The 904,164-nt window shown below is 65.5% G+C and carries 815 protein-coding genes, 12 tRNA genes, 2 other RNA genes, 7 pseudogenes and 1 riboswitch (2 of these 837 only partly in view); of the genes and pseudogenes, 438 read left to right on the plus strand and 398 right to left on the minus strand.

From position 1 onward, the window contains the following. The 11 genes from cmoA to rpmH all read right to left on the minus strand — a co-directional run. A protein-coding gene (gene cmoA / locus SR882_RS00835; protein ID WP_322521465.1) for a carboxy-S-adenosyl-L-methionine synthase CmoA crosses the window boundary here: on the minus strand, positions 1-688 show its 5' portion. It extends 107 nt beyond the left edge of the window; only the first 688 of its 795 coding nucleotides appear in the window; its start codon is at positions 686-688; its stop codon lies beyond the left edge, outside the window. 79 nt (positions 689-767) lie between these two features. After that, the gene (gene mnmH / locus SR882_RS00840) at positions 768-1,907 is read right to left on the minus strand and encodes a tRNA 2-selenouridine(34) synthase MnmH (protein ID WP_322521466.1); all 1,140 of its coding nucleotides are present in this window, start codon (positions 1,905-1,907) and stop codon (positions 768-770) included. Next, positions 1,904-2,971, minus strand: coding sequence for a selenide, water dikinase SelD (gene selD / locus SR882_RS00845; protein WP_322521467.1), 1,068 nt, complete (start codon positions 2,969-2,971; stop codon positions 1,904-1,906). The genes mnmH and selD overlap by 4 nt, the downstream gene beginning before the upstream one ends. A 109-nt stretch (positions 2,972-3,080) precedes the next feature. Next, positions 3,081-3,875 carry an EAL domain-containing protein gene (locus tag SR882_RS00850; RefSeq protein ID WP_322521468.1) on the minus strand — a complete coding sequence of 265 codons (795 nt, stop codon included), beginning with the start codon at positions 3,873-3,875 and terminating at the stop codon, positions 3,081-3,083. Between the two features lie 57 nt (positions 3,876-3,932). After that, complete coding sequence (locus tag SR882_RS00855) at positions 3,933-4,478, minus strand: GNAT family N-acetyltransferase (RefSeq protein ID WP_322521469.1); 546 nt, start codon at positions 4,476-4,478, stop codon at positions 3,933-3,935. Positions 4,479-4,505: 27 nt separating this feature from the next. Then, entirely contained in the window at positions 4,506-5,060 is a 555-nt protein-coding gene (locus tag SR882_RS00860; protein ID WP_322521470.1) for a PAS domain-containing protein, read from the minus strand. Between the two features lie 132 nt (positions 5,061-5,192). Beyond that, positions 5,193-6,539, minus strand: a complete 1,347-nt coding sequence (gene mnmE / locus SR882_RS00865; RefSeq protein ID WP_322521471.1) for a tRNA uridine-5-carboxymethylaminomethyl(34) synthesis GTPase MnmE — start codon at positions 6,537-6,539, stop codon at positions 5,193-5,195. Positions 6,540-6,611: 72 nt separating this feature from the next. Further along, positions 6,612-8,330, minus strand: coding sequence for a membrane protein insertase YidC (gene yidC, locus SR882_RS00870; protein WP_322521472.1), 1,719 nt, complete (start codon positions 8,328-8,330; stop codon positions 6,612-6,614). Positions 8,331-8,339: 9 nt separating this feature from the next. Further along, entirely contained in the window at positions 8,340-8,663 is a 324-nt protein-coding gene (gene yidD / locus SR882_RS00875; RefSeq protein ID WP_407653325.1) for a membrane protein insertion efficiency factor YidD, read from the minus strand. After that, positions 8,648-9,067 (minus strand): ribonuclease P protein component, encoded by a 420-nt coding sequence (rnpA, locus tag SR882_RS00880; protein ID WP_322521473.1) that lies wholly within the window; start codon positions 9,065-9,067, stop codon positions 8,648-8,650. The genes yidD and rnpA overlap by 16 nt, the downstream gene beginning before the upstream one ends. Positions 9,068-9,072: 5 nt before the next feature. Further along, a complete protein-coding gene (gene rpmH, locus SR882_RS00885; protein ID WP_058574926.1) occupies positions 9,073-9,207 on the minus strand; it encodes a 50S ribosomal protein L34 in 135 nt (44 codons plus the stop codon). Positions 9,208-9,716: 509 nt separating this feature from the next. Here rpmH and dnaA point away from each other — a divergent pair. The 7 genes from dnaA (at position 9,717) to xth (ending at position 18,959) form a co-directional block, all read left to right on the plus strand. Beyond that, positions 9,717-11,126, plus strand: a complete 1,410-nt coding sequence (dnaA, locus tag SR882_RS00890) for a chromosomal replication initiator protein DnaA (protein WP_322521474.1) — start codon at positions 9,717-9,719, stop codon at positions 11,124-11,126. A gap of 286 nt (positions 11,127-11,412) precedes the next feature. Then, the gene (dnaN, locus tag SR882_RS00895; RefSeq protein WP_322521475.1) at positions 11,413-12,522 is read left to right on the plus strand and encodes a DNA polymerase III subunit beta; all 1,110 of its coding nucleotides are present in this window, start codon (positions 11,413-11,415) and stop codon (positions 12,520-12,522) included. A gap of 10 nt (positions 12,523-12,532) precedes the next feature. Next, positions 12,533-13,603 (plus strand): DNA replication/repair protein RecF, encoded by a 1,071-nt coding sequence (gene recF, locus SR882_RS00900; RefSeq protein WP_322521476.1) that lies wholly within the window; start codon positions 12,533-12,535, stop codon positions 13,601-13,603. Between the two features lie 467 nt (positions 13,604-14,070). After that, positions 14,071-16,482 (plus strand): DNA topoisomerase (ATP-hydrolyzing) subunit B, encoded by a 2,412-nt coding sequence (gene gyrB / locus SR882_RS00905; RefSeq protein ID WP_322521477.1) that lies wholly within the window; start codon positions 14,071-14,073, stop codon positions 16,480-16,482. 54 nt (positions 16,483-16,536) lie between these two features. Then, positions 16,537-17,109 carry a LemA family protein gene (locus SR882_RS00910; RefSeq protein ID WP_322521478.1) on the plus strand — a complete coding sequence of 191 codons (573 nt, stop codon included), beginning with the start codon at positions 16,537-16,539 and terminating at the stop codon, positions 17,107-17,109. A 34-nt stretch (positions 17,110-17,143) separates the two neighbouring features. Then, entirely contained in the window at positions 17,144-18,091 is a 948-nt protein-coding gene (locus SR882_RS00915) for a GIDE domain-containing protein (RefSeq protein ID WP_322521479.1), read from the plus strand. A gap of 76 nt (positions 18,092-18,167) precedes the next feature. Next, a complete protein-coding gene (gene xth, locus SR882_RS00920; protein ID WP_322521480.1) occupies positions 18,168-18,959 on the plus strand; it encodes an exodeoxyribonuclease III in 792 nt (263 codons plus the stop codon). Between the two features lie 26 nt (positions 18,960-18,985). Here the strand turns inward: xth and glnE are convergent, their stop codons facing one another. Together glnE and SR882_RS00930 are read right to left on the minus strand one after the other, a co-directional pair. After that, on the minus strand, positions 18,986-21,859 hold the full coding sequence (glnE, locus tag SR882_RS00925; protein ID WP_322521481.1) for a bifunctional [glutamate--ammonia ligase]-adenylyl-L-tyrosine phosphorylase/[glutamate--ammonia-ligase] adenylyltransferase: 2,874 nt from the start codon (positions 21,857-21,859) through the stop codon (positions 18,986-18,988). Between the two features lie 161 nt (positions 21,860-22,020). Continuing rightward, positions 22,021-22,497, minus strand: coding sequence for a DsrE family protein (locus SR882_RS00930; protein WP_322521482.1), 477 nt, complete (start codon positions 22,495-22,497; stop codon positions 22,021-22,023). A 411-nt stretch (positions 22,498-22,908) separates the two neighbouring features. Here SR882_RS00930 and SR882_RS00935 point away from each other — a divergent pair, with 411 nt between their 5' ends. Beyond that, positions 22,909-23,766 (plus strand): metallophosphoesterase, encoded by an 858-nt coding sequence (locus SR882_RS00935; protein ID WP_322521483.1) that lies wholly within the window; start codon positions 22,909-22,911, stop codon positions 23,764-23,766. Positions 23,767-23,771: 5 nt separating this feature from the next. Further along, complete coding sequence (locus SR882_RS00940; protein WP_322521484.1) at positions 23,772-23,954, plus strand: hypothetical protein; 183 nt, start codon at positions 23,772-23,774, stop codon at positions 23,952-23,954. A gap of 78 nt (positions 23,955-24,032) precedes the next feature. Here SR882_RS00940 and purH read toward each other — a convergent pair whose 3' ends face one another. Together purH and SR882_RS00950 are read right to left on the minus strand one after the other, a co-directional pair. After that, positions 24,033-25,595 carry a bifunctional phosphoribosylaminoimidazolecarboxamide formyltransferase/IMP cyclohydrolase gene (purH, locus tag SR882_RS00945; protein ID WP_322521485.1) on the minus strand — a complete coding sequence of 521 codons (1,563 nt, stop codon included), beginning with the start codon at positions 25,593-25,595 and terminating at the stop codon, positions 24,033-24,035. Between the two features lie 117 nt (positions 25,596-25,712). After that, a complete protein-coding gene (locus SR882_RS00950) occupies positions 25,713-26,570 on the minus strand; it encodes an NAD(P)-dependent oxidoreductase (protein WP_322521486.1) in 858 nt (285 codons plus the stop codon). A gap of 284 nt (positions 26,571-26,854) precedes the next feature. Here SR882_RS00950 and dgt point away from each other — a divergent pair, with 284 nt between their 5' ends. Together dgt and yfbR are read left to right on the plus strand one after the other, a co-directional pair. Then, complete coding sequence (gene dgt, locus SR882_RS00955; RefSeq protein WP_322521487.1) at positions 26,855-28,297, plus strand: dGTP triphosphohydrolase; 1,443 nt, start codon at positions 26,855-26,857, stop codon at positions 28,295-28,297. Positions 28,298-28,343: 46 nt separating this feature from the next. After that, positions 28,344-28,970: a 5'-deoxynucleotidase gene (yfbR, locus tag SR882_RS00960; RefSeq protein WP_322521488.1), complete on the plus strand. Its 627-nt coding sequence runs from the start codon at positions 28,344-28,346 to the stop codon at positions 28,968-28,970. A 43-nt stretch (positions 28,971-29,013) separates the two neighbouring features. Here the strand turns inward: yfbR and SR882_RS00965 are convergent, their stop codons facing one another. The 3 genes from SR882_RS00965 to trxB form a co-directional block, all read right to left on the minus strand. Next, on the minus strand, positions 29,014-29,913 hold the full coding sequence (locus SR882_RS00965; RefSeq protein ID WP_322521489.1) for a hypothetical protein: 900 nt from the start codon (positions 29,911-29,913) through the stop codon (positions 29,014-29,016). Beyond that, entirely contained in the window at positions 29,913-30,269 is a 357-nt protein-coding gene (locus SR882_RS00970) for a hypothetical protein (protein WP_322521490.1), read from the minus strand. The genes SR882_RS00965 and SR882_RS00970 overlap by 1 nt, the downstream gene beginning before the upstream one ends. Before the next feature lie 73 nt (positions 30,270-30,342). Next, positions 30,343-31,302, minus strand: a complete 960-nt coding sequence (gene trxB, locus SR882_RS00975; protein WP_322521491.1) for a thioredoxin-disulfide reductase — start codon at positions 31,300-31,302, stop codon at positions 30,343-30,345. 209 nt (positions 31,303-31,511) lie between these two features. On the opposite strand from trxB, the gene hemH reads away from it, so the two are divergent. From hemH to SR882_RS01020, 9 genes are all read left to right on the plus strand, one after another. Beyond that, a complete protein-coding gene (gene hemH / locus SR882_RS00980; protein ID WP_322521492.1) occupies positions 31,512-32,624 on the plus strand; it encodes a ferrochelatase in 1,113 nt (370 codons plus the stop codon). A 12-nt stretch (positions 32,625-32,636) separates the two neighbouring features. Then, positions 32,637-33,413 (plus strand): competence/damage-inducible protein A, encoded by a 777-nt coding sequence (locus tag SR882_RS00985; RefSeq protein WP_322521493.1) that lies wholly within the window; start codon positions 32,637-32,639, stop codon positions 33,411-33,413. Positions 33,414-33,660: 247 nt separating this feature from the next. Further along, on the plus strand, positions 33,661-35,067 hold the full coding sequence (locus SR882_RS00990; protein WP_322521494.1) for a DegQ family serine endoprotease: 1,407 nt from the start codon (positions 33,661-33,663) through the stop codon (positions 35,065-35,067). A 185-nt stretch (positions 35,068-35,252) separates the two neighbouring features. After that, on the plus strand, positions 35,253-36,020 hold the full coding sequence (locus SR882_RS00995; RefSeq protein WP_322522370.1) for an exodeoxyribonuclease III: 768 nt from the start codon (positions 35,253-35,255) through the stop codon (positions 36,018-36,020). Positions 36,021-36,115: 95 nt separating this feature from the next. After that, the gene (locus SR882_RS01000) at positions 36,116-36,574 is read left to right on the plus strand and encodes an outer membrane lipoprotein (protein WP_322521495.1); all 459 of its coding nucleotides are present in this window, start codon (positions 36,116-36,118) and stop codon (positions 36,572-36,574) included. Between the two features lie 33 nt (positions 36,575-36,607). Then, positions 36,608-37,240 (plus strand): guanylate kinase, encoded by a 633-nt coding sequence (gene gmk / locus SR882_RS01005; protein ID WP_322521496.1) that lies wholly within the window; start codon positions 36,608-36,610, stop codon positions 37,238-37,240. A gap of 117 nt (positions 37,241-37,357) precedes the next feature. Next, positions 37,358-37,684: a DNA-directed RNA polymerase subunit omega gene (gene rpoZ, locus SR882_RS01010; protein WP_322521497.1), complete on the plus strand. Its 327-nt coding sequence runs from the start codon at positions 37,358-37,360 to the stop codon at positions 37,682-37,684. A gap of 25 nt (positions 37,685-37,709) precedes the next feature. After that, a complete protein-coding gene (locus SR882_RS01015) occupies positions 37,710-39,890 on the plus strand; it encodes a RelA/SpoT family protein (RefSeq protein WP_322521498.1) in 2,181 nt (726 codons plus the stop codon). A gap of 17 nt (positions 39,891-39,907) precedes the next feature. After that, entirely contained in the window at positions 39,908-40,297 is a 390-nt protein-coding gene (locus SR882_RS01020) for a RidA family protein (RefSeq protein ID WP_322521499.1), read from the plus strand. Here the strand turns inward: SR882_RS01020 and SR882_RS01025 are convergent, their stop codons facing one another. The 9 genes from SR882_RS01025 to SR882_RS01065 form a co-directional block, all read right to left on the minus strand. Then, on the minus strand, positions 40,298-41,323 hold the full coding sequence (locus SR882_RS01025; protein WP_322521500.1) for a DUF2157 domain-containing protein: 1,026 nt from the start codon (positions 41,321-41,323) through the stop codon (positions 40,298-40,300). It lies immediately after the preceding gene. Positions 41,324-41,403: 80 nt separating this feature from the next. Next, the gene (locus SR882_RS01030; protein ID WP_322521501.1) at positions 41,404-42,135 is read right to left on the minus strand and encodes a DUF481 domain-containing protein; all 732 of its coding nucleotides are present in this window, start codon (positions 42,133-42,135) and stop codon (positions 41,404-41,406) included. A 212-nt stretch (positions 42,136-42,347) separates the two neighbouring features. Then, a complete protein-coding gene (locus SR882_RS01035) occupies positions 42,348-42,656 on the minus strand; it encodes a BolA family protein (protein ID WP_322521502.1) in 309 nt (102 codons plus the stop codon). A gap of 128 nt (positions 42,657-42,784) precedes the next feature. Continuing rightward, positions 42,785-44,803 carry a putative bifunctional diguanylate cyclase/phosphodiesterase gene (locus SR882_RS01040; RefSeq protein WP_322521503.1) on the minus strand — a complete coding sequence of 673 codons (2,019 nt, stop codon included), beginning with the start codon at positions 44,801-44,803 and terminating at the stop codon, positions 42,785-42,787. Continuing rightward, positions 44,800-46,107 (minus strand): PfkB family carbohydrate kinase, encoded by a 1,308-nt coding sequence (locus SR882_RS01045; RefSeq protein ID WP_322521504.1) that lies wholly within the window; start codon positions 46,105-46,107, stop codon positions 44,800-44,802. Before SR882_RS01045 ends, SR882_RS01040 begins: the two co-directional genes overlap by 4 nt. A 39-nt stretch (positions 46,108-46,146) precedes the next feature. Beyond that, positions 46,147-46,713, minus strand: a complete 567-nt coding sequence (locus SR882_RS01050) for a metallophosphoesterase family protein (RefSeq protein ID WP_322521505.1) — start codon at positions 46,711-46,713, stop codon at positions 46,147-46,149. Next, positions 46,679-47,881 (minus strand): SO_0444 family Cu/Zn efflux transporter, encoded by a 1,203-nt coding sequence (locus tag SR882_RS01055; RefSeq protein ID WP_322521506.1) that lies wholly within the window; start codon positions 47,879-47,881, stop codon positions 46,679-46,681. Before SR882_RS01055 ends, SR882_RS01050 begins: the two co-directional genes overlap by 35 nt. 81 nt (positions 47,882-47,962) lie before the next feature. Next, the gene (locus tag SR882_RS01060; protein ID WP_322521507.1) at positions 47,963-48,679 is read right to left on the minus strand and encodes a LytR/AlgR family response regulator transcription factor; all 717 of its coding nucleotides are present in this window, start codon (positions 48,677-48,679) and stop codon (positions 47,963-47,965) included. Beyond that, positions 48,676-49,779 (minus strand): sensor histidine kinase, encoded by a 1,104-nt coding sequence (locus tag SR882_RS01065; RefSeq protein ID WP_322521508.1) that lies wholly within the window; start codon positions 49,777-49,779, stop codon positions 48,676-48,678. The genes SR882_RS01060 and SR882_RS01065 overlap by 4 nt, the downstream gene beginning before the upstream one ends. Positions 49,780-49,989: 210 nt before the next feature. Between SR882_RS01065 and argH the strand changes: the two genes are divergently transcribed. After that, positions 49,990-51,402 carry an argininosuccinate lyase gene (argH, locus tag SR882_RS01070; protein ID WP_322521509.1) on the plus strand — a complete coding sequence of 471 codons (1,413 nt, stop codon included), beginning with the start codon at positions 49,990-49,992 and terminating at the stop codon, positions 51,400-51,402. Between the two features lie 23 nt (positions 51,403-51,425). On the opposite strand, the gene SR882_RS01075 is transcribed toward argH, so the two are convergent. From SR882_RS01075 to SR882_RS01090, 4 genes are all read right to left on the minus strand, one after another. Beyond that, on the minus strand, positions 51,426-51,716 hold the full coding sequence (locus SR882_RS01075) for a type II toxin-antitoxin system RelE/ParE family toxin (RefSeq protein ID WP_322521510.1): 291 nt from the start codon (positions 51,714-51,716) through the stop codon (positions 51,426-51,428). Further along, the gene (locus SR882_RS01080) at positions 51,713-51,937 is read right to left on the minus strand and encodes an addiction module protein (RefSeq protein WP_322521511.1); all 225 of its coding nucleotides are present in this window, start codon (positions 51,935-51,937) and stop codon (positions 51,713-51,715) included. Before SR882_RS01080 ends, SR882_RS01075 begins: the two co-directional genes overlap by 4 nt. Positions 51,938-52,204: 267 nt before the next feature. Further along, entirely contained in the window at positions 52,205-52,465 is a 261-nt protein-coding gene (locus SR882_RS01085) for a hypothetical protein (protein ID WP_322521512.1), read from the minus strand. Positions 52,466-52,554: 89 nt separating this feature from the next. Continuing rightward, the gene (locus SR882_RS01090; RefSeq protein ID WP_322521513.1) at positions 52,555-53,193 is read right to left on the minus strand and encodes an alpha/beta hydrolase; all 639 of its coding nucleotides are present in this window, start codon (positions 53,191-53,193) and stop codon (positions 52,555-52,557) included. Between the two features lie 140 nt (positions 53,194-53,333). Here SR882_RS01090 and pdxH point away from each other — a divergent pair, with 140 nt between their 5' ends. Then, positions 53,334-53,981: a pyridoxamine 5'-phosphate oxidase gene (gene pdxH, locus SR882_RS01095; protein ID WP_322521514.1), complete on the plus strand. Its 648-nt coding sequence runs from the start codon at positions 53,334-53,336 to the stop codon at positions 53,979-53,981. After that, positions 53,978-54,700 (plus strand): uracil-DNA glycosylase, encoded by a 723-nt coding sequence (locus SR882_RS01100; protein WP_322521515.1) that lies wholly within the window; start codon positions 53,978-53,980, stop codon positions 54,698-54,700. Before pdxH ends, SR882_RS01100 begins: the two co-directional genes overlap by 4 nt. 216 nt (positions 54,701-54,916) lie before the next feature. On the opposite strand, the gene radC is transcribed toward SR882_RS01100, so the two are convergent. From radC to SR882_RS01125, 5 genes are all read right to left on the minus strand, one after another. Further along, complete coding sequence (gene radC, locus SR882_RS01105) at positions 54,917-55,588, minus strand: RadC family protein (RefSeq protein WP_322521516.1); 672 nt, start codon at positions 55,586-55,588, stop codon at positions 54,917-54,919. Between the two features lie 45 nt (positions 55,589-55,633). After that, positions 55,634-56,485, minus strand: a complete 852-nt coding sequence (locus SR882_RS01110) for an HvfC family RiPP maturation protein (RefSeq protein ID WP_322521517.1) — start codon at positions 56,483-56,485, stop codon at positions 55,634-55,636. Positions 56,486-56,543: 58 nt separating this feature from the next. Then, positions 56,544-57,401, minus strand: a complete 858-nt coding sequence (locus SR882_RS01115; RefSeq protein WP_322521518.1) for an HvfB family MNIO-type RiPP peptide maturase — start codon at positions 57,399-57,401, stop codon at positions 56,544-56,546. Between the two features lie 142 nt (positions 57,402-57,543). Then, positions 57,544-57,789, minus strand: a complete 246-nt coding sequence (locus SR882_RS01120; protein ID WP_322521519.1) for a hypothetical protein — start codon at positions 57,787-57,789, stop codon at positions 57,544-57,546. Positions 57,790-58,008: 219 nt separating this feature from the next. Further along, on the minus strand, positions 58,009-58,614 hold the full coding sequence (locus tag SR882_RS01125; protein ID WP_322521520.1) for a thioredoxin family protein: 606 nt from the start codon (positions 58,612-58,614) through the stop codon (positions 58,009-58,011). Between the two features lie 187 nt (positions 58,615-58,801). Here SR882_RS01125 and hemC point away from each other — a divergent pair, with 187 nt between their 5' ends. Genes hemC through ubiD form a run of 5 tightly spaced genes read left to right on the plus strand, consistent with a single transcriptional unit; the run spans position 58,802 to position 65,070 of the window. Beyond that, positions 58,802-59,770 carry a hydroxymethylbilane synthase gene (gene hemC, locus SR882_RS01130; RefSeq protein ID WP_322521521.1) on the plus strand — a complete coding sequence of 323 codons (969 nt, stop codon included), beginning with the start codon at positions 58,802-58,804 and terminating at the stop codon, positions 59,768-59,770. Between the two features lie 4 nt (positions 59,771-59,774). Next, complete coding sequence (locus tag SR882_RS01135) at positions 59,775-60,584, plus strand: uroporphyrinogen-III synthase (RefSeq protein ID WP_322521522.1); 810 nt, start codon at positions 59,775-59,777, stop codon at positions 60,582-60,584. 55 nt (positions 60,585-60,639) lie between these two features. Next, positions 60,640-62,190 carry a uroporphyrinogen-III C-methyltransferase gene (locus SR882_RS01140; protein ID WP_322521523.1) on the plus strand — a complete coding sequence of 517 codons (1,551 nt, stop codon included), beginning with the start codon at positions 60,640-60,642 and terminating at the stop codon, positions 62,188-62,190. After that, the gene (locus SR882_RS01145) at positions 62,187-63,509 is read left to right on the plus strand and encodes a heme biosynthesis HemY N-terminal domain-containing protein (RefSeq protein WP_322521524.1); all 1,323 of its coding nucleotides are present in this window, start codon (positions 62,187-62,189) and stop codon (positions 63,507-63,509) included. The genes SR882_RS01140 and SR882_RS01145 overlap by 4 nt, the downstream gene beginning before the upstream one ends. Beyond that, positions 63,499-65,070: a 4-hydroxy-3-polyprenylbenzoate decarboxylase gene (gene ubiD, locus SR882_RS01150; protein ID WP_322521525.1), complete on the plus strand. Its 1,572-nt coding sequence runs from the start codon at positions 63,499-63,501 to the stop codon at positions 65,068-65,070. Before SR882_RS01145 ends, ubiD begins: the two co-directional genes overlap by 11 nt. Positions 65,071-65,134: 64 nt before the next feature. Here the strand turns inward: ubiD and SR882_RS01155 are convergent, their stop codons facing one another. From SR882_RS01155 to SR882_RS01185, 7 genes are all read right to left on the minus strand, one after another. After that, positions 65,135-66,547 (minus strand): GGDEF domain-containing protein, encoded by a 1,413-nt coding sequence (locus tag SR882_RS01155; protein ID WP_322521526.1) that lies wholly within the window; start codon positions 66,545-66,547, stop codon positions 65,135-65,137. A 118-nt stretch (positions 66,548-66,665) separates the two neighbouring features. Beyond that, on the minus strand, positions 66,666-67,505 hold the full coding sequence (locus tag SR882_RS01160) for an endonuclease/exonuclease/phosphatase family protein (protein WP_322521527.1): 840 nt from the start codon (positions 67,503-67,505) through the stop codon (positions 66,666-66,668). After that, positions 67,502-69,169 (minus strand): acetolactate synthase large subunit, encoded by a 1,668-nt coding sequence (locus SR882_RS01165; RefSeq protein WP_322521528.1) that lies wholly within the window; start codon positions 69,167-69,169, stop codon positions 67,502-67,504. Before SR882_RS01165 ends, SR882_RS01160 begins: the two co-directional genes overlap by 4 nt. Next, entirely contained in the window at positions 69,153-69,785 is a 633-nt protein-coding gene (locus tag SR882_RS01170; RefSeq protein WP_322521529.1) for a thiol:disulfide interchange protein DsbA/DsbL, read from the minus strand. The genes SR882_RS01165 and SR882_RS01170 overlap by 17 nt, the downstream gene beginning before the upstream one ends. Before the next feature lie 134 nt (positions 69,786-69,919). Continuing rightward, complete coding sequence (gene ccsB / locus SR882_RS01175; protein WP_322521530.1) at positions 69,920-71,128, minus strand: c-type cytochrome biogenesis protein CcsB; 1,209 nt, start codon at positions 71,126-71,128, stop codon at positions 69,920-69,922. 32 nt (positions 71,129-71,160) lie between these two features. After that, the gene (locus SR882_RS01180) at positions 71,161-73,242 is read right to left on the minus strand and encodes a cytochrome c biogenesis protein ResB (RefSeq protein WP_322521531.1); all 2,082 of its coding nucleotides are present in this window, start codon (positions 73,240-73,242) and stop codon (positions 71,161-71,163) included. 140 nt (positions 73,243-73,382) lie between these two features. Continuing rightward, positions 73,383-74,018: a c-type cytochrome gene (locus SR882_RS01185; RefSeq protein WP_322521532.1), complete on the minus strand. Its 636-nt coding sequence runs from the start codon at positions 74,016-74,018 to the stop codon at positions 73,383-73,385. 247 nt (positions 74,019-74,265) lie between these two features. Here SR882_RS01185 and yihA point away from each other — a divergent pair, with 247 nt between their 5' ends. After that, complete coding sequence (gene yihA / locus SR882_RS01190) at positions 74,266-74,901, plus strand: ribosome biogenesis GTP-binding protein YihA/YsxC (protein WP_322521533.1); 636 nt, start codon at positions 74,266-74,268, stop codon at positions 74,899-74,901. A 4-nt stretch (positions 74,902-74,905) separates the two neighbouring features. Here yihA and SR882_RS01195 read toward each other — a convergent pair whose 3' ends face one another. From SR882_RS01195 to SR882_RS01210, 4 genes are all read right to left on the minus strand, one after another. Continuing rightward, on the minus strand, positions 74,906-75,640 hold the full coding sequence (locus tag SR882_RS01195; protein ID WP_322521534.1) for an endonuclease/exonuclease/phosphatase family protein: 735 nt from the start codon (positions 75,638-75,640) through the stop codon (positions 74,906-74,908). Beyond that, positions 75,637-77,787, minus strand: coding sequence for a VTT domain-containing protein (locus SR882_RS01200; RefSeq protein ID WP_322521535.1), 2,151 nt, complete (start codon positions 77,785-77,787; stop codon positions 75,637-75,639). Before SR882_RS01200 ends, SR882_RS01195 begins: the two co-directional genes overlap by 4 nt. 81 nt (positions 77,788-77,868) lie before the next feature. Beyond that, positions 77,869-78,465 (minus strand): DUF6064 family protein, encoded by a 597-nt coding sequence (locus tag SR882_RS01205; protein WP_322521536.1) that lies wholly within the window; start codon positions 78,463-78,465, stop codon positions 77,869-77,871. Between the two features lie 44 nt (positions 78,466-78,509). Beyond that, positions 78,510-79,364, minus strand: coding sequence for an aldo/keto reductase (locus tag SR882_RS01210; RefSeq protein ID WP_407653358.1), 855 nt, complete (start codon positions 79,362-79,364; stop codon positions 78,510-78,512). A 351-nt stretch (positions 79,365-79,715) separates the two neighbouring features. On the opposite strand from SR882_RS01210, the gene SR882_RS01215 reads away from it, so the two are divergent. The 3 genes from SR882_RS01215 to SR882_RS01225 all read left to right on the plus strand — a co-directional run bounded on the left by SR882_RS01215 (position 79,716) and on the right by SR882_RS01225 (position 84,303). Beyond that, a complete protein-coding gene (locus SR882_RS01215; RefSeq protein ID WP_322521538.1) occupies positions 79,716-81,425 on the plus strand; it encodes a diguanylate cyclase in 1,710 nt (569 codons plus the stop codon). A gap of 225 nt (positions 81,426-81,650) precedes the next feature. After that, complete coding sequence (locus SR882_RS01220) at positions 81,651-83,624, plus strand: diguanylate cyclase (protein ID WP_322521539.1); 1,974 nt, start codon at positions 81,651-81,653, stop codon at positions 83,622-83,624. Then, positions 83,506-84,303, plus strand: a complete 798-nt coding sequence (locus SR882_RS01225; protein ID WP_322521540.1) for an EAL domain-containing protein — start codon at positions 83,506-83,508, stop codon at positions 84,301-84,303. Before SR882_RS01220 ends, SR882_RS01225 begins: the two co-directional genes overlap by 119 nt. Here SR882_RS01225 and SR882_RS01230 read toward each other — a convergent pair. From SR882_RS01230 to SR882_RS01255, 6 genes are all read right to left on the minus strand, one after another. Then, positions 84,278-85,204, minus strand: coding sequence for a LysR family transcriptional regulator (locus SR882_RS01230; protein ID WP_322521541.1), 927 nt, complete (start codon positions 85,202-85,204; stop codon positions 84,278-84,280). The genes SR882_RS01225 and SR882_RS01230 overlap by 26 nt on opposite strands. 347 nt (positions 85,205-85,551) lie before the next feature. Next, positions 85,552-86,916, minus strand: a complete 1,365-nt coding sequence (gorA, locus tag SR882_RS01235; protein WP_322521542.1) for a glutathione-disulfide reductase — start codon at positions 86,914-86,916, stop codon at positions 85,552-85,554. A 184-nt stretch (positions 86,917-87,100) separates the two neighbouring features. Further along, positions 87,101-87,841 (minus strand): glutathione peroxidase, encoded by a 741-nt coding sequence (locus tag SR882_RS01240; protein WP_322521543.1) that lies wholly within the window; start codon positions 87,839-87,841, stop codon positions 87,101-87,103. A gap of 306 nt (positions 87,842-88,147) precedes the next feature. Continuing rightward, positions 88,148-89,437, minus strand: coding sequence for a diaminopimelate decarboxylase (gene lysA / locus SR882_RS01245; protein ID WP_322521544.1), 1,290 nt, complete (start codon positions 89,435-89,437; stop codon positions 88,148-88,150). A gap of 14 nt (positions 89,438-89,451) precedes the next feature. Continuing rightward, a complete protein-coding gene (gene lptM / locus SR882_RS11290) occupies positions 89,452-89,628 on the minus strand; it encodes an LPS translocon maturation chaperone LptM (protein ID WP_407653328.1) in 177 nt (58 codons plus the stop codon). 83 nt (positions 89,629-89,711) lie between these two features. Further along, entirely contained in the window at positions 89,712-91,043 is a 1,332-nt protein-coding gene (locus SR882_RS01255; protein WP_322521545.1) for an RsmB/NOP family class I SAM-dependent RNA methyltransferase, read from the minus strand. Between the two features lie 371 nt (positions 91,044-91,414). On the opposite strand from SR882_RS01255, the gene SR882_RS01260 reads away from it, so the two are divergent. From SR882_RS01260 to secF, 6 genes are all read left to right on the plus strand, one after another. Next, the gene (locus tag SR882_RS01260; RefSeq protein ID WP_322521546.1) at positions 91,415-92,242 is read left to right on the plus strand and encodes an alpha/beta fold hydrolase; all 828 of its coding nucleotides are present in this window, start codon (positions 91,415-91,417) and stop codon (positions 92,240-92,242) included. A 923-nt stretch (positions 92,243-93,165) separates the two neighbouring features. Continuing rightward, positions 93,166-94,245: a tRNA preQ1(34) S-adenosylmethionine ribosyltransferase-isomerase QueA gene (queA, locus tag SR882_RS01265; RefSeq protein ID WP_322521547.1), complete on the plus strand. Its 1,080-nt coding sequence runs from the start codon at positions 93,166-93,168 to the stop codon at positions 94,243-94,245. Further along, positions 94,242-95,387, plus strand: a complete 1,146-nt coding sequence (gene tgt, locus SR882_RS01270; protein WP_322521548.1) for a tRNA guanosine(34) transglycosylase Tgt — start codon at positions 94,242-94,244, stop codon at positions 95,385-95,387. Before queA ends, tgt begins: the two co-directional genes overlap by 4 nt. Before the next feature lie 96 nt (positions 95,388-95,483). Next, a complete protein-coding gene (yajC, locus tag SR882_RS01275; RefSeq protein WP_322521549.1) occupies positions 95,484-95,819 on the plus strand; it encodes a preprotein translocase subunit YajC in 336 nt (111 codons plus the stop codon). A 125-nt stretch (positions 95,820-95,944) separates the two neighbouring features. Further along, the gene (secD, locus tag SR882_RS01280) at positions 95,945-97,810 is read left to right on the plus strand and encodes a protein translocase subunit SecD (protein ID WP_322521550.1); all 1,866 of its coding nucleotides are present in this window, start codon (positions 95,945-95,947) and stop codon (positions 97,808-97,810) included. Positions 97,811-97,850: 40 nt separating this feature from the next. Continuing rightward, positions 97,851-98,795, plus strand: a complete 945-nt coding sequence (secF, locus tag SR882_RS01285) for a protein translocase subunit SecF (RefSeq protein WP_322521551.1) — start codon at positions 97,851-97,853, stop codon at positions 98,793-98,795. Positions 98,796-98,908: 113 nt separating this feature from the next. Here the strand turns inward: secF and SR882_RS01290 are convergent, their stop codons facing one another. Further along, complete coding sequence (locus SR882_RS01290; RefSeq protein WP_322521552.1) at positions 98,909-99,736, minus strand: inositol monophosphatase family protein; 828 nt, start codon at positions 99,734-99,736, stop codon at positions 98,909-98,911. A 175-nt stretch (positions 99,737-99,911) separates the two neighbouring features. Here SR882_RS01290 and SR882_RS01295 point away from each other — a divergent pair, with 175 nt between their 5' ends. From SR882_RS01295 to der, 12 genes are all read left to right on the plus strand, one after another. Continuing rightward, positions 99,912-100,742, plus strand: a complete 831-nt coding sequence (locus SR882_RS01295; RefSeq protein ID WP_322521553.1) for an RNA methyltransferase — start codon at positions 99,912-99,914, stop codon at positions 100,740-100,742. A gap of 23 nt (positions 100,743-100,765) precedes the next feature. After that, entirely contained in the window at positions 100,766-101,578 is an 813-nt protein-coding gene (gene cysE, locus SR882_RS01300; protein WP_322521554.1) for a serine O-acetyltransferase, read from the plus strand. A 125-nt stretch (positions 101,579-101,703) separates the two neighbouring features. Beyond that, positions 101,704-102,204, plus strand: coding sequence for an Rrf2 family transcriptional regulator (locus SR882_RS01305; protein WP_322521555.1), 501 nt, complete (start codon positions 101,704-101,706; stop codon positions 102,202-102,204). 456 nt (positions 102,205-102,660) lie between these two features. Beyond that, positions 102,661-103,086: a nucleoside-diphosphate kinase gene (ndk, locus tag SR882_RS01310; RefSeq protein WP_322521556.1), complete on the plus strand. Its 426-nt coding sequence runs from the start codon at positions 102,661-102,663 to the stop codon at positions 103,084-103,086. A 41-nt stretch (positions 103,087-103,127) separates the two neighbouring features. Then, positions 103,128-104,258, plus strand: a complete 1,131-nt coding sequence (gene rlmN, locus SR882_RS01315; RefSeq protein ID WP_322521557.1) for a 23S rRNA (adenine(2503)-C(2))-methyltransferase RlmN — start codon at positions 103,128-103,130, stop codon at positions 104,256-104,258. Continuing rightward, positions 104,255-105,037, plus strand: a complete 783-nt coding sequence (gene pilW / locus SR882_RS01320) for a type IV pilus biogenesis/stability protein PilW (RefSeq protein WP_322521558.1) — start codon at positions 104,255-104,257, stop codon at positions 105,035-105,037. The genes rlmN and pilW overlap by 4 nt, the downstream gene beginning before the upstream one ends. Continuing rightward, positions 105,034-106,089 (plus strand): helix-turn-helix domain-containing protein, encoded by a 1,056-nt coding sequence (locus SR882_RS01325; RefSeq protein ID WP_322521559.1) that lies wholly within the window; start codon positions 105,034-105,036, stop codon positions 106,087-106,089. Before pilW ends, SR882_RS01325 begins: the two co-directional genes overlap by 4 nt. Then, positions 106,086-107,207 carry a flavodoxin-dependent (E)-4-hydroxy-3-methylbut-2-enyl-diphosphate synthase gene (gene ispG, locus SR882_RS01330; protein ID WP_322521560.1) on the plus strand — a complete coding sequence of 374 codons (1,122 nt, stop codon included), beginning with the start codon at positions 106,086-106,088 and terminating at the stop codon, positions 107,205-107,207. Before SR882_RS01325 ends, ispG begins: the two co-directional genes overlap by 4 nt. A 13-nt stretch (positions 107,208-107,220) precedes the next feature. Continuing rightward, a complete protein-coding gene (gene hisS, locus SR882_RS01335) occupies positions 107,221-108,471 on the plus strand; it encodes a histidine--tRNA ligase (protein ID WP_322521561.1) in 1,251 nt (416 codons plus the stop codon). An 18-nt stretch (positions 108,472-108,489) separates the two neighbouring features. Beyond that, the gene (locus tag SR882_RS01340) at positions 108,490-109,113 is read left to right on the plus strand and encodes a YfgM family protein (RefSeq protein WP_322521562.1); all 624 of its coding nucleotides are present in this window, start codon (positions 108,490-108,492) and stop codon (positions 109,111-109,113) included. Beyond that, positions 109,110-110,261 carry an outer membrane protein assembly factor BamB gene (gene bamB, locus SR882_RS01345; RefSeq protein WP_322521563.1) on the plus strand — a complete coding sequence of 384 codons (1,152 nt, stop codon included), beginning with the start codon at positions 109,110-109,112 and terminating at the stop codon, positions 110,259-110,261. The genes SR882_RS01340 and bamB overlap by 4 nt, the downstream gene beginning before the upstream one ends. A 36-nt stretch (positions 110,262-110,297) precedes the next feature. Next, positions 110,298-111,716 (plus strand): ribosome biogenesis GTPase Der, encoded by a 1,419-nt coding sequence (gene der, locus SR882_RS01350; RefSeq protein WP_322521564.1) that lies wholly within the window; start codon positions 110,298-110,300, stop codon positions 111,714-111,716. A 197-nt stretch (positions 111,717-111,913) separates the two neighbouring features. Here the strand turns inward: der and cysZ are convergent, their stop codons facing one another. From cysZ to queF, 3 genes are read right to left on the minus strand one after another with little or no spacing between them, the layout of a single operon-like run. Continuing rightward, complete coding sequence (cysZ, locus tag SR882_RS01355; protein WP_322521565.1) at positions 111,914-112,669, minus strand: sulfate transporter CysZ; 756 nt, start codon at positions 112,667-112,669, stop codon at positions 111,914-111,916. Next, positions 112,666-113,937, minus strand: a complete 1,272-nt coding sequence (locus tag SR882_RS01360; RefSeq protein ID WP_322521566.1) for an FGGY-family carbohydrate kinase — start codon at positions 113,935-113,937, stop codon at positions 112,666-112,668. The genes cysZ and SR882_RS01360 overlap by 4 nt, the downstream gene beginning before the upstream one ends. Before the next feature lie 4 nt (positions 113,938-113,941). Beyond that, positions 113,942-114,331: a preQ(1) synthase gene (gene queF, locus SR882_RS01365; RefSeq protein WP_322521567.1), complete on the minus strand. Its 390-nt coding sequence runs from the start codon at positions 114,329-114,331 to the stop codon at positions 113,942-113,944. A gap of 127 nt (positions 114,332-114,458) precedes the next feature. Between queF and SR882_RS01370 the strand changes: the two genes are divergently transcribed. The 7 genes from SR882_RS01370 to SR882_RS01400 all read left to right on the plus strand — a co-directional run bounded on the left by SR882_RS01370 (position 114,459) and on the right by SR882_RS01400 (position 125,309). After that, positions 114,459-117,932: an AAA family ATPase gene (locus tag SR882_RS01370; RefSeq protein WP_322521568.1), complete on the plus strand. Its 3,474-nt coding sequence runs from the start codon at positions 114,459-114,461 to the stop codon at positions 117,930-117,932. Between the two features lie 145 nt (positions 117,933-118,077). After that, on the plus strand, positions 118,078-119,160 hold the full coding sequence (locus SR882_RS01375; RefSeq protein WP_322521569.1) for a cell division protein ZipA: 1,083 nt from the start codon (positions 118,078-118,080) through the stop codon (positions 119,158-119,160). A gap of 10 nt (positions 119,161-119,170) precedes the next feature. After that, positions 119,171-121,426, plus strand: a complete 2,256-nt coding sequence (gene ligA, locus SR882_RS01380; RefSeq protein WP_322521570.1) for an NAD-dependent DNA ligase LigA — start codon at positions 119,171-119,173, stop codon at positions 121,424-121,426. A 164-nt stretch (positions 121,427-121,590) separates the two neighbouring features. Then, positions 121,591-122,736, plus strand: a complete 1,146-nt coding sequence (locus tag SR882_RS01385) for a glycosyltransferase family 4 protein (protein ID WP_322521571.1) — start codon at positions 121,591-121,593, stop codon at positions 122,734-122,736. Continuing rightward, complete coding sequence (locus SR882_RS01390; protein WP_322521572.1) at positions 122,733-123,296, plus strand: phosphatase PAP2 family protein; 564 nt, start codon at positions 122,733-122,735, stop codon at positions 123,294-123,296. The genes SR882_RS01385 and SR882_RS01390 overlap by 4 nt, the downstream gene beginning before the upstream one ends. 331 nt (positions 123,297-123,627) lie before the next feature. Next, the gene (locus SR882_RS01395; protein ID WP_322521573.1) at positions 123,628-123,981 is read left to right on the plus strand and encodes a c-type cytochrome; all 354 of its coding nucleotides are present in this window, start codon (positions 123,628-123,630) and stop codon (positions 123,979-123,981) included. A 38-nt stretch (positions 123,982-124,019) separates the two neighbouring features. Further along, complete coding sequence (locus SR882_RS01400; RefSeq protein WP_322521574.1) at positions 124,020-125,309, plus strand: FCSD flavin-binding domain-containing protein; 1,290 nt, start codon at positions 124,020-124,022, stop codon at positions 125,307-125,309. Between the two features lie 296 nt (positions 125,310-125,605). Here SR882_RS01400 and SR882_RS01405 read toward each other — a convergent pair whose 3' ends face one another. Next, positions 125,606-126,427, minus strand: coding sequence for an inositol monophosphatase family protein (locus tag SR882_RS01405; protein ID WP_322521575.1), 822 nt, complete (start codon positions 126,425-126,427; stop codon positions 125,606-125,608). A gap of 219 nt (positions 126,428-126,646) precedes the next feature. Here SR882_RS01405 and SR882_RS01410 point away from each other — a divergent pair, with 219 nt between their 5' ends. The 11 genes from SR882_RS01410 (at position 126,647) to ispH (ending at position 139,402) form a co-directional block, all read left to right on the plus strand. Further along, the gene (locus SR882_RS01410; protein WP_322521576.1) at positions 126,647-127,243 is read left to right on the plus strand and encodes a GspH/FimT family pseudopilin; all 597 of its coding nucleotides are present in this window, start codon (positions 126,647-126,649) and stop codon (positions 127,241-127,243) included. Then, on the plus strand, positions 127,215-127,688 hold the full coding sequence (pilV, locus tag SR882_RS01415) for a type IV pilus modification protein PilV (protein ID WP_322521577.1): 474 nt from the start codon (positions 127,215-127,217) through the stop codon (positions 127,686-127,688). Before SR882_RS01410 ends, pilV begins: the two co-directional genes overlap by 29 nt. Before the next feature lie 8 nt (positions 127,689-127,696). Further along, on the plus strand, positions 127,697-128,749 hold the full coding sequence (locus SR882_RS01420) for a PilW family protein (protein WP_322521578.1): 1,053 nt from the start codon (positions 127,697-127,699) through the stop codon (positions 128,747-128,749). A gap of 3 nt (positions 128,750-128,752) precedes the next feature. Continuing rightward, entirely contained in the window at positions 128,753-129,379 is a 627-nt protein-coding gene (locus tag SR882_RS01425) for a pilus assembly PilX family protein (RefSeq protein WP_322521579.1), read from the plus strand. Positions 129,380-129,390: 11 nt separating this feature from the next. Then, positions 129,391-132,963: a pilus assembly protein gene (locus tag SR882_RS01430; protein WP_322521580.1), complete on the plus strand. Its 3,573-nt coding sequence runs from the start codon at positions 129,391-129,393 to the stop codon at positions 132,961-132,963. Between the two features lie 16 nt (positions 132,964-132,979). Then, a complete protein-coding gene (locus tag SR882_RS01435) occupies positions 132,980-133,453 on the plus strand; it encodes a type IV pilin protein (RefSeq protein WP_322521581.1) in 474 nt (157 codons plus the stop codon). Positions 133,454-133,546: 93 nt separating this feature from the next. After that, positions 133,547-134,167: a GspH/FimT family pseudopilin gene (locus SR882_RS01440; RefSeq protein WP_322521582.1), complete on the plus strand. Its 621-nt coding sequence runs from the start codon at positions 133,547-133,549 to the stop codon at positions 134,165-134,167. A 114-nt stretch (positions 134,168-134,281) separates the two neighbouring features. Beyond that, entirely contained in the window at positions 134,282-137,113 is a 2,832-nt protein-coding gene (gene ileS / locus SR882_RS01445; RefSeq protein WP_322521583.1) for an isoleucine--tRNA ligase, read from the plus strand. Between the two features lie 363 nt (positions 137,114-137,476). Then, positions 137,477-137,974: a signal peptidase II gene (lspA, locus tag SR882_RS01450; RefSeq protein ID WP_322521584.1), complete on the plus strand. Its 498-nt coding sequence runs from the start codon at positions 137,477-137,479 to the stop codon at positions 137,972-137,974. Beyond that, positions 137,967-138,467: an FKBP-type peptidyl-prolyl cis-trans isomerase gene (locus SR882_RS01455; protein ID WP_322521585.1), complete on the plus strand. Its 501-nt coding sequence runs from the start codon at positions 137,967-137,969 to the stop codon at positions 138,465-138,467. Before lspA ends, SR882_RS01455 begins: the two co-directional genes overlap by 8 nt. Next, positions 138,464-139,402, plus strand: a complete 939-nt coding sequence (gene ispH, locus SR882_RS01460; RefSeq protein WP_322521586.1) for a 4-hydroxy-3-methylbut-2-enyl diphosphate reductase — start codon at positions 138,464-138,466, stop codon at positions 139,400-139,402. Before SR882_RS01455 ends, ispH begins: the two co-directional genes overlap by 4 nt. Positions 139,403-139,480: 78 nt before the next feature. On the opposite strand, the gene SR882_RS01465 is transcribed toward ispH, so the two are convergent. From SR882_RS01465 to SR882_RS01475, 3 genes are all read right to left on the minus strand, one after another. Beyond that, the gene (locus SR882_RS01465; protein WP_322521587.1) at positions 139,481-139,678 is read right to left on the minus strand and encodes a DUF3817 domain-containing protein; all 198 of its coding nucleotides are present in this window, start codon (positions 139,676-139,678) and stop codon (positions 139,481-139,483) included. A gap of 234 nt (positions 139,679-139,912) precedes the next feature. After that, positions 139,913-140,062 carry a DUF3817 domain-containing protein gene (locus SR882_RS01470; RefSeq protein WP_322521588.1) on the minus strand — a complete coding sequence of 50 codons (150 nt, stop codon included), beginning with the start codon at positions 140,060-140,062 and terminating at the stop codon, positions 139,913-139,915. Between the two features lie 53 nt (positions 140,063-140,115). After that, complete coding sequence (locus tag SR882_RS01475) at positions 140,116-140,454, minus strand: metalloregulator ArsR/SmtB family transcription factor (protein WP_322521589.1); 339 nt, start codon at positions 140,452-140,454, stop codon at positions 140,116-140,118. Between the two features lie 150 nt (positions 140,455-140,604). Here SR882_RS01475 and SR882_RS01480 point away from each other — a divergent pair, with 150 nt between their 5' ends. Then, positions 140,605-140,838, plus strand: coding sequence for a CsbD family protein (locus SR882_RS01480; RefSeq protein ID WP_322521590.1), 234 nt, complete (start codon positions 140,605-140,607; stop codon positions 140,836-140,838). 108 nt (positions 140,839-140,946) lie between these two features. Here the strand turns inward: SR882_RS01480 and glnA are convergent, their stop codons facing one another. The 9 genes from glnA to SR882_RS01525 all read right to left on the minus strand — a co-directional run bounded on the left by glnA (position 140,947) and on the right by SR882_RS01525 (position 150,599). Beyond that, positions 140,947-142,338, minus strand: a complete 1,392-nt coding sequence (gene glnA, locus SR882_RS01485; RefSeq protein WP_407653359.1) for a glutamate--ammonia ligase — start codon at positions 142,336-142,338, stop codon at positions 140,947-140,949. Between the two features lie 358 nt (positions 142,339-142,696). Then, positions 142,697-143,020: a hypothetical protein gene (locus SR882_RS01490; RefSeq protein ID WP_322521592.1), complete on the minus strand. Its 324-nt coding sequence runs from the start codon at positions 143,018-143,020 to the stop codon at positions 142,697-142,699. A 366-nt stretch (positions 143,021-143,386) separates the two neighbouring features. Beyond that, entirely contained in the window at positions 143,387-144,085 is a 699-nt protein-coding gene (locus tag SR882_RS01495) for an SDR family oxidoreductase (RefSeq protein ID WP_322521593.1), read from the minus strand. Between the two features lie 37 nt (positions 144,086-144,122). After that, complete coding sequence (locus SR882_RS01500; RefSeq protein WP_322521594.1) at positions 144,123-144,896, minus strand: hypothetical protein; 774 nt, start codon at positions 144,894-144,896, stop codon at positions 144,123-144,125. Between the two features lie 61 nt (positions 144,897-144,957). Continuing rightward, complete coding sequence (locus tag SR882_RS01505) at positions 144,958-145,731, minus strand: metal ABC transporter permease (RefSeq protein WP_322521595.1); 774 nt, start codon at positions 145,729-145,731, stop codon at positions 144,958-144,960. Position 145,732: 1 nt separating this feature from the next. Further along, positions 145,733-146,296: an ATP-binding cassette domain-containing protein gene (locus SR882_RS01510; protein WP_322521596.1), complete on the minus strand. Its 564-nt coding sequence runs from the start codon at positions 146,294-146,296 to the stop codon at positions 145,733-145,735. Beyond that, positions 146,296-147,174 (minus strand): metal ABC transporter substrate-binding protein, encoded by an 879-nt coding sequence (locus SR882_RS01515; RefSeq protein WP_322521597.1) that lies wholly within the window; start codon positions 147,172-147,174, stop codon positions 146,296-146,298. The genes SR882_RS01510 and SR882_RS01515 overlap by 1 nt, the downstream gene beginning before the upstream one ends. 11 nt (positions 147,175-147,185) lie before the next feature. Beyond that, positions 147,186-148,463 (minus strand): porin, encoded by a 1,278-nt coding sequence (locus SR882_RS01520; RefSeq protein WP_322521598.1) that lies wholly within the window; start codon positions 148,461-148,463, stop codon positions 147,186-147,188. A gap of 78 nt (positions 148,464-148,541) precedes the next feature. Then, a complete protein-coding gene (locus SR882_RS01525) occupies positions 148,542-150,599 on the minus strand; it encodes a TonB-dependent receptor (protein WP_322521599.1) in 2,058 nt (685 codons plus the stop codon). A gap of 172 nt (positions 150,600-150,771) precedes the next feature. Here SR882_RS01525 and SR882_RS01530 point away from each other — a divergent pair, with 172 nt between their 5' ends. Continuing rightward, entirely contained in the window at positions 150,772-152,406 is a 1,635-nt protein-coding gene (locus tag SR882_RS01530; RefSeq protein ID WP_322521600.1) for a methyl-accepting chemotaxis protein, read from the plus strand. Between the two features lie 121 nt (positions 152,407-152,527). Here the strand turns inward: SR882_RS01530 and gpmI are convergent, their stop codons facing one another. From gpmI to hisB, 10 genes are all read right to left on the minus strand, one after another. Beyond that, entirely contained in the window at positions 152,528-154,063 is a 1,536-nt protein-coding gene (gpmI, locus tag SR882_RS01535) for a 2,3-bisphosphoglycerate-independent phosphoglycerate mutase (protein WP_322521601.1), read from the minus strand. Positions 154,064-154,214: 151 nt separating this feature from the next. Next, the gene (gene tatC / locus SR882_RS01540) at positions 154,215-155,363 is read right to left on the minus strand and encodes a twin-arginine translocase subunit TatC (RefSeq protein WP_322521602.1); all 1,149 of its coding nucleotides are present in this window, start codon (positions 155,361-155,363) and stop codon (positions 154,215-154,217) included. Continuing rightward, the gene (tatB, locus tag SR882_RS01545; protein WP_322521603.1) at positions 155,332-155,892 is read right to left on the minus strand and encodes a Sec-independent protein translocase protein TatB; all 561 of its coding nucleotides are present in this window, start codon (positions 155,890-155,892) and stop codon (positions 155,332-155,334) included. The genes tatC and tatB overlap by 32 nt, the downstream gene beginning before the upstream one ends. Before the next feature lie 26 nt (positions 155,893-155,918). Further along, positions 155,919-156,209: a Sec-independent protein translocase subunit TatA gene (tatA, locus tag SR882_RS01550; protein WP_322521604.1), complete on the minus strand. Its 291-nt coding sequence runs from the start codon at positions 156,207-156,209 to the stop codon at positions 155,919-155,921. 26 nt (positions 156,210-156,235) lie between these two features. After that, positions 156,236-156,577 (minus strand): phosphoribosyl-ATP diphosphatase, encoded by a 342-nt coding sequence (locus SR882_RS01555; RefSeq protein WP_322521605.1) that lies wholly within the window; start codon positions 156,575-156,577, stop codon positions 156,236-156,238. After that, positions 156,564-156,992 carry a phosphoribosyl-AMP cyclohydrolase gene (gene hisI, locus SR882_RS01560; protein WP_322521606.1) on the minus strand — a complete coding sequence of 143 codons (429 nt, stop codon included), beginning with the start codon at positions 156,990-156,992 and terminating at the stop codon, positions 156,564-156,566. Before hisI ends, SR882_RS01555 begins: the two co-directional genes overlap by 14 nt. A 98-nt stretch (positions 156,993-157,090) precedes the next feature. After that, positions 157,091-157,864, minus strand: coding sequence for an imidazole glycerol phosphate synthase subunit HisF (gene hisF, locus SR882_RS01565; RefSeq protein WP_322521607.1), 774 nt, complete (start codon positions 157,862-157,864; stop codon positions 157,091-157,093). A gap of 3 nt (positions 157,865-157,867) precedes the next feature. Next, positions 157,868-158,623 (minus strand): 1-(5-phosphoribosyl)-5-[(5-phosphoribosylamino)methylideneamino]imidazole-4-carboxamide isomerase, encoded by a 756-nt coding sequence (gene hisA, locus SR882_RS01570; RefSeq protein ID WP_322521608.1) that lies wholly within the window; start codon positions 158,621-158,623, stop codon positions 157,868-157,870. A gap of 44 nt (positions 158,624-158,667) precedes the next feature. Beyond that, a complete protein-coding gene (gene hisH, locus SR882_RS01575; RefSeq protein WP_322521609.1) occupies positions 158,668-159,300 on the minus strand; it encodes an imidazole glycerol phosphate synthase subunit HisH in 633 nt (210 codons plus the stop codon). Further along, positions 159,300-159,893, minus strand: coding sequence for an imidazoleglycerol-phosphate dehydratase HisB (gene hisB, locus SR882_RS01580; RefSeq protein WP_322521610.1), 594 nt, complete (start codon positions 159,891-159,893; stop codon positions 159,300-159,302). Before hisB ends, hisH begins: the two co-directional genes overlap by 1 nt. Positions 159,894-160,131: 238 nt before the next feature. Between hisB and SR882_RS01585 the strand changes: the two genes are divergently transcribed. The 4 genes from SR882_RS01585 to SR882_RS01600 all read left to right on the plus strand — a co-directional run bounded on the left by SR882_RS01585 (position 160,132) and on the right by SR882_RS01600 (position 163,121). Continuing rightward, positions 160,132-160,207 (plus strand) — tRNA-Phe (locus tag SR882_RS01585). 89 nt (positions 160,208-160,296) lie between these two features. Next, on the plus strand, positions 160,297-161,376 hold the full coding sequence (gene dinB / locus SR882_RS01590; RefSeq protein ID WP_322521611.1) for a DNA polymerase IV: 1,080 nt from the start codon (positions 160,297-160,299) through the stop codon (positions 161,374-161,376). Between the two features lie 52 nt (positions 161,377-161,428). Then, positions 161,429-162,175 (plus strand): ZIP family metal transporter, encoded by a 747-nt coding sequence (locus SR882_RS01595; protein ID WP_322521612.1) that lies wholly within the window; start codon positions 161,429-161,431, stop codon positions 162,173-162,175. A 187-nt stretch (positions 162,176-162,362) separates the two neighbouring features. Continuing rightward, positions 162,363-163,121 carry a tetratricopeptide repeat protein gene (locus SR882_RS01600; protein ID WP_322521613.1) on the plus strand — a complete coding sequence of 253 codons (759 nt, stop codon included), beginning with the start codon at positions 162,363-162,365 and terminating at the stop codon, positions 163,119-163,121. Positions 163,122-163,216: 95 nt separating this feature from the next. Here the strand turns inward: SR882_RS01600 and cls are convergent, their stop codons facing one another. Together cls and SR882_RS01610 are read right to left on the minus strand one after the other, a co-directional pair. Beyond that, positions 163,217-164,659 (minus strand): cardiolipin synthase, encoded by a 1,443-nt coding sequence (cls, locus tag SR882_RS01605; protein ID WP_322521614.1) that lies wholly within the window; start codon positions 164,657-164,659, stop codon positions 163,217-163,219. Next, positions 164,659-165,519, minus strand: a complete 861-nt coding sequence (locus SR882_RS01610) for an SDR family NAD(P)-dependent oxidoreductase (RefSeq protein WP_322521615.1) — start codon at positions 165,517-165,519, stop codon at positions 164,659-164,661. The genes cls and SR882_RS01610 overlap by 1 nt, the downstream gene beginning before the upstream one ends. A gap of 108 nt (positions 165,520-165,627) precedes the next feature. On the opposite strand from SR882_RS01610, the gene SR882_RS01615 reads away from it, so the two are divergent. The 12 genes from SR882_RS01615 (at position 165,628) to SR882_RS01670 (ending at position 176,676) form a co-directional block, all read left to right on the plus strand. Continuing rightward, entirely contained in the window at positions 165,628-166,296 is a 669-nt protein-coding gene (locus SR882_RS01615; RefSeq protein ID WP_322521616.1) for a Bax inhibitor-1/YccA family protein, read from the plus strand. Positions 166,297-166,443: 147 nt separating this feature from the next. Then, entirely contained in the window at positions 166,444-166,632 is a 189-nt protein-coding gene (locus SR882_RS01620) for a hypothetical protein (RefSeq protein ID WP_322521617.1), read from the plus strand. A gap of 149 nt (positions 166,633-166,781) precedes the next feature. Next, positions 166,782-168,791 carry a methyl-accepting chemotaxis protein gene (locus SR882_RS01625; protein ID WP_322521618.1) on the plus strand — a complete coding sequence of 670 codons (2,010 nt, stop codon included), beginning with the start codon at positions 166,782-166,784 and terminating at the stop codon, positions 168,789-168,791. 332 nt (positions 168,792-169,123) lie between these two features. Next, on the plus strand, positions 169,124-169,600 hold the full coding sequence (locus tag SR882_RS01630) for a DUF3429 domain-containing protein (protein ID WP_322521619.1): 477 nt from the start codon (positions 169,124-169,126) through the stop codon (positions 169,598-169,600). Further along, positions 169,597-170,331, plus strand: coding sequence for a DUF502 domain-containing protein (locus SR882_RS01635; protein ID WP_322521620.1), 735 nt, complete (start codon positions 169,597-169,599; stop codon positions 170,329-170,331). Before SR882_RS01630 ends, SR882_RS01635 begins: the two co-directional genes overlap by 4 nt. Before the next feature lie 83 nt (positions 170,332-170,414). Further along, positions 170,415-172,217, plus strand: a complete 1,803-nt coding sequence (aspS, locus tag SR882_RS01640; protein WP_322522371.1) for an aspartate--tRNA ligase — start codon at positions 170,415-170,417, stop codon at positions 172,215-172,217. A gap of 104 nt (positions 172,218-172,321) precedes the next feature. Next, positions 172,322-173,428 carry a quinolinate synthase NadA gene (nadA, locus tag SR882_RS01645; RefSeq protein WP_322521621.1) on the plus strand — a complete coding sequence of 369 codons (1,107 nt, stop codon included), beginning with the start codon at positions 172,322-172,324 and terminating at the stop codon, positions 173,426-173,428. Positions 173,429-173,665: 237 nt separating this feature from the next. Next, entirely contained in the window at positions 173,666-174,109 is a 444-nt protein-coding gene (locus SR882_RS01650) for a DsrE family protein (RefSeq protein WP_322521622.1), read from the plus strand. A gap of 254 nt (positions 174,110-174,363) precedes the next feature. Then, positions 174,364-176,235 (plus strand): cation:proton antiporter, encoded by a 1,872-nt coding sequence (locus tag SR882_RS01655; protein ID WP_322521623.1) that lies wholly within the window; start codon positions 174,364-174,366, stop codon positions 176,233-176,235. 198 nt (positions 176,236-176,433) lie between these two features. Further along, positions 176,434-176,509 (plus strand) — tRNA-Gly (locus SR882_RS01660). A gap of 2 nt (positions 176,510-176,511) precedes the next feature. Then, a tRNA-Val gene (locus SR882_RS01665) sits at positions 176,512-176,587 on the plus strand. 12 nt (positions 176,588-176,599) lie between these two features. Further along, a tRNA-Asp gene (locus SR882_RS01670) sits at positions 176,600-176,676 on the plus strand. 99 nt (positions 176,677-176,775) lie between these two features. On the opposite strand, the gene SR882_RS01675 is transcribed toward SR882_RS01670, so the two are convergent. After that, on the minus strand, positions 176,776-177,534 hold the full coding sequence (locus tag SR882_RS01675; protein WP_322521624.1) for a spermidine synthase: 759 nt from the start codon (positions 177,532-177,534) through the stop codon (positions 176,776-176,778). A gap of 123 nt (positions 177,535-177,657) precedes the next feature. Here SR882_RS01675 and SR882_RS01680 point away from each other — a divergent pair, with 123 nt between their 5' ends. After that, positions 177,658-178,686 (plus strand): hypothetical protein, encoded by a 1,029-nt coding sequence (locus tag SR882_RS01680; RefSeq protein WP_322521625.1) that lies wholly within the window; start codon positions 177,658-177,660, stop codon positions 178,684-178,686. A 69-nt stretch (positions 178,687-178,755) separates the two neighbouring features. On the opposite strand, the gene SR882_RS01685 is transcribed toward SR882_RS01680, so the two are convergent. From SR882_RS01685 to gshA, 9 genes are all read right to left on the minus strand, one after another. Then, positions 178,756-179,001, minus strand: coding sequence for a DUF1244 domain-containing protein (locus SR882_RS01685; protein ID WP_322522372.1), 246 nt, complete (start codon positions 178,999-179,001; stop codon positions 178,756-178,758). Between the two features lie 76 nt (positions 179,002-179,077). Further along, positions 179,078-179,302 (minus strand): BolA/IbaG family iron-sulfur metabolism protein, encoded by a 225-nt coding sequence (locus SR882_RS01690; protein ID WP_158611835.1) that lies wholly within the window; start codon positions 179,300-179,302, stop codon positions 179,078-179,080. Between the two features lie 26 nt (positions 179,303-179,328). Beyond that, on the minus strand, positions 179,329-180,477 hold the full coding sequence (locus SR882_RS01695) for a ribonuclease D (RefSeq protein ID WP_322521626.1): 1,149 nt from the start codon (positions 180,475-180,477) through the stop codon (positions 179,329-179,331). Between the two features lie 43 nt (positions 180,478-180,520). Continuing rightward, a complete protein-coding gene (locus tag SR882_RS01700) occupies positions 180,521-181,114 on the minus strand; it encodes a peptidylprolyl isomerase (RefSeq protein WP_407653360.1) in 594 nt (197 codons plus the stop codon). After that, positions 181,107-181,523: an RNA polymerase-binding protein DksA gene (gene dksA / locus SR882_RS01705; RefSeq protein WP_136866804.1), complete on the minus strand. Its 417-nt coding sequence runs from the start codon at positions 181,521-181,523 to the stop codon at positions 181,107-181,109. Before dksA ends, SR882_RS01700 begins: the two co-directional genes overlap by 8 nt. A 218-nt stretch (positions 181,524-181,741) precedes the next feature. Beyond that, positions 181,742-182,536, minus strand: coding sequence for an energy transducer TonB (locus SR882_RS01710; protein ID WP_322521628.1), 795 nt, complete (start codon positions 182,534-182,536; stop codon positions 181,742-181,744). Positions 182,537-182,562: 26 nt separating this feature from the next. Then, complete coding sequence (locus tag SR882_RS01715; RefSeq protein ID WP_322521629.1) at positions 182,563-183,627, minus strand: FAD:protein FMN transferase; 1,065 nt, start codon at positions 183,625-183,627, stop codon at positions 182,563-182,565. Further along, a complete protein-coding gene (gene gshB, locus SR882_RS01720) occupies positions 183,624-184,568 on the minus strand; it encodes a glutathione synthase (protein ID WP_322521630.1) in 945 nt (314 codons plus the stop codon). The genes SR882_RS01715 and gshB overlap by 4 nt, the downstream gene beginning before the upstream one ends. 25 nt (positions 184,569-184,593) lie before the next feature. Then, entirely contained in the window at positions 184,594-185,961 is a 1,368-nt protein-coding gene (gene gshA, locus SR882_RS01725) for a glutamate--cysteine ligase (RefSeq protein ID WP_322521631.1), read from the minus strand. A gap of 195 nt (positions 185,962-186,156) precedes the next feature. On the opposite strand from gshA, the gene SR882_RS01730 reads away from it, so the two are divergent. The 6 genes from SR882_RS01730 (at position 186,157) to SR882_RS01755 (ending at position 196,955) form a co-directional block, all read left to right on the plus strand. Beyond that, on the plus strand, positions 186,157-186,588 hold the full coding sequence (locus tag SR882_RS01730; protein WP_322521632.1) for a response regulator: 432 nt from the start codon (positions 186,157-186,159) through the stop codon (positions 186,586-186,588). A gap of 79 nt (positions 186,589-186,667) precedes the next feature. Then, positions 186,668-187,030, plus strand: coding sequence for a response regulator (locus SR882_RS01735; protein ID WP_322521633.1), 363 nt, complete (start codon positions 186,668-186,670; stop codon positions 187,028-187,030). Positions 187,031-187,034: 4 nt separating this feature from the next. Next, the gene (locus tag SR882_RS01740) at positions 187,035-187,583 is read left to right on the plus strand and encodes a chemotaxis protein CheW (protein WP_322521634.1); all 549 of its coding nucleotides are present in this window, start codon (positions 187,035-187,037) and stop codon (positions 187,581-187,583) included. Positions 187,584-187,656: 73 nt separating this feature from the next. After that, on the plus strand, positions 187,657-189,747 hold the full coding sequence (locus SR882_RS01745; protein ID WP_322521635.1) for a methyl-accepting chemotaxis protein: 2,091 nt from the start codon (positions 187,657-187,659) through the stop codon (positions 189,745-189,747). A gap of 94 nt (positions 189,748-189,841) precedes the next feature. After that, positions 189,842-196,423 (plus strand): hybrid sensor histidine kinase/response regulator, encoded by a 6,582-nt coding sequence (locus SR882_RS01750; protein ID WP_322521636.1) that lies wholly within the window; start codon positions 189,842-189,844, stop codon positions 196,421-196,423. A gap of 16 nt (positions 196,424-196,439) precedes the next feature. After that, the gene (locus SR882_RS01755; RefSeq protein ID WP_322521637.1) at positions 196,440-196,955 is read left to right on the plus strand and encodes a chemotaxis protein CheW; all 516 of its coding nucleotides are present in this window, start codon (positions 196,440-196,442) and stop codon (positions 196,953-196,955) included. A 103-nt stretch (positions 196,956-197,058) separates the two neighbouring features. Here SR882_RS01755 and SR882_RS01760 read toward each other — a convergent pair whose 3' ends face one another. Together SR882_RS01760 and SR882_RS01765 are read right to left on the minus strand one after the other, a co-directional pair. After that, on the minus strand, positions 197,059-197,673 hold the full coding sequence (locus SR882_RS01760; RefSeq protein ID WP_322521638.1) for a hypothetical protein: 615 nt from the start codon (positions 197,671-197,673) through the stop codon (positions 197,059-197,061). A gap of 39 nt (positions 197,674-197,712) precedes the next feature. Beyond that, positions 197,713-199,563, minus strand: a complete 1,851-nt coding sequence (locus SR882_RS01765) for a TonB-dependent receptor domain-containing protein (protein ID WP_322521639.1) — start codon at positions 199,561-199,563, stop codon at positions 197,713-197,715. Between the two features lie 38 nt (positions 199,564-199,601). After that, positions 199,602-199,827: riboswitch (cobalamin riboswitch) on the minus strand. 159 nt (positions 199,828-199,986) lie between these two features. Here SR882_RS01765 and nudE point away from each other — a divergent pair. Continuing rightward, a complete protein-coding gene (nudE, locus tag SR882_RS01770; protein WP_322521640.1) occupies positions 199,987-200,556 on the plus strand; it encodes an ADP compounds hydrolase NudE in 570 nt (189 codons plus the stop codon). Further along, positions 200,553-201,413: a 3'(2'),5'-bisphosphate nucleotidase CysQ gene (cysQ, locus tag SR882_RS01775; RefSeq protein WP_322521641.1), complete on the plus strand. Its 861-nt coding sequence runs from the start codon at positions 200,553-200,555 to the stop codon at positions 201,411-201,413. Before nudE ends, cysQ begins: the two co-directional genes overlap by 4 nt. Before the next feature lie 91 nt (positions 201,414-201,504). On the opposite strand, the gene SR882_RS01780 is transcribed toward cysQ, so the two are convergent. The 3 genes from SR882_RS01780 to hrpA form a co-directional block, all read right to left on the minus strand. Next, the gene (locus SR882_RS01780; RefSeq protein ID WP_322521642.1) at positions 201,505-201,801 is read right to left on the minus strand and encodes a YcgL domain-containing protein; all 297 of its coding nucleotides are present in this window, start codon (positions 201,799-201,801) and stop codon (positions 201,505-201,507) included. Positions 201,802-201,895: 94 nt separating this feature from the next. Next, complete coding sequence (locus SR882_RS01785) at positions 201,896-202,519, minus strand: DUF4124 domain-containing protein (RefSeq protein ID WP_322521643.1); 624 nt, start codon at positions 202,517-202,519, stop codon at positions 201,896-201,898. Between the two features lie 76 nt (positions 202,520-202,595). Then, positions 202,596-206,723 (minus strand): ATP-dependent RNA helicase HrpA, encoded by a 4,128-nt coding sequence (gene hrpA, locus SR882_RS01790; RefSeq protein ID WP_322521644.1) that lies wholly within the window; start codon positions 206,721-206,723, stop codon positions 202,596-202,598. An 85-nt stretch (positions 206,724-206,808) separates the two neighbouring features. Between hrpA and SR882_RS01795 the strand changes: the two genes are divergently transcribed. Beyond that, the gene (locus tag SR882_RS01795) at positions 206,809-207,504 is read left to right on the plus strand and encodes a sulfite exporter TauE/SafE family protein (protein ID WP_322521645.1); all 696 of its coding nucleotides are present in this window, start codon (positions 206,809-206,811) and stop codon (positions 207,502-207,504) included. 30 nt (positions 207,505-207,534) lie between these two features. On the opposite strand, the gene SR882_RS01800 is transcribed toward SR882_RS01795, so the two are convergent. The 4 genes from SR882_RS01800 to SR882_RS01815 form a co-directional block, all read right to left on the minus strand. Then, positions 207,535-207,813, minus strand: a complete 279-nt coding sequence (locus tag SR882_RS01800) for an acylphosphatase (protein ID WP_322521646.1) — start codon at positions 207,811-207,813, stop codon at positions 207,535-207,537. A 23-nt stretch (positions 207,814-207,836) separates the two neighbouring features. After that, positions 207,837-208,883 carry a hypothetical protein gene (locus tag SR882_RS01805; RefSeq protein WP_322521647.1) on the minus strand — a complete coding sequence of 349 codons (1,047 nt, stop codon included), beginning with the start codon at positions 208,881-208,883 and terminating at the stop codon, positions 207,837-207,839. A 144-nt stretch (positions 208,884-209,027) separates the two neighbouring features. Further along, positions 209,028-209,243, minus strand: coding sequence for a YgaP family membrane protein (locus SR882_RS01810; RefSeq protein WP_322521648.1), 216 nt, complete (start codon positions 209,241-209,243; stop codon positions 209,028-209,030). A gap of 50 nt (positions 209,244-209,293) precedes the next feature. Then, positions 209,294-209,608 carry a hypothetical protein gene (locus tag SR882_RS01815; protein ID WP_322521649.1) on the minus strand — a complete coding sequence of 105 codons (315 nt, stop codon included), beginning with the start codon at positions 209,606-209,608 and terminating at the stop codon, positions 209,294-209,296. Between the two features lie 357 nt (positions 209,609-209,965). Between SR882_RS01815 and SR882_RS01820 the strand changes: the two genes are divergently transcribed. The 10 genes from SR882_RS01820 (at position 209,966) to SR882_RS01865 (ending at position 221,852) form a co-directional block, all read left to right on the plus strand. Continuing rightward, entirely contained in the window at positions 209,966-211,213 is a 1,248-nt protein-coding gene (locus tag SR882_RS01820) for a lipoprotein-releasing ABC transporter permease subunit (RefSeq protein WP_322521650.1), read from the plus strand. A 51-nt stretch (positions 211,214-211,264) separates the two neighbouring features. After that, positions 211,265-211,966, plus strand: a complete 702-nt coding sequence (lolD, locus tag SR882_RS01825; RefSeq protein ID WP_322521651.1) for a lipoprotein-releasing ABC transporter ATP-binding protein LolD — start codon at positions 211,265-211,267, stop codon at positions 211,964-211,966. 156 nt (positions 211,967-212,122) lie between these two features. Beyond that, positions 212,123-212,620, plus strand: coding sequence for a (2Fe-2S)-binding protein (locus tag SR882_RS01830; RefSeq protein ID WP_322521652.1), 498 nt, complete (start codon positions 212,123-212,125; stop codon positions 212,618-212,620). Next, the gene (locus tag SR882_RS01835) at positions 212,617-214,764 is read left to right on the plus strand and encodes a xanthine dehydrogenase family protein molybdopterin-binding subunit (protein WP_322521653.1); all 2,148 of its coding nucleotides are present in this window, start codon (positions 212,617-212,619) and stop codon (positions 214,762-214,764) included. The genes SR882_RS01830 and SR882_RS01835 overlap by 4 nt, the downstream gene beginning before the upstream one ends. Then, positions 214,761-215,783 carry an XdhC family protein gene (locus tag SR882_RS01840; RefSeq protein ID WP_322521654.1) on the plus strand — a complete coding sequence of 341 codons (1,023 nt, stop codon included), beginning with the start codon at positions 214,761-214,763 and terminating at the stop codon, positions 215,781-215,783. Before SR882_RS01835 ends, SR882_RS01840 begins: the two co-directional genes overlap by 4 nt. Beyond that, on the plus strand, positions 215,773-216,351 hold the full coding sequence (locus tag SR882_RS01845) for a nucleotidyltransferase family protein (RefSeq protein WP_322521655.1): 579 nt from the start codon (positions 215,773-215,775) through the stop codon (positions 216,349-216,351). The genes SR882_RS01840 and SR882_RS01845 overlap by 11 nt, the downstream gene beginning before the upstream one ends. A 132-nt stretch (positions 216,352-216,483) precedes the next feature. Then, a complete protein-coding gene (locus SR882_RS01850) occupies positions 216,484-217,986 on the plus strand; it encodes a glycoside hydrolase 100 family protein (protein WP_322521656.1) in 1,503 nt (500 codons plus the stop codon). Next, on the plus strand, positions 217,979-220,177 hold the full coding sequence (locus tag SR882_RS01855; RefSeq protein WP_322521657.1) for an HAD family hydrolase: 2,199 nt from the start codon (positions 217,979-217,981) through the stop codon (positions 220,175-220,177). Before SR882_RS01850 ends, SR882_RS01855 begins: the two co-directional genes overlap by 8 nt. Continuing rightward, the gene (locus SR882_RS01860) at positions 220,174-221,067 is read left to right on the plus strand and encodes an HAD-IIB family hydrolase (protein ID WP_322521658.1); all 894 of its coding nucleotides are present in this window, start codon (positions 220,174-220,176) and stop codon (positions 221,065-221,067) included. Before SR882_RS01855 ends, SR882_RS01860 begins: the two co-directional genes overlap by 4 nt. Beyond that, entirely contained in the window at positions 221,064-221,852 is a 789-nt protein-coding gene (locus tag SR882_RS01865) for a M90 family metallopeptidase (RefSeq protein WP_322521659.1), read from the plus strand. The genes SR882_RS01860 and SR882_RS01865 overlap by 4 nt, the downstream gene beginning before the upstream one ends. A 46-nt stretch (positions 221,853-221,898) precedes the next feature. Here the strand turns inward: SR882_RS01865 and SR882_RS01870 are convergent, their stop codons facing one another. Continuing rightward, on the minus strand, positions 221,899-223,158 hold the full coding sequence (locus SR882_RS01870; protein ID WP_322521660.1) for an MFS transporter: 1,260 nt from the start codon (positions 223,156-223,158) through the stop codon (positions 221,899-221,901). 25 nt (positions 223,159-223,183) lie between these two features. Further along, complete coding sequence (locus SR882_RS01875; RefSeq protein ID WP_322521661.1) at positions 223,184-225,118, minus strand: TonB-dependent receptor domain-containing protein; 1,935 nt, start codon at positions 225,116-225,118, stop codon at positions 223,184-223,186. Positions 225,119-225,463: 345 nt separating this feature from the next. On the opposite strand from SR882_RS01875, the gene SR882_RS01880 reads away from it, so the two are divergent. From SR882_RS01880 to SR882_RS01915, 9 genes and pseudogenes are all read left to right on the plus strand, one after another. After that, positions 225,464-226,639 (plus strand): isochorismate synthase, encoded by a 1,176-nt coding sequence (locus tag SR882_RS01880; RefSeq protein ID WP_322521662.1) that lies wholly within the window; start codon positions 225,464-225,466, stop codon positions 226,637-226,639. Positions 226,640-226,649: 10 nt separating this feature from the next. Next, positions 226,650-228,302 carry a (2,3-dihydroxybenzoyl)adenylate synthase gene (locus tag SR882_RS01885; RefSeq protein WP_322521663.1) on the plus strand — a complete coding sequence of 551 codons (1,653 nt, stop codon included), beginning with the start codon at positions 226,650-226,652 and terminating at the stop codon, positions 228,300-228,302. A 62-nt stretch (positions 228,303-228,364) separates the two neighbouring features. Then, a complete protein-coding gene (locus SR882_RS01890) occupies positions 228,365-229,252 on the plus strand; it encodes an isochorismatase family protein (protein WP_322521664.1) in 888 nt (295 codons plus the stop codon). Then, complete coding sequence (gene dhbA / locus SR882_RS01895) at positions 229,245-230,045, plus strand: 2,3-dihydro-2,3-dihydroxybenzoate dehydrogenase (RefSeq protein WP_322521665.1); 801 nt, start codon at positions 229,245-229,247, stop codon at positions 230,043-230,045. The genes SR882_RS01890 and dhbA overlap by 8 nt, the downstream gene beginning before the upstream one ends. 34 nt (positions 230,046-230,079) lie before the next feature. Continuing rightward, the gene (locus SR882_RS01900) at positions 230,080-234,111 is read left to right on the plus strand and encodes an amino acid adenylation domain-containing protein (RefSeq protein WP_322521666.1); all 4,032 of its coding nucleotides are present in this window, start codon (positions 230,080-230,082) and stop codon (positions 234,109-234,111) included. After that, the gene (locus SR882_RS01905; protein WP_322521667.1) at positions 234,108-235,175 is read left to right on the plus strand and encodes a hypothetical protein; all 1,068 of its coding nucleotides are present in this window, start codon (positions 234,108-234,110) and stop codon (positions 235,173-235,175) included. The genes SR882_RS01900 and SR882_RS01905 overlap by 4 nt, the downstream gene beginning before the upstream one ends. A 200-nt stretch (positions 235,176-235,375) precedes the next feature. Then, a pseudogene (locus SR882_RS11295) lies at positions 235,376-235,522 on the plus strand (phosphopantetheinyl transferase); the annotation flags it as partial. Positions 235,523-235,600: 78 nt separating this feature from the next. Next, positions 235,601-236,020, plus strand: a complete 420-nt coding sequence (locus SR882_RS01910) for a 4'-phosphopantetheinyl transferase family protein (RefSeq protein WP_322521668.1) — start codon at positions 235,601-235,603, stop codon at positions 236,018-236,020. Positions 236,021-236,080: 60 nt separating this feature from the next. Continuing rightward, positions 236,081-236,581 (plus strand): bacterioferritin, encoded by a 501-nt coding sequence (locus SR882_RS01915; RefSeq protein ID WP_322521669.1) that lies wholly within the window; start codon positions 236,081-236,083, stop codon positions 236,579-236,581. An 87-nt stretch (positions 236,582-236,668) separates the two neighbouring features. On the opposite strand, the gene SR882_RS01920 is transcribed toward SR882_RS01915, so the two are convergent. The 6 genes from SR882_RS01920 to SR882_RS01945 all read right to left on the minus strand — a co-directional run bounded on the left by SR882_RS01920 (position 236,669) and on the right by SR882_RS01945 (position 241,473). Next, entirely contained in the window at positions 236,669-236,962 is a 294-nt protein-coding gene (locus SR882_RS01920; protein ID WP_322521670.1) for a DUF2218 domain-containing protein, read from the minus strand. Then, positions 236,959-237,774: an ABC transporter ATP-binding protein gene (locus SR882_RS01925; protein WP_322521671.1), complete on the minus strand. Its 816-nt coding sequence runs from the start codon at positions 237,772-237,774 to the stop codon at positions 236,959-236,961. The genes SR882_RS01920 and SR882_RS01925 overlap by 4 nt, the downstream gene beginning before the upstream one ends. Beyond that, complete coding sequence (locus SR882_RS01930) at positions 237,771-238,850, minus strand: FecCD family ABC transporter permease (protein ID WP_322521672.1); 1,080 nt, start codon at positions 238,848-238,850, stop codon at positions 237,771-237,773. Before SR882_RS01930 ends, SR882_RS01925 begins: the two co-directional genes overlap by 4 nt. Then, entirely contained in the window at positions 238,847-239,992 is a 1,146-nt protein-coding gene (locus SR882_RS01935) for an ABC transporter substrate-binding protein (RefSeq protein WP_322521673.1), read from the minus strand. Before SR882_RS01935 ends, SR882_RS01930 begins: the two co-directional genes overlap by 4 nt. A 130-nt stretch (positions 239,993-240,122) precedes the next feature. Next, entirely contained in the window at positions 240,123-240,725 is a 603-nt protein-coding gene (locus SR882_RS01940; RefSeq protein WP_322521674.1) for an esterase/lipase family protein, read from the minus strand. A gap of 43 nt (positions 240,726-240,768) precedes the next feature. Further along, positions 240,769-241,473 (minus strand): VIT1/CCC1 transporter family protein, encoded by a 705-nt coding sequence (locus tag SR882_RS01945; protein ID WP_322521675.1) that lies wholly within the window; start codon positions 241,471-241,473, stop codon positions 240,769-240,771. Between the two features lie 185 nt (positions 241,474-241,658). Here SR882_RS01945 and SR882_RS01950 point away from each other — a divergent pair, with 185 nt between their 5' ends. Both SR882_RS01950 and SR882_RS01955 read left to right on the plus strand, forming a co-directional pair. Continuing rightward, on the plus strand, positions 241,659-243,587 hold the full coding sequence (locus tag SR882_RS01950; RefSeq protein ID WP_322521676.1) for a RelA/SpoT family protein: 1,929 nt from the start codon (positions 241,659-241,661) through the stop codon (positions 243,585-243,587). Positions 243,588-243,624: 37 nt separating this feature from the next. Then, entirely contained in the window at positions 243,625-244,815 is a 1,191-nt protein-coding gene (locus SR882_RS01955) for a glycosyltransferase (protein WP_322521677.1), read from the plus strand. A gap of 60 nt (positions 244,816-244,875) precedes the next feature. On the opposite strand, the gene SR882_RS01960 is transcribed toward SR882_RS01955, so the two are convergent. From SR882_RS01960 to SR882_RS01980, 5 genes are read right to left on the minus strand one after another with little or no spacing between them, the layout of a single operon-like run. After that, a complete protein-coding gene (locus SR882_RS01960) occupies positions 244,876-245,112 on the minus strand; it encodes a thioredoxin family protein (protein WP_322521678.1) in 237 nt (78 codons plus the stop codon). A gap of 12 nt (positions 245,113-245,124) precedes the next feature. Next, on the minus strand, positions 245,125-245,457 hold the full coding sequence (locus tag SR882_RS01965) for a hypothetical protein (protein ID WP_322521679.1): 333 nt from the start codon (positions 245,455-245,457) through the stop codon (positions 245,125-245,127). Between the two features lie 10 nt (positions 245,458-245,467). Beyond that, a complete protein-coding gene (locus SR882_RS01970) occupies positions 245,468-246,424 on the minus strand; it encodes a permease (RefSeq protein WP_322521680.1) in 957 nt (318 codons plus the stop codon). A gap of 3 nt (positions 246,425-246,427) precedes the next feature. Next, positions 246,428-247,381, minus strand: coding sequence for an MBL fold metallo-hydrolase (locus SR882_RS01975; protein ID WP_322521681.1), 954 nt, complete (start codon positions 247,379-247,381; stop codon positions 246,428-246,430). A 25-nt stretch (positions 247,382-247,406) separates the two neighbouring features. Continuing rightward, entirely contained in the window at positions 247,407-247,754 is a 348-nt protein-coding gene (locus tag SR882_RS01980) for a metalloregulator ArsR/SmtB family transcription factor (RefSeq protein ID WP_322521682.1), read from the minus strand. A gap of 95 nt (positions 247,755-247,849) precedes the next feature. Here SR882_RS01980 and SR882_RS01985 point away from each other — a divergent pair, with 95 nt between their 5' ends. Beyond that, entirely contained in the window at positions 247,850-248,284 is a 435-nt protein-coding gene (locus SR882_RS01985; protein WP_322521683.1) for an arsenate reductase ArsC, read from the plus strand. A 35-nt stretch (positions 248,285-248,319) separates the two neighbouring features. Here SR882_RS01985 and modC read toward each other — a convergent pair whose 3' ends face one another. The 7 genes from modC to SR882_RS02020 all read right to left on the minus strand — a co-directional run bounded on the left by modC (position 248,320) and on the right by SR882_RS02020 (position 255,396). Further along, positions 248,320-249,414, minus strand: a complete 1,095-nt coding sequence (modC, locus tag SR882_RS01990) for a molybdenum ABC transporter ATP-binding protein (RefSeq protein ID WP_322521684.1) — start codon at positions 249,412-249,414, stop codon at positions 248,320-248,322. A 10-nt stretch (positions 249,415-249,424) separates the two neighbouring features. Beyond that, a complete protein-coding gene (gene modB / locus SR882_RS01995; protein WP_322521685.1) occupies positions 249,425-250,117 on the minus strand; it encodes a molybdate ABC transporter permease subunit in 693 nt (230 codons plus the stop codon). Between the two features lie 114 nt (positions 250,118-250,231). Continuing rightward, the gene (modA, locus tag SR882_RS02000) at positions 250,232-251,008 is read right to left on the minus strand and encodes a molybdate ABC transporter substrate-binding protein (RefSeq protein WP_322521686.1); all 777 of its coding nucleotides are present in this window, start codon (positions 251,006-251,008) and stop codon (positions 250,232-250,234) included. Positions 251,009-251,083: 75 nt separating this feature from the next. Beyond that, positions 251,084-251,887 carry a TOBE domain-containing protein gene (locus SR882_RS02005; RefSeq protein ID WP_322521687.1) on the minus strand — a complete coding sequence of 268 codons (804 nt, stop codon included), beginning with the start codon at positions 251,885-251,887 and terminating at the stop codon, positions 251,084-251,086. Between the two features lie 76 nt (positions 251,888-251,963). Continuing rightward, the gene (locus SR882_RS02010; RefSeq protein ID WP_322521688.1) at positions 251,964-252,581 is read right to left on the minus strand and encodes a DUF1826 domain-containing protein; all 618 of its coding nucleotides are present in this window, start codon (positions 252,579-252,581) and stop codon (positions 251,964-251,966) included. Then, positions 252,578-253,804, minus strand: a complete 1,227-nt coding sequence (locus SR882_RS02015; RefSeq protein WP_322521689.1) for a GTP-binding protein — start codon at positions 253,802-253,804, stop codon at positions 252,578-252,580. Before SR882_RS02015 ends, SR882_RS02010 begins: the two co-directional genes overlap by 4 nt. Positions 253,805-253,944: 140 nt before the next feature. Next, a complete protein-coding gene (locus SR882_RS02020) occupies positions 253,945-255,396 on the minus strand; it encodes a cryptochrome/photolyase family protein (protein WP_322521690.1) in 1,452 nt (483 codons plus the stop codon). A gap of 42 nt (positions 255,397-255,438) precedes the next feature. Between SR882_RS02020 and SR882_RS02025 the strand changes: the two genes are divergently transcribed. From SR882_RS02025 to pstB, 6 genes are all read left to right on the plus strand, one after another. Then, positions 255,439-256,569, plus strand: a complete 1,131-nt coding sequence (locus SR882_RS02025; RefSeq protein WP_322522373.1) for an efflux RND transporter periplasmic adaptor subunit — start codon at positions 255,439-255,441, stop codon at positions 256,567-256,569. Then, on the plus strand, positions 256,566-259,646 hold the full coding sequence (locus SR882_RS02030; protein WP_322521691.1) for an efflux RND transporter permease subunit: 3,081 nt from the start codon (positions 256,566-256,568) through the stop codon (positions 259,644-259,646). The genes SR882_RS02025 and SR882_RS02030 overlap by 4 nt, the downstream gene beginning before the upstream one ends. A 371-nt stretch (positions 259,647-260,017) precedes the next feature. Then, on the plus strand, positions 260,018-261,034 hold the full coding sequence (locus tag SR882_RS02035) for a PstS family phosphate ABC transporter substrate-binding protein (RefSeq protein WP_322521692.1): 1,017 nt from the start codon (positions 260,018-260,020) through the stop codon (positions 261,032-261,034). 226 nt (positions 261,035-261,260) lie between these two features. Beyond that, complete coding sequence (pstC, locus tag SR882_RS02040) at positions 261,261-262,520, plus strand: phosphate ABC transporter permease subunit PstC (RefSeq protein WP_322521693.1); 1,260 nt, start codon at positions 261,261-261,263, stop codon at positions 262,518-262,520. Between the two features lie 25 nt (positions 262,521-262,545). Further along, positions 262,546-263,712, plus strand: a complete 1,167-nt coding sequence (pstA, locus tag SR882_RS02045; protein WP_322521694.1) for a phosphate ABC transporter permease PstA — start codon at positions 262,546-262,548, stop codon at positions 263,710-263,712. A gap of 64 nt (positions 263,713-263,776) precedes the next feature. Further along, positions 263,777-264,592 (plus strand): phosphate ABC transporter ATP-binding protein PstB, encoded by an 816-nt coding sequence (pstB, locus tag SR882_RS02050; protein ID WP_322521695.1) that lies wholly within the window; start codon positions 263,777-263,779, stop codon positions 264,590-264,592. 189 nt (positions 264,593-264,781) lie between these two features. On the opposite strand, the gene SR882_RS02055 is transcribed toward pstB, so the two are convergent. Beyond that, positions 264,782-265,786 carry a class 1 fructose-bisphosphatase gene (locus tag SR882_RS02055; RefSeq protein ID WP_322521696.1) on the minus strand — a complete coding sequence of 335 codons (1,005 nt, stop codon included), beginning with the start codon at positions 265,784-265,786 and terminating at the stop codon, positions 264,782-264,784. A gap of 283 nt (positions 265,787-266,069) precedes the next feature. Between SR882_RS02055 and SR882_RS02060 the strand changes: the two genes are divergently transcribed. After that, positions 266,070-266,777 (plus strand): flagellar brake protein, encoded by a 708-nt coding sequence (locus tag SR882_RS02060; protein WP_322521697.1) that lies wholly within the window; start codon positions 266,070-266,072, stop codon positions 266,775-266,777. A gap of 26 nt (positions 266,778-266,803) precedes the next feature. On the opposite strand, the gene SR882_RS02065 is transcribed toward SR882_RS02060, so the two are convergent. The 3 genes from SR882_RS02065 to SR882_RS02075 all read right to left on the minus strand — a co-directional run bounded on the left by SR882_RS02065 (position 266,804) and on the right by SR882_RS02075 (position 267,867). Further along, positions 266,804-267,109, minus strand: a complete 306-nt coding sequence (locus SR882_RS02065) for an isoamylase early set domain-containing protein (RefSeq protein ID WP_322521698.1) — start codon at positions 267,107-267,109, stop codon at positions 266,804-266,806. Positions 267,110-267,279: 170 nt separating this feature from the next. After that, entirely contained in the window at positions 267,280-267,636 is a 357-nt protein-coding gene (locus tag SR882_RS02070; protein WP_322521699.1) for a hypothetical protein, read from the minus strand. A gap of 3 nt (positions 267,637-267,639) precedes the next feature. Then, positions 267,640-267,867, minus strand: coding sequence for a MoaD/ThiS family protein (locus SR882_RS02075; RefSeq protein ID WP_322521700.1), 228 nt, complete (start codon positions 267,865-267,867; stop codon positions 267,640-267,642). Positions 267,868-268,070: 203 nt separating this feature from the next. On the opposite strand from SR882_RS02075, the gene SR882_RS02080 reads away from it, so the two are divergent. From SR882_RS02080 to SR882_RS02090, 3 genes are all read left to right on the plus strand, one after another. Further along, on the plus strand, positions 268,071-270,482 hold the full coding sequence (locus SR882_RS02080; protein ID WP_322521701.1) for an AsmA family protein: 2,412 nt from the start codon (positions 268,071-268,073) through the stop codon (positions 270,480-270,482). Between the two features lie 52 nt (positions 270,483-270,534). Further along, positions 270,535-271,578 (plus strand): A/G-specific adenine glycosylase, encoded by a 1,044-nt coding sequence (gene mutY, locus SR882_RS02085; protein ID WP_322521702.1) that lies wholly within the window; start codon positions 270,535-270,537, stop codon positions 271,576-271,578. A 189-nt stretch (positions 271,579-271,767) separates the two neighbouring features. Continuing rightward, entirely contained in the window at positions 271,768-272,049 is a 282-nt protein-coding gene (locus SR882_RS02090) for an oxidative damage protection protein (RefSeq protein ID WP_322521703.1), read from the plus strand. A 110-nt stretch (positions 272,050-272,159) separates the two neighbouring features. Here SR882_RS02090 and SR882_RS02095 read toward each other — a convergent pair whose 3' ends face one another. Continuing rightward, positions 272,160-272,891, minus strand: a complete 732-nt coding sequence (locus SR882_RS02095; protein ID WP_322521704.1) for an HAD-IA family hydrolase — start codon at positions 272,889-272,891, stop codon at positions 272,160-272,162. A 115-nt stretch (positions 272,892-273,006) separates the two neighbouring features. Between SR882_RS02095 and thiS the strand changes: the two genes are divergently transcribed. From thiS to SR882_RS02110, 3 genes are read left to right on the plus strand one after another with little or no spacing between them, the layout of a single operon-like run. Then, a complete protein-coding gene (thiS, locus tag SR882_RS02100) occupies positions 273,007-273,222 on the plus strand; it encodes a sulfur carrier protein ThiS (protein WP_322521705.1) in 216 nt (71 codons plus the stop codon). Positions 273,223-273,224: 2 nt separating this feature from the next. Next, positions 273,225-274,922: a gamma-glutamyltransferase gene (gene ggt / locus SR882_RS02105; protein WP_407653332.1), complete on the plus strand. Its 1,698-nt coding sequence runs from the start codon at positions 273,225-273,227 to the stop codon at positions 274,920-274,922. Beyond that, positions 274,919-275,419: a chorismate--pyruvate lyase family protein gene (locus SR882_RS02110; RefSeq protein ID WP_322521706.1), complete on the plus strand. Its 501-nt coding sequence runs from the start codon at positions 274,919-274,921 to the stop codon at positions 275,417-275,419. Before ggt ends, SR882_RS02110 begins: the two co-directional genes overlap by 4 nt. A gap of 248 nt (positions 275,420-275,667) precedes the next feature. Here SR882_RS02110 and SR882_RS02115 read toward each other — a convergent pair whose 3' ends face one another. After that, positions 275,668-276,330, minus strand: a complete 663-nt coding sequence (locus tag SR882_RS02115; RefSeq protein WP_322521707.1) for an FAD-binding oxidoreductase — start codon at positions 276,328-276,330, stop codon at positions 275,668-275,670. Positions 276,331-276,672: 342 nt separating this feature from the next. Between SR882_RS02115 and rpe the strand changes: the two genes are divergently transcribed. The 4 genes from rpe to SR882_RS02135 all read left to right on the plus strand — a co-directional run bounded on the left by rpe (position 276,673) and on the right by SR882_RS02135 (position 280,154). Further along, positions 276,673-277,365 carry a ribulose-phosphate 3-epimerase gene (rpe, locus tag SR882_RS02120; protein WP_322521708.1) on the plus strand — a complete coding sequence of 231 codons (693 nt, stop codon included), beginning with the start codon at positions 276,673-276,675 and terminating at the stop codon, positions 277,363-277,365. Then, positions 277,365-278,039: a phosphoglycolate phosphatase gene (locus SR882_RS02125; protein WP_322521709.1), complete on the plus strand. Its 675-nt coding sequence runs from the start codon at positions 277,365-277,367 to the stop codon at positions 278,037-278,039. Before rpe ends, SR882_RS02125 begins: the two co-directional genes overlap by 1 nt. Positions 278,040-278,151: 112 nt before the next feature. After that, positions 278,152-279,666: an anthranilate synthase component I gene (gene trpE, locus SR882_RS02130; RefSeq protein ID WP_322521710.1), complete on the plus strand. Its 1,515-nt coding sequence runs from the start codon at positions 278,152-278,154 to the stop codon at positions 279,664-279,666. Positions 279,667-279,719: 53 nt separating this feature from the next. Beyond that, positions 279,720-280,154 (plus strand): hypothetical protein, encoded by a 435-nt coding sequence (locus tag SR882_RS02135; protein ID WP_322521711.1) that lies wholly within the window; start codon positions 279,720-279,722, stop codon positions 280,152-280,154. A 1,099-nt stretch (positions 280,155-281,253) separates the two neighbouring features. Here the strand turns inward: SR882_RS02135 and SR882_RS02140 are convergent. The 3 genes from SR882_RS02140 to SR882_RS02150 all read right to left on the minus strand — a co-directional run bounded on the left by SR882_RS02140 (position 281,254) and on the right by SR882_RS02150 (position 284,106). Further along, the gene (locus SR882_RS02140; protein ID WP_322521712.1) at positions 281,254-282,315 is read right to left on the minus strand and encodes a mechanosensitive ion channel family protein; all 1,062 of its coding nucleotides are present in this window, start codon (positions 282,313-282,315) and stop codon (positions 281,254-281,256) included. Between the two features lie 248 nt (positions 282,316-282,563). Then, on the minus strand, positions 282,564-283,190 hold the full coding sequence (locus SR882_RS02145) for a hypothetical protein (RefSeq protein ID WP_322521713.1): 627 nt from the start codon (positions 283,188-283,190) through the stop codon (positions 282,564-282,566). Between the two features lie 280 nt (positions 283,191-283,470). After that, positions 283,471-284,106 (minus strand): GGDEF domain-containing protein, encoded by a 636-nt coding sequence (locus SR882_RS02150; protein ID WP_322521714.1) that lies wholly within the window; start codon positions 284,104-284,106, stop codon positions 283,471-283,473. A 464-nt stretch (positions 284,107-284,570) separates the two neighbouring features. On the opposite strand from SR882_RS02150, the gene SR882_RS02155 reads away from it, so the two are divergent. The 5 genes from SR882_RS02155 (at position 284,571) to mgtE (ending at position 290,782) form a co-directional block, all read left to right on the plus strand. Continuing rightward, entirely contained in the window at positions 284,571-284,825 is a 255-nt protein-coding gene (locus tag SR882_RS02155) for a DUF4282 domain-containing protein (protein ID WP_322521715.1), read from the plus strand. A gap of 257 nt (positions 284,826-285,082) precedes the next feature. After that, the gene (locus SR882_RS02160; protein ID WP_322521716.1) at positions 285,083-286,546 is read left to right on the plus strand and encodes a TrkH family potassium uptake protein; all 1,464 of its coding nucleotides are present in this window, start codon (positions 285,083-285,085) and stop codon (positions 286,544-286,546) included. Beyond that, complete coding sequence (locus SR882_RS02165) at positions 286,543-287,286, plus strand: potassium channel family protein (RefSeq protein ID WP_322521717.1); 744 nt, start codon at positions 286,543-286,545, stop codon at positions 287,284-287,286. The genes SR882_RS02160 and SR882_RS02165 overlap by 4 nt, the downstream gene beginning before the upstream one ends. A 36-nt stretch (positions 287,287-287,322) precedes the next feature. Beyond that, a complete protein-coding gene (gene rlmM / locus SR882_RS02170; RefSeq protein WP_322521718.1) occupies positions 287,323-288,450 on the plus strand; it encodes a 23S rRNA (cytidine(2498)-2'-O)-methyltransferase RlmM in 1,128 nt (375 codons plus the stop codon). Between the two features lie 952 nt (positions 288,451-289,402). Further along, positions 289,403-290,782, plus strand: coding sequence for a magnesium transporter (gene mgtE, locus SR882_RS02175; protein WP_322521719.1), 1,380 nt, complete (start codon positions 289,403-289,405; stop codon positions 290,780-290,782). 12 nt (positions 290,783-290,794) lie between these two features. On the opposite strand, the gene SR882_RS02180 is transcribed toward mgtE, so the two are convergent. Then, positions 290,795-292,030 (minus strand): GGDEF domain-containing protein, encoded by a 1,236-nt coding sequence (locus SR882_RS02180; RefSeq protein ID WP_322521720.1) that lies wholly within the window; start codon positions 292,028-292,030, stop codon positions 290,795-290,797. Between the two features lie 40 nt (positions 292,031-292,070). Continuing rightward, positions 292,071-293,579, minus strand: a complete 1,509-nt coding sequence (pap, locus tag SR882_RS02185; RefSeq protein ID WP_322521721.1) for a polyphosphate:AMP phosphotransferase — start codon at positions 293,577-293,579, stop codon at positions 292,071-292,073. 116 nt (positions 293,580-293,695) lie between these two features. Between pap and SR882_RS02190 the strand changes: the two genes are divergently transcribed. Then, positions 293,696-296,056: a DUF255 domain-containing protein gene (locus SR882_RS02190; RefSeq protein ID WP_322521722.1), complete on the plus strand. Its 2,361-nt coding sequence runs from the start codon at positions 293,696-293,698 to the stop codon at positions 296,054-296,056. Positions 296,057-296,381: 325 nt separating this feature from the next. Here the strand turns inward: SR882_RS02190 and bioB are convergent, their stop codons facing one another. Together bioB and SR882_RS02200 are read right to left on the minus strand one after the other, a co-directional pair. Continuing rightward, the gene (gene bioB, locus SR882_RS02195; RefSeq protein ID WP_322521723.1) at positions 296,382-297,380 is read right to left on the minus strand and encodes a biotin synthase BioB; all 999 of its coding nucleotides are present in this window, start codon (positions 297,378-297,380) and stop codon (positions 296,382-296,384) included. Positions 297,381-297,385: 5 nt separating this feature from the next. Next, positions 297,386-297,817 (minus strand): hypothetical protein, encoded by a 432-nt coding sequence (locus SR882_RS02200; RefSeq protein WP_322521724.1) that lies wholly within the window; start codon positions 297,815-297,817, stop codon positions 297,386-297,388. Positions 297,818-297,859: 42 nt separating this feature from the next. On the opposite strand from SR882_RS02200, the gene SR882_RS02205 reads away from it, so the two are divergent. From SR882_RS02205 to SR882_RS02215, 3 genes are all read left to right on the plus strand, one after another. Continuing rightward, positions 297,860-298,576, plus strand: coding sequence for a ComF family protein (locus tag SR882_RS02205; RefSeq protein ID WP_322521725.1), 717 nt, complete (start codon positions 297,860-297,862; stop codon positions 298,574-298,576). Between the two features lie 235 nt (positions 298,577-298,811). Continuing rightward, positions 298,812-299,060: a type B 50S ribosomal protein L31 gene (locus SR882_RS02210; protein ID WP_322521726.1), complete on the plus strand. Its 249-nt coding sequence runs from the start codon at positions 298,812-298,814 to the stop codon at positions 299,058-299,060. 7 nt (positions 299,061-299,067) lie between these two features. After that, a complete protein-coding gene (locus SR882_RS02215; RefSeq protein WP_322521727.1) occupies positions 299,068-299,952 on the plus strand; it encodes a thermonuclease family protein in 885 nt (294 codons plus the stop codon). A 266-nt stretch (positions 299,953-300,218) separates the two neighbouring features. Here the strand turns inward: SR882_RS02215 and hemF are convergent, their stop codons facing one another. The 6 genes from hemF to SR882_RS02245 form a co-directional block, all read right to left on the minus strand. Continuing rightward, complete coding sequence (gene hemF, locus SR882_RS02220; RefSeq protein WP_322521728.1) at positions 300,219-301,175, minus strand: oxygen-dependent coproporphyrinogen oxidase; 957 nt, start codon at positions 301,173-301,175, stop codon at positions 300,219-300,221. A 1-nt stretch (position 301,176) separates the two neighbouring features. Then, positions 301,177-301,737, minus strand: a complete 561-nt coding sequence (locus tag SR882_RS02225; protein WP_322521729.1) for an L-threonylcarbamoyladenylate synthase — start codon at positions 301,735-301,737, stop codon at positions 301,177-301,179. Further along, a complete protein-coding gene (locus SR882_RS02230) occupies positions 301,734-304,238 on the minus strand; it encodes a DNA topoisomerase I (protein ID WP_322521730.1) in 2,505 nt (834 codons plus the stop codon). Before SR882_RS02230 ends, SR882_RS02225 begins: the two co-directional genes overlap by 4 nt. A gap of 16 nt (positions 304,239-304,254) precedes the next feature. Next, complete coding sequence (locus tag SR882_RS02235; protein ID WP_322521731.1) at positions 304,255-304,728, minus strand: DUF494 family protein; 474 nt, start codon at positions 304,726-304,728, stop codon at positions 304,255-304,257. Between the two features lie 86 nt (positions 304,729-304,814). Next, entirely contained in the window at positions 304,815-305,900 is a 1,086-nt protein-coding gene (dprA, locus tag SR882_RS02240) for a DNA-processing protein DprA (RefSeq protein WP_322521732.1), read from the minus strand. Between the two features lie 102 nt (positions 305,901-306,002). Then, positions 306,003-307,196 (minus strand): LysM peptidoglycan-binding domain-containing protein, encoded by a 1,194-nt coding sequence (locus SR882_RS02245; protein ID WP_322521733.1) that lies wholly within the window; start codon positions 307,194-307,196, stop codon positions 306,003-306,005. A gap of 225 nt (positions 307,197-307,421) precedes the next feature. Here SR882_RS02245 and def point away from each other — a divergent pair, with 225 nt between their 5' ends. The 9 genes from def to SR882_RS02290 all read left to right on the plus strand — a co-directional run bounded on the left by def (position 307,422) and on the right by SR882_RS02290 (position 318,684). After that, positions 307,422-307,928: a peptide deformylase gene (gene def / locus SR882_RS02250; RefSeq protein WP_322521734.1), complete on the plus strand. Its 507-nt coding sequence runs from the start codon at positions 307,422-307,424 to the stop codon at positions 307,926-307,928. Then, positions 307,925-308,878: a methionyl-tRNA formyltransferase gene (fmt, locus tag SR882_RS02255; RefSeq protein WP_322521735.1), complete on the plus strand. Its 954-nt coding sequence runs from the start codon at positions 307,925-307,927 to the stop codon at positions 308,876-308,878. The genes def and fmt overlap by 4 nt, the downstream gene beginning before the upstream one ends. Then, positions 308,868-310,280: a 16S rRNA (cytosine(967)-C(5))-methyltransferase RsmB gene (gene rsmB / locus SR882_RS02260; protein WP_322521736.1), complete on the plus strand. Its 1,413-nt coding sequence runs from the start codon at positions 308,868-308,870 to the stop codon at positions 310,278-310,280. Before fmt ends, rsmB begins: the two co-directional genes overlap by 11 nt. A gap of 11 nt (positions 310,281-310,291) precedes the next feature. Then, complete coding sequence (locus SR882_RS02265; protein WP_322521737.1) at positions 310,292-310,855, plus strand: DUF4390 domain-containing protein; 564 nt, start codon at positions 310,292-310,294, stop codon at positions 310,853-310,855. After that, entirely contained in the window at positions 310,852-313,233 is a 2,382-nt protein-coding gene (locus tag SR882_RS02270; protein ID WP_322521738.1) for a sensor histidine kinase, read from the plus strand. Before SR882_RS02265 ends, SR882_RS02270 begins: the two co-directional genes overlap by 4 nt. A gap of 3 nt (positions 313,234-313,236) precedes the next feature. After that, positions 313,237-314,637 carry a sigma-54-dependent transcriptional regulator gene (locus tag SR882_RS02275; protein ID WP_322521739.1) on the plus strand — a complete coding sequence of 467 codons (1,401 nt, stop codon included), beginning with the start codon at positions 313,237-313,239 and terminating at the stop codon, positions 314,635-314,637. Further along, on the plus strand, positions 314,634-316,010 hold the full coding sequence (gene trkA / locus SR882_RS02280) for a Trk system potassium transporter TrkA (RefSeq protein ID WP_322521740.1): 1,377 nt from the start codon (positions 314,634-314,636) through the stop codon (positions 316,008-316,010). Before SR882_RS02275 ends, trkA begins: the two co-directional genes overlap by 4 nt. Positions 316,011-316,297: 287 nt before the next feature. Further along, positions 316,298-317,749 (plus strand): potassium transporter TrkG, encoded by a 1,452-nt coding sequence (locus SR882_RS02285; protein WP_322521741.1) that lies wholly within the window; start codon positions 316,298-316,300, stop codon positions 317,747-317,749. Further along, positions 317,746-318,684, plus strand: a complete 939-nt coding sequence (locus tag SR882_RS02290) for an LpxL/LpxP family acyltransferase (protein WP_322521742.1) — start codon at positions 317,746-317,748, stop codon at positions 318,682-318,684. The genes SR882_RS02285 and SR882_RS02290 overlap by 4 nt, the downstream gene beginning before the upstream one ends. Positions 318,685-318,701: 17 nt before the next feature. Here the strand turns inward: SR882_RS02290 and SR882_RS02295 are convergent, their stop codons facing one another. The 3 genes from SR882_RS02295 to SR882_RS02305 form a co-directional block, all read right to left on the minus strand. Continuing rightward, positions 318,702-319,640 (minus strand): lysophospholipid acyltransferase family protein, encoded by a 939-nt coding sequence (locus tag SR882_RS02295; protein WP_322521743.1) that lies wholly within the window; start codon positions 319,638-319,640, stop codon positions 318,702-318,704. After that, the gene (locus tag SR882_RS02300) at positions 319,637-320,398 is read right to left on the minus strand and encodes a tRNA 2-thiocytidine biosynthesis TtcA family protein (protein WP_322522375.1); all 762 of its coding nucleotides are present in this window, start codon (positions 320,396-320,398) and stop codon (positions 319,637-319,639) included. The genes SR882_RS02295 and SR882_RS02300 overlap by 4 nt, the downstream gene beginning before the upstream one ends. A 187-nt stretch (positions 320,399-320,585) precedes the next feature. Next, positions 320,586-320,846, minus strand: coding sequence for a hypothetical protein (locus SR882_RS02305; RefSeq protein WP_322521744.1), 261 nt, complete (start codon positions 320,844-320,846; stop codon positions 320,586-320,588). Positions 320,847-321,076: 230 nt separating this feature from the next. On the opposite strand from SR882_RS02305, the gene pip reads away from it, so the two are divergent. Next, positions 321,077-322,027: a prolyl aminopeptidase gene (gene pip / locus SR882_RS02310; RefSeq protein ID WP_322521745.1), complete on the plus strand. Its 951-nt coding sequence runs from the start codon at positions 321,077-321,079 to the stop codon at positions 322,025-322,027. Further along, a complete protein-coding gene (dtd, locus tag SR882_RS02315; protein ID WP_322521746.1) occupies positions 322,024-322,476 on the plus strand; it encodes a D-aminoacyl-tRNA deacylase in 453 nt (150 codons plus the stop codon). The genes pip and dtd overlap by 4 nt, the downstream gene beginning before the upstream one ends. A 102-nt stretch (positions 322,477-322,578) precedes the next feature. On the opposite strand, the gene soxZ is transcribed toward dtd, so the two are convergent. From soxZ to SR882_RS02335, 4 genes are all read right to left on the minus strand, one after another. Continuing rightward, a complete protein-coding gene (gene soxZ, locus SR882_RS02320) occupies positions 322,579-322,884 on the minus strand; it encodes a thiosulfate oxidation carrier complex protein SoxZ (protein ID WP_322521747.1) in 306 nt (101 codons plus the stop codon). Between the two features lie 57 nt (positions 322,885-322,941). Next, on the minus strand, positions 322,942-323,412 hold the full coding sequence (gene soxY, locus SR882_RS02325; protein WP_322521748.1) for a thiosulfate oxidation carrier protein SoxY: 471 nt from the start codon (positions 323,410-323,412) through the stop codon (positions 322,942-322,944). A gap of 190 nt (positions 323,413-323,602) precedes the next feature. Further along, positions 323,603-324,958 (minus strand): sigma-54-dependent transcriptional regulator, encoded by a 1,356-nt coding sequence (locus tag SR882_RS02330; RefSeq protein WP_322521749.1) that lies wholly within the window; start codon positions 324,956-324,958, stop codon positions 323,603-323,605. Further along, the gene (locus tag SR882_RS02335) at positions 324,955-326,967 is read right to left on the minus strand and encodes a sensor histidine kinase (protein WP_322521750.1); all 2,013 of its coding nucleotides are present in this window, start codon (positions 326,965-326,967) and stop codon (positions 324,955-324,957) included. The genes SR882_RS02330 and SR882_RS02335 overlap by 4 nt, the downstream gene beginning before the upstream one ends. On the opposite strand from SR882_RS02335, the gene bioF reads away from it, so the two are divergent. Both bioF and SR882_RS02345 read left to right on the plus strand, forming a co-directional pair. Then, complete coding sequence (bioF, locus tag SR882_RS02340) at positions 326,948-328,195, plus strand: 8-amino-7-oxononanoate synthase (protein ID WP_322521751.1); 1,248 nt, start codon at positions 326,948-326,950, stop codon at positions 328,193-328,195. The two genes, SR882_RS02335 and bioF, sit on opposite strands and share 20 nt — an antisense overlap. Before the next feature lie 190 nt (positions 328,196-328,385). Beyond that, the gene (locus SR882_RS02345) at positions 328,386-329,039 is read left to right on the plus strand and encodes an OmpA family protein (RefSeq protein WP_322521752.1); all 654 of its coding nucleotides are present in this window, start codon (positions 328,386-328,388) and stop codon (positions 329,037-329,039) included. A 35-nt stretch (positions 329,040-329,074) separates the two neighbouring features. On the opposite strand, the gene SR882_RS02350 is transcribed toward SR882_RS02345, so the two are convergent. Continuing rightward, on the minus strand, positions 329,075-329,587 hold the full coding sequence (locus tag SR882_RS02350; RefSeq protein WP_322521753.1) for a DUF192 domain-containing protein: 513 nt from the start codon (positions 329,585-329,587) through the stop codon (positions 329,075-329,077). 107 nt (positions 329,588-329,694) lie between these two features. Between SR882_RS02350 and SR882_RS02355 the strand changes: the two genes are divergently transcribed. The 4 genes from SR882_RS02355 (at position 329,695) to SR882_RS02370 (ending at position 333,885) form a co-directional block, all read left to right on the plus strand. Then, entirely contained in the window at positions 329,695-330,969 is a 1,275-nt protein-coding gene (locus SR882_RS02355; RefSeq protein ID WP_322521754.1) for a malic enzyme-like NAD(P)-binding protein, read from the plus strand. After that, the gene (locus SR882_RS02360; protein ID WP_322521755.1) at positions 330,966-331,883 is read left to right on the plus strand and encodes a 5'-3' exonuclease; all 918 of its coding nucleotides are present in this window, start codon (positions 330,966-330,968) and stop codon (positions 331,881-331,883) included. Before SR882_RS02355 ends, SR882_RS02360 begins: the two co-directional genes overlap by 4 nt. A gap of 12 nt (positions 331,884-331,895) precedes the next feature. Next, entirely contained in the window at positions 331,896-332,441 is a 546-nt protein-coding gene (locus SR882_RS02365) for a pseudouridine synthase (RefSeq protein WP_322521756.1), read from the plus strand. A 232-nt stretch (positions 332,442-332,673) separates the two neighbouring features. Further along, positions 332,674-333,885, plus strand: a complete 1,212-nt coding sequence (locus SR882_RS02370; RefSeq protein ID WP_322521757.1) for a hypothetical protein — start codon at positions 332,674-332,676, stop codon at positions 333,883-333,885. A gap of 67 nt (positions 333,886-333,952) precedes the next feature. Here SR882_RS02370 and SR882_RS02375 read toward each other — a convergent pair whose 3' ends face one another. From SR882_RS02375 to SR882_RS02400, 6 genes are read right to left on the minus strand one after another with little or no spacing between them, the layout of a single operon-like run. Beyond that, on the minus strand, positions 333,953-334,516 hold the full coding sequence (locus tag SR882_RS02375; protein WP_322521758.1) for a chalcone isomerase family protein: 564 nt from the start codon (positions 334,514-334,516) through the stop codon (positions 333,953-333,955). After that, positions 334,513-335,067, minus strand: a complete 555-nt coding sequence (locus SR882_RS02380) for a DUF3833 domain-containing protein (protein WP_322521759.1) — start codon at positions 335,065-335,067, stop codon at positions 334,513-334,515. Before SR882_RS02380 ends, SR882_RS02375 begins: the two co-directional genes overlap by 4 nt. Next, positions 335,064-336,374 carry an MFS transporter gene (locus SR882_RS02385; RefSeq protein WP_322521760.1) on the minus strand — a complete coding sequence of 437 codons (1,311 nt, stop codon included), beginning with the start codon at positions 336,372-336,374 and terminating at the stop codon, positions 335,064-335,066. The genes SR882_RS02380 and SR882_RS02385 overlap by 4 nt, the downstream gene beginning before the upstream one ends. Then, positions 336,371-337,621: a cyclopropane-fatty-acyl-phospholipid synthase family protein gene (locus tag SR882_RS02390; RefSeq protein WP_322521761.1), complete on the minus strand. Its 1,251-nt coding sequence runs from the start codon at positions 337,619-337,621 to the stop codon at positions 336,371-336,373. Before SR882_RS02390 ends, SR882_RS02385 begins: the two co-directional genes overlap by 4 nt. Continuing rightward, positions 337,594-338,394 (minus strand): DUF1365 domain-containing protein, encoded by an 801-nt coding sequence (locus SR882_RS02395; RefSeq protein ID WP_322521762.1) that lies wholly within the window; start codon positions 338,392-338,394, stop codon positions 337,594-337,596. Before SR882_RS02395 ends, SR882_RS02390 begins: the two co-directional genes overlap by 28 nt. Then, positions 338,391-339,722: an NAD(P)/FAD-dependent oxidoreductase gene (locus SR882_RS02400; protein WP_322521763.1), complete on the minus strand. Its 1,332-nt coding sequence runs from the start codon at positions 339,720-339,722 to the stop codon at positions 338,391-338,393. The genes SR882_RS02395 and SR882_RS02400 overlap by 4 nt, the downstream gene beginning before the upstream one ends. A gap of 268 nt (positions 339,723-339,990) precedes the next feature. On the opposite strand from SR882_RS02400, the gene SR882_RS02405 reads away from it, so the two are divergent. From SR882_RS02405 to SR882_RS02415, 3 genes are all read left to right on the plus strand, one after another. Then, entirely contained in the window at positions 339,991-340,149 is a 159-nt protein-coding gene (locus SR882_RS02405) for a DUF2256 domain-containing protein (protein ID WP_322522376.1), read from the plus strand. Then, positions 340,142-341,740, plus strand: coding sequence for a cryptochrome/photolyase family protein (locus SR882_RS02410; RefSeq protein ID WP_322521764.1), 1,599 nt, complete (start codon positions 340,142-340,144; stop codon positions 341,738-341,740). Before SR882_RS02405 ends, SR882_RS02410 begins: the two co-directional genes overlap by 8 nt. A gap of 197 nt (positions 341,741-341,937) precedes the next feature. Continuing rightward, positions 341,938-343,824: a sensor domain-containing diguanylate cyclase gene (locus SR882_RS02415; protein ID WP_322521765.1), complete on the plus strand. Its 1,887-nt coding sequence runs from the start codon at positions 341,938-341,940 to the stop codon at positions 343,822-343,824. 88 nt (positions 343,825-343,912) lie between these two features. Here the strand turns inward: SR882_RS02415 and SR882_RS02420 are convergent, their stop codons facing one another. The 5 genes from SR882_RS02420 to ygfZ form a co-directional block, all read right to left on the minus strand. Beyond that, on the minus strand, positions 343,913-344,806 hold the full coding sequence (locus SR882_RS02420) for a phosphoribulokinase (RefSeq protein WP_322521766.1): 894 nt from the start codon (positions 344,804-344,806) through the stop codon (positions 343,913-343,915). A 213-nt stretch (positions 344,807-345,019) separates the two neighbouring features. Then, positions 345,020-345,301: a YrhK family protein gene (locus SR882_RS02425; RefSeq protein ID WP_322521767.1), complete on the minus strand. Its 282-nt coding sequence runs from the start codon at positions 345,299-345,301 to the stop codon at positions 345,020-345,022. Positions 345,302-345,303: 2 nt separating this feature from the next. Then, complete coding sequence (gene trmB / locus SR882_RS02430; RefSeq protein ID WP_322521768.1) at positions 345,304-346,005, minus strand: tRNA (guanosine(46)-N7)-methyltransferase TrmB; 702 nt, start codon at positions 346,003-346,005, stop codon at positions 345,304-345,306. 4 nt (positions 346,006-346,009) lie between these two features. Next, positions 346,010-346,822 carry a thiazole synthase gene (locus SR882_RS02435; protein WP_322521769.1) on the minus strand — a complete coding sequence of 271 codons (813 nt, stop codon included), beginning with the start codon at positions 346,820-346,822 and terminating at the stop codon, positions 346,010-346,012. Positions 346,823-346,860: 38 nt separating this feature from the next. Beyond that, positions 346,861-347,919, minus strand: a complete 1,059-nt coding sequence (gene ygfZ, locus SR882_RS02440; protein WP_322521770.1) for a CAF17-like 4Fe-4S cluster assembly/insertion protein YgfZ — start codon at positions 347,917-347,919, stop codon at positions 346,861-346,863. Between the two features lie 91 nt (positions 347,920-348,010). On the opposite strand from ygfZ, the gene SR882_RS02445 reads away from it, so the two are divergent. Next, a complete protein-coding gene (locus SR882_RS02445; RefSeq protein WP_322521771.1) occupies positions 348,011-348,472 on the plus strand; it encodes a hypothetical protein in 462 nt (153 codons plus the stop codon). Positions 348,473-348,499: 27 nt separating this feature from the next. On the opposite strand, the gene coaE is transcribed toward SR882_RS02445, so the two are convergent. From coaE to SR882_RS02475, 6 genes are all read right to left on the minus strand, one after another. Continuing rightward, a complete protein-coding gene (gene coaE / locus SR882_RS02450) occupies positions 348,500-349,177 on the minus strand; it encodes a dephospho-CoA kinase (protein ID WP_322521772.1) in 678 nt (225 codons plus the stop codon). Between the two features lie 7 nt (positions 349,178-349,184). Beyond that, the gene (locus SR882_RS02455) at positions 349,185-350,069 is read right to left on the minus strand and encodes a prepilin peptidase (protein WP_322521773.1); all 885 of its coding nucleotides are present in this window, start codon (positions 350,067-350,069) and stop codon (positions 349,185-349,187) included. Between the two features lie 71 nt (positions 350,070-350,140). Beyond that, positions 350,141-351,373 carry a type II secretion system F family protein gene (locus SR882_RS02460; RefSeq protein ID WP_322521774.1) on the minus strand — a complete coding sequence of 411 codons (1,233 nt, stop codon included), beginning with the start codon at positions 351,371-351,373 and terminating at the stop codon, positions 350,141-350,143. 28 nt (positions 351,374-351,401) lie between these two features. Then, a complete protein-coding gene (gene pilB, locus SR882_RS02465; protein WP_322521775.1) occupies positions 351,402-353,099 on the minus strand; it encodes a type IV-A pilus assembly ATPase PilB in 1,698 nt (565 codons plus the stop codon). A gap of 106 nt (positions 353,100-353,205) precedes the next feature. Next, positions 353,206-353,655 (minus strand): PAS domain-containing protein, encoded by a 450-nt coding sequence (locus SR882_RS02470; RefSeq protein ID WP_322521776.1) that lies wholly within the window; start codon positions 353,653-353,655, stop codon positions 353,206-353,208. 87 nt (positions 353,656-353,742) lie between these two features. Beyond that, positions 353,743-354,048: a hypothetical protein gene (locus SR882_RS02475; protein ID WP_322522419.1), complete on the minus strand. Its 306-nt coding sequence runs from the start codon at positions 354,046-354,048 to the stop codon at positions 353,743-353,745. Positions 354,049-354,326: 278 nt separating this feature from the next. Between SR882_RS02475 and SR882_RS02480 the strand changes: the two genes are divergently transcribed. Beyond that, entirely contained in the window at positions 354,327-354,557 is a 231-nt protein-coding gene (locus SR882_RS02480) for a hypothetical protein (RefSeq protein ID WP_322522420.1), read from the plus strand. On the opposite strand, the pseudogene SR882_RS02485 reads toward SR882_RS02480, so the two are convergent. After that, positions 354,524-354,760: pseudogene (locus SR882_RS02485) on the minus strand (MerR family transcriptional regulator); the annotation flags it as partial. The gene SR882_RS02480 and the pseudogene SR882_RS02485 overlap by 34 nt on opposite strands. Positions 354,761-354,871: 111 nt before the next feature. Between SR882_RS02485 and SR882_RS02490 the strand changes: the two are divergent. Then, a complete protein-coding gene (locus SR882_RS02490; RefSeq protein ID WP_322521777.1) occupies positions 354,872-355,660 on the plus strand; it encodes an SDR family NAD(P)-dependent oxidoreductase in 789 nt (262 codons plus the stop codon). After that, entirely contained in the window at positions 355,657-356,118 is a 462-nt protein-coding gene (locus tag SR882_RS02495) for a nuclear transport factor 2 family protein (RefSeq protein ID WP_322521778.1), read from the plus strand. The genes SR882_RS02490 and SR882_RS02495 overlap by 4 nt, the downstream gene beginning before the upstream one ends. Here the strand turns inward: SR882_RS02495 and SR882_RS02500 are convergent. The 9 genes from SR882_RS02500 to SR882_RS02540 form a co-directional block, all read right to left on the minus strand. Then, positions 356,078-357,463 (minus strand): MFS transporter, encoded by a 1,386-nt coding sequence (locus SR882_RS02500; RefSeq protein WP_322521779.1) that lies wholly within the window; start codon positions 357,461-357,463, stop codon positions 356,078-356,080. The genes SR882_RS02495 and SR882_RS02500 overlap by 41 nt on opposite strands. 36 nt (positions 357,464-357,499) lie before the next feature. Further along, positions 357,500-358,336 (minus strand): symmetrical bis(5'-nucleosyl)-tetraphosphatase, encoded by an 837-nt coding sequence (locus SR882_RS02505; RefSeq protein ID WP_322521780.1) that lies wholly within the window; start codon positions 358,334-358,336, stop codon positions 357,500-357,502. Between the two features lie 103 nt (positions 358,337-358,439). Then, the gene (gene apaG, locus SR882_RS02510; RefSeq protein ID WP_322521781.1) at positions 358,440-358,841 is read right to left on the minus strand and encodes a Co2+/Mg2+ efflux protein ApaG; all 402 of its coding nucleotides are present in this window, start codon (positions 358,839-358,841) and stop codon (positions 358,440-358,442) included. Then, positions 358,838-359,560: a 6-phosphogluconolactonase gene (gene pgl, locus SR882_RS02515; RefSeq protein ID WP_322521782.1), complete on the minus strand. Its 723-nt coding sequence runs from the start codon at positions 359,558-359,560 to the stop codon at positions 358,838-358,840. The genes apaG and pgl overlap by 4 nt, the downstream gene beginning before the upstream one ends. Before the next feature lie 81 nt (positions 359,561-359,641). Beyond that, on the minus strand, positions 359,642-360,475 hold the full coding sequence (gene rsmA, locus SR882_RS02520; RefSeq protein WP_322521783.1) for a 16S rRNA (adenine(1518)-N(6)/adenine(1519)-N(6))-dimethyltransferase RsmA: 834 nt from the start codon (positions 360,473-360,475) through the stop codon (positions 359,642-359,644). A gap of 2 nt (positions 360,476-360,477) precedes the next feature. Beyond that, positions 360,478-361,452 carry a 4-hydroxythreonine-4-phosphate dehydrogenase PdxA gene (gene pdxA, locus SR882_RS02525; protein ID WP_407653334.1) on the minus strand — a complete coding sequence of 325 codons (975 nt, stop codon included), beginning with the start codon at positions 361,450-361,452 and terminating at the stop codon, positions 360,478-360,480. Next, a complete protein-coding gene (locus SR882_RS02530; protein WP_322521785.1) occupies positions 361,433-362,863 on the minus strand; it encodes a peptidylprolyl isomerase in 1,431 nt (476 codons plus the stop codon). The genes pdxA and SR882_RS02530 overlap by 20 nt, the downstream gene beginning before the upstream one ends. Before the next feature lie 160 nt (positions 362,864-363,023). Further along, the gene (locus SR882_RS02535; RefSeq protein ID WP_322521786.1) at positions 363,024-365,348 is read right to left on the minus strand and encodes an LPS-assembly protein LptD; all 2,325 of its coding nucleotides are present in this window, start codon (positions 365,346-365,348) and stop codon (positions 363,024-363,026) included. 9 nt (positions 365,349-365,357) lie between these two features. Further along, the gene (locus SR882_RS02540) at positions 365,358-366,023 is read right to left on the minus strand and encodes an adenylate kinase (RefSeq protein ID WP_322521787.1); all 666 of its coding nucleotides are present in this window, start codon (positions 366,021-366,023) and stop codon (positions 365,358-365,360) included. A 186-nt stretch (positions 366,024-366,209) separates the two neighbouring features. On the opposite strand from SR882_RS02540, the gene ppa reads away from it, so the two are divergent. From ppa to SR882_RS02600, 12 genes are all read left to right on the plus strand, one after another. Then, a complete protein-coding gene (gene ppa / locus SR882_RS02545) occupies positions 366,210-366,740 on the plus strand; it encodes an inorganic diphosphatase (RefSeq protein ID WP_322521788.1) in 531 nt (176 codons plus the stop codon). A 156-nt stretch (positions 366,741-366,896) separates the two neighbouring features. Then, positions 366,897-368,735, plus strand: a complete 1,839-nt coding sequence (gene mrdA, locus SR882_RS02550; protein WP_322521789.1) for a penicillin-binding protein 2 — start codon at positions 366,897-366,899, stop codon at positions 368,733-368,735. A gap of 3 nt (positions 368,736-368,738) precedes the next feature. After that, positions 368,739-369,878 (plus strand): rod shape-determining protein RodA, encoded by a 1,140-nt coding sequence (rodA, locus tag SR882_RS02555; protein ID WP_322521790.1) that lies wholly within the window; start codon positions 368,739-368,741, stop codon positions 369,876-369,878. After that, on the plus strand, positions 369,878-370,891 hold the full coding sequence (mltB, locus tag SR882_RS02560) for a lytic murein transglycosylase B (protein ID WP_322521791.1): 1,014 nt from the start codon (positions 369,878-369,880) through the stop codon (positions 370,889-370,891). The genes rodA and mltB overlap by 1 nt, the downstream gene beginning before the upstream one ends. Positions 370,892-370,901: 10 nt before the next feature. After that, positions 370,902-371,744 carry a septal ring lytic transglycosylase RlpA family protein gene (locus SR882_RS02565; RefSeq protein WP_322521792.1) on the plus strand — a complete coding sequence of 281 codons (843 nt, stop codon included), beginning with the start codon at positions 370,902-370,904 and terminating at the stop codon, positions 371,742-371,744. After that, positions 371,741-372,913, plus strand: coding sequence for a D-alanyl-D-alanine carboxypeptidase family protein (locus SR882_RS02570; protein WP_322521793.1), 1,173 nt, complete (start codon positions 371,741-371,743; stop codon positions 372,911-372,913). The genes SR882_RS02565 and SR882_RS02570 overlap by 4 nt, the downstream gene beginning before the upstream one ends. Continuing rightward, entirely contained in the window at positions 372,913-373,785 is an 873-nt protein-coding gene (locus SR882_RS02575) for an aminotransferase class IV (RefSeq protein ID WP_322521794.1), read from the plus strand. Before SR882_RS02570 ends, SR882_RS02575 begins: the two co-directional genes overlap by 1 nt. Next, a complete protein-coding gene (locus SR882_RS02580; protein ID WP_322521795.1) occupies positions 373,782-374,159 on the plus strand; it encodes a YbeD family protein in 378 nt (125 codons plus the stop codon). Before SR882_RS02575 ends, SR882_RS02580 begins: the two co-directional genes overlap by 4 nt. 166 nt (positions 374,160-374,325) lie before the next feature. Beyond that, positions 374,326-374,946, plus strand: a complete 621-nt coding sequence (gene lipB / locus SR882_RS02585) for a lipoyl(octanoyl) transferase LipB (RefSeq protein WP_322521796.1) — start codon at positions 374,326-374,328, stop codon at positions 374,944-374,946. Positions 374,947-375,091: 145 nt separating this feature from the next. Continuing rightward, positions 375,092-376,069 carry a lipoyl synthase gene (lipA, locus tag SR882_RS02590; RefSeq protein WP_322521797.1) on the plus strand — a complete coding sequence of 326 codons (978 nt, stop codon included), beginning with the start codon at positions 375,092-375,094 and terminating at the stop codon, positions 376,067-376,069. A gap of 447 nt (positions 376,070-376,516) precedes the next feature. Continuing rightward, a complete protein-coding gene (locus SR882_RS02595) occupies positions 376,517-377,617 on the plus strand; it encodes a porin (protein ID WP_322521798.1) in 1,101 nt (366 codons plus the stop codon). Between the two features lie 285 nt (positions 377,618-377,902). After that, a complete protein-coding gene (locus tag SR882_RS02600; RefSeq protein WP_322521799.1) occupies positions 377,903-379,012 on the plus strand; it encodes a porin in 1,110 nt (369 codons plus the stop codon). A gap of 212 nt (positions 379,013-379,224) precedes the next feature. Here SR882_RS02600 and SR882_RS02605 read toward each other — a convergent pair whose 3' ends face one another. The 4 genes from SR882_RS02605 to xerD all read right to left on the minus strand — a co-directional run bounded on the left by SR882_RS02605 (position 379,225) and on the right by xerD (position 384,188). Continuing rightward, positions 379,225-380,127 (minus strand): NAD-dependent epimerase/dehydratase family protein, encoded by a 903-nt coding sequence (locus SR882_RS02605; protein ID WP_322521800.1) that lies wholly within the window; start codon positions 380,125-380,127, stop codon positions 379,225-379,227. Positions 380,128-380,305: 178 nt separating this feature from the next. After that, positions 380,306-381,946: a methyl-accepting chemotaxis protein gene (locus SR882_RS02610; protein WP_322521801.1), complete on the minus strand. Its 1,641-nt coding sequence runs from the start codon at positions 381,944-381,946 to the stop codon at positions 380,306-380,308. A 388-nt stretch (positions 381,947-382,334) separates the two neighbouring features. After that, entirely contained in the window at positions 382,335-383,102 is a 768-nt protein-coding gene (locus SR882_RS02615; RefSeq protein WP_322521802.1) for a DsbC family protein, read from the minus strand. A 180-nt stretch (positions 383,103-383,282) separates the two neighbouring features. After that, entirely contained in the window at positions 383,283-384,188 is a 906-nt protein-coding gene (gene xerD / locus SR882_RS02620; protein ID WP_322521803.1) for a site-specific tyrosine recombinase XerD, read from the minus strand. A gap of 644 nt (positions 384,189-384,832) precedes the next feature. Here xerD and acs point away from each other — a divergent pair. Beyond that, a complete protein-coding gene (gene acs, locus SR882_RS02625) occupies positions 384,833-386,794 on the plus strand; it encodes an acetate--CoA ligase (protein WP_322521804.1) in 1,962 nt (653 codons plus the stop codon). Positions 386,795-387,088: 294 nt separating this feature from the next. Here acs and ubiB read toward each other — a convergent pair whose 3' ends face one another. From ubiB to SR882_RS02640, 3 genes are read right to left on the minus strand one after another with little or no spacing between them, the layout of a single operon-like run. Then, a complete protein-coding gene (gene ubiB / locus SR882_RS02630; protein WP_322521805.1) occupies positions 387,089-388,747 on the minus strand; it encodes a ubiquinone biosynthesis regulatory protein kinase UbiB in 1,659 nt (552 codons plus the stop codon). Beyond that, positions 388,747-389,388, minus strand: a complete 642-nt coding sequence (locus tag SR882_RS02635) for a ubiquinone biosynthesis accessory factor UbiJ (protein ID WP_322521806.1) — start codon at positions 389,386-389,388, stop codon at positions 388,747-388,749. Before SR882_RS02635 ends, ubiB begins: the two co-directional genes overlap by 1 nt. 25 nt (positions 389,389-389,413) lie before the next feature. After that, positions 389,414-390,529 (minus strand): phospholipase A, encoded by a 1,116-nt coding sequence (locus tag SR882_RS02640; protein ID WP_322521807.1) that lies wholly within the window; start codon positions 390,527-390,529, stop codon positions 389,414-389,416. 264 nt (positions 390,530-390,793) lie between these two features. Here SR882_RS02640 and SR882_RS02645 point away from each other — a divergent pair, with 264 nt between their 5' ends. From SR882_RS02645 to SR882_RS02675, 7 genes are all read left to right on the plus strand, one after another. Continuing rightward, positions 390,794-391,759: a CHAD domain-containing protein gene (locus tag SR882_RS02645; protein WP_322521808.1), complete on the plus strand. Its 966-nt coding sequence runs from the start codon at positions 390,794-390,796 to the stop codon at positions 391,757-391,759. Positions 391,760-391,796: 37 nt separating this feature from the next. Continuing rightward, positions 391,797-391,872, plus strand: a tRNA-Thr gene (locus tag SR882_RS02650). 129 nt (positions 391,873-392,001) lie between these two features. Beyond that, positions 392,002-392,363, plus strand: a transfer-messenger RNA (tmRNA) gene (ssrA, locus tag SR882_RS02655). Positions 392,364-392,529: 166 nt separating this feature from the next. Beyond that, positions 392,530-395,424 carry an EAL domain-containing protein gene (locus tag SR882_RS02660; protein ID WP_322521809.1) on the plus strand — a complete coding sequence of 965 codons (2,895 nt, stop codon included), beginning with the start codon at positions 392,530-392,532 and terminating at the stop codon, positions 395,422-395,424. 94 nt (positions 395,425-395,518) lie between these two features. Beyond that, positions 395,519-396,823, plus strand: a complete 1,305-nt coding sequence (locus tag SR882_RS02665) for a Glu/Leu/Phe/Val family dehydrogenase (RefSeq protein WP_322521810.1) — start codon at positions 395,519-395,521, stop codon at positions 396,821-396,823. A gap of 75 nt (positions 396,824-396,898) precedes the next feature. After that, complete coding sequence (gene uvrD / locus SR882_RS02670; protein ID WP_322521811.1) at positions 396,899-399,103, plus strand: DNA helicase II; 2,205 nt, start codon at positions 396,899-396,901, stop codon at positions 399,101-399,103. A gap of 127 nt (positions 399,104-399,230) precedes the next feature. Further along, positions 399,231-400,355 (plus strand): TRAP transporter substrate-binding protein, encoded by a 1,125-nt coding sequence (locus SR882_RS02675; protein ID WP_322521812.1) that lies wholly within the window; start codon positions 399,231-399,233, stop codon positions 400,353-400,355. Between the two features lies 1 nt (position 400,356). On the opposite strand, the gene SR882_RS02680 is transcribed toward SR882_RS02675, so the two are convergent. Continuing rightward, a complete protein-coding gene (locus SR882_RS02680) occupies positions 400,357-401,028 on the minus strand; it encodes a metal-dependent transcriptional regulator (RefSeq protein ID WP_125199441.1) in 672 nt (223 codons plus the stop codon). A gap of 140 nt (positions 401,029-401,168) precedes the next feature. Between SR882_RS02680 and SR882_RS02685 the strand changes: the two genes are divergently transcribed. Next, the gene (locus tag SR882_RS02685) at positions 401,169-402,140 is read left to right on the plus strand and encodes a metal ABC transporter substrate-binding protein (RefSeq protein WP_322521813.1); all 972 of its coding nucleotides are present in this window, start codon (positions 401,169-401,171) and stop codon (positions 402,138-402,140) included. A 52-nt stretch (positions 402,141-402,192) separates the two neighbouring features. Here the strand turns inward: SR882_RS02685 and SR882_RS02690 are convergent, their stop codons facing one another. Further along, positions 402,193-402,723, minus strand: a complete 531-nt coding sequence (locus tag SR882_RS02690) for a gamma carbonic anhydrase family protein (protein ID WP_322521814.1) — start codon at positions 402,721-402,723, stop codon at positions 402,193-402,195. A gap of 151 nt (positions 402,724-402,874) precedes the next feature. On the opposite strand from SR882_RS02690, the gene ubiA reads away from it, so the two are divergent. Together ubiA and SR882_RS02700 are read left to right on the plus strand one after the other, a co-directional pair. Beyond that, the gene (gene ubiA / locus SR882_RS02695; protein ID WP_407653335.1) at positions 402,875-403,735 is read left to right on the plus strand and encodes a 4-hydroxybenzoate octaprenyltransferase; all 861 of its coding nucleotides are present in this window, start codon (positions 402,875-402,877) and stop codon (positions 403,733-403,735) included. Between the two features lie 101 nt (positions 403,736-403,836). Then, positions 403,837-404,337, plus strand: coding sequence for a DsrE family protein (locus tag SR882_RS02700; RefSeq protein ID WP_322521815.1), 501 nt, complete (start codon positions 403,837-403,839; stop codon positions 404,335-404,337). 74 nt (positions 404,338-404,411) lie between these two features. On the opposite strand, the gene SR882_RS02705 is transcribed toward SR882_RS02700, so the two are convergent. Then, a complete protein-coding gene (locus tag SR882_RS02705) occupies positions 404,412-406,046 on the minus strand; it encodes a methyl-accepting chemotaxis protein (RefSeq protein WP_322521816.1) in 1,635 nt (544 codons plus the stop codon). A 256-nt stretch (positions 406,047-406,302) separates the two neighbouring features. Here SR882_RS02705 and SR882_RS02710 point away from each other — a divergent pair, with 256 nt between their 5' ends. Together SR882_RS02710 and SR882_RS02715 are read left to right on the plus strand one after the other, a co-directional pair. After that, a complete protein-coding gene (locus SR882_RS02710; RefSeq protein WP_322521817.1) occupies positions 406,303-406,659 on the plus strand; it encodes a hypothetical protein in 357 nt (118 codons plus the stop codon). 77 nt (positions 406,660-406,736) lie between these two features. Beyond that, positions 406,737-408,533, plus strand: a complete 1,797-nt coding sequence (locus tag SR882_RS02715; protein ID WP_322521818.1) for a diguanylate cyclase domain-containing protein — start codon at positions 406,737-406,739, stop codon at positions 408,531-408,533. An 84-nt stretch (positions 408,534-408,617) separates the two neighbouring features. Here SR882_RS02715 and SR882_RS02720 read toward each other — a convergent pair whose 3' ends face one another. From SR882_RS02720 to SR882_RS02750, 7 genes are all read right to left on the minus strand, one after another. Then, positions 408,618-410,102 (minus strand): sensor domain-containing diguanylate cyclase, encoded by a 1,485-nt coding sequence (locus SR882_RS02720; protein WP_322521819.1) that lies wholly within the window; start codon positions 410,100-410,102, stop codon positions 408,618-408,620. Between the two features lie 38 nt (positions 410,103-410,140). Further along, the gene (locus tag SR882_RS02725; protein WP_322521820.1) at positions 410,141-414,349 is read right to left on the minus strand and encodes an EAL domain-containing protein; all 4,209 of its coding nucleotides are present in this window, start codon (positions 414,347-414,349) and stop codon (positions 410,141-410,143) included. 147 nt (positions 414,350-414,496) lie between these two features. Beyond that, positions 414,497-415,378 (minus strand): amidohydrolase family protein, encoded by an 882-nt coding sequence (locus tag SR882_RS02730; RefSeq protein ID WP_322521821.1) that lies wholly within the window; start codon positions 415,376-415,378, stop codon positions 414,497-414,499. Continuing rightward, complete coding sequence (locus SR882_RS02735; protein ID WP_322521822.1) at positions 415,356-416,435, minus strand: ABC transporter ATP-binding protein; 1,080 nt, start codon at positions 416,433-416,435, stop codon at positions 415,356-415,358. The genes SR882_RS02730 and SR882_RS02735 overlap by 23 nt, the downstream gene beginning before the upstream one ends. A gap of 27 nt (positions 416,436-416,462) precedes the next feature. Beyond that, complete coding sequence (locus SR882_RS02740) at positions 416,463-418,184, minus strand: ABC transporter permease (protein ID WP_407653336.1); 1,722 nt, start codon at positions 418,182-418,184, stop codon at positions 416,463-416,465. Continuing rightward, positions 418,175-419,236 carry a Fe(3+) ABC transporter substrate-binding protein gene (locus SR882_RS02745; RefSeq protein WP_322521824.1) on the minus strand — a complete coding sequence of 354 codons (1,062 nt, stop codon included), beginning with the start codon at positions 419,234-419,236 and terminating at the stop codon, positions 418,175-418,177. The genes SR882_RS02740 and SR882_RS02745 overlap by 10 nt, the downstream gene beginning before the upstream one ends. A gap of 216 nt (positions 419,237-419,452) precedes the next feature. Beyond that, on the minus strand, positions 419,453-420,394 hold the full coding sequence (locus SR882_RS02750) for a LysR family transcriptional regulator (RefSeq protein ID WP_322521825.1): 942 nt from the start codon (positions 420,392-420,394) through the stop codon (positions 419,453-419,455). 119 nt (positions 420,395-420,513) lie between these two features. Between SR882_RS02750 and SR882_RS02755 the strand changes: the two genes are divergently transcribed. The 7 genes from SR882_RS02755 (at position 420,514) to SR882_RS02785 (ending at position 429,410) form a co-directional block, all read left to right on the plus strand. Next, positions 420,514-421,068: a cytochrome b gene (locus SR882_RS02755; protein ID WP_322521826.1), complete on the plus strand. Its 555-nt coding sequence runs from the start codon at positions 420,514-420,516 to the stop codon at positions 421,066-421,068. A gap of 33 nt (positions 421,069-421,101) precedes the next feature. After that, positions 421,102-421,689: a YceI family protein gene (locus SR882_RS02760; RefSeq protein WP_322521827.1), complete on the plus strand. Its 588-nt coding sequence runs from the start codon at positions 421,102-421,104 to the stop codon at positions 421,687-421,689. A 569-nt stretch (positions 421,690-422,258) separates the two neighbouring features. Beyond that, complete coding sequence (locus tag SR882_RS02765) at positions 422,259-423,098, plus strand: hypothetical protein (protein ID WP_322521828.1); 840 nt, start codon at positions 422,259-422,261, stop codon at positions 423,096-423,098. Between the two features lie 89 nt (positions 423,099-423,187). Next, positions 423,188-424,678, plus strand: a complete 1,491-nt coding sequence (locus tag SR882_RS02770) for a hypothetical protein (protein WP_322521829.1) — start codon at positions 423,188-423,190, stop codon at positions 424,676-424,678. Between the two features lie 95 nt (positions 424,679-424,773). After that, positions 424,774-425,936 (plus strand): IS3 family transposase gene (locus SR882_RS02775; protein ID WP_407653337.1). Its coding sequence is split into 2 segments (ribosomal slippage): positions 424,774-425,038 and positions 425,038-425,936, totalling 1,164 coding nucleotides; the frame shifts between segments, so codons are not numbered across the junction. Between the two features lie 1,095 nt (positions 425,937-427,031). Beyond that, positions 427,032-428,126 carry an ADP-ribosylglycohydrolase family protein gene (locus SR882_RS02780; RefSeq protein ID WP_322521830.1) on the plus strand — a complete coding sequence of 365 codons (1,095 nt, stop codon included), beginning with the start codon at positions 427,032-427,034 and terminating at the stop codon, positions 428,124-428,126. 396 nt (positions 428,127-428,522) lie between these two features. After that, positions 428,523-429,410: a mechanosensitive ion channel family protein gene (locus SR882_RS02785; RefSeq protein WP_322521831.1), complete on the plus strand. Its 888-nt coding sequence runs from the start codon at positions 428,523-428,525 to the stop codon at positions 429,408-429,410. A 980-nt stretch (positions 429,411-430,390) separates the two neighbouring features. Here the strand turns inward: SR882_RS02785 and SR882_RS02790 are convergent. From SR882_RS02790 to SR882_RS02810, 5 genes are all read right to left on the minus strand, one after another. Continuing rightward, a complete protein-coding gene (locus SR882_RS02790) occupies positions 430,391-432,625 on the minus strand; it encodes a TonB-dependent receptor family protein (RefSeq protein WP_322521832.1) in 2,235 nt (744 codons plus the stop codon). A gap of 113 nt (positions 432,626-432,738) precedes the next feature. Beyond that, the gene (gene hemP, locus SR882_RS02795) at positions 432,739-432,930 is read right to left on the minus strand and encodes a hemin uptake protein HemP (RefSeq protein WP_322521833.1); all 192 of its coding nucleotides are present in this window, start codon (positions 432,928-432,930) and stop codon (positions 432,739-432,741) included. Then, positions 432,927-433,340, minus strand: coding sequence for an ExbD/TolR family protein (locus SR882_RS02800; protein WP_322521834.1), 414 nt, complete (start codon positions 433,338-433,340; stop codon positions 432,927-432,929). Before SR882_RS02800 ends, hemP begins: the two co-directional genes overlap by 4 nt. A 3-nt stretch (positions 433,341-433,343) precedes the next feature. Continuing rightward, the gene (locus SR882_RS02805; protein ID WP_322521835.1) at positions 433,344-434,084 is read right to left on the minus strand and encodes a MotA/TolQ/ExbB proton channel family protein; all 741 of its coding nucleotides are present in this window, start codon (positions 434,082-434,084) and stop codon (positions 433,344-433,346) included. 113 nt (positions 434,085-434,197) lie between these two features. Then, complete coding sequence (locus SR882_RS02810) at positions 434,198-434,617, minus strand: energy transducer TonB (RefSeq protein WP_322521836.1); 420 nt, start codon at positions 434,615-434,617, stop codon at positions 434,198-434,200. 670 nt (positions 434,618-435,287) lie between these two features. Here SR882_RS02810 and SR882_RS02815 point away from each other — a divergent pair. From SR882_RS02815 to SR882_RS02825, 3 genes are all read left to right on the plus strand, one after another. Next, positions 435,288-436,262: a calcium/sodium antiporter gene (locus SR882_RS02815; RefSeq protein ID WP_322521837.1), complete on the plus strand. Its 975-nt coding sequence runs from the start codon at positions 435,288-435,290 to the stop codon at positions 436,260-436,262. A gap of 1 nt (position 436,263) precedes the next feature. Then, on the plus strand, positions 436,264-436,938 hold the full coding sequence (locus tag SR882_RS02820) for a class I SAM-dependent methyltransferase (protein ID WP_322521838.1): 675 nt from the start codon (positions 436,264-436,266) through the stop codon (positions 436,936-436,938). Positions 436,939-437,106: 168 nt separating this feature from the next. After that, positions 437,107-438,153 (plus strand): zinc-binding alcohol dehydrogenase family protein, encoded by a 1,047-nt coding sequence (locus SR882_RS02825; RefSeq protein WP_322521839.1) that lies wholly within the window; start codon positions 437,107-437,109, stop codon positions 438,151-438,153. A gap of 179 nt (positions 438,154-438,332) precedes the next feature. Here SR882_RS02825 and SR882_RS02830 read toward each other — a convergent pair whose 3' ends face one another. From SR882_RS02830 to pilM, 14 genes are all read right to left on the minus strand, one after another. Next, positions 438,333-439,472, minus strand: a complete 1,140-nt coding sequence (locus SR882_RS02830) for a glycerate kinase (RefSeq protein ID WP_407653362.1) — start codon at positions 439,470-439,472, stop codon at positions 438,333-438,335. 4 nt (positions 439,473-439,476) lie between these two features. After that, entirely contained in the window at positions 439,477-440,841 is a 1,365-nt protein-coding gene (locus SR882_RS02835) for a GntP family permease (protein WP_322521841.1), read from the minus strand. 343 nt (positions 440,842-441,184) lie between these two features. Continuing rightward, positions 441,185-441,261, minus strand: a tRNA-Ile gene (locus tag SR882_RS02840). A gap of 54 nt (positions 441,262-441,315) precedes the next feature. Continuing rightward, entirely contained in the window at positions 441,316-443,127 is a 1,812-nt protein-coding gene (gene rpoD, locus SR882_RS02845; protein ID WP_322521842.1) for an RNA polymerase sigma factor RpoD, read from the minus strand. A gap of 250 nt (positions 443,128-443,377) precedes the next feature. Then, positions 443,378-444,997, minus strand: coding sequence for a DNA primase (dnaG, locus tag SR882_RS02850; protein WP_322521843.1), 1,620 nt, complete (start codon positions 444,995-444,997; stop codon positions 443,378-443,380). 102 nt (positions 444,998-445,099) lie between these two features. Then, positions 445,100-449,563, minus strand: coding sequence for a glutamate synthase large subunit (gene gltB, locus SR882_RS02855; RefSeq protein WP_322521844.1), 4,464 nt, complete (start codon positions 449,561-449,563; stop codon positions 445,100-445,102). 301 nt (positions 449,564-449,864) lie between these two features. Then, on the minus strand, positions 449,865-451,328 hold the full coding sequence (locus tag SR882_RS02860; protein WP_322521845.1) for an SPOR domain-containing protein: 1,464 nt from the start codon (positions 451,326-451,328) through the stop codon (positions 449,865-449,867). Positions 451,329-451,369: 41 nt separating this feature from the next. After that, on the minus strand, positions 451,370-452,488 hold the full coding sequence (aroB, locus tag SR882_RS02865) for a 3-dehydroquinate synthase (protein WP_322521846.1): 1,119 nt from the start codon (positions 452,486-452,488) through the stop codon (positions 451,370-451,372). A 70-nt stretch (positions 452,489-452,558) separates the two neighbouring features. Beyond that, positions 452,559-453,098, minus strand: a complete 540-nt coding sequence (gene aroK, locus SR882_RS02870) for a shikimate kinase AroK (protein ID WP_322521847.1) — start codon at positions 453,096-453,098, stop codon at positions 452,559-452,561. A gap of 76 nt (positions 453,099-453,174) precedes the next feature. After that, positions 453,175-455,385 carry a type IV pilus secretin PilQ gene (gene pilQ / locus SR882_RS02875; RefSeq protein WP_322521848.1) on the minus strand — a complete coding sequence of 737 codons (2,211 nt, stop codon included), beginning with the start codon at positions 455,383-455,385 and terminating at the stop codon, positions 453,175-453,177. A gap of 3 nt (positions 455,386-455,388) precedes the next feature. Then, positions 455,389-455,937: a pilus assembly protein PilP gene (locus SR882_RS02880; RefSeq protein WP_322521849.1), complete on the minus strand. Its 549-nt coding sequence runs from the start codon at positions 455,935-455,937 to the stop codon at positions 455,389-455,391. Then, positions 455,934-456,557: a type IV pilus inner membrane component PilO gene (locus SR882_RS02885; RefSeq protein ID WP_322521850.1), complete on the minus strand. Its 624-nt coding sequence runs from the start codon at positions 456,555-456,557 to the stop codon at positions 455,934-455,936. The genes SR882_RS02880 and SR882_RS02885 overlap by 4 nt, the downstream gene beginning before the upstream one ends. A gap of 3 nt (positions 456,558-456,560) precedes the next feature. Further along, positions 456,561-457,148: a PilN domain-containing protein gene (locus SR882_RS02890; RefSeq protein ID WP_322521851.1), complete on the minus strand. Its 588-nt coding sequence runs from the start codon at positions 457,146-457,148 to the stop codon at positions 456,561-456,563. Then, on the minus strand, positions 457,148-458,242 hold the full coding sequence (gene pilM, locus SR882_RS02895) for a type IV pilus assembly protein PilM (RefSeq protein WP_322521852.1): 1,095 nt from the start codon (positions 458,240-458,242) through the stop codon (positions 457,148-457,150). Before pilM ends, SR882_RS02890 begins: the two co-directional genes overlap by 1 nt. Before the next feature lie 284 nt (positions 458,243-458,526). Between pilM and SR882_RS02900 the strand changes: the two genes are divergently transcribed. Together SR882_RS02900 and SR882_RS02905 are read left to right on the plus strand one after the other, a co-directional pair. Next, a complete protein-coding gene (locus SR882_RS02900) occupies positions 458,527-460,767 on the plus strand; it encodes a penicillin-binding protein 1A (protein WP_322521853.1) in 2,241 nt (746 codons plus the stop codon). Between the two features lie 56 nt (positions 460,768-460,823). Beyond that, complete coding sequence (locus SR882_RS02905; protein WP_322521854.1) at positions 460,824-461,426, plus strand: hypothetical protein; 603 nt, start codon at positions 460,824-460,826, stop codon at positions 461,424-461,426. 120 nt (positions 461,427-461,546) lie between these two features. Here the strand turns inward: SR882_RS02905 and hemE are convergent, their stop codons facing one another. The 4 genes from hemE to rpsU all read right to left on the minus strand — a co-directional run bounded on the left by hemE (position 461,547) and on the right by rpsU (position 464,808). After that, a complete protein-coding gene (hemE, locus tag SR882_RS02910; RefSeq protein WP_322521855.1) occupies positions 461,547-462,611 on the minus strand; it encodes a uroporphyrinogen decarboxylase in 1,065 nt (354 codons plus the stop codon). 5 nt (positions 462,612-462,616) lie between these two features. Beyond that, positions 462,617-464,026, minus strand: a complete 1,410-nt coding sequence (locus tag SR882_RS02915; protein ID WP_322521856.1) for an FAD-dependent oxidoreductase — start codon at positions 464,024-464,026, stop codon at positions 462,617-462,619. A 91-nt stretch (positions 464,027-464,117) separates the two neighbouring features. After that, positions 464,118-464,567 carry a GatB/YqeY domain-containing protein gene (locus SR882_RS02920; protein ID WP_322521857.1) on the minus strand — a complete coding sequence of 150 codons (450 nt, stop codon included), beginning with the start codon at positions 464,565-464,567 and terminating at the stop codon, positions 464,118-464,120. 25 nt (positions 464,568-464,592) lie between these two features. Next, positions 464,593-464,808, minus strand: coding sequence for a 30S ribosomal protein S21 (gene rpsU / locus SR882_RS02925; protein WP_125199564.1), 216 nt, complete (start codon positions 464,806-464,808; stop codon positions 464,593-464,595). A gap of 169 nt (positions 464,809-464,977) precedes the next feature. Here rpsU and tsaD point away from each other — a divergent pair, with 169 nt between their 5' ends. After that, positions 464,978-466,021, plus strand: coding sequence for a tRNA (adenosine(37)-N6)-threonylcarbamoyltransferase complex transferase subunit TsaD (tsaD, locus tag SR882_RS02930; RefSeq protein WP_322521858.1), 1,044 nt, complete (start codon positions 464,978-464,980; stop codon positions 466,019-466,021). Here the strand turns inward: tsaD and plsY are convergent. Continuing rightward, on the minus strand, positions 466,011-466,676 hold the full coding sequence (gene plsY / locus SR882_RS02935) for a glycerol-3-phosphate 1-O-acyltransferase PlsY (protein WP_322521859.1): 666 nt from the start codon (positions 466,674-466,676) through the stop codon (positions 466,011-466,013). The genes tsaD and plsY overlap by 11 nt on opposite strands. 77 nt (positions 466,677-466,753) lie before the next feature. Here plsY and SR882_RS02940 point away from each other — a divergent pair, with 77 nt between their 5' ends. The 9 genes from SR882_RS02940 (at position 466,754) to SR882_RS02980 (ending at position 477,072) form a co-directional block, all read left to right on the plus strand. Beyond that, entirely contained in the window at positions 466,754-467,446 is a 693-nt protein-coding gene (locus SR882_RS02940) for an alpha/beta fold hydrolase (RefSeq protein WP_322521860.1), read from the plus strand. A 103-nt stretch (positions 467,447-467,549) separates the two neighbouring features. Then, positions 467,550-468,398: a malonyl-ACP O-methyltransferase BioC gene (bioC, locus tag SR882_RS02945; protein ID WP_322521861.1), complete on the plus strand. Its 849-nt coding sequence runs from the start codon at positions 467,550-467,552 to the stop codon at positions 468,396-468,398. Positions 468,399-468,647: 249 nt separating this feature from the next. After that, positions 468,648-470,105, plus strand: a complete 1,458-nt coding sequence (ccoN, locus tag SR882_RS02950; protein ID WP_322521862.1) for a cytochrome-c oxidase, cbb3-type subunit I — start codon at positions 468,648-468,650, stop codon at positions 470,103-470,105. Positions 470,106-470,123: 18 nt separating this feature from the next. Next, positions 470,124-470,858, plus strand: a complete 735-nt coding sequence (gene ccoO / locus SR882_RS02955) for a cytochrome-c oxidase, cbb3-type subunit II (protein WP_322521863.1) — start codon at positions 470,124-470,126, stop codon at positions 470,856-470,858. Between the two features lie 63 nt (positions 470,859-470,921). After that, entirely contained in the window at positions 470,922-471,119 is a 198-nt protein-coding gene (locus SR882_RS02960) for a cbb3-type cytochrome oxidase subunit 3 (RefSeq protein ID WP_322521864.1), read from the plus strand. Beyond that, complete coding sequence (ccoP, locus tag SR882_RS02965) at positions 471,100-472,020, plus strand: cytochrome-c oxidase, cbb3-type subunit III (protein WP_322521865.1); 921 nt, start codon at positions 471,100-471,102, stop codon at positions 472,018-472,020. The genes SR882_RS02960 and ccoP overlap by 20 nt, the downstream gene beginning before the upstream one ends. A gap of 247 nt (positions 472,021-472,267) precedes the next feature. Next, complete coding sequence (gene ccoG, locus SR882_RS02970; protein WP_322521866.1) at positions 472,268-473,692, plus strand: cytochrome c oxidase accessory protein CcoG; 1,425 nt, start codon at positions 472,268-472,270, stop codon at positions 473,690-473,692. A 73-nt stretch (positions 473,693-473,765) separates the two neighbouring features. Beyond that, positions 473,766-474,566 carry a FixH family protein gene (locus SR882_RS02975; RefSeq protein WP_322521867.1) on the plus strand — a complete coding sequence of 267 codons (801 nt, stop codon included), beginning with the start codon at positions 473,766-473,768 and terminating at the stop codon, positions 474,564-474,566. 34 nt (positions 474,567-474,600) lie between these two features. Next, positions 474,601-477,072 (plus strand): heavy metal translocating P-type ATPase, encoded by a 2,472-nt coding sequence (locus SR882_RS02980; protein WP_322521868.1) that lies wholly within the window; start codon positions 474,601-474,603, stop codon positions 477,070-477,072. A gap of 27 nt (positions 477,073-477,099) precedes the next feature. On the opposite strand, the gene SR882_RS02985 is transcribed toward SR882_RS02980, so the two are convergent. Then, positions 477,100-477,588, minus strand: coding sequence for a Crp/Fnr family transcriptional regulator (locus tag SR882_RS02985; RefSeq protein WP_322521869.1), 489 nt, complete (start codon positions 477,586-477,588; stop codon positions 477,100-477,102). A gap of 297 nt (positions 477,589-477,885) precedes the next feature. On the opposite strand from SR882_RS02985, the gene glyA reads away from it, so the two are divergent. The 9 genes from glyA to SR882_RS03030 all read left to right on the plus strand — a co-directional run bounded on the left by glyA (position 477,886) and on the right by SR882_RS03030 (position 485,251). Then, positions 477,886-479,148, plus strand: coding sequence for a serine hydroxymethyltransferase (gene glyA / locus SR882_RS02990; protein WP_322521870.1), 1,263 nt, complete (start codon positions 477,886-477,888; stop codon positions 479,146-479,148). A 21-nt stretch (positions 479,149-479,169) separates the two neighbouring features. After that, complete coding sequence (nrdR, locus tag SR882_RS02995; RefSeq protein ID WP_125199577.1) at positions 479,170-479,670, plus strand: transcriptional regulator NrdR; 501 nt, start codon at positions 479,170-479,172, stop codon at positions 479,668-479,670. 37 nt (positions 479,671-479,707) lie between these two features. Further along, positions 479,708-480,799, plus strand: a complete 1,092-nt coding sequence (ribD, locus tag SR882_RS03000) for a bifunctional diaminohydroxyphosphoribosylaminopyrimidine deaminase/5-amino-6-(5-phosphoribosylamino)uracil reductase RibD (RefSeq protein WP_322521871.1) — start codon at positions 479,708-479,710, stop codon at positions 480,797-480,799. A 23-nt stretch (positions 480,800-480,822) separates the two neighbouring features. After that, on the plus strand, positions 480,823-481,464 hold the full coding sequence (locus SR882_RS03005) for a riboflavin synthase (RefSeq protein WP_322521872.1): 642 nt from the start codon (positions 480,823-480,825) through the stop codon (positions 481,462-481,464). Positions 481,465-481,555: 91 nt separating this feature from the next. Then, a complete protein-coding gene (gene ribB / locus SR882_RS03010) occupies positions 481,556-482,668 on the plus strand; it encodes a 3,4-dihydroxy-2-butanone-4-phosphate synthase (protein WP_322521873.1) in 1,113 nt (370 codons plus the stop codon). Between the two features lie 24 nt (positions 482,669-482,692). Beyond that, positions 482,693-483,175, plus strand: coding sequence for a 6,7-dimethyl-8-ribityllumazine synthase (gene ribH, locus SR882_RS03015; protein WP_322521874.1), 483 nt, complete (start codon positions 482,693-482,695; stop codon positions 483,173-483,175). A gap of 6 nt (positions 483,176-483,181) precedes the next feature. Next, entirely contained in the window at positions 483,182-483,715 is a 534-nt protein-coding gene (nusB, locus tag SR882_RS03020) for a transcription antitermination factor NusB (RefSeq protein WP_322521875.1), read from the plus strand. A gap of 43 nt (positions 483,716-483,758) precedes the next feature. After that, positions 483,759-484,727: a thiamine-phosphate kinase gene (gene thiL, locus SR882_RS03025; RefSeq protein WP_322521876.1), complete on the plus strand. Its 969-nt coding sequence runs from the start codon at positions 483,759-483,761 to the stop codon at positions 484,725-484,727. Continuing rightward, positions 484,724-485,251, plus strand: coding sequence for a phosphatidylglycerophosphatase A family protein (locus SR882_RS03030; protein ID WP_322521877.1), 528 nt, complete (start codon positions 484,724-484,726; stop codon positions 485,249-485,251). The genes thiL and SR882_RS03030 overlap by 4 nt, the downstream gene beginning before the upstream one ends. A gap of 9 nt (positions 485,252-485,260) precedes the next feature. Here SR882_RS03030 and moaB read toward each other — a convergent pair whose 3' ends face one another. The 4 genes from moaB to SR882_RS03050 are packed head-to-tail and all read right to left on the minus strand — an operon-like array spanning position 485,261 to position 487,768. Next, positions 485,261-485,782, minus strand: a complete 522-nt coding sequence (gene moaB / locus SR882_RS03035) for a molybdenum cofactor biosynthesis protein B (RefSeq protein ID WP_322521878.1) — start codon at positions 485,780-485,782, stop codon at positions 485,261-485,263. Next, positions 485,779-486,057, minus strand: a complete 279-nt coding sequence (locus SR882_RS03040) for a DUF3565 domain-containing protein (RefSeq protein WP_322521879.1) — start codon at positions 486,055-486,057, stop codon at positions 485,779-485,781. The genes moaB and SR882_RS03040 overlap by 4 nt, the downstream gene beginning before the upstream one ends. Continuing rightward, positions 486,036-487,433 (minus strand): 30S ribosomal protein S12 methylthiotransferase RimO, encoded by a 1,398-nt coding sequence (gene rimO / locus SR882_RS03045; protein WP_322521880.1) that lies wholly within the window; start codon positions 487,431-487,433, stop codon positions 486,036-486,038. Before rimO ends, SR882_RS03040 begins: the two co-directional genes overlap by 22 nt. Continuing rightward, the gene (locus SR882_RS03050; RefSeq protein ID WP_322521881.1) at positions 487,430-487,768 is read right to left on the minus strand and encodes a DUF3579 domain-containing protein; all 339 of its coding nucleotides are present in this window, start codon (positions 487,766-487,768) and stop codon (positions 487,430-487,432) included. Before SR882_RS03050 ends, rimO begins: the two co-directional genes overlap by 4 nt. 264 nt (positions 487,769-488,032) lie before the next feature. Between SR882_RS03050 and SR882_RS03055 the strand changes: the two genes are divergently transcribed. Continuing rightward, positions 488,033-488,599 carry an asparaginase domain-containing protein gene (locus SR882_RS03055; RefSeq protein WP_322521882.1) on the plus strand — a complete coding sequence of 189 codons (567 nt, stop codon included), beginning with the start codon at positions 488,033-488,035 and terminating at the stop codon, positions 488,597-488,599. 63 nt (positions 488,600-488,662) lie between these two features. On the opposite strand, the gene soxB is transcribed toward SR882_RS03055, so the two are convergent. From soxB to SR882_RS03075, 4 genes are all read right to left on the minus strand, one after another. Beyond that, positions 488,663-490,468, minus strand: a complete 1,806-nt coding sequence (gene soxB / locus SR882_RS03060) for a thiosulfohydrolase SoxB (protein WP_322521883.1) — start codon at positions 490,466-490,468, stop codon at positions 488,663-488,665. 329 nt (positions 490,469-490,797) lie between these two features. Continuing rightward, the gene (soxA, locus tag SR882_RS03065) at positions 490,798-491,658 is read right to left on the minus strand and encodes a sulfur oxidation c-type cytochrome SoxA (protein WP_322521884.1); all 861 of its coding nucleotides are present in this window, start codon (positions 491,656-491,658) and stop codon (positions 490,798-490,800) included. Between the two features lie 56 nt (positions 491,659-491,714). Then, entirely contained in the window at positions 491,715-492,098 is a 384-nt protein-coding gene (gene soxX / locus SR882_RS03070) for a sulfur oxidation c-type cytochrome SoxX (RefSeq protein WP_322521885.1), read from the minus strand. A gap of 329 nt (positions 492,099-492,427) precedes the next feature. Beyond that, complete coding sequence (locus SR882_RS03075) at positions 492,428-493,828, minus strand: M48 family metalloprotease (RefSeq protein ID WP_322521886.1); 1,401 nt, start codon at positions 493,826-493,828, stop codon at positions 492,428-492,430. Positions 493,829-494,160: 332 nt separating this feature from the next. On the opposite strand from SR882_RS03075, the gene SR882_RS03080 reads away from it, so the two are divergent. The 11 genes from SR882_RS03080 to SR882_RS03130 all read left to right on the plus strand — a co-directional run bounded on the left by SR882_RS03080 (position 494,161) and on the right by SR882_RS03130 (position 504,920). Further along, positions 494,161-494,481, plus strand: a complete 321-nt coding sequence (locus tag SR882_RS03080; protein ID WP_322521887.1) for a rhodanese-like domain-containing protein — start codon at positions 494,161-494,163, stop codon at positions 494,479-494,481. Between the two features lie 68 nt (positions 494,482-494,549). Further along, positions 494,550-494,786 carry a sulfurtransferase TusA family protein gene (locus tag SR882_RS03085; RefSeq protein WP_322521888.1) on the plus strand — a complete coding sequence of 79 codons (237 nt, stop codon included), beginning with the start codon at positions 494,550-494,552 and terminating at the stop codon, positions 494,784-494,786. Positions 494,787-494,982: 196 nt separating this feature from the next. Next, on the plus strand, positions 494,983-495,930 hold the full coding sequence (locus SR882_RS03090) for a hypothetical protein (protein WP_322521889.1): 948 nt from the start codon (positions 494,983-494,985) through the stop codon (positions 495,928-495,930). 391 nt (positions 495,931-496,321) lie between these two features. After that, the gene (locus SR882_RS03095; protein ID WP_322521890.1) at positions 496,322-498,022 is read left to right on the plus strand and encodes an acetolactate synthase 3 large subunit; all 1,701 of its coding nucleotides are present in this window, start codon (positions 496,322-496,324) and stop codon (positions 498,020-498,022) included. Between the two features lie 12 nt (positions 498,023-498,034). After that, on the plus strand, positions 498,035-498,535 hold the full coding sequence (gene ilvN / locus SR882_RS03100) for an acetolactate synthase small subunit (protein ID WP_322521891.1): 501 nt from the start codon (positions 498,035-498,037) through the stop codon (positions 498,533-498,535). Between the two features lie 55 nt (positions 498,536-498,590). Beyond that, the gene (gene ilvC, locus SR882_RS03105; RefSeq protein WP_250075936.1) at positions 498,591-499,607 is read left to right on the plus strand and encodes a ketol-acid reductoisomerase; all 1,017 of its coding nucleotides are present in this window, start codon (positions 498,591-498,593) and stop codon (positions 499,605-499,607) included. Between the two features lie 42 nt (positions 499,608-499,649). After that, positions 499,650-500,429, plus strand: coding sequence for a CDP-diacylglycerol--serine O-phosphatidyltransferase (pssA, locus tag SR882_RS03110; protein ID WP_322521892.1), 780 nt, complete (start codon positions 499,650-499,652; stop codon positions 500,427-500,429). Positions 500,430-500,673: 244 nt separating this feature from the next. Next, positions 500,674-502,221 carry a 2-isopropylmalate synthase gene (locus tag SR882_RS03115; RefSeq protein ID WP_322521893.1) on the plus strand — a complete coding sequence of 516 codons (1,548 nt, stop codon included), beginning with the start codon at positions 500,674-500,676 and terminating at the stop codon, positions 502,219-502,221. A 19-nt stretch (positions 502,222-502,240) separates the two neighbouring features. Continuing rightward, entirely contained in the window at positions 502,241-502,789 is a 549-nt protein-coding gene (locus tag SR882_RS03120; RefSeq protein WP_322521894.1) for a hypothetical protein, read from the plus strand. 17 nt (positions 502,790-502,806) lie between these two features. Further along, positions 502,807-503,253: a ribosomal protein S18-alanine N-acetyltransferase gene (rimI, locus tag SR882_RS03125; RefSeq protein WP_322521895.1), complete on the plus strand. Its 447-nt coding sequence runs from the start codon at positions 502,807-502,809 to the stop codon at positions 503,251-503,253. Between the two features lie 65 nt (positions 503,254-503,318). Continuing rightward, positions 503,319-504,920: a peptide chain release factor 3 gene (locus SR882_RS03130; protein WP_322521896.1), complete on the plus strand. Its 1,602-nt coding sequence runs from the start codon at positions 503,319-503,321 to the stop codon at positions 504,918-504,920. A 48-nt stretch (positions 504,921-504,968) separates the two neighbouring features. On the opposite strand, the gene SR882_RS03135 is transcribed toward SR882_RS03130, so the two are convergent. Then, positions 504,969-505,676: a hypothetical protein gene (locus SR882_RS03135; protein ID WP_322521897.1), complete on the minus strand. Its 708-nt coding sequence runs from the start codon at positions 505,674-505,676 to the stop codon at positions 504,969-504,971. 293 nt (positions 505,677-505,969) lie between these two features. On the opposite strand from SR882_RS03135, the gene SR882_RS03140 reads away from it, so the two are divergent. Next, entirely contained in the window at positions 505,970-506,755 is a 786-nt protein-coding gene (locus SR882_RS03140; RefSeq protein ID WP_322521898.1) for a rhodanese-like domain-containing protein, read from the plus strand. A gap of 45 nt (positions 506,756-506,800) precedes the next feature. Here SR882_RS03140 and gluQRS read toward each other — a convergent pair whose 3' ends face one another. Beyond that, positions 506,801-507,730: a tRNA glutamyl-Q(34) synthetase GluQRS gene (gluQRS, locus tag SR882_RS03145; RefSeq protein WP_322521899.1), complete on the minus strand. Its 930-nt coding sequence runs from the start codon at positions 507,728-507,730 to the stop codon at positions 506,801-506,803. Positions 507,731-507,899: 169 nt separating this feature from the next. On the opposite strand from gluQRS, the gene SR882_RS03150 reads away from it, so the two are divergent. The 3 genes from SR882_RS03150 to SR882_RS03160 all read left to right on the plus strand — a co-directional run bounded on the left by SR882_RS03150 (position 507,900) and on the right by SR882_RS03160 (position 512,310). Then, on the plus strand, positions 507,900-509,921 hold the full coding sequence (locus SR882_RS03150; RefSeq protein WP_322521900.1) for a lytic transglycosylase domain-containing protein: 2,022 nt from the start codon (positions 507,900-507,902) through the stop codon (positions 509,919-509,921). 94 nt (positions 509,922-510,015) lie between these two features. After that, the gene (sbcB, locus tag SR882_RS03155) at positions 510,016-511,566 is read left to right on the plus strand and encodes an exodeoxyribonuclease I (RefSeq protein WP_322521901.1); all 1,551 of its coding nucleotides are present in this window, start codon (positions 510,016-510,018) and stop codon (positions 511,564-511,566) included. Between the two features lie 105 nt (positions 511,567-511,671). Beyond that, the gene (locus SR882_RS03160) at positions 511,672-512,310 is read left to right on the plus strand and encodes a CBS domain-containing protein (RefSeq protein ID WP_322521902.1); all 639 of its coding nucleotides are present in this window, start codon (positions 511,672-511,674) and stop codon (positions 512,308-512,310) included. A 14-nt stretch (positions 512,311-512,324) separates the two neighbouring features. Here SR882_RS03160 and SR882_RS03165 read toward each other — a convergent pair whose 3' ends face one another. Then, entirely contained in the window at positions 512,325-512,753 is a 429-nt protein-coding gene (locus SR882_RS03165) for a CZB domain-containing protein (protein ID WP_322521903.1), read from the minus strand. Positions 512,754-513,158: 405 nt separating this feature from the next. Continuing rightward, positions 513,159-513,914 carry an HAD family hydrolase gene (locus SR882_RS03170; RefSeq protein WP_322521904.1) on the minus strand — a complete coding sequence of 252 codons (756 nt, stop codon included), beginning with the start codon at positions 513,912-513,914 and terminating at the stop codon, positions 513,159-513,161. Positions 513,915-513,990: 76 nt separating this feature from the next. On the opposite strand from SR882_RS03170, the gene SR882_RS03175 reads away from it, so the two are divergent. Next, positions 513,991-514,797 (plus strand): BPSS1780 family membrane protein, encoded by an 807-nt coding sequence (locus SR882_RS03175; protein WP_322521905.1) that lies wholly within the window; start codon positions 513,991-513,993, stop codon positions 514,795-514,797. 116 nt (positions 514,798-514,913) lie between these two features. Here the strand turns inward: SR882_RS03175 and SR882_RS03180 are convergent, their stop codons facing one another. The 4 genes from SR882_RS03180 to wrbA form a co-directional block, all read right to left on the minus strand. Then, complete coding sequence (locus SR882_RS03180) at positions 514,914-515,396, minus strand: FKBP-type peptidyl-prolyl cis-trans isomerase (protein ID WP_322521906.1); 483 nt, start codon at positions 515,394-515,396, stop codon at positions 514,914-514,916. Positions 515,397-515,498: 102 nt separating this feature from the next. Beyond that, positions 515,499-516,320: a UTP--glucose-1-phosphate uridylyltransferase GalU gene (galU, locus tag SR882_RS03185; RefSeq protein ID WP_322521907.1), complete on the minus strand. Its 822-nt coding sequence runs from the start codon at positions 516,318-516,320 to the stop codon at positions 515,499-515,501. 2 nt (positions 516,321-516,322) lie between these two features. Further along, positions 516,323-516,790, minus strand: coding sequence for a DUF2069 domain-containing protein (locus tag SR882_RS03190; protein ID WP_322521908.1), 468 nt, complete (start codon positions 516,788-516,790; stop codon positions 516,323-516,325). Continuing rightward, positions 516,790-517,350 (minus strand): NAD(P)H:quinone oxidoreductase, encoded by a 561-nt coding sequence (gene wrbA / locus SR882_RS03195; RefSeq protein ID WP_322521909.1) that lies wholly within the window; start codon positions 517,348-517,350, stop codon positions 516,790-516,792. Before wrbA ends, SR882_RS03190 begins: the two co-directional genes overlap by 1 nt. 209 nt (positions 517,351-517,559) lie before the next feature. Here wrbA and SR882_RS03200 point away from each other — a divergent pair, with 209 nt between their 5' ends. Genes SR882_RS03200 through SR882_RS03210 form a run of 3 tightly spaced genes read left to right on the plus strand, consistent with a single transcriptional unit; the run spans position 517,560 to position 520,432 of the window. Continuing rightward, positions 517,560-518,162, plus strand: a complete 603-nt coding sequence (locus SR882_RS03200; protein ID WP_322521910.1) for a thioredoxin family protein — start codon at positions 517,560-517,562, stop codon at positions 518,160-518,162. Positions 518,163-518,213: 51 nt separating this feature from the next. Further along, the gene (locus tag SR882_RS03205) at positions 518,214-519,647 is read left to right on the plus strand and encodes a TolC family protein (protein ID WP_322521911.1); all 1,434 of its coding nucleotides are present in this window, start codon (positions 518,214-518,216) and stop codon (positions 519,645-519,647) included. Next, positions 519,644-520,432, plus strand: a complete 789-nt coding sequence (locus SR882_RS03210; protein WP_322521912.1) for an efflux RND transporter periplasmic adaptor subunit — start codon at positions 519,644-519,646, stop codon at positions 520,430-520,432. The genes SR882_RS03205 and SR882_RS03210 overlap by 4 nt, the downstream gene beginning before the upstream one ends. 85 nt (positions 520,433-520,517) lie before the next feature. Here SR882_RS03210 and SR882_RS03215 read toward each other — a convergent pair whose 3' ends face one another. After that, positions 520,518-522,224 (minus strand): proline--tRNA ligase, encoded by a 1,707-nt coding sequence (locus SR882_RS03215; protein WP_322521913.1) that lies wholly within the window; start codon positions 522,222-522,224, stop codon positions 520,518-520,520. A 178-nt stretch (positions 522,225-522,402) separates the two neighbouring features. Continuing rightward, positions 522,403-522,849 carry a DUF4124 domain-containing protein gene (locus SR882_RS03220; protein ID WP_322521914.1) on the minus strand — a complete coding sequence of 149 codons (447 nt, stop codon included), beginning with the start codon at positions 522,847-522,849 and terminating at the stop codon, positions 522,403-522,405. Positions 522,850-523,171: 322 nt separating this feature from the next. On the opposite strand from SR882_RS03220, the gene SR882_RS03225 reads away from it, so the two are divergent. Then, entirely contained in the window at positions 523,172-524,125 is a 954-nt protein-coding gene (locus SR882_RS03225; protein WP_322521915.1) for a LysR family transcriptional regulator, read from the plus strand. Between the two features lie 547 nt (positions 524,126-524,672). Here SR882_RS03225 and SR882_RS03230 read toward each other — a convergent pair. The 3 genes from SR882_RS03230 to SR882_RS03240 form a co-directional block, all read right to left on the minus strand. Next, positions 524,673-525,242: a DUF302 domain-containing protein gene (locus SR882_RS03230; RefSeq protein ID WP_322521916.1), complete on the minus strand. Its 570-nt coding sequence runs from the start codon at positions 525,240-525,242 to the stop codon at positions 524,673-524,675. A gap of 228 nt (positions 525,243-525,470) precedes the next feature. Further along, positions 525,471-526,895: a PhoH family protein gene (locus tag SR882_RS03235; protein ID WP_322521917.1), complete on the minus strand. Its 1,425-nt coding sequence runs from the start codon at positions 526,893-526,895 to the stop codon at positions 525,471-525,473. Positions 526,896-526,945: 50 nt separating this feature from the next. Next, positions 526,946-527,440, minus strand: coding sequence for a peroxiredoxin (locus SR882_RS03240; protein WP_322521918.1), 495 nt, complete (start codon positions 527,438-527,440; stop codon positions 526,946-526,948). 272 nt (positions 527,441-527,712) lie between these two features. Between SR882_RS03240 and dapA the strand changes: the two genes are divergently transcribed. Together dapA and bamC are read left to right on the plus strand one after the other, a co-directional pair. After that, positions 527,713-528,609 carry a 4-hydroxy-tetrahydrodipicolinate synthase gene (gene dapA, locus SR882_RS03245; protein ID WP_322521919.1) on the plus strand — a complete coding sequence of 299 codons (897 nt, stop codon included), beginning with the start codon at positions 527,713-527,715 and terminating at the stop codon, positions 528,607-528,609. Positions 528,610-528,664: 55 nt separating this feature from the next. Then, positions 528,665-529,780: an outer membrane protein assembly factor BamC gene (gene bamC / locus SR882_RS03250; protein ID WP_322521920.1), complete on the plus strand. Its 1,116-nt coding sequence runs from the start codon at positions 528,665-528,667 to the stop codon at positions 529,778-529,780. A gap of 114 nt (positions 529,781-529,894) precedes the next feature. On the opposite strand, the gene folE2 is transcribed toward bamC, so the two are convergent. The 12 genes from folE2 to SR882_RS03310 all read right to left on the minus strand — a co-directional run bounded on the left by folE2 (position 529,895) and on the right by SR882_RS03310 (position 542,894). Next, positions 529,895-530,683, minus strand: a complete 789-nt coding sequence (gene folE2, locus SR882_RS03255) for a GTP cyclohydrolase FolE2 (protein WP_322521921.1) — start codon at positions 530,681-530,683, stop codon at positions 529,895-529,897. A gap of 358 nt (positions 530,684-531,041) precedes the next feature. After that, the gene (gene queD / locus SR882_RS03260) at positions 531,042-531,443 is read right to left on the minus strand and encodes a 6-carboxytetrahydropterin synthase QueD (protein ID WP_322521922.1); all 402 of its coding nucleotides are present in this window, start codon (positions 531,441-531,443) and stop codon (positions 531,042-531,044) included. After that, a complete protein-coding gene (dxs, locus tag SR882_RS03265; protein WP_322521923.1) occupies positions 531,440-533,365 on the minus strand; it encodes a 1-deoxy-D-xylulose-5-phosphate synthase in 1,926 nt (641 codons plus the stop codon). The genes queD and dxs overlap by 4 nt, the downstream gene beginning before the upstream one ends. Next, positions 533,365-534,339, minus strand: coding sequence for a polyprenyl synthetase family protein (locus SR882_RS03270; RefSeq protein ID WP_322521924.1), 975 nt, complete (start codon positions 534,337-534,339; stop codon positions 533,365-533,367). Before SR882_RS03270 ends, dxs begins: the two co-directional genes overlap by 1 nt. Before the next feature lie 5 nt (positions 534,340-534,344). After that, on the minus strand, positions 534,345-534,614 hold the full coding sequence (locus SR882_RS03275; RefSeq protein ID WP_322521925.1) for an exodeoxyribonuclease VII small subunit: 270 nt from the start codon (positions 534,612-534,614) through the stop codon (positions 534,345-534,347). An 81-nt stretch (positions 534,615-534,695) separates the two neighbouring features. Continuing rightward, the gene (gene radA / locus SR882_RS03280) at positions 534,696-536,078 is read right to left on the minus strand and encodes a DNA repair protein RadA (RefSeq protein WP_322521926.1); all 1,383 of its coding nucleotides are present in this window, start codon (positions 536,076-536,078) and stop codon (positions 534,696-534,698) included. 6 nt (positions 536,079-536,084) lie between these two features. After that, a complete protein-coding gene (locus SR882_RS03285; protein WP_322521927.1) occupies positions 536,085-537,359 on the minus strand; it encodes an HlyC/CorC family transporter in 1,275 nt (424 codons plus the stop codon). A 169-nt stretch (positions 537,360-537,528) separates the two neighbouring features. After that, the gene (locus SR882_RS03290; protein ID WP_322521928.1) at positions 537,529-538,350 is read right to left on the minus strand and encodes a cytochrome C assembly family protein; all 822 of its coding nucleotides are present in this window, start codon (positions 538,348-538,350) and stop codon (positions 537,529-537,531) included. Between the two features lie 103 nt (positions 538,351-538,453). Continuing rightward, complete coding sequence (locus tag SR882_RS03295; protein ID WP_322521929.1) at positions 538,454-539,857, minus strand: FAD-binding oxidoreductase; 1,404 nt, start codon at positions 539,855-539,857, stop codon at positions 538,454-538,456. Positions 539,858-539,862: 5 nt separating this feature from the next. Beyond that, positions 539,863-540,426 (minus strand): SIS domain-containing protein, encoded by a 564-nt coding sequence (locus tag SR882_RS03300; RefSeq protein WP_322521930.1) that lies wholly within the window; start codon positions 540,424-540,426, stop codon positions 539,863-539,865. Between the two features lie 81 nt (positions 540,427-540,507). Next, on the minus strand, positions 540,508-540,951 hold the full coding sequence (locus tag SR882_RS03305; RefSeq protein WP_322521931.1) for a YraN family protein: 444 nt from the start codon (positions 540,949-540,951) through the stop codon (positions 540,508-540,510). A gap of 5 nt (positions 540,952-540,956) precedes the next feature. Further along, positions 540,957-542,894 carry a penicillin-binding protein activator gene (locus SR882_RS03310; protein WP_322521932.1) on the minus strand — a complete coding sequence of 646 codons (1,938 nt, stop codon included), beginning with the start codon at positions 542,892-542,894 and terminating at the stop codon, positions 540,957-540,959. A gap of 142 nt (positions 542,895-543,036) precedes the next feature. Between SR882_RS03310 and rsmI the strand changes: the two genes are divergently transcribed. From rsmI to SR882_RS03420, 22 genes are all read left to right on the plus strand, one after another. Further along, positions 543,037-543,936, plus strand: coding sequence for a 16S rRNA (cytidine(1402)-2'-O)-methyltransferase (gene rsmI / locus SR882_RS03315; RefSeq protein ID WP_322521933.1), 900 nt, complete (start codon positions 543,037-543,039; stop codon positions 543,934-543,936). Positions 543,937-544,100: 164 nt separating this feature from the next. After that, on the plus strand, positions 544,101-545,057 hold the full coding sequence (locus SR882_RS03320; RefSeq protein ID WP_322521934.1) for a GGDEF domain-containing protein: 957 nt from the start codon (positions 544,101-544,103) through the stop codon (positions 545,055-545,057). Positions 545,058-545,186: 129 nt separating this feature from the next. Next, a complete protein-coding gene (locus tag SR882_RS03325; protein WP_322521935.1) occupies positions 545,187-545,708 on the plus strand; it encodes a flagellar basal body-associated FliL family protein in 522 nt (173 codons plus the stop codon). A 45-nt stretch (positions 545,709-545,753) separates the two neighbouring features. Next, a complete protein-coding gene (fliM, locus tag SR882_RS03330; RefSeq protein WP_322521936.1) occupies positions 545,754-546,806 on the plus strand; it encodes a flagellar motor switch protein FliM in 1,053 nt (350 codons plus the stop codon). Next, positions 546,799-547,215, plus strand: a complete 417-nt coding sequence (gene fliN / locus SR882_RS03335) for a flagellar motor switch protein FliN (RefSeq protein WP_322521937.1) — start codon at positions 546,799-546,801, stop codon at positions 547,213-547,215. Before fliM ends, fliN begins: the two co-directional genes overlap by 8 nt. After that, positions 547,215-547,661 (plus strand): flagellar biosynthetic protein FliO, encoded by a 447-nt coding sequence (gene fliO, locus SR882_RS03340; RefSeq protein WP_322521938.1) that lies wholly within the window; start codon positions 547,215-547,217, stop codon positions 547,659-547,661. Before fliN ends, fliO begins: the two co-directional genes overlap by 1 nt. Continuing rightward, on the plus strand, positions 547,651-548,421 hold the full coding sequence (gene fliP, locus SR882_RS03345) for a flagellar type III secretion system pore protein FliP (protein ID WP_407653340.1): 771 nt from the start codon (positions 547,651-547,653) through the stop codon (positions 548,419-548,421). Before fliO ends, fliP begins: the two co-directional genes overlap by 11 nt. A 3-nt stretch (positions 548,422-548,424) precedes the next feature. Further along, positions 548,425-548,694: a flagellar biosynthesis protein FliQ gene (fliQ, locus tag SR882_RS03350; RefSeq protein ID WP_322521939.1), complete on the plus strand. Its 270-nt coding sequence runs from the start codon at positions 548,425-548,427 to the stop codon at positions 548,692-548,694. A gap of 10 nt (positions 548,695-548,704) precedes the next feature. Next, positions 548,705-549,475, plus strand: coding sequence for a flagellar biosynthetic protein FliR (gene fliR, locus SR882_RS03355; protein WP_322521940.1), 771 nt, complete (start codon positions 548,705-548,707; stop codon positions 549,473-549,475). A gap of 4 nt (positions 549,476-549,479) precedes the next feature. Continuing rightward, positions 549,480-550,619, plus strand: a complete 1,140-nt coding sequence (gene flhB / locus SR882_RS03360) for a flagellar biosynthesis protein FlhB (RefSeq protein WP_322521941.1) — start codon at positions 549,480-549,482, stop codon at positions 550,617-550,619. A 150-nt stretch (positions 550,620-550,769) separates the two neighbouring features. Then, positions 550,770-552,800, plus strand: coding sequence for a flagellar biosynthesis protein FlhA (gene flhA / locus SR882_RS03365; protein ID WP_322522380.1), 2,031 nt, complete (start codon positions 550,770-550,772; stop codon positions 552,798-552,800). Between the two features lie 43 nt (positions 552,801-552,843). Beyond that, the gene (gene flhF / locus SR882_RS03370; RefSeq protein WP_322521942.1) at positions 552,844-554,373 is read left to right on the plus strand and encodes a flagellar biosynthesis protein FlhF; all 1,530 of its coding nucleotides are present in this window, start codon (positions 552,844-552,846) and stop codon (positions 554,371-554,373) included. A 2-nt stretch (positions 554,374-554,375) separates the two neighbouring features. Beyond that, entirely contained in the window at positions 554,376-555,263 is an 888-nt protein-coding gene (locus SR882_RS03375) for a MinD/ParA family protein (protein ID WP_322521943.1), read from the plus strand. After that, positions 555,260-555,982, plus strand: coding sequence for an RNA polymerase sigma factor FliA (locus SR882_RS03380; protein WP_322521944.1), 723 nt, complete (start codon positions 555,260-555,262; stop codon positions 555,980-555,982). The genes SR882_RS03375 and SR882_RS03380 overlap by 4 nt, the downstream gene beginning before the upstream one ends. Before the next feature lie 113 nt (positions 555,983-556,095). After that, positions 556,096-556,482 carry a chemotaxis response regulator CheY gene (gene cheY, locus SR882_RS03385; RefSeq protein ID WP_125198810.1) on the plus strand — a complete coding sequence of 129 codons (387 nt, stop codon included), beginning with the start codon at positions 556,096-556,098 and terminating at the stop codon, positions 556,480-556,482. Positions 556,483-556,491: 9 nt separating this feature from the next. Beyond that, complete coding sequence (locus SR882_RS03390; protein ID WP_322521945.1) at positions 556,492-557,262, plus strand: protein phosphatase CheZ; 771 nt, start codon at positions 556,492-556,494, stop codon at positions 557,260-557,262. 94 nt (positions 557,263-557,356) lie between these two features. Continuing rightward, the gene (locus SR882_RS03395; protein WP_322521946.1) at positions 557,357-559,468 is read left to right on the plus strand and encodes a chemotaxis protein CheA; all 2,112 of its coding nucleotides are present in this window, start codon (positions 557,357-557,359) and stop codon (positions 559,466-559,468) included. Positions 559,469-559,471: 3 nt separating this feature from the next. Beyond that, entirely contained in the window at positions 559,472-560,548 is a 1,077-nt protein-coding gene (locus SR882_RS03400; RefSeq protein WP_322521947.1) for a protein-glutamate methylesterase/protein-glutamine glutaminase, read from the plus strand. Then, the gene (locus SR882_RS03405; protein ID WP_322521948.1) at positions 560,545-561,381 is read left to right on the plus strand and encodes a ParA family protein; all 837 of its coding nucleotides are present in this window, start codon (positions 560,545-560,547) and stop codon (positions 561,379-561,381) included. Before SR882_RS03400 ends, SR882_RS03405 begins: the two co-directional genes overlap by 4 nt. After that, a complete protein-coding gene (locus SR882_RS03410) occupies positions 561,381-562,271 on the plus strand; it encodes a chemotaxis protein CheW (protein ID WP_322521949.1) in 891 nt (296 codons plus the stop codon). Before SR882_RS03405 ends, SR882_RS03410 begins: the two co-directional genes overlap by 1 nt. A gap of 28 nt (positions 562,272-562,299) precedes the next feature. Then, the gene (locus SR882_RS03415) at positions 562,300-562,806 is read left to right on the plus strand and encodes a chemotaxis protein CheW (RefSeq protein WP_322521950.1); all 507 of its coding nucleotides are present in this window, start codon (positions 562,300-562,302) and stop codon (positions 562,804-562,806) included. Continuing rightward, positions 562,803-563,237, plus strand: coding sequence for a DUF2802 domain-containing protein (locus tag SR882_RS03420; RefSeq protein WP_322521951.1), 435 nt, complete (start codon positions 562,803-562,805; stop codon positions 563,235-563,237). Before SR882_RS03415 ends, SR882_RS03420 begins: the two co-directional genes overlap by 4 nt. Before the next feature lie 96 nt (positions 563,238-563,333). Here SR882_RS03420 and aroE read toward each other — a convergent pair whose 3' ends face one another. The 5 genes from aroE to rpiA form a co-directional block, all read right to left on the minus strand. Continuing rightward, positions 563,334-564,206, minus strand: coding sequence for a shikimate dehydrogenase (gene aroE / locus SR882_RS03425; protein ID WP_322521952.1), 873 nt, complete (start codon positions 564,204-564,206; stop codon positions 563,334-563,336). Positions 564,207-564,217: 11 nt separating this feature from the next. Continuing rightward, positions 564,218-565,198: an alpha-L-glutamate ligase-like protein gene (locus tag SR882_RS03430; protein ID WP_322521953.1), complete on the minus strand. Its 981-nt coding sequence runs from the start codon at positions 565,196-565,198 to the stop codon at positions 564,218-564,220. Beyond that, positions 565,198-566,757, minus strand: a complete 1,560-nt coding sequence (locus SR882_RS03435) for a UUP1 family membrane protein (protein ID WP_322521954.1) — start codon at positions 566,755-566,757, stop codon at positions 565,198-565,200. The genes SR882_RS03430 and SR882_RS03435 overlap by 1 nt, the downstream gene beginning before the upstream one ends. A gap of 103 nt (positions 566,758-566,860) precedes the next feature. Continuing rightward, complete coding sequence (locus tag SR882_RS03440; RefSeq protein ID WP_322521955.1) at positions 566,861-567,376, minus strand: ATP-dependent zinc protease family protein; 516 nt, start codon at positions 567,374-567,376, stop codon at positions 566,861-566,863. A gap of 31 nt (positions 567,377-567,407) precedes the next feature. Continuing rightward, entirely contained in the window at positions 567,408-568,073 is a 666-nt protein-coding gene (gene rpiA, locus SR882_RS03445) for a ribose-5-phosphate isomerase RpiA (protein WP_322521956.1), read from the minus strand. 167 nt (positions 568,074-568,240) lie between these two features. Here rpiA and ilvA point away from each other — a divergent pair, with 167 nt between their 5' ends. The 4 genes from ilvA to SR882_RS03465 all read left to right on the plus strand — a co-directional run bounded on the left by ilvA (position 568,241) and on the right by SR882_RS03465 (position 572,171). Further along, a complete protein-coding gene (ilvA, locus tag SR882_RS03450) occupies positions 568,241-569,764 on the plus strand; it encodes a threonine ammonia-lyase, biosynthetic (RefSeq protein ID WP_407653342.1) in 1,524 nt (507 codons plus the stop codon). A gap of 291 nt (positions 569,765-570,055) precedes the next feature. Next, positions 570,056-570,679, plus strand: a complete 624-nt coding sequence (locus SR882_RS03455) for a hypothetical protein (protein WP_322521957.1) — start codon at positions 570,056-570,058, stop codon at positions 570,677-570,679. Between the two features lie 279 nt (positions 570,680-570,958). Further along, positions 570,959-571,555: a hypothetical protein gene (locus SR882_RS03460; protein WP_322521958.1), complete on the plus strand. Its 597-nt coding sequence runs from the start codon at positions 570,959-570,961 to the stop codon at positions 571,553-571,555. A gap of 37 nt (positions 571,556-571,592) precedes the next feature. Further along, positions 571,593-572,171 (plus strand): hypothetical protein, encoded by a 579-nt coding sequence (locus tag SR882_RS03465; RefSeq protein WP_322521959.1) that lies wholly within the window; start codon positions 571,593-571,595, stop codon positions 572,169-572,171. A gap of 370 nt (positions 572,172-572,541) precedes the next feature. Here the strand turns inward: SR882_RS03465 and SR882_RS03470 are convergent, their stop codons facing one another. The 5 genes from SR882_RS03470 to SR882_RS03490 all read right to left on the minus strand — a co-directional run bounded on the left by SR882_RS03470 (position 572,542) and on the right by SR882_RS03490 (position 574,500). Then, positions 572,542-573,003 (minus strand): EVE domain-containing protein, encoded by a 462-nt coding sequence (locus tag SR882_RS03470; protein ID WP_322521960.1) that lies wholly within the window; start codon positions 573,001-573,003, stop codon positions 572,542-572,544. Further along, the gene (locus SR882_RS03475) at positions 572,988-573,641 is read right to left on the minus strand and encodes a 5-formyltetrahydrofolate cyclo-ligase (RefSeq protein WP_322521961.1); all 654 of its coding nucleotides are present in this window, start codon (positions 573,639-573,641) and stop codon (positions 572,988-572,990) included. Before SR882_RS03475 ends, SR882_RS03470 begins: the two co-directional genes overlap by 16 nt. A gap of 72 nt (positions 573,642-573,713) precedes the next feature. Next, positions 573,714-573,911, minus strand: a non-coding RNA gene (ssrS, locus tag SR882_RS03480) — 6S RNA. 70 nt (positions 573,912-573,981) lie between these two features. Further along, positions 573,982-574,278, minus strand: coding sequence for a cell division protein ZapA (locus SR882_RS03485; protein ID WP_322521962.1), 297 nt, complete (start codon positions 574,276-574,278; stop codon positions 573,982-573,984). Between the two features lie 3 nt (positions 574,279-574,281). Beyond that, positions 574,282-574,500: a hypothetical protein gene (locus tag SR882_RS03490; protein WP_322521963.1), complete on the minus strand. Its 219-nt coding sequence runs from the start codon at positions 574,498-574,500 to the stop codon at positions 574,282-574,284. Positions 574,501-574,723: 223 nt separating this feature from the next. On the opposite strand from SR882_RS03490, the gene SR882_RS03495 reads away from it, so the two are divergent. From SR882_RS03495 to SR882_RS03515, 5 genes are read left to right on the plus strand one after another with little or no spacing between them, the layout of a single operon-like run. After that, entirely contained in the window at positions 574,724-575,272 is a 549-nt protein-coding gene (locus SR882_RS03495; protein WP_322521964.1) for a UPF0149 family protein, read from the plus strand. A 47-nt stretch (positions 575,273-575,319) separates the two neighbouring features. Then, positions 575,320-576,672, plus strand: a complete 1,353-nt coding sequence (locus SR882_RS03500; RefSeq protein ID WP_322521965.1) for an aminopeptidase P N-terminal domain-containing protein — start codon at positions 575,320-575,322, stop codon at positions 576,670-576,672. A 32-nt stretch (positions 576,673-576,704) separates the two neighbouring features. Next, the gene (locus SR882_RS03505) at positions 576,705-577,928 is read left to right on the plus strand and encodes an FAD-dependent monooxygenase (RefSeq protein ID WP_322521966.1); all 1,224 of its coding nucleotides are present in this window, start codon (positions 576,705-576,707) and stop codon (positions 577,926-577,928) included. Beyond that, positions 577,928-579,118, plus strand: a complete 1,191-nt coding sequence (locus tag SR882_RS03510; RefSeq protein ID WP_322521967.1) for an FAD-dependent oxidoreductase — start codon at positions 577,928-577,930, stop codon at positions 579,116-579,118. The genes SR882_RS03505 and SR882_RS03510 overlap by 1 nt, the downstream gene beginning before the upstream one ends. Continuing rightward, on the plus strand, positions 579,108-580,007 hold the full coding sequence (locus SR882_RS03515) for a potassium channel family protein (protein WP_322521968.1): 900 nt from the start codon (positions 579,108-579,110) through the stop codon (positions 580,005-580,007). Before SR882_RS03510 ends, SR882_RS03515 begins: the two co-directional genes overlap by 11 nt. A gap of 8 nt (positions 580,008-580,015) precedes the next feature. On the opposite strand, the gene prmA is transcribed toward SR882_RS03515, so the two are convergent. From prmA to cutA, 6 genes are all read right to left on the minus strand, one after another. Beyond that, a complete protein-coding gene (prmA, locus tag SR882_RS03520) occupies positions 580,016-580,915 on the minus strand; it encodes a 50S ribosomal protein L11 methyltransferase (protein WP_322521969.1) in 900 nt (299 codons plus the stop codon). A gap of 145 nt (positions 580,916-581,060) precedes the next feature. Beyond that, entirely contained in the window at positions 581,061-582,404 is a 1,344-nt protein-coding gene (gene accC, locus SR882_RS03525; protein WP_322521970.1) for an acetyl-CoA carboxylase biotin carboxylase subunit, read from the minus strand. A 58-nt stretch (positions 582,405-582,462) separates the two neighbouring features. Then, a complete protein-coding gene (gene accB / locus SR882_RS03530; protein ID WP_322521971.1) occupies positions 582,463-582,915 on the minus strand; it encodes an acetyl-CoA carboxylase biotin carboxyl carrier protein in 453 nt (150 codons plus the stop codon). Positions 582,916-582,945: 30 nt separating this feature from the next. Next, positions 582,946-583,395 (minus strand): type II 3-dehydroquinate dehydratase, encoded by a 450-nt coding sequence (gene aroQ / locus SR882_RS03535; protein WP_322521972.1) that lies wholly within the window; start codon positions 583,393-583,395, stop codon positions 582,946-582,948. A 228-nt stretch (positions 583,396-583,623) separates the two neighbouring features. Continuing rightward, positions 583,624-585,987 (minus strand): protein-disulfide reductase DsbD, encoded by a 2,364-nt coding sequence (gene dsbD, locus SR882_RS03540; protein WP_322521973.1) that lies wholly within the window; start codon positions 585,985-585,987, stop codon positions 583,624-583,626. Next, positions 585,966-586,301 carry a divalent-cation tolerance protein CutA gene (cutA, locus tag SR882_RS03545; RefSeq protein WP_322521974.1) on the minus strand — a complete coding sequence of 112 codons (336 nt, stop codon included), beginning with the start codon at positions 586,299-586,301 and terminating at the stop codon, positions 585,966-585,968. The genes dsbD and cutA overlap by 22 nt, the downstream gene beginning before the upstream one ends. Before the next feature lie 271 nt (positions 586,302-586,572). Between cutA and SR882_RS03550 the strand changes: the two genes are divergently transcribed. Beyond that, positions 586,573-587,073 carry an FxsA family protein gene (locus SR882_RS03550; protein WP_322521975.1) on the plus strand — a complete coding sequence of 167 codons (501 nt, stop codon included), beginning with the start codon at positions 586,573-586,575 and terminating at the stop codon, positions 587,071-587,073. A gap of 98 nt (positions 587,074-587,171) precedes the next feature. Here SR882_RS03550 and hemG read toward each other — a convergent pair whose 3' ends face one another. Then, complete coding sequence (hemG, locus tag SR882_RS03555; RefSeq protein WP_322521976.1) at positions 587,172-588,593, minus strand: protoporphyrinogen oxidase; 1,422 nt, start codon at positions 588,591-588,593, stop codon at positions 587,172-587,174. A gap of 125 nt (positions 588,594-588,718) precedes the next feature. Between hemG and SR882_RS03560 the strand changes: the two genes are divergently transcribed. Beyond that, entirely contained in the window at positions 588,719-589,729 is a 1,011-nt protein-coding gene (locus SR882_RS03560) for a complex I NDUFA9 subunit family protein (protein ID WP_322521977.1), read from the plus strand. An 80-nt stretch (positions 589,730-589,809) separates the two neighbouring features. Next, a complete protein-coding gene (locus tag SR882_RS03565; RefSeq protein WP_322521978.1) occupies positions 589,810-590,352 on the plus strand; it encodes a TIGR00645 family protein in 543 nt (180 codons plus the stop codon). A gap of 82 nt (positions 590,353-590,434) precedes the next feature. On the opposite strand, the gene SR882_RS03570 is transcribed toward SR882_RS03565, so the two are convergent. Both SR882_RS03570 and SR882_RS03575 read right to left on the minus strand, forming a co-directional pair. After that, on the minus strand, positions 590,435-591,079 hold the full coding sequence (locus SR882_RS03570; RefSeq protein ID WP_322521979.1) for a DUF1109 domain-containing protein: 645 nt from the start codon (positions 591,077-591,079) through the stop codon (positions 590,435-590,437). Continuing rightward, positions 591,076-591,618 (minus strand): sigma-70 family RNA polymerase sigma factor, encoded by a 543-nt coding sequence (locus tag SR882_RS03575; protein WP_322521980.1) that lies wholly within the window; start codon positions 591,616-591,618, stop codon positions 591,076-591,078. Before SR882_RS03575 ends, SR882_RS03570 begins: the two co-directional genes overlap by 4 nt. A 205-nt stretch (positions 591,619-591,823) precedes the next feature. On the opposite strand from SR882_RS03575, the gene SR882_RS03580 reads away from it, so the two are divergent. From SR882_RS03580 to SR882_RS03590, 3 genes are all read left to right on the plus strand, one after another. Continuing rightward, entirely contained in the window at positions 591,824-592,465 is a 642-nt protein-coding gene (locus SR882_RS03580; RefSeq protein WP_322521981.1) for a cytochrome b/b6 domain-containing protein, read from the plus strand. A 13-nt stretch (positions 592,466-592,478) separates the two neighbouring features. Next, positions 592,479-593,228, plus strand: coding sequence for a molybdopterin-dependent oxidoreductase (locus tag SR882_RS03585; RefSeq protein ID WP_322521982.1), 750 nt, complete (start codon positions 592,479-592,481; stop codon positions 593,226-593,228). A gap of 74 nt (positions 593,229-593,302) precedes the next feature. Continuing rightward, entirely contained in the window at positions 593,303-593,641 is a 339-nt protein-coding gene (locus SR882_RS03590; RefSeq protein WP_322521983.1) for a hypothetical protein, read from the plus strand. A 152-nt stretch (positions 593,642-593,793) separates the two neighbouring features. On the opposite strand, the gene groL is transcribed toward SR882_RS03590, so the two are convergent. Together groL and SR882_RS03600 are read right to left on the minus strand one after the other, a co-directional pair. After that, positions 593,794-595,437 (minus strand): chaperonin GroEL, encoded by a 1,644-nt coding sequence (groL, locus tag SR882_RS03595; protein ID WP_322521984.1) that lies wholly within the window; start codon positions 595,435-595,437, stop codon positions 593,794-593,796. A gap of 63 nt (positions 595,438-595,500) precedes the next feature. After that, positions 595,501-595,791 (minus strand): co-chaperone GroES, encoded by a 291-nt coding sequence (locus SR882_RS03600; RefSeq protein ID WP_322521985.1) that lies wholly within the window; start codon positions 595,789-595,791, stop codon positions 595,501-595,503. Positions 595,792-596,102: 311 nt separating this feature from the next. Here SR882_RS03600 and icd point away from each other — a divergent pair, with 311 nt between their 5' ends. The 5 genes from icd (at position 596,103) to SR882_RS03625 (ending at position 599,694) form a co-directional block, all read left to right on the plus strand. Continuing rightward, a complete protein-coding gene (icd, locus tag SR882_RS03605) occupies positions 596,103-597,359 on the plus strand; it encodes an NADP-dependent isocitrate dehydrogenase (protein WP_322521986.1) in 1,257 nt (418 codons plus the stop codon). Between the two features lie 114 nt (positions 597,360-597,473). Then, on the plus strand, positions 597,474-597,662 hold the full coding sequence (locus tag SR882_RS03610) for a CPXCG motif-containing cysteine-rich protein (protein ID WP_125198844.1): 189 nt from the start codon (positions 597,474-597,476) through the stop codon (positions 597,660-597,662). Positions 597,663-597,726: 64 nt separating this feature from the next. Then, positions 597,727-597,803: transfer RNA gene (locus SR882_RS03615), tRNA-Arg, on the plus strand. Positions 597,804-598,048: 245 nt separating this feature from the next. Continuing rightward, positions 598,049-598,849, plus strand: coding sequence for a HipA family kinase (locus tag SR882_RS03620; protein ID WP_322521987.1), 801 nt, complete (start codon positions 598,049-598,051; stop codon positions 598,847-598,849). After that, a complete protein-coding gene (locus SR882_RS03625; RefSeq protein WP_322521988.1) occupies positions 598,849-599,694 on the plus strand; it encodes a DUF3037 domain-containing protein in 846 nt (281 codons plus the stop codon). Before SR882_RS03620 ends, SR882_RS03625 begins: the two co-directional genes overlap by 1 nt. A 350-nt stretch (positions 599,695-600,044) precedes the next feature. On the opposite strand, the gene SR882_RS03630 is transcribed toward SR882_RS03625, so the two are convergent. Both SR882_RS03630 and ilvD read right to left on the minus strand, forming a co-directional pair. Continuing rightward, the gene (locus tag SR882_RS03630) at positions 600,045-600,485 is read right to left on the minus strand and encodes a YtoQ family protein (RefSeq protein ID WP_322521989.1); all 441 of its coding nucleotides are present in this window, start codon (positions 600,483-600,485) and stop codon (positions 600,045-600,047) included. 24 nt (positions 600,486-600,509) lie between these two features. Next, entirely contained in the window at positions 600,510-602,198 is a 1,689-nt protein-coding gene (gene ilvD / locus SR882_RS03635; protein WP_322521990.1) for a dihydroxy-acid dehydratase, read from the minus strand. Positions 602,199-602,411: 213 nt separating this feature from the next. Between ilvD and SR882_RS03640 the strand changes: the two genes are divergently transcribed. Continuing rightward, positions 602,412-603,749, plus strand: a complete 1,338-nt coding sequence (locus SR882_RS03640; RefSeq protein WP_322521991.1) for a DUF2254 domain-containing protein — start codon at positions 602,412-602,414, stop codon at positions 603,747-603,749. 145 nt (positions 603,750-603,894) lie between these two features. On the opposite strand, the gene SR882_RS03645 is transcribed toward SR882_RS03640, so the two are convergent. Beyond that, on the minus strand, positions 603,895-604,437 hold the full coding sequence (locus SR882_RS03645; RefSeq protein WP_322521992.1) for a type 1 glutamine amidotransferase domain-containing protein: 543 nt from the start codon (positions 604,435-604,437) through the stop codon (positions 603,895-603,897). Positions 604,438-604,609: 172 nt separating this feature from the next. Here SR882_RS03645 and SR882_RS03650 point away from each other — a divergent pair, with 172 nt between their 5' ends. Continuing rightward, positions 604,610-605,614, plus strand: a complete 1,005-nt coding sequence (locus SR882_RS03650; RefSeq protein ID WP_322521993.1) for an alpha/beta fold hydrolase — start codon at positions 604,610-604,612, stop codon at positions 605,612-605,614. 3 nt (positions 605,615-605,617) lie between these two features. On the opposite strand, the gene SR882_RS03655 is transcribed toward SR882_RS03650, so the two are convergent. Both SR882_RS03655 and SR882_RS03660 read right to left on the minus strand, forming a co-directional pair. Beyond that, positions 605,618-605,773, minus strand: a complete 156-nt coding sequence (locus SR882_RS03655; RefSeq protein ID WP_322521994.1) for an entericidin A/B family lipoprotein — start codon at positions 605,771-605,773, stop codon at positions 605,618-605,620. Positions 605,774-605,933: 160 nt separating this feature from the next. Further along, positions 605,934-606,086, minus strand: coding sequence for an entericidin A/B family lipoprotein (locus tag SR882_RS03660; protein WP_322521995.1), 153 nt, complete (start codon positions 606,084-606,086; stop codon positions 605,934-605,936). 115 nt (positions 606,087-606,201) lie between these two features. On the opposite strand from SR882_RS03660, the gene SR882_RS03665 reads away from it, so the two are divergent. Both SR882_RS03665 and SR882_RS03670 read left to right on the plus strand, forming a co-directional pair. Next, positions 606,202-607,404: a cation:proton antiporter gene (locus SR882_RS03665; protein WP_322521996.1), complete on the plus strand. Its 1,203-nt coding sequence runs from the start codon at positions 606,202-606,204 to the stop codon at positions 607,402-607,404. After that, the gene (locus tag SR882_RS03670) at positions 607,401-607,841 is read left to right on the plus strand and encodes a CBS domain-containing protein (RefSeq protein WP_322521997.1); all 441 of its coding nucleotides are present in this window, start codon (positions 607,401-607,403) and stop codon (positions 607,839-607,841) included. The genes SR882_RS03665 and SR882_RS03670 overlap by 4 nt, the downstream gene beginning before the upstream one ends. Before the next feature lie 205 nt (positions 607,842-608,046). On the opposite strand, the gene SR882_RS03675 is transcribed toward SR882_RS03670, so the two are convergent. The 4 genes from SR882_RS03675 to SR882_RS03690 all read right to left on the minus strand — a co-directional run bounded on the left by SR882_RS03675 (position 608,047) and on the right by SR882_RS03690 (position 610,685). Further along, a complete protein-coding gene (locus tag SR882_RS03675; RefSeq protein WP_322521998.1) occupies positions 608,047-608,505 on the minus strand; it encodes an ATP-dependent zinc protease family protein in 459 nt (152 codons plus the stop codon). Between the two features lie 22 nt (positions 608,506-608,527). Further along, positions 608,528-609,559, minus strand: coding sequence for a succinylglutamate desuccinylase/aspartoacylase family protein (locus SR882_RS03680; RefSeq protein WP_322521999.1), 1,032 nt, complete (start codon positions 609,557-609,559; stop codon positions 608,528-608,530). Between the two features lie 4 nt (positions 609,560-609,563). Then, positions 609,564-610,484 (minus strand): 30S ribosomal protein S6--L-glutamate ligase, encoded by a 921-nt coding sequence (gene rimK, locus SR882_RS03685; RefSeq protein ID WP_322522000.1) that lies wholly within the window; start codon positions 610,482-610,484, stop codon positions 609,564-609,566. Between the two features lie 114 nt (positions 610,485-610,598). Continuing rightward, positions 610,599-610,685: transfer RNA gene (locus tag SR882_RS03690), tRNA-Leu, on the minus strand. 413 nt (positions 610,686-611,098) lie between these two features. Here SR882_RS03690 and SR882_RS03695 point away from each other — a divergent pair. Genes SR882_RS03695 through hda form a run of 3 tightly spaced genes read left to right on the plus strand, consistent with a single transcriptional unit; the run spans position 611,099 to position 615,845 of the window. After that, positions 611,099-614,029, plus strand: coding sequence for an insulinase family protein (locus tag SR882_RS03695; protein WP_322522001.1), 2,931 nt, complete (start codon positions 611,099-611,101; stop codon positions 614,027-614,029). 14 nt (positions 614,030-614,043) lie between these two features. Continuing rightward, the gene (locus SR882_RS03700; protein ID WP_322522002.1) at positions 614,044-615,144 is read left to right on the plus strand and encodes an AI-2E family transporter; all 1,101 of its coding nucleotides are present in this window, start codon (positions 614,044-614,046) and stop codon (positions 615,142-615,144) included. Positions 615,145-615,149: 5 nt separating this feature from the next. Then, entirely contained in the window at positions 615,150-615,845 is a 696-nt protein-coding gene (gene hda, locus SR882_RS03705; RefSeq protein ID WP_322522003.1) for a DnaA regulatory inactivator Hda, read from the plus strand. A gap of 14 nt (positions 615,846-615,859) precedes the next feature. Here hda and smpB read toward each other — a convergent pair whose 3' ends face one another. Beyond that, a complete protein-coding gene (gene smpB / locus SR882_RS03710; protein WP_322522004.1) occupies positions 615,860-616,339 on the minus strand; it encodes an SsrA-binding protein SmpB in 480 nt (159 codons plus the stop codon). Positions 616,340-616,503: 164 nt separating this feature from the next. On the opposite strand from smpB, the gene SR882_RS03715 reads away from it, so the two are divergent. The 3 genes from SR882_RS03715 to SR882_RS03725 all read left to right on the plus strand — a co-directional run bounded on the left by SR882_RS03715 (position 616,504) and on the right by SR882_RS03725 (position 618,779). Beyond that, positions 616,504-617,865 (plus strand): sodium-dependent transporter, encoded by a 1,362-nt coding sequence (locus SR882_RS03715; RefSeq protein ID WP_322522005.1) that lies wholly within the window; start codon positions 616,504-616,506, stop codon positions 617,863-617,865. A 78-nt stretch (positions 617,866-617,943) separates the two neighbouring features. After that, complete coding sequence (locus tag SR882_RS03720) at positions 617,944-618,408, plus strand: type II toxin-antitoxin system RatA family toxin (RefSeq protein ID WP_322522006.1); 465 nt, start codon at positions 617,944-617,946, stop codon at positions 618,406-618,408. Then, complete coding sequence (locus SR882_RS03725; protein WP_322522007.1) at positions 618,405-618,779, plus strand: RnfH family protein; 375 nt, start codon at positions 618,405-618,407, stop codon at positions 618,777-618,779. The genes SR882_RS03720 and SR882_RS03725 overlap by 4 nt, the downstream gene beginning before the upstream one ends. Before the next feature lie 72 nt (positions 618,780-618,851). Here the strand turns inward: SR882_RS03725 and SR882_RS03730 are convergent, their stop codons facing one another. Continuing rightward, entirely contained in the window at positions 618,852-619,373 is a 522-nt protein-coding gene (locus tag SR882_RS03730) for an outer membrane protein assembly factor BamE (protein ID WP_322522008.1), read from the minus strand. Positions 619,374-619,564: 191 nt separating this feature from the next. Between SR882_RS03730 and fur the strand changes: the two genes are divergently transcribed. Beyond that, positions 619,565-619,981, plus strand: a complete 417-nt coding sequence (fur, locus tag SR882_RS03735) for a ferric iron uptake transcriptional regulator (RefSeq protein WP_322522009.1) — start codon at positions 619,565-619,567, stop codon at positions 619,979-619,981. Between the two features lie 93 nt (positions 619,982-620,074). Here fur and recN read toward each other — a convergent pair whose 3' ends face one another. The 3 genes from recN to SR882_RS03750 form a co-directional block, all read right to left on the minus strand. Further along, positions 620,075-621,763 (minus strand): DNA repair protein RecN, encoded by a 1,689-nt coding sequence (recN, locus tag SR882_RS03740; protein WP_322522010.1) that lies wholly within the window; start codon positions 621,761-621,763, stop codon positions 620,075-620,077. A gap of 75 nt (positions 621,764-621,838) precedes the next feature. Next, positions 621,839-622,756 (minus strand): NAD(+)/NADH kinase, encoded by a 918-nt coding sequence (locus SR882_RS03745; protein ID WP_322522011.1) that lies wholly within the window; start codon positions 622,754-622,756, stop codon positions 621,839-621,841. Positions 622,757-622,784: 28 nt separating this feature from the next. Then, positions 622,785-623,111: a DMT family transporter gene (locus tag SR882_RS03750; protein ID WP_322522012.1), complete on the minus strand. Its 327-nt coding sequence runs from the start codon at positions 623,109-623,111 to the stop codon at positions 622,785-622,787. Between the two features lie 499 nt (positions 623,112-623,610). On the opposite strand from SR882_RS03750, the gene hrcA reads away from it, so the two are divergent. The 12 genes from hrcA (at position 623,611) to SR882_RS03810 (ending at position 639,144) form a co-directional block, all read left to right on the plus strand. Beyond that, positions 623,611-624,660, plus strand: a complete 1,050-nt coding sequence (gene hrcA / locus SR882_RS03755; protein WP_322522013.1) for a heat-inducible transcriptional repressor HrcA — start codon at positions 623,611-623,613, stop codon at positions 624,658-624,660. Positions 624,661-624,819: 159 nt separating this feature from the next. Continuing rightward, on the plus strand, positions 624,820-625,383 hold the full coding sequence (gene grpE / locus SR882_RS03760; protein ID WP_322522014.1) for a nucleotide exchange factor GrpE: 564 nt from the start codon (positions 624,820-624,822) through the stop codon (positions 625,381-625,383). 149 nt (positions 625,384-625,532) lie between these two features. Beyond that, positions 625,533-627,458, plus strand: coding sequence for a molecular chaperone DnaK (gene dnaK / locus SR882_RS03765; protein ID WP_322522015.1), 1,926 nt, complete (start codon positions 625,533-625,535; stop codon positions 627,456-627,458). A gap of 190 nt (positions 627,459-627,648) precedes the next feature. Continuing rightward, complete coding sequence (gene dnaJ, locus SR882_RS03770; protein WP_322522016.1) at positions 627,649-628,797, plus strand: molecular chaperone DnaJ; 1,149 nt, start codon at positions 627,649-627,651, stop codon at positions 628,795-628,797. A gap of 236 nt (positions 628,798-629,033) precedes the next feature. Next, complete coding sequence (locus SR882_RS03775; protein ID WP_322522017.1) at positions 629,034-629,618, plus strand: ribosome maturation factor RimP; 585 nt, start codon at positions 629,034-629,036, stop codon at positions 629,616-629,618. Positions 629,619-629,636: 18 nt separating this feature from the next. Beyond that, positions 629,637-631,130, plus strand: a complete 1,494-nt coding sequence (gene nusA / locus SR882_RS03780; RefSeq protein WP_322522018.1) for a transcription termination factor NusA — start codon at positions 629,637-629,639, stop codon at positions 631,128-631,130. An 89-nt stretch (positions 631,131-631,219) separates the two neighbouring features. Continuing rightward, complete coding sequence (gene infB / locus SR882_RS03785) at positions 631,220-633,847, plus strand: translation initiation factor IF-2 (RefSeq protein ID WP_322522019.1); 2,628 nt, start codon at positions 631,220-631,222, stop codon at positions 633,845-633,847. A 10-nt stretch (positions 633,848-633,857) separates the two neighbouring features. After that, complete coding sequence (rbfA, locus tag SR882_RS03790; protein ID WP_322522020.1) at positions 633,858-634,292, plus strand: 30S ribosome-binding factor RbfA; 435 nt, start codon at positions 633,858-633,860, stop codon at positions 634,290-634,292. Positions 634,293-634,310: 18 nt separating this feature from the next. Then, positions 634,311-635,234: a tRNA pseudouridine(55) synthase TruB gene (gene truB / locus SR882_RS03795; RefSeq protein WP_322522021.1), complete on the plus strand. Its 924-nt coding sequence runs from the start codon at positions 634,311-634,313 to the stop codon at positions 635,232-635,234. 109 nt (positions 635,235-635,343) lie between these two features. Further along, positions 635,344-635,613: a 30S ribosomal protein S15 gene (gene rpsO, locus SR882_RS03800; RefSeq protein ID WP_125198320.1), complete on the plus strand. Its 270-nt coding sequence runs from the start codon at positions 635,344-635,346 to the stop codon at positions 635,611-635,613. Positions 635,614-635,711: 98 nt separating this feature from the next. Then, a complete protein-coding gene (gene pnp / locus SR882_RS03805) occupies positions 635,712-637,796 on the plus strand; it encodes a polyribonucleotide nucleotidyltransferase (RefSeq protein WP_322522022.1) in 2,085 nt (694 codons plus the stop codon). A 76-nt stretch (positions 637,797-637,872) separates the two neighbouring features. After that, positions 637,873-639,144 carry an EAL and HDOD domain-containing protein gene (locus SR882_RS03810; protein ID WP_322522023.1) on the plus strand — a complete coding sequence of 424 codons (1,272 nt, stop codon included), beginning with the start codon at positions 637,873-637,875 and terminating at the stop codon, positions 639,142-639,144. Between the two features lie 100 nt (positions 639,145-639,244). On the opposite strand, the gene SR882_RS03815 is transcribed toward SR882_RS03810, so the two are convergent. The 4 genes from SR882_RS03815 to SR882_RS03830 form a co-directional block, all read right to left on the minus strand. After that, the gene (locus SR882_RS03815; RefSeq protein WP_322522024.1) at positions 639,245-639,733 is read right to left on the minus strand and encodes a Crp/Fnr family transcriptional regulator; all 489 of its coding nucleotides are present in this window, start codon (positions 639,731-639,733) and stop codon (positions 639,245-639,247) included. A gap of 41 nt (positions 639,734-639,774) precedes the next feature. Then, a complete protein-coding gene (locus SR882_RS03820) occupies positions 639,775-640,827 on the minus strand; it encodes a peptidylprolyl isomerase (RefSeq protein WP_322522025.1) in 1,053 nt (350 codons plus the stop codon). A 74-nt stretch (positions 640,828-640,901) separates the two neighbouring features. Continuing rightward, positions 640,902-641,207, minus strand: a complete 306-nt coding sequence (locus SR882_RS03825) for a YciI family protein (protein ID WP_322522026.1) — start codon at positions 641,205-641,207, stop codon at positions 640,902-640,904. Positions 641,208-641,241: 34 nt separating this feature from the next. After that, positions 641,242-641,820: a septation protein A gene (locus SR882_RS03830; RefSeq protein ID WP_322522027.1), complete on the minus strand. Its 579-nt coding sequence runs from the start codon at positions 641,818-641,820 to the stop codon at positions 641,242-641,244. 185 nt (positions 641,821-642,005) lie between these two features. Between SR882_RS03830 and SR882_RS03835 the strand changes: the two genes are divergently transcribed. The 7 genes from SR882_RS03835 (at position 642,006) to SR882_RS03865 (ending at position 647,708) form a co-directional block, all read left to right on the plus strand. Then, entirely contained in the window at positions 642,006-642,623 is a 618-nt protein-coding gene (locus SR882_RS03835) for an L-threonylcarbamoyladenylate synthase (RefSeq protein ID WP_322522382.1), read from the plus strand. A 7-nt stretch (positions 642,624-642,630) separates the two neighbouring features. Continuing rightward, positions 642,631-643,287 carry a site-2 protease family protein gene (locus SR882_RS03840; RefSeq protein ID WP_322522028.1) on the plus strand — a complete coding sequence of 219 codons (657 nt, stop codon included), beginning with the start codon at positions 642,631-642,633 and terminating at the stop codon, positions 643,285-643,287. Further along, positions 643,277-644,137 (plus strand): segregation and condensation protein A, encoded by an 861-nt coding sequence (locus SR882_RS03845; protein WP_322522029.1) that lies wholly within the window; start codon positions 643,277-643,279, stop codon positions 644,135-644,137. Before SR882_RS03840 ends, SR882_RS03845 begins: the two co-directional genes overlap by 11 nt. Next, positions 644,134-644,742, plus strand: a complete 609-nt coding sequence (scpB, locus tag SR882_RS03850; RefSeq protein WP_322522030.1) for an SMC-Scp complex subunit ScpB — start codon at positions 644,134-644,136, stop codon at positions 644,740-644,742. The genes SR882_RS03845 and scpB overlap by 4 nt, the downstream gene beginning before the upstream one ends. Before the next feature lie 51 nt (positions 644,743-644,793). Next, complete coding sequence (locus SR882_RS03855) at positions 644,794-645,759, plus strand: bifunctional enoyl-CoA hydratase/phosphate acetyltransferase (protein ID WP_322522031.1); 966 nt, start codon at positions 644,794-644,796, stop codon at positions 645,757-645,759. Between the two features lie 134 nt (positions 645,760-645,893). Continuing rightward, entirely contained in the window at positions 645,894-647,549 is a 1,656-nt protein-coding gene (pgm, locus tag SR882_RS03860; protein ID WP_322522032.1) for a phosphoglucomutase (alpha-D-glucose-1,6-bisphosphate-dependent), read from the plus strand. Positions 647,550-647,631: 82 nt separating this feature from the next. Then, positions 647,632-647,708 (plus strand) — tRNA-Arg (locus SR882_RS03865). An 87-nt stretch (positions 647,709-647,795) separates the two neighbouring features. Here SR882_RS03865 and SR882_RS03870 read toward each other — a convergent pair. Both SR882_RS03870 and SR882_RS03875 read right to left on the minus strand, forming a co-directional pair. After that, positions 647,796-651,809: a bifunctional diguanylate cyclase/phosphodiesterase gene (locus tag SR882_RS03870; RefSeq protein ID WP_322522033.1), complete on the minus strand. Its 4,014-nt coding sequence runs from the start codon at positions 651,807-651,809 to the stop codon at positions 647,796-647,798. Positions 651,810-652,073: 264 nt separating this feature from the next. Beyond that, positions 652,074-652,529 (minus strand): methyltransferase family protein, encoded by a 456-nt coding sequence (locus SR882_RS03875; RefSeq protein WP_322522034.1) that lies wholly within the window; start codon positions 652,527-652,529, stop codon positions 652,074-652,076. A 365-nt stretch (positions 652,530-652,894) separates the two neighbouring features. Here SR882_RS03875 and ovoA point away from each other — a divergent pair, with 365 nt between their 5' ends. Beyond that, positions 652,895-655,039 carry a 5-histidylcysteine sulfoxide synthase gene (ovoA, locus tag SR882_RS03880; protein ID WP_322522035.1) on the plus strand — a complete coding sequence of 715 codons (2,145 nt, stop codon included), beginning with the start codon at positions 652,895-652,897 and terminating at the stop codon, positions 655,037-655,039. A gap of 31 nt (positions 655,040-655,070) precedes the next feature. Continuing rightward, a complete protein-coding gene (locus tag SR882_RS03885) occupies positions 655,071-656,282 on the plus strand; it encodes a MalY/PatB family protein (RefSeq protein ID WP_322522036.1) in 1,212 nt (403 codons plus the stop codon). On the opposite strand, the gene SR882_RS03890 is transcribed toward SR882_RS03885, so the two are convergent. Then, a complete protein-coding gene (locus SR882_RS03890) occupies positions 656,276-656,899 on the minus strand; it encodes a hypothetical protein (RefSeq protein WP_322522037.1) in 624 nt (207 codons plus the stop codon). The two genes, SR882_RS03885 and SR882_RS03890, sit on opposite strands and share 7 nt — an antisense overlap. Further along, complete coding sequence (locus SR882_RS03895) at positions 656,899-657,132, minus strand: DUF2789 domain-containing protein (RefSeq protein WP_322522038.1); 234 nt, start codon at positions 657,130-657,132, stop codon at positions 656,899-656,901. Before SR882_RS03895 ends, SR882_RS03890 begins: the two co-directional genes overlap by 1 nt. 143 nt (positions 657,133-657,275) lie before the next feature. Here SR882_RS03895 and sohB point away from each other — a divergent pair, with 143 nt between their 5' ends. Continuing rightward, positions 657,276-658,349, plus strand: a complete 1,074-nt coding sequence (gene sohB, locus SR882_RS03900) for a protease SohB (protein WP_322522039.1) — start codon at positions 657,276-657,278, stop codon at positions 658,347-658,349. 32 nt (positions 658,350-658,381) lie between these two features. Here the strand turns inward: sohB and SR882_RS03905 are convergent, their stop codons facing one another. The 5 genes from SR882_RS03905 to SR882_RS03925 form a co-directional block, all read right to left on the minus strand. Next, positions 658,382-660,640, minus strand: a complete 2,259-nt coding sequence (locus SR882_RS03905; RefSeq protein WP_322522040.1) for a glycosyltransferase — start codon at positions 660,638-660,640, stop codon at positions 658,382-658,384. Beyond that, positions 660,637-661,713, minus strand: a complete 1,077-nt coding sequence (locus SR882_RS03910; RefSeq protein ID WP_322522041.1) for a lysylphosphatidylglycerol synthase transmembrane domain-containing protein — start codon at positions 661,711-661,713, stop codon at positions 660,637-660,639. The genes SR882_RS03905 and SR882_RS03910 overlap by 4 nt, the downstream gene beginning before the upstream one ends. Before the next feature lie 98 nt (positions 661,714-661,811). Beyond that, a tRNA-Cys gene (locus SR882_RS03915) sits at positions 661,812-661,885 on the minus strand. A 6-nt stretch (positions 661,886-661,891) separates the two neighbouring features. Continuing rightward, positions 661,892-661,967: transfer RNA gene (locus tag SR882_RS03920), tRNA-Gly, on the minus strand. A 97-nt stretch (positions 661,968-662,064) separates the two neighbouring features. Further along, positions 662,065-662,472 (minus strand): DUF1249 domain-containing protein, encoded by a 408-nt coding sequence (locus tag SR882_RS03925; RefSeq protein WP_322522042.1) that lies wholly within the window; start codon positions 662,470-662,472, stop codon positions 662,065-662,067. Between SR882_RS03925 and SR882_RS03930 the strand changes: the two genes are divergently transcribed. Both SR882_RS03930 and SR882_RS03935 read left to right on the plus strand, forming a co-directional pair. Continuing rightward, positions 662,471-663,166 carry a lytic transglycosylase domain-containing protein gene (locus tag SR882_RS03930; RefSeq protein ID WP_322522043.1) on the plus strand — a complete coding sequence of 232 codons (696 nt, stop codon included), beginning with the start codon at positions 662,471-662,473 and terminating at the stop codon, positions 663,164-663,166. The genes SR882_RS03925 and SR882_RS03930 overlap by 2 nt on opposite strands. Positions 663,167-663,170: 4 nt before the next feature. After that, a complete protein-coding gene (locus SR882_RS03935; protein ID WP_322522044.1) occupies positions 663,171-663,677 on the plus strand; it encodes a hypothetical protein in 507 nt (168 codons plus the stop codon). A gap of 2 nt (positions 663,678-663,679) precedes the next feature. On the opposite strand, the gene dusA is transcribed toward SR882_RS03935, so the two are convergent. The 3 genes from dusA to SR882_RS03950 form a co-directional block, all read right to left on the minus strand. Then, entirely contained in the window at positions 663,680-664,687 is a 1,008-nt protein-coding gene (gene dusA / locus SR882_RS03940; protein WP_322522045.1) for a tRNA dihydrouridine(20/20a) synthase DusA, read from the minus strand. Positions 664,688-664,740: 53 nt separating this feature from the next. Further along, a complete protein-coding gene (locus SR882_RS03945; protein WP_322522046.1) occupies positions 664,741-665,469 on the minus strand; it encodes a sulfite exporter TauE/SafE family protein in 729 nt (242 codons plus the stop codon). 89 nt (positions 665,470-665,558) lie between these two features. Beyond that, positions 665,559-665,774 carry a YjfB family protein gene (locus SR882_RS03950; RefSeq protein ID WP_322522047.1) on the minus strand — a complete coding sequence of 72 codons (216 nt, stop codon included), beginning with the start codon at positions 665,772-665,774 and terminating at the stop codon, positions 665,559-665,561. 233 nt (positions 665,775-666,007) lie between these two features. Between SR882_RS03950 and SR882_RS03955 the strand changes: the two genes are divergently transcribed. Further along, positions 666,008-667,630, plus strand: coding sequence for a methyl-accepting chemotaxis protein (locus SR882_RS03955; protein ID WP_322522048.1), 1,623 nt, complete (start codon positions 666,008-666,010; stop codon positions 667,628-667,630). A 103-nt stretch (positions 667,631-667,733) separates the two neighbouring features. On the opposite strand, the gene SR882_RS03960 is transcribed toward SR882_RS03955, so the two are convergent. Beyond that, positions 667,734-668,762, minus strand: coding sequence for a cation diffusion facilitator family transporter (locus SR882_RS03960; protein ID WP_322522049.1), 1,029 nt, complete (start codon positions 668,760-668,762; stop codon positions 667,734-667,736). 255 nt (positions 668,763-669,017) lie between these two features. Here SR882_RS03960 and SR882_RS03965 point away from each other — a divergent pair, with 255 nt between their 5' ends. The 4 genes from SR882_RS03965 to SR882_RS03980 all read left to right on the plus strand — a co-directional run bounded on the left by SR882_RS03965 (position 669,018) and on the right by SR882_RS03980 (position 672,488). Next, complete coding sequence (locus SR882_RS03965; RefSeq protein WP_322522050.1) at positions 669,018-670,355, plus strand: YcjX family protein; 1,338 nt, start codon at positions 669,018-669,020, stop codon at positions 670,353-670,355. A gap of 61 nt (positions 670,356-670,416) precedes the next feature. Beyond that, positions 670,417-671,403 (plus strand): DUF697 domain-containing protein, encoded by a 987-nt coding sequence (locus SR882_RS03970; RefSeq protein WP_322522051.1) that lies wholly within the window; start codon positions 670,417-670,419, stop codon positions 671,401-671,403. Between the two features lie 27 nt (positions 671,404-671,430). Further along, on the plus strand, positions 671,431-671,868 hold the full coding sequence (locus tag SR882_RS03975) for a VOC family protein (RefSeq protein ID WP_322522052.1): 438 nt from the start codon (positions 671,431-671,433) through the stop codon (positions 671,866-671,868). 5 nt (positions 671,869-671,873) lie between these two features. Continuing rightward, positions 671,874-672,488 (plus strand): DUF2238 domain-containing protein, encoded by a 615-nt coding sequence (locus tag SR882_RS03980; protein ID WP_322522053.1) that lies wholly within the window; start codon positions 671,874-671,876, stop codon positions 672,486-672,488. A gap of 18 nt (positions 672,489-672,506) precedes the next feature. On the opposite strand, the gene SR882_RS03985 is transcribed toward SR882_RS03980, so the two are convergent. Continuing rightward, complete coding sequence (locus SR882_RS03985; protein WP_322522054.1) at positions 672,507-673,427, minus strand: sensor domain-containing diguanylate cyclase; 921 nt, start codon at positions 673,425-673,427, stop codon at positions 672,507-672,509. A gap of 218 nt (positions 673,428-673,645) precedes the next feature. Beyond that, the gene (hemB, locus tag SR882_RS03990; RefSeq protein ID WP_322522055.1) at positions 673,646-674,644 is read right to left on the minus strand and encodes a porphobilinogen synthase; all 999 of its coding nucleotides are present in this window, start codon (positions 674,642-674,644) and stop codon (positions 673,646-673,648) included. Between the two features lie 104 nt (positions 674,645-674,748). Between hemB and SR882_RS03995 the strand changes: the two genes are divergently transcribed. The 9 genes from SR882_RS03995 to ccoS all read left to right on the plus strand — a co-directional run bounded on the left by SR882_RS03995 (position 674,749) and on the right by ccoS (position 684,246). Further along, positions 674,749-675,168 carry a hypothetical protein gene (locus SR882_RS03995; protein WP_322522056.1) on the plus strand — a complete coding sequence of 140 codons (420 nt, stop codon included), beginning with the start codon at positions 674,749-674,751 and terminating at the stop codon, positions 675,166-675,168. A 169-nt stretch (positions 675,169-675,337) separates the two neighbouring features. Continuing rightward, positions 675,338-675,889, plus strand: a complete 552-nt coding sequence (locus SR882_RS04000) for a DsrE family protein (protein WP_322522057.1) — start codon at positions 675,338-675,340, stop codon at positions 675,887-675,889. Between the two features lie 112 nt (positions 675,890-676,001). Continuing rightward, on the plus strand, positions 676,002-676,619 hold the full coding sequence (locus SR882_RS04005) for a pyridoxamine 5'-phosphate oxidase family protein (RefSeq protein ID WP_322522058.1): 618 nt from the start codon (positions 676,002-676,004) through the stop codon (positions 676,617-676,619). A gap of 198 nt (positions 676,620-676,817) precedes the next feature. Beyond that, positions 676,818-678,257, plus strand: coding sequence for a prephenate-dependent tRNA uridine(34) hydroxylase TrhP (trhP, locus tag SR882_RS04010; protein ID WP_322522059.1), 1,440 nt, complete (start codon positions 676,818-676,820; stop codon positions 678,255-678,257). 4 nt (positions 678,258-678,261) lie between these two features. Continuing rightward, the gene (gene lptF, locus SR882_RS04015; RefSeq protein ID WP_322522060.1) at positions 678,262-679,353 is read left to right on the plus strand and encodes an LPS export ABC transporter permease LptF; all 1,092 of its coding nucleotides are present in this window, start codon (positions 678,262-678,264) and stop codon (positions 679,351-679,353) included. Further along, a complete protein-coding gene (gene lptG, locus SR882_RS04020; protein WP_322522061.1) occupies positions 679,340-680,437 on the plus strand; it encodes an LPS export ABC transporter permease LptG in 1,098 nt (365 codons plus the stop codon). Before lptF ends, lptG begins: the two co-directional genes overlap by 14 nt. 39 nt (positions 680,438-680,476) lie before the next feature. After that, a complete protein-coding gene (parC, locus tag SR882_RS04025; RefSeq protein WP_322522062.1) occupies positions 680,477-682,711 on the plus strand; it encodes a DNA topoisomerase IV subunit A in 2,235 nt (744 codons plus the stop codon). 208 nt (positions 682,712-682,919) lie between these two features. Beyond that, positions 682,920-683,834: a protease HtpX gene (htpX, locus tag SR882_RS04030; RefSeq protein ID WP_322522063.1), complete on the plus strand. Its 915-nt coding sequence runs from the start codon at positions 682,920-682,922 to the stop codon at positions 683,832-683,834. A gap of 157 nt (positions 683,835-683,991) precedes the next feature. Further along, on the plus strand, positions 683,992-684,246 hold the full coding sequence (gene ccoS / locus SR882_RS04035) for a cbb3-type cytochrome oxidase assembly protein CcoS (RefSeq protein ID WP_322522064.1): 255 nt from the start codon (positions 683,992-683,994) through the stop codon (positions 684,244-684,246). 264 nt (positions 684,247-684,510) lie between these two features. Here the strand turns inward: ccoS and rpoH are convergent, their stop codons facing one another. From rpoH to ftsY, 4 genes are all read right to left on the minus strand, one after another. After that, entirely contained in the window at positions 684,511-685,395 is an 885-nt protein-coding gene (gene rpoH, locus SR882_RS04040) for an RNA polymerase sigma factor RpoH (RefSeq protein WP_322522065.1), read from the minus strand. A gap of 156 nt (positions 685,396-685,551) precedes the next feature. After that, positions 685,552-686,514 carry a cell division protein FtsX gene (locus SR882_RS04045; protein WP_322522066.1) on the minus strand — a complete coding sequence of 321 codons (963 nt, stop codon included), beginning with the start codon at positions 686,512-686,514 and terminating at the stop codon, positions 685,552-685,554. After that, positions 686,511-687,182 carry a cell division ATP-binding protein FtsE gene (locus SR882_RS04050; RefSeq protein ID WP_322522067.1) on the minus strand — a complete coding sequence of 224 codons (672 nt, stop codon included), beginning with the start codon at positions 687,180-687,182 and terminating at the stop codon, positions 686,511-686,513. The genes SR882_RS04045 and SR882_RS04050 overlap by 4 nt, the downstream gene beginning before the upstream one ends. 298 nt (positions 687,183-687,480) lie before the next feature. Continuing rightward, positions 687,481-688,722: a signal recognition particle-docking protein FtsY gene (gene ftsY, locus SR882_RS04055; RefSeq protein WP_322522068.1), complete on the minus strand. Its 1,242-nt coding sequence runs from the start codon at positions 688,720-688,722 to the stop codon at positions 687,481-687,483. Positions 688,723-688,876: 154 nt separating this feature from the next. On the opposite strand from ftsY, the gene rsmD reads away from it, so the two are divergent. Further along, positions 688,877-689,482, plus strand: coding sequence for a 16S rRNA (guanine(966)-N(2))-methyltransferase RsmD (gene rsmD, locus SR882_RS04060; RefSeq protein WP_322522069.1), 606 nt, complete (start codon positions 688,877-688,879; stop codon positions 689,480-689,482). Between the two features lie 4 nt (positions 689,483-689,486). On the opposite strand, the gene flgN is transcribed toward rsmD, so the two are convergent. The 3 genes from flgN to flgA all read right to left on the minus strand — a co-directional run bounded on the left by flgN (position 689,487) and on the right by flgA (position 691,407). Then, positions 689,487-689,984, minus strand: coding sequence for a flagellar export chaperone FlgN (flgN, locus tag SR882_RS04065; protein WP_322522070.1), 498 nt, complete (start codon positions 689,982-689,984; stop codon positions 689,487-689,489). 157 nt (positions 689,985-690,141) lie between these two features. Beyond that, positions 690,142-690,459, minus strand: coding sequence for a flagellar biosynthesis anti-sigma factor FlgM (gene flgM, locus SR882_RS04070; RefSeq protein ID WP_322522071.1), 318 nt, complete (start codon positions 690,457-690,459; stop codon positions 690,142-690,144). A gap of 183 nt (positions 690,460-690,642) precedes the next feature. Next, a complete protein-coding gene (gene flgA / locus SR882_RS04075) occupies positions 690,643-691,407 on the minus strand; it encodes a flagellar basal body P-ring formation chaperone FlgA (RefSeq protein WP_322522072.1) in 765 nt (254 codons plus the stop codon). A gap of 322 nt (positions 691,408-691,729) precedes the next feature. Here flgA and SR882_RS04080 point away from each other — a divergent pair, with 322 nt between their 5' ends. The 24 genes from SR882_RS04080 to SR882_RS04195 all read left to right on the plus strand — a co-directional run bounded on the left by SR882_RS04080 (position 691,730) and on the right by SR882_RS04195 (position 714,154). Further along, positions 691,730-692,689 carry a chemotaxis protein gene (locus SR882_RS04080; protein WP_322522073.1) on the plus strand — a complete coding sequence of 320 codons (960 nt, stop codon included), beginning with the start codon at positions 691,730-691,732 and terminating at the stop codon, positions 692,687-692,689. A gap of 8 nt (positions 692,690-692,697) precedes the next feature. Then, positions 692,698-693,501 carry a CheR family methyltransferase gene (locus SR882_RS04085; protein ID WP_322522074.1) on the plus strand — a complete coding sequence of 268 codons (804 nt, stop codon included), beginning with the start codon at positions 692,698-692,700 and terminating at the stop codon, positions 693,499-693,501. 93 nt (positions 693,502-693,594) lie between these two features. Continuing rightward, on the plus strand, positions 693,595-694,008 hold the full coding sequence (flgB, locus tag SR882_RS04090) for a flagellar basal body rod protein FlgB (protein ID WP_322522075.1): 414 nt from the start codon (positions 693,595-693,597) through the stop codon (positions 694,006-694,008). A gap of 52 nt (positions 694,009-694,060) precedes the next feature. Further along, entirely contained in the window at positions 694,061-694,468 is a 408-nt protein-coding gene (flgC, locus tag SR882_RS04095) for a flagellar basal body rod protein FlgC (protein WP_407653344.1), read from the plus strand. A gap of 39 nt (positions 694,469-694,507) precedes the next feature. Beyond that, a complete protein-coding gene (locus SR882_RS04100; protein ID WP_322522076.1) occupies positions 694,508-695,209 on the plus strand; it encodes a flagellar hook assembly protein FlgD in 702 nt (233 codons plus the stop codon). Between the two features lie 15 nt (positions 695,210-695,224). Further along, positions 695,225-696,475 (plus strand): flagellar hook protein FlgE, encoded by a 1,251-nt coding sequence (flgE, locus tag SR882_RS04105; protein ID WP_322522077.1) that lies wholly within the window; start codon positions 695,225-695,227, stop codon positions 696,473-696,475. A gap of 177 nt (positions 696,476-696,652) precedes the next feature. Beyond that, a complete protein-coding gene (gene flgF / locus SR882_RS04110; protein WP_322522078.1) occupies positions 696,653-697,396 on the plus strand; it encodes a flagellar basal-body rod protein FlgF in 744 nt (247 codons plus the stop codon). 21 nt (positions 697,397-697,417) lie between these two features. Beyond that, entirely contained in the window at positions 697,418-698,206 is a 789-nt protein-coding gene (flgG, locus tag SR882_RS04115; protein WP_322522079.1) for a flagellar basal-body rod protein FlgG, read from the plus strand. 25 nt (positions 698,207-698,231) lie between these two features. After that, positions 698,232-698,924 carry a flagellar basal body L-ring protein FlgH gene (gene flgH / locus SR882_RS04120; protein ID WP_322522080.1) on the plus strand — a complete coding sequence of 231 codons (693 nt, stop codon included), beginning with the start codon at positions 698,232-698,234 and terminating at the stop codon, positions 698,922-698,924. Between the two features lie 11 nt (positions 698,925-698,935). Beyond that, positions 698,936-700,069: a flagellar basal body P-ring protein FlgI gene (locus SR882_RS04125; RefSeq protein WP_407653345.1), complete on the plus strand. Its 1,134-nt coding sequence runs from the start codon at positions 698,936-698,938 to the stop codon at positions 700,067-700,069. A gap of 9 nt (positions 700,070-700,078) precedes the next feature. Next, on the plus strand, positions 700,079-701,119 hold the full coding sequence (gene flgJ, locus SR882_RS04130) for a flagellar assembly peptidoglycan hydrolase FlgJ (protein WP_322522081.1): 1,041 nt from the start codon (positions 700,079-700,081) through the stop codon (positions 701,117-701,119). A 74-nt stretch (positions 701,120-701,193) separates the two neighbouring features. After that, positions 701,194-702,879 (plus strand): flagellar hook-associated protein FlgK, encoded by a 1,686-nt coding sequence (gene flgK / locus SR882_RS04135; RefSeq protein WP_322522082.1) that lies wholly within the window; start codon positions 701,194-701,196, stop codon positions 702,877-702,879. A 21-nt stretch (positions 702,880-702,900) separates the two neighbouring features. Further along, positions 702,901-703,794, plus strand: a complete 894-nt coding sequence (gene flgL / locus SR882_RS04140; RefSeq protein ID WP_322522083.1) for a flagellar hook-associated protein FlgL — start codon at positions 702,901-702,903, stop codon at positions 703,792-703,794. A gap of 252 nt (positions 703,795-704,046) precedes the next feature. Then, complete coding sequence (gene fabD / locus SR882_RS04145) at positions 704,047-704,973, plus strand: ACP S-malonyltransferase (protein ID WP_407653363.1); 927 nt, start codon at positions 704,047-704,049, stop codon at positions 704,971-704,973. A gap of 55 nt (positions 704,974-705,028) precedes the next feature. Continuing rightward, positions 705,029-705,787, plus strand: coding sequence for a 3-oxoacyl-ACP reductase FabG (fabG, locus tag SR882_RS04150; protein WP_322522085.1), 759 nt, complete (start codon positions 705,029-705,031; stop codon positions 705,785-705,787). 149 nt (positions 705,788-705,936) lie between these two features. Then, positions 705,937-706,176, plus strand: a complete 240-nt coding sequence (acpP, locus tag SR882_RS04155) for an acyl carrier protein (protein ID WP_058575544.1) — start codon at positions 705,937-705,939, stop codon at positions 706,174-706,176. A gap of 205 nt (positions 706,177-706,381) precedes the next feature. Next, positions 706,382-707,629, plus strand: a complete 1,248-nt coding sequence (gene fabF / locus SR882_RS04160) for a beta-ketoacyl-ACP synthase II (protein WP_322522086.1) — start codon at positions 706,382-706,384, stop codon at positions 707,627-707,629. Between the two features lie 102 nt (positions 707,630-707,731). Continuing rightward, complete coding sequence (locus tag SR882_RS04165; RefSeq protein ID WP_322522087.1) at positions 707,732-709,186, plus strand: chorismate-binding protein; 1,455 nt, start codon at positions 707,732-707,734, stop codon at positions 709,184-709,186. Then, a complete protein-coding gene (locus tag SR882_RS04170; protein ID WP_322522088.1) occupies positions 709,183-710,100 on the plus strand; it encodes an aminotransferase class IV in 918 nt (305 codons plus the stop codon). The genes SR882_RS04165 and SR882_RS04170 overlap by 4 nt, the downstream gene beginning before the upstream one ends. 9 nt (positions 710,101-710,109) lie before the next feature. Further along, entirely contained in the window at positions 710,110-711,135 is a 1,026-nt protein-coding gene (gene mltG / locus SR882_RS04175) for an endolytic transglycosylase MltG (protein ID WP_322522089.1), read from the plus strand. After that, positions 711,132-711,770 carry a dTMP kinase gene (gene tmk / locus SR882_RS04180; protein WP_322522090.1) on the plus strand — a complete coding sequence of 213 codons (639 nt, stop codon included), beginning with the start codon at positions 711,132-711,134 and terminating at the stop codon, positions 711,768-711,770. Before mltG ends, tmk begins: the two co-directional genes overlap by 4 nt. Continuing rightward, positions 711,760-712,809, plus strand: coding sequence for a hypothetical protein (locus SR882_RS04185; RefSeq protein WP_322522091.1), 1,050 nt, complete (start codon positions 711,760-711,762; stop codon positions 712,807-712,809). Before tmk ends, SR882_RS04185 begins: the two co-directional genes overlap by 11 nt. 113 nt (positions 712,810-712,922) lie before the next feature. Then, on the plus strand, positions 712,923-713,276 hold the full coding sequence (locus tag SR882_RS04190) for a PilZ domain-containing protein (protein ID WP_322522092.1): 354 nt from the start codon (positions 712,923-712,925) through the stop codon (positions 713,274-713,276). Positions 713,277-713,329: 53 nt separating this feature from the next. Continuing rightward, on the plus strand, positions 713,330-714,154 hold the full coding sequence (locus SR882_RS04195) for a TatD family hydrolase (protein WP_322522093.1): 825 nt from the start codon (positions 713,330-713,332) through the stop codon (positions 714,152-714,154). Between the two features lie 78 nt (positions 714,155-714,232). Here SR882_RS04195 and SR882_RS04200 read toward each other — a convergent pair whose 3' ends face one another. Together SR882_RS04200 and gloB are read right to left on the minus strand one after the other, a co-directional pair. Then, on the minus strand, positions 714,233-715,783 hold the full coding sequence (locus tag SR882_RS04200) for a lytic transglycosylase (RefSeq protein ID WP_322522094.1): 1,551 nt from the start codon (positions 715,781-715,783) through the stop codon (positions 714,233-714,235). Positions 715,784-715,817: 34 nt separating this feature from the next. After that, on the minus strand, positions 715,818-716,627 hold the full coding sequence (gloB, locus tag SR882_RS04205; protein WP_322522095.1) for a hydroxyacylglutathione hydrolase: 810 nt from the start codon (positions 716,625-716,627) through the stop codon (positions 715,818-715,820). 94 nt (positions 716,628-716,721) lie between these two features. Between gloB and SR882_RS04210 the strand changes: the two genes are divergently transcribed. The 3 genes from SR882_RS04210 (at position 716,722) to SR882_RS04220 (ending at position 720,400) form a co-directional block, all read left to right on the plus strand. Continuing rightward, entirely contained in the window at positions 716,722-719,196 is a 2,475-nt protein-coding gene (locus SR882_RS04210; protein ID WP_322522096.1) for a DNA internalization-related competence protein ComEC/Rec2, read from the plus strand. 241 nt (positions 719,197-719,437) lie between these two features. Next, positions 719,438-719,878, plus strand: coding sequence for a hypothetical protein (locus SR882_RS04215; RefSeq protein WP_322522097.1), 441 nt, complete (start codon positions 719,438-719,440; stop codon positions 719,876-719,878). A 180-nt stretch (positions 719,879-720,058) separates the two neighbouring features. Further along, positions 720,059-720,400 (plus strand): DUF2853 family protein, encoded by a 342-nt coding sequence (locus SR882_RS04220; RefSeq protein ID WP_322522098.1) that lies wholly within the window; start codon positions 720,059-720,061, stop codon positions 720,398-720,400. Between the two features lie 102 nt (positions 720,401-720,502). Here SR882_RS04220 and SR882_RS04225 read toward each other — a convergent pair whose 3' ends face one another. The 4 genes from SR882_RS04225 to SR882_RS04240 form a co-directional block, all read right to left on the minus strand. Next, the gene (locus SR882_RS04225) at positions 720,503-720,913 is read right to left on the minus strand and encodes an ectoine synthase (RefSeq protein WP_125198400.1); all 411 of its coding nucleotides are present in this window, start codon (positions 720,911-720,913) and stop codon (positions 720,503-720,505) included. A gap of 62 nt (positions 720,914-720,975) precedes the next feature. After that, positions 720,976-722,250: a diaminobutyrate--2-oxoglutarate transaminase gene (ectB, locus tag SR882_RS04230; protein WP_322522099.1), complete on the minus strand. Its 1,275-nt coding sequence runs from the start codon at positions 722,248-722,250 to the stop codon at positions 720,976-720,978. 93 nt (positions 722,251-722,343) lie between these two features. Then, positions 722,344-722,817 carry a diaminobutyrate acetyltransferase gene (gene ectA / locus SR882_RS04235; RefSeq protein ID WP_322522100.1) on the minus strand — a complete coding sequence of 158 codons (474 nt, stop codon included), beginning with the start codon at positions 722,815-722,817 and terminating at the stop codon, positions 722,344-722,346. A 305-nt stretch (positions 722,818-723,122) separates the two neighbouring features. Next, the gene (locus SR882_RS04240) at positions 723,123-723,635 is read right to left on the minus strand and encodes an RrF2 family transcriptional regulator (protein ID WP_322522101.1); all 513 of its coding nucleotides are present in this window, start codon (positions 723,633-723,635) and stop codon (positions 723,123-723,125) included. 104 nt (positions 723,636-723,739) lie between these two features. Between SR882_RS04240 and SR882_RS04245 the strand changes: the two genes are divergently transcribed. Continuing rightward, positions 723,740-724,144 carry a hemerythrin domain-containing protein gene (locus tag SR882_RS04245; protein WP_322522102.1) on the plus strand — a complete coding sequence of 135 codons (405 nt, stop codon included), beginning with the start codon at positions 723,740-723,742 and terminating at the stop codon, positions 724,142-724,144. Beyond that, positions 724,141-725,331 carry an NnrS family protein gene (locus SR882_RS04250; protein WP_322522103.1) on the plus strand — a complete coding sequence of 397 codons (1,191 nt, stop codon included), beginning with the start codon at positions 724,141-724,143 and terminating at the stop codon, positions 725,329-725,331. Before SR882_RS04245 ends, SR882_RS04250 begins: the two co-directional genes overlap by 4 nt. A 235-nt stretch (positions 725,332-725,566) precedes the next feature. Here the strand turns inward: SR882_RS04250 and hemN are convergent, their stop codons facing one another. After that, the gene (hemN, locus tag SR882_RS04255; RefSeq protein WP_322522104.1) at positions 725,567-726,952 is read right to left on the minus strand and encodes an oxygen-independent coproporphyrinogen III oxidase; all 1,386 of its coding nucleotides are present in this window, start codon (positions 726,950-726,952) and stop codon (positions 725,567-725,569) included. Positions 726,953-727,164: 212 nt separating this feature from the next. Here hemN and SR882_RS04260 point away from each other — a divergent pair, with 212 nt between their 5' ends. The 3 genes from SR882_RS04260 (at position 727,165) to SR882_RS04270 (ending at position 729,625) form a co-directional block, all read left to right on the plus strand. Then, positions 727,165-727,773 (plus strand): trimeric intracellular cation channel family protein, encoded by a 609-nt coding sequence (locus SR882_RS04260; protein WP_322522105.1) that lies wholly within the window; start codon positions 727,165-727,167, stop codon positions 727,771-727,773. Between the two features lie 65 nt (positions 727,774-727,838). Beyond that, the gene (locus SR882_RS04265; protein WP_322522385.1) at positions 727,839-728,792 is read left to right on the plus strand and encodes an ABC transporter ATP-binding protein; all 954 of its coding nucleotides are present in this window, start codon (positions 727,839-727,841) and stop codon (positions 728,790-728,792) included. A gap of 59 nt (positions 728,793-728,851) precedes the next feature. Further along, entirely contained in the window at positions 728,852-729,625 is a 774-nt protein-coding gene (locus SR882_RS04270; RefSeq protein WP_322522386.1) for an ABC transporter permease, read from the plus strand. Positions 729,626-729,813: 188 nt separating this feature from the next. Here SR882_RS04270 and SR882_RS04275 read toward each other — a convergent pair whose 3' ends face one another. Both SR882_RS04275 and SR882_RS04280 read right to left on the minus strand, forming a co-directional pair. Then, positions 729,814-730,824 (minus strand): autotransporter outer membrane beta-barrel domain-containing protein, encoded by a 1,011-nt coding sequence (locus SR882_RS04275; protein ID WP_322522106.1) that lies wholly within the window; start codon positions 730,822-730,824, stop codon positions 729,814-729,816. Between the two features lie 16 nt (positions 730,825-730,840). Continuing rightward, positions 730,841-731,242 carry a hypothetical protein gene (locus SR882_RS04280; RefSeq protein WP_322522107.1) on the minus strand — a complete coding sequence of 134 codons (402 nt, stop codon included), beginning with the start codon at positions 731,240-731,242 and terminating at the stop codon, positions 730,841-730,843. A 252-nt stretch (positions 731,243-731,494) separates the two neighbouring features. Here SR882_RS04280 and SR882_RS04285 point away from each other — a divergent pair, with 252 nt between their 5' ends. Further along, on the plus strand, positions 731,495-732,286 hold the full coding sequence (locus SR882_RS04285) for a helix-turn-helix transcriptional regulator (protein WP_322522108.1): 792 nt from the start codon (positions 731,495-731,497) through the stop codon (positions 732,284-732,286). Positions 732,287-732,437: 151 nt separating this feature from the next. Here SR882_RS04285 and SR882_RS04290 read toward each other — a convergent pair whose 3' ends face one another. The 3 genes from SR882_RS04290 to msrA are packed head-to-tail and all read right to left on the minus strand — an operon-like array spanning position 732,438 to position 733,489. Then, positions 732,438-732,797: a DUF488 domain-containing protein gene (locus SR882_RS04290; RefSeq protein ID WP_322522109.1), complete on the minus strand. Its 360-nt coding sequence runs from the start codon at positions 732,795-732,797 to the stop codon at positions 732,438-732,440. A gap of 18 nt (positions 732,798-732,815) precedes the next feature. After that, positions 732,816-732,998, minus strand: coding sequence for a PLDc N-terminal domain-containing protein (locus SR882_RS04295; protein ID WP_322522110.1), 183 nt, complete (start codon positions 732,996-732,998; stop codon positions 732,816-732,818). Positions 732,999-733,018: 20 nt separating this feature from the next. Beyond that, entirely contained in the window at positions 733,019-733,489 is a 471-nt protein-coding gene (gene msrA / locus SR882_RS04300; RefSeq protein ID WP_322522111.1) for a peptide-methionine (S)-S-oxide reductase MsrA, read from the minus strand. Positions 733,490-733,715: 226 nt separating this feature from the next. Here msrA and SR882_RS04305 point away from each other — a divergent pair, with 226 nt between their 5' ends. Further along, complete coding sequence (locus SR882_RS04305; protein ID WP_407653365.1) at positions 733,716-734,375, plus strand: endonuclease III domain-containing protein; 660 nt, start codon at positions 733,716-733,718, stop codon at positions 734,373-734,375. Positions 734,376-734,540: 165 nt separating this feature from the next. Here SR882_RS04305 and glgP read toward each other — a convergent pair whose 3' ends face one another. Next, positions 734,541-737,096 carry an alpha-glucan family phosphorylase gene (gene glgP, locus SR882_RS04310; protein ID WP_322522113.1) on the minus strand — a complete coding sequence of 852 codons (2,556 nt, stop codon included), beginning with the start codon at positions 737,094-737,096 and terminating at the stop codon, positions 734,541-734,543. A 348-nt stretch (positions 737,097-737,444) separates the two neighbouring features. Here glgP and SR882_RS04315 point away from each other — a divergent pair, with 348 nt between their 5' ends. From SR882_RS04315 to SR882_RS04335, 5 genes are all read left to right on the plus strand, one after another. Then, the gene (locus tag SR882_RS04315) at positions 737,445-738,287 is read left to right on the plus strand and encodes a flagellin N-terminal helical domain-containing protein (RefSeq protein WP_322522114.1); all 843 of its coding nucleotides are present in this window, start codon (positions 737,445-737,447) and stop codon (positions 738,285-738,287) included. 152 nt (positions 738,288-738,439) lie between these two features. Further along, the gene (locus SR882_RS04320) at positions 738,440-738,910 is read left to right on the plus strand and encodes a flagellar protein FlaG (protein WP_322522115.1); all 471 of its coding nucleotides are present in this window, start codon (positions 738,440-738,442) and stop codon (positions 738,908-738,910) included. A 14-nt stretch (positions 738,911-738,924) separates the two neighbouring features. After that, positions 738,925-740,313 (plus strand): flagellar filament capping protein FliD, encoded by a 1,389-nt coding sequence (fliD, locus tag SR882_RS04325; RefSeq protein WP_322522116.1) that lies wholly within the window; start codon positions 738,925-738,927, stop codon positions 740,311-740,313. Between the two features lie 139 nt (positions 740,314-740,452). After that, the gene (gene fliS, locus SR882_RS04330; protein ID WP_322522117.1) at positions 740,453-740,857 is read left to right on the plus strand and encodes a flagellar export chaperone FliS; all 405 of its coding nucleotides are present in this window, start codon (positions 740,453-740,455) and stop codon (positions 740,855-740,857) included. Between the two features lie 69 nt (positions 740,858-740,926). Continuing rightward, positions 740,927-741,280, plus strand: coding sequence for a hypothetical protein (locus SR882_RS04335; protein ID WP_322522118.1), 354 nt, complete (start codon positions 740,927-740,929; stop codon positions 741,278-741,280). A gap of 73 nt (positions 741,281-741,353) precedes the next feature. On the opposite strand, the gene SR882_RS04340 is transcribed toward SR882_RS04335, so the two are convergent. Further along, positions 741,354-743,933, minus strand: coding sequence for a 6-hydroxymethylpterin diphosphokinase MptE-like protein (locus SR882_RS04340; protein ID WP_322522119.1), 2,580 nt, complete (start codon positions 743,931-743,933; stop codon positions 741,354-741,356). 115 nt (positions 743,934-744,048) lie between these two features. Here SR882_RS04340 and pseB point away from each other — a divergent pair, with 115 nt between their 5' ends. The 4 genes from pseB to SR882_RS04360 all read left to right on the plus strand — a co-directional run bounded on the left by pseB (position 744,049) and on the right by SR882_RS04360 (position 747,926). Then, positions 744,049-745,050 carry a UDP-N-acetylglucosamine 4,6-dehydratase (inverting) gene (gene pseB / locus SR882_RS04345; protein ID WP_322522120.1) on the plus strand — a complete coding sequence of 334 codons (1,002 nt, stop codon included), beginning with the start codon at positions 744,049-744,051 and terminating at the stop codon, positions 745,048-745,050. Continuing rightward, a complete protein-coding gene (gene pseC / locus SR882_RS04350; protein ID WP_322522121.1) occupies positions 745,047-746,195 on the plus strand; it encodes a UDP-4-amino-4,6-dideoxy-N-acetyl-beta-L-altrosamine transaminase in 1,149 nt (382 codons plus the stop codon). The genes pseB and pseC overlap by 4 nt, the downstream gene beginning before the upstream one ends. Continuing rightward, positions 746,192-746,899, plus strand: coding sequence for a pseudaminic acid cytidylyltransferase (gene pseF / locus SR882_RS04355; RefSeq protein ID WP_322522122.1), 708 nt, complete (start codon positions 746,192-746,194; stop codon positions 746,897-746,899). The genes pseC and pseF overlap by 4 nt, the downstream gene beginning before the upstream one ends. Positions 746,900-747,071: 172 nt before the next feature. Then, positions 747,072-747,926: a hypothetical protein gene (locus SR882_RS04360; RefSeq protein ID WP_322522123.1), complete on the plus strand. Its 855-nt coding sequence runs from the start codon at positions 747,072-747,074 to the stop codon at positions 747,924-747,926. Here the strand turns inward: SR882_RS04360 and SR882_RS04365 are convergent. The 8 genes from SR882_RS04365 to prmB all read right to left on the minus strand — a co-directional run bounded on the left by SR882_RS04365 (position 747,908) and on the right by prmB (position 757,457). After that, entirely contained in the window at positions 747,908-748,966 is a 1,059-nt protein-coding gene (locus SR882_RS04365; protein ID WP_322522124.1) for an ATP-grasp domain-containing protein, read from the minus strand. The two genes, SR882_RS04360 and SR882_RS04365, sit on opposite strands and share 19 nt — an antisense overlap. A gap of 140 nt (positions 748,967-749,106) precedes the next feature. Beyond that, positions 749,107-750,588 (minus strand): phosphosulfolactate synthase, encoded by a 1,482-nt coding sequence (locus SR882_RS04370; protein WP_322522125.1) that lies wholly within the window; start codon positions 750,586-750,588, stop codon positions 749,107-749,109. Between the two features lie 14 nt (positions 750,589-750,602). Then, a complete protein-coding gene (gene pseI, locus SR882_RS04375) occupies positions 750,603-751,646 on the minus strand; it encodes a pseudaminic acid synthase (RefSeq protein ID WP_322522126.1) in 1,044 nt (347 codons plus the stop codon). Between the two features lie 17 nt (positions 751,647-751,663). After that, complete coding sequence (locus tag SR882_RS04380) at positions 751,664-752,563, minus strand: class I SAM-dependent methyltransferase (RefSeq protein ID WP_322522127.1); 900 nt, start codon at positions 752,561-752,563, stop codon at positions 751,664-751,666. Positions 752,564-752,599: 36 nt separating this feature from the next. After that, a complete protein-coding gene (locus SR882_RS04385; RefSeq protein WP_322522128.1) occupies positions 752,600-753,388 on the minus strand; it encodes a Rossmann-fold NAD(P)-binding domain-containing protein in 789 nt (262 codons plus the stop codon). Positions 753,389-753,410: 22 nt separating this feature from the next. Beyond that, entirely contained in the window at positions 753,411-754,613 is a 1,203-nt protein-coding gene (locus SR882_RS04390; protein ID WP_322522129.1) for a cupin domain-containing protein, read from the minus strand. A gap of 395 nt (positions 754,614-755,008) precedes the next feature. After that, positions 755,009-756,286, minus strand: coding sequence for an NAD(P)/FAD-dependent oxidoreductase (locus SR882_RS04395; RefSeq protein WP_322522130.1), 1,278 nt, complete (start codon positions 756,284-756,286; stop codon positions 755,009-755,011). 217 nt (positions 756,287-756,503) lie between these two features. Next, the gene (gene prmB / locus SR882_RS04400; RefSeq protein WP_322522131.1) at positions 756,504-757,457 is read right to left on the minus strand and encodes a 50S ribosomal protein L3 N(5)-glutamine methyltransferase; all 954 of its coding nucleotides are present in this window, start codon (positions 757,455-757,457) and stop codon (positions 756,504-756,506) included. 125 nt (positions 757,458-757,582) lie between these two features. On the opposite strand from prmB, the gene asd reads away from it, so the two are divergent. After that, positions 757,583-758,497, plus strand: a complete 915-nt coding sequence (gene asd / locus SR882_RS04405; protein WP_322522132.1) for an archaetidylserine decarboxylase — start codon at positions 757,583-757,585, stop codon at positions 758,495-758,497. A 152-nt stretch (positions 758,498-758,649) separates the two neighbouring features. On the opposite strand, the gene SR882_RS04410 is transcribed toward asd, so the two are convergent. Together SR882_RS04410 and efp are read right to left on the minus strand one after the other, a co-directional pair. Then, positions 758,650-759,639, minus strand: a complete 990-nt coding sequence (locus tag SR882_RS04410) for an EF-P lysine aminoacylase GenX (RefSeq protein ID WP_322522133.1) — start codon at positions 759,637-759,639, stop codon at positions 758,650-758,652. 11 nt (positions 759,640-759,650) lie between these two features. Further along, positions 759,651-760,220, minus strand: a complete 570-nt coding sequence (efp, locus tag SR882_RS04415) for an elongation factor P (RefSeq protein ID WP_322522134.1) — start codon at positions 760,218-760,220, stop codon at positions 759,651-759,653. 32 nt (positions 760,221-760,252) lie between these two features. Between efp and epmB the strand changes: the two genes are divergently transcribed. The 5 genes from epmB (at position 760,253) to SR882_RS04440 (ending at position 766,789) form a co-directional block, all read left to right on the plus strand. Further along, positions 760,253-761,185, plus strand: coding sequence for an EF-P beta-lysylation protein EpmB (gene epmB / locus SR882_RS04420; protein ID WP_322522135.1), 933 nt, complete (start codon positions 760,253-760,255; stop codon positions 761,183-761,185). A gap of 139 nt (positions 761,186-761,324) precedes the next feature. Then, complete coding sequence (locus tag SR882_RS04425) at positions 761,325-762,968, plus strand: hypothetical protein (RefSeq protein WP_322522136.1); 1,644 nt, start codon at positions 761,325-761,327, stop codon at positions 762,966-762,968. Next, positions 762,965-765,061, plus strand: coding sequence for an EAL domain-containing response regulator (locus SR882_RS04430; RefSeq protein ID WP_322522137.1), 2,097 nt, complete (start codon positions 762,965-762,967; stop codon positions 765,059-765,061). The genes SR882_RS04425 and SR882_RS04430 overlap by 4 nt, the downstream gene beginning before the upstream one ends. A gap of 103 nt (positions 765,062-765,164) precedes the next feature. Beyond that, positions 765,165-765,611: a dihydroneopterin aldolase gene (gene folB / locus SR882_RS04435; RefSeq protein WP_322522138.1), complete on the plus strand. Its 447-nt coding sequence runs from the start codon at positions 765,165-765,167 to the stop codon at positions 765,609-765,611. Continuing rightward, positions 765,608-766,789: a class I SAM-dependent methyltransferase gene (locus SR882_RS04440; protein ID WP_322522139.1), complete on the plus strand. Its 1,182-nt coding sequence runs from the start codon at positions 765,608-765,610 to the stop codon at positions 766,787-766,789. Before folB ends, SR882_RS04440 begins: the two co-directional genes overlap by 4 nt. A 12-nt stretch (positions 766,790-766,801) precedes the next feature. Here SR882_RS04440 and SR882_RS04445 read toward each other — a convergent pair whose 3' ends face one another. Then, positions 766,802-767,581: an SDR family NAD(P)-dependent oxidoreductase gene (locus SR882_RS04445; RefSeq protein ID WP_322522140.1), complete on the minus strand. Its 780-nt coding sequence runs from the start codon at positions 767,579-767,581 to the stop codon at positions 766,802-766,804. Between the two features lie 69 nt (positions 767,582-767,650). Then, positions 767,651-768,526, minus strand: coding sequence for a phytoene/squalene synthase family protein (locus SR882_RS04450; protein WP_322522141.1), 876 nt, complete (start codon positions 768,524-768,526; stop codon positions 767,651-767,653). A gap of 152 nt (positions 768,527-768,678) precedes the next feature. Here SR882_RS04450 and SR882_RS04455 point away from each other — a divergent pair, with 152 nt between their 5' ends. Further along, on the plus strand, positions 768,679-769,860 hold the full coding sequence (locus SR882_RS04455; protein WP_322522142.1) for a methyl-accepting chemotaxis protein: 1,182 nt from the start codon (positions 768,679-768,681) through the stop codon (positions 769,858-769,860). 18 nt (positions 769,861-769,878) lie between these two features. Here SR882_RS04455 and SR882_RS04460 read toward each other — a convergent pair whose 3' ends face one another. From SR882_RS04460 to SR882_RS04475, 4 genes are read right to left on the minus strand one after another with little or no spacing between them, the layout of a single operon-like run. Continuing rightward, positions 769,879-770,460, minus strand: coding sequence for a hypothetical protein (locus SR882_RS04460; RefSeq protein WP_322522143.1), 582 nt, complete (start codon positions 770,458-770,460; stop codon positions 769,879-769,881). Continuing rightward, a complete protein-coding gene (locus SR882_RS04465) occupies positions 770,457-771,155 on the minus strand; it encodes an HAD-IA family hydrolase (RefSeq protein WP_322522144.1) in 699 nt (232 codons plus the stop codon). Before SR882_RS04465 ends, SR882_RS04460 begins: the two co-directional genes overlap by 4 nt. After that, positions 771,155-771,883: a bifunctional 2-polyprenyl-6-hydroxyphenol methylase/3-demethylubiquinol 3-O-methyltransferase UbiG gene (ubiG, locus tag SR882_RS04470; protein WP_322522145.1), complete on the minus strand. Its 729-nt coding sequence runs from the start codon at positions 771,881-771,883 to the stop codon at positions 771,155-771,157. Before ubiG ends, SR882_RS04465 begins: the two co-directional genes overlap by 1 nt. Before the next feature lie 29 nt (positions 771,884-771,912). Further along, positions 771,913-773,259: a TRZ/ATZ family hydrolase gene (locus SR882_RS04475; RefSeq protein ID WP_322522146.1), complete on the minus strand. Its 1,347-nt coding sequence runs from the start codon at positions 773,257-773,259 to the stop codon at positions 771,913-771,915. 565 nt (positions 773,260-773,824) lie between these two features. Between SR882_RS04475 and SR882_RS04480 the strand changes: the two genes are divergently transcribed. From SR882_RS04480 to SR882_RS04500, 5 genes are all read left to right on the plus strand, one after another. After that, positions 773,825-775,003, plus strand: coding sequence for an aspartate aminotransferase family protein (locus tag SR882_RS04480; RefSeq protein WP_322522147.1), 1,179 nt, complete (start codon positions 773,825-773,827; stop codon positions 775,001-775,003). A 65-nt stretch (positions 775,004-775,068) separates the two neighbouring features. Next, positions 775,069-775,989, plus strand: a complete 921-nt coding sequence (gene argF / locus SR882_RS04485; protein ID WP_322522148.1) for an ornithine carbamoyltransferase — start codon at positions 775,069-775,071, stop codon at positions 775,987-775,989. Positions 775,990-776,040: 51 nt separating this feature from the next. Further along, entirely contained in the window at positions 776,041-776,943 is a 903-nt protein-coding gene (locus tag SR882_RS04490; RefSeq protein ID WP_322522149.1) for a sensor domain-containing diguanylate cyclase, read from the plus strand. Between the two features lie 78 nt (positions 776,944-777,021). After that, on the plus strand, positions 777,022-778,368 hold the full coding sequence (argA, locus tag SR882_RS04495) for an amino-acid N-acetyltransferase (protein ID WP_322522150.1): 1,347 nt from the start codon (positions 777,022-777,024) through the stop codon (positions 778,366-778,368). Continuing rightward, positions 778,359-779,171, plus strand: coding sequence for a class I SAM-dependent methyltransferase (locus SR882_RS04500; protein ID WP_322522151.1), 813 nt, complete (start codon positions 778,359-778,361; stop codon positions 779,169-779,171). The genes argA and SR882_RS04500 overlap by 10 nt, the downstream gene beginning before the upstream one ends. 39 nt (positions 779,172-779,210) lie before the next feature. Here SR882_RS04500 and SR882_RS04505 read toward each other — a convergent pair whose 3' ends face one another. Next, the gene (locus SR882_RS04505; RefSeq protein ID WP_322522152.1) at positions 779,211-779,654 is read right to left on the minus strand and encodes a hemerythrin domain-containing protein; all 444 of its coding nucleotides are present in this window, start codon (positions 779,652-779,654) and stop codon (positions 779,211-779,213) included. A gap of 247 nt (positions 779,655-779,901) precedes the next feature. Between SR882_RS04505 and SR882_RS04510 the strand changes: the two genes are divergently transcribed. The 3 genes from SR882_RS04510 (at position 779,902) to SR882_RS04520 (ending at position 781,989) form a co-directional block, all read left to right on the plus strand. Further along, the gene (locus tag SR882_RS04510) at positions 779,902-780,714 is read left to right on the plus strand and encodes a substrate-binding periplasmic protein (RefSeq protein WP_322522153.1); all 813 of its coding nucleotides are present in this window, start codon (positions 779,902-779,904) and stop codon (positions 780,712-780,714) included. Then, positions 780,711-781,649 carry a cation diffusion facilitator family transporter gene (locus tag SR882_RS04515; protein WP_322522154.1) on the plus strand — a complete coding sequence of 313 codons (939 nt, stop codon included), beginning with the start codon at positions 780,711-780,713 and terminating at the stop codon, positions 781,647-781,649. Before SR882_RS04510 ends, SR882_RS04515 begins: the two co-directional genes overlap by 4 nt. Positions 781,650-781,734: 85 nt before the next feature. Then, complete coding sequence (locus SR882_RS04520) at positions 781,735-781,989, plus strand: DUF7218 family protein (protein WP_322522155.1); 255 nt, start codon at positions 781,735-781,737, stop codon at positions 781,987-781,989. 126 nt (positions 781,990-782,115) lie between these two features. Here SR882_RS04520 and SR882_RS04525 read toward each other — a convergent pair whose 3' ends face one another. Together SR882_RS04525 and SR882_RS04530 are read right to left on the minus strand one after the other, a co-directional pair. Beyond that, on the minus strand, positions 782,116-784,155 hold the full coding sequence (locus SR882_RS04525; RefSeq protein WP_322522156.1) for a hypothetical protein: 2,040 nt from the start codon (positions 784,153-784,155) through the stop codon (positions 782,116-782,118). Between the two features lie 303 nt (positions 784,156-784,458). Continuing rightward, complete coding sequence (locus tag SR882_RS04530; protein WP_322522157.1) at positions 784,459-785,682, minus strand: ATP-grasp domain-containing protein; 1,224 nt, start codon at positions 785,680-785,682, stop codon at positions 784,459-784,461. A 262-nt stretch (positions 785,683-785,944) separates the two neighbouring features. On the opposite strand from SR882_RS04530, the gene SR882_RS04535 reads away from it, so the two are divergent. From SR882_RS04535 to rssA, 3 genes are all read left to right on the plus strand, one after another. Next, positions 785,945-786,439, plus strand: a complete 495-nt coding sequence (locus SR882_RS04535; RefSeq protein WP_322522158.1) for a DUF4174 domain-containing protein — start codon at positions 785,945-785,947, stop codon at positions 786,437-786,439. A 356-nt stretch (positions 786,440-786,795) separates the two neighbouring features. After that, positions 786,796-787,308 carry a DsrE family protein gene (locus SR882_RS04540; protein WP_407653347.1) on the plus strand — a complete coding sequence of 171 codons (513 nt, stop codon included), beginning with the start codon at positions 786,796-786,798 and terminating at the stop codon, positions 787,306-787,308. Between the two features lie 80 nt (positions 787,309-787,388). Continuing rightward, entirely contained in the window at positions 787,389-788,330 is a 942-nt protein-coding gene (rssA, locus tag SR882_RS04545; RefSeq protein ID WP_322522159.1) for a patatin-like phospholipase RssA, read from the plus strand. A gap of 59 nt (positions 788,331-788,389) precedes the next feature. Here rssA and SR882_RS04550 read toward each other — a convergent pair whose 3' ends face one another. Both SR882_RS04550 and SR882_RS04555 read right to left on the minus strand, forming a co-directional pair. Beyond that, complete coding sequence (locus tag SR882_RS04550) at positions 788,390-788,953, minus strand: DUF2058 family protein (RefSeq protein WP_322522160.1); 564 nt, start codon at positions 788,951-788,953, stop codon at positions 788,390-788,392. Between the two features lie 52 nt (positions 788,954-789,005). Then, complete coding sequence (locus SR882_RS04555) at positions 789,006-790,889, minus strand: pyruvate kinase (RefSeq protein WP_322522161.1); 1,884 nt, start codon at positions 790,887-790,889, stop codon at positions 789,006-789,008. A gap of 326 nt (positions 790,890-791,215) precedes the next feature. Here SR882_RS04555 and SR882_RS04560 point away from each other — a divergent pair, with 326 nt between their 5' ends. The 6 genes from SR882_RS04560 to SR882_RS04585 all read left to right on the plus strand — a co-directional run bounded on the left by SR882_RS04560 (position 791,216) and on the right by SR882_RS04585 (position 795,163). Then, positions 791,216-792,583 (plus strand): DEAD/DEAH box helicase, encoded by a 1,368-nt coding sequence (locus tag SR882_RS04560; RefSeq protein WP_322522162.1) that lies wholly within the window; start codon positions 791,216-791,218, stop codon positions 792,581-792,583. Between the two features lie 203 nt (positions 792,584-792,786). Next, positions 792,787-793,266, plus strand: coding sequence for a DsrE family protein (locus tag SR882_RS04565; RefSeq protein ID WP_322522163.1), 480 nt, complete (start codon positions 792,787-792,789; stop codon positions 793,264-793,266). 195 nt (positions 793,267-793,461) lie between these two features. Continuing rightward, complete coding sequence (locus SR882_RS04570; RefSeq protein ID WP_322522164.1) at positions 793,462-793,713, plus strand: hypothetical protein; 252 nt, start codon at positions 793,462-793,464, stop codon at positions 793,711-793,713. A gap of 263 nt (positions 793,714-793,976) precedes the next feature. Continuing rightward, entirely contained in the window at positions 793,977-794,444 is a 468-nt protein-coding gene (locus SR882_RS04575) for a DsrE family protein (protein ID WP_322522165.1), read from the plus strand. Between the two features lie 162 nt (positions 794,445-794,606). Beyond that, positions 794,607-794,864, plus strand: coding sequence for a type II toxin-antitoxin system Phd/YefM family antitoxin (locus SR882_RS04580; protein WP_322522166.1), 258 nt, complete (start codon positions 794,607-794,609; stop codon positions 794,862-794,864). After that, positions 794,852-795,163, plus strand: a complete 312-nt coding sequence (locus SR882_RS04585; protein WP_322522167.1) for a type II toxin-antitoxin system RelE/ParE family toxin — start codon at positions 794,852-794,854, stop codon at positions 795,161-795,163. The genes SR882_RS04580 and SR882_RS04585 overlap by 13 nt, the downstream gene beginning before the upstream one ends. Positions 795,164-795,253: 90 nt before the next feature. On the opposite strand, the pseudogene SR882_RS04590 reads toward SR882_RS04585, so the two are convergent. Beyond that, positions 795,254-795,343, minus strand: a pseudogene (locus tag SR882_RS04590) (CbbQ/NirQ/NorQ domain-containing protein); the annotation flags it as partial. Positions 795,344-795,568: 225 nt separating this feature from the next. On the opposite strand from SR882_RS04590, the gene SR882_RS04595 reads away from it, so the two are divergent. Further along, positions 795,569-795,922, plus strand: a complete 354-nt coding sequence (locus SR882_RS04595; RefSeq protein WP_322522168.1) for a hypothetical protein — start codon at positions 795,569-795,571, stop codon at positions 795,920-795,922. A gap of 84 nt (positions 795,923-796,006) precedes the next feature. Here SR882_RS04595 and SR882_RS04600 read toward each other — a convergent pair. Continuing rightward, positions 796,007-796,189: pseudogene (locus tag SR882_RS04600) on the minus strand (CbbQ/NirQ/NorQ domain-containing protein); the annotation flags it as partial. Between the two features lie 153 nt (positions 796,190-796,342). Here SR882_RS04600 and SR882_RS04605 point away from each other — a divergent pair. The 5 genes from SR882_RS04605 (at position 796,343) to SR882_RS04625 (ending at position 799,354) form a co-directional block, all read left to right on the plus strand. Further along, on the plus strand, positions 796,343-796,630 hold the full coding sequence (locus SR882_RS04605) for a hypothetical protein (RefSeq protein ID WP_322522169.1): 288 nt from the start codon (positions 796,343-796,345) through the stop codon (positions 796,628-796,630). Further along, complete coding sequence (locus SR882_RS04610) at positions 796,623-797,738, plus strand: FAD-dependent oxidoreductase (RefSeq protein WP_322522170.1); 1,116 nt, start codon at positions 796,623-796,625, stop codon at positions 797,736-797,738. The genes SR882_RS04605 and SR882_RS04610 overlap by 8 nt, the downstream gene beginning before the upstream one ends. 87 nt (positions 797,739-797,825) lie before the next feature. Then, the gene (locus tag SR882_RS04615; RefSeq protein ID WP_322522171.1) at positions 797,826-798,281 is read left to right on the plus strand and encodes a hypothetical protein; all 456 of its coding nucleotides are present in this window, start codon (positions 797,826-797,828) and stop codon (positions 798,279-798,281) included. 239 nt (positions 798,282-798,520) lie between these two features. After that, on the plus strand, positions 798,521-798,877 hold the full coding sequence (locus tag SR882_RS04620; protein WP_322522172.1) for a hypothetical protein: 357 nt from the start codon (positions 798,521-798,523) through the stop codon (positions 798,875-798,877). A 135-nt stretch (positions 798,878-799,012) separates the two neighbouring features. Continuing rightward, a complete protein-coding gene (locus SR882_RS04625) occupies positions 799,013-799,354 on the plus strand; it encodes a hypothetical protein (protein ID WP_322522173.1) in 342 nt (113 codons plus the stop codon). A 157-nt stretch (positions 799,355-799,511) separates the two neighbouring features. On the opposite strand, the gene SR882_RS04630 is transcribed toward SR882_RS04625, so the two are convergent. The 19 genes and pseudogenes from SR882_RS04630 to SR882_RS04720 form a co-directional block, all read right to left on the minus strand. Then, complete coding sequence (locus SR882_RS04630) at positions 799,512-800,357, minus strand: CbbQ/NirQ/NorQ/GpvN family protein (protein WP_322522174.1); 846 nt, start codon at positions 800,355-800,357, stop codon at positions 799,512-799,514. 60 nt (positions 800,358-800,417) lie between these two features. Beyond that, entirely contained in the window at positions 800,418-800,744 is a 327-nt protein-coding gene (locus SR882_RS04635) for a P-II family nitrogen regulator (RefSeq protein ID WP_322522175.1), read from the minus strand. Further along, the gene (locus SR882_RS04640; protein WP_322522176.1) at positions 800,741-803,881 is read right to left on the minus strand and encodes a DUF2309 domain-containing protein; all 3,141 of its coding nucleotides are present in this window, start codon (positions 803,879-803,881) and stop codon (positions 800,741-800,743) included. The genes SR882_RS04635 and SR882_RS04640 overlap by 4 nt, the downstream gene beginning before the upstream one ends. Positions 803,882-803,885: 4 nt before the next feature. Then, positions 803,886-804,632, minus strand: coding sequence for a hypothetical protein (locus tag SR882_RS04645; protein ID WP_322522177.1), 747 nt, complete (start codon positions 804,630-804,632; stop codon positions 803,886-803,888). A gap of 1 nt (position 804,633) precedes the next feature. Next, positions 804,634-806,316, minus strand: coding sequence for an NADH-quinone oxidoreductase subunit 5 family protein (locus SR882_RS04650; RefSeq protein WP_322522178.1), 1,683 nt, complete (start codon positions 806,314-806,316; stop codon positions 804,634-804,636). Positions 806,317-806,437: 121 nt separating this feature from the next. After that, complete coding sequence (locus SR882_RS04655) at positions 806,438-808,789, minus strand: nitric oxide reductase activation protein NorD (RefSeq protein WP_322522179.1); 2,352 nt, start codon at positions 808,787-808,789, stop codon at positions 806,438-806,440. Between the two features lie 80 nt (positions 808,790-808,869). Continuing rightward, a complete protein-coding gene (locus tag SR882_RS04660) occupies positions 808,870-809,247 on the minus strand; it encodes a hypothetical protein (RefSeq protein WP_322522180.1) in 378 nt (125 codons plus the stop codon). Next, the gene (gene parA / locus SR882_RS04665) at positions 809,244-809,882 is read right to left on the minus strand and encodes a ParA family partition ATPase (RefSeq protein ID WP_322522181.1); all 639 of its coding nucleotides are present in this window, start codon (positions 809,880-809,882) and stop codon (positions 809,244-809,246) included. Before parA ends, SR882_RS04660 begins: the two co-directional genes overlap by 4 nt. 35 nt (positions 809,883-809,917) lie before the next feature. Continuing rightward, on the minus strand, positions 809,918-810,196 hold the full coding sequence (locus tag SR882_RS04670) for a 4a-hydroxytetrahydrobiopterin dehydratase (protein WP_158611738.1): 279 nt from the start codon (positions 810,194-810,196) through the stop codon (positions 809,918-809,920). A gap of 28 nt (positions 810,197-810,224) precedes the next feature. Beyond that, the gene (locus SR882_RS04675) at positions 810,225-810,635 is read right to left on the minus strand and encodes a ferritin-like domain-containing protein (RefSeq protein WP_322522182.1); all 411 of its coding nucleotides are present in this window, start codon (positions 810,633-810,635) and stop codon (positions 810,225-810,227) included. A gap of 39 nt (positions 810,636-810,674) precedes the next feature. Next, on the minus strand, positions 810,675-811,004 hold the full coding sequence (locus SR882_RS04680) for a BMC domain-containing protein (RefSeq protein WP_125198463.1): 330 nt from the start codon (positions 811,002-811,004) through the stop codon (positions 810,675-810,677). Between the two features lie 139 nt (positions 811,005-811,143). Then, a complete protein-coding gene (locus SR882_RS04685; RefSeq protein ID WP_136865891.1) occupies positions 811,144-811,440 on the minus strand; it encodes a BMC domain-containing protein in 297 nt (98 codons plus the stop codon). Positions 811,441-811,509: 69 nt separating this feature from the next. After that, positions 811,510-811,806, minus strand: coding sequence for a BMC domain-containing protein (locus SR882_RS04690; RefSeq protein WP_058575618.1), 297 nt, complete (start codon positions 811,804-811,806; stop codon positions 811,510-811,512). Between the two features lie 54 nt (positions 811,807-811,860). Further along, positions 811,861-812,100 (minus strand): annotated as a pseudogene (locus tag SR882_RS04695) (carboxysome peptide B); the annotation flags it as partial. A 1-nt stretch (position 812,101) separates the two neighbouring features. Beyond that, positions 812,102-812,353 (minus strand): carboxysome peptide A, encoded by a 252-nt coding sequence (locus SR882_RS04700; protein ID WP_058575620.1) that lies wholly within the window; start codon positions 812,351-812,353, stop codon positions 812,102-812,104. Then, positions 812,350-813,912, minus strand: coding sequence for a carboxysome shell carbonic anhydrase (locus SR882_RS04705; protein ID WP_322522183.1), 1,563 nt, complete (start codon positions 813,910-813,912; stop codon positions 812,350-812,352). Before SR882_RS04705 ends, SR882_RS04700 begins: the two co-directional genes overlap by 4 nt. 21 nt (positions 813,913-813,933) lie before the next feature. Then, positions 813,934-816,714 (minus strand): CsoS2 family carboxysome shell protein, encoded by a 2,781-nt coding sequence (locus tag SR882_RS04710; RefSeq protein ID WP_322522184.1) that lies wholly within the window; start codon positions 816,712-816,714, stop codon positions 813,934-813,936. 63 nt (positions 816,715-816,777) lie between these two features. Next, positions 816,778-817,110, minus strand: a complete 333-nt coding sequence (locus tag SR882_RS04715; RefSeq protein ID WP_322522185.1) for a ribulose bisphosphate carboxylase small subunit — start codon at positions 817,108-817,110, stop codon at positions 816,778-816,780. Positions 817,111-817,153: 43 nt separating this feature from the next. After that, entirely contained in the window at positions 817,154-818,575 is a 1,422-nt protein-coding gene (locus tag SR882_RS04720; protein WP_322522186.1) for a form I ribulose bisphosphate carboxylase large subunit, read from the minus strand. A 155-nt stretch (positions 818,576-818,730) separates the two neighbouring features. Between SR882_RS04720 and SR882_RS04725 the strand changes: the two genes are divergently transcribed. Then, positions 818,731-819,648 (plus strand): LysR family transcriptional regulator, encoded by a 918-nt coding sequence (locus tag SR882_RS04725; RefSeq protein ID WP_322522187.1) that lies wholly within the window; start codon positions 818,731-818,733, stop codon positions 819,646-819,648. A gap of 2 nt (positions 819,649-819,650) precedes the next feature. Here the strand turns inward: SR882_RS04725 and SR882_RS04730 are convergent, their stop codons facing one another. The 4 genes from SR882_RS04730 to lgt form a co-directional block, all read right to left on the minus strand. Then, complete coding sequence (locus tag SR882_RS04730; protein WP_322522188.1) at positions 819,651-820,109, minus strand: hypothetical protein; 459 nt, start codon at positions 820,107-820,109, stop codon at positions 819,651-819,653. 115 nt (positions 820,110-820,224) lie between these two features. Continuing rightward, a complete protein-coding gene (gene folA / locus SR882_RS04735; RefSeq protein ID WP_322522189.1) occupies positions 820,225-820,728 on the minus strand; it encodes a type 3 dihydrofolate reductase in 504 nt (167 codons plus the stop codon). 110 nt (positions 820,729-820,838) lie between these two features. Further along, complete coding sequence (locus SR882_RS04740; protein ID WP_322522190.1) at positions 820,839-821,633, minus strand: thymidylate synthase; 795 nt, start codon at positions 821,631-821,633, stop codon at positions 820,839-820,841. Beyond that, the gene (gene lgt / locus SR882_RS04745) at positions 821,630-822,451 is read right to left on the minus strand and encodes a prolipoprotein diacylglyceryl transferase (protein ID WP_322522191.1); all 822 of its coding nucleotides are present in this window, start codon (positions 822,449-822,451) and stop codon (positions 821,630-821,632) included. The genes SR882_RS04740 and lgt overlap by 4 nt, the downstream gene beginning before the upstream one ends. Before the next feature lie 86 nt (positions 822,452-822,537). On the opposite strand from lgt, the gene SR882_RS04750 reads away from it, so the two are divergent. Together SR882_RS04750 and SR882_RS04755 are read left to right on the plus strand one after the other, a co-directional pair. Then, a complete protein-coding gene (locus tag SR882_RS04750) occupies positions 822,538-824,589 on the plus strand; it encodes a thioredoxin domain-containing protein (RefSeq protein WP_322522192.1) in 2,052 nt (683 codons plus the stop codon). Between the two features lie 126 nt (positions 824,590-824,715). Continuing rightward, on the plus strand, positions 824,716-825,513 hold the full coding sequence (locus tag SR882_RS04755) for a GNAT family N-acetyltransferase (RefSeq protein WP_322522193.1): 798 nt from the start codon (positions 824,716-824,718) through the stop codon (positions 825,511-825,513). A 304-nt stretch (positions 825,514-825,817) separates the two neighbouring features. Here SR882_RS04755 and SR882_RS04760 read toward each other — a convergent pair. The 6 genes and pseudogenes from SR882_RS04760 to rpmI form a co-directional block, all read right to left on the minus strand. Beyond that, positions 825,818-826,082, minus strand: a pseudogene (locus SR882_RS04760) (MerR family transcriptional regulator); the annotation flags it as partial. Next, the gene (locus SR882_RS04765) at positions 826,060-826,362 is read right to left on the minus strand and encodes an integration host factor subunit alpha (RefSeq protein WP_125198477.1); all 303 of its coding nucleotides are present in this window, start codon (positions 826,360-826,362) and stop codon (positions 826,060-826,062) included. The gene SR882_RS04765 and the pseudogene SR882_RS04760, both read right to left, overlap by 23 nt. 23 nt (positions 826,363-826,385) lie before the next feature. Further along, positions 826,386-828,761, minus strand: coding sequence for a phenylalanine--tRNA ligase subunit beta (gene pheT / locus SR882_RS04770; protein ID WP_322522194.1), 2,376 nt, complete (start codon positions 828,759-828,761; stop codon positions 826,386-826,388). A gap of 104 nt (positions 828,762-828,865) precedes the next feature. Continuing rightward, the gene (pheS, locus tag SR882_RS04775; protein ID WP_407653350.1) at positions 828,866-829,888 is read right to left on the minus strand and encodes a phenylalanine--tRNA ligase subunit alpha; all 1,023 of its coding nucleotides are present in this window, start codon (positions 829,886-829,888) and stop codon (positions 828,866-828,868) included. Between the two features lie 193 nt (positions 829,889-830,081). Further along, positions 830,082-830,441: a 50S ribosomal protein L20 gene (rplT, locus tag SR882_RS04780; RefSeq protein WP_125198479.1), complete on the minus strand. Its 360-nt coding sequence runs from the start codon at positions 830,439-830,441 to the stop codon at positions 830,082-830,084. An 11-nt stretch (positions 830,442-830,452) separates the two neighbouring features. Then, positions 830,453-830,653 (minus strand): 50S ribosomal protein L35, encoded by a 201-nt coding sequence (rpmI, locus tag SR882_RS04785; RefSeq protein ID WP_125198480.1) that lies wholly within the window; start codon positions 830,651-830,653, stop codon positions 830,453-830,455. A gap of 364 nt (positions 830,654-831,017) precedes the next feature. Here rpmI and SR882_RS04790 point away from each other — a divergent pair, with 364 nt between their 5' ends. Then, complete coding sequence (locus SR882_RS04790) at positions 831,018-832,175, plus strand: histone deacetylase family protein (RefSeq protein ID WP_322522195.1); 1,158 nt, start codon at positions 831,018-831,020, stop codon at positions 832,173-832,175. A 106-nt stretch (positions 832,176-832,281) separates the two neighbouring features. On the opposite strand, the gene infC is transcribed toward SR882_RS04790, so the two are convergent. Both infC and thrS read right to left on the minus strand, forming a co-directional pair. Beyond that, positions 832,282-832,845: a translation initiation factor IF-3 gene (gene infC, locus SR882_RS04795; protein ID WP_456152242.1), complete on the minus strand. Its 564-nt coding sequence runs from the start codon at positions 832,843-832,845 to the stop codon at positions 832,282-832,284. Positions 832,846-833,244: 399 nt separating this feature from the next. Next, positions 833,245-835,152 carry a threonine--tRNA ligase gene (gene thrS / locus SR882_RS04800; protein ID WP_322522196.1) on the minus strand — a complete coding sequence of 636 codons (1,908 nt, stop codon included), beginning with the start codon at positions 835,150-835,152 and terminating at the stop codon, positions 833,245-833,247. An 840-nt stretch (positions 835,153-835,992) separates the two neighbouring features. On the opposite strand from thrS, the gene SR882_RS04805 reads away from it, so the two are divergent. The 5 genes from SR882_RS04805 (at position 835,993) to SR882_RS04825 (ending at position 842,224) form a co-directional block, all read left to right on the plus strand. Beyond that, on the plus strand, positions 835,993-837,411 hold the full coding sequence (locus tag SR882_RS04805; RefSeq protein ID WP_322522197.1) for a TolC family outer membrane protein: 1,419 nt from the start codon (positions 835,993-835,995) through the stop codon (positions 837,409-837,411). A 150-nt stretch (positions 837,412-837,561) separates the two neighbouring features. Beyond that, a complete protein-coding gene (locus SR882_RS04810; RefSeq protein ID WP_322522198.1) occupies positions 837,562-839,775 on the plus strand; it encodes a type I secretion system permease/ATPase in 2,214 nt (737 codons plus the stop codon). Continuing rightward, the gene (locus tag SR882_RS04815) at positions 839,772-841,187 is read left to right on the plus strand and encodes an HlyD family type I secretion periplasmic adaptor subunit (protein ID WP_322522199.1); all 1,416 of its coding nucleotides are present in this window, start codon (positions 839,772-839,774) and stop codon (positions 841,185-841,187) included. Before SR882_RS04810 ends, SR882_RS04815 begins: the two co-directional genes overlap by 4 nt. A 77-nt stretch (positions 841,188-841,264) precedes the next feature. Beyond that, entirely contained in the window at positions 841,265-841,840 is a 576-nt protein-coding gene (locus tag SR882_RS04820; RefSeq protein WP_322522200.1) for a response regulator transcription factor, read from the plus strand. 18 nt (positions 841,841-841,858) lie between these two features. Then, positions 841,859-842,224 (plus strand): tryptophan synthase subunit beta like protein, encoded by a 366-nt coding sequence (locus SR882_RS04825; RefSeq protein ID WP_322522201.1) that lies wholly within the window; start codon positions 841,859-841,861, stop codon positions 842,222-842,224. Between the two features lie 96 nt (positions 842,225-842,320). Here the strand turns inward: SR882_RS04825 and SR882_RS04830 are convergent, their stop codons facing one another. The 7 genes from SR882_RS04830 to SR882_RS04860 form a co-directional block, all read right to left on the minus strand. Then, entirely contained in the window at positions 842,321-844,249 is a 1,929-nt protein-coding gene (locus SR882_RS04830) for a bifunctional diguanylate cyclase/phosphodiesterase (RefSeq protein ID WP_322522202.1), read from the minus strand. A gap of 7 nt (positions 844,250-844,256) precedes the next feature. Continuing rightward, positions 844,257-844,979: a transglutaminase-like cysteine peptidase gene (locus SR882_RS04835; protein WP_322522203.1), complete on the minus strand. Its 723-nt coding sequence runs from the start codon at positions 844,977-844,979 to the stop codon at positions 844,257-844,259. A gap of 209 nt (positions 844,980-845,188) precedes the next feature. Beyond that, on the minus strand, positions 845,189-849,676 hold the full coding sequence (locus SR882_RS04840) for an Ig-like domain-containing protein (protein WP_322522204.1): 4,488 nt from the start codon (positions 849,674-849,676) through the stop codon (positions 845,189-845,191). Next, on the minus strand, positions 849,583-850,050 hold the full coding sequence (locus tag SR882_RS04845; RefSeq protein WP_322522205.1) for a retention module-containing protein: 468 nt from the start codon (positions 850,048-850,050) through the stop codon (positions 849,583-849,585). Before SR882_RS04845 ends, SR882_RS04840 begins: the two co-directional genes overlap by 94 nt. Before the next feature lie 146 nt (positions 850,051-850,196). After that, positions 850,197-852,935 (minus strand): response regulator, encoded by a 2,739-nt coding sequence (locus tag SR882_RS04850; RefSeq protein WP_322522206.1) that lies wholly within the window; start codon positions 852,933-852,935, stop codon positions 850,197-850,199. A 599-nt stretch (positions 852,936-853,534) separates the two neighbouring features. After that, positions 853,535-853,966, minus strand: coding sequence for a DUF3429 domain-containing protein (locus tag SR882_RS04855; RefSeq protein ID WP_322522207.1), 432 nt, complete (start codon positions 853,964-853,966; stop codon positions 853,535-853,537). Positions 853,967-854,104: 138 nt separating this feature from the next. Further along, positions 854,105-854,181, minus strand: a tRNA-Val gene (locus SR882_RS04860). A 1,220-nt stretch (positions 854,182-855,401) separates the two neighbouring features. Between SR882_RS04860 and SR882_RS04865 the strand changes: the two genes are divergently transcribed. From SR882_RS04865 to SR882_RS04895, 7 genes are all read left to right on the plus strand, one after another. Beyond that, positions 855,402-856,139, plus strand: coding sequence for a transposase (locus SR882_RS04865; protein ID WP_322522208.1), 738 nt, complete (start codon positions 855,402-855,404; stop codon positions 856,137-856,139). 295 nt (positions 856,140-856,434) lie between these two features. Beyond that, positions 856,435-857,013, plus strand: a complete 579-nt coding sequence (locus SR882_RS04870; RefSeq protein WP_322522209.1) for a hypothetical protein — start codon at positions 856,435-856,437, stop codon at positions 857,011-857,013. Then, a complete protein-coding gene (locus SR882_RS04875) occupies positions 857,010-866,543 on the plus strand; it encodes a calcium-binding protein (protein WP_322522210.1) in 9,534 nt (3,177 codons plus the stop codon). The genes SR882_RS04870 and SR882_RS04875 overlap by 4 nt, the downstream gene beginning before the upstream one ends. An 85-nt stretch (positions 866,544-866,628) precedes the next feature. Continuing rightward, a complete protein-coding gene (locus SR882_RS04880; protein ID WP_322522211.1) occupies positions 866,629-868,764 on the plus strand; it encodes a type I secretion system permease/ATPase in 2,136 nt (711 codons plus the stop codon). Between the two features lie 5 nt (positions 868,765-868,769). Then, positions 868,770-870,194 carry an HlyD family type I secretion periplasmic adaptor subunit gene (locus SR882_RS04885; protein ID WP_322522212.1) on the plus strand — a complete coding sequence of 475 codons (1,425 nt, stop codon included), beginning with the start codon at positions 868,770-868,772 and terminating at the stop codon, positions 870,192-870,194. Positions 870,195-870,424: 230 nt separating this feature from the next. Beyond that, positions 870,425-871,687 carry a hypothetical protein gene (locus SR882_RS04890; RefSeq protein WP_322522213.1) on the plus strand — a complete coding sequence of 421 codons (1,263 nt, stop codon included), beginning with the start codon at positions 870,425-870,427 and terminating at the stop codon, positions 871,685-871,687. An 18-nt stretch (positions 871,688-871,705) separates the two neighbouring features. Beyond that, on the plus strand, positions 871,706-872,548 hold the full coding sequence (locus SR882_RS04895; RefSeq protein ID WP_322522214.1) for a hypothetical protein: 843 nt from the start codon (positions 871,706-871,708) through the stop codon (positions 872,546-872,548). 501 nt (positions 872,549-873,049) lie between these two features. On the opposite strand, the gene SR882_RS04900 is transcribed toward SR882_RS04895, so the two are convergent. Beyond that, on the minus strand, positions 873,050-873,382 hold the full coding sequence (locus tag SR882_RS04900; protein WP_322522215.1) for a hypothetical protein: 333 nt from the start codon (positions 873,380-873,382) through the stop codon (positions 873,050-873,052). Here SR882_RS04900 and SR882_RS04905 point away from each other — a divergent pair. Continuing rightward, positions 873,365-873,955, plus strand: coding sequence for a hypothetical protein (locus tag SR882_RS04905; protein ID WP_322522216.1), 591 nt, complete (start codon positions 873,365-873,367; stop codon positions 873,953-873,955). The two genes, SR882_RS04900 and SR882_RS04905, sit on opposite strands and share 18 nt — an antisense overlap. 237 nt (positions 873,956-874,192) lie before the next feature. Here the strand turns inward: SR882_RS04905 and SR882_RS04910 are convergent. From SR882_RS04910 to SR882_RS04925, 4 genes and pseudogenes are all read right to left on the minus strand, one after another. Next, positions 874,193-875,788, minus strand: a pseudogene (locus tag SR882_RS04910) (protein adenylyltransferase SelO family protein); the annotation flags it as partial. Between the two features lie 133 nt (positions 875,789-875,921). Beyond that, positions 875,922-876,245, minus strand: a complete 324-nt coding sequence (locus SR882_RS04915; RefSeq protein ID WP_322522218.1) for a rhodanese-like domain-containing protein — start codon at positions 876,243-876,245, stop codon at positions 875,922-875,924. A 467-nt stretch (positions 876,246-876,712) separates the two neighbouring features. Continuing rightward, complete coding sequence (gene fdxA / locus SR882_RS04920) at positions 876,713-877,033, minus strand: ferredoxin FdxA (RefSeq protein ID WP_322522219.1); 321 nt, start codon at positions 877,031-877,033, stop codon at positions 876,713-876,715. A 372-nt stretch (positions 877,034-877,405) separates the two neighbouring features. Further along, a complete protein-coding gene (locus SR882_RS04925; protein ID WP_322522220.1) occupies positions 877,406-878,338 on the minus strand; it encodes a homocysteine S-methyltransferase family protein in 933 nt (310 codons plus the stop codon). A gap of 500 nt (positions 878,339-878,838) precedes the next feature. Here SR882_RS04925 and SR882_RS04930 point away from each other — a divergent pair, with 500 nt between their 5' ends. Beyond that, positions 878,839-880,530 carry a hypothetical protein gene (locus tag SR882_RS04930; RefSeq protein ID WP_322522221.1) on the plus strand — a complete coding sequence of 564 codons (1,692 nt, stop codon included), beginning with the start codon at positions 878,839-878,841 and terminating at the stop codon, positions 880,528-880,530. Between the two features lie 349 nt (positions 880,531-880,879). On the opposite strand, the gene SR882_RS04935 is transcribed toward SR882_RS04930, so the two are convergent. The 3 genes from SR882_RS04935 to SR882_RS04945 form a co-directional block, all read right to left on the minus strand. Next, the gene (locus SR882_RS04935; RefSeq protein ID WP_322522222.1) at positions 880,880-881,764 is read right to left on the minus strand and encodes an alpha/beta hydrolase; all 885 of its coding nucleotides are present in this window, start codon (positions 881,762-881,764) and stop codon (positions 880,880-880,882) included. A 437-nt stretch (positions 881,765-882,201) separates the two neighbouring features. Beyond that, positions 882,202-882,522, minus strand: coding sequence for a hypothetical protein (locus tag SR882_RS04940; protein ID WP_322522223.1), 321 nt, complete (start codon positions 882,520-882,522; stop codon positions 882,202-882,204). Positions 882,523-882,760: 238 nt separating this feature from the next. Then, a complete protein-coding gene (locus SR882_RS04945) occupies positions 882,761-886,819 on the minus strand; it encodes a PAS domain S-box protein (RefSeq protein ID WP_322522224.1) in 4,059 nt (1,352 codons plus the stop codon). Between the two features lie 357 nt (positions 886,820-887,176). Here SR882_RS04945 and SR882_RS04950 point away from each other — a divergent pair, with 357 nt between their 5' ends. Further along, complete coding sequence (locus tag SR882_RS04950) at positions 887,177-887,557, plus strand: SpoIIAA family protein (RefSeq protein ID WP_322522225.1); 381 nt, start codon at positions 887,177-887,179, stop codon at positions 887,555-887,557. Positions 887,558-887,762: 205 nt separating this feature from the next. Here SR882_RS04950 and SR882_RS04955 read toward each other — a convergent pair whose 3' ends face one another. Then, positions 887,763-888,251 (minus strand): Mut7-C RNAse domain-containing protein, encoded by a 489-nt coding sequence (locus SR882_RS04955; protein WP_322522226.1) that lies wholly within the window; start codon positions 888,249-888,251, stop codon positions 887,763-887,765. 47 nt (positions 888,252-888,298) lie between these two features. Beyond that, positions 888,299-889,756, minus strand: coding sequence for an AsmA family protein (locus SR882_RS04960; RefSeq protein ID WP_322522227.1), 1,458 nt, complete (start codon positions 889,754-889,756; stop codon positions 888,299-888,301). Positions 889,757-889,985: 229 nt separating this feature from the next. Between SR882_RS04960 and fhuF the strand changes: the two genes are divergently transcribed. From fhuF to fhuB, 4 genes are read left to right on the plus strand one after another with little or no spacing between them, the layout of a single operon-like run. Then, the gene (fhuF, locus tag SR882_RS04965) at positions 889,986-890,780 is read left to right on the plus strand and encodes a siderophore-iron reductase FhuF (protein WP_322522228.1); all 795 of its coding nucleotides are present in this window, start codon (positions 889,986-889,988) and stop codon (positions 890,778-890,780) included. After that, entirely contained in the window at positions 890,780-891,547 is a 768-nt protein-coding gene (locus SR882_RS04970) for an ABC transporter ATP-binding protein (RefSeq protein WP_322522229.1), read from the plus strand. Before fhuF ends, SR882_RS04970 begins: the two co-directional genes overlap by 1 nt. A 48-nt stretch (positions 891,548-891,595) precedes the next feature. Continuing rightward, a complete protein-coding gene (locus tag SR882_RS04975) occupies positions 891,596-892,438 on the plus strand; it encodes an iron-siderophore ABC transporter substrate-binding protein (RefSeq protein ID WP_322522230.1) in 843 nt (280 codons plus the stop codon). After that, the gene (fhuB, locus tag SR882_RS04980) at positions 892,428-894,413 is read left to right on the plus strand and encodes a Fe(3+)-hydroxamate ABC transporter permease FhuB (RefSeq protein WP_322522231.1); all 1,986 of its coding nucleotides are present in this window, start codon (positions 892,428-892,430) and stop codon (positions 894,411-894,413) included. Before SR882_RS04975 ends, fhuB begins: the two co-directional genes overlap by 11 nt. 430 nt (positions 894,414-894,843) lie before the next feature. Here fhuB and SR882_RS04985 read toward each other — a convergent pair whose 3' ends face one another. Both SR882_RS04985 and SR882_RS04990 read right to left on the minus strand, forming a co-directional pair. Further along, the gene (locus SR882_RS04985; protein WP_322522232.1) at positions 894,844-897,030 is read right to left on the minus strand and encodes a TonB-dependent siderophore receptor; all 2,187 of its coding nucleotides are present in this window, start codon (positions 897,028-897,030) and stop codon (positions 894,844-894,846) included. A gap of 599 nt (positions 897,031-897,629) precedes the next feature. Further along, positions 897,630-900,518, minus strand: a complete 2,889-nt coding sequence (locus tag SR882_RS04990; protein WP_322522233.1) for a bifunctional diguanylate cyclase/phosphodiesterase — start codon at positions 900,516-900,518, stop codon at positions 897,630-897,632. Positions 900,519-900,843: 325 nt separating this feature from the next. Between SR882_RS04990 and SR882_RS04995 the strand changes: the two genes are divergently transcribed. From SR882_RS04995 to SR882_RS05005, 3 genes are all read left to right on the plus strand, one after another. Then, a complete protein-coding gene (locus tag SR882_RS04995; RefSeq protein ID WP_322522234.1) occupies positions 900,844-901,110 on the plus strand; it encodes a DksA/TraR family C4-type zinc finger protein in 267 nt (88 codons plus the stop codon). A 240-nt stretch (positions 901,111-901,350) separates the two neighbouring features. Next, the gene (locus SR882_RS05000; protein WP_322522235.1) at positions 901,351-903,210 is read left to right on the plus strand and encodes a PAS domain S-box protein; all 1,860 of its coding nucleotides are present in this window, start codon (positions 901,351-901,353) and stop codon (positions 903,208-903,210) included. Between the two features lie 75 nt (positions 903,211-903,285). After that, on the plus strand, positions 903,286-904,164 hold the 5' portion of the coding sequence (locus SR882_RS05005) for an LLM class flavin-dependent oxidoreductase (protein WP_322522236.1). 129 nt of this gene lie beyond the right edge of the window; only the first 879 of its 1,008 coding nucleotides appear in the window; the start codon lies at positions 903,286-903,288; its stop codon lies off the right edge, out of view.

The raw sequence follows: 904,164 nt of genomic DNA on the forward strand, positions 1-904,164 counted from the left end.
GCTCCTCGTGATTGACGACGGTCTCGGTGAGCAGCACGTTTTCCAATGCCTGGCGCTTGCCGGCAATCTCCAGCTCGGAGTAGCCATTGGCACGCTTGAAGTCATGGTGAAGCTCGGTCATCAGCCCCTCGGCGCCGGGATCGGGCTCATGAACCTTTTCGGCCAGCACCAGCACGCCATCCGGCAACAGGCCATCGTGGAGGCGAGCGATCACGGCATCACGCCGCGCCGGCTCGACGAACTGCAGCGTGTAGGCGAGCACCATCATCGAGGCGCGTTCGGGTCTCACCTCGGCAAGATCGGCGCAGACCAGATCGGTGCGATAGGGCGAGTGAAACGCGGCCAGCTGCGCCCGGGCGCGCTCGAGCATCGCCTCGGAGTTGTCCACGCCGATCAGCTCGACACCCGCCGGCGGGGCATCCATCCCGGCCAGTGCCGAGCGGATCGAGAGCGTCATCGCCCCCAGCGAGCAGCCCAGGTCGTAGACCCGCGAGTGGGCCTGCACATGGCGTCGGGCAATCGCCGCCACCAGCTCGAGATTGAAACGATAGCCCGGCACGGAGCGCGAGATCATGTCCGGAAACACCGCCGCCACCGAGGCATCGAAACGAAACGCCGCCGGTGGTTGCGGGTCGCGGTAGAGATCGTCTCGACCGCTCGGCACGGGTTGTTGGGGTGATTCCGACATGGCGGGTTCGACCTTCCGAGGGGGCGGAAAGTCTACCGCGGCGACGTGAAGACGGACAGACTCACCACCCTCTGGCGGATCAGATCGGCCGTTGCGGCCGCAATCCTCGCGCGATCAGTTCCTCGGCCACCGCCTCGGGCGGGCCGCTGAAGGCGATCCGGTCACGCTTGTTGGCCAGCTGGTAGTCGTACATGGGGTCGTAGTACTCGACCAGCATCACGCGAATCAGGTCGCGCAGGCCCTGCACGTCGTCCCGCCCATACCAGGCATCGAGGGCTTCCTCGGCCATGCCGCGCACCTTGGCGTGACGCACGCCCCCGAGTCGCTTGGCGACCCGGTCGATCGCCCCCAGGATATGCTCGCGCACCTGCGCGCTGGCGCCGGAGGCGTCGGTGGCCAGCACGCGACGATAGCCCGCCTCGAGATCGATGATGTAGTCCTTGAGGCTCTGCTCGACCCGCTCGTCCAGGGGGCGCTCGATCACCACCAGCGGCGAGACGCGCATGCGCTCGAACAGGGTCGGCGGCACCAGCCGCGCACCGACCATCTTGCCCTCGTCCTCCACCAGGATCGGTTCGTCCGGGGATCGTTGTCGCAGGCGCAGCAGATCGATGGCGACCTGGTTCTCGAAATCGATCGGCATGGGTTGCGGCTCCGGCTCACGGCCGAACGCCGAACCCTTGTGCCGCGCTCGGCCCTCGAGATCCAGGTGGCGCTCGAACCGGGTCAGGAACGGCGTCTTTCCCACACCGGTGCGCCCACCCAGCATGATCAGCGGCGCGTCGACCGCCTGGGTTTCCAGGGCGTCAAGCAGAAAGCGGCGCATCGCCTTGTAGCCACCGGCGACCCGCGGATACGTGATCCCCGCCTCGTCGAACAGCATCTGCTGGGTCAGTCGCGAACGCAGCCCGCCACGGAAGCAGTAGAGCAGGCCATCGGGATGGGCCGCGGCAAACGCCTGCCACTCGGCCACCCGTCGGGCCTTTTCCTGTGCATCGACCAACTCGTAGCCCAGTGCGATCGCCGCGTCCTGACCGGCTTCCTTGTAACGAATACCGACCTGGTGCCGCTCCTCGTCAGTGAGCAGCGGACGATTTTTCGCCCCGGGGAACGCCCCCTGGGCGAATTCCACCGGTGCACGCACATCCAGCAACGGTCGGTCATCGAGAAAGACCGAGGCCATATCGGTCACGAGCGGCAGATCGACTCGCCCGCTCACACCGAGCCGTCCTCGTGGAAGACCACTCGCGGGCCTTCGTTTTCTTCGAGCAGACGCCCGATCGGCGAGGCATGCAGGCCCGCCTCGCTCAGCAGCGCGGCGACCGTGTCGACGGCCTCGGGACGCACCGACACCAGCAAGCCCCCTGAGGTCTGCGGATCACAGACAATCGCGCGGGCGAACTCGCTCATCTGACCCAGATCGCGTCCGTAGCTGGCGAAATTGCGCCCGGTACCACCCGGCATCTGGCCGGCGGCGATGTAGTCGGCGACCGCCTCGATCAGCGGCAGCGATGCCACGTCGATCTCGGCGCGCAGCCGGCTGCCGCGCACCAGCTCGAGCAAATGCCCGCCCAACCCGAAGCCGGTGACATCGGTCATGGCGGTGACCGACTCGATCGCCGCCAATTCCCGACCGATCTGGTTCAGGCGCGTCATGCTCTGCGGGGCAAAATCGACATGGGCGGCATCAAGCACGCCGTTTTTCTGCGCCGTGGTCAGCACGCCGACCCCCAGCGGTTTGGTCAGGAAGAGGTGGTCACCGGCCTGCGCGGTGTCGTTGCGCTTGAGCCGATCAAGTTCGACGCGACCGGTCACGGCCAGGCCGAAGATCGGCTCGGGGGCATCGATCGAGTGCCCGCCGGCCAGCGTGATGCCGGCCTCGTGACAGGCGCTGCGTCCGCCGTCGATCACCGCCGCCGCGATCTTCGGCCCCAGCTTGTCAATCGGCCAGCCGAGAATGGCAATGGCCAGCAGGGGTTGGCCGCCCATGGCGTAGATGTCGCTGATGGCATTGGTCGCCGCGATCCGCCCGAAGGTGAACGGGTCGTCGACGATCGGCATGAAGAAATCGGTGGTCGAGATCACCGCGCTGCCGTCGCCCAGATCGAAGACGGCGGCATCGTCACGCGAGTCGTTGCCCACCAGCAGGCGGGCATCGGGCTGGATCGGGGTCAGGCTCGAGACCAGCATGTCGTCGAGCAGGGCCGGGGAGATCTTGCAGCCGCAACCCGCGCCGTGGCTGTACTGGGTCAATCGGATATTGGGAGCGTTGTCTGAGGACATGGAATCATCGGTGGACTGTGTTCAGCCGCTATCGCGCGGTGGATCATCACCGCCCCTTCGACTCGCCACATCACCGCGGCGTGGGATCGATGGACGGAGGTGGGCGAAATCAGGGCATCTCGGGGATCGGGAGCGTCTCGAAGCCGGGCTTGGCAAACCAGTATCCCTGGAAGCGGTTGAGCCCCATCGCGCGCAGCGCTTCGTATTCTGCGCGCGTCTCCACCCCTTCGGCAATCAGCTCGATCCCCATTTCCTCGCACATCATCGTCGTCGAGCGGATCACCGCCTGTTTGCTGCGGTGTGTATCGACGTCGCGCACCAGGTTGAGGTCGATCTTGACCAGGTCGGGCTCCAGCTCGATCAGGTGGTTCAAGCCGGCGAACCCCTCACCGTAGTCATCGATCGCGCGCATCAGGCCACGCTCGCGGTACTCGTCGAAGATCGCCCGCAGGTGGCTGCGGTCCGTGATGCGTTCGGCCTCGGTGACCTCGAAGATCAATCGCTTCGGGTCAAAGTCATAGATGGCGGCCGCCTCCATGGTGGCCCGGATACAGGCGGCCGGTTTGTAGACGGCATTGGGCATGAAGTTGATACTCAGGTTCGCCTGTATGCCCAACTCCGAGGCCAGGCGGATCGCGGTCACGCGCGCGGCCTGATCGAAGTAATAAAGGTTTGTCTCGTTGACCTGGGAAAGCACGCTGCCGGCCGATTCGCCGTTGGGACCCCGCACCAGCGCCTCGTAGGCGTAGACCTCGTTCCGATCGATATCGACGATCGGCTGAAAGGCCATCGAGAAGGAAAAACCCAGTTTATCCGCGGCCTCGGCCAAGCAATCGCGGCAGGTCACCTGCCGTACCCCGTCGGGGAACACCTGCAGGTCGTTGAGTTCGGTCACTTGCGGCATCGACAACCTCCCGGGCACTGGCAAGCAATGGCCCGCCGAAGCGGCGGCGCCAGTCGGTCAGTCTAGCAAAAGCCCGAGAATTCCCGTGCGGGACATGAGGTAATCGTCCATGACGAACCCCCCTCCGATCGGCTGGCAATCGCTGCCCGACACGACAAAACCGGTCCGCTGGTAGGCGCGTATGGCGGGGTGGTTGTGACGATTGACCCGTAACCGGACGCGGTCGAGACCCTCGCCGGCCATCTGTCGACAGCTGGCATCGATCAGCCACCGACCCAGCCCCGTGCCATGAAAGCCCGGATGCAGATACAGCTTGTCCAGGAATGCCGCCGGCGCCTCGTGCCGCCAGGCCGAAAAGCCGATCGGCACACCGGCGATACGCAGTAGCGAAAAGCGGCTGCCGGTCTGCTGTGCCTCGCGCAGTGCCGACAGGGCGTAACCGCGGCCGAGCATATAGTGGACCTGTGCGCTGCCAATAATGGGCGGGTAACACCGCCACCAGATGCATTCGGCCAACGCGGCAACACAGGCCAGCTCGTCGGGGCCTGCCGGATCAAGCGACAGCCGGTTTCGTACCACAGGTTGGCGCGCGGGCAACGACATCCGGCTCTCCGCAAAATCAGGCTCGGGTCAGGCCCGGGAAGACAGCACCATTTGCGGCAGACTGGCATAGCCGTGCCGACGAACGAAGCGGTTCATTACCTCGATCGCCGGGGCAAAGCGTCGCTCGTCGGCGTCATCGCGGCGCTGTTCGGCGGCGCGCATGTCGGCAAACAGCCGCTCCCACTCCGGCACCAAGTCCGCACGCGGCAGGAAGCGGGCCGAGGTGTACCCCTGCGTCTGGCCATCGCGCACAATCGGCGCCACACGGGTGAGCACCCAGTAATGATCGCCGTTCTTGCAGCGATTCTTGACGATGCCGAAGAATTCCGCGCCGGCCTGAATGGTCTGCCACATCAGGTAATAGACGGTATCGGGCATGTCCGGATGACGCAGGATATTGTGCGGCTGGCCGATCAGCTCGTCGACCGCGAATCCGGAAATCTCGGCGAGCGATCGACTCGCCTGGGTGATGATGCCGTTGCAGTCGGTCTTGGACTGCAAGGCCCGGTGGGTCCCCAAACCGACCACCCGACCGGTAACCGGCCGAATGTCGATCGGCGGCTGATACTCCATCGACAGCATGGCGGCGCTCCTCTACCCGCAGGGAGATCGGCGGCAAACCGATTCCCAAGAAAATTCGATCGGGTATTAAAGCGCGCGGCGTCCGGCCCTTCAACCAAGCGCCACGCTGGGGCTAGCCGGGGCCAGGCGGGGCTACTTGCCGATGCAGAAGCTGCCGAAGATCTCGCCCAGGAGGTCGTCGGCGGTATACCGGCCGGTAATCGCCTCCATCGAGGTCTGCGCGCGGCGCAGCGACTCGGCGGCCAGTTCGCCCGCGCCCAGGGCCAGCGAATCTCCGGCCTCGGCGAGGCTTTCCCTCGCGCGCTCCAGCGCCTCGAGGTGGCGACGGCGCGCGATGAACGGGTCCTCGGTCCGATCGGACACGCCGGCCAGTTGCCGCAGCTCGCGACGCAGTGCATCCACGCCCGCCCCGGTTCGAGCGCTCAACCGCAGGGTTCCATGCTCGACTGCCTCGGACGGCGACTGGTCGGTCAGGTCGACCTTGTTGACCACGGTCAGCAGTAGCTTGTCCGGCAGGCGGGCCAGCGTTGCCTCGTCCTCGGGCGATCGACCGCGCGCGCCGTCGATCAGGTGCAGGATCAGATCGGCGCGCTCGATCTCCTCCCAGGCCCGGCGAATACCTTCCTGCTCGATCGGATCACGGCTCTCGCGCAGACCGGCCGTATCGATCACGTGCAGCGGCAGGCCGTCGAGCATGATCTCGGCACGCAACACATCACGGGTAGTGCCGGCAATCTCGGTGACGATCGCGCGCGACTCGCCGGCCAGCTGGTTGAGCAGGCTCGACTTGCCCGCATTGGGCTGGCCGACGATCACGAGTTGCAAACCCTCGCGCAGACGCACGCCCTCGCCGGTGCGCCCCAGCAGGTCGGCCAGCTCCTCGCGCAGGTCGGCCAGCTGGTCACGCAGGCGCGTGTCGGAAAGAAAGTCGATCTCCTCTTCGGGGAAATCGAGCGCCGCCTCGATGTACATCCGCAGGTGAATCAAATGCTCGACGAAGGCATCCACGCGGCGCGAGAACGCCCCGGTCAACGACCGACGCGCGGCGGTGGCGGCCTGCGTGGAACCGGCCTCGATCAGATCGGCGACCGCCTCGGCCTGCGCCAGATCCATGCGGCCATTGAGGAAGGCCCGTTCGGTGAACTCACCGGGACGGGCCATGCGCGCACCGCAGGCAATCATCGCCGCCACGGCGGCATCCAGCAGCACCGGATTGCCGTGCCCCTGCCACTCGACCACATCCTCGCCGGTGTAGGAATGCGGTCCCGGGAAATACAGCAGGATGCCGTCGTCCAGCACCTCGTCGCTCTCCGGCCGGCTCAGGGTGACGTAGTGGGCATGGCGGGGCCGGGGCTCGAGGCCGCTCAGGCGCCGGACGATAGCAAGCGCCTCGGGTCCGGACAGCCGAACCACGCCGACGCCGGCCCGCCCGGCGGCGGTCGCCACCGCGCAGATCGTATCGACCGGTATCGCGCTCACGGGACTATCCGCTTACGGTCGACGGGGGAGCGATGTTTCACGGGAAACATCATGGGGAAACATCGCCACCGATCAGCTCGACCCCTTCTGGGCCGCCATCTGCTTTTCCACCCGGCGGGTAATGATCGCTTGCTGGACGATCGAAAGCAGGTTGTTGACGAACCAGTAGAGCACCAGACCCGCCGGGAAGAAGGCGAAGAAGACCGTGAAGACCACCGGCAGCCACTGGAAGATCTTCTTCTGCATCGGATCGACCGGCGCCGGGTTGAGCTTCTGCTGCAGGAACATCGAGGCACCCATCAGCAGCGGCAGGATGAAGTACGGGTCCTTCTGGGTGAGGTCGTTGATCCACAGGATCCACGGCGCCTGGCGCAGTTCCACGGACTCGACCAGCACCCAGTAGAGCGCGATGAATACCGGGATCTGGATCAGGATCGGCAGGCAGCCGCCCAGCGGATTGATCTTCTCCTTCTGGTAGAGCTTCATCATCTCCTGGGAGAGACGCTGCTTGTCGTCGCCGAAGCGCTCCTTCAGGGCCTGCATCTTCGGCGTGACCGCCCGCATGCGAGCCATCGACCGGTAGCTGATCGCCGAGGGCCACAGGAACAACAGCTTGATCACCAGGGTGACCATGACGATCGCCCAGCCCCAGTTGCCGACCCAGTCATGGAACAGGTCGAGCAACCAGAAGATCGGCTCGGAAATGACGGTGAGGATGCCGAAGTCGACTGCCAGGTGCATGCCGGTAGCCAGCGGCTCGAGCTTCGACTGGATCTTCGGCCCGACGTAGAGAATCGACTCGAGCGTCTCGCTCGACTGCGGTGCCACCGTGGTGGTCGGTGACATCAGGCCCAGGCTGTAAACGGTAAAGCCGTCCTTCTGGCTACGCAGGGTGTAGTACTGGTTCACCTGCTCGGGGTTCGACGGCACCCACGCGCTCATGAAGTAGTGCTGGATGATGCCGGCCCAACCGTCCTGCAGATCCTTCTGCAGCTTGATCTTGGCCATCTCGTCGAATTCGATCTTCTCGTAGTTGAGTCGATCGCCGCCACCAGGAGGCGTGCCCGCATAGACGCCGCCGGTGTAGGTGTACATCAGCTGCATGCCGGGGGTGGAACCCGAGCGGGTGAGCTGACGGTATTGCTGACCACGCCACTCGGCGTCGGTGGTGTTCTCCACCGTGTAGCGCAGATCGACGGCATACGAGCCGCGCTTGAACAGGTAGGTCTTGGTGACCCGGATGCCGTCCTCTTCCCAGGTCATCGGCACCTCGAGCACGGACTCGCCGTCGGCAAGCCGGTACGCGGGCTGCTCTACCTGGAAGGAGGCGTGGTGATCCGGCGCCGGGGCGTTTTTTGCACCGATCAAGCCGGACTGGGCAATGTAGGTAAAGCCGCTGCTGTCCTGCAGCAGACGCACCGGCTCATCCGGCCGGTCGAGTTCGACGGGATACTCCAGCAGGTCGGCCTGGCGGATCACGCCGCCGTTCGGATCGATCTCCAACGACAACACGTCGGTCTCAACCCGGATTCGATCCGCTGCCGCACCCGAGCCGGCGCCCGCCCCGTCGCCGGCTGCGGCAGGCACATCGCCCCCCGTGGACGCTGCGGACGGCCCGCCGGACGTCGGCAGGTCGTCGGCCGGACGGTCACTTGCCCCCGCCTGCTGTTCGGTCGTCTGGGTAACGTTGCTGCGCTCGGCCGGCGACGTGTTGTCTTCCAACCAGGCCTGCCAGAGCAGGATCAGGACGAAGCCCAGGGCGATGATCAAGATCAGGCGGCGTTGTTCCATGGGAGTCTTTCAGTCTCGCGATTGAACGGCATGGGGCCCGTGTGGGGCATCGGCTCGATGGCTATCGGCTCGGGAAGCGTCGGATTCGGTGTTGCAGCGGGGGCAGCTGGGGGCCGACGAGGTGCCGGGCACCGGATCGATGCCCCCGGCGCAAAAGGGATGGCAGCGCCCCAGTCGACGCAGGGTCAGCCAACCGCCCTTGAGTGCGCCGTGTTGTGACAGGGCCTCGACGGCGTACTCGGAACAGGTCGGGTAGAAACGACAGGACGGCGGCAGCATGGGGCTGATCAGCAGGCGATAGCCCTTGACCAGTCCGATCAGGACGCGGCGCATTTCCGACTCGCCTTGTTCAGTGCCTGGCGCATCTGGCGGTGCAATTCGGGCATGGACAGCTTGTCGACCCCCGACTTGGCCAGCACGACGACGTCCATGCCGGGCAACTCGGCGCGGCTCAGACGAAAATGTTCGCGAGCGACGCGCTTGACCCGATTGCGCTCGTGGGCAAGTCGCACCCGCTTGCGGCTGACGGCCAGCCCCAGGCGAGGTTCGCCTTCCGGATTGGCGCGCAGGGCCAGCATCAGGTTGGACGTGTGCACCCGGCCGCCGTCACGCATGACGCGCTGGTAGTCCCGTCCGGAAAGCAGACGGGCCGAACGCGGAAACCGGCCGCCACGAATGACGGCCGGTTCCGTGCTGTCGGCCCCGGCGATCAGGACCTCGGGCGCTGCGTCAGTCATCTGCCTCAGGCAGACAGACGCTTGCGGCCCTTGGCGCGACGGGCGTTGATGATGGCGCGGCCGCCACGGGTCTTCATGCGGGCACGAAAGCCGTGGGTCCGCTTGCGGCGCAGATTGCTCGGCTGAAAGGTTCTTTTCATGACGACGTCCCAGTATTGATCAGGTCGATGAGGTGGTCGGAAAGACCGGTCTCGCCGGTCGGTTCGGGTCGAATTGATCGACCGTATCCGCTTGAAAAAGGGGCCGAATACTCTGACAGACCGGGGGCCGCTGTCAAGGGCGGCGTGGCATGAGCCCGGAAAACACCGCCCCGGGACCCCGCAACCCGGGCAAAAACCACCTGTCGGCCGTCTGTGTTCCGGCGGTGGCGCGCCTGCCGGATATCTTGTGGATAAGATGTCGATGGGCCGGGGGTGGATGTTATCATCCGCCCCTTGTCCAAGGCATCGATACACGAAACACCCCGGCCCTCGGGCTGCCGGCTTTTCGGCGATCAGGGCAGCGATTCGACCGCGGGCTGATTGCCTGTCGGGAAGCGGAACGCCCCAAGGTGAACAAGCCGGAAAGCGCGCCAGACGGACTCTGACGTGGTCTTCATTCGTGTAAAGAGCCCCAGCCGACCCCGAACCGGTGGAGAACGACCGTCGTCATGCAGCATTTCCCGATGTGGCAACAATGCATCGATCGTCTGGCCCAGGAGTTGCCGAACGATCAGCTGACCATGTGGATATTCCCGTTGCAGGCCGAGCAGGTCAGTGACGAGCAATGGCTGCTGTGGGCGCCCAATCGCTTTGCCTTCGACTGGGTTAATCAGAAATTGCTCGAGCGCATTCGCGTGCATGCCCGCGAGATTTCCGGCCAGCCCGAACTCGACGTCTCGTTGCGCATCGGCGAGGCGGGGCGCAGCCATGCCAAGCCATCGACGCCCCCAAGCACGCCACCGAGCCCCCGTCCGTCACCCGCGGTCTCCCGGCCGGCCGAGCCCAGTCCGATGGAACCCGAGCCGGTCGAGCCGGGGGACACCGCGGACGCAGGCTTCTCGCACAATCTCAATCGCGGCTTTACCTTCGAGACGTTCGTCCAGGGCAAGTCGAACCAGCTTGCCTGCGCGGCCTCCCAGCAGGTCGCCGCCAATGCCGGGGCCAGCTACAACCCCTTGCTGATCTACGGTGGCGTGGGCCTGGGCAAGACCCACCTGATGCACGCGGTAGGCAACCAGATCATCGAGCAGCAGGGCGATCGGCGCGTGATCTACCTGCACAGCGAACGTTACGTGCAGGAGATGATCACCGCGATTCGCAATAACAATACCGAGCAGTTCAAGAACTTCTACCGCGGTATTGACGCGCTGCTGATCGACGATATCCAGTTCTTCGCCACCAAGCCGCGCAGCCAGGAAGAGTTCTTCCACACCTTCAACGCGCTGATCGAACAGGGCAAGCAGATCGTGATGACCTGCGATCGCTACCCCAAGGAAATCGAGGGACTGGAGGAACGCTTGAAGTCGCGTTTCGGCTGGGGCCTGACCGTGGCGGTCGAGCCGCCCGACATGGAGACGCGCGTCGCGATCCTGCACAGCAAGGCCGAACAGTCGGGTATCGATCTCGATTCGGACGTCGCCTTCTTCATCGCCCGACGCATCCAGGCGAATATCCGCGAACTCGAGGGCGCCCTGCGCCGGGTGATCGTCACAACCCAGTTCTCCAAGCGACCGATCACCATCGAGTCGACCAAGGATGCGCTCAAGGACATGATCTCGGCGCACGCCAAGATGATCACCCTGGACAACATTCAGCGCACGGTCGCCAAGTACTACAACGTCAAGATCCAGGAACTCACCGGCGCCCGACGCACCCGCTCGATCGCCCGACCACGGCAGCTCGCCATGGCACTGGCCAAGGAATTGACCAACCACTCCCTGCCCGAGATCGGCGAATCGTTCGGCGGCCGCGATCACACCACGGTGCTGCACGCGGTACGCAAGATCGAGGAGCTTCGGGAGTCCGACAGCAAGATCAACGATGACTACAACCTGCTGCGACACACGCTGAATGTGTAATCGACGCCGATCCGGAAGACAACTGGGGACAGCTGGGGACAAGCCACGCACATCAAGGGGACAGGCACTGGGGAACGTGTGGATGAATCCGCGAATAACGAGTTTTCCACAAACCGTCCCATTTCATGCACAGGCCGTCCCATGGCATTGAGCCAACCTGTTAAGTGCGAGAAGCTACTGATCGAACTCGGCTTTTCGCACTTATCCCAAGGAAAGTGCTTACATCACATTCATCATCATCAACAGAATAAAAACATCTGTTATTGATTTAGAGGAACCGCTCACCATGCAACTGACCGTCAGTCGACCGGACCTGCTCGATGCCATCAACCGGGTAATCGGAGGCGTCGAGAAACGCCAAACGATGCCGATCCTGGGCAACCTGCTGCTGGAAGTGGATGCCGATCGGCTCAAGCTCACCGGCACCGATCTCGAGATTCAGCTGGAGAGCGAATGTCCCGTCGACGCCCCGCAGCCGGGTCGGACGACCGTCAACGCACGCAAGCTCCACGACATCATTCGAGCGATCCCCGCCGAATCGCAGATCGTCATCCGCCAGGAGGAGGGTTTCGTCATCGTTCAGGCCGGCCACAGCGTGTTTCGACTCGCCTGCCTGCCCGCCGACGAATACCCGCGCATGGAAGCAACCACCGAGGAGCATCGCCTGGTACTGGGACAGGATCGGCTTCGCGCCATGCTCGACAAGACGCAGTTCTCGATGGCCCAGCAGGACGTGCGCTATTTCCTCAACGGCCTGCTGTTCGAAGTCAGCCCGGAACGGATTCGTTGCGTGGCCACCGACGGGCATCGGCTGGCGCTCGCCGAGACCGACAGTCAGCAATCGATCGAAGAGACCCTGCGCATCATCGTGCCGCGCAAGATGGTGATGGAACTGATGCGGGCGCTCGACCGCGACGATGATTCCCCGGTCGAACTGCTGGTCAGCACCCAACAGATCGAACTCAAGCTCGCCCAGCAACGCATGGTCAGCAAACTGATCGACGGACGATTTCCGGATTACGACCGGGTCATCCCGAAGAACAACAGCAAGCAGGTTCACGTCGATCGCGAGACTCTCAAGCAGGTCCTCCAGCGCGCGTCCGTACTGAACACCGACCGATTCGCCGGCGCGCATTACCACCTGCAATCCGATCGACTGGCGATCGAGGCGATCAACAGCGACCAGGAATCCTCACGCGAGGAGATTCCGGTGCACTACCAGGGCGACGACCTGAAGATCGCCTTCAATATCAGTTACATGCTGGCTATTCTCTCGCACGTCGATGACATGCAGGTGCGCATGGATTTCGAGACACCCGAATCCAGCGCCCTGATCCTGCCCACCGACGAAGACGCCATCCGGACTCGCTACGTCCTCATGCCGATGAAGATCTAAGCGGCTTGACGTGACGCGACTGGCGACACTGCACGTCGAGCGGTTCCGCAACCTCGAACCGCTCGACCTCGAGCCGGCGGCCGGCATCAACCTGATCAGCGGGGCCAACGGCGCCGGCAAGACCAGCCTGCTCGAGGCGATTCATACTTTGAGCCTGGGTCGTTCCTTTCGCGGCAACAACGCCAGCGAACTGATTCGACACGGTGCCGACGATCTCCTGTTGCGTGCCGACGTCCGGACCCAGTCCGGACACACCGCACATCGGCTCGCGTTGCAACGCGATCGGCGCAGCATGACCCTGCGGGTCGACCACGAGAACGTCGCCCGGTTGAGCGAACTGGCCCGGCTGTTGCCGGTGTTGGCCCTCCACCCGCAATCGGATGACCTGGTGCTCGGTTCGCCCGATTACCGACGCCGTTTCCTCGACCGCGTCGGGTTCTATGCCCAACCGGATTTCCACGGCATTCACCACGATTTCCAGCGCGCGCTCAAACAGCGCAATGCCCTGCTGCGCCGGGGTCGCCGTGAACCGGCCTGGGATCAGCTCTACCTCGAAACCGCTCGACGACTCGAGATGGCTCGACGCAGCGTGCTCGCCGATCTCAACCAGCGGATCACCGCCCTGTTGGCGCAGATGCTGCCGGACAGCTCGCTCGCCCTGCGCTACCTGCCCGGCTACCGCCAGGATCTGGATCTCGAGCAAGCCCTGCATCAGGGGGCCGAGCGCGAACGCGATCAGCAGGCCAGCCTGTTCGGCCCCCACCGCGCCGATCTCAAGATCGCGCTGGATGATCACGAGGCCCGCCAGGTCGCCTCCCGTGGCCAGATCAAGATGCTGGTGGTGCTGCTGCATCTGGCGGTGCTCGATCTCTGGGCCGAGGTGCGGGGTGAACCCGCGGTGGTGCTGTTCGACGACCTGGCCTCCGAGCTCGATGCCGACAACCGCCGCCGGGTACTCGACTATCTCGGCGCCAGCGGTCACCAGGCATTTGTCAGCGTGATCGCCGCCAATGCCATCGATGACGAGGGCGATATCCAGGCGCGCTTTGCCGTCTCGGGAGGGCAGGTCACGCCCGGTTGAGTCGTATCGCGCCCCCATTGGCAGGCCGATCACCAGTCGGGTCCGAGGTTGGGCGGGAAAATGGTATGATCACTGAGGAAGGTCTGCACGAATAACCAACGCCTCTGCGGGTCGCCAGGCGTCCAGATGCAAGGCGCAGTGCGCCGCCCAATGGCCATCGTCATTGGCAAGCGCTGCAACACCGCAGATGGGCGCCTGGCGTCCCGCCCTGCGGGGCTTGCCGGCTTGCCCGACCTCGGTGTTACCGATCCTTGAAGGGCAATGAGCCCGCCTTCGAATCGGCGCCTTGAGGGCGAACAAGCCGGTAAGCCAGAGGGGTTGGCTATTCGTGCAGACCTTCCCTAAGTTTTGAGACACCGTCGGAACGATCGGGACGGGTTGGCCAGCCGGCCGATCTCCCGGTGGACCGGTCCGGTTCGGCAAGCGCCGCCAACCGGGCCGCTGCGACAGGAAGGGACAAGAGCTACATGAGCGCCGATAACATTTACGACTCCAGCAGCATCAAGGTCCTCAAGGGACTCGACGCGGTGCGCAAGCGCCCCGGGATGTACATCGGCGACACCGACGACGGCACCGGTCTGCACCACATGGTGTTCGAGGTGGTCGACAACGCGGTGGACGAATCGCTGGCCGGCCACTGCTCGAAAATCGAGGTGACCATCCACGCCGATGGCTCGGTGTCGGTCACCGACGATGGTCGCGGCATCCCCACGGAGCTGCACGAGGAGGAAGGTCGCTCGGCCGCCGAGGTCATCATGACGGTGCTGCACGCCGGCGGTAAGTTCGACCAGAACAGCTACAAGGTGTCCGGCGGCCTGCACGGCGTGGGCATCTCGGTGGTCAACGCGCTCTCCGACCGGCTGGATCTCACCATCTGGCGCCAGGGCCGCCGCTGGGTCCAGGAATACCACCTGGGCGAGCCGCAGTATCCGCTCAAGGACGCCGGTTCCACCGAGCGCTCCGGCACCCAGATCCGTTTCCTGCCCAGCCAGGCGATCTTCACCGACGTCACGTTCCACTACGACATCCTGGCCAAGCGGCTGCGCGAGCTGTCGTTCCTCAACTCCGGGGTGCACATCTCGCTCTCCGAGGAGCAGAGCGGCCGTTCGGACACGTTCTACTACGAAGGCGGCATCCGCGCGTTCGTCGAGCACCTGAACACCGGCAAGACACCGATCCACAAGAACGTGATCTACCTCACCGGCGATCGCGACGATGTCGGCATCGAGCTGGCACTGCAGTGGAATGATGCCTACCAGGAAAATCTGTTCTGCTACACGAACAACATCCCGCAGCGCGACGGCGGCACGCACCTGACGGGTTTCCGCACCGCGCTGACCCGCACGCTCAACGACTACATGGATCGCAACGGGATCCTCAAGAAGGCCAAGGTCAACACCACCGGTGAGGACTGGCGCGAGGGCCTGGTGGCGGTGATCTCGGTCAAGGTGCCCGACCCGAAATTCTCCTCGCAGACCAAGGAAAAGCTGGTCTCCTCCGAGGTGAAGACCGCGGTCGAGTCGATGACCGCCGAGCATCTGGCTGACTTCCTCGAGGAAAATCCCCAGGACGCCGAGGCGATCACCTCGAAGATCATCGAGGCGGCGCGGGCCCGCGAGGCGGCCCGTCGTGCCCGCGAGATGACCCGCCGCAAGGGCGCGCTCGACATCGCCGGCCTGCCGGGCAAGCTGGCCGACTGCCAGGAGAAGGACCCGGCACTCTCCGAACTGTACCTGGTGGAGGGCGACTCTGCCGGCGGCTCGGCCAAGCAGGGCCGTGATCGGCGCACGCAGGCGATCCTGCCGCTCAAGGGCAAGATCCTCAACGTCGAGAAGGCCCGTTTCGACAAGATGCTCTCCTCGGTCGAGGTCGGCACGCTGATTACCGCGCTGGGTTGCGGTATCGGTCGGGAGGACTTCAACCCGGACAAGCTGCGCTATCACCGCATCATCATCATGACCGACGCGGACGTCGACGGCAGTCACATCCGCACGTTGCTGCTGACCTTCTTCTATCGCCAGATGCGCGAGCTGGTCGAGCGCGGCCACGTCTATATCGCGCAGCCGCCGCTGTACAAGGTCAAGAAGGGCAAGCAGGAGCAGTACCTCAAGGACGATCTGGCCCTGAACCAGTACCTGTTGCAGCAGGCCGTCGACGGCGCCCGCCTGGAATTGGGGGAGAACACCCCGCCGATCTCCGGGCCGGGGCTCGAGTCGCTGGCGCGTGAATACCTGTCGGCCCAGGCGATGATCGAACGCATGGCCAACCGTTTCGACCTCAACGCGCTCAAGGCCCTGATGCAGATCGGGCGTCTCGACCCGGCGATGATGGACGACGAGTCGCGCCTGGCCGGCTGGCTGGGGCATTTCAACGGCATGCTCAATGCCATCGCCGATGCCGGGGTGGAATACGGCGTGGCGATGGAGGAAGGCGACCACGGCCACGTGTTCCGTATCGAGCGCAGTCAGCATGGTGTTTCACATGAAACCACCATCCCGGCCGCCTTCTTCAGTGGCAACGAGTACCGCCTGCTGGCCGACCTGGGCGAGCGGCTCGACGGGTTGATCACCGAGGGCGCCGAGGTGGTTCGTGGCGAGCGTCGCCAACCCATCGAGCGGTTCGAACAGGCGATTGACTGGCTGATGACCGAGGGGCGGCGTGGCCTGGCGGTACAGCGTTACAAGGGTCTGGGCGAGATGAACCCGGATCAACTGTGGGAAACCACGATGAACCCGGATACCCGCCGCCTGCTGCAGGTACGGATCGAGGATGCCGTCGCCGCCGACTCGGTCTTCACGGTGCTGATGGGTGACCTGGTCGAACCGCGTCGTGATTTCATCGAGAAATTCGCGCTGTCGGCATCCAATATCGACGTGTAACCGAAGCAACTGAATCCCCCGTTGTGGCGGGGTAGCCACGGAGGCGACCGAACCATGGGCATCGCGCTGTCGATCATTGTTTTCCTGCTGGTGCTGATCCTGATCTGGGGGATCATCATCTACAACGGTCTGGTGCGACTGAAGCACAACGTCTCGCAGTCCTGGTCGAACATCGACGTGCTGCTGCGTCAGCGTCACGACGAGTTGCCCAAGCTGGTCGAAACCGCCCGGCAGTACATGCACTACGAGCGCGATACCCTCGAGCGGGTGATGGAGGCGCGCGCGGCGGTCAATGACGCCCAGCAGCGCGGTGATGTCGGGGCGCTGGGTGGCGCCGAGCAGAGCCTGCGCCTCGGTCTGGGTAATCTGTTCGCGGTGGCCGAGGCCTACCCCGAACTCAAGGCCAACGAGACCTTCCAGCATCTGCAGCAGCGCATCAGTGGACTGGAGAACGAGATCGCCGATCGGCGCGAGTTCTACAACGCCGCGGTCAACACCAACAATATCCGCATCGAACAGTTCCCGGATGTCCTGATCGCCCAGTTGTTCCGCTTCCGTGCCTTCCGGCTGCTGGAGTTCGATCGCAAGACCACCGAAGACGTCGACGTGAAGGCCCTGTTCAACTGATCCCGGCCGTCACGCGCCGTCTGGTAGCCGCTCGATGCAGGACGCCATCTCCGATTGGTTGATCGGTCTCGACCCGGGCTTCTACCTCGTGCTCTGGGCGGGGTTGCTGATCCTGCTGCTGGTCTGCCTGTTCGTCGGGTTTCGCACCCTCGCCCGTGCGCGGATCATCGCGCACACCCCCACCGCCAAGCTCCGCTCGGCCGCCCAGGGCTTCAACGAGATCGAGGGTACCGGGAGGGTGATCGACGACCATCCCCTCTACTCGCCGCTGACCTTCACCCCGTGTTTGTGGTTCGACATGAAGATCGAGCGGCTCGAGTCCAGCGGCAAGAATCGCAACTGGGTGACCGTCGAGCGACGGGCCAGCGACGCCCTGTTGCGGATCGACGACGGCACCGGCGAGGCGTTCGTCGATCCGGACCACGCCCGGGTGATCCCGCATTCCAGTCGACGCTGGCGCGAGCGTGCCTCGGCCACCGACTGGTCATCGACCTCCTCACTCGGTTTCGGCGGCAAACCGTATCGCTACACCGAACGCCTGCTGCTCCCCGAGCATCCCCTGTACGTGCTTGGCTGGCTCGAAACCCGTGGCCACCGCAATGATGGTGTATCGGAGCGGGACGTGATCGAACGGCGTCGTCGCGAACTGCTGCAGGAGTGGAAACACGACCCGGCGGCCCGGGAACGCTTCGATCTGGATGGCGATGGCGAGATCTCGCCGCGCGAATGGGATTGGGCCATGCGCCTGGCCCGGGCGCAGGCCCGAAAGGAGCTCAGCGAGGCCGATGGCTCCCGGGTCTCGGGCAGCAATACCGTCCATCTCCTGCACCGGCCACGCGGCGGTGAGCCGTTCATCATTTCCGGGCTGCCGCAGGAAAGCCTGATACGCCGGAAGACCCACAAGGCCGGCGCCTTCATCAGCGCGGCGCTGCTGCTGTTCGTGATCTGGCTGGTCGCCCAGGGGATTCGAGCGCCGTTTTGACGACCCGCAGGTCGCCCGGATTCTGCGAGAATGACCCCAGGATTTCGTCCAAGGTTTTCGCCCGAGGCAGACGCGCATGAACATCGCCAGTTGGAACGTCAATTCCCTCAAGGTCCGCCGGCCGCAGGTGCTGGACTGGCTGGCCGACCAGCCCGCCACCCTGCTCGGCTTGCAGGAGCTAAAGCAGCTCGACGAGGCCATCGATCGCGAGACGATCGAGGTGGCGGGCTATCGCGTGATTGCCAACGGCCAGAAGACCTACAACGGGGTGGCGTGGCTGTATCCCTCCCACTGGCCGGAACCGACCGACGTGGTCACCGATATCCCCGGCTTCGAGGACCCGCAGCGGCGCGTGATTGCCGCGACCTTCGGCGACCTGCGGGTGATCAACCTGTACGTGGTCAATGGCGAGGCGGTCGGTTCCGAGAAATATACCTACAAGCTTTCCTGGCTGGAGGCCCTGACCCGTTGGCTGGCCGAGGAGGCGGGCCGTTATGCCAAACGCGTGGTGGTCGGGGATTTCAACATTGCCCCAACGGATGCCGACGTCCATGACCCCGAGGCCTGGCGGGAACGCATCCTCTGCAGCACCCCCGAGCGCGATGCGCTCGACCGCATTCAAGAGACCGGCTTGATCGACGCCTTCCGCCTGTTCGATCAGCCGGAGAACACCTTTTCCTGGTGGGACTATCGGCAGGCGAATTTCCGTCGCAATCGCGGCCTTAGGATCGACCTGATCCTGATCAGTGAAGCCTTGCGCGATCAGGCCCGTGCCTGCCAAATCGACGTCGAGCCGCGCCGCTGGGAGCGCCCGTCGGATCATGCGCCGGTGGTGCTCGAGCTCGACCACGGCGCGCCCGGCAGCTGATCTTGGCCCGGTCGGCCTAGTCCGGGCTAGTCAGGGTTATCCCCGTCGGCCCCCGGTGGCAGGCAACCGATCAAGGCCTGCCATTGATCGATCACGATCTGTCGTTCGTCCTCGTACGCCTGCGCCTCGACCACCGAGCGGCTGCCCATCAGGGCTTGGTGATGGCCGGCGTCCCGCAAGGTTCGGTAGGCCTGGATCAGCGCCTCACTGGCCTCGACGTCAATCAACCCGGCGTTTCTGAGCGAGTTGAGCTGCCGGATGTTGTCCGTGAACTCGAGGATGTCCGGGTGTTCGGCGGCATGGCGGAGCAACAGGTACTGCACCAGGAATTCGATGTCGGTGATGCCGCCGACGTCGCGCTTGAGATGGAACAGCCCGACGGGTGTGGGCGTCTGGTTTACCCGCATCTTGCGACGCATGTTCACCACGGCTTCGCGCAGTTGGGCCGGATCCCGGCTCTGGGTCAGTGTCTGACGCCGAATCTCGGCGAAGGTCTCGCCTACCGAGTTGGTCCCGGCGACGAAACGCGCGCGGCACATGGCCTGCACTTCCCACACCCAGGCGTGTTCGGCCTGGTACTGGGAAAAGGCATTCACCGACGAGACCAGCAGACCGCCGACCCCGTCGGGGCGCAGGCGCGTATCGACCTCGTAGAGCACACCGGCGGGTGTGCGGATGCTGAGGGTATGAATGATCTTCTGGGCTAGCCGGGCGAAATAGAGGCTGTTGTCGATTGAACGATCCCCGTCGGTGACCGCCTCGCGATCGGTGGAATCGTGCAGGAAGACCACGTCGAGATCCGAGCCGTAACCGAGTTCGATCCCGCCGAGCTTGCCGTAGCCGATGATGGCGAGCCCCGGCGTGAATGCCTCGCCGGCGTCGTTGACCGCGCCGGGCTTGCCGTGGCGTGCCTCGATCTGCTCCCGCGCGCGCTGGTGAACCGCCTCGAGGATCACCTCGGCGATCCAGGTGAGCTGGTCGGATACCCGCATGACCGGCAGGGCGCCGACCACGTCCGCGGCGGCCACCCGCAGCGTCGCCAGCTGCTTGAAACGGCGCAGTTCGTCGAGGCTGCGTTCCTCGTCGTGCGGACACTTGCCCAGCAGCTCGTCCAGTTCTTTTGCCAATTCGCTCTTGTTGGGCGGGGCATACAGGGTTTCGGGATCGATCAGCTCATCGAGAAGAATCGGGTGCTGCGTCAGCAACGAGGCAATCCACGGACTGCCGTGGACCAGCCGCACCAGTTGCCGGCGGGCCTGGGGCTGTTCGATCAGCAACGCGACGTAGACCGAGCGACGCAGGATGGCCGTGAGCAGGTCGAGCATGCGATCGAGGATGGCGACCTGCCCCTGGTAGGTGCTGATGTCACGCAGCAGATCGGGCATCAGTTCGTCGAGGCGCTGGGCCACGGTGCCGCTGATCGCTGGCGCCTGGGTGTCGCGCCACGACGAGAGATGGCGCTCCAGAGCGGCGGCCTGTTCGAAGCCGTGACGTTCGAGGATGGCCACGCGATCGGCGACATCACCCAGTCCGTTCCAGACCTGTTCCAGTGGCTCCTCGCTTTCGTCGCCGTCGCTGGGCAGACGCAACACCTCGGAGAAATGCCCGTGGATGCGATCACGGTGCTGGTCGAGGGCGTACAGGAACGAACCCCAGTCGTCGAATCCCATCGCGATCGCCAGGCGCAATTGATCGAACTTGTTGTCCGGCAGGGTCTGCGTCTGATGGTCGTAAAGCATCTGCAGGCGGTTCTCGGCGCGACGCAGGAAATCGTAGCCGACGGTGAGATCGGCGACGGTATCCGCTTCCAGTTCGCCCATCTCCGCGAGGATGGCGAGCACCGGGATCAGGCGACGTGCCTGCAGTTCTGGCTCGCGGCCGCCGCGCAGCAACTGGAACAGCTGGCCGATGAACTCGATCTCGCGGATGCCGCCGGGACCGAGCTTGATGTTGTTGTGCATGGCGGCATCGGTCATCTCGCGTTCGATCATGCGCTTCATCTCGCGCAGTTGGCTGAACGCGCCGAAGTCGAGGTAACGGCGGAAGACAAACGGCCGCAGCATGTCCATCAGTTCGCGGCCCGCCTCCTGGTCGCCGGCAATCACGCGTGCCTTGATCCAGGCATAGCGTTCCCACTCGCGCCCCCGCGTGGCGTAGTAGAGCTCCAATCCGTCGAAGCTCATCGCCAGTGGTCCCTCGTCGCCGTTGGGTCGCAGACGCATGTCGACCCGGAAGACGAAGCCGTGGCCGGTCTTCTCGTCGAGTGAGCGGATCAGCCGCTGGCCCAGCCGGATGAAGTACTCCGCGTTGCTGATCGCCTTGTGGCCATCAGTCTCGCCTTCCTCGGCGTAGGCGAAGATCAGGTCGATGTCCGAGGAATAGTTGAGCTCGTCGCCGCCGAGCTTGCCCATGCCGATCACGACCATGCCGATCGGCTCGCCGTTCGGCCCGCGGGGCTGGCCGAAGCGGGCCTGCAGGTGGTGTTCGTGGTAGGCCAGCGCCTCGGCGACGCAGAAGTCGGCGAGCTTCGACAGCGACCGCAGGGTGGCGTCGGTGTCATCGATGCCGTTGAGATCGCGCCAGGCGATCAGGATCATCTCGCGCCGACGCAGGCGTCGCAGCTCACGCCCGAAGGCCGCGGGTTCCAGCGCCCGGCGCTCATCGAGCGAGCCGCTGAGCCGTTCGAAACGGGTCTCGAGTCCGTCGCCCAGGAAGCCGTCGCTGCATCCGTCGAGCACGTAAGCGAGGATGCCGGGTTCGGCGGCCAGGCTTTGCTGGATGAACGGGCTGCAGCGCAGCACATGGTCGAGCTGGGCGCGTTGCGCGGGGGTCGGTGAGGCGGCCTGGTCCAGTTGATCAAGCAGCGTCTGTTCGGGGGTGATTTCGTCGAGGTCGGACACGGGGATCGGCCTGTCGGTTGATGAGGGATGGCTCGATCATACGCCTTGCCGTTGCTTCGGTGCAGGATGGCGGAGCCATGGCTGGGGCCATGTTCGAGCGGGCACAAAAAAGCCCCGGCCCTCGAAAGGGTACCGGGGCGCCTTGCGCGAGAGGTCCTGCCTTACGGACGAACCAGCACGTAACCGGCGTCGACCAGGTCGAGGATGCGGGCAATGCCGGCCTCGACCGGCTGGGCGGCCGAGTTCATCTCGGGCTCCTTGCCCAGCTTGCGCGTCGCGCCGGCAATCGAGTTCTTGCAGGCGGAAAAGCGCACGCCTTGATCGGCGAGTGACTGGATGCGCTCGGCGTGATGGTTGTTGGCAAACAGCATGCTGATGCCGGGACCGAAGGCAACCACTTCCACGTCGATCTGGTCCGGGCCACCACGCGCCTTGAGGACGTTGTTGGCGACGTTGAGTACCAGGTTCTGGCGTTGCAGATCGCTTTCGGTGATCTGCAGGACCAGGTGTTCCTGGGCCAACGTACTACCGCCGACCTGCTTGATCTTTTCCATATCGGCGGCATGCACGGCACTGCCGAAGGAAAACGCTGCGAGCAGCATCAGCCACGCGGCCGGGAACAGGGAACGAACTTTCATGAAAATCCTCCTTGAGTGGTTTTCGTGGTTTTCTAATTGTCACGGGTGTGAATTGCATCCCGTCGATCAGCATACGCCCGAGCAAACGGAATCGCAGCCCTTTAGTCGGTTAATTATCAAATGGGGTATCAACGAATCTTGGGGCAAAATCGATCGCGAGGTGGGCTTTTTTGCGATGCGGCACGCAGCCCAAGGTCCCGTTGGCCAAGCTGTTGACCTGACGCTATTTTTTAGCGAACATATCGATTATTCGATCGGTGGGCTCTCTGCCTGCCCCGTCCCCGCGTGGCTGCGACGTTGCCCAGCTCGTTGCCGATTTGTGTCCGGACGGACCGTCGACCCAATCCAATCTTCATGGCATGCCAGACGACCCGTCGCATGCCGTGGCGCAGGCGTTGTTGCTCAGATTACATGACGTTATTCAAACAGCTTTTGAAGAACCCGCGGGGTCGGGATTTCATCGTCGGCGATCTGCACGGCAGTCGGCCGCTGCTGGAAAAGATCCTCGCCAAGCACGACTTTTCCCCCGAGCGGGATCGTGTCATTGCCGTGGGGGATCTGATCGATTTCGGCGAGGATTCGCTGGGCACGCTGCGCCTGCTGGGCGAGCCCTGGTTTTTCTCGGTGGCCGGCAACCACGAGCGGGTGATCGCCAATCATCGCGACGCGCTCGCCGAACGATGCCTGACCAAGAGCCAGCGCGCCGACCTCAAGGCGATGGGCTCGGCTTGGCTACTGGAGCCCTACGACAAGCTCAACGACGACAAGTGGGACGACCTGATCACCGAGGTGATGAACCTGATCAGCCAGATGCCGTTGATGATCCAGGTCGGCAATGGACCGGCGGCCGTCGGGGTGGTGCACGCCGAGTTGCCGCTATGGGACTGGGACCAGAACATCGCCCGGCTCGAGCGGGTCAAGAAGCTCAGCTACTGGGGCTCGGCAAAGGCCGATCCGCAGCTCGACACGATGCTCTGGGGGCGCTCGCAGGTCCACGAGGTGCTTGACGGACGCCGCCCGGAACGCAGCGTGCGCGGTATCGACTGGGTCATCGCCGGGCACACGATTACCGGCCAGCCGGTGCGTGACGGCAATCGCCTCTGGATCGATTGCGGCGCCTGGGACGAACGCCCCGGTCGGGGACTGACGCTGGTCGAGGTGGGTGACACCCTGGCCGTGAGCGCGCACTACCACGATCCCAGTGTGCGGACCCACCGGTTCGTGCGCCGCGGGCATCACTTCCATTCCGTGATTGACGCGACCGGCTGATCCCCATGTCTGATCTCGATCGTTTTTCTCTGACGGACCTGCGTCGCCTGATCGACGTGGCGCGCGCGGAACTCGACCGCCGCGACAGCGAACCGGTTGACGAACAGACGGCGCTCAAGTCGCTGGAGTTGGAGCTCAAGCGACATCATCGGCGCAAGAACGAGGATCGCTTCGACCCCTTTGCCTGATCCCACGACGGAACCGATCCCCATGAAAAAGGCCCTTCAATCGAAGGGCCTTTTCGTGTCCGGACCGCCAAGCCGTGCTCAGTGGCGGAAGTGGCGCATGCCGGTGAACACCATCGCGATGCCGTGCTCGTCGGCCGCGTCGATCACCTCCTGATCGCGCATCGAGCCGCCCGGCTGAATCACCGCCTTGATGCCCGCCGTGGCGGCGGCGTCGATGCCGTCGCGGAACGGGAAGAAGGCATCCGAGGCCATCACCGAACCCTCGACCGGCAGACCGGCGTCGGCGGCCTTGATGCCGGCAATGCGGGCCGAGTAGACGCGGCTCATCTGTCCGGCACCCACGCCGATGGTCTGCTGGCCGCTGGCATAGACGATCGCGTTCGACTTGACGAACTTGCCCACCTGCCAGGCGAACAGCAGGTCGCGGATCTCGTCCTCGTCCGGCGCGCGCTTGGTGACGATCTTCAGGTCATTCGCGCCGACCACGCCGTGGTCGAAGTCTTGTACCAGCAGGCCGCCGCCGATGCGCTTGAAGTCCATGCCCGGCGCAGGCTTGACCGACCAGTCGTCGATTGCCAGCGCACGGACGTTGGGCTTGGCGGCGAGTTCGGAAGCCGCCTCGGTACCGATCTCGGGGGCGATGATCACCTCGACGAACTGGCGCTCGACAATGCTGCGCGCGGTGTGCGCATCCAGCGGCCGGTTGAAGGCGATAATGCCGCCGAAGGCCGAGGTCGGGTCGGTCGCGAAGGCGCGGTCGTAGGCGGTGGTGATGTCGTCGCCGGTGGCCACGCCGCAGGGGTTGGCGTGCTTGACGATCACGCAGGCGGGGCGATCGAACTGCTTGACGCACTCGAGCGCGGCATCGGCATCGGCGAGGTTGTTGAAGGACAATGGCTTGCCCTGGACGATCCGAGCGCGGGCCAGTGTGCCCGGGGCGGCGTCCGGCTCGACGTAGAAGGCCGCGTTCTGATGCGGGTTCTCGCCGTAGCGCAGGTCCATCGACTTGTTCAGGGGCAGGTGCCAGGTGGGCGCGAACTCGCTGTCCTCGAACTGGCGGCCGAGGTAGTCGGCGATCATGCCGTCGTACTGGGCGGTGTGGCTGAAGGCCGCCGAGGCCAGGCGCTGGCGCGTGGCCATCGAGACGCCGTCGCCGTTGATCTCCTCGAGCACCGTCTCGTAGTCGGCCGGGTTGACCACGATGGCCACGTCGTTGTGGTTCTTGGCCGCCGCGCGGACCATCGCCGGGCCGCCGATGTCGATGTTCTCGATCGCCGTGGGCAGGTCGCAGTCGGGGTCGGCCACGGTGCGGGCGAACGGGTAGAGATTGACCACCACGAGATCGATCGGGGTGATGCCGTGAGTGGCCATCACCTCGTCGTCGGTGCCGCGACGGCCGAGGATGCCGCCGTGGATCAGCGGGTTGAGCGTCTTGACCCGCCCGGCCATGATCTCCGGGAACCCGGTGACGTCACTGACCTCGCGGACGGGTATGTCGTTCTCGCGCAGCAGGCGGGCGGTGCCGCCGGTGGATAGCAGTTCCACGCCGGCGGCGTGAAGACCCTGGGCCAGGCCCAGGATCCCGGTCTTGTCGGAAACGCTCAGCAGGGCGCGGCGCGGCTTGACGGCATGATGGCTCATGGGGATATCCGTGTTCTCAGCGATGGGTTCGACGCACAAACCGCCCCCAGGGAGATTCCCCGGGGTGGTGCGCAAACCGCGCATTGTACCCGCTTGGTCTGGAGGTGTTTAGGGCGATCAGTGTGCCGTGTCGTGGCGGACGATGTTCTCGTAGAGGGAGGAGTAATCGTGGTTGCCGTGGCCGGCGTAGATGCCTTCCTCGAGCACGTGCTGCAGGCCGATCAGCAGGTGGGTGTCGATGTCCTGTCCGGCGGCGCTTTGCGTGAACAGGCGGATGTCCTTGAGCAGGTGCTTGAGCGGGAAATTGGCCTTGTCGAATGAGTGATCGAGCATGTTGCCGAGCTTCTTGTCGAAGGTCGGCGCGTAGAGGGCCGATTCGCGCAGGGTCGCCATGAACCGGTCGACGTCGACCCCTTCGCGCTGGACCAGCCCGAGGCTCATCGAGAAGGCGGCGGTCAGTGAGCCGATCAGCTGATTGAAGGCGAGCTTGGCGGCGGCGCCACTGCGCACCGCCCCGAAATGGGTCGGCGTGCCCAGCGCCCGCAGGAGCGAGTCGAGGCGTTCGATCAGCGCCTCGGAGCCACCCAGCAGCAACTGCAGGGTGCCGCTTTGCGCCTGCGGGATGGAACCGAGCACGGGGGCCTCGAGGTAGTCGCCGCCGAGCGCCTCGACCCGCCGCGCGATTTCGGCGGATTCCGACGGGGCGATGGTCGAGCTGTTGATCACGACGTGGTCACGGATGCCGGCCTCGCCCAACTGGTCGATCACCTCGCGGCAGGCGGCGTAGTCGCTGACCATCATCCAAAGAACCTCCGTCCGATCGGCAAGATCGGTCAGGCTTGCGGCGACGGGGATGTCCTCGATCTCGCGTGGGTGGCGGTTAAAGCCGGTCACCGCCCAGCCAGCCTGTGCGAGACGGCGGGCCATGGCGGTTCCCATCAGCCCCAGGCCGATCACTCCGATCGTGGTGTTCATGAAGGTGCCCTCTCCGATGTTCTGTCCTGCGGACGTTCTATCGCCACAATCGCGCGGGGCACGTTCCGTCGTCTGGTGGATTGCGGCGGGTATAGGGTTATGCTTGCGCCAGCGGTCGTTCGTTTCCCTGTCGCCACTGGTGGAATAGCGAGCCTGCGGGGCCTTTTTTCGTGTCGTTATCGGCCCGTTTCGGCTTTAGGAGGCTAGCAGAACCCGGTGCTGATTTCCGGGACCGACGACCCTGTGTTCCGACCATTCCCTGGCCACTCCTTCAAGGAATCGTGATGAGGCAGGATCTCGACAGCCACTGGCGCCGCTGGCTCAACCCCGACCGCCGCCGTCCTCGCAGCGGGCAGGGCAACCTCCTGCCGACCGCGCCGGCACAAACGCGCACGGCGATCGAACGCGACTACGACCGGGTGCTGTTTTCCACCCCGGTACGACGTATGGCCGACAAGACGCAGGTCTTCCCGCTGGACCGATCCGACAGCGTGCGTACCCGGCTGACCCATTCCCACGAGGTGGCCAACTTGGCCCGCTCGGTGGGTATCGATCTCGTTTTCCACCACGGCGTGGCCGCGGGCTTGCCCGAGGCGCTGCGCGATATCCCCGCCCTGCTCGCCACCATCGGCCTCGCCCATGATCTCGGCAATCCGCCGTTCGGTCACCAGGGCGAGGACGCGATCGCGCGCTGGTTCGAGATCAATCGCGGCGACGTGCTGGATGCCGAACCGACGTTGAGCCCGGCGATGAAGCAGGATTTCCTGCGTTTCGAGGGCAACGCCCAGACCCTGCGCCTGCTGACCAAACTGCAGCTGATCAACGACGATTACGGCCTGAATCTGACGGTGGCGAGCCTGGCCGCGTTGGTGAAATACCCGGCGGCCAGTGACGAGATCGACCGGTCGCGCGTCACCCACAAGAAACATGGCTACTTCCAGTCCGAGCGGGCGCTGATGGACGAGGTCTGGGCGGGTACGGGGCTGGCCCCCGGGCAGCGCCACCCGCTGACCTGGATCATGGAGGCCTGCGACGACATCGCCTACTCCGTGCTGGATGCCGAGGACGCGGTCAAGAAGGGCCTGTTGTCGTTTTCCGATACCATCGCCTTCCTGCGCCACGAGGCACCGGACGACCCGGTGGTCAGCGCGGTCTGTGACGCGGCGGCCGCCGAGCACAAGGCCTACCGCCAGGAGCGGCTATCGCCCGACGAGCTCAACGACATCTCGATGCAGACCTTCCGCATCCGTGCGATCGGCGCGCTGATGGAGGCGATTGGCGAGGTGTTCATCGACTCCCTGCCGGCGATGGCCGAGGGGCGTTTCGAGCGCGAACTGGTGGATGCCTCGCGCGGCGGGCGCCTACTGGCCGCCCTGAAGGCCTGCAACTGGCAGCACGCCTACCGGCACAAGTCGGTGCTGCGCGTCGAGCTGACCGGCCTGAGGGTGATCCATGGCCTGATGGACGCCTTCTGGTACGCGATCACCCGCCGCGAGGACCCCGACGACCCGGCCAGCCAGCGGTCCACGCCGCTAGCCGGGTATATCTACCAGCGCATCTCGGAGAATTACCGGCGGGTGTTCGAGTCGCCGGGCAACCCGATGCCGATCCGCTATCGCGAGGCGCAACTGCTGACCGACATGATCTCCGGGATGACCGACAGCTTTGCTGTCAGCCTGTTCGAGGAATTCCGCGAGGTGGGTTTCCGCCCGACCACGCAGGCCTGAGACCGCCACCCATCTTTCCATCAAGACGCCCGTTATCAGGAGCCCGATGAGCGATTCCGAGCAAAGCCCCGAGAAGAGCCCCGAGAAAAGCCACTTCTTCGCCTATCTCTCGCGGATGAAGTACATCTACCGTTGGGGATTGATGCGCAACACGCGCAGCGAGAACGTCCAGGAACACAGCCTGCAGGTGGCGATGATCGCCCACGCGCTGGCGGTGATCGGCAACCAGGAGTTCGGCGAGGACAACGACGTCGGCCGGGTGGTCAGCGTCGCGCTCTATCACGATGCCTCGGAGATCATCACCGGCGACCTGCCCACCCCGGTGAAGTACTTCCGCGAAGACATCCGCGATTCCTACAAGGCCCTCGAGGCGCATGCCGAGCGCAAGATCATCGGCCTGCTGCCCGAATCCTTGCAGGAGTCGTTTGCCGAGGTGATCGAGAGCGCGCGGATCGAGCCGGACGTGCTGCGCCTGGTCAAGGCCGCCGATTCGCTATCGGCCTACCTCAAGTGCATCGAGGAGCGAGCCGCGGGCAACCAGGAATTCCGCCGCGCCGAGGAGTTCCTGCACGGCAAGCTCGACGAGATGACCGACCTGCCGGCCGTGGCCTTCTTCCGGCAGCAATTCGTCGATGCCTTCGAGTTGACCCTCGACGACCTGAGCCACGACTGACCCGACGCGATAGCGGGTCACCCAGGTCCGTAGGCTGGCGCGATCAGCTCGAGTGGGCAGTCGATTCGCGCTCGTCCGACTCGCTGGCGGCGTCCGCCGTCTCGTCGGCGTAGAAGGTCCGCCGCGAGATCTGGCAGAAGGCGCCCTGGCGCTTGATGAAGTGGATCGAGCCGGCGACCACCAGCCCGCCGATTACCAGTAGCAACAGGCTGCTCTGCACGTAGCCGAGCGTCACGATCGCCACGCCCACCAGGCCGACGTGGCGCGCCTGGATGCGCAGCAGGTCCTCGTGCGGCTGCGACAGGGCCGCCAGGGCCGCCCACTCGATCGCCAGCACGATCAGCAGCACCAGCGGCGCCGTGGCGACCTTGGGATAGGCGATCGCGATCACGCCCAGCACGCCGATGATGGCCAGTACCGCCCATTGGGCGAGCCGCTGGTTGCGTGAGCCCCGGTTGGAAGCGCGCAGCGTGCCCTTGAGGCGCAGCCAGTGGATCAGCCCGGTAATGCCGGTCCAGACCCCGATGAAGATACCCAGCACGGCCGCCAGGCGCAGATCCCAGGCGCCGACGTAGCGGGTGGTCTGCTCCCAGCCGATCACGCCCAGCAGGCTGATGGTGATACCGCTGCCAATCAGCACGATCGCCGCGCCGCGCACCAGGTCGATCAGGCGGGTATCGTGATCGCGACTGGCCCGATACCACGGCGCGGCGGCCACCCCGAAGGCCAGCGCGGCGATCGCGAGCCATGCCTTCCAGCCCATGCCGGGCAGGTCGCCGGCCGCCCCGGGGAAGAGCGCGCCGGCAAGCACGATCAGGATCGCCAACGGCAGGGCCCACATCCAGACCCGCCGGCGTCCCGGGTGGGTCAGTGCCGACAGCGTGATCAGCACCAGACCGAGCGCGAACCAGCCGGCGTTGTCGATCATCAGTCCGATGCCCATCACGACACCTCCTTGCTGGCCCGTTCATGGGCGAACTGCTGTTCGCGGTCCTCCTCGTCGAGCAGGTCCTGTTCGTCCGGCTCATCCGCCGGTTCGGCATGCACCTCCTGGCGCAACAGCAGGAATGCCGTCGCCGCCGACTGGGCGCCGAAGAACACCGCGATGGTCGACAGCACCAGCTCGAGCGCACTCTGCGAGGTCAGCAGCGCGCTGACGGCCGCGACCACCAGGAACCCGGCCAGCGTGGTCACGATCAGCAGGCCACGGCCGCAATGTTCCCGTTCGGCCCGCAGTGCGCCGGTCAGGCCAAGCGCCAGCGCCAGTAGCACCACGTAGGCGGCGATGGTTGGATCCATGTCGGTGTTCCTTCGGTCGTGGTCGTGATGGCCGATCGTCCGATCGGCCGAATGAAGCGATGGTCAGTCGGGATCAGTCGTCCAGCTTTTCCAGGAACGCCTTGGCGTCGAGGGCGGCCATGCAGCCGGTGCCCGCCGAGGTGATCGCCTGGCGGTAGACGTGGTCCATGACGTCACCGGCGGCGAACACGCCGTCGACCGAGGTCGCGGTGGCGTTGCCGTTGGTGCCGCTCTTGACGCTGATATAGCCGCCCGGCATGTCGAGCTGGCCCTCGAAGATGCCGGTGTTGGGCGAGTGGCCAATGGCGATGAACACGCCGGAGAGCTCGAGATCGGTGGTCTCGCCGTCCTTGTTCTTGATGCGCAGGCCGTTGACGCCCATCTGGTCGCCGAGCACCTCGTCGACCTCGTGATCCCAGTGGATCTCGACGTTGCCGTCCTCGGCCTTCTTCATCAGCCGGTCGATCAGGATGTCCTCGGCGCGGAAGCGGTCACGGCGATGCACCACGTGGACCTTGGCGGCGATATTGGCGAGATACAGCGCCTCCTCGACCGCGGTGTTGCCGCCGCCGACCACGGCGACCGTCTGGTTCTTGTAGAAGAAGCCGTCGCAGGTCGCGCAGGCCGACACGCCCTTGCCACGGAAGGCCTGCTCGGACTCGATGCCGAGATAGCGGGCCGAGGCGCCGGTGGCGATGATCAGGGCATCGCAGGTGTAGGTGCCCTGGTCGCCGGTAAGCGTGAACGGACGCTCGTCGAGCTTGGTGGTGTGGATGTGATCGAAGAGGATCTCGGTGTCGAATTTCTCGGCGTGCGCCTTCATGCGATCCATCAGTGCCGGGCCGGTCAGATCGTCGGGATCACCCGGCCAGTTCTCCACCTCGGTGGTGGTGGTCAGCTGACCGCCCATCTCCATGCCGGTGATCAGCACCGGGTCAAGGTTGGCCCGGGCCGCGTAGACCGCGGCGCTGTAGCCGGCGGGGCCGGAACCGAGGATGAGCAGTTTGCTGTGGCGGGTGTTGCTGTCGGCCATGGTGTGGGAGCGCTCCTGAAATGATTGATTGTGATGCGTCGCCGAGGGGTAACGGCGGCGCCCGGATCGGTGAGCGACCACGCGATCCGGCAATAGGTGACTCGTTTGCCTAGAATGACCCGGTATTCGGGTTCGGCGACGTCTTGCGAGGTGTCAGCCGGGCACGACCAGACTGTAGGATACTCGTCGAAAATTGTTGAGGCCATCGAATGAATTACCAAGGTGAACCGGACTACAAGCACGGCAGTGCGGAACGACTGGGGGTGCTGCTGCTGAATCTCGGTACGCCGGATGCGCCGGAGGCGCCGGCGCTGCGCCGTTACCTGGCGCAGTTCCTCTCCGATCCGCGCGTGATCGAGCTGCCCAAGTGGAAGTGGTGGCCGATCCTGCACGGCATCGTGCTGCGCACCCGCCCGGCGAAGTCCGCCGAGGCCTATCGCTCGGTCTGGGATCACCATGGCGAAGGCTCGCCGCTGCTGACGATCGCACGAGCGCAGCAGAAAGGCCTGCAGGAACGCTTGAGCGAGCAGATGGCCGGCCCGGTGACCGTGGCGCTCGGGATGCGCTACGGCAACCCGTCGGTGCCCTCGGCCCTGCACGAGCTGCGCGAAGCGGGCGCTCGCCGCGTGGTCGTGTTGCCGCTCTACCCGCAGTACGCCGGGGCGACCACCGCCTCGACCTTGGATGCGGTGTTCGACGAGTTCATGCACTGGCGCTGGGTGCCCGAGCTGCGCACCATCAACCAGTACCACCGCGACCCGGGGTACCTCGACGCGCTGGCCGCGAGCATCCAGGAACACATCGACGAGCACGGCAAGCCCGACAAGCTGATCATGAGCTACCACGGCGAGCCCAAGCGCTACCTGCTCAATGGCGACCCGTACCACTGCCACTGCTACGTCACCTCGCGCCTGGTCGCCGAGCGTCTCGGCCTGTCCGAGGACGACTACATGGTCACCTTCCAGTCGCGCTTCGGCCCCGAGGAATGGCTCAAGCCCTACACCGACGAGACCTTGAAGGCCTTGCCCGGCCAGGGCGTCAAGCACATCGCGGTGATTTGCCCGGGCTTCTCCGCCGACTGCCTGGAGACCATCGAGGAGATTGGCGACGAGAACCGCGAGTATTTCGAAGAGGCCGGTGGTGAGACCTACCACTACATCCCGGCACTCAACGACCGGGGCGACCACCTCGATGCGCTGGCCCGTCTGGTCCGTCAGCACACCCAGGGCTGGGTCGAGCACAGCGAGTTCGATGCCGTCGAGGACCAGCGCGAGCGCGACCGCGTTCACGCGAATGCCCTGAAGATTGGCGCGAAACAGTAGGGTGCGGTCTGCATGACCGAGGGTCTTGGCAACGGAGCGCTCGCCGGCATCGGCGTGGTGGTGATCGGCGACGAGATCCTCTCCGGTCGCCGGCAGGACCGCCATCTCGCGGCCGTGACCGAGCGTCTGGCGGCACGCGGCCTGGTGGTCGACTGGGCCCAGTTCCTGCCCGACCGCGAGGTCACGATTGTCGACTTGCTGCGACGCAGCCGGGCCGATGGCGCGACCGTGCTCTGCTTCGGCGGAATCGGCGCGACGCCGGATGACCTCACCCGGGGCTGTGCAGCGAACGCCTTCGGGCGGCCACTGGTTCGCCATCCGGAGGCCGCCGCGCTGATCGAATCGCAGTTCGGCCAGGCGGCCTATCCCAAGCGCATCCTGATGGCCGACCTGCCGGAGGGCGCGGAACTGGTGCCCAACCCGGTCAATCGGGTGCCGGGCTTTGCCCTCGAGCGGCATTTCTTCCTGCCCGGCTTCCCGGAGATGGCCCACGCGATGCTCGATCACATCCTCGCCGGCCCGCTGGCCGATCTGGCGGATGCGGGCTACGTGGAGCATTCCCTGTGGCTGGTGGATACCCCGGAGAGCGAGCTGGTCGACCTGATGGAGGCCTTCTGCGCGGCCCACCCGGCGTTGCGTTTGTTCAGTCTGCCGGTGCTCTCGACCGAACGGCGGTTGCTGGAGTTGGGCTTCAAGGGCGAGCGCAGGGAGGTCGATCGGGCCATGACCGCGCTGGGTGCTGCCTTGCATGAACGCGCAATTACGGTGCATGCGCAGCGCCCCGAATGAGGCCGATTCGCCCCTAGCCGGGCAATGAGCCTGCCTTGGGCACGGCGTCTTGATTGCGCACAAACCCGTGAGCCAGAGGCGCCATCGAATCGTGTCGAGTTTCCCTGGGGGGATTGAACTCCATGCGGCCAGCCCTATCTCATCGGTCTGGCCCTTCTCGTTTGGCCGTTTGCTTTGGCCCTTTGCTTTGGCTCGGGGCTTGGCTGTTACCTTTCGCATGATTCCGAACCGGAATAGGAGTTGGTCGATGAAGGCATTCGTGACAACCCGCCCAGCCGCCGCGCTGCTCGCGGTCGCATTCGCCGCGACGATGTTGTTGGCCTCGCCTGCCCAGGCGCAGTACCCCGATTTCGCCAAACTGGCGAAGGACAACGCCCCGGCGGTGGTCAATATCAACACCGTCACCAAGGGGAAGCCGTCCGGTCGTTCGGGGCAGCCGCCGCAGATGCCGAACCTGCCGCCCGGCCCGCTGGGCGACATGTTCCGCGATTTCTTCGAGCAGATGCCGCAGCAGCCGATGCCGCGCTCGCGCCCGGCCCAATCACTGGGCTCGGGTTTCATCATCAGCGAGGACGGCTACGTCATCACCAACGCCCACGTGGTCGGTGGGGCCGACGAGATCAGCGTTCGGCTGAACAACCAGAAGGAGTACCGCGCCGAGTTGATCGGCGAGGATCGCCGTACCGATATCGCCCTGCTGAAGATCGATGCCGAGGATCTGCCCGCCGTGACCATCGGTGATTCCGACGAGGTCGACGTGGGCGAATGGGTGCTGGCCATCGGCGCGCCGTTCGGGCTGGATCATTCGGCCACCCACGGCATCGTCTCGGCGATCGGCCGTGACCTCCCCAACGAGACCTACGTGCCGTTCATCCAGACGGACGCGCCGGTCAACCCGGGCAACTCCGGTGGCCCGCTGATCAACGCCGATGGCGAGGTGATCGGCGTCAACTCGCAGATCTACACCAACTCGGGCGGTTACATGGGGATCTCGTTCGCCATCCCCGTGAACGTCGCCATGAACGTCGCCGAACAACTCAAGGACACCGGCGAGGTGCGTCGCGGCTACCTGGGCGTGATCATCCAGCCGGTCACCGACGAACTGGCCCGCTCGTTCGGTCTGGACGACACCCGCGGCGCCCTGGTCGCCCAGGTCCAGCCGGACACCCCGGCGGCCGAGGCGGGGCTCGAGTCCGGTGACATCATCACCGAATTCAACGGCAAGCCGGTCAAGCGTTCCGGCCAGCTGCCGCGCCTGGTGGGCGCCGCTCCGGTGGGCGAACCGGCCGAAGTGACCGTCATTCGCGACGGCGAGGAAATGCAGTTCGAGGTCGTGCTTTCCGAGCTGGATGCCTCGGCCGCGGCCGGCGGCAGCGCCCTGTCGTCGTACGGATTGGCGGTCGCGCCGTTGGCAAAGGGCGATCGTGGCAGCCTCGGGGTGCGTTACGGCATCGAGATCGAATCGGTCGGCGGCGAGTCGCCGTTTGCCGGGGCGCTCGAGCCGGGTGATGTGCTGCTGGAGGTCAATCGCCGCCCGATGCGCAGCGAGCAGGACCTGGTCGAGGCGCTGTCCACGGCACCGGACAACCGCCCGGTCGCCATTCGCCTGCTGCGCCGCGGGCAACCGTTGTTCCTGGCGGTCGATCTGGACTGAGCGGGCGACCGCTGCCGGAGGAACTTTTCCCCGGCGAGCCGCTCTCATTCAGTGGCTCCTCATGGATGAACCGCTGCCCCGACCCGATGGTCGGGGTTTTTTTGTTGCGTCGACCGTGGCGGCCCTGAATACGCGGCGGTTGGCGACGAGTCATCTTGCTAGAATCCACCCATTTGGGCGAACCGATGCGGGTAATCAGTTTCAACGCCAACGGCATTCGTGCCGCGGCGCGCAAGGGATTCTTCGACTGGCTGGCGACGGCCGATGCCGACCTCGTCTGCATCCAGGAGACCAAGGCCCAGGCCTGGCAGCTGGAAAAGGATCCGACCTTCTGGCCCGAGGGCTACCACTGCCGCTACGTCGATGCCGAGCGCAAGGGCTACAGCGGGGTGGCGATCTACAGCCGAATCCAGCCGGAGGCCGAGATCACGGCAATGGGGCTGGCGGAGTTCGATGCCGAGGGCCGCTACTGCGCCTTCGATCTGGGCGATCTGACCGTTGCTTCTCTGTACCTGCCGTCGGGATCGGCCGGCGATCATCGTCAGGCCTCCAAGGACCGCTTTCTCGAGGCGTTCCTGCCCATGTTGCAGCAGTACCGAGAGCAGGAGCGGTCACTGATCCTCTGTGGCGACTGGAATATCGCCCACCGCGAGATCGACCTGAAGAACTGGCGCGCCAATCGCAACAAGTCCGGATTCCTGCCCTACGAACGGGCGTGGCTCGACCGGGTGTTCGATGACCTGGGCTTCGTCGATGCCCATCGGACCCTCAAGCCCGACGTCGCGGAATACACCTGGTGGTCGAACCGGGCGAATGCCTGGAACAACAACGTCGGCTGGCGGATCGACTACCAGATCGTCACCCCGGATCTCAGCGGCCGGCTGGCGGACGTGCAGGTCTATCGAGACGAGAAGTTCTCCGATCACGCCCCCCTGATCATCGATTACCGCTGATCGATCCCGCGATGGCGGAACCCTCGGGTGCGACGGCAATCTGACTTATACTTTTCTTAGGGTTCCCTTGGGGAAAACCGTTGCGGAGGTTCCACATGAAACATCTCATCACCGTCGTCCTGGCCGTGGCCGGCCTGGCCTTTCTCTCCGGCTGCGCCAGCAGCCTCTCGAGTGATGCCTACTCGCGCGATTCGGCCCGCCAGATGCAGACCGTCTACTACGGCACGGTCCAGAGCATCCGCACGGTGCAGATCGAGGGCACCAAGACGCCCATCGGCACCGGCGCGGGCGCGATTACCGGCGGCATCCTGGGTAACCAGGTCGGCGGTGGCACGGGGCGTGCGCTGGCGACCGTCGGTGGCGCGCTGCTGGGCGGGGTGGCCGGTTCGGCCGCCGAGGAAGGCATCACCCGGCAGACGGGTTACGAGATCAGCGTCCGACTCGACAATGGTCGAACCGTCAGCATCGTGCAGGCCGCCGATGTATCCTTCCAGCCCGGCGAGCGCGTGCGGGTGATCGAGGCGCGTGACGGCACCACCCGCGTGACTCGCTGAGCGACGACGAACGAATAACGAGACGGAGAGACGATGACGGCAACGCCGCGTGGACAGCTATTCGTGATTTCGGCGCCCTCCGGGGCGGGCAAGACCAGCCTGATCAAGGCGTTGCGTGAGCGTCGGCCCGAGCTGGCGCTGTCGGTCTCGCACACCACCCGTCCGCGGCGCGACGGCGAGGTCAACGGCGAGCACTATCACTTCGTCGACATCTCGCAGTTCGAGGTCATGCTGGCCCAGGAGGCCTTCGTCGAGCACGCCAAGGTGTTCGACAACTACTACGGCACCAGCAAGGCGGCGATCAGCGAGGAGCTTGAGCGCGGCCGCGACCTGATCCTCGAGATCGACTGGCAGGGCGCGGCGCAGGTGAAGAAACTGTTCCCCGAGGCCATCTTCATCTTCATCCTGCCGCCCAGCAGCGCCGAGTTGGAGGCCCGCCTGCGCAATCGCGCCTCGGACGACGACGAAGTGATCGCTCGGCGCCTGGCGGAGGCCCGCCGCGAAATGCGCGAGTGCCACTGGTACGACTATCTGGTGATCAACGATGACTTCGAGCAGGCGCTCGATGAGCTCGACGCGCTGTTCACCGCCGCCCGGCTTGAGACCGACCGACAGCACGAACGGCAGCCCGAGCTGATCGCCGATTTGCTGGGCGAGGCCGACTGACCGTAAACTAGTGCCCAGAAACGTCTTTTCGGTCGAGAAGACACCCAACCGCGATACGGCCCGGTCGTCCCCAGGACGGCCGGGCCGTCCAACCTGTATACCGAGGCTAAGACACCAATGGCACGCGTAACCGTAGAAGATTGCCTGGAAAAGATTCCCAACCGTTTCGAGCTGGTGCTGACCGCCGCGAAGCGCGCCCGCCAGATCGAGCACGGCGCCGAGCCGCTGGTGCCGATGGGCAAGGAAAAGCCCACCGTCATCGCCCTGCGCGAGCTGGGCGAGGGCAAGATCGATCGCGCCCGGATCGACGAGATCGAGAAGCAGATCACGCTGTCTCGCTCCGAGATCACCGAGCAGGAGATCCGCGCCGAGCTGGCCCAGTTTGCCGACGAAAGCGCCGAGGGCGCCCGTCCGGCGACGCCGCCGACCAGCGACGAGGCCTGAGCCCCAGGGCCGGGTCGGGGCACCGATGGAGAGCGGACAGACAGGGACGCCGGTCGTCGCCACGACGGCCGAGTCGCACCTGACTGACGTCTTCTTCGCCCCGCTGGCCCAGCACCTGGCCGAGTATCTCGACCAGGCGGACATCGCCCGGATTCGCACCGCGTTCGAGTTCGGCGCCCAGGCGCACGCCGGTCAGACCCGCAAGAGCGGCGAACCCTACATCAGCCACCCGATCGCGGTGGCGCACATCCTCGCGGACCTGCGCATGGACGAGGCCACCATGGTCGCGGCCATCCTGCATGACGTCGTCGAGGACACCGACATCGTCCACGACGAAATCGTCGCCCAGTTCGGCGAGGAAGTCGCCCACCTGGTCGATGGCGTCTCCAAGCTCGCCCAGATCCGCTTCAAGTCGAAGGCCGAGGCGCAGGCGGCGAACTTCCGCAAGATGATGATGGCGATGGTCGAGGACGTACGCGTCATCCTGATCAAGCTCGCCGACCGGTTGCACAACATGCGCACGCTCGGCGTGATGCGCCCGGACAAGCGCCGACGCATCGCGCGCGAGACGCTCGACATCTACACCCCGATCGCCAACCGCCTCGGTCTGAATGCCATCCGGCACGAGCTCGAGGACCTGGGCTTCGCCTCGCTCCACCCGTTGCGTCACCGCATCCTCAGCGAGGCGGTACGCCGCGCGCGCGGCAACCGCAAGGAGATCGTCGCCGGCATACAGGAGCGGTTCGAGCAACGCTTCTCCCACGAGGGCTTGGTCGCCGACAGTCTGGCGCGTGAGAAGCGGCCCTACTCCATCTACCGCAAGATGCAATCCAAGCACCTCTCTTTCAAGGAGGTGTTCGACGTCTTCGCGGTGCGCGTACTGGTGGACACGGTCGACGACTGCTACCGCGCGCTGGGGATCGTGCACAACCTTTACAAGCCACTGCCGGGGCGCTTCAAGGACTACATCGCGATCCCCAAGGCGAATGGCTACCAGTCGCTGCACACTATCCTATTCGGTCCGCACGGCATTCCGCTCGAGGTGCAGATCCGCACCCACGAGATGCACCAGTTCGCCGAGTCCGGCATCGCCGCCCACTGGCTGTACAAGACCCAGGGCGACCGCGGTTCGGTCACCCAGACCCGGGCGCGCGAGTGGTTGCGCGACCTGCTGGAAATCCAGCAGAAGGCCGGCAACCCGCAGGAATTCCTCGAGTCGGTCAAGGTCGACCTGTTCCCCGACGAGGTCTACGTCTTCACCCCGATGGGTGAGATCATCGAGTTGCCGCGGCGGGCCACGGCGGTCGACTTTGCCTACGCGATCCACACCGACGTCGGCAATACCTGCGTGGCCTGCAAGATCGACCGGCGTTTCGCGCCGCTGTCGACGCCGCTGGAGTCCGGCCAGACCGTCGAGGTGATCACCGCCCCGGGGGCAGTGCCCAACCCCAGCTGGCTGTCGTTCGTGGTCACGGCCCGCGCCCGGGCGAACATTCGCGCCTACCTCAAGCACCTGCAGGATGCCGAGGCGATCCGCCTGGGCCACCGATTGCTCACGAAGGCAATGACGGCCGAGGGCTGCGACATCGAAGAGCTCGACGAGCCACGCATCGACAAGATCCTGCGTGAATACCACCAGGAGAGCTTCAACGACCTGTTGCGCGAAATCGGTCTGGGCAATCGCATGGCCCCGCTGGTGGTGCGGCTGCTCAAGGCGGAGGCCGGCAAGCTCGATCCGAACGAGATCCTGGGTGACGGGGGCAACCAGGCGCCGGTCATCATCAGCGGCACCGAGGGGCTGGTGGTCAGTTTCGCCGGCTGCTGTCATCCGGTGCCCGGTGATGCCGTGGTCGGCTTTCTGTCGACCGGGCGCGGCATCGTCGTCCATCGCCAGGGCTGCTCGAATGCCAGCGATGCCGGCGAACACCCCGAACGCTGGCTGGCCGTGGAGTGGGAGGCGCAGCCTACCGGCGAATACCAGTCGCAGATCAGCATCCAGGCCAACAATGTGCGCGGGGGGCTGGCACGTATCGCCGCGGCGGTGTCGGATGCCGGCTCGGACATCGATGACGTGCGCTTCGACGATCGCGACGTGAACCTCACCATCATCGATATCACCGTACGTGTCACCGACCGGATCCATCTGGCCCGGGTGATGCGCTCGATCAAGCAATTGCGTGACGTGGTGCGCGTCTCGCGCCACTGACCTTTCACGGAGAGACCATGAGCCGACGCGAAATCATCCACACCGACGACGCCCCGGCCGCGATCGGCCCCTATTCCCAGGCCGTGCGTGCCGGCGATACCGTTTACCTCTCCGGGCAGATCGCCCTGGACCCGGCCAGCATGACGCTGGTCGAGGGTGGCATCGAGGCGCAGACCCGGCGCGTGTTCGACAACCTCACCGCCGTCTGCCGCGCGGCCGGTGGCGAGCTTGCGGACGTGGTCAAGCTGCAGATCTACCTGCCGGACCTGTCGCACTTCGAGACCGTCAACGGCATCATGAAGGAATACCTGAGCGAACCGTTCCCGGCTCGCGCGGCGCTGGGGGTACGCGCCCTGCCCAAGGGCGCCGAGGTGGAAATCGACGGGGTGATGGTCCTCCCCGACTGATTACTCGATCTCCTCGAGCAGCCGCCGCAGCCGTGCCGGCAGCCAGCCGCGCAGGGTGGCGGTGATCCCTGCCTCGTGGCGTTGCCAGAGCACCCCGCCAAAGATGATCCCCAGTCCGGTGAAGGCGAGGATCGCCGGGAAGGCAAGCGTGTCTTCGAACAGCCTCGCCAGGTGGCCCAGGTAGGCGGCCACGCCGAAGGCACCGAACACGGCAAGGGTTCGCCGGCGCAGCGCCGCACCGATCCCGATCAGCCCCAGGTGGACCAGCAGGTAGGCCAGCGCGCCCAGCTCGCTGTCCGAGTCCATGGCAGTCAGCCCGCCGGAAAACGCCGCCACCCCCGCCAGGTAGAGCCAGAAGGCCCAGTCGGGCCGCCGCCCGCCGCGCAACTCGATGCCGAACGCAAGCACCAGCATGGCCGCGCCGGAAAGCACCGAGACCAGCTTGCGCATCTCCCAGCGTTCCTCCCACGTGTCGAACAGGAACGGCACCAGGTCCATCTGCAGGTACCAGAGCGTGCATGCCACCAGGAAGACGAGGAACGGCAGACGGTAGCGCCACAGGGCGACGGCCGCGACGGCCAGCGTGGCGAGCTCCATGAAGATCCAGCGCCAGTCGATCCAGCGATGGTAGTCCGTCACTGTGAAGGGCCCGCTCCACACGCCCAGGATCTGCTGGATGCTGAAGACGACGATGGGCGTCATCGAGATGGCGAAGGTGAGGGTTACCCCGGCGGGAATCATCAGCCCCTGGTCGAGGAATCGGCGCGTCAGCCCCAGCCCGAGCAGGGCAAAGCCGCCGGCGAGCACCAGCATCGGCCAGCCGGACCAGGCATCCCAGGCCTGGCCGATGAACAGTCCCAGCGCGGCCATGGCGACAAAGCCGCCCAGGTAGTAGAGGATGTGTGCCGCACGGAAACGCGGCCCGCTTTCCTGCTGGCCGAGGTACGTCCAGAGCGCCTCGGCGGTTTCCGGTTCCAGTACGCCGTCTTCGGCGGCCCGCATCAGGTCCCTGCGGTGAACATCCATATTCCTTCCTTTCGCTACCGATCACGTCGTCCCGACCTGATCATACCCCGGACTGGTCGACCGGCTTCGGTCCGTGCCCCCTAGCGGAAGTCGTAGACCAGGTTGATCGAGGTGTAGGTATCGGTCTTCTCGGTGCCCGCCGGCACATCGGTGTTGTGCAGGATCGTGTAGGACAGCTTCATCGCCAGCGTCTCGGTGAGCGAGGAAGACAGGCCGGTGACCGACTCGATCTCGGTGTTGTCCTGGCCGGCGAGCACCGTGACGTCCTGGTTGAACTTGGCGTAGTCGGAGAAGCGGTACTCGAAGCCGCTCGAGAGGCGGGCGATGGCGTTGGTCTCGCGCTCGCCGGCCTCGGTCTCGGCGATGCGCATACCCGGACCGATCTCGGCGTCCCAGGAGCCACGCTCGGAGATCCACAGCTTGCGGCCGTAACCGGCGGCGACGCTGGTCTGGTACTTGTAGCCGGAGAATTCGTCGTGGGTGCCGCGCAGTACGCCGAACAGGTAGTCGCGTTCGGTCAGCGCATAGTTGCTTTCGAACTCCCCCAGCGTCCGGTTGGCCGTGTCCTCGCCGTCTTCGCTGGACTGGAGGGTCTCGAGGCGGAACCGGTGGGTCCAGGGGCCGGTCACGTAGCCCAGCTTGAGCTTGCCGTTGATGGTGGAGGATTCGGTGTTGCCGGTGGTCATCGAGGCGCCCAGCTCGGCCGAGCCGGTCCAGCCGTTGTCGGTCTCGCCGTCAGCGGCCGTGACCGGCTGGATGGTGAGCGGGGCCAGGGCCAGCGGCGTGGCCAGCAGCAGGTGACGGGTCTTCATGGGAAACTCCTGGTGAATTGGAACGGATGCGATCAGGTCGTCAACGTCGTGCCCCAGACACAAAAATGCCCCGAGTCGGGGGCATGGGCATGACGACAATTGGCGGGGAGCCTAGTCGGTCGATTCACCGTTGTAAACGAAACCGACGGTTTTCGTCGGGTTACGTTCGGGCCCGCTGCGGGCGTCCATTCCACGCAAAAACGCGGTCCCGGTCAGTGGCCTCCGCCCTGGCAGGCCGGCGAGGCCGGGGCGTCCTGGCGCTCCTGCCACTCGGCGGGGCTGTACGTGTGCAGGGCCAGGGCGTGCAGGCCCTGCTCGAAGGCCGGCTTGAGCGGGTTCTGCGCCAGTCGGTGGCGGCGGATCAGGGGCAGGCCGTCGAATTGCTCGCTGACTACCACCACGCGGAAGTGGCTCTCGACGCGGTCGCCGGCGTGCTGCGTCGACTCGTCGGTGATCTCGAGATAACTCGGCTCGAGCGTATCGCGCAGGGTCTGCTCGATCCATTGTGCACGTGTCGTCATGGGGTCGGGCCTCTTGGCAAAAGGGGTGTTCAGGGGAAAGGTCGGCGCGAAGCCGGCGCCGCTCCGGCCGGTCGAGTCGACCGTGGCTGAGGCGCACGCAGCGGTATCCGATTCGGGCCGGCCGGCGCTTACAGCAGTCGCACGCCCAGCAAGGGGCGGATGGCCTCGGCGACCGTCGGGCGACCGATCAGGTAACCCTGGAAGGAGTGGCAGCCAAGCGCGTCCAGCAGATCGCGCTGATCGGCGGTTTCCACCCCTTCGGCGATGATCTCGAGCGACAGGGCGTTGCCCATGGCGATGATCGCCCGGACGATCTCCAGATCGTTGCGGTCGCCGAGGATGTCGCGCACGAAACCCTGGTCGATCTTCAGCCGGTCGAACGAGAACCGCTTGAGGTAGCTCAGCGAGGAATAGCCGGTGCCGAAGTCGTCCAGCGCCAGCTTCACGCCCAGTTCGCGCACCGCATCCAGCATCGTTGCCGCCTGTTCAGGGTCATGGACCAGCGCGGTTTCGGTGAGTTCCAGTTCCAGTCGCTCCGGGGGCAGGCCGGATACCTCCAGGGCGCGGGCGACGCGCTCGGCAAAGCAGCGGGCGTGCAACTGAACGCTGGAGACATTCACCGAGACGGTGATCGCCTCGCCGGTCTCGCGGCCCCATTCGGCGGCCTGGCAGGCCGATTCGGTCATCACCCAGCCACCGACCTCGACGATCAGTCCGGATTGCTCCAGGAAGGGGATGAAGTCCTGCGGGCCGCACTGTAATTGCGGATCGGGGGCGTCCCAGCGCAGCAGGGCCTCCACGCCCGTGACGGCCAGGCCGAGGGCGTCCTGCTGGATCTGGTAGACGAGATGGAAACGCTCGTTTTCCAGGCTGTCGCGCAGGGCGCCCAGCATCTCCGAGCGCCAGATCTGTCGCTCCGAGAGCTGTGGACTGAACACCGCCACGGGCTCGCGTTCGTTCTTCTTCGCCTCGAACATGGCCGCATCCGCCTGGGTAAGCAGCTGGGCGATGTGGCGGCTGTGGGACGGCCAGTAGGCAATGCCGGTACTGGCGGTCAGGATCAGGTTGGTGGTCTCGAGCTCGAAGGAGTGACGCACCAGCTCGCGCAGCGCCCCGCCCAGCACCTCGGGGCCATCGCTGGGTTCGACGTCGCCGGCGAGGATGGCGAACTCGTCGCCGGCGAGCCGCGCGACCAGCCAGTCCTGCTGGGCACCCAGGTCGCGCAGTCGGTCGGCCATCTGGCGGATCACCCGATCGCCCTCTTCGTGCCCGTGGCAGTCGTTGATGCTGCGGAAACGGTCGAGGTCGAGCACCGCGACCGCCGCGTGACGGTTCTCGCGGCCCAGTTCGTCGAGACGGCGCTGGGCTTCGATCTGGAAGAAGCGACGGTTGTAGAGATGGGTCAGTTCGTCGTGGATGGCCAGGTCTTCGTATTCGGCCTGGGCGCGCAGCTGGGCGGTGATGTTGCGCGCGATCACGATCATGGCATGCCGCTGGCCGTCGGCGTCGAAGACCGGTTGCTTGATCGTGTCGAAGACCTGTTCCTCGCCTTCCGGCGATTTGATCACTTCGCTCTCGCGATGGAGTTCATTGGCCTTCCAGGCGCGCTCGTCGGATTGGCGGCAGAAGTAGAAGGCATCCCGGAAGGCCGGTTCGGTCAGCTCGGCTAATGAGTCGTCGCCCTGCCCCCACCAGGGCAGGCCCTCGAGGCGGAACAGGTCGAGCGCCGCCTGGTTGGCCAGCAGCCAGCGCCCCTGGCCGTCCTTGATCTGGATCACGTCTGGACTGGCGTCGATCAGCAGGCGGACCAGGCGCTCGGTCTCGGCCAGTGCCGATTCGGCGCGCTTCTCACCGGTGACGTCCTGCAGCAGGTGCAGTTCACGTGGGGTGGCGGCGGGATCGGGATGCGATCCCAGGTGAAGGTGGCGATAGATGCGGTGGTCCGCATCCTCCCTGGTCGGATGACTGAACAGCCGAGGAGAGGTGTCACCCTCGCGGTCGTCGAACATGCCCTCGAGCTTGCTGCTGGCCGGCATCGCGCGCGCCGCCCGATTGATCAGGCACAGCCGGCCGTCGGCATCCCGGCCCACCAGCGGGTCCGGCAATGCCTCGAGCCAATGCGAGATATCGTGTTGGCGATCCATCATCCCCGATCCTTCATCCCATTGGGCTTCTCAGCAAGCGCCCCCGAGGGCGTTTCTCGTTCATCTCGCCGAGTTGCACGATCGGCCAGGTAGAGGCGGTTGCCGATCTGTTCCAGATCGACGGGTTCGAGCCGTTGCCCTTCGCAGGGACCGGCGGTGCACAGGCCATCGTCGAGACGGAAATAGGCCTGATGCACGTTGCATCGCAGCTGTCGCTCACCCTCGCGGGTTTCGAGAAAATCGTGCCGATCGCGCGACAGCGGCGAGCCGTTGTGCGGACAGACATTGCGCCAGGCACAGACCCGTTCGCCCTCGCGGACCACGATCAGTGGTGCCGGTCCGCCGGACGACTCGCGCCCCTGCGGCCAGATGCCCAGGGCGTCGACCGGCTCGAGGTCATCAAGCCGGCAAAGCAGGTCCGGGTCGGCGGCCGGGTCGTCGGGTCCCAGCCCGGCCAGTCCGGCCTGGGACAGCTTGCGCTCGGCCAGTCGCACGGCGAATTCCAGCGACTCCAGCGACCCCATGCCGCGTGCGCGGGCGTGGATGAATCCGGCGATCAACGTGTCGCCGGCGGCGATGCTGTCAATGATCGTATCGACCGGTTGGGCCGGAACATGAGCGGGCTCGTCCTCGTCGGGGCGTGACAGCCAGGCCCCGCCGCTGCCCCAACCGAGCACCAGGATCGCCTGCGGCGCCCAGCCACGGGCCTCGCGCAGGAAGGCCGCCGGCTGATCGAAGCCGCGGCCGCGCGCGAAGGCGGCGGAGAAGAAGATGATGTCCGGGAACGACCAGAGCTGGTCGAGCGCCGGGCGATCCTTCTCCACCTCCAGCGAGATGGGTTGGTCGGTGACCCGTGCCCGGACCAGCGCGAGCATGGCGGCGGTCTCGTCGCAGGCGCGCGCCTCGAAATGCAGCCAGTCGTATTGGCTTGGGTCGAGGGCCATGAACGCGCCCAGGTCGAATTCCGGCAGATCGCGGTAGTGCACGATCGTGCGGCTGCCGGTGGCGCGGTTGACGGTGATGTAGGACGTCGGCGCGTGGCCGTCCACCCGGCGCGCGTGGCGGGTCTCCAGGCCGTATCGATCCATCAGGTCACTGATGCGCCGCCCGTCAGCATCCTCGGCCAGCACCCCGGCGAAATCACAGGGATGGCCGAACTGACGCAGCACTCGCAGGCTGTTGGCGACATTGCCGCCCAGCTCGACCCGCTGGGACAGTGCGCGCTGCTCGCTGTCCTCGGCCGGGTAGTGATCAAGCTCGTTGATGATGTCCAGCGTGGCAATCCCCACGCCCAGCACGTTCGCCATGAATCGAGAGTTTCCCTTGGTGACGATTCCCGGAGGAGTCTACGTGTCCCGGCCGCGCTTGGGGAGAGTCATGACCTCGACCCACCACTCGTCCGCGGTGGCGGTCAGACGCAGAAAGCCGATGCCGCCGAAGGCCCGCTGGCGCCCGGCGGCGCCCGGATTGAGGATCCAGGGGGTCGTGTCGGTGTCGATCACGCGGCGATGGGTGTGGCCGTAGACGATCGCGCGCGCCTCGGGATGGCGGCCTCGCAGTCGCTCGTGGCGGCGCCTGGCGGGGTTGACGCGATGCCCGTGCTCGACCACCAGCAGCCCGCCGGGCAGGGTCAGGTACGCCTGTTCGGGCAGGGTGTCGAGCAGCGCCTCGGTTCCTTCCGGCCACTGGTCGGGGGTGTCGTTGTTGCCGCGCACGACCACCACGTGGCCGCTGGTCGGCGTGAGCTGGCGCAGTTCGCCGGGATCGAGCAGGTCGCCGGCATGGACGATCACGTCCACTTCGGCCAGCAGCGGCAACAGGGCACGCTCGAGCGTGCCGTGCGTGTCGCTGATCAGGCCGACCGTGACCCGGTCGCGGTCACCGAGATCCATCCCGGTCTTGTGAACACCCACAGGCTCCCTCCCCTGATCCGTGGCCTGGCACCCGCCGGGCCGGCCGGCGGCGCCAGTAGGCGTGAATGGTGACGGAGGCGAGCACCGCCAGCGCGGCCAGCCCGATCCCGTTCGCGTCCATGGCATGGTCGGCCGCCGCGCCGCTCGGCAGGCTCCAGTCGAACACGCCCCACAACAGATCCAGGCTGATCCCGGCGACCAGGGCGCAGGCGATCACGGTCACGAGGTACACCCCGATCAGGCGATTGCCGAAATGCTTTCTCAGTATGCCGAGCGTGCCGATATTGGTCGCCGGTCCGGCCAGCAGGAACACCAGCGCCGCCCCCGGCGACATGCCGGCGACCAGCAGGCCGGCGGCGATCGGGGTGGAGGCGGTCGCGCAGACGTACATCGGGATGCCGATCACCGCCATCAGGGCATAGCTGCCCACCAGCCCCCAGGCGTTGTCGAAAAAGCCCTCCGGGATCAGCACCACCGCGGTGGCGGCGATGGCCAGGCCAAAGACCATCCACGGCACGATGTCGATCAGCACCTGGCCGAAGGCATAGGAAAAACCACCGGCGAGGCGCTCGCGGGTACCCGGCGCCGCGGCGTCCGTCGTCGTTGGGCTGCCGCAGCAGGCGTTCGACGTGGATTCGCCCTCGTCGCAATGGCCGGTGCTCGACGGGTTGGAGTCACAGCAGGCGGCGGTGGGTTTGCTCTCCTCTCCACCACAGCAGTCGGTGGCGACCGAGTCGTTTGTCGCGGCTGACTCGGGCGTCATTGACCCGGCCAGCCGGCCGCTGATCAGCCCGGTGACGATCGCGCCGATGATCGCCGCGATCGGGCGGGCGATGGCATAGACCGGCCCGAGCAGCCCATAGCTGACGCTGATCGAGTCCGGCCCGGTCTCCGGTGTCGCGACCAGGAAGGCCATCGACGGCCCGCGCCCGGCACCGGCGTCCTTCAGCCCCAGCACCGCCGGCACCACGCCGCAGGAACACAGCGGCAGCGGCGCGCCGATCAGCGAGGCCCGGACGATCGCGCCGGTCGACTCACCCGAGAGGTATTTGACGATTGCCAGCTGGTCGGAGAATGCCTTGATCAGCGCGGCGATCACCAACCCCAGCAGCAGCCAGGGGGCGGCCTCCAGCGTCAGGAACCACAGCTCGTTGAACCATTGCATCATCGCGGCATACCTCGTGGGCCTTGCGGGGCCGTGTCACTCCCCGACAGGTGGTCCACAAGTGTCGCACAAATGAAACAGGGCTCAGTCGCCCAGGACCTCGCGCACCGAGCGCCAGGCGCGTCGGCTGATCATCAGCGGCTCGTCGAGGTGATGCACATGGCAACGATGCTGGCCGTCGTGATGGCTGACCGAGTGGATCTGCGCGGCGTTGACCAGGCTGTTGCGGTGCAGGCGTAACAACTGGCCGTCGAAGCGTTCCTCGAGCTCGTTGAGGCTCGGCTCGATCCAGGCCTCGCGGCGCCGGCCATCCGCCGGGTCGAGTAGGTAGAGATGAGTGGCCTTGTCCTCGGCCATCGCCGCGACCACGTGTTCGGGCCCCAGCCGCAGTTCCTCGCGGCCAAGGCGCACGGTCAGGGTCGGTCGCCGGGTCTGCTGGCAGCGATTGGGCCGGCCGGCGCGCTCGACGGCCGCGCTCAGGGCCGCCGGCTCGATCGGCTTGAGCAGATACCCGGCCGGGGCGGTCTCGCTGGCGGGCAGGGCATGGTCGGCATGGGCGGTGGTGAAGACGATCGCCGGCGGCAGGTCGGCCTCGCGCAGGCGATGGGCCAGCTGGATGCCGTTCTCGCCGGGCATCTCGATGTCGAGAAACACCAGATCGGGCACCTGGCGCATGGCCGCGCACGCCTCGTCGGCGTTGCCGGCCTCGCCGACCACCTCGATGCCGCCGAGCCGGCCGAGCAGTCGGCGCAGCCGAGCGCGGGCCAGCGGCTCGTCGTCGACGATCAGGGCGCGCATCATGTCGCCGTCCCCTTGCCCGTCCGCGGGATCACCAGCTTGACCCGAAAGCGCCCGTCGACCGGTCCGGCACGCAACGAGGCCGCCTCGCCGAACATCAGCGCGAGTCGGTCGCGGATGTTCGCCAGTGCCATGCCGTTGCCCTCGCTATGATCACGGCCATGGCGATCGGGGCCGGCCACCCGGTCGTTCTCGATCACGAGACTGATCGACTTGCCCCCTGCCTGGCACTCGACCCGAATCGGGCCGGGGGCGGCCTGGCGCTCGACACTGTGGCGCACGGCATTCTCCACCAGCGGTTGGAGGGTGAGCACCGGCAACTGGGCCTCGGGTAGCGGATCGGGCAGTTGCCAGTCGACGTGCAGGCGTTCGCCCAGCCGCCAGCGCTCGATCTCGAGATAGCGCTGCGCCAGCTCGAGTTCCTCGGCCAGCGAGCTGGACGACTCCGCCGCCAGGGCCGCGCGGAAGACGCGCGAGAGATCCAGCACCGCCTGCTCGGCCGCCTCCGGGCGGTCATGGACCAGCTCGGCCACCGTGTTGAGGCTGTTGAACAGGAAGTGCGGCCGGATGCGGGCGTGCAGCGCCGACAGCCGCGCCTCGGCGGCGGCGTTGATCTGGCGGGCATTGCCCAGGTGCAGCGAGAACACCCAGATGCCGATCAATCCCACCAGCAAGGCGATGGCGAGGTTGTGCAGCAGGAACTGGCCGGCGGTTTCCTGCGGGCGCCAGCCGATCGACTGCAGGGCCCCGAAGGCGGCCGCGCTGGTCACGGCCGTGACCGTCAACAGCAGCAACACGATGACGCCCAATAGCAGCGCCAGCGGCGCGCGATCCAGCCAGCGCCGCGTGGCGCAGAGCAGGGCCACCGTCACCAGCGCGATCCAGGTCACCAGCCACAGCGTGGTGCCGAAGCGTGCCCAGCGTTCCGGCCCCACCCCGGGCACCAGGGTCAGCAGCAGCGAGAGCGCCGCGCCCATCGCCAGGGTGATCAGGATCACCCGCGCGGTGCAGAAGGCCGGCAGGGCGGCGGGCAGCAGCGCGCGGTCGCCGACATTGTCCCGGCGGGTCGGACCTTGGTCTGGATTGGATGATGAGGGCTGCAAGCGGCGACTCCTTTCGCGTCGGTGGCCTGACGGGGTCTATCTTGCCTCAGGAGCCGTGTCACGAATAGGAACGTCGCTGCCGAGAAGCGGGTTCGCTGCGGTTCGAATCGCGCGTCAGGCGCCAGCGGGTGGCTGCGATATACTCGCGCCATTCCGAAGGCGGCCCCGCGTGGCCGATTCGACGCGAAACCGTATTCCCCGAGGACAACCATGACCGATCGCGACGACAAGCCAGCCGCCAAGCTCTGGGGCGGCCGTTTTTCCGAGCCCACCGACGCCTTTGTCGAGGCCTTCACCGCCTCGATCGGCTTCGACCAGCGCCTCTACGACGAGGACATCACCGGCTCGATCGCCCATGCCCGCATGCTCGCCCGCGTCGGGGTAATTACCGAGGACGAGGCCAAGAAGATCGTCCGCGGGCTCGAGGACATCCGCGGCGACATCGAGCGCGGCGACCTGTTCTGGTCGGTGGAGCTCGAGGACGTCCACATGAACATCGAGGCGCGCCTGATCGACCGCATCGGCGACGTCGGCAAGAAGCTGCATACCGGCCGCTCGCGTAACGACCAGGTCGCCACCGACATTCGCCTGTTCATGCGCCGGGCGGTCGACGCGATCATCGAGGAGGCCAACCGCCTGCGCCGCGGGCTGACGGACCTGGCCGAGGCCGAGGCCGACACCGTCATGCCCGGCTTTACCCACCTGCAGGTCGCCCAGCCGGTCAGCTTCGGCCATCACCTGCTCGCCTGGCACGACATGCTCGAGCGCGACGTCGAGCGCCTGATCGACACCCGCAAGCGCATCAACATCATGCCGCTGGGCTCGGCCGCGCTCGCCGGCACCTCCTACCCGCTCGACCGCGACTGGGTGGCCAACGAGCTCGGCTTCGACGGCATCAGCGAGAACTCGCTCGACGCCGTTTCCGATCGCGACTTCCAGATCGAATTCCTCTCGGCGGCCTCCATCCTGATGATGCACCTGTCGCGCATGAGTGAGGAGCTGGTGCTGTGGACCTCGGCGCAGTTCAACTTCATCGAGCTGCCCGACCGCTTCTGCACCGGCAGCTCGATCATGCCGCAGAAGAAGAACCCCGACGTCCCCGAGCTGGTGCGCGGCAAGACCGGCCGCGTCTACGGCAGCCTGTTCTCCCTGCTCACCTTGATGAAGAGCCAGCCGCTGGCCTACAACAAGGACAACCAGGAGGACAAGGAGCCCATCTTCGACACCGTCGACACCCTGATGGGCTCGCTGCGCGCCTTCGCCGACATGATTCCGGCCATCCAGCCCAACCGCGAGCGCATGCGCGAGGCCGCCCGCCAGGGCTTCTCCACCGCCACGGACCTGGCCGACTATCTCGTCCGCCAGGGCGTGGCCTTCCGCGATGCCCACGAGATCGTCGGCAAGGCCGTGCGCCAGGCCACCGACAAGGGCTGCGATCTGGCCGACCTGTCACTGGTCGAGCTGCAGGCGCTCTCGGGTCACATCGGCGAGGACGTCTTCGACGTGCTCACCGTCGAGGGCTCCATGGCCGCCCGCGACCTGCCGGGCGGCACCGCACCCAAGCGCGTCCGCGCCCGGGCCGTGGCGGCACGGGCGGCGCTGGATGCGTTCAAGATCGCCTGAGCCCATGCTGTCCCGGCAAGGGGTTAGCGGCGTTCTTTCCAATAGCCGGGCTGGCGGTGCAGGTGCATGACCGCCAGTACCAGCAGTTCATCCGCGTCGTGGACGTAGAGGACGCCATACGGGAATCGTCTTGCCAACGTTCGTCTGACGGTCTCGTCGAGGCGTGGCCATGCGTGCGGGTACTCGACGGCACGCTGGACCGCCGAGTGAATTTCGAGGGCGAAATCCTGACCGAGTCCCGGCTCGAGCGATTCGTAGTGCATTGCCGCGTGTTCGAGTTCTTCCGCGGCGGCCGGGTGAAAGGCAACCCTCATCCCCGCAGGCGATCCGAGAGGTTGCGGAACACGTCATCGCTGGCAATCGGGGTGGCAGAGCCGGACCGGATTTCTGCCAGCCGTTTGCGGGCCTCTGCCGCCCACTGATCATCCAGTTCGGTCTTGGGCTGGTTCAGGCTTCTGAGCAGGGAGTCGACTAGCAAGGCGCGTTCCTCCACCGGAAGGGATGTCGCCTCGTCGAGCAGTTGTTTGGTGTCCATCGGTTGCCTCCGGTCTTGCGCTTTGGGTGAGTATGCCTCATCGGGGAGGACACCTTCGAGGTGCTCAGCCTCGAGGCCCCCATCGCCGTCCGGGTCCTGCCGGGCGGCACCGCGACCAAGCGGGTCCGGGGCGGTGGCGGCGCTGGATGCGTTCAATATCGTCTGAAAATGACTGTTTTTTCAGTGTTGAACGCAGTGATTGTTGGTGGTTTCTTCGAGGGGCGGCGATCTAAACTTCCTGAGTTGGTTTCGGCCTGTGAAACTCATCTAAGCGTCGTTTTTTTTGCCGATGGTCCCGATCACGAAAAACAGCGACCCGCAGAGTTCGATCACAAACCAACCGACGATTGGGAAAGCGAGAGGGACCCCGGAAATAGCGCCCACTTCAGCGATAAATAGATAGAAGATTGTTGCGACGAGTAACGAGAACGTCAGCAACATTCTGCCAAAGATCACGATGGCTTTGCCGAAAGCGGCGAGTGTGGATCCGCGGGTGTCCAGTTTCTCTGCGAAAATGAATTTCAACATAAGGCTACTCCTTGCCTCGTTCTTTGGATTGTGTCCATGCATTCAAGGGCCTAGGTGTGTTGGTCAATTCCCTACGACATCTGGTCCAATTAACGTGCTCCTTGTTTGTTCAAATAATCGTTTAACCACTCTGTGATGTCCTGCAGTTCTTCCGGCAAGATGCCGTGCTCCACCGGATAGTGCTGCTCGGTCACATTCGAGAGCCCGCAGTCCTGCAGGAACGCATTGACCATTCCGGCGGCGCGCACCGGGATCAGGTTGTCGTGCTCGCCGTGGCCGATGAACACCGCCGGGTCGCGGCCGTCGGTGGGTCGGACGATCTGCTCGGGGGCGGGCAGCCAGGTGGATAGCATCACGGCGGCCAGCGGCGGTCGCGGCAGGGTCAGCATCAGGCGGTTGGCGAGCACGCCGCCCTGCGAGAAGCCGCCGAGGATGTAGGGATCGTCGCCGACCGTGTCCTGGACCTGCTGCTGCAGGTCGGCGGTGATGCCGGCGAGGCTGTCGCGGTCGGCCTCGATGCCGCCGTTGTCGGCGATCAGGTCGAACCAGCTGGGCATGGGCAGCCCGCCGTTGAGCGACACCGGCGAGACCGGCGCGTCCGGGCGGTGGACCTGCCAGTGGTGGTCGGTCAGCGCCACGCGCTCGGTGATCAGGTCGCTGATCGGCGCAAGGTCATCGCCGTCGGCGCCGAGGCCGTGGAACAGGAACAGGTGCAGCGGTCGGCTCATTGTCCTTCGTCCTTTCTGAAAGCATGTGGTTCGTCCAATCGGTCCCGGGCCTGACCCGCTGAGCCGTTGGCGAACCGTGCAGAGGTTCCCTATAGTCTCGCACGGTAAACATTGACCTTCAGCGACCTTCGGGAGTACCCATGGCGGGCGAATTCGATCACCGTGCCGACCGGCGCGACTACCTTCACGGCGAGCTGGATCGCCACGACCTGGCCGTCGACCCGGTCGACCAGCTGGCCAGTTGGTTGATCGCCGCGCGCGAGGCGGGCAACTTTGATCCCACCGCGATGTGCGTCTCCACCGTCGATGCCGAGGGCTGGCCGTCGGCGCGCTACGTGCTCCTCAAGCACTTCGACGCCCGCGGCCTGTGTTTCTACACCGACACCCGCAGCCGCAAGGGCCAGGAGCTCGATGCCAACCCGCGCGCCGCGATCACCTTCTTCTGGCCGGAGGTCGACCGCCAGGTGCGCGTCGCCGGCACCGTCGAGCGATTGTCCGACGAAGACAACGAGGCCTACTTTCGCCAGCGCCCGCGCGGCTCGCGGCTGGCGGCGATCACCTCCACCCAGAGCGCGCCGATCGAGTCGCGCGTTGCGCTGGAGGCGCGCTTCGAGGAAATGGCCGAGCGCTACCCGGAAGGCGAGGTACCACGCAATCCCGCCTGGGGCGGCTACCGCGTGGTGCCGCGCGAGTGGGAGTTCTGGCAGGGCCGAGCATCGCGGCTGCACGATCGCTTCGCCTACGTGCGGGATGGTGACAACTGGGCCATCGAACGGTTGATGCCGTGACGGAAGCGGCCCTCGAACGCGTCCAGATGGAGCCGGCGTGGCGCGAGGCGCTCGCCCCGGTGCTGCTCGATACGCCCATGCAGCAACTGCGCGAGCGGCTCATCGAGCAGGGGAAGAACGGCACCGTTATCCACCCCAAGCCCGACGAGTGGTTCCGCGCCTTCAATCACACCCCGCTCGAGCAGGTGCGGGTGGTCATCCTCGGCCAGGACCCCTACCCCACGCCGGGGCACGCCAACGGGCTGTGCTTTTCCGTGCGCCCGGACGTGCGCCCGCTGCCGAAGTCGCTCTTGAACATCTTCAAGGAGCTGGACACCGATCTCGGCATCCAGAACAGCAACGGCGATCTCACTCACTGGGCCGACCAGGGCGTGCTGCTGCTCAACGCCGTGCTCACCGTCGCCTCCGGTCAGCCGGCCTCGCACCAAGGCATGGGCTGGGAGGCGCTGACCGAGCGGGCCATCCGCGTGCTCGCCGAACAGCCGCGACCGATCGTGTTCGTCTTCTGGGGCGCGCAGGCGCAGAAGAAGGCCGCTCACGTTCACCGCCCCGAGCACCTGGTGATCAAGAGCCCGCACCCCTCGCCGCTGTCCGCCTATCGCGGTTTCTTCGGCTCCAAGCCCTTCTCGCGTATCAACGCCTTTCTCGAGTCCCACGATCTGGTGCCGATCGACTGGCGTACGGGCGTGGAGCCCGCCCCGGCGTCGCACGGCAACTGACCCACGCCAGAATCGCCCCATTGTGGGAGCGACCCTCGGTCGCGAATCGCGCGGGACGCGCGAGTACCGGGATCGGTTTGCCCCCGCGTTTAATCGGGACGGCCGCTGTTGCGGCCTTCGCGAGCTGGGCTCGCTCCTACAATGGGATGTCGTAGGAGCGCCTTCAGGCGCGATGGGATCGGGTGCCGCCTTGGGGTTTCGCGGCTAAAGCCGCTCCTACAGTAGGCCCCGTTCGGCCATCGATATGCAGGGGCGGCCCACCACCACGTGATCCAGCAGGCGCACGTCGATGAGATTCAGCGCCTCGCGTAGGCGTTCCGTGATGCGCCGGTCGGCGCTGCTGGGTTCGGCCACGCCGGAAGGGTGGTTGTGGGCGAGGATCACCGCGGCGGCGTTGTGGCGCATCACGGCGCGGACCACCTCGCGCGGATGGACGGCGGCCTGGTCGATGGTGCCGAAGAACAGGCGTTCGAAGGCGAGCACCCGGTGGCGGTTGTCGAGATACAGTGCGCCGAAGACCTCCTGCGTTTCGCCGTCGAGCTCGGCCTGCAGGAAACGGAATACCGCCTGCGGGCTGGCGATGTCCGGTCCGACGCGCAGTTCCTCGGCGAAGTGACGCCGGGCGAGTTCAAGGACGGCCTGCAGTTGGCAGAACTTGGCGTCCCCCAGCCCGCGGGCCTGTCCGAACTCGCTGCGTGAGGCATTGAGCAGGGCGCTGATCGAGCCGAAGTGCGAGAGCAGATCGCGGGCGAGATCGACCGCCGAGCGGCCAGTGACCCCGGTGCGCAGGAAGATCGCCAGCAGTTCGGCGTCGGAGAGGCTCGCCGGCCCACGGGCCAGCAGGCGTTCGCGTGGCCGCTCGGTGGTCGGCCAGTCGGTGATGGGCATGTGACTCCCTCCCTGGAATCGTCATGACAGATGAAGTGCGTTGGCTCAGTTGGGCAGGCGTGCCCCCAGCAGGATGCCTTGTGCCCGCCATTTTTCCAGCTGTTCGGCGGCAAAGCCCAGCAGCTCGTCGACCGGGCGACCAAAGGCCTCGGCCAGTGCGGCGACGACCTCCTCGCCGGTCTGTCCCTCTTTCTCGGTCAGGGCGAGCAGTAGTTGGGCGCTGCCGGGCGTGAGATTGAGCGCGTATGGCGCGCCGTGCTCGTCGCGGTGCAGGGCGAGGTGGTGCATGCCCGCCGGCGGGATCTCGGGCGTCTCCCCGGCCTCGAGCTTCGCGGCGAGGCGGTCGACCGGGTAGGCGGTCACCATCAGCCGGACCAGCGAGGAGACCACGGGGCGGCCGGCGAGCAGGTCGCCGGCCGGATCGAGGTCGGCCGGGGCGGGATCGGCGTCCTCGGCCATCAGGTCGAAGCGCGTCAGCTCGTAGGCCGCCAGTTCGCGCTGCCAGTCGGCCAGCCCGGGGTCTTCCTGCAGGAAATCGACGAACTCGGCCGGCAGGTCGCGCAGGATCGGCGAGTGCGCCGGGTGGTCACGGAAGAACGGTCGGGTCAGTCCCTGCCAGTCGTCATCATCGAGGCTCGCGCGCAGCGCCGGGAAGGCGTTTTCCAGCGTGCCGTCGATGTTGTTGAAGAACAGCTTGGCGTACCAGGCCATCCGCTCGGGCTTGCTGCCCGGGGGCGGCGGGTTGGCGTCCGGGTCGCGCACGTGGGCCGTGAATGCCTCCTGTATGGCGCGGAAATCCTGTGAAGGGTTCCTCGACAAACCTACTGCGCCGTCCGATTGCGGCGTCGCGTGCTCGTTCGTTCCTCGCCTATCTGCCCGATATGTCTCGTCGCTCACTGCGCGTCTCCTTGCACTCGGACGTGCTCGCGACGGTTTTCGAGGAACACGTGCATTTTTAGGCGGCCCGGCTGCCCAAGGCGCGTTCGGCGGCGCGGCGGATCTGCGCGACCTCGCCCATCAGCTCCTCGAGCGGCGGGATGTCGAAGTCGCGCTCCAGCAGCGTCGGCACCGGCCCGACGTGGCGGTAGGTGTGCTCGAGCAGGTCCCACACCGGGGCGCTGACCGGCGCGCCGTGGCTGTCGATGATCAGGTCTTCTTCGACCTGATGGTGGCCGGCGACGTGCAGGTAGCGCACCCGCTCGGCCGGCATGGCGTCGATGAAGGCGTAGGGGTCGTAGCCGTGGTTGACGCTGTTGACGAACACGTTGTTCACGTCTAGCAGCAGGTCGCAGTCCGAGCGCTCGAGGATCGACAGGATGAACGCCTGTTCGTCCATGGTGGATTCCACCGGCGAGTAGTAGGAGACGTTCTCCAGCACCAGCCGGCGGCCGAGGCGCTGCTGGACCGTGTCGATGCGCGCGACCACATGGTCGATCGCCTCCTCGGTGAAGGGGATCGGCATCAGGTCGTAGAGGTGCGCGTTGTCCGAGCAGAACGACAGATGCTCGCTGTAGAGCGCCGGTTGGTACTCGTCGAGGAACTCACCCACGGCGTCGACGAAGTCGAGGTCGAGTTCGGCCGGGCCGCCGATCGACAGCGACAGGCCGTGGGTGTAGAGCGGGTAGTCCTGCAAGAGCGCCTTGAAGCGTTCCTTGACCGGCCCGCCGAAGCGCAGCCAGTTCTCGGGGGCGACCTCGAGAAAGTCGACGTCGGGGCGCTGTTCCTCGATCTCGCGCATGAGCGGGCCGCGGCGCAGGCCGATACCGACTGGAACGTGCTGCGTGACGTTGGGGCTGGCGGACTGGGGGCTCATGGCAGGCCTCCCGGAATGCTGGGTGGCCGACGGCGGCAAGCCGTCGGCCGGGGGTGTTGGTGGGCCGCCAACAGGTAGCCGGCGGCCTTCAATTCAGTCGGGGCGACGGCGCGAGTGGGTCGGCGCCCCGTCAGAACGCGACTCAGGACTTGTCTTTGTCGTCGCCCTTGTCGTCATCGCCCTTCTCCTCGTCCATGCTGCTGCCGCACTTGCCGGCACCGCAGGCCATCTCGGCGGTCTGGAAGGTGCCCGCGTGGGTGGACTCGGAGGCGAACGGGTTGCCGTTGCCCGCGGCCATGGCCGAGGAACCGGCGATGGCGGTGGCCAGGGCGGTCGAGCCGATCAGCAGGTGCTTCTTGGTCTGGCTTTTCTTGGATTGGGCTTTCATCTCGTCAGATCCTCTCGTTGGGGTTCCCGCGGCACTGCCGCGTTGACGTGGTGGCGACCCGATGGGCGCCGACTTTCTGATCATCGCTAACCTTAGACCGTAAAACCAGAGCAAGTTGCTGTGATTTGTTAGCCCCGTCAACTGGTTGTCCGCCCACGGGTTTCCCCGCGGAAGGCTGGTGCCGTCGCCAGGCTCGTCCTGGTATCACTCGCCCTGGTGTCACTCGGCCTTGAGGTCACGGCGCGGCTGGTCGATGCCGTCGGTGCAGACCTCGAGGGTCGGATCCTCGATGCAGCGCTCAGCAGCGCGCAGGCGTTGGTCGAGATACTGCGGGTAGAAGTCCGGCACGGTCACGCCCTTGAGTTCGTCGACCACCTGCTTGCCGCCGGGGGCGAAGTAGATCACCTCGGGGACCAGCTGCACGCCCTGAAACCGGGCGAATTCCACCGGCGTGTAGGAGGTGCCCTGCCAGAGGATCTCCGGCTCGGCCGAGTCGATCTCCACCCGGCGGATGATCAGGCGACCCTTGTAGTCGGGGTCGGCGGCCATCGTCTGCAGGAACTCGTCGTCGACCGTCCGGCAGTAGCTGCAGTAGGTGGCGTGGAAGAACATGAGCATGGGGATCTGCTGCGCCTGCATATAGGCCAGATCCGCCTCGACGTTCTCCAGGTCGCTCATCAGCGGCACTTCGGTGCGCTCGGTGCCGGTCGCCGGTTCGTCGGCCTGCCCGGGCGGCGTGGCCATGCCCATGAGCAGCAGGCCGGCCAGAGGTGCCAGCGTGGCCAAGCCGATGCGACGGAGTGGAATGGGGTGTGTTGCGAGCAAGGTTTCTCTCCCGACTGGGCCAGTGGCCGCTTTGGTTCCGGATTGTATGCGTTTTCGACAATGTCTTGTCGGACGGGTTCCCCGTTGGTCCGTGTCCGACTAACGCATCCGGGTTACCATGGCGCCTGTTTATCGACGGGCTGGGCTGCGTGTCCGTACCGTCCGGTTGCCAGAATGAGGATGACAGATGAGCAAGGCATTTTCCGAGGGCCGCGTGCTGCGGATCGCCACCCGAGCCAGCCTGCTGGCGCTTTGGCAGGCGGAATTCGTGTCCGCCGAGCTGAAAAAGCGCAACCCGGGGCTTGAGGTCGAGCTGGTGAAGATGACCACCCGCGGTGACCAGCTGCTCGACAGCCCGCTGTCGAAGATCGGCGGCAAGGCGCTGTTCGTCAAGGAACTCGAGGTCGCCATGCTCGAGGATCGCGCCGACATCGCCGTGCACTCGATGAAGGACGTGCCGATGCAGTTCCCGGATGGCCTGGAGCTGATCGCCATCCTCGAGGGCGACGACCCGCACGACGCCTTCGTCTCCAACAAGTACGGCAACCTCGACCAGATGCCGGCAGGCTCCGTGGTCGGCACCTCCAGCCTGCGCCGCGAGACCCAGGTGCGCGAGCGCTTCCCGGACCTCGAGGTCAAGACCCTGCGAGGCAATATCCACACCCGCCTGCGCAAGCTCGACGACGGTGAGTACGACGCGATCATCCTGGCCGCCTCGGGCCTCAAGCGCGCCGAGCTGGCCGATCGCATCACGCATCGCCTTTCGGCCGAGGAGTCGCTGCCGGCGATGGGCCAGGGCGCGCTGGGCATCGAGGCACGCAGCGACGATGCGGCGGTGCACGCGCTGATCGACCCGCTGATCGACACGGATACCACCACCCGCGTGACCGCCGAGCGGGCATTCAACACCCGTCTCAATGGCGGTTGCCAGGTGCCGATCGGTGGCCATGCCCTGTTGGTCGAGGACGACCAGCTGTGGCTGCGCGGCCTGGTGGGTCGCCCCGACGGCTCGGAGACCCTGCGCGACGAGATCACGGGGCCGCGCGACCAGGCCGAGGCACTGGGCATCGAGTTGGCCGAGCGCGTGCTGCGCGATGGCGCCGACAAGATCCTCGCCGAGGTGGGTATCGAGACCGAGGCGCCCGATCAGGGCTGATTCGGTGACCGACCGCGACCTGCCGCCGATCCGCGAGGTCGTGCTGACGCGACCGGCCGGCAGCAATGCCGGCCTGCGCGAGGCGCTGATCGCGGCCCGACCCCTCGGGCTGCCCGAGCCGACCCTGATCACGCAGCCGCTGCTGGCCATCCAGCCACTGCGCGATGGCGGCGAGTTGCCTGCCGCGTTGTCGGCGATGGATTCCGGGGATCTCGTGGTCTTCGTCAGCCCGCGTGCCGTGGAGCTGGCCGATGCCGTTCGCCCGCTGGTCGACTGGCCGGCGCGCGAATTCGCCGCCGTGGGGGCGGCCACTGGCCGGGCGCTGGCAGGCGCCGGGCGACCCGCCACCTTCCTGCCCAATTCCTCCGAGGACAGCGAGGGGCTGCTCGAGTGTCTGCGTGATGTGCCCATGAGCGGCCGGCGCGTGTGGATCATTCGCGGCGAGACCGGCCGGGAACTGCTGGCCGAGGCCCTGGCCGCCCGGGGTGCCGAGCCACGGTTCGTCGCCGTCTACCGGCGCGCCTGTCCCGAGCCGCGGCCGCCCGTTCCGGCCGGCCCGGCCTGCCTCTGGATCATCACCGCCCCGCAGGCCCTCGACTGTTTCGCCCGACTGGCCGGCGAGACGGATGGCAGCGAGTCCGGGCTGCTAGACTCCAACCTGCTGGTCATCAATGAGCGCGCGCACGACCGGGCGCGGGCAGTGGGCGTTCGCGGGCCGATCCTTCTGGCCGGCGGACCGGGCGCCGAGACACTGGCCCGCGCGGCGTGGGAGGTGATTGCCGGCCGGCAATCATCGTCGTCGCCACGGCACTGACCGGGGGCGCGCGCCCGACCGCTTTTATCCGATCGCATCCATACTGGGGATGAGCATGGACAAGAAAGACCACGACAAGCAGGCCGAGGAGACCAAGGCCGGGACATCGGCCCAGGCAGGCAAGGCCTCGGATCCGTCGGCCGCATCGACATCGGCCGACAAGACCCAAGCTGATAATGGCCAGGCGGATAAGGGCCAGGCGGATAAGGGCCAGGCCGCCAAGGGCGGTGCGGGCAAGCCTGCCGCCAAGGCCGGTCAGAAAGCGGACGGCAAGCCCGGCGCCGCGACCCGCGCGGACAAGCAGTCGTCGGCAAGAGACGCCTCGGATGCGAAGGCGGCCGACAACAAGCCGTCGGGCAATCCGGGTGCCAAATCCGCTGGCGAGACTTCCGCCAGTTCGAGTGCGCCGGGTTCCGCCACCAATGCCAAGGGCGGAGACGTCAAGGGCGGTGGCGACAAGAACACCGGCGCCAAGACCGCGGCCCCGGTATCGCCGGCCCGCCCGCCCCGCCGGTCGGCCACGCCCTGGCTGGTCATCGGCATGCTGATCCTGTTCGCGCTGGCCGCGGTGGGCGGCTGGCAGTTGTGGCAGCTCCAGCAGTCCCAGCAGCAGGCCTTGGCGTCTCAGGCGGGCGAGCGTGAGTCGCTGGGTCAGGAGCTGACTCAGGAAATTGGGCGCCTCGATGAGCAACTGGGGCAGACGCGCTCGAGCGTTGCGGCGCTGGAAGATCGTGGCGAGGCGATCCGCCAGGAGGTCGAGTCCGGCCTGCAGGCCCAGCAGGACGAACTGGCCGAACGGCAGGATCATCTTGATGCCCGCATCGCCCGCATCGACGACCGGCTCTCGCGCGGCGAGATTGCCTGGAAGACCGCGGAGGTCGGCTTCTTGCTGACGCGCGCCCAGGAACGTCTGACCATCGCGCGTGATCCCGACGGGGCGATGCTGGCCCTGCGGTTGGCCGATCAGCGCGTTGCCGCCCTGTCCCGCCCGCACTGGTTGCCGTTGCGTTCGGCGATCAGTGACGCCATTGCCGAAATCGAGGCGGCCGGCGAGGGTGACCGCGTCGGTCAGGCACTGGCGCTGCGGCGGCTGACCGACCGCGTCGAGGACTGGCCGCTGGCCGACGAGGCCGGCGGTGACACGACCGCCGCGGCCGAGCCGGAGACCTCGAACCAGGCACCACTGCCGGCAGATGCGGCCTGGTACGAGAAGGCCTGGGCCGCGACCAGCGGCTGGGTCGCCGGGCAGGTCACCGTGACCCGGTCGGATACACCCACTCGATTGCGCGAACGCGTGGCCACGGACCGCGAGATGCGCCTGTGGCTGACCGCCGTGCGGGAATCCCTGCTCTCGCGCGATCACGATGCACTCTCGACCACGATCGACGAGGCGCGCGACTGGCTCGAGTCGCATTACGCCACCGACGCCGACGGGCCGGCCAAGGCCCTCCAGTCGCTCAAGCGCACGCAAGAGCGTTTCGCCAGCCGCGAATTCCCGTCGATCGACGCGGTGCTCGATGCCTGGGAGCGGGCCAACGCCCGCGAAAAGGTGCGGGCCGAGTCGCAGAACGCGCCCGCTGAGACCGACGAGGAGGATCCGTCATGAAGCGTCTGATCGTCTGGATCGTCCTGCTGGCGGCGGCCGTGGCCGCGGCCATCTATTTCCTCCCGGGAGCCGGCGCGGCGATGATCGAATTCGCGGGGTGGCGCATCGAGACCACCGCCGTCGGCCTGGTGTTGATCGTGCTGGCCATGCTGATCGGCCTGCAGCTGATCTGGCGGTTGATCGCCGGGTTGGTGCACCTGCCGGCGCGCTTCGGCCGTCGCTCGGCCGAGCAGCGCCGACGGGCCGCCGACGAGAAGCTCCTGCGTGCCTGGGCCGAACGCCAGCGCCGCCAGACCGAGCTGGCGCAACGCTACGCCCTGGCCGGGGTGGAGGACGGCAGCCTGCCGCCCATGCACTTCCAGGTGGCGATCGATGCCCTGCTCGATGGGCTCGATCCCTCGCGCCAGGGGGCGGCCCCGCGCGGCCGGGCGGAGACCCGCGAGGAGATCGGTGACCTGTTCGAGACGGTCGGTCGTCGCTTTCCCAAGTTCGCCGAGTTCCTGCGCCTGCATATCGTCCAGCGGCTGATTGCGCTCAACGAGATCGAGTGGGCGCAGGCAATGGTCGAACCGCTGGTCGACACCCATCCGCGCGACGAGGCCATCCTGCTGATCCGGGCGCAGTTGCTCGAAATGGCCGGTGAGTACGACGCGCTGGCGCGGTTGCTGCCGACCCTGCGGCGGATCAAGGACAAGCGCCTGACCGCCGATGAGCTCTTGCGGATCGAACGCGTGGTGCTGCTCGGCCGGATCGAGGCCGCGTCACGGGCGCGTGATCTCGATGGCCTGTCGCGACTCTGGGCCGAGGCCGGCCGCAACGTGGTCGACAGCCCGGCCGTGACTATCGCCTACGCCGAGGCGCTGGCCCGAGGGGGCGCGGAAACGGCGGCCGCCCGGGTGCTGGAAAAGCGCCTGGGTCGCGCGCTGGAGGCACAGACACTGCACGCCTGGGCCGAACTGCGCCACGAGGACCCGGCCGAGGCTCGCAAGCGCCTGCTCAAGCTGGTGCCGGATGACTGGAGCGAACCGGCCAATGCGCCGGACGTCGGGCGTGCGCGCGAGCGCGCCGCGTTTGCCTACGCCATGGCGCGCCTGGCGCTGGCCGAGTCCGATCCCACGTCGGCACAGCTGTGGGTGGGGCGCCTGGGCCCGCTCGACCAGGAACTCCGTTATCTGGCCGTCGCCGCGCGCGTGCATGCTCGCCTGCGCGACAGCAGCGAGGCGGCCTTGCTCTACGAGCGCGCCCTGGCCCGGGCCGGTCTGGAAACGGCCGCCGCCCCGCAACCGGTGAAACCGGCCGCGACTGACGATGGCCGCTGATCGGGCGGCCAAGCCGTCCAAAGGGGCGCTGGCCGACCTGCGGCTTTTCCTCGACCAACTCGAACGCCAGGGCGAACTGGTCCGGATCACCGAGCCGGTCGACCCGGACCAGGAGATGACCGTGCTGGCTGACCGCGTGCTGCGGTCCGGCGGCCCGGCGTTGCTGATCGAGAACCCGGTCGGCTTCGACACGCCGGTGCTGCTCAACCTGTTCGGCACCCCCGAGCGCGTGGCGCAGGGGATGGGCGGGCAGACGCTGGCCGACCTGCGCGAGATCGGTCGGCTGTTGGCCTTCCTCAAGGAACCCGATCCGCCGGCCGGGCTCAAGGAGGCCTGGAAGAGCCTGCCGATCTTCAAGAAGGTGCTCGACATGGCGCCGCGGCGGGTGAAGAAGGCACCGGTCCAGGAGGTGGTGATCGAGGCCGATGACGTCGATCTGGCGCAGTGGCCGATCCAGACCTGTTGGCCGGACGATGCCGCGCCGCTGATCACCTGGGGACTGACCACCACGCGCGGCCGGCCGCGCAAGGGCGGTGGGATGGAGTCGGATCCCGAGGATGCCGCGGCTTGTGGGCGCGAGCGCCTGAACATGGGGATCTATCGCCAGCAGGTGATCGGTCGCAACCGGGTGATCATGCGCTGGCTGGCCCATCGCGGCGGCGCGCTGGACTTCGCGAACTGGCAGGAAACGCATCCCGGCGAACCGTTTCCCATTGCCGTGACGTTGGGCGCCGACCCGGCCACCATCCTGGGCGCGGTCACCCCGGTGCCCGACACGCTCTCCGAATACGCCTTCGCCGGCCTGCTGCGTGGCGAGCGCACCCGGCTGGTGGAGTGCCTGTCGCATGACCTACTGGTGCCGGCGAATGCCGAGATGGTGCTCGAGGGGTTCATCCACCCCGACGACATGGCGGTCGAGGGCCCGTACGGGGATCACACCGGCTACTACAACGAGACCGAATCCTTCCCGGTGATGACCATCGAGCGCATCACCCATCGCAAGAATCCGATCTACCACAGCACCCACACCGGCCGCCCGCCGGACGAGCCCGCCATCCTCGGCGTGGCGCTCAACGAGGTGTTCGTGCCGCTGATCCAGAAGCCCTTCCCGGAGATCGTCGACTTTTATCTGCCGCCGGAGGGCTGTTCGTATCGGATGGCGGTGGTGTCGATGAAAAAGCAGTACCCGGGGCATGCCAAGCGCGTGATGATGGGGGTCTGGAGCTTTCTGCGCCAGTTCATGTACACCAAGTTCGTGATCGTGGTCGACGACGATGTCGATCCGCGTTCCTGGGAGGACGTGATCTGGGCGATGACCACCCGGATGGACCCGGTGCGTGACACCCACCTGGTGGAGAATACCCCCATCGATTACCTGGACTTTGCCTCGCCCGTCTCCGGGCTGGGCGGCAAGATGGGGCTGGACGCGACCAGCAAGTGGCCGGGGGAGACCGACCGCGAGTGGGGCCGGCCGATCCGCGCCGACCGCGAGGCCGAGGCGGCGATGGCCTCGGTGTTCGAGGCGGTGATGGCGAAGGCCAAGGCCGCGCGCAACGACTGAGTGCAGCGCCCCGCCCCGGCACATGGTCGCGGGTGCGTGGTCACGGGCACGTGGCCACGGAGGATCAGTCCGGCGTGTCGCCCGCGAGCACGCAGCGGTTGCGGCCCTGTTCCTTGGCCTGGTAGAGCGCGGCGTCGGCACGGGTGAAGACCGTCTCCATCTCCTCGCCAGTCGCGAACTCGGCCAGCCCGCAGGAGGCGGTCACGCCGATTTCCTTGCCCCGATAACGCAGCTTGGTGCCTGCCAGTTTCTCGCGGATGCGCTCGACCACCTTGAGGGCATCCGGGCCCGAGGCGGCCGGCAGCAACATGATGAATTCCTCGCCGCCGAAGCGCGCGATCATGTCGACGTCACGGATCAGGTTCATGAAGGTCTTGCCGACGATGATCAGGGTCTTGTCGCCCGCCTGGTGGCCCAGCTGATCGTTGATTTCCTTGAAGTGATCAAGATCCCAGATCGCCAGCGTCAGCGGGGCGTCGTCGCGGCGCATGCGCGCCATTTCGAGGCGCACCCGGTGATCGAAGGCCAGGCGGTTGGGCAGTCCGGTGAGGTTGTCGCGGAACAGTTTCGCCTCGCTCTGCTTGAGCTGTTCCTCGAGCATGCGGGTCTGGTCCTCGAGCCGTGCCAGCCGCTGGCGTAGCTGCTCGTTGTCCACCTCGACGTCTTCCTGGCGGCGGTCTTCGCCCTGTTGAAAGGCCTGTACTTGCTGGCGGATCCGGTTGATACGGTCGCGCACGGCGAGCTTGAGGCCGTCGAGGTCGTCGGCCGATTCCACCTGGGCGTGGATGTCATCGACCTGTTGGCGGAGCGAGTCGTCGAGCTTGAGTCGGGCGTCCCGCTGCACGCTCAGGTCGTCGCTCTGCGCCTGGCTGAACTGGTCGATGTCGGCCAGCGCCTCGGTGACCTGCTCGAGAAAGCGGGTGAGTTCGCTCTTCTCCTTCTCGATGGTCTGACGCATGTCGTTGATCAGTGTGGCACTGCGGTCGATCAGGATGCTGGGCAGGGTGCGGTCGTTGGGATCGTCGATGGCGGCGATCAAGCGGGCGCGCCGGCCCTCCAGCGCATCGACGAAGGCGATGCGGTCGAGCAGCAGGGGCAGCACCTCGCGCACGTGGGAGGCGGAGCCGTTGTGTGTGCCGTGGCTGGCCGGGGTGGCCTCCGGCTGCGGCGTTTCGTCGGGCTGGCTGGCCTCGAGCTCACGGATCCGCCGTGCCAGGTCTTCGAGCTCGCCCTTGAGGCGGCCCACCTCGAAGGCATGCTCGTCCTGCTTGCGGGCCTTGTCGCGGATGCGGGCGGCGGCGTCGGCCAGCTCCGGGTAGGCCTTGTCGACCGCGAACAGCACCCGGGAGAGGGTGAGCTTGAGCAGGCCACCCAGTTCCTGGTCGTGGTCCTCGAGCCGGCCAACCTCGCCCAGCAATTGTTCGTAGCGCTCGCGGTAGTCGTCCTGTTCCGTCGACGCGGTGGGTGCCTCGGCCATCGTTGCGTTCTCTCCCTAGGAAAACTCTGCACGGTTCGATGAGGTTGTCTGCGGACAAACCCACGAGCCAGAGAGGCCATCGAACCGTGCAGAGTTTCCCAACAATGTAGTCCGAAGACTAGTCCGGTTTGTGCGGCAATGGTAGCGCGATGCTCATCGCCACCGGGATGTGGTCCGACCCGCCGATCGGGCGGGCCTCGGTGCCGCGGATATCCAGCGACTGGCTCACCGCGATGTGATCGATCGCCCGTTGCGGCTGCCAGCGCGGGTAGGTGAGCGGGGGGCGCTTGGGTAGCTTCAGGCCGTTTTGTATGCACCAGTGCTGCATGCCGGGGTCGTCCGGTTCGCAGTTGAAATCGGCCATCACCACCACGTAGCCCGGGACATCGGCCAGCTCGCCCAGCTGGTCGAACTGCATTTGGCGGGCGCGACGGCTCAGGGCCAGGTGGGTGTCGATCACGCGCAGCGGGTGGCCGTCCCAGCGAAAGTCCGCCACCAGTGCCCCGCGACCCGGCATGCGACCGGGCAGCGGGCACTGGGTGATGTCCCGTGGCTGGATGCGGCTGATCAGGCCCAGCGCGTGTTTGCCGAACTGGCCCAGGTCGCGGTTGACGCGTACCGCCCAGTGCGAGAGTTCGGCCAGTTCGGCCAGGTGCTCGGCCTGATTGAGGAAACGGCTGCGGATCGAGCCGGCATCCGCCTCCTGCAGGCCGATGATGTCGAAGTGCGACAGGGTCGGGGCAATGGCCGCCAGGCTGCGGGCGCGGTCGGCACTGGGCAGCAGGTGTTTCCAGCCGCCGGTGACATAGTCGCGATAGCGATGGGTGGCGATGCCGACCTGGATGTTGTGCGACAGCAGACGAAGCGGTTGATGGCCCCGCACGGCGGTGAAATCGTCGGGTCCGCCAGTGGCCGTGCTGCAGCTCAGGCCGCGTTGGCTGGCTGCCCGGCGGGTCATCCGCCCACCAGTGTCTCGCCGAGTCGCCGGGTGAGCTGCTCGTTCTCGCGGTAGTCCACGGGCACGTCGATCACGCAGACGGACTGGCTTGCCATCGCCTCCTTGAGGATCGGCAACAGCCCGTCACCGGATTCCACCCGATAGCCCTTCGCGCCGAAGCTCTCGGCCAACTGAACGAAGTCCGGGTTGCCGAAGTGCACGCCCGTGCTGCGCCCGAAGCCGCGGCGCTGCTTCATGTCGATCAGCCCGTAGCCGCCGTCGTTCCAGATCAGCACGATGATCGGCGTGTTGCAGCGCACCGCCGTCTCCAGCTCCTGCACGTTCATCAGAAAGCCCGCATCGCCCGTGGCGGCGACGATGTGCCGCTCCGGGTAGAGCAGCTTGGCGGCGATCGCGCCGGGCAGGGCGATGCCCATGCTGGCAAAGCCGTTGGAGATGATGCAGCTGTTGGGCTGTTCGGAGCGGTACATGCGCGCCAGCCACATCTTGTGGGCGCCGACGTCGGAGATGACGATGTCGCGGCTGGAGAGGGCCGTGCGCAGGTCCCAGATCAGCTTCTGCGGCTTGATCGGCAGGCAGTCGTCGTCGGCATGCCGGTTCATGTCCTCGATCAGCGCCTCGCGCAGGTTGCGGAAGGCGGGCCCGTCGCGCGGGATGGTCAGCTCACCGAGACGGTTCATGGCGGTGTTGATGTCGCCGACGATGCTGGTCGCTACCGGGTAGTAGGCGTCCACCTCCGCGGCCTCGGTGTCCACGTGAATGATGTGACGGTCACGGGTGGGGTGCCAGAGCTGGGGGTGGTACTCGACCAGGTCGTAGCCAATGCAGACGATCACGTCGGCCTGGTCGAAGCCCACGTTGACGTAGTCCTTCGACTGCAGGCCCACCGACCCCAGCGCCATCGGGTGGCGGAAGGGGATCACGCCCTTGGCCATGAAGGTGTTGGCCACCGGGATATTGAGCCGTTCGGCGAGGGTGGCGAGAGCTTCGCTGGCCTCGGCGCGGACCACGCCGTGACCGGCGAGGATGATCGGATGGTGCGCCTCGCTCAGCAACCGGGCCGCCTGTTTGAGGCTCGATTCACACGGTTCGCTCGCCCCGTTGGCAGTCACTGGCAGCGGCGCGGCGTAACCCGATTCCACCGGCATGGCGGCGACGTCCTCGGGCAGCTCGATGAAGCTTGCCCCGCCCTTGCCGGCCTCGGCGAACTTGGTCGCCCGCCGAATGGTCTCGGGGATGGCGGATGGGGTGACGATCCGCGAGGCATAGCGGGTGATCGGCTCGAACATCCGCACCAGGTCGAGCACCTGGTGCGATTCCTTGTGCAAGCGGTCGATACCGGCCTGCCCGGCGATCGCGATCAGCGGGGCGTGGTCCATGTTGGCATCGGCCACGCCGGTGACCAGATTCGTCGCGCCGGGCCCGAGCGTGGAAAAGCACACGCCCGGCTTGCCGGTGAGTCGACCGACGAGATCGGCCATGAACGCCGCGCCCTGTTCATGGCGCGTGACGATCAGCTCGATCGACGACTCGTTGAGCGCATCGACGAAATCGAGGTTCTCCTCCCCCGGGATGCCGAAGACGTACTTGACGCCCTCGTTCTCCAGGCAGCGCAGCAGCAGTTGGGCGCCGGTAGCCACGGGGCGATCAGTTGCGTTCGTCACGAATCTGTTCGATCAGGGTATCGACCACTCGGAGCATCTCGACGTTACCGCCGGCCAGTCGACCCGTGACGAGGTAGCGGCCATCGACCAGCAGGGCCGGCACGCCCTGCACGGCGGCATCCTGGGCGATCTGCCCCGTCTGGCGGATGGCGTTCTGGGTGCCGAAGCCATTGAAGGCCTCGAGGAACGCCTCGCGGTCGACGCCCTGCTTGGCGTAGAAGTCGGCGATCGAATCGGCATCGGTCAGGCGCGTGCCTTCCTCGTGGATGGCGTGGAACACCTGGGCGTGCGTGTCATCGACCACGCCCAGCTGGTCGGCGGCATAGAACGCACGCGTCAGCGGCACCCAGTGCTGGCCGAGTGCCAGGGCGCGGCGCTCGAAGACCACGTCCTCGTCCAGCTCCTCGATCCACGGCTCGAGTTCGCTCTCGAGGTAGTAGCAGTGCGGGCAGCCATACCAGAAGAACTCCTGGACCAGGACCTTGCCTTCCGGCGAGCTGACATCGGTCTGCACTGCTTTGTAGCCCGGTTCCGCGGCCATCGCGGGGGCGGCCAGTGCCAGGGCGGTGGCGGCCAGCAGCGCGGCGAAGAATGACGTGAGGCGGTTGACGAGCATGGAGTGTCTCCGTGATTCGATCAGGTGAGGCGTTCAGTGACAGCTCGAAGTCGAGCGGGCCTAAACGAAGTATGGGGCAAGCCCGCTGTCCTTGCAGCCGGCCGCCCCATATCGGTTCATTCAATCCGGGCGGGTCAGAGTTCGCCGTAGGAGTGCAGCCCGGAGAGGAACATGTTCACGCCCAGGAAGGCGAAGCTGGTGATGAACAGGCCGCCGATGCTCCACCAGGCCATGACCGGACCACGCCAACCCTTGGTCAGGCGCATGTGCAGCCAGGCGGCGTAGTTCAGCCAGACGATCAGTGCCCAGGTCTCCTTCGGGTCCCAGCTCCAGTAACCGCCCCAGGCCTCGGCGGCCCACATGGCGCCGAGGATGGTAGCGATGGTGAAGAAGGCGAAGCCCAGCGCGATGGCCTTGTACTGGATATCGTCCATCACGGCCAGCGACGGCAGGCGGTCATTTGGGCCGTCACCGCCCATCTTGTCCTTGATCAGATAGGCGATGCCCACCATCGCGGCGATGGCGAAGGTGCCGTAACCGATGAAGTTGGCCGGCACGTGGATCTTCATCCACCAACTGTTGAGCGCGGGCACCAGCGGGGCGATGACCTCGGCATCACGTGTGAATTGGTACCAGAGCAGGAAGCCCAGCGCGACGCCGACGATCAGCATCACGAAGCCGCCCAGGCTGCGGTTGTTGTAGCGCTTCTCGTAATAGAGATACAGCAGCGCGGTGACCACGGCGAAGACGATGAACACCTCGTAGAGGTTGCTCACCGGGATGTGGCCGTAGTCGAGGTTGATCAGGTAGCCCTCGCGCCAACGGGAGAAAAAGCCGATGAAGCCCATGGCCACACCGCTCCAGACCAGGGCGCTGCCGACCTTCAGGCCGTACGCCGAACGGGTCAGCGTGCTGATGAAGTAGGTGGGGATGGAGAGGAAGAACAGCGCCACCATCCACATGGTGGCGGCCTGGCTGGAGAGCAGGAACTTGAACAGGAAGGTCGATTCCTGGAACTCGGCCAGCGCGGCCCGTCCAATCGCGCCGTCGGCGCCCAGGATGTTGTATCGCCACAGGGCGAACAGCGAGACCGCGGCGACCACGGCGGTGAGCCAGCGGGTCGCCGGCCAGATCCAACCCAAAAAGCCCAGGCCGAGGGCAGCGCCGAATAGCGTCCCGGTGGCGTAAAAATCGAGCGAGGCGCTGTACTGGGCGTAGCCGATGCCGGCGCCGACTAGCATGGCGATGGCCCACAGGGCGTCGATCAGACCGAAGCTACGCCGTTGGGGTAGCTCGGAGCTGGGTTGATAGCCGTTGACCATCTGTTCGTTGGGGACAGACATGGGCGATTTCTCCTGCGCGGATTGTCTTGCCGTCATTCCGGCCGGCCGGGCTTATCCGGGTCGGACGGTGGGTTTTTATGCTCGTTTGACTCGGTCTGCCGCTGAAGTTCATCGCTGAACTGGGCAAACGCCTGGTCGAAGTCGATATTCTTGCGGGCATCCGTGCCGGCGACCACGACACGGTGGTGCGCCGAATCGCCATCATCGTTCACCCCGGCCGGTTTGATCAACACCCACAGTCGGCGGTAGTGGATGTAGAACAGCATGAAGATGCCCAAGGTCAGCATCAGCGAGCCCAGGTACACCCAGAACATGCCCGGGGCGCGGGTTATTTCCAGCCCGGTCGACTGGATGTGGTTGAAGCCGGTGGGCGCGACGAAGATCGGCGAGCCGTAATTGGGGATAACCGTGACCACGTCGAGCGCGTTCTCGAAGAATTCCGCATCCTGGTCGGTGAACTCCTCGATCCCCTGTGCCTGCAGTGTTTCCATGTAGGCACGCATCAGCACCGATTGCACCACGCGGAACGAGGATTCGCGGGCCTGGTCGGCCATCTCCGGCGGCATGTCGCGCTCGGCGAGCTGGCGGTCGACCTGCTCACCCAGGGCGGAAAAGCCCTGCTCGACGAAGGTCTCGACCATGTCGGCGATCGAGCGGGCCGCGGCACTCTGGGCCGCGCCCCCCTGTCCACCCTGCGGGGTCTGCGCGACCAGGTCGGCGGCGATGCGGGTGATCTCGTCGCTATCCTTCAATGTCGCGTAGAAGGCCATGAAGGTGTCGAGCGAGCCGTTGCGATCGGCCGGGATGAACAGGAACTGCTGTTGGGCACCCACCTCGGGGGTCACGCCGCTGAGGAAGTACCGGGTGCCGTCGAAATCGACCGGCTGGAAGTAGTTCTCGTACTCGATCGCCTGACCGGCGGCGTCGCGCACGCGGAAGGTGACCGACGGGCCGAAGTTGGTGTTTTCCGTGTTGCCGTCCGGACCTTCGGTGGGATTGACGTTGAACAGCGAGAAGTCGCGGAACTCGAGGGTGTATTTCTCGCCGTTGAACTCGAAGGTGCGTTCCTGGTTGACCTTGCCCTCGAGCGCCTGCTTGGTGCCGGCGTCGCCGAACAGCTGCCAGGCGTTGAACTCGAGCTCGGTGCCGCCATCGCCGAAGCTCGACTGGAAGATGTTGTAGCCCTGGTACTTGAGCGGGTGGTTGACCCGGATCGTCTCCTCGATCACCTCACCGGTGTCCTTGTCGGTGAGCTTGAGGTTCGAGTTGAAGGACTTGGGCATGCCGGTGTCGTAGAACTCGACGAAGAAGTCCTCGACCTCGATCTTGAACGGCAGGTTCTGAACCACGTAGCCGTCTTTCAGGCCGATGAAGGCGACATCGCCCCACTTGCCCTCGGGGATGTTCACCGAACCGCGAAAGCCGGCCAGTGACCCCGGCGGCAGGTGAGATTCCTGGGGCACCTGGCTGACCGGCAGGTCACGGGTCTCCACCTCGACCACGCCCACCATGTTGAGCGCCTTGAGATACATCTTACTGTCGATCAGGCCGCCGACCAGGATCACCACCATCCCCAGGTGGGTGAGCACGTAGCCGATGCGGTTCATGCCGCCCTTGCGCGCGGCCACCAGGGTTTCGCCGTCGCGTTCCTTGACCCGCGCCTTGTAGCCCAATTGCTGGAACAGCCCCTGGGTACGCTCGACGATGGTCGCGGCGGGCAGGTCGCTCTCGTACTGGCGGGAATGGGCGAAGGCTCGCAGCGACTTCTCCTGCGCGTTTAGCTTGAAGCTCTTGATGTCGCGCAGAAAGCCCGGGGTGTTGCGGGTCAGGCAGGCGCTGGTCGAGGCGAGCAGGAACAGCAGGATGAGGACGAACCAGCCGGCCGAGTAGACATCGTTGAGCTTCAAGGTCATGAAGACCTCGTACCAGAACGGGCCGAACTCGATCAGGTAGTCGTTGAACGGCTGGTTCTGCTGCAGCACGGTGCCGATCACCGAGGCGATCGCGAGGATCGAGAGCAGCGCGATCGCCAGGTTCATCGAGGTCAGCCAGGTGAACAGGCGCGAGCTCAAGCTGCGGCGGCGTTTGCGGGCGGTTTGGGCCTGGGAGGTCATCGGCTAGCCTTCGCGGGGATCGGGTAGGTTCATGGCGGCTGTCGGCATCGGGGTGCGTTCGCCAGCCGGTTCAGACGCCGCGGCGCCGACCGGGTTCCCTGACAAGCGGAGCCCCGGGTGGTGCGCTGACATGTTGGCGCTCAGTCGAGGCTGGCAATGTGCGCGGCCAGGGCGTCGATTTCCGCGTCGGAGAGCTCGGCGGCCAGCGGGATCATCAGTTCGGCCTGACCATGGGCGCGCGTGCCGCTGCGGTAGTCCTTGAGCGACTGGGCGACGTAGCCCGCGCTCAGGCCGCGCAGGGCCGGAAAGCCGGCCGGCTGGTTGCCATGGCCTTCGCTGTGGTGGCAGGCGGCACAGGCGGCGACGTTGTCGCGACCGTGATGGTACAGGTCCGCGCCCAATGCCGAACCTTCGTCGGCCGGGCTGGCCACCTTGCGCTCCTGGGCGGCGTAGTAGGCGGCGATATCCTGGATCTGCTGGTCGCTCAGACCGGCGGCCTGTCCGGCCATGATGGCGTTCTCGCGCTTGCCGTCACGATAGGCGGTCAGCTGCGAGGCAAGGTACGTTGCCGGCTGGCCGGCAAGCGACGGGAAGGCCGGGTTGTTGCTGTTGCCCTTGGCGCCGTGACAGGCGGCGCAGGACTGGGCCGCCTCGCGGCCGGCCTTGATCGAGCCGGCCTCGCTGGCATGGGCGGCGCCGGCGAGAAAGGAGAGCCCCATCAGCATGCCGGCGGCGAAACGGCCGCGACGCGGCATCGGGTGAACTGCTGTCATCATCGCTAACAATCTCGTTGTGGTTCGCGTTGGGCCGGCCCTGGCCGTTCAGTCTTTTTAGCGCCCCGATTATAGGAACTTGGCCGAGTATTTCACTGCGACATTGCCGACTCGACACCGGGGCCCGTAAAAACGACCCGTAATCAAACCGCATAAGTCACTCGCTTGCAACCTCGCGGCGTGGCAGGATGCCTGCATCCGGACCTGGGTCCGTTTGCCCCCTTTTTTCTTCAATGCCTGGTTGAACCGCATGACCGACGCCACTCGACATCAGCGCCGCCTGTTCGACGCCGCCTCCTTTATTAAGAGTGCGCCGCGCCTGGCCGATATCGGCGAGGACATCGGTGCCGAGGTCGCCTTCGCCGGGCGTTCGAATGCCGGCAAGTCCACCGCGCTCAATGCCCTGGTCGGGCAGAAGGCGCTGGCGCGCACCTCGCGCACCCCGGGGCGCACCCAGATGATCAACCTGTTCGGCCTGGGCGGCGAGACGGAAGGGGCCAGGCGCCGGCTGGTCGACCTGCCCGGCTACGGCTACGCCAAGGTGCCCGAGCGGGTGCGCCGCACCTGGGGCGAGGCGATGGCGCAGTACTTCGCCGAGCGCCAGTCGCTGGTCGGTGTGGTGGTGATCATGGACATTCGTCATCCGCTCAAGGCGCTCGACCAGCAGATGCTCGATTACGCGGTGGCGCGCGGCCTGCCGGTGCTCGCCCTGCTGACCAAGGCCGACAAGCTCAGCTTCGGCCAGGCCAAGCAGACCGTCGCACGGCTGGCGCGCGAGCACCCCCTGCCCGATTGCCAGTGGATGGCCTTCTCCGGCACCAAGGGCACCCATGTGCGTGAGGTCCGCGACGTGATCAGCGAGTGGCTGGATCGCGCCCCGGACTGAGTGATCAGCGCGTCTCGACGGTCAGATCGGCGACCAGCGGCAGGTGATCGGAGATGCGCGGCACGATCGGGTCGCGGATTGCCTTGAGGGCGTGGGCGTGCACCGGCCCGCGCAGCCAGATCTGATCGAGCGGCAGCAGTGGCCGACCGGCCGGGAAGGTGCGTCGCGCCGGCAGGCGGGTCAGCTCGCGGTGGAGTGCCCGCAGGCTCCTGGCCCGCGGCAGCCATTCATTGAAATCGCCGGCCAACAGCAGCGGCGCATCGGTCGGTAGCCCGGCGAGCGCCTCGGCCAACCGTCGTCCCTGCTCGCGACGCTCGACCAGCCCCAGCCCGAGGTGCACCACCCAGCAGTGCAGCGTCCTTTCGGGCAATTGGATGCGCGCCCGCAGGGCCTGGCGCGGTTCGCGATCGACGTGCGAGAGCTCCAGCGGGGTCTCGGGATGAATCGGCCAGCGCGAGGCGATCAGGTTGCCAAACCCGGTCACCTCGCCCGGGCGGTGCAGGCAGCCGCGCTCGTGGGTGGGGGCGAACAGCCAGTGCGGCAGGATCGGTTCGATTGCCCGCAGCAGACGGTCGTCGGCCGGCTCGGCGGCGAGGTTCGCCTCCTGTAACGCGACCACGTCCGGTGCGAGCAGGCGCAACACCCGCGCGGTGCGTTCCGGGGTGTAGCGGCCGCGATGGTCGATGCAGCTGTGGATGTTCCAGGTCACGACACGCAGCCGACGCCCGGTGTCCGTCATGATGCCCCCGAGGCCTGCTCGCGCAGGGCCAGCCAGCGTGACAGCCCCCAGCCGATGCCGATGAACACCGTGGTGATCAGTGCCAGCAGGCCGATGGTGGCCGGCGAGGGCTCGAGCAGCGTGCGCAGCAACTGGTCGGAGAAAATCGTCAGCGCCACGGTGCCGGGCACGAGTCCAGCCAGGCTGCCGACCAGAAAGTCGCGAAAACGAATGCGGGTGGCACCGGCAACCAGGTTGACCACCGCGAACGGGGCCAGCGGCACCAGGCGCAACGAGAACACGGTCAGGATGCCGCGGCGGGCCAGCGTGCGAGAGAGTCGATCCAGGCGCTTGCCCGCCAGGCGACGCAGCGCCTCGCTGCCAAGGAAATGGCCCGCGAGAAAGCCGGTCAGCGCCGCGATCACCAGCGCGCCGTAGGCCAGCCCAAAACCCGCCCAGGCGCCGAACAGCAACCCGGCGGCCACCACCACCGGCGTGGCCGGTATGCCCAGCAGCAGGCCGGCGATGGCCAGGCCGAGAAAGAGCCAGGTGCCACCGGGCGTGTCGCGCAGATCGGCCAATTGACCGAGCAGCTCCCCCGGGGCCAGCGCCTCGCCCAACGGGGTGAACTTGAGCGCCCCGGCGATCACCACCAGCAGCGCGATCAGCACCGCAAAACCCGCCGCCTTGCGTCGCACGGGGCGGCGCGCCTTCTTCTCGATGAACATGTCGATCAGTTCCTCCGGCGGGCGGGCTCGTTCGGGGTCGATGACGGCGGCGTCCGGCACCTGGCGGTCGATGGCCGGGTCGAGGGTGACGGTCAACGGTTCGAGCCAACGATCCCCGCCCGAGCGGTTGAGCGCGTCGATCGCCCCGGCGACCGAGCCCTGCTCGGCCTCGGCCGCCGCGACCGCCGCCGGCGTGGTGCCGAGATGCTCGGCCAGCAGCTCACGACGCATGGCGGCGATCGCCGCACGGCTCTCTTCGCGATCGCCGAGCAGGGAGAGGTTCAATTCGCTGTCGAAACCCATCGAGCGATTCGAGGTATTGGCCGAGCCGAGGTTGATCTCGCGGTTATCGCCGATGACGAGCTTGGAGTGCAGGCTCACCATGGCGGGCTCCAGCTCGGCCACGGCCGGATAGTAGAGCCGCAGGCGGCCGTGCCGGTCGGCGTCGCGCAGGCGTTTGATCAGGCGGGCGCGCAGCACGTCCATGGTCAGCCGTTCCAGCCAGCCGTCCTTCTCCCGCGGCAGCAGCAGGATCACCTCGGGGCCGTGCTCGGCCTGCAGCCGTTCCACCAGGGCCTCGCCGATCCGGTGGCTGGTGAAATACTGGTTTTCGATATAGATGCAGTGGCGCGCCTCGGCGATCAGCCGGCACAGCCGGGTCTCGATCTCGCGCACCTCGGTCTGGTTGCGCCAGGCGGGCAGGGTGCGTGCAATGCCTACCTGGGCGTCGTTCAGGGCGACGGCGACGTGCTCGGTCGGCCAGGGTGGCGCGTGGTCGATCTTGCCGGGCGGGGCGAGGCGTTCCCCGGTGGCCCGCTGCCAGCGCTCGCGTGCCAGCTCGCCAAGATCGCGGCAGATCGGTCCGGTCAATGCGAACGCCAGATCGTGGAACGGCGGGTAGGCATTGCCATCCGGATCGCGGCGCAGCGGGTCGTCGGCGGCGTGGGCGCGCCGGTCCCAGCGCCATTTGGACGGGTCGAAGCCGCCGACCAGCGCGGCCTGGTCGTCGATGACCAGCATTTTCTGGTGCTGCGAGGCGCCCAGCGGGTGTTCGTCGTCGAATTGCACCTTCAGACGTGGGTGGCGGGCCATCGGGCGGGAGAACAGCGGCAGCCATTCGCGCTCGAAGGCGTAGATCATGGCGAAGTCCCAGGGGAGCAGATGGATCGTCAGCGCCGGGTTGCGCTCTAAGGCCTGGTGCAGCACGGCGGTCAGGTGACACGGGGCCTGCTCCGCCTCGCAGGGGCGATGCATGTCCACCCGGCTGTCGACGTCCCAGCACAGGATGATCGCCTGGTGACGGGCCTGGGCCAGCATCCCGGCAAACGCCGGGAACCAGTGCTCGCCATCGACGACCAGGCCCAGCCGATCGGCCTGGCCGGTACGCCAGAAGCCCTCAGGTGCCGAAGCCGTCTCGTCGTTGCTATCGCTGGTCGTCATGCAGGCGTTCGCGCCTCCGGTGCGGGTGTGGGATAGATCGTAGTTCAAACGGGCCGGGTCGCCCGGTGGCGGCCGTGATCGTCAGGCGGTCAGCAGCGCCCACCAGGACAGTGCCGAGATCGAGAGCCAGGCCAGCGGCAGGGCGAGCAGTATCCCCCGCCGGGACAGGCGGGCCATCAGCAACAGGCCGATGGTGGCAATGGCCGTGGGATCGGGGGCGACGGCAAAGAGTTCCGTTCCCACCGGCGGCCGCCCAGTCGCCAGCCAGGCGAGCGGGTGCAGCACCAGCCCCCAGAGGGCAAGCCCCAGCCCCAGCCAGTGACGTATCCGGCGGGGGCGTCCGAGGGCGAGCCCGGGCCCGATGGTGGCCAGGATCAGCAGCATGACGGTCTGAGCCACGAACAGGGCGGCAAACCAGGGCGCGGCCAGGTTGATCTCGGCATACAGGCCGAAAAAGCGCCACGCCACCCAGCCCCAGGCGGTGGCGAGCAGCCCGGCCGCCAGCCGGTGAGCGAGGCCGCCCCGAGAACCGGCCAGCACCAGCATCGCCACGGTCAGGGCGGCGAGCAGCAGATGGCCGGGCCAGACGGCCTCATTCACCCGTTCGAACAGCCGGGCATAGGTGGCCGGCGAGAACATCAGCAGATCGCTGAGACGGTAGCTGAGCCACGTTTGCATTGTCGGGTCCATTACCGATTCCATTGTCGATTCTATCGCCTGGATCAAAGCCCCCGAACGTGGTCGGCCATCCGCCGGCGCAGCGGCTCGTCGGGCAGCGGGCCGCGCAGCGCGGTCATGTTCTCCCGCATGTGGTCGACCCGGCTGGTGGCTGGTATCGCGCAGGTGACCGCGGGGTGGGCGATCAGGAACTTGAGCAGGTAGTCGGCCCAGTTGGTTAGGCCGGCCTCGGCGGCCCAGCCGGGGAATGGTTGGCGCTTGACCCGGTCGATCAGGCGCCCGCCCTGGAAGGGTCGGTTGGCGATAAAGCCGATGCCGTGCTCCTCGGCCAGTGGCAGCAGGCGCCGTTCGGCCTCGCGGTTGGCCAGGCTGTAGCTGGCCTGGACGAAATCGATCGGCCAGTCGCGCATGATCCGTTCGATATCGGCGTGTCGGCGGCCATGGGAGGTCGTGATGCCGACATGGCGGATCCGCCCGGCCTCGCGCATCTCGAGCAGGTGCTCCAGGTGGGCCTCCCAGGCGACCAGGTTGTGTACCTGCATCAGGTCCATCCGATCGATGCCCCAGCGACGCTCCGACTGGGCGACCTGCTCGGCGGTGGCATTCCCGTCCGGGGTCCAGACCTTGGAGGCGGCGAATAGCGACGGCGGTCCGCCGATTTCGTCGAGTGCGTGACCGACCACCGCCTCGGACGAGCCGTACATGGGCGAGGAGTCGATCATCTCGCCGCCTGCCTCGAAAAAGGCCCGCAGGACGTCGGTGCGCTGGGCCCGCGCCTCGGGATCGGACCCGACGTTGAAGGTGATCCACGTGCCCATGCCGATGGCTGCCACGGACGCGCCGCTGGCGGGTACACGGCGTCGGATCGGCGAGTTTTCGGCCCAGGCCTTCCGTGGCATCGCGATGGGGGTGCCGGCCACGAGCAACCCCGCGGCAGCGGCCTGGAGCAGACGTCGGCGGGTCGGTTGTTGGGGATCGGGCACGACTGGCTTCCTCGTGGTGAGACGGGCGTCGAGGGCATCTCGGCACGGACGGGTAGTGTCTCGGCGGGGAGGCCGCGGGTCCATTTTCCGGCAGCCGGCGGCTTGTGCCCGGGGTCGGGTGGTCCGCCGAGACTCGATCGGATGCCTGCAACCTTTCCTTCAAGATAGTGTGCCGTTGCTGGTCTCGCCAGCCACGCGGCACTAGACTCGATGGCAGTAATCAGACGGGCGGGTCGTTGACCGGGCTCGAGGGGGCATCAAGGAAGCATGCAGCACCGAATCACCCTCCTCCTGTTGCTGGCGGTGGCGCTGGCATCGGCCCTGACGGCATCCAGCGTTGCGTGGTTGGCAAATCACCAGCTGGCCGAGGAAGGCCAGGCGCGGATGGCGTACCTGCACAGCCAGTTGCGCGAACGCTTCCATGCATTCGACCTCTTGCTGGCCGAGGAAGAGGTCGAACTGGACGAGCGCCTGGAGGATCGGCTGCCGCGCATCGATGCGGCCCTCCGGGCCTGGTCGGCCGACCCGTTGTCGACCTCGGCCGAGGACCTGGGTCGGCTGGCCCAGCGGTTTGGTGTCGAACACCTCTACGTCATCGACAGCGATGGCGTGGTGGTGGCGACCAACTACGCACCTGACCTGGGCCTGGATCTCTCCCGTGCCGGCGAGGGCATGCGTCGCATGCTGTTCCGGCTGCGTGGCAGCGGGGAGGTGTTCTCCGATCGATTCAATATTTCCGTGGCGACCGGCAGGCTGCGCAAGTACGCCTATTTCGGGCCGGCCGATGCCGCGTATGTCCTCGAGGCGTCACTCGACCTGCATGCCTATATCGCGGCTCGCCACAGCGAGCGCTACCTCGACTACCTCTTCAACGGGTTGTTCCGGGTGCCCACGCAGATGAACAGTCAGGTGGTGTCGCTGGATACCTTCCTTGCCAATGGGTTCGGGGCGTGGTCCCTGGGCGGGACGGGCGAGACATTGCCGCCCGACGTGGTCGAGGCATTCGAGACCACCGATCGGGACGTGTTCATCCAACGGCAGGGTGATCTGACGCGGCGCTATGAACGTTACACCCGTGTGGGGGCATCGGGCGGCGAGACCGAGGACCTCGTCACCCGCGTCGTCTATGACGACAGTGCCCAGCGTCGCCTGCTGCAGTCCACCGTGTTGCTTGCCGGGGTCGCGGTGCTGGTGTTCGGTGCCCTGGCATTTTGGACCAGCCGCTGGTTGTTTTCTCGCCACCTGATCCGCCCCGTCAACCGCATTGCCGAAGGCTTGGCGGGATTGGCGCGCGGGCGGTTCGGAACCCTTGAGCCCACCGGCGTGCGCGAGCTCGATGTGATCACGCGAGGCATCAACCAGTTGCAGGGTCGCATCACGCGGCGTGAACAGGCGTTGAGAGAAGCCAACGAGCATCTGGAGGCCCGGGTCCGGGCGCGCACGGCCGAGCTTGAGCAGGCCAACCGGGAATTGCAGACGCTGGCCACATGCGATGGATTGACCGGGCTGGCCAACCGGCGTCACTTTCTCGGCGAGGCCGAGCGTGCCTGGCGGCGCGCTCAGCGGACGGGTGAACCGCTGGCCATTGCCGTACTCGATCTCGATCTGTTCAAGGATACCAACGATCGTTATGGCCACGCGGCCGGTGATGCCGTGCTTTGCGCCCTGGCGGCCTGCCTGGGTCGGACCCTGCGCGAGACGGATCTGGCCGGACGCCTGGGTGGAGAGGAATTCGGACTGTTGTTGGTCGATACGGACCTTGACGGCGCGCAGACCCTGTTGGAGCGGCTTCGCGAGCGTATCGCCTCCACGCCGGTGGGCTTTGAGGGGCGGTCGTTGTCCCTGAGTGCGAGTATCGGTGTGGCGCGTTGCCGGCAGGCGGATCGGGGCATTGCCGAGGCGCTCTCCAGGGCGGACCGTGCCCTGTACGTGGCGAAGCGGGAGGGCCGCAATCGGGTGCGAGTCGACCGGGGTTGAGGCAAGGCGCGAGCGGCGTACAGGCAGGGTATTGAAAACAGAATATTCAAATATTTGATAATGCTGATCATGATTCTGATTTCAGCCGCTGCTTTGACGACGATATGCTGATTCGCCAATAATGACCACACGGGTTTTGTGGTCTTGTCGCGGTGGACCACGCAGTGCACTTCATCAACAGCCGAGCGGTTGGCGGCTTTCTCGACCAGGGATGGGCAAAAGCCGATGGGGAACAACGGGCGAGTCTCGGGGAGAACGGCGGCAGGCCCTCTCGGGCGGCTGATCGGCTGGTTTCGATCCCTGCGTGCGCTGATGCTGGTCGTGGCGCTGGTCGTCTCGGTGGTGGTCACCGCCGCGGTCTACCTGGCCACCGAGGCGGTCTTCACCCAGGCGGTGCAGCGTGCCAGCGTGCAGAACGCGCGGGTGCTGGCCGACGGCACCTTCAATGCCATGTACCAAATCATGCGCCAAGGCTGGACGCGTGATCAGCTCAACGAGTTTCTCGATTCCCTTAACCAGCGGGCCGATCCCGGCGCGGTGATCAATGTTTATCGCGGGTCACGAGTCAACGAGCTGTTCGGACGCCTCGAGCAGCCCGCCCCGGACAAGACCGCCATGGCCGCCTTCGAGAAGCGTCGCACCCATGTCGACGCCGGTGCGGAAATGGTGCGTTATGACCGCCCGCTGATTGCCAATGCCGAATGCCTGCAGTGCCATGTCAACGCCAAGGCCGGCGATGTCCTCGGCGTGCTGTCGATCCGACAGCCGATCGGGCCGATGATCGAGCAGGCCCATGATGATCTGGTCGATCGGCTGATGCTGATCGTGCCGGCCCCGTTGCTGGCGGCCTTGCTGATCGCCGGGCTGCTCAGCTGGCGGCTGGGGCGGTCGGTCAAGCGGCTCAACCGCTCGATCGAACAGGTCAACCGGGTCGAGGATCTGGCCGACCTGCGTTTCGCCGGCGCCTCGACCGGCTTTACCGAGTTCGACGACGTGCTCTCCCGCGTCGATGCGCTGACCGACAAGGTTCGCGACGTAGCGATCGACCGCAACCTGCTGGAGTTCGAGATCGGCCTGCTGGAGCATTTCGTCATCACCTCGGACGTGGTGCGCGACTGGCGCCGTTACGTGCGCGACCTGCTCGAGGAGATCAACCAACAGTTCACCGTGCACGGCGTGTTCACCGCCTTCTCGATCGCCGATCGGCCCATCGGCGTGGACGTGTTCTGGCACGGCGAGGTCGACGAGGTGGTCGCCGCCCGCCTCGACCGCGAGGTCAGTCGACGCGTGGGCGACGGTTTCGGCAACCAGTCGCTCGACATCACGCCGCGTCAGCACCCCGGCCGGGAGGGGGCGCCGGTGACCGATGCCGGTCGTCTCGACCTGCACACCAAGACCCTGTCGATGGACCTGCCACCGATGCGGGGCATGGTGGGGTTGATCGTGCCGATGGGCGAGGCGCGCGTGCCGGTGAAGAAGCTGGTGATCGAGTCGATCCTCTCGACCCTGATCAACGTGGTCGGTTCGGTGCGCGCGATCGAGCGCCACACCGAGGATCTCGAGTACTTTGCCACCCGCGACCCGCTCACCCGCCTGTACAACCAGCGCATGTTCTGGTCGCTGCTCGACTACGAGATCGGCCGTGCCCAGCGCCACGAGTACCGCTTCGGCCTGATGGTGATCGACCTGGACGACTTCAAGCGGGTCAACGATCGCTATGGCCACGGCTTCGGTGATGACTACCTGCGTCGCGTCGCCGACCTGTTGACCACCAGCCTGCGCGACGGGGACATCGTCGCGCGATACGGCGGCGACGAGTTTGTCGCCATCCTGCCCGATGCCGACGACGCGACCGCCGAGCAGGTGGCCGACCGCCGAGCAGGTGGCCGACCGCCTGCTCGGCCGGGCCCAGCAGGCGGTGGTCGCCGCCCCCGACGGCGAATCGCTGGTGCTGTCGCTGTCGATCGGCCTGGCGGTCGGGCCCGTGGATGCGGCGGACCCGGCTTCGGCGCAGGCGCTGTTCTCGCTGGCCGACCAGGCGATGTATCGCGCCAAGGCCGCCGGCAAGAACCGGCTGGCGGTGGCCAATCGCGACGAAGTCCGGGCCGTCCAGCAGGCCGGCGGCACGACCCACGAGGCGATCACCACCATCGACCCGGCCACCGTGTCGGTGGTCTACCAGCCGATTCTCCTGGCTGATGGCAGAGAGGTCGGTGCCGAGGTGTTCGCCCGCACGCGAGTGGGTGACCGGCTGGTGCCGGCGGCCGAATTCGTGCGCGCCCTGGGGCGTGATCAGTTGGTCGACGGGGTGGACCAGCAGGTGGTCGAGCGCGCGCTGGGCGATCCGGTGATGGCCGGGTTTGCCGGGCAGCTGTTCTTCAATATCGCGCCCACCAGCCTGATGGAGGCCCGTTTCATCGACCGGTTGCTCGCCGCCATCGAGGCCTCGCCGCTCGAGGCGTCGCAGGTGGTGATCGAGATCAGCGAAAGCCCGCTGGCCGGCGAGATCGGGGCCTTGGTGGGGCCCTTGGCCGACCTGCGCGCCGCCGGGGTGGGCTTGGCGATCGATCATGCCGGCTCCGGCCGCGAGACGCTGAGCTACCTGCGCCGCTTCGATGTCGACTACGTCAAGATCGAGGCCGACTGGCTGTGCGACCGCAAGGTCAGCCGACGCGATCGGGCCTTTATCGATGGCCTGCTGACCATCGCCGAGACCCTCGGCGTGACCGTGATTGCGCACAACGTCGAGACCGATGCCCAGGTGGGGCTGATTCGCGGGCTGGCGATCGACCGGATGCAGGGGTATCGCTTCGCGCGCGAGAGCCCCGCCCCGCCCGTGGTGCGAGAGGCGGTCAGCGGCCGGGATGGGCGAGCCTGATGTCGCCCAGCCGTTCGCCGGCCTGCTCCCGGGCCAGCCGCAGGAAGGCGTCCATGTAGGCCAGCCGATGTTCGTCGCGGCGCACGGCCAGGTGCATGGTCGCCGACAGGCCGTCGCCCAGCGGGCGGGCCGTGACGATTCCCCGGGTGAGTTCGTCGCTGATGGCCCATTTCGGCAGGGCCGCCACGCCGTGGCCACTGGCCACCCACTGGGCGATCATCGCGGTGAGCTCCGAGCGGCGTGACCCGGCTGGCTCGACGCCAGCCGGATCGAGAAAACGCCGGTAGATATCGAGCCGATCGCGCTCGACCGGATAACCGATCACCGTCTGGTCGGCCAGCATCTCGGGCGTGATGCGTGCCTCGGCGGCCAGCGGGTGGCCGGGGGCGAGTGCCAGCACCACCGGGTAATGGAACAGCGGCTCGAAGTGCAGCTCGGGGTCGTCGACCGGATCGGAGCTGATCACCCCGTCGAGCCGACCGCGACGCAACGCATCGATGGCATCGAAGCTGAACGACATCGACAGGTCGGTCTCGATCGACGGCCACTGGGCGCGGTAACGCTCGAGCGTGGGGATCAGCCAGGTGAAGCAGGAGTGGCATTCCAGCGCGAGGAACAGCCGCCCGGTCGCTCCGCCGGCAATCTGGCGCAGGTCGCGGTCGAGCCGATCCACCTCGGGCAGCACGGTGTCGGCCGCGGCCAGCAGGCGCCGGCCGGCCTCGGTCAGCCGCATGGGGCGCGAGCTGCGCGAGAACAGCGGCGTCTCGTAGTAGGACTCCAGCGCACGGATCTGGTGCGACAGTGCCGACTGCGTCAGGTGCAGGCGCTCGGCCGCCGCGGCCAGCGAGCCGGTCTGCTCGATGGCGCGGATGGTCTTCAGGTGTCGCAGTTCCAGGAACATGGTATTTCCTCCTGGGACTCTCTGCTTGAGATCTGATCCCGCTCTGCGCGCCTGGAGTCGGGCAGATGCAAGGCGTCCGTCCGACGTGGAAGGAGCTTACCTTTCCGAGGACGGCAACGCAGCAGGTGTCCGGCTCCAGGCGCGCCCTTCGGGGCCTTGCGGGTCGCCCGTGCTGGGCGTTGCGATGTCTTGACGTGGCCGCCGGCACGCTGGCGGCCACGCGCCTTCATCACGAACGACTCGCAAGGCCAGAGCGGCATCAGATCTCAAGTAGAGAGTCCTGTAAAAAAGGCCGACCGGGATGTCCCGCGCCGGCCGTCTGGGTCTCGGGTGCGTGCCGGTCGCGGTCAGTCGCGCGGGCTCTTGAGCGTGACCAGCTCCTCGGCCGAGGTCGGGTGCAGGGCGACGGTGTCGTCGAACTGCCCCTTGGTCAGGCCGGCCTTCACCGCGACGGCGAAGCCCTGCAACATCTCGTCAGCACCGTCGCCGACCAGGTGCAGCCCGGCGACACGCTCTTCCTTGCCGACGCAGACCAGCTTCATCGCCGTCTTGAAGCCGTGCGAGGAGAGCGCGTAACGCATCGGCGTGAAGGTGGTCTCGTAGATGGTCACCTGCTTCTTGCCGTAACGCTCGACCGCCTGCGGTTCGGTCAGGCCGACCGTGCCCAGGGCCGGGTGGGCGAAGACCACGGTCGGGATGGTCTCGTACTCGAGGTGGGCGTCGTTCTGGCCGTCGAACAGGCGATCGGACAGGCGCCGCCCGGCGGCGATGGCCACCGGGGTGAGCGGGTACTTGCCGATGATGTCGCCGATGGCGTAGATGCCCTCGACATTGGTGTTCTGGTAGGCATCGACCGGGATCATGCCGTTCTTCTCCACCGCGACGCCGGCCTGGTCCAGCCCAATGTTATCGGTGTTCGGCTTGCGGCCCACCGCCCAGATCACCTGGTTGAACGGACCGAGCTGCTCGCCGTCCGCACCGTGGATGATCGTGCCCTTGTCGGTCTTCTCGAGCTTGGACACCTTGTACGGCAGGTGGGTCTCGATGCCCATCTGGTGGAGGTTCTCGGTGGCCGTCTCGCGGATCAGCGGGTCGAACGGTGCGAGCACCGTGTCGAGCATGTCGAGCAGGGTCACCTGGCTACCCAGCGAGCGCAGCACACCGGCGAGCTCCACGCCGATGTAGCCACCACCGATCACGGCGGTCTTCTGCGGCAGCTCGTCGAGCTCGAAGAAGCCGTCCGAGGTGATGCCGTGCTCGGCGCCCGTCACCGGCGGGACCAGCGGGCGGCCGCCGGTGGAGATCACGATGTGATCGGCGGTGTAGGTGGTGCCGTCGACATCGACCTGGTTATCACCGGCCAGGCGGCCGTAGCCCTCGATCACCTCGAGCTTGAGGTCCTTGGCGTAGCCGTTCCAGAAATTCGTGATGCCGGCGATGAACTCGCGGCGCTTTTTCACCAGCGTGCCGAAGTCCACTGCGCCCGGCGCCTCGGGGAAGCCCCAGTCGACGGCGTCCGCCCGGTCGTGGGCGAGGTTGGCGGCGTACCACATGACCTTCTTCGGCACGCAGCCGACGTTGACGCACGTGCCGCCGAGCGCGGTGGGCTCGACCACGGCGACGCGCTTGCCGTGCTGGGAGGCCCGCTCGGCGACCGCCAGGCCACCGGAGCCGCCGCCGAGGACGATCATGTCGAAATGCTTGCCACTCATGGATGCCTCCAGAAAGGGGTGTCGGAAAAAGGGGGCGGGCGTCGCGACGCGCAGGTCGTCGCCCGTCCTGTCGTGAATGCGGCTTTCGTCTGCCGGGCCGGGCCGGGCGTGGAGCGGCGCGGCGTGGCAGGCGAAAGCCGGCCCGGGTCGTCCGGGCCGGTGGTCAAGTCGAATCAGGCGACGATCAGTAGCCGTTCTGCTTGAGCCAGGTCTCGACTTCCTCGCTGCCGCCGATCTTCTGACCGTCGATGTAGACCTGCGGGACGGTCTCAGTCTGGGCGACGGCGCGCACGGCGCGCAGGTTGACGTCGTCACCGACGATGATCTCGTCGAACTCCAGCTCCGCGTCGTGCAGCATGCCCTTGGCACGTGCACAGAACGGGCAGCCCTTGCGCGAGAACATCATGATCGAGTGCGGCTTCTTGGCGTTCGGTGCCAGCCAGTCGAGCATGGTGTCGGCATCTGAGACCTCGTAGGGGTCGCCCGGCTTCTCCGGCTCGATGAACATCTTCTCGATGGTGCCGTCCTTGACCAGCATGGAGTAGCGCCAGGAGCGCTTGCCAAAGCCCAGGTCGTCCTTGTCGACCAGCAGGCCCATGCCCTCGGTGAAGTCGCCGTTGCCATCCGGCAGGAAGCGGATGCGGTCGGCGTCCTGGTCCTCGGCCCACTCGTTCATGACGAAGGCATCGTTGACCGAGATGCAAATGATCTCGTCGACGCCGTGCTTCTTGAATACCGGTGCGAGCTCGTTGAAGCGCGGCACGTGGCTCGAGGAGCAGGTAGGCGTGAACGCGCCCGGCAGCGAGAACACAGCGACGGTCTTGCCCTTGAAGATCTCGTCGGTGGTCACGTTGAGCCAGTCATGGTTCTGACGGGTGCGGAAGGTGACGTTGGGTACCTTCTGGCCTTCACGATTCTCCAGCATGCAAAAGTCTCCTATTTGTCTGAGGATGAAAACTCGGGGACGAAAAAACCGGACCGGATCCGCGGCGGTTCCCGCTGGCATCCCGGTGCACGGCAAGATATGGGGACAAAACCCGTTAATCCAATGCCGGCAAACGCATCGCCCGACATGTGTCGCGGGCATGATCCGTCGGCATTGCTTTGAATGGGGCTCAGCTTAGTCGAGTGGTTCGATCGGTGGAAATTGAATTTCCCGATCTTTTTAATAGCGAAAAACTATCAATTGGTCGTCGACCAGTGATTGCCGACAACGGGAGGGGCTGATCGCTCAGTCGGCGGCGGGGAGCTGCTCGAGGGCCCAGAGGGAATCGAGCGGTTCGCGCCGGCGGATTTCGTGGATGGCGCGACCGTCGACCAGCACCTCGGCCGCGCGCGGTCGGGTGTTGTAGTTCGAGGCCATGGAAAAGCCGTAGGCGCCCGCGCCCAGCACGGCGAGCAGATCGCCGGCGGCGAGATCCAGCGGGCGCTCGTGGCCGAGGAAGTCGCCGGTCTCGCAGATCGGGCCGACGATCTCCCAGGTGCCCGGGTGGCGTTCGCCATCTCCCTGGCCGGCCGGGACGATCGCCATGTCGCTGCCGTACAGCGCCGGGCGCATCAGGTCGTTCATGGCCGCGTCGACGATGGCGAACGACTTGTGCTCGCCGGGCTTGAGGTACTCGACGCGGGTGAGCAGGGCGCCGGCCGGCCCGGCGATGAAGCGGCCCGGTTCGATCCAGATCGGTAGCTCGCGGGCCAGCGGATCGGCATCGACCACCGAGCGGATGGCCTCGATCCAGTCGGCGGCCGCCGGCGGGGTCTCGTCGGTGTAGCGGATGCCGAGTCCGCCGCCGAGATCGAGGTGCTTGAGCTCGATGCCGCGCTCGGCCAGGCGATGGGCGAGCTTCATCACCCGCTCGGCGGCATCGCGAAACGGGCTGACGTCGGTCAGTTGCGAGCCGATGTGGCAGTCGATGCCCGTGACCTCGAGCGCTGGATGCGCGTGTGCCCACTCGTAGAGCGGCAGCGCCTCGTCGATCGCGATGCCGAACTTGTTGTCCTTGAGCCCGGTGGAGATATAGGGGTGCGTGCGGGCATCGACGTCCGGGTTGACGCGCAAGGAGATCGGCGCGGATTGCTGCATTTCGGCCGCAATGTCGGCTATTTGTTGCAATTCGGCCTCGGACTCGACGTTCAGGCAGCCGATGCCGGCCTCGAGCGCGCCGCGGATTTCGTCGGCCGACTTGCCCACGCCGGAAAAGACCGTCTTGCCCGGGTCGCCGCCGGCGGCCATCACCCGGGCCAGTTCGCCGTAGGAGACGATGTCGAAGCCGGCCCCCAGACGCGCGAGCACGTTGAGGATGCCGATGTTGCTGTTGGCCTTGACCGCGTAGCAGATGCGGTGGGCCCGCTCGCCGAAGGCGGCGGTCAGGGCGTTGAAGGCCGACTCGATCGCCGCACGCGAGTAGACGTAGGTGGGCGAGTCGAAACGCTCGACGATCTCGGCGGCGCTCACCTGCTCGATCTGGAGGTCACCGGCGTCGTTGCGGGAGAAGAAGGGGGGCAGTTCGCTCTGGGGCACGTCGAGGCTCCGGGTCAGTCCTGATCGGTAGTGGTGGCGTTGCGGTCGGCGCCGTCGTCGGTCGCGGTCGTTGGCGCGTCGTCGGGGAGGTAGAGCGGGCCCTTCTGGCCGCAGCCGGCCAGCAGCGTGGCCAAGAGAAGGCCGGCGCCGAGGTGGCGGGCCAGCGTCGGGATCGATGAGGCGCGTTGCATGCGGACTCCGGGGCCGTTGAAGGCCGTTTTTACAGCGTGTTGGGGTTCGATGAATGGCCCCGATTATGCCTGAAGATGTGCCTTCAGGCCGTCGGTCGGTCACCGGGTGCCTGCAGGCAGGCAATGAAAAAGCCGTCACAGCCATGGCGGTCGGGGCGCAGCCGAACCCACCCGTCGGGCGTCACCGCGTCGTCCGGCAGGCCCTCGAGTGTGGGCCGTGTCGCGGTCCAGCTGGGGTGGCGGGCGAGGAAGGCCTCGACGATGGCCTCGTTCTCGGCCGGCCACAGGCTGCAGGTGGCGTAGACCAGCCGTCCGCCGGGGCGCGTGGCCTGGCTTCCCCGTTCGAGCAGCTGGCATTGCGTCTCGGCAAGCCCGTCCCAGTCGATGGCGGCCCCGCGCAGTTCCGGGTGACGCCGCCAGGTGCCCGAGCCGCTGCAGGGGGCGTCGATCAGCACCCGGTCAAAGCCGGCAAGGTCCGCGGGCAATGCTTGGGTGGCATCGAGTGCGCGTAGCTCGAGGGTCGTGTCGCCATGACGCTGGGTGCGTGTGCGCAGCCGATCGAGGCGTTCGGGGTGAAGGTCGCAGGCGGTCAGGCGCAGCTGGCCGCGGGCCTCGTCGAGCAGCCCAAGGCTCTTGCCGCCGGCCCCGGCGCAGAGATCCAGGACCCGCTCGCCCGGTTGGGCCTGCAGGGCGCGCACCACCCATTGGCTGCCGGCGTCCTGGACCTCGAACCCACCGGCCTCGAACGCGGGTAGGCGGGTCAGGCGCGCCGGTCGCTCGAGACGCACGCCCAGCGGCAGCCCGGCGATCCCCCTGGCCTCGATCTCCGCCCCGGCCAGCTCGTCGATCAGCGCGTCGCGATCGCCGTGGCGTGGGTTGGCATGCAGGTCGACGGGTGCACGGGCATCCAGCGCCCGGGCCAGCGTCTCGGGGGCGTCGGGCTGCCAGGCTTGCCATTGCGCGGCGGCGGCCGGGTCCAGGTTGAAGCGAACGGTCCAGGGCAGCGAGGCGAACCGCCCGGCGCGGCGTCGGGCCAAGGAGGCGGCGGCTTCGGGTGTCAGCCCGGCCACCTCGGCGAGCACCGGGTCGAGTGCGTCGGCCAGCGACAGGGCGGCAGCAACCCGCGCGGCCATGCTCGCTGCGCTGTCGTCGAGCAGCCAGTCGAGCACCTGGCGCTGGCGCAGCACGAACAGGGTCAGTTCGCGCACCCGCTCGCGGTCCCGGCGGCCCATCTTGCGTCGTGCGGCCAGTTCGCGTTGCAGGCTGCGGTCGGCGGGCAGGCCCTGTTCGGTGATCCGCTCGAGCAAGTCGGCGGCCAGCAGCAGCTGGGCCGGGAAGGTGCGCCCGCGGGGCAGATCGGGGGCGGGCCAGTCGTCGCCGGGGGTCGGGCTTCGGGGCTGGGTCGGGTCGCTCATGGGCTGCTCGGCGGTCGGTTAGGCTGGCGTTTGGTAGTATCTCACGATCTCGCATGCCCCCGATTGGGGTGCCGATTCCACCAAGGAAGGTCTGCATGAATCCGATACCGCTCTGCGAGCCTTGAGTCGGGCAGATGCAAGGCGATCGTCCGCTGTGTAAGAGTTGTTCTCTTTCCAAGGGCGACAACGCAGCAGGTGCTCGACTCAAGGCTCGCCCTGCGGGGCTCGGCGAGTCGCCCGTGCTCGTCGTTGTGTCGTCTTGGCGTGGCCAACGCACGCCGGCGCCGACGCGCCTTGATCACGAATGACTCGCCGGGCCAGAGTGGCATCGGATTCATGCAGACCTTCCTCAACAGAGACATGTCATTTCAATGAGCACGCAAGCAAACGCGGCAAATGCGACGGTCGACCTGCACTTCGAGGAGCGTGGCGGCGGCCTGCCGGTGATCATCATGCACGGGTTGTTCGGGTCGCTCTCCAACTGGCGCGGCATCGCCCAGTCGTTGAGCGCGAACTACCGCGTCATCAATGTCGATCTGCGCAACCATGGTCGTTCACCCCACGCCCCGGGGCTTTCCTACGAGGCGATGGCCAACGACATCCTGGCGGTGATGGATCGGCTCGGGGTCGAGCGCGCCCACCTGATCGGCCACTCGCTGGGCGGCAAGCTCGGCATGGTGCTGGCCGACCGCCACCCCGAGCGGGTCGCCCGGCTGGCCGTGGTCGATATCGCGCCGAAGTGGTATCCGCCCTGGCACAAGGATGTCTTCGCCGCGCTGGATGCCGTCGATCTCGAGACGCTCGAGTCGCGGGAGCAGGCGCGCCAGCAGATGGCCGCGCACGTGTTCGAGCCCGAGGTGCGGTCCTTCCTCGCGGCCAACCTCGAGCAGGTCGACGGCCGGTGGCGCTGGCGCTTCAACCTGCCCGAGCTCAAGGCGGCCTACGAGCAGACGTCCGACATGCCGACGCTGTCGGGCTTCTATCTCGGGCCGGCCCTGTTCATCCGCGGGGCCCAGTCGGCGTATATCGAGGCGGGCGACGAAGAGCGCATCGGCCGTGATTTTCCGCAAAGCTGCATCGTCACCCTGGAGCAGGCGCGCCATTGGCCGCACATCGAGGACACCGCCGGGTTCCTTGACGCCGTCACCCGCTTTTTCGCCCACGGCTGCCACGATTTCCCGGAGCAACCGATCGGTTGATCGGCCCGTGTAGGAAAATTCCTACAAAAGAAATCGAAAATTCCTACGAAACTTTCGGCGATTTCGTCTATCCAGCCGGCGTCAGAGCGCGCATCATGCACCCGTGCTTGGATGCACAGGGCAGGAAGCCCACCCGGCCAGGAGGCCGAGGGATCGTACGGCGGACAGGGAGTCCGCGCAGGAAGCACCGGCAGAGGATCTGCCAGTTCGGGAGGTCGGGTTCGCCCGACGCGTGCACGGCGCTTATCTAAGGAAGCGCACCGTAAACAACCGGACCTCGGGACAGAGTCCAGGTTTTTTGCGGGCAGCCAGGAAGGCCGCGGCGCGTTCGGCACGGAAGCCGGGACCGAATCAAGGATCTAGCCAAGCACCCAGGACGGGTGCTGCCACGGACGGCAAGGGACGATTCCGCGCAGGATGCGCGTTCGATGCAGGATGGCATCGCTGAAAAAAACGGTGGTAGACGCCGGCAACAACAAGAACCCGCAGGAACGGTCAGCGGCGAGACAAGAATCAACAGGATCGGCAACGGATACTGCCCTTGTCTTAAGGAAAAGCACTCGCCACACCGGACCCAGGGATTGGGACCCAAGACTCCGCGCAGGGACAACGCGCCGGATCCATGCCGCAGGGCAGGATCGTTTCCCGGCCAGGAAGGCCCTCCTCCTTTTTCCGTCATCGACGACCCAAGACGACCCAGGACCACCCTCTGAGTGATTCAGATTCGGGTGTTTTTTGCGTGTGCGTATCCGTTCCCCCGCCGGTCATCCGCCGTGGTGAGTCGCGCCGTGGTTCGTTGGTATCGCCGGCTGCCCTGTGCCCGCTGACAGCCTGCCCGGCGATCGGTTGGTCGGGCGCGCCGATGGTCGTGCTCGATGTTCCCGGTGGTCTGTCCCCGCGCGGCGGGGTAGACTGCGCCCGCCATGAAGCTCGACGCCTTCGATTACCACCTGCCTCCCGAACGGATCGCCGCCCGCCCGGCCGAGCCGCGCGAATCGGCGCGCCTGCTGGTGTTGCCGGCGGTTGGGGAATTGGCCCATCGCCATATTGGCGATCTTCCCGACCTGATCGCGCCGGGTGACCTCCTGATCCTGAACGATACCCGCGTGATTCCGGCCCGTGCGTTCGGGCACAAGGCCTCCGGCGGCAAGGTGGAATTCCTGCTCGAGCGCCTGCTCGATACCGACCGGGCCCTGTGTCATCTGCGCAGCAGTCGCTCGCCGCGGATCGGCGCCGAACTGATCATGGAAGGCGGTGCTCGACTCGAAGTGATCGGTCGTGACGGGGCGTTGTTCGAGGTGAAGCGGCTCGCCTCCAGCCCCGCGGACGGCATGCTGGGCTGGCTGGAGGCGCATGGTCATATGCCCCTGCCGACCTACATCGAGCGCGCGGACGACGACCAGGATCGCCACGATTACCAGACGGTGTTCGCCCGCCGCGAGGGGGCGGTCGCTGCCCCCACCGCCGGGCTGCATCTGACCGAGGCGCTGCTCGAGCGCCTGCGCGACCAGGGTGTCGAGACGGCCTTCGTTACCCTGCACGTGGGCGCCGGCACCTTCCAGCCAGTGCGCAGCGAGACCATCGAGGCCCACGAGATGCATCGCGAGTGGACCGAGGTGCCGCCGGCCACGGTCGAGGCGGTCGCGGCGGCGCATCGCCGTGGCAACCGCGTGATCGCGATCGGCACCACCGCGGTCCGGGCGATCGAGACGGCCGCTCGTGCGCACCCCGGGCACGCCGCCCGCGGCGAGATCGGCCCGTTTGTCGGCGACACCCAGCTTTTTCTCTATCCCGGCCAGCCGCTGCACGTCATCGACGCGATGCTGACTAACTTCCATCTGCCGCGCTCGACGCTGCTGATGCTGGTCTCGGCGTTCGCGGGGCGCGAGCGGGTTTTGGACGCCTATCACGAGGCCATCGAGCACGGCTACCGTTTCTATTCCTTTGGTGATGCGATGTTCATCGAGACGAATGCCGCCGTCGAGGGCGCACAGACCGCATGAAATTCGAACTGCATGACTGCACCCGCGCCAAGACCGATGCGGACCGCCTGGCCGGCCCGCGTCGGGGCCAGATCCGCTTCGCCCGTGGCGTGATCGACACGCCGGCGTTCATGCCGGTGGGCACCTACGGCACCGTCAAGGCGGTCACCCCGGAGGAGCTGACCGACCTGGGCGCGCAGATCGTGCTGGGCAACACCTTTCACCTGATGCTGCGCCCGGGCACGGACATCATTCGGCTGCACGGTGATCTGCACGACTTCATGCACTGGGAGCGTCCGATCCTGACCGACTCGGGCGGCTTTCAGGTGTTCTCGCTCGCCGAGATGCGCAAGATCACCGAAGAGGGGGTGCGTTTTGCCTCGCCGGTCAATGGGGACCAGGTGATGCTCACCCCCGAATCCTCGATGCAGGTCCAGCACGAGCTGGGTTCGGACATCCAGATGATCTTCGACGAGTGCACGCCCTACCCGGCCACGCTCGAGGTGGCCGGTGCCTCGATGCGCCTATCGTTGCGCTGGGCGGCGCGCTCGAAGGCGGCCTTCGAAGCCCTCAAGCCGGCGGACTCGGACCGGGCCCTGTTCGGCATCGTCCAGGGCGGCATGCACGAGCCCCTGCGTCGCGAGTCGGCCGCCGGCCTGGTCGACCTGGGCTTTGATGGCTATGCCGTCGGCGGTCTGTCGGTGGGCGAGCCGCTGGCAGAGCGCAATGCCGTGCTCGAGTTCACCCTGCCCGAATTGCCCGCCGATCGGCCGCGCTACCTGATGGGGGTGGGCAAGCCCGAGGACCTGGTCGAGTCGGTCGCCCGCGGCGTGGACATGTTCGATTGCGTCATGCCCACGCGCAACGCGCGCAATGGCCACCTGTTCACGCGTTACGGCGACGTGCGCCTGAAGAACGCCCGCTACGCCACTGACATCCGGCCGCTCGACGAGGATTGCGACTGCTACACCTGCCGGCATTACTCGCGCGCCTACCTCAAGCACCTGCACCGGGCGCGCGAGGTGCTGGGGGCGCGGTTGTGCACCATCCACAACCTGCATTACTACCAGGTGCTGATGGCCGAAATGCGCGCGGCGATCGAGGCGGATGCCTTCGAGACCTTCCGGGCCCGCTTCTACGCCGAGCGCGATCGCGGTGTCTGAACGGCGCGTAGCAATGCAAACCGCGGGGCTTGTGGCATACTCCGGCGTTGTCTTGCAAACCACCTAAAACACCACGAAATCGGAGCGACCCCCACGATGTTCTTTATCAGCGATGCCATGGCCCAGGCGGAAGGGGCCGGTGAGCCGAGCCTGCTGGCGACCTTCCTGCCGCTGCTGCTCATCTTCGCCGTCATGTACTTCCTGCTGATCCGTCCGCAGATCAAGCGTCAGAAGGAGCACAAGAAGCTGGTCGAGGCGATCGAGAAGGGCGACGAGATCGCGACCTCCGGCGGTCTGCTTGGCCGCGTCGTCAACGTCGGCGACACGTTGCTGGTACTGGAAATCGCCGACGGCACCACGGTGGTCGTGCAGCGATTCGCCGTCAGCACGGTGATGCCCAAGGGCACCATCAAGGACGCCCGCGAGGCCTGATCCTCGCCATTCCCCAGGGCTCGCTACGGCGGGCCCTCTCGTTTTATCCGCCCGCCGGCCAGGGATGCGTGTCGGTGGGCCGCGTCCCGGCCCACGGGGCGCCTTTCCTCGCGAAGGCCTAGAAGATGAACCGCTATCCCCTGTGGAAGAATCTGATCGTCGTCGTTGTCGTGCTGGTGGGGTTGTTCTACGCCCTGCCGAACTTCTTCGGCGAAGAGCCGGCCCTGCAGATCTCCAAGCGTGACGGCACCATGGAGCAGGCCGCCCTGTCCGAGGCACAGAGCGCGCTGCGCGCCGCGGGCATCGAGTACAGCCGTGCCGATTTGCAGGACGACTCCGGTCTGATCCGCTTCAACTCCACGGACGATCAGCTCGAGGCGGTCGACGTGGTGCGTGCCGCCCTCGGCGGTGACTACCCGGTTGCCCTCAACCTGGCCCCGGCCGCGCCGACCTGGCTGACCGATCTCGGCGCCTTGCCGATGTATCTGGGCCTGGACCTGCGTGGTGGTGTCCACTTTCTGATGCAGGTGGACATGGGCGCGGCGATCAAGACGGCGCTGGAGCGTCGTGTCGACGGCATGCGTGCCGACCTGCGCGGCGAGCGTCTGCGGTATGTCTCCGCCGAGGTCACCGACGAGCAGCGTATCCAGGTGCGTTTCCGTGATGCCGGGTCCCGTGACCAGGCCATCGAGCAGCTGGCCGGCGACTACGAAGACCTCGAGTTCGATTCGGCCGAGATCGAGGGCGAGCCGTACCTGACGGCGACGATGACCGAGGAGGGCGTCGAGACCGAACGCCGCGCCGCCCTCGAGCAGAACATCACCACCCTGCGCAACCGCGTCAACGAACTGGGCGTGGCCGAGCCGCTGATCCAGCAGCAGGGCGATGACCGCATCGTGGTCGAGCTGCCGGGTATCCAGGACACCGTGCGCGCCAAGGAAATCCTCGGCGCGACCGCCACCCTGGAATTCCGCCTGGTCCACGGCTCGCCGGCCGACTGGGTCGATGCCGACGAGTCCGGCAGCATCCCGCCGCAGGCGCGTCTCTACCAGCGACGCGATGGCGGCCCGGTGCTCCTCAAGCGCCAGGTGATCGTCACCGGTGATCGGGTCACCGGGGCGTCGTCGGGCTTTGATCAGGATTCCGGCTCGCCGGCGGTGTTCGTCAACCTCGACAGCCAGGGCGCGCGGCGCATGGCCGACATCACGGGCGACAACATCGGCCAGCAGATGGGCGTGGTGTTCATCGAGAACCGCATCGACACCAAGGTCGACGAAGACGGCAATCTCAGCGAGGAGAAGAAGCTGGTCGAAGAGGTGATCAACGTCGCCACCATTCGTGACCAGCTGGCCAACCGCTTCCAGATCACCGGGCTCGACTCGTCGCAGGAGGCGCGCAACCTGTCGCTGCTGCTGCGCGCCGGCGCCCTGCGCGCGCCGATGGATATCGTCGAGGAGCGCACCGTCGGTCCGAGCCTGGGTGCCGAGAACATCCAGGCCGGCGTGAACGCCGCCATTCTCGGCTTCGTGCTGGTGGCGATCTTCATGATGATCTACTACCGCGTCTTCGGCGTGATCGCCGTGGTCGCGCTGGTGACCAACCTGGTCCTGATCGTCGCGGTGCTCTCGATGCTGCAGGCAACGCTGACCCTGCCGGGCATTGCCGGCATCGTGCTGACCGTGGGCATGGCGGTGGATGCCAACGTGTTGATCTTCGAGCGCATTCGCGAAGAGCTCAGGAACGGCATGACGCCGCACGCGGCGATGAAGGCCGGTTACGAGCGTGCCTTTGCCACCATCCTGGATGCGAACATCACCACCCTGCTGGCGGCCCTCGCCCTGTTTGCCTTCGGCACCGGGCCGGTCAAGGGCTTTGCCGTGACGCTGTCGATCGGCATCCTCGCCTCGGTGTTCACCGCGGTGATGCTGTCGCGCGCCCTGGCCAACCTGGTCTACGGTCGCCAGGCGCGCCTGAAGGGACTTTCCATCTGAGCCGGCCAGGTGCCGGCAATCGAATCAGACGAGTGACACCATGAACGTATTTCCAGCCGACGCGCGATTCGACTTCTTCGGCAAGCGCTACTTCGCCTACGCCCTGTCGGCGATCCTGCTGCTGGTCGCGGTGGGTTCGCTGGCGACCAAGGGGCTCAACCTGGGCCTGGACTTCACCGGCGGGGTGGTCGTCGAGCTGGGCTACCCCGGCGGGGCGGACATCGAGGCGGTGCGCGACACGCTCGATGCCCAGGGTTTCGATCAAGCGGTCGCGCAGCTGTTTGGCTCATCGGAGTCGGTGCTGGTGCGGTTGCCGCCGACGGGGGAAAGCCAGTCGCGGCTCGCCGACCAGGTGCTGACCGCGCTGCAGTCGGAGTCGGATGACGTCACCATGCGCCGGGTCGAGTATGTCGGCCCGGCGGTGGGCAAGGAGTTGTTCAACGCCGGTGGGCTGGCCTTGCTGGTCGTGCTGGCCGGCATCCTGGTCTATGTGGGCTTTCGTTTCCAGGTGCGCCTGGCGGGCGGGGCGATCCTCGCCCTGGCGCACGATCTGGTGGTGGTGCTGGGTATCGTCAGTCTGGTGGGGCTTCGCTTCGACCTGACCGTGCTGGCCGCCTTCCTCGCGCTGGCCGGCTACTCGATCAACGACACCATCGTGGTGTTCGACCGCATCCGCGAGAACTTCCAGAAGATGCGCAAGGGCACCGAGAAGGAGGTGATGAACGCCTCGGTCAACCAGACCATGTCGCGCACGGTGATCACCTCGGGTACCACCTTCCTCACCGCGCTGGCGCTGTTCGTCTTCGGGGGCGAGGCGCTCTACGGCTTTTCTCTGACGCTGTTGCTCGGGATCGCGATCGGTACGTTCTCCTCGATCTACGTCGCCTCGGCCGTGTCGCTGGACATGGGCCTCAAGCGCCAGGACCTGCTCAAGCTGGATGACCGCGAGCGGCTCAAGCAGGCCGAGGACAGCAACATCCCCTGAGGGCCTTCCTTTCCCGCACGGGGTTGGCCGGCACGGTTCGACTGCCCGGCCCAAACGGAAAAGCCCGCAGTCGATGCGGGCTTTTTCGTGTCTGCGGGATCGGCGCCTTGGCGTTAGTCGCCGGACTCGGGCCGCGAGACCGAGCGCCAGGCCGCCTCGCCCTTGCTGATCGCCTGCAGCATGGCGTGGACCAGCTTGGGGTTGGCGCAGATGACATTGCCACTGCCCAGGTAGTCGTCGCCACCCTGGTTGTCGATCACCACGCCACCGGCCTCGCGGACCAGCAGGACGCCGGCGGCCATGTCCCAGGGCTTGAGGCCGAATTCCCAGAAGCCGTCGAAACGGCCGGCGGCCACGTAGGCCAGATCCAGCGCGGCCGACCCGGGGCGGCGGATGCCGGCGATCGGGCCGTGCAGCGCCCGCAGGGTCGCGATGTATCGTTCGAGGTTCTGGTCGTCACGGAACGGGATGCCGGTACCCAGCAACGCGCCATCCAGCCCCTTGCGCGGAGCGACGCGGATGCGGCGGTTGTCGAGGAAGGCCCCGCCGCCGCGCTCGGCGGTGAACAGCTCCTGGTTGACCGGGTTGTAGATCACCCCCAGTTCCAGTCGCCCCTGGCGTTCCAGCGCGATGGATACCGCGTAGTGGCCGATGCCGTGCAGGAAGTTGGTGGTGCCGTCGAGCGGGTCGATGATCCAGCGGAACTCGGCGCCGTCCTGCCCGGCGGCGCCGGACTCCTCCGCGAGGATGCCGTGGTCGGGGTAGGCGCGCAGCAGTGTGTCGATGATCGCCGTCTCGGCCTGATGGTCGACCTCGGTGACGAAGTCGTTGCGCTTTTTCGACTCGATGGTGAGATCGTTGACGCGATCGCGGCTGCGGGAGATGACACTGCCGGCGGCGCGGGCGGCGCGCACGGCGATATTGAGCATGGGGTGCGGCATAATGGTCTTGGTCGGCTCGACGAGCGAATGGTGGATGACGGGCCGCGGCAGGCGGTTTGATCGCTGCCAGAGGCGCGTCCGGGCCGGTCGATCGGACCGTGATGCCCGGTCGGGGCGCTGATGCGCCCCGTTCCTCGGATCCGGAATTATACGCGTAAACGCCCCTATGTCAGCCATGCCGCAATTGTCCCCTTCCGTCAGCTCCCCATCCTCCGCCGAGGGTTCCGCTCAGGCCCTTGCGCGGATCGAGATCGTGCTCTGCCAGACGTCGATGGCGGAGAACATCGGTGCCGCGGCCCGGGCGATGAAGACCATGGGCCTCTCGCGACTCGTGCTGGTCGCGCCCCGAGTCAGCCGGGCGGCGATCGACGACAAGGCCCGGGCGGTGGCGACGCACGCCGCCGACCTGCTCGATGCCGCTCGCGTGGTCGATTCGGTCGACGAGGCCGTGGCCGATTCGGTGGCCGTGTGGGCGACCACCGCGCGGACGCGCAGCCTGGCCCTGCCGTTGCTCGACGGACGGGCGGCGGCGGCCGAGGTGATGCGGCAGGTCGGTTCACTGCCGGCGGAATCGACCGGCCGGATCAGCATCCTGTTCGGCGCCGAACGCACCGGCCTGACCAACGAGGAGCTGGGCGTGGCCGATCACCTGCTGGCCCTGCATGCCAATCCAGACTACCCGGTGCTCAACCTCGCCCAGGCGGTCCAATTGGTGGCCTACGAGTTGTTCCACGCCTCGCGCCAGCCGCAACCGCTGGAGGCCGGCGGCGAACCGCCGGCCCGCAAGGCCGAGCTTGCTACACTCTGCGCTCGTCTCGAGGCCGCGCTGGCGGCGCGCGACTATTTCCCCGGCAGCGGGGCGGCGGAGACGGAGCAGCACGCCCGGCGCCTGATGCAGCGCCTGCGCGTGATGCTCAACCGGGCCGAGCCGCGTCGGGACGAGCTGCAGATCCTGCAGGGCATGCTGACCGCGCTATCCCGAGGGCGGCGCGACGGGGCGGATTGATCGATAGATTGCGGAGCAAGTGCATGGGTTGGTGGAAAACGATTCTCGATGACGTCGACAGCGTGTTCGACCGCGATCCGGCGGCACGCAGCCGTTGGGAGATCGCGCTGACCTATCCGGGTCTGCACGCCGTCTGGTGGCATCGCGTTGCCCATGCGCTCTGGCGGCGCAACTGGCGCCTGCTGGCGCGGTTGATCTCGAATGTCAGCCGCTGGCTGACCGGGATCGAGATCCACCCCGGTGCCGAGATCGGCCATCGATTCTTCATCGACCACGGCATGGGAGTGGTGATCGGCGAGACTGCCGAGATCGGCAATGACTGCACCCTGTATCACGGCGTCACGCTGGGCGGCACCACCTGGCGCGAGGGCAAGCGTCACCCCACGCTCGGCGACGGCGTGGTGGTCGGGGCCGGGGCGAAGATCCTCGGCCCGATCACCCTCGGCGAGGGGGTGCGCGTCGGGTCGAACGCCGTTGTGCTCCGTGATGCCCCCGACGGGGCGACCCTGGTGGGCATCCCGGCGCGGATGGTCGAGCAGCGCGCCGAGCAGAACGAGACCAAGCGACGTGTTGCCCAGCGGCTCGGGTTCGATGCCTACGGCGTGGCCCGCGACATGCCCGACCCGGTGGCGACCGTGGTCGATCGCCTGCTGGATCACGTTCAGACGGTCGACGGTCAGCTTGACGAGATGGCCGACGCCCTGCGTTCGCTGGGGGTGGATGTCTCCCGACCGAGTCGTCCCAGCCTGGATGGTTGTCACCTCGACGAGGAAGACGGGGCGGTCAATTGCGGTCGCGACCAGCCGGTCGAGCAGGCCCCGGACCGGCGGGACTGACCCGGTCGGCCCCGCCCATATACAGCGCGGTGTCGCCGGACTATGATGGGGCGACTATCCCCGAGAATCCCGCTCGGGATTGACCCGTTTTGGCGGCCGCGATAGCGGCTGCCGGGAGGTTTGCAATGAGGCTGACGACCAAGGGCCGCTACGCCGTGACGGCCATGCTGGACCTGGCCATCCATGACCGCGGCCAACCGACGGCACTGGCCGACATCGCGGAACGACAGTCATTGTCGCTCTCCTACCTTGAGCAGTTGTTTGCCCAGTTGCGTCGCGGGCAGCTGGTGAGCAGCGTGCGCGGCCCGGGCGGTGGCTACCAGCTGGCGCGTGAGCCGGCGCGGATCAATATCGCCGAGATCGTCCACGCGGTCGACGAGGTGGTCGATGTCACCCGCTGCGGTGGACGCGGCAACTGCCAGGGAGGTGGCAAGTGCCTGGCTCATGACCTGTGGATGGGGCTGTCGGCCCAGATCCAGGGGTTCCTCGAGTCCATTTCGCTGGCCGACGTGGTGGAGCAGCCCGACGTGCTCGACGTCTCCGCTCGCCAGGACGATCAGCTGCAACAGACGCGCGACGAGCGGTCCGAGGCCGTCGCTGCCGGCATGCGGGGCGTCGGTCCCTGATCCGAGCTCCCTGCTCGATCGCCAACGCGAACAGTCTCCACGCGGTTCGCGTGGATTGTTTTCCGGTGAATCGTCGGAACCTCTGCACGAATAGCCAACGCCTCTGCGGGTCGCCAGGTACCCAGATGCAAGGCGTAGCGCGCCGCCCAATGGCCGGAGTCATTGGCAAGCGCTGCAACACCGCAGATGGGTGCCTGGCGGCCCGCCCTCCGGGGCTTGCCGGCTTGCCCGCCCTCGGTGTTGCCGATTCTCGGCGGGCAACGAGCCCGACTTCGAATCGACGCCTTGATGGCGAACAAGCCGGTAAGCCAGAGGCATTGGCTATTCGTGCAGAGGTTCCTTAAACTATCGCGCTTTGCTGTCGCTCATCCCCGGTGAGCGACAGCTTCCTGTTTCCGTTTTCTTTTTCACGTTTCACCGGGGCGGAATGATCCCGCCCGATCAGGAGATAACTTCATGGCCGTAGAACGCACCCTTTCGATCATCAAGCCCGACGCCGTTGCCAAGAACGTGATCGGTCAGATCATCTCGCGTTTCGAGGACGCCGGTCTGTCGGTGGTCGGTGCGCGCATGATGCAGCTGACCCGCGAGCAGGCCGAGGGCTTCTACGCGGTCCACAAGGAGCGTCCGTTCTTCGGTGAGCTGGTCGGTTTCATGATCTCCGGCCCGGTCTTCGTCCAGGTACTCGAGGGCGAGGACGCCATCGCCAAGAACCGTGACCTGATGGGCGCGACCAATCCGAAGGAAGCCGAGCCGGGCACCATCCGCGCCGACTTCGCCGAGTCGATCGACGCCAACGCGGCCCACGGTTCGGACAGCGCCGAGAACGCGCGCACCGAGATCGATTTCTTCTTCAAGCCCGACGAGTTGACCAGCCGCTAAGACCGCTGGCACCTTTTCGGGTCGACATACGGGTGGCCTGAATGACTTCGACCGACGAACGCATCAATCTGCTGGGACTGGCGCCCAGCCGCCTGCGTGCCTGGTTTGCGGAGATGGGCGAGAAGCCCTTCCGTGCCAACCAGGTGCTCAAGTGGGTGCACCAGCGTCGGGTCGAGGACTTCGACGCAATGACCGATCTCGCCAAGAGCCTGCGCGAAAAGCTCAAGGAGATCGCCTGCATCCAGGCCCCCGAGATCCTGCTCGACCAGGAATCGAAGGACGGGACGCGCAAGTTTCTCGTCGATACGGGCGGCGGCAACTCCGTGGAGATGGTCTACATCCCCGAAGACGACCGCGCGACCCTCTGCATTTCCTCGCAGGTGGGCTGTTCGCTCACCTGTACCTTCTGCTCGACCGGCCGGCAGGGCTTCAACCGCAACCTGTCGACCGCCGAGATCGTCGGCCAGCTCTGGTTGGCCGAGCGGTTGGTCGAGCGTCGCCTGCCGACCGGCAAGGCGATCAGCAACGTGGTCTTCATGGGCATGGGCGAGCCGCTCTTGAACGAGCAGGCAGTGGTCGACGCCGCCGAGCTGATGCTCGACGACCACGCCTACGGCCTGTCCAAGCGTCGAGTGACCATCTCGACCTCCGGCATCGTGCCGGCGATCGATCGGCTGGGCGAGCGGTTGCCGATTTCGCTCGCCATTTCGCTGCACGCGCCCAACGACGCGCTGCGCAACGAGTTGGTGCCGATCAACGAGAAGTACCCGCTCGACGAGCTAATGGCGGCCTGCGACCGCTACGCCGAGGTGGTGCCGCATGGCGCGATCATCTACGAGTACGTGATGATCCAGGGCGTCAACGACACGCCCGAGCATGCCGATGAGCTGATCGCGTTGCTCGGCCCGCGCAAGGAGGCGGTCAAGATCAACCTGATCCCGTTCAACCCCTTCGAGGGTTCCGGCTACGAGCGTTCCTCGCGCAACCGCATCGAGCGGTTCCGGGCACGACTCAAGGCGGTGGGCATCAATACCGTGCCGCGCAAGACGCGCGGTGACGATATCGATGCCGCCTGCGGCCAGCTTGCCGGCAAGGTCGCCGACAAGTCCCGCCGCAAGGATCGCCTGGCGCAGATGGGCCTGGGCCAGGGTGTGGTGGAGGTGACTCGATGAGCCATCGCCTGCTGACGCTTTGCGCCGTGATCCTGCTCGGCCTGAGCGGCTGCGCCACCACCGGCCTGCCGGGTGGCGACAGCGGTTCGATCGAGCGCCACGTCGGCGAAAATACCCAGGCCGCCGAGATCAATACCGAACTGGCCGCCGGCTACATGCGCAAGGGCGAGCTCAAGATCGCCATGGAAAAGATTCGACGCGCGATCCGGCTCGATAGCGGCTATGCCCCGGCGCATCACGTCCACGCCATCCTGCTGCAGCGTCTGGGCGAGGAAGAGAAGGCGGGCGATGCCTTTGCCCGAGCCGTGCGGCTCGACGGCGACAACTCGGATCTGGCGAACAACTACGGCGGCTTCCTGTGCTCCCAGGGCGACTACGAACGCGCTCAGGCGATGTTCCGTCGCGCCTACGACGATCCCCTGTACGAGACCCCGGAATTCGCCCTGGTCAACTCCGGGCGCTGCTACCAGCAGGCCGGCGAACAGTCCCAGGCACTGGCCCAGTTCCGCCGGGCGCTGGACGAAGGCGCCCGTCAGCCGGGTGCCCTGCTGGGTGTCGCGCAGGCATTGCTGGAAACCGGCGAGGCGGCCGAGGCGGCCGAGGCGATGCGGCGATACGAATCGCGTCACCGGCACACCCCGGGGTCGCTGGGCGTCGCGATCGCGATCGACCGTGCGGTGGGTGACGAACAGGCATTGAAGAACCACCGCCTGATCCTGCGCGGCCGATTCCCGGACTCGCCGGAGGCCCAGGCACTGGAACAGGGAGGCAGTCGATGAGCGAGCAGGAGCGGCGTGAGCCAGCGGTCGGAGCAACGGCCCACGAGCCGGATGAGGCGATCACCCTTGGGCAGGAGATCGCCGGCCCCAGCGTCGGCGAACGGATTCGGCGCGGACGCGAAGCCGCCGGTCTGAGCGCCGCGGATCTCGCCCAGCCGCTCAACCTCGATCTGAAGGTGATCGAGTGTATCGAGCGCGACGAGCTCGATGCCGTACCGGGGCGCCCTTACATCCTCGCCTATCTGCGCACCTGGGCCGGGCAACTGGGGCTCGACGGCGATGAGCTGATCGCCCAGTACAACGCCCAGCGCGCCCCGGACAACGGGACGGTGCAGGGTGGCATTCACCCGACGCTGGACGTCATGGAGCCCCGTGGCGGTGGCGTTGGCCGTCGCTTGCTGGGATGGTTGGGCATCCTGATCGTCATCGCGATCGTGGTGCTCGCCCTCTCGCGTCTCGATGCCGATCGCGTGCAGTCCTGGTGGACCGATCTGCGCGGCGAGACGGCCGAGTCGTCGACCGACACGGGCCCGGCGTCGGTGACCGAGGACGACTCGGCCGGCGAGCGTCCGGCCATCGACGGGGCCCTCGACGAGCCCCCGGCGCCGCCGACCGAGGCGCCTTCGCCGACCGAGAGCGTCTCGCTGGCGCTGCCCGGCGAGCGCCTGGCGGCGATCGGCGCTGCGATTGAAGGGCGTGAGCCCGCCGAGGACGAGTCCGGCCAATCCGCCGGCCAATCCGCTGGCGAGGCCGACAACGAACCCGATGCCGATGAATCGGCGGCCCCTGCCGCCGACAAGCCGCCGGCCCTGCTGCTGCGCGCCACCAGCGCCGACAGCTGGGTCGAGGTGCGCGACGGCAACGGCGAGCGACTGATGTACGACGTGCTGGCCGCCGGCGAGGAACGCGCGTTTGCCGAGGCAAACGGGCCGTTCTCGCTGGTGCTGGGGCAGCCCGAGGGGATCGAGGTCGAATACCAGGGCAAGCCGGTGGATCTGGGTGAGCCGAGCGGGGACACCGGCGTGCTGCGAACCACCGTGGGGAATTCATGAGCTTTCAACCGGTTCCGGTGACGCGTCGCCTGTCCCGTCGGATCCAGGTCGGGTCCGTGGGCGTGGGGGGCGATGCGCCCATCTCTGTCCAGTCGATGACCAACACCGACACCTGCGATGTCGAGGCGACGGTCGCCCAGATCGAGCGCCTTGCCGCCGCCGGCGCCGACCTCGTGCGTGTCTCCGTGCCCAACATGGATGCCGCCGAGGCCTTCGGCAAGATCAAGCAGCGGGTCTCCATCCCGCTGATCACCGACATCCACTTCGACTACCGCATCGCCCTGCGCGTCGCGGACCTGGGCGCCGACTGCCTGCGCATCAACCCCGGCAACATCGGTCGCGAGGACCGCGTGCGCCAGGTGATCGACTCGGCGCGCGACCACGGCATCCCGCTGCGCATCGGCGTCAACGCCGGCTCGCTGGAGAAGGACCTGCAGCAAAAGTACGGCGAACCGACCCCGGACGCGCTGGTCGAGTCCGCCTTGCGGCACATCGATATCCTCGACCGGCTCGACTACCCCGAGTTCAAGGTCTCGCTGAAGGCCTCCGACGTCTGGATGACGCTGGGTGCCTACCGCAAGCTCGCTGACCAGATCGAGCAGCCGCTGCATCTGGGGATCACCGAGGCGGGTGGTCCGCGCGCCGGCGCGGTCAAGTCCGCCGTAGGTCTGGGCATGCTGTTGGCCGAGGGGATCGGTGACACCCTGCGCGTCTCGCTGGCCGCCGACCCGGTCGAAGAGGTCAAGGTCGGCTGGGATATCTTGAAGTCGCTGAAACTTCGCAGCCGCGGCGTCAACCTGATTGCCTGCCCGTCCTGTGCCCGTCAGGAGTTCGACGTGATCAAGACCGTCAACGCCCTGGAAGAGCGTATCGAGGACATCGACCTGCCCATGGATGTCGCCGTGATCGGCTGCGTGGTCAACGGGCCCGGCGAGGCCCGCGAGGCATCCATCGGCCTGACCGGCGGTCAGCCCAATCTGCTGTACGTCGACGGCAAGCCGTCGCGCAAGCTGTCCGAAGAAGAGCTGGTCGACCAGATCGAACAAACCATCCGCGAGCGCGTCGCCCGGGATAAGGCCGCCCATGAGGCCGCCCACGATTCCGGCGACGAGCGATAACCCCGATTCCACGATGAGCAAGACGCCCAAGAGCATCCGGGGCATGCACGACGTGCTGCCCGACGACACGCCCGCCTGGCAACGCCTGGAAACCGCCCTGCGCGACACCGCCGCGGCATTCGGTTACGAAGAGATCCGCATGCCGATCGTCGAGCAGACGGCGCTGTTTGCGCGGTCGATCGGCGAGGTGACCGATATCGTCGAGAAGGAGATGTACACCTTCGACGACCGCAACGGCGATTCGCTCACCCTCCGCCCCGAGGGCACGGCCGGCTGCGTGCGGGCCTGCCTGCAGCACGGCATCATCCACAACCAGCAGCGTCGGCTGTGGTACACCGGGCCGATGTTCCGCCACGAGCGCCCGCAGAAGGGGCGCTACCGCCAGTTCCACCAGTTCGGCGTCGAGACCTTCGGCGTGGCCGGCCCGGAGCTGGAGGTCGAGCTGATCCAGATGGCCGCCTCGCTGTGGGCGCGCCTCGGCATCGAGGACGTGCGCCTGGAGATCAATACCCTCGGCCAGCCCGAGGCACGCGCCCGGCACCGCGAGGTGCTGATCGAGTATCTGGAGGGCCACGCCGACCAGCTCGACGAGGAAGCGCGCCGGCGCCTGCACGAGAACCCGCTCCGGGTGCTCGACAGCAAGAACCCTGACATCCAGCCGATCCTCGAGGCCGCACCGAAGCTGGCCGACTACCTCGACGAGGAGTCGGCCGCCGACTTCGCCAAGACCTGCGGGCTGCTCGATGCGCTGGGGGTTCCCTACCGGATCAACCCGCGGCTGGTGCGCGGGCTGGACTACTACAACAAGCTGGTGTTCGAGTGGGTCACCGAGTCGCTCGGCGCCCAGGGCACCATCTGTGCCGGCGGTCGTTACGACGGGCTGGTCGAACAGCTCGGCGGCCGGGCCACGCCGGCAGCCGGGTTCGCGATCGGTATCGAGCGATTGCTGTCGCTGGCCGAGACGCCGACGGACGCCGGTCGTGCCGACCTCTACGTCATCGTGCCGGAAGCGGCCCGCCAGGGGGCGGGGCTGCGGCTTGCCGACCGTCTGCGCCGCACCTTGGTCGGCCGACGGGTGCAGTGTAATCTCGACGGCGGCAGCCTCAAGGCACAGTTCAAGCGCGCGGATCGCAGTGGTGCCGCCACCGCGCTGATCGTCGAGGACGAGGCCGGCGAGCAGGTCTCGGTCAAGCCGTTGCGCGGCGAAGGCGAGCAGCAGACCGTCGCCGTGGACGCCCTCGATACCCTCTTGGCCACTAACTAACGCATTTCGGGAACCCCTATGGTCGCCTCAGACGAAGAACAGATTGAACGCATCCGCGATTGGTGGTCGGAGAACGGCAAGACGGTGATTGCCGGCGTCGTGCTCGGCATTGCCGGCCTGGTCGGCTGGCAGGGCTGGCAGGGCTGGCAGGACAACCGGATCGCCTCGGCGTCCGCGGCCTTTGCCAATCTCGAGCAGATGGCGGCCCGCGGCGAAGGCGACGTGGTCGAGCGCGCGCGCGAGGTCGCCACCAGCCACGATGGCACCAACTACACCCCGCTGGCCTGGCTGATCGGTGCCGGTGCCGCCGTCGAGAGCAACGACCTCGAAACGGCCACGTCCTACCTCGAAAAGGCACGCGAGAGCGCCGAACGGGTCCAGCTGGTCGCGACGGTCGACCTGCGACTGGCCCGCGTACTCTGGGCACAGGGCGAACATGATGCCGCGCTCGAGCGACTGGCCAATCCGCCGGCCGGCTTTGACGGCCTGTTTGCCGAACTGCGCGGCGACATCCTTGCCGAACGCGGCGACCTGGTCGCCGCGCGCCAGGCCTACGAAACCGCCATCGAATCCGATGCCGCCAACGGCCTGCTGCAGATGAAGCTCGACAGCCTGCCGGCCGGCGCCGAGGAGAAATCATGATCAACACGCACTCGACCCGTTGGACGCTGCCGCTGGTTGCGGGCCTGGCCGTCGCACTCGCCGGCTGCTCGGCACCGCGCGAACTGGTCAAGCCCACGCCGCTGCAGGAGATCGACAACCAGCAACCGCCCCAGGTTGCCTGGAGCGGTTCCTCCGGCGGTGATCAGGAAAATCATCTGACCGCCATCGCCCCGGTCGAGGACGACGGGCGCGTCTTCGTTGCCGGCCCCGAGGGTGACGTGCTTGCCTACGATCTCGAGTCGGGCAAGCGACTGTGGTCGGTCGATCTCGAGGCCGACCTGAGTGTCGGCGGCGGCGCCGGTGAAGGGATTGTCGTCTTCGGTAGCGAGGACGGTCGCGTCTTCGCCCTGGCGGCCGACAGTGGCGAGCGTCGCTGGGATGTCTCGATCCGCAGTTCGGTGGATGCCGCACCCTCGGTCGGCTTCGGTGATGTGGCCGTGCGCGGCCGCGATGGCACGCTGGCCGTGCTGAATGCCGAGACCGGCGAGATGCGCTGGCGCCAGTCGAAAAACCCGCCGGCCCTGACCCTGCAGGGACAGGGGCGCGTGCTGATGTTCCCCGATGCCCTGGCTGCCGGTTTCGACGACGGCACGATTGCCGTCTTCGCCCGCGAGGATGGCCGCGAGCTGTGGAGCCAGGCCGTGGCGCTGCCGACCGGCCGGACCGACGTCGACCGCATGGTGGATGTCGACGCCACGCCGGTGTTCGCCGATGGCGTCTTCTATGCCGCGACGTACCAGGGCAAGCTGGTTGCCCTGGCCGCCCAGGGCGGTCGCGAGCTGTGGTCACGCGACTTCTCCAACACCAACAACATCGCGGCCGGTGGTCGCGCGCTCTACCTGAGCGATGCCGACGGCGTGATCTGGGCCATCGACCGGCGCAGCGGCGATGCGCTCTGGCGCCAATCGGATCTCAAGCACCGCGGCTTGACCGGCCCGGCCCTGATCAATGGCTACCTGGTCGTGGGGGATCGCGAGGGCTACGTGCACGTGCTCTCGACCACCAGCGGCGCGTTGGTCGGCCGGGCCGACTGGGGCGATCCGCTGATCGACCCGATCCAGCAGGTCGACGGTCAGGGCCTGGCCGTCACCCGCGACGGCGAACTGCGGGCGTTCACGCTTGACTAATTCTGGCAACAGCCACCCCACGAGTCCTTTGACGCGATGAAACCCGTAATCGCCCTGGTCGGCCGCCCCAACGTGGGCAAGTCGACCCTTTTCAACCAGCTCACTCGCAGCCGTGATGCGCTGGTGGCCGATTTCGCCGGCCTGACCCGCGATCGTCAGTACGGTGCGGCCCATCACGAGGAACGTGACTGGCTGGTGATCGACACCGGCGGGCTGACCGGCGAGCGGGGCGGCATCGAGGCCCTGATGGAGGATCAGGCCTGGCTGGCCGTCGAGGAGGCCGATCTGATCGCCTTCCTCGTCGATGGTCGGGCCGGGCTGACCGCCGCCGACGAGCAAATCGCCGCGGAATTGCGCCGCGCCGGCAAGCCGGTGCTGCTGGTGGTCAACAAGACCGACGGCGTCGATGAGCACGAGGTCCAGGCCGAGTTCTGGGCGCTGGGCATGGGTGAGCCGGAATACATCGCCGCTTCGCACGGACGTGGCATCGGCGGGCTATGGGAGCGGCTAGAGACCATGCTGCCGCCGGAGTTCGCCGAGGAACCGGCCGAGGAGCCCGAGGGGCGAGGCATTACCGTCGCCCTGGTCGGGCGTCCCAACGTGGGCAAGTCCACCCTGACCAACCGGTTGCTGGGTGAATCGCGCGTGCTTGCCTTTGACGAGCCGGGGACCACCCGCGACTCGATCAAGATCCCCTTCGAGCGCGACGACAAGCCCTACACGCTGATCGACACCGCCGGGGTGCGGCGCAAGTCGCGCGTCGGCGAGGCGATCGAGAAGTTCAGCATCGTCAAGACGTTGCAGGCGATCGACGCTGCCAATGTCGTGATCCTGGTGCTCGATGCGCACACCGGCATTACCGAGCAGGACCAGCATTTGCTGGGCTTCATCAATGAGCGTGGCCGCGCGCTGGTGATCGCGGTCAACAAGTGGGACGGGCTGGAGTCTGACGTGCGTGAGCGCGTCGCCTCGGAGATCGAACGCAAGCTCGGCTTTATCAACTACGCCGAGATCCATCGCATTTCCGCCCTGCACGGCACCGGCGTGGGTCACCTGTTCGAGAGCGTGGATCAGGCCTATGAAGCCGCCATGCGCTCGATCTCGACCAACGCGCTGACCCGCACCCTGGGGGCCGCCGTCGAGCAGCACCAGCCGCCGCTGGTACACGGCCGGCGCATCCGCCTGCGCTATGCCCACCAGGGCGGCAGCAACCCGCCGATCATCGTCATTCACGGCAAGCAGACCAAGCGCCTGCCGGGGCATTACCACCGTTATCTGGAATCCTACTTCCGCCGCGAACACGATCTGATGGGCACCCCGATCCGGATCGAATTCCGCACCGATTCGAACCCCTACGAGGGCAAGGTCGACCGGCGCACGCCGCTGCAAAAGGTCAAGCAGAAGAAGGCCGAGGCGCGCCGACGCTCGTCGGGTCGCGAGCCGCGTAAGGGCTGAATTCGTCTGGTTGGGAGGGATGCCAGCCCGTGGGCGAGACACGCGCCTGCGGCGCGTTTCGCTTGCCAGGCAAGCTCCCACAGTGGGGCGTCGCAAGTGCCCCATTGTGGGAGCGCGCCCCGCGCGCGAAGGCCGCCCCAGCGGCCGTCCCGGTCAGCAACCATGTCCCCCGACGTGACACGTTGAGCTTCCAGCTCTTAACTCTCTCGCCTGACCGCCTTCCCCTCAAATCCTTCCACCCACATCCGGGTCGCCCCGCACACCCCCACCGGCATGGCGAGGAAATTCGCCACCGGCACCATGGTCATCAGCGTCATCAGACTGCCAAAGCCGAGCGTCAGCGCCGGGCGTTGGCGCAGGCATCGTCGCTGCTCGCGGAATGACAGCCCGTGATTGCCGGCCGGGTTGTCGATGTATTCCAGGCTCATCATCCAGGCCGAGAAAATGAACCAGGCGAACGGCGCGATCAGGTTCAGGCCGGGGATGAACCACAGGATCACCAGCGGGATCGCCCAGGCCGCGAGATAGAGCAATCGTCCCACCTCGCTGGCGATCGCGCCGACCGCGTCGGCAATCAGGCCCTGGTCATCCTCGGGCGGTGAACGGCCGGTCAGGTGGGCCTCGACCCTCGCGGCGAGCACGGCGTTGAATGGCGCCGCGATCAGATTGGCGACCAGCGTGAAGGTGAAGAAGGTCACCAGCAGCAGCCCGAGTACCACGATGGGCATCAGCAGCCAGTAGAGGAAATCGAGCCACTCGGGCAGCAGGCCCTCGACCCAGTCGCCGGCACTGCTGACCAGCAGCCAGCCCGCCAGGCCGAACAGCAGCGTATTGATGAAAAGCGGGATCAGGGTGAAGCGGCGCAGCCCCGGTTGCCACATCAGTCGCAGACCGGCCAGCCAGTAGCCCAGCCCGCCCATTTCGCGCGCCGCTCGCGTCAGTGGTTGATTCATTCGCTTGCTCCGTCGGCTCGAGTGGCCCGTTGTGCCAGGCGCGCCGCGCCCACCGCCGCCTCGGTGTGTTCGGCCGTCTGCACCGGCACGCCCAGGGCCCTTGCGCGGATGCGGGAGAACACCGGGTTGTGCGCCCCGCCGCCGGAGGACAGCACCCGCCGCACGGCGGTGCCGCCCAGCGCGGCGAACCGTCGATAGCCCAGCGCCTCGATGCGTGCGATGCCGCGCAGCATCCCGCCGAGAAACGCGGCGGGGTCGTCCGGCCGCGGCGTCAGACGCGGGGACATGTCGGGCGCGACCACCGGAAATCGTTCGCCGCGCCCGGCCAGCGGCCAGTAACCCAGGGTGTCGGGTGCCGTCGGGTCGATCGATTCGCTCAGGCTGGCCAGTTCCTCGCTGTCGAAGAAGGCGGCCAGTACCCGTCCGCCGGTGTTGGACGCACCGGAGACGGCGAATCGGTCACCGAAACGATGGCTGTACACCCCGCTGGCCGCGTCGCTGACCGGGGTGGCACTGATCAGTTTCAGCGCCAGCGTCGAGCCCAGGCTGGTCACGCCGTCGCCCTCGGCGGTCGCGCCGCTGGCCCAGAGGGCCGCCATCGAATCGGTGGTGCCGGCGGCCACGATGGTGGTCTCCGGCAGGTTCCAGTGTCGGGCCAGGTCGGGCGTGATGGGGGCGACGGCCGTGCCGGGGCGGTGTACCTCGGGCAGCTGGTCGCCGAACCGATCGAGCAGGGCGGCAGGCCATTGTTCGGTCACCGCACCGAAACCCCACTTGAGCGCGTTGTTGCTGTCGCTGACATGCCGGCCGGTCAGGCGGGTGACGAACCAGTCGGCCTGGCTGACCGGTCGCCCGGCCCGGCCGCGTTTTTCGGCGAGGAATCGCCAACGGGCCAGTGCCGACAGCTGGGCGTCGGGGTCGAGGTCCAGCCGGCGCAGGGCAACGAGCGACTCATCCCCCCGCGGGTCGTCGTACATCAGGGCCGGTCCTTGTGGTCGGCCGTCGGTATCGATGGTCAGCACCGTGCCCGAGGTGCCGGCGAAGGCCAGCGAGTCGACCTCGGTCAGCCCTCCCGTCTCGCCCAGCCGGCACATCAGGCCATCGAATGCCGCCCACCAGAGGGCCGGGTCCTGTTCATGGCCATGGTCGACCGCCGGCACCGGCCAGTCGGCCTTTTCCAGCCACAGGCACTCACCGTCCGCCCCGAGGGCCGCAACGCGCAGCCCCGAGGTGCCTACGTCGATGCCCAGATGGCGTGCCGCCGACATGCGATCAGGGCAACTCGACTTTCGGCGCCGGTTCCCAGCCGTCCTGGCGGTGCTCGACCACCACGTTGGTCCAGATGCCGCCGCGCACGTTCCAGCGGCCGGTCAGACGCAGGAAGCGCGGATTGATCGCGGCGACGATGTCGTCGGCGATGCGGTTGGTCATCGCCTCGTGAAAGCCGCCTTCCTCGCGGAACGACCACATGTACATCTTCAGTGACTTCAGCTCGACGCACAGCTGATCCGGCACGAAGTCGATCAGGATGGTGGCAAAGTCCGGCTGGCCGGTCTTGGGGCACAGGCAGGTGAACTCGGGCACCTCCATGTGAATGGTATAGTCGCGTTCCGGATGCGGGTTGGGGAAGGTTTCGAGTGTCTTGCTGGGTTGCGTCGACATAAATGACTGTCCTGTTGCGGCAATATGGCAATCGCCGGTTGAGCGGGGGGGCTGATTATAAGGGTCGACGCGCCGGCTTGCAGTCCGCGTTGCCGGCCGGCCGCTCGTCGTCCGCGGGAGGCTGCCAATGCGCCTGACCCGCCTGTACCTCGCCGGCTTCAAGTCCTTCGCCTCGCCTACCGAGATCCGCCTGCCGGCCAATACGCTGGCCATCGTCGGCCCCAACGGCTGCGGCAAGTCCAACCTGATCGACGCCCTGCGCTGGGTGATGGGCGAATCCTCCGCCCGTCACCTGCGCGGCCAGGCCCTCGACGACCTGATCTTCGCCGGCAGCGGCGAGCGGGCCGCGGCCAGCCGCGCCGTGGTCGAGCTGACCCTCGACAACCGCGAGCGCCGCATCCACGGCCCCTTCGCCGCCTACAACGAGCTGACCGTCCGGCGCAGCCTCGACCGCGACGGCCAGTCCCGCTACGAGATCAACAACACGCGCGTGCGTCGCCGCGACGTGGTCGACCTGTTTCTCGGCACCGGCGTGGGCGCACGCTCCTATTCGGTGATCGAGCAGGGCCAGGTCAACCGCATTGTCGACGCCAAGCCCGACGAGCTGCGCGGCTACCTCGAGGAGGCCGCCGGCATCTCGGTCTACCGCGAGCGCCGTCGCGAGACGGCCAACCGCATCGGTCACACCGAGGAAAACCTGTCGCGGCTGAACGACATCGCCGCCGAACTCGAGCGCCAGGAGGCCACGCTGGCCCGCCAGGCGCGTGCCGCGCGCCGTTACCGCGAACTGTCGGCGGTGCGTCGTCGCCGCCAGGTCGAGGCGGCGGCCGTCGCGCTGATCGAGGCCCGCGAGGAGCGTCAGCGCCTCGATCGGATCGTCGCCGACACCGGCGAGGCCGAGGCGGCCTGCGAGACGCGCCTTTCCGCCGCCGAGGCGGCTCAGGACGAGGCCGAGCGCGCCCTGCTGGCCGCCGGCGAGCGGCTGGCCGAGCTGTCGGCCGAGAAGTACCGGCTGGCCAACGACCTCAATGCCGTCACCACCCGCCAGGCCGAGCTCGACGCCCGGCTCGAGGGACTCGAGCGCCAAGGGCACCACGACCGGGAGACCGCCGAGCGCCGCGAGGCCGAACGCCGCGACGCCGAGTCCCGTCGTGAGCGCCTGATCGCCGAACAGCGCGACACCCGCGCCTCCCTCGATGATCTGGCCGCGGCCCACGAGCGCGCCCGCGATGGTCGTGCCAGCGCCGAAGCCGAGCTCGACTCGCTGCGCCGCGAGGCGATGGCCTCCGCCGAGGCGCGTATCGGCCCCCAGCGTGAGCAGGCGCGACTCGGCGAGCGGCTCGATGCCGTGGCGCGCGAATGCCGACGACTCGAATCCGCGCCGGCCGCCGCCGAGCTGGCCCGGGCGCGTGAAGAGCTGGTGGACCTGGAGCGCGAACGCCGTCAGCGTGCCGACGAGGTCACCGCGGTCGAGACGGCCCTCGAGGGGGTCGAACGCGACCATGACGAGGCGTTGGCGGCCGTCGAGGCCAGCGAGGCCGTCCTGCAGGACCACGAGGAGGCCCGCCGACGAGCGCGCCACGTGCATGACGGGCTCACCGCCGAGCAGCAGGCACTCGATCGATTGCTTGCCGCGCATACCCGCAACGAGCCCGATGAAACCACGGGGCCGCGGCTGGTCGAGCGGCTGGTCGAGGCCGATATCCGCGAGCCCTGGGTGGGTCACGCCCTGGGTGAGGCGCTCGAGGCCGAGCTGGTCGATGACCTCGATGCGATGGTGGCCGCCGAGATCGATCGATTCAACGACACGGAGGGCGCCGGCGGCTGGTGGCTGGAGGCGCAGGCGGATACGGAGGCCGACTGGCTCGCCGAGCGCGTGCGCGACTTTCCCGGCCGGCCGGTCGAGGACCTGGACGCCGCCCTGGACCGTCGTCCGTCGCTTGCGCCGGGCGAGTTCCTGATTACCCCGGCCGGCTGGTGGGTCGGGCGCCACTGGGTGGGGCGCAGCGGCAATGCCGGCGCCGCGACCCACCTGGCCCACCTGGCCCGTCACCGCGAGCTCGAGGCGGCGATCAGCGAGGCCGAGGCCGAGTTGGCACAGACCGAGACGGCACTGGGCGAAAGCCGGAGTCGATTCGAGGCCGAGCGCAAGGCCCTCGAGGCCACGCGCCAGGAGCGCGACAAGCAGGCGCGGGCGCTCGAGTCGGCGCGCCTGGCCGACCGCCACCTCGACGAACGGTTGGAGCGCCTGGCGCAGACCGTGGAGACACTCGAGGCCCGCGCGCGCGACGAATCCGAGGAACTGGAGGTTGCCCGCCGGGAGCAGGTGCGCCTGGAGGCCGAACGCGAGGCGGCGGCCGAGGCGGTAGCGCAGGCCGATCAGCGCCGCAACGAGGCCGTCGAGCGACAGGAGTCGGCCCGCGAGGCCCTGGAAGCCGCCCGCGAGACCGCCCGCGTGGCCGCCGACCGCTTTCATCGTGCCCGTCGCGAGATCGAGCAGCGCGACGAGAGTATCGCGCGCCTTGGCGACGAGATTCGGCGGCTGGACCACGAGCGCGAGGCGATCGCCCGCCGCCTGGACGAGCAGGCCCACGAGCGCGAGCGGGCCCAGGCCGAGCGCGAGGGGCTGGTCGCCGAGCGGCGCCGTCAGGAGCAACGCCTCGCCGAGGCGGAGACGGCCGAGGAGCGGGCGCGCGACGATCAGCGGGCGGCCACCGAGGCCCAGGCCGCGGCGCGCCAGGCGGTGGTCGAGGTGCGTGGCGAGCGCGACGCGGCCCGGGCGAAGAGCGAACAGGCCCGTATTGATCGCGCCCAGGGCGAGACCCGCGAACAGCATGCCCGCGCCCGTCTGGCGGAGGCCCGCGACCAGCTGGCCGACGACGAGGACGAACCCCAGGCCGAGGCCATCGAGGCGTTGGCAGGCGAGCCGGGCGTGGCCGAGCGACTGGCCGCCGAACTGACCGATCTCGAAGCCCAGATCCGCCGGCTGGGGGCCGTCAATCTCTCCGCGATCGAGGATCACCGCGAGGTTGAGGCCCGCCGCGAGGAGCTGGCCGGCCAGATCGAGGACGTCGAATCGGCGCTGGCGCAACTGGCCGAGGCGATCGAGACCATGGACCGTCAGACCCGCGAGCGCTTTCGCGAGACCTATCACGCGGTCAACCAGCGACTGGGGCCACGCTTCGAGGCGCTGTTCGGTGGCGGCGAGGCCCGGCTCGAGCTGACCGGTGACGATCCGCTCGATGCCGGCGTGGCCCTGATGGCCCGTCCGCCCGGCAAGCGCATCAGTCACCTGTCACTGCTGTCGGGGGGTGAGCGGGCGCTGACGGCCACCGCCCTGATCTTCGCGATCTTCGAGCTCAACCCCGCGCCGTTCTGCATTCTCGACGAGGTCGACGCGCCGCTGGACGAGGCTAACGTCGGGCGCTTCTGTGCTATGGTTTCGGCCATGTCGGACCGGGTGCAGTTCATGTACATCACCCACAACAAGACCACCATGGCGAGCGCCTCGGCGCTGGTCGGCGTGACCATGCGCGAGGCCGGCATGTCGCGCATCGTCTCCGTCGACATCGACGCCGCGGTGGGCCTGATCGAGACCTGATCCGGATGTTCCCAACAATTGTCGCGAGCGGAGCCGTGAGTCACCAGATCTATCGAACCGACGAGTTGGCCTCCCCTTTGGGCTTGGCTGGCACGAGTCTCGGCGTGAATGGGTGCCTGGCATCGGGTTTCGGGGAGTAGACGGTATGGAATGGTTGCGCTGGATTGTTCTGCTGGTGGGGCTGCTGGTGATCGGCGGCATCATCTGGATGTATCGTCGGCACCGCAGCGAGCAGGCGGTTGACCTTGGCGGAGGCCAGCCTCATCGCGGTGACTACCACGACCCGATCGATGCCAGCGTCGGCGCGAGCGTGGATGCCGAAGGCGCCGAACGCGCCCGCGGCGAGCGTCGCGAGCCGCAGCTGGAACTGGGCGAGGAGCGTGGCGATGAGGGCTGGTCGCGGCCCGACGCGGAAGGCTTCATCGATGGCGCCTCCGCGGGACGGGTGGTGTGGCGTGCGCCGGATGCCGACGACGAGCCCCAGCGCCCGTCGCCGACGAGCTCGCGGGACGAACCCGCCCTCGAGCCAGAGCCGGATTGGAGCGAGCCGGCGCCCGAACCAGCGGCCCGCGAGGAGCCGCCGGTGGAGGAGGACGCCCCGGCCCGAGACGAATCCACCGCCCGCCCCCAGCCCGGCTTTTCCAGCTTGTTCACCCGGCAGGGGCAGACTAGCCAGGGACAGACGACCCAGGGACAGACGACTCGGGGCGCCGAGCCGCAGGCGTCGTTCGACCAACCCGCCGTGCCGGCTTCGGCCCATGGCTCGGGCGATGCCGAGCCCGTTGCGGACGCAGAACCCGCGGCGGATAGCGATGCGTCGGCCAGCGGCGCGGTCATCTCGATGATGATCGTTGACCGGGAGCAGGCGGCGATGCCGCCCGAACGGGTGCGCCGCGCCATCGAGGAATCCGGGTTCGAATTCGGCGAGTTCGCGATCTACCACTTCCAGGATCTCGACGGGGCCGACTGGTTCTCGCTGATGAATGCCGTCTCCCCGGGCCAGTTCAACCCCGACGACCTCTCCTCCTTCGAGACCCCGGCGCTGGCGCTGTTCATGCAGCTGCCGGTTCGCGGCGGCGCCGATCCGTCGCTGGTGTTCGAGCGCATGCACCAGGTAGCCACCTCGCTGGCCGACTCGCTGGGCGCCATGCTGATCGACGACCGTCGCGAGCCGCTCGACAGCGAGTCGATTGATCGGTATCGCGAACTGATCGATCAGCACGGCTGAGTCACCGCATATGAGTGAAGGTGACGATCGCAAGCGCCTGGCGGCACTGCGCGCCGAGATCAACCAGCACAACTTCCGCTACTACGTCCTCGACCGGCCCACCGTGCCGGATGCCGAGTACGACGCGCTGATGCGCGAGCTCGAGGCAATCGAGGCCAAGCACCCCGACTGGATCACCCCCGACTCGCCCACCCAGACGGTGGGTGCCCCGCCCAGCCACGCCTTCGAGGCGGTCGAGCATCGCGTGCCGATGCTGTCGCTCGACAACGCCTTCGATGCCGACGAGTTCGCCGCCTTCGACCGGCGCGTACGCGAGCGGCTCGGACGCGACCGGCCGGTGTCCTATCTGGCCGAGCCCAAGTTCGACGGCCTGGCGATCAGCCTGACCTACGAAGGCGGCGTGCTCGCCCAGGCCGCCACCCGCGGCGATGGCCGTCGCGGCGAGGACGTCACCGACAATGTCCGCACCATCGAGAGCGTGCCCTTCCGGATCGACCTGCCGGCGGACAGCCGGATCGAGATCCGCGGCGAGGTGGTGATGACCCACGCATCGTTCGCCGAGATCAACCGGCGGGCCGAACGCCGTGGCGAGAAGGTGTTCGCCAATCCGCGCAACGCCGCGGCCGGTTCGCTGCGGCAGAAGGACCCGAAGGTCACCGCCAGCCGCCCGCTGCATTTCTTCGCCTATGGCATCGGGGCAGCCGAGGGCATCGAGGCGCCCGAGACCCAGTCGGGCTGGCTTGACTGGCTCGAGCGGCTGGGGTTTGCGGTCGCGGAGCATCGTGATCGGGTCGAGGGACTCGATGCGGCGCGGGCCTTCCACGAGTCGCTGGGCGACCAGCGCGCGGGGCTGGCCTTCGACATCGATGGCGTGGTCTACAAGGTGGACTCGCTGGCGGACCAGGAACGTCTGGGTTTCGTGGCCCGTGCGCCGCGCTGGGCGATCGCGTGGAAGTTCCCTGCCGAGGAAAAGATCACCCAGCTGCGCGACGTGGAATTCCAGGTCGGGCGCACCGGCGCGCTCACCCCGGTCGCGCGGGTCGAGCCGGTGTCTGTCGGCGGGGTGACCGTCGCCAACATCACCCTGCACAACATGGATGAGATCGAGCGCAAGGACGTGCGCATCGGTGATTGGGTGCGCGTGCGCCGTGCCGGCGACGTGATCCCCGAGATCATCGAGGTGCTCCCGGAAAAACGCCCCGACGATGCCCGCAAGATCGAGTTGCCCGCGCGCTGCCCGGAATGCGGGTCGGAGGTGCTGCGTGACGAGGAGCAGGCGGTCGCCCGCTGCACCGGGGGGCTGTTCTGTCCCGCGCAACGACGCGAGGCGATCCGTCACTTCGCCAGTCGCAAGGCAATGGACATCGATGGGCTGGGCGAGAAGTGGATCACCCTGTTCCTCGAGCGCGAGATGGTCGATCACGTTGACGACCTGTTTCATTTGGACCGCGACGAGCTGGTCGCCCTGCCACGCATGGGGGCCAAGTCGGCGGACAATCTGCTCGAGTCGCTGGAGAAGGCCAAGGAAACGACGCTGGATCGATTCCTGTTTGCCCTCGGCATTCCGCTGGTCGGTAGCGAGACTGCGGCTGAGCTGGCGACGCACTTCCGGTCCCTTGACGCGTTGCGCCGAGCGACGTTCGAGGATTTCATCCAGCAGAAGGGGGTGACCGGCATCGGCCCCAAGCGGGCCGAGACCCTGCAGGCGTGGCTGGCAAGGCAGCCGTCGGATCGAACCACCGCGCTTGGCGAGGCGTTCGATCAGGACAGGCCGGCGGGCGTGGATGAAAAGACCCTGGCGCGCCTGCAGGAGGCGTTCCCCACGCTGGCCGACATGCTTCGCGCCGCCGAGCATGACCAACTCCAGAACGAGACCGTCACCAAGGTGCCGGGCATCGGGCCGGAGATCGCGACATCGATCGTGGCGTTCTTCAAGCAGGATCACAACAACGAGGTGATCGACGGGCTGCTCGAGGCGGGCATCCACTGGCCGACGCCAGACGCCCCCGCCGAGAACGCGCCGCTGGCCGACAAGACCTTCGTGATCACCGGCACCCTGCCGGACATGACCCGCGACGAGGCCTCGGCTCGACTGGCCGCGCTGGGTGCCAAGGTGACCAGCTCGGTGTCGAAGAAGACCACCGCCCTGGTCGCGGGCGAGGCCGGCGGCAGCAAGCTTGCCAAGGCGGAAAAGCTCGGCGTGCCCGTGCTCGGCGCCGAGGCCTTCGCCCGTCTGCTGGAAGACCCCGCCACCGCACCAGGCTGATCGGCACCTGCTTCTTGCCCGCCGCTGGGCTCTGCTGTCTGGCCTCCAGCCTCTTTGTCCCCGTCGCCAAATCGTCAACGCGCTGACACGCTACTGTCATCCATTCGGCCTAGCGTGCTGATTCGTGGGGCACTTCCGTCCCACGATCAGATTCGAGGTGCTGATTGGATATCCGAGTGGTGACGGAAACCTTCCCGCCCGATATCAACGGGGTGGCGACCACGCTGGGTTGTCTGGTCGCGGGGCTACGTGACCGTGGCCACCGGGTGGTGGTCACCTGTCCGGCGGCCGGGGCTCCCCGCGATCTGGGTGAGGGCGACGAGGTGCGCGGGCTGGCGCTGCCGTTCTACCGTGAGGTCCGTTTCGGCCTGCCGCGGCGGCGCGCGTTTCTCGCCGAGTGGCGCGAAGACCCGCCGGATGTGGTGCACATTGCCACCGAGGGGCCGCTGGGTGCCTCGGCGCTCGCCGCCGCCCGCACGCTCGATCTGCCGGTCACCACCTCGCTACACACCAACTTTCATGCCTATGCGCGTGCCTATCGGCTGGGCTGGTTGGCCACCCCGGTGGTGCGATACCTGCGCCGGTTTCACAACCGCTCGGCGAATACCTTCATCCCCACGGCAAAGCAGGCCGCCGAGCTTGAGGCCTGCGGCTTCGAGCGGTTGATGGTGCTGGGGCGGGGTGTCGATACCGAGCGGTTCACCCCGGATCGACGTGACCCGGAACTACGTGCCTCCTGGGGGGCGGACGACCGTACGCCCGTGCTACTGCATGTCGGCCGGTTGGCCGCCGAGAAGAATCTCGGCCTCCTGGCGCAGAGCTGGGCGCGGGCCCAGGAGATCAACTCGGGCACACGGCTGGTGATCGTCGGCGACGGGCCCGAGCGGGGACGGCTCGAGCGGCAGCTGCCGGGTGCGATCTTCGCCGGGGCGCTGCGCGGTGAGGCGCTGGCCCGTTATTACGCCTCGGCCGACGCCTTCCTGTTCCCCAGCCTGACCGAGACCTTCGGCATCGTCGTGCTCGAGGCCATGGCCAGCGGTCTGGATTGCCTGGCCTTCGATTACGCCGCCGGCCGCCAGCTGATCGAGCCGGGCGTGAACGGCCTGTTGGCTCCATTCGGCGACTCGGTGGCCTTTCTCGACCGGGTTCCGGATCTCCTGACGTCCGCATCGGGTCGGCGCCGTGAACGAGCCGTCGAAACCGGTCGACAGCACAGCTGGGAGGCCATTGTCGACGGCTTCGAGCAGAACCTGCTCGAGGTCGCCGAACGTTCGATGCCGCAAGTGTCGTCCCGGGAGGGCTTGGCGTGATCCCGTTGCGTGCCGGCTCGCCCGCGGCCGAGCGATGCGCACGCGTCCTCCAGGCCTATCTGGGGTGGGAGGCGCTGGTGACCGAGCGCTGCAACCGCGCGCATCGGTTGCGTGTATTGCGCGCGCTGTTCGCGACCGCCTCGCGGCTGGGCGACGGGATTGGCTGGTACGTGCTCGCGCTGCTGATGCTCGTGCTGCACGGGGCGTCGGCGGTGGTGCCGATGGCGCTGATGATCGCCTCGGGTGGGGTGGGCGTGCTGATCTACCTGACGATCAAGCGTCGCACCGCCCGCCTGCGTCCACTCAATCGCAACCAGCGGTTGGAAATCAGTGTCGCGCCGCTTGACCAGTACAGCTTCCCATCCGGCCACACCTTGCATGCGGTCAACTTCGGCATTCAGTTGGTGGCCTTCCAGCCCGCGCTGTTTTGGCTCGTCCTGCCGTTCGCCCTGTTGGTGGCCAGTTCGCGCATGGTGCTTGGGCTGCACTATCTCTCCGATGTGCTCGTGGGTGCGGCGATCGGCTTGCTGCTGGCCAGCCTCACTCTGTCATTGCTCTGATTCCTCGTTTCCGTGGCAGTGCGGCGAGGTCGGCCATCCTGGTGCGGTTGCTTGCCGCGCATCGAATATAGAAAAAACAAAAAACGTAAGTTGCTCATCCGTCGGCTTGCCGATTCATGATGCCATGTAGGCATAAAAACAATCAATAAACGCGCAATAGGCTGAAAACTGGCCTTTTGTTCGATGCCGGTTGCTTGGCTATTCGATATGGCCACAAAAATGGCCTATATAAGCATTGCAAGGCTGGAAAGCCCGAAGGTATGGTTGCAAGGCTTGGGCAGGGACAGCTCGTGCTTGTCCGGGCGGCAAGACACATTTAGGAGGATTGGGGATGTCAACGAATCGAGAAGCGGCCGCGAGCCGCCGACTACCCGCCAGGACCCTCGCGGCCGTCGGGCTTGGCCTGACGCTGTTCGCCGGCGTAACGACGGCCGGCGATCAAGCGGGGGCGATGGAAATGAGCAACGGATCGATCATCGGTTCCACCTGCATGGGCTGTCACGGCTTCCAGGGCAAGGGCTCGGGGAACATCCCGCGCCTGGCTGGTCTGCCGAAAGAGGTGATTGCCGGGAAGATGCTGGCGTACAAGTCGGATGGTCAGGAAGGCACGGTCATGAACCGCATTGCCAAGGGGTATTCCGACGAGGAGATTCAGGCGGTGTCTGAATTCTTCGCCAACCAGTAACGCCCCTGCAGGCGCAAGGAACACGAGAGGTAACCGCAATGAGTCTTTCCCGACGCGGATTTCTAAAATTGAGCATGGCGATGGCCGGCGTGGGCGCAGCGACCGGCCTGGCCGGCTGCCAGAACAGTGCCAGCACGAACGGTGGTGCCAAGCGCGTGGTGGTCATCGGCGGCGGCTTTGGCGGCGCGACCGCGGCCAAGTACGTCAAGCTGTTCGACCCGTCCGTCGATGTCACCATGATCGACGGCCAGTCCAGCCACACCACCTGCCCGTTCTCCAACCTGGTCATCGGTGGTCTCAAGGACATCGACGAGATCACCCATGACTTCACGGCGCTGGAGAAGCGTGGCGTGAACGTGGTCAAGGGCTGGGTCACCGGCATCGATGCCGAGGCCCGCACGGTCACCCTGAAGGACGGCAGTAGCTACGAGTACGATCGCCTGGTCGTCTCGCCGGGCATCGACTTCAATTACGATGCGATCGAGGGCTACACCGAGGAAGTGGCCAACACGACGATGCCGCATGCCTGGCAGGCCGGCGAGCAGACGCTGTTGCTGCGAAAGCAGCTCGAGGAAATGGAAGACGGCGGCACGTTCATCATGGCCGCGCCGCCCAATCCGTTCCGTTGCCCGCCGGGACCGTACGAGCGCGCCGCCCTGATCGCCAACTACTTCAAGGAAAACAAGCCCAACTCGAAGATCCTGATCCTCGATCCAAAGACCGGCTTCTCCAAGGAGCCGCTGTTCCGCGAGGGCTGGACGGCCAACTACGGCAACATGATCGAGTGGATCGGCGGCGACTTCGGTGGCGGCGTGACCAAGGTCGATCCCGACACCATGACGGTCACGGCCGGCGGTACCGAGTACCAGGGCGACGTCATCAACGTCATCCCGCCGCAGAAGGCCGGCTGGATCGCTCACCAGGCCGGGCTGGCGGACGATTCCGGCTGGTGCCCGATCAACACCGGCACCTACGAGTCGACCATGAAGCCCGGCGTTCACGTCGTGGGGGATGCCTGCATCGGCTCGCCACTGCCCAAGTCCGGTTTCGCGGCCAACTCGCAGGCCAAGAACTGTGCGGCGGCCATCGTGGCGATGTTCCACAACGAGAATCCGCCGGAGCCGAGCTGGGTGAACACCTGCTACAGCCTGGTCGCCCCGGACTACGGCATCTCCGTGGCTGCCGTCTACGCGGTCGAGGACGGCAAGACCGTCTCCGTCGACGGCGCCGGCGGCGTCTCGCCCCTGGGTGGCAAGAACGCCGAGAAGGAAGCCGGCTACGCCCGCGACTGGTACGCCTCGATCACCGAGGACATCTGGGGCAGTTGATCCCGGCAGGGCCGCCCGTCGGGGCGGTCGAACGAAAAAGGCCTGTCATCGCGAGGTGACAGGCCTTTTGCTCGTCTGGGGCTCAGGAAATTGTGGGGGCGTCCAGCGACAGTCCCCGTTCGTAGCCCGATGCACGCGCCATTGGCGCGTTTCGCTTGCAAGGCAAGCTCCCACAATGAGGCGGGGTCCAGCGCTTGCGGCTACCCCACTGTGGGAGCGCGCCCCGCGCGCAAAGGCCGCACCAGCGGCCGTCCCGGTTTGCCCCGCTCCCGTCTCGTCCCCGGATCGCCAAGCTCTCAGCTCTCGGCTTTCAGCTCTTCCAGCCAATCCTCCAGCAACTCCACATGCGTCGCCGCCACCGCTGACCGCGGCAGCGGCTCGAGCGGCCGGTCGAGGTAATCGATCTCGCCCTCCAGATCGGCGGATGCCCCGCCCGCCTCGTGCAGGATCAGCTGGCCAGCGGCATAGTCCCAAAGTTTCTGCTTGCCATGCACGTACACCTGCACGCGATGCGCTGCCACCCAGCACCAGTCCAACGCCACCGACCCGATCGAACGCTGCGAGGCGTAGGGCGGGTCGCAGGCCAGGTGCGCAGCCACGGTGCGCGGCAGTCGCTTGAAATCCACCGTCGCCAGACAGCTTTTCAACGGTTGTTTCGGCTCGTTGGCAAGCGACAAGGTTTCCCCGTTCAGCCAACTCCCCTCGCCGCGGACGGCGTGGAAGCACTCGTCCCGGCTGGGGTCATAGACCACGCCGAACTGGGCCTTGCCACCGACCAGCAGGGCCACGGTGACCGAGAACACCGGGAAGCCCAGGCGAAAATTGCTGGTGCCGTCGAGCGGATCGACCACCCACGTCGGTCGCCCGTCCAGGCACTCGCGCCAGGCGGCCTCCTGCTCGGCGGCCGACATCTCTTCGCCGAGAAAGCCATGCGCCGGGAACCGTTTGGCCAGCCCCACCTGCAGGTCCAGCTGCATGGCGTGATCGGTGGTGGTGACCCAGCTGCCGTCGCTTTTGCGATCGGCTGCTTGTGTGCCTCCGTCGAGCAGGTGCTGGCTGGCGGTTTTTTGGACGAGTTGGATTACCGACGAATGGTCGGCGGGTCTGAGCGGGGGCATCGTGGAAACCTCGTGTCGAATCAAGGGGGCGATTGTCCAGTGACCCTTTCACCCGAAGGTATTGAGCCACCGATTGGCCGGGGCGCTGAGTCGGTATTCTACGTGACTCGCATCACGCCTCGACCGTTCGTCGGTCCACCTCGGCCTTTCGTCATGTGACCGCTGGCAACGGTAGATCCGGCATGATTGGATCCATGTGTGAAAAAGGAATCGAACCGCATGACACGAATACGCGCTCCGCAACGACTGGTGAGTCGATCGTCCGGCTTCAGCTTGATCGAGTTGATGGTCACGATCGCCGTGGCCGCCGTGCTTCTGACGATCGCGATCCCGAGTTTTCGGAACCTGATTCTTTCAAACGAGTTGACCACGATCAGTAACGAATGGGTGGCCGCGGTCAATTACGCACGATCCGAGGCGATCAAGCGCGGCGGGCCAGCAGTCGTCTGCGGGGCTAACGCCAATGAGGGGGGCGCGAACGATCTCAGCAACGGCTGTGCCGGCACGTTGGGCGAGGTGCGTGCCCGGCCGGCCGGCTCAGCAACTGATCGTGTCGTGGTTCGTGCCGAGATTACGAATGAAGTACCGGACGGCGTCACGGTGGGCTCGACGCAGAGCGTGCGTTTCGGTGGTGACGGTGTTGGGCGGTTGCCGACCGGTACCGCGCCGCACACCGGCCTGATCGTTGATGTTTCAACCCCTGACCTTGACGCGGGGAACCATCGCTGTGTCTACCTGACCACCGGTACCACCCTGACCTCCTGCACCGTCACCGGAGCATGCCCGAATGCCGAGCCTGACCCCTGCAATCCGTAGCGCCGCCCGTCAATCCGGCGTCGGCTTGATCGAGATTTTGATCGCGGTACTGATCCTGTCCGTCGGTTTTCTCGGGATGGCTGCGCTCCAATCGAAAGCGCTGAGCAACAACAACAGCGCCATGGCGAGAAGCATGGGTACGATCGCGAGCTATTCCATTCTCGATGCCATGCGTATCGATCCGGACGGAGTCGAGGCAGGCAATTATGAGGGTGCCGACGTTGAGGTGCCGGCCAATGGTAATTGCGCTGTTGGCGGTGGCGACTTGGCTGGGGTGAACTTGCAGAATTGGTGTCAGGAATTGGCCGAGCTGGTCGGCCCCGGCACTACCGGCACGATAACCGCGTTGGGTGGTGGTAATTACCGGATCACGATTGAGTTCGACGACAGTCGTGCGACTGGCGGGGAAGACGCGGAAACCCTCGTGACACAGGCCAAATTATGAACCATGACATGATTATTTCCCGTGATTCCAGGCGCGGTCAATTCCCAGGCAGTGGGCGGCGTCTGGGAGGCTTTACCCTGGTCGAATTGATGATTGCCCTGGTGCTGGGCCTCCTGGTGATTGCCGGTGTGGGGAGCGTCTTCATTGCGAACAAGGACGCCTACCGAACGAATGAAGCGCTCTCCCAGGTTCAGGACGCGTCGCGTACCGCATTTGAGTTTGTCGCTCGTGATGTGCGCGAAGCGGGCTCGAATCCTTGTGGTGCGGCGAACGTTGCCAGTGTGCTCGACTCGCCGTCGAGCGACTGGCTGGATTGGAGTCAACCGTTTCGGGGCTTCGACGATGTGACCGACATCGACGGACTCCCCGGCGCGGGCGAAATTGGCGAGCCTGTCGACGAGCATGCGCTCCGGCTGGGCAAGGCGGAAGATTCGGGGATAGCGCTAGAGGCGGTGACCGGGCCGCGCGCCAACATCACGCTCGAGTCGGCAACCAGCCAGATTTCCGATGGCGATATTCTCATGGTCTGCGACGCCGACAAGGCGACGATCTTTCAGACCACGAATTACAACTCGAACAATACGACGCTCGTGCACAACACGGGCGGATCCTACACCCCGGGCAACCTCACCAAGTGTCTCAATCATCCGGTCCCCCAACTGGTTAGTGGCGGGAATTGCACGACTCTCAGTCCGACGTCCTACCTCGTCGTTCCGACCAACACGGTCTGGTACATCGGGACGAACGCGGCCGGCACGAGATCGCTTTTCCGCTCGCGGAATTTCCAGAGTACGGCCCCGGTGCCGGAAGAAATGGTCCGAGGAGTCGAGGGGATGGAGATCGAGTATCACCGCAGTGGTGAGGACGTCTTTGAAACCGCGACGCAGGTTGATGCTGTGGGTGGCGGTTGGGAGCAGGTTGATGCTGCAAGGATCACCTTGACCGTTCGTAGCCGTGGCCTGAACCCGAGTGATCCCGATTTCGGGTCCAGTACCGATCGAGAGCGCTTGCAACGCGATTTCTCCACAACGATCGCGATTCGAAACCGCTTGGGTGGATGAGCAATGATTGTGCAGAGAACAGACCGACTCACCCGCAAGACATCGTCCAGGCAGCGAGGTGTGGCATTGGTGATAGCGCTCGTGTTGCTGATCGCCGTCACCCTGGTTGGTCTGGCGGGTATCCGTGGGACGACGCTTCAGGAGAAGATGTCGAGTAACAGTTTTGATCGAGAAACGGCCTTCCAGGCAGCCGAGGCGGCGATGGAAGTCGCTGCGACGCGCCTCACCTCGGACTTGGTTACCTTCGAGACCGCGGTTAACACCTATGCCGAGCTGGATTGCACCAATCGTCTCTGTGCAATCAATCCGGGGCAGGATGTGCCCGCTGCCGCTTGGTTCGACGTGACCGACGGGGTGGGCGATACCAATTTCTCCGCGCGGGATTCCGCTATCCGTCCGCAGTTTGTCGTTCAGGATATGGGTAGTTGTGCCACCGGTGTGGGTGGCGGGAATTTCGTCGGCACGACCGACCAGAACGAAGCCGGCGGTGGCGCGGGCACGTATTTCAACGACACCGGCCAGTGCTTCCGTATCACGGCCCGGGCCATTGACCCGGCGCTGGAGATCGACGGCGCTGACGTCAACGCAGACCGTGCGCAGGTCATTTTGCAAGCGACCTATCGATTGTGAGAGGTGAATCCATGAATATCCTGTCCTGGCTGTCAGTCGTCTCTCGCCGCGGCCCGTTGGGCTTCTTGCTCGGCCTCTCGTTATCGGTCATGACTGGCGTATCGGCGGCCGCGGTCGACGTCGACCAGAGCCCGTTGATCGTCAGTGAGCCTCTGCCTCCCAATATCGTGCTGCTGCATGACGACTCCGGGTCAATGGCTCGGAATTACATGCCGGATGGGTTGTCGAGTGCTGAGTCGGTCAGCCAAGACCCTGCGGAGAATGGGGTTTATTACGACCCTGATGCCAGATACCCGGCTCCGCCCACGGCCGCGGGCGGCGCTTATCCTGATATTGATTCGTTTCCGTGGGCCCCTACGGATGTGTTCGCCTCCGCATCCGTTGCAAACGTCGAAAGCTACACCAGTCGATTTGATTATTGGACCTGGGTTAACTATTCAGGCGATTGCCCAAACTCTACTGATGAGAGTGGGCGTCATGAGGGTTATTGCTATAGGAGTGACCGGCCGGGATCAATTGAGGATGAGTTTGCTTTTCGAGATCCCGACAACGGTCTCTATTATTATTACGGAGGTGGCTGGCGTCAGGTCTTCACCTACCGAGTTAATGGTGACTCCTATTACGTGACGGGCTCCTGTGATCGTATGCCTGCCGACGAGGGGTCGCGCTGCTCCGACTCCGCGGCCGACAAGCAAAATGTGGCCAACTGGTTCACTTACTACCGTACGCGTGAATTGGCGGCTAAAAGTGGAATTATGTCGGCCTTTGGTGCTCTGGATCCATCGTTCCGGTTTGGTTTCGGTGCGATTAACGATTCAAACTCGGGCGATTTGGGCTCAGGCCAGTTTTCTTATTATATGAGGGTAAAAGAGGTCGAGCCATTCGGTGACGGTGCCAGTGGCACACAGAGAGCGCGGTTCTGGAATTGGCTTGAAGGTGTCGGCGCGAATGGAGGGACGCCTTTAAGGCGGGCACTGGATACGGCCGGTCGCTACTACCAGACCTCGCAGCCCTGGGCTGAAGACGGTGAGGAGTATTCCTGCCGACAGTCTTACTCGATCCTGGTTTCTGATGGGTATTGGAGTGGTTCTCGGCCATCCAATCGAATGAATCGGTCCGATAATACTTCGACGGATAACTACGACGCCGTTGATCCATTCGTTGGTGGGAACGACGACGATGGGAATGCGACGCTGGCGGACGTGGCGAACTACTATTGGAAAACCGACCTGCGAGACAATACGAACGATTCCGGCCAGGATAACCGCGTTCCGGCCACGCCCAACGACCCGGCGACGTGGCAGCACATGACCACCTTTACCGTTGGTCTTGGCTTGAGTGTGACGGGGTTGGGCGCCACGCAGTCGGAATTGTTCGATTGGGCGCGCAATGGCGATCAGGACGCCATCGATAGCTGGAGTGGTTGGCCGACTCCCGGTGATGGCGGTGGCCAGGGCGAGCCCGAGAACGTCAGCGACATGCTCCACGCGGCTATCAACGGTCATGGTGACTTCTTCTCCGCGCGCAATCCGCAGGAATTCGCCGCCGGCCTGCGAGCCGCGCTTGCGGCTATCGATAGCCAGCGATCCGCCGGCGGGAGTCAGACGGTCTCGAATCTGCAGTCGGGCGAGACATTGGTCGATGGCTCTCGCGCGTACTCCGCAACGTATTTCACGAGTCAGTGGACCGGTGAGTTGACGGCGCGGGGCTACAACGAGGATACCGAACAGTTTGATCAGGTCTTGTGGAACGGTGCGGGCGGAATACCGGCGCACGGGAGTCGAAACATCTGGACCACGGTCGATGGGCAAGGTAGTACGCCGACCGCTTCCGCTAAGTTCTTGGCAGGGCAACTTGATAATGATCAGGTTGATGCGCTGATTAACAATGTTGGCAATGGCATCGCGGTCGATGAAGCGACAATCGTCAATTACCTCCGTGGTGACCGGACCGAAGAGGGCAATGACCTTAGGCAACGGATCAACCTGCTTGGCGACATTGTGACCTCGACCCCCGTTTCGATCGGCACGCCTGATCCGGGTGTGTTCGGTGACAGCCAGTTTGACGGCATTGACGAATATCAGGCTTTCGTCACCGCGCAGGCGGATCGCGACACGTTGGTGTATATCGCGGCGAATGACGGGATGTTGCACGCCTTCGATGCCGAAACGGGCGAGGAGGTGTTTGCCTTTATCCCGGGGTCGGTGTTGAGTCAGACGGGCGAAGCCGCACTCAGCCGATTGGCTAATCCCGAGTACGGGATTGTGGATCCCGTTGATGGCGATCAACCGGTCCCCCACCAGTATTTCCATGATGGCGAGATGACCACGCAGAACGTGTATCTCGATGGCGAATGGAAAACGGTTCTGGTGGGAACGACCGGCCGCGGTCAGTCACGAACCGTATATGCCCTCGACATCACCGACCCGTCGGTGTTGACGGACTCCGATTCTGCCGGCGATGCGATTCTGTGGGAGCGATCGGCTGGTGATGGCGAATCGAACGATGATTACATTGGCATGGCCCTGGGGCGCCCGACGATCTCCCTGGTGCAGGGTAATGGCAGCAACACCGAGTGGGTTGTGCATGTGGGTAACGGTCCCAACAGTGAATCGGATCAAGCGGCCTTGTTGCAGTTCGACCTCGAGGACGGTGATCTAACCGTCTATGACGCAGGAAGCGCGACGAACAATGGCCTGGCTGCCCCGTACGTGATCCAGACCGATGCTATTGACGGCTTGAGTGACTACGCCTTTGCCGGTGACCTGCAGGGGAATCTCTGGCAGTTCCCGTTGAGCGCCAGCGGCGGTACGGCCGAGCGTATTTTCGTGGCCGAGGATGATGACGGCAACGCCCAGCCCATTTCGGCACGCATGCTGGCGGCGAAGAACGCCAGCGACGGCACGATTTGGGCGTTCTTCGGCACGGGGAGATTCCTGTCCCGCGATGACATCACGGACACAAGCGTGCAGACCTGGTACGGCTTGCGCGTGATGGGACCGGATGGCGGTCCGGCCATCGTTGACGACACGACGGGGCGCAATGATCTGCAAGAACGCACGATCGTGGCCGAGGAGACAGTAGGAGGCAACGTTGGACGAGCGACCAGCACCGGGTCGGCAGCCGATCTGGCTGCGGACGACGATGCCGGCTGGTACATGGACCTGGTGTCGCCGGTTGAAGGTGAAGAGGGCGAACGCATCGTCTACACCACGCAGTTGATTGCCGGGCGTCTGGTGGTCAATACCCTCATCCCGAAAGCCGATGACCCCTGTGACACCTTGCCTGCCGGTGCGCTGATGATTGTCGAACCATTCAGCGGAGCAAACCCGAATACGCGTCTACTTGATGTGAATGGTGATGGCGTGATTGGTGACGATGAGCTGTCTTCCGGCGGCGTCTACTTCAACGGCATTCGGTTCGATGTAGGGCTTGCGGGTGCCTTGACGGCGGCCAAAGACAGTGATGGCAATCTGAAGCTGCTGGGTGGCGATCTTGCTGGCGACGATGTGAATCTGGAGATGTCTGGCGGAGCGAGCGGCACGATGCAGCGGCTGAATTGGCGTGAGCTTTACATTGACTGAGTGCACCGGAGGAACAATGAGCAAGGAATCGACCGTCTGGAATAGTCGCCCGGTGGCTTCTCAAAAGACGATTCGGGGCTTCACCCTGATCGAGCTGATGATCGTCGTGGCGATCATCGGCATCATCGCGGCGATCGCCTACCCGTCCTACATCGATTCGGTGGTCAAGACGAAGCGCGCCGCGGCGGCGGCCTGTCTTTCGGAGCAGGCCAATTACATGGAGCGGTTCTATACCACCAACCTTCGCTACGATCAGGATCAGGACGGTAACGACAACCCGCTTGATGACGGCTCGCTAACGCTGGAATGTATGAGTAATCAGCAGACTGGGGGCGATTACACCTACACGGTCGGGAATCTCACGCGTTCGACCTACACGCTCACCGCGACGCCGCAAGAGCCGCAGTTAAGCCGGGATGACTGCGGTGCGTTGACGCTCGACCAGGCGGGCACGCGTGGCGCGGCCGATGACGTGGATGTCTGCTGGTAGGTCGTGAAGATCAAGTAAGTCATGCGCAGTTGATATCGACGATTGGGCCGGCCAAGGATGGTGGGCCTTAATTGAACACAAGGAGGTGTGCTCATGCTCAAGGAAGAGCGTGCGACCCCGACGGGGGTCGCTTTGCCTGTTTGCCGGCTGGCTGCCTGTCGCACCAATGAGGGCGGTTTCTCCCTGATCGAGTTGATGATCGCCGTCGCCCTGACGGCGATCCTGCTGTCGATCGCCATCCCTGCGTTCTCCTCGATGATGGCCCAGAACCAGTTGGCGGCGGCGACCAATGCCGCGCGTGGGGCATTGATGGCCGCGAGGCAGTCGGCAGTCACCAAGGGGCGGCCCGTCTCGCTCTGTGCCGGAACGCCCGATTCGGGATGCTCGGGCGACTGGTCGGCTGGTGAATGGGTGGTCTTCGACGACGCCGATCACAGCGGCGATATCGATGCCGACGAGCGGGTCGTGCGTCATGGTCGGGTGCCAGCCTTGGGTGACACGGTGCGTCTGGATGCCAACGGCCCGTTGCGAACGGCGTTGGTGTATGTGCCGATGGGACATGCCGAGCGTGTCAGCGGCGCGTTCGGTGCCGGGCGCCTGCGCGTGTGCGCCGCGACCGATCTGGCGCCCAATGCCCGCGAACTGGTGATTTCGGCGAGTGGCCGAGTTCGGCTGCAATCGGTCGATTTCGACGGGGCGTGTCCCGAGCTGTGAGCCGTCGAACGGCCGGCTTGTCGACGCGTAGCGTAAGTGAGCGACGGCAAGGGCTTGCCTGTTACAATCGGCAGTTTGCAGTCTTCCGGCGAACTGAACCGACGTGGCCCAACCGTGACCGATTACAAATCGACGCTCAACCTTCCCAAGACCGACTTCCCGATGCGCGGCAATCTGCCCAAGCGCGAGCCCGAGCGGCTGGCGCAGTGGCAGGAGCGTGACCTCTACCGCGCGGTACGCGAGCATGCCGCCGGACGGCCCAAATTCGTGCTGCACGACGGGCCGCCGTATGCCAACGGTGATATCCACATCGGGCATGCGGTCAACAAGATCCTCAAGGACGTGATCAACAAAACGCGCCTGCTCGAGGGCTTCGACACGCCCTACGTGCCCGGCTGGGACTGTCACGGCCTGCCGATTGAGCTGGTGGTCGAGCGCGAGCATGGCAAGCCGGGCGTCAAGCTCGACGAGCGCGCCTTCCGCCAGGCCTGCCGCGACTACGCGGCCAGCCAGATCGAGCGTCAGAAACAGGACTTCATCCGCCTGGGCGTGATGGGCGATTGGGATAATCCCTATCGGTCGATGGACTTCGCCTTCGAGGCGGACACGCTGCGTGCGCTGGCGGGCATCATCGAGCGCGGCCACCTGCATCGCGGCGAGAAGCCGGTGCACTGGTGCGTCGACTGCGGTTCGGCCCTGGCCGAGGCCGAGGTGGAATACCAGGACAAGACCTCACACCAGATCGACGTGGCCTTTGCCGTCACCGCCCCCGCGGCGATCAACCGTGCCTTCGGCGTGGAAGACGACGCCCCGGTCGACCTGGTCATCTGGACCACCACCCCCTGGACGCTGCCGGCCAACCAGGCTGTGGCGGTCAACGCCGAACTGACCTACCAGTTGATCGAGATCGACGGCCGTCGTGTCGTGCTGGCCGAAGGTTTGGCCGAGGATGCGCTGGCGCGCATGGGCGCCGAGTCGTCGCGCGTGCTGGGCGAATGCGTCGGCTCGGCACTGGAAGGCCAGGAGCTGGTCCATCCGTTCCTCGAGCGGCGCGTGCCAGTGATCGTCGGCGAGCACGTCACGCTGGATGCCGGTACCGGCCTGGTGCACACCGCCCCGGCGCACGGCGAGGAGGACTTCGCGGTCGGCAAGCGCTATCACCTGCCCGTCGACAACCCGGTCGACGGCGAGGGGCGTTTTTTCGCCGACACGCCGTTGGTCGGCGGCATGGATCTCAAGGCCGGCGGCAAGGCGATCCTCGCGCGGCTCGAGGCCGACGGTCGCCTGCTGGCGCACGCGAAGTTCGAGCACAGCTACCCGCACTGCTGGCGGCACAAGACTCCGCTGATCTTCCGCGCCACGCACCAGTGGTTCATCTCGATGACCCAGCAGCACCTGCGCGCGGATGCCATCAAGGCGCTGGAAACGGTCGAGTTCACCCCGGACTGGGGGCGGGCGCGCATCGAGGGCATGGTGGAGAACCGCCCGGACTGGTGCATCTCGCGACAGCGCTTCTGGGGCGTGCCGATCGCGCTGTTCGCCCACAAGCAGACCGGGCACGCCCACCCGGATTCCGCCGAGCTGATGCGGAAGGTCGCCGAACAGGTCGAACGGCACGGCGTCGACTGGTGGTTCGACCTGGACGCCGCCGAGCTGATTGGCGCGGACGCGGCCGAGTACGAGAAGGTTGTCGATACCCTCGACGTCTGGTTTGACTCGGGCGTGACCCACTGGGCCGTGCTCGACCGGCGGGAGGAGCTCACTTGGCCTGCAGACCTGTACCTGGAGGGCTCCGATCAGCACCGTGGCTGGTTCCAATCCTCCCTGCTGACCGCCACCGCCCTGCGCGAGCAGGCGCCCTATCGCGGCGTGCTCACCCACGGCTTCACCGTCGATGCCAAGGGGCGGAAGATGTCCAAGTCGCTGGGCAACGTGATTGCGCCGCAGAAGGTGATCGACAAGATGGGCGCCGATCCGCTGCGCCTGTGGGTGGCCTCCACGGATTATTCCGGTGAGATGACCGTCAGTGACGAGATCCTGCAGCGCACTGCCGATGCCTATCGCCGCATCCGCAATACCGCGCGTTTCCTGCTCTCCAACATCGATGGCTTCGACCCCGACCGGGATGCCGTCGCCGATGACGAGCTGCTGGCGCTGGACGCCTGGCTGGTCGACCGGGCCGCGCAATTCAACCGCGAGGTGCGCGCGGGCTTCGAGGCCTACCAGTTCCACCAGATGGTGGCGCGCATCCACCACTTCTGCTCGATCGAGCTGGGCGCGTTCTATCTCGACATCGTCAAGGATCGCATCTACACCGGCCAGACCGATGCCCCCATGCGTCGCTCGGCGCAGACCGCCATGTGGCGCACGGTCGAGGCGCTGACCCGCTGGATCGCCCCGGTGCTGTCGTTCACCGCCGAGGAGCTCTGGGAACACCTGCCGGCGCTTGGTGGTGGCCGGGAAGAGAGCGTGTTCATGGCCGCCCACGTGGACGACCTGGCGCCGCTGCTGGCCGACGGCCGCGACGGGGTGGGCCAGCGTGGTTTCTGGGAGGACGTGATCGCCATCCGTGATGCGGTCAACCGCCATGCCGAGGCGGCGCGCAACGACAAGCGCATCAAGGCGAACCTCTCGGCCAACGTCGAGATCTGGGCCGATGACGCCGTTGCGGGTCGCCTGGCGGCGCTGGGTGACGAGCTGCGCTTCTTGCTCATCGTCTCCGAGGCCACCGTTCGTCCGCTTGGCGACAAGCCGGTGGACGTCGAGGTCGAGACCATCGAGGGCGTGGGCGAACTGGCCGTGCGCATTGCCCCGGCCGAGGCGGAGAAGTGTGAACGCTGCTGGCACTTCCGCCCAGACGTGGGCACGCACGCTGCACACCCCACCCTCTGCGGGCGCTGCATCGAGAACATCGAGGGCGACGGGGAAACCCGCCGGTTTGTCTGAGCATTCCATGAGCACGCCTTCACCCAACAGCCTCGTCGTAGGAGCGGCTTTAGCCGCGATGCGACGCCGTGGCCCCTTTGGCGTTTCGCGCCTGAAGGCGCTCCTACGGTACGGGCACCGTGGATCGCGGAGTTGTACTCCGCGTCGGCGAGTGCAACTCGCCGGTCCAAAAGCGGCGGATGTGGCAAAAATATCGCGCCTGAAGGCGCTCCTACGGTTATCGATGGATGAGGTGCGAGCTTGCCTTGCAAGCGAAACGCGCCGGGAGGGGCGTGTCCGGTCCTCGGACTGCTGCCACGCTCTAACGGGCACGGCGGCTGACGCCGCCTTCGCGAGCGAGGCTCGCTCCCACGGGGCCATGTCATGAGCATCGACAAGGCGAACCTGCGCTGGCTGTGGCTGTCTCTTGGGGTGCTGGTCGGCGACCAGCTGACCAAGTGGGCGGCGCTTGTGGGGCTGACATACGCGCGTCCGGTGGAGGTCCTGCCGTTTTTCGATCTCACCCTGCTGTACAACACCGGGGCGGCGTTTTCGTTTCTCGCCGACCACGATGGCTGGCAGCGCTGGTTCTTCGTCTTTCTGGCGGTGGTGATCACCGTGGCGCTGCTCGCCTGGCTGGCCTTCGTCGCCATCCGCGACGGGCGCATCAAGGCGGGCATCACGTTGTTGATCGGCGGGGCGCTGGGCAATGTCATCGACCGGGTGCTCTACGGTCACGTGGTCGACTTCCTCGATTTCCACGTCGCCGGCTGGCACTGGCCGGCCTTCAATATCGCCGATGCGGCCATTACCATCGGCGTGGCACTGATCATCTGGGCCGAGCTGCGGCCTGCCGACCGAGAGACTGCATCCGATGAGTGACGCCGACACGTCCAATCTGCCGACCATCGGCAAGGACTCCGAGGTGACGATCCACTACGAGATTCGGTTGCCGGACGACCGGGTGGTGGATAGCAGCTTCGATGACGAGCCACTGACCGTCACGCTGGGGAGCGGGGCCTTCGAGCCGCGCCTCGAGGAGGCGCTGGTGGGCCTGCCGCTGGGCGAGTACACCCGCATCCTGCTCACCCCGCAGTACGCCTTCGGTCAGCCGGACGCGAGCAACGTCCATACCATGCCGCGCGGCCGGTTCCCGGAAGACATGAACCTCGAGCCCCAGCTGGTGGTCGAGTTCGACCTGCCCAACGGCGAGTCGGTGCCGGGCACCGTCACGGCCCTCACCGAGGATGCCGTGACGGTGGATTTCAATCACCCGCTCGCCGGGCAGAACATCCAGTTGATCGTCAAGGTGCTGGCCATCGACGGCACGCCGGCACCGGCCGACTCACCCGCCCTGCAGGGGGATGCGCCATGAAGATCCAGCTCGCCAATCCGCGCGGTTTCTGCGCCGGCGTCGACCGGGCGGTGGAAATCGTCGACCGGGCGCTCGATTCCTTCGGCGCGCCCATCTACGTGCGCCACGAGATCGTCCATAACCGCTACATCGTCGACAACCTGCGCGACAAGGGGGCGATCTTCATCGAGGACCTGGCCGACGTGCCCGACGGCGCTACCCTGATCTTCTCCGCCCACGGCGTCTCGAAGGCCATCCAGGATACCGCCGCCGAGCGCGGCCTGACCGTGTTCGATGCGACCTGCCCGCTGGTGACCAAGGTCCACATGGAGGTCGCCCGCCACGCCCGGGCGGGGCGCGACGTGGTGCTGATCGGTCACGAGGGGCATCCCGAGGTCGAGGGCACCATGGGGCACTTCGATCCGGCATTCGGTGGGCAGATCCACCTGGTCGAGAAGATCGCGGATGTGGAGCATTTGCAGGTCGACAACCCCAAGGGGTTGGCCTGGGCGACCCAGACCACGCTATCGGTCGACGAGACCCGTGCGATCATCGGCGCACTGCAGGCGCGCTTTTCCCAGATCGAGGGGCCGCGCAAGGACGACATCTGCTACGCCACGCAGAACCGTCAGGACGCCGTGCGCGAGCTGGCCGAAAGCTGCGACATGGTGCTGGTGGTGGGCTCGAAGACCAGCTCGAACTCCAATCGCCTGCGTGAGCTGGCCGAGCAGTCCGGCACGCCCGCGCACCTGATCGACGCGGCGGCCGACATCGACCCGGCCTGGTTCGACGATTGCAGCCGGGTGGGCGTGACCGCCGGGGCATCGGCCCCCGAGATCCTTGTCCAGCAGGTGCTCGAGCGCCTCAAGCTCGAGTGCAAGGCCACGCTTGAAGAGCGCGAGCCCGCGGTGGTCGAGAACATGGTCTTCCCCATTCCCGTCGAGCTGCGCAAGTAGGCCCAGGGAACTCGGCGCCACGTGTTGAGATCGGCCTGTCGTCCCGCGGCAGGCCGTTTTGCGTTACACGCGCCTCGCTCAGGCCTCAGCCTGCAGGCGGCGACGCACCAGCCGGTGCGACACCAGTCCCCCGAAGGGGATCAGCGCCGCGATCGCGACCACCGCCCCGTGGTGGAGCGGCAGCAGACGGCGCGTGAGCGTGATGGCCAGCACGGCCATCGTCCACAGGAAAAGCACCCCGTGCACCGGCCCCACGGCGCTGACGGCCTCCGGCATGTCGGCTAGGGAAGGTCTGCACGAATCCGATGCCACTCTGGCTTGGCGAGTCGTTCGTGATCAAGGCGCGATGTCGCCGGCGTGCGGGTGGCCCCGTCAAGACATCGCAACGCGGAACACGGGCGACTCGCCAAGCCCCGCCGGGCGCGCCTTGAGCCGGGCATCTGCTGCGTTGTCGTCCTTGGAAAGAGAATGACTCTTCCGCGGCGGACGAACGCCTTGCGCCTGCCCGGCTCAAGGCACGCAGAGCGGTATCGGATTCGTGCAGACCTTCCCTGGATACTTCAGCGGCATGGCGATCACGACCAGGGCGATCAACGAGCCGCCCTCGAGCAGCGTCATCCAGCCGAGGTGGCGGAGCGCGGGGTTGGTCTGGTTGGTCATGCGGGGTTTCTTGTTGATTTGAAGGCGGCCCAGGTTATCTCAAAACGGGCCGGCTAGCCTCGTGACGGTCGGCCGACCATCGCCTGCAGGCGGCCGAGATCCTCGACGAAGGTGTCGCCGCTCGCGTTCCCCTCGAAGGTCGCCTTCAACACGGCACGGGCCCAGGCGGGCAGATCCTCGGCGGCCCGGTAAAACACCCAGGTGCCATCGCGCCGCACGTCAGTGATCCCGGCATCGCGCAGGTGGGCCAGATGCCTGGAGATCTTCGGCTGGCTCAATGCCAGTGCCTCGGTCAGCTCACAGACACACAACTCACCTTCTCGCAGCAGCAGCATCAGGCAGCGCAGGCGGGTGGTGTCGCCAAGGGCGCGAAAAAGGGCCTCGGGTGGCATGGCAGTCTCTCTGTTCTCAAATGTCATCGAAAGCGATAATGATTAATTTTGCTCATTGTAACGCCGGCTCAGTGTTGCGTTGCATTCAGGTCGGCAGGGCGTCGGTGATTGCCTACAATGAAGAGGGCAAAACCGCACAGGAGTTCCGTAATGAAGTGGGATCACATCGCAGGCAACTGGCGCTCGTTCATCGGGCATGCCGAGGAATACTGGGGCAAGATCACGGGCGATGAGTTCGCGGTGCTCGAGGGCAAGAAGGACGAACTGATCGGCAAGATCCAGGCCCGCTACGGCGTCAGCGAGCAACAGGCGCGCGATCAGGTCCAGGAGTTTCAGAAGCGGATGAAGGAGGAGTTGGGCCCCGGCGGTCTGCCCAAGAAGTAACGCGCGGGCCTTGGCTGGCCTGTTTGATCGCCACGCATAAAAAACGCCCCGCAGTGCGGGGCGTTTGTGTTTCTGGGGCCGGGCAGCCGCCCGGCCGGCTACCGGCGCTTACACGCTGTAGTACATGTCGAACTCGACCGGGTGCGTGGTCATCCGCAGCAGCTGGACTTCCTCGCCCTTGAGCTCGATGTAGGCGTCGATCAGGTCGTCGGAAAAGACGTCGCCACGGGTCAGGAACTCGCGGTCCTCGTCGAGTGCCTTGAGCGCCTCGTCCAGGGAGAAGGCCACCTCGGGGATGTTCTTCTCTTCTTCCGGCGGCAGGTCGTAGAGGTTCTTGCTTGCCGCTTCACCCGGGTGGATCTTGTTCTGGATGCCGTCGATGCCGGCCATCAGCATCGCCGCGAACGCGAGGTACGGGTTGGCGGTGGAATCCGGGAAGCGCAGCTCGACGCGACGCGCCTTCGGGTTGGAGACGAACGGGATCCGGATGGACGCCGAGCGGTTGCGGCTGGAGTAGGCCAGCTTGACCGGTGCCTCGAAGCCCGGGACCAGGCGCTTGTAGCTGTTGGTCGACGGGTTGCAGAAGGCGTTCAGGGCGCGGGCGTGCTTGATGATGCCGCCGATGTAGTAGAGCGCCATCTCGGAGAGGCCCGCGTAGCCGTCACCGGAGAACAGGTTCTTGCCGTCCCGGGTCATCGACTGGTGGACGTGCATGCCGGAACCGTTGTCACCGACGATCGGCTTGGGCATGAAGGTGGCGGTCTTGCCGTAGGCGTGCGCGACGTTGTGGATCACGTACTTGAGGTCCTGGACCTCATCGGCCTTCTTCACCAGCGTGTTGAACGCGACACCGATCTCGCACTGGCCGGCGGTGGCGACTTCGTGGTGATGGACTTCGACGTTCTGGCCCATTTCCTCGAGCACCAGGCACATCGCCTGACGGATGTCGTGCAGGGAGTCGACCGGCGGGACCGGGAAGTAGCCGCCCTTGACGCCCGGACGGTGACCCATGTTGCCGTCCTCGTAGACGCGCTCGGCGTTCCAGGCGGCTTCCTTAGAGTCGATCTTGACGAACGAGCCGGACATGTCCGAGCCCCAGCGCACGTCGTCGAGGATGAAGAATTCGTTTTCCGGGCCGAACAGCGCGGCGTCGGCCAGGCCGGAGGACTGGATGTAGGCCTCGGCGCGACGAGCGACCGAACGCGGGTCACGGTTGTAGCCCTGCATGGTGTCCGGCTCGATGATGTCGCAAACGACGATCAGGGTCGGTTCTTCGGAGAACGGATCGATGTTGGCGGATTCCGGGTCCGGCATCAGGATCATGTCCGAGGCGTTGATGCCCTTCCAGCCGGCGATCGACGAGCCGTCGAACATCACGCCGTCCTCGAAGGTTTCCTCGTCGATGTGGCCGGCCGGGTAGGTGACGTGCTGCTGCTTGCCCAGCGTGTCGGTGAAGCGGAAGTCGACGAACTTGACGCCGTTTTCTTCCATCATGGTCATGACTTTATTGGTCGCGTTGGACATGTAATCCTCCGGTGAACGATGTATCTCGAATGCGGCGGGCGTGAGATCGCGCGGCATGCTGCCGACATGATCCGCTGATGCCCGACTTGGTGCAAGAAAAGCAGAAACCGTGCCTGTTTGTTGCTAACCAGTTGCTGCTTGGGCGGGCGGCCAAGATGGGCGATTGTCGGATGACCCGAGTGTGCCTAAGTGACTGTAATCACGCGGGGCATGTCGGAGCCGGCGGGTAAGGTGGCCGCCTTCATATCGGGGATCGTCACGGCTGCCGCGCTGGCTGCGCGACTCCATACGCACCAAAATGATGCGCATGGCTTCCCTTTAGCACCATATTGGGTCAACAGCGCGGCGATTGGGCGGCCGGCAGGCTGTCGAGCACCGGGATGGGGTGATGCGCTGCCAACGGGTAGTAGGGGCAATCCACCGCCAGACAGGCCATGCCGTGCCGGCATTCCTGGGCACAGGCGAGCAGCGCCAGTTGTCGGCACAGTGCGGCCTGGCCCGCCGGCCGGCGGTCGAACAGATCGGCGATCGACAGCTTGCCTTCGGCGATGAAGCGGTCGAGATCGGCGTAGCGAAATCGGGCGATCTCCCGGTCCCCTTCGGGCGAGGTGACCACGATCTGGTCGACCTCTTCCCCACAGTGGTGCAACAGCTGCATGGCGACCTCCCGGCTGGCTTGCGTGGACCGGGCGCGCTCCGTTAACGGCGGGCGCCCGCAATGGCTACGGAATGATAACGATTCCGGTTTGCGACAACAAGCGCGAGGCGGGTGATTGCGTCAGTACATGCCCCGAGGAAACCCCGTACGAATGCCCCGCGCCGCCGATGGGCGCCTGGTAACCCGTTCCGGGGCGCGAAATGCGATCGCGGGTTTGCCCGCAGGCTGCAAAATCGCCCCTCGGCGGGCCCGAGTGACACAGATGGGCCCGACCTGAGGCGCGGCGCCTCGATCGCGAACAGACGCCCGGGCCAGAGGCGCTATCGAATCGCACAGACGTTGCTTGCGACGTTGGCCGAGATGCCGTTACCAGGGAATGGTCGTGCCATCGATGTCGATGAACCGCCCGCGGTCGGCCTCGGTCAGGTCGGCCATGTTGCGACGCAGTCCCTCGGCACTCTGGGCGGTGGTGATTTCGGCGTTGGGGCCGCCCATGTCGGTCAGCACCCAGCCCGGGTGCAGGGCCACCACGTTGATGCCGCGGGCCTCGAGGTCGATCGAGGCGCTCTTGATCACCGCGTTGACCGCCGCCTTGCTCGAGCGGTAGATGTAGCCGCCGCCCGAGCCGTTGTCGCCCATCGAGCCGACCTTGCTCGAGAGGATGCCGATCTTCTTTTCTTCGCTGCGGGCTATCTGCTCGGCGAAGGCCTGCATGATCAGCATCGGCGCGATGCTGTTGATGCGGAAGACCTCCAGCCACGCCTCGACGTCGTGGACGTTGCCGAAGGCCACGCCGCGCGGGCCGTAGACGCCGGCGTTGTTGATCAGCCAGTCGATCGACTCCTCGGCGAGTTGGTCGGACAGCGCCCGGATGGCCTCGGCATCGGCCACGTCCAGGGCATGCAACTGCAGGGTGTCCGGGTGGGCGAAGGTCAGCGCCTTGAGTTCGGCCGATTCCTCCGGGTCACGCGCCGTGGCATGCACCCGCCAGCCGTCCTCGAGCAGCTGGCGGGTCAGTTCCAGGCCGATGCCTCGATTGGTGCCGGTGATCAGGGCGGTCTTCATCGGGAAATCTCCTCTCGGTTGTCGGGGTCTGCGATGTTCATTCGGCCAGCCGGAACACCAGCTGGCCCTCCTCGACCTGGACGGTCTCCACCCCCTCGGCCAGCGCCTGCCAGAAGCCCGGCTCGCCGCCGAATTCCGCGACCAGGTCGACGCCCTTGAGCCCGCCGATCCAGCTGTTCGGCAGCGGCACGCCCCACAGGCTCACGCCCGTGACGATGACGGCCAGCCTCGAGCCGTCCAGTGTTGGGACCTGTAGTACCTCGGCGCCCGCATACAGGCGCAGCGTCTGCCCGCCCATGAACGGGAAGTCCGGCGGCAGCGGCACCAGCAGCTTGACGCTGACCAGGTCCTCGGACAGGTCGATCGCCAGGCGGCGGGCCATCTCCGGGTCGCGGGCGATGATGGCGTTGAGCTCGCGTTCGTCGAACTGCACCTCGCGCGGGGCGTCCTTCTCGCGGTAGGCCTCGGGTTTCAGCCGACCTTGGTCATCGAACTCTTCCGGGCTGGCGGCAAAACGGTCATTACCGTACGGCGGCGCCGGACGGTCGGTTTGAACGCCGATGGCGGTGAGCTTGGCGTCGAGCGCTTGTTGCTCGTCGGCGCTGAGTTCCACCGGCTCGAACTGGTCCGGGAAGAGGAAATAGCGGACGGCCAGTGCCCCGAGCGCCAGGGTGACGACCATCGTGACGATGATGATCAGGCTCACGCCCAGGCAACCGATGCCGCGGCGGGGCGTCTCGGCGCGCGGGGTGGTTTCGTCGGTTGACGAAGGGGGGGTGGAGGGATTCTGGTTCTGGTTTTCGTCTGTCACCGGCGGCGTTCCTCCTGGGTTGCCGCTCGGGAACCCGCCCCGGCGGCCAAGCCTTAGGAGGTTAGCACGCGCGGCGGGCGAGCAGCCGGGTCGCGGTGGTCAGCACCAGCAGGATGGCGACCAGCATTGGTGCGAACGGTTGGTCGAGCGCCAGCGCGGCCGTGAAGGCAATCAGGTAGCCGAGCACACCCAGCCCGATGGTCCAGGCGACGGCCCGCCGCCAGTGGCCCGCGACGTGGAACCCCGCCCAGGCGGGCAGGAAGACCAGGGCGAAGGTGGCCATCAGGCCAATCGAGAGGGTGCCGGCCGCCAGTGCCGCGGCAATCACCGTGTCGATCAGCAGGCCGGCGCGTCGCCGCTGGGTGCGCTCGGCCCCCGAGGTGGGTGGCAACAGGCGCAGCGCCAGTTCATGGCGCTCGATCCGGCCGCGCAGCCCTAGCACGATGGCGGTCAGCACCAACGCGGCGACGAGTTCGACCACCCCGGTGAAGTAGAGCTGCCCTTCGACCAGCTGGCGGGCCAGGGTCTCGCCCATGGGGGAATTGGCCGCTACCAGCAGCACGAGGGCCCAGCCGGCGAGAATCAACCAGGCGTAGGCCGAATGACCCGAGGCAGGCAAGTGGCGACCGAGCATCCCCGCGATGGCCAGCCCCACGGCCCCGGCCAGCGCCGGCAGGGCCAGTGCCAGGGCGAGGACCGCCCCGGCCCCGGCTAGGTGGGCAACGGCAAGCGCGGCGAGCCATTCGTCGCGCAGCCGCAGCCAGAGCCCGGTCAGGGGCAACAGCACGGCGAGCGCCAGGCCGGTCAGGAAGGGCAGGGTGAACAGTTCGGTCATCTCAGGCGGGCCTCATCTCGACCTGACGGGGCACGCGGGAGACCAGGTCCGCGTCATGGCTGACGATCAGCAGGCAGCGATCGGGAGGGCGGTGGTCGAGGAGTTCGAACAGCGTCCGACGGCCGCGGCGGTCGAGGTTGTTGCTGGGCTCGTCGAGCAGGACGAGGTCTGCCGGGGCGGTCAGTCCGGCCCAGACACGCAGTAACTGGCGTTGGCCGCCCGAAAGCTGGTCGAGGCGCCGTGGCAGCCAGCCTGACAGTGGTGCCGGCGGTCGCGGGTCGGCCTCGGCCAGGGCCAGAAAGTCGTGGCCGTTGACGGGCAGGTCCCGGTCGGGGCGGGCGATCTGCTCGACCAGCCGAATGCGGCTCCCGGCCGGGAGGCGGCATTCGCCCGACAGAAGCGGCGCGCGGCCGGTGATCGCCGCGAGCAGGGTGGACTTGCCCACGCCGTTGGGCCCGGTCAGTGCCAGGGCTTCGCCGTCGTCCAGTGCGAGGCTCACCGGCCCGATGCGCGGTGAACGCCTGCCGGGCGGTGCCGTGACCAGATCGATCAGCTCGAGTCGCATCAGGTCGAGGGCCGGGCCAGTGCGGCCACCCAGGCGTCGATCAGCTCGATCCAGGCATCGAGGGTCGGTGCGTCGGGCTCGGTGTAGAGCTGTTCCACCGGCCAGTCGAGCTGGTTGGCGAGCTTGGCCGGACCGCGCTCGGAATAGTAGGGGGCGTGGATGATCACCCCGTCCGTACCGGCCAGGGAATCGGCGAGCCCGCCGATGTGGCGCGCGGTCGGCGGCACGCCCGGGGTGGGCTCGAGGTAGCCCAGCGTGGGCAGATCGAGCCAGTCCATGAGATAGCGGGTGTCCGCGTGGTGGAACACCGCGCCGGGCGCCTTCTCCACGCGTGCCTGCCACTGGGGCATCCGGTTCTCGATGCGCGTGATCGCGGTCGCGGCGTTCTCACGATAGGCCGACGCGCCGGCCGGGTCGATGTCGGCCAGCCGTTCGGCCAGCGCCGGCAGCACGGCCCGCATGGCGCGTGGGTCGAGGTTGAAGTGCGGATTGCCCGAGGCGTGCACATGCCCGGCCCCGGTTTCGCCCACGTCGAGCAGATCGACATGTTCGGCGGCCTCGAAGTGTCCCGGTTGGCCAGGTTGGATGTCGCGGTTGGCGGATCGCTTGACCGCGACCGGCAGCCAGCCGGCCTCCAGTTGCGCGCCCACCGAGACCACCAGATCGGCCCGACGCAGGTCGCGCATCATCGAGGGTTTTGCCTGCAGGAAGTGCGCGTCGCGATCCGGCGGGGCGAGCACCGTCAGCGCGATGCGCTCGCCGCCCACGGCGGAGGCCAGCGCCCCCATGCTGTTGGTAGTGGCTACGATGCGCAGGTCCGCGGCCTGGAGTGTGACTGGCGACAGAAGCGCCAGCGTGATCAGCAATCGTTTCAGCATTGTTCGAGTCCTCAGAAGCTGTGTGCGCCGTGCGCGCCCAGGCTCATCTGGTATTGCAGGTAGAACTGGGTGTAATCCTCGCGGTGGTCGTCGAAGGCGCCGCTGACCTGGGCGACCTGGGCGCGGATACGGCTGGTCTCGCTCAAGTGCCAGGTGGCCGCGGCGGTCCACCGTTCGCTCTCGTCGTAGTCGGCATTGACGGCCGGACGCGGACCGCGCTTTTCGTTGGTAAATCCGACGGCATCGTAGCGCAAGCCGACGTCCCAGCGCGGCGCGATGCCGTAGGTGGCCTGGACATAGAGGCCGTCCTCGGTGAAATCGCGTGCCTCGCCGATCACGCCGGGGTTGCCCTCGTGGTGGGCGACCTCGAGGTTCTTCTCGACCCACAGGTATTCGGCCGAGACGCGCCAGTCGCCCTTCCCGTAGCCCTGACCGGAATCGTACTTGTACACGGCATCCAGGCCCCAGAGGCGCGCGTCGCCGTCGAGGGCGTGCTCGTCCGGTTCGTCGTGGTGGTGCATTTCCTGGTGGCTGCGGAAGAAGGCTGCCGAGGCACCCAGCTGCAGGGCATGGTCGTGGCCGAGATCGGGTGACCACTTGGCGAAGGCGGTCCACAGGCGCGGGGCCTTGTCGCGTTCCGGCAAATGCTCGCCGTGTTCGGCCTCGGTGCCCAGCCGCTCGTTGTTGTCGCCCTGGAAGGCCTCGATGCCGAACAGGGTGTAGTGGTCCCAGGCCGGCAGCCAGGTCAGCTGCAGGCCGGTATCCGACAAACCATGAGTGCCCAGGAGGGTGCGGTAGGCGAGGTTCTGGTCGACGAAATCCCAGCTATGCGGGTGCTTTTCGTTGGTGTAACCGATACCCGAATAGAACTTACCGGCCTTGATTCGAAGCCCGCCCGGCAAGCCGGTGCTGGCGACATAGGCCTCTTCCAGCTCCACGTCGCCCTCGTCGGAGATGGCGACATTCAGTCGGGCGTCGAAGAGCGCGTCGATACCGCCGCTGAGCACCACCTCGGTGTGGCGCAGGTTGAAACCCTGTTCCAGGCCATGCTCATGGCCTTCGTGCTCGTGCTCGTCATCATGGCCATGCGCGGCGAAGATGCCGGCGGTCTCGCCGAGCATTGCATCACCGCTGCCGTCGAGGCTGTCATCGTAGTAGACGCCGTCGAGGATGACGGAAAGCTGCGGGTTCATGGGCAGGGACGGCTCCTCCGCCATGGTCGGTGCGACCCCCAGCAGGGCGGCGGCGCCGAGGAGAGTGGAGACGGGGAGTCGTTTGTGATTCTTCATTTTCTTTCTCGTTAAGGTGCGTGAGTGGTTGGTTTGAACAGTTTGGCTCTGGCTGCGCAAGTCGTGCCCTGGGGGCGGTCAGAAAGCGAGGTCGGCCCGTAGTCGTACGTTTCGACCCATGCCCAGTGCGTAGCCCTTGTAGGTATCCAGGAAGTCGCGGTAGGTCTCGTCGAGGAGGTTGTCGACTTGCAGTGTCAGGCGGAGCTCGGTCTTGCGCTGAAAGGGAACACTTACGCCCGCGCCCAGCGACACCAGCGTGTAATCGTCGGTCGAGGCCGTGCCGAAGGAGTTGTTGTCGAACTGGGCGAAAGGCTCGTAGGGGCCTGCGGCATCCTTCTCGAAGTGGTGGCTCACGCCCAGGCGGACGTGCCAGTCGCGGAAGGTCTCGCCCCCGCCATGATCGAATGCGAGACCGGCGCGCAGGCTGTCGGCCGGCATCAGCGGCAGGTCCCCGCCGTCGTCGAGTTCGCCGCGGACCGCATCGAAGCCGCCGTCGAGCGTCCAGTGTCGGGCAAATTGCCATTGGCCGGCTAGCTCGATGCCTTGCAGCTTGGCGTCGTCCTGGCGTGCCGCGTAGACAGGCAGGGGGCCTTGCGTCGTGCCGGTGTTCGCAAGATAGATGTAGTCATTAATGCGGTTCTGATACACCGTGGCCGACCATTCGACTTGTTCGCCTTGCCATGTCACGCCAAGGTCCGCATTCAGCGACGTCTCTTCCGTCAGAGACGGGTCGCCCTGCTGTACGGCGGCAACCCCGCCATGGACGCCGTCGGCGAACAGCTCGAAGATCGACGGGGCGCGGAAGCCCCGGCCGAGGTTGGCCTTGACCGTCCAGCGGTCGTCGATCGCCCAGGCAAGGCCGGCCGAGCCGGTGGCGACGGTGTAGTCGCGTTCGCGGGTGTCGATCGAGTCGAAGGCGGCGGAGCGCTCGGCGGACTGAGTGATCTGGTCGACACGCGCGCCAAGTTGGAGCGTGACGGGACCCATGTCACGTTGCTCGAAGGCATAGATGGCCCATTCCTCGCGCTCCGCGTCCGGGGTCAGGCCGCCTGAGCGCAGATCCTGATCGACGTCGGCGCGTTCGACGCCCACCTCGCCGCGCCAGCCGGCCCATTCCGGATGCTCCACGCCGAGACGCACCGTACGCCGGTCCCGCCGGATATCCAGATCGGGTCCTTGCGCGTCGAGCGCGTCGTAATCGCCACCCGTCAGTGCCTGGCGGACGTTCTCCTGCCAGTGGATCCGGGACTTGAGCAGCCAGTCGCCCGCCAGCGCGTATTCGCCCCTGATGGCCCAATCTCGGTTTTCGAGGTTCTGGCCCACCGGGTTGCCGTCGGGCAGCAAGAAGTTTTGCTGGCTGCGCCAGTCGGTGTAACTGACTTCCACCTCCCCCTGCTCCCCGGTGTAGCCGAAGGCGATGCGGCCATTGCGGTTCTCGTAGTCGGTATGGTCGAGTCGACCGGTGAACTTGGGATCGCCAGCCTGGCCGGTTTCGGCGAAGCTCGACGCACTGGGGGTTTCCATGTCGCCGGCATCACGCCAGTTGCCCGTGATTGCGAGACCGAATCCACCTTTTGCCGCGCGGATTTCCCCACCCAGGAGCTTTTCATCGTTGTTGCTGGCAAAGCCGGAGGTGAGCCGCCCCGAAACGTCGGAACCTCCCGGTGCGACCGGGAGCTCCGGCGAGATCATGTTGACCACCCCGCCCAAGGCGTCGGAGCCGTACAGGACACTCATCGGCCCGCGTACGACTTCAATGCGATCGGCGAGTAGCGGGTCGACATTGGCCGGGTGGCGCACGCCGTATTGCTGGTAATCCTGTGCGACGCCGTCGTTGAGCACCCGGATGCGATTGCCGGAGAGCCCGCGGATCACGGGATTGCCGATCTGGCCACCCGTGGCGATGGTCGCGACACCGGGGATGTCGTCAAGCGTCGCGCCGAGTGAAAGTGACTCTGCCTGGCGTTTTTCGTCACCGCCGAGTACATCGACAGATGACGGGGCATCCTCGGCCTCGGTGGCGAACGGCGTGGCAGTAATGGTGATCATGCCCAGGCGATCAGTGGCGAGAACGGCGGGGCTGTGGGTGCCGAGCAGGCTGCTGATCAGGATGGCAAGCTTGGTGCGGCGTGACATAAAGGCTCCTGTTGAGTCGTGTCTCGTGAGGGGACAAGGCCCGTGAGGTGTCGTGGCTTATTGGAACGTTATAATATAACACTCCGTCAAGTGGTTGCCACCCTGGGCTGTCATGGGCCTGCAACCTGAATCCGATACGTTGCCCATCTTTTTTGCAGAGAGACGAGTGACGATGGCGCGTTTGAACTGGGGGATTACGCAACGACTGTGGCTGGGTTTCGGTGCTTTGCTGGCCCTGCTGATCACGATCGCTGCGGTTTCGGTGATCCAGTCACGAGACCTCTCTCATGTGGTTCAGCGCCTGAGCGTCGAGGTGGTCGAGCGGGTCCAGCTTTCCCAGACGCTGGTCAGCGAGGTGGAGACCTTCCAGACCGCGCAGAAGAGCGGCCTGCTGGCCCGCGCCACTCTGCGCATCCCGCAGTCGAGGGACTATTTCGATCGCGCCGAACAGGCGGCGGCACGGATCGAGGAGCAGATGGCCGCGATGGATGCGGGCTTGAGCGATCGCGAACGAGGCCTGATCGACTCGTTCCGTAAGCCCTGGCAGCAATATCTCGAGGTGCACAAGGTCGTGCGCGAGAAGGCCTCGCAGGGCCAGATCGAGCCGGCCCTGGGCTTGCTGGAAAACGAGGGGGCGCCGCGACTGGACGAGGCCCGAGCCGCGCTCGCCCGCCTGACCGACTTCCTGCGCGAGGACCTGGCTGCCCAGCGTCAGTCGGTCGCCGAGCGCATGCAGCGCGACCAGCTGATCCTGATCGGCATCGTCGTCCTTTCCCTGCTGATCGGCGGTCTCCTCGCCCTGACGACGGCACGTTATCTGCGCGGTAGTCTCGACCGCGTGCTGAACGTGGCCGCGCGGGTGGTCGACGGCGATCTCACCGCGCGCACGGGCCTGACGCGCGATGACGAAATCAGTGCCATGGGTCAGGCGCTCGACGGCACCTGTCGCCAGTTCGAGGAGGTCGTCGGCCAGGTGTCCGGTGTGGCCCGCTCGATGAAGGAGCGCTCGTCGTCCCTGAGTCAGGCGGGCGAGCGGGTGGTTGACGGCATGCACCGGCAGGAAACGGCGACCGAGCGGGCCAATGACCTGATGGGCCGCAATCTCGCCGAGGTCGAGGGAGTGGTGGGGCATTCCGACCGCGCGGCACGCTACGCCGAGGAGGTGGATCGGCTTTCCAGCGGCGGCCTGCAACGGGTGGAGGCCACGTTGACGGCCTTGAAGGAGCTGACCGACCGCCTCAACCAGGCCGGCGCGATCATCCATCAGCTCGACGAACACGGTGGCGAGATCGGCTCGGTGGTCGACATGATCCGCACGGTCAGCGAGCAGACCAACCTGCTGGCACTCAATGCTGCCATCGAGGCGGCTCGGGCGGGCGAGCACGGTCGCGGTTTCGCCGTGGTCGCCGACGAGGTGCGTACCCTGTCGATGCGCACCCGCGAGTCGACCGATCGCATCGCCGAGATGATCGGGGCGCTGAAGACCACCATGCATCAGGCCGCCGAGTTGATGGCCGATTCCGGCGAATATGCCGCCCGCACCCTGCAGGAGGCCGAGCAGGCCGGCGGGCAGCTCAAGGAGATCGACCAGGCGGTCAGCAAGATCCGCGACATGAACGGCCGGATCGCGGCCGCGGCACAGTCGCAACGCGGCGAGGCGCAGGAACTGGGATCGGCCCTGCAGGAGATCGCCGTGCTCGCCGGCGAGGCGATCGAGATCAGTCGCGAGAACGAGCGCATGGGGAGCGCCATGCGCGAGCAGTCCGACGATCTGGGTGCGCTGGTGGGGCGCTTCCGTCTCTCCTGACCCCTTTTGATCCAGCGGGCGATCCTGCGGACCGCCTGACGACGGCATGCGAATGCAAGAAGGCCGCGCGACCGGTTTCCGGTCAGCGCGGCCTTCCTTTGTTCGGTGTTGGCCTGGTGGCTCAGCTGCTGGGCTTGTCCAGCAGCAGCGAGCGCTTCATCTTCTTCGGCAGCGGCAGGCCCATCAGCTCGAGCACGGTCGCGGCGATATTGGCAATGCCGCCGCCGGTACGCAGGCGCACCGGGGTCTGGTCGATGACGATGCAGGGCACCGGGTAGGTGGTGTGCTGGGTGTGCGGGTCGCCGGTGACCGGATCGACCATCTCGTCGCAGTTGCCGTGGTCGGCGGTGAGGATGATCGAGTAGCCTTGTTCGCTGGCGGCATCGACCAGCCGGCCGACCTCCAGGTCGACCGTTTCCATGGCCTTGATCACCGAGTCACGCACGGCGGTGTGGCCGACCATGTCGCCATTGGCGAAGTTGACCAGCACGAAGCCGTATTGATCGGCGCGGACCGCGTCGATGGCGGCATCCGCCACCTCGCGCGCGCTCATTTCTGGCTGCAGGTCGTAGGTGGCCACCTTCGGTGACGGCACCATCACCCGGTCCTCGCCGGCGAAGGTTTCTTCCTTGCCACCGTTGAAGAAGAACGTCACGTGGGCGTACTTCTCGGTCTCGGCACAGTGGAACTGCTTGATACCGGCCTGGCTGATCGCCTCGGCGAGCACGTTCTTGGGCCGTTCGGGCGGGAAGCCGATCGGCGAGAGAAAGCGCGGGTCGTATTCGGTCAGGCAGGTGACCACGATCGGCTGGTAGTCGCCGCGATCGAAACCGGAAAACTCGGCCTGACCCAGCGCTTCGGTCAGCTGACGCGGCCGGTCGTTACGGAAGTTGAAGAAGATCATCGAGTCATCGGCGGTCAGCGGCTCGAAGCCATCGAGCACCGCCGGCCGGATGAACTCGTCGTGTTGTTCAGCCGCGTAGGAGGCGGCCAACGCCTCGCGCGCATCGGCAAAGCGCGGGCCGTCGCCCCGGACGATGGCGTTGAAGGCCTCCTCGGTGCGCTCCCAGCGCTGGTCCCGGTCCATCGCGTAGTAGCGGCCGCTGATGGTGGCGATCGCCCCGTTGGCGTCCTTGAGCTTGGGTTCGATCTGGTCGAGGTAGGTCAGGGCCGACTTCGGCGCCGTGTCGCGGCCGTCGGTAATCATGTGGATCAGCGGGCGGGCGCCGATCTTCTTCGCCATCTTGATCAGCGCCAGCAGGTGGCGGACGTGGCTGTGCACGCCGCCATCGGAAACCAGGCCGATCAGGTGGATCGGGCGGTCGGCATCGGCGGCCTTCTGCATCGCCTGGTTGATGGCGGCATTCTCGTAGAAGCTGCCGTCCTTGATCGCATCATCGATGCGCACCAGATCCTGGCGGTTGATCGCGCCGCAGCCCAGGGTCAGGTGACCCACTTCGGAGTTGCCCATCTGGCCGTCAGGCAGGCCGCAGGCCCGCCCGGATGCCTCGATCACCGTGTGCGGGTGGTGGGCGTACAACTCGTCGAGCCTGGGCGTGTCGGCCAGGCTCACGGCGTTGTGCTTGCGGCTCGGGTTGACGCCGACGCCGTCCATGATCACAAGCAGGACGGGGCGTCGCGGGGCGATATTGGACATGGGCTTGCGTTCCTTTTCGTGTTTCGGTTGGAGTCACCGGAACGAATCGGGTGGCGCGTGCCGTCATCCGCCCGGCGGGGGCAGCGAGCCATCCGTTTCATTCTGGGTCGGGCGGGCGAGAGGCCCGCCCGGTCGACGAGGTCGACCGGTATCAGCGCCGGTCGTGGCGTTCGTCGTCGTTTGCGTCGGGCGTTTCGTCTCGACGGGTATCCGAGTCCTTTTGCCCGCGTTCGGATTCGGACGCGCTGGGCGCCTCGTCATCCTGGGCCACGTTCCGGGACTCGCTCTGAGACTCGTGGCGGCGCGCCTCGGCCTCGATTGCCTCGAGTGATTGCTGCTCGCGCTCGATCTCCTCGAAGGCGCGATCAAAGTCGAAATCGTCGTCCTTCTCGGTTTCAAAGGCCCGGCCGGTGCCGGTGCCGCTGGCGGCCGCGCTGCCGCTGCCCGTGCCGCGGCTCGGGCCGCCGGCGGGTGAGTCGCCGCCCGTGCCGCCGCCTGGCGGGGTGCCGTCGGGCTCGGGCTCGTCGTCGGTAGGCAGCACGGGGCCGCCCTGGCGCTTGAGCAGGACGCGGCCGATGACGATCCCCAGTTCGTAGAGGAACCAGACCGGGATCGCCATCATGAACTGCGAGAGGATGTCGGGCGGGGTGAAGATCGCGCCGAGGATAAACGCGACCAGGATCGCGTAGCGGCGCTTTTCCGCCAGTTGATCGGGCGTGACCACGCCGATCAGGATCAACAGCACGGTCGCCACCGGCACTTCGAAGACGAAGCCGAAGGCGAAGAACATCGTGATGACGAAGCTCAGGTACTCGTTGATGTCGGGTGCGAAGCTGACCTCTGCCGGTCCGGTGCCGGAGAGAAAGCCGAAGACGACCGGGAAGACCGCAAAGTAGGCGAAGGCCGCGCCCAGGTAGAACAGGACGGTGCTGGAGAACACCAGCGGGATCACCATCTTGCGCTCATGCTGGTACAGGCCCGGGGCGATGAAGGCCCAGAGCTGGTAGAGCAGGAACGGGATCGCCACGAACAGGGCCGTGAAGCCGGCCAGCTTGAGCGGGATGAAGAAGGTCGAAGCGACCTGCACCGCGATCATGGTGGCGCCTTCGGGCAGGAACTGCGACAGCGGTTCCGAGAGAATGCGGAACAGGTCGTTGCGGAACGGGAACAGCGCCAGGAACAGGACGAAGACCACGGCCACCGACTTGATCAGCCGGTTGCGCAGTTCGACCAGGTGCGAGACGAAACCCGCCAGACCGGAGGGTTCGTCAGTTGTCGCGTCCGCGTTCCGTTGGCTCATCTTGGTCTTTTGCCGTCGATTCCTGGGTCGTGGCCGGCTCGGCCGGGGCATCGGCCTCGGCCGATTCGAATGGGCGACGGAAGGTCTCGCCGGTTTCCGATTCCAGCCGGCTCAGCTCGTCCTCGAAGTCGTCTTCCTCGCCCGGGGCGCGGCCGCTTTCATCCAGGGCCGCCAGCCGCCTGGCCGAGTCCTGACGAGCCTTTTCGCCGGCTGCCGAGTCGCGCATGGTCTGTTCGGCGTCCGACAGGGCACCCTTGACGCTCTTCTCGGTGCCCGAGAGGTCGTCGCGAGTCTCTTCGACCATCGCTCGCAACTTGCTGATCTCGGATTCCTGCGAGTTCAGCAGCTGCTTCATGTCCTGCATGTTGAACTCGCTGTCCATCTCGGCCTTGGCGTTGGCGACGAACTTGCGGACCTTGTAGGTCCACTCGCCCGCCTTGCGCGCCACGCCGGGCAGCCGCTCGGGGCCGATGACCACCAGGGCCACGACCAGCACGAGAGACACTTCCCAGAAGCTGAAACCGAACACGGATCAATACCGACGCGCGCTTGGGATCAGCTGTCCTTGCGCTCGGTCGACTTCTCGGCGGCCTTTTCCTTGCCCGCCTCGATGGTCTCGCTCTCGATCACCCGGTTGGCGTTGGGCTGCTCGCCCTCCTTGTGCTCCAGGTTTTCGCTGCGCTTCTGCTCTTCCTCGTCCTTTTCCGACTCGTCCTTCACGGCGGATTTGAAGCCCTTGATCGCGCTACCGAGATCGGTGCCGAGGTTCTTCAGACGCTTGGTGCCGAACAGAAGCAGCACGATGGCGAGAATGATCAGCCAGTGCCAGATGCTAAAAGTACCCATGATCGCGATCTCCTACTGATGTCCTGTCAATCTTGTGCGCGCCGTGCCTTTTCTTCAAGGCCCGACAGTCCGAATCGGCGTTCGAGCTCGTCGAGCACGTCCGCCGGGGTTAGGTTGGCATCGGCCAGCAGTACCAGGCTGTGGAACCACAGGTCGGCCATCTCGTTGATCAATTCGTCGCGATCGTCGCCTACCGCGGCAAGCGCGACCTCGACCCCTTCCTCGCCCACCTTCTGGGCGATCTTCGCTCGTCCCTTCTGGTACAGGCTGGCGACATAGGAGCTGCCCGCCTCCGCGCCCTTGCGTTGTTCGAGCAGGGCCGCGAGTTGTTCCAGCACCTCGGTCGAGCGGTGGTCAGCCGTTGCCATAGATCGCTCTCGGGGATTTCTTCACCTCGTCGGTCGCTTGCCAGCGGCCGCCCTCGAGACGGCGGTAGAAGCAGGACTCGCGGCCGGTGTGGCAGGCGATCCCGCCGTGCTGTTCGATCGCCAGCAACAGCACGTCGCCGTCGCAGTCGAGCCGGATCTCGCGCACCGTTTGTGTGTGGCCGCTCTGCTCGCCCTTGTGCCAGAGTTTCTGGCGCGAGCGCGAGAAGTACACCGCCTCGCCCAGCTCGACGGTCTTCTCGACCGCCTCGCGGTTCATCCACGCGAACATCAGCACCCGGCCGGTCGCGGCGTCCTGCGCGATGGCCGGCACCAAGCCCTGCTCGTCGAAGGCGATCGTCTCGATCCAGTCGCGCGACTCGCGGAATGCCGGGGGTGTTGCCTGAGATTCGGTCACTGTTGGTGTCGTCGTTCAGCGGTGGGCGGGCCGGGGGCCGGCGCCGGAGTATATCAGGGATGGCGAAAAAACCGTCAGAGCCGACGGCTCAATCCTGGTCAGTCGCGAACCTCGATGCCGGCCTCGGCCATGACGGCCTTGGCCTCGGCGATACTGTGGGTGCCGAAGTGAAAGATACTCGCGGCAAGCACGGCATCGGCGTGACCTTCGGTGATGCCCTCGACCAGGTGCTCGAGGTTGCCGACGCCGCCGGAGGCGATCACCGGGATCGGTACGGTATCGCTGATCGCGCGGGTCAGCGCCAGGTCGAAGCCCTGCTGCATGCCGTCGCGGTCCATGCTGGTGACCAACAGTTCACCGGCGCCCAGCTCGGCCATGTACCTGGCCCAGCGGATCGCGTCCAGGCCGGTCGGCTTGCGCCCGCCGTGGGTGAAGATTTCCCACCGCGGCGGCTCGTCCTCGCCGGAGACGCGCCGGGCGTCGATGGCTACCACGATGCACTGCGAGCCCACCGCGTCGGCCATTTCCTTGATCCGCTCGGGATGGCGCACCGCGGCGGTATTGATCGAGACCTTGTCGGCGCCGGCGTGCAGCAGGCGACGCACGTCGGCCAGCGTGCGGATGCCGCCGCCGACGGTCAGCGGGATGAACACCTCGGCGGCGACCGCCTCGACCACGTGCTGCATGGTCTCGCGGCCCTCGTGGGAGGCGGAGATGTCGAGGAAGGTCAGTTCGTCCGCGCCGGCCTGGTTGTAGCGGCGCGCCGCCTCGACCGGGTCACCGGCATCGCGCAGGCCTTCGAACTGCACTCCCTTGACCACGCGGCCTTCCGCCACGTCCAGGCAGGGAATGATGCGCTTGGCGAGGCCCATGGCTTACTCGGAGAACGGCGGGATGCCCGCGCGATCGTCGATGCGCTTCTGCGCTTCCCGCAGGTCGATGCTGCCTTCGTAGAGGGCCCGGCCGATGATCGCACCGGAGACGCCGTCATCGGCGGCATCGATCAGCAGGTCGATGTCGCTCATGTCGGTCACGCCGCCCGAGGCAATGATGGGGATGCGTACCGACTTGGCCAGATCGCGGGTGGCCTCGATGTTGGCGCCCTGCATCATGCCGTCGCGCGAGATGTCGGTGAACACGATCGCGGCCACACCATCCTGCTCGAAGCGCTGAGCCATGTCGTGGATGTCGTGGTGGGACAGCTTCGACCAGCCGTCGATGGCCACCTTGCCGTCCCGGGCGTCCAGGCCAATGATGATGTGCCCGGGAAAGGCCAGGCAGACATCCTCGACGAAGTGCGGCTCGGAGACGGCCTTGGTGCCGATGATCACGTAGTCCACACCCAGTTCGAGGTACTGCTCGATGGTCGCCTCGTCGCGGATGCCGCCGCCGACCTGGATCGGCAGGTCCGGGTAAGCCTCGCAGATGGCCTTGATGACCTCGCGGTTCTTGGGGCTGCCGGCAAAGGCGCCGTCGAGGTCAACCAGGTGCAGGCGACGTGCGCCGGCCTCCACCCAGCGACCGGCCACGGCGACCGGGTCGTCGGAAAAGACGGTGTCATCCTCCATGCGTCCCTGGCGCAGGCGTACGCATTTGCCTTCCTTCAGATCGATGGCGGGGATCAAGAGCATTGGTCTGGCGTCCTCGATGTGCGCTTGGTTCGGAATGGGCAGACTTAGGGTCTCGCGCCTTTCCAGCGGGTGAAATTGGCCAGCAGCTTGAGGCCGTCTTCGGCACTCTTCTCCGGGTGGGCCTGGATGGCGAAAACGTAATCGTCGGCCAGCGCGGCGCAGTAGGTCAGGCCGTAGTCGGCGGTCGCCACCGTATGCGCCGGGTTGCTCGGCTCACAGTAGTAGCTGTGCACGAAGTAGAAGCGGGCGTCCTGGCGGATGCCGTCAAGCAACGGATGATCCTGTGTCTGATGCAGCTGGTTCCAGCCCATCTGCGGCACCTTGAGCGCCTCGTCTTCGGGGCGAAAGCGCCTGACCTGTCCCGGGAACCAACCCATCAGGTCGACGCCCTCGTTTTCCTCGGAGCGGTCGAGCAGCACCTGCATGCCCATGCAGATGCCGAGAAACGGTCGGGTCCGCGCCGCCTCGCGCAGGGCCTCGGGCAGGTTGCGTTCACGCAGCTTGGCCATGCACTGGGCCGCGGCACCCTGGCCAGGGAAAACTACCTTCTCGGACTCAAGGATCGCCTCGGGGGCATCGGTCAGCACCACGTGGGCGCCGTCCGGGGCGACGTGCTCGATGGCCTTGACCACCGAGCGCAGGTTGCCCATGCCGTAGTCGACGACGGCGATCTGCATTACAACGAACCCTTGGTCGACGGAACGACGTCTGCCTGGCGTTCATCGGCGCTCAATGCCATGCGCAGTGCCCGGCCGAAGGCCTTGAACATGGTCTCGGCTTGGTGGTGCGCGTTGCGCCCGCGCAGGTTGTCGACATGAAGCGTGGCGTTGGCGTGGTTGACGAAGCCGCGGAAGAATTCCTCGACCAGCTCGGTCTCGAAGCGGCCGATCAGCGCGCGGGTGAAGTCGCAGTGGAACTCCAGTCCCGGGCGTCCAGAGAGATCGATCACCACCCGCGAGAGGGCTTCGTCCAGCGGCACGTAGGCGTGGCCGTAACGGTAAATGCCGCGCTTGTCGCCGACCGCCTGAGCCACCGCCTGGCCGAGCACGATGCCACAGTCCTCGACCGTGTGGTGGTCGTCGATCTCGGTGTCGCCGTCGCAGGTCAGCGTGATGTCGATCAGCCCGTGGCGGGCGATCTGGTCGAGCATGTGTTCGAAGAACGGGACGCCGGTCTCCAGGCGGGCCTTGCCCTCGCCGTCGAGGTTGATCTCGAGGGAGATGCGGGTCTCGTTGGTCTCGCGGCGGATCTGCGCGGTGCGTGCGGCCATGTTGGGTTCGCGTCTCGGGCGGTTGAGATTGGGTTTAACGGGAAGCGTTCCCGAACTGGGAGCATACAATGCCCGCCGCGGCGCGTCAGCCTCTGGGCGGAAAACGACTGGGGTCGTTGGTTTTCAGTCCGCTCCCGACGGGGTTGACCGCGCGTCGATTTTACCGTTAAATGCGCAGCCTCGTCGCCCGGCGACGGCGCCTGATGCGCTCCGGCCGCCGGGAAAGACAGGCCGACATGGCCAGATAGCTCAGTTGGTAGAGCAGGGGATTGAAAATCCCCGTGTCGGGGGTTCGATTCCCTCTCTGGCCACCACGATTCCCGAAACCCCCGATCCCCCGGATCGGGGGTTTTTCGTTTCGAGACGGCGTTATGCTGTTCGTTCGTCGTGCCGGAGGCTTTGCGTGCGCAAGATCATTCATGTCGACATGGACGCCTTCTATGCCTCGGTCGAGCAGCGTGATCGGCCCGAGTTGCGCGGCCGGCCCGTGGTGGTCGGTGGCGATCCGGCCGGGCGCGGCGTCGTTGCGGCGGCGAGCTACGAGGCACGGCGGTTCGGTATTCATTCGGCGATGCCGGCCGCCCGCGCTGCCCGCGCCTGCCCCGATTTGGTTTTCCTGCGCCCCCGATTCGATGTCTATCGCGCGGTTTCCCGCCAGATCCATGCGGTGTTTCGCCGCTACACCGATTGGATCGAGCCGCTGTCCCTGGACGAGGCGTATCTCGATGTGACCGACAGCCCGACCTGTCGCGGTTCGGCGACCCTGATGGCCGGCGAGATCAAGGCGGCGATCCGCGAGACCACCGGGCTGATCGCCTCGGCGGGCGTGTCCTACAACAAGTTTCTCGCCAAGCTCGCCTCGGACGTGGACAAGCCCGATGGCCTTTACCTGATCGACCCCGAGGCCGCACCGGCATTCATCGAAACGCTGCCAGTGGGCGATTTCCACGGTGTCGGTCCGGCGACCGAGCGGCGCATGAAGGCGCACGGCATTTACACCGGCGGCGATCTGCGACGACACGAACTCCACGAGCTGGTCGAGTGGTTCGGCAAGGCGGGGCGGCATTACTATCAGATCGCTCGCGGTATCGACGAACGCCCGGTTCAGAGCCGGCGCGAGCGCAAGTCGCTCGGTCACGAGACCACCTACGCGAGCGATCTGAACGACCGCGTCGAGGTCGAGGCGGCCCTGCCCCCGCTGGTCGAGCGGGTCGCACGCGATCTGGCGGGGCGCGAGCTTGTCGCCCGCACGGTCACGCTGAAGGTGAAGTACGCGGATTTCACCCAGATCACCCGCCGGCGGACCTTCACGCGGCCGTTGTCGTCGGCGGGGGAGTTGCTGGGCGCGTTGCCGGGGCTGCTCGATGACACCGAGGCCGGTCGCCGGCCGATTCGGCTGCTGGGTGTGACCTGTTCGGGGCTCGAGGCCCGAAAGAGTCTGCCGTTGGGCGAGCTCGATCTCGGTTGGTCACCGGCGGGCTGATCGGGGTGGTAGCGTCTACAGTCTCTTCCGGTCACTCAACCCGGATTATCCGATGACATTTGAAGTCAGCCTGCTGACCGTCTTTATCGCCGCCTTGATCACGGCGCTGACCACCGGGCTGGGCGCGATTCCGCTCGCCTTCGCTCGGCACGTGAACGAGCGCTGGCTGGCGGTGGGCGCCGCCCTGGCCGCCGGCCTGATGCTGGCGGCCAGCCACAGCCTGGTCGCCGAGGGCAGCGCGATCGGTTCCTGGCGCGTGTTGCTGGGGATGGCATCGGGCCTGGTCCTGGTCGTGCTCGCCGATCGCTGGCTCGATCGACATGACACCCCGGATGTCAGTGATCTGCACGGGGCGGATGCCAAAAAGGCCCTGATGATCGTCGGGGTGATGACCATCCATTCCTTCGCCGAAGGGGTGGGCGTCGGGGTCTCGTATGGCGGCGGCGAGGACCTGGGCCTGTTCATCACGGCGGCGATTGCCGTGCACAACATTCCGGAAGGGCTGGCCATCGCCCTGGTGCTGGTGCCGCGCGGCGTGCCGGTCTGGCAGGCCGCCGGCTGGGCGATCTTCTCCAGCCTGCCCCAGCCTCTGATGGCGATCCCCGCCTACCTGTTCGTCACCGCCTTCGAGCCCTTTCTGCCGATGGGGCTGGGTCTGGCCGCCGGGGCGATGATCTGGATGGTGTTCGCCGAGTTGTTGCCCGATGCCAATCGCGGGCTGACGGCCTCTTCCGTGGGCACGGTGGTGGTGCTGTCGTTCATGGCGATGTTCGCCTTTCAACTGGCGATCGCCCACTGAGTGGTTGAGCCGACCGTCAGGCTGCCAAAGGGGCGTTTCATCAGTGCGTGCGGATGCGCGAATATGCGAATCCGGGGATATTTTTTCCTTCGAAATCAGTCACTCGGCGTGCTATTTTGTAATTGAATTTCCGCAATTTCAGGGGCATGCTTGTCCCCTGAATCGGAGCAGAGCGAGGGCAGGGATCATGAAACGCATCAATACATTTGGCGCCGGCCGCGTGGCGCGGGCGCTGGCATTCTCGCTGGCAGCCGGCGGGTTGGCCCTGTCGGTGTCGGCGCAGGCGGCCGACCTGCCGGCGGCGGTGGCGCAGGATCTCTACGAAAACGGCGGTGTCGAGCACTGGCTGCCCAAGGCCGAGAAGGGCGACATCTTCGCCCAGTACGTCCTGGGCCACATGTACTGCAACGGCAAGATGGTCGAGAAGAACTACGAGCTCGGCCTGCGCTGGTACCGGGCGGCGGCCGATGCCGGTTTCGCCCCCAGCCAGCTGGCGGTCGGAACCATGTACTTCCAGGGCCAGGGTGTCGACCGGGACCGTGCCAAGGCACTCGACTGGTTTGCCCGGGCTGCCGAGGAAGGTTACGCGCGAGCCCAGAGCAACCTGGCTGCGCTCTACTTGGGCGAAGAGGGCGTCGAGCCGAACTACGAAAAGGCCTTGCACTGGTATGGCGAAGCGGCGGCCCAGGGACACACCGTGGCCCGTTACAACCTCGGCATGATGTACGCCCACGGGCTGGGTCTGGATGAGCCCGACTACGTCGCGGCCTACGGCCTGCTCAGCCCGCTGGTGGAGAACGGTCACCGGGCGGCAGACGAGTTGATGAAATCGTTCCTCGGCGAAATGGATGACGAGGAGTTGGTCGCCGCGCGTGAGCTGTCGAAGGAGTTGCGGGCGCAGGACCGGATGTTGGTTGCCCTTGATCAACGGGCGGCCAGCCGCTGAGCATCCCGCCAACCGACGGGTAAAGAGCTTGATTGAACGGCGCCTTCGGGCGCCGTTTTCGTTTGCACCGACGGGATTCCGTGGTGCCGGCTGATTCAGAGCAGGGGCGAGGTCAGCCGGGCGAGGTTCTGCGCCAGGACGCGGCCGCGGCCGCGTTCGTCCCATTGCTCGCGGCTGAGCCGCGGGCAGGCGCGTCGGTAGGTCTCGATCTGGTCGGCCAATCGGGCGGCCGTTTCGCTGGAGTAGCACAGCAGGCCCAGTTCGGCGTTGATCAGTGAGGAGCGCACGTCGAGATTGGCGCTGCCGACCAGGGAGAGCCGGCCGTCGCAGAGGGTGATCTTGCTGTGCAGCAGGCGGGTGGGATGACGCCGGATGTTCACCCCGGCCTCGAGCAGCTCGTCGAAATAGGATTCCTGCGCCAGTTGTACCAGCGGGTGATCGAGCGATTCGGGCAGGATCAGCTCGCAATGCACCCCTCGGCGGGCGGCGGCCTTGAGTGCATCGAGGGTCGACTCGTCGGGGACGAAATACGGCGTGACGATCTCGACCCGCTCGGTGGCGGCATGCAACAGGCCCAGTAGCAGTCGCTGCAGCAGTGGCTCGGGGTATTCGGGGCCACTGGGCAGGCCGACGCAAGATTCGTGTCCGGCGGTGACCGGTGCCGGGAAATAGCGCTCGGTGTCCAGCAGCAGGCCCGTTTCCAGGTACCAGTCGCCGGCGAAGATGGCCTGCAGCTCCAGCACCACCGGCCCCTCGATGCGCAGCATCAGATCCTCGTAGGACTGCCCGCGGCCGAATTCCGGGCGCACCAGGTTCATTGAACCGGCGTAACCCACCTGCCCGTCGATCACCACCAGCTTGCGGTGGTTGCGCAGGTCGAAGCGGGCCGACTTGCGTGGCAGTTTCGAGCGCGGGAACGCCCGGCCGACCGCGATGCCGCGGCGGGCGAGTCGCCGCAGATGCCGCATGTTTTCCTTGGAGCCGAAGTCGTCGACGATCAGCCGGACCGTCACGCCCCGCGCCGCCGCGCGTTGCATGGCATCGAACACCGGGCGGGTGGCCCGGTCGATCGCGGCGATGTAGAAGGTCAGGTGGACATGGTCCTGTGCCGCATCGATCTCGCGTACCAGCTCGGCGGCGAAGGCGTCCATCGAATCGATCAGGCCGATGCGGTTGCCGTCGAACAGCGGGAACTGGCGCCAGCGACGCACCATCTGATCGACCGCAGCAAACCGCGCCGGCAGGTTGCCGCTGCCCTGAGGTTCCGCTCGGGCGAGCCGGTCGGTGATCGGGCGCAGGATGTGCGTCAGATGGGCGATCTTCTCGGCGCGATCGCGGGAAATCCGTGGGCGGCCCACCAGCAGATACATCACCAGTCCGACGATCGGCAGGAAAAAGAGCAGCAGCAGCCAGGCCGTTGCGGCGGCGGGTGGTCGGCGCAACGGCACGATGAACAGGGCGGCCAGCCGGATCGTCCACTCGATCAGGACGTAGAGTTGCGCTACGGGTGAGTCGAGCAGCGAGCCGAGCGCGTTCATCAGCGCTTGCCGCCACCCGAGGCGCGCATCAGCACCCGATCCATGGCCCTTGTCGTCAACAGGCGCTTGAGCACGGCGAACAGGTAGGTCGGCACGGTCACCGGATAACGCGCCTTCGGCCGGCGCGATTCGATCGCGTGGATCACGCGGCGGACCACGGCCTCGGGCGGCAGGGTGAACGGCGCGGCCGGCCCGGGGGTCTTCAGGCGTTCCAGCTGACGTTCGTAGGCCTCGTGGTGCACCGAGTGTTGCCAGTCGATATTCGCCTCGAAGGCCCGCTGGGCATTGGCGCGGAAACGCGAGGTAATGGGGCCGGGCTCGATCAGCGCGACATCGATGCCGCTGCCGGCCAGTTCCAGGCGCAGGGTGTCGCTGATGCCCTCGAGCGCGAACTTCGAGGCCACATACGCGCCGCGAAACGCCAGGGCGCTGACCCCCAGCACGGAGCTGTTCTGCACGATGCGGCCAAACCCGGCCGCCCGCATCGACGGGATGACCTGGTTGGTCAGTTCCACCGTGCCGAGCAGGTTGGTCTCGAGTTGCGCACGCAGGGTGTCGCGGCTCAAGTCCTCGACGGCGCCCGGCTGACCGTAGGCGCCGTTGTTGAACAGCGCCTCGATCGGACCGCCGGCCGCCTCGACCGCCGCCGCCAGCCCCGCGTGGATCGATGCCGTGTCATCCAGGTCCAGGTGGACGGCCGGGATGTGGGGATGCGGCCAGTTGGCCAGATCGGCCGGGTTGCGCAGGCTGGCGACCACGTGGTGCCCTCGCTCGGCGAGCCTCTCGGCGGCGCGTCGCCCGATCCCGGACGAACAGCCGGTGATCAGGACACGACGGGGGTGAGTGGCGAGGTTGGACACGAGGCGGCTCCTTGGAATCAGGTCGGGCGATTGCGCCTGAGTTCACAGCACTTATACTCCGGGATCAACTTCCGAATCACATGAATACCAGAGACGAGGTGAGGTTGCATGGCATTCGAGAATCAGGCCACCGTTCAGACGGGGGTCTCCCAGCTCGAGACCTACAAGGTCATTCGCAACACCTACATGATGCTGTCGCTGACGCTGCTGTTCTCGGCGCTGATGGCGACGGTATCCCTGCTGGCCGGCGTGCCGGGCTGGACCTCGCTGCTCACCCTGGGTGGCGCGCTGGCGCTGGTGTGGTTCGTCCTGCCGCGTACCGCGCATTCGGCCGCCGGGCTGGGGGTGGTCTTCGCCATCACCGGCCTGCTGGGTTTCGGGCTGGGCCCGATGCTGAGCCACTACCTCGCCTTGCCCAACGGCGGGCAGATCGTGATGACCGCGCTGGGCGGCACCGGTGCGATCTTCCTGGGCCTGTCGGGGTATGCGCTGGTCTCGCGCCGTGACTTCTCCTTCATGGGCGGTTTTCTGGTGGTCGGCCTGGTCGTGGTGCTCGCCGCCATGCTGGGTAACATCTTCCTCGAGATCCCGGCGCTGTCCATGGCGATCTCCGCGGCGGTCGTGCTCCTGATGAGCGGCTTTATCCTCTACGACACCGGTCGGATGGTGAACGGTGGCGAGGACAACTACCTGCTGTTGACCGTCAGTCTGTACCTGAACATCTTCAACCTGTTCGTGCACCTGCTCAGCCTGCTGGGGATGAACCAGAACGACTGACGCGAGGGGCGCTTGCCCGACCCGGCTTGCCAGGCCGGGTCATGTGCTTTGGTCAGCAGACCGGACCCCTTGCCTCGCGCAAGGGGTCTTCTTGTATGTGATCACCTGAATGTGGGCCCATTTGCCTGGGCCGAAGGGAGTGACGTGATGGATCTCTGGATGAAGATCGGCATGGCCGTCCTGCTGGGCGCGGTGCTGCTGTTCCTGTTGCCGCGGATCAAGCCGATGATGGCGGCCAGCCGCAAGGGCTCGCGCGAGGAGTGGCTGGGAGTGGCATTGATCCTGCTTGCCGTGGCCGGGTTCGTGGCGTTCCTGATGAGCGTCGTCGGTAACTGACGGGATGTTGGCGTTGGTCAGCGAATGTCTGCGCGAAAAACAGGCGCGGGCATCAAGTTTTTGTCCCGCGGGTCGATAACAACGTTTACCCACAAGAATCGCGCGGGAATCAGCCCGTCCTGATATAGGAATGAGGGCAGGAGGAGCAGATGCAAGGTTGGTTGAGTCGTTTCAGTTTGTCGCAGAAGAACCTGCTCGGGTTCGCGTTGATACTGGCCCTGATGGTCGCCATAGCCGTGCTCACCATGGTGAACATGAACAAGGTGGCCCACGAGGTCGAGGAAGTGGTCGAGCGCGGTCAGCCCGCGGCCTTTGCCGCCGACACGATCCGCATCCAGGTCGAGCGGGGGGTCGGTGCGCTGGGTTTCTACCTGCAGAGCCAGCGTGACGAGGATCTCGCCCGCTTCCGTGATGCCCTGGAAAAGGTTGAGGCGGCGCGGGCCGAACTGGCGCGCTACCGCGACAACGCGGGCGGCAAGCTCGACGAGCAACTCGACCGATTTACCGCGACGGCCGAGAAGATCATCGCCATTTCCGGCGACGAGGCGGCCAACAACCCGGGCATGCAGTACGCCAACGTCCATGCCAACCCGCTGCAACGCGAGATATCGGGCCTGCTCGGCCAGCTGCTCAACGCCGAGGAAAACGCCGATGCCAGTCGCTACTCCCGCCGCCGACTGGTGATGGATCTGGCGCGCCTGCAGGCGGATTGGGGCAACGTGGTCGCCGGCTTGCGCGGCTTCATTTCCTTCCGCTCTCCGGCCCTGCGCGAGAACTTCAACCTCTACGCCAACCAGGCCCTCGAGCGCTCCCAGAAGATCGCCGACGAGTACGACTACCTGCTCACCTTCGAGCAGCTTGATTCCGTCGAGCAGCTCAACGAGAAGTTGCCGCAGTTCATCGAGGCGGCCAACCGCGCCTTTGACATCCATGCCTCCGAGAAGTGGCGCATGGACGCCTATCTGGTGCGGACCGAATTGACGCCGGTGTTCAAGGAGATCGAGGAGAGTGTCGAGTCGATTGTCCAGCGCGAGCGTGGCGAGATCGCGGAGCGTTCCAAGAGCCTGATGGCGGCACTGGAGTCGACCAGCAACTGGCAGATCGGCTCGGTGGTCGCGGGGATGTTCGTGGTCGGCCTGCTGGCCTGGCTGTCGGTGTTGACCATCTCCCGGCCGTTGCAGCACATCGCCAACCGGATGCGCGACATCGCCGAAGGCGACGGTGATCTGACCCAGCGGCTGCCGGCCGAGGGCAACGACGAGATCGCCCAGGTGGGCGCGGCCTTCAACACCTTCGCCGACACCGCCCAGAACCTGGTGCGCGAGGTGGCTCGCTCGTCGTCGGCCATGTCCGATGCCTCGGAAAGCCTCGAGCGTGCCTCGCGGCGCGGTCGTGAAGGCGCCAAGCGCGAAGAGGCGGCGATCGATTCGCTGATGACCGGCATGGGCCAGACCCTGGAGGCGGCCGAAGAGGTCGCCCGCGGCGCCGAGGAGGCCAGCTCGGCCGTGCAGCAGGCCAATCGCCAGCTCCATGACGGTCTGGGTCAGGTCAACGGCAGTGCCCGCAACGCCGAGGAACTCGATGAGGTGCTGACCCGTGCCGAGGGCATCGTGGCCAATCTCTCCGAGCAGTCGCAGTCGATCGGCAAGGTGCTGGATGTCATCGGCTCGATCGCCGAGCAGACCAACCTGCTGGCGCTGAATGCGGCCATCGAGGCGGCGCGTGCCGGCGAGCAGGGTCGCGGCTTCGCCGTGGTCGCCGAGGAGGTGCGCTCGCTGGCCAACCGCACCCAGGATTCGACCCGTGAAATCACCGACATCATCGCCCGGCTGCGCGAAGGGGCCGGCGAGGCGGTCGACGCAATGACCTCCGGGCGCGAGGTGAGCAACAAGAGCCTCGAGGCCGTCACCCAGGCCGACCGCATGCTCAACGAGATCGCCTCGGCCTTCGAGCGGCTCGAGGACATGAGCACGCGCATCGCCGCGGCCGCCGAGGAGCAGACCGCGGTGTCCGGCGAGATGAAGACCAGCATCGAGCACATGAGCGAGACCACCAGCGAAAACGCTCAGGCCGCTCAGGAAACCGCCGAGGCCGGCGAATCGGTGGCGCGCTATGCGCACGAGCTGTCGCGCCAGGTGAGCAAGTTCAACACGGGTTGACCCGACCCGTGCCTGAGAGCCATCCATCGCCCGGGGCTTCCCGGGCGATGTCGTTTCTGGATGGTTGTTCCGGCGAGGGCTTGGTCCAGGGAAACTCTGCGCGATTCGATGGCATCTCTGGCAAGCCCCGTCCGGGCGGGGCGCCAAGGCCCCATCTGCGGCGTTGCAGCCCTTGAGAAGGGCGGCGGCCCTTCACGGCGGACTGCGCCTTGCATCTGGACCCTTGGCGATCCCGCAGAGACGCTATCGAACCGTGCAGAGTTTCCCTAGAATGATGGCAGGTTCATCGCGCCGACCGGCGTAAGCACGGCCCCGGGGCAAAGGAGATCGGAATGCGTACCACCGCCTACCTGCTCGCGCTCGGCTTGCTGATCCCGTTCTGGGCCCTGGCGGCCCTGGCGTGGCTGGGCACGCCGGCCTGGTCGGCCCATGCACTCGATGCCTTGTCCGCCTACGCGGCGGTGATGCTGGGCTTTCTGGGCGCGATCCACTGGGGCGTGGTACTGGCGACCACGCCCGCCGAGCGCGCGTTGCTGGTCGGTGATGCGCGTCATCGCCTGGCCTGGGGGGCGTTGCTGGTGCTGGTGGCCTGGGTGGCGGCGATGCTGCCCTGGGCGGTGCTCTCGCTCTCGCTGTTGTTCCTGCTGCTGATCGTTTCCTGGCAGATCGACCGCCACTGGCTCGACAGCCTGCCGGTGGGGTGGTCGTACCAGCGGTTGCGGCAATTGTTCACGCTGCTCGCCGCCCTGGCGTTGCTGGCGGCGATTGCCTCGTGGCTGCGGCCATTGCTTCCCGTGGCGGGCGCATGAGCGAGCAGCCGCAGCCGCCGGACGAGGAGGGCAAGCCCGGCAAGGGCGGGCGCTTTCTCACCCTGCGCCGCTGGCTGATCGCCGGCATTCTGGTCTGGGCGCCGCTGGCGGTCACCTTCTGGGTGGTCAACGCCCTGATCTCGTTCATGGACAAGAGCATCGTCCTGCTGCCGCCGTCGTATCGCCCGGAAGCGGTGCTTGGGTTCGAGCTGCCGGGGATGGGGGCGTTCTTCGCCGTGGTGATCGTGCTGCTGACCGGTGCCCTGGTGGCCAATATCCTCGGTCGCAGCCTGATTCACGCCTGGGAACGGCTGCTCAACCGTATTCCGCTGGTGCGCAGCATCTACTCGGCGGTCAAACAGGTGATCGAGACCTTTGTCTCGCAGGACTCGCGCTCGTTTCGCGAGGTGGTGCTGGTCGAATACCCGCGCCGCAACGCCTGGTCGATCGCGTTCGTCTCGGGTGAGCCGATCGGCGAGGTGCAGGACCGCATCGAGGAACATTTGGTGACGCTGTTCGTGCCCACCGCGCCCAACCCCACCTCGGGGTTCGTGATCATGGTGCCGCGCTCGGAGTTGGTCGAATTGAACATGACAGTCGAGGAAGGCTTTCGCATGGTGGTGTCGCTGGGCGTGGTCCTTCCGCCGCGTCGCGATGCCGATGGGCGTGTGCTCGATACCGCGCCGCCCGAGCCGTACCTTGGTCGGGCGGATTCACGCGACGAGGGTTGAGCCCGCCGGTCGCGCTCGAAAAATCCCGCGGCTGGCGCTACCATAGCGGGCTTTTCACCATGACGGATTTGATGACGATGCCGATGCGGACACATACCTGCGGACAAGTCGACCAGGCGCTGCTCGACCAGGAAATCGAGCTGGTCGGGTGGGTCAACCGGCGCCGTGACCACGGTGGCGTGATCTTCGTCGACCTGCGCGACCGGGATGGCCTGGTGCAGGTGGTGTTCGATCCGGACGACCCCGAGATGTTCGGTGTTGCCGAAACGCTGCGCAACGAGTTCGTCATCCAGGTGCGTGGCCGGGTGCGTAATCGCCCCGAGGGCACCGAGAACCCCAATATCCGCTCGGGCCAGATCGAGGTGCTTGGCCTCGCCCTGACCGTGCTCAACCGCGCCGAGCCGCTGCCGTTCCAGCTCGACGACGAGCGCGTCTCCGAGGACGTGCGCCTGCGCTACCGCTATCTCGACCTGCGTCGCCCGGAAATGCTCGATCGCCTGCGCCTGCGTCACCGGGTGACCAGCGCCATGCGCCGCTACCTTGACGATGCCGGCTTCATCGACGTCGAGACGCCGGTGCTCACCAAGGCCACCCCGGAGGGGGCGCGCGACTACCTGGTGCCCTCGCGTACCCACCCGGGCGAGTTCTTTGCCCTGCCGCAGTCGCCGCAGCTGTTCAAGCAATTGCTGATGGTCTCGGGGCTCGAGCGTTACTACCAGATCGTCAAGTGCTTCCGCGACGAGGACCTGCGCGCGGACCGTCAGCCGGAGTTCACCCAGCTCGACCTGGAGATGAGCTTCGCCGACGAGGAGACGGTCATGAACCTGATCGAGGAGATGATGCGTCATCTCTTCATCGAGGCGGTCGAGGTTGCGCTGCCCGATCCGCTGCCGCGCCTGACCTGGGCCGATGCCATGCGTCGCTTCGGCTCCGACAAGCCTGACCTGCGTATCCCGCTGGAACTGGTCGACGTGGCCGATCTGGTCAAGGACGTCGACTTCAAGGTCTTCTCCGGTCCGGCCAACGACCCGCGTGGTCGCGTCGCCGCGTTGCATGTCCCGCAAGGCGGCAAGATGCCGCGCAGCCAGATCGACGACTACACCAAGTACGTCTCGATCTTTGGCGCCAAGGGCCTGGCCTACGTCAAGGTCAACGACGCGGCCGCCGGTCGCGAGGGCCTGCAGTCGCCGATCCTCAAGTTCCTCACCGACGAGGCGATCGCCGGCATCATGGAGCGCACCGGCGCGGCCGACGGCGACCTGATCTTCTTCGGCGCCGACAAGACCAAGATCGTCAACGAGGCGTTGGGCGCCCTGCGCGTGCGTCTCGGTCACGATCTCGACCTGGTCGAACACGGTTACAAGGCGCTGTGGGTGGTCGACTTCCCGATGTTCGAGTACGACGAGAAGGACGGCCGCAACTACGCCTTGCACCACCCGTTCACCGCGCCCCACCCGGATGATGTCGACCAGCTCGAATCCGATCCGGAGAACGTGCGCTCGCGCGCCTACGACTTCGTGCTCAACGGCTACGAGCTGGGCGGCGGCTCGGTGCGTATCCACGACCCGGCCCTGCAGCAGCGGGTGTTCGCGCAGCTCGGCATCGACGAGGCCGAGGCGCAGGACAAGTTCGGTTTCCTGCTCGACGCGCTCAAGTACGGCGCGCCGCCGATGGCCGGGGTGGCCTTCGGCCTGGATCGGATCGCGATGCTGATGAGCGGCGCGACCTCGATCCGCGACGTGATCGCCTTCCCGAAGACCCAGTCGGCGGCCTGTCTGCTCACCGATGCCCCGAGCGAGGTCGACCCGGCCGCCCTGCGTGATCTGTCGATTCGCTTGCGTCTGCCGCCCAAGGAAAGCAAGGAAAACCAGGACGACAAGGGCTGAGTCCCTCGCTTGCAAACGGCGGTGTCGTCCATACTCATGGGTGACATCGCCTTTTTCGTTGGCCGCCGGCTTCGACCGGTGAGCCGCCCTTCCCGGGAGGCCGTATGACCGCGAATGCCCAATCCGATCGCGCCGCGCGCGAGATCCCCGTCGCTCTTGAGCCCGAGATCGCCCGCATCGCGCTGGCCTCCAAGCCGGCGGCCCCGGTGACCGCCGAGGAGCGTGAGGCCCTGCGTGCCGAGATCAAGGAGCTGCTGGCCGAGCAGAACGCCGTGCTGGTGGTGCATTACTACGTCGACGAGGACCTGCAGATCCTGGCGGACGAAACCGGCGGCCGGGTGTCCGATTCGCTCGACATGGCCGCCTTTGGTGCCGAGCACGAGGCGCAGACGCTGGTGGTCTGCGGGGTGCGCTTCATGGGCGAGACCGCCAAGATCCTCAGCCCGGAAAAGCGCGTGCTGATGCCCGAGTTGCACGCCGAGTGCTCGCTGGATCTGGGCTGCCCGCCCGAGGAATTCACCGCGTTCTGTGACGCGCATCCGGACCGCACGGTGGTGGTCTACGCCAACACCTCGGCCGAGGTGAAGGCGCGCGCCGACTGGGTGGTCACCAGCTCGAACGCCCTCGAGATCGTCACGCACCTCAAGGAGCGCGGCGAGAAGATCCTCTGGGCCCCGGACAAGCACCTGGGGCGCTATATTCGCGACCAGACCGGCGCGGACATGCTGCTCTGGGAAGGTTCCTGCGTGGTCCACGACGAGTTCCGCGCCGACGCGCTCGCCGAGCTCAAGGAAAAGCACCCCGGGGCGGCCATCCTGGTGCACCCGGAATCGCCCGAGGCGGTGGTCGAGATGGCCGACCGGGTCGGCTCGACCTCGCAGCTGATCAAGGCGGCCACCGAGCTGCCCAACGAGACCCTGATCGTGGCGACCGACCGCGGCATCTTCCACAAGATGGCCGAGGCTGCACCGGGCAAGACCCTGATCGAGGCGCCCACCGGCGGTCGCTCGGCGACCTGCGTTTCCTGTGCCCACTGCCCGTGGATGGCGATGAACGGCCTGGTCAGCGTGCGCGATGCCCTCAAGCACCCCGAAGGTCACGAGATCACCGTCGACCCGGCGATCCGCGTCAAGGCGGTCGAGTCGATCCAGCGCATGCTCGACTTCTCCCGGCAAAAGGGCCTCGTCACGCGGGGGAACAACGACGCCTGACGCCGGCTTCCTCGCTGCCCGGAAAGGCCCGTCCCGCGACGGGCCTTTTGCGTCTCAGGGATGCCTTTTCTTATGCATTCCTTCGTATCTGGTTGTTTTCTTAAGAAAATGGTTGCGAATATTCGCAACTGCTTTGATTTGTAATTGTGCTCGTCGAATAAAAATTTTCGACTTCCACGCTCAGGTATTCGGGGCGTACGGTGAGTTCACTGGTTTTGGACACGAAGGAGGAAAACCATGAAAAAACTGTTCACCATGCTCGCCCTGATCATCGCCGCGCCGCTGGCCCTGCAGGCCAATAGCGCCATGGCGGAGACCGAGAAGACCAAGCAGGTGGTCTATCACTTCAACAAGGCCGACATGAACACCATCAAGGCCGGGCTGCGTAATGCGACCAACCACGTCAACTCTCCTTCCGGTCCCGAGACCGAGATCGAGGTCGTGGTGCACGGTGGCGGCATTGCCATGATGACCGGGGCCAAGAAGGACCCGCAGCTCGCCGCGGCCATCGACAATCTCAAGGCCAATGGCGTCGAGTTCAAGGTCTGCGCGAACACTCTTCGAGGGCGTGACCTGGAAGTAAGCGATCTGTACTACACCGACGAGTCGGATATCGTCGCGTCGGGCGTGGCTTATCTGGCCGACCAGCAGATGAAAGGCTGGGCCTATATCCATCCGTAAGCCGTTCGTTACGTCCGTCGCGCCGGCCGTGGCGCGACGGGCAACCGACCATTGCAGCAGCCCGGGTTAGCCCCGGGTTTTTTTGTGGTTGGTCGTTCGCGACGGGGGTGTGTGATCCGTTACCTACGAGTCGTGCTGAACGTGGTAGGTCGGGTCTGTGTTCTCGCCGAAAGGCTCCGATGTCGCCCATGGGGGATTCGTCCACCGGGGCGAATAGCGTCTATCATGCGGGCTGGTTCCCAACGAGCGGCTTGATGCACGACACGATTCTTCTTTCCCTGACCGCCATCGTGGTGCTGGGCATCGCCGCCCAGTGGCTCGCTTGGCGAGTGAAGGTGCCGGCGATCCTGTTCCTTTTGCTGATCGGTATCACGCTCGGACCAGCCTTTGACCTGCTCAACCCCGACGAGTTGTTCGGTGACCTGCTGTTCCCGATCGTGTCGTTGGCCGTCGGCGTGATCCTGTTCGAGGGCAGCCTGACCCTGCGGTTTCGGGAAATACAGGGCGTCTCCTCCACCATCGTCCGCATGGTCTCGCTGGGGGCGGTGATTTCCTGGGGGGTGGCGGCCACCGCGGCGCACTGGTTTGTCGGGCTGGGCTGGCCGATCGCCTTCCTGTTCGGCGCGCTGGTGGTGGTGACGGGGCCGACGGTGATCGCGCCGCTGCTGCGCATCGTTCGTCCCAGCCCGCGGGTCAGCAAGATCCTGCGTTGGGAGGCGATCATCATTGATCCGATCGGTGCCTTGCTCGCCGTGCTCGTCTACGAATTCATCGTTACCCAGTCGCAGACTGGGGCGGCGGGCCTCGGTGGGGTGGTGCTGCCGTTCCTGGAGCTGGTCGGGCTGGGCATCGTGCTGGGTGTCGCGGGTGGCTGGCTGCTCGGCCAGTTGCTGGCGCGTCATGCCCTGCCGGACTACCTGATCAACGTGACCGTGCTGGCCGCCGTGTTGGCTGTCTTCACCGCCTCCAACGTGCTCGCCGAGGAATCCGGGTTGCTGGCGGTGACCGTGATGGGCATCTGGCTGGCCAACATGCGCGGCGTGCCGCTCGACGACATCCTGCATTTCAAGGAAACCCTGAGCATCCTGTTCATCTCCGGGTTGTTCATCCTGCTGGCGGCCCGCATCGATCCGGCCACCCTGAGTCAGGTGGGCTTCGGGGCGTTGCTGGTGCTCGCCGCGATCGTGTTCGTCGCCCAGCCGCTGAAGGTCTGGTTGTCGGCGATCGGCAGCGGGTTGAATTGGCGCGAGAAGACCATGATCGCCTGGATCGGGCCGCGCGGTATCGTCGCCGCGGCCGTCTCGGGCCTGTTTGCGCTCAAGCTGGTCGAACAGGGACTCGAGGGCGCCGAGGTGATCGTGCCGCTGACCTTCATCATTATCGTCGGCACCGTGGTGCTGGCCTCGCTGACCGCCCGTCCGCTGGCAAGGGCCCTGGATATCGCGCTGCCCGAGGATCACGGTGTGCTGATCGTTGGCGCCAATCGCGTCACGCGCGAGATCGCCAAGGTGCTGAAAAAACATGGCTTTCGCGTGGTGATGGCCGATGGCAACTACAGCGAGATCCGCCAGGCGCGCATGGACGGGCTGGAGACCTATTACGGCAACCCCGTCTCCGAGGCGGCCGACCGCAAGCTGGACCTGGTCGGTATCGGCCAGATGTTCGCCATGTCGGCGCAGTCGGAAGTCAACAATCTCGCGGCGGTGCGCTATCGCCACGAGTTCGGTCAGTCGAACGTCTTCGTGCTGCAGACCCCGCAGGAGGTGGCCGGGTCGGACAACCAGCGGATCACCACCCAGTTCAATGCCCGCGGCCTGTTCCGCGAGGACGTGTCGTTGGGACACCTGTTTCGCCTGGTGGAGGCCGGTGCCGAGCTGTTCAGCACCCGCCTGACCGAGAACTTCGGCTACAGCGAATACCTCGCCCATTACGAGGGGCGCGGTGAGTTGCTGTTCGGCATCACGCCCAACGGCAACCTGCGGCCCCTGAGTGACGAACTCAGCCAGCGGCCGGGGCCGGGCTGGGTCCTGATCGGGCTGTACGAGCCATCCGCCGACGCCGATCGGCCTGCTCCTCGCGAAGGGGCGGCTGCGCCGTCTGGTGGTGGGGAGCGTCTGCCGGGTTGATGTCAGCGGTTCTTTGCCTCCGGTCACGCCATCCTTGGGAGCGGATTTGTTGCCTGTGATCAATGGGATGGCTGATCCGGTGACCGGGGGGATGAAATTTTTTCGTCATCCGCGCCCCCAGGGGGTTGCGTCACGAATCCGGGTTTGTATAATGCGCGCTCTAGCAAACGCGGTCGAGCGATCGGTCGCGAGAGATGCGCGGGAATAGCTCAGCTGGTAGAGCACAACCTTGCCAAGGTTGGGGTCGCCGGTTCGAATCCGGTTTCCCGCTCCATCGGGTGGTTAGCTCAGTTGGTAGAGCGGAGCCCTTACAAGGCTTAGGTCGGGAGTTCGAGCCTCTCACCACCCACCATCATCTCTATAAGCAGCGGTAGTTCAGTTGGTTAGAATACCGGCCTGTCACGCCGGGGGTCGCGGGTTCGAGTCCCGTCCGCTGCGCCACATCCCGAAAGGCCCGCCTTCCATGGCGGGCCTTTCTTCGTCTGGACCCGGGCAATCGTTGCCCGGAGCCTGTCCCCTCGTGCTGCTCGTGATCGTCGGCTATCGACGCTGACCCCGGAGGGGTTGCAGCCATTGCCATGCCTGCGCCTGGGCGCGGCGCAGTGGCGCGCTTTCCTGGGTGAGCCGCCGCAGGCCGTTCTCCAGATCGCCGGGCTGCCAGGCCTCCCGCCGGTAGGTCATCACGGTGTTGAGTTTGTCCGGCACGTGGGCGACCAGGGCGTCCGGGTGGAAATGGGCCGAGAGTTGCCGATGGGCCTCGACCACCGCCGGCATGTGATTGCGCCACAGGTTGAGGCAGATGATGCCGCCGGGGGCGATCGCCGCGTTAAGGCGGGCGACCGTTTCATCCGGCAGGCGGATCATGCCGTCCTGGTCGAACAGGTCGATCAGCACGACATCCAGGGGCGCCGTCGGCTCCCAGTCCGGCGAGCTGACGTCGGCAAACCGCAGGTCCAGCCGGGGGTGGTCGAGGTCCAGCCCGAAGTGACGTGCGGCAATGGGACCGAGGGCGGGGCGCAGATCGACGGCGTGGATGCTAGACTCGGTATGTTCGAGAAGAAACTTCGCCAGGACGCCGCCCCCAAACCCCAGCAGCCCGATACGGGCGGGGTGCGGATGCAGCGCCAGCGGCAGCATCATGGCCCGGTAGTAGGCGAAGCAGAGTTGCTCCGGCTGCTCCGGGCGCCACGCCGACTGCGCGGTGGGATTGCCGAACTGGAGCGCGACCTCGCCGCCCTGCTCGATCACCTCGATGGGGCCGTGGGCGTCGTTCATTCGTTCGAGCACCTGGGGCTTCATGCGGTGGTCTCTTGATTCGTTGCGGGGTGAACGCGGCGAGAGGCCGCTGGTCTCTCGGTGACCCAAAGCGTGACCCAAGGCGGCCTGGCGTGCTTGGAAAACAGGTATTTCGAGGTAACGATAATGTGGATCTCCCTTTCAGCGGGGCGGACGATTGGCATGGGCGTGCCCGCCATTATCGGTGAGTGGCTGCGTGAGCGAATCACCCAACCGGTCACCCGGCGTATGGCGCGTGTGACCGGCCTCACCGCCGGGGGTGTGGCGCTGCTGCTCTTCGCCGGCTTGGCATCTGCCGCGAGTTTCGAGGTGGGCGAGAAGGTGTTCGTGCCCATGTTCGAACCCAATCCTGAGCTCGACGGGTACGCCGAGGGCTTTGTGGAGCAGGTGCATGATGATGGCACCCTGACCCTGCGGATCAACAAGGTCCAGACCGGCAAGGGCAAGACGCTGAGCGGCACCTGCCACCCCTCGGGTGGCACCCCCCTTTCCGGGGCGGCAATCGTCTCCGACGACCCCGAGAACCTGGTGGTCGAGCAGCGTCTCCCGGCCGATGAGGTGATGACCTATCGGCGTGGCAGCCAGCTCTATCTCAAGCGTGAGAACCTGAGTATCGCCTATCTCAAGTACCTCGGCAGCGGCATGGGCATGACGCCGGACCGGTTCGACGTGGCCATCCGTCGCGCCGAGGAGGTAGGCCTGCCGCGCATGGTGGCGGCGATGGAGGTCGGCAAGATGCAGGTCGAATCGACCCAGGGCCGGGGATTTCCGGTGCCGGCATCGCGCGCCCTGCAAAAGGCGGCGCCGATGCTCGACGAGGTCGCGGCAAAGCTCGAGGCCTATCCCGAGTCGGTCGAGAGGGCCGCGCGCATGCTGGGCGGCACCACGCCCGAGCACCGGGATGACCCGTTGGCGGCGGTGATCGTGCGCCTGCACGAGCTCCTCGACGAGCAGCTGGGCGAGCTTGCACAGCAGAGCGGTGATCCGCGCGAGGTGTCCGGATTCAGTGTCGACGAGTTGCTGGCCATCTACACCGGCTGGTTCCGGGTGATCACCGCCAATGACACCCAGCCGTTTCAGAATGCCGGGGTCGACTTCTACCGCGAGCGGGCCGCCAAGGCGCTGGGCAATGGCGAGTGGCCGGCACTCATGTAAGCGGGCTGCCCGTCGAGTCACAAAAACGCCCGGGCCATGTTGGTCCGGGCGTCTTTCGTTGGGTCCGCCTTATTTCTGGTAGCGGGCCTTCCACTCCTCGTAGGGCATGCCGTAGACGTGTTCGCGCGCCTCGGCATCCGCCAGGTCGATGCCTTGTTTCTCGGCCTCCTCGCGCAGCCAGCGAGACAGGCAGTTGCGGCAGAAGCCGGCCAGGTTCATCAGGTCGATGTTCTGCACGTCGGTGCGTTCCTGCAGATGGGCCACCAGCCGGCGGAAGGCGGCGGCCTCGAGCTGATCACGGTTGCTGGAGTCGATGGCCATGAGGTTCCCTCGCGTAACGGTTCAATTCACTGGGGGCGACTCACGTCGAATGGCGCAAGTCGGGATCGAATCAGCTGTCGGGCGTGCGCGTGTCGTAGGTGACGGCATGCAGCTCGCCCGAATCAAGCGACGGCTTGAGAATGCGATTGAGGATCTGGTGCTGCTGCAGCAGGGATTTGCCGACAAAGGCGCTGCTGGTCACGGCGATGCGGAAATTGCAGCCTTCACCGTCCGGACGTACGCGGGCGTCGGGCAGTTCGGCCTGGATCAGCTCGATGATCTCGTTGTCGGTCATCTGCGGAAAGTCCTCCGGGTCGTGGTTCAGTCGGGTGCCTGCAGGATTGGGGCGAGCAGTTGGGCGCGCCAGCCCTGCGTGAGCCTTGATGGCCGATCCGGATTGGCCAGCTGTTGTCTGAGTTCGGCGCTGGTGGCCAGCCGCGAAGGGCTGATGGCCTGCTCCTCGGCGAGGGCGACCAGCTTCGACTGCCGGGATTTTACCAGTTCGCGCTGCGCTGGCGGCATCGCCGGCGGACGCGACAGCCGCGGCCAGTCGGCGCAATCGCCACCCAGGGCGGCGGCAATCTCCTGTCCTAACTTGTCTTGGGCGCTCGAGTCCCGGCCAAACGGGGATCGCGCACGAGCGATCTGGTCGGTGATCGCCGCCGCGCTCGGCGCTTGCTCGGCCTTGGCGGCCTGCCGCGCGATGGCGTGGGCCAAGTCCAGCATGGCCTGATCGCCCCATACCCAGCGGCGTGGCCGGTCCTGTTCGCGCGCCAGTCGTTCCCGCCAGGCCGCAAGGACCTGCAGCACCGCCAGGCCGGCCCGGTTAAGGGTCTGGACGCCGCGGATCTTTTGCCAGCGCTGCTCGTCGGAGGGGGTGAAGCGGGCCGGGTCGCATTGCCGTGCCATTTCTTCGGTCATCCAGTCGCGGCGCCCGGTCTCGTCCAGCCGTTGTTCGAGTCGCGGGTAGAGGGCGTGGAGCTGGGCGACGTCCTGCACGGCGTAGTTCAGCTGTGTCTCACTCAGGGGGCGGGCGAGCCAGTCGCTGCGTGTCTCGCCCTTGTCCAGGCGGGTGCCGAGCAGGGCCTCGGTGAGGGCGGCGTAACTCAATTGGCCGCCGATGCCGAGCAGTTCGGCGGCGACCTGGGTGTCGAACACCTGCGGCGGCAGTCGCCCGGCGGCCGTGAGGATCAGATCGAGGTCCTGGTCGCCGGCGTGCAGGACCACCGGTGTGTCACGCACGACCAACTCATGCCAGAAAGGGGTGAGGTCAAGCCCGGCGATCGGGTCGACCAGCCAGACGGTATCGGTGGTGGCGATCTGCAGCAGGGCGAGCTGGGGAAAGTAGGTGCGCTCGCGGACGAACTCGGTGTCCAGCGGCAGGTAGTGGGCCATGTTCATGGCCTCGATCAGCGCGGCGAGCTCCTCGGGGCGGGTGACGAAACGGACCTGGGGGTGCTCGTGGTTCATGCGCCCGTCGACGTGGTCTGGCGGCGGGATTGAAGCACGCCGGTTATTCGGCCGGCTCGACGATGTCCGCCGACTCGATCCGCACGGTCTCGCGGGGCACGTCCTGACGGAACGGACCCGCTGCGCCGGTCGGGATGGCGGCGATCGCCTCGACGGTGTCCAGCCCCTCGATCACGCGGCCGAACACGGCGTAGCCGGGCTTGCCAGTCGCGCGGTCGAGGAAGTCGTTGTCGGCGAGATTGATGAAGAACTGCGAAGTGGCCGAATCCGGGTCGTTGGTGCGCGCCATCGACAGCGTGCCGCGCCGATTCTTCAGGCCGTTGTCGGCCTCGTTCTCGATCGGTGCCCGAGTGGCCTTGCGTTCGAAGTCGGCGGTATAGCCGCCAACCTGGACGACGAAGCCCGGGATCACGCGGTGGAAGATGGTGTCCGCATAGAAGCCGTCACGGACATAGGCGAGGAAGTTGTCGACCGTGGCCGGGGCCTGTTCGTCGAACAGCTCGACGAGGATGGCCCCGTGGCTGGTATTCAGCCGCACCTGGGTGTCGGCGGCTGCCGGCAGGGCGGCGAGTGCCAGCGCGGCGGCCAAGGCGATGGCCAGGGCGGTGGCCGCGAGACGGCGGCCGGCATCAATCATCGCGCTGGACACGCTCGAGGCGTTCGTGGCGCTCCTGGGCCTCGATCGTCAGGGTGGCGATCGGGCGGGCCTCCAGGCGCTTGAGGCCGATTTCGTCACCGGTCTCCTCGCAGAAGCCGTAATCGCCATCGTTGATGCGCTTGAGCGCCTTGTCGATCTTGTTGATCAGCTTGCGATAGCGATCGCGGGTGCGCAGCTCGAGCGCGGCGTCGGATTCCAGCGTGGCGCGGTCGTTGATGTCCGGCTCCTGCCAGTTTTCTTCGCGCAGGTGATTGATGGTCGAGTCCGACTCGGTCATCAACTGGTCGCGCCAGGTCAGGAGCTTTTGCCGGAAATACTCCAGCTGCATCGGGTTCATGTATTCCTCGTCTTCCGAGGGCTTGTAACCTTCCGGGAGTTCAACTGCCATGTTTATCCACCACTTCTGCCCGAGCAGACGCTGAAATTGAATGTGAAAGCGCCGAATGACGACTCGCGGGACGGGTCCTTTCAGGGGGAACCCGGAATATTGTGCGATCTCGCGGATCGCGCCGCTGCCAGCCTCGTCCTCCGGTCCATGGCCGAGAACGGGCGACGGGCAAGTATAGGGGCGGTGCCCGGTGAGCGCAACGCCCGCCGGATGGCGAATCAAGGGCTTGTCGCCTCGTCGAGCAGGCGTCGGTCGCTGGTGAACACCCAGGTGCGGGTTATCACCAGCCGGTCGTGCCGGGCGGCCAGTTCGTCGGGGAACGTCGGGTAGGGGGCGGCCGCCTGCAGGAGGTTGCGGGCGGCGTTGTCGAGGATCGGGTTGCCGGACGACCGGCGAATGGCGAGGTTGAGTACGTGACCTCCCTTGCCGATAGTCACCTCGAGGATCACCTGCCCCGAGAGGTTCTGCTGCACCAGGGCGTCGGGGTAATGTTGATTGCCGTATGCCTCGACCTGGCGCTTCCAGCGTGCGAGATAGCGTCCGGCCGGTCCGCCTTGCGTGCGGCTGGTGGCGTAACCGGTGCGCAGGGCGGCATTGACCTGCTCGTAGAGTTGGTCGATCTGGTCCTGGGTGGAGAGGTGGCGCGGCGTGTCGCTCGCCGCCCAGGCGCCTTCCTGCTGCGGGCCCTGTCCGTCCTCCTTGAGGGTATCGGTCGGACTGTCCGGACCACGCTGTCCGGCGAGCATCGGGTCGGCCGGCAACTCCCGGTTGAGGGTGTCGGTTTCACGACCGGCATCGACGTTGCGTTCGGCCTGGGGGGCGTCAAGGGTGATCTCGATGACCGGGCGCTGTTCCACTTCGGGGCGGGTGATTTCGAGCAGTAGCAGGCCCACGTGGGCCAGCACGGCAAGCCCGATCGCGATCGGCAAAACCCAAGACGAGCCCAGCGCGGGCGTCGCGGCAAGCCCGTCGGGGCGGCGGTGGCGTTCTCGTGTCGTTCCCTTGGTTGGCATCCCTGCGCTTCCCGGGTGGTTCGGTGTTAGGGCGTGTGCCAGTCGATCGCGCGCCCCGCGGGCGTGGTCGACATGGCCGACTGCATGCCGGCATCACGCCACGGCCTGCCATTCTCGGTTACCAGCAGGATGCCGTCGAGCCCCAGATGCCGGGCAAATTGCTCGGCCTCCGCGGGTGAGAGCAGCATCAGCGCGGTGGCGGCCCCATCGGCGATTACGGGGTCGCGGCCCAGCACCGTGGTGCCGCTGTTGTGGCGCGTTGGACGGGCGGTCAGCGGATCGATGATGTGGCCGAAGCGCTTGCCCCGATAGCGCAGGCGACGCTCGTAGCTGCCCGAACTGCACAGGGCATGTGGCCCCGACACGCGCACGCCGCCGAGTGTCTCACGGCCGCGCGGATCGCCCCTGGGGTCACGAATGCCCAGCTGCCAGTCCCGCCGGCCGGCCTGGCCCAGGGTGTAGAGATCGCCGCCGGAGTCGAGCAGGCAATCGGTGATCCCGGCGGTTTTGAGGGCATCGAGCACCTGTTCGGCGGCGAAGCCCTCGGCCAGGGCGTTGAAGTCGAACTGGACCCTCGGGTTGGTGGTGATCACGCGTTCATCGTCGATCCGCACGTCGTCGAGCGAGGGCGCATCGGCCAGCCAGGCGTCCAGCACGGACTCGGCGGGTGGCGTGATCGGCGTGTCGCCGGCGTCCCGATGAAAGCCCCACAGGGCGATCAGCCCGCCGATGCTGGGGTCGAAGCGTCCATGGCTGGCCTCGAACAGGGGGCGGGCGGCCCGGATCAGCGCGCGTACCTCGGCGCTGGCAGCAGCCTCGCCGTGTTCGGCCAGCTGGCGGTTGAGGCGGGTCAGTTCGCTGTCGCGCCAGGGGTGCAGGCGACGGTAGAGCGGCTCGACGATGCCCTGGGCGGCATTAACGGCGGCATTGACCTGCTCGGTGGGGGTGTCGGCGAAGCGCAGGGTCCAGACCTGGCCGAAGACCGTAAAGCCCGCCTGGGTGAAGGTCGGTTCGCCGGCGCAGCCGGGCAGGCTTGCCAGCGGCAGGCCGGCCAGCCCGCCGAGCAGCGCGCGCCGGCGCCGGTCGATCATCGTCCGATTCGGTTGGCGAGCCGGTCGAGCATCCGTCCGGTCACGTCCTGCCCGGTGGCCGCGCTGATCTCGCGGGCGCAGGTGGGGCTGGTGACGTTGACCTCGGTCAGCCAGTCGCCGATCACGTCCAGGCCGACGAACCAGTAGCCGCGTTCGGCCAGCCACGGGCCGACGGTCGCGGCGATCTCGCGGTCGCGTTCGCGTAGCGGCACCACCTCGCCGCGGCCGCCGGCGGCCAGATTGGCGCGGAAGCTCTTCTCGCCCGGCACCCGCAGCAGGGCATGGTCGACCGGCTCGCCGTCGATCAGCAGCACGCGGCGGTCGCCGGTGCGTATCTCGGGCAGGTAGCGCTGCGCCATCACCAGCTCGGTCTGATCGCGGGTCATCACCTCGAGGATCACCTGGGTGTTCTCGTCGTCCGCGTGGATCTTGAATATCGAACTGCCGCCCATGGCATCGAGCGGCTTGACCACGATCTCGCCCTGCTGGGCGATAAAGGCCTTGAACTGGTCGATCGAGCGGCTGACCAGGGTTGGCGGGCAAAGGGCGGGGAAATGCTGCGCGAGCAGTTTTTCGTTGGCCGCCCGGACGGCGTCCGGACGGTTGGCGACCACGACGCCAGCCTGTTCGGCCAGTGACAGCAGGCCGGTGATGTAGTGGTAGTCCAGGTCGATCGGCGGGTCCTGGCGTTGCAGGATGATGTCGAAGTCGGTCAACGCATGGACGGCGCGCTCGCCCAGCGTGTAGAAATCCGTGTCGCGATCGACCACCGTGATTGGGACGGCCTGCGCTTGTGGCATGCCGTCGGCGAAGAACAGCCAGTCCGGCTCGATGTACCAGCAGTCCCAGTCGCGGGTCTGGGCGCTCAGGAGGAAGGCGAACGAGGTGTCCTTCCAGGGCTTGATCCGTTCGATCGGATCCATGACGACGGCGATGCGCATGGGGCGGCTCCGGTTGCGGTTCGGATCAGTCGGCGGCCGGGCCGTTGCCCGGGCCGTTGCCTGGGCCGTCGCTCGCGCCGCCGATCAGATCGCCCTGCTCGCGCGCGGCGGCGAGCAGCGCCAGCCGGGCGACCACGCCGTAGCAGTACAGCCGGTTCTGGTCGCTGTCGGGCGAGGCATCCGGGGCCGGCGTGACGCAGGACTGGGTGAAGGGCAGCGGCACGAATTCCGCGCCGGGGGAGTTGAGGTTCTCGCTCTGTCCCTTCTTGGTGTGGACCCGATAGAAGCCGCCGACCACGTGGCGGTCGATCATGTAGAGCACCGGCTCGGCGACGTGTCCGCTCGAACCCAGCCGCTCGAAGCTGTAGATGCCCTCCTGGATCAGGACGCGGTTGATGTTGCGGCCGTCCTTGGAGGCCGCCATGCGCGTGCGCTGCTTGCGGTTGAGCCCGGTCACGTCGTCCGTCGACTGGGCCATCATCACACCCATGCCGTAGGTGCCTGCATCCGCCTTGATCACGACGAAGGGTTTTTCCTTGATCTCGAGTTCGTCGTACTTCTTCTGGATGGCGGCGAGCATCTCGCTGACCTTTTCCTGCAGGCAGCTCTCGCCCTCGCGCTTCATGAAGTCGATCTGGCCGCAGTCGAGGATCATCGGCGCGAGGTGCCACGGATCCAGATCGATCAGGCCGGCCAGTTCATTGGCCAGTGCCTGGTAATGACTGAAATGGTTGAACTTGGAGCGGTGCCACCAACCGAGCGCCGTGGGGGGGACCACGGTCTGTTCGATGTCCTCGAGAATCTCTTCGCGCCCACCGGACAGGTCGTTGTTGAGCACGATGGTGCAGGGCGAGAAGCCGTCCACCTCGATCCGGCGACCTTCGCGGTGGATCGGGTGCTGGGTCAAGGTGCGGCCGGAGGGCAGATCGAAGTGTGCCGGCTCGTCCAGCGCATCAAGCGAGCCGATGCGCGTCTCGAAGCCGGCCAGCTCGAACAGCTCGGCCATGGTGGCCAGCGATTCGAGGTAGAACTGGTTGCGCGTGTGGCGTTCCGGGATGATCAGCATGCCGCGCGCGTCGGGGCAGGCGTGCTCAACCGCCGACTGGATCGCCTGCACCACCAGCGGGTCGAAGCTGTGGTTGAGGTTGTTGAAGCCGGCCGGGAACAGGTTGGTGTCGACCGGGCCGAGCTTGTATCCGGCGTTGCGCAGGTCGACCGAGGCGTAGAACGGGGCCGGCGTCTTGCGCCACTGCTCGCGGAACCAGGTCTCGATCTGACGGCGGTTCTCGATGATGTGCGATTCGATCATCAGCAGCGGGCCGCAGTAGCTCGCTTCGAGTTCGGGGGTCGAGTCCTGGGTGTCCAGTTGCAGGGCGGAATGGTTGTTTGTCATCGACTTGTCGTCACGGTATTCGCAGGGGTGGGGTGCGGGCCGGTACGTGGCCGCGCTTTCGTGCCCACAGTGTAAACGATGGCTGGCGCGCTTGTTCCTTCGCCGGGTAGCCGTCAAGGCGTTTGCCAAAGGCCGGCGCGTTGGTTACATTCGGCCGACGCAAGGCAAGAATCGGCCAGCAGCAAGGACGAAGACATGGAAGCGACAGAGAATCACGCCGGCCTCGACGGCTTGAGGGTCATGGTGGTCGACGATAGCAAGACCATCCGACGGACAGCAGACAGCATCCTCAGCAAGGCGGGCTGCGAAGTGGAAAGCGCGATCGACGGATTCGACGCCCTGGCCCGCATCGGCGCGTTCGATCCGGACGTGGTCATCATCGACATCCTCATGCCGCGTCTCGACGGCTACCAGACCACGGCGCTGATCAAGAACAACGATCGCTTCGGCGAGACGCCCATCATCCTGCTGTCCAGCAAGGACAGCATCTTCGACAAGGCGCGTGGCCGCATTGTCGGTGCCTCCGATTATCTCACCAAGCCCTTCAATAGCGACGAGATTCTCGCCGCGGTCGAGCGTTTCGCGGAAGGTCGCCCCGTGGCCGACGAAGGCGCGATGGCGGACTGAGAATGGCGTGGCAAGCGGGGTCCGATTCCGGACGCCGACAGCATCGTATTGAACCGGATTTTTCTAGAGGAACAGGGTAGTGGCTCACATCGTTGTCATTGATGACTCGCCGACCGAGGTGTACGTGCTCCAGCAGATTCTCGAGCGTCACGGACACCAGGTTTCCGTCGCCAACAGTGGCGAAGAGGGCACCGAACTGGTGCGCCAGGTTCGCCCCGACGCGGTGCTCATGGACGTGGTGATGCCGGGCATGAACGGCTTTCAAGCCACCCGCACCCTCAACAAGGACAGCGAGACGAGCGCGATCCCGGTGATTATCGTCACCACCAAGGACCAGCAGACCGATCGCATCTGGGGCATGCGCCAGGGCGCCAAGGAGTACCTGGTCAAGCCGGTCAAGGAAGCCGACCTGATCGCCGTGCTCAAGAGCGTGCTCGGCTGACGTCATGCAGCGCACAGAGGACGTGTTCGACTATCTCGGCTGGATTAACCGGCAGGTCGATGAGCATGCCGTCGGCCTGCCGAGCAGCGACGACCATGTCAGGACCTGGCAGGGCATCCTGTTTGCCGTCGACGGTCGGCGGATGCTCGTCGCCTTGGATGAGGTGCGGGCAATCGTCGCCCCGCCCCGCATGGTGACGCTCCCTGGTGCGCGTCCCTGGGTGTCTGGTCTGGCCAATCTGCGCGGCGAGTTGACCGGGGTCTTCGATCTGGCCCGTTTCTGGTTTGATGTCACCACCCCGGTGTCCCGCCACAGCGTGGTCTTTCTCGCCAAGCATGCCCAGGCCTCGTCGGCCTTCCTGGTGGAGCGTTCCTACGGAATCCGCCAGGTTGCCTACGGCGACGAGCGCCCCTTGAGCGATTCCGAACACCACCGCGAGCTTGCTTCCCTGCCGGGCTTCCACCAGGAAGTGCGACTCAACGAGGAGTGGCTGCCGGTGCTCGAGTTCCGGTCGCTGCTGGAACACGACCAGTTTCTCAATGCCGTCGCATGACGTCGGCTTCGGGCGGATGCCCGGATATAACTAGACAATGACGATGAATTCCATTCAGGAGTAAGTGGCAACTATGAGTCTTGGCGCACGGATGGGCGGCATCAGCCGTAAGATACTGATCCTCGTGGTTCTGGCGGTTCTGGCCCTGGTCGCGACCGTGGTCGTGTTCATTTTCGCGGCCCAACGCGAGCAGGAATTCCTCGACCGTCGCCTTGCCGGCGCCGAATTGGAGCGCTCCTCGCAGGAGATCACCATTGAGGTGTTGCGCGCCATCCGCGGCAACCCCGGGGCCTTCGACCGGGTCCAGTCGATCCGAGCCGAGTTCACCGACAGCCTCGCGGCCCTCAAGGGCAACGACCCCGAGCGCCCGCAACTGGCGGTGCCCGGCAACCGCCAGGACCTGCTTGGCACGGTCGACAACCAGTGGAGCGCCTACAACGACTCATTGAGCAAGGTGCTCGAGGGCCGCGAGGCCATCCTCAGCGTCGGCGAGCAGTCGGCGCAGATCGAGGAGATCCTGCCGGACCTGACCGCGGCCTCGGACGAGGTCGTGCAGACGCTGGTTGCCAACGAAGCGCCCAGTCACCTCATCTATCTCGGCACCCGCCAGCTGATGTTCATCGAGCGCATCGGCACTACGCTCGACGAGATCACCGGCGGCGGCGAGCAGGCGGTCAACGCCTCGGAACGCTTCGGCCGCGACGTGGCCCTGTTCGGTGGCGTGCTCAATGGCCTGTTGAACGGTAACCGCATGGCGCCGCGCGTCAACAACACCGAGGTCCGTGACGGGCTGCGCGAGGTGGGCGTGCTGTTCGCCACGGTCAACCAACTGGTGTCCGCGGTCCTCGAGCAGGCGCCGCAACTGCTCGCCGCCAACCAGGCTGCACGTGAGATCGACCGCATGTCGGGCGATTTCACCGGCAGCACCTCGGAGCTGGCCCGCACGCTGGCCGCCGACCAGAACCAGGCCTCGCAGTTCCTCTACCTCGGCTACGCCAGCGGCGCGATCGGCCTGCTGCTGCTCGTCTGGCTGGGCGTGACCCTGGTGCAGGAATCCCGTCGGGCGCTGAACGAGACCGCGGCGGCCAACCAGCGCAACCAGGCGGCGATCCTGCGTCTGCTCGACGAGATGATGACACTCGCCGACGGTGATCTGACCGCGCACACCACCGTGACCGAGGACATCACCGGTGCGATCGCGGACTCGGTCAACTACACCATCGACGCCCTGCGTGACCTGGTCGGGACCATCAACGACACCTCGGTGCGCGTCGCCGAGGCGGTACGCGCCTCGCAGGACAGCTCGCGGGCGCTTGCCAACAAGTCACGCGGCCAGGCCGAGCGAATTACCGAGATCTCCGATGCGATCGCGCAGATGTCCGACGAGATCGAGCGGGTTTCGGTCAGCGCGCAGGAGTCGGCGCAGATCGCGGAGTCCTCGGTGAACGTGGCCCACCGCGGGGGCGATGCGGTGCGCCAGACCATCAAGGGCATGAACCAGACCCGCGAGCAGATCCAGGAAACCTCCAAGCGCCTCAAGCGTTTGGGCGAGTCCTCGCAGGAGATCGGTGACATCGTCGGCCTGATCACCGATATCGCCGACCAGACCAACATCCTGGCCCTCAACGCGGCAATCCAGGCGGCGATGGCCGGTGAGGCCGGTCGCGGTTTTGCTGTGGTCGCCGACGAGGTTCAGCGACTGGCCGAGCGCGTCAGTGACGCGACGCGCCAGATCGAGCTGCTGGTCAACACCATCCAGACCGACACCTCCGAGGCCATGCTTGCCATGGAGCAGACCACCTCGAACGTCGTCGACGGCGCGACGCTCGCCGAGAACGCCGGCAAGGCGCTGTCCGAGATCGAAAGCGTCTCGCTGAAGCTCTCTCAACAGATCAACGACATCACCTCGGTGGCCCAGAAGGAGGCCTCGGTGGCGACCGAGCTGCGTGAGGCGGTCAACCGGATTCGTCAGGACACGCAGCAGACGGCAGAAAACGCGACCCAGGCCGCCGACGAGATCGGTGAGCTGGGCTCGCTCTCGCAGGAGCTCAACCGCTCCGTGGCCGGTTTCACCATGCCCGAGCGGGACGAACCGACGGTCGCGATGCCGATCGAGGAGCGCTCGGCAGGGGAATGGGACGAACCGGCCGAAAAGCGGGCCTGATCGCAGCAGCGTCCATGGCGCCCAACCCCGGAGACGGGCGCCTGTTCGTCGGAGATTCCAGCAGGCGGGAAGCCGAAAGGTGGTGTAACTGAAGATGCGGACTGAAAGGAAAGTCGATGCGATCGTGTTCGACTGGCTCCGTGAGGGGTTGGAGGAGCGTCTCGCCGAGCTCTTGAGGGCACTGGAGCAGTTGTCCGAGGGCCAGAACGTGACCGAGCATGTCTTCGACGCCACCCAGGCGTTGCAGACCATCGACCGTGTCTTCTCCATGGTCGATATCCAGTTGGTGCGCGTGCTGGTGCGCACTCAGATGGCCGCCCTCGAGCCGCTCGAAGAGCCGTCCGACGACGAGACGGCCATTTCCGCGCAGATCGAGTCGGCAGCCCTGCTGCAGGCGCTGCTGGATCGCATGGCGGCCGGTGCGGAAATCGCGCCGGCAAGCCTGCTGCCGATGGTCAACCGCCTGCGAGGGACCCTCAAGCAACCCCCGCTTGAAGCCCGTGAGCTGGCCGCGCGCGCCTTCCTGTTGCAGGCCGAGCACGAACTGGGCAAGCGCCCGCACCGCGAAAAAGGCGTGGACGAGGAAGCCGAGCTCCGGCCGCTGTTGCGCCGGATGGAGCGTGAAGTGCTCGCCGTCATGCGGGACGACTGGTCCGTCCTGCCGGGGTTGCGGGATCTGTCCATGCAGATCATCGCCCACGAACCCAGTCGCAGCGCGATCATCGCCATTCGCGTGGTGGGTGAGTTGCTGCGTCTGACCGAATCTGACCCCGATCGTTACGCACCGGTGCTCAAGCGAGCGGTCGGGCGGGTCCTGCAGCTGTTCCGCTTGCAGCTTCAGGCGCGCAGCGAGTCGGTGATCAACCATGCCGGCCTGGACCTGGGCGCCTCGGTGTTGCTCTCCATGCTGGAGCGGGTCGACGATGACGAGCCGATCTGCCGCGATCGTGCCGGCGATTGGCGCCAGCAACTCGATCGCGCCGATGTGCCGGCGCGGTTCGTCGGTCTGGATGCCCAGGCACTCGAGGCGGTCCGGCAGGCGCTCGAGGAAGAGTTGCTTGCCACCCAGGACGTGCTCGACCTGTTCGTCCGCGGCAAGCGTGATGATCTCGAGCCGCTGGGTCGAATCCTGAACAAGTTCGAACAGATGAGCGGGGTGCTCGCCACGCTGGGCTACGCCGCGGCGGCCCAGGCGCTGGCAGACGGCCGCGAGCGCTTGCAGGCGGTTACGCGAGGTGCCGAGCTCCTCGATGACGAGATGCTCATGGATCTCGCCGGCACGGTCATGCTGGTCGAGCAGGTGATTGACGGCATCCCGCGCAGCATGGCCGACGGCGACCGAGCCGAGGCCCTGCACGACCAGACCGTCGCCAGCTCGATCGGTGCGATCGCCAGTGCGGCGTTCGAATCCCTGAGCGAGGCTCGCGAGAAGATCAATGCCGGCCTCGCCGGGCAGGGTGATGGCGAAGCGCCGTCTGACGACCCGTTTGCCCAGGCGGCCGATCGGCTGACCGGCATCGGCGAAGTGCTTCGCCTGTCCGGCCGCGATGCCGCGACCCCGCTGGTCATGGCGTTGGCCCGCTGGAGTCGTGCACAGACCTTTGGTGAGCCGGTCGGCGATGAACATGCCCTGTCCGCCCTGAGCGAGATCTTCGCGGCGCTCGAGTTCTATCTCGAGAACCTGCGTGATTTCAGCAAGGAGATCGCCCGTTTCCTCGAGGCACCCAAGCGGCGAATCGACGACCTCCTGGGCGATGCCGACGAGCGACAGGACGTCGCGGCATCGGCCGAGGGCGCTGCGAGCGAATCGCTATCCTCTGACGCGGAGGCGGCCGAGTCCGACTCGACAGCCGAGGAATTGCCCGCCGCACCGGTCGACGACAGTCTCGCCACTCCGGACGAATTGATCGCATTCTGGCAAGTCGAGGAGGAAGAGCTCGCCGCGGATGCGCCCGGTGCCGAACGCGAAGCGCCTGCCGCCGATGTCGAGCCGGTCGAGGCCGAAAACCCTGACCAAGCGAGTGGCGAGGATCTGGAAGACGCACTCGACTTTGCGCTCGACGAGGGCGAGGAAGAGCAGCGTGTTGCGCCGTCGTCCTCGGACGATCTGCCCGACCTGCCCGGCGAGGTTGCGCAATACCCGCAAGCCGCGGAAAGCCCGGCCGACCTCGATGCCCTGAGCCTCACGGCAGATGAACCGACGGCGGGGGACGAGACGGCGTCCCGACCCGAGACGTCCGAGGACGAGTCCGACGAGACGGCGCTGGGCTCTCTGCCACGGGACGAGTCGTCGACCACCACCGAGGCCGAAGGCGAGACACCGGTCGAATTGGACGAAGGTCCAAGTGTCGCATCGGAGGACCCCGAGGCGGCGCAAGCCGCGGATCAGCCGGGGGGCGATGTGGAGGCGCTGACGTTCCCCGAGGCAACAGAGGAAGACTCGGCGGCCCTCGAGTCGGCCCTTGATTTCGGCCTGGCCGACGATCAGGACGAGTTGCGTGTCGATCAGCAACCGCCGGGGCAACGCGAGTCGGCTGACGACGAGGGGCCGTCCGTCGACCTTCCCGATCAGCCGGTGGCCGCCCCCGAAGAGGCGGGCTTGTCCACCGACGAGCGGGCCCTCGCCGAGACCGAGACCGAAGGCGACCACGGTGAACCGTCGCCCAGCGACACCTCGGCCAGCAATACGGAGTCTGCTGACGACGAGACGGCAGCCCTGTCGTTCGGCGAGACGGAAGAGCCGTCGTCCCGGGAACTGGAATCGGCGCTCGATTTCGGGCTCGCCGACGACCAGGATGACCAGCGGACCGCTTCGGCGGCATCGGCCGATGACGAGATGGCGGTCGACCTTCCCGATCAGCCCGTTGAGGCCCCGGAACTGCCCGAGGCAGAAGCCGTCGACACGTCGGCGGACGAGCCCGAAGCGAGTCTGGACACCGAAGCCGTCATCGAGCCGGACGACGACCCGATGATGGCGGAGATGCGCGAGGTCTTCGCCGAGGAAATGGCCGAGACGGTGCCCGATATGGGTGAGGCGGCCGATGCCTGGCGCAACCGGGAGGATGTCGAGGCGCTGATCACCCTGCGCCGCGGTTTCCACACCATCAAGGGCAGTGGCCGGATGGTCGGGCTGGAGACCATCGGCGAGTGGGCCTGGGCCTGGGAGCGACTGCTCAATCAGGTGATCGATGGCAAGCTCGACGGCGATGAGGCCACTCGACAGGGGGCGCTCGATGCCGTTGCCCTCATGCAGGCGGTACTGCCCGATCTCGAGGCCGGACAGGCCACTCCCGAGTCTCACTGGTCCGAATCGCGCCGGCTGGCCGAGCGTCTCGAATCCGGCGAGTCCATTGAGATGGACCGGTCGTCCGGTCAGGCCGTGGTCGACTCCCCGGCGGACGACGAGGCCACCGCCTCAGACGGGCCGGTCGAATCGGACGAGGTGTCATCGGACGAGGAGTCGACTGAAGCCCAGGCGGCCACGCCGGTGATCGATGATCCGGTGCTGCGAGAGATCTTCGATCAGGAGATCGGCGGCTACATCGACGAATTGCATCGCGAGATCAAGGCCGCGCGCGAACACGGCGTCGGTCTCGCCTGCGACAACGACCTGGTGCGTCTGCTGCATACCACGCTCGGCTCGGCGCGCACCGCCGGTGTGGACATCATTGCCTCCCTGGCTCGCTACCTGGAAGACTGGACCCGCGTACTTGCCGAGCATCAGGAGCGTCTGGGCGGTGAGGAGCTGGCCCTGTTCGCCGAGGGGGCCGATGCCATCGAGGCATTGCGTCGCTGGGCGGTCGACCCGAGTCTCGAGCAGCCCGATACCCGGGACCTGGAGCAGCGCCTGGATATCCAGTTGCAGCAGGTGCTGGCCGAGTATGGCGAGGTTGCCGAAAGCGCCGAGGCCCGCGATTCGCGCCAGGCAGAAGAGCCCGAACCGCCGCTGACTGTCGAGGATTCCGGCGCCGAGTCCGACGACGTCACGTCGACTGACGACGTGGCCCATGGCGAAGAGGTTCCCGGCCCCTCGGCCGATGAGTCATCGAGTGACGAGGTGTCCGACGAGGAGTTGCCGGTCGATGAAGCGGCCAGGGACGACCTCGAGACGGACGATGTCGAGACAGGTCAGGCCGAAGAGCTGCGAACCGAAGCGGATGATTCGTCCGACGCGTCGGGCGGTGACGACGAGGCGGTGGATGAATACGCCGACATCGAGCATCGTCCGGACGATGATCCGGCGGAGCAGGACGAGGACATCCTGCAGATCTTCCTCGACGAGGCCGACGAGCTGCTCGAGCAGGCCGATGCCTATCTGGCCCACTGGCGGGTCCACCCGCACGATCTCGAATCGATCCGCCTGCTGCACCGCAACCTGCACACCCTCAAGGGCGGTGCCCGCATGGCCGGCCTGCTCAACCTCGGGGACGTGGCACACCATCTCGAGGGGCGCCTGGATTTGGCCCGGCGCGAGGAATCCACGGATAACGAGTCCCTGGTGGCGCTCGTCCAGCACAGTTACGACGTCATCGCCGGTCTGCTCGACCGGGTGCGCAGCCAGCAGCCGATCCCTCAGCAACGCGAGCTGATCGGTTGGATTCGCGATCCGGAGGGTGCGCGTCGGTTCGCCGAACGCAACCAGGGCGCTGACGTGGCCCGTCCCGACGCGGCCGGCGGGCCGCATCGGGCATCGCCAGCGCCGGCCGAGGCCGCCGCCGAGCCGTCGCCGGGAGCGCCGGTGTCCTCGCCCACCGAATCCGCCGAGGCCGGTGGCGGCCTTGGGCAGGAGGGGGGTGCCGAGCGGCGCGACGAGCAGGTGCGTGTCGCCGCGGGCAGCATCGATGCCATGGTCAATCAGATCGGCGAGTCGGTATTGCTGCAGTCGCGCATCGACCGGCAGGTCAACGGTTTCGAGCGCCAGCTGTTCGAGCTTCAGCAGACCGTCACCCGCCTGCGCAGCCAGTTGCGCCGGCTGGAGATCGAGACCGAGACACAGATCAAGGCCGACCTGATGGAAGAGGCCGGGGTCACCGAAGAGCAGTTCGATCCGCTCGAATTCGATCGTTTCACGCAGGTGCAGGAACTGTCGCGCGGCATCATGGAGTCGCTCGGGGACGTCGCGAATATCGAGGAGAGCCTCAGTTCGCTCACCGAGCAGTCGCAACTGTTGTTGCTGCAGCAGTCCCGTCTGGGGCGGAAGATGCAGGACGGTGTGCTTGCCATGCGCCTGGTTCGTTTCAATGACGTCGCCGGGCGCCTGCGGCGCATCGTGCGTCAGGTCGGCGACGAGATGGGGCGTCAGGCCGAGCTGGTGATCGAGAACGGCGATGCCGAGGTCGACCGGGTCACCCTGATGGCCATGCTGCCGTCGCTGGAGCACATGCTGCGCAACTCCATCGCCCACGGCATCGAGTCGCCCGAAGAGCGGCGCGCCGCCCATAAGCCGCCGGTGGGTCGCCTGGCGCTCAATATCGACAGCGGGGGCGGCAATATCACCGTCAGCCTGCGTGATGATGGCCGCGGGCTTGACCTGGATGCCATTCGTCGCAAGGCGATCGAGCGCAGCCTGATGCCGGCCGATATCGACATCAGTGACGAAGAGGCGCGTTCGCTGATCTTCCTGCCGGGCTTCTCCACCGCCGGAAACCTCTCCCAGGTGGCCGGCCGCGGGGTGGGAATGGACGTGGTCGCCAGCGCCACGCGTGAGCTCGGCGGCTTCGTCGACGTGGATTCCGAGCAGGGCCGCTATACCGAGATCCGGCTCAATCTGCCGCTGACCCAGGCGATGACCCGCGGCATCCTGATTGCCAGCGGTGACGATCGCTACGCCATTCCCTACAAGGGCGTGGTCGCGGTTACGCGCATGACCGGCGTGGCGCTCGCCGAGCATTATCGCGAGGAAAAGCCACAGATCGAGCACGACGGCGAGCACTTCCCGTTGTATTACCTCGGCGAGCTGCTGTGGGGGCAGCCGCCGGCGGAAACCGCACAGGACGTGGCGGCGATACGCCCGATCATGCTCTTCAAGCTGGGCGAGCGGCGTTTCGCCCTGCACGTCGACCATCAGCTCGGTGGCATCCAGTTGTTCGTCAAGTCGATGGGGCCGCAGCTTGGACGCATCCCGGGGATGTCGGGGGCCACGATCGCCGACGATGGCGACGTGATCCTCGTGCTGGAATTGTTCGAGCTGGTCCAGCAGTTCCAGCGGCGCGACTACCAGCGCCGTCTGGGGACGCAAGCGGCACTCAAGCCCGCCCGAGCCCGTCCGTCGGTGCTGGTGGTGGACGATTCACTCACCGTGCGCAAGGTCACGGCGCGCACGCTGGAACGCAACAACTACGATGTCGTCCTGGCACGCGATGGGGTCGAGGCACTGGGTCTCCTGCAGGACAGCCTGCCCGATCTGGTGCTCACCGACATCGAGATGCCTCGCATGGACGGCTTCGAGCTGTTGGGTGCGATCCGCAACGATCGATCGGCGGCCGACACGCCGGTGATCATGATCTCGTCACGGACCGGCCAGAAGCACCGCGCCCGTGCCGAGGCGTTGGGCGTTTCCGCCTACCTGGGCAAGCCCTACACGGAACTCGATCTGATCGACACCATCGCGCGCCTGCTGCCGGCAAGTGCGGTGAGCGGTGACGACGAAGGCCCGGGTGACGAGCATGCCCACTGAAGGACAGCAAGCAGCCATGGCACAGCAAGATCAACCGCAAGCCGGCGAGGCCCCGATCCGCGCCGTGCGACTCCCCACGCAGCTGACCGACCTCGAGCTGCTGATCCCCTACGCGCTGATCGCCGAGATCACCGACGTTTCCCTGCCCGAGGGCAGCATTGGTCTGGGGCGAAACGAGGCGACCATCGTCAACTGGCGCGGCCAACGCGTGCCGTTGGTGAGCCTCGAGGCGATGAACGGGGAGGCCGTGCCCACCATCGGTCGGCGGGTGCGGTGCGCCATGCTCTATGGAACCGATCCCGAGCGGGCCCTGCCTTACTATGCCCTGCTCCTGTCAGGCGTGCCGCGCTCGGAGTCGGTCGAGCGTCGCCAGATCGAGACGGCGGGCCCGCAGGACAACCCGCTCTGGCAGGCCGTCGTTCGTCTCGATGGACGCCTGACGGCCATCCCGAATATCCGCGTGCTCGAGGAGCGAATCGATCAGATGCGCCTTGGCGAGGAAGAATCGCGAGAATCCCCCGCCATCGAGTAATCCCCGCCGCGACTCGTCTCAGGCATCGACGAAAAAACCCGGCCACTGTGACGTGTGCCGGGTTTTTGTTGTGCCCCGTCGATTCCGGGGTGCCGGGGGGCGGCTAGCCGTGCCGTTGCGCCCGCACACCGTCGCGAACGAGGTTCGTGGCCGCCATGCCGGCCAGCGCGACCACGCTGTAAATTGCCGCACTGGTCACATAGCCAGACAGATAGGGCATCGTGCGCTGGGCGTATTCGAATGCCACCATGGCCTCGAATTGGCCGGAGAAGGCATAGAACGTGGCGTTCGAGATGCCGAATGCGACCACGCTGCCCGCGAGCAAGGCCACGGCAATCCACGCCAGTCCCGTGAGCGTGCCTTCCGAACCGTGCGCCAATCGCTTGCCGGCCAATCGGCCCGCGCCCCAGAGGGCGGCGTAGGCGGCCAGCACACCCGGGTACGCGGGAGAGAAGCAGCTGGCCATTGCCGCGCCATCCAGCCAGACACTGCCCAGGTCGATCGCGACGGCAAGCACCAGCAGCCCGCCCAGCACCCGTGCCTGACGAAACCACAACCCGGCCAGGAAGAACACCGCCCAGGAGGTGTCCGCCAGGTGCAGCGCCGAGCTGAAGTGGTGATAGCGCGTGGCGAGCATCGAGATCGCCATGACGGCGAGCGCCGCAAGGGCGACAACTCGGCTAGCCGGGAAGAGCCGTTCTTCAATGGGATGGGGCATGGTCGGATGACGTCCTGAAAAGCCGGGGAAGGCGCTATGTTACCGGCCGTAGCGCAGGCTCACAAACACGCCACGTGGTGCCTGGTAAAAGCCGTCGACGACCTCGTAGTCACGGTCGAACACGTTATCGACGCGCGCCTCGATGCGCCAGTCAGGCGCAACCCGATAACTCCCACGCAGGTCGGCCACGACGTAGCCTTGGTTGTCATTCTCCGAGCCGCTTCGCCCACGCAAGGTGGTGCCGAGCGAAAAGGCACCCAGCTGACGGTCCACCGTCAGGCGACCGCTCCAACGGGGCTGCTTCGGCAGCGGCTCGCCCGTGGCCTCGCTCTCCGTCGACAGGTAGGTGAGGCTCGTTCGAGCAGACCACTTGTCGGTGGTCCAGCCTGCGGCGAGTTCCGCGCCGCGAATGGTTGCCTCGCTGACGTTCTCCGGCACGTAGCTAGGCGGCGGGCTCGAGATCAGATCGTCAGCAGATGAGCGGAACGCCGTTGCCTCGATAGCCCATGGCCCGCGAGTCCAGGTGACGCCGGCCCGTGACGTGCGCGTGCGCTCCGGTTCCAGGTCCGGGTTTGCCGTCGCGAAGCACAGGCCGGGGACGATGCAGTACGGCGGATAATAGAGCAGGTTGAACGATGGCACGTTGAAGGAGGTGCCGTGGCCAGCGGTAAGCGTCCAGGCATCGTCGAGCCGGTAGGCGAGATCCAGCGAGCCGGTGTTGGCCGTGCCGAACTGCTCGTTGAAATCTCGCCGCAGTGCGGCCTGGACATCCAGCCGCTCGCCCAGCCGGGTGTTGATCTGAGCAAACAGTCCTCGGTTGCGCCGAGCGTCCTCAACGTAATCAGTCGTGCTGGAGAGCTTGTCGTCGGTCTGGTCCGCCCCGAGCGTCAGGGTGGTGGATGGCCCCAGGAAGAAGTCGTTTGCCAGCGAGAGCGTGTCGCGTTGCGTGTCAAAACGCGAGTCAAAATGCCGATCGCGGAAATAGTCCTGGTCGTCGATATGCCGCCCGGCCCGGGTGCGCAACTGCCAGAAGCCGATGCGGCCGGTGGAGGCTGACAGGCCGATGGTGCGCTGCTCGATTTCGCTATTGTTGGTCGGACCGTCGTACTCGACCTCGGCGGACGCGGCCAGCACGTGGACACGCACATGGCCACCCTCGCCGAACCGGTATCCGGCCTGCAGTTGCAGCGAATCGCGTTGGTAGCCGTCGTTGTCCGGTTCGTCCGCGTAACAGGGCGGGGTATATGGGCCACCGTTCTCGCAGGCATCGAAGCCATCGGTTTCGCGGTGGGCCACACCCAGTGAATAGTCGAATGCGCCCTGGCGAGCACCGATATGGGCATCGGCCTCGCGTTGACTGCGGGAGCCGGCGCCGATTCCACCGGACAGATGACTCCCGTCCTCAGTGCCCTCTCGGGTGAAGATCTGGATCACCCCCCCGCCGGCATCCGCTCCCCATTGACCGGAGCGCGGGCCGCGTACGATCTCGATCCGTTCGATCTGTTCTAGCGGAATGTGCTCGAGATACGACTGACCGGCGGATACCGAGCCGATGCGTACGCCGTCGAGGAAAACCGCCGTCCGGTTGGCACTCTGTCCCCAGATCGACACGCTCGACAGCTTGCCGGGGCCGCCTTCATTACTGACGGTCAGGCCGGCGCGTCCGGCGAGCAGGTCCGTGATCGATCGCGCCTGGCTGCGCTCGATTTCCTCGCGCGTGATCACGGTCTCGGGCATCGCGGGGGCGATTGCCGGGGCCTCGCGGGCGGCGGTGATGTTGATCGGGCCCAGCCGGTCATTCGCTTGTAGCGGGGCGAGGGTAAGAAGGCAGGCCAGGCCGGCAAGCTTGGCGGTGAGCGACGACGGTCGCCGAGTATCAGGATGAGTCATGGAATCAGATTCACGTGACCGACCAGCCCACCGCGGGTCGGGAATACCGATCAGAGGCCGGTCTCCGGGCTCGTGGTCTAGGGAACCTCGGAATGTTCCCTGTCGGCATCGCCTTCCCGGTCCGGCGGCTGCCGGTGGACCAGTGGCTAATGATGCCGACGTCACCACCTACCGTTGCGGGGGCAGCACGGGCCTTCGACCCGTTTCCCTGTTTCAGTGCCCGCCGCGTTCCGCGGGGACACCACCTCTGACGTCGGGGCGCATTGTTTGCAATCCGTTGAACAAAGGCAAGGGAATGGCGTGAGCCATTTTCATGCTCGAGATGAATGCCATCTCGGGCGGCGAGCCTGTCGGGCCAGGCGAGCTTGTCGGCTACAATGATGGACGAGCACGAAACCCTTTTTCACCGGATCAGGCCGTGACATGCCCTCGAACGCCCCTCCCACCATCCAGGCGACCCGCACATTGGCCGAAACCCGCCTGTTTCGCGTGGAGGGCGTGGATCTGTGCTTTGCCAATGGCACCGAGGTGCAATTCGAACGCCTCAAGGGCAGCGCCAACGGTGCGGTGATCGTCGCGGCGGTCACCGATCGTGACGAGTTCGTGCTGATTCGCGAATACGCCTGCGGCACCGAGCGCTACGAACTGGGCCTTCCCAAGGGGCGGATCGATGCCGGCGAAACCCCGGTGGAGGCCGCCAATCGCGAACTGAGGGAAGAGGCCGGCTTCGCCGCCCGGCGCCTGACCCGGCTCAACGAAATGACCATGGCGCCCACCTATTCCGGCCAGCGCACGCAACTCGTGTTGGCCGAATCGCTTTACCCGGCCCGTCTGCCGGGCGACGAGCCCGAGCCACTGGAGGTCAGCTTCCTGCCGATGGCCGAGCTCGATGACTTCGCCGCCTCGGGCGATTGTTCCGAGGCAAGATCACTGGCCGCCATGTTCCTGGTGCGGGCGCACCGGCAGCAGCGGGAAAGGGAAGAGAGCGCATGACGGATCGTGTACCCCCGACGGGCGAATCGCCAGTAGGCGAAATCCTTGGTGTCGATGCGGCACTGCTTGCCGAGGTGCGGGCCATTGCCGCCGAGGCCGGGCGGGCGATCATGGCGGTCTACCAGCAGGACTTTGCCGTCGAGCGCAAGGCGGATGCCTCGCCGGTGACCGAGGCCGACCTGGTGGCCAATCAGCTGATCGCCGACCGTCTGGCCACCCTGGGTGACGGTTGGCCGATCATTACCGAAGAGGGACGGGCCCCGGCCTGGCGCGAGCGTTGCGCCTGGCCGCGTTACTGGCTGGTCGATCCGCTCGACGGCACCCGCGAGTTCGTCAAGCGCAACGGGGAATTCTCGGTCAATATCGCGCTGATCGATGGCGGTGTGCCGGTGCTGGGTGTCGTGCTCGCTCCTGCCGTCGATCTCGAGTACGCGGCGATTCGCGGTCAGGGCGCCTGGCGTTATCACGACGAGCCCGGCCCCATTCAGGTGCGTGCCCCCGCCGATCCGCCCACCCTGGCGCTGTCCCGATCGCACGCCAGCCGGCGTGAAATGCAGTTGATCGATACCTTCTCCCGGCCGGGGGCCGAGGCCAGCGTGGTGCGCTGTGGCAGTTCGCTCAAGACTTGCCTGGTGGCCGAAGGCAAGGCGGACCTCTACCCGCGGCTGGGGCCGACCTCGGAATGGGATACCGCCGCCTCGCAGTGCGTGCTGGAGGCGGCCGGCGGCGCGTTGACCGATCTCTCGGGGCGCCCACTGCGCTACAACACCCGCGAGTCGCTGCTCAATCCGATGTTCGTTGCCCACAACGGCCTGAGTCTCGATTTCGACCGATTGCACGAGATTGCCGCGCTCTAACATTGGCCGCCGGCCCGGGGGCAAGCGTTGCCCAGGGCCAGGCTTTTGCCCAGGGCCAGGCTTTCGTTACCGTCGTCGTGCGCGCCAGCCTTTAGTCGGGCGTTTCCTTGCCGGCGCGGATGCCGGCCTTGAGGTTGTCCCAGTGGGCCCAGTTCTCGGCGGTCGGCGGCATCTGAAGATGGAAGCCCAGCTTTTCAATGTGGCTGCGCACGGTGGCGGTATCGCTGCGCGCCAGCGGCCGGTCATCCGACAAGTCGAGTGCCATCACGAACGCCAGTTCGCCCAGGCGCTCGCGCACCATTGGGTCGAGTTCGTCCATCTCCTGTCCCTCGCGGACGAACAGGTACATGTCGGGGTTCTTGCGACTCTTGAAGATATGCGCCTGCATGACGGGGTCTTGGGTTGTGAATGGGGCGCCGATTGTCGCAGATTCCGCGTTCTCGGGGCAGTCGTGTCCTGGCCGTGGTTATCGCCGGTCCGGATTATCGGTAGCCCGGGAAGCCCCCCGGGTAGCGGCCGGAGTAGCCGGGCTCCTTGATCGGTCGTCCGTCGCTGGAATAGGGATCGCGTGGCGAATGATCGCCATGGGGTGGCCGATGGTAGGTCGGTGGCCTGTGGTTCGGGAAGGGACGCCCGCTATCAAACCAGAGCGAGAAGCCGTCGTCGTCCAGGCGCATGCCGCCATGCGCGGGATCGCGGTAGCGATCGTAGGGTGGCACATACCCACCCCGTGGGTAGTAGGGCAGGTAGCGGGGCTCGTCGCGCCATGGCGCGACCACGACCACCTCCGGGTTGGACAGGCGACGTTCGAGCGCGCGCCGCTCGGCCTCTTCGCGCGCCTTGCGCTCGGCCTCCTGGCGCTGGTCGTATTCCTCGGCAATCCGCTTGATGCCTTCGCGGGCCGCCTCGCCCCCGCTGCCCGCCGGTGGCGCGGTGATGGTCTGTGTTTCCATCTTGCCGGTGCAGGGCTGGTCGGAATAGATGATGCGCCCGTCGGAATGAATGCACTTGTAGACGGTTGCCGATTCCTGGGCCGAGGCGATGGACACGACCGCCCCCAAGGCCATGGCCATCGTCAGTCGTGAAGAGAGGTTCAGCCGGATCATCCTGTTCGTGCCCCCGCGTCGTTGTCCCATAGGGTATAGACCAGATAGCGGGGGTCCGGTTTCGGTCAGGCGACAGTCATTTTGGCGACAGGGCCGCCTCGACATCCTTGGCCTTGGGCGCACCCTTGCCGGCCAGCTCCTGGGCAAAGACGTCCAGGCGATGGCCTTCGAGCAGATCGAGCAGGGCCTCGCGTCGTTGCCACTCGACCAGGTCCGGCCGGCCCTTCATGAGCCGATTGCGCACCTGTTCGGCTAGCGGGGCGAATGCCACCCGCTGCATGCGATCGCGCTCCGGCTGGCGCTCGGTCTTCTCCAGGCGCTTCGCGGCGCCATCGAGATAGCGCGGCAGGGCGTCCAAGCGTTCCGGGCTGGCCAGCCAGATCATGCCGGGGTGCACCAGCAGGTCGATCTGATCGCCGATTTCCTTGGCCGCCTCGATCACCGACAACGGCAGGCGGCCGCTGAGCTGACGACGCAGGCGGTGCTGGTGCTCGAGGATGGCCTTGATCCGTTGGGCGAGTGCCATGGCCCGGCGCGGCAGCTCGCCATCGAGACGGGCAAGGCGCTGGCGGAAGGTGTCGGGGTCGCGGATCGGCGGCTGATCGGCGACGGCCAGTTCCCAGGCCGCACGGAAGATCAGTTCCTGGTCGAAGGCGCGGTCGGCCCGCCGCGAGGCCTGCATGCCCTCGGCGGGGATCGGTCGCGGTGACTTCAGACGGCTGTAGTGCAGGCGCACCGTGTCCAGCGAACGGTCGCCGCGCAAGTCGGATTCGGCCTGCCGGACCATCTGGGCGCGGCCCAGCAACATCAACCGGACCACGCCCGCCTCGTGGATCCGGCGCGCGCGCTCCGGGTCGTCGATCAACTCGATCGCCACGTGATCACCGTGGTCCACCAGTGCCGGGTGCGCCTCCACCTGCGCGCCCGCGCTCTCGACCGTGAGGGTGTCGGGCAGCTCGTCGAAGTCCCACTCGGTCGCCTGATGATCCTCCAGGCGGTGCTTGCTGCGCTGGTTGAACGCCTCCTGCGCGCGCTGTGCCTGCCGGCCGCGCAGGGCGTTGATGTCGCGGTCGGCGTCGACCGGTTCACCCTCCTCGTCGACGGCCACGAAGCGCATGCGCAGGTGCTCGTCCAGCTTCTGCTCGTCGAACAGGGCCGGGTCGACCTCGTGGCCGGTCATGCGGCGCAGTTCGTCGGCCACAGCCTGCGAGAGCGACATGTCGGTGTCGGTGATGCGATCCTCGACCGCCTCGGCAAAGCTGGGGGCCGGGACGAAATGGCGGCGCTCGGCCTTGGGCAACGCCCGGATCATCGCCTCGATCTTCTCCCGGCGCAGGCCCGGCACCAGATGCGTGGTGGGGGTGGCATCGATGCGGTTCAGCAAGCCGAGCGGTACATGCAGGCTCACGCCGTCATCCGGCTCGCCCGGGGCGAAGTGGTAGGCAAGCTTCAGTCGGTAGCGGCCCGCCTGCCAGTGGTCGGGCAGTTCGGCCAGCCGCCGGTCGTCGGGTTCGGTGGCCAGCAGATCATCACGGGTCAGTTCGAGGCTGGCCGCCGCGGCGCGGTCGCCCTTGATCCAGTGATTGAGCTTGCGGGCATCGGTGACATCGGCCGGCACACGTGCCTGGTAGAAGTCGTAGAGCACCTGGTCGTCGACCAGGAAGGCCGGGCGACGCAGCTTGGCCTCCAGCGTGCGGATCTCCTCGATCAGGGCCTGGTTGTGTTGCCAGAACGGCTGGGCTGACTCGAAATCCCCTTCGACCAGGGCCCGGCGAATGAAGACGTCACGGGCGGCGACCGGATCGATGGCGCCGAAGTCGACCCGTCGCTTGGTCACGATCGGCAGGCCGAACAGGCGCACGGTCTCGAAGGCCGTCACCCGGCCGGATTTCGGGTCCCAGCTGGGTTCGTTGTGCTCGTGGGTGACGAGATGGCCGGCCATCGGTTCGAGCCAGCGCGGATTGATCGGCGCGTTCATCCGGGCGAATACCTTGGAGGTCTCGACGATCTCGGCGGCCATCATCCACTTGGGCTGTGCCTTGACGGTCACCGAGCCGGGGAACAGGTAGAAACGCCGGTTATGCGCCCCGAGGTAGACGGTCGGCGCCCGGCGCTTCTTGCCGCGATGGTCGCCGGCGGCCTGCTGGTAGCTCTTCGGGGGAGCGGGGTCGCGCATCCCGACGTGGTCGAGCAGCCCGGCGAGTGCCGCCTGATGCAACTGCTCGATGCGCCCGGCCAGCGCCGCGGGGAGTTTCTGCTTCTCGCCTTCCTCGGGCTTGTCCGGCATCACGATCGGCTCGAACTCCGGCAGGCGGATGCGGAACATCTCGTCGACCGACTGGCGCAGCTGGCCGACCAGGTCGTGCCATTCGGTCAGTCGGTTGGCGTTGAGGTATCGCTTGATCGCCCACTGGCGTGCCTGGCGGCGGCTCTTGTGGCGGCGCACCTCGTGCCAGGCCGACCAGAGCGCGAGCGCACTGGCGAAGTCCGAATCGGCCAGGGCGAAGTCGCGGTGGGCGGCATCGGCCGCGCCCCGTGCCTCCGTCGGGCGTTCGCGCGGGTCCTGCAGGGCGAGGAAGGCGGCGACCACCAGCATGTCCTCGGTGGCCCGGTCGCCGTGCTCGCGGGCCGCGACGATCATCCGGCCCAGGGTCGGGTCGATCGGCAGGCGCGAGAGTCGGCGGCCGATCTCGGTCAGTCGGCCGGTCTCGTCGAGGGCGCGCAGTTCGAACAGGTGCTTGCGGGCCGAGGCCAGCTGGCGGGGTTCCGGTGGCTCGATGAAGGGGAACTCTTCGGCCCTCCCGAGCTTGAGCGAGTCGAGTTGCAGCAGCACCGAGGCCAGGTTGGAGCGCAGGATCTCCGGGTCGGTGAAGGCCGGCCGGCCGTCGAAGTCCTCTTCATCAAAGAGGCGGATGCAGACGCCCGGGGCGATCCGCCCGCAGCGCCCGGCGCGCTGGTTGGCCGAGGCCTGCGAGACCGGCTCGATGCCGAGCTTCTGTAGCCGGGCGCGCGGATGGTAGCGGCTGATGCGCGCCACGCCCGAGTCGATCACGTAGTGGATGCCGGGCACGGTCAGCGAGGTCTCGGCGACGTTGGTCGACAGCACGATGCGCCGTCCGGCGTGCGGGGCGAACACCCGCTGCTGGTCGGACGCCGACAGGCGCGCGTACAGCGGCAGGATCTCGGTGTTCCGCAGTCCATGGCGCGAGAGCTGGCGCTCGGTCTCGCGGATCTCGCGCTCGCCGGGCAGGAACACCAGGATGTCGCCCGGGCCCTCGTGGACCAGCTCGTCGACGGCATGCATCACGCCGCGGGCGATCGTGGAGCCCAGTTCCTCGTCGCGGGAGGCCTCCGGCGGGCGGTAGCGCACCTCGACCGGGTAGCCGCGGCCGCTGACCGAGATGATCGGTGGGCGGCCGTTGCGGTCATCGGCAAAATGTTCGGCGAAGCGCTCCGGGTCGATGGTCGCCGAGGTGATGATCAGACGGAAGTCCGGCCGGCGCTGCAAGAGGCGCTTCATCACGCCGAGCAGGAAGTCGATGTTGAGGCTGCGCTCGTGGGCCTCGTCGATGATTAGCGCGTCGTAGCGCAGCAGGTCGCGATCGTGCGTGAGCTCGGCGAGCAGCAGGCCGTCGGTCATCACCGCCACGCGGCTGTTGGGGCGGGTCTGGTCGGAGAAGCGCACCTTGTAGCCCACCGCGGTGCGCCCGTCGCCGTCGCCACGTACGCCTTCGTCGAGCTCCTCGGCCAGTCGCCGGGCGACGTTGCGCGCCGCGATCCGCCGCGGCTGGGTATGACCGATCAGCCCGCGTCGGCCGTAGCCGAGCTCGAGCAGCATCTTGGGGATCTGCGTGGTCTTTCCCGAGCCGGTCTCGCCGGCGATGATGGTCACGGGGTGGCTGGCGATGGCCGCGAGGATCTCCTCGCGCGCGCCCGAGACCGGCAGGCTGTCGGGGTAGTCGATGTCGATCGCCAGTGCCTCGCGGGCGGCGACCTCGTCGGCGGCGGCCGTCGCCCGGTCGAGCAGTCGGTGCAGGGCGTCCTCGTCGGGCGTGCCCTCCTCGAGCCGGCGCAGCTGCCGGTCGATCTGTGGCAGATGACGCAGGGCCAGGTGATCGCGATTGGCGTTGATATACGCGAGAATGCTCGCCGGATCGGCGCTGTCGACGGGATGACTCATCCGACCCATTGTACGAGATGCCATGGGCTGGATTCGTCCCGAATCGGGATAAGGGTGGTTGGCCGCCCGATGACCCGCGCCGAACACGCACTCAAGCAGAGGTTGCAGCATGCCGGAAAACGTCAGTTTCTTCGCCGCCCTGGCCGTCGGGTTTTTCGGCGGCGTTCACTGCGTGGGCATGTGCGGCGGGATCGTCGGGGCGCTGACCTTCGGCCTGCCCGCCGAGACGCGCGAGCGTGCCTCGCGGCTGTTTCCCTACCTGCTCGCCTACAACCTCGCCCGGATCACCTCCTACACCGTCGCCGGGGCGATTGCCGGGACGATCGGGCTGCTGGGGCTGTCACTGGTGCCGATGCAGCAGGCCCAGCTGGTGCTGCTGGGCATCGCCGGGCTGTTCATGGTGATGATGGGGCTGTACGTGGGTGGCTGGTGGTTCGGGCTGACGCGGATCGAGCGGTTCGGTTCGCGGTTGTGGCGCTTTATCGAGCCGGTGGGACGTCGCCTGATGCCGGTGAGCTCACCGACGCAGGCGTTCGGCCTGGGGCTGGTGTGGGGGTGGTTGCCCTGCGGGTTGGTCTACAGCGTGCTGATCTGGGCGCTATCGGCGGGCGGGCCGTTGCAGGGCGCGCTGCTGATGCTGGGCTTTGGTCTGGGCACCTTGCCCAATCTGCTCGCGATGGGCGCGTTTGCCGCGCAGTTGTCCGCCTTCGTGCGCCGCCCGTGGGTGCGCCGGGTCGCCGGCGGGATGGTGGTCGCCTTCGGCGTCTACCAGCTGCTGCTGGCCGGCGCGCGGCTGGCCGGCTGATCCCCTGGGGAGAACCCTTGGGGAGAACCCTCAGCCGCTCACCGCAAAGCCGCTCAGCCCCTCGGGCGGTTCCTCGCGCACGGCGAGGTCCTCGACCCGCGCCCGTGGCGGCCCGTCACGCAGATGTTCCAGCATCGTCGTCACCGCATCCGTCTCGCCTTCGAATACCGCCTCGACGCGACCGTCATCGAGATTGCGGACCCAGCCGGCCAGTCCCAGCGCCTGCGCCTGCTGTCGGGTGAAGTCGCGGAAGAACACGCCCTGCACGCGTCCGCTGACATGCACGTGTCGCCGGATGGTCTCTGTCATGGTCGCCTCCCTCGGGTCTGGATTCAGTCGGGCGCCCCCGCCCCGGCCGTTTGTGGGTCGTGCGTCACGCGGGCCGCCTCGGGTACCTCCAAGTGAAGCAGGGTTCCCGGCCCGGTGCCCTCGCGCACGATGTGCAACAGATGGGGGGAGCGGTCGAAGGCGATGCCCTCCCATTGATCGATGCGTGGCAGCGAACGCGACGCGACCGGTCGGCGAATGGCCTCGCTCCAGGGCTCGCCCACGTCACGGCGGAAGAAATACAACGACGAGTAGGTCAGCACCGCCAGCAGGCGGCCGTCGGGCGATAGCGCCATGCCGGTGGGCAGGCTGGTCTGGCGACCGGTCAGCGGCGAGAGCAGCCAGTTGATCGGATCGGTGGGTGCCAGCCCGCCCATCGGGCCGAGCAGGCGGGCCTCGTGCACTTCCGCGCCGGCAAGGCGCTCGCGCGGGCTGCCCTCGCCGGGAAACGCCTCGCGTGCCGACAGTGGCAGGGCGAACAGACGTGGCGGGTCCTCGCGCTTGGTGAGCAGCAGGATCTGGCCGCCTTGCGGATCGACGGCCATGGCCTCGGTGTCGGCCGGCCCGTCCGGATAGCGGAAACGCAGCAGGTGTGTCGGCGTGGCGGCAAGGGTCTTGGCCGAGGGGGGAATCGTCCCCGGTTCGTCGATGAACCACAGCACGTAGTCCGGCCAGCTTGCGCGGTTGTCGCCGGTGTCGGCGACCACTAGGCCGTGCGAGCCATCGATCCGGACGGTTTCGATTGCCTCCCAGTCGCGCTGGACGACCCCGTCCAGTTCCAGGCTCAGCCGCCATCGACCGTCGTGGTCGATGCCGTACACGAGCGGGGTGACGCGCTGCATGGAGCCGGGGTCGTTGATGTTGTCGTTATGCGTCCAGAGCAGCGAGGCATGCTGGGCGGATTGCGCCAATCCGGAGGCCTCGTCGAGGGCGCTCGGCAACTCGTGTTCCACCGGGGCGGGTGGTGCGGCCCAAGCGAACGGGCTGACGCTCCCCAGCAAGAGGAGCAGCCCGAGCGGCCAGCGGTGTGGGTCAGGTTCGATAAGGGCCATGGTCAGCGACGGGGTGAGCGGACATGGGAACGCCCCGCTCCACTCGGTGGGGCGGGGCGTGTTTCTGGAGCGGCGGTTGGCCGGATCGGTGTGCGAGAACCCTCGCCTGGCGGCGAGGCTCCCTACCGGCTGACGGTGGGGCGGTCAGGCCGGGCCGTCTCCGGACTTGTCCGTGCCGGCGCCGCGAGTGTTCATCCCGATCAGCTTGTAGACCGGGCAGAAGTTGATCACCCCGGTGGCGAGCGGAATGATGCCGATGTACCCCCACCAGCCGATCACGTCGAACAGCGCCAGGGAGATCAGCGCGACGCCGACTATGATGCGCAACCACTTGTCGATCATTCCCACATTGGCCGTCATTACAGCTTCCTCCGGTTAGACGTGTCGTTGAGTCCGTTCCGGGAGTGTAGTCACTGCGGCGGGAATTTCCCGTGCTCGACGCGGTGCAGCGCGGTGCGCTTCTCGAAGAAGATGCTGAAGTCGGCGTAGTCCCAGCGCGTGATCGGCGGGGTCGGATGCTCGCCCGTGGCCGGCACGGGGGCATGGCGACGCTCCGGCTCGCCGAAACGGGCGATGACCTGCTCCTGGGTCAGGCCGTGGACCGAGGCCGAGCCCTCGCCGGCCTGGGTAAGGCCCTGGGCGAGCGTCGGACTGGCGGCCAGGATGCCGGCGAGTGCCAGCAGGGCGGCAGCCAGCGGTCGGGCGAGATGCGTCAGCGGGGTCATGTTCGGCTCCTTGTCTTGCATTGATGGCTCGTTCCCTGAATGATCGTCTGTCGCGACCCGGCTGGCCGGGCGGTTCCGATGCCCTGCTAGAAGCGGCCCGGCGGCCGGCGCGGCGGGGCAGGCGGCGCGATTGTCGCTAGTCTGCGCCAGGCCGCCGTTGGCTGCAAGCGGGATGACCGGCGGACGCGGGACAGGCCCGAGTGGCATGGCATGCATGCCGAGTTTCCCGGGCGCGGTTTAGACTGTTGCCCGGCTCGTGGGCACGAATGGGCCGCTTCGCGGTCCAAAAGGCCCACGACGGGGCGATTCGCCTTGGCGTTCCCACGATATTCACCTACAGCACAGGCAGGGGTCTGCATGCGGCGGACATTCGAATGGATGATCGGGTTGCGCTATACGCGCGCCAAACGACGCAACCGGTTCGTGTCGTTCATTTCGGCGACCTCGATCATCGGCATCACCCTTGGCGTGACGGCCCTGATCGTGGTGATCTCGGTGATGAACGGCTTTCAGGACGAGTTGCGCGAACGCATTCTCGGCATGACCGCCCACGTCACCGTCAGCGAGCGCGGCGGCTCATTGGGTGAGTGGAAGACGGTTGCCGATCGGATTGGCGAGGAGCCATCGGTGCAGGCCATCGCGCCCTACGTGCAGGCCGAGGGGATGCTGTCGGCCGCCTCGGAGGTGTCCGGGGCGATCATCCGCGGTATCGAGCCACAGCGCGAATCACCGGTGACCGACATCGGCGCGCACATGCAGGAGGGGGCGCTCGAGGCCCTCGAACCCGGCGAGTTCGGCATCGTGCTGGGCTCCGCCCTGGCGCGCTCGCTGGGGGTGGGACTGGGTGATCGATTGATGCTGATCAGCGCGGACGTGGCCGTCACGCCGGTCGGCGGCATGTTGCGCCAGCGACGCTTCACGGTGGTGGGGCTGTTCGAGGTCGGCATGTACGAGTACGACCGCGGCACGGCAATGATTCACATGGCCGATGCCCAGGCACTGTTCCGCACCGGCGACGGCGTCTCGGGGCTGCGCCTGAAGCTCGACGACATCTTCGCTGCACCGGCCGTGGCGCGGGACCTCAACCAGCGGCTGGGCTACCCCTACGTCGCGCAGGACTGGACCCAGTCGAACGCCAACTTCTTCCGTGCCATCCAGATCGAGCGCACGGTGATGTTCATCATCCTGTCGCTGATCGTGGCGGTGGCCGCGTTCAACATCGTCTCCACCCTGGTGATGCTGGTGACCGACAAGCAGGGCGATATCGCGATCCTGCGCACGCTCGGCGCGAGTCCCGGCTCGATCATGATGATCTTCATCATCACCGGCGTGGTGATCGGTCTGATCGGCACCCTGGTCGGGGTGGGCGTGGGCGTGCTGATCGCCGAGAACATCGACGTGATCGTGCCCTGGATCGAAGGGATGGTCGGCACCCAGTTCATGCCGGCGGACGTCTACTACATCAGCGAAGTGCCCTCGCGACTCGACTGGGCCGATGTCGGCCTGATCGGCCTGATGGCCTTCGCCCTCTCGTTCCTGGCCACGCTGTATCCCGCGTGGCGCGCCTCCCGTGTCCAGCCGGCCCAAGCGCTCCGCTACGAATGATCCAGGCAATCGTCCAGGCAATGATCCAGGCAATGACCCAGGCCCTGCGTTATGAATGATCTCCGCGATACCCCTCGGTTGGTACTCGAGGCAAAGGAACTCACCCGCACCTTCCGCGAGGGCAGCCTCAATGTCGAGGTGCTACGCGGCATCGACCTGGCCATTCACGCCGGCGAGCGGATGGCGATCGTCGGGGCGTCCGGGGCGGGCAAGTCCAGCCTGCTCTCTCTGCTGGCGGGGCTCGACCAGCCCACCGCGGGCGAGGTGTGGCTGGCAGGCCAGCGTTTCTCGGCGATGGGCGAGCGCCGTCGGGGTTTGCTCCGCAACCAGCATCTGGGCTTCGTCTACCAGGCCCATCACCTGCTGCCGGAATTCTCGGCGCTCACCAACGTGGCGATGCCGTTGATCATCCGCCGCGAGCCGCGCGAGCAGGCCGAATCGCAGGCCCGCGCCCTGCTCGAGCGCGTCGGTCTGGGGCATCGGCTCGATCATCGCCCCGGTGAGCTTTCGGGCGGTGAGCGCCAGCGTGTCGCCATCGCCCGGGCGCTGGTCACCCGGCCGGCGGTGGTGCTGGCCGACGAGCCGACCGGCAACCTCGATACCCGCAGCACCGAGGCGGTCTTTCAGGCCATGCTCGAACTCAATCAGGCCATGGGTAGCGCCATCGTTCTGGTCACTCATGATCTTGAGTTGGCCGCCCGGATGGATCGCACCCTGCACATCGCCGACGGCGTGATCACCGATCCCGCCTGAGTCGGGTCGTTATCGCGGCCGAGGTCGGGCCGGCGGCGCCCTGTTTCTCAAAACATATTGCGGCCCGGCACTCACGGTCTACGCTCCTTTGCACTGTCTTCATCGCCCCGGCAATCGGGGCGTCTGCGACTCTGCATCCAACTCAGGAGAACCGCCGTGGCAACACTCACCATCAACGGACGCTCCGTGACCCTCGAGGTCGCCGATGACATGCCCCTGCTCTGGGCCATCCGTGACTACATCGGCCTGACCGGCACCAAGTTCGGCTGTGGTGCCGGGTTGTGCGGTGCCTGCACCGTGCATGTCGATGGCGAGCCGACCCGCTCGTGCATCACGCCGGTCGCCTCCGCGGACGGCAAGGAGATCACCACCATCGAGGGGCTTTCCTCGGCCGGTGATCATCCGGTGCAACTGGCCTGGGTGGCCGAGGACGCTCCGCAGTGCGGCTACTGCCAGTCCGGCCAGATCATGCAGGCCGCCGCGCTGTTGGCCGACAACCCGGACCCCTCCGACGAGGACATCGACCGGGCCATGCAGGGCAACCTCTGCCGTTGCGGCACCTATAACCAGATCCGCGCGGCGATCAAGCACGCGGCCCGCGCCAAGATGGCCGGCAACGGTGGCCAGAACCAGGATCAGGAGGTTTCGGCATGACCACGCGCAGGCAGTTTCTCAAGGTCTCCGCCGCCGTTGGTGGTGGAATGCTGGTCGGCTTTCGTTTCGGTGCGCCCGAGTCGGCGATGGCCGCCGACGGCACCTCCGGTGCAATGGACTCGGCGGGGGTGTTCGAACCCAACGCCTGGATCGAGATGCATCCCGATGGCCGGACGATGCTGACCATCTCGGGGTCCGAGATGGGGCAGGGCGCGATGACGGTGATCCCGATGATGATCGCCGAGGAGCTCGACCTGCCCTGGGGCGAGTTCGACACCCGGTTCGCCCCCGCCGACGAGACCTACGCCAACCCGGCCCTCGGCAGCCAGGTTACCGGCGGCAGTGCCACCGTGCGCGGCTTTTACACCAAGTTGCGCGAGGTGGGCGCGGCAACCCGCGAGATGCTGATGCAGGCCGCGGCAAACCGCTGGAACGTGCCGCTGTCCGACCTGCGCACCGAGCCGGGCGTGGTGGTGCACACCGCCACGGGTCGGCAGGTCGAGTACAAGGACCTGCTGGCGGATGCCGCCAAGCTCGAGCCACCAACAGAGGTCTTCACCAAGGACCGCGCGGATTTCCGCATTATCGGCAAGCCGACCAAGCGCCTCGACTCGCCGCAGAAGGTCACCGGCCAGGCGGATTTCGGCATCGATGCCCGCCCGGATGGCCTGCTGCACGCCAGTGTCGAGCGCTGCCCGGTGTTCGGCGGCAAGCTCAAATCCGTGGAAGCCGCCGAGGCGAAAAAAGCGGACGGCGTCGAGGACGTGATCGAGCTCGACCACGGCGTGGCGGTGCTGGCGCGCGACTGGTGGAGTGCCGACCAGGCCCGCGGCAAGCTCTCGATCGAGTGGGACGAAGGCGAGCTGGCCGATCTCGACGACGAGGCGATCGACGCGCAATTCCAGGAGCGGGTCAAGCAAGATGCTCGCGCTGCGCGGACAGAAGGGCGTGGTGCCGATGCGTTGGGCAATGACGAGAACACCCATCGCGCGACCTATCGCGTGCCGTATCTGGCCCACACCACCATGGAGCCGATGAACGCCACCGCCTCGGTGACCGAGGAGGGAGTGACGATGTGGGTGCCGACCCAGGCGCCCGGCTCGGTACAGAAGGTGGCCGCCGAGGTCGCCGGCGTCGATCCGTCTAAGGTCGCGGTGCACACCACCTTCCTGGGCGGTGGCTTCGGCCGGCGCTTCGAGACCGACTTCGTTCGCGAGGCGGTCGAACTGTCCAAGCGCGCCGGTCGTCCGGTCAAGGTGATCTACTCGCGCCCGGACGACGTGCGTCACGACTTCTACCGCCCGGCGGCCTACAACGAACTGTCGGCCACCCTGGGTGACGACGGCCTGCCGGTGACCTGGGTGCATCGCATCGCCGGTCCATCGATCTGGTCGCGCGTGGCCCCCGGCATGGTCAAGGACGGCATCGATCCGGCCGCCGTCGAAGGCGCGGCGGACCATCCCTACCGGATCGAGAACATCGCGGTGTCCTACGCTCAGGTCGATCCGGGCATTCCGGTGGGTTTCTGGCGCTCGGTGGGCCACTCGCACAACGCCTACATCGTCGAGTCGTTTCTCGACGAGCTGGCGCGCCGGGCGGAGATCGACCCGGTCGACTATCGCCTGAAATTGCTCGAGGAAAATTCGCGCCACGTCGCGGTGCTCAAGCGTGCCGCCGAGATGGCCGACTGGGGTGGCGAGGTGCCCGAGGGGCGCGCCCGCGGCGTGGCGCTGGCCAAGTCGTTCGGCAGCTATTGCGCGCAGGTGGCCGAGGTCTCGATCGAGGACGGCCAGCCCCGCGTGCACAAGGTCTGGTGCGCACTCGATTGCGGCATCGCGGTCAACCCGGCGGGGGTCGAGCGCCAGGTGCATTCCTCGATTGCCTACGGCCTGACCGCGGCGCTGTCCGGCAAGATCACCATCAAGAACGGCCGGGTCCAGGAACAGAACTTCAACGATTACCCGGCACTGAGGATGGATCAGATGCCCGAGGTCGAGGTCGGCATCGTCGATTCGGGCCAGCCGCCGGGTGGCGTGGGCGAGCCGGGGCTGCCGCCGCTGGCCCCGGCCGTGGTCAACGCGCTGGTCAGCCTGACCGGCAAGCCGATCCGCCGGTTGCCGATCGAGCTGGGCGACGAGGCGTGAGTCCGTCCCCGGCGGTGGCCTCCGATCGTCAGGCGGCCCTGACGCTGGCGGTCGAGGCACTCGAGGCCGGCCGAGAGGTGGCGTTGGTCACGGTGCTCGAGACCTACGGGTCGGCACCCCGCCGCCCCGGCTCGATCTGGGTGATCGTCGACCCGGCCGGAACGGGGCCCGAGGGCATCCCAAGGCAGGCCGGCTCGATCTCCGGCGGTTGCGTCGAGGACGAGCTGCTCGACTGGCTCGCTGCGCATCCGGACCCGGCGCGGGGCGGCAGGCCGGTCGAGCGGCATTTCGATGGCACCACCCACCCGGGCCTGCCCTGTGGCGGCACCCTGTCGGTGCTGGTCGAGTGGCCGCGACAAGCGGCCGATCTGCGTCCGGCGCTGGCGGCGGTGTCCCGTCGCGAGGCCGTCTGGCGCGAGGTCGACCTGGTCACCGGCCGGGTCGGCTTTCACCCCATCGATGGCGTGGTGGCGGAATCGCCCTGTCGTCGCGAGAACGCCTTGGCCGTGCCCTTCGGCCCGGCGTGGCGGCTGGCGATCATTGGTACCGGCCCGGTGGCCGAGGCCCTTGCGCCCCTGGCGCTCTCACTGGGCTTCGAGGTGGATGTCTGCGACCCGCGGCCGCATGCCGACTGGTCCGTTCCCGGTGTGGCGCGGCATCGCGAGGCACCCGAGCGATTCTTCGCCGCGACCGGGCTCGATGCGCGCACGGCGGTGGTGGCGGTTGCCCACGACCCGCGGCTGGATGATCTGGCCCTGATGGATGCCCTCGAGTCGCCGTCCTTTCACGTCGCCGCCATGGGGGGCGCGACCACCAGTCGTGCACGTCGCGACCGGCTGGCCGCCCTCGGCATCGATACCGAACGGCTGCGCGCCCCGGCGGGGCTCGATATCGGCTCGCATACCCCGGCGGAAATCGCGGTGTCGATGGCCGCCGAACTGGTCGCGGCGCGTCATCTCGAGCGCCAGCGGGCAACGGCGCGGCAGCCCTTGGTCCGCCACGCGCTCGATGCCGGCTGACCAGGTGCCGCTCGCCGGGGTGGTCGGCGTGGTGCTGGCGGCCGGACGGTCGCGGCGCTTCGGTGCCGACAAGCGTTGGGTGCCCTGGCAGGATGAGCCACTGCTCGCCCATGTGCTGCGCACCGCCCGGGCGACCTGCGAGCGTGTGCTGGTGGTCGTCGAGCGGCATGATCCCTTGCTGGACGAGCTGCTGGAGCGATTGCCGGCCGAGTTGCTGGTCTGCCCCGATGCACGGCGAGGCCTGCCATTCAGTCGGCGCTGTGGGCTCGACGCCCTGCAAGACGATCCCGTCCTGCGCGGCGTGCTGATCTTCCTGGGCGACATGCCGGCCATTCGTCCGGTCGATGCCCGTCGCCTGGGGGCGGCAATGCTCGAGGCCGGATTGCCCGTTCGTCCGACCCATGGCGGCGCGCCCGGCCATCCGGTTGCCTGCCCCGCCCGATGGCTTGCCGAACTGGGCGAGTCGGGGTTCCCGGGCGCGGTGGGGCGGTCGATCGAATGGGATCACGCCGGCGTGGTGCGTGACGTCGACCGCCCGGTCGATCTCGCCAACCTGACGCCGCCCTGATTCGGCCGACACCGCCGCCGGTGCCGGTTACCGCATCGATCGGCTGTGCTAAGTTTTAATTGACCCTGGCGGGCGTTCGACGACATGTCGAGCCCGCCGCCCTTCCATTGCCACACCAGCGAAGGACCCCGGATGAACGAGCGTCCGTCCACGAGTCGTGCCACCGAACCGCTGCACGCCTCGCGTCATTGCTTCGCCCAACCGCGGTTCGCCGACGAGTCGGCCGTGCTTGCCGATGCCTATCGCCTGCTCGATGACGCGGTGATCCGTTACCAGGGTCGCCCGGTCGGCACGATGGCGAGCCTCGATCCGCGTGCCCCGGCCGAGAACTACCGTGATTGCTTCGTGCGCGACTTTGTCTCGGCGGCGTTTCTGATGCTGCTGGAAGGGCGCTCGGACGTGGTGCGCGAGTTTCTCGCCATGATCCTGCGCATGCGCGGCCAGCAGGAGGAGCTGGAAGGGCAGCAGGTCGCGCCGGGCGTGCTGCCGGCCTCGTTCCGCGTCATCACCCTCGATGACGGCAGCGAGCAGCTGTCGGCCGACTTCGGCGACCGGGCCATCGGTCGGGTCGCCCCGGTCGATTCGATGATGTGGTGGGCGGTGTTGCTGCGCGCCTACGTGCGCCATACCGGCGACACGGCGTTCGCCCACACCCCGGAGGTCCAGCGTGGCCTGCGCATGATCCTGAGCCTCTGCCTGCAGAGTCGCTTCGAGGTCTTCCCGACCCTGCTGGTGCCGGACGGCTCGTTCATGGTCGATCGGCGCATGGGGGTCAATGGCCACCCGCTCGAGATCCAGGCGCTGTTCGACATGACCCTGCGCACGGCCGATCTCCTGACCGTCGACGAGGGCAGCCACTGGCTGATCGATCTGGCCAAGCGCCGTCGTCACGTGTTGCGCGACTACGTGCGCCGCTACTACTGGCTGGATCTGGACGTGCTCAACGAGGTGCACCGCTTTTCCACCGAGAAGTTCGGCCACGACGTCGACAACGTCTTCAACATCTATCCCGAGTCGATTCCCGAATGGGTCGCCGACTGGCTGCCGGACGACGGCGGCTACTTCGTCGGCAATCTCGGCCCGGGGCGCATCGATTTCCGCTTCTTCTCGCAGGGCAATTTCCTCGCCACGACCACCGGATTGGCGACCGCGAAGCAGGGCGGCCTGCTGATGCATACCGTCACCGAGCGATGGGATGACCTGGTGGGGCAGATGCCGGTCAAGCTGGTCTATCCACCGGCGCGCGGGGCCGAATGGCGCCTGATGACCGGGTCGGATCCGAAGAACGTGCCCTGGTCGTATCACAACGGCGGCAACTGGCCGGTGCTGATCTGGCCGATGGTGGCCGCTGCGCTGGCCACCGATCGTCAGGACCTGGGGGAACGGGCCTTCCGTGTCGCCGAGCGGCGCTTGATGGCCGACAGCTGGCCGGAATACTACGACGGTCGGCACGGCCGCCTGATCGGTCGCCGGGCCAATCTGCATCAGGTCTGGAGCGCCACCGGGTTGCTGTTGGCGCGCCACCTGCTGGCCAATCCCGAGAGCCTGGTGGAGTTGGGGCTTGCGGAGGACGACGACAATGCCCCCGGCAGCGGACGCGGCGGCGAGGCAGAGCGAGATCAGGGAGGTGAGTGACACCATGCCGAAAACGGGTGACAACGACGGACTTTATATCTGCCTGGTCAGCGTGCACGGGCTGATTCGCGGGCAAAACCTGGAGTTGGGTCGCGATGCCGATACCGGCGGGCAAACCCTCTACGTGGTCGAGCTGGCACAGGCGTTGGCGCGCCGCCCCGAGGTGGGCCGCGTCGACCTGTTCACTCGACGGGTGATCGATCCGCGGGTGGATGCCGACTATGCCCAGCCCGAGGAAGATCTGGGCGACAACGCCCACATCATCCGTATCGATGCCGGTCCCGAGGAGTACCTGCCCAAGGAGCGACTCTGGGACTACCTCAACTGCTTTGTCGACGGCGCGCTGGCACACATCGACCGGATCGGGCGCACACCGGCCCTGATCCACAGCCACTACGCCGATGCCGGTTACGTCGGCGTGCGGCTGGCCCACCACCTGGGCGTGCCGCTGGCGCATACCGGCCACTCGCTGGGCCGCGTCAAGCGTCGCCGCCTGCTGGCGCGCGGCGAGAGCAGCGAGACGATCGAGTCGACCTACGCCATGTCCATCCGCGTCCGGGCCGAGGAGGAGGTGCTGGCCGCCGCGGACATGGTGGTGGTCAGCACCGGCCAGGAGATCGAGGAGCAGTACGGGCTCTACGACTGGACCGATCCCGACAAGATGACGGTGATACCGCCCGGCGTGAACCTGGAGCGTTTCACGCCGCCGCCCGAGCAGTTCGCGCCACCCATCTGTGCCGATCTGCGTCGCTTTTTGCGCGAGCCCCAGCGACCGATGGTGCTGGCGCTGTCCCGGCCCGACGAGCGCAAGAACATCGCCACCCTGATCGAGGCGTTCGGCGCGCACCCCACGCTGCGCGAACAGGCGAACCTGGTGATCATTGCCGGCAACCGCGACGACATTCGCGACATGGACGCCGGGCCGCGCAAGGTGCTCACCGACATCCTGCTGCTGATCGACTACCACGACCTCTACGGCGTGGCCGCCTATCCGCGTCACCACCAGTCCGACGACGTACCCGATCTCTACCGGCTGGTCACCCGCAGCCGCGGGGTGTTCATCAACCCGGCGCTGACCGAACCGTTCGGCCTGACCCTGATCGAAGCGGCCGCCGCCGGGGCGCCGATCCTGGCGACCGAGGACGGCGGGCCGCGCGACATCATCGCTGCCTGCGAGAACGGCGAGCTGATCGACCCCTTGGACGCCGAGGGCATTGGCGAACGGATTGCCGCCTTGCTCGAGGACCGCGAGCGCTGGCGGCGCTACTCGCAGAACGGCATCCGGCGCGTGCGCGAGTGCTACGCCTGGGATGCCCACGTCGAGAGTTACCTCGCGCGCGTGGCGCGGCTGTTCGAGGGCGAGCGTCGCGCGGTGCGCCCCAGCCTCCCCGATCATGTGCTCACTCAGGTCGATCGGGCGCTGGTGGTCGAGTTGGCGGCGCTGGGCGATTCCACCGATGCCGGCCCGCGCCGCCGGCTGGTCGAGACATTGCGTGCCCATCGTCGGCAGGCCGGCTTCGCGGTGGTTTCCGATCGGCCGCGCCGCGAGGTGCTCAGCGCGCTCAAGGAACTGGGCGTGCCCACGCCCGACGTGCTGATCACCCGGGGCGGCACGCAGATTCACTATGGCCCACGCCTGTCGCGGGACGAAGGCTGGAGTCGCCATATCGGCTACGCCTGGCAACCGGATCGCGTCTACAACCTGCTGGCCCGGACGCCCGGCCTGGAATTGCGTTCCCGTGCGGTGCAGGGGGTGCATGCCGTGCACGCCTTCATCGCGGATACCGATGCCTTTCCGGGCTTCGAGGCGCTGGAAAACGAGCTGCATCAACTCGACATCCACGCCAACCTGATGCGCCTGTCGCGCAACGAGTTGCTGGCCATGCCGGTGCGTGCCTCCAAGGGCTTCGCGCTGCGTTATTTCGCCACGCAGTGGGGCATTGCGCTTGATCACCTGCTGGTGGCCGGTGGCGTCGCGACCGACGAGGACATGCTGCGTGGCAATCCGCTCGGGGCGGTGGTCACGCCGGACGGGGCGAGCGAACTACCGGGTCTGACGGACCTCGATCGGGTGATCTTCACCCGGGGACGCGGGCCGTCGGGCGTGTTCGAGGCCATCGATCATTACGATTTCTTCGGTGCCTGTGCCCTGCCCGAGGGCCGGCGAGGTGATGACGGGGCGTCCTCATGAGCGAGCTGGCGCCGATCCTGTTGTGCTGTGACCTCGACCGCACCCTGATTCCCAACGGCCGGGCCGAGGAATCGGCCGAGGCGCGGCCGCGCCTGGCGCGCTTCTGTGCCCACCCGGCGGTCGAGCTGGTGTTCGTCTCCGGGCGGGATCTCCAGCTGGTGCTCGAGGGCATCGACGAGTGGTCGCTGCCGCAACCCGACTACATCATCGGTGATGTCGGCACCACCATTTACGCGCCGCGTTCGCAGACGGGGCATGGGGATGGCGACTGGATTCACTGGCCGGCCTGGACCGATCAGATCGCGCCGGACTGGAACGGACTGACCCACGACGATGTCAGCGACATGTTCGCCGACATTTCCGTCCTCCGGCCCCAGGAGCCGGCGAAGCAGGGGACGTTCAAGGCGAGCTATTACGTCGACCGACAGGCCAACCAGGAGGTGCTCGATGCCGAACTGCACAGCCGGCTGTGGCGTAACGGAGTCGACGCGCGACTGGTCTGGTCGCTCGACGAGGCGGCCGACGTGCTGCTGCTCGATGTATTGCCGACCCATGCCAGCAAGCTGCACGCGATCGAGTTTCTCGTCCAGCATCTGGCCTTCGACGAAAGTCGGGCGATATTCGCCGGCGATTCGGGCAACGACCTCCATGCCCTCGGCAGCCACATCAACGGTGTGCTGGTCGCCAATGCCGAACCGGCGGTCAAGGCGCGTGCCCGGGAGCTGGTGCGTGCCGGCGCGATGGAGGACACGCTCTACCTCGCGCAAGGCGGTCTGTTCGGCATGAACGGCAATTACGCCGCCGGGGTGCTCGAGGGGATCGTGCACTACCTGCCGGAAACCCGCGAACAGATGGGTCTGACCACCGATGTCGGCGAGGCCCCGGGTTGACGGTCTGGCGCTGGCTCCTCGGCCTGTTCGGTCGATCCTCCCGTGACGCGATCGAGATTCCGGCCCCGGCCTGGCAACGCGTCTGCCAGGGTCAACCGGAGCTGTCCGTGCTGTCGGTCGAGGAATGCGAACGCCTGCGGCCGTTGGCCGGGCAGTTCCTCGCCGAGCGACCGTTCTACGCCGGCGGAGCGATGGAGCTTACGGATGCCATGCAGCTGCGGATCGCCGCCCTGGCGAGCTTGCCGGCGCTCTCGCTCGGCATGGGCTGGCTGGCGGGGATTCGGTCGGTCGTGGTGTATGCGGATGCCTTCGAGGTCGATCACGAGGAGGTCGACGAGGACGGCGTGGTGCATCACGTCCGCGATCTGCGTGCCGGCGAGGCCTGGTCGCATGGCACCCTGGTCCTCTCCTGGGCGGATATCGAGGCCGGGCTCGACCCGGATGTCGCCACCAGCGTGGTGATCCACGAGGTGGCGCATTTCATCGATGGGACCAACGGTGCGGAAAACGGCTTCCCGCCGCTGGACAAGGGCCATGATCGTGCCCGCTGGACGCATGACTTCCAGGTGGCCTTCGACCGGCTCAACCGGGAGATCGATGCCGGGCACGAGCCGACGATCGACCCGTATGCGGCCACCAACCCGGCCGAGTTCTTTGCCGTGCTCAGCGAGTATTTCTTTCGGATGCCCGGCGAGCTGCTTGACTTCGATGCATCGCTGTATCGGCATCTCGCCCGTTTTTACGCTCAGGACCCACTAACACGCATGATCTCCGCGGGCGGGTGACATCGAGGTTGGCGAGCGAGGGACTCGCGCCTCTTGCTGGCAGCAGTCATGTGGAGGCAGAGTCCGGCTGCCGTGTGAGACGCGGACTCAACCAGACCCAAGTGATCACTGGCATGGCGAGGGTCAGGATCAGGCTGCACATCGCCAGCCCACTCATGCCCGTCAATTGTCCGTCCGGTGCCGTCGTGAGTAGCAGACTAGACAGAAACCCCGCCAAGCCCGATCCCACGCCAGAGGCGGCATTGTGAAGCGACATGAACGCCGCGCGTTGCCGAGGGCGGGGTAGCGAGACCAGCAGGCTGTTGGTCGAACTGGTGCGGGCGGTGCTCCCCGCCATGAAGAGAGCGAAGAGCAGGTAGAGCGATGCGGTCGGCGGGTGGACGAGGTAGGTCAGGGTGATGGCTATACCAGCCAGGATGGCATTGGCCATGTGGTTGCTGTGCCGCCAGCCGTGATCGAAGAAGTGGCCCGAGGCCTTGAGCAGGACCAGTGTGCTGATGCCGCCGATCAGGTAGAGCAGCGCCATGTTCTCGCGCGGAAAACCCAGGTTGAACTGAAAGTGGCTGGCGAAATTGGCCACGATCAGGAAGTGGGCCAAGGTCTGTCCGGCAACGACCGCCAACGCCAGCCCAATGGCAGGTTGACGTAGCAGTTTGAACAGTAGACCGCGGTCGATCTTTGCCTCGAGGTGGCCGGTCATTGACGGTATCGTCGCCATCGCCATCACGGTCAAGGCGACGCCGGCGAGGCCGAATGCCAAGAAGGTGCTTCGCCAACCGAAATGCAGGGACAGCTGCAGGGACAGCGGCACGGCCAGGATGGCTGCCACCGAGAACGCGGTGGCAACCAGGGCCATGGCCCGTCCCCGCTGTCGGTCGGGTATTACGTCGACCAACGTGGCCATCATTACCGCGATGGTGGGGCCGTTGATGCAGCCGGCCAGGATGAATAGTCCCGTCAATTGCGCCGGCTCGCGGGCGAAGCCGCAAGCCAGAAAAATCAGTGCCCTTGCGCCCAGCAGGGAAATCAGCAGTGGCCGTCGGTCGAATCGGTCCAGCAGTCCGGCGAACAGCACCGATGCCGCCGCCGAGCCGAGCATGGCGCCACCGACCAGATTGCCGATTTGCGCCGGGTCGAAGCCGATGCCTTCGACCAGATCCGGTCCCAACGGCATGATCATCATCATACTGCCGATGGAAACGACGCTCGCGAGAAACGCGAGGCGGACGATGTTGTTTGCCGCTCCGGCGGAAAAAAGCATGAAGACGCAAGGAAGATGTCGGTGCCGCGAACGGTAACGGCTCATGCCGTAGCCGTCGCGACGAGGTGGATCAGAAGCGGTACGAGCCGCTTACGTAGTAGCTACGTCCCAGCTGGATGACCGGGTAGTTCGGGTTGTCGTCGACCGGACGCTCGTCGGTGGCGTTCTTGATGCCCAGACGCAGGTCGAGATGCCGGCTGAAGGCGTAGCCGAGGCCGAGATCCACGGTCTGGTAGCTTTCCGTGTATTCCGGATCGCTGCCACGCGGCGCAATGTACTGTTCGCCGTGGTGGTTGGCCGCCAGGAAGGAATGAATCTGGCCGGTCATGTCCCAGTCGAGCCGCACGGTCGCCTTGTGATCCGGGCGGGCGGTCAGCGGGTCGCCGTTGCCATCTTCGGTGTCCAGGTACGTGTAGTTGCCGCTCAGGCCGAGTGTGTCGGTCAGTCGTACGGCGCCTTCGAACTCGACCCCGTGGATGTCCACCTCACTGATGTTGGTCCACACGCGCTGCGTCTCACCCGGGATGTAAGGCGCGTCGATCATGTCCTCGACGTCGTTCTTGAACAGGGTGAGTGTGGCATTCCAGCGCTCGCGCTGAACGTCGACGGCCATTTCGTAGTTGGTGCTGGTCTCCGGTTCCAGATCCGGGTCGCCCGTGATGAAGCAGGAACCGCCGCAACTGACCAACTGGTAGTTCGGGTTGAGTTGGTACGGGCCCGGGGCCTTGAATGCCTGGCTCACGCCGCCCTTCAGGGTGACCGACTCGTTGAGGCCGTAAACCAGGTAGGCGCGCGGGGTGAAATGCCCGCCGAAGTCCTGGTGATGGTCGTAGCGACCGCCGAGGGTAAGCGCGAGGTCGTTGGTCAGACCGATCTCGTCCTGCAGATAGACGGCATAGCGGTCGGTCTCGTCCTCGCCGGTATCGGTGTAGGTGTACTGATCGACGACCTTGTCGCGGCGGGCTTCCACCCCGGCGGTGATCGCGTGATCGCCGAGCCGGAAGTTCGAGTAGCCATTGATCAGCATGTTCTTTTGCTCGTAACTGCGATCCGCCGGCGGATCGATCACCGCGAAGGAGCTGTTGTAGTCCTCGATCTCGGCGGTTTCGTACTGGGCCTGAACGGTGGTGTCGCCCCAGCTCCAATACCCTTTGTGTGTCAGGCTGAACAAGTCCCGATCCACCTCTTGTTCGCGTGTGCGGCCCGGCGCGTAGTAGTCCAGTGGTCGTTCGTCGTTGCTGTGGCGGTAGTCGAAGTCGAGCGACTGATTGTCGCTCATCATCCAGCTCACGGTGGCGTTGAGATTGCGCGTCTGTTTCTCCTCCAGGCGCGGCACCTGACTGGACTCGTCCGGTTGCCAGGCATTGCGGTTGTAGGTTTCGGCGTTGACCTTGAAGAACACGTCTTCCGAGAGCGGTCCCCGCGCCGAAACGCCGTTACGAATCTGTTCGCCGCCCGTGTCGTCGGTGGTCTGGTAGGTGCTGGTCAGGCTGCCGGTCCAGTCGGAAGACGGCCCCTTGGTGATGATGTTGACCACGCCGCCGATCGCGTCCGAGCCGTACAGTGCCGACATCGGACCGCGGATGACCTCGACGCGCTCGATGTCGCTCAGCGGTACCGGGGAGGTGTCGAAATCGCTGCCCCGCCACAGGACCTCCCCGGTGGAAATGCGCTTGCCGTCGATCAGCACCAGTGTGTACTTGGATCCCAGCCCACGAATGCTGACGTCGCTACGGCCGGTACCGTTGCCCGCGCCCTGGTAGACGCCCGGCAGGCGCTTGAGCACGTCGCTGAGATCGTTGATCGGCATCTCCCGGATGTCTTCCTGCGTCAGCACGGAGATGGATGCCGGTGCCTTGCTTTTCGAGTGCGAGGTGGTGGTGGCGGTGACCGTCACCGGGCTCAGGATTTCGGCGTCCTGCGCCAGGGCGGGGGAGGCCAGCGCGATCAGGATGCCGGTTGTCAGCGCGCTTCGGCCGAACGTGGCCGCACGATTGGTTTTCATCAGGTCCCTCCTTATTTTTTAACAAATACGAACGGTTATCAGTATCATTCCTTATCTCGTTGAGTCAACTTCGGCAGGCTCATCGGCCCTGCTCTTTACACTCCCGTCCGGACGGCCCCTTGTCGGCACATGGCCCAGGCGGTGGGCAGTTACATGCCGACCGGAGTGTAAATAAGAAAGATTCGTACTTGTGTTGACGATTGCATGTCGCGTTGGTAACGTCCATGAGCCTCGGCTAATGAAATCGCGTGAAGCGCGCCTTGACGGGATACGCAAGGCCGGAGTCGGACGGTATCCCCGTGCGGGGTGCCGGCTCATGTGGTGAACCACCGGGAGGGCAGTGGGATGCAGACGCTTGAACAAATCACGGGGCAGCAGCGCGATTCGGGCTGCCTGGAAACGGCGAGCTTCGAGTTCTCGTCGTCAAGGATGACGCTTCTGGCCAACGGGGTGCGGCGTGTGCTCGCCGAGCCGGGATGTTGCCCGAGGCAATTGCCGCGCAGCGTGCTCGCCATGCTGGCCGAGCGTTCAAGGATGACGGAGGCCGGATCGATCGTCGTCGGCGCGATTCCTTTCGACGATAGAAGTGTCTGCCAGCTTTACGTGCCGGCCTCGTATCGCTTCGTCCGACGCGAACTGCCACGCGATGGAATCGTGCCGGCGGCATCCGTGATCGCGTCCATGCGCGAGGTCACCGACGAACGACAATACAAATCCGCCGTCTCGGAGGCGCTGTCGCTGATGTCGTCGACGGAGCTGCGCAAGGTGGTGCTGTCCCGTTCGATCGACATCGAGGCCGACGCGGCGCTGGACGTGCGCGCCATGGTCGATGCTCTGCGCGATCGTAATCCGCAGGCCTACGTCTTCGCGGTGCCGACGATCGGTGGCGGCACGCTTCTCGGCGCGAGCCCCGAGTTGCTCTTGCGCAAAAAGGACGATGTGGTCGTCAGCAACCCGTTGGCAGGGTCGCGCCCTCGGCCTGCAAACGCCGCGGACGAGGCGGCTGTCATCGATGAGCTCATGGCCTCCGACAAGGATCGTCGCGAGCATGCCTTGGTGGTCGAGGCGGTTGCCGCCGGCCTGTCGCCTTTCTGCAGGACGCTCGACGTGCCGGAAGCACCTGAGGTGATCCGTACCTCCTCGATGCTGCATCTGTCGACACGTATCGAGGGTCGGCTTGCCGATCCCGAGGTGTCGTCGCTCGAGATGGCGCTCGCCCTGCATCCCACGCCGGCTGTCTGTGGGACGCCCTGTGATCTGGCGCGCTCGGCCATCTCGAGGCTCGAAGGCTATTGCCGCGACCAGTACTGCGGTGTGGTCGGCTGGATGGACGCCCGCGGTGATGGCGAATGGGCCGTGTCGATCCGATGCGGACTGCTCAAGCAGAATGGCATGCGCCTCTACGCCGGGGCCGGCATCGTCGATGGCTCGGAGCCCGATAGCGAATGGGACGAGACCACCGCCAAACTCAATACCATGCTGGACGTGTTCGGTCTGCGTCCGGCCAACGACGCGAGCTGAGGGGCAGGTTATGAGTGTCGCCTTCACCTGCTGGCCGGAAGCGCTTGCCCGACGGTATCGAGACGCTGGCTACTGGCGCGGTCAACCGCTGACGGACATTCTCGACGCCCACGATCCGCGCGAAGCGGATCGTGACGCGATTGTCTGCGCCGAGAGACGGTTCAGCTACGACCAGTTGATCCGGCTTTCGCGTCGACTGGCCGCCTCGCTGGTCGCCGCCGGTCTGCGTCCCGGTCAGACCGTGCTGGTGCAGATGCCCAATTGCGCCGAGTTCTACCTGCTGTTCTTCGCCTTGCTGCGATGCGGTGCGGTGCCGGTCAACGCGCTTTTCAGTCACAACCGTCGCGAGTTGCTTGCCTTCGCCGAACAGATCGCCCCGGCGCTGCTGGTGCTTACGGATGATCACCCGGCGATGCGCGGGCGGCAGGGAACGGCATTGGTCGACGAACTACGTCGATACGCGTCTGGCGAGGCTCGGCTGTTGCATTTCGGCGACCGCGCCCTGCCGGTCGAGAAGGTGCTCACCGATTTTCGTTGGGAAGATGGCGAGCCGCTCGACGAGTCGGAGTGCCTGAACGGGTTCTCGCCGAATCCGCCGGACGAGGTCGCCTTTTTCCAGCTATCCGGCGGCAGCACCGGCCTTCCGAAGCTCATCCCTCGGACTCACGACGACTACGGTTACAGCGTGCGCGCCAGCGCCGAGTTATGCCGCTTGAACGTCGACACCGTCTTTCTCTGCGCGCTGCCGGCGCCGCACAACTACAGCCTCAGCTCGCCCGGCACGCTCGGCATATTGCACGCCGGCGGCGTCGTGGTGATGGCGCGCGACCCCGGGCCGGCCACCTGCTTCGAGTTGATCGACCGTCACGCCGTGACCATGGCGGCCCTGGTGCCGCCGGCGCTGAGCCTGTGGTTGGAGGCCGCCGACTCGGTGCGGCCGCCCAGCCTCGGTAGTCTTAGCTTGCTGCAGGTCGGCGGCGCCCGGCTCAGCCCGGCCCTGGCCGAGCAGGTCCCGACGCGTCTGGGCTGCCGGCTGCAACAGGTCTTCGGGATGGCCGAGGGTCTGGTGAACTACACCCGCCTTGACGACGATCGCTGGTACGTGGAGAACACCCAGGGCCGGCCGCTCAGCCCAGCCGACGAGATCCGGGTCCGCGACGCCGAGGGCCGGGATGTGCCGCCCGGCGAGGTTGGCACGCTCTGGGCGCGCGGGCCCTACACCTTCCGCGGTTACTACCGCGCCGAGGCGCACAACGCCGTCGCCTTCGACGTCGAGGGGTTCTATTGCTCCGGTGATCTGGTTCGCCGGACCGATAGCGGTTACCTGGTGGTGGTCGGCCGGGAGAAGGATCAGATCAACCGCGGCGGCGAAAAGATCGATGCCCTCGAGATCGAGGACCTCCTGCTGGGGCACCCGGCCATCCGACAGGCGGCGTTGGTCGCGATGCCCGACGAGGTGTTGGGCGAGCGCAGCTGCGCGTTCCTGGTCGCCGATGCCCGGCTACGGGCCGTCGACGTGCGCCGTTTCCTACGACGAGAGGGCGTCGCCGACTTCAAGCTGCCCGATCGGGTGGAATTCATCGACGACCTGCCCCGAACTGCCGTGGGAAAAATCGACAAAGCCGCGCTGCGCCGACGGATTTGCAGCGCGGCGGCGTGCTAGGGAAGTTCTGCACGAACGCGCACCCATCCGATTCACGACACCTTGAGGAGAACGTACTGGCCATGAGCATAGGCAACCTTACTTCCTACCCACTGCCCAGCGCATCGGAGCTGCCCGAGTCGCGTGTCGCCTGGCCCTTTCAACCGGAGCGTGCCGTGCTGTTGATTCACGACATGCAGGAATACTTTGTCGCGTTCTACGGCACAGACAGCCCGCTGATCGAGCAGGTCGTCCGCAAGCTGGTCGAACTCAAGGCCCGCTGCAAGGCATTGGGGATTCCCGTGGTGTACACCGCTCAGCCGACCGAACAGTCGGATGAGGACCGGGCGTTGCTCAACGACATGTGGGGGCGGGGCCTGCCCGCGCGCCCCGAACGGTATCCCGTCGTCGGCCCGCTCTCGCCCGAGATCGACGATACGGTTCTGACCAAGTGGCGCTACAGCGCCTTCCATCGTTCGCCGCTGGCGGATCTAATGCGCGACTGGGGGCGGGATCAGCTGCTGATCGGCGGCATCTACGGACATATCGGCGTCATGCAGACGGCGGTCGATGCCTTCATGCGTGACGTCAAACCGTTCGTAGTCGCCGACGCGACCGCCGACTTCTCGCGCGAGGATCACCTGACGGCGTTGCGAATCGTGGCCCGGACCGCCGGGCGCGTGCTGACCCTCGAAGATGTGGTCGCGGCCGCAGCCGACCCGGGCTGGACCCGAGCTGGCTTGCGCGGCCGGGTCCGGGGCATGTTGCTTGATGCCGACGAGTTGCGCGACGACGACAACCTAGTCGATTTCGGCCTCGATTCGGTTGCCATGCTGGGCCTGGCCGAGGAATTACAGCGCGACGGCATTCGCGTCGATTTCGCCACCCTGGCCGCCAACCCCTCCATCGACGAGTGGTGGCGCCTGATCGATGCCGCCTCGACGCCGGCCACGAGCGAAATCCATGAGTGATCGCCGACCGGACGCCGCGGATTCAGCCGACGAGGACGAGTGGCGCGGGCGTCGCGTGTGGGTCACCGGGGCCGGACGAGGCATCGGTCGGGCCGTGGCGCAGCGCTTTCAGGCACTGGGTTGCGCGGTGGTCGGTTTCGACCGCCATTTCGATGAGGCGGACGAGCCGGACGAACCGGGTCTGCGTCGGGTGACGCTCGACGTGTCGAACTCGGCGGCAGTCGATGCGACGAGCCGCAAACTGATCGAGCAGGCGGCCGGGGTCGATGTGTTGGTGAATGTAGCGGGCGTGCTTCGCCCTGGGCCACTGGAATCGATGGCGGACGCCGACTGGCGGCAGACCTTCGACGTCAATGTGACGGGGGCCTTCCACCTGTTGCGCGCCGTTTCCCCGGTTTTCCGGCGACAGGGCCACGGCTGCGTGGTCGCCGTCTCGTCCAACGCGGCCCGGGTGCCTCGGGTCGGCATGGCCGCCTATGGCGCCTCGAAGGCCGCCCTGACCAGCCTCACCCTCAGCACCGGGCTCGAGCTGGCCTCCAGCAACGTCCGTTGCAACGTCGTCTCGCCTGGTTCGACCCGCACGCCGATGCTCGAGTCACTCTGGGACGACGGGTTGGGTGAACGGACCACCATCGCCGGTGACCCCGAGCGGTACCGGCTCGGCATCCCCCTCGGTCGGTTGGGGCAGCCGGAAGACGTCGTCGAGGCGGTCGTCTTTCTGGCCTCGTCGCGTGCGAGACACATCACGCTGCAGGATCTGGTCGTCGATGGCGGCGCCACGCTTGGCGCCTGACGTCGCACCGAGGTAACACGAAGGAGAAACCATCATGTCGCTTTCGAGGCGCACCGTCTTCGAGCTGACCGAGGCCCAGGCCGGCATCTGGTACGCACAGCAGCGATTGCCGGAGAGTGCGGTCTACCAGACCGGCGAGTATCTCCTGCTGGATGGTCCGCTCGAGCCATCGGCTTTTTCGGCGTCCGTAACCGGTGCGATCGACGAGTGCGACGGCCTGCACGCCCGGTTCCTCGTCACGGCCGACGGCCCGCGGGTCTATGTCGATCGGCGCGCCTGGGCGCTTGAGTGGCACGATTTGCGCGGTCATCCCGATCCCCGGGCGGCCGCCATGTCCGTGATGCAGGAAGAGGTTGGTCGCCCGGTGGATCTCGCCGAGGGCCCCCTGTTCCGTACCGCGGTCTTTCGCCTGGGCGACCGGCACCATATCTGGTTCATCAGCGTGCATCACATTGCCATCGACGGTTATGGCATGAATCGGTTGCAACAACGCGTCGCCGAGGTCTATTCGGCGCTGGTCGACGGGACGGAGCCCCCGGTCGCCTCGCTGGCCGGTCATCGCGACCTGCTCGACGAGGAAGCAGCGTATCGCGACTCCGCGGCCCGACAGCGGGATCGCGCCTTTCACCTCGAGCGTCTGCAGGGGCTTCCCGATCCGGTCAGCCTCTCGGAACGACCGCCTGGGCCGGCATCCCGGGTTCGACGCGCGCCCGGCAAGCGTCTCTCGTCGGCGGCGTTCGATGGACTCAGGGGGGCGGCGGCGCGCTGTGGCGTGTCCTGGTACAGCGTGCTGATTGCCGGTATTGCCGGTTACATCCAGCGCCTGACCGGTACACCGGAGGTGGTGCTGGGGTTGCCCGCCATGATGCGCCTGGGATCGGTGGCGGCGGGCACCCCGTCGATGCGGGTCAATATCCTGTCGCTGCGAGTGGATGCGGACGGCAATCGCCGCATCCGGGATGTGGTGGAATCCGTCGAGCGCGACTTTGCCGAGATCCGACGGCATCAGCGCTATCGGCACGAACACCTCCAGCGCGATCTGCATCTCGGTCACGAGCCCGGACGGCTCTTCGGTGCACTGGTCAATATCCTGCCATTCGCCCAGGCGCCGCGCTTCGCCGGCCTGCAGGCCAGACTGCGCAACCTGGCAGCCGGGCCGGCCGACGATCTCTCGTTCTTCTGTCGACCCGCGGAGGGGACGGTCGAAATCGAGCTCGACGCCAACGCCGATCGATACGACGGCGACGAACTGGCACGCCATCACCAACGGCTCTTGCACTATCTGGACGGTTTCGTGCGTTGCGGGGACGACGAGCCGCTTGCGACCGTGCCCCTGCTGCTGGACGACGAGGCGCGCCAGGTCCTGACCGCATGGAACGATACCGCCACTCCGGTGCCGCGCACTACGCTGGCCGACTGGCTGCACGAGTCGATTGAGCACGCCGCCACTCGTCCCAACTCGCCCCCGGCGATCATCTTCGAGTGCCAGTCGCTGAGTTACGGGGAGGCGGCGGCGAGGATCAATCGGCTTGCCCGCTGGCTGATCGAACAGGGCGTCGGCCCCGGCGACCGGGTGGCTGTAGCGCTGCCGCGGAGCACCGAGCTGGTGACGACACTGGTGGCAATACTGCAGGCCGGAGCGGCGTACGTGCCGATCGATCCGGACTACCCGCCCGCACGTATCCACCACATCCTCGGGGGCAGTGGGGCGAAGTTGCTGCTCGCGATCGCCGAGACCTCCGCGGGCCTGGAAACCACTTTGCCGGTCCACTGTCTCGATTCGACGAGCTTCGTGCGAACGCTGGGCCGTTTCCGGGCCCAGCCGCTGGGTGCCGACGAACGGCGACGGGCGTTGCGCTCGGAGGATCCGGCTTACGTCATCTACACCTCCGGGTCCACCGGCCGACCCAAGGGCGTGGTGATACCCCACCGGGCGATCGTCAATCGTCTCGCCTGGATGCAGCACGAGTACGCCCTCGATACGACGGATCGTGTGCTGCAGAAGACCCCGGCGGGGTTCGACGTGTCGGTCTGGGAGTTCTTCTGGCCTCTGCTGGTCGGAGCGAGCCTCATCGTCGCCCGGCCGGGTGGCCATCGCGACCCCGAGTACCTGATCGATCTGATCGCAAGCACCGGCGTGACGACTCTGCATTTCGTGCCCTCGATGCTGCAGGCCTTCATCGGCCAGACCGAGCCGACACGCTGCGTATCCCTGCGACGCGTGTTCTGCTCCGGCGAGGCCCTGCCGGTCGAGACTGTGACTGCCTACTACCGCCGCTTTCACGCGCCGCTGCACAATCTCTACGGCCCGACCGAGGCGGCTGTCGACGTGACCTATTTCCCCTGCCACGCCGGTGGCTACACGGGCAGTGTCCCCATCGGCCGGCCGGTGTGGAACACCCGAATCTATATTCTCGATGACTGGCTGAACCCGGTGCCGCCCGGCGTGACCGGCGAGCTCTATATTGCCGGGGCGCAGCTGGCGAACGGGTACCTGGGGCAGCCCGAGCTCACAGCCGAACGGTTCATCGCCGACCCGTTCTCCGAAAGCGGCGAGCGGATGTATCGAAGCGGCGATCTGGCGGCTTGGCGGTCGGACGGCAGCATCGACTATCGCGGCCGGGCTGACTTCCAGGTCAAGATCCGCGGCCAGCGTATCGAGCTCGGCGAGATCGAACAGGTCATCGCGCAACGCTTCGTGGTTGTCCAGGTCGTGGTGACCGCGCCCGATTTCGCGGCGGGTGACCGCCGGCTGGTGGTCTACCTGGTGCCCGAGACGGGGCAGTCGGTGACGGCGGCCGACGCGCGCGCGGCGCTGGCCGAGGAACTGCCCGATTACATGCTGCCCGACTTCGTGGTCGAGCTGGATCGTCTACCGCTGACGCCGAATGGCAAGCTTGATCGACGAGCGCTTCCCTTGCCCGAGATAGCCGCGGGAGATGACGGTCGCTTGCCTGAAAGCCTCCTGCAGGAACGGTTGGCAGGATTGTTCGCCCGATTGCTGGGCGTGGCGCGGGTGGGTGTGGACGACCATTTCTTCGAACTGGGCGGTCATTCGCTGCTTGCCGTTCAGTTGGTTGCCCTGATCAAGGAGGAGTTGGGCGTCGAACTCTCGCTGGCGGCGGTGTTCGACGCGCCCACGGTCGCCGCGCTGGCGCGGCGCATCGATCGCGACGACGACGGCGACGAATTGGGCGTGGTGTTGCCACTGCGCCGTCGGGAGAACGCGCCAACGCTGTTCTGCGTTCACCCTGCCGGCGGGTTGAGCTGGTGCTACGCGCCGTTGACGGCGTACCTGCCCACCGATTGGTCACTCTACGGACTGCAGGCGCGGATGTTGTCGGAGGCGACGCGGGGTGCCGATACGCTGAGACTGCCGACTTCGCTGACCGAGATGGCGCGCGATTACGTCGAGGAAATCCGTCAGGTGCAGCCGCGCGGGCCCTACCATCTGCTCGGCTGGTCGATCGGCGGCATGCTGGCGCACCGGATGGCGGCGATCTTCGAGCAGGAGGGCGACGAAGTGGACGTGCTGGCATTGCTCGACGCCTACCCGACCGACCAGTGGTGCGACATGCCGCCACCCGACGAGGCGCGTTCGCTCGAGGCGTTGCTTCGCATGGCCGGCGTGACGGTCGACGAGCAACCGCTCGATCGGCTTGATCGGGAAACGGTGCTCGACTGTCTGCAACAGGCAGGCAGTTCGATGGCCAATCTCTCCGAGCAAACCCTGTCCGCGATGATCGACCTGGTGATGAACAACCGACACCTGATTCGAGAGCCGCAGGACTATCGTTATGGCGGCGACGTGCTTTTCTTTCGTGCCGCCGCGCCGCGCGAGGAGCACTGGCTCGACCCGGGGGGCTGGCAGACCTACACCGAGGGAAAGATTTCGGTCGTGGACTTCGACTGTCGTCACCCGGAAATGATTCGCCCTGAGTTCCTGCGCGACATTGCCGGACACGTCCGCGATTTCCTCTCGGAACGCGACATGGCCGCGCCGCCGAGCGCGACTGGCCGGGGCCAATCTCGGTTCTCGGTCCAAAGCCGGGTGGCTGATTCATGAACCGACGGCGATTTATCCAGTTGGCCGGCGCGTCGGCCACCTCGCTTTCCCTTGATCGATTGATCGCCGCAGAAGAGCGGCCCCCGATCGACGCATCGGCCAGCATGAGCAACATGACGTGGCGAAAGTCACCGGATTTTCTCGATCAGGCCTTGTCAGGCGGTCAGGTGGTGGGCCTGGGCGAGGCCCACTGGTATCCGGGCCTGATCCGTTACCAGCATGAGCTTGTCTGCGCGCCGGAGTTGGCCGGACGGCTGACCGACCTGGTGCTGGAATGCGGAAACCGCCGTCATCAGGCCCTGCTGGACGCGTATCTGGACGGTGCCGAAGCATTCGACGGGGCGCCGATCGACGAGCAACGCTTGCTGGCAATTCGGCTTGACTCGCTTTCGTTCCCGGCCTGGATGTCGCCATCCCACGGCCAGCTGTTCGCCCGACTTCGGGCAACAAATCTGGCGCGTCCGGCGGGTGAGCGTATTCGAGTGCACCTGGCCGAACCGGCCTTCGATTGGGGGGACCTTGCCGGGGAAGACGACTGGTGGGCGATCAACCGCCAGCGTGACGAGGCATTCTTCCGATACCTCGAGGCCCGCTTCACACCGGCCGGTGGCCGTGGCGTAGTGGTGCTCTGCGGGGCTCGCCATCTGCTCAAGGGCGATGGTGGCGATGCTGGCCCGGGGATGCCGCGTGAGCCGCTGGGTCGGCTCATGGCGCACCACCAGCCCGGGCGGTTGTTGAGCATCTGGCCCAGTACGTCGGGTGACGAAAGCGAGGTCGCCGCGCTTGTGGGCAGGCCACCTGATCGGTGGCCCGCGATTGCCTCTGTCGCCGACCGGCCTCAGTCGGCGGGGCGCGTTCTGCCTCCACCGTTCGACGACGTGGGCGAGGTGGCGCCGTCCCGGCACGTCGACGCCTGCCTCTACGCCGGCCCGCAGCAGCGCTCGATGCAATGCGATCCCGTCATCGGTCGAGGCGAATGGCCCGAGCGGTTGCGGGCGCGCGCTCACGTCCTGCCTGCCCGCTTGCGCGAGGCGGTCAGTCGCCTGCTTGAGAGTCTCGGGTGAGTCCCGGTTCGCGCCATCGCCGGCCATCCCGTGGCGCTCGCCAGTCGACGCCGAGTCCGATCCTCGAGTCCCCGACACGATTCCAGCTTGGTGACCTGCCGCTGGTGCTGCAACCGTTCGCATGGTCGGGAGTCGACGAGCGATGTCTCTCGGCCGCGCATGTCAGGCTGGGGCTGGACGAACCTGCTTGGCCGCCGCGAGTGGTCCTTCGGCGGCGGGTGGAATTTCTTGCCGGGCGACGCGCAGCGGCGCTCGCGTTGCTCGATCAGGGCGCGCGGAGAACCGGCGTGGGTGTCGGCCCGACGGGCGAGCCTCGTTGGCCGTCAGGCTGGGTCGGAAGCATTTCTCACGTTCACGACGACCGAAAGGCGCGCGGACTGGCGGTCGCCGTCACGCGGCGGGCTGATCGGGAAGGAGAGCCGGTCGTGGGCGTGGGGGTCGATGTCGAGAACTTTGCCGATGCCGATCGCGCACGAGCCATGGAACGACTGGTGATCCGCGGTGAGGAACACCTCGCATTGCCCGCGCTTGGTCTCGATCGTCGTGCCGCGCTCAGCGTGATCTTTTCGGCCAAGGAAAGCTTCTTCAAGGCCGCTTTCCCCGTGGTCTGCCGTTTCTTCGACTTTGATGCCCTCGCATTGGTCGGCGCGGAGATGGCCGGGCAGCGATTGATATTTCGTCTTCGCCGGAGCCTTGCCGCCGGGCTGGGCGCCGGCCGGAAGATCGAGGTCGAGTGGCGTCGGTTACCTGGTCGAGTGATAACCGCAACCGTTCTCCCAGCAAACCCGGTCCAGCGTGCGGGGGCGAACGGTCGAGGCCCTGCACAACCCCGTTGTTTGGGCTAGATTCGTTCCTGTATCGCAATCTCGCATCGTCAAGATGGCAAAACGAAAGGAGTGACTTTCATGTGTGCAGCCAAAGCAAAGAAGAGTGACAAGAAGACCCTAGAGAACCTGCAGAAGGCTTTGTCCATGGAGTTGACGGCCACCCACCAGTACATGTTGCACGCCCATGTGCTCGAAGACTGGGGGCTGGACCGACTGTCGAAGAAGATGCACGGTGAGGTGCAGGAAGAGTTGGGTCATGCCAGCAAGTTCATCGACCGCATCTTGTTCCTCGATGGCGACCCGGTGGTCACCGAGGCCAAGGCCGCGCGTCGTTCCAGTTCACTGGGCGACATGTTCAAGGCGGATCTCAAGGAGGAGCTCGCCTCGATCCAGTTTTACGGTGAGGCCGCGCTCGAGGCACGCAACGAAGGGGACGTCGGCACGGTGCATATTTTCGAGGAGATTCTGATCGACGAGGAGGGCCATGCCGACTGGCTCAAGCGTCAACTCGAGCTTATCGAGCGCATGGGTGAGCCGAACTACATCCTCGCCTACCACACCCCGGAAACCGGCGCGTAGTGTCAAGCCGCCGCGCCATTGCATGACTGGCGCGAAGCGCAAGAGACCCCGCGTGATGCCCGCGGGGTTTTTTCGTTGGAGTTGGGGTCAGTGTGACTGGGGCTCTTCCCATGTCACGGTGAGAGGGTTGCGCTTGGTGAACATCCAGACGTGGCGTTCGATCACGTCCATGATCTTCTCCAACGAGGCGCTGTCGTCTGCGCGGCAGTGAAAGTGCAATGCTGTGTCGCCGGCCTCGAGTCGGCATTCGCCGAACGGGAAACGCGCGTGCCCGGTGGTCTCGTCGTGCTCGACCGATATCTTCTTCGCGAAATGCCGGCAGAGTCGATCGAGGTAGGTCGAGGCCAGGGGGGTTTCGGTGGTGCCGGAAAGGGTGATCATCGGGTGTTTGCCTCATGTGTCGAGAGGGTTTCGGATGGCCGGGCAATCCGGTCGGCCTGCACGATCGGATAACCGTGCGAGCAGCGCTCGACACGGCCTTCGATCCCGTAGGCGCGGGCAAGGAGTTCGGCATCGAGTACCTCCAATGGATCGCCAGCGGCGAGCAATGCGCCGTCTTTCAGTACCACGAGACGGTCGCAGAAACGCAGCGCGAGATTGAGATCGTGTATGGCCACCAGCGCGATCCCGCCGGCGTCGGTCGTGTGGCGGACGCGTTCGAGCACCTGGATCTGCCAGCGCAGGTCCAGTGCGCTGGTGGGTTCGTCGAGCAGCAGCAACCGCGGCTGCCGCGCCAGCACCTGAGCGAGACCCAGCATCTGCCGCTGACCGCCGGAGAGTTCGCCCAGCGGCCGGAATGCCAGCGCCCGCAGACCGAGATCATCAAAGACGCGTTCCACGCGGTGCTCGATTCGATCGCGGGGCATCGAGGGATCGGCGGTCCTCAACGCGGCCATGAGGCTTTCATAGGCGACCAGTGAGCTCGCCTGGGGGAGTGTTTGGGGTAGATAGCCCACGCGCCGGAGGCGTTCGGCGGGCGGCAGTGAGCCTAGATCTTCTCCGTCGAGCCGCACTTCGCCCTGCATCGGCAGGAGTCCGGACACCGCCCGCATGAAGGTGGATTTGCCGGCGGCGTTCGCACCCACCACGGCGACCAGATCCCCGTTGCGGAAGGTCGGCAGGTCCAGGCGGTCAAGTATCCGTCGGCGGCGGTAGCCCGCCGTCAGGCCGCGCACGTCGAGTGATCCGCTCATCGTGGTCGCCTCTTTCCGAGCACCAGCATCATGAATAACGGGACGCCCACCAGCGCGGTGACGATGCCGATAGGCAGTACCACGCCGGGAACGAGCGTCTTGCTGAGCATGGATGCCAGGGAAAGCATCAAGGCGCCGGCCAGCGCGCTGCCCGGCAGATAGAAACGGTGATCCTCGCCCAGCAGCAGCCGGGCGATGTGCGGGCCGACCAGACCGACAAAGCCGATGGTGCCGACGAAGGAGATCGCCGTCCCTGCGAGCAGACTGACGCGCAGAACCACCGCCAGCCGCAGCCGCTCGACCGGCACGCCAAGGCTGCGTGCCTGGTCCTCGCCGCTGCGCAGGGCGCTCATTGACCAGACGTTTCGCAGGGCGAAGACCATCGTGACCGCGAGAATCACCGCCAGGATGGCGACTGTCTCCCAGGCCGCGCGCGCGAGGCTGCCCATCGTCCAGAACACGATCTGCTGGAGCGCGTCGCTGTCCGCGAGGAACTGGAGCAGCCAGACCAGGGCTTCGAAGGAGAACAGCAGGGCAATGCCGAAAAGCACCACGGTCTCCACGCCGGCGCCATGCAGCCGCGCCAAGGCGAGGATCAGCAGGGTCGCGCCCCCGGCACTGAGGAAGGCGAGGAGCGTGATCGCGTAGGTCTCGCCGAGTCCGAACAGGTCGAGACCGAGCACAATTGCCAGCGCCGCGCCGAAGGTGGCCGCCGACGACACGCCTAGGGTGAACGGACTGGCCAATGGATTGTTGAGCGCCGTCTGCATCTCGGCGCCGGCGAGCCCGAGTGCGGCCCCGACGAGCACGGCCATCAGGGCGTAGGGCAGGCGGATATCCCAGAGAATCACTGCCTCACCCCGCTCGAGCTGGTCGGGCTGGAACAGCCCCAGGAGCAAGCGGCTGAGGGGAAACGTCGACGGGCCTGTCAGGATGTCGAGCACCAGTGCAACGAGTGCTGCAACGGCGAGTCCGATCAGGAGCAGCCGACGTCGTCGCGTGAAGCGTCGGTAGTCGCCGGCCAGCGAGGGTCGGCGAGGCACCGGTGTCGAGTCCGCATCGGGATGGGGGCTCATCGTTGCTTGATCCAGTAGGTGCCGGTGGTTTCATAGGGCAAGAAGCGCGCGCGCAAGCGATCGAATGTCTCGGCGGGTTCCAGATCGCGGAATGCTTCGGGGTGCAGCCACTTGGCGAAGGCCTGCAGTGCCACCACGTTGAACGGCGAGTTGTAGAAGTGATGCCAGATGGCATGAGCGCGGCCATTCTTCACCGCCTCGAATTCACGGATCCCGCGTCGTTGCAGGGTCACGTCGAGGGATTGCCGCGCCTGGGCCTCGGACACGCCGGCGCCCAGCACGATATGCCCGTTGTGCGCTTTGTCGTTCTTGGATCCGATCGCGGTCCCGATGTAGATATCCGGCTGGTGGGACAGCAGGTATTCGAGACTGACTAGGCCGTGGCTCCCGGGGAGCAGGTCGGTGGCGATATTGTTGCCGCCAGCCCGTTCGACCAGCAGGCCCAGCATGCCGTTGGACATGGTCTCGCAGCATTCCTCGCGCAGGCCGACCCGGCTCTCCAGGAACACGTCGGGTTGCGTCTCGACCTCGGCAAGGCCGTCATCCACACGGGCCATCTCGCGTTGATAGGCGGAAATGAAGGCCTCCGCTTCCTCCTGTCTGCCCAGTACCTCACCCATCAGGCGCATGCTCGGCACGGTGTTGGTCAGCGGATCATGGCGGAAGTCGATGAAGACGACCGTCACGCCGGCCTGTTCGAGTCGCTCGATCACCGGTCGATCCCCGGGTGACGGACCGTGCCCCTCCAGCCCGAAGAAGGCCACGTCCGGCGCCATGGAAAGGGCGCGTTCGACGCTGAAGCTCGACGGATTGAGGCGGCCGACGCGTGGAATCTCGTCGACGGCCGGGAAGGCTGCCCTGAAGCGCGTGTAACCGGCCGGGTCGAGACGCTTGAATTCGCCCTGCATGCCGACGATCCGATCGATCGCCTCCTCGCCCTCGAGAATGGAGGTGGGTACAAGGAAACGGCCCTCACCGAGCAGGACCCGGTCGACCTTGCCGGGCAGATCGATTTCGCGGCCCGCCAGGTCGGTCGGTTCGGCCAAGACGGTGACGCCCCAGATGAGGGCCGCCAGGCCCAGCAGCCCTGCACGGGTGAGTTTGCCGGCGGGGCGACGGGTGGAGCTTGGGTGACGGTACATGTGAGTGCCTTTATTCGTTCACGGTGGACGTAAGGGCTCGCCAACGCCTCCATTGGATCAGAGAACACTAACATTAATGCGAATCGTTATTGATAGCAAGTTGATGTTGCCATTCCCGTGCAGGGTCGGGTCAGTCGGCCAACAGAAACGCCAGGCTACGTTGCGCCACTTGCGGCGATAGCAGCAGTCCGAAGTGACTGACGGGCACGCACTCATGTGTGGTCAGGGCGGTGGTGCGTGTCTCGTTGACCGCCACGGTGCCGTCGCTGGGTGACTCGAGTGCGCCGCGCAGCAGTCGGCCGGGACCGAACGGGCGGGTGCCGGCGAGCATCAGTGTGTTGGGCGTGGCCCACTCGGGTGGGGTGCCGGCCAGGCCGTCGACAAGGCTGCCATCAAGCAACCATCGCCCCAGTCGGGTCTCGGCCATTCGGCGAGCCACCCCGCTGCCGGCTAGTGGCGAGCCCAGCAGCACCACGCGCGTTGCCGTTGAGCGCGCCTCCGGGTGCCGAGCGAACAGGTGGGCCAGCACCAGGCCGCCAAGGCTGTGGGCGACGAAGTGGCGGGGGCGGTCGGGTTGGTCTGCCAGCCAATGGGCGAGCCGTTCGGCGTTCTCGGCCGGCGTTGAGCGCGTCGGGTAGTCGAAGCGGACCGGGTCGAAGCCAGCGCGTTTGAGGGAATGGGCGAGTGGCCACATGGCCCAGCGTCCCATCCACAGCCCGTGCAGCAGAACCACGCGCGGCCCACGTGCGATCGGCCCGTTTGCCACCCGTGTCGGCTCAGGAAAGACCCGAGAGCAGTTGGCCGACAAGCGCGGTGACGCCCATGGTGGCCGCCCCCCAGAAGGCGGTGCGGAAACCACCCAGCATCATCGAGGCCCCGCCCGTCCGCGAGCTCAAGGCGCCGAGCACGGCCAGTACCAGCAGGGTGAGCGGTACGGTGAGCATCATCATGCGCTCGACGGGTGCGGTCAGCGCCACCAGCAGGGGGAGGGCCGCACCGGCAGCAAACGATACCGCCAGCGGGATGGCGGCGAGCAGGGGGCGCATTTCGGTGAGACGGTGCAGGCCCATTTCCTCCCGGGCATGGGCGCCGAGGGCGTCGTGGGCCATCATCTGCCGGGCGACCCGATCCGCCGTCTCGGGATCGACGCCGCGCTCGACGTAGATGTCGCGCAATTCGCCCAGCTCGTGCTCGAAGTTGATTTCCAGCTCGCGCGCCTCCATGTCCAAGTCGGCCTTTTCCGTGTCCTGACGCAGGCGCAGGGCGACGTGCTGCCCGGCGGCCAGGGCCAATGCCCCGGCGACCAGGGCGATCACCGCGGCGTGCAGTACCTCGCCGGGCGGCAGACCGGAGGCCAGTAGACCGGCGATGAGGCTGGACAGGGCAACCAGCCCGGCGATTGCGCCCAGCACGGCCGCCCGGACGCTACGGTAGCGGTTGAGGCGGTGGTGTTCCCCGTGAAGGTCGGGCCGCTTGGTCATGCCTGTCTCCCTGTGCCTGACCGGCCGATGGGCCGGGTGGTAATCTGGGCGTCACGTCGGTCATCCGGTTGATGGCTCCGCGCACACAGACGGGATAGTGCCACGGCCCCGACGGCAACCCAACTGGCATGTGATGCCGGCGCGGTCAAGCCGGCCCCTTTTAAACCGGAATCTATCTGCCCCACATGCAGCATCCGCTCGACATCAGTTCTGATCACCTCTGCCAGCACCTGCAACAGGTGCTCGATGGCATGGGCGATGTGGTCACGCCCGACATGGCGCTGGCCGTTGAGCGCCTGTGTGTGTCGGTCACGCGGGACACGGAATCGGCGGCCGGACCACGCGTGGCCGTGGCACTGGCGGATATCCAGGCGGACCTGCCCACCCTGGTCGCCGCCTTGCTGGCCGACCCGGCCCTGGGTGAATCCGGCATTTCCTCCCCGGTTCCAACCATGCTCGACCATGACGGCAAGCGGGACGTGCAGCGCCTGATCGAGGCGATCGAACGCTTACGGGGATGGGAGGCGCGTTATCCCGAGCCACGTGCCGAGCAGCAGCGCGAGTACTGGCGCCGCCTGCTGCTCGCCGGGGCCCGTGATGCCCGCGCGGTGCTGATCGATCTGGCCTACCGGCTGGAGGGGATGCGACGCCTCGGCGACGAGGCCGACGAGGCGAGGCGCCGGCGGTTTGCCGGCATGACGCTGGCCGTCCATGCACCAATCGCCCATCGGCTGGGCCTGGGGCAGATCAAGTGGGAGCTCGAGGACCTGGCCTTCCGCCACCTCGAGCCGAACACCTACGTCGAGATCGCGCGCCTGCTCGACGAACGGCGCACCAGTCGTGAGTCGTACCTGGCTCACGTCGAGCAGAAACTGCATCACGCCCTGATCCAGGCGGGGATCCGGGCCGAGGTCTACGGCCGGCCCAAGCACATCTACAGCATCTGGGGAAAGATGCGTCGCAAGCAGCTCTCCTTCGAGGGGCTGTTCGACGTGCGCGCGCTGAGGGTGCAGGTCGATTCGGTCACCGACTGCTACGCCGCGCTCTCGGTGGTCCACGAGCTGTTCCGCCCGATTCCGAGCGAGTACGACGACTACATCGCCCGTCCCAAGCCCAACGGCTACCAGTCGCTGCACACCGCCGTCGAGGCCGACGAGGGCAAGGTGGTCGAGATCCAGATCCGCACCGAGCGCATGCACGCCTTCGCCGAGTTCGGGGTCGCCGCCCACTGGCGCTACAAGGCCGGCGGTGGTTCGGCCAATCCGTTTGACATGCAGGTCGAATCGCTGCGGCGTGGCCTGTCACGCGGCGAGATACGGCCACTGACCGCGCCGATGGTGTATGCCTTCACGCCCGATGGCGAACTGGTCGAGCTGCCGGCGGGGGCGACGGTGCTCGATTTCGCCTATCGCATCCATACCCACCTGGGGCACCGTTGCCGCGGGGCGAAGGTCAACGGCCAGATCGCACCGCTGAAGACCGAGGTGGCCAACGGCGACACGGTTGACGTCCTGACGAACAAGGAGCCGGCGCCCAGCCGTGAGTGGGCGCACGCCAAGAGCGGTTTCCTGTGCTCGGCCAGTTCGCGGGCCAAGGTGCGCAACTGGTTCGCGCAGTTCGACCGCGAGGATGCCCGTGAGCGGGGACGGCTGACCTGCGAGCGTCTCTACCGGCGCTTTTCCATGGATGCGGCAGCGAGAAAGGGGCTGCTCGAGGCCCTCGGCGTCAACAGCGAGGATCAACTGTTCCTGGCGGTGGGGCACCATCGTATTGCCCCGGAGACGCTGCAGGCCGCCGCCCGCGGTCAGCTGGGCACGGCGGCCGATCGTTCCGCGCGCCCGCGACGCGAAACCCAGCCCGAGGGTGAGCCGCTGCCCGAGCCGCCGGGCGGGCGCAGTCTGGTCATCGAGAACCAGTCGATCGACGGGCTCAAGGTCATCCCGGCCAAGTGTTGCAACCCGCAGCCGGGCGAACGGGTGATGGCCTTCCTCAGCCGATCGCAGGGCTACAAGCTGCATCGCCCCGATTGTCGCAACCTCGCCCACCTGGCTCGCCAGTACCCCGAACGGGTGTTGCCAGTCGAGTGGCCAGGAGCCGAAGGCGGTTCCGACTGACAACAAACCGTCATGCGCGCGGGGTAGGTTGGTACCAATGGAAAAGACACCTGCTTCCCCGGCGCTGCACCTGGCCGACGTCACCATGTTCTGGGGACCGGCCTCGGGCGGCGTGCGCCGTTACCTCGAGGCCAAGCGCCATCACATCGCCGGTTGCCCCGATTGCCAGCACAGCCTGCTGGTGCCCGGCCCACACCCGGCGTGGTCGGCCGATGCCAACCAGTGGCTGCGACAGTTGCCGGCGTGGCGCCTGCCCGCCGGTGATGGTTACCGTTTTCCCCTGCGTTCCGGTCCCTGGCGCGAGGCGTTGATCGAGCTGGCGCCCGATGCGATCGAGGCGGGCGATCCCTACGTCACCGCCCACGCCGCCCAGGCCGCGGCGAAACAACTGGGCGTGCCGGCGGTCGGCTTCTTCCATTCGGACCTCTCGCGCTTGCTCGCGCTGCGCTGCGGCGACTGGGTCCGGCCGCTGTCGGGGCGCTATCTGGGCCGGCTGTATCGCCGATTCGACTGGATGTTCGCCCCCAGCGACGTCATGGCCAGCCAGCTGGCCGAACTGGGCGTGCGCCATGTCAGCGTGCAGCGCCTGGGCGTGGATACCTCGATCTTTCGTCCCTCGGCGGTCCAGCCGGGACTGCGGGACGCGCTCGGGATTCCGCGTGATGCCCGCTTGCTGGTGTTCGCCGGGCGCAACACGCGCGAGAAACACGTCGACCAGCTGGTCGCGTCGCTCGACGAGCTTGACGGTCGTTACTACCTGTTGCTGATCGGCGCGGGCATGCCGGTCGGCAGTCATCCCCGCCTGCGCGTGGTCGATTACGTCGCCGACGAGCACACGCTGGCCGCCTACCTCGCCTCGGCGGACGCCTTGCTGCATGCCGGCGATGCCGAGACCTTCGGCCTGGTGATCCTCGAGGCGATGGCCTGCGGCCTGCCCGTGGTCGGCGTGGATGCCGGGGCCACGCCGGAACTGGTCGACGAGGCGGTGGGCGAGTTGGTCCCGACTGCTCGGGCCGCCGCGCTGGCCCGAGGCGTGACGCGCCTGTTCGAGCGCGACTGGTTGGCCACCGGTGCCGCCGCGCGCCGACGGGCGGTGCGTCACTACGGCTGGGGGCCGCAGCTCGATCGGCAATTGCTGAGGATGAGCCAGCTGTGCCGCGAGGGCCGGGTCAGTGACGACAGCGGCGCCGAGGCATCGTGGCCACACAAAGGCTCGGTGTCCGCCTGATCGACCTTGCCGAGAGGTTCGCGAAGACCACGCCAAGACGTGGCGCTCGCCTTGTGGCGGTCAGTCCTCGAGCCAGCTCGCCACCTGGGAGCGTGACGGCATGGAGCCGCTGTGAACGACACGGCCGTCGATCACCACGCCCGGGGTGGACATCACGCCCATGGCCAGGATTTCGGCGATGTCCTCCACCTTCTCGATTTCGATTGCCACTCCCTGTTCCTGGGCCGTGCGGGCAACCAGGTCATAGGTGCGTTGGCAGTTGGCACAACCACTGCCCAGTATCTGGATGGTCTTCATGGTCTCGCTCCGTCAACAACAGGATGTCTTTTTCTCGGCATTGCCGCAGCAATTCTCGTCGGCCGTGTTGCAACAGGAGGTCGCGTCGGCCGACGCCCGCGACAGGCAGCTTTCCAGCGGCTCGCCAGCGAGCACCGCGTCGACCATCCCCGATGCCCGCTCCCAGGATTCGGTGGCGACGGCCCGTGCCGTGGTCACGACCTCGTGGATCTGGTGGTCCGGGATGTCGCGTTTGCTCAGCCGCTCGACCATTTCCGCCGTCTTCGACGGGCAACGGGAGGCAATGGCCGCGCTCAGGGCGGCAATGTCCAGAATGGCGGGGTTGAGACCTTTTGCTTCACTCATTATTCATTCCTCAGGTAACCAGGTTGAAGGTCCAGCCGACCAGCGTGAAGGCGATGGCCAGTACCGCGGCGAACAGGGCCAGGGCGGGCCAGCGGATCACCTTGCGCAGGATCAGGATCTCGGGCAGCGACAGCGCCGCCACGCTCATCATGAAGGCGAGCGTCGTGCCCACGGCCGCGCCCTTGCCCAGCATCGCCTCGGCGACCGGGATGATGCCGGTGGCGTTGGCGTACAGCGGGATGCCCAGCAACACCGCGCCCGGCACGGCCAGCCAGTTTCCCTGCGCTCCGAGGTAGGTGGTGACCCAGTCGCCGGGCACGAAGCCGTGGAAGGCCGCGCCCACCGCAATGCCGATCACCACCCACTTCCAGATCCGGCGGACGATCTCCTTCACCTCGGCGACGGCGAAGCGGTGCCGCCCCTTCCAGCTCCGGTCGGCCGCCGGCGGTTGGGCCTCACCCATCTGGATCTTCCAGACGTAGTCCTCCACCCAGCGCTCGGCGCGGAACCACTCCATGGCCATGCCACCGATCCAGGCGACTACCACCCCGGCGGCGACGTACAGCAGCGCCAGCTCCCAGCCGAGGATGCCGATCAGGAGCACCACGGCGATCTCGTTGATCATGGGGCTGGCGATCAGGAACGAGAAGGTCACGCCCAGCGGGATGCCCGCCTCGACGAAGCCGATGAACAGCGGCACCGACGAGCAGGAGCAAAACGGCGTGACCGCGCCCAGGGTGATGGCCAGGGTGCGGGCCATCCACGGCGGTTTGCCACGCACGTAGGCGCGCACCCGCTCGGGACTCATCAGGGCACGCAGCAGTCCCATCGCGTAGATGACGACCACCAACAGGAAGAAGATCTTCGTCGTGTCCATGACGAAGAAATGCAGCGCGTCGGCGAAACGCTCGCCCTCGGTCAGGCCGAGGGCCCCGTAAACCAGGTTGTCGGCCAGCCAAGCGAACATGGCTTATTGCATCGCCGCTGTTTCGATCTGCGTGTAGGCGCGGCTGATGTTGGTGCGGTGCCAGTTGTCGAAGTGCTCGAGATGCTCGAACGGCGGCGCATCGGTCAGTCGCTCCACCGTGCTCTGCAGCCCCTCGAAGTTGTCGACCGCCGTACGGATCTCGGTCACCAGGAAATCGAGGTAGTCGCCGGCCTCGGAGCGGGCCTGGGCCATGTCGGTTACCTGGCCGTGACCGGGGATCACATGCACCGGCTCAAGGGTTTCCATCTGGTGGAAGGCCTGCCGCCAAGAGAGCACGTCCGACCAGGGGTGGATGCCCAGCATGCGATCGACGTAGACCATGTCGCCGGTGAAGACCGTCTCCGTCTCGGGCAGCCAGACGACGATGTCGCCGGGGAAGTGCGCGTCGCCGAACCAGATCAGTTCGAACGTCGTGCCACCGATCTCGAGCGTCTGCCGGTCGGCATCGATCGGGTCGGTCGCCTGCATCGGCTCGGTGCCGGCAAAGCGCTCGCCCAGCACCTCCTCGAGGCGGGCGACGTGCTGGTCGGCGAACCGCCGTTGCGTCTCTACCGTGCGCTTCAAGGCGACGATCTCGGCGCCCTGTTCGGCAAACCAGCCATTGCCCAGCCAGCGATGATCCTGGCTGCCGGTGTTGATGACATGCGTGATCGGCTTGTCGGTCACCGCGTCGATGGCCGCGTCGATCTGCTTTGCCCCCAGGCGCGAGGCGCCCGAGTCGACCAAGACCACGCCGTCATCGGTGACCACGAAGCCGAGGTTGTTGTTCAGGGCATCGTTCTCGGCGGTGCGGCCGGTGATCGGCCCGACGATGGCGTAGACGTTGTCGACCACCGGGGCGGCCTTGGGCTCATAGGGTTGCGGCTCGTCGGCCTGCGCGATGCCGGCCAGACCGAGGCCCAACAGGGCCAGCAGGGAAACAATGGCTTTATTCATCGGGGATATCCGTGGGAAAAAGGGGTCAGGCCGGGCAGGCGGCACCGGGGCGCTCGCCCATGGCGGTCAGACGCCGGCGGTCTTCGACAAAGGCGGGGTCGTCCTGCATGCCGGCCAGGGCCTCGTCGAGGATCGTGTGCGCCCAGCCGGGCAAGTCCGGTGACAGGCGGTAGTCCACCCACTGGGCGCGGCGCTCGCCCTCGATCACCCCCGCTTGGCGCAGGTTGGCCAGGTGGCGGGAGACACGGGGCTGGTCTTCGTCGACGGCGTGTTGCAGTTCGCAGACGCAGAGGGTGCCCTGCTCGGCCATCAGGAGAGCGAGGCGCAAACGAGTCGGGTGCGACAGGACGGAGAAAAGTTCGATCGGTGACATGGTGTATTCCATCGATGTCATATGCAATTAACGGAACATGGAATATATTGCATATGAAGAAGTCACCCGGTCAAGCCATTTTGCAGGAGAGTCCCATGAACCAGTCCCGCCGCATCCTGTTCGTCTGCATCCACAACAGTGGCCGAAGCCAGATGGCCGAGGCGTTTCTCAATGACCTGGGCGGTCCGGAGTTCGTGGCGGAAAGCGCGGGCGTCACCCCGCGGCCGATCAACCCCGAGGTGGTGCAGGTAATGCAAGAGCTGGGCTACGACCTGTCCGGGGCCGAGTCGGACAGTATCTTCGACTTCTTCCGCGAGGGGCGGCTGTACGAGCAGGTGATCTACGTCTGTGAGCGCGAGGCCGAGGAGGACTGCCCGGTATTCCCCGGGGTCAGACGTATCCTGCACTGGCCGTTCCCGGACCCGGCGACGCTTCCCGGCAGCGAGGCGGAACGCCTGGAGGCGCTTCGCGGGATACGTGACCAGATCCGCAGCCGGGTCGAGGAATGGCTGCAGACCGACCGTTCCTGATCCTGGGCCAGACTTGGCCCAGCTCGCCAGATGGCCTATCCCATCAGCGCCGCGCTCTTGATCAAGGCCGTGACCGGCTGGTCGGGTGCCAGCGCCAGGTGATCGACCGTGCGACTCGTTACCTCGCTGACCAGCCGCTGGCCGTCCGTCAGTGCCAGGAATACCGCCACCCGGCCGGGGCCACTGGTCTCGATTCGCTCGATCCGGCAGTCCACCTGGTTCTGCACCGAGATCCCCTCGACCCGCCCGCGGGCCAGGGCGACGTCGTCGCCACGCACCCGCAGGCGCCGCGGCCCGGTATCCGTCGGCCGGCCGTCGTGGGTCAGCCACAGCGTGACCGGCTCGTCGCCGCCCGTCGCCCGGGTGACGAAACGCAGTCGGTAGGGCTCGCCATCAACCGGTTCGAGGTGGCCGTCCAGCGAGGCCACCGGGCCCTCCTCGGTGAACAACGGCGAGTCGACCCGGCCGAGTGCCTCCTTGAGCGTCTCGACCCGCTCGACACCGCCATCGGCCATGAACACCACCCGGTCGGCGAGCCGTTCGACCTCGGCCGGGGCGTGAGTGATCATCACCGTGGGGATGGCGAAATCGCGGATGACCGTCTCGAACAGGTCGAGCAGCTCGGCCTTGGCGCGCCAGTCGAGTGCGGCCAGCGGTTCGTCCATCATCAGCACTCGCGGCCGACCGATCAGCGCGCGGGCGATGGCGATGCGTTGGCGTTCCCCCCCGGAGAGATTGCCCACCGCGCGGTCGAGCAGCGGGCCGATGCCGGTGCGCTCGATGATCTGGTCGCGGTCGATGCCCGCACCGCGGTCGGTCGGTGCCCGACTGGCGGCAAAGTCGAGGTTGCCGCGCACCGTGCGGTGGGCCAGCAGCGCGGCGTGCTGGAAGACCATGCCGATATCGCGGCGCTCGGCGGGCAGCGCACGGCGACCCTCCTGCCAGACCTCGTCGTGAAAGCGAAGCGTGCCGCGGGTATGGCGGTCGAGTCCGGCCATGGCGCGCAGCAGCGTGCTCTTGCCCGAGCCCGAGCGGCCGAACAGGGCCGTCACCCCGTCCGAGTCGAAGCGGAAGTCGCCGGAGGTCATCCGAAAATCGCCCACGGTCAGGGTCAGGTTGCCTGCGAACATTGAATGCCTCCTAGCCCAGTCGTGCCGAAAAGCGGCGGTTGATCAGGTAAACGCCCATCAGCACCGCGAAGGAGAAGATCACCATCACCGCCGAGAGCAGGTGGGCCTGGGCGTACTCGAATGACTCGACGTGGTCGAAGATCGCGATCGAGACCATGCGCGTCTGCCCTTCGATATTGCCGCCGACCATCAGCACCACGCCGAACTCGCCCACCGTGTGGGCGAAGGTGAGCACGGAGCCCACCAGCAGCCCCTGGCGCGACAGCGGCAGGATCACGGTAAAAAAGCGATCGAGAAAGGTCGCCCGCATCAGCCTGGCGGCGTCCAACACCTCTTCGGAGAGCCCCTGGAACGCCGACATCATCGGCTGGACCATGAACGGCAGCGAGAACAGCACCGAACCGATCACCAGCCCGGCGAAGTTGAAGGTCAGCTGGCCGTCGAAGCCGAACAGGCCCAGGAACTCGGTCAGCGTGCCATTCGGGTTCATGGCGATGATCAGGTAGAAGCCCAGCACCGTCGGTGGCAGCACCAGCGGCAGCGAGACCAGCGCCTCGAACACCACCCGCCAGCGCGAACGCATGCGGGAAAGCCCCCAGGCGATGGGTACGCCGATGATTAGCAGCAGGAGAGTGGTCACCGACGCCACCTGCAGGGTCAGCCAGATCGGGTGGGTGTCGAGTGGTATGCCGAACAGGGTCATTTGTCTGCGTTCCAGTTCTTGGTCGGGGAACCGCTTTCCCTTGTCTAAAAAACGGCGCGACCCCCGAGTCGTTCCGGGGGGCGCGCCAAGGGCTCCGGGAGGGAGTCTAGGAGGTCAGTGTGTGTCGTAGCCGAACTTCCGGATGATGGCCGCGCCCTGCTCGCTGCGAACGAAGGCCAAAAAGTCGTCGACCACGTCAGGGTGTTCGCTGCGGGTCAGGGCCGCCGCACCCTGCTGGATCGGATCATAGTCCTCGGCCGGCGGCATCCAGGTGTGGCCCTTGCCTGCCACCGGGCTTTCTGGATCTCGCAGTTGCGACAGGGCGACGAAGCCCAGCTGGGCATTGCCGGTGGTGACGAACTGGAAGGTTTGCGTGATGCTCTCGCCGGTCGCGATCTTCCCTTCGTCGCGATAGCGCTGGTAGAGATCGCGCTTTTCCAGCACCTGCTGCGCGGCAAGCCCATAGGGTGCGGCCTTGGGGTTGGCCGCGGCAAGATAGCGGAAGTCGCCATTGGCCAGGATTTCTTCCGCGTTCTCATCGACTGGCAGGTCGAGGCTGAACAGGGCCAGTTGTCCCTGGGCGTAGACGAAGAAGTCCCTCGCGTCACCGGCCTCGACCAGGAGTTCCGGGCGTCCCGTGTCGGCAGAGAAGTAGGCATCGAACGGCGCACCGTTCTGAATCTGCGCGAGCAGTTTGCCGGACGGGCCGAATGAGAACCGCACGTCGTGACCGGTCTTCGCTTCCCAGGCCGCGCCGATCTCCTCGGCCGCCTTGGTGAAGTTCGCCGCGATGGCGACGGTGATGGTCTCGGCCTGCGCGATCATTGAGGCCAGCAGGCTGCCGCCGAGCACGGCGGTGGCCAGGGACGTCTTCAGGGTCTTCTTGAGCATGGTTGCCTCCATGGTTGCTGCTCTCGATGTGTTGTCAGGTATATCTTGGTGGGCGCAAAAAATGCCGCCGAACGGTCAGCCGTCCACGCCCAGGATCACGTGGCTGGCCTTGATCTGGGCGCAGGTCTTGCCACCTTCGCGCAGCCCCAGCGTGTCGATGCTCGCGTTGGTCACCACCGCGGTCAGATGCGCCCCGCCGGGCAGGGCGACCACCACCTCGCTGTTGACCGCGCCGGTCTCGAGCCGTTCGACCGTGCCGCAGAGATGGTTGCGCGCCGAGGTGCGCGAGGCGGCGTCGCTGAGGATGACGAAGCTCGACTTGATCAGGGCGTGCACGTCACGTCCCTCGGCCAGACCCATGTCCTCGACGCTGCGGCTGGTGATCACGGCGACCAGCTCGTCGCCACCGTTCAGCGCGACCACGACCTCGCTGTTGACCGGCCCGCGCGTGATCGCCTTCACCTTGCCGGTCAGATGGTTCCTGGCGCTGGTCTTCATGTTGATCCTCCGGATCAGGTCCAGTTGATCGGTGATCTGTTCGCGTTCGAACAGGCCCAGCAGCTCGCGCTGCAGGCCGTCGAGCCGGCGCCAGGCGGCCAGCAGTTGCCGGCCTTCCTCGGTCAGCGCCGCCCCGCCGCCCTTCGCCCCGCCATGGCGGGTCGCCACCAGCGGACGATCGGCGAGATTGTTGATCGCGTCGACCGCGTCCCAGGCCGCCTTGTAGGTCATGCCGATCGCCCGGGCCGCGCCGCTGATCGAGCCGGTCTGCTCGAGCGCCGACAGCAGGCGCAGGCGGCGGTCTGAGACCTCGCCCTCACCCAGTTTCAGGCCCAGCGAGCCGGTGAACGACGCGTTATGTTTCTCACTATATATCGACATCGGGTGGATCGCAACGGGGTGAATCAGGGCGTTCATCATACGCCAGCGTCGGCCGGTGGCAGCGCGTGCGCCCTGCCTATGCCGCCGGATCGATGACCATGAGCAGGCGGGTCGGATCGCCTCCCCGAAGCGATGGCGAACGATGCAGTAATGTCGTCGGTGCGTCGTCCTGCCATTGCTTGCCGCGCAGGAGTAGGGGCGCCCCGGTGGGTGTGTCGAACACCTCGGCGGGAGCATTGCCGGGTCGCGCGATGCCGTATTGCGTGCCCGTCCCCCGATAGGTGCAGAGTAGCCGGGCCGGCACCGCGTCGACATGGAATTTCGGGCAGGTGACCGAGTGGATCACGTTCAGTTTTAGTCGGATATCGGTGACCCGCAGGATGGCCGCGAAGCGTTTCGCGAGTGCCGCGATGTCCTCGATCAGCCACTGGCGTGACGTGGTGTCCGGCATGCCCGCGGCGTCACAGCAGGCCGTGACGGCCTCGGCAACCCCGGCTGCCGGCACGGTGAGCTGGGCCGAGGGCAGCTGGTCGAGGGGGAGCGCGGCTATCCATTCATCGAATCCGGGCGGTCGCGGCCGTTGCCACAGGACGGCGGAGACCCCCGCATCGTGGATCGTGGCGAGGCCCTCGGCGTGGCCGGTCACCGTCACGCGCGGGCTCGTCGCTCGCTCGAGGGTGGCCATGTCGTTCATGCCGACGCCCCCATGGGCAACCAGTGGGCGAAGGGATCGGGGCGGTCCGCCAGTCCGGCCAGGGCCCGCGGCCCCGGCGCGAGGTGTTCCGGCAACAGCGCGGCGTCGAGTCTGGCCGCAAGGTCAGTGCGGTCCATCCCCGTACCGATGAACACGATTTCCTGCCGGCGGTCGCCCCAGGGTTCCTGCCAGTGCTGATCGAGGTAGGCGTGTAGCTGGGGGGAGTCGGGCCAGTGTTCCCTTGGGGCGGAGGCCCACCAGGTGCCCAGCGGCGAGACGCTCGACAGGGCGCCGGCCAGCGAGAATTCCGCCACCAGGTCGGGCTGCGTGGCGATCCAGAAATGCCCCTTCGCCCGTATCACCCCGGGCAGTGGCCCGTTGAGCAACTCGTGGATCTTCGTCGGGTCGAAGGGTCGACGCGCCCGGTAGACGAACGAGTCGACGCCGTATTCCTCGGTTTCCGGGGTGTGTGCGGCGAATCCGTACAGTTCCTTGAACCACATGGGGTGCTGGTGCGCCTTGTCGAAGTCGAAGCGGCGCGTGTCGAGAATCGCCTCCGGCGGCACCTCGGCGAAGTCGGTCTCGATAATCCGCGCGTCGGCGTTCAGGCTGCGCACGATCTTGCGCGCAGCGTCCCTCTGCTGCGGGTCGGCGGCCGAGACCTTGTTGAGGACGATCACGTCGGCGAACTCGATCTGGTCGGTCAGCAGGTGAACGAGCGTCCGTTCGTCTTCCTCGCCGAGGGCTTCGCCGTGATCGCGCAGGAAGTCGTGGCTGGAGAAGTCGCGCAGCAGGTTGGCCGCGTCGACGACCGTCACCATGGTGTCCAGTCGGGTCACGTCGGAGAGGCTTCGCCCCGCCTCGTCGCGGAATTCGAAGGTGGCGGCGACCGGTAGCGGCTCGGAGATGCCGGTCGACTCGATCAGCAGGTAGTCGAAGCGCCCTTCCTCCGCCAGCCGACGCACTTCCTCAAGGAGGTCGTCGCGCAGGGTGCAGCAGATGCAGCCGTTGGACATCTCGACGAGCGTCTCCTCCGTGCGGGACAGCTCGTTGGCAGAGCGGACCAGGTCGGCGTCGATGTTCACTTCCGACATGTCGTTCACGATCACTCCGACACGCAGGCCGTCGCGGTTGTTCAGCACGCGATTGAGCAGCGTCGTTTTCCCGGCGCCGAGAAAGCCGGACAGGACGGTGACGGGTAGGCGGTTATCTGTAGCGGCCATCGGGAACCTCCTTTGAACAGGTGAGCTTCGAGTGATTGGATTGCGACCGGGCTAGCCTGAAGACGGGCCGACTCGACCTGCCTTTGGTTGCAACGTTATAACATAACATTAAAGGGTTGCGCGTCACCCGGCGCCCAACGTCAGCGCTCGTAGTCCTTGATTTGCTGGAAGGCCTCCAGCGCGCGTTCACGTGAGGTCTTGAGGCCGACGATCGGTTCGGGGTAGGTCTCGCCCAACGTCACGCCCGCGTCGGCAAGGGTCGACGGCTTCGCCTCCCAGGGGGCGTACAGGGCCTTGTCGGGCAGCTCGGCCAGTTCCGGCACCCAGCGGCGAATGAAGGCGCCGTCAGGATCGAATTTCTCGCCCTGCAGCACCGGATTGAAGATGCGGAAGTAGGGGGCGGCGTCCGCGCCGGTGCCGGCGACCCACTGCCAGCCGGCGGTGTTGCTGGGCAGGTCGGCGTCGACCAGGGTGTCCATGAACCAGTCGGCGCCGATGCGCCAGTCGACCAGGCAGTTCTTGGTCAAGAACGAGGCGACGATCATCCGCGCCCGGTTGTGCATCCAGCCGGTGGTCCAGAGCGCCCGCATGGCAGCGTCCACCACCGGGATGCCGGTCTCGCCACGCTGCCAGGCGGCGATGTGATCGCGATCGTTGCGCCAGGGCAGGTGATCGAAGCGGGCATCGAGGTTGTCGGTTTCGGTCTGCGGGAAGTGGTAGAGCAGATTGGCACCGAACTCGCGCCAGCCGACCTCGCGCAGGAAGTGTTCCGGCCCTTTCTCATCCAGGGCATCCGGGTATTCGCTCCGCACCCGGGCGACCACCTGGCGCGGCGAGATCTCACCGAAGTGCAGGTGTGGCGAGAGCCGCGAGGTGCCGTCCAGGTCGAGCCGATTGCGGGTCTCGTGGTAGCGCGAGATGTCGTCGAGGAACGACTCGAACCGATCCCAGGCGCCCGCCTCGCCGGGTGTCCACCAGTCGGCAAAGCCATCGGCCCAGTCGAGCGGCGGCAAAAGGCCGAGCGAATCGATCGGCTCGCCCTCGATGGCCTTGTCCACCGGTGGCAATCGTTCGGGGTCGGAAACCACCGGCCGGTCGATGCCCTCGGCGAGCAGTGCCTTCCAGTAGGGCGTGAACACCTTGTAGGGCGCGCCCTGCTTGTTGAGCACGTGCCAGGGCTCGAGCAGGTAGTTGCCGGCAAAAGACTGCGCGGCCAGTCCCTGCTCGCGCAGTGACTGCTTGACCGCCCGGTCGGTGGCGATGCCGGCCGGTTCGAGCCGGCGGTTCCAGTGCACGGCCGTGGCGCCGGATTCGGTGGCCAGGCTGGCCAGTACCTCGGTCGGTTCACCGCGGCGTATGATCAACCGGCTGCCCAATGCCCGCAGGTCGCGATCGAGCGCCGCGAGGCTGTGATGCAGCCACCAGCGACTGGCCCCGCCCCGAATAAAGCCGTCGCGGCGCGGCTGCTCGCCCTCGGGCGGGAGGATGTAGACGGGTATGATGTGCTCGGATGCCAGCGCGGCGTCGAGTGCCGGGTTGTCGGCAAGGCGCAGATCCTGGCGGAACCAGACAAGAATGGACGATGTGGACATGGACGGTTCGGTAATGGCTGCAGGGAGGAGTGGCGGGTGAGTATGGCAAAGCGCCGTGGTTTTTTTCTGCCGCTGCTCGTCCTGATCGGCGGCCTTGTCGTTGTGCCGGGCCTGCCTGTTGAACGGGCGTTGGCCGAATCCAAGCCCGCGGGGGGTGACGCGCCGGTGGTATTGGTCGCCCCGGTGGCGAGCGGTGTGGTTGAACGGGCATCACTGGTCGGCGAGGTGACCGCCGAGACCACCGCATCGGTCGGCTTTCAGGCCGCCGGGCGCATCGACGAGCGCGCGGTGCGCCGCGGGCAGCGCGTCGCCGCTGGTGAGCCCCTGGCTCAACTGGACAGCCGCGACCTGGCCGCGCGGGTCGACTCGGCCGAGGCCGAGCTCGCCCAGGCCCAGGCCGAGGCGCGACTGGCCGCGCAGGAACTCGAGCGTACCCGCCAGTTGCACGAGCGCCAGGTCGCCAGCCGGCAGGCCCTCGATCAGGCGATCTCGCGCGAACAGGCGAGCCGGGCTCGCGTGGCCAGTATCGAGGCGCGACTGGCCGAGGCGCGCAATGCCCTGGATTACGCCACGCTGGCCGCGCCCTTCGCGGGTGTCGTGATCGAGCTGGTCGCCGATGTCGGTGACGTGGTGGCCGCCGGCCAGCCGGTGGTGAGGCTGGCGGCCGCCGATGGCCGGCTGGTCGAGGTGGCGGTGCCCGAGCGGCGCCTGGCCGATCTCCCCCAGGTGGGCCTGGCGCGTCTGGACAGCGATGGCGTCGAGCTCGACGCCACGCTCGATTCGGTCAGCGGCGCGGCCGCCCCGGTCAGCCGGACGTTTGCCGCCCGCTACCGGCTGCCCGCGGCGGACGAGCGGCCCTGGTCGCTTGGGCAGACCGCCATGCTGCACTTCGATGAGTCGGCGCCACGCCAGCGTGTGCCGGTCGGCGCCGTGTTCGCCCGTGGCGACGGGGCCCGGGTGTTCCGGGTCGTCGACGGGCGGGTCGAGGCCGTGACCGTGCGCGTGCGGCGTATCGAGTCCGATTACGCGGTGATCGAGTCCGACCTGCCGGTCGGTGCGCTGGTGGTGATCGCCGGCGTCAACCGCCTGCATGACGGCCAGGCCGTCGAGCCGCGGCGCGGCGACGAGGTCGCGGCGGGTGCGGCGGACGAGGTCGAGGAGACCGCGCCTTGAGCCAGTCGGTCATCAGCCGGTTCAATCTCTCCGCGCTGGCGGTCCGCGAGCGCTCCATCACCCTCTACCTGATCCTGCTGGTCGCCTTCGCCGGTCTGTATGCCTTCGTCTCGCTGGGACGGGCCGAGGATCCCGCCTTCACCCTCAAGGTGATGCTCGCCGAGGCGCATTGGCCGGGAGCGACCGCCGCCGAGATGCAGGCGCAGGTGGGCGAGCCGCTCGAGGTGGCGCTCGACAACGTCCCCTACTTCGACTTCGTCGAGACCATCAGCCGGCCCGGCTCGGTCTATCTGCGCATCAACTTCGCCGAGTCCACGCCGCCCGAGGCGGTCGACAATGCCTTCTACCAGGTGCGCAAGCACCTCTCCGATGCCGCCCCGCAACTGCCACCGGGCGTCGCCGGCCCGTTCTTCAACGACGACTTCTCGGATGTCTATTTCACGCTCTACGCCCTGACCGCGCCCGGCGTGGACCAGCGCACCCTGGTCGAGGCGGCCGAGACATTGCGTCGCGAGGCGTTACGGGTCGAGGGCGTCGACAAGGCCCATCTGATCGGCGAACAGGACGACCGGGTGGAGGTCCGTCTCGATCCGGCCCGCATCCAGTCGATGGGGCTCTCAGTCGAGGCGGTCGCCGCCGCGCTCGCCGCGCAGAACCGGATGACCGCGCGCGGACTGATCGAGACCGACGGCCCCCGTCTGTACCTGCGGGTCGGGCCGGGGCTGGATGCCGACGGCCCCGAGTCGATCGAGCGTATCGCGGCGAGCCCGCTGACCATCGATGGGCGGGTGCTGCGACTCTCGGACGTGGCCGAGGTCTCGCGCCGGCTGGCCGATCCGCCCGCCTTCGTGGTCGAGAACAATGGCGAACGCGCCCTGATGGTGGGCGTGATCATGGCCGACAACGTCAATGGCCTGAAACTCGGCGAACGGCTGGCGGCCTTCGAGCAACGTGTCGCCGCCGATCTGCCCGTCGGGGTGGAGCTGGAGAAGGTCACCAACCAGGCCGATGCGATCCGTCTGGCGGTGGATACCTTCCAGATCAAGTTCCTGATCGCCCTGGGCGTGGTCATGCTGGTGGGCTTTCTCGCCCTGGGATTGCGCGCCGGGCTGGTGGTTGCACTGGCTGTGCCGCTGACCCTGGCGATGACCTTCGTGGTGATGCAGGTCACCGGCAAGAACCTCGACCGCATCACGCTCGGCGCGCTGATCCTCTCGCTCGGGCTGCTGGTGGACGATGCCATCATCGCCATCGAGATGATGCTGGTGAAGCTCGAGGAGGGCGCCGATCGCATCAGTGCAGCGGCGCATGCCTGGACGGTGACCGCGATGCCGATGCTGGTGGGCACACTCGTGACCGTGGTCGGCTTCGTGCCGATCGGCTTTGCCCAGTCGAACGTGGGCGAGTACGCCGGCAACATCTTCTGGATCCTGGGCATCTCCCTGATCGCCTCGTGGTTCGTCGCGGTGGTGTTCACGCCGTATCTGGGCGTGAAACTGCTGCCGCGCATCCAGCCGGCACCGGGCGAGATGTACGGCGGGCGCACCTACCGCGCGCTGCGGCGGGTGATCACCGGTTGCGTCGCGCATCGCTGGTGGGTGCTCGGCGGCACCCTGATCCTGTTCATCGCCTCGGCCATGTTGATGGCCCAGGGGGTAGCCAAGCAGTTCTTCCCCAGCTCCGATCGTCCCGAGCTGCTGATCGACATCCAGCTGCCCGAGGGCAGCTCGACGACCGCCACCCGCGCGGTGGCCGAACGGGTGGCCGCGGCGATCGAGGACGACCCGGCGCTGGAGTCGCTCTCCACCTACATCGGCCGGGGTGCACCGCGCTTCTTTCTCGCCCTCAATCCCGAGCTGCCCGACCCGGCCTTCGCCAAGATCATCGCGGTGACGCACGACGCCGAGGCGCGCCAGGCCCTGCGTGAACGACTGGACACGATGATCGCCGAAGGCGCCTTTCCCGAGGCCCGCGTGCGACCGCACCCGCTGCTGTACGGCCCGCCGGTGGTCTGGCCGGTGCAGTTCCGTGTCATGGGGCCGGAAATCGAGCGGCTGGTGGCGATCGGGGAGCGGGTGCGCCGCGTGATGGCCGACAACCCGCACCTGGTCGATCCGCACCTGGAATGGGGGCGGCAGGTGCCCACCCTGTCGCTCTCGCTGGATCCGGCGCGCCTGGCGGCCTTCGGCCTGACGCCCGTTGACGTGCAGGGGCAACTCGCGGCATTGATCAATGGCCGCGTGGCCACCGAGTTGCGCGAGGGCATCCGGGGAATCGAGGTGGTGGTGCGTGGTGACCCGGCCGTGGCCCGCGACCCGGCCCGGCTGGAAACCCTGCCCATTGGTCTGGACGACGGCAGGAGCGTGCCGCTGGCGCAACTCGGCGAGATCGAGGTCGAGACCGAGTTGCCGGTGTTCAAACGACGCAACCAGACCCCGTATCTAAACGTCAACGCCGAGATCCGCGGCGCCCAGCCGCCCGATGCCACCTTCGCCAGCTGGGCGGACCTGGCCGACCTGCGCTCATCCTTGCCGGCCGGCTACCGGCTCGAGATCGGCGGCACGGTCGAGCAGTCGGCCAAGGCCCAGAACTCGCTCAAGGTGATCATGCCGCTGATGGTGGTGCTGATGTTGACGCTCTTGATGCTCAACATGCGCTCGTTCCCGGGCCTGTTCATGGTGCTGCTGACCGCGCCGCTGGGCCTTATCGGCGCGGCCGGCGCCCTGGCGCTGTTCAATCAGCCATTCGGCTTCGTCGCGCTGCTGGGGCTGATCGGTCTCGCCGGCATCCTGATGCGCAACACCCTGATCCTGGTGGGTCAGATCGACGAGAACCGCCGCGCCGGCGATGACCGCCGTACCGCCGTGATCGAGGCCACCATCCGCCGGGCCCGCCCGGTGGTGCTGACCGCCCTGGCGGCGGTGCTCGCCTTCGTGCCTTTGACGGCCAGCACGTTCTGGGGGCCGCTGGCAGTGACGCTGATCGGCGGGATCGCCGTCGGGACCGTGCTGACCATCGTGTTCCTGCCGGCGATGTATGCGGTGTGGTTTCGGGTCAAGCCGCCGGCCGCGGCCTAACGGCCACCGCTGGCGGCGGAGAGGACAGAGACTAGAGGGAAGAAGTCAGAAGCGAGGTGTCAGCGGAAAGGCGTGAGAGCGAAATTGCCACCGCTGGCGGCGGAGAGGACAGAGACTAGAGGGAAGAAGTCAGAAGCGAGGTGTCAGCGGAAAGGCGTGAGAGCGAAATTGGCGGCTTCACCATCTCCCCCTGACCCCTGACCCCTGACCCCTGACCTCGGGTTGCATCCTGTTGATCTCCCTTTGGTTCCGTCTTTCGGCTACCCTCTGTCACCGAACCGTTGTCACACTTTCATCTTGCTGTCACAAATCGTCATCAGACTCCATTCCCGCAATCGCGTTGTGTTGAACACCAAATGAGGTTTTTACTGATGAAACGTTTTGCTGTATCCAGCATTGGCTTGGCCGCCGTAATGGCCACCACCATGAGCGCCGCCCAGGCGCGTGACCAGATCCGCATCGTCGGTTCGTCCACCGTCTTCCCGTTCGCCAGCTACGTCGCTGAAGAACTGGGCGCGACCACCAAGTGGCCGACCCCGGTCATCGAGTCCACCGGTTCCGGCGGCGGCATGAAGCTGTTCTGCGAAGGTAACGGTCTGAACACTCCGGACATCACCAACGCCTCGCGCCGCATGAAGCCGTCCGAGTTCGAGCGCTGCCAGGAAAATGGTGTAACCGATGTCACCGAGGCCATGGTCGGCTACGACGGCATCGCCTTCGCCCAGAGCAACACCAACGACGCGGTCGCCGTGACCCGCGAGCAGATCGCCATGGCGCTGCTCGAGCAGGTGCCGGTCGACGGCAAGCTGGTCGACAATCCGCACAAGATGTGGAGCGACATCGACTCCTCGCTGCCGGCCCGCGAGATCCGCGTTTACGGTCCGCCGACCACTTCCGGCACCCGTGACGCCTTCGAGGAGCTGGTGCTCGAGGCCGTGACCGAGGAAATGGAAGCCTACGGCAACGAAGGCTACGCCAACCTGCGCAAGGACGGTGCCTACATCGACGCCGGCGAGAACGACAACCTGATCGTGCAGAAGCTGCAGAACGACGTCGACGCCTTCGGCATCTTCGGCTACTCCTTCCTCGAAGAGAACGCCGACAAGCTGTCCGGCGCGTCCATCGACGGCGTCAAGCCGGAGCCGGAAGCCATCGGTTCGGGTGAATACCCGGTTTCCCGTTCGCTGTGGTTCTACGTCAAGAACAGCCACGCCGACGACGTCCCGGCCATGGGTGACTACGTCGAGCTGTTCATGAGCGACAAGATGATCAGCGGCATGGGTTACCTCAAGGGCATCGGCCTGATCCCGATGCCGGAAGATCTGCTCAACGAGTGGCAGACCAACGTTGCCGATCGCAAGCAGCTCGAGCTGTCCGATCTGAAGTAAGCGAAGGAGTCGCTCCCCAGGGACGGGGAAAGGACGCCCTCCCAGGGACGGGAAAGGCCGGCGGGCATGCTCCGCCGGCCTTCTCTTGTCGCAAGCGTTTGGCGGACTTGATGCCGAACGCTTGCAACAGGAGGCAGGTTCCCAATAATGGGCCGCTTTGAATCCTTGGCCGACACGGCCTGCCGGCAGCTGCCGGCTTCGTGGTACACGACGGAATAGCGCAGACATGCAGACCGACCAGATACTGATGACGTTCTTCGCCGGGGTGCTTCTCCTGGGTGCGCTGGGGTTCTACCTCGGGCGCAGCAAGGCGGTCCGAACACGTGCCGACGGTGCCCACATGCATTCCCAGCCGGATCAGTACGCCTGGTTTGCGGTGCTGACCTCGGCCGGGCCGGCCGTAATCGTCGCCTTCGTGTCGGCGATCATCCTGGGTTTGTTCGAAAGCGCGTTTCCGGGTTGGCTGGCGGTGGCCGGCGCCTTGGGGCTGGGCGCATTCGGCCTGTTTATCGGGCTCAACCGCATCCGTCCCGAGCTGAAAGCGCGTGACTCGCTCGAACACGCAGTCAAGTGGACGCTGCTGGCAGCCGCCTCTGTCTCCATCCTGACCACCTTTGGCATCCTGTTCTCCATCCTGTTCGAGGCGATCCGCTTCTTCCAGATGGAGAGCTTCTGGTACTTCATCACCGGTACCAACTGGGCACCGGGGGATTCCTTCCTCGAGGCCGCCGGTCGCGCTGAGGCCGGGGAAGGGTCCTCCGGCAACTTCGGCGCCGTGCCACTGTTCGCCGGCACCTTCATGATCACGATAATCGCCATGCTGGTTGCCGTTCCCATTGGCGTGTCGGCGGCTATCTACATGGCCGAGTACGCCCCCGAGCGAGTGCGCACCGTGGCCAAGCCGGTGCTCGAGGTGCTCGCCGGCATCCCGACCGTGGTCTACGGCTTCTTCGCCGCGATCACCGTCGCCCCGCTGATCGTCTCCGCGGCCGGCTCGGTGGGCCTGGATGCCTCGTTCAACAACGCGCTGGCGCCCGGGATCGTGATGGGGATCATGATCATCCCGTTCATCTCCTCGCTCTCCGACGATGTGATCACGTCGGTGCCTAATTCGATGCGGCAGGGGTCGCTGGCGCTGGGCACTACCCGCAACGAAACCATCCGGTTCGTGGTCTTACCGGCGGCGCTGCCCGGCATCATATCGGCCACGTTGTTGGGCGTCTCGCGCGCGTTGGGCGAGACCATGATCGTGGTGATGGCCGCCGGTATGCGTCCCAATCTCACGGCCAACCCGCTCGAGGATATGACCACGGTCACCGTCAGCATCGTTTCCTCGCTGACCGGCGACAACGAGTTCGAGTCGGCCGCGACGCTCTCGGCCTTCGCGTTGGGCCTGATGCTTTTTGTGATCACGCTGGCCCTCAATTTCGTCTCCGTGTTGATGATCCGCCGCTTCCGTGAGAAGTACGCGGTAAACGATCTATAAACAGTTCTACCGGAAGCTCCCTGTCATGGCCCAGTCCCTAGACGATATCTCCCGTCAGCTGAGAAAGCGTCACCGCAAGTCGGCACGCATGAAATGGCTGTCGATGAGCGCGCTCATCGCTGCTGCTGCATTCTTGGTGCTCTTTCTCGTTGACATGGTGGTCAAGGGGTTGCCGGCATTCCAGCAGGCTTACATCGAGGTCGAGATCGACTACAGCGAACGAGCCGCCGAGCTGCCGCTCGCCGCGGTCCAGGCCGACGTGCGCGACCTGGTCAGCCGAGGTTATCTGCGCCTGATTCCGGGGCGCATGGCCGAGGACGAGTCGCTGCTGGGCACCCAGCGCATGGAGTGGGTGCTGGCGGACGATGCCGTCGACCAGCACCTCAAGGGCCGGGACACGCGTCTGAAGGACAAGCAGAAGGCGGTGATCGAGCGGCTGGTTGAGTCGGGCCGCGCCGAGTTGAAGTTCAACATCGGTTTCTTCACCAATGGCGACTCCAAGCTGCCGGAGATGGCTGGTCTCGCCTCCGCGGCGATCGGGTCGGTGCTCGTGCTGATCGTGACCCTCGCGTTCGCCTTCCCGGTGGGCGTGATGACGGCGGTCTATCTCGAGGAATTCGCGCCGGACAATCGCTTCACGCGGTTTCTCGAGATCAACATCAACAACTTGGCCGCGATCCCGTCCATTCTTTTCGGTCTGCTGGGCCTGGCTATCTTTATTAACTTCTTCGGCACGCCGCGCTCCTCAGCGCTGGCCGGTGGCCTGACGCTGGGCCTGATGACGTTGCCGATCATTATTATCACCGCCAGGGCAGCGCTCCGGGCGGTTCCTGACACCATCCGGCAAGCGGCCTTCGGTGTCGGCGCTACTCGCTGGCAAGCAGTGCGCGATCACGTGCTGCCGTTGTCCATGCCCGGCATTTTGACCGGCTCGATCATCGGCATGGCCCAGGCCCTCGGGGAGACCGCCCCGCTGATCATCATCGGTATGATCGCCTATATTCCGGACGCGCCTGGGAGCTTCACCCAGGCGGCGACGGTCCTTCCCGCGCAGATCTTCACTTGGGCGGGCATGCCGGAGTCGGCCTACATCGAGCGCACCGCGGCGGGCATCTTGGTGCTGCTGACGGTGCTGATCTCGCTCAATGCCACCGCCGTCTATCTGCGTAAGAAATTCGAGCACCGTTGGTGATCATGCCGGCGATGCAGACCGAAATCCCCTCAATGAACGCCAATCAACGACAGGTAAGGCGAGCATGACAAGCAAACTCGCATCCCCCGGTGCCCCGGTCACCTTTAATCAAGAGACCACCCACGATATCGAGCTGACCGTGCGCGATCTCAAGCTCTGGTACGGGGATAAGCAAGCGCTGAAAGGCATCGATCTGGATGTTTACCAGCACAACATCACCGCGCTGATCGGTCCTTCCGGTTGCGGCAAGTCCACCTTCCTGCGCTGCCTGAACCGCATGAACGACCTGATCCCCTCGGTGCGCACCGAGGGTGAAGTCGTGATGGAAGGGCGCAACGTGCTCTCCAAGCAGGTCGACGAGGTGGCCCTGCGCAAGAAGGTGGGCATGGTGTTCCAGAAGCCCAATCCCTTCCCGAAGAGCATTTACGAGAACGTCGCCTACGCACCGCGCATGCACGACATCGTCGCCAAGGGAAAGGAACAGGACGAACTGGTCGAAAAATCGCTGCGCGCCGCCGGCCTGTGGGACGAGGTCAAGGACCAGCTTGACCAGCCGGGCACCTCGCTTTCCGGCGGTCAGCAGCAGCGCCTGTGCATCGCCAGGGCCATCGCCGTGCAGCCGAGCGTGATCCTGATGGACGAGCCCACCTCCGCGCTCGACCCGATCTCCACGGCCACCATCGAGGAGCTGATGCACGAGCTCAAGCGTGAGTACACGATCGTCGTGGTCACGCACAACATGCAGCAGGCCGCCCGGATCGCCGACTACACCGCCTTCTTCCACCTGGGGGAAGTGATCGAGTACAACGACACTGCCACCATGTTCTCCACGCCGGAGCACAAGAAGACCGAGGATTACATCACGGGACGCTATGGCTAAGCCGACAGCCGGAAGCTAGAAGCTGGAAGAGGGACGCAGGCGGCTTCGATTCGCCTTTCTGGTGGCCACGTAGCGGCTGCCGGCCTCTTCAGGCTTCAAGCTGTCAGCTTCCAGCTCCCGAAAAAAGAAGAAGCCCCGCGAGTCGATGACCCGCGGGGCTTCTTAATGCCCTGGACTGTCAGGCTGCGATCAGCCTTCCTTGTGGTAGTCCCAGAGGCGCTGGACTTCGTTCTTGGAGCCCAGGATGACCGGCACGCGCTGGTGCAGCTTTTGCGGTTCGATGGTCATGATCCGGTCCGGGCCGGTGATCGACAGGCCGCCGGCCTGCTCGACGATCATGGACATCGGGTTCGCCTCGTACATCAGGCGCAGCTTGCCGCCGCGCTCACGGTGCTTGCTGTCGATCGGGTACATGAAGACGCCGCCACGCACCAGGATGCGGTGCACTTCGGCGACCATGGAGGCGACCCAGCGCATGTTGAAGTCCTTGTCGCGCTCGCCTTCGGTGCCGGCGAGGCACTCGTCGACGTAGCGCTTGACCGGGGCATCCCAGAAACGCTGGTTCGACATGTTGATGGCGAACTCGGCGGTGTCTTCCGGGATGGTCATGTTCGGGTGGGTCAGCTTGAACTCGCCCACCGAGCGGTCGAGCGTGAAGCCGTCGACGCCGTCACCGATGGTCAGGACCAGGATGGTGGACGGGCCGTAGGTCACGTAGCCGGCGGCGACCTGCTCGGTGCCCGGCTGCATGAAGTCTTCCTCGGTCGGGTTCTCCTTGCCGGTGGGGGCCTTGAGGACCGAGAAGATGGTGCCGACGGTGACGTTGACGTCGATGTTCGACGAGCCGTCCAGCGGGTCGTAGGTGCACAGGTACGGGCCGCGGTGCTTGCCGGCCGGCAGGTCGTAGACCTCGTCCATTTCCTCGGAGGCGAGGCCAGCTGTGTGGCCGCCCTCGGTGAGGATGTCGGTGAACTCGTCGTTCGAGATGATATCCAGCTTCTTCTGGGTCTCGCCCTGAACGTTCTCGGTCTCGGCGGAGCCCAGCAGGCCGATGAGGTTGCCGCGGCCGACCTGGTCGGCGATCAGCTTGCAGCCGGCGGCCACGTCGCTGATCAGGCCGACGAAGTCGGCGTCGACGCGGCCCTGGCGCTGGTGTTCGGCCAGGTACTGCGAAAGTCGCTTGGCATCAGACATGGAAAAATCCTCTGTGTCAGTCGAATGGGTAAACGGGATACCGGAGACAGGAAGTCTTTGAATGCGCGGGGCATTCAGAGCCGCCCTGTCCTCCGGGTCCGCCGCTCGAAGGGCGCCTATAGTAACCGATCGCCGGCACCAACCGAACCACGGCCGACGAGAGGCGCTGGCATGCGGTTCCCGGGTGGCTGCAGGGCAAGGGCAAAATGGGTATGCTTGTCGGCGCTCGTGCCCGGGCCGCGTAGGCTGTCGAGGCGAACCCACCGATCCGGAGTCATCGGTCTTGGACGATCAGGACATCAAAACCGTCCGCGCGCCGCGCACTATCGAGCGCTCGCTCGAGCGATTGTACGAGGCGCGCGGTCATGTCTGGCTGATTCCCGACGACGACCCCGACTTCCAGGGCCAGGTCCAGGTGGTGGGCAACGAGCCCGAGGCCCGGCGGCTGGTGCTCGACTGCCCGGATCCGGTGGTGCTGCGCCACCTCCTTCATGCCCGGCAGGTGCGGTTCCAGGCGGTCATCGACGGCCTGTTGAACTGGTTCTATTCCGCCGACCTGGCCACCCGTGAAGAGGGGGGCGATTGCTACCTTGCCGTCGGCTACCCCGAGGTGATGCAGCGTCTCCAGCGTCGGTCGGCCTTCCGCATCGACCTTCCCCCGGATGTTCCCGGTACGCTGGCGTTCTGCCCGTCGCCGCCGCGCGGCGTCACGTCCGGGGACGTGGTCAACCTCTCGGCCACCGGCTGCGCCGTGAGCGTAGTGGGCGACAAGGACCCGGGGCTAAAGCCCGGCGACGAAGTCAGCGCCGCGCGCCTGAAGGTCGGCGAGGGCATCGACGTGCGCCTGGAATTCATCGTCCGCAACCGCCGCCCCGGCGTGGGCAAGAGCGTGGTCTACGGCCTGGAATTCGCCGCGTTGCCCCCGCGCGACAGCCAGCTGATCGACCGCGAGGTCATGCGCCTGCAGCGCCTGCGTCTGACGCGGGGCTGATTATTCCGCGGCGTTGACCGGCGGCTTCAAGTCCGCAGCATGCCATTGTCGCCGGTGCCGTACGGATTGGGCACGTAGGCGTCGGCCGCTTCGTCGTTGTCCCAGTGCGCCTCGTCGATCAGGTAGCGAAAGGCATACTCCCCGCCTTGCGGCAGGTTGAGCGTGACCCGGTAGCTGCCATCGCGCTGGCGCTTTAATGGCAGGGGTTTCTCGCCCCAGCCGTTGAAGTCGCCGCGCAGTTCGACGCAATGTCTTGCCTCGTCGCCCGGTCGGTAGTTGAAGGTGACGCGACATTCGGGCCGCACCTTGAGTGATTTCTTCGTGATCGCCATGGCCTGAGCCTCCGCGTAGGGAATGGACACGCACAACCGACCGGACGCGCTGGTCGCCTGAATTGCCTAAGCAATGTCGGGCGAACCGGCAATCCAGTCAAGTGCTTGTTTACGCGACGGTCTTGACGGTTGTGTGACGCCGAGCGGAATTTCGCCCGGCGGGGCCGGGGTCAGCGCGTCAGGTTCTTCTCGAGCACGCGCATCAGGCGGCCCTCGCTGACCAGCCCGGCCGTGACGAAGGCCAGCAGCAGGAGCACCAGCAGCCCCACGGCGAGGAACAGCATCGGAGCCGTCACCGCCAGCAGGGCCTGGGTGGCCGAGTCGAGGTTGCCGGTCTGCATCAGTTCGAGCACGTGCAGCGGATTGACCAGGATGGGGCGCTGGAAGAAGGCCCAGACATAGAAGCCGATGGTCACCGTACCCAGCAGCAGGGCGATCGCCGGCCAGATGCGAATCAGCCGGCGCCGGCGGGAAATGATCTGACGCATTTCCCGGTGCATGTCGTTGGTGGCTTGTTTCCTGCCCATGGCTCAGCCTCCGGTCACCGGTGGGAAGAAGGCAACCTCGTCGCCATCCGAGAGCGGATGATCCAGGTCGACATATTCGTGATTGACGGCCGCCAGGGTGTTGCTGGGGCGCTCGATGTCGGTGACCTGCTGCCAGGCCTCGGCCACCGTGGCCGGGGTCTGATCGAGCCGGGTCTCGTCGAAGCCGATGCGCTCGCGCAGGCTGGCAAACAGGCGGACGGTGATGCTCATGGTCGGTCGTTTCGCTGACGGTGTGTGTGCGTGCCACCGAACGTTTCGACGCCTGCGAACGCCCGGTCTGGCAAGGCCCATTGTCTGCTAAAGTCTGAACCAATCCTAGTCCGGATTGCGCCCCGAGCCACGCGAATCAAGCGGGCCGATCGGACCAACCGGGCCACGCCTGCCCGGCCATCGACATTCGAGGACGACCCTGCATGAAATGGATCAAGCGCATTGGCCTGCTAATCGTTGCGATCGTGATGGTCGCCATCCTGGCGATCGTCGCCTTCGCGCTGACCTTCGATCCCAACGACTACAAGCCGCAGATCGCCGCCCAGGTGGAAAAGCAGACCGGGCGGAGCATCCAGTTCAACGGGGACCTGTCGGTAACGATCTTCCCCTGGCTAGGGGCGGCCACCGAGGACGTGGTGCTGGCCAATGCCGAGGGCTTCGAGCCCGAGGCAATGGTGGAAATCAAGCGCCTCGAGGCCCAGGCGGCGCTCCTGCCGCTGCTGCGCGGCGAGTTCGAGATCGGCACCCTACTGCTCGAGGACGCGCAGATCCACCTGACCCGCCACGAGGATGGCCGCAACAACTGGGACGACCTGCTCGAGCGCTCCGCCGAGTCGGCCGAGGCCTCGACCGGCGAGCCGGACACGGTCGAGCCGCAGGATGGTGACGGCCCGGCGATGGTGCTGACCGTCGGTGGTGTCGATATCCGCAACGCCACCCTGCACTGGCGTGACGAGCAGGCAGATCAGCAGTTGACCATCGACGGGCTGGATCTGACCACCGGCGAGCTGGCCGACGGCGCGCAGACCGACATCGAACTGGTCTCGGGCTTTCGCCTGGCAATGCCCGACATGCCGGTCCTGAGCGGTAGCGTCGACCTGTCCACCCGGGCCCAACTGTGGCTGGATCGGCAGGACATGCTGTTCGAGGGGATCGAACTCAACCTGGTGGCCAGCCATGAAGAAGGCATCGAGGCCGGGCTGCCCGAGCGCATCGAGGCGATGCTGCAGGTGGAGAAGGCCGACGTGCGCCTGGCCAAGTCGCAGGCACGGCTCGACGGCGTGGTCCTCGATCTCAACGGCAAGGGCGTCGGCCCGCTGACCTACCTCGAGAGCCGGCTCGAGACCGTGCTGGAGGCCGACTGGTCGGCCGAGCGCTACCAGTTGCCGCGTCTCTCCCTGAGCGCCGATCTCAAGGGACTCCCCGAGGTCGACGGCACGCTGAGCGTTTCGGCCAGCGCGATGGTTGACGCCGACCTGGCCGCCGGCACCGCCTCCATCAGTGATCTTGTGCTCGCCTCCGATCCGGTCAGGGCCTCGGGGCAGGTCGATGTCGGCGGTCTGGACAGCGGCGAGCTGGTCGCCTCCGGTCCGATCGAGATCGCCGCCTTCGATCCGCGTGAGTTGGCCGACCGGCTGGGCATGACCGTGCCCGAGATGCGTTCGGACGAGGCGCTGCGCGCCTTCGCGCTGACCGGCCAGATCGACGTGACCCCCGCGCGGGCGATGCTCAACGAGCTGCGCATCACGCTCGACGACAACGAACTGACCGGCCGTGCCGGTATCGACAACCTCGAGACCGGGCGGCTGTTCGCCCGCTTGCAGGGCGGTGACTTGAATGCCAACCCGTACCTCGCGCCGACGACCCAAGATGACAAGGGCGACAAGGACGCCGGCGGCTCGTCCGAGTCGGGCAATGGCGGCAGTGCGCAGAGCGTGGCCGCCGCCAGGAGCGCCGAGATCGAACTGCCGGTCGAGACGCTGCGCGGGCTCAATCTCGATGCCCGCCTGCAACTGGCCAGCCTGCGCTACGAGGACTACCGCCTGACCAGCCCGGTGGTGCACGTCACGGCGGCCGGTGGCCGGGTGCAGCTGGCCGAGCTGACCGCCAATGCCTTCGACGGGGCGATCAACGCCAGCGGGGGGCTGGACGTGCGCGGCGAGGTGCCGAGCTATGCCGGTAAGGGCCGGGTGCAGGGCGTGTCCCTGCAGCCGCTGCTCACCGCCGTCATGGACGAGGACCGCTTGCTCGGCAAGGGCGATGTCGCCTTCGACGTGACCACCCAGGGCAAGCGCGTCGACCAGCTTAAGTCGGGGCTCGACGGCACGGCCGATTTCGCGCTGCGCGACGGCAAGGTCAAGGGCTTCGATATCGGTTACCTGCTGCGTCGGGCGCAGGCGCGCCTCGAGGGCCAGACCGAGCCGGAACCCGAGGAGCTGTCCACCGACTTCACCGCGATCACTGGCACGGCGGCCATCCGCAACGGCGTGGTGCGCAACGACGACCTGGCCGGCTCCTCGCCGCTGCTGCGGGTCGCCGGCGAGGGCCAAGTCGATCTGCCGCGCGAGGAGATCGACTATGGCCTGACCGTCACCGTGGTCAATACCGCCACCGGCCAGGGCGGCAAGGATCTCGAGCGCCTCAAGCAGGTGCCGGTGCCGATCCGCATCAAGGGGACGTTCAGCGACCCGTCGATCTCGCTTGATCTCGAGTCGTTGGCCAAAGAGGCGGTCAAGAGCGAGGTGAAGGAGCGTGTCGAGGAAGAGATCGACAAGCGCCTCAAGGACAAGGGCGGCGACGCGGTCAAGGAACTGATAAAGGGCTTCGGTCTGTGAGGCGGCTAGGTGCTGGCCTCAGGCGATCGATCGGCCGTTCCCGTCGCGGGTCGTGACCGCGCCGTTCGCCGACCGGCTGCTGGCCTGGTTCGACCAGCACGGCCGGCATGACCTGCCGTGGCAGCACCCGCGCACGCCCTACCGGGTGTGGCTCTCGGAGATCATGCTCCAGCAGACCCAGGTGGTCACGGTCATACCGTACTTCGAGCGCTTCATCGCCCGTTTCCCCGATATCGACGCGCTCGCGGCCGCCGAGGCCGACGCGGTGCTCGCCCTGTGGTCGGGGCTGGGCTACTACGCCCGCGCCCGCAATCTGCATGCCGCCGCCCGACGGATGGTCGAGGCGGGCGTGCCCGACTCGGTGGAGGGCTGGGCCCAGCTGCCGGGCGTCGGGCCGTCGACCGCCGCGGCGATCGTCGCCCAGGCCTTCGACCGCCGCGCCGTGATCCTGGATGGCAACGTCAAGCGCGTGCTCGCGCGACATGCCGCCGTCGACACCCCGCAGGAGGCCGCCGCGACCCAGCGCACGCTCTGGGCCCTGGCCGACGAGCGCACCCCCGCGGCACGCGCCGCCGACTACACCCAGGCGATCATGGACCTGGGCGCGACCGTCTGTCGGCGCGGCATGCCGCGTTGCGAGGCGTGCCCGGTCAGCGACGATTGCCAGGCGCGCCGGCAGGGGCGGGTTGCCGAGTTGCCCGTGCGTCGGCGGCGCAAGCCAAAGCCGGTACGCCAGCGCGTGCTGCTGTGGCTGGAAGACGGCGATGGGAGTCTGTTCGTCGAGAAGCGCCCGCCCAGCGGCATCTGGGGCGGGCTTGCCTGCCTGCCGGTGGTCGAGACCACGGCGGATGCCGAATCGCGGCTGGACGCGCTGGGCTTGGCGCGCGATGCCGACTGGCGCGAGCAGGATCGCCTGCGCCACGTCTTCAGCCATTTCGAGCTTGATGCCCGGGTGATTGCCGCCCGCGTCGCCCCGCGGGGCGTGGCCGAGTCCGCCGGCGAGTGGCACCCGATCGAACGGCTGGCCCACGATCCGCCCGTCGGTCTGCCTGCCCCGGTGCAGCGCCTGATTCGCGAGCGGGTTGCGGGTCATTGATCCGGCGCGGGGTGTCGGACTGAAGTCCGACCGACGGGTTTCGTTGCATCGGGCGCAGGGTTGGCCGTAGGTCGGGCTTCAGCCCGACGATCCATCGGGCTGAACGGCTAGCCCCACCGCCCTGCCGCGAGCGCGGGGCACTGTTATCATCGCGGCAAACCATGCATCCGAACCGCGAACGAGGTTTTCATGACTGACCGCACCGTCTTCTGCCAGCGCCTGCAATGCGAGGCCGAGGCCCTGCCCAAGCCGCCCTATCCGGGCGAGATGGGCGAGCGCATCTACAACAACATCTCCAAGGCTGCCTGGCAGCAATGGCTGGGCCACCAGACCATGCTGATCAACGAGTATCGCCTGACGCCGATCGACCCCAAGGCGCGCGAATTCCTGGTCCGCGAGATGGAGAAATTCCTGTTCGAGGGCAAGGAAGACAAGCCCGAGGACTACGTCCCGCCGAGCGAGGGCGAGTAAATCCCGCGAGCGGGGTCTTCGGTCGGTCGTTTGTCGGACTGAAGTCCGACCTACGGTTGACGAGGTGCCCGCTGTAGGTCGGACTTCAGTCCGACATGCTCAGGGCGCGGTCAGGCGTTAGAGCGCGGCGCCAAGGCCGCCGTCGCGGCGAGAAAGTCGTCCAGCGCCACGAACGGCGCGGTCTCCATCGGCTCGCCCTGGCTGTTCGGCAGGGTGATCGCCCGCAGGTGGCGGATGCCGAAGTCCTCGGCGGCCGCCAGGGCGACCAGGTTGTCGTCGACCAGCAGGGTGCGGTCGGGGTCGAAGTGCAGTTGTTCGGCCAGCCGGTCCCAGAAGCGCGGCGATTCCTTGGCCGCGCCGATCTCGTGGGCGTTGAAGAGGCGATCGAGCCGCGCCGAGAGGTCGACCCGCTCGAACTTGAGATCGACGCTGGCCGGGTGGGCGTTGGTGACCAGCACCCGCTGTTTGCCGGCCCCGCCCAGGCGTTCGAGGAATTCGGGTACGCCGTGGCGGTAGCGGATGTGGTGGGCCAGTTCGCGCTTGAGGGCGACCAGGTCGAGCTCGTTGCGGCAGTCGGGCGCCAGGGCCCGGTGCCAGTCGTCGAGGCAGTACCAGGCCAGCTGGCCCTTGAGGCCCTCGAAGCGGGCATTGAGTCGCGCCATCGCCTCGGGCTCGGTAAGGCCGCTAAGCTCGACGTAGCGCTGCGGGAAGTGCTCTTTCCAGAAGCGGGCGTCGAAATCGAGATCGAGCAGGGTGCCGTCCATGTCCAGCAGGACGGTGTCGATCTCGCCCCAGGGCAGGGCGGACGACGCGGCAGAGGCGGCCCGGGGTGTTTCACTCATGGGTGTCGGCTTTTCGGGGAATGGGATGGGATCGGTCGGCTGTCGGCCGGTCCCGAAGTCTACCAGTAGAGACAATCGAGCCGGGGCGGCGGTTCCGGCGATGGAGGAGAAGAGGATGGCTGAATCGATGGTCCGGATCGAGCTCAACGGCGAGCCGCGGGACGTGCCCGAGGGCACCACGATCGAGGCGCTGGTCACGCTGGCCGGGACGAGCGGCAAGCGCTACGCGGTCGAGGTCAACGGCGAGATCTGCCCGCGTGCCGAGCACGCCAGCACCGTGGCCGCCGACGGCGACCGGGTCGAGATCGTCCAGGCGATCGGCGGGGGCTGAGCGTGAACATCCTGCGCCGGATCGCCCTCGTTCTTGTCCTCCTGCCGGTAGGGCTCGTCCAGGCAGCACCCACGGCGCCGGGCCAGGCCGCGATCGCCACCGCCCACCCGATGGCCACCGCGGCCGGGCGCGAGGTGCTCGAGGCCGGCGGCAACGCCTTCGATGCGGCGGTCGCGATCACGGCGACACTCGCGGTGGTCGAGCCCTACAGCTCCGGCCTGGGGGGCGGCGGCTTCTACCTGCTTCATGACGCGGCAAGCGGGCGCGACGTGATGCTCGATGCCCGCGAGCGGGCGCCGGGCCAGGCCAGTCGCGACATGTATCTCGACGACGAGGGCAATCCGCAACCGGATCTGTCCGTCGACGGGCCGCTGGCCGCCGGCATCCCCGGCATTCCCGCCGCGCTCGATCACCTGGCCGAGGAATTCGGCCGCCTGCCCCTGAGCACGACACTCGATCCGGCCATCCGCGCCGCCCGTGACGGTTTCCAGGTCACCGAGATGTATCGTCGCCTGGCCGGCTTTCGCGAGGAGCTGCTGGCCGACGATCCGGGCAGCCGGACGATCTTCCTCGACGAGGGCAAGCTGCCGGCGCTGGGTCATGTCATCCGGCAGCCCGACCTGGCCGAGACGCTCGAGCGCATCGCCATCGAGGGCCGCGACGGTTTCTACCAGGGCGAACTGGCCGGGCGACTGGTCGACGGGGTGCGCAAGGCCGGCGGCATCTGGTGTCGCTCGGACCTGGCCGGCTACCGCGTGGTCGAGCGCGAGCCGGTGGTCAGCCGCTTCCGTGGCTTCGAGGTGGTCTCCGCCGCGCCGCCGTCCTCCGGCGGCGTGGCCATCGCGCAGATCCTCAACACCTATGGCGTACTTGAGCGTCGTGCCGGCGAGCTGGACGACCTGTCCGTGCTGGGCCTGCACTACCGGGTCGAGGCGATGCGCCGCGCCTACCGTGATCGCGCCGAGTACCTGGGCGACCCCGACTACGTCGACATGCCGCTCGAGCGTCTGACCAGCGACCACTACGCCGCCGGGCTGGCGGTGGGTATCTCGCCCACCGATGCCACGCGCTCGGCGAGCCTCGCCCCGGTGGTGACCGAGCCCGAGGGGCCGCACACCACGCATTTCTCGGTGATGGACGGCGAGGGCAACTACGTCGCCGCCACCCTTTCGATCAACTACCCGTTCGGCGCCGGGGTGACCGTGCCCGGCACCGGCGTGCTCTTGAACGACGAGATGGACGACTTCTCGCAAAAGCCGGGCGTGCCCAACGTCTACGGGCTGGTCGGCGCCGAGGCCAATGCGGTTCAGCCGGGCAAGCGGCCGCTGTCCTCGATGTCGCCCACCTTCGTGCGCAGCGACGAGCTGGTCGGCGTGCTGGGTACGCCCGGCGGTTCGCGCATCATCACCATGGTGCTCGGTGGCGTGCTGGCGGCGACCCGCGGCGAGCCGGTCGACCAGTGGGTGGCCGGCCCGCGCATCCATCACCAGTACCTGCCCGACCGGATCGAGGTCGAGCCCGGCCTGCTCGACGCGGATCAGCGCGCCGAGCTCGAACTGATGGGGCATCGCATCGAGGTCAATGACGGCTTTGGCAACATGCAGGCGGTCGCCTGGTGGCGTGAAGACGGCCGGCTCGAGGCGGCCAGCGACCCGCGCGGCGAGGGGCAGGCAGCCGTGTTTGCCCCCAAGGCCCCATGAACGAGTATCGGCGGTTTGCCCTGGGCTGCTTTCGGGCCACGGCCCGGCCGGCGGGTGACCCGATGCTGTTCCGCCTCCCGGCCGCGCAGCGTCGCCTGGCGACCACGACCGGGTCGTTCACGCGGGCGTTGCATCGGCATACCGGCCACCCGGTGGTGGTGCGCCGCCTCGACGAGGGGTGGCGCGGGCACGTCGCCGGTCGCTGGCCGACCCCAAGGGTCACGCGCGTCTGGGCGCGCCGCGTCCGGCTGGAGAGCGCCGATGCCCGGGTCGAGGCCCTGACCGAGGTGGTCGGCCCGCTCAGCCCGCGCCTGCGCCGCGCGATCACCGGCCTGGCCGACACCCCCCTGATGGAGGTGCTCGCCCGGCAACCGCGCTGTCGCCGGCTGAGTTTCCGCGTCAGCCGCGCCGGCCGCCGGGTCAGCCGCGAGACGGTCTACCGCATCCATCTGGCCCGGGTGCGCGTCACCGAGTGGTTCGATATCGATCTGCGCTGATTTTCAGGGCACACAACGAAGCCCCACTGTGGGAGCGAGCCTCGCTCGCGAAGGCCGCATCAGCGGCCGTGCTGGGTCGGGATGGCAATCCGCCTGATGTGAGCTTCCTCGGTTGGTCGGGGCTCGCGCGTTCCGCGCGATTCGCGAGCAGGGCTCGCTCCCACAGTGGGGTTTCCTTTCAGGCATGAAAAAGCCGCGCCCGGGGAATCCGTGGCGCGGCTTTTCTCTCTCGGGCTGTGGAGTCGGTCTTAGCCGAATTCCATGCTCTGGGTGTTGCCGCCCAGATCGCCGAGGGTCTTTTTCACCTGATCGGTGAAGGCCGGCGGGCCGCAGACGTAGAACTCCTCGGAGAGATCGCGCACGTGCTCGCGGATAAAGCCGTCGTCGACGTGGCCGCTGTGGGTGCACAACGGCGAGTGCTCGCGGGTGCAGACGAAGTGGGCGTTCTCGCCGAAGGCGGCCTCGAGTTCGCGCTGCTGGATGATGTCGCCGGCGGTCTTGTTCGAGTAGATCAGCTTCTGCCCCTCGAGCTGGCCGCGGTCGGCGAGATCACGAATGATGGCGAGGAACGGCGTGATGCCGGCGCCGCCGGCGATGAACCAGCCCGGCCCGTCGTAGGTGAAGCTGTCGAACGGCTCGGAGAGCAGCAGCTTCTGTCCCGGCTGAGACTTGCCCAGCGTCTGCGTCATGCCGTCGTGATCGCCGTAGCTCTTGATCATCAGTTCCAGCACGCGGTCGTCGACCCGGTTGGTCAGCGTGAACGGGCGGCCCTGGTCGCGCCATTTGGGGTCGTCGATGGCCAGTTCGATCGCCTGTCCGGGCGTGAACGAGAAGCCCTCGGGCTTGGCCAGGATGTAACGCTGGACGTCGTGGGTAACGAATTCGCGCAGGAGCAGTTCGGTCTGGAACATAGTGGTGTTTAATCGTCGTTCGGCTGGAAAATGTCGGGGGAGTCTAGTCGATTTGCCGGTCGAATGGCGGGGTGTCCGTCGCGCGCCGCGGCGAATGGATGCCGAAAACCGCATGTTGTTGGCGGCTCTCGGGCCATCGTCGGGCCATCGTCGGGCTGTCGTTGAGCGGCCGCCGGGCGGCGGCGCGGCGATGCCGTTCTTAAAAAATCGCGCCGAATCCGGTACATTGACCGCCAGTTTCCGCGCGTGCGCCCGTCCGACCGATGCCGGTTTCGGCGATCGGCACGGGCGCTGCTCGACCGAATTTCCCCGAATCTTTCCTAATTATCCGAGGACCGCGAGATGAGCGACTACATCATTGCCCCGAGTATCCTGTCGGCCGACTTTGCCCGCCTGGGCGAGGAAGTGGACAACGTCCTGAAGTCCGGCGCCGACTGGGTGCACTTCGACGTGATGGATAACCACTACGTGCCCAACCTGACCATCGGCCCGCTGGTCTGCGACGCGCTGCGCAAGCACGGCGTCACCGCGCCGATCGACGTCCACCTGATGGTCAAGCCGGTCGATCGCATCATCCCGGACTTCGCCAAGGCCGGCGCGACCTCGATCACCTTCCACCCGGAGGCCTCCGAGCACGTCGACCGCAGCCTGCAGCTGATCCGTGACGAAGGTTGTCAGTCGGGCCTGGTCTTCAACCCGGCCACCCCGCTGGACGTGCTCGAGTGGGTGATCGACAAGGTCGACATCGTCCTGCTGATGTCCGTCAACCCGGGCTTCGGCGGCCAGAAGTTCATCCCGGCGACCCTCGAGAAGGCCCGCCAGGCGCGCGAGATCATCGACCGCTCCGGCCGTGACATCCGCCTCGAGATCGACGGCGGCGTCAACGCCGACAACATCGGCGAGATCGCCGCGGCCGGCGTCGACACCTTCGTCTCCGGTTCGGCGCTGTTCGGCAAGGGCCAGGATTCCGACCCGAACCGCTACGACAGCATCGTCAAGGCGATGCGCGACGAGCTGGCCAAGGTCGGCAAGTAATGGCCCGGTTCACCCCGCGCATGGTGCTGTTCGACCTGGACGGCACCCTGGTCGACTCGGTGCCCGATCTGCTGGTGGCGGTCAACGCCATGCAGCGTGAGCTGGGCAACCCCGAGCGGGCGGAAGAGGACGTGCGCAACTGGGTGGGCAACGGCGTCGAGCGGCTGGTCGAGCGCGCGCTCACCAACGACCTCGACGGCACGCCCGACCAGGCCGCCTTCGAGGCGGCCCTGCCCGTGTTCAAGCGGGCCTACGCCGAGAGCAACGGCAAGCACTCCAGGCTCTTCGACGGCGTCACCCAGGGGCTGGATTTCATCCGGTCGCTGGGCCTGTCGGTCGGTTGCGTGACCAACAAGGCCTCGGCCTTCACCCTGCCGTTGCTCGAGCAGACCGGGTTGAAGGACCACTTCGAGGTCATCATCAGCGGCGACACCCTGCCGTTGAAGAAACCGGACCCGGCGCCGCTGATCTACTCGGCGGGCTGGTTCCACGTGCATCCCTCCGAGGCGCTGATGATCGGCGACTCGATCTCCGACGTGAAGGCCGCGCGCGCCGCGGGCTTCTCGATCGTCTGCATGAGCTACGGCTACAACCACGGCAAGGACATTCGGGACTTCGACCCGGACGCCGTCATCGACTCGATGACGGAGCTTGCGGGGCTCGTCGGCAGGTAAGCATCATGGCGGCAACAGGGACGATGGCTGCGGGGACGTTCCGATGGCGGAGACGATGGCGTAGCTGAACGCCACCCCTCGCCGCCCATCGAACCCCCTTCCGGAGCCCGTCATGCCCAACCGTTTCCAGCCCTACCAGCCCACCCGCGTCGACCTCGAGCAGCTCGCCGCCGAGGGCTACAACCGCGTTCCCGTCACCCGCCGCGTACTGGGCGACTACGACACGCCGCTGTCCGTCTACCACAAGCTGGTGGAAGGCCCGTTCGGCTACCTGTTCGAGTCGGTCACCGGCGGCGAGCGCTGGGGGCGCTACTCGATCATCGGCCTGCCGTCCTCGACGGTGCTGACCGTCCACGGCCACCGCGTGGTGGTGAAAAAGGACGGCGAGGTGGTCGAGGACGAAACGGTCGACGACCCGCTCGCCTGGATCGAGACCTTCAAGGCCCGCTACCGCGTCTACGAGCCCGCCGACATGCCGCGCTTTCACGGCGGGCTGGTGGGCTACTTCGGCTTCGAGACCGTCGGCTACATCGAGCCGCGCCTGGCCAACTTCGACGCCGACGACCCGCTGGGTGTGCCCGACATCCTGCTGATGGCGAGCGAAGAGGTGGTCGTGGTCGACAACCTCTCCAGCGAGCTGCTGCTGGTGACCCTGATCGACCCCGCGGAGACCGGTGCGCTCGATCTGGCCAATGTGCGTCTCGATACGCTCGCCGCGCGCCTGCGCGAGCCGGTGGCGCACTACGGCTCGTCTGCCCCGGGTCGCGACATCGACGAGAACGATTTCACCGCCACCTTCACCCGCGAGGGCTACGAGAACGGCGTGCGCGCCATCCGCGAGTACATCGCGGCGGGCGACGTCATGCAGGTGGTGCCCAGCCAGCGGATGAGCATCGAGTTCGGTGCCGCGCCCATCGACCTCTACCGGGCGCTGCGCTCGATCAACCCCTCGCCGTACATGTACTTCATCGATGCCGGCGAGTTCACCGTGGTCGGCTCCAGCCCCGAGATCCTCGCCCGCCTCGAGGACGGCACGGTCACCGTCCGCCCCATCGCCGGCACCCGCCCGCGCGGCGCCACCGAGGCCGAGGACAAGGCCCTCGAGCAGGATCTCTTGAGCGACCCCAAGGAGATCGCCGAGCACGTCATGCTGATCGACCTGGGACGCAACGACACCGGCCGCGTCGCCCGGGTGGGCAGCGTCAAGCTCGAGGAGCGCATGATCATCGAGCGCTACTCGCACGTGATGCACATCGTCTCGCAGGTCACCGGCCAGCTCGACGAGGGGCTGAACGCCATGGACGTCCTGCGCGCGACCTTCCCCGCCGGCACCGTCTCGGGTGCACCGAAGATCCGCGCGCTGGAGATCATCCAGGAGCTCGAGCCCGTCAAGCGTGGGGTCTATGCCGGGGCGGTGGGTTACTGGGCCTGGAACGGCAACATGGATACGGCGATCGCCATCCGTACCGGGGTGATCAAGGACGGGCAGCTGCATGTTCAGGCTGGGGGCGGGATCGTTGCTGATTCCGTGCCCGCGACTGAATGGGAGGAGACGTTGAACAAGCGGCGGGCGTTGTTTCGGGCGGCGAATATGGCGAGTCGGGGGTTGGATGGCGATCAAGACTGATTGCTAGCCGCGGTGTCTTGATCGGTACGTTGGCTGCATGGAGGCTCCAGGAAATGAACCGTCTGACGCGCATAACTTTGTCTGTCCTCGTCGGTATCGGGACAGTGTTTTTCCTGCTTCCAACCACCGTTGTCTACGTGTTCGGCTACTTGTTTCTCTTGGGGCCGGCATGGGCGAGTCATCCCGAACCCGCCACGCTGGTGTTTTCCATTGTTTGCCTGCTTCCCGGGTATGGCCTTTACTCGGTGTGGTGGTTGGTATTGAAGAACCGCAGCGCTTCGTTCTACCAAATTCCGAAGTATGTTTGGGTTGGTTTGGCCGTGGGTTGTTTGATTGCGGTGCTTTTTTATTTCCCCTTCATGTTGTCAAATTCTGATACTTCATACCGTGACCAACTTGCACAAACGCTTCTGTTTGGTGGTGGCGTGTTCCTGGTTGCCGTGACGACGTTGACCGCGATGTGGCTGGAGCGGCATGAAGGTGAATGACTCGCACGGGGTCGGGCTTGGCCAACTGCTTGATATGGCAATCTTAGCCCCTCTGATGAGGGGCTTTTCATGTCTTAGGGCGTCATTTTTGCCATCAAAACTGATCTCGTAAGAGGTTGCAGTTGTTCCCCGCCGTGAAGCGCGGTGGAACGGTTTCACGCGCTCGGTGCGTGAGGTGGCAACGCTTTGGCCCCGTGCCTGGCGCGCGAGTCGGTTTTCTTGCTTGTCCAAGAAAACCGACGAAAAGAAGGACACCCCGACGCCTTGGCCCTGCGGGCCTGATCGCTGCGCGATCAGCCTCGCGAACGGGCAATCGCGGACGGGTCGGTTCGACGCGACGTCCTGTCGCGGCGAACCTCGGGCTTGCGTCCATGCAAGCCCGACCCTGCGATCCCCCGCTCGCGAGGCAAGGCGTAAGGGGATTCGCCCTTCGATCCGCATAGTTGCCCGATCTGAGGCGCGCGACTTCCCTTTGATCTCTGGTGGAGTGAACGCTCGTCGGTCGGCACGGCGGTAGGCGAAGGTTGGTGCCCCCCCCCCCCTGGGGCTTGCCTCACGGCCGGCGGGTGGCCGGGGTCGGAGCGACATGGACGTCGCTCCGAGGCTCAGCGCGACAGGAGGTCGCGTCGAGCCGGCCCCGAGACATTCGCTGGTCGTGAGGCTTCGAGGTCGGACCTTGTCCGGCCTCGAAGGCCCGAAGGGCCAAGCCGTGGGGTGTCTTTCTTTTCGCCCCTTTTCTTGGACAAGCAAGAAAAGGGGCTCGCGCGCCTGGCAGGGCGATCAATATTGCCCGCGCTACGCAACCGGCGTGCGAAACGATCCACCATCATTTGGCCGAGAACTGACGTAGTCGGCCTTTGGCGGACGTCGGACTGAAGTCCGACCTACAGGAGTGGCGAGGGTCGGCCTATTTCTCGGGCGCTTGTTCTTCCCAATCCGCCTAGACGAGGGGGGCAAAACAGTTTTCCGAATTTTCCGTGATGAGGGATCGGTTTCATGCGCCTGTTGCGCGAGGTGGCATGGACTCGCCCCCGTGCTCGGAGCGCGAGTCGCTTTTCTTTTGCCAGGCAAGAAAAGACCCTCACGCATCGGGTAAGGCTCAGGACGGTTCCTGGTCGTCCACCAGCCGGGCCCTCAAGCGAGGCAATTGCGCCGGGTAGTTTTCCTGGATGAAGGTCACAAGCCCTTCACGAATGGCGCACCGAAGGTCCCAGTTCCGGGAGGAGTCCGGTGCGCTCATCAAAAAACGGACCTGCAGGGCCCGGTCGCTGGCATCGGTTACCTGCACCGTGGCAACCTTTCCGTCCCAGAGATTCGAATGGGCAAGCAGGCGGTTGAATTCCTCTCGAAGCGGTTCTATCGGCATGGTGTAGTCCACCCAGATAAACACCGTTCCCAACAGTTCGGAGCTGTGCCTGGACCAGTTCTGGAACGGGTTGTCGATAAACCACTGCAACGGAATAACCAGGCGCCGCAAATCCCAGACCCTGACCACCACGTAAGTGGCGGTCACCTCTTCCACCCAGCACCACTCGCCCTCGACGTTAAGTACATCGTCGATGCGAAAGGGCTGTGTGAGCGCAATCTGCATCCCGGCCAGCAAGTTGCTGAGCACCGGGCGGGCAGCAAAACCCAGAATCAAGCCGCCCACACCGGCGGACGCCAGCAGACTGGCTCCCATATGCTGAACGGAATCAAAGGTCATCAGGGCCGCGCCAATCCCGATGATCACGATCAGGATCTTTAGCGCCCGCACAAGAAACCGGGTTTGGGTTTCAACCTTGCGTGCTCGCTTCCACTCGCCTTCAAGCACGGGGTTCAGCGCGACAATTACGTCGCCAATCGCAGACGTCAGCCGCACCGAGGCCCAGGTAATCGCAAGCACCAGCAATAATGAGGTGGTGTGCTGGATGCCTGTTAGCAAGGGCAGATCAGGTGGCGCCGACGCGAGCGTTCCCGTTAACGCCAGCAGGGATAGTACCGCCCCGAGGGCACCGGCCGCGGCGTCGACAAATAGCCGAAGTACCGCCCGTGATTCGGAGAAGTGGCGGAAAACCGCCAGTGCGGCGCGGTAAATGGCGTAGGTGACCACCACCGAGAGAACGGCCGACAACCCGGGCCACAACCACGCTTTCAAACCGGCTTCCAACGCGTCCAGCATCCATCCTCCGCAAGCGCGCTATTTATGAATCGCAAGAACAGCGAAAAAGTGCACTTGCCCGCTTTCGGGGAGAATTGCACCAGCCTCTATCCAGCAGAGAGATTAGTCGTGATGGAGTAGATCGCAGGATCTGATCCAAGTATTGCTGCAATCCGAGGCCCGTCGCGACACGACGTCGCGTCGAGTTGGCCCCGAGGTCGTGAGGCTTCGAGGACGCGCCGCGTCCGGCTTCGAAGGCCCGAGTGGCCTCAGCAACCGCCACCCCCGTCACCTCCGCCGCCAGCACCACCACCGCCTGCACCGCCCCCGCGGCCGGGCAGAACCCAGAAGCTCAGGTGTGCGGCCAGCAACAGGGGTTCAAGCTCCATGGGCTGCACGGCGGTAATTTCGTAGCTGCGGTGGTCGTGCGGGTCGGAGTCTAGGCGGGCGATCAGTTGGTTGTCACATAACCACTGGGCAGTCAGGTCCCTGGTGAGAAAGCGGCGTTCGTATCGGGCGGCGACTGTATATTGGCCCGACTCCAGTTCGAACCAGCCGGTGGGGCGTTTCCAGGAGTCTGCTTCCCGCCCCATGTCGATGCGTTTGCCTCCGGCTGAATGCCAACGCATACGCTCGCGGCGTCCGGAGAAATGCCGGAAGAAGTCACTGAAGAATTCGGCGAGGGAGACATCCCCCGGGCTGCGCAGTTCATAGCGCCGAAAGCCGATCCAGAGTTGGGTGCGTCCGCGTCTCGTGCCCATGCGGCCGACTTCTTCGCCGTCGACGAGCAACACGCGGTCGGCGTGGCGAAACGGGTTGAGTGTTTCCGTCACACCGGGATCGAGCACTTCGATCTTGCTGTTGGGGGTGACTTCGGTCGGGAGTTTCTCCGGCATGACTGGCTCCCTGTCTGTGCCTGAAGGAGATGGGCGCGCTACGTGGGAGAGAGTGTGGGGTGATGGTTGGGGGGATCGCAACCTTGGCGCCAAGCGTGAGGTGGCATGGCCGCGCAGGGCGGTTGTTATTGCCCGCTCCGCGCAGCAGGCGTGCGAAACGATCCCGCGGCGGTTAGTCGATGGGTCGGGGTAGTCGGCGGATGGCCGATGTCGGACTGAAGTCCGACCTACAGCGGGTGGCAGTCGGGGGAGCCTGGCAGAACCCTCTTTATCCCGGTGATCAACCGGGCTGGCGATCCCCCCAATCCGCCTGCGCCGCCCGGCTCTCGTCGAGCGCCTCGTAGGCACGCTGGACGACTGCATCGGCATCCTCATCCTCGACCCGGAACGCATCCACGCCCACGCTGACATCAAATCTCGTCGTTGCCTCGGCGTCCTCGACCAGGAAGTAGGCCGCCGCCAGGCGCAACTTGTCCGCTACCGCCGAGGCACCGTTTACGGGGGTATCGGGCAGGATCACGGCAAACTCGTGCTCGGCAATCCGAAACGACATGTCCATGCCACGCAGCGTCTCTCGCAGGCAATCCCCGAACGCACGCAGCACGCGGTCTTCGGCCGACGGCCCGTGGTGGTTTATGTATTGGACGATGTCGAGCAGGATCAGGCTCACCGGCAGGTCATTGCGCTGATTTTGACTGAACAGGGTGTCCAGTTGGCGCACGAAGTCGCGGCGATTGCCCAGGCGGGTGAGGTCATCGATCAGCGCGTGCCGACCGAGCCACAGACGTTCACGCCCGTGAAGCAAGTCGAGTTCAGCGGCCATGGCGCGCACACGCTCGATCAGATCCTCGCGATCTAGCGAGTCGATATCCGCCAGCCAATGCGCGGACGGGGTGGTGGAAGGGGACTGACTCACGGAAGACTCCTTTTCTGACCTGGTCATGCGGCTGAACTGCAGCTATGACAATAGCAAGCTGAAGGCAAGATGGGACGATGAGCCCGGATGCTGCGCGCTGAATGGAGTGAGAGCGGCGGTCCGCGATGGCGTGGCGGGCTGTTTATACTTGCTCCACGCGCGAACGGCACACCGATTCGCCGTTGTTCCGGGCGTAAGCAATATGCCTCCGAACCCACGTCGCAGGTGGCCGTGCTGCCATCCGTGCCCCGCCCGCTGTGATAGGCTCGCCTGGAAGCCACTTCGACAGGAAGTCGAGACGCTTGGAAGGGAATCCGTTGTTTTCCGACCTTCCCCCGGTCGGCGTTGCCACGCCGGCCATCCAAACCGGCTGGCGCCCCGGCTCCGCAGGGCTCCCGTCGTCTCCCGTCTTGACCGTCCTGCGTGCTTCACAAAAAACCAAGAACCAAAAAAGGAATAAGAGCATGAAAGACCTTCTTTTCTTCGACAAGATGCTGACGCCGAAATTTATTACCGTCATCTACTGGCTGCTGTTGGCCGGCGTGGTAATCGGCGGCATCGGCATGATGTTCGCCAATTACGGCGGCATGTCGTTCGGCTCGTTCATGGCGGGCTTGCTGACCATCGTGTTCGGCGCGATCGGGGTGCGCATCTGGTGTGAGCTGATGATCGTGCTGTTCAAGATGAACGAGGCGCTCCAGGACCTACGTCACAAGTAACGGCCGTTGCTGGCCCGGTGAGCCCGGGCCGTTGAAGAGAAGTCGCAGTCTGACCCGGCGCGGTCACTGCGGCTTTTTTGCGTCATGGCGGGGCTCGGTGGCCGAGTGGCGGTTCGTCCACGCGGTTGGCCCGCCCGTCGTCCACTACAATCCATTCAGGATCAGCGGGCCGGAGATCAGCGGCTTGCGGTTGGTGCGGCGGTGCCCATGTCGCTGAGTCCGGCCTGTGCCGTTATGTCGATCGAGGCGGGGGATAGATGACTGCGATTGCCCCGGAACTGAGTTACGCCGTTCGCATGCGCGTGCTGGCGAAGTACCTGGGGCTGCTGGCCTCCATGCTTGCCCTGCTGACGCTGGTGCCGCTGGGCGCGGCGGTGCTGTTCCAGGACTACGGCATTGCCCTGCGTTACCTCGTGGTCATCGCCGTGCTGCTGGCCGCCTGGGGGGCGTCGCGCTCCATTCCCGAACCCCGGCGGATACAGACGAACGAGGCGCTGACCATCGTCGCGCTGGCCTTCGTGCTTTCCCCGCTGCTGATGACCTTCCCGTTCATGGGCAGCGGGTTGAGTTTCTCCAGCGCCTTGTTCGAGGCGATCTCCGCGGTTACCACCACGGGCCTGTCGGTGACCACCGACCTGGCCGGCAAGCCGGAGACCTTCCTGTTCGCCCGTTCCTGGGTGCAGTGGTACGGCGGCCTGGGGGTGGTGGTGCTTTCGATTGCCATCCTGATGGGGAGCCAGATGCCCACCCGCCGCCTGGGCAAGCCGCTGGGGGGTGAAACCCTGGCCACGACGACCCGCGCCCACGCGCGCCAGGCGCTGGTCATCTACAGCGCCCTGACGGTGGCCGGTATTGCGGTGGTGTGGTTGATCTCCGGCAATGGCGCGGTGGCGATCAACCATGTGCTGGCCGCGGTGTCGACCGGGGGGTTCTCGTCTTTCGACAACAGCCTGGCGGGCCTCGATAGCTGGGCCAGCCGCTTCGCCATTATCGGCATCAGCCTGTGCGGGGCCTTGCCCCTGACGCTCTATGCGCTGATGGCCTCGAGGAAGTGGCGTCGGGGCGTGCAGGATGCGGAGCTGCTTGCCCTGGTGGCGGCCATTGCGCTGGTCGCGCTGCTGTTGTTTCTGTCGTTGCGTTTCCAGACGGGCATGGCCCTGTCGGATGCCGCGGGCCATGCGCTGTTTCTTGCCACGTCGGCGCAAACCACGGCGGGGTTTGCCACGCTCGATCTGGGCGCGATCGATGACAGCGCCAAGCTGAGCATGATCGTGTCGATGTTGATCGGTGGTGGCGTCGGGTCGACGGCTGGCGGGATCAAGTTGTTGCGTGTGCTGATCCTGCTGCGCCTGATCCAGGTGGTGCTGCAACGCACGGCGATGCCGTCCAGTGCGGTGCACTATGCAAAACTCCGCGGCAGGGTGCTGGACGATGACGCGATACAGCGCGTGCTCATCCTGATCCTGCTGTACGTTGGCGTGGTGGCCGTCTCCTGGTTCGCCTTCCTGGTGTATGGCTATGCGCCGATGGACGCGCTCTTCGAGGTGGTGTCGGCGACCGCCACGGTCGGTCTGAGCACCGGCATCACGTCGGCCGAGATGCCGACCTTCCTGAAGGGGGTCTTGTGTCTGGACATGCTGCTCGGGCGGGTGGAAATCATTGCCTTGCTGGTCGTCCTGTATCTCCCCAACTGGGTCGGAACGCGTAAGGGTGCGTCATGAAAGCGATATTTGTCGGTGCCAGTTCCACTGCCGTCATGACGGCGCAAGTGCTGTTGAAGCGGAACCACGAAGTGGTGGTTATCGATCGGGAAAAGGCGAAGCTCGATCAGTTGAGTAACGAACTGGACTGCGGGTTTCTGCTCGGTGATGGCAGCAAGCCCGCCCTGCTGCGCGAGACGAACCCGAAGGAGGGTGACGTGCTCTACTGCCTGACCGGCCATGACCAGACCAACATCATCGCCAGCCTGGTGGGGCGGTCGCTGGGGTTCGAGACGGTGGTCACCAAGATCCAGGATCCGAGTTACGAGCATATCTGCATCGAACTGGGGCTCGATTCCACGATCATCCCGTCCCGTACCATCGGTCGGCACCTGGCGGACATGTTCGAGGGCCGTGACCCGTTCGAGCTCTCGACCATCTTCCGTTACGACGCCTCGGCCTTTTCCTTTGTCGCCAAGGAAGAGCAGGTTGGCACCATCAGCGACCTGGCCTTGCCCAAACCCAGCCGCGTCATGTGCCTCTATCGCGACGAACAGTTGATCATCCCGGATGACGACGAACGGATCGAGATCGGTGATGAGGTGGCGGTCATCACGCATCGGAAAAATATCGATGCGTTGCATGAGACATTGGGTCTGGTCATCGACGCGGAATCGGATGGCCCGGATGGCCCGGATGGCCCGGATGGCCCGGATGGCCCGGATGGCCCGGATGGCCCGGATGCCACGCCACCGGCGTGAAGGCGAACGGATCGGTGAGAACGATCACCGCTGTGATTGAGTGCACCGGGGCCGATCGAGGTGGAATCCTCGCCGCGCTCTGGCATGCTTGCGGCCATGTTTGCCCAACGACATCTTCTTCTACTGACTCGTGCCGGCTATGAAGGCGATTGCGCCGCCCAGGTGCAGGCCGTCGCCGCCGAGGCCGGCGTGCATGGCTTCTGCAAGGCCAAGGCCGATACTGGCTACCTCACCTTCATTGCCCACGACGCGCACGCGCTCGCCGCGTGGTTCGAGACACTGTCCCTCGACGACCTGATCTTCGCCCGGCAGCTGTGCCTTGCCGGCGAGCCGCTGGACGACCTGCCGCCGGCCAACCGGCTGGGGCCGATCCTCGCCGCGCTCGACGGTCAGGAGTTCGGCGGCGTGTATGTCGAAACGCCGGATGCCGAGGCGACTCGGCCGCTGATGCGATTGGCCCGCCAGTTCACCAAGCCGCTGGAGCAGTCGATGCGCAAGCGCGGGCTGCTTCAGCCCGGGAACCGCGAGCTGCCGCGGCTGCACCTCACCTTTACCGACACCACCACCGCGATCCCCGGCTGGTCGCATCCGGGGCAGGCGGCCCCGCAGCCGATGGGCATCCGGCGCCTGAAAATGGCGAAGGACGCACCCAGCCGCTCGGCGCTCAAGCTCGAGGAGGCCCTGATCACCTTTCTCTCGCCGGCGGAGCGCAAGGACCTGCTGCGCGCCGGACTGGAGGCGGTCGACCTGGGTGCCGCGCCCGGCGGCTGGACCTGGCAGCTGGTGCGCGACGGGTTGATGGTGACCGCCGTCGACAACGGCCCGATGGCCGAGGTGCTGACCGGGCACGTGTCCGTCGAGCACCGTCGCGAGGATGGCTTCACCTTCCGCCCCGAACGGCCGGTCGAGTGGCTGGTTTGCGACATGGTGGAAAAGCCCTCGCGCGTGGCCGACCTGATGGCCGACTGGATGGCGCGCGGGGACTGCCAGCGGGCGATCTTCAACCTCAAGCTGCCGATGAAAAAGCGCCAGCAGGCGGTGATGGACGCGGTCGAGCGGATCGCGGCTCGGCTGGAGGAGGCCGAGGTGGGGTTCGAGATCGATGTTCGGCAGTTGTATCACGATCGGGATGAGGTGACGGCTTACTTACGACGAGTGTCGTAGTCGTCTCTCGTCAGGCGTGGTTTGTGGTTTCGCACGCCGGTTTCGCTCGGTGGTTTGCGGGATGACGCCATGCCCGGCGCGCGAGCCCCTTTTCTTGCTTGCCCAAGCCAAGCTATGACTCCGGGGGCGAAAAGAAGGGCACCCCGTCGTCCTGGCCCTGCGGGCCTTCGAGCCCGGACGACGTCCGGTCTCGAAGCCTCGCGACCGGCGGCTGTCTTCGGGGCCGGCTCGACGTGACTTCCTGTCACGGCGAGCCTCGGAGCGACGTCCCTGTCGCTCCGACCCCGAGCCAACCACCGGCCGCGAGGCAGGACGCAAGGGAACCTGATTCCCAACCATCAGGTGGCGTAACGTAACTCTCCAAGGGGGCTGCTGCCCTGAGGTCGCGGTCTGGGCCTAATCGAAGAGTTGAGTCCCCTTGTGCCTTGCCTCGCGAGCGAGGGGTTGCAGGGTCTGGCCGGCAGGGAGGCCGGCCAGAGGTTCGCCGCGACAGGACGTCGCGTCGAACCGACCCGTCCGCAATCCCTCGTTCGCGAGGCTGATCGTCGCGGATGCAATCCGCGGCGATCAGGCCCGCAGGGCCAAGGCATCGGGGTGTCTTCTTTTCGTCGGTTTTCTTGGACAAGCAAGAAAATCGACTCGCGCGCCGGGCACTGCGGCAATTCCTTGCCGACTCGCGCAACCGGCGCACGAAATATCATCCAGCGGCAAAGCACGTGTCCTCCAAAGGCGCGTGCAACTGCCTTGTCGAGCTGGCCCGTCGCTGATGCGGCCTTAGCGGACGAGGCTCGCTCCCACAATGGCTGGATGGTATCGATTCTTGGCCGTGATGTCGGCAAGGGGTCGTACAGTCGCAACAAGCCGTCGCTGGCAGCTATATTTCCTCTTGCCGTACCACCGAGCTGACAACCTGTTGTCACACCCAGCGATTCACCCCAGCCGGAGCCCCTCGATGCCGCAGTCCGAGAAAATTCAGCAGCTTGCCGAGGTCTTCGAACGCTTCGAACGCGAGGAGATCGAGGCCGACGGTCTCTGCGATGACCTGGGTGCCGTGCGCGACCAGGACATCGCCCGGGCGATGGCGGGGTTGTCGACCGACGGCATGTCGCGGGTGGTGGATGTGCTGCCGGACGACCGCCGAGCCGCGGTGTTCGGTTTTCTCGAGCCCAGGGCGCAGTACGCGCTGGTCGAGAGGCTCGGCGAGACGAGGGCGCGTGAATTGCTCGAGGCGTTGCGCCCGGACAACCTGACCGCGCTACTCGAGCATCTCGAACCGGAAGAGGGCGAGGCGGTGGTGCGCCGCCTGAGCCCTCACCGGGTGCAGCAGGCCCTGCGGCTCTTGGGCTATCCGCCGGAGAGCGCCGGGCGGCTGATGACGCCGGAGTTCATCGCGTTGCGGCCGGAGTGGACACTGGCCTACGCGCTCGAACACGTGCAGCAGCATGCCGGTCGCAGCGAGACCATCGACACGCTTTACGTCACCGACGCGCACGGCCGGCTGCTCGGCTGGACCGGCCTGCGCAAGCTGGTGCTGGGTGCTCCCCAGTCCACGGTGGAGTCGCTGATGGACAGTGATCCGGTGCATGCGGTGGTCGGCGACGACCGCGAAGAGGTCGCCCGCCAGATCCAGCACTACGATCTCACCGCCCTGCCGGTGGTCGACGAGGGGGGCGTGTTGCTCGGCATGGTGACCATCGACGATGTCATGGACGTGGTCGAGGAGGAGGCCACCGAGGACATCCACAAGCTCGGCGGCCTGGGGGCAAGGCAGGTCAGCCTGCGCGGGGCGTCGATCCTCGATCTGTTCAAGAAGCGCATCGGCTGGCTGTTGCTGCTGGTGTTCCTGGCCATCTTCGCCGCCGGGGCGGTTTCGGCCTTCGAGGAGACGCTGGAGGCAGCGGTGGTGTTGAGCTTTTTCCTGCCGTTGATCATCGGCTCGGGCGGCAACGCCGGCTCGCAGGGGGCGACCATGATGGTGCGCGCCCTGGCCACCGGGGACGTGGGGCCCAAGGACTGGCTCAAGCTGTGGGTGCGGGAGCTGGGCGTGGCGAGCGCGCTGGGCCTCACCATGGGCGCGGCGGCCTGGGGGATCGGGCTGTTCTACGGTGGCACGATGCTGGCCAACGTGGTGTTTCTGTCGATGATCGCGGTGGTGGTGTTCGGCAGCATGGTGGGGATGCTGATGCCGTTCCTGCTCACCCGCTTCAACCTTGATCCGGCCACCGCCTCGGCGCCGCTGATCACCTCGATCGCCGATATCGGCGGCATCCTGATCTACTTCGGCATCGCGACCGCCTGGATCGGGGTGACCGGGGCGAGCCCGGCGGGCTGATTCTCCGGACGGTCAGTCGCGGCCCGACGATTGGCCGGGCTCTCGCCGCTCCGCCGGTCCGTCGCGGCGCTGCCGCTTCTGCTGGTACATCCGGCCATCGGCACGCGTGATCAGTGTGTCGAGATCGTCGCCTTCCTCGGGCCAGCGCGCCCAGCCGATGCTCAGCCGCGGGTGGATGCGGTGGTCGGCCACATCCAGCGGACGTTCGAGTTCGGCGCGCAGGCTGGCCTCGAGTGGGGGGGTGGCATTGTCGCCGTCGGGGGCCAGCAGGCAGAACTCGTCGCCGCCCAGTCGAGCGACGATGCCCGGCTCACCGGCGAAGGCCTGCAGTCGCTCGGCAAGCCGGGCAAGGACGTCATCGCCGATGGCGTGGCCGTACTGGTCGTTGACCGGCTTGAAGCAGTCCAGGTCGATGTAGGCCAGCGCGAACGGCGCGCGGTCGTCGTGGATGCGCCGGTGGGCCCGTTCGTAGAAGGCCCGCCGGTTAAGCAGTCCGGTCAGGGCATCGTGGCTGGCCTCGAAACGCAGTCGTTCGCCGGCCTGGTCGAGCCGTTCGGCCTGTTCGTGCAGCTCGTGTTGCAGGCGCCGGAAGGTGCGACGGGTGCTGACCATCAGGACGCCGGCGAACAGGATGCCGCCGAGGCCGAACCAGAGCATGAACTGTCGCGAGGTTTCGGCCGTGTCGCGGGCGCGGTCGACGGCCGCCTGCATGTTGGCCTGCTCGTGACGGCGCAGTTCCTGGATGACGCCGTCGAACTCGCGATCGAGATCGAACAGTTCGCTGCGCACGATCTGCATGGCGGGCTCGAGTTGGTCGCGCGCGGCCAGATCGACGACGCGATCCTGCAGCGCGACGGTCCGCGGGATCAGTTCGTCCTGTCGCTCCATCAGCGCCAGGCTGCGCTCGTCATCGAGCCGGGCGCGCAGCGCGTTACGAGCCTCGCCGACGCGGTTGCCCCACTTGTGATAATCCATCATCAGGGCGTCGCGCTCGAACGGGTCGTGGGTGAGCAACTGGTTGATCATGGTCTGGTGGCGGTTGTAGGCCGCCTCGAGCAGGTCGCTGGCCAGTTGCAGGCGTTGGCCGTGGTCCTGGGTGACGCTCTTGAGCTCGACCTGCAGGCGGTGGTTCTGCCACAGGCCATTGGCGACCACCACGATCATGCCGGCGAGCAGGATGCCGAAGGCGGCGGTGATCACGCCGATCTGTCGGCCGTGCGTTTCGCGCAGGTGGTGGCTGAACTTCATGGCGTCGTCTTCTTCCCTGTGTTGCCGTTATCGGGGCGGATCAGCCCTTGCCGGAGCGGTCGCGTTTGACGGCCTTCTCCACCGCCTCGGCCGCGATGCGCATCACCTCGACCCGTGCGTAGCGCTTGTCGTTGGCCGGGATGATGTGCCACGGCGCGTACTCGGTGGAGGTGCGGATCACCATCTCGTTGATGGCGGCCTTGTAGGCATCCCACTTGTCGCGATTGCGCCAGTCGTCGGGCGTGATCTTGTGCTTCTTGTAGGGCGTCTGCTGGCGGGCCTCGAAGCGCTTGAGCTGCTCCTCGGGCGTGATGTTGAGCCAGAACTTGAGCAGGGTGACGCCGTGGTCGGCGAGCTGCTCCTCGAAGGTGTTGATCTCGTGGTAGGCACGCGCCCAGTCGGGCTGGGGGGCGTAATCCTCGACCCGCTCGACCAGTACCCGGCCGTACCAGGAGCGGTCGAAGATGGTCCAGTAGCCGTCGCGCGGCATCTGTCGCCAGAAGCGCCACAGGTAGTGGTGATCGGCCTCCTCGTCGGTGGGCGCGGCAATGGGAATCACGCGGTAGAGGCGGGCGTCGAGCGCCTCGGTCAGGCGGCGGATCGCCCCGCCCTTGCCGGCGGCATCCCAGCCCTCGAACAGGGCGACGACCGGCCGGCGTGCCTCGAAGCCCTGCCAGCCGAGCCGGTTGAGGCGGGCGTCGAGCTCGCGTTTTCTGTGCTTGTAGTCCGCCTTGTCCAGTACCCGGTCATCGGGGACGTGGTCGACGATGGTGCGCCGGGCACTGTCGGCCTCGGGCAGGGCCGGGGCGTGCGAGACCTTGATGGAGTTTTGCTTTGCGCCGTTCGCCAGGCGGGTGTCGATGGCGCGCAACAGGGTCTTGCCGGCGGTCAGGTCGCGAAAGTGCGGATCGGTGGCCTCGATCAGGAACCACGGTGCCTCGCCGGTATCCGTCTCGCGCACCACGCGGGTGGCGATGTCGATGAACTGATCGTAGTGGTTGGCCGCCTTGGCCGTTTCCGGGGCCATGTGCCAGTGGCTCTGGGGGTCGCGGCGTCGTTCTTTGACCCGGCGGGCCTGTTCCTTGGCCGGGAGGTGAAACCAGAACTTGATCAGCAGCACGCCGCCGTTGATCAGCATGTGCTCGGTCTCGCGGATGCGTTCGAGCTCGCCGCTGATGCCGTCTTCCTCCAGGTGGCCGTGCTGGGCGTCCTCGATCAGGTGCTGGTACCAGCCGCCGAATAGCACGCCGATCTCGCCGCCCCCCGGCATCGCCCGCCAGTAGCGCCACCAGCGCGGGCGCTGCTTCTCCTCGTCGGTCTCGTCCCAGAACACGTGTGTCTGCACGCCGCGCGAATCCAGCCATTCGAGCAGGTGATTGACCAGCTCGCCCTTGCCGGCGCCGGCCACGCCGTTGATCAGCAGGAGCACCGGCAGGTTGGCGGCCCGCGCACGGCGCTGGGCGTCGAGCAACTGCAGGCGCAGGGCTGGCACGGCGTCCTTGAAATCGGCCTTGGCGAGGCGGCGGCCCAGTTCGGCGGCTTCGAACATCGGGATTCCTGCATAAACGGGGAAAACAGCAAGCCTAGCACCGCCCGCGTGTGTTGCCGCATTGTCCGTCGGGCTGTGCCATTCTCGGGGCCGGGATCGACTGATGGGGTGATGGGATGAATCGATTGCACAAGTGGCTGTGGCCGCTCGTCCTCCTGGCGATGACCATGACCATGACCATGACCATGGCCATGGCCCGGGCCGGGGCCGGCGGTCCGGCCGTGGCCGAGAATCGCTTGGCGGACACCGCCTCGGATTACCTGCGCGATCACGCCGACAACCCGGTCGACTGGTATCCCTGGACTGAAGAGGCCTTGGCGTTGGCCCGCGAGCAGGACAAGCCGATCTTCGTCTCGGTGGGCTATTCCACCTGCTACTGGTGCCACGTCGCCAAGCGCGAGCTCTACCAGGACCCGGAGATCGCCGCGGCGATGAACGCGGGGTTCATCAACATCAAGGTCGACCGCGAGCAGCGCCCGGATCTCGATCGCGTGCTGATGGCGGCCACGCGGGCGTTGGGCGAGGGCGGCGGCTGGCCCAACAACGTCTTTCTCACCCCACAGCTCGAGCCGTTCTTCGCCGGCAGCTATTTCCCGCCCGAGCCGTTGCCGGGACGCGAGAGCTTCCCGCAGATTCTCGAGCGCCTGTCCGAGCAGTGGCAGACGAATCGCGAGCCACTGCTAGAGCGGGCCACCAGAACGGCCGAGGCGCTGCGCGAGGGTGCGGATGCCAGTCTGGCGCCCGAGCGCATCGACCCGGCGGGCTGGCAGGCGCGTGCCATCGAGACGCTGGCAGGGCAGTTCGATCCGCTGGTGGGCGGGTTCGCCCCGGCGGGGCAGTCGAGCCGCTTTCCGCAGTCACCACGGCTGGCGTTGTTGATCTCGGCGCTCGATGACGACGAGCAGGCCGCCATGGCCGAGCCGATGCTGCGCCAGACCCTGGCGGCGATGAGCATCGGCGCGCTGTTCGATCACGTCGGCGGCGGATTCCACCGCTACACCGTCGATCCCGAGTGGGCGATCCCGCACTTCGAGAAGATGCTGGTCGACAACGCCCAGTTGGTCGGTCTCTACGCGCGGGCCGGGCAGCGACTGGGCGATGACTGGTTCGACGACGTCGCCGCGCGCAGCGTCGATTATCTCGAGCGCCGGCTGTGGGCGGATGAGGGGGGCTATTTCACCGCGGAAAACGCCGAGCTCGACGGCATCGAGGGCAAGAGCTACGTCTTCACCAGCGAGGCGATCCGCGCGGTGCTGGGCGAGGATGCCGAGGCATTCCTCGACTGGCATCAGCTGGTCGCCCTGCCGGAAAGCCGGATCGATCACCAGCTGCCCGATGGCGGGGCCGTGAATCTGGCCGTGGGCCGGGCCCTTGATGCCTTCGAGCAGGGCGAGCTGGCCGAGTCGATCGGCGGATTCGATACGGATTACGCCGCCCTGCTCGAAGCGCGCCAGGCGCGCGGCCTGCCCCAGCGCGATCGCAAGCGGGTGGCCGAGTTCAACGCCCTGGCCGGTCTGGGGATGCTGGCGGCAGCCCAGCCGCTCGATCGGGGCGACTGGCACGCGCGCGCGCAGGCGGTAGGTGACTGGCTCTGGACGAGACTCTGGGACGCCGATGCGCAGCGCCTGAATCGACAGGCCTACCAGGGCGAGGTCTCCGGCGAGGCGTTCCTTGCCGATCACGCGGCCGCGGGTCGCCTGATGCTGGCCCTGTACGGGACGAGTCACGACATCCGTTGGCTGTTCCGTGCCCAGCGGCTCGCTGCAACGATCGAGCGCGATTACCTCGACGAGTCGGGGCGGCTGCACGAGCGCCCGCCCCAAGCGGGTGGCGGATTGCCGCTCTCGCCGCCGCTGGTGGGAGACGATGCCTCGCCTTCGGGGCATTCGCAGGCGGTGGTGTTCCTGCTGGATCTCGGCGCCGTGCTCGAGGACTCGGCGCGGCAGGAACGCGCGGTGCGTGCCCTGGCGGGGTTTGCCGCCGAGGTGGATGCCGCGCCGGCGGACTGGGGCTTCCTGGTCGGGGCGCTGGCCCGGCCCTCACGCGCCGAGGCGGTGACGCGCGAGGCGGTGCGCCTGGTCGAGGCGGCCGATGCCGGCGGCGGGCCGGGCGAGACGCGCGATCACGTCGAGGTCGAGGCGCGCCTGATCGAGGGTGGCGCGGCCATCCTCGTGCGGCTGGCGATCGATGACGGTTTTCACCTCAATGCCAATCCGGCCAGCGAGGATTTCCTGGTGCCGACGCGAATCACCGCGCTGGACGGCGAGATCGGGCCGATCGACTACCCGCCGGGCAAGCCCTTCCGCGCCCAGTTCGCCCGTTCGGCGATCGATGTCTACGAGGGCGCGCTCGAGTTGCGGGTGCCGGTCACCGGCGAGAGGCCGACGCGTCTGCGCCTGGAGCTGCAGGCCTGCAACGACGAGGTCTGCCTGGCGCCGGACGAGGTGGAGGTGGCGGTTGATCGGGGCGGCCAATAGCGGCCCGAAACGGCCGTAGGAGCGGCTTTAGCTGCGAAATGGCAAGGCGTCACCCGATCCCATCGCGGCTAAAGCCGCTCCTACAGCGCCCGGCGCCCCCTGTGGGAGCTTGCCCTGCAAGCGAACCGCGCCGCGAGGCGCGGGCCCCGGGCGGATTGGTCATCACAGGACGGCGACTGCCGTCGTCTTCGCGGGCAGGGCCCGCTCCCACAGTGGGGCTTTGCTTGCTCGGCCGGCCAAACGAGTCGGGCCGCGGCCGACCGGTGGGTCAGTCGCGGCCCGTGCTGGCCGTCTTGTCCTGTGCTGGCCGTCTTACCGTGGGCGATCAGGCCGAGGCGGAGGCCGGCGCGCTGTCGGCCGGTTCGTCGAGCTGGCAGCCCTCGGGGATCAGCGGGGTCAAGCCCAGCTTTTCGAACATCGCCTCGTCGGCTGCCGCGTCGGCGTTTTCGGTCGTCAACAGCTTCTCGCCGTAGAAGATGCTGTTGGCCCCGGCGAAGAAGCACCAGGCCTGGATCGCCTCGCTCAGGCCCTCGCGGCCGGCGGACAGGCGCACGTGCGAACTCGGCATCAGGATGCGGGCGACCGCGATGGTGCGGATGAACTCGATCGGGTCGAGCGCCGGCACGTCGGCCATCGGCGTGCCGGGGATGCGCACCAGCATGTTCAGCGGCACGGATTCCGGCGCGCGTTCGAGATTGGCCAGCGTGGTCAAAAACGAGGCACGATCCTCGCGGGATTCGCCCATGCCGAGGATGCCGCCGGAGCAGACGTTGATGCCCGCCTCGCGCACATGGTCGAGCGTCTCGAGGCGGTCGTCGATCGAGCGGGTGGTAATCACCTGGTCGTAGAACTCGGCCGAGGTGTCGATGTTGTGGTTGTAGTAGTCGAGCCCGGCTTCCTTGAGGCGGCCGGCCTGCTCGGGCTTGAGCATGCCGAGCGTGACGCAGGCCTCCATGCCGGTCTCCTTGACCACGCGCACCATGTCGATGACCCGCTCGAGCTGGGTGTCGGTGGGGTTGCGCCAGGCCGCGCCCATGCAGAATCGCGAGGCGCCCTTTTCGCGCGCCCGGCGGGCGGCGGTGCGCACCTCGTCGAGAGGCAGCAGGCGCTCGCGTTCGAGGCCCGTGTCATAGCGGGCGCTCTGCGAGCAGTACTTGCAGTCCTCCGGGCAGGCACCGGTCTTGATCGAGAGCAGGGTGCTGACCTGGACCGCATTGGGATCGAAGTGCTCGCGGTGCACCGTCTGCGCCTGGAACAGCAGGTCGTTGAAGGGCTTGTCGAACAGGTCGAGCGCTTGTTGCTTGCGCCAAAGCGGGCGGGTCATGGGAATCAGTTATCCTCGAACGATTCGGGCGGTTCGGTGAAGGAATCTTCCCAGGTATCTTGCTTGATCCGGTAGAGGTCGTAAAGCGACCAGGGGATCAGGATCACCGCGGCAATCGCCCAGAGGACCAGGTAGAAGGTCAGGCTCGGCGGGGCGAATACGGCGACCACCATGGCGGTGCCGGCCACGCCGTAGAAGCGATAGGCGGCCCATTGGGTGTAATAGCCCACCTTGGGATTGGGGTGGTGCTTGTTCAGCGCGTAGACCAGCATGGAAAGGCCGGTCCAGAAGATCGCCAGCGGCAGCGGCACGATCATCGCGACGATGTTGCCCCAGTTGAACCAAGTGGCAGCCCGACGGGCCGACTTGCCCGAGATGCGAGTCGGGACGTGTTCGTCGTTCGACTCGAGTGTCTGGGCGGATGCATCGTGGTTCATGATGAAACGACCTCTAAATATGCGTATGGGATGCAGATTAGCATGGAATGGAAGCCCTCGCGACGGCGGCGCTGGTTCGACGCACCCTGTCATCTCTGCGGCCTCGATACCGTCGATGCCGATGGTCTGTGCCCGGACTGCCGCCGCGAATGGCGCGCCGGGCTGGGCCGGCCGCGATGCCGGGCCTGCGGGCTGATCCTTGCTGGCGACCCGACCGCCGGGGCGGGGGACGAGACCTGCGCGGCCTGTGTCGGTCGGCAATCGCCGTTCGAGCGCGTGATCGCGGCGGTCGATCTCGACCCGGCGGTACGCGCGCTGATCCATCGGCTCAAGTATCGTCAGGATTTCAGCGTCGTGCCGCTGTTGCAAGCCACGCTGGTCGAGGCCGTGGCCCAACAGGTGCCGGCGGTGGGCCCCGATGCGCTGGTGCCGATGCCGCTCCATCCGCGGCAGCGCCGCCGCCGCGGCTTCAACCAGGCCTGGTTGCTGGCCGACGGGGTGGCCCGCGCGACCGGCGTGCCGTTGCTGCGTCACGGGGTGCGACGGGTGCGCGATACCGGGTCGTTGACCGCGCTGTCGGCCCGTGCCCGTCGTGGCGCGTTGCGCGGCGCCTTTGTCGCGGAGGGCGCGATTCCCCGCCACGTCGCGATCATCGATGACGTGCTGACCACCGGCGCGAGCGCCCAGGCGCTGGCCGCGGCCTTGCATCGGGGCGGCGCGAGCGCCGTGTCCGTCTGGGCGTTGGCGCGAACGCCCTAACCCGGATATTTCATGAAATCCACGCGTAGATGTGGCTTGTGCCGTGCCGGGAGTTTGGGTAGAATCTCGCGCCTTGGCCGTCCCGGCCGCGTACGCCCGTGGTGATTGTCAAATCCCGGCGTGTAGCGGCGGGGCGGCGGCCCCGCGAGGGGCGAACCCGAAGACGATCAACCTGAGATGCGGCCCCGGCGGCATCCGACCCAACTTTCGAACCTTTACCAGGGGCAGAATCGAGATGAAAGAAGGCATTCACCCGAACTACCAGCCGGTGGTGTTCCAGGACGTCGCGGCGGACTTCGCCATCCTGAGTCGTTCGACCATGAAGTCGAAGGAGACCATCAAGTGGGAAGACGGTAACGAGTACCCGCTGGTCAAGATCGACGTATCCTCCGCGAGCCACCCGTTCTTCACCGGCAAGCGTTCCGAGGGCAGCATGGCCAAGCAGGTGGACAAGTTCCGCAACCGTTACGGCCAGAAGAAGTAAGACCGGTATGGTCGCGTTCCTGCCAATCGGCCGGGCGCAGCAAAAGGGCACCGCGGGTTTTCCCGGTGCCCTTTTTCGTGTGCGCTTGATGGGGTTGGCCGCGCTGTTCGTCGCATTGGTTGTCTCCAACGGCTGCGTGGCCGAGGAGCCGCCCCAGTCGCCCACGGGGAGCTGCGCGCCACCGCCGGAACGGGCGCTCGAGTCGGCCACGGTCGGCTACGTCAACGACGGCGATACCGTCCGGCTTGCCAACGGCGACCGGGTGCGCCTGGTTGGCATCGACACCCCCGAGCTGGGGCGCGATGGCGCGGCCGATGAGCCCTATGCCGCCGAGGCACGGCAGGCCCTGCGCGCGTTGCTGGCCGAGTCGCGCAACCGCGTGACCGTGGTCGATGCCACCGAGGGCGAGGACCGCTACGGCCGCCGGCTTTCCTATCTCTACCTGCCCGACGGGCGCTCGGTGCAGGCGCGGCTGCTCGAGCAGGGCATGGCCATGGCGGTGTTCGTCGCCCCCAACCTGGAGCTCGCGGACTGTCTTGTGGCGCACGAGAAACGCGCACGGCAGGACGAACGCGGCATCTGGTCATTGTCCGCCTATGCCCCCGGCCTGCCGAGTGCGGCGGGGATTCCCGAGACGGTGCAGGGCGCGGCGATCGTCCGCGGCCGCGTGGTGTCGGTGGGTGACAGCCGGCGCCATGTCTGGCTCAACCTGGAAGGCCGGGTGGCCGTGCGCATCGACAAGGCCGACCTCGCGCGTTTCCCCGGCTGGGATTTCGAGGCGTTGGAAGGCGAGGAACTGCGGGTTCGCGGCTGGATCGTGCACCACAGCAACCGCTACCAGGACTGGTTTATCCCGGTGGATTCGGCGCATGCCCTCGAGCGGCTGGATTAGCGTGACCCCGTCACGACGCTAGCCGGGAATGAACGCCGTAATCAAAGAGGGCGAACCCAACCGGGTTCGCCCTTTTCTGTGGGATGGTGCGTGCCCGCTAAGTGGGCGTGCGCGGCACCCCGGGACTCGCGTTTTCCCTCGTAGGTCGGACTTCAGTCCGACAATCCGTCCGGTTGCGAGGACGGAGCGGGAGCGATGTCGGGCTGACGCCCGACCTACTGGAGGGGGCTTGTGCGGTTATCAGCTGGCCGATGATCTGACGCGATTCAGCGTTCGGCCAGCCAGTCCCGCGGGCGCAGGAACTCGTCGTAGAGTCGTGCCTCCTCGCTGCCCGGCTCGGGGTGGTAGTCGTAGCGCCAGGCGGCGCGCGGCGGCATGGACATCAGGATCGACTCGGTGCGCCCGCCCGACTGCAGGCCGAACAGGGTGCCGCGGTCGTAGACCAGGTTGAACTCCACGTAGCGGCCGCGACGGTAGGCCTGGAAGTCGCGCTCGCGCTCGCCGTACGGGGTGGCCTTGCGCTTTTCGACCAGCGGCAGGTAGGCCGGCAGGTAGTGGTCGCCCACCGAGCGCATGAAGCCGAAAGCGGTATCGAAGTCGACCTGGCCGTCGGCACCGTAGTCGTCGAAGAACAGGCCGCCCACGCCGCGCGGCTCGTTGCGGTGCTTGAGCCAGAAGTACTCGTCGCACCACTGCTTGAAGCGCGGATAGTGATCGTCGCCGAACGGCCGGCAGGCGGCCTCGGCCTGCTCGTGCCAGTGGACGGCGTCCTCGGTAAAGCCGTAGTAGGGCGTCAGGTCGAAACCGCCGCCGAACCACCACACCGGCTCGACGCCTTCCTTCTGTGCCTGGAAGAAGCGCACATTGGCATGCGAGGTGGGCGCGTACGGATTGCGTGGGTGGATCACCAGCGAGACGCCCATCGCCTCGAACGAGCCGCCGGCCAGATCCGGGCGGTGGGCCGTGGCCGACGGCGGCAGCTTGTTGCCGGTCACATGCGAGAAGTTGATCCCGGCGCGCTCGAAGGTGCCGCCATCCTCGAGGATGCGGCCCCGACCCTCGCCGTTGAGGTGGTCGCCGGGCGGGCGCTTCCAGTCGTCGTGCAGAAAGCGCGTGCCGTCCTCCTGGCTCTCCAGGCCGGCCACGATCCGGTCCTGCAGGTCGATGAGGTAGTCACGAATGGCCTGGAGGTCGGCCTGCGTATCGGCCTTCTTGTCCGCCATGTCAGCTCCTGATGGTCCGCCCGGTGGGCCAGTGGATGATCTGGGAGGGTCGGGCGCGTCGATCGACGTTGCCCGGGATGATCTGGACGTCGGCGCGCGCGAACAGGCGTCGTGCCGTCAGCGCATCGCGCGCCGCCGGGCGGCCGCTGATGTTCGCGCTGGTGGAGACGATCGGGCCGCCGAAGGCGCGACTGATCGCGCGCGCCGTCTCGTGGGCCGGGACCCGCAGGGCAATCTCCTTGCGCCCGCCGGTCAGCCAGGGCGGCACGCCGTCGGCCGCCGGCACGATCACGGTGCGCGCCGCCGGCCAGTCGGCCGCAATGCGCGCCCACTGTTCGGCATCCACCGCGGCGAACGGCTGGAGCATCTCCGGGGTGTCGGCGATCAGGATCAGCCCCTTGCCGACCTCGCGCTGCTTGAGGGCGAGCAGGCGCATGACCGCGAACGGATCGAGCGGCGCGCAACCCAGACCGAAGACCGCCTCGGTCGGGTAGGCGATCAACCCGCCGTCATCGAGGTGCCGAGTGATCTCGCGCAGCTGGAACGGCGACGGGATGCTCATTCAGCCTTGTCTCCGGAGGCGCTTTTCGGGGCGCTCTTCTTGGCCGCGGTCTTCCGGGTGGTGGTCTTCTTTGCCGGTGCCTTCTTGGCAGGGGCCTTCTTCGCCGGTGCCTTCTTGGTCGTGGTCTTGCTCGCCGGCTTTTTGGCCGTCGCCTTCGTGGTCGACTTGGCAGTGGTCTTCTTCGCGGCCGTCTTGGGTGCCGCCTTGCGACCGCGGCCCTTGCGCTCGGGCGCCTTGGCGATCATCTCGATCGCCTGCTCGTGGGTGATCGCCTTGGGGTCGTCGTCCTTGGGGATCTTGGCGTTCTTGTTGCCGTCGGTCACGTAGGGCCCGTAGCGGCCGTTGAGCACCTGGATGCCGTCGTCGAACTCGTTGATGATGCGGTTCTTCTCGGCGAGCTTCTTGACCTCGATGATCTCCAGCGCGCGCGGCAGCTCGACGGTGTAGGGGTCGTCGTCCTTGCCCAGGGAGGCGAACTTGTTGCCGAATTTCACGTAGGGGCCGAAGCGGCCGATGTTGGCCTCGACCGGCTCGCCCTCGGGCGTCTCACCGAGCTTGCGCGGCAGCTTGAACAGCTCCATCGCCTCGTCGAGCGTGATCGTCGCGATGCTCTGGTGCGGGCGCAGCGAGGCGAATTTCGGCTTTTCCTCGTCGTCCTTGGTGCCGATCTGGACGAACGGGCCGAAGCGGCCCAGGCGGGCAACCACCGGCTTGCCGCTCTTGGGATCGGTGCCGAGCTCACGGCCCTGCGCGGCCTCCTGGCGGGAGACGTTCTGCTGGGTGTGCTCGATGCGCTTGGAGAACGGTTCCCAGAATTCGCGCAGCAGCGGCACCCAGTCCGTCTCGCCGCGCGAGACGGCATCGAGCTCGTCTTCGAGCTTGGCGGTGAACTCGTAGTCGACCACGTCGCGGAAGTATTCGGTCAGAAAGCCGTTGACCACGCGGCCCATGTCGGTGGGCTTGAAGCGGCGCTGCTCGAGCTCGACGTATTCGCGCGAACGCAGCGTCGAGATGATGCTGGCGTAGGTCGACGGGCGACCGATGCCGTATTGCTCGAGCGTCTTGACCAGGCTCGCCTCGGTAAAGCGCGGCGGCGGCTCGGTGAAGTGCTGGGTGGCGTTGATCGCGGCGAGTTCGATCTGCTGGCCTTCCTCCAGCGGCGGCAGGCGACGATCGTCGTCCTTGTCGGAGGCCTGGTCGTCCTCGTCCTCGCGGTACGCGGCGATAAAGCCCGGGAACTTCAGGGTCGAGCCAGTCGCGCGGAAGCTGTGCTCGTCACCGGCGGCCAGGTCGACGGAGACCTGGTCGAAGATCGCCGGGTTCATCTGCGAGGCCAGCGTGCGCTTGAAGATCATCTCGTAGAGACGGAACTGGTCGCGGTTGAGAAACGCGCGCACCTTGTCCGGCGTGTTGGCAATCGAGGTCGGGCGGATCGCCTCATGGGCCTCCTGCGCGTTCTTCGACTTGGTGCGGTACTGGTTGGGGGTTTCCGGCACGTAGTCGGCGCCGTAGCTCTGGCCGATGTGGTGGCGGATCTCGCCGATGGCATCGTTCGACAGGTTGACCGAGTCGGTACGCATGTAGGTGATCAGACCCACGGTGCCCTGGCCGATGTCGACGCCCTCGTAGAGCTCCTGGGCGGTGCGCATGGCGCGCGAGGCGGTCAGCCCGAGCTTGCGCACCCCCTCCTGCTGCATGGTGGAGGTGGTGAACGGCGGCGCGGCGTGGCGCTTGCGCTCGCGGCGATCGACCTTGGCGACGCTGAGCTTGCCAGCGGCGGCCGCCTCGAGGCGTTCGCGCGCCGAGGTGGCGCTGGTCTCGTCCTCGAGGGTGAACTGCGCGACCTTCTTGCCGTCGAGTTGATAGAGGCGCGCGGCGAACGGCTGGTCGTGGGTGCGGCAGTCGGCGGCAATCGACCAGTATTCGCGCGGGTTGAAGGCCTCGATCTCCTGCTCGCGCTCGACGATCATCCGCAGGGCCGGGCTCTGCACACGGCCGGCCGACAGGCCCGGGTTGATCTTCTTCCACAGCAGCGGCGAGAGGTTGAAGCCCACCAGGTAATCCAGCGCCCGGCGTGCCTGCTGGGCGTCGATCAGGTCCTCGGACAGCCCGCGCGGATGGGCGATGGCCTCCTGCACGGCGCGCTTGGTGATCTCGTAGAACACCACGCGCTTGGCGTCCTTGTCCTTGAGCAGGCCGCTGTCCTTCAGCAGTTCGTAGAGATGCCAGGAAATGGCCTCGCCTTCGCGGTCGGGGTCAGTCGCGAGCAGCAGGGTGTCGGCCTTCTTGAGCGCCTTCTTGATGGCATCGACGTGCTTCTTGTTCTTGTCGATGATCGTGTAGTTCATCGCGAAGTCGTTGTCGGGGTCGACCGCGCCGTTCTTGGGCACGAGATCCCGCACGTGGCCATAGGAGGCCAGCACTTCGTAGCCGGGGCCGAGGTATTTCTTGATCGTCTTGGCCTTGGCAGGCGACTCGACGATAACGAGATTTTCGCTCATAAGGTGTCTTTTCTAGTCAGTGCAGGACGGCGGCGTCGTCGAAGACGAGGTCTTCCATCCAGGCAAAGGCCTGTTCCTCGCCGGGTTTGGCGAACAGGACCAGCAGGACGATCCACTTGAGACGCTCGACGTCGATTTCATCCTCGCCCAGCGCCATGGCGCGCTCGATCACCGTCTCGCGGGCCGAGGGCGAGAGCACGCCGATCTGTTCGAGTTGCATCAGAAAGCCGCGAGCGTCGACGTCGAGCATCATCTGCTCGTCGTCACTGTAGACCCGGAAGGCCTGGTCGCGCTCGGGGCCGGACTCGCTGCCCTGTTCCAGTACGCCCTCGAGCCAGGCGAAGGCATGTTCGATCTCGTCGTGGTCGAAGCCGGCCTCGAGCAGCTTCATCTGCAGGCCGGCGCGCTCGTTTTGCGGGGGGAAGCGGTCCTCGTCTTCCATGTAATTCTCGAAGAGGAACATCAACAGGTCGAGAACGGTCTCTTTCATCGGCTCACCGGGACATGATGGCTTGAGTCTGCGCACGCGGGCGGGAATGCGATCGGTGCGGCGGCAGGCGCGGTCGGCAGGATGCTCTAGCTCGTGCGGACGTATAGACCGCCGGGCAGGGTGGATACATCTCCCGCCAGTTCAAGCATGAGGAGGATGGAGGAAACCTCACCGGCGGTCAATCCGCTCGCCTCGATCAGGGTGTCGGCCGGCTGCGGGTCATGGCCGAGCAGGTCGAGGACGCGCTGCTGGTCCGGATCGCGCGCCGGGGTGGCCCCTTCGCTCGCCTCGTCGGTAGCGGTGGTAGCGGTCGGGTTCATGGCGGCGGCCGTGGCTTCCAGTTGGCGGCGCAGGGTGGGGGCCAGTTCCTCGAGCACGTCCTGGCCGGTCTCCACCAGCTTGGCGCCCTCGCGTATCAGGCGGTGGCATCCACGGGCCAGCGGGTTGTGGATCGAGCCGGGGATGGCGAGCACGTCGCGCCCCTGCTCGCCGGCCAGGCGGGCGGTGATCAGCGAGCCGCTCTTGACCGAGGCCTCGACCACCAGCACTCCGCTGGCCAGTCCGCTGATCAGGCGGTTGCGGCGCGGGAAGTGCCCGCGGCGTGGTTCGGTGCCCGGCAGCCATTCGGACAGGATCACCCCGCCGCCGGCGACGATCTCGTCGGCCAGGGATGCGTGCTCGGGCGGGTAGATGCGGTCGATGCCCGAGCCGAGCACGGCGATGGTGATCCCCTCGGCTTCCAGCGCGCCGCGATGGGCCTCGCCGTCCACGCCCAGGGCCAGCCCGCTGGTGATCACCAGCCCCTGGCCGGCCAGATGCCGGGCAAAGGCACGGGCGTTCTGCCGCCCGCCGGTGGTGGGCGTGCGCGAACCGACCATCGCGACCTGCGGCTCGGTGAGCGCGGTGAGGCGACCGCGGACAAAGAGTGCGGCGGGGGCATCGGGGAGATCGTCGAGGGCAGCGGGGAAATGCGGGTCGCCGCGGGCAACCAGGTGATGGGTCGCGTCGGCGGCCAGCCAGTCGGTGATTGCCGCGACCTTCTCGGCATCGGGGCGCGCCTGGACGACGCCCTCGGGCAGTCCGGCGCGACGCCATTCACCGCGCGGGCTGTCGAGGGCATCCCTTGGCGTGCCGAAGTGGGCCAGCAGCAGAGCGAGCCGCTTGGGACCCATGCCGTGGATCCCAAGCAGCTCGATCAGTGCGGTGGTCTCGAGGCCGATGCCCGGCGCGGTCGTCCGGGCGCTCGGTGGGGAGGTTGGTGCGGGAGGCACCGCTTAGAGGCGACTTTCCTGGACCGGGGTCTGGGCCAGGTCGCCCTCGTGGACCGGCTGGGTGGCCTTGATGACCAGCGCGTAGCTGACGCGGTCATAGGCGCGGAAGACCATGGCGGTGCCGATCGGGTGATCCGGCAGCAGCACGGCCGGGCCACGAGTGGCCTCGCGGCCATCCTCGCCGGCATCACGCTCGGCGAAGCGGTCCTCGACCACGCGCCCGCGCTTGCTGATCTGCAGCAGGTCGCCGGCCGTCACGCCCGACTCCATGCCGCGGTCGATCACGATCACCTGCTGGCTGCCCACCTGGGTGATGGCGTCCGGCAGCAGGATGATGGTCGCGTCGATCGGGAAGGCCGGGATCTGGGGGGTGACGTCGCGATCGAAGGCCTCGTCGGTCATCTCGACCAGTCGGTCGCCTTCGTCGACTTCGCGCACGGTATCTTCGAGTTCGACGGTGGTCGGATCGTCGATCTCGACCACGTTGGCCTCGCCCTTGAAGATGGCGCGGTAGCCGAGGTGTTCGCCGGTGCGGCCGTCGACCAGTGCCTTGCCCTGCTCGACGACGGCAAAGCGCTGCTGCGAGCCGTCGAGCGGCGGGCGGACGTAGGCGGTGTCACCGCTGCTGGCGTGAATCGAGCCTTCACGGTTGGCGAGGATGTAGGGGGCGGCCTCGAACTCGTCCTCGGTCATCACCTGGTCGTGGGTCAGGAACGGACGCACCAGGTCGAGCGGCACGGCGGCGACCAGCGGCGGCAGCGATTCGTAGCGGATGTGCGGGCGCAGGCCGACGGCCAGCCGCGGGCGATCACCGACAAAGACGATCTGGATCCGGTCGCCCGGGTAGATGCGGTGCGGATTGGCAATCTCGGGGTTCGCGTACCAGATCTCGGGCCAGTAGTAGGGATCCTTGAGGAAGTGGTTGGCGATCGACCAGAGGGTGTCGCCTTCCTTGACCACGTAGTCCTCGGCGGACAGGTCACGGAACTGGTCGCGGGTTTCCTCGGCGCTCAGCTGCCGCTTGACCGGGCCGCGCTCGGCGCCCAGCGGCAGGGCATCGGCCGACATGGGTTCGCGCGGGTTGACCACGTCGTCTTCGGTCAGTGCGCAGCCGGTGAGGCTGCCGGTCAGCGGCACGAGGCCCGCGAGCGCGAGTGCCAGGGCTGGTGCCAGGGGGAGTCCTTTGGTCGATCTCATCGTTACAACGTCCTTGGTGTCCGGCCGAGAGCAGCCCGCGTGCGGACTGTCCCCCCGTGATTGTCGACATTCATCTGGGTTCTGCCGAGTGCTGGCGTACAATGTATCCCCAAATACGGCTTGTTGTAAAAGATTTCGCCCCTGCCGTCCAGTCGGCCAGTGGGCGACCGAAGTGCCGTGCCAGTGACGCCGCCACGGCGAATAACCCATACCAGTGACCGACGTATGAGTCTGCGAGACATCCTCATTTATCCCGACGATCGCCTGCGCGAGATTGCCCGCCCGGTCGATTCCTTCGAGCCCGCGCTGGCCGAACTGGTCGCCGACATGTTCGAGACCATGTACCAGGAGAGCGGCATCGGCCTGGCTGCCACCCAGATTGACGAGCACCGGCGGCTGTTCGTCGCCGACGTGAGTGAGGATCGCAGCGGGGCCATGGCGTTCGTCAATCCCGAGATCGTGGCGCGCGCCGGGGAGGTCGAATCCGAAGAGGGCTGCCTGTCGATCCCGGGGATCAACGAGACCATCCCGCGCGCCGAACGCATTCGCGTGCGTGCCCGCGACGAGAAGGGCAAGGCCATCGAGCAGGATCTCGACGGGCTGCTGGCCATCTGCTTCCAGCACGAACTCGACCACCTGGACGGCCGGTTGTTCATCGACTACCTCTCGCCGCTCAAGCAGCAACGCATCCGCAAGAAGATGGAAAAGGCCGCGCGCCGGGAGCGTGTATGAGCCTGCGCGTGGTCTACTGCGGCACGCCCGATTTTGCCGTGCCGGCACTCGAGGCGCTGGCGCGCCTCAACGAGATCGGCGGCGAGAAGGTCGAACTGGTCGCCGCCTACACCCAGCCCGACCGCCCGGCCGGGCGGGGCAAGAAACTTACCGCCCCGCCGGTCAAGCAGGCCGCCCTCGAGCTGGGCTTGCCGGTGGAGCAGCCGCTCAACCTGAAGGACGACTCGGCCCAGGCACGGCTGGCCGAGCATCGCCCCGACCTGCTGGTCGTCGCCGCCTACGGATTGATCCTGCCGCCCGCCGTGCTCGAGATGCCGCGTCTGGGCGCGATCAACATCCATGCGTCATTGCTGCCGCGCTGGCGCGGGGCCGCGCCGATCAACCGCGCCATCGAGGCGGGCGACACCGAGACCGGCATCACCATCATGCAGATGGAGGCCGGGCTGGATACCGGCCCGATGTGGTTCAAGCGGATCGAGCCGATCCATCCCGACGATACCGCCGCCACCCTGCACGATCGGCTCGCGCCACTCGGTGCCCAGGCGCTGATCGAGGCGCTGCCGGCCATCATCCGTGGCGAGGGGGCGCCCGAGCCTCAGGACGATACGCAGGCCTGCTATGCCGCCAAGCTCGCCAAGCCCGAGGCAAAGGTCGACTGGCGCGAGCCGGCGGACCTGATCGAGCGGCGCGTGCGCGCCTTCAATCCCTGGCCCGTCGCCCAGACCACGCTGGCCGGCGAGCCATTGCGCCTCTGGGGCGCCCGAGTGGTCGAGGGCCGCGAGGGGGCGGCCGCCGGCGAGGTGATCGAGCTGACCGCCGACGGCCTCGTGGTGCAGACGGGCAGCGGTGGTCTGGAGTTGACCCGCGTGCAGCGCGCCGGCGGCCGGCCGGTGGCAGCCGCCGACTTCGCCCGCGGTCGAGATCTGCTGGGGGTGCGGCTTGGCGGATAACCCACAGGCCGATCGCCAGTCCAGGCGCCGCCCCGACGGCCAGCGGGGGCGTCCGCGTCGCCGCCCCGCTGGTGCCGATCACGGCGGGCCGCCGCGCTCGCCCGAGGCCCTGGTCGCCGAAGGGTTGCTGCAGGTGGTCGATCACGGCCGTTCCCTCGATAGCGTGCTGCCCGAGCTGACCGCGCGCGCCCAGACCGCGCACCGCAGCGTGGTCCAGGCGATGAGCTACGAGGTGTTGCGCCACTACGAACCGTTGGCCTGGTGGCGCGACCAGCTGCTCGACCGGCCGCTCAATCCCCGCGCCGCCGAGGTGGGCATGCTGCTGCTGGTCGGCCTCGAGCGCCTGACCGGCTCCAAGCGCGAGCCCTCGCGCGTGGTCAATGCCGCCGTGCATGCCGCCCGCGAACTCAATCACAACTGGGCCACCGGACTGGTCAACGCGGTACTGCGGCGCGCGGTACGTCAGATCGAGGCCGGTGAGACGCCATTCGACAACGCGCCGCCGGCGGTACGGGCCCGTCTCCCGGACTGGCTGTTCGGCATGCTGGCGAACGACTGGGGCGAGGAACGCACCATCGCACTGGGCGAGCAGCTGGCCACCCACCCGCCCATGACGCTGCGGGTGAATGCCGCCGAACAGAGCGTGTCGGCCTATCTCGAACGTCTGGCCGAGCAATCGATCGAGGCCAGCGCCACGCGCCACGCGCCGCATGGGGTGGCCCTGGCCACGCCGCTGGATGTCGAGCGACTGCCGGGCTTTCATCAGGGCGAGGTGTCCGTGCAGGACGAGGCGGCCCAGTTGGTGGTCGACCTGATGGACCTGTCACCGGGCTTGCGCGTGCTGGATGCCTGCTGCGCCCCGGGTGGCAAGACGTTGGCTATGCTCGATGCCCAGCCGGCCGTGCAGATGACCGCGGTGGATATCGACGTCACCCGGCTGGCGCGGGTGCAGGACAATCTCGAACGCTCCGGGCGCTACGCCGAGCTGGTCTGCGCCGATCTGACGTCGCAGTCGATCGAGCCGCCGGCGAGCTTCGACCGCATTCTCGCCGACGTGCCCTGTTCGGCCACCGGCGTGATCCGGCGCCACCCGGACATCAAGCGGCTGCGTCGCCCCGAGGATCTCGACGCCCTGGTGCGTCGACAGCGCGAGATCCTCGAGCGGCTGTGGGCGCTGCTGCGCCCGGGCGGGCGCCTGGTCTACGCGACCTGCTCTATCCTCAAGCGCGAGAATGACAAGCAGGTCGAGTCGTTCCTGCGCGATCACCCGGATGCGGTGGCGGTGCCGCTGGATGTCGACTGGGGCGAGCCGCAGGTGGTCGGTCGGCAGCTGTTCCCGCAGGTCGATGGCCACGACGGGTTTTATTACGCGGTATTGGAAAAGCCGGTGGCCAACGGATGATCCCGGCGCGCGTGTCACGTCCCGGTTGGTTGCTCCTGATGCTCGTGGTCGGGCTCGGCGGCTCGACCGGGCTGCACGCGGATGCCCGGGTGATCGACGTGCACGCCGAGGTGCGCGAGGAGTCGGTGTTCCTCGATGCCAACCTCGAACTGTCCTTGGGCCACGAGGTAATCGAGGCGCTGCGCAACTCGATTGCCGTGAACCTGATCGTCGAGGCAGAGATCGCCGAGCCGCGCGAATGGCTCTGGGATCGGCGCCTGCTGACCGATCGGCGCCGACTGCGTCTGGAGTATCACGCGCTGTCCCGTACCTGGATGGTTACCGATTTCCATGCCCGCGAGACGCACACCTTCTCCGAGCTGGCCGGCGCGGTCGAGTCGCTCTCGCGCGTGCGGGCGTGGCGGCTGGGACCATGGGCGGCGCTGGCCGACAAGCCGCGTCTGCTGGGCAAGCTGCGCGTGACGCTGGACGTGAACAAGCTGCCACTGCCACTGCGTGTCCCGGCCCTGTTCGAGGACGCCTGGGACCTGGACAGCGACTGGTTCCTGTGGGGGCTGTCTGAGGTGAGGCGATGACGCGTCTGGGCCGCCGCATGCAACGCTGGGTGAGGCGCGCCATCCCGCCGATCAGCGCGATGGTCATCGTGCTGTTGCTGGTGCTGCTGTATCTCGTTTCCGACTCGCTGCGTGCCGTCGAGCAGCCCGAGGGGCTGTTCCTGACCCTCCTGGGCGTCAGCGCGGTGGGGCTGCTGTTCCTCGCCATCGTGGTGCTCTGGCATATCGTCCGGCTGATCCGCGATTATCGCCGTGGCACGCCCGGCTCCCGCTTGACTGCGCGCCTGGTCGTGACCTTCGTCGCGTTGTCGGTGGTGCCGGTGGCGATCGTCTTCTACTTCTCGCTCACCTTCGTGCAGCGCGGCATCGATTCCTGGTTCGACGTGCAGGTCGAGCAGGCGATGACCGATGCCCTCTCCCTGTCGCAGATGTCCTTCGATGGCCGCATGCGCCAGGCACTGGAGCAGACTCGCCGTGCCGCCAGCGAGTTGCAGGACGGCGGCTCGGAGCTGATCGCGCTGGAGCTCTCGCAGATGCGGCGCACGACCGGGGCCGAGGAAATGACCATCCTCGGTCAGCGCAACCTGATCGTCGCCTCCTCCTCCGAGGATGCCACCAGTATCGTGCCGGCGCGTGCCGACGAGACCGCACTGGCACATGCCCGCTCCGGGCGGGATTTCATCGGGCTGGATCCCGGTGGCGACGGCAACCTGCAGATCCGCGTGGTGGTGCCGATGGAGGCCGGGCTCACCAGCGAGGGCGGCAAGCGCGTCCTGCAGGCGCTGTTCGACGTGCCCGATGAGGCCAACGAGCTTTCCAAGAGCGTTCAGGATGCCTTCAACAACTACCGCGAGCTGGTCTACCTGCACAGCTCGCTCAAGCAGACCTTCACCCTGGCCCTGACCCTGGCGCTGTTGTTGTCCCTGCTGACGGCGGTCTGGCTGGCCTTCCTGGCCGCGCGCAAACTTCTCAGTCCGATCCGCGAACTGGCCGCCGGCACCCACGCGGTGGCCGAGGGCGACTACAGCCTGCGCCTGCCGGTCGACCGGCGTGACGACCTGGGTCAGCTGGTCCAGTCGTTCAATACCATGACGGCCCGGGTACGGCGCGCCCACGAGGTGATGCGTGAGCTCCAGGAGCTGGCCGACAAGGAGCGCGACTACCTGGACACCGTGATCCAGCACCTGTCCTCGGGCGTGCTGACACTGTCCTTCGACGGGCGCATCATCAGCGGCAACTCGGCGGCGCAGCAGATCCTGGGGGTGGCGTCGGACGAGCTGTTCGAGGGCTCGCTGCAGGCGGTCTGTCGCGAGCACGCCAGCCTGTTGCCACTGTGCGAGGCGTTCCTCGATAGGCTGGGCGCGGCCGGGCCGCCGCCGGGCGAGACGGTCGAGGCCCAGGTGCGCATCATGAACGGCAGTGGCCGCAAGGTGCTGCTCGCCAGGCTCGCGGCCTTGCCCCCGGACGGCGATGTGGACGCCGGCGGCTACGTGATGGTGCTCGAGGACGTCACCGCGCTGATCCAGGCGCAGCGGGATGCGGCCTGGTCGGAAGTGGCGCGTCGCCTGGCGCACGAGATCAAGAACCCGCTCACCCCCATCGGCCTGTCGGCCGAGCGGCTGCGCCGGCGTATCCTGCCGCAGCTCGACGAAGGGCATGCCCCGATCCTTGACCGGGCCACCGCCACGATCATCGCTCAGGTCGACGCCATGAAGCACATGGTCAACGAGTTCGCCGATTACGCGCGCAGCCCGCAGGTGAGCTTCGAGCGGCTCGACTTGCAGGCCCTGGCCGGCCAGACCGTCGAGCTCTACCGCGGCAACACGGCCGTCAAGGTCCGTTACCTGCCGGAGGTCGACGAGCCGGTCTGGGTCGAGGGCGATGGCAACCGGCTGCGCCAATTGCTGCACAACCTGATTCGCAACGCCAGCCAGGCGCTGAATGAACGCGGCGCGGTGGCGGGCGAGCCGATCGTGTTGCTCGACCTGCGGGTGATCGGTGAACAGGGGCATTGCCTGGCCGAGCTGACGGTGGCCGACAACGGCCCCGGTTTCCCGGCAGAGATGCTCGATCGCCTGTTCGAGCCCTACGCTACCACCCGGCCCAAGGGCTCGGGCCTGGGGCTGGCGATCGTCAAGAAGATCGTCGAGGAGCATGCCGGGGCCGTGCATGCCTGGAACGCGTTCGAGCAGCCGGAGAACGACGACACCGAGGCGGGCCGGCGGCTTGCCAATCACGGTGCACGCGTTACGATTCGCCTACCCTTGGAATCGGGGCGCTGCGAGGCGCGCGGCAATCGCCGCCGGGAAGACGCCCCCATCGAAAAGGGCCGCCACGAGGGCGACCACGTCGATAAGGGTCGCCAAGGTGGCCCCCACGGAGAAACGGGAATTTCCTGACGAATGAGTATCGGACACATCCTGGTCGTCGATGACGAGAGCGAGATCCGCAATCTGCTGGTCGACGTGCTCGAGGACGAAGGGTTTACCGTCAGCAGCGCGGCCGATGCCGTCGAGGCACGCGGCTCGATCGCGGTCCGACGGCCCGACCTGATCCTGCTGGATATCTGGATGCCGGGCACGGACGGCATCGCGCTGCTGCGCGAATGGCACGAACGCGACCAACTGGTCTGGCCGGTGGTCATGATGTCGGGCCACGGCACGGTCGAGACGGCCGTCGAGGCCACCCGTCTGGGCGCCTTCGACTTCATCGAGAAACCCATCTCGCTTGACAAGTTGCTGCTGCTGATCGAGCACGCGCTCGACAACCGGCGCCTGGCGCAGGAAAACGCGGCACTCAAGCGCGGTGAGATCGACCCGCTCGACCTGATCGGCGACTCCGAGTACATGCAGGAGTTGCGCGACCAGGCGAAGAAGATCGCCGACCACGACGCCTGGGTGCTGATTTCCGGCGAGCCGGGCACCGGCAAGCAGGCGCTGGCTCGATTCATCCATCGGCATTCGGCCCGTCGTCACTTCCCCTTTGTCGACACCGGCGGCAGCGCGGTTTCCGGGCGCCAGAACGCTGCGGTCGAGCTGTTCGGTGCCGAGGACGACGGCCGCATCCGTTACGGGCTGCTCGAACAGGCCAACGGCGGCACGCTGTTCATCGCCGAGGCGGCGGACATGGACGAACAGACCCAGATGCAGCTGATCTCGGCGCTCGAGAGCCAGTCGTTCTTCCGCGTCGGGGGCAACGAGCCGGTGCGCGTGGACGTGCGCGTGATCGCCGCGACCCGCAAGGACCTCGAGGCCGAGGTGCGCGCCGGCAACTTCCGCGAAGATCTCTACTACCACCTTTCGGTGGTGCCGGTGCACATCGAGTCGCTGCGCGAGCACCCCGAGGACATTCCGGTGCTGCTGTCCCACTACCTGGAGACGGCCCACAAGGTGGAGGGATTGCCGCGACGCGAGCTGACCATCGGCGCGCGCAACCTGCTGCGCTACCACCATTGGTCAGGCAATGTCCGCGAGCTCAAGAACCTGGTCCAGCGCCTGCTGATCCTGGGCAGTGGCGAGGTGATCGACGAGCAGGAGGTCCAGCGGGCACTGGGGCTGGCGCCCATGGACGAGGCCGGGGCGGACAAGAGCTCGGCCCTGGTATCGCTCAACCTCGATCTGCCCCTGCGCGAGGCGCGTGACGAGTTCGAGCGGCGCTATCTGCTCGCCCAGCTGAAGAACGTCGAAGGCTCGATGACCGAGCTGTCGCGGCGAACGGGCATGGAGCGCACCAATCTCTATCGCAAGCTCAAGTCGCTGGGCATCCAGACCGGCGGCGAACGCTCCACGGGGACCAACGCATGAAGGTAATCGTGCTGGGGGCCGGCCAGGTCGGCAGTTCGGTCGCCACCGCGCTGGCGACCGAGACCGACAACTCGGTCACGGTCGTCGATACCGACGCCGAGGCGCTCAACTGGCTGCAGGAACGTCTGGACATTCGCACGGTGACCGGCCTGGGCTCGCAGCCCAGCGTGCTCCAGGAGGCGGGGGCGGCCGATGCCGACATCCTGATCGCGGTGACGCAGTCGGATGAGACCAACATGCTCGCCTGCCAGATCGCCTGGACACTGTTCCACACGCCGACCAAGATCGCGCGGATACGGGTGACCGACTACCAGGATCACCCGGCGCTGTTCGACAACGCGGCGATCCCGGTCGACTTCATCATCAGTCCCGAGCGGCTGATCAAGGACTACATTGCCCGGCTGATCCAGTATCCCGACGCCCTGCAGGTGCGCGAGTTCGGCGACGGTCGGCTGCTGCTGATCGGCATGGAGGTCGACCGCGGCGGTCCGATGGTGGGCGAGCCCATCCATCGCCTGCGCGAACTGTTGCCGGGCATCGAGGCGCGGGTAGCGGCGATCTACCGCCACGACACGTCGGTCCCGCCCGAGGGCGACACCCGCCTGCTGGCCGGCGACGAGGTGTTTTTCCTGGCCAGGAAGAGCGACATCCGCCGCGTGATGAGCGTGATGCGCCCGCTCGACAAGCCCTACAAGCGCATCATGATCGCCGGCGGCGGCAATATCGGCGGGGCGTTGGCGGGCAAGCTCGAGGGCGATTACCAGGTCAAGCTGATCAGCCACAATCTGCGCCGGGCGCGCGAGCTGTCGGCCGAGCTCGATCGCAGTATCGTGCTCTCGGGCAATGCCTCGGACACGGAACTGCTCGAGGAAGAGAACATCGAGGACATGGACGTCTTCCTCGCCCTGACCAACGACGACGAGGACAACATCCTCGCCGCCATGCTGGCCAAGCGCCTGGGCGCCCGGCGCGCGATGTGCATCGTCAACCGGACCGAGTACGTCGACCTGATCGAGATGGGCTCGATCGACATCGCCCTGTCGCCGCACCAGATCACCATCGGCGAGGTGCTGACCCACCTGCGCCGTGGCGACGTGGTCAGCGTGTATTCCCTGCGCCGCGGCGCGGCCGAGGCGATCGAGATCATCGCCCGCGGCGATGAAAGTACCTCGCGAGTGGTCGGTCGGCGCATCGATGCCTTGAATCTGCCGCGCGGCACCACCATCGGCGCGATCCTGCGCGATGACGAAGTCCAGATTGCCCACCACGACACGGTGATTCGTGCCGATGATCATGTGGTGCTGTTTCTGACCGACAAGCGCCGTATCGGCGAGATCGAGCAGTTGTTCTCGGTCGGCTTCGGCTTTTTCTAGGGAAGATCTTCACGAATGTCATACCGCTCTGCGTGCCTTGAAGCGGGTAGATGCAAGGCGACCGTCCGCCGTGGAAGGGTGACTCCCTTTCCAAGGACGGCAACGCCGCAGATGCGCGGTTCAAGGCGCGCCCTGCGGGGCTCGGCGAGCCGCCCGTCCCCCGCGTTGCAATGTGTTGGCGAGGTCGCCGACACGCCGGCGACACGCGCCTTGATCACGAACGGCTCGCCACGCCAGAGCGGCATGGCATTCGTGCAGATCGTCCCTGACGTCGGCAGCGAGAACCAATGCAATTCCTGATCGTCATCCGTATTCTCGGGATCCTCCTGATGGTCTTCGGCCTGACCTTCATCCCGCCGTGGTTGGTCGGCTGGGTGATGGGGGACGCCAACCTGACGCCCTTTACCCTGAGCTTCGTGATCAGCGTCACGCTCGGCGGCATCCTCTGGAGCCTGACCCGCAACTACCGCCGTGAGCTGAAGCTGCGCGACGGGCTGCTGATCGTGGTGTCGTTCTGGGTCGTGCTGGGCCTGATCGGCTCGACGCCGATCTACCTGCAGCCGGAACTGGGCCTGAGCTTCACCCAGGCGGTGTTCGAATCGGTCTCGGGCATCACCACCACCGGGGCGACGGTGATCACGGGGCTCGACGAGTTGCCGCGCTCGCTGTTGTTCTATCGCCAGCAACTCCAGTGGCTCGGCGGCCTGGGGATCATCGTGTTGGTGGTCGCCTTCCTGCCGCTGCTGGGCGTGGGCGGCATGCAGCTTTACAAGGGCGAGATGACCGGCCCGATCAAGGATTCGCGCCTCTCGGGGCGCATCTCGGAGACCGCCAAGGTCCTCTGGCTGGTCTACACCGGCATCACCGTGTTCTGTGCCCTGGTCTACAAGATCGGCGGGATGACCTGGTTCGATGCCGTCAGCCACGCCTTTTCGACGGTCGCCACCGGCGGGTTCTCCACCCACGACGCGAGTTTCGGCTATTTCCAGAGCCCGAGCATGCAGGTCGCGGCGATGATCTTCATGATTCTCGGGGCGATGCCCATGGCGCTGCACTTCATCGCGCTGCGCCACGGCTCGTTGCGCGCCTATTGGCGGAGCGCCGAGGTGCGCTTCTATTTCGGCTGGATGGCTGCGATCGCTGCGATGGTGGTGGTGTTCTTTCTCGTCAACCTGCCCGACGGCAGCTGGCTGGAGACGGTGCGCCTGAACCTGTTCAACCTGGTTTCGTTTGCCACGACGACGGGATACACCGCCACCGATCACACCGCCTACGGGCCGTTTTTGATGCTGTTGCTGGTGATGACCACCGTCATCGGGGGCTGCGCCGGCTCGACCACCGGCGGGATGAAGTCGGTGCGGGTGATGCTGCTGGCCCGCCAGGGTTTCCACGAGGTGCGTCGCCTGATCCATCCGCACGCGGTGTTCGTCATCCGCCTGAGTGGCCGACCGCTCGACCCGGGCGTGATCAGCGCCGTCTGGGCCTTCTTCGCCGCCTGGATGTTTACCTTCCTGTTCTTCTTCTTCGCCATGCTGTTCACGGGCATGGATATCGAATCGGCGCTGGGGGCAGTGCTCGCCACCCTGGCCAACCTCGGCCCCGGCATCGGTTCGGTGGCCAGCAACTTTGCCGGCGAATCCGACACGGTGTTGTGGCTGGGCATGATGGCGATGATCCTTGGCCGCCTGGAGATCTTCACCGTGCTGGCCATTCTGCTGCCGATGTTCTGGCGGCGATGACTCGCCGGAGTGCCGCTGTCGGTCCGCCGGCCTTTCGGCGCGGGCTGCTCGCCCCGCGTTACTGGCCGACCTGGCTGGGGATTGGCCTGCTGCGACTGCTGGCCGTCGGCGGGCATCCGCTGCGCCGTGCGGTGGCACGGCTGCTTGCCGGGCTCTACCGGCGCGTCAATCCGCGCCGGGTCGGCATCATCGCCACCAACCTCCGCCTGTGTTTCCCGCATAAGACGGCCGCGACCCGTGAGCAGTGGCTGCGCGAGTACCTGGAACGGCACATGCTCGCGTTGCTCGATCTCGGCCGCATTCGCCGCGCGCGCCGTGGTGAGCTGACCCGTCAGACCGAGATCGAGGGGCAGGCGGTTCTCGACCGGTTGCGCGTCGAGCCCGGCCTGATCCTGACCGTGCACAGTGTCGGCCTGGAGTGGGCCGCGGCCATGCTGGCCGAGACGGTCGAGGGCTCGACCATCTACAAGCCCTTTGCCGACAACCCGGTGATCGACTGGTGGTTCAGTGGGATGCGCACCCGGCATGGCACCGAGGCCCTGCCGCGCGAACGTGGCATGGGGCCGCATCTGCGCGCCCTGCGCTCGGGGCGGAGTTTCTTCTATATCGCCGACGAGGATCTGGGCGCCGAGCACAGTGTCTTCGCGCCCTTCTTCGGTGTGGAGAAGGCGACCCTGCCGCTGGCGGGCAAGCTGGCGCGGGCCAGTCGGCGGCCGGTCTATCCGGTGATCGGTCAGCTCGATCAGGTCACCGGGCGGTACCGGTTGCGCTTTCTCGAGCCGGTCGAGTTGCCGGCCGGTAACGACCGCGAGGCGGCCACCGCGATCAACCGCGTGATCGAGGCGCTGGTGGTCGATGATCCGGCCCAGTTGATGTGGTCGCTCAAGTACTTCAAGACCACGCCGCCGGGCGAGGATGATCGCTACCGGGATTGACCGGCGGACGCCTGCCGTCAGTCTTCCTGACGCTGCTCGCGCCGGATCCGGCCGCTGGCCTGGCGCCGAAAGCGCGGGTAGGTCCACTGGTACTGGGCGGGGTTCTCCCGCACGACCCGCTCGACCTCGCGGTTGAGGGCCGCGGCCGCCTCGGCCGGGTCCTCATGAGCGATGGGCTCGGCGACGGCTGCGTAGTGAATCGCAAACCCGCGGGCCTCGGGCAGCCGTTCGGCCCAGCCGGTGAAGGCGGCCGCGCCGGTGCGTCGAGCCAACGTACGGATCAGGGTCATGGTCAATGCCGGCTGACCGAAGAACGGCGCCATGACGCCCTCGCCGTGTCGTGGTGCCTGATCGGGCAGGATGGCGACCAGCTCGCCGCGCTTGAGCGCGCGCAAGGCCTTTCGCACCCCGCCGAGGTTGGCCGGGGCCATGTCGGCGCCGAAGCCCGAACGCAGTTCCACCAGCAGGGCTTCCATGGCCGGCTCGCGTGGCGGGCGGTACATGACGGTCGTGGGCGTGCGGATGCCGGTCATCAGCCCGCCCAGTTCCCAGTTCCCCATGTGAGGAGCGAGTAGGATCGCGCCTCGCCCTTTTTCCAGCGCCCGCTCGATCTGCTCGAATCCGGGCATGCCGGTCACGATGGGCTCGATTCGCTCGCGGGGCCAGCGCCAGGTGGTGCCGGTCTCGATCAGGCCCATGCCGGTCTCGATCAGGCTGCGTCGAGCTAGGCGGGCACGTTCGTCGGGGTCAAGTTCCGGCAGGCAGCGCGCGAGGTTGTCTTCGACGGTGCGTCGCGTCTTGCCGTTGGTCACCCAGAACAGCCGTCCGATCACTCGACCCAGCCGCTGCGCCCCGGCGAGTGACAGCCCGCCGAGCAGGCGGAGCAGCAGGCCCGCCAGTCCGACGCGCAGTCTCCCGCGCAATCGGTACCAGGCGCTGTCCCGGCGTCGGCTCATGATTGTTGTGCCGTGAGCGGGGCGGCGTGCGCCATGGCATGGGCCTGGGCCTGGTGTTGGGCTTGGGCGTGCGCGATCGCCCGGTCGGCGCCGTCGGCGACCAGCGGTGCGATCGCCGACCTGAGTGAGTGGAACAGCTGGCCATTGCCCTGCTCTTCGGTCGCGAGCAGCTGCTTGAAGTGTTCGCGCTGGGTCGGCATGGCAAAGCAGGCGGGGCAGTTGTCGTTGATCACCGGCAGCTCGAAGCGGCGGGCGAAGTCGACCAGGGCCGATTCGCGCACGTCGACCAGCGGGCGGATGATGCGCACGTCGCCGGCATCGTTGAGGTAATGCGCCTTCATGGTGTTGAGCTTGCCACCGTGGAACGCACTCATCATGAAGCTCTCGGCGAGATCGTCGAGGTGTTGGGCCAGTGCCAGCACGTTGAAGCCTTCCTCGCGGGCGAGACGATAGATCAGCCCACGCTTGAGCCGCGAGCAGAACGAGCAGTAGGAGTCCCCGCTCATGTGGTCGTCGGCCAGCGCGACGATGTCTTCCTGCACCCGGTAGTGGCGCACGCCGAGGGTTTCGAGGTAACCACTGAGCGGGCCGGGGTCGAAACCGGGCACCATCGGGTCGACGGTGACCGCGGCGATCTCGAAATCGATCGGGGCGCGTCGCTGGATATGCCGCAGGATGTGCAGCAGCGAGAGCGAGTCCTTGCCGCCGGACAGCCCCAGCAAGACTCGGTCGCCGTGATGCAGCATCTGATAGTGCATCACGGCGCGGGCGACCTGTTTCTGCAGCCCGCGGCCGGGTGTGGCCCAGCGCCCTTTGGGCGTATCGGCGATATCGACGGGATCGTTCTTCAGGGTGACGGGCATGGGACGGCTCGATGGAGTCGTTGATGATGGACGGCCATCTTACCAGTCGTGATCCGGCCGCGGCCTCGCCGTATCGCGCGGGCTATTCGTCGTAGAGGGGGCGGCCGCGGTAGTAGCCGCGGATGCGCGGGCCGGGTTGAGCGGGCTCTTGAGGTTCGGCGGCAGTCGCGGGCTGGTCGAGCGATGCGGCGAGGGCCTGGACCGCCGGATCCTCGCTCGCCCGGGCAAGGCGCAGCAGGCGCTGCTCGACGCCGTAGCGAGACATGTCGACGGTGATCCCCATGTCCTTTTCCAGGGCGCGCTTGAGTTCGATCAGGCGTTGCATTTGCTCGCGTTGTGACATGAGGGTCTCCGGTGAGGCATTGACGTCGAGTTAGCAATATCCACACCATGGCGCCGGCCCCCCGCCATGGCGGCCAGTCGTCGATCGGGCATCAACCGTTGCACCGGTACGGAGCGTGTCGGCCGCCGGCTGCGCGGTAACGAGGCGTTGTCGATCCATACCAAGTTTCCCTAGACTGAATCCGGCCATCCGGCCTGTTCGTCCATCGCAGCCAATCGAGGTCCGCCAGCATGCGTGCGCTCTATCCCCCGATCGAACCCCTGGTCAATCACAGCCTGCCGGTCGGCGATGGGCATGTCCTGCATGTCGAGGAGTGTGGTCGGCTGACCGGTCTGCCGGTGCTGTTCCTGCACGGTGGGCCCGGGGCGGGCTGCACCCCGATGCATCGACGGTTCTTCGATCCGGATCGTTACCGCATCGTCCTGCCGGACCAGCGTGGTGCGGGGCGTTCGACGCCGCATGCCGGGCTGGAAGCGAATACGACCGCCGACCTGATCGCGGATCTGGAATTGCTCCGTGAGACCTTGGGCATCGACCGCTGGCTGGTCTTCGGTGGCTCCTGGGGCTCGACCCTGGCCCTGGCCTATGCCCAGGCCCACCCTGAGCGGGTGACCGGCCTGATCCTGCGGGGCGTGTTTCTCTGTCGTCGGCAGGACATCCGCTGGTTCTACCAGGATGGCGCCTCGCACGTGTTCCCCGATTACTGGCGCGATTACCTCGAGCCGATTCCCGCCGCCGAGCGTGCTGACCTGGTCGCCGCCTATCACCGTCTGCTCAATGGCGACGACCAGATCGCCCAGTACCAGGCCGCGCGGGCCTGGTCGGTGTGGGAGGGGCGCTGTGCCACGTTGCGGCCTGAGCCCGAGGTGGTGGACTACTTCGCCGATGCCCATCACGCCCTGTCGATCGCCCGGATCGAAAACCACTATTTCACGAACGATTCGTTCCTCGAGACACCGCTACTCGATGGCATGGATCGCCTGGCCGACATCCCGGGGCACATCGTCCATGGACGTTACGACATGGTCTGTCCCATCGACCAGGCCTTTGCGCTGCACGAGCGTTGGCCGAATGCCACGTTCGAGGTGATCGATGATGCCGGTCATGCGGCGAGCGAGGCGGGGATCGTCGATGCGCTGGTGCGTGCCACCGACCGATTCGCCGACGAGGCGCGTTCATGATCGGCCTGATCCAGCGCGCGCGGCGGGGTGCCGTGCGGGTGGATGACGAGGTGGTTGGCGAAATCGGGATGGGGCTGGTCTGTCTGGTGGGGGTCGAGCAGGGGGATGGGCCGGCCGAGGCCGAGCGCCTGGCCGAGCGGGTGCTCAGTTACCGCGTATTTCCCGACGAGGCCGGCCGGATGAATCGATCCCTGCGGCAGGCCGAGGGTGGGGTGCTGGCCGTGCCGCAATTCACGCTGGCGGCGGACACGCGCCGCGGCAATCGGCCCAGTTTCACCCCGGCGGCCGATCCCGGCGTGGCGGAAGGGCTGTTTGATGTCTTCGTCGAATCGCTCAGCCGCCGTTACCCCGGGGCGGTGGCGACCGGGCGCTTCGGCGCCGACATGCAGGTGGAGCTGGTCAATGATGGGCCGGTGACCTTTTGGCTGGAAGTGCCGCCGCCCGCTTGATCTGCCCGCCGCGGTGGGCCGCGTCCCGCCCAGAGAAAACGTCAGGCACAAAAAAAGGCCCGCCGAGTGGCGGGCCTTGTCCTTCGGGTAGCTCAGTCTGCCTTAGGCAGCCTGGGTAGCCTCGTCGGACTCGCCGGTGTTGGAGGTCCAGGAGATCTTGACCTCGTCACCTTTCTTGCCCGGTACCTTGATGTTCAGGTAGGGGTTCTTGGAAACGGCTTCCGACAGGTTGCCGTCCATGACGTTCTCACCGTTGACGGAGACCATCAGCTTCTGGATGTAGTTCGCCGGGATCTTCTCGCCGGTGGACTTGTCTTCGCGGTTGCCGGATTCCATCGGGTGACGGATCAGGGCCTTCACGTCCAGAACGTCGCCGGCCGGAGAGATGCGCATGCGGATAGTAGACATAATCTATACCTCTTGGGTTATCTGTCTTTAATCAATGACTTCGGGTTCAGAGGCTGATTAGCCGCCGCAGCCACCGATGGTTACCTTGACTTCCTTGGACGCCTTGTACAGCTTGCCGCCCGCGTGAACTACGCCGGTGACGTCGTCGGTCTCGCCCATGCGGATACGGGTGGAGACGAACGGGTTGGCGCCGGACAGGTCGAAGGAAGCGACCAGCGGGGTCGGGTTCTTCGATACGAAGATGGCGACCTTGTCGGAGTCGGCGATGGAAGACTCGACGGTGACCGGGACAACCGCGCCGTTCTCGGCGATGTCCGGGGCCTTGACGGAGACGTCGCCGGACTCGGCAGCGTCAGAAGAACCGAACAGCTCGTTCAGGCCGTTGTCCATGCTCTCGGAATCGAAAGCGGCAGACGGCCAGTCGGCCGCCAGAACCGCACGCGGGGACAGCAGGCCGGCACCAACAGCCAGACCAGCAGCACTGGCAGCGAGGCTGCCCTTCAGAAATACGCGACGCTTGGTTTGCATATCTTAACTCCTCGTTAATGTGTGGGTGTCCACGCCTTCAGTGAAGCATGGCCCGTGCCAGATTTGTAACTCATTGTCGTAGCAGGGGAATGTGGGGTTTGGGGCGCCCGTTGCAAGTTGCAATCTGCAATATTGATGCGTCCGGCATTGCAATGAGTCCGGCCGCGTTCAGTGCAAGGGCGCGTGGCGATCACTTCTTGCCGTAGTTCTGCAGCTTGCGCCAGAGGGTCGACTTGTTGATGCCGAGGATGTTGGCGGTCTTCTCGCGGTTGCCCTCGGTGTGCTTGAGCGTCTTTTCGATGTAGCGACGCTCGAGCTCCTCGAGGGTCGGGAGATCGGCGTCGATGGCGCTCGTCTCGTTACCGGTTGCCACCGGCGCGGTGTCCTCACCCACCAGTTCCAGGTCGATCTCCTCGCTGTCGGACAGGGCCACGGCCCGCTCGATGGCATTCTTGAGTTCGCGCACGTTGCCGGGCCAGGGGTAGTCGAGGATCGCCCGCTCGGCACGTTCGGTCAGGCGTTGGGCCGGCCGGCGAAATCGGCCAGCGAACTCGTCGATGAAGTGCTGGGCGAGGGCCGGGATGTCCTCGCGTCGTTCGCGCAGTGGCGGCATCAGCAGGCGCACCACGTTCAAGCGGTGATAGAGGTCGTGTCGGAACGTGCCCTCGCGCACCATCTCGGCGAGGTTGCGATTGCTCGCGACGATGAAACGCACGTCGATGGGAATGGTCTGCACCCCGCCGACGCGGGTGATTTCCTGTTCCTGCACCACTCGCAGCAGTTTGACCTGCATCGCGTCCGAGATGTTGCCGATCTCGTCGAGAAAGACCGTGCCGCCACTGGCGACCTCCAGCAGGCCGGGCTTCGCGGTGTTGGCGCCGGTGAAGGCGCCCTTCTCATGGCCGAACAGCTCGTTCTCCAGCAGCGTGTCGGTCAGCGCGCCGCAGTCGATCACGATGTACGGCGTGCCGGCAAAGTCGGAGCGTTCGTGGGTGGCGCGTGCGGCCAGTTCCTTGCCCGAACCGGATTCGCCCTCGATCATCACGTTGATGCGCACGTCGCGGATCTTGTCGAGGATGTGATACACCGCCTCGATCGCCTTCGACTGGCCCAGCATCGCCCGTTCGCCCGGCTCGGCCGCGGCGGGTGGCTGGGTCGGCCCCTCGTCGAGCAGCCGGCGCACCAGGTCGATCAGCTCCTCGGGGTCGTAGGGCTTCTTGACGAAATCGCTGGCGCCGAGCCGCAGCGCCTGGATGGCGTTGTCGATGGTGGAATAGCCGGTGATCAGGATCACCGGCAGTTCCGGCCATTCGCCGCGCAGCCATTCCAGGAATTCCAGGCCGTTCATGCCCGGCATCTTGAGATCCGAGATGACCAGGTCGACCGCGTTGTCGGTCAGCCATGTCTGGGCGGCCTCGACCGACTGAAAGCCGTGCACCGTCAACCCTTCAGTGTGCGCGTAGCGCGTGAACAGGTCCGAGGCGCGTTCGTCGTCGTCGACGAAGGCGATGACCGGTGGGTTGTCGTTTGGCCTGGCAGTCGTCATGGCGTCGGTGTCGATTGTTTGGATGTTTCCGGTGGGCGGATGACGCGCGGTCGCGCCTTGTGGCGCGGCAGCACCACCCGGGCGAGCACGCCGGTGGCGTCGGGTTCGCCCAGGTCACGCCGATTTTCCAGTGTCAGTTCGCCGCCGTGGTACTGCACGATCCCCAGGCTGATCGACAGCCCCAGGCCCGTGCCGCGATCGACCGCTTTGGTGGTGAAGAACGGGTCGAAGATCTGCTCGATCACCTCGGTCGGCAGGCCGCCGCCCTCGTCGCGGATCTCGATCCGGACGGTTTCGTCGAGGCATTCGGCCTGGATCAGTATATGCCCGCCGGTGGGGCTGGCGTGGATGGCGTTGCGCACCAGGTTGGCAATCACCTGCTCCATCTGGCCCGGGTCGAATTCCGCCTCGCAGCGCGCGGTGGCGCTGAGCAGGGCCAGGTGCACGTCCGCCTCCATGGCCTCGGGCTCCATGCGATCGATCACCTCTTCCAGCCACTCGGCCAGCGCGATGGTCTCGTGCTCGGGGGGGAGCTGGCGGGCGAAGTTCATCACGCCGCGCACGATGCGACTGGCGCGATGCGCCTCGGCGCGCAGATCGCTCATGTCCTCGCGGATCCCGGGCTGGTCGGCCGGGAGCTGGCGCTCGACCAGCCGGGTGAGCGTGAGGATGTTGTTGAGCGGGTTGTTGATCTCGTGGCCGATGCCGGCGGCCATCTCACCGATCGAGGCGAGCTTGGCCTGTTGCAGGGCCTTCTTCTCGGCGCGGTCGCGTTGCCGGGCCTCGCTGGCGAGTTGCTCGGTCAGGTAGCGGAACGAGGCCTGCAGCTCGTGGACCTCGGTGGTGCGCGAGTCGACCGGGATGGGGTCGTCACGGTCACCGTCGGCGAATCGCTTGAGACTTTCGGAAAGCCGGATGATCGGCCGGGAGAAGAATCGTGCCCCAAGCCCCGCGAACAGCAGGCTCATCACGAGGGCCAGCAGGCCGAAGCCGAACAGGCTCAGCCGGATGTCGCGAAACGGGGCGGTGGTGATGTCGGCCGGCAGCTTGAATGCCACGAACCACGAGGCAAGGCTGTGCGGGTAAGGGTGGTACTCCTGGTAGTAGTAGCGGGTATCGCCGTCCTTGCTCAGGTAGGAGCCGTTTGATTGCGCCACGGCGGCATCCCAGAATGCCCCGTCGTCGATCTTCTGGACGTCGGTATAGTCGGCCGTGCCGCCGTTTTCGAACGGGCTGATGAAGCTGATGTTGCGCTGATCGTCAAACAGCAGCAGGCCGTCGCGCGCGGGGATGGCCGTGTTGTGTTCGATGATCATCACCTTGCCGTCCCGGGGGCGGGGCGAGAACGAGAGTATCTCGTCGAGTTGCTCGCCGAAGGTGTTGACCACCACGTAACCGGCGGTCCGGTCGTCGACGTTGCGCAGCGGGCGCACGGCATACAGGGTGCTCGGTTCACGGTCGGGCAGCGCATCGCCGAAGGCCAGCGGCAGGGTCATGAAACTGATCTGGTCGGTGGGCAGGTCCTCCAGCCGCCGGAGGAAGCGGTTGTTGTCGAATTCCTCCTCGACGTAGTTGACCTGTCCCAGGCTGTCGAACGAGGGCGAGGCGACCCGTCCCAGGGTGACCTTGATTACCGTGTTGCCGGCCGCATCGAGAATGCGGATACTCCCCAGCCCCGGCACCGTGCGTTGCAGGCCGGCCAGAAAGCGGTTGGCATTGATGCGCATCGAGGTGAGCTCGGGGTGACGAATGCCCATGGACGAGGCCATCAGGGCATTGAGCATCGTCTGGATTTCCTGCGATTGCCCGATGCCTTCGACCACTTCGCGCTCGTAGCGCATCCGGTTGCTCATCTCGCCGATTAGCGAATCGATGTTCTCGTCGATCTCCCGGCTGACTTCCTTCTGAAACCGCTGTTCGCTGTAGCTGGTCACGCCCCATACCAGGAGCACGAGCGGCACCAGGGTGGCGGTAAAGGTCCACAGGAAGATGTTGACCGGCAGACGCATGCGGGCGAGCCTCGGGGTGCGTCCGGCCGACGGCCGGCGCATGGATTACGGTGAAGGTGACGCTATCACAAAGCATGATTGGACACAGTGGCTCGACGAGCGCGCGGCGGCCGGGCTGACCCGGCGGCTGAGGGTGGCCGGCTCGCCGCAGGGGGCGCGCATGCGGATCGACGGGCGCGAGTATCTGGCGTTCTGTAGTAACGACTATCTCGGGCTGGCCAACGATCCGCGACTGGCGATGGCCATGCGCGAGGGCATCGACCGCTATGGGGTGGGCGCCGGCTCGGCGCACCTGATCAACGGCCACTTCGAATCCCATCAGCGGTTGGAGGATGAGCTGGCGAGCTGGCTCGACGTGGATGCCGCGCGGCTCTTTTCCACCGGCTACATGGCGAACCTGGGTGTGGTCGGGGCCTTGATGGGGCGCGGCGACACCGTGATCGCCGACCGGCTCAATCACGCCTCGCTGATCGATGCCGTGCAACTCTCCGGTGCGCGCCTGTCACGCTATCGCCACAACGACCTGGCCGATCTCGAGGCCCGTCTCGAGCGGGCGCGCGGCGAGCGCATGATCCTCACCGACGGCGTGTTTTCCATGGATGGCGACATCGTGCCGTTGGCCGAGCTGGTCGAGCTGGCGGAACGATTCGATGCCTGGTTGGTGGTCGACGAGGCGCACGCCTTCGGTGTCCTCGGCGACCAGGGGCGGGGCAGTTTCGAGGCGGCGGGGCTGGTTCCCGGCGAGCGGGTGCTGCGGGTCGGCACCCTGGGCAAGGCCTTTGGTACGGCCGGGGCCTTCGTGGCGGGGGCCGCCGAGCCGCTGGCGGTATTGCTGCAACGGGCACGTACCTATCTGTTCACCACGGCGCAGCCACCGGCCGTGGCCGAGGCCTCGCGCGCCGCGCTGGCGATCGTGCGCGACGAGGGCTTTCGTCGGGACCGCCTGGCCGACCTGGTCAGCGCTTTTCGGGCGGGCGTGGCCGGCATCGAGGGGCTCGAACCGATGCCGTCATCCACCCCGATCCAGCCCCTGACGGTGGGTGAGGCGGACCGGGCGCTGGTCATGGCCGAGCGGCTCGACGCGGCGGGGCTCCTGGTGCCGGCAATCCGCCCGCCAACCGTCCCGGTGGGTGGCTCGCGCCTGCGGGTCACCCTCAGTGCCGCACACGATCGGGACGATCTGGAAGAACTCCTGTCGGCCTTGCGTGAATGCACTAGTATTCCCTGACAGACCGGGGTGCTTGCGGTACGAGGGCGTTTCGCCGCGAGTTCGGTGGAACCAACCGGATTGCCGGGAGTCTCAGGCGGGCGTCTGAGGCCTGCCAAGTGGCCGTTCAAGGCCCCGTGGCACACATTCAGCCGGATGCGAGCGCTCGAATGGCCGCGCGTTTCCGGCCGTTATCCAAGGAGAGATGAACATGAAACCCATGACGTTGATCGCGATTGCCGCCAGTGCGCTGATCGTGGCTGGCTGTGCCCAGAACCCCTACACCGGTGAAAACCGCAAGACCGCGACGGGCGCCACCGTCGGCGCCGGTGCTGGCGCGCTGCTCGGCAATGTGATCGCCGGCTCGGGCAACAAGACCGGCGGTACGCTGATCGGTGCAGCCGTGGGCGCGACCGTCGGTGGCCTGGTCGGTCGCCAGATGGATCAGCAGGAACGCCAGCTGCGCCAGGACATGGCGGGCACCGGCGTGGACGTGCAGCGACAGGGCGACACCATCCGCCTGCAAGCACCCGAGTCGATCACCTTTGCCACCAACAGCGCCGACATCAAGCCGCAATTCCGTGGCGCGCTCGATCAGCTGGCCCGGTCGATCCAGCAGTACCCGAACACCGTGGTGCGCGTCGAGGGCCACACCGACTCGACCGGTTCGGCGAGCTACAACCAGGACCTGTCGCTCAACCGCGCCCAGAGCGTGACGAGCTACCTGGCACGCTCCGGCGTGGATGCCAGCCGTCTGCAGCCGGTCGGTTACGGCTTTAGTCGTCCGATTGCGACCAACGACACCGCTCAGGGTCGCGCGCAAAACCGTCGGGTCGAGATCCTGATCCTGCCCGCACAGCAATAAATCGCGATTTAGGTCGCAATGGCAAAGGCCCCGGCTCAGTCCGGGGCCTTTTTCTTGGTGGCGCCGACGGCAACGGGTGGGTCAAGCCGGCTGCCCGGTTCCAGTGACAAGCGGCTTGCCGTGCCGGCGGGCAGTTCCAGGACGTAATGCGCCGCTTGATGGCTCGGATAGCCGGGACAGGGATCGCTGCGGCAGGGCGGGACGGCCTCGTGCAGGTGAACCAGGCGCCAGTCGGCATCGAGATAGAGGATGTCGATCGCAAACGAGACGTTCTTCATCCAGAACGAGCGCGGCGCCTCGTCGGGGTAGACGAACAACATGCCCTGATTGCTCCCCAGTGAGGGGCGGTGCATCAGTCCTCGCTGGCGGCTCGACGGGGTGGTCGCCAGTTCGACCTGGAAACGCTCATCGCCCAGCCACATCACCTGCCGGGCACCGTCGTCGGATGACGGGCTGCCCCACGCCAGCCAGGCGATCAGCAGCATCGTGCCCAGCAGGATGGTGGCGGTGAGCGGGCGCAAGGCCAGGGGCTGAGGTGAAGAGATCATGCGAGCAGCATAGCGCCGAAGCGACCGGGGTGCCGGAGTTGATCGCCCTGACGAGCCCGGCGCGCACTGATAAGATAAGCGCCCCTCATCGACACCGCTCAAGCCCCATGACTCAACGTTCCGATGCCGAACAACGGCGCGCCGAGGCGCTCGACTACCACGCCCACCCGCAGCCGGGGAAGATCGCCACGGCGATCACCAAGCCCACCGAGACGGCGCGTGATCTGGCCCTGGCCTACTCGCCGGGCGTGGCCGAGCCGGTGCGCGCGATTGCTGCCGATCCCGATGCCGCCTGGCAGTACACCGCCCGCGGCAACCTGGTGGCGGTGATCTCCGACGGCTCGGCGATCCTGGGGCTGGGCGATCTCGGCCCACTGGCATCCAAGCCGGTGATGGAAGGCAAGGGCGTGCTGTTCAAGCGCTTTGCCGACATCGACGTGGTCGATCTCGAGGTCGAGGCGGAAAATCCGCAGGCCTTCATCGACACGGTGCGGCGTCTCGAGCCCTCTTTCGGTGGCATCAATCTCGAAGACATCTGCGCGCCGCGCTGCTTCGAGATCGAGGCGGCGCTGAGCGACGTAATGGACATCCCGGTCTTCCACGACGACCAGCACGGCACGGCGATCATCATTGCCGCCGGGCTGACCAACGCCCTGCGCCTGCAGGGCAAACGCCTCGACGAGGCGAAGCTGGTGCTGGTCGGGGCGGGCGCGGCCGGCACGGCCACCCTCAATCTGCTGCTGGACATGGGCCTCAAGCGCGAGAACCTGTTGGTGGTGGATCGCGTCGGCGTGCTGCACGAGGGGCTCGACGACCTGCCCGAGCATCACCGTCGCTTCGCCGCGGCCACCGAGGCGCGCACGCTCGCCGAGGCACTGGTGGGCGCCGATGCCTTCGTCGGCCTGTCGGCGCCCAATCTGCTGAGCGAGGAGATGCTTGCCAGCATGGCGGACAAGCCGGTGGTATTCGCCCTGGCCAATCCCGACCCGGAGATCCTGCCCGAGCTCGCCCACCAGGTGCGCGATGACCTGATCATGGCGACGGGGCGCAGCGATTACCCCAACCAGGTCAACAACGTGCTGGCCTTCCCGTTCATCTTCCGCGGCGCGCTCGATTGTCGCGCCCGGCGGATCACGGCCAACATGAAGATCGCCTGCGTCGAGGCGCTGGCGGCACTCGCCCGCGAGGCGGTGCCCGAGTCGGTACTCAAGGCCTACGATCTCGACGCGATGGCGTTCGGTCCCGAGTACATCCTGCCCAAGCCGTTCGACCCGCGCCTGATCGAGCGCCTGCCGGCGGCCGTGGCCAAGGCCGCCGAGGCCGACGGCGTGGCCCGCACGCCCTACCGTCCGCATGCGATGCCGGAGGCAGGCTCACAATGAGTCAGGCGCGTGCCTGGTTGATCGACGCCCACGCCCAGATCTGGCGGGCGTGGCACGTCTACGACAAGGAACGCACCGATCGTGCCGGTCGGCCGGTCAACGCGCTGCTGGGTTTCGCCGACTACCTGCTGGCCCTGCTGGAGTCGACCTGGCTGCCCAACCAGCCGGCGCCGATCATCGCCGCCATCTTCGACGCCCCCTGTGGGCGCGGGCATCGCCAGGCGATCTACCCCGACTACAAGGGGCATCGCCCCCCGCATCCCGCCGATCTCACCGAGCAGTTCCCCCGCTGCCGGGAGCTGGCGGCAGCGGCCGGTTTCGGGGCGCTGGATCACGCCGGCTTCGAGGCCGACGACGTCATCGGCACGTTGGTGGGTCGGTTGCGCAACCGCGAGCGGGCCGTGACCATCGTGACCGGCGACAAGGATCTTGCCCAGCTGCTGGGCCCGGACGACCGCTGGTATAACCCGATGCGCGGTTCGGTGATGGCCTACGGCGACGTCGAGCGGCGCTTCGGCGTGCGCCCGGCGCAGATCGCCGATTGGCTGGCGCTGACCGGCGACGTGGCCGACAACATCCCCGGCGTGCCGGGCATCGGCCCGCGCACCGCCGCCCGGCTGCTGCGCAAGCATGGCTGTATCGACGGCATCTACGAGAACCTCGCGGCGGTCTACGGCATGAAGTTCCGCGGCGCCCCGCGCGCCCAGCGGCTGCTCCAGGAGCACGAGGCGCAGGTGCGACTGTCGCGCCGGCTGACCGAGATCGTCTGCGACCTGCCGTTGGCCGAGACCCCCACGCCATGGCAAGGCATCGACCGCCCCGCGCTGGTCGGGCTACTCGAGCAGGCGGGGGCCGACCCCGCCCAGATCGAGCGCTGGGAAGCCTGGGACGCCCCGCTCGTGCGTTCCGCCTGAGGCGTTAATGACATGACCCTGCTTGCCTTCAACAAGCCATTCGATTGCCTCTCCCAGTTCACCGCCGAGGCCAACAGCCCGGCGGCGAGCCTGGCCGACTGGATCGACTTCCCCGGCGTCTATCCGGCTGGACGTCTCGATCGCGACAGCGAGGGCCTGTTGCTCCTCACCGACGACGGTCGCCTGCAGAATCGGTTGGCCGATCCTCGCCACAAGCTCGCCAAGGTCTATCTCGCCCAGGTCGAGGGCGAGATCGACGCGGCCGCGCTGGCCGCCCTGCGTGCTGGCGTGACCCTCAAGGACGGCCCCACCCGCCCGGCGGGCGCCGAGCCGGTCGTCGAACCCGACTGGCTTTGGCCGCGCGATCCGCCGGTGCGCTATCGCAAGAGCGTGCCCACCAGCTGGGTGCAGATCACCCTGCGCGAGGGCCGCAATCGCCAGGTGCGACGCATGACCGCCCACGTCGGCTTTCCCACCCTGCGCCTGATCCGCGTCGCGATCGGCCCTTATCGGCTCGATGGTCTCGCCCCGGGCGAATGGCGTGAACTGACGGCCTGAAGGGCCCTTGCCCGGCGGGCCTGTCGCGATCACGCCATTCCCGGATTTCCGCCCCGGTTCGTCGGGTAAAATCCGTTTTTCCGCAATGGGTTAGCCCGCAAATGCGTCCCGTTATCACCCCCTGCTTTGCGCCAGGGGCGATTATCCGGTAGATTGCGCGATCCGCTCGGCGCGGCGGAGTGCCCGAAGTCGCTGCTTTGATGTTTCAGAACAGTGACTTGCGGGGTGACAGGTGAGCAAGAATACGGGGCGTGCCATGAACATCATGAAGCAGTTTGTGCTGGGTCGTCGGCTGGTGGGCGGCTGGGCGTTGGATCAGGGCGTCACGCTCGACGATGCGGCGGCCATTCGTCTGGCCGAGAGCTTGGCCGAACGTGACTGGCAGACCCCCCGGGCCGCTGACGACCTTGACCTGTCGCTGCTCTCCTTTCTGGTCCTGGAGACGGCCCACCGCTACTACGTCCAGGCCGACAAGGCGCTCAAGACCTGTCAGTCCGAGGAAGGGCGCACGCTCTACCCGGCCGCGATGCTCCCCGAGCGGCTGGCCGACCTCGCCGCCACGCTGCGTTTCTACGATCAGGCGCCGGTCATGGCCGAATCCCTGCCGGTCAATGGGCTGGCGAGCCTGCAGAGCCTGACCAACACCCTGTTCGCGGTGATCGCCGCGCAGTTCCCGGAGCACATGGCCGAGGTGCACCCGCAGACGATGCGCGCCGAGGTGGCTGAGGTGGTTCGTGCGGACTTCGCGCGCCAGGCCGCGCACGTGCCGGTCTACTCGCCCACGCACCTGGAATTCATGGGGGCGGTCGACAAGACCCGCTGCATCTTCGCCCCGTCGGGCAAGTACTGGGGGGCACGCGACTACGACCCGGCGCGTGGCTTCGATGCCAACGTGCGCCAGTTCGGCGAGGACCTGTTCCGGTTCATGACGGTCGCGCACAAGGAAAAGTTCAAGGGCCTGGCCTTCCGCCTGCCGGCCTCGTACAGCAGCTCGATCGAGCGGCTGGCCGAGGCCACCGCGACATTGCTCGACGGGCTCAACCGCATCGACCCGGCCGGGTCGGACTGCCTGCGTCACGTGGATGACAGGGCCGGCTGGAAGTTCGTGTGGGCCGGCGAGAGCATGTTCCTGACCGCCTTCGGCGTCTGCTACCCGGCCGATCACCCGCGCAACCCCTACGGCTTCGATTACACCTACTTCTTCTTCCAGCCGGATTTCGTGCTGCGCAATCACCCCGGGTTGATCGACGGCAAGGAAGAGATCTCGCGCCAGCGCATCCTCGCCTCGTTCCGCAAGGACGGCATGGACTACGACAATGCCGGCAAGGAGGCCGAGCACGCCCGCTATCTCCGCCCGATGGCATCCGATGGCCCGGCCGTGGCCTGGTGGGAATACCTGCCTGCCCGGCGGACGCTCGAGGAGCCACTGCCGGCGGCCGTCTGAGCCTTCCTTCGAGCGACCGTCCGACCTCCCGGACGGCCGTTCTTTCCTTCCCCTTGCCGCTGTGCCGTCAGTCCACCCGCGAAAGCAGGGCGGCGCGCAGCTTGTCCGATAGCGGCGGCTCGGCCAGCCAGATGCCGAAATAGGCCCGCGCCAGTTCGCGGTCGTCCGACTCGAAGCGGGTCTCTCCATTGAGGCTCAGGCTCAGTCGCGGCCCCTCGGGCTCCCAGTCGAGTCGATAGCGATCGCCGTCGGTGACGTCGATCATGGCGTTCTGGATCGCGTCGATCTTGGGACGGATGATCTCGCGCTGTTCGGCCTCGTACTGATCGTCCAGGGCCGCCCAGGTGGCCTTGCGGATGTCCTCCACGCCGACGTCCCGGTGGTATTCGAGGATCAGGGTCATGGGCACCTCGGCGTTGACGATGGCGGCCTTGTCAGCCTCGGCCGGGGCGTAGAGCGCCGCGTCGTACACGTCCCAGAGCATGTAGCTGGCGGTGCCCGATCCCAGCAGGACCAGCGGGGTCTCGCCCAGCGCACCCGGTGGAGTGACGTCCTCGGCGGCAGCCGGGACGAGCGCCGCGCCGATCATCATTGCCAGGCCGGTGCCCAGCAGGGCCTCGCGGCGGATCACGGCGCACTCCCGTCCGGGTCGGACTTGGTGAAGAACAGCGTCACCTCGCCGACCCGGATGCCGAATTTCTTCACGGTCGCCCGGTTGATCACCACGTTCTCGCTCTGCCGGATCATCCAGTCGTCGAAGGCGACGTCGATGGTCGAGTCGCCATAGGGCAGGCGCAGCACGTAGCGCCAGTTCAAGGCCTGGCCCATCTCCCTGCCTTCGGCGGTGCCGACGATATCGCCGGCCCGCCCGACGTAGGTCTGCTCGCCGGTAGGCGTGATGCGCCAGGTGCGCTGGTCGGTCTCGCCGTCGTCGTAGACGAAGTCCTCGTCGAGGACGAATTCCTCGCCCTCCCAGTAACCGTCGATCTCGACGCGGAACTGACGTTTGATTTCCCCGCCCCGGCTCTCGAATATCCCGTAGGCCCAGGTCTGGCCCTCGAAGTAGTCGGTCAGGTCGAAGGCGGGCGTAGTGCCCCGGAACTGCTCGAGTTTCATGCTGCTGCATCCCGTGAGTAACAGGGTGAGGGCGACGGTTGCCGCCACGGTGACGCGTCGAATCATGGCGTGGTTCCTCGCAGGGTGGTTGGTCTCAATTGGGGTTCGGTGTCGGTCAGCTGGCGGAAGACCAGCCAGGCGGCCGCAAGCTTGAACGCCACGGGCAGCGCGCCGTAGGTGACGGCCAGGGCGGTGGTCTCGCTGTCGCCGGCCTCGAAGCCGGCCAGTGCCAGCACGCCGTAGCCCACTCCGACCGCCACGGCCAGGGCGAGCTTGGTGGCCAGTCCCAGCAGGCCGAAGAACAGCCCGGCGCGGTCACCGCCGCCGTCGTCACTGTCGATGCCGGCGATGTCGGCCTGGATCGAGGCCGGCAGGGCCATGTCGGCGCCCAGGCTCAGGCCCGAAACCGCGCAGATCAGGGCGAACCAGGCGACGTCCCCGCTCCCCAGCCACGGCGCGAACGAGAAGCTGATCGCGGCAAGCAGGATCGAGGCGCCCCAGGCGCGCCGCTTGCCGATGCGCCGCGCCACCGCCGTCCAGGCGGGCAGCGCCGCAATGCCGGCACCGAAATACAGCAGCAGGAGCCAGCCCAGCCAGTCCTGCGCACCCAGCCGATCGGCGACGAACATCAAAAACAGCGCCGCCGGGATGCCGTTGGCCAGGTTGTTGAGGAAATAGCCGCCCAGCAGGCCACGCAGGCGGTGGTTGTGCTTGAGCAGCGGCCAGCCGTGACGCCAGTCGACCTGCGGGCGATGGACGGCCGGCTCTGGGGTGGCCGCCGCCATGAGGAGAAAGCCGGCTGGCAGCCCGATCGCCATCAGCCAGAACACGGCCGTGAGTACGTCCGCCGGGGCCTCGCTGCCCAGTAGGATCGGCAGGGCGGCGGCGAGCACGGTGCCCACCAGGGCCAACCCCTCGCGTCCGGCCGCCAGCCGGGTGCGCCCGTGCGGCGACGGGTCGGCCTCCGCGCCCAGGCTGGTGTAGGGCAGCTGGATCATGGTCCAGCCGAGGAAGGCGGCCAGGCCCCAGAGGTAGAGGTGCCAGAGGCCGACGTCGTCGTCCGGGCGCAGCAGGAACCACAGCGAGGCGATCAGCAGCGGCATGCCGGCGCCCATCAGCCACTTGCGTCGATGGCGGCCGGGGATCCGGTCGGAGAGATAACCGACCACCGGGTCGGTAATCACGTCCCACAGCCGGGTGAGCATCAACGCGGTGCCGACGGCGGCCAGTCCCAGCCCCAGTTCGTTGGCGTAGAACGGCGGCAGGTAGACGTACAGCGGAATACCCATCAGCGCCAGCGGCAGGCTGGGGGCACCGTAGGCGAGTACCTGCCATAGATTCAGTCGCGGCGTTGTGCTCGCCGTCGGGTTCACGGACGTTCCAGGATGACCTGGGCGACGTTGATCCGGCCGGCGAGAAAGCCCGCCTCGCAATAGGCGAGGTAGTAGCGCCAGGTCTGACGGAAACGGTGATCGAACCCCATGATGTCCAGTTCGTCCTCGACGGCGTCGAAGCGCTCGCGCCACCGGGCGAGCGTGCGGGCATAGTCGTGACCGAACAGGGCGGTCTCGCGCACCGACAGCCCGGCGGCGGCCGCCCCGGCCTCGAAGCGCTCGATCGAGGGCAGCATGCCGCCGGGGAAGATGTAGAGCTGGATGAAATCGGGTTCGCGGCGGTAATCCTCGAACGCGTCTTCGTCGATGGTGATCACCTGGATCGCCGCGCGGCCGCCGGGCTTGAGCCGGTCATGAACCGTCTGGAAGAACGTCGGCCAGTAGCGCTCGCCGACCGCCTCGAACATCTCGATCGAGACGATGTGATCGAACCGTCCGTGCTGGTCGCGGTAGTCGGTCAGTTGCAGGCGGGCGCGGTCATCGAGGCCGGCCGAGGCGAGCCGGTCGCGGCCGTAGGCGAGCTGCTCGGTGGACAGGGTCAGCCCGTCGACCTCGAGGCCGCGGCGGGCGGCGGTCTCGGCCAGCCCTCCCCAACCGCAGCCGATCTCCAGCAGCCGGTTTCCCGGGCGGGTCTCGAGCCGATCGAGCAATCGGTCGTACTTGCGTTGCTGGGCGGTGGCCAGCGACTCGTCGGGCTCGGCGAACACCGCCGCGGAATAGGTCATCGACTCGTCGAGCCACAGCCGGTAGAAGTCGTTGCCCAGGTCGTAGTGCGCCGCGATATTGCGCCGGCTGCCGCGGCGGTGATTGGCACGCAGCGCATGCTGGATGCGATGACCGAGTCGAGCCCAGAAGCCGGGGCGCAGCTCGTGGCCGATCGCCTCGACGTTGCGCGCGCCGATCTCGAGCAGGCCGGTCAGGTCATCGGTGGTGAAGTCTCCCTCGATGAAACCCTCGGCGATGCCGATGTCACCCAGGCGGGCGATGCGGGAGAGCAGTCGCGTGGGATGGAGCAGGTGCACGCTGGCCGACAGCTCGGTTTGCTCGGTACCGGTGCACTCGGCCACGCCGCCATCCTCGGTGGTCACCCGGAGGCGGCCGATGCGGATGTTGGCGAGGAAATGACCGACCCAGCGGGCGCTCAATGGCAGCGCGTGTTCGGCCGGCCGCTCGCCGGCGGTCGAACCCGAGACCGGGCTCAGGTTCCGTGTCTGGACGATGGGCATGAACTGACCTCCGATGCCGGTGGTGGTGGGCTCTTGTGGAAACGCCCACCCTTGAGCCAGATTTTCAGGGCCTGCCAATGGATCAGGCCGATGACCTTGACGGTGAGAAACGGGATGCGCAGTGCCTCGAGCATCAGTCGTCCATCCGTGAGCTCGCGACGTTGCGCGTTGTGGGTAGCGACCAGCGTCAGGGTTTCCTCGCCATCCGGGCCGAGTTCGGTCTCGCGGATCGACACGCCCAGCCGCTCGCCGGGGCGCGAGAGGCGGAAGTGGTAACGCATGTTCATGGGAAGGAACGGCGAGACGTGAAACACCTTGTCGGCCTGGGCGCGAAAGGGTTTTGCCAGCGGACGGCCATGGTCGTGCAGGAAATAGTGGTGATGTCCGCCGAAGGTGTTGCTGACCTCGCAGTCGATCGCGACCAGCACGCCGGTCCGGTCGTGGCAGTACCAGACGGTCAGCGGGTTGAACTGGTAGCCGAGCACCCGCGGATAGGCCGAGACCAGGATCGTGCCGCCCTCGATGTCGATGCCCTGGGTGCGGGCGATGGCCGTGATCCAGTCGCGCAGCGGCATGTCGCGGCGCGGGCCGTGATCGCGATCGTGGATCGAGAACAGGTTGAAACGGTTGTGCGACAGCAGGCGCTGATTCGGGAACCCGGCCTCGAGGTCATCGAGATCGACCAGCAGTGAAAACACGCGATAGCGAAAGCGGTAGCAGGCCCGCGTGAACCGCTGGTGCATCACCCAGCCCTGGTAGAGCGCCGAGTTCACGCCGCCTCCGAGCCGTCAACCGGGGACGCGCTTTCCCACGGAATGGTCGCGCCGAGCTGCCGGGCGATGGCCACGGCCGAGGCCAGTCCGTCCTCGTGGAAGCCGTAGCCCGTCCAGGCGCCGGCGTAGAAGGTGCGACGGTGCCCTTGCAGGGCCGGCAATTCGGCCTGGGCGGCCACCGCCCGGGCATCGAAGACCGGGTGGTAATAGGTGATCTCGCGCTCGACGAGAGACTCGCGGGGCGGCTCGAAGGGGTTGAGGGTCACGAGCCAGTCGTGGGCCGCGTCCAGTCGCTGCAGGTGGTTCATCCAGTAGGTCACGGCCACGGCTCGCTCGCCGTCGGCGTCACGTCGGCCCAGGTAGTTCCAGCTCGACCAGACCTGGCGTCGGCGGGGCATCAGGTTCGTGTCGCGATGCAGGAAGGCGCGATTCTCCTGGAAGCGGAACGAGCCCAGCACGCCGGCCTCGGTCGCATCCGGCCGGTCGAGCGAGGCGAGTGTCTCATCGGCGTGTCCCGCCATCACCACCGCATCGAAGCGGCGATCGTATTCGGGCAGCGTGACGCCGTTTTCATCCCGATCGACCCGGTTGACGGGGTGTGCCGGCAACGCCACGAAACGGCGTTCGGCCAGCATCCGGTCGACGTAGCGTCGCGAGCCGCCCTGTACCGTTTCCCATTGCGGGCGATCCTGCACGTTCATCAGGCCGTGGTTGTCGAAAAACTGCAGGAAACTTCGTGCTGGGAAGGCGCGCATCTGTCGGGTCGGGCAGGACCAGATCGCCGCGGCCATGGGCAGCAGGTAATCCTCGGCCAGTCGCGGCGAAAAGCGGTGCTGCTCGAGGAATTGGCCCAGGGTAAGTGTGCCGAGCGAATCGCCGGCGAGCGCCGCCTTGCCCAGGCGATTGAAGCGCAGGATCTCGGCGACCATGCGCAGGAAACTGGGTCGCAGCAGGTTGCGGCGCTGGGCGAACAGGGTATTGAGGTTGTCGCCGCTGTACTCCAGTCGACCGTTGTCCATGCTCATGCCGAACGACATGTCGGTGGGCTGGGTGGCGATGTCGAGTGACTCGAGCAGACCGAACAGATGCGGGTAGTTGGGCCGGTTGCAGACGATGAAGCCGCTGTCGACCGCCACGCCCCCGCCGCGGCCATCCTCGACCAGGTGGGTATGGGTGTGGCCGCCGATGTAGTCGTTTCTCTCGAACAGCGTGACGCGATGCTGCTGGCCCAGCAGCCAGGCCGCGCCCAGCCCGGCAATGCCCGAACCGATCACGGCGATCTCGAGCGGTCGGTCGGTTGGCGATGTAAAGAGAAGGGTCTGGCTCACTTTCTGCTCCGAGGCGTCGGCGGGATCCGAATTGTTCTATAGTCAGTGTATAAACGTTGTACAGGTTTTGCACAGAAATTTGCGTCGCCATGTTTTCCGTTTCCATCTTCCCGATCTTCCGCGTGGGTTGTCGCCCGCCGGACGACACGGCCAGGTCCGGTCGGCGTGGCCGAATGCGGGCTCTGCGCGGTCGTCGTCGCCATCGGGGCGGTTCTCGGCATCGCCTGCGGTATTGCCAGGATGCGGCATGGTCGGGCCCTGGGTCCTGATGGCCCGACAGGCGCGCAATCACCGGGCCAATCGGCCGAGCAAGGTCTGTCCAGTCTGTCGCCGACCGTTCACTTGGCGACGCAAGTGGGCCCGCGACTGGGATCGCGTTATCTACTGCTCCGAACGCTGCCGCCGCACCAGGAAATCGCATGACTGAATCCTCTGTCCGTCACCTGCTGGTCGTGCTCGGCGATCAGCTCAATGCCGACAGCGTCCTGTTCGATGATGCCGATCCGACTCGTGATGTCGTCTGGATGGCGGAGGTGGCCGGCGAGGCGACCCATGTCTGGTCGCACCAGTCGCGCATTGCGCTGTTTCTCGCCGCGATGCGTCACTTTGCCGCCGATCGCCGGGTGGATGGCTGGCGGGTCGACTACCGCGAGCTGCCTGCCCGTGCCGAGACCGACGCCCTGCCGACCCTGGAGGCGGCGCTGGTCGAGGCGATTGCGCGCTGGCGCCCCGATCGCGTCATCTGGGTCTGTCCGGGCGAGTACCGATTGCGACGGAGCTTGAAGGCGGTGGTCGAGGAGGCTGGGGTTGTCGCCGAGGAACGACCCGATCGGCATTTCCTGGTCGACGAGTCGTGGTTCGGCGAATGGGCGGGCGGGCGCAAGACCTTGCGCATGGAGCATTTCTACCGTGCCCAGCGCCGTCGGTTTGCCGTGCTGATGGATGGCAAGGAGCCGGTCGGGGGCAAGTTCAATTTCGATGCGGCCAATCGGCGGTCGTTCGATGCCCGCGGGCCGGGGCTGTTGCCCGAGCCGGCCCGGTTCTCGCCCGATCGGATCACCCGGGCGGCGCTCGATCGGGTGGCCGAGCGATTCGCCGATCATCCCGGCGGTGAGCATCAGGCCCTGGAAAACTTCGACTGGCCGGTTACCCCGGCCCAGGCCGAGCAGGCGCTAGCCGATTTCCTCGAACAGCGGGCGACCGGATTCGGCGATTACCAGGATGCGATGTGGACGGGCGCGCCCTGGCTGTATCACTCGCGGTTGTCCGCGGCGCTCAATCTTAAGCTGATCGACCCGCGCCGAGTGATCGAGGCGGTGCAAGCGGCCTATCGAGACGGGCGTATGCCGCTGGCGGCCGCCGAGGGGTTCATTCGACAGGTGCTGGGCTGGCGCGAGTTCGTCCGCGGGTTGTACTGGTGGGCGATGCCCGACTACGCGGCCGGCAACGCGCTCGAGGCGCGGGAATCGTTGCCGTCGTTCTACTGGCAGGGGCGAATGCCCGGTGGCGAGGCTATCCCGATGGCCTGTCTCGATCAGACGATTGGCCAGACGCTAGAACTGGGGTACGCCCACCACATCCAGCGCCTGATGATCACCGGGCTGTTTGCCCAGTTGCTGGGCGTGCGCCCGCAGGCGGTCCACGAGTGGTATCTCGCGATCTACGTCGATGCCGTCGAATGGGTGGAGCTACCCAACGTGATGGGCATGTCCCAGTACGCCGACGGTGGGCTGATGGCGAGCAAGCCGTATGTCGCCTCGGGGCGTTACGTGCAGCGGATGAGCAATTACTGCAGCCACTGCCGCTTCGATCCGGGCGAGGCCACGGGGGAGTCGGCCTGCCCGTTTACCACCCTCTACTGGGACTTTCTGCTGCGCCACCGGGAGCGATTCGCCCACCACCCGCGCACGGCGCTGCAGTGGAAGCATGTCGAGCGCATCGACGCCCCACGCGCCGCGGCGATTCGCGAACAGGCCGAAGCATGGCGTGAGCGGCTGTCACGATCCGCTGGCCGTTAGCGATACTCCGCGCGAATCCGGAATTCCCTGTTTTTTTCATGGGCTTGTGCGTCTCGTCGTGGCCGGCTCTGGTGGCCCCGGACGCGGATTTCTGGGATAATCTAGCGTTGGAGCGCGCCTGATTTTTGCGCTTGTCCCGCCGCCTAACCGAGTTGCCCCTTGCCGGGCGGCTTGGCCTTCACCGGAGCCCCCGGCCCATGCGCGAGCTCGCTGCCATTCGACTGATTCGCCGCAAGGCGATGCTGCTTGCCGTGCTGGGCGTTTTCGTCAGCGGCATTCTGGTCGCGGTGGTAACGGCGGTCCCCATGTACCAGTCGGCGCGCGACGGACTCGAGCGCAGCACCTTGATGGGGATCCAGGCGCAGGGAGCGGCCCTCGACAACCTGGTGCAACGCTACGAGGGTGTTGCTCGCCAGGTCACCAGTCGCACCGAGATCCGTCGCCGTCTGGAATCATATGTCGACGGGGAGCTCTCCCTGGATCGCCTGGTCGCCTTCACCCAGTCGCACGTGTCCGATGCGGTCGACAGCTCACCGGCGTTGGTGGGCATCAAGCGTCTGGGCCCGTTCGGCGAGGTGATCGTCGACGCGGGCGCCGGCGAGATGCCCGGCCTGTCGATGCTGGTCGAGCTCGACGACATCGAAAGCCGGCTGGTGCGTTCCGGTGATCGCATCATCTGGCGGACTCTCTCTCCGATCCGCGACGACCAGGGCCGCCGGCTGGGCACGGACGTGCTGTTCTTCGAGGTCGACAGCCTCGTTCGGTTGCTCAATCGCGCACGCGTTCTCGAGCCATCGGCGCGCGGTTTTCTTCTCGATCGCGCGGGTGGGCGCGTCGTGGGCGTCGATGCACTGGACGAGGGCCTGGTCATGTCGTCGGCCAGCGAGGTGCTGACGGGAGACTTGTCGCGTGTCGACCCGGCCCGGTCGGGCGTGGTCTGGCCGGACCTGGACAGCCAGGGTGGTGTGCTGTTCTACACGCCGGTGGGCGGCGGGCGTTGCCTGCTGCTGGTCGAGGTCGGGTTCTGGGCGTTCTACCAGCCGGTGATCATGCGCCTGCTCTGGCCGTTGGGTCTGGTGTTTCTGTTGTTGCCCATCGTCGCCTGGTTGACCGCCCGGGCGCTTCGCCCTGTCCTGCAGCGCCTGACCGAACAGTCCGAGGAGCTGGAGCATTCCGCCGGCGAGATTCGGCTGGCTGCGAGTGTGTTCGAGGGCACCGGCGAGGCCGTGATGATCACCTCGCCGAACCATCGAGTCCTGCGCGTCAACCCGGCGTTCACCCGCATTACCGGTTTCGAGGGCGACGAGGTGGTCGGCCGGCCGATGACCGACCTGTTCCAGCTGGACGAGTCGGACAGCGAGCGCCTGGAGGCCATTTGCAGCCGGTTGGGGCGCGATCACAGCTGGGAAGGGGAAATGGACTACCGCAACCGGCAGGGCGAGCGCATGACCGCCCTGCAGACCATCAGTCAGGTGGCGGACGATCAGGGACGCGTCAGTCATTACATCCACATCTTCAACGACATCACCGAGAGCAAGGCCGCCCAGCGGCAGATCCGCCACCAGGCACGCCACGACGCACTCACGGACCTGCCCAACCGTGCCTCGATGTGGTTTTGCATCGAGCAGGCCGTCGAAGGCGCACGAGCGGACGGCGGGCGCGTGGCCGTGTTGTTCCTCGACCTCGACTACTTCAAGGAGGTCAATGACCGGCTCGGTCACGCCATGGGTGACCGATTGTTGCGCGAGGTGGCCGAGCGGTTGCGTCGCCTGCTGCGCCACGAGGACATCGTCGGCCGGCTGGGGGGCGACGAGTTCCTGATTCTGCTGGAGGGGTTGCCGGCACCGCGGTTTGCCGGTCAGGTAGCGCACAAGGTGATCGAGGCGCTGACCCAGCCGTTCGAGATCGAGGGCGAATCGATCCAGATCGGTGTATCGATCGGCATCGCGGTGTTCCCGGGGCAGGCGGCGGATGCCGACGGGCTGATTGGTCACGCTGATTCGGCCATGTATGAGGCCAAGGCGGCCGGGCGCGACACGTACCGTTACTTCGATCGGGGTGTCGGGGCCACCGCGGGCGACTGAGACGCCCGTCCCGGCCGGCAGCCGGGCAAAAGAAAGCCCCCGCGGCATCGCCGGCGGGGGCTTTTGCGTGCCAGTGGCGAACAGCGCCTTAGCTGTTGCGTTCCTGGATCAGGCGATGGATGCGCGGGGTCAGGATCAGGTCCATCGCGTAGCTCATCTTGCCGCCCGGCACCACGATGGTGTTGTAGCGGGACATGAACGAGTGCGGGATCATCTGCAGCAGATACGGGAAGTCGACGCCGAACTCGTCCGGATCGCGGAAGCGGATCACGACCACGCTCTCGTCCGGCGTCGGGATGTCGCGGGCGATGAACGGGTTGGAGGTGTCGACGGTCGGCACGCGCTGGAAGTTGACGTCGGTCTCCGAGAACTGCGGGGTGATGTAGTTCACGTAGTCCGGCATGCGGCGCAGGATGGTGTCGACGATCTTCTCGGCGGAGTAGCCCCGCTCGGCGTTGTCGCGGAAGATCTTCTGGATCCACTCGAGGTTGACGATCGGCACGACGCCGACGCCCAGGTCGACGTGCTCGGCGACGTTGACGTCATCGGTCTTCACCAGGCCGTGCAGGCCTTCGTAGAACAGCAGGTCGGAGTCGGCCGGGATGTCTTCCCAGGGGGTGAACTCGCCCGGACCGAGGTTGGTGTTCAGGCGCGCGTTGTGCTCGGCGGCCTCCTCGTCACTGTGCAGGTAGTAGCGCTTCTTGCCGGAGCCGGACTCGCCGTAGCTCTTGAACAGCTCGCCCAGCTTGTCGAAGTGGTTGGCGGCCGGGCCGAAGTGGGAGAAGAAGTTGTTGCCCTTCTCGGCCTCGGCGGCCATGCGCTCACGCATGTCCTTGCGGTTGAGTGCGTGGAAGCTGTCGCCCTCGATCACGACCGGCGAGATTTCCTCGCGGCGGAAGATGTGGTTGAAGGCACTCTTGACGGTGGACGTGCCGGCGCCGGACGAGCCGGTAACCGCGACAACGGGATGCTTCTTGGACATGGTCCCTCCTGTTGGAAAGCAATAAAAACGAGACGTGGAAAGCGGTGGAATTCGGTCGGTTGGCCGGCAAGGAGCGCGGCGATCGCGGCGCGGCTCGACTCACCCGGCAAAACGAAAGCCCACGATAATAGGGGTTTACGCCACCGGGAACAAGTTGCTGACTATCGAATAGGGGCCCCGGCTGGGCGGCCCGACGGCCCACCGTGAGGAAGCTCAGCTCTTTTCGGCCGATGGGGCTTGTCGCCGGCGCAGCCGTTGCAGATGAATGTTCCTGGCCAGCCGGATACTGGGGCGCACAAGATACTGGACCGAGGCCATGACGAAGATCCAGGCCCCGGCCGACTCGTAGGTCGGGCTGAGGAAGGCCAGGCTCCCCAAGGTGAACCAGAGGCCGATCAGGAAGTCGTTGGCCAGCACCGCCGTCTCGTAGCGACGCCGGATGACCAGGGCGTCCGGGCCGAGGGTCAGGGTCAGCGCGGGATCGCGATCCGTCATCGTCAGCGGCGTCGGTAGAGCAGGTCGAAGACCTGGTGGCCGCGCTCCTCGCCGCGTCGCTCGAACTTGGTGCGCGGGCGCCAGTCGGGCCGCGCGTTCTCGCCGCTGCCCTCGTGCTCGGCGACGAATGTCGGATGCGCGTCGAGCACCTCGCGCATGTGCTCGGCGTACTCGGTCCAGTCGGTCGCCAGGTGCCAGAGCCCGCCGGGCTTGAGACGACTGGCGACCAGATCGGCGAACGCCGTCTGCACAATGCGGCGCTTGTGATGGCGCTTCTTGTGCCAGGGGTCGGGGAAGTACAGCAGCAGCCGATCCAGGCTGCCCTCGGCTAGTCGCTCCTCGACAAACGGGACCGCATCGCCGCAGACCGCCTTGAGGTTGGTTAGGCCGAAGTGCTCGATGCCGTTGAGCAGGTGGCCCACGCCCGGACGGTGAACCTCGATGCCGATGAAGTCGCGATCGGGATCTTTCGCGGCCATCTCGACCAGGCTGTCGCCGTTGCCGAAACCGATCTCCAGGGTCAGCGGTGCGGCCCGGCCGAACAGCTCGGCCGGGTCGATGCGCTCGCCCTCCGCCTCGATTAGGTATTTCGGCCCCAGTTCGTTCAGTGCCCGCTGCTGCCCCGGGGTGAGCCGGCCCTCGCGGCGGATGAACGAGCGGATGCGGCGCCGGATGCCATCACTCTTTTCGGTCGCGTCACTCATGGGATCAGAAGAACAGGCCGTCGATGGGCGACGAGGCGCTGGCAAAGCGCTTTCTGGGCATGCGCCCGGCAAGGAAGGACTCGCGGCCGGCCTCGATCGCCTTTTTCATCGCCGAGGCCATCAGCACCGGATTCTTGGCGTGGGCGATCGCGCTGTTCATCAGCACGCCGTCGCAGCCGAGCTCCATCGCCACGGCGGCATCCGAGGCCGTGCCAACACCGGCGTCGACAATGATTGGCACCTCGGCGTTCTCGATGATGGTCATCAGGTTGTACTTGTTCTGGATGCCCAGCCCGGAGCCGATCGGCGCGGCCAGCGGCATGACCGCGACACAGCCGATTTCCTCGAGCCGTTTGGCGACGATGGGGTCGTCCGAGGTGTAGACCATCACCTCGAAGCCGTCCTCGACCAGGGTCTCGGCGGCGAGCAGGGTGTTGGTGATGTCCGGGTAGAGGGTCTTCTCGTCGCCGAGCACCTCGAGCTTGACCAGGTTGTGGCCATCGAGCAGTTCGCGAGCGAGCCGGCAGGTGCGCACCGCCTCGGTGGCGGTGTAGCAGCCGGCGGTGTTCGGCAGGATGGTGAAACGCTCCGGCGGCAGCACGTCGAGCAGGTTGGGCTCGTCCGGATTCTGGCCGATGTTGCTGCGCCGGATCGCCACGGTGACGACCTCGGCCCCGGCGGCCTCGGTGGCCTCGTGGGTCTCGGTCATGTCCTTGTACTTGCCGGTGCCGGTCAGCAGGCGTGAGGTGAAGCGGCGACTGCCGACAATCAGCGGTTGGTCGGCCGTCGGGCTGGATTCGGGACGGTTGTCAGTCATGGGCGTGGTTTCGTTGCGTGTGATGTGCGGGGTGGCGGTCAGTGCCGGGCGCCGGCCCGGTGGCTGCCGCCCTCGATGGTGTCGTGCGGGTCGAGGCTCAGGGCCAGGCCGTCGATCGTCAGCGAATCGTGCAGATGCTTGAGCTTGATCACGGTGAGCACCAGGCTGCCCGAGTCATCCGGCAGCGGGGCGCTGCGCACCACTTCGCCGGCCGACTGGTCCTTGTCGTTGATGACCGCGGTGCCGGGCGTCGGCGGGGCGAGCCCGAGCACATGACCGGCAAACAGGCGCCGATTGGGCTTGCCCAGGTAATGCATCCGGGCAATGACCTCCTGGCCGGGATAGCAGCCCTTCTTCAGGCTGAAGGCCTCGAGCTCGTCGAGGTTGATCCATTGCGGCACGAAGTGCTCGGCCGTCGCGCTCGTTACCTCGGGCAGGCGGTCCTCGATCTCGGCGCGCTCCCAGTGATCGGTCGCGACGATGGCCGTGTCGCCGGTCGCGGCGCGGACCATGGCGCTCAGGTCGCTGGTCGGGCCATGGATGGCAATGCGCATGCCGGTGTTCGCGTCCTGTTCCTCGCGCAGGAACAGTCGACCCTGTGCATCGACGACGGCGGGCCAGCGGCCGGGCGCCGGTTTGGCCTCGCGCAGCCGCTCGATCGCCTCACAGGCGATGGCGTCATCGAACGGGCATGCCATCGACGCGGCCTCAGCCGGCCAGATCAGTCCGAGAGCGGCCTGATCCTCGGCCAGCGACAACTGCACGTCGCGTCGCAGGACATACATCTGCAGGCGCTTGAGCAGCCCGGGGGCGAGTTCGGTGCGCGTGACGAGGCGGAAGCCGTCCTGGTGCGCGGCGATGCGCAGCAGTCCCATCGCCCGGCCCTTGGCGCTGCAAAGCGCGGAGAAGGCGGCGGCCCCGTCGGTCAGGGCGTTGACGTCCTGCGTGAGGATCGCGTGCAGAAACGCGCGCGCCTCCGAGCCGGTGACCTCGATCACACGACGGTCGGGCAGGTCGGTCAGCAGAATCGCACCGGCGGCCGGGGTGGCGTTCGGCTGCATCAGGTCGTGCCAGGTTGTAGTGTTCGCGTCGGACATTGGCGCATTCAAGGTCGTCAAGGATGGTGCGCAAGGATAGCATCACCCCCGGCGGCTTCGCTGCGATGGATGAGTTGATCGAGGTGTGCCCATGGAACGGGTATCGGAAGGATTCAGTGAGCGGCTGGTCGCCGACCGCGGCTTGCTGGCGGCCTGGATGGGGCTGGTATTGGCCGCCTGGCTGGCAATGAGCCTGATCGTCTGGCAGGCGCCCCGGCCGGTTGGAGCCGACACGCCGCTACCGGAATGGCTGTGGCGTGCGGCGGCCTGGCTGGTGGTCTCCGGGTGGTTATGGCGTTGCCTGCGTCACCGTCCACCCGGCTTTGCCATCGAGGGCCAGCTGGCCTGGTCGGCGGGGCGCGCCGAGGTGTTGCTGCCCAGTGGCGAGTCGATCCGCGGTGAGACGCGCGTGCTTTGGCAGGGCCCGTTGCTGGTCGGGGTGGCCGTCGATGACGCCGGTTCCGGGCGGGTCACCCTCTGGCTGACGCCGTGGCGGTTGGGTCGGCGCGGATGGTGGCGACTGCAGCGCTTCTTGATGCTGGGGGCGCCGTGATCAGCCAAAAAGTCGGCACGGATGGAACTAGTCGTGCCGACCTTGCCTGGGCGAGCCGAGATGCCGGAGGCGGCGGTCGAGGTCGATGATCTGCTCGCGCAGGGCCTCGGGTGAGCGGTCGTTGACCAGCTCAAAGTCGGCGATCGCCTGGCGGGCGCGGTCATCGACCTGGGCGGCGATCAGTTGCTCGGCTTGCCGGGCATCGATGCCCGGGCGGGCGGTGAGCCGCTCGCGCCGAAGCGCGGGTGGGGCGGTCAGGGTGATCACGGCATCGAGCCAGTCGCGGTAGGCCGGCCAGACCGAGGCCTCGGCAAGCAGCGGCACGACCACCAGCACGTAGGGCGCCTGTCGAGCCGCCGCCGTCGCGCGTTCACGGGCCCTTGTCCGGATGGCCGGGTGCAGGATCGCCTCCAGTGCGGCGCGCTCCCCCGGCTGATCAAGGATGATCCGACGGAGCCGGTCGCGATCCAGTCGGCCGTCCTCGAGCAGGATCCCGCCGCCGAATCGAGCCTGAATCGCATCGAGGCAGGGGCTGCCCGGCTCGACCAGCTCGCGGCTGATCGCATCGGTATCGATGATCGGAATGCCCAGCTCGGCAAAGATCGATGTCGCCAGGCTCTTGCCGCTGGCAATCCCGCCGGTCAGGCCGATGGGGCGCCCGGCGGTCTCACGCTCTGGCGACGGAGTCGAGGTCGGGATCGTCATGCCCGGATCAGAGTGGGCCGCCCAGGTAGGCGCTCATGATCGGCTCGCCGAGATACAGGGCTATCAGCCCGGCGATGGCCAGATAGGGGCCGAAGGGGATGGGAATGCGCCGGTCGTGGCGCAGCAACAGGATCATGGCGATGCCGATCACGCTGCCGGCCAGAGCTGATAGCAGGATCACCAGCGGCAGCAGTTGCCATCCCAACCAGGCACCCAGCGCGGCCAGCAGCTTGAAATCGCCGAAGCCCATGCCTTCCTTGCCGGTGAGCAGCCGGAACAGCCAGTACACCGACCACAGGGCGAGGTAGCCGAACACGGCGCCCAGCACCGCCTCGTCGAGCGAGAGGTGATAGGCCGGCAGCAAGATCGGCAGCAGCAGGCCCAGCCATAGCAGTGGCAGGGTGAACACGTCGGGCAGCAGCTGGGTCTTGAGGTCGATGATTGAGGCGGCCAGCAGGGCCCAGCTGAACAGGAAAACCGCCAGTGCCAGCGCGGTCGGGCCGAATTGCCAGGCGGCCAGGCCGATCAGCGCGGCACTCGCGAGTTCTACCAGCGGGTACTGCCAGGAGATGGCCCGGCCGCAGTTGGCGCAGCGACCGCGCAGCCACAGCCAGCTGAGCACCGGGATGTTCTGCCAGGCACGGATCGGGGTGCCGCAGGAGGGGCATCGCGAGCGGGGGTGGACCAGGTTGAAGGGCGCGTCGTCCGCCGCGGCGGGGGTCTCATCATCGGCCAGCAGGGCGCGGCATTCGCGCCGCCACTCGCGCTCCATCATCACCGGTAAGCGGTTGATCACCACGTTGAGAAAACTGCCCACCAGCAGGCCGAACAACGTGGCGACGCCGATCCAGAGGGCCGGGTATTGCTGGAAGATCGCTTGCAGTTCGGACATGTTTCAAGTGCCTGACATGGAAACGGCCCGGTGAGGCGGGCCGTAAGGGAATCGAGCCGGCGGCGTGGGGATCAGACCACGGCGCCCAGCTTGAAGATCGGCAGGTACATGGCGATGACCAGGCCGCCGACGACGATGCCGAGGAATGCCATGATCATCGGCTCGAGCAGGCTCGACATCGCATCCACCATGTTGTCGACCTCTTCCTCGTACATGTCGGCCACCTTGGCCAGCATGTTGTCGAGCGCGCCGGTCTCCTCGCCGATGGCGACCATCTGGATGACCATCACCGGGAAGAGGTTGGATTGCTGCATGCCGATGCGCAGTGGCGAGCCGGCGGAGACCAGGTCACGCATGCTCATCACCGCGTCGCGGAACACGGCGTTGCCGGTCGCCCCGGCGGTGGGCGGCAGGGCCTCGACCAGCGGCACGCCGGCGGAGAACATGGTCGACAGGGTGCGGGCGAAACGCGCGATCGCGGACTTTTCCATCAGCGGGCCGAAGATCGGCAGCTTGAGGATCATCCGGTCCAGGAAATGGTTGAAGCGATCCGAGCGGCGCTTGACGAAGACGAACAGAAAGATCACCGCGGCGATACCGCCGAAGATCCAGTACCAGTATTCCCGGAACAGGTCGGACAGGCCGATGACAAACTGGGTAAAGGCGGGCAGGTCGGCGCCGAAGCCCTGGAACAGCGATTCGAATTGCGGGATGACGAAGATCAGCAGGATCGCGGTGACGATGAAGGCGACCACGAGTACCGCCGTCGGGTAGAACAGCGCCTTCTTGATCTTGCCCTTGAGGCTTTCGGTCTTTTCCTTGTAGGTCGCGATGCGATCAAGCACCACTTCCAGCGCACCGGATTGCTCGCCGGCGCGCACCAGGTTGACGAACAGCTCGTCGAAGTACTTGCGGTGCCGATCGAGGGCGTCGGCGAGGTTGGTGCCACTCTCGACGTCGTTCTTCACGTCGTTGATGAGGTCCTTCATCGTCTTCTTTTCGGCGCTCTGGGCAATGATGTCCAGGGCCTGCACGATCGGCAGGCCGGCGGTCATCATGGTCGCCAGCTGTCGGGCGAAGGTGGCAATGTCGCGCGGCTGGACCGGCTTGGAGTTGGAGAACAGCGGCTTGGCCTTGCGCTTGACCCGGATCAGGGTCATGCCCAGCCGGCGGATCTCGGCGCGCACGGCGGTGTCGTTGAACGCCGCCATCTCGCCCTTGATCACCCGGCCTTCCTTGGTGCGCGCCTCGTAGCTGAAGACGGGTTTTTCGGTGGTTTTGTTCTTGCGTGCCGCAATGGCCATCTTGTCTCTCCCTTGAGCCCGGCCGGGTTCAGTCCTTGGTGACGCGGTTGATTTCCTCGAGGCTGGTCACGCCGGCGAGGACCTTCTTCAGGCCCGAGCGCCGCAGGTCGGGAATCCCCTCCTTGTGCGCCTGGTCGGCAATGTCGATCGCGTTGCCGCCTTCCATGATGATCCGTCCCATTGCCTCGGAGACCGCCATGACCTGATAGATGCCGACCCGGCCCTTGTAGCCGTTGGTGCACTGGTCACAGCCGACGGCCTTGAAGATCTTGGGCGACCCGGCCAGGTCCTCGTCGGTGAACCCCTCGCGGCGGAGTTCCTCGTCGGGGATGCTCTCCTTGGTGCGGCAATTATTGCACAGGCGCCGCGCCAGTCGCTGGGCGATGATCAGGCTGACCGACGAGGCGATGTTGTAGGCCGGCACGCCCATGTTGACCATCCGCGTGAGCGTCTGCGGCGCATCGTTGGTGTGCAGGGTCGAGAGCACCAGGTGGCCGGTCTGGGAAGCCTTGATCGCGATCTCGGCCGTTTCCAGGTCGCGGATCTCGCCCACCATGATCACGTCGGGATCCTGACGCAGGAACGCGCGCAGGGCGTTGGCGAAGGTCAGTCCCACCTTGGGGTTGACGTTGACCTGGTTGATGCCCGGCACCACGATTTCCGCCGGATCCTCGGCGGTCGAGATGTTGCGGTCGCCGGTGTTGAGGATGTTCAGGCCGGTATACAGCGAGACCGTCTTGCCCGAGCCGGTGGGGCCGGTGACCAGGATCATGCCGTAGGGCTTGTCGAGCGCGTCCATGTAGAGCGCTTTCTGCTCGGGCTCGTAACCGAGCTGGTCGATCCCCAGCTGGGCGCTGGTCGGGTCGAGGATACGCAGCACCACCTTTTCGCCGAACAGGGTGGGGCAGGTATTGACCCGGAAGTCGATCGAACGGCTCTTGGACAGCTTGAGCTTGATGCGCCCGTCCTGCGGTACGCGTCGCTCGGAAATGTCCATCCGGCTCATCACCTTGACCCGCGCGATGATGCGATCGGAGAGGTTGGCCGGCGGCTTGGCGCTCTCGGTGAGCATGCCGTCGATGCGAAAGCGCACCCGGAACTGCTTTTCGTAGGGCTCGATGTGGATGTCGGAGGCCCCCTTGCGGATGGCGTCGGTCAGGAGCTTGGTGACGAACTTGACCACCACGTCGTCCTGAATCGAGGCATCCTCGACGTCGTGGGCCTCCTCGTCCTCGCGCTCGAACTCGACGTTCGACAGATCGTCGTCGAGCTCGTCGCCCAGGGCATCCATGCTGTCGCTGAGCGCTTCCTCGAGCACGCGGGCGATCTTGGGCGCCTCGGCGACCACCGCTTCGATCGCCATGTTGGTCGAGAAGCGAAAGCCGTCGATGGCGCCGGTGTCGGACGGATCGGCCACGGCCACCGTCAGGCGACGGCCGCGCTTGAACAGCGGCAGCGCCATGTTGGCCTGCAGGACCTTTTCGGGGACCAGCTTTAACGGCAGGTCGCTGGTGTCGATGGCATCGAGATCCACCAGCGGCAGGCCGAAGCGCTTGGAGGCGACCGCGGCGATGGTCGCCGCCGACACGCCCTCGGCGATTACGGTATTGAGCAGCGAGTCCTCGCTGCTGTCAGCCTTGGTTTGAAGGGCCTTCGCCTGGTCGGAGGACAGGGCGTCCTCCCTGACCAGGGCGCTGAGCAGTCCATTGACGGGGGGTGCGCTCATCGATCCGCCTATGCGTTGTCGCGTCCGTGTTCTCTGCCCCGGGAGCGGGGCGGCATGCGCAAAGCATGCCCGCTTGGCCGGTTTCTGACAAGGTTCCTCAGCCGGTTCAGTCGGCTGCGCCCGACTCCTGATGGGATTCGAGCTCGGCGATCCGGGCACGCAGGCGCTCGTTCTCCTCGCGCATTTGGACCAGTTCGGTCACGTCGCGCTGGATGCCGATGAAGTAGGTCAGGTGATCGTCGTCGTTGAATACCGGGGTAATCGACAGCTCGTTCCAGAACAGGCTGCCATCCTTACGGTAATTGCGCAGCACCACGCGGGTCGCCTCGCCGCGGCGAATGGCCTCACGGATTTCCGCCAGTGGGCTCTGGTCTCGATCTCCGGCCTGTAGGAAGCGGCAGTCCTGGTAGAGGATTTCTTCCTCGGAGTAGCCGGTCAGTTCCTCGAAGGCCTGATTCGCATAGATCAGGATGTTGTCCGAGCCTTCCTGCTCGGCAATCACGATCCCGTCCGTGGAGGCGTTGACCGCCTTCTTCAGCAGATTCGCATCCAGCATCAAGGTCCTGGATCTCCTGTTGCGCGTTGGACAACGCATTGTGACACAGACGAAACGATGTCCACAGGGAGGGGCGATCGGGGAGGGTCAGTGCCGGGTCAGGCGGGCCGGGGCCGGTTCGGGGCGTCCGAGTGCCTGAGCCACTTGTTCGCGACAATGCTGGATGTCCTTTTCCACCAGATCGCGCCAGCGCTGCATGAAGTCGACCGCCTGGTCGCCGTTCTCGGGTTCGAGCAGGGGCAGCTCGCACCAGAAGACCCGCGCCCCGGCGGCGCTGCCGACCGGATGCTCGGGTGGTGTCGTGTCGAGGCGAATCCAGGCGCGTGCCCCCCCAGCGGCGCGCCATCTGCTCGCGCTGAGTCTCGTTGAGGCCGGTTGGCAGCAGCCGGACATGGAACTGATCGTCGTGCAGGGCGGTGAACAGTCGCAGGCCGCCGGCGGAGAACGGCCGGCCCGGGACCAGGTTGTCGATCACGATCACCGGGGCGGCGGGCCGCCCCGGTGCTTCGGCAACCCATTCCGCCCGCCCCTTGATGTACTCGGCCAGCCACACCAGCCCCAGGTCCCGGTCTGGCCAGGCGGTGCGCGCCTCGAGTTGGGCGAGTGCCTCGATCAGCACCTCGCGCAGATAGTCCTCGGGGGTGAGCCACATCAGGGCGGTAGCCTCGGCCGTGCGCAATTCGGATGGATCGAGGTCAATCGCCGCGCGCATCACCCGGTCGAGCAGCGAGCGTGGTGGCGAGATGGGAGATGGCGTCGCTGTCGGCGGGGCGGGTTCGCGCGTCTCCCTGCCGGTGTCGGCCCCTTCCTGTTCGAGCAACGAGGCGATCTGGGCGAAGCCCATGCCGCTCTCGGCCAGCTCCTGGATGCGCTGGATGGTGCGGATGTCCGCCTGGCTGTAGAGCCGGTGTCCGGCCGGGGTGCGCGTGGGGCGGATCAGGTCGTAGCGACGCTCCCAGGCGCGCAGGGTGATCGGGTTGACCCCGGTGATCTGCGATACCGATCGGATGGGCAGCAAGGCCTGGCTTTCGGTTTCGGCTGGGCTGGATTCGGTCGTGGACAAGGCGCCACCTGCGACGTATCGAGTGATGTATAACTTCTGCATCGATATTGTAGCAGCCCTCGGCTACGCTCGTGTCGTGATTTCCGACAAGATCTCCGCGGGGGCGCCGGCTGCTGTCCGGCCCTCGAACGGGGCAATGCGAGGCCCAAGTTAATGACCGACTCAAAAGCGAATTCGAATGCCCGTACCGAACGGATCTACTGGCTGGTGGGCGCGAGCAGCGGCATCGGCGCGGCCCTGACCGATCGCCTCGTGGCGCGGGGGTATCGGGTCGCGATCTCGGCACGTCACCAGGAGCGCCTGGATGAGCGTGCCGCGCGCGATCCGGATCGCGTCCTGCCGCTGGTCGCCGACGTGACCGATCCGCAATCGATGGCGACCGCCTACCGGGCGTTGGTCGCGGAATGGGGGATGCCGGACTCGGTGATCCTCAATGCCGGCGACTACGAGCCGATGGGGCTGGCGGACTTCGATCCGGCGTTGTTCGAGCGGCTGATCCGGGTCAATTTCCTCGGGGCGGTCAACGGCATCGAGACCGTGCGCGAGGACTTCATCGCGAGGGGTGCGGGCGAGATCGTGCTCACCGCGAGCGTCGCCGGGTATCGGGGCTTGCCCTACGCCGCCCCCTACGGTGCGAGCAAGGCGGCGATGATCAACCTCGCCGAGTCGCTGCACCCCGAATTCGAGCGGGCGGGGGTGGCGATCCGGGTAATCAATCCCGGCTTCGTGCGCACGCGTCTGACCGACAAGAACGACTTTGCCATGCCGGGTCGCATCGAGCCGGACAAGGCCGCCGACCTGATCGCCCGTGGCCTGGAGGGGCGTGGCTTCGAGATACTCGCGCCGCGCGGATTCGGTTGGGTGATGAAGGGGCTGAGACTGCTGCCCTACGCGCTGTATTTCCGGCTGACCCGCCGGATGCTCAAGGAGCCCGGGCAATGAGCGTGCCCGGGCGTGGTCTCAACAACGCGGCGGCCCTCGAGCGTTATGTCGGTGTGATGGAGAACCTGCGGGCGGATCATCTCGGGGCACTGGAAACGGTCTATGCCAACGGGGCGCGCTTCGTCGACCCGTTCAACGAGGTGCGCGGGATCGAGGCCATCCAGGCGGTGTTCGCCCACGGTTTTGCCCAATGCCCCGGAATGCGGTTTCTGGTGCAGGCCCGGGCGGTGGATGGCGATTGCGCCTTGCTGCGGTGGCGCATGCAGTGCGACACATCGTCGCCGGGGCTGTCGATCGAGGGCATGTCCGAACTGAAGCTGGGTGGCGACGGCCGGGTGGTCGAGCATGTCGACTACTGGGACCCGGCCCGCCAGCTCTACGAGCGCGTCCCCGTCCTGGGCTGGCTGATGCGACGTATCAGGGCCCGCCTGGCCGCCCCGGATTCCCCGAGCCGTTGAGGCGGTCGGGCTCGTCGATAGCCCCCGGTGGCCCCTCATAGTCCTCCCAGGCCGGGTCGGTCTCGTAGATGGGCGGGGCCGCGTCGTTGACGTGTTCGCTCGCCGGCGGGGTTTCGGTCTCCTCCTCGGTCGCGCGTGGGTCGAGTTCCAGACCGGCCGCCGAGGTGCGGTGGGTGAAGACGTAATCGCCGCGTTCGTCGTCCGGCACCGGCGCGTCGATCAGGATGCGCCAGAAGATCAGCAGGATCATGGTGCCGAGCGCGGCCAGCACGAACAGTGGAAAGCCGGCTGCCCCGAACCAGCCCATGGCCAGGCCGCTGACCATCGGTCCCACGGCCGAGCCCGCGCCGTTGACCATCAACAGGCCGCGCGTGCCTTCCAGTACCTGGTCGCTCGACAGGCGGTCGTTGGTCTGCGCGACACTGATAGCGTAGAGCGAGAAGGAAAAACCGCCGAAGACCAGCGCCAGGGCGAACAGGCTCCAGCCCGGGAACCACTCCTGCAACGCCAGCAGTACCGAGAAGGCCGCGCCGATCGTCGAGATCACGATCAGCACGTAGCGGCGGTCACGGCCGTCGGAGAGTCGCCCGATCGGCCACTGCAGCAGGCCGCCGCCGACGATGATCGCGGCGACGAAGGTGGCCACCTGGGTGTCGGGCAGACCGACTCGGTTGGCGTAGACCGCGGCCATGCCGTAGATGGTGCCGGTGATCGTGCCGGACATCGCCGCGCCGATCACGCCGGTGGGTGCCAGGCGGAACAGCTCGAGGAGCGGCAGGCGGGTGGTCTCCATCGGTGGCGGTTGGCTCACCCGGGTCAGGGCGATCGGCACCAATCCGAGCGAGAACAGCAGGCCGACGATGGCGAAGGTGGACACCTCCATCGGCCCGTAGATGCCGATCAGGAACTGGCCGGCGCCGTAGGCGAACAGGCTGACCATCATGTAGATGCCGAACACCTGGCCGCGGTGCGTGGTCACTTTCTCGTTGATCCAGCTCTCGATCACCATGTAGAGACCCAGCAGGGTCACGCCATTGATCAGTCGCAACAGCATCCAGAACCAGGGCTCGACCCACAGGCCGTGCAAGATGGCCGCCGCCGAGGAAATCGCCGCCAGGGCGGCGAAGGTGCGAATGTGGCCCACCCGGCGGATGATGGCCGGGATGGTGAGCGTGCCCAGCACGTAGCCGATGTAGAAGGCCGACATGACCAGGCCGATGGTGCCGTCGGAAAACCCCTCCTCCGCGGCGCGCAGACCGAGCAGGGTCGCCAGCAGGCCGGAGCCGGCCAGCAGCACACCCATGCCGGCGAGCAATGACTGCACCGAAAATACCGTGCTAAGCATCGTTCGACTCCGCGGCGTGGTGGGCGACCTGCGGGTTCACTTGTCGACCTTGGGCGTCTGGGCGCCTGGGCAGTCAATGGCGAACAGGGCCTCGTCTTCCAGGCGCAGGGCAGTCAGCTGATTTCCCCACAGGCAGCCCTGGTCGATGCCCCAGGCATTGGCTCGCCCTTTTGCCCGCCCCAGCGTCGACCAGTGGCCGAAGACGATCCGCTGGTCGGCCATGGCCCGGCCGGGCATGGCGAACCAGGGGGTCAGTGCCGGATCGGCATCGGCCGGGGGGCGCTTTTCCCGGAAATCCAGTCGACCGTCGGCATGGCAGTAGCGCATGCGGGTGAACACGTTGATCGCGAAGCGTTGCCGGTCGGCCGGGGTGAGGTTGTCGTCCGGGTGGTCGCTCTGGTTGCCGAAGATATCCTCGAAAAACGCCAGCGGTTCGTGTGTCTGCATGGCCGTCTCGGTTTCCCGGGCGGCCGCTCGGGCCGCTTCCAGGCCCCAGGCGGGGTGGATGCCGGCGTGTACCAGGGTCCAGTCGAGGCCGGGGTCGTGATGCAGCAGGGGGCGGTGACGCAGCCAGTCGATCAGCTCGTCGCCGTCCTCGGCGGTCAGGATGGGTTCGAGCGTGTCGCGACCGCGGGCTACCCGGGTGCCGAAATAACAGCCCAGCAGGTGGATGTCATGGTTGCCCAGGACGGTGACGGCGCGATCCCCCAGGTCACGGACGAACCGCAGCGCCTGGAGCGATTGTGGGCCCCGGTTGACCAGATCGCCGACGAACCAGAGTCGGTCGGTTGCCGGGTCGAAGTGGATCTGGTCGAGCAATGCCTCAAGCGGGTCGAGGCAGCCCTGAAGGTCGCCGATTGCGTAGGTGGCCATGAGGTGGGCGATTTCCGTCGCGTGATGGTGGACAAAGGGGGCAATGCTAGCACCCGCGGGCGATCGACGAGCTGGTCGATTTGCCCCTCAGTCGGCGGCGGGATTACTGGATGGTGCGGAAGGCCGCCGGGGCGACCAGGTCGAAGGTCGGGATGGTTACCCGGAGCACGTCGCCCTGATCGCTGACAAAGCCATAGTCGCCCCACATCCGGCCCGCGGGTGACTCGATCACCGCGCCGGAGCGGTAGGCGAATTGCTCGCCGGGAAGAATCCGGGGTTGTTCGCCCACCACGCCTTCGCCGCGCACCTCTTTGAGGCAGCCGTTGCCATGGTCAATCACCCAATGGCGGTCCGTCAGGGTGACCGGCTGGTCGCTGTCGTTCTCGATCACGATCTCGTAACCGAAGGCGAACCGCTGCACGGTGGTCTCGCTGTGCTCCGGCACGAACACGGCGCGCGGACGGATGCGGATCGATTCGGCAAGGGGGGAGGCGGTCAGCATCATGGGTCACCTGCCGCGGCGCGGTCGACGAACCAGTGAGTGGCGCGTTTGGCGGCCAGCCGCTCGGCCGGCAGCTCGGCCAACCCGTCGCGGATGCGCGCGAGCGACGGGCGCTTGTCCTCGCCCAGCACCAGGAAGACCACATTGCGGGCGGCCTCGAACACCGGGAAGGTCAGCGTCAGGCGATGGCCGTGCAGCTTGGCGACCGGGTTGACCACCACCAGACGCTCGCGTTCGCGCAAAGCCGGGGTGTCCGGGAACAGCGAGGCGAAGTGCCCGTCGCTGCCCAATCCCAGCAGGGTGACGTCGAAGCGGGGCACCTTGCCCGCGGTCCAGCGCCGCAGGGCCATCTCGTAGGCATCCGCGTCCCGTTCGGGGTCGCGTTGCTGATCCGAGATCATCGGGAAGGTGCGGTGCGGCTGGATGCCCAGCGGCTCGAACAGGGACAATCGCGCCATGCGGAAATTGCTGTCGGGGTGGTCCAGCGGCACATTGCGCTCGTCTCCGAAATAGAACTCCACCGCTTGCCAGTCGAGGGCATCGCGGTAGCGATGGGCGAGCAGCTGGTAGAGCCGGCGTGGCGTACCCCCGCCGGCCAGTGCGAGTCGGGCAACGCCACGGGCCCGTATGGCCGCGGTCAGTCGTTCGACCAGGAACTCGGCGCAGGCGGCAAAGACGTCTTCGGCCTTTGGATAGGCATGGATGTCGGCGGTGGCGGACATGGCCGTGTTGTTCCTGCGGTAGATGGAGAAGGCGATGGTGCCGGCAGGCACCACCCGGACCACAAGTCGACCGGCGGCCGGTCAGTTGCTGGGGTCGAGCCGCCGGGCCAGCGTCAGGAACGCGGGGATATCCAGTGCCTGAGCGCGTAGCGACGGGTCGATACCCGACGCCTCAATTGTTGACGCTGGCATGAGGGGTTTCAAGTTGTTGCGCAGGGTCTTGCGACGCTGGGCGAAGGCGGCGGTGACCAGGCGCTCGAAACCGGCCTGCTCGGCAGGCGGCACCAGCGGCTCGGAGCGAGGCGTGAGGCGGATGACGCTCGAGTCGACCTTCGGTGGCGGATTGAAGGCCTCGGGCGGGACATCGAACAGGTGTTCGACCTTGGCGTGCATGGCGGTGAGCACGCTCAGTCGCCCGTAGGTCGAATCGCCGGGTGCGGCGGCCAGGCGGTTGCCGACTTCGCGCTGCACCATGAACACCATCTCGCTGATTTGCCCGCGCTGGGCCAGCAGTCGGGTGATGAGGGCCGTGGCGATGTTGTAGGGCAGATTGCCGACCAGCGTCAGTGGCGGCGTGAGTCCGTGGGCCTCGGCCAGCGCGGCCAGATCCAGTCGCAGGGCATCCTGGGGCACCAGCTCGACCTGTCGGCCGACGCCCTCGGCGTCGAGCTTGATGCGCAGATGCCGGATCACGTCGCGGTCGAGTTCGATCGCGATCACGCGATTGCCGCGCTGGGCCAGTGGCACGGTGAGTGCCCCCAGCCCCGGTCCGATTTCGATAACGGGGCCGTCGCCCGGGGTCGCGCCGAGGATGCGGTCGATCACGCCGTAGTCCACCAGGAAGTTCTGGCCGAAGCGCTTGCGCGCTCGGTGGCCGTCCTGGATGCCCTTGGCGGGGTTGCTCGAGGACGCCATGATCAGGCCGCTGCCCGCTGAGTGATCTCGGCGGCCAGCGCGATCGCCGCGGCCAGCGAGCCGTGCTCGGCGCGCCCGGTGCCAGCCAGGTCCAGGGCGGTGCCGTGGTCGACGGAGGTGCGCACGATCGGTAGGCCGAGGGTAACGTTAACCGCGCGGCCGAAGCCGGCGTACTTGAGCACCGGCAGGCCCTGGTCGTGGTACATCGCCAGTACGGCATCGGCGCCGTCGAGGTGGCGGGGCGTGAACAGCGTGTCGGCCGGCAAAGGTCCGATTGCCTGAATGCCGCGCTCGCGCATGGCCTCGAGCGTCGGCCCGATCACACGGATTTCCTCGTCGCCCAGGTGGCCCGATTCCCCGGCGTGCGGATTGAGCCCGGCAACCAGGATGCGCGGTTGCGGCTTGCCCAGCCAATCGACCAGCGCGGCATGCAACGTCTCGAGCACCGTGGTGAGGGTGTCGCCAGTGATCGCGGCCGGTACCTTGGCCAGGGGCAGGTGGGTGGTGGCCAGTGCCACGCGCAGGGTGTCGGCCGCCAGCATCATGACCGGCGTGCCGCCGACCCGTTCGGCGAGATATTCGGTGTGCCCGGTAAACGGGATGCCGGCGTCGTTGATCACCCCCTTGTGCAGGGGGGCGGTGACCATCGCGGCGTAGCGGCCGTCACGGCAGCCCTCGCTGGCATGATCGAGCATGGCGAGCACGTGGCGCGCGTTGCCCGGGTCGAGCCGGCCGGGCGTGACCGGGTTTGCTGCGGCCAGGTGATGGAAGCGAAAGCCGGATGCGGCTGACGTGGAGTCATCCGCTGCCGGCCAGTCGAACGGTAGACCCAGGGAGTCGGCGCGTGCCGCGAACACGTCCCGGTCGCCCAGGACAACCAACTCGCCCGGGGGCGTGAAGGCCGGGTCGGCGGCGAGTGCGAGCAGCAGGTCCGGGCCAATGCCGGCCGGTTCGCCGCTACTGACGACCAAGCGCACGCTGGCCACTGGCGTCGTTGACGGTGCCGGTCAGGCGGTTCTCGATATAGGCCTCCGAGCGCAGGCGGCGGATGTACTTGGTCAGCTCCTCGTCCGCGCGACGCTCGCCAATGGCGTTGCGTGCCTGCTCGCGCAGGTTCTCGCCGGAAACCTCCTGGCGGCGCTGGTCGTTGACCCGCAGGAAATGGAAACCGAACTGGCTTTCGAACACCGGGCTCAATTGCCCGATCCGGGCCGATTCGAGCGCATTGGCAAAGGCCGGCACCATGTCTTCGGGGTTGACCCAGCCGAGATCCCCGCCGCGCTGTGCCGAGCCCGGATCGTCGGAGAACTCGCGTGCGATCGAGGCGAGCGTGGCATCGCCGCTGGCGACCTGCGCGCGCAGCTGTTCGGCCAGCTCGCGGGTCGCGGCCGGGTCGCGATCCTCGCGGGGACGCAGCAGCACGTGCTCGGCCCGGTACTGCGTCACGGCCGCGCTACCGGTGGTGGTGCGAGTGTCGCTCACCTTCACGATGTGAAAGCCGTTCGGGCTGCGGATGATGTCGCTGACCTCGCCGGCCTCCATGCCCTGGACGACGGGCAGGAACAACGACGGGATGCGCGCCGGATCACGCCAGCCCAGGCTGCCGCCCTCGTCGGCATTGAGGGCATCCGACCGTTCGGCCGATACGCGCGCGAAATCGGCGCCGTCGACCAGCTCGTTGCGAATGTCACGAGCACGCGCCTCGGCCGCTTCGATCGCCTCGGGCGAGGCGTTCTCCGGCACGGAGACCAGGATCTGCGCCAGGCGGTACTCGGTCTGCTCGGCCGAATTGCCGGTGCGCTGCTCGATGTAGGTATCGATGTCGCGATCGGAGACGTTGATCTGGCTGTAGACCTCGCGCTTTTGCAACTCCTCGAGGAGCATCTGCTCGCGGATGCCGTCGCGGAACTCGGCCCAGTCCTGGCCCTGGCCGACGACGGCGTCGCGCAGCTGGGATAGGTTCATGCCGTTGCGCTGCGCGATGCCGTTGAGCGCCTGGTTGAGGCGGGTGTCGTCGATCTGGATGCCGATCTTGTCGGCTCGCTCGAGCATGGTCGCCTCGGTGATCATGCGGTCGAGCACCCGCTCGCCGAGTCGCTGCTGGTCGGCCGGACTCATGTTGGCGAGATCCACTTGGCTGCCCAGCTGGGCCACCTCGGCTTGCAGTTCCCGTTGCGTGATGACGCGATCGTCGACCACGGCCACGATGCGGTCCAGTGGCTGGAAGCCACTCATGCCGGGGTTCTGCTGGACTGACGAGCCGCCGGTGGCCTGGGCGGCGACCGGCGAGGTGGTCAGGGTCATCGAGGTGGCGGTGAGCAGCAAGGTGGCCAGCACGGCCAGCGGTCGACGCGCGTGGCGGTGTGTCGGGGCGTGCGAAACGGGCATGGATCTACTCGCGGTTGCGGCGTTGAAAGTCAGTAGCCACTCCGGGGTGGCGGTTCCGGGCTCGGGCGATCATAACGCATTCGACCGGGACGGGCCGATGCCTGGCGGTGCATTGCGGCTCAAGGCACGCAGAGCGGCATGGCATTCGTGCCGACCTTCCTCAGGGATCGAAGCCGAGAATGTCGTCGCGGAACTGGTTGCCGCCGATGCCGCCGAGCCCCTTGAGCTCGATCTGGAAGACCACGGCGTTGGAGTACTCGGCATCATCGCCCAGGTCGGCGCCGACGTCCGGGCGGACGATGTAGCGCTTGAAGGCCAGGCGCGCCGACCAGCAGCAGGACTCGTAGCCCACGCCGAGCAACGACTGGACCACCTGCTCGGAGTCGAAGTCGTAGCCGACGCGACCGAGCATCGACCAGCGCCTTGAGAGCGGCCACGCAAACGAGACGTCGCCCTGGCGGTAGTCGTTGTCATCCGCGGTAATGCCCTCGCGGGTGAACCAGGAAAAGTTCAGGACGCGATTGTCCTCGCCCCGGTAGCCCAGGCGGGTCTGCGAGCGGGCGATCACTTCCCGGTCGGTGTCGTACTCGGCGGTGAACGAGCCGTTCCAGTGCTGGGTGACGTCGCTGTAGACCTCGGCGAGCACGGTCGACCCGCCGGCGTCCTTGTAGGTCTCCGGCCGGTTCGGGAGCATCGTTTCGGAAGCCTCGAAACGATAACGCTGGGCCGCACGTAGCGAGAGCGGCACGGTGCCCTGCTGCGTGTCGATCAACGACCAGGACAGGCCGTAGGTCAAGGCGTTCTCGTCGGCCACCCGGTCGCCGCCGGAGTAGCGGTTGGCACGGAACAGTTCACTGTAACTAAGCGTCGTCGGTCCGGTGTCGAACAGCGGGATGTCGCTCTGGTCGCGATGCGGCACGTAGAGATAGTAGAGCCGCGGTTCGAGCAGGGCGCGGTAGCGACCGGTCTCGCCGTAGGCGCGCTCGAAGAACAGGCTGCCATCCAGGCTGGAGATGGGTACGGTCCGCGTCGCGCTGGTGTCGTAATCCCGTCCGGCATCGATGCTGCCCGGGTCGGCGTCATCGAGCTGGTAGCTGGTGGTGTCGAGCATCACCTCGGGGCGCAGTCGGTACCAGGTATCGGCAAACGTCTGGCCGAGCCCGATGGCCGCGTGGGCGCGATCACCGGCGATGCGCTCACTCGACGGGTGGGCGAAGCGGGTGACGTCGGCGCGCACGCTCAGGCTGGGCGCGACATGCTCGCCCCATTGGCCCAGGCCGAAACGATTGCTGGCAGTCAGTCGCGGCATGATCCGGTACGGGTACTGGTACTCGGTCAAGTCCGGGTTGATGGTCTGGTAGCGCTGGGCCTGCAGGCCGAGGTTCCAGCCGCCGCCGGGGCGGGCGTCGATGCGCACGTCGCTGCGCAGGTGGCTGGTGGTCGACTGATCCAGGTTGGTGGAGAAGTCCTGGAAGAACTGGTCGTCCGAGACGCGATTGATGTCGACGCGGTAGTCGAGCTCCGGGTTGACCCGCCCGCTGCTGTCCAGGCCCAGCGACCAGCGCGAGCCGCCGTCGACTCGGTCATCCGGCAGGTAGAAGAAATCGAGCTGGTCGCGCCCCAGGTCCTGCTCACCGAACCGGTGCAGCCAGCGCACCTGCCCGCCCAGCCCCAGGCCCCGCTTGGTCAGCAGGGTCGGGGTAAGCGTGGCATCGAGATTGGGGGCGATGTTCCAGTAGTAGGGCTGGGCGTACTCGAAGCCGCCCTCGGTGCTGTTGCCGAAGGTCGGATAGAGCAGGCCCGACTGGCGCCGGTCATCGATCGGGAAGTTGAGGTACGGCGCGTAGAACACCGGCACGCCGCCGGCGCGCAGGGTGGTGTGCCAAGCCTCGCCCCGACCCGTCTCTCGGTTGAGGCTGATCTCGCGGGCCTGGAATTCCCAATCGCGCTTTTCGGTCGGGCAGGTCGAGAACGTGGCCTGGCCGAGACGATAGTGCTGGCGATCCTGCTGGACGATGGTCTCGGCCACGCCGGACAGGTGCTGGCTCTCCAGCCAGTAATGCGCCCGTTCTAGGCGACCGGCGTCCGTGTCGAGGTTCAGCTCGCCGCGCTCGGCCTGTACCGCCATGTCACCGGTCTGCAGCCAGAGATTGCCCTCGGCGGAGACACTGGCCTCGGGGCCCTGCCGGTAGATCAGCCGTTCGCCGCGCACGCGCCGTCCCGGTTCGTCGACGATGGCATCGCCGATCAGGGTGACGACGCCGTCGGTGCCGTATTCGGCCCGGTCGGCCGAGGCCTTGCCCGGCTCGCCCTCGGCCAGTGGCTGGTAGGCCGGGCGCTCCGGTCCGAAGGCCGGACACAGGCCGAATTCACCCGTGCCGGGCGCCTCGGCCGAATGCAGCGACTGGCTGGCAGCCAGCCCGCCGGCCCCGAGGGCGGCGGCGATGGCGATTGCCAGTGGTTTGCGCGTCTTCCCTGACTCCATGCGTGGGGCTCAGCTCTCGGACGACGGGGCGATGGGGTCGAGGATCGTGCGGAAGTCCGTCGCGATCTGCTCGATTTCCCGCTCGCCGTCGACGCGGGCCAGGCGCCCGTCGCGCTCGTAGTATTCGACCAGCGGGGCGGTCTGCTCCTGGAAGACCTCCAGGCGACGCCGCACGGTGTCCTCGTTGTCGTCGTTGCGCTGAACCAGTTCGTGCTCGCAGTGGTCACACTGGTGGTCGGCATCCGGCGGATTGGTGAAGCGATTGAATACCGCGCCACATTCCTTGCAGGTCATCCGCCCGGTCAAGCGCTTCATCAGCTTGTCGAGCGGCACGTCGATGAGGATGCCGAGCTCCAGCGGGCGCTCGAGGCCCTCGAGCATCTCGTCGAGCGCCTCGGCCTGCGCGATATTGCGCGGGAAACCGTCGAGGATGAAGCCGCGTTGGGTGTCCGGTTGGGACAGGCGTTCGCGGATCATGCCGAGCACGATGTCATCGCTGACCAGTTGGCCCTCGTCCATGGCGGCCTTGGCCTTGAGGCCGAGCTCGGTGCCCTCCGCCACGGCGGCGCGCAGCAGGTCGCCGGTCGAGATCTGCGGGACCTTGTAATGTTCCACCAGGCGCGCTGCCTGTGTGCCCTTGCCCGACCCCGGGGCGCCCAAAAGTACGATTCGCATGGTTTTCCAGATCTTGATAGCCGTGGCGATTGCCGTGGATTTTGCCGACCGAATTCGAGACCGGGACTCCGGTCGACCGGCGAAAAACGGTATCATAACGAAAACACCGCGGCTTGCCTCGCGCTTGCCACGAAACGACCGTTTTTCTTCGTTCAAATCGACACGCAATCAATCGAGGCTGATTTCATGGACCTGTCCAAGATCCCCGCCGGCAAGAACCCGCCGGAAGACATCAATGTCGTTATCGAAATCCCGGTGCAGGGCGTTCCGGTCAAGTACGAGCTGGACAAGGATTCCGGCGCGCTGCTGGTCGATCGCTTCATGGCGACCTCGATGTACTACCCGACCAACTACGGGTTCATCCCGCAGACGCTCTCCGACGATGGCGATCCGGTCGACGTGATGCTGGTCGCGCCGCTGCCGCTGCAGCCGGGTTCGGTGATCCGTGCGCGCCCGGTGGGCATGCTGGAGATGACCGACGAGTCGGGCGTCGACGCCAAGATCATCGCCGTGCCGCACGACAAGCTCACCCCGCACTACCACGACGTCAAGAAGGTCGAGGACCTGCCGGGCTTTCTGCTCGAGCAGATTCAGCACTTCTTCGAGCAGTACAAGGCGCTCGAGCCGGGCAAGTGGGTCGAGTGCAAGGGCTTTGCCGACAAGGCCGCGGCCTGCAAGGAGATCGAGGACTCGATCGCCCGCCACGAGCAGCAGTGATCCGGTGTGAGTCGGAGCGTGGTTTGCGTCCGACATGACTGAGTTGACGCGGCCGGCGGGGTGCTTCCCTGTCGGCCGCGCTTGTTTTCCCCGATGGCGCCGATTGTGATGGCGCCCCGGGTCCACCTCGAGTAACGGCGAGCCCCGAGCGAATCGATGCTAGATCGTCTCCATGACCATGGCCGGGCCCGGCGGGTATTCCGCCAGCGGATCCTGTTCGCGGCCCTGATCTCGCTCGTCGTCGTCCTCACCTTGCTGGGGCGCGCCGCCTGGCTGCAGATCGCCCAGCACGATCACTACCTCGCCAAGGCGGAAAAGAACCGCACCCGCCTGGTGGTCGTGCCGCCCGAACGCGGGCGGATCTTCGATGCCCAGGGCGAAGTGGTGGCCGACAATGTCGCCACCTACCAGGTGCAGATCACGCCCGAGCACAGTCAGGACGTGGGCGTCGAGCTGGCCATGCTGGCCGACGTGCTGGGGCTGGACACGCGCGCCGTCGAGGCGCTCGAGGAGCGCATCCGGGTCAGTCGCCGCTTCGATCCGGTGCTGGTCAAGGCCGATCTCGACGAGGTCGAGCGGGCGCGGATCGCGCGTCTCAAGCCCTGGCTGCCGGGCACCGAGATCGTCTCCAGCCTCAAGCGGGTCTACCCCTATCGTGAACTGCTGGCGCACGTGGTCGGCTATGTCGGGCGCATCAACGCCGAGGACGTCAAGCGCCTCGATCCGGACGCCTACCAGGGCACGCAGTACATCGGCAAGACCGGCATCGAGCGCCAGTACGAGGATCGTCTGCATGGCGAGCCGGGCTACCGGGTGGTCGAGGTCGACGCGCTGGGTCGCGAGGTCAAGGTGCTCGACACCCAACGTCCGGTGCCGGGCAAGGACATCGCCCTGACCATCGATGTCGGCCTACAGGGCGTGGCCGCCGCCGCCCTGGGGGAGTACGCCGGCGCCGTGGTCGCCCAGGATCCGCGTGACGGGGCGATTCGTGCCCTGGTTTCCCGGCCGTCGTTCGACCCCAACCTGTTCGTCGACGGCATCAGCCACAAGGCCTATCGCGAGTTGCTCGAGGACCCGGACCGACCGCTCTACAACCGGGCGACGCGGGCCACCTACCCGCCAGGCTCGACCATCAAGCCGGTGATGGGGCTGGCCGGCATGGAGTACGGGCTGATCGATCCGGACGAACGTTTCTTCGCCGGGCCGTATTACCAGATCCCGGGCAATGACCATCGCTATCGGGACTGGCGTAAGTGGGGTCACGGCTGGGTGGACTTCGAGGAATCCGTGTTTCGCTCGGTCGATGTCTACTACTACGACCTGGCGTTTCGGATGGGCATCGATCGCATGCACGCGTTCCTGACCGAGTTCGGCATCGGGCAGGAGACCGGCATCGACCTGCCGGGCGAGTCGGCCGGCCTGATGCCCTCGCGCGACTGGAAGCAACGGGTCAAGCAGCAGGTGTGGTTCCCCGGCGAGACGGTGATCGCCGGGATCGGCCAGGGCTACATGCTCTCCACGATGCTTCAACTGGCCGACATGACGTCCACCCTTGCGCTCTCCGGCGTGCGTCACGTCCCGTGGCTGGTCGCCGATGATCGCGAGCCACAGCCGCGCCTGACGCTGTCGAGCGATGATTATTGGCAGCGGGCGCGCGGGGCGATGCGTGCCGTGGTCGGCCACGAACGCGGCACGGCACACAAGATCGAGGCCCCTTATCCGATCGCGGGCAAGACCGGCACGGCCCAGGTGTTCTCGGTGGCCCAGGACGAGGAATACGATGCCGAGGAGCTCGAGCGTCGCCTGCACGATCATGCGCTGTTCGTCGGCTTTGCCCCCTTTGATGACCCCAAGCTGTCGGTGGCCGTGATCGCCGAGCACGGGGGCAGCGGGTCGGGGACCGCCGCGCCGATCGCGCGCCAGGTGATGGACTTCTGGTTCGGTGTCGAGCCGGATGCCGACGTCCAGCCCGAATTTTCCGAGCACGGGGACTGATTCATGGCCAGTGATCGTCTGCAACCGACACGCTGGGGCGACCGGCTGGGCACCACGCTGCGCTCGGTGTTCAAGCTCGATCCCATCCTGCTGTTCTTCGTCGCGGTGATTGCCATGATCGGCGTGGTGGCCGGCTATTCGGCCGCCGAGCAGAGCGAGGCCTGGGTTGAACGCAGTATCGTGCGCCTCGGGTTGGGGTTCGGCCTGATGCTGCTGATCGCCCAGATCCCGCAGCGCTGGTTCTTCGCCGTCGCGCCCTGGCTCTATGCCATGGTGGCGCTGATGCTGGTGGCCGTCTGGCTGGTCGGTGACATGGGCGGCGGCGCGCGGCGCTGGCTCGACCTGGGTGTCATCCGTTTCCAGCCGGCCGAGCTGATGAAGGTCGCCATGCCGATGATGATTGCCTGGTTTCTCGCCCGACGCCCCCTGCCGCCAAGGCCGCTGGACGTGCTGGTGGCGGTGCTCGCGGTCGGGATTCCCACCGTCCTGATCGCCGGCCAGCCGGATCTGGGCTCGTCCCTGCTGATCATGGCCTCAGGCCTGTTCGTGCTGTTCTTCGCTGGCCTTTCCTGGTGGTACCTCGGCGCGTTTGTCGGCCTGGTGATCGCCGCCATGCCGGTGATGTGGTTCTTCGTCATGCATGCCTACCAGAAGGAGCGCGTGCTGACCCTGCTCGACCCGACCAGCGACCCGCTGGGCGCCGGCTATCACACCATCCAGTCGATGATCGCGATCGGCTCGGGTGGCGTCTGGGGCAAGGGCTGGCTGCAGGGCACCCAGTCGCATCTCGACTTCCTGCCCGAGGGCACCACGGACTTCATCCTCGCCGTGTACGCCGAGGAGTTCGGTCTGATGGGGCTGCTGGTGCTGTTCCTGCTGTATCTCGCCGTCATCTGGCGCGGGCTGTGGATCGCCGAGCACGCCGAGTCGGTCGAGGGGCGCCTGCTGGCCGCCTCGATCTCGATGACCTTCATGGTCTACGTGCTGGTCAATGCCGGCATGGTGCTGGGGCTGTTGCCGGTGGTCGGTGCGCCCCTGCCGTTGATGAGTTATGGCGGCACCGCGCTGGTGACCATCATGGTGGGTTTGGGTATGCTGATGAGCATCCGCACACAACGCAGTTTCCTGGGGCACAACCGCTGATGACACACGCTTTGACCCGCGCCACGCAAGGCGTTCTGGCCGCCGCCTTCCTCGCCGTTGGCAGCGCCCAGGCCGGCGAGTACCTCGACCGCGAACCGGTGCAGGCCTTCATCGACCAGGCGGTCGGCGAGACCGGCGTTCCGCGCGAGCAGATCGAGGCCTGGCTGGGGGATGCCGAGTACCAGCAGAAGATCATCGATGCGATCACCCGCCCGGCCGAGTCCAAGACCTGGGGCGAATATCGACCCATCTTCCTCACCGACAAGCGCATCGAGCGTGGCGCGGCGTTCATGCAGGAGCACGGCGAGTTGCTCGACGAGGTCGCCTCGACCTACGGCGTCTCGCCCTACGTGATCACCGCGATCATCGGCGTGGAAACTTACTACGGGCGCATCACTGGCGGCTACCGGGTGATCGACGCGCTGGCGACATTGGGCTTTGATTACCCGCGCCGCGGGGAATTTTTCCGCGGCCAGCTGGTCGACTTCATCCGGCTGGCCGGTGAGGAAGGTATCTCGATGGACAAGGCCGAGGGCAGCTACGCCGGGGCGATGGGCCTGCCCCAGTTCATCCCGTCGAGTTACCGGCATTACGCGGTCGACGGCGACGGCGACGGGCACCGCGACCTGTGGGACAGCCACCATGACGTCTTCGCCAGCGTGGCCAACTACTTCGTCGAGCACGGTTGGGGGCAGGGCGAACCGGTGATGTTCGAGGTCGACATCAATGATGCCGAGGTCGACGACCTGCTCAACCAGGCACGGGATCTCGCGCCCAAGACCACGCTGGGCGAACTGCGCGAGCGGGGCGTGGCCGTGCCCGATGACGCGCCGGTGCCCGACGACTTCGAGGTGATGCTGTTCACCCTCACCGATGGTGACGCGGTGGCCTATCAGGTGGGGCTGAACAATTTCTATGTCATCACCCGGTACAATCACAGCGTGCTCTACGCCACGGCCGTGTGGCAGCTGGCCCAGGCCATTGAAGGGGCGGTCGGCGATCGCGACGAATGAGGTAACCGGCATGACGGGGCAGCGGTTGTTCGTGACGGGGTTTTCGTGGTCGGCGACTGCCGTCCCCATTGTCGTCTTATTGTTCGCCCTGCTGCTGGCCGGTTGCGCGAGCGGTCCCTCGCCGGATCGGGTCGCGACCCGCGATGCCGTGCCGCGCGACGAACCCTACTCGACCCGCGGCAACCCCGATAACTACACCGTGCTGGGCAAGCGCTATACGGTGCTTGCGAGCAATGCCGGGTTTCGCGAGCGCGGTGTTGCCTCCTGGTACGGCAACAAGTTTCACGGGCGACCGACCTCGTCGGGCGAGCCCTATGACATGTACAAGATGACCGCGGCACACAAGTCGCTGCGCCTGCCGACCTACGTTCGGGTGACCAATCTCGACAACGGCAAGAGCGTGGTGGTGCGCGTCAACGATCGCGGTCCGTTCGTCGAGGGGCGGATCATCGACCTGTCCTATGCCGCGGCACACAAGATCGAGATGACCGGCAAGGGAACCGTGCCGGTCGAGATCGAGGTGATCGGGTCGGAGGGCACGCGTACCGCCGCCCGATCAGCCGCGCCGGCAAGGAATCCCGGCAAATCACGGAACCTCGGGCCCCGCCCGATGCCCAATGCGCGCTGGGGCGAGAACGTCTTCGTCCAGATCGGCGCGTTCCGCAACGCGGACAATGCCGAAGCGATCGGGGCGCGGTTGCGTCGTGCTGGCCTGTCCGCGGTCAGTCAGTCGGCTGGTGGCTGGACCCGCGTACGGGTCGGGCCGCTGGCCTCGGCCGACGAGTTCGATTCGGTGCGCGAGCGCCTCTATGAGCTCGGCTTTCAAGAAACAACGATGGTGGTTAAGAAATGATCAATGCCTTGTCCGCGACATGGCGACGTGGCTGGCTTGCCGGCCTGCTGGCGACGACCCTGCTTTCCCTCATGGCGACGGCGTCTCACGCCGCCCTGCCGACGCCGGGGGCGCCCGACCTGTCGGCTCGGTCCTACGTGTTGCTGGACTACGGTACCGAACAGGTGATCGTCGATCGCGATGCCGACCGCGCCGTGCCGCCGGCGAGCATCACCAAGCTGATGACCGCTTATCTCGTCTTCCAGGCGATCCAGAGCGGCAACATCGCCCTCGACGATCAGGTGACCGTCAGCGAAAAGGCCTGGCGCATGGGCGGCTCGCGCATGTTCATCGAGGTGGGTAAGCAGGCATCGGTCGAGGAATTGCTGCAGGGCATGATCGTGCAGTCGGGTAACGATGCCGCCACCGCCCTGGCCGAGTACATCGGCGGCAACGAGGACTCGTTCGTCGCGCAGATGAACGCCACCGCCGAGCGCCTGGGCATGACCGAGACGCACTTCGAGAATCCCACCGGCTGGCCGGCCGAGGGGCATTTGATGTCCGCGCGCGACATCGCGACTCTGCTCTCGCGCCTGATCCACGAATACCCGGACCTCTACCAGTACTTTCGCCAGAAGTCCTACACCTACAACGGCATCAAGCAGTACAACCGCGAGAAGCTGCTGTTCCGCAACGAATGGGTCGACGGTGGCAAGACCGGTCATACCGAGGCGGCGGGGTATTGCCTTGCCACGTCCGGTGCGCGCGATGGCATGCGCCTGATCGCGGTGGTGCTGGGCACCGACAGTGACGAGGCGCGCAACAACCAGGCCGAGGCGCTACTCAACTACGGCTTTCGCCACTTCGAGACCGTCGACGTGCGCTCGGGCGGTGAGACGCTGGCCAGCCCGCGCGTCTACAAGGGCGAGACGGACGAAACCCCGGTGGGTCTGCGCCAGGATCTGTCCGTGCTGGTGCCGAAGAACCAGCGTGACCAGCTCGCCGTCAGCCTCAAGCTCGATGGCGAGCTGGTCGCCCCGCTGAACGAGGGTGATGCCGTCGGCTCACTGGTGGTGCGCCTCGGTGAGCAGGCCATCGCCGAGCGACCGGTGGTGGCCCTAGCGGACAACCCCGAAGGTGGTCTGGTCAAGCAGGCCACCGACAGCTTCTGGTTGTGGTGGGACAACTGATGAGGGGCCAGCCACGGCCGGTCTACCTCAACGGCGAGTGGTGCGACACCGAAACGGCCCGCGTATCGGTGTTCGACCGTGGTTACCTGTTCGGCGACGGCGTCTACGAGGTGATCCCGGCCTTCGCCGGGCGGCTGTTCGGGTTGGACGAACACATGGCGCGCCTGTCGCGCAGCCTCGAGGCGATCGGTATGGCCGAGCCGCTGGGGCGCGACGAATGGCAGGCAATCTTCGATCGGTTGCTGGCTGGCATCGATGCCCCCGACGCGGCCATCTACCTGCAGGTCACCCGCGGGGCCCCGGCAAAGCGTGACCATGCTTGGCCGGGGAATGACGTCCCGGCGGGCGTCATGGCCACGGTGTCGCCGATCGGTTCGATCGCCGGTGGTGCGCGCGTGATCACGTGTCCCGATGCGCGCTGGGCGCGTTGCGACATCAAGAGCATCAACCTGTTGCCCAACACCATGGCGCGCCAACAGGCCGCCGAGCAGGGCTGCGACGAGGCGGTGCTGGTGCGCGACGGGCTGGTCATGGAAGGGGCCGCCACCAACCTGTTCGCCGTGATCGGCGGTCGGCTGGTAACCGCGCCGACCGGACCGCGCCTGCTGGCCGGCATCACCCGCGGGCTGTTGCTCGACCTGGTGCACCGCGAGCAGCTGATCGAGGCCGAGGAATCCTTCATTACCGTAAGCGCCCTGCGCGAGGCCGACGAGGTGTTCCTGACCAGCTCGACCAAGGATCTCTGGCCGGTAGTCGAGATCGACGGCGAGCCGGTCGGATCGGGCGCGCACGCCGGTCGGGCGGGGCCGATCACCCGGCGGCTCGATCACCATTTCCAGGCACTCAAACATCCGCAACGGAGTTCGCAATGACCGACGATTCCTCCCCGAAAGGCAATGGCCCACTCGACGGCCGCCCCGACGGGCAGTTGACCTCCTGCGACCCCAACGCCAAGCCCACCACGGTCGAGGACGAGGCGGCGCTCGAACGCGAAACCTTGATCGACTTCCCCAGCGAATTCCCGATCAAGATCATGGGGCCGGCCACCGATGCCTTCATCAACGACATCAAGCAGGCCGTCGACGGCGTCGTGCCCGGCCTGCCCGAATCGGCCTGGAAAGAGCGGGCCAGTGGAAAGGGCAACTTCGTCGGCCTGACCGTCACGTTTACCGCCACCTCCAGACAGCAGATCGACGACGTCTATCGCGCGATCACCGCGCACCCGGACGTGAAGATGTGTCTCTGATCGAAGCCGGACGCTTGACGCTGATAGCGTAAAGGGAGGCACGCGGAGCGTCGGGTCGGGTTCGTCTGATTCAGCCGGCTTCCCGCTTCTCACCGTGGGTCGGGCTTCAGCCCGACGGTCGGCCAGGAGGCCGGCTTCCCGCCAACTGGTTCCAGGCCTGCCACGCATGTCCCGATCTTCCGAATTCCGATGGCTCGGCGAAGCCCGTGATTACCGCGCCACCTGGGCGGCCATGCGGCGCTACACGGCCCGGCGCACGCCCGAGACCCCGGATGCCTTCTGGGCCCTGACCCACCCGCCGGTGTTCACCCAGGGGCTGGCCGGTCGGCCGGAGCATTTGCTGAATCCCGGTTGCATCCCGGTAGTGCCCACCGATCGAGGCGGGCAGGTGACCTATCACGGCCCCGGCCAGTTGATGCTCTATACCCTGGTCGATCTGCGCCGCGCCGGACTCGGCCCGCGCGACTGGGTGCAGCGCCTCGAACAGGCGGTGATCGACTGGCTGGACGCTCGGGGCGTGGCTGCCGAGCGCCGGGCCGATGCCCCCGGGGTCTACGTCAATGACGCCAAGATCGCCGCCCTCGGTCTGAAAATCCGCCAGGGGCGCTGTTATCATGGCCTGTCGTTCAATATCGACATGGACCTGGCGCCGTTCGCCCGCATCAACCCCTGCGGCTACGAGGGTCTGGCCGTCACCGATGTCAAGCGCCTGCTCGGCGAGACCGGGGCCCTGCCCGACATCGCCCGCGAGCTGACCGCCGATCTGGCCAGATCATCAACGCCGTAGGAGCGCCTTCAGGCGCGATATCCGCTAACGCGACCGCCCTTTCTTGGAGCGGCGGGTACAACTCGCCGACGCGGAGTGCAACTCCGCGATCTACGATGCCCGTTGCGCCACGCGCACGCTGGAGACCCAGCCGGAGAACCGAATCATGACCGACGCCTCGTACAACGCCGTCAAGCCCGACGCACCCACCCGGGAGATGCGTTCCTCCGACAAGGTCTCGCGTATCCCGGTCAAGATCGAGCCGTCGGCCCCGATGCGCAAGCCCAGCTGGATTCGCGCCCGGCCGCAGGGCGGGGCGGAGGTCCAGCGCCTCAAGCGCGTCGTGCGCGAGCAGGGGCTCAATACCGTCTGCGAGGAGGCCAACTGCCCCAATCTGGGCGAGTGCTTCAACAACGGCACGGCCACCTTCATGATCCTCGGCGATATCTGCACGCGGCGCTGCCCGTTCTGCGATGTCGCCCACGGCAAGCCGCGCCCGGTCGACCCCGAGGAACCCGCGCGCCTGGCCGAGACGGTGCGCGCCATGGGCCTGAAGTACGTGGTGATCACCTCGGTCGATCGCGACGACCTGCGTGATGGCGGCGCGCAACACTTCGCGGACGTCATCCGCGCCCTGCGCGAGGCCAACCCCGGACTGATCGTCGAGATCCTCACCCCAGACTTCCGCGGCCGGGTGGAAAAGGCGATCGACATCCTCAGTGCCGAGCCACCGGACGTCTTCAACCACAACCTCGAGACCGTCCCTGAGCTCTACCGCGCCGCGCGCCCCGGCGCGAGCTACCAGGGCTCGCTGGATCTGCTGGCCGAGATGAAGCGCCGCTGCCCCGACGTGCCCACCAAGTCCGGCCTGATGCTCGGCCTGGGCGAGACCGATGAGCAATTGCTGAGCGAACTGGCCGACATGCGCGCGCACGGCGTCGACATGCTCACCCTCGGCCAGTACCTGCAACCGTCGGTCCACCACCTGCCGGTCAAGCGCTTCGTCTCCCCCGAGCACTTCGCCGATCTCGGCCGCCAGGCCGAGGCGCTGGGCTTCACCCACGTCGCCGCCGGCCCGATGGTGCGCTCGTCGTACCACGCCGATCAGGGTGGGTTTGATGTGTTGAAAAAAGCGGGGAGCTGAAAGAGCCCGTAGGAGCGGCTTTAGCCGCGATGCCCCGTCGAGAGGGAATAGACCAGAAGTCAGGTGTCAGAAGGCGCGCCGGCCAGCCTGAGCCGCGGTGACGCCGACGGCGATGGTCCCTCAACTGGGCTTGGGCTACGCGCGGCGCAATGTGAGGCAGGCATTTCCCTATCTGGATTTTGTTCGTTCGCAAGCCGATTGTTGTAAATGTGCCGCACCGGCTTCGGAGCTTGTTCCGGTCGGTGTTCACCGGCCCTGACGTGGTGCGTTCCTCGATCGACCGCACTGCGATGTTGCAAAAATGTCACAGTCGGGAAGTCTTTTTGAAAGAAAACACTGGCTCAGGGTTGTGGCGCTGAAGTCGTTGGCTAGGATGACGTCATCCCTGAAGGGAAGCCCTGCTCAGGGAAACTTGTGAATCTCACAACCACATTGGAGATGGAACCGATGAAAAAGAACATCATTGCAATGGCAGTTGCCGCTGCAGTTGCCGCTCCGGCAGCCGCTATCGCCGACACCACCCTGTACGGCAAGATCCACGCGTCTTACGACGTCTTTGGTGGCGATAACGCTTCGAACCAAGATTACAGCTTTTCTTCCAACTCTTCCCGCATCGGCATCAAGGGCAAGGAGCAAATCTCCGATGGCCTGGCGCTGATCTACAAGTGGGAAGAGGCAGTTGACTGGGGCGACACCGGCGGTGGTATCGGTGGCGCGCGTAATACGTACGTCGGCTTCACTGGCGATTGGGGTACTGCCCTTGCTGGTCGTCATGACACCCCGATGAAGGGCGTTGGTCGTAAGTACGATCTGTTCGGCGACACCGTTGGCGATTCTCGCGCAATCATCCGCGGCCGTGGCGCCAACTCGGCAGCTGGTGGCAACACCGTTGGTTTTGACGAGCGCATGAACAACGTGCTTGTGTACGCTACTCCGGATATGGGTGGCTTCAACGCAATGGTCGCTTACGTATCTGATTGGGATACGGAAACCGTTGATGGCACTACTCGTACCTACGACAGCAACAAGTTTGATGCTTGGAGCGTTAGCGCGGGTTACAGCGTTGGTGGGTTCTCCATCGATGGCGCTTACGAGATCCACAATGCCGCGGACATGAATGGCGACGGCGATACCTTCGCAACCGATAGCGAAGAAGCTTATCGTGTTGGCGCTGGTTACAAGATGGGCGGCTTCAAGATCGTCGGTTTGTACCAGAGCATCAGCGATCTCGGCTTTGTAGACGGCGCAGAAGTCGACATGTGGGGCCTCGGCGGCGCCTACAGCTTCGGCAACAGCACCATCAAGGCGCAGTATTACACCGCAGACGACGTGGACGGCGTTAATGACAGCGCTGCCGACCTGTGGGCCGTTGGTTACGACTACAAGATGAGCAAGCAGACCAGCGTCTACGCTGCTTACGGGTCCATGACCAGCGATAGCGGCGACTACGTTCTGGCTAGCGGTACCGGTCATGGCGAAAGCCCGGTTCTGGATGCTACTGGCGAAGACAGCAACTCCTTCTCCGTGGGTATCGTCCACAAGTTCTAATCGATCCTGAGATAGATCGGAACCACAAGGGCGCCTTCGGGCGCCTTTTTTGTTGCAAGAGGAAAACGCCCTGCCGGGCGTTTTTTTAGTTCGGCCGCCACGCCGCCATAGGCCCACGCTCAATACCGACTCCCTGCAAAAACGAGTTGTTTTCTTACAACGCATCGCTGGGACCGCTGTGGCGCCGTAATCATCCTGTCACTCCCTAACCGCAGCATGCCCAGCGTCTGACGGCCAGCCCGTCCGGACCTTTGCAAATTTCATTTGATTTCGGGAGTTCCACTGATGAAAAAGCACATCATCGCCATGGCCGTTTCGGCCGCGATCGCCGCTCCAGCGGCTGCCATCGCCGATACCACCCTGTACGGCAAGATTCATGCGTCATATGATTTCTGGGGCGGTGACGTTGTTGATAACGCCGACTACAGCCTCGCTTCCAACTCCTCGCGTCTCGGCGTCAAGGGCAAGGAAGCGATCTCCGACGACCTGTCCCTGGTCTACAAGTGGGAAGAGCAGGTCGACTGGGGTGGTGAAGGCGCCGGCATCGGCGGTGCACGCAACACGTTCGTTGGCTTTTCTGGCAACTGGGGTACGGTCATCTTTGGTCGTCACGACACCCCGTTTAAGGGCGTCCGCGGCAAGTACGACCTGTTCGGTGACACCATCGGTGATGCGCGCGCCATCGTCCGCGGCCGTGCGCTCGGTTCGAGCACCAACAACTGGGATCAGCGCTACGATAACCAGATTGCCTACTCCACCCCAGATATGGGTGGCTTTGGTGCAACCGTCGCCTACATCTCGGACACCGACACCCAGGACCTGAACGGTGATGACGTGCTGGATAATCGCACCGATGCGATCAGTGCAAACGCGTCCTATGAGGTTGGTGGTTTCGGCATCATCGCTGGCTACGAGCAGCATAACCGTGCTGAGCAAGCTAACTATGAAGACGAGCAGACTGCTTACCGTATCGCAGCGCAGTACAAGATGGATGGCTTCAAGGTCATGGGCCTGTACCAGGGCGTTGAAAACGTCAACTATCTCACCGAGTCTCAGGGTGTCGCCCTGGACGAGTTCGGCGGCGATATGAGCATGTGGGGTGTCGGTGCCGCTTACAGCTTTGGCAAGAGCACCATCAAGGGCCACTACTTTGCTGCCAGCGAAGTGGATAGCCACGCTGACACCGGTGCTGACCTGTGGGCGATTGGCTACGACTACAAGCTGAGCAAGCAGACCACGGTCTACGTTGCTTATGCCGCCGTGTCCAACGAGAGTGGTATCGGTGACTATCGGGTCGGCTACAAGACTGGTCACGGCGAAGACGCAGCCGTGGACACTAGCGAGCTGGGCAACGACAGCAACGCCTTCTCCTTGGGCGTGGTCCACAAGTTCTAACCAATCCTGAGATTGGTCGGAACCACAAAGGCGCCTTCGGGCGCCTTTTTTGTTTTTGATGTGGATACAGGCGCTACAACGAGAAGGGCGCGGTGAAGCCGAGTGATCGTATCCGGAGGGCATGCGCCCTTCACCTTGAAAAGCATGGGGTGGCGCTTTTGCCGGGGCTTTTCCTGCGGTATTCCCCGGCGTTATCGGCAGTAGTATGCGGGTCAATCGAATCTCGGGCAGTCGGCCAAGGCCGCGGCGAGGCCGGGATAGCGCGGCGTCCACCCGAGCGCGCGCTGGATGGCGCTGGCATCCACGCGACGGGATTCGCTCAGGAACTCGCGTGCCATCGGGCTGGCCTGCTCGAGGACGGTGGCCAGCGATGCCTCCGGCGGTTGCGGCAGGCCAAAGTGCGCGGCGATCTGGCGGTAGGTGACGTTGGTCGGGGTGGGCTGGTTGTCGGAGACATTGAAGGTGCCGGTGAGGGGGTGGCCCGTTTCGATGCGATCGATCAACAGACGCAGGATGTCGGACAGATCCTCGGCATGGATGCGGTTGGACCAGGGTGCCTCGGGCCCGGCGGGCACGGGTGTGCCCTGGCGGACCTTATCCACGGGCAGACGATCGCAGGCGTAGATGCCCGTCACGCGCAGCGTGCAGGCGGGGATCTGGTTAGCTTGCGCGTACCGTTGGCACTGGCCCTCGGCATTCAGGCGCCGATGCCCCCGATCGTGGGCCGGGGCCGGCGGTGTCGACTCGTCCACCCAGTTCCCGCCCCGATCGCCGTAGACGCCGGTGGTGCTGATGTAGATCAGGCCGCTCGGCGGGTTCGAGGCCTCGGCCATCCATTTGGCCAGGCGGGTATCGGTCTGTCCCCGGCGCGGCGGTGGGGCGAGGTAGATCCAGATCGCGCCCTGCGGCGTTGCCTCGGCGGGAAGGTGATCCTCGTCGTCCAGGTCGATCGTGACAGATTGCCAACGACCTTGATGGCCGGCGGGGCAGTCAGCCGGGTGGCGGCCGATGGCGACGAGCTCGTGGTCGGTCAGTCGATGGGCGAGTCGTCGTGCGACATCGCCGTAGCCGACCAGGACGATCGGCGAGCGGTTGGGTTGGGCGTGTGATTGCATGGGCGGCCTGAACGTCAAGGTGGAGGCAAAGGCGACAAGCCTAGCGCTTCCTCGGGGCGCCTGCAGTAAGGTCGCTTTCCGATCACCCCAAGGGTTCGTGCTTTCTCAAGTGAGGTCATCACAAAAAACCCGCCGGATGGCGGGTTTTGTTGTTTCAGCGCGTGTGCCGACCGGCGGCTTAAAGCTTGAAGCCGGCCAGTCGCGCTTGCAGCTCCTCGGCCAGACGGGCGAGTTCGGCCGAGGCCGTCTTGGTCTGGGTGGCCCCCTGTGCCGATTCCTCGCTGATCTGCGAGATGGTCTGCACATTGCGGTTGACCTCCTCGGCCACGGCGCTCTGCTCCTCGGCGGCGCTGGCGATCTGGAAGTTGAGATCGTTGATGCCGTTGACGCCCTGGGCAATCTCGCCCAGGGCCGCCTCGGTCTCCGACATGGCCTGGGTGCTGTGATCGACCTGGTTGTGCGCGCGCTGCATCGCGGCCACGGCCGCGTTCGAGCGTGATTGCAGCCGATCGATCATGCCGTGGATCTCTTCCGTGGAGCCCTGTGTGCGCGAGGCCAGCGCGCGGACTTCTTCGGCGACCACGGCGAAGCCGCGCCCGTGTTCGCCGGCACGGGCGGCCTCGATCGCCGCGTTGAGGGCCAGCAGGTTGGTCTGGTCGGCGATCGCGCCGATCACGTCGAGCACCTTGCCGATCTCCTCGGATTCGGCCTTGAGCGAGTCGATTGTGTCCGAGGACTGGCGGATCTCGTCGGAGAGGATGCCCACCGCGTTGACTGCATTGCCGAGGATGGTCTGGCCGTGCTTGGCTGAGTCGTTGGCCGACTGCGCACTCTGCGAGGCATCCGAGGCATTGCGGGCCACGTCCTCGACGGTGGCGGTCATCTGGTTCATGGCTGCGGCGACCTGCTCGATCTCCTGCATCTGACGCGCCACGCCACGATCGGTCTGCTCGGAGACCGCCGAGGTCTCCTCCGCGGCGGAAGCCAGCTGCTCGGAGGCCTCGCCGATGCGTTTGAGGGTATCGCGCAGGGATTCGCGCGCGGTGTTCATGTGGGTGATGATCTCGGCGATCTCGTCGCGGCTGTCGAGTTGCACCGGCTCGTTGAGGTTGCCCTCGGCGAAGTTGGTGGCAAAGCGGTCGGCCGCCTTGAGGCCACGCGTGACGCCATGGATGATCCAGGCGGCGATCATGATGATGATCAGGACGTTGATCACCGTGATGCCCAGCGAGATCATCACGTCTTGCTCGACCCGCTCACTGGTGCGGGCTAGCTCCTCCTCCATGTTGTCGCGCAGGATGCCCTCGTAGGTGCTCGCTGCCTGCTCGAATCTCGGCAGCACTTCGGTGAGGGTAAGGATCAGCAAGGCCTGGGCACCGACGTAGTTGCCTTCCTCAAGTTTCTGGATCAGCGGCAGGAAGGCGACGTTGACCAGTTCTTCCTGCGTCGAGAACAGGGCCTGCTGAGCCTCGTTGGACTCGGTCTGGCGGTGCTCGATGGTGGCGATCTTGGCGTTGACCTCCTCGAGCGCCGCGAGGTTGTCCCGGATGATGTCCATGTGCTGGTCGATGCCGTGAGCGTGCATCGCGGCCGTACGCCCCTGCGGATCGTGTTGCAGTGCCAGCAACGACTGGGTGGTCATCTGGTTGAGCAACTGCACCGAGGTGCCGACGTGGTTGATCGGCATGATGCGCAACTCGTGGTTCTTCTCGGCGAGTTCGTGGCCCTTGAGTTCGGCATAGATGCCGAACAGGCTGGTGGCGACCGTGGCGGCGCCGGCAAGGACCACGAGCAGGATGAGTTTGGCCTTGATGGTCATGGTGGTGGCAATGCTCCTGTAGTGGCTCGAGTCGCCCTGCCGTCACTTTGGAAACACCCGCGGCAGCGGGGTCATGGGTGACTTTGCGGTGAGGGGCTCTCGCTCGTCTTGTTGGTTCTATCGGTCGATCGGCGGCCGACTTTAGCGAAGCGCGGGACTTTTCGTCCACGCCGTCGCGCGTGGGGCAGGTCTAGCCAGAATCATGCCGAAGGCAGCTGTTGGTATCGGGGCGACGTCTGCGCGGGCGTCGGATGCAGGCGCCCGTCGATCGTCAATGGCTTGACGGCCCCGGGCGCCCTGACGATTCATCGAGATCCGTCGGGGACCCGCAAACAAAAAACCCCGCGTCGGGAAGGCGCGGGGTCGGTCATCGAGTGAGGCGAGGTGCTCAGCCGCCGCTTTGCTCGATGGCCTGCAGCACGACGTTGGCCGGACGGTAGCCGGGCATGGCCGCCCCGTTGGGCAGGATGGTGTACGGGGTGCCGCTCATGCCCAGACGGCTGGAGAGCGCCATGTTCTCCTTGATCATGTCATTGCGGCAGGCCTGGGCATCGACCGAGCCGCCCTTCATGGCGCGATCGAGGGCGTCCTTCGGGTCATCGGCGCAGGCCACTTTCGAGGAGATCTCGAAGCCTTTCGAACCCGGCCCCTGTCGCGGCGTGAGGATGTAGGTCACCTCGACGCCGGCCTCACGCAATTTCGGCAGTTCCTTGTGGAGCTTGTCGCAGAACGGGCAGGTCGGGTCGGTGAGGATGGTGATCGAATGCCTGGTCTCGCCGTCGGCCGGGTAGACCAGCTTGCGCTCACCGGGTACGTCCTCGAGCGCGGCGATGCGCTGGGCATCCTGCTTGCCCTGGGTCAGGTTCTGGCGGTTCTCGACGTCGATCAGGTCGCCGGCGATCAGGTACTTGCCGTCGGCGGTGACGTAGGCGATCTGCCCGTTGGAGGTCAGCTCGTAGATGCCCTTGGCGGGTGTTTCCTCGATCGAGTCGATCGGTACGCCCGGCATGTGTTTCTGGATGCTGGCGGTGATCGCATCCTTGTCGTCGGCCATCACCGCGGTGCTCGGCAAGGCCAGGGCGAAGGCCAGGGCGAAAGCCGGGGGCAGCGCGGTCAGTCCGCGACGGGTGGCAAGCGGGAGACGAGTGTTTCGCATTGGGTAATCAACCTGGGTTTGTATGGTCGTGTCCGGATATTCGGCCGGCGGCCCGAACTTGGAGTGCCGAGTCCCGGCGGGGTTCCGTAATCGCCACGTAATTGTGGCATCCCTGCAAGGTCACGGCGAGCGTTGGCGATATTGACCGGCATCGATGGGCTATCACCCCCTGTCGGCGCATCAGCCGCGCGGGTGGTGCTCGGCGTGCAGGGCCTGCAGACGGGCGGTGGCCACATGCGTGTAGATCTGAGTGGTTGACAGATCGGCGTGCCCTAGCAGCATCTGCAGGGCGCGCAGATCGGCGCCGTGATTGAGCAGGTGCGTGGCAAAGGCATGTCGCAGGGTATGAGGTGAGGGCAGTCGCGCCAACCCGGCCTCGCGGGCATGGTGCTTGAGGCGGTACCAGAAGGCCTGGCGGGTCAGGGGCGTGGCCCGGTTGGTGACGAACACGGCCGCGGTCTGTCGCTCGCCCAGCATCGTCGGTCGCGCCTGGTCGAGGTAGCGGCGCAGCCAGTCGATCGCCTCGTCGCCGATCGGCACCAGGCGTTCGCGCCCGCCCTTGCCGGTGATGCGCGCCAGGCCGTGGGCGAGATGGATCTCGTTGAGTCTCAGGTTGACCAGTTCCGAGACCCGCAGGCCGGTGGCGTAGAGCGTCTCGAGCATGGCGCGGTCGCGCAGGCCCAGCGGCGAGCCGGTGTCGGGGGCGTTCAGCAGGGCCTCGACGTCGGCCTCGCTCAGATCGGTCGGCAGCGCGCGGGGGCGGCGCGGTGCTGGCAGGTCGGTGGCCGGGTTGGGCTGGATCAATCCCTCGCGATTGGCCCAGGCATAAAACCGGCGCAGGGCCGAGCGCATGCGGCCCACGGAACGTGGGGCCGCCCCCTCGGCCAGTCGCTCGCCGAGAAGGCGGTTCAGGGCATTGCCGTCGGCGTCGGCCAGGGCGCGGCTTTCGTCCAGTGCGGCGGTCCCCGAGAGTCGGCGCGCGGTCAATTCCAGGTCGCGTCGGTAGGCCGCGCGACTGTTCTCCGCCAGGTTTTCCTCCAGCCAGAGTGCCTCGATGAAGGCCGTGATCAATTCGTCGTCCCGCATCGGGCTCGCTCTCGGTGGGTCGTGTCCGCGGAGTTTATATTTCGGCGGACAGCGTGCATGTCGACGGACAGTATGGCGTGCCGGCTCGGGACCATGGCAGCGAAACGCCTGATCTGACAACGGATCGGCGAGGATTTCCCACCTTTTCAGACCGGTTGTCCACTTTTTTATCCACAATCAGGCCGTCTTTTATGCCGATCTACCACAAGCAGCGCCAGGGCGCCAAGCCCCGCCGGGGCGATCGTTCGCCAGTGGCGTCGCGAAATGACAATAACCATGTATAACAACATGTTATTTAATTTGCCGAGGTGGGCTGATCCGACTGGCCAAAAAATGCGCAATCCGTGCAACTGCCTGATCGGGCTTTGTCCGGCGTGGTTGTTGGCGTGTTTTCCACTAGGTTGTCCACAGCTTCTGTGCATAAGTGAAATCGGCCGGAGGCAATCCCTTTTCCACCAACCGGTTAGCGGCGGTTTCTGTCATTTTTTTCGGGATGTGCCTGCTAAGTCGGACAAGGTGCTTCCCAGCCACGCGGCGAATTTTGCTAATCTTGCGCGGTGCGATTGCCCCGGTCCCGTGCCGGGGCGGTGCCTGCTTCTATTACAGGTGCGACAAACCGATACACGATTACCGATGGAGTCTATATGGATAACCTCGAGTCCATTCTGAGCGAGAACCGTGTCTTCTCGCCGGCGCCGGAATTTTCGGAGCGGGCGAGAATCGGGTCTCGGGCGGCCTTCGACGAGCTGGTCGCCGAGGCCGAGCGCGATTTCGAGGGCTTCTGGGCGCGGCTCGCGCGCGAGTTCGTTACCTGGGACACGCCGTTCACCCAGACGCTGGACGACTCGAACGCGCCGTTCTTCAAGTGGTTTGCCGACGGTAAGCTCAACGTCTCGGCCAACTGCATCGATCGTCACCTGCCGGCCAAGGCCGACAAGACCGCCATCATCGGCGAGTCGGACGACGGCAGCGTCACGCATATCTCTTACCAGGAGTTGCACGATCGCGTGGCGAAATTTGCCAACGCGCTCAAGGCGCAGGGCATCGAGAAGGGCGATCGTGTCGTCATCTACTTGCCGATGATCCCGGACGCGACCGTGGCCATGTTGGCGTGCGCGCGCATCGGTGCGATCCACTCGGTGGTTTTCGGCGGCTTCTCCGCCGAGGCGCTGCGCGATCGGATCAACGACACCGAGGCCAAGCTGGTAATCACCGCCGACGGCAACATGCGTGGCGGGAAGAAGGTCATCCTCAAGGGGCAGGTGGACAAGGCCCTCGAACACGGCTGCCCGTCGGTCGAGGCCGTCATCATGCTCGAGCACATCGGTGGCGTAGCCACCGGGACCTCCAGTGTGAAGGAGCTGACCTGGGCCGAGGCGATCGACGGCCAGCCGGCCGAGTGCGAGCCGGTCATGGTCGAGGCCGAGCACCCGCTGTTCATCCTCTACACCTCGGGCTCGACCGGCAAGCCCAAGGGTATCGTCCACTCCTCGGGCGGTTATCTGGTAAACGCAGCGATGACCTCTTCCTGGGTGTTCGACCTGAATGACGACGATGTCTACTGGTGCACCGCCGACGTCGGCTGGATCACCGGTCACACCTACGTCACCTACGGCCCGCTGGCGCTGGGCGTGACCCAGGTGATCTTCGAGGGCGTGCCGACCTACCCGGACGGTGGCCGCTTCTGGGACATGGTCGAGCGCCACAAGGTGAGCGTCTTCTACACCGCGCCGACCGCCATCCGCGCGCTGATGAAGCTCGGTGACGAGGTGCCCAACAAGTACGATCTCTCCAGCCTGCGCCTGCTGGGCACGGTGGGCGAGCCGATCAACCCCGAGGCCTGGGTCTGGTACCACCAGGTGATCGGTGGGGGGCGTTGCCCGATCACCGACACCTGGTGGCAGACCGAGACCGGCGCACACGCGATCGCGCCGATCCCGGGGGCGATCGACCTGGTGCCGGGGTCCTGCACCTTGCCGCTGCCGGGCATCATTGCCGACGTGGTCGACGACCACGGCCACTCGGTACCGACCGAAAGCGGCGGCAACCTGGTGATCAAGAAGCCCTGGCCGTCGATGCTGCGCACCATCTGGGGCGACGACGAGCGTTTCCAGCGCACCTACTTCCCGGACAACCTGCCGGGCTACTACCTGGCGGGCGACTCCGCGCGTCGTGATCAGGATGGCTACATCTGGATCATGGGCCGCATCGACGACGTCATCAACGTCTCCGGGCACCGCCTGGGCACCATGGAAGTCGAGTCCGCGCTGGTGGCGCATCCGGAGGTGGCGGAGGCCGCCGTGGTCGGCCGCCCGCACGACGTGAAGGGCGAGTCGATCGTTGCCTTCGTCGTGGTCAAGGGCGACCGCCCGCAGGGCGAGGCCGCCGAGGCGATGGTCAAGACGCTGCGGGACTGGGTGGCCGAGCAGATCGGGCCGATCGCCAAGCCCGAGGAGATCCGCTTCGGCGACAACCTGCCCAAGACCCGCTCGGGCAAGATCATGCGCCGCCTGCTGCGCGGCATCGCCAAGGGCGAGCCGCCGGAAGGCGATACCTCGACGCTGGAGAACCCGGCGATCCTCGAGCAGCTGATGGGCAACGACTGAGCCATCCGCTCTCGCTGAATCGAAAAGCCCCCGTAGCCGATGGCTGCGGGGGTTTTTGTTTGTGAGTCTGAAGCTGATAGCTGATAGCTGGAAGCTTGAAGAGATCAGAGCTCAGAGGTCAGTTGGTCGAGGCTTTCCCGTGGTTGACGCCCAGAGGGGGGGCGGGCCAACCATCTCGCCCAGCTTCCGCATTGCCGCCTGTGGGAGCGCGGCCCCCGCGCGAAAGCCGCCATAGCGGCTGTCCCCGTTTAAGCCGAGCAACGCGCCCAACGGGCGCCGGTGCGACCTTCGCCGTCAGCGCCGCAAGGCGGCGAAGAGGAAGCCGGCTGCGGCGATGAGTTCCGCCCAGCCCAGCCAGCCCAATCCCATCAGTCCGCTCTCCTCGAGGCCCCGGCCCTGGGTGGCGAGGAACACGACCAGCAACAGGGCACCGATCAGGGTCAGGCGATTGCGGGCGCGGTCGCGGCAAGCCTGTTCGCGTATCGCTGCCAGTTCCTGTCGTTGCCCCTCGAGCAGTTCCGACTGGCGATGGACCTGTTGCATGGCCTGGATCGACAGGCGGGGCAACTCGGCCAGGTGCTGGTTGAGATACGGCAGCTCGTCCTTGAAGCGCTCGAGGAAGGCCTTCGGGCCGATGCGCTCGCGCATCCAGCGTTCGATGAACGGCTTGGCGGTCTGCCAGAGGTCGAGGTCCGGGTAGAGCTCGCGGCCCAGCCCTTCGATGGCGAGCAGGGTCTTTTGCAGCAGCACCAGCTGCGGCTGGACTTCCATGTCGAACTGGCGCGCGACCTGGAACAGTCGCAGCAGGAAGTGGCCGAAGGAGATCTCCCGGAGCGGCTTTTGGAAGATCGGCTCGCAGACCGTGCGGATCGCCGCCTCGAATTCCTCCACGCGGGTGGTGTTCGGCACCCAGCCGGACTCGACGTGCAGCTCGGCCACCCGGCGGTAGTCGCGGTTGAAGAAGGCGTGGAAGTTCTCGGCGAGATAGCGCTGGTCCTCGGGCATCAGCGAGCCGACGATGCCGAAGTCCACCGCCATGTAGCGGGGTTGGTCGGGGTCGGTCGCGTCGACAAAGATGTTGCCCGGGTGCATGTCGGCGTGGAAGAAGTTGTGCTTGAACACCTGGGTGAAGAACACCTCGACGCCGCGCTCGGCCAGCCGCTTCATGTTCACGTTGGCCGCCCGCAGCAGGTCCATGCGCGCGATCGGAATGCCGTGAATGCGCTCCTGGACCAGCACGTCGGTGCGGCACCAGTCCCAGTAGACCTCGGGGACGTAGAGCATCTTCGATCCCTCGAACTGGCGCTTGAGTTCGGCGGCGTTGGCCGCCTCGCGCTGCAGGTCGAGCTCGTTCATCAGGGTCTTGTCGAACTCGCGTACCACCTCGACCGGGTGCAGGCGCGGGCCTTCCGACCAGTAGCGTTCGGCCAGTCGGGCCACGGTGTAGAGGATCTCGAGATCACTGCGGATGCGCCGATGGATGCCCGGTCGGGTGATCTTGACGACCACCTCCTGGCCGTCGTCCAGCGTGGCGGCATGCACCTGGGCGATCGAGGCCGAGGCGAGCGGTTCGGCCTCGAAGCGGGCGAAGTGCTCGGTGACCGAGTCGCCCAGTGCCGCCTCGATGCGCTGGCGGGCAAGCTCGGCCGGGAACGGGCGCACCCGGTCCTGCAGCGCCGAGAGCGCCTCGGACAGGTCCGGCGGCAACAGGTCGCGCCGCGTGGAGAGCATCTGGCCGAACTTGACGAAGATCGGTCCGAGATCCTCGAGCGCGGCGACCAGCCGTTCGCCGCGCGTGCGTTGCCGGTTGTTGGAAAACCAGTACCAGGGCGACGTGAATTTGAGAAAACGGATCGGGCGGAAGATCTTGAGCGCCAGCACGATCTCGTCGAGACCGTGGCGCAGCAGCACGAACTGGATGACCACCAGTCGCCAGAGCAGTCTTGGTCGCATCAGGCCTCCCGGCGGTTTGCTTTGTTGGCGTGGGCGGTTGACGTGGCATCGAGTCGCCCGATCCGTCGCTCGAGTCTTTCCACGCCGGCGCGCGCCTCGTCCACGCCCTCGAGAAAGGCCGCCAGGTCGAGGTCGTCGGCGATGACCCGGGCCTCGTGCACCAGGTAGTCGTGTTGCTCGATGCGGCGGGTTTCGCGCCATTCGCTCGCGGTGCGTTCAACCTCTCGCGCTGTCTGTTCGACCAGGCCGGCGGCCGAGACGCCGACTTTTTCCGCCAGCCAGTCGGCCCAGTCGATGTCGAGTTCGCTCAAGGCGCGCAGGAAACGGGTGGCCGTCTGTTCATCGCCCTCGATCACGAGATCACCGGTAAACAGCGAGTCCGAGCTGTGCTCGCGCTGTAGGGCGGCCAGCAACGCCGGCCCGCTGGTATGAATGCGGGCGTCGGGCGGCAGATCGTCCGCGGCGCGCCACATCAGCCCGTTGGTGGTGGGCGTGACGGTCAGCGTCAGGCTGGGGTGTTCGATCTCGAGGGCAATTACCAGGCCGGCCAGGTCGGCCAGCCGGGCGCGCGCGTTCGGATCACGCTCAATCAGCCGATTGATCACGGTTTCGGCGCTGAAACGCAGGGCGGTGGAAATCATGGGTGCGCGGGCAGTGAGGAATGGATCAGAGCCAGTCGGTCAGGGCAATGCCCACACCGATGCGGCTGACCGAGCGATTGTAGTCGATCAGGCTTTCCCCGTAGCCGTTGAAGTACTGCACGTAGCCCTTGACGCGATTTGACAGCGGGAAGCTGTAGTCGACCTGGATCGCGCCCTTGTTGTTGGCGAAATCGAGGTTGTTGCGCAGGGTGGCGGCGATGGTCTGATCGTTCCACTTGTAGGCGAGCAGTAAATCGCCGTAGCCCATGTAGTCGGTGATATCGGGGTTTTCGTCCTCGTCGGCCTCGGGTAGTCGGTACCAGCCGCGCAGGCGGCCGGCGAAATTGCCCCGACCGAACGAGGTGCTTGCGGCCAGCCGATTCCAGCTGCGCGAGCGCTCGCCGCCCTGGCCGTTGGAAGTATGGATCAGCGACAACCGGCTGCGCTTGAAGGTTAGGCCGGCCAGCGAGAAATCCGTCTCGAGGGTCAGGCCCAGCTCGGGCTCGTAGTTGGTCTCGCGGAACGGAGACGAGGCGTCCTGCTCCTCGCCCAACAGCTTGGTGTTGTAGGTCTGCCAGAGCGAGAGTTGGGTATAGCCGAAATACAGGGCGGTGTTGGGGCCGAACGGGTCCTCGAACCAGTCGAACTGGAACGACAGCTGGAACTTGGTCTCGGCGTGTTGCGGCTCGAAGTCGTAGACGTCGCGCGACAGGTCGGTGGGCGTGTAGGTCGCCGGCATGATGTAGTTGGGTCGGTAGCTGCGCATCACGAACGGATTGCGCTCGCCCGACTGTTCCGACTGCAGTCGACGCTCCAGGGCGACCGGCTCGGACTCGTTGATCAGCGGGATGGTGGCCTCTTGGTCCGCTTTCGAGCCGGTGTCGATCGCATCGCTGCTGGCGCTGGGCGATTGACGACGCTCCTCGTCCTGCGTGGCGTCGTCCTCGATAGCAGCCGGTCCGCTCGAGGCCAGTCGATCAAAGCAGGCCAGCCGTTCCGCGTCGGCATCGATCTTGGCGCACGCCGACCAGTCGGGCGTGGCTGTCTGGGCAGTGGCCGGGCTCAGAACGCCGAGCAGGACCAGTCCGGCCAGCGTGGCGGGCAGCTGACCGTGATTGAGATGGAGCAAGGGACGGGACATGGCGGCAAGTCTTTGATGGATGGCGGCCGGTGGGCCATGATAGACGGTAGGGCAGGTCTGCACGAATCTGATGGCGCTCGGCGTCGTCCTGACGTGGCCGCCGGTACGCCGGCGGTGCCATCTTGGCAACGAGCGACTCGTCGGCCCAGCGTGGCGTCAGTCGCAACGGCGGCCTGCAGACCTCTCCCCATTGAGGAACGCGGAGTCGGCGGCGTCATGCCGCCTCGGGAAGACACGAGTCAGGGGCTCGGAGTTCCGCCATCGATGCCGGAGGACAGAGGTATGGGGCAGGCCAAGAAGCACGCTCGGCAACTGGATGCCGATTTCCTTACCCAGCCGGCCGGCGAGGTCGCTGCCGTGCTCATTCGCGCCCAGCAGGCCGTTTTTCGTCGTGCCTGGGCCCATTACCTCGAGGCGGCCGATGATGACCCCGAGGCCCTGCACGACCTGCGGGTCGAGTTGCGGCGCCTGCGTGTCTGGTTGCGGTTGTCGCGCGACGTGGTTCGAACGCGCAAGTCGACACGGCGGCGCCTCAAGGCGCTGGCCCGGGCCAGCAGCCCGATGCGCGATCACGAGGTGATGCTGGAATTGCTCGATCGCGTGGCTCGAGATGCCGACGGCGCCGATGTCGCGGCGCGGATACGTCGTCTCGCCGATGAACGTCAGCCGGCGGGCGTTGATCTGGCGTTTGACGTCAAGCCGGGCCTCAAGCCGCGGGCACGCAAGGGCACTACCCCGTTCGACCGCTGGTTCGCGAGCCAGGTTGCCATGATGACCGAGCAAATCGAGCGGGACCTGTCGTCCGGTCGTTCGGGGTTCCACGCGGCACGCATCCAGGTCAAGCATCTGCGCTACCTGATCGAACCCATGCACGAGCCCTTTGCCGTGGTCGACTCCATGCTGGCCGATCTCAAGACCGTTCAGGACTGGCTGGGCGACCTGCACGATCTGGTGGTCTTCCGTGCGCACCTGGCCGATTACGCCGGCTGGCTACTGACCGACGCATTACCCGCGCCTCTCGCCCGTCCGGGCAAGCAGGCCAGACCCTTGAGCCAGACCTTCGCCGGCGTACGCGACGACATCATCCGACTCTCGGCCTGGCAGGACGCCCAGTTCGAGGCGATGTGGCGTGACTGGGAAACACGCCGCCCGGCGCTTGAGAAACGACTGTATGCGGCTCGCAATCGGCTGGTCGGCGAGCTCGACAAAGCCGCCGGTGCCGCCGATTGACAAGACAGGGCAAAACGACAAGAATGCCCGGTCCCGCGCCGGAGTAGCTCAGTTGGTAGAGCAGGTCATTCGTAATGACAAGGTCGGGGGTTCGACTCCTCTCTCCGGCACCACTTTTCTCTATATCCGTAACGGAACCTTTGCCACGCGTTGACTGTCTTACCAGTCAGTAGATCGGGCAAAAGAATTCGTTTCGAGTGTCTTGAAATACGGGTCGACAGTCCCAACACTGTTAATCAACCGGGGGTGATACGGCTTCGACGTGGGTCGCGAAACTCAAGGTGCATGCCGAGGTGTAGTCTCCTCGTTAAACAACTGCAAAACCAATAGTTGCCAACGACGACAACTACGCACTCGCAGCTTAAAACCCTGTAGGGTGCCGTCTGGCCGGAGCCGTGCTTGTGCGTCCGGAACCCAGGCGTCGACTCTCACAAGCTCGTGGTGAAGCGCGTCCGGCGTGGATCCACTAAAACTCAAACCGGACTCGCCGAGTATCTTCCCTGCCTGTCGGGTAGTACGCGGTTAAAGCAATAGACAGGACAAGCATGTAGGACCGAGAGCGTAGGGCTTGCGGACGCGGGTTCGACTCCCGCCACCTCCACCAAACTCCGCCGAAAGGGCTAGCCAGCGATGGTTGGCCCTTTTTTTGCGCGCGTCTCTCGGCCTCGGCGGAGTCCCGCCCTTACGGCCGGCGTTTCCGTAGCGTTCCGGACGTGCCATGATCCGAACATGAATTCAACCGATCGTTTTGCCATGACATCGAGGGCGTCGTGCTGAGGCTGGCGCTATTGTCGGTGTTGATGCTGTTCACGGCCGCGGGTCAGGCCCGCGAGGTGACGGTCGGGTTGTACGAGAACGATCCCAAGATCTTCCGCGATGCCGGGGGGCATCCGTCGGGCATCTTCGTCGAGCTGATCGAACGCATGGCGGCGGAAGAGGGGTGGGAACTCGAGTTCGTGGAGTGTGCCTGGGCCGACTGCCTCGAGCGCACGTCGCGTGGCGAGATCGACCTGATGCCGGATGTGGCCATCAGCGAGCAGCGGGAGGTTCGATTCGACTTTCACACCTTGCCTGCCCTGCACAGCTGGTCGCAGGTCTATCGCCGCCCCGGCCTGGAAGTGGACTCGATCTTCGACCTGAGCGGGCGTCGGGTGGCGTTGCTGGAGGGGTCGATCCAGCAGGCGCGGATTGGTGCCTTGCTCGACGAGTTCGGTATCACCCACGAGTCCCTGGCGGTCGATGACTTTCATGCCGCCTTCGAGGCGGTGGCCGAGGGGCGCGCGGACGTAGCCCTGGTCAATCACCTGTTCGGCAGCCGCTATCACGCCGACTACGGCCTCAAGCGCACGCCGGTGGTAATGGAGCCGGCCCGGCTGTTCTTCGCGACCGGCGCCGGGCGCAATGCCGAACTGCTGGCGGCGATCGATCGCCACCTGGCGCGTTGGCAGGCCGACGGCGACTCGGTCTATTTCGACATCCTGGAGCGCTGGCTGGGCGAACGCCCGCGGGTGCTGGTGCCCGGCTGGGTGGGATGGCTGTTCGCGACCGGTGGCCTGCTGCTTTTGATTGGCCTGGGCGTGGTGTTCTGGCTGCGCCGAGCGGTGGTTGTTCGTGGTCGCCGCCTGGCGGAAACGCGTCGTGCGCTCGAGACGGCCTACGAGGTGATCGAGGCCAGTCCGGTGGTGCTGTTCCGATGGCAGCTTGCCCCCGGTTGGCCGGTGGAATTCGTCTCCGGCAACGTCGATCGTTGGGGCTATTCCCCCGAGGAATTCCTGAACGGGACGCGCGATTTTGCCGAGATCCTCCACCCGGAGGATCTCGATCGCGTCGCCGCCGAGGTGGAGGAACGGCTCGGTGCGGGCGCGACGGCCTTCCGGCAGGAGTATCGCATTCTGCGTGCCGATGGCAGCGCGCGCTGGGTGGCCGACCTGACGCACGTGTTCCGCCATGAAGACGGTGAGGTCGATCGCATCGAGGGCGTGATCACGGACATCACCGAGCAGCGCGAGGGCGAACGACGCCAGCGTGAGGCCGCGGCGGTGCTGGAAAACACGCTCGAGGGCGTGATCATCACCGATGCCGACGAGCGCATCGTGATGGTCAATCGCGCCTTCCAGTCGTTGACCGGCTACACCGAGGCGGAGGTGCTCGATCGGCCGGTCACCCTGCTGGATGCCGAACACGCAACCAGCCCCTGGCCGGCAATCCGCGAGGAGCTGGCGGCGAGCGGGCACTGGCAGGGCGAATTGACCAGTCGGCGCAAGAATGGCGAGCGCTTTCCCGAACTGCGGGCCATCAGTCGGGTGGTCGGGCCGGCCGGCGAGGACGATCACGTGGTGCACCTGTTCACCGACATGTCGCGCCTGCGGGCGACCGAGGCGCGCCTGGATTTTCTCGCCCGGCACGATGCCCTGACCGACCTGCCCAACCGGGCGCTGCTGCTCACGCACCTGCGTGAACGTGTGGCCTCGGCTGACGTCGGGGCGCTGGGCTTGCTGCTGATCGATCTCGATCGCTTCCGCGACGTCAACGACAGCTACGGCCACCACGTCGGCGATGCCCTGTTGCGTCAGGCGGCGCGACGCCTCGAGTCGCTGATCGAGGGGCGCTGCCTGGCGCGCCTGGGGGGCGACGAATTCGCCGTGCTTGCCGAAAACGTGGGTCGGGCCGATCTTGCCACGCTGGCCGAAACGATCATCGCGGCGCTCACCCGACCATGGCGACTGGATAACGGCACCGAGGTGCGTCTGGGCGCCAGCGTCGGCATTACCTGCTACCCGGATTTCGGTCGCAGCCCCGAGGCCCTGCTGCAACAGGCCGACGCCGCCGTCTATCGGGCCAAGGCCGAGGGGCGCGGCAGCTTCCGTTTCTTCGATGACAGCCTCACCGCCGGTGCCCGTCACCGCATCGAGATGGAGACCCGCCTGAGGCGCGCGATCGAGGCCGATGAACTGGAGTTGCACTACCAGCCGCAGGTCGATGTCACCAGCGGGCGGATGATCGGTGCCGAGGCACTGGTGCGCTGGCGCGACGGCGACCGGGGGCTGGTGCCGCCGGATGCCTTCATCCCGGTGGCCGAGCAGACCGGCATGATCGCCGCGCTCGGCGACTGGGTCCTGCGCGAGGCCTGCCGTCAGGGGCGGGAGTGGCACGATGCCGGCTTGCCGGTCCCGAGACTGGCCGTGAATGTATCGGCGCGACAACTGCAGGACGAGTCGCTGGTTGATCGGGTCCGAGCGGTGCTAGACGAGACCGGCTACCCGCCCGATCGGCTCGAGCTCGAACTGACCGAAAGCGCACTCATGCATCAGCAGGAACGCTCCGTCCGGGTGTTGCGCGCCCTGCGGCGACTGGGGCTGCATCTGGCGATCGACGATTTCGGTACCGGTTATTCCTCGCTGGCCTACCTGAGGCAATTCCCCATCGACGTCCTCAAAATCGACAAGCGCTTCGTCGATGACCTCGCCGACAACAACGACGACCGCGAGATCGCCGGGGCAATCCTCGCGATGGGCCATGCCCTGCGCCTGTCGGTGCTCGCCGAGGGGGTCGAGACCGAAGCGCAACTGGCCTTCCTGCGGGCCAATGGCTGTGACAGCTACCAGGGCTACCTCTTCAGCCCGCCGCTGCCGCCCGCGGGTTTTGCCCGCCTCCTGGCCGACTGAGTCGGTCGGGGCGCCCGCGCGCTGCTACGCTCAGAGCCATGGCCCCTCGGTGAACGCTGGCGGGCAGGGGCCGCGTGACGATGGAGGAACGAACATGACGAAAAACGGTGGACTGCTGGCCGATGCGCTGGTGCACCTCAAGCCGTTGATGGACGACGAACGCATCTCGGGGGACGCCCGGCGACGATTGTCGCAACCCAACCGGGTGGTCGAGGTGGAGATCCCGTTGCGCATGGATGACGGTTCGCTCAAGGTCTTCACCGGCTGGCGATCGCTCTACGACAACACCCGCGGGCCGGGCAAGGGCGGCATCCGCTTCCACCCCAGCGTCACCGGCGACGAGGTCGCCGCGCTCAGTTTCTGGATGGCCGTCAAGTGCGCCGTGGTCGACCTGCCGTTCGGCGGGGCGAAGGGCGGTGTCTGCGTCGATCCCAAGCAGCTCTCGCGCCTGGAGCTCGAGCGCCTCTCGCGAGGCTACATCCGCGCGCTGCTCGACGTGATCGGCCCTGATCGGGATATCCCCGCACCGGACGTCAACACCAACGAGACCATCATGGGCTGGATGGCCGACGAGTACCGCCAGGCCGCCGGCCGGCACCAACGCGGCGTGATCACCGGCAAGCCGCCGGGGCACGGCGGCTCGCTGGGGCGTACGGCGGCCACCGGCCGCGGGGCGCTGCAGGTGCTCAATATCTGGGAGCGCCGGCGCGGACGGGCCGACCAGCGCCCGCGCGTGGCCGTGCAGGGCTTCGGCAACGCCGGCTTTCACTTCGCCCGCCTGGCGCACGATGCGGGCTACCGGGTGGTCGCCATCGCCGATTCGCGCGGCGCGATCTACCGGGAGGAGGGCCTCGACCCGCTGCCGATCTGGGAGCGCAAGCACCAGTCCACCGAGCTCTCGGGTCAGGTCTACTGCGAGGAGTCCGTCTGTGCGGAGGTGGAGGTCGACAAGCTCACCAACGAGGAGTTGCTCGCCCTCGACGTCGACGTGCTGGTGCTGGCCGCACTCGAGAACGCCATCACCGAGAAGAACGTCGATGCGATCCGTGCGCCGACGATCCTGGAGATCGCCAACGGCCCGATCAACAACGCCGCCGACCGCCAGCTGGCCGAGCGTGACATCACCGTCATTCCCGACGTGCTCGCCAATAGCGGCGGGGTGATCGTCAGTCACATGGAGTGGGTGCAGAACCGCATCGGCGACTACTGGACCGAGGACGAGATCGAGCGGCGATTGTCCGATCGCCTTGCCGAGCAGGCCGACCTGGTCTTCGAACGGGCGGTCACCGAGGAGGAATCCTTGCGTTCGGCCGCCTACCGGCAGGGTATCGAACGCATCGCCATCGCCATGGACGGGCTGGGCACCGAGCGGTATTTCTGCGGCGATACCGGGCCCTAGAAAGGCCGTCGGCGCATGGGCGGGGCAACCGTTTCGGGCGGTCGGTTTGCACGGCGGTTCCGGTACAATGCGCCCATGTCTCAAGATCCCATTCTCGATCCGCTCAACGCCGCCCAGCGCGAGGCGGTCACCAGTCCGTCACTAGCCACCCTGGTGCTTGCCGGGGCCGGTTCGGGCAAGACCCGCGTGCTCACTCATCGCATGGCCTGGCTGGTTGCCGAGCAGGGCATCTCGCCCTACTCGCTGCTGGCCGTGACGTTCACCAACAAGGCCGCCGGCGAGATGCGCGGGCGTTTGGGCTCCTTGCTCGACGGGCAGGAGCTCGGCCCGCGCGGTGTCGACGGCATGTGGGTGGGCACCTTCCACGGCCTGTCGCATCGCCTGCTGCGCCAGCATGCCCGCGAGGCGGGTCTGCCCGAGGGCTTCCAGATCATCGACTCGGACGATCAGCTGCGGCTGGTCAAGCGCCTGATCCGCGAGGCGGAACTGGACGAGAACCGCTTCCCCCCTAGGCTGGTTGCCTCGATGATCAACGGCTTCAAGGAGGACGGCCTGCGCGCTCGTCACGTGGTGCCGGGCGACGATCCGATCCGCGACCAGGTGATCGTGATCTACAAGGCCTACGAGCGTGTCTGCGAGCGCAGTGGGCTGGTCGACTTCACCGAACTGCTGCTGCGCGCCACCGAGTTGTTGCGCGGCAACGATGCGCTGCGCGCGCACTACCAACGCCGTTTCCGTCAGGTCTTGATCGACGAGTTCCAGGACACCAACGCCCTGCAGTACGCCTGGGCGCGGTTGCTGGTGGGCGAGGACAACGGCATCTTCGCCGTCGGCGACGACGACCAGTCGATCTATGGCTGGCGCGGGGCGAAGGTCGAGCACATCCAGCACTTCTCGCGCGACTTCCCCAATACCCACCTGATCCGCCTGGAGCAGAACTACCGCTCGACGCGCACCATCCTCGAGGCGGCCAACAGCGTCATCGCGCGCAATCAGGGCCGCCTGGGCAAGAACCTCTGGACCGAGGGCGATCACGGCGCGCCGATCCGCTTCTATCGCGCCTTCAACGACCAGGACGAGGCCAACTTCGTGGTCGAGCAGATCGCCACGGCGGTGCGTGAGGGCCACGACCGGGCCGACTGCGCGGTGCTGTACCGCTCGAATGCCCAGTCGCGCCTGCTGGAGGAGGCACTGATACGCGAGGGCATGCCGTACCGCATCTACGGGGGCTTGCGCTTCTTCGAGCGCGCCGAGATCCGTGATGCGCTCGCCTACCTGAAGCTGGTGGCCAATCGCCATGACGACACCTCCTTCGATCGGATCGTCAATCGCCCCACCCGCGGCATCGGCGACAAGACCCTGAACGAGGTCCGCCAGGCCGCCCGCGAGCAGGGCGCCTCGCTGTGGGATGCCGCGCTGATCCTCTTGGCGGAGAACCGCCTGTCCGCCCGGGCGGGCGGGGCGCTGCGGCAGTTCATGACCCTGATCGAGGCGATCGACCAGCAGACCATCAACGACGAGTTGGGCGAGCGGATCGAGAAGACCATCGACAAGAGCGGCCTGCGCGCCCTGTTCGAGAAGGACCGCGACCGCGAGCGCGGCGAGGCGAAGATCGAGAACCTCGACGAGCTGGTCAACGCCGGGCGCGGGTACGTCATGGACCGCGACACGGCCGAGGAGATGGGCGAGCTCGAGGCCTTTCTTGCCCACGCGAGTCTGGAGGCCGGCGAGGCGCAGGGCGCGGCCTGGGAGGACTGCGTGCAGATGATGACCCTGCACGCGGCCAAGGGGCTCGAGTTCCCGCAGGTGTTCCTGGTCGGGGTCGAGGAGGGCTTGTTCCCGCACCAGATGTCGATCGACGAGCCCGGCCGCCTCGAGGAGGAGCGCCGGCTCTGCTACGTGGGCATCACCCGCGCCGAGCAGCAGCTGACCATCACCTGCGCCGAGTCGCGACGGCTGCACGGCAAGCAGATCTTCCCGATGCCGTCGCGCTTTCTGGGCGAGCTGCCGCCGGATCTGGTCGAGGAGGTCCGCCCGCGCGCGGCCCGCGCGGCTACCGCCTTCGGCGCCCGTCGACCGGAGGGCGAGCCCGGTCCGCGCACCCACAAGCAGAACGAGACCGGCTTCGAGATCGGCCAGAACGTCCGCCATGCCAAGTTCGGCGAAGGCACCATCCTCGACTGCGAGGGCACCGGCGCCTCGGCGCGGGTGCAGGTCAACTTCGGCCAGCATGGCGCGAAGTGGCTGATCCTGTCGTACGCGAATCTGCAGCCGGCCTAGCCGAGTTTGAAGCTGGAAGCCGGAAGCTCGAAGCGACTATTCTTCCAGCTTCAGGCTTCGAGCTTCCGGCTCATGCCCCTCTTTTTTGCGCATGCTGAATAATTCGAAACCTTCAAGGAGTCCTGCCATGAAACGCCGCGAGTTTTTGACCTGGGCCGGTGCTGCCGGCATTGCCGCCACCGCCCTGACCGGCTGCAACAACGAAACCGGCGAGCAGCCGGCGGCCACCGCGAGCGGCCCGACCGCGGCCGATCCGATCAAGTGGAAGATGGTCACCACCTGGCCGAAGAACTTCCCGGGCCTGGGGACCGGCGCGAACAACATCGCCAAGTACATCACCGAGATGTCCGGCGGCCGGTTGGTGGTCGACGTCTACGGCGCCGGCGAGATCGTCCCGGCCCTCGAGGTGTTCGACGCGGTCAAGGCGGGCACCGCCGAGATGGGTCACGGCGCGGCCTACTACTGGCAGGGCAAGATGCCGGCCGCGGCCTTCTTCGCCGCGTTTCCCTTCGGCCTGACCGCCGACGAGATGAACGGCTGGCTCTACCACGGCGAGGGTATCGAGCTGTGGGAAGAGCTCTACGCCCCGCACGGCATCATCCCGCGTCCGGGTGGCAATACCGGCCCGCAGATGGGCGGCTGGTTTAGAAAGCCGATCGACTCGGTCGAGGACTTCAAGGGGCTGAAGATGCGCCTGCCGGGCATCGGCGGCGAGGTGCTGCGCCGGCTGGACGTGTCGGTGGTCAACACCCCGGGGGGCGAGCTGTTCCAGGCGCTGAACGACGGCACCATCGATGCCGCCGAGTGGGTCGGACCGTTCAACGATCTCGCCTTCGGCTTCCACCGCGCGGCCAAGTACTACTACGCGCCGGGCTGGCAGGAACCGTCGGCGACCATGGAGGCCCTGATCAACCAGGAGGCCTTCGAGGCGTTGCCCGAGGACCTGCAGGCGATCGTCGACGGGGCGATCAAGATGGCGGCGCTCGACATGCTTTCCGAGTTCACCGCGCGCAACAACCGGGCGCTCAAGACGCTCACCGAAGAGCACGGTGTCGAGCTGCGCTATTTCAGTGACGAGATCATGGCGGCGCTGTTCGAGAAGTCCAACGAGGTGCTCGCCGAGATCACCGAGAAGGACGCATTCGCCAAGCGCGTGTTCGAGTCGCTGACCGACTATCGCCGTGACGTGGCCGGTTGGACCGAAGGCTCGGAGTACGCCTTCCTCACCTCGCGCCAGCGCTTCCTCGACTGAGTCAGTCGCTGGCCGAGCGGATCGTCCAGACCCGTTCGGCCAGCGTCGCTGCCAGCGGCCGCTCGTGGCGACCGATGGTCACCACCACGTCGGCCGACCCCGGCTGGCTGGCGCGACGTCGCACGAACTGCCCGGGCAGGATCCCCAGTTGTGTCAGGCGGCGCAGGTCGGCGGCGTTCTCGGCGGCCAGGCGCACCACCGTCGCCCCCTCGTCGATGGCCAGATCGCCCAGTGCGACCATCTGGCGGCGTTCGACCGGCGCCTCGTCCGGGCGTGGGATCGGCGCGCCGTGCGGGTCGAACTCCGGCTGGCCCAGATGGTCCCACAACCGGTCGATCAGCCGGCTGGAAAAGGCGTGTTCGAGGATTTCCGCCTCGGCATCGACCTCGGCCAGCGGCAGCTTGAGATCCTGGGCGAGAAAGGTCTCGATCACCCGGTGGCGGCGGATCATGTCGACGGCGATCGTCCAGCCGGCGTCGGTCAGCGCTGCGCCCTGGTAGCGGGCGTAGTGGATCAGCCCGTCGGCGTGCAGGCGCTTGAGCATGGCCGTGACCGACGCGCGCGCGATGCCCAGCCGGTCGGCAATCGCCGAGGTGGACACCGCCGGCTCCGGCGACTGCTCGGCCAGCTTGAAGATCGCTTTCAGGTAGTCCTCGTACGCGGTGCTTGCCATGGTGGGGCCTCGTTTGCGATGCCTTACGTTAGCATGCTCGCAGTGCGTCGTTCTTGCGGGGAGTGGCCCGGCTTTCTACCATCCGCCACCCCAGAGATCGGACTCATCCTGACCCACGCTTTACTCACGCGAGGCCCGTTGTGCAGATATTTACCCGTTGGCTTTCTCGTGCCGCGACCCTGTCGCTGGCCGTCGTTTTCCTGGTGCCCGCCGCCCAGGCGCAGGACGAGGTGCTGCAATACGCCGGCGGCGAGCAGGATATCGACACCCTCCGCGTGGTGACCGATACCTCCTTCACGGCCGGGTTGGTCGACAACATCGCCGGCTCGTTCGTCGAAGTCGAGGCCGTGGTCGACGGCGAAGAATCGCCGCTGAACCATTCGCTCGACGAGGCCGATCGGGAGCGGATCGCCTCGGCCGATCTCGTCGTCTACCAGGGGCTGGGCCTGATGCCGGAATTCATCCAGGCGGCCAAGGCGCGCGAGTCGGCCGATCGGGTGGTGCTGACCGATCGTATTCCCGAATTCCGACTGCTCAAGACCGAGGATGGCGTCAACCCGCACACCTACCATGACCCGTCGCTGCTGCAGTACTCGGTGGATCACCTGACCATCCAGCTCAAGGAGCGTCTCGAGGCGGTGGCCGGCGAGATCGAGGGCAACCGCCTGCGGGTCAATATCGAACTGCAGTCCCTCAACCGCGAGACCGAGGGGTTGCTGGAAGACCTGTCGCGCACCGAGCGGGTCTTGGTCACCGACAACGACGTGTTCGCCTACTTCGCCAAGGCCTACCACTTCGAGTTGCTGGACGTCACCGACGAGAAACAGGGCGAGCAGGCGATCGAGTTGATCGCGCGCAACCAGACGCCGCACGTCTTCCCGGTTGCCGGCGCCGGCGGTGGGGCGCTCGAGGAATGGCTCGAGGCCAAGCGCGGTTCGGCGATCGCCGAGTCCGTGAGTCTGGCGCCGCCATTGACCGGCCTGTGGCTGGCCGAGAGCAATCTGCCCACCGGCACCTATATCGGCCTGTTCCGCGAGAACGTCAGCGAGATCATCCTGGGGCTCAAGCCGCTGCCGGCGGCGGGCGCCGAGGCGCCGGCGCCGGCCGAGTAGGCCGGGTCCGGCCGGCGGTCAATCGGTCGGCCCCGAGAGGCCGTCAGGCGGATCAGCCGCTGGTGCGATGGTCCTGCGCCAGCTCCCGGTAGAACCGGGCCGACTCGGCGAGGTGCTCGCGCTCCTCGTCGGTCAAGGGGCGGACCTTGCGTGCCGGCGCGCCGACGTAGAGGTGGCCGCTTTCCAGCACCTTGCCGGGCGAGACCACGCTGCCGGCGGCAATGATCACCTCGTCCTCGACCACCACGTCGTCCATCACGATCGCGCCCATGCCGACTAGCACCCGGTTGCCCACGGTGCAGGCGTGCAGGATGGCGCGGTGGCCCACGGTCACTTCCTCGCCGATGCGGCAGGGCATGCCCTGCGGGTGGCCGGCCGAGGGCTGGTTGACGTGCACGATGACGCCGTCCTGCAGGTTGGTCAGTCGTCCGGCACGGATCTGCTGGACGTCGCCGCGCAGCACGGCGTTCGGCCAGACGGAGACACCTTCCTCCAGCACGACGTCGCCGATCACCACCGCGGTCGGATCGACCCAGCAGTCCTCGGCCACGGTCGGGAGCGTTGACTGGAAATTGCGGATCATGCGGAAACCTCGGGTTCGGTCGGGCGACGATGTAATCGCGCGCATTCTAGCGCAGGGAGCCCTGAGAGGTGAGGGGACAGGAATCAGCGGCCAGCCGTATGGGCGGTCTGGTATCTTCTGACGTCCGTTTTCTGATTGCTAAGGTAACGCCTTGTCCCTGATCGCCGAGAAAACCCGTGCCTATCTCGCCCTGACCCGGCTGGATCGTCCCGTGGGTATCTTCCTGCTGCTCTGGCCGACCTACTGGGCCCTGTGGGTCGCCGGCGAGGGCCGCCCGGACCTGTTCATCTTCCTGATCTTCACCTTGGGCGTGATCGCGATGCGCTCGGCCGGCTGCGCGATCAACGACTTCGCCGACCGGCATGTCGACGGTCACGTGACGCGCACCAAGGGCCGTCCGTTGGCGACCGGGCGGATCACGTCACGCGAGGCGCTGGCCGTTTTTGCCGCCCTGGTGGGCGTTTCCTTCCTGTTGGTCCTGCAGCTCAACGCCACCACCATCGCGCTCTCCGTGGTGGCGGTGATCCTGGCGGCGACCTATCCCTTCGGCAAGCGCTTTCATCACCTGCCGCAGGTGCATCTGGGGCTGGCCTTCGGCTGGGCCATCCCGATGGCCTTTGCGGCGCATCACGGTGAGGTCGCGCCGGTGGCCTGGCTGCTCCTGCTGGCGAACATCGGCTGGACGCTCGCCTACGACACCTTGTATGCGATGGCCGACCGGCCCGACGATCTCAAGATCGGGGTGAAGTCCTCGGCGATCCTGTTCGGTCGATTCGATCTCGCGGCCGTGGCCCTGGCCTACCTGTGGACGCTGGCCTGGCTGGTGGGCGTGGGCTGGATGGCCGGCCTGGCCGTCGGCTACTTCGTGGGACTCGCCATCGCTGCGGTATCGGCCGTCTGGATCCTGCGCACCGCCCGCTCGCGGCAACTGGCGGATTGCGTGCTGGCCTTCCGGCGCAACAATGTCTTCGGCGCGATCGTGATGCTGGCATTGATCGCCGGATTTCTTTGAGACAGGACGATCGGCTGGACTACACTCCGTTAGCTGACTAATGAAAATCGCTTTTCACGATTGGTCAGAAAGGTCCACCCAGGCGAAACGGAGCGTTCTCCATGATCAAGCGTAGTGTCCTGTCCCTGATGTCCGCGGCGGTGCTGGCCGTCGCCATGCACGGTGCGGCCCACGCCGCCGACCCCGTCAATGACACGGCGGCCCTCGCCGGCGTGGAGGAGGCCAAGGGCGTCTTCCAGATCGACTTCACCGAGGCGGAGAAGACGGCCTTCTACCTGGAGATCATTCGCGGCACGCACGCGAACTTCGTCCGCCAGGGGCTCGATCCGGACCTGGTGATCGTGTTCATCGGCCCGACAGTCCAGTTTCTGACCACCGAGGCGGGCGAGGATGTCGCCGACCCGGCCACCCTGATGCGGATCGAATCCGAGGTCGCGCGGCTGGCCGAGCTCGGCGTGCGCCTGGAGGTCTGCGCGGTGGCCACCGAGGTCTTCGGCGTGGACAACGACACCTTGTTCGACGGCCTCGAGCTGACCGGCGACGGCTTCGTGTCGATGATCGGCTGGCAGGCGCAGGGGTATCACCCCGTCACCATGTTCTAAGGAACCTCGGCACGAATGCGCAAAAAAGCCCCGCTTGATGGCGGGGCTTTGTCGTTCCGGTGGGCGTTTTCGGGTTAACCGCGCTCGAGGCGGAACTGGCCCACCATCCCGGAGAGCGAGGAGGCCAACCGGGCGAGGTCGGCGCTGGCCGTATTGATCTGCTCGATGGCATCCAGCGACTCGTGGGAAACCTGGTCGATGTTCACGGCGTTGCGGTTGATCTCCTCGGTCACCGCGGTCTGCTCCTCGACGGCGCTGGCCACCTGGGTGGAGAGATCGGTGATCTCGCGCACCGACTGGGCGATCTCGTCGAGCAGCCCCTGGGTGTGACCGGTGCGATCGAGCGTGTCGCGGGCGCTCTCGCTGCTGCGCTCCATCACGCCCACCGCCTCGCGCACGCCGGATTGGAGTTTGTCGATCATCTGCTCGATCTCGCCGATCGAGTCCTGGGTGCGGTTGGCCAGGCTGCGCACCTCCTCGGCCACCACGGCAAACCCGCGGCCCTGTTCGCCGGCGCGGGCCGCCTCGATCGCGGCATTCAGGGCGAGCAGGTTGGTCTGTTCGGCAATCCCGCCGATCACGTCGAGTACCGAACCGATCGAGTCGCTGTGCGTGTTGACGTCACGGATGACGTCACCGGCGCGCTGCATGTCATCGGAGAGCGACTGCATGGCGCGCATGTTGTCGTCCATCGCTCCCATGCCGGCGCGTGCGCGCTCGTCGGTTTCGGTGGCCGAGTCGTTGACGCTCTGCATGTTGCGCGCGATTTCCTCGACCGCACTGCTCATCTGGGTGATGGCGGTGGCGACCTGCGAGGTCTCTTCACGCTGCTTTTCCGCGCCGCCCTTGGTCTGCTCGGAAACGGCCGACATCTCCTCGGTGGCCGCCGCCAGTTGCGACGAGCTGTTGGAGATGTCCCCCATCATCTCGCGCAGCCGTGTGATCGTGGCACCCAGACGGCGGATCAACTGGCCGGTCTCGTCCTTGGCATCCGAGTGGGGCGTGGTCGTCAGGTCGCCCGCGGCGATACGGTCGGCGATCTCGACGGCCTCGTCGATGGGGCGGACCACCGAGCGGGTGATGAACAGACCGGCGAGGATGGCGATCAGCACGGCGAACAGGCTGCCGAATCCGAGGATGCCCTTCATGAACGCATCGACGCGTTCGAGGCTCGCCTGACGTTCCTCGAGCAACCCGTGCTCGGTGTCGATCATGGCGTGATCGATCTCGCGCATCGCATCCATGTCGGTCTTGGCCTTCGCCATCAGATCCTGGACCCGATCGCGCACGTCGTCGTCGAGATTGCCCGCCTCGCGGCGCAGGTCGATTGCCGGCTGAATGTAATTGTCGATCCAGCTGTTGTAGCGCGTTTCCAGCTCCGTCAGTCGCTCGAGTTGTTGCGGGTTGTCGGCGGTCATCTCCTCGAGGCGGTCATTACGCCGCAGGAATGCCTCACGGCCCTTGTCATAAGGTTCCAGATAACCCGCTTCCCCGGTGATCAGGTAGCCGCGCTGGCCGCTCGCGATATCCACCAGCGCGATCATCTGTTTCTCCAGCTCTTCGATGACCTCGTAGCTGTGCTGGTTGATTGCCTGCGCCTCACGCACCTGGCCATACTGCAGCCACACCGAACCGGCGATGAGCACGATTAACAGGGTCAAGAGGCCGAAGCCAAGACCAAGGCGGGTGCCGATGGGCAGGTTCTTCATCAACGTTCTCCTATTCTGAATCGGGTCACGGGCGCCAGCCAGCGCGCGGAATGTATGGGTATCTCGGCGTATCGGCCGGCCCGAGGAAAGAATGAGCGGTTTCTCATGAATTGATCGTTTCGGGTAGCGTGCAAAAGGGTAGATCACGAACGAGTCTTGCGCTGAGCGGCAAGGCGTTTGCCGCGGTTTCATGCGTTCTGCGCCATGGGTTACAGTCGACCCAGACCGGGATATTCCCCGGGTCGAGGAGTTGCCGATGTTGACCCTGCCGCAAACCGCTCGCGCCGCCCGCGTCGCCCGGGACGAGATGGAGGCGACCTTCAAGGCCGAGATCGCGGCCCTGTCACCGGATGCCTTGCCATTGCAGCAGGGCATGGCCCACGGCAACGTCGCCCAGGGGGATACCCTCTCGGCGATGGTGATCGGCAGCGTGATTGGTCCGGAACGGCTGCGTATTCACGCCGGCCTGTTCTTCACCAGCGTGGTCGCCGGCTGCGCCTGCACCAACGATCCCAGCCCGATGAACGACGAGCCCGAATACGTCGAGGTCGAGTTTGAAATCGACTGTCGTGACGGGGCGACGCAGGTGCGGCTGCTGGACTCCGACGAGTGAACACGTCGTCGACACCAGGCCAGAATGCCGAAGAGTCGGTGCCGGCGGCGGACTCGCCGCCACGAGCGGCCTGGCCTGTGCACCGAATCGGGTTGCTGTTGCTCGCCATCTGGGTGTTGGTAACGGCGGCCCTGGCCTGGTCCAGCCTGCAGGCGATCGAGCGTTACGAGACCCATGCCAACCAACAGGTCGAGCAGCGCACCCGGCTGGTGGCCCTGATGCAATCGACCCTGATCGACAGCGAGTTCGACGCGATCGACCGCGACCTGCGGGTGATTCGCGAACGCCTTGTGAATCGGCTGGACGAGCCCTCGTCACGAATGGCCCGGACGATGGAGTCATCGCTGGATGCCAATGCCCTGGTGCGCGACCTGTGGTGGTTGGACGAGACCGGTGAACGATTGGCCACGCGCCGCCGCGCGGATGATTTGATGATCGATCCGGTCAAGGAACCCTTTTTCCGCCGCCACCGGCAAGCGCCACGTCGGCATGCGGGCGACATGGTATTCCTCACCCGTCCGCTCGACGTAGGCGATGCGCGCCTGATGGCCATGAGCCGTGCGCTTCATGATCGGGCGGGGGCGTTTCGCGGGGTGCTGGTGGCCTATGTCGATCTCAACGCCCTGGCCGCCCTGCTCGAACGGGTGACGGCCGGGGAGCGCCTGGTCTCGCTGGTCGCCGATCGACAGGGCCACGTGCTGCTCAAGCTGGCCGAGCAGGGCCTTTCGGCCGAGTCGCTGACCCATTGGCTTGAAGAGGGCGAGGCACTGCCGCCGCAAGCGGGGCGGTTTGTCGGGCGATCGGACGGGCATGACTATCAATATTCCCTCGCCCGGCCCGAGGGATGGCCGTTGAATGTGGTGGCCGCCGAGGATCTCTCGGTGCTGCAGGAGCGGCTGGCGGCCAACGCCAGTGATCATCACTGGCGCCTGCTGATCTGGGCGGTGGTCTCGGGCCTGTTGCTGCTGCTGGTCGGCTGGTTGTTCGCGCGGCGTGCCACGGCATTGGAGCAGGTGGCGGAGAGCGAGCGGCGATTGGCCGAGAGTCACCGGCGCAATGCGGCGATCATCGAGGCGATGCCCGATCTGCTCTTCACCATGGATGCCGAGGGTCGCATCCTCGATTTCGAGCCGGGTGAGGGCATCCCCCTGCTGATGGAGCCGGCGGCATTCCTGGGGCGGACGGTGGCCGAGGTGCTGCCACCCGATCTGGCCGACCTGACCCGGTCGGTGATCGATGACACCTTGTCGAGTGGCGAGGTGCGGACCTATCAATATCATCTCGATTTCGACGGCACCCGCCATTACTACGAGGGGCGTTGCTCGCCGCTGACCGAGAGCAGCGTGTTGATCCTGATCATCGATATCTCCGCGCGCAAGCGGGCGGAGAATGCCCTCGAATGGGCGGCCACCCACGATGCCCTGACCCGGTTGCCGAACCGGCGCCTGTTCCTCGACCGCCTCGAGCTGGCGGTCAACGAGTTTCACCGCTACGGCGGGATCGGATTCTGTCTGCTGTATCTCGATCTCAACGGCTTCAAGGCGGTCAACGACAGCCTCGGGCATGCCGCCGGGGATCAACTCCTGCAGCGGGTGGCCGAGCGTCTGGGACAACAGGTGCGAGACGCCGACAGCGTGGCGCGCCTCTCGGGTGACGAGTTCGTGGTGATGGTCACCCACGCCAGTCGGCCCGAGGCGCGCGTGGTGGTCGACAAGTTGCGCGAGGAGATCGGGCAGCCGTACTGGCTCGACGAGGGCGAGGCCGAGATCAGTGTGTCGATCGGGATGGCCTGCTGCCCGAACGAGGGCCGTACGGCGGATTCACTGATGCGCGCTGCCGATGAGGACATGTATCGGCAGAAACCCGAACGGTAGTCGGCGGGAGGTCGGCGATTGGCTGATCGCCGCCGTCCGTCCCGATCGACGGGATGGTCGCTCGGGTGAGCGCCAGGTCAATGATCACCCGCGCGATCTGGTCGCAGTCGCCGGGCTCCTCGATCCGTTGGATTCGGCCACGGCGACCTGATTGCGGCCATTGCGCTTGGCCTCGTACAGCGCCTGGTCGGCGCGATGGATCAGGCTGTCGAGCGACTCGTCCGGACGGCCTTGCGCCACCCCCTGGCTGACCGTCAACGCCCCATCTCCCTCGGGCCGGCGATTGCGCCGGGCAACCGCCTCGCGGATGCGTTCGGCCGAGCAGCGCGCATCCTCGGCATTCGCATCAGGCAGCAAGATCAGGAACTCGTCACCGCCCCAGCGGCAGAGCGTGTCGGTCTCCCGGATCTGGGCGGACACCGTTTCCACCAGTTCGCGCAGGACCTGGTCGCCGGCCTGGTGGCCGTGACGGTCGTTGATCGCCTTGAAGTGGTCGATGTCCAGGTTGATCAGGGAGATCGGCTGGCCATGACGGCGCGCGAGCTTCTGCGCCTGCTCGAACAGCATCTCGAGGGCCTCGCGATTGCTCGCCCCGGTGAGGCGGTCGGTGGTGGCCATGCTCTCCAGCCGCCGCTGATAGCCGCGCAGGGTCCAGCCGCCGATCACGACCACCAGGGCGGTGATCCCCAGCGCCAGCAGGACATTGACGATCAGGGTGTTGAGCAAGCGGGCATTGGCCGCCGATTCGCGTTGCTCGACCACCAGGTACCAGTCGAGTTCGGGGATCAGGCGCGTGTTGACGTAGACCGTACCCTCATCGGGGCGCTCGTAGGCGAACTCGGTGCTGGGGCTGGTGAGAATGCGGGTGGCGTAGCGCGCCAGCCCCGGCTGGCCCTGAATGCTGATCGGCCCGTCGTAGCCCGAGCCGCGCAGGGTGATCTCGCCCTCGCGATTGATGAAGTAGATCGAGCGGTCGTAGCGTCGCTGGTAGGTTTCGATCAGCCTGGCAACGCTCTCGACTGCCAGGCCGATGCCGGTGACACCGATAAAGTCACCCGATTCGTCCTCGACGCGGTAATTGACGAAGATCGACAGTCGGGCCGGATCGGCGGTGTCGTGATCGATGTTGATCTCGAACGGCTCGTTCATCTCCCGGACGCGGAAGTACCAGGCGTCAGCGGTGTTCGCCCGCGAGACCGTCTTCAAAACGCCGTCGGGGTGGTAGTAGCGCCGACTGGGCTCGCTGACGAAAAACGCGGTGGTGGTGTCGTATTTCGCCTGTATTTCCGCGAGGTAGCGGATGATCGACTCCCGATCCTCCTCCCCGTCGACCACCCAGTCGCGCACGAAGGTGTCGTGGGCCATCAGCGAGGAAATGAGGATCGAGCGCAGCAGGTCCCGCTCGATCTCGGAGAAGATGTTGTCGCTGGTCAGCGGCAGGGTTTCTTCGGCGATCTGCTTTTCCAGCGAGTCCTCGGCGACGAAGTAGCCGATCACGCTAGTGGCGACGAATCCCAGGGTCAGCAGAATGGTCAGGGCGGTAGCGAAGAGCAGCTTGTTGCGTTGCATCAGGAAGGCGGTTTACGTCCTTGTCCGGGGTGGTGGGGCTAGCCGTGGTGGAGGTAGCGTTGGGCGAACTGGTCTTCCGATAGCGGCTGGCTTTCCAGGTAGCCCTGGTAGATGTCGCAGTGATATTGGCGCAGGAATTCGAGCTGGCTGCCACGCTCGACGCCCTCGGCGAGCACCTTCAGCCCGAGGGTGTGGCCCAGGTCGATGATCACCCGCGCGATCTGGCCGCGATCGCTGGGCTCCTCGATCAGGTCGATGAAGCGCTTGTCGATCTTGAGCACGTCGATGGCGAACTCGCGCAGTTGGCCCAGTGACGAGTAGCCCGTGCCGAAGTCATCCAGCGCGACGTGCACGCCCATTGCGCGCAGCCGGTTGAGCAGGTCGCGCGCCTCGGACTCGCGGCGCACGATCGCGCTCTCGGTCAGCTCTAGTTCCAATCGCTCGGCCGGAAAGCCGGTTTCGCCGAGCACGCGTTCGACCAGCCGATCGATCTCGCCGTGGCGCAACTGGTGCGGAGAGAGGTTGACCGCCAACCGGCCGAATTCGTGGCCCGCGTCCAGCCAGGTCTTGCCTTGCCGGCAGGCCTCGCGCAGCACCCATTCGCCCAGCGGCCAGATCAGGCCGGTGGTCTCGGCCACCGGAATGAAGCGGTCCGGCGAGATCAGGCCGTCGACGGGGTGTTGCCAGCGCACCAGCACCTCGGCGCCATGCAGACCGTTGTCGCCGAGCCGGGTCTGGGGCTGGAACACCAGTCGCAGCTCGTCGTTGTCGATTGCCTGGCGCAGTTGCAGTTCCAGCGCGACGCGGTCGCGCGCGGCGTCGGTCATCTCGTCGGAGAAGAAGCGGAACGTGCCGCGCCCCTCGTCCTTGGCCCGGTAGAGGGCGGTGTCCGCCTGCTGCACCAGGCCGAGTGGCGAGGCGGCATTGTGCGGATACAGCGAAATGCCCACCGAGGCGAGTACCCGCACCTGTTGCCCCTTGGCCAGCTCCCAGGGTTCGCCCAGGGCATTGATCACGGTGTCGGCCAGCTCGCCGACGGCCGCGGTGTTGTCGATGCCGGTGATCGCCATGGCGAACTCGTCCCCCCCGAGGCGCGCAATGGTGTCGGCCTGGTCGAAGCGATCGCGCAGCCGGTCGCTGACCTTGACCAGCAGCTGGTCGCCAACGGCATGACCGAGGCTGTCATTGACGTCCTTGAATCGGTCGAGGTCGATCATCAGCACGGCGATCTCGCCGTCCTCCCGGCGCGCGACGTCGATCAGCTGTTCCAGGCGCGCCATCATCAGCAGGCGGTTGGGCAGACCGGTGAGCGGATCGTGATGGGCGAGGAAGTCGAGCTTGGACTCGTTCTCTTTCTGGCGGCTGATATCGACGAACAGCCCGACGTAGTGGCTGATGTTGCCTTCACGGTCGGTGACCGTGCTGATGCTCAGGATCTCGGGGAAGGTCTCGCCGTTCTTGCGCCGGTTCCAGATCTCGCCCTGCCAGTGGCCGTCGCGTTCCAGTGTCTCCCACATGTCGCGGTAGAAGCTGGGATCGTGCTGTCCGGAGGCGAGCAGGTCGGGGCTCTTGCCGATGACGTCCTCGGCGGCAAAGCCGGTCAGTTCGGTGAAGGCCGGGTTGACCTCGATGATGACCTGGTCGCGGTCGGTGATCAGCACCCCTTCGCGGGTGTTCTCGATCACCTTGGCCATCAGGCGTTCGTGCTGCTCGATCTCGTGACGGTCGTGGATGTCGGTGACCACGCCGTCGAACCAGAGAATGGTGCCGTCGGTGTCCCGCCTGACCAGGGTCAGGTCCTCGAACCAGCGGTAGTCGCCGTCGCCCATGCGCAGTCGGTATTCCTGGCGATACTGCTGGTGGCCATTGGTCAGATACTCGTCGATCTCGGCGTTCATGCTGCGCAGGTCGTCCGGATGGACGATGTCCGCAAAGCGGATCTCGCGTTCGAGCCACTGCGCCGTGGTGTAGCCCCAGCGCTTGATGTTGTCGGAGACGTAGGCGGCCGGCCAGCCATCTTCGGGCAGCCAGCGGAACAGGACGGCAGGACTCGCCGCGACCGCCTCCTTCGCACGTTCGAGGTCTTCGAGTCGGTCGAAATAGTCCAGGGCAAAGGAAATGTCGGTGGCCAGTTCCCCGACCGTGTTGCAGATGGCCGCATCGAAAAAGTCGTTGACCGAGGCATAAAGCGCCATCGCGCCGATTACCTTGCCGTCTCGAGTGATGGGGAAGGCCGCCACGGCATCGACGCCGGCCTCGATCGCCTGCTCATGCCATACGCCGGTCGCCAGCGAGGTCTGGAAATGGTTGACCACGACCAGCTCGTTGGCGCGAATCGCCCGGCCGACCGGTCCCTGACCGGCCGGTTCGTGCGCATGGACGCTCACTTCGATGTTGTCGACGTAACCGACTTCGTCGCCGAACCGGGCCACCGGATTGACGGCCCCCGTCTCCGCATCGATCAGTCCGATCCAGGCAAAGGCGAGATGGCCGTGTTCGACCGCCACCCGGCAGGCCGTCTCGAACAGCTCGTCGGCGGTGCGGCAGCGGGTAATCGCCTGGTTGGTCTGCGAGAGCAGGTCGTAGAGGTCCTTCTGGTGCTCCAGGGCGCGGTAGGCCTCGCGCTCGCGCGTGACGTCCTCGGCGATCGACACCAGGCGTTCTGCCTGGCCGTCTTCCGAGCGGGTCAGGCGGGTGTCGAATCGCAGATGCGCGGTCGTGCCGTCGGGGCGGTTGACCGCGTATTCCTGCGTGCAGTGATCGACGCGTCCCTCGATCAGGTCGATCGTGGCCTGGCGCTCCTCGTCGTACCGGGCATCACCCAGCAAGTCGTCCCAGCTCTTGCCGACCAACGAACCGCCCGGGTGCCCGAGCATGTCGGCCAGCCGGGTGTTGGCATCGGTAATGCGGCGGTCGGCCGGCGAGCTGATCGCCATGCCGAAGAACGGCATGTCGTAGAACACGCGCAGCAGCCGGTCCTGCTCGGCGGTGCGGGCGGCCCAGCGCAATGCGTCGCTTTCCCGCGTGCGGCGCCAGAGCAGGGTCAGGACCACCGCGATGATCGCGAGCAGGAAGAACGCCACCACGGCCAGCAGCCACAGGGCTTGATGCAGTGGCGCGAGCACCGCGCTTCGTTGCTGGGTCGTCACGATCGCCCACTGCCGCCCGGGGAGCGGATGGATTGCACCGACGATGGCCGCGCCATCAAGCCCCGAGCCCTCGAGCGAGCGTGGCTGGGCGGCGGGCGTGAAGTCATCCGGCTCGACCGCGCTCCGGCTCCAGGGCAGGCTTGGCCAGGGCTCCTCGGCGGACATCCGGTCCATGTCGTCGAGGTAGAGAACGGTGTCGCCCACCGGGTAGGCCAGGTGCGTCGCCGCGTGGGCATGCCTCGCGCCGGCCGGCATCGACGGCACATTGGCCCGCAACAGGACATGGGCAAGGATGTCGTCGCCCCGGGTGATCGGCACCAGCCAGTCGATATGGGCATGACGATCGGTGTACAGATCCGGGGGCAATTCGATCACGCCGCCATCGGCCGCGGCGCGGATGCCCATCATCAGGTCGTCCGGCCAGCGGGTCACGCCGCGGTTGACCAGGGGGATCGTTCCGCTTGCGTCGAGCAGGGCCACCCCTTCGTAGTCGTAGGCCTGGCGCAGCGCATCGAACTGGTCGATGACCCGCTGGCGGGCCGAGTTGGTCTCGTGGGAGGCTGTCTCCGGGCTCACCAGTGCTTGAGCCGCCTGGCGCAGGGAGTCGGACGACTGGATGACCGACGCATCGCTGGCCCGTTCATCCAGCCAGGCGTCAATGAAATCGGCGCGCAGTGCGGCGACATCCGCCATGCGTCCCTGCGCCGATTCAATGGCGGCGGGGGCCTGGTAAAGATAGGTGCCGATGGTGATGCTGGCGACGACCAGCAGGTTGGCGACAAAGACGGTCAGTGGCCCGCGTCGTGACGTCGAGGCGGCCTGGGTATTGCCCTGGGTGTCGGCCCGGGTATCGGTCGTGGCGGTGTCCGGCGTCAGCCACCGCAGCAACAGGTACAGAATCAGCCCGGTAACGGCGACGAAGGACAGCCCCTTGACCACGCCGGCGCGGGCGAGCTGCTCGGCGGGCACGAACAGGCCGAGCAGCCAGTCGGAGGTCAGGATCCACAGGCCGGCGTAGACGACGTACGAGAGGGCCAGCACCAGCGGCGAGAACGAGCGGCGTCCGGCAGTGGCAGGCTGATGATCTCGCGACGTCATGTCGTCCGGCGGTTCCTGGCGTCAAGCGTGACGGGTGGTCGGTTCTACCAATAAGGCGGCCTCTGCGGGCCGCCTGAAGGGCTCACTCAAGAATGGGCCAACCGACTGGTTAAGTCCAGTGCACGCCGACGCCAATTCATCCCGGTCCTATGGCTCGGGATTGCCCAGCAGCAGTGGGTCGAGCAGCAGTTCGCGGGCGTTTTCACGTGCCAGACGGCGGGCGACCGAATCGGGCAGCTGATCCAGCCACTGGCGGATGGTGTCGGCGGCGTCGCCGAACCGCTGCCAGCGGGCGAGGCTGTAGGTATCCACGCCGACGACGAAGCGGTTGGGGTGATCGACGAACAGGGCCCGCCACTCGGCCAACAGCTGACCGTCGTTATCCAGGAAGCGCTCGTCGCGCACCGAGGTGTCGATGAACAGGTGTTCGGGATGGCGCGCCAGGGCGGCGCGCAGGATGGTCGGGTCGGGTTGATCGCCCAGGTGTGCCCAGAGCACGTCGACCTGCGGGGCGATCTCGAAGATGCGGTCGATGATGGCGAGATCGCCGTGGATCATCAGCACCAGCTCGCGCTCGGCGGCGATCTCCACCAGCCGCTTGAGCACGGGGCTGTCGCGGTCCTCACCGAAGATGTGCAGTTCGCCCAGGCCGCGATAGTCGCCCTGGTCCAGCCACGTTTCCACCCGCGCGGGCAGGTCGGGCCGGTGCATCCAGGTTTCCTTGTCCGCCTTGGCGCGATAGACGCCCAAAAACGGCACGATGCGATCGGGGGCAAGCTCGCCCAGCAGGCGGGCGTTCTCCGGCGGGCGGCTGGTGACCACGGCATGCTCGATGCCGTTGGCCTCGAGTGTCTCGAGGATGGCCTGGGGATCGATGACGGCGCGCTGTTCGGCATTGTAGTGCAGGTGGGCGTCGAACAGGGGCGTGGCCGCCTGGCCGGGGATCGCCCAGAGCAAGACCAGGCAGGCGATCAGGCCGTCTGACAGTGTGGCCGAACGTTTTGCATCACTCGTCGTCGCTATCGGCATGGCGGAAGCCTCCTCCGCGCGGGAACAGCACCAGGTGGGTGAAGGCCGGGCGCAGGTTGACGCGCACACCCGGAGCGTAGTGGTCGTGGCTGGGCGCCAGGCTCAGCAGGCGGGTGCCGCCGGGCAGGGCGAGGGTGTAGAGGAAGTTCGCGCCGCGGAAGACGCGCTCTTCGATCTCCGCCACCCCGGGCCCATCCGCATCGATGATCACATCATCCGGACGCACCAGCACGTCGACCTCGGTGCCCGGCGGGTACTCGTGCGAGACCTGGCCTTCCAGCAGCCCCAGTTCGGTCTTGACGCGTCCGGGACCGACCATGGTGCCGGCGATGCGCGTGCCCTGGCCGATGAAATCGGCGACGAACGGCGTCTCCGGGCGGTGATAGAGATTGTAGGCGGTATCCCACTGGTGCAGGCGCCCGGCCTGCATCACGCCGACGATGTCGGCCATGGCGAAGGCCTCCGTCTGGTCGTGGGTGACCAGCAGGGCGGTGGTCTCCGCCTCGCGCAGGATGTCGCGCAGCTCGCGCGGCAGGGTCTCGCGCAGCTCGACATCCAGGCTGGAAAACGGCTCGTCGAGCAGCAGGATCTCGGGCTTCGGTGCGAGTGCGCGGGCGATCGCCACGCGCTGCTGCTGCCCGCCGGACATGTGGTGCGGATAGCGCTTGCCCATGCCCGGCAGCCCGACCAGCTCCAGCAATTCGTCGATGCGTTTCTGGCGCTTGTCGGCGGGTTTTTTCGGCAGGCCGAAGCCGATGTTGTCGGCCACGGTCAGGTGCGGGAACAGGGCCAGGTCCTGGAAGATCATGCCCACCCGGCGCTGCTCGGGCGGGTGGCCCCAGCCGGCCCCGGCCACCGTGTTGCCGTGCAGGCGCACCACGCCGGCCGACGGTGACTCGAACCCGGCGACCGTGCGCAGGATCGAGGTCTTGCCGCAGCCGGACGGGCCTAAGAGGCAGCCGATCACGCCGGTCGGCAGCTTGAGGTTGACGCCCTCGACCGCCGTGGTGCGGCCGAAGCGCACGGTCAGGTCCACCAGGCTGAGGCGTTCACTCATGAGTGACTTCCCCGGGAAGCCGCCGGCTTATTCATCGATCGGGTCACGGCTGGAAATGCCTTCATGTCCTCTCGCGCGGGTAATCGAACGACTGACCAGGATCACCGGGATCAGGCCGGCGGCCACGATCGCCAGGGCCGGCAGCGCGGCGTCGCGCAGTCGCTCGTCGGAGGCCAGTTCGAATGCCCTGACCGCCAGCGTATTGAAGTCGAATGGCCGCAGCACCAGCGTGGCCGGCAGCTCCTTGAGCACGTCGACGAACACCAGCAGCGCGGCGGTGAGAAGACTGCCACGAATCAGCGGGATATGCACCCGCCACAGCGTGCGCCCGGCAGTCGCGCCCATCGAGCGCGCCGCGTCGTCCATGCTCGGCCGGATGCGCCCCAGGCCCGCCTCGACCGTGTTGAGACTCACCGCGAGAAAGCGCACCAGGTAGGCGAACACCAACGCGGCGACCGTCCCCGACAGCAGCAGGCCGGTGGACATGCCGAACTGCTCGCGCATCCAGCTATCCAGCGTGTTGTCGAAGGCGGCGAACGGGATGATCACGCCCACGGCGATCACCGTGCCGGGCACGGCGTAGCCCATGCCGGCGATGCGGTTGATGGTGAACGTCAGCCGGCCCGGCATCAGCCGGTGGCCATAGGCGAGGAACAGCGCCAGTAGCAGGGCAAGGATCGCGGTCAGCCCGGCCAGGCCCACCGACCGGCTTACCAGTATCGCGAACTCGGCCAAATTGCGGGTGGGGGCCACTTCCAGGCTCCAGGCCAGCAGCTGGGCCGAGGGCACCAGAAAGCCCAGCGCCAGCGGCAGGGCGCAGGCAAGAAACGCCAGCGCCGCCGTGCCCCGTCGCAACTGGAACGACGGTCGGGCCTGCCAGTTGCCGTGATGGTGATAGCGTGCCTGGCGCCGCGAGAGCCGCTCGATGATGATCACCGTGAAGATGAAGGTCAGCAGCAGGGCCGAGAGTTGCGCCGCGGCGATGGTGTCGTTGAGCCCGAACCAGGTGCGGAAGATGCCGGTGGTCAGCGTCGGGATGCCGAAGTACTGCACCGTGCCGTAGTCGGCCAGCGTCTCCATGATCGCCAGCGACAGCCCGGCGACGATCGACGGCCGCGCCAGCGGCAGGGCGACGCGGCGGAACATCTGCCAGGGGTTCAGACCCAGCGAGCGGGCCACGTTCAATGCACTGGCCGACTGCTCGAGGAAGGCCGCCCGCGTGAGCATGTAGACGTAGGGGTAGAGCACCAGCGTGAGCATCACGATGGCGCCGCCCAGCGAGCGGATCTCCGGGAACGGGTAATCGCCCACCGACCAGCCGGTCAGCGCGCGCAGGCCCGATTGGACCGGCCCGGCCACGTCCAGCAGGCCGGTGTAGGTGTAGGCGATGATGTAGGCCGGCATCGCCAGTGGCAGCAGCAGTGCCCACTCGAAGATCCGCCGGCCGGGGAATTCGCACACCGACAACAGCCAGGCCGTGCCGGTGCCGAGGATGAAGGTGCCGAACCCGACACCAATCGCCAGCAGGGCGGAATTGATGACGTAGTCGGCAAGCACCGTGTCGGCCAGGTGCGACCAGGTCGACTTGTCCGGCCAGAACACGGACGCGACGATCACCGCGAGCGGCACGGCCAGCAGCGCGGTGATCAGAATCATGGCCCCCTTCCACGCAGACAAGCCGCCCGCCCCTTTCGGGACGGCCGGCTTGTCGATCAGGACGTGGGGCTGTGCGTCCTGGCTTACTGCCATCCGGCCCGGTCCATGAGCTTCACGGCGGCCGGGTTGAGTTCACCCAGTTTCGACAGGTTGAGATCGTCGGCCTTGAACTCGCCCCACTGGGCCAGCGTTTCGGCCGCCGGCACGCCGGGGCGGACCGGGAACTCGTTGTTCACCTGGGCGTACCACTCCTGCGAGGACTCGGTGGTCAGGAACTCGAGCAGCTGGGTGACGGCCTCGGTCTTGTCGCTTGCCGCGACCATGCCGGCACCGGAGACGTTGACGTGCGCGCCGCGGTCGTCCTGGTTCGGCCAGACCAGCCGCACGGCATCGGCCGCCTCGCGGTCGGTGTCGCTGCCGTTCTGCATCGCACCGTAGTAGTAGGTGTTCGCCACGGCGATGTCGCACTCGCCGGCGGCTACGGCACGGATCTGGTCACGATCGCCGCCCTGCGGCTTGCGCGCCATGTTCTCGACCAGGCCCGTGGCCCATTTCTCGGTCCATTGTTCGCCGTGCTCGGCGATCAGGGAGGCGACCAGCGACTGGTTGTAGACGTTGTCCGAGGAACGGATGCAGATCCGGCCCTTGAACTTCGGGTCGGCGAGATCGGCGTAGCTGGTGATCGCGCCGTCCTCGACACGCTCGTTGTGCGTGAAGATCACGCGGGCACGCTGCGACAGGCCGAACCACTGGTTGTCGACATCACGCAGGTTGGCCGGGATGCGATCGCTCAGCGTCGCCGAGTCGATCGCCTGGAACACGCCCGATTCCTTGGCGCGCTGCAGGTTGCCGGCATCGACGGTGATCAGCAGGTCGGCCGGGGTGTTGCGGCCTTCGCTTTCCAGCCGGGAGAGCAGGGCGCCGGCCTTGGCGGTCAGCAACTGGACCTCGATGCCCGTCTCGTCGGTGAAACGATCCAGCAGCGGGGCGATCAGGTCTTCCTTGCGGGCGGAGTAGACGTTGATCGTGGTGGTGGCCTGCTCGGCGCCGGTGTCGGCAGCCTGGTCGCCATTGTCGCTGCACCCGGCGAGGGTGAGGCCCGAGGCGGTGAGCGCCAAGGCGGCAAATCGAATGAACCGGGACATGCTTGAAACCTCGTGGTGGATCGTTGGGATTTTTCTGACGAAAACGGCTTGATCACGTGATAGCGGGAGCCAAGATAGCCGAGCCGAAAACGACTGTCAAATGCGAATCATTCCTAGTCCAGCTTCGATTGATATCCGAGTTTGCCGCTTGGCCTTAGCTGCGCGAGTGCCCGGCTCGACGGCACGGCTTGACGGCGCGGCTGGCGGCGAGCCGGCTCAGCGGGTTGCCGGCCCCTTGTCCGCGATCGGCAGGTGGTGATCCCAGTAGGGCTCGCCGGCGAAGCGCTGGGCGAGAAAGTCGATGAACGCGCGCACCCGCGCCGAGAGGTGGCGGGTCTGCGGATAGACCGCGTAGGCGCCGATCTCCGGCCAGGGCACGTCGGTGAGGATGGGCACCAGCCGGCCCTCGCCGATCTCGCGGTGCAGCAGGAAGGTCGGTTCGATCACGATGCCCGCGCCGCCGATGGCCGCCTCGCGCAAGAAATCGCCGTTGTTGACCCGCAGCCGGCGCCGACCGTGCACGGCCTGCCAGCGTCCCTGGGTGTCGGTGTAGCCCCAGACGCGCGTCTCGGGAACATTGCTGTAGATCAGGCAGTCGTGATCGGCGAGATCCGCCGGGTGGTGCGGGGTGCCGTGGCGGGCGAGGTAGTCCGGGCTGGCGGCGGCGAGGTTGCGGATCGGCGCGAGCTTGCGCGCCATCAGGGTGGAGTCCGGCAGGCTGGCCAGTCGAATCCCGAGGTCGTAACCGTCGGCGACCAGGTCGACCTCGTTGTCGTCGAGATTGAGATCGAAGCTCACTCCGGGGTGGGCATTCATGAACGCGGTGATCGCCGGCTGCAGGTGCGTCAGGCCGAACGAGAGCGGTGCCGCGATCCGCAGCACGCCGGAAAGCTCGCCATGCTCGCGGGTGACCGCCTCCTCCGCCTGGTCCAGATCGGCGAGCAGGCGCGCGGCACGGTGGTAGTACGCCTCGCCCGACGGGGTGAGCGCGAGGTGGCGGGTGGTGCGATGTACCAGCTCCACGCCCAGATGGTTCTCCAGCTCCCGCAGGCGCCGGCTCACGGCGGACTTGGCAATGCCGAGGCGCTCGGCCGCGCCGCTGATCGAGCCGACATCCGCCACGCAGGTGAAAGTGGCCATGGCGGTGAAGCGATCCATATTGTTCTCTTTTCGGCAACAGTGTTTTCAGAGATTAGTGATTTAAAAACCACCGCGCAACGACCATGCTCTCGCCGTGATCGGACGGCAATCGCCAATGATCGGAACAGGGAGCAGGCATGCAGTGGCGTAACACGCAATCGGGATACGGCTGGACGGCCATCGGCTTTCACTGGCTGGTGGCCGTTGCCGTGGTGGGGCTGTTTGCCCTGGGCTGGTGGATGGTCGAGCTGACCTACTACGACCCGTGGTACCGCCAGGCCCCGGCCATCCACAAGGCCGTCGGCGTGCTGCTGTTTCTGGTGCTGACCGCGCGTCTGCTCTGGCGGTGGCTCAACCCGTCCCCCCGCCCACTCGGCCGACCGTGGGAGCGGCGGCTGGCCCGCCTGGTGCATGGCCTGTTCTACCTGCTGTTGTTCGCCCTGATGACCGCCGGCTACCTGATCTCCACCGCCGACGGCAGTGCGATCGACGTGTTCGGGCTGTTCTCGGTACCCGCCACCATCAGCGACCTGCCGGAACAGGAAGACATCGCCGGCGATGTTCACCGCTGGCTGGCCTGGACGGTGATGGGACTGGTCGCGCTGCACACGCTGGCGGCCTTCAAACACCACCTGATCGACCGGGATGACACCCTGCGCCGGATGCTCCGGCCCGGGGCGTCCCGGCGCTGAATTCGACTGACCCCCATAGGAAGGAGACCACCCATGATCAAGCGCACCCTGACTACCGCGGCACTCGCCGCCGCCATCGCCACCCCGGTTGCCCTGCCGACCACCGCGCAGGCCGCCGAGTACGTCATCGACACCGAGGGCCAGCACGCCTTTATCGAATGGCGCATCCAGCACCTTGGCTACTCCTGGCTGTACGGCCGTTTCAACGATTTCGAGGGCAGCTTCGAGTACGAGGACGGCGCGATTGAAGATGCCAGCGTCGACGTCACCATCGACATGGCCAGCCTGGATTCGAACCACGCCGAGCGCGACAAGCATCTGCGCGAGAAGGACTTCTTCTACGTGAAGGAATACCCCGAAGCCACCTTCAAGAGCACCGGCATCGAATCGACCGAGGACGGGTTCGTCATCACCGGCGATCTCACCATGCGCGGCGTCACCAAGGAGATCGAGATCGAGGCGGAGAAGATCGGCGAGGGCGAGGACCCCTGGGGCGGCTACCGTGCCGGTTTCCTCGGCACCACGACGCTCACGCTCAAGGACTTCGGTATCGACTACGACCTGGGGCCGGCGGCGACCACAGCCGAGGTGACGTTGTCGGTGGAGGGCGTTCGCCAATAAATCAACGCTCGCCCCCTGCGATCGAAGAATCACCCGGCACGCGCCCCGGCACATACTGTCGGGGCGTTTCTTTACTCAGCCTGAATAATGACCATCCTTTCTCCCTGCGCTGCCTTCCCCTCTGCTTCCCAACTCGATAGGCTGGCCATCAGGCATTGCACGCCCACACGGGCCCTGATTGCAGAGGGAAGGACGCTCGATGTCACGGAAGGCCACCTTGAAAACGCGCCATGAATCCCACATCGGCTGGCCCACTTGCGGCGAGCAGTCGGTTCAGGATGCCCGCAAGAACCCCTGCCATGGGGCACCCCTGTCGCCCGCACGCTCTCCTTGCACGTCACTGATTTGCAAGGATGCCTGCGCGATATGGAGATGCCTTATGCGGCGCATGCGCCGCATAAGGCGTTACGCGGCGGATCTGCCGCATAACACCCTTCCACAACTTCCAGGCACTCGTCGCAAGACATTGATCCCTCAGGGAACCCTCGCTGTGCCAGGATCAAGGCCGGGATGTTATGCGGCGTTTCGGCCGTCCAATTATAGTTATGCATCAAACAAGGAGTATTAATTTGACCGATAAAACAGGAAAAAAAGAAGGTTCACCCCTCTGGGAATGGGTTAAAGCAATTTCAATGCTCGTAATTGTTGGCGTGTTTTCATACAAGGTATATTTGACTCCAATTAATCTAACGGTAGATTTTCCAACCCTCCTTTCACTTCTTCTAGCCCTATTTTCAGTAGGCTTGGCGGCTCTTTTCTATTTTAAAGCTACGGAAACAAGCAACACTTTCTACGACAATACATACAACTTTACGAAGGACATTGCTCAGCTTTTGGTAAAGATAGAAAGTGGTTTTGGTGAAAAGCTTAGGAATCTAGATGAAGGTTATGCGGCAATGCGGAGTCAGCTTCAAAGAGATCCTACTTACAATTCTGAGGCCAAGGAAACAAAGCAGAAAATTGAAGGCGAGAAACAAGAAATCGAAAAAGTTCTTGAAGAGAGAAACGCAATTCTTAGTAACCTTTTAGAAAGATCCCAGCTTGAGCAAGACGAAAAAGAGAAGGTTCTTGCTGAGTTAGCCGAAAAAGAAAAAGAGCTAGAAGAATCTCAGAAAGAATTAAATAGAATGAATAAGCGGCTATTTATGGAGCGAATGAAGAAGAGGGAGCTGGCAGATGAATTTGATTCAGCGTTAGAGAGATATACATATCAACGTATTATTGAAGGAATCGGACTTGAACGAGTTCTTCATCTCAGCTCACTTGGTGTTAAGAAGAAAGTCGATCAGTTGTTAAATGAGATGCCACATCAATACATTGAAGATTTAGAAAAAAATGGATACTTCGATAATGGAATTACAAGAAAAGGCGTTGAATTTATAAGGGAGTTGGCGCGTAAAAATGCATAACAAAGCCATAAAATACGCTCCCTTTGGTCGCCGGACGCTCACAAGTTCGCGCCGTTTATGGCGGCGTTAGCCATCATGGAGACGTTTTCATGAATCCTCAGCTTCTGTTTAACGAGTACTTCGAAATCGACCAGAAGGTGGTGGATCGGTATGGGGCGCTCAACATATGCGTGGAAGCAGACCTTCCACTTTTTGTTGATCCGTTTCTGTTGTTCTCATCTGAGAATCCCGAGTATCAGGCACTGCACGACAAAATAGTCGGACATCTGATTTTTCTCCGCGAACTTGCCTCGAATAACCCTTCAATTGGGCCTTCACTTTTTAAGTTCCCAGAAGTCCCACAGAACTGGCTTGGAATGTGTAAGTGGGGCAACAACGGTAAGGGTCTAGGCCCCAAGTTCGCTCGCAACCTAGTAGGCGCATTTAATGGCTTCTATCGCAATTTTGGGGCCGAGACAGTCACCAACGCTTCTCACATAGAAAAGTTGACACTAGTTGGGTCAGGAATTGGTCGCGATTTCATAAGCGATTTCACAACTAATCTCATGCTGGAATTTCTGCTGAGCTACTCTCAAAAATTTGCACAACAGCATCTTTCTCAACAACAACGCAAAACTTTCACGGTGCGCTGTAGCTTCGATCAAGACCTCATGGTTTGGACTCCAAAGTCGTTCGAGCTTCCATACTTCTACAAGGGAGATCGGGACGAGGATTTCATACTGCTAACACCCGTGGATATACTGACAAAAGATGAGGCCTTCATCTGTCACAGCGATTTTACGAGTCAGTTCAGGAAAGTTGCAAACTCCCTGGGCAACGCGGCGCTCCGAGATGCTATCAACCTCTACTTCCAAAAACGCCTTCCGACCAACCCTAAAAAGGAAGATATTGAACGGGCAATTGATGCAACGGTTCACAAATACCCTGAAATCCTCGACTACTACATTGCGAAAAAAGAATCGGAAAAGGACAAGGCATCTGTACTTTCTGCTGAGAAAGTTGAGAAATTACGAGTTGAGCTACTCGCCACGCTCACAGACTTCTGTAAGCACTTGTTTTCGAACAGCGATTTCTACAATATCGAGCCCAATAGCTATGGTGAAGCTCTGAAGCGGGCGCACTTCCTTAAGCAGGTGATTGAGGACAACGACGGCTACAAAATTTTCTACAAGGGTGGCAAGCCAATCTCATCAGAGGAAACGGTTCAACGAATTTTTCGTCTGACCTGGTTTGCTTCGCCATACGACGTAAACGCCGAAGTTAACAATGGTAGAGGCCCCGCTGACTACAAGGTCTCGTTTGGGGGTCGGGATTCAACGATAGTCGAATTTAAGCTTGGTGGCTCTAGTTCCCTTAAGAAGAACTTGCAAAATCAGACGGAAATTTACAAGAAAGCATCGAAGTCGATTTCTGATATCAAGGTTGTTCTTTGTTACACGAAAGTTGAAATCGCCAAGGTCTACCGGGTGCTCAAGGCTATTCAGCAGGAAAACGCCGAGAACGTGATTGTCATTGATGCAACGCCAAAACTCTCGGCTTCAAAGGTGGGCCAACGGGGTCGGACCAAGCCAACCTTATGATATTGCAAGTATAAGCGTCGTTGTGAAGTGGTTCACTGATCTTGGACACCCGGATAGGTGGTAATTTTGCCACCGTGACCACGAGGTGTATCAGGATGGGACGACGACATTTTTCAGCCGCGTTCAAGCTCGAGGCGACCAGCCTGGTGCTGGATCAGGGCTACACGGTGCCCGAGGCATGCGCTTCGCTGAACATCGGCGATACTGCACTACGTCGGTGGGTTAAGCAGGCCCGTGCCGAGCGGGAGGGTACCGTCCCGGCGGGCCATGCCCCGTTGACCGAGGAGCACCGCCGCATCGCCGAGCTGGAAGCCAAGGTCAAACGCCTGGAGCAGGAGAAAGCCATCCTAAAAAAGGCGACGGCTCTCTTCGTCGAGGACGAGACGCGACATTCGCGGTGATCGACCGACTGGGAGAGCCTGCCAACGTAGCCTTTGTCTGTCGGACGCTGGGTGTTCCCCGATCCAGTTACTACCACTACCGCGAGCGGAAGGGCCGTGAAGTGGACGTCGACCGGCTTGAGCTTCGAGCCCAGGCAAGGCGGTACTTTCACGAAAGCCGGGGGTCAGCCGGCAGCCGCACGCTGCGGGGTCGTTTCGCGGCCGACGGCATAGCGATCGGCCGATTCAAGGTCCGCCGGCTCATGCGGGAGGCCAACCTCGTCAGCCGACAGCCACGCCGGGCCCCGTACAAGCACGCCCGGCAAGAAAAACCCGACGTGCCGAACCGGCTGGGCCGAGCGTTCGCCGTCGAACAGCCCAACCAGGTCTGGTGTGGTGACATCACCTACCTCTGGGTCGAGGGCCGATGGTGTTACCTAGCGGTGGTCATGGACCTGTTTGCCCGTCGGGTCGTCGGCTGGGCCGTCTCGGACTCGCCGGATGCCCGGTTGGCCGAGAGCGCCTTGTCGCATGCCTGGCAGCAACGGGGGCGACCCCGCCACATCCTGTTCCACTCCGACCAGGGTGTGCAGTACGCCGCGGCTTCTTATGCCGCGGCCCTGTCCCGTTTTGGCATGGAACCGAGCATGAGCCGGCGGGGCAACTGCTGGGACAACGCGCCGATGGAGCGACTTTTCCGCAGCTTCAAGAGCGAGTGGATGCCCCACCGAGGCTATGGCTCGATCGCCGAGGCGAGACGAGATGCCGGCGCCTACTTGATGGGCTACTACGATTCGGTCCGCCCGCATCAATACCTGGACGGTCAAACGCCGGCGGAAACCGAGAAATCACTCAACGAACTGTCCAAGATCGCTTGACCACTTCATTGGTTAGCGGTTTGATGGCGTTAGAAGGGCGTTTTGAGAAGCAAAATTGGCGCTCTAACGAGGGAAGTATTGCCGCGTGTTGAACGCGATGGAGGGGTTTCACGCGCAGTTGCACAAGCGGGCACTGATTGGCGGCAGTGCTTGGCGCGCGAGTCGGTTTTCTTGCTTGTCCAAGAAAATCGACGAAAAGAAGGACACCCCGACGCCTTGGCCCTGCGGGCCTGATCGCTGGTGCGATCAGCCTCGCGAACGGGGAATCGCGGACGGGTCGGTTCGCCGCGACGTCCTGTCGCGGCGAACCTCGGGCTTGCGTCCATGCAAGCCCGACCCTGCGATTTCCCGTCCGCGAGGCAAGGCGTAAGGGGGGACTCCCCCTTCGATCCACATATTTCATGGACTTCAGCGGCGTACATGCCTTGGGGTCCGGTGGAATGAACCCTCGCAGCTGGCATGGCGGTTAACGAGGGCCTTTGCCCCCTAGGGCTTGCCTCACGGCCGGCGGGTGGCCGGGGTCGGAGCGACACGACGTCGCGTCGAGCCGGCCCTAGGGAATCTCTGCGTGAATGGATAGTGCCTCTGCGGGACCGCCAAGGGTCCAGATGCAAGGCGCGGTGCGCAGTGAATGGCCGTCGCATTCGCAAGCGCCGCAACGCCGCAGATGGGCAGTTGGCGGCCCGCCCGTGCGGGGCTCGCGGGTTTGCCCGCACTCGTCGTTTCCGGCCCTCGACGGGCAATGAGCCCGCCTTCGGCCCGGTGCCTCGATTGCGAACAAACCCGCAAGCCAGAGGCGCCATCGATTCGTGCAGAGATTCCCTGGCCAGCCGTCGGTCGTGAGGCTTCGAGGTCGGACGCCGTCCGGCCTCGAAGGCCCGAAGGGCCAAGCCGTGGGGTGTCCTTCTTTTCGCCTCTTTTCTTGGACAAGCAAGAAAAGGGGCTCGCACGCCGGGCACGGCGGTAGTTGTTGTCCACCCTGCGCAACAGGCGTGCGAAACAAATCTCACCCGGTGATGGATGCCCACTCGAGTGGCGACTACGCTTGTAAGCGATAGCCGCAGACGTCTTTAACGAATCACCGTCGGAGGCTCCATGACCAATCGCGAAGATATAAAAGACCGTGCCGCCGGCGCGATCATGGGGGCCTTCGTCGGCGATGCCCTGGGGTTGGGTCCGCACTGGTACTACAACCTCGACGAGTTGCGTCGGGACTACGGCGAATGGATCGACGGTTATACCGCCCCCAAGCCCGGTCGCTACCACGAGGGCCTCAAGGCAGGCCAGCTCTCCCAGGCGGGGGTTATCCTCGACTTGATGCTGCGTTCGCTGGTCGCGGCGAATGGTTACGACGAAGCCGATTTCTGTCGGCGGCTGGATGATGACCTCTTCCCAATGCTCGATGGCACCCCGGCCGCCGGTCCCGGCGGTTACACCAGCCAGTCCATCCGTGATGCCTGGCGAAAACGGGTCGAGTACGGCTTGCCCTGGGGTGAAGTCGGCGGCCACGCCGACACCACCGAAGCCATTGAACGCACGCTTGCCATTGCCGTGCGCTATGCATTCCAGCCCAAGAAACTGGCTGCAGCCATTGCCGGCAACACCACGCTCACTCAGGTGGACGAAACGGTGGTCTCCATGACCGTGGCGCACGGTGCGCTGCTGGCCCAGCTGGTTCAGGGGCAACGCCTGGATGCGGAAATCTCCGCTCGGCTGATGGCCTTGGTGAAACGTGGCGATTTGCCGTTTCATGCCGTCACCAGCGATGACTTGCAGCCTCCCCAGCCGGGGCAGCCGGACCCGCCCCGGGCCGGTCGTTTTGCCTCGCCCGATGCCTTGCTGACCCCGTCATTCATCGCCGCGGCGGCTGCCGATCCCGGGGTGCGCATCGAGCCGCCCTGGAAAGTCTCCCTGGTGTACGGCATGCCCTGCGCCATTTATCACCAGCTGCCGGCGGCCTACTACCTCTCGGCAAAATTTGCCGACGATTTCGAGGCGGCGGTATTGCACGCGGTCAATGGCGGTGGCCAGAACATGGCCCGGGCGATGCTGACCGGGGCGCTGACGGGGGCGCAGGTGGGTCTCAGCGGAATCCCGCAGCGGTTTATCGACGGGTTGGAAAACGTCGGCGAGTTGCAGCGGCGGGCCGAGCGAGTGGCCTCCGCGGTGGCAGCCGACGGTCTTCCATGATGGTCCAGGTATCCGAGCGGCGGAGGCCGAACGGGCGGCGACGCCCCCAGGTCAGCCCGAACCGGCGCTCATCGTCGTCACATGGCCGCCGCAGCGCCCGTCGAACGAGCGCCGTGGCGGGCGTTCGTCCGTTGTTCGCTTCCCGTCGCGGAACGGTTGCACGAGCCATTAAACGCCCCGGCAGATGTTGCCGGGGCGCTTTTTCGTCTGTCGTGTCAGGGTAAGAAGACCCTTTTCTATCGCTTTGTGACCCGCAATTGCTCGCTGGGCGAGTTGTCGTGCGGTCTAAGCTTGAAGGGCCTCGTGTGGTTTCGGGATCGCCGCGCCCACAGGGGATGAGCACCACGGCGTGCGCAAGCCGCGCTGATTTACGCGCTGATTGATGGGGAGCGAGTCATGCAGGAAGGTTTCGGAGCAGGGGTGTTGGCCCTCTGGCAGGCCCCTCTGTACCAGGCGGGCGAAACGACCATCCACCTGAGCCAGTTGGTGATAGCGCTTCTCGTCATCGTGCTGGGCTTTTTGCTGGTGCGTTACGTGGGGCGCACGCTATCGCGTCGCATCGACAAGGATTCGCGCGTATCGGCCCAGCGGGCGCACGTGATCCGCAAGATGGTCGCCTACGTGGGCTATCTGACCATCGTCCTCATGGCCCTCCCGATCGCCGGCATTCCGATCACGGTGTTTGCCATTCTGGGTGGTGCGCTCGCCATCGGTGTGGGTTTTGGTGCCCAGAATCTGCTCAACAACCTGATCTCGGGCATCATTCTGCTGGTCGAACACCCCATCAAGATTGGCGATGTCGTCGAGCTGGAGACCGACAGGGGGCGCGTCGAGGATATCGGGAATCGTTGCGTGCGCATCCGGCGTTTCGACGGGGTGCATGTGCTGGTGCCGAACAGTTACTTTCTCGAGCAACGTGTCACCAACTGGACACTGGTGTCCAACGAGGTGCGTGGTGGGGTAACGGTAGGCGTGGCCTACGGCTCACCCACCCGCCGGGTGGAACAGCTGATGTTGCAGGCCGCGATGGAGCAAAGGGCCATTGACGACAGCCTGGCGAATCCCGAGGTGCTGTTCGAGGACTTCGGCGACAACAGCCTGGTTTTTACCGTGTTCTTCTGGACGCGGGTTCAGGTGGCCACGGACCTTCGTCGACTCCAATCGACCATCCGATTCCGTATTGATGAGCTGTTTGCCGAAGACGGGATCGTGATTGCCTTCCCGCAACGTGATGTGCACCTGGATACCAGCGATCCCCTGCCACTTCGCATGGTCGATGAGTGAACGGGGCGAAGGGAGACAAAAACCCGTCCGCTGTGGCCGTGTTCGTGGCTCGGCCCGAGCACGGGACTGACAAAGGGGTCAGAACCCTTTAAGACGCTTCTATGATTTCGCACGCCCTCAACGCAAGTGCTGAGTGCCAAACCGCATTGGTAGGCGCGCGAGTCGGTTTTCTTGCTTGTCCAAGAAAACCGACGAAAAGAAGGACACCCCGACGCCTTGTGCGGGCCTGATCGCTGCGCGATCAGCCTCGCAAACGGGGCATCGCGGACCGGTCGGTTCGACGCGACCTCCTGTCGCGGCGAACCTCGGGCTTGCCGGTCCAGCTACGCCAAGGCTCCGCCTTCATCGGGCATGCGGCGTGCCACTGGCACGCCGGTCCCGATTCACCCATGCCGGCCCGACCCTGCGATTCCCCGCTCGCGAGGCAAGGCGTAAGGGGGCGCCCCCTTCGATCCACGTAATTCACGGACTTCAGCGGTGTACATGCCTTCGGTTTCCGGTGGCATGAACGCTCGGCAGCCGGCACGACGGTAAGCGAAGGTTTTCGCCCCATGACGGCTTGCCTCACGGCCGGCGGGTGGCCGGGGTCGGAGCGACATGGACGTCGCTCCGAGGCTCAGCGCGACACGATGTCGCGTCGAGCCGGCCCCGAGACATTCGCCGGCCGTGAGGCTTCGAGGTCGGACAAACGTCCGGCCTCGAAGGCCCGAAGGGCCAAGCCGTGGGGTGTCCTTCTTTTCGCCTCTTTTCTTGGACAAGCAAGAAAAGGGGCTCGCGCGCCGGACACGGCGGTGGTTATCTGCTTCTTCGCGTAACAGGCGTGCGAAACCCTCCGCCTCGTTTTGAGAATTCCGGATAGTTGGGCGGAGCCGATGTTGGACAGAAGCCCGCCCCATAACGCGACGCTCCTTCCAAAAAAGGAACCCCCGGCAAGGTCACCCTTGCCGGGGGGGTGGTCTCGAGTCGGTCGTGCCGTTCGATCAGAAGTCGAACTGTGCCCCGACCATCACGGTCCGCGGCTTGCCGACCCGGAAACCGGCCGGACGGATCGCGGCGACGTAGGTTTCGTCGGTGAGGTTTTCCACCGTGGCGAACAGCTTGGCGTTCCTGGTCAGCCGGTAGTTTGCCGACAGGTCGAAGATGGTGCGCGCATCGACCTTCTCGCTAGCCGGGATGGAACCGCTGCCGGCCACGGCGCGGGTCTCGCCGACGTAGTTGGCGGTGGCATGCACGCCGAAGCGCTCGCCTTCCACGCCCGCTGACACGGAGAGCTGGTGCTCGGGGGTGTTGGGCAATTCGTCGCCCTTCTGCACGTCGCCCCAGGCGCCGTAGTCGGAGTCAAAGCTGTTCTGGAACTCGGTGTCGGTCCAGGTGTAGGCCACGCGCAGCGGGACCTTGACGGCCCAGTCGCGTGCCGCGCCCAGGTCGTACACGGCGAGTGCCTCGAGACCGCGAACCTGTACCTCGCCACCGTCGAAGCTGTCGCCGATGGTGCAGCCGCCGCCGGTGGAGGCGGTGCACACCCCGACCAGGTTCTCGTAGTCGTTGAGGAAGCCGATCACCTCGGACTGGAACGCGCCGTCCTGGTAACGCACGCCGGCCTCCCAGTTGATCGCCTCTTCCTCGTCGGCCTCGCCCACGCCGGTGGGCGCGAAGCCCTTGTAGACGCCGGCGAGCAGTTGCCAGTTCTGGTTGACGTCGAAGGTCGCGCCCAGCCCCGGGATCAGGACGTCGTAGTCGGCCGATTCGTCATCACGCGAGACGGTGCTCCGATCGGCATCGGCGTAGCGGGTGCGGTCGATGTCGATCGACTCGTAGCGCAGGCCCGGGGTGACGGCCAGTCTGCCGAAGTCCATGCGGTCCTGGACGAAGGCGGCGATGGTCTTGGCCTCGGTGACGCGGTTGCCGGCGCCGCCGAGCTCGCCACGATCGGTGAGTACCAGCGAGCCGTCGACCATGTCGTACTCGTCCTGCCACTGGAAGCGGTCGATCTCGTCCTCGTGGTAGCGCAGGCCGAATTTCAGGTGATGGTCGATGTCGCCAGTGGCAATCCGCCAGTTGGCGCGCGACTCGATGCCCTGCGAGACGTACTCGCGGTTGTTGGCCTTGATGTGGCCGCGCAGGTCACCGTCATTGGCACCGGTGATCCAGCTCATCTCGTCACTGTTGGCATCCGGTTTGGCGAGGATGGTGGAGATCCCCGTCCCGTCGACATCATTGAGCTTGTACCAGTTGCGGTGGAACTCGTTGCGGTAGAGCGTCGTGGTGACGTCGAGATCCGGGGTGACCTCGATGAAGTGACGCAGCTGGTACTGGGTGTGCTCGGTGTTCATCTGGTCGATCGCCGAGCCGGCGTAGCGGCGATAGGGCGTGGCCTCGTAATCCTCGCGGGTCAGGCCCAGATAGGTCTCGTCGATGGTCTTTTCATCGCGGGCGAGCTTGAGTTCCAGTTCCTGGTAGCGCTCGGCGCTGGCCGGGGTGTTGAGGCGGAACTTGCCCAGGTAGTTCTGGATCTCGTAGCCGGGGTTTTCCGTGCCGCGCTGGGGGGTATCCAGGTCACGGAAGCCATCGGCATTGTCCTGGTAGGTCTCGAGCAGGTAGCCAAAGGTCTCCTCGCTGTTGCCGTACCAGGCGTGCAGGCGACGAGCATCGCGTTCGCCGGCGGAAACGCGCACGCGCCCCTGTGCCTCGCCCGGGATGGGCGTGGAGGTCATGTTCAGTGCGCCGCCAACGGTGTAGGGGCCGTACTCGATCGACGATGAGCCCTTGCGCACCTCGACCGAGTGCATGCGCGCGATGTTGGGGAAGTAGTAGGCGGCCGGCGCGGCGTAGGGGGCCGGGGCGATCATCACGCCATCCTCCATCACCGTGATGCGGCTGTTGCGATCCTGGTTCGCGCCGCGGATGGAGATGTTGGGAAACAGGCCGTGGCCTTCCTCCTCGGTGACGTAGACGCCGGGCACCTGGCGCAGCACCTTCATCGAATCGTTGCCGGGAATGGTTTCCAGTTTGTCGTGATCGAGCACGTGTGCCGAGCCGGCGACGTCGCGGATGGCATCGGCCCCGCCGACGATCGAGATGCGGTCGAGCACCGGGCTGGCGGTGACCGGTACGGCCTGGGTGCTGTCCTGGGCGAATGCCAAAGTGGCCGGGGCGCTCAGTGCGGTGGCGATGGCGGCAGCCAGTGCCCCGCGTCGGGCGGGTCGGAAGGTCATGTCAGCTCTCCTGTCGTGTCGTTTTATGCCGGTGGGACCGGCCGATTGGCAGTGCTGGCTGGCTTGATCTTGCACTCCGCTCTGCGCGGGGGCTGGGTCTGGCTGGCTTGCAGTTACTTGGTAAGAATCAGTTTGTTGGCGGCGGTTATCCGCAACTGGTAGCGCTGGCCGTCGTGGCAGATCCAGCATTGTCCGTCGGGGGACATCAGGTGCTGGCTGTCGATGCAGCGCTCGCCGTCCGGGGGCTGCCGGTCGGCAGCTGACGGGGGCGCTGGTGGCTTGGCTGGTCGGTTAATGTCGTTCATGGCGTTTCCGGTTCCGAGACAAAGCCGAGGCGTTCGATGCCGGCGGTCTTGACCGTGGCCATGGCGCGGGCGACCAGCCGGTAGGGCACGGATTGGTCGGCGCGCAGGTAGACGACCAGTTCGTCGTTGTCGCGGCGGGCCTGGACGAGCACGCTTTCCAGGCGCTGCTCCGAGACCGGCTTGTCGTCGAGATACAGCTGGCCCTGGTCGTCGAGCGACAGGGTGACCGACTCGGGGTCCTCCGCCTGCCGCTCGCTGCTCGCCTTGGGGAGATCCAGGGTGACCGAGTGGGTGATCACCGGCGCGGCGACGATGAATACCACCAGCAGCACCAGCATCACGTCGACCAGCGGGATGACGTTCATCTCCGCCATCGGTTCATCGTGATCGTCAAGTCGACCGAAGGCCATGGCTCAGACCTCCGCCGCCCGGGCGGTGGACGGGGCGGCCGCGTGCCGGCTGGCCGCCTTGCCGCTTCTGCGTGCCCACTCGGCCAGCTGGTCGTCGTGCATCAGTAGCGAATGGACGTCGTGGGCGGCGGCATCCAGTGTCTGGCGGTACAGCCGATGGCTGCGATTGAACAGGTTGAAGAACAGCACGGCCGGGATCGCGGCGGCCAGGCCCGCGGCGGTGGCAACCAGCGCCTCGCCCAGCGGGCCCGCGACCAAGCCCATCGAGACGCTTTGCGCCGAGGACAGGTCGATCAGCGCGCCGTAGATACCCCAGACGGTGCCGAACAGCCCCACGAACGGGGCGAGCGAGCCGACGGTGGCGAACAGTAATTGGCCCGCCTGCAGCCGGGTTTCCTGGCGGTCGAGCGCCTGGCGGATGCCGCGGATCAGGGCCTCGTCGAGTCGTTGGCGGGCCTGGGCATCGCCCTCGAGCGGGCCGCGATAGTCGCGCACGGCCTGCAAGCCGGCCTGGGCGAGGGCGGCGGTCGGGTCGTCGCGGTCGGCCAGGCGTGCCTCGAGTTCGGCGGCGCGATGGCTGTGCGCGATGACCTGCATGCTGTGACGTGTCGCGCGACGTCGCTGGATCAGGGCGAACAGCTTGGTGGCGGCGACCGCCCAGGTCGCCAGCGACATGATCAGCAGGGTGACGAAGACTCCTACCAGGACGGCGTCGCCGTGATCGAAAACCAGAAGGATGTCCATTGTGCGAGTCCTCGTGGGAGTGGCTGCCGAATGAGGCGGCCATGATAGTCAAGAAAAAGGCAAATGAAAACCGTTCGCAATCGCGTCTGTGGTGATGGCCCCGTCGGGGTGGTTCAGCGCAGCTTGAACCGCAGCGGGACGATCACCTCGCCTTGGACGGCGTTCCCGCCGCGGGTCGCCGGCTCGAATCGCCACTTGGCCACGGCCTCCATGGCGGCGCGGTCGAGTCGTTCGTGGCCGCTCGAGCGCTCGACCGACCAGTCGATCGGCCTGCCATCGGCATCCACCACGACCAGCAGGCGGACTTCGCCTTCCTGGCGCAGTCGTTGGGCCGCCCGGGGGTAGACCGGGGGTGGGTTGTCCAGGTAGCCGGCCGAGAAACCGGGGTCGGTCGTCTCGGTGTCGACGTCGGGGCCGGAGTTGGCGGCCGTGTCGCTCGGTGCCGTCTGCCTGACCGAGGATTCCTGTCGGTCGTCCGTTTGCTCGGAACGCTCGGGCGCGGTTTCGCGATCGCTCTGAGTCGGCTTGTCCATCGTCGGCTCGGGCTGCGGTTCGGGCTCCGGTTCAGGCTCTGGCTCCGGTTTAGGCTTTGGTTCCGGTTCCGGTTCAGGCTTTGGCTCCGGCTCCGGCTCCGGCTCGGATTCGGGTTCGGGTTCGGGTTCGGGTTCGGGTTCGGGTTCGGGTTCGGGCTGTGGCTTGGGCTGTGATTCTGGCTGTGATTCTGGCTGTGGTTCCGGTTCGGGTTCCGGCATGGGGACGTGATTGGGGGGTGCCGGCTCGGTCGTTGTTGGTTCCGGCGCCTCGTCTGTCGGCGTGGGGGGCGAGCCGAGATCGGTCTTGCTCAGGTCCACCCATTGCGCCTCGACCGATTGTCCGCCGCCGCGATTCGCGGCGCCCAAGCTCGCGTCGGGGCGTGTCCAGGCCAGCAGGGCCAACACGATGGCCGCATGCAGGACGACGCTCGTCGTAACGCCGGCCCACCAAAGGCGGCGATGCGATCGAGGGGCGCGAGGAGTGGAGCTGGTGGCGGACATGGGGGCTCGGTAGCGGGACTGGTCGGGCAGAATAGAGAATCAATAAGGCGGATGCAAACCGTAATGATTCGCAACCAGGGTTGTGCGGTGGGCGCGATCTCCCTTTGTCGATGTTCTGCAGTAAAGTGGCGCCCGAAACGATCACCGAGATGTTCCGAACGAGGAGTTGATGATGTTGATGCCTGTGTTGGCCGTTCTGGCGGGGCTGGTGCTGTTGGTCTGGAGCGCGGATCGGTTTGTCGATGGGGCGGCGGCCACCGCCAAGCACCTGGGCATGTCGCCGCTGCTGATCGGCATGGTGATCATGGGCTTCGGCACCTCGGCGCCGGAGTTGGTGGTGTCGGTGATGGCCTCATTGGACGGCAGTCCGGGGATTGCCCTGGGGAACGCCTATGGCTCGAACATCGCCAATATTGCCCTGATCCTCGGCCTGACGGCGGTGATCGCGCCGATCGCGGTCCACTCGCAGGTCATCCGGCGCGAGATGCCGATCCTGCTGGCGGTCACGGCCGTCGCGGCCTTGCAGGTCTATGACGGCGAGGTGACTCGCATCGAGGGCGTCGTCCTGCTGGTGCTGCTGGTCGCCCTGCTGGGGTGGAACATCTACCAGGGGCGCCGCGGCCAGGTCGATGCGCTGGGTGGCGAGGTCGAGCAGGAGCTGGTCGCCCACCCGATGCCGATGAAGAAGGCCCTGACCTGGGTCGTGATCGGTCTGCTCCTGCTGGTCGCCAGCTCGCGCCTGTTGGTGTGGGGCGCGGTGGATATCGCGCAATTCTTCGGCGTCTCGGATCTCGTCATTGGCCTGACGGTGGTGGCCATCGGCACCTCACTGCCCGAGCTGGCCTCGTCGATTGCCGCGATTCGCAAGAACGAGCACGACATGGCGCTGGGCAACGTGATCGGCTCGAACCTGTTCAACACCCTGGGCGTGGTGGGTCTCGCCGGCGTGATTCACCCGATGGTCGCCGAGCCGGAGGTGTTCACCCGCGACATGCTGGTGATGGGCGCGCTCACCCTGGCGCTGTTCGTCTTTGCCTACGGCTTTCGCGGGCCGGGGCGCATCACCCGGATCGAGGGCGGCGTGTTGCTGGTGGCGTTCGTCGCGTACACGGCCTACCTGTTGAGCACCACGTTCGCCGCCTGACATGCGCGCGGTCTGTCCGCTCTGCGAGAGCGGCCTGTCCCGTTTCGTGACCGTGGCGATGGGCAGAAAGGCCTCGCGTCGACCGCTGGCATTCCTGGAATGCCGCACTTGTGGGCTGGTGGTGCGTGATCCGGCCGACTGGCCTGCCCCGGCCGGCGAGCGCGCGTATTACCAACTGCACGAGAACCGGGCCGATGACCCGAATTACCGGCGCTTCCTGGCGCCGGCCATCGAGCGGTTGAGGCCGCTACTGGGGCCTGGCGTGACGGCGCTGGATTTTGGCTGCGGCCCGGACTCGGCCCTCCTCGCGCTGGGCCGGGAAGCAGGGGCGTCGATGCTGGGCTACGATCCGCTGTTTGCCCCGGACGAGGCGTTGCTGCGCGCATCGGCCTATGACGTGGTCAGTTGCACCGAAACGGTCGAGCATCTGCATCGGCCACGGTCGGTGTTTCGGCAGATGGGGCGACTGCTGCGCCCGGGCGGCCGGCTGGTGATCCAGACGGGGTTCGCCCCGGATGCCGCGTCATTCGCAGACTGGCACTACTGGCGCGATCCCACCCACGTGATCTTCTTCCGCGCCCGGACTTTCGGATGGCTGGCCGCCGCCTTCGACTGGCGGATCGTCGAGATCGAGGCGCCGGTGGCCGTGTTCGAGATGCCGGTGCGCGGTGACTGATCGACAGGAAGGAGAGACTTTCATGAGAGCACTTCGAAAAACCGTCGTGAGCCGCCCGAGTGCAAGGAGCCGCGGAGCGAGCGACGAGACATATCAAGCAGATAGGCGAGGATCGAGTGAGCACGCGACGCCGCAATCGGGTGGCGCAACAGGTTTTTCGAGGTGCGTATGAAAGCGATTGGATTCGAACGTCATCTGCCCATCGACCACCCGCAGGCATTCGGGGAATACGAATTGCCGGTGCCCGAGCCGGGGCCCACGGACCTGCGCGTGGCGGTCGAGGCCGTCTCGGTCAACCCGGTGGATACCAAGGTGCGCGCCCCGCGCCACGCCGACCCGGATCATCCCGACAACCGCGCCGATCCCGCCCCAAAGGTGCTGGGCTTCGATGCCCTCGGGGTGGTCGATGCGGTCGGTTCGGCGGTCACGCGTTTTCAGCCCGGCGACGTGGTGTTCTACGCCGGCGACATCGGCCGGCACGGCAGCAATGCCGAGTTCCAGCTGGTCGACGAGGCGATCGTTGGGCATGCGCCGCGCGGTATCGATCCCGCCGATGCCGCGGCCCTGCCGCTGACGGCATTGACCGCCTGGGAGACGTTGTTCGACCGGCTGGGCCTGGACCCGGACGGTGCCGATGCCGGCACCCCGGTGCTGCTGATCAACGGTGCTGGTGGCGTGGGCTCGATGGCGATCCAGCTGGCCCGTGCGGCCGGGCTCAAGGTGATCGCGACCGCCTCGCGGCGGGAATCGCAGCAGTGGTGTCGGGAGCTGGGTGCCGACGTGGTGGTCGACCATTTCGGTGATTTGCCCGCGCAACTGGCCGAGCATCAACTCGACTCGATCCCGGCGATTGCGTGTTTCAACGATCTCGATCGCCACTACCCCGCGATGGCACAACTGGTCGCCCCGCAGGGACGGCTGGCCAGCATCGTCGGCAACAAGACGCCTTTGCCGTTCCAGGAGTTGCGCGACAAGAGCGTGGGCTTTTTCTGGGAATACATGTTCACCCGGCCGCGCTTCGACACGGCGGACAAGGGGCGTCAGGGCGAGATCCTCGACACGGTCGCCGCCATGCTCGAGGCAGGAAGGCTCAAGACGACCCGCCACCAGGTGCTCGGGCGGATCAACGTCGATAACCTGCGTGCCGCCCACCGGGCGCTGGAGGGTGGGCGCGTGATCGGCAAGCTCACCCTGGCCGGATTTGACGATCAGTAGCGGTACGCCGCCCGGGTGGGCTGTCGGGCTGAAGCCCGACCCACGGCAGTCGGGTGGGTTTGTGGTGAGTTGAACGGTCGAACCGACGTGATTCATCCCCGTCAGGTAACAAAAAAATCCCCCGGGCGTGCCGGGGGATTTGTCGTTCAGGGTGGCCCTCTGGCCGGCGATTACGCCGTTCAGCCGGTCCGCGCGAGGTAATCCTGCATCAACGCCTGCGTGCGGGCGGTGATCCAGTAAGCCGGTTCGGCCATGGCCTGTTCCAGCGTGGTCGAGCCATCGCACAGGGCCCGGGCGTCGGCCAGGCCGAACGCGGTCAGTTCCTCGTCGCTGCAGGCAATGCTGCCGGCGATGGCCATGACCGGCACGGTCAGGCGACCGGCCCGTGCGACCACCTCGGCGACCACCTTGCCGCGCGAGGTCTGCCCGTCGATCTGGCCTTCGCCGGTGATCACCAGATCCGACTCGGCGATGGCCGCGTCCAGTCCGATCAGCTCGGCGATGTAGGCCGCGCCCATCCGGGCCGTGCCGCCCAGCACGCAATCCAGCGCAAACCCCAATCCGCCGGCGGCGCCGGCGCCCGGGGTATCCACCGGGCGTTGCAGGTGACCGGCCGCCTCGATCTTTTCCGCCAGGTGCTCGAGGTGCCGGTCCATGGCCTCGATGTCCGACTCGGCCAGCCCCTTCTGCGGACCGAATACGGGGCTGGCCCCGTGCGGGCCGGTCAGCGGGTTGTCGACATCGTTGAGCACGGTGATCTCGACATCCGCCAGTCGCGGATCGATCGAGGCGAAGTCGACTCGGGCCAGCTGGCGCAAGGCGGATGGATGGCTGTCCAGCAACTGGCCATCGGCATCGAGAAAGCGCACGCCCAGCGCGGCGAGCATGCCCGCACCGCCGTCGACCGTGCCGCTGCCGCCCAGGCCGATGAGCAGGTGATTGGCGCCGGCATCCATCGCCGAGCGCATCAACTCACCCACCCCCCGTGTCCCGAGCCGCCACGGGTCGCGGCGGTCCGTGGGCACCAGGTCGAGCCCACAAGCCGAGGCCACGTCGATCACGGCCCGACGGTTGGTGGCATCGAAGCCCCAGCCGGCGGTCAGGTGCGTGCCCGTGGGCCCGTGGACGTCGGACAGATGCCACTCCCAGCCCAGCGTGTGCGCGACTAGGTCCGCGGTGCCCTCGCCGCCATCGGCCATGGGCAGGGCGCGGATCTGTGCCGTCGGGCGGGCCGCGTGAACGCCGCGCGCCATGGCCGCGGCCACGGCGTCGGCGTCCAAGCTGCCCTTGAAGCTGTCCGGGCAGAGGACAACGTGCAGGTCGTCAGACAAGGATCAGCCCCAGCAGATAGATCGTGATCATGGCGCTGATGCCTTGCAGCAGGGTGGCCGTGGTGAAGGTCTTGTAGGCCGTGGCCACCTTCATGCGACTGAACTGCGAGACCACCCAGAAGAAGCTGTCGTTGGCGTGCGAGACGGTCATCGCACCGGCACCGACGGCCATCACGGCCAGCACCTTGCCCATGTCCGAATCCAGCCCCAGGTCCGGCAGCAGCGGGGCGACCAGCGTCGAGGCGGTGACCAGCGCCACGGTCGAGGAACCCTGCGCGGACTTGAGCGCCGCGGCGATGATGAACGGCACGAACAGGCCCAGGCCGAGACCGGTGAGCATCGCGCCCAGCTGGTCGCCCAGCGGGGTGGAACGCAGCACGTTGCCGAAGGCGCCGCCGGCACCGGTGATCAGGATGATCGGGGCGGCCAGCAGGATGCCGTCGACGGTCATCTGGTGGAAGCGGTCCTTCTTCTCGTCACCCTTGATCAGGCCGAGTGCGAACAGCACACCGACAGCCAGCGCCACGACCGGCTGGCCGAAGAAGATGAAGAAGTCCGCGATAAAGCCCGGTTCGGCATCGCGCGTGGCGAGGCTGGCGATCGAGCCCAGGCAGATCAGCGCGATCGGCGCGATGATCGGCATGAACGAGGCCAGCGCCGACGGCCGGTGGGTCATGTCCGGCTCCGGCTCCTCGATCTCCTCGCCGACCGCCTCACTGATCGGATCGGGCTCGAGCATGTCCTTCTCGTTGGCCGGGTCGGAGTAGCGGCTGGCCCACAGTGCGCCGACGATGGCCGTCACCGCGGCAACCAGCAGGCCCACCAGGATTACCAGGCCGAGCGAATCGGCAATGCCGAGGTTGGCGGCCGCGGCGATCGGGCCCGGCGTCGGTGGCACGAAGTTGTGGGTGGCGAACAGGCCGGTGGCCAGCGCGACACTCATGGCGACGACGGAGATGCCGGTCTTCTTCGCCATGGCGTTCTTCAGCGAGTTGAGGATCACGTAACCCGAATCGCAGAACACCGGGATGGAGACGATGTAGCCGATCAACGAGACGGTAAAGTTGGGGAAGCGATCGGACAGCAGGCGAATGATCGCCTCGGCCATCACGACCGCCGCGCCGGTCCGTTCGAGGATCACCCCGATGATCGTGCCCAGGGCAATGACGATACCGATGTAACCCAGCGTGCCGCCGAAGCCATCGTTGATGATGCCGATGGCCTCTTTCGGCGCGATGCCGCCGGCAAGGGCCATGGCGAAGGCGGCCAGCAACAGGGCCAGGAACGGGTGCATGCGCAGTTTCGCGGTGGCGAACACCAGCGCGATCACCACGATGATCAGGCTTGCGATAAGCATGGCGCTCTATCTCCTTGGATGGGGTGGTTCTTGTCGTTGTCGATTCTTGTCATGGTCAGGCGTCGGGCGGGAACCGGCGGGCGGTTCCCGGCTGCCCGCGCATGACAGGCGCAGTGTAGACCCCATGCCACGGCGCCGCGACAAAGGATTGCCTATCAGGGATCAAGTGAGTTTGCTAGCTAATAATACGATCGACAAAACATGAAGGCGGCTTGATGCCGGGGCATCGTCCCACCGGGTCACGGTGCGGGTGGTGTCCTTGCTGCACGAACGCTCGGCCCAAACGAGAAAAAGGCCGCGCCGGGCATGCCGGGCGACCTTCGTGTCTGGTCGATTGTTTGAATGGTGGGCCCAGCAGGGCTCGAACCTGCGACCAATCGATTATGAGTCGACTGCTCTAACCAACTGAGCTATGGGCCCGTGCGGCCGTGGTGGAAACCACGAAGGCCGGCAATAAGCCGGCCTGGAAGGGGATTATTCCAACTTCGCGTCGATGAAGCTGCGCAGCTTTTCCGACCGGGACGGGTGGCGCAGCTTGCGCAGGGCCTTGGCCTCGATCTGGCGGATGCGCTCACGGGTGACGTCGAACTGCTTGCCGACTTCCTCGAGGGTGTGGTCGGTGTTCATGCCGATGCCGAAGCGCATCATCAGTACCTTGGCCTCGCGCGGGGTCAGCGTCGAGAGGATTTCCCGCACGATCTCGGAGAGCGAGGCGTTGGTGGCCGAGTCCAGCGGCGAGACGGCGCCCTGGTCCTCGATGAAGTCGCCCAGGCTGGAATCGTCGTCCTCGCCGATCGGCGTCTCCATGGAGATCGGCTCCTTGGAGATCTTCATCACCCGGCGGACCTTATCCTCCGGCAGGTCCATCCGCTCGGCCAGCTCCTCGGGGGTGGCCTCGCGGCCCATCTCCTGGAGCATCTGCCGGCTGATGCGGTTCAACTTGTTGATCGTCTCGATCATGTGCACCGGGATGCGGATGGTGCGCGCCTGGTCGGCGATCGAGCGGGTGATCGCCTGGCGGATCCACCAGGTGGCGTAGGTCGAGAACTTGTAGCCGCGACGGTATTCGAACTTGTCGACCGCCTTCATCAGGCCGATGTTGCCTTCCTGGATCAGGTCGAGGAACTGCAGGCCGCGGTTGGTGTACTTCTTGGCGATCGAGATCACGAGACGCAGGTTGGCCTCGATCATTTCCTTCTTCGCCCGGCGCGCCTTGGCCTCGCCGAGGGTCACCTGGCGGTTGACCTCGCGGATGCCGCTCACGGGGAGCTGGCTGTCGCGCTCGACCGTCGCCAGGCGCTTGGCCAGGCGCTCGATTTCCGGCTGGACCGCGGCGAACTTGGCCGTCGGCTTGCCCTTGGTGACCTCGGCGATCCAGTCGTTGCTGGTCTCGTGGCCGCGGAAGGCGTGGATAAAGGTCTCGCGCTTGATGCCGCCCTTTTCGACCGCCTGCTGCATGATCTGCTTTTCCAGCAGACGGACGCGGGCGATGGCGTCGCGCACCTGCTTGACCAGCTTCTCGTTGAAGTTGGGGTTGAGCTTCAGCGTGATCAGCTGATCGGCGATCTGGTCGGTCAGCGCCTTGATCTTGGCCGCATCGGTCTTGGCCTTGCGGCTCTTGGTGGCGACCGCGTGGCGCTGCTCGTGCAGGTCCTTGAGGTCCATGATCACCGTGCGCACGGCCTCGACGTCGATGCCGGTGTCCTTTTCCTCTTCGTCGTCGTCCGAGTCGTCGTTCTTGTTGCCGCCCGGTGTCGGGATTTCGTCGGTGAGCACATGGAAGCCCACCACCACGTCGGCGAGCTTGATCTCCTCGGCCTCGACGCGGGCGTACTGGGCGAGCAGGGTGTCCAGCGTCCGCGGGAAGGCCGCCATCGCGATGGTGACCTCGCGCAGGCCTTCCTCGATGCGCTTGGCGATCTCGATCTCGCCTTCGCGGTTGAGCAGGTCGACCGTGCCCATCTCGCGCATGTACATGCGCACCGGGTCGGTGGTGCGGCCGAACTCGGCGTCCACCTGCGAGGCGAGGACGGCGACGGCCTCTTCGGTCGCCTCGTCGTCGTTGGAGACGCGCTGCTCGTCCGACAGGCCCAGATCATCCTTGTCCGGCGGGGCCTCGGAAACCTGGATGCCCATGTCCTGGATCATGCTGATGATCACTTCGATCTGTTCGGCATCGACCAGGGATTCGGGCAGATGGTCGTTGATCTCGGCGTACGTCAGGTAACCCTGCTCGTTGCCCAGGGCGATCAACTGCTTGATGCTGGTTTGTTGGTCTTGCTGCATCGGCGTGGAACCTGCTCCGGCAATTCGGTGAAAACGTCTGAAAATCGCGCCGCGGGAGTGCAGGCGCCGAGCGCGGCGCGCCCGGGTGCCGAGCGGGCCGCGTCAGTGGATTCTGGCGGCGCGAGGAGACGTTTGGGCCTCGCGCGGGGTGGCCCGAAGAGCCGGCCAATCGGGCTAGCTGATGGTTCGGGCGTTCCCGTTGGGGAACACGAAATTATACCGCCCCGGGGACGTTTCGTCCATGTTGCGGTCAGTCGCGCGGGGGAGGGCTGCCGGCCAGATTGGCGCGTTGCTGCCGCTTCTTCTCCGCGAGTGCCTCGCGTTGACGCCGCTTCGCGAGGATGTCCCCCAGCATATTGGCGGCGATTTCCGCGTTTTCAATGCCGACGAGATTCTGCGCCTCGGCGATCTGGCGATCTTCCGCGGTCAGGCTGTCGTCAAGCAGGCGCTGGATCACGACCGGCGGCTGGCCTCCGTGCCAGACCTCGGCGGGGCGCAGGCGGTCGGTCAGGCGGGGGTGGGTCAGTGCCAGACGCAGGATGGCATGCTCCTCCGAGCGAGCCGGCGGTGGACGCTTGGCGGCAGTCGGTCCCGTGGCCTGTTGCTCTTCCCGGAACGGGCGGCCGAACAGGCCGTGGTGGCGGTCGACCTGGCGTGCGGTGAGACGCTTGAGGCTGCCCGGGGGCATGCGCTCGATCAGCTGATGGGCCTGCTTGTTCTTGCGCGCCCTGGCGGCGGTGTCATCGCCGGGGGCGGCCTCGTCGAGGTGCAGGGTGAGAAAGCGATCGAATCCCATCGCCTCCTGCTCGACGAAGCGATTGAAGCCCGTCTGGCCATGCGCGCGCACGAAGCTGTCGGGGTCTTCGCCCTCGGGCAGGAAGGCAAAGCGCAGATCGCGCCCGTCCTGCATCAGGGGCAGGGCGACCGAGAGCGCCTTGACCGCCGCGCGCCGGCCGGCCGCATCGCCATCGAAGCAGAACACGATCCGCTCGGTCTGCCGATAGAGCAGGTCGAGCTGCTCGGCGGTGGTGGCGGTCCCCAGCGTGGCGACCGCGTGAGCGACCCCGTTCTGTGCCAGCAGGATCACGTCCATGTAACCCTCGACCACGATCAGCTGGTCGGGCCGCTGGTCGACCTGGCGCGATTCGTACAGGCCGTAGACGCCATAGCCCTTGTGGAACAGTTCGGTTTCCGGCGAGTTGAGGTACTTGGGTTCCCCCGGCCCGATCACCCGGCCACCAAAGCCGATCACGTGGCCGCGCGGATCGCGGATGGGGAAGATCACCCGGCCGCGGAAGCGGTCGTAGCGGTCGCCGTTGTCCCGCTGGATCAGCAGGCCGGTGGCGACCAGCTCCTCGGGCTTCGCCCGGCTGCCCATCGCCGCCTCGAGGTGATTGCCGGCCGGGGCGAAACCCAGCGCGAAGCGGGCGGCGGTCTCGCCGGTCAGGCCGCGCTGCTTGAGAAAGTCGATCGCCTCGCTCGACTGCTTGAGGTTGCCCCGGAACCAGTCGCTGGCCATCGCGGTGACCTGGCGCAGCCGGCCGATCCGGTCGAGCTTTTCCTGGTCGCCCTTCTCGCGCGGGATTTCCAGCCCCAGCCGGCCGGCCAGGTGCTCGATGGCGCTGGGGAAGTCGAGATGATCGAATTCCATCAAAAAGCCCACCACGTTGCCGTGCGCCCCGCAGCCGAAGCAGTGATAGAACTGCTTGTCCGGGGTGACGTAGAACGACGGCGTCTTTTCCTGGTGGAACGGGCAGCAGGCGGCGAACTCCTTGCCCTTTTTCTTCAGCGGCACGCGCGCGCCGATCACCTCGACGATATCCGAGCGCGAGACGACTTCCTCGACGAAGGCTTCCGGGATGCGACTCATGGCGATTCTCGAGCGTCGCAAATAACAGGACCGACCACCCCGGGGAGGGTGGTCGGTCCCGGATTGACGATGCTTCGAGCCATAGCGGGCCCGCGCATCGGTTTACGCCGCCTTGTTGAGCAGGTCGAGCAGGTCACCGATCTCCATCGCCTTGGGCTTGACCAGCCAGAAGCGCTGCAGGTAGGCGTCGAAGTCTGCCAGGATCTCCTTCGCTCGGGCGCTGCCGGTGCGCCGCGCATGCTCCTCGATGATCGAGCGCAGGTGCTGGCGGTGCGGCTCGAGTTCGGCGGCCTGCAGGCGGTGGATGTCGACCAGCTCGTGGTTGTAGCGATCGACGAAGTCCTTCGTCTCGTCGAGGACGTAGGCGAAGCCGCCGGTCATGCCGGCACCGAAGTTGATGCCGGTCGAGCCGAGGATGGTGACGACGCCGCCGGTCATGTACTCGCAGCCATGGTCGCCACAGCCCTCGATCACCGCCTGGGCGCCGGAGTTGCGCACGGCGAAGCGCTCGCCGGCCTGGCCGGCCGCGAACAGCTTGCCGTTGGTCGCCCCGTACAGGCAGGTGTTGCCGATGATCGGGGTTTCCGAGGTGGCAAAGGTGCTGCCATTGGGCGGGTAGATGACGATCTCGCCGCCGGCCATGCCCTTGCCGACGTAGTCGTTGGCATCGCCCTCGAGCTCCAAGTGCAGGCCGCCGGCGTTGAATACGCCGAAGCTCTGCCCGGCAATGCCGGTGAACTTAAGCTTGATCGGGTGATCGTTCATGCCCTGGTTGCCGTGGCGGCGGGCGATCTCGCCCGAGACCCGCGCGCCGATCGAGCGATCGGTGTTGCGGATCGGGTAGCTGTACTCGCCGCCGGTCTTGCCCTCGATCGCCGGCATGACCTCCTTGACGATCTTCTCGGCCAGCAGACCCTTGTCGTGCGGGTCGTTTTGCGGCGCGACGCAGCAGTTGGGCGTATCCGAGGTCATGCCCGCATCCGAGAGCAGCTTGGACAGGTCCAGGTGGCGCTGCTTGTCGGTGGCCGGCTCGCGCATCTCGAACAGGTCGGTGCGACCGATCAGCTCCTCGATCGAGCGCACGCCGACGCTCGCCATCAGGTGGCGCGCTTCTTCGGCGATAAAGCGGAAGTAGTTGACCAGCTTGTCGACTTCGCCCTTGAAGTGCTCCAGGCGCAGCACCTTGTTCTGGGTGGCGACGCCGGTGGCGCAGTTATTCAGGTGGCAGATGCGCAGGAACTTGCAGCCGATCGCGATCATCGGGCCGGTGCCGAAGCCGAAGCTTTCCGCGCCCAGGATGGCCGCCTTGACCACGTCCAGGCCGGTCTTGAGACCGCCGTCGGTCTGCAGGCGGACCTTGTCGCGCAGGTCGTTGGCGCGCAGGGTCTGGTGAGCCTCGGTCAGGCCCAGCTCCCACGGGCTGCCGGCGTACTTGACCGAGGTCAGCGGGCTCGCGCCGGTGCCGCCGTCATAGCCCGAGATGGTGATCAGGTCCGCGTAGGCCTTGGCCACGCCGGCGGCGACGGTGCCCACGCCCGGCTCGGAGACCAGCTTGACCGAGACCAGCGCCTGCGGGTTGGTCTGCTTCAGATCGAAGATCAGCTGGGCCAGATCCTCGATCGAGTAGATGTCGTGGTGCGGCGGGGGCGAGATCAGCGCCACGCCCGGACGGGCGTAACGCAGCTTGCCGATGAACTCGTCGACCTTGTGGCCCGGCAATTGACCGCCTTCGCCGGGCTTGGCGCCCTGGGCGATCTTGACCTGCAGTACCTCGGCGTTGACCAGGTAGTGCGGCGTGACGCCGAAGCGCCCCGACGCGATCTGCTTGATCTTGCTCATCTTCGGCGTGTTGAAACGCGCCGGGTCCTCGCCGCCCTCACCGGAATTCGAACGCGCGCCCAGGCGGTTCATCGCCTCGGCGATGGTTTCGTGCGCCTCGGGGGAAAGCGCGCCCAGGCTCATGCCGGCCGAGTCAAAGCGCGAGACGATCGACTCGATCGGCTCGACCTCGTCCAGCGGGATCGGCGAGACATTCTCCTTGAGGTGGAACATGTCGCGGAAGGCCGCCACCGGGCGCTCGTTGACGTGGGCGGCGTATTCCTCCCAGGCCGTGTAGTCGTCTTCCTTGACCGCCTTTTGCAGCGTCTGGACCACGTCCGGGTTGTAGGCGTGGTACTCGCCGCCGTCGATGTACTTCAACAGGCCACCCTGGCGCGGCAGCTTGCGCTTGGTGAAGGCCTCCTTGATCAGGATCTTCTGGTCGGCCTCCAGATCGACGAAGCTCGCGCCGGCCACGCGGCTGGTGGTGTCCTTGAAGCACAGGTCGACGACCTCGTCGGCCAGGCCGATGATCTCGAACAACTGGGCGCCGCGGTAGCTGGCGACCGAGGAGATGCCCATCTTCGACAGGATCTTCTTCAGGCCCTTGTTGATGCCCTTGACGTAGTTGCCGGCCAGCTTGTCGGCCTGCTTGACGTCGATCTGGTTGCGGCGACGCATGTCGTTGATCGACTCGAAGGCCAGATACGGGAACACCGCGGTCGCGCCGTAGCCGATCAGCACCGCGTTTTGGTGCGAATCACGCGCGGTGGCGGTTTCGACGACGATGTTGGCATCGGTGCGCAGGCCTTCGCGGATCAGGCGATGATGGACCGCGCCGGTGGCGAGCAGGGCGTGGACCGGCAGGCGATCGGCGGCGATGTTCCGGTCGGAGAGTACCAGTACGGTGTGCTCGCCCTGGATGGCGGCGACGGCCTCGTCGGTAATGCGACGGACGGCCGCTTCCAGGCCCTCGTCCGGGGCGTAGTTGAGTTCGATGCGCTGCGAGGAGAATTCCTTGTCGGCCAGTTTGGTCAGGGCCTCGAAGCGAGCCGGCGTCAGGATCGGACTTTCCAGCTGCACGCGGTGGGCGTGCTCCGGGGTTTCCTCGAAGACGTTGCGTTCCCGGCCGATCAGGGTCTCGAGCGACATGACCACCGCCTCGCGCAACGGATCGATCGGCGGGTTGGTCACCTGGGCGAATTGCTGACGGAAGTAGTCGAACAGCGAGCGCTGGGTCTGCGAGAGCACGGCCATCGGCGTGTCGTCGCCCATCGAGCCGATCGCCTCCTGGCCATTCTCGGCCAGCACGCGAATGACCTGGTCGCGCTCCTCGAATGAGAGCAGGAAGGCCTTCTCGTAGGTGCGGACCGTGTCGTCGTCCATCGGCTCGCGCGACAGGACTTCCTCGTCGGTGATCGAGTTCTTCAGGCGCACGGACTGTTCACGCAGCCACTGGCGGTAGGGCTTGCGGGTCTTGAGCTGGCCATCGATTTCCGGCGGCAGCAGCAGCTTGCCCTCGGCGGTGTCGACCGCGACCATCTGGCCCGGGCGCACGCGGCCCTTCTGAACCACGTCGGCCGGATCGTAGTCCCAGACGCCGATCTCGGAGGCGAGCGTGATGTGGCGGTCCTTGGTGATCACCCAGCGGGCCGGGCGCAGGCCGTTGCGGTCCATGGCGCAGGCGACAAAGCGGCCGTCGGTCATGACGATGCCGGCCGGGCCGTCCCACGGCTCCATGTGCAGGGAGTTGAATTCGTAGAAGGCGCGCAGGTCGGCATCCATGTGCTCGACGTTCTGCCAGGCCGGCGGCACGATCAGGCGCATGGCGTGGATCATGTCCAGCCCGCCGGTGATCAGTACCTCGAGCATGTTGTCCATGGAGGACGAGTCCGAGCCGGTGGTGTTGACCAGCGGCTGGATGCGGTTCATGTCCGGGATCAGCGGCGAGGAGAACTTGGCCGCGCGCGCCAGCGCCCAGTTGCGGTTGCCGCGGATGGTGTTGATCTCGCCGTTGTGGGCCAGATAGCGGAACGGCTGGGCAAGCTTCCATTCCGGGAAGGTGTTGGTCGAGAAACGCTGGTGGAAGACCGCCTGCGAGGACTCCAGCTGAGGATCGTTGAGATCCTTGTAGAAGCGCGGCAGGTCCTCGGGCATCAGCAGGCCCTTGTAGGAGATGACCTGGCTCGCGAGCGACGGGATGTAGAAGTCCGGATCGTCGTGGATCAGGTTCTCGGTATCCCGGCGCGCGACGAACAGGGCGGCGTTGAACTGGCTCTCGTCCATGCCCTCGGCCGGGGTGATGAACAGGTGCTCGATCTCCGGGCGCTTCTCGGCCGACATCTCGCCCAGCACCGACGGGTCGGTCGGCACGGTGCGCCAGCCGGCGAGGTTGAGCCCCTGTTCGGCGATCGCGCCGATCAGTGCTTCGCGGGCGCGCTCGCGCTTGGCCTCGTCACGGGAGAAGAACACCACGCCTACGGCATAGGTCTCGGGCAGGTCAATGCCTTGAGCGCTTGCCGCCTGACGGAAGAAGCCATCGGGTTTTTTCAGCAACAGGCCGCAGCCGTCGCCCGACTTGCCGTCGGCGGAAATGCCGCCGCGGTGAGTCATGCGAGCCAGCGCACCGATCGCGGTCGATACCAGGCCGTGGCTGGCGTGGTCGTCCATGTGGGCGATCAGGCCGAAGCCGCAGTTCTCTTTCTCGAAACTCGGGTGGTACAGACCTTGGGTGGGGGCTTGGCTCATGAGTTGCGCAACCTCTTGGATTCTTCCGGCTTGCCGGGCGAGCGACGCTCATCCCGCCCTCGGCTTGGCGGCCCGGCCGTCTCGTCGGCGCGCTCTGACAGCGCGCCTTCAGTCCAGGTGCCGACCGTGGTTCGATGTGCGCCCGTATCCGGGGGATTTGGGCAAAATGGGCCGGAATTTTACCGGCCCCGGGGGATTCAGGCAAATCGACAAATCCGCGCGTCACCGCCTCGGGTCAGGCGGATGACGCGACGGAGGCGGGTGGGGCGCGGATTGCCTGGCGGCCGGGCCGCGAGGTCCCTTAATCAGTGGCGTCGATGAGTCGATCCTGAATCGCCCCGATCGAGCGCGGGTAAGGCTTGAGGTCGCGCAGCGCGGTCGGCAGGGAGTCGATGGCGTGCTCGGCTCGTTCGGCCGAGGCGAAGTCGCCGAAGGTCACCGTGTAGAGGATCTTGCCGTTGATGGCCTGGGTGTAGATGCGCCACTGATCACGCGGCTGGGCGTCGGTTGCGAAACGCTCGATCATTGACTCGGCGCCATCGAGGTTGCCGAAGGCGGCCAACTGGATGGCGGCCCGGGCCCGTGGCTGGTCGCGGAACCAGGCGTTGTCGACGTCCGCCGGTGGCGTGGACGCGGCGGTGCCACGGGCCTCTTCCGTGACGGGGGTCGTCGCGGCATCGGCCTCTTGTCCGGTGGCGTCGCTGCTGGACGTCTCGCTGCCGTCGGTCGATTCGGTGGCATTGCTGTCGGAGGCGGCGGCGTCCGCGGTGGCAGGCGCACTGCTCTCGCCCGTGCTTTCCTCCGGGAATGGGACATGCGGCGGCAGGCCGTGGTCGACCGGTGCGGCGGTTTTGGCCTCGGTGTCCGCCGCTTTCTCGGAGGCGATGTCGGTGCCGCTAGGTGTCTCGCTGTCGGCCCCCTCGTTCGCTGTTTGCTCCTCGGCGCCCTGGGCGTCGGCCGACGCTCGCGCGGCGGATTGCTCGCTTGACTCGTTCAGGGCGATCGCCTTCTCGGTGGTCGAGGGCGTGGGGGCCTCCGACCGGCCGAGCAGGGCGAACACCCCAATGGCGACAACGGCAACGCTGATGACTGCGGCAATCAGCAGGGTCGGGCTGGCCCAGAGCGGGCGACTTGCCGGCGCCGGCCGGGAAGGCTGGTTGTCTGTCGGCGGGGCTGAGGAGGTTGTCGTGGCGGCCGCGGCGGCGCTATCCGGGGTGCCCGCGGCGGCCGCTGGTGCCGCCGCGGCCGCTTGCGTGCTGCCGAGCAACTGGGCGCAATGCAGATCGGCGACCAGGCCGGCCAGCGGTTGGGCCGTTTCCGCCTGTTCACACAGGCCGGCGGCGCCGACCAGGAGAAAGAGGATGCGTTCGCGTGCCAGTTCGTGCGACTGGGTGATCAGGTCGAACAGGGCGTCGGCGGCGTCTGATGCCAGCCAGTGGTCGGCGTTTTCCACCACGATCAGCAGTCGCTCCTGGCCCTCGAGCGTGGCGGTGGCGGCGCTGATCAACTGGTCGATCGTTTCGATCCCGGCGGACAGATGCAGCATGGTGCTCAGCTGGTCGATCAGGGCGGCGGAGCCGTTGCCGCTGTCGGCACGCAAGACGGCCGGGCGGACCTGGCGGGGCAGTTTCTGGCCGATCAGCTTGACGAAGGCGCGGCGCTCGGCGGCCGATTCCCCCTCGACGACCATGAACCGGTCGGAGTACTTGGCGTACTGGACGATTCGTTCGGCCTGTTCCAGGGCGTGTTCCGTCGCTTCGGTCATGGCAGCATCCTTCGTTGCTTGAGTCGGGAATCAATCAGTGTTCAGTCGGCGGCCCGCGTGGCCTCGATGGTGGCGCGAATGTCCTCGTCCGCCACCCGGTCCACCAGGCGTGCCTGGCCGAGCCGGCCCAGCAGGACGAGTCGCAGTCGACCATCCTCGACCTTCTTGTCGCTGTCCATCAACTCCCGCAGGCGGTCGGTGGAGAGCTCGGCCGGGGCCCGGGTGGGTAGACCCGCCGATTCGACCAAGGTTTCGATGCGCTGGACCGTGGGCGTGTCGATCAGGCCGAGGCGGCGGGACAGGTCGGCCGCCATGCACATGCCCGCACCGACCGCCTCGCCGTGCAGCCAATGCCCGTACCCCATGCCGGCCTCGATGGCGTGGCCGAAGGTGTGGCCCAGGTTGAGCAGGGCGCGAATGCCGCCCTCGCGCTCGTCCTGGCGGACGATCTCGGCCTTGATCAGGCACGATTGGCGGATCGCCTCGGTGAGTGCGGCGCGGTCACGCTGGCGCAGCGCGCCGATGTTGCTCTCGATCCAGTCGAGGAAATCCTCGTCCCAGAGCAGCCCGTACTTGATCACCTCGGCCAGCCCCGCCGAGAGCTCGCGATCGGGCAGTGTGTCGAGGCTGGCGGTGTCGGCCAGCACGCAGCGCGGCTGATAGAACGCGCCGATCATGTTCTTGCCGCGCGGGTGGTTGACGCCGGTCTTGCCGCCCACGGAGCTGTCGACCTGGGCGAGCAGGGTGGTCGGCACCTGGATGAAGGGCACGCCGCGTTGGAAGCTCGCCGCGGCAAAGCCGGTGATGTCGCCGATCACCCCGCCGCCCAGGGCGATCAGGGTGGTCTTGCGATCCACCTGCTTTTCCATCAGGAAATCGTAGATGCGCTCGAGTATTTCGAGATTCTTGTATTGCTCGCCGTCGGGCAGGGCGATCAGGTCGACGCGCTTGTCGGCCGCCTCCAGTGCCTGTGTCAGTCGCTCGGCGTACAGCGGGGCGACCGTGGTGTTGCTGACGATCACCGCCCGCGAGGAGGGAACGAAACGGGCGATCTGTTCGCCATCGATCAGTCCGGCGCCGATGAAGATCGGGTAGCTGCGCTCACCCAGGTCCACATTGACGGTGGTGGGCTGCGAGTTGGGAGCGGCGGGATCGTGCATGATCGGTGCCCTGTCGGCTGCATTTCGTCGGATATCGACGGCCTCGTGGGGCCGCCTTGGGAAGTCTACATCAACCCGTCTGGTTGTCGTCGGCGTCGAGCCCGCTCTGCCGGCTTGCGGCGAGGATGCGGTCGGCCATCGCCCGCGGGGTCTGGCCGCCGGTCTCCAGCACCACGTGGGCGGTTTCCCGGTAGAGCGGGTCGCGCTCGTCCATCAGCCGCCGCAGTGTCGCCTTTCGGTCGCCGTTCTGCAGTAGCGGTCGCTGGGTGTCGTGCTGGGTCCGTTCGAACTGGCGTTCGACCGAGGTGTACAGGTAGACGACCAGGCCGTTTTTCCGCAGCAGTTCCCGGTTGTCCGCTCGCAGAACCGCGCCACCGCCGCTGGCGAGCACCATGCCCTGGCCCGCGGTCAGGCTGGCGAGCATGTCGTGTTCCCGCTCACGGAAGCCCGCTTCGCCTTCGATATCGAAGATCAGCGGAATGCTCGCGCCGGTGCGTTTCTCGATTTCGCGGTCGGAGTCGTGAAACTGCCAGTCCAGGCGGTTGGCCAGGATCCGGCCGATGGTGGTCTTTCCGGCCCCCATCGGGCCGATCAGGATGATATTGCGCATGTGATCCGATTATACCGACAGGGGACACGAAAAACCCCGCCGAAGCGGGGTTGGTTTTATCCACTCAGCGGTCTGATCAGTTATTGATCAGCACGCCACGGTTGTGGTTCGCCAGGTTGTCGCGATCGACGATCTTCGGCGTGACGAAGATCAGCAATTCGAACCGCGAGTCATCGCGCAGCCGGTTCTTGAACAGGTTGCCGATACCCGGCAGGTCACCGAAGAACGGCACTTTCTCCAGCTGGGTGACGTTCTCGAACTCGTAGATGCCGCCCAGCACCACGGTCTGGCCGTTCTGCACCTGCACCTTGGTCTGCACCTCGCGGGTGTTGATCGGCGGCTCACCATTGATCGCGCGGGTGTAGTCCGGCTCTTCCTTCATCACCAGGATGTCCATGATCACCATGTCATTGGGCGTGATCTGCGGCGTGACCTCGGTCTTGAGCAGGGCTTCCTTGAACTCGATGTTGGCGATGGCGCCACCGCCCGAGGCCGTCTGGGACTGGTAGGGGATCTCCACGCCCTGCGAGATGGTCGCCTTGTGGCCGTTGGTGGTGATTACCTTCGGGTTGGAGACGATCTTGCCGGTGCCCTCGCTCTGCATGGCCTGGAGCTCGAGGTTCAAGAGCACGTTCGAGCCGAGGATGGCCAGCCCCAGCGAGCCGGTCGGATCGCCGCTGATCGGGGTGTTGACCATCCAGCTGTCTTGGGCCGCGAACGTGGTGCTGTTCAGAGTGCCGTCGCCCGTATCGATCGGGAAACTGGGCGCGTCGCTGCCGTCGTAAGCACCACCCCCAAAGCCAACGCGCTGTCCGCCGCGGTCAAAGCCGCCTTGCAAGCCCCAGCGAACGCCCAGTTCGCGCGAGAAGTTGTCGGTGGCGATCACGATGCGGGTCTCGATCAACACCTGCTTGACCGGACGGTCAACCTGCTCGATCAGGCCACGAACGCGATCGAGCGCCTCGGCGGTGTCGGTCACGATCAGGTTGTTGGTGCGCGAGTCGACCGTGATCGAGCCGCGGCGGCTGAGGAAGTTGCCGTCGCTCTTCTTTTCGCCCGAACTCTCGCCCAGTCCGGAACTCTGGCGCACCAGGGCCGCGATGTCGTCGGCCTTGGCGTAGTTGATCTGGACGATGTCGGTGATCAGCGGTGCCAGCTGCTGGGCCTGCTCGCGGGCGGCCAGCTCGGCCTTGTCGCGGGCGGCGATCTCGTCGGTGGGCGCGACGTAGATCACGTTGCCGTTCTCGCGTGAGGAAAGGCCCTTCGTGGTCATGATCAGGTCGAGGGCCTGGTCCCAGGGCACGTTTTCCAGTCGCAGGCTGATCGAGCCCTGGACGGTGTCGCTGACCACGATGTTGTTGCCGGTGAAATCGGCAATCAGTTGCAGCAGCGGGCGGACCTGGATGTCCTGGAACTTCAGGGTCAGGCGCTCGCCGGTGTATTCCTTCTTGCCCAGCGAGGTGCGTTGCTCTTCCTCGGGGATCGGCTGGACCTCGATGACCAGACGGTTGCCGGTCTGGTAGGCCAGGTGTTCGCCGGCATCCTTGGTCTTGAGGGTCACCCGGCTGCCGTTGCCTTCGCGGCGGACATCGACGCGTTCGACCGGGGTGGCGAAGTCGTTGACGTTGTAGCCGCCTTCCTCGATGCGGGTGCCGGGCAGACGCACGACGATCTGGCTGCCCTGGCGGCGGATGTCCATCGGTGCCTCGGTGCTGCCGACATCGAGCAGCAGGCGACCGGCGCCGCTGGAGGCGCGGCGGAAGTCGATCGGCTGGCCGGCGTCCATGGCCGTGGCCTCGGAGCTGCCCGGGGTGGTCACGGCCAGCCCGCTCTCGGTGGTCGTGGCCTGGCGCACCTGGTCAAAGGAGACCGTTACGCGGTTGCCGTTTTGGTCGATGGAGTAGGGCACCGATTGGTCGAGGTTGAAGACCGCGCGGGTCTTGCCGTTGGCCTCGGCGAGCATGACCGATTTCACCGCACCCAGGCCGATCTCCGTCTGGCGGCTGCCGGTCTGGTTGTCGACGTCCGGCAGGTCGACCGCGACACGCGCCGGGTTGTCGATCTTGAAGCTACCCGGCTCGCCGGCCAGCGGCTCGGAGAGGCTGAAGTGCACTTGGACCGTGCCGTCGCTGGTGCGGTCGTAGGTGATCTCGTCGAGATCGCCGGCCAGTGCCAGGCATGGAGCCAGAGCGGCGGCCATGGTGATCGCTGGGAGGCCAAGCCCTCGACGCAGTCCGGTGCTCAGGCGTGAAGGTTTCTTGAGGTTGTCCATATCGCTGCTTCCCATCATTTAGCTCCGGCCGCTCTGAGACTTGACGACCGTTGTCTGTTTTCTCCAGCCACCCTGTCCATCGGGTACGACTTCCTCCAGCGTGACGCTGGTCTCACCGATCTCCATGACTTCGCCGTAGTTGCGACCCATGTGGTCACCCAGCATTACCTCGTGAATGACGCCGTTGCCATCGCGGATCAGGGCGTAGGTATTGCCCTGACGAGTGATGATGCCGCGCATCGCGAGTGCATCCAGCGGGAACTGCTCCAGCGGTTCCTTGGGACGATCGACATCCGGCTTGAGACCATCCGAGTCGTCGATGTCGTCTTGCGTCATTGGCATGAACGGCGTCCGCGCCTCTTCGGGCACGCTGTAGGCGTACTTGGGCAAGGGTTTCATTTCCGGGATCGGCTCGATCTTGCCGCCCGGGCGGGCCTCCAGCTCGGCGACCTTCTGCTTGAGATCGGTCATGTCCTGGGCGCAGCCACTGACGACGCCGATCAGAACGAGCCCCGAGCCGATCAAGCCCAGCCGGGTCAGGCCGGTTCGCTTGTGATCCATGTTCATTGACCGCCTCCTTGCTCGCCGCTTTCGAGATACCGGTAGGTCTTCGCCTGGATGCCCATCGTCAGTTCGCGCGGGCTGTCCGCATCGTCCGCGGTGCTGGCGTCACGCGGCTTCATCGCCGGGTTGTGCAGGGTGACGATCCGCGGCAGGTTGGCCGTGTCGCTGATGAATTGCGTCAGTTCACGGTAGGTGCCGCGCAGCGACAGGTGATAGGTCATCTCGGCATAGAAGTCGTGCTTGACCTCACCGCCGGGACGGATCTGCTCGTTTTTCAGCCCGTTGGAGAGCGAGGTCTGGGCGACGTTGTCGATCAGGTTTTCCGCCTCGCGCTTGTTCGGCAACTGGCGCAGCAACTCGCCGAAACGGGTCTCCATTTCCTTGATCTGGGCCTGGTAGGCCTCGAGGTTGGCTGCCAGGCGCTGTTTCTGGTCGACGGTCTGCAGGAGCGATCGCTCTTCCCGCTGTTCGCGCTCGAGCAACTCCTTCTGCGGCATGGTGTCGAAATACACCACCCCGCCAACGATCAGCACGAAAACGAAGGCGAAGATGACCAGTCGCGTTCCCAGCGAGGTCAGGCCAATCGTCTGAAAATCGAGATTTCTCAGTTCGTTGAGATCCATGGCTCAGTTCTCCTGGTCCGCGTCATCTTCCTTGGGCGGCGTGATCTTCGCTTCGATCGAGAACACGTACTGGCCGGCATCGGTGGTCTGGCCCGAGCCCTCGGCAAGGATGCCCGACCCCACCAGGCTGGCGCTGCCGATGTAGTCGGCGCTGTTCAGGCGGCGGAGATAGGCCGCGACCCGTGCTTGGGCATCGGCCTTGCCCTGGATGCTGATCTTCTCGTCGTTGGTCACCGTGACGTCGGTGAGCTGGACGCCGTCCGGCAGGGTGGTGATGAAGCTTTCGACCAGGTGGACGATCGTCGGTCGGCTGGACTGAAGCTTCTCGATGACCTGCATGCGGGCGGTGAGCTCGGCTTTGCGCTGCTTGAGCTCGTTGATCGTCTGGATCTGGCGGTCGAGCTTCTTGATCACGTCCTCGAGATAGGCGTTGCGGGCCTGCTGGTTCTCGATCTGCGACTGCATGTAGCTGTGGATGCCGAAGGCGACACCAACGGCGATCAGCGCGGCCAGCACGAGGTGGACGACAAAGTCGCGTTGCCGCTTCTGGCGCCGTTCCTCGCGCCAGGGGAGAAGGTTGATCCGTCTCATCAGTCGAAGCTCCTTAACGCAAGCCCGCAGGCAATCAGCATTGCGGTGCCATGCCGAGCCATTTGCTCGGCGGACACGCCAGGTCCCTTGGCGAGTGCGGCGAACGGATTCGCCAGCCGGGTCGGTACCCCGGTCTCGTTGTTGATGCGCTCAACGGCGCCGGCGGTGTTGGCCGCGCCGCCGCCGAGAAGAATCAGGTTGACGGTGCTACCACTGGATTCCGAGTAGTAGTACTGGATGAATCGCTCGATGTTCATGGCGAGCGAGTCGAGGTAGGGCTGAAGCACCTTGCGGGGATAGTCCTCGGGAAGGCTGTCGTCGCGCTTGCGCTCCTCCGCCTCCTCGAGCGTCAAGCCGTACTGGGCAGCGATCTCGCTGGTGAGCTGCTGGCCGCCGCCTTCGTGTTCGCGGGTATAGACGATGTCGTCGCCAACGAAGATGCTCAGCGTCGTGGTGGTGTCGCCGAGGTCGAACACCGCGACCGGCTGGGAACGTTCTTCCGGGGCGAGTGTCTGAGCGATTATCTCGGTAAACGCGTTCTGCAGGGCGAAGGATTCGATGTCGACCACGTCGACCGTCATGCCGGCCGCCTCGGCTACCGCCACCCGACTGTCGACATTGTCGGTGCGCGTGGCGGCCATCAGGACGTCGACACCCTCGGATTCCCCGGTGCGTCGCTTGGTCTGCTTGCCGAGGATGTCGGTCTGGACCGGTTCGAAGTCGAAGTTGACCTCGTCGATCGGGAAGGGGATGTACTGGTCGGCTTCCAGTCGCACCTGTTCCTCGAGTTCGAATTCGTCGCCGGGGTTGTCGATATGCAACACCCGGCTGACGGCCGAGGAGGTCGGCACCGCCATGCACAGGTGGCGTCCCTTCAGTCGGGTCCGCCGCACGGCGCGGGTCAGCGCGTCAGCGACGGCTTCCGTGTCGGTGATCGACTTGCCCTGTACGGCGCCTTGCGGCAGGGGTTCGATGGCGAATGCCGTGGTGCGATAACCACCGCGGCGTTTCTCCAGTTGGATTAGCTTGACGGCGGTCGAGCTGATGTCGACGCCGAGGCGAGCGGGTTTAGCGCTGAATAGTGGCACGGTCATTCCCTTCCTTTTGAGCGTGCGTTAAGGTTTCGCACACACGCACCTTGTCTCCCAGAGATGCATCCTATGGCATAACCGTCGCGCTTGTCGACAACGGCGCCGGTGCGTGCCCGCAACAACAGGCACTGGGCCTTTTTTTCGCTATTCGAATGAAGCTTATCAAGATTATTTCCTATCTAGTTGGTTTGGGGTTGATTCTGGCCCTTGCTGGCGCTGGTGTCCTGTATCATGTTTACAACACCCAATTGCCCAGTGTCGACGAGTTGGGCGAGGTGCGATACCAGATGCCGATGCGCATCCACGACCGTGAGGGCGGCTTGATCGCGGAATTCGGCAACCAACGCCGTTTCCCGGTCTCCTACGAGCAACTCCCGCCGGTCGTGGTGGATGCGTTCGTCGCCGCCGAGGACGATCGGTTTTTCGAGCACATCGGGGTGGACTTCCTGGGGCTGGCCCGAGCCGCCGTCGAACTGGTGCGTACCGGCGAGAAGTCGCAGGGCGGCTCGACCATTACCATGCAGGTGGCGCGCAACTTTTATCTCGGGCGGGAGAAGACCTATACCCGCAAGCTTTACGAGATCCTGCTGGCGGTGAAGATCGACCGGGCCTTCAGCAAGGAAGACATCCTTGCGCTTTATCTGAACAAGATCTTCATGGGGCACCGGGCTTACGGCGTCAAGGCCGCTGCCCAGATCTACTTCGACAAGGATCTGCCGGAGCTGACGGTCGCCGAAGCGGCCATGCTGGCGGCTCTGCCGAAGGCCCCCTCGACGACCAATCCCGTCAGCGATCCCGAGCGCGCCTTGGCGCGCCGCGCCTACGTGCTGGGGCGCATGCTCAAGCTGGGCCAGATCGACCAGGCCACCTTTGATCGCTCGATCGATGAGCCCTTGCCGGGACGCCTGTACACCTCGTCCGAGATCGAGACCCCGGCGCCTTACGCCGCGGAAATGGCGCGGCGCGACCTGGTCGAGAAGTACGGGCAGGAAGCCTACGAGATGGGCCTTGCCGTGCACACGAGCATCGATCCCGACGCGCAGCGGTCCGCGACCCGCGCCTTGCGCCAGGCGCTGATCGACTACGATCGACGCCACGGGTACCGCGGCCCGGAGTCCGACTGGAGTGAGTGGCTTGAGGATCGCGAGGCGCTGGAGAAACAGTTGGCGAACACCAGTCGGGTCGGCGGCCTGCTGCCGGGTGTGGTGCTGCAGGTCAACGCGGCCGAGGCGAGCGTGCTGGTGCGAGATGCGGGTGAAGTGATCCTCGACCTCGACTCGATGCGCTGGGCCTGCGAGTACCAGGCCACCGATCGCTGCGGGCCGAAGCCCAAGGCGGTCGACGAGGTGCTGGGCCGGGGTGATCTGATTCGGGTCGAGCCGATCGAGTCCGGTGACGGTGTGGCTTATCGGTTGGCGCAGATTCCCGAAGTGACCGGGGCGTTTGTTGCGCTGGACCCGGCCAGTGGGGCGATTCGCGCCATGATCGGTGGTTTCGACTTCTTCCACGACAGTGAATTCAACAACGTCCTCCGGGCCGAGCGTCAGCCCGGTTCGGGGTTCAAGCCCTACCTCTACTCTGCGGCGCTTGATCAGGGATTCACCTGGGCAAGCATGATCAACGACTCGCCGGTCGTGGTGGAGGATGGCGTCCGTCAGGGCATTGACTGGCGCCCAAGCAACTACGGTCGCAGTTTCGGTGGCATGCGTCGCATGCGTGACGCCCTGACGCGTTCGGTGAACCTGGTTTCCATCCGCCTGGCGCAGGCCGTCGGCACGCCGATGGTCCTGGAATATGCCGGTCGTTTTGGCTTGCCGGTGGAGAACTGGGAGCCGACCCTGTCGATGGCCCTGGGCAGCTATACCCTGACCCCGCTGGACCAGGTCGCCGGCTTCGCCGTGTTTGCCAATGGCGGCTACCGCGTCACCCCGTTCCTGATCACCGAGCTGGACAATCCGGACGACGGCGTGATCGACTCGCACCCGGCGGTCAGCCTCTGCGACAGCTGTCCGATCGATACGGCTGACCCGAGTCTGGCCCCGCGTGTGATATCGGCGCAGAACGCGTTCCTGATGCGTTCGGGGCTCAGGGGTGTCGTCCGCGAGGGGACCGGTGTGCGTGCCTGGCGGGCGCTGGAGCGCGAAGACATCGGCGGGAAGACCGGTACCACCAACGACCAGCGCGACGCCTGGTTCACCGGCTTTGGGCCCGGTTGGGTGGCCACCGCCTGGGTGGGATTTGCCGACAACAGTGAACTGGGCCGGCGCGAGACGGGCGGCAAGGCGGCGCTGCCAGCGTGGATCGACTTCATGCGCGACGTGCTTCCGCCGCCCGGAGCGGCCGAGGAGCCGCCGGAGGGGGTCGTTACCGCCTGGATCGATCCGGACAGCGGCAAACGCTTGCCCGAGGGGCATCCCGGGGCGATCCGCGAGTATTTCGACTCGACCAACCCGCAGGCGGATCTTCCCGAAAAGGATGCGGCGGCCGCGTCGGGCACGTCGCGTGAGGTGATCGACAACCTGTTCTGAGCGTTGAGGGGTGGCCAGTCTCGACCCGGCGCCCCAACGAATGAGGAGAGTGCGACATGGGGCCGGCTTCACTGGAACTGTTGCGTTGTGCGGCGCGTCATGCGGCCGACTCGCCCGGCCAACCCCGCCGTGATTCGTTGCGTCTTGCGGCGGATGAGCTGGGCGAGACCCTCGATCCACGTTTTCGCGCCGCGGACCTGGAGCGGCTCGAGCTGGAACTGGGGCATTACCAGGCGACCTTTCGCCCCGAGCAACGAGAACAGTTGGCGACGCTCCGGCGAGCGGCGCTCGAGGCGATGACCTTTTTTGCCCAGTTTCGGCCGCGGCTGGTGGGTGACGTGCTCACCGGCACGGCCGACGACTATTCCCCCATCGTCTTGCAGTTGTTCGCCCCGACCCCCGAGCGTGTGATCGAGTGCCTGCTCGGTCACGACATCCCGTTCGAGGAATCCGAGACCCGCTATCAATACCCCGACGGCCGGCAGGAGCGGGTGTCGGTATTCGCCTTCGGTGCCGGTGACGATCACATCGTGCTGGAGGTCTTTCCCGAGGAGCGGCTGCGCGAGACGCCACTGGTATCCGGTGGGGCCAAGTTGCGCCGCGCCTCCCGGCGGCAAGTCGAGGCGCTGATGCAGGAAGGGGTGGCAGGCACGCACTGACAGTGTCGGTTGCCGGAACCCCCGACAGGCTCAAGGGCGTTTTTCGATCACTGTCGCAGCAATGAAAATGCCCCCGGCGAAACCGGGGGCATTTCTGGTTGAGTCGGGGTGACGCCCGGGTCAGTCGCGCGCGCTCAGGCGGTGCACCGCGTCGACCAGGACCTTTACCTTGTCCGGGTTGACGTGCTGGTGGATGCCGTGGCCGAGGTTGAAGACGTGGCCCGGATTGGGGCCGAATTCTTCCAGGATGCGAGCCACTTCGCGCTCGATCACCTCGTCCGGTGCGTACAGTACGCTCGGGTCGAGGTTGCCCTGCAGGGCGACGCGATCGCCGACCCGCTTGCGGATCGTGTCGAGATTCACGGTCCAGTCCAGACCGATGCCGTCGGCGCCGGTGTCCGCAATCCACTCGGCCCACTGGCCGCCGCCCTTGGTGAACAGCGTGACCGGCACGTAGCTGCCGTCCGGACGTTCGCGGTTCAGGCCGTCGACGATGCGCTGCATGTACTGCAGCGAGAAATCACGGTAGTCGTGCGGGGCGAGCACGCCGCCCCAGGTGTCGAACACCATCAGCGACTGCGCGCCGGCCTCGATCTGGGCGTTGAGGTAGTCGGTCACCGCGTCGGCCAGCCGGCCAAGCAGATCGTGCGCCGCCTTCGGGTCGCTGTAGACCAGACCCTTGACCTTGGCGAAGTCCTTGGTGCCGCCACCCTCGACCATGTAGGTCGCCAGTGTCCACGGGCTGCCGGTAAAACCGATCAGCGGTACGCGACCGTCGAGCGCCTGACGGATGGTGGACACGGCGTTCATCACGTAACCGAGATCCGATCCCATGTCCGGCTTGGGCAGGCGAGCGATGTCGGCGGCCGAGCGCACCGGGCGTTCGAACACCGGACCTTCGCCGGCAACGAACTTGAGTCCCAGCCCCATGGCGTCGGGGATGGTGAGGATGTCGGAGAACAGGATGGCCGCGTCGAGGTCATAGCGCTCCAGCGGCTGGAGGGTGACCTCGCAGGCCAGGTCGGCCGAGCGACACAGGTCCATGAAGCTGCCGGCGCGTTCGCGCGTGGCGCGGTATTCCGGCAGGTAGCGACCCGCCTGGCGCATGATCCAGATCGGGGTGCGATCGACGGGCTGGCGCGCCAGTGCGCGTAACAGGCGATCGTTCTGCAGCGGAGCGGTCATGAAGCTTATACGTCCAGGTAGTCGAGGATGCCGAAGGCCGCGTTGCGCCCCTCGAAGACAGCGGTGACCACGAGATCCGCGCCGCGCACCATGTCGCCGCCGGCAAAGATCTTGGGGTTGCTGGTCTGGAATTCCGGCTTGTTCTGGTCCTTGTGAACCATCACGCGGCCGCTGGGGTCGAGTTCGATCTTCTGGTTCTCGAACCAGTCGGCCGGGGAGGGACGGAAGCCGAAGGCGATCAGCACGGCGTCGGCCTCGACCACCTGCTCGGAGCCCTCGATGGCCACCGGCCGGCGGCGACCGCGCTCGTCCGGCTCGCCCAGGCGGGTCTCGACGAACTTCACACCGGTCACCTGTCCGCCTTCGCCGAGCACCTCGACCGGCTGCAGGTTGAACATGAAGTGCGCGCCTTCCTCGCGGGCGTTCTTCACCTCGCGGCGTGAACCAGGCATGTTGTCCTCGTCACGACGGTAGACGGTCGTCACCTTGGCCGCACCCTGGCGCAGCGAGGTGCGGGTGCAATCCATCGCGGTGTCGCCACCGCCGAGGACCACCACGCGCTTGTCCTTGACGTTGATGTAGGGGTAGTCACCGCCAAAGTCGAGCTGGTGATTGGTGTTGCCGATCAGGAAGGGTAGCGAGGCGTGTACGCCCTCGAGATCCTCTCCCGGGAAGCCGCCTTGCATGGCGTTGTACGCGCCCATGCCCATGAATACCGCGTCGAATTCGCCCAGGATGTCATCGATGGTGATGTCGCGGCCGACCTCGGTGTTGAGGCGGAATTCGATGCCCATGCCCTCGAAGATCTCGCGACGCGTCTGCATCACGTGCTTCTCGAGCTTGAACGACGGGATGCCGAAGGTGATCAGGCCGCCGATCTGCGGATGGCGGTCGAACACGACCGCCTGGACGCCATGGCGCGCCAGGATGTCTGCGCAACCCAGGCCCGCCGGGCCCGCGCCGATCACGGCAACCCGCTTGCCGGTGGGCACCACGTCGGACATGTCCGGACGCCAGCCCATCTTGAACGCCTCGTCGGCGATGTATTTCTCGACCGAGCCGATGGTGACCGCGCCGAAGCCGTCATTCAGGGTGCAGGCGCCTTCGCAGAGCCGGTCCTGCGGGCAGACGCGACCGCAGACTTCCGGCAGGGAGTTGGTCTTGTGGGCCATCTCCGCGGCCTCGAGCAGATTGCCTTCGGCGATCAGCTTGAGCCAGTTGGGGATGTAGTTGTGGACCGGGCACTTCCATTCGCAGTACGGATTGCCGCACTCCAGGCAGCGATCGGACTGTTCGGCCGCGTGATCCGGGGTGAATTGCCCGTAGATTTCGTTGAACTGTTGGACGCGTTCCTCGGCAGGAGTGGTCTCCGGGTCGCGTCGCGGCACGTTCAGGAACTGGAAAGTCTCGCCCATGGCTGGTTCTCGAATTGATGGTTCGGATCAACGCGGTGCCCGGGGTAGGGGTCCGACGGTGCGGACCGCGGCCCGGGGCGATCCCCGTGGCTCAGGCCGAGAGGCGGGAGCGGACGGCCTGACTGACGGCGGCCATGTCGGCCCGTCCGGCCAGGCGTTCGCGGGCCGTCTTCATCACGGCCCCCATCTGGCTCAGGTCAGTGGCCTGCTCGGCGGCGATGATCTCGGCCACCGCGGCCTCGATTTCCTCGGGGGACAGCGGCTGAGGTAGGTAGGTCTCGATGATCGCGAGTTCGGCTTCCTCGATGGCCTTGAGGTCATCGCGACCGGCGGACTCGTACTGGGCGATCGACTCGCGGCGCTGCTTGGCCTGCTTGGTCAGGATCGCCATGGCCTCGTCTTCCGAGACCTCCCGGCGCTCATCGATCTCCCGCTGCTTGATCGCGGCGATCAGCATGCGGATGGTGGCCAGACGCGACTTTGCGCCGCTCTTCATGGCCGTCTTCATATCGGCGGTCAGGCGCGCCTTGATCGTGCTCATGCGGTAGTGGCCGTCACAAGTGCGATCAGTACAAGCGAACGCGACGCGCTTGTTCCTTCGAGAGGCGCTTCTGGTTGCGCTTCACGGCAGCGGCGGCCTTGCGCTTGCGGGCGGCCGTCGGCTTTTCGTAGTACTCACGCTCGCGCATCTCGCTGATGATGCCGGCTTTCTCGCAAGAGCGCTTGAAACGACGAACTGCTACCTCGAAAGGCTCATTTTCCCGAACACGTACAGAAGGCATGAATGCGTTCCACCTCGTTGATTTGAAACTGAAATGTTTGGCTTCGGACCCACGCGGCCCAAAATAAAAGGTGTTGTAGTATAAAGCGTTGCCCGAGGTGTGCAAGAGGCAAATGCCAGCACAGGCGGCGCCTTCGGGATTACTAATGATGTGGTGAGGAGTATCGCGCGTGCGCGTATTGGCAATCGAGAGTTCCTGTGACGAGACCGCCGTGGCCTTGTTCGATGGCGGCAGCGGTGAGTTGTTGGCCCATCGCGTCCATTCCCAGACCGATGTGCATGCCGAATACGGTGGGGTGGTTCCGGAGCTCGCGGCTCGTGATCACATGCGTCGCCTGCCCAGTCTGACCCGCGCCACGCTCACCGACGCGGGTCTGGGCTATGACGTCATCGATGCGGTTGCCTACACCGCCGGTCCGGGGTTGGCCGGCGCCCTGATGACGGGGGCGGCGTTTGCCAAGGGTATTGCCGCCAGTCGCGGGTTGCCGGCGCTCGGCGTCAATCACCTGGAAGGGCATATCCTCGCGCCGTTGCTGGGTGATGACCCGCCGGCATTCCCTTTTCTCGCCTTGTTGGTGTCCGGCGGGCACAGCCAGTTGATCGAGGTGCGCGAGGTGGGTGACTACCGGCTGCTGGGCGAGAGCATCGACGATGCGATCGGCGAGGCGTTCGACAAGTCGGCCAAGCTGATGGGGCTGGGTTATCCGGGCGGGGCGGCCTTGTCGCGCCTGGCCGAGCAGGGTGACCCGACCGCGGTGCCCTTCACCCGGCCGATGGTCAATCGGCCCGGCCTGGACTTGAGCTTCAGCGGGTTGAAAACCGCGGTGGCGAACGCGATTGCCGCTGGTCACGCCCACCAGGACGTGGCGGCCTCGTTCGAGCGGACGGTGATCGACACCCTGGTGATCAAGCTCACGCGGGCACTGGACCAGACCGGTCTGGATCGCCTGGTGGTCGCCGGTGGGGTGGCGGCCAATCGGCCCCTGCGGCAGCGACTGGTCGAGATGATGGCCGATCGGCGCGGCGCGGTGCATTTCCCCGAGATCGAGTTGTGCACCGACAACGCCGCCATGATCGCGTTGGCGGGGTACCGTCGGCTTGCCGCCGGCGAGCGCGACGCCCAGCCGGGGTTCCGCGTGCGCGCCCGCTGGCCGCTGGCCGAGCTCGAGTTGCCGGGGGCGCTGGTGGGTTCGACGGTGGCCGTCACTCCTTGATCGACGAGTCGGATTTTTCGCCGATGCGGGGTTCCTCGCCGCGCATCAGCCGGCGGATGTTGCCGTGGTGGCGCAGGATGAGCAGCAGGGACATCAGCGAGATCGCCAGGGCGATGAACGGTGGGGCGATGAAGGTGGCCAGGGTCGCGGCCACCACTGCGGCAAACAGGGCGGACAACGAGGAATAGCGCGTTGCCCAGGCGGTGCTCAGCCAGCCGACAATGGCGAACAATCCAATCAGTGGTGCCATGGCGAGGATCGCGCCGGCGGCAGTCGCCACGCCCTTGCCGCCCTTGAAGCCGAAGAACACCGGATACAGGTGCCCGAGGAAGGCAAACAGGCCGGCGGCACCCATTGCCGCCTGGTGCGACGCGCCATCGACGGCCAGGCCGGCGACGATCACCGGGGCCAGGCCCTTGAGGAGATCGCCGACTAACGTGACAATGGCCGCCTTCTTGCCGCCCAGGCGCAGGACGTTGGTCGCGCCCGGATTGCCCGAGCCGGCCGAGCGCGGGTCCGGCAATCCCAGCAGGCGCGCCGTGATCACCCCGGTGGACAATGAGCCAACCAGGTAGGCGGCGACGGCGATGATGAGCAGAAGGGGCCAGTCGAGGGCAGTCAATTGCTGAATCCGGGGTTTGAATGGGGGCGTCATTATCACGGTCCGATGGCTTGCTCGCAAACCACGGCGATGCGGTGGGGCCTCAAGCGTGTGGCGCAGGAGCGTGACGCGTGAGGCGCGATGCCCCCTCCGCCATGACGGCCTCGGTCGGGCTGGTTGCCGGCTGGTCCTTTCCCGCGACGGTGTTTGATCCGCTGGTGCGCCGGTTGCCCGGTAACGAGGTGGTGGCCTTCGACTGGTCCACGTTTTCGGCCGACTGGCTTGGACCGGATGGACCGGAGTGCGCGGAATTGCCGCCGAGCCCCGCGGTCTGGGCGGGGTGGTCATTGGGCGGCGCGTTGCTGCTTGAGGCCGTGCGACGGGGAATCATTCGGCCCGCGCGGCTGGTGTTGATCCAGGCCACGCCGCGTTTCCTGACGGGGGATGATGGTTGGCCCGGGGTGAGCCTGGGCGACTGGCAGGGCCTGCGGCGAGCGGCGGGGCGGCAGCCCCTCGCGGCTGCCGCCGCCTTCCGGCGTCGCTTTGACCTCCCGGATGCGCCCGCCACGTCCGAACGGCTGGCCGCCGGCGACGGTCTCGACTGGCTGGCCCGGCTGGATCTTCGACGGACGCTTGCCGCCATCGATGTGCCCGTCGACATCTGGTTGGCGCCCGACGACCCGCTGGTGCCGGTCGACTGGCCGCGGCACCTCGACCTGCCCCCGCATGTGCGTGTGCACCGGTTCGAGCAGGGTGGGCACGCCGAATGGCTCGACCATCCGGACTTGCTGGTGCCCTCATTGATCCGTCCTGCTCGCCGTTGACCCGGGTGCCCGTCGGCGGGCTGAGTAGCGCGTTTGCCGCGGCGCCTAGTCCCAACCGTCGCGGCTTCATACACAAGTTCAATCGTGAGCTCCTTTCGATAGCATGTCTGCCTTGCCCTCCTTTGACCTGCGCCGCGTCCGTGACCGGTTCAACCGCGCGGCGTCCGACTACGACCGGCATGCGGCCGTTCAGCACGAAATTGGTCGGCGGCTCGATGAGCGCTTCGACTGGTTGAAGCTCGATCCGCAGCGGATTCTCGACCTGGGGGCGGGGACGGGGCAGATGGTTCGAGCCATGCGTGCGCGTTATCCGCATGCGGATGTGACGGGGCTCGATCTGGCGGATCGCATGTTGCGACACCTGCCCCGACGACACTGGTGGTCGCCGCACCGTGCGGCGGTGGCCGCCGACATGCACGCCCTGCCGTTTGCCGGCGGCAGCATGGATGTGGTGGTTTCGAACTTTGCCCTGCAGTGGAGCGATCGACCCGCGGCCCTGTTCGGTGAGGTGGCCCGGGTGAGTGCCTCGGGTGCGCCGTTCGTCTTCACCACGCTGGGGCCGGATAGCCTTCAGGAGATCCGGCGCGCCTGGGCGGCGGTCGACCCGACGCCCCATGTACACCAGTTTCTCGACATGCACGATCTTGGCGATGCGCTGGTCGCGGCGATGCTGGCCGATCCGGTGATGGATCGCGAGATGGTCACGGTGACCTACCCCACGGTTGATGCCCTGCTGGCCGATTTGCGGGGGGTGGGCGTCGGCAATGCCCAGGCGGGGCGCGCCGCGGGGATGACCGGCCCCAAGGCCTGGCGCCGCTTCCGGGAGGTGTTGGCCGCTCAAGCGGTCGACGGTCGCATCCCGCTGAGTTACGAGATCGTCTACGGCCTGGCGTGGGGGACGGGGGTCTCGCCGATGGCCGAGGGGGCGCACGGCCGGGTGGGTGCCAGTTGATGGCCAGTTCGGGGGGCGTGTCGCACTTTTGCAACAGATAAAACTTGTGTGTTCAGCGATCAGCTTTGCTTATCCGTGGGCGGAATGGCCGCTAACTGCTTGAAAGCGCGTCCCGCGCGCCCTTTGCGGGCGAGTAAATTAGTAAATTCATAGGTTTTTGTCGGCAGGGGATTCGATTATGATTGCCGCCCGAGAAAAAGGGTCTGGCCGCCGCGGCCGGGATGAACCTAAAAGTCTGGAGGGGTCACGATGTCCACCAATGCAGTGCCGGTAGCTACCGAGCAGTACAATTACGGCATCGTCAAGAAGTTCGCCATCATGGCCATGATTTGGGGCGTGTTGGGGATGCTTGCCGGTGTCTATATTGCCAGTGAGCTGGCATGGCCGTTTTTGAACTTCAATATCGCCGAGATCACCTTCGGTCGGCTGCGCCCGGTGCACACGACGCTGGTGATCTTCGGCTTTGGTGGTAGTGCGCTGTTCGCGACGTCCTATTACATCGTGCAGCGCACCTGTCAGGCGCGTCTCTGGGGCGGCAAATTGCTGCCCGAGCTGACCTTCTGGGGCTGGCAGTTGGCACTGGTGCTGGGCGTGATCACCTACATGGCCGGCTACACGCAGGGCCGTGAGTACGCCGAGTTCATCTGGCCGATCGACCTGCTGATCACCGTGGTCTGGGTGATCTACTTCGCCGTCTACGCCATGACGCTGGTCAAGCGCAGCCAGCCGCACATCTACGTGGCCAACTGGTTCTTCATGGCGTTCATCCTCGCCACCGCCCTGCTGCACATCTTCAACAACCTGCAGGTGCCGGTCGCCTGGAACAGCCTCGAGTCCTACGCGCTGTTTGCCGGCGTGCAGGATGCGATGACGCAGTGGTGGTACGGCCACAATGCCGTCGGCTTCTTCCTGACCGCCGCGTTCCTCGGCATGATGTACTACTTCGTGCCCAAGCAGGCGGGTCGCCCGATCTACTCCTACCGCCTGTCGATCGTGCACTTCTGGGCGCTGTCATTCCTCTACATGTGGGTTGGTGCTCACCACCTGCACTGGACCGCGCTGCCGGACTGGGTTTCCACCCTTGCCGCCACTTTCTCGATCCTGCTGCTTCTGCCCTCCTGGGGCGGCATGATCAACGGCATCATGACCCTCTCGGGTGCCTGGGAGAAGCTGCGCACGGATCCGATCATGCTGTTTTTGATCACCTCGCTGGCCTTCTACGGCATGTCGACCTTCGAAGGTCCGATGATGTCGCTCAAGTCGGTCAACGCCCTGTCGCACTACACCGACTGGACCGTGGGTCACGTGCACTCCGGCGCACTGGGCTGGGTCGCGATGATCACCATCGGCTCGTTCTATCACCTGATCCCGCGGCTCTGGGGCACGACGCTCTACTCGACCAAGCTGGTGTTCGTCCACTTCTGGCTGGCCACCATCGGCGTGGTGCTCTACATCGTCGCGCTGTGGGTCGCCGGTATCGGTCAGGGCCTGATGCTGCGTGCCTTCGATGAGTACGGCAACCTTGCCTACACCTTCATCGAGACGGTGTCCTTCCTGCACATCCCGTACGTGGTACGTGCCATCGGTGGTGCCTTCTTCCTGTCGGGCATGCTGCTGATGTCGTACAACATCTACATGACGATCTCGGGTGCCCGTCAGCCGGCATCCGATGAAGGCCGCGACGCCGTTGCCGCCGCCGCACGCTAAAGGATTGAGGTCAAGCGAATGAAACACGAAAGCATTGAAATCAACTCCGGCCTGCTGATCGTCCTGACACTGGCGGTCATCAGTATCGGGGGGCTGGTCGAGATCGTCCCGCTGTTCCACATCGAGGAGACGGTCGAGGACGTGGACGGTGTCCGCCCCTACACGCCGCTGGAGCTGCGCGGCCGTGACATCTACGTGAAGGAAGGGTGCTACACCTGCCACTCGCAGATGATCCGTCCGTTCCGTGACGAGCAGCTGCGCTACGGGCACTACTCGCTGGCCGCCGAGTCGCAGTACGACCATCCGTTCCAGTGGGGCTCCAAGCGCACCGGGCCTGACCTGGCCCGCGTGGGTGGCAAGTACTCCAACGAGTGGCAGACCCAGCACCTGGTCAACCCGCAGTCGCTGGTGCCGGAATCGATCATGCCGGGCTACCCGTGGTTGCTCGAGAACGAACTGGACTACAGTCAGATCGAGGGCCGCATGGTCGCGCTCAAGCGCGTCGGCGTGCCGTACTCGCAGAGCCAGGAAGAGTACGACGCCAACGTCGAGCAGTTCGGTGCCGACATGGCCGACAAGCTCCACGTCTCCAACGCCACCGACGTGCTGGAAAGCCAGGCCGCGGCGCAGAACTGGGACGGCGACCCGAACCGCATCACCGAAATGGATGCCCTCGTGGCTTACCTGCAGATGCTGGGCACGATGGTCGACTTCTCGAAGTATGAAGACGGCCACTTCAACCAGTTCCGTTGATACTGAAACGGCCACCGTCGAGGTGATCTCTTGATTGGCGATATTTTTGCGTGGTTGGGTGACATGGAGAACAGCAAGCCGTTGGCGCTGATCCTGTTCTTCGGCACGTTCGTCGGCATCATCCTGTACGTCTACACCGGCAAGCGGCGCAAGCAGCGGCTGGAGTCGTACAAGGACATCCCCTTCATGGACGACGACGAGCTCGACCCGACCCAACAAAAGAAACAACAGGTGAAGAAAGATGAGTCAACCGGAAAATAAGAAGGGGCAGGTCGAGACCACCGGGCACGTCTGGGACGGCGATCTGCGCGAATACAACAACCCCCTGCCACGCTGGTGGCTGTGGGCGTTCTACGTCACCATCGTTTTCTCGGTGGTGTACTGGATCCTCTACCCGGCCTGGCCGTATGGCGACAGCTACACCAAGGGCATCAACACGGTCGAGTACACCGTGGAAGGTGAGGACGGTGAAGAGAAGACAGTAAGCGAGCACTGGAACACCCGTGCCCTGTTCACCCGCGACATGCAGTCGAGCCCGTCGGCGCTCGCCCAGAAGGAGTGGGTCGGCAAGGTCGAGAACATGAGCTTCGAGGAAATCGAGCAGGATCCGGATACGCTGCAGTTCGCCATGTCGATGGGGAACTACACCTTCGGTGACTATTGTGCCGCCTGTCACGGCGCCGGCGGTCAAGGCAAGATCGGCCTGTTCCCGAATCTGGCCGACAATGCTTGGCTCTACGGCAGCTCCTACGAGACCATCGTCAACAAGATCAATAACGGCATTCAGGGCATGATGCCGGCCCAGAACGTCCCGGAGGATACGATCGACGACCTGGCCAAGTACGTGCTGAGCCTCTCGGGTAACGCCGAGATCAGTGGCGAGGCGGCAAGCCGTGGCAAGCAGGCCTTCGCCAGTTGCGCCGGCTGTCACGGTGCCGAAGGCAAGGGTAACGAGGCCATGGGCGCGCCAAACCTGGCCGATGCCATCTGGGGCGTTGCCGACGTGCCGGGCTGCGGCGATGACACCGCCTGCAAGGTCGACGAGATCAAGCATGTGGTCAACAACGGTATCCAGCGCCAGATGCCGGCCTTCGGTGATCGTCTGACCGAAACCCAGGCCCGCATGCTCGCCATCTACGTTCGCCAGATGGGCGGGAATTGATCAGCGATGGCTGACCACTGACGGCGCTACATCGTCGTTCGCGATACTCGGAGACACCGGCCGTTTGGCCGGTGTTTTTTTTGGGATATGGGGCGGGGCAGGGTGGATTTGACCCGATCGCGGGGCGACCGAGGACGCGGTGGCGACCACGGAATACCGCTTGCCGTGAAATATTATCTTTGGGTTTAGAGAAAAACCCTATGGGATATAAGATATTCCCCTGCGCATCCATTTCGGAGACCGACAGATGGCTCATCACGACGATCCGAGCTACCCGGCTGACCCCTTGTACCAAGCCCGTGAGCCGATTCATCCCAAGGCGATCCATGGCCGGTTTCGCCGGTTCAAGGATCTGGTGCTGCTGCTGGCCTACGGCGTGTTCTTCTTGCTGCCGTGGGTGCGCTGGGAGCGCAGTGTCGGGCCGGATCAGGCCGTGATGTTCGATATCCCCTCGCGGCGGTACTACCTGTTCGATCTGGTTATCCACCCGCAGGACATGTTCCTGCTGGCCGGTTTCCTGATCCTGGCGGCGTGGCTGCTGTTCTTCGTCACGGGGCTGGTCGGCCGGGCGTTTTGCGGTTACTTCTGTTTCCAGACCCTGTGGACCGACGTGTTCATGAAGGTCGAGGCCTTGGTGCAGGGAGATCGCAACAAGCGCATGCGGCTGGAGAAACAGCCCTGGAACGGGGAGAAGATCGCCAAGAAGGGGATCACCGTGGCCATCTGGACGCTGATCGCGTTCTGGACCGGCTTTACCTTTACGTCCTATTGGGCCGATGCGCCGCAGCTGTTCGTCAACTTCTTCACTCTGGAGGCGGTCGGCGCGGCGTATATCACCACCGGCATCCTCACCGCGACCACGCTCCTGGCCGCCGGCTTCGCCCGCGAGCAGGTCTGCATCTACATGTGCCCCTACGCCCGTTTCCAGAGCGTGATGTTCGACAAGGAAACCCTGCTGGTCTCCTACGACGCCGGGCGCGGCGAAGGCGAGGCTGGTCGGCAGCCGCTCCATAAAGGGCTGATGACCCTCGAGGAGCGCCATGCCCAGGGCGTGGGTGACTGCATCGATTGCAACCTTTGCGTGCAGGTCTGCCCCACCGGGATCGACATTCGTGACGGGTTGCAGCTGGAGTGCATCTCCTGCGGGCTGTGCATCGATGCCTGCGATCAGATCATGACCAAGCGCGGCTGGCCGACCGGCCTGATCCGTTACGCCTCGGAGCAGGAGCTGGAGACCGGCGAGAAGCCCAACCTGCTCAAGTTCCGCACCATTGGTTATGGTCTGGCCACCATCGCGGCGACTGTGCTGTTGCTCTACGGCATCTTCGCGCGCGCACCGGCTGACATATCGGTGGAACAGGTGCGCCAGCCGTTGTTCACCATGCTTGCCAGCGGCGACATCCAGAACAACTACAACGTCAAGATTAACAACAAGCTCCAGGAGCCGTTGGCATTCGATCTGACAGTGGTCGGGCTGCCGGACGCGCGGGTCAGCGTGGTGGGGGATTTCGAATCGCTCGAGCTGCCGGCGGACGGCTCGCGCAAGTATCTGGTGCATGTGCGCGCCCCGAGTGATGCGCAGGTGGACCGTCGCGAGATACAATTCATCCTCACCGAGGAAAATGGACTCGTCGAACCGCTGGAACATGACGCCAGCTTCGTGTTCCGCTAATCACCCGCATTCACGTAACCCCGCCGACAGCGGCCGTTGGCGGGGTGCCAGTACCCAACCGGATTCCTGAACCATGGCTGTATTGCTGCCTGCCGCCCTCGGCATGACCATCATTCCGATGCTGTTCTTCCTGCTGCGCTGGCGCTTTCCCAGCGCCGGGCGTCAGATCGCGTTCATCCTGGGCGTCTTGTCGCTCGCGGCCTATGCGCCCTACGCCATCATCAACTGGCCGGGGCTGGACGTGGTGGCAATGGTGGGCGCGATCCTGGTGATGACCGCTTTCATTCTCGGATTCATTTCGCCGCCCAAGCACGCCGAGTCGCAGAAGATGGCGTTTCACCGCGGTCCGGCGACCATCATTGCCTTCTTCGCGGTCATCATCCTGCTCGACTCGATCTTCCTGACCATCGCGACCACGGGGCTGAGCGAGAACGTGGCGCGCCAGATTCTGCCCGAGCCTCAAGGTGGGCCGGTGGCAACCTCCTTCTTCCCCGGTACGGTCGCTCACGATTATCAGGAAAAGGTGCGTGCGTTCGAGGCCTACGATGCGGCGCGTGAGGAGCAGTCTGAGCGCGGCTGGCAAGTTCAGCGGGGTTGGATGGGGGAGGCGGTTGTTGGCCAATCGACCCCGTTCCGGATCCAGGTGCGCGATGGCCAGGGCAACCCGGTCGAGGGCGCCGAAGCGACAGCCCGGTTCCTCCGCTTTTCAAGCCAAAGCCTCGATTTCTCGCGGCGCCTCGAGGAGATCGATCCCGGTGTCTACCAGGCCGATGTCACGCCGTCGCGCCCCGGGCGATGGGAAGTGATTGTCGACGTCCGCCGTGATGGCGAAACCCACCAATTGCGTGGCATGACCGACGTCGCGGCCCGCTGATCATCGGGGGTCGCGTGAGAAGCCTGTTCGTACGATGTCGGTCGATCCGTTGAACGAGCCTCGCCCCGAGACCGCCCAGTCCGAGAGCGCGGCAACATGCTTCCATTGTGGTCTGCCCGTGCCCACGGGCTCGGACTACCGCGTTCGTGTGCTGGGCGAAGATCGCGACATGTGTTGTCCCGGCTGTCAGGCGGTCGCCCAGGCGATCGTCGAGGCCGACATGGAGGAGTACTACCGTCACCGCACGGAGGCCTCGCCCCGGCCGGACGACGACCTTGAGCGCGTGCTCGAGGAACTGGCGATCTACGATCGCCCCGAGATGCAGAAGTCGTTCGTCGCCAATCGCGAGGGCGACAGGCGCGAGGCATCGCTGATCCTCGAGGGCATCGTCTGTGCGGCCTGCATCTGGCTGTCCGAGCGCCATGTCCGCCAGTTGCCCGGGGTGGAATCCTTCTCGGTGAACTTCACCACGCACCGTGCCCAGGTAGTCTGGGACAATACCCAGGTGCAGCTCTCCGAGATCCTGCGGGCGATCGCGGCAATCGGCTATCGCGCCTATCCCTACGACCCCGATCGCCAGGACCGTGTCTACCGGCGCGAACGCCACGACATGATGCGTCGTCTGGCGGTCGCCGGACTGGTCTACCTGCAGGTGATGATGATCTCGCTGTCGCTGTACTTCGGCGACTTCCTCGATCTCTCCGATGACCTGCGCTACTTCTTCTGGTGGGTCAGCCTGGTGCTGTCCACGCCCATTGTCCTCTACTCCGGCCAGGCCTTCTTCCGTCCGGCCTGGCGCGACCTAAAGCAGCGTCGCGTGAGCATGGACCTGCCGGTGTCGATCAGCATCCTGCTGGCCTACTCCGGTAGCGTCTACGCGGTGTTGACCCACAGCGGCGAGGTGTACTTCGACTCGGTCACGATGTTCATCTTCCTGCTTCTGGCCGGACGTTTCCTGGAGCAGGGCGCGCGCCACAAGGCGGGTGAGCTGGCCGAATCATTGAACAAGCTGGTGCCGCAGGTGGCGAACCGCTTCGAGGCCGATGGGTCGGTGACGGTCATCCCGGCGTTCGACCTGGCCCCGGGCGACCGTATCCTGGTGCGCCCCGGCGGGCCGGTGCCGGCCGACGGCGTGGTGATCGAGGGCGAGAGCGGCATCAATGCCTCGATGCTCACCGGCGAGAGCCTGCCCGAGTTCAAGCGCGCCGGGGATCGCGTCTCCGCCGGCACCGTCAATACCGAAAGCCCGTTGGTGGTCGAGGTCGACAAGGTCGGTCAGGACACCATGGTCTCCTCGATCGTCCGCCTGATCGACCGGGCCCAGTCACAAAAGCCGCGGATTGCCGAGACGGCCGACCGCTTCGCGCGCAAGTTCGTCATTGCCCTGCTGATTACTACCGCGCTGGTCACGGCGGCCTGGCTGGTTATCGACCCGACCCGCGCGTTCTGGATCGCCGTGGCGATTCTGGCCATCACCTGCCCCTGTTCGCTGTCACTGGCCACGCCCGCGGCGATCGCGGTGGCGGTGGGTCGCCTGACCCGTTCGGGGCTGCTGGTCACCCGGGGACGAGCGCTGGAGGGCCTTGCGCGGGTCACCCATGTGGTGTTTGACAAGACCGGCACGCTGACCACCGGCGAGTTGACGGTGCGCGACGTGGCGTCCTTGGCCGATGTCGAGTCCGCGCGCCTGGCGGATATCGTCGCGGCGCTCGAGCAGTACGCCGATCACCCGGTCGGCCGGGCGTTGTCCGCCTGGGGCAATGAACACGCGGCTGGAGAGGCCTATGCGGTCACCCAGGTCGAGAACGCCAGCGGTCGTGGCGTGACCGGCTGGATCGACGGTGAACGCTTTGCGGTCGGCAATGCCCGTCTGATGGACGATCTGGTTGTGGATCTGCCCGAGCCGCAGGCCGCGGTCGACGAGCTGGTGGTCTGGGTGGCGCGTGGTCCGCAGGTGATCGCCCGCGCCGTGCTGACCGACCGGTTGCGCGACGATGCCGTCGAGGTGGTCGAGCGTCTCAAGGGGCAGGGTGTGTCGGTCTGGCTGCTTTCCGGTGATCACCCGGACCGGGCGGCCATGATCGGGCAATTCCTGGGCGTGGATCATGCCGAGGGCGGCCTGTTGCCGGAAGACAAGATGGATCGCGTGGCCGCGTTGCAGGCCGACGGTGGTCGGGTGCTGATGGTCGGTGACGGCGTCAACGACGCGCCGGTGCTCGCCTGCGCGGACGTCTCCATGGCGATGGGCGGCGGGACCGCGGTCGCCAAGCACAGCGCGGACATGGTGCTGCTCAACGACCGCGTCGCCGAGACGGCCTTTGCGGTGGGCTATGCGCGGCGAACCATGGGCGTGATCCACCAGAACCTGACCTGGTCGGTCTGGTACAACGCCATCGCGATCCCGATCGCCGCGCTGGGCTTCGTTCAGCCCTGGCTCGCGGCCATCGGCATGTCGGTCAGTTCGATTGCCGTGATCGGCAACGCCCTGCGCCTGCGACGAGGGTAGGGCGGAGTAGCCACCCGGGGTGGAGTCTTAACCACCCATGCTGTGGATGTATTGGTTGAGCTGGGCGACGTCGGTGCTGGTGCGCCGGTAGAGGTGGTCGAGGCTGACGATCGCGTACTCGAGCAGCAGCACGGTAAACACCGGGTGCTCGAGGCGCAGCCGGTTGTATTTCTCTCGCGGCAGGCGGAGCAATCGCACCGACGAGCGCGCCCGCATGCGGACATTGCGTGGCTGGCGGTCGAAGAAACTCATCTCGCCGAGCATCTCGCCAGCGTGGATCTGGCCCACCGGCACCTCGTTGGTGGTCGGGCCGACGATCAGCTCGGCCGTGCCGTCGAGCAAGAAGTAGAGCGATTCACCCACTTCACCGATGTCGGCGATGATGTGGCCGCGATCGATGATCTCGAAGTCGCAGAAATCGAGGAACGCACTGACCTCGGCGTGGGTGAGGATCTGCGTGTCGACGTGTCGGGCGAGAAAGTCGACCAGGGCGTCGCGGTCGTTTTCGGTCATCATCGCTTGAATGCTCCCATGCCGTTTGCGGGGAAGTTGGGTTCCTTGGAGGGCTTCCATTGTCGCGAGCCGGCGCGGTTTTGTCGATCCTCGGGTGGCCACCGGTCGCCATGACGCGGATTCATGCCGTTGTTGCAACGCGCTCCCATCTGCCAGGGGAGGCGACCGATCGCAACATGCTAGAATTCGCGGCATTGTTCGGTCGCCCTCGATAATGCTCGGGGCGGCCGCTTGTCTTTCCGACCCGACCAGCGTGCGGGCCGAGCCGAATTTGATCTCACCTTTTTCAGGAGCCGATTCATGTTTGCCAAGTCCATGACCATCGCGGGCTACGACCCGGAACTTGCTGATGCGATCAACGCCGAGGTGCGCCGCCAGGAAGATCACGTTGAGCTGATCGCCTCGGAGAACTACGCCAGCCCGCGCGTCATGGAGGCCCAGGGCTCCGTGCTGACCAACAAGTACGCGGAAGGCTATCCCGGCAAGCGCTACTACGGTGGCTGCGAGTACGTCGATGTGGCCGAGCAGCTGGCCATCGATCGGGCCAAGGAGCTCTTCGGCGCGGACTACGCCAATGTCCAGCCGCATTCGGGCTCGCAGGCAAACGCCGCGGTGTTCCAGGCACTGGTCGAGCCGGGTGACACCGTGCTGGGCATGAGCCTCGACGCCGGCGGTCACCTGACCCACGGCGCCAAGCCCAACTTCTCCGGGCGCATCTACAACGCGGTGCAGTACGGCATCGACGACGAGGGCTACGTCGATTACGACGAGGTCGAGCGTCTGGCGAAAGAGCACAAGCCGAAGATGATCATCGCCGGCTTCTCCGCCTACTCGCGCGTGATGGACTGGGCCCGCTTCCGCGAGATCGCCGATGCGGTGGGTGCCTACCTGATGGTCGACATGGCCCACGTCTCGGGCCTGGTCGCCGCCGGCCTCTACCCGAACCCGGTGCCGCATGCCCACGTGGTCACCTCCACCACGCACAAGACCCTGCGCGGTCCGCGCGGCGGCATCATCGTGGCCAAGGCCAATCCGGACCTGGAGAAGAAGTTCCAGTCGCGCATCTTCCCCGGCTCGCAGGGCGGCCCGCTGATGCACGCGATCGCCGGCAAGGCGGTGGCCTTCAAGGAGGCGATGGAGCCGGAGTTCAAGACCTACCAGCAGCAGGTGATCGACAACGCCCGCACCATGGCCGAGGTATTCGTCGAGCGCGGCCTGGAAGTGGTCTCCGGCGGCACCGACAACCACCTGTTCCTGGTCAGCTTCGTCAAGCGCGGCCTGACCGGCAAGGCGGTCGACGAGGCGCTGGGCAACGCTCACATCACCGTCAACAAGAACGCCGTGCCCAACGACCCGCAGTCGCCGTTCGTCACCTCCGGCATCCGTGTCGGCACCGCGGCGATCACCACGCGCGGCTTCGGTACCGAGGAGAGCCGTGATCTGGCCGGCTGGATGTGCGACATCATCGATGACATCGAGAACGACTCGGTGATCGAGGCGGTGCGCGAGAAGGTCACCGCGCTCTGCCGTCGCCTGCCGGTCTACGAGGCCAACCGGGCCTGATTGGCCGGACCGGGGCTCGCCATGCGTTGCGCGATTTGTGGCAATGACGACACCCGCGTGATCGATTCGCGGGCGATCGACGCGGGTGAAGGCATCCGCCGCCGGCGTGAATGCGCCGCCTGCGGGCAGCGCTTCACTACCTACGAGCGGGCCGATCGGCAGATGCCGAGGGTGGTGAAGTCCAATGGGGCGCGCCAGAACTTCGACGACCGCAAGCTGCGCGACGGGCTGATGCGGGCGCTGGAGAAGCGACCCGTGCCGACGCGACGCGTCGAGGAGGCAATCGAGCAGATCGAGCGCCAGCTGCGCAGTCGCGGCGAGCGCGAGATCGCCGCCCGCGAGATCGGCGACATGGTGATGGCCCAATTGCGTCGGCTCGACCACGTCGCCTACATCCGCTTTGCCTCGGTCTACCTGAGCTTCGACAGCGTCGAGGCCTTCCGTGACGCGATCGAATCGCTGGCCAATGACGTGATCAGCGACCCGGATCACCAATTGCCCCTGATCGGCGATGCCAACTAAGGGCCGCCCCACGGCGACGGCCGCGGATCGGCGCTGGATGACCCACGCGCTAACCGTGGCCGAGCGTGGCCGCTATACCACGTCGCCCAATCCGCGGGTGGGCTGTGTGCTGGTCCGTGATGGCGCGATTGTCGGCGAGGGCTTCCACGCCCGCGCCGGCGAGCCGCACGCCGAGGTGCATGCCCTGCGGGCCGCTGGTGAGCAGGCACGTGGGGCCACGGCCTATGTGACCCTCGAGCCCTGCAGCCATGTCGGTCGAACGCCGGCCTGTGCCCCGCAACTGGTCGAGGCCGGTGTGGTCCGCGTGGTCACGGCGATGAGCGATCCCAATCCGCAGGTGGCCGGTCGTGGGCACGCCATTTTGCGCGAGGCCGGGGTCGAGGTGGTCGAGGCGATCGCCCCGGCGGCGGCCCGAACGCTCAACCCGGGATTCGTCTCGCGCATGGAACGCGGGCGGCCCTGGGTGACGGTCAAGGTGGCCCAGTCGCTCGACGGGCGCAGCGCGCTGGCCAGTGGCGAGAGCCAGTGGATCACGGGTGAGGCGGCGCGCCGCGACGTGCAATTCCTGCGTGCCCGCCAGTGCGCCGTGCTCAGCGGCATCGACACGGTGCTGACCGACAGCGCCCGGCTGAATGTGCGCCTGGCGGCAGACGATCTCGGCATCGAGGGCGAAGTGCGCCAGCCGGTGCGTGTGGTGCTCGATTCGGGGCTGCGACTGCCGCCCTTCGCCGCGATCTTCGATGCAGCGGGGCCGATATGGATTTACACCCGCGATGCGACCGACGGGGTGCATCACGAGGCCCTGCTCAGGCGCGAGGCAACCCTGATCGAGGCGCCGGCCGCGCCCCGCTTGGGTCTGGACCTCGACTTCATCCTGGCCGACCTGGCGCGGCGGGAAATCAACGAGGTGCTGGTCGAGGCTGGTGCCAAGCTCGCCGGGGCGTTTGTTGCAGCCGGGCTGTGCGACGAGCTGGTCGTCTACCAGGCCCCGATGCTGCTCGGTCACCAAGCCCGTCCCGCACTGGCGCTGCCCGAGCCGGCGGCGCTGGCCGATGTCAGGCGCTGGACGCTGGTCGACGAAACGCGCCTGGCAGACGACCTGCGCCTGACCCTGCGCCCGGTGCGCTAGTTCATTACCCGCGGAGAGAGTTCATGTTCACCGGCATCATCCAGACCGTCGGCACCCTGGTCGAGCAGACCCCCACGGGCGGCGATGCCCGCCTGACCATCGAGGCCCCGGGACTCGACCTGGCGCACACGTCCATCGGCGACAGCATCGCCGTCAACGGTGTCTGCCTGACGGTCACGGATCTGGACGGCGATCGCTTCTCGGTGGATTGCTCGTCCGAGACCCTGCGGCTGACCACGGTCGGGCAGCTCGCGCCCGGCTCGCGCGTCAATCTCGAGCCGGCGCTGACACTGGCCACGCCGCTGGGCGGCCATCTGGTCAGTGGTCACGTCGACGGGCTTGCGATCGTGGATGCCCGGCGCAGTGAGGCGCGGGCCACCGAATTCTGGTTGCGCGTGCCGCCGGAACTGGCGCGTTACGTCGCCAAGAAGGGCTCGGTCGCCATCGACGGGGTGAGCCTGACGGTCAACGAGGTCAGCGGGACGCGCTGTCGCCTGACCATCATCCCGCACACGCTGGACGTGACCATCATGGGCGAGTACCGCCCCGGGCGGCAGGTCAACCTGGAGGTGGACCTGATGGCCCGTTACCTCGAGCGCCTGCTGCAGGCGGGCGAGGGGAAGGCCGGTACCGGTGGCCAGAGTCCCTATCAGGCGTTGACCTGAGCCGCACGGGCCGGCTTGGAGGCCGGATGGTCTACAGTCGGGCCCGCGATGATACAATCACCGATTGCCTTCGACGGCGCTGAGAGACCCTATGAGCTTTAGTTCCATTGACGAGATCCTCGACGAGCTGCGCGCCGGACGCATGGTCATCATTGTCGATGACGAGGATCGCGAGAACGAGGGCGACCTGGTCATGCTCGCCGAGCAGACGCGTCCCGAAGACATCAACTTCATGGCGCGCTATGGCCGTGGGTTGATCTGCCTGACGCTCTCGCAGGCGCGTTGCGAACAACTGGAACTGCCGCTGATGGTCAGTCGCACCCGCGAGGCCTTCCAGACGGCATTCACCGTCTCGATCGAGGCCGCGCGCGGCGTGACCACCGGCATCTCGGCGGCCGACCGCGCCACCACCATTCGCACGGCGGTCGCGCCCGACGCCAAGCCGCTTGATCTGGTTCAGCCGGGACATGTCTTCCCGCTGATGGCCCGTCCCGGCGGCGTGCTGGCGCGTGCCGGTCATACCGAGGCAGGCGTGGATCTGGCCCGGCTGGCCGAGGCGCGCGAACCCTCGGCGGTAATCGTCGAGATCCTCAACGAGGATGGTTCGATGGCGCGGCGCCCGGACCTGGAGCGGTTCGCGGCCGAGCACGACATCAAGATCGGCTCGATCGAGGACCTGATCCGCTACCGCATGCGTCACGAGCGCTCGGTCGAACACCAGTTCGCCACCGAGATCGACACGCGCCACGGCCGGTTCACGCTGCACGCCTACAAGGATTTCACCAGCGGGCAGTTGCAGTTCGCCGCGGTGCGCGGCACCCCGGATGCCGAGACGCCCACGCCGGTGCGCGTGCATGTGCACCACGCGGTCTGCGACCTGTTCGAGCCACAGGACCGCGATTGCGGCTGGCCGTTCTCCGACGTGTTGGCCCGGCTGGGTGACATGGAGACGGGGGTGGCCGTGGTGCTGCGCTCGACGCCCAACGAGGACGAGATGCTGCGCCAGCTGCAGGGCTGGGAGCATCCCTCGTCGCCGCCGGTCGGGGGTGAGGTCGAAGAGCTGCGAAATTACGGGGTGGGTGCCCAGATCCTCAAGGATCTGGGCGTCCGTCAGATGCGCGTGATGAGCGCGCCCAAGCGCTTCCATGCCCTGGCCGGCTTCGGTCTGGAAGTGGTTGACTACATTCACGACGAGGCGGAATGACCGCCGCTCACGGGACAGACAGGCATGAATGAAGTTCAGGTGATCGAAGGCGGGCTGACGGCCCGCGCGGGACGTTACGCCATCGTGGCGACGCGCTGGAATGCACAGGTGGTCGACCGGCTGCGTGATGGCGCGATCGACACCCTGCGTCGCCACGGCATCGACCCGGCCCAGATCACGGTGGTGATGGCACCGGGCTCCTTCGAGCTGCCGCTGGTCGCCCAGCGTGTCGCGGCGAGCGAGAAATTCGATGCGATCATCTGCCTGGGCGCGGTAATCCGTGGCGCGACGCCGCACTTCGACTACGTCGCGGGCGAGGCCGCCAAGGGCATCGCCGGCGTGGCGACCGACTTCGACATGCCGGTGATCTTCGGCGTGCTGACCACCGACACGGTCGACCAGGCGATGGAACGCGCCGGCAGCAAGGCCGGCAACAAGGGCGCGGAAGCCGCCGCCACCGCCATCGAGATGGTCAACCTTCTCGATCAGATCGACCAGATTGCCTAAGACGCCATGATCAAGCAGTTTCCCCAGGACGAGCCCACCGGTGGCGAGATGTCAGAGGGCCCGAGCGGCGCCGAGGGCAATCCCTCGTCTCGCGGTGGCAAACCCTCTCCGGCCCGCAAGCAGCGTCGCTGGGCGCGTGAACGGGCCGCCCAGGGGCTCTACCAGCAGCTGATGAATCCGATTCCGCTCGACCAGCTCGAGGCGCAGTTCATGGAGGATGCCTTCATGCTGCGTATCGATCTGGACCTGTTTCGCCGCATCATGCGGGGTGTCGAGCAGCATGCCGCCGAACTCGATTCGGCCATCGAGCCACACCTGGATCGCCCGGTTCACGAACTCGACCCGATCGAGCACGCCATTCTCCGCCTGGGTGCCTTCGAGCTGACGCACATGCTCGAGACCCCGCGCGCGATCGTGATCAACGAGGCGGTCGAGCTGGCCAAGCGATTTGGCGCGACCGACGGGCATCGCTACGTCAATGGCGTGCTCGATCGGCTCGCCGACCGCACCCGCCCCACCGAACCCCGCCGCCGGGACTGACGGCCTCCACCCCGTCGGGTCGTCCGCAAGGAGACTGGTCGACATGCAGGAATTCGACCTGATCCATCGCTATTTCGACTGGGCTCCGGCCCATCCCGAGGTCGCACTCGCCGTCGGTGACGATGCCGCGATCCTGGCCCCGCCACCGGGGCAGCATGTGGTGATCGCCACCGACATGCTGATCGCCGGCCGGCATTTCCCCGAATCGACCGCCCCCGAGGCGATTGCCCACAAGGCGCTGGCGGTCAATCTCTCCGACCTGGCCGCCATGGGTGCCATCCCGCTGGGTTTCACCCTCTCGCTGGGGCTGCCCGAGATCGACGAATCGTGGCTGCAGCGGTTCTCTGCCGGGCTGCGCGCGGCAGCGGATCGCTGGGGTTGCGATCTGGTCGGTGGCGACACCGTGCGCGCCTCTCGATTGACCCTGTCGATCACGGCGTTCGGCTCGGTGGCCGTCGGGAAAGCCATTCGGCGGGGCGGGGCCCAGGCTGGTGACCGGCTGGCAGTGACGGGGACGATCGGCGACGCGGCGCTCGGCCTGATGCTGGCGCTGGAAACGGGCAAGGCACCTGCGAACCTTCTCGAGGCGGATGGCAGCTATCTCCGCGAACGACTCGACTGCCCGGAACCGAGGCTATCGGTGGGTCGGGCCCTGTCTGGCGTGGCCCGTGCCGGTCTGGATGTTTCCGACGGCCTGTTGCAGGATCTCGGTCACATGCTGAGCGCCAGCGGGCTCTCGGCCGAAATCGACCTCGACGCCATTCCCTTGTCGCCGGCGGCGCGACGCTGGCTCGAAGCCGACCCTACGGCCATCGATCATGTGCTGGGCGGGGGCGATGACTACGAGTTGCTGCTTGTCCTGCCGCCCGAGCTGCCACTGGACCCGGAGTGGGGACTGACGCTGATCGGTCGGCTGGACGATGCCGGGGCGGTGGGCGAGATCCGGGAACGGGCCGGCCGGCCCTTGCCGGGGCAGCGCGGCTATGACCATTTCACCGAGGATGGCGCATGATCGGCGGCAAGGCCTCTCGGCGCGTGCGGGTGGCAGACCTCGGTCGCAGCCCGGTGATGTGGCTCGCCTTCGGTGGCGGAACGGGACTCTCCCCACGTGCGCCCGGCACCGTCGGTACGCTACCCGGTCTCCTGCTCGGTTGGTTGCTGATGACGCTCGCCGCGCCCTGGGGCGAGGCGGTGGTGATCACCCTGCTGCTGGTCGCCACCCTGGTCCTCTCCGTCGTCGGGGTCTATCTCTGTGGTGAGGCCAGCCGGCGCCTGGGCGTGCACGACCACGGCGGGATCGTCTTTGACGAGATCGTCGGGGTATTGCTGGTGTTCACGGTGCTGCCGGAGACCTGGTGGCAGGTGGTGCTGATCTTTGTCTGGTTCCGGGTGTTCGACGTGATCAAGCCGTGGCCGATCGGCTGGCTGGATCGGCGGGTGCACGGCGGGTTGGGGATCATGCTCGATGACCTGTTGGCGGGTGTCTATGCCCTGGTGGCCGTCTGGTTGACGCTGTGGGGCATCGGCGCGCTCTAGGAATCTTCCCTAGCGCTCGGTCAGTCGCGGCATCAGCTCGACCAGGTTGCAGGGACGCTTGCGGTAATCGAGCTGCGATTCGATCAGGTTGTCCCAGGCATCCTTGCAGGCGCCGGTCGAGCCAGGCAGGACGAACAGATAGGTGCGATTGGCCACGCCGGCGGTTGCCCGAGACTGCAGGGTCGAGCTGCCGATGGTCTGGAACGACAGCGCCCGGAACATCTCGCCGAACCCGTCGATGGTCTTGTCGAACAGCACCGAGACCGCCTCGGGCGTGCCGTCGCGCCCGGTCAGGCCGGTGCCCCCGGTGGTGATCACCACGTCGCAATCGGGCGCGGCGATCCATCGCGAGACGGCCGCGCGGATCTGGTAGATGTCGTCCGGGCGCAGCTGGCGCTCGTAGAGCCGGTGACCGACGCCCTCCAGTCGCTCGACCAGCAGGTCGCCGGAGCGATCCTCGGCCAGGCTGCGGCTATCGGAGACGGTCAGGACGGCAATGTTCAGCGGCTTGAAGTGACGTTCTTCGCTCATGGTCGATTTCCCTCCGGGGGCGCCGGTTGCGGCATCGGGTCAGGTTCGGCCCCGTCGGCGCACTTTCGGCAGGGCAGTGGCGTGCCCAGCATGGCAATGCGCCCCAGGCTCTGTTCCACCCAGGGACGGTTGATCCAGGGCGGATCATGGCGGGTATGCTGGTGATGACCACACTCGAGTCGTGCGAACCAGTGGCCCTCGGCATCGCGATGGAACGAGCGGATGGCCCGCGGCGGTGCCTCGACCGAGGTCATCAGGGGACGGGGATGCCCCACAGGTCGTGCTCGTCCGCCTCGATGATTTCCACCTCGAGGAAATCGCCGGGTGCGACGTCGGTAACCTCCGGCAGATAGACCACGCCATCGATCTCCGGGGCATCGGCCATGCTGCGGGCCACTGCCCCGGAGTCATCCACGGCATCCACCAGTACCGGCATACGTTGCCCCACCTTCTTCGCCAGTTTGGCCGCGCTGATCGCCGCCTGCTTCTCCATGAAGCGCGCCAGTCGCTCCTGCTTTACGTCCTCCGGCACCGGGTCGGGCAGGTCGTTGGCGGTCGCCCCGTCGACCGGCGAATAGGCGAAGGCGCCGACGCGGTCGAGTTGAGCCTCATCGAGGAAATCGAGCAGTTCCTGGAACTCCGCTTCCGTCTCGCCGGGGAAGCCGACGATGAAGGTCGAACGAATGGTGATCTCCGGGCAGATCTCGCGCCACTTGGCGATTCGCTTGAGCACATTCTCGCTGGAGGCCGGCCGCTTCATTAGCTTGAGGATGCGATGGTTGGCGTGCTGGAACGGGATGTCCAGGTACGGCAGCACCAGTCCCTCGGCCATCAGCTCGACGGCATCGTCCACGTGGGGGTAGGGGTAGACGTAGTGCAAGCGGATCCAGGCGTCTAGCGAGCCCAGCGCGGCGGCCAGCTCGCGGAAGCGGGTCTTGAGTGGCCGGCCGCCCCAGAAGTCGAGTCGGTAGCGGGTGTCGATGCCGTAGGCGCTGGTGTCCTGGGAGACGACCAGCAGTTCGCGCACGCCGGCGTTGACCAGATTTTCCGCCTCGGCCATCACCTCGCCGATCGGGCGGCTGACGAGATCGCCGCGCAGGCTGGGGATGATGCAAAAGCTGCAGCGGTGGTTGCAGCCTTCGGAAATCTTGAGATAGGCGTAGTGCCGCGGGGTGAGCTTGACGCCCACCGCGTCTTCCAGTGACGGGGTCTCGCCCTCGACCTGGCCGCGGGCCGTCTGATTGGATGACTGGCTGCCCGGCTCGGGCATCACGTCGATGAACGGGTCGAACCGCGGCGGCAGGTGCTGGTGGACCGCGTCCATTACCTCGCGGTAGGCCTGCGGGCCGGTCACGGTGAGCACGTTGGGGTGCGTCTGGCGGACCAGTTCGCCCTCGTCGCGTCCACCCAGGCAGCCGGTGACGATCACCCGGCCGTTCTCGTCCAGCGCCTCGCCGATGGTGTCGAGCGATTCCTGCACCGCCGAGTCGATGAACCCGCAGGTGTTGATGATCACCAGCTCGGCGCCCTCGTAGCTGTCGGACAGGGCGTAGCCCTCGGCGCGCAGCTGGGTGAGGATGCGTTCCGAGTCGACCAGCGCCTTGGGGCAACCCAGGCTGACAAAGCCGATGCGCGGCGGATTGTGGGTCATGAGGAAGCCGTGTCCGGGGATGTCGGGGCGTTGTCGCCGGTGTATTCCTCGAGATGACCGTCCGGATACTGGACGTGCATCTTGAGGTTGTTGCGCTCGATGAACTGAATCACCGAGTCGAACATCTGCCGGTTGCCGGTCTTGAGCCCGGGCTCGATGGCGAGGACCTTCTGCCCGTTGAGCATCACCGGGTGCAGGCGTTGCGAGTAGACCAGACGGTGCTGGGCAAACGTCGCATCCCAGCTCGAGATGCGATCGATCCAGTCACTCGGGCGGAATCGGGCGCCGGCCTTGGTCACTGACTCGACGATGTAGCGTTTCGGCTGGTTGTCCATGAAGTCGTGGCTTGCTCGGCCTGCACCGAATGTGGATGGGGCGTGTCGAAGGCGTCCAGCGGCCGGATAGCTTCGCGGGCCGCTGTTGGCCCGTCGCGATGAGCTCTGGCTCGATCGGTTCCCGCCCGGAGGAGGTCACCGTGGTGGTCACTCCTGGCCGGGCAATAGCCGGGCGCTCGACGCTTCCTTTAGAATCAATCGGCCATTTTACTTCACTTGGCCGGCAAACGCATCCGACCAGATAAAACGAGGCGAGGAGAGGGCATGAAAACACGCGCAGGAGAGGGTCAAGCGTGCCGGGACGGGGCGTTGCCGATCATCTTGGTGGATACCGGCGGCACGTTCAATAAGTGCTATCGGCCCGCCGCCGGCGACCTGGTCGTCGAGCCCGGCGCCCGGGCCGCACGCGAGATACTGCGTTCGGCCGAAATGAACCTGGATGTCGATTGGCTCGAGCCCGTGTGCAAGGACAGCCTGGACATGACGGATGCCGATCGTGATGCCATCGTCGCCTTGTTGGCCGATGTGGCGCGTCGGCGACCGGGTGCGCCGATTGTCGTGGTGCATGGAACCGACACCATGGTGCGCACCGGCGAGGTGCTTTCCCGGGCGTTTCCCGGGCATTGCGTGGTGTTGACGGGGGCGATGCGCCCCTACGAGATCGACCCGGTCGAACCGGCGTTGAATCTGGGATTGGCGTTGGGGTTCGTTCAGGGATGCCCTCGTGCCGGGGTCTATCTCGCGATGAGCGGCCGTGTTTGTCCGTTGGGAGAGCTGGAAAAGGATCGAGTCGACGGCTGCTTCCGACCAATCTCTCCCCGGCCAGCATAAAAAAGGCCCCGCCAAGTGGCGGGGCCTTGATGGTTCAGGCATCCCTCAAAAGGGATCCCGGCATCAGCACTTGTTGGTGATGCCCGGGTTGCCTTCCACGCCCTTGAGGACGGGCTCGTTGAGCTCGACCGGCTTGATGTGCTTCTGATCACGCAGCCAGGTCTCGATCTGGTCCCAGATCATCTCGCCGGTATCGCCCGGGATGTTGCCCGGCTCGGCAACCGATGCCCAGCCCGCGACCTTGTAGGTCTTGTTTGGGTCGAGCGGCTCGCCGTCCAGTTCCATGTCCTGGATGCGCTTGCCCTTCTCGGCCTTCGGTGCGCAGGCGTACTTCAGGCCACCGACGCGAACCATGTCGCCACCCTGCTGGTAGTAGGGATCGGTGTTGAAGATGTTGTCGCAGACGTCCTCGAGGATGCCCTTGATCTGCTCACCGGTGAACTCGTTGACCGTGACGTTCGGGTAGGTCAGGGCCACGTGGGTCATCATGTCGTCGTAGGTGATCGGCTCGCCCGGGATCAGGGAGGTGCCCCAGCGAACGCCCGGCGAGAACGAGATCTGCGCGTCGTTGACGTCGATCAGCGCGTCGCAGAGCAGTTGGTCCCAGGTGCCGGTAAAGTTGCCACGACGGTAGAGCAGGGCGTCGTTGGTCGCCAGCACGTCGCCGGTGCGCTCGCCCACGTTGAAGGTCTTGCCCTCGAAGGTGAGTTCCTGGCTGTACAGCTTATCGATGTACTCCTGCATCTCCTTGTCCGGCTCGATGAAGTCGGAGAAGACCGGCAGCAGGTGGTACTTGTAGTCCTGGACCTTGCCGTTGCGGACGTCGAGATCCAGCACACCCAGGTACTTGGCGTTGGAGCCGGCGTTGGAGACGATGGTCTGGCCACCGCGGTTCTTGACGACGGTCGGCGTCGGAACGGCGTCGTGGGTGTGACCACCCATGATCGCGTCGATGCCGGTCACACGGCTGGCCATCTTGAGGTCCACGTCCATGCCGTTGTGCGACAGGACCACGACCACCTCGGCGCCTTCGGCGCGGGCGGCGTCGACGGCTTCCTGCATCTTCTCGTCGCGGATGCCGAAGGTCCAGCCTTCCGTCATCCAGCTCGGGTTGGCGATCGGGGTATACGGGAAGGCCTGGCCGATAACCGCCACCTTGACGCCGTTCTGTTCGCGGATCACGTACGGCTTGAACACGCGCTCGTAGAAGTCGGAGTCGAGGATGTTCTGCGCGACGAAGGCCATGTCGGTGGCAGACTCGAGGTCGGCGATGCCTTCCATCATGCGATCCTTGGTGTAGGTCGCTTCCCAGTGCGAGGTGAAGAAGTCCGGCTTGGCGATCTTCATCGCGTCGATCTGACTCTGGGCATCGGTCCACAGGGCCAGCGCGTTGCCCTGCCAGTTGTCACCGCCGTCCAGCAGGAAGGCGCCCGGACGCTGCTCGCGCATGTGCTTGATCAGGGTGAGCAGGTGCGCAAAGCCACCGACCTTGCCGTACTTCTTGGCCGCCTCGGCGAAGTCGAGGCAGGTGAAGGCGTGGGCGGCCGGGGTGTTCGGCTCGAGGCCGAAGTACTCAAGGAAATGCTCGCCTACCAGGTGCGGCGGGTTGCCCTTCATGGAGCCCACGCCGAGGTTGATGTTGGGCTCACGGAAGTAGACCGGCTTGAGCTGGGCGTGCATGTCGGTCATGTGCAGGATCGACACGTTGCCGAAGCGCGGCACTTCGTACATGTTGCTCGAGGCGTTGTTCGCCTTGACGGAGCTCGCTACGCGCTGGGTGCCGGTGCCGGCCTGGGCGGTCTCGAGGTTGATGCCGGCGGCCGAGGCCACGGCGAGCATCTGCAGAAATTCGCGACGAGAAAGACTCATTGAAAACTCCCCTTTACGTTTTCAGTTTGGGTCAGCTCCCGGCCCGGCGTGGAGCAGGGGACGGGATCCTTGGGATCTTTGGCGGTTCCCTGACCCGGCCCAAGCCCGGTGGGCACTTCGGGGCAGTGCCAGGAAACTGAACCGGGCCATTTAACCATACTGACCACGGCGACGATAGAAAAAATACTTATGCCGGACCATGAATAACGCCGGCATGGCAAGGCTTGCCGGTCGAAATGCGGTGCGGGTGGCGCTCGTGGTGTCTGATCGCCGGGCATAAAAAAAGCAGGCCGAAGCCTGCTTTTTCGTTTCCCGATAATCCCGGAGGATTACTTGCGGATACCCGGACCGTTGAGTTCCAGTTCATTGTCGTTGTAGGACATGAAGAACTCGAGGTCGCGGTAGTACGGGGAGTACTGCGCGAACGGCACCGTGCCGGTGTCGCGGAAGCAGCCGTAGATCCGCTTGTGCAGGGTGAACATGCTGCCCTTGCTGTAACGGAACAGCGGGAAGTGGGTGGTGTTGCCCAGGTTCATGTGCAGGTGCTCGGCGCGGACGTACTTGCCGCCGTGGTACTGGTGGCAGTCGGCGCAGGAGTTATCCAGACGACCGGTGCGACGGAACCACGCTTCCTTGCCGCGGTTGTAGGCATCCTTGGCGCCTTCGCTGTTGATCTGCACGTTGTTGGTCATGCCGTTCGACTCGCTGGCGAGGTAGGCAAGCACGTTGGCCAACTTCTTGTAGTTGTTCTTCGGATCCCAGACCTTCTCGGCCTCTTCGCCGGCGTTCTTCTGGCAATTGATGATGTCCAGGCCCAGGCTGTGCACTTCGCCGTCCTTCTCGTTGAAGTACGGGTACTTGGCGCGCAGACCCTTGGCCTCGCCCAGGCAGGAGGACAGCGGCTTGCCGTTCGGCAGGCGGTATTCGTTCCAGAGCTCTTCACCGGCAGCGACGTACTGGTCGGTCTCCGGGAAAACCATCATGCCTTCCCACTGCGAGCGGGCATCTTCGTCGATGGCGTAGACGCCGTTGTTGTACTCCTCGAACGGTACGTCCGGGTAGCGCTCGGCGTAGAACTCAACCATCAGGTCGCGGAATTCTGCCGGGTCGGACGGGTTGGCCGGCTCGGCCATCGCGCCGCCGGTAGCCAGAACGCTGGCGGCGATCATGCTGGAAAACAAGCGTTTCATTATGGATATCTCCTCGTGATTCGGGTCTTGGCTTTTCTAGTTCCTGAGGCCTGTGCTTACAGGGTGTAGAGGTAATCGACGATGTTGCTGATTTCCTCTTTGCTCAGGATTTTGTTGGCCCCGAACGGCGGCATGATGGTCTGATCGCCGAACTTGTCGCGTGGGTCGTAGATGACCGCCTCAAGGTCCTCACGATCCGGATAGCGAGCTTGCATGGCGATCAGGGCCGGGCCGATGTTGCCGGCGAGATTACCGCCCTTCATCTGGTGGCACGCCAGGCAGTTGCCCGCGCCACGGCCGAAGGCGATTTCCTTGCCCTTCTTGGCGGAGTCAGACAGGCCTTCATCGTTCTGTGCCGCGGCGGCACCGGAGAAACCCATGCCGGCCGCAAGCAGTGCAGCGGCGCCTGCCGTGGTGATCACGGATGTGAACTTCTTCATTGTTATCCTCCTCTGCGGTCGCTGTGTCAGCGCCGAGATTCCTTGGTGAGTTGTCTCATTCATCGAATCGACGTGTACCACTTTAGTGGCCTGAACACTCGAGACAATAAAAAATAATTTATGGCGACATGATGGATTGATTATTAGCGTTTGTTGAAATTCCATCGTCTCGCCACCCCCGCCATGAGGCGGTTTGCGCAATCATTAGTATCACATCGTCGCCGCTTTTGCCGAGTTGGTGCGTCGAGGAGCGATTGGATCCACTGTGCATGCCGCACCGCCCATGCTGGCAGGCCCGATCCAATGATTTGCCTGCAAAAACCGCAGGTTCACTCGTCCGTCTGGCCCGCGCGTCGTTCGATTTCCTGCAGGGTCGACTCGATGCGGGCCTGGGCGCGCGGGTTGTCTGCCGTGTAGGTGTAGGCGGTCTCCAGTTCCTGGTGGGCGGCTACCAGGTTGTCCTTGAGCAGGAAATAACGGCCCAGTTGTTCGTGATGCTCGAGAGGACGATTGGCGGCGCTGGCCGCGCGGGAGAGTGTTAGCGCCGCTTCGGCGTCCTTGGGGCGCTCTTCGACGGCCTGGCGTGCCGTCCGATAGGCCGTCTTGGCATCGCCGCGGTCGAGCAGCCAGTCGACCTCGACGCGCAACAGGGTGCTGTCGCCGGGGTAGAGCGAGATCAGATCGGCGAGGACACGGTCGGCCTCCTGCGTTCGACCGGTGTCGTTCAGGGCCCGTGCCAGCGGCAAGGCGTACCAGCGATTGCCCGGATGATCGCGGTAGAGCGGGCGCAATTTCTCGACGGCCTGATCGTGGTCTCCCCGGCGCTCGGCCGTGACGGCTTGGCGATAGGTCTCGGCAGGCTGTTCCAGAGAGAGCCCGCTAGTGCCGGTGAGCGCCGCGAGTCGTGCGCGGGCAAGCCGGAACGACTGGCTGTCGCTGGCGCCGAAGCGGTCAGCATTCAAGCCAGCGAGCCGATCGCGGATCGCGCTGATGCGTTCGCTGTTCATCGGGTGGGTGCGCAGGAACTCGAATTGTCGCCCGGGGCTGGCGCCCGCCCGTCTCTGCAGCGTCTCGAAGAAGCTGGCCATGCCGCGTGGGTCGACATCCGCCCGCCGCAGGGTATCGATGGCAATCCGATCGGCCTCGCGCTCGTGCATGCGCGTGTAGTTGATGGCGTTCTGCGCCGCGCCGGCGATGCCGGCCGTCGCCACGGCGGCGCCGAGTTGCGGGTCGATGGCGCCGAGCAGGATGCCGGCGATGAAACCGGCAACGGCGGTCATGCTGTTGCCGGTCTGGGCGGCGACCATCTGGGCAATGTGCCGCTGGGTGGCGTGCGCAATTTCATGGGCGACCACGCCGGCCAGTTCGCTTTCGTTCTCGGCGGCAAGCATCAGGCCCGAGAATATGGCGATGTATCCCCCGGGCACGGTGAAGGCGTTGATCATCGGGTTGTCGACGATGATCAGTTGGGGGGCGAAGCGTGTGCCGGAGGCCGATGACATCAGGCGGATGCCCAGGTCGTTGAGGTAGGAGTCGAGCAAGGGGTCCTCGATCACGCCACCGCGGGCACGCAATTGCGCGAACACCTCCGCGCCGATCTGGCGCTCTTCGGCGGGCGAAAGCACGGTGTCTACCGGGTTGCCCAGTTCCGGCAGTTGCGCCTGCGCGCGGCCGGGCAGGCTGGTGAGCAGCAAGAGGGCCAAGAACAGGGTGAAGAGGTGTCGCGTCATGGGTTTCGCCTGGTATTTCTCGTGGCTCATGTTTTTGCTTGCGCTTGGACCGCGTGGTCGGCTGCGGGTTTCCGGGAGCCTTGATCGCGTCGCTGAACGCCAGGTGGAGCGACTCGATCCGAGCTGGGGCGATGCATTGCTTTTCCCGGCCATTTGGCGGCCGAGCTCGCCTTGCCCAACGATGGGCTCGCCGAGGCCCGGTTCAACTCGCCTAGGCGAGGTTTGCCCGCAATGGCTTTCGATTCCAGCCTGGGCCGGGGTGTTGATGGACGCGATGCGGCGCTCGCCGCTAAACTGCCGCGATTCCTACGTGAAACGGTCTGGAGACGATTATGGCAGCCTACGAAAGCATCAGTGCCGATGAATTGAATGCGCGCCTCGGCGAGGTCGCCTTGTTCGACGTGCGCGGCCCGGCCGAGACGGATCGCGGCGTGATCGAGGGGGCCACTCTGGTGCCGTTGCACCTGGTGCCCATGAATGTGGATCGTTTTCGCGGTGATCGTGACGTAGTCATTTATTGCCACAGCGGGGCGCGTTCGGCGCAGGCCTGCCAGTTCCTGGCAGGTCAGGGCATTGATCGACTTTTCAATCTCGAGGGCGGGGTGATGTACTGGGCCGGCTCGGGACTGCCGTTGGTGGCACCAGCGCAGTAAGGCTTCCCTTGATGGCCCGGGCGTATGGATTGCCCAGGCTTGTTTTATCGTCGCCGGAGGGTGTGTCGATGACTGAAGAGACGCCGATCGAGGTGGATGCCCGGGGCTTGTCCTGTCCCATGCCGTTGCTCAAGGCGCGCAAGGCCTTGGCGACGGCGGCGATCGGGCAGCGGATCGTGGTGCTGGCCACGGACCGTGGGGCAGAGAGTGATTTTCGCGCCTACTGCGAGCGCGCTGGCCACGAGCTGGTGGGGCTCGAGTGGCAGGGGGACGAGTTGCGGGTCGAGTTGATTCGCGGCGAGTAGTGCCGTGGGAATGATCCGGCGGCTGTCGGTGATCCCGAGGATGGGGGGTCATGTCGTTGTGTTGTGGGGCGAGTGCCGATGTTCTGGGTGATGCTACCGGTCGGGGTAGGCGTTCGCGGGGGTTCTGGCGTATTGTCGGGATCGTCAATGACAACAACAACGACAGAACGAATTTGACACAAGGGAGTGATGAGCCATGGGGAATGCCCACCCGATTCGCCTGCTGCTGGCAGGTATCTTCATGTTCGGCCTGCTGTTTTCCGGACTGGTCCGGGCCGAATTTCAGCCGTTTATCGAAGGCACGGCGATGCCGGGGGATGTCGCGGCGTCTGCCGACTCGGCCCGCGAGAAGTTGATCGCCGAAGGCTTCGAGGTGGTCGGTGACTATGCACCTACCGAGGGCGTGCATGTCCTGGTGGTGACCAATGACACCTTGCTCGACACGGCGGCGCGCAGTCCGCGAGGCGGATACGGCGCGGTCCTGAGCGTGGCGCTCGAGCAAACCGAGGCCGGCACGCGCGTTTCATACCAGCATCCGCAGTACGTCGCGCACGGTTACCGGCTGGAGTCGGACAACGAGGCCGTTTTTCAGACGATGGCAAAGGCGCTCGGTGCAATCGGCTATTTCGGTGCCGAGCCCATCTCCAGCACCAACCTGCGCACCTATCAATACGCATTCGGTCTCGAGACCTTCGAAGATTCGGTCGATCTTGGCGGCTTCGATTCCTTCAATGCCGCCGACCGGCAGATCGCCAATCGTGCCGATAACGGCGAGTTGGGTACAGAGTTGGTCTACCGTGTGCGCATTCCGGGACGCGACCAGATGATCTACGGCGTGGGGATGCACACCGACGACCCGAATGCGAATGGGGCGGCACTGGTGCAGGCGGTCGACAATGAAGCGCCTCGCGGCTATGCGTTCCTGCCATACCCGGTGCTGCTGGATGGCACCGAGGCGGAGACGCTCAGCCTGCGTTTTCGCATGGCGCTGTTCTTCCCCGACCTGCCCATGATGGGCGGTGATGCCTCGTTCTTTAAGCTGCGCAAGGCGCCCGATGCCATCAACAAGTTGATGCTTGAGGTGGTTGATGGCGAGATCGAGCAGGAAGAGCGGAGTTCGGGCGGGGCCTTCGGTACCTTCTGAGGTCCGGGGTGATCGGGCGCTATCGCTCGTCGCGGGCGTCTGTGTTGCGCCCAAAGTGGTGAAATCTGTCCAATAACACGTTATATTGGCAGGTCTAGGATTGAGACCGCCGGGCCCTAACGGGCGCATCCGCGGTTGATGGCAGCCTGCTCGGTCGGCGATGATCTCGCCGCCCGGCGGGCTGCCGTCGTCATGGGCTGCGTTGATCGCGTTGCACTCTTTGCTTTCGAGCAAACTCAATGAGAAGTGGATGACCATCCGGGGCACGCCCCCGGATGCGGGGACGGTTACCCCGAAATCGGACGCTCGCTCCGGTGGTTTGTCTACCGTCGAGTCGATCGTCAAGTCATTTAAGTCAGTGAAACGCGCAAGTTTCGAGGTGAGTACTCTCGTGGAATTATCCGGCGGTCAAATCCTGGTCGAGTGCCTCAAGTCGGAAGGGGTCGATACGGTCTTCGGCTACCCCGGTGGGGCGGTCCTGCATATCTACGACGCCCTGTATCAGCAGGAACAAGTGAATCACGTGCTCGTGCGTCACGAGCAGGGCGCGGTCCACATGGCCGACGGCTATGCCCGTGCCACAGGCAAGCCGGGCGTGGTGCTGGTCACCTCCGGTCCGGGGGCGACCAACGCCGTCACCGGTATTGCCACGGCGCACATGGATTCGATTCCGCTGGTGGTGTTCACCGGTCAGGTGCATAGCGCGCTGATCGGCAATGACGCCTTCCAGGAAGTCGACAACGTCGGCATCACCCGTCCCTGCGTGAAGCACAACTTCATGGTCAAGGACGTGCGTGACATGGCCGAGACCATCAAGAAGGCCTTCTATGTTGCGACCACGGGCCGCCCCGGCCCGGTCGTGGTCGACATCCCCAAGGATGTGACCGATCCGAAGGTCAAGGTGCCGTTCTCCTACCCGGAGAAGGTCGCCATGCGCTCCTATCAGCCCACTGAGAAGGGGCATTCCGGGCAGATTCGCAAGGCGGTCGACCTGATCGTCAACGCCGAGCGGCCGATGATCTACACCGGTGGCGGTGTCATCCTGGGACGCGCGGCCGACGAGCTGACCCATTTCACGCGCAAACTCGGCTACCCCATCACCCAGACGCTGATGGGGCTGGGTGCCTACCCGGCGAACGACAAGCAGCACCTGGGCATGCTCGGCATGCACGGGACCTACGAGGCGAACATGGGCATGCATCATTGCGATGTCCTGATCGCCATCGGTGCGCGCTTCGACGACCGGGTAACCGGCGACCTGTCGAAGTTCTGCCCGCATGCGAAGATCGTTCATGTCGACATCGACCCGTCCTCGATCTCGAAGAACGTGATCGTCGACGTGCCGATCGTGGGCGCAGTCAAGTCGGTCTTGACCGAGATGATCGAGCTGATCAACCAGGCCGGCGGCGCGAAAAAGACCCAGCAACTCGAGACCTGGTGGGATCAGATCGAGCAGTGGCGCGGCATGAAGTGCCTCGATTACCACTGGTCCGACGAGATCATCAAGCCGCAGTACGTGGTGCAGAAGCTGTGGGAGGTCACCGGCGGTGATGCCTTCGTCACCTCCGACGTTGGCCAGCACCAGATGTGGGCCGCGCAGTACTACGGCTTCAACAAGCCGCATCGCTGGATCAACTCCGGCGGGCTGGGCACCATGGGCTTCGGCCTGCCGGCCGCGCTGGGCGCCAAGTGGGCCTTCCCCGACGAGGAAGTTGCCTGCGTGACCGGCGAGGGCAGTATCCAGATGTGCAGCCAGGAGCTGTCGACCGCGCTGCAGTACAACCTGCCGATCAAGATCGTCAGCCTCAACAACGGCTATCTCGGCATGGTGCGCCAGTGGCAGGAGTTCTTCTATTCCGGCCGCTACGCGATGAGCTACATGGAATCCCTGCCGGATTTCGTCAAGCTGGCCGAGTCCTACGGCCACGTCGGCATGCGCATCGAGAAGCCGTCCGACGTCGAGGGCGCGCTCCGGGAGGCGTTCGCCATGAAGGACCGGCTGGTCTTCATGGACTTCCAGACCGATCCGGAAGAGAACGTCTACCCGATGGTCCCCGCCGGTGCGGGCCTCAACGAAATGATCCTGTTGTGAGGGCGGCCTGATATGCGACACATCATCTCGATCCTGATGGAAAACGAGGCCGGGGCACTCTCGCGGGTGGCCGGTCTGTTCTCGGCACGTGGCTACAACATCGAATCCCTGTGCGTGGCGCCGACCCACGACGAGTCCCTGTCGCGCCTGACACTGGTCACCAGCGGTGACGAGCAGGTGGTGGAACAGATCGTCAAGCAGCTCAACAAGCTGATCGACGTGGTCAAGGTCCAGGACATGGCCGATACCGCCCACATCGAGCGCGAGCTGATGCTGGTAAAGCTGCAGGCCTACGATGCCATGCGCGAGGAGGTCTACCGGCTCGCCGACATCTTCCGCGGCCAGATCATCGACGTGACCGAGTCGAGCTACACCGTGCAGCTGGTCGGCCCGGGGAACAAGCTCGATGCCTTCATCGACGCACTCGGCTCGACCCCGGTGGTCGAGATCGTGCGTTCGGGCGCGCTGGGTATCTCGCGCGGCCCGCGCGGCATGCTGGTCCCCGAGGTCTGAGCCTCGCCGATTTCCCCTTTCCCTTACTCAAATAACTCGACTGGAGACACATCTCATGCAGGTTTACTACGACAAGGACTGCGACCTCTCCCTGATCCAGGGCAAGAAGGTCGCCATCATCGGCTACGGTTCGCAGGGCCACGCCCACGCGCTGAACCTCAAGGAATCGGGCGTCGAGGTCGCGATCGGCCTGCGTGCCGGTTCCGGCTCGCAGAAGAAGGCCGAGGGCGAAGGCCTGACGGTCAAGACCATCGAAGAGGCCTCGGCCTGGGCCGACGTGGTCATGGTGCTGGCGCCGGACGAGAACCACGCCGAGATCTACGCCAACCAGATCGAGCCGAACCTGCGTGAAGGTGCGACGCTTGCCTTCGCCCACGGTTTCTCCGTGCTCTACAACCAGGTCACCCCGCGCAAGGATCTCGACGTGATCATGATCGCGCCGAAGGCCCCGGGCCACACCGTGCGCTCCGAGTTCGCCCGTGGTGGCGGCATCCCTGACCTGATCGCGATCCACCAGGACGCCTCCGGCAAGGCCAAGGACATCGCGCTGTCCTACGCCTCCGGCGTCGGCGGTGGCCGCACCGGCATCATCGAGACCACCTTCAAGGACGAGACCGAGACCGACCTGTTCGGTGAGCAGGCCGTGCTCTGCGGCGGCACCGTCGAGCTGGTCCGCGCCGGCTTCGAGACCCTGACCGAGGCGGGTTACCCGGCCGAGATGGCCTACTTCGAGTGCCTGCACGAGCTCAAGCTGATCGTCGATCTCATGTACGAGGGCGGCATCGCCAACATGAACTACTCGATCTCCAACAATGCCGAGTACGGCGAGTACGTCACCGGCCCGAAGGTGATCAACGAGGAGTCCCGCCAGGCGATGCGCGAGGCGCTGGCCAACATCCAGAACGGTGAATACGCCAAGCGCTTTATCAACGAGGGGGCACTGAACTACCCTTCAATGACGGCACGTCGCCGCCAGGATGCCGAGCACCCGATCGAACAGGTCGGCGAGCGCCTGCGTGGCATGATGCCGTGGATCAGCGCAAACAAGATCGTCGACAAGTCCCGCAACTGATCGCGGGACCGTCGCACGAGGTAATCCCGGGAGGGGCAGAACATGGATCACGACACGCAGACCGAGCAGCAACCGGCCGACCGGCAGGATGACCATCGGCGGCGCAAGGCGATCTACCTTCTGCCCAACCTGATCACGACCGGCGCCTTGTTCGCCGGTTTTTTCGCGATTGTGATGGCCGTCCAGGACAACTTCGTTCCGGCGGCCATCGCCGTGTTCGTTGCCATGCTGCTCGACGGCATGGACGGGCGCGTGGCGCGGATGACCGGCACCGAGTCGGAGTTCGGCATCCAGTACGATTCGCTCTCCGACGTGGTCTCGTTTGGCATTGCACCGGCCTTGATCGTCTACCTCTGGAGTTTGCAGGGCATGGGCGATCGCTGGGGCATGCTCGGTGCGTTCGTCTTCGCCGCGGCGGCGGCCATTCGCCTGGCGCGCTTCAATGTGCAGGTGGAGACGGTCGACAAGGGGTATTTCGTGGGATTGGCCTCGCCGGCGGCAGCGGCCGTGCTGATGGGCATGGTGTGGTTTTTCGAGGCGCACGGGATCGCCTTTCACCAGCAGCAGGGCTGGGTCTGGGTGATCACCATCACCACCGGCCTGCTGATGGTCTCGAGCTTTCCGTACTTCAGCGGCAAGCGGCTCTCGCCGCGCCTGCGGCTGTCTTTCCTCAGCCTGCCGATCGCGATCATCGTGTTCGTGCTGCTCTTGAGGGATTTCGCGTTGACGCTGTGGGTGCTGGCCAGTGCCTATGCGCTTTCGGCCCCGCTGTGGACGCTCTCGCATGGATTGCGCCGGCGGCTGAAACGCTCGGCGTCTTGAATCGGAGCGCCTGGGTCGTTAACTTGGCAAAGATGAGCAGTCGTTTTTACGCAGCCCGTTGTTCCCTCCCGGCCACCGTTCCGGTGGTGGGGCTGCGTGGCGTCTGCCCGTCGCTGCTGCTGCGACTGCCCCGCTGGGGCTATTGAGAGACGATGCCTGGCGAGGCGATCCACGCGACCAACTACCGACTAGATAAAGAACGTCCGACGGGAAGACCCCGGCGGCGACACCCGAGGTTTTTGCCATGAGCAGCAGTGACTCCCTGATCATCTTCGACACCACGCTCCGCGACGGCGAGCAGAGCCCGGGCGCGTCCATGACGCGTGACGAGAAGCTGCGCATCGCCCGTCAGCTCGAGCGACTGGGCGTGGACGTCATTGAGGCCGGCTTTGCCGCGGCGAGCGAGGGTGATTTCAACGCCATTCGCACCATCGCCGAGCACGTGGAACACTCCACCGTCTGCTCGCTGGCGCGCGCCGGCGAAAAGGACGTGCGTCGTGCCGGCGAGGCGGTCTCGCCGGCACCCAAGCGTCGTATCCACACCTTCATCGCCACCAGCCCGATCCACATGGAAAAGAAGCTCCGCATGACGCCCGACGAGGTGGTCGGGCATGCGGTGAACGCGGTCAAGATCGCGCGTGAGTACACCGACGACGTCGAATTCTCGGCCGAGGACGCGGTGCGCTCGGACATGGACTTCCTGGTGCGGGTGTTCGAGGCGGTCATCGAGGCCGGCGCGACCACGCTCAATGTGCCGGATACCGTCGGCTATGCCACGCCGGGGCAATGGGGCGAGCAGATGGCGACCTTGATCGAGCGGGTCAAGGGCTCGGACAAGGTGGTCTGGTCGACGCACTGCCACAACGACCTCGGTCTGGCCGTGGCCAATTCGCTGGCCGCGGTGCGCTCGGGATTCCGTCAGGTCGAGTGCACCATCAATGGTCTCGGCGAGCGGGCCGGCAACGCCGCGCTCGAGGAAGTCGTCATGGCCACCCGCACCCGGCCGGACATCTACGGCGTTTCGACCCGTATCGATGCCACCCAGATCGTGCCGACCTCCAAGCTGGTCTCGACCATCACCGGCTACCCGGTGCAGCCGAACAAGGCGATCGTGGGGGCCAACGCCTTCGCGCACGAGTCTGGCATCCACCAGGATGGCGTGCTCAAGCACCGCGAGACCTACGAGATCATGCGCGCCGAGGACGTCGGCTGGTCGACCAACCGGTTGTCGCTGGGCAAGCTCTCCGGGCGCAACGCCTTCAAGAGTCGCCTGAAGGATCTGGGTGTCGAGCTCGAGAGCGAAGAGGCGCTCAACGACGCCTTCCGTCGATTCAAGGAACTCGCCGACAAGAAACGCGAGATCTTCGACGAGGACATCCAGGCGCTGGTCTCCGAGGTCTATGACGAGCAGGAGGAGCTCTTCCGCCTGGTCGCCCTGCATGTCTGCTCCGAGACCGGCGAGACACCGGAGGCGACCATCACCGCCTCGATCCGCGGCGAGGAGATGACCGCCACGGCCACCGGGGCCGGCCCAGTCGACGCCGCGCTGGCCGCGATCGAGAAGATCGTCGCCTCGGGCGCGAACCTGCAGCTCTATTCGGTCAACAACATCACCAGTGGCACCGACGCCCAGGGCGAGGTCAACGTGCGCCTGGAGCGCGCCGGTCGCATCGTGACGGGGCAGGGCGCGGACACCGACATCGTGATCGCCTCGGCGAAGGCCTACCTCAACGCCATCGAGCGCCTCGAGCATCCGCCCAAGCGCGCCCATCCGCAAATGGGTGACGTGTGACTCGGAGCCCGGTCTGAGCATGGCCTTGCGGGTCGATCGCGAGGCTGCTCTGGGGTGGCTCGGCATCGAGGGCTTCCGCCCCAGTGGGCGCGTGCGCCCGGCTCAACGACGGCTGGCCGGTGAAAGTGATGTGCCGACCGCCGATGGGCCCGTCGAGCCACAGGGCGAGCGGCAGAACCAGCCACCGAACGGGCCACAGAATGGGCCACCGCCGGCCCCGATCGACATCCCGGTGGATACCTCGGCCGATCGCGCGAGCCCGGTGCCTGACGGGGCGGGCGACGAGCCACGCCGGGAAGCGCCCGTGGTCGAGGCCGCCGCGGCCCCGGTCGAGCGGGCCGACGAGGTGTTGCCGGATCGCGTGTGTCTCGCTGCCGACTCCCCTCACCGGGCGCTGGCCGAGGCGATTGCCCAGGTCGCCGGCCTGGCCTGCGAAACGGGCGAGGGTGGCGATATCGTGACCGTGCGAGGCGAAACCTGGGAGCTGGCGTCTCTGGCCGGCGACGGGGCGGCCAAGCGTCGGCTGTGGCGGGCCCTGACGGCCCGTGGCCGACGGGCGCGCGGGTGAGGGCCGAGTCCGCCGTCATGCCGACATGGGACTGGGCCGCACTGGCCGGCGAGGACCTGCCGGAGATCGTCGCGATCGAGGAGGCGGCCCATTCCTACCCCTGGAGCGAGGCGATCTTCGAGGATTGCCTGCGGGCCGGTTATCGGCTCGACGGGGCCTTTTCGCGCGGGCAGTTGATCGGCTACTCGGTGGTCATGAGCGTGCTCGACGAGCGGCACCTGCTCAACCTGTGCGTCGATCCCGCCGTCCAGCGGCGCGGGGTGGGGCGATTCCTGCTCGAGCGACTGTTCGAGTCGGCGCGCGCCGGCGGGGCCCGGTGCGTGATCCTCGAGGTGCGTGCCGGCAACGACGCGGCCATCGCCCTCTACGAGTCAGCGGGCTTTACGGAGATCGGGCACCGCAAGGCGTATTATCCGGCCCCCGGTGGCCGGGAGGATGCGCGCGTGATGCGCTGCCTGCTGTAGTTCCCAGTCATTGTTCCATCGGCCCGTCGTGACGGCGGGCCCTGTCATTGCAGACCCGAGAGTCCATGAGCACTACCCCCGAAAACGATTACTCCAGTCGCCGCACCTTCGCGATCATCTCGCACCCGGACGCGGGCAAGACCACCATGACCGAAAAGCTGCTGCTGTTCGGCGGTGCGATCCAGCTGGCCGGCACGGTCAAGGGCAAGAAGTCCGGCCGGCACGCCACCTCCGACTGGATGGCGATGGAGAAGGAACGGGGCATCTCGGTGACCTCCTCGGTAATGCAGTTCCCCTACCGCGAACGCATCGTCAACCTGCTCGATACCCCCGGTCACGAGGACTTCTCCGAGGACACCTATCGCGTGTTGACCGCGGTGGACTCGGCATTGATGGTGATCGACGCGGCCAAGGGCGTCGAGGCGCGCACCATCAAGCTGATGGAGGTCTGTCGCCTGCGGACCACGCCGATCATGACCTTCGTCAACAAGCTCGACCGCGAGGGCCGTGATCCGCTCGAGCTGCTCGACGAGGTCGAGACCGTCCTGAATATCCGTTGCGCGCCGGTGACCTGGCCGATCGGCAGCGGCAAGCGTTTTCGCGGCATCTATCACATTGCCCAGAACACTACCTATCTCTTCGGCTCGGCCGATGGCACCCGCGATCAGGCCGTCGAGGCGATCAAGGGGCTCGACAACCCTCTCCTCGACGAGCGTCTCGGTACCCAGGCCGACGAGTTGCGCGAGGAGATGGAGCTGGTGGAAGGCGCGGCCGACGTGTTCGACCTCGGCGCCTATCTGAAGGGCGAGCAGACGCCGGTGTACTTCGGCTCGGCGATGAACAACTTCGGCGTGCAGTCGCTACTCGATGACTTCGTCGAGTACGCCCCACCACCGCAGCCGCGCGAGGCGACCGGCCGAACGGTCGAGCCCTCGGAGAACAAGTTCACCGGTTTCGTCTTCAAGATCCAGGCGAACATGGACCCGCAGCACCGTGACCGGATCGCCTTTCTGCGCATCTGCTCGGGCGAGTTCCGCCGCGGCATGAAATCTCACCACGTGCGCCTGGGGCGCGACGTCAAGATCCCGGATGCGCTGACCTTCATGTCCTCCGACCGCGTGCGGCTGGAAACGGCCCAGGCCGGCGACATCATCGGCATCCACAACCACGGCACGGTCCGCATCGGCGATACCTTCACCGAGGGCGAGAAGCTGGCCTTCACCGGCATCCCCAACTTCGCCCCGGAACTGTTCCGCCGGGCGCAGCTCAAGGACCCGCTTAAGTCCAAGCAACTGCTCAAGGGCCTGTCGCAGTTGTGCGAGGAAGGGGCGACCCAGCTCTACCGGCCGATGACCAACAACGACCTGATCCTGGGGGCGGTGGGCGTACTGCAGTTCGACGTGGTCGCCCAGCGCCTGAAGGACGAGTACAAGGTCGACTGCCGCTTCGAGGCGGTCAACGTCAATACCGCCCGCTGGGTGGAATGCGACGATCCCAAGCGCTTCGAGGAGTTCAAGAACAAGAACCAGGCGAACCTGGCCATCGATCACGCCGGTGAACTGGTCTATATCGCGCCGACACGCGTCAACTTGCAGATGGCGCAGGAGCGCTGGCCCGAGGTGCGCTTTCTCGCCACCCGTGAGCACGGTGACTACCGCACCGAGTAACTCCGGTAGACGTTCACTCGTGGATCCTCCGCGCGGCGACGTCCCGATTCAGTGGTCTTCCGGGTCGCCTTCGGGCGCTCCGCCCAGCGTGCGTTCGACCAGCTGGTCGAAGTGGGCCGGGTTGATGTACTGGAACAACTCCTTGTCGTCCGCTTCGACGGTGATGGCCAGTCCCTTCTCCGGGTAGAGCCACAGCATTGCCGGCGGTTCGTCGTCTCCTTCGCCGCGGGGGACCGCTCGCTTGTCCGCCGGTTCACCGAAACGTCGCGTAATGAGTTCCTCTTCAAAATCCGCGGTGGGCGCATAGCTGATCGAGCGGATCGGCTTTTCCTGTGCCTCGAGCAGTGCCTCGTCCGACATCGAAAGCTTGCGTGCCCCGCTCGGCGTCGGGTCCGCAATGCGCGATTCGTCCGCCCAGCGCTCCAGGGTCTCCTGGTCCACGTCGGCCACCAGGACCACGGTGGCGGTCAGGGGACCGACGTTCATCCGGCCGAAGAACGCCTCCATCGACAATGGCTCGTCGGGCTGGGCGAAGATCGACAGGTCGGCCTTCTGATCGTAGAGCCGCTTGAAGTCCAGCAGAGTCGATTCCTCCAGCGTCACGCCGAACACCGATACCTGCCCACGCTCGTTGACCTCCACATCCCAGGGCAGGAACGGGTGGTCGGGCGGGGTCGGTTCACAGCCTGCCAGCAGGCCGGCCAGGAGGGTCGCGCCGAGGGCGAGCGAGCGGGGGGCGGTAACAAGGCGGCGCATGGGCATTCCAGAAGACTCGAGGGGGTGGAGGCGATGGCTCGTCAAAGCGACCGTCGGTCGCGACATGAGCCCGGATTTAATCAGCCCGGCGCGCGACGGGCAAGTCGCAGCTCAAGGCGGGCGTCTCGTCCGTATTGCGTCCAACGAGCGCAAGGGGGTATGTTGCCTTCATTCGGATTGTCACATAGGGAAACGCCTTCGCGTTTCCACAGGGAGGGACGCACATGCCGTATGCCGGGAGTTCAAAGGGAGTTGTCAGTCGGTTGAGAGGGGGGCGGCGATTGTCGGGTGCGTTGGCACTGGGACTGAGCCTGCTCTTCACCGGCCTGGTCGCCGCGGACGATTTTCCGTTACGCGACAAGTACGCCTCGGTGGGCGTGCCGCCGGTGGAAACCGAGGAGCTGGCTTCCTCGCTGGATGCCATGACCGTGGTCGATGCGCGCTCGCCCTACGAATACGAAACCCTGCATATCCGGGATGCCGTCTCGATCCCGCTTGCCTCGCGGGACTTCGGTGAGTCCGTGCTGGGCTTGGCCAAGGAGTCGGGCCAGCCCCTGGTGTTCTACTGCAATGGCGTGACCTGCGCGGTCTCCTACAAGGCGGCGCTGAAGGCCAAGGAGGCCGGAGTGGAGGATGCGCGTGTCTACGATGCGGGTGTATTCGCCTGGGCCCAGGCCCATCCCGAGCACACGGTGTTGCTGGGCGAGCCGCTGCAAAGCGCCGACCGGCTGATCGCCAACGAGGCCTTCCAGGACCACGTGCTTGACGAGGACGCCTTCTACGCGCGCATCCAGTCGAGTACCAATCCCGTGATCGTCGACATCCGCAGTAAGAATCAGCGCCAGGGCGTGTCGTTGTTCCAGATGCAGGATCGTCACGTTCCCCTGACCAACGACAACCGCGAGCTCGGTGGGCTGGTGCAGGCGGCCATGGCGGAACAGCGGCCGATGTTTTTCGTCGATGCCACCGGCAAGCAGGTGCGCTGGCTGCAGTACTACCTCGAGGCGCAGGGCGTCACGCAGTACTGGTTCCTCGAGGGTGGCGCCAGCAAGATCTACGAAAGCATGGGGCTTCAATAACGCCGCGCCACCCGCCGGTTGCCAGGCCGGGTCAGAGCGACCCGGTCATCCTGCGGGTCGGTGGGGGCTTGCTGGTTGGCGAGCTGCGGGGGCGCGGTCGCGCCATTCGGTGGTCCAGCGTTCCAGCAGGCCGGCTGCCGTCTCCCGGTCGGTCATCGCGGTGTCCAGTCCCAGCACGCCGGCCGCCTCTCGAAGGTTCTCCACGGCCCGCCGGTTGTCCAGCGGGGCGGCATGATTGGTCTTGCTCAGTTTGCGCCCGTCGGGGCCATTGACCAGTGGCAGGTGCAAGTAGCCTGGCACCTGCAGCCCGAGCGCCTCGGCGAGTTCCGCGTGCAGCGGCGTGAGGTCGGCCAGGTCCTCGCCCCGGACGACCTGCGTGATGCCCATCTCGTCGTCATCGACCACGTTGGCCAGGTGATAGGCGATCGGCCCGTCGGCCCGTCGCAGGACCGGATCACCCACCTCGGTGGCCAGGCACTGTGCCAATTCGCCCAGGCGTCGGTCGGTGACCACGCGCCGATGCTCGCCCACTCGGAATCGCCACGCATGACGTTCCTGCGCCTCGGCCGGCCGTTCGCGGCAAAAGCCGGGGTAGATCGGACCGATCGCCCCCATGGCCTGCCCGTGTCGTTCGGCCCAGTCGCGCAACCGGGCCCGTGTGCAGTTGCAGCGATAGACCCGTCCGGCCGACTCCAGTTGCGCCAGGGCGGTTTCGTACTGCGCGGTACGCTCGCTCTGAAAGACCACGTCGCCGTCGAAGACCAGCCCATGGGCCTGTAACTGATCGAGGATCGTCTCGATCGCCTCCCGACGGCTGCGTGCCTGGTCGGTATCATCGATTCGCAGGGCCCAGCGCCCGTTGTGGGCCCGGGCATCCAGGAAGCTTCCCAGCGCCGCGACCAGCGAGCCGGCATGCAGCGGCCCCGAGGGCGTTGGCGCGAAGCGGCCATGGTAGGTCGTGCTGCTGGTGGTCATGGGCGTGCCTGCATTGCGTGATGCCTTGCGATGTAATGGCCGATGGCAGCGAACTCAAGGCCGATCGGCGCATCCTACGGGATGCCGTTCGATCCGGAACTGAGCCGGGCCATGTTCTTCTCGTTTCCCCGGCGGCCCCTCCACCGTCCCGATGTCGTAGAGTATCGATATGTTCCGATTCCGTGTTCCCGCTCCCACTCCTGGTCGTGTTGTCGCCCGTCGCTTCAAGAAGGGGGCTGCCCTGTTGCTGGCGCTCGCGCTGCCCTTTGTCCCCGCGCTGAGCCCCGCCAACGAACCCAGCGGCGTCATGGGCGAGGCGCTGGATGGCAAGCTGGGAACGGCCCTCGAGGCGATCGAGCGCGGTGATCGTAACGTCCTGGATGGCGCCCTGGCACAGTTGCAAGCCGATCGGCATGGTGACCAGGTTGCCCGCTATCTGGAAGTGCGGTGGTTGCTGGCACGGGGCGAGCGTGAACCGTCGGCCGTGGCCGCCCGGCTGCGAGCGCATCCGGAAAGCCCGTTGATGCCAAGGCTCAAGCGCCGATACCTGGATCAACTGGCCGAAACCGAGGCCTGGGGCGAGTACCGGTTGGTCTTCGACCGCGCCCCCGAAATCAACCCGGGCACCCGGCGCCAATGCGCCTACTGGCAGGCCGAGTTGGTGCTCGAGGGCGTCTTGAGTGATGGGCAGGCCGACGCTGCCCTGGCGGTGTGGAAGCGCGGTCGCAGTCAGCCGGAGGCCTGTGACCCGGCATTCGACTGGCTCGATGCCAATGGCTACCTCGACGAGTCTGCCTATCGGGCGCGCGTGCGCGCCGCCGTCGAAACGGGCCAGGATGGTCTGGCGCGTTACCTCGTCCGCCAAGGCCCCACGGGCCTGGCAGCCTACCGGGACCGTTGGCTGGCCCTGCGTGATCGTCCCGCGACCGCCGTGCCGGCGCTGATCGAGGCCGAGGGGGATGCCGAGGAGGTCACGCAGGGACTGCTCTGGCTCGCCAAGCGCGAGCCGGCGCTTGCTCGCGAGTGGGTGGCGCGTGCCGCTTCCCAGGAACTGATCGACGCCGAGCAGGCCGGCCGCGTGTCCCGACTGGCAGCGCTGAAGGCCGCCTATCGCTACGAGCCGCAGGCGCACGAATGGCTCACCGAGGTGCCGTTGGCTGCCCGTGACGAGGAGGTCTGGACCTGGACCGTGCGTTCGGCCTTGCGGTACCTGGACTGGTCACGGGTCAAGGCGTCGATCGATGCCATGCCCGACGAATTGAGCGAGCGGCGCGAATGGCGCTACTGGCGGGCCGTTGCCGACGATCACCTGGGGCAGGCGACAGCGGCACGTACGGTCTGGCGCGAGTTGGCCAAGACACCTGACTACCATGGTTTCCTGGCCGCTGACCGGCTCGGTATCGTCTATCCCCTGCCCGCGGATCAAGGCGCGCCGCCGAGGCCCGCGGACGAGGCCGTCGCCACGCTGGCCGCCAATCCTTGGCTGTCGCTCGCCTTTGCCCTGCATCGGCTCGATCGCCCCGACGATGCCCGTCGCCTGTTCAATCACGAGATCGACGGATTGGGCGAGGATCTCCTGCCGGCACTTGCCTACCTCACCGACCGGGCCGAATGGCACGACCGGGCCTCGGTGGTGATCGCGCGCATGGACAAGCTGCACGATCCCGAGTGGTATGCGACCCGTTTTTCGCTGCCGCACCGGGCACTGGTGCAGGCACAGGCCGAACGACAAGGCGTGCCGGCCGAATGGGTCTACTCGATCATGCGCCGCGAAAGCCTGTTCATGCGCGACATCGGCTCGGGTGCCGGGGCGCAGGGGCTGATGCAGTTGATGCCGGCGACCGCACGCTGGATCAATCGGCAGGCCGGGCTGGGGTTATCGCCGGGACAGCTGGCCGACCCCGGCACCAATGTCGCGCTGGGTACGGCCTACATCGGGCACATGGCCGAACGGTTCAAGGGACAGTACCCGTTGGCCACCGCGGCCTACAATGCGGGTCCGGGGCGCATCAAGGGGTGGTTGCCGGCGGTGCCGTTGCCGGGGGATGTCTGGGTTGACACGATCCTGTTCGACGAGACGCGCGCCTATGCGCAGGCGGTGCTGGCGGGCATGGTGACCTATCGTTGGCGGCTGACCGGTGAGCCCCGTCGCCTGGGCGAACTGCTGTCGGTGGTCACGCCGCAGGAATGAACCGGAGCGATCCGGAATTCCCCGGAGTGACCCCGGAATGACCCCGGAACACCGGGGCTGATCCCCTTATTCACTGATGCCACGGAGTCGGGCCTTGTCTGTTGCCACCACGCCACCGAGCTTCCTGTTTTTCGACCTGGAGACCACGGGGGCCGACCCGGTCTTCGACCGCCCGCTGCAGTTCGCGGCGATCCGTACCGACATGGCGCTCGAGCCGATCGGCGAGCCGGTGGTCTGGTACGCGCGTCCCCCCGAGGATTGCCTGGCGCATCCCGCGGCGGTCATGACCACCGGCCTGCTGCCCGATGACCCGGTACTGGCCGGGGCCGATAGCGAGGCGAATCTGGCCAATCGCATCCACCGACTGGTGAGCCAACCGAACACCTGCGTGGTCGGATTCAACAACCTGCGCTTCGATGCCCCGATGTTGCGCTTTCTCTTCTGGCGCAACCTGCTCGATCCCTATCGTCACGAGTGGGCCGACGGCAACAGTCGGTTCGACGTGCTGGATGCCGCGCGCGCCTATCGCCTGCTGGCACCCGATGCGCTCAATTGGCCGGTGAACGGCGAAGGGCGACCGACGCTGCGGTTGTCCGAGCTGTCGGCGGCCAACGGGCTGACGCACGAGAATGCGCACGATGCCCTCAGTGACGTCGAGGCCACCATCGAGCTGGCGCGCGCCCTGCGCGATGCCGATCCGGTGCTCTGGGAGCGCCTGCTGGCGGCAAGGGACAAGCGGGAGGTGGCGCGTGTGATTGATCAGCCCGGTCACGGGCCTTTCCTGCACGTCTCGCCACGCCTGCCGGCGCGGGTGGCCTCGGCATCGATGTTCGCCTCCTTCGGTCAGGTCGACCGCAATCGCAATCGGCGCGAATGCTGGGACCTGCGCTTCGACCCGCTGCCCTGGCTGGATCTGGATGCCGAGCAGTGGGCCGAGCGTCGCTTCCTGAAAAATCCGCCGATCGACGCCGAACGAGACTGGGACGACCTGCGCCTGCCGATCAAGTCGATCCACCTCAACCGCGTACCGGTCGTCCTGCCCGCCGAGACGCTCGAGCGCGACGGGGTGGCCCAGCGCATGGTGATCGATCGCACCCGGATCGACGAGCATGCCGAGTCCTTCCGGCGTCACTTCGATGCCTTGCGCGACCGTCTGATGGGGGCGTTGGCGCAGACCGAGGGCGAGTTCCCGCCCCGGCCGGCCGAGCAGTCGCTCTACGCGGGCTTCGTGCCCAATGCCGACCGGCGCCACCTCGAGGATTGGTGGGGGCGGGCACGAAGCCTCCGGTCACGACGGGACGCGATCGCCCATGCGCGGGACCTGCTTGCCTGGTCGTTCGAGGATCCGCGCCTGCCGGACCTGGTGGAGGGCTTTGTCGCCCGCAATCTGCCCGAGGCACTGGATGCGGCCTCCGGGGAACGATGGCGGGCCCGTCTGGTCGATCAACTACGGCCCGGGCAGCGTGCCGGGCATGGCGACGGGACGGACATCGGGGTGGCGCGCGATTTTCCCTCGCTGTTCGCGGAGGTCGAACGCCTGGCCGACGACGACCACTGGTCGCCTGAGCAACGGGCGCTGCTCGGTCCGTATCGGCGCTGGCTCGAGGCGCGCGAGCGGGCGGTGGCCGAAGGCGTCGGTAAGTGATTCAAAGCTTCTCTGACAGCAGCCAAGCAGCCGCAATTCAGACACTTGCGCTCAAGTGATCAGGCCCAAAGCCGATAACCCGACAGGGAACACGAGGAATTCAGCATGAGCTTTACGGTCTTTGGTCGCGGGGTCAGCGACGGGGTGACCATCGACGAGGCGGCGTCACCCGGTCTGCTGCGCCCGCCAATGATGGTCGAGCCGCCGCCGGCGGTCCGCGAGGACCAGGCCGGTACGCCGTTCGCGCTGGATCGTGATGCCCGTGCCCCCCGTGATGATTCGCTGCGTGCCTATCGAGAGGCCGCCGGGCAGGTCAATCGGGAGCCGGCACCGGTGTCGGTGGCCGAGCAGATCATGTCGCGGCCGGCACTGACCATCCGCATCAATGAGACCGTGGGCCGGGCGCGCGACCTGATGGCAGAGCGGCGCATTGGCCTATTGCCGGTGCTGGGGGAGGACGGTCGCATCGAGGCGATCATCACCCGCGGGGACATCACGCGTCAGCGCATTCGCTATTCGGATCTGGCCAAGATGCCCGTCGGAGCGATCGCTCGCTTCGAGGTGCTGACGGCCGGGCCCGCGACCAATATTCGTGAACTCGCTCGGGTGCTGCTCGAGCAGGATATTCGTGGCATGCCGATCGTCGACCAGGCCGAGGATCCGCCCCGGGTGGTGGGGGTGGTTACCCGCAGCGACATTTTGGGGGCCTTGATCAACTATGCACCGCTCGAGCTCTGGCTGTAGTCGATCCTGAAGCCTTAGATGGCGGGCGTCGTGCCCTGCCGTTGGGCCAGCTCGCAGCTGTCGCTGTAGGCATCCCGCATCAGGTTGAAGCAGGTGGCCAGGAACAGGCTCTGCAGTTCGACGAACTCGTCAAAGGATTCTCGCTCGGCCTGTGTGCCGCCTTCGGCGCTGGTGATCAGGGTGTCGGCCGACCGGTGCATCTTCACGTGCAACTGGTGGACGTTTTCGAACTCACCCTGACGCCCCGGCGGCGCGCCGTGGCTTTCCAGGAATCGGCCGAACCGACATTCGTGCTCACTCACTGTCGGTCGGGGCGTGCCGTACAGCAGTACCGCCATGATTCGTGAGTACCAGTCGAAGTGCCAGTAGGTCACTTCCTCGAAGCCGTCGATGAAGGCCTGGTAGTCGAACGGATCCGGCAGGTTTGGGGACGATGCGCTCATGGGCGGTTTCACTTGCGGTGTAGGGCGTGGGGTCAGTTTAGGGAAGGGCTGCACGAATAGCCAACACCTCTGCGGGTCGCCAGGCGTCCAGATGCAAGGCGCAGTGCGTCGCCCAATGGCCGTCGCCATTGGCAAGCGCTGCAACACCGCAGATGGGCGCCTGGCGGCCCGCCCGAAGGGGCTTACCGGCTTGCCCGCCCTCGGTGTTGCCGATTCTCGCCGGGCACTGAGCCCGACTTCGAATCGGCGCCTTGATGGCGAACAAGCCGGTAAGCCAGAGGCATTGGCTATTCGTGCAGACCTTCCCTAAGCGATTTCATTTCGCCCTGACAGGATGATTCGAACATTCGGCCATGACGACTTGATGTCGCCAAGGCGGTATGGAATGCGGCGTGCCGACCTGTCCTAGCGTTCCAGCAGCCCAGCGAGATAATGCAGATCGACCAAGCCGTTGTCGGGGGCGGGGCCGGCAACCGTTTCGGCGGGGTTGCCCGGCTCTCCCAGCTGGGTATGCACGGCAATCGCCCCCTCGAAATCGTCGCCGGCGGTGTAGTCGTTGATCGTGACCACCACCGGTACGTTGGCGGCGCAGGCCGACCGCACGCCGTTGGCCGAGTCTTCCAGGGCCATGGCCTCGTTGGCGGCGAGCCCCATTTTCTCGAGGGTCCAGGTATAGATGTCCGGCGCGGGCTTCTTTGCCGGCACGATGTCGCCGGCGGCGATCAGCTCGAACCAGTCGGGGCTGTCATCGCCCAGCGTGGCGCGCAGCAGGCCGGTCACGTTCTCGGGAGTGGTTGTCGTGGTGATCGCCAGGCGCATGCCCGAGGCGCGGGCCTCGTCGATCAGCCGCTTTACCCCCGGGCGCAGCGGGATCTCGCCGCGGCGCAGGAGCTCGAGGTAATGCGCCGTCTTGGCCTTGTGTAGCCCGGCGATCCAGCTGGCGAGGTCGTCGATGGCGGGCAGCGCGGGGGCATGGGTGTCGATGAAGTGCCGGATGCGCTCCTTGCCGCCGGTCACGGCCAGCAGCTCGCCGTAGGTGGGCACGTCCCAGCGCCAGTCGAGCCCGGCTTCACGGAAGGCGAGGTTGAAGGCGACACGGTGGCCGTCGCGCTCGGTGTCGGCCATGGTGCCGTCGACGTCGAAAAGAATGGCTTTCAGCATGCGGTGTCCGTGCGTTTGTGGTTACCATTGGGCCCGGCCGTCGGGCCACGAATCAAAACGAACGAGAGTCTACTCAATGCGCAAACGACCGGCCAGTTCCGGTGCCCGCTGGATTGCGGGTGGCTGGCAGCTTTTGAAGACCCGCCCGGGTCTCGTGATCGGCAGCGTACTGCTGATGTACCTGTTGGTGTTCCTGACGAGTTTCGTGCCGTTGATCGGCATGGGGGCGGGCTACCTGCTCGCCCCGATCCTTGGCGGTGGCGTGATCGTGATCTTCGCCCGGATCGCCGAGATCCTCGAGCGGGCCGAGGAAGAGCCGCTGGCGCGCGAGCAGTCGATCGGTTTCGATCTGCTGTTCTCGCAGTTCTCCGGGCAGGCGCCGTGGCGCCCCTTGCTGGGTTTGGGTGGCGTGACCATCCTGGTGAACCTCGCCATCCTGCTCCTGCTGGCGGCCTTTCTCACCGCGGCGATGCCGGAGGGCGGCATGGCGGCCCTCAACAACCCCGAGACCACCGACAGCGAACGGTTGTCGCAATTGCTGCCCATCCTGACCTCGGGGTCGGCGATGGGCATCTGGTTGGCGGTGGCCGTGATCTACGTGCTTTATCTTTCGGCCATGCTGTTCGCTATTCCACGGGTGGTGCTCGCCCAGGCGAGTCTGACCGCGTCGCTGGTGACCAGCTTTCGCGCCGTCTGGATCAACTGGTTGCCAATGCTGATTTTCGGCCTGATCTGGCTGGGGCTTTTCCTCACCATCCCGTTGACGGCCGGCCTGAGCGCGATCCTGCTGGTGCCTTGGGCCTGGGCGGGGCTTTATGCGGCCTATGTCTCGATCTTCCCGGCCGAGGACGTTCGGGCCGATGCCGCAGAGGCCGGGAATTGACGGAGCTGTTCCCTCGCTAGGTCCACAAACCGGGGCAAATAAAAAAGGCAGCGTGTTGAGACACGCTGCCTTTTTCTTGGCCGGGCGGAACCCGGCTCGCGCCGATCGGCGTTCGATCAGTGCTCGTGGCCGTCCGGGCCGTGGACGTGACCATGCTCGATCTCCTCTTCGGAGGCCGGACGCACGTCCTTGACCTCGACGTCGAAGTGCAGGGTCTCGCCGGCGAGCTCGTGGTTGCCGTCGAGGGTGATCTCGTCGCCGTTGACGTCCTTGATGGTCACGACCGTCACACCGCCTTCGGTCTGCGCCTGGAAGCGCATGCCCGGCTCGATCTCATCGACGCCCTGGAACATGGAGCGCGGCACGGTCTGGATCATTTCCTCGTTGCGCTCGCCATAGGCATCGGCCGGCTCGATCGAGACGGACAGGGTGTCACCGACCGACTTCTCGTCCAGCGCCTTCTCCAGGCCCGGGATGATGTTCTGGTGGCCGTGCAGGTAGGCCAGCGGGCCGGTCTGCTCGGAGCTGTCCATGACTTCTCCGGCATCGTTTTTCAGGGTGTAGTCGATGGAAACGACGTGGTCGTTTTGAACTTGCATTGATTTGCCTCGCGTGGACGGCTGTGAATGTCGGGGATACCTTCGATTCCTTCTGCGACGTCAGGATCGACGAGAGGTTCCCCGTACGCGCGGGGAAAGGCCCTAGCGCGTGCTGAGGTGATAGAAGTGGTTGGTGGCGGCGACGAAGCCCGACGGGCTGCCGCAGTCGAAACGCCGTCCCTTGAACCGGTACGCGATCACCTTGCCTTGTTCGGCCTGCTCGCGCAAGGCGTCGGTGATCTGTATCTCGCCGCCGGTGCCCGGCGGGGTGTGTCGGAGGATGTCGAAGATATCCGGGGTCAGGATGTAGCGACCGATGATGGCCAGGTTGCCCGGCGCGTCTTCGGCACTGGGCTTTTCCACCATGTCGGTGACGCGGATGACGTCGTCATCGATGGGGGTGCCGCCGATGATGCCGTACTTGTGGATGTCGTGTTCGGGCACCTCCTCGACGGCGATCACCGAGCACTGGTGACGCTCGTAGATAGTGGCCATCTGCGCCATGATCCCGACCGGCGAGCCGACACACAGGTCGTCGGCCAGGACCACGCCGAATGGCTCGTGGCCGATCAGGCGCTCGCCGGTCAGGATGGCGTGCCCCAGACCGAGCATTTCCAGTTGCCGGGTGTAGGAGAAGGTGCAGTGCTCGATCAGACGATCGATCGAGGCAAGCAGGGATTCCTTCTTGGTGCCGCGGATCTGATGCTCGAGTTCGTAGTTGACGTCGAAGTGATCCTCCAGCGCCCGCTTGCCGCGACCGGTGACCATGGCCATCTGGGTCATGCCGGCCTCGAAGGCCTCCTCAACACCGTACTGGATCAGCGGGCGATCGAGGATCGGCAGCATCTCCTTGGGCATGACCTTGGTGGCGGGCAGGAACCGGGTGCCGTACCCGGCGGCGGGAAACAGACACTTGTCGATCATTGTCAGTCCTCTGGTTTGGGGCTTGCTTGTTCGGGGTCGGGGTCGGGGTCGGGGTCCCGGGCCATATCCCGGGCCATGCCCTGGGCCGCATTGTTGCGGGCCTTGAGAAACCGCCGGCGCTTGATGCTGTGCCACCAGGCGGCCAGAAAGGCGAGCGTCGAAGCGGCGGCGATCAGCACGTGCCAGCCGCGATCGGCGGCAACCGCCCAGGCATCGGTGGCCGAGATCAGAAGGTAGAACAGGGCGACCAGCGCCGCCCAGATCATGGTCTTGTAATGCCCGCGCCACAGGCCGGGCAACACGACGATCGCCGGCAGCAGCATCAGGATGGTGGTCAGTCCCGTCGGACGGATCTCGGCCTGACCGGCGAACCACAGGCCGATGTATCCCGCGACCACGCCGAGCAGCCCGAGCAGCATTACGTGCAGAGGCCAGATGGGCAAGCCTTCGCTGGTGTGGCCGGCGAGCATCAGTTTAGCTGCCCGGCAATCGTGGCGACTCGGGCGCCGAGTGCGCGGGTAAGTTCGCGCTCGTCGCGGCTGAGTCGAGGATGGTCGTTGGCGGTGTGGCTGGCACCGTAAGGGGTGCCGCCGGTCTGGGTATGTGCAAGTTCCGGCTGCTGGTAGGGGATGCCGGTAATCAGCATGCCGTGATGGATCAGCGGCACGATCATCGACAGCAGGGTGGTTTCCTGGCCGCCGTGCATCGAGCCCGTCGAGGTGAACACGCCGGCTGGCCGCCCGGTCAGCTCACCGCGGAACCATAACCCGCTGGTGTCCTCGAGGAAACGCTTGACCGCCGAGGCCATGCCGCCGAAATAGGTCGGGCTCCCCAAAAGCAGGCCGCGGCACTCGCGCAGATCGTCGATGCTGACCTCGGGGTCGCCATCGGCAGGCTGCTGGCCGTCCGGGCAGGGGATGCGTCGCAGACGGGCCTGGGCGCCGTCGACCTGTTCGACACCTCGCGCGGCCTGGCGGGCGAGCGATTCGGTGTTGCCGGTACGGCTGTAGTAGAGGATCAGGATATCCACGCGGTTTCCAAACGGGGTGGTCGCACCGAGGTGGCGGGCGTTGTCGCCGTGTCAGTTTAGCAATAACCTCGGCCAGGAGGGGCGACGGAGGGTGCTCGGCGGATCGAGCCGGGTGTATTGACAAAACCGCGTTTCGGTTTGATTGTTAGGCCACTATCTGTCTTGCTGCATGTGCGTGCAGGACAGGGTGACATCGAGAGGATAACGCGATGACTGCAAGCCACATAACGAGCCTTACACCGGCGCAATGGGACGATCAACCGGCGAGGCTCGCGGGTTCGATCAGCGGCCGACTGGTTGCCCTCGCCACTACGCTGACTCTGGCCGTCGCCCTGGCGTTTGCGCCGGCCAGCCAGGCGCAGGAGCTCGAGGGCTTCTGGGACGATCCGTTCAAGGACCTGCAAGCCGACGTCGAGGCCGCCCGAGAGGAGGGCAAGGCCGGGGTGTTCGCCTTCTTTCAAATGGACGAGTGTCCCTTCTGCCATCGGATGAAGACCCAGGTGTTCACCGATCCGGCGGTACAGGGGTACATCAAGGAGCACTTCGTCACGGTCAGCATCGACATCGAGGGTGACGTGATGATGACCGCTCCCGATGGCGAGCAGATGAAAGAAAAGGATTTCGCCTTCAAGAAATACCGCGTGCGCGCCACGCCGGTAATGATCTTCTTCGACACCGAAGGCGAGCCGGCCTTGCGCTATACCGGACCGACCCAGTCGCCCGAGGAATTCCGGCAGTTGATGGCGTTTTTCGCTTCCGGCGCCTACAAGGAGCCGGGCATGAACTTCTTCAAGTACAAGAAGCAGCAGTGACCGCTTGCGTCGTCCAGGGCGGCGTAACGATTCGGCAGGGAGGCAGCGAGCATGGTGAAGCGGCGACTTTTCGGCACGGGCCGACCGGCTGAGTGGGCGTTGGTGGCCTGCCTGTTCGTCGGGGCGCCGCTCTCGACGGCGGCGGCCGCGGATAGCCTGCCGCCACCGCCGTCGGTTGGCGACGAAGGGCGGATCCATTCCGAGCCGCTGCCGGACGCCCTCACCTTCGAGCAGATCCTGGCCCTGCCGCTGGACAACCAGTACGGCGTGGTGGCGGCAAGGGCGCGCTACGAGCGCCGGCGGGCCGAACAGCAGATGATCCGCTCGTCGAATCGACCGCAGGTTACCGTTGATGGACGGTTGCGTTACGTCGAACCGGGCGATCTCGCGGTCGAGAACGATCAGCACGACGATCACCGCGCCGGCCTATCCCTGCGGCAGAAACTGTTCGATTTCGGTCGGCAGCAGGATCGCGAGGATGCCGCCGAGGCCCGTCTGGTCGGCGAACGGCTGTCGCTGATGGATGAGAATAAACGTCAGCGGCTGGCACTGTTGCGGGCCTACTTCGATGTCCTGCTCGCCGATCAGCGCTACCAGGCGCTCAACGAGCGCATGGCGATCCTGTTCATTCGTTACGACCGCGCCCGCGATCGGCGTGAACTGGGTCAGACCTCCGACTACGATATCGCCGTGTTCGAGCGCGATTACCAGGCGGTGATGCTGCAGCGTGCCCGGGCGGATGCCGATCGACGCCTGACCCGCCGCCACCTGGCCGAGATCGCCGGCCGTCCCGGACAGTTGCCGCGCGAGCTCGAGGCCCCCGGCCTGGAGCCGCTGTTCGAACGAGAGGTGCCGGCGGTGGGTGACCTGATCGAGACGGCACTCGACGAGGATCTCGCCCTCAACGCCCTGCGCCGCCTGCACGACGGCAGCAAGTCCGACCTGGCCGCGGCGCGCTCGGGCAACCTGCCCAGCGTCCACGGCGAGATCAACGCCGATTACTACACCCGCGAAGGGGCCACCCGCGATCCGTTCCGTGCCGGCGTCTACCTGGAGTTCCCGCTCTTCCGGGGTGGCGCGCGCAACGCCGAGATCGCCGCGGCACAGGCCGAGCGCATGGACGTGGTCGCCCGCATGGCCGAGCGCGAGGCCGACATCCGCCGCTACGCCACCGAACTGGTGGAGATGATCCGGGTGAATCAGTCGATCGGGCAGCAGCGCATCGATGCACTGGATAACTACGCCGAGCTCAACTTCATGCGCAACCAGACCCTCTACCAGATGGAAAAGGCGGCCGACTTGGGCGATGCCATGGCGGAGATGTCGATGGCAAAGCTCGAGCGCATGCAGACCACCTACGCCTTGGCCATGCGCTGGGCCGAACTGGCCCTGTTGACCGACCAGTCGCTGGAGGCGGTGCTGTTGGGCGAGGCCGGCAAGGCGCTCGAGGACGGCGACCAGAACACCACGGAGGAAACCTCATGAAACGAATCCAATCGAGCTGGGCGCGTCGCCTGATCGGGCCGGTCGCCCTGCTGGGCGCCGGGCTTGCCGCACCGGCCTGGGCCGTCGAGATCGAGGGGCAGCTTGGATTTGCCGACCGCGTGGCCCTGTCGACGCCGGTTGCCGGGGTGGTGGAGTCGGTGCCGGTGCGGGCCGGGGAACGGGTCGAGGCAGGCGCGCTGCTGTTGGCGCTGGATTCGACGCCGTTCGATCAACGCCACCGTATGGCGGCCGCGCAGATCGAGGGATTGAGCCTGGCGGCCGACGAGGCCGCGCTGGATGCCGAGCGTGTCCAGGCATTGTATGACCGCACAGTCGGTTCGGATTCCGAGCGTGCCCTGGCGGTAATTGCACGCGAGCAGGCCCAGGGCGAGCGCGACCGTGTCAGGGCGCAGGCGGCCCTGCGGGCCTGGGAGCGTGACCAGGCCCGGCTGGAGGCGCCGTTCGCCGCGCGGATCCTGTCGGTCGATGCCGCGGTGGGTGAGGTGGTCTCGCCGCAATTGACGCCCCCGACCCTGATCGAGATCGCGCGGGCCGATCAGTTGCTGGCCACGTCGCGGATAAGTGCCGACCAGCTGGGTTCGCTGGCGTTGGGCGACGAGGTCACGGTAGCCCGGGGCGATGACCGTCGGACGGGAATGGTCGATGCCATTCGCGCGTTTAGCGATGGCAACGGGCCGGTGCAGTACGAGCTGGCGGTGCGAGTGGAGCGGGGTGACGGCTGGCGTGCCGGTCAATCGGTCGTGCTGGAACTGCCTGACGACTGAACCCGGAGGCTCGTTGGAGGGTAACGAAACGGGGCGGGATGAATATCATCCCGCCCCGTCTCGTTTTCTGCCGGCGTGGGCCCGCTCAGGCCAGCTGGGCATCCAGCCAGTCGAACAGCCCGTCCGCGGCGATGTCCTCGCTGGCCTCGGCATCGCGGCGGCGCACCTCGATCTGGCCGGCGGCGAGTCCGCGCGGGCTGACCACGACGCGCAGCGGGATGCCGATCAATTCCCAGTCGGCGAAGGCCGCGCCCGGACGCATGCCGCGGTCGTCGAGGATGACCTCGATGCCGCGTGCCCGCAGGTCGGCGTAGATCGCCTCGGCCTTTTCCATGACCGTCTCGTCCTTGTTCGCGCCGATCGGCACGATCGCGATGGTGAACGGCGCAATCGGCTGCGGCCAGCGGATGCCGCGGTCATCGAAGTTCTGCTCGATCGCCGCGGCGACGATGCGCGAGACGCCGATGCCGTAGCAGCCCATCAGCGGCGTGATCGGCTTGCCGTCCTCGCCGAGCACCTCGCAGTTCATCGCCCGGCTGTACTTGTCGCCCAACTGGAAGACGTGACCCACCTCGATGCCGCGGCAGATGTCGAGCTTGCCCTGACCGCCCGGCGCCCGGTCGCCGGCGACCGCATCGCGCAGGTCGGCGGTTGCCGGCTCGGGTAGGTCGCGGCCCCAGTTCACACCGGTCAGGTGGTGGCCGTTCTTGTTGGCCCCGCAGGCGAAGTCGACCAGTGCGGCGGCAGCAAAGTCGACGATCACCGGGGTGTCCAGGCCCACCGGGCCGATCGACCCCACCGAGGCGCCGGTCAGTTTGGGTGCCTCGGCCTCGTCGATGAAGGTCAGCGGTTCGGCAACGGCCTCGTGCTTGATCGCCTTGATCTCGTTCAACGAATGATCGCCGCGCAGCACCAGCGCGACAGCGGGCGCCTCGCTGCCAACGACGAGCAGCGTCTTGACGGTGCGTGAGGCCGGCAGCTCGAGGGCGGCCGTCACGTCCTCGATGGTCCGCGCGTTCGGCGTGGCGACCTCGGTCATCGCCTCCGTGGGCGCGGCACGCGGGCCGTCGACCGGGAAGGTGGGTGCCATCTCGACGTTCGCGGCGTAGTCGCCGTCGACGGCATAGGCGATGGCATCCTCGCCGGAGTCGGCCAGCACATGAAACTCGTGCGAGGCATTGCCGCCGATCGAACCGGTGTCGGCGACCACTGCGCGCCAGGCGAGCCCCATGCGCTCGAGGATGCGGCTGTAGGCGGTGTACATCAGCTGGTAGGTCTGCTCCAGCGACTCGGCATCGGCGTGGAAGGAGTAGGCGTCCTTCATGACGAACTCGCGGGCGCGCATGACGCCGAAGCGGGGCCGGATCTCGTCGCGGAACTTGGTCTGGATCTGGTAGAAGTTGACCGGCAGCTGGCGGTAGCTCTTGAGCTCACGTCGGGCGTAATCGGTGATCACTTCCTCGTGGGTGGGGCCGAAGCAGAAGTCACGGCCGTGGCGGTCGGTCAGTCGAAGCAGCTCGGGGCCGTACTGCTGCCAGCGACCCGATTCCTCCCACAGCTCGGCCGGCTGGACGGCCGGCATCAGCAGTTCGAGTGCGCCGGCGGCGTCCATTTCCTCGCGCACGATCGCCTCGACGCGTCGCAGCACCTTCAGCCCGAGCGGCGACCAGGTGTAGAGCCCCGAGGCCAGCTTCTTGAGCATGCCGGCGCGCAGCATCAGCTGGTGGCTGACGATCTCCGCCTCGGCCGGGGTTTCCTTCATGGTGTTGATGGCGAATTGGCTGGCGCGCATGAGGGTCTCGTTCGTGTTGGAAAGCGGGATGCCGGCGTGTCACCGGGGTGTGGCAGGCCGAGATTGTACCGAGCCGGGCGAGGGGGCGTCGAGGGAATCCATGCCGGTGCCGAGTTTCCCGAGTGAAAACGAGAACGGCCGCCCGCGGCGGCCGTTACCTGCAACGTTCGGGGGGAGGTTATTCCTCGGCGGCGCTGCAGGCCTCGTCGATGATCGCATCGAGCCGTTCGAGTCGCTCGGTGCGCTGTGCTTCGCTCATCGGCTGATACTTACCGGCTTCGTCCTGAACCATCAGCTGGTTGCCGCTGTTGGCTACCGCCTCGCGCTGTTCCCGTGCCTGGCGGCAGGCCTCGCGCGCCTTTTCCCGATCGACCACCTTGACCTCGGTGGCGGGATCGCTGGCGCGATCGCCGTCGACTGCCGGTGTCTCTTGGTCGTTCTCCTCGTTCGTCGATGCGCTGGGTGCGGGGTCCGAGCTGCCGGCCTCGACGGTCTCGGAGGGGCGGTCCTTGGGCGGGGTCTGCGAGAACTGGACGTTGCCGCGGTCATCGACGGACTTGTAGATGGTGGCCGCCTCGGCCGGGCTCATCGTGAACGCCAGCACGAGGGCGGCGGCCAATGCCACGGCGATTGCATGTGGTCCGGCTACGCGGTGACCGGCCCTCGTGGCGCGCGGGGTGAGGGAAGTGGGATGTGCTGCGATTCCTTGCATGATGTCGGGTCCCGATGTGGTTGGACGATCCAGTAACGAGTTGGCTCCTGATGGAAAAGGAACGTCGTTCGTCGGAGCATAAACCGCCTGACCCGCCCTGAAAAGCCTTGGGCGAGGCGTTCGCGCGGTGATCGCACGAGGTTTGCTGTTGGTCGCAAAGCACAAGGTGCCTTGATACACTCTCTGCCCAGTTTATCGCGCACCTTTACCGCTCACCGGAACAGAGACTGAACCAATGGCCGATCGTCGCCTCAAGGTTTTCAACACCGTTGCCCGCCTGCTGAGCTTTACCAAGGCAGCCGAGGCGCTGCACATGACGCAGCCGGCGGTGACGTTCCAGGTTCGGCAGCTCGAAGAGCATTTCGATACCCGCCTGTTCGATCGGACGCACAACCGCGTGACGCTTACCGACGTCGGGCACACGGTCTACGAGATCTCCGAGCGGATCTTCGAGCTCTATGACGAGATGGACCGACGGGTCAAGGAGATGACCGGTGAGATCGGCGGCGCGCTCAATATCGGCGCAAGCATGACGGTGGCCGAGAACATGCTGCCCGCCCTGTTGGGCAACTTCCGCCAGGAGCACCCCGATCTGTCCGTGCGCCTGAAGGTGGGTAACACCGAATCCGTGGTCTCGATGGTCGAGCACAACGTGGTCGACCTGGCCCTGGTCGAGGGCAGCGTCACCAACAAGAACCTGCTGGTCGAGACCTGCCGCCGGGACGAACTGGTGGTGATCATGCCGCCCGAGCACGAGCTCGCCGGCTATGGTGATGAAGGCGTGCCGGTTGAGAAGCTGGCGAAGTACCCCTTCATCTGCCGTGAAGAAGGCTCTGGCACCCGCGAGGTGGTTCTTTCCTACATGAACGACCAGGGTCAGTCCGAGGGCTGGGATGTGTGCATGGAATTGGGCAGTCCCGAGGCGATCAAGGGAGCCGTGGAGGCCGGCATGGGCCTGTCGATCATGTCGTCGGCGGGCATCAGCAAGGAGCTCAAGCTGGGCCTGTTGACGGCCGTGCCGCTCAAACCGCGGCTGTACCGTGACTTCTCCTTCGTGCGCCAGCGCCACAAGTTCCGCCTGCCGGCGATGGAGCAGTTGCTGGAGTTCTCGCGTCATTACTGCCGTGACAGCACGCCGATGCACGATCTGGAAGTGATCCAGCACACGGCGAACGGCGAAGAGGCCTGATTCGGCCGGTTCCGCTGAACTGAGCCGAACCGAGAAAACGCCCGGAGGTCGCCTCCGGGCGTTTTTCGTTGTGCGGGACGATGGCGGTTTGTGGCCGTCTCGTTCATCGACTTGATGATCCCATCCCCTTTGCGCGCGTGGTGGCTCGCCGCCGAGTGATTGTCCTCGCACGGGCGGCTCGCCAAGCCCCGCAGGGCGAGCCTCGGGCCGGGCATCTGCGGCGTCGCACGGCCCGCCCGCGGACTTTCCCTTCGGGCCGGCGAATGCTGGCCGGAGCGGCTTCCTGCCGATCCGGTTCCGTCCTGGGAAAGGGAATCTCCCTTCCACCGCGGACGGTCGCCTTGCCTCTGCCCGGCTCACGACGCGCCAAGCGTTATCGGATCCGCGCCGAGTTTCCCAAGCGCGCATGGCGTCGCGTGATCGTGGTGAACGGGCGCGGATGGTTCGGTTGTTGTGACGGCTCGACGGGCACGAAAAAACCCGGCGCGGGCGAACCCGGCCGGGCTGGATGACATCGCCCCCGAAGGGGCGGTCGACCCAACGGGGCTTAGAAGCCGCCGCTGGCAGCCGACTGCATCATCTTCCACATGGTGTCGCGGACGTGCATGGCGTCTTTCTTGAACTCTTCCGGCATTTCCTTGCCGCCGTGAACGAACATGTCCATGTTCAGGCTGTAGAGATGGAAGCGACCCTCGTCGTCCTCGACCACGGCGATGCGGCACGGCAGGTAGGCCGAGAAGTACGGGCTGAAGTCGACGGCCTTGCGGGCGATCTGCGGGCTGCAGTACTGATAGATGTTCATGTACTTCTGCTCTTCGCCGGTCTCCAGCTCGAGCTGCTTGGACAGCGGCATCTCGCCGACATTCATCAGGCCACTGCCGACGGCGGCCGACTCGATGCTCATCTTGATGTCGTCCGGCCCCAGGCCTTCGGCGACCTCCATATGCCAGACCGTGGCCGCGCCCAGGTCGCCGCCGCTTTCGACGAACTTGTCGTACATGTTGCTGTAGACGTCCATCGCCTTCGGATCGAGGTTGTCCTTGACGGACATGAAGCCGCAGCCGGACAGCGTCATGATGGCGGCACCGAGGATCGATACCTTGAGGAAATTGCGCATGGGTGACTCTCCCTGTGTAATTTTTGGTCTTGAGGCCAGGTGGCCTCGACGACCTTGATTATCTGCGCATTAGTACATGCTTACAAACTTGATTAATTTACTCCTGATAAAGGGGCTTAATTTGGCTATCCAGCCCTGTCATGTCGGGCTTTGATGGGATGATTAGCACCCGAAACCATGTAGGAGACGGGCGATTTTCCGTCGATTGGTGGTCGTTTTTTCGGCCCTTTAGAGCACGTCGGCGGCAAATTCGGCCAGGCGCGAGCGTTCGCCGCGGGTCAGCGTTACATGCGCCCCGTGGGGCCAGCCGCGGAAGCGGTCGACCACGAAGGTCAGCCCCGAACTGGTCTCGGTGAGATAGGGGGTGTCGATCTGCGCGATGTTGCCCAGGCAGACCATCTTGGTCCCCGGGCCGGCGCGGGTGATCAGGGTGCGCATCTGCTTGGCGGTGAGGTTCTGCGCCTCGTCGATGATGACGAACTTGTTCTGGAAGGTCCGGCCCCGCATGAAGTTGAGTGACCGGATCTTGATGCGCGATTGCAGCAGGTCGTTGGTCGCGGCACGCTCCCACGAACCACCGCCGCCATCGGTCTTGGCAAGCACCTCGAGGTTGTCCATCAACGCGCCCATCCAGGGCGTCATCTTTTCCTCCTCGGTGCCGGGCAGAAAGCCGATGTCCTCGCCGACCGGGATGGTCACGCGGGTCATCACGATCTCGGTAAACAGCTTCTGCTCCAGCACCTGGGTCAGGGCGGCGGCGAGGGTCAGGAGGGTCTTGCCGGTGCCGGCCTGGCCGAGCAGGCTGACGAAATCCACCTCGGGGTCCATCAGTGCGTTCAGGGCGAAGCTCTGTTCCGGGTTGCGGGCGGTGATACCCCACACCGAGTGTCGTTCCTGCTGGTAATTGGTGACGCTCTCGAGCACGGCGCTGCCGTCGGCCTCGACCTTGCGTACCACGGCGGTAAAGGGTGCCGGGGCCTCGAGTCGCAGGTAGAGGTTCGGGTACCACTCCGCGGTGTCGACGCCATGGATGCGGTAAAAGACGCGCCCCTCCTCCTGCCAGGATTCGAGTGCCTCGCCGTGCGCTTCCCAGAAGTCCGGCCCGAGGGTTTCGTGGCCGGTGTGCAGTAACGAGACGTCATCAAGAACCTGATCGTTGTGGTAGTCCTCGGCCTTCAGTCCAACGGCGGTCGCCTTGATACGGAGGTTGATGTCCTTGGAGACCAGGATCACCTCGCGGTCGGTGATTCGCTCCTGCAAGGCCAGCGTGATGCCGAGGATCTGATTGTCGGCGCGGCTGCCCGGCAGACTCACCGGCAGGTCGTTGCTCTCCTCGCGCGTCTGCAGGAACAGTCGCCCGGTGGGCGTCACCGCATGCTCCGGCTGGCCATGCAGGGTGGTATGGATCGGGAGGCCCTGGTTGATCGTGGTGATGTCCACGTCGGTGAGCATCTCGTCGAGGAAACGACTCACCTGCCTTACGTTGCGGGCGGTCTCCGACTGGCCCTTCTTGCCGGCATCGAGCTCCTCGAGCACGATCATCGGCAGGTAGATATCGTGCTCCATGAAGCGGTAGAGGGCGGTGGGGTCGTGCATCAGCACGTTGGTATCGAGGATGAACAGGCAGCGGTGCTTGCGGGTGGTATTGATCATCGCGTGGGTCTTGCTCCCTGCTGGTGGTTAAAGGCGGGCTGTCGGCCTTCTTAAAGGGCCTTGACCGCCTCGAGTACCGCCTCGACGTGACCCGGCACCTTGACCTTGCGCCAGGCCTGCCGGATCACGCCGTCGGCGTCGATGAGAAACGTGCTGCGCTCGATGCCCTCGAAGCGCTTGCCGAACATGTTCTTCATGCGCAGGACGTTGAAGGCCTGACTGATCGAGCGGTCCGTGTCGGCGATCAACGGGAACTCGATGCCCTGCTTGTCGCAGAACTTGCGATGGCTGGTCGCATCATCGTTCGACACGCCCACGACCTGGGCCCCGGCCGCCTCGAAGGCGGGCAGGGCCGCCTGGAAGTCGCGTGCCTCGGTGGTGCAGCCGGGGGTGTTGTCACGCGGGTAGAAGTAGAGCACCAGCGGGGCGCCGCGCAAATCGGCCAATCCCAGCGTCGCGCCGTCGGTGGTCAGACCAGTGAAATCCGGGGCTGGCTGGCCCGGACGGGGTTCGGGGGAGGGCGTGGCGGTGCTCTGGCTACTCATTGGGCTTGATGGAACTCCTCGGCTGTGACGATGTGATGAAACCGGGTATCCGGCGATTGGCTCCTATGCTCAATATAGCAGTCGTCCGAAGACCCGTGCGGGCTGGGACGACAGGGCATGGGACCGTGGTTGCTCCGGCTTGTCACTGGCGGATAACTGCCGGTACTATGCGAGTTTGGCCCCGCCCTCTCGAGGACCTTCCACAAGGTTGTCAACGGGGCAGGACGGCCGCGATCCACCGATCCGTAGGCGATAGAGACACGCGAGGCGACATGGCGGCGAAAACCATTACCGGCAGCATGGTGGCCCTGGTCACCCCATTGCACGAAGACGGCGCAGTGGATTATGTCGGTCTCAAACGCCTGATCGAATGGCACGTTGCCGCCGGGACTCACGCGATTGTCGCGGTCGGCACCACGGGCGAGTCGGCGACCCTCGACTACGAAGAGCACATCGCCGTGATCCGTGCCACCGTGGACCTGACCGGCGGCCGCGTGCCGGTGATTGCCGGCACCGGCGCGAACTCCACCCGCGAGGCGCTTGCCCTGGCGCGTGGTGCCCGATCCGCTGGTGCCGACGCGCATCTCTCGGTCACCCCCTACTACAACAAGCCCACCCAGGAAGGTCTCAAGCAGCACTTCCGCGCGATCGCCGACGCGGTCGACTTGCCGATGATTCTCTATAACGTCCCCGGCCGCACGGCGGTGGACATGGCGCCGGACACGACCTTGTCCCTGGCCGAGCACCGCAACATCGTCGGCATCAAGGAGGCCACCGGCTCGATCGAGCGCATGCGCGACATCATCCAGCGTGGCCCGGCCGACTTCGCCGTCTACAGTGGCGAGGACAATCTGGGTGCGGCCTGTATGCTCGCAGGGGGGCAGGGCAGCATCTCGGTGACCGCCAACGTCGCGCCGACATTGATGGCGCAGATGGCCGATGCAGCGCTCGCCGGTGACGAGGGGGCGACCGAGTCGCTGGACGCCCGCCTGGCACCGCTGCATCGCGAACTTTTCTGTCAGACCAATCCGATTCCGGTCAAATGGGCCCTGCACCGCATGGGCCTGATCGGACCGACGTTGCGCCTGCCGCTTACCCCGCTGGATGGCTATTGCCATGCGGGTCTCGAGCAGGCGCTCAACGAGGCCGGCTGCCTCGAGTCCGATTGACCCGAACCGTCCTCAGACACCCGACACTCAAACAAGACACTGGAACCGAACAGGCATGCGATACCCCACCCCCTCCCGGATGTTGACCTTCGCCGCACTGGCGGCCACGGGCCTGATCAGCGGTTGCTCCAGCATTCCGTTCATCGGCGGCGACGATGACCGCGATGCCGACCGTGCCGCGCAACTGGAAGTGCCGCCGGCGTTTTCCGCCCCGGCCGCCGGTGGTTCGGTCGCCCTGCCGGAGATCGCCTCGGCCCGTGCCGAGCAGATGTCGCGCAATCAGGACAGCGGTGTGCTCGCGACGGGTACCGACATCCGGGTGGCCGGTGAGCCGGGTAGCCGCTACCTGGTCGTGGGCACCGATCCCGACTCCGTCTGGCCGAAACTGCAGGGCTTTCTGCGCGACGAGGGTTATTCCATCCGTCGGCTGGAGCCGGGCGTCGGCCTGATCGAAACGGACTGGACCGGCGTGGCCAGCAACGACGGGGGAGGCTTCAACATCATGAGCTTCCTCAAGATCGCCCAGGACACGCTGTTCAAGCCGGACTCGATCGAGAAGGTGCGTCTGCGCATCGAGCGGGGCGAGGGCGACAACGAGACGCTGGTGTTCGTGACCGGGCAGAAGCGCGAGTTGACCGGTGACGAGCCGCTGGTGCCGGGCGACGAGAGCACCACCTTCGAGTACAGCAACCCGGTCGACTCGCAGGCCATGACCGCCGAGACCATGTCGCGTCTGGCGGCCTATCTCTCCGGCAGCGACGCCGAGGAGTCCCGCGCCCTGGTCGGGCAGAAGTTCTCGGCCCGTTCCAAGGTGATCACCGGCGAGGAGCCCGAGGATCGCTACATCGAGGTCAGCCAGTCCTTCCCGCGTGCCTGGAACCGCGTTGGCCTGGCGCTGGATCGCCTCGGTTTCGATCCGGTCTCGCGCGATCAGGACGAGGGCGAGATCGAGGTCAAGCACAGCTACCCGCAGGGTCTCTACGAGGGCATCGTGATGCGCGGCGTGACCATCGACAAGGGCGCCGACATGACTCTGCACCTGACCCTCGAGGTCGAGCCGCGGCGTGACGGTGGTACCGACGTGCGTATCGATCGGATCAACGTGGCCGGCGGTACCCTGCCGCAGGATCGCGCCGTGATCCTCTCCAAGATCAACGCCGAACTCGAGTGATCCGGTCGGGCCCGTCGGGGTCCGATCGTGACCTGCGGTAAAAAAAGGCCCCGTCTCGCCGAGACGGGGCCTTTTCTATTTGCTGCGGCGGTCGGCCGTTGGCCTAACGCCTCGTCATTGTCCGGGGCGATGGATCACGGCCCAGGCCGAGTGGTTATGGATCGACTCGAAATTCTCGACGCTGATCGAGAAGCCGTTGAGTCCCGGGTAGCCTTCCAGGGCATTGGCGACATCGCGCACCATGTCCTCGACGAACTTGGGATTGTCGAAGGCGTACTCGGTGATGTACTTCTCGTCCGGTCGCTTGAGCAGCCCCCACAGCGGGCAGGAACCCTGGTCTTCCACCGCGGTGATCAGATCGCGCAACGAGAGCGCCGGGTCGCCGATTTCCGTCTCGACGGTGATGTGAGAGCGCTGGTTGTGCGCCCCGTAGGCCGAGATCTCCTTCGAGCAGGGGCAGAGGCTGGTCACCGGGATCACCAGCTTGAGGCCGATGTGCGGTCGTCCACCCTCGACCCGTCCGATCAGGGTGACGTCGTAGTCCATCATCGCCCCCTGGCCACTGACGGGGGCGTCCTTGGCGATGAAGTAGGGGAACGAGAAGCGCGCCTCGCCCGAGTGTGCCTCCAGTCGCTCGATCATCGCCTCGGTCCAGTCGGCCAGGCTGTCCACGGAGAGCCGCAGCGGCCCTTCGTTGAGCAGTGCCACGAAGCGCGACATGTGGGTGCCCTTCTTGTCGGCCGGCAGCCCCACGGTCAGTTGGCACTCGGCGACGGTCGACTGTTCCTTGCCGTGGTCGAGGAAGGTCATGGGATGACGAATCGCCTTGATGCCCACCTGGTCGATCGCGATATCGCGCGCATCGTGGCTGGACTGGACATCGGGCATGTCGTGGCTGTTCATGGGCAGTTCAAACGCTGTGTAAGTGGTTGGGGGAGTGGCATTTCGGGGCCCGACTCTAGCACGCCGTTGCAGGCTTCGCCGGGCGGCTCAAGGAAACTCTGCACGAATGCCATGCCACTCTGGCTTGGCGAGACGTTCGTGATCAAGGCGCGATGTCGCCGGCGTGCCGGTGGCCACGTCAAGACATCGCAACGCCGAGCACGGGCGACTCGCTAAGCCCCGCAGGGCGCGCCTTGAGCAGGGCATCTGCTGCGTTGTCGTCCTTGGAAAGGGAACAACCCTTTCGCGGCGGACGAACGCCTTGCATCTGCCCGGCTCAAGGCACGCAGAGCGGTATGGCATTCGTGCAGGGTTTCCCTCAGGGGCGGAAGGTGACCGCCGAGCGCGCATTTTCCCAGACCGTGACGGCCGAGACCCGGTAGGCCTCGGTGTCGAAGGTCGTGGCCAGGGCCTGGTGGAAGTAGGCGGCCAGGTGTTCGGCGGTGGGATTGACCGTGTCGAAGGGTGGCACCTCGTTGAGGTAGGCATGGTCGAGCTGCTTGGCGATCTCGCGGGCCCGGGTCCGGATCACCTTGAAGTCGACCACCATGCCGACGTCGTCGAGCCGTTGGCCGGTGACCTCGATCACCACGCGCCAGTTGTGGCCGTGCAGTCGGGCACAGTTGCCGTCGTAGCCGTGCAACCGGTGGGCCGCGGCGAATTCCACCTCGGTGGTCAGGGTGTAACTGCCCCCTGACGGCAGGGAAGACGGGGTGCTCATGTGGCGCTTACCTTGTCTGGTTTCCCTATAAATGCGGCGATACTAGCGGCGATCGACCGAGAATCAAGCCCGGAGTCGGCAAGGCATTCCTCGCGGCTACCATGCTCGATGAAGCGGTCTTCGATTCCCAGGCGCAGGCCGGGGAGATTTACGCCGTGCTCGGCCAGCGCGAGCAGTAACTCGCTGCCCACCCCGCCGATGCGGCTGCCTTCCTCGACGGTGACCACGGCGTCGTGTTCCGCCGCCAGTTCGGCCAGGGGAGCGATCGCCAGCGGCCGGGCCCAGCGCAGGTTCACCAGCGTGGTATCCAGCGTCTCGCTGATCGGAATCAGCCGTTCGACCATCGCGCCAATGCCGATCAACAGCACCCGCCGGGGCGTCTGTGCCTCACTGCGACGCAGCAGGCGCGGGGAGGTGGCGGCCTTGTCCAGTGGCTGTCCGCCCAGGTCGTCCGGGCATCGGTCGCGCGGATAGCGAACCAGGCAGGGGCCATCGTGTACCAGGGCCCAGTCGATCGCCTCGCGCAGATCGTGTGCATCGGCCGGGACGGCGACGGCGAGATTCGGCACGCTCATCCCCAACGAAAGGTCAAAGCTGCCCGCGTGGGTGGGGCCGTCCGGGCCCACCAGGCCGGCGCGATCGACCAAGAACGTCACGGGCAGGTCCTGCAGGGCGATGTCGTGGATCACCTGGTCCCAGGCGCGTTGCAGGAAGGTCGAATAGATCGCGACCACCGGGCGCATGCCTTCGGTGGCCAGGCCACCGGCCAGCGTGACGGCATGCTGTTCGGCGATGCCTACGTCAAAGAGTCGCTCCGGGAAGCGGGCGGCAAACCCCTTGAGCCCGGAACCCTCGACCATCGCCGGGGTGATCGCGACCACGCGCTCGTCTTGCTCTGCGTGGTGTTCGAGTCGACCGGCGGCGACCTCGGTCCAGGTCGGTGGCGCGGCGGACTTGGGCTGGTGGTCGGTCGACGGGGTCATCGCCCGACTCACGCCGTTGCGGCCCACGCCGTGAAAACCGACCGGGTCGCGCTCGGCCGGGGCCAGGCCGCGACCCTTTTGCGTGACCACGTGCAGCAGGCGCGGCCCGCGTTGCTCGCGCAGGTTGCCAAGGGTGTCGAGCAGGGTGTCGAGATCGTGACCGTCGATCGGGCCGAAGTAGCGAAAGCCCAGTTCCTCGAACAGGCTCGAGGTGCCCAGGAGATGGCGCATGCCGTCACGCAGCCCCGCGCGGGTCGAGCCGAGCAATTCGCCCAGCGGGCCGGCCTGGGCGAGCATTTCCTCGCCGGAGTGGCGGAATCGCTCGATCATCGGGTTGCTGCGCAGGCGGGTCAGGTGCTGGTTGAGCGCGCCGACATTCGCCGAGATGCTCATCTCGTTGTCGTTGACGATCACCAGCAGGTTGGCCTGGCGGTCGCCGGCGTGATTGAGGGCCTCGAAGGCCTGCCCGGCGGTCAGCGCCCCGTCGCCGATGATGGCCACGGCGTGCCGGTCCTCGCCTTTCTGTTCGGCCGCGAGGGCCATGCCCAGGGCGGCGCTCACCGAGGTGCTGGAATGGCCGGCACCGAACGGGTCGTATTCGCTTTCCGCGCGCCGGGTGAAGCCGGCCGGGCCACCGTGCTGGCGCAACTGGCTCATCCAGGCGCGACGACCGGTGAGCATCTTGTGCAGGTAGGTCTGGTGGCCGACATCCCAGACCAGGCGGTCGTAGGGGGTGTCGAATACCCGGTGGAGTGCCAGAGTGAGCTCGACCACGCCGAGATTGGCGGCTAGGTGTCCGCCGGTCGCCTCGACCTGCTCGAGCAGCGCATGGCGCATCTCCTCGGCCAGCGTGGCGAGTGAACCGCGCGAGAGGGCTCGAAGGTCGGCCGGTCGCTCGATCAGATCGAGCAGGTGTGTCTGGCGGGGGGAGAGCGGCATCAGTAGCGCCGCCGAGTGACGAAATCGAGGCAGGCGCTCAGGGCTTGGCCATCGGCTCCGAGGGTGGCCAGTTCCCAGAGCACGGCATGGGCGTGACGCACGGTATCGTCGAGCTCGCGGCGTGCCCCGTCGAGACCCGCGACGGTGACGTAGGAGCACTTGTCCGTGGCGGCATCCTTGCCTGGAGTCTTGCCCAGATCCTCGGCCGAGCCGGTGACATCGAGGATGTCGTCCTGGATTTGGAAGGCGCGGCCCAGCAGGCGGCCGAAGTCGTCGACCAGTCGGAGCTGGCGCTCTGGCAGGCCCGCCCAGCGGGCGCCCATCACCAGCGAGGCGCGGATCAGTGCACCGGTCTTGCGATCGTGCAGGTCGGCCAGTCGGGCGAGATCCGGGGCGCCGTCCTCCCCCACCTGACCGGCGAGGGCCAGATCGATTGCCTGGCCGCCAACCATGCCGGCTGGGCCGATCGCCGCGGCGAGGCGGCGTGTCCAGTCGAGTCGGGTGGCGGTGTCGGCTTGTGCCTCGGCCAGTGTCGTGAAGGCCAGGCTCTGCAGGGCGTCACCGGCGAGAATCGCGGTGGCCTCGTCGAAGGCGCGATGCAGGGTAGGGCGCCCGCGGCGAAGGTCGTCGTCATCCATGCTCGGCAGATCGTCGTGGACCAGCGAGTAGACATGCACGAGTTCGACCGCAATGGCCGCCGGCCACAGGCTGTCAAAACGCGACTCGTCCGTTTCGGGCCACGGTCGGCCAATCAGGCTGCCGAGGAATACCAGGGCCGGGCGAAAGCGCTTGCCGCCGTCGAGGGTGGTGTGGCGCAGGGCGCGGGCCAGTCGAGGCGGGGTGTCGACAAGTTGGTGGTCGAGCGCCGCCGTCAGGCGCCCCTCGACCTGATCGCGGAACGCGGTCAGCCAGTTGTCGAAACCATCCGGTGCGGCCAGGGTGCGGTGCGGGGCGTGGGGCGTCGCGTTGGTCACGGCTGTCAGGACGAGGGCTCGTCGCGTCCGGACTGATCCGCTGCCGGGTCGTTGATGATCGCCACTCGCCGCTCGGCCTCGTCGAGGGCCCGCTGGCACTGACGTTCGAGTTCGACGCCGCGTTCGTAGTCCTTGAGCGACTGCTCGAGGCTCTGCTCGCCGGTTTCCAGACGCGCCACGATTTGCTCGAGCTCGGTCAGTGCCTGCTCGTAGCGCGTGATCGCGGAGGGATCGCCGTTCTCGACGGTTTGCGGATTGATGGTCTTGGAATCCATGGGAAGCCTCTCGGATAGCGGCCCCGATTATATCGTTGAGGGGGTGGGGCGGCCAAAAGCGGTGGCCGGAACGCCCGAGGCTCAGAAGGTATCGACCGCCTCGATGGCCTGGTCGAGATGCGCCACCGCAATCACCTCCAGGCCCTCGATCGGCTTGGGCGGCTTGTTGCCGCGCGGCACGATCGCACGGGTAAAGCCGTGCTTGGCCGCCTCGGTCAGTCGTTCCGGGCCGCCGGGGACCGGACGAATCTCGCCGGCCAGCCCGACCTCGCCGAAGATTACCAGCCCCTGCGGCAGCGGCCGGTCACGAAAGCTCGAGAGCATGGCGATCAGGCTGGCCAGATCGGCGGCGGTCTCGTTGACGCGCACGCCGCCGACCACGTTGAGAAACACGTCCTGATCGAACAGTGCCACCTGGCCGTGGCGGTGCAGTACCGCGAGCAGCATCGCCAGCCGGTTCTGGTCGAGACCAACCGTAAGCCGCCGCGAGCCGCCGCCCGGATGGTCGGCCACCAGCGCCTGCACCTCGACCAGCATCGGCCGGGTGCCTTCGCGCGTAACCATTACCACGCTACCCGGCACAGGCTTTTCGTGGCGGGAGAGGAAGATCGCCGAGGGATTGGAGACCGGTTTCAGACCGTGATCGGTCATGCCGAACACGCCCACCTCGTTGGCCGCGCCGAAGCGGTTCTTGACCGCGCGGATCACGCGAAAGCGCGCGCCGGGATCGCCCTCGAAGTAGAGCACCGTGTCGACCATGTGCTCGAGTACGCGCGGACCGGCCAGCGCCCCTTCCTTGGTGACGTGGCCGACGATCAGCACGATCACATCAAAGCGCTTGGCAAAGCGCACCAGCTGGGCGGTCGCCTCACGGAGTTGCGAGACCGACCCCGGGGCGGCGGATAGCTCCTCGGTGTAGAGCGTCTGGATCGAATCGACCACCATCAGGCCGGGCAGGGATTTCGAGCAGGCGGCGAGGATCGACTCGATGCGTGTCTCGGAGAGCAGGGTCAGTTCGCCGGCCCGTCCGGCGAGATCCGTGCCCAGTCGACGGCCACGCAGGGCCACTTGCTGCAGGGATTCCTCGCCGGTGACGTACAGGCACTCGATGCGATCCTGCAGGCCCAGTACCGTCTGCAGCAGCAGGGTGGACTTGCCGATGCCCGGGTCGCCGCCGAGCAGCACCACCGAGCCGGGCACCAGTCCGCCGCCCAGGACCCGGTCGAGTTCTCCCAGGCCGCTGGATTCGCGTGGGGTCTCGGAGACCTCGACCTCACTGATGGCGGTAATGCGCGCGGCCTCGCCGGCGTAGCCCGCCACCTCGCGTGTGGGCGACTTGCCGCCGGGTAGACGCATCTCGGCGAGGCTGTTCCAGGCGCCGCACTCCGTGCAGCGACCGGCCCACTTGGGGTGGTCGGCGCCACACTCGCGGCAGACAAAGGCGGTCTGGCTCTTTTTCGCCATGGCGCCTTAGATCCCGCTGTCGTCGCGTTTGAAGGTGGTGATCAGGGCCGTGTCGACCGCGCGCTTTCGGACCGTGCGCACCTCGATGTGGGCGTCGGGCAACTCGACCGCGGCACCCACGGTGGGCAGGGATTCGAGCTGCTCGATCACCAGGCCGTTGAGCGTGCTGGCCTCGTCGGTCGGCAGGTCAACCTCGAGCTCGCGGTTGATCTCGCGGATTGGCAGGTTGCCGCGCACGATATAGCGGCCGTCGTCCTGCAGCGTAATCCCCTCGTGATCGGAATCGGGCGAGGTGGTGAACTCGCCCACGATCTCCTCGAGGATGTCCTCGAGCGTCACCAGGCCCTGGATGTCGCCGTATTCGTCGACCACCAGCGCCGAGCGGCGCTCCTGTCGCTGGAAGTTCAGTAGCTGGGTGGTCAGCGGTGTCCCTTCCGGAACGTAGTAGGGCTCGGCCAGCCGTCGCTTGAGACGCGACAGCGTCAGACTCTGGTCGATCAGCGGGCCGATCAGCCGGCGGACGTTGATGATGCCGATGGTGTGCTCCACCGAGCCCTCGAACACCGGCAGTCGCGAGTACTGGGCGTGGATCAACTGGTCGAGGATGTGATCCCAGTCCTGGGTGATGTCGATGCCGACGATCTCGGCGCGCGGAATCATGATGTCCTCCACGCTGGCCTGGCCGAGTTCGAGCACCGACAAGAGCATGGTCTGGTCCAGATCCGGCAGCCGTTGCCCGGATTCACGCACGATCGTATGCAGCTCGGCGCGGGTCAGGGCGTTGGATCCCGCCCCGCTCGGGTGCAAGCCGAAGATCGACAACAGGCCGTTGGCCAGCCAGTTGATCATCCAGATCACCGGGCGCAGCGGGCGGATCAGGATCGAATAGACGAACGAGGCGGGAAAGGCGAACCGCTCCGGGAAGACCGCGGCGGCGGTCTTGGGGGCCACCTCGCCGAAGATCAGCAGCAGGAAGGTCATCGCGCCGGTGGCGATGGCGATCCCCGAGTCACCGAACAGGCGCAGACCGATGACGGTGGCGATCGACGAGGCGAGGATATTGATGAAGTTGTTGCCCAGCAGGATCAGGCCGATCAGCCGGTCGGGTTGCTCGAGCAGTTTCGATGCCCGCAGGGCACCCCGATGGCCCTGCTTGGCCAAGTGGCGCAACCGGTAGCGGTTGAGCGCCATCAGGGCGGTCTCCGAGCTGGAGAAGAAAGCGGACAGGACGATCAGTACGGCCAGGGCCGCGAACAGATAACCTAAGGGTATTTCGTTCAAGAGTGGTGACGCTTGTGATTGAACCAGCGGGAAGTGTACGGCGAAGCCCCCGGCATTTCGAGCGGGCTCGACAAGGTGGGGGCATCCAGCGCAAGGACGTTCGATCTAGGGCCCGCCCAATCGCGCGGCAGGGAGTCGCGTCGAGCGAATCCTCGGATCACGGCTCGCCTCACTCGAGATTGAGGATCCACTCGAGCACGATCTTGGTGCCGAAATAGGCCAGCCCCATCAGGATGAAGCCGGCCAGGGTCCACTGCACCGCGGTGCGTCCACGCCAGCCGGCGATATGCCGACCGGCGAGCAGCACGGCGAAGACCACCCAGGCGATCACCGAGAGCACGGTCTTGTGCACCAGGTGCTGGGCAAGGATGTTCTCGAGGAACAGAAAGCCGCTGACCAGCGCCAGGGTGAGCAGCAGAAAGCCGATCACGATAAAGCGGAACATCAGCTGCTCGACCGATTCCATCGGCGGCAGGCGGCGGACCCAGCCGGCCGGGTGATGGCCGTGCAGGGCCTGGTGCTGGATCAGCAGCATCACGCCCTGCAGGGCGGCGAGTGTCAGCAGGGCGTAGGCCGACAGCGAAATCAGGATGTGCGCATCCAGGGCGATCTCGCCGGTGCGAATCGGCACGTTCGACTCCGGCACGAACACGGTGAGAAAGACCGTCAGGGCCGTGACCGGCAGCAGCACCACCGCGATTCCCTCGAGCCGTTCGCGAAAGGCGCTGACCACCGTGATGGCGCTTGCCAGACCGAATACGGAGGCCAGGGCATTGAGCACGCTTAGGTTGAGTGCGGTCGGTGCGGGCTCGAACACCAGCTGGTAGAGCAGGGCACCCTGGCCCACCAGGGCCGCCACCGCGATCAGCAGCCCGGGCAGGCGAAAGGATACACGCTCGAGTCGTTGCCACTGATCCACCAGCAGCAGGACGGTGGCAAGGACAAAGCCGGTGATGGTCGCGATGGCGAGAAAGGTCACGCTGTGGTCCACGTGGGACGCTCCTCCTGGAATCGGGGCCCCGGGTCAGCCGCCGGGTCAGCCGGGTCAGCCGGGTCGGGATTCATGTCGATCGAGGGCACAGTCTGCCACAGAGTCAGTGTGGCAAATCCTCGCCGGGTCGGTCGGGCAGTTTCTTGTGCGGGTTGAGAATCCCGGCCGGGTCGAAGACGGCCTTGATGCCCCGCATCAGGTCGAGCGAATCGGGCGGGATCTCGCGGGCGACGAACTCGCGCTTGACCAGCCCGATACCGTGCTCGCCGGAGAGTGTACCGTCCAGTCGCAATACGGCATCGAACACCTCGTCCAGCGCCCGCTCGGCGCCGCTCATTTGTGCCGGGTCATCCGGGTCGACCAGGAGGTTGACGTGGATGTTGCCGTTGCCGGCATGACCGAAGCTGACGATGGTGATGGCGTGGCGGGTGGCGATGTCATCCAGGGTCTCGATCAGCCGCGGGATGCGCGAGACCGGCACGACCACGTCCTCGTTGATCTTTTTGGGCGCGACCTGGCGCAGGGTAGGCGAGAGTGCCTTGCGGGCCGCCCATAGGCGCGCCTGCTCCTCGGCGGTCTGCGCCACGGCGATGTCGGCCTCGGCCGTGCTTGCCGCCGAGACCACCCGCTCGACCGTGGCGTCGATGCCGCTCTCGTCACCGTCGACCTCGATCATCAGCATGGCCCCGGCCCCCGCCGGGATCTCGACGGTCGAGTTGCGCCGCAGCAGGTCGAGGGCATTGCCGTCGATGAATTCGATCGCCGCCGGGGTGGCCGGTTGGGCCATCACGCGGGAGACCGCCGCCGAGGCGGCGTGCATGTCCGGGTAGAAGGCGCGCAGCAGGCGTCGGGTTTCCGGCAGCGGCGTGAGCTTGAGCGTGGCCTCGGTGATTACGCCCAGCGTGCCCTCGCAGCCGATCAGCAGCCGGGTCAGGTCATGCCCGACCACCCCCTTGGTGGTCTGCGAACCGGCCTTGATCGTCCGCCCCTGCCCGTCGACGGCGCGCAGGCCGAGGACGTTCTCGCGCGTGGTGCCGTACTTGACCGCGTGCGGGCCGGCGGCATTGCAACCGAGGTTGCCGCCGATGGTGCACAGGGCATTGCTAGTCGGGTCGGGTGGCCAGAAGAAACCCCGCTCGCCGACGATCCGCTGCAGGTCGGCGTTGATCATCCCGGCCTGGACCACGATCAGGCGATCTTCGGGACGAAAATCCAGCACTTGAGTCATGCGATCGGTGACCAGGACCACCCCGCCGAGCACCGGCACCGAGCCGCCGGCCGTGCCCGTGCCGCGTCCACGCGTGGTCACCGGTACGCGGTGGGCGTAGGCCAGGCGCATTACTTCGGCCACCTCGTCGTGGCTCTCGGGAAACACCACCACCGCCGGGCTGTGATGCACGCGACTGTTGTCCATGCCGTAGGCCCAGGTCGAGCCGGCATCCGAGAGGAGGCGTTCGGCGGGCAGGGCGGTGGCGAGCTGGTCGAGAAAGGCGTCGAGTCGGCTCATGGCGATCAATCGGTCAGACCGAGTAGCTGGCGGTCGACCAGGTCGACCAGCGCGTGGATGCACTTGATCTGCGTCTCGTAGGCAATGCCCGGGCGGTCGGTGGGGATGCAGATCAGCCGATCCTGACTGTGCAGGTGCGGGGCGATCACCTCCTCGGAACCCGCCGAGAGCAGGACCACCTGCATGTCGCGCTCGTGGGCCGCCCGCAGGGCCGGCAGGATGCCGTCGACCGCGTTGCAGCTGATCGCGAACAGGACATCGTTCTGGGCGCCGAGCGCCCGGATGGAGCGAACGAACGGCTCCTTGCCACCCGGGTATTCGGACAGGGCCATGACGGGCAGGCCCGGTCGCGGGTGCTCCAGTTGCCCGGTCATCAGACGCGCGAAATAGTGCGCCATGTCGCTGCGTTCGCGCGAGCCGCAGGCGTAGACGCGCTGGCCGTTGAGTACCGCGGTCAGAATGATGCCGGCGGCCTCCAGCGCCTGGGGCGCGCCCGCCTCCAGCAGCTGGCCGATTTCGGCGAGATCATGGTCGATGCGTCGTTTCAGGCCGTCGAGGATGTCGCTCATGGGCGTCGGGTCCGTGGAATGGGGGCGATATGATGAGTCATTGCTGTCGTGGCGATGGCGTCAGGGCTTCCCTGGCAGGCATCAGAAGGCATTGGGCAGCCAGTCGATGTGATTGTGCGCGCCTCGCGCCGTGATCGCCACCACGTCGAAGCGGCAGTAGAGGCCCTGCCACGACGGCTGGCTGGCGATCAGGCGCTCGGCCGTCTCGCGCACCTTGGCGCACTTGCGGGCCGAGAGGCTTTCGGCGGCGGCGACCAGCGCCCCGTGTTCCCGGGCGCGGACCTCGACGAAAACCAGTGTGTCGCCATCGCGCAGGATCAGGTCGATCTCGCCACGACCGGCCCGCGCGTTGCGGCGCAGCAGTTCGAGGCCGGCCCGTTCGAGATGGCGCAGCGCCAATGTCTCGGCCTGTTGTCCGAGCCGTTGCCGGTGGGCCTGGCCGTCGCCGTTGTCACCGTGTGGTGTCTCGGGCTGGTCGTGGTTGCGCCACCAGCGTCGTAGGGCATCCATGCCGCGGCCTGTCATGGGGGTCAGGGCATCGACGTTGGCTGACTGGGGTCGTTGGCGTCCTGGCCGGCCGGTGGCGTGGTCCCCGGCAGTCGAGCCGGACTGGTCAGCGACCCCGGCAGCGCCGCGCCCGGTGCCGGATCGACCGGCTGGATCAGTCCTTGGCGGAACTGGCCCCAGCGCGGTTGGCGCTCGACCACCCCGGTGGGCGTAACCGACAGCTCGCCGGTCAGCCCGTCCAGCGTCCCGCCCTGCAAGAGCATCTCCATGCGTCCGGCCAGGGCCGCCGCGTCGGCGCCAAAGGCGAACAGGCGGGGCAATGGGCCGGCTAGTTGAGCCCGTTCATAGGTGATGCGCAGCGGGTTCTCGGGGCCCGCCGTGCCGGCGAGCAACAGCGGGGCGATCGGGATGATCACGCCATTCTTGTCGGCATCGCCCCGTGGGTCGCGGTTGCCGTTGTAGGCCAGGCCCAGGCCGTAACGCGGCAGCTCTTCGGCGCCGAAGTAGTCGAGTTGGGGAACCACCAGGGCCAGCTCGTCGCCGCTGGCGGCGAGAAAGATGGCATCAAGGTCATCACGGATGATGGGCTGGAACGGTCCGTCGTCGGATTTCGTGCGGACTCGCAGCAGGGTGCGCAGTTCACCGGAGAAATCCGTCTGGCCGGAGGCGAATCGGGCGCGGTCGACCACCTCGCCGCCGAGCAGTTCGAACTCGTTGGCGAATGCCTCGCGGGTGCGCTCACCCAGCTGATGGTCGGCCGAGAAGATCGCCGCGCGCCGATGGCCGTCAGTCCACATGCGCTGCGCGACGGCGACCGCATCCTGTTCCGGTGACAGCGAGAAGCTCACGACACCGCCGGGAAGCGAGTCGCCGGCCGGGGCCGAATTGAGGGCGATTGCCAGCGGTCCACCGGGCGGCAGGGCCGCCAGGGCGCCCAGTTGTTCCTTGAGCAACGGGCCGATGATCAGTGCCACGCCAGCCCGCTGGGCCTGTTCGATCGCGGCACTGGCGCCGATGCGATCACTGCCCGAGTCGTAGAAGAGCACTTCCCGGCCGCCGAGGGCGCCGTTGTCGCGGGCGTATTCGATGCCGGCGCGGATCTCGCGGGTGATGCCGGCATAGCGTTCGCCCTCGGGCAACAGGACTCCGACCGGGCCCGTCTGGGACGGCGCCGTCAGTTGACCCATGGGTTCGGTGGCCCCGAGCATTGCCACCAGGCCGCTCTCGATGGCCGGATGCCCCCGGTGGCTGGCAGTCCAGCGATCGATCTGGCCCGGTTGCTGGCGGTAGGTCAGTGCCAGCTCCAGCCAGCCGGCAAACTGGCGGTTGCCGGTCTGTTCGGCCTCGCGGCGCAACTGGTCGGCCGGCACCTCGGTCAGCAGATTCCACAGCCGGGCGTGGTTCGTTTCCCGCGCATTGTCGTCGAGGCGCTCATCGACGGCGTCATAGTAGCGAGCGGCGGTCAGCGGATTGCCGAGTTCGGCCTCGAGCGCGCCCAGCAGGATCAGGCGACGGCGTTCACTGTCGGGGTCCAGTGGCAGCGGGAGGCGGTGGATGGTGCGTCGGGCCTGTTCGGGATTGCCACTGCTCCATTCGCCCAGTCCGCGGGCGATGCCCGCCCGGCGGGAATTGATGGTGTCCCAGCGCGCCTGGGTGTCGGCCTGCTGATAAAGTGCGCGGGCCAGTTCCAGTTCATGGGCGTCGATCGCCGTTTCCAGCGCGTTGAGTTCCTGCTCGGCGCGGGCGGCCCCGGCGAGGGTCTGCGACAGCGCCATCCGTGCCCGGGCAAGAGCGGCCGGGTCCTCGGCGCTGATGGCCTGGTCGATCTCGACCTGGGCGGCCTGGCGTTGGTCGTCCTGCGGCGAGGTGGCCATCTGGGCGCAGCCGCCCAAAGTCAGCAAGGTGGCCAACAGGGCCAGCCGCGTGACGGAATGGGCGAGCGGGCTTGGGCGTGTCGGCATGCGGTCCGTCTCCGGTAACGTGACCCGGATGAAGTCCGGGGTGTTCGGTTCTGACTTCCGGTCGAGGTGGACCGCCGGGGCGGCGGTTCGTTCGATCGAGCCGGGTCGAGGAAAACGAAAAATCGTGAGTGAGTATAACCAAATGTCCAGTCCGAATGCGGGGTCGCGGCCAGCGAGTGAAACTGGCGGCCGTTGGGTCGAGCCCGGCCATCTCTATGTGGTTGCCACGCCGATCGGCAATCTCGCCGATATCAGCGAACGGGCGGTGTCGGTACTCAAGGGGGTGGATTTCATCGCCTGCGAGGACACCCGTCACGCGCGGGTTCTGCTTGATCACCTCGGGGTGCGCAAGGAGCTGGTCGCCTTGCACGAGCACAACGAACGCGGTGCGAGCGAGGCGATTCGTCGCCGGCTGGGGGAAGGGCAAGCCGCGGCCCTGATCAGCGATGCGGGTACGCCGGCGATCAGCGACCCGGGCGAGGTGCTGGTCGCGGTGCTGGCCGAGGCGGGGGTGCCGGTGGTGCCGGTGCCCGGGGCCTCGGCGGTGATCGCGGCGCTGTCGGCCGCCGGCCTGCCGGCCCGGCCCTTCTGGTTCGAGGGCTTTCTGCCAGCCCAGGACAAGGCGCGGCGAGATCGCCTCGATCGCTTGGCCGGTGTCGAGGCCACCCTGGTGTTCTACGAGGCGCCTCACCGGATCGTCAAGAGCGTGGCCGCGGCCGCCGATCGCCTGGGTGGGGCGCGTTCGGCCGTGCTGGCCCGCGAGGTGACCAAGCGCTTCGAGCAGTTTGCCCACGGCTCGCTCGACGACCTCGTCGAGCGGTTGGCCGCTGGCGAGATCCCCGCCCGAGGTGAATTCGTGTTGATGGTGGCCCCGGCCGAGGAGCGGGCGGATGCCCCGGCCGCCGAGGCCGAGGCCTTGATATCGGCGCTGATCGAGGAAGGCGTCGCACCCAAGACCATCGCCCGGGTCGTCTCGAGAACGACCTCGCTGGCCCGCAACGCCGTCTACGCCGAGGTGTTGGCGCGTCGCAAGGAGTCCTGAGCGCCATGTTACCGCTAGGCGAGGGATTCGATTGGCGTAAGAGAGCCATGATTGGCACGCATGCTGCATAGCCCGTAGGTCATTGACGCGGCGAGCCGATGGTGGCCGCCGCGACGGTCCAAACCGATGGCCATCTCGTTGGCCAGACACGGGGGTTTAACCGCATGGCCTATTACCTCACCAGCGACGAATCACTTTGCGGCCAGCCGCCTTCCGGCCTGAGTGCTTCCGTCTCCCATCGGCTGTCATTCGCCCGCCACGCCGCGGCCGAGGCACCGGGTGAGCGCGGACAGGCGCTGCTCGAGGCGTTGTTGCGTTGCGTGAATGTCGGGGTGGCACTCGACACGATCCGCACCCATGTCGAAGGACTGCTGGCGGTGACGTCAATTTCCTGGCAGGTGGATGATGAGCGCTATTGCGGCACGATCTGTGAGCCGTCCGAGCACACCATCCCCGTCGCCTTGTCGCTCGACGATCGTCCCTTCGGTCGGCTGCGCCTGCACAGTCGTCGCCCGGTCGCTGAGGACGAGCTGGTCCAGTTGCGCGAGATGCTGTCCGTGGTTGCCTACCCGCTGCGCAACCTGCGCATGCTCGAACATGCCCTGATTGCCGCCGAACACGATGCATTGACTGGATTGAAGAACCGGCGGGCCTTCGATCTGGAGCTCAAGGCGGTGCATGCCCGAGTGGCGCGATATGGTGGCCAGGCAAGCCTGCTGATCCTGGACATGACGCGCTTCAAGGCGATCAACGATACCTACGGCCATGACGTCGGTGACCGGGCGCTGGCCCGCGTCGCCGAGGGGCTGGATCGCTGCCTGCGGGAAACCGACAGTGCCTATCGCCTCGGCGGGGACGAGTTCGTGGTGATCCTGCCCGAAACCCCGTATCAGGGCGCACGACGTCTGGGAACGCGTTTGCTCGACTGGTTTCGTGACCATCCGATGCGGGAACCCGGCGGTGAATGGGTGCCGCTCAAGGCGCGTATCGGGATGGCCCAGTTCCGCAAGGGGGAAGACGCGGATGACTGGTTCCGCCGTACCGACCAGGCGTTGTACGGCAACGTCGAGCCTGGCGGCACCACTGGCGGCGCCAACCGTCGGTTGGGTCGATTGGCCTGACGCGCGCCCGGTATCGGGCAGGGGAGTGGCAAAACACCGCCAAACACGTGAGAATCGCGGACGTTTGCAATTGAACAGCACAGGCCCCGGGCTCGGGGCGAACCCCGAAAACGAGACGAGGTGCGGGAAATGGCCGAAGGCGACGAGGCAGCCACGGAAAAGAAGGGTGGCAACAAGCTGATCGTGATCCTGCTGGCGGTGTTGATCGTCGTGATCCTGGCGATCGGTGGCGTGGTGACCACGTTGTTGCTTACCGGTGACGACGACAAGGCGGCCGGCAAGGGTGAAGAGACCGCCGAGCAGAGCGAGGAGGTCGAGGAGCCCAAGGGGCCCCCGATCACCGTCTCGCTGGGCGATCCCATCACGGTCAACCTGAGCAAGCCCAACGACGCCAACGTGCTGCAGGTGCAGCTCGATCTGGTCACCCGTGCCCCGAAGGTCGAGGAGCTGATCAAGACGCAGCGTTCGCGGATCGTCAATGACGTGATGCTGGTGCTGAGTGACGTCGACTCGGCCGAATTGCGTACGCGTGCCGGCAAGGAGGCGCTGCAGGAGACGTTGAGCGAAGAGATCAACCGGATCCTCGAGGACGGCAGCGAGCTCGAGCAGCCGGTCGAAAATGTCTATTTCACCAAGCTCCTGATGCAGTGATGCGCCAGGAGTCGCAGCCACAGGGCCAACGGGCGCGAGGCACTTATGTCTGAAGCCGACATCCTCTCCCAGGACGAGATCGACGCGCTGTTGAATGGCGTCGACGAGGGCGACGTCGAGACCGAGCAGGGGGTCGGTGATCCCGATCAGGCCAAGTCGTACGACCTCACCACCCAGGAACGTATCGTCCGGGGCCGGTTGCCGACCCTGGAGATGCTCAACGAGCGTTTCGCGCGCAGCCTGCGTATCCGGCTGGTCTCCATGCTGCGTCGCTCGGTCGAGATCTCGATCGAGGGCGTGGAGATGACCAAGTTCTCGGAATACATCCACACGTTGTTCGTTCCCACCTCGATGACGCTGATGCACGTGCGTCCGCTCAAGGGATTGGGGATGTTCATGATGGAGTCCCGGCTGGTCTTCTCGCTGGTCGACAACTTCTTCGGCGGGTTCGGCATGCACGCCAAGATCGAAGGGCGCGACTTCACCCCCACCGAGCTGCGGGTGATCAAGCGGGTGCTCGAGCAGGCCACCGAAGAGATGCAGAACGCCTGGGCGGGCATCTACCCGATCATGTTCGAGACCGTCAGCCACGAGATGAACCCGCAGCTGGCGAATATCGTCTCGGCGACCGAGGTGGTGGTGGTCTCGAGCTTCCGCATCGAGGTCGAGGGCGGTTCGGGCAAGTTCGACTTCGTGGTCCCCTACTCGATGATCGAGCCGATCCGCGATCTGCTCGATGGCGGCATGCAGGGCGACCGGCTGGAGGTCGACGAACGCTGGACCAAGGCGCTCAAGCGCGAACTGGGTTTTGCCGAGGTCGAGATGACCGCGCATCTGGCCGACGTTCGCATGTCGCTCAAGGACGTCGCTCACATGGAGGTGGGTCAGGTGATTCCCTTCGAGATGCCGGAGTATTCCACGCTCGCCTCCGACGGCCTGCCCCTTTATCGCGGCAAGATGGGCGTCTTCAAGGGCAACAAGGCGATCCGGGTCGAGGAACCGGTGCCCGAGCGGCTCGAGCGGGCAGCGCATCCCAACGAGATCCTGCGGGCGCAGATCCCCGGGGTGAACCAATCAGGAGATAAAGACGATGGCTGAAGAATCCGACAAGTCCACCGATGACGATTGGGCGGCGGCCATGGCCGAACAGGGCGACACGGAAGACGATCCGGGTGGTGATGCCCAGGCCCAGGCGGTCGGCATGGAGCAGTTCAGCGAGGGCGGCCATCCCGACGATGACGAGAACCCGGTCAATTTCGACGTCATCATGGACGTGCCGGTCAATATCTCGATGGAGATCGGTCGTACCGCGATCAATATCCGTAACCTGCTCCAGCTAAACCAGGGCTCGATCGTCGAACTCGACCGACTGGCCGGCGAGCCGCTCGACGTGCTGGTCAACGGCACGCTGATCGCGCGGGGCGAGGTGGTGGTGATCAACGAGAAGTTCGGCATCCGCCTGACCGACGTGATCAGCCCGGCCGAGCGCCTGCGCAAGCTGCGTTGATGATGCGCGCGCTCCTTCCCCTGATGCTGTTGGTGATGGCCGGCCCGGTCGTGGCGGCCGAGGCCATCGATCCGTTGGCGCCGAGCTACCTGCTCAAGCTGGTGGTGAGCCTGGTCCTGGTCCTGGTCCTGATGTTCGCGCTGGTATGGGTGATCAAGCGCGTCGGTCGACTGGATGCCCGGGCAGGCAATTACCCGATGCAGGTGCTCACCCAGATGTCGATCGGCCCGCGCGAGCGCATCCTGCTGGTCGCGGTGGGTGATCGGCAGATGCTGGTCGGCGTCAGCCAGGGGGCGATCGAGTCGCTCGGCTGGGTCGACCCGCCTCTCGAGCCCCGGCGGCGCGACGGGCAGAACCCGAGTTTCGGCGAGGCCTTCCAGGAACAACTGGCGGCTCGCTTCGGCCGACGCGGTCAGGGGGGCAAGGGAGGCTCAAATGAGGGCTAACGTCTCCAGGCGGCTGATGTCGGCATTGCTGTTGGGATTGGGTCTGCTGGCGATCAGTCTGCCGGTGTTCGCCGAACCGGGGCTGCCGGCGGTCACCCTGACCGAGGGCGAGAATGGCGAGACGCAATACAGTCTCACGCTGCAGATCCTCGCCCTGATGACGGTGCTGACCCTGCTGCCGTCGCTGTTGCTGATGATGACCTCGTTCACGCGGATCATCATCGTGCTGGCCCTGCTGCGCCAGGCGCTGGGTACCGTGCAGACGCCGTCGAACCAGATCCTGCTGGGTCTCGCGCTTTTTCTGACGCTGTTTATCATGGCGCCGGTGTTCCAGACGGCCTATGACGAGGGGATCGGTCCCTACATGGCCGAGGAGATCGGCGCGATGGAGGCGATCGATCGCGCCTCGCAACCGCTGCGCACCTTCATGCTCAACCAGACGCGCGAGAGCGACATCGCCCTCTACCAGGAGATCGGTGACTACCCCGACTTCGAGACGCCCGAGGACGTGCCGCTGACGGTGCTGATGGCCGCCTTCGTCACCTCGGAGCTCAAGACCGCGTTCCAGATCGGTTTTCTGATCTTCATCCCGTTTTTGATCATCGATCTCGTGGTTGCCTCGGTGCTGATGTCGATGGGCATGATGATGCTCTCGCCGATGATCGTGTCCCTGCCGTTCAAGATCATGCTGTTCGTGCTTGTCGATGGCTGGGCGCTGCTGATGGGCACGCTCGCCTCTAGCTTCTACATGGGGGGATAGGCCATGAGCCCGGATACCGTCATCGATCTCACCCGCCAGGCATTGATGGTCATCCTGTACCTCTCGATGCCCATCCTGCTCACCGCGCTGGCGGTGGGTCTTTTGATTGGCATGTTCCAGGCGGCCACGCAGATCAACGAGATGACCCTGAGCTTCATCCCCAAGATGATCGCGGTGGTGGTCGCCATCCTGCTGGCCGCCCCCTGGATGTTGCAGGTGATCGTCGATTTCACCGAGCGGCTGTTTCACAACATCCCCTCGCTGATCGCCTGAGGCCCCCGCCTTGGAGTTGGCGATCGAGCAGATCCTTGGCTGGACCGCCACCTACCTGTGGGTGCTGGTGCGGGTCGGGGCGATGCTCATGGTCGCGCCGATCTTCGGTTCGCAGTCCCTGCCGGTGCGCATCCGGCTGTTGATCGCGCTGGCGGTCTCGCTGGTGATCACGCCGATGGTGCCCGAGATCCCGGCGGTCGATCCGCTGTCGATCGCCGGGATCACCATGATCGTCCAGCAGATCCTCATCGGCGTGGCCATGGGCTTCATCCTCAACCTGGTCATCTCGGCGTTCGTGGTCGCCGGCGAGTCGATTGCGATGAGCATGGGCCTGGGTTTCGCCCAGACCGTCGATCCGCAGAACGGCGTCAGCGTGCCGCTGATCTCGCAGTTTCTGACCATCGTGGTCACCTTGCTGATGGTGGCGCTCAACGTGCCGGCGATGATCGTCAAGATGCTGGCGGACTCGTTCACCATCCTGCCGGTCTCGCCCGTGGGGCTGACGGCCGAAGACTTCCGTGCGATCGCCTGGTTCGGTCAGCAGATGTACATCAACGCGGTGTTGGTCGCGTTGCCGGTGGTGACCACCTTGCTGATGGTGAACCTCGCCATGGGCGTGATCACGCGGGCCGCGCCGCAGATGAACATCTTCTCGGTGGGTTTCCCGGCCACCCTGATGATCGGCTTCTTCGTGTTGTTCCTTGCCGCTCCCCTCTGGTTCCCGAACGTGGAACAGTTCGTGCATCAGTCGTTCGTGCTGATCACGGAAATCCTGAGGTGAGTGGGTGGCAGAGAACGAGAACGGCCAGGAGAAGACCGAAGAACCGACCGAGAAACGATTACGCGACGCCCGCGAGAAGGGCCAGGTCGCCCGCTCGCGCGAGCTCAATTCGTTTCTGCTGACCGTCGGTTCGGCGGTCGTGTTCCTGGTGTTCGGTGGCCAGATGATGCTGGGGCTGGCCGAGGTCGTGCGCGACTCGTTCATCATCTCGCGCTCGGACGTCTTCGATCAGGCGGCGATGTTCTCGCGTCTGGCGAACGCCTTCGCCAACGGCTTTATTTCCTTTGTGCCGCTCTTTTTCGCCACGATCGTGCTCGCGATTGCCGCCACGCTTGCCGTGGGCGGCTGGAACTTCTCCACCCAGGCGATGGCGCCGAAGCTGTCCAAGATGAATCCCATTTCCGGCCTCAAGCGCATCTTCGGTGTCCAGGCGTTGATGGAACTGGGCAAGACCTTCGCGAAGTTCACGTTGATTGCCGCGATCGGTGTGGCGGTGTTCCTGGCCTTCGAGCCCGAGGTGCTGAGTCTGGGTCTGCAGCCGTTCGATGCCGCCCTGGCCCATGCCGGCTGGCTGATCGGCTGGGGGTTCCTGGCCGTGTCCTTCGGGCTGCTGCTGGTGGCGCTGGTGGACGTGCCCTTTCAGATCTGGAACCACAACAAGCAGCAGCGCATGACCTTCCAGGAGGTCAAGGACGAGCACAAGGACGTCGAAGGGCGGCCCGAGATCAAGCAGCGTATCCGCCAGACCCAGATGCAGATGTCGCAACGCCGGATGATGGAAGCGGTGCCCGAGGCCGACGTGGTGGTCACCAACCCGACCCACTATGCCGTCGCGCTCAAGTACGACGCCGAGGGTGTCGGCGCGCCGATGGTGGTGGCCAAGGGGGTCGACGAGATGGCGCTCAACCTGCGCAAGATCGCCGCCTCTCACGGGGTCGAGATCTTCGAGGCCCCGCCATTGGCACGGGCCTTGTATACGCATGTCGAGATCGACGAGGTGATCCCCGCCGCGCTCTACACCGCGGTGGCCCAGGTACTGGCCTATGTCTACCAGCTCAAGCAGGCCGCGCGCGGCACCGGTGAAACGCCGGGACGTCCCGAGCCCGAGGTGCCGGATGGCTTCGATGTGCCGGCCGCCGAATGAACCGGGCCAGGTCCCTCGACGCCTGACCCCTAACGCAACCGCAGCCAAGAAGAACGCGCCCCAATGAAACCCAGCCTGAACAACTTCAGTTTCGCCCGCCTCGGCGACAGCCTGCGTCAGTACCGCGGGCAGGGGATCGGGCCGCCGGTGATGATCATCATGCTGCTGGCGATGGTGATCGTGCCGCTGCCGCCGTTGGGTCTGGATGCGCTGTTCACCTTCAATATCACCCTGTCGCTGATCATCCTGATGGTGGTGCTCTACGTGGGCAAACCGCTGGATTTCGCCATTTTCCCGACGGTCATCCTGATCGCGACCCTGTTGCGCCTGGCGCTCAATGTCGCCTCCACCCGGGTGGTGCTGCTCAACGGCCATGAAGGTCCGGGAGCCGCGGGCAGCGTCATCGAGGCCTTCGGCAACTTCGTCATTGGTGGCAACTACGCCGTCGGCTTGGTGGTGTTCATCATCCTGATGGTGATCAACTTCGTGGTGATCACGAAGGGTGCCGGGCGGGTCTCCGAGGTGTCCGCCCGCTTCACGCTCGACTCGTTGCCCGGCAAGCAGATGGCGATCGATGCCGACCTGAATGCCGGCATCCTCAACCAGGAACAGGCAAGGGATCGACGCGAGGAAATCGCGTCCGAGGCCGACTTCTACGGCTCGATGGATGGTGCCTCGAAGTTCGTGCGCGGTGATGCTATCGCCGGCATCCTGATCGTGTTCATTAACGTGATCGGCGGGTTGCTGATCGGCGTCGCCCAGCACGGCATGCCGTTCGGGAGTGCCGCCGAGACCTACGTCCTGCTGACCATCGGCGACGGCCTGGTCGCCACCATCCCCTCGCTGCTGATCTCGACCGCCACCGCGATCATCGTCACGCGGGTCACCGCCTCCAAGGAGGACATGGGCAAGCAGGTCCAGCGGCAGATGTTCTCCGACCCGCGCGTGCTGGGCGTGGCCGCAGGCCTGATGGCCGGCCTCGGCCTGGTGCCCGGGATGCCGAACGCCGCCTTCCTCGGCCTGGCGGTTCTGGCCGGTGGCGGCGCCTGGCTGGTCTCGCGGCGCCAGGCGACCGAGGCCGCCGAGCAGGCCGCCGCCGAGGCCGCGCCGGCTCAGGCCAAGCCCGAGGTCAAGGAATTGACCTGGGACGACGTGCCACCGGTGGACCTGATCGGCCTGGAGGTCGGCTACGGGCTGATCCCGCTGGTCGATCGCAACCAGGGTGGCCAGTTGATGCCGCGCATCAAGGGCGTGCGCAAGAAGCTTTCGCAGGACCTGGGCTTTCTGATCTCGACGGTGCACATCCGTGACAACCTCGACCTCAAGCCCAACGAGTACCGCATCAGCCTCAATGGCGTGCCGATCGGCACCGCCGAGATCTTCCCCGACCGCGACATGGCCATCAATCCGGGCCAGGTCTCCGGTGATATCAAGGGGATCCAGACCACCGATCCGGCCTTCGGCCTGAAGGCCTACTGGATCGATCGCGGCCAGAAGGAAGAGGCCCAGGCGCTCGGCTACACCGTGGTCGACCCGGCCACGGTGGTCGCCACTCACCTGTCCCAGATCCTGGGCGACAACGCCGCCGACCTGTTCGGCTACGAGCAGGCCCAGCAGCTGCTCGACACGCTCAAGCAGAGCAGCCCGAAGCTGGTCGAGGACCTGGTGCCCAAGACCCTGCCGATGACCACCATCGTCGAGGTGCTGGGGCAGTTGCTCGCCGAGCGGATTCCGATCCGCGACATCCGCACGATTGCCGAAACCTTGACGATCCAGGGGCAGCGCACCCAGGACGTCGGGGAATTGACGGAGAGCGTGCGCATGGCCCTGGGTCGGATGATCGTCCAACACATCAACGGCTTGGCGCCGACCGTGCCCGTCATCACGCTCGATCCGCAGTTGGAACAGCTCTTGCTTAATAGTACCCAGCGCGGGAATCAGGCCCCCGGAATCGAGCCCGGCCTGGCCGAGCGGCTGCACAAGTCGCTCAAGGACGCGGCCGAGCGTCAGGAGCAGAGTGGCAAGCCGGCCATTCTCCTGGTGGCTCCCCAGATTCGCAGCTGGCTCTCGCGCATGGTCCGGCACTCGATCCCGACGCTCAGCGTGCTGAGTTATCACGAGATACCGGACAACAAGGAAATACGCGTGGTGGCGAGCGTCGGCAACCAGAACGATGGCTGACGACTCGACCCGACAACCCAACCGTTAAGGGTCTGGTGGATACATGAAAATCAAGCGAATCATCGCCAGTGACATGCGCGAGGCCATGCGCCAGGTACGGCGCGTGTTCGGTGACGAGGCCGTCATCCTCTCCAACAAGCCGGTCTCCGGTGGGGTGGAGGTGATTGCCGCGATGGATTTCGACGAAAAGGCGATCCAGCTGGCGGCCGCCCAGCAGTCGGCCAGCCGGATCGCCGGCGGTTCGGATCGGCGGACCGCCAGTGCCGAGCGCAAGACGGAGCCGCGCAAGACGCCGCCCCCGCCGCAACCTGTTGCCGACGAGCCCGAGCCGGCCGAGGCCGAAGAGGCCGCGCCGAAGACCACCGCCGAGATGCTGGCCGAGCGCAGCCGGCGTGCCGAATCGGTGGAGTCCGCCGCAGCGAGCGAAAACGGGGCGTCGACCGATAGCGGGGAGACCGAAGACGATCGTGCGGCCTTCTCCGAGGCACTGGCCGCCTGGAGCGAGCAGCTGTCCAGCCCATCGACCGACTCCACGGCGGAGGATGTGGCCGAGGAGCCGGCCGCCCGCGCGTCCAATCGAACGCCATCGCACTGGGACTGGCTGGTCGAGGATCAGGGCGCGGCCGAGGGGCGCCTGTCGACGCTGACCGAGGAAGTGGCGCAGTTGCGCGACCTGTTCGAGCGGCAATTGTCGGTCATGGAATGGCACCGTTTCAGCCAGGCTCATCCCGCCGAGGTCTCCACCGTGCAACGCCTGCAGGACATCGGCCTGCCGACGGGGCTGGCGCGCGATCTGGGTCGGGCCGCGGCCCAGGCGGCGCCTGATCGCGCCTTCGTCGAGGCACTCAAGATGCTGGGCGAGCAGCTCGAGCATCGTGCCGATGACCCGGTCGAGGCCGGCGGTACCTACGCCTTCGTCGGCCCGACCGGGGTGGGCAAGACCACCACGCTCGCCAAGCTGGCCGCCCGCGCGGTCCTGCATCGCGGTCGAGACTCGGTGGCGCTGATCAGCACCGACCGCTTTCGCATCGGCGCCCAGGAGCAGTTGCGCAACTACGCGCGTATCCTTAATGTGCCGCTGCATATCGCCCGTGACGAGACACATCTGGCGCAGTTGCTCGAGGCCGTGTCCGACCGGCATCTGGTACTGATCGACACCTCCGGGATGTCGCAGCGCGATTTCCGCATGATGCAGAAACTCGAGGCCCTGATGGGGGCCGGCGAGGCGGTCAAGCTGCTGCTGGTACTGTCGGCCAATGCCCAGTACCCGGCACTCGAGGACGTCAAGAAACGCTTTGCCGGCCTGCCGCTGCACGGCACCGTGTTGACCAAGCTCGACGAGACCGTCCTGCTTGGCGGCGGACTGGCCGCCCTGGTGCGTCCGCTGGCCGGCGCCGACGGCGAGCCGCGTCGCCTGCCGCTGGTTTGCGCGGGCGTCGGTCAGCGCGTCCCGGAAGATCTCTGGTTCCCGAAGGCCGCCGACCTGATCAAGCAGGCCCTGGAAATGGGGCAATCGCAACTCGAACACACCGACCGGGATGATCCGCTGTGGATGCTCAATCAAGCCGGATGACAATGCAGCCCACCATTAGCGGCCACGACCAGGCCGACGGCGCGCGCCATGCCAATGCCAATCGCCCGGTGCGGGTGATTGCCGTGACCAGCGGCAAGGGCGGTGTGGGCAAGACCAACGTGTCGGTGAACCTGTCCGTGGCCCTGGCGCGCGGCGGCGAGCGGGTGGTGCTGATGGATGCCGACCTGGGGCTGGGTAACGTCGACGTGCTGCTTGGTCTACAGTCCCGGGGCAATCTGTCCCACGTGCTGTCCGGCGAGGCCACGCTTGACGAGATCATGCTCGAAGGCCCCGAAGGCATCGGCATCCTGCCGGCAGCCAGCGGGGTGGCCAGCATGGCCGGCCTGACGGCCGCCGAGAACGCCGGGCTGATCTCGGCCTTCTCCGGCATGCGCTGGCCGGTCGACACCCTGGTGGTCGACTCGGCCGCGGGCATCGCCGATTCGGTGGTGCGCTTCGCCGAGGCGGCCAACGAGGTCGTGGTGGTGGTCTGCGACGAGCCGGCCTCGATCACCGACGCCTACGCCGTGATCAAGGTGCTCTCGCGCGAACACGACGTCACGCGGTTCCACGTGGTGGCGAACATGGTGCGTGATGCCGCCGAGGGCCGGCGTCTGTTCGAGAAACTCTCGGTAGCGGCCAAGCGCTTTCTCGATGTGACGCTCACCCACATGGGCTCGGTGCCGTTCGACGATTACCTGCGCCGGGCCGTGCAGCGTCAGAAGACCGTCGTGCAGCTCTACGGCGGCGCGAAGTCGACGCGGGCGTTCACGGCGATGGCGGACAAGGTCAATCAGTGGCCGGTGCCGCGCGGACCGCAGGGGCAGTTGCAGTTTTTCGTCGAGCGACTGGTGAACAACGCCGAGCTGGACCCCGAGAACCTGTTATGAATGCACGCGCCATGTATCAGAACGTTCAGGCCGGATCGACCGAAGCCCTGGTGGCCAAGCACGCGGACCTCGTCAAGCGGGTGGCCTTTCACCTGCTCGGGCGGCTGCCCTCCCATGTGCAGGCCGAGGATCTGATTCAGGCGGGCATGGTCGGGCTGCTCGATGCCGCCCGTCTGTTCGATGGCGACAAGGGGGCCTCGTTTGAGACCTACGCGGGCTTGCGCATACGCGGCGCGATGCTCGACGAGGTGCGTCGCAACGACTGGGCGCCGCGCTCGGTCTATCGGCGCCAGCGGGAAATCGCGCAGACGGTGGCCGCCATCGAGGCCGACACCGGGTGCGAGGCGCGAGACGCCGAGGTCTGCGAGCGCATGGGCATCACCCTCGACGAGTACCATGCCGCCATCAGTGATTCCTCCTCGGTCCATGTGGGCTCGCTGGATCACGGCGGCGAGGCGGAAAACGAGACCTTCGACATTGCCGATCCCAACAGCCAGCAACCCGACGAAGCGCTGGCCGAGGATCATTTCCAGCGCGACCTGGCCGATTGCATCGATGAGTTGCCGGAGCGGGAAAGACTGGTGATGTCCCTGTACTATGTCGAGGAACTCAACCAGAAAGAGATTGGCGCGGTGCTCGGCGTCAGTGAGTCGCGCGTCTGTCAGATTCACAACAAGGCGATCATGCGGCTCAAGACCGCGATGAACGCCTGGAAATAGGGCGCCGGGTGCGGAAAAGGCTCAATCTTTTCCGGTCGGCGCCGATAGACCCTCATACCCACGTTCGAACAAGGCAACCTGCCTGGTACTGACAAACGATCCCAGGGGCGAAAATGGACCGAAACATGAAGATCCTCGTGGTGGATGATTTCTCCACGATGCGCCGGATCATCAAGAACCTCCTCAAGGAGCTTGGCTTCACCAACCTCGAGGAGGCCGATGATGGCCAGACGGCACTGCCACTGCTCAGGCAGGGCAATTTCGATTTCCTCGTGACCGACTGGAACATGCCGGGAATGACCGGCATCGACCTGCTGCGGGCGGTCCGTGCCGATCCGAACCTCGCCAGTCTGCCGGTGCTCATGGTGACCGCCGAGGCCAAGCGGGAACAGATCGTGCTCGCCGCCCAGGAGGGCGTGAACGGCTATATCGTCAAGCCGTTCAACGGGGCCACGCTCAAGGAGAAGATCGACAAGATCTTCGAACGCGTCGAATCATAGGGGCGCGGGATGACTCAAGCAGACGAACAGGATTTCCAGCCGGTGGTCGGCCGCGAAAAGCGATTGGCCGACGCCCGCGCCTTGGTCGAGGCGATCGAGAACGAGGATTCGCCGAGCGAGGCGCAGCTGATCGGTGAGCTCACGGCGGCCTACTCGGGCAACATCTTCGACGAGGTCGGTCGGATGACGCGCGAGGTGCACGACACCCTCAGGAGCTTTGCCGAGGACGAGCGTCTCGGGGCACTGGCCGAAGACGAGATGCCGGACGCGCGTGATCGCCTGCGTTACGTGATAACCCTGACCGAGCAGGCGGCGACACGCACCTTGACGGTCACCGAAGAGGCCACGCCCACGGCCGAGCAGATCGTCGAGCGCTCGCAGCGGCTCAAGGACGAGTTGGCTAAAGTCGCCGCCAGCGAGGCCGATAACGCCCGTCTGAGTGGCGTGGTCGACTCGATGACCCGCTACCTGGATTCGACCACCCGCTGTGGCGAGCAGCTCAAGGGTCAGTTCACCGAGATCATGATGGCCCAGGAGTTTCAGGATCTGTCCGGTCAACTGCTGATGCGAGTGATCGACCTGCTCGAGCAGCTCGAGGAAAAGCTGGTCGGGCTGTTGCAGATCACCGCGCCGGTTCGCAACGCCAAGGGAGGGGACGGCAAGACCGCCCCGGCCGAGCGTGCCGAGGATGGCGTCGGGCCGCAGTTGCCCCACGCGGGCGACAACGTGGTCAAGAATCAGGACGACGTCGACGATCTACTCGCCAGCCTGGGTTTCTGACCCGGTCGGTGGAGGGAAATGCCGGGCCCAGGTGGCCGGGCGGGAACGTGGCACATCCCCGTTGGGGGTGTCACAGAGCGCATGAGAGGCAAGCATGGCATTCGAACCGGACAACGAGCTGTTGCAGGACTTCCTGATTGAGGCCGGTGAGCTGCTCAACGGGCTGGATGAACAGCTGATCGAGCTGGAGCAGTCGCCTGATGACGCGGACCGGCTCAATTCGGTGTTCCGCGCCTTCCACACCATCAAGGGTGGGGCCGGCTTCCTCGAGGTCCATCCGCTGGTGGAGGTCTGTCACCGGGCAGAGGACATCTTCAACCTGCTGCGCAACCAGGAAATCACCATGAACAGCCGGATCATGGACGTGATGCTGCAGGTGATCGACGTGCTCAATGACATGTTCGATTCCCTGCGCGGCGGACAGTACCCGGAAGACGTTTCCAAGGCCTTCCTCAAGGAAATCGAAGCGTTGGCGCATCAGGATGCGGCCGCGCCGCCGGCTGCTTCCGCCCCGAGCGAGCCCGTACCGAGTGACGACACCCCGGCCGCCGAACCGACCGCAGTGGCCGAGGAGGACGATGCCTTCGACCGCATGCTGGCCGACCTGGACGCGGCCGAGTCCGAGGCGCCAGCGGCAAGCGGTGGTGCGGGTGATGACCTGATCAGCGACGACGAGTTCGAGAGCCTGCTCGACGAGCTGCACGGCAAGGGCAAGTTCCAGGCCCCGGCGCCGGAAGCCGATCCGGCTGCCGCCGAAAAGGCGGCAGGTGCCGCGGATTCCGACGAGATCACCGACGAGGAGTTCGAGGCGGTGCTCGATGAGCTTTACGGCAAGGGCAAGGGGCCGACCGTGACCGCACCGCAGGCCGACGAAGAGCCGGCCGAGGCTGCGCCCGAGCCCAAGGCTGAAACCAAGCCCGAACAGCCGCCCGCCAAGCCCGCGGCACCGGCCAAGCCCGCCGCCAAGTCCCAGGACAACCCCAAGGCGGCAGAGGCGCACAAGGCACCGGTGGAAACCACCGTGCGCGTGGACACCGAGCGGCTCGACAGCATCATGAACCTGGTGGGCGAGCTGGTGCTGGTGCGCAATCGCATGAACACCCTCAAGACGACCTTCGAGAACGAAGAGATCTCCTCGGTGATCGCCACGCTCGACATGGTGACCTCCGATCTGCAGGGGGCGGTGATGAAGACCCGAATGCAGCCGGTCAAGAAGGTCTTCGGCCGCTTCCCGCGCGTCGTGCGGGATACCGCGCGCACCTTGGGCAAGGAGGTCAACCTCGAACTCGAGGGCGAGGACACCGATCTCGACAAGAATCTGGTCGAGGCGCTCGCCGATCCCTTGATCCACCTGGTGCGCAATGCCGTCGACCACGGCATTGAGATGCCGGATGCCCGCGAGGCCAATGGCAAGGACCGGGCCGGCACCGTGTTGCTGTCGGCCGCCCAGGAGGGCGACCACATCCGTCTGTCCATCCAGGACGATGGTGCCGGGATGGACGCCGAGGTGCTGCGTCGCAAGGGCGTCGAGAAAGGGATCGTCGATCCCGACACCGCCGAGCGCCTCACCGACCAGGAATGCTTCGAGCTGATCCTGCACCCGGGCTTTTCCACCAAGGATCAGATCTCGGATATCTCCGGCCGCGGCGTGGGCATGGACGTGGTCAAGACCGCGATCACCAAGCTTTCGGGCACCATCAGCATCGACTCGGCGCAAGGCGAGGGTACCCAGATCAACATCAAGGTGCCGCTGACGCTGGCCATCCTGCCGACGCTGATGGTGATCGTCTCCGGGCGCAAGTACGCCATTCCGCTGTCGGTGGTCAACGAGATCTTCGAGATGGCCGACAAGGAAGTGAACGTCGTCGACGGTCAGTCGACCATCACCGTTCGCGATCGTGCCGTGCCGCTGTTCCGCATGACCGATTGGCTGGCCCTGCGTGGCGAGAAGCCAGGCACGCGCTGCGAGACCGACCAGGTGGTCATGGTCCAGCATGGTGCGCAACTGATGGCCCTGGTGGTCGACTCGGTCATCGGTCAGGAGGAAGTGGTGATCAAGCCGCTGGGCGAGCTGCTGCGGGTGGTCGATGGTTTTGCCGGTGCGACCATCACCGGCGACGGGCATATCGCCCTGATCCTCGACCTGCCGGGCATGGTGCGCCGCAACACGGGCCGTGGTCGTCAACGTCTGCGCTCGGTGGCCTGACCGATGCCGATACGCCTTCTGATCGTCGACGACTCGCTGTTCTTCCGTCGCGCGCTGCGAGAGGTCTTCTCCAGCGATCCGCGCCTGGAGGTCGTGGGCGAGGCGTCCAACGGGCGCCAGGCCGTGCTCAAGGCCTGCGAACTCAAGCCCGATATCATCACCATGGACGTCGAGATGCCGATCATGGACGGCATCTCGGCGGTACGGCGCATCACCGAACGCTGTCCGACCCCGATCCTGATGCTCTCGGCACTGACAAAGGCCGGGGCCGAGGCCACGCTGGATGCCATCGATGCCGGCGCGGTCGACTTCTTCCCCAAGAACGGCGATGACCCCGAGGACACGCTGGCCCGCTCCGGGCGGCGTCTGTGTTCCCGGGTACGGATGCTGGCGCTGCGCTCGCAGCGGGAATCGGCGTCCTCTCCCGGCAGCGCCCGCCCGGACGCCTCGCCGGCCACGGCCGAACCGCGCCCGCGCAGCGGGCGGAGCGCGCCCAGCGGTTTTCTCAGTCGACAGGGCCTGGTGGTGATTGGCGCCTCGACCGGGGGGCCGGCGGCGGTGCCGGCGGTACTCGGCAAGTTGCCGCCGGATTTCTCCGTGCCGATCGTGATCGCCCAGCACATGCCCGGCGCCTTTACCGGCCCGTTCGCGCAGCGGCTGAACGACTCCATGCCGATTCGCGTGGTCGAGGCCTCCGACGGCGAAATGCTGCGTCCGGGCACCGCCTACGTCATCCCGGGTGGCCGGCACGGTGAGCTGGCCGGGCGACCCGGTGCCTACAAACTCAATCTGCGCGACCCGGTGGCCGATGAACATTACCGGCCGAGCGTGAGCCTGGCGTTCTCCTCCGCCGCCGGCGTCGCCGGTGACGACCTGTTGGCGGTGGTCCTCACCGGCATGGGGGACGATGGGGCCGACGGGGCTCGAAAGATTACCGCGGCACGCGGTCATGTCTGGGCACAGGATCAGGCGACCAGTGTCATCTACGGGATGCCGGCGGCCGTGGCCAAGGCGAACCTGGCCGAATCGATCCTGCCGCTGGGACAGATCGGCGCGGCCGTCGGAGGGGCGTTGCGATGAAGATCTGGGCAGTTGCCAATCAGAAGGGTGGGGTGGGCAAGACCACCACCAGCGTGAGCCTGGCCGGTCACCTTGCCCGCGAGGGTAAGCGGGTGTTGCTGGTCGACCTTGATCCGCACGGCTCGATGACGGTCTATTTCGGCATGGAACCCGAGGCCCCGGGCGCCAGTGTCTACTCGCTGTTCAAGTCGGCCGCCGAGGGCCAGCCGCTCGACCCGGCGCGCGTGGTCCACCCCACGGCGTTCGACGGCATCAGCCTGATGCCTGCCTCGACGGCCCTGGCGACCCTGGATCGTCAGCTGGGCATGCGCGACGGCATGGGGCTGGTGCTCAAGCGTTCGATCGACCGCATCCGCGACGATTACGATTACGTGCTGATCGATTGCCCGCCCATCCTGGGCGTGACCATGGTCAACGCCCTGGCGCTGGCGGAATTCCTGATCGTGCCGGTGCAAACCGAGTTCCTGGCGCTCAAGGGTCTCGAGCGGATGTTGCGAACCCTGGCGATGGTGCAGCGCTCGCGGCGCCAGCGACTGGAATACGTGATCCTGCCGACCATGTTCGACCGTCGCACCCGCGCCTCGCACGACACGCTGCGTCTGCTGCACGATCGTTACCACGACGATGTCTGGACCGATGTCATTCCGATCGATACCCAGTTCCGCGAAGCGAGTCGCCAGGGCAAGCCCTTGCCGATGATTCAACCCGACGCCCGCGGCAGCGAGGCGTACAAACAGTTTCTTCACTGGCTGGAAGCCCATGTCGGCGGGCAGGCGATGGCCCCGGCTGCCGAACTGGGCGCCAGCGGTGCCCGTCTGCAGGAGTCCCGCTGATGGCCGCCGAGAAACAGCACGACAGCCGGCAACCGATCGTCGACCAGGACGCCGCGATCACCGCCTACCTCGATGGGCTGTTGCGCGATCCGGATGCCGACGAGGCGACGGAGGGCAGCGCGCCGCGCAAGTCGCCGGGTCTCAAGGTGATCAATGTGCCGGATTCGCCGGCCGCCAGCGCACCGCCGGTCGAGGAAAGCCCGGCGGCGGCGGGTGACGACGTCCCGTCGGGGTCGGCCGCGACTGATGCAGTCCCTCATGCTCCCGACATCGACTCGTCGACGTCGTCGACCGAGCCCGAGGAGATGGGCGAGGTCGCAGACGGGGTCGGTGTCCCGGAGCCGGTCGCAGCCGAGATGCCCGTTGAACAGGCGCCGGTGGCGGTTGCCGAGACGGTCGACCCGACCGAGGCCTCGCCCGAAGCGGACCCTACGCCAGCCGAGGCCAGTGACTCGAGTCAGGCGGCGGAGGATGCCTGCTGGGGCTGGTTGCGTATCGGCGGAATGACCATGGCGATTCCCGCCGATGCGATCGACTCGCGACACCCCGAGCCGGCGCTTGAGCCAGTGCCCGGTGCGCCGTCACAGGTGGCCGGCTCCCTGTCCCTCGAGGGGCGTCCGCGCCTGATCCTGTCGCTGGCCGCGGTCACGGGCCTGCGGGAGCGTGCCGATGCCGAGACGGAGGTATTCCTGTTGGGCAAGGGGGGCTTGTGGGGGGTGGCCGGCGAGCGTGTCGAGCAGCCGCCCGAACTGAATGACGAGTCCGTGGAGTGGCGCAATGAGACCCAGCGGGCGGCGCGTCGTCAGTGGCTTGCGGGAACGGCCTCGGCGGCGGGCGTGGCCGTACTTGACGTGGCTGGCCTGCGGGCGGCCCTGAAGGCGTCCCGGTAGTCGTGGCGGCGATCCAAGAGGTGAACAGATGATGAATCAAGCGATGGAAAAGACCCGGACTCCGGAAGAGTACGACGAGGAGCTCGAGGCGCAGGACCAGGGGCCGTTGTCGCGCTGGGTCAATTTCACGGTCGACGAGGAGACCTATGCCCTGAACGTGCTTGACGTTCAGGAGGTCCTGCGGGATGCCGAAATCACACCGATCCCGGGTGCGCCGGATGCCATCATGGGCATCATCAATCTGCGCGGCAACGTGGTCACCGTGGTGGATGCGCGTACCTTCTTCGGTCTGGAGGAGAAGCCCTGGGACGAGAACAGCCGCATCATGGTCATCGAGGTAGCCTCGGGCGAGATCGTCGGTCTGGTGGTCGATAGCGTGGCCGAGGTGATCGCGCTGCCCCAGACGGTGGTCGATCAGGCCATGATGGCGGTGGCCGACGATCGTGCCCGTCACATCCTCGGCATCGTGCCCCAGGATGAGAAATTGATTATCCTTGTCGACATGAAGAGCCTCTCCGACATCTCCGCGACATGATCGTCCCGCCGCTCTGGCTTGCTGCCGCCGCGTTGATCCTGGGGCTGCTCGTCCTGCTGGTCACGTTGTCGCTGTATCGGGGGCTCAAGCGGGCCCAACTCACGCGCGAACGGTGGTTCCAGACCCAGATGGAGCGTCTCGAGCGCGAGCATCGCGGCCTGGAATCGGCGCTGGCCGGTTTCGGTCGACATATCGACCAGATCGACGAGCGCGTCGCCACGCTGGGTGAACGCATCACCCAACTCAACGCGCGGATCGATGCCGTTGCCTCGGACGACGACGAGCCCGGCTTCGGACACGCGTTGCGCTTGGCCTCGCAGGGTCGGGTGAGTGTCGATGAGCTGATCGAGGACTTCGGCCTCTCGGAAAGCGAGGCGCGCCTGCTGATGCGGGTCAACCGCCCCGAGGAGGATCGGCGCTTCTCGCCCTGAGGCGGGGTGGCTGCCCGATCAGCTCGCCACCAGCAGAAACGCAAAAAGGCCCGCCAAATGGCGGGCCTTTGTCATTGCAGCCGAATGCCGGGCCGGTCAGTCCTCGGCGTCGCGCTCGGCGGCTTCACGGATCTCCTGGCGCAACTGCTCACGCACCGGCGCGGTATCCGGGCGCTTGCCGTGCCAGAGGGCGAAGCTCTCGGCCGCCTGTTCGACCAGCATGCCCAGACCATCCAGCGCATGTGCACCACGTTCCTCGGCCCAGTCCATGAAGACGGTCGGCTCGGCCCCGTAGGCCATGTCGTAGGCCGCCGTGCCCGCGCCGATCAACGCATCGGGCAGCGGCGGGAGCTGGGCGCTCAGGCTGGCCGGCGTGGCGTTGATGATCAGGTCGAAGCGGGACTCCTCGATTCCGGCCAGCGGACAACCGGAGAGCAGACAGTCGCCGGCGGCATCGCTGAATTCTTCGACCAGGCCGTAGGCGCGATCGGGGTTGCGGTTGGCGACCACCAGTTCGCGTGGGGCTTCCTGCAGCAACGGGGCGAGTACCCCGCGTGTCGCGCCCCCGGCCCCCAGGATCAGCAACCGGCGGTCAGCGATCTTGACCCCGTGGAAGGCCAGGTCGTTTACCAGGCCGACGCCGTCGGTGTTGTCGGCGTAGATAGGCTCGCCAGGATTCGTCGGGAACACCAGGGTGTTGGCCGCCAGGGCGCGCCGGGCGCGCTCGCTGTGACCACCGGCGAGATCGAAGGCCTCGAGCTTGAATGGCACGGTGACGTTCATGCCGCGACCACCGCGTTCGATGAAGGCGGCGACGGTTTCCTCGAAGCCGTCGATCGGCGCCCAGATCTTTTCGTAGGCCAGCTCGATGCCCAGCTGCCGAGCGAAGGCCCGGTGGATCAGGGGGGATCGGGAATGTTCGATCGGGTTGCCGATCACGGCGTACAACAGGGGCGTGCTGGGGGCCATTGCGGTCTACGTCACAGGTTCATGGGGGCGAGGTGCTCGCGCGACCACGCGGCGCGTTCGGCCGCCGTTTCGTCGCTCAAGAGATGATCGACGTGCCGGTCGACGCGCTCGATACGGTGACGCAATCCCTCACCGTTTGCAACCTGGATGGACAGCCCCGGACGGGCGTTGAGCTCGAGGATCAAGGGGCCCAGATCCCGGTCGAGCACCACGTCCACTCCCAGGTAGCCCAGGCCGGTTATGTCACTGCATTTGGCGGCCATTTCCAGCAGCGACTGCCAGCCCGGGATGTCCACCCCGCTGATGGGTTCGCGCGTGTCCGGGTGGTGGGTGACCCGCCGGTTGTGGGCGACCCCGTCGAGCGTCCGACCACCGGCCATGTCGACGCCGGCACCGATGGCGCCCTGGTGCAGGTTCGCCTTGCCGTCGGATTGCGTGGTCGGCAGCCGCACCATCGCCATCACCGGGTAGCCCCGGTAGACGATGGTGCGGATGTCCGGTACGCCCTGGAAGCTGATCTTCTCGAACAGGGGGGAGAACTTGACCCGGTACTCGATCATTGCCACGTCGGGGCGACCGCCCAGGCTGTAGGCGCCGGCCAGGATGTTGGAGATATGCAGCGCGATCGCATCGATGCCGATCGCCTTTCCCGAACTCTTGCGATAGACCAGCGGCCGGTCGGACTGCTTGCCTTCGAGCACCAGGATGCCGTCCCCGCCCGCCCCATTGGCCGGCTTGATCACGAACTCTTCGTGCTCGCCGACCAGTTTCGACAGGTTCTTGATCTGATGGGTGCTGCTGATCACCCCGTAGAGGGCGGGGACGTGCAGACCGGACTCCTCGGCCAACTCCTTGGTCAGCAGCTTGTCGTCGACCAGCGGGTAAAAGCGCCGCGCGTTCATCTCGGCGATGAACTCGCCGTTGCGCTGGTTCATGCCCAGCACCCCCAGCTCCTTGAGCCGACGCGGCGAAATCGGCCAGTTGATGGCCATCAGCGGTCATCTCCCGGCGGGTCGGGACGACGGGCCTGCGCCAGCGTCTTGAAGGCACGGAAGCGGAACAATTCCGTCAATCGGTAGCCGGTGTAGCGCCCCACCAGCAGCGTGAAGGCCAGCACCACCAGCAGGAGTTCGGGGAAGACGAAGAACAGGTGGGTGACGTAGGCGTTGACCATCACGAGATAGGCCATGGCGGCGACGACCAGCGACCCGGTCGCCTGTGCGAGGGCATCACCGGCCCCGTGCTCCTCCCAGACGATCGACACCCGCTCGATGGTCATCGCCAGGATTACCATCGGGAACAGTCCGACCGACAGGCCGATGTCGAGCCCGAGGCGATGCGAGACGATGCTGATCAGGGCCATCAACAGGATCACGACGATCACCACCGCCGCCAGCCGAGGCACGAGCAGCAGCTTGAGGCGTTCGAGGTAGAAGCGGATCGCCAGACCAAGCGCGACGATCAGGGTGAACAGCACCACGCCGCCCACCAGTTGCGTCTCGCGGAACGACAGCGCGATCAGTACCGGCATGAAGGTGCCGAAGGTGCGAATGCCGATCAGGTTGCGCAACAGCACGATGATCAGCGCACCCAGTGGCACCAGCAGGAGCACGCGATAGGTGTTCTGTGCATCGATCGGCAGGTCGAGCAGGGAGAAGTCCATCAGCCGGGACTCGGCAATCGACGATTGCAGCTGGGCCGTCTCGACCGCGTCGCGCAGGTTGCGCGTGGTCGCGAAGGTCAGCCCCACGTCCTGCAGGCCCGAGGTGGCCAGCGCCGATTGGTCGCCATGCCACCAGACCAGGAACTGACGTGGATAGCCGACCGAGCCCGTGCGCGGGTCGATCGGCACCCAGCGCCGCGAGTTGTGGACCTCGAGCCAGGTGGTCGGCGTGAGATTGCGTCCCTCGTCGGTCAGCATCACGCCATGGGACATGCGTGCCGGGATACGGGCGATCGCCAGCAGGCGGATCGCCAGCCGGGTGCGTTCGGTCTCGGTGGCGTCCGGTTTGAGGAACGCGGCGATGTTCTCGTTCGGTCGACTGGCGTTGACCTCCTTGACCAGCAGGGTCGCGAAGGTCTGGATATCGGCCGATCCGGCGCGGATTTCCTCGACGAACGACTCGGCGGCCGACTTGAGCGGCTCCTCAAGCGTCGGTGCTGCCGCCGGGCCGGGGTAGGGTGAGGGCTGGATCTCCTCCTGATCGCGGTAGACCGTTGCCTGGTAGTACAGGGTCTGGTTGCCTTCCGGGCTGCGCTTGGTCCAGACCGCCTCGCGTTGTCGATCGCTCGACTGGGTGGTCAGGCCCCAGCCACGCGAGACAAAGCCTTCATCCAGGAGGGTGTAGTGGGGCGGATCGCTGGGCAGGGCGAACCGGACCGAGGCCGGGGCCGTGCCCGGGTTTACCTCGATCTGCGCCTCCACCGTCCAGGTCTCTGTCTCCCGGTCCGGCGTCAGCGGAAAGCCCAGCGTGTCGTACTTGTACCAGGCGACCGACAGGCCGACCACGGTCAGCAGCAGGACGACGAAAAGAAGGTGGATGCGTCTCATGATCGCGGGTCAGGGCTCCGGCGGGGACAGAAGGAGGGGGCAGATTGAGGGCAGACCGTCGTCTGTCCTCACGTTCCCCAGGGCGTGGGTCCGGTCACGACGGTCAGTCGCAACTCGGCTCCCGGGTATCCTTGATGGCGGAGTCCACCAGCACGTGGCCGGCCAGGTGGTTACGCCCCACGAGCAATGGGTAGTTCCACTTTTCGCGGTTGGTCAGGCTGACTTCCTCGGTAATGAGTCGATCGCCAATGCAGAAATCGAGATCGACCACGTACCGTTCCTGCGAGTCCTTGCCGTGGCGCTTGATATGAACGATCCGGCTTACTGGCTCTTCCAGTACCCGGCGTTCATCGGTGTCCCGATTGACCACCGTGAAACGGACCCAGTCCTCGTCGTCCTTCTCGAATTTCTCGATCTCGCGGGCATCGATCGATGAGGTGGTCGCGCCGGTATCGAGCTTGGCGCGCATGCTGCGCTCCAGCTCCATCACGCGTACGTCCTCGATATAGCCGTAGATCTGCTTGTGCTTGGCCTCGTCGGCTTGTGCCGGGGTGACCAGCAGGCAGGCCAGCAGGGCCGCCGTCAGCGCGCCAGGTCGTGCGATTCGGTAACCCTTCATCGTCGCCCTCATCCTCAATCCGTTCGTCGATTTACCCGTTGATCTTGCGAATATCGCCGTCGGCGGTGCCGAGGATCAGCACGTCGGCCGGCCGGAGGGCGAAAATGCCGACGGTTACGACGCCGGGCAGGTCGTTGAGTTCCGCCTCGAGCTTGGCCGGCTCCATGATGCGGAGATTGTGGACATCGAGGATCTGGTTGCCGTTGTCGGTCACAAAGCCGTCGCGGTAGACCGGCTGGCCGCCGCGCTTGACCAGTTCGCGGGCGATCATGCTGCGCGCCATCGGGATCACCTCGACTGGCAGCGGGAAGTCGCCGAGTACGTCGACCAGCTTGGTCTCGTCGGCGATGCAGACGAACTTCTTCGCCAGTTGCGCGATGATCTTCTCGCGCGTCAGCGCGCCACCGCCGCCCTTGATCAGCTGCAGGTTCTCGTTGGACTCGTCGGCGCCGTCGATGTAGACGGGCACGTCGTTGACGCTGTTGAGATCGAACACCTCGATGCCGTGGTCCTTCAGGCGCTGGGTGCTGGCCTCGGAGCTGGAGACCGCGCCCTCGATGCGGTTCTTGATCTTGGCCAGCTCGTCGATGAAGTAGTTGACCGTCGAGCCGGTGCCCACGCCGACGATGCTGCCGGCCGGGACGTATTCGATTGCAGCCTGGGCGGCGAGTTTCTTGCCTTGTTCTGTGTTGCTCATGCTTGTCTTCACTCTAGTCGAGGTCAGGGCCCATCAGGGCGGCTCGCCGCCGCGGGGCCCGAGGTTTTTCCGGGTTTCTGATAACCTCATATCCTATATCACTACCACCGTTTGGCGGGCAAAAGCCCCATGAAATTGCCGCCGACCACCCATTACGAGGTACGGACTTGACGCCCCTGTTGCGCGACTATCTCGAGGCGATCCTCAAGGCCCGGGTCTACGACGTGGCCATCGAATCGCCGCTCGAGCCGGCCATCCAGCTTTCCGAACGTATCGGCAACCGCGTGCTCTTGAAGCGCGAGGACATGCAGCCGGTCTTCTCCTTCAAGCTGCGTGGTGCCTATCACAAGATCCACAAGCTCTGGCGTGAGGACCGAATCGGCGGCGGCGTGATCGCCGCCTCGGCGGGCAATCATGCCCAGGGCGTGGCGTTGGCCGCCCAGACGCTCGGTCTGCGCGCGGTGATCGTGATGCCCGAGACCACCCCGGCGATCAAGGTCGATGCCGTGCGTCGTCGCGGGGCGGAAGCGGTGCTGGTCGGCGATGCCTTCGACGACGCCTTCGCGCACGCCAAGACGCTGATCGCATCCGAGGGGCTGACCTACATCCCGCCCTACGACGACCCGGACATCATCGCCGGCCAGGGCACGGTGGGCGCCGAGATCCTGCGCCACCATCCCGATCCGATCCACGCGATCTTCGTGCCGGTCGGCGGCGGTGGCCTGATCGCCGGGGTCGCGGCCTACGTGAAGGCCCTGCGTCCCGAGATCCGCGTGATCGGGGTCGAGCCGACCGATGCCGCCTGTCTCGCCGCGGCGCTGGCCGCCGACGAGCGCGTGATCCTTGACCAGGTGGGCCTGTTCGCCGACGGGGTCGCGGTCAAGCAGATCGGCGAGTACCCCTTCGAGGTGGCGCGCGAGGCGGTCGACGAGGTGGTCACCGTCGACACCGACGAGATGGCCGCGGCGATCAAGGACATCTTCGACGACACCCGCAGTATCAACGAGGCGGCCGGCGCGCTGGCTACCGCGGGACTCAAGCGCTATGCCCGCGAGCGCAACCTCTCCGGCGAGACGCTGGTGGCGATCGCCTCGGGGGCGAACATGAACTTCGACCGCCTGCGTTTCGTTGCCGAGCGCGCCGAGATCGGCGAGCACCGCGAGGCACTGTATGCGGTCACCATCCCGGAACGTCCGGGCGCCTTTCTCGCCTTTTGCGAACTGTTGGGGCGGCGGCAGATCACCGAGTTCAACTACCGCTACGCCGATGCCGACCGGGCGCACATCTTCGTTGGCATCAAGCTCGCCGAGCAGGCCGATCGCCAGCTCGTCTACGAACAACTGTGCGCCGCCGACTATCCCGTGATCGACCTGACCGACAACGAGATGGCCAAGCTGCACGGCCGGCACATGGTCGGCGGGCACGCCGGGGATATTGCCGACGAGCGGCTGTTCCGCTTCGAGTTCCCCGAGCGCCCCGGCGCGTTGCTGAAATTCCTCTCCCACCTGGGCGCGCGCTGGAACATCAGCCTGTTTCACTACCGCAACCACGGCGCCGACTACGGTCGCGTGCTGGTCGGCATCCAGGTGCCGGAAGGCGAGGTTGGCGAGCTGACCACCTATCTTGAACGCTTGCGTTATCCCTACTGGGCCGAGAGCGACAACCCGGTCTATCCGCTGTTTCTCGCTTAAGGCGGCGCAAACGGCCAACAAGGAAGGCAATGTAAGGCGCCTAAGGTGCTGGCCTCGCCTCACGCACCTTGATCTAACTGCATAAGCAGTTGATCATGCAGTGATAGACACGGACTATTCGCCGAGGTTGTCACGGATGGACGACGAACTTGCCTTGGGCGCACTCGCGCTCGAACCCCCTTTGTCGCTGGCTCTGCTCAACGAGCGTCGGGTATCTCTTGGCGACGCTTGTGCCTGTCGTATCTTTGTTACGAGTCCCATTTCGGTTGTCCGTCCCGCCGGGTGTCTGACATGGGTGTGAAGCAATCGATCATCGATTGGCTGGAGAGCGTGCCCGGCCCTACGGAAGCGCAGGCCCGCCGCTGGTGTCGAATTCGCTGGGGACTGGTGGGCTTGGCCGTGCTGGCCGAAGTCCTGTTGTGGTACGTCCTTTACGCCATGGATGTGAATCACCCGCCGATTTGGTTGAGTGTGCCGTCCGCTTGGCTACTTGTGCATGTGCCTGCTGCGCAGGGGCACGCCAATTTTTCTTACTCTTTACGAGAGGAAATGCCTTACGCATTTACGGTCGTTTTTTTCTTCTCCATCTTGGTCGCGTCTTTCTTTGCTTTATTTAATAATAATAGGCTGGCGCTTCGCGGTGTTGCGAATGTTCTTCGCGTTCCGTTGAGTAGGTTGTTTGTCCCTATTTTTGGAGAGATTTTTTTTCTGTCCATAGTGGCGTATTACTTATTTTTATTTTACTCTCAACCTACGGCAACGGCCGACAAGAGGTTGCTTTCAAATATTCATGAATATGCCCCGTCGCTACTCGTTTTTTGGGTACCTATGTTTGGCTTTCTTGGGATGATTTTGGGGCAGCACTTGGTGTTTTTCCGTGATCTTTTTGCGCATGCAGTACGGCAGTCGCATTAGCTAAACTGGGAGCAGTTGGCTAGTGCGGGGTGCCACGTCAGGCGCGTGACGACGGGTATTTTTTCCAGTTTTTGAGGCGCTGGGTATGGACATGAAACAATCGATGGCCCGCCCCTCGGTGAAAGACGAAGCGAACTGAAGTGTTCGTCCGTCTTGTCAATGTCGGCGTTCGGTTTCCGCCAGGTCATCACGCTGTGCCCACGAGTCTGAGCCAGGGCAATCGACACGAGCGCCTCGCGTCGGTAACTCGACAGGTTGCAAACAAATCAGGAGATAGATGTGCGATCTGAGCGGCGTGGACAATTTGCCCCGGTTATAAAGAATTACCAGGACGTTCAGAACCGGGTGGGCGCCCTGTCCTACAAGATCCTTTTCTTCGTCTGGTTTGTTTATTTTATTTTGCATATGTTCATGCCGGGGCCCATGCATTCCCTGTCCGTGCTCATTTCCTTCTGGGTTCCCGGCATCGAGGGAATGGTCAAGGGGCGCAATGGGAGCGGCATGATCCGTGTGCTTGTGGTGACGATCCTCCTGATCATGCCGTTCCAGCTTGTCCATTTCGTTCGGACAATGATCCCCCGGCTCCAGGATGAGAATCCCGGGGTTAGGGAGTTGTTGAAAAGGCTTTGGAAGGCGTTTCTTGTCTCATTGTTTACGGGAACCATATTTCTTACGGCTTGGAATCTGCTCCTGACCCTTCCAGGGAAAGACCGAGCTGAACTGGGTAGCTGGGCAGGGTTGTTTAAAACATTTTTTGAGATTGATTTGTTTTCTGGGGCTTTTTTGCTCCTTGGAACGAGTGGGTCCATGCAGGGTGTGGCGTATCTCGTGGTTGTCACGCAAGCATTGTTTTTCTATCCAGACAGTGAAAAGTGATTTATGTCAGATATGACAACGGATAACCAGGGAGCGCATGCTGATCTGGGTCAATTCACTAGCAGCCTCTTTGACGCCACGGTTCGGGCCAATCCCAGCTCGAGAAAAAGCCCTACAGCGTTTTCAAACTTCGATCTCGGGTTGGTTTCTGGTGATTATTAGAAAATGCGACTACATTGGCGTTGCGGAATTCGTTTGCAGGTATCGGCTTTATTTTTTTATGGCCATCTGTGTCTGGGTTGGTTTCGTTATCGTTGGCCCCGTTTTTAGTGGCTTCGCGAGGACGATCGTTTTCTCGACCCCGTTTCTGCGGCCTGTTCATTTCTTTTTCTTGGGTATTGGCTTCTGGGTCATTTTCCCATTGTTTGTTTACTCCCTGATGTTGTATGTAGCGTTTCGTTTCAAGCCAACGGAGTTTCCGGGTGGTTGGAATTATGAAGCTGAGGGTGCCATGCCGAAACCGTGCGAAGTTGTAGAAAGACGTCTGTTGCCTAGCAGCCTAACAGAGGAGTATGTTTTCATTACATGGCTGATCGGGGTTTTATTTATGACCTTCTGGATTCCCCAAATTGTCGGGGGATTGGTTTCTTTCTCAGTTATCACATGGATTAAGTGATGCCTGATTTTTACATTACTGACCCAGCGGGGATGGCTGCTAGATCGGATGCTGCCTGAAGCGGTGTCGGCGGCGGGGTCGGACCGAGGTGACCTTGAGTTTCCATTTATTTTTAATAAAAAATCTGGCCTTGGGGCGCCTTAGGTTGCCTGAGGGGGTATGCCGTGCCCCAGGGCTGTTCGACGCACGCAAGCGCTATGGTCTTTGTGTACTCAATCACACAGAACATCTGTGCTACCCCAATGCGCACGAAAGCGACAATCCGGTCCATCCGTTGTTCCTGGCCTGACCGCAACGGATTGTCGGGTGTCATGAAAAAACCGCGCCTCCGCGCGGTTCTTTTCGTTTCCAGGGCGTGGGAGCAGGTGCCTTAGTCCGGATCCTCCAGCGAGAGGATGTGTTCCCACTGATCCTCTGTCACCGGCATGATCGACAGGCGGTTGCCGCGGCGCACCAGCGGCATTTCCTCGAGGGCCGGGTCGGCCTTGAGTTCGGGCAGCGGGATCACGCGCTGGGTGTGGCGGACGTACTTGACGTCGACCAGCAGCCAGCGCGGCTTGTCCGGATCGGATTTCGGGTCGTAGTACTTCGCGTCGGGATCGAAGGCGGTGGGGTCGGGGCGCGCCTCGCTGACGATATCCATGATGCCGACGATGCCCGGTACCTTGGTGTTCGAGTGATAGAAGAAGGCGCGGTCGCCCGGCTTCATCTCGTCGCGGATCATGTTGCGCACCTGGTAGTTGCGGATGCCGTCCCAGGGTTCGATGCCGACGCGCTCGAGATCGTCGATGGAAAAGGCGTCGGGCTCGGATTTCATCAGCCAGTAGGCCATGGCGTCTCCTGTGCGTCTTGGTACGGGGTCAGACCGACCCGGGATGGCCCGCACAAGCAGCGGGCATCGATTACCCCGATGTCGGTCACGATGTAGTCGAGCGGCTGGTCCCAGGGGTCGACCGGCAACGAGTCGACCTGCTGGCAGCCGAAGGCCACGCCGATCGCCAGTGGTCGCCGCCCGCGGCGTTGGGTCAGGGCGCGGTCGTAGAAGCCGGCGCCCATGCCGAGGCGGTTGCCGCGCGCATCGAAACCCACCAGCGGGATCAGTAGGGCGTCCAGGCTGTTGATGCCGCGGCGGCGAGGATCGTCGGACTCGATGATGCCGAACTGGTTGGTGCGCCGTCTCGGCATGCGGCGGTGCGAACAGGCCGTGAGCGGATCGGCGTGATGGAAGGCCAGTCGGCGGTCGGGCAGCACGCGCGGCAGCCAGATTTGACCGCGGTGGCGCTTGAGCCAGCCGTCGAGCTCGGGCTCGCCGTCGAAGGCGCAGTAGGCGGCTACAGCCTGAAGGGAAAGTCCGCGCGTCAGTCGTTCGAGGCGGGCCTCGAGTCGGCGGATGGCCTGGAATCGAGCAAAGCCGCCCAGCGCCTTTCGGCGCGCGCGCAGGGCTTTTCTCAGGGCGGCTTTATCGAGCATCGTCACGATTCGATCAAAGAAGAAGGCCTGCACGCGGGCGGTGTCGCATTCGTGCAGACCTTCTGGGGTGAGGTGTCTTCCAGGGCGCCGCTGGCGGCGCTACGACCTTGAACCGATAGGGTTCAAGTCGGGGACAACGCCCGGCTCATCAGGCTTTCCGCCCAGCTCAAGGCTTGGGCGGACATGCACACAGAACCGTTTTGTTGACCCCTGTGTCGCAAATTAAGGCTCAAGGGATAGAGCGCAACCTGGCGAACGTCCCAGAAGACTGACCTAATCGTAGGGCCGACGCCCCGGGCTTTCAAGCGGTGTCGAGTGGTACGGCGATCTGTTCGCCCGCTCAGGATTGCTCCATGGCCTCGAGCAGACGGTCGATGCGGCCGGCCAGCTCGCCGTTGTCGAGGTCCGCGGGCAACTCGAGTTCGCGGCCTTCGAGCAGCTGGCGGGTAATGTTCAGCGCCGCGAGCACGGCAATCCGCTCGGTACTGAGCACCTTGCTGGTCTTGCGGATTTCGGCCATCTCGTCATTCAGATACTCGGCCGTGCGCAGCAGCATGCCCTGTTCTTCCGGCGGGCAGACGATTCGGTAATCCTTTTCCATCACCCGGACGGTGACGGGGTGGTTGCGCTGGCTCATGGGTCAATCCTCGCGTTGGGTCTCGGCGGTCTCGTCCTCAAGACGCCGCAACTGGCCGGCCAGTTCCTCGATCCGGTCATGGCTGTGCCCGATCAGTCGGCGCAGTTCCCGGTTTTCCTCGGCCAGTGACGCCGCTTGCGCGCGCAGCTCGCCGCGCTCGGCATGGGCCCGCTCGGCGGCGGCGAGCAGTCGTTCGATCTTGTCGGCAAGCCCTTCGGCCATGGTGTCGAATCTCCGCGTGAATCGCCCCAACGCATCCGCTGGGATGCCGGGCGGGATGACGGGTGGGCCGGACCGCCCGAAGACAGGCGGACGAGCGCCCGGATCTCGGGCGGCAGTCTATCATTTGCCCGGCATAGCGGTGACAATGTCGCCACCCATCAGATCAAGGCCGTAGCAACGACGATCGGCAACGAGAACGGGCAAACACGCAACGAGACGCGCAATGACCGAATATCAACGATTTCAGCAAGCCCTCGACTCCATCGGTGCGCTGGCCAATCCGGCCGAGGCACACGGGGTCCTGATCGGCATGTGGATCGGTGGCGGCCCCGCCGAGGAGTCGCGCTGGCTGGCCGAGCTGGTCGAGGAAGATCGGCCGCCGCAGGCGCCGCCAACGGCGCTCTCCGAGCTCTACCAGCGCCTGGTCGAGCAGGTCACCACGGCCGACAACCTCGGGCTCGACCTGGTGCTGCCCGACGAGGAGACCAGCCTCAAGACGCAGGTCGAGGGGTTGATCGACTTCGCCCAGGGCGTGCTCTACGGCTACGCCATCGAGAACGGGCCGGCCCGTCGTGCACTGGGTGACGATGCTCGCGAGGTATTCGATGATCTCGGCGATATCGCCCAACTCGATCCGGAGTCGGTCAAGACTGAGGATGATGCCTTCGACATCCACCAGATCGAGGAGTATCTGAGCTCCGCGCTGCTGGTGATGTACCTGCAATTGCACCCGCCGATCCCCGAGACGGCCGGCTCGCAGCGCCTCCAGTAGCCCGACGCTTCCTTTAAAACACAACGATTCAGACCACGAGCGACGAGATGCAATTGATCGGCCCTTCTCCGACCGAGCGCCGTGAATACCAGCGCCGCCGCAAGCGCCTGATCAAGGCCATCGGCAAGCGCAGTGCCGCCATCGTGCCGGCGGCCGTGGAACAGCAGCGCAACCACGACAACCCCTGGCCCTTCCGCCAGTCGAGCGACTTCTACTACCTCACCGGCCTGGCCGAACCGGATGCCCTGCTGCTGATCTGTCCCAAGCGTCCGGAGGGCGAGGTGATCGCCTTCGTCCACCCGCGCGATCCGGAACGCGAGCGCTGGGAGGGGCCGCAACTGGGCACGGAGCGAGCCCCGGCCGCGCTGGGGATCGATCAGGCCTTCGGCATCGACGAGATCGACGAGCGGCTGCCCGAACTGCTCAAGGGCTACAACAAGTGCTACCTGCCGTTCGATCAGCACGACTGGGTGGTGAACGCCCTGGGCTGGTTCGACGAACTGCGCCGTGGTGCCCGAGCGGGCGTCCAGCCGCCGGAAACGATCAAGGACGTCGCCGGCCCGATCCACGAGCAACGCCTGATCAAGTCGGCGCAGGAGATCGATCGGCTGCGCCGGGCGTGCGCGGTATCGGTCGAGGCGCACCTGGCGGCGGCACGCGGCGTGCACGCCGGGTTGTTCGAGTTCGAGATCGCCGCGATCCTGCAGAAGGTCTTTGCCTGCGCGCACGGCGAGCCGTCGTTCGCCCCGATCGTCGCCGGCGGCGCCAATGCCTGCGTGCTGCACTATCGGGCCAACGTCGCCGAGCTCAAGGACGGCGACCTGGTGCTGATCGACGCCGGCGCGGAGGTCGACTACTACGCCGGCGACATCACCCGCACCTGGCCGGTGAGCGGCACGTTCAGCAAGCCTCAGCGCGCGCTCTATCAACTGGTGCTCGACGCGCAACTGGCCGCGATCGAGACGATCGCCCCCGGGGTGTCCTTCGATGCCCCCCATCAGGCCGCCGTGCGCGTGATCACGGAAGGCCTGATCGAGCTCGGCTTGATCGACGGGCCGGTCGATGAGGCGATCGAGGCCGGGCGCTATCGATCCTTCTTCATGCATCGCACTGGCCACTGGCTGGGATCGGACGTCCATGACGTGGGCGGCTATCGTGTCGATGGCGACTGGCGCGAGCTCGAGCCGGGCATGGTGATGACCGTCGAGCCGGGTCTCTACATCGACCCGCAGTCGGAGGCGCCGGAGGAATACCGCGGCATCGGCATTCGCATCGAGGACGACGTGCTGGTCACCGAGGACGGGCACGATGTGCTAACCCGCGGTGTCCCGAAGCAGATCGACGAAATCGAGGCGCTGTTCGCCGGGCGGCGCGATCCCGCCAGCCAGCCGCTCGAATAGATCCTGGAATACGCCCTGGAGTGAACCGGACCATGACACGCAATGCGGCCCTGCACGACGAGGCATTCGACACCGACGTGATCATCGTCGGGGGCGGGATGGTGGGCGGCGTGCTGGCGCGTGCCCTGGCCGTCGATGGCTGGTCGGTCGAGGTGATCGAGCCGCGTCGGCCGGAGGAGTCGGCCAGTTTCGACCGCCGCCTGACGGCGGTGGCCGATGCCGGCTGGCAGTATCTCGACACGCTCGGCTTGATCGATGCGCCGCTGGCCGCCGCCGTTGAACGGATCCGCGAGGTGCGGGTCTTCGATCGCGGGCATTTTGGCCTGAGCCGCATTACTGCCCGGTCGGCCGGGGTCGAGGCGTTGGGGTACGTCATGCCCAACCGTGCACTGGGAGAACGCCTGGAAGCCCTGCTCGCCGAGCCGCCGGCGCGGGGGGGACAGATCCGTTACCACCGCCCGGCACGCTATGAGCGTCATGACAGCGATGCCGACGGCGCGACCGTCGTGCTCCGCGATGATGACGAGCGGGTCGTGACGCGCCGTGCGCGGCTGGTGGTGGCGGCGGACGGCGCGGATTCCGCGGTGCGCGAGCAGGCCGAGATGGGCATCAGCCGCCACGAGTATGGCCAGGTCGCCACGGTGACCACGGCCATGCCGGCACGGCCGCACGGCGGGGTGGCGTTCGAGTGTTTCACCACCGGCGGCCCGCTGGCGGTGCTGCCGGCTGCCGAGGGACGGGTATCGCTGGTCTGGGTGGCGCGCCACGCCGAGGCCGAGCGAGTGGCCACGCTGGATGACGAGGCCTTCGCCCGGGCGGTGGACGAGACCTTCGGCCACCGTCTGGGTGGCTTTTCGGCGCTCACACCGCGCGGCCAGTATCCGCTTACCCTGGTGACCGCGAATGAGCCGGTGGCCGATCGACTGGTGGTGCTGGGCAATGCCGCTCATGCCCTGCATCCGGTCGCCGGTCAGGGTTTCAATCTCTGCCTGCGTGATATCCGCGATCTTGCCCGGGTGCTGCGGGCGGACCGGGGAGGCGCCGTCGATCCGGGCGATCCGGTTCGACTGGCGCGCTACCGTTCGCTGCGCCAGGCCGATTACCGGCGCACCATCGGATTGACCGACGGCCTGGTGCGCGGTTTCTCGCTGGACCTGCCGGGACTGGGGCACCTGCGCGGCGCGGCACTGTCCGTGTTCGACGGCATGCTGCCATTCAAGAATCGCCTGGTGCGCGCCACGCGGGGCATCGCCTGATGGCCGGCGTGCAGCAGGTGGACGTGATCGTCGTCGGTGGCGGCATGGTCGGCGCCGCCGCGGCGCTGGCACTCGCGCAGCAGGACCTCGAGGTCGCGCTGATCGAGCGCGAACCGCCGGCGCCGCTGGGTGGAGACGATCCCTTTGACCTGCGGGTCTCTGCACTGGCACCGGCGAGCATTGCCTTGCTTGAGCGGCTGGGCGCCTGGCCGGCTATCCGCGCCGAGCGCGCCGCGCTCTATCGACGCATGCGCGTCTTCGATGCCGCCGGCCCGGGTGACCTGACCTTTGACGCCGCGGAGGTGGGGCGACCTTACCTTGGCTACATCGTCGAGAACCGCCGCGTGCAGCTGGCGCTGTGGTCGCGATTGCGCGAGTTCGACAACGTCGACTGCCTGACCGGCAGCGAGCCCCAGCGGCTCGACGTGCGCGATCGTGACGTGTCCCTGACCCTGGCGGACGGGCGGGAACTGCGCGCCGAACTGGTGATCGGGGCCGACGGGCAACGCTCCTGGGTACGCGAGACGGCGGGCATCGGCGCGAGCAGTCGGGACTATTCGGTGGCCGCGCAGATCCTCTCGGTCGAGACGGCCTACCCGCAACAGGACATCACCTGGCAGCGATTCACCCCGGACGGTCCGCAGGCCTTCCTGCCGCTGGCGGGCAATTGCGGCTCGCTGGTGTGGTACGACGCCCCGGATCGGGTGCGCGCCCGCCACGCGCTCTCGCCCGAGGCATTGGGGGAGGCGGCGATGGCTGCGTTTCCCGAGGAGCTCGGCGAGATCACGCGAGTGGCGGGCCAGGCCTGGTTTCCGATCCGCCGCCTGCACGCGCATCGCTACTGGGCCGATCGGGTGCTGCTGGTCGGTGACGCCGCGCATTCCATCCACCCGCTGGCGGGGCAGGGCGCGAACCTCGGCTTTGCCGATGTGGCGGCGCTGATCGCCGTGGTCGAGTCGATGGCAGATCGGGGATTGGGCGATGCGCGTCTGGCACGCGCCTACGAGCGACGTCGCCGGGCCGACAACCAGCTGATCCAGTCGCTGATGGATGGTTTCGACTGGGGTTACCGTCGCCGCGACCCGCTCACCGTCGCCACGCGTACCGTCGCGACCCAGCTCGTGTCCGGTGTGCCGCCATTGCGCCGCTGGATGACCCGAATGGCAGGAGGTCAGCGCCTTGGCGGATAGACCCTTTGTCGAGTCGCCCGAAAAGCACACGGCGAGGCTGCTGATCAGTTGGGGCGTGCGGTTTACCCGACTGCTTGGCATCGGTGGCGTGGCCGATCACGAGAATCGAGCGGCGCAGCGTTGGGCCGTTCGTCTGGAGTTGCCCCTGCTGCTGATTTCCCTGTGGATCCCGGTGCAGTGGTATCTGGAGCATACCGGTCAGGTCGAGGCGGGGCAGGGATTCTGGGTCGATCAGCTCATCTGGGGTTTTTTCCTGGTCGAGCAGCTGATGCTGCTCGCCTTGGTCAAGGACAAGCTCTTTTACTTGAAGACCAACTGGTTGCTGGTTGCCGTGGTGGCCATTGGTTTGCCGCTGATCCTGATCGAGGCCGTGGCTTTCATGCTTGGCCTGCGGTTACTGCGTGTCTTGCTGGTGTTGATTACGGCACTTCGGCTCGGACGCCGTTACTTTCGTGAGCTGGGCCGGCACGTGTTCTTCGCCATCGGTCTGATGACGGCCTTCCTGCTGGTGCTGGCCGGGTCACTCATGCCCGTGCTGGACCCGCAGACCTTCGACGATTTCAGCGACGGGGCCTGGTGGGCGCTGGTCACGTTGTCGACGGTCGGCTACGGGGATCTGGTGCCTCAGACCGCCGCCGCCCGCGCGATGGGGTTCGTCTTCGTTGGGGTCGCCGTGGTCTGGCTTGCCCTGATCAGTGCCTCGACCGCCGCCTTCCTGGTCGGTCTGAGAATGGAGGCGAGCAGCCAGGACGAAGAGCGTATCGACATGCAGATACTGCGTCGGCTCGACCGCATCGAGTCGTTGCTGGAGCAGGAGCGCGCTGCGCGACAGGAGCAGGGGGACCGTGGAGCCGACAGCGGAACGGGCCACGAACCGCCGGGACGGTAGACAGCGATTCAGTCTGGCCGGCGACCCGCCACCAGTGCCCAGTCACCCAGCTCCCGGAAGGTGGTGACCTCGTTGCCGGCCGCCGTCCAGGCCGCGGCCACGGCGTCGGCCTGATGCGTGAGGATGCCGGAGAGGGCAAAGCGGGCCCCCGGCTTGAGATGCCGACTCAGCATCGGGGCCAGTTCGATCAGGGTCGGGGCGAGGATGTTCGCCAGCAGCCCGTCGACCTGCCGGTCGGCGGGATACTCCTCGGCCAGGTACAGCGACAGGCTCGACGGGTCGATGTCGTTGAGATCGGCGTTGCCGCGGCTGGCGGTGAGCGCCTGCGGATCGATGTCGGTCCCGTCTACCTGGGCCGCGCCCAGCCGTAAGGCGGCGATGGCGAGGATCCCCGAACCACAGCCGGCATCCAGCCAGTGTTGCCCGGTGATTTCCTCCGACTCCAGCCATTCCAGGCACAGGCGCGTGGTCTCGTGCTTGCCCGTGCCGAAGGCCAGCCCCGGGTCGAGTCGGATCGGGAGGCGACCGGCAGGGGCCGCGCTGTCTTCCCAGGCCGGCTCGATCACCAGCCGCTCGCCGATCGGCATGGCGGTGAAGTCGGCCTGCGTGCGACGCACCCAGTCGTCCTCGTCGAACACCGCATGGCCCAGCCGGTCGAGCAGGGCGGGGCGCAGCAGCCCGTGCAGCGTGCCGACGATCATCGCCGGCGAGACGTCCCCTGTGAACAGGCCGACCACGCGGGTCTCGGCCCACAGCGGAGCCTCGCCCGGCTGCGGTTCGAGCACCGGCTCGTCACCGAGTTCCTCGAGGGTGACCGACAGCGCGCCGGCGGCCAGCAGGCCGTCTTCGACCGCCTCGACGTCGTCGCGCGGTACCTCCAGCCAGAGGTGCTGCCACTCGTCGGCCATTAGGGACACCCCGAAAAAACTGTTGCGTCACCCGATTGCTGCGTCACGTGCTCGCTCACTCCTCACCTATCCGCTTGATATGTCTCGTCGTTCGCTGCGCGGTTCCTTGCACTCGGGCGACTCACGACGTTTTTTCGAGATGTCCTTAGGAGATGCCGAGCCGCTTGTGCAGGAAGTGGATATCCATGCCGCCGGCGATGAAGTTCGCGTCCATCATCAGTTCGCGGTGCAGCGGGATGTTGGTCTTGATGCCGTCGACCAGCATTTCCTCGAGCGCGCCGTGCATGCGGCGGATGGCCGCCTCGCGATCACCGGCATGGGTGATCAGCTTGCCGATCATCGAGTCGTAGAACGGCGGCACCGAGTAGCCGTTGTAGATGTGCGAGTCGACCCGCACGCCCAGTCCGCCCGGGAAATGCAGGTTGGTGATCTTGCCCGGACTGGGGGCGAAGGTGGCCGGGTCCTCGGCGTTGATGCGGCATTCGACGGCGTGACCGCGGAATTCCACCTGGTCCTGGGTCAGTTGCAGCGGGATGCCGGCGGCGATCGCCAGTTGTTCCTTGACCAGGTCGATGCCGGTGACCATCTCGGTGACCGGATGCTCGACCTGCAGGCGGGTGTTCATCTCGATGAAATAGAACTCGCCGTTCTCGTAGAGGAACTCGAAGGTGCCCGCCCCGCGGTAGTTCATGCGCTTACAGGCCGCGACACAGACCGCGCCGATCTCGGCGCGCTGCTCGGCGGTAATGCCCGGTGCCGGCGCTTCCTCGATCACCTTCTGGTGGCGACGCTGCATCGAACAGTCGCGCTCGCCCAGGTGGATGGCGTTGCCCTGGCCGTCGGAGAGCATCTGCACCTCGATGTGCCGCGGGTGCTCGAGGAACTTCTCCATGTAGACCTCGGGATTGCCGAAGGCCGCCCCCGCTTCGCTCTTGGTCATCTCGATGGCGTGGTGCAGGTGGGCCTCGGTGTGCACCACCCGCATGCCACGGCCACCGCCCCCGCCGGCCGCCTTGATGATGACCGGGTAGCCGATATCGCGCGCCAGTCGATGGTTCTCGTCGGGGTCGTCGGTCAGGGCGCCCTCCGAGCCGGGCACGCAGGGCACGCCGGCGGCCCGCATGGTCTCCTTGGCGGTGACCTTGTCGCCCATCATGCGGATGGATTCCGCGGTCGGGCCGATGAAGATGAAGCCCGACTCTTCGACCCGCTCGGCGAAGTCGGGGTTCTCGGAAAGAAAACCGTAGCCGGGATGGATGGCCGAGGAATCGGTCAATTCGGCGGCAGCGATCAATGCCGGCACGTTGAGGTAGGACTCGTTGGACCGGGGGCCGCCGATGCAGACGGATTCGTCCGCGAGGCGGACGTGCTTGAGATCACGGTCGGCAGTGGAATGGACGGCCACCGTGCCGATGTCGAGCTCGCGGCAGGCGCGCAGGATGCGCAGCGCGATCTCGCCACGGTTGGCGATCAGGACCTTGTTCAGCATCTTGGGAAAACTCCTGGGAAGACGAAAGCGGCTGGCTGTGGGTCGAGCAGGCGGGGCCTTACTCGATCACGAACAGCGGCTGGTCGTATTCCACCGGCTGGCCATTCTCCACCAGGATCTCCTTGATCGTGCCGTCGACCTCCGCCTCGATCTGGTTGAACATCTTCATCGCCTCGATGATGCAGATGGTGTCGCCCTTGCTCACGGTGGTGCCCACCTCGACGAAGGCGCTCGAATCGGGTGACGAGGCACGATAGAAGGTGCCCACCATCGGCGAATTGATGGTCTTGCCGCGGGCCTCCGGCGTCTCCCTGGGTGCGGGTTCACCTGACGCCGCCGGAGCGGGGGCAGCCGGTTGCGGGGCAGGCGCCGGCGCGGCCGCCTGCATCATGGGCGGCTGCTGGGAGTGGCGCGAGATGCGTACCGACTCCTCGCCCTCCTTGATCTCGATTTCGGCGACGCCCGACTCCTCGAGCAGTTCGATCAGTTTCTTGACCTTGCGAATATCCATGACGTGGGTCTCTTGCGTTATGCGTGCGAATCAGGCGGACGATGCGTCCAGATGAGCGATCAGGGCGGTCAGGGCCAGTTCGTAGCCCAGCGCCCCCAGCCCGACGATGCTGCCGACGGCCACATCCGAGAAATAGGAATGCTGCCGGAAGGCCTCGCGGGCGTGAATGTTGGAGAGGTGAACCTCGATGAACGGCCGGTCGATGGCGAGCAGGGCATCCCGCAGCGCGACGCTGGTGTGGGTCCAGGCGCCGGGGTTGATCAGCACCCCGTCCAGCCCATCGTCGGCCGCATGATGCAGCCGGTCGATGGCCTCGCCCTCGTGGTTGCTCTGGAAGTGTTCCAGCGCCGCCCCTTGTCCTTCGGCGGCCCGGTCGAGGCGTTGGCCGATGTCGGCCAGCGTCAGTCGCCCGTAGCGCTCGGGCTCGCGGGTGCCGAGCCGATTGAGGTTGGGGCCGTTGAGTACCAGGATCCGTTTCATGGAGACTCGCTCTCGTCGACGGGCGGAATGACCGGGTCCCCGCCGGGTCCGTCCCCGACGAGTCAATGCCCGCATTGTGCCGGTTGGGGGTGCCGAAGTCACGTGTTCGGCGTCGTTTTTTTGTCAATCGCCACCCATTGGCGGATTTTTCACGAAGTTATACCCCGGCAACAAAAGATGGGCCGCGGAGATGCAAAGAGCCCCGCGCAGGGCGGGGCTCGAAATCGATCAGCGGTTCGAGACGGCCGTGACATGGCCGAGGAACTCGTCGGGTGGCTGATACCCGACCACCCAGTGCTGACGCACCCGTTCGCCCGAGGCATCCCAGAAGATGATCCCCGGCGGGCCGTACAGGTCGAAACGCTTGAGCAATGCCTTGTGGTCGGCGTTGTTGGCGGTCACGTCGGCCTGCAGCACCAGAAAACCGCTCAGCGCCTCGATCACGCGCGGATCGCTGAAGGTGTTGTGTTCCATCTCCTTGCAGGAGATACACCAGTCGGCGTAGAAGTCGAGCATCACCGGCTGGCCGGCGGCCCTGGCCTGCTCGAGTGCCTGGTCGAGTTCCTGTTCATCGTTTACCTGGCGGAACTCGAGCTCGGCGATCTGGCCGCCACCGCCACCCAGCGACAGGCCGGTAAGCGGCGCGAACGGGGTGCCCTTGGCCCCGGCGGCGACGCCGATCAGCATCAGCGCGCCCCAGAGGAGCAGCACCAGTCCCAGCGACTTCCAGAGGCGCAACCAGCCCGAGGCGGTGTCACGCAACGATTCGGTCGCCCCCATGTAGACCGCCGAGGCGATCAGCAGCACGGCCCACATCAGCTGGGTGATGGCCGGGGACAGGAAGCGCTCGAGCATCCAGATCGCCAGGCCGAGCAGCACCACGCCGAACACGGCCTTGACCGCATCCATCCAGCCGCCGGCCTTGGGCATGTACTTGCCGCCCAGCGTGCCGACCAGGATCAGTGGCAGGCCCATGCCGATCGACAGGGCGAACAGCGCCAGCCCGCCGATCACCGCATCGCCGGTCTGGCCGATATAGATCAGGGCGCCGGCCAGCGGTGGGGCCATGCAGGGACCGACGATCAGGGCCGAAAGAAAGCCCATCACCGCCACGCCGGTGAGTGTGCCGCCCTGTTGGCGGTTCTGCACCTGCATGATCCGCGACTGGATCGAGGAGGGCAGCTGGAGTTCGAAAAAGCCGAACATCGACAGGGCCAGCGCGACGAAGATCGCGGCGAACACGCTCAGTATCCAGGGGTTCTGGAAGGCGGCCTGCAGGTTGGCACCGAACAGCCCGGCCAGTACCCCGGCCACGGTGTAGGTGACCGCCATGGCGAGGACGTAGACCACCGAGAGCACGAAGGCCTTGCGGGTGGTGATGTGCTCGCCCTGGCCGGCGATGATGCCCGAAAGGATCGGGATCATCGGGAAGACGCAGGGCGTGAACGCGAGCAACAGGCCGAAGATCAGAAAGCCCAGGATGATCGCCCAGGGGCTGCCGTCGATCAGGCGCTGGGTAATCATGTCCGTTTCCGAGCCCGTCTGGGCGGCGGCCTCGGTGGCGGTGTCGGTCGATGGGCCGCTGCCGGCCGGTGCCTCGCCCCGGTCATCGCCCCGGTTCTGGCCGAGTGACGGCATGTCTTCCAGCGGGGTCAGCTCGCCGGCATCGCCGGGTACCTCGTCGAGGCGCTCGGCGTCGCCCGCGGCCGGATCGATCCGCCAGGCCTTCTCCATCGGCGGATAGCACAGGCCCATGTCGGCGCAGCCCTGGTAGCCGATCACCAGGGTGTACGGCGCATCGGCGTCGATCGACAGTTCGGTCTCCAGCTGGTCGTGGAAGACCCAGACGGTGCCGAAATTGGGATCGTCCTTGCGCTCGCCCTCGCCGATGTGCGTGGCGCGGATGGATGCATCGCCCGCCACGGCCGCCTTGGTGCGATCGCGATACAGGTAGTACTCCGGGGCGATGTCGAAGCGGACGAACACGCTCCCGTCATCGACGATCACCTCGGGGACGAACGCCTCTTCGGGGTCCATCGGTTCGTTGCTGCTGCCGAAGCCACCCAGGCTGATGCCGCCATCGCGCGAATCGGCGCCGGAGGCGTCTGATGCCGCATCCGCCGAGGCGCTGGCATCTATCGGCGGCAGGTCGACGGAAAGCTCGTGCGTCTCCGGCGGGTAGCAGACGCCGTGGATGTCGGAGCAACCCTGGTACTCGACCGTGATGCGCGCCTCGCCGCCGGGAGCGGATTCCACCGGTACGCGGGCGGTGAAGTCATCCTTGTAGACGGGGGTCTCGCCGAAGACCGGGTCGTCCTCGATCACCGCCTCGGGCAGTTGCGGCTCCCCGAGTTCGACCGAATCGCCGCCACGGATCTTCAATTTGTCCTGGTAGAGGTGGTAGCCCTCCACCACGCGGAAGTCGAGGCGCAGTTCGCCGTCGTCGTGGCTGACCTCGACACCGAAGGCCTCTTCCGGTCCCAGCAATTCGGGCTGGGCACTGGCCGCCGTCTGCCAGGCGAGGGCGACGGTGACAAGCAGGAAGGCGGCGATTCGCACCCAGGGTGCGGTCAGGGAGTGGTTTGAACGCATTGCTGAACCCATTCGGAGTAAGACTGGCTGCTTTCGGCCGGCAGGATAACCACCTCGGGGCAGTCGTAGGGGTGATATTGCTCGATCGCGTCCTTGAGGTCGTCGATGCGGTCGAGGCTGGTCTTCATGTGAAGCTGGTATTCCTCATCGCGGCACAACTCGCCCTGCCAGTGGTAGGCCGAGCGAACCGGGCCGAGGATGTTCACGCAGGCCACCAGACCGTCGGCCAGCAGGCGCGCGCTCAACTCATCGGCCGCGCGGGGGTCGTCCAGTGTCGTGATGACCAGTGCTATTGTGCTTTGCTCGATCGTCATTATCGTGATTGCGTCAGGTCGTTGAGTCGGTGTTCGGCCTTGCCCGTTCCAGCCGGCCCGGCCTTGGGCCGGTCGATGGGCCGCAAGTTCCGCGGGTCGGCTCTACGGCGGCCCGATGAGCCAAGGTAGCCAGATGCGTGTCATGGGTCGCCCGAGCCCCTGGCTCGATACCTGGTGTATTCGCCGCGGCGAATTCCAGCCGGTTGTCGACAGGAAGCCTAGCGCTGCAATCGTTAGACGGCAAACAAATCCATCGTAACCCCGAGAAGTCATGCGAAAACTGTCCGGTTTCATCCTCTTCCTGCCCCTCGTCGAGCTGGTGCTCCTGATCGCGATGGGCGCGGCCATGGGGTTTCTTGTCACGCTGCTGTGGATCGTCGCCACCGGTGTCTGGGGGGCGTGGCTGATGCGCACCGCCGGGCCCAATGCCATGGCGCGCGCCCAGCGTGACGTGGCGGCGACCGGTCGGGGCGAAATCGACGGGTTGGGCGTGGCGGCCAATTTCCTCGGCGGGTTGATGTTGCTGTTGCCGGGGCCGCTGACGGACCTGCTGGGGCTGGTGCTGGTGACGCCGTTCCTGCGTCGCCTTGCCTTTGGCGCGTGGCTTGCCGGACGGCTGCAACAGGTCGTGGTCGAGCGTGGCGGGTTCGGGACCGGTCCGCGGGGGCCGTTCGGTCCCGGTGCGGACGGCAATGTCTACGATGCCGACCCGGACGATATCCGGCGGGACGAGCCGCGCGACCCGCGTCGCATCGATCGCGACCGCGACTAGTTCCTGCCGGGGCGATGGCCCGGGTGATTGTCAGGGCACTTACCCGGGCACTTGTCTGAGTGCTTGCCCGGGCGCCGCGGGAGCGCTCGCCCGTCAGGTCAGTGTTCGCCGTCGAGAATCCGCCGGGCGAGCGCCTGACCGTTTTCGAGACAATCACCCACCGCGATGCCCTCGCGCCAGTTGCCGATCAGCGACAGGCCGGGGTAATGCTCGAGTGCCTGATCGAGCCGTTCGATCCGGGCCAGGTGCCCCAGCTCGTACTGCGGAATCGCGCGCGGCCAGCGACTGACGCGCTGCCAGACCGGCTGTCCCTCGATGCCGAGCAGGTCGCCCAGGTCCTTGCTGACCTGACGGGCCAGCTCGGCATCGCTCATCTCCAGTGCCTCGGGGTCCTGTCGCCCGCCGATGAAGGCGGTGATCAGCTTGTGGCCGTGCGGCGCACGATTGGGAAACAGCGTCGAGGAGAACAGGGCACCCAGCGTCCGCCGACGTTCGCGGCGGGGAATCAGGACGCCGAAGCCGTCAAGCGGGTGGGCCAGCACGCCGGGGGGGAAGCCCAGGGCGACGGCGGCGACCGGCGGGTAGACGATTTCGTCGAGCGGCTCGGCGAGCAGTGCGTCGAGTGGGCGCAGTAGCGAGGCGCTCACATGGGCCGGCGTGGCCAGCACCAGCCGCTTGGCCTGCCAGGTGGTGCCGTCCTGGTCGATCGCTTGCCAGCCGCCATCCTCCGGCTGAACGGCCTGCACGCGTCGGCCACAGGCGATCGTGCCGTCGGTTGCCGCGTCGATGTCCGCCGCGAGCCGGTCGGTGAGTGTCTGGATGCCGCCGGGAAAGCTGATCAGCTTGCCACGCCATTCGCGCGGCATGGGCTCGGTCCCTTCGCGGCGCTCCCGCTTGGCCCGTTTCATGGCGGCGAATCCACCGCGGATCAGCGAGCCATGCTCACGTTCCATGGCGGCGAGCTTGGGCATGGCGGCCTGAACGGACAGCCGGGCCGGATCCCCCGCGTAGACCCCCGAGACGAATGGGTCGACCAGGTAATCGAGAATGTTTCGGCCCAGGCGGCGCTCAACGAAGTGGGCCAGCGTCTCCTCGCCCGTTCCCCGGCGCACCCAGGGCTCGCGCAGGATGCGGCCAATGCTGCGCGGGCCGAGCAGCGGATTGAAGGGGGCATTGAGCGGATGGGTGGGCAGGGCGAGCACCCGCTTTCCCTTGGCGATATAGCGTTTCTTGCCCGCCTCGCCGGCGAAGATCGCCTCGTCGGTCAGGCCCAGTTCCTTGAGCAGCCGATAGAGCGGCGGCTTGACCATCAGGGTGTTCGGCCCGATCTCGACCTGCCATTCCCCGTCGCGGCGGCTCTGGATATTGCCGCCAGGCACGTCGCCCGCCTCGAGCACGGTGACCCGCTGGCCGGCCCGCGCCAGCGCCCAGCCGGCAGCCAGCCCGCTGGCGCCCGCGCCGATGATCAGCGTGTCGGTCGTTTGCGTCTTGCCGGGGGCGTCGTGGTCGCTTGCTGTCATGGCATCTCGTGGCGTGGCAGGGCAAGTTCGCGTGCTTGCCGTGCTCTGGGTTGCTATGTCTGTTCGGGGCTCGAGTGTACTCTACCGGTTCGATCAATTTCGGCAGATGCACTGTCAGGGACGTTATGGACGAATCGCACGCCGTTGGCGGCAGCAATAGACCCGAGGGCCTGCCTCGGGCCGTGGTATTGGGCGGGACCGGCTTCGTGGGCCGGCACCTGGTGCGCGCACTTTCCCAGCGGGGCTGGGAAGTGGTGGTGCCAAGCCGTCACGCGGCGCGTCACCGGGACATGGGGCTCTGGCCGAGCGTGGTGCTGGTCGACATGAACCCCCCGGCTCGATCGGACCTGGCTACCCATCGTGGCTCCCCGGAACTGGCCGAACTGCTCGAGGGGGCCGATCTGCTGGTCAACCTGGTCGGCATCCTCAACGAGCGCCGACACAACGGCAAGGGCTTCGAGCGGGTGCATATCAAGCTGACCAAGGCCGCCCTGCGTGCCGCCGCCGATGCCGGCGTGCCGCGTTATCTGCACATGAGCGCGCTGGGGGCGGACGAGGAAGAAGGCGTCAGCCACTACCAGCGCAGCAAGGGCAAGGCGGAGAGCTGGGTGCATCGCTTCGGTCGCAAGCACGACATTGCGGTAACCAGCTTCCGCCCGTCGGTGATCTTCGGGCCGGGTGACTCCTTTCTCAACCGCTTTGCCGACCTCGCGAAGCTGATGCCGGGCATCTTTCCGCTGGCCTGCGCCGGTGCGCGCTTCTCGCCCGTCTATGTGGGCGACGTGGTGCGTCGATACGTCGAGGCCATCGACGACCCGCAGGCCGATGGCGCGCGTTATGATCTCTGCGGTCCGCATGACTACTCGCTGGGCGAGTTGGTGCGCTACGCGGCGTCGACCAGCGGGCATTCGCGCTGGGTGGTCGGCCTGCCGATGTGGCTGTCGCGCATCCAGGCGCGGGTGATGGAATGGTTGCCGGGCAAGCCGTTCAGCCGTGACAACCTCGACTCCCTGCAGCGGGACAATACCTGCTCGCCGGAGTGCCCGCGTGAGCCCACCCGCCTCGAGGACGTCGCCCCTGGGTACCTCGCGCCGGGAAATGGCGGCCCCGGCAAGAGCGCGCCCCGTCGCGGCTGAGCCGGTGGTAGGATAGTCCCATATCCGCCCCGGCTCTCCGGGGCGTTTCATCGTTTTTGACCATTGATCGAGGCCCAGCCGTGGAATCGGAAAAACCCACCCCCGCCCCGCGTCGCTCGAGTAACGCCGAGCACTACTTCGAACACTTCCTGTTCGGCAGCCGTTGGATCCTGGCCCCCGTCTACCTGGGGCTGGTCGGCGCGATGCTGATCCTGCTGGTGAAGTTCGGCTCCGAGCTCTGGCACCTGCTCAGCCACGCCTTTTCCCTGAGCGAGTCCGAGATCATTATCGGCGTGCTGACGCTGGTGGACGTAGCGCTGATCATGAATCTGCTGATCATCATCATCTTCTCGGGCTACGAGAACTTCGTCTCGAAGATGGATGACCTGCACAGCCACCATGACCGCCCCGAGTGGATGGGGCATATCAGCTTCACCGATCTCAAGATCAAGGTGATTGGTTCGATCGTCGCCATCTCGGGGATCGAATTGCTCAAGTCCTTCATGAACGTCGAAAATCTGAGCGACCGAGAGATGGCCTGGATGGTGGGTATCCACCTGACCTTCGTCGTCTCCGGTGTGCTCTACGCCGTGATGGACCGCTTGCAGGGCAAGGGGCACTGACCAACCCGTCGGCGATTCCAAATAGCGAAAACCCCGCCATCCGGCGGGGTTTTTCGTCAGGGCGACGAATCCGTCGGCATTGTTACCAGTGCAGCAGGCGCGGCCCGAGCCAGGCGCCCAGGGTTGTCGGGATCGCGACCCCGAGCAGGTACCACAGGGCGATGAAGGGGGCGGTCATCTCCGGGCAGTGCAGCGAGTAGACCAGCGCGGCAAGCGACCCCGAGAACAGCCCGGCGGACGCGCCGGCCAGTCGCAGCCGGGTCGGCGCCATGCCGCGCATCGCCCACAGGGTGCTTGCCAGCAGCGGGGCGGCCAGCAGGGCGATCAGGAAGGCGCAGCTGCTCCAGGTCTCGCCCAGCAGCAGGGTGACGCGCTGTGATGGCGTCGCCTGGCTCAGTGAGGCGAGGGCCAGCAGCCATAGCAGCAGCACCGGCAGGGCGGTGGTCGACGGCGGCAGCCTGCCCAGCTTGATCCCCGGCCGGCCCAGTCGCCAGGTGGCGAGCAGACCGGCGACGATCAGCAGGCCGGCAAAGCCGATCTTGACCCAGAACATCGGGTCCATGGCCGCCTGGGGCAGGTCAGATCGGATCCCGAGCAATCCCAGCATCAGGGCGATGCTTGCGAGCAGGCCAGCCGCGGTCGCCAGTGCCAGTCGGCTCGGAAGCATGCGGCGGGGCACGGCCACCTCGCCGGCGGCGAGTAGGGAGACCAGTTCGTCTGTCTTCATGCGTTTTGCCCCTGGATCAGTTTGGACAGTGCCTTGAGGCCGCGATGGACGCCGACCTTGACGGCCGATTCGGACATGCCGGTGCGCTGCGCGGTCTCGGCGACCGACAGTCCCTCCAGCTTCATGTGCCGGATTGCCACGCGCTGGCGTTCCGGCAATCGGGCGAGCAGCCGGTCCAGATCTCGGCCCGCCATCTCGTCGTGCTCGGGGGCGCTTGGTTCCAGCGCCGTTTCCATGTCCAGTGAGTCGGTCCGCTGCTCCCGTCGTTGTCGTCGTCGCAGCAGGTCGGCGAGCTTGTAGCGGGCGATCGCGTAGAGCCAGGCGGTGACCGGCAGGGTCGGGTCATAGGTCTGGCGCTTGTCGTGGATCGCCAGCAGCGAATCCTGTACCAGGTCTTCCACCTCGTCGGGCAGGCTGCCCAGTCGGCGATGGAAGTAGTGCCGCAGCAGGTCGCCGGTGGCCTGCAGGAAGGCGTGATAGGCGCGATTGTCCCCGGACAGCCCATTCAGCAACCGTCTCCGCAGCTCCGCCTCGCTCATCTTCTCCCCACCATGCCCCTTCATTCGTCCGCACCATGGGTCTGGTTACATCCGCGATTGTAGGCCCCCCGGTTTTTGTCGCGCCATGCCATCGATCGAGCCATGCTTGTAACCAACTGCCGGCCAGCGGCGAATGAAAGGGTACGTCCATCATCGCGAGGGTCGGGCCGCTGGCTCGACAACCGAGCGTTTCAGGAGGCCGCCCATGAACGCAGAGCCCGTCAGGGCCGGTTCGGTCCGAGCCGGCAAGGCCACCGGAGATGTGCCGCCGGTTCATCCGCTGTGGCTGCGGCTGACCCACTGGCTCAATGCGCTGGCGGTGGTGCTGATGGTGATGAGCGGCTGGCGGATCTACAACGCCTCGCCGTTGTTCGATTTTCGCTTTGCCGACGAGATCACGCTCGGGGGCTGGTTGGCCGGCGCGATCCTGTGGCATTTCGCGGCCATGTGGCTGCTGGTGGTCAACGGGGTGCTCTACCTGAGTATCAACACGGCCACCGGCCGGCTGTGGCGGCGGTTCTTCCCCCTTTCGCCACGCGGGTTCGTGGCCGACCTGAAGGCCGCCTTCCACGGCCGGCTCTCCCATGCCGATCCTCGCCGTTACAACACGGTGCAGCGGGCCGCCTACCTGTTCGTGATCCTCGATCTGGTGCTGCTGGTGGTCTCCGGGCTGGTGCTGTGGAAATCGGTGCAGTTCCCGCTGCTGCGCGAGCTGATGGGCGGCTACGAGGCGGCGCGCTACGTCCATTTCTTCACGATGGCGGCCCTGGTCGGCTTCGTCGCAATCCACGTGGCGATGGCGCTGCTGGTGCCGCGTTCGCTGCTGCACATGATTCGTGGTCGATGACCGAGGAGCTGGCATGAACGATCGACAGAAACGAATGTGCGAAATGGAGATGGGTCCGGAGCAACCGGATCGGCGGCGTTTCCTGCGTGGCTCGCTGGCGCTAGGCGCATTGCCGCTGCTGGGCGGCTGCTCGGTCAGCGACGAGCCGATCGTCGAGAAGGCGTTGCTGCAGGTTTCTCGATTCAACGACCGCGTGCAGGCCTGGCTGTTCGATCCCGAGCAGCTCGCGCCGACGTACCCCGAGTCGATGATCACCCGGCCGTTTCCCTTCAACGCCTATTACTCGCTGGACAAGGTGCCGCAGATCGACGGCGAACGCTTTCGTCTGCAGGTCGGTGGCCGGGTCGCCGACCAACGTCCATGGTCACTGGCCGAACTGCGCACCCTGCCGCAGGCGGATCAGGTCACCCGCCTGATCTGCGTCGAGGGCTGGAGTGCGATCGGCAAGTGGGGCGGGGTGCGCTTCTCGGACTTCCTGGAGCGCATCGGCGCCGACCTCGAGGCCCAATACGTCGGCTTTCGCTGTGCCGACGGCTACTACACCAGCATCGACATGCCCACCGCGCTCCATCCGCAGACGCTGCTGACACTGACATTCGACGGGCAGGTCTTGCCCGCCCGCTACGGTTTTCCGCTCAAGCTGCGCATGCCGACTAAGCTTGGCTACAAGAACCCCAAGCATGTCGAGGCGCTGTTCGTCACCAACAGGTACCCCGGCGGCTACTGGGAGGATCGTGGGTACAACTGGTTCGGCGGCAGCTGAGCATTGGGCTCGGCTGCGCTGAGGCATGGCACTGCCGCCATGCACCATTAGCGTAACGACAAGAGGGTATTCCCATGAAGACGATGACGGTATCGATGATCTGTGCCGGCCTGATGACCATGGGCACCGCCGCTATCGCGGCCGAGCCCATGCAGCAGGATGTTTACACCACCCTTGCCATGTCTCACGAGGACGGGGAGAAAAAAGACGGCATGGGCCATGACGAAATGGGCGGTGGCGAGATGTCCCGCGAGGAAGTGGGGGACGAGATGTCCGGCGACGAGATGGGCCAGGACGCCATGGAAAAGGACGAGATGGGCCACGGCAGCATGGACCAGGACGGCATGGACCATGACGGTATGGACAAGGATGACAAGATGGGTGACGAAATGGGCGGTGGCATGGGCGAGTAAGCTCGCCACCCTCGACCCATTCGAGCCCGCCGCGGTCCTGGCGACCCGGCGGGTTTTTTCGTGGCGTGCCTGTGGCGCGGGCACAAAAAAACCCCGCCGAAGCGGGGTTTCGTCGCAGCGGTGTCCGGCCTTTGCGACCGGATCGTCCGTTCTTACATCATGCCGGGCATGCCGCCCATGCCGCTCATGTCGGCCGGCGGGGTGCCGCCGTCGTCCTTGCTCGGGAGCTCGGCGATCATGCACTCGGTGGTGATCATCAGGCCGGCGACCGATGCCGCGTTCTGCAGCGCGGTACGGGTGACCTTGGTCGGGTCCAGGATGCCCATCTCGACCATGTCGCCGTACTCGCCGTTGGCGGCGTTGTAACCGTAGTTGCCCTTGCCCTGGCGTACGCCCTGGACGACGACCGACGGCTCGCCACCGGAGTTGGCGACGATGAAGCGCAGCGGGTCTTCCATGGCGCGCAGGGCGATGGAGATGCCGGTCTGCTGGTCGACGTTCTCGCCCTTGAGCTCGCCGAGGCTGGCCAGCGCACGGATCAGCGCGACGCCGCCACCCGGGACGATGCCTTCCTCGACGGCGGCACGGGTCGCGTGCAGCGCGTCGTCGACACGGTCCTTCTTCTCCTTCATCTCGACCTCGGTCGCGGCGCCGACCTTGATCACGGCAACGCCGCCGGCCAGCTTCGCGATGCGCTCCTGGAGCTTCTCCTTGTCGTACTCGGAGGAGGTGTTCTCGATCTGGGTGCGGATCTGCTCGACGCGGGTGTCGATGTCTTCCTTGGTGCCAGAGCCGTTGATGATCGTGCTGTTTTCCTTGGTGACCACGACGCGCTTGGCAGTGCCCATGTCGTCAAGGGTGACCTTGTCGAGGGTCAGGCCGACCTCGTCGGAGATCACCTGGCCGCCGGTAACGATGGCCAGATCCTGCAGCATGGCCTTGCGACGATCGCCGAAGCCCGGTGCCTTGACGGCCGCGACCTTGACGATGCCGCGCATGGCGTTGATGACCAGCGTGGCCAGTGCCTCGCCCTCGATGTCCTCGGAGACGATCAGCAGCGGCTTGTTCGCCTGGGAGGCCGCTTCCAGGGCCGGCAGCAGATCACGGATGTTCGAGATCTTCTTGTCGTGCAGGAGGATGTAGGGGTCCTCGAGCTCGACGCTCATCTGCTTCTGGTTGTTGACGAAGTAGGGCGAGAGGTAGCCGCGGTCGAACTGCATGCCTTCGACCACTTCCAGCTCGTCCTCGAAACCGGAGCCTTCCTCGACGGTGATGACACCGTCCTTGCCCACGCGCTCCATGGCCTCGGCGATGATCTCGCCGACCTTCTTGTCGGAGTTCGCGGAGATGGTGGCAACCTGGGCGATCGCCTTGTTGTCGGTGCAGGGCTTGGAGAGGTTCTTAAGCTCGGTAACCGCGGACTCGACGGCACGGTCGATGCCGCGCTTGAGGTCCATCGGGTTCATGCCGGCCGCGACGGCCTTGACGCCTTCGCGGACGATGGCGGCGGCCAGTACGGTCGCGGTGGTGGTGCCGTCACCGGCGACGTCGGCGGTCTGGGAAGAGACTTCCTTGACCATCTGCGCGCCCATGTTCTCGAACTTGTCTTCCAGCTCGATCTCGCGGGCGACGGAAACGCCGTCCTTGGTCACGGCCGGGGCGCCGAAGCTCTTCTCGATAACGACGTTACGACCCTTCGGACCCAGGGTTACCTTGACGGCGTCGGCAAGCAGGTTGACGCCACGCAGCATGCGGTCGCGGGCGCTGGTAGAAAAGCGGATTTCTTTGGCAGACATAGTCAATATGCTCCTTGATTAATTCGATTCCGGGGTAGAGCGTTAGCGCTTTCCGCGGGCAACTCAGTCTTCGATGACGGCGAGGATGTCGTCTTCGCCCATCATCAGCAGTTCGTCGCCTTCGACCTTCACCTTGGTGCCGGCGTACTGGCTGAACAGCACCTTGTCGCCGACCTTCACGCCGATCTGGCGGACTTCGCCCTTGTCATTGGACTTGCCCGGACCGGCAGCGATGATCTCGCCACGGTTCGGCTTCTCGGCAGCCGAGTCCGGCAGAACGATGCCAGAGGCGGTCTTGCGTTCTTCTTCTTCGCGCTTTACCAGCACACGATCATGCAAAGGACGGATTTTCATGCGGTTACTCCATGCGTTGACATAGAAAAAGGATTTTCGACGGTGTTTGTTCGCGTCGGGACCGGCAAACTCGACGATGCCGCCGTTGTTAGCACTCGCCCGACTCGAGTGCCAATAGTAGGAGCGGCCCCGTTGATTTCAAGGGGCGGGGAAGAAAAAAAATTCGCCGACCGGGTCGACGGCGGGAACGCCCGTGGGATGGGGCCTTTCGGCTTGCCTCGGCGGGATCACGTGAATCGGTATAATGCCGACCAACTCGAGCGGGGCCGGTCGGCCGTCTGCCAAACACGCATCCAGCCAGGAGAGAGCACATGAGCTTCGACAAGATCACCATCCCCGAGGGCGACAAGATCACCGTCACCGCCGATGGCACCTTGACCGTGCCGGATCGGCCGATTATCCCGTTCATCGAGGGTGACGGCATCGGCATCGACGTCACGCCGGTGATGAAAAAGGTCATCGACGCGGCCGTCGAGAAGGCCTACGCCGGCAAACGCCAGATCTCATGGATGGAGGTCTACGCCGGCGAGAAGTCGACCGACGTCTATCCGGACGGCAGCGGCCTGCCGGCCGAGACCATGGAAGCGATCCGCGACTACGTGGTCTCCATCAAGGGGCCGCTGACCACGCCGGTCGGCGGCGGCTTCCGTTCCCTGAACGTGGCCCTGCGCCAGAAGCTCGACCTGTACGTCTGCCTGCGCCCGGTGCGCTACTTCACCGGCACCCCCAGCCCGGTCAAGCACCCGGAGAAGACCGACATGGTCATCTTCCGCGAGAACTCCGAGGACATCTACGCCGGCATCGAGTGGGCCGCGGGCACCCCGGAAGTGAAGAAGGTGATCGACTTCCTGACCAAGGAAATGAATGTCGAGAACATCCGCTTCCCGGAGAGCTCGGGCATCGGCATCAAGCCGGTCTCCGAGGACGGCACCAAGCGCCTGGTGCGCCGGGCGATCGAATACGCGATCGCCAATGATCGCGAGTCGGTCACCCTGGTGCACAAGGGCAACATCATGAAATTCACGGAAGGGGCCTTCAAGAACTGGGGCTACGAGCTCGCGAAAGAAGAGTTCGGCGCCGAGCCGCTCGACGGCGGCCCGTGGATGAAGTTGAAGAACCCCAACACCGGCCGCGACATCGTCATCAAGGACTCGATCGCCGATGCCTTCCTGCAGCAGATCCTGCTGGTGCCGGAAGAGTACGACGTGGTCGCCACGCTGAACCTCAACGGTGACTACGTCTCGGATGCGCTGGCCGCGCAGGTCGGCGGCATCGGCATCGCGCCGGGCGCCAACCTCTCCGACACCGTCGCCATGTTCGAGGCCACCCACGGCACGGCGCCGAACATCGCCGGCAAGGACCTGGCCAACCCGTCGTCGGTCATCCTCTCGGCCGAGATGATGCTGCGCCACCTTGGCTGGACCGAGGCGGCCGATGCCGTCATCAAGGCGATGGAAGGCGCGATCGCCAGCGGCAACGTCACCGGCGATCTCGCCCGCCTGATGGACAAGCCCAACCAGGTCGGCTGCAAGGCCTTCGGTGAGGAGCTGATCCGCCAGATGGGCTGATCCTTACCCCGACAACGAGTGACAAACGAGCAGGCGCGTCCGGGTATTTCCGGGCGCGCCTGCTACGCTTCTGGGGCAGGGAAATCGCCCTGTTTTGTCCCCGGGAGGCCCGCCATGGAACCACTCATCGACGCCAGTGCCGTCTGCCCCTACTGCGGCGAGCCGGTCGACTTCTCGATCGACACCAGCGCCGGCGAGCAGACCTTCGTCGAGGACTGCAGCGTCTGCTGCCAGCCGATCGTGGTGACTATCAAGTGGACCGCCGAGGGCCCGACACTGGAACTGCACCAGGAGAACGAGTGAGGCAGTGGCCGTCTGTCTGGAGGGCGCTTCGGCACGCGTGTTACCATCCCCGCGCCTTCCGACTGCCCATGTAGCTCAGCTGGATAGAGCAACCGCCTCCTAAGCGGTAGGTCGCAGGTTCAAATCCTGCCTTGGGCGCCAGATTCCTACATGACCTACTGAACTTCGGTATACGCCTGCACTTTTACGTTACTGCCTCTGTTGCGCAGCCGTTTTTCAGCAGATCGGGTGCCCAGTTCCAAGTCTGTTGCCGCTTGGCCTTTGTTCTTCCCTCGCGCACCGCGGGGCTGAGCTGTGAGGGCACTATGTGCACCTGGATGGGAAGCCGGTGGCTCCCCCGTGGGTTCGCTGTAAAAGGCACCTATTTCGGGACGGCTCCAAACCTTATGATGCGGGTCGAAAATTGGTTAAGCTACGGAGCTTCAGGCTCGCTTCCTGTTGAGGGGTGGTTGTTGGTAGTCCAAATTACCGAGGTCGTACGTCGTGCTGAGCAGGGGGTGACGCGGCCCTTCATTTGTCGTGATGACGAAGGGGTCACCTACTTTGTCAAAGGCATCGGTGCTGGACGTAAGAGTCAGCTTTCCGAATGGCTTTGTGGCAAGTTTGCTGAGGCGATTGGGCTGCCTGTGGCTCCTTTCAAGATTGTGGAAGTGCCTGAGGAACTGCTCGAGTTTGATAACGGCATGGATCTGTCGGACCTCGGTTCTGGCCCGGTCTTTGCTTCCGAGAAGCAAGAAGTCATAGAGCTTACCGGAGCAGCGATAGACGAAATTCCCGATGAGGTTCAACGAGATGTTCTGGTGTTCGATTGGTGGGTAAGGAACTCGGATCGGATGTTCAGTACCGAGAATGGTGGGAACCCGAACTTGTTTTTGCGTCCGCGATCACACGAACTAGTAGTGATTGATCACAACCAAGCCTTCGATGAGGACTTTAGTCCGGAAGAGTTCCTTGAATATCATATATTTGCGCATCAGGCGGAAGGTGTCTTCGGTGACATGTTTCGAAGGGACGCGTACAACAGCCGATTTGCCTCTATTCTCGATCAGTGGGATGTGATTCGGCGAACTGTTCCGCCTGAGTGGGGATACACAGACCCTGAGATGACCGTTCCAGTCAGTTTCGGCCTAGAGGATGCTTATAGGGTGTTGAGTCAGCACGATCAGGTTGGCTTTTGGGATCGGTAATGAAGAATTTTGCATGCCAATACGTAGTGGTTCGCTTCTCTCCGTTCGTTGAGACGGGGGAGTTTGCGAACGTAGGGATCCTCATGATGGCGCCTCGGAAGCGATTCTTCGCCTTCGAGTTGCAGACGCGTCGCTACAAGCGTGTGACTCACTTCTTTGATGACCTCGACCCAGGGTTGTATCGAGCGGCTCTTCACCAAGTTAAGGAGGAGTTGGAGAGAGTTCGTGGACTTTTAATGGAACATGGATTCGACCGACGCCGAAAGGAAGTCGATACGGATTTTGCGAAGCATGTTTTTCATGAGGTTGTTCGTCCCCGAGAAAGCATTATTCGGTTTAGTGAGCCGAGGGTTGTTTTGACGGATGATCCAAAGAAAAAGATCCAAGACTTGTACAAGTTTTATGTTGAGCGGAATTTTGTAACGAAGGAATATCAGGAGGCAGTGCTCGAGAGAGGTGTCCGTAAGTTATTAACGAGCGCTAATCTTCAAGATCGCTTCCACCAAAAGAAAATTGGTGACGAAGAGTTTAATGCAAACTTTCCTTTTGTAGAGGAAGTTAAAGGGCGGGCTGTGAAGATAATTAAGCCACTGAATTTGGCGCAAGATAGACCCAGCCAAATTTTAGAGCATGAAGCCCTTTGGCAATTCCGCTTGTCGGAGTTGAAAAATAAGAAGTTGCTGCCTGATAGGATTCTGTTTGCTGTTGGAGGGCCGGAGGAGTCGCATGAGGACGCCCGTCATGACGCTTTCTATAAGGCCATGGATCGTCTCAGGAAATTCGGTGTGGAAACCGCAAAAATAAATGACGAACGAAAGGTCATCGACTTTGCGCGGGCGAACTAGATTGCCTTTCGCGTCAGTGCTTTAGACAGTCATCTCGGTTTGATATAGCGCGGACCTTCGCCGTCATTTTTTACTTTAGGTATTCTTGGTAAAGATGAGGCTCATCAATCGCTGGCTACACTACTAGGCGAGTGCCTAAATGTTTTGGCAAAGCAAAACAACCTACATATGCGTGTCACATAGCCACGGCACAGTAGCCACGTGGCTGGCCGATTGCCGGCCATGAGCGGATGCCTGCCTCCTTCAGGTGCCCCATCGGGGCCGCTCTCGCTTGGTGATTTTTTCTCTCACTCCTTGTTTGCCCCGCCTTGTGCGGGGTTTTCTTTTGTCGGCTTCCGACGGAGCCCGCGTCAGTCGCGCATGACGTGCTTGAGAATGCCGACCACCTGTTCCGGCGTGGTCGCCCAGGCCATGGCGGCGGCATCGACTTCCTTGAGCGGGTGGACGATGTCTTCGTCGTGCAGGGTGATGTAGGGCGTGCCCATGGCGGCGCAGTAGCCGGCGTCGAAGGCGGCGTTCCACTGCTTGTACTTGTCGCCGAAGCGCACCACGACCACGTCGGCCTGTTCGAGCAGGGTCTTGATGCGGATCGCGTTGACCTTGGCGGACTTGTGGTCGCGCCAGAACTGCTTGTCCTCCTCACCCAGCAGGTCGCCGGCGGCATCACTGGCGGCGTGGTCGGTGACCGGCCGGGTGAAGGTGATGTCGAGGCAGGCGTCCTTTGCCCCTTGCTCGATCTGTTCGCGCCAGTCGGTGTGGATCTCGCCGGAAAGGTAGACGGTCAGGCTCATCGCAATGCTCCTCGTTGATTCGATTCAGTCGGGCAGGTCGGTGACCGCGCCGGTGGAGGCCGAGCTCACGGTCTTCGCGTATTTTGCCAGCACGCCGCGCGGGTAGTTGGGCGCCGGGCGCTGCCAGTTGGCGCGACGGCGCTCGAGCTCGTCGGGCTCGACGTCCACCTCGATGGTGTCGGCCTCGGCATCGATGGTGATGGTGTCGCCGTCCTCGATCAGCGCGATCGGCCCGCCGTCGAAGGCCTCGGGTGTGATGTGGCCGACCACGAAGCCGTGGCTGCCGCCGGAGAAGCGCCCGTCGGTGATGAGTGCCACTTCCTTGCCCAGTCCGCGGCCCATGATGGCCGAGGTGGGCGAGAGCATCTCGCGCATGCCCGGCCCGCCGCGCGGGCCCTCGTAGCGGATCACCAGCACGTCGCCGGCGGTGACGGTGCCGTCGAGGATACGGGCCTGGGCCTCCTCCTCGGAGCCGAACACCCGCGCGGTGCCGGCAAAGCGGGTGCCTTCCTTGCCGGTGATCTTGGCGACCGCACCCTCGGGGGCGAGATTGCCCTTGAGGATGCGCAGGTGGCTGTCGGCCTTCTTCGGGGCATCCAGCGGGGCGATGATCTGCTGGTCGTCGGGGTAGGGCGTCACATCGGCCAGGTTTTCCGCGAGCGTCCGGCCGGTGACGGTCAGGCAGTCGCCGTGCAGCAGGCCCACGTCGAGCAGGTTCTTCATCAGCGGCTGGATGCCGCCGATGGCGACCAGCTCGCTCATCATGTAGTGCCCGGAGGGGCGTAGGTCGGCGAGCACCGGCACGCGCCGGCCGATCTCGGTGAAATCGTCCAGGGTGAGCGGCACATCGACCACATTCGCCATCGCCAGCAGGTGCAGCACGGCGTTGGTCGAGCCGCCCAGGGCGATTGTTACGGTGATGGCGTTCTCGAAGGCCTCGCGGGTCATGATGTCGCGCGGCTTGATGTCCTTATCGAGAAGATCGAGCACCGCTGCGCCGGCCGCCTCGCTGTCGGCGCGCTTCTCCTCGGAGACCGCATTCTGCGCCGAGCTGCCGGGCAGGCTCATGCCGAGCGCCTCGATCGCCGAGGCCATGGTGTTGGCCGTATACATGCCGCCGCAGGAGCCCGGGCCCGGGATGGCGGTCTTCTCGATGTCCTCCAGGCGCGGCAGGTCGATCTCGCCCTTCGTGTAGGCGCCGACCGCCTCGAACACCGAGACGATGTCGGTGTGGCACTTGCCCGGCAGGATGGTGCCGCCGTAGACGAACACCGACGGGCGGTTGAGGCGCGCCATGCCGATCAGGCAGCCGGGCATGTTCTTGTCGCAGCCGCCGATGGCGACCAGCCCGTCGAAGCCCTCGCAGCCGGCGACCGTTTCGATGGAATCGGCGATCACCTCGCGCGAGACCAGCGAATACTTCATGCCCTCGGTGCCGTTGGCGATGCCATCCGAGATGGTGATGGTGTTGAAGATCACGCCCTTGCCGCCGGCGTTGTCGGCCCCGCTGCGCGCGGCATCGGCGAGCTTGTCGATGTGGGCGTTGCAGGGCGTGACCTGGCTCCAGGTCGAGGCGACACCGACCTGTGGCTTCTTGAAATCCTCGTCCTCAAAACCCACCGCGCGCAGCATGGCGCGGCTGGCGGACTTGTTGATGCCGTCGACCACGGGGGCGGAATGACGGCGGCGCGGATCGTTGCTGGGGTTGGTCATGCGGTTGCTCCTGGAAAGTCGCTGGGCCTACCTTAGCAAGGGGGCTGGGCAAAGGGGGCTGGCTCCGACGGGCATGGCGGCTCGTCGCGCCGCAGATGCTATAACAAGCGGGACGGAGTGCGATCAAGGGTGACCGACGCCTGGGCGCGCGTCGACCGGCCCGGCTTTCGGTCGGGGTAGGGCGGGAATGACAAGGGATGAGGTGCCGTCATCGTGAAAGCGCAGCTGTTCAAGTACTGGGAGGCCTTGCGCACCAGTTTCTGGTTCATCCCGTCGATCATGGTCTTGGGGGCCGTGGCGCTGTCGATCGCTGCCACTCAAGCGGACAATCTGGCGATACGCGAGGGGTGGCTGACCTGGGGGTGGGCATTCACTGGTGGCCCTGACGGGGCCAGTGCGGTGCTGAGCCTTATTGCCGGGTCGATGACGACCATTGCCGGTGTCGTGTTCTCCATGACTCTGGTGGTGCTTTCCCTGGCCTCGTCGCAGATGGGCCCGCGTCTGCTGCGCAGCTTCATGCGCGACCCGCCGACCCAGATCGTGCTCGGGACGTTCGTGGCCACGTTTCTCTACTGCGTGCTGGTGGTGCTCACCATTCGGCGTGGTGAAGAGGACGCGTTCGTGCCGCACCTGTCGGTCACCCTGGGGGTGCTGTTGGCGGTGATCAGCATGGGGGTGTTGATCTACTTCATCCATCACGTGGCCATTTCCATCCAGGCGAACCAGGTGGTCGCGCGAATCGGCCGTGAACTGATCGATGTGTTGGAGAGCCTGTACCCCGAAACCATTGGTCAGGGGCCGGCGGGGGAGTCCGCGCGGCCCGCGGATGCGGCCTTCTTGCAGCGCTTTGATCGAGAGGCCGAGCCGGTGTGTTCCTCGGGCGACGGCTACCTGCAATTCATCGATGCCGATGCCCTGATGGCCCTGGCCGTGCGCCAGGATGTGGTCGTTCGTATTGAGTGTCACCCCGGCCATTACGTGGTTGCCGGCGGATCCTTGCTGCGGGTCTGGCCTGCTGGCCAGCGGAGCGACGAGTTTGACCGGGAGGTCAACGCGGCCTTTGCCCTGGGCAATCAGCGCACCGCCGGCCAGGACATCGAATTCGCTCTCTTCGAGCTGGTGGAGATTGCCGTGCGGGCGTTGTCGCCGGGGATCAATGATCCGTTCACCGCCATTGCCTGTGTCGATCGACTCGGTTCGGCGTTGTGCCGACTGGCCACGCGCGACATGCCATCTCCGTATCGGCATGACAGTGAGGGACCGTTGCGGGTGATTGCTCCCTCCCCCAGTTTCCCGGCGATGCTCGACGCCGGGTTCGACCAGATTCGGCAATACGGGCGATCGAGCGTAGCGGTGAGCATTCGGTTGATGGAAACGCTCGTGCTGATCACGGCCTTTACACATCGACCGGCCCACCGGGCGGCAGTCCTGCGGCAGGCCGAGATGATCCGGCGGGGAGCGTGGCTGAGCTTTGCCGAACAGGAGGACCGTGAGGCACTGGAGACGCCCTATCGGGCGGTAAAGCAGGCGCTGGCCACGCCGGTGCCGTAAGGCCGTGTGAGGAGACGCACCAAAGCCCGACGTCATGCCGGGCTTTGGTTGGGTCAGGCCAAGGTGCTCGCCAAGGCAATCACCGGGGCAATCACCGGGGCAATCGGCAGAGCAATCGCCAGGGTGATCGAACGGCTCGAGGGCGTCACCCTGCCGCGATCGTCTCGATCAACTTGGCGTTGAAGGCCGGCAGGTCATGGGGGTTGCGGCTGGTGATCAGGCCGTTATCCACCACCACCTCCTCGTCGACCCAGACGGCACCGGCGTTCTTCAGGTCGGTCTGGATGCTGGGGTAGGAGGTCACGCGCCGGCCCTGCAGTACGTCGGCCTCAGCCAGCGTCCAGCCACCGTGACAGATGGCGGCCACGGGCTTGTGCTGATCGAAGAAGCTCCGGACGAAGGCGACGGCCGTCTCGTTCTGGCGCAACGCATCCGGGTTCATCACCCCGCCGGGAAGTACCAGGGCGTCGAAGTCCGCCCCGCTGGCCTCATCCAGTGGCACGTCGACGTCAAAGGCATCGCCCCAGTCGGTGTGCTGCCAGCCCTTTACCTGACCGTCAGCCGGCGAGACGATCTGGGCGATCGCGCCCGCTCCCTCAAGCGCACGCTTGGGTTCGGCCAGCTCGACCTGCTCGAAGCCGTCCGCAACCAGCAGGGCGACACGTTTGCCATTGAGTTGTTCGCTCATGGGTTGCCTCCTCGAGAAAAATCATGGGAAACCTGTGTCAATCCTAGAAGACGAAGCGGGTGTCTTCAGGTGCTGGATTGGCCGTTGGCGATCGGCCCCGGGTGGCATCGTGCCCGGCTTCAATCCGTCGGATCGACTACGCTTCGATCACCGGTTTACGAGGCCCGTACCCATGTTTCGATTGATGCGTGTCGATCGCGTTGCCCATGCGCTGATGATCTCGATCGCGCTGATTTGCCTGCTTGCCGTGCCATCGGTTCACGCGGGTTACTCCACGCCAGAACAGACCGTCTGGGTTGGTGATCAGACAGTGCGATATCACCTGATGGGGGATGCCGGGGCGCCGGTGGCGATCGTGCTGGGCGGCGGCCCCGGCTTTTCCAGCTGGAACCTCGAGCCGGTGCAGCGTCGGCTCGCCGAGCTTGGCTACCAGGTGGCCATCATGGACATGCTCGGGGTGGGTGAGAACGCCACCCAGGGGGAGCCACCGACGGGACAAGCCCTACTAGATGCCTGGGTGGAACAGGTCGAGGTCTTGCGCCGGGCGGTGGCCGACGATCGGCCGGTGGTGCTCCTGGGGCATTCCTGGGGGGCGCTGATGGCGCTGCTCTACACCCGGGCGCATCCCGATGCGGTGCGCCGGCTGGTGCTCCTGAATCCCGTCGACCCCGAGCGCCGGGCGATGCGTGATGTCGCTGAGCAGATCGATCGGCGCCGAGCCCGGGAACGGGGCGAGGCCTGGGACGACGAGCGTGCCTGGGAGCAGCGCATGGGCAGCGACGACGACCCGACAGCGGCCGCGCGACACCAGATCGAGCGCTCGTTGCCGAGCTACTTTCTGGACTACCGCCAGGGCCAGCGCTACGCCGAGCAGTTCGATGCCTCGGACTTCTCGCCCCGACTGAATATCGAGGGCTGGCGGGCCTACCGGGACAACCCGGTGAACTACGCGACCATTCGCGCCTGGGGCCTGCCGATCGACGTGATCGGTTGTCGGCGGGACCTGCTCATGCCGGTGAATATCGAGGCGTTGCAGGCCAACCTGTCGTTGGGGCGGGTCGAGTTGCTGGAGGGCTGCGTGCACTTCCCCTGGGAGGAGGTGCCGGAGGCATTCGGCAAGGCGCTCGCCCGGGTGCTGTTGCGTGTCGCCGGCCCGGAAGCCGCGCGAGCCCCCTGAGGGTTATTGTTCGCTCTCGTTTTCGTTCTCGCTTGCCGCCCCCTCGATCGAGCCACCGAGGTTCTGGATGTCCTCACCCAGGCCCTTCATGGTGTTGCAGCCGGTGGTCAGGGCCAGCAGGCCGGCAAGGAAGGTCGCGCTGATGAGTCGCAGGATCATGGCAGGGTCTCCGTGTGGTTTGACGGGCGTTCGTGCCTCAGCGGGCAAGTGCCCATCGCCGACATCAATGTGGTCGTCCATGGCGACGCCGAGGCAGTCGGGATCAAAAAAGGCCACGCCGTGTCTGGCGTGGCCTTTGTCTCGCCGGATCGAGCGGGGGTCAATCGTGCTCTTCGGCTTCACTCTCGATCGACTCACCCAGTTCTTCGGTGTCCTGTCCCAGGCCTTCCATGGTGTTGCAACCGGAGAGGAAGGCGAGGGGGCCCGCCAGAATGACGAGCAGGCTCATGCGCTTGAGAGTGGTAATCATCATGTCGCTTCTCCTTTCTTGCTTTTGTGCATGTGGCAAGGACTAGGATAGACGCTGGGCGGAAAGGTTCCCGGGCTGGCCCGTCGACACCGCGTCCGCCCCGAGACAAGGAGGATTTGTGGAGATACTGCTGATCGGCATATTGCTGCTCTCTGGGCTGGCCTTCGGCTCGGTGGGCAGTCACCTGTTAGGGGTGCCCCGCGTGGTGGGCTACATCCTGATCGGGATGCTGTTCGCGCCGGCTCTCCTCGGCGGGCAGCTGGGCATGACCGATACCGAGTGGACTCAACCGCTCGTATCGGTGGCCCTCGGCATCATTGCCTACGTGATCGGCGGGGCCATCTCTCTGGGGCAGTTGCGCCGTCTCGGCTGGAGCATTGTTGGGGCGACGCTGGGCGAGGTGTCTGGTGCCTTCCTGGCGGTGTTTGGCGCCGTCCTGCTGCTTGGGCTGACGGTGGCCGATCTGCCGCTGTGGTCGTTCGCCCTGGTACTGGCCGCCGTCGCCCCCGCCACCGCTCCCGCGGCCATCGTGGCGGTGGTGCACCAGTATCGAGCCCGCGGGAAATTGACCACCACGCTGCTCGGCATGGTGGCGATCGATGATGCGTTGGGAATCCTTATTTTCGCGCTCGTGCTGGCCGCCCTGGGAAGCGGCTCACTCGGCGGTGCGCTGGGTATGGCCTTCTGGGAAATCGGCGCGGCCCTGATCGCCGGCGGTCTTGGCGGCTTTCTGATCGAGCGCCTGTCGCGCCGGTTTCATGAGCAGAGCATGCTGGTGCCGTTGTTGCTGGGAGGGATTCTCCTGATCGTCGGGCTGGCCGAATGGGCCGAGTTCTCGGCGCTGCTGGCGGCGATGGTGCTCGGCGTTTCGGTGCGCTGGTTTTGCGGCTCGCACGCCGAGCGACTGCTCGAACCGATCGAGGATCTGGAAGAAGCGGTCTTCGTCGTGTTCTTCACCTTCGCCGGCATGCACTTTGACCCGATGGCGGTGGTCGACTATTGGCCACTGATGCTGGCCTATTTCGTTGCCCGCGCGGTTGGCCTGTTCCTCGGTGGCGGCAGCGGCGCTCGATTGGCCGGAGCGCCCCGGGAGGTCTGGTCCAACGTCGGCTTCGGCCTGTTCCCTCAGGGGGGCGTCGCCATCGGGCTCGCGCTGCTGCTGACCCACCGACCCGGGTTCTCGCAGGCCGGCGAAATTATCGTCAACCTGATCACGGCCACGACACTGCTGACCGAATCGGTCGGGGCGATCTCGGTGCGTTATGGTCTGAGTCGGGCGGGTGAAATCGGTCTTGAACAGGCCGGGGGGAAGGCGAAATGAAGATCACCGACTGGTTGCAACGCCATCCGGTGAGCGGGGTGACGGTCGAGCGTGATGCCTCGCTCGAGCAAGCGGCGCAGGCCTTGCTCGAGGAACCCGAATGTCGCGATATCTACGTTATCGATGCCGATAGGCGTGTTGTCGGGCACTTGGGATTCCGGCACCTGGCCGGGGTGTTGCTGTCAGCGCACCGGCCGACACACAGCCGTCGCCAGATGCTAAATCGGGTGGCCCGTGGTCCGGTGCATGAGTTCATGGATCAGCGGTTCATTGCCGCCCGTCTGGATGAGAGCGTCCACCACGTGCTGCATGCTCACATGGAGCGGCGGATCGAGGATATCCCGGTGTTGGACGAAGAGGGGCGCCTTGAAGGCGTGATCCGGCTGGTGGACCTGGTCCGTGCGGCTATCGAGCCGTCGGACGACAGCATTGGCTAAGGAAACTCTGCACGAATCCGATACCGCTCTGCGCGCCTTGCACCCGCCCGCCGCAAGGCGCGCCCTACGGGGCTAGGCGAGCCGCCCGTGCTCGGTGTTGCGCCGCCTTGCCGTGGCCACCGGCACGTCGGCGACGCCGCGCCTTGATCACGAACGGCTCGAATAGCCGGAGCACTATCGGATTCGTGCAGAGTTTCCCTAGGCCTCAGCCGCGCGGTTTGCCGGTGAGATACGAGGCCGAGGGGTCCACCAGAAAACGCCCCTCCATCGCCTTGCGCCCCAGCAGCATGCGAAAGCGCATGGTGTCGCGATCGGTCAGGGTCAGTTCGATCGGCTGCTCGCTCTGGCCGATCACCAGTCGCGTGGCGATCACGTAGCGGTTCTCGCGGTGCCCGCCGGAGTCCGATACCTGGCGGCGGTCGAGCAACGGGGCCTCGCATTGCACGACCGTTTCGTTGTCTCCCTGGATGGGGTGGATGCCGATACGGACCCAGTCGCGCCCCTCGCGCCGGAACGGTTCGACGGCAAAGGCGTGCAGCGCCGAGGTGCGTGCGCCGGTATCCACCTTCACCTTGATCCGCCGGATGCCGAGATCGGGCAGCGCCACCCATTCGCGCCAGCCCAGGTGGGCGAGTCGCTCGGTCGTGTCCTCGTCACGGGTCATGTGTGCTGATCCGTCATGCTGCTCAGTCCTCGGAGGCGTCCTCGTCGTCGGTGTGGTTGGCCTGGAAGTCCTCGACCTTGCCGGCGACCTCGCTGACGTCGCCCTTGAAACGAGCGATGTGGTAGACCGCGTCACCCTCGTGGACCAGTGGGCGTTCGAGCCGGCCGATCACCACCCCGTCGCTGGGCGAGACGATCGATTCGCGTCGGCCGCTGTAGGCGTCGTCGACGTAGCCGAGCGTCTCGCCGCGGGCGACCTGGGAACCGAGTCTCACCACCGTGCCCAGCATGCCGCTTTCCGGGGCGCGCACCCACAGGCTGCGCCGGGAGACGAACGGCTCCGGGCGGGCGGTCTTGCGTCGTGTCGGCGCCAGCATGTTGAGCGCACGCATCACGTTGAGCACGCCCTGGGTGCCCGCCCGAATGGAAACCTCGTCGAAACGCAGCGCTTCCCCCGCCTCGTAGAGGAGGGTGGGAATGCCGAGTTCGCCGGCCGCTGCCCGCAGGGAGCCGTCGCGCAGGGACGAGTTGAGCAGCACGGGCACGTCGAAGGCCCGCGCCAGTCGCAGGGTCTCGGGATCGTCGAGGTTGCCGCGGATCTGCGGCAGGTTGGTGCGGTGGATCGCGCCGGTGTGCAGGTCGATGCCGTGGCTGCAACGGCTGACGATCTCCTCGAGGAACAGGTGGGCCAGCCGGGCGGCCAGCGATCCCTCGTCGGAGCCCGGAAACGAGCGATTGAGGTCGCGCCGGTCGGGCAGGTAGCGGCTTTCGTGGATCAGGCCGTAGGCATTGACCACCGGCACGGCGATCAGGGTGCCGCGCAGGCGCTGCAGTGTCGGGGTCTTTAGTACGCGGCGGATGATTTCCACGCCGTTGAGTTCGTCGCCGTGGACGGCGGCGCAGACGAACAAGGTCGGGCCGTCGCGCCGACCGTGGATCACGTGCACCGGCATGGAAAGCGCGGTGTGCGAACTCAGGCGCGGCATTTCCAGGTCGACCAGGGCGCGTCGCCCCGGTTCGATGCGCCGCCCGGCGATCTCGAAGGCCTGGCGCATGCCCTCAGCCCCGGCCACGGGTGCGGGTCAGGCCACGCGAGGTGCGTCGTTCCGCCAGTCGCTTCTCGATGAACTGGATCTGTGTGCCGGCGATGTCCTTGCCGGTGGCCGTCTCGATGCCCTCCAGCCCGGGCGACGAGTTGACCTCCATCACCACCGGGCCGTGGTTCGAGCGCAGCAGGTCGACGCCGGCGACGTTCAGTCCCATGGTCTTGGCCGCGCGCACCGCCGTGGAGCGCTCCTCGGGGGTGATCCGGATCAGGCTGGCCGAGCCACCGCGATGCAGGTTGGAGCGGAACTCGCCTTCCTTGCCCTGGCGCTTCATCGACGCCACCACCTTGTCGCCGATGACGAAGCAGCGGATGTCGGCGCCGCCGGCCTCCTTGATGTATTCCTGCACCAGGATGTTGGCCTTCAGGCCCATGAACGCCTCGATCACGCTCTCGGCGGCCTGGTTGGTCTCGGCCAGCACCACGCCGATGCCCTGCGTGCCCTCGAGCAGCTTGATGACCAGCGGCGCGCCACCGACCATCTTGATCAGGTCCTCGACGTCGTCGGGACGGTGGGCGAAGCCGGTTACCGGCAGGCCGATGCCCTTGCGCGAGAGCAATTGCAGCGAGCGCAGCTTGTCGCGAGAACGGCTGATGGCGACCGACTCGTTGAGCGGGAAGGTGCCCATCATCTCGAACTGCCGCAGCACCGAGGCGCCGTAGAAGGTCACCGAGGCGCCGATGCGCGGGATGACCGCGTCGAAGTCATCGAGCGTCTCGCCCTTGTAGTGCACCTTGGGCTTGTTCGAGGTGATGTTCATGTAACAGCGCAGCACGTCCAGTACCCGCACCTCGTGGCCACGGTCGGTGGCGGCCTCGACCAGGCGTCGGGTGGAGTAGAGCTTCGGGTTGCGCGACAGGATGGCGATCTTCATGGGTCAGTTCGGTCCAGGGAGAGAAATGGGTCGGGTGACTGGATGACCCAACTGTAGGAAAGATCGCGCCGGATTGGGCGTTGTCTGGATCGACCGGGAGATCGGATCGGGATCTGGTGCGGGTGGCCGGACTCGAACCGGCACGGCCTTTCGGCCTGCAGATTTTAAGTCTGCTGTGTCTACCAATTCCACCACACCCGCGATGGGACTCGGCCGGGCGGGGTGCCCGGCGGCGGGCATTCTATCGCCTTTCGTCGGTGTCGGCGAACCGCATGCATGGGCGTTAAGGAGCCTCTACGCGAATGCCATACCGCTCTGCGTGCCTTGAGCCGGGTAGATGCAAGGCGCTCGTCCGCCGCGGAAGGGTGATTCCCTTTCCAAGGAGGACAACGCAGCAGATGCCCGGCTCAAGGCGCGCCCTGCGGGGCCTGGCGAGCCGCCCGTGCTCGGTGTTGCGTCGTCTTGACGTGGCCACCGGCACGCCGGCGACGACGCGCCTTGATCACGAACGGCTCGACAGGCCAGAGTGGCATGGCGTCCGCGTAGAGGCTCCTTAAGGTGCGTTACACTCACGCGTTCGATTCATTCAGCACAGCCCGGAGTTATCCGCGATCATGTCAGAAGCCAACGGTTCCCATGCCAAGGGCCACCATCCCGCGTTCAGCCTGGTGCGCTCGGTACCCATCGAGGCGCTCAACCTGACCGTCGACGAGTATCGGCACGACAAGACCGGCGCCCGGCACTACCACCTGGCCACCGACGACGACCAGAACGTGTTCCTGGTCGGCCTGCGCACGGTGCCGGAGGACTCCACCGGCGTGGCGCACATCCTCGAGCACACCGCGCTGTGCGGCTCGGAGCGCTTTCCGGTACGCGACCCCTTCTTCATGATGATCCGCCGGTCGCTCAACACCTTCATGAACGCCTTCACCTCGAGCGACTGGACGGCCTACCCGTTTGCCTCCTGCAACGAGAAGGACTACTACAACCTGCTCGACGTCTATCTCGACGCGACGTTCTTCTCGCGCATCGACGAGCTCGATTTCCGCCAGGAAGGCCACCGGGTCGAATTCGAGCAGTGGGATGATCCGAGCACGCCGCTGACCTTCAAGGGCGTGGTATTCAACGAGATGAAGGGCGCGATGAGCGACCCGACCTCGGTGCTCTGGCAGACGCTCTCGCGTGAACTGTTCCCCGATACCACCTATCACCACAATTCCGGTGGCGACCCGGAGCGGATCCCGGATCTGACCTACGAGCAGATGGTGGCGTTCTACAAGCGCTTCTACCACCCGTCGAACGCGGTGTTCATGACCTACGGCAACCAGCCGGTCGAGCGCTTGCAAACCGAGTTCGAGGAACGAGCCCTGGCGCGTTTCGACGAGATCGACCCGGATTCGGCCGTGCCGCTGCAATCCATCTTCGCCGGCCCGAAACAGGTCGAGGACATCTATCCGCTCGACGACGAGGACACCAGCGAAAAGACCCACGTCAATATCGGCTGGATGCTCGACGAGAGCGCCGACCTCGACGCGCGTCTCGAGGCCCAGCTGCTCGAGGGTGTGTTGCTGGAAAACAGCGCCTCGCCGCTGCTGCGCGCGCTGGAGACCACGGATCTGGGTGCCGCGCCCTCGCCGGTGCTGGGGCTGGAGGATTCGCAGCGCCAGATGGTGTTCGTCGCCGGGCTCGAGGGCAGCGAGGCCGACCGCGCCGAGGCGGTCGAGAAGCTGGTCCTCGATACGCTCACCGAGGTGGCGGACAAGGGCGTCGACCCCGACATGGTCGAGTCGGTGCTCCATCAGCTCGAGCTCGAGCAGCGCGAGGTGACCGGCGATGGTTTCCCCTATGGCCTGCACCTGATCGTCCAGGCGCTGCCGGCGGCGATCCACGACAGCGATCCGATCAACCTGCTCGATCTCGAGCCGGCCCTCGAGCGCCTGCGCGCCAAGGCCGCTGACCCGCAGTTCATCCCCAACCTCGTCCGCCGGCTGCTGCTGGACAACCCGCATCGCGTGCGGCTGGTATTGAAGCCGGATACCGAGCTCTCCGCGCGCCAGCTGGCCGCGGAGAAGGCCCGTCTGGCGGCGATGCAGGACACGCTGACGGCGGATGACAAGCAGCGCATCGTCGATCAGGCCAAGGCGCTGGCCGATCGCCAGGCCGAGGAGGGCGACCTGTCGCTGCTACCGACGGTAACCCGCGAGGACATCCCCGAAGACATCGACATCCCGCAGCCCGAGCAGTTCGTGCACCAGCCGTCGAGCCAGCGTTGGTACAACCGCAGCACCAACGGCCTGTGCTACCTGCAGCTGGCGATCGACCTGCCGCATCTGGATCGTGACGAGCTCGAGCTGATGCCGGTCTACACCAGCCTGCTCACCGAGTTGGGGGCGGGCGATCGCGACTACGTCGCCATGGCCGAGGCGGTGACCGCCAAGACCGGCGGTTTCTCCTCGGGTGCCTCGGTGCGCGCCGGTATCGACGACGTGCACCGGACCAGCGGCTTCTGGCTGCTGTCGGGCAAGGCGCTGGTGCGCCACGCCGATGCGATGGTCGACCTGTTCCACCAGCATCTCGATGCGGCGCGCTTCGACGAGATCGACCGCATTCGCGACCTGGTCAGCCAGATGCGTTTCGGCACCGAGCAGGGTGTCTCCGGCCGCGGTCATGTCCACGCCATGATGCTGGCCTCGTCGGGCATGTCGGCCCGCGCGGCCATGCGGCACGACACCGCCGGCGTCTCGGCCGTGCGTCGCATCAAGGCGATGGACGACGGGCTCGAGCAGGCCGAGTCGCGCTACGATCTGGCCGAGCGGCTTGCCCGCCTGCACGAGAAGCTCAAGGGCGGCCTGCGTCATTACAACGTGGTCACCGAGCAGCGGCATTTTGCCGAGATGGCTCAGGCCCTGCGCCCGCACATGCACCAGGGGCAGACGGACCAGCCGTTTGCGCTGGGGCATCACGAGGCGCGGGTGCGCGAGGCCTGGATCGGCAACCTTGCGGTCAACTATTGCGCCAAGGCCCATGCCTGCGTGCCGCCCAAGCACCCGGATGCGGCCGCGCTGGCCGTGCTGGGTGGCTTCATGCGCAACGGCTTTCTGCATACGGCGATTCGCGAGAAGGGCGGCGCCTACGGTGGCGGGGCCGGCTTCGATGCCGAGTCCGGCAGCTTCCGCTTCTTCTCCTACCGCGATCCGCGTCTGGCCGAGACGCTCGACGACTTCGATCGCGCCGTCGACTGGGTGGTGGACAATACCCACGAGGACCGCACCGTCGAGGAGGCGATCTTCGGCGTGATCGCCTCGATCGACAAACCGGGTTCCCCGGCCGGCGAGGCGAAGAAGGCGTTCATGGACACGCTGCACGGGCGTACGCCGGATGACCTGCGCGAGATCCGGGCCCGGGTGCTCGATGTCACCCAGGACGATCTCAAGCGGGTGGCGGAAACCTATCTCAAGCCCGAAACGGCGTCGGTCGGTGTGCTTGCCGGTCCGTCGCGCGAAGAGGACCTCAAGGCGCTGGATCTGCGGATCGAGCGCATCTGACAAGGATGAGCGACATGACGACCAGGGCAAGTGCTGCGACGCGCTGGATGATCGGGATCGGCCTGGCCGGTCTGCTGCTGGTGGCATATTTCCTGTTGCCGATCCTGAGCCCCTTCGTGGTGGGCTTTATCATTGCCTACCTGTTCAGCCCGCTGGTGACCCGGCTCGACCGGCACGGCATCTCACGGACATGGGGGACCTCGCTGATCTTCCTGGTCGGCGCGCTGTTGTTGCTGGTCGGCCTGATCGCCTTGATCCCGGTGCTGATCGAGCAGACGGCGCGACTGGTGCGGGTCTTTCCGCAGTTGCTCGACATCGTCCAGCAGCGGGTAATCCCCTGGGTCAATCAGACCGTCGGGGTCGAGCTGCATGTCGGGCAGTTGCGTGACCTGTTGGTCAAGCACGGCGAGGCAATCGGCAAGATGCTCGCCGACGGCCTGTCGAATGTGTCGGCAACCGGGGCGGCGGTGTTCGTCGCGGTGATGAACCTGCTCCTGATTCCGGTGATTGCCTTCTATCTCTTGCGCGACTGGCCGCGGGTGGTCGAGCGCGTCGAAGAAATGCTGCCGCGTCATCGAGTCGTTACCGTGGTCGAGCTGGCCCGCGAATCCGACCGCATGCTGGGCAACTTCCTGCGCGGTCAGCTGGCCGTGATGATCGCCAACGGGGTGACCTACTCGATCGGTCTGACCCTGATCGGTCTGAATACCGGCGTGGCGATCGGCCTGTTTGCCGGGCTGGTGAGTTTCGTGCCCTATCTGGGGACGATCACCGGCGTGGCGCTGGCTCTGATCGCGATGTATATCCAGGCAGACAGCCTCTGGCCGCTGCTGCTGGTGCTGGGGGTGTTCGGCCTCGGGCAGGTGCTGGAGACGGTGGCCTGGCAGCCGCGTCTCGTCGGCAACGAGATCGGCATGCATCCGGTGGCCGTGATCTTCGCCGTGATGGCCGGTGGCCAGTTGTTCGGTTTTTTCGGCATCCTGCTCGCGCTGCCGGTCTCGGCGGTGCTGATCGTGCTGGGCAAGCACGCCCTGGAGTCCTATCAGCAAAGCCGTTACTACCGCGCCGACAACGAGCCGGCCCTGCCACCGGGCGATGACCGGGCCGGGGACTGAGCCGGATGCAGCAGATCCCGCTGGCGCTCGACCTGGTCACCCCGACGAGTTTCGAGGGGTTCATCGGTAACGAGAACCTGTTGCTCAAGGCGACCCTGGCCAAGCAGGCCACCGGTGCCGGCGAGGAGCAGGTGCTGATCCATGGACCGAGCGGCGCGGGCAAGTCGCATCTGGCCCAGGCGGCCTGTTATCACGCCGGCTCGATGGGGCGACCGGCCGCCTACTGGCCGCTGCGCCAGCTGGGTGGGCAGCTGGCGGCGGCCAGCGAACAGATCGAGGCCTTCGCCCTGGCCGTGATCGACGATGTCGATGCCGTGATCGGTCAGGCCGAGGGCGAATTCATGCTGTTCGACCTGATCAACCGGGCGCGCGAGGCCGGGGTGCCGCTGCTGCTGACGGCCTCGCACCCACCGACCGAGTTGCCGGTGAATCTGGCGGATCTGGCCTCGCGCCTGACCTGGGGCGCGGTGATGGCCGTCCACCTGCCGGGGGACGGCGAGAAGATCGAGTTGCTGCGGGCCCGAGCGCAGGCGCGGGGCCTGGAAATGCCGCATGGCACCGCGCAGTGGATGCTGGGGCATTTGCCGCGTGACGTCGGCACGTTGCTCGAGGCGCTGGACCGGCTGGATCGCGAGTCGATGATCGCCAAGCGCCGGCTGACCATCCCGTTCGTGCGCGAGGTGCTGGTCGAGGCCGACTGAGCCGGAGTGGCCCGTCAGATGGTGTGGCGGACGATGCGCGCCTTGTCGCGTTTCCAGTCGCGGTCCTTGAGGGTCGCGCGCTTGTCGTGGGCCTTCTTGCCCTCGCCCAGCGCGATCTCGAGCTTGACCCTGCCGCGCTTGAAGTACATCGCGGTGGGCACGATCGTGAACCCCTTGCGCTCGACCTGACCGATCAGGCGGGCCAGTTCGTGCTCGTGCAGCAACAGCTTGCGGGTGCGGGTCGGGTCAGGTTTCACGTGGCTGGAGGCCTGCAGCAGCGGGGTGATCACCGCGCCCAGCAACCAGGCCTCGCCGTCCTTGACGATGACGTGCGCGTCGGCGATCTGGGCCTTGCCGGCGCGCAGCGCCTTGACCTCCCAACCCTCGAGCACCAGGCCGGCCTCGATGCGATCGCCGAGGAAGAAGTCGAATTTTGCCTTCTTGTTCAGCGCGATGGTGGACTGGCCGGTGGTGGGCTTGTTGTTCTTGCTCATGCGCGCATTCTAGCAGGATCTGCGCCGCTTCCCCTTGTCTGTGGCCAGTTACGCTGCCCGGCGAAGCCGCTTGGCTGCGGCGGCGCCATGGTGGTAGTTTTCAGCGATTCGCCCGGTTCCCGCGGACAGGGAACGCCGTCCGTCCAAACCGAAGAGGAAGTCCGGTGTCCGCACAGCATCTCGAGAACCACCCGGAATGGAGTGGCCGGTTGGCCTTCATCCTCGCCTCGGCCGGTTCGGCCGTCGGCCTGGGGAATATCTGGAAGTTTCCCTACATCATGGGCGACAACGGTGGCGGTGCGTTCGTGATGATCTACCTCGCCTGCCTGTTGATCGTCGCGACCCCGATCCTGATCAGCGAGGTGATGTTGGGGCGCCGCGCCCGCTCCAATCCGATCATCGGCATGGGCAAGCTCGCCGACCAGGCCGGTGTGAGTCGCGGCTGGCAGGTGATCGGCTGGATGGGCGTGCTCACCGGCTTTCTCATCCTGAGCTTTTACTCGGTGGTGATGGGCTGGGCGCTGTCGTACGTGGAGAAGGCCGCCAACGGTGCCTTCGTCGGGGCCTCGCCGGATACCATCAAGGGGCTGTTCGACGGCCTGGTCGGTAATCCGGGGTCCCTGCTGTTCTGGCACACGGTTGCCATGGTCATGACCGTGGCGGTGGTGGCGCGCGGCGTGCGCGGCGGGCTGGAGCTGGCGACGCGGATCATGATGCCGCTGCTGATCGTGATCCTGGTGCTGCTGTTCGGCTACAACATCGGCACCCCGGGGTTCGCTCCCGCCATGGAATTCATGTTCGCGCCGGACTTCTCGCGGGTGACCGCCGAGACCTTCCTGGTCGCCCTAGGCCATGCCTTCTTTACGCTGAGTCTCGGCATGGGCGCGATCATGGTCTACGGCTCGTATATGCCGCGGGGCACCTCCATCGTGCGGGCCGGTATCTGGATCATCGTGCTGGATACCGGTATCGCCCTGCTGGCCGGCATGGTGATCTTCCCGATCGTGTTCTCCAACGGCATGAGCCCCGAGCAGGGTGCCGGTCTGATCTTTCAGACGTTACCGTTGGCGCTCGGGCAGATGGAATGGGGCTATTGGCTCGCCATCGTGCTGTTCGTGCTGGTATCGATCGCCGCCTGGACCTCGGCCATCTCGCTGGTCGAGCCGGCGGTCTCCTACCTCTGGGAGCGATTCGGCATCCGCCGACTGCATTCGGCGATCGCCGTGGGCCTGTCGACCTGGTCGCTGGGCGTGCTGGCGGCCCTGTCGTTCAACCTGCTCGGTGATCTCACCTTGTTTGGCAAGAATGTCTTCGGCCTGCTGGAATTCACCACCGCCAACATCCTGCTGCCGGCCGGCGGCATGCTGATCGCACTCTTCGCCGCCTGGCGGATGCCGCGCGCCGATTCCGCCGAGGAACTGGGTCTGACCGGCTGGCGCTACCGCTTGTGGTGGTGGCTGGCGGCCATCGTCGCCCCGCTGGGCGTGGCACTGGTGTTCCTGAACGGGTTGGGCGTGTTCGGCTGATTCGGCTGTCGCCCGGGTGATGCGGCGGCTTTGCTAGAATGCCCTTTTGAGCACTCCAAACGGCGGACCTTCCCCGGTATGAGCACCACCATCGAGCGACAGGTCGATGTGCCGTTTTCGGCGCTGCAGATGTACGCGCTGGTCAACGACATCGACGCCTATCCCGACTTCCTTCCCTGGTGCGAGCAGACGCGCATCCTGCAGGCATCGGGTGACGAGGTCGAGGCCAGCATCACCCTGAAGAAGGGCGCGATCCGCAAGACCTTCGTGACTCGCAATCACAACGAGCCGGGCTCGCGCATCGTGGTCACCCTGGTCGATGGACCGTTTCGTCATCTCGATGGTTTCTGGGGCTTCGAGGACCTGCCCGATGGCGGGTCGCGGGTGACGCTCGACATGCGCTTCGAATTCTCCAACCGGCTGCTGGAACGCGCGATTGGCCCGGTGTTCCGCGAGATCGTCAAGAATCTCGTCGGCTCCTTCCGCAAGCGGGCCTTTGAGGTCTACCCACGCGAGCCATCCGGCGGGGGTGACGGGGCGTGAAGGCCGAAGTGGCCTACGCCCGCCCCGACGTGCAGCTGATTCTCGAGGTGGATGTGGCCGAGGGGGCGAGCGTCGAAGAGGCGATTCGTCTCAGCGGCATTCTGGAACGCTTCCCCGAGATTGACCTGTCGAACCAGAAGGTGGGTGTGTTCGCCAAGGTCGCGCCACTGTCGCAGGCGTTGCGCGAGTGGGATCGCGTCGAGATCTATCGCCCGTTGATCGCCGATCCCAAGGCGGCGCGTCGTCAGCGTGCGCAGGAGGATGGCGCCCGGAAGGATGGGGCCAAGAAGGATGAGGCTCGGGCTGGACGAAAATCGGCACCGCCCAAGCAGGATCAAGCATCTGCGGACACGAAAAAACCGGCGGAGTAGGCCTCTCGCCGTTTCGTGAAATGGTTGCCAGTGCCCGGTAAACCGGGCGGCCGGCTTTTTAGCGGTCCGTGATCAGAGCGGATCTTGGGCCGGCGGTGTCTGCGGCAGGGGCTGGCCGTCGTCCTGCGTTTCCAGATCGTAGGGGCTGTCGCCGCCCCCAGCGCCCGGGGCCGGGCCCGTCGGGGCGTTGCTCGGCGAGGCGGCCTCGGCCTCGTCGGGGAGCTCGGCGCTGTTCATCGACGGCGCCTCGGCCAGCTCCATGCCGTCACGGCGGATGGCATCCACGCGGCCGGTTGAGTCGTATTCGATGACCAGCGTGTGGCGGAAGGCTTCCTGCTTGCCGCGCTTGTCGTAATAAACGTAGGTGTCACGCTGGCCCTGGTGGAAGATGTCGTTGAGGCTGGGCGTGCCGAGGATCGAGCGCACCTGGGACTGGGGCATACCCTCGCGCAGCCGCTCGATCTGCGCCTCCTCGTAGATATTGCCCTGCTGGATATCCGGCTGGTAGACCTGGATGAAGCTGGGCACGTAAACCGACGAGCAGCCGGCTAGCAGGGTGGCGACGAGCGGTAGCGTGAGAAGTGAGCGCTGCATGATCCTGGGAAACCTGTTCCTGATGGTCTGTATGGGCATTCGACTGCGCCACAATGATACGCCGTCTGTCCGTTGATGCCAGCCTGCGGATTGTTGCACACCGATATCCACGTGGCGCTCCGGTTCTGGCGGCATCTTCGGTTACAATCTGAAAAGATTCGGACAAGTGAACGCAATCGAGGGCAGAAGTTTTGGATTCCAGCGAACTCAAGAAGGCCGGACTGAAGGTCACTTTGCCACGAGTGAAGATCCTCGAGATCATCGAGGCGAATCAGGACTGGCACATGAGTGCGGAGGACGTCTACAAGGAATTGCTCGCCCGCGGCGAGGAGATCGGTCTGGCGACCGTCTACCGCGTGCTGACCCAGTTCGAGACCGCCGACATACTCAAGCGTCACCAGTTCGAGGGCGGCAAGGCCGTGTTCGAGCTGATCTCCAAGGGCGATCACGATCACCTGGTCTGCGTGAAGACCGGCCAGGTGGAGGAATTCCACGATCCGATCATCCAGGAGCGGATCGCCATGATCGCCGATGAATTCGAGTTCGATCTGACCGATTACTCGCTGGTGATCTACGGCATCAGTCGCAAGGCGACCGGCAAGAAGTAAGCGACTCGCGCTCGCCACATGACGACGCCCGCCCGGGTTCTCCGGGCGGGCGTCGCGCGTTTTGCTCCCGGCGTGCCGGGCTGGGGGAGGTAATCAGGCCGAACTGGCCAACAGTTCGCGGGCATGGGCCCGTGTCTGATCAGTGACCTCTCGGCCTCCCAGCATGCGCGCGAGTTCCTCGACGCGCTCGTCGGCATCCAGGCCGCGCACCCAGGTGCGGGTCGAGTCGGCCTGTTCGTCCTTCTCGATCCGTGCCTGGTGGTGGCCATGCGCGGCGACCTGCGGCAGGTGGGTGACGCATAGCACCTGGCGCGAGTCGCCCAGTGCACGCAGGTGCGCGCCGACGATCGCGGCGGTGGCCCCGCCGATCCCGGTATCGACCTCGTCGAAGATGAACGTGCCCACCGGGTCATCGCCGGCGGTCAACGTTTTCAGCGCCAGGCTCACGCGGGCCAGCTCGCCGCCCGAGGCGATCTGGTCGAGTGGGGCGACCGGCTGGCCGCGGTTGGCGCTGATCAGGAAGACGACCTCGTCGATGCCGCGCTCGCCGCGGCGCTCGGCCAGTGTCCCGGGGTTGGTCAGCCGCACCTCGAATTCGCCGTTGGGCATGCCCAGCTCGCGGATCGAGGCCTTGAGACGGTCGGCCAGCTTCTTCGCGCCGCGCTGGCGTTTCTTGCTGACCTCGGCGGCAAGCCGGTCGTAGGCGGTGCGATTCTCGGCCAGCCGCGCCTCGACCTCGCCCAGCGTGCTGCCCGCCTGTTCGAGTTGCTCGTATTCCTCGCGCAGATCCCGGATGTGCTGCTCGAAGGCCTCGGGCGCGACACGGTGCTTGCGCGCCAGTTCGTGCAGTGTGTCGAGCCGGGCCTCGACGGTGGCCAGACGCTCGGGGTCGGCCTCGGCCGATTCGAGTCGGTCACGCAGGGTGTCGACCGCCTCGGCGATCTGGATCTCGGCGGACTGCAGTGTCTCGATGACCGGACCGAGCGACTCGTCGAGATCCGCGATCCGCGAGAGCGACTGTTCGGCGGCGCCGATGCGGTCGTGGGCGTTGCCGTCGTCGTCGAACAGCGCGGCCATCTGCTCGGCCAGTACCTGCCGCCACTCGTCGAGCCTCGAGAGGCGTTTGAGCTCGGCGTGCAGCTGGTTGAATTCGTCGGGCTGCGGGTCGACTCGCTCGATTTCCTCGAGCTGGAATTCCAGGAAGGCGAGCCGGTCGGCCCGCGAGGCCTGTTCGGCCTGGTGGCTGGCCAAACGTTCCTCGTCGCCATGAATCTGGCGGCTCAGGCGGCCGATCTCGTCGACTGATCCCTTCAGGTCGCAGAAATGATCCAGCAGGGCGAGCTGGGTCTTGGCCTGCATCAGCCGCTGGTTCTGGTGCTGGCCGTGGATGTCGATCAGGTGCCGCCCGATCCCCTTGAGGGTCTGGCCCGGCACGGGGCGGCCGTTGATCCAGGCCTTGGAGCGCCCGTCACGGGACAGGAGCCGGCGCACGATCAGCGGCAGCTGCTCGCCTTCCGGTTCCTCGCCCAGTTCCTGTTCCTCGAGCCAGCGTGCCGCCGGGCTGTCCAATGGCAACAGGAACTCGCCGGTGACCTCGCCCTGGTCGCAGCCGGCGCGCAGCAGGTTCATGTTGGCCCGATCGCCCAGCAACAGCCCGATCGCGTCGATCAGGATCGACTTGCCCGCGCCGGTTTCGCCCGTGAGCGCGGTCATGCCGGCGGCGAAATCGAGCTCGAGTTGATCGATCAGGGCGATCTGGCGGATCGAGAGGGTAGTCAGCATGATGGCGGGCGTTTCCTTTTACCGTGGCTCCGTGATCCTTGGTACTGGCTTGACCGGGGCGCGACGCGTCATTGGTCAGAACCGCTGTTCGCTCCAGCAGAGCTTGTCACGCAACAGGGAGTAATGGTCGTGACCGACCGGGTGGATCAGCCGGATGTCGTGCTCGTATTTGGAGATGGCGAGGACGTCGCCGCATTTCAGCGGCTGGTTGAGCTGGCCGTCGAAGCTGACGACACCGCCGCCACGCGAGCCTTCGACCGGACGGATCTCGATCAGGTGGCGGGCATCGACCACGATGGGTCGGTAGCTGAGCGTGTGCGGGCAGATCGAGACGATCCCCACGGCGTGGAGGTCGGGGGCGATCAGCGGGCCACCGGCCGAGAGGGCATAGGCCGTCGAGCCGGTTGGGGTGCACACCACCACGCCATCGGAGCGCTGCTGGTTGACCAGCGTGCCGTCGATGCACATCTCGAATTCGACCATCCGGGCCGGGTCGCGCATCTTGAAGGTGATGTCATTGAGCGCCACCGACTCCATGATGCGCGTGTCGTTGCGCATCAGGCTGCCCTGCAGCAGAAAGCGGCGTTCCTCGCAGTAGCGGCCCTCGAGAATGGCCGAGAGGTGCCGCTGCACCTCGACCGGGCTGACGTCGGCGAGAAAGCCCAGCCGGCCGAGGTTGACGCCCAGGATCGGCACGTCGTGCAGGCACAGCGAACGCGCGGCGTTGAGCATGGTGCCGTCGCCACCGATCACCACGATCAGGTCGCGATCGATCCGATCGCGCGAAAAGCGCGCCGCCGTGATCGACGGGGCCGGGTTTTCGGCGTCTTCCTCCAGCGCCCAGGCGACGTCGTGGGCCTCGGCGACCGCGATCAGGTTGCGGTAGACCTCGGCCAGCGCCTCGCCGCCGTTGGGTTTGACGATGATGCCCAGACGCGTGAAGGCGGGAGTGCCGTCGGGCTGTTCGCTGGCTGACGAGGAGGAAGGATTCATGGCGTGTGCGCTCTTTCTACCTGACGACTCAATGATTGCCGGAGGACCACTTCAGTCCGATGATGCCCGCCACGATCATGGCGATGAAACCGAGTCGCGCGAGCGATGCCGGTTCCTTGAACCAGAGGATGCCCAGGATCGCCACGCCGGTCGCGCCGATGCCCGTCCAGATCGCATAGGCGGTGCCCATGGGAATCTCGCGCATGGCCAGGGCGAGCAGGTAGAAGCTCAGCCACGCGAGGGCGAGTACCGCCACCGTGGGCAGCAGACGCGAAAAACCGTCGGTAAAGCGCAGCCCGGTTGCCCAGACGATTTCCAACAGGCCGGCGGCCAATAAGATGAGCCAAGCGTTCATGTCGTGGTGTGATCCTCGAATACGGTTCGGTCGCATCCGTCGAGGGCCGGCGATCGGCCGCCGCGATGCGGAATGCGGCCCAGTCTAAGGAAGGTCTGCGCGAATAGCCAACGCCTCTGCGGGTCGCCAGGCGTCCAGATGCAAGGCGCAGTGCGCTGCCCTATGGCTGTGGTCATTGGCAAGCGCTGCAACACCGCAGATGGTCGCCTGGCGGCCCGCCCTGCGGGGCTTGCCGGCTTGCCCGCCCTCGGTGTTGCCGATCCTCGCCGGGCAATGAGCCCGCCTTCGAATCGGCGCCGTGATGGCTAACAAGCCGGTAAGCCAGAGGCATTGGCTATTCGTGCAGACCTTCCCTGGCAAAGGAACCCGCGTTTGAATCCGACCGCCGTGCGGCGCGCTTGGCACTCTCCTTGGCCGAGTGCTAGTTTAGAAACCCATTGTAAGCGTAAGCGGGCCCGCGCGATTGCCGCCAACCAATCAGAGGTTTTCAAATTCGCGTATGACTGACGCCTGGAGTGCACTCCCCGAGCGGGCACAGACCCTGCTGCGGGTGCTGATCGATCGCTACACCGACGAGGGCGCGCCGATCGGGTCGCGTGCGCTCGCGCGCATGTCCGATCTCAACCTCAGCCCGGCGACGGTACGCAACGTGATGGCCGATCTCGAGGATCTCGGGCTGGTGCGTGCGCCGCATACCTCGTCGGGACGCGTGCCCACCGAGCTGGCGTATCGCCTGTTCGTCGATTCGTTGCTGACCGCGCCCGGCAAGGCGCCGGTGGATGCCCGTCGCCTGGAGCGCATCCTGCGCGAGGCGGCCGAGGATGATCCGCAGCAGATGGCGGATACCGCCTCCAACCTGCTTTCGAGCCTGACCCAGTTTGCCGGGGTGGTCACCATCCCGTCGCGGGCCCGCGCCTTGTTTCGCCAGATCGACTTCGTCTCGCTCTCGCCCGGCCGGGTGTTGATGGTGCTGGTCACCAATGACGGCGGGGTGCAGAATCGCATCATCCACCCCGACAAGCGCTACAGCCAGGACGAGCTCACCCGATTTGCCAACTTCCTCAACGAGCGGCTCAACGGCCAATCCATCCAGGGATTGCGCGAGACGCTGGTGGCTGAACTCAAGAGCACGCGCGCGCAGATCGAGGGCAATCTTTCCGAGGCGATCACCCTGGCCGAATCCGCCGTCGAGGCGGTCGAGGACGAGGCCGGCGTGGCGGTGGCCGGCCAGGTGAATCTGATGGGTATCGACGAGCTGGGCGATGTCGATCGCATGCGGCGATTGTTCAATGCCTTCGCCGAGAAACGCGAACTGGTCAGCCTGCTCGATCAGTGCGAGCGTGCCCAGGGCGTGAAGATCTTCATCGGCCGCGAGTCGGGCTCGCCCACCTTCGATGAATGTGGGGTGGTGGGGGCCTCCTATGGCGTCGACGACGAGGTGGTGGGCGTGCTGGGCGTGATCGGTCCCAAGCGCATGCCCTACGACCGGGTGATCTCGATCGTCGACGTTACCTCGCGCCTGCTTTCGAGTGCCCTGTCCCGCCAGTAAGGTTCTTCGCTCCCATCGCCCTTTGCAGCGGCCAGCCCCCTTCCCCTTGAAAAGATCGCGGATGCCCCAAGAGTCCGGGCATCGGCAGGGAGCGGTCGGCTCAATCGGCGGCTCCCGAGACACACGAGACACACCAAAACGCTTTTCAGGAGAGCTTCGATGACGGACAAGCCGGTCGATCACGACGACATGAACCAGGAACAGCCGGAGCAGAACGTCGAGGACGGCGACCAGGCCCAGGCGGGCGATGCCGGCGAGCAAGGCGAGCTTGGCGAGGTCGAGCAACTCCAGGCGCAACTGGCCGAGAAGGACGAGGAGCTGCTGCGCATCGCCGCGGAGATGCAGAACGTGCGTCACCGCGCCGAGCGCGATATCGAGTCGGCCCGCAAGTTCGCGCTGGAACGATTCGTCGAGGGGCTCTTGCCGGTGGTCGATTCGCTCGAACTGGGTATCCAGGCGGCCGAGAACGAGAACGCCACGCTGGAGAAGATCAAGGAGGGCGACGAGATGACCCTCAAGATGCTGATCCAGACGCTGGAGAAGTTCGGCGTTCAGGCCGTCCATCCGATCGGCGAGCGCTTCAACCCCGAACACCACCAGGCCATCAGCCTGCAGCCGCACGACGGCGAGCCGGACCACGTCGTCGACGTGATGCAGAAGGGGTACCTGCTCAAGGACCGCGTCGTCCGTCCGGCGATGGTGGTGGTCTCGAAGCCCGAGTAAGGGTTTCGCGGCCGGATTTCCCGCGGGTGGCTTGAAAAATCACGGCTCGCCCGCAAGTCCAAGCACAAGGGCGGGTCCGGTGGTCCTCGAGGCCGCGGGCCGCGCCAACCGAATTTCGCATTCACGACAGAACTCTGGAGACATGATTTATGGGTAAGGTAATCGGTATCGACCTGGGGACGACCAACTCCTGCGTCGCGATCATGGACGGCAAGTCCGGTAAGGTCATCGAGAACGCCGAAGGCGCACGCACCACCCCGTCGGTGGTTGCCTACGCCAATGACGGCGAGATCCTGGTCGGCCAGCCGGCCAAGCGCCAGGCGGTCACCAACCCGGAAAACACCCTCTACGCGGTCAAGCGACTGATCGGCCGTAACTTTGACGAAGACGCGGTCCAGAAGGACATCAAGTTGATGCCCTACAAGATCGTCAAGGCCGACAATGGCGATGCCTGGGTCGAGGCCAACGGCAAGAAGATGGCGCCGCCGGAGGTGTCCGCCCGCATCCTGATGAAGATCAAGAAGGATGTCGAGGCGTACCTGGGTGAGGAAGTGACCGAGGCGGTGATCACCGTGCCGGCCTACTTCAACGACAGCCAGCGCCAGGCGACCAAGGATGCCGGCCAGATCGCGGGCCTCGAGGTCAAGCGCATCATCAACGAGCCGACGGCCGCGGCACTGGCCTACGGCATGGACAAGAAGGAAGGCGGCGATCGCAAGATCGCGGTCTACGACCTGGGTGGCGGTACCTTCGACATCTCCATCATCGAGGTCGCGGATATCGATGGCGAGAAGCAGTTCGAGGTCATGTCCACCAACGGTGACACCTTCCTGGGCGGCGAAGATTTCGACAACCGCCTGATCGACCACCTGGTCGACGAGTTCAAGAAAGAGCAGGGCGTGGACCTGTCCAACGACGCGCTCGCCATGCAGCGCCTCAAGGAGGCCGCCGAGAAGGCCAAGATCGAGCTGTCCTCGACCGAGCAGACCGACGTGAACCTGCCGTACATCACGGCGGATCAGAGCGGTCCCAAGCACATGAACATCAAGATCACCCGGGCCAAGCTCGAATCCCTGGTCGAGGAGCTGGTCAAGCGCACCATCGAGCCCTGCAAGATGGCGCTCAAGGATGCCGGCGTGTCCGCCTCCGACATTGACGACGTGATCCTGGTCGGTGGCCAGACCCGTATGCCGAAGGTCCGCGATACCGTCGCCGAGTTCTTCGGCAAGGACCCGCGCAAGGACGTCAACCCGGACGAGGCCGTGGCCGTGGGTGCCGCGATCCAGGGTGGCGTGCTCTCCGGCGGCGTCAACGATGTGTTGCTGCTCGACGTCACCCCGCTGTCGCTGGGTATCGAGACGATGGGCGGTGTCATGACCAAGCTGATCGAGAAGAACACCACCATCCCGACCAAGGCGAGCCAGACCTTCTCGACCGCCGAGGACAACCAGACGGCCGTGACCGTCCACGTCCTGCAGGGCGAGCGCGAAATGGCTAGCGGTAACAAGTCGCTGGGTCGCTTTGATCTCACCGAGATCCCGCCGGCGCCGCGTGGTCAGCCGCAGATCGAGGTCACCCTCGATATCGATGCCAACGGCATCCTGCACGTCTCGGCCAAGGACAAGGGCACCGGCCGCGAGCAGAAGATCGAGATCAAGGCCAGCTCCGGCCTGTCCGAGGAAGAAGTCGAGCGCATGGTGCAGGATGCGGCCGCCCACGCCGACGAGGACAAGAAGCAGAAGGAGCTGGTCGAGGCACGCAACCAGGGTGATGGCATCATCCACACCATCGAGAAGACGATGACCGATGCCGGTGAGGCCCTGACCGACGAGGACAAGAAGCCGGTCGAGGACGCGATCGCCGAGCTGCGTGAGGCGATGAAGGGCGACGACAAGGCCGAGATCGATGCCAAGATCGAGGCCCTGTCCCAGGCCTCCGCGACGGTGATGCAGAAGGCTCAGGGCGCCGGCCAGGAAGGTGGCGCCGAGCAGGCTGCTGGTGGCGAGCAGGCCAAGCAGGACGACGATGTCGTCGACGCCGAGTTCGAGGAGGTCAAGGACGACGACAAGAAGTAAGTCGTCGACATCCTGACCAACGGATCATCCGCCCTTCGGGGTGGATGATTTTTTGTGCCTCGCGATCCGGTTGCGTGGCACACCTATTTCCAAGACGGGTCGGCCCTTTTGTGGTGCGGCCTGTCACCGTATTCAGTCTCGTGCGGCGCTGCCGGACGGGCGAAAACGAAGACAGCCCTAGAGATCGACCATGGCAAAACGTGACTACTACGAGGTGCTGGGGGTCAGCAAGAATGCCTCGGCCGACGAACTGAAGAAGGCCTATCGCCGCCTGGCGATGAAGCATCACCCGGATCGCAACCCGGGCGACGAAGAGGCCGAGACGCTGTTCAAGGAGGCCAAGGAGGCCTACGAGGTGCTCTCCGATCCGCAGAAGCGCTCGGCCTACGACCAGTTCGGTCACGCCGGCGTCGACGGCCAGGGTGCTGGCGGCTTCGGTGGCGGCGGCTTCGGCGGCGGTGCCGGCTTTGCCGATATCTTCGGTGACGTCTTCGGCGATATCTTCGGCGGTGGACGCGCCCGGGGCGGCGCCTCGCGCGGTGCCGACCTGCAGTACAACCTCAAGCTATCGCTCGAGGAGGCGGTGCGCGGCACCACCGTCGAGATCCGCATCCCGACGACCGAGCCCTGCGAGACCTGTGACGGCAGCGGCGCCAAGCCGGGCACCGGCAAGACCACCTGCTCGACCTGTGGTGGCCAGGGCGCCGTGCGCATCCAGCAAGGCTTCTTCTCCATCCAACAGCCTTGCCCGGACTGTGGTGGCGAGGGGCAGAAGATCGAGGACCCCTGCACCGATTGCGGTGGCACCGGCCGGATCGAGACGCAGAAGACGCTCTCGGTCAAGATCCCGGCCGGGGTCGACACCGGCGACCGCATCCGCCATTCGGGCGAAGGCGCGCCCGGCGAGAAGGGCGGACCGCCGGGCGATCTTTACATCCTGATCGACATCAAGCCCCACCCGCTGTTCCGGCGCGACGATGCCGACCTGTTGTGCGACATGCCGATCAGCTTCACCACGGCCGCGCTTGGTGGTGAGATCGAGGTGCCGACGCTCGACGGCAAGGTCAGTCTCAAGATTCCGGCCGAGACCCAGACCGAAAAGGTGTTCCGCCTGCGTGGTAAGGGCGTCCGGCCTGTTCGCGGCGGCACCCAGGGCGACCTGCTGGTGACCGTGCATGTCGAGACGCCGGTCAAGCTCAACGACGAACAGCGCGAACTCCTCGAGGCCTTCGAGCGGTCGCTGGGCAGCGGTGAAGGCGTGGCCAAGAAGCATCGGCCGCGACAGCACTCGTTCCTGGATTCGGTCAAGCGGTTCTTCGACGATCTGCGAGGCGATTGACCGTCTAGGCGTCGCCGGCGGCGGGGCGACTCGTGTGCCGGGCAAAGGCTCGTGGAGCCGGAACCGCGGCGCGGGTCGCGGGGCCTGTCCAGCCTCCCGGCGACAGGGGTGACGCCGGAGAATAGGATCGACTGCCGACCCGTGGTCCATCCCCGTGTCGGATTGACTTTGGCGGGCGTTGTCTTTATATTCCGGTTCCCGCGAACATTGGCTTTAAGAGTGATGCCGGGCCCCATATGGGGCTTTTTTATTTTCCCGGCTCCCGGTCTTGCGAAAAGGGCGGGCATAACCACCAGAGGGTGCAGGCAGACGTGCAGAGAATCCCGGCGGCGATCGAAGACATGCTCAAACCGGTGGTCGAGGACCTCGGTTTCGAGTGGGTCGGCGGCGAGTTCCGCGGCGGCCCGTCCGGGCTGTTGCGTGTGTACATTGACCACCCGGACGGGATGACGCTCGAACACTGCGCCGACGTGAGTCGAGCCCTGGCGGGCGAACTCGACGTCGAAGACCCGTTCCCGGGTGCGTACCGGCTCGAGGTTTCCTCGCCGGGCGTCGAACGGCCGATGTTCCGTACCGAGGATTTCGCCCGTTTCGTCGGGCACCGTGTGCGTCTGCGGCTTTACAAGCCGGTGGCGCAGCAGAAGAAGTTCGAAGGCGTCATTCAGGGCGTCGATGGCGAGGACATTACGGTCCTCGTCGATGAGGTGGGTGACTTGGTTTTCCGTTTCGAGGAAGCCGAGAAGGCCCACCTTGTCTATGAATTTGCCGACAACACCAAGCGTGGCCGCAACAAGCGCAAGAAGCGCACGGCGCGGAAATAGAGCGATCTGGCTAGCAACATGAACAAAGAAATCCTTTTTGTCGTCGATTCGGTTTCCAACGAGAAGGGCGTCGATCGCGACGTGATCTTCGAGGCAATCGAGGCCGCGCTCGCCCAGGCGGCGCGCAAGCGTCACGGCGGTGACATCGAGACGCGCGTCGAGATCGACCGCGAAGACGGCAGCTACCGCACCTTCCGTCGCTGGCTGGTGGTCGAGGGTGAAACCTCCGAGCATCCCGAGCGCGAAATGATTCTCGAAGCTGCCCAGATGGACGACCCGGAGGTGCAGCTCGGGGATTACATCGAGGAGGAGATCGAGTCGGCCGAGTTTGGCCGGATCGCCGCCCAGGCCGCCAAGCAGGTGATCGTGCAGAAGGTGCGCGAGGCCGAGCGCCGCCAGGTGGTCGATGCCTACATCGATCGCAAGGGCACCCTGATCATGGGGCTGGTCAAGCGCATCGATCGCGGCAACGTCATCCTGGACCTGGGCGGCAACGCCGAGGCGATGATCCCGCGCGACGAGATGATCGGCCGTGAGGCCGTCCGTCCCGGCGATCGCCTGCGGGGGTACGTCACCGACGTGCGCCACGAGCCGCGTGGCCCGCAGATCTTCGTCTCGCGTACCGCGCCGGAATTCCTGATCGAGCTGTTCAAGCTCGAGGTGCCGGAGATCTCCCAGGGGTTGATCGAGATCGTCAACGCCGCTCGCGACCCGGGCCTGCGCGCCAAGATCGCGGTGCTGTCCAACGACCCGCGCATCGACCCGGTCGGCACCTGCGTCGGCATGCGTGGTTCCCGTGTCCAGTCGGTGACCAACGAGCTCTCCGGTGAGCGGATTGATATCATCGTCTGGGACGAGAACCCGGCCCAGTTCGTCATCAACGCGATGTCCCCGGCCGAGGTCGTCTCGATCGTCGTCGACGAGGACACCGGCAGCATGGACGTGGCCGTCAGCGAGGAGAACCTCTCCAAGGCGATCGGTCGCGGTGGCCAGAACGTCCGCCTCGCCAGCCAGCTGACGCGCTGGCAGATCAACGTCATGAGCGAAGAGCAGGCGATCGAGAAGGGCGAGACCGAAACGCGCCGGATCGTCGAGCAGTTCATGGAAGCGCTCGACGTCGACCAGGAGGTCGGCGAGGTGCTGGTCGAGGCCGGTTTCACCACCATCGAGGAAATCGCCTACGTGCCCACCGAGGAGCTGCTAGAGGTTGAGGGCTTCGACGAGGGCATCGTCGAGGAACTGCGCAACCGGGCGCGCGATGCCTTGCTCACCATGGCGATTGCCGGTGGCGGCGAAGCCGAGGAAGAAACCGAATCCTCCGGCGAGGCGCTGGCCCTCGAGGAGCTCGACGGGATGTCGGCCGAACTGGCCGCCAACCTGCGCGAGAACAACATCAAGGACTCGGAAGACGTTGCCGAGCTCTCCATTGATGAGTTGACGGAATACGAAGGCGTGGACGAGGAGCTTGCCGGGCGGTTGATCATGGCCGCACGCGCACCCTGGTTCGCCTAATTGGTCGGCGAAGACCGGCCCGTCGCCATCGGCAGTTGCCGAGGCGTGAAATCTCTATTTGATAGTTTGCAGGACCACAGGAGTCGTTAATGTCCGAGGTCACGGTTAAAGATTTGGCAAAAGTGGTAGGCGCCACCCCCGAACGGCTGCTTGAGCAACTGGCTGAAGCGGGCGTTTCGGCGTCTTCCGTGGATGCCAGTGTCAGTGACGACGACAAGATGAAGCTGCTGGCCCATCTGCGTAAGTCGCGCTCATCGGGTGAAGGGGAGGCGAAGTCGCCTTCCTCGCGGATCACGCTCAAGCGTCGTTCCCAGCAGGAAATCAAGGTCGGCGGCGGTGGCCGTGGCGGCAAGACCGTCGCGGTCGAATACCGGCGCCGCAAGACCTATGTCTCGCGTGACGAGGTCGAGCCGACCGAAGAGACCGAGCAAGCCGAGCAGCCGGTCGAGGAAGTGACCCAGGCGGCGCCGGTGGAAGAGCAGCCGGCCGCCGAGGCCGCGCCGTCGGTCGAAGAGGCGCCCAGCACGACGGCCGAGGTCGAGCCGGCCGAGCGCGACGAGTCGCCTGCCGAACCGGTGGCAGAGCCTGAGCCTGAGCAGGCCCCTGCCGAACCGGTCGAGCCTGCCGCTGAGGAAACGCCGGTTGAAGAGCCGGCGGCCGAGGAGAGCGCTCCCGTCGAGGAAGCGACCGGTGACGAGGGCGAAGACAAGGAAGACGGCAAGAAGAAGTCCCGTCTGCGTATTGTCGCGATGCCGGAAGAGGCGCCGGGTATCCCGGTCTCGGCCGACGAAGGCCGTCCCAAGCGTGGCAAGCATGGCGGCAAGGGTCGACATGCCCGCGAGAGCGCCCGGGAAGAACTGCACCTGGGTGCCGGCGCCGGCCGTCGACGCAAGAAAGGCAAGAAGGGCGCGGCGTCCAAGACCGCCGTGGCCACCCGTCATACCTTCGAGAAGCCGACCGCCCCGGTCGTCCGCGACGTCAATGTTCCCGAGTCGATCTCGGTCGAGGAACTGGCCCAGCGCATGGCCGTCAAGGGCGTCGATGTGGTCAAGGTCCTGTTCAACATGGGCGTGATGGCCACCATCAACCAGGTGCTCGATCAGGACACCGCGATCCTGGTGGTCGAGGAGATGGGGCATACGCCGCACGCCGAGTCCGAGACCGCGATCGAGGACGAAGCGCTCGAGCAGGTCGAGCAGGGCGAGGCCATGGCACGTCCGCCGGTGGTGACCGTCATGGGTCACGTCGACCACGGCAAGACCTCGCTGCTCGACCATATCCGTCGCGCCAAGGTCACCGCTGGCGAGGCCGGGGGCATCACCCAGCACGTGGGTGCCTATCACGTCGACACGCCGCGCGGCACCGTCACGTTCCTCGATACCCCGGGCCACGAGGCGTTCACCGCCATGCGTGCCCGTGGGGCGAGTGCAACCGATGTGGTCGTGCTGGTCGTGGCCGCCGATGACGGTGTCATGCCGCAGACCAAAGAGGCGATCCATCACGCTCGTGCCGGCAACGTGCCGATGGTGGTGGCCGTCAACAAGATCGACAAGGAAGGCGCCGACCCGGAACGGGTGCGTGCCGAGCTCTCGCAGGAAGAGGTGATCTCCGAGGAATGGGGTGGCGACACGCAGTTCGTGCATGTCTCCGCACACACCGGTGAAGGGATCGATCAACTGCTCGAGGCGATCCTCCTCCAGGCCGAGCTCCAGGAGCTCAAGGCGCCGGTCGAGGGTCACGCCATCGGTACCGTGGTCGAGTCTTCTCTCGAGAAGGGCCGGGGCCCGGTCGCGACCATCCTGGTCCAGAGCGGCACCCTCAAGAAGGGCGATACCGTGGTCGTGGGCAAGGAATACGGCCGGGTGCGTGCGCTGCTCGACGAGAACGGCAAGCAGGTCAAGTCGGCCGGCCCGTCCATCCCGGTGGTCGTGCTGGGTCTTTCCGGTACGCCGGAGGCCGGTGACGAGCTGGTGGTGATCGAGGACGAGCGCAAGGCGCGCGAGATCGCCGAGTTCCGCGAGGCCAAGCAGCGCGATTCGCGCCTGGCGGCCCAGCAGGCGGCCAAGCTCGAGAACCTGTTCGACCAGATGAAGGAAGGCGAGGTCGAGTCACTGAACGTGCTGGTCAAGGCCGACGTGCAGGGCTCCGCCGAAGCCATCCGCGACAGCCTGCAGAAGCTGTCGACCGACGACGTCAAGGTCAACGTCCTGATGAGCGGCGTGGGCGGGATCAACGAGTCGGACATCAACCTCGCGGCCACGTCGAGTGCGATCGTGATCGGCTTCAACGTCCGTGCCGATGCCGCTGCGCGCAAGACGGCCGGCGAACAGGATGTCGAGATCCGCTACTACTCGGTCATCTACGAGATGCTTGATGACGTCAAGGCCGCCATGACCGGCCTGCTGGGCACCGAGACCCAGGAGAAATTCGTCGGTCTGGCCGAGGTGCGCGACGTGTTCCGCTCGCCGAAGCTGGGCGCGATCGCCGGCTGCATGGTCACCGAGGGCGTGGTCAAACGGAACAACCCGATCCGCGTACTGCGCGACAATGTCGTCATCTACGAAGGCGAACTCGAGTCGCTGCGTCGCTTCAAGGACGATGCCCAGGAAGTCCGCTCCGGCATGGAGTGCGGCATCGGCGTGAAGAACTACAACGACGTCAAGGTCGGCGACCAGATCGAGGTCTTCGAGCGCTTCGAGGTCCAACGGACCCTGTAAGGCGGACGTTATGGCACAGGGTTTTCAGCGCCACAAACGAGTGGCCGGCCAGATCAAGCGCGAGATCGCCGAGTTGATCCGTGATTCCGGCGTGGACAGTGGGCCGAATGCGCCCTTGACCATGCTGACTGTCACGGACTGCGAGGTCTCTCGCGATCTCGCCCATGCACGCATTTTCTACAGCGTGCTCAACGCCGACGAGCAGCCGATCGCCGAGCAATGGCTCAACGAGGCGGCCGGTTTCCTGCGGGGCGAATTGGGCCACCGGATGCGCCTGCGCATCGTCCCGCAGCTGTCCTTCATCTTCGACAACTCGATCGAGCAGGGCATGCAGATGGATGCCCTGATTCGTGCCGTGCGTGACAAGGATGGCGATGCCGAGCACGCAGGCACCGACGAGAACGGTGCCGATCGGGACGAATCCGAGGAAGACGACCGGCGTTAAGCCGGTTCCGTCCGTCGTATGGCACGCAAGCGTCGCGGTCGCGAGATCAATGGCATCGTCCTGTTCGACAAGCCCTTGGGCTTGAGCTCGAATCAGGCGCTGCAACGTGTACGGCGGTTGTTCGATGCCGCCAAGGCCGGTCACACCGGCAGTCTCGACCCGGCGGCTTCCGGCCTGTTGCCGGTTTGCTTCGGTCAGGCGACACGTATCTCCGGATTGCTGCTCGACGCCGACAAGACCTACCGGGTCACCGGCCGGCTGGGCACGCGGACCGACAGCGGCGATCTCGAGGGCGAGGTGATCGAGACGCGCGAGGTGCCGGCCATCGACAATGACGCGATGGAGGCGGTGCTAGGCCGCTTTCGCGGCCGCGTCGAGCAGGTGCCGCCGATGTACTCGGCCCTCAAGCACGAGGGCAAGCGCCTGTACGAACTGGCGCGCGAAGGCAAGACGGTCGAGCGCAAGGCGCGGCCCATCGATTTTCACGAGATCACGCTGGAATCGCTTTCGCGCACCGAATTCACGCTGCGCGTGCATTCGAGCAAGGGTGCCTACATTCGCACCCTGGTCGAGGATATCGGTGAGGCGATCGGTTGTGGCGCGGTGGTGACCGAGCTGCGCCGCATCGGCCTGGGTCCGTGGTCGATGGACGAGCAGCCGACTTACCGGCTAGAGGACCTCGAGGCGATCGCCGCCGAGGGCGGGATCGAGTCCCTCGACCGTGTTATCCTCCCGATCGATTCGGCGCTGGGCGCCTATCCGGCCGTTGTGCTGGATGCGGGCAGCGTCACACCAATTCGCCATGGTCATCCGGTGTTTGTGCCCAACGCGCCACAAACCGGGTGGTTTCGACTCTACGCACCTGACGACCTCTTCCTGGGTATGGGGGAAGTGCTGGATGACGGGCGAACCGCGCCGCGACGATTGTTCGCGGCGTTGTAAGGAGCGCGCAAGCGCTCAAACGCATTGCGGGACGGTGCCGAGGTGATCGGCCGAGCCACTGACCCGTGATGGACTTCAAAGCTTCACCCAGGCAGATAGGAGAACGTCCATGTCCCTGAACGAAAAGACCACCGCCGATATCGTTGCCGAGTTCGGCAAAGACGCGAACGACACCGGTTCCCCGGAAGTCCAGGTTGCGCTGCTGACCCAGCGGATCACGCACCTGACCGAGCACTTCGCGACCCACAAGCAGGATCACCATTCCCGCCGTGGCCTGCTCAAGCTGGTCAACCAGCGTCGCAAGATGCTCGATTACCTCAAGTCCAAGAGCCTCACTCGCTACCAGGACTTGATCAAGAAGCTGGGCCTGCGCAAGTAAGCGCTTGCCGTTACACTAGGAACCCGCCGCAAGCCGGCGGGTTTTTTGTTTGTGGGCCAAGGTGCCCCTCTTTCAATCAGTCAGTGCAGGAGCCAACCGTGGCAGTCAGCAAGCAATCCTTCGAGTACGGGCAACACACCGTCACCCTGGAGACCGGCGAAATCGCCCGGCAGGCCAGCGGGGCGGTCATGGTCACCATGGGCGAGACTGTGGTCCTGGTGACTGCCGTGGTCGCGTCGACCACGGACCCGTCCAAGGATTTCCTGCCCCTGACGATCGAGTACCAGGAAAAGTTTTACGCCGCCGGGCGGGTACCGGGCAGCTTCTTTCGTCGCGAGGGCCGCTCGACCGAGGGTGAAACGCTGGTCGCGCGCCTGATCGACCGGCCGGTACGCCCGCTGTTTGCCAAGGGCTTCACCCATGAGACGCAGGTTATCGCCCAGGTGTTGTCGCTCGATCCCGAGGTCGACTCCGAGATCCCGGCACTGATCGGCGCCTCGGCCGCGCTGTCGCTGTCCGGTGCGCCGTTTGCCGGTCCCATCGGCGCCGCGCGAGTCGGTCACATCGACGGCGAGTTCGTGCTCAACCCGAGCCCCGCGCAACTGACCGAGTCACGCCTGGATCTGGTGGTGGCCGGCACGGACAAGGCCGTGCTGATGGTCGAGTCCCAGGCCGATCAGCTCCCCGAGGACGTCATGCTCGATGCGGTGATGTTCGGCCATGAGCAGATGCATGCGGCGATCAAGGCGATCGAGGCCCTGGCCGCGGAGGCGGGGCGCCCAACCATGGAGTGGACCCCGCCGGTGGACAACTCGTCGCTGGCCGCCGAGATCGAGTCCGCCTTCCGCGCCGAGATCGAGTCGGCCTACCAGATCGCCGACAAGGCCGAGCGCGGTGGGCGTCTGGGGCAGTTGCGCGGCGAGATCCGTGAGCGTTTCGTCGACGAGACGGCCGAACCGCCGGTTACCGAGAAGACGGTCGATGGACTGGTGAAGGGCATCGAGTCCGACGTGGTCCGCGGTGACATCATCGCCGGCAAGCCGCGTATCGACGGGCGCGATACCCGCACGGTGCGACCCATCAGCATCCGCACCGGCTTTCTGCCGCGTGCCCACGGCTCGGCGCTGTTCACCCGCGGCGAGACCCAGGCGATGGTGGTCACCACGCTGGGGACCGCACGCGACGCCCAGATGATCGATGCGGTGGGGGGTGAGCGCAAGGAACCGTTCCTGTTCCATTACAACTTCCCGCCGTTCTGTGTGGGCGAGACCGGCCGTTTCGGCATGCCCAAGCGCCGTGAAATCGGCCACGGCAACCTGGCCCGTCGGGGTGTGATGGCCGCGCTGCCGCCGGCCGAGGAGTTCCCGTACACCATCCGGGTCGTCTCCGAGATCACCGAGTCCAACGGGTCGTCCTCGATGGCCTCCGTCTGCGGTGCCTCGCTTGCCATGATGGATGCCGGCGTGCCGATGAAGTCGCCGGTGGCCGGGATCGCCATGGGCCTGATCAAGGAGGGCGACGAGTTCGTCGTGCTGACCGACATCCTCGGTGACGAGGATCACCTCGGCGACATGGACTTCAAGGTGGCGGGCACGGCCGATGGCGTGAACGCCCTGCAGATGGACATCAAGATCGAGGGTATCAATCGCGAGATCATGGAGGAGGCCCTGCGCGAGGCGCGTGCCGGCCGGACCCACATTCTCGGCTGCATGAACGAGGCGCTGGCCGAGGCACGCACCGATCTGTCGTCGCACGCGCCACGGTTCATCACCGTGCGGATCAACCCGGAACGCAAGGGCGATCTGATCGGCAAGGGCGGCTCGACCATCCAGGCCCTGACCAAGGAGACGGAAACCCAGATCGACATCAGCGAGGATGGCCTGGTCACGATTGCCGCGCCCAACGGCGAGGCCGCCGAAGAGGCCCGTCGCCGCGTCGAGGAGCTGACCGCGGAGCTTGAGGTGGGCAAGGTCTACCACGGCAAGGTCGTCGGCATTAAGGACTTCGGCGCCTTCGTCAACATCGCCCCCGGCAAGGACGGCCTGCTGCACATCTCGGAGATGGCGGATACCCGGGTCGAGAAGGTCACCGACGTGGTCAACGAGGGTGACGAGGTTGACGTCAAGCTGCTCGAAGTCGACCGGCAGGGGCGGCTGCGCCTGTCCATGCGATTCCCCCGATAGAACGAAGGCGGTTATGCTGGGGTTTCTGCCCGACTGCCAATCCGTCGGCTGACCATCCAGCGAGCTGCTACATGCCATGACAACGGCCGAACACCATCCATCCAATGACGAGGCGGTCCAGCGGATCGTCCAGTCGGTGCGTCTTGCACGTCAGCCGATCGTCGACGCCGATCTCAACACCATCGGTTACGAACTGCTCTACCGGGCGGCGGATGCCGACCAGGTGGCGCGGATCGGCAATTCGAACCAGGCCACGGCATCGACCGTACTCAATGCCCTGAGCGAGATCGGTCTCGATAGCCTGGTCGGAGGCAAGCAGGCCTTCATCAATGTGCCCAGCAAGATGCTCTTCAGTGACGTGCTGGAGGGCATCGTCGCTCCCTCGGTCGTCCTGGAAGTCCTCGAGACGATCGATTGCGATGAACGGACCGCCGAGGCCATCAAGCGCCTGAAGAAGGCCGGGTATCGCGTCGCCCTGGATGACTTCTCGCCCGAATCGATTGCCAAGCCCTGCGTGGGCGAGTGCCACTACGTCAAGTTCGACGTGCTGGAGGTGGGGGTGGACCGGATCATCGCGGCGCTGCCGGGCGCCCGCGAGGCGGGCCTCAAGGTCATTGCCGAGAAGGTCGAGGAGTGGGACGTCTACGACCGCCTGCGCGAGGCCGGGGTGGATTACTTCCAGGGTCATTTCGTCTCCCGCCCGGAGATGGTGGTGCGTCCGACCGTGCGCGCCTCCAAGGCGAACCTGATGGGGCTGTTGATCCTCCTTCAGGACGATGAGGCCTCGCTGGGCGAGATCGTCGAGCGCATCAACACCGATCTGGCCCTGAGCTACCGGTTGTTGCGGTTGGTCAACTCGGCCGCCATCGGCCTGCGTCGACAGGTCGACTCGGTCGAGGAGGCGGTGCGTCTGCTGGGGCTCAAGGCCGTGCGTAGCTTGGTTTACCTGTCCGCGCTAACGGGCGTGGATGGCAAGCCGCCAGCCCTGATCCACAACACCATGATCCGGGCGCGCTTTGCCGAGCTGCTGGCCGCGCAGAGTCGGCTGGCGAATCCGCCGACCGCCTTCCTGGTCGGGCTGTTCTCCAATCTCGATGCCTTCTACAACCAGCCACTCGCGCAGTTGATCGAGGAGCTGCCGCTGACCGACGACATTGCCAAGGCGTTGTTGGAGGGGCAGGGCAGTCTCGGGGAATTGCTCGAGTACGTCCGTTTCTACGAGAAGGGCCAATGGCTCGAGGCCGATGGCGAGACCGCGGTCTCGTCGCTCAACGAGGTGGCTCCCAACTGCTATCTCGATGCCGTGCGGTGGGATGAGGCATTGCGGGAGTCGCTCGGCGGCCCCTGACAGCCAGCCGCGCAGAGTTCGCTTCGCATCAAGAAAAAGGGCCGTGATCGTCGGATCACGGCCCTTTTTGTCTCCGAGTATCCGGGGGTATCCGGCGGGCTCAGAACCGGCCGATGCTCGGGTTGATGTAGCTCAACAGTTCGCTGTGCTGACGGTTCATGCGCCGGATGATCTCGCGCACGCTGTGCACGATCGCGCGCATCACCTTGTAGACCAGGATCGGATGGTCGACCAGCAACGACTCGAGATGGGCCCGGTCGAGCATGACCACGTGGGCGTCACCGACGGCGCGCAGGGTCGCGCTATGCGGTGTGCCATCGAGAAAGCCCGACTCGCCCGCCAGTTGCCCGGTTTCGAGCAGGTGCAGCGTGTCGGAGAATCCGCGGCCGGTATCACGGCTGACCGCGAACCGCCCCTGGACGACGACGAACAGCGTATCGCTGCTGTGACCTTCCTCGAACAGGATCTCGCCATTGGCTATCGCGCGACGCGTGCACACGTTGGCGAGCAGGCGGCACTGATCATCGTTGAGTTCCTTGCCCAGCGCGGTCTGCTTGAGCTCCTCGCCGTTTACGACTTGTTTCGTCATGGTCTTTCCTGTTGCCGTTTGACGGATGGGCGTGGCCCGCTTCAGGGCATGGCCTTGAGCGGCTCGGCCGGGAGGTTGCCCATGTTGGCATCGTCCGCGGTGGTCTCGGCCTCGTCCGAGTCCGCCTCGCCGGCGCCGGTCTCATCGCCCGGCTGGGCCTCGTTGCCGTCGCGCTCGACCATGGACCGTACGTCGGTGGTGAGAATCTCGACATTGGCCGATTCCCGCAGCTCGGCGATCATGTCGTTGATGGCCTCACGCCGGGCCTGATCCTCCAGTTCCGGACGCATCTGGTCGAGCGTCGGCTTGGGCATCGGCCGGGTTTCCTCGACCTGCACGATGTGCCAGCCAAACCGCGTTTCGACCGGCTCCTCCGCCCGTTGCCCCGGTTCCAGGGCGCCGACGGCCTCGGCGAACGGTTCGACCATCTGGTCGAGGGAGAACCAGCCCAGATCGCCGCCAGCCTCGCCCGAACCGGTGTCCTTGGAGTGCTGCCGGGCCAGTTCGCCGAAGTCGCCACCCTCGTCGAGCTCCGCGATCAGTTCGCGCGCGGTTTCTTCGTCCTCGACCAGGATGTGCATGGCGCGGTACTGGGTCTCTTCGCCCAGGGCCTCCATTTCGCGCTCATAGGCCGCCTCGACATCCGCTTCGCTCAGTTCCATCTCGGTCATGAAGTTCATGAGATAGGCGTTGGCGAGCTGGTTGTCGATCGCGTTCTGGACGCGCGCCTGGGTGCGCGGATCGCTGTCGAGGCCTTGCTCCCGGGCGCGGTTGGCCAGCAGGCGCAGTTCGACCATGCGGCTGACCAGGCGATCCTCGGGCACCTCGGCGCCCAGGTTCTCCTTCACCACCTCCAGGTTCTCGCGGTAGAGCGGGGAGCCGTTGATGCGGGCGATCACCTCGCCGCCTTCAATGGTGGCGAACGAGCCCGACGGGGCGCTCTGCTGGCCCAGCGGTGTCTTTTCGGCAGACTGCGGGCGGTCGTCACTGCAGCCGGTCATCGCGCCGGCGCTTAGCAACAGTCCCGCACCGAGGGCAATCGCCAGGCGGTGGCGACGGTGAGGGACGCGATCGATGGTCGGGTTGCTATCCATGAGGGGTCCTTTGGTTTCTTGGCTTGGTTCGTTGTTTGTCTGGGGACGGTCTGTTTGGGTGGCGCCGCCCGGTGCTAGCCGGTGGCACCGAAAATCGGCTTGTAGGGTCGGACATCGACCGAGGCGTAGACCCCGCCGGCGTGAAACGGGTCCGCCTCCGCCCAGGCGCGAGCCGCATCCAGGCTTTCGAAGGCCGCGACGATCAGGCTGCCCGAGAGCCCCCGATCGGGATCGCCAGGATCGATCGGCAGCGGGCCGGCGGTGAGGATGCGACCCTCGCTGGTCATCGATTCGATGCGTGCGCGGTGGGCGTCGCGGTGCGTTGCCCGCAGCGGGGCGCTGTCGGCCACGTCATTGGCCACGATCATAAACCATTGCATCGGCGGTGCGTCCTCCGTTGCCGTCAGGGAGCGATCAGGGGCGTTCGTCACTATCCTGCGGGCCGGTGTCCGCCTGGACCTCGGCCGGGCGTTCGGCGTACAGGCCGAGGTAGAGCCCCTGCAGGATCATGAACACGAAGGTCATGCCCATCAAGCCGAACAGCTTGAAGTTGACCCAGAACGCCTCGGAAAACTGGTAGGCGACCAGGATGTTGGCCACGCCGGAAATCACGAAGAAAGCCACCCATGCCCAGTTGACGCGATGCCAGATGGCCCTGGGGACCTGAATGACATGTTCCATCATCCGCTGGACCAGCGGTTTCTTGCCGATGAACGCGCTGCCGAGAAAGACCAGCGCGAACAGCCAGTTGAGGATAGTGGGCTTCCACATGATGAACAGCGGGTTGTGCAGGATCAGCGTCATGCCGCCGAACAGCACGATCAACCCGGCCGAGACCCAGTGCATCCGCTCGACCTTGCGCCACATCAGCCAACCGGCGGCGATCTGTACCACCGAGGCCACCATGGCCACCGCGGTGGCGACATAGATGCCCTCCAGGTGGTAGGCACCGAAGAACAGCAGGATAGGGAAGAAATCGAACAGGAATTTCATCGTGTCTCGCGTAACGTTAAGGGCCCTGGAATCGAGGCCGGCAGGACGTGCCCGCGGCCGCTTGCAGTACACTAACATGGGCGTGAGGGCGCGGGGAGCGTGCCGTTTGGCCACCCGCCGCCCAGCCCTTAATCCGGGTTCGCCACCACTGCCATCCGACGCCACGAGGGTCAGCCATGACCAGAATGCTCGACATCCATCCCGAGACCCCCCAGCCGCGACTGGCCAAGCAGGCCGCCGACGCGATTGCCCGCGGGCAGATCGTGGTCGTCCCGACCGACTCGGGCTATGCGCTCGCCTGCCGCCTGGAGGACAAGAACGCGATCGAGCGCATCGGGCAGATCCGGCGTGACGACGGTATCCACCATATGACCCTGTCGGTGCGCGATCTATCCGAGCTGGGTGTCTATGCCAAGGTAGACAATGTCCAGTTCCGTTTTCTCAAGAACCACATTCCCGGCCCCTACACCTTCATCCTGCCGGCGACGCGCGAGGTCCCGCGGCGATTGCAGCACGAGAAGAAGCGCTCGATCGGCCTGCGGGTGCCTTCGCACGTGGTCCTGCGCGCCATCCTCGAGGCCCTGGATGCACCGATCCTGAGTGCCTCGCTGGTGATTCCCGACCTCGACGAACCACTGGACGATCCGGAGCTCTTCCCGACCGCGGTGACCAACCAGGTCGACCTGGTCGCCGGCGCGGGCTTTCTCGAACAGATTCCCGGCACGGTGCTCGACCTGACCGGCGACGACTTCGACGTCCAGCGCGAAGGGCTCGGCGGCGTGCCGCCCGAACTGGCGGACTGAGCCGGACGTGCTGGAGCTTTCGTTCCTGCAGAAGATCGCGATCGGCATCCTGCCGATCCTGCTGGCGGTGACCGTGCACGAGGCAGCGCACGGTTATGTCGCCAACGCGCTGGGCGACCCCACCGCCAAGCGGGCCGGGCGGCTGACGCTCAACCCGATCCCCCACATCGACTGGCTGGGCACGCTCGTCGTGCCACTGCTGATGTACCTGTTTACCCCGTTCGTCTTCGGCTGGGCCAAGCCGGTGCCCATCAATGCCGCGCGGCTGCGCAACCCGCGTCGCGGCATGTTCCTGGTCGCGGCGGCCGGCCCCGGGGTCAATATCCTGATGGCGCTCGGCTGGGCGCTGGTCACCGTGCTGGCCTTGAAGGGCCTCGACGGCGGCATGCGCTTTGCCGAGGCACTGGCCCTGATGGGGCAGGTGGGGATCTTCATCAACCTGATACTCGCCGTGTTCAACCTGTTGCCCATCCTGCCGCTGGACGGCGGGCGGATGCTGGTGGCCGTGCTGCCGGCGAGCTGGGGCGACCGGTTGTCCCGCCTCGAGGCTTGGGGGCTGCCGATCGTGGTGGTACTCCTGGTCAGCGGGGTGCTCTCGGCGATCCTGCTGCCGATCATGGGCACGCTGCTCGGCTGGTTCAACGCCTTGATCCATGTCCTCTGAAGGTCACATGCCGGCCAGCGATTCACGCCGCTGGGTCGATGCCACGCCGCGGGTGTCCGGCCAGCCGCTCGAGCAGTTGCCGCTGGATCTCTACATCCCGGCCGATGCACTGGCCATCTGGTTGGAGCAGTTCGAGGGGCCCCTGGATCTCTTGCTCTACCTGATCCGCAAGCACAACATCGACATCCTCGAGATCCCCGTCGCCCGGGTCACCGAGCAGTACCTCGACTACCTCGCCCTGATGAAATCGATGGCGATCGAGCTGGCGGCCGAGTACCTGCTGATGGCCGCCTGGTTGGCCGAGATCAAGTCGCGCATGCTCCTGCCGCCCGAACCGCGTGATGACGACGAGGAGGAGCCGCTCGACCCGCGTGCCGAACTGGTCGAGCGCCTGCTCGAGTACGAGCGCACCACTCGAGCCGCGGGGCTGCTCGACGAGCAGCCGCGGCGAGGGCGCGACTGGTTCGCGCTCTCCGTCGAGCCACCCGAGCACCTGCCGGCCCCGCCGGTGCCGGCGGATCTTGCCGGGTTGGTCGCGGCGATGAACGGGCTGCTGCGCGAGGGCAGCGTGCGTCGTGCCCACCACGTGCGTGCCGAGGGGCTGAGCATCCGCCAGCGGATGACCGACATCCTCGATGCGCTGGCGGATCGGGCGAGCTGCGATCTGGCCGACGTGTTTCACCCCGAGGAGGGGCGCATGGGGGTCGCGGTGACCACCGTGGCCGTGCTGGAGCTCGCGCGCACCCACGCGCTCGACTGGTCGCAGGAACACCCCTTCGGGCCCGTGACCTTGTTTCGCCTGGCCGGGACAACCCCCGAGCCGGCCGTTGAAGAGGAGATGCCCCGATGACCGATAGGCTGCCCCCTGGGGATCGTGCCGAACCGCCCGCGCCGTCGGGCAGCGAGCCGCCGGAAGGCCTGGTCGAACTGGTCGAGGCGTTGCTGCTGACGGTCGACGAGCCCCTGTCGCTGGAGGCGCTGGGTGCCATGGTGGGGCAGGAAACGGCGCCCGAGTTGCTCGAGGCCGCACTCGCGCAGGTGGCCGGGCGCTGGGAATCGCATCGTTTCATCGAGCTGAGCACTCGCGAGATCGGCGGGCGTCGCGTCTGGCACCTGGTCGCCACCGCGGCCGTCGCGCCGTACCTCAAGGCCGGCGATCCGGGGCGGGTGCCGAAGCTCAGCCGTGCGGCACTGGAGACGCTGGCCTTGATCGCCTGGCGCCAACCGATCACCCGCGGCGAGATCGAGGCGTCCCGCGGGGTGGCGGTGAATCCGCAGATCCTCAAGCAACTGGCCGAACGGGGCTGGGTGCGCAGCCTTGGTGTCAAGGACAGCCCGGGCCGGCCCGAGATGCTGGGGACCACGCGCAATTTTCTCAACGATTTCGGTCTGAATTCGCTGGCGGATCTGCCCGATTTCGAGCGGTTTGCCGGCCAGGACGATATCGATGTGTGAGCCGTTGTTTCCGGTCGACTACCGGCGTGCCGGCACCGACAGGAAGAGATCATGATGTCGCATTCCCCCGATGAAATCCGCAGTCTCGATCAGCTGCTTGAACAGGCACGCGCGCTGCCGCCAGCGCCGACGGCGGTGGTCGGGGCCGATGAGCCGCATATTGTCGAGGCCGCCCGGCATGCTACCGAGGCCGGCCTGATCGAGCCGGTGCTGATCGGTCGAGGCGCGCGCATCGAGGCTCTGATGGCCGAACAGGGCGTGGCCTACCCCGTCATCGACGCACTCGGGCCGGAACAGACCGCGAGAGCGGCGGTCGATGCCGTCGAGTCTGGCCGGGTGGGTCTGCTGATGAAGGGGGCGATTCACAGCGATGTTTTTCTGCGGCCGATTATCCGCGAACTGCGGCGCGGCCCGCGTATCTCGCACGTCTTCATGGCCGAGATGGCCAGCTACCACAAGCTGCTGTTCATCACGGATGCGGTGATCAATATCCAGCCGGACGTGCGCGCCAAGGCCGAGATCCTCCAGAATGCGGTCAACCTGACTTGGTGGCTGGGCAACAAACGGGCCCGGGTAGCGGCACTGTCGGCCATCGAGATGGTCAATCCGGCCATCCCCTCGACCCTGGATGCCGCCTGTCTGGCCAAGATGGGCGAGCGAGGCCAGATTGCCCATGCGCAGATCGACGGGCCGTTGGCCTTCGACACCGCGATCTCGGCCGAATCGGCGCGGATCAAGGGCCTGATCAGCCCGGTGGCGGGGCACGCCGACATTCTGTTGGTTCCGGATCTGGTCTCAGGCAATATCCTCTACAAGGATCTCGAGTATCTGGCCGGGGCACGTTTTGCCGGCATCGTCATGGGCGCCTGCGTGCCGGTGGTGCTCACCTCGCGGGCCGACCCCGAGGCGGTGCGGATCGCCTCGCTGGCGCTGGCCCGCGTGGCCGCGCATCGCCAGGCGCAGGTCGACCCGTTGCCGCCGTTGGAGTCCGGCAGCTGCGGTCATCCCGCTCATTGAGGCCGGATCGATTTCGCCCCGGCATTGGACTCACGGCCACCGGAGCCGGGGACCAACGACCTGGAACCCAGCCGTTTCAGTCGCTTTAACGTTTCACGACGTCAACAAACGTTCAGCCGAAGGACTTCTCATCCATGCCATTGCACGAACTAGCCGGCCAGACCCCGCCCCGTGACTTTCTCGTCGACGTGCCGCGTCTGATCAGTGCCTACTACCAGGGCGAACCGCTGGTGGAGGAGCCGTCGCAACGCATTTCCTTCGGCACCTCGGGGCATCGCGGCTCGAGTCTGACCGGCTCGTTCAACGAAGCGCACATTGCCGCCGTGACCGCCGCATTGGTCGAGTATCGCAAGGCCGAGGGCATCGGTGGGCCGATCCTGATCGGTTTCGACACGCATGCGTTGGCCTGGCCGGCGTTCATGACCTGTGTCGAGGTGCTGGCGGCTGCCGGCGTGCCGTTCCGCTATCAGCACGACAATGCGCCCACCCCCACACCGGTGATCTCGCAGGCGATCATCGCCGCCAATCGTCAAGGGGGCCAAGGTGGCCGGGGCGGGGCGCGTTGCGACGGCATCATCCTGACCCCCTCGCACAACCCGCCGGGTGATGGTGGTTTCAAGTACAACCCGCCGCATGGCGGCCCCGCGGACACCGGGGCGACCGGCTGGATCGAGCGTCGTGCCAACGAGTTGCTGGCCAATTGGCAGGCCATCTCTCGCCAGCCGTTCGACCGGGCGATCAAGAGCGGTGCGGCCCAGGGGGTGGATTTCATTCGCCCCTACGTCGAGGCCCTCGATACGGTCGTGGACATGCAGGCGATCGCCCGGGCCGGTGTCTCGATCGGCGTCGACCCGATGGGTGGGGCGGGTCTGCCGTACTGGGAGCCGATTGCCGAGCACTACGGCCTCGACCTGACCGTCGTCAATCGCCAGGTCGAGCCCGATTTTCGTTTCATCCCGCTGGACCACGACGGCAAGATCCGCATGGATTGCTCCTCGCCGTACGCGATGGCGGGTCTGTTGAAGATCAAGGATGGTTTCGACGTGGCGTTCGGCAACGACACCGATGCCGACCGCCACGGCATCGTCAGCCCCGAGGGCGGACTGATCAATCCCAACCATTTCCTCTCGGTCTCGATCGACTACCTGTTTGGCCATCGGCCCGACTGGCGCGGTGATCTCAAGGTGGGCAAGACGATCGTGTCGAGCTCGATGATCGATCGCGTCGCCGGCGGGCTGGGCCGTGAGGTCTACGAGACGCCGGTGGGCATCAAGTGGTTCCAGCCGGGCCTGACGGACGGCTGGCTGGGCTTCGGCGGCGAGGAGTCGGCTGGCGCGACCTTCCTGGCGCGCAACGGCGAGGTCTGGAACACCGACAAGGACGGGTTGACCATGGGGCTGTTGGCCGCCGAGATCCTCGCGGTGACCGGAGAGGACGTCTGGGCGCGCTTCAATCGCTTGATCGACCGCTACGGCCAGCCGTTCTACGCCCGCCGCGATGCCGCGTTGAGCGCCGAGCAGAAGGAGCGCTTCAAGGCACTCGATCCGAATCAACTCGCCATCGACCGGCTGGCCGGCGAGTCGGTCACCGGCGTTCGTACCCGCGCCCCGGGCAACGAGGCGCCGATCGGCGGTCTCAAGGTGGAGACGGCCAATGGCTGGTTTGCCGCTCGCCCGTCGGGCACCGAGCCGATCTACAAGATTTACGCAGAGAGCTTCCGGGATCCCGGTCACCTCGAGGAAATCTTCGCCCAGGCCGAGCAGGTCGTCGGTGAGGCATTAAACGGGTAGGAAGTCGGGCGGCCCATGGACGTGACGCGGCCAAGCCGCTATCATGCCGCCCTTGCCTGGTGAGGTCGCCTTCATCAGCAACGCGCCCGTAGCTCAGCTGGATAGAGTGTCGGCCTCCGAAGCCGAAGGTCACAGGTTCGAATCCTGTCGGGCGCACCAGATACGGTAATTTCGCATTGCCACGAAAAACGCCCCCGCAAGCATCGCTGCGGGGGCGTTTTTCGTGTGGGTGCGGCGTCGCCCCGATCAAGTCGCCGAGTTTAGATGGGCAGCGATCTGACGGTTGTGACGCAGGCAGGTGGTGAGTTCGTCGAGCGGCATCGGCCGAGCGAACAGGTAGCCCTGCAGTATGTCGCAGCCCCAGCCGACCAGGATGTCGCGCTGGGCCTCGGTCTCGATCCCCTCGGCGACCACCTTGATGCCTAGGTGGTGGGCCATGGAGATGACCCCCTGAACGATCGCGGCATCATCGGCGCTGTGCTCCACGCCCTGGATGAAACTGCGGTCGATCTTGATCTTGTCGATCGGCAGGTGCTTGAGGTAGCTCAGGCTGGAAAACCCGGTGCCGAAATCGTCGATCGACACGCTGATGGTGCTGTCGCGCAATTGGTGCAGGGTCTCGATGGCCGCCTCGGTCTCGTTCATCAGGATGCCCTCGGTCAGCTCGAGCTCGAGCCGACTGGCCGGCAGGCCGCTGAGTTCGAGCATCCGCCGGATGGTGGCGAGGAAATTGGGCCGATTGAACTGGATTGGCGATAGGTTGATGGCCACGCGGCCATCGTCCATGCCGTGGTCGACCAGGGTCTTCATGTCGCGGCAGGCACGCTCCAGTACCCATTCGCTCAGCGGGATGATCTGGCCGGTTTCCTCGGCGAGCGGAATGAACGTGGCCGGCGAAATCCAGCCGTGGGTGGGGTGATGCCAGCGCAGTAGCGCCTCGAGCCCGGCGATGCAGCGCTCCTCGCCCAGGACCAACGGCTGGTAGAAGACCTGGAAGTCGCCGTGCTCCAGCGCTTCCTGCAGGTCATTGCGCAGCCCCACCCGGTGGCGCACCTGGCTGTCGATCTCCTCATTGAAGATCTGGCAGGTATTGCGCCCCTGCTGCTTGGCCCGATACATGGCCATGTCGGCCTGCTGGATCAGGGACAGCGGGCTCTCCATGCCCGGTTCGCTGATCGTGATGCCGATGCTCGCGCTCAGGTACAGCTCGTGCTCGTCGATGCGGTAGGGGCGGCTGACTTCCGGCAACAAGCGCTCGGCGACCAGCAGTGCCTCGTCTTCACCGTCGATATCGGCGAGCAGGGCGACAAACTCGTCGCCACCGAAGCGTGCCAGGGTGTCCTCGGCGCGCATCTGTTCCTCGAGCCGGCGGGCCACCTCGATCAGGATCTTGTCGCCCACGGCGTGGCCGAGGCTGTCGTTGATCGGCTTGAACTCGTCGAGGTCGATGAACAGCACTGCTACGCGGGTGGCACGTCGGCGCGAGAGTTCGATGGTGTGTCGCAGACGGTCCTCGAACAGGCTGCGATTGCCCAGCCCGGTCAGGGCGTCGTGGGTGGCATTGAAGGCCAGTTGTGCCTCGTAGGACTTGTGGGCGGAGACGTCGTTCTGCAGGCCGACGAAGTGGGTGATCTCGCCGCGTTCGTCCTCGACCGGTGAGATGTGCAGTTCGTTCCAGAACTGGCTGCCGTCCTTGCGGTAGTTGCGCAGCAGTACGCGCACCGGCTGTCGAGCGGATAAAGCGTGGCGGATCTCCTCGATCGCTGCCGGATCGGTTTGCTCCCCCTGAAGGAAGCGGCAGTTGCGCCCGAGCGCCTCGTCGGCACGGTAGCCCGTGATCTGGGTGAAGGCGGCGTTGGTGTAGACGATCGGCAGGTCGGGTGCTTTCGCATCGGCGATGACCACGCCGTGAATGCTCGCCTCGACGCTGCGTTCAAGAGTGCGCAGGCGCCGTTCCTGGCGTTTGCGGATCGTCACTTCCTTGGCAATGCCGTAGGCGGCTTCGATTCGGCCGTTGATCACCATCGGCAGGAAGGTGACGTCGAATTCGTGCCGGCTGGTGTCGTCGTGCGTTACCGTCAGCTCGGCCACCTGGGTCCGTCCGCGCAGGGTGCGTTCGATCGCTCGCTGGATGGCGTCCCGCTCGGTCGAGTCGATCAACTCGATCAGCGATTGCCCCGAGAGCTCATCCTGACAGTGGGCCAGCATGGTCTCGGTGGCGTGATTGAAGGTGCGCAGCCGCCCCTGGCTGTCCAGCGAGAACACCGCATCCGGGTTGTAGGCGAACAGCGAGCGATAGCGTTGCTCGTTTTCCTCCAGGGCGGCGCGATCGTGATGGCGCTCGATGGCAAGCGAAACCAGATCCGCCGCGCGGGCGATCTGGCGTCGATGGGCCTCGGACGGCACACCGGGCCGATCCCGATAGCTGGCGAAGGTGCCGAGTACCCGGCCATCGGAAGCCAGCAGGGGGTAGGACCAGCAGGAGCGCAGCCCATTCTCGATCGCCAGTTCGGCAAAGCCGGTCCAGCGCGCATCCCGGGCAATGTCTTCCGTGAATGCCGGTTCCTTGTGGTGGGCGGCCGCGCCGCAGGCACCAATGTCGGTGATCGGGATCATGGTCATTGCCGCCCGATACGTCGTGCTGAGGCTGGGGGCGGCGGCCAGGTGCAGGTTCTCACCGGCCTCGTCGCTGAGCATGATCGAGCAGCGCGAATCGGGATCGTGCTCCTCCATCAGTTCGCACACCGAGACCAGCGTGTGCTCGAGCGACTCGGAGTGCAGGATCATCTGCTGGATGATCTGCTGGGATTCCAGCTCGCGGCGGGCCGTCGTCAATCGGCGGGTCTGCGTCAGTCGGCTCTGCCCCAGCGCGAGTAGCAGCACCACGAGGTACGTGACCGCGAGGGCGATCAGGGTCACCGCCGATGGCAGCATGGCAGCGATCGCCGGCTGCTGGTCATCCTCGAGATAGCTCGTGGCGGTCAGGGTCGGGCCGAACGGCAGGGTCAATTCCCGCTGGGCGAGCATGGCCCGGTGGTCGTGGTGGGTTGGGTCGCTGTAGATTTCGATGTGGGCGCCGTCGATGAAATCGAGGTGCACGGCAATGGGTTGGAGATGGGGCCGCATGGCGTTGTCGAGCAGCCGGTTGAAATCGAGCAGGGCGAGGAATTGTTGCTCGCGCCGTTGCGGATTGGTCATGGGTACGGCGACGAGGCTGGTGCTGCTGCCACGAGATGGGGTGTCGGCCAGCAACAGCAGCCGTGGCGACGGTCGGGCCTGGGAAAGCCATTCCCGTGTGCCCGGCTGTGAAAGCAACCGGGCGAGCAGTTCGTTGCCGCCGGGCCCCCGGCTGGACTGCCATACCGCCTGCTGTTGGTCATCCAGCATGGCGAGCACCTGCAGGCTCTCCATATCGCGCAGGTAGGTCGCTGCCTCGCGTTCACGGATGGATTCGGCCGTGGGCAAGCGGCCGATCAGTTGCCAGCGTTCGGCCAGGCGCCCCAGCGTCGTCACGTGGGCGGTGAGCACCTGTTGGCTGACGGTTTCCACCTGGTCGAGCTGGGCATCGCCGATTGCCTGCAGGTCGCGGTTGTGCAGCAAGGAGAGCTGGTACCACGCCAGCGCGGCGAGCAGCGAGCCTACCAACCCCGCCGCCACGGCCAACGTGCCCAGCTCCTTGAGGTCACCACGACGCAATCGGCTGGCGAGCAGCATCGCCCCACCGAAAAACAGGGTGAACAGCACCGCCACCCAGGCGGTCGTCGACTGGAATTGTAACCACGGTGTGTGGCCCCAGAGCATCCACAGTATCGAGATCACGCCGAGAAACAGCATTAACGTGCCGATCCAGCGCCAGGGGCGCCGCGCCAGACGCGAACGGCCGGGGATTATCAGGCCGATCGCGATCGCGGCCAGCAGCAGGGCCGCTTCGATGGAGAGATGCCCAAGGCCCTTGTGAGGGCCATCCATGGTGGCGGGGGGGTGGATGCCATTGACGGCGAGGCTATAGCCGACCAGCAGGAGGAGGGTCCCCCCGGCGGCCGTGTGCAGCATGCGCCACCCCTGCAGGTGCGCGCCGAGCCCGAGGCCGGCCAGCAAGGCCGCCAGGGCGCTCTCGCGGAGCAGTGGCAGACCCAGCGGACCCGGATCAGAGATCAGTAGCGGCGTGAGCAGGCCCATCGTGCCGATCGCCAGGCACGCAGCGACCACCATCAGCAGGTAGGACTTGGTCAGCAATGGACTGTCAGCGGCGGGCGTCATCGGGGCCTGTGGATGCACCGGTGGTTGTGTGGGCCAATCATTGGCAATCACTTTCCCGTCCGACGCGGCCGGTACGCTGCCAATGTTGAGCCACGCTAATGGTTTATCGGCTTGCGCACAAATCAAAGTTTCTTGGTGGGTTATTCACCCGAGATGGCATCAGCCGCAGCCTGGCGGTTGAAATGTCCCCGCTAACCCGGGGCGATGACCCAAGGCCGCCTTCGGGCGGGCCATGTCCCCGCCCACCTGCCCGCGGATACAGGATTAGAGCCAACGTCGGGTACGGGCGCGGTAAGCGGAATAACCGGCGCCGAACCGCTGGGTCAGGGCCCGCTCTTCGCCGCGGATCTGGAAACGATCAATAAACCAGACGAACGCGCCAATCACGACAAGCCCGCCCGGGTGGCCGAACCAGCTGACCACCCCCGCCAGCAGCAGCGCATCGCCCAGGTAGATCGGGTTGCGACTGAAACGGTAGATGCCGCTGGTGACCAGATGGCGGGTGCGTTCGGGGTGGATCGGGTTGATGGTGGTATGCGCCTGCCACAGCGAGACCAGCGCGGCCAGCATCAGCACGCCGCCGGCAAGGAAGAGCAGGCCGGCGAGCCAGGTCAGCCAGGTGCCATCGAGCGCAGCGGCTGGCCAAGCCACCGACAAGGCGTAGACGAGGGCGATACCGATCAGCAGGGCAACGGGCGGGGGAATCAGCTTGGTAAGCATGGCTGGCCTTTTACTGCGGATTGGGAACGTGTGTTTTCGCAGTCTAGGGAAACTCTGCACGATTCGATAGCGTCTCTGCGGGACCGCCAAGGGTCCAGAGGCAAGGCGGGATCGGATCGGCACGACACCGATCGGGTAGATGCAAGTCGGCACGAAGGGCGAGTCCGGGGACGGACCGCGCGACGCCGCAGACGGGCCCTTGGCGGCCCGCCGGAAGGGGTTTGGTTTATCCGCCGCGGAGCATGGCCTAAAGTTGATACCAGATTCGGTCGGACCTTCCCCGACTGTGATTCCCCCGCTGCCGGCCGCGGGCGCGTGGGGGCGACAATCACTGCCGAAAACGTGCCGTAATGAAGAGGATCGCCATGTTGTCCAGACTCAAGAGCCGCTCGGTCCTGCTGACCGGGACGGATGCCGAGAGCAAGCGCGAAGCGGTGCGTGCGTATTTCCACCGCACCATGGATACCTACGAAAAGCTGTTCGAGGTGCTCACCGACGACCAGGCCTTCTACGAGCGGCCCGAGCCGCTGCGCCATCCGCTGATCTTCTACTTCGGTCACCCGGCGACCTTCTACATCAACAAGCTGGTCACCGCGAAGGCGACCACGCGCATCGACCCGACGCTGGAGGGCATGTTCGCTATCGGCGTCGACGAGATGAGCTGGGACGACCTCAACGACGACCATTACGACTGGCCGTCGGTCGAGCGGGTACGCGAGTACCGCCGCAAGGTGCGTGAGCGCGTCGACCAGTTGATCTCCGAGCTCGACTGGACCCCGCCGGTGCGCTGGGAGGATCATCCGACCTGGTCGATCTTCATGGGCATCGAGCACGAGCGCATCCACCTGGAGACCTCCTCGGTGCTGATCCGCCAGCTCGACCTCGAATGGGTCCGACCGCACGACGACTGGCCGATCTGCGATGCGGCCGCGGCGACCCCGGCCGAGGCGCCGGTCAACGAGCTGCTCGAGGTGGCCGGTGGCACGGTGGTGCAGGGCAAGTCGCACGATGCGCCGCTGTACGGCTGGGACAACGAGTATGGCCACCTGTCGACCCGGGTGGATGCCTTCAAGGCCGGCCGCATGCAGGTGTCCAACGCCGAGTTCCTGGCCTTCGTCGAGGCCGGCGGCTACGAGACGCCCGAGTGGTGGACCGAGGAGGGCCGTCGCTGGCTCGACTTCCGCGGCGCCGCCCACCCGATCTTCTGGGTGCCGCGCGGCGGCTCCCAAGGCGACTCTTGGGGCTACCGGGCCATGACCTGCGAGATCGACATGCCGTGGGACTGGCCGGTGGACGTCAACTACCTCGAGGCCAAGGCCTTCTGCAACTGGCTGTCCGAGATCACCGGCAAGTCCATCCGCTTGCCGACCGAGCCCGAGTACGAGCGCCTTCGTCAGGTCGCCGGCGTACCGGACGAACCCGAGTGGGGCGAGCGGGCCCCGGGCAACATCAACCTCGAGTACTGGGCCTCGGCCTGCCCGGTCGACCGTTTCAAGCAGGGCGACTTCCATGACGTGATCGGCAACGTCTGGCAGTGGACCGAGACGCCCATCGATGCCTTCGAGGGCTTCGAGCCGCACCCGATCTACGACGACTTCTCGGTGCCGACCTTCGACAACCGGCACAACCTGATCAAGGGCGGCTCGTGGATCTCGACCGGCAACGAGGCCACCCGCGACGCGCGCTACGCCTTCCGCCGGCACTTCTTCCAGCACGCCGGTTTCCGCTACGTCGAGGGCGAGCCGGTGCGCCCGCCGGCCTCCAGGGAGGAGAGCTACTACGAGACCGACGCCCAGCTGGCGCAGTACTGCGACTTCCACTACGGCCGCTCGTACTTTGGCGTGGCCAACTTCCCGCGGGCACTGGCCGAGTACGCCCTGCGCCAGATGGAGGGACGCCACCACGGCGCGGCGCTCGACATAGGCTGTGCCACGGGACGCGCGACCTTCGAGCTCGCGCCGCACTTCGAGTCGGTCACCGGGCTGGATTTCTCGGCGCGCTTCGTCCAGATCGCCCAGGCGATGCTCGACGATGGCCAGATCGCCTACGCGCTGCCCACCGAGGGCGAGCTGACCGAGGACCGCGCCGCCTCGCTGGCCGCGCTCGGTCTCGAGCCGCGCGACAACATCGACTTCTGGCAGCAGGATGCCTGCAACATGAAGCCGCACTTCAGCGGCTACGACCTGGTGCTGGCCGGCAATCTGATCGACCGGCTCTACGATCCGGGCAAGTTCCTCGACGACATCGCCCGGCGCATCAACGCCGGCGGACTGCTGGTACTGGCCTCGCCCTACACCTGGCTCGAGGAGGTGACGCCGCGCGAGCGCTGGCTGGGCGGGTACGTCGAGAATGGTCGGCCGGTCTCCACGCTGGACACCCTGATCAAGCGCCTCGAGCCCAACTTCGAGCTGGTGGGTGAGCCGGCGGATATCCCATTCGTCATCCGCGACACGGCCCGTCGCTTCCAGCATACGGTCAGCCAGGTGACTGTCTGGGCCAGGAAGGGGTGAGCCGGTGAGCCGAGACGTGAGCAAGGCAGGCATGAGCCAGACCGACTTCACCCGGCTGGCCCAGTACCCCGGCTCGGGTTGCGAGAAGTACGACCGGCGCGCCGAGATCTTCGGCCGCGAGGACGTCATCCCCTTGTGGGTGGCCGATATGGACTTCCCCGCGCCGGACTTCGTTACCCAGGCGCTGGCCGCACGGCTGGCCGACGGGGCCTTCGGCTATGCCAAGCCCACCGCCGAGCACCTCAGTGCGATCACCGGCTGGCTTGCCGGCCAGCACGACTGGCACGTCGGCCCCGAGACGATCGTGCCCGTGCCCGGCGTGGTGCCGGCGATGGCGATGGCCATCCGTGCGTTCACCACGCCCGGGGCGCGGGTGATCATCCAGCCGCCGGTGTATTTCCCGTTCTTCCAGGTGGTGCGCGACCAGGGGCGCGAACTGGTGGAGAACCCGCTGGTCGAGCAGGCATCAGCCGACGGTGGCCGGCGCTACGTGATGGATTTCGCGGCGCTGGAGGCCCAGGCGCGCGAGGCGGAGATGCTGCTGTTGTGCAACCCGCACAACCCCGGCGGCCGGGCCTGGGATGCACGGGAGCTGGAGCAGGTCGTGGCCATCTGCGCCCGCCACGGCGTGATGGTGATGAGTGACGAGATCCACATGGACCTGACTTACCCGGGCATCCGGCACACGCCGTTCGCCCGAGTCGCCGATGCGGCCGGCTGTCGCTGGTTCACGGTCACCGCGCCGGGCAAGACCTTCAACACCGCCGGGATCGGCGGTGGCTATGCCGTGATCCCGGATGCCGCCATCCGCGAGCGTTTCGATCGCGAACGTCGCGGCATGCACCTGGGCGAGGGGTCGGTGTTCGGTCTGACCGCCTTGAAGGCCGCCTATACCCACGGCACCCACTGGCCCGACGAACTCATGGCGCATATCGCCGTCAATCGCGACCGGGTGATCGAGGCGGTCAGTGATCTGCCGATCGAGCCGATGTGGCCGGAGGCGACCTATCTCTTGTGGCTGGATTGCCGGGGGATGGGGCTATCGGATGCCGCGGCCGACCCCGAAGACCGGGCCCTGCAACGGTTCTTTATCGACGAGGCGGGGCTGGGTCTGAGCCAGGGGATCATCTTCGGCGAGGCCGGGCGTGGTTACATGCGCATCAATCTGGCCACGCCGACGCGGGTGATGGATCGGGCCATGGCCCAGCTGCGCCAGGCCGCGGTTCGGGTGTTTTCTCAGTAATGCCGACGCCGATCCCAGTCGGGATGACTCGGATCGAGTGTCAGTTCGCAGTGCAGTCGACCGCGCAGGAAGTCGGGGCTCGCGACCTGCCGGCTGGTGCCCCGGCGCAGCTCGCCTTGCGTGGCGACCAGCCGGGCACAATCGTTTCGGGCGTGGTTCGGGCATAGGCGGATTTCCATGCCGTCAAAGTAAGCCATGCCGGTGCGAGCTCGATAATCGCCATCCTGCCGCCGCAGTTCGAATTCGAGTGGCATCCCCGCCACCAGATCGAGCCCGACGGGTTCGCTACGCCGCCATTTGCCGCCGTAATGGAGCTCGGTGCGATCCAGCACGCACTGGACTCGTTCGCCGGGTCCGGCGGTGGCGCGGGCATGCGATAGCTCGGCGGCGCGGGCGGTGGCCTCGGCCTGACGTGCCTGGGCTTCCTGTCGGCGCGCCTCGGCCTGAGCCCGATCGACTTCCGCCTGTTTGAGACGCGCTTGCTGCTGGGCATCGGCATCCATGCGAACCCACTGCTCTTCCGGGATGCCGAGCGGGTAATGCGGGCCGCAGGCCGAAAGCAGGAGAGTGGCCGCGAGCAGTCCGCCGATGGCGAACCGCCGTTTAGTCGCCGGCATCAGTCGCGCAGTCGGGCATCGAGGTGATCGACGGCCTCGGCCCAGTCGGCGTCTTCGGCCAGCGATTCGCGCAGGAAGCGGCGCTGGTTCTCGTTCCAGAACGGCGCGTCGCTCAGTGCCACCTCGCTCGGCAGGGGGGAGTGGCGATCGATGAATGCCTCGATGTCTTCCTCGCCCGCGTCCAGGCCGAGTTGTTCGAACAGTTCACTCAGGGGGTGAAACGGTGGCTGCATGCGATCTCCTCCGTCGGGCTGGTGCCGGACTCGCGTGTGGATTTCCGTGTGGATGCTCTGGGCTCTCGCCCCGATTCTAGTCGCTTTTTCCGAGCCTGAAAGCCACGTCTATACTCCTCCCTTTTGCCCGGAGCAGATCATCCATGTGGCCAGAGTATTTCCTGTTTCTTCTCAAGACCCTGACGCTGGCGGTCGCCGTGATCTTCGTCGTGGCCGCGGTGGTGTCGGTCGTGGCGCAGGCGCGCAACACGCAGGCCGGCGACAGTCGGCTCAAGCCCTTGAAGATCCGCCGTCTCAACGACGAGATCGAGTCCCGCCGCAAGCAGCTGCGCGAGGCACTGCACAAAACCGACGCCGGCTGGAAGGCCAAGTGGGCCGATCTGCGCCGGCGCTTGCCCGGCAGCAAGAAGAAGGAGAGCGAGGCACCCACGGCGACCGAGGAAAAACCGGCAGAGGTGACAGAGGAGAAGGGCGAGGCGGAGGCATCGTCACGCACCTTCGTGCTGCGCTTTCATGGTGACATCCGTGCCTCGGCGGTCGAGGCCTTGCGCGAGGAGGTTAGCGCCGTGCTGCAGGTGGCGGAGCCGGGTCGTGACCGGGTGTTTCTGGTGCTCGATAGCCCCGGTGGTGTGGTGCCGGGCTACGGGCTCGCGGCCGCTCAGCTGGCGCGCCTGCGCAGCGCGGAGATCGAATTGATCGCGGTGGTCGACCGGGTCGCGGCCAGCGGGGGCTACATGATGGCCGCCGTGGCCAATCGCATCGTCGCCGCGCCGTTCGCCATCGTCGGCTCGATCGGCGTGGTCGCCCAACTGCCCAATATCCATCGGCTGCTCAAGCGCAACGACATCGACGTCGAGTTGCACACCGCCGGGCAGTACAAGCGCACCCTGACGTTGCTGGGCGAGAACACCGAGGCCGGGCGGGAGAAATTCCGCGAGGAGCTCGAGCAGACCCACGTGCTGTTCAAGGATTTTCTCAATCGTTATCGGCCGCAGCTGGACCTGGATAAACTCGCCACCGGTGAACACTGGTACGGCGAGGATGCGCTCGAGCTGGCCCTGATCGACGAGATCGGCACCAGCGACGACCTCGTCCTCGAGGCGGTGAACCAGGGCGATGCCTTCGAGATCACCCAGCCGATGAAAAAGCGCGGCCTGCTCAGTCGCCTGAGCGCCTCGGCCCAGGCGGTGTTGAGCGAGTGGCGCCAGCCGCTTTGAGCCGCGCGGGGCGAATGCCCCCGTGTGGGTGGTTACCGGCTCGACTCCTGCCGATCCGTCCGGAACTGGGCCAGGACCTGGGCGTAGGTCTCGGCCACATCGCGGGCGAAATGATCGATGGCGTGACGCCGGGCGGTCGTGACGGCCTGTGCGGCCATGGATCGGCGTAGCGCATCGTCCTCGATCAGCTGGCGGGTGGCGTTGGTCCAGCGGTCGATGTCCTCGGCGGTCTTGAAGCCGTTGCTCTCGTGGTTGACCACGTCATCAATGCCGCTGGAGCGCACCGCGACCACCGGCAACCCGGCGGCCATGGCCTCGAGGATGACCATCCCCTGGGTCTCCGATTTCGAGGCGAACACGAAGGCATCCCCCAGCTGGTAGTAGCGCGCCACCTCGTCGGGTGAAATCGCCCCGACCAGGGTGACCACCTCGGCCAGGTCCAGCGCGTCGATACGCCCCTGCAGTCGCTCGTGCTCGTCGCCATCACCGATGATCAGGCAGCGAAATGGCTGGTCGCTGCGACGACGCAGCTCGTCCATCGCCGAGATCAAAAAGTCGATGTTCTTTTCCCGGGAAAGCCGCGAGACGCTCACCAACACGCGCTCGTCCGATCCAATGCCGTGTCGGCGGCGTAGGGCTTCCACGGCCTCGGGTTCGTCGGCCTGGAAACGATCGAAGTCGATGCCGGTGGGGTGCACGTAGATCGGTGCGGTGACCCCGATCACCCGCAGGTATTCCTCCGCCGATTCGGTCGGCACGATCACCCCGTTGCAGCGATTGGCGAACCGCCGGATGGCCGTGTGCGCGATCAGGTTGCGGAACAGCGGGCCCGGTAGCGGCACGAAGTGCGAGTAATGCTCCAGGCGCGTGTGGTAGGTGAACACCGTCGGCACCTTGAGTCGCCGGGCGTGCCATTGAGCCGCCCAGCCGAGCCAAAACGGGTGGTGGATGTGGATCAGGTCCGGCGAGAAGGCCTTCAGTCCCCGTCGAATCCGGGGCGAGAGCGGGTTGGCCAGCCGGAATTCGCCGTTGCGCCCCATCGTCAGCAGCGTCGGGATACGGACCACGTCGGTCTTGCCGTCATCCGGGTCGGCGTAGCTGGGGGCGATGATCCGCACCCGGTGGCTTAACTGCTCCAGCCCGCGGCGTAGCCGGTCGATGGAGATGGGCACGCCGCCGATGAACGGCAGGTAGTTGTTGGTCACCATGGCGACGGACAGCGACCGGCCCGCCCACGGCGAGGTGTCCAGGTCGTAGTTCCGGTAGTAGTCGCGCTCGACGAAGATCGAGCTGTAAAGCTTGATCGCCAGCAGGATCAACAGGCCAAGTACCAGCAGGAAGTTCAGGTGGCCGACGTAGAACAGCGAGTGGATGAAGAACCACAGGCTCTCCAAGGTCTTGAAGACCTGGTGCTGGCCGATGTCGAGCCGCTCGACCGTGATCGACACGTTTTCGCCAGCCGTGTTTACGTCGACGTAGTGGTAGAAGCTGGTGTCGTCATTGAGCACCAGCCCGCCGGCGCCGCCGGTCACCACGTAGCGGACCCCGTCGCGGCTCTGCTCGTCGAACAGGTGCAGGTTGCTGGAAAACACTGCGTCGACGCCATGCGTGCGGAACAGGGCGTGGAGTCGATCGCGGAACGCCTCGTCGGTGAGGTACTGGTCGTCGAAATCGAGCGGGCTTTTCTGGGTGGTGCGGAACATCGGGTGGCCGATGAACACGAAGCGATGCGCGGCTGACGGGTCACGCAACTGCTCCTTGAGCCAGTGAAGCTGGAAGGGGTAGGTGTCCGGGTCGGTGCTGTCGAGGAACAGGAACTGGCTGCCGCCGGCGCGAAAGCCGAAAAAGTACGGGCCGAAATGTTCGTAGTAGTTGAACGAACCGAAGGCGCCGCTTTCCTTCTCGCCCACCGTCAACAGATAGGGCATTTCCAGGTGCGATAGCGTGCGGTACAGGGCGCGATACTTGTCCTCGCCGCCACCACTGACCGCGTTGCCTGCCGAGACCACGAAATCGAGCTCCGCGCGATTGAGCCGCGGGACCATCTTTCGTTCGAACAGGCCGACCGAGTTGTTGATATTGCCGACGACGGCGAAATGCAGCTCGTCATCAGTCGGACCATCCGTCTGATCCTGAATGCGCTCGATCTGCTCGGCGTGGACCGCGTGATACGTGGTCTCGAAGATCGACAAGTAGATGCGGTAGCCGACCAGCAGCAGGATGGCGATCAGCGTCAGGTAGAAGGCCAGTTTCAGTCGGCGCGGTGTCAGCTTGTTCGACAACCGGCTCATGAAGCGCCCCGCCGCGTGGCGGCAATTTCCCGCTGGGTGACGAACAGTCCGATCAGCATGCCCAGGTAGATGGTCAGCGCCCGCCAGGCCACGGTCACCAACACCAGGTGCGAGGCGGTGACCACGTCACGGAAGAAGTAGCCGAATACGCCCTCGGCAACGCCCGAGGCGCCCGGCGTGGGGGAGAAGTACATCACGAAGGTCGTCATCACCATGCGGCCGATCACCAGCCAGTAGTCGAAGCCGTAACCCAGGGCCCAGAAGAGCAGGGCGGGGAAGGAGAACAGGGCCAGGAGGAAGATCGCCGTGAAGACGAACGAGGCGGCGATATCGAGCCGGCGTCCCTGGAAATAGCGGACGAAACCGTGGGCGAATTGCTGCAACTCGCGCACCAGCCGGTGGCGCCAGCGATGATGTCGTCGCGGGCTGATCAGGTGCAGCGCTCGCAGCGCCTTGAGTACCCCCAGCATCGGGCGCAATAGCCAGTTGCTGCGCATCACCAGGATCGTGAAGAATCCCAGGTAAAGCACGACCGACACGCTCAGGGTAATCACCAGCGAGTCGCTCTGCGCCGCGCCCTGGGCGCCCGGAAGCGTCACCAGCAGGATGGGCGTGGCACCGAAGATGAACAACACCGCGAGCGCCGTGCGAATCGTGGTGGCCGTCAGTCCGGTGCCTACCGGCACGCCGCGGCGGCGCATGAACCAGACCTGGGCCACCCCGCCGCCGGTGGCCAGCGGCGTGATGTTGGAGACGAAGATATTGAGAAACACCAGCCGGGCCATCGCCGACAGCGGGATCGAGTGACCCAGTGCACGCAGGGTGAACCACAGGCGCAGGCCGTCGGCGACAAAGTAGACCAGCAGCAGCGCCAGGCTCGCCAGTAACAGCTGCCAGCCGAGCAGACGGGCGTCCCAGTGGATCTCGTGACCGGCGACCTGCGAATAGACCGCCCAGATCCCCGCCGCGCTCAGCCCGATGAACAGCAAGGCAAACCACGCCAGCCGGCGGCCACGAAAGGTCGGCTCGTCCTGGATCTCGAAGCGTTCGGGCTGGCGGTGGGGATCGGTCATTGCGGATTGTGCCGGGCGATGTGCCCATCGGCCGGGCCGTTTGCAGCGGACACAGAAAAACCCGCGCGAGGCGGGTTATCCGTGACATACATCAGTGTTGGAGGCTGGACCCGGAGTCGAACCGGGGTAAACGGATTTGCAATCCGGTGCATAGCCACTCTGCCATCCAGCCGAAATCTGGAGCGGGAAACCGGATTCGAACCGGCGACCCCAACCTTGGCAAGGTTGTGCTCTACCAGCTGAGCTATTCCCGCTTGAGGGGGCGCAATTTTCATCAGGAACCGCCCCCGTGTCAAGTCGTTCGTCGACGGCGTCCGACGGGTGTGGTTCGCGTCATCTCGCCGCCAATCGTCAATGACGACGAAGTCGCGCCAATAACCAACGCTGCAACATGCGGTTGCGCGACTGGCGTGCCCGGTTACACTCGGTGCGGTCGGCCTGCAGGCAGGAGGCCGGGTGACGCGGGTCGTGCAGTTCGGCCGAACGGGCGTCGAGGTAGATGCGCACCCGCAGGGTCACCGGGCGATGGTGGGAATCGAGCACCTCGTGGTCGGTGAACGCCATCTCGAGCGTGAACCGGCCCCGCTCGGTCACCCGCGCAACCACCGAGAACCCCAGGGTGAACTCGTCACCCGGAGTCAGGCGCCGTAGGTCGCCGAGCAGGCGGCGAATGAGGATATAGTTCTGCTCATAGAGATCCATCAACTGATCGAATGGATCGTGCTCGATGGAATGAGGAGTGCCGGTGTTGAGATTCATGACCGCCAGTGTAAGCAAGCGCCGCGCGAATAGGAATGCCGCCGGGCGGATGCCCGATCGTCGTTGGCTTCGACCGACGCCGGCCGCCTGGCCGTTGGCCGGCATCAGCGTGCTGGTCATGTGGCTGGCTGCCGGCAGTGCCGCGGCCGATGTCTACAAGTACCGCGATGCCCAGGGCGTGGTGCATCTGACCAACGTGCCGCAGCAGTCGGCCGACGAACCCTACGCGCTCTGGCGCAAGAGCGAGGCGACCAAGCCCAAGGGGTGGCAGGATGGCTACCGCGTCATGCCTCGCCTGGTGCATGACCGCTTCGTCGAGCCGGTCAACCGCTTCGCCGGCCTGTACGGTGTGGATCCGACCCTGATCCGCGCGGTCATCCATGCTGAGAGTGCCTTTCGACCGGAGGTGGTCTCCCCCAAGGGGGCTGGCGGGTTGATGCAACTGATGCCGGGCACCGCGGCGCGCTTCGATGTGGTCGATCGCTTCGATCCCGAGGACAACATCGCCGGCGGCGTGGCCTATCTCGCGCTGCTGCTCGAGATGTTCCAGGGGGACCGCGAGCTGGCCGTGGCGGCGTACAACGCCGGTGAGAATGCGGTCAAGCGCTACGGCGGCATTCCGCCGTACGAGGAAACGCGCACCTACGTCAAACGGGTCATGCAGTTGCAGGCGGCCTACGCCGGAGCGGGATGAGGCGATGACGCCCGATGAACGCCGCACGAGCCCGGATCTCGCGGTGGAGGAGGGAAGGCTGGCGGCGTTCCTGGCGCAGCAGTCGGCCTTGGTGCTGGCGGTGACCCCGGAGGGGGAAAGCCTGCCGGAGATCGGCACGCTGCCGTTCGTCCATCACGAAGACGCCTTGTGGGTGCTGGTCAGCGAGTTGGCCGCCCACACCCGGCCCCTGCTCGAACGGGGCGAGGCCCGTGTTGCCTTGCTGGCGGATCAGTCGGCCACCCGCAACCCCTTCGCCCGCGAACGCGCCCACTGGGCAGCGCGGGTCGAGGCCGTCGACCGCGAGGACGAGCGCTTTGCGGTCATCACGGCCGCCCTGCAAGAGGGCCACGGCAAGACGGTGGAGCTGCTGTGCGGGCTGGGTGATTTCCACCTGTTGGGTCTTCGTCCGGGGGCAGGCAGCTACGTCAACGGTTTCGGCCGTGCGTTCGAGCTCGACCGCTTCTCAATCGTCGCGCAACGGCGGGGCTAGCCTCAGCGCAGCAACTCGATCGCCTCGTCGATCACGCTCGGATCGTCGGCGCGCCGGGGCGACTGCTCGCTCAGGTGGCGGCGGTAGGCGCGGGCGCCGGGGCGGCCCTGAAAGAGGGTCAATATCGGCTTGATCAGGGTGGGTAGGCGTGTGCCGCGGGCGATCTGGGCCGCCGCGTAGTCTCGATACGCCAGCAGGGCGGTCAGCCGGTTGGCGGACTGTTCGCCATCGAACAGGGCCGCATCGATGTCGGCCAGCAGGCCGACGTTCTGGTAGGCCGCTCGGCCCACCATCACGCCATCAACCTCGTCCAGTGCGCCCTGCATCGACTCGACGGTGGTCAGCCCGCCGTTGAGCACCACGGTCAGATCCGGTCGCTCCCGCTTGAGCCGCGTGGCGAACTCGGGACGCAGCGGCGGCACGTCGCGATTCTGCTTGGGCGACAGCCCCTTCAGCCAGGCCTTGCGACTGTGGACGATGAACACCTCGGCCCCACCTTGTTCGGCAACGATGTCGACGAATTCGCGGAATTCATCAAAGGTTTCCTGGTGATCGATACCGATGCGGCTCTTGACCGTCACCGGCACGTCGACCGCCGCGCGCATGGCGGCAATGCACTCGGCCACGAGCGTCGGTTGCGCCATCAGGCAGGCGCCAAACGCCCCGTTCTGCACCCGGTCGCTGGGACAGCCGACATTGAGATTGATCTCGTCGTAGCCCCAGTCGGCGCCGATCCGTGCCGATTCGGCCAGCGCCTGGGGATCGGAACCACCCAGTTGCAGCGCGACCGGGTGCTCGGCGTCATCGAAGCGCAGATGACGTTCGACGTCGCCGTGTAGCAACGCCCCAGTGGTCACCATTTCAGTGTACAGCCGGGCATGGCCGCTCAGCTGGCGGGCAAGGAAACGGTAATGCCGATCCGTCCAGTCGAGCATGGGCGCCACGCAGAACCGCCACGGGCTGGGCGACTGCGTTGCGGTACTGGCGGTAGGGTGGATCGAATCGGTCATGGCGGCGCAGGCTCTTTCAGGGAGCGGCATTGTAGCGGTGGAGGCGCCAGACGTCAGGGCAGCAGGGCCTTGATGATGGCGCTTACGCCCGCGATCGCCGCGATGCCGAGGATGATCGGACGCAGGGCGCCGAACGGGATGCGGTTGATCAGGTGTCCCGAGGCGATAAACCCGATCAGGGTGCCCGGCAGCATGGCGGCGAACAGCCACCACTCGCGCGTGGCAATAAAGCCGCTGAAGAACAGGGCCACGGCACTGGCTAGGCTCGCGAACAGGAAGAAGGCCGACAGATTGGCCCGCACCAAAGGGCCTTGTTCGTTTTGGTAGATCAGGGCGATCGGCGGGCCGCCCACCGCGGTGATGGTGCCCATGTAGCCTGACGCGGCGCCGGCGATCACGCTATTGCGCGGGTTGAGGGCCGGGTGGATGCCGATCACGCTCAGGAAAACGGCCAGCAGGATCAGGATGCCGAAGGCCAGCTCGAAGCCGCGCGCCGTGAGCAGCGCCAGGGTCGCGACGGCGAGCAGGGTACCGACGATATCGCCGCCGATGGCGAATCGCACCGGGCGAAAGCTCAGGCTCGAGCGGCTGCGCCACAGGATCAGGACGGTCAGTAGCACGGCATTGAGGATCAGCGGGCCGGGCAGAAACAACGGGCTGATCAGAAAGAGCAGTGGCGCCGACAGGGTGCCAATGCCGTAGCCGGCCAACCCCTGCAGGAAGGCGCCGGCGAAAATGGCGAGGTTGGCCAGCAGCAACTGAAGAAAGGTGATGTCGTCCACGGGACCTCGCAACGAAAAATCCCCGGCGGGGCCGGGGATGACGGAACCGTTGGGCTACCGCTCACGCGACGGCGCCAAGGTGGGATGGATCAGGCGAAGGTGTTGATCTGACCGCCGACCGGACCGTTGCTGGTCGCGGTGCTGGACTGACCGCCACTGTCACCGATTGAATCGATCAGCGGCGCCATCGCCTGCTCCTGCGTCTCCATCGCCTGTTTCTGTACGCGTACACCCACTTCCTGTGCCAGCTGTGCGTTCGCCATGGCAGTTTGCATGCTGCCTGCGGCGGATACCGAGTCGGCCATGATGCCTCCTCCGTCGAAACGTGTGTTTATGGGCCTATCACCAGTTGTGAGCACGCCCCGCCCACGAACAGTGTACGCTGCTCCGTCTTCGAATTCACCCTCGCTGTAATGGCATGCTGGCGCCGTTTTATAAGGGTTTGCTTATTTGCATGGGTAGGCTAAAGGTTTACCTGCCTCGGCCGAAAAGGCGCATGAAACGACATTTCGCAAGTCATCGGTTTCAAGGAGTGCTAATGAACCGGCTGAATAACACCACCAAGATCCTCCTGGCGTTCGCCGTGTCCGCCTTGCTGTTCATCGGGGCACTCGGCTATGCGCTGATCCAGATGGATTCCATCTCCGAGCAGTATCTGCAGGTTCAGCATCAGGACAACGCCCGCGTCGGGGCGCTGCAGGACATCATGAGCAACGGCCTTCTGGGTGGTGTGGCGACGCGCAACAAGGTGTTTCGTCCCAACCTCGAGGCGGCGATCAAGGTCACCGGCAAGACCGACGAGGTCGTGCGTGCCGCCTTGGCCGAGGCCCGCTCGTTGACCTCGCCGGACCACACCGAGGCCCAGGGGCTGATGGATGACATCGAGGCGCGTTGGGAGCGGGTCATGGCCGCCCGCCTAGCGGTGTTCGACCAGGTCAATGCCGGCAACATCGAGCGTGCCCAGCAGATCCTGGTGCAGGACGAGCACCCGGACTGGCAGCAGATCCGCAAGAACATCCAGTCGCTGATCGCCACCGCCAAGGAGCGTGAGGACGCGCGCACCGAGGCGGCCGAGGAGCACATGCTCGAGGCGCGTGCGGCCACGCTGGTGATCGGTGCGGTAGCGCTGGGCGTGGGTATCTTCCTGCTGGTGCTGGTGATGGCGAACTTCACCCGACGTATCCACCATGTCATCCATGCAATGGAGGACATTGCCGAGGGCGAGGGCGATCTCACGCGGCGCCTGCCGGTGACCGGCAATGACGAGTTCGCCAAGCTCTCGCGGGGCTTCAACCGTTTCGTCGAGCGTATCCATGACCTCGTTCACGAGATCACCGACTCCACCGGTCAGCTCGCCGCCTCGGCCGAGGAGATGTCGATGATCACCCAGCAGTCGCGCGCGAGCACCCACGAGCAGAACGAGCAGACCCAGATGGTGGCCTCGGCGATCGAGGAACTCACCGCCACCACCCGCGAGATTGCCGAGAACACCAACCAGACGGCCAGTGCCTCCAACGAGACCGAGGAGGTCACGCACAACGGCCAGCAGGCGCTCAAGCGCTCGATGGATACCGTCCACGAACTGATGGGCTCGATGCGCAATACCGCCGAATCGATCGGTGAGCTCGAGTCGCAGACCAAGGACATCGGCAAGGTGCTCGACGTGATCCAGGGTGTGGCCGAGCAGACCAACCTGTTGGCACTGAACGCCGCGATCGAGGCGGCCCGCGCGGGCGAACAGGGCCGGGGCTTCGCGGTGGTCGCCGAAGAAGTCCGCAACCTCGCCAGTCGCACGCAGCAGTCGACCGAGGAGATCAAGGGCATCATCGACGGCCTGCGCGATCGGGCGCATCGAACGGTCGAGGCGATGGAAGTCAGCCAGTCACAGGGCGAGGCCACGCTGGAGGCGGTCAACGAGACCGACGAATCGCTGGATGCGGTGGTGCGCCACGTCAACCACATCAACGAGATGACCATGCAGATCGCCACCGCCGCCGAGGAGCAGTCGGCCACGGTCGAGGAGGTCAATCGCAACCTCGAGCGCATCCGCGCCAAGAGCGAGGAGCTCGACGACGCCTCGAAGCAGGTATCGACCGCGGGCGGCGATCTCACCCGGTTGTCAGCCAACCTCGATGGCCTGGTCAATCGCTTCAAGACCTGAGGCGATATCGCGTGACCCACGAACGAAGGCCGGCAATGTTGCCGGCCTTTTTACGTTGCCACCTTCGCGCCGTTGAGGGTTGCCGTGGCGTGTGTATTGCCCGTCAGAGAGGGCCGCGGCTCAGGCGTCGTACCAATGGCAGGCGTCGCCAGAAGCTGGGACGGGTATCGGTCAGATCCCGACAGGTCTCGCACTGGCCGGCACGGGGGCGTCGGGCGGTGAGCGGTTCGATCCGCGTCGGCGATGGTCCGCGACCCGGCTCCCAGGCGGAGAGCGGTTCCTCGTGGATCATCACGTCGGCACCGGGGAAGGTGCGCAGCAGCTTGGCCTCGATCTCGTCGCCGATCTGGTGGGCGCGATTGAGATCGATGTGATTGTCGAGATACAGATACAGCTGGATGATCATCGTCTGCCCGGCCAGGCGGGTGCGGATCTGATCGACCGCGTGGACGGAGGGATGCGCCGTGGCGATTTGGGCAATGCGCATCTCGGTGCCGTCGAGCACCTCGCGGTCCATCAGGTGATCGAGGGCTTCCCGGCCCACCTTGGAGGCACTGTAGAGCACGAAGATACCCACCAGGGCGCCGAAGATCGGATCGATCCAGTTCAGGCCATAACCGGCGAGGATCAGCACGGCGATGGTCGAGGCATTGACCAGAAAGTCCATGCTGTAGTGCGAGGCGTCGGCCTTGATCGCCGGCGAGCGCGTCTTGATGATCACGTAGCGTTGGAAGGTGATCAGGGCGAGCGTCGCCACCATCGAGAAGATCATCACCGCCACGCCCCAGTTCACCGCATCGATCTCCTGCGGGCGAATCAGGCGCTGTAGTGCCTCGATCAGCAGGAACACGCCCGAGCCGGCGATGAAGGTCGCCTGGGCCAGGGCGGCCAGTGGCTCGGCCTTGCCGTGCCCGTAGCGATGGTCCTCGTCGGGCGGTTGCAGCGCGATGCGTACCGCCACCAGCGTGACCAGCGAGGCCAGCAGGTCCATGGTCGAATCGATCAACGAGGCGAGCATGCTGACCGAGTTGGTGGTGATGCTCGCCGCGAGCTTGAGCGCGATCAGCGTCAGGGCCAGCGTCACCGAGGCGGTGGTGACCATGCGCAGCAGTTTGGCGTGGGGATTGTGCATGGGTTGATCGTCGCCTTGTCGGATCGCTGTCGGGCTTCGGTTTCCCACACGGGGGCTTGCCGCTGAAAAGTTAGGCAAGACTAATACCGAACCGGATTGGTCCCATTTTACTGCACTCCGTGTCCGGCCGCCAGTCCAGCCAGGGCCACACGGTTTGCAGCCCGCTGGAACTGCGCGGTGACGGGCAGGGCTTGGGTGGGATAGGTGGCTCGTCTACCATCGTCATACCCTTCGCTTGCCGGAATGTCCCCGCCCATGGCCCACGATACGACCTCTTCGTTACTCGCCGGTTGCCCGGTCACGCGTGTCGGGATCACCGGCCTGTCCGGTGCCGGCAAGTCGACCCTGATCACGGCCATCATCAATCACCTGGAGAATGCCCGGCGCGGCGCGCTGTCGGAGCAATCCGGCCTGGCCGCCCTTCGCCACGGCCGCTGGCATCGCGAGATCGAGCGTGCCTTCGATTACGACCATGCCCTGACCGCGCTGACCGGCCAGCCTCCGAGCTGGCCCGAATCCACCCGCGACTGGTCGATTGCCCGCCTGACGCTGGATTACGACCGGCGCTGGTATTCGTTGCGGCCACGGCGTCGCTGCCTGGAGCTGTTCGACTACCCGGGCGAATGGCTGCTCGACCTGTCCCTGCTCGACTGGTCGTTCGCCGAGTACAGCGCCCACTGGCGCGACTGGCTGGCGCGCAGCCCGCGCCGGGAGATCGAGCCGGGGCTGCTCGAGGAATTGCAGGCAATCGACCCCGCAGCGCCGCTCGAGCCCGAGCGATTGGAGGCATTGGCCGGGCGCTGGTCGGTGATGCTGGCCGACAGTCGCCTGCCGCCGCATCGGCTGTCGCGCAACCTGCCGGGTCGCTGGTTGATGCCGGGTGAGGGCTTCGATCCGGATGCCATGCCGTTCCTGCCCCTGCCGGCCGTCGCGACCGGGGCGTCGGATAACTACCCCGAGGGTTCCTGGGGCGAGGTCTGCCAGCGTCACTTCAGCTACTACCGCGACCGGATCGCACGGCCGTTCTTCGAATCCCACTTCGGTCGACTGGATGCGCAGGTGATCCTGGTCGACCTGCTCGGCGCGTTGCGCAGTGGCCGGGCGGCACTGGCCGACATGCGCGCGGCGCTCGAGTCGATCCTCGAGCCGTTTCGCTACCGCGACGGGCACTGGCTGGGCAACCTGTTTAGCCGCCGCATTCGCCGGGTGGCGATCGTCGCCACCCAGATCGATCACCTGCTGCCCGCCGATCAGGCCCGCCTGAGCCGCCTGCTCGACAGTTACCTGTTCGAGTTGACCCAGCGGCTGGCCGGCAAGGACATCGAGCTGCGCCTGTTCGCCGTCTCGGCGGTGACCGCCGCCCAGCCGCGGGAGGATGCCCGCGGCCGTCCCATGTTGGTGGGTATTGAAAAGAGCTCGCGGGAGAAGATCGCCTTCACCCCGCCGACCATCCCCGAGCAGATGCCGCATGACCTGGAGCTGGCCATCGATGACCTGCCCACGCTGGCCCCGCCCGCCGGGCTGGACCGGGCCCGAGCCTTTCCCGGCCGGCGCGTCGACGCCCTGCTCGACTTCCTGATCGGCGAGTCCTGAGCCCCGATGGATGAACCCACAATGAACCCATGCCGTCACAAGACACCTTCCGGAGCCTTCAATGAGCGATGAGCAACCGCCGCGAGGGGGTCACCTGGCCACTCGCATCCACGCGCAAGGCGCCTCGGTGCCGGACGTCGATACCGAGGCGCTTTACGACGAGGAGTCGGTCGAGCAGATGGCCGACCTGCTCGAACCCCGGCGGGGCTTTCCCTGGGTGGCGACCCTGCTGGGCGTGGTGGCGGTCACCTGGCTCACCATCAACTGGCTGCAGGCCATCTGGTGGGCGCACGCCACGCATCCGGCACTGGGCTGGGCGATCTTCGCCATTGGGGTGGGCGTCGGCGGCGCTGGCCTGGCGCTGGCCTGGCGGGCCTGGCGCCAGCGCCACCAGATCGATGCCATCACCCGGCTGAATCGACGACTGGCAGAGGCCGAACGCGAGGGCGAGATGGGCGAGTCGGTGGTCGAGCTGCGTGAGGCGGCCGAGCACCTGCTCGCCGACAACCCGCAGCGCCGGACCTTCGAGGAAGCCCTGCTGGGCATCGATGCCGGCAGTCACGCCACCGAGCTGGTGGTGGCGCTCGAGCGCGGTTATGCCGACCAGGATGCCCGGGCACGGGCGCTGATCCATCGCGAGGTGGTGCGTACCGGCCTGTTCATCGCCGCCAGCCCCTATCCCGCGCTCGATCTGTTGCTGGTGGCCTGGCGCAATGCGCGCATGGTCAATGCCATCGCCCGCATCTACGGGCTGACGCTCTCGTTCCCGGCGCGCTGGCGCCTGTACCGGATGATCCTGCAGAACATGGCCTTTGCCTCGGCCACCGAGACCGTGCTCGATTCGGCCAGCGAGGGTTGGGCATCCAACCTGATGGTCAACCTCGGCGCTCGCGCCGGGCAGGGCGTGGCCGTGGCGTTGTATTCGCTGCGCATCGGTCGCCAGGCCATGCGTGCCTCACGCATCGCCCCGGAGCACAAGCCGCTGGTCGACCGCAACCTGGCGAAACTGATCCTCGGTGCGATCCGCGAGCGATCGTCGTCCCGATAGCCGGCAATCATGGGGGAGGGGGTGGGCATGGAACAGCGGCTGAGCGTGATTACCCTGGGCGTGGCCGACCTGGCCCGCTCGCGGGCCTTCTATGAGCAGGGGCTGAGTTGGACGGTCGGTCAAGCCGCCGAGTCGGTGGTTTTCTTCCAGCTCAACGGCATCATCCTGGCGCTCTATCCGCGCGAGGCGCTGGCCGCCGATGCCGGGGTCTCGCCCGAGGGCGGCGGCTTTGCCGGGATGGCCCTAGCGCATAACGTCCGCCGGCCCAGGGAGGTCGACGCGGTGCTTATCACGGCCGAACGCGCCGGCGGACGGGTCGTCAAGCCGGCGCAGGCCACGTTCTGGGGTGGCTACTCGGGCTACTTTGCCGACCCGGATGGCCACCTCTGGGAGGTGGCCCACAACCCGTTCTGGACGCAGGATGCGGCAGGCGACGTGTTCTTGGCCAAGGGGCAGGGCGAGTGAGGGAGGTGAAGAACGGGCGGTGGCTGCTGATCGGCGGGACCGCGCTGGTACTGGTCGCCTTGGTGGTCTCGGGCATCGATCCCTTCGATCGTGCTACCTGGGTGCTCGAAGTCGCCCCGGCGGCGATCGCGCTGCCGATCCTGTGGCTCACCCGCAAGCGATTCCCGCTCACCCCGCTGCTCTACGCGCTCGTGTTCCTGCATGCCCTGGTGCTGATCTACGGCGGGGCCTACAGCTATGCCCGCGTACCACTAGGTTTCGAGATCCAGGCGTGGTTCGATCTGGGGCGCAATCCCTACGACAAGATCGGGCACGTCTTCCAGGGGTTGGTGCCGGCGTTGCTGGCCCGCGAGATCCTGATTCGTGGCCGCTTTGCCCAGGGTCCCTGGATGGTCGGGTTTCTCGCCATCTGCGTCGCGATGACGGTGAGTGCCGGCTACGAGCTGATCGAGTGGGGCGCGGCCGTGATCGCCGGCGGCGGGGCGGTCGAGTTCCTTGGCACGCAGGGTGACCCCTGGGATGCCCAGTCGGACATGCTTTTTGCCTTGCTGGGGGCGGTCGTGGCGCTGGTCACGCTGGCGCGTTGGCAGGATCGGCAGATCCGTGGGCTGGGCGGGTAGCGCTCGCGTCCGTTGCCGTCAGGCAGTCGAATGGACGCGGTTGCGGCCGGCGTTCTTGGCCCGATAAAGATGGCAGTCGGCCGTCTCGACCAGTTCCACCGGGGCCATGTCGCCGGTGGGGATCACGGTAGCCACGCCGAAGCTCGCGCTCAATTGCGGGGCGATGGAAGAGGTGGCGTGGGGAATCCGTTGGTCGAGGACCAGTTGTCGGCAGCGCTCGGCCACCGCATGGGCCGCCTCCTCGTCGGTGTTCGGCAGCAGTAGCAGGAATTCCTCGCCACCAAACCGGGCCAGCAGGTCGCCGGCCCTCACCCCGCTTTGCTCCAGGGCGCGGGCGACGGTCTTGAGACAGTCGTCGCCGGCGAGGTGGCCGTACTCGTCGTTGTACTGCTTGAAGTAGTCGATATCGAGCATCACCAGCGAGATCGGCTGGCCATGGCGATACGCGTTGGCCCATTCCACCTCGAGTATCGAGTCGAACATGCGCCGGTTGGCGACGCCGGTCAGGCCGTCCTTGAGCGACAGTTCTTCCAGTTCCTTCTGCAGGCTCAACAGCTTTTCCTCGTTGGCCTTGCGCTCGCTGATGTCGAACATGAAGCCGACTAGGCTGTCGACCTCGCCGTTCTCGTCACGCACCACGTGCACCACGTCGCGGATCCAGACGTAATCGCCTTCCCGGGTCAGGGCACGGTAGTCGGCCTCGTGGTCGGAACCGGCCTTGGACTGGGCGACGCAGAAGTTGACCACCCGTTCGCGATCCTTGGGGTGCATGCGCTCGGCCCAGTCGTCGATGCCCACCCAGCTCTCCGGGTTCCAGCCGAGCAGGGATTCGATCTGTGGCCCGATGTAGGAAAAGGTCAGCGTCTGCCAGTCGATCTTCCAGGGAATCGCCCGGGTCGATTCGAGCAGGGTGCGGTAGACCTCGTGGTCGGGTTGCATCGGTCTGGGCGTGCCGGTCACGGTGTCGATCCTCGTTTTCCTAAACGGGCAGGGCGGCGATGCCGGCGCGACGGGCTCGCGTTCGTGCCTCAAGGGTTGCGTAAAAGTAAGCGCAAATCAGCGAAAGGGGAAATTACCCGTGGTGAGGAACAAAAAAAGCGGGTCTCCCCGAGGAAGGCCCGCCTGTCGTATTGCTGAACTTGCTTGCCTGCCCCGACTTATTTGAGCTGGCGGGCGATGTCCATGGCCGCGTAGGTGAGTACGCCGTCGGCGCCGGCGCGCTTGAAGCTGGTCATGGTCTCCATGATGCACTTGTCCCAGTCGAGCCAACCGCGCTCTGCGGCGGCCTTGAGCATCGCGTATTCGCCGGAGACGTGATAGGCGAAGGTCGGTGCCTTGAGTTCCTGTTTCACCCGGTAGATCACGTCCAGATACGGCATGCCCGGCTTTACCATCACCATGTCCGCGCCTTCGGCGAGATCGGCGGTGACCTCGTGGATGGCCTCGTTGCCGTTGGCCGGATCCATCTGGTAAGTGGTCTTGTCCGCCTTGCCCAGATTGGCCGCCGAGCCGACCGCATCGCGGAACGGACCGTAGAAGGCCGAGGCGTACTTGGCGCTGTAGGCCATGATGCGGGTGTAAATGTGGCCCCTGGCCTCGAGGTTCTCGCGGATCGCGCCGATGCGCCCGTCCATCATGTCCGACGGAGCAACGATGTCGGCACCGGCCGCCGCGTGCGACTCGGCCTGTCGGATGAGCACCTCGACGGTCTCGTCGTTGAGCACGTAGCCGTTCGCGTCGATGATGCCGTCCTGACCGTGGGTGGTGTAGGGGTCGAGGGCCACGTCGGTCATGATGCCCAGTTCCGGGAAGCGCTCCTTGAGCGCCCGCACGGTACGCTGGACCAGGCCGTCCGGGTCGTAGGCGGCCTCGGCATGCTCGGACTTGGCTTGCGGCGGGGTGACCGGGAACAGGGCGAGTACCGGGATGCCCAGTTCCAGCGCCTGCTCGGCCAGCCGCGAGAGGTTCTCGATCCCCAGCCGCTCGACGCCGGGCATCGACTCGACCGGCTCGCGCCCGTTCGGATCCTCGAGCACGAACACCGGCAGGATCAGGTCGTTGGTCGAGACCGTGTTCTCCTGCATCAGGCGACGGCTGAAGGCATCGCGGCGCATGCGGCGCGGTCGATGGGCAGGATAGGCGCGCGAGAACGTCATGTCGGTCTCCGGTTGGCGTTTGTGAGCGAAGGGTCGGTAGGATAGCAACAGCACGCCTCCCGTCACATCTGGCCGTGCCGAGGACCCAAACAGTTGGAGGGGAAATGTACGAGTTCACGTTTCTGACGCCGGATCGCGGCGCGGGGTTCGTCAAGCGGCTCGAGGCCGAGGGGCTGTCGGTGGGCGTGGCGCGCGACCCGATGGCCGAGGAGGCCACGACCATCTCGATTCCCGATGACATCAGCGATGAACTGGCCGATCGGATCGAGGGTTGGTACGAGGAGGAAACACAGGCGGCCGAGGCGGAACTGTTTCGCGACGGTCGAGCAGAGGCCGCCATCTCCGCCGGGGTGTGGGTGACGCTGGCGGACGGCCAGTCGAGCTTCGCCCCGATCGAGCCGTCGATCATGAGTCGGATGCTGTCGGTCCTGAGCTCGGATGAGGTGGGCGAGTTCGTCGACCGGGTGGCGCGAGCGGTTGAGCATCCCGACGACACCCCGGCCTGCGCGCGTCGCGAGGACTGAAAGCCGACAAACGAATCGCAAGGCGTTGTTTTCTTTGTAACGTCGGGTGATTGATGGCCTACGCTCTAATCGAGGGACATCCGGACCTTTCCTGGTCGATGTGGCTGGGGCTCGATGGCGCCAGGCGGCACATCGTGTGCGTGGTCCGGCACGACGAGAGGTGGCCGTCATGAAACGCAAGATCCTCCCCGCCCGGCACCTGGCGATGCCGGCATTCCTGATGTGGCTCGGCCTGGCGTTCGCGACGCTGGGTTCTTCGACCGTCTGGGCGCAGGCGAAGGTCATCACGCCCGACTACGAGCCGCCGAGGGTGGTCTACGACTTCTATCTGGACGATCCGGGCAAGATCAACGCCGCCCTGTACTGGGTGCGCTCCCTGATGAATCCGTTGCAGGCCAGTCCGTACAACATGGACCCCATGCTGGACATGGATATCGTGGTCGTGATCCACGGCACCGAGATCGTCACCGTGGCGAAAAAGAACGAGGCGAAGTACGAGGATGCGGTTGCCCGCATGCGCTACTACGCCAGCCTGGGCGTCGATTTCCATGTCTGCGGCCTGGCCGCCGAGGACTATGACTACGACCGCGAGGATTTCCAGGACTTCATTACCCTGGTGCCCTCGGCCTTCACCGACCTGGTCCATTACCAGCAGCAGGGCTACGCGGTGATCAAGCCCGAGGTGTTCGTGCGCACCCAATCGATCGAGTCGATGCGCTGAGCCCAGCGTGGTGAGTCCAAGGTGATGAGCCCAGGGTGATGAGCCCAGGGTCCGCACCAGCCGGCTTTGCCGTATCCTTGGGGCCGTTTCCCCTGTCCCGAGGAGCCCGGTTTTGGACCCACACCAGATCCAGTCGCACGATGCACTCGAATCCCTGTTCGAAAAGCCCGGCGAGGCGGCGATCAGAAAAGAGGTCGACCGCCTCGTGCCGGTCTACCGTCGCCTGATTGAGGCCTCGCCGTTTTACGTAATGGCCACGAACGGGGCGGGCGGCCTGGATTGTTCGCCGCGCGGTGATCCGGCCGGGTTCGTGCAGGTGCTTGATGATCGGCACATTGCGTTGCCCGAGCGCCGCGGCAACAACCGCATCGACAGCCTGCGCAACCTGATCGACGACCCGCGCGTCGGCCTGCTGTTCCTGGTGCCCGGCAAGAGCGAGACCCTGCGGGTCAACGGGCGTGCCCGGATCACCACCGACCCGGCCCTGCTGGAACAGACCGCCATGAAGGGCAAGCCGCCGCAGTGCGTGATCGTGGTCGAAATCGAGACGGTGTTCTTTCAGTGCGCCCGGGCCTTGCTGCGCGCCCGACTATGGGATCCGGAGAGTCGGGCGTTGTCAGAGGGAACGCCGACCGCCGGCGAAATGCTCGCCGGTGTCCCCGACTCGAGCATCGACGGCGCCGCCTACGATGACGGTCTCGACGAACGCCAGGCTCGGACGCTCTACTGACGACGTCAGTGGGCAGAAATCAGAGATCAGAAAGGAAAGAACTCAGACGGAAGACTCTGGTGGATAGGGCTTGGCACCGACGTCGAGACTCGCAGCATCTCGCTCTGACCTCTGACCTCTGACCTCTTTCACGGCCCTTTCCGGTCAACCTGTTAGAATCGCGCGCCACACACGAATTCCTGCATTTCGGAGCCCTCCATGACCCAGGCTTCCCCCGCCGGCGCCGCCCGCAAGGCGCCCGAGCTCCTGTCCCCGGCCGGGACCATCAAGTCGATGCGTTACGCCTTCGCCTATGGCGCGGACGCCGTCTACGCTGGCCTGCCGCGTTACAGCCTGCGTACCCGCAACAACGACTTCCTCGAGGACAACCTGCGCATCGGTATCGAGGAGGCGCATGCCGCGGGCAAGCAGTTCTTCGTCACGGTCAACGTCTCGCCGCACAACAGCAAGCTCAAGACCTTCATCCGCGACATGGAACCCATCGTCGCCATGAAGCCCGATGCCTTCATCATGGCCGACCCCGGCCTGATCATGATGGTGCGCGAGGCCTTCCCGGAGATGCCCGTTCACCTGTCGGTCCAGTCCAACACGGTCAACTGGGCCACGGTGAAGTTCTGGGAGTCGGTGGGCGTGACCCGCGTGATCCTGTCGCGCGAGTTGTCGCTCGAGGAGATCCGCGAGATCCGCCAGATGTGCCCCAACATGGAACTGGAGGTGTTCGTCCACGGCGCGTTGTGCATCGCCTACTCGGGGCGCTGCCTGCTGTCGGGATACTTCAACCACCGCGATCCCAACCAGGGCACCTGCACCAACGCCTGTCGCTGGGAATACACCCCGCAGAATGCCTCCGAGGACATCTCGGGGGTGGTGCGTCCCGAGCCGGCCGGCGAGAAGTCCCAGGAGCTGTCCAAGGAGCAGCCCATCTCGCTGGATGCGCTCAACGCCGCCAACCCGATGACGGACGGGGCGATGGGCGATCAGGAACGTCACCCGCTGGCCGACCAGGTCTATCTGCTCGAGGAGAAGAGCCGCCCCGGCGAGCAGATGCCGATCGAGGAAGACGAGCACGGCACCTACATCCTCAACTCGCGCGACCTGCGGGCCGTCGAGCACGTCCAGGCGCTGGTCGACATCGGCGTGGACTGCCTCAAGATCGAGGGGCGCACCAAGTCGCACTACTACGTCGCCCGCACCGCGCAGGTCTACCGCCAGGCGATCGACGATGCCATGGCGGGGCGACCGTTCAACGAGGAGCTGATCGCCGATCTCGACAACCTGGCCAATCGCGGCTACACCGACGGCTTCTACAAGCGCCACCACACGCAGGAATACCAGAACTACATCGAGGGCGTCTCCAAGAGTCGTCAGCAGCAGTTCGTCGGCGAGATCAACGAGGTCGATGGCGACTGGGCGCAGGTCGAGATCAAGAACAAGATCAAGCTGGGTGACGAAATCACCTTCCTGCTGCCGGACGGCAACCGGGTCGATCAGCTCGCCGAGATGCAGACGCTGGAGGGCAAGCCGCTCGACGAGGCACCCGGCAGTGGCTGGCAGGTACGCCTGCGCCTGCCTGACGGTGCGCAAGGCTTCGGCGATCGGCTGCGCTACGGGCTGATCGCCCGCAATCTGGCCGACTGACGGCGTGCGGCTCGGCGGTTACCTGCGTCGCGAGGCGCTGATCTCCATCGGTGCGGTGACCACCGTGCTGATGCTGATCATGGCCACCAATCTGCTGGCCCGGGCGCTGTCGCTGGCCGCCGAGGGCACCCTGCCGGCCGCGCTGGTGCCCAATCTGCTGGGCTTCAACCTGGTCAAGATGCTGATGTACGTCATCCCGGTGGCGACGTTCATCGGCCTGATGTTCGCGCTCGGGCGACTCAATCGCGACAGCGAGCAGACGATCATGCGCTCGAGCGGTTTCGGCCTGTGGCGCATCACGGGAGCGTTGCTGCCGTTGGGCATACCGCTGGCGCTGCTGGCCGGCTGGATCGCGCTGTTCGGCTGGCCGATGGCCGAGCAGGCGCGGGATCGCATGGTCGAGGGCGCACAGTCGGATTACATCGGTCAGCAGGTCCCGGTCGGCCGTTTCATCGAGGCCAACGAGGGCCGGCTGGTGGCCTACGTGGGCTCGTCCGAGAACGGTGGCTACCAGCGCATCTTCCTGTTCGACCGCGCCGAGGATGGCTCGATCGCGGTCGAGAGCGCGCCGATGGGCGTGATGGTCGAGGAGGACGGGCAGCGCTACATCGCGCTCGAGGACGGTCGGCGCATCGGCGGGACCGTCGGTACGGCCGACTGGAACCGGCTCGACTACGATCGCCACCTGGTCCGCCTGCCAGGGCAGTCGGATGCCGATGGCGGCGAGGCCAGCGTGCGCTCTTCCGGCGAGCTTTGGCTCTCCGGCAACCCCAACGATCATGCCGAACTGTTCGAACGCCTCTCGCAGGGCATCATCGCCCTGGTGCTGGTGCTGATTGCCATCCCGCTGGCTCAGGCGCCGCCGCGTAGCGGGCGTTACGGGCGCCTGTTCTGGGCGTTCCTGCTCTACGCCCTGTACTTCAATGTCGTGCCGTTGGTCTCCGATGGTATCGAGGCCAACCATTATGGCTTGGTCGGGGCCGTCGCCCTGGCGCACGGCGGGTTCCTGCTGCTGTGGGGGGCGCTGTTCTGGTCGGCGCGAGGCGGCTGGGGGCGATTGCGCAGCCTGTGGAAGGGACGCCGTGAATACGCTTGATCGCTATCTGATTCGCAGTGTGGTGACCGGCGGGCTGGCGGCCTCGGCGGCCTTCGGCGTGCTGATCCTGGTGTTCGGCATGATCGACGAGTTCAGCAAGATCGGTCCGGGCTACACCACCTTCCAGGCGATGCGGTTCGTGGTGATGAGCACGCCGGGCTATCTCTACGAGCTCTTTCCGGTCACGGTGCTGGTCGGCGGGCTGCTGAGCCTCGGCGCGCTGGCGGCCCACTCCGAACTGACCGTGATGCGGGCGACAGGCATGTCGTTACTGCGCCTGGCCCGCCCGGTGCTGATCGCGGGGGTCATTCTCGCGGCCCTGGGGACCGTGATGGGCGAGACCATCGGCGCCTGGGGGCAGGCGGCGGCCAATCAAATGCGCGCGGCGGCCACGGAAAAGCAGGTCAGCACGGATCTCGCCAGCGGCTTCTGGCTGCGCGAGGGCGACCGGATCGTGAACGTCGAGCGGGCGTTGGTCGACGGCCAGCTGCTGGGCTTGCGGGTGTTCGAGTTGGGCGCAGACGGCCGACCACGACGGGTGCTCGAGGCGACGCGCGCCGAAAGCCTGGGTGGGGATCGCTGGCGGCTCGAGGAGGTGGTCGACACGCGGCTGTCGATCGAGACGCCCGCCGAGCCGGTGGCCGTCGAGCGGCTTGGCGAGGACGAGATGCGCCTGTTCGACCGCGAGGTGCTCGAGATCGCCGCGCTCAACCCGCGCTACATGAACGTCGCGCAACTGTCCGAGTATGTCGCCTACCTCGAGCGTAACCAGCTGGATGCCTCGGTCTATGCCACGGCGATGTGGTCGCGGGTGGTCCAGCCGATCTCGGTGCTCGCGATGCTGCTGGTGACCCTGCCGTTCGTCTTCGTCGCCCAGCGGGGCGGCTCGGCCGGGCGCTGGCTGTTCATCGCCATTCTGCTGGGCGTGGCCTACATGACGCTCACCCAGATCGTCTCGGCGCTGGCGCCGGCCTACGATATTTCCCCGATTCTCAGTACGATTCTGCCACCGGCCCTGTTCTCGATCGCCGGGGTGGTGGCATTGTATCGGGCGACCCCTCGTGTCCGCCGGGGGACCGGCTGACGGGCAGACCTTCCTTTACGAGGCATACAAGGGACTCGCATGTTCGAAGATTCAAGCAGCAACGAATTCGAGCGCCAGTCGATCGGCGCCTTCACGGAAAAGGCGTACCTCAACTACGCCATGTACGTCATCCTCGACCGGGCCCTGCCGCACGTCGCCGATGGCCTCAAGCCCGTGCAACGGCGCATCGTCTACGCCATGAGCGAGCTGGGGCTCTCGGCCCTGGCCAAGCACAAGAAGTCCGCGCGCACCGTGGGCGACGTGCTCGGCAAGTACCACCCCCACGGTGACTCGGCCTGCTACGAGGCCATGGTGCTGATGGCCCAGCCGTTCTCGTATCGCTACCCGCTGATCGACGGGCAGGGCAACTTCGGTTCGCCGGACGACCCCAAGTCGTTTGCCGCGATGCGCTACACCGAGTCGCGCCTGACCCGCTATGCCCAGACGCTGCTGGCCGAGGCCGACCAGGGCACGGTCGACTGGGTCGACAACTTCGACGGCACGCTTACCGAGCCATCGCTGCTGCCCGCGCGCCTGCCCAACGTGCTGCTGAACGGCTCGACCGGCATTGCCGTGGGCCTGTCGACCGACATCCCGCCGCACAACCTCAAGGAGGTGGTCAACGCCTGCGTGGCGCTGATCGAGAATCCCGAGGCCGACGTCGCGGCGCTGTGCAAGCACGTGAAGGGACCGGACTTTCCCACCGAGGGCGAGATCATCACGCCGCCCGAGGACATCCGCCGGATGTACGAGACGGGCACCGGCAACGTGCGCCAGCGGGCCCGTTACGAGCTCGAGTCGGGCCAGATCGTGGTCACCGCGTTGCCGTTTCAGGTCTCCGGTTCGAAGATCCTCGAGCAGATCGCCGGCCAGATGCACGCCAAGAAGCTGCCGCTGGTCACCGACCTGCGCGACGAGTCGGATCACGAATCGCCCACGCGGCTGGTGATCGTGCCGCGCAGCCGCCAGGTCGACATCGAGGCGCTGATGGCGCACCTGTTCGCGACCACCGATCTGGAGAAGAGCTACCGGATCAACATGAACGTGATCACCGCCGACGGGCGGCCGCAGGTGCTCAATCTCCGCGACATGCTGACCGAATGGCTCGCCTTCCGTCAGGCCACGCTGCGCCGCCGGCTCGAGTGGCGGTTGGCCAAGATCGAGCGCCGCCTCGAGATTCTCGCCGGCCTGCTGATCGCGTTCCTCAATATCGACGAGGTGATCGCGATCATCCGCGAGGCCGAGGACCCCAAGGCCGAGCTGATCGCCCGTTTCGAGCTGACCGAGCTGCAGGCCGACTCGATTCTCGAGATCCGACTGCGCCAACTGGCCAAGATCGAGGAGATCGCGGTCAAAAAGGAGCAGGCCGAGCTGGCCGAGGAGGCCGAGGGTATCCGCACGCTGTTGGCCGACAAGCAAGCGCTGCGGGGCCTGATGCGCGACGAGCTGGTCAGTGATGCCAAGGAGTACGGCGATGTGCGCCGCTCGCGGCTGGTCACGCGCGAATCGGCCCAGCCGCTCGACGAGACCCGCCTGATGACCGCCGAGCCGGTGACCGTGGTGCTGAGCCACAATGGCTGGATCCGGGCGGCCAAGGGCCATGACGTGGATCCCGAGTCACTGTCCTACAAAGCGGGGGATGGCTACCAGGCGCATATCGCCGGGCGTTCGACCCAGCCGACGGTGGTCTTCGACGACACCGGCCGCGCCTACACCCTGGCCACCCACACCCTGCCGTCGGCGCGGGGGCAGGGCGAGCCGGTGACCGGCCGGGTCACGCCGCCCTCCGGGGCGTGCTTCACCGCGCTGGCGATGGGCGAGCCCGAGCAGCGCGTGGTCCTCTGGTCGCCGGCCGGGTTCGGTTTTGTTACCTCGGTTGGCGACCTGGTGGGGCGCCAGCGCGCCGGCAAGAAGGTCTTCTCCCTGCCCAAGGGCGCCGTCCCCGGGCAGCCGGCACTGCCGGGCAAGGGGTTTGCCTACCTCGCCGTGGCCACCAGCGATGGTCACGTGCTGGTGGTGGATGCCGACGAGCTGCCGGTGCTGGCCAAGGGCAAGGGCAACAAGCTGGTGGCGCTGAAGGCCGGGGCGGAGATCGTCGCCGTGGCCGCATTGGGCGAGGACGATGGCCTGCGCGTGACCGCCGGGGCGCGCACCATGACCATCAAGCCGGCCGATCTGGCCCTGTATCGCGGCAAGCGGGCCGCACGCGGACGCAGCCTGCCGCGGGGGCTGACCCGTGTCGATGCCCTGGCTGCGGCCTCGGCCAGCGGTTGAGTGATCTTGCGGCTGTCTCCCGGCCGGCGTGGCGAGGCCTGCTGAGTTTTCCTAACCGATAGCCCCGCGTTGCGAAAGCCGCTTGAAAAACCCACCACCGCACCCCAGATTGGGGTAGGCTTCATCGGGCGCCGCGACGGCGTTCGGCCCCGGCGCGTGGACGTCGAGTCCACCCGCTGACGACCAACCACTCATACCTGAGGTAGAGATGAAACGCATCGGCTTGTTCCTGCTGACTAACCTGGCCGTGATCGTCGTACTGATGATCGTCTGGTTCGTGATTTCCAGCGTCTTCGGTCTCGGCCGGACGATGGATTACCAGGCGGGTACCATCAACCTGACGTCCACGCTGGTGCTGGCTGCGGTGTTCGGCTTCGGCGGCTCACTGATCTCGCTGTTGATGTCCAAGTGGATCGCCAAGAAGAGCGTCGGCGCGCAGGTGATCGAGCAGCCGAGCTCCGAGGGCGAGCGCTGGCTGGTCGAGACCGTCCAGCGCCAGGCCCGCGAGGCCGGCATCGGCATGCCCGAGGTGGCCATCTACGACTCGCCCGAGATCAACGCCTTTGCCACCGGCGCAAGCCGCAACAAGGCGCTGGTCGCCGTCTCCACGGGGCTGCTTTCCAACATGACCCGTGACGAGGCCGAGGCCGTCCTGGGTCACGAGGTGGGCCACATTGCCAACGGCGACATGATTACCCTGACGTTGATTCAGGGGGTGGTGAACACCTTCGTGATCTTCTTCGCCCGCATCGTGGGTTTCTTCGTCGATCGCATGATCTTCAAGAACGAAGAGGGGCCGGGCATCGGCTTTTTCGTCACCACGATCGTGGCCGAAATCATCTTCGGCATCCTGGCGAGCACCATCGTCATGTGGTTCTCCCGTCAGCGGGAGTTCCGCGCCGACGACGCCGGCGCCCGTCTGGCCGGTCGCGAGAAGATGATCGCCGCACTCGAGCGTCTGAAGCTCAACTATGATCGACCGTCGGACATGCCGGCCCAGATGCAGGCCTTCGGCATCTTCGGTCGCGGCGGCAAGTTCGGCCGGCTGTTCATGTCGCACCCGCCGCTGGACGAGCGGATCGCGGCCCTGCGCGCGGCCAAAGGTCAGGCCCAGGTCGCCTGATCGCCTGCCCGGGATCGCGATTTGAAACCCCGCTGACGGCGGGTGACAATTGCCGGCCCCGCGGGGCCGAAACCGAAGGCCCGCCACGTGCGGGCCTTCTTGTCGCTCGGCAACCGAGATCGGTGCAATCGCAACCACACCCTGATGGAGCAACGTGATGGAAGTCCTGTTTCTGTTCGTGCCGTTGAGCATGCTGGTGGTCGCGGGCCTGGTCTGGGCCGCGTTCTGGGCGATCCGGAACAATCAGTACGAGGACCTGGAAGGTCCGGCACACCGTATTCTCATGGACGATGACGACCCCAAGATCCCGACCAATCAGGAGACGCAAGGCGCGGACGCGCCCGACGCCGAAAGCGCTGGCCGAGCGCGTCACGAGGCGGGGGGAAAGTCACCGCGCGCGGGTGGCGAATAACCCCGACCCAACTAGTGACATTGCCGGGGGGCTGGTTTACGATACGACCATCAACGGGAGGAACCAGACATGAAAGACTTCTTCAACTTCGACAACTTCGCGTTCACGTTCATCGTCGGCCTGATCGTGTTTTCCTGGCTGAGCTTCCTGAGCGTCATCTTCTTCGGCTGATCACCCGCGCATTCGAGGCGCCCGGTCAGCAACGAAAAAAGCCACCGCATCCGCGGTGGCTTTTTTGTTTTCCCGTATGGAACCGGGTCGAGATCAGGCCGGCTGGGGCAGCGCGGTGCGCAGCTTCTTGAGTGCTGCCGTCTCAATCTGGCGGATGCGCTCCGCCGACACGCCGTACTCGTCGGCCAGCGTCTGCAGGGTAGCCTTGGGCTCGTCCAGCCAGCGACGGGAAAGGATGTCGCGGCTGCGCTCATCGAGCGTCGAAAGGGCGGCGGTCATCGCCTCGACCCGATCGTCGTCGTCGCGCTGCGAGGCGATGTCCTCGACCGAAGGCGCGTCCTGGTCGACCATGATCTGCTCGTAGGACGGGCCCTCGCCATCCTCCGAACCGTCGTACGCCGGGGTGTCGAGACCCATGTCACGCCCGTAGAGCCGGGCCTCCATGGTCATGACCTCGCGCTCGGGCACGTCGAGCTCCTCGGCCATCGCCTCGGCTTGTGACTTGCTCAGCCAGCCGATGGAATTCTTCATCTGGCGCATCTTGAAGAACAGCTTGCGCTGCGCCTTGGTGGTTGCCACCTTGACGATCCGCCAGTTCTTGAGAATGTACTCGTGGATCTCGGCGCGGATCCAGTGCACCGCGAACGTCACCAGGCGGACCTTCTGGTCCGGATCGAAGCGCTTGACCGCCTTCATCAGGCCGATGTTGCCTTCCTGGATCAGATCGGCCAGCGGCAGGCCGTAGCCCCGGTAGCCTCGCGCGACATGCACGACGAACCGCAGGTGACCGAGCACGAGCTTCTGTGCCGCCTCGATATCACCGGTTTCCTTCAGTCGATGGCCCAGCGCCTGTTCTTCCTCGACGGAGATGACGGGTAGACGACGCACTTCGTTGAGGTATTGCGACAACGAATCGCCGATCACCGGCATGGTCATGCCGGCGGACGGGTTGATGTCCCGCGATTTGTTGTCTGTCATCTGGCTGCCTGCTGTGTGCATTCTCTCGCCTCGCAAGTATCCCAATCGTGTCGTAGCCTCATATGTTAGCACTCGCGATGTGAGAGTGCTAAACGCGGGGCAAGTTCCACGGACCGCGGGTCAGAACGGTGAGACTAATCCACCCATCGATAAAAATCATGGCGTGCTCAGCCGGCCGATATAGAACCGTCCGATGACCTGGGCCGACAGCCAGCCAAGCAGGGCGCCGGCGGTCATCAGGAGCAGGACCAGCGCCGGGTCGAGCTGGGGCGAGATGGCCGCGCCGTAGGACGCGGCGAAGCGCTCGATCGGACCCGAGGTGACCGACAGGGCCAGGCCGACCAGCCCGCTGGCCACCAATCCGCCGAGCAGGCCGCTCAGCGTGCCGTCGTAGAGCAGCGGGCGCAGCATGTAGCGTTCCGTGCCGCCGATCAGCGCGATCAGTGCGATCTCGCGGCGGCGCTCGTGCAGTTCGAGCCTCAGGGTGTTGCCGACGACGAACACCACGGTCATGCCCAGCAGGATCAGGAGCCACCAGCCCAGTTCGTCGAAGAAGGCGCGGATCTGCTCGAGGCGCTGGATCCAGTCGTCCCCGGAGGAAAATTCGGCCACGGCTGGCTGTTCGCGCAGACTCTCGGCCAGTGCCAGACGGGTGTCGGGGCGCGCGTCGCTCAGGGTCAGTTCGATCACCCACGGCAGCGGGTTGGACTCGAGTGCCTCCAGGCCATCGATGTGCAGTCGCTCGGTCAGCGCCTCCAGACCCTCCTCGGGCGGGATGACGCGTTGCTCGGCCACGGTCGCCTGTCGGTCGAGCCAGTCGCGCAGTGTCTGGCGTGCGGTCTCGTCGGCATCGGTGGCCAGGTAGATGTCCATGCGGGCGGCGTCGCTCATCCAGATGGCGCCCAGCCGCTCGACTTGGTGGCCGAGGGTCATCACCAGCGCGGGCAGGCTGAGCACGACTCCCAGCACCAGGATGGTGGCCCAGGCACCGACCGGGCGTCGGATCAGTCGCGCAAAGGCCCCGCGCAGGCACTGGCGATGGTGACGCCGCCAGGCTGCAAGCGGTCGCCGGCTCTTCTCGCTGTTGCCGCGAGCGTCGTTGGTTGCCGTGGCACTCATGAGTCGGCCTCCTCGAATGCGCTGATGCGCCCCTCGTTAAGGGCGATGCGCGGCACCGGGTATTGCTTGAGGAGCTCGACGTCGTGACTGGCAATCAACACGGTCACCCCGACGGCGTGGAATTCGAAGAAGCGGTCGAAGATGTCGCGCGACAGGTCGGGGTCGAGGTTACCCGTGGGTTCGTCGGCCAGCAGGATCCGCGGTCGGTTGACCAGCGCGCGGGCGATGTTGACCCGTTGCTGTTCGCCGCCGGAGAGCTCCTCGATACGGGCACGCTGACGGCCCAGCAAGCCGACCTTGTCGAGCGCGGCATCCACGCGCCGCCGGACATCACCGGGCAGATAGCCGGAGACCTGCAAGGGCAGGGCGACGTTGTCGAACACGAGCCGGTCGGTCAGCAGGTGGTGGTCTTGGAAAACCACGCCGATTTGCCGACGCAGCTTGGGGTACTGGTGTCGGCCCATCTTGTTGAGATCGTAGCCGCCGATCAGCACCTTGCCCGAGGTGGGGCGGTCGAGCGCCGGGATCAGGCGCAACAGCGTCGACTTGCCGGCCCCGGAGTGGCCGGTAAGGAATGCCATTCGGCCGGTGGGCAGGCGGAAGTTGATGTCCTGCAGACCGAATTGCCCGTTGGCGTAGCGGCGGGAGACATTGGCGAACTCAATCATGGTGGCGGGCACCTCGAAAACCGGTTGCGCCGTTCGATGGCGGCGTCGCGTGCCCGTCTCGGGCCTTCCTGGCCCCTCGCGAGCGCAGGCTTCGCCCACGTCCGGAAAGGTCATTGGCTTTGCAAGGGGCAAGGCGGAAGGTGCGCAGCGCGTGTGACGCAAGCCAGCCATGGCTGGTCTGCATTCGCCTATCGACTGGATGTGTCTCTTCGCTCACGGCGCGGCTCCTTGCCCTCGAATCTTGTTCTCGAATCCGGCACTCGAACTTGCTCATGACGGTTTCCGATGCATTCGTGCCTCAGTCCGGTTGACGGTCGAGCAGGGCGTCGACGAAGGCGCGCGGCTCGAATGGGCGCAGGTCCTCGGCCTTCTCGCCCACGCCGATGAAATGAATCGGCAGGCCGAGTTCGTCGGCGATGGCAAAGACAATGCCGCCCTTGGCCGTGCCGTCGAGCTTGGTGACGATCAGGCCAGTGAGCTTCACCGCCTGGTTGAACTGCCGGGCCTGGACGAGTGCGTTCTGGCCGATGCTGGCATCGATCACCAGCAGCACCTCGTCGGGTGCCTCGGGTTCGGCCTTGGAGATCACGCGGATCAGCTTGCCGAGTTCGTCCATCAGGCCGGATTGCGTGTGCAGCCGTCCGGCGGTGTCGACGATCAGCAGGTCGCTGTTGCGGGCCTTGGCCGAGCTCACGGCGTCGAAGGCGACCGATGCCGGGTCGCCGCGGCCCGGTTCGCCGATCACGCGCACGTCGTTGCGCTCGCCCCAGCTGATCAGCTGTTCGACGGCCGCCGCGCGGAAGGTATCGGCGGCCGCCAGTGTCACGTCGCGGCCCCCGGCCTTGAAGCGATGCGCGAGCTTGCCGATGCTGGTGGTCTTCCCACCGCCATTGATGCCACAGACCACCATCACGTGCGGTCGCCCCGACTGCCGACGGGCCGGCGGCTCGGTTGGCTGCACCGCCTCAAGACGCTCGACCATCAGGCGGTAGAGGGTCTCGAACAGATGCTCGGGGTCGTTGACGTGCTTGCGGCTGACCTCGTCGGTCAATTCGTCGATCAGGGCCGCGGTGGTTGCCTGACCGACGTCGGCCATGATCAGGCGCGTTTCCAGTTCCTCGATCAGGTCGTCGTCGATCTGTTTCTTGCCGAGGAACAGGTCGCCCAGCCCCTCGGTCAGTCCCGACCGGGTTTTGGCCAGTCGACTGAACAGCGAGCCGGATTGTTCGGGCTTGGGCGCTGCTACGGCAGGCGCTTTGTCGGGGGATGGCGACTCGGTGTCGGTTTCCTGACGCCCGGCGTCGTCATCCCGAGCCGGCGTGGCGGTCGGTGCGCCAGCGTCGGCGGACTCGGCCGGTCGGTCGGTTTGGAGGGCCGATGCAGCGGGCGATGGGGCTGGTTGATCGTTTTCGGCTATCGGTTCGGCGGGAGTCGCTGTGTCATCGCCGCCGGAACCGGCCGCGTTGAGGTCCTGCGGGGTGTCGTCGTGGACCTCGGCGGCTTCGTTCTTGCGCTTCTTGCGTCTGAGAAATCCGAACATGAAATCGATGGTACCTGGGTTCGCGGCCGATGGTTGGCAGGGCGCAGCGGTGCCCCGCATGGCGCCGACGGAGTTTATCATGCAGCCATTGCCCAACGGCGGTGTCCGCCTACCGTTGGCTCATTACCCATAGCGATCGGCAAGGAGAGTCTTCATGCCCAGCACACCGAAGGGGCGCGGCCCGGCGCGTGGCGAGCAGGTGCGCATCATCGGCGGGGAGTGGCGCTCGAGGCGCCTGCGCTTCCCGTCGGCGCGTGATCTCCGCCCGACACCTGATCGTGTACGCGAGACCTTGTTCAACTGGCTGGGGCAGGGCCTGCCGGGGTGGCGGGTGCTCGATCTGTTTGCCGGCAGCGGCGTGCTGGGTATGGAAGCGCTTTCACGCGGGGCCGCGTGGGTGGGGTTCGTCGAGCGTTCGACGCGGGTGGCCAGGGCGCTGGAGGAGAATCTGGCTCGCCTGGATGCCTCGCCGGAACGGTCCTCGGTTTGGGCCATGAATGCCCGCCATTGGTTGTCTGCGGTGCCCGAGACGCTGGATGGGCCGATCGATCTGGTCTTTCTCGACCCGCCGTTCCGTCAACCCGATTTGTTGCAAGGCGCGCTGGATGCCCTGGTCGAGGCACCCTGGCTGGCCGAGGATGCGCGGGTGTTTGTCGAGGGGGCGGCGCTCGAGTCCCTCAGGCTTCCGGGTGGGTTTGTCGTGAGCCGCGAGACGCGGGCAGGGGAGAGCCGCTCGGTATTGCTTGAACGGCGGGTTTGAGGCCTCAGGCGTCGCCCAGCGTCCGCCCGCGACTGCCGGCGTTGTGCTCGGTGCCGCCGGCGGTGTAGAGCGAGCCGGCCGGCTCGTCGCGCTGGATCAAGAAGTCGATCCGCTCGCCGAGGAAATGATCGATGCGCCGTAGGGCCATCAGGTTGGTCTCCGAGAGATCACGGAATCGGCGGGCGGTGCTTTTCAGTTCATCCCAGGTAGCTCGCGCGGATGCGTTCTCGCGTTCCAGTGCCGTTTCGGTGTCGGCCTCACCCACGGACGTCAACCAGTCCAGTCGAGCCTGCTCGGCCGCGGCCAGTGCCTGGTTGTGTTCGCGGATCTGCCGGAACACCTCGTCGAACTCGTCGAGCGACGGGGTTTCCTGGCGTCGCAGCAGGGCGGCGAGCGCCTGATGGTCCTCGAGCAGCGCCCGTGCCGGCTCGAGCATGCCGGCCAGCCAGTCGGTGGGCGAGGGGGATTGATCGGCGGGGGCGCTGGTATCGAACTGGGTCATGTTGGTTGCCTGCTTGGCGTTCCTGCTTGATGTTCACGAATGCCGGGTGTCAGCGTGAGCATACGAATTGCTGGCGCCCAATAGAAGCACCCCGGTCGGGTCATCCCGCCGGGGTGTCTTGTGCCGGGCTTTGCCCGCGCCCTGCTCGTCAAGGAGATTACAGCGTCTCGAACTGGCGCAGCTTCTCGGCGATGCGGCCGGAGTCGATCTGGTACTCGCCCTGGCTGATCAGATCCTTGATGAGATCGACCTTGGCCTGATCGAATGGGGCGGACTCGGCCAGCGCCTGGCCCATTTCCTGGAGCTGGGAAGCCCCGCTGGAGAGCGTCACGGCGTCATCCTCCTTGATGCCCGTCGTCGCGCTGCCGGTTGCCTGTTGGCTCTCGCCCTTGGCCTCGGTCCGACTGCGGGACGAGTCCAGCGAGGAGTTCGGGCCCAGATTGCGCGGGCCGAAGCCGTTGATTTCGTTTGCCATGGTGCTTGATCCTTCCTGTCTCGGACAATGTGTCCGCGCCGTGGCACGGGCCCGGCTGGCAGGCGTCTAGGTTAACTCAAAATGTCCCGTCGCCCTTGAACATCGGCCGGTTGCCGTAAAACTTTAGCGCCGACTGAAATACTTTTGGAAACCGGCACGCATCGTCGCTGTTTTGTCACTAGCTTAACGGCCGATCGCCTCGACCGTGCGACTGTCGATGACGACCGCTTCAATTACCTTGCCGGAGCCGGTGTTCTTCACCTTGACCCGCTGGCCCACGCCGGCGCGGCCCTGGACCTCGCCGGTTGAGCCGACCACGAATCCGCCGTGGCCGACCTGGATGGAGACGAGGTCGCCGCGCTCGACCACCGCGTTGATCCCCAGGTTGTGTGCGGTTACCAATTGACCCGACTGTAGGGGTTGAGTCGCCATCATGCCGACAAGTTCCGCCGGATCGGTGTAGTACTGACGGCGGGCGCGGTTGGCATCCACGGTGGCCAGATCGAGATCCTCGAGACCGAGGACGTCACCGGCGGCCAGCGGGCGGGCGGCAACCACCGCGTGCTGACGCCGGGTGAGTTCGACCGGGACGTAGATGCGCCACGGCGAGTTGCCATGACAACTGACCTTCACCGTTTGACGGCCGCGATTGAGGTTGAGTGGGCGGCCCTCGTTAATTTCCAGTGCCTGGTCGCAAACCCCCAGGCGTAATCGGGGGTCGAGGCGCCCGGCTCTGAGCGTGAGGTGATCGTTGCCGCCACCCTGCGCGTCAAGAAATGCCTCCATGGCCTGGCTGACCTGAATCTGGACGGTCTCAGGGGCGTTGCCCGATTCGGCCAGCGCCAAGGCCGGTGCCAACAACCAGCCGGCCAGAACCACTATCGAACGCAGCAAGGCCTTGCCGGTCAGCGTGTCTTTCGGTTTGGCGGTGACGCGGGAATGACTCATGGGGATGTAATCTTGATCTCGGGTTGCTTGCACCGCGTTTTAAAGCACTTACTATGCCATTCCTTGGGGCGGCCGGTCTTCGCGCGGACGATGTGGCGGTGTGAGCGCAACCCTCCGGTGACTGCGCTACCATGCCGGTACGATGTCGTTGCGGGGCCGTTGACCTGGATGAGTCGGGTCAGCGAGGCCGATTCAGCCAAACCGATTCACCCAGGCCGATGAGGTTGGCTGCGAGGCTAAAGATTGCGCCGACCGGGCCGATACGACGTCTGATTAACCAAGACTCCCCGCCACTTTCTGCGTCACCAGGACAGGACTAGCCGTGAAAAGCAACGTGATGTCATCAGTCGATTCCCGTACCCAGCTCGCCGGTCGCAACCGACTGGAGTTGCTGGTGTTCGGCCTGGGCAACGATCAGCGTTTCGGGATCAATGTGTTCAAGGTCCGCGAGGTGATTCGTTGTCCCAAGCTGACTGACGTGCCGCACTCGGACAGCTCGATTCGCGGGATTGCCGACGTGCGTGGGCACACGATCACCGTCATCGATCTGTCGGAGGCGATCGGCAAGGGGCGCATGACGGACGAGCAGGTGCAGAACGCCTTCGTCATCATCACCGAGTACAACCGTGCCGTGCAGGGGTTCCTGGTGCATTCCGTCGATCGGATCGTCAACCTGTCCTGGAAGGAAGTGCTGACCCCGCCGAGTGGGACCAACAATTCCAACTTCCTGACGGCCGTGGCCCGTATCGACAAGCAACTGGTCGAGATCATCGACGTCGAGCAGATCTTCGCGCGCGTTGTTGGTGTGGCCGACACGGTCTCCGATGACGTGATCGGCGAATACGGCGAGATCGCCAAGGGGTCGGATCTGGTGCTGGTGGTCGACGACTCGGTGGTTGCCCGCAAGCAGGTGGAAAGAACGCTCGAGCAGATGCATCTCAAGTCGGTGGTCACCAAGAACGGCCAGGAGGCAATCGACACGCTCCGGCGCTGGAAGGAGAAGCAGCCCGAGCAACTCGAGCGGCTGGCCATGGTGGTCTCGGACATCGAGATGCCGACGATGGATGGTTACACGCTGACTTCTCTTATCCGCCAGGACTCGCAGCTCAAGGGCATCTACGTCATCCTGCATTCCTCCCTTAGTGGCGTGTTCAACGAAAGCATGGTCAAGCAGGTCGGTGCCGATCGCTTTATCCCGAAGTTTCATCCGGATGATCTGGCCCGGGTTGTGGGTGAAGCGCTCCGCCGCCACGAGGTGCACCACGCCGTGGACGAGGCTTGACGAGCGGCATGAAGGCCGAAACCTTTGACCGGTTCTGCGCGTTCCTGGAACAGCACAGCGGTATCCTGCTGAGTCGCGACAAGCAGTACCTGGTGGAAACCCGATTGTCGCGCGTGGCCCGTTCGAAGGGCCACGCCTCGGTGGAGGCGCTGATCGAGACATTGCTGTCGCGTCGCGATCGCTTGCTTGCCCGCGACGTGGTCGATGCCATGACCACCAACGAGACGCTCTGGTTTCGTGACGGTTACCCCTTCGCGGCGCTGGAGAAGAAGTTCTTCCCCGAGGCGGTTGCGGCGAAGAAATCCAGCTACCGGATCTGGTCGGCGGCCTGTTCCACCGGTCAGGAGGCGTTTTCGATCAGCATCATTGCCGAGGAGCAGCGGGTGCCGTTCAATCTCGAGATCGTCGGCACCGACATCTCCGAGGCAGTGGTCGAGAAGGCCCGCCAGGGTGTTTTCGATGATCTTTCCCTGGGGCGTGGGCTATCGCCGGAGCGAAAGCGTCAATATTTCGTCAAGGCCGGTAATGGCTGGAAGGTCGCCCCCCAGATCAGTCGCCGGACGCAGTTCCGCGTCGGTAACCTGCTCGAGTTGCGCCCCGAGTCCCGTCGCTACGACCTGGTCTTCTGCCGCAACGTCCTGATCTACTTCTCGCGCGAGACCAAGGCTAAGATCATCGACCGCATCGCCGACACGCTGGTGCCCGGCGGCTACCTGATCCTCGGCGCATCGGAGTCACTGACCCAGCTCTCCGACCGCTTTACCCCTGAACGATTACCCACCGGTGGCACCGCCTACCGACTCAAGGACTGACACCCCAAAAACGAGTCCCTTCGGCTCGATTCTCAAAACTGGCACGCTTATCGCATAAGCCCTCGGCACTGACATTGTGTCGAGGGTTTTTTCATGTCGATCATCAATGACCGCCTGCTTGGCATCCACGACGATGCCCTGATGCTTCAGGAACGCAGCCTCAAGCTGCGCGCCGAGAACATCGCCAATGCCGACACGCCGGGCTACAAGGCGCGGGTAATGTCGTTCGACCAGGCGATGGAGACGGCGTTGCAGAGCAAGTCCTCCTCGCCGGCCGGGAGTGCCGGGCGCCTGATGACCGAGGACCCGCGCCAGATGGGTGGCGGCGCCTCCTCGTCGATCCGCGAGGGCTTTTCCGTACCGGACGCGCCGGCGCTGGACGGCAATACCGTCGATCTCGACAAGGAGCGGGTGGGCTTCACCCAGGATGCCGTGGGCTATCAGACGACGCTTTCGTTCCTCAACAGTCGCGTTGCCGGCATCAAGAAGGCCCTGAGTGGCCAGTGATGACCGATTTGGCGCCCCGCGACCTACACTTTCCAGTCAAGGCAGGTGAATCATGAGCTTGTACGACGTATTCAATATCTCGTCCTCCGCGATGGCGGCGCAATCGACCCGATTGAACACCACCGCATCGAACCTGGCGAATGCCAACGTGGATGCCTCCTCACCGGAAGAGGCCTACAAGGCAAGACAGCCGGTGTTCCAGACCGTGCTCGAGGCCAATGGCGGTCGTGGCGTGAAGGTCGCCGGGATCACCGAGTCCCAGGCGCAGGCGGCCCCAAAGCACGACCCGGGCAATCCGCTGGCCGACGAGAACGGCTATGTCTATAGCTCGAACGTCAATCCGGTCGAGGAGATGGTCAACATGCTGTCGGCCTCACGGACCTACCAGACCAATGTCCAGGTGATGGACACCACCAAGCAGCTGGCCATGCGCACGCTGCAGCTCGGCCAGGGCCAGTAAGGCTTGATGTGAAGGCCGGGAACCGGCAAGGGGTATGACATGACCAGTTCCGTTAACAGCGACATCTACGCCGACCTCGGGCTTGCTGCCTCGAAGGGGAACAAGGGCGAGAACAAGCAGAACCTGGACCAGACGGACTTCCTGAAACTGCTGACCACGCAGATGCAGAACCAGGATCCGATGAAGCCGATGGACAACACCCAGTTCGTCGCGCAGATGGCCCAGTTCTCCTCGCTCGAGGGCATTACCCAGCTCAACGACACCGTCTCCGGGTTCCAGGAGTCGGTGCAGTCAAACCAGGTAATGCAGGCCTCCTCGCTGGTCGGCAAGGCCGCCATGGTCAAGGGCGATACGGCCCAGATGTATCACATGCAGCAGGCGGATGGCAGCACGGCACCCTCTGGGATCCTGGGCGCGGTCGACGTGCCCGCCGGCGCCTCGAAGATGAGCGTCGAGATCACCAATGCGAGTGGACAGGTGGTCAAGACCATCGACGTGCCGGTCAACGGATCGGATCGACCGTCCTTTTCCTGGGACGGACGGCTGAAGGACGGGCGCATGGCGCCCGAGGGCAACTACAAGGTGAATGCCACGGCGACGGTGGACGGCAAGGGGCAGGCGCCCCAGACCTACGTCGGGGCCGTGATCAGCAGTGTGGGCGTGACCAAGAATGGGCCGGAGCTGAATCTCGACGGTTTGTCGTCGGTCAAGCTGTCGGATATCGTTGAAATCATTAATTAAACCGGAGGACGCAGCATGTCGTTCAATACCTCCATCAGCGGCCTGAACGCCGCGCAGAAAGACCTGAACGTGACGAGCAACAACATTGCCAATGCCAAGTCCACCGGCTTCAAGAAGTCGCGGGCCGAGTTCGGCGATATCTATGCGGTCAGCGCGTTCGGCAACAGCAAGACGGCCGTGGGCCAGGGTGTCATCAACCAGGCGGTCACCCAGCAGTTCTCGCAGGGTAACCTCGAGTTCACCGATAATTCGCTCGACTTGGCGATTTCCGGTCAGGGCTTTTTCGCCTTCCAGCCCTCACTGGATAGTTCCGAATCTGTGTTCAGCCGTGCGGGTGCGCTAGGCGTGAACAAGAACGGTTATCTGGTGAACCAGGCGGGTGAGTTCCTGAAGGCACTTCCGGTTAACGAGAATGGGACATTGCAATCGACCTCATTGGCGACCTCCAGTCCAGTCCAGTTGCCGGTAGCCGCCGGCGCCCCGCAGGCTACCACCGAGGGAAGTTTGTCGCTCAACTTGCCCGCAGGTGCAGCAACCCCGCCGGTGACGACGTTCGACCCTGATGACCCGGACTCTTACAACCAGGCAAACTCGCAGCGGATTTATGATTCCTTGGGTAATCCGCACACGTTGACGAGTTATTTCGTCAAAACAGGCAATCCCAACGAATGGGATGTTTACTACCAGATCGATGATCAGCCGGTGGCTGACATGACCCAGCAGACGGTTACGTTCAATACAGATGGTTCGTTCGACTCGGCCAGTGCCAATCCGGTGACCGTGACCGAGACCGGTGCAAATTTGGGCACTGGGGCTGGGGATCTGAGTATCGACATGACGTTTCGCACCGACTCGACTCAATACAATGGCCCGTTCAATGTTGCCGATCAGTCAGCCGACGGCAACACCACCGGTCAACTGACTGGCATCTCGGTCGGCACCGACGGCCTGATTCGTGCGAGCTACACCAACGGCGAGTCCATCCCGCTTGGCAAGGTCGCCCTGGTCGACTTTCGTAACCCCCAAGGCCTGAAACAGGTGGGCGACAACCAGTGGATTGAATCCATCGACTCGGGTGGGCCGCTGGCGGGTGAAGCCGGTACCGGTACTTTTGGTGCCATTCAGGGTGGGGCATTGGAGACGTCCAACGTCGACCTCACTTCCGAGTTGGTCAGCCTGATCACCGCACAGCGGAACTTCCAGGCCAACTCGCGGGCGATCGAGGCCAACAAGACCCTGAGCGACACCATTATCGGCATCCGCTGATCCCCTCCAGCGAATGACCGATCCATGAGGCGGCCTGCGGGCCGCCTTTTTCGTGCCCGCAAGCGCCTAAATCGGCGCGTCTTTCGTTGAATATTTCCTCTTGGCACACCTCCTGCATTACCCAGGGTAACGGGGCATTTTCCCCGGTTGTGATTCGTGAATCGTGGAGGTGTTGTGATGGATCGTCTGGCTTATATCGCCATGAGCGGTGCCTCGCAGACATTACGGGCCCAGGCCACCAACGCCAATAATTTGGCGAACGTGAACACCCAGGGCTTCAAGGCCGATATCGACGCCTTTGCCGCCCTGCCGGTCTACGGCCCGGGGCAGGCCTCGCGGGCCTATACCGAGGCGCAGGGCAAGGGCGCGGACTTCTCCGCTGGCCCCTTGATGACCACCGGTCGGGATCTGGATGTCGCTATCAAGGGTGACGGGTTTCTTGCCGTCGAGGCGCCGGACGGGCGGGTGGCGTACACCCGCCGCGGGGACCTGCACCTGACCGCCAACGGCCAGTTGCAGACCGGGCAGGGTGATCCGGTGATGGGCAACGAGGGCCCGATCGCGATCCCACCGGCCGAGAAGATCGACATCCATGCCGACGGCAGCATCAGCATCATCCCGGTAGGGGGTGACGCCAACGCGCCGGCGATGGTCGATCGCATCCGGCTGGTCAACCCGGCGCAGGCCGATCTGACCAAGGGCGGGGATGGACGCTTTTCCCTGCGCCCAGGCGTTGAAGAACCCCAGGCCGATGCCGCGGTTCAGGTAGCCAGCGGCGTGCTCGAGGGCAGCAACGTCAACGCCGTCGAGGCCATGGTCAACATGATCGAGTACGGCCGCATGTTCGAGACACAAAGCCGCATGATTCGCACGGCAGACGAGAACGGCGAAGCCGCCGACCGCCTGATGCGCCTCGGTTAATTCAGTTAGGGGAGACACACCATGACCACACCCGCACTCTGGACAGCAAAAACCGGCCTGGACGCGCAGCAGACGCGCATGTCGGTGATTTCCAACAACCTCGCCAACGTCAATACCACCGGTTTCAAGCGTGACCGGGCGGTGTTCGAGGATCTGATCTACCAGAACTACCGGCAGGTCGGCGCGGCGAACAACCAGCAGGACGAGGTGCCGACGGGCCTCAACGTCGGCACCGGTGTCCGCGTGGTGGCCACGGAGAAGCAGCACACCCAAGGCAATCTTCAGCAGACCGATAACGCCCTGGACATGGCCGTCAACGGCCGCGGTTTCTTCCAGGTGCTCCAGCCGGACGGCAACATCGCCTACACCCGTGACGGCGATTTCTCGCTCAACAGCGACGGCCAGTTGGTCACGGCTAATGGTCAGCCGGTACAGCCGGCGATCAACGTTCCACAAGGGGCGCAATCGATCACGATCGGTTCGGACGGTACGGTCAGCGCGCAGTTGGCCGGCCAGGCCCAGCCGGTCCAGCTGGGCAACATCCAGCTGGCGGACTTCGTCAACCCGGCGGGCCTGCAGCCGATCGGCAACAACCTGTTCGTCGAGTCTGGCGCCAGTGGGGCGCCCCAGCTGGACACCCCAGGCCTCAACGGCCTGGGCGCGATCCAGCAGGGCGCGCTGGAGAGCTCGAACGTCAACGTGGTCGAGGAGCTGGTCAGCATGATCGAAACGCAGCGTTCGTACGAGATGAATTCCAAGGCCATCTCGACGACCGACGGCATGCTCCAGTACCTCAACCAGAACGTCTGATGACGCCGATCCACGGAGGCCTGTCATGAAATCGTCAATCCAGTCGCTTTTCCGGGCACCGGTCTGGCTCGGGGTGTTGCTGCTGGCCGGTTGCGCCAGTCAGCCGCCGATCAAGCCCGACCCGCAATTCGAGCCCTCGTTGCCGCCGGAGACATCCGAGCACAACCCGGTGCAGAGCAACGGAGCGATCTTCCAGACGGGGCAGGTGGACAACCTGTTCGCCGACTCGCGGCCGTATCGCGTTGGCGACATCTTGACGGTGATCCTCGAGGAGCGCATGCAGGCCTCCAAGAGCGCGCAGACCTCCACCGGCAAGAGCCAGGAAACGGCGATTACCCCGCCAAACGTCCTGGGGTTGACCGGCCCGGCGATCGAGCGGCTCAACGCGCAGATCAGCGGCGAGCGTGACTTCGCCGGCGACGGCGAGAGCAGCCAGCAAAATACGCTCAACGGTCAGATCACCGTGACTGTCGCCCGCGTGCTCTCCAACGGCAATCTCGTGATCCGCGGCCAGAAGTGGATCGGCATCAATCAGGGCAGCGAGTTCATCAAGCTGGCCGGGATGGTCCGCCCGCAGGACATCGCCGCCGACAACACCATTATGTCGACCCGCGTGGCCAACGCGCAGATTGCCTACGGTGGCGAAGGCGTGATCAACGAATCGAACAACATGGGCTGGCTGGCGCGCTTCTTCAACAGCCCGGTCTTCCCCTTCTGATGGTGGGTCGCATGCATATCACTACACACATTCGAGCCTTTCTCGCCGGCCTGTTGCCACTGATGCTCGCCGCTGCGGCCGCCGCCTATGCCCCGCAGGCGGGGGCCGAGCGCATCAAGGATGTGGCGAGCTTCGCCGGGGTGCGTGACAACCAGTTGATCGGCTACGGCATCGTCGTGGGTCTGGCCGGCACGGGCGACCAGACCACCCAGGTGCCGTTCACCCGCCAGAGCATCCAGAACATGCTCGAGCGCCAGGGGTTGTCGCCTGATGGCGGCAACGTGCAGCTCAACAACGTGGCGGCGGTCATGGTCACCGCCAACCTGCCACCGTTCGCCAAGCCGGGTCAGACGATCGACGTCACGGTCTCCTCGATCGGCAACGCCGACAGCCTGCGTGGGGGCGAACTCCTGATGACGCCGCTGAAGGGCGCGGACGACAACATCTATGCCGTGGCCCAGGGCAGCCTGATCGTCGGCGGCTTGGATGCCTCGGGGCGTGACGGCTCACGCGTGACCGTCAACATTCCCACGGCCGGGCGTGTGCCTAACGGGGCGACGGTCGAGCGCAGCGTCCCGTCCAAGATGGGTGGTGCCGGGGCGGTGTTCCTCAACCTCCGCGAGCCTGACTTCACCACCGCGCGCCGCATGGAAAAGGCCATCAACGATGCGCTCGGCGGTGGCGTGGCACAGGCGGTCGATGGCGGCACGGTCAAAGTGCGCGCGCCTGACTCGCCCGACCAGCGTGTCGGTTTCATGTCGGTGCTGGAGAACGTCCAGGTCCAACCGGGTGAAGGCCCGGCCCGCGTGGTGGTCAACTCGCGCAGCGGGACGGTCGTCATCGGTCAGAACGTCACGATCGAGGCGGCCGCTGTCTCGCACGGCAACCTGACAGTCACGGTGGACGAGAGCCTCAACGTCTCGCAGCCGGCGCCCTTCAGTGAAGGCGAGACGGTCGTCACGCCGGAGTCGGATGTCACCGTGCAGGAAGCGGTTAATCCCGCTTTCGTCTTCGATCCGGGCGTGAAGCTCAACGACATCGTCCAGGCCATCAATGCGGTCGGTGCCTCGCCGTCGGACCTGGTTGCCATCCTGCAGGCGCTCAAGAGCGCCGGGGCGCTCAAGGCCCAGTTGATCGTGATCTGAGGTGACGTGATGGTTAGTCCGGCGCAAATCAACTCGTATACCGATTTCCAGGGCCTCAACCAACTGCGTTCGCAGGCGGGTAAGGATCCGGGGCAGGCGCTCAAGCAGGTCGCCTCCCAGTTCGAGACCCAGTTCGTCAAGATGATGCTGCAGTCGATGCGTGAAGCCACGCCGCGCGATGGTCTGTTCAACAGTGAGCAGACCAAGACCTTCGAGGGCATGTTCGACCAGGAGATCGCGCAGAAACTCTCCAGCCGCGCCGGCGGCATCGGCCTGGCAGAGATGATCGAGCGCCAGTTGTCCAAGCAGGCCGGCGCCATGGACGGCGAGCGGCCATCGGAGGGTTTCCCGCTGCAGGTCAAGGAAGGAGGGGGCGTGGTCGAGCAGGCGCCACGTGCCTACCCGTTGCCCGATGCCTCCGAATGGACCCTGCGTCCGCATGCCTGGATGCAGAAGGACCGGGAGACCGAAGACGTCCCCGGGGAGGACAAGAAACTGGCGCAGCCGGGACCGACGAAAGAGCGGTTGGCCGCGCTGGATTCATCCGAGGCGGCGGGCGTCAAGAAACAGCCGGCCTACTGGGAATCGCCGGAGCAGTTTGTCGAAGCCATCCTCCCGCATGCTCGGGAGGCGGCCGACAAGCTGGGCGTTTCGCCCAAGGTGCTGGTGGCTCAGTCGGCGCTGGAGACCGGCTGGGGCAAGCACGTGCCGCATGACGGCAGCGGTCAGGCGAGCAATAACTTCTTCGGCATCAAGGCGGATCGCAGCTGGAACGGTGAACGCCAGGTCCATGGCACGCTGGAATTCGAGTCCGGCAGTCTGGTGCGTCGACAGGCCGCCTTCCGTGAGTACGACTCGATGGCTGCCTCGTTCAACGATTTTGCCCGTTTCATCCAGGAGAACCCGCGCTACGGCAAGGCCCTGGAAGCCCGTGACGATCCCGAGCAGTTCGCCCGGGAACTGCAGCAGGCCGGCTATGCCACCGACCCGAAGTACGCCGACAAACTGATATCGATCATGAATTCGCCGGCGATGAAGGACGCGGTGTGATCCGGTCGAGCCGGTGCTCAAGTTTTCCCTTCTTCTGCCGATAAGGTCGGCAGTACTCCCTTAGAGGCCTCACCATGGCGGACATCCTCAGCAACGCAACCAGTGGTCTGCTCGCCGTTCAGCGTGCCCTGACCACCACGGGCAACAACGTCGCGAATGCGAACACCGAAGGCTATTCCCGCCAGGTGGTCAACCTCAGCGCTCGCCCCCCGGAGTTCGTCGGTAACGGCTACGTGGGCAATGGCACGCAGGTGCAGTCCATCACTCGGCGTTTCGACCAATTCGTCGAAAGCCAGTTGCGTGATGCCACCAGCGACAACAGCCGGCTGCAATTCGTGAACGAGTTTGCCAGCCAGATCACCGGTGTGCTGGGGGACACCGAGACTGGTGTCGCCCAGAGCACGCAGGCCTTTTTCAATGCAGCGAGCGACGTGGCGGCGAACCCCACCGACACGACAGCCCGCCAGGCCTACCTCGACCAGGCCTCGGCCCTGACGGATCGTTTCAACCAGCTCGACGGGCGTCTGGCAGACATGAATGCGCGCATCGGCATGGAGGCGAACGCGATCTCGCGTGAGGTGAATACTTTTGCTGAGGAGATCGCCAACCTCAACGACACGATCAGCAAAGCCTACCGCCGCGATCCCAACGCCTTGCCGAACGACCTGCTTGATCGGCGCGATCAACTGGTTCGTGATATCGCCGAGCGGGTCAATATTCGGGTGAACGAGGACGGGGCCGGTTCGCTGAACCTGGCCGTGGGCACCGGCCAATCGCTGGTGACGGGCAACAGCGCTACCCAATTTCAGGCGATCAATGGCGCTTCCGGTTTGACCGTCAAGATCGGCGACAAAGTCATCACGGAGCGGGTCACCGGCGGCAAGATCGGCGGCATGATTGATACCCAGAACGAGCTGATCACTCCGCTGCGTAACGAACTGGGGCGGGCGGCGATGGTGATGGCCCAGGAGAGCAATGCCATCCAGACCAATGGCTTTGACCTCGACGGCAATGCCGGTAACCCGCTGTTCAGCACGCTTGGTACCTTCGAGCCGAATGTGACCGTGGATAGCCGGAACGACGGTGACGGTTCTGCCTCCGGCTCAATCACCGATGCCACGCTGCTCGAGGGCACGCGCTATGAGGCGCGCTTCGATGGTGCCAATTGGCAGATCCGCTCACAGGACGATCCGGGCACGACGCTGGCGACCGTCGGCCCCGCTGGCACAACCTCGGGTCTGCCCGGTATGGACCTGAGCTTCAACGGGACGCCGCAGTCGGGGGATGTGCTCTACATCGATCCGGCTGCCGGGGCCGCCGGGCGGATCGAGACCTCCTTGAGCGACCCACGCGATGTCGCCGCTGCCGGTGACGACGGTACGGGCAGTTCGCTGGGCACGCGCGACAATACCCAGATCCAGGCGATGGCCGCACTGGCGAACCAGCGCCTGGTTGGTCAGACCGCCTCGGGTGGCCCCGGCCAAGACGGGATCGATGCGTTTGATGGTCAGACCATCGGCGGAGCGCTGTCCTCGGCGGTCAGCAATGCGGGATCGGTGGCTGCGACCGCTCAGCTGCAGGGTGAGTCGGCCCAGTCGGCACTCGACAGTCTTGTGGCCCGGCAGCAGTCGGTCTCCGGGGTCAACCTGGACGAGGAAGCGGCCAACCTCCTCAAGTACCAGCAGCAGTACCAGGCGCTGGCCCGGACGATTTCCATCTCGGGCAACCTGTTCCAGTCCGTTCTCAATGCTCTGGGCTAAGGCCGGGGCGAGGGTAAAGCGATGCGCGTTTCCACGTCATTGATGTTCCAGCAGGGGGTGCAGAGCCTCCAACGACAGCAGTCCGAGATGATCCGGGCACAGACCGACATTGCAACGGGTGTGAAGCTGCGGACCGCGGATCGCGATCCGGTCGCTTTCGGCCAGGCCAGCCAGTTGACCAATCAGCAGGCGCGCGTGGACCAGTTTCTGCGTAGCAACGAGATGGCAACCGGCAAGATCGAGGCGCAGGAGACGCGTTTGTCGGCGAGTACCGATATTCTCCAACGGGTTCGCGACATCGCTATTCAGGCCAACAATGGCGCCAATGATGCTACCTCGCGCGCCGCGTTGGCCGATCAGTTGGCGGAGTTGCGCGACGCGCTTGCGGGACAGGCCAATGCCAAGGATGAGCGCGGCGAGTACGTGTTCTCCGGGACACAGGCAGGACAGGTTCCCTACGATGCGGCAGGGGTCGACCAGCTAGCGGGTGCGGCCCAGCCAGTCGACTTGCAGGTGAGCGAAAGCGACTCGGTCACGGTGAACCGGGTGGCCAGCGATATCTTCAATACCGCACCGGGTTCCAACCGTTCCGCCATGCAGGTGATCGACGACCTCGAGGCGGCCGTGCGCACGGGTAACGATGCCGCCTACGGGGGGCTGCAGGGGGAGGTCGACGACGTGCTCGACCGCGTGATCACCGCTCAGGGCGAAATGGGCAACCAGCTCAACAAGCTCGAGCGCCTCCAGGATGACCAGAGTGCCTGGAGCCTGAGCAACAAGGAGTCAATCTCCAAGCTCCGCGACACTGATCTCGCCGAGGCGATTACGCGACTCAACGAGAACTACCTGACGCTGCAGGCCACGCAGCAGAGCATGGCCAAGATCCAGCAACTGTCCTTGTTCAACAACCTCTGATCCAGACGAATCTCACCCTGAACTGACGCAGCATCTTGATAGTGCCCGTTCGGTTGCCTTGGTGAGGCGGCCGGTCGTGAAGGGGTGTGCCGTCGGCCTCGTCTTTCGCTCGTCGAGAAAGCAGCCTCTCTGGCTACCCTTGATCCGGTTTCCACTCTTCCCATATGCCCATTGGGTGTCGGGAGTGCGGTGCCAGAGCGTCGGGGCGGCTGTGGTACGATCCCGCCGTTTTCAATCGGCGAGAGCATGAACATGATTGCAGGGGTGTTTCCGGGGCAGGGTTCCCAGTCCATCGGCATGGCCAGCGGCTGGGGCGAACACGAGGATATTGCGCAGGCGGTCTTCGATCGTGCGAGTGATGTGCTCGGTTACGACCTTTGGGCACTGGTCGCCGATGGTGATCCGGCCCAGCTCAACCAGACGGAACGTACCCAGCCGGCCATGCTGGCCGCCGACGTCGCGGCCTGGCAGATCTGGCGTCACAACGACGGGGCCATGCCGGCCGCACTCGCCGGCCACAGCCTGGGCGAATACGCCGCGCTGGTGGCCGCCGATGCCATCGATTTCGAGGCGGCGATTGCCCTGGTCGCCCGCCGCGGCCAGCTGATGCAATCGGCCGTGGCCGAGGGACAGGGCGCCATGGCTGCCGTCCTTGGCCTGGAAGACGATGCCGTGCGAGGGGTTTGTGAGCGGGCCCGCGACGGAGAGGTCTGCGAGGCGGTGAACTTCAATGCCCCGGGCCAGGTGGTGATTGCCGGCGACCGGGCCGCCGTCGAACGTGCTGAGGCGATCGCCGGCGAGGCGGGTGCCAAGCGTTTCGTCCTGCTGCCGGTAAGCGTGCCGTCGCATTCCTCGCTGATGCGCGAGGCCGGCGAACAGCTGCGCGCCGAGATCGCGCAGGTCGACATTCGTGCTCCGCAGATCCCCGTCATTCACAACGTGGATGCATTGACCCACGAGAAGCCCGAGGCCATTGCCACCGCGCTGGTCGAGCAATTGTTCCGCCCAGTGCAATGGGTCGCCTGCGTCCAGGCCATGCAGGCAATGGGTGCCGGCGACCAGGTCGAGTTCGGCCCCGGCAAGGTGCTCACCGGCCTGGCTCGTCGGATCGATCGCCGCATGGGCGCCAAGGCGGTCTTCGACCAGGCCACGCTGGAGAAGGCACTCGGCACCGAGTAAGCCAGGCCTCGAGCAAGCGCGCTACCGAATCAAGAAACACCACGAGGAAGACCTCATGTCAGAACAAGCAAGCCAATTCGCCAACCTCGAGGGCCGTGTTGCCCTGGTCACCGGCGCATCGCGCGGCATCGGTGCGGCCATCGCCGATGCCCTGGTGGCCGCCGGTGCGACGGTGATCGGGACGGCCACCTCGGAGAAGGGCGCGGCGGCCATCGACGAGCGTCTGGGCGAGAAGGGTGCCGGCATGGCGCTGGACGTGACCGATGGCGCGCAGGTCGATGCGGTGATCAAGGAGATCGAGTCGCGCTTCGGGCCGGTGGCCGTGCTGGTCAACAACGCCGGCATCACCCGTGACACGCTGCTGATGCGCATGAAGGAAGACGACTGGGACGCGATCATCCAGACCAACCTCACGTCGGTCTTTCGCCTGTCGCAGAAGGTCATGCGCTCGATGGCCAAGGCCCGCTGGGGGCGGATCATCTCGATCGCCTCGGTGGTCGGTTCGATGGGCAATGCCGGGCAGACGAACTACGCGGCGGCCAAGGCCGGCATCATGGGCTTTTCCAAGTCGCTGGCGCGTGAGCTCGGCCCGCGCGGCGTGACGGTCAACGTGGTTGCCCCGGGCTTTATCGAGACCGACATGACCCGCGACCTGCCGGAAAAGCAGAAGGATGCCCTGCTGGGCAACATCCCCAATGGCCGGTTGGGCCAGCCCGATGAGATCGCCTCGGCGGTCCGTTTCCTGGCCGCCCCGGAAGCCGGTTACATCAACGGCCAGACGATCCACGTCAACGGCGGGATGTACATGGGGTAAGACCCGCCTTGGCGGGTTTGAGCGCTTAGGCGCATTTTTATTTGGCCTGCCGGGCGGTTTTCACTAGAATGCCGGGCAGTGTTGGCCCGGAGTTGCCGAGCCAAAATGTTTAATTGATTAGTGTTTGTACCAGAAGAGGTTCGATACGAATGAGCACCGTTGAAGAACGCGTCAAGAAGATTGTTGTAGAGCAGTTGGGCGTCAAGGAAGAAGAAGTTACCAACGAAGCTTCATTCGTTGACGACCTCGGCGCGGATTCCCTCGATACCGTCGAGTTGGTCATGGCCCTGGAAGAAGAGTTCGAGTGCGAGATTCCGGACGAAGAGGCCGAGAAAATCACCACCGTTCAGCAGGCCATCGACTACGTCAACAACCACAAGGACGCCTGATCGGGCCCTTGTGCGTTTCACAGGCCCCGCGCTGTTGCACGGGCCTGTGACCTGAAAACCGTGTTTCGGTCTTCCTTTCGGGGGGTCGATCGCGGTTTTTTACTAGGGGCCTCAGCCCGATGCGATCGGGCTGAGGCTTCCTGGGGATCGCCAAGCCGATCGGCAGCCCGCCCGGCCGTCACCTAACCAACTGGAAAAGAGCATCATGAGCAAACGTCGCGTCGTGATCACCGGCCTTGGGCTGGTGACCCCGCTGGGGAACAACGTCAAGGATTCATGGGACGGCATTCTTGCCGGCCGGTCGGGTGTGGCCCCCATCGATCGTTTCGATACCGAGAAGATGGCAGTCAAGTTTGCGGCCACGGTCAAGGATTTCGATCCGACCACGATCATCCCGGCCAAGGACGTGAAAAAGATGGAGCCGTTCATCCACTACGCGATGAGCGCCTCCATCGAGGCGATCGAAGATGCGGACCTGATCAGCGACTCGCTCGATCTTGACCGGGTGGGTACGTTCATCGGTTCGGGCATCGGCGGACTGGGTGGCATCGAGCGCAACACGCTGACCCTGGAAAACCAGGGGCCGCGGCGTGTCTCGCCGTTCTTCATTCCCGGTGCGATCATCAACATGGCCTCCGGTCAGCTTTCGATCCGCTATGGTTTCCGTGGTCCGAACCTCGCCACGGTGACTGCCTGCACGTCGGGCACCCACAGCATCGGCCAGGCCGCCCGCATGATTTCCTACGGTGATGCCGACGTGATGATCGCCGGGGGCACCGAGGGCGCCGTCTCACCGCTCGGTGTGGCGGGTTTTGCCTCGGCGCGTGCCCTGTCCACTCGCAACGACGATCCCGAGCGGGCCTCGCGTCCCTGGGATCGTGACCGCGACGGGTTCGTGCTGGGTGAGGGCGCCGGCGTGGTGGTGCTCGAGTCGCTGGAACATGCCCAGGCTCGCGGTGCGCATATCTATGGCGAGGTAAAGGGCTTCGGCATGAGTGCGGATGCCTATCACATGACCCTGCCGGCCGCCGACGGCGACGGTGCGCAGCGCTGCATGAAAGCGGCGCTCAAGGATGCCGATCTTCAGCCGAGCGACCTCGGCTACATCAACGCCCACGGGACCTCCACGCCCGCCGGTGACGGTACCGAGGTGCAGGCCATCAAGAAGCTCTACGGCGATACGCCGGTCGAGTGCCCGGTCAGTTCCACGAAGTCGATGACCGGGCACCTGCTCGGTGCGGCCGGTGCCATCGAAGCGGTGTTCTCGGTGCTCGCCCTGCGCGATCAGGTGCTGCCGCCGACGATCAACCTCGACAACCCCTCCGAGGATTGCGATCTCGATTTCGTGCCCCACGAGGCACGTCGCGTCGAGGGCCTCGAGGTGGCCATGTCCAACTCGTTCGGCTTCGGCGGGACCAACGGCACGCTGATCTTCGGTCGAACGATCGACTGATGGACGCGGGGCGACGCTCGAGCCAACCGGGCGCCCGTCGGTCCTGCCGGGACCGGCCGCCAGTGAGCTGCGTCCGTCACCCGACCTTCGCGTGAATCGCCCGTGAGCGAGCCCGTCATCCAACGTCTCGAATCGGATCCAGCCAGGGCGTTGGCCTCGCTCGCCGCGGTGCTGACGGCCGCCGGCCAGCGCGCCAGCCACCTGTTCGAGAGCGTGACGGCCGGCGGCCCCCTGAGCCGCTGGTCGATCCTGTTCTCCGCCGCCGACGAGCGCCTGGCCGCCCCCGCCACGCCGTCAGCCGATGCGCCGCGATTTCTCGATGCCTTCCAGCAGGCCATTTCTCGCCGACAGCCCCTGGACGATGCCTTTGACGCCGACGATTGGCTGGCCGCGCAGGGCCTGCCGCGGACGTTTCCCTTTCTCGGCGGCTGGAGCTTCTTCCTTGCCTACGAGATGGCCGCGGAAATCGAGCCCACGCTCGACCTGCCGCCATTCGCGCTCGGAGCCGAGAGCGGCTTTCCGCGCGCGATCGCCGAATATCACCCGGCGGCCCTGGTGCGGGATCATGATTCGGGCGAGGACATCGTGGTCCACGACGGCAGTGTCCAAGGGGCGGAACTGGCCAAGGCCCTGATCTCGGCGCGGGTGCGGGCGGGGGAGACCGCTGGCCGCGATCAGCATCGTGGCGAGGTCGAGCTGACTGAACTGCTCCCCCCAGTGGGTGCGCCTCACCGCGAGCGGGTGGCCCGGGTCCGTGATTACCTGTTCGCCGGCGATGTCTTCCAGGCCAATCTCTCGCACGCCTGGCGCTTTCGGCTCGCGCCTGGGGTATCCTCGGGGGCGGTCTACGGATCGCTTTGTCGCCGCAACCCGGCGCCGTTTGCCGCCTGGTACCGACAGCCCGAGGGCGAGATCATCAGCTCCTCACCGGAGCGGCTCCTGCGCGTGGCCGAGGGGCATGCCGAGACCCGCCCGATTGCCGGTACGCGTCGGCGCGACCCGGACCCCGAGCGTGACCAGGAACTGATCGAGCAACTGCGTGCCCACCCCAAGGAACGCGCCGAGCACGTCATGCTCATCGACCTCGAGCGCAACGATCTCGGCCGCGTCTGTGAACCCGGCTCGGTGCGGGTCGACGAGTTGATGGTGGTCGAGTCCTACGCCCAGGTGCATCACCTGGTCTCGAATATCGTCGGCCGGTTGCCGGCAAGCACCTCGCCTCTGGCTGCGCTGGCCGCCTGCTTCCCCGGCGGGACGATCACCGGCTGCCCGAAGGTGCGCTGCATGGAAATCCTTGCCGAACTCGAGCAAACCGGACGCGGGCCGTACACCGGCAGCCTCGGCTATCTGAGCAATCACGGCCAGATGGATAGCAATATCCTGATTCGAAGCCTGTTTCTCAGCCCGGACCGGCGGGGTGAATTTCGCACCGGCGGCGGCATCGTGGCGGACTCCGATCCGGCGCGCGAGCTCGACGAGACCTACCAGAAGGCCCGCGGCGTGCTCGATGCCCTGGGTGGCGAGGCGGCCCTGGTCGCCGGGGTGCCGGTCGGATGAATCAGGTCGAGTTGCCCGTCACCGATCGCGGCTTGGCCTTTGGCGACGGCCTGTTCGAGACGCTGTTCGCCCACGAGGGACGGGTGGTCCGGCTTGCCGATCACCTTGCCCGGCTGCGCTTCGGGCTGGTCAAGCTGGGCTTGCCCGAGCCATCCGGCGAGCGGGTGCTCACCTCGCTCGACGAGGCGGTCGAGGCGGGGGCGACCGGCGTGTGCAAGCTGATCGTCACGGCCGGGTCGGGGCCGCGCGGTTATCGTCGTCCCGAGCACCCCGAATTGACCGTGACGGCCACCTTCGGCGTGTTGCCGCCGGTCCCGGCCGCACCACTGGCCCTCGATCCGGTTCCGGTGGCACTGGAGGGGGCCGCCGCGCTACAGGGCCTCAAGCATCTCAACCGGCTGGTGCAGGTGCTGGCCCAGCAGTCGCTCCCCGGCGATCGGACGGAAGGGCTGATGCTTGATCCGGGTGGGCGGGTCGTTTCCGGTACGATGGGCAACTTCTTCTGGCGTGAGCGCGATGGCTGGCATACGCCGCCGCTGGTCGGCGGGGCGATTGCCGGTACGCGCCGGGCCTGGTGGATCGAGACCCTGGGCGCTCGCCTCACCCCCTGCGCCCCGGGACGTCTGGCCCTGGCCCAGGCGGCGTTTCTCTGCAATGCCGTCTCGGCCTGGCGGCCGGTCGGCACGCTGCTGGGGCGGGAGCTTGCCACAACCGATGCCCCGCCCGTCAGCGGCCTGGAATGCGTCGAGGGCCGCTGGCAACCGCCGGCTGACGTCACCACGAACCCCTGGCCCGCGACCTTGTCCGAGGCATTGGTCGGCAGCGATTGGGGGCGGGTCGCCCTTCGCGAACTTGCGGCCGACGGCCCGTTGGGGCGCTCGAGCCTACCATCACCGGAATCGATCGAGAGTTAGGAGTTGCGGATGCGGCGAGCCATTGGTGTGTTCCTGATCTGGGCGGGCGGCATGGGCCTGGTCGCGACCCTACTAGTCGGGGTGGGATTGGCCATGCACTACTGGCAGCAGCCGCTGGTCCACGAGTCAACCACGCTTACCGTGGAATCGGGTCAAGCGATGCCGACGATCGCCCGATCCATCCACGAGGTGCAACCGGCCATCCCGGCCCGGGCGATCGACTGGACGGCCCGCTTTCGCGGCCAGGCCCGCTCCATCCAGGCGGGTGAGTATGAAATCCGTCCCGACGAGCGCCTGGCCTCGCTGCTCGATCGGATGGTGGCCGGCGACGTGATCGAGTACCGCTTCACCGTGCCGGAGGGCGTCACCGCACAGGCCTTTCTCGACCGGCTGGCCGAGGCACCGCGCATCCGCCGCACGATCGAGGAACTGACACCCAAGGCGGTGATCGAGGCGCTCGAACTGCCGGTGGATCACCTCGAGGGCTGGCTCTATCCGGACACCTATCAGTACCCCGCGGGCACCAGCGATCGCGCCCTGGTCCAGCGCGCCTTCACCCAGATGCGCGAGACGCTCGATGCCGCCTGGTCAGCCCGCGCGGACGACCTGCCATTGGAAAGCCCCTACGAGGCCCTGATCCTCGCCTCGGTGATCGAGAAGGAAACCGGCCTGTTGGGCGAACGTGGCGAGGTCGCCGGCGTGTTCGTCAATCGCCTCCGGCGTGGCATGCGCCTGCAGACCGATCCCACAGTCATCTATGGCATGGGCGAGGACTACGACGGGCGCCTGTACACCCGGCACCTGCGCGAGGACACGCCCTACAACACCTATACGCGCGCCGGGCTGCCACCGACACCGATTGCCCTGCCGTCGGCCGCTTCGCTCAAGGCGGCGACCCGTCCGGCCGAGACCGATGCCCTGTATTTCGTCGCCGACGGCACCGGCGGGCATGCATTCTCGCGCACGCTCAAGGAGCACAACCGTGCCGTCGCGCGTTGGCGGGCTCATCAGCGCGAACAGGGAGACCGGCCATGACCGATCCGCATTCCAGGCCGCGCTTTGTCACCCTCGAGGGGCTGGAAGGCGCCGGCAAGTCGACCGCGATGGCCTTCGTGCGCGAATGGTTCGAGGCGCGCGGCGAGACCGTGCTTTGCACCCGCGAGCCCGGCGGCACCCCGCTGGCCGAGGAATTGCGCACGGTCCTCAAGGCCGTGCGCGAGGAGCCGGTGGCCGCCTCGACCGAACTGCTGCTGATGTTCGCCGCCCGCGCCCAACACGTCGAGCGGGTGATCCGCCCGGCCCTGGTTGAGGGACGGGTGGTGATCTGCGACCGGTTCACCGATTCGACCCGCGCCTACCAGGGCGCCGGGCGCGGGTTGTCGATGGTGACCATCGACCAGTTGGCCGCGGTGGCGCATTCGGGTTGTGATCCCGAACTGACGTTCTGGCTGGATGTCCCGGTGACCCTCGGCCTCGAGCGGGCGGCCAACCGCGAGGCGGCAGATCGATTCGAGCAGGAGACGCTTACCTTCTTCGAGCGGGTGCGTGGCGGCTTCGAGTCGCTCAGTGAACGCGAGCCGGCACGGGTGCGACGGGTGGATGCGACATGCTCCCTGAACGACGTGCGTGCGCAAATTGAGACTGAACTGGAGGCTGCTCATGGCGGCTGACACGATGGACAGCAACCTCTCGGGGCTGGCCGAGCAGCGACTGATCAGCGATCCGGCCACCATTACGAGCGCCGGCTGGCTGAACGATGCCTGGTCGCAGCTCGAACGGATGATGGCCGCCGGGCGCCTGCCGCACGGTCTGCTGCTGCATGGGCGCCTGGGTGCGCCGATGACCGCCTTGCTGGAGACATTGGCCCGCCGCCTGATCTGCGATGCGCCGCGGGATGGCTGGCCGTGTGGCGAGTGTCCCGCCTGTCGTCAGGCCGAGCAGGGCAGCTTCCCCGATCTGCATCGGCTCGCCGACGATCCCGAACATCGCGATATTCCCGTGGATGCGATTCGCACCCTGATCGATGGGGCGTTCATCACGCGTTACGGCCGCATGCGGCTGGTGCTGATCGAGCGCATCGAGCGGCTCAACCGCGCCTCGGGCAATGCCCTGCTCAAGCTCCTCGAGGAGCCGCCGGAGTCGATGCAGTTTCTCTGCACGGTCGAGCAGGTCGATCGATTGCTGCCGACGATTCGTTCGCGGTTGCAGCGCGTGCGCCTGCGCGAGCCACGACCCGATGAGCTGGCCGCGTGGTGGCGCCAGGCCAGCGGGTGCTCGCCGGAGCGGGCCGAGTTATTGGCGTTCATCGACGATCCCACGCTGGTCGACGGCACCGATCCCACATTCGACTGGCAGGCGGTCACCAGTGCCTGGGTGCGGCTGGCCGAGGAACCGGGGTCGCCATTGGCCCACATCGCGCCGTGGTTGGCGACGCCCCGACCGGTGCTGGCCCGCTGGCTTTTGCGGCTTTGGCCGGCCGTGGCCCGTCGCCAGGCCGGCCTGGCCGACACGTTGCCGACGGCAATCGTGCCGATGATCGAGCGGCTCGCCCGGGCCCACGACAACGAGCGGTGGTTGGCGGTGCAAACCCGCCTGATCCAGTTCGCCCGCGAGGCGGGGCATCCGCTGCATCCGGAGCTCTCGGTCGAGCAGCTGGCGCTCGATCTGGTCGACCCGCGACTGGCTCGGCGCCTCGAGCCAGTCGGCTGACCTGTTGACGCTTCGATGCGGCAGCCAATGCCGTTAGACTAGGCATTCATCCGGTCGGCTCGAATCCCGCCCGGAGCGATCTTCTTCGGCAAACCGTGACGAGGTAGCGTGCAATGGCAGCAGGAGGCGGCCTGGGTGGAGGCATGATCCACCACAACATCCCGGACAAGGACACGCTCTACAAGTCCTACATGCCGTTCGTGAAGAACGGGGGACTGTTCATTCCGGGGCACACGCAGATTCCGATGGGCAAGGAGATTTTCCTGACCCTGACCCTGATGGGAAGCCCCGAGCGGCTCGCCGTGGCCTCCAAGGTAGTCTGGATCACCCCGCAGGGCTCGCAGGGCGGCAAGGTGGCCGGGATCGGCGTGCAGTTCGGCCGCATGGATCAGGGCCGCACGCGCCAGCAGATCGAGACCTACCTTGCCGGGGCGCTGGAGAAGGAAACCCCCACCTACACGATGTGATTTCGACCGGGCGGGGCCCAGGGCCCGCGACCGGCGCATTCCCGCGGAGCACCATGCAACTGTTCGATTCGCACTGCCACCTCGACCGGGTGGAACTCGACGCCTTCGACAACGACTTCGACCGCTTCATGCACACCGCGTGGCTGGAATCGGTCACGCGGATGCTGTGCGTCTCGATCAAGCCCTCGACCTGGCCGGCGATGACCGACCTGGTCTCACCCTACCTGTCGGGCAACGCCGATCGGCGCGCCGAGCGACCCGAGGTGTTCCTCTCCTACGGTCTGCACCCGACCGACGATGTCGGCACCGTGATTCCTGCCGAGGAACTGGTGCGCGCGATCCGCGAGGATCGGCACGCCGATTCGATCGTGGCGGTAGGCGAGACGGGGTTGGACTACTTCCACTGCGAGAAAGGCGAGCGCTGGCAGCACGACCGCTTCGTCCATCACATTGAAGCGGCCAAGGCCGTGGACAAGCCGGTGATCATCCACACGCGCGGGGCGCCGGGTGACACGATGGATGTGCTCGAGCGCGAGCACGCCGAGGACTGCGGGGGCGTCATGCATTGCTTCGCCGAGGACTGGGATACGGCGCGCCGGGCACTGGACCTGGGGTTCTATATTTCCTTTTCCGGCATTGTCACCTTCAAGTCGGCCGCCTCGTTGCGCGAGGTGGCGAAGAAGGTGCCCGGTGATCGCATCCTGGTCGAGACCGACTCGCCCTATCTCTCGCCGGTCCCCTACCGTGGCAAGCCCAACAACCCCATTCGAGTTCGCCACGTGGCCGAGGTGCTGGCGGACCTGCGCGGCGAGAGTCTGCCGGAGATGGCCGCCCGGACTCGCGAGAACACGCGCCGCTGGCTGAAGCTGGGTAGCTGACGAGCCGTCCTCGTTTCGACCACCTGGCAATGAAAAAGGGGCCCGAGGAGGGCCCCTTTTCACGTCTGGTGATGCCCCTCAGTTACTGGCGACCAACAGCTCCTGTCCGGGCTTGAGGGCGGCATCCGGTCCGATGCGATTGAGCGCGGTGAGCTCGTCGACCGTGGTGGAGAACCGCTGCGCAAGCTGCCACAGCGTGTCGCCCGGCTGGACCACGTATTTCGAGGGGGTCTCGTCGCCACCACCGGCGACCTTGGCGCCGATGATCACCTTGTCACCCGGGCGCAGCACCGGGTTGTCGCCGTAGGCATTCATGCGACGCAGTTCGGCCAGCTTGACGCCATGCTGGCGCGAGATGGCCCAGAGCGACTCGCCCGACTGGACCGTGTGGGTGCGCGCATTGCCCGAGGCGATCGCTCGATCCACGCGTCCGGTAGGCACGAGGATTTCCTGGCCGGGTCGGGCCACCGCCGACTGGCGGCGATTGATCGCCAGCAGTTCATCGACCGAGCTGCCGTAACGCTGCGCAATCCGATAGAAGCTGTCGCCACGCACGAAGGTATAGCGTTGCCAGTCCTCGGCGGCGCTGGCCGCGGAATTGAGCGTCTCGACGTCGAAACGCCCGCGCGCCTCGCGCGGGACCAGCAGTTGCCGCGGCGTGTCACCGGTGATCGACCGGCCGAAGCCCGGGTTGAGCCGATAGATCTCGTCGTGATCCATCCCGGTCATGTCGGCGAGCTTGACCAGGCTGACGGAGCGTTCCAGCTCCACTTGAGCCAGCGCGGGGCGATTCTCGATCGCGTGCGGCGTGAAACCGTATTTCTCGGGATGGGAGAAAATCCTGACCAGGGCGAACAGGCGGGCCGGGTAGTCCTGGGTCTCCTTGCGGATCTGCTTGAGGCTCCAGAAGTCGGTAGCCCGGCCGCGCTGTTCGTTTTGCCGGATCGCATTGAGCAGGGTGCCCTGGCCACCATTGTAGGCGGCGATCACCGTGGGCCAGTCGTCGTCGAACATGCCGCGCAACTGGCTGAAATACGTGACGGCCGCGTCGGTGGAGGCCTCGATGTCGCGACGACCGTCGTAGAACGCGTCACGCTCCAGGCCAAAGTAGGTGCCGGTGGAGGGAATGAACTGCCAGATGCCCGCCGCCGAGCTCGACGACAGGGCTTGCGGCAGGTAAGCGCTCTCCACGATTGGTAGCAGCGTCAGCTCCAGTGGCAAATTGGCCGCCTCGAGTTTTTCCACGATCATGTAGAGATACGGTTCGGCGCGTTCGCTGACCTCGCGCAGGTACTCCGGGTGGCGGGCGTAACGACGGATCTCCGCATCGACGCGGGCATTGTCCGGCACCGGCAGGGTGAAACGACTGGCGACTGCGCCCCAGAGGTCGTGTTGGTGATCCGTGGCCGGCGGCTCGTTTCCGTCCTGGCGGCTGATCGCCGGCAGGGTGGAGAAACCCGGCCGACTGCTTTCCCGCGCGTCGGCGCCTTGCCGGTCGGCTGGCGGCACCAGGCCGGCACAGCCATGCAGCAGCAGGACGGCCACGAGCAGGAGCAGGCCGCGCAGCAGGCGCGTCGAGACCGTGAGATGTCGTGGCGGCAGGGTGGGGTGAGTCGGCGAGACAGGCATGGTGTGATTCGATATCCGGTGAAAAGCGGGGAGGTCAGAGCCGCGCCAGGCCGTCGAAGTCGTCCTTCCAGTGGCGCAGCTGGGCGAAGGCCTCGATGTCGTCCTCGATGCATTCGCCGACGTAGCGCTCGATCGCCTCGCGCAGGGCCGGCACGCGAACGCGCAGGAACGGATTGGTGCGCTTCTCGAGGTCCATCGTGGCACTGGCCGTCGGTTCGCCGTTCGACCGCTTGGTCGCGACCTCGCGGACTCGGGCGGCAATGTCGGGGTTGTCGGGTTCGGCATGTGCGGCAAAGCGCAGGCTGTCGGTGGTGTACTCGTGACCGCAATAGATGGTCGCCTCCGGCCCGATCTCGTCACCAAGGGCGGCCAGCCGGTCGAGCGAGTGCAGCATCTGTGCCGCCGTGCCCTCGAACAGGCGTCCGCAACCGCCGGTGAACAGCGTGTCGCCGCAGAAGATGGCCTGCCCGCTGACGTAGCTGAGGTGATCCTGGGTGTGGCCGGGCGTGGCCATGACCGCGAACTCGCCTACGCCGGGAACGCTGAACCGATCCCCTTCGCCGACGACCGTCTCGACACCCACGCGGCGGCAGCTGTCGGGGCCGTAGACCGCCATGGGAAAGCGCTGGGCCAACGCGGCCAGGCCCTGAACGTGATCGCCATGGTGATGCGTGATCAACGTGGCCACCGGCTTGAGCCCGCGGGCCTCGATGGCCTCGATCACCGGGCCGGCCTCACCGGCATCGATGATCACCGTGGCGCGGTCATCCCCCTCGATCAGCCAGACGTAATTGTCCGAGAGGACGGGAATGCAATGGATGGTCGGCGCGGTTACAGTGCTCATCTTGGCATCTTAACGCAGTGGGGCTGGGGCAAGGAATGCCCCTGTGCCGTTGCGGAGCCAAATGACAGGGCAAGTCGGCAGGGATGCGGCAACGATGGACAGGGAAGTCATGTCGCCAGGCAAGGCCTCGGCGTCCGGGGAAGTATGCGCACGGTCACCGCAGCGGCGGCTGGCGGCACGCTGGTTGTTGCTGGCCTGGGCCGGCGCGGCGCTGCTGGCCTGGTTCGTGCCTTGGTGGGCGCTGGTCGATTCGGGTCTGGCCGCCGTGGGCAGCGCCTGGTGGGCGATGCTTGTCCTCGGTCTGGCGTTGCTGGCGCTGGGCGCGTGGCGGCAGGGTTTCTCGCGCTGGGCCTTGCTCGTGATCGGCGTGGCTGGCGCGTTGCATACCCTGGTGCCGGTGGCGATACTTGTTGATCGGACCCCCGTGTTCGCCGACCGGGTCGACTGCCAGCTCAAAGGCAAGGTCGTGGGTCTGGTCGATGACCGGGTCGATCGCCGTCGCCTTACCTTCGCGGTGCAGACCGCCCGCGCGGTCGACCCGGATGACCGGGGCGCTGCCCGGGTCTGCCAGCGATTGCTCCCGGGTGGGCGCCTCAAGCTCAGTGATTACACCCCGCCTCCCGGGCGGGTCGAACTGATCCCCGGTGTCCGCTATGACCTCAAGGCGCGCATCAAGCCCCTGCGCGGCCACGCCAACCCCGGTGGCTTCGATTACCGCCGTTACCTGTTTCGCCACCAGATACTCGCCACCGGCTACCTGCGCGAGCGTCAACCGATTGACCTTGGCAGGGCGTCTGGCTGGGCCGCGCAGGTCGATCGCTGGCGGGATGCCGCACGCTCCCGGTTGCAGGAAACCCTGGCGGCAGCAGAAAGGCGCACTGCCGATGGGCCGTTGTCGGCCGGGGCGGCGCTGCTGCACGGGCTGGCGCTGGGTGATCGTGGCGAGCTGAGCGACCGGCAATGGGAATGGCTGCTGGCCTCCGGCACCAACCATCTGCTCGCGATCTCGGGGTTGCACGTCGGCATGGTGGCGGCCCTGGCGGCCTGGTTGGTGCGCGTCGGCTGGGGATGGCTGGCGATCAGCCGAGGTTGGCCGGCCCAGCGACTGGCCGCGCTGGCGGCCGTGCTGGCCGCCTGGAGCTACGCGTTGATCGCCGGGCTGTCGATCCCCACCCTGCGGGCAGCACTGATGCTGACGGTCCTGTTGCTCGGGGTGCTGATGCAGCGGCGTTGGCGACTGCTCGATCTCTGGCTTATTGCCTTCGTGCTGGTGATGGGGATCGATCCCTTTGCCCCGCTGGATATGGGATTCTGGCTGTCGTTTGCCGCGGTGCTCCTGATCATTGTCATGATTCGCGGCCGCGAAGGGCTCTGGCGGCCCTGGGAGTTGCTGCGGCTGCAATGGTTGCTGACCCTGGGGTTGCTGCCGCTGACCTGGGGGCTGTTCGACCGGGTCGCCTTCGCTTCGTTGCCGGCGAATCTCCTGGCCGTGCCGCTGGTTTCCATGTTGATCACGCCGCTGGCACTGCTCACCCTGTTCCTGGCGCTCATCAGCCCCGCGGTTGCCGCCTGGCCGGCCTGGCTGATCGACGGGCTCGGTCAGAGGCTGTTCGGGGTGCTGGGCTGGCTGGTGGCGATCTTTCCGGATTCCAACCACGCGCCACCCGGTCCGCTGGTGCTGGCCCTGTTCGCCCTCGGAGTTCTCTGGCTCGGTTTGCCGCGGCGGTTCCCGGGGCGGGTGCTGGCTATTGTCTTGTTGCTGCCGGCGCTGCTGGTGGGCTCGTCACGACCGGCGCCCGGACAGTTCGAGGCCGTGGTGCTGGATGTGGGGCAGGGCGCGGCCGTGTTGTTGCGGACCGCCCACCACGACTTGTTGTATGACGCCGGGCCTCGGCATGGACGGTTCGATACCGGTGAGGCGATCGTCCTGCCGGCCTTGCGAGCCCTGAATGTCTCGCGACTCGATCGGATCGTGATCAGCCATGACGCCATGGATCACGCCGGTGGGCTTGCCTCCATCCGGCAGGCCTTTCCGCAAGCCGCGGTGGTCGGCCTGACGGAGGGTCGGTTCGGTGTCACCGGGGCCGGCATGGCATGCCGGCACGGGTCGGAGTGGTCGCAGGACGGGGTGCGGTTCTCGCTACTTCGCGCTCCTCGTGGCTCCAGCAACGATCGCTCGTGCGTGCTGCACGTGGCGGGGGCCTCGGAGAGCCTTCTCCTGACCGGCGACATCGAGGCGGCCGCGGAGCAGTGGCTGCTGCGCCATGCCCGGTTGGAGGCCGATGCCGTGTTGGTGCCGCACCACGGCTCGGCCAGTTCCTCGACTACCGCCTTCATCAACGCCACCGGAGCCCGGCGGGCACTGGTCAGTGCCGGCTTTCTCAATCGCTGGGGGCATCCACGAGAGGCGGTCACGGCTCGTTGGCAGGCGGCGGGCGCCACGGTCTGGCGCACGGATCGGGATGGGGCCTTGCATCTTGAACGTGGCGGCGTGCGTGCCGAGCGCGCCGGGCAGTGGCCCTTTCCATGGCGTCGCCCGGCCGCGTCGATGCACCGTTTGGCGCCCTGACCGATCGTCGGCATACCCGGTCCGCTCAACCGGTGGTGTCGGGGCGGGTCCGGTTGGTGGCATGACTTCTGCTAACCTATGCTAACGAAAATGCCCGCCCGCAGATGTGCCATGTCTCTATGCGCTACATTGGGGTGAGGCTGACATCGACGTGGCAAATCCACGTACAGTGAGCGGGTATGGCCACGGAATCGGCTCGACGGGCAGGGAGGCACGGCCCCAGAGGTAAGACCGGTCCCTGATGAAATCGACCAGCCTGTATTCCGAGGAGCAGATCCGCGCCGCCGAGCAATACCTCAAGGAGGTGGGCGCGGACGATATGAGCCTCGACAATCGCAATGGCCGCAATGGCCAGCCGGAATCGGTGCGTGCGCTGAATCCGGACGAGCGCGGTATTCGCATTCTCCACGGTGTGTATCTCGACTTCTTCGCCAAGGATCGCCTGGCCCTGATCGTGCCGCGTTACGCCCAGCAATTGCCGCTGACCTGGACCAAGGAAGGAATGCGCCTGGTGGTTATGCGTCGCTACGCCGACGAGCAGCTCGGTATTCGGCAGATTCTCGAAGGGCTGGTCGTCAAGGCTACCGAGGCACGACGCGACGAAGACCCCCACCAGGCCCTGGTCCTGATCATGCACATCAACCGACAGCGCCAGTTCGAACCCGGTGAGAACCCCGGCTGATTTATGGCTGATTTATGGCTGACCCACCATCGGCCACCCCGTGATGTCGTCCGGGTTGCCTGCATCGCCAACCTTGTCAATCCCGCTGCACTGACCTATCTAAGGGTGTCGTGTGTCGTTGCACGAATCCTCACTCGGGTAAGTCGTGGGCGAGGTCATGGGCAATGCGGAGGAATCGCCATGAGCAGTCGGGATGAGTTGGTCGAAAAGTACGCACTGGAGCTTCGGGAGAAATGTGGCGAGACACCGGATCGCGACCTGCTGGGGCGCGTGGTCGCCGGGCTGGGGCCGGCCGTCTACAACGCCGATGCCTCGGTGGTCGCGGCGAGTGACCCCGACGAGGTGGAGAACATCAAGAAGCACTTCCTGGTCAAGAAGTTGGGGCTGACCGACGGGCCGGATCTGGATGCGGCCCTCAGCAAGGTGTTCGATCAGTACGGCCGATCCAACCGGCACAAGTATCGAGCCGTCGTCTACTACCTGCTGACCCGACACTTCGGCCGGGAGGCGGCCTACCCCTGAACGGCAACCTCTCAGCACGACAACAAAAAACCCCGGCCTGCGAACAGGTCGGGGTTTCGTCGTTTCATGCCAGCCGGTTGGCCAACCGGTGGTCGGTCGTGATCAGTCGTCCAGGCTGAGTGCCGGGTAGACGCCGTTCTCGTCGTGGACTTCACGGCCGGTCAGCGGCGGGTTGAACACGCAGATCAGGCGCATGTCCTCGCTACCGCCGCGCAGGTAGTGCTTGTCGGCGGCCGGATCATTGAGGAGATACATCATCCCGTCGCGGATCGGGTAGGTGACATCGTTATTGATGTCGTGGATCTCGCCGTTGCCACCCACGCAGTAGACCGCTTCGATGTGGTTCTGGTAGTGGATGAAGGTCTCCGTGCCGGCGCGGATGATGGTGTCGTTGTAGGAAAAACCCACCTTGTCGTCGGCGAGGATCAGGCGACGGCTGACCCAGTTGCCGTTTTCGGCCTCGACTTCGCGGTCGGTGCCGATGATGTCCCGGTCAAGATAACGTACGAGCATGGTTGACTCCGTAACTGGTTGAGGGCCCCGCCGGCAAGACGGGGCGGCGTCATTCGCGTGTATCAGCCCTTGCGAGCGGCCGCGGCGGCGTCGACCGACTCGTCGAGCAGATCCAGGCCCTTGTTCAGCTCTTCCTCGCTGATGGTGAGCGGGGCGAGGAACTTGATCACCTGGTCGTCAGCGCCGGCGGTCTCGGCCAGCAGGCCACGCTTGAACGCCTCGGCGGAGACTTCGTTGCAGAAGTCTTCGACCTCGGATTGCAGGCCCCAGATCATGCCCAGGCCGCGTACGTCGGAGATCAGATCCTTGTGGCGCTCGGCGATGGCCTGGAAGCGCGCCTCGACCTTCTTGCCCTTTTCGGCGACTTCCTTGGAGAACTCGTCGGTTTCCCAACGCTCCAGCGCGGTCGCGCCGGCGACGAAGGCCAGCGAGTTGCCGCGGAAGGTGCCGGTGTGCTCGCCCGGCGACCACTCGTCGATGTCCGGACGCATCAGCACGATCGCCATCGGCAGGCCGGTGCCGATCGACTTGGAGATGGTGACGATGTCCGGCTTGATGCCGGCACGCTCGAAGCTGAAGAAGTTGCCCGTGCGGCCGTTGCCCACCTGGATGTCGTCGACGATCAGCAGGATGTCGAGGTCCTTGCACATCTTGTCGAGCTTCTGGAGCCATTCGACCGAGGCGACGTTGATGCCGCCTTCACCCTGGATGGTCTCGACGATGATGCCGGCCGGCAGGTCGTAGCCCGAGCTGGCGTCCTCGTAGTACTGGCGCATCATGTCGATGCTGTCCATCTGGCCTTCGCCGGTCGGGTCGAAGTAGTTGTCGTACGGCATCTTGGTGACGTTCAGCGGCACGCCGTAGAAGTCGTCGTGGTAGAACTCGTTACCGGTGACCGCGAGCGCACCGAGGGTGTGGCCGTGGTAGGCGTTGGTGAAGGAGACGATCTTCGAGCGCTCCTTGACCTTGCGCGCCAGCTTCAGGGCGGTCTCGACCGCGTTGGTACCGGTCGGGCCGACGAACTGGACCTTGTAGTCCAGGCCGCGCGGCTGAAGGATGGTCTCCTGCAGCTTCTTGATGAACAGGTACTTGGCGTCGGTCGCCTTGTCGAGCGCGTTGGTGACGCCGTCACGCTCGATGAAGTCGATGATCGCGCGCTTGATGGCCGGATCGTTGTGGCCGTAGTTCAGGGAGCCGGCACCACCGAAAAAGTCGATGTAGGCCTTGCCCTGATGGTCCCACATGGTGGCGTTCTTGGATTTGACGAAAATGGTCGGGAACGAGCGGATGTAACCGCGAACGTTGGACTCGTATTTCTCGAACAGGTCGATGTTCATCACAGGTCCTCGTCTTGAGCTTGAAAAAGAAATCGGGATCGAAAAGAAAATAGCACCGCCGGCGCATTTCGCACCGGACGATGGTGTCGTTGATCAGAGATCGATGACGTAGAGGTCTTCCGGCTGATGGCCATCGCCGAGAAGTTCACTGGAGAGATAGGGCTCGCTGCGGATCGAGCGCCCCAGCTTTTCTGCCCAACGGGTGAACAGGGCCTGGGAGGCCGGGTTGTCCGGGGCGATGGTCAGTTCGATGCGCTTGATCTCGGTAAACCAGTCGCGCTCCTGAAGGGCGCTCAGCAGGCGGGAGGCGACGCCCTGGCCGCGTGCCGAGGCATCGACGCCGATCTGCCAGACAAACAGCGAATCGGGGTTGTCCGGCAGACGGTAGGCCGTGACGAAACCGACAAGGTCATCGCCGTTTTCCGCGATGGCGCAGGTCGAGCGGAAGTGGTCCGCAAGCAGGAAGTAGAGGTAGGCCGAGTTGAGGTCGAGCGTGCCCGCTCGCTGGATCAGTTGGTGAATCCGACCCCCATCCTCGAGGCGCGGTTCACGAAAATGAATCGTCATGCTTTTTTGCCTGCCCGCGTTCAGTTTCCAGCCGCGATCAGGTCCGTATAAGTGAGCGGCCATTATAGGGCATGAGGCGCAAAGCTCAACCGGGCACCGTGGTCGGGTCGGCCTGTCGATCACGCTGTAATGGCGCTGTCATGCGGTTCGTGGTGTCCATGTGCCGCCCTGATGAGGGAAGGAATGCGTTCGGGGGATCGGGGAGCGGCCGACTAGTGCGATGGGGGCGAGAAGACGGCATGGTGGCGCCGTGTCGGGACCGGTTGTTCTGGGCACACGCCGCCCTTTCCCGAAGGCAGTGGCTTTTATTGCGTGTGTTGCGGCGGATGACGGTGAAAGGTCAGTGGGGTCTCACCTGGAGGCAAGTGGGCAATGTCGGCAAGGGTGTAGTGGTCGAGCACCGCCCAGAATGCCTCCAGAGCCTCGCCGAGGATCGGTGCCAACCGGCAGCTTGACGTGATCCGACAGTCGCCGGTCGTGCCGAAGCACTCGACCAGTTCCCAATGGCCCTCCATGTCGCGGGCGACCGCACCCAGCGAGATGCATGACTCGGGGCGGGCCAGTGCCAGTCCGCCCCCTTTGCCGCGGCGCGCCTTGACGTAGCCACGTGCGGCCAGCGTGTTCGCCACCTTCATCAGGTGGTTGTAGGAGATGTCGAAGTAATCGGCGATCTCGCGGATCTTCGGCAGGGCAGTCGTTGCCGTAGCCTCATCCGTGGTTCTCTCTGTGGCGGCCTTTGTCGTGGCATTCCTGGTGGCTTGGTCGGCCAGATACATCAGGAGTCGAAACGCGAAGTCGGTCTGCTGATTGAGCTGCATGGCGTCCGTTCTCAGGGGTGGCTCAGTGAAGGGGTGGCGTTTGTAATATGCAGACAGTATGCATATTCTGTCCGGCCAATGCCAGCCACGCGGGAGGAGCCCCGATGCGACGTCACGAAAGACTGCAACCCCTGTCTCGCGAGCATCATCACACCCTGAAGATCGCACGTCGATTGCAGCGGGGCGAGCCCGATGACGCGCTGCACCGGGAGCTGGCCGAACATCGACGCGAGCTTGCGGCGCACTTCGAGGCCGAGGAGTCGATCGGCCGTCAGGCGCGGGCGCAGTGCCCCGAGGATACGACCCTGGCGGGGCAGCTCGATCGCATGCAGCATGAGCATCGCCAGATCGAAGCGCTGCTCACCGAGGTGCTCGAGGGTGCGTGTGACCAGGGCAGTTGCCATCGTCTGGGGGCATTGCTCGTCGCCCATGTGCGGTTCGAGGAACGCGTGTTGTTCAATCATTTACAGGAAGGTTGTTTACCGGGGCAGGTAGGAGAATCGGTATGAGTGATTGGCGTCACTGGCCCGTCCTGTCGGTCGGTTTCCGGCCCTGGTTTCTGTTGATGCTGGGGTTCGCCACGCTGGCGATGGGTCTCTGGGCCGGTGTCTGGGTCGTCGGCGGTTGGGGAGCCGCGATGCAGGGACTGTTCGACGGCGGACAGTTCGACTGGCGCTGGCACGCCCACGAGATGACCTTCGGGGTGGGCGTGGCCCTGGTCGCCGGCTTTCTCACCACCGCCGCGCAGAACTGGACTGGTCGGCGCGCGTGGCACCCGGCCGGCCTGCTGTTGGTGTTGGGGATCTGGCTCGCCGCGCGGCTCGCGTTCCTACTCATGGGAGCGAGTCCGTTCTGGCCGTATCTCCTTTCGATTGCCGCCGAGCTGGGCATCCTGTTCGTCGCCGCCCGACTGATCCTGTTGTCCCGTCAGTGGCACAACCTGATGTTCGTGCTCGCGTTAGCTGGAATCGTGCTGGCGGATGCGCTCTTCGCCCTGCAACGGCATGACGGCGGGCTGGCCGGCATCCACGGCTGGTTGGGGTTGTTGCCGATCGTGGCGATGCTGCTGTTCATCGCCCAGCGGGTGGTGCCGCCGTTCTCGGCCAACCGGCTGGGCATACCGCCACGGCACACCGGGCGTTACGTGGCTTTCGTCCTTGGTGGCGGGCCGTTGCTGCTGTTCGTTGTCTTGTTTGCCCAGCCGATCCTGCCGAACGTAATGCCTTTGGTCGGAGCGACCATCGCCGCCGTGGTCGCCGTGACCGGCGGCTACGCGCTGGTTCGCTGGTGGCACCGCAAGGTGCTTACCGAGCCGATGTTGTGGCTGCTGTTCCTGGGCGTGTCCGTGGTGCTGGTCGGACTGGCGTGGCTGGCGGCGGTGTTGGCCGGTCTGCCGGCCGGCGGCCTGGATGGCCCGTTGCACGCGCTGGGCCTCGGCATGCTGGCGGTGATGGCGATGGGCATGATGACGCGCGTGAGTGCCGGGCACACCGGCCGGCCCATTCACCTGCCCAAGTGGTTGCGGCCGGCACTGGTCGTGTTGCTCGCGGTGGTGGCCGGCCGACTGCTGCTGCCGATCTGGCCGGGCCTCGAGCCGGTCTGGCTCGCGTTGACGGCCGGTGGGCTGGCGCTGGTTTATCTTGCGATGTTGCTGGTGATCGGCCCGTGGCTGGTCGCCAGGCGAAGGTCTGCATGAATCCGCTGTCACTCTGGCCCTGCGAGTTGTTCGTAATCAAGGCGCGGCGCCGTCGGCGTGCCGGTGGCCACGTCAAGGTGGTGCAACGCCGAGTACGGACAACTCACAGGGCCCAGCTTGGCACGCAGAGCGGCATCGGATTCATGCAGACCTTCCCTAAGGCCGATGCCTGACCGCCGGTGCGGAGAAGATAGCCAACAGGCCGGTGCCTTGGGGAAATCGCTTTAGAAGTTCCCTAAATCACCTTGGAGAAGCGCTGGCCATCGAGGCTGCCGTGGTACTCGTCGAAGGCCATGCAGACGTTGCGGATCAGCAGGCGTCCGCGTGGCTGAACCTCGATCGCCTCGGGCGTGATGGTGACCAGCTCGTCACGGGCCATGTCGGCCAGCTCGTCGAGGGCACCGCTGAAGTGGTCAGCGAAGTCGACATCGAACCGCTGTTCGATCTCAGGAATCGAGAGCCGGAAGTGGCAGATCAGTTCGGTGATCACGTGCCGGCGCAGCACGTCTTCCTCGGTGATTGCCACCCCCTTCTCGATCGGCAGGCGGCCGGCCGTCACCGCGTCGTGGTACCCGTCGAGTTCCTTGACGTTCTGGCTGAACACGCCGCCCACCTGGCTGATCGAGGAGGCGCCCATCGCGACCATGTCGCACTCGGCATGGGTGGAATAGCCCTGGAAATTGCGCTGCAGCGTGCCCTCGCGCTGGGCGATCGCGAGCGGGTCGTCCGGCTTGGCGAAGTGGTCCATTCCGATCAGTACGTACCCGGCGTGCTGCAGGTAGCCGATGGTCGAGCCGAGGATGTCGAGCTTTTCCGCCGGGCTGGGCAGGTCGTCACCGGCGATCCGCCGCTGCGGCTTGAAGCGACTCGGCAGGTGGGCGTAGTTGAAGATCGACAGCCGGTCGGGATCGAGCTCGATCACCCGGTCGAGGGTGCGCATGAAGCGGTCGCGCGACTGGTGCGGCAGGCCGTAGATCAGGTCGATGCTCACTCCGTGGAAATCCTGCTCGCGGGCGGTCTCGACCACCTCGCGGGTCTCCTCGAAGCTCTGTACGCGGTTGACGGCCTTCTGCACGTCGGGGTCGAAGTCCTGTACGCCGAGGCTGATGCGGTTGAAACCGATCTCGCGCAGCAGGCGGATGGTGGCGGCATCGGCCTCGCGCGGGTCGATCTCGATCGAGTACTCGCCCGAATCGTCCGTCTTGAGCGCGAAGTGCTCGCCGGTCTTCGCCATCAACTCGCGCATCTCGTCGTGCGAGAGGAAGGTGGGCGTGCCACCGCCCCAGTGGAGCTGGTCGACCGGGCGGCCGGCGTCGAACAGCGCCGATTGGAGTGCCATCTCGCGGTAGACATCGTCCAGGTACGGGCGCGCCTTGGCGCGGTCCTTGGTCACCACCTTGTTGCAGGCGCAGTAGTAGCAGACCGTGTCGCAGAACGGGATGTGCAGGTACAGCGACAGCGGCCCGCCGATGGCGTTCGAACGGGCGGCTGCCGTCCGGTAGTCGGCCTCGGTGAAGCCGTCGTGAAATTGCACCGCAGTGGGGTAGGAGGTATAGCGCGGCCCGCTGGTGTCGTAGCGGCGGATCAGGTCGGCGTCGAACGGGATTTCAGTCTGGCTCATGGGCGTCGGTAGGCGGTTGTTGGACTGGATGACGGCAAGCGCGAAGTGTAGCCCCACCCGCGTTATCCCGTCGTCCGAGTAGAATGCTCGGGAAATGCGGTTCAAGGCCGGGACAAGTTGCTGGGGTTTTCCCCGACCGTTCGACTGGCTATCCTTCGCGGCCCGCGGGGCGTTCGGACGGCGGCGCCGATTGGAGATACAGGGAGACAGGCGTGATCGGCGAGATGCTGCAGTGGTTGGATTACTTCGGTACGGCGGTATTCGCCGTCAGTGGCGCGCTGGTGGCTGATCGCAAGCGCATGGACCTGATGGGGTTCCTGATCCTCGCGACCGTCACCGGCATCGGTGGCGGCACGCTGCGGGATCTGTTGCTCGATCGGCCGGTGTTCTGGTTGACGCAGTGGGAGTACCTGGTGATCGCTGCGGTGGTGGCGATTGCTACCTTCTTCGCCAGCAAGCCGGTCCATCAGCGGGCCAACTGGCTGCCCTGGGCCGATGCCGTGGGGCTGGCGGCCTTCTGCGTCATTGGCACGCAGATCGCGCTGTCGATGGATGCCAACCCGATGATCGCGGTGATGATGGGCATCATGACGGCGGCCTTCGGCGGGTTGATCCGTGACGTACTGGCCGGCGAGCCGCCGCTGCTGCTGCACCGCGAGATCTACGCCTCGGCCGCGCTGGCCGGCGGGATCGTCTATGTTCTGTTCGCCCACTGGCTTTCCTGGCCGATCGCCGCGGTGATCCTCGGGTTCAGCGTCGCCCTGATCGTGCGCGGGCTGGGCATTCGCTATCACTGGCACCTGCCGTCCGCCGACCGCTGAAAGCCGGACCACCACACGTTTCAACGCATCGCGAGTCCTTCATGAGCAATGCCATGGAAAACGTCATGAACAATGCCGTCGAGATCTATGAGCTCGAGAAGACCTACGAGGGGGGCACCCGTGCCCTCAAGGGTATCGAGCTTGCCATCGCCGAGGGCGACTTCTTCGCCCTGCTGGGCCCCAACGGGGCGGGCAAGTCGACCACCATCGGCATCCTCTGTTCGCTGGTCAACAAGACCGCCGGCTCCGTAAAGGTGTTCGGTCACGATCTCGACCGCGATCGCGCCTGGGTCAAGGCGCAGATCGGCGTGGTGCCGCAGGAATTCAACTTCAACCAGTTCGAGCCGGTCGAGGAAGTCGTCATCAACCAGGGCGGCTTCTACGGCATGACCCGCAAGGCGGCCAAGAAGCGCGCCCACGAGCTGTTGAAGCAACTGGGCCTGTTTGAGAAGCGCGAGGGCATGGCCCGGGCACTCTCGGGCGGCATGAAACGCCGCCTGATGATCGCCCGCGCCCTGGTGCACAGCCCGCGCATGCTGATCCTCGACGAGCCCACCGCGGGCGTGGACATCGAGTTGCGCCGCGGCATGTGGGACTTTCTCACCCAGATCAACAAGCAGGGCACCACGATCATCCTGACCACGCACTACCTCGAGGAAGCCGAGGCCCTGTGCCGCAATATCGCGATCATCAACGAGGGGCGCATCGTCGAGCACAACTCGATGCGCAACCTCTTGGCCAAGCTCTCGCAGGAGACGTTTGTGCTGTATGCCCGTGAGCCGGTGGAATCCTTGCCGGAGATGCCCGTGGTCGGCTCACGACTGATCGACGACGAGACTATCGAGGTCGACCTGAGCCGCGGCCAGGAGCTGACCGGCGTGTTCGACGTGCTGCGCGGTCACGGCATCGTGATCGAGCGCATGAAGAACAAGACCAACCGGCTCGAGGAGCTGTTTCTGCGCCTGGTGCAGGATGACGATGCCGCCGCCAGTGCCACCAATGCCGAGGAGCGTTCATGAGCATCCGTTCGCAAAGCGACGCATTCGATCAGCAGGGCCCGGGGGAGAAGGCCGTGGGGCTGACCACGCGCGGGGCGTGGAACGCCTTCGTCATGCTGCTGACCCGCGAGATCCTGCGCTTCGGCCGCATCTGGGTGCAGACCGTGCTGCCGCCGATGATCATGACCGCCCTGTACTTCGTGGTGTTCGGTCATTTGATCGGGCCGCGCATCGGCGAGATCGACGGCGTGCCCTACATCCAGTACCTGGTGCCTGGCCTGATCCTGATGTCGGTGATCACGCAGAGTTACGCCAACTCGGTCTCCTCGTTCTTCGGCGCCAAGTTTGCCCGCCATATCGAGGAACTGATGGTCTCGCCGATGCCCAACTGGCTGATCATCGTCGGTTACGCCGCCGGCGGGGTGGCGCGCGGCCTGACGGTCGGCGGGGCGGTGACGCTGGTCGCGTTGCTGTTCGCCGAGCTCTCGGTCCACAGTGTGCTCAACCTGTTCGGCGTGGCCCTGATGACCTCGATCCTGTTCGCCCTGGGCGGGCTGATCAACGCCGTCTACGCCACGCACTTCGATCATATCTCGATCGTGCCGACCTTCGTGCTCACGCCACTGACCTACCTGGGCGGGGTGTTCTACTCGATCAACATGCTGTCGGAATTCTGGCAGCAGGCCTCGCTCTACAACCCGATCCTCTACATCATCAACGGCTTTCGCTACGCCATGCTGGGCATCAGCGACGTGCCGATCTGGAGCACCTACGCCATCCTCGCCGTCGGCATCCTGATCGCCTACCTCTACGTGCTGCGCCTGTTCCGCAAGGGTATTGGTCTGCGCGGTTGAGCGGAGTTGCCTGAGTCCAGGGCTGGCAGGAGCAACCCCATGCGACTCCGTGCCATGCAAGTCGCATCGAGTGGCATCCAATCCAGGCGGTCTAAAGCAGCGTTGCCTGCCGACAGATAAGGGACAAGACATGGCCCTTTACCGTGTGACCAGGTTGCGAGATCGCCGATGTACCTCAGCCGGTGCGATCAGAACACATAGCGTAGGTTGGCGCCTACCGTATCGGTGAAGAGATCACTGCCCCATTGCTGACGCTGGTAACCCGCACGCATGGTCAGGTTATCCATGACATGCCAGTTGATGCCGAGTTGAAAGCCATAGGAAAGACGGTTGCGCTCGTCCTGGAATGGAACGGCGGTAGCGATCGAACCGCCTGGGTTTCTTACCAGTGCCGGAGCGCCAGCGTCAGAGAAAACGTCGTAGCCGAGGTTGATACCCGCATAGGGCACAATTGCATCAGTGGCAGCGTAATTCAGATTGGCATTGATTGAGGCCGTTCCAACCTCGTAATCCTGATTGTCCTGCCGTCGGTCGAACTCATCCTGGTAGGAATCCTGCTCACCGTGGATGTAACTGAAAGCCGCCCGCCCTGAGGCCCATAGACGGTCATTCAGGGGGTAGAAGGCGGAAGCCCCGATGTCGAGAACGACACTGCTTCCGTCGGTCGATTTCTGGCTTGGCGGAGCCAGGGTCGAGAAGTCCGTTATGTCGCTGTCTGTTTGCAGGTAGGTGATCGCTGCATCAATCGATACGCCGCTATCCAACATGTGCATGCCGTACAGGCCGATGCCGCGGGTGTCGTCGTCGATGACGCTGTAGCCACGGGTGGCGCCGTCGGAAGGGTCCGACCGGGTTTCCGTGTCCTGTTCGAGGAGTGAGATGCCGATAACAGTCCGCGCCGTGATGCGATAGTCGATGCCGACCGCGTAGCTGTCACTGTCGCTGGTTTTGCCAACATCGCGGCGCTGGTCTTCCAGTTCCGAGTGTCGGTAATCTATCCAAGCGCCTATGGTCCCCTCTTTGGGAGTGAGTCGGTTCTCCACGAAAGCCGCCCGGAGTTTCGGGTCGATTTGCCCACTTTCGATGCCTTCGAGCAACTGTTTGAGTCGTTGTGTTTGTTCAGACTCCGCTGCGACAACAGTACCGCTGGCGGAGAAGAGAATGGCTGCCAGTCCGAGCCCGACGCTTTTTTTGGTCATTATTCAGATCCTGCTATCAGTCGCTGGTTGTCATTAATTGTTGAAGAAACTGGACTCTTGTCTCGCCCGAGGGGATGGGATAGCTGGCGCTGTCAGAATCGGACCAGCTTATCCGGGCGCCGCTTTGGCTCGTGGCTTTCTCCCCTTGCGCGGTTTTCAGGTGGGCCAGGATCACCCGCCTTCTTTCTGCCGAGAAGGACTCGATATGGGCTTGCATTTCCTTGCGTTCAGACGTGTTTAGACTCAACTCCGTGGTCTCCAGCAACTCGGTCAACACCCGATCGGGTGTTGCTTCTGACTGTTGCGTGCTGGCTAGGTGGGCATCCAATACTTCCTCGTATTCGTAGCAGCCAGATAAAAGGGCCACCAGTAGGGGAAGCAGGAGGAGAGGGCTTTTCTTGGTAACAATGCTTTTCATCGGATGGCAGGGTCCTGAGCCGTTCATTAACTTGATTTGAAAAACTTTTCTGAATCCGCAAGGGGCCTTGCGCGCAACATTGCAGAAACCGGGTTTCAATTGGTTTGGGCCGAATGCGGCTAGTTAGGCGAATGAGAACGTTACGTTATCGGAAGGCGGAGGTGGAATCCCCTGATCAGGGGGTGTGGCACCATGGGAGGCCGTGGGGTGGCCAGGTCCACCTCAGTACATTCGGTACTGGAGCCAATCTGCATGTCTCTCCCCGATAGGGTCACCTCTCGCATACATCAGCTTTGGGATGAATTGGCGGACTTCGATGCTGCGCAGCCTGATTCATCCCTAGACCATTTATTAACCGGGCTATGTGAATTAGTTAACGGGCAGAATGCGATTTGGTTTGCCGGAGTGCGGATGCCTCAAGCCGGTCCAAATGATCCATTCAGCGGTTGGCGGCCCAAGGGCAAGCACGCCCTGCGTGCATTCAAAAACGAGCGTGAGATGGAGCGCTTTGTCGATAAGCGTGTTCGGGAAGGGAAGGTGGACCTGACCACGATTCGCAATGTGTCGTTTGCGGGGCGGTTGCGCGCCAATCGCCTGGCCGATCTAGTGCCTGATGACTGGTTTCAGGGAGATTTTTATCAACAGATGTACCGACGCTTCGACCTGGGCGATGCCATTTGGGCGGGGTGTCCGGTCAATGTGGATGCCGAGGTGTATATCGGTGTTTATCGCCACCTTGGCGAGCCCTGCTTTACTGAGCGGGATCGGGATGCGGTCGAAGCGGCGCTACGTGGATTGAAATGGTTTCATCACCGGCAATTGCTAAACCGCGGCATCATAATCGCCGATGCACCGCTGACGCGCACGGAAAGACGCGTGCTGACCGAATTGTTAACAGGCGGGTCAGAGAAGGAGGTGGCCGACCAATTGGGCCACAGCCCCCACACCACCCACGATTACGTCAAGTCAATCTATCGCAAGTTCGGCGTATCGAATCGAGCGGCACTGATGGGGCTGTGGTTAGGCGCCTCTGGGGGAGGCTGAGCTGTTGCCGTTTCCACCAAAAGAAAAGTTCTTGGGGTATCAAGATTCGGTATCGAGCGCCACCGTTTGTTGCTGATGACCCGCGAGCGTGAGGATGTGTGTTGGCGGAAGGTTGAGAGACTGGGTTTGGAGGCGGCGCTTGTGGGGATGGTCAGCCTTGGCTCAGGCACTTTTTGATGAAATCAGCCAGCACAATCGCATGATTGTGCTCCCGGTCCTTGGCGGCATAGAGGAGGGTGAGTGGTCGTTCGGCGGCAATCTCGGCCAGGTGCTCGACTTCCTCGTTGCCTTCCAGCTCATTCCGATAGCGTTCGGTGAACGCGGCAAACCGGTCCGGGTCATGCCCGAACCAGCGGCGCAGCGAGCCTGACGGGGCGACCGTCTTGAGCCACTCGTCGTGGGCGAGATCCTGTTTTTTTACGCCTCGAGGCCATAGCCGATCGACCAGGACGCGATAGCCATCGTCGCGCTCGGGCGAGTCGTAAACCCGTTTCGTGCACAGGTTTGGCATCGGTTCACCCCCGAAGCGTCAGCCCTTTGGGCCGAACAGCCACCAGACGATCAGGCCGAGGATCGGCAGGAACAAAATGATGACGATCCACAACGCCTTCATGCCGGCCGAGGCCGAGCTTTGCGCGACCTTGATGATCGCGTAGATATCCAGGAAGAGGATGATCAGGCCAAGCAGGCCACCGTAGGGAAAATCGAGCATCGCTGTCTCCTTGCGGGTGTTTAGAGTACGCCGGCGCGGCGCTTCTCCAAGTAACGTTGATGGTAGTCCTCGGCGGGCCAGAAGGCCGAAGCCGGCACAATCTCGGTAACGATCGGTCGATCCAGGGTGGCTTGCTGCTCATCGCGCATCCGTTCGGCTATCTCGTGCTGAGTCTGGCCATGGGTGAAGATCGCGGAACGATATTGCGTGCCCACGTCGGGCCCCTGGCGATTCGGCGTGGTCGGATCGTGCATGGCGAAGAAGGCCCGCACCAGGTCCTCGAAGCCGATGCGGTCCGGGTCGAAACGCACCTCGACGGCCTCGGCATGCCCGGTATCGCCGCTGCAAACCTGACGGTAGTCGGGGTGATCGACATGCCCCCCGGTATAGCCCGAGACTACGTCGATCACGCCGGGCATCTGGCGGAAGCGATCCTCCACGCCCCAGAAGCAGCCGGCGGCAAAAGTGGCGACGTCGTTTTCCTGAATCACGGTCTGGCCTCCGATTTGATTACCATGCGATGACCATAGCGCATCAGCCGCCCGTTCGAATGCGGCATGCCGACCCTGTCATTCGTACCAATCTGGGAGCCCGTGTTCCGTGAAGACCGTCGACTGCCCGTTGCCCTTCGATTCGCTTGCCGATTGCCTGGAATGGATCGAACCCCGGCTGCTCGATGCCCACCAGCGCCATCTCGGCGGGGAACAAGTCGAGGCGATGCCATGGTGGCCGGCTGGATACGCCACGGATTCGGAGGATCGCGCCTTCGAGATCGCCGTGGGCGCGGTCCTCACGCAGAACACCAACTGGCGCAACGTCGAAAAGGCCTTAGCCAACCTGCACGCAGCAAAGGTTCTGACCGCCGCTGACATCCTCGCCCTCGAGGACGAGAACCTCGCCGAACTGATCCGCCCGTCGGGCTTCTACCGGATCAAGACCCGCCGTCTGAAAGCCATGACGTGCGCCTGGCACGAGGCCGGTGGCCTAGCCGCGTTGAAGAACCGCCCGACCGGCGAACTGCGCGACTGGCTGCTTGCCATCCACGGCGTGGGCCACGAGACCGCCGACGACATCCTGCTCTATGCCCTCGAGCGCCCCGTCTGGGTAATTGACACCTACACTCGCCGACTGTTCCACCGGCTCGGCTTTCCCGAAACCGCGGCGCGCAAATACGACCAGCTGGCCGACGACCTGCTCACCCACACTCAAGAGCCCACCGCTACCCGGCTGGCCCGCTGGCACGGCCTGATCGTCGAGCACGCCAAGGCGCATTGTCGAGTTAAACCGGCCTGTGCTGAGTGCCCATTGCGTGAGCGGTGTCTGCATGGGGTTGGTCGGGAAACGATCGGACGATTGCCCGTGTTGCGACTTGGCTAAGCCGAGTCACCTTGGTGCCATTGAGGGTGTCACGAGGCTCGTCGCGTTTGGAGTAGCGCGTGACGCGGCCGCGTTCCCACAAAAGCGGCAATCCAGTTAACAAAGCAACCACGTTCCCAAGGCCAGTCCGGCTCTAAAAGTCAGACCAAACCAAAACCAGTCTCGCTACAACCAAAGCATCCGCCCCAACTCGTAGGGATGCAGCAACGTCTCATGGGTCGGCACAACTCTCAGTCGATAATCGACTTCCCCCGCCAGATCGGCGGGCAACGCAATCCGATGCCGGCCCCATGCCTGTCCGTCCAGCGACTCGACCAGCTCGCCTACGACAACCCGCCGAGAGCCCCCCTCACTTAACACTGCCTCACATCGGAGCGAATGGGGAGGCAGTCCCGGGCTGGTGGTTTCGATTTCGATGCTCAAGGATTCGCCTTGGTCCATGATCGACTCGGGTGTGCGGAGGACCTTTACGCCGACTCCACCCCAGTGGGTGACAAGATCGCGTTCGAAGTCGGCACGCTCGCGTGCGGCCCGATAGTCGTCTTGTGCCAGTAAGCGGTGTGCATCGATGGCTCTCCGGTAGTGGTGTTCGGCGTAGTCCCGCACCATGCGAGAGGCATTGAACCGCGGCAGGATGGTGGCGATGGCATGGCGTTGCCAGGCGATCCAGTCGCTTGGCAGACCCTTGGTATCGCTGCCCCCTGCGGCCTCGCGGCGATCGAACAACGGAATCACCTCGGTTTCCAGCAAAGTCAGTAGATCATTGGCTTCGCGGTCGTCGCGGTCGGTCGCTTCCGGGGTCGGTGCAATCGACCAGCCGTTGGCGACGCCCTGCTGGTGATCATGCCCTTCCGCCCACCAGCCATCGGCCACGGAAAGATTGAGCACACCGTTGATGCCCGCCTTCTGCCCGGAGGTGCCCGAGGCTTCCATGGGGAACTCCGGCGTGTTCAGCCAGACATCGGAGCCGGCTACCAACCGCCTCGCGAGACCCATATCGTATCCCTCGATCAATAAAACATGCCCGGCGAAACGTTGCTCGAGGCTCAGTTCGTGGATGGTCTGCAACAGTGCCTGGCCCGGTTCGTCGGCGGGGTGCGCCTTGCCGGCAAAGACGAACACCACTGGTCGTGGGCTGGTCTCGATCAGACGGGCAAGCCGTTCGCGGTCACGAAAGAGCAGGGTGGCGCGCTTGTAGGTGGCAAAGCGCCGCGCGAAACCCACCATGAGGAACTCGTCGACCGGCTTGTCCAGCACGCGGCAACGCTGTTTGAGGCGCACGTGGCCCTCGCCGAAACGCTCGGATTGTCGTTGCAGGCGTGCCTTGAGGTCGCTGACCAGATGCGTTTTGGCAGACAGGTGCATTGACCAGAGACGACCGGCCTCGATTTTTCCGGCCATCTCGCCGATGGCTGCTTCGTGCAGGTGATCACGCCAATCGCGGCGGGTGGCGTCGAACAGACGGGTCAGATCCCGGTTGAGGAAGGTCTCGACGTGGACGCCATTGGTGACGTGGCTGAGCGGATTCTCCTCGGTTGGCACCTCCGGCCAGAAGGCTTGGCTCATCTGTGCGGCAACCTCGCCATGCACACGGGAGACGCCGTTGTGTTGACGTGAGCCACGCAGGGCCAGAGCGGTCATGTTGAAATGTTTGCCGTCGTGAGCCGGATCGGCGCCCAGTGCCAGTAGCTCTGGTGCCTCGATCCCCAGCGCTTCCAGTTGCGACTCAAAGTGTGCCTCTACCAAGCTCGGGGCGAAGGTATCGTGCCCGGCCGGCACTGGCGTGTGGGTGGTGAACAGGGTCGAGGCGGCCACGGCATTAAGGGCCGGTTCGAACGGCAGTCCGTCTGCGGTGAGTTCTCTCACTCGCTCGAGAATCGAGAAGGCCGCGTGTCCCTCATTGATATGCCAGGCCGAGGGCGTGATGCCCAATGTCCGCAACGCCCGCACGCCACCCAAGCCCAGCAGCATTTCCTGCTCGAGCCGCCGGCGTCGGTCACCGCCGTAAAGCCGGCGTGTGATCTCCCGATCCGCCGCCGCGTTGTCGGTCACATCGGTATCCAGCAGATAGACGCGTACCCGTCCAATCCGCGCCTCCCACACTTGCGCCGTCACGACGCGGCCCGGGTATTCCACCTTCACCTGGGTGGGCGCGCCCTCCCGCATGGCTAGCCGGATCGGCAGGTGGGAGAAGTCCAGGTCCTCAAAGCGCGGATGCTGGCGCCCCTGCGCATCGATGCACTGCTGGAAGTAGCCCTGCCGGTAAAGCAGCCCCACGCCAACCAGCGGCACGCCCAGGTCCGATGCCGCCTTGCAGTGATCGCCCGCCAGGATCCCGAGCCCGCCGGAATAGATGGGCAGGGACTCGTGAAATCCGAATTCGGCACAGAAATACGCCACCGTCTCCTGCGAGTCGAACGCCGGACCGATGGCATCCGCGCGATCATCGGCGCAATGCACCTCGAAATCCCGCCAGGCTGCCGCCAGCTCCGCCAGGAATGCCGAATCGCCAGCCGCTTCGTCAAGCCGCGCCTGCGGCACTAGCTGCAGAAACCGAATCGGATTGCCCTCCACCTGCGCCCAGGTGTCCGCGTCGATGGCGTCAAACAGATCCCGCACCGCCCGCGACCGGCTGTAGTGGAGATTGCCGGCCAGTTCGCTCAAATTCGCGAGTGTGGGAGGCAGGGAAGGACGAACTTCCAGGTGGTGGATGGTGGGCACGGCGCTCGCTCTCGTTGAATTGGTTCGAGGAGTGTAGTGCGGCTTTGTGACAGGTCGTTAGTGGTCTTCGACTGGGGCGGCGCGCGGTGGGGCGAGCGAGACGCATGACGAGACTAAAGTTTCTCCAGATAGCGCCGATACCCTCTACGGATGCCAGAACCGGGAGTCGTGACCAACCGGCCCGAAGCCCGAGAAAAGCCGAAAAGGCATCCAGCAAAGATCGGATGAAAATCGAGGCTAAAGTTTCTCAGGACTCAGCCGATAAGCTCAGCAAGGCGACCTGAAAGGCGTCTTGTCCAACAAAGGCCAAGGGCCGGAATTTACGCAACGTCGTAAGGGGTTATCATCATGGCAAGTGTCGTAAACACAAACATCTTCTCGCTGCAGGGCCAGAACGCACTGCGCAACACCAACAACACGCTGCAGACCTCGCTCGAGCGTCTGTCCACTGGCCTGCGTATCAACAGTGCCAAGGACGATGCCGCCGGTCTCGCGATCGCCAACCGTCTGACCACTCAGATCCGTGGTTCGGAAGTCGCGGCTCGCAACGCGAACGATGGCATTTCCATGGCGCAGACTGCTGAGGGTGCGCTGGGCTCACTGACCGACACCATGCAGCGCATGCGTGATCTCGCGGTGCAGTCGGCCAACTCCACCAACAGCAAAAGCGATCGCGAAAACCTTCAGGCGGAGTTCGCGCAGCTGCAGGATGAGCTTGGCCGGATCGTAACGAACACCGAGTTCAACGGCCAGAAAGTGCTTAACGGCGATATCTCCAACGGCGCGACGTTCCAGGTGGGTGCGAACACGACGTCCGACAACCAGATCGTGTTCAGTCTGGCGAACGTGTCGGCAACCATCGGCGCCGCGTTGTCGGGTGATGCAGCTATCGGTTCCGGCGCATCGTTTGGCGATATCATGTCGACCATCAGCGCCCTGGACGCGTCCATCACCGCGGTTGACACCACTCGAGCTCAGCTTGGCTCGATCCAGAATCGATTTGAAGTAACCATCGACAACCTGAACAACTTCGTTGTCAACGAATCGGCAGCTCGTTCGCGGATTCAGGATGCGGATTTCGCCAAGGAGACGGCTCAGTTGTCCAAGGCGCAGATCCTGCAGCAGGCCGGCACTTCCGTGCTGACCCAGGCCAACCAGGCGCCGCAGTCAGTACTGGGCCTCCTGGGCTAATAGCCGAGACGGAAATGGATGGGCCGGCGACCTTAGGGTCCCGGCTCGTCAATTGGAGCGGTGGGGTTTTCCCCAAACAGTCACATCGGAACCCAAGTCGGAAAATTTGAGTTTGTGTATGCTGTAACCGCTTGATGCTTGAGGACGAACCCATGAGTTCGATCAACCAGATTTCCATTACGGGCATCCCGTCCGCTTTGAGCGGACCGGATGCCTTTTTGTCTTCGGAACGGGGAAAAAGCCCGATGGCCCAGATGGCACCGAAGGCTCCGACGGCCGCTCCGGAAGGGCAGCCGCCGAAGCCTTCGGTCGAGTCAGGCTCACTCAAGGCATCTCGCGCCGAATTCACCGAGTACCAGACGCCTGATGGCCGAGACAAGCTGAGGGAAGCCATCGAGGCCATTCAGGAGAAATTGAAGCCCGGTCCCTGGGCCTTGGATTTTTCCGTTAACGACAAGCTGGGGGACGTTGTGGTCAAGGTGGTCGACCCATCCAGCAAACAGGTGATCCGCGAGATTCCGCCCGAAGAGATCATCGCAATGCGTGAACGGCTCCGCGAGTTCAACGAGCTTAAGCTTTCGGACGTGCTGCCCTCGGGCAGTTTGCTGTCTGACATTTCCTGATTTGAGGCACGATCATGGCGAGTTCTAGCGGACTTTCAATTTCGGGGGTTGGGAGTGGTCTGGATATCCAGGGCATTGTCAGCCAGCTCGTGCGGGCGGAAAGTGCCCCGCGACTGAATTTGCTCGACAACCGTGAAGCCTCCTACGAGGCGTCGTTGTCAGGTCTTTCGAAGCTCAAGAGCGCCGCGTCGGATCTGAGTTCAGCCGCGTTCGATCTGCGCAACCTGGACACGTTTCGCACGCGAGCGGTGTCGTCAAGCAACGAAGATATTCTCACGGCCACGGCGTCGCCGGGAACGGCGCTGGGCAAATATCAGATCGAAGTCGGTCAGTTGGCGACAGCGCAGAAACAGGCATCGAGTGGTTTTGCCGATTCGACGTCCACGGTCGGTTCCGGGCAGCTGACCTTCGACACCAGTAGCAGCTCGTTCAGCGTTGCCGTGGCGGCTGGCGATTCGTTGGCGGATATCCGTGACAAGATCAATGGCTCCACGGCAAACGATTCGGTACGCGCTTCGATCTTGAACGTCGACGACGGTGCGGGTGGGACTGAAGCCCGCCTGGTATTCTCCGCCCGCGAGACGGGAACGGCCAACGCCGTCACGGTGACCGCTACGGACGATGACGGCAACAACACGGACGCGGCAGGGTTGTCCCGACTTGCTTCGGGCAATCTCACCGAGCTCACCGCGGCGCAGGATGCCCAGTTGACGGTGGATGGCCTGTCGGTGACCAGTTCGACGAACCAGGTCGACGGGGTGATCGAGGGGATGACTCTGGATCTCAACCAGGCCGAGCCTGGAACCAAGGTCGAAGTCGCAGTCGAGGGTGACAATGGCCCCGTGCTCGAGGCGCTGAACAGTTTTGTCGAGAAATACAACGCCTGGAACAGTACCTACCAGAATCTCACGTCCTATGATGCGGAGGCCGAGCAGGGCGGCGTGCTGCAGGGCGACTCGACGGCAAACGGCATCAATCGAGGGTTGCGTTCGTTGCTGGGCGATAATTTCGGCACAGGGGCGATCCAGAACCTGTCCGAGATGGGTATCCAGATTGATTCGGAAGGAAAAATGACCCTGGATGAATCGATTGCCGAGAATGCGTTGAACAACGATAGCCAGGCCGTGAAGGACTTCCTCACCGATCCGGCCGATGGCGTGTCGCGGCAAGTCGACGACCTGCTCGAGCCGTATCTCAGCTTCGACGGTATTTTTGCCAACCGGGCGGATAGCTTGAATCGGTCGCTCGATCGAATCGAGGATCAGCGGGCGACACTGGATCGTCGGATGGAGAGCTATCAGGAGAGCCTGACGAAACAGTTCACCGCGATGGACAGCATCGTTCAGAGCATGCAGTCCTCGGCCAGTTATCTAAGCCGTATCGGGGTCAATTCCGGCTCCTGACTTTTGAGGCAATTCGGTGTAATTGTCCCTCAAGTTCTCGCTCCGGCGGCCGATTACCTTGGGTAGAGCGAAGGACGGCAACTATGGTTCTCGCGCTCGGAATGACCAAGCAGCTATAGCGATATTGCAGGAGACAACGATGCGAGCGAACCCTTACGCGCAATACCAGTCCATCGACCTTGAGGCCAAGGTGGAGTCGGCATCGCCGCATGGTCTGATCGCCATGTTGTACGAAGGTCTGCTTACGCGTGTCGCCCAGGCGAAGCATGCGATGCTAGCGGGCCAATTCGAGCAAAAGGGGCTCAACGTGACCAAGGCGATAAATATTCTTGGCGGTCTTAAAGACGGGCTCGATGCCGAGCAAAGCCCCGAGTTGGCCGAGCGTCTCGAAGAGCTTTACGATTACTGCCAGCGTCGACTTCTCGATGCCAGTGCTCAACGCGACACCGACGGTTTCGACGAAGTCTCGGCCTTGATCCGGGAGGTCAAGGAAGCGTGGGATGCCATTCAGCCCGAGGTCGCCAGGATGGCTGTGGCAAGCTGAAAAGCCGACTCGGGGCAGACCGTGTGCCTCAGTGGTTCAGTTGCCTATTGGGGGTGAGAGCTGAGAGTCATGACTGCATCATTCCCGTTAGTCCGAAGCCTTGAGGAGTTGGGTGATCTGGGGTGTTCCCTCGATCGGATCGCCTCGGTAGTCGAGGCGGAACCGCAGGAAGAGGCCCTCAACGAGTTGGCCGATGGACTCGATCGAGCCGAAGGGCGGATTGCTGAGCTCGTGAATGAGGCCGAGTCCCGGCAGTTACTTGCCGACCAGCGACTGGTCTCGCTCAAGGCGGAGTGGCTTGAGCGTTTTGATCGGCTGTTTGCTCTCATTGAGAGAACGCGTCATCAATTGGACGGAGAAGCCGGTGCACGTTTGTCACGTCACCGTGCCTCCGATGCCTACCTAAAAAATCAGGTGTCCTGACTATTCACTGGGTCGACCAATGCCTTGGGCCGCCATTCCGCGAGGAGAGGCGGCCCTTGTGTTTTCTCATCTTTCATTTTGGCGGCATTTCAAGAGTAACTCGTGCCTGATCGAGGAACTCCTGTAGCTCCGAACGCCCTGTTGGCGAACAGTAAGGGAGATACTGCTCACAGAAGTCGATTCCGTCGGGGATTTGGAGTGCCACGAACAAGCGAACCATCTGCTTGATTCGTCTAACGTCACTGGGGAAGTGTTCCAGATGCCGAGTGAGCGCAGTGATGCCGTTTTCGGCGTCGTTCTCAACTAGCGCCAGTCTTGCCACCAAGCGCCAGTGCGTCGGGTTGAGAGTGGCCGCTGTCTGCAGTATGGCGAGGGCGTCTGCGCTTTGAGCTGCCTCCAGGTTGATGTGGCTCAAACGAAGCAGCGCATGTTCGAGCAGGACGGCGTCCTGTTGCGGGTCGGCTTGTTCAACGACCTTGGTGTGATTGTCTGCGGCAGCCAGCAGGTCGCCGGACAGTTCATTCAGCAGTCCATTCGCATACCGAGCATATGGTCGGGCCATATCCACTTCCTTGTGATGCTCGAGGGAACCGGCCAATGAGGCGAGTGCTTGGCGTTTCTGGCTGGTGAACTGTCGCTCGATCTGTCTCAAGGATGCTCTCGGGGAGCGCTTGCGACGATGGCGATCCCGATCCTTTTCGAGCAGAGTCTCGATCGACGAGGCATAGGCGAGGCGAGCACGTTCTGCTTGCGGGCCCGAGGTTGTCTCGCGATTTGTCTCGAGCCACCCGATACGTTCTGGTTCTTCGAATTCACGATATCGGCTGGCGAGCTCCTCGCTGTCTACATCCTCACGGAGTTCCAGCAGTCGGGTTTCGATACGGTTACATGCCAGCTTCAGCGGGCTCACAAGACGACGGGCTTCCTCGCGAATGGCGTCGTAGTAGCGACCGGCGAGGTTCTCGGCCTGCTGGCGATCGAGTTCGAAAAAGTCATGCGGCAGGGCCGTCCGGAGAATGGCGCGCTTGGCTGCTCGCTGGGCCAGGCGTGCGGCCTGCCGATAACGACCCTCGAAAAGGCGGTCGATTGCCTGCATGCGTCGCTTGTGTCGTTTCTGTCGTGCGGGATGCGTGAGGTTGAAGTAGGCCTGGTTGGATTCGAGACCTAATTGAGCCAGGTTCGCTACTTTCCGCATGTCCTCCGTGATGGTTTCCATGCTTTTAGCCAGTGAATTCAGGTGGGTCTCGCGATCGGTGCGGGTCGTCTGCTGGCGAATACGGTCGAGCGAACTTCGGTCGAATTTCGTCGGGGGCAGGGAAATGCTTTCCAGCGGCACGAATTCCACGTCATCGATGGCTGCGGCGTTGGCGCTGGGGTTAACAAATCGAACGCTACTGGACTGGCCGGCAATCTCGGCCATCGCGCGAATGCCGGCGAAATAGTCAGGTGACGTCCACGTCGATTCGCCACGATTGGTGGTGACCGGGAGAGCACTGAAATCCATGATGGGGCCAGCCGAGGCCTCACTGCTTCCAGCCGCGTGGGTGCGGCCGTCTGGCGCATGGCAGAGATCCAGTCCGCAGAACACGATTTCCGTGAATCCCATGTGAACGGCTAGTTGGGCAGCCATGTGCGTGACTGTCGGTCCCGTTGCGGGAAGAGCATGTTGGTCATTGACTGCCGTGTCTTCCCAAGGAACCAACGGCCCTACGCAATACAGAGAATAAGGCCAGCGATTCGTGATGGCCGGATAGGGGTGACTGCTCGTCATCAGAATAGTCTGCGCCGGGAAGTCAAACATCTGACGGCTGACGGTCAGGCTGATCGGGAACGGGTCCACGGTGACCACGATATCCGGCATGATGCCCATGTCCTGCAGGCGGGCGGAGACGCGAGATACGGCAATGACGAACAGCGCCAGACGGTTCTCTCGTATCCAGTCGATCTGATCATCGAGCGAGGGACCGCCAGCGATGATAACGACGCCTTGTCCGACGAACAGGTTTTCAAATGGGTCGATGCCGCCTTGAAAATTCGGGGCGGAGAGGATGTTGGGTTCGATGAACGGTGCAACGTTGAGCTTGGCTGTCGTCTGGAAACGCTCGGCGGTCAGATGGGCATCGAGGTGAGCGGTAAGTTCGACGTATTGCGGGTCGGTATTGTCCAGAGCGCCGAGTGAAGGCTCGAGCCTCACGCCATCGATACGGAAGTACGCCGGAAGCTGGAGCAGTGTGGCTTGTTCCTGCCATTCGTCGAACGCGACCAATTGCACGTAATCGTCACAATATGTGTTGATGACCGGATTCTGGCGCAAGATCAGGAGGACGTCGTTGGGCTCAATCACGAGCCAGCGACTCCCGCGTGGCATGGGCGCATGCTCGCGAATGAAGCGCAAGAGCTGGCCGGAATCGCTGCCGATGATGATGTAAAGACGGTCCTCCTGATGCAATCGCTCCCCGAAATGCTCGGCCAGAACTTTCTGGGCATGACTTTTGCTTTCGTCCTCTGTCGCATATCGTGGCGAACCGAAGTGCCGGGCATTGATGGACGGGAGAATCCAATCCCCATGTTGTGTCTGGAGCCATTCGCGCGAGGATTCCAGGCTGCCCAAATAGTCTGGATTTGCAGGCGAGGTGCGTTCGACGGGCGTCATGTATGGTTGTCCCTGTGTGTGATCGTTCGGCGCGGCCAGCGGCCGGGCCGGCTTTGCGTCAAGGATACATAACCCGCCCTTAGGCAAGGGAACAAGTTAAGGAACACGACCAGTGATGTTTGAGGACAAATCGATTCTGATCACCGGGGGCACGGGTTCCTTCGGTCAGCGCATGATTACCACACTGCTCGAGCGGCATCGTCCGCGCCGGGTGATTGTGTACTCGCGTGACGAGCTCAAGCAGTTCGAGATGCAACAACGCTTTACCGATTCGCGCATGCGTTTCTTTCTCGGTGACGTGCGGGATCGCGAGCGATTGCAGCAGGCGATGCACGGTGTCGATTACGTGATTCATGCTGCTGCGCTCAAGCAGGTGCCCGCGGCTGAATACAACCCAACCGAGTGCATCAAGACAAACGTGCATGGGGCGGAAAACGTCATTCAAGCGGCACTACAAAACGACGTTTCCCGCGTGGTGGCTCTTTCCACCGATAAGGCCGCCAATCCGATCAACCTGTACGGAGCGACCAAGCTGGCGTCGGACAAGCTGTTTGTCGCGGCGAACAACATGGCTGGTGGGCATCCCACACGGTTCTCAGTGGTGCGCTACGGCAATGTCGTAGGTTCCCGCGGGTCGGTGGTTCCGTTTTTTAAACGCCTGATCGCGGACGGGGCCGATCACCTGCCGATCACGCACGAGGACATGACCCGCTTCTGGATCACGCTGCAGGAAGGAGTCGACCTGGTCATCAATGCATTCCAACGCATGCACGGCGGCGAGATCTACGTGCCGAAACTTCCTTCGGTCCGTATTACCGATCTAGCACGCGCCCTGGCACCGGATCTGCCACAGCGGGTGGTGGGAATCCGTCCGGGCGAGAAGCTCCACGAGATCATGTGCCCAGCGGACGATTCGCATCTCACGCTGGAATTTGCTGATCATTTCGTCATCCGGCCGACCATCACCTTCACCAGCCGCAACAACGACTTCGATACCAACGCGCTGGGCGAGACCGGCCGGGCAGTGGAGATCGGCTTCGAGTACAACTCGGGTAGCAACGACCATTTCCTCGACGAGGACGAGATCCGTGCGTTCAACGAACGGGCCGGCGTGTGATTCCCTACGGTCGCCAGGATATCCGACAGGAAGACATCGACGCGGTCACCGCCGTGCTGCGTTCTGACTTCCTCACGCAAGGACCGGTCGTGCCGCGTTTCGAGCGCCAGCTGGCTGACCGGGTCGATGCTGGTCATGGTGTGGCGTGTAATAGTGCGACCTCGGCGCTGCATGTCGCCTGTCTCGCTCTTGGCGTCGGGCCGGGCGAGATAGTCTGGACTAGCGCCAACACCTTTGTTGCGTCGGCCAACTGCGCCCGCTACTGCGGCGCGACGGTTGATTTCGTAGACGTGGATCCGGAGACGGGCAACATGAGCGTTGCTGCCCTGAGGGTGAAGCTGGAAGTCGCCGCGCATGACGGGCAGATCCCGCGCGTGGTGATTCCCGTCCATTTCGCCGGTCAACCCTGCGACATGGGCGCGATTGGCGAACTAGCCGACGAGTACGGTTTCTCGGTGATCGAGGATGCCTCGCACGCCATCGGGGGTAACTGGCATGGCGATCCCATCGGGAGCGGCCGGCACAGCGACATCACGGTGTTCAGTTTTCACCCGGTGAAGATCATCACCACGGGCGAGGGCGGCATGGCGGTCACCAACGACGCCGGTATCGCCGAGCACATGTCGCTGCTACGCAGTCACGGCGTGACTCGCGACCCTGGCTGCATGAGCCGAGAGCCCGACGGGCCGTGGTACTACGAGCAGATCGAACTGGGTTTCAACTACCGGCTGACAGAGATTGCCGCCGCACTCGGCGAGAGTCAGTTGGCTCGCCTGGACGATTACGTCGAGCGTCGACGGGCGCTGGCTAAGCGCTACGATAGGCTCCTGAGCGGCCTGCCGTGTCGACCGCTGGCCCGCACACCGGGCGCCGAGTCGGCCTGGCACCTCTACGTCGTCCGGCTGGACGATCCCGTCCGGCGCCGGTCGGTTTTCGACGCCTTGCGACACCGTGACATCGGGGTAAACGTCCACTATATCCCGGTTCCGTCTCAGCCCGACTTTGCCCGCCTGGGATTCGACATGTCCGATTTTCCGGGTGCCGCCTCCTACTACGCCGGCGCGATGTCGCTCCCCCTCCATCCAGGGTTGTCGGAGGGTGATCAGGATCGCGTGGTCTCGGCACTGCGGGAGGCGCTGGCATGAGACTCGCGGTGATTCCAGCGCGGGGAGGAAGCAAGCGCATTCCCCGCAAGAACATCCGGGATTTCGGCGGCAAGCCGATGATTGCCTGGTCTATCGAGGCGGCGCACCAGAGCGGGCGTTTCGATCGGGTGATCGTGTCGACCGACGATCCCGAGCTCGCCGAGGTCGCCCGCACATATGGTGCCGAGGTGCCGTTCTTCCGGCCCGCTTCGCTGGCCGGGGACCAGGTGGGCACGCGCCCGGTGCTGCACCATGCGCTCGGGTATTTCGCGCAGGCGGGCGAGACGATCGACTATGTGCTGTTCATTTACGCGACGGCCCCGTTCGTGACCGGGCGCCGGCTTGCCGCCAGTCTTGACGACTGGCTGGCGGCGTCCGGTCGTCCTGAGCGTGCCATGGCGGTGACTAGCTTCGCCTATCCGCCTCAGCGGGGTTTCGTGCTGGACCGGGCGGGCCGCATCGTCCCGCCACGGCCCGAGATGATCGCGTCGCGTTCCCAGGACCTGCCGGCGATGTACCACGATGCCGGTCAGTTCTACTTTACCCGCCCCGACCGGGAGGGAGTCATCCACGACCTGCCCTTCATCCATCCAGAGACCTGGCCGGTGGTCCTGCCGCACTATCTGGTGCAGGACATCGATGACGAGGACGACTGGATTCGTGCCGAGGCAATGTTCCAGTACATCCGTCGACACGAGGCGTAAACGGGTGCGGTTGCTCCTGGTCGTCCATGCGTCGCCACGTTGGGGTTTCGGGCATCTCAATCGTTGTCGCGTGCTCGCCGAGGCGGCGCGTCGAAGGGGATGGCGGCCCCGGTTGCTGGTGCGTGGTCCGGTTGACGAGGTGCGTAGGCGCCTCTTCGGCCATGATGGAGAGGTGGAGTTGATCCCCGAAGGTGCCTCGACGACCGAGGAGATCGAGCACTTGGATCTCGCACGGAGGTCGGTCGACCGTGTCATTATCGATCATCCGCACCTTGATGCCGGGAGTGCAGCTTGGCTGGGCTCCCGGGGTATCCCGTGGCTCACCTTCACCCATCGTGATCACTGGCTCGGCGAGCCCGATTGGCTGGTCAACATTCGCCCTGGATTGGCTCCGCGCCAGGCATCGGGCCGGACCCGATTCCTCCATGGCCCCGCCTACGCAGTGCTGCGCGAAGAGTTCGCCGAGGCCTGTGAGGCGGCCTACCGCTCGCTCGGTGAGAACCCCCGGCTGTTCGTGACCTTTGGAGGCGGCGACGATTTTGGTGCCGGCGAATGCCTGCTGCCACCGCTGCTGGAAGCCTTTCCGGAGCTGGCGGTCGACGTAGTTACCACCCGGGCAAATTCCGGACTGGCGGTCATCGAGGCGCTTTGTCGGACGCATGGCAAACGGGCCGCTCTGCATGTGGGTCCCGACCGGATGCAGCCGTTGATGTGTCGTGCCGGGGCGGCATTGATCGCGGGGGGCACCACTACCTACGAGCTTGCCGCGGTGGGCATTCCGTTTCTGGTGGTGACGTTGGTGGAGAATCAGCGTGCGCAGGCCGCCGCCTGGGCGGATCTAGGAGCGGCGGTCGACCTAGGGTCGGTCGACGAGCGCTCGGTAGGCGATCGCGCCGTGACGGCCGTCGACGCCCTGGTCCGGGATGCCGGGGCCTGCCAGGCCATGCGGCAGGCGGGACGTCGGCAGGTCGATGGCCGTGGCGCCGAACGCATCCTCGAGGCGCTGGCTCAGTCGCCGAGAAGGTAGTCGATGGCGTTTTCCGCCTGAGTCTCGGCCTCGGCGCGGGAGGTCGCCGTGGCGATCACGGCCGCGAAGCGCGCCCCGGAATGGGTCAGGCTGGGGATGGGCGCCTCGTGATCGAGATGCCAATGCACGGCGCCAATGCCGCTCAGGCGGCGGGCAGCAGCCAGCCGCTCGTCATCGGGCCGCTGGTTCAACCGGTGTGCGTCCAGCTCAGTGAGGAAGCGTACGACCAGTGCGGCTTTGGCCGACGAGCGCGGTACCGCAGACAGCGGCGCCGTCTCACCCAGCGCCTGTGCGATGGCCACATCCACAAGATCGATGCCCGACAGACCGAGTGCGACTTCGCGCATGAATCCGCCGGGGATGCGGGCGGCGATCTCCAGCAGACTGGGGCCGGCCAGGCCGACGATGAACTGCGGATAGATGATGCCATCGCGCAGTTCGATTGCCTCCGCTGCCCGTTGCACGGCCTCATGCAGGGCAGCAAGCTGCGTCCGCTCCAGGTGCGGCGGGGCGGCATGCGCTATCGCGATGCCGAAATGCGGCGGAGCGGCAGTTACCCGCTCGCTTATCGACAACACGGTGGCCTGGCCGTTCTCGACCACCGCCGTGACGTTGATCTCGGGGCCCGGAACGAAGGTTTCAATCAGTGCCCGGCCATCGGGGGCATGTGCGAGGGCGTCCGCCACGGCGGCGTCGAGCGAAGCCTCGTCGTCGACGCGGCTCGTGCCGCGCTGGCCCGAGTTTACCGCCGGCTTGAGGACGACCGGGAAGCCATTTTCGGTCGTGAAGGCTCGTGCATCATCGAACCCAGTGACCGCGCGGTGAGGGGAGGTCGGGGCGCCGTGGCGGACGAAAGCGTCCTTCATGGCCAGCTTGTCCGTGGCCAGTTCGGCCGTGCGTTGTGAGAATCCGGGCAGGCTCAGGCTCGCCGCAACCGCGGCCACGGTGGGTACCGCGGTCTCGGACGACAACGTCATCACGCCGTCGATCTTTTCGCGGCGGGCGAGCGCGATGTTCCCTGCGGCGTCGGTAGTGCTCACGACGTGGAACTCGTCGGCGAGTGTTGCCCCCGGCGCTGACGGGTCGAGATCGGTAGCTACCACCTCGATTCCGCGGGCGTGGGCACGTTCGATCGCCGGCAACTGTTCCCGTCCGGCGCCGATCACCAGTAGACGACGTCTCATGCGCCCCGGTCTCCGGCTCGGCGAATGGTGCTGCCGTCGAAGCGCCCGACCAGGTCGAACCGATCCTCCTCAGCACAGTGGATGACGTCCGAGCCGTAGCCGAGCGAGACCAGGTTCATGCCGCTGTCGGAGGACAGGAAGTCGCGCGCCAGGTTGTCGGAGTAGCACGGATTGAGCGTTCCCCGCACCCAGGGAGTTTCGAGGTGTTCGAGGATCCTGGTTACGCCGATTCGGTCCTCGATGGCAGGCTGATTGTTCCGGCCGGCGGCCAGCAACGTGATGGATCGGCCTTCCGCCCGGGCGATCGCCTCGGCGGCTCGGGCCGCGGCCCGAGCATTGTTGACGGTCCCGATCAGCACGGGATTTTTATGGCCGCCAGCGACGCGAATGCACTCGGTACCGTTGGTCGAGCTGATGACGACATGCTTGCCATGGAAATCCTGGTCGAGGATTTCGGTCGGGCTGTTGGAGAAGTCTACCCCGGGGAGCTTGGCCCCGCCGCGCTCGGCAAGGGTGACGTCGCCGTTCAGTTCGTCCGCGCCGAGCACCGGCGTGACACTGTCGGCCCCGTTCGCCAGGCATTGCAAGATGGTCGAGCTGGCCCGTAGCGCATCGACCACGACCACGACATCGCCTCGCTTGTGGGCACGCAGTGCGCCGGCCACGCCGAGTTCCAAGTAGGTGATGATACGGTGAGGGGCGTGGTCGCGCAGAGTGTCGGCCCGCAGCCCGTGCCGCAGCGAGGCAAGGCTCAGTACGTCGGTGGTTGCGACATTGCCGATGTTGGCCTCCGGTCCGAGCTGGTGGAGCAGCCAGATCTGCTGAGACCGTTTCGGTGCTTCCCAGATCACGTCCTCCGGGTCGATGTGCTGGAAGAGCTCGTAGGCTAGTTCGCTGTTGATCTGGCCATTCTCGTCGAAGATTCCCACTGTGCCGGATTCACGCGATTCCATGATCACCTTTTCGGCCCCCGCTTCCAGATCGGCCCGGATCTCGTCGACCCGGTCGCGGTGAGACAGAGTCGCATCCTCCTGCGGCAGCTTGCGGCCAACCTCGGAAAAGACACGGAATCCCCGTTCACGTGCCTTATCGATCAGCACGATCTTGTAGTCGCGGTCGATGCGTCCCTCGATGCCGTTCGACACCTCGATCGCATTGAATCCCAAGGTGTCGAGTTCGTCGAGCAAGGCATCGACGCGATCACGTTGAACCGCCGCCTCCAATAAAGTACCGCCCGGACAGACGAGAAGGCCGTGGTCACGGAATAGTTCGAGCTTTTCGCGCAGGATCGATTCGGGGTAGAACGCCGATGAGCCATAGGCAAGCTTGATCAGATCGATCTGTCCGGCGGCGGTGGTGACGAGATCGCGGCTGGCGGCCGGGCCCAGCCCGGAGTCCAGCACCATGGTCCAGCCGGCTCGCCGAGTGGCGGGCGAGGGGGCGTCGAGACCGAAGACCGTCTGTAGCAGATGGGACACGTTAGGCTCCTGAGTTATTCGATATCGAACCACGCCAGCGGCGTTCCCTTGGGGAGATCACGACGGAAGTGCCTGCCCAGCACCTCCTCGTAATGTCGGGTCGCCAGGCCATGACCGGGCCGAACCGAGCGGATGTTGTCGGCCGACAGGGGCGTGCCGGCCCGGACGTCGCGGCTGACGTATAGCGAGCGGCGCCGTTTCCGGGCGTGGCTCTCGGCATCGGTGGTGCCGCCGAACCGGACCTCGCCGATCGCGGCGTGTGCCTCACGGACCAGTCGTGTCAGCTCGGCGAATTCCGTCGGCTCGAGGGAAAAGGCGGCATCCGGGCCGCCGTCGGCGCGGTCCAGTGTGAGGTGTTTCTCGATCATACGTGCCCCCATCGTGGTCGCCACGAGGGCGGGCGCCGGTGAAAGCGAATGATCCGAGAGCCCGGCCGGGACCGACCAGAGGCGGCGCATGGCTTCGAGAGTCACCAGGTGGCTATTCTCGACCGGGGCCGGATAGCTGGACGTGCATTTGAGCAGCACCGGGCCTCGGGCCTGGTGTCGACGGACGGCGCACACCGCCTCGTCGATTTCAGCGGCTGAAGCCATGCCGGTGGAGACGACGATCGGCTTTCCGGTTATCGCCGCCCTCTCGATCAATGGGATGTCCACACATTCGAACGAGGCGATCTTGTAGGCAGGACAATCGATCGATTCGAGGAAGTCGACGGCCTCTAGGGAGAACGGCGCGCTGAACGCAAGGATGCCGCGCTCGCGGGCTCGTTGGAAAAGCGGTTCGTGCCATTCCAGGGGCAGGGCGGCTTCGGCGTAAAGGTCGAACAGGCGGCGCCCGAACCATGGACTGGACTCGTTCTGGATCAGGAATTCCGAGTGGTCGGCGTCGAGCGTGATCCATTCCGGACGGAACGTCTGCAGCTTGACGGCGTCGGCGCCGGCGTCTGCGGCTGCATCCACCAGTGCCAGCGCACGATCCAGTGACTGGTTGTGGTTGGCGGATAGCTCCGCCACTACCAGGGGCGGACGCGATGCGTCGTAGAACAGTTCGGCGACCATGTTAAGCGTCCTGAGAGCTAGCTGGCCGGTGTGACCAGCATGGTGATGTTGCGGCCCATGCCGAGTCGACAGAGGTGCCGGTAGACGGCGAGAGTCTCGCAGGGATCTATGTCGGTCATCGCCGATTCCAGCCGGACTCGGGCGACATGGGCCGCACGCCCACGGCTCCGATCGGCGATGTAGTTCGCCTCGTCGTTCAGCAAGAACCAGTCGATGGGGAAATCCGAAAAGGCGTCGCGCACGGACCATCCGCAAGCTTCGGCGAGGTTTTCCAGGCCGGCCAGATTGAAGTAGTTGAGATGCTCTGGTGGGCAGACCCAGAAAGTGTCCTCGATCAGGCCCTTGTCCAGCGCCACCTGCTGGGTCACGGAGAAGTCGTTGGGCACCTCGATCATCAGCAAGCCACCGGGTGAACACAATCGGCCCAGCTGGCTCACTAGCGCAGCGGGCTCGGGCGAGTGTTCGAGGACGTTGTCGAGCCATAGCAGGTCGAACCCGCCTGGCTGTCGTTCAGCGAGTGTATCGAGCGTCTCGTCGACCTCGCCGCTCAATACGCGATCACATAGGGGGGCGTTGTGGCGGCGGCAGGCATTGTCACTGAAGTCCACACCGGTTACATCCCATCCCCGATCGGAAAACCAGCGCAGGGCCCAACCCTCGCCGCAACCGACGTCCAGAAAGCGATGGGGGCCCTCGCTGGCGCCCGGAAGGACGTCAATGGCCGCCTGCCGGAGACGGAAACGGTTTTCGCGGTGCCGCGTGTCCAGCGGCTGGTAAGTTTTCTTGTAGGTGCCGTGGTCCTGCTGGAAGTACTTGTCCCGATAGAACGCGGCGAGTGTTTCCCGGGACGGGATCGGCTCGATGTGACGATAGCCCAGACGGTGCGTCACGATTCGGTACGGGGTGCTGGCAGCCATTGTGATTCCCTTCTTGTGGTCGGCCTTGCCGCGTTATCAGCGCTGAGCGGTTTGCCGCGATGCAACACGACCGATCGCGGGCATCTTGATCCCTAGCTTGTCGGCCAGTGTCAGCGCCCGGGTCAGTCGCTGCGGCGCCGATCGGCCCATGCACTGGTGCTTCGGATCGCCGTCGAAACCGCGGACCATGCCTTCAATCAGGCGTTGGTGATCGAATGCCTTCCCCACTTTCGCTTCTTGCAGGGCGATGACGTCCGCTGCGATGTCGCGGGCCAGTTGCTGGTGGTTGCTCCACAGGTCCTCGACGTCGCCGCCGGTTTCGAGGCCGGCGATGTTGGTGGTCAGGATGTAGACGTTCTTGATCACCAGCTCCTCGAGCATCGCATCGCTATCGGTCACCCGGTGCGCGGGGATGTCGAGTGATTGCATGGCCGCGACCAGGGCGTCGGCCTTGGGGCCGTGTGCCGGCGAGGAGATCAGCGGCTTGACCGGCTTGCCGGGCTTTTTCTCGAACCAGATCGAGGCGACGGTCGGCGTCTCGATGCCGTACTTGCGCCAGTCATTGGGTAGGAGTTCGTTCTGGATCAGCACCAAGCGGTCGTACCAGGCGGTTGGGATGCGTTCGAGCACCGAATCGAGGTCCTTCTCGCCGACGGCGACCAGCAGCCCGTCGAGGAAGGGGCGGGAGGACAGTGCCGACTCGATGTCGGTGTCCCGTCCGATCGGGAAGACGGGGTGGCCGGTCTTGAGCAGGCCGTGGGCGAGCACGCCGCCGATCTCGCCGGCGCCGATAAGGCCCCACTCGGTGGCAAACGGCTGGGTCATGGGATTTCTCCGGATTTGCTAGTCAGTCTTGTTCGTCTTCGTCGGGGATCAGCAGCTGGCCCGCGGTGAGGATTTTTTCCAGCAGGATGCGCGCGCTGGCGTTGCTGGCCCGTTCGGCGAGCGCCTCGCCGGGCACGTGAACGTGCCGGGTCAGCAGGCGCGCCAGCGGCAGGGACTCGGCGTCGAGCGCGTGGCTCTGGCCGTCGATGCAGAGATGGCCGGGGTCATCGCCGTTCGGCTCGAGCAGCAGCCAGCGCGAGGCCGGAGTGCGCTGCAGTTCGCTGATCTCGTGCAGGTGGTCGAGGATGCCGACGATCTCTTCCTCGTGGTAGCGCGGGTAGAGATCGGCATGGTCGACGGGGCGCTCGGTCAGCGTCTCGGCGATCAGCCGGTCGAGCTGGTTGGCATCGGCCGTCATCGCCTCGAGCACCCAGTCGCGCAGTCGCTGGCGGGTGGCTGCATCGAGTTCGCCCGGATTGTCGCCGGGAGAAAGCGCCGGGTCGCGGTAGCGCGCTTCCGGCGCCAGCGTGGCCAGTCGGTCGCAGACCCCGCCGACCAGGTCGGCCTGCGTGGGCGCGCGAAAGCCGATCGACCAGGTCATGCAGTCGTCGACGGCGACGCCGTGGTGCGGAATGCCGGGCGGCAGGTAGAGCATGTCGCCCGGCTCGAGCACCCACTCGTCGGTCGGCTCGAACTCGGCCAGGATGCGCACATCCAGCCCCTCGCGATAGGCGGTATGCACGGGCGGATTCTCGATCTGCCAGCGGCGTTGGCCGTGCGCCTGCAGCAGGAAGACGTCGTAGTCGTCGATATGCGCGCCCACGGAGCCGCCCGGTGGGGCGTAGGAGATCATCAGGTCGTCGATGCGCCAGTCGGGCACGAAACGGAATTGCTCGACGATTTCCATCAGTTCGGGGACCAGCTTCTCGCAGTCGGTGACCAGCAGGGAGTAGCCGTCGTCCGGCAGGTTGCGGAAGTCCTCCTCGGTGAACGGCCCCATCTTCATCTGCCAGTCGCGCTTTTCGCCGTGCTCCAGGATCAGGCGCGACGGGGCGTCCGCCTCGCAGGCCAGTCCCGCCAGCTCCTCCGGGGCGATCGGGCTGTCGAAGCCCGGGAAGGCGCCGCGGATCAGTACCGGTTTCTTCTGCCAGTAGTCGCGCAGGAACGTCTCGACGGAGAGATCGCCGAGGACTTGATCGATGGGGGTGTTCGTCGATGCGGTCATGGCCGTTTCCCTGCGATTGAGTGCGTATGGTCAAGTCTAACGGATAAGGAGGAAGGGAGAGAGTGGTTGGTCGCGTGGGGATGGACAGCGCCAGGTTACGGTCTCTTCATCCCGTCATTCCCGCGGACGCGGGAATCCATGGCTGTGTGCCCCGGTGTGTCGGGTAAGCCAAACCTATCCGAGTCCTTGGGCGTGGTGGCCATCCGTCAATTCTGGTGGCTTCGGTCACTGGATTCCCGCTTTCGCGGGAATGACGGTTTTGGGGGTGCTTGCGGTGGAGGCGTAGCCGGCAAGACCCAGAAGGAGGGCGTGGGTGTGTCGTCCGGGTGACGGCAATGAAAAACGGCGCACCGAAAAGGGTGCGCCGTCGTGGGCTTTGGCCTTGGGTGGTGGGTCTATTTCTCCAGCCGGTTCAGGCCGATTGCCCGCATGATGTACTTCTCGTACAGCGGCTCGGAGGTGCCCTTTTTCATCTTGCGGATAAAGTATTTCTCGAAGGCGATCTTGGCCAGGTGCACCCAGCGCCCGGCGGCAAACCAGTTGACGTTGCGCGGCGGGATCTGGGGCAGGGCGATGAAGGCCGCGCCGCGGTCGCCGAAGTCGGCCAGGCAGATGGCCTGCCAGGAGCCCTTGGAATTCGGCTCGCCCTCACCGGTGAGTTCGGCCTGGATGTTGTGCACGATCGCCGTGACCATCGACTCGATCATGTAGCCGGTCTTGGGCGCGCCGGTGGGCACGGGGGTTTTCTCGATCGGCGGGATGGCAATGGCCACGCCGGCGGCGAAAATGTTCTTGTACTTGGGGTTGCGCTGGTAGTCGTCAACCTGGACGAAGCCGCGCGGGTTGCACAGGCCATCCACGTTGGCCACGCAATCGACGCCCTTGAAGGCCGGCAGCATCATCGAATGGTTGAAGGGCAGGGCGTGGGTCTGCCTGACCTCGCCGTTGTCGTTGAGCTCCTCGACGTGCATGGTGCCGTCTTCGACGCGCGTGGTCCGTGCGTTGGTGATCCACTTGATGTCGTGGGAGCGCATCTCGGACTCGAGCATGCCCTTGGAATCGCCCACGCCGCCCAGGCCGAGATGACCGATGTAGGGTTCCGCGGTGACGTAGGTGATCGGCACCTTGTTGCGGATCTTTTTCTTGCGCAGCGCCGAATCGAGGATGAAGGCGTATTCGTAGGCCGGGCCGTAGCAGCTCGCGCCGGGCATGGCGCCGACGATCACCGGGCCCGGGTTCTCGACCAGCCGCTTGAAGTCGTCGTAGGCCTGTTCGGCATGGTCAATGGTGCAGACCGACTCGGTGTAGCCGCCGTGCGGGCCGGCGCCTTCCACCTCGTCGAACATCAGCTTCGCGCCGGTGGTGATGATCAGGTAGTCGTAGTCGACCGTCTCGCCGTCCGCGAGATCGAGGCGGTTGGCCTCCGCGTCGATGCGATCGACCTTCTGTGCGATGAAGTCGATGTTCTTGCGCTCGACATACGGGGCGATCGGGAAGGTGATGTCGTCGCGGTTGCGCCAGCCGACGGCCACCCAGGGGTTCGACGGTACGAACTGGAAGTAAGGCTCGGCGTTGATCACCGTGATCCGATGTTCATCGCCGAGTGCCTCGCGGGCCTCGTAGGCGGCGGGAAGGCCACCGATGCCGGCGCCCAGAATGACGATATGTGCCATGACGTGCTCTCCCTGTTCGTGATGATCGACCCCTGACAGGCATCGATACCAATCGACCCGATTGTTCCCCCGTGGACGGTGAAAAACAAGGGTTGGTTTACAAGGAATGCAATTTTGTGGGGTGGCTGCTCTTCAAGCCAATGAATCAACGTGGGTTTTCGTCTGAAAAGCCGTATTAGGAAACAATAATCCGGTGGCAAAGCTCGTCGACGTTTCGTCAGCCGCGCCAATCAGCCAGCTGTTCGCAGGGAAAGCCAACGATCGATGACGGGGCGGGTGAGAGATCGACCCACAGGCCGCGGTGTTCGGGCCAGCGCTGGTCGAACCAGTGCCGTCCGTTGCCCATTTCGACGAAGATCCAACCGCCCGGCGCGAGATGTTTGGCTGCCTGGTCGAGCAGCCGTTCGACCAGCGCCAGGCCCTGGTCCGGAGCGAACAGGGCGCTGGCCGGTTCGTGGTGGTATTCGTCGGGCAGGTCCTCGGCCTCGTCGGGGTCGACGTAGGGCGGGTTGCTGACGATCAGGTCGAAGATCAGCGGCTTGTCATCGGCATCCAGGAGCTGGTCGAAGCCGTCGGACTGGATCAGTTCGACGCGCTCGGCGAGCTGGTAGTCGGCGACATTGTGTGAGGCGACCGCCAGCGCGCCGAAATCGATGTCGCTGCCCACCACGTTCGCCTCGGGAAAATGCTCGGCCAGCGCGATGGCGATGCAGCCCGAGCCGGTGCCGATATCGAGCAGGCGTTGCGGTGCGGGATTGCGGGCCAGCAGGCCCTTGAAGTCCTCGCGAATCAGGTCGCCGAATGGCGAACGCGGGATCAGCACGCGCTCGTCGACGTAGTAGGGCTGGCCCAGGAACCAGGCCCGGTTGAGCAGGTAGGCGGTGGGGGTGTGGTCGAGGCAGCGACGACGGATCAACTCGACCACGGTGCTGCGTTCCTCGCTGGTCAGGTGCGCCTGCCACCAGTCATGCCCCAGATCAGGCGGTAGCCGCAGCCCTTCCAGCACCAGCCAGGCGGCCTCGTCCAGGTAGCTGAGGGTCCCGTGACCGAGGAAGACGCCGTGCTCGTCCATGCGACTGGCGGCCCAGCGGACGAAATCGAGGATGGTCTCGAGGTGGTCGTGGTTGCCGAGTGCTTTGGGCGCATCGGACGGGTCGTGGGCGTGGCTCATTCGGTGGCTCATCGGGAAGGCGTGTGGAAGGGCGTATGGTGCAATCGCTGCTCTGGCACAATAGTACCTTCACAGCGACCGATGCCGGGAGAGCCCGGCCCTTATTCAGGCCAACACGAGGTAACATGACAAGCCCAAACAATACCGTGAAATGGCAGTCGCGCCTGTGGGCGCGCATCCAGTACGTCCTGCCGCACCACCTGATCTCCGGGCTGGTGTTCCGGGTGACGCGTTGGCGCGCGCCCTGGACGGCGTGGCTGATCCGGCGCTTCGTCAAGGCCTTCGGGGTAAACCTTGGCGAGGCGGCCCAGACCGATCCGGCCGACTACCCGACGTTCAACGCCTTCTTTACCCGGTCGCTGGCCGAGGGGGTGCGACCTATCGACGGCGCGGACGGCACCTGGATCAGCCCGGTCGACGGGGGGATCAGTCAGATCGGTCACATCCAGTCGGGCAACATCTTCCAGGCGAAGGGCCGAGCCTACACGGCCACCGAACTGCTCGGCGGTGACGAGTCGCTGGCCGAGCCGTTCAAGGACGGCTCGTTCGCGACGCTTTACCTCTCGCCCTCGGACTATCACCGCATCCACATGCCGGTGACCGGCACCCTGCGCGAGATGATCCACGTGCCGGGGCGCCTGTTCTCGGTCTCGACCGGCACGGTTGCCGAAGTGCCGCGGCTGTTCGCCCGCAACGAACGGCTGGTCTGCCTGTTCGACACCGCCGACGGGCCGATGGCGATGGTGCTGGTCGGGGCGATCAACGTCTCGGCGATCGAGACCGTCTGGGCCGGGTTGGTCACGCCCACTCCGCAGCGCCAGATGGGTCGGTGGACGTATGGCGGTGACACCGGTCTGTCGATCCGTCTCGAGCGCGGTGCCGAGATGGGGCGCTTCAACATGGGCTCGACGGTGATCCTGCTGGCGCCCAAGGGCGTCGAGTTGGACACGGCCTGGCAGGCTGAGGTGCCGATCAAGCTGGGGCAGCGGTTGCAGGCGGCCGGTTCCGGTGACGAGGGCGAGGCGAAGGCCGAAAGCTAGGTTTTCATTCGGTTCGCTCTGACGTGTCTGGCCTCGATTGATTTGGCAACGGCTTTAAGCGTGGTGCCGCGGATCGCTGGATTCCCGCGAAGGCGGGAAACCAGCAATCGAAGCCGCCGGGGCGGATGCAACCGGCGCGGTCGTCGCTGCCTTTAGACCCGTCGCGCCGAGAACGGCAGCACGGCGTCGATATCCTCGGCCCCCGTCAGCCACATCAGCAACCGGTCCACGCCCATGGCCACGCCGCTGCACTCGGGCAGGCCGTGGGCCAGGGCCGCGAGGAAGCGTTGCTGGCTGGGTGAGGGGCCGTGGGCGTCGGTCACGCCCAGGCGGCGGGCCTGCTCGTCAGGGTCGACGAGCTCGTGGTAGCCATTGGCCAGTTCCAGCCCGCCGCCGTAGACCTCGAACCGTGCCGCCGTGCGGATCTCCCGACCCTCGAAGCTTGAGGTCTGGAGGCGTGCCATCGCCGCCTGGCTGGCCGGGTAGCCCGTTACCACCGTCAGCGACGACGGGTCGAGCCGCGGTTCGATTGCCAGGCTCATCAGCAAGTCCAGCCAGTCGTCGCGGGCCATGTCGGCCGGGTCGGCAACATCGATGCCGTTATGCCCGGCTGCCTGAGCCAGGGTGTCGGTGTCGGCGTGGTAGGGGTCGAGGGCGCAGTGTTGGTGGAAGAGCGCGCCGTAATCGTGACGTTCGACCGCTGCCGGTGACAGCCCAAGGGCCGCTCTGGCCGTCTGGATCAGGGAGAGCGTGGTGTCGATGGCCGTCTCCAGCGTGGCGCCGTTGTCGTACCACTCGAGCATGGTGAACTCGGGGTTGTGCCGCCGTCCGGCTTCAAAGGCGCGGAAGACCGGGCCGAGGTAATAGGCGCCGGGCAGATCGGGATAGGCGCAGAGCAGGCGTTTCATTGCCAGCTCGGGCGAGCTGTGCAGGGAGCCTGCCGGGATGCCGTCGGGGAGGGTCGCCCGGAACAGGGCGATATTCGGCTCGAAATCGGGGCTGTCGATCAGGACCGGGGCGTCGATTTCCAGCCAGTCGCGTGCGTCCAGTGTCTCGCGCAGCCGGCGTTTGAGCCGGGCGCGCTGGCGGAGCGTGTCCGCACTGGCGCCGGGGCGCCAAGTCTCCTGCTCCGGCTCGGTCACGTCGCGATGGATCAGGTCTTGACGCGCGAGAGGTATTCGCCGGTACGGGTATCGCAGCGCAGCACCTCGCCTTCCTCGATGAACAGCGGCACCTTGACTACCGCGCCCGTCTCGAGCTTGGCCGGCTTGGTGCCGCCGGTGGCGGTGTCGCCGCGCAGGCCCGGGTCGGTCTCGACTACCGCGAGCTCGACGTGGTTGGGCGGCAGCACCTGGATCGGCACGCCGTTGAACAGGGTGACCTGGCACATGTCCTGTTCCTTGAGCCACTGGGCCGAGTCACCGACGGCCTCCTGGGTCGCCATGATTTGCTCGAAGGACTCGGGGTCCATAAAGTGCCACTCCTCGCCGTCGGAGAAGAGATACTGCATTTCCTGCTCATGGATGTCGGCCGCCTCGAGCGAGTCGCCCGACTTGAAGGTGCGCTCGATCGTCTTGCCGGTCTTGAGGTTCTTGAGCTTGGTCCGGTTGAACGCCTGCCCTTTGCCGGGCTTGACGAACTCGTTCTCGACGATATTGGCCGGATCGCCGTCGAGCATGACCTTGAGGCCGGCGCGGAATTCATTGGTGCTGTAACTAGCCATGGGAACCTGTAAGTCAATCGAAGTCGTTGGAAATGGCCGCGATCATACCCGATAACCCGTCATCGTCCCAGCCTGCCGCGGCGGCTCGTCAGGATGCCGATTTCGTCGAGCTGACCACGCCGCTGGTCGAGTCGCAGATCGACTCTGGCGACTCGGGCGACCCGATCGCGCTCCAGTTTCGAGTCGACCCGCGCGAGGCGCTCGAGGTGCCCGGATTCGATGCCGACCCGGTGGGGGATCTCGCGGCCAATGCGGTGCCCGGCGTGCTGCACAAGTATCGCGGCCGGGCCCTGCTGGTGCTGACGGGCGCCTGTGCCGTGCATTGTCGCTACTGCTTTCGGCGCCACTTCCCCTACGGCGACCAGCGGCTCGACGAGCAGGCGCTCGAGCAGGCGCTCGCGTACCTGGCCGCCGACCCGGAAATGACCGAGGTGATCCTCTCCGGCGGCGATCCGCTGGTACTCAGCTCCCGGCGCCTCGCGGCGGTGGTCGAGCGTCTGGCCGCGTTGCCCCACCTGCGCCGCCTGCGTATCCATAGCCGGATTCCCACGGTCTCGCCCGAGCGGATCGACGACTCGTTGTGCCAACTGCTGGCCGCCTTTCCCGGCCAGGTGGTGCTGGTCGCCCACGTCAATCATCCGCGGGAACTGGGCGCCCAAAGTGCCGAGGCATTCCGGCGGCTGCGCGAGGCGCGCGTCACCCTGCTCAACCAGGCGGTGCTGCTCGAGGGCGTGAACAACGACACCGATGTGCTCACCGAGCTGTCCGAGTCGCTGTTCGAGCAGGGCGTGTTGCCGTATTACCTGCACCAGCTCGATCCGGTGGCCGGTGCCGCCCACTTTGCGGTCGATGTCGAGGTGGGTCGGGAACGGATCGAGGCATTGCGTGCCCGCCTGCCCGGCTATCTCGTGCCGCGGTTCGTGGTCGAACAGGCCGGCGAGCCCAGCAAGACGCCGCTTGGCTGAGCGGGGCTGATCGCGCCGCTGGCGCGTCAGGCGTGGATTCGGGCGGTGGCATTGAATACAGTATGATCAGATGCCCGTCGCGATTCGCCAGGGCACAAGGAAGAAACACCCCGCGCGGGGCGAGATAAGGAGTTCGTCGATGACCGATTCATCTCAGCCTTCCCGGTCAGACGCCGTGGATGACCTGGAGACCCTGCTCGAGAGGGTCCCTCTCGTTGGCCCGACCGAGGCGGCCAGCCTGCTGGCCGGCTTTCTCGGTCGGACCGACCTCGAGGAGATCAGTGACGAGGCCCTGAGCAATCTGATCGCTCGGCTCGAGCCGCAGGTCGATCGCACGGCCAAGAGCTTGCGCCGCAGTCTGAGACAGAGCCCGCTGCCCATTTCGGTGCAGGCACGTGGGCAACTTTCGGCACTGTTTACCCTGTATCGAGCGGCGCAATCGCTGGCCAACCTGCGGTTGGGCCTGGCACAAACCGGCGAGGTCGATCAGGCGCAGGCGACGGCTCATCGGGAGCGGGTGGAGTGGGCCGCCCGGCTGATCCTCGATTGCTATCAGCTTTATGTGGGTGTGCCGCAGCCGCTATACGCGGACTTGCACCAGTTCGCGCGGGCGGCCTGCCGGGACCTCGAGGCGTCTCAACCCGAGGCCTGGAGCGCGGTGCGCGATGTCTACGTGGCCGTGCTGCTCCTGGGGATGGTCAACCCCTATGCGCTGACCGTCGAGGAGATGGCGGTGCTCTATCCCTGTCTGCGCGAAGTGGGAAAAGCGGTGGAAATCACCGCCGACCGGCCGACCGGATCGGCCCGCTTCGTCGACATGACCGGTCGACTCGCGCCGCACATCGCCATCAGCGGGGGCAGGGCCAACCCGGATGGCGCCGTGTACGTCGGGGTCGATGCCCTCTATCGGCGCGAGACCATCGAAGGACTCGACGCCGAGTGTCGCGTCGCCCTGCGGGGCTTTTTGCGCCAGCTGCAGTTTTTCCTGACGTCGCGCGAGGCGCGCCGTCACGATCACCTCGAGCAGAAGCTCGGTGAGCGATCGTTGATCACGATCGGCTTTCACAGCGTGCATCACCGCCTGCTCGATGACATGCTCTACAGCCTGCGCGCCTCGCAGCACCTGACCTTTTCGGGGCTGGACTGGGAGGGGCTGGAGCGACCGGTACACGGCCAGGTCAAGGACGGGCCGAGCATCCATGATTTCAAGCTCGAGATCGATTCGGGCAGTCGCGACGACGTCGACTGGGAGGCCATGCCGGATGCCGACGGTCGCGCGGCGCCACCGCGCCTCAACGAGCCGGCAACCTGGGACGTGGTCAACCTCTCCGAGCGCGGGCTGCGGCTGCACTGGCGTCTGGCCGGCAACAGCCGGGCGGCAGTCGACGAGCTGATCCTGATCGAGCGCGATCCGGAGGCCGAAGTCGATGGCCTGGCCGGCGTGATCGGGGTAGGCGTCATCCGCTGGGTGCGTCATCTCGATGAAGACAATCGCACGATCGACATGGGCGTCGAGCGTCTGCCGGGGGACTGGATGGCGTATTTCGCGCACCCGGCCGGGAAGACGCCGAACACCGCTGGAACCTGGCCCGTGCTTGCGCGCATCGAGGGGGAACGGATCGATCGACTCATCCTGCCGCCGGATCTCGCCGACCGCGGACGTCGCGTGACCGTGATCCGCGAGCAGGGCGCGGACACGCACATCAACCTGGAGCGTATCGTGATGGTGGGTTCCCATCTGGTCGTGATGGAGACAAGCCCTGACAAGGGAGGCAATTCGTGACGCCCGTCGAAACCGTCGAAAACACGCCGTTTTCCATCCTGCACATCATCGGCTCGGTCAACGACTCGATTTCCCTGCGCGGGGAACTGCGCAATGCCGGTCTGCAGGCATCCGTGCACAACGCGGCCGATTTCGATGCCGCGCGCCATGAAATCACCCGTACCCCGATCGACATCATCTACATCGAGTACGGGGCGAATGCCCTCGAGATGCTGACCGCGCTCCGTGAGCTGGTCGCCCGTGAGCCGGCGCTTGCCGGGGTGCCCGTGGTTGTCTATGACGACGTCGGCGGGGTCGAGGAGATCGAGGCGTTTCTCGAGGCCGGCGCCTTGTCGGTGATCACGCACGAGTCGCTGGTCGAGCCGCTGCTGACGCGGGCCGTGGCCTTCGCCTTGCTCTACCAGGATCGCGACCGCAAGGCGGCCCAGCTGTCGAAGTCCGAGCTGCGCTGTCAGAAGCTGATCGACGGCTCGTCCGAGGCGGTCGCCTACCTGCAGGACGGGCTGCACATCTACGCCAACCAGTCGTACCTCGACCTGATGGGCTTTGCCAGCATCGACGATTTGCGCGAGGAGCCGATTCTCGATCTGGCCGCTGGCGATTCGGCCCAGCGCCTGAAGGCCTTTCTCAAGACCGAGGACGCCGAGGACACTTTCACCCTCAAGACCAACGGCGGTCACGAGATCGAGGTGCGGATCCACAGTACCTCCGCCTCCTTCGATGGCGAGCCCTGCCTGCAGATCTTTGCCACCCAGGTGAAGGAGGACGTGGCCGACATCTCCGAGCAACTTGAATACTTCGCCCGCCGCGACCTGCTCACCGGGCTCTACAATCGCAACTACCTGTTCGAGCAGATCGAGGCGCGACGTGGCGAGATCGTCAATGGTGACGAGGAGGACACCGGCGCGCTGCTGCTGTTCGAGATCCTCAACCACGACGAGATCAAGCGCCATATCGGCACCACCGGCATGGACAACCTGCTGACCGAATTCGGCAAGAAGGTCGAGGAGCGGGTCGGGGGACAAGGGCTGGTGGCCCGCCACGGGGCGTTCTCCTTCCTGATCCTGCTCGGACGGCTCGACCGCCACCGCACCGCCGAGCTGGCCGACACGCTCAACGGGCTTGCCCGCGAGTATGTCTATACCCAGGGCACGACCTCGGTGACCGTCTCGACGTCGGCCGGCTACCTGGTGCTCGACGAGAACTCCCCGCCGAATGCCGCCGAACTGGTCGACCGGGTCGAGCGCGCCTCCAACCGCGCCGCTCAGGAAGGCAAGTACCAGTCGCGCCTTTACGAACCGGATCTCAAGACCGCCACGGAACGGGAGCAGGACGAAGCCTGGGCGCGCAAGATCAAGACGGCCCTGCGCGAGAGTCGCTTCTCGCTGGTGTTCCAGCCGATCGTCTCGCTGACCGGGGATCGAGAGATCAGTCGCTACGAGGTCTTCGTGCGCATGCTCGACGAGGACGGCAGCCTGATCTCGCCGGCCGAATTCCTCTCGCAGGCCGAACGAGGCGAGCTGATCCAGTCGATCGACCGCTGGGTGGTGCTCTCGGCGGTCAAGCAGATCCACAATGGCGTGAAGAACGGCGAGAAGCCCAAGCTCTACATCCGCATCAGTGACGCCTCGCTCCATGACCCCGAGTTCACCAAGTGGCTCGCTCAGCGGCTGCAGATGACCCGTCTGCCGGATACCTTGCTCGCCATCCAGGTATCGGTCGACAAGGCCGGTCACGCCCTGCGACACCTGGCTGACATGCAGGAGGCCCTGCACCCGCTGGGCGGCGAGTTGATCCTGGACGGGTTCGGCGGTTCCGGCGACGACGGTTTCCGCATCCTGGATCACCTGCCGGTCTCGACCATCAAGATCGCCCGGCCGCTGTTGGAGAACTTCGCCCAGGAAACCGCCAACCAGGAACGGGTCGGCGAGGTGGTGCAACACGCCAAGCAGGAAGACATGGCGGTGATTGTGCCCAACGTCGAGAACGCGGCCAGCCTGCAGGTCCTCTGGCCGATGGGCGTGGACTTCGTGCAGGGCGATTTCATCCAGGCCCCGCAGGAAAGCCTCGAGTTCGATTTCGCGCAGTTCTGAACGTCGGCACCGGTCTGCGCTGCAAAAGGGGCCGTATCCGGGCTACCATTGGCGCCGCCCGGCACGCGTCCGGGTGCTTCATTCACACCCGAGAGCCGACGCCGTGACGGACGCCGACCAGCCGCTTGCCCCGCCCCTGCCGACCACGCTGTCCACCGACCGGATCCTGGTGCAGGGACTCGAGTTCGAGACCATCATCGGCATCCTGCCCGCCGAGCGGGAGACGCCGCAGCCGGTGCGCATCGACCTGGTGCTCGAGGTCGACTCTTTCGGGCAGGCGGTGATCAGTGAACACATCGACCAGACGGTCGACTACGCGGCCGTCTCGCGGCGTGTCACCGAGATCGCCCGCGAGGGCCGTTTCCAGCTGGTCGAGACCATGGCCGAGCGCTGCTGTCAGGCCTTGCTGGCCGAATTCCCGGTCCGTCGCGTCACGATGCGCGCGATCAAGCCGCACGCCCTGGCCGAGGCGGCGGGCGTGGGCGTGGAGATCACGCGCGACATGGCCAGCGACATGACCCGGGAGGCGGCGGCCGGGGAGGGCGCATGAGCGCCGGGGCAGGCCAGGAGGGTTTCGAGCTGCCGACACCCAGTGCGGCCGACCAGGCCAAGAGCCTCGAGCTGATCGAGCAACTCGTCGAGGGGATGCATGGCGCGCCCATCCCGTTCGCCGATTACATGGCCACCGTCCTCTATCACCCCACGCTGGGGTATTACGGCAGCGGTCAGGTCGCCTTCGGTGCGGGGGGCGATTTCATCACCGCCCCGGAGCGCTCGCGGTTCTTCACTGCCGGGCTGGCCTACGAGTGGCGCCAGGCACGGTCGGCCGATCTGGGTGGCGAGCTGCTCGAGATTGGCGCGGGTTCCGGCCGGCTGGCCATCGATCTGCTCGAACGGCTGGCCGCGGACGACGCGTTGCCCGAGCGCTACACCATCCTCGAGATCTCCCCGGCCTTGGCTGCCCGTCAGGCGGGAAACCTGCGCGAGTCGCTGCCGCCCGCGGTGGTCGAGCGGGTGCGCTGGATCGATGCCTGGTCGCAGCTGGACTGGTCGGGCGGGATCGTGGTCGCCAACGAGGTGCTCGATGCCATGCCAGTCGAGCGCTTTCGCTGGTGGCCGGGCAAGCCGGAAACGGCCGAGCGCCTGTTGGTGGGGTTCGATGGCCAGCGATTCGTCTGGCAGACGCAGCCGGCCGACGCCCCGCTGCAGGCGGCGGTCGAGGCGATCACCGCGCGCATCGAGCGGCCGATCGTCACCCCGCGCGAGACGGTGCTGGCGGAATACAGCCCCGATCTTGCCGACTGGCTGGGCGAGATGCGCGCGGCGCTCGGCGCCGGTGGCGAGACCTGGGTCTACCTGTTCGACTACGGCAGCCATACCGCCGATATCTACCGCGGTGATCGCAACGAGGGCACGCTCAAGTGCCACTACCGGCATCTGGCCCATGAAGACCCGTTTGTCTATCCGGGGCTGCAGGACATTACCGCCTGGGTGGATTTCCAGGCGGTCGAGCAGGCCGCGCGCGCGGCCGGGTTCGCCATCGACGGTGAGCGCAGCCAGGCCCAGTGGCTGCTGGGCACCGACGTCCCTCGGCTCGTCGAGCGGGAACTGCAGGCACACGACTCGCTGACCGATCAGGCCCGCTTGGCGCAAGAATTCCGCGAGCTGGTGATGCCCACCGAGATGGGTGAACGTTTCCGGGTGATGCGGCTTCGCCTTGGTGGTTGAGCAGGGTCTTGATCAGGTGGTCGCGGCCGCCTCGAATCGGCGCACCGCACCCGACTCGCCCTGTTCCAACCAGTCGAGGAGTGCCGGCATGACCGCGCAGGGCGGCTGGCGATCCTCGCTGAGTTCGCCGGGGAAGCGCGCATGGCGCAGGCGACTGTTGACCGCGCCGGGATCGAAGCCGGTGATCCACACGTTGGGCGTTTCCGCCGCCCATTGCCGGACCATCCGTTCGATCCCCGCGTGCGCGATGTCGTGGGCGCTGCCGTAGGCCTCGGTACCGCGGTCGGTGAAGAACAGCACCCGCGGGCGGTCCGATTGCTCCAGCAGCGGCCACGCGCTGCGGGTCAGCGCGAACGGGGCGGTCAGGTTCACGTGCAGGCTCTCCTGGAACTTCATCAGGTCGGCCTGGGCGAGCGGCGCGAGTTCACCGGCGGTGCCCATGGCATGGACCAGCATATCCAGACGGCCGTAGGCCCGCTCGATCCCATCCACGAGCGTGGCGTAATCCTCCGGCGCGGCGCCCGAGAAATCCACTGGCTGGATCACGGGGGGTTCGCCGCGGGCCTCGGTAGGCACCTCGGGCAGGACCCGCTGATTGATGTCGTCGGCAAGCCGATCGAGCTGATCGAGCTTGCGACCCAGCAGGATCACGCTCGCCCCACGGGCGGCCAGCGTCTGGGCAGTGGCGGTGCCCAGCGCACCGGTCGCGCCATTGATCAGCACGACCTGGCCGGCGAACGAGATATCAGTCGACGCATCGCGGGCCATGTCGGAGGAAGGGGAGTCGGTCATCGGGAATTCTCGGGGGTGTGAGCCCGTGGTCCTCGAGTCGGAGGAGCGGGGCCGGGTTACTCGGTTGGGTTACCAGGAGGCACGCCAGGCAAGCCACCACTGGCGCACGGGACTGATTTCAACGCGGCCGCCGGTGAGTTGCGCGGGCGTTTCCTGCATCAGGCGCAGATGCTCGCGGTCGATGGCACGCAGGATGCGGAACAGGCGTGGCGGTCGGCCGGTCACCGGCCAGGCGTCCAGGCCGGATCGGATCGCCTCGAGTTCGTCGCGGAACAGGTCCTCACGCGCCGTTGGTGCGGGCTCGCGGTACAGGTCGGCCTCGTCCAGCCCGAAGCGATTGAGGGTGTCCTGTGGCAGGTAGACACGCCCGAGTCGCGCATGGCGGCCCAGTAGCCGCGCCCGGTCGAGCCGGCCGTGCCAGCGTCCCAGCTGGGCGGCGGCGTCGATCTGCCCGGCGGGCAGGTCGAGCAGCCGCCCGTACAGGGCGAACAGGCTGGCGTAGCGCGCGTCGAGAAAGGCCTCGAGATCCGTCTCGGCGGCAAAGCCCTCGTACTCGAGCTCGATGCGCGCCGCCCCCAACCGCTCTTCCAGTTGGGCGATCAGTGGCGAGTCCTCGCGGCGTGCTTCCTCGCCCAGACCGATCGCCTCGAGTCCCGCGGCCAGGGACTGGATCACCGGGTGCTCGGCTCGCCCCTGGGTCATGCCCAGCAGCGCCTCGCGCCACCAGTCGAGCTTGGCCATGGCCACCTGCGGTTCGCTGACGGTCTCCGGGATCTCGGCCAGCGAGACATCCAGCGCACGCAGGGCGGTCACCGCCCGCTGCCGGGCGGGCGGCAGCTTGAGGCTGGCCAGCCGGAAGGCACTGCCCACCGGCCGTGCCAGACGTTCGCATTCGGCGGCCGCCAGCTGGGGCTCGACCGAGGGGCGGGTAGATTCGGCGCTCATGGGCGGGGATTCTACCAGTTCGGCCGATGGTCGCCGGATGGCCGATCGTGGCGTCGAGTCAACACTCAAGAATTCCCCGCCGGGACCGATATCCCGGCTAAGGCCGATTGTCTATCCTCTCCGCCGTCATCATGAGCAAGGTATACCGAACGATGAATCAACCCAGTCTCCTGCGCCGTCTCAAGTGGTCGTTTGTCGGTATGGGTATCGTGATGGGCGCCATCTTTCCCGTCTTCGCGTCGTTCTTCGTCGAGTTTCGCGACGGCATGCTGGGCTGGTTCGTGGTCGGCTGTCTGGGCGCGGGACTGACAGTGGGGTTCGTCAACTACGGCCTGGCCCACCTGATCCTGTTGCGCCGCATGGGGTCGCTGGCGCGGATTGCCGCCGCCGTGCGCGACGGCAATCTCACCCAGAAATGCACCATCGTCAGCCACGACTCGCTCGGCGAGATCGTGACCAGCGTCAACGGCATGATCGACCAGCTGCACGCCCAGATGGGCGATCTCAATCGCAGCAGCGATTCGTTGTCGGCGGCCGCCGGTAGCCTCGACGAAAGCGTCTCCAGCGTGATGACGGCACAGGGGCGGGTTCAGGCGCAGCGTGAGCGCACCCTGGGCGAGGCCCGCGAGGTGGCCGACGGCGGTGGGCGGCTGGTCGGGGCCATCCTCGAGGCCGGTCACCAGGCCGGTGAAATGCAGTCGCGCGCCGAGCAGACGCGCGGCCAGGTGGGCGAGAGCGTCGCCTCGATCACCCGTTCGCAGGAACGTGTCGAGGAAACCGCCGCGCTGATCACCTCGCTGGTGGCCGCCCGAGACCGCATTGCCGGCATGACCGCGACCATCGATGCGGTCGCCGAACAGACCAACCTGTTGGCACTGAACGCGGCGATCGAGTCGGCCCGTGCCGGCGAGCACGGTCGCGGCTTTGCCGTGGTTGCCGACGAGGTGCGCAAGCTCGCCGGCCGTAGCGGCGAGGCCGCCCGGGATATCGGTCTGGTGATGGAATCACTGGGGCGCGACGTGACCGCCGCCGATGACAAGATGCAGGAAGCCAGTCGGTATTCCGCGGATGCCGAGCGCTCCTTGCGGACCGCTTCCGGCGGGCTGTCCGAAATGCTTGATTCGGTGGCCGATACGGTCAAGCTCACCGAGGAGGCCGCCGGCCACGGGGAGCGTCACCAGACGGCAATCGAGCAGCTCACCGCGGATCTGAATTCACTGATCGAGGTGGTCGAGCGCAACGCCGAGACCATGCAGTCGGCGAATGATGCCGTCGATTCGGTCAACCGCGAGGCCGATCGGCTGGCTGGTCAGGTGGCGCGCTTCCGGCTTTGACCGGCGGGACCGCTGGCGTCAACCGCGGCCGGTAATCACGCGCCAGGCAATCCGGATTGCCGCGGTTGCCTTGGCGATCGGCGAGCGGGCCGTCTCGGTCTGAAACCAGAGCGACGGGTCGACCTGCCGTTCGCGCAGGATCTGCTCGACCCGCACGATCGTCAGTCGATAGCGCCAGCCGGCCAACCAGGGTTTTCCCAGGGGAGCCGCGCCCTGCAGCACGCCACGAATCCGTCCGGCGAAGCGCTCGTTGAAGCGCCGGAAGGCGAAATCGACCCGTTGCTCCTGCCAGTGGGCCTCGGTCACCCCCAGTTGCGCCAGTTCGTCGGCGGGTAGTCGCATCGCATGACCGGCCTGCCGGTCGGCCGCGGCGTCCAGCCAGCCATCGACCAGCAGCACGGCCGTGATCAGCCCGTCGATGCGGGCCTGGTCGGTGGAGGACAGGCGATCGAACCAGGGCGGGCGGAAGGCGGCGAGGCGATCGCGGTAGAAGGCGATCAGATCGCCCATGTCCTCGGGGGTCGTGACCGGGGTGAGTGGCGCATTGCGCAGACGGGCGTCCACCGACCAGGCGAGCAGGGAGGTGACGCGCGGAATCATTTGGCATCCACCGCGTCGGGATTCGCCGCGTGGAGATCCGATCCAGGGAGCAGGCCGGCGATCTCCTCGGGGTGATCGATCACCAGCGTGGCGCCCCATGCCTCGATCGGCCGTTCGCCGTCGAGATAGCCCCAGCGTCCGGCGATGGTCGGCATGTCGGCGGCGTTGCCGGCGATGATGTCGCGTTCATGATCGCCGATGTACCAGATCGTCGATGGGGGCAGCCGCAGTTTGCCGGCCGCGAACAGCAGCGGGTCTGGGTGGGGTTTGGCCCGTTCGAGTTCGTCGCCGCAGACCACGACCGCCGGCTCGAGCTTCAGCGCCTCGAGCAGCCGATGGGTCAGCCCGCCCGGCTTGTTGGTCACCACGCCCCAGGGCATGGCGCGTTGCTCGAGCGAGTCGACCAGCGCTTCCAGGCCCGGGAACAGGCAGGTGTGCACGGCCAGGTCCGCCGCGTAGAGGGCCAGGAACCGATCACGCAGCTGGTCGTAGGTGTCGTGATCCGGGCCGATGCCCAACCCGATCCCCAGCAGACCGCGCGCCCCGTTGGAGACGTTGGGCCGGATCTCGGCGAACGGCATGGGCGCGAGTCCGTGCTCGGCGCGCAACTGGTTGAGCGCGGCGGCCATGTCGGGTGCCGTGTCGAGCAGGGTGCCGTCGAGGTCGAACAGGATCGCTTGCGGGGCGGGCAGCATCAGGAGTCCTTCTGGAAGGCCATCAGGTAATTGACGTCGAGATCGCGGTCGTGGAGCGAGAACTCGCGGGTCAGCGGGTTGTAGACGATCCCGGTCGAGGCGATCGGCTTGAGCCCGGCAGCGCGCCCCATCCGCGCCAGTTCGCCTGGACGGATGAACTGACGGTGGTCGTGCGTGCCGCGCGGCACCATGTTGAGCAGGTATTCCGCGGCGACGATGCCCAGCAGCCACGACTTGGCGTTGCGGTTGAGCGTCGACAGAAACACGTGGCCACCGGGGCGGACGGCCTCGGCGAGCGATTCGATGATGCGCGCGGGTTGCTCGACGTGCTCGAGCATCTCCATGCAGGTGACCACGTCGTATTCGCCGGCATGCTCGGGGGCAAAGCGGGTGACGTCGGCGACGCGGTAGTCGATGTCCAGATACGACGGGGCGTGGTCGCGGGCCACGGCGATGACGTCCTCAGCCAGGTCCAGCGCGGTCACCGTCGCCCCGCTGCGCGCGAGGGCCTCGGCAAGTATCCCTCCACCGCAGCCGACGTCGAGCACCCGGCTGTCACCGGCATCGCTATGGGTCTCGACGAAGGCCATGCGCAGCGGGTTGATCGCGTGCAGCGAGGCGAAGGGCCCATCGTGATCCCACCACTGCTCGGCCAGCCGGTTGAAGTGGGCCAGCTCGTCGGGCGAGGCGCTCGAAGGGGTGTCAGCGCGGTCGATGGTCGAGGTCATAGCGGGGTCCGCCAATGGGTAACGTTGCGTCAGCCGGCGGGCTTGGCCCATCGGATCGGTTCGCGCCAGGTATTGGCTTGGTCGATGATCGCCCGGGAGTCGAGCTGGCGCAACCGGCCGCCCCGCAGCAGCGCGTGGCCGTCGACCCAGACGTCGCTGACCTGCCGCCGCGAGGCGCTGTAGACCAGGGTGGATACCGGGTCGAAGACCGGCTGGGTCTCCGGCTCGTCGAGATTCACCGCCACGAGATCGGCGCGCTTGCCCGGCTCGATCGAGCCGATGCGCTCATCCAGACCGAAGGCGCGTGCCCCGCCCAGCGTGGCCATGTGCAGGGCCTGGTGGGCGCTGACCGCCGCGGCGTCATTGGCGATGGGTTTCGCGATCAGTGCGGCGGTGCGCATCTCGTCGAACATGTCGAGATCGTTGTTGCTGGCCGCCCCGTCGGTGCCCAGCCCGACATTCACGCCGGCCTCGAGCAGTTTCGCCACCGGGCAGAATCCGGAGGCGAGCTTGAGGTTGGACTGCGGCGAATGCAGCACGTGGCTGCCGGTGACCGCGAGCCGGTCGATCTCCGCGTCGGTCAGTTGCGTCATGTGCACGGCGATCAGGCGCTCGTTGACGAGCCCCAGCCGGTCGAGGCGCGCCAGCGGCCGTTCGCCGTTCGCCGCGACGGCCGCTTCGACCTCGTGGGCGGTCTCGTGGACGTGCATGTGCACCGGCAGGTCGAGCTGGTCGCTCATGGTGCGCACCCGCTCGAGCGCGGCATCGCCGACGGTGTAGGGGGCGTGCGGGGCGAGCGTGAACTCGATGCGCGAATGACGGCGCCAGTCGTTGACCAGCTCGACGCCCTTGGCCAGCGCCTCCTCGGCATTCGCCGACCAGCGGTTGGGGGCATCGATTACCACGATGCCGAACACCCCGCGCAGGCCCGCGGCCTGCACCGCCTCGATTGCCGCCTCGGGGAAGAAGTACATGTCCGAGAGCGTCGTGGTGCCGCCGCGGATCATTTCCAACGCGGCGAGCATCGTGCCGTCGTGGACGAAGTCGTGGCCCAGCATCTGACCCTCGACCGGCCAGATGTGCTCCTCGAGCCAGGTCATCAGCGGCAGGTCGTCGGCCAGGCCGCGCATAAGGCTCATCGCCGCGTGGGTGTGGCCATTGACCAGTCCGGGGATCAGCGCATGGGTGGGCAGGTCGATCCATTCGACCGGATGATCGCTGGCCTGCCGGCGGTGTTGGGCCTGCTCGCGGGTGAGGATCGCCTCGATGCGTCCATCGGCGACCCAGACGGCGTGGTCTTCCAGCACCTCGTCGCGCGGCGCGACGGGGATCAGCCAGCGGGGGGCGAGGATCTGGGTCGAGTGGTCGGTTGCCATGACGGGAATCTACGTGCCGTTGAGGGTGAATAAAGGGGTGTTCGGTGGCGTCAAAGCCTAGCATGCGGCGACGTGGCCGCCTTTGTCGCAATCGATTCGATTCATGGTATGCTCAGCGACTTGCCCCTCCGAACTTTTGAGTTGATCGATCAGACTGATCGATTCGACCGATCGCATCGTTGTTCGTTGGGGAAGCTCTGCACGAATGCCATATCGCTCTGCGCGCCTTGCGCCGGGCAGATGCAAGGCGACCGTCCGCCGCGGAAGGGTGGTTCCCTTTCCAAGGACGGCAACGCCGCAGATGTCCGGCGCAAGGCGCGCCCTGCGGGGCTTGGCGAGTCGCCCGTGCCCCGCGTTGCGACGTCTTGACGTGACCACCGGCACGCCGGCGACATCGCGCCTTGATCACGAACGACTCGCCAAGCCAGAGTGGCATGGCATTCGTGCAGAGCTTCCCTGGGGCTCAAAAACGCAATGGATTCAATGCGCTCGTCGTTCCGGGGAGCGCTTTTTTGGTTTTGTGTCGCCCGGAAATCCCGGGCGAAATCGGTTTTCGAGGAACGCTGTGAGCGACTTTCTGCTGCCCACCTACAATCGTCAGCCCGTCCGCTTCGTCCGTGGCGAAGGCCCGTACCTCTGGGACGAGGCGGGTGTGCAATACCTCGACGCGGTGAGCGGCATCGCGGTGACCGGTCTGGGGCACGCCCACCCGGACATCGCCGAGGCCCATTGCGACCAGGCCAAAACCCTGATCCACACCTCCAACCTTTACGGCATTCCGTGGCAGGAGCGCCTGGGCGAGCGGCTGGCGGCACTCTCGGGTATGGAGAAGGTCTTCTTCGGCAACTCCGGCTCGGAGGCAAACGAGGCGGCAATCAAGCTAGCCCGTCTGCATGGTCGTCGCCGCGAGATCGATAGCCCGAAGATCGTGGTCATGGAGCACAGCTTTCACGGCCGCACGATGGCCGCGCTGGCTGCCACCGGCAACGCCGCCATTCAGAAGGGCTTCGAGCCGCTCCTGGATGGCTTCGTGCGCGTTCCCTACGGCGATATCGCCGCCCTCGAGCAGGTGGCGAACGACTCGCAAATTGTCGCCGTGCTGCTTGAACCGGTGCAGGGCGAGGGCGGTGTCCGCCCGGCACCCACCGGCTATCTGGCCGCGGTGCGCGCCCTGTGCGACCAGCAAGACTGGCTGATGATGGTCGACGAGGTGCAGACCGGCGTCGCACGCACCGGTCGCTGGTTCGGCTTCCAGCACGAGGCCGAGGTGCTGCCCGACGTGATGAGTCTGGCCAAGGGGCTGGGCAACGGCGTGCCGATTGGCGCCTGCCTTACCGCCGGTCGCGCCACCGACCTGTTCGGACCGGGCAGTCACGGTTCGACATTCGGTGGCAACCCGCTGGTCTGCCGCGCGGCGGCGACCGTGCTCGAGGTGATCGAGCGCGACGGCCTGGTCATGCGGGCCGAGAAGCTGGGCCAGTCCATCGCTGATCGGATCCGCGACGGGCTGGCCGGTCTCGATGGCTTTCGCGAGGTGCGCGGTCGCGGCTTGATGATCGGCATCGAACTCGACCGTCCGGCGGGAGAACTGGTCGGTCGGGCACTGGAGCAGGGGCTGCTGATCAATGTCACCGCCGGCTCGGTGGTGCGTCTGCTGCCGCCGCTGATCCTGAGTGAATCGCAGGCCGACCTGATCGCCGATCGGGTGATCGGCGTCATCCGCGACTGGTACGCGGCCAACTGAGTTTTCGGGGCCTGTCCCGGGCTTCAGCCCGGGCGCGTCCCTCAACCGACAGAATCGATATCGTTATGTCCACACGTCACTTCCTGAGTCTGTTCGATCTCACCGCGGACGAGTACCGCGCCCTGTTCGAACGCGCGGGCCAGCTGCAGGCCGCCCGCGAGCGCGGCGAGCGCCCCAACACGCTTGAGCGACGCGTGCTGGGCATGATCTTCGAGAAGGCTTCGACTCGCACCCGACTGTCGTTCGAGTCGGGCATGGCGCAGCTGGGCGGCTCGGCGATCTTCCTTTCGCCGCGGGATACCCAGCTGGGCCGGGGTGAGCCGGTCGAGGACTCGGCTCGCGTGATGTCGCGCATGGTCGACGCGATCATGATCCGCGCCAACGATCACGGCATGGTCGAGACCTTCGCCGCCAACAGCCGCGTGCCGGTGATCAACGCGCTCACCGACCGCAGTCACCCCTGCCAGTTGCTCGCCGACATCTACACCTACGAACGCCACCGCGGCTCGATTGCCGGCAAGCGCGTCGCCTGGGTGGGGGATGGCTTCAACATGTGCCATTCCTACATCAATGCCGCGCGCACCTTCGACTTCGAGCTGGCGATCGCGGCCCCGCGCGGCTACGAGCCGGACCCGGACGTGGTCGCAGCGGCCAAGGATCGCGTCGAGCTGGTCGCCACGGCGGCCGAGGCGGTCGAGAACGCGGACCTCGTGGTCACCGATGTCTGGGCCTCGATGGGCCAGGAAGAGGAACGCCAGCGCCGGCTGCGCGACTTCCACGACTATCAGATCAACGACGAGCTGATGGCCCGCGCCAAGGGCGATGCGCTGTTCATGCACTGCCTGCCGGCCCACCGCGGCGAGGAAGTCACCGCCGGGGTCATCGACGGGGCGCAGAGCGTGGTCTGGGACGAGGCCGAGGCGCGCATGTATACCCAGCAGGCACTGGTCGAATTCCTCATGCTGGGAGCATTTCCGCGCAGCTGACCGTCGTCTGCCAACGGTCATCCGCCTGTCCGTCATCGACGAGGGATTGTCATGAGTTTGCCTGCGGAACTGATGCCGGCGGTCTTGGATGCGCTGCCGGACCCGTTGTTCATCCTTTCGGCATCGGGCCGTTATCTGGCGGTCTACGGTGGGAGTGATCCGGGTTACTACCACGACGGGCGGTCGCTGGTCGGTCAATACATCAGCGACGTGATGCCGGCCGATAAGGCCAGCCAGGTGCTGGACCAGATCCAGCGATCGCTCGAGGAGAACCGGCTGCTCAAGGTGGAGTATCCGCTCGCCGCTACCGAGGTGAAGGGCCTGGAATCGGCCGATGGCCCTGCCGAGATGCTCTGGTTCGAGGGCCATATTCAGCCGCTGGCCGAGCCGGTCGACGGGGAACGCGCCGTGGTCTGGGTGGCGCGCAACATCACCCCGCGCCGGGAACTCGAGGAGCAGCTCCGGCTCGCCAGCGTGATCGATCCGCTCACCCGCCTCTTCAACCGGCGCAAGCTCCTCGAGGTGCTGGCCGAACGTTTCGCGGCCCACCGGCGTTACGACGAGGCCTGCGCGGTGGTGATGATCGACGTCGATCACTTCAAGCAGGTCAACGACCGCTACGGCCACTCCGTCGGCGATGAGGCGCTGCTCGCCGTGTCGAACATCGGTCGGGGAATGCTGCGCGAAAACGACCTGCTGGCACGCTTTGGCGGCGAGGAATTCGTGTTGGTGCTGCCGCAGACCGACCTTGAACACGCCCGCCAGGTGGCCGAGCGATTCCGCCGGGCGGTGATCGAACACTTGTCCATGCATTACCCGGACATCCCACCGGTGACGGTCAGCCTGGGGGTGGCGGCGATGCGCGAGGAGGATGTGAGCCACGAGGGTGCCCTCAATCGGGCCGACGAGGCCCTTTACGAGGCCAAGCGGCGGGGCCGCAACCGCGTCGTCTGACCCGTCCTTCGTGAAACCGGCTCCTGTCACCGCCCGTCTGCGTTATCCTCGGCCCCAAGCCATGCATGGAGCGCCACCGTGAACGACCCATCGACACCAGCCCCGCACACCACCTGCCAGCCCAGCGGCGAGGCCCGGGTACTTGTGCAGGGGTTGCGTGATGCCGTGCCCTACATCCGCGAGCACGAGGACCACGTCTTCGTGCTCGCTTTCGGGGGCGAGGCGCTCGACGAGCCGGCAAGCTTCGAGCGCCTGATCCGCGACATCGTGCTGATCGCCGATCTCGGGGTGCGCCTGGTGCTGGTGCCCGGCGCGCGTCCGCAGATCAACCGGCGCTTCCAGGCGGCCGGGTTCGAGGAGCGCTTCCACCAGGGGCTTCGGGTTACCGAGCCGGCCATGATCGACCCGCTGACCGAGGCGGTCGGTGCAGTGCAGTTCGACGTGATTTCCTGGCTGTCGGCACGCCTGAGCCTGGCCTCGGGCTCGGGGCTGGCCCAGCGGGTGCTGACCGGCAACTTCGTCACCGCGCGCCCCATGGGCGTGATCGACGGCGTGGATCTGGGCCATACCGGCGCGGTGCGGCGGGTGGACGTCGATGGCGTGCGCGATGCGCTCGGTGATGGTTCGATCGTGGTCCAGTCGAATATCGGCTATTCGCCCACCGGCGAGCTGTTCAACCTGCGCGCCGAGGACGTTGCCGAGAGCATGGCGGTGGCCCTAGGCGCCGACAAGCTGATCTTTCTCACCGACCCGCTCGACGATCTGCCCACCGCCATGAGTCTCTCGGAGGTCGAGGGATTGTTGGAACGCCAGGGCGACAATCTGTCGACCGAGTTCCAGTTGCACCTGCACAGCGCCGTGCGGGCCTGCTCGAAGGGCGTGGATCGCATTCACCTGGTCGATCGCGAGGTCGACGGGGCGCTGCTGGTCGAGCTCTACACCCGTGACGGCTGCGGCACGCTGATCACCAGCGAGCCCTACGAGCGTATCCGCGCGGCGACCCTCGACGATATCGGCGGGATTCTCGCCCTGATCGAGCCGATGGAGCAGGCCGGCGTGCTGGTGCGCCGCTCACGCGAACAGCTGGAGCTGGAGACCGACCGCTTCGTGGTGATTGACCGCGATGGCGACATCATCGCCTGCGCCGCACTCTATCCCTTTCCCGAGGACGGCACCGCCGAACTGGCCGCCCTGGTGGTGCACCCGGCCTACCAGGGCGGCGGCCGGGCGGCGCGCCTGCTCGGGTTCATGGAAAGTCGGGCGCGCTCGCTGGGACTGAAATCCTTGTTCCTGCTCTCGACCCAGACCATGGCCTTCTTCCGCGAGAAGGGTTTCGCCGATGAAAGCCTGGAGCGGCTGCCCGCCGAGCGGCGCGCCTTCTACAACCTCAAGCGCAATTCGCGGATCTTCCGCAAGTGGTTATAGGACAACTGGCTCTAGCTCCGCTGCCGGTGGTTGCCTGTCGTCCTGAGGGGGGCAGCTCGGCCGCCGTGCGCCTGCAGGCGTTTGCCGAGGAGTGGGGGCTGGACTGGGTCGATGCGGCCGGTGACGAGCCGGCCCGCTTCACCCTGGCGCTAGAGAACGGCCGCATTGGTCTCGTTCCGCCACTGGATCGACCGGACTTGGGTACGCACCCGCTGGTAATCGATTTCGCCGCCGACCCGCGGTTTGCCCGCCCTCTGGCGCGCAAGGATGCCCTGGCACGGGCGACTGGCTGGAAGGCGGGGTATCGCCCGCCGGTGGTCGATCTCACCACCGGCTTGGGTCGTGATGCCTGGGCGCTGGCCAGCGGCGGTTGCGAGGTGACCGCCGTCGAGCGCCATCCGGTGGTCTGGCTGCTGCTGACCGATGCCCTCGAGCGGGCGACGGCCCAGCCGGCATTGGCGGCGGTCGCTGCACGGATCCATCCCGTCTTCGGTGACGTGCTGGGGGAGCATCCCCCGGCGCTCGCCGGTGACCGGAACACGGTCTGGCACCTCGACCCGATGTTCCCCGAACGCAAGAAATCCGCGCTGGTGAAAAGGCCCATGCGCATCTTTCATCAATTGGTCGGTGAGGACCCGGACGCCGAGGCCCTGTTTGCCTGGGCGCGCCGTCAGCCGGGCGCCCGCTGGGTGGTCAAGCGCCCGCCGGGTGCCCCCACCATCGATGCGAGTGCGCCGGACATCGAATACCGTTCCGGACGACTGCGCTTCGACTGCTATCTCGCAGCTTCGCCCAATTCGTAATCGCCCACCCCATCGACCCGGGCAGTGATCGGCTCCGACTCAGTCGCCGACGGCCTGTTCTTTCATCTTCCTACGGTAGCGGCGGGCGAGGTCGCGCTTTTCCTCGTCGCCGAGCACCTTCCCGGCTTGCTGGAACACCTGGTGCTCTTCCTCGTCCAGGTGATGGGTTACCAACTCCTGCAGTTTCCGTGCATGGCCCAGCCACGCCGTGGCACTCGGGTCGGTGGATTCGAGCGTCTTGATCAGCTCGTCGATCTCGTGGTGTTCGGCGATGCTGTGGCGGGCCTGCTCCTGAGTCAGGTCCGCCTCCATCAGCGGGGTGTAGAAGTAGCGCTCTTCGGCGACCTCGTGGTGCACCAGGGCGTTTCGTGTGAGCCGCAGCAAATCACGCCGCGTCTGGGTGTTCCCTTCGGTTTCCACCAGTCGGGCGAGCAGGTCGCGCTGGGTGTCGTGGTCCTCGCGTAGGGCTTCGAATATCTCCACGGGATCTTTCCTCTTTCTCGAGTGGGGGAAGGCAGAGGCGCCGTAGGCAAGCGGACGGTTGTCGGTCGGTCTGGGTAGGTGCCGAATTTCGACCGCGCCATTTACCCGTCGGCGACGAGCATAGTCTCTCCCTCCGGTATCGCAACGTGGGGGCATTGAGAGCGGTGGGCACGGCTCGCCGCTGCCATGCAGATGGGCGCCTACTCGTCTAACGTCGATACCCGTTGCAAAGAGAGAGCAAACCATCATGCAGCTGTGCCCGGGTTTTTGTGCAGGAGGAATCCGCGCTTGTCCTGACCGTAGGCTGGGTTGGTTGATTAGGGCGTCCGTCGTTTTCTTCACGATCGTGTTGCTAGCCGGCTGCGATCTCCCCCGTGACATTGAGGGGACGCAGGACCACGTGCGGAACGGGTTGCTGCGCGTGGGCGTCATTGATGGCGCGTCTCCATGGGCAACGTGGAGTGGCGGGGAACCGCAGGGTGTGGAAACTCAGCTGGTTCGTGAGCTGGCGAAGCGGATGGGTGCGAATATCCGGTGGGTGTCCGGGTCGGACACCGAGCTGTTTGGCGCACTTGCGGCATTCGAACTCGACGTGGTGATCGGTGGTATCGAACGCTCCTCGCCGTGGGGAAAGAAGGTCGCGTTGACTCGTCCTTACCATGTCACACGGATCATGCTGGGCTGGCCCCCGGACCAGCCGGCAAGTGAGGATCTCGACAAGCGACGGGTCGCTGTGAAGCAGAACAGCTCGGTGGCAAGGCGGTTGGCTGAACGTGGTGCGGTGACCGTCGCGTTGGAAGAGGGGCGGGATGCGCGCTTGCCGGTGGCGGCGGCAGAATCGCAGATATTGGCATGGGGGCTGCGGCCCAGCCCACCCGTGCTTGAGACCCGCAAGCAGGTGTTCGCTGTGCCGGCTGGTGAAAACGGTTGGTTGCAAACCGTGCAACGGTTCTTATTCGAAAAGAGAGCCGATGTGCCGGCGATGATTCGCTCGGAATGGTCCGATCCGGCTTCGAATGTATCCAGCCACGTGAGGTCGAAGGAGGTGGCCGTCAGATGAAGGTACTCACCGCTCCGGTCGAGATCCCCGACCATCTCGACAAGGACCTCCGCCGAGCCTACGTGCTGGAGGGCATTACGGTGGTTTACGGTTTGACCGTGGTCACAGTGATGTACTTGGTGATGGGCTCGAGCCAGGCGATGAAAGCAGCCTGGCTGGAGGACCTGATAAGTCTCATACCGCCCATCGTGGTGCTTGTCGGGCTCCATATGCGGACACGCCGCCCCAGCGACAGGTTTCCCTACGGCTTTCACCGTGTTCTGGCGATCTCGTTCCAGGTCGCTGCGCTCGCTTTGAGCGTGGTGGGGCTCTATGTCGTTTACGATGCCGCGACGAGTCTTTTGGCCGTCGAGCATCCCACTATTGGAACCCTTGAGATTTTCGGCCACCCGGTTTGGCTTGGGTGGTTGATGTTGCCGGCGCTTCTTTATAGCGCGCTTCCGGCCAGCATCCTTGGCCGTCTGAAGCTTGGCCCGGCGAGGGCATTGCATAACAAGGCGATGGTCGCTGATGCGGCCATGAACAAGGCGGACTGGATGACTTCGGCAGCCGCGGGGGTCGGTATTCTAGGGATCGGGTTCGGATTCTGGTGGGCGGATAGCGTCGCGGCGTTGGTGATCGGTCTGGATGTGCTCATGGACGGGGTGAAGCATCTGCGTACGAGTGTGTTCGACTTGATGGATCGTCGTCCGAACACAGTGGACGGCGATCCGGCTGACCTGCCTCGGCAGATTCAGGATCGGCTCGCCGACTTGCCCTGGGTTCGGCGGGTAGACGTGCGAATGCGCGAAGCGGGTCAGATATTCTTCGGCGAGGCCTATGTCGAGCCCGTGGACGACGACCGTCCCATCGAACGCACGGCCGAAGCGATCGAATGTGCTAGGTCGGTTGATTGGCGAATGCATGATCTCACTGTGCAGTTGGTGCGGTCTTGATCGTTCCAGATCAGTGAGGGGCGCTCTGTCTCAGTGTGCTTCTTCGGGGCGAGCGTAACGAGCGGACTACGTCGGAGGTGACGCCATGACCAAGAATCACGGCAACAGCATCAAGGACGACGATCGGTACGAGGCCCTGCGGGACGAAGGCATGAGCAAGGAAAAAGCGGCGCGGATTGCCAACGCCGATGACACGGAGGCGGCTCGAAAGGGCGGCGAGAGCGAGCGCTACGAGGACTGGACCAAGGAGGAACTGTACGAAAAGGCCAAGGAGGTCGGTATCGGCGACCGCTCCCGAATGGACAAGCGCGAGTTGATCCGCGCGCTGCGCGAGCATTAGGAATACGGCTGGTCAACGCTGCGCTGCGAGGAAGTGAACGGCGAGTCTAGGCGTCTGGTGAGGCCGTCCGCGTGACGCACCGCGGCCACTAAATGCCTGGCCGATCCCATGCGGGCAAGGCCTTCATCAGGCCTCGGTGCCCGCGGCCGGGCTGTCGACGTTCAGCGAGAGGTGCTCTTCGGGGATGCGATCCGCGCCCCAGGTGCGGTGCACCATGTCGATCACCCGATCGAGCGAGTCCTGCGGCACCGAGGCAAGTTCGCCATGCTCCAGCGGATCGTAGTGGAAGATGTACAGGCGTGAGGCGAATTCCTCGAAGGGCAGGGAGGATTCGCCGAAGCGTTCCCCGCAGCCGGCGGTACTCACCTCGACGCCATCCCCCCAGTTCTGGCCGCTGTCGTTGTTGGGGTTGTAGAAGTACACCCGCATCACGTCCTTGGGATCGAGTGTCACCCGCAGCAGGGTGATCGCGTGCCAGCCGATGAAGCGCGCCGCGCTGTCGGTCGCCGCGATGCCGATCGGCTGCGGGTGGATCAACGGCTGGTTACCGTTGTAATACGGGTGATAGCTCGCGTAGAAGTGCCGCAGGAAATCCTCCAGCGCCTCGAGCTTGCCGGTGGCGACATCCACGTTGATGCGAAAGCCGCGCCCGGACCACCAACCGTGGAATTCCGGATTGATCCAGCGGTGCGGGTCGCCCTCGCGGCCGATGCAGCGGCGTCCCATCTCGGCGTAGATGCGGTCCAGATGCGGCACCACCAGCAATGACACGGGATCGAGGTCGATCGGCAGTGTCGTCGCGACACCGCTGAGCGAGGCCATCGAGGAGATCGGTTGGCCCTCGAAGTGGATGATGATCTCGTCGTCGCGCGCCGCCCAGGCCACCATCTGCAGCATGTAGTCGGGGTCGTTGTACGCCCACATCGACAGGGCGCGGGCCGACTGGCAGGTGGGGTTGTTGCCCTGGCCCACGCCGAGCGGTTGGCCCAGCATGCAGAGCACGCCCTCCAGCAGGCGGGTGCGCGGCGGGACGTTCTCGCCGAAGGCAATCGCCAGCCGCTCGCGAGACCAGGCCGACAACGGCAGGCTCAGTTGTCGCCAAAGGGCCGGGGCCACCGGCGGCTGATAGAGGATGCCCCGTTCGAGCATCAGGGCCAGTCCGTAGATGGCCTGCGCCGTCTCGGGGAACACCGACTGGTCGATCAGTGCGTGCACCAGCTCGCTGTAGCAGAGCAGGCAGTCCCGACCGGTCGACGACAGCCCCATGGCCTCCGACAGCAGATGGTCGCCATGCTCGGTCAGGTGACGAAGCAGCGCCGCGTGGTAGGGCGAGACCAGGCCGGTGTCGTGCATGGCGCGCGCAAAGCCGGTCGCCTCGTTCTGTCGTGCCACGGCATCCATGCTTTCCAGTCGTTCCTGGTAGACCGGCACGCCGGGATCTTCTCGGCAGGCCTGGGTCGGACCGAACAGGCTGCTGACCAGCCGGTCGGCACCCTGGCCGCTGCTGCCCAGATCGATGTCCGGGCTGCCCTGGCAGATGGCGATCTGGGTGATCATCTGCTTGACCGGCTCGGTCTGGATCGGCCGTTGCTGCAGGATCCGCCAGATCTCGTCGATCAGCTGATCGACGATGTGCTCGTAACCGATCCGCTCGGCCAGGTGGCCGAGCAGGGCGCGTGACAACTGGGCAAGGCGCCCCTGGGTCTCGCGCTCGGCCTCGCTGGGCGGCATGAACAGTCGTTGCAGGTTGATCGCCAGCACCTGGGTCAGGTGATGGTGGGCATTTTCGGCCGAGAGCCGCGGGTGAAGGTAGGCCCCCCGCGCGACCGCGAGCATGCGCAGGTCGCTCAGGGCCTCGATCACGACGGTATCCGCGTCCGCGCTACTCAGCGAGTGGGCCGACAGCGACGGGATCAGGGTCTCGGGATAGGCCCAGTCCGAGCCGTTGAAGGTGCCGGCGGTCTCGATCGCCTGGGCGCGCGCCTCGATGGCGGCCGGGCCCCCGTCCTGCAGCAGGACCCGCTTGGCCCCGTCCAGCACCCGGCGCAGCCGGGTGGGCTTGGAGAAGTCGGGCGCGGAATCGAGGGCCTCGATCGCCTCGTCGAGTCGTTGCAGGAGTCCGGGCAGCAGGGCCCCGGGCGCTTGTTCGTCGACTTCGCTGCTCACCTGGGAACCTCTGCTCGAATCGATGGTGTCTCTGGCTCGCGGGTTTGTTCGCAATCAAGGCGCCGGCTCGAAGACGGGCTCATGGCCCGTCGAGAGACGGCAACGCCGAGTGTGGGCAAACCCGCGAGCCCCGTCCGGGCGGGCCGCCAAGGGACCATCTGCGGCGTTGCGGCGCTTGCGAATGGCGACGGCCATTCACTGCGCACCGCGCCTTGCATCTGGACCCTTGGTGGTCCCGCAGAGACACTATCGAGTCGTGCAGAGGTTCCCTCGGGCTCCTCGTGCCCGGGGTATGGCGCGGGATTATACATAGAAGTCCAGATCCTCCTGGCGCTTGAGCAGATCGCGCATGGTGTGCGGATCGTCGCCGAAGAAGTAGATCAGCCCCCAGTGGGTACCGAACGCCGTGCGCTTGGTGACGGTTTCCTCCACCGGCGGGGTCAGCTCATGCGACTCGAAGTAGGGGTGATCCTCGGTCTCGGCCGGCATTTCCAGGTGGCTGACCACGCGACGACGCGGGTAGACGCCGAAGCACCCGGCCACGCCCTTGGCATCGACGACTTCCTTGGGGAAGAACGCGGTGATCTCCTCCTCGGTGGTCTTGGGGTCGAAGGACAGGATCAGGCCCTGGTAGGCATTGAAGCCGTAGGCGCGCTCGAGCAGCTCGAACACCTTGAAGCCCGGCGGGCGATAGGCCACCTCACCGAAGTACATCTCGCCGTCGTTGGTGACGAAGTATTCCGGGTGAATGAAGCCGAACTCGATGTCGAAGGTCTTGATCAGCTTTTCGATCTGGGCGGTGATCTGCTCACGGTATTTCTCCAGCTCGGGGGTGGCCGGCACGAAGACCGAGTAGCCCAGCGTCACGTACTCCGAGATGTTGAGAAAGCGGATCTTGCCGTTGTGAATCCAGGCCTCGACCGCGAATTCCCAGCCATCGAGGTGGGATTCCATCAGCACCGGGAATTCCTCGTCCGGGATGGTATCCACCTCGTCGGGCGTGCGGATCACGCGGTGACCCAGGCAACCGGCCTTGTCGAAGGCCTTGAGATGGATCGGGTCGTTGGGATCGCCGTCGAGCTTGAGCAGGGTCTGGTTGACCCGCTTGAGAAAGCGCACCACGTCCTCCTTGTCGTGGGCCTCCTCGAAGATGCCCACGCGGATGCCGCCCAGCTGGGCGCGACGCTTCATCAGTGCCTTGTCGCGCAGCAGCATCGACTGGCCGAAGAGCTTGGGCTGGTCGAGCAGCACCGAGTTGATCGCCCCGGCCCACTCGACCGTCTCCTCGTAAAGCGGGATGGCGACGTCCACGCCCTTTTCCTGCAGGGTGTGCGCGATCTCCAGGGAGCGATCGTTCAGCCGCTCGAAGTTCCACGGGATATAGGGAATGTTGTGCTGTTCGCAGTATTCCTCGGCCCAGTCGGGGGCGACCACGACGTAGCGACGATCGAATGTTTCCGCGGCCTCGACGGCGTTGAGCGACCAGCCCAGCAGCGCGACAAAACCTTTTTCGGGATTCTTCTCCATGGGGTACCTCTGATTCGGGCGAAATGGAATGTTGAGCCGAAACGGGCTTACCGGCACGTCCGTGGTGCCGCGCCAATCGGGAAGTTGTGGACAGAGCCTAGTTGACGAGAGGCGATTGTGTGGCCGCGACGCCGACGGGATGATTTGACCGACGACTGGCTGGACCGGTCGAAGAGAGGCTCGGCCCGCGGTTACCGGGTCGCTCGGGGGATTTCAGTCTAGCCTTGGGAACTGAACCCGACAGACTGTACTGGGAGACCTGATGAGCCGACTGATGCGATTTGTGCCCACGCTTGCTTGTCTTGCCGCGACCGCTTTTGCGGCGCCTTCAATCGCATGGGCAGCCAACTACTGGGACAAGCTCGAGTGGCAGGTCCGCCCGCTGGTGCTGGTGGAGGGCGGCTCGTCGGCGGATAACTGGACCGATCGACTGCTGAACGATCGCTGTGCACTGGCCGAGCGTCGCATTCACTGGCTCGTGATCGAGGAGGACGGTGCGGTGTGGCGCCGATTCGACGGGGGCGAGGCGGCTGACTTCGAGTCGACACGGCTGGATGAGGGGGCCGCGGCCAGCGTGCGCGACCGGGTGGGTTGGTCGAGTGGCGATGACACGCGCCTGTTGCTGTTCGGGCTGGACGGGCAACGCAAGTACAGCGGTCGGCCCGATGCGCTGGAGACGATCTGGGCCCTGATCGATCGCATGCCGATGCGGCGCAACGAGCTGGCCCGCGAGCCGGATGATTGTGCAAGTCCTTGAGCGCATCCGGCGCGCGCTTCATATCGGCGTACCGGTCCGAGATCAGAAAATTCGATTCCCCGGATATTGATTTCGTCGAGATCCCGGGTAAGGATGTCAGGTGAGGCTAATCGTTTGCCGGCTTGGTTTCTTGCCGGCCCCATCGAGGGAAACGCTGCACGATTCGATGACGTCTCTGCGGGACCTCCAAGGGTCCAGATGCAAGGCGCGGTCCGCCGTGAAGGGCCGTCGCCCTTCACGAGGGCAGCAACGCTGCGGATGGGCCCTTGGAGGCGCGCCCGGACGGGGCTTGCGGGTTTGCCCGCAAGCCAGAGATGTCATCGAATCGTGCAGGGTTTCCCTAAGGAGGAATCCCCATGATCCGTCGAGTATCCCGTGCCCTGCAGGTGTTGAGCCTGGCCATGGCCGCCTTGATCATCGCCCCCACCGTTGCCGCCGAGAATCTGCACAACCGCGCCGCCATCGATGGGCTGGAAAACGTCAAGGCCGTCTACGACGTGCGCAAGTCCAACCCGAACGCGCTGGACATGTATCTCAAGGCCATCATCACCAATGTCGAGAACCTGGAGAAGGAAGGCGTGCAGGCCGAGCTGGTGATGGTGTTCATCTCCCATTCGGTGAAGTTCATCAACACCGCCCCGACGCTGGAGACCGAGGCCGATTACGGCGAGGCGCTGGCGAGCATCGCCCAGAGCGTCGAAACCCTGCAGGAACTGGGCGTGCGCATGGAGGCCTGCAATGGCGCCACGCGGGCATTCAATGTCGATAACGACACCCTGCTGCCGGGCATCGAGCCGGTGCGCTCGGGCTTCATCTCGCTGATGGGCTACCAGAACAACGGTTACGCCCTGATCCCGGTGTACGATTGAATGGGAACGGCTTTGCTGCAATACAACACGACCCGCCGAGAGGGCGGGTTTTTCGATGGTAACGACGTGGAAGGAAAACGATGACCGACGGCAAACCGACGATCGGCCTGGCGCTGGGCAGCGGCGCGGCCCGCGGCTGGGCGCACATCGGTGTGATCCAGGCGTTGGAAGATGCCGGTATTCGCCCCGCGATGGTGGCAGGCTGTTCCTTTGGCGCCTTGGTCGGTGCCGGTTACGCCGGTGAATCCATGGACAAGCTCGAGGCCTGGGCGCGCGGTATCCGCTCCTGGGATGTGATGCGGCTGCTGGATGTCCGTCTGGGCGGCGGCCTGATCGAGGGAGACGACCTGATGCGCTCGCTGGCCAAACAGGTCGAGCCGGTCGACATCGAGCAGCTGCGCGTGCCATTCGCTGCCGTGGCGACCGACCTCGAAGCCGGTCGCGAGGTGTGGTTGCGCGAGGGCGGCCTGATCGATGCCGTCCACGCCTCGATTGCCGTGCCCGGGCTGATGTCGCCGGTGCGCAACCAGGGCCGCTGGCTGGTCGATGGCGGCCTGACCGACCCGGTGCCGGTCTCGTTGTGTCGGGCGCTGGGCGCCGATGTGGTGATTGCCGTGAATCTCAACAGCGATCTTGTCGGTCGGCACATACGCGATATCCGCGGCGCGGCGCGGCATGACACCGACAACGAGAGCGGCCTGCGCAAGTGGGTCGACGGGCTGGATGAGCGTCTTCTCGATGGCCGGATCGGCAAGTGGCTTGAAGAGCGGGACAAGGACGAGCCCACGCCCGGCATGCTCGACGTGATGGCCGGCGCGATCAACATCATGCAGGACCGCATCACCCGCAGCCGCATGGCGGGCGACCCACCCGAACTGATGATCTCGCCGAAGCTTTCGCACATCGGTCTGCTTGAGTTCGAGCGTGCCAGTGAAACCATCGAGGTGGGCCGGGCCGCCGCCGAGCGGGCCTTGCAGGATAGCCCGCTATTGCCCGAGTTGAGAGGGGAATCGAGTCGGTAGTTCGCGGCTCGACGCGCTCAGGTCATGATTACGTCTATCTGACGTGTGCCCTGTCTCGATTACCAGACTAGATCGTCCGGCACCTCGAACCCGGCATAGGCGGGATCGCGGATCTCGCCGCCGCTGGGCAGGGCCAGCAGATAGGCCGGGTCGCGCTGGGCAATCTTGTCGGCCGTGGCCGCCGAGACGATGTAGTAGCGCTTGTCCCACGTCGCCAGGCGCAGCTTGCGCGTTGCCAGCCCGCGGCGCAGGCGGGCGTTGACCGGCAGGCTCAGTATCCGGCCCTGATCGACGAAGTAGAACGGCTCGCCGTGGCTGGCGAGCTTCTCGGCATGGTCGAGGATCAGCTGGCGGATCTCGGCGCGTTGGGCGCGGCGCTGTTCGTCCTCGCGCTGGCGGGCGCCGGCCTCGCGGGCCTGCTGGCGCTCGCGCTCGAGCTTCTCGGCGGCCGCCTTCTTGGCCGCCTCGATCTCCTTCGGCGGCTTGGTGTTGGCCTCCTTGTCGTGCCGGTTGACCCGGCCCCAGGCCGACTTCTGCTTGGGCTGCTTGCCGCCGCCCTTCTTGCCACCCTTCTGGGCGAGGCCGGACTGCAGCAGCTGATCCTGAAGAGATCCCTTGCTCATGGTTTGACGCGATGCCGATTGCTGTGACGGGACGGCAGTCTATCAGTTCGGGTCAGACGTCTGGACGGACCATCGGGTCCGCCCGTTCGGACAGGCATTCCAGCGGCGGCAGCTGAGCGGTCTTCTTGTGCTGGTAGCGATGCATGCGGTGGACGATGTCGACCAGGATGCGCACGGCGCGCTCGATGTAGGGCCCCTTGTTGAGCATGACGCACTCGGCGCGCTCGGCCATCGCGGCATCGGTGAGCTCGGGGCGCGAGATGGTGCCCTTCTTCGCCAGGGTCTCCAGTACCTGGGTCGCCCAGATCACCGGCACGTGGGCCGCCTCGGTCAGCATCAGCAGGGTCTCCTGGGCCTCGATCATCTCCTCGGGACCCAGTTCCACGGCCAGATCGCCGCGGGCGATCATGATGCCCAGCAGCCGATGGTCGAGGGCGGCCAGCATGATACCGGGCAGGTTGGCCACGGCCCGGCGGGTCTCGATCTTGGCGACGATCGGCATGTCCTCGGCGCCGCGCGCGTCGAGTTCGGCCATCAGCGCGCGCATGTCGTCGCCGGATTCCACGAACGAGAAGCCCACCATGTCGGCATGCTTGACCACGAAGTCGAGGTCCTCGAGATCCTTGTCGCTCAACGCGGGCAGGTCGAGCGGGGTGTCGGGGAAGTTGAGCCCCTTGTCGGGCTTGATGGTTTTGCCCTGGGGGCCGGCGTGCTCGATGTTAAGCAGCGCGCCGTCGTTATCGACTGCCAGCACGCGGGCGCCGATCTTGCCGTCGTCGATCCAGACCGAGTCGCCCGCGGCCAGCCGGTCGAACACCCGCGGTTCGGCGCAGGGCACGCGCGCCGGTTCGAGCACATTGCCCGCCGGGTCGAGGCGTGCCGGTTCGCCCGGGATGGGGGCGGCGGAAAGCCGCAGCCGGTCGCCCTCGAACACGCGGATCTTCGCCGGGCGGGTATCGAAGCCGCGGGCGAGGAATTGCTCGCCGGTGCCCCGATCGTGGAACGCCGTGGTCTGGTCAATGTGCGCCGGGCCGTCGAGTGCGGCGTGAAAAAAGCGGGCCGTGCCGGTGGCCGCGACGCGCATGCGGCGCTCGCGACCCAGGGTGTCGACGAAATACAGCTCCTGGTGGTCGTGCAACCGGTCGATGACCGCCGTGTCCAGCGCCAGGTGCCAGTTGCGCTTGCGGCCCTTGCCCACCGGCTCGGAGCGCAAAAAGCCGTCGCTGATCTCGATCACCGGCGCCCGCGTGCCTTCCCAGTCGATCTCGAGCGCCTTGTGCCGGCGGCGGACCTCGCCGGTACGCACCTTGTGGCCGGCCAGGTCCATGAACAGCCGGCAGGCGCGGCCGGTGCGGTGGCGGGCGGCGTCGAGGTTGCCGACCATCCGGCTCCATTCGCGCGGCGTGTCGTGGGCGCAGTTGATGCGCGCGCAGGTCATGCCCGCCCGCATCAGCCCCTCGAGGAGATCGGCGTCGTCCGCGGCGTCCGTGGGTAGCGTCACCATGATGCGCACGCCGTGCGGGGCCTCGGCGCCGAACAGCTGCTCGGTGTTGCGGTCCAGGATGCGCTGGCCGGCCAGGAAGTCCGCCGGTGGCTTTTTATCTGCCGCCACCTTCCGGCCGCAGGCGCGGCTCAGCAGGTCGATGATGCTGTCCAGCGTCGCCAGCACGTGGGCCTCGCTGCGACCCAGCGAGGACAGGCCATGCGCGGCCAGCACCGGCTGGAGCTCGCGCAGGTCCTCGGAGCGCAGCGCGAGGTAGCAGGCGAGATTCCAGCTGCTCGGCCCGGCACGGTCGGCATCGCCCAGCTCCTGCTCCAGCCGGCGCGTCGCCCGCTCCTGCACCCGCTCGCGCAGGGCGGTGACTTCCCCGAGGAGCCATTCGATGGAATCTGTGGCGGCGCAGTCGCGGTTGTCGGTCGTCGCGGCGGTATTCATGGGGCGGTCCCTCCAGGGCGCAGTCCCTACAGTCAGGACCTCTTGGATACCACCGCCATGTGACGGCGGTATGGCAGCTGCCCAGGCGGGCTGCGAGAAAACCGTTGGCCCTTTCGCAAACGTGCTAGGATGCGCGCACTCGGTCTGACCAGTCCTGCCGATTGACGTCCTGAGGGCCTGCCCTCAACCCCTGCGTTTTCCTTGCCGACTGGCGTGCGTTCCCTCCCCGGGAGCGTGTGACGGGAAACGCCACGCCATTCGAGACGCCATTTTTGTCATGGCCTCCATGCGTTGAGCGTTCTCGTCCCCCAAGGAAAACTGTTTCTATGTTGTTTTCAGAACTGGGCCTCCGCCCGGAACTCCAGCGCGCCATCGAAGAGCGCGGCTACACCACCCCGACCCCGATCCAGGCCAAGGCCATCCCGACCGTTCTCTCCGGCGGTGACCTGCTCGCTGCGGCCCAGACCGGTACCGGCAAGACCGCCGGCTTTACCTTGCCTTTGCTCGAGCGCCTGATGGAAACCCACCCGGAAGGTGGCCACAAGGGTGGCAAGCGTCCGATTCGCGCGCTGATCCTCACCCCGACGCGCGAGCTGGCCGCCCAGGTCGAGCAGAGCGTGCTCGATTACGGCCACCACCTGCCGTTGAAATCGATGGTCATGTTCGGCGGTGTGGGCATCAACCCGCAGATCGACAAGCTCAAGAAGGGCGTCGACATCCTGGTCGCCACGCCGGGCCGCCTGCTCGACCACCAGAACCAGCGCACCGTGGACCTCTCGCAGGTCGAGATCCTGGTGCTGGACGAAGCCGACCGCATGCTCGACATGGGCTTCATCCACGACATCAAGAAGATCCTCAAGATCGTGCCGGAGCAGCGCCAGAACCTGCTGTTCTCGGCCACCTTCTCCGACGAGATCCGCACCCTGGCCGGCAAGCTGCTGGACAACCCGGCGGAAATTTCCGTCACGCCGCGCAACACCACCGTCGAGGCGGTCAGCCAGTCGGTCTACGAAGTCGATCGTGACAAGAAGCGCGAACTGCTCGCCGAGCTGTTGATCGACCAGGACTGGCAGCAGGTGCTGGTGTTCACCCGCACCAAGCACGGCGCCAACCGCCTGGCCGAGTACCTCTCCAAGCGTGACATCCCGGCGATGGCCATCCACGGCAACAAGAGCCAGACGGCGCGCACCAAGGCGCTCGAATCGTTCAAGAACGGCAGCATCCGCGTCCTGGTGGCCACCGACATCGCCGCCCGCGGCATCGACATCGCCCAGTTGCCCTACGTGGTCAACTTCGAGTTGCCGAACGTCGCCGAGGACTACGTCCACCGCATCGGCCGCACCGGTCGGGCGGGCGAGTCCGGCGAGGCGATCTCGCTGGTCTGCATCGACGAATTCAAGCTGCTGGCCGGCATCGAGCGACTGACCAAGCAGAAGTTCACCCGCCACGTCGTGCCCGGATTCGAGCCGGACCCGAACGCCAAGCCCGAACCGATCCCGAACGGTCGCAACAACGCCGGCGGCGGTCGCCGTAGTGGCGGTGGTCGTCCCGGTGGCGGTGGCGGTCGCGGTGGGCCCGGCGGTGGCCAGGGACGCGGCCAGGGACGTGGCCCCGGTGGCGGCGGCCGTGGCCCGGGCGGTCGTCCGGGTGGCCGTGGTGGTCGCGGCGGTGGTGGCCGTAGCGGCAACCGTTAATCCGCGTTTCCAGTCCTCGGCCAAGGTCGAGGAACGTTGATGTACCAAAGCGCCCGGCTGATCAGCCGGGCGTTTTTTTGTGCTCGTGTCCGTTTGGATAGCCGCTTATCGAATAACAGGCAAAGTAATTGGTATTGCCGCTCGGGTCGGCTACCGTCGAAAGGGAATAAACAACAATCCCTCAGGGATTCGAGGAGGAAGGAATGATCAAGCGCGCCTTGCTGTTTGCCTGCCTGCTGCCGGCCATGGCCATTGCTACCGCCACGGCCAGCGATAATCGCCCCTGGGGCACGGCCGAGCTGACCGAGAAGGATTACCAGCCCGACAAGGTCGTCTACGACGTGGCGGCCAAGGATGCCGAGGCGCTCAACAGCATCATCGGCCGGGTCAGTCACCTGAACAACGAGTACGCCGGCGACGTGTTCGACGCGCATATCGTGGTGGTGTTGCACGGCGACGAGATCCCGCTGTTCACCACGGAGAAGTACGAGGAGAACAGGGAGTTGATGGAGCGCGCCCAGTCGCTGACCGTCGCCGGTAACATCGAATACCGCATGTGCGCGGCCGCCGCGGCATTGCATGACGTTGAACCCGAGGACGTGCACGGGTTCGTCAACGTGGTGCCCATGGCCGATGCCGAGATCATCGAGTTGCAGCACGAAGGCTATGCCTACATGAAGTAACGGGCAGCTTTCGGGTCGCGCGGCGAGGCTCGATCCGAGGATTCGCCCCGGGTGATGCGTGCGTCTGATGCGCCACCCGTGGGCCTCGCACACGCCGCGATCGGTTATCGTATCCACCTCAGAATCGAGACGGCCGGCCTTGCACGAGCTGGCCGCCGACTAACGAGGCCGAGCCGCCGGCGGGGAGGGACAACCATGTGGTACGTGCTGGACCGGGATGACGAGATCGTCGCCGTTCACGAAGACGAGCCGTCGGCGATCGGTGGCGCTCGCTCGATCGTCGATCGCATGGTGGAACAAGGCGAGTTTCGTGCTTGTGTGTTCGTGGTGACCAAGGCCCACTACGACGCGGCCTTCCGTCAGGGCGAATCCCCGCGTCGCTGGCATGACTACAAGACGGGCGGAGCGCGGCTGATCCGGCCATCAGTGACGTCGGTTTGTCGGTGACGGTGTGTCCGGGTTTGCCCGTGTTTGCCCGTGTTTGCCCGTGTTTGCCCGGGTTCCGATTCCGTTTACGCTGTCTTGAAAGGTATTTCCCCCATTCCGAACAAGCGCCCGGCTGATTAGCCGGGCGTTTTGCGTTTGGCGAACGCGCTTGGTTGTGAACGCCTTTTCGACTACTAGGCAACGTACATTGGTGCCGATCCCCGGGGTCGGCTACCGTCAAAGCGGGGAATGCAACCGTCCCGCGGGTGTTCAAGGAGAAAACGATGATCCATCGAGCCTTGCTGTTTGTCTGCCTGCTGCCCATCGTGGCGATGGCCAGCGACAACCGCCCCTGGGGTGCGGCCGAGCTGATCGATAAGAGCTACCAGCCCGAAAAGGTCGTCTACAACGGGGCGGCGAGGGATGCCGAGGCGTTCGACCGCATCCTCGATCGGGTCAGTTACCTCAACAACGAATACGACGGTGACGTGTTCGACGCGCATATCGTGGTTATCCTGCACGGCCCGGAAATTCCGTTGTTCACCGCCGAGAAGTACGACGAGAACAGGGATCTGATGGAACGGGCACAGTCGTTGACCGTCGCCGGCAATATCGAGTACCGCCTCTGTGCGGTCGCGGCCGCGCTGCGTGACGTCAAACCCGAGGACGTGCACGGGTTCGTCAAGGTGGTGCCCATGGCCGACGCCGAGATCATCGAGTTGCAGCACAAGGGTTACGCCTACATGAAATGATCGTCGGGCCCTCGAGCGCCCCGGTCGGTTGGCGTAGTACCCCGTCGTTTCCCTCCCCGCCCGATCCGGCCCGCTGTGACTTCCGTGTGCCGGTAGATGCCACCGTCTCGGCCAAGTGATACTATAGTGACACTCTGTTGAACGGCCCGGGGAGGTATTCCGATGAAGGTCGAGCTCGTGACGAACCTGAAGCGACAGGCCACGCGTATCCTGGCCGACCTGCACGAGTCCCGGGAACCGGTTTTGATCACCGAGCATGGTCGTCCGTCGGCGTACCTGGTGGATGTGCAGGACTACGACTTCATGCAGCGACGGCTGGCACTGCTTGAAGGACTGGCCCGAGGAGAGCGGGCGGCCCTTGAAGGACGGGTTGTCCGCCAGGAACAGGCCAAGGAGCGGCTGGGGAAGTGGTTGACGTAGTCTGGACCGAACCGGCCCTGAATCAACTTGACGCAATCGCCGAATACATCGCCCTCGATAATCCACACGCCGCATCTCGCCTGGTTCGGCAGGTATTCGATGCGGTCGAAAGGCTTGAGTCGTTCCCGGAGTCGGGGCGACACCCGCCGGAATTGCCCGATTCCGTGTACCGCGAGGTCGTGCTTTCCCCGTGCCGGATCTTCTATCGTGTCGAGCAGGCGCGTGTTCTCATCCTGCATGTGATGAGGCAGGAACGAGACCTCCGGGCCTACCTGCTTGCCCAGGATGATCGTTCGTAGCCGCGACGCCCCGGTGGTCGATGCTCGGGTCAGACAGCAAAACGCCCAGCCGATTGGCTGGGCGTTTCTCGTTCGGGCGGGCGTTTCTCCTTACGAGAAGAACGCGCTGACCGCGGAGTCGAGGGTGTCGCGCATGTCCGGGTCGTCGGTGATCGGGCGGATCAGGGTCATGGAGCAGGCAGGGGTATCGGGGTCGGACCTGGGCAACATATTGATTCCGAACAGGGAGGTTGCTCCAGTGTGGCCTTGATCGGCCTTAAAGGTGCCTTTTTCGGGGGGAATCAGCCCTGTAAATCGGGCCAAGCGTTGGCTGAGTGAGAGTTAGCTGGGGAAGTGCCTTGCTGACAAGCTCGTCAGTCGGACTCGTGCCGCGAGGTCGCTCGGAATCCGCGGTATGCTTCCAGCATGCTTCGCTGTCTCTACAACGCACTGACCATTGTCGCGCTGCTGTATATCGCCCTGATGGTCGTGCTGGCGGTCCCATCGTTCTTTGACCCGCAATTCGAGATCCGGAACGAGTCGGCCGAGCCGGTTTCTGTGATCGCCGAGTGGCGTGACCAGGAGAAGGCATTTCCGGATATCGCAGCGGCCTCGACGGTCGAGTTCAGCGTGGAGGACGAAGCGGGGATGGTGTTCCGTGTGCGCTATGCGGATGGCAGGCAGGTCGAGTCCGAGCCGATCTACTTCTCACGGGGACTGACGGTGATTGCGACGATCACCGAGGAGGGTGTCGAGGTGCGCTATGACCATGACATCTAGGGATGTGGCATAGCGATATCGGGCATAAAGCAAAACGCCCAGCCGATTGGCTGGGCGTTTGTCGTTCCGGCGGACGTTTCCTCGTTACGAGAAGAACGCGCTGACGGCCGAGTCGAGGGTGCCGCGCATGTCCGGGTCGTCGGTGATCGGACGGACCAGGGTCATGGAGCAGGCGGCGCGCGGGTCGACGCCCTTGGCGATCAGGCTGCCGGCGTAGACCAGCAGGCGGGTGGAGACGCCCTCGTCGAGGCCGTGGCCCTTGCGGTTGGCGAACTCCCCCGGGCGTCTTGCGCAGTAGCCTCGTCAAGATTTCAGGTGGGTCTTGATACACTCCCGGCGCTGTCACCATTTTTCCTTGGTGCGGCATATGAGCCGAGTTCCAGGACGGAACGACGGATTACTGCTTTCAAGGAGTGATACATGAAGTGCCCCCACTGCGACGGGTCGTTCAGTCTGTTTTCCAGAGAGATGAACCGGTTTGGAAGGGAGGCGAAACGCTGCCCTTACTGCCAAGGTTCGGTGCGTCTGTTCGTGAGTCTCAAGGTGGCCGCGCTTCTGTTTGTTCCTGCCGTCGCGCTGGCCATCGTCCTGGAACCCGTCATGGCGGGTTTCGGTATTGGTGGCTCGGTCACGACCGGGATGGTGTGCGGGTTGCTCGCTTGGCTCTCGCTGAGGCTCAAACCGGCACCGCTTCGAACCGATGGGTGACCCGCATGGGCCCTCGGGGCGGGCAATAAAAGCACCTCGAATACTCGTGGTCGGTGCTGGCGCCAGTGGTCTCGCGTTCGCGCTGGAGTGTGCGAGTCGGGGCACGCACGTCCGAGTGATCGAACGACGCTCTTGCAGGTCGTCGATCCAGAAGGCAACGGGTGTGGCAGCCGGTGTCTGGAGGCGGCTGTCGAAGTTTGGGGTGTCACCAACATCCGTATCCGCTGCGATCCCGATGAGGAACTTCGCCTTCCACGACGATGGGAGGTTGGTCGCCAACGTTCCGGTACCGGAAATCGACGGCGAGCCACCGGCTCACCTCTATCCGCAGGGCGAGCTTGAACGGTATCTGGAAGAGGCCCTGTCCTCGCGGGGAGTGGAAGTCGAATACGACACGGCGTTCATTTCCTACGAAGCGAGCGGAACGTCGGTGCGGGTCGGGATTCGGGATGAGGGCCAAGAAGTCGAACGTACGGAGGAGTTCGACTGGGTGGTGGGTGCCGATGGTGCGCACAGTGCAGTGCGCCAGGCGGCCGGGATGCCGTTCGTCGGTCGGGACTACCCGGAAACCTGGTCCGTCGCCGAGATCTCCACAAGGAAGTGGCCCTCCGACGCGCAGGCGCAGCTCTTCCTTCGATCGGACGGCGTCGGACTGTTCCTGTCCCAGCCGACCAGCGGCGTGGTTCAGGGCATTCTCAACGCTCCGAACGTGTCGAAGGCGCTTCACGCTCATTTCCCGGATGCGGAGCTCCGCTACGAGCGCGATTTTCGTGTGACGCTCAGGCGTGTCCGATCGCCGAGAACGGGCCGAGTGTGGCTGATCGGCGATGCGGCACATGTGCAGTCGCCGGTGGGAGGTCAGGGTCTCAATCTCGCCATCTGGGACGGAATCACCCTGGCTGAGGGGTTGCTGGCCGGCGACCTGACCGTTGAACGAGTGCTGGCGAGGCGCGCCCGGACCGTGCTCCTCTTTACCGACTTCGACTATCGAATGTTGGCGACGAAGAGCCGGCTGGTTCGCTCCGTCAGAAACCGGTACTGGGCATATGCCGCGAAACACCCGGCACTGGCCCGGTGGTTCTTCAAGCTCATATCCGGCGGCTGGTGATCAGGGCATTGAAGCCGCCGGTGGGGAGAAGTGGGCATGACGGTATGTCCGATCGGTTCATGTGATAACGGGTGAATGATGCGAAAGATGATCCAGATACTGCTGAGCGTCGTGGGGGCTGCTGCCGGAATCGTGAGTATGGTGTCCCTCTACTTCTGGCTGGTGTTTGCCAATGGCGTGGTTACGGGAGATGGTGGCATGGTGTCGTTCACGCAGACTGTCGCGCCTCACATGTACGAAAGTCTTTCGTCTAGTCAGAAGCTTCTTATCCATGCGCGCGACTATTTCATCGTCATCGGTGGGGCAATCGGATGGTTGTCCTTCTTCGCGCTGTTCGCCATGACGGCGAGGCCCTGGAATCGCCTGCCACGGGTAGTCATAGGCGGGTGTGTCGTGGGAGTGGTTGCCGCAGCCGTCACGGCCATGCCGATTCATGCCATGAGTATGGTCTTCGCAATGCCTCCCGTGCTGGCAGTCAGCGCATTGCTTCTTCGAGCATATCTGGCAGTACCAGATGCCGAACGTGGGAGAATTCTGTTGTGATCGTTTGACGGGCATGGGTTCCGAACCGATAGGCGCTTGAACACGGCTTGATTGGAGCCTGGGAATACATTCTTCAGGTGAAATTCCGATCGCAAACCGCCCAGGGGCGGTTTGCCCAGAGTAGGGACGGACCACCCAACTCGGGTGGTATTTGTTTCAGGATTTACGCCAGCGACAAGGAATCAGTCACTCGGTTGAGGCCGGATTGCCTCGATCGTCACAACCGTCAGGAGGACGAGATGAAGAAGAGACGTATTGCGCTTACCGCCGTATCGCTGGCGTTCATTGCCGGCTGCGCCACGACGAGTTTCGAGCCGCCGAATTGGGTTTATGAGGCCTGGTCGAAGGATGGGGTGTCGGAAACGCAGGTGAAGGCCGAGATGCGTGATTGCGGCTACGACGACGTCAGCTGGGCCAATGACCTGTCGAAAGAGGAAGCCGCGCGAGCAGAGGCCTGCATGAAGGCGAAGGGTTTCGAACTGGACCTTTCCACCTATCGCCCGCATAACTGCTACGGCAACGCGCCGTATTTCTGCAAGCGGCTCTGGGGCGGGCAGGCGCCGCAGGTCGTGGAGGTGAAGCCCTCCGCCGAGTGATCACCGATGCGACAAAGGGTTGCGATTGCGTTGATCGCTTACCCTTCGTTAATCCGTCTGTCTCTCGTCAGCAGTCAAACGCCAAGACGCAAGAAGCGTATGTCTTTCATTCATGTCACAGGGAGTGACTGATCAATGGCTTTTTTTTCTACACTTCGGCGGACCTATCGCACGTCCCTGCTGTCGTCGCTTGTCACTCTTCCGTTTTTCGTCATCCTTTTGTTAAAGGCGATCGCCCCGTATTCGCCAGCGGGTGTTGCGGGCTGGCTGATCATCGTTCTTGGCATCATCGGTTTTGAGGTGATGACAATGGCAATGATGCTTTGGGTGAAGGACACGCCACCCCGTGAAGCCACTCCACGCTGGACACTGATCGCCAAGATCATTGGTTGGGCGGTCCCAGGGGTCATCATCGTGACAATTGGGCTGATGAACTTGCTGGATTACCTGAAAGGCACGGTTTTCGTCCAAGGCTAAGAGCTGAGGGGGACCAGCTGTGTGATCGAGGTTGTCGCGATGGCGGCGTGCCTAGTAAATGCCAGCCCCTTTACCGAGAATTGGCGAGAATTGGGGGCTCAAAGCAAAACGCCCAGCCAAATGGCTGGGCGTTTGTCCTTCCGGCGGGCGTTTCTCCTTACGAGAAGAACGCGCTGACCGCGGAGTCGAGGGTGTCGCGCATGTCCGGGTCGTCGGTGATCGGACGGACCAGGGTCATGGAGCAGGCATCGCGCGGGTCGACCCCCTTGTGGATCAGCTGGCCTGCGTAGACGAGCAGACGGGTCGAGATGCCTTCGTCGAGGCCGTGGCCCTTGAGGTTGCGCGCGCGCTGGGCGATCTCGACCAGCTTGCCGGCGGTGTCGCGATCGACGCCGGTCTCGTGGGCGAGGATCTCGGTCTCGGTCTCCGGGTCCGGGTAGTCGAAGTCGAGCGCGCCGAAACGCTGCTTGGTCGACTGCTTCAGATCCTTCATCAGGTTCTGGTAGCCCGGGTTGTAGGAGATGACGATCTGGAAGTCGGGGTGGGCCTCGACCAGCTCGCCCTTCTTCTCCAGCGGCAGGACGCGACGGTGGTCGGTCAGCGGGTGGATAACGACCGTGGTGTCCTGGCGTGCCTCGACGATCTCGTCGAGGTAGCAGATCGCGCCCATGCGGGCGGCCGTGGTCAGCGGGCCGTCCTGCCAGCGGGTGCCGTCCTTGTCCAGCAGGTAGCGGCCGACCAGGTCGGAGGCGGTCATGTCCTCGTTACAGGCCACGCTGATCAGCGGGCGCTGCAGTTTCCAGGCCATGTACTCGACGAATCGGGTCTTGCCCGAGCCGGTCGGGCCCTTGAGCATCATCGGCATGCGGGCCTTGTAGGCGGCCTCGTAGAGGTTGGCCTCGTCGTGGACCGTGCGGTAGTAGGGCTCGGTCTGGATGCGGTATTCGTCGGCGTTCGCGTTGCTGTCGCTATTGCCGTTCTGGGGTGTCTGATCAAACAGCATGTTGCACTCTCGGATTCTGTATTGGAAGTCGGGTCGACGTGGCTCGCTAGCCTATCGCGATCAGCCCTTGAACTTAACCAGTCGGCTGACCTGGATGTCGGAAACAAAGACCACGCCGCTGTGCTTGTCGAAAAACGGGGCGAAGCCTTCGAGCAGCGGCTCGACCAGTTCTTCCGGAACGGCGGCGATGATCATGATCAGCACCTCGTCCTCGTTGAACATCAGGTGGCCTTCGTGGAAGCCCTGGCTGCCCTTGCCCGACAGGTTGCCGACGATGGTGTAGCCCTTGACGTCAGCGCGGTCGAGGATATCGGTGGCGAATTCCTGGTGCTCGCCCTCGATGATGATCTCGAGCTTCTTCAGCGGGTTGAGTTTGAGATTGCTCATGCAGGGCTCTCCTCTGCGTCAATGGATTCCAGTTGCTTGGCCCGCTGGGGTGCCGGTCCCAGGTCGTGCCAGTCGCCGCGATCGAAGAAGTGCAGGTGGCCGGTCTCGGGGTCGGCGACCACCACGTTGATCCAGCCGTTGACGATCAGGCTCAGTGCCTTGGGCACCCGGCCGGCGGCGGCCAGCACGTGCGGCACCGGCGCCTCGACGATCACCAGCAGTCGAAGGGGCTCATGGTACGGGCGGCCATCCTTGAGAACCGTCTGCGAGGGCAGGCCGGTGCGGATGTCGGACAGGTTGCCGCTCATCACGCCGAAGCGCCCGGCAACGTTGTGATAGGCCTTGGAGCCACTGCCGAAGCCCTCGTTGTCGACGGCGGAGAAGTAGTGCTCGAGGTTGATCCATTCGCCGATGATCAACGGGCCGGAGAGGATGGTATCCAGCAGGCGGCCCCTGGAGTCGAGCTTGTAGTCGTAAGACAGCAGGAAGCTGCGCCCGTCGAGGTTCATGTCCTCGGTCAGGTGCCGGCCGCCGACGACCACCGCCGCGTTGCGCGCCAGGCCCCACTCGGGGCGTACCTGGGTCCAGTCGCTGGTGTTGCGCTGGATGTGGCGGTACGCCGTGGTGGTGTCGAGGTTCGGATCGACGCCATCCTCCAGCGTCGGCAGACGTTCGGCGGCGCACAGCCGGCTGGCCGCGCGCAGGCCGTTGCGCAGGCGCTCCATGTAGACCAGGTGGCTGGTCGGCAGCAGGTCGAGGTCGTGCAGCACGATCTCGTCCGAGGTGGTGTTGTGCTGAGCCGGGACGAACCAGGTGTCATCCGGGATGTGGATGCCCTGTTCGGCCAGGCGACGACGCACATCCGACTTGTTGGCCATCTGCGCGAGCACGCGCGCGGAGACCAGGCCGTGGCCGCCACCGCAGGCCCCGCAGTCCAGCGCGGACTCGTAGGGGTTGTTGTCCGACTGGCTGGCGTGGCCGGCGAGGATGACGAAACGGGAGAAGGTTTCCTTCATCCCCATCATCCGCAGCGCCTGGCCGACGAAGTAGACCTGCTCGTCGGTGGAAAAGCCGATCTTGCCCAGTCGCTCCATCTGCATGGAGACAAACGACGGGTTGATGCGGTACTCGTCGCGCAGCGTCTCGATGAACTCGGCCTCGGCGGCGGGGCTCAAGGCGAACTGGCGGGCGAACTCCGAGCTGCCCTCCTTGTTGCCCATCGCGATCTCGCGCAGCTCGCGGATCATCGCGTCGGTGATCGCGTCGCGGTCGATGCCGAGCTGCTGGCCGATGGCGCGCACGATCGTCACCCGCTGCAACGAGCGGACGATCGAATCGCCCTGCTCGCGCGAGAGCTTGTCGATCAACAGGCGGGTCGAGGCGTCCTTGGGCTCGATGCGGTTGCGCCAGCGGTCGTAGACGCGCGGCGCGACGGTCTTGCCGATCATGTCGAAGCCGAACAGCAGGCCAATGGCCTCGACGGTGAAGTAGGGAGAGAGCACCGAGCTCTTCACGTCGTGCAGCACGTGGCTGGCCGAGGAGTAGAAATCGGTCTCGATCTGCGTCGCGCCGGTGGGCACTTCCAGCACCACGTTCTTGGGCGTGATCTGCACCGGGCAGAGATCCAGCTCGGTACCCTTGCCCAGGCCGATGAAGCTGACCGGCACGCCGAAGAAGCCGGCGATGCCGAAGGTCTGGTAGTCGCCGACGTGCTCGAGCTGGCGGCGGATGCGCTCGGAACGCACGTCGATGCAGAACAGCGCCTGGGCAAACGGGCGCTTTTCGCGCTTGGCCGGCGGCAGCAGCTTGATCTCGTTGAGGACCGACTTGCGGTAGACCGCCTCCATGGCGCGCAGCCACATCATGCCCTCGCCATCCTCGAACTCGTCGAGCAGGGTGAGCAGGGTGTCGACCTGGTCGGCGTCCAGCGCCTTGAGTGCCTCGGTCTGCCCGGCGGCCTCAGCCAGCGAGAGCAGGCGGTCGGCCTGGCGGCGCGCCTCGGCGAACCGCTCGGCCTGCAGGTACTCGGGCAGGAGGCGGTTGATGCGGCCGGGGTGCTTGTGCGCCAGGGCGTCGTCGACGCGGTGGGCCCACTCCGGCTGGACGGTGCCGCCGTGGTAGGCCTGGCGCAGGTAGCACTCGGCGGTGTGCTGCTCGAGATACGCGGACAGCTCGGGGAAGGTGGCAGGCAGGCGCTTGCGACGGGCATGTTCCCGGATCAGCGCCAGCCCCAGCACCAGCCGGATGGCCAAAAAGTCGATCAGGTCGGCGGGGTAGGTCTGCGACCAGTGGTAGCGGTTGGCCGACGAGCGCCAGCGGATGAAGCCGGCCCAGCCGTGCAGGCGGGTCAGCTCGCGGGTGATCAGCCCGTCCCAGTGGGCCTCCTCGATACCCAGCTCACCCAGCACGTAGGCGATCACGCCCTCGGCGGACGTGTCCTGCGCGAGGATCTTCTTGATGTGCAGGCCGCGCAGGAACAGGCGCAGGTTGCGCTTGGCCAGCGCACTCCAGGCGGTGAAAAAGCCGTGTTCGCGGCCCGGCATCTGCAGGGTCGACTGGCCTTCGTCAAAGAAGTCCAGGCAGCTCTTGATCACCAGCTCGTCGAGGGTGGTGCCAATCTCGGTACCGAACAAGAGGTCGATGGACTCGTACAACGGGCGCTCGGGCGGGAACTGCCTGGCAAGGCCTTCCTGCAGGGCGTCGATGTCGGCGGTTACCTCGGCGCAGGAGGTCTCGCCGTCCATGGTGCACTTGATGTCCTCGGCATCCGCCAGGTCCAGCCGCACGCCAACCGTCTCCGGCGTCCGGCACAGCAGGGTCTGCAGCAGGCCGTGGAGATCGAGTTCACCGATGGCATCGCGCTCGGCCAAAAAGCGCCGGATGTCGTCACCTAAGGTGGCGTCGTCGACCTTGCCCTCGGCGTGGTAGCGCTGGTAGTCGGTCCGCGGCAGGAACCCCCGGCCGTGGAACAACTGCTCGCCCTGGCGCACGCCCTGCTCGAAGGGCAGGTGCTCGAGGCCATGCAGCGGGTTGTGATGGATGAAGGTCCGCATCGGCCAGAAGAACGGGATGGGTTCGGCGGCCATGTGAACCATGGAGCGGATTTTCAGGCGATGGCCCAGCGTCAGTCGGCTCATGGCGTCAGACTCCTGTCCAGATCAGGTTCAACACGACCGCGGCGACGATAACGCCCGCGAAGGCCCACGCCTGGGGAGCGGGCAGGTCGACGAGGCTCTTGCCGCTACGCGGACCGAAGACCGTATCCCGTAGCAGGCGGGTGCCGGCCCAGCTCCAAAAGAGCCAGGTCAGCAGGGCGATGATCACGGGTGCCGGGTCGCTGTCGAGCAGCAGGTCGAGCATGACGAAAAAGCCCGGCGAGATCGGCAGCGCCATCGCGGCGAGCAGCACCACCGTGATCAGGCCGGCCAGTCGGGGGATGTCCCGTGCCATGCCGGTGACCAGGCCGGAGTAGGCCGCGCCCAGGCGGCGTTCCAGCAGCGTCGTGATCGCCACCAGCAGGGCCGGTGCGACGGCAAATCCGAGCACGAAGGCATGCAGGTCGATCGCCCGCGCGCCGTCGGCCGCCATCACCCAGGTCAACGCGAAGGCCGAGGTGGCGAGCATGGCCGCCCACTGGCCCAGCTCGCGCACGGTGAGCAGGCGCCAGGCGTAGAAGGCGGCGGTGATCAGGCCCCACCAGAGGAACGCACTCCCAGTCAGCGGCACGCCGGCGGCCAGCACCAGCAGCACGCCAATCTGCGGCCAGACGAGGATCAGCGCCACGCGGATGACGGGGTTGTTGAACCGCCCAAGCAGCCAGTTGAAGACCATGCTCAGGGGGAACAGGGGCAGGAAGAACCCTGCCAGCAACAGCAACAGCGTGTTCATGTCAGCGCCACCTCATCCAGACATTGATGCGCTTGGAACCCTCGAGCAGGGCCTGGCTCAGCCGCTCGTACAGGTCGGCAATGTACAGCTCGCGCGAGATCAGCGAGTAGAGCGTCAGCCGCAGCTCGGAGAAGCGATTGCCGAACAGCGACTCCTCGCGACTGGCGAGATAGCTGCCGATCCAGCCAACCAGTACGACCAGCCCCAGCAGCAGCACCAGGCCGTCGAAGGTGACCGCGTCGAGGCCAGCGGCGTGGTAGAGGGCCTCGCGGAAGGCCTCATCCGGGTACAGGAAGGTCTCGAACGTGTGACCGATGATGCTGTAGCCGATGACGATCAGGGCGAACGAGAGCAGGATCATCAGCATCATGCGCACCGGGTTGGTTGCATCCAGCCGATGGGTGGCGAACAGCACCTGCACGCCGGTGATCCAGCCGAAGAACAGGAGCACGATCGCGCCCTGTTTCTGGAAGAAGTCCGGCGAGACCGCCCAGTGCGCCAGCAAGAGGATGACCAGCGGAACGACGAGCGTCACCACGCCGATGGCGAGCCATGGTAGCCGCGTCGGCTTGCCGGTCTTACGGTCGACCAGGAAGGTGTAGAGCGGGTTCTGCGGGACGTCGTCGTGGCGGCGCGCATCCCCGATCAGGTCACCCGAGCTCAGGAACATGGTCGCCTTGAACATGCCGTGGGCGATCAGGTGGAACACGGCCAGCGAGAACGCACCGACGCCCGTTTCCATGATCATGAAGCCCATCTGGCCCATGGTGGAGTAGCCCAGCGATTTTTTGATGTCGTTCTGCGTGAGCATCAGCACCGAGCCGATCACGGCGGTAAGCAGGCCGACCACGAACAGCAGGTGCAGCACCCCGTCTGCATTGACGAAGGCCGGGGCAAACCGGTTGATGATGATGCCGCCGGCATTGACGATGCCCGCGTGCATCAGCGCCGAGACCGGCGTCGGGCCGTCCATGGTGTAGGGAAGCCAGGTGTGCAGCGGGAATTGGGCGGACTTGGCGAAGGCCGAGACGGCGATCAGCCCGGCCGCGATGATGGCCGCCGGCATGCCGAATACCTCGGTGTCCGGGGCGGCCATCAGCCGGTCGAACAAGGTCGGGAAGTCCAGCGCCCCGTAGGCCTGAAACAGGATGACGGCCGCGAGGACCATCGGCAGATCGCCGATACGGTAGGTCAGGAAGGTCCAGAAGGCATAGCGCTCGCCCGGCCGCGACTCGGTGTTCTGGGCGAGCAGAAAGTACATCATCACGCTGACCAGGTGCCAGGCGATCAGCAGGGTGATGAGATCACCGGCCGTGACGAACAGCAGGATAGAGGCCGTCATCAGGTCGAGCAGCATGAAGAAGCGCGCGTAGCCCGGCTCCTCGGCCATGTAACGCACCGAGTAGATATGCACGATCAGGCTGAAGCCGGACACGACCAGCGCCATGGTGGCGCTCAGGGGGTCAAGGTAGACGCTGCCCCAGTTGCCGCCGATGCCCATCCAGCTCGGGCCCTGGTCGCTCGTGATGAAGACCACGATCTGCCAGAGGGCGACGAGGAAGGTGATCACCCCCATGCCCACGCTCAACTGGGCGACCCGCCTGCCGAGCCGGCCAGCCAGCAGGTGCACCAGCAGGGCGGAGAGCACCGGCAATAACGGGATCAACCATTGCAGTTTGATCATGTCCTTACTCCATCTTTCACTGGCCGGTGCCAGCTCGCTGCAAAAATATCGGGTTGTCGTTCGTTGACCGCCTTCGCGACGGCCCGGGGCCGGGTGGGGCGGTGATCGCCGCCCCGGTGAATCAGCGGGTCATCGACAGGTACAGCGCCGGCAGCTTTTCGGGCAGGCGCGAGACGTGGTCGAGCACCATGAAGTTCCGGGGACCGAACACGCGCGATACATACTCGTCGGCGTGCGGGTCGAGGGTCACGCAGAAGGTCTCCACGCCCTGGCGGTGCAGTTCCTCGACGGCCTTCTTGGTGTCGTGGCGCAGGTACTGCGGATCGCGCACGTCGTTGTCCGAGGGTTCGCCGTCGGAAAGCATCAGCACAAGCTTGCGCTGGCTGGGCCGCCGGCTCATCACCGAACCGGCGTGGCGCAGGGCGGCGCCCATGCGCGTGGACAGTTGACCGGTCATGCCGGCCAGACGCGCCTTGGCCTTGTCGCCGTAGGGTTCGCCAAAGTCCTTGAAGCGGTAGTACTCGACGTCGTGGCGGCCATTGGAATCAAAGCCGTGGATGGCGAACGGATCGCCCACCCGGTGGATGGCATCGGCCAGCAGGGCGGCGGCCTCGCGGGCCAGGTCCAGGACGGTGGTCTCGTCCTCACCGCGGCCGATGAGGTCGTTGGTCGACTCGGACAGGTCGATCAACAGCATCACCGACAGGTCGCGGACCTGCAGGCGGGTACGGATGTTGATGCGTGGGTCCGGCGTCTGGCCCATGCGGATGTCGATCATCGCGCTGATCGCGGCGTTGATGTCGATCTGATCGCCGTCCTCGACCTTCTTCTCGCGTACCACGCCCTGCGGCTGGATGCCCTCGATCAGGTATTTCAGGCGACGGACCAGCGGCTTGTGGCGGTCGAGGATCGCGTCGATGGCCTCGGGGTCGCCGTCGACCGGGCGCTTCTCGTTGATAGTGGTCCAGAACGGGCGCTCGAGCTGGGTCATGTAGTCCCACTCGTGGTAATGCACCGGCGAGAGCGTGCGGTCCTCGGCGAAGATATCGGAGTACTTGCGACCGTGGTTGTCGTAGAGTTCGGTGCCCAGAACCCAGACCTCGTCGGCGTCCTCGGCGGAGATGTACTCGACGTCGAGCGAGTTGAGCATCTCCAGCAGGGAGACGTAACGACGCTTGTCGTCGACGCTGCCTTCGCGCTGGATCTCCATCGCCGACTCGGGCTTTTCGAACAGAAAGCGGTTGTCGTCGCGGTAGGGGATGCTGGGCACGTCCTGGCTGGGACTGAATTGCAGGCCCATTTGCTCGGCTCGATTGGCCAGTGCCAGACCGGCCGCGCGAACCCGCTCGTAGCCCTCGAGGTCCTCCTGAATCGTCATCAGGGACTCGCGGGCCTGGGCGATCAGCGGATGGTCGTCGGCATAGTTCGGGTCGAGCAGGGCGAGTGCCAGCCGATCGAGCAGCGGGCCGACGCGCTCGGCATCGGTTTCCTCGTGGCGGTTGACCGCGATGCGCGCGATGCGCGTCCACAGCGGGGCCAGTCCGGGGAAGTCCTTGCCGGCCAGCATCTCGACGCGCGCGTCCTCCATCAGACCGATGAAGGTCTGCTGGAGCTTGGAGGCGTCTTCCGACTCGGCATCGAAGTCCGAGTAGATCATGTGCGCGGCGGCGTGGGCGGCCGAGGCACGGTAGAGATTGACGCCGTCGACCGACGAGTCGTCGCGATCGACGTAGTCGTCGAAGGCGTCGGGGAGATTGATGAACGGCCCCTCGATGAACGGCCGATAGCCCTCGCGGCTCTCGAAGTCGCCGGAGGTAGGACGCAGCAGGAAGTTGCGCGCCCACAGCGCACGCAGGTACATCACCAGCCGGCGCTGCACGTCGACGAACAGTGTGCCGCGACGTTCCTTTTGCAGCACGGCCTCGGCATCGGGGCTGGCGAGGCTGAAGTAGGCATCCAGCGCGTCGAAGTCACTGCGGTGGGCATTGATGCCCCAGGTGGCCCACCGTCGCAGACCGCCCAGCGTGAGCACCTCGAGCAGGTGGTCGAGTTGCGTGAGCATCGGGCGCAGGGCACGCGGCGCCTGCGCCAGGATGTAGTTGACAAGCGACAGGTACTGCTGGAACAGCGACGCCTCGCCCAGCCGGCTCGCCGCCACCGGCGCGGTGGAGAACAGCAGGACGAGTACCGCGGCACTGGTCTTGGAGAACATCTTGATCGCCATCGAGAGCAACTCGAAGGCGGTGTCGGTGCCGAGCTCCCGCGCCACCTGGGGCGTGCTCTCGATATAGGCAAGCACCAGCTCCTCGCCGCGCCCCAGCGATTGCAGGCTGATCGCGCCCTCGAGGTAGGCCTCGAGCGCACGCGGCGAGAAGACCCGCGAGGCGTCCACCCAGTGGATCTCGAGGATTTCGCGCGCGGATTCGCCCAGTTCGGCCAGGCGCTCCTGGTCTTCTAGCCGTGCACTCGTCATGACGTCGATCGTGGCTCTGCTGGTGACAAGGAAGAAAGTTGGCCGGCGCTAGGCCGGCCTGAACGCGGGATCAGGCGGGATCAGTCCGGCCAGACGCGGCGCGGGTGCAGCGGTTGATCGCCCAGGCCTGGCGCCTTGTTCGGCTTGCTGGCCGGCTTGCGGGTGGTCGAGGACTTGGTGGTGCTCGACTTGGCGGCCGGCTTCTTGGCGGCCGTTTTCGTTGCCGGTGCCTTGCTGGCGGGCGTGGAGCGCTTGGCCGGGGCCTTGCGGGCAGTCGATGTCGCCGGCTTGCTCGCGGTGTTGCTGGCCGCCGTCGTCTTGCTTGCCGTGCTGCTGGTCGCGGCCGGCTTGGATTCAGTCTTGGCGGTCTCGGTCGGCTTGGCCTGGGACGTCGCCTGGGACGTCGCTTGGGACTCCGACTTCACGCTGGCGCTCAGCTTGTCTTCCAACTTGCTCATGGTGACGTTACCTCGTCGATGATGTTCTCGATTTCGTCCACCGCCGCACGACCACGGCCGCCAAGCTGGTAGACGCTTACTCCTTCCACGACCGCCGTTCGATAGGCGGCCCGACGGCGCACGGCCGCCGGGAGGACGGGCAAACCAAGCCCCGCAACCGCATTCTGCATGGCACGGGTCATGGCGCTACGCGGTTCGGTCTGGTTGAGCAACAGAGCCGCGGAAAGGGATTGGTTGCCGTTCTCTCGCGCCTGGTTCACCGCCTTGACGGTGTCGGCGCTCGCCCAGAGATCGAGCGGCGAGGGGAGAACGGGAATCAGGACCTGGTGGCTGTGAAGCAGCAGCTCGATGGTCACGTTCATGTCGAGCGACGGCGGGCAGTCGACGATCACGAAGTCGCAATGCTCGCGTGCCGCGGCGAGGTTGGCGTGGGCATCGTCATGGTCGTCGAACAGGCGGGGCAGACCGGACTTGGCCTCACCCCAGCCCGACCAATGCCGCAGGGCACCCTGGGGGTCGGCGTCGATCAGTCCCACTTCCGCGCGCCGGGCGAGCCCGGAGGCCAGGTTGATCGACAGCGTGGTCTTGCCACAGCCGCCCTTGAGGTTGGCCAGTGCGATGACGTGTGCGGCCATGGTGTCACCCTCCTTGATGGGGTCAGCCTGCCTGATTAACCCGCCTGGGTCTTCTCGGCCAGTTCGGTCGCCTGCTTGGCGAAGCGCACCTCGAGATCGCCGAGCGTCTCCTCGAGAGGGGAGACGTTGACGCTGACCTGGGTGCGGTCGAATTGCAGGCTGGGGTGATAGCCCATCTCCTCGGATACCTCGGCAAGGCGGTCGAGGAAATCACGTGTTTGCGAATAGTCCTCGAACTCGAACTTGCGGATCAGCATGGGGGGGCGCTTCTGGGTCTGCCAGCCGTCCACCTGGATGTCGGTCGTCTCAACCATGTGCGTTCTCCCTGAGAACTCGTGTTGCCTAACCGCCGAGCTGACGGACGTGGCCCAGCTCTTCGTTGAAGAGGCGGGCGAAGAGGGCGCCGGTCTCGTCCGGCTGGAATCGCCGGAACCAGTTGGCGGCATCCTCGTAGAACCGCACGGTCTCCCATTCCTTGGCCCGACTGAGGGCCAGAAGTTCCTCCGGGTCTCGACCGGGTCGAACCGGGGCGAGGGAGAGCGCCGGCGGGGCGAACCCCAACCACAGCATCTGCCGGGTGACGAGGTCGGCATGCCCCATCTCCTCGTCCGACAGGCCGTACAGTTGTTCGGCCAGCGTCTGCTGGCCCCAGAGCGATGCCAACGTGGCACGGGTGGCATGCTGCTGGGCGGATTCCATTTCCAGTTCCAGGGCTCGTCCCAGTAGCCCGATCACACGCGCATTTGATCGCATGACCACGGTCAACTCCTCAGTGCAAAGGATCAACCACGTTTACGCGTCCATCGACGGGACGCACCAGGAGGATTCGCAGTGGGCGGCATCCTCCGGCAGGATCGACTCGACCTCACCATGCACGCGGGCAATGATGTGGGCAGCCACCAGGCCATCACCGACGCGTTCGCAGGCATCGGCGCCGGCACGGACCGCGGCGTTCACCGCACCGGTCTCGCCGCGCACGAGGACGGTGACGTAACCGCCACCGACAAACGAGCGGCCGATCAGCCGCACTTCCGCGGACTTGGTCATCGCGTCCGCTGCCTCGATGGCAGGGACCAGGCCACGCGTTTCGATCATGCCCAGTGCAATACCGGAATTAGCCATGTGGTGAACCCTCGGGTCGGTCAATCCAACAAGAGCCGTCAGCACTCATGTCTGAACGGCTCCTGCAAAAGAATCTGGGTGGCAGACAGGGCCGTGCCACGGGGACACGACCACAGGAGCCTGCTCAAATCACGCGGACTTAGGCGTCCGGTGCTTTCGGCAGAATGTTCTCTACCTCGGAGTGGACGCGCGCGATGATGTGCGCAGCGACCAGGCCGTCACCAACGCGCTCACACGCATCGGCGCCAGCGCGAACGGCAGCGTTGACCGCGCCGGTCTCACCACGGACCAGAACGGTCACGTAACCACCGCCGACGAACTGACGACCAACCAGGCGAACCTCGGCAGCCTTGGTCATGGCGTCAGCCGCTTCGATTGCCGGCACCAGGCCGCGCGTTTCAATCATTCCCAGTGCGATACCGGATACATCAGCCATTTGAGTTACTCCCAAGCTGTAGTTGAATCAGTCGGCGACGTCAGGACGCCGACATTACGTAAATCCGCCTTAGGCTTCCGGGGCTTTCGGCAGGATGTTTTCTACTTCGGAATGGACGCGCGCGATGATGTGCGCAGCAACCAGACCGTCACCAACACGCTCACACGCATCAGCGCCAGCGCGAACGGCGGCGTTGACCGCGCCGGTCTCGCCACGGACCAGAACGGTCACGTAGCCACCGCCGACGAATTGACGACCAACCAGGCGAACCTCGGCAGCCTTGGTCATGGCGTCAGCCGCCTCGATAGCCGGCACGAGACCGCGCGTTTCAATCATTCCCAGTGCGATACCGGATACATCAGCCATCTTGTCTCTCCTCTCGAACGACTTGTTAAAACGAAAAACCTAGTGTCAGCAAGGATCCCAGTGATCGATGATGCCGACAATTGTCAGATCCGTCTGGATCGTGGGATCCGGGAGCGCCAACCGGGCGGCAGAACCGCTGACGGTGACGACCCATTTACCCTCTGGTGCCCCGACCGGGTCGGCCGCGACGTTGAGGCTGCCGGACTGGTCGACCAGCACCCTCAAGGAAACATGTTTCAACCCGGGCACGCGCCGCGTGGCCACAAGGTCGGAACGTACCTGCATGATCTCCATGTCACTCAGCGGACCACTGGTCGATGATCCCGACGATGGTCAGGTCGGACGGGTAGGATTTGCTACCAGCCGCTTCCCGAGCCGCCGAGGAACCGACGCAGATCACCCAGTCACCCGGGATGCAGCCGATCGCGTCAACGGCCACCTGCGGTGTGCCGCCCGGCTTGTCGGTCACGACCAGGAGCGGGCGGTGGCCCAGCTCGCCGATCCGGTTGGTCGAGACCAAGGTCTTTTCGACCCGCATGATCTTCATGCCTGAGAAACCTCTTCAATTTCGCTGCCCGACGGGCGGTCCTGTACGGTCAGCTGGAAATACAGCATGTCCTGTTCATCCAGCTCCGAGTGACGCTCGCGGATCGCGTGGCAGACCCGCTGTGCACGGGCCACGGCCCGTTCGCGCCCACCCGGAACACGACCGTCGTAACGGAAGTGGATGGCAATCGGGATGGGGAGTCCGTGGCTCACGTTGAGCTTGCGGAAAATCTTGATCCCGACGTCCAGGTCGTTCGTGTTCTCTTCTACCGTGTGGAGGTGCGCGAAATACGCCAGATTGCGCATCTGCACCTCCTCGAAGCCATCGCCGACGCTGATGTAGCGCTCGGCATGGCCGATGATCTCGGCCGGGTACCGCCCCTGGTAACGCTCCGTCACGTAATCGATCTGTGACAGGTTGTTGATCAGCAGGTTGGCTACGAACCGCCGCATGCCGTCATGCGGTTCGCCCCCGGTCGTGCGCCCCCAGTCATCGGTTTCGTTGACCGAGCGGATGGCATCGTAAATGGCCAGATGGGCCGCATCGCGCTCCAGGTTCAACGTCTCCTGGTACAGGTAGGCGTTGTCGATGTAACGGTGCACGCTGACATCGCCGTTGGCGTCGGGGACATGGACGCGAATCGCGTCTGTGTCCGTGTCGACACCCACCAGCAGGATGTCCGTGCTGGCACCACAGCAGTAGGCATTCTCCACTGCCTGGCGGAAGGCCTGCAGCCGATCCAGTGCGGCCTCGGCTGCCTTGCGCTCGTCGCTGCCATGCGCGGCGCAGCCTTCATGGTGAGGGTCCGAGGAGCTGCCGTGATAAACCGCGATCTTGAGATAGCGGCTACCCTCGTCAGCCCGATTCGGTACGCCCTCGCGAAACCGGCGGAGTTCGACCTCGCTCCAGAGCCGAAGATCCTCTTCGACGTCGAACAGTGCGCCGGCATACGCCTTGCGATAAGTGAACGACCAGGGCGGGAGCCGAAAAATAAACGGCATCAAGCCCTTCAACCGTCCGTCCGAGCAGGGACTGATGTCGACTGCGTGAAAGCCGCAGTCGAGGAAGAAGCTGCTCGTGGACAGTGCGTCGTCCTTTTGGTCTTCCAGTTTGCGCCCGAACTGCTTGGTAGCAGCGTTGAGCGCCTCAAAGGTGGCGCTTGCGAAGAGCCCCTTCAGGTCCGGGCCCTCGATCCAGCTGTCGTTGACCAGGGCCTCATTGAAGCCATGGCCAAGCCGATCTTGGGCCATTTCCTGAATGCGGTCGCCCAGCTGCCCGTCACGGGGCAGGGCGGCCACCTCCTTGAGAAACGGGACGATACGATCGAACCGCTCCTTGACGGAGTCTTCGCAATACGCCAGTTGTCGGTTGGCCTCGTGGTTGGTGAGCGGGTGATGACAACGGCGTTCCGGCAGCGAAGGGCAGGCCGGGTGCGCGACCGGCTGAGGTGTGCCCAACGGGCTGCGAAGCCCACTGGATGCACCCAGACCGAACGGCGCCCGACGCTGACCCAGTCGGGGCGCACCCTGACTGCTGCGACGAAACGGCTGTTGTGTCATGTGCCCGTTCATTCCTGCCACTTAGCCCCGAGCACCACCGGAGTAGGTGATCGTCGAGCCGTTCATGTCACTACCGCTGCTGCCGGTGATCTTGGATGCCGGAACATCCGGACGCGGCACTTCACGGTTGACCCAGGCATTGCGTACGGCACCACGAGTCTGACCACGCAGGGACGGGTTGCGGCCCTGAGCCCACTGGCCCTCGGTACCGGTCACCGAACCGTTGCGAGACCAGTCATCGCCAGAGATGCGGCAACGTTCACCACCTTCTCCAGTGACACGCTCACGGACCTGTGCCTCGGGGGCACACTGCAGCGCGGCGTCGGCCGGAGCGGCAGCCGGGATCTCCGGTTGCGGCTCGGCGGCTTCCACCGGCTGCGCCGGCGCATTCTGAGTCGGTGCCGGTTGAGCCGGGGCGGGTGCGGGCGCCGGGGCCGCTGCCTGCGGGGCAGGCGTCGGCGTCGGCATGATCGAACCCATCCGCGGATGTGCGGCGCTCGGCTCAGGGTGACGGAACTCCGGCGTGCCGGTGATCAGTCCCATTGCCATGTTGCCTGGACCCGTGATGCGGCCACTACCCTGGTCAAACGAACTGCCCGTGACGCGACCGCGAGCGGCGCGTGCCGGCGGGTTCACGCTGAAGTCCTCGGGGGCCGTGATCGGCTCCTGGGGTTGAGCGTAAGCCGCCTGAGGCGCGTACCGAGCACTCGGTTGAGTCCGCGCGGCCAGCGGATAGCTGGTCGGTGCGGCACAACCGGTGTGCATCGCGTTGGCGTAGGGCGTGCCGCTGACGTAGTGGTCGTAGCCGTACTCGTTGCCGGTGACGTGATCGGTCCGATCCATCGGCGTGCCGCCAACGGTCTGGCCTTCACAGGTCATCGACGTCTCGACCTTCTCAGCGTGGGGTGCGGGCGAACCCGAGCAGTAGGCACCATAGTGTTCAGTGCCGTAATACTCGGTACCGGTGACGGGCATGCACCCCCCTTGCTCGTCACCGGACATCTTTGGGTGATGGTCGACGCGCTGACCGGTCAGTCCACGACCCGCGAGGGTGTGCATGGACTGAACCTTGTCGACGCCGCCACCGCAAAGACGCGGTTCGCCGTACTGAGAGCCCGTGACACGGGAGCAGGAGCCCGGCTCGTTACCCGTCACACGCTCGCTACGGTCCACGAGATTGCCCGTGATCCGCTCGCCGTGGCGTGACTGGTCGACGCCGACCTTCTGGTGGCCCGGCTCGGGACGCGTGTCGCAGAACGACTCGTACTGCTCGAAGCTCAGGTACTGCGTACCGGAGACATTGCGGCAGGTGCCCGGCTCGTCACCCGTGACGTGGCTGGAACGACCAATGGCGGTGCCCGATACGGCGCGACCGGTGTAGGTATGCGTTTCCGCCACCTTTTTCGGCGCCCCGTTGATGGTCATCCGCGCTACGCCGGAGTCCGCGTACTCGGACCCGGTGATCGACCGGCTTGCGCCAGTTTCCCCACCGGTGGCCCGGGCCGGACGGAACTCGTCGCTACCGGTCACACGCATCTGCTTCTCGGTCCGACCTTCCACCACCTTGTTGGCGTGGGTTGGGCGGGCCTTGGTGCCGCAGAACGATTGCAGGTCCTCGCTGCTCAGGTACTCGGTGCCGGTCACGGACTCGCAAGTCCCGCGCTCGTCACCGGTGACCTGGGCGGCTCGACCTACCGCGGTGCCGCTGACGCCATGACCGCGGGCGGTCGTGGTCGAGCGAACCTTCGGCGCGTTCGGCTGCGGGCGGGTGGAGCAGAACGATTCGTACTGCTCGGAACCGATGTACTCGGTGCCGGAAATCACCCGGCAGCTGCCGGACTCGTTACCAGAGACGCGGTTGCTGCGCTCCACCTGGGTGCCCTTTACCTCACGGCCGGAAATCGTGTGACCGGTTTCCACCTTTTTTGGCGTGGACGCCTCGCTGGTGGTCTCGGTCTTGCGACGTCCGGTAGGACGGCAGGACGGGGCGCTGCCCCGGCCGTAGTGGCACAGCATCTCGCGATGACGCATCGACGCCTCGCGACCGCTGGCACTGGTATCCAGATAACCCGGAACCTGGTAACCCACACGTCCCGGACCGCCCTGCGAGGCCGGCTTGGCCGGCAACGCACGCTTGCCCTTGTTTGCCATCGCCTCGCGGCGAGCTTGGCAAATCTGGCGCACGCGGTTGGCCTGCGGGCCAAGGCGGGCCGGACGCTTTTTGGCGACCGTGCAGAGTGACTCGAACGAAGCCTCGTGCTCGGAGTCGGCCTGGGTGTCGTTGCTAGCCGGTGCCGGCTTCGACTGCGAGCGAACCTCGTCAGCGAAGGGCATCTGCTTGCGACCCGGACCGCCCTGGGAGGCGGGCTTCGGCGGGAGTGCACTCTTGCCGTATTTCGCCATTGCCTGGCGACGTGAACGGCAGACGGACCGCACCAGGTCCGCCTCGGAACCGTACTGACCCGGATCGGACTCGGCGAGCGAGCACATCTGGTCGACGGATTCGTCGGTGGACGCGGATGCGTGGGATTGTGAGGCGGCAGCGCCGTTGCTGCCGGAATCCCGCGATGCCGCGGGGTTCTGGCGAGCGGCCGACGCGGCCGTTTTCCAGGTCGAGGTGCTGGCGTTCTTGCCGTGTGCAGACAACTGCGCACGACGGGCGCGGGCCAGATCCTTGCCGGTCAGACCGGCGAGGCTGCCCCCTGCCGAAGAGGACGACGTGTCACCACGCCGAGCCGCTTCCTGTCGGGCGCGAGCTGCTGCACGATTTCTGGCTGCATTGTTTCCAGATTGTACAGGCATGCCTGTTGTACCTCGTGTTGATGGTTAAGCTGCCTGCCCGAAGGCGGGCAGCCGCATCGCTTATCAGCCAGCGCGGTAAACCACGAAGGCCAGACCCTGGCTCTGGGTGAAGTTGTCATACGCAACCAGGCGAACGTGGTGGCCCGGGTACTTGCGATGGCACTCTTCGATCTCGGCCAGCACGTTCTCGACGTTGTCTTCACCGAAGAACGGCAGCTTCCACATGTACCAGTAGTGGTTCATCATGTTTTCCGGCTCGACGTGCTCGACGCTCGGGGCCCAGCCCTGGGCGAGTGCGTACTCGATCTGAGTGCGGATCTGGTCCGGGGTCATCGGCGGCAGGTAGGAGAAAGTCTCGAACTTGACCGTCGTCTTGTAGTCCTGCATTTGGTTCATGGTTTCTTACCTATGAGTCAGATTCTGGTTAAGAAGGCCTGGATTAGCGGTTCTGGTTGTCGAGCTTGTCGACGGTATCGAACTCGAACTTGATCTCTTTCCAGGTTTCCATGGCGATCTTCAGCTCAGGGCTGTGCTGTGCGGCCTGAGTCAGGATCTCCTTGCCTTCGCGCTCTACGTCACGACCCTGGTTGCGGGCCTCGACACAGGCTTCCAGAGCGACACGGTTGGCAGCGGCGCCAGCGGCGTTGCCCCACGGGTGACCCAAGGTGCCACCGCCGAACTGCAGGACGGAGTCGTCGCCAAAGATATTGACGAGTGCCGGCATGTGCCAGACGTGGATACCACCGGATGCGACGGCGAAGACGCCCGGCATGGAGCCCCAATCCTGATCGAAGAAGATGCCGCGCGAGCGGTCTTCCGGGATGAAGGATTCACGCAGCAGGTCGATCCAGCCGAGGGTGGAAGCGCGGTCGCCTTCCAGCTTGCCCACGACGGTACCGGTGTGCAGGTGGTCACCGCCGGACAGACGCAGGATCTTGGTCAGTACGCGGAAGTGGATGCCGTGAGTCGGGCTACGGTCGATTACTGCGTGCATCGCGCGGTGGATGTGCAGCAGGACGCCGTTTTCCTGACACCACTTGGCCAGACCGGTGTTCGCGGTGAAGCCGCCGGTGATGTAGTCGTGCATGATGATCGGTGCGCCAATCTCCTTGGCGAACTCGGCACGCTTGTACATCTCTTCCGGGGTCGGCGCGGTGACGTTCAGGTAGTGACCCTTGCGCTCGCCGGTCTGGTTCTCGGCCGTCTGGGTGGCTTCCTGGACGAACAGGAAACGGTCACGCCAGCGCATGAACGGCTGGGAGTTGATGTTCTCGTCGTCCTTGGTGAAGTCGAGACCACCACGGAGGCACTCGTAGACTGCACGGCCGTAGTTCTTGGCCGACAGGCCCAGCTTCGGCTTGATGGTGCAGCCCAGCATCGGACGGCCGTACTTGGACAGCTTGTCGCGCTCGACCTGGATACCGTGCGGGGGACCACCACAAGTCTTGATGTAGGCGATCGGGAAGCGAACGTCTTCCAGGCGCAGGCCACGGATGGCCTTGAAGCCGAACACGTTGCCGACCAGCGAGGTGAACACGTTGACGACAGAGCCTTCCTCGAACAGGTCGATCGGGTACGCGATGAACGCGTAGAAGGCGGAGTCGTCACCGGGCACGTCCTCGATGCGGTACGCGCGACCCTTGTAGAAGTCCATGTCGGTCAGCAGGTCGGTCCACACCGTGGTCCAGGTACCGGTGGAGGACTCGGCTGCGACGGCAGCGGCTGCCTCTTCGCGATCGATACCCGGCTGCGGGGTGATCTTGAAGCACGCCAGCAGGTCGGTGTCGAGCGGCGTGTACTCCGGCATCCAATAGGTTTCGCGGTAATCTTTTACGCCCGCGCTGTAACTTTTATTCGCCATAGCGATCCTCCGGAAGGGTAAGGTTGGCATTGGGTTAGGGATCGACCTGGGGGAAGGCCCCTCTTTCGTCTCGGCCGATACTATACGTCCACCGACCATCAAAGCAATTCAAAATAAGTGATGTTCACCATAAAGAAAGCCTTATGGATTAGCCGATGATTCGATTCACATTGCACCAGCTCCGCGTCTTCAGCGCCGCGGCCGAGCTCCTCAACTACACCAAGGCAGCCGAGAAGCTGCATCTTACCCAACCCGCGGTGTCGATGCAGATTCGTCAACTGGAAGACAATGTCGACCTGCCACTGTTCGAGCAGACCGGTCGGCAACTGTACCTCACCGACGCCGGAAGGGAACTATACGGTTATGCCCAGCGCATCCTCGAGGTAATCACCGAGGCCGAGGAGGTGCTCGAGGGCATGAAGGGGGTGCACCGTGGCCACCTGCGGGTCAGCGTCGCGAGTACGGCCAACTACTTCGTCGCGCGCTTGCTGGCCGACTTTTCCAAGCGCTACCCGGGGGTCTCGATCAGCCTGGACGTGACCAACCGGCAGAGCCTGCTTCGGCAACTGGCACACAACGAGACCGACATCGTGATCATGGGCGAGCCACCCATCGATGCCGATCTGCATTCCGAGGCGTTTCTGGAAAACCCGCTGGTAGCGATCGCCGCCGCGGATCATCCCCTGGCGGGACGAAAGTCGATTGCACTCGAGGAGCTGGCGCAACACCGCTTCGTGCAGCGCGAATCTGCCTCGGGGACGCGGGCGGCGATCGAGCGGTTCTTCGAGGAACACGGCCTGGCGGTCAAGCCGGGGCTGGAAATGCGCTCGAACGAGGCGATCAAACAGGCGATCGAGGCCGGCCTGGGGGTGGGGATCGTCTCGCAACACACCCTGGAGCTGGAACTGGAGACCGGCCGGCTGGTGATCCTGGACGTCGACGGCCTGCCGATCATCCGGCACTGGTACATGGTCCAGCGCCGGGGCAAGCGAGACACCCCCGTGATGCGCAGCTTCCACGATCACGTGCTCGAGCAGGCCGAGCGGCAGGTGCGTCTTCCAAAGACGAAGTGATCTCAGCGTTGCTGGCGCTCTTCCTCGCGCACCAAAGGTGCCCAAAACTCGCGCAGCGCGCCGATCGGCACCGGCTCGCGTGCATTAAGAAACGGCTCGGCGGTGGTGGCCAGCACGGGGTGGCGCTCGGTCATCTGCTGCATCCAGTGGATGTCGCGGTAGGAGAGGTAGTCGCGGCTGAAATGCGCCGGCAGGGCAACCCACTTGGCGATGGTTGCTGCCGGCGCGAGTGCCAGCCAGACGGCCATGGCGATCAGTGGCACGCCCACCCAGGGGTGCCCGTATTGCGCCGTGTCCGCCAGCAGGGACCATTGCAGCATGAAGAATGCGCCGGTCAGGGCGATCACGCTGGCATAGATCCAGCGATGGTTGAGAGCAATGTCGTAGACGTCGACCAGGCGGGCAATCAGCTCCGGCTGGTAGTCGAATTCGTCGCGCAGATCGAGTGACGGCTGGGTCATCACGGACTCCGGGTTGCATGTTCCGGCGGGGTGGGCATTCGCCACCCCGCAGAATTCGGGAATCCCTTCACCGGATGATAGTTGATGTTGTGGGTCGGGTCAGACTGCCCGAGGTTCAGCTCGGGACGCGGTCGAACACCAGGTACTGGTAGGCGTAGGGGTTCTTCTCGTCCGGCTCGTGGCGCGTGGCCTCGGTCAGTTCCCACTCGTCGGGGACGTACACCGGGAAATGGGCATCACCGGCGACCTCCACTTCCACCAGCGTCAGGTACATGCGGTCGGCACGAGGCAGGTACTGGTAATAGATGTTCGCCCCGCCCATCACCATCGCCTCCTCGCTCTCGTCGAGGTGCGCCTCGGCCTCGGCCAGGGCGGCATTGAGCGAATGCACCACGATCACGCCCTCGGCGGTAAAGCCTTCGTCGCGGGTGACCACGATGTTGGTCCGTCCGGGAAGCGGCTTGCCGATCGACTCAAAGGTCTTGCGGCCCATGATCAGGGGCTTGCCCATGGTCAGCTGCTTGAAATGCTTGAGATCGGCCGGCAGCCGCCAGGGGAGCTGGTTGTTGCGACCGATGACCTGGTTGCGGGCCATCGCGGCGATGAGACTGACGCGCATGGGGATTCCTGCCTAGCGGCATGATGATTGGCAATGGGTTAACCGATCAGTCTAGCCCAACCGTTTGGATCGGTCACCTGATTTTGCCTGCCTCGGCCAGCGCATTCGAGCTAGACCGCTACCTTGGCCTTGATGTGCGGGTGGGGATCGTAGTCGACCAGCTCGAAGTCCTCGAAGACGAAGTCGTCGATCGTGCGCCGTTCCGGGTTGATGCGCATCGTCGGCAGCGGGCGTGGCTCGCGACCGAGTTGCTCGCGCGCCTGCTCAAGATGATTGTGATAAAGATGCGCGTCGCCGAGCGTGTGGACGAACTCGCCCGGCTCGAGATCGCAGACCTGCGCGATCATCATGGTCAGCAGGGCGTAGCTGGCGATATTGAACGGCACGCCCAGGAAGATATCGGCGCTGCGCTGGTAGAGCTGGCAGGAAAGCTTGCCGTTGGCGACGTAGAACTGGAACAGCAGGTGGCAGGGCGGCAGGGCCATTTCGGGCACGTCGGCCGGGTTCCAGGCGGTGACGATCAAGCGTCGCGATTCGGGGTTGGCCTTGATCTGCTCGATCACGCCGCCGAGCTGGTCGATGGTGCCGCCGTCGCGGTCGGGCCAGGAGCGCCACTGCGCGCCGTAGACCGGGCCGAGGTCACCGTTCTCGTCGGCCCACTCGTTCCAGATGCGCACCCCGTTGTCCTGCAGGTAGCGCACATTGGTGTCGCCACTGACGAACCACAGCAGTTCGTGGATGATCGAGCGCAGGTGCAGCTTCTTGGTGGTCAGGGCCGGGAAGCCCTCGCCGAGGTCGAAGCGCATCTGGTAGCCGAAGACGCTGCGCGTGCCGGTGCCGGTGCGGTCGTCACGGTCGACGCCGTGATCGAGGACGTGCTGCATCAGGTCGAGATAGGCCTTCATTCGGACGTGCTTCCAGCTTGGAGGTTAGCGGGGCGGTCCATGATAGCGCGCCGATAGGCCCAGATCAGCAGGGCGATACCGGCCAGGATCATGGGGGCGGACAGGACGTGACCCATGGTCACCCAGCCACCGGCGAGATAGCCGATGTGGGCATCCGGCTCGCGCACGAACTCCACTGCGAAGCGGAACGTGCCGTAACCGGCGAGGAACAGCCCGGAGACGGCCATGCGCGGGCGGGGTTTCATCGAGAACACCCACAGCAGGATGAACAGCACCAGCCCTTCCAGGGCCGCCTCATAGAGCATGGAGGGATGGCGCGGCTCGGGGCCGCCACCGGGGAATACCATGCCCCAGGGCAGGGTGGTGGGGCTGCCCCAGAGCTCGGCGTTGATGAAATTGCCGATCCGGCCAAAGAACAGGCCAATGGGCACCAGCGGGGCGATGAAATCGGTGACCGTGAAGAACGCCAGTCCTTGCCGCCGGGCGTACAGGGCCATGGCCACCAGCACGCCCAGCAGCCCGCCATGGAAGCTCATGCCGCCGTCCCAGATCGCGAACAGGCTCAGTGGCGAGTCGATCAGCATGCCCGGCTGGTAGAACAGCATGTAGCCGACCCGCCCGCCGAGAATCACGCCCAGCGCTGAGTAGAAGAGCAGGTCGTCGACCTGCACGGCGTTGATGGGCCAGTCGGGGCGGCGGGCGCGCAGGCGGGCCAGGGCCCAGGCACCGGCAAAGCCGAACAGGTACATCAGCCCGTACCAGTGAATGGCCAGCGGGCCGATCTGCAGGGCAATGGGGTCGATGGCGGGGTAGTCCATTTAGGGAGCCGGTGGCCTGTTTGTGAAACAGCACGGAGTCTACCAGTATCCAGGGGCAACCGAATCAAGAGCCAGGGGCGCCAACCATGACCAACCCACGTCTGCTCGAATCGACCAGTCCCTACCTGCAGGCCCATGCCGACAACCCGGTCGAGTGGTATGCCTGGACTGACGAGGCACTGAGCCGCGCCCGTGACGAGGATCGTCCGATCCTGCTGTCGATCGGCTACGCCGCCTGCCACTGGTGCCACGTGATGGCGCGCGAGAGCTTCTCCAATCCGGAGATCGCGGCGGTGATGAATCGGCATTTCATCAACATCAAGGTCGATCGTGAGGAACGCCCCGATCTCGACAAGACCTACCAGACCGCGCACGCGCTGTTGAACCAGCGTGGCGGCGGCTGGCCGCTGACCGCCTTTCTCAACCCCGACGATCTGACGCCCTTCTTTATCGGCACCTACTTCCCCGCCGAACCGCGCTTTGGCCTGCCCGGCTTTGCCGACCTGCTCGAGCGGGTCCACAGCGCCTACCGGGAGAAACGCGACCAGACGCGCGAGCAGGGACTGGCGGTTCACCGGGCACTGAACGCAACGCCGCCGGGGAGCAACGAGTTGCCGGGGGTGTCGGTGGCCGATGCCGCCCGGGCTCGCCTGGAGGAGTCGATGGACGACCGGCACGGTGGACTGGGTGGCGCGCCGAAATTCCCGCAGCTGCCGATGCTCGACTTTCTGCTCGACGAAGCGGCCGCCCGCGGCACCGACGGGGGAGGGGCACTGGATCACGCAGTGGCGGCGCTGCTGGACGGGGGCTTGTTCGACCATCTCGACGGCGGCATCTTTCGTTACTGCGTCGACGCCGACTGGACCATCCCGCACTTCGAGAAGATGCTGGTCGATAACGCCCAGTTGCCGGACACCCTGTCGCGGTTCGCCGTGCTGGGGGACGGGTCGGATACCCGCCGGGCCGTGATCGAATCCTTGCTCGAGCGGGGTATCGACCACTTCCTCGAGCGCATGCGGCTGGCCGATGGCACGTTTGCGGCGAGCCTGGATGCCGATACCCCGGGCGATACCTCGGGCGACACTGGGGGCGAGGAGGGTGCCACCTACCTGTGGACGCCCGACGAGGCGCGTGAGGTGCTGGAGACGGCAGGGCTCGATGCCTCCGCCATCGAATCGTTCCTGGGCGAGTACGGGCTGGACCGCCCGGCCAACTTCGAGGGCAAGTGGCATCTGGCCTCGGCACGCCGCGCGCGGCGCATCGACGAGGTGCGACCGCTGATTGAGCCCATCCGGCGCGCCCTGCTGTCACATCGCGATACCCGCCCGCAGCCCAAGCGCGATGACAAGTCCCTGCTGGGCCTTAATGCCCTGCTGGCCACCGGGTTACTGCGAGCGGGCAATCGCCTCGGGCGAGACGACTGGACGAGCAAGGGGCTGGATCTGCTCGACCGGCTGGTGCCTGCCGATAGCGCCGTGGCCGACCTGCCCACCGGATACCTTGACGGACGTCCATCGGTGCCGGCCTTTCTTGACGACCTCGCCTTGCTGCTCGAGGCCCAGGCCGAGGCCTTCTTCCGTGTGCCCGACGCCGAGCGGCTGTCTCGCATCGAGGAGATCATCGGCACGATCACCGAGCGCTTCGCCGATGGGAGCGGGGCGTTTCGACTCAGTCATGCGGGCCACGGTGCGCCGGTGGCCGGACTGGTCGTGTTCACGGATGACGCCCAGCCGGCCGGCAATGCCGTGTTGGCCGATGCGCTCACCCGTCTGGGGTACTCCCTGGGCCGGCCCGATTGGCTTGCCACCGCCGAGGACATCTTCAAGGCGGCCGCCGGCTCGATCGAGCGTGCGCCGCAGGTCCATACGCGACTGCTTGCCGCCCTGCGACGATTCCATCAGCCGGGCACGGTGGTCGTCATCAAGGCCCGAGAGATGACGGCCTGGCAGACGGCGATCGCCACGTTGCGCCGGCGGGGCATGACGGTGATCGCCACTGGCAGTGATGCCGTGCTGGCCGACAAGCCACTGCCCGAGGCGGGCCCCGGACTGGCGCCCGGACTGGCGTATATCTGCCGCGGCACGGCCTGTCTGCCCCCGGAGTCGGAGCCCGATCGGCTGTTGGCGCAGTTCGATTAAGGAACCTCTGCTTGCAGAGGTTCCCTACTTGTCATCCGGTCATCGGATCGACATCGACGTGTCACGACCCTGCCAACTCGTCTCGCCACCCTGCGAGCAGGTATCAACCGCCAGGGGAGACGATCCATGCAGCGAGACGAGCCAAGCCGGCGGGGCCGGCTGAACGAATCGGGTGGACTGAGTGTGGCCTTTGCCACCACCAGCACCGAGCGAGAGGCCTGCTACCGACTGCGTTACCGGGTGTTCGTCGAAGAGATGGGCGCGCAGGTTCCGCCGGGACACGGCGGGCTCGAGCGAGATGGTTTCGACCCGCACTGTCATCACTTGATGGTGCGGGACAGCCGAGGGGCACTGGTTGCGTGCACGCGCGTGCTGACCGACACCCAGGCCTGCCTGACCGGCGGGTTCTATTCCGAGCAGGAATTCGATCTTGCCGGGGTTCGCCGACTGCCCGGTCGGGTGATGGAGATCGGTCGGACCTGCGTGCATCCCGACTGGCGCCGCGGCGGCACGATCGCCGCCCTTTGGGCGGGCCTCGCCCGGTTCATGGCGGACAACCGCTTCGGCTACCTGATCGGCTGCGCCTCGATCCCGATGGACGATGGCGGTGCCACGGCCCGGGCAATTGCCGACAGGCTGCTCGCTTGCCACCTGGCCCCCGTCGAACGGCGGGTGCGGCCCCGTCGTCCGTTGCCGGCTGTGGATGGGGCGATCAGCGTCTCATCGACGCGCCTGCCCCCATTGTTGAAGGCCTACATGCGCTTGGGGGCGACGATCGGAGGTGAGCCGTGCTGGGACCCGGCGTTCGGCTGTGCCGACCTGTTCATCCTGCTGGAGAGTGCGGACCTGCAGGCCCGCTACCTGCGCCACTTCGTCGAACGCCGCCGGGAGGCCGAGCCGCGCCGGGCCCATATCGCGGCCTGAGGGGCAGAGGTTCCCTAGTCGTCGTCGGGACGGGTCTCGGCGCAGTAGGGGGCGAGCTCGTCGGCCAGGGCCTCGAGGCCGAGTCGGATCTCGCGCAGGTCGAGCTGCCGGCCGCTGGGAAGGGGGGCTTCGGGGGGCGTTGTGACGGGCGTGGTTTCGTTGTCTGGCCTGGCTTCCCCTTGCCTGGTTTCCCCCTGGGGGTCGAGTGCCAGCAGGTTGCCGCCGCTCTGGCTGATGCGCTCGCGCATCTCGCGCACTGCCTCGAGCGCGCTGGAGGACTCGCGCGAGGAGGCCTTGGGCAGGGCGGCGAGTTGCTGGCGGGCGCCGGCGATGGTGAAGCCCTGATCGTAGAGCAGGGTGCGGATCAGGCGGATCAGCTCGATGTCGTGGCGTTGGTAGTAGCGGCGGTTGCCGCGGCGCTTGATCGGCTTGAGCGGTTCGAATTCCTGCTCCCAGTAACGCAGCACGTGCGACTTGACGTCACACAGCTGGCCGACTTCCCCGATGGTGAAATACCGCTTGCTGGGGATCGGCGGGAAGGTGAATTCAGTCTTGCTCTGGGCCGTCATAGGCTTCCACCAGCGACTTGAGTTTCTGGCCGGCGCGGAAGGTCACCACCCGGCGGGCGGTGACGGGAATCATCTCCCCGGTGCGCGGGTTGCGCCCGGGGCGTTCGTTCTTGTCCCGCAACTGGAAATTGCCGAAACCGGAGAGCTTGATGTCCTCGCCCGATTCCAGCACCTGCCGCATCTCCTCGAAGAAGAGATCGACGAAGTCCTTCGCCTCGCGCTTGTTGAGGCCAAGTTCGTTGTGCAGCGTTTCTACCAGATCCGCTTTCGTAAGAGCCATGTAAATCGGTTCCCGGGTTCAAGTCAACCGCGCAGCTCGACATCGTGCTGGCGGAGGTTCTCGAGTATGTGATTGATTGTATCGGTAATTTCGTCGTCGGTGAGGGTGCGCTCGTCATTCTGGAACACCAGCTTCACCGCCAGCGACTGGTGGCCCTCGGCCACCCCCTCGCCCACGTAGCGGTCGAAGGGCTCGACATCGCGCAGGAAGTCGCCCCCGGCGGCATGGATGGTGGCCGCCAGTTCACTGAAGCCCAGCGTGGTCGGGGTGACCAGTGCCAGATCGCGGCGGATGCGCGGGAACTTCGATAGCGGCGCACTCTGTGGCAACGGCCGGGCGTCGATACCGGCGAGCGACAGGCGTGCCGCGAACACCGGCCCCTTAAGGTCGAAGGTCTTGAGTGTCTCCGGGTGCAGGGCGCCGATTTCGCCCACCGCCTCGCCGTCGATCAGCACCTCGGCGGACTGGCCGGGGTGCAGCGCCGGGTGCTCGCAGCCACGGAAGGCGAGCGCCTCGCCCAGGCCGAGTCCCTCGAGCAGATCCTCGAGATCGCCCTTGAGGTCGTAGAAGTCGACCGGACGGGTGGCCTGGCCCCATTGTTCGGGTGCGGCATGCCCGGCGGCAACGACGGCCAGCTCGCCGCTTTCGCGCGCGGCCCCCGCGGTCGAGCCGGCGAAGCGGTGGCCGGTCTCGAACAGGCGGATGGCCGGCTGCTGGCGCTTCTGGTTGTGGGCGACCGCCTCGAGCAGGCCCGGCCAGAGGCTCTGGCGCATCACCGCCATCTGCGAGGCGATCGGGTTGGCCAGCTCGATCGGGCTGCTGTCTGGGGTGATCACGGCATCGAGCTCGCGGTCGACGAAGCTGTAGGTGATCGCCTCGAAGTAGCCGCGGTCGGCCAGCAGATCGCCAATGCGCGTGGTGGTGTTGTCGGTGGCCGCCGGCAGGCCGATTTCCGGAGTCATGCGCGTGATCGGGGCACGGAAGTTGTCGTAACCGATCAGTCGCGCCAGCTCCTCGAGGAGATCCTCGGGGATGGCCAGATCGAAGCGGCGGGTCGGCGGCACCACGGTGAGCACGTCGGCCTCACGCGTGACCGCGCAGCCCAGCCGGGTGAGCAGATCGGCGGCGCGCTCGGTGGCCACCGGCAGGCCCAGGCGGCGCTCGGCCCAGTCCATGTCCAGCCGGATCGCCGCCGGGGCGGGCAGATCGCGCCCGCCGGCTGCCTCGACCACCGGGCCGGCCTTACCGCCGAGCAGCTCGGTGATCAACTGGGCGGCCCGATCGATCGCCTGGCGGGGTAGGCTCGGGTCGACGCCGCGCTCGAAGCGGAAAGCGGCATCGGTGGTCAGGCCGAAACGGCGTGCCCGGCCGGCGACCGCCTCGGGGGTGAAGTGGGCGGATTCCAGCACGATGCGCCGTGTCTCGCCGGAGACGCCGGATGGCTGGCTGCCGATAATGCCGGCCAGCGCGATCGGGTTGGTGGCATCGGCCACCACCAGGCAGTCGTCCTCGAGGGTCAACTCCTGCTCGTTGAGACCCACCATGGTCTCGCCGGCCTTGGCCCAGCGCACGCGGATGTCGCCGTCGAGCCGGTCGCCGTCGAAGGCGTGCATCGGCTGGCCGGTCTCGAGCATCACGTAGTTCAAGAGATCGACGATCGGCTCGACGGTCGAGACCCCGGCGCGGCGCAGGCGCTCGGCGATCAGCATGTCGGTGTCGCCGCGGGCCGGGATGTCCTCGATGACTTGCGTGAGGTAGACCGGGCAGGCATCCGCTGCCTCGATGGTCGCGTCACGGCGGGCATCAAGGCTGGCCTCGGGGGCGCGGGTCTCCGGCGCCTCGAGTTTGGCCTCGAACAGCGCGCTGCATTCCTGGGCCAGGCCGGCGATCGAGAGCACATCGCCGCGGTTGGGGGTGATGCCCAGCTCGATTACGGCGTCATCCAGGTCCAGCCACTCGCGCAGGTCCTTGCCCACCGGTGCATCGTCCGGTAGCTCCAGCAACCCGTCGCGGACGCTGGCCAAGCCAATCTCGTCGCCGCCGCAGAGCATGCCGTGCGACGGCTCGCCGCGCAGTTTGGCCTTTTTGATCTTCATGCCGTTCGGCAGGGTGGCGCCGCCCCGGGCCAGCGGGGCCTTGAGACCTTCGCGGACGTTGGGCGCGCCGCAGACGACCTGCCAGGTGGTCTCGCCGTCGAAGACCTCGGTGACGCGCAGCTTGTCGGCGTCCGGGTGCGGGCGGACGGTCTTGACCTCGCCGACGACGACATTGTCGAAGGCCGGGGCGGCGGGCTCGATGGCATCGACCTCGAGGCCGGCCATGGTCAGGCGGTGGGCCAGCTCCTCGGTGTCGACCTGCGGGTCAATCCAGGTTCTCAGCCAGTTCTCGGAAAAAAGCATCGGGTGTCAGGTCCTCGGGCCTTGGTCCGGTCGGCCGCCGCTATGGTGCGGCCGGGCATAAATCGGTTGGTCGGTCGGCCATGCCGGCTCGACGGGAATGGGGTTTACTGGAATTGGCGCAGAAAGCGCAGGTCGTTCTCGAAGAACGCACGCAAGTCGTCGACCCCGTAGCGCAGCATCGCCAGGCGCTCGACGCCCATGCCGATGGCGAAACCGCTCACCTCGGCCGGGTCCAGATCCACCGAGCGCAGCACGTTGGGATGGACCATGCCGGCGCCCAGCACCTCGATCCAGCCGGTCTTCTTGCACACGCGGCAGCCCTCGCCACCGCAGTGAACGCACTGGATGTCGACTTCCGCGGAGGGCTCGGTGAAGGGGAAGAACGACGGGCGCAGCCGGATCGGCAGGTCCTCGCGCTCGAACAGGGCGGCGAGGAAGGTCTCCAGCGTGGCGCGCAGGTCGGTAAAGCGGACGTTCTCGTCGAGGTAGAGCACCTCGATCTGGTGGAACATCGGCGAGTGCGTCATGTCCGAATCGCAGCGATAGACGCGGCCGGGGGCGATCACCTTCAGCGGCGGCTTCGATTCCTGCATGGCGCGGATCTGCACCGGCGAGGTGTGCGTGCGCAGCAGGTGATTGGCGTCGAAGTAGAAGGTGTCGTGCATCGCCCGGGCCGGGTGGCTCTCGGGGATGTTCAGGGCGGTGAAGTTGTGCCAGTCGTCCTCGATCTCCGGGCCTTCGGCGACGCGAAAGCCCATCGCCTGGAAGATGGCGGAGACGCGCTCGGTGATCTGGGTGACGGGATGCTTGGCGCCGGGCGGACGGCGACGGCCGGGCAGGGTGACGTCGATGGTCTCCGCGGCCAGCTTGGCCTGGAGTGCCTCGGCCTGCAGGGTCTCGCGACGGGCCTTGAGGGCGCCGATCACGCGATCCTTGACCGCGTTGATGGCCGCACCCTGCGTCTTGCGTTCCTCGGGGTCGAGCTGGCCGAGGATCTTCATCTGGGCCGTGATCGATCCCTTCTTGCCGGTGAATTCCACCCGCAGGGATTCGAGTGCGTCGAGACTGTCGGCCGCCTCGATGCGTGCCAGTGCGTCGGTCTCCAAGGTGTCCAGGGAGTTGCTCACCGCTTAAACGCTCCTTCCAGTTGCTTAGCCACCCTTCGCCGGATGCCGTGGGAACCGGCATCCGGCGAAGGGCGTTATTGTGGCGTAAAGCCCAATAAAATCAATGCCTTCAACGAAAAAAGGCGCCGTGAGGCGCCTTTCGGGAATCCGGGCGGACGACCGGCGGTCGTCCGTGATCCGTGATCGGTCCGGATCAGCCTGCCAGGGCAGCCTTCGCCTTTTCAGCGAGGGCGGCAAAGCCCGGCTTGTCGTGCACCGCGATGTCGGCGAGGACCTTGCGGTCGACCTCGACGTTGGCCTTGTTCAGGCCATCCATCATGCGGCTGTAGGACAGGCCGTTGTTGCGTGCCTCGGCGTTGATGCGGGTGATCCACAGGCCGCGGAACACGCGCTTCTTCGCGCGACGGTCACGATAGGCGTACTGACCGGCCTTGATGACCGCCTGCTTCGCAGAGCGGTAGGTGCGCGAACGGGCACCGTAGTAACCCTTCGCTTTGTTCAGGACTTTCTTGTGCTTGGCATGGGCGGTAACGCCACGCTTGACTCGTGCCATGGTCTATCTCCTCACTTCTTGCCGTAGGGCATCATGCGCTCGACGAGCTGGACATCGGCCTCGTGAACGTAGGCCGGCGAACCGAGCTGACGCTTCCGCTTCGACGATTTCTTCGTGAGGATGTGACGCAGGTGCGACTGACGACGCTTGACGCCGCCCGCGGTAATCTTGAACCGCTTGGCGGCCCCGCGATTAGTCTTGATCTTGGGCATGATCAACTCCAGTTCAGGTTTGTTTTTGGATATCCGGCCACGTCGGAGTGTTTAACGTGCGCGGACGATTTCACCGTTGCCTGCCCTCGAGGGTTCCCGGGGCGGCGAAACGGCGCATGAGAATACCGGAGAGCTGCCGTGATCGCAATCCTTCCATCAAAACCACCCGGTTTGCCGTGGCCCCGTCAGAGCGGGCGGGCGATGCCGCGACGGCGCACCGGTCACCCCGGTGGGCGTTAAACCGAGGGCAAAGGGCTATGCTTGACTGCCAACTTGGTTGGGGTTGTGCAGCACCTTGGGGTGTTCCGGCTTGGTGCCGAGCGACCGGGGTGGCACAAAGCCATCTTCTTGCGGAGTGGTTGCGATGAAGAAGGCCGTGCTGATCTTTTACGACGCGCGCATGCTTGGTCACGAGCCGTCTGGCTGGGACACCCAGCACCCGGAATGGAGCGATGCCGTCAAGGCGATGATCGCCCATCAGTATCCCGAAGCCAGCCTGGAGACTTACGCCTACCCGGAGCGTCCGGAGCGGTTGACGGCGATTGTCGAACGGCTGAAGGCCGAACCCGTCGACGGCCAAGGCTGGCGGGTCCCGATGCCGGTGACGCATGCTCAGCTCCAGCGAGTCCACTCGGTCGAGTATTTGGCCTATATCGAATCGCTGGTCGGTGCCTCGGGCTGGCTGGCACAGGACACGACGGCGGTTTCCCCCGAAAGTGTGGTCGCGGCGAGGCTGGCTGCCGGCGCCGGCATCAGCGCCATCGAGGCAATTGCCAGCGGGGAAGGGCGCCACACCTTCTGTATCGTGCGCCCGCCGGGTCACCACGCCTCGACCGACGATGCGAGAGGCTTCTGCCTATACAACAACATCGCCGTGGCCGCCATGCATGCGCGGGAGGTACTAGGCTTTCGGCGCGTGATGATTTGGGACTGGGACATGCACCACGGCAACGGCACCCAGGACATCTTCTACGACCGGCCCGACGTGCTGGTGGTCGACAGCCACTGCGAGGCCCCGTTCTATCCCGGAACCGGCAAGCTGACTGAAACCGGCACCGGGGCCGGGGTGGGCTACCACCTCAACGTGCCCTTTCCCCGGGGAAGCGGCAACGCGGCGCTGCTCGATGTGCTCGAGCAGGTGGTGCGCCCCGCGGCCCGGGCGTTCCGGCCCGAACTCATCCTGATTTCCGCCGGGTTTGACTGCCACTATCTGGATCAGACCTGCGCCATGGACGAAACCGGGTTTGCGGCGCTGACGCAGCACATGTGCGCCCTGGCACAGGAGGTTTGCGACGATCGGCTGGTGGTGATGCTTGAGGGCGGCTACAACGCCCAGGCGCTGTCGGATAGCGCGCATGCCACCGTCCGGGCGCTTGCCGGCGAGACGATTACGGATATCAATGTGCTGCCGGTGGACGAGGGCCGTGCCGCGGTGGCCGAGGCGGCGCGCTTCCATGCCGATACCATTGCCGCGCTTGGGCGGCCATCGGCGCCGCCGGACCGGACCAGCGGTTCACGATAGGAAAGGCCGGGTGAGGTTCCCAGGATCCAGGCCCGTCGATCGTCTCGGACAAACGAAAAACCCGCCGAAGAGGCGGGTTTTGGGAATCACACCGAACGATTGTCGTTCAGGTCTTGGTCGGGCGTGGTGCCATCACCATGGTGGCCTGTCGGCCTTCCATGCGAGGCTTTTGCTCGACGGTGGCCAGGTTCGACAGGTCTTCCTCGATGCGAGAAAGCAATTCGGCACCCAGGTCCCGGTGGGCCATCTCTCGACCGCGGAAGCGCAGGGTGATCTTCACCTTGTCGCCGGCCTCGAGGAAGCGAGTCGCATTACGCAGCTTGACCTGGTAGTCGTGATCTTCCGTGCCGGGACGGAATTTCACCTCCTTGATCTCGATATGCTTCTGCTTCTTCTTGGCCTCGGCCGCCTTCTTGCTCTGCTGATACTTGAACTTGCCGAAGTCCATGATCTTGCAGACAGGCGGCTTGGCTGTAGGCGAGACCTCGACCAGGTCCATCCCGGCCGTGACGGCGCGTTCCCTTGCCTCGTCGGTGTCGACAACACCCACCTGCTCGCCGTTTTCGTCGACGAGCCGGACTTCCCGGATGGTGATCTGGTCGTTGATCCGTGGGTCGTCGCTTTTGGCTGGACCCTTTCCGCGTTGTTGAGCGATGTTCGTACCCTCCAATCAGGTTTGGACGAGAATAGTAACCCAGAGCGACCGGCTCCGGGAGAATTGGCGAAAAATTAGCATATAAGGGAAGGTCTGCACGAATCCGATGCCACTCTGGCCTGGCGAGTCGTTCGTGATCAAGGCGCGATGTCGCCGGCGTGCCGGCGGCACGTCAAGACATCGCAACGCGGAGCACGGGCGACTCGCCAGGCCCCGCCGGGCGCCCCTTGAGCCGGGCATCTGCTGCGTTGTCGTCCTTGGAAAGGGAACCACCCTTCCGCGGCGGACGAACGCCTTGCATCTGCCCGGCTCAAGGCGCGCAGAGTGGTATCGGATTCGTGCAGACCTTCCCGAGCCGCGGTGGTTGCCAACCGCGGCTGGTTGTCCCGTGCCTGTGCCTGGTCTTAGCGATTCTTAGCGATGCTCGGCGATCTCGCCCTTGAGGCGTTCGATCAACTCGTCGACCTTGACCGAGCCAAGATCCTCGCCCGAACGGGTGCGCACGGAAACCGAATCGGCATCGATCTCGCGGTCGCCCGCGACCAGCAGGTAGGGCACGCGCTCGAGGGTGTGCTCGCGGATCTTGAAGCCGACCTTCTCGTTGCGCAGGTCGGCCTCTGCCCGCAGGCCGGCCGCCTTGAGGCGTTCGGCGACCGCATCGACGTATTCGGCGTGCTTGTCGGTGATGCCCATGGTCACGGCCTGGGTCGGGGCGAGCCACAGCGGCATCTGGCCGGCGTGGTGCTCGATCAGGATGCCGATGAAGCGTTCCATCGAGCCGACGATCGCGCGGTGCAGCATGACCGGGTGCTTGCGCTCGCTGTGCTCGTCGACGTAGGTCGCGCCCAGGCGCTCGGGCATCATGAAGTCCACCTGGATGGTGCCCAACTGCCAGGTCCGGCCGATGGCATCCGACAGGTGATATTCGATCTTCGGCCCATAGAAGGCACCTTCGCCCGGCAGTTCTTCCCATGCGACGTTCGCCGCACGTAACGCGCTGCGCAGGGCTTCTTCGGCCTCGTCCCAGACCTCGTCCGCGCCCATGCGCTTGTCCGGGCGGGTGGCGATCTTCACCTGCACATCCGAGAAGCCGAAGGTCTCGTAGACCTCGAGCGCTTGGCCGTGGAAGGCGCGCACCTCGGGCTCGATCTGCTTTTCGGTGCAGAAGATGTGGCCGTCGTCCTGGGTAAACCCGCGCACGCGCAGGATGCCGTGCAGTGCGCCCGAGGGCTCGTTGCGGTGGCAGGAGCCGAACTCGCCGTAGCGGATCGGCAGGTCACGGTAGGAATGCAGGCCGTGGTTGAACACCTGGACGTGGCCCGGGCAGTTCATCGGCTTGACCGCGTAGGTGCGCTTCTCCGACTCGGTGAAGAACATGTTCTCCTGGTAGTTGTCCCAGTGGCCGGACTTCTTCCACAGGGACACGTCCAGGATCTGCGGGCACTTGATCTCCGCGTAGCCCGAGCGCTTGTAAACATCGCGCATGTAGGACTCGATCACCTGCCAGATCGCCCAGCCGCGCGGGTGCCAGAACACCAGGCCCGGCGCCTCGTCCTGGAAATGGAACAGGTCGAGCTGCTTGCCCAGGCGACGGTGGTCGCGCTTCTCGGCTTCCTCGCGCTGCTTGAGGTAGCGCTTGAGTTCCTTGTCGGAGGCGAAGGCGGTGCCGTAGACGCGGGTAAGCATCTCGTTGTCGGAATCCCCACGCCAGTAGGCGCCGGCCACCTTCAGGAGCTTGAAGGCCTTGAGCTTGTTGGTGTGCGGCACGTGCGGGCCGCGGCAGAGATCGGTGAAGTCGCCCTGGGTGTAGATGGAGAGCTCCTGCTCACCCGGGATGTCCTTGATGATCTCGACCTTGTAGTCCTCGCCCAGGTCCTTGAAGAAACGCACCGCATCGTCGCGTTCCATCACGCGGCGTTCGAGCTCGTCGCCCTCGGTGGCCAGCTCGCGCATGCGGGTCTCGATCTTCTCCAGGTCCTCGTCGTTGAAGGGCCGGTCGAAGGCGAAGTCGTAGTAGAAGCCCTGGTCGATGACCGGGCCGATGGTGACCTGCGCTTCCGGGTAGAGCTGCTTGACCGCCTGGGCCATCAGGTGCGCGGTGGAGTGGCGGATGATCTCGACGCCCTCCTGGTCCTTCGCCGTGACGATGGCGATGTCCGCGTCCTTCTCGACCGTGCGCGACAGATCGACCAGTGTGCCGTCGATCTTGCCGGCCACGGCGGCCTTGGCCAGGCCCGGTCCGATGTCGGATGCGATCTCGGCGAGTGAGACGGGGTGATCGAACGTGCGCTGACTGCCGTCGGGTAGCGTGATAGTCGGCATGTGCCCTCCTGAGCTGGGATGCCAGTGGCGGGCCCTACCAAAGCCCGCGTTTGCATCCGTGTGGGTCGAAGGGTGCGGACAGCCGGAACCGTCGTGGCGCACCCGCCATGGTTTTAGGGAAACTCTGCACGAATACCAAGCCCCGCCGGGCGGTATGGCATTCGTGCAGCGTTTCCCCAGAAGAGCGCGGATGATATCAAAGCCATCTGATCGCGTGGAGTCGACTTTTGGCGGGATGCGTCATTTGCCCGCGCGTCTCGGCAGTCGCCGGCGTGCCGGTTGCTCGCCTGTGCGAATGCCGCCGAGGGTCCGGATTTTCGTAGGCATCCTCGGTTGCCGCCATGAGTGGTGCTGGATCGTGGTCTGATTCGGGACGCCACACGGCGCGCGAGTGCCTGCGCCTTTCGCTTGGGGTTCTCGCAAGTGGTTGACGATCTGGCAATAATTTCCTGTTCCTTTTTGTTCCTGTTGTGCCGAAGGCGTGTCGGGATAAGCTCCAAGCGAGAATCGGCGGCCTCCATGGGCACGTGAAGGCCATGCGGGGTTCAAGCGCGTCACCCGCCTGTGAGTGGCGCGCCTGCGAGGCGCCGGTTCGGGCATGGGGGCCTCTGTGTCGTGCTCGGCCTGACCCGAAATCGAACCACAGCTGGCTACCCGTCGAGTCTCGAGTTGCAAGGTATTTGGCTCCGAATCGGAAGGTTGAGCCGCTTGATGCCGCCAATGGACTGGGCAGGGGATTTGGAGTCTTTAAGTCAATCGAAGGCCGGACGTAGCTGGATGGCTACGTGCCGGTTGTTGGCCAATCGAGGTTATCCACCGAATGGCTAAAGGGATAGGACGATGAAAACAATAAAGCAGAAAACGTTGTCAACGCTGGTGGCTGCCGGGTTGATGGGGGCGCCGATGACCGTGCTGGCGCAGTCAGAGCAACCGGATGACCTGGCCACGGTCGTCCAGCAGGCGATCGAGTCCAATCCGGACGTGCAGTCGAACTGGCATGCGTTTGTCTCGTCGGGACACGATATCGACGTGGCTCGCGGGGGCTACCTGCCCACCGTCGACGCGGTCGCCAGTGTCGGCCAGGAGTCCCGCAACTACGGGGTGAACGAGGACTATTCCGTTGCCGCGGCGGAAATCTCGCTCACGCAGATGCTTTACGACGGCTTTTTCACCCGCTCCGAGGTCGAGCGCCTCGACAACGCTCAACTCGTCCGCTACTACGAATTGCTGGGTAGCGCTGAAGACATCGCGCTGGAGGCACTGACCGCCTACCAGGACGTGCTTCGCCGTCGCGAACTGGTGGACCTGGCGCAGGAAAGCTACCAGGAACATCTCGACGTCAAGGCCCAGATCGAGGAAAGCTCGCAGGCCGGCGTGGCACGCGGGGCGGACCTTGAGCAGATCAACGCCCGCGTGTCGTTGTCCGAGTCCAACTTGGTCACCGAGATCTCCAACCTGCACGACGTGACGGCCCGTTACTTGCGCATCGTCGGTGAGCGACCGGCCGATCGGCTCGCGCCGATCTCCCTGGATGATTCGACCCTGGCCCCCGATGTGGCAGAGGCCTTGAAATTGGCCTACGAGGGCAACCCGTCGTTCCGCGCCGCCCTGCGGGACATCGAATCCTCGCGCGCCGCGGTCCAGAGAGAGCGAGCGTCCTATCAACCGCGACTGAACCTCAATGCCAGCTACGGTGTCGACAATCGCGATGATTTTGGCGTACGCGAGAATCAGCGCGATGCCCGCGTCGGCCTCGAACTGCGCATGAACCTTTATAACGGGGGCAGCGATCGCGCCGCGATCAAGAGTGCCGCCGAGCAGTTGAACGTGGCCAAGAGCCAGCGAGACCGCGCCTGCGTGAACATGCGGCAGACGCTGCAAATTGCCTACAACGATGTGCGCAAGCTCTCCGAGCAGGTGGAGACGCTCAACAACTATCGTCTTTCCGCCGACCGGGTGCGGGTGGCGTATCGCAACCAGTTCCAGATCGGCCAGCGCACGCTGCTGGATGTACTCGACTCGGAAAACGAGTTCTTCCAGGCCAGCCGTTCCTACGTCAACGCCGAGGCCGATCGCCGGGTGGCTATTGCCCGAGCGCTTGCAGCCAGCGGGCGTCTGCTCGAGTCGCTGGACGTCCGCCGCGACGGCCTGCCCAGCCTTGCCGATCTGGGAGCCGAGCGCCTGCCGGTCGACACGGATTCTGCCTGCCCGAGCGTCGACGTCGCGATGAACCTCCCCGAGGTGCCCCGCACGCAATGATTGACGGACACCGCTCTCATGGTGAATCGTTCCCTCTGCATCGGGAGCGGCGGGATGCCTGTGCCGTGTGCTCCGGGCTGGTGGCGTTGATCCTGTCGGCCACCCGTGCAACGGATTCTCGTTTCTGGACAGGCATGGCGCGGGGGTGGAATGCCGAACGAACGGGTTGAGCGACGCCAAGTTGGTCATGACGGCCAGGATGAGGGGGAAAGCCGGGATGACCAGGCAAGTCGCGAGGGCGGATCAAGCCGCGATGCACTGACCGATTGCCTGATGTTCCTGTGCCGATACCACGGCAAACCCATGTCCCGCGAATCACTGGTCGCCGGGCTGCCGCTCGAGCGGGGTCGGTTGGCACCGCCCGAGTTCGAGCGGGCGAGCAAGCGGGCAGGCCTGTCGAGTCAGTTGGTTTCCGGCAAGCTGACGGCGGTGAATCCGGCTCTCCTGCCGGCCGTTCTCCTGTGCCAGGACGACAGCGCCTGCGTGCTGACTGGCATCGATCGCAAGGCGGGTATCGCCACGGTGGTCTATCCGGAGCTCAACGATGCCGAGGTCGAGGTTGACCTCGAATCCCTCCGGGCCGAGTTCAGCGGCTGGTTCATCTACGTCCAGCCACGCTTTTCGTTCGATGAGCGCGCCGGCAACCTGAAACCGAAGCGTGACCAGCACTGGTTCTGGGGCGTGATTCGCGAGAACCGCAGCCTGTACCGCGACGTGCTCGTGGCGGCGGTGATGATCAACCTGTTCGCCGTGGCGATGCCGTTGTTCATCATGAACGTCTACGACCGGGTGGTGCCGAACGCCGCGACCGAGACGCTCTGGGTGCTGGCGGCAGGGGTGTTGCTCGCGATCAGCGCCGACCTGGCGCTGCGGATCATGCGCAGCCGCTTCGTCGATCTGGCCGCGAGCCGAGCGGACGTGAAGCTCTCCTCGTCGATCATGGAACGCGTGCTGGGCATGCGCATGGCCAACCGTCCCACCTCCACGGGCTCGTTCGCCAACACCGTGCATGCCTTCGAGTCGGTGCGCACGTTCATCGGCTCGATGAGCGTGGTCGCCCTGGTCGATCTACCTTTTGTCCTGCTCTTTGCCGGCATCGTCGCCCTGATCGGCTGGCAGCTCGTGATACCGATCGTGGTGGGCGCGCTGGGTGTGCTGCTGTACGCCTTGAGTGCCCAATCGCGATTGCAGCGGTTGTCCGAGGAAGCCATGCGCGCTGGCGCGATGCGCAACGCGACGCTGGTCGAGGGGCTGACCGACATCGAGACGGTCAAGGCCTTCGGCGTGGAAAGCCGTATCCAGGCGGACTGGGAAAAGACCTCGGTTTTTCTCGCGCAGAACGCGGCACGGATGCGATTGCTGTCCGCCTCGGTGGTCAGCGGGGCGCAATGGGCCCAGCACGCGGTGGGCATCACGATCATCGTGGTGGGCGTTTACCTGATCATGGAAGGTGAATTGAGCCTCGGCGGAATGATCGCCGCCTACCTGCTGTCATCGAGGGCCATGGCGCCAATCGGCCAGGCGGCGGGATTGGTGATGCAGTATCACCAGTCGGCGGCGGCACTGGACTCGCTCGACGAGGTGATGGAACAACCGGTCGAGCGCCCGCCGGGCAAGTCCTGGATCAGCCGGCCCGGCCTGAAGGGCGAGATCGAGTTTCGTGGCGTAAGCTTTTCCTACCCGCAGACCGGCGGGGTGGTGCTCGACGACGTGAGTTTCCGCATTGGTGCCGGCGAGCACGTCGCTGTGTTGGGACGAAACGGGTCGGGCAAGAGCACCATCGAGAAACTGATCCTCGGCCTCTACGAGCCGGATGCCGGCGCGGTACTGATCGACGGCGTCGATGCCCGTCAGATCGATCCGGCGGAATTGCGTCGGGCGATCGGGTACGTGCCCCAGGACATCTCCCTGTTCCATGGCTCGCTGCAGGACAACCTGACCCTCGGGGCGCCGGGCGTCGACGATGCGCGGATTCTCGAGGTCGCCAAACTCAGCGGTCTCGCGCCCATGATCAACCGCCATCCGGAAGGCTTCGACATGCCGATGGGCGAGCGCGGCCAGTTCGTCTCCGGTGGCCAGCGCCAGTCGATCGCCATCGCCCGTGCGTTGCTGCATGACCCGCCTATGCTGGTCCTCGACGAGCCCACCGGCGCGCTGGATCATTCCAGCGAGGCGTCGATCAAGCGCAACCTCCAACAGGTGGCCGGGCATAAAACCCTGCTGGTCAACACCCATCGCAGCTCGATGCTGGAGCTGGTGGATCGCATCCTGGTGCTCGATGCCGGCAAGCTGGTCGCCGACGGACCCAAGCAGGAGGTCATCGAGGCACTGCGCCAGGGACGGATCTCGGGGGCCGAGCGATGACCGAAAAGCGGCGCAAGACATTGGAGGAACGGGGCTTCGAGGGGGTTGGACGGCTGACCGGCACGCGGCGCGAGTCGACGGAGCAACCCCGCCCGGATCGATCCTCTCGTGACGATCGCCCCGGCAGTTGGGCCGCCCAGGCCGGTTGGGCGCAGTTGCAGCAGAGCCCGGTGCGTGCCAGGGCCTTGCTTTACGTGATGTTTCTCGTCCTGATCGCCCTGATTGTCTGGGCCGGTTTTGCGGAGCTTGACGAGGTGACGCGCGGTCAGGGCAAGGTGATCCCGTCGCAGAAAACCCAGTTGGTGCAATCGCTCGACGGGGGCACGGTGCGCGAAATCCTGGTGAGCGAGGGTGACACCGTCGAGCAGGGTGACCTGCTGGTCAAGATCGACCAGACCCGCTCCATGTCGAGCTTGCGCGAGAATCAGGCCAAGCGCCAGGCCCTTCGGGCCGAGGTGGCGCGCCTCGACGCTCTGACTGGCCAGGAGTCCCTGACCTTTCCGCCGGATCTTGAACGTGAGGCCCCCGCCGTCGTTGCCCATGAGCGTCGCCTGTTCGAGTCCAGCCGCCGGGAGCTCGAGGAGCAGATATCAATTCACCGTGAGAAGCTCGAGCAGCGTCGTCAGGACCTGCGTGAGGCCGAGGCGGCACGCACCCAGCATGCCCGCGCGCTCAGCCTCATTCGTCAAGAGCTGAAGGTCACCCGTCCGCTGCTCAACTCCGGTGCGGTATCCGATATCGACATCATCCGGCTTGAGCGCGATGAGGCGAACAGTCTGGGCGAGTTGGCGCGGGCCGAGGCGGCCATCACGCGGGCGAAATCCGCCATCGAGGAGGCAACCGGTCGCATCGAGGAAGTGCGCCTGAATGCCTTCAATCGCTGGCGTACCGAGTTGTCCGATGCCAGTGCCCGGCTTGAAGCACTGGGTGAGGCCGCGGTCGGTCTCGTCGACAGGGTGGAGCAAACCGAAGTCAGGGCGCCGATGGACGGCACCGTGCAGCGGCTGTTCATCAACACCACCGGCGGGGTGGTCGGGCCTGGACGCGAGATTCTCGAGATCACGCCGTCGAACGACCAGTTGCTGGTCGAGGCGCGTATCAATCCAAAGGATATCGCCTTCCTGCGGCCCGGCCTGCCGGCCAAGGTGAAATTCAGTGCCTATGACTTCACCCAGTACGGCGGGCTGGACGCAACGGTTACCCACATCAGCTCGGACACCATTACCGACGATGACGACAACACGTTCTACCTCGTGCGCCTGGAAACCGAGGCGGCGGGCTTCTCGCCGGAGCAGCCCATTCTGCCGGGCATGATGGCCGAGGTGGATATCCTCACCGGCAAGAAGACGGTGCTGGAATACCTCCTCAAGCCCGTGCTGCGCGCCTTTTCCCAATCGATGTCCGAACGATGAATGCCCCGACACATGTCTTCCTGACCGAACCCGGATTCCATACCTCGCGATGGCAGAGTGCCTTCCCCGAGGCGTCGGTGGTCGATTCGACCCAGTCGCTCGGCGGACTGATCCAAAGCGAGCCAGCCGCGGGCCTCACCGTCGCCTGGGTGCTGACGGGCCTGCCGGCCTGGGAACGGGTGATCGAAGGCCTGGTGGACCAAAGGGCGAGCGTGATTGCGATGAGCCGTCAGCCCGATATGAACGAGTTCCGTACCGCGCTTGGCCATGGTGCCCGCGGCTATGTGCACGCCGTGTCGCCACCGGACCTGCTAACCCAGGCTGCCCAAGCGGTACTGTCCGGCGGCATGTGGCTGCCCGCGGAGGTCGTCAATGGGGTGGTCCGGGTGCTGTCGACGTCATTGGATGGCGACGCGGACGTCACGCGGGCCGGCGATACGCTGCTGGCCAGTCTGACGGAACGGGAATCCGCAGTGGCCGAGGCCGTCGCCTCCGGGTTGAGCAACAAGGAGGTTGCCCGCCGGCTCGAGATTACCGAGCGGACGGTCAAGGCCCACCTGGGCTCAGCCTTTCGCAAGCTCGGTGTCCGTGATCGAATGCAGTTGATGGTCCGATTGCGGATGGCAACGGAGGGGAAACGCGATGTGGGCTGATCGCCCCAGGGGTGGCTAATGGGCAGTGTCTACGTCAGACGCGACGAGAGCGGGGAAATCCTCAAGCTGGGACGGGAGCCGGAACCGGACATGACCGAGACGCTGCCCGCCGATGACCCCGCCGTGCAGCGATTCATCCATCTGTCGCACGGGGCCGATCCGGCCGCGGTCGCCGAGGCCCTGCAGCGCTCGGACGCCGAGCTCGTCCGCGTGGTCGAGGACCTGACCAACTTGTTGATCGAGAAGGGTGTTATTCGGTTCACCGAACTGCCCACGGCCGCCCAGCGCAAGCTCCTCGATCGGCGCCAGTTGCGTCGTGATCGCAAGGCGCTGGACCTGATCGCTGGGTCGGACGACAACGGCGACGATCGCTTCATGCCCTAAGCGCTGTCGCGGCGTTATCTCTCCGTCCGCCGTTCTCGGCCGCCCGAGTCATCCGGCCCGTATCGGGCCAGCACCGTATCGGGCCGGGGCTTCGTGTCAGTCCGGGAGGCCGGGACCACTTGCCCCGTCGATCCCCAGGTCGCCCAGCCCTGCCAATTCCTCTGTCGAGCGCACGCCATCGGCAATGACGGTCAGGCCGACGGCGTGGGCCATGCCGGTAATCCCGCGTAGGTAATTGCGGTTCGATTCGTTGTCGCGCAGGTCGGTTGTCAGCGACCGATCGAGTTTGATGTAGACCAGGCCAAGCTCGTGCAGGGCATCAATGTCGATCAGGCGGTGGCCGGCTTTCTCGATGCCGACGCGGTATCCCAGCGGAGCGGCGGCCTCGCAGAATTCGCGAAATGCGACCGGATGGTCGATCACCGACCGTTCCGCCACCTCGAGCGAGACCTGATCGGCCAGATTGCTCCGTAACGCCAGCAAACCGATCAGGCGGTGGCGAGCTACATCATCCAGCAGCGTTTCGATAGAGAGGTTCAGGGCGATGGGCTCCCGGTCATCCTGGTTGGCCAGGCGCTCGAGTTCGCCCTCGACCACGGCCAGATCGAGCTGCGGCAGCAGACCGAGACGGCGTGCCCAGGGGAGGAATTGGCCGGCGGTCCAGGTGTTGCGGTCCTCGTCGAGTCGCAACATGGCTTCGCGATGGATCAGGCGGCCATCGAGGCGCCGGGTGGAAAAGTGGACGGCATGGATATCCCCACCCTCGATGGCGGCGCCGAGGATCTCGCGCCAGTCGTCGCTGCCATGCAGTTGTTCGGCCTGATCGATGGCCCGCGCCCGTTCCAGACAGGTGGTCTGACGATGTTCGGCACGCGCCAGCCCGTCATCCAGACGGGTCAGGATCGCCGAGCGATCGTCTCTCGAGCCGAACGAGTCCGCGGCGAGGGCGAATTGCAGCGGCGCGGCGTCGGAATGGCGTTCGGCCAGTTGGCGCATGCCCGCTTCGAGTTGGTTCGCAATCGGTTCGATATCCAGCAGATCGGTGAGCACGAGCGCGAAATCGCTGCCGTTGAGGCGCGCGATGTGGTCGTCGGTGAACTGGTCCCGGTGGCGGCGCGCGATCTCTTCGATACGTGCCGTGACCTCGCAGATCAGGGTGTCGGTGTCCTGGTGGCCCAGCCTTCGATTGATCTCCGCCAGGTTCACCAGCCGGACCAGGAAAATCCCGTGGTGGCAGTTGGGGTCATCATCGGCAAGCAGGGCGGTCATCACGTCATCGAATCGGGCGCGGTTGCCGACCCCGGTGAGCGCGTCGCTCTGTAGCCGTTGCCGCATTTCCTCGAGTCGGGCACGCTCCTCGCCCAGCATCTGTCGCACGCGCCCGGTGAGAATGTTCATGGCCCGGACGACCCGGCGGAATTCCAGGGTGCGCGGTTCGCTCGTGGTGACAAAGCGCTGGCTGCCAATGGCCTCGGCTTGCCGGACGACGTCGACCAGCGGGCGAGTGAGCGACTTGAGCACCAGTGACCCGATCAGGCCGAGTACGGCCGCGATCGCGAAGAACCAGTAGAACAGCTCGACGGTGGTATCCCAGAGGGCCTCGAGGGCAAAGCCGCTGAGGCTTTCGACGTACAAGGTGCCGTACTGTTGCCAGCCGTCCGGGATCTGCGCAACACCGGGATCGACCCGCAATTCGGCAAGCTCGGCGAACCAGTCGGGCACGTCGCCCAAACCGGCGTCGTCGCGGGTGCGCGACGCGATGGGATCGCCTTCCGGATCGATGATTTCCAGTCGCTGGTAGTGCCCGGTGTCGAACTGCGCGGCAAGCATCAGGTCGATCAACACCGGGTCCTTCTCCACCTGCGAGAGCGACAGGGCCAGGGTGTTGGCATTGTCGATATTCTTGAGGCGCAACTGCTCCTCGAAATAGCCGCGCGCGCTCTGGAAACTGATCACGAGGCTGCTGACGAACGCGATGATCATCACCGAGGCGATCGCGATCCAGAGTTGTCTGTTCAATGCCATGGCGGGGTCACTCATTCTGCCTTGTCGAGGTGTCGCTGGAAGCCGTGGGCGCGGGGAGGCGGATGCCTTCCGCCTGGGTGCGCTCGAGCACGTCGCGCCAGCGGGAAAGACGGTCGGTCGCCCGGTCGGCTTGGCGTTCCTGGCCGCCGACCCACAGGCCTTCGCTATTGAAGCTGAATACGGGGGTGAGATCCGGGCGACGGCTGGCCGGCGCGACCAGACGCACGAGGCTGTCGAGGATCAGGGGTTCGGCCTGCGGTTCCGGGTAATAGCCCAGCACCATGTGCGCGCGGCTACCGCCGCCCATCCGGGCGCGAACATAGATAAGACGCAGCTGGCGGTTGTCGATGCCCGCCTCGAGGAGCACGAGGTACTTTGCGATGGCAAAGTCTTCGCAATCGCCCGCACCGTGGCCGATCGTCTCCACCGGCGAGGCCCAGTAATCGGACTGGCCCCAGAGCTGAGTGTCTTCGACGTAGCGGATCTGACGGTTGAAGAAGGCGTTGACGCGTTCAACCCGCTCGTTTGGCGCGAAATGGCTGATCTCGTCGAGCAGTTCCTCGAGTCCGTCGACTACCGGTAGCCGATCTGGCCCGAAACGGTCCTCGACCTCGGCCTTGAGCGTGCCGAAATCCACGCGCACCTCGGCCAGCCCGAAACCGTGCATCGACGCGGCAAGAAGGAGGGCGATCGCGGCAGCGACGAGTCGGATTGTCCCAGATGCCGGCATCCACACCGTCCCGTGAGGTCAAGTTCCACGGTTCGCATCGAGCAGGGCGCTCAAGCGAGGCTGCCTACGGATCGCTCCGTCGGCAGCCATCCCCTCTAACGGCGGGGCGAACCGGAAACGTAGCACGGCGCCGCCGGGCGCCGTGGTCGAGTCATGACACGATCCTACCCCACTTCGCGACGGCCTACACCGTCCGGGGCGCACCCGGATCAGGTGTCGATCTTCAATTGACCGCTGTCGAGCATGTTCTGGATAAGCTCATCCGAGTTGGTCGCGCCATTAAAGTCGCTGAACGACTTGCCTTCCATCCGGATCGTCTGGGTTTGCCCGCTGGTGCCGCCATCGTGGCTGACCTGGAACACGAGGTCACTGCCGTCTTCCGTAACGGAAAGGAAGTCGGCGACCGGCTGCTCGGCCTCGTCAACCAGCAGGTCACGCAGGTCGAGCACGTCGTTGCCGGTGCCGAAGTCGGTGATCACGTCGTTGGCCGGGCTGGTAGCATTCCCTTGGTCATTCAGCTCCCACTTGAATACGTCGTCGCCAAGCCCGCCAGTGAGGGTGTCGTCCCCCTTGCCGCCGATCAGCACGTCGTCACCGGCATTACCAACGAGCTCATCATTTCCCAGTCCGCCGAAGAGGACATCGTCGTTCGCGCTGCCGCTAAGCGCGTCGTTGCCCGTTCCACCAAGGGTATAGGTGGTGGCGTCGCTGGTGACGTTGCCGTCGGAGTCGGTGGCAACGGCGGTAAGTGCGCCGGTGGCGCCGCTCGCCGGGGAGATGGTCGTGTTCCACGCTCCATCGCCATCAGCCGTCACGCTATCGACCACTGAGCCGTTGCCATCCGTGATTTCGACCGTTGCTCCTGCCTCGGCACTGCCACTGATTTCGGTTTCGCGAAACCCAACAGTCGTGTCATCTTGATCGTTGACCGCATAACTTGGGTTGTTGAACCAGCCTCCTTGCTCGATCCCGGTGGAGTCGATGACCAACACCTTCTCCTCTCCATCGACTGACCCGCGGAAAACCACCAGGTCTCGGCCATCCGGTTGAAGTGAAACCTCGTCGGAGCGCTCGACGGTGCCGAGCATTGTTCTGGTTTCACTGCCAATCGGGAATCCCCAGAAGTAAGTGTCTTCAGTCCAGGAGATCTGATATTCGCTGCCGACATCAAATTCGAAGGTGTAACTGCTGTTTTCTGTGGCTTGGATAGCAATGTCCCGCGTATTGGAAGTATCCAAACGGTTGCTTCGGATGAACCCACCGGAAACATCGTCTGCGTCTCCAACACCGAAGCTTTCGGTGCCCAAACCACCGTCCCAGACTTTTTCGATCACATCATCGGCATCACCGCCGATCTTCCAGGTGATCGATTCAATAGCCACACCCGAGGTGTCGAGCGCGGCGGTATCGGTGGCCGTGGCGTCGTTGCCGGCCTGGTCACTCACGGTGGCGGTTACCTCGAGATTGCCGTCGTCGAGGCCACTCAAGTCAGCGGTGGTGCCGTAGCTGCCATCCGTATCGACGGTAGCGGTGGCGTTGACGGTATCGGTGCCATCGGTGATCGCCAGGGAGACCGCCTGTCCCGCTTCGACGTCGGTGGTGTTGCCAAAGATCGGCGCGTTGGTGGCATTCGCGGCATCGACGTCGTCGAGGGTGACGGTGATGCCGGCGAGGGTATCGGCCGGCAATGCGGTGGCGGTGGCCTCACCGGAGGTGTTGCCTGCCTCGTCTGACAATGAGGCGGTGATGGTGGCCTCGGGTTCGAGGGCGACGGTGATGCCATTGTCGATGTCGTCCTGGCTCAGGACGACCGTCTGCTCGGTGCCACCAGTGACCTGGTAGGTGAGGGTGTCACCGACCTCGGAGCCGGCCACCGCGATGGTGGCATTGACCGTCCCGTCTTCACCGAGCTCGTCGGCGTTGTAGATGCCATCGTCATTGGCATCGGCCGCCTCGATGGCGATGGTCGGGGTGGCGATCTGCGTGTCACGCAGGGCATCGGCCGAGCCCTCGTCGGAGGTATTGCCGGCCTGATCGGTAATCGTCGCAGTAACTTCCAAGCTTTCGCCTTCGTCGGGTGCCGTCAGTTCGGTGACCACCTCGTCGGCATTGACCTGTTGCTCGGACAGCGTGATGTCATTGCCATTGACCGTCAGGGTGTCACCCGCCACGGCGTTGGTTTCGCTGAGCCCGATCGTCACGGAGACATTGCCGCCTTCGCTGATTTCATCAGCCGTGATGAATGCGTCACCGTCGGCGATGGTCACGCTCGGGGCATTCGGCGCAGTGGTGTCGAAGGATGCCGGCACGGCCGTGTCCGTTTGCGGGGCATCGATCGTGACGGTCACCGACTCGCTTTGCTCGCCCTGGCCATCAGTCACGCTGTAGGTGAACTCGGCCGGGCTGAAGGTCTTGTAGTCGATGCTGTCGACAAAGTACTCGCTGCTGTCGTTGGACGACCCGCTTGCCTGGTAGCCGTCAGCGTACTCGGTGGCGGTGAAGCGCAGTTGATCGAAGACGATGCCTTCGGGCAGGCTGAAGCTGCCGTTGTCTCCGCCCGTATTGAAGTCGACCGGCTCACCATTGAGGGCCGCCCCGTCCACGCCACTGAAGGTCCAGGCGCCGACCTGCTCACCGTCGAGATAGGCCTCGACCTTGCCTACCTCGCCTTCGTTCTTGATCAGGCGACTGACCCCAACCTCGGCGCCATGCGCCGGCTCGTCGAAATCCATGACCAGGGTCTGGGACTGGCCATCCCGGTAACCGAGCTGATTGGGGACCTGCTGCTGGAGGTTGTTGTCGCTGTCGTCACTGACGCCGACACCGTTCCCCTGGAAATTCAGCAGCGTGTTGTCCTGCTCGCCGTCGTAGCCGTAGGCATACAGAGACAGCCCCGAATCAGCGCTCGGCGCCTGGCTCAAGTCGACGGTGACCTCGGCACTGGCCGTTCCGTCGTCCATCCAGTAGAACGTGGAGGCATCGGAAAACTCGTTCCCTTGCTGTGCCGGCGCGAAGGTGCCGTCGCCGTCAACGTCGATGAAGAGCGTTCCGATGACGGGAACCGAGTCCAGCGTAAAGTTCAGTTCGTCGAGGGGCGTTTCTGCATCATTGCCTCCCAGCGTGGCTGACGGTTCTGCGTTATCGCCATCGACCGTGCCGTCCACCGAAAACTGTTTGAACAGCAACGGGTTCCCGGACACGCTCTCCGGGAGCACGCTTTCCGCCCCGAAGATCTCCGCTGACGTCGATACGGGATCGGCGACAGGGGGAGTGTTCACTGCATACTCGCGCTCGGCCTCGGCAGAGAACGGATTGCCGGCCTCGTCGGTGCCGGAAACACTGGCATCGACTTGGCTGTTGTCGGCGAGCAAGCTGCCCGGGACGTCGATGGCGTAGTTGCCGTCGCCGTCGACCTCGCCGGTTCGGGTCTCGCTGCCGATGGTCAGGGTGACGGTGTCGCCCTCGGTGGCATCACCACCGACCGAGCCGGTGATGGTGATGTTGCCGTCGGCTTCCTCGCCGTTGATCACGTCGTCACCGGCGATGGTGTCGATGCTGATGGTGGCGCCGGCCTCGGTGTCGACGCCGTATTCCCGGTCGGTGTCGGCAGAGAACGGATTGCCGGCCTCGTCGGTGCCGGAAACACTGGCATCGACTTGGCTGTTGTCAGTGAGCACGCTGCCCGGGACGTCGATGGCGTAGTTGCCGTCGCCGTCGACCTCGCCGGTTCGGGTCTCGCTGCCGATGGTCAGGGTGACGGTGTCGCCCTCGGTGGCATCACCACCGACCGAGCCGGTGATGGTGATGTTGCCGTCGGCTTCCTCGCCGTTGATCACGTCGTCACCAGCGATGGTGTCGATGCTGATCTCGGCGCCCGCGAAGGTGTCGACCTGGTAGGGGCGGGTGGCAGAAGCGCTGTAGGGGTTGCCGGCATCGTCGCTACCGGAAACGGACGCCTGCACCAGACCGCCTTCCGGTACGGGCAGTGGGAAATCGCCGTTGCCAAAGTCAGGGTTCTGGCCTTCCCGGAAATCCGGGTTCTGAAACTCGGGCGGCAAGTCGATGAATCCGCCGCTGGCCAGGAGGCTGCCCGGTACGTCGATTGCGTAGTTGTTGTCGCCGTCGACAGTGCCGCTGAAGGACTGCCCCCAGATGGTCAGGGTGACGGTGTCACCTTCGCTGGCGTCGCCGCCGACGGAACCGGTGATAGTGATGGTCTCGCCGGATTCCTCTTCATTGATCACGTCATCGCCCGCAATGGTATCGATGGTGATCGTGGCCTCGGCCTGGGTGTCGAGGATGGCCGTGTCGGTGTCGGTCGCCTGGTTGCCGGCTTCGTCGCTCACGGTGGCCGTGGCGGTGAGCTCCCCGTCGGAAAGCGAGCTCAGGTCCTCGACGACCTGGTAGCTGCCGTCGGCTTGAACGATGGCGCTGGTGCTGACGGTGCTCTCGCCGTCGCTCACCTCGATGGAGACGGTCTGGCCGGCAGCGACGTTGGTCGTGCTGCCGGAAATCAGACTTTCGGTGACGCTCAGGCCATTCTGGTCGTCCAGGTTGACGGTGATGGCCGGGGTGGTCTCGGTCTGTTCGGCGGCGAGGCCGTTCACGCCCGGGATCGGCTCGTTCGGTTCACGCGCGGGGCCGGCGAAGTCGAATGCCAACGGGTCGATCTGCTCGACGATCCGGCTGACTTCCACCAGCGTCCGGCACCACCGGCGTCACCACCGCCGGTGGTGCCGGCCGCGGGGTCTTCCAGTTGTTCGAGGATGTCACCGTCGCCCTCGAGGAGCGCGAGAACTTCTTCGACGCCTGCGTCGGTCACTGTTTGCTCGTCACTGCTCGATTGCGCGTCGGCGAGCATCTCGTCGGACATCAGCAGGAACTGACCGCTGGCCAATTGGACGGTCTCGCCGCTGCCCAGGTCAAGGCTGACCCGAGCATTCTGCGCAGTGACCACTGTCTCGCCGACATAAACGGCGTCGCCCTCCTGGAGCAGACGCATCTCGCCATCCGCCGAGCGCGCCCAGACATCCCCGTCAACTTTCAGAACAACCGCGATTGCTTCAGCCATGACCATCTCTCCGTTATCGGTCGACGCGCGTTACGGCAATGGCCGGCGGGTCGACATGTCTGCTTGTATACGGAGTCTCGGCGGCAACGCGGGGCATGTCTATTGGCCAAAGGTACAACCCCGGGGCGAGCCACCCGGTCGACGGGCTATCGCGGCAGCATGCGCTCGAAATGCTCGATGCGGCGGCGCAGCGCGTCGCGGTCGGTGTCGGAATCGAGGTGCTCGAACACGAACCGTGCGGTACGCACCACCACGCCCCAGCGTGGTCGCTTGGGGAGTGTGTCGGGGTTGAGGTAGCGGTCGAGCGTGCGGGTCTTTCTGGCCGAACCGTCGAGGGTCACGGTCCACAAGCGGCTTTTTTCGGCCAGCTCGGCGCGACCCGTGCCGGTCTGCGCCTGCCAGAGGGTGACGGCACATTCGAGCAGCTTGACCAGCAGGACCCTGGGATCGTCGTGGTTGTTGTCGGCCGGCGAGACGCCTGTCTCCCGAAGCGCCCAGCGCATTTGCTCGTTTTCGTGCACGCGCAGATGGGCCTCGACCCGCGCGAGCATCTCGCGGCGCCAGAATGGCTTGGCCAGGTGATCGTTGGCGCCGGCCTCCAGGCCTTCGACGACATCCTCGGGGCGGGTGCGTGCGGTAACCAGGATGATGGGCAGTGTGATGGCGTCGTATTCCTCGCGCAGGAGGCGGCAGACGGTCAGGCCGCTCATGTCCGGCATCATCACGTCCAGCAGCATCAGCTCGATGCGATTTCGAGCGACCAGCTCCAGTGCCTCGTTGCCCGAATGGGCGACCAGTGTGCGGTAGCCGGCCTGATGGAGCTGTTCCTGGAGTACGACGGCGGCGGTGGGGTCGTCGTCGACGATCAGGATGGTCGTCACCTTGCCGTTGGCACTGGCGACCTCCCCATGCGGGTCTTGGCGGGCCGGCCATTCCGCCAGCGCGGTCCCCGTCATGGGAGTGGCGGCGACGTCTTTTTCCTTGGCAGCCGGCAGGCAAAAGCGGATTCTCGTGCCGGCGCCGCGTTGGCTATGGAGTTCCAGTTCGCTGTCGTGCCGTTCCAGCAGGGCGCGACTGATGGCCAGCCCCAGGCCGAACCCACCGCGACCGTCGAGACTCGAGTCGTGGCCCTGCTCGTAGGGACGCTGCATGCGATCCAGCTCGTCGCTCGCGATCCCGATGCCGGTGTCTTCCACGGAAAAGCTCACCTGCTTGCCATCGCGGCGGGCGGCAATGCGGATCCGTCCTTCGTCGGTGAACTTGATGGCGTTGCCGATCACGTTGAACAGCACCTGGTGCAGGCGATCCGGGTCAGCCAGGACGGGCGGCAGGTTTTCCTCCACCTCGGATTCCAGCATCAGGGGGCGCGAGCCGAGCAGCGGCTGGCAGGTGGCCATGACGCGTTCGATCATGGGGGCAACCGCGGTGGATTGCCGCCGGATGGGCAGCTCGCCGTGCTTGAGCTGGGTGAACGAGATGGTGTCATCCACCAATCGCGCCAGTCGCCGCCCGCTCTGGATGATCAGGTCGAGCCCCTGACGCGTTTTCGAATCCTCGCGGGGCAGGGATTCGGCCAGGCCGATCATGGCATGCAACGGCGTGCGCAGTTCGTGCGAGGTGTTCGCCAGGAACTCGTCTTTCAAGCGGTTGGCGCGCCGCAATGCGGTCTCCAGACGCTGACTGCGTTCGAAGGCCCGCGCGTTGCGTCGGGCCAGTGCAAGGCTATGCAGGCTCATGGCCGCCAGGACGCCCACGCCGGCCACCGCATCGCGAACGCCCGCCTCGTTGAACCAGTAAATCTGCAAGGCGGCCGTGAACGCGACGATCGCGCTGCCCAGCAGGATCAGGCCCGCATCGGGACGATTGCGTCGGACCGCCTGCAAGAGGGCGAGCAGGGCAAGGCCCAGCAGGGCGACCACGAGATAGAGCAGCCAGCCGATGGTCACGCTGCGGGTGAGGCCCGGGTCGGCGATGGCGATGAGCAGGTAGACAATGATCGGCAGGGCGGCCCAGCGCGTGAGGCGCGGCGGCAGTTCGCGCGGGAACAGCGCGGACAGGAACCACAGATAGCTGATGCCGGCGGCGAGTGCCGACAAGCCGTCGAGCGGTCGGGCCAGCTGGATCGGGATATGCAGCCCCATCGCCTCGAGCAACTGGGCCGACAAGGTGGTCTGGATCGACCAGAAGATCACTGTCAGGCCGAAGAACAGGTAGGCGGGCTCACGGCGGCGGATCACGAACAGGATCAGTTGCGACAGACCGATCAGCATCAATCCGCCGGCCAAGGCACTGGTGCTGATCAATTCGATCGCCCACAGGCCCTGGACGGCCTCGGGCGTGCCGATTTCGATGGGACGAGGAATGCTGGCGATGCGTGCGCTGAAGTTGCTCACATGGAGCAGGATGTCGATCGTCTCTCCTGGTTGGTCGATCCACACGGTTCGTTGCCCGTAGTCGGGTCGGGCCTCGGCCTCGGTGGTGGCCGGTACGCCAACATGGGCGACTTCCTTGCCATCGACGTACAACCGGTAGGCCGAGTAGACCAGCGGCACTCGCAGCAGCAGCGCCTCGGGGCGATCGTCACCCAGTTCGAGGCGCAACCGGTAGCTGGCATGACCCTGGGGTGGCAGGTGGCTGCCGTCGACCTCGAGTTGCGTCCAGCTGCTGGGCAGTCGAACGGTTGCCTCGGCTGTCGGGTTGCGCGGGTCCGTGGGTGAAAGAAAGGTTTGCCAATGGAATTCCCATGGGCCGTCCAGCGACAGCGGGGCGCGTGGATCGATCGGCAGTTCGGCGGCGAGGGTCGCGCCCCCCGGTAGTGCCAGTGCATGGGCACACAGCAACAGGCAGACGGTGATTACGTGTCGGACCGAACGGGCCACGCGCATGGATGGCATCCCTGTCGATTGGAAGAAAGATCGTCGAGTCGACTTTTATACGGTGAACCGTGTCTATGGTCCAGCAATGGCGGGCAATGGCAATACACCGTGATGGTGCCCCCGGGCTATGGCCGTCACGTTGCTGGCCGAGGGAAAAGCCGGGTCAGGCACGAGGCGGGAGAAGCGTCACGTCGGCGTCCGGTCATCGGAACCGGACTGAGCCCGACGGCCGCCGTATTGCCTGTTCCGGATATGTGCATATCGTAATGGAATGGTCATAACGAGTGCAGCAATGGAGCGGGGCGGGTGACAAGAGATTGGTTTGAGGTGGGCAAGCGGTCGGTGCCTGGATGGCCGGCGTTGCCGCGCACCGTGATGTCACCGCAGGGGACGAAGTGAGCCTCGGGTCCCGTTTTATCTGGATTGCGGTCGGTCTGGTGCTGGGCACGGCCTTCGCGATCTGGCAGGTGCGGGTCTGTCTTCATTCGGAGACCCGCTGAGCGGTTTGGGTGGCATCGTCGTCTCGCGTGGCCGGATCGACCGGACGACCGCGCGGCCGGCCGCTGGCAGCGGCAAGGCGGGTTCTTGCTTCAGTCCCCGTGTCGTTTTCAGCCGGTCATGGCCAGCAGCAGCGAAACAATCGCCACGGCACTCAGCGTCAGGCGAAGCCGGAAGAACCATTCGCGGATGACATCCTGCCGCCGGGCGGCCCGGTCCAGCAGTAACATCAAGGCAAAGCCGCCCGCGAGCATGACGGTGCCGGCGAAGGTTGGTAGCAGCAGTGCCGGCCAGGCCCAGAGCGATGGCAGCACGCTCAGCCAGAACCATCCCACCACCTGGCGGCTCATGGCCACCCCCCAGTAGATCCCACCGAGAAAACTCAGGATCAGCGCGGCGTAGGCGTGTTGCGCCGCGATCGCCGCCTCGGCATGGCCCGGTTCAAACCAGACGACCAGCAGCGGGATCACGAACGGGATCAGCCCGGCGTAGCCGGCCAGGCGGGCATGAAAGGCAGAGGTCTGTTCAAGGCTTCGGGCCATGGCGGCTCCTCGTGACGTTCGGTTAACGCCATGAAAGCCTAGACCGTGGGAACCGGATCGTGGGGACAGGAGTCGGCCGTTTGCCAATCCCAAGCACGAAAAAGCCCGGCGAGCATGATGCTGCCGGGCTTTCGATGTTGGTAGGCGCGATTGGATTCGAACCAACGACCCCCACCATGTCAAGGTGGTGCTCTAACCAACTGAGCTACGCGCCTGTCGTCGAACGGATGCGAATTCTACCGGGTCGCGGCGGGCTGTCAAGCGGGATTTGGTGTTCTCCTCTTGCACCTAGTTGCTGGTTCGGAAGTGTGCAGTCGGATGCCTGATGGGTCTGGGTGTCTGCGCTACGCTCACGCGTCATGTCTCTCGCCAAAGGAAAGTTCAGATCCACACAAAGTATGAACAGTGAACCAAGAACATGGCCACGCGCCTAGATTTGCCTGCGTCCCTTGTCGTTGAACGTAAGGTCGATCGCTGCTGACATCTACCGCGGCACGTGTCGCGTCAATTTCGATGAGCCAGGCTTCTGTGTGCTCAATCTCGGGCAGGAGATCGATTCCGTCGCGTTCCGACAATTGATGGTGGACCTCAAGCGTGCAATGGCCGCGATTCCCGAATCCACCACCGGCAATACGCTGGCGTATCGTTCTGCCACACGCTTCGATCAACAAGAAACAACTGATTGTGGCGGAGTATTGCGACGGGGTCGGACCAGTCTAACCCTGTCTAACCTAATGTATACGTGAGAATTTCGGTGAGACATCCGGAGCTGAACGTCCTTAGAGCACCTGTTTCTCCCCCGTAAATGAAGCTCTAGTAAAGGAGGGGGATAAACCGTTTCCGTGTACCCGGGGCGAAGTAGAAGGGCGCATCCGTGGTTCCGCGGCAAGCCCCGAGCTTGCGTTGACAGTTCCTTAGGTCACTTATTCCATCAAAGGAATTGGTCCTCTAAGGCGAATGTGGGCGGGTTTTAATGGCAGTTATGCAGTAATATCAGTTGGTTGCGTGGGTCCGACCGCCGTTGGCTCCCTGGTGGTTGGATTGTTTGACTCGCCAAGAAAAGGGTGGTCAACTCCAGCATATTCTAATGGACTGATAGTTGAGGTTGTCACGGATGGACGACGCACTCACACGGGGCGCACTCGCGCCCTCCCGTGGGATTTCTCTGATCTCTATCTTCTTGATATGGCTGCCCAAAGACCATTCGGCTGCGTGGCATTGTCGCCATGCGCGGCGCGTTCGCCGCCCGGTGTGCGTTGGATCTCAGCAAAGCCGCGCGCCGATCATCGACGTGATGCAACCGGATGGTTCGCGAACCCCCTTTAGAAGCGCAAGCATCGTGAGCCGTCGCATACCTTATTGCACGGTTGGGAGGTGGTTATCCGCCTCAAGCCGGCTGTTTCGTCCCTGTAATTGACGCTCCAGGGAGGAGCTCATGCCGCGCTCGCGCCGTTTCCAGATACCAGGGCAGGTCTGGCACATCACCCACCGATGCCATCGTCAGCAGTTTCTGCTGAAGTTCGCTCGTGATCGACGTTTGTGGCGTTATTGGCTGTTCGAGGCCCGTAAACGTTACGGGCTTTGTGTCCTCAACTACATCGTCACGTCGAATCACATTCATTTGCTCGTGCGCGACCAAGGCAAGGGCGAGATCGCCCAGTCGATGCAGCTGGTTGCGGGCCGGGTGGCACAGGCTTACAACCGACGAAAGCAGCGCAAAGGGGCATTTTGGGAGGATCGCTACCACGCGACCGCGGTGGAAAAGGGTGACCACCTGGCTCGTTGCCTTGTGTATATCGATCTCAACATGGTCCGTGCGGGCCAAGTCACCCATCCCGCGAATTGGGAAACCAGTGGCTACCGAGAGATTCAGTCGCCACCACGTCGATATCGGATTATCGATTTGAATGCACTGCAACAAACGCTGGGCATGGAGGGCACTAGCCAGTTCCGCACGATTCATCGGGAATGGGTCGAGCAGGCTTTGGCGGACGACCGAATGCAACGAGATCCTCGCTGGTCCGGCAGCCTGGCGGTGGGCAGCAAGCCGTTCATGGAAGAAGTCCGGAGGCAGATGGGCCCACAAGTGTATACAAGACGAACTGAATCGGATCGCGAGACGACATCGTTACACGATTCGTCCGGCACCTACATGCCCAATTCCAACTCGTAAATCGGCTGTCTAAGGAAGAATAACTGATGTTCTCTTTGTGTTTTTCTTTATATCTCAGTGAGATGATCAGGTCCGACCCCTTGAGTGTCACTGTGCTGCCAGACCCGCCGGTCGCGATATCTGGCAGCAGACGTCATGTCTCTTTCTGCGCGCACATCGAGCATTCATTGCGCGTGGCGTGGGACGCAGCCCGTTTCGGTGGCTGCAAGCGGGGCCGCGTCATGCCTCATTTCTCGGCACCTTCTTCTTCTCGTCGCCTAGTTAGGGCGGAATGTGCTCGGTATGGATTAATCCGATGAGTGGGCTGTATGCACTTGCACTGATCGGTGGCTGGCTGGCAGTCAGCTGGTTTCTGGTTTGGTCATGGAAGATAACGCGGCCGTTCACGACCTGGCCTCGGCGCATTCATCTCGTTTTTGGCTTTCTGGTGTTGGGCAGCTGGTTTGCCTGGAGCTTCTGGGAGGCAGAGGGGCGGAAGTTGTACTGGGATTATCAGGTTTGGCAGATGTGTCAGGAAGATGGCGGAGTTAAGGTTTTCGAGAAGGTGGCCTTGGAGCCTGCTGATTATGATCGATATGAAGATAACGGCTGGTTTTTCCCTAATAAGGAAAATATGAATCCCGGAGAGAGATTTTATACGGAAGTTCGTGTTAATTATTATCGAAAAAAAATCCCCAAAGTATCTCGGCAAACATATCTTATCCTTGCTGAGCGAAATGGTTCCAGAAAGGTTTTGGGGGAATATGTGAGTTATGCGAGGAGTGGTGGGGGTGTATCGGGACCTTGGCATGAGTCAACGTTCCACTGTCCTCCGTTGATGAGGTCGGGGCCTGGATTGGCTGGCGCGATATTTAGAAAAGGAGATTCGAAATGACTGAGTTTGACGAGCTGTACCTGAAGTCTGAGATGAGTTTGGCCGCGTATGCCACTTTTAGTATAGATATGTCGCCAGAAGACTATATCAGGTCATTGGAAAACGGGGGCGAAGGCCTGTCTACTACTCAGGCAGTAGAATTCGCTTCACGGTGGAAAGTGGCGGCACAGTTTAACGATGAGTTAACAGCGGGGCAGCTGGAATTAGGACTGGGAACTGGCTTGTCGGTCACAATATTCGAGGACCGGCAGACCGGTGAGCAGGTGTTGGCGATCCGGGGGACGGATGATCTCCAGGACGTGTTTACCGACCTGGTGGATGTTTCGTTACTAGGCAGCGGGGCACTCATGCCTCAGTACGAAGCATTGACCGATAAAGTGCAGGATTGGCTGGATGCCGGAATTCTGCAACCCGGTTTTTCGGTGACCGGCCATTCGCTGGGCGGCTTTCTTGCTCAACTGTTAACCGTCGACCGTTCGGACGTTGTCTCCGGAGCCGATACGTTTAATGCACCGGGTGTAGGCGGAACTGTTGATGAGCTCTTGGAGCAGTTCGGCCGTACTCAGGACTCGGTTGATTTGTCCCTGATCCGAAATCATCAGGCTGCTCCGGGCTACGAGCTGACGAGCGGGCTGGGGACGATGCTTGGCGAGGTTGACCCGATATTCGTTGAGGAATCGGAAAGTCCTTGGGAAAACCATTCAATGAGTCGAATTTCCGATTCGCTTGCCGTGCAAAAAGTGTTCGCAATAGTGGATCCAAGCGCATCGATGGACGAGATATCTGAGGTGCTTTTGGCAAGTGCGCCCGCGGCAAATGCGCGTTTGGAATCGGCGGTTGCATCGCTGGGTCGGCTATTCGGTGAGTCGTTTTCATCCGAAACGCAAGGGCGGGATTCCTTGTACGAAAATCTCGACGCCTTGAGCTCTGATTTGGAGGGTCGATCCGGACCTTCCCTGTCATTGGTTTCATTTGCCGGCAATAGTGCTGGTGAGTTGCTGTCACTGGCTTCTGGTGATATTGCCTACCGGTATGCCCTCGCAAACGGTGATGCTTTCGCAGTGCTTGGCGACGACAGCCTTTTTGCCATGCACAACATGTCCGGTGAACTGGATATGTATGACGCCGCGACGGGCGAGGGGCGGCTCACTGATGACTGGCTTTCGGACCGGGCGGCTTTCGTGGAGGCCCGTACCGAAACCGCTAACGGGAACACCCCGGTAGGGGACGAGCGGATCGAATACCACGATCTTGGCTTGGGGCAGTTGGCGTTTGTGGATAAGGCGGGAGCTGGTGCCTCTCGACGGATCGTGTTTGGCAGCGAAGGCGCCGATCTCTTGGATCAGGGCGGAGCGGCTGTCGATCACCTGTATGGCGGTGACGGCAACGACCTGCTCGAAGGCGCCGGCGGCGCCGACCGGCTGGAGGGCGGCCACGGTTACGACACCTACCTGGCCGGTGCCGACGACACCATCCTCGACACCGACCGGGACGGCCGGGTGCGTTTCAGCGACCGGATCTTAAGCGGCGGACGTCGACAGGACGACGGCAGCTACATCAGCGCCGACGGCCAGATCGTCTACGAGTGGTCCACGGCCGACTCGACTCTTGCCGTCACGGGGCCGGAGGGCAGTCTGATCATCGAGAACTTTCGCGACTCCGGTGATCTGGGCATCGTGCTTGACGAGGCACCGGCCGACCCCGGCGAACCGGGCAGCGAATCGAACGTGATTCTCGGCGATTTCGCTCCCATGGTGGATGCCAACGGCAATCCGGAATATGACCAATGGGGGAATATCGTTCCTGATGGTCCGGAACCGGGGCGTGAAGACACCATCTACGACACCCCGGACGAGGATCTGATCGATTCCGGGGGAGGGGATGACTGGCTGGCTCGGCTTCACGGGGGTGACGACGTCGTGAAACTGGGCGATGGTGATGACGAGATCCGTACGAACGTCGGCGTCTCCGGCACCCTGCACGCCGAGGGTGGCGCTGGAAGGGACTACATCGGAGCCTGGACCGCAGATGACGTGCTGATTGGCGGCGCGGATGGCGATGGCCTTTACGGAGCGTCGGGGGATGACTGGCTCTTTGGCGACGAGCGCCCTGCCGGTGGTGTCGTCGACTGGATCGCGGCCGGGGCCGAGGAAGAGGGCTCCGGGGAGAAAGGTGACTGGTTCGACGCGGAAGATGGCAATGACCACGTTCTTGGTGGGCCGGGCGACGATCTGGCGGCGGGTGGCAATGGCAACGACACCATTGTGCTTGGCGGCGGGGACGACTGGGCGCACGGCGACCTGAACACCTATTTCGAGGGCGGTGATCCTTGGAGGGACTGGCGGGTCAACGAGACCATCGTCGACGCGGGTGGGTTGACGCAGTATCAGTGGTCTCTGGAAAACATCCGCATTCAAGGTGATCCGGGCGTCGGCAACGATACGATTTACATGGGCGCGGGAGACGACGTCGCGATCGGCGGCAAGGGCGACGATTACATCGATCTCGGAACCGGAAACGATCGGGGCTTCGGCGAGGGGGGGCATGATGTCTTGATCGGCGGTGCCGGTGATGACCGATTGATCGGCGACATGAAAGATGACGCGTCGGATGCGAGTGGTCATGGCAACGACATTCTCGATGGCGGTGCCGGCGACGATCGTCTTCAGGGTGATGGTGGCCACGATATTCTTCTGGGCGGCTCAGGCAATGACATCCTGGCTGGAGACACCACGGAAGAACATTTCGGAGACGACCAGCTCGACGGCGGATTGGGCGACGACGAACTCTACGGGGGTGGCGGCAATGACGTCCTGAGTGGTGGAGATGGTGCCGATAGCCTATGGGGTGACGGTGCGATGGCCTCGGATGATCACCAGGGAGATGATCACCTTGACGGTGGTGAAGGCAACGACCTTCTGGTCGGTGGTGGCGGTTCCGATGCGCTGCTCGGGGGCGATGGCGACGATGAGCTATACGGAGAGGCGGGTGACACACCCGCATCCGCGCAGGGCGACGACCGCCTCGAAGGCGGAGAAGGCAACGATCTGCTGGTCGGCGGTGGTGGCGACGATTACCTCCTGGGGGGTGAAGGCGACGATCAACTCGGCGGTGATATGAACGATACGCCGGTCGACGCCTTGGGCGACGACTACCTCGATGGCGGTGCCGGCAACGATGTGCTTAACGGTGTTGGGGGCAACGACACCCTCGTCGGGGGGCTGGGTGCCGACCAGCTGTTTGGGGATGCCGGTGATCTCGATGGCTCCCTGCATGGCGCTGACTGGCTGGAAGGTGGCGAAGGAAACGACACGCTGGTCGGCATGGGCGGACAGGATGTGTTGTATGGCGACGCCGGCGACGACATTCTTCTGGGTGATCATGACAGCGTCGATCCCGCCTATTACGGCAATGACACGCTTCACGGCGGCGATGGCAATGACCAAATGCAGGGTGGTGGCCTTGACGACACGCTATATGGCGAAGCCGGTGATGACTTTATTGAGGGCGACAGTGGTGGCATAACTGGCGCCGAACACGGCAATGACCAGTTGTATGGTGGAGCGGGGAACGACCAGCTGATTGGCGAAGGGGGAGACGATCACCTCGTGGGAGGAGCGGGGAACGACCTGCTCGGTGGCGACGCTGACAACATGGCCCCGTCGTTTCATGGCAACGACATCCTCGAAGGTGGGGCCGGCGACGATCACCTTAAGGGACAAGGAGGCGATGATCGCCTGTTCGGCGGAATCGGTAACGACCAGTTGTTCGGCGGTGCAGGTGATGACGTCCTGACTGGTGGTGATGGTGTCAATTACCTGAATGGCGGGGTCGGCGACGACTTCCTTGAGGGTGGATCTGGTGACGACGAGCTTCATGGCAATGCCGGTGCGGACCAACTTGAAGGGGGTGCTGGGAACGACCACTTGTCTGGTGGTGCCGGTGATGACCGATTGGTTGGAGGGGGTGGCGACGACCACTATGTGTATTTCAGCGGCCAGGGCGCTGACGTCATCGACAATGCCGATGGCGGCTTCGACCGTTTGGATTTTGGCGACATCACCCTGGATCGTCTGAGCTTTAGCCAGGAGGGCGACGATCTGCTGGTTCTCGTGGACGGCGACTCGGGTCAGTCAGTACGCGTGCTGAATCATTTCCTTGGTGGTGACGCGGCGATCGATTCCATCCAGGTGGGCGATGGAGAAGCGCTTGATACGCAGCGCGTCAACGCGATGGCAGCTGCTGCGGCCCTGGATGGTTTCACTGCCGCGTTGGCGGGCGCATCGGGAGACGATATCCTGACCGGGTACGAAACGACCGATCTGCTTCATGGGCTAGGTGGTGATGACGAGCTACACGGGCTGGCCGGATCGGATCAGCTCGAAGGTGGGGTAGGGCATGACCGACTGCACGGCGGTGAGGGCGACGACCGGTTGATCGGTGGTTCAGGTGACGACAGCTACGCATATGCCAGTGGGCAAGGTGTCGATGTTATCGACAACGTCGGTGGCGGCTTCGACCGTTTGGATTTTGGCGACATCACCCTGGATCGTCTGAGCTTTAGCCAGGAGGGCGACGATCTGCTGGTTCTCGTGGACGGCGACTCGGGTCAGTCAGTACGCGTGCTGAATCATTTCCTTGGTGGTGACGCGGCGATCGATTCCATCCAGGTGGGCGATGGAGAAGCGCTTGATACGCAGCGCGTCAACGCGATGGCAGCTGCTGCGGCCCTGGATGGTTTCACTGCCGCGTTGGCGGGCGCATCGGGAGACGACATCCTGACCGGGTACGAAACGACCGATCTGCTTCATGGGCTAGGTGGTGATGACGAGCTACACGGGCTGGCCGGATCGGATCAGCTCGAAGGTGGGGTAGGGCATGACCGACTGCACGGCGGTGAGGGCGACGACCGGTTGATCGGTGGTTCAGGTGACGACAGCTACGCATATGCCAGTGGGCAAGGTGTCGATGTTATCGACAACGTCGGTGGCGGCTTCGACCGTTTGGATTTTGGCGACATCACCCTGGATCGTCTGAGCTTTAGCCAGGAGGACGACGATCTGCTGGTTCTCGTGGACGGCGACTCGGGTCAGTCAGTACGCGTGCTGAATCATTTCCTTGGTGGTGACGCGGCGATCGATTCCATCCAGGTAGGCGATGGAGAAGCGCTTGATACGCAGCGCGTCAACGCGATGGCAGCTGCTGCGGCCCTGGATGGTTTCACTGCCGCGTTGGCGGGCGCATCGGGAGACGACATCCTGACCGGGTACGAAACGACCGATCTGCTTCATGGGCTAGGTGGTGATGACGAGCTACACGGGCTGGCCGGATCGGATCAGCTCGAAGGTGGGGTAGGGCATGACCGACTGCACGGCGGTGAGGGCGACGACCGGTTGATCGGTGGTTCAGGTGACGACAGCTACGCATATGCCAGTGGGCAAGGTGTCGATGTTATCGACAACGTCGGTGGCGGCTTCGACCGTTTGGATTTTGGCGACATCACCCTGGATCGTCTGAGCTTTAGCCAGGAGGACGACGATCTGCTGGTTCTCGTGGACGGCGACTCGGGTCAGTCAGTACGCGTGCTGAATCATTTCCTTGGTGGTGACGCGGCGATCGATTCCATCCAGGTAGGCGATGGAGAAGCGCTTGATACGCAGCGCGTCAACGCGATGGCGGTGGCACCGGATGAATTCGATGCTGTCTTGATCGGTACGTCGAGCGACGATGTTTTGAACGGATATAGCACGTCGGATCTGCTTCAAGGCGGTGAAGGCGACGACACTATTTCTGGGCACTCTGGCGCGGACAAGCTTCAAGGCGGTGCTGGAAATGATTCCCTGCATGGGGGTGATGACGGCGATCAACTCTACGGTGGCGCGGGAGATGATCAGTTACATGGCGATGCTGGTAATGATGACCTGTATGGGGAAGCTGGTGCGGACGTCCTGTTCGGTGGAGCGGGCAATGATCGCTTTTTTAGTTATGACGGAAAGGACCTTGCCTATGGTGGTGAGGGTGATGATAGTTATTACACAGTTACGGCACATGAAAGTGCTGGCGAAGGAATAGACAGCATCTACAGTGGGCATTTGCGTTCGCTTCCGGATAACGTTGAGAATTTATATATGAATTATGGGGATCGGTACAATCCGATCTACTCCTATACAGTTCAAGGGAATGATCTTGATAACATCATAGGAACTTCAGGTCGTGGGATAGTTGGAGATGTCTTTGATCCTGGCGGGGGTGCAGATAAGATTATCGTGAATGGTCTTGATGAGCCGGTGGTCTATGTGGACAATCCCGGTGATCAAATCGTCGGTGATTTTCACGAAGTTCGTAGTGAGTTGGATTATCATCTTCCTGATGACCGGTTTTATTCCCGCGTAAATAATCGGCTGACTCTTGTTGGTTCTGATCCAATATCTGGATGGGGTAATTCTGGAGATAACGTAATAAAAAGCCATCGGAATTATGCGAACAACGTGCTCTTTGGGGGCGATGGAGATGACACGTATGTGGTTGGTCTTAGCGACCAGGTTGTTGAGTCAGAGAATTCCGGTTTCGATAAGGCTTACGTGATGTTGGATGTCGGTCCAAACAAGACCGAGAGCTATGACATAAGCTTGGCTGATTTGAATTTCCAGGGTGTTGAGGCGATTGGCTTCGCAACGGTTATTACATATGGTGTCTTCACATCTTCTGATGTTGAATTTACATTCAGGGGTGGGGGTGACGATGACATTATACTCCTAAATGAGTTGAACGTCCTTGCTCCTGGAAATCAGGACTTCAACCCGCCAACACATGTATACGCAGGCGATGGCGATGATCGCATCACAGGAAGTCGAGGCTTGGATATTATTGATGGCGGTGAAGGGGCCGACTATATGTATGGAGGGGCGCACTCTGATACCTACTATGTCGATGATGTTGGTGATCAGGTTGTCGAAAGTGTATCTGTAACGGACCCCCTCTCCAGGGTTTGGGATTACAATCGTCGTCTTGGATCTAGTCTTTCTGGCGGATATGATCGGATACATTCTACAGTCGATTATGAGCTTCCCGATAATGTGGAGGAGCTCATATTGAGTGGTTCGGATGAAATCAGTGGTGTAGGAAATGATCAAGACAATGTGTTGACGGGTAATTCGGCTAATAACCTTTTGAAGGGCGGTCTTGGTGACGACACGTACGTCTACCAGGAGGCTGGAGGCGAAGACACGGTTGATAACCGTGATGGCGGATCGGGAAAGTTGATTTTAGAAGAAATATCCTTGAATCGTGTCGATTTGGGTCGGGATGGAAACGATTTAGTGATCGTTGTTGATGGTTCGAGTCAGCTCAATCAGTCGGTACGGGTTCTCGATCATTTCCTGGGCGATGATGCCATGATCGATATCTTCAAGTTTGGCCACTCGACGATCGATGCAGAGCACGTCGCCGCCATTGTCGCGGCCAACGAATATCCAGGGGAGTTCTCCACAGTCGTTGTGGGCACAGAAGAGGATGATTCCCTGACCGCTTACCAAACCAGTGATCTGCTGCAGGGGTTGGATGGGAACGACGCGCTTTGGGGATCCGCTGGTTCCGACCGCCTTGAAGGCGGCTCTGGCGACGACACACTTTATGGTGGCGACGGGCTTGACCGCGGGTCGGGCTCCGATGTGTTGTTCGGTGGTCTCGGTAACGATGAATTGTACGGCGAGGACGGTGACGACGCGTTGGCCGGGGGTGCCGGTAACGACGACTATTACTATTCCGCCAACGGTGGTGTCGACGTCATCGATAACACTGGTGGCGGCACGGATACGGTCTTCTTCCTCGGCGGCATCGATCGTTCGCGGATCACGTTCCATCAGGATGGCGACGATCTCGTGATGCTTCTGGACGACGACCTGGGCCAGCAGGTGCGCGTCACGAACCATTTCCTCGGCGGTGACGCGGCGATCAGCTATGTCCAGCCCACTGACTGTGGCAACGCCATCGCTGCGGGGGACATCGCCAGCCAGCTGACGGCGCTCCCGGGGAGTTCGGGCGGTGATTCGGGTGGCGATGCCGGCGGTGGTGACACGACCACTCCGCCCCCGGGCGATGGTGGTGACACCCCGCCGACCGCCGAGACGGGCGGCGCGGATACCGTGGTCGGCACCTCAGGTAACGATGTTCTGCTGGGTGGTGCCGATAACGACACGCTCGACGGCCAGGGAGGCGACGATTTGCTCCGTGGCGGGGTCGGTGACGACACCTACCGCTTTGGTGGCGGCGGGCAGGCTGTGTTGCAGGAAGCCGACGGGAACGACACCTTGCTGTTCACCGACGGGATTGGCTTCAACAGTGTTTCCTCCGGCTTGATGAAGTCGGGTGATGATCTGGTGCTGAAAGTCGATGGTGGTCCGGATCAGGTGACGCTCTCGGGCTTTTTCCGTGGTGGCAGCGACGTGGTCGAGACCATCAGCTTCGAGAGCGGCGGTTCGCTGACGTCGGATCAGATCTTCGGTGCTTTCGGCCTGCCGGTGCCTGATGGTTCGTCGCCTTATGCCGGTACCGTTGAAGGGACCAACGGTGATGATGCATCGGTGCAGGGAACGGCCGATGCCGATCGCCTGGTCGGGCTTAACGGCAACGACACGCTCGAAGGCGGCGCTGGCAATGATCTGTTGATCGGTGGCCGCGGCGATGACACCTACGTGTTCAATGCGGGCGATGGGCAGGACCGGATCGACAACACCGGGGGCGGTTCGGATACGTTGCAATTCGCCGATGCCGGCTTCAACGACGTTGCCAGCGGCCTGATGAAGTCCGGGGATGATCTCGTTCTCCAGGTCGGCTCGGGTGGCGACAAGGTGACCATCGGCGCGTTCTTCCAGGGCGGAGATCATGCGATCGATTCGTTGGCGTTTGCCGATGGTTCACAGCTGAGCAAGGCACAGATCTTCGGGGCCTTCGGGCTGACCGATCCCGACCCGGACGGGTCGCCCGATTACACGGGCCTTCCGGACGAGCGAGCCTACGGCACCGTGCAGTCGGCGCGTTCTGGCAGCGAGACGATCATCGGTTCGTCCGATGCCGATCTGATCGATGGTGGCGCTGGTAACGATGTGTTGGACGGCGGTCTGGGTGATGACTGGCTGATCGGCGGTCGTGGCGACGACCAGTTCCTGCAGACGCGGGGCGGTGGCGCCGATTCGATTACGGCTTACGATCCCACGGCCGGCAAGACGGATGTGCTCAGTTTCGGACCCGACGTTGCGCACGATCAGCTCTGGTTCGAGCAGAGCGGGGATGATCTCGCCGTGGGAATTATTGGCACCGACGACAGTGCGACCATCAGCGGTTGGTATCTGGGTGAGGCGCATCACGTCGAGCAGATCCAGACGGCGGACGGATACACCTTGCTCGACTCGCAGGTCGACAACCTCGTGTCCGCAATGGCGTCGTTTGCCCCGCCCTCCGCTGGCGAGACGGTACTTTCTACCGCTTACCGGGATGCCTTGCAGCCGACGATCAGTGCCAGCTGGCAGTAACGCCAGTAACGCCGAGTAATCACATCACAGGGAATGCCGCCCCCACCGGGCTCAGGTCCGGTGGGGGCGGTGGAGTGTCTAGTCAATGAAAGAAGAACGTTCTGAAGAGTCCGGTCCGGCCCCGGACTCGGGGTTGTTGTCGCTGGTGTTGTTGGCCCGGTTTCACGGCGTGGCCGCCGATCCGGATCAGTTGCGGCACGAGTTTGCCGTTGACGGACACAGCTTCGGTCGTGACGAGATCCTGTTCGGGGCTCGACGACTGGGGCTGAAGGCAAAACGGGTCCGGACCAAAACGGATCGTCTGGACCAAACACCGTTGCCGGCGATCGCCCAAGACTCGGAGGGGCGATTTTTCATCGTGGCTCGAGTCGAGGGTGACCAGGCGCTGATCCAGGATCCTGGTGACCGCCCGAAGAAGTGCAGCCTCGCGGAGCTGGATGAACGCTGGAACGGGATGCTGATCCTGTTCACGTCCCGTGCGTCCCTCGCCGCCGAGTTGGGCAAATTCGATTTTAGTTGGTTCGTTCCGGCGCTGGTCAAGCACCGCAAACTGCTGGGCGAGGTGTTGATCGCCTCGTTCTTCATTCAGTTGTTCGCCTTGCTGACCCCGCTGTTCTTCCAGGTCGTCATGGACAAGGTGCTGGTTCACCAGGGGCTGACCACGCTTGATGTGTTGGCGATCGGTCTTCTCGCCGTGATGGTCTTCGAGGTGTTGCTTTCCGGGCTACGGAGCTATGTTCTAGCGCACACGGCCAGCCGCATCGACGTGGAGTTGGGCGCGCGTCTGTTCCGGCATCTGATCAGCCTGCCGATGGGGTACTTCGAATCCCGTCGTGTCGGGGATTCGGTTGCCCGAGTGCGCGAACTGGAGAACATCCGCCAGTTTCTGACCGGCAACGCGCTGACGTTGGTGCTCGACCTGTTGTTCTCGGTCCTCTTCATTGCGGTCATGCTGTTCTACAGCGGTTGGCTGACGTTGATCGTGTTGGCCTCTCTGCCGCTCTATGTGCTGATCTCCGTTCTTGTCACGCCGGCGTTGCGGGCTCGGTTGAGCGAGAAATTCAATCGGGGGGCGGAGAATCAGGCGTTCCTGGTGGAGAGCATCAATGGCATCGACACCTTGAAGTCGATGGCCGTCGAGCCGCAGGCCACCAAGAAGTGGGACGAGCAGTTGGCGGGGTACGTTCATGCAGGATTGCGAACGACCAAGCTTTCCACCGTCGCCCAGGAGATGATTTCGTTGGTGGGCAAGCTTGTGACGGTCGGCACCCTGTGGTTAGGGGCCCGGTTGGTGATCGAGGGGCAGTTGAGCGTCGGTCAGCTGATCGCGTTCAACATGCTCGCCGCCCGGGTCGCCCAGCCGATCATGCGGCTGGCGAACCTGTGGACGGACTTCCAGCAGGTCGGCATTTCCATGCAGCGGCTGGGAGATATTCTCGATTCGCCCAGTGAAAGGTCCTCGACCAGCCGCAGTAGCATGCCGCGGCTGCAAGGGCGGATCGAGTTCGACCAGGTCCATTTCCGATATCGCCCCGATGGGCCGGAAGTCCTGCGCGGAGTGAGTCTGTCGATCGAGCCGGGCGAGGTCATCGGGGTTGTCGGGCGATCGGGGTCGGGCAAGAGCACGTTGGCCAAGTTGATCGGCCGGATGTACGTGCCGGAACGCGGTCGGGTGTTGGTGGATGGGACCGATCTCGCGGTGGCCGAAGTGAGCTCGCTCAGGCGTCAGATCGGGGTGGTGCAGCAGGAGAACATGCTGTTCAACCGCAGCATCCGCGAGAACATCGCGCTGGCCAACCCCGGCGCGCCGTTGGACCGTGTCATGGCGGCCGCGCGCCTGGCGGGCGCACACGAGTTCATCCTGGAAACGCCGGAAGGTTACGACACCATGGTCGGGGAGCATGGGGCGAGCCTGTCCGGCGGACAGCGGCAACGCATCGCGATCGCGCGGGCATTGATCAACGATCCACGCATCCTGGTTTTCGACGAGGCCACCAGTGCACTGGATTACGAATCCGAACGGGCGATCCAGGACAACATGCGTCAGATCGCGCGAGGACGAACGGTCATCATCATCGCGCACCGCCTGACGGCCGTCCGGCTTGCCGACCGGATCATCGCGCTCGAGCGCGGCCAGATCGTCGAGTCGGGCACGCATCAGGCCCTTGCCAACCGCGAAGACGGCTTTTATGCCGGGCTTCTGCGCATGCAGCAGGGGTAAGCCGGATGGGAATGCGATGGACCGCATGGAAAGACGTTTTGGGGCGCTATCGGCGCGTCTTCGCCCATGCTTGGGCAAGCCGACGCGAGACGGATCCGCCTCGTCGAGAGCCACATGAACACGAGTTCCTGCCGGCAGCCCTCTCGTTGCAGGAGACGCCCGTGCACCCACTGCCAAGAGTGGTGGTGGGTGTGATCATCCTGTTTGCCGTCCTGGCCCTCATATGGGCGCTCTTGGGCCGGATGGACATCGTGGCAGTCGCCGATGGCAAGGTCGTGCCCGACAGCCGGACCAAGACTATCCAGGCCATGGAGACGGCAAGTGTCAAAGCGATTCACGTTGAGGACGGTCAGCGGGTCGAAGTCGGGGACGTGCTCATCGAGTTGGATTCCACGATATCCAATGCCGATGTATCCCGTTTGCGTCAGGAACAGCGTGTCGCTCAACTGGTGGCCAGTCGGTCCGAGGCCTTCCTTGTCGCACTGGAAGACGATGAGATGGCGCCAAAGCTGATCAGTGACACCGTCGTCCCTTCCAGGAGCCTCGATCTCGAACAGCGGGTGCTGGAGGGGCATGTGATGCGGCATCGCGCTCGTCAGCGGCAAATGAAAGCAGAAATCTCGCGTCGCGCACAGGAGATGTCTGCGATACGTGCGACCGCGGCCAGCCTGGAAGAGACGTTGCCGATCATTCGTCGCCGGAGCGAGGATCTGAAGGGGCTTGCCGACAAGGGGATGGCGGCGCAGCACGAGTACCTTGAGCTTGAGCAGAAGCGTATCGAAACCGCCCAGGAGTTGCTGGCTCAAAAGGCGCGCCTTGCCGAGGCCAAAGCGGCTTTGCACGAGTCGAAAGAGGAGCTGTCTGCCTTCAAGGCGCAGAGCCGAAGCGATGCCTTGGACGCCATGCATGGGGCGTATTCGAAGGCCGATTCGTTGCACCAGGAGTTGGTGAAGGCAAGGAAGCGGGATGAGTTGATGAGGCTTCGAGCGCCGGTCACCGGAACGGTGGAGCAACTCGCCGTGCATACGGTCGGCGGGGTGGTCAAGCCGGCGCAGCCCTTGATGACGATTGTGCCCGAGGGCGGTGGTGTCGAGGTCGAGGCGACGTTGCCCAACAAGGATGTCGGGTTCGTTCAGGCCGGGCAGACCGCGAAAGTAAAGCTACAGACCTTTCCGTTCACCAAGTACGGCACGGTGCCGGCGATTGTGACCGATGTGTCACAGGATGCCGTTCAGGATGAAAAGCGCGGGCTGGTGTTTGTCGTACGTGTCCGACTGGAGCGGGCGGTGGTGAACGTCCATGGCAAGCCGGTCAAAATTGCGCCGGGCATGGCGGCGACCGTCGAGGTGAAGACGGGGTATCGGCGAATCATCGAATATTTCCTCGCGCCCTTGCTGCAGTACACATCTGAAAGCTTGCACGAGAGATAGTGATGGGCAGACTCTGAGAATTAATGAGTCAACCTCGCCGAACAGTGTTTTTCACTTGGTGTCGCTCCCTTCTCGCCCTGACACGAATGCCCTCCAAGCTTGGTTTGCTTCTCTTGGCATCAGCCTTCCAACCATCTTGCCAAGGTGTTTAATGGTGGTGGCTATGCTTAAGCCGCGCTTACCAAGCGCGGCCGGGTCAATTGTTACCGCCCACGCAAACAGGATGCCCAATGCCAAACTTGAACTATTTCGTCGTGACGAAAGCGTTCCCCGTCAATATCGAATTGACGGCCCCGCCCCTCGATGCCACGGGAAAGGAAACCTTCTGCGTCCGGTCTGAAAAGATGGCGGAGGAGCTGGTGTTCGCCCGAGCACCCTTGGAAAGCTTCACCTTCAACGACGTGTTCGCCCTGCAGGCGGAGTGCGAGCTGCGGCATCCCGTTACTGACCAGACATGCAACCTGGTGTTTCAACTGCTTCCTGTCGGAACACTGGTGCTACACATCGTTCACCCCGCTCCGGTGAGCGCAAGTTGTACCAGTGCCACCGAACTGAGGAAATTTGGCACCGACCACTACAGGGCTGACGATTACTGGTCCGAACCCGTTTATGAGATTCTTGCGGATCTGGAACGGCAGGAAGTCATCAGTTACTGCCCCGTGGCGCCGTTCGACATCCTGCAAGGCCAGGGGAGATCAAAGCACCAAAAACAGGTTAGTCCCGAAATGTTCCGCCGCGAAATGGCTTGGCGTGCCTGGGCCTCCGGCAGCTACGTCAGCTTAGGTGATCAATCCGATAGCGAAGCGACCGACTGGCAGGCCTGCACCGAATGCCCCGAGCGGCCGCCACAGCCGACCAAGCGGGGTCAGGTTAGGACACTCTGGACCAATTATTTTGGATGGAGCATTCAGCGTCTCCAGGAAGACGGGGATCGCTCTGACGCTGCCGTTCTGGCGAACGAGCTGGAGCCTGTTGCCTACATGATCTCCCGGCGAAGCCAGTGCGCCAGCGGCTTTCACAATGTGCGCCAGCTGGCCAAGCTGATTGCCTCGGATGAACACAATGGGTTCAACAACCATGATATGCGGGTCTACCTCAGTAGCACTCGACTAGCGTTGCTGGCGCCCAAGGAGTTTGAAGAGTCAACGGCCACGACGAGCCGCAATATCTACCGCCAGGCCTGTGACGATCTCGAGATTGAGAAGCATACGAGTGATTTCTATGATGGCATCAACGCCCTGGTCGAGGACATCAAGGGGGTGAATGCCGAGAGGGAGGAAAGGGCCGAACGGCGGCTGAACCACCTTGTCATGTTTCTTTCGGTGGTTCTGTCCATAACGTTCATCACCGACATTGCCGATTTCCTGATCGGGGAGTCGAAGGGCTTTTCATTTGCAGACCGTTTGGAAATCCTGATATCCGGAAGTGCCATTTTTCTCCCACTGGTCATCCTGCTGTTCATCGTGTCGCAGCTGACCGCCCGCCGCCGGTAAGCAACGGGGCGGTTACTCATGTCAGAACTTATTGGCACCGGACTTATTCTGCTCGCGGCCTCCTTTGCCGCCTTCCAGAGGTTGTTCGTCAAGACCTCGAACGACCGCGTCGCGTTCCTGGTTGGCGTCAACCTCGTCTCGCTCATCGTGGCCGCCATTGCCATGCCGCTGGTTCCGGCGCTTCCTCTGTCGCTCTGGCCCTATCTTCTCCTGTCGAGCCTTTTCTACAGCCTTGCTATGTATTTCCTCGCCCGCGCCTATCGCACGGGTGATTTCGGCATCATTACGCCAGCCCAAGGCGCCTTCAAAGCCACCCTGATTGCGGTCCTGGCCATTCTGATTCTCGGGGAAACAGCCAACCCCTATCACTTCGTGGCCATACTGCTGTTGGCGGTGGGGTTCCTGATTCAGGTCCCTTGGACCCGGACCGTCAAGGACGATCATTTCCGCAGCCTTGGATTTTCCCTGCTTATTGCAGGCGCCAGTGCAGCGCAATACACGGTCGACATTTTTGCCGTCCGGGCGACTGACTTCCCCCTCAGCTATATCGTCTGGAACCTGCTCATCGGGTCACCGATCGTGCTCGTCGGATTCTGGCTCAGAGGTCGACGCCTGTGGTCCCAGCTCGCCGAGAATGGGAAGGACATTGCATGGGGTTCCGGTCTGGATATTATCGGCTACGGCATCGTCCTGTTCGTGGCCAAGTACCTGTCACTGCTGTCCCTGATTCCCCTGCTTAATCTGGACATCGTGATCGCGGTGCTCATCGGGATCTTCGTCCTGCGGGAACCCTTCCCACGCCAGCGCCTGATTGCCAGCTTTTTCCTAGCCATGGCGGCGATTACGGTAACCCTGTATTAGAGCACTCGAGGGTTGGGAGGCAATCTGGGAACCTCAGATGACTCTCGCCCTTCCAATCGTCCGACAATGTTGTGGATCCCCCGGTTTTCTAGGCACTCGCTAGCCGGCCGACATGGCGCTGACCGAAGTCTGGCGGCGGCAACCCGGTGACGTCGTTACCCCGGTTGTCTGCCTTGTTCAGACGACCAAGTCAGGATGAGCCGCTGTAATGAGACACGCCACCGACATTGAGCGGCGATGACGGCTTGAGGCGGTAGTGTTCTTCCTCCGCCTCTTTTCATTGCTCGGCGTATGGCTTGGTCATCACGTCCTGCCGTTCTCTGATCTGCGCCAAATCGCCGGCCTCGGGCTGGCTAGACCGCACCGGATCGGGCCAGTCATCCTGCACCACGACGGTCGCGGCAAGCTTGTCGTGCCAACCCGGGGTGCGTCGGCCGATGGCCCCACAAATCAGTCTCAGCCCCAGCGTGAGGATGGAGACAAAGCAGCCGAGATAGCGGACTAGCCGGTGATGGGCTTTTCTCCGGTTTCCGCGTCCACGATCTTGGCCTTGACAGCCATCTTTTCGATCTTGCCAGGCGCGGCCTGAATGACCGATTGAACGCGACTACGCTCAACTCGAATCCATGACTCGCCGCGCGCCTGATCTGCCGGTGAGCTTCTCGTTAGCTGTGTGAAACTCGTATGAACGGTGAACCAAGAACGTGGCCACGCTCCTCGATTTGCCTGCGTCCGTTGTCGTTGGATGTCAGGTCGATCGCTGCTGAGATCTACCGCCGCACGTGTCGCCTCAATTTCGACGAGCCGGGTTTCTGTGTGCTCAATCTCGGTCACGAGATCGATTCCGTCGCGTTCCGACAATTGATGGTGGACCTCAAGCGTGCAATGGCCGCGATTCACGAATCCACCACCGGCAAGACCCTGGCGTATCGTTCGGCCGCACGCTTCGACCAGCAAGAGACGACACGGCCGCATCTGGATGGCGGGCCGGGTGAGTCCTTGCTGATGCTCGGCTACGAGCCTTCGGAAATCGATGCCGAGCTCGAGATATCTGACTACGCGAAATGCGCGTTTGATCGTGGACTCTCACCCAAGGAGTTCATGGCTGAATACAACCCCATGTTCCAGCCCGGTTATGAGATGTTGCGGCCCTATACAACGCGCGTTCCTTGCTTTTCCAAAACCGACTATCAAATCGTTTGCATCAACAACTCGTGTGCGAGCTACTCCGAGTCGCAACCGGCATGGCAGGGCACGCTGCATACCGCGACGATTCTGACGCCTGACGACTCGGCGTCCCGTATGATCAACTCCACGATGCTCGCTTCCGTGCCTGCGGGCACGGCGGACAAGGTCGGTGCCGAGGAGCTAAACGACTTCGTTTCCACTTCCGTGATCAGTCGCTAAGGTGGCGGCCACCGACACGTCAAAAAGGGCGCATCACCGTGGCATCAACGCCCACCCCCGTCACGATGAGCAGCTGTAATGGGAGACCCCGCCGACATTGAACAGCGATGATGGCTTGAGGCGGTAGTATTTTTCCTCCACCTCGTTTGACTGCTCGTCGTATGGCTTGGTCATCACGTCCTGCAGTTCTCTGATCTGCGAATAATCGCCGGCCGCCGCTTGTCGATACGCGGGCACGAGAAACCACTCTCGCAACGTGTATTTCGGGTTGACCCGTTTCATGGCCGTCGAGATCTCGTCGCGCGTTTGGGCCAGCTCGGTTGCCGACTTGGTGGCATCGTCGACACCTACGAGTGCTCGCCACTTGGCCAGCCACTCCGACCAGCGCTCGTCGGTTGCCTGGGTGTTTTTCGCAGAGGGGTTGCTTGTAACGGTTGGGGCCTCGAGATCGGCATAGAAGCTCTTCTTGAGCGGCTCGATGCTGTTGGGAACCGCCGAAAGCTCACGGAAGAAGAGGGTGTAGTCGACCGGGGTCGTTGTCATCAGTGTTTGCAGTTCGACAAACAACTCGGCGTCGACCGCCGCCAGGCCCAGTTTGCTTGCCCACATCCGTTCCAGTTTCTCGCCCATCACCTTGGCAAATGCGCCCTGAATCGCGTTGAGCTGCTGGTTGGCTTCCTGATCGTCATCCAGCAGCGGGCGCAGTGCCGTGCAGAACGTGCGGAAATTGCGTTCCGCGGCGGCAGGCTGGTTGGAAAAACAAAAATGACGCCCGCCCCCGGTCCATGGTTGATAGTGCAGGTCGAAGACCTCGCAAAACCCGAACGGACCATAGTCGAGCGTAAAGCCCCCGGCCGCGCAGTTGTCGCTGTTGAAGTTGCCCTGGCAGTAGCCGACGCGAATCCAGTCGGCGACCAGGGAGGTGAGCCGATCTCGGAAGGCGAGCGCGAGCGAAATGATTTGCTCGTGGAGGCCCGTCTGTTGGTCAACCTCATCGGCATATTCCCGCTCGATCAGGTGCGCGACGAGCGTTTCGAGTTCTTCCCGGGCTTTCGAGTGAGCCTGCTTGCGAACGCGCCGACTGAAGAGTTCCAGCTGGCCGACCCGGATGAACGAAGGCGCCACACGGGTGGAGATGGCGACGGGTTCCCTCACCAGCGTGTCGGGGTTCATGGACTCGCTGCCATCCGAGTACCAGGGCCGATCGACGGTTTCGGTTTTGGATACATACAGGCTCAATGAGCGCGATGTGGGTACCCCAAGGGCGCGCATGTGCTCCTGAGCGAGGAATTCGCGAACGCTGGAGCGCAAGACCGCTCGTCCATCCGCGCCCCGGCAATAGGGCGTGCGACCCGCCCCTTTCAGTTGCATCTCCCATCGTTGGCCGCGGGTCACGACCTCGAGTACGGAGATGGCGCGACCATCGCCGTAGCCGTTGCCGGTCTGAAACGGGCATTGGCGGTCGAATTCCGTGCCATAGATGGAAAGGGCGTAGCCAGAGGCCCAACCGACATGGCTCATCGTCTCGGGGACGACCGAGAGGTCGCCGGAAAACAGGCGGACGAACCCGTCCGACTGAGCCAGATGCTCGTCGAAGCCCAGGTCACGGAAAAGCTGTCGGCCGTGGGCGACGTATTCCGGATTTTCGATCGGCGTCGGCTTGACGGGGACGTAATGCCCGGAGAACACCTGTCGCGGTGCGTGGTCGATGCCGTCGCTCGTGGCATCCGGATCGCGTTTCAGCGTTCTCAACAGGGAGTAGTCGGCGACGCCGGCGAGCTCCTCAAGGCTTGAGATGCCAGTGGGCTTTTCAGACAGGTATTCCTGGGTCATGTGTTCCTGGGTCATGCGGTCTCCGGGTGTGCCTGGTGACGAACGGCGCAGTGGTGCGGCCGAGTGGTATGGCCGAGTGGTGTGGCCTGGCCGGTCGGGTTCGCGGGTTGCCTTATCGAGCGACAGGCAATCGTCAATAGGTGGGCATGTTGCTATCGACTTGCGTCGCCCAGGCATCCACGCCGCCCGTGAGGTTTATGACGTGGGCGAATCCGTGCTGTTCCAGGAACAAGGCGACTTGCATGCTGCGCATGCCATGGTGGCAAATGCACACGATTGGCTTGTCCTTGTCCAACTGCCCGACATTGGCGGGAACGGTGCTCATCGGCACGCTCGATGAGCCGTCGATATGACAGAGCTGGTACTCCCACGGCTCTCGTACGTCGAGTAACAGCGGGCTGGGACTGGCTTCGTCGTCGAGCCAGGCGGCCAACGCTTTTGCGTTCATGTTTTGCATGGGTTCAATCTCGGTTTCTCGATGGGTCGCCGTGTCCTTTCGGCAACCCTGGTGCGCTATTTGACGTGAGAAGGTGGCCAGCAAGCCCATTTGCTGGGGAAACTCTGCACGAGTCGATAGCGTCTCTGCGGAACCGCCAAGGGTCCAGATGCAAGGCGCCGTTCACCGTGAAGGACCGTCGCCCTTTACAAGGACGGCAATGCCGCAGATGGGCCCTTGGCGGCCCGCCCGAATCGGGCTTGCGGGTTTGCCCGCACTCGGCGTTGCCGTCCCTTGACGGGCAATGAGCCCGCCTTCGGTCCGGCGCCTTGGTTGCGGACAAACCCGCAAGCCAGAGATGCTATCGAATCGTGCAGAGTTTCCCTGGGGGCCGATTCGATCCGAGCGCCCCGACGCCGCCGGTTAAAAGTCAGTCACTCCCCGTCATGGCGAACCCAGAGCGCCGAACGGGCGCATCGGTAAGGCGATCACTCCAGATAGGAGCGCTTGCCGGGTACGCCGTCCCACTGCTCGGCGTCGGCCGGCGGGTCTTTCATCTCCGAGATCGTGGGCCATTGTTCGGCCAGCCGGCTGTTGAGTTCGATGAAATCGGCCTGGTCCTCGGGGACGTCGTGTTCGTCGAAGATTGCCCCGGCCGGGCATTCGGCGACGCAGACGTCGCAATCGATACAGACCTCCGGGTCGATCACCAGCATCTCGGGCCCCTCGCAAAAGGCATCGACGGGGCACACGGAGACACAGTCCGTGTATTTGCACTTGATGCAGTTCTCGGTCACGACGTACGTCATTCGTTTCTCCTCCAGCGCTTCAATCCAAGGGCAATGGCTGGTGGTGCCCCATGCGGGTCCCACATCCCCGAGCCGCGCGACCCGGTCCGGGGCAGAAAGCCCGAGTCTATCACTTGGTATTTCCCGATCGACCCGACGCCCGCCGAGGTGTTGGCCATTTCGTGGCGCCCTTCTCTAAGGCTGGCGGCTGGCCCGGTTCCGTCGCTTGCCGAAGGGGCGCCGCGGCGATTGGCTGTTCGCGGTGGTGTCGAACTTGCTTAATGAGGGGAGCAAGGCGGCTTCGTCGCCCGGTCGAGCGAATGCTATTACCGCGAGCGCACACAAGGTTTTACCTATTGAAAACGGGGTGGCAACCAGCTTTGGCGTGTGGATTCATCCGTTTTCAGGCGACGGTCCTCGCTTGAGTGGCGCGAGGGCCGCGATGTGCTCCGGCGACAGGCCGCAACAGCCACCCAGGATCTGCGCGCCGTCTTCAACCCATTCTTCGGCGTACCGGCGCAGCTCATGGGGTTCGATCACGTCCTCAAATTGCCAGTGAGGGGATTTGAAGTACCCGGAATCGGGGTAGGCCATGAGTGGGCCGGCAAAGGATGGGCGCAGAATGGTCAGGGCATCGGAGACCACGTTGGCGGGCGTGTGCATGATGCCGGCCGCGTCGACTGGCCAATCGTCCAGGATCGAGACGATTTCGGCGAACGGGACATCCGCGCCGGGCCCGAACCCGAGCACCTCGCCTTTATCGCCGCGCCGGGCCGAGAACCCGGCCCAGACCGGCAGGCCGCTCTCCGCGGCCGCGGCAAAGACCAGCGGCATACGTTCCGGGTCGTACAGCATTTCCAGCAGGAGCAGGTCGCAGCCCTCATCGCGGAGCAGTCGAGCCTGTTCGCGCAGGGCGCGGGCCATCTTTTCGAGGCCGATGGCCGCGCCGCTGTTGGGCCGGGCCGAGCCTGTAGCGATCGGACCACGGTGGGACAACGAGCCGTCGACGAGTACGTCCGGGCGATTGGACTTGTCCCGGGCCCGCTGGGCGGCGTGAACCGCGGAGCGGTTGATCGTTTCGAACTGGTCGCCCAGGCCGTCCATCTCGAGTAGGGCGCGCGAGGTGGCGTAGGTGTTCGCCGTGATGATGTCGGCCCCGGCATCGATGTAGTCCCGGTGGATCTGTTCCAGGACATCGGCATGGTCCAGGGCGGCCGGGCCACTCCACGCGCCTGAACTCATCGGCACGCCGCGTTTTTCAAGCTCGGTGCCGGTCGCGCCGTCGAGCAGCCTTACCTCGCCTTTTCGCAACGCTGTGTACGTCATTGTCGTGCCATCCCGAGTCGATGCGTTCATCTTGGCAATTGTGGCAGACACGGTCGCTTTTCATGTGGCTCGCCCGGGGCCAGTCTCTCGCACTGGGCCAGCCTGAAGGGCTGACGTGGTTTGTGGAGCTTGGTCGCCCAGGGCGGTGGCCACTTGCCACCGATCCACACGAGGTGTGCCTCCCTCGGGGCGACGCAACTCGAGCATTGTCAGTGGCCACATCAGTCATGGCGGTCGGGCAAACGGATCTGTTGCCCATGAAGTGGAGGATGCACCATCGACTCCCCCGTTTCGGCGGGGTGCCGGACTGCTCTCAACCAGATGCCCACGTGAAATCGGCCCACGCCAGCCCGACCTAGGCATGTCCATCAGCCACGATGGCGGGTAGCATAAGAGGGATCTATTGCGCGCGCCAGGGCATGTCCAGGTCACGATCAGGCCGATGACCGCCGGTGGTTCGCACTCGCTCTGGGTGTTCTTGCAGACAACGAGGTGTTTCGATGAGCCTTTCTCGCCCGATTTCCGTGATCCTTCTTGCCAGTCTGGCCAGCTTGGCCGGCTTGTCGCTTGCGGCCCATGCCGACGACGATGTGAAAGGCCTGTCGCTTAAAGGCGTCGAAAACCACGAGGCCTTGATCCCGCCCCAGTGCTACACGCGCACCGACGGGCGCTTCAACCCCTGCTTTACCTGCCACCAGAGCTACCAGGACACGAACCGTCCGAACTTCATGCAGGACGCCAGGCTCCAGGCCGAATACGACTTCTCGGATTTCGCCATGACCAACCGCTGGTCGAACCTGTTCACGGATCGCTCCGATGAGGTCGCCGCGATCAGCGACGAGGAGATCCGCGACTACATCGCCGAAGACAACTACTCCGCGTTGGCCGGCCGGCTTAAGTCCATGGGCTGGGAAGGGTTTGTCCCCGACCTCGACGACTTGCAGCTCGCCGACGGGGCATTCGACGAGCACGGTTTCGCGCGCGACGGCAGTGGCTGGGTCGCGTTCAACTACAAACCGTTGCCCAGCACCTTCTGGCCGACCAACGGCTCGACCGATGACGTCATGCTGCGCCTGCCGGAGGCATTCCGTCAGGCTGAAGACTGCCGGGGCGAGGGCGGCTACTCCGTCGATGCCTACCGCGCCAACCTCGCCATCCTGGAGGCGGCGATCAAGGACCTCCCCGAGATCGAGAGCCTGCCGGTGGACGAGAACGCCATCTGCACCGACCTCAACGGTGACGGCGAGCGCAGCGTGGTGACGAGCCTCCTGCGTCCCGATCATTACGTCGGCGATGCCAGCGACGTGCCGGTGGCGACCATGCTCTATCCCGAGGGCATCCAGTTCCTGCACACGGTGCGTTATGTGGGCGTCACCGATGACGGCGAGATCACGCACACCCCACGCATGAAGGAAGTGCGGTACATGAAAAAGCTTGCCTTCCATGATCGCGAGGAGCTGCGCGAGATCTACGGGGGAGGGGACGAGCACGATGACCACGGCGACGAAGGGCGCGACGGCGAGGATCATGACGAGGAGCATGGCCACGAGCACGAGGGTGATGTGATCGCGGGCTTTGCCGATACCGGTCACGGACTGAAAAACGAGTTCGGCTGGCTGGTGCTCGGCTTCATCGAGGACAAGCAGGGCGAGCTGCGGCCGCAGACCAAGGAGGAGCAGCTCTTCTGCATGGGCTGCCACAGCACCATCGGTGCCACCCTCGACCAGACCTTCGCCTTCCCGCGCAAAGTCACCGGCACCGAGGGCTGGGGCTACCTTGATCTCAAGGGCATGGCGGACGCGCCCAACGTCGGCGAGATCGACGGCGAGATCCTGACCTACTTCGAGCGCGTCGGTGGTGGCAGCGAATTCCGCAACAACCCGGAAATGCAGGCCCGCTGGTTCACCGACGAGGGCGAGGTCGACCGCGAGAAGGTCGAGGCCGCCGACGTCCACACCCTGATCACCCCGTCACCCGAGCGCGCGCTGCGCCTGAACAAGGCCTACCGGGTGATCGTCGACGAGCAGAGCTTCATCCACGGACGCGATGCGACGGTGACACCGCCGGAAAACGTCTACGAGGAAGTGGACCCCAGCCTGTCACCGCTGGACGAGGAGTACCGCTACGACTGGGACATCCGGCTCGACTGGTCGCGAGGGCAGGGTGGCGCCGGCGTGGCGTCGGGGACGTAGGTCGCGATTGCCACCCGGGCAGGAATGTCAGCCGGCGAACGACCTGCCGGGCTGGATGACCTTGCCTAGGGAACCTCTGCACGATTCGATAGTGCCTCTGCGGGACCGCCAAGGGCCCAGTTGCAAGGCGCAGTCCGCCGTGAATGGCGGGGCTCCTTCACAAGGACTGCAACGCCGCAAACGGGTCCTTGTCGGCCCGCCCGGACGGGGCTGGCGGGTTTGCCCGCACTCGGCGTTGCCGTCCCTCGCCGGGCAATGAAGCCCACCTTCGGCACGGCGCCTTGATTGCGAACAAACCCGCCAGCCAGAGGCGCCATCGAATCGTGCAGAGGTTCCCTAGCTCATGATTTCAACGGGTTGGCGTCGATGGACGCCCTGTTGCTGCCCTCCGATCCGTGCTTTCCCGGCAGGCAACCGCCTGCTCGAGAAAGTCGTGCAGGGTCGAGAAGTGGGTTTCGAGGTGTTCACTGAGGTCGTGTTGTCCGGGTAGCAGGCGCAGTGTCGTTGGCGTGGTGCCGCGATGGGCATGGAGACGCTCGGCATCGGCTGCCGGGATGACCGGGTCGTCCCGCCCGTGCACGAGCAGCACCGGACACCGGATGCGAGGGAGGGTGTGGATCGGCGCGATGGCGTCGAAGCGATGGCCGATGACCCGCTCGACGTAGCGCAGCACGTACCAGCCGACGGGAAAGAAGGGCAGTTTCTTCCACTTGAGCCACCGGCGCATCATGTCCGCCGGATGGGCGAAAGTGGAGAGGCTCACCACCGCGGCGATGTCGTCGCGTCGGGAAGCGGCCAGAAGCGCGGCGGCCCCGCCGACCGAGTGGCCCAGCAGTCCCACCGGTTGGTCGGCGTGTCCCGGCTGGGCGCGGATCCAGTCCACCGCCGCCTCGATGTCCTCGGCAAACCGTGGCATGGAAGAAAAGTCATCGCCGTCGCTTTCGCCGTGATTGCGCATGTCGAAGAGCAGGACATTCCAGCCTTCGGCTTGCAGTGGACGTGCCAGCGGCAACATCACTTCCCGGTTCGTGCCCCAGCCGTGCGCGATCACGATCGAGCCGCCAGCGGCGTGACCCGGCAGCCACCAGCCTGTCAGCTGGCGGCTTTTGCGGGTCGAAATACGCACGGTCTTCCCGGTCAGACCGTGGTCACCGAGCGACCCCCGCAACGGCTCCCGAGGCGCGGCGAGGCTTCGGTGCAGATATCGGTTTAACCCGGCCAGCAGGCCCACCATGAGCAAGGAGGCAATCAATGCCGCCGTGGCGATGGTCGTGATCAAGCCCAGGGTTTCGGTCCTCGAGAGGGTCCTGAGACCGCCGGGGGTCCATCGGGGTGGACTCGGTCCGGGGGCATCGGCCCGGTGGTGGGAATTAAGGGGCTCGAGTCTAGTGCATGAGGGAGACTCACTCCGCCCTTGCAACCACCCGTTCGCCGCGCAGGAAGGTCGCCGGCGGGTGACGCAGGCGCCGCCCATGGCTGCCGTGTCAACACATCGGGTCACAGGTCGGGCGCTGTCGAATCGGGCAGAGTTTCCCTAGATCGCGACCGGTCCCCATTGCCGGGAATCCAGCGGCCCGCCGAGCAGCAACTTGTCCAGATTTCATGTCGCGAAGCCGCGGGTCGAGGCCATGGACAAGCCTGCCAGGGGCAGGCGTGTGGCCGGGTGGATGATCATTCCCTCCGGTTCGGTGCGAGGACATCCGGCACGCAGCGGTCGGCATGCATCACGAACCGATCGTCGGCCGTGCGGTACCAGATGCCCGTATCCACGAATGTGCCCTCGCGCAGGGGTTTCTTGGTGTACAGGGTGCAGTCGTGGTCGTTGACGCCCACGGGGACGAACAGGATCGGTGCGTCCGCAGCGAGCACGCCGTTGAGATGGCCATAGGGCCGGTCGGTGGCGGGGGCGCCGTAGACGGTGCAGGCCGCCAGGGTGAGTGGTGCGGCCAGCATGGCCAGCATGGCCAGGAGGCGGGATGGCGTGATGCGCATGACGAATCTCCGTTTCCCATTGGCCCGGTAGGCCGCTGTGTCGGCTTGCGGGCCGAGTCGCCCAGCGGTGACGGGCGACTGGCACGTGGTGTCGGCTTCTCCCCCTGAGTTCTAGTTCATCGCGTCGCGTGATGTCACGTCCGGCGTCGGGAATGCCCGGGGAGGCATGACCTGCTCGTCGTCCCGCAGTGGCGGTCGTTGTCCTGCTATACGGGGGCGTTATTCGGAGCGCTGGCGGTTAGGGGCGTGCGACGTGCACGCGATTGCGTCCGGCATCCTTGGCCTCGTAGAGGGCCTGGTCGGCACGGGCCTCCAGCGTCTTGGTGGTCAAGCCGTCGCGCATCTCGGCGACGCCGATGCTCACGGTGACCTCGCCCACGTCGGGGAAGGGCGAGTCGCCGATGGTCGCGCGGATGCGGTCGGCCAGCTTCATCGCGCCGTTGATCGGCGTGTGGGTGGCGATGATGAGGAATTCCTCGCCGCCCCAGCGACCGAACTGGTCGGTCAGGCGCAACAGGTCCTGTACCCGGCGCGACAGCTCGATCAGCACCGCGTCACCGGCCTGGTGGCCGAAGGTGTCGTTGATCCGCTTGAAGTGGTCGATGTCGAACATCAGCACGGAAAACGGCGTGCCGTAGCGCTGCCGGGCGATCTCGGCGGCGTCGAGCAGCTCGTAGATCCGCCCGCGGTTGAACGCGCCGGTGAGGCGGTCGTGCGAGGCCATGTGCTCCAGTTCGCGCTCGACGCGTTTCTGCTCGCTGATGTCGTGGAAGACCGAGACGTAGTGCTCGACGTCGCCGGCAGTGTTGGTCACCGCACACACCGATTCCCAAAGCGGGATATCGCCCCCGTCCTTGCGGCAGCGGTGTACCTCGCCCTCCCAGCAGCCTTGCCGGGAGAGCTTGTCGGCCAGCCGGTCGGCGAGATCCTCGCCGTGCTTCGCCGAGTCGAGGAAGCCGGGTTCGCGGCCGATCACCTCGTCGGCGGCGTAGCCGGTCAGGCGGGTGAAGGCATCGTTGACCCGCTGGATACGCCAGTCGGGGCTCAGCAGCATCAGCGCCTGGCCGGTCTGGAAGGCGATGGCCAGCAGGCGCTGGTCGGCCTCCAGTTCCCGGCGGTGGGTGGCATCGAGCAGGTAGCCGCTCAGGGACACCACCTCGCCGTTGGCGTCGCGTTCGGCGACCACGAAGTCGTGCGCCCAGCGGTACCCACCGTTACCGTCCCGGAGTCGGTATTCCCGTTCGACCTGGTTCGAGTCCGAGGCCGCCAGCATCTTGATTTGCCGGCTGCACTCGTGGCGATCACCGGGATGGACCAGATCGAGATAGTGCTGCCCGACCAGGTCGGCCTGCTCGTAGCCGAAGACCGAGCGCACGTTGGGCGAGACGTAGGTGATCGGGCTGCCGGTCTCCCAGCGCCAGCCCAGGACCACGGTCGGCCCGCCGATAAAGCGATTGCGTTCGGCTTCCAGTGCCCGCCGGTCGGCATCGCGTGTCAGCTCGTAGCTCACCCATTGCGCCATCAGCGAGATCAGCTGCCATTCGTAGGGCGTGAACGGCTCGCGTGCCTCGGCGCGGGAGAAGTTGAGCGTGCCGTAGACGTGGTCGCCCACGGTCACCGGCGCGCCGAGGTAGGACTCGAGCCGCTGGTTGCGATAGCAGGGATGGTGGCGGAGTTCCGATTTGCCGGCCTGGTGGAATCCTGTCGGCGCATTCGCGGCAAGGGTATGCACGCAGTAGGTCTCGCCGAGCGGGAAATGGGTGCCGGGCTTGACCACATCGCCGGGCGAGACGGCATTGCGTACCCAGTAGTCTTCGCCGCGCACCTGGCTGATGATGCCGAAGGGCAGGCCCAGCGACTCGGCACCCAGGGTCAACAGCTTGTGCAGGCGGGTGTCGAGGTCGTCGTTGGAGGCGGTGATGCGCTGCAGCCGTTCCAGCGTGTGCTGGCGGCGTTCCAGGGCGCGCTCGAGGGTCTTGTGGCGGCTGATGTCGCGGATGATGGTCGAGAGTCGTTGCAGTCGGCCGTCTTCGTCATGGTGGGCGAGGATCACCTGCGAGACGGGCAGCTCCTCTCCCGAGGCGGTGAGCAGGGCGGTCTCGCCTTCCCATTGCCCGCTGCGGATCGCCTCGGGGATGCCTTTCTCCTGGATCAGCTTGGCGGCCCAGTCGGGATGCGCCCAGACACCCGCCTCAAAGGCCATGTGGGTATGCACCTCGTTCTCCACGTGGCCGTGGCTGCGTTCGGGCAGGCCGAGCAGGCGACGCCCGCCGCTGTTCACGTAGAGCACCTTGCCGTCCGGCTCGGCCAGGGAGATGAAGTCGGGGGTCGCCTCGAGGATCGCGGTCAGCTGGCGCAGATGGGATTCGCGGGCCTTCTGGCCCCGCAGGTCCCGCATCATGGTCGAGTACCGGGTTAGTTCGCCGTCGGGATCGAAGTGGGCGATGATCGTCTGCAGCACCGGGATCTCGTTGCCGTGCCAGTCGAGAAAGGCCGTCTCGCCCTGCCACCAGCCCGTCTCGCGAGCGGTGGGCTGGGCGGTGCCTTCAATGATTGACAGCGCCCAGGGCGGGTGCCGGTCACGGGCGTGCGTTCCGTGCTGGGCCTCGACCGAGTCGATGCCGAGCAGCTTTAGTCCGGCGCGGTTGTAGTAGAAGGGGCGGCCGTCGGCGGTGGCGATCGCCACCAGGTCCGGGAGTGCGTCGATGATCTCGGTCAGCTGCTTTTGCTGCTCCTCGAGTTTGCGCCGTTCGGTCAGGTCGACCCCGACAGCCTGCAGTTCGACCAGCTTGCCGTTGTCATCGAAAAAGCCGCGATTGGTCCAGTGAATCCAGCGTCGTTGCCCCTTGGCATCGGTCAGCGCATTTTCATGGTCATTGACCGGGTTGGCCGGCGTGAGCTGGTGCAGATTGGCCAGGATTTCGTCACGGGACTCCGGTTCTGCCGACTCGATCCAGCGGTAGCCGACCAGTTCTTCCGGCTCGGTGCCCATCATCTGGGCAAACACGCCATTGGCAAAGGTGATGGTGGTGTCGGGCAGGTAGCGATGCACGATCTGCGGCTGGCTTTCGACCAGATCGCGGTAGCGCGCCTCGTTCTCCGCCAGCCGCTTGCGGGCCTCGAAGCGCTCGGTCACGTCGGTGAAGGTGGCGACGGCGGCGGTTGCTGTCTCGCCGTCACCGAGGAACAACGGTTCGCTGTTGATGCGCAGCCAGCGCATCCGGCCGTCCGGACGCGGCAGGCCCATCTCCTGTTCGCGCACCGAGATGCCCTCACGCAGACTGACCATGGCCGGATGCCTATCACCCGGGAAGGGTGAGCCATCGGTGTGGATCGCCTGCCAGGTCGGGTCTTCCGAGCTCCGCCCGATCAGCTCGGGGTCGTCCAGCCCCAGTATCTGTCGTGCCGCCGGATTCGCCTCGATGATTTCGCCGTCGCGGCCCTGCAGCACCACCCCTTCGCTCATGGCGTTGAGGATGCTGCGATGCCGGATCTCGCTTTCCACCAGGTGCCGGCGGGTGCGTTGCTGTTCGGTGATGTCCGTCATCACGCCGCCGAAGAGGACGCTGCCATTATCCGTGTCGCGGACCATGGCCGTCAGGGAGACCTCGATCGGGTTGCCCTTGAGCGTCTGCAGGTGCAGGACCTCGTCGTGCAGCTGGCCGGCCTCGAGGAGCTTGTCCGAGAACGTCTTGCGGTCGGCCGGATTGGCGTAGAGCTGGGCGGTGGGCGTGGCCATCAGCTGCTCGGCGCTCTCGGCCTCGAACAGCTCGACCATGGCGGGATTGATGGCGGAGAAGTGGCCGTCGTGGCCGGGGCCGTTCTCGTACACGCCGATCGGTAGCGACTCGAAGATGTCGCGGAAGTGCTCGAGGCGCTCCTGGTAGCGGCGCGTCTCGGTGACGTCGTGGATGATCGAGTGCAGGCAGTCGACACCGTCGACGGTCATCGGTCCGGTATAGACCTCCACGTCCCGCAATTCGCCGCTCGCGAGCCGATGGCGAAAGCGGAAGTAGCGGCGCTCTTCATCCCTGGCGCGCTGGCGCTCGCGGGCAACCTCCGCGCCGGTCGCGGCGTTGATGTCGCCGATATTCAGTGAGAGCAGCGCGTCGCGGTCGTACCCGTAGAAGGAGACTGCCGCGGGATTGGCATCCATGATCCGCCCGGAGTCCGCGGCGATGAGCAGCTTCGGCGCCGCGTTGCGGGTGAACATCTCCTCATAGAGATGGTTCGCTCGAGTTCGCTCGTTGGCGAAGGCGGCTTCCAGCTGGCGGATGCGATTTTCCGGGGTCTGCACGTGCTCTCCTGGCAACACGGAGGTAAGAAGGCGAGGCCAGCCATCAGGATAACCCGTGCCGGTCCCAAACGGATGCCCGTCAGGCGTGCCATTAGCCGCTGGTGCCGATCATCGTCGATGAGTCGATGAGTCGATCAAGGCGGCCTGGCGAGCCTTCGTCTCCGCGCAGCCGGGCCGCGTGAGACAAGAGGGCGCTGCCGGGCGGGTTGGTGCCTCCCGCGCCGTGTCCGGCAGCGGGGCGGGTGGCCATCAAGTCGCTCCCTTCCCGTCTACGCTTGAGTTATACGGTGGTGGTTGCGTTCAGCGTGCCCGCTCGTCTGATTGGCCATTTACGTTGCGGCTGTGGGGAGTGCTTTCATGAGCGAAGATCGACATGGGCTCTACATCGGTGTCGAGCGGCAGGGTGAGGCGGTTTTTCTCTTTCTCAAGGCCATTGGGCGGCTTACCCATGCCGATTATGACGAGATCACGCCCATGATCGAGGCGGCTTTGGCCGGCGTGACGCACCCGCGGGTGCATGCGCTCGTCGATGCGACCGAATTGGAGGGCTGGGAGCCCCGGGCGCTTTGGGACGATTTTCGTCTGGGGCTTCGTCACGGCCCGGCCTTCGAGAAGATTGCGATCTGGGGCGATCGACGTTGGCAGGAATGGGCCGCGCGGCTCGGTTCGTGGTTCGTCTCGGGGGACGTGAGCTACTTCACGTCGCGGGATGAGGCCGTCCGCTGGCTGATGAAATGATCGCTCCCTGATCGGTCGTCTGGAGGTGCCGATGCGTCTGTTCTGGGCTCTGGTTATCGAGCTGGCGGTGCGCCGGTCGCGGCGCAAGGTCGATGAGCGGTTCGCCCCCCGTCTCACTCCTCGTCGGGCCGAGCCGTCTCCATGGTAATGGGCAGATGCTGCCCCGGTCGGCGCCCATGGCGGCCGCCTGTGTGCCGGAGCCGCTTTATTCCTTCGCGACAACCCACTCACCGCGATCGAACTTCTCCAGCGTGTGACGCATGCGGCGCACGTGGCTGCCTCGCCAGAGCACCTTGTCGCAGGTGGGGCAGTACCAGGCGGTCGGGTCGATGGCTAGTGCCTCGCGAGGGACCTCCTTGAGTTGATCCACGGTGGCGGGGCGCAGCGGCGTATTGCAGTCGAGGCAGCGTGAGAAGGGCCGATGCAGCCAGTCGATTTGAAAGCGCTCGCTCAACTCGGCGGCAAGCCCCGGGGTGTCGTTGGACTGGAGCAGCACGATGCGGCCGTCGCCATTGCGAAAACGCGCGAGATGCCGGTCGCGGGTGATCAGCCAGCGCTCCTCGTTACGTGACTGCTCGACCAGCACCCGGTCGTCGCTGCCGGACGCGGCGATGGCGGTGTCAAAGCCGGCGGCGCGCAACCAGCGCCCCAGTCGTTGCAGCATTTCATCGCAGAGAAAGCGTGGCTCGGCCATGGTCGTTCAGGGGTCAAACACGGTGTCTGTTGCCAGTCCGACGTGTCTCAATTGGAAGGTGCGGCGACGGAGCCGGCATAGAAGACCTCGCAGCTTTCATCGCCCCGGGAAATCGCGGCCAGCCCCCGTTTCAACAGGCCGATCGGTGCGCCGAAAAGGGCTTTGACCAGGTTGGGCTCCTCGACCTGGGGCGCATCGAAGCTGCCGTGGACGGCCTGTGTCACGACCGGGCAGCCCTGCTGATCCACGACCGCCACGGTGGCCTGGTTGATCCGTCGTGACGGCAGATCAAGCGAGGCCCGGGCCGCGACACGGTTGTGCGGGGTCGACAGCGCGACGTCGCGGGTCCGGGCGGTGCCCTCCTGGATGGTCCAGTCGGAGACCAGATGGACCACCCGGGTCTGCTTGTCCTGCGCCCCGTCCAGCAACCGCACGAAATCGGATCCCTTCGTTGCCAGTAACCCGGCCGGGCCGAGGAAGATGACGGCGCCCGCATCCACCAGGCTGAACCGTTGGGTACGCCGGTAATCGGCCAGTTCCGCGTCGAGGTCGACCCCGCGCAGTCGCAAGTCCCGGCCGCTCAGCTTAACCTCGCCCTGCAGGTGGCGCAGCAGCGAACCGAGTCCCCCGTTGCTTTTCAGTGAGGCGCTGAGGTCGACGCGGCCGGAGACACTGCCGGCGGGTGCCCATTGCGCCGGCAGCTTGGCAAGTTGCAAGGAGTCGAAGGCAAGGTCGAGCGTGGTTTCCGCTGGCGCAGTGCGGAAATCCAGCGTGGCATTGCCGTTCCCCCGGCTGTCGAGAAAGGTCAGTTGCCAGTCGTCGGTGGCAAACATCCCGTCCTCCCCGGACCCCGACAGGGTCATGTCCGACAGCGCCAGGGCATCGATACGTACGGCCTCGGCCGAGGCCGTCAGGTCCAGCGACACACCCGCCAGCGGGTGCTCCCCTCCGGCCACCGGCTGCCACTTCAGGTTGTTGAGGTCCAGGTCGAGGCCTTCGATCGATACCTCCCGATCCCCCGCCGGGGTGCGCCAATGGACCTCGCCATCGCGGATCTGAAGATCCAACGGCTCGATTTGATCGCCTCGTCCAGTACCGGTCGGTGGGCCACGCGCGGCCAAGGCCTCGAAGATGCCCGGCGTCAGGCGCGCAACCGGGGCATCCAGCTGCAAGGTCTCCGGCACCAGGTGACCGCTGACCAGAGGCCACCAGCGCATGGACAGGCGGATTGCCGCAACCTCGCTGATCGGGTCATCGCCGGACGCCGGCCCGATTCTCACCTCAGTCGCCTGGATGGTAGGGGAGGGCCAGAATCGCAGCGCGACATCGCCGTCAACGTGAACCGGCAGCGCCAGCCGGTCGCTGGCCAGCTGCGTGATGCGCTCTCGCAATTCGTCGGCGGGCCATAACCATGCCGCAACGACGGCGAGCAGCACGAACCCCATGATGGTGGCCGCGAGCGCGACGACCAGCGAACGGATCGGGTGGCGAGTGATGGCGTTCATGGCACGGCGATTTCCCCGCATGGTTGCCCAAGTGTAGGCAGGCGAGCGTGTTTCCACTGTCGTGCGCTGACCCGCTCCCATCTCGCGCGATCCGAGAGAGGCGGTGGGAATCGTCGCAATGGATAAACGTAATGCGAATGGTTTGCATCCGTACAGGTGATTCGATACGATCCGGCAATCGAATCACGGGGCTCGCGCCATCGCACGGCCGTCAGGGTGGGAGAACGACATGCAGGCAATCTCGGTGCAGTCGCCGGTTGGTGTGGGGCGGCATGGTCATTCCCCGGTCCCGCGTCAGGAGGAGCTGATGTTCACCGGCGCCCTGGCGGAGATTCCGCGGCCGGTGAACCTGGTGGGGACGGGCGACGTGTCGGGTTCAGCCTTGCTGGATGGCTCGGCCGTCGATGCCCTTCTGGAGCGTTTTGCCACCGCCTATTCGAACGGCGATCGGCGTGCGATCGCCTCGCAATGGTCCAAGTGGCTGTTTCATGCCTGGTTATCGCCAACGGTTGCCGTCATGGTCTTGGACGGCTATTCGCTGACCCGCCAGTCTGGCGACTGGGGCATTCGTTTTACCCAGGGCGGGCGTGCCGAGCGACTGTGGCTCCGCTCGACGCTGGCCCCAAGCCAGCGCGTTTCCGTTGATCGATTATTGACGCAGCTGGTTTCCGAGGATCTCGGCGATGCCGTGGCTGCCCTCGCTCGTCATTCCGGCGCCTCGGTCAACGTGTTCTGGAGCAACGCGGGCAATCTCGTCGAGCATGTGCTCACGCGCCTGGCCGATCATCCCGTCACCTGTCCGGATCGCCTGGCCCAGGCACGGCAGTTTCTCGACACACCGCGCCTGGCCGGCGTGCGCAATCGGTTGCATCGGCCCGTGACTTATCGTCTAACCGAGGGATCAACGACGCCGCAGCGACTGCGTCGAGTCTGCTGTATTCGCTATCGGCTGGAGGAATACGACTACTGCGAGAACTGCCCGCTGGCCTGTCGGTCGGCCAAGCCGGCCCGGGGGCACGGCTGATGTTCGAGGTGAGCGGAGCCACGTTCGTCGCCGGCGGCACCCAGGTGCTCGGCCCGGTGGATGCCTGCTTCGAGCCGGGAGAGGTGGTCGGGTTGATCGGCCACAATGGCTCCGGTAAATCGACGCTGCTCAAGTTGCTGGCGGGACAGCAGGCGCCATCGTCGGGGTCGGTGTGTTTCGAGGGCGCGCCGGTCGGCGATTGGGGCGCGCGGGCATTCGCCCGCCGTGTCGCCTATCTGCCCCAGCATCCGCCCTCGACCGGCCATCTGACCGCCCGCGAACTGGTGGGGTTCGGCCGCTATCCCTGGCACGGGTTGCTGGGACGCTTTGGCGTTGATGATCGTCGTCGGGTCGAGGCGGCCATGCAGATGACGCAGACGGAGGAGTTTGCCGACCGACCGGTCGACAGCTTGTCTGGGGGTGAGCGCCAGCGGGTTTGGCTGGCGATGCTGTTGGCCCAGGAAAGCGACTTCCTGCTGCTCGATGAGCCGCTCTCGGCACTCGATATCGCGCATCAGGTTGAGGTGCTCGAGCTGATTCGCCGCCTCTCGCACGAATTGGGGTTGAGCGTGGTTATCGTCCTGCATGACATCAACATGGCGTCGCGTTTCTGCGATCAACTGGTCGCAATGCACAGCGGTCATCTGCTGGTGCGTGGGGCCCCGGAGCAATTGATGGATTCGGCCACGCTGCGCACCATCTATGGCGTCTCCATGCAGGTGCTTACCCCCCCGGGCCAGTCCCGCCCGGTCGCCATCGTCGACTGAGCCATGTTCGCGTCTCGCTTCACAGGCCTGCGCTTGCGGCGCTGGCTGATGACCCTGTTGCTCGCGCCCACCCTGGGCGTGGCGGCCCAGGCGATGGCCGTCGAGTCGGCCCCGCGGATCGCGACGCTCGACTGGACGGTGGCCGAGACCCTGATCGGCATCGAGGCCCGCCTGGTGGGACTGGCGCAGATCGAAGGCTACGAGTCGTGGGTCGCCGAGCCGAGCGTGCCGTCCAACGTGCTCGATCTGGGCCTGCGCGCCCAGCCCAGCCTCGAGCAGCTTGCGGCCCTCGCCCCGGACCGGATCGCGCTCTCGCCGATGTTCGCCAACCTCGAAGGCCGTCTGTCGGCGATTGCGCCCGTCACCGTCTTCGATCTCTACGGACCCGATGTCGATACCTGGACCGAGATGCGCCGGCTGACGCGAGAACTGGGTGGCTACGTCGGGCGCGCCGAGCAGGCCGAGGCCCTGATCCGTGATACCGACAAGCGGCTGGCCGAACTGGCCGACCGTCTGCCCGACGAGCCGTCGGCGCTGATCGTGGTGCAGTTCATGGACGAGCGTCACGTGCGGGTCTTCGGCGAGAACGGTCTCTATCACGCCGTGATGGAGCGGCTGGGCCTCGAGAACGGCTGGACAGGTGAGACCAACCGCTGGGGGTTTGCCCTGGTGGGGCTGGAGAAACTGGCTGGCCTCGAGGGGCGGATCGTGGTGGTCAAGCCCTATCCGGTTGGCGTCGAACGCTCGCTGTCGCAAAGCGCGTTCTGGCAGCGACTGATTGCCCGTTCGGGCCGAAAGCCGCTCGAGATCGAGCCGGTCTGGAGCTTTGGCAGTCTGCCGTCGGCCCGCCGGTTCGCCGAGCGACTGCTGGAGGCATGGCATGCAAACTGACGTGAGGATCGCCTCGCCGCTCGGCGTCAGCCTGGGATTGCTTGCCCTGCTGGTCGGGTTGGCGCTCTCGCAACTGCAGCAGCAGACCGGTGGCTTCGATATCACCCGGTGGTTGCCGGCTCCGGGCAATGCCTCGTTGCCCGCCGAGGATTGGGTCCTGGCGCTGAGTTGGTGGCCGCGGTTGATTACGGCATTGATCGCCGGCGCCGGTCTCGCCCTGGCGGGCGTGTTGATGCAGCAGGTGTTGAGAAACCCGCTGGCCTCGCCGACCACGTTGGGGGTCGCCGGTGGGGCGAATCTTGCCCTGATGTCGGCCACGTTGTTCGCCCCGGCGTTGATGGGCTGGGGAGCCGAATGGGTCGCGCTGGCCGGCGGGGCTCTCGCCATGGCCCTGGTGTTACTGCTTTCCTGGCGCCGGGCGCTCGCGCCCCTGGTGGTCGTGCTGGCCGGTCTGGTGGTCAACCTCTATTTCGGCGCGCTGGCCATGGTGCTGTTGTTGTTCAACCAGGAGACCTTGCAGGGGCTGCTGATCTGGGGCGCCGGCTCGCTGGCGCAGGATGGATGGCACGATGCGGGGATCTTGCTGCCACGGTTGCTGGTGGCGCTGGTCATCGCTTGGCTGCTGCTGCGGCCGTTGCGGCTGCTCGATCTGGATGACGCCAGCGGGCGCGCTCTGGGCGTGAATCTCGCCTTCCTGCGGCTGGCCGCCCTCGGTGTGGCCGTGTTTATCACGGCGGTGGTGGTCAGCGTGGTCGGCCTGATCGGTTTCATCGGTCTGGCCGCGCCCAATATCGCCCGCCTGCTGGGGGCGCATCGGCTGGCGCCACGCGTGCTCTGGTCGATGCTGATCGGGGCGTTGTTGCTCGCCGTCACCGACCTGGCTCTCCAGCATCTGGCCGTCTGGCTGCCCACCCTGATCCCGACCGGGGCGATGACCGCGGCCCTGGGCGCACCACTACTGCTCTGGTTGATTCCAAGGCTGCGACTGACCAGCCGGACACCCCCGGAGGCCATGGCCACGGACTGGCCGCGTGCGACCCACCCGCTCGGGAGGCTGATCCTTCTTGCCCTGCTGATGCCGCCGGTGGCGGCGTTGTCGCTGCTCAGTGGCCACCTGGCGGAAGGGTGGTCCTGGTTCCACGGCGCGTTGTCCGTCTGGGAGTGGCGCCTGCCACGGATGCTGGCGGCGGCCGGTGCCGGGCTGTTGCTCGCGGTCGCCGGCACCTTGTTGCAACGCCTGAGCGGCAACCCGATGGCGAGCCCCGAGGTACTCGGCATCAGCGGCGGGGTGTCGATCTTCCTGTTGCTGGGGATCGTGTTGCTGCCCGCAGCGAGCATGGCGGTGCTTGCCTCATTGGGGCTCGTTGGTGCGCTGGCGGCGCTGGCGGTGTTGATCCTGCTCAACCGGCGCAGCGGTTTTCTGCCCGAGCGCCTGCTCCTGACGGGTGTGGCGATCATGGCACTGGCCGACGCGGTCCGGGCGCTGATCCTGGCCGGCAGCGACCCGAGGGGCCAGCAAATCGTGGCCTGGCTGTCCGGCTCGACCTACTACGTGGGGCTTGATGCCGCGTGGCTGGTGTTCGGGTTGGGCATGGTGTCGGTCGCGGGCGCGCTGTTGCTGACTCGCTGGCTGGAGTGTTTCCCGCTCGGGGCGGCCGTGAGCCAGGCGGTGGGCGTGAACGTGACTCGCGGGCGCCTGATCGTGCTGGTGATTGCCGCCGTGATGACGGCCGCCGCCACCCTGGTGATCGGTCCGTTGTCGTTCATCGGCTTGCTGGCACCGCACATGGCGCGCCTGCTGGGCCTGTCCCGCGCCCGCGACCACCTGCTGGGCGCCGCGCTGATCGGCATGGGTCTGATGATCCTGGCCGACTGGATCGGCCGGCAGATCCTGTTTCCGCAGGAGATCCCCGCCGGCCTGGTCGCCTCGTTGATCGGCGGTAGCTATTTCCTCTGGGCGCTGCGCCGGTTCTAGGCGGGATATCGGTCATCATGATTGCCGGGCGCCCGGCGCCCGGTTCAGAGGGTCAGGCCGTATCGGTCCGCCCGAGTCAGCCGGAGGTTTAGCCATGACGGGCGCGATGACAGTGTCGACAACTCTGTTCGACCTTTATCGGGGCGTTTCTACGAGAAGGGGACCGGCGTCCGTGAGCGTCTGGTCGCGCCGGATTTTCCGGGTGTCCGGCAGGGGCGGCACAGGCCATTTGCGGAGCCCACGGGGCGAAGCGGGTCTGGAGAAACGACGAGCAATCCGGGGTGCCATCGAACGAGAAGGGGTTGCCTGGCTGAAATTCGAGTCGGGCTGATCGATCCTGAACGGTCGTCGGTCTCGACCGCGGCGACAAAAAAAGGGCCCCGCGCTGGCGGGGCCTTTTGGTTTCTTTCGCTTGATTAAAGTGCTCGGCTCAGTACTTCCAGTCCAGCGACAGCATCACGTTGCGTGGCTCACCGTAGAACGCCTGGTCGTACTCGACGCTGTTGAGGTACTTCTCGTTGCCGACGTTGTTGACGTTGAGCGAGGCGCTCAGGTTGTCCGAGAACTCGTAGCGCGCCATCAGGTCGGTGACCAGGTAGTCGTCCTGACGGGTCTGCCCGGTGTTGTACTGCTGGTCGCGGAAGGTTTCGCTCTGCCAGCGGATCTGGCCACCGACGGTCATCTTGGGCCAGAACGGCAACTGGTAAGTGGTTTGCGCGCGCAGCATTTGCTCGGGGATGAACGTACGGGCGCGTTCGCCGTCGCTGTCCTCGATTTGCAGATAGGTATAGCCGCCGCTGGCGCGCCAGCCCGGCAGGATCTCCCCGGCCAGCGTGAGCTCGAGGCCTTCGCTGGTCAGATCACCGCTAGGCTCGTAGTAATTGAAGTAACCCGGCCGCGGATCGGCGAAGGTGCCGGCGAAGGTGGCGGTGTTGTTTTGCTCCGTGCGGAACAGGGCGGCGGTCGCATCCACGCGCGCGTCGAACAGGGCGGCCTTGAGCCCGACCTCGTAGCTGCGCCCCTCGATCGGCGGTAGCTGCTGGTAGTTCTGGGTCACCTCGTTCTGCGGCTCGAAGATCTCGGTGTAGCTCGCGTAGGCCGAGAGCGTGTCGGTCAGGTCGTAGACCAGCCCGGCGTAGGGCACGATTTCGGCGTCGTACTCGCTCTCGCGTGCCACGGTGTAGCTCACGCCGCTGTTTTCCAGCCAGGTGGCCCGCGCGCCCAGGATGGCGGTCGCCCGATCCGTGAGGTTCAGCCGGGTCGCGCCGTAGACGGAGCTTTCTTCCTGGGTGAAGTCACTGCCGCCATCCGAGGGGCCGAAGGTCGGGCGCGGGTAGTTGCCATCCCAGCGGTCCAGCGACACGTCGATGTCGCTGGTTTCGTAGAGGCGCGCGGAGTAATCGGTGATCTCCGACTGGCTCCAGTTCACGCCGACCATGGCCTCGTGCTCGCGGCCGAACAGATCGAAGGGGCCCGTAGCCTGTGCATCGGCGACCCACTGCTCGTTCTCGTAGCGGTAGTTGTCCATGATGATCGACAGGTCTTCGGTCGTGCCCGGTCGCAGCTGCTGGGCTGGGTCGTAGAGATAGAAGATCTCGCTGTCGGAATCGGAGGTGAGGTGGGTGCCCGTCAGGGTTGCCTCCCAGCCGCCGGGCAGGAGTTGCTGCACTTCGACGAAGCTGCGGTGGTCCTCGTTGTCCCAGTAGCTCCAGTCGGGCGATGAGCTGGCCGAGCGATCGTAGTTGGTCGGCGACCCATCGCCGTAGTACATGGGAAGCGCGCCCCAGAGCGGGCTGTCGCTGTCGTTGTTCTGCCAGGTGTGGCCCGCGGTCAGCAGGGTGGTGTCCGTGAGGTCGGCCTCGACCACGCCGTAGACGACCTGCCGTTCACGGTGGTGACGGTCGAGGTAGGAGTCGCCGTCTTCGGCGGCCACCACCAGGCGGCCACGTATCCGATCGCTGCCGAACAGCGAGCCCGAGACATCCCCCTCGATGCGTCGACGATCCCAGGATCCCGCCGAGACGTTGGCGGATGCCTGGGTGTCGGCCGTGGGACGCTTGCGGATGAAGTTGACGGTCGCCGATGGCGTACCGCTGCCGGACATCAGGCCGTTGGCGCCCCGGACCACCTCGATGCGGTCGTAGACGGCGGTGTCGATATCCCCCTGCACGTTGTCGTAGGGAAGGGGCGCGCCGACGCCGTCGATCTGGAAGCGCTGGATGGTGAAGCCGCGCGAAGTGTAATAGGTGCGATCGGTTTCCGGCTGCTCGACGGTGACGCCGGGGGTGGATTCGAGTGCGCTGTTGACGTCGTCGAGCTGGAAGTCTTCGAGCTGCTGACTGGTGATTACCGACAGCGACTGCGGTGTTTCCCGCGGGGTCAGCGTCAGGCCGGTGGCCGAGGCGGAGGCGGGCGCTTGGTACTGACCGGTCTGCTCGGTGGGTCGGAAGAATCCACCGCCCTCGACGACGACCTGGTCGAGCACCACCGCGTCACTGGATTGCTCGGCCGCCTGGGCACTACCCAGGCCGAGGGCAAGGCAGGGCAGGGAGAGTGTGAGGCAATGGCGGACGGCTCGGTTGATCGGTGTGCGTTGGGCACGTTTGGATTGGGTCATGGCAAGCGTTCTCATTGATGGGATGACAGGAAAGGAATGAGACTGGGTCGCGACTCGTGTCGCTGGGGCGAATCTACATGAGAACGATTGTTATGCGCAACCGCAGATGGGGTTTTTGCCGATTCTCGCCCTTCGTGGGGCAGGGGAGTCCGGTGGTCCATCCCACGGCCCTAACGGGCGCCGTGCGCGAATTGAGGAGGTTGGCGATGGCAGGTGGCTGGGCGAAAGACGGTGCCGAGCCGGCGCAGATCGACGACGCGGGTGAGAATGCCCGGCAGCGGACGCGCGGCGAGATTCCGACGGGCGATAGCCAGCCGGGTGGAGTGCGAGGAGTGTGGCGAGCCGATAACCGAGGCGTGCCGTCATGCCGTGCCCGGAGGGTCAGCTGTGTATCGCCCGCCAGACTGAGCGGGACCACATGCAGGAGGGGGGTCTCGCCGTGCAACCGACGTGGCTCGGAGGACAGTCAGGGGCGGTGAGCCCGGTCGGCCGCGATGAGGATCGGTGGCGTGCCGCAGGGGCGTGCCATCGGGAGGTCACGCCTGGGTCACACCTGGGTCACACCTGGGTCGTCACGCCTGGAGGGGATTGCGCCCGGATCAGGCCTGTGTGGTGAGCTGCTCTATCAGCACGGCCTCGAAGGCCGCGGCGGTCATCGGCCGGCCGTAGTGGTAGCCCTGGGCCTCGTCGCAGCCGAGTTCGATCAGTTGATCGGCCTGTGCGCTGATTTCGACCCCCTCGGCGATGACCGTCAGCCCCAAACTGTGGGCCATCTGCAGGACGGCGGTGACCAGCGCTTCGCTGTCGCTCTCGGCGATGTCGCGAATGAACGATTGGTCGATCTTGAGCCGGTCGACGGCGAAGCGCCGCAGGTAGGTCAGCTCCGAGTAGCCGGTGCCGAAGTCGTCGATGGCAAGCTTGACGTCGTGGCGCTTGAGTTGGGCGATGGCCTCCTCGAGGCGATCGGTGTCGTCGATCAGGGTCGACTCGGTCAGTTCCACCTCGAGGTTTGCCCCTGGCAGCCGGTTGCGTGTCAGGGCCGAGGTGATTTGCTGGGCGAGCTGACCGTGGCGGAATTGCAGCGCCGAGATGTTCACGGCCATCACGAGCTCGCCTAGGCCACGTGACCGCCAGTCGGCGGCGGTCTGGATGGCCTGCTCGATCACCCAGGCGCCGATGTCGACGATCAGCCCGCTCTCCTCGGCCAGCGGGATGAACTGACCCGGCGATATTCGGCCCAGCTCGGGCTGGTTCCAGCGCAGTAGGGCCTCGGCGCCGACGACCCGGCCGCTGGTCAGGTCGATCTGCGGCTGGAAGTTGAGCTCGAACTCGTCATTGGCCAGCGCCGAGCGCAGCTTGCTGATCAGCATGATCCGATCGGTGGCGCTCTCGCGCATGGCGGGAGTGAACACGCGGTGGGTGTTGCGCCCGTCGTCCTTGGCGGCATGCAGGGCCATGTCGGCATTTCTGAGCAGCGTGGCCAGATCGTCGCCGTCGTTGGGGAAGACCGTGATGCCCAGGGAGGCCGTCGCCACGATCTGGTGTTCGTCGATGGTCAGCGGGCGACTGAGGGCGGCGCGCAGTCGCTGGGCGTATGCCGCGATGTTCAGGTCGGAATTGACCTCGACCAGCATGAGGAATTCGTCGCCACCAAACCGGCAGATCACGCGCTCATCGGCCGGAAAGGCCCTCAGTCGACGCGCCATCTCGCGCAGGAGTTCGTCACCTGCCAGGTGGCCAAGGGAGTCGTTGATGTCCTTGAAATTGTCGAGATCCAGGTAGAGCAGGAGGTGGGCCCGGTGGCGGGCGCGGGTGTGATGCAGGGCGTTCGGGACGAGCTGCTCGAACCGCACCCGGTTCGGCAAGTCGGTGAGCGAATCATAGTGCGCCAGGTATTCGATGCGCTCCATGGCAGCCTTGCGCTCGGTAATGTCGCGGATAAACGAGAAATAGAGGTGCCCCCGGCGCCCCTCGCTGAGGGCATTGACGCTTACCTCGATATCCCGGAGCGTGCCGTCCTTGCGCCGCCATTGCGTTTCGAACCGGGTACTGCCCCTCTCTCGAATGCGTTGCATCTGCGCGGTTATCTGCGCCCGGTCCGAGCCGGCATCGAGCTGGAAGATATCCAGCTCGAGCAATTCGTCGCAGTGATAGCCGGACAGTTCGCAAGCGGCATCGTTGACCTCGATCAACTGCCCGTCGTCACCGATCAGCACCACGGCATCCATCGACGTGCGGAACATCAACTCGTAACGTGCCTCGCTCTGCCGGTGCTCGGTGACCTCGGTGGCAATGCCGCCGGAACCGACCAGCACGCCGTTGTTGTCCAACAGGGGGAAGTGGACCGTCTCGAACAGGTGGAAGGCGTTACCTAGGTCGATTGTCTCGCTGCGGATGACGGGTTTGCCCGCGTGGCGGGCCGCACGATTGTTGCGGTCGGATTCCTCGGCCGCCTCGCTGGGCATCAGGTCGAAGACGGTCTTGCCGAGTACGGCCTGCCGCGGTTGGCCGACGAGTGCCTCGAAAGCCGGGTTGACGAGCGTGTAGCGCCCGTCGATATCCGTGAGAAAGATCACGGCCGGGGAATGCTCGATGAACGTATGGTTGAGCGACTGGCTCTCGACCAGCCGGGCGGTGCGTTCCTCGACCAGGGCCTCGAGTTCCGCCTCGTGCTGCTTTTGCGTGCGAAACAGCAGGGCGAATGGGGCGACCAGGCCGGTGGCCAGCAATGCCCGGTAGATCAGATAGGCCGAGATCAGCAGCAGGTAATGCCCCACCTCGTTGGCCACGTCGAAGACCGAACCGTAGCGGGTAAACGCAAGGCTGGTGAGCATGGCGAACAGCAGGGAGGCCACCAGGGTGACGTGAACGCCGGGCTCGAAATGTCGGCGATGGCGCAGGAGCAGGAGGGTGGCCAGCGCGAACAGGCCGATCGCGGTGTACTCGGCCAGCACCTTGAATCGCGTCAGGCCGGAGCCCTCGACGAAACTGGTGGGGAAAATGCCGGTGACGATCGAGCCGAGCAGGGCGACGCTCGCCACGCCGAAGCCGCTGAACAGGACGAGTGGGCGGACGGTCGATCGGGTCAACAGGGCCGCGAGCAAAAAGGCGGCCGCCTCCAGCAGGCGGAATCCCACCCACAACTGCGTTGGCAGGTCGGGGTCGTCGATTACCCCGCCCAGGGCGGTCAACCCCATGCCCTTGTAGGTCAGGGTGTGCAGCAGCTCGATGCCCGCGATCCAGAAGGCGGCCATGCCAATGGTCAGGAGAAAACCGTTGTTCGTCCAGCCCCGGGTATGCCAGGCGAGGACGAATATTCCGCCGAGGATCACGATGCGCAGCAGTTCGCTGAGCACGTGAAAGAGCAGGAAGTTCTCGCGGGCGACCAGGTGCAGCGCCATCAGCACGGCCCCGAGGCCGGCGAGTTGCGGCCAGCCGAGGATCGGATGAGGTGGGGTGGCCGGGTTGCCGTGGCGATCCGTCGTCATGGGCGAGTTGCTGTGTTGTCCGTGAGCGGGTTGCGGTTTGCCCTTGGCAAGGCGATGAGGAACGTGGCGCAGATGCGGTGATCTCGCCCATGACCGCTGAATTCCCGATTTTACATGGGGTCTTTTGATTGCCAAGGCGGGTCGAGTGGTGGGGCTATGCAGTGGCTTGAGTGCTGCGGGAGCGAGCGCGCCGGCTGGTGTTGAACTATGTCCTTGGGTGGATATCTCGGGGCCAAGGGCCGATCGCTCGGCGGTGAACGCGGCAGGCCGGGGTGACCGGCCGATCCCGGCAATCGAATGGGCGACGGAAACGGGAGGTGACGCAATGGCAGGCGGTTGGGCGAAAGACGGGGCCGAGCAGGCGCAGATCGACGACACGGTCGAGGATGCCCTGCAGAGGGTGCGCAGCGAGATTCCGACGGGCGAAAGCCTGGTGGACTGCGAGGAGTGCGGCGAGCCGATTCCCGAGGCGCGCCGTCGGGCCGTGCCGGGCGTGCGTTTGTGCGTGGCCTGCCAGGCCGAGCGCGACGAGGCACAGGAAACCGTGTCGCCCTACAACCGCCGCGGTTCGAAGGACAGTCAGCTTCGCTAGGGATGACGGACGAGACCGTGGTCGCCAGCGGCCCGGGGCGAGGGGTGTTGCGGTCGAGGGGCGTGCGTGATTTCGGTCTGCGTGCCGGTTGAAATCCATCGGTGGCGGCATCGGACACGAAGCGTCAACCGGGCGGGCGCAAGCGACCGCAAAGCAGGGCTATACAAAACCGATACAAAAGGTGTGCAAAACGTCTACCATGGGGTCTGTATTACCTCAGGCAGCCATTGGGATTGAATTATGAGCAAACGCGGATCGCTGTTCGGTCTGATGTCACGCGGCCGGATTCCGTATGGTCAGATCCTCGAGAAGTCAGTCGATGCGGTGGTCATCATCGATGGCAACAACGAGGTGGTCTTTTTCAATCCCGCCGCCGAGAAACTCTGGGGTTACGACGCCGACTCGGTGATCGGTCGCAACGTCAAGATGCTGGTTCCCCAGGCGCATCAGGACAAGCACGACGGGTACATCGACCGGCACCGCAAGACGGGTGAAAACCGCCTGGTCGACGGCACCGTCGAGCTGGACCTGCCGCATGCCAGCGGCCGGGAGGTCCCCATCAGCCTGTCGTTGTTCGGCATAGAGATACACGGCGATCAGGGCTATGTCGCCTTCGCGCGGGACATCAGCGAGGAAAAGGACCTGCGGGAACAGATGTCGCAGACACTGGAGCAGGCCGCTGACGCGGTGGTCACGATTGACGAGCACAATCGCGTCTCGTTCTTCAACGCGGCGGCGGAGCAGCTGTGGGGCTACGACCGGGACGAGGTAATCGGCGAAAACGTGCGCATGCTGGTGCCCGAGCGTCACCAGGCCAACCACGACGACTACGTCAATCGCAATCGGCGCACGGGCGAGGACCGACTGGTGGGCCAATCGCTGGAGCTGGATTCGCAGCGCAAGAACGGCGAGAAATTCTGGTTGAATCTTTCCCTGTCGAAGACGGTGTTGAAGGATCGCACCATCTATACCGCGTTCGCCCGCGATATCACCGAGCAGGTCGAGCAGCGCGAGAAAATGCGGCTGCTCTCGCTGGTCGCCGACGAAACCAACAACTCGGTCATCATTACCGATGCGGATGGCCGGATCGAATACGTCAACCGCGGCTTTACCAGTCTGACCGGCTACGAAACCGAGGAGGTGTTGGGGCAAAGGCCGGGCGATCTGCTGCAGGGGAGCGACACGGACCCGGCTGACGTCGAACGGGTGCGCCAGGGCTTGGCCAGTGGCGAGCCGTTCTACGAAGAGATACTCAACTACGACAAGTGGGGCGAGCCCTACTGGATCTCGCTGGTGGTCAATCCCGTGCGCGACGAACGGGGGCGGGTCGCCCGTTATATCTCGATCCAGGCCAACATCACGGACCGCAAGCGAGACAACATCGAGAACGAGGTGAAGCTCGAGGCGATTCGTCGAACCCAGGCGGTGGTGGAGTTGGATGCCGACGGCGCGCCGCTGTCCTGCAACCCGGTCCTGATCGACTGGTTGAGGGTCGACAACGAGCGCAAGGCACTCGAACGGGCCCGGATACGCGAGCAGGTTAAGGATGCCGACTGGAAGAAGCTCGCCGCCCGATCCTCGATTACCAATACGCTAAGCCTGTCGCGGTCGGATGGCGAGGCGCTGGACCTCGAGGTGATGCTCAACCCGGTGGTGGACGAGAGCGGCAACCTGGTGAAGCTGATCGCCTACGGCACGGATGTCTCCGAGCGGAATCGCATGGTCGAACATACGCGCTCGGCCCTGGAAGGCGTGCTCGACCGAATCGGTGGGATTGTCAGGTCGATCGACGGTATTGCCGATCAAACCAACCTGCTTTCCTTGAACGCGGCGATCGAGGCGGCGCGAGCGGGGCCGCATGGGCGCGGGTTCGCCGTCGTGGCCGAGGAAGTCCGTGCGCTGGCCAAGCGGTCCTCGGTCTCGGTCGGTGAGATCGGCGAGTTGCTGGCGCAAACGCGACATACCACGGACGAACTGTCGGACTGGATTGGCGGTTCGCGCGAGAGGCCCACTGAGGCCGATCGACGCACCGGCAGACCCGAGTCCCGCCCGGTGGTGGCCCGCGAGGGCGTCGAGCGGGCTGACAGGAAGGCATCCTGACGTCCGGGTCCCCGTCGATTGCCCGGATCGGCGCGGACTCTGCGCGACGCGCGCCGGGCGTCATACACTACACGCATGACAGCCTTCTCGATCCTCGATCTCGCCCCGATCACCGAGGGGTCGGATGCCCGCACGGCGCTCGCCAACAGCGTGGACCTGGCCCGGCACGCCGAGGAACTCGGTTATCGGCGTTACTGGCTGGCCGAGCATCACAACATGCCCGGCATCGCCAGTGCGGCCACTGCGCTCGTGATCGGGCAGGTGGCCGCGGCGACCCAGCGCATCCGCGTCGGTGCCGGCGGCATCATGCTGCCCAACCACTCGCCGCTGGTGGTGGCCGAGCAATTCGGCACGCTCGAGACCCTTTACCCCGGTCGGATCGATCTGGGGTTGGGACGCGCGCCGGGCACTGACCAGACCACCGCCCGCGCCCTGCGCCGCGAGGGCAGCGACCCAAATCGCTTTCCCGACGACGTGGCCGAGGTGCTGGCCTTGCTGGACGATCCCGAGCCGGGACAGGCCGTGCGCGCGATCCCCGGGGCGGGGACCCGCGTGCCGGTGTGGATCCTCGGTTCGAGTCTGTTCGGCGCACAGCTCGCCGCGGCCCTGGGGCTGCCATACGCCTTCGCCTCGCACTTCGCCCCGGGCGAGCTGATGCCGGCGCTGGCCCATTACCGCGAGCACTTCCGGCCGTCGCGCTTTCTCGAACGGCCCTACGCGATGGTGGGTTTTAACGCCTACGTGGCGGACACGGACGAACAGGCGCGTTTTCACGCCAGTTCCATGGAGCAGTCCTTCGTCGCCCTGCGACAGGGACGGCCCGGCCCGATCCCGCCGCCAGTCGCCAACTATCGCGAGCGGGCCGATCGCTTCGAGCGGTTGGTGGTCGAGCGCACCATGGCCTGCTCGGCGATCGGCTCGCCCGAGACGGTCGAATCGGAGATCGACCGGTTT

The organism is Guyparkeria halophila (assembly GCF_034479635.1).
Lineage (GTDB): Bacteria > Pseudomonadota > Gammaproteobacteria > Halothiobacillales > Halothiobacillaceae > Guyparkeria > Guyparkeria halophila.

What these genes read in the sequence shown, in the direction of transcription:
- selD (WP_322521467.1), bottom strand. Translation starts at nt 2,971, where the DNA reads ATGTCCTCAGACAACGCTCCCAATATCCGATTGACCCAGTACAGCCAC.
- SR882_RS00850 (WP_322521468.1), bottom strand. Translation starts at nt 3,875, where the DNA reads ATGCCGCAAGTGACCGAACTCAACGACCTGCAGGTGTTCCCCGACGGG.
- SR882_RS00855 (WP_322521469.1), bottom strand. Translation starts at nt 4,478, where the DNA reads ATGTCGTTGCCCGCGCGCCAACCTGTGGTACGAAACCGGCTGTCGCTT.
- SR882_RS00860 (WP_322521470.1), bottom strand. Translation starts at nt 5,060, where the DNA reads ATGCTGTCGATGGAGTATCAGCCGCCGATCGACATTCGGCCGGTTACC.
- yidC (WP_322521472.1), bottom strand. Translation starts at nt 8,330, where the DNA reads ATGGAACAACGCCGCCTGATCTTGATCATCGCCCTGGGCTTCGTCCTG.
- yidD (WP_407653325.1), bottom strand. Translation starts at nt 8,663, where the DNA reads ATGCGCCGCGTCCTGATCGGACTGGTCAAGGGCTATCGCCTGCTGATC.
- rnpA (WP_322521473.1), bottom strand. Translation starts at nt 9,067, where the DNA reads ATGACTGACGCAGCGCCCGAGGTCCTGATCGCCGGGGCCGACAGCACG.
- rpmH (WP_058574926.1), bottom strand. Translation starts at nt 9,207, where the DNA reads ATGAAAAGAACCTTTCAGCCGAGCAATCTGCGCCGCAAGCGGACCCAC.
- dnaA (WP_322521474.1), top strand. Translation starts at nt 9,717, where the DNA reads ATGCAGCATTTCCCGATGTGGCAACAATGCATCGATCGTCTGGCCCAG.
- dnaN (WP_322521475.1), top strand. Translation starts at nt 11,413, where the DNA reads ATGCAACTGACCGTCAGTCGACCGGACCTGCTCGATGCCATCAACCGG.
- gyrB (WP_322521477.1), top strand. Translation starts at nt 14,071, where the DNA reads ATGAGCGCCGATAACATTTACGACTCCAGCAGCATCAAGGTCCTCAAG.
- SR882_RS00910 (WP_322521478.1), top strand. Translation starts at nt 16,537, where the DNA reads ATGGGCATCGCGCTGTCGATCATTGTTTTCCTGCTGGTGCTGATCCTG.
- SR882_RS00915 (WP_322521479.1), top strand. Translation starts at nt 17,144, where the DNA reads ATGCAGGACGCCATCTCCGATTGGTTGATCGGTCTCGACCCGGGCTTC.
- xth (WP_322521480.1), top strand. Translation starts at nt 18,168, where the DNA reads ATGAACATCGCCAGTTGGAACGTCAATTCCCTCAAGGTCCGCCGGCCG.
- SR882_RS00930 (WP_322521482.1), bottom strand. Translation starts at nt 22,497, where the DNA reads ATGAAAGTTCGTTCCCTGTTCCCGGCCGCGTGGCTGATGCTGCTCGCA.
- SR882_RS00935 (WP_322521483.1), top strand. Translation starts at nt 22,909, where the DNA reads ATGACGTTATTCAAACAGCTTTTGAAGAACCCGCGGGGTCGGGATTTC.
- SR882_RS00940 (WP_322521484.1), top strand. Translation starts at nt 23,772, where the DNA reads ATGTCTGATCTCGATCGTTTTTCTCTGACGGACCTGCGTCGCCTGATC.
- purH (WP_322521485.1), bottom strand. Translation starts at nt 25,595, where the DNA reads ATGAGCCATCATGCCGTCAAGCCGCGCCGCGCCCTGCTGAGCGTTTCC.
- SR882_RS00950 (WP_322521486.1), bottom strand. Translation starts at nt 26,570, where the DNA reads ATGAACACCACGATCGGAGTGATCGGCCTGGGGCTGATGGGAACCGCC.
- dgt (WP_322521487.1), top strand. Translation starts at nt 26,855, where the DNA reads ATGAGGCAGGATCTCGACAGCCACTGGCGCCGCTGGCTCAACCCCGAC.
- yfbR (WP_322521488.1), top strand. Translation starts at nt 28,344, where the DNA reads ATGAGCGATTCCGAGCAAAGCCCCGAGAAGAGCCCCGAGAAAAGCCAC.
- SR882_RS00965 (WP_322521489.1), bottom strand. Translation starts at nt 29,913, where the DNA reads ATGGGCATCGGACTGATGATCGACAACGCCGGCTGGTTCGCGCTCGGT.
- SR882_RS00970 (WP_322521490.1), bottom strand. Translation starts at nt 30,269, where the DNA reads ATGGATCCAACCATCGCCGCCTACGTGGTGCTACTGGCGCTGGCGCTT.
- trxB (WP_322521491.1), bottom strand. Translation starts at nt 31,302, where the DNA reads ATGGCCGACAGCAACACCCGCCACAGCAAACTGCTCATCCTCGGTTCC.
- hemH (WP_322521492.1), top strand. Translation starts at nt 31,512, where the DNA reads ATGAATTACCAAGGTGAACCGGACTACAAGCACGGCAGTGCGGAACGA.
- SR882_RS00985 (WP_322521493.1), top strand. Translation starts at nt 32,637, where the DNA reads ATGACCGAGGGTCTTGGCAACGGAGCGCTCGCCGGCATCGGCGTGGTG.
- SR882_RS00990 (WP_322521494.1), top strand. Translation starts at nt 33,661, where the DNA reads ATGAAGGCATTCGTGACAACCCGCCCAGCCGCCGCGCTGCTCGCGGTC.
- SR882_RS00995 (WP_322522370.1), top strand. Translation starts at nt 35,253, where the DNA reads ATGCGGGTAATCAGTTTCAACGCCAACGGCATTCGTGCCGCGGCGCGC.
- SR882_RS01000 (WP_322521495.1), top strand. Translation starts at nt 36,116, where the DNA reads ATGAAACATCTCATCACCGTCGTCCTGGCCGTGGCCGGCCTGGCCTTT.
- gmk (WP_322521496.1), top strand. Translation starts at nt 36,608, where the DNA reads ATGACGGCAACGCCGCGTGGACAGCTATTCGTGATTTCGGCGCCCTCC.
- rpoZ (WP_322521497.1), top strand. Translation starts at nt 37,358, where the DNA reads ATGGCACGCGTAACCGTAGAAGATTGCCTGGAAAAGATTCCCAACCGT.
- SR882_RS01015 (WP_322521498.1), top strand. Translation starts at nt 37,710, where the DNA reads ATGGAGAGCGGACAGACAGGGACGCCGGTCGTCGCCACGACGGCCGAG.
- SR882_RS01020 (WP_322521499.1), top strand. Translation starts at nt 39,908, where the DNA reads ATGAGCCGACGCGAAATCATCCACACCGACGACGCCCCGGCCGCGATC.
- SR882_RS01025 (WP_322521500.1), bottom strand. Translation starts at nt 41,323, where the DNA reads ATGGATGTTCACCGCAGGGACCTGATGCGGGCCGCCGAAGACGGCGTA.
- SR882_RS01030 (WP_322521501.1), bottom strand. Translation starts at nt 42,135, where the DNA reads ATGAAGACCCGTCACCTGCTGCTGGCCACGCCGCTGGCCCTGGCCCCG.
- SR882_RS01035 (WP_322521502.1), bottom strand. Translation starts at nt 42,656, where the DNA reads ATGACGACACGTGCACAATGGATCGAGCAGACCCTGCGCGATACGCTC.
- SR882_RS01040 (WP_322521503.1), bottom strand. Translation starts at nt 44,803, where the DNA reads ATGATGGATCGCCAACACGATATCTCGCATTGGCTCGAGGCATTGCCG.
- SR882_RS01045 (WP_322521504.1), bottom strand. Translation starts at nt 46,107, where the DNA reads ATGGCGAACGTGCTGGGCGTGGGGATTGCCACGCTGGACATCATCAAC.
- SR882_RS01055 (WP_322521506.1), bottom strand. Translation starts at nt 47,881, where the DNA reads ATGATGCAATGGTTCAACGAGCTGTGGTTCCTGACGCTGGAGGCCGCC.
- SR882_RS01060 (WP_322521507.1), bottom strand. Translation starts at nt 48,679, where the DNA reads ATGATGCGCGCCCTGATCGTCGACGACGAGCCGCTGGCCCGCGCTCGG.
- argH (WP_322521509.1), top strand. Translation starts at nt 49,990, where the DNA reads ATGACCGATCGCGACGACAAGCCAGCCGCCAAGCTCTGGGGCGGCCGT.
- SR882_RS01075 (WP_322521510.1), bottom strand. Translation starts at nt 51,716, where the DNA reads ATGAGGGTTGCCTTTCACCCGGCCGCCGCGGAAGAACTCGAACACGCG.
- SR882_RS01080 (WP_322521511.1), bottom strand. Translation starts at nt 51,937, where the DNA reads ATGGACACCAAACAACTGCTCGACGAGGCGACATCCCTTCCGGTGGAG.
- SR882_RS01085 (WP_322521512.1), bottom strand. Translation starts at nt 52,465, where the DNA reads ATGTTGAAATTCATTTTCGCAGAGAAACTGGACACCCGCGGATCCACA.
- SR882_RS01090 (WP_322521513.1), bottom strand. Translation starts at nt 53,193, where the DNA reads ATGAGCCGACCGCTGCACCTGTTCCTGTTCCACGGCCTCGGCGCCGAC.
- pdxH (WP_322521514.1), top strand. Translation starts at nt 53,334, where the DNA reads ATGGCGGGCGAATTCGATCACCGTGCCGACCGGCGCGACTACCTTCAC.
- radC (WP_322521516.1), bottom strand. Translation starts at nt 55,588, where the DNA reads ATGCCCATCACCGACTGGCCGACCACCGAGCGGCCACGCGAACGCCTG.
- SR882_RS01115 (WP_322521518.1), bottom strand. Translation starts at nt 57,401, where the DNA reads ATGAGCCCCCAGTCCGCCAGCCCCAACGTCACGCAGCACGTTCCAGTC.
- SR882_RS01120 (WP_322521519.1), bottom strand. Translation starts at nt 57,789, where the DNA reads ATGAAAGCCCAATCCAAGAAAAGCCAGACCAAGAAGCACCTGCTGATC.
- hemC (WP_322521521.1), top strand. Translation starts at nt 58,802, where the DNA reads ATGAGCAAGGCATTTTCCGAGGGCCGCGTGCTGCGGATCGCCACCCGA.
- SR882_RS01140 (WP_322521523.1), top strand. Translation starts at nt 60,640, where the DNA reads ATGGACAAGAAAGACCACGACAAGCAGGCCGAGGAGACCAAGGCCGGG.
- SR882_RS01145 (WP_322521524.1), top strand. Translation starts at nt 62,187, where the DNA reads ATGAAGCGTCTGATCGTCTGGATCGTCCTGCTGGCGGCGGCCGTGGCC.
- ubiD (WP_322521525.1), top strand. Translation starts at nt 63,499, where the DNA reads ATGGCCGCTGATCGGGCGGCCAAGCCGTCCAAAGGGGCGCTGGCCGAC.
- SR882_RS01155 (WP_322521526.1), bottom strand. Translation starts at nt 66,547, where the DNA reads ATGGCCGAGGCACCCACCGCGTCGACGGAACAGGACGACTACCGCGAG.
- SR882_RS01160 (WP_322521527.1), bottom strand. Translation starts at nt 67,505, where the DNA reads ATGACCCGCCGGGCAGCCAGCCAACGCGGCCTGAGCTGCAGCACGGCC.
- SR882_RS01170 (WP_322521529.1), bottom strand. Translation starts at nt 69,785, where the DNA reads ATGCTCGTCAACCGCCTCACGTCATTCTTCGCCGCGCTGCTGGCCGCC.
- ccsB (WP_322521530.1), bottom strand. Translation starts at nt 71,128, where the DNA reads ATGTCTGTCCCCAACGAACAGATGGTCAACGGCTATCAACCCAGCTCC.
- SR882_RS01180 (WP_322521531.1), bottom strand. Translation starts at nt 73,242, where the DNA reads ATGACCTCCCAGGCCCAAACCGCCCGCAAACGCCGCCGCAGCTTGAGC.
- SR882_RS01185 (WP_322521532.1), bottom strand. Translation starts at nt 74,018, where the DNA reads ATGATGACAGCAGTTCACCCGATGCCGCGTCGCGGCCGTTTCGCCGCC.
- yihA (WP_322521533.1), top strand. Translation starts at nt 74,266, where the DNA reads ATGACCGACGCCACTCGACATCAGCGCCGCCTGTTCGACGCCGCCTCC.
- SR882_RS01195 (WP_322521534.1), bottom strand. Translation starts at nt 75,640, where the DNA reads ATGACGGACACCGGGCGTCGGCTGCGTGTCGTGACCTGGAACATCCAC.
- SR882_RS01200 (WP_322521535.1), bottom strand. Translation starts at nt 77,787, where the DNA reads ATGACGACCAGCGATAGCAACGACGAGACGGCTTCGGCACCTGAGGGC.
- SR882_RS01205 (WP_322521536.1), bottom strand. Translation starts at nt 78,465, where the DNA reads ATGCAAACGTGGCTCAGCTACCGTCTCAGCGATCTGCTGATGTTCTCG.
- SR882_RS01210 (WP_407653358.1), bottom strand. Translation starts at nt 79,364, where the DNA reads ATGCCACGGAAGGCCTGGGCCGAAAACTCGCCGATCCGACGCCGTGTA.
- SR882_RS01215 (WP_322521538.1), top strand. Translation starts at nt 79,716, where the DNA reads ATGCAGCACCGAATCACCCTCCTCCTGTTGCTGGCGGTGGCGCTGGCA.
- SR882_RS01220 (WP_322521539.1), top strand. Translation starts at nt 81,651, where the DNA reads ATGGGGAACAACGGGCGAGTCTCGGGGAGAACGGCGGCAGGCCCTCTC.
- SR882_RS01230 (WP_322521541.1), bottom strand. Translation starts at nt 85,204, where the DNA reads ATGTTCCTGGAACTGCGACACCTGAAGACCATCCGCGCCATCGAGCAG.
- gorA (WP_322521542.1), bottom strand. Translation starts at nt 86,916, where the DNA reads ATGAGTGGCAAGCATTTCGACATGATCGTCCTCGGCGGCGGCTCCGGT.
- SR882_RS01240 (WP_322521543.1), bottom strand. Translation starts at nt 87,841, where the DNA reads ATGCTGGAGAATCGTGAAGGCCAGAAGGTACCCAACGTCACCTTCCGC.
- lptM (WP_407653328.1), bottom strand. Translation starts at nt 89,628, where the DNA reads ATGCAACGCGCCTCATCGATCCCGACGCTGGCCCGCCACCTCGGCGCC.
- SR882_RS01255 (WP_322521545.1), bottom strand. Translation starts at nt 91,043, where the DNA reads ATGAGCGACCCGACCCAGCCCCGAAGCCCGACCCCCGGCGACGACTGG.
- SR882_RS01260 (WP_322521546.1), top strand. Translation starts at nt 91,415, where the DNA reads ATGAGCACGCAAGCAAACGCGGCAAATGCGACGGTCGACCTGCACTTC.
- queA (WP_322521547.1), top strand. Translation starts at nt 93,166, where the DNA reads ATGAAGCTCGACGCCTTCGATTACCACCTGCCTCCCGAACGGATCGCC.
- tgt (WP_322521548.1), top strand. Translation starts at nt 94,242, where the DNA reads ATGAAATTCGAACTGCATGACTGCACCCGCGCCAAGACCGATGCGGAC.
- yajC (WP_322521549.1), top strand. Translation starts at nt 95,484, where the DNA reads ATGTTCTTTATCAGCGATGCCATGGCCCAGGCGGAAGGGGCCGGTGAG.
- secD (WP_322521550.1), top strand. Translation starts at nt 95,945, where the DNA reads ATGAACCGCTATCCCCTGTGGAAGAATCTGATCGTCGTCGTTGTCGTG.
- secF (WP_322521551.1), top strand. Translation starts at nt 97,851, where the DNA reads ATGAACGTATTTCCAGCCGACGCGCGATTCGACTTCTTCGGCAAGCGC.
- SR882_RS01290 (WP_322521552.1), bottom strand. Translation starts at nt 99,736, where the DNA reads ATGCCGCACCCCATGCTCAATATCGCCGTGCGCGCCGCCCGCGCCGCC.
- SR882_RS01295 (WP_322521553.1), top strand. Translation starts at nt 99,912, where the DNA reads ATGCCGCAATTGTCCCCTTCCGTCAGCTCCCCATCCTCCGCCGAGGGT.
- cysE (WP_322521554.1), top strand. Translation starts at nt 100,766, where the DNA reads ATGGGTTGGTGGAAAACGATTCTCGATGACGTCGACAGCGTGTTCGAC.
- SR882_RS01305 (WP_322521555.1), top strand. Translation starts at nt 101,704, where the DNA reads ATGAGGCTGACGACCAAGGGCCGCTACGCCGTGACGGCCATGCTGGAC.
- ndk (WP_322521556.1), top strand. Translation starts at nt 102,661, where the DNA reads ATGGCCGTAGAACGCACCCTTTCGATCATCAAGCCCGACGCCGTTGCC.
- rlmN (WP_322521557.1), top strand. Translation starts at nt 103,128, where the DNA reads ATGACTTCGACCGACGAACGCATCAATCTGCTGGGACTGGCGCCCAGC.
- pilW (WP_322521558.1), top strand. Translation starts at nt 104,255, where the DNA reads ATGAGCCATCGCCTGCTGACGCTTTGCGCCGTGATCCTGCTCGGCCTG.
- SR882_RS01325 (WP_322521559.1), top strand. Translation starts at nt 105,034, where the DNA reads ATGAGCGAGCAGGAGCGGCGTGAGCCAGCGGTCGGAGCAACGGCCCAC.
- ispG (WP_322521560.1), top strand. Translation starts at nt 106,086, where the DNA reads ATGAGCTTTCAACCGGTTCCGGTGACGCGTCGCCTGTCCCGTCGGATC.
- hisS (WP_322521561.1), top strand. Translation starts at nt 107,221, where the DNA reads ATGAGCAAGACGCCCAAGAGCATCCGGGGCATGCACGACGTGCTGCCC.
- SR882_RS01340 (WP_322521562.1), top strand. Translation starts at nt 108,490, where the DNA reads ATGGTCGCCTCAGACGAAGAACAGATTGAACGCATCCGCGATTGGTGG.
- bamB (WP_322521563.1), top strand. Translation starts at nt 109,110, where the DNA reads ATGATCAACACGCACTCGACCCGTTGGACGCTGCCGCTGGTTGCGGGC.
- der (WP_322521564.1), top strand. Translation starts at nt 110,298, where the DNA reads ATGAAACCCGTAATCGCCCTGGTCGGCCGCCCCAACGTGGGCAAGTCG.
- cysZ (WP_322521565.1), bottom strand. Translation starts at nt 112,669, where the DNA reads ATGAATCAACCACTGACGCGAGCGGCGCGCGAAATGGGCGGGCTGGGC.
- SR882_RS01360 (WP_322521566.1), bottom strand. Translation starts at nt 113,937, where the DNA reads ATGTCGGCGGCACGCCATCTGGGCATCGACGTAGGCACCTCGGGGCTG.
- queF (WP_322521567.1), bottom strand. Translation starts at nt 114,331, where the DNA reads ATGTCGACGCAACCCAGCAAGACACTCGAAACCTTCCCCAACCCGCAT.
- SR882_RS01370 (WP_322521568.1), top strand. Translation starts at nt 114,459, where the DNA reads ATGCGCCTGACCCGCCTGTACCTCGCCGGCTTCAAGTCCTTCGCCTCG.
- SR882_RS01375 (WP_322521569.1), top strand. Translation starts at nt 118,078, where the DNA reads ATGGAATGGTTGCGCTGGATTGTTCTGCTGGTGGGGCTGCTGGTGATC.
- ligA (WP_322521570.1), top strand. Translation starts at nt 119,171, where the DNA reads ATGAGTGAAGGTGACGATCGCAAGCGCCTGGCGGCACTGCGCGCCGAG.
- SR882_RS01395 (WP_322521573.1), top strand. Translation starts at nt 123,628, where the DNA reads ATGTCAACGAATCGAGAAGCGGCCGCGAGCCGCCGACTACCCGCCAGG.
- SR882_RS01400 (WP_322521574.1), top strand. Translation starts at nt 124,020, where the DNA reads ATGAGTCTTTCCCGACGCGGATTTCTAAAATTGAGCATGGCGATGGCC.
- SR882_RS01405 (WP_322521575.1), bottom strand. Translation starts at nt 126,427, where the DNA reads ATGCCCCCGCTCAGACCCGCCGACCATTCGTCGGTAATCCAACTCGTC.
- SR882_RS01410 (WP_322521576.1), top strand. Translation starts at nt 126,647, where the DNA reads ATGACACGAATACGCGCTCCGCAACGACTGGTGAGTCGATCGTCCGGC.
- pilV (WP_322521577.1), top strand. Translation starts at nt 127,215, where the DNA reads ATGCCGAGCCTGACCCCTGCAATCCGTAGCGCCGCCCGTCAATCCGGC.
- SR882_RS01420 (WP_322521578.1), top strand. Translation starts at nt 127,697, where the DNA reads ATGATTATTTCCCGTGATTCCAGGCGCGGTCAATTCCCAGGCAGTGGG.
- SR882_RS01425 (WP_322521579.1), top strand. Translation starts at nt 128,753, where the DNA reads ATGATTGTGCAGAGAACAGACCGACTCACCCGCAAGACATCGTCCAGG.
- SR882_RS01430 (WP_322521580.1), top strand. Translation starts at nt 129,391, where the DNA reads ATGAATATCCTGTCCTGGCTGTCAGTCGTCTCTCGCCGCGGCCCGTTG.
- SR882_RS01435 (WP_322521581.1), top strand. Translation starts at nt 132,980, where the DNA reads ATGAGCAAGGAATCGACCGTCTGGAATAGTCGCCCGGTGGCTTCTCAA.
- SR882_RS01440 (WP_322521582.1), top strand. Translation starts at nt 133,547, where the DNA reads ATGCTCAAGGAAGAGCGTGCGACCCCGACGGGGGTCGCTTTGCCTGTT.
- lspA (WP_322521584.1), top strand. Translation starts at nt 137,477, where the DNA reads ATGAGCATCGACAAGGCGAACCTGCGCTGGCTGTGGCTGTCTCTTGGG.
- SR882_RS01455 (WP_322521585.1), top strand. Translation starts at nt 137,967, where the DNA reads ATGAGTGACGCCGACACGTCCAATCTGCCGACCATCGGCAAGGACTCC.
- ispH (WP_322521586.1), top strand. Translation starts at nt 138,464, where the DNA reads ATGAAGATCCAGCTCGCCAATCCGCGCGGTTTCTGCGCCGGCGTCGAC.
- SR882_RS01465 (WP_322521587.1), bottom strand. Translation starts at nt 139,678, where the DNA reads ATGCCGGAGGCCGTCAGCGCCGTGGGGCCGGTGCACGGGGTGCTTTTC.
- SR882_RS01470 (WP_322521588.1), bottom strand. Translation starts at nt 140,062, where the DNA reads ATGACCAACCAGACCAACCCCGCGCTCCGCCACCTCGGCTGGATGACG.
- SR882_RS01475 (WP_322521589.1), bottom strand. Translation starts at nt 140,454, where the DNA reads ATGCCACCCGAGGCCCTTTTTCGCGCCCTTGGCGACACCACCCGCCTG.
- SR882_RS01480 (WP_322521590.1), top strand. Translation starts at nt 140,605, where the DNA reads ATGAAGTGGGATCACATCGCAGGCAACTGGCGCTCGTTCATCGGGCAT.
- glnA (WP_407653359.1), bottom strand. Translation starts at nt 142,338, where the DNA reads ATGACCATGATGGAAGAAAACGGCGTCAAGTTCGTCGACTTCCGCTTC.
- SR882_RS01490 (WP_322521592.1), bottom strand. Translation starts at nt 143,020, where the DNA reads ATGCAGCTGTTGCACCACTGTGGGGAAGAGGTCGACCAGATCGTGGTC.
- SR882_RS01495 (WP_322521593.1), bottom strand. Translation starts at nt 144,085, where the DNA reads ATGAAGACCGCCCTGATCACCGGCACCAATCGAGGCATCGGCCTGGAA.
- SR882_RS01505 (WP_322521595.1), bottom strand. Translation starts at nt 145,731, where the DNA reads ATGACCGAACTGTTCACCCTGCCCTTCCTGACCGGCCTGGCGCTCGCC.
- SR882_RS01510 (WP_322521596.1), bottom strand. Translation starts at nt 146,296, where the DNA reads ATGCGACTCGAGCTGATCGATCTGGTCACGGCACCGCCCGGCAGGCGT.
- SR882_RS01515 (WP_322521597.1), bottom strand. Translation starts at nt 147,174, where the DNA reads ATGCTGAAACGATTGCTGATCACGCTGGCGCTTCTGTCGCCAGTCACA.
- SR882_RS01520 (WP_322521598.1), bottom strand. Translation starts at nt 148,463, where the DNA reads ATGAAGAATCACAAACGACTCCCCGTCTCCACTCTCCTCGGCGCCGCC.
- SR882_RS01525 (WP_322521599.1), bottom strand. Translation starts at nt 150,599, where the DNA reads ATGTCACGCCGCACCAAGCTTGCCATCCTGATCAGCAGCCTGCTCGGC.
- SR882_RS01530 (WP_322521600.1), top strand. Translation starts at nt 150,772, where the DNA reads ATGGCGCGTTTGAACTGGGGGATTACGCAACGACTGTGGCTGGGTTTC.
- gpmI (WP_322521601.1), bottom strand. Translation starts at nt 154,063, where the DNA reads ATGTCCAATATCGCCCCGCGACGCCCCGTCCTGCTTGTGATCATGGAC.
- tatC (WP_322521602.1), bottom strand. Translation starts at nt 155,363, where the DNA reads ATGAGCCAACGGAACGCGGACGCGACAACTGACGAACCCTCCGGTCTG.
- tatA (WP_322521604.1), bottom strand. Translation starts at nt 156,209, where the DNA reads ATGGGTACTTTTAGCATCTGGCACTGGCTGATCATTCTCGCCATCGTG.
- SR882_RS01555 (WP_322521605.1), bottom strand. Translation starts at nt 156,577, where the DNA reads ATGGCAACGGCTGACCACCGCTCGACCGAGGTGCTGGAACAACTCGCG.
- hisF (WP_322521607.1), bottom strand. Translation starts at nt 157,864, where the DNA reads ATGGGCCTCGCCAAGCGCATCATTCCCTGCCTGGACGTGGCGGAAGGC.
- hisA (WP_322521608.1), bottom strand. Translation starts at nt 158,623, where the DNA reads ATGCTCTTGATCCCCGCCATCGATCTGAAGGAAGGCAAATGCGTACGC.
- hisH (WP_322521609.1), bottom strand. Translation starts at nt 159,300, where the DNA reads ATGCAGATCGCCGTCGTCGACTACGGCATGGGCAACCTGCGCTCGGTG.
- hisB (WP_322521610.1), bottom strand. Translation starts at nt 159,893, where the DNA reads ATGGCCGCACGCACCGCGCAGATCCGCCGCGAGACCAACGAGACCCGC.
- SR882_RS01595 (WP_322521612.1), top strand. Translation starts at nt 161,429, where the DNA reads ATGACATTTGAAGTCAGCCTGCTGACCGTCTTTATCGCCGCCTTGATC.
- SR882_RS01600 (WP_322521613.1), top strand. Translation starts at nt 162,363, where the DNA reads ATGAAACGCATCAATACATTTGGCGCCGGCCGCGTGGCGCGGGCGCTG.
- cls (WP_322521614.1), bottom strand. Translation starts at nt 164,659, where the DNA reads ATGAACGCGCTCGGCTCGCTGCTCGACTCACCCGTAGCGCAACTCTAC.
- SR882_RS01615 (WP_322521616.1), top strand. Translation starts at nt 165,628, where the DNA reads ATGGCATTCGAGAATCAGGCCACCGTTCAGACGGGGGTCTCCCAGCTC.
- SR882_RS01620 (WP_322521617.1), top strand. Translation starts at nt 166,444, where the DNA reads ATGGATCTCTGGATGAAGATCGGCATGGCCGTCCTGCTGGGCGCGGTG.
- SR882_RS01625 (WP_322521618.1), top strand. Translation starts at nt 166,782, where the DNA reads ATGCAAGGTTGGTTGAGTCGTTTCAGTTTGTCGCAGAAGAACCTGCTC.
- SR882_RS01630 (WP_322521619.1), top strand. Translation starts at nt 169,124, where the DNA reads ATGCGTACCACCGCCTACCTGCTCGCGCTCGGCTTGCTGATCCCGTTC.
- SR882_RS01635 (WP_322521620.1), top strand. Translation starts at nt 169,597, where the DNA reads ATGAGCGAGCAGCCGCAGCCGCCGGACGAGGAGGGCAAGCCCGGCAAG.
- aspS (WP_322522371.1), top strand. Translation starts at nt 170,415, where the DNA reads ATGCGGACACATACCTGCGGACAAGTCGACCAGGCGCTGCTCGACCAG.
- nadA (WP_322521621.1), top strand. Translation starts at nt 172,322, where the DNA reads ATGACCGCGAATGCCCAATCCGATCGCGCCGCGCGCGAGATCCCCGTC.
- SR882_RS01650 (WP_322521622.1), top strand. Translation starts at nt 173,666, where the DNA reads ATGAAAAAACTGTTCACCATGCTCGCCCTGATCATCGCCGCGCCGCTG.
- SR882_RS01655 (WP_322521623.1), top strand. Translation starts at nt 174,364, where the DNA reads ATGCACGACACGATTCTTCTTTCCCTGACCGCCATCGTGGTGCTGGGC.
- SR882_RS01675 (WP_322521624.1), bottom strand. Translation starts at nt 177,534, where the DNA reads ATGAAGCCCCAGGTGCTCGAACGAATGAACGACGCCCACGGCCCCATC.
- SR882_RS01680 (WP_322521625.1), top strand. Translation starts at nt 177,658, where the DNA reads ATGTGGATCTCCCTTTCAGCGGGGCGGACGATTGGCATGGGCGTGCCC.
- SR882_RS01690 (WP_158611835.1), bottom strand. Translation starts at nt 179,302, where the DNA reads ATGACCGACAACGAGATCATCGAGCTGATCCAGGCCGAACTGCCCGAC.
- SR882_RS01695 (WP_322521626.1), bottom strand. Translation starts at nt 180,477, where the DNA reads ATGAACCACGAGCACCCCCAGGTCCGTTTCGTCACCCGCCCCGAGGAG.
- SR882_RS01700 (WP_407653360.1), bottom strand. Translation starts at nt 181,114, where the DNA reads ATGATTGATGCCGGCCGCCGTCTCGCGGCCACCGCCCTGGCCATCGCC.
- dksA (WP_136866804.1), bottom strand. Translation starts at nt 181,523, where the DNA reads ATGGCAGTTGAACTCCCGGAAGGTTACAAGCCCTCGGAAGACGAGGAA.
- SR882_RS01710 (WP_322521628.1), bottom strand. Translation starts at nt 182,536, where the DNA reads ATGCCAACCAAGGGAACGACACGAGAACGCCACCGCCGCCCCGACGGG.
- SR882_RS01715 (WP_322521629.1), bottom strand. Translation starts at nt 183,627, where the DNA reads ATGATCGACCGGCGCCGGCGCGCGCTGCTCGGCGGGCTGGCCGGCCTG.
- gshB (WP_322521630.1), bottom strand. Translation starts at nt 184,568, where the DNA reads ATGCGCATCGCCGTCGTCATGGATCCGATCGAACGGATCAAGCCCTGG.
- gshA (WP_322521631.1), bottom strand. Translation starts at nt 185,961, where the DNA reads ATGACAAACAACCATTCCGCCCTGCAACTGGACACCCAGGACTCGACC.
- SR882_RS01730 (WP_322521632.1), top strand. Translation starts at nt 186,157, where the DNA reads ATGGAAGCGACAGAGAATCACGCCGGCCTCGACGGCTTGAGGGTCATG.
- SR882_RS01740 (WP_322521634.1), top strand. Translation starts at nt 187,035, where the DNA reads ATGCAGCGCACAGAGGACGTGTTCGACTATCTCGGCTGGATTAACCGG.
- SR882_RS01745 (WP_322521635.1), top strand. Translation starts at nt 187,657, where the DNA reads ATGAGTCTTGGCGCACGGATGGGCGGCATCAGCCGTAAGATACTGATC.
- SR882_RS01750 (WP_322521636.1), top strand. Translation starts at nt 189,842, where the DNA reads ATGCGGACTGAAAGGAAAGTCGATGCGATCGTGTTCGACTGGCTCCGT.
- SR882_RS01755 (WP_322521637.1), top strand. Translation starts at nt 196,440, where the DNA reads ATGGCACAGCAAGATCAACCGCAAGCCGGCGAGGCCCCGATCCGCGCC.
- SR882_RS01760 (WP_322521638.1), bottom strand. Translation starts at nt 197,673, where the DNA reads ATGCCCCATCCCATTGAAGAACGGCTCTTCCCGGCTAGCCGAGTTGTC.
- SR882_RS01765 (WP_322521639.1), bottom strand. Translation starts at nt 199,563, where the DNA reads ATGACTCATCCTGATACTCGGCGACCGTCGTCGCTCACCGCCAAGCTT.
- nudE (WP_322521640.1), top strand. Translation starts at nt 199,987, where the DNA reads ATGCCCTCGAACGCCCCTCCCACCATCCAGGCGACCCGCACATTGGCC.
- cysQ (WP_322521641.1), top strand. Translation starts at nt 200,553, where the DNA reads ATGACGGATCGTGTACCCCCGACGGGCGAATCGCCAGTAGGCGAAATC.
- SR882_RS01780 (WP_322521642.1), bottom strand. Translation starts at nt 201,801, where the DNA reads ATGCAGGCGCATATCTTCAAGAGTCGCAAGAACCCCGACATGTACCTG.
- SR882_RS01785 (WP_322521643.1), bottom strand. Translation starts at nt 202,519, where the DNA reads ATGATCCGGCTGAACCTCTCTTCACGACTGACGATGGCCATGGCCTTG.
- hrpA (WP_322521644.1), bottom strand. Translation starts at nt 206,723, where the DNA reads ATGGCATCTCGTACAATGGGTCGGATGAGTCATCCCGTCGACAGCGCC.
- SR882_RS01795 (WP_322521645.1), top strand. Translation starts at nt 206,809, where the DNA reads ATGCCGGAAAACGTCAGTTTCTTCGCCGCCCTGGCCGTCGGGTTTTTC.
- SR882_RS01800 (WP_322521646.1), bottom strand. Translation starts at nt 207,813, where the DNA reads ATGACAGAGACCATCCGGCGACACGTGCATGTCAGCGGACGCGTGCAG.
- SR882_RS01805 (WP_322521647.1), bottom strand. Translation starts at nt 208,883, where the DNA reads ATGGCCCTTATCGAACCTGACCCACACCGCTGGCCGCTCGGGCTGCTC.
- SR882_RS01810 (WP_322521648.1), bottom strand. Translation starts at nt 209,243, where the DNA reads ATGACGGCCAATGTGGGAATGATCGACAAGTGGTTGCGCATCATAGTC.
- SR882_RS01815 (WP_322521649.1), bottom strand. Translation starts at nt 209,608, where the DNA reads ATGACCCCGCTGACGCATCTCGCCCGACCGCTGGCTGCCGCCCTGCTG.
- SR882_RS01820 (WP_322521650.1), top strand. Translation starts at nt 209,966, where the DNA reads ATGCGGCGGACATTCGAATGGATGATCGGGTTGCGCTATACGCGCGCC.
- lolD (WP_322521651.1), top strand. Translation starts at nt 211,265, where the DNA reads ATGAATGATCTCCGCGATACCCCTCGGTTGGTACTCGAGGCAAAGGAA.
- SR882_RS01835 (WP_322521653.1), top strand. Translation starts at nt 212,617, where the DNA reads ATGACCACGCGCAGGCAGTTTCTCAAGGTCTCCGCCGCCGTTGGTGGT.
- SR882_RS01845 (WP_322521655.1), top strand. Translation starts at nt 215,773, where the DNA reads ATGCCGGCTGACCAGGTGCCGCTCGCCGGGGTGGTCGGCGTGGTGCTG.
- SR882_RS01850 (WP_322521656.1), top strand. Translation starts at nt 216,484, where the DNA reads ATGAACGAGCGTCCGTCCACGAGTCGTGCCACCGAACCGCTGCACGCC.
- SR882_RS01860 (WP_322521658.1), top strand. Translation starts at nt 220,174, where the DNA reads ATGAGCGAGCTGGCGCCGATCCTGTTGTGCTGTGACCTCGACCGCACC.
- SR882_RS01870 (WP_322521660.1), bottom strand. Translation starts at nt 223,158, where the DNA reads ATGAGCCGTTACCGTTCGCGGCACCGACATCTTCCTTGCGTCTTCATG.
- SR882_RS01875 (WP_322521661.1), bottom strand. Translation starts at nt 225,118, where the DNA reads ATGAAAACCAATCGTGCGGCCACGTTCGGCCGAAGCGCGCTGACAACC.
- SR882_RS01880 (WP_322521662.1), top strand. Translation starts at nt 225,464, where the DNA reads ATGCAGACGCTTGAACAAATCACGGGGCAGCAGCGCGATTCGGGCTGC.
- SR882_RS01885 (WP_322521663.1), top strand. Translation starts at nt 226,650, where the DNA reads ATGAGTGTCGCCTTCACCTGCTGGCCGGAAGCGCTTGCCCGACGGTAT.
- SR882_RS01890 (WP_322521664.1), top strand. Translation starts at nt 228,365, where the DNA reads ATGAGCATAGGCAACCTTACTTCCTACCCACTGCCCAGCGCATCGGAG.
- dhbA (WP_322521665.1), top strand. Translation starts at nt 229,245, where the DNA reads ATGAGTGATCGCCGACCGGACGCCGCGGATTCAGCCGACGAGGACGAG.
- SR882_RS01900 (WP_322521666.1), top strand. Translation starts at nt 230,080, where the DNA reads ATGTCGCTTTCGAGGCGCACCGTCTTCGAGCTGACCGAGGCCCAGGCC.
- SR882_RS01905 (WP_322521667.1), top strand. Translation starts at nt 234,108, where the DNA reads ATGAACCGACGGCGATTTATCCAGTTGGCCGGCGCGTCGGCCACCTCG.
- SR882_RS01915 (WP_322521669.1), top strand. Translation starts at nt 236,081, where the DNA reads ATGTGTGCAGCCAAAGCAAAGAAGAGTGACAAGAAGACCCTAGAGAAC.
- SR882_RS01920 (WP_322521670.1), bottom strand. Translation starts at nt 236,962, where the DNA reads ATGATCACCCTTTCCGGCACCACCGAAACCCCCCTGGCCTCGACCTAC.
- SR882_RS01925 (WP_322521671.1), bottom strand. Translation starts at nt 237,774, where the DNA reads ATGAGCGGATCACTCGACGTGCGCGGCCTGACGGCGGGCTACCGCCGC.
- SR882_RS01930 (WP_322521672.1), bottom strand. Translation starts at nt 238,850, where the DNA reads ATGAGCCCCCATCCCGATGCGGACTCGACACCGGTGCCTCGCCGACCC.
- SR882_RS01935 (WP_322521673.1), bottom strand. Translation starts at nt 239,992, where the DNA reads ATGTACCGTCACCCAAGCTCCACCCGTCGCCCCGCCGGCAAACTCACC.
- SR882_RS01945 (WP_322521675.1), bottom strand. Translation starts at nt 241,473, where the DNA reads ATGACCAAGCGGCCCGACCTTCACGGGGAACACCACCGCCTCAACCGC.
- SR882_RS01950 (WP_322521676.1), top strand. Translation starts at nt 241,659, where the DNA reads ATGCAGCATCCGCTCGACATCAGTTCTGATCACCTCTGCCAGCACCTG.
- SR882_RS01955 (WP_322521677.1), top strand. Translation starts at nt 243,625, where the DNA reads ATGGAAAAGACACCTGCTTCCCCGGCGCTGCACCTGGCCGACGTCACC.
- SR882_RS01960 (WP_322521678.1), bottom strand. Translation starts at nt 245,112, where the DNA reads ATGAAGACCATCCAGATACTGGGCAGTGGTTGTGCCAACTGCCAACGC.
- SR882_RS01965 (WP_322521679.1), bottom strand. Translation starts at nt 245,457, where the DNA reads ATGAGTGAAGCAAAAGGTCTCAACCCCGCCATTCTGGACATTGCCGCC.
- SR882_RS01970 (WP_322521680.1), bottom strand. Translation starts at nt 246,424, where the DNA reads ATGTTCGCTTGGCTGGCCGACAACCTGGTTTACGGGGCCCTCGGCCTG.
- SR882_RS01975 (WP_322521681.1), bottom strand. Translation starts at nt 247,381, where the DNA reads ATGAATAAAGCCATTGTTTCCCTGCTGGCCCTGTTGGGCCTCGGTCTG.
- SR882_RS01980 (WP_322521682.1), bottom strand. Translation starts at nt 247,754, where the DNA reads ATGTCACCGATCGAACTTTTCTCCGTCCTGTCGCACCCGACTCGTTTG.
- SR882_RS01985 (WP_322521683.1), top strand. Translation starts at nt 247,850, where the DNA reads ATGAACCAGTCCCGCCGCATCCTGTTCGTCTGCATCCACAACAGTGGC.
- modC (WP_322521684.1), bottom strand. Translation starts at nt 249,414, where the DNA reads ATGTTCGCAGGCAACCTGACCCTGACCGTGGGCGATTTTCGGATGACC.
- modB (WP_322521685.1), bottom strand. Translation starts at nt 250,117, where the DNA reads ATGACCCTGTTCGGCATACCACTCGACACCCACCCGATCTGGCTGACC.
- modA (WP_322521686.1), bottom strand. Translation starts at nt 251,008, where the DNA reads ATGCTCAAGAAGACCCTGAAGACGTCCCTGGCCACCGCCGTGCTCGGC.
- SR882_RS02005 (WP_322521687.1), bottom strand. Translation starts at nt 251,887, where the DNA reads ATGTCGATATATAGTGAGAAACATAACGCGTCGTTCACCGGCTCGCTG.
- SR882_RS02010 (WP_322521688.1), bottom strand. Translation starts at nt 252,581, where the DNA reads ATGAACGACATGGCCACCCTCGAGCGAGCGACGAGCCCGCGCGTGACG.
- SR882_RS02015 (WP_322521689.1), bottom strand. Translation starts at nt 253,804, where the DNA reads ATGGCCGCTACAGATAACCGCCTACCCGTCACCGTCCTGTCCGGCTTT.
- SR882_RS02020 (WP_322521690.1), bottom strand. Translation starts at nt 255,396, where the DNA reads ATGTCCACATCGTCCATTCTTGTCTGGTTCCGCCAGGATCTGCGCCTT.
- SR882_RS02025 (WP_322522373.1), top strand. Translation starts at nt 255,439, where the DNA reads ATGGCAAAGCGCCGTGGTTTTTTTCTGCCGCTGCTCGTCCTGATCGGC.
- SR882_RS02035 (WP_322521692.1), top strand. Translation starts at nt 260,018, where the DNA reads ATGAAACGTTTTGCTGTATCCAGCATTGGCTTGGCCGCCGTAATGGCC.
- pstC (WP_322521693.1), top strand. Translation starts at nt 261,261, where the DNA reads ATGCAGACCGACCAGATACTGATGACGTTCTTCGCCGGGGTGCTTCTC.
- pstA (WP_322521694.1), top strand. Translation starts at nt 262,546, where the DNA reads ATGGCCCAGTCCCTAGACGATATCTCCCGTCAGCTGAGAAAGCGTCAC.
- pstB (WP_322521695.1), top strand. Translation starts at nt 263,777, where the DNA reads ATGACAAGCAAACTCGCATCCCCCGGTGCCCCGGTCACCTTTAATCAA.
- SR882_RS02055 (WP_322521696.1), bottom strand. Translation starts at nt 265,786, where the DNA reads ATGTCTGATGCCAAGCGACTTTCGCAGTACCTGGCCGAACACCAGCGC.
- SR882_RS02065 (WP_322521698.1), bottom strand. Translation starts at nt 267,109, where the DNA reads ATGGCGATCACGAAGAAATCACTCAAGGTGCGGCCCGAATGTCGCGTC.
- SR882_RS02070 (WP_322521699.1), bottom strand. Translation starts at nt 267,636, where the DNA reads ATGGGCAGGAAACAAGCCACCAACGACATGCACCGGGAAATGCGTCAG.
- SR882_RS02075 (WP_322521700.1), bottom strand. Translation starts at nt 267,867, where the DNA reads ATGAGCATCACCGTCCGCCTGTTTGCCAGCCTGCGCGAGCGCATCGGC.
- SR882_RS02080 (WP_322521701.1), top strand. Translation starts at nt 268,071, where the DNA reads ATGAAATGGATCAAGCGCATTGGCCTGCTAATCGTTGCGATCGTGATG.
- SR882_RS02090 (WP_322521703.1), top strand. Translation starts at nt 271,768, where the DNA reads ATGACTGACCGCACCGTCTTCTGCCAGCGCCTGCAATGCGAGGCCGAG.
- SR882_RS02095 (WP_322521704.1), bottom strand. Translation starts at nt 272,891, where the DNA reads ATGAGTGAAACACCCCGGGCCGCCTCTGCCGCGTCGTCCGCCCTGCCC.
- thiS (WP_322521705.1), top strand. Translation starts at nt 273,007, where the DNA reads ATGGCTGAATCGATGGTCCGGATCGAGCTCAACGGCGAGCCGCGGGAC.
- SR882_RS02110 (WP_322521706.1), top strand. Translation starts at nt 274,919, where the DNA reads ATGAACGAGTATCGGCGGTTTGCCCTGGGCTGCTTTCGGGCCACGGCC.
- SR882_RS02115 (WP_322521707.1), bottom strand. Translation starts at nt 276,330, where the DNA reads ATGTTCCAGACCGAACTGCTCCTGCGCGAATTCGTTACCCACGACGTC.
- rpe (WP_322521708.1), top strand. Translation starts at nt 276,673, where the DNA reads ATGAGCGACTACATCATTGCCCCGAGTATCCTGTCGGCCGACTTTGCC.
- SR882_RS02125 (WP_322521709.1), top strand. Translation starts at nt 277,365, where the DNA reads ATGGCCCGGTTCACCCCGCGCATGGTGCTGTTCGACCTGGACGGCACC.
- trpE (WP_322521710.1), top strand. Translation starts at nt 278,152, where the DNA reads ATGCCCAACCGTTTCCAGCCCTACCAGCCCACCCGCGTCGACCTCGAG.
- SR882_RS02135 (WP_322521711.1), top strand. Translation starts at nt 279,720, where the DNA reads ATGAACCGTCTGACGCGCATAACTTTGTCTGTCCTCGTCGGTATCGGG.
- SR882_RS02140 (WP_322521712.1), bottom strand. Translation starts at nt 282,315, where the DNA reads ATGCTGGACGCGTTGGAAGCCGGTTTGAAAGCGTGGTTGTGGCCCGGG.
- SR882_RS02145 (WP_322521713.1), bottom strand. Translation starts at nt 283,190, where the DNA reads ATGCCGGAGAAACTCCCGACCGAAGTCACCCCCAACAGCAAGATCGAA.
- SR882_RS02155 (WP_322521715.1), top strand. Translation starts at nt 284,571, where the DNA reads ATGAAAGACCTTCTTTTCTTCGACAAGATGCTGACGCCGAAATTTATT.
- SR882_RS02160 (WP_322521716.1), top strand. Translation starts at nt 285,083, where the DNA reads ATGACTGCGATTGCCCCGGAACTGAGTTACGCCGTTCGCATGCGCGTG.
- SR882_RS02165 (WP_322521717.1), top strand. Translation starts at nt 286,543, where the DNA reads ATGAAAGCGATATTTGTCGGTGCCAGTTCCACTGCCGTCATGACGGCG.
- mgtE (WP_322521719.1), top strand. Translation starts at nt 289,403, where the DNA reads ATGCCGCAGTCCGAGAAAATTCAGCAGCTTGCCGAGGTCTTCGAACGC.
- SR882_RS02180 (WP_322521720.1), bottom strand. Translation starts at nt 292,030, where the DNA reads ATGAAGTTCAGCCACCACCTGCGCGAAACGCACGGCCGACAGATCGGC.
- pap (WP_322521721.1), bottom strand. Translation starts at nt 293,579, where the DNA reads ATGTTCGAAGCCGCCGAACTGGGCCGCCGCCTCGCCAAGGCCGATTTC.
- SR882_RS02190 (WP_322521722.1), top strand. Translation starts at nt 293,696, where the DNA reads ATGAATCGATTGCACAAGTGGCTGTGGCCGCTCGTCCTCCTGGCGATG.
- bioB (WP_322521723.1), bottom strand. Translation starts at nt 297,380, where the DNA reads ATGACCCGCCCGCTTTGGCGCAAGCAACAAGCGCTCGACCTGTTCGAC.
- SR882_RS02200 (WP_322521724.1), bottom strand. Translation starts at nt 297,817, where the DNA reads ATGAACCACGATGCATCCGCCCAGACACTCGAGTCGAACGACGAACAC.
- SR882_RS02205 (WP_322521725.1), top strand. Translation starts at nt 297,860, where the DNA reads ATGGAATGGAAGCCCTCGCGACGGCGGCGCTGGTTCGACGCACCCTGT.
- SR882_RS02210 (WP_322521726.1), top strand. Translation starts at nt 298,812, where the DNA reads ATGAAAGAAGGCATTCACCCGAACTACCAGCCGGTGGTGTTCCAGGAC.
- SR882_RS02215 (WP_322521727.1), top strand. Translation starts at nt 299,068, where the DNA reads ATGGTCGCGTTCCTGCCAATCGGCCGGGCGCAGCAAAAGGGCACCGCG.
- hemF (WP_322521728.1), bottom strand. Translation starts at nt 301,175, where the DNA reads ATGGCGGACAAGAAGGCCGATACGCAGGCCGACCTCCAGGCCATTCGT.
- SR882_RS02225 (WP_322521729.1), bottom strand. Translation starts at nt 301,737, where the DNA reads ATGAGCATCCCGTCGCCGTTCCAGCTGCGCGAGATCACTCGGCACCTC.
- SR882_RS02230 (WP_322521730.1), bottom strand. Translation starts at nt 304,238, where the DNA reads ATGAGCGAAAATCTCGTTATCGTCGAGTCGCCTGCCAAGGCCAAGACG.
- SR882_RS02235 (WP_322521731.1), bottom strand. Translation starts at nt 304,728, where the DNA reads ATGAAAGAGACCGTTCTCGACCTGTTGATGTTCCTCTTCGAGAATTAC.
- dprA (WP_322521732.1), bottom strand. Translation starts at nt 305,900, where the DNA reads ATGGGTCCCAAGCGGCTCGCTCTGCTGCTGGCCCACTTCGGCACGCCA.
- SR882_RS02245 (WP_322521733.1), bottom strand. Translation starts at nt 307,196, where the DNA reads ATGAGATCGACCAAAGGACTCCCCCTGGCACCAGCCCTGGCACTCGCG.
- def (WP_322521734.1), top strand. Translation starts at nt 307,422, where the DNA reads ATGAGTCTGCGAGACATCCTCATTTATCCCGACGATCGCCTGCGCGAG.
- fmt (WP_322521735.1), top strand. Translation starts at nt 307,925, where the DNA reads ATGAGCCTGCGCGTGGTCTACTGCGGCACGCCCGATTTTGCCGTGCCG.
- SR882_RS02270 (WP_322521738.1), top strand. Translation starts at nt 310,852, where the DNA reads ATGACGCGTCTGGGCCGCCGCATGCAACGCTGGGTGAGGCGCGCCATC.
- SR882_RS02275 (WP_322521739.1), top strand. Translation starts at nt 313,237, where the DNA reads ATGAGTATCGGACACATCCTGGTCGTCGATGACGAGAGCGAGATCCGC.
- trkA (WP_322521740.1), top strand. Translation starts at nt 314,634, where the DNA reads ATGAAGGTAATCGTGCTGGGGGCCGGCCAGGTCGGCAGTTCGGTCGCC.
- SR882_RS02285 (WP_322521741.1), top strand. Translation starts at nt 316,298, where the DNA reads ATGCAATTCCTGATCGTCATCCGTATTCTCGGGATCCTCCTGATGGTC.
- SR882_RS02290 (WP_322521742.1), top strand. Translation starts at nt 317,746, where the DNA reads ATGACTCGCCGGAGTGCCGCTGTCGGTCCGCCGGCCTTTCGGCGCGGG.
- SR882_RS02295 (WP_322521743.1), bottom strand. Translation starts at nt 319,640, where the DNA reads ATGAGCCGACGCCGGGACAGCGCCTGGTACCGATTGCGCGGGAGACTG.
- SR882_RS02300 (WP_322522375.1), bottom strand. Translation starts at nt 320,398, where the DNA reads ATGCACTATCAGATGCTGCATCACGGCGACCGAGTCTTGCTGGGGCTG.
- SR882_RS02305 (WP_322521744.1), bottom strand. Translation starts at nt 320,846, where the DNA reads ATGTCACAACGCGAGCAAATGCAACGCCTGATCGAACTCAAGCGCGCC.
- pip (WP_322521745.1), top strand. Translation starts at nt 321,077, where the DNA reads ATGCGTGCGCTCTATCCCCCGATCGAACCCCTGGTCAATCACAGCCTG.
- dtd (WP_322521746.1), top strand. Translation starts at nt 322,024, where the DNA reads ATGATCGGCCTGATCCAGCGCGCGCGGCGGGGTGCCGTGCGGGTGGAT.
- soxZ (WP_322521747.1), bottom strand. Translation starts at nt 322,884, where the DNA reads ATGTCTACTATCCGCATGCGCATCTCTCCGGCCGGCGACGTTCTGGAC.
- soxY (WP_322521748.1), bottom strand. Translation starts at nt 323,412, where the DNA reads ATGCAAACCAAGCGTCGCGTATTTCTGAAGGGCAGCCTCGCTGCCAGT.
- SR882_RS02330 (WP_322521749.1), bottom strand. Translation starts at nt 324,958, where the DNA reads ATGACGACTGCCAGGCCAAACGACAACCCACCGGTCATCGCCTTCGTC.
- bioF (WP_322521751.1), top strand. Translation starts at nt 326,948, where the DNA reads ATGTTGACCGGCAGACGCATGCGGGCGAGCCTCGGGGTGCGTCCGGCC.
- SR882_RS02335 (WP_322521750.1), bottom strand. Translation starts at nt 326,967, where the DNA reads ATGCGTCTGCCGGTCAACATCTTCCTGTGGACCTTTACCGCCACCCTG.
- SR882_RS02345 (WP_322521752.1), top strand. Translation starts at nt 328,386, where the DNA reads ATGAAACCCATGACGTTGATCGCGATTGCCGCCAGTGCGCTGATCGTG.
- SR882_RS02350 (WP_322521753.1), bottom strand. Translation starts at nt 329,587, where the DNA reads ATGATCTCTTCACCTCAGCCCCTGGCCTTGCGCCCGCTCACCGCCACC.
- SR882_RS02355 (WP_322521754.1), top strand. Translation starts at nt 329,695, where the DNA reads ATGACTCAACGTTCCGATGCCGAACAACGGCGCGCCGAGGCGCTCGAC.
- SR882_RS02360 (WP_322521755.1), top strand. Translation starts at nt 330,966, where the DNA reads ATGAGTCAGGCGCGTGCCTGGTTGATCGACGCCCACGCCCAGATCTGG.
- SR882_RS02365 (WP_322521756.1), top strand. Translation starts at nt 331,896, where the DNA reads ATGACCCTGCTTGCCTTCAACAAGCCATTCGATTGCCTCTCCCAGTTC.
- SR882_RS02380 (WP_322521759.1), bottom strand. Translation starts at nt 335,067, where the DNA reads ATGATTCGACGCGTCACCGTGGCGGCAACCGTCGCCCTCACCCTGTTA.
- SR882_RS02390 (WP_322521761.1), bottom strand. Translation starts at nt 337,621, where the DNA reads ATGCCCATCGTCCAGACACGGAACCTGAGCCCGGTCTCGGGTTCGACC.
- SR882_RS02405 (WP_322522376.1), top strand. Translation starts at nt 339,991, where the DNA reads ATGGCCCGACAGGCGCGCAATCACCGGGCCAATCGGCCGAGCAAGGTC.
- SR882_RS02410 (WP_322521764.1), top strand. Translation starts at nt 340,142, where the DNA reads ATGACTGAATCCTCTGTCCGTCACCTGCTGGTCGTGCTCGGCGATCAG.
- SR882_RS02415 (WP_322521765.1), top strand. Translation starts at nt 341,938, where the DNA reads ATGCGCGAGCTCGCTGCCATTCGACTGATTCGCCGCAAGGCGATGCTG.
- SR882_RS02420 (WP_322521766.1), bottom strand. Translation starts at nt 344,806, where the DNA reads ATGTCCAAGAAGCATCCCGTTGTCGCGGTTACCGGCTCGTCCGGCGCC.
- SR882_RS02425 (WP_322521767.1), bottom strand. Translation starts at nt 345,301, where the DNA reads ATGACGGATCGCGATCCCGCGCTGACCCTGACCCTCGGCCCGGACGCC.
- trmB (WP_322521768.1), bottom strand. Translation starts at nt 346,005, where the DNA reads ATGAGTGACGCGACCGAAAAGAGTGATGGCATCCGGCGCCGCATCCGC.
- SR882_RS02435 (WP_322521769.1), bottom strand. Translation starts at nt 346,822, where the DNA reads ATGACTGACAACCGTCCCGAATCCAGCCCGACGGCCGACCAACCGCTG.
- ygfZ (WP_322521770.1), bottom strand. Translation starts at nt 347,919, where the DNA reads ATGTCCGACGCGAACACTACAACCTGGCACGACCTGATGCAGCCGAAC.
- SR882_RS02445 (WP_322521771.1), top strand. Translation starts at nt 348,011, where the DNA reads ATGGAACGGGTATCGGAAGGATTCAGTGAGCGGCTGGTCGCCGACCGC.
- coaE (WP_322521772.1), bottom strand. Translation starts at nt 349,177, where the DNA reads ATGACGATCCCGACCTCGACTCCGTCGCCAGAGCGTGAGACCGCCGGG.
- SR882_RS02455 (WP_322521773.1), bottom strand. Translation starts at nt 350,069, where the DNA reads ATGTCCGAACTGCAAGCGATCTTCCAGCAATACCCGGCCCTCTGGATC.
- SR882_RS02460 (WP_322521774.1), bottom strand. Translation starts at nt 351,373, where the DNA reads ATGGCCATTGCGGCACGCAAGAACAAAACCACCGAAAAACCCGTCTTC.
- pilB (WP_322521775.1), bottom strand. Translation starts at nt 353,099, where the DNA reads ATGAGCGCACCCCCCGTCAATGGACTGCTCAGCGCCCTGGTCAGGGAG.
- SR882_RS02470 (WP_322521776.1), bottom strand. Translation starts at nt 353,655, where the DNA reads ATGCTGGATGCGAATCTGCTGAAGAAGGCGGTCAACGCCTCCACGGAC.
- SR882_RS02475 (WP_322522419.1), bottom strand. Translation starts at nt 354,048, where the DNA reads ATGTCCGGCTGCTGCCAACCGGCCTCAACGAGACTCAGCGCGAGCAGA.
- SR882_RS02490 (WP_322521777.1), top strand. Translation starts at nt 354,872, where the DNA reads ATGACCGACTCAAAAGCGAATTCGAATGCCCGTACCGAACGGATCTAC.
- SR882_RS02495 (WP_322521778.1), top strand. Translation starts at nt 355,657, where the DNA reads ATGAGCGTGCCCGGGCGTGGTCTCAACAACGCGGCGGCCCTCGAGCGT.
- SR882_RS02500 (WP_322521779.1), bottom strand. Translation starts at nt 357,463, where the DNA reads ATGCTTAGCACGGTATTTTCGGTGCAGTCATTGCTCGCCGGCATGGGT.
- SR882_RS02505 (WP_322521780.1), bottom strand. Translation starts at nt 358,336, where the DNA reads ATGGCCACCTACGCAATCGGCGACCTTCAGGGCTGCCTCGACCCGCTT.
- apaG (WP_322521781.1), bottom strand. Translation starts at nt 358,841, where the DNA reads ATGATGCTGACCGCCTCCCCCCTTGCCGAATCGATCCGCATCCGTCCG.
- pgl (WP_322521782.1), bottom strand. Translation starts at nt 359,560, where the DNA reads ATGTCCGCCACCGCCGACATCCATGCCTATCCAAAGGCCGAAGACGTC.
- rsmA (WP_322521783.1), bottom strand. Translation starts at nt 360,475, where the DNA reads ATGGCGTCCTCGAGCAACCCCGCCAAGGGCATCCAGGACGGCCACCGA.
- SR882_RS02530 (WP_322521785.1), bottom strand. Translation starts at nt 362,863, where the DNA reads ATGCCCGTTTCGCACGCCCCGACACACCGCCACGCGCGTCGACCGCTG.
- SR882_RS02535 (WP_322521786.1), bottom strand. Translation starts at nt 365,348, where the DNA reads ATGGAGTCAGGGAAGACGCGCAAACCACTGGCAATCGCCATCGCCGCC.
- SR882_RS02540 (WP_322521787.1), bottom strand. Translation starts at nt 366,023, where the DNA reads ATGCGAATCGTACTTTTGGGCGCCCCGGGGTCGGGCAAGGGCACACAG.
- ppa (WP_322521788.1), top strand. Translation starts at nt 366,210, where the DNA reads ATGGACCTGTCCAAGATCCCCGCCGGCAAGAACCCGCCGGAAGACATC.
- mrdA (WP_322521789.1), top strand. Translation starts at nt 366,897, where the DNA reads ATGCTAGATCGTCTCCATGACCATGGCCGGGCCCGGCGGGTATTCCGC.
- rodA (WP_322521790.1), top strand. Translation starts at nt 368,739, where the DNA reads ATGGCCAGTGATCGTCTGCAACCGACACGCTGGGGCGACCGGCTGGGC.
- mltB (WP_322521791.1), top strand. Translation starts at nt 369,878, where the DNA reads ATGACACACGCTTTGACCCGCGCCACGCAAGGCGTTCTGGCCGCCGCC.
- SR882_RS02565 (WP_322521792.1), top strand. Translation starts at nt 370,902, where the DNA reads ATGACGGGGCAGCGGTTGTTCGTGACGGGGTTTTCGTGGTCGGCGACT.
- SR882_RS02570 (WP_322521793.1), top strand. Translation starts at nt 371,741, where the DNA reads ATGATCAATGCCTTGTCCGCGACATGGCGACGTGGCTGGCTTGCCGGC.
- SR882_RS02575 (WP_322521794.1), top strand. Translation starts at nt 372,913, where the DNA reads ATGAGGGGCCAGCCACGGCCGGTCTACCTCAACGGCGAGTGGTGCGAC.
- SR882_RS02580 (WP_322521795.1), top strand. Translation starts at nt 373,782, where the DNA reads ATGACCGACGATTCCTCCCCGAAAGGCAATGGCCCACTCGACGGCCGC.
- lipB (WP_322521796.1), top strand. Translation starts at nt 374,326, where the DNA reads ATGTCCCGATCTTCCGAATTCCGATGGCTCGGCGAAGCCCGTGATTAC.
- lipA (WP_322521797.1), top strand. Translation starts at nt 375,092, where the DNA reads ATGACCGACGCCTCGTACAACGCCGTCAAGCCCGACGCACCCACCCGG.
- SR882_RS02595 (WP_322521798.1), top strand. Translation starts at nt 376,517, where the DNA reads ATGAAAAAGAACATCATTGCAATGGCAGTTGCCGCTGCAGTTGCCGCT.
- SR882_RS02600 (WP_322521799.1), top strand. Translation starts at nt 377,903, where the DNA reads ATGAAAAAGCACATCATCGCCATGGCCGTTTCGGCCGCGATCGCCGCT.
- SR882_RS02605 (WP_322521800.1), bottom strand. Translation starts at nt 380,127, where the DNA reads ATGCAATCACACGCCCAACCCAACCGCTCGCCGATCGTCCTGGTCGGC.
- SR882_RS02610 (WP_322521801.1), bottom strand. Translation starts at nt 381,946, where the DNA reads ATGACCATCAAGGCCAAACTCATCCTGCTCGTGGTCCTTGCCGGCGCC.
- SR882_RS02615 (WP_322521802.1), bottom strand. Translation starts at nt 383,102, where the DNA reads ATGCGAAACACTCGTCTCCCGCTTGCCACCCGTCGCGGACTGACCGCG.
- xerD (WP_322521803.1), bottom strand. Translation starts at nt 384,188, where the DNA reads ATGCGGGACGACGAATTGATCACGGCCTTCATCGAGGCACTCTGGCTG.
- acs (WP_322521804.1), top strand. Translation starts at nt 384,833, where the DNA reads ATGGATAACCTCGAGTCCATTCTGAGCGAGAACCGTGTCTTCTCGCCG.
- ubiB (WP_322521805.1), bottom strand. Translation starts at nt 388,747, where the DNA reads ATGCGACCAAGACTGCTCTGGCGACTGGTGGTCATCCAGTTCGTGCTG.
- SR882_RS02635 (WP_322521806.1), bottom strand. Translation starts at nt 389,388, where the DNA reads ATGATTTCCACCGCCCTGCGTTTCAGCGCCGAAACCGTGATCAATCGG.
- SR882_RS02640 (WP_322521807.1), bottom strand. Translation starts at nt 390,529, where the DNA reads ATGTCCCGTCCCTTGCTCCATCTCAATCACGGTCAGCTGCCCGCCACG.
- SR882_RS02645 (WP_322521808.1), top strand. Translation starts at nt 390,794, where the DNA reads ATGCCGGAGGACAGAGGTATGGGGCAGGCCAAGAAGCACGCTCGGCAA.
- SR882_RS02665 (WP_322521810.1), top strand. Translation starts at nt 395,519, where the DNA reads ATGACGAAAAACGGTGGACTGCTGGCCGATGCGCTGGTGCACCTCAAG.
- uvrD (WP_322521811.1), top strand. Translation starts at nt 396,899, where the DNA reads ATGTCTCAAGATCCCATTCTCGATCCGCTCAACGCCGCCCAGCGCGAG.
- SR882_RS02675 (WP_322521812.1), top strand. Translation starts at nt 399,231, where the DNA reads ATGAAACGCCGCGAGTTTTTGACCTGGGCCGGTGCTGCCGGCATTGCC.
- SR882_RS02680 (WP_125199441.1), bottom strand. Translation starts at nt 401,028, where the DNA reads ATGGCAAGCACCGCGTACGAGGACTACCTGAAAGCGATCTTCAAGCTG.
- SR882_RS02690 (WP_322521814.1), bottom strand. Translation starts at nt 402,723, where the DNA reads ATGATCCGCAATTTCCAGTCAACGCTCCCGACCGTGGCCGAGGACTGC.
- SR882_RS02700 (WP_322521815.1), top strand. Translation starts at nt 403,837, where the DNA reads ATGATCAAGCGTAGTGTCCTGTCCCTGATGTCCGCGGCGGTGCTGGCC.
- SR882_RS02705 (WP_322521816.1), bottom strand. Translation starts at nt 406,046, where the DNA reads ATGAAGAACCTGCCCATCGGCACCCGCCTTGGTCTTGGCTTCGGCCTC.
- SR882_RS02710 (WP_322521817.1), top strand. Translation starts at nt 406,303, where the DNA reads ATGTTGACCCTGCCGCAAACCGCTCGCGCCGCCCGCGTCGCCCGGGAC.
- SR882_RS02720 (WP_322521819.1), bottom strand. Translation starts at nt 410,102, where the DNA reads ATGCAACGCAACAAGCTGCTCTTCGCTACCGCCCTGACCATTCTGCTG.
- SR882_RS02725 (WP_322521820.1), bottom strand. Translation starts at nt 414,349, where the DNA reads ATGACGTCGCGAGATCATCAGCCTGCCACTGCCGGACGCCGCTCGTTC.
- SR882_RS02730 (WP_322521821.1), bottom strand. Translation starts at nt 415,378, where the DNA reads ATGCCGATAGCGACGACGAGTGATGCAAAACGTTCGGCCACACTGTCA.
- SR882_RS02735 (WP_322521822.1), bottom strand. Translation starts at nt 416,435, where the DNA reads ATGAGTGAACGCCTCAGCCTGGTGGACCTGACCGTGCGCTTCGGCCGC.
- SR882_RS02740 (WP_407653336.1), bottom strand. Translation starts at nt 418,184, where the DNA reads ATGGCAGTAAGCCAGGACGCACAGCCCCACGTCCTGATCGACAAGCCG.
- SR882_RS02745 (WP_322521824.1), bottom strand. Translation starts at nt 419,236, where the DNA reads ATGTCCCGGTTCATTCGATTTGCCGCCTTGGCGCTCACCGCCTCGGGC.
- SR882_RS02750 (WP_322521825.1), bottom strand. Translation starts at nt 420,394, where the DNA reads ATGGATCGCTTCACCGCCATGGCCACTTTCACCTGCGTGGCGGATGTC.
- SR882_RS02755 (WP_322521826.1), top strand. Translation starts at nt 420,514, where the DNA reads ATGCAGTGGCGTAACACGCAATCGGGATACGGCTGGACGGCCATCGGC.
- SR882_RS02760 (WP_322521827.1), top strand. Translation starts at nt 421,102, where the DNA reads ATGATCAAGCGCACCCTGACTACCGCGGCACTCGCCGCCGCCATCGCC.
- SR882_RS02770 (WP_322521829.1), top strand. Translation starts at nt 423,188, where the DNA reads ATGAATCCTCAGCTTCTGTTTAACGAGTACTTCGAAATCGACCAGAAG.
- SR882_RS02780 (WP_322521830.1), top strand. Translation starts at nt 427,032, where the DNA reads ATGACCAATCGCGAAGATATAAAAGACCGTGCCGCCGGCGCGATCATG.
- SR882_RS02785 (WP_322521831.1), top strand. Translation starts at nt 428,523, where the DNA reads ATGCAGGAAGGTTTCGGAGCAGGGGTGTTGGCCCTCTGGCAGGCCCCT.
- SR882_RS02790 (WP_322521832.1), bottom strand. Translation starts at nt 432,625, where the DNA reads ATGACCTTCCGACCCGCCCGACGCGGGGCACTGGCTGCCGCCATCGCC.
- hemP (WP_322521833.1), bottom strand. Translation starts at nt 432,930, where the DNA reads ATGAACGACATTAACCGACCAGCCAAGCCACCAGCGCCCCCGTCAGCT.
- SR882_RS02800 (WP_322521834.1), bottom strand. Translation starts at nt 433,340, where the DNA reads ATGGCCTTCGGTCGACTTGACGATCACGATGAACCGATGGCGGAGATG.
- SR882_RS02805 (WP_322521835.1), bottom strand. Translation starts at nt 434,084, where the DNA reads ATGGACATCCTTCTGGTTTTCGATCACGGCGACGCCGTCCTGGTAGGA.
- SR882_RS02810 (WP_322521836.1), bottom strand. Translation starts at nt 434,617, where the DNA reads ATGGACAAGCCGACTCAGAGCGATCGCGAAACCGCGCCCGAGCGTTCC.
- SR882_RS02815 (WP_322521837.1), top strand. Translation starts at nt 435,288, where the DNA reads ATGATGTTGATGCCTGTGTTGGCCGTTCTGGCGGGGCTGGTGCTGTTG.
- SR882_RS02820 (WP_322521838.1), top strand. Translation starts at nt 436,264, where the DNA reads ATGCGCGCGGTCTGTCCGCTCTGCGAGAGCGGCCTGTCCCGTTTCGTG.
- SR882_RS02825 (WP_322521839.1), top strand. Translation starts at nt 437,107, where the DNA reads ATGAAAGCGATTGGATTCGAACGTCATCTGCCCATCGACCACCCGCAG.
- SR882_RS02835 (WP_322521841.1), bottom strand. Translation starts at nt 440,841, where the DNA reads ATGCTTATCGCAAGCCTGATCATCGTGGTGATCGCGCTGGTGTTCGCC.
- rpoD (WP_322521842.1), bottom strand. Translation starts at nt 443,127, where the DNA reads ATGCAGCAAGACCAACAAACCAGCATCAAGCAGTTGATCGCCCTGGGC.
- dnaG (WP_322521843.1), bottom strand. Translation starts at nt 444,997, where the DNA reads ATGAGTCGCATCCCGGAAGCCTTCGTCGAGGAAGTCGTCTCGCGCTCG.
- gltB (WP_322521844.1), bottom strand. Translation starts at nt 449,563, where the DNA reads ATGAGCCAAGCCCCCACCCAAGGTCTGTACCACCCGAGTTTCGAGAAA.
- SR882_RS02860 (WP_322521845.1), bottom strand. Translation starts at nt 451,328, where the DNA reads ATGACCGAAGCGACGGAACACGCCCTGGAACAGGCCGAACGAATCGTC.
- aroB (WP_322521846.1), bottom strand. Translation starts at nt 452,488, where the DNA reads ATGCACGATCCCGCCGCTCCCAACTCGCAGCCCACCACCGTCAATGTG.
- aroK (WP_322521847.1), bottom strand. Translation starts at nt 453,098, where the DNA reads ATGCGCAATATCATCCTGATCGGCCCGATGGGGGCCGGAAAGACCACC.
- pilQ (WP_322521848.1), bottom strand. Translation starts at nt 455,385, where the DNA reads ATGGGAAGCAGCGATATGGACAACCTCAAGAAACCTTCACGCCTGAGC.
- SR882_RS02880 (WP_322521849.1), bottom strand. Translation starts at nt 455,937, where the DNA reads ATGAACATGGATCACAAGCGAACCGGCCTGACCCGGCTGGGCTTGATC.
- SR882_RS02885 (WP_322521850.1), bottom strand. Translation starts at nt 456,557, where the DNA reads ATGGATCTCAACGAACTGAGAAATCTCGATTTTCAGACGATTGGCCTG.
- SR882_RS02890 (WP_322521851.1), bottom strand. Translation starts at nt 457,148, where the DNA reads ATGAGACGGATCAACCTTCTCCCCTGGCGCGAGGAACGGCGCCAGAAG.
- pilM (WP_322521852.1), bottom strand. Translation starts at nt 458,242, where the DNA reads ATGACCGTGCCACTATTCAGCGCTAAACCCGCTCGCCTCGGCGTCGAC.
- SR882_RS02900 (WP_322521853.1), top strand. Translation starts at nt 458,527, where the DNA reads ATGCCGATGCGCATCCACGACCGTGAGGGCGGCTTGATCGCGGAATTC.
- SR882_RS02905 (WP_322521854.1), top strand. Translation starts at nt 460,824, where the DNA reads ATGGGGCCGGCTTCACTGGAACTGTTGCGTTGTGCGGCGCGTCATGCG.
- hemE (WP_322521855.1), bottom strand. Translation starts at nt 462,611, where the DNA reads ATGACCGCTCCGCTGCAGAACGATCGCCTGTTACGCGCACTGGCGCGC.
- SR882_RS02915 (WP_322521856.1), bottom strand. Translation starts at nt 464,026, where the DNA reads ATGGGCGAGACTTTCCAGTTCCTGAACGTGCCGCGACGCGACCCGGAG.
- SR882_RS02920 (WP_322521857.1), bottom strand. Translation starts at nt 464,567, where the DNA reads ATGAGCACGATCAAGGCGCGCCTGACCGCCGATATGAAGACGGCCATG.
- rpsU (WP_125199564.1), bottom strand. Translation starts at nt 464,808, where the DNA reads ATGCCTTCTGTACGTGTTCGGGAAAATGAGCCTTTCGAGGTAGCAGTT.
- plsY (WP_322521859.1), bottom strand. Translation starts at nt 466,676, where the DNA reads ATGACGCCCCCATTCAAACCCCGGATTCAGCAATTGACTGCCCTCGAC.
- bioC (WP_322521861.1), top strand. Translation starts at nt 467,550, where the DNA reads ATGTCTGCCTTGCCCTCCTTTGACCTGCGCCGCGTCCGTGACCGGTTC.
- ccoN (WP_322521862.1), top strand. Translation starts at nt 468,648, where the DNA reads ATGTCCACCAATGCAGTGCCGGTAGCTACCGAGCAGTACAATTACGGC.
- ccoO (WP_322521863.1), top strand. Translation starts at nt 470,124, where the DNA reads ATGAAACACGAAAGCATTGAAATCAACTCCGGCCTGCTGATCGTCCTG.
- SR882_RS02960 (WP_322521864.1), top strand. Translation starts at nt 470,922, where the DNA reads ATGGAGAACAGCAAGCCGTTGGCGCTGATCCTGTTCTTCGGCACGTTC.
- ccoP (WP_322521865.1), top strand. Translation starts at nt 471,100, where the DNA reads ATGAGTCAACCGGAAAATAAGAAGGGGCAGGTCGAGACCACCGGGCAC.
- ccoG (WP_322521866.1), top strand. Translation starts at nt 472,268, where the DNA reads ATGGCTCATCACGACGATCCGAGCTACCCGGCTGACCCCTTGTACCAA.
- SR882_RS02975 (WP_322521867.1), top strand. Translation starts at nt 473,766, where the DNA reads ATGGCTGTATTGCTGCCTGCCGCCCTCGGCATGACCATCATTCCGATG.
- SR882_RS02980 (WP_322521868.1), top strand. Translation starts at nt 474,601, where the DNA reads ATGTCGGTCGATCCGTTGAACGAGCCTCGCCCCGAGACCGCCCAGTCC.
- SR882_RS02985 (WP_322521869.1), bottom strand. Translation starts at nt 477,588, where the DNA reads ATGATGACCGAAAACGACCGCGACGCCCTGGTCGACTTTCTCGCCCGA.
- glyA (WP_322521870.1), top strand. Translation starts at nt 477,886, where the DNA reads ATGTTTGCCAAGTCCATGACCATCGCGGGCTACGACCCGGAACTTGCT.
- nrdR (WP_125199577.1), top strand. Translation starts at nt 479,170, where the DNA reads ATGCGTTGCGCGATTTGTGGCAATGACGACACCCGCGTGATCGATTCG.
- ribD (WP_322521871.1), top strand. Translation starts at nt 479,708, where the DNA reads ATGACCCACGCGCTAACCGTGGCCGAGCGTGGCCGCTATACCACGTCG.
- SR882_RS03005 (WP_322521872.1), top strand. Translation starts at nt 480,823, where the DNA reads ATGTTCACCGGCATCATCCAGACCGTCGGCACCCTGGTCGAGCAGACC.
- ribB (WP_322521873.1), top strand. Translation starts at nt 481,556, where the DNA reads ATGAGCTTTAGTTCCATTGACGAGATCCTCGACGAGCTGCGCGCCGGA.
- ribH (WP_322521874.1), top strand. Translation starts at nt 482,693, where the DNA reads ATGAATGAAGTTCAGGTGATCGAAGGCGGGCTGACGGCCCGCGCGGGA.
- nusB (WP_322521875.1), top strand. Translation starts at nt 483,182, where the DNA reads ATGATCAAGCAGTTTCCCCAGGACGAGCCCACCGGTGGCGAGATGTCA.
- thiL (WP_322521876.1), top strand. Translation starts at nt 483,759, where the DNA reads ATGCAGGAATTCGACCTGATCCATCGCTATTTCGACTGGGCTCCGGCC.
- SR882_RS03030 (WP_322521877.1), top strand. Translation starts at nt 484,724, where the DNA reads ATGATCGGCGGCAAGGCCTCTCGGCGCGTGCGGGTGGCAGACCTCGGT.
- moaB (WP_322521878.1), bottom strand. Translation starts at nt 485,782, where the DNA reads ATGAGCGAAGAACGTCACTTCAAGCCGCTGAACATTGCCGTCCTGACC.
- rimO (WP_322521880.1), bottom strand. Translation starts at nt 487,433, where the DNA reads ATGACCCACAATCCGCCGCGCATCGGCTTTGTCAGCCTGGGTTGCCCC.
- SR882_RS03050 (WP_322521881.1), bottom strand. Translation starts at nt 487,768, where the DNA reads ATGGACAACCAGCCGAAACGCTACATCGTCGAGTCAGTGACCAAGGCC.
- SR882_RS03055 (WP_322521882.1), top strand. Translation starts at nt 488,033, where the DNA reads ATGAAAACACGCGCAGGAGAGGGTCAAGCGTGCCGGGACGGGGCGTTG.
- soxB (WP_322521883.1), bottom strand. Translation starts at nt 490,468, where the DNA reads ATGAGTCTTTCTCGTCGCGAATTTCTGCAGATGCTCGCCGTGGCCTCG.
- soxA (WP_322521884.1), bottom strand. Translation starts at nt 491,658, where the DNA reads ATGAAACGCTTGTTTTCCAGCATGATCGCCGCCAGCGTTCTGGCTACC.
- soxX (WP_322521885.1), bottom strand. Translation starts at nt 492,098, where the DNA reads ATGAAGAAGTTCACATCCGTGATCACCACGGCAGGCGCCGCTGCACTG.
- SR882_RS03075 (WP_322521886.1), bottom strand. Translation starts at nt 493,828, where the DNA reads ATGACGCGACACCTCTTCACCCTGTTCTTGGCCCTCTTGCTGCTCACC.
- SR882_RS03080 (WP_322521887.1), top strand. Translation starts at nt 494,161, where the DNA reads ATGGCAGCCTACGAAAGCATCAGTGCCGATGAATTGAATGCGCGCCTC.
- SR882_RS03085 (WP_322521888.1), top strand. Translation starts at nt 494,550, where the DNA reads ATGACTGAAGAGACGCCGATCGAGGTGGATGCCCGGGGCTTGTCCTGT.
- SR882_RS03090 (WP_322521889.1), top strand. Translation starts at nt 494,983, where the DNA reads ATGGGGAATGCCCACCCGATTCGCCTGCTGCTGGCAGGTATCTTCATG.
- ilvN (WP_322521891.1), top strand. Translation starts at nt 498,035, where the DNA reads ATGCGACACATCATCTCGATCCTGATGGAAAACGAGGCCGGGGCACTC.
- ilvC (WP_250075936.1), top strand. Translation starts at nt 498,591, where the DNA reads ATGCAGGTTTACTACGACAAGGACTGCGACCTCTCCCTGATCCAGGGC.
- pssA (WP_322521892.1), top strand. Translation starts at nt 499,650, where the DNA reads ATGGATCACGACACGCAGACCGAGCAGCAACCGGCCGACCGGCAGGAT.
- SR882_RS03115 (WP_322521893.1), top strand. Translation starts at nt 500,674, where the DNA reads ATGAGCAGCAGTGACTCCCTGATCATCTTCGACACCACGCTCCGCGAC.
- SR882_RS03120 (WP_322521894.1), top strand. Translation starts at nt 502,241, where the DNA reads ATGGCCTTGCGGGTCGATCGCGAGGCTGCTCTGGGGTGGCTCGGCATC.
- rimI (WP_322521895.1), top strand. Translation starts at nt 502,807, where the DNA reads ATGCCGACATGGGACTGGGCCGCACTGGCCGGCGAGGACCTGCCGGAG.
- SR882_RS03130 (WP_322521896.1), top strand. Translation starts at nt 503,319, where the DNA reads ATGAGCACTACCCCCGAAAACGATTACTCCAGTCGCCGCACCTTCGCG.
- SR882_RS03135 (WP_322521897.1), bottom strand. Translation starts at nt 505,676, where the DNA reads ATGCGCCGCCTTGTTACCGCCCCCCGCTCGCTCGCCCTCGGCGCGACC.
- gluQRS (WP_322521899.1), bottom strand. Translation starts at nt 507,730, where the DNA reads ATGACCACCAGCAGCACGACCTACCATGGCCGCTTCGCGCCAACGCCC.
- SR882_RS03150 (WP_322521900.1), top strand. Translation starts at nt 507,900, where the DNA reads ATGTTCCGATTCCGTGTTCCCGCTCCCACTCCTGGTCGTGTTGTCGCC.
- SR882_RS03160 (WP_322521902.1), top strand. Translation starts at nt 511,672, where the DNA reads ATGAGCTTTACGGTCTTTGGTCGCGGGGTCAGCGACGGGGTGACCATC.
- SR882_RS03165 (WP_322521903.1), bottom strand. Translation starts at nt 512,753, where the DNA reads ATGAGCGCATCGTCCCCAAACCTGCCGGATCCGTTCGACTACCAGGCC.
- SR882_RS03170 (WP_322521904.1), bottom strand. Translation starts at nt 513,914, where the DNA reads ATGCTGAAAGCCATTCTTTTCGACGTCGACGGCACCATGGCCGACACC.
- SR882_RS03175 (WP_322521905.1), top strand. Translation starts at nt 513,991, where the DNA reads ATGCGCAAACGACCGGCCAGTTCCGGTGCCCGCTGGATTGCGGGTGGC.
- SR882_RS03180 (WP_322521906.1), bottom strand. Translation starts at nt 515,396, where the DNA reads ATGCAAGTTCAAAACGACCACGTCGTTTCCATCGACTACACCCTGAAA.
- galU (WP_322521907.1), bottom strand. Translation starts at nt 516,320, where the DNA reads ATGATCGACAAGTGTCTGTTTCCCGCCGCCGGGTACGGCACCCGGTTC.
- SR882_RS03190 (WP_322521908.1), bottom strand. Translation starts at nt 516,790, where the DNA reads ATGCTCGCCGGCCACACCAGCGAAGGCTTGCCCATCTGGCCTCTGCAC.
- SR882_RS03200 (WP_322521910.1), top strand. Translation starts at nt 517,560, where the DNA reads ATGACTGCAAGCCACATAACGAGCCTTACACCGGCGCAATGGGACGAT.
- SR882_RS03205 (WP_322521911.1), top strand. Translation starts at nt 518,214, where the DNA reads ATGGTGAAGCGGCGACTTTTCGGCACGGGCCGACCGGCTGAGTGGGCG.
- SR882_RS03210 (WP_322521912.1), top strand. Translation starts at nt 519,644, where the DNA reads ATGAAACGAATCCAATCGAGCTGGGCGCGTCGCCTGATCGGGCCGGTC.
- SR882_RS03215 (WP_322521913.1), bottom strand. Translation starts at nt 522,224, where the DNA reads ATGCGCGCCAGCCAATTCGCCATCAACACCATGAAGGAAACCCCGGCC.
- SR882_RS03225 (WP_322521915.1), top strand. Translation starts at nt 523,172, where the DNA reads ATGGCCGATCGTCGCCTCAAGGTTTTCAACACCGTTGCCCGCCTGCTG.
- SR882_RS03230 (WP_322521916.1), bottom strand. Translation starts at nt 525,242, where the DNA reads ATGCGCAATTTCCTCAAGGTATCGATCCTCGGTGCCGCCATCATGACG.
- SR882_RS03235 (WP_322521917.1), bottom strand. Translation starts at nt 526,895, where the DNA reads ATGATCAATACCACCCGCAAGCACCGCTGCCTGTTCATCCTCGATACC.
- SR882_RS03240 (WP_322521918.1), bottom strand. Translation starts at nt 527,440, where the DNA reads ATGAGTAGCCAGAGCACCGCCACGCCCTCCCCCGAACCCCGTCCGGGC.
- dapA (WP_322521919.1), top strand. Translation starts at nt 527,713, where the DNA reads ATGGCGGCGAAAACCATTACCGGCAGCATGGTGGCCCTGGTCACCCCA.
- bamC (WP_322521920.1), top strand. Translation starts at nt 528,665, where the DNA reads ATGCGATACCCCACCCCCTCCCGGATGTTGACCTTCGCCGCACTGGCG.
- folE2 (WP_322521921.1), bottom strand. Translation starts at nt 530,683, where the DNA reads ATGAACAGCCACGACATGCCCGATGTCCAGTCCAGCCACGATGCGCGC.
- queD (WP_322521922.1), bottom strand. Translation starts at nt 531,443, where the DNA reads ATGAGCACCCCGTCTTCCCTGCCGTCAGGGGGCAGTTACACCCTGACC.
- dxs (WP_322521923.1), bottom strand. Translation starts at nt 533,365, where the DNA reads ATGCCGCTCTCCCCCCGCCAGACACACCTGCTCGATCTGATCGAGCGA.
- SR882_RS03275 (WP_322521925.1), bottom strand. Translation starts at nt 534,614, where the DNA reads ATGGATTCCAAGACCATCAATCCGCAAACCGTCGAGAACGGCGATCCC.
- radA (WP_322521926.1), bottom strand. Translation starts at nt 536,078, where the DNA reads ATGGCGAAAAAGAGCCAGACCGCCTTTGTCTGCCGCGAGTGTGGCGCC.
- SR882_RS03295 (WP_322521929.1), bottom strand. Translation starts at nt 539,857, where the DNA reads ATGAGCCGACTCGACGCCTTTCTCGACCAGCTCGCCACCGCCCTGCCC.
- SR882_RS03300 (WP_322521930.1), bottom strand. Translation starts at nt 540,426, where the DNA reads ATGAGCGACATCCTCGACGGCCTGAAACGACGCATCGACCATGATCTC.
- SR882_RS03305 (WP_322521931.1), bottom strand. Translation starts at nt 540,951, where the DNA reads ATGACAGGCCGCGGCATGGATGCCCTACGACGCTGGTGGCGCAACCAC.
- SR882_RS03310 (WP_322521932.1), bottom strand. Translation starts at nt 542,894, where the DNA reads ATGCCGACACGCCCAAGCCCGCTCGCCCATTCCGTCACGCGGCTGGCC.
- rsmI (WP_322521933.1), top strand. Translation starts at nt 543,037, where the DNA reads ATGTCCAGTCCGAATGCGGGGTCGCGGCCAGCGAGTGAAACTGGCGGC.
- SR882_RS03320 (WP_322521934.1), top strand. Translation starts at nt 544,101, where the DNA reads ATGGCCTATTACCTCACCAGCGACGAATCACTTTGCGGCCAGCCGCCT.
- SR882_RS03325 (WP_322521935.1), top strand. Translation starts at nt 545,187, where the DNA reads ATGGCCGAAGGCGACGAGGCAGCCACGGAAAAGAAGGGTGGCAACAAG.
- fliM (WP_322521936.1), top strand. Translation starts at nt 545,754, where the DNA reads ATGTCTGAAGCCGACATCCTCTCCCAGGACGAGATCGACGCGCTGTTG.
- fliN (WP_322521937.1), top strand. Translation starts at nt 546,799, where the DNA reads ATGGCTGAAGAATCCGACAAGTCCACCGATGACGATTGGGCGGCGGCC.
- fliO (WP_322521938.1), top strand. Translation starts at nt 547,215, where the DNA reads ATGATGCGCGCGCTCCTTCCCCTGATGCTGTTGGTGATGGCCGGCCCG.
- fliP (WP_407653340.1), top strand. Translation starts at nt 547,651, where the DNA reads ATGAGGGCTAACGTCTCCAGGCGGCTGATGTCGGCATTGCTGTTGGGA.
- fliQ (WP_322521939.1), top strand. Translation starts at nt 548,425, where the DNA reads ATGAGCCCGGATACCGTCATCGATCTCACCCGCCAGGCATTGATGGTC.
- flhA (WP_322522380.1), top strand. Translation starts at nt 550,770, where the DNA reads ATGATCATCATGCTGCTGGCGATGGTGATCGTGCCGCTGCCGCCGTTG.
- flhF (WP_322521942.1), top strand. Translation starts at nt 552,844, where the DNA reads ATGAAAATCAAGCGAATCATCGCCAGTGACATGCGCGAGGCCATGCGC.
- SR882_RS03375 (WP_322521943.1), top strand. Translation starts at nt 554,376, where the DNA reads ATGCAGCCCACCATTAGCGGCCACGACCAGGCCGACGGCGCGCGCCAT.
- SR882_RS03380 (WP_322521944.1), top strand. Translation starts at nt 555,260, where the DNA reads ATGAATGCACGCGCCATGTATCAGAACGTTCAGGCCGGATCGACCGAA.
- cheY (WP_125198810.1), top strand. Translation starts at nt 556,096, where the DNA reads ATGGACCGAAACATGAAGATCCTCGTGGTGGATGATTTCTCCACGATG.
- SR882_RS03390 (WP_322521945.1), top strand. Translation starts at nt 556,492, where the DNA reads ATGACTCAAGCAGACGAACAGGATTTCCAGCCGGTGGTCGGCCGCGAA.
- SR882_RS03395 (WP_322521946.1), top strand. Translation starts at nt 557,357, where the DNA reads ATGGCATTCGAACCGGACAACGAGCTGTTGCAGGACTTCCTGATTGAG.
- SR882_RS03400 (WP_322521947.1), top strand. Translation starts at nt 559,472, where the DNA reads ATGCCGATACGCCTTCTGATCGTCGACGACTCGCTGTTCTTCCGTCGC.
- SR882_RS03405 (WP_322521948.1), top strand. Translation starts at nt 560,545, where the DNA reads ATGAAGATCTGGGCAGTTGCCAATCAGAAGGGTGGGGTGGGCAAGACC.
- SR882_RS03410 (WP_322521949.1), top strand. Translation starts at nt 561,381, where the DNA reads ATGGCCGCCGAGAAACAGCACGACAGCCGGCAACCGATCGTCGACCAG.
- SR882_RS03415 (WP_322521950.1), top strand. Translation starts at nt 562,300, where the DNA reads ATGATGAATCAAGCGATGGAAAAGACCCGGACTCCGGAAGAGTACGAC.
- SR882_RS03420 (WP_322521951.1), top strand. Translation starts at nt 562,803, where the DNA reads ATGATCGTCCCGCCGCTCTGGCTTGCTGCCGCCGCGTTGATCCTGGGG.
- aroE (WP_322521952.1), bottom strand. Translation starts at nt 564,206, where the DNA reads ATGGCCCCCAGCACGCCCCTGTTGTACGCCGTGATCGGCAACCCGATC.
- SR882_RS03430 (WP_322521953.1), bottom strand. Translation starts at nt 565,198, where the DNA reads ATGGCCATCAACTGGCCGATTTCGCCGCGTCGGCTCAAGGAGCTGGGG.
- SR882_RS03435 (WP_322521954.1), bottom strand. Translation starts at nt 566,757, where the DNA reads ATGAGACGCATCCACCTTCTTTTCGTCGTCCTGCTGCTGACCGTGGTC.
- SR882_RS03440 (WP_322521955.1), bottom strand. Translation starts at nt 567,376, where the DNA reads ATGAAGGGTTACCGAATCGCACGACCTGGCGCGCTGACGGCGGCCCTG.
- rpiA (WP_322521956.1), bottom strand. Translation starts at nt 568,073, where the DNA reads ATGAGCAACACAGAACAAGGCAAGAAACTCGCCGCCCAGGCTGCAATC.
- SR882_RS03455 (WP_322521957.1), top strand. Translation starts at nt 570,056, where the DNA reads ATGGGTGTGAAGCAATCGATCATCGATTGGCTGGAGAGCGTGCCCGGC.
- SR882_RS03465 (WP_322521959.1), top strand. Translation starts at nt 571,593, where the DNA reads ATGCTGATCTGGGTCAATTCACTAGCAGCCTCTTTGACGCCACGGTTC.
- SR882_RS03470 (WP_322521960.1), bottom strand. Translation starts at nt 573,003, where the DNA reads ATGGCCTACTGGCTGATGAAATCCGAGCCCGACGCCTTTTCCATCGAC.
- SR882_RS03475 (WP_322521961.1), bottom strand. Translation starts at nt 573,641, where the DNA reads ATGCTCGATAAAGCCGCCCTGAGAAAAGCCCTGCGCGCGCGCCGAAAG.
- SR882_RS03485 (WP_322521962.1), bottom strand. Translation starts at nt 574,278, where the DNA reads ATGAGCCAGCGCAACCACCCCGTCACCGTCCGGGTGATGGAAAAGGAT.
- SR882_RS03490 (WP_322521963.1), bottom strand. Translation starts at nt 574,500, where the DNA reads ATGGCCGAAGGGCTTGCCGACAAGATCGAACGACTGCTCGCCGCCGCC.
- SR882_RS03495 (WP_322521964.1), top strand. Translation starts at nt 574,724, where the DNA reads ATGACCGAATATCAACGATTTCAGCAAGCCCTCGACTCCATCGGTGCG.
- SR882_RS03500 (WP_322521965.1), top strand. Translation starts at nt 575,320, where the DNA reads ATGCAATTGATCGGCCCTTCTCCGACCGAGCGCCGTGAATACCAGCGC.
- SR882_RS03505 (WP_322521966.1), top strand. Translation starts at nt 576,705, where the DNA reads ATGACACGCAATGCGGCCCTGCACGACGAGGCATTCGACACCGACGTG.
- SR882_RS03510 (WP_322521967.1), top strand. Translation starts at nt 577,928, where the DNA reads ATGGCCGGCGTGCAGCAGGTGGACGTGATCGTCGTCGGTGGCGGCATG.
- prmA (WP_322521969.1), bottom strand. Translation starts at nt 580,915, where the DNA reads ATGGCCGACGAGTGGCAGCACCTCTGGCTGGAGGTACCGCGCGACGAC.
- accC (WP_322521970.1), bottom strand. Translation starts at nt 582,404, where the DNA reads ATGCTGAACAAGGTCCTGATCGCCAACCGTGGCGAGATCGCGCTGCGC.
- accB (WP_322521971.1), bottom strand. Translation starts at nt 582,915, where the DNA reads ATGGATATTCGCAAGGTCAAGAAACTGATCGAACTGCTCGAGGAGTCG.
- aroQ (WP_322521972.1), bottom strand. Translation starts at nt 583,395, where the DNA reads ATGAAACGGATCCTGGTACTCAACGGCCCCAACCTCAATCGGCTCGGC.
- dsbD (WP_322521973.1), bottom strand. Translation starts at nt 585,987, where the DNA reads ATGCGTTCAAACCACTCCCTGACCGCACCCTGGGTGCGAATCGCCGCC.
- cutA (WP_322521974.1), bottom strand. Translation starts at nt 586,301, where the DNA reads ATGACGATCGAGCAAAGCACAATAGCACTGGTCATCACGACACTGGAC.
- SR882_RS03550 (WP_322521975.1), top strand. Translation starts at nt 586,573, where the DNA reads ATGCGAAAACTGTCCGGTTTCATCCTCTTCCTGCCCCTCGTCGAGCTG.
- hemG (WP_322521976.1), bottom strand. Translation starts at nt 588,593, where the DNA reads ATGACAGCAAGCGACCACGACGCCCCCGGCAAGACGCAAACGACCGAC.
- SR882_RS03560 (WP_322521977.1), top strand. Translation starts at nt 588,719, where the DNA reads ATGGACGAATCGCACGCCGTTGGCGGCAGCAATAGACCCGAGGGCCTG.
- SR882_RS03570 (WP_322521979.1), bottom strand. Translation starts at nt 591,079, where the DNA reads ATGAAGACAGACGAACTGGTCTCCCTACTCGCCGCCGGCGAGGTGGCC.
- SR882_RS03575 (WP_322521980.1), bottom strand. Translation starts at nt 591,618, where the DNA reads ATGAGCGAGGCGGAGCTGCGGAGACGGTTGCTGAATGGGCTGTCCGGG.
- SR882_RS03580 (WP_322521981.1), top strand. Translation starts at nt 591,824, where the DNA reads ATGAACGCAGAGCCCGTCAGGGCCGGTTCGGTCCGAGCCGGCAAGGCC.
- SR882_RS03585 (WP_322521982.1), top strand. Translation starts at nt 592,479, where the DNA reads ATGAACGATCGACAGAAACGAATGTGCGAAATGGAGATGGGTCCGGAG.
- SR882_RS03590 (WP_322521983.1), top strand. Translation starts at nt 593,303, where the DNA reads ATGAAGACGATGACGGTATCGATGATCTGTGCCGGCCTGATGACCATG.
- groL (WP_322521984.1), bottom strand. Translation starts at nt 595,437, where the DNA reads ATGTCTGCCAAAGAAATCCGCTTTTCTACCAGCGCCCGCGACCGCATG.
- SR882_RS03600 (WP_322521985.1), bottom strand. Translation starts at nt 595,791, where the DNA reads ATGAAAATCCGTCCTTTGCATGATCGTGTGCTGGTAAAGCGCGAAGAA.
- icd (WP_322521986.1), top strand. Translation starts at nt 596,103, where the DNA reads ATGAGCTTCGACAAGATCACCATCCCCGAGGGCGACAAGATCACCGTC.
- SR882_RS03610 (WP_125198844.1), top strand. Translation starts at nt 597,474, where the DNA reads ATGGAACCACTCATCGACGCCAGTGCCGTCTGCCCCTACTGCGGCGAG.
- SR882_RS03620 (WP_322521987.1), top strand. Translation starts at nt 598,049, where the DNA reads ATGATGCGGGTCGAAAATTGGTTAAGCTACGGAGCTTCAGGCTCGCTT.
- SR882_RS03625 (WP_322521988.1), top strand. Translation starts at nt 598,849, where the DNA reads ATGAAGAATTTTGCATGCCAATACGTAGTGGTTCGCTTCTCTCCGTTC.
- SR882_RS03630 (WP_322521989.1), bottom strand. Translation starts at nt 600,485, where the DNA reads ATGAGCCTGACCGTCTACCTTTCCGGCGAGATCCACACCGACTGGCGC.
- ilvD (WP_322521990.1), bottom strand. Translation starts at nt 602,198, where the DNA reads ATGACCAACCCCAGCAACGATCCGCGCCGCCGTCATTCCGCCCCCGTG.
- SR882_RS03645 (WP_322521992.1), bottom strand. Translation starts at nt 604,437, where the DNA reads ATGAGCGAACAACTCAATGGCAAACGTGTCGCCCTGCTGGTTGCGGAC.
- SR882_RS03650 (WP_322521993.1), top strand. Translation starts at nt 604,610, where the DNA reads ATGTTTCGATTGATGCGTGTCGATCGCGTTGCCCATGCGCTGATGATC.
- SR882_RS03655 (WP_322521994.1), bottom strand. Translation starts at nt 605,773, where the DNA reads ATGATCCTGCGACTCATCAGCGCGACCTTCCTTGCCGGCCTGCTGGCC.
- SR882_RS03660 (WP_322521995.1), bottom strand. Translation starts at nt 606,086, where the DNA reads ATGATGATTACCACTCTCAAGCGCATGAGCCTGCTCGTCATTCTGGCG.
- SR882_RS03670 (WP_322521997.1), top strand. Translation starts at nt 607,401, where the DNA reads ATGAAGATCACCGACTGGTTGCAACGCCATCCGGTGAGCGGGGTGACG.
- SR882_RS03675 (WP_322521998.1), bottom strand. Translation starts at nt 608,505, where the DNA reads ATGACCCGTGACGAGGACACGACCGAGCGACTCGCCCACCTGGGCTGG.
- SR882_RS03680 (WP_322521999.1), bottom strand. Translation starts at nt 609,559, where the DNA reads ATGCGCCAGGCCTTCGAGATCGCCGGGCGGCGCATCGAACCGGGGCGA.
- rimK (WP_322522000.1), bottom strand. Translation starts at nt 610,484, where the DNA reads ATGAAGATCGCCATCCTGTCGCGCAACCCGAAGCTCTACTCCACCCGA.
- SR882_RS03695 (WP_322522001.1), top strand. Translation starts at nt 611,099, where the DNA reads ATGTCAGAAGCCAACGGTTCCCATGCCAAGGGCCACCATCCCGCGTTC.
- SR882_RS03700 (WP_322522002.1), top strand. Translation starts at nt 614,044, where the DNA reads ATGACGACCAGGGCAAGTGCTGCGACGCGCTGGATGATCGGGATCGGC.
- hda (WP_322522003.1), top strand. Translation starts at nt 615,150, where the DNA reads ATGCAGCAGATCCCGCTGGCGCTCGACCTGGTCACCCCGACGAGTTTC.
- smpB (WP_322522004.1), bottom strand. Translation starts at nt 616,339, where the DNA reads ATGAGCAAGAACAACAAGCCCACCACCGGCCAGTCCACCATCGCGCTG.
- SR882_RS03720 (WP_322522006.1), top strand. Translation starts at nt 617,944, where the DNA reads ATGAGCACCACCATCGAGCGACAGGTCGATGTGCCGTTTTCGGCGCTG.
- SR882_RS03730 (WP_322522008.1), bottom strand. Translation starts at nt 619,373, where the DNA reads ATGCAGCGCTCACTTCTCACGCTACCGCTCGTCGCCACCCTGCTAGCC.
- recN (WP_322522010.1), bottom strand. Translation starts at nt 621,763, where the DNA reads ATGCTGACTACCCTCTCGATCCGCCAGATCGCCCTGATCGATCAACTC.
- SR882_RS03745 (WP_322522011.1), bottom strand. Translation starts at nt 622,756, where the DNA reads ATGAATCCTTCCTCCTCGTCAGCCAGCGAACAGCCCGACGGCACTCCC.
- SR882_RS03750 (WP_322522012.1), bottom strand. Translation starts at nt 623,111, where the DNA reads ATGAACGCTTGGCTCATCTTATTGGCCGCCGGCCTGTTGGAAATCGTC.
- hrcA (WP_322522013.1), top strand. Translation starts at nt 623,611, where the DNA reads ATGACTGACGCCTGGAGTGCACTCCCCGAGCGGGCACAGACCCTGCTG.
- grpE (WP_322522014.1), top strand. Translation starts at nt 624,820, where the DNA reads ATGACGGACAAGCCGGTCGATCACGACGACATGAACCAGGAACAGCCG.
- dnaK (WP_322522015.1), top strand. Translation starts at nt 625,533, where the DNA reads ATGGGTAAGGTAATCGGTATCGACCTGGGGACGACCAACTCCTGCGTC.
- dnaJ (WP_322522016.1), top strand. Translation starts at nt 627,649, where the DNA reads ATGGCAAAACGTGACTACTACGAGGTGCTGGGGGTCAGCAAGAATGCC.
- SR882_RS03775 (WP_322522017.1), top strand. Translation starts at nt 629,034, where the DNA reads ATGGGGCTTTTTTATTTTCCCGGCTCCCGGTCTTGCGAAAAGGGCGGG.
- nusA (WP_322522018.1), top strand. Translation starts at nt 629,637, where the DNA reads ATGAACAAAGAAATCCTTTTTGTCGTCGATTCGGTTTCCAACGAGAAG.
- infB (WP_322522019.1), top strand. Translation starts at nt 631,220, where the DNA reads ATGTCCGAGGTCACGGTTAAAGATTTGGCAAAAGTGGTAGGCGCCACC.
- rbfA (WP_322522020.1), top strand. Translation starts at nt 633,858, where the DNA reads ATGGCACAGGGTTTTCAGCGCCACAAACGAGTGGCCGGCCAGATCAAG.
- truB (WP_322522021.1), top strand. Translation starts at nt 634,311, where the DNA reads ATGGCACGCAAGCGTCGCGGTCGCGAGATCAATGGCATCGTCCTGTTC.
- rpsO (WP_125198320.1), top strand. Translation starts at nt 635,344, where the DNA reads ATGTCCCTGAACGAAAAGACCACCGCCGATATCGTTGCCGAGTTCGGC.
- SR882_RS03810 (WP_322522023.1), top strand. Translation starts at nt 637,873, where the DNA reads ATGACAACGGCCGAACACCATCCATCCAATGACGAGGCGGTCCAGCGG.
- SR882_RS03815 (WP_322522024.1), bottom strand. Translation starts at nt 639,733, where the DNA reads ATGACGAAACAAGTCGTAAACGGCGAGGAGCTCAAGCAGACCGCGCTG.
- SR882_RS03820 (WP_322522025.1), bottom strand. Translation starts at nt 640,827, where the DNA reads ATGGATAGCAACCCGACCATCGATCGCGTCCCTCACCGTCGCCACCGC.
- SR882_RS03825 (WP_322522026.1), bottom strand. Translation starts at nt 641,207, where the DNA reads ATGCAATGGTTTATGATCGTGGCCAATGACGTGGCCGACAGCGCCCCG.
- SR882_RS03830 (WP_322522027.1), bottom strand. Translation starts at nt 641,820, where the DNA reads ATGAAATTCCTGTTCGATTTCTTCCCTATCCTGCTGTTCTTCGGTGCC.
- SR882_RS03835 (WP_322522382.1), top strand. Translation starts at nt 642,006, where the DNA reads ATGCTCGACATCCATCCCGAGACCCCCCAGCCGCGACTGGCCAAGCAG.
- SR882_RS03845 (WP_322522029.1), top strand. Translation starts at nt 643,277, where the DNA reads ATGTCCTCTGAAGGTCACATGCCGGCCAGCGATTCACGCCGCTGGGTC.
- scpB (WP_322522030.1), top strand. Translation starts at nt 644,134, where the DNA reads ATGACCGATAGGCTGCCCCCTGGGGATCGTGCCGAACCGCCCGCGCCG.
- SR882_RS03855 (WP_322522031.1), top strand. Translation starts at nt 644,794, where the DNA reads ATGATGTCGCATTCCCCCGATGAAATCCGCAGTCTCGATCAGCTGCTT.
- pgm (WP_322522032.1), top strand. Translation starts at nt 645,894, where the DNA reads ATGCCATTGCACGAACTAGCCGGCCAGACCCCGCCCCGTGACTTTCTC.
- SR882_RS03870 (WP_322522033.1), bottom strand. Translation starts at nt 651,809, where the DNA reads ATGACGCCCGCCGCTGACAGTCCATTGCTGACCAAGTCCTACCTGCTG.
- SR882_RS03875 (WP_322522034.1), bottom strand. Translation starts at nt 652,529, where the DNA reads ATGCTTACCAAGCTGATTCCCCCGCCCGTTGCCCTGCTGATCGGTATC.
- ovoA (WP_322522035.1), top strand. Translation starts at nt 652,895, where the DNA reads ATGTTGTCCAGACTCAAGAGCCGCTCGGTCCTGCTGACCGGGACGGAT.
- SR882_RS03885 (WP_322522036.1), top strand. Translation starts at nt 655,071, where the DNA reads ATGAGCCAGACCGACTTCACCCGGCTGGCCCAGTACCCCGGCTCGGGT.
- SR882_RS03890 (WP_322522037.1), bottom strand. Translation starts at nt 656,899, where the DNA reads ATGCCGGCGACTAAACGGCGGTTCGCCATCGGCGGACTGCTCGCGGCC.
- SR882_RS03895 (WP_322522038.1), bottom strand. Translation starts at nt 657,132, where the DNA reads ATGCAGCCACCGTTTCACCCCCTGAGTGAACTGTTCGAACAACTCGGC.
- sohB (WP_322522039.1), top strand. Translation starts at nt 657,276, where the DNA reads ATGTGGCCAGAGTATTTCCTGTTTCTTCTCAAGACCCTGACGCTGGCG.
- SR882_RS03905 (WP_322522040.1), bottom strand. Translation starts at nt 660,640, where the DNA reads ATGAGCCGGTTGTCGAACAAGCTGACACCGCGCCGACTGAAACTGGCC.
- SR882_RS03910 (WP_322522041.1), bottom strand. Translation starts at nt 661,713, where the DNA reads ATGACCGATCCCCACCGCCAGCCCGAACGCTTCGAGATCCAGGACGAG.
- SR882_RS03930 (WP_322522043.1), top strand. Translation starts at nt 662,471, where the DNA reads ATGACCGCCAGTGTAAGCAAGCGCCGCGCGAATAGGAATGCCGCCGGG.
- SR882_RS03925 (WP_322522042.1), bottom strand. Translation starts at nt 662,472, where the DNA reads ATGAATCTCAACACCGGCACTCCTCATTCCATCGAGCACGATCCATTC.
- SR882_RS03935 (WP_322522044.1), top strand. Translation starts at nt 663,171, where the DNA reads ATGACGCCCGATGAACGCCGCACGAGCCCGGATCTCGCGGTGGAGGAG.
- dusA (WP_322522045.1), bottom strand. Translation starts at nt 664,687, where the DNA reads ATGACCGATTCGATCCACCCTACCGCCAGTACCGCAACGCAGTCGCCC.
- SR882_RS03950 (WP_322522047.1), bottom strand. Translation starts at nt 665,774, where the DNA reads ATGGCCGACTCGGTATCCGCCGCAGGCAGCATGCAAACTGCCATGGCG.
- SR882_RS03955 (WP_322522048.1), top strand. Translation starts at nt 666,008, where the DNA reads ATGAACCGGCTGAATAACACCACCAAGATCCTCCTGGCGTTCGCCGTG.
- SR882_RS03960 (WP_322522049.1), bottom strand. Translation starts at nt 668,762, where the DNA reads ATGCACAATCCCCACGCCAAACTGCTGCGCATGGTCACCACCGCCTCG.
- SR882_RS03965 (WP_322522050.1), top strand. Translation starts at nt 669,018, where the DNA reads ATGGCCCACGATACGACCTCTTCGTTACTCGCCGGTTGCCCGGTCACG.
- SR882_RS03970 (WP_322522051.1), top strand. Translation starts at nt 670,417, where the DNA reads ATGAGCGATGAGCAACCGCCGCGAGGGGGTCACCTGGCCACTCGCATC.
- SR882_RS03975 (WP_322522052.1), top strand. Translation starts at nt 671,431, where the DNA reads ATGGAACAGCGGCTGAGCGTGATTACCCTGGGCGTGGCCGACCTGGCC.
- SR882_RS03985 (WP_322522054.1), bottom strand. Translation starts at nt 673,427, where the DNA reads ATGCAACCCGACCACGAGGTCTACCGCACCCTGCTCGAATCGACCCGG.
- hemB (WP_322522055.1), bottom strand. Translation starts at nt 674,644, where the DNA reads ATGACGTTCTCGCGCGCCTATCCTGCCCATCGACCGCGCCGCATGCGC.
- SR882_RS03995 (WP_322522056.1), top strand. Translation starts at nt 674,749, where the DNA reads ATGTACGAGTTCACGTTTCTGACGCCGGATCGCGGCGCGGGGTTCGTC.
- SR882_RS04000 (WP_322522057.1), top strand. Translation starts at nt 675,338, where the DNA reads ATGAAACGCAAGATCCTCCCCGCCCGGCACCTGGCGATGCCGGCATTC.
- trhP (WP_322522059.1), top strand. Translation starts at nt 676,818, where the DNA reads ATGACCCAGGCTTCCCCCGCCGGCGCCGCCCGCAAGGCGCCCGAGCTC.
- parC (WP_322522062.1), top strand. Translation starts at nt 680,477, where the DNA reads ATGTTCGAAGATTCAAGCAGCAACGAATTCGAGCGCCAGTCGATCGGC.
- htpX (WP_322522063.1), top strand. Translation starts at nt 682,920, where the DNA reads ATGAAACGCATCGGCTTGTTCCTGCTGACTAACCTGGCCGTGATCGTC.
- ccoS (WP_322522064.1), top strand. Translation starts at nt 683,992, where the DNA reads ATGGAAGTCCTGTTTCTGTTCGTGCCGTTGAGCATGCTGGTGGTCGCG.
- rpoH (WP_322522065.1), bottom strand. Translation starts at nt 685,395, where the DNA reads ATGACAGACAACAAATCGCGGGACATCAACCCGTCCGCCGGCATGACC.
- SR882_RS04045 (WP_322522066.1), bottom strand. Translation starts at nt 686,514, where the DNA reads ATGAGTGCCACGGCAACCAACGACGCTCGCGGCAACAGCGAGAAGAGC.
- SR882_RS04050 (WP_322522067.1), bottom strand. Translation starts at nt 687,182, where the DNA reads ATGATTGAGTTCGCCAATGTCTCCCGCCGCTACGCCAACGGGCAATTC.
- ftsY (WP_322522068.1), bottom strand. Translation starts at nt 688,722, where the DNA reads ATGTTCGGATTTCTCAGACGCAAGAAGCGCAAGAACGAAGCCGCCGAG.
- rsmD (WP_322522069.1), top strand. Translation starts at nt 688,877, where the DNA reads ATGCCCAGCACACCGAAGGGGCGCGGCCCGGCGCGTGGCGAGCAGGTG.
- flgN (WP_322522070.1), bottom strand. Translation starts at nt 689,984, where the DNA reads ATGACCCAGTTCGATACCAGCGCCCCCGCCGATCAATCCCCCTCGCCC.
- flgM (WP_322522071.1), bottom strand. Translation starts at nt 690,459, where the DNA reads ATGGCAAACGAAATCAACGGCTTCGGCCCGCGCAATCTGGGCCCGAAC.
- flgA (WP_322522072.1), bottom strand. Translation starts at nt 691,407, where the DNA reads ATGAGTCATTCCCGCGTCACCGCCAAACCGAAAGACACGCTGACCGGC.
- SR882_RS04085 (WP_322522074.1), top strand. Translation starts at nt 692,698, where the DNA reads ATGAAGGCCGAAACCTTTGACCGGTTCTGCGCGTTCCTGGAACAGCAC.
- flgB (WP_322522075.1), top strand. Translation starts at nt 693,595, where the DNA reads ATGTCGATCATCAATGACCGCCTGCTTGGCATCCACGACGATGCCCTG.
- flgC (WP_407653344.1), top strand. Translation starts at nt 694,061, where the DNA reads ATGAGCTTGTACGACGTATTCAATATCTCGTCCTCCGCGATGGCGGCG.
- SR882_RS04100 (WP_322522076.1), top strand. Translation starts at nt 694,508, where the DNA reads ATGACCAGTTCCGTTAACAGCGACATCTACGCCGACCTCGGGCTTGCT.
- flgE (WP_322522077.1), top strand. Translation starts at nt 695,225, where the DNA reads ATGTCGTTCAATACCTCCATCAGCGGCCTGAACGCCGCGCAGAAAGAC.
- flgF (WP_322522078.1), top strand. Translation starts at nt 696,653, where the DNA reads ATGGATCGTCTGGCTTATATCGCCATGAGCGGTGCCTCGCAGACATTA.
- flgG (WP_322522079.1), top strand. Translation starts at nt 697,418, where the DNA reads ATGACCACACCCGCACTCTGGACAGCAAAAACCGGCCTGGACGCGCAG.
- flgH (WP_322522080.1), top strand. Translation starts at nt 698,232, where the DNA reads ATGAAATCGTCAATCCAGTCGCTTTTCCGGGCACCGGTCTGGCTCGGG.
- SR882_RS04125 (WP_407653345.1), top strand. Translation starts at nt 698,936, where the DNA reads ATGCATATCACTACACACATTCGAGCCTTTCTCGCCGGCCTGTTGCCA.
- flgJ (WP_322522081.1), top strand. Translation starts at nt 700,079, where the DNA reads ATGGTTAGTCCGGCGCAAATCAACTCGTATACCGATTTCCAGGGCCTC.
- flgK (WP_322522082.1), top strand. Translation starts at nt 701,194, where the DNA reads ATGGCGGACATCCTCAGCAACGCAACCAGTGGTCTGCTCGCCGTTCAG.
- flgL (WP_322522083.1), top strand. Translation starts at nt 702,901, where the DNA reads ATGCGCGTTTCCACGTCATTGATGTTCCAGCAGGGGGTGCAGAGCCTC.
- fabD (WP_407653363.1), top strand. Translation starts at nt 704,047, where the DNA reads ATGATTGCAGGGGTGTTTCCGGGGCAGGGTTCCCAGTCCATCGGCATG.
- fabG (WP_322522085.1), top strand. Translation starts at nt 705,029, where the DNA reads ATGTCAGAACAAGCAAGCCAATTCGCCAACCTCGAGGGCCGTGTTGCC.
- acpP (WP_058575544.1), top strand. Translation starts at nt 705,937, where the DNA reads ATGAGCACCGTTGAAGAACGCGTCAAGAAGATTGTTGTAGAGCAGTTG.
- fabF (WP_322522086.1), top strand. Translation starts at nt 706,382, where the DNA reads ATGAGCAAACGTCGCGTCGTGATCACCGGCCTTGGGCTGGTGACCCCG.
- SR882_RS04170 (WP_322522088.1), top strand. Translation starts at nt 709,183, where the DNA reads ATGAATCAGGTCGAGTTGCCCGTCACCGATCGCGGCTTGGCCTTTGGC.
- mltG (WP_322522089.1), top strand. Translation starts at nt 710,110, where the DNA reads ATGCGGCGAGCCATTGGTGTGTTCCTGATCTGGGCGGGCGGCATGGGC.
- tmk (WP_322522090.1), top strand. Translation starts at nt 711,132, where the DNA reads ATGACCGATCCGCATTCCAGGCCGCGCTTTGTCACCCTCGAGGGGCTG.
- SR882_RS04185 (WP_322522091.1), top strand. Translation starts at nt 711,760, where the DNA reads ATGGCGGCTGACACGATGGACAGCAACCTCTCGGGGCTGGCCGAGCAG.
- SR882_RS04190 (WP_322522092.1), top strand. Translation starts at nt 712,923, where the DNA reads ATGGCAGCAGGAGGCGGCCTGGGTGGAGGCATGATCCACCACAACATC.
- SR882_RS04195 (WP_322522093.1), top strand. Translation starts at nt 713,330, where the DNA reads ATGCAACTGTTCGATTCGCACTGCCACCTCGACCGGGTGGAACTCGAC.
- SR882_RS04200 (WP_322522094.1), bottom strand. Translation starts at nt 715,783, where the DNA reads ATGCCTGTCTCGCCGACTCACCCCACCCTGCCGCCACGACATCTCACG.
- gloB (WP_322522095.1), bottom strand. Translation starts at nt 716,627, where the DNA reads ATGAGCACTGTAACCGCGCCGACCATCCATTGCATTCCCGTCCTCTCG.
- SR882_RS04210 (WP_322522096.1), top strand. Translation starts at nt 716,722, where the DNA reads ATGGACAGGGAAGTCATGTCGCCAGGCAAGGCCTCGGCGTCCGGGGAA.
- SR882_RS04215 (WP_322522097.1), top strand. Translation starts at nt 719,438, where the DNA reads ATGAAATCGACCAGCCTGTATTCCGAGGAGCAGATCCGCGCCGCCGAG.
- SR882_RS04220 (WP_322522098.1), top strand. Translation starts at nt 720,059, where the DNA reads ATGAGCAGTCGGGATGAGTTGGTCGAAAAGTACGCACTGGAGCTTCGG.
- SR882_RS04225 (WP_125198400.1), bottom strand. Translation starts at nt 720,913, where the DNA reads ATGCTCGTACGTTATCTTGACCGGGACATCATCGGCACCGACCGCGAA.
- ectB (WP_322522099.1), bottom strand. Translation starts at nt 722,250, where the DNA reads ATGAACATCGACCTGTTCGAGAAATACGAGTCCAACGTTCGCGGTTAC.
- ectA (WP_322522100.1), bottom strand. Translation starts at nt 722,817, where the DNA reads ATGACGATTCATTTTCGTGAACCGCGCCTCGAGGATGGGGGTCGGATT.
- SR882_RS04240 (WP_322522101.1), bottom strand. Translation starts at nt 723,635, where the DNA reads ATGCAGCTCAATCAGCAGACCGACTTCGCGTTTCGACTCCTGATGTAT.
- SR882_RS04245 (WP_322522102.1), top strand. Translation starts at nt 723,740, where the DNA reads ATGCGACGTCACGAAAGACTGCAACCCCTGTCTCGCGAGCATCATCAC.
- SR882_RS04250 (WP_322522103.1), top strand. Translation starts at nt 724,141, where the DNA reads ATGAGTGATTGGCGTCACTGGCCCGTCCTGTCGGTCGGTTTCCGGCCC.
- hemN (WP_322522104.1), bottom strand. Translation starts at nt 726,952, where the DNA reads ATGAGCCAGACTGAAATCCCGTTCGACGCCGACCTGATCCGCCGCTAC.
- SR882_RS04265 (WP_322522385.1), top strand. Translation starts at nt 727,839, where the DNA reads ATGAACAATGCCGTCGAGATCTATGAGCTCGAGAAGACCTACGAGGGG.
- SR882_RS04275 (WP_322522106.1), bottom strand. Translation starts at nt 730,824, where the DNA reads ATGACCAAAAAAAGCGTCGGGCTCGGACTGGCAGCCATTCTCTTCTCC.
- SR882_RS04280 (WP_322522107.1), bottom strand. Translation starts at nt 731,242, where the DNA reads ATGAAAAGCATTGTTACCAAGAAAAGCCCTCTCCTCCTGCTTCCCCTA.
- SR882_RS04285 (WP_322522108.1), top strand. Translation starts at nt 731,495, where the DNA reads ATGTCTCTCCCCGATAGGGTCACCTCTCGCATACATCAGCTTTGGGAT.
- SR882_RS04290 (WP_322522109.1), bottom strand. Translation starts at nt 732,797, where the DNA reads ATGCCAAACCTGTGCACGAAACGGGTTTACGACTCGCCCGAGCGCGAC.
- SR882_RS04295 (WP_322522110.1), bottom strand. Translation starts at nt 732,998, where the DNA reads ATGCTCGATTTTCCCTACGGTGGCCTGCTTGGCCTGATCATCCTCTTC.
- SR882_RS04305 (WP_407653365.1), top strand. Translation starts at nt 733,716, where the DNA reads ATGCCATGGTGGCCGGCTGGATACGCCACGGATTCGGAGGATCGCGCC.
- SR882_RS04315 (WP_322522114.1), top strand. Translation starts at nt 737,445, where the DNA reads ATGGCAAGTGTCGTAAACACAAACATCTTCTCGCTGCAGGGCCAGAAC.
- SR882_RS04320 (WP_322522115.1), top strand. Translation starts at nt 738,440, where the DNA reads ATGAGTTCGATCAACCAGATTTCCATTACGGGCATCCCGTCCGCTTTG.
- fliD (WP_322522116.1), top strand. Translation starts at nt 738,925, where the DNA reads ATGGCGAGTTCTAGCGGACTTTCAATTTCGGGGGTTGGGAGTGGTCTG.
- fliS (WP_322522117.1), top strand. Translation starts at nt 740,453, where the DNA reads ATGCGAGCGAACCCTTACGCGCAATACCAGTCCATCGACCTTGAGGCC.
- SR882_RS04335 (WP_322522118.1), top strand. Translation starts at nt 740,927, where the DNA reads ATGACTGCATCATTCCCGTTAGTCCGAAGCCTTGAGGAGTTGGGTGAT.
- SR882_RS04340 (WP_322522119.1), bottom strand. Translation starts at nt 743,933, where the DNA reads ATGACGCCCGTCGAACGCACCTCGCCTGCAAATCCAGACTATTTGGGC.
- pseB (WP_322522120.1), top strand. Translation starts at nt 744,049, where the DNA reads ATGTTTGAGGACAAATCGATTCTGATCACCGGGGGCACGGGTTCCTTC.
- pseF (WP_322522122.1), top strand. Translation starts at nt 746,192, where the DNA reads ATGAGACTCGCGGTGATTCCAGCGCGGGGAGGAAGCAAGCGCATTCCC.
- pseI (WP_322522126.1), bottom strand. Translation starts at nt 751,646, where the DNA reads ATGGTCGCCGAACTGTTCTACGACGCATCGCGTCCGCCCCTGGTAGTG.
- SR882_RS04380 (WP_322522127.1), bottom strand. Translation starts at nt 752,563, where the DNA reads ATGGCTGCCAGCACCCCGTACCGAATCGTGACGCACCGTCTGGGCTAT.
- SR882_RS04385 (WP_322522128.1), bottom strand. Translation starts at nt 753,388, where the DNA reads ATGACCCAGCCGTTTGCCACCGAGTGGGGCCTTATCGGCGCCGGCGAG.
- SR882_RS04390 (WP_322522129.1), bottom strand. Translation starts at nt 754,613, where the DNA reads ATGACCGCATCGACGAACACCCCCATCGATCAAGTCCTCGGCGATCTC.
- SR882_RS04395 (WP_322522130.1), bottom strand. Translation starts at nt 756,286, where the DNA reads ATGGCACATATCGTCATTCTGGGCGCCGGCATCGGTGGCCTTCCCGCC.
- prmB (WP_322522131.1), bottom strand. Translation starts at nt 757,457, where the DNA reads ATGAGCCACGCCCACGACCCGTCCGATGCGCCCAAAGCACTCGGCAAC.
- asd (WP_322522132.1), top strand. Translation starts at nt 757,583, where the DNA reads ATGACAAGCCCAAACAATACCGTGAAATGGCAGTCGCGCCTGTGGGCG.
- efp (WP_322522134.1), bottom strand. Translation starts at nt 760,220, where the DNA reads ATGGCTAGTTACAGCACCAATGAATTCCGCGCCGGCCTCAAGGTCATG.
- epmB (WP_322522135.1), top strand. Translation starts at nt 760,253, where the DNA reads ATGGCCGCGATCATACCCGATAACCCGTCATCGTCCCAGCCTGCCGCG.
- SR882_RS04425 (WP_322522136.1), top strand. Translation starts at nt 761,325, where the DNA reads ATGACCGATTCATCTCAGCCTTCCCGGTCAGACGCCGTGGATGACCTG.
- SR882_RS04440 (WP_322522139.1), top strand. Translation starts at nt 765,608, where the DNA reads ATGAGCGCCGGGGCAGGCCAGGAGGGTTTCGAGCTGCCGACACCCAGT.
- SR882_RS04445 (WP_322522140.1), bottom strand. Translation starts at nt 767,581, where the DNA reads ATGACCGACTCCCCTTCCTCCGACATGGCCCGCGATGCGTCGACTGAT.
- SR882_RS04450 (WP_322522141.1), bottom strand. Translation starts at nt 768,526, where the DNA reads ATGAGCGCCGAATCTACCCGCCCCTCGGTCGAGCCCCAGCTGGCGGCC.
- SR882_RS04455 (WP_322522142.1), top strand. Translation starts at nt 768,679, where the DNA reads ATGAATCAACCCAGTCTCCTGCGCCGTCTCAAGTGGTCGTTTGTCGGT.
- SR882_RS04460 (WP_322522143.1), bottom strand. Translation starts at nt 770,460, where the DNA reads ATGATTCCGCGCGTCACCTCCCTGCTCGCCTGGTCGGTGGACGCCCGT.
- SR882_RS04465 (WP_322522144.1), bottom strand. Translation starts at nt 771,155, where the DNA reads ATGCTGCCCGCCCCGCAAGCGATCCTGTTCGACCTCGACGGCACCCTG.
- ubiG (WP_322522145.1), bottom strand. Translation starts at nt 771,883, where the DNA reads ATGACCTCGACCATCGACCGCGCTGACACCCCTTCGAGCGCCTCGCCC.
- SR882_RS04475 (WP_322522146.1), bottom strand. Translation starts at nt 773,259, where the DNA reads ATGGCAACCGACCACTCGACCCAGATCCTCGCCCCCCGCTGGCTGATC.
- argF (WP_322522148.1), top strand. Translation starts at nt 775,069, where the DNA reads ATGTCCACACGTCACTTCCTGAGTCTGTTCGATCTCACCGCGGACGAG.
- SR882_RS04490 (WP_322522149.1), top strand. Translation starts at nt 776,041, where the DNA reads ATGAGTTTGCCTGCGGAACTGATGCCGGCGGTCTTGGATGCGCTGCCG.
- SR882_RS04510 (WP_322522153.1), top strand. Translation starts at nt 779,902, where the DNA reads ATGCAGCTGTGCCCGGGTTTTTGTGCAGGAGGAATCCGCGCTTGTCCT.
- SR882_RS04515 (WP_322522154.1), top strand. Translation starts at nt 780,711, where the DNA reads ATGAAGGTACTCACCGCTCCGGTCGAGATCCCCGACCATCTCGACAAG.
- SR882_RS04520 (WP_322522155.1), top strand. Translation starts at nt 781,735, where the DNA reads ATGACCAAGAATCACGGCAACAGCATCAAGGACGACGATCGGTACGAG.
- SR882_RS04530 (WP_322522157.1), bottom strand. Translation starts at nt 785,682, where the DNA reads ATGGAGAAGAATCCCGAAAAAGGTTTTGTCGCGCTGCTGGGCTGGTCG.
- SR882_RS04535 (WP_322522158.1), top strand. Translation starts at nt 785,945, where the DNA reads ATGAGCCGACTGATGCGATTTGTGCCCACGCTTGCTTGTCTTGCCGCG.
- SR882_RS04540 (WP_407653347.1), top strand. Translation starts at nt 786,796, where the DNA reads ATGATCCGTCGAGTATCCCGTGCCCTGCAGGTGTTGAGCCTGGCCATG.
- rssA (WP_322522159.1), top strand. Translation starts at nt 787,389, where the DNA reads ATGACCGACGGCAAACCGACGATCGGCCTGGCGCTGGGCAGCGGCGCG.
- SR882_RS04550 (WP_322522160.1), bottom strand. Translation starts at nt 788,953, where the DNA reads ATGAGCAAGGGATCTCTTCAGGATCAGCTGCTGCAGTCCGGCCTCGCC.
- SR882_RS04555 (WP_322522161.1), bottom strand. Translation starts at nt 790,889, where the DNA reads ATGAATACCGCCGCGACGACCGACAACCGCGACTGCGCCGCCACAGAT.
- SR882_RS04560 (WP_322522162.1), top strand. Translation starts at nt 791,216, where the DNA reads ATGTTGTTTTCAGAACTGGGCCTCCGCCCGGAACTCCAGCGCGCCATC.
- SR882_RS04565 (WP_322522163.1), top strand. Translation starts at nt 792,787, where the DNA reads ATGATCAAGCGCGCCTTGCTGTTTGCCTGCCTGCTGCCGGCCATGGCC.
- SR882_RS04570 (WP_322522164.1), top strand. Translation starts at nt 793,462, where the DNA reads ATGTGGTACGTGCTGGACCGGGATGACGAGATCGTCGCCGTTCACGAA.
- SR882_RS04575 (WP_322522165.1), top strand. Translation starts at nt 793,977, where the DNA reads ATGATCCATCGAGCCTTGCTGTTTGTCTGCCTGCTGCCCATCGTGGCG.
- SR882_RS04580 (WP_322522166.1), top strand. Translation starts at nt 794,607, where the DNA reads ATGAAGGTCGAGCTCGTGACGAACCTGAAGCGACAGGCCACGCGTATC.
- SR882_RS04595 (WP_322522168.1), top strand. Translation starts at nt 795,569, where the DNA reads ATGCTTCGCTGTCTCTACAACGCACTGACCATTGTCGCGCTGCTGTAT.
- SR882_RS04605 (WP_322522169.1), top strand. Translation starts at nt 796,343, where the DNA reads ATGAAGTGCCCCCACTGCGACGGGTCGTTCAGTCTGTTTTCCAGAGAG.
- SR882_RS04610 (WP_322522170.1), top strand. Translation starts at nt 796,623, where the DNA reads ATGGGTGACCCGCATGGGCCCTCGGGGCGGGCAATAAAAGCACCTCGA.
- SR882_RS04615 (WP_322522171.1), top strand. Translation starts at nt 797,826, where the DNA reads ATGATCCAGATACTGCTGAGCGTCGTGGGGGCTGCTGCCGGAATCGTG.
- SR882_RS04620 (WP_322522172.1), top strand. Translation starts at nt 798,521, where the DNA reads ATGAAGAAGAGACGTATTGCGCTTACCGCCGTATCGCTGGCGTTCATT.
- SR882_RS04625 (WP_322522173.1), top strand. Translation starts at nt 799,013, where the DNA reads ATGGCTTTTTTTTCTACACTTCGGCGGACCTATCGCACGTCCCTGCTG.
- SR882_RS04630 (WP_322522174.1), bottom strand. Translation starts at nt 800,357, where the DNA reads ATGCTGTTTGATCAGACACCCCAGAACGGCAATAGCGACAGCAACGCG.
- SR882_RS04635 (WP_322522175.1), bottom strand. Translation starts at nt 800,744, where the DNA reads ATGAGCAATCTCAAACTCAACCCGCTGAAGAAGCTCGAGATCATCATC.
- SR882_RS04640 (WP_322522176.1), bottom strand. Translation starts at nt 803,881, where the DNA reads ATGAGCCGACTGACGCTGGGCCATCGCCTGAAAATCCGCTCCATGGTT.
- SR882_RS04645 (WP_322522177.1), bottom strand. Translation starts at nt 804,632, where the DNA reads ATGAACACGCTGTTGCTGTTGCTGGCAGGGTTCTTCCTGCCCCTGTTC.
- SR882_RS04650 (WP_322522178.1), bottom strand. Translation starts at nt 806,316, where the DNA reads ATGATCAAACTGCAATGGTTGATCCCGTTATTGCCGGTGCTCTCCGCC.
- SR882_RS04655 (WP_322522179.1), bottom strand. Translation starts at nt 808,789, where the DNA reads ATGACGAGTGCACGGCTAGAAGACCAGGAGCGCCTGGCCGAACTGGGC.
- SR882_RS04660 (WP_322522180.1), bottom strand. Translation starts at nt 809,247, where the DNA reads ATGAGCAAGTTGGAAGACAAGCTGAGCGCCAGCGTGAAGTCGGAGTCC.
- parA (WP_322522181.1), bottom strand. Translation starts at nt 809,882, where the DNA reads ATGGCCGCACACGTCATCGCACTGGCCAACCTCAAGGGCGGCTGTGGC.
- SR882_RS04670 (WP_158611738.1), bottom strand. Translation starts at nt 810,196, where the DNA reads ATGGTTGAGACGACCGACATCCAGGTGGACGGCTGGCAGACCCAGAAG.
- SR882_RS04675 (WP_322522182.1), bottom strand. Translation starts at nt 810,635, where the DNA reads ATGCGATCAAATGCGCGTGTGATCGGGCTACTGGGACGAGCCCTGGAA.
- SR882_RS04680 (WP_125198463.1), bottom strand. Translation starts at nt 811,004, where the DNA reads ATGGCTAATTCCGGTATTGCACTGGGCATGATCGAAACGCGTGGCCTG.
- SR882_RS04685 (WP_136865891.1), bottom strand. Translation starts at nt 811,440, where the DNA reads ATGGCTGATGTATCCGGTATCGCACTGGGAATGATTGAAACGCGCGGC.
- SR882_RS04690 (WP_058575618.1), bottom strand. Translation starts at nt 811,806, where the DNA reads ATGGCTGATGTATCCGGTATCGCACTGGGAATGATTGAAACGCGCGGT.
- SR882_RS04700 (WP_058575620.1), bottom strand. Translation starts at nt 812,353, where the DNA reads ATGAAGATCATGCGGGTCGAAAAGACCTTGGTCTCGACCAACCGGATC.
- SR882_RS04705 (WP_322522183.1), bottom strand. Translation starts at nt 813,912, where the DNA reads ATGACACAACAGCCGTTTCGTCGCAGCAGTCAGGGTGCGCCCCGACTG.
- SR882_RS04710 (WP_322522184.1), bottom strand. Translation starts at nt 816,714, where the DNA reads ATGCCTGTACAATCTGGAAACAATGCAGCCAGAAATCGTGCAGCAGCT.
- SR882_RS04715 (WP_322522185.1), bottom strand. Translation starts at nt 817,110, where the DNA reads ATGAACCAAATGCAGGACTACAAGACGACGGTCAAGTTCGAGACTTTC.
- SR882_RS04720 (WP_322522186.1), bottom strand. Translation starts at nt 818,575, where the DNA reads ATGGCGAATAAAAGTTACAGCGCGGGCGTAAAAGATTACCGCGAAACC.
- SR882_RS04725 (WP_322522187.1), top strand. Translation starts at nt 818,731, where the DNA reads ATGATTCGATTCACATTGCACCAGCTCCGCGTCTTCAGCGCCGCGGCC.
- SR882_RS04730 (WP_322522188.1), bottom strand. Translation starts at nt 820,109, where the DNA reads ATGACCCAGCCGTCACTCGATCTGCGCGACGAATTCGACTACCAGCCG.
- folA (WP_322522189.1), bottom strand. Translation starts at nt 820,728, where the DNA reads ATGCGCGTCAGTCTCATCGCCGCGATGGCCCGCAACCAGGTCATCGGT.
- SR882_RS04740 (WP_322522190.1), bottom strand. Translation starts at nt 821,633, where the DNA reads ATGAAGGCCTATCTCGACCTGATGCAGCACGTCCTCGATCACGGCGTC.
- lgt (WP_322522191.1), bottom strand. Translation starts at nt 822,451, where the DNA reads ATGGACTACCCCGCCATCGACCCCATTGCCCTGCAGATCGGCCCGCTG.
- SR882_RS04750 (WP_322522192.1), top strand. Translation starts at nt 822,538, where the DNA reads ATGACCAACCCACGTCTGCTCGAATCGACCAGTCCCTACCTGCAGGCC.
- SR882_RS04755 (WP_322522193.1), top strand. Translation starts at nt 824,716, where the DNA reads ATGCAGCGAGACGAGCCAAGCCGGCGGGGCCGGCTGAACGAATCGGGT.
- SR882_RS04765 (WP_125198477.1), bottom strand. Translation starts at nt 826,362, where the DNA reads ATGGCTCTTACGAAAGCGGATCTGGTAGAAACGCTGCACAACGAACTT.
- pheT (WP_322522194.1), bottom strand. Translation starts at nt 828,761, where the DNA reads ATGCTTTTTTCCGAGAACTGGCTGAGAACCTGGATTGACCCGCAGGTC.
- rplT (WP_125198479.1), bottom strand. Translation starts at nt 830,441, where the DNA reads ATGGCACGAGTCAAGCGTGGCGTTACCGCCCATGCCAAGCACAAGAAA.
- rpmI (WP_125198480.1), bottom strand. Translation starts at nt 830,653, where the DNA reads ATGCCCAAGATCAAGACTAATCGCGGGGCCGCCAAGCGGTTCAAGATT.
- SR882_RS04790 (WP_322522195.1), top strand. Translation starts at nt 831,018, where the DNA reads ATGAAGAAGGCCGTGCTGATCTTTTACGACGCGCGCATGCTTGGTCAC.
- thrS (WP_322522196.1), bottom strand. Translation starts at nt 835,152, where the DNA reads ATGCCGACTATCACGCTACCCGACGGCAGTCAGCGCACGTTCGATCAC.
- SR882_RS04805 (WP_322522197.1), top strand. Translation starts at nt 835,993, where the DNA reads ATGAAAACAATAAAGCAGAAAACGTTGTCAACGCTGGTGGCTGCCGGG.
- SR882_RS04810 (WP_322522198.1), top strand. Translation starts at nt 837,562, where the DNA reads ATGCCGAACGAACGGGTTGAGCGACGCCAAGTTGGTCATGACGGCCAG.
- SR882_RS04815 (WP_322522199.1), top strand. Translation starts at nt 839,772, where the DNA reads ATGACCGAAAAGCGGCGCAAGACATTGGAGGAACGGGGCTTCGAGGGG.
- SR882_RS04825 (WP_322522201.1), top strand. Translation starts at nt 841,859, where the DNA reads ATGGGCAGTGTCTACGTCAGACGCGACGAGAGCGGGGAAATCCTCAAG.
- SR882_RS04830 (WP_322522202.1), bottom strand. Translation starts at nt 844,249, where the DNA reads ATGGCATTGAACAGACAACTCTGGATCGCGATCGCCTCGGTGATGATC.
- SR882_RS04835 (WP_322522203.1), bottom strand. Translation starts at nt 844,979, where the DNA reads ATGCCGGCATCTGGGACAATCCGACTCGTCGCTGCCGCGATCGCCCTC.
- SR882_RS04845 (WP_322522205.1), bottom strand. Translation starts at nt 850,050, where the DNA reads ATGGCTGAAGCAATCGCGGTTGTTCTGAAAGTTGACGGGGATGTCTGG.
- SR882_RS04850 (WP_322522206.1), bottom strand. Translation starts at nt 852,935, where the DNA reads ATGCGCGTGGCCCGTTCGGTCCGACACGTAATCACCGTCTGCCTGTTG.
- SR882_RS04855 (WP_322522207.1), bottom strand. Translation starts at nt 853,966, where the DNA reads ATGGCCCGAAGCCTTGAACAGACCTCTGCCTTTCATGCCCGCCTGGCC.
- SR882_RS04865 (WP_322522208.1), top strand. Translation starts at nt 855,402, where the DNA reads ATGCCGCGCTCGCGCCGTTTCCAGATACCAGGGCAGGTCTGGCACATC.
- SR882_RS04870 (WP_322522209.1), top strand. Translation starts at nt 856,435, where the DNA reads ATGAGTGGGCTGTATGCACTTGCACTGATCGGTGGCTGGCTGGCAGTC.
- SR882_RS04875 (WP_322522210.1), top strand. Translation starts at nt 857,010, where the DNA reads ATGACTGAGTTTGACGAGCTGTACCTGAAGTCTGAGATGAGTTTGGCC.
- SR882_RS04880 (WP_322522211.1), top strand. Translation starts at nt 866,629, where the DNA reads ATGAAAGAAGAACGTTCTGAAGAGTCCGGTCCGGCCCCGGACTCGGGG.
- SR882_RS04885 (WP_322522212.1), top strand. Translation starts at nt 868,770, where the DNA reads ATGGGAATGCGATGGACCGCATGGAAAGACGTTTTGGGGCGCTATCGG.
- SR882_RS04890 (WP_322522213.1), top strand. Translation starts at nt 870,425, where the DNA reads ATGCCAAACTTGAACTATTTCGTCGTGACGAAAGCGTTCCCCGTCAAT.
- SR882_RS04895 (WP_322522214.1), top strand. Translation starts at nt 871,706, where the DNA reads ATGTCAGAACTTATTGGCACCGGACTTATTCTGCTCGCGGCCTCCTTT.
- SR882_RS04915 (WP_322522218.1), bottom strand. Translation starts at nt 876,245, where the DNA reads ATGCAAAACATGAACGCAAAAGCGTTGGCCGCCTGGCTCGACGACGAA.
- fdxA (WP_322522219.1), bottom strand. Translation starts at nt 877,033, where the DNA reads ATGACGTACGTCGTGACCGAGAACTGCATCAAGTGCAAATACACGGAC.
- SR882_RS04925 (WP_322522220.1), bottom strand. Translation starts at nt 878,338, where the DNA reads ATGACGTACACAGCGTTGCGAAAAGGCGAGGTAAGGCTGCTCGACGGC.
- SR882_RS04930 (WP_322522221.1), top strand. Translation starts at nt 878,839, where the DNA reads ATGAGCCTTTCTCGCCCGATTTCCGTGATCCTTCTTGCCAGTCTGGCC.
- SR882_RS04935 (WP_322522222.1), bottom strand. Translation starts at nt 881,764, where the DNA reads ATGGTGGGCCTGCTGGCCGGGTTAAACCGATATCTGCACCGAAGCCTC.
- SR882_RS04940 (WP_322522223.1), bottom strand. Translation starts at nt 882,522, where the DNA reads ATGCGCATCACGCCATCCCGCCTCCTGGCCATGCTGGCCATGCTGGCC.
- SR882_RS04950 (WP_322522225.1), top strand. Translation starts at nt 887,177, where the DNA reads ATGAGCGAAGATCGACATGGGCTCTACATCGGTGTCGAGCGGCAGGGT.
- SR882_RS04955 (WP_322522226.1), bottom strand. Translation starts at nt 888,251, where the DNA reads ATGGCCGAGCCACGCTTTCTCTGCGATGAAATGCTGCAACGACTGGGG.
- SR882_RS04960 (WP_322522227.1), bottom strand. Translation starts at nt 889,756, where the DNA reads ATGAACGCCATCACTCGCCACCCGATCCGTTCGCTGGTCGTCGCGCTC.
- fhuF (WP_322522228.1), top strand. Translation starts at nt 889,986, where the DNA reads ATGCAGGCAATCTCGGTGCAGTCGCCGGTTGGTGTGGGGCGGCATGGT.
- SR882_RS04970 (WP_322522229.1), top strand. Translation starts at nt 890,780, where the DNA reads ATGTTCGAGGTGAGCGGAGCCACGTTCGTCGCCGGCGGCACCCAGGTG.
- SR882_RS04975 (WP_322522230.1), top strand. Translation starts at nt 891,596, where the DNA reads ATGACCCTGTTGCTCGCGCCCACCCTGGGCGTGGCGGCCCAGGCGATG.
- fhuB (WP_322522231.1), top strand. Translation starts at nt 892,428, where the DNA reads ATGCAAACTGACGTGAGGATCGCCTCGCCGCTCGGCGTCAGCCTGGGA.
- SR882_RS04985 (WP_322522232.1), bottom strand. Translation starts at nt 897,030, where the DNA reads ATGACCCAATCCAAACGTGCCCAACGCACACCGATCAACCGAGCCGTC.
- SR882_RS04990 (WP_322522233.1), bottom strand. Translation starts at nt 900,518, where the DNA reads ATGACGACGGATCGCCACGGCAACCCGGCCACCCCACCTCATCCGATC.
- SR882_RS04995 (WP_322522234.1), top strand. Translation starts at nt 900,844, where the DNA reads ATGGCAGGCGGTTGGGCGAAAGACGGGGCCGAGCAGGCGCAGATCGAC.
- SR882_RS05000 (WP_322522235.1), top strand. Translation starts at nt 901,351, where the DNA reads ATGAGCAAACGCGGATCGCTGTTCGGTCTGATGTCACGCGGCCGGATT.